Here is a 912,220-nt window from a genome sequence, read left to right as displayed (position 1 = left end):
GCACAGCAGGACGGGCACGTGCGGGTCGATGTCCAGGGCCGTCTGGATCTCCGCCGGGTCGTACCGGTCGGCGTCGTCGAAGCAGTTCACCGCGACGACGAACGGCGTCCCCTTCCGCTCGAAGTAGTCGATCGAGGCGAAGCTCGCCATCAGCCGCCGCGTGTCGGCGAGCACGACCGCGCCGAGCGCGCCCCGCGACAGCTCGTTCCACATGAACCAGAACCGCTCCTGGCCCGGCGTCCCGAACAGGTAGATCGCGACGCCGTCGCGCAGCGTGATGCGGCCGAAGTCCATCGCCACCGTCGTGGTGGTCTTGGCGGCGACGCCGTCGAGGTCGTCGACGCCGACGCCCGCGTCGGTCAGCGCCGCCTCGGTGCGCAGCGGCCGGATCTCGCTGACCGCGCCCACCAGCGTCGTCTTCCCGACGCCGAACCCGCCGGCGACGAGGATCTTCAGCGCCACGCGCGGGCCGTCCTCCCGGTCGTCGGCGGGCTCGGCGGCGGCGGGGGGCGGTGAATCAGAGTGCACGGAGTTCATCGAGCACCATCCTGAGCAGGTTCTGGTCGGTGTGCGGGGGGACCGCCGCCGGCTGCCCGGTCGGCGAGGACGGCGTGGACCACCGCTGGACGTCCACGAGGCCCGAGTCGATCAGGTCGCCGGCCAGCACCCGGATCACGCCGAGCGGCAGGCTCAGGTCCGAGGCGAGGTCGGCGAGGGCGTGCGGGCGGCGGCACAGCGCCAGCAGCCGGCGCTGCTGGCGCGACAGCCGGCCCGGATCGGCCGGCCGCCGCCCGGTCGCGACGAGGATCGCCACGATGTCGAGCGGCTCGCCGGTCGGCCGGGTCCGGCCGCGCGTCACCGCGTAGGGGCGGACGATGGGCCCGGCGGCGGCGTCGAGCCACCGCTCCCGGCCCCATTCCCGCCCGGGACCCCGGGGAGCTCCGGGCACGTCGCTGGGGTCCATGGCGGGTCACCTGGGTCCGGGGCCGGCGGCGCCCTGCCTGAGTCCGGTGGACAGCTGCCGCCCGACGCGCTTGACCAGCATCGTCATCTCGTAGGCGACGAGGCCCGCGTTCGCGCCGACCTCACTGAGCAGCGCCAGGCAGCTGTTGGTCCCGGCGGGCACCACGAAGAACAGGCCCTGGTCCATCTCGATGAGCGTCTGCCGGATCTCGCCGGACTCCAGCTGCGGCTTCGCGCCGATCGCGAGGCTGTGGAACCCGGCGGCGAGCGCCGCGAGGTACTCGCCGTCCTCGCGGCCGACGCCGCGCGACTTGCCCATCACCAGCCCGTCCCGCGACAGCACCACGACCTTGCGGATCTGCGGAACCCGGTCGACGAGGTCGTCGAGGAGGAAGTTGAGCTCGGCGGCGACTCCCTGCTGGGTCATGATCTTCCCTCCATGCCGTCGGCCGGTCCTTCGTCCTCGTCCCTGCCCCGCAGCCAGCCGGCCTGCAGGGAGGCGAACAGGTCCCGCGACGCCTCCGCCGAGCGCTCCTCCCAGGCCGCGATCGCGTCCTCGGGCGGCACGGCGGGCGGCTCGTCGAAGCCGTCCTGGTCGCGCAGCTGCGGCGCCAGGTTGCCGCCCCGCACGCGGCGCGGCAGCGGAGCGCGCCCGCCGCCCGCCCGCACTTCTCCGAACGACTGCGTCTCCCCGGACGACGGCGCCTCCCCGAACGACTGGGTCTCCCCGAACGACGCGGGGGCCTCGTAGCGGCCGGCGCCGGCGTAGGGGTCGTGGCCGTAGGCGGGGACGCGCGGGCCCGCGGCCTGGAACGGGCGCGTCGCATCGAACGCGGGCGGCGGCCCGGGCCGCGCCCCGTACGACGGTGGGGTGCCGTACGACGTCGGGGTCTCGGTTCCGTCGTAGGCGTTGAACCCCACCGTCGCGCCGGACTCCGGCCCGCCCTCCAGGGACGCCGGGGTATCGGGCGCCGTGCTCTCGTAGCCCGGCGCGGGGTCGTAGGCCGGCGCCTCGTAAGCGGGCGCCTCCTCGTAGGTGGGCGCCGGGTCGTAGACGGGCGTCGGGTCGAACTGCGGCGCCGTGTCACGGGAGGACGGCGCGTCCTGGACGGGCGGCGCGTCGTACACCGGCGCGTTCAGCATCGCCGTGGACGACGACGAGGGCGGCGGCGTGGGCCACTGCCGCGTCGACCCGTTCAGCGGCGCGTGCCCGTTGCGCCCGGCGCCCCCGGCGACCGGGACGTCGCCGTCGGACGCGGCGGCCCCCTCCTCGTCCTCCGGCTGGTCGACGTCCACGATCAGCTCGCGCGGGATCAGCACGACCGCGCTGACGCCCCCGTACAGCGACGGCTGGAGCGCGACCCTGATGCCGTGCCGTCCGGCGAGCCGGGCGACGACGAACAGCCCGAGCCGGTCGGTGACGGCCAGGTCGAACTCCGGCGGCCGCGACAGCCGCAGGTTCAGCGCGTCCAGTTCGGACTGGTCGAGGCCGATGCCGCGGTCGATGACGTCGACGGCGAACCCGTTGGCGCCCATCTCGCCGCGCACCAGCACCTCGGTCGGCGCCGGCGAGAACACGGTGGCGTTCTCGATCAGCTCGGCGAGCAGGTGGATGATGTCGGCGACGGCCTCGCCGATCAGCGCGGCCCGCCCGGTCACGACCACGACCTCGACCCGGGTGTAGTCCTCGACCTCGGCGACGGCGGCGCGGAGCACGTCCTCGACGTGCACCGGCCGGCTCCAGCCCCGGCCCGGGGACGTCCCGGACAGGATGACCAGGCCCTCGGCGTGCCGGCGCATGCGGGTGGTGAGGTGGTCGAGCCGGAACAGGTCCTCCAGGGCCTTCGGGTCGGACGCGCCGCGCTCCATCTCGTCCAGCATCCGGAGCTGGCGGTGCAGCAGCGACTGGCTGCGCCAGGCGACGTTGAGGAACACGCGGCTGATGCCCTGCCGCAGGTACGACTCGCGGACGGCGGTGTCGATCGCGGTGTGCTGCACCTTCGTGAACGCGTCGCCGACCCGCGCGACCTCCTTGGTCTTGCCGATGACGAGCGGCGGCGCCTCGGCGTCCACGTCGACCTCCTCGCCGCGCCGGAGCCGGGCGACGACGCCGGGCAGCCGGTCCTCGGCGAGGTCCAGCGCGGCGCGCTGCAGCCCGCGCAGCTCGCGGGACAGGCTGCGGGCCGCCAGCAGCGACAGCACGATCGAGGCGATGACCGCGAGCAGCCCGAACCCGCCGGCCAGGACGAGCCGCATGACGATCCGCTCGCCGATCGGCTTGGCCAGCTCGTTCAGCGCGAGGCTCGCCTGCTGGACGCGCTGGCCCCACGCCTGCGACAGCAGCTGGGTGGTGGCCTGCCAGTCGGCCGCCTCGGGCGGCAGCCGGTCGCCGCGCGCGTCCACGATCGCGGCCTCGGCGGCCCGGTACCGCTGGAACTGCTCGGACGCGGCGAGCGCGCTCAGCGGCCCGCGGATCTGCTCGTTGAGGTCGGCGAGGCCGGCCTCGAACTCGCGCCGGCCCTCCGCCGCCCACTGGACGAACGCGGTGTGCTCGGCCGCGGTGAGCCGGCCGTTGCGCGCCATCGCGGCGGTGACGAGCGAGTCCTGGCGCAGCATGTAGGCGCGGGCGTTGCCGATGCCGATCAGCGCGCGGCCCTGGGTGAGGATCGCGACGTCGTTGACCGTCACCAGGCCGTCGAAGACCTTGATGACCTGGTCGAGCATCGTGCTGTAGGAGTTGATGACGTCGAGCGGCGCGGCCTTGCCGGAGTCGACCTTGTCGCGCAGCCGCGGCAGCGTGTCCAGCGCCTTGATCGCCTCGGCGAGGCGCTTCTTCGTCTCGGGCCGCGCCGCGTCCTGCGCGTCGGCCGACAGCGCCGTCCCGCGGAAGGACTTCTCGACCGCGCCGACCCGGGCGCGCTGCGCGCCGAGCTTCTGCCTGGCCCCGGCGTCGCGGGACACGAGCGCGACGACGCTGAGGGAGCGTTCCGCCTGGAGCTGGTTCACCAGCACGAGGCCGGGCATGCCCATCTTCTCGTACGTCGTCGAGAAGTCGTACTTGTCGAAGGCGTCGCCGAGCGTGATGTTCGCGGCGAACGCCCACAGGGTGATGAGCGACACCAGCGGCACCAGCAGCAGCGCCGTGATCCGCAGGCGGATCGGACGCCGGCGCCGGGGCCGGCCGCCGGGGACGTCGTCGCGGGGTGTCTTCGAGGCCATCTGATCACAACCTCATGCCGGGGACGGGCCGGGTGCGCCGGCCCGTGTCGTGGGGGATGCGGGGACGGAGAGCAGGGTCGTCGTGCTCGCGTCGGTGCGGGGTCGGGTCCTGCGGGGTCGGGTCCTGCGGGGTCAGGTCCTCGCTTCGGGGCGTACCTCGTCCATGGCCGCGCGGGCGACCAGCCCGCGCAGCCGGCCGGAGATCATGGCGACGGCCTCCGCGTGGCCGCGCGCCGCCTGCTCCCGGGACGTGTACTGCCCGATGTCGGCGTGCATCGCGTGGTCGGACACGAGCGTCTGCCACAGCAGCGGCCGGCCGTTGGCGGCGATGCCGAGGTCGACCACGGTGAACCAGGTCGAGACGACCACGACGGCGGCGCCGACGCGGATGACGTCCTGCGCGAGCAGGCGCCCCCGCACGTCCAGCAGCAGCCGCTGGGCCTCCTCTGCGGTGGCCGGGCTCCCGTCCGACCGGTGGTAGCGCGGGGGACGGCGGTCAGCGGGCGCGTATTCGGGCATGGCACTTCCATTCGCCGAACCGGGGGTCTGCGAAAGGAGTGCTCAGTGCCCGGGGTACTCGTCCCGCGGCCAGGCGCGCACTTCGCACCACACCGACTTCCCGGCCGTGGTGTGCTCGGTGCCGTGCCGGTCGGCCATGACCGCGACGAGGAACCAGCCCCGTCCCGTCTCCTCCATGAGGTCGACCTGCCGCGGCCGGGGGACGCCGCCGCCCTGGTCGTGCACCTCGACGCGGAGCCGGGTGCCGGCGCGCAGCAGCCGCAGCCGCAGCGCGGAACCCGTCGCGTGCCGGACGGCGTTGGTGACCAGCTCGGAGACCAGGACCTCGGCGTCGTCGCGGATGTGCGCGATGCCGGACGCGGCCGTGACGGACCGGCTGAACCGCCGCGCCCGCGGCACGGACTCCCGCTCGGCGGGCAGCCTCAGCTCGCCCAGCAGCAGCGGGGGCGGTTCGTCGATCGTGGGCAGGCCGTGCGGCGGGGTCGCCGTGGCCGTGCCGGTGGCGAGTGCGTCGCCGGGAAGAGCGGTGTTGGGGAGTGGGCTGCTAGGGAGTTCGATGGTGTGGTGTTCGCCCGACATGGTGAACGCCTCCTTGACTAAGGCGTGTCGCCCGGGTCCAGCCCGGCCGGGGTGCGGGGCTGGTGAGGGCGTGAGGGGTCGGCGCCGGCGGCGCCGTGTTCGAGGAGGCCGTCATGACGGCTCGCCCTCCTCGGCCTGGGTGCCCACCCGGGTGCGCAGCAGCCGGGCGGTACTGGTGAACCACTCGTAGTTCTCCTGCTCGAAGCGGCGGCCCCGCAGGCAGGTGAGGTACGGACCGAGCGGCGACCCGGTGCGCAGGAACGCCTCCTCGTCCATGTCGCCGCGCAGGTGCTTGAGGGTGCGCTCGAAGACCTCGACCTTGGCGGCGGCCGCGACCGCCCTGTCCTCGAGCTGCGCGATGACGGACGCGGCGGAGATGTGGTCCACGGCCTGGACCATCACGAGCAGGTTCTCGCGGATGATCCCGGGTTTCGCGGGGGTCTCGGCGAACCGCTCGAGCTCGCCGACGCCGGCCTGCGTGACCGTGTACACCCGCTTGTTGGGACGGTCGTGCTGGATGATCTGCCGTCCGCGGATCAGGCCCTCCGTCTCCAACCTCGACAGCTCCGAGTAGAGCTGCTGCGGTACGGCATGCCAGAAGTTGGAGACCGACAAATCGAAGATCTTGGCCAGCTGGTAGCCGCTGTACTCGCCATCGAGCAGCGCCGCCAGCACCGCGTGACGTAGCGCCATCGGCCTTCTCTCCCCGCCTTGACTCAGGGTTGCGACCGACGTTATCAGACAAAGACATGATTAGTCATGCTTTTGACTAGGATTGGTTGCGGAGAATTTCTGGATCTTCGGAATTGCAGGTCATGAGGGTCATGACGGTCGTGCGGGCGGCGGTCATGCGGGTGCCCGCCGGAGTTCGGCGACGCCCGGTTCGAGGTCGTCCGCGAGTGCGGTGATCTCCCCGGCGAGGAACGCGTCGCGGGTCAGCCGGCGCTGCATCTTGCCGCTCGTCGTGCGGCGCACGGTGCCGCGCGCGGCGAGCACGACGCTCACCGCGGGCAGCTCGAAAGCCCGTGCCACACGGGCCTTGAGGAGCGACGCCAGCTCGTCCAGGGGCGTGCCCGCGGCCGCCCGCGTGCTGATCTCCTGGACGAGGACGACGTGCTCCCTGCCGGCGTCCAGCCCGCCGCCGGGGCCGCTGTCCGACCCCTCGGCGAGGGTGCCGTCGAGCGCGCCGTCGAGCGCGAACGCGGCGCCGACCAATGCGGCCGGATGGGCCGCCCGCGCCGCCTCCTCGATGTCGTGGGCATGGATATTGCGGCCGTTGACGATGATCAGGTCCTTGATCCTTCCGGTGACGAACAGTTCGCCGCCGAACCGGAATCCGAGATCACCGGTACGCAGATAGGGACCGTTCCCGGAGATCGTTTCCGCCTGGAAAGTCGCGGCGCTCTCCTCCGCGCCGCCCCAGTAGCCGCGCGCGACGCTGCCGCCCCGCACCCAGATCTCGCCGACGCGCCCGTCCGGGCGCTCGGCGCGGGTGTCGGGGTCGACGATCCGCACGTCCAGCGTGACGGGGCGGCCGCTGCTCACCAGCCGCCGGGCGGGCCCCGGCCCGGTGCGGGGGACGGCCTCGTCCTTGGTGAGGGCGTCGGCGTCGAAGTCGCGGATCACCGGGCCCACGCCGATCGGCGCGCCGGTGACGAGCAGCGTCGTCTCCGCCATCCCGTAGCAGGGCATCCACATCTCGGGCCGGAACCCGACCGGGCCGAACCGCTCGGTGAGGGCCTCCAGGGTGGCCGCCCGCACCGGCTCGGCGCCGTTCTTCACCACCGTCAGCGACGACAGGTCCAGCCCGTCCAGCTGCCGGTCGGTGACGCGGCGCAGGGCCAGCTCGTACCCGAAGTTGGGCGCCACGGTGATCGTCCCCCGGTACCGGGTGATCAGCTCCAGCCACAGCACCGGGCGCTTGATGAACGTGATCGGCGAGGTGAACACGTACCGGCAGGCGAGGTAGAGCGGCTGGAGGAACTGACCGACCAGCCCCATGTCGTGGTAGTGCGGCACCCACCCGACGCCGATCGTGTCGGGCGAGCCCTCGATCCGGCGCTTGATCTCCTCGCCGTTGCACAGCAGGTTGCCGTGGCTGACCATCACCCCCTTCGGGTCGCTGGTCGAGCCGGACGTGTACTGCAGGAACGCGAGGGTGTCGGGGCCGAACTCCGGCGGCGACCAGTCGCCCGGATCGACGTCCTTGCCCGCCTGGGTGTCGAGGCAGTGCAGGCGGCTGCGCAGGCCGGCCGCCCGCAGCCACGCGTCGAGCGTGCCCCGGTGGGCGGTGTCGGTGAGGATCAGCGCGATGTCGGCGTCCTCGATGATGCGGCGCGTGCGCCCGAACCGTCCCGCGTCCAGGTCGGGCAGCGGCGCCGGGACGGCGATGACGCGCGCGTACAGGCAGCCCAGGAATGCCGAGATGAACTCAAGGCCCTCCGGATACAGCAGCAGGACGGCCCTGTCGCGTAACCCTCGCGCCTCCAGGCGGCGGGCCAGCGCGCGCGCCTTGCGGTCCAGCTCGGCGAACCCGAGCACGCTCTCTTTATAGGTGCGTCCTGCCCCGGGGGGTACGGGGGGTCGCCCCCCGGAAGAAGGCGCCTCGCTGATGAAGGTGAACGAGCGGTCGTCACCGTGGGTCCGGATGTTGTCCCGGACCAGCGACACGAAGTCGGTGTACACGGCCGATCACTCGTCCTCGGCGAGAGAGAGCAGGGAGAACCAGCGCCGTTCGTCGAAGCCGCGGAACATCGCGTCCTCCAGCGACGGCAGGAACTCCTCCGACAGGACGGCGTCGGGCTGCGCGCGCTGCAACAGCCGCTGCAGGCACAGGACGAGCCACTGGCCGTCGGCGAACGCCCCGCCGAACGCGTGCCTGTTGTGCAGCCACGTCAGCATGCAGGAGGCCATCGCGTGCAGCTCGCAGTACCGCTTGGCGCGGGCGAGCGCGGCGACCGAGGAGATGTCGCCCTCGCTCGCGCGGATGCCCTCGTCCACCTTGGCGCGCAGCCCGCCGATGCTGGAGGTGAGGTCCTTCAGCTCCGCCGCGACGCCGGGCGCCGCGTGCGCGTTCGCCGCCGCCAGGACCTCCTCGGCGAGCTGCTCGAACCGCTGCCCGACCTCGTCGCGCCCCTCGTTGGTGAGCTGGAGCAGCCGCCCGTCCGGCTCCCAGGCGGGCGGGGTGCGCGTCCAGCAGAACAGGTCGGCGAGCAGCTCGTCCTCGCGGCCCGTCTCCTCCGGCGGCTCGATCAGGTACGGGAGCTGCGCGGCGACGTTCGCGAGGTTCACGTGCGTGGTCCCCTCGAAGATGCTCGCGATCGCGTGGTCGCGCTGGAGCTTCTGGAACACCCCGTGCGCGACGCCCTCGCGCAGGTAGCCGCGCGCGGCGAGGACGGTGCCGATGCTAGCCACGACCTCCTCCCCCACCACGGGGACGAAGTACTTCACGATCGACGACCACAGGCTCAGCCGCCCCGGCGCCACCGTCAGGCAGCGCGCCACCGGGATCGCGACGCACTCGGCGATCAGCAGGTCCAGATGGGCCTTCAGCAGATGGTCCCGGATGACGGGGATCTTGTAGATGTCCGAGCCGTAGAGGGTGCGCTGCCGGGCGTACTCCATGCCGATCCGCACGACCGCGTCCATCGTGCCGACCGACAGCGCCGCGATCGCCGTCCGGGTGATCTGCAGCGTCTTCAACGTCTGGACGAGCCCGGACCCGCGCCGCCCGATCACCCGGTCGGCCGGGACCCGCGCCCCGGAGAACGCGACGCCGGACAGGTCGTGGCCGCGCAGCCCGACCGTCCGGACGGGCGGCAGCGTCGACCACACGGCCGGGTCCAGCTCCCGCTTGTCGACCAGGATGAGGGAGAAGTCGCGCGGCCCGGTCCTGGCGTAGGTCGTCACGAACCGGCCGCGGGTCGCGTTGCCGACCGGCCACTTCACGCCCGTCAGCACCAGCTCGTCGCCCTGGATCTCGGCCTCCGACTCCGACGCCATCACATCGCTGCCGTGGTCGGCCTCCGAGACGCCGAAGCAGGCCAGGTCGCCGCGCAGCACCCCGTCCGCGACCGCCTTGCGCTGCCAGGAGCTGCCCCACAGCCAGACGGGGTTCACCGCGAGCAGCCCCGACCCGTACATCACCGCCATCGTGACGCTGCGGCGGGAGATGCCGCGGGTCACGAAGAACAGCTCCTCCAGGGTCGACAGCCGCCCGCCGAGCGGGGCCGGCACCAGGTACGCCGGGAAGCCCCAGGCCCGGACGGCGTCCACCGCGCCCGGCGGCAGCTCGTCGCGCTCCTCGGCCTCCACGATCGCCTTGTAGGAGAACGGGCCGGCCTCGTCGTCCATCGGATCGCCGAGGTAGCCGTCGAGGTCGGCGGCGATGCCGTGCGCCGGGGCCAGCCCGGCGGGCGCCGGACCCGGGGGCGCGGGGCTCCCGGACGCCCGCCGCGCGGGGGCGGGGTCCGCGAGCGCCGGAACCGCGAGTGCGGGGCTCACGGGGTGTGCGGGGACCTTACTGTCCATCGTTCCTTCCACTCCCTTTGATCCTCGGTCGGCTCCCAGCGGCCGTGCCGTCCGGCCGCGCCGTCGGCCGCGCCCGCTGAGCGGCGCGCCCTAGGGCGCCGTGCCGTGCGTGTCCCCCGAGCCGTGCGCGCCGCCCACCCCTGCGGCGTTCGCCGCGGCTCCCCCCGCGGCCTCCTCCATCCGCTTCCCCACCACCCGGGCGAGCGTCATCGCCGCGGGCAGCGGGCGCACCATGACCGTCAGGCCGGTGACGAGACCGGTGTCGCCGAACCTGAGCCAGTCGAGCCCCTGCACCTGCTTGCCCAGCACCCGGGCGTCGAAGATCAGCGCCTGCGCGGGCGGACCGGGCCCGTCCGGGACGCGGCTGACCAGGTCGTCGAGGTAGCGGAAGTCCTCGAAGACCTCGAACAGCACCGCGATCAGCGCGCTGACGGTGGCGCGGCCCAGATAGGGCTTCACCATCACCGGGCTGCGGAACTCGATGCCCGGGTCCAGGGCGCGGGTGACGGCGGCGAGGTCCTTGGCCTCCACCGCCGTTCGGAACGTTCCGGCAGCCGTCATCCGAACTGCTCCCTTCGCTCGCCGTGCCGTCTCAGGCCGGCGTCGTGTCGGTCCGGCGTCGTGTCGGTCCGGCGTCGTGTCGGTCCGGCGTCGTGTCGGTCCGGCGTCGTGTGTCGGTCCGGCGTCGTTTCAGTTGGGCGCGGCGACGGCGTGCGCGAGGTCGTGCGCCCAGGCCCGGTAGCCGGCGGGCGACGGGTGGAAGCCGTCGGAGGCGAACAGCCCGCGGTCGCGCGCCATCGCCTCGTCCATGGGAGCGTGGACCGCCCCGCCCGCCCGGGCCGCCTCCCGCATGATCCGGTCCATGGTCCGCGCGCGGGCGCCGAGCACGTACCGCAGCGGCTGCGGGATCGCGGGGAACCGGTGCACCGGCGGCATGCCCGCCACCAGCACGGTCGCGCCCGCGTACCGGCCGCGCAGGACGCCGACCAGTTCGCTGACGTCGGCCGCCCAGCGGCGCAGCGGCCGCCGCCGGATCAGGTCGTTGATCCCCACGGTGACGACGACGAGATCCGCCGCGCACCCGCCGGCCGTGCCCTTCGGCGTGCCATTGACCGTCCGGTCGGCGGTCCGGCCGGCGGCGCCGTTGAGCGCGCCGGCGGCCGCCGGGACGAGCCCGCTGGTGATCCGCCGGGCGGTGGCGCCGTTCTCACCGGTGACCGACCACGCGACGCTGCGCCGCAGCCGCTCGCGCAGCGCCTCGGCCAGGTAGCCCGGCAGCGCCTCGGTGTGCCGGGACGCGCCGACGCCGACCGCGGTGGACTCCCCGATCACGACCACGCGGAACGCGGGCCGTCCCGCGCCGGGGTTCGCGCCCTGCACGAAACCGTGCTCGTCCCCGCCGGCGGGGTCGAGCCGCGGTGTCCTGCGCACCGTCCGCCACGCCTGGAAGGCCAGCACGGGAGCCAGCGGAATCAGCATCATCGACTGGGGGACGCGCGCGAGCGCGAATGGTCTGTTCATCTGTTTCCCACACTGCTGGAATCGGCCCCCGAGGCTCAGCTCACCCGCTCACCGAGCAGGTCTCCGGCTAGCTGTGCGATCACCTCCGCCACATAGGCGTGCCCGTCCGGATTAAGGTGGATTCCGTCGGGACTCCACATCGCGCGGTCAGCGACTTTCGCCACCGTCTCCTGATCGGGGAACGCCATTCCGTGGTCCCGCGAGACACGGTCGAGCTCGGCGTTGAAGTCGTGAATGCGCTGGACGGTGCGTTTCTTGCGGAACTGCGAGATCGGGGACAGGTCGAGCAGCGGGGGCCGCGGCACCGGGATCGCCAGCGCCACCGCGCCGCGCCCGCGCGCCCAGCCGAACAGCTCGTCCAGCCGCCGCGCCGCGGCCGGCCGCTCGAAGCCGCGCAGCGCGTCGTTCATGCCGCAGCCGAGCACCACCAGGTCCGGCCGCAGGTGCCGGACGGCCGGCAACTGGTCGCGGACCACGTCCTCGACCGTCGCCCCCGGGTCGGAGGTGTTCAGCATCAGCTCCCGGGGGACGCCCAGGTGAGCGGCCAGTCGCCCGGCCCAGCCGAGCCACCCGCCGGCGGGGTCCGGATCGTCCTGGCCCTCGGCCACGCTGTCACCGAGGACGACCAGCGCGGGCCCGTCGTCCGGCCGGCCGGCCAGTACGCCACGCGCCGTCACGCGACGAGTTCGAGCAGGTAGTCGGTGAGGGCGGTCACCGTCTCGCGGCGCCGGGCCTCGGCCACGTCGACCTCGACCTGCAGGTGGTCCTCGATGTCGCTGATGATGCTGATCGCGTAGACCGAGTCCACTCCGTAGCGGGCGAGTTCCACCGCCGGGTCGATGTTTTCCGGGGGCCTGTCGAGGTAGAAGGCGATCCTGTCAAGAAGCCACGATTGCAGCTCGCCGTGGGAAATTGTTTCCGAACTGGTCATCGCACTCCTCCTTATGTCAGAGGATCTCGAATCAATCGCGATAGCTATCGAGTGACGAGCAACACGCAAGATACAACCAAAAGCATGGCGTGTCTCATATCCGTATGTGAACGAACGGACACGACCATGTCTCCGTCGCGTAAATTAAGTCAGCCGCGCGGTAAAAACGGCGCGCGGCTACCGACGGGTAACCCCTGCCGATAAGGGGCCCAGCCGATCATGATCGGAAAACGCTGTCCCCGTCCGTCCCAGCGGTCCGCTTCTCCCCCGCGGGGCGCACCACGGCACGCCACCTGCGCCGTTCCCCAGCGGGCGCGCGGCGGCGGGGCGCCGGCCCGCCCGGCACGTTCCATGAGAATTTCGGACAACCGGCCAGAGGGGCCCTTCGAGGCCGCGCGGCGCCCCCCTTGCCCCGAGGACAGGGTCACCTGACCCGGCCGTGTCAGTCCTCACACCCTCCGGTAAAGAGCCGTGACGGCGCTCACCCGGCCGGTCACCGCCGGATCACCGCCCGGTCACCGTCCGGGCGGGGGCACCGGGCCGGTGAGGCGGGAGGCGACGGGGTTGGGCTCGCGGGCCTCCGCGACCCGGTCCCGGACGGTCTGCGCGTGCCGCGACCGCCAGCGGTGCGTCGCGAGCCGGTGGAAGCGCGCGAGGTGCGCGGCGGCCGGGCGCCGCACGCCGGTCAGCTCGTAGCCGTGGTGGCGCAGCCGGTCGGCGAGGACGTGCTCGACCAGGTCCGCCTCCCAGTCCCCCATCCGGTCGCGCCACGCGCCGACCTGGCGGGTGTTGGGCGCCTCGTGCGTGCGCAGGTGCCACTTGCGCGAGGACGGCACGGTCTGCCGCGCGTGCTGGTACGCCTTCGTCATGGCGGGGTCGTACTCCTCGCCGAGGAACGCGCACAGCCCCCGCAGGGCGTCCTCCGGCTCGGCGACGAGGTCCTCGTAGCGGAACTCGTAGAAGGTGTCCGGACCGAGGCGCTCGCCGAGGCGCCGGCCGGTGTCGACGGCCTCCCGCCAGGTCAGCGCCGCCGCGTACAGGTCGCCCTTGAACCACGGCATCCGCATCAGCGAGCTCACCGCGTCCCGGCCGTCGCGGACGAGGTGGACGAACTGCGCGTCCGGGAACATCCGCTGGAGCATCGGCACCCGCCGGAAGTAGCTCGGACGCTTGTCGCCCCAGCGCGGCTTGCCGTGCTGGCGCGCGTAGGCGCGGAAGACCGCCGCCAGCGCCGATCCGAGCGTCGGCGGCCCGTGCACGATCTCCTCGACGACGGCGGCCGCGTCCAGGTCGAGGACCGTGAACTTGGTGTCGGCGCCGGTGGTGATCCATTCGGCCAGCGCCCGCCGGTTCGCCTCCTGCTCCAGGTCGCCGAAGTCGTGCCGGTTCTCGTAGGCGACGTGCACGAAGCGCGTCTCGGACGGGAACGCGATGGCGGGGTGCGAGTGCAGCATCTGCTGCAGCAGCGTGGTCCCGGATCGCGGGCACCCGAGGACGATGATCGGCCGGCAGGACTCCCTGGTCATGGCGGGCGAACGTACCCGCGGGACCTGAGCCGAAGCTCCAGCGCAGCTCAAGGAAAGCTGAACATCCGCAGGGCCCCGGCGGGCAGGGGCCTGGGGGGGCACGGCCGGCGAGCGGTCGCGGCGCGGCAGGGGGTCGGCAGGGGGTCGGCAGGGGTGAAAAGGGGCACCGCGATACCGCCAGGATCACCGCTTTCCCCGAGAACGGCAAGGCCCGCGCGCCCTATCGGACGATCCGTCGCTTAAAGACTTCCCTCGCGGAGAGAAATAAGCTAAAGTAACTACTGGTGTGCCGGGAAGCCTGGTCGGCGAGACAGGAGATGTCTCCGATCAGGAGGGTGTTCGATGACTCCCCGGCACTTTTTCTATGCCCTGCCGGCCGCCCCGCCGACTGCCCTGCCAGCCGCCCCGCCGGCCGCGCCGGTGCGGCCGCGCCGCGCCCGCCCGCAGCACGTCAGGCCCTACGACCTGAGCCACATCACCTGGGCGCACGCCTTCCCCGATAGCTGAGCACGGCCTTCACCGCGTCCTTGGGCGCGGACTCCGGCGCGGACTTCACCGCGCGGTAAGCGAACCCGTTCGCATTCCCGGGACGCCGTTTCGGCCACCCGGTCGGTCAATGACGTCTCGATGCGGGAGCGTGCATTTCCTTGGGTGAATTCTTCGACGCGGCGCTCGGTTTCCCGACCGCGCTGTTCAGCTTCTCCCTCCTGGTGGTCGCCGGCTACTGGACGCTCGTCCTGCTCGGCGGCCTCGGCGTCGACTTCCTCGGCGCCGGCACCGATGCCGATACGGGGGCCGGTGCCGGCGCCGGGGACGCGGCCGGCGGAGGCGGCGGCTCCGACGGCGGGGACGGGGACGGGCTCGTCGCCGAGCGGCTCGCGATGCTCGGACTCGGCGGCGTCCCGGTCACGGTCGTGCTGTCGCTGCTGATCGCGCTCGCGTGGTTCGTGAGCCTGGCGGCGTCGGCGCTCACCGACGGCCTCCCCCAGCGGGTCCTCGGCATGACCGGAGCGCTGGTGGTGGCCTGGTTCGGGACGCGCCTCGCCGTGCTGCCGCTGCGCCGCGTCTTCCAGCAGCAGGCCGGGGCGTCGCTGCGCGACTTCGTCGGGCTGCCCTGCGTCATCCGCACGGGGCGGGTGGGGCCCGACTTCGGCCAGGCCGAGGTCACCGCGCCGGACGGGTCGTCCGCGATCGTCCAGGTGCGGCGGCCCGCGTACGACATGCCCGTGGCCGGCGCCGCGATCGTGGACGGCGGCGACGACCTCACGGCCGGCAGCACCGCACTGATCTTCGATTTCGACCCGGACGGCCGGTTCTTCTGGGTGATGCCGCACGGCACGGCGTCCGACCTGGCCCACCGCCCGTCCCCCTGACCCCGCGACCTCCTTCCCCCCAGCAGAGAGGGATCCCGTTGGACACGATCACCATCGGAGCCGGTGTGCTCCTCGCACTCGCATTGCTCATCGCCCTCGGCCTCGTGCTGATGGTGACCCGCCTGTTCCGCAAGGTCGACCAGGGCCGCGCGCTGATCATCTCCAAGCTCAAGAGGGTCGACGTCACCTTCACCGGCGCGATCGTCCTGCCCGTCCTGCACCGGGCCGAGCTGATGGACATCTCGGTCAAGACGATCGAGATCGAGCGGACGGGCCGGGAGGGCCTGATCTGCAAGGACAACATCCGCGCCGACATCCGCATCACGTTCTTCGTCCGCGTCAACAAGACCGTCGAGGACGTCATCAGGGTCGCGCAGGCCATCGGGACCGAGCGCGCCAGCAGCCAGGAGACGCTGCAGGAGCTGTTCGCCGCGAAGTTCTCCGAGGCACTGAAGACCGTCGGCAAGCACCTGGACTTCGCCGACCTCTACACCCGCCGCAACGAGTTCCGCGACCACATCATCCAGGTCATCGGCACGGACCTGAACGGCTACAGCCTGGAGGACGCGGCGATCGACTACCTGGAGCAGACGTCGCTGCTGTCGCTCGACAAGTCCAACATCCTGGACGCGCAGGGCATCCGGAAGATCACCGAGCTGACCGCGATCGAGCACGTCCGCACCAACGAGTTCACCCGCAACGAGGAGAAGGAGATCACCCGCCAGAACGTGGAGGCGCGCGAGGCGATCCTGGAGCTGGAGCGCCGCCAGGCCGACGCCGAGCTCCGCCAGGAGCGCGAGATCGAGACCGTCCGGGCCCGCGAGCAGGCGGAGACCGAGCGGGTCAAGGCCGAGGAGCGGCTCCGCGCGCAGACCGCGCACATCCGCACCGACGAGCAGCTCGGCGTCCAGCACGAGAACAAGGAGCGCGAGATCTCCGTCGCGGCCAAGAACAAGGAGCGCGTCCTCGCGATCGAGAGCGAGCGCATCGAGAAGGACCGGCTGCTGGAGGTCATCGGCCGCGAGCGGGAGACGGAGCTGACCCGCATCGCCGCCGACAAGGAGGTCGAGGCCGAGAAGCGGGAGATCGCGAACGTCGTCCGGGAGCGGATCGCGGTCGAGCGGACCGTCGCCGAGCAGGAGGAGGGCATCAAGCGGCTCCGCGCGGTCGAGGAGGCCGAGCGCGCCCGCCAGTCGGTGATCATCCACGCGGAGGCCGAGGCGCAGGAGAACCTCGTCAAGGACATCAAGGCCGCGGAGGCGGCCGAGGCCGCCGCGCAGCACCGCGCCCGTGAGGAGCTGACGATGGCGCAGGCGCGGCAGGAGGCCGCGGAGATGGACGCGCAGGCCAAGATCAGGCTCGCCGAGGGGCTGCGGGCGGAGGCCGCCGCGGCCGGGCTCGCCGAGGTCCAGGTGCGCGAGCGCGACGCCGACGCCATCGAGAAGGTCGGCCGCGCCGAGGCCGCCGCCGCGACGGAGATGGCGGCGGCGGAGGCCGCCCGGATCCGCGAGACGCTGCGCGCCGAGGCCGAGGGCCTCACCGAGAAGGCCGGCGCGATGGCCGCGCTGGACGAGGCGTCCCGCCAGCACGAGGAGTACCGGCTGCGGCTGGAGGCGGAGAAGGACGTCCGGCTCGCCGGGATCGAGGTGCAGCGGCAGGTCGCGGAGGCGCAGGCCACCGTCCTCGCCACCGGGCTGGAGCAGGCCGACATCAACATCGTCGGCGGCGACAGCGTCTTCTTCGACCGGCTCGTCGGGTCGATCGCGCTCGGCAAGAGCGTGGACGGCTTCGTGCAGAACTCCGAGGTGGCGCGGTCCCTCGCCGGACCGTGGCTGGACGGGACGTCGTCGTTCACCGGTGACGTGGCCCGGCTGCTCGGCTCGATCGACACCGGCGGCGTCCGCGACCTGACCCTCTCGGCGCTGCTGCTGCGGCTGATCAAGTCGGGCGGCCCGGAGGCCCCCGGCCTCCAGGACCTGCTGGACACCGCGCGCCGCCTCGGCGTCGCCGACGCGCCGCTGTCGGAATTGTCCGAGATCAATGGAACCGCCGTGGCCGCGAATTGATCCAAGACCTGCGACGGGTCGCCGGCACCGGGGGCCGCCGGGCCGGCGACCCGTCGCAGCCCACCGAACCCCCTCGCGCGCCCGGTGCGCGGGCGAGGCGCCGCCATCACAGCGACACGCAGACGGGAGAGATGGGTGAGCGAGGTCGTCAGGACCGCCGCCGGGGACGCGACGGGGACCGCCGGGGACGCGACGGGGACCGTCCGGGACGCGGCCGGAACCGCTTGGGACGCAGCCGGGACCGCCGGCGCGGGGGTCGAGGCCGCCGGGGCGAGGGTCGAGGCCGCCGGGGCGGGGGTCGAGGCCGCCGGGGCCGAAGCGGGTCGAACGGGGCTGGATCACGGGACGTACGAGGTGCTGCGGGCGCGGCTCGCCGAGCGGGCCGGTGAGCTGGCGCGGCGTGCGGAGGCGCTGAACGCGCGGCGGCTGGAGGTGTTCGGCGGCACGGAGCTGCGGCTGGCCGGCACCGAGCGGATCCGGACCGCGCACAACTGCGTGCCCCGCGACGTGGTGGCGCTCGGCGGGGTGATGCTGTTCGGCTACAACGTCTTCCTCGGGCTGAAGCCGGAGACGACGGTCGACGACGTGTTCTCCCTGCACCGGTTCGCCCGGACGGAGGACGGCATCGCGTTCGTCCCCGCCGGGCCGGAGGCGGTACCGGGCCTGCTGGACGACCCGCGCTTCCTGCGCGACTTCGCCGACATGTACCGGTACTACCGGCAGGCGCGGCTGCTCCAGCTGAGGCTCGTGGACGGGCGGCTCCTCGCCGTCTTCCAGACGGGGCCGCGCCTGTCGGACCTGCGCGTCCTGCGGTGGCGGACCGCACCGGACGGCGGCGTCGCCTACGAGGACAACCAGGGCGAGCGCGACCACGCGTTCCCGCCCGCGCACGACGTCGACTGGGTCGAGACCACCCGGGACGACCACGTCCTCGGGCGGCACCCGCACATCTCGATCGAGGGCGAGGTGTTCGTCGAGACGATCGGCGGCACCCTCACCGTCAAGATCGAGGACAACACCGGCAGCGGCGAGGGGATCTACTCCGAGCCGGTGGACGAGCCGCTCCAGTCGCTCGCGGACGCCGACGTCCTGCACGCGCGGGTCGGCGCGCTGATCCTGCTGCGGATCCGCCCGTACAACGAGCGGGCGTGGCGGCACCTGGTGTTCAACGTCCGCACGAAGGAGGTCACGCGGCTCGACGGGATCGCGCAGGCGTGCCGGCGGCTGCCGGACGACCACGGGATCATCTTCCCCGGCGGCTACTACCTCGACACCGGCACCGCGAAGACGTTCGACACCGACGTGGCCGGGCTGGAGTACGAGCGGGTCATCCGCTCCCCCAACGGGGAGGACGTCCTGTACGTCTTCCACGCGCGGGAGGACGGGCGGTCGCTGCTGCTGCCGTACAACGTGATCCGCAAGCGGGTCGCGACGCCGATCACCTGCCACGGGTACTCGCTGTTCGCGGACGGGACGCTCGTCGTGATGCGGGCGTTCTCCGACGAGCCGTCGCGCGTCCACCCCATGCAGATCTGGGCGACCCCGTACGTCTCGGACGCCTACGCCGCCGCGCAGCCGGTCGGGACCGGGCCGCTGGAGCGGGTCGGCAACGCCGAGCTCGTGCGCGGAATCTCCGAGTGCCTGTCGATCACCCGGATGGTGGACGAGATGTCGCCGTCCGCCCGGGTGTTCGAGGCGCTGATCTCCGCCTGCACGCGCGCCGCCGACCTGTACCACTGGCTCGCCGACGACGATCTGGGCGCGGTGACGGCGCCGCTGGCGGACGTCCGCGCGACCGCCGGCCAGGTGCTGGACGAGTTCGAGAAGGTCCAGGCGCTCACCGACCAGGCCGTTTCCGCTGTTTCCGAAGCGGCGGACGACATCGCCGCGCTGAGCCGCCGAGCCCACGCCGAGCCGCCCTCGACGGCCGACGGCTGGGTGTCGCGACTGGCCTCTTTCCGCCGCGCCCAAGGCCGGCTGGAAACACTCCGCGACCTGCGCTACGTCGACGCGTCCCGGCTGGACGAGCTCTCCGAGACCGTCCAGGCCGAGTTGCGGGAAGCGGGCCGGGGCGCGGTCGAGTTCCTCCAGCGCGAGGACGCCTTCACCGGCTACCACGCCGAGGTCGAGCGCATCACCGAGGCGGCCGGCGCCATCGAGACCGCCGCCGACGCCGCGCCCCTCGCCGACCTCCTCGCCGCGCAGAACGAGGGGCTGGAGGTCGTCACCGAGGTCGTCGGCGACCTCGACATCACCGACGCGACCGCGCGGACCGCGATCCTGGAGCGGGTCGGCGAGGTGCTCGGCGGCCTCAACCGGGCCCGCGCCGTCCTCGACAACCGGCGCCGCGACCTGCTCGGACGCGAGGGGCGCGCCGCGTTCGCCGCCGAACTCGCCCTGCTGGACCAGTCGATCGCCGGCGCCCTCGCGACCGCCGCCACGCCCGAGGACTGCGACGAGCGGCTGGGCCGCCTGCTGCTCCGGCTGGAGACCCTCCAGGCCCGCTTCGCCGAGCTGGACGAGTTCCTCGGCGAGCTGGAGACGAAGCGGACCGAGGTCTACGAGGCGTTCTCGTCCCGCAAGCAGACCCTGCTGGACGAGCGCGCCCGCCGCACCGACCGGCTCACCGAGTCGGCCGACCGGATCCTGGCGGGCGTCCACCGCCGCGCCGCCACCCTCGGTTCGCCGGACGAGGTCAACACCTACTTCGCGACCGACGCGATGGTGGCGCGGCTCCGCTCGATCGCCGACGAGCTGCGCGGCCTGGACGACGGCGTCCGGGCGGAGGAGCTGGAAGGACGCGTCAAGGCGGCCCGGCAGGAGGCGGGCCGCGCGCTGCGCGACCGCCTCGACCTGTACGGGGACGACGGCGGGACGATCCGGCTGGGCCGGCACCGGTTCGCGGTCAACACCCGTCCGATCGAGCTGACCCTCGTCCCGCACCGCGACGCGGTCGCGTTCGCGATCACGGGGACCGACTACCGGGCGCCCGTCCAGGACGAGGGCTTCGCCGCGACCCGTCCCCTGTGGAACCAGACCCTGGTATCGGAAACCCCGGAAACATACCGAGCCGAGTACCTGGCGACATCGATCCTGGCCACCTCACCCCTGGACGACCTCCTGGGGGCGGCCGCCGATGGCCGCCTGCTCGGCCTCGTCCGCGACGTGGCCGCCGACCGCTACGACGAAGGCTACGAGCGGGGCGTCCACGACCACGACGCGGCCCGCATCCTGGACGCGCTGCTGCGGCTGCGCGCCGACGCGGGCCTGCTCCGCTACCCGGGCCCTGCCCGAGCCACCGCGCAACTCTTCTGGACGCACGGCCCGGACGAGACCGAACGCGCCATGTGGACGGCGCGAGCCCGGTCACTGATCCGCGCCCGCCAAGCCTTCGGCCGCACCGACGCGTTGACCGACCTGACCGCCGAACTGACCGCGTCCATCACCGGTTTCGCCCGGCACCATCACCTGCGCCTGCCCGACCCGCTGGCCGCCGAATACCTCATCGAGGAATTGGCCACGGCCCCGGACGGCTTCGTAACGAGCCAGGGCGCCCGCGCCCTCCTGAAGGGATTCACGCAAGCACTGGGCGACACGACACTCGACGACGACTTGCGTGATGTCGGCACGCTCACCGCTCGCCACCAACTGGCCGAAGCGTGGCTGGCCTCCTACCTGGCGACCGGCGATGGCGGCGACGAAGCCGACCTCCCCGAGGCCGTGGCGACGCTCCTGTGCCCGTCCGCCCGCTACGACTCCCCCGCCGCGCTGACGGCCACGATCGAGGACCTCCTAGGCGACCACCCGCGCATCACCGACCGCCGCCTGAACCTGCGCCTGGACGAGACGCTGGCCCGCACTCACCATTTCCGGAACGAGCGCGTCCCCGCCTTCCGCGCCTACCAGAAACAGCGCAACGACCTGATCACCGTTGAGGAGAAGCGCCTAGGTCTGGCCGACTTCAAGCCCCGCACGATGAGCGCGTTCGTCCGAAACCGCCTGGTGGACGAGGTCTACCTGCCGCTCATCGGCGACAACCTGGCCAAGCAGCTCGGCGCCGCCGGCGATGGCAAGCGCACTGACCAGATGGGCCTTCTCCTGCTCATCTCCCCGCCCGGCTACGGCAAAACGACGCTCATGGAATACGTAGCCGACCGCCTCGGCCTGGCACTGGTGCGGGTGGACGGCCCCGCGCTCGGCCACGACGTCACGTCCCTGGACCCGGCCCAGGCGCCTAACGCGACGGCGGCCCGCGAGATCGAGAAGATCAACCTCGCCCTCGACATGGGTAACAACGTCCTGCTCTACGTGGACGACATCCAGCACACATCGCCCGAGTTCCTCCAGAAGTTCATCCCTCTCTGCGATGCCCAACGCCGCATAGAAGGCGCCGCCCGCACCTACGATCTGCGCGGCAAGCGCTTCGCGGTCTGCATGGCCGGCAACCCGTACACCGAATCAGGCCGACGCTTCCGCATCCCCGACATGCTCGCGAACCGCGCCGACGTATGGAACCTGGGCGACGTCCTGTCCGGCAAGGACGATCTGTTCGCCCTGAGCTACATCGAGAACGCACTGACCTCGAACCCTGTCCTGGCCCCGCTAACGACCCGCGACCGCGACGACGTAGAACTGCTGGTGCGCCTCGCCTCAGGCGACCAGACCGTCCGCCCGGACCGCCTGTCGCACCCTTACTCCCAGGCCGAATTGGACGAGATTCTGTCCGTCCTGGAGAAGCTGATACATGTGCAGCAGGTGGTGCTGACGGTCAACCGCGCATACATAGCCTCCGCCGCCCAGGACGACGCGTCCCGCACCGAGCCACCGTTCCGCCTCCAGGGCTCCTACCGAGACATGAACAAACTGGCCGAACGGATCCTCCCGGTGATGAACGCCCGGGAACTGGAAGCGGCATTGGACGACCACTACCGAGCCGAGTCGCAGACACTGACCTCGGACGCCGAAGCCAATCTCCTGAAACTGTCCGAACTCCGAGGCACCCTGGCCGCCGCCGAAGCGGACCGTTGGACAGAGGTCAAGGCGGCCTACCAGCGCTCCCAAACCCTAACGGGCAACACCGAAGACCCGTCCGTAGGCGCCCTACTCCACCTGGCAGACAAACTATCCGCCATAGAAAAGGCCCTTCGCAACGCTTAGCCGCCATCGTTCACCGGATACTCGACCAGCCCACGTTCGACCAGGCCGGCATCCGACCACTGCGGAGTTCAGCCACGGCCTGCATTCGACGAAACCGATGACCAACCAGACCGACGTTCGACCACGGCAGCGATAAACCAGGCCGACGCTCAACCAGGACGATCTTCAACCCGACCGCGCTGCTGGAGGGCTACCGGGCCGGGCCGCGGGCAGCGCCGCCGGGACCGACGAGGAGGCGGGCATCGCGGACGTGGGCCTAGCGATGCCCGCCGGCGGCGCCCGGCCGCGCCGTCCAGGTGCAGGTCCACACAGCTCGGCATACGCCCAACTCGGTGTTCGTCCAGCTCGGAGTTCGACCAGATCAGACACCATGGTCTGATCGTTCTTCGTGGAATTGTGGTGGGGGCGGCGCTGCGTACGGGGCCGCCCCTCCAAAGTCAAGGGCGCCTTCGGCGTCGCTTCGCGATGGGACTCCGTCCCACCCTTGACTCAATGCCACTTAGTTAGTGCTGGTGCGTCGGCTTCTTCACATATCCACAGGGTGGTTTGTGGATTAGTTCATTTTTGGGTTTTCGTGGACGTGGAAGTAGCGGTCGATCTACCGTGCGACGATGGATGAGGCTGCTGCGCGTGGTTCGGGTTCGGCTGGTGTGCTGGTAGATCAGATCGGTATCGGGGTTTTGACGCGCTTGGTGCCGCGTGAGCTGGTGGATGAGGTGATCGCCGCTGCCGGACGCCGGGAAAAGCGGGTGCGGGTGCGGCTGCTGCCTGCGCGTGTCGTGGTCTATTTCGTCATGGCGTTGACGTTGTTCCATGCGGACGCGTATGAGGAAGTGATACGTAAGCTGGTGCAGGGCCTGCGCGGGTTGCGGATCTGGCGGAACGAGTGGGTGGTGCCGTCGTCCGGTGCGTTGACCCAGGCACGTCGGCGGCTTGGGGCCGAGGTGATGCGTGATCTGTTCTTCCGTGTCGCGGTTCCCTGTGCCCGGCGGTCGACCCAGGGCGCGTGGCTGGGGCGGTGGCGGCTGATGGCCCTTGACGGCTTCGACATCGAAGTGCCCGACAGCGCCGCGAACGCCGAACGTTTCGGGTATGCGGGGAAGAAAAAGGACGAGAAAGGCGTGTTCCCCAAAGTGCTGGTGGTCGGGCTGGCCGAATGCGGCACCCACGCCATCGTCGGAGCGGAGTTCGGTGCGCAGCACGATACCGAGATCGCGCTGGCGACCCGGCTGCTGGGCTCGGGGATCGTGGCCGAGGACATGCTGGTCATCGGCGACCGGGGCATGTACAGCAACGAACATCTGCAACGGATCAGAGATGCTGGAGCGGACGCGTTGCTGCGCGCCAAGATCAATGTTCTGCTTCCGGTCATCAAATGGCTCCCCGATGGGTCTTATCTGTCATATTCGGCGAACCGCAGAGCCCGCACCGCCGCGTCCAAACGCTTGGCGGCCGGGACTATGGAACTGACCGAACTTCCCGGCCTGTACGTCCGGGTCGTGGAATATGAAGTGACCAACCGTGGAGAGGATGAACTGTTCACCCTCGTCACCACCATCCTTGACCCCCTGGACGCGCCCGCGACAGAACTCGCCGCCGCTTACCATGAGCGGTGGGAGATCGAAGCGGCCATCGGCGAGATGAAAACGCACCAGAAGGGCGCCGGAGCGTTGTTGCGCTCGAAGTCACCCGAGATGGTCGAGCAGGAACTGTGGGGGATGCTGCTGACATACTACGGCGTCCGGCACCTCATGGCCGAGGCCGCGGATCAAGCGGAATTGGATCCAGACCGGTTGTCGTTCATCCGCTCACTTCGCATCGTCCGCCGGCAGGTAGGAGGCCCGGCGGATTTTTCCCCCACCGCACCTTGAGCGCGCGACCGCCGACACCATCGCCGAGATAGTCGAACGACCGAACCCGCCACGGCGTCTACGAAGCTATCCACGCGTTACCAAACGCCAGCGGTACACGTCCTACCGAGTCAAACGACCCGCAGACAGCTGCACCTATCACACGGAAGAACCCGCCATCAAGATTCTGGGTTCCGCAGCCTAACTAAGTGGCATTGACCCTTGACTTCGGAGCCTCTGCGGCCCCTGAGTGCAGCTTTCGTCGGGCAGGCTCCGCCTGCCCTCTGCCCGACGCGCCGCCCCCACCCCAACCAGAACCACCAACCAGAAACACACAACGACAACACCCGGCAGGACAACGAAATCGAAATGCCCGAAATGGGCCTTTGTGGATAACGGGATACCCGTTGATCAACAAGACTCGAAAAGAATCATGGAAGAATTCCGGCCCGAAAGGATGAAAGGGTGCCCGGCCGGATATCATTGGGGGTATGAGTTCAATCGCGGTCGACCTCGATGAGGCGTCCACCATGGAATTGGTGGACGCGGCATCGGCGATCGCCGCCGAACTCGCCTCCCGTACCGCACCCGACTCGGCGGCGGTGTGCATGGATCTCGTCGAGACCCTCGCCGCCGCCGGTGATCTGCAGGAGGCCGCCCTGGCCGGGTTCATCACGGTGGTGGACGGCGCGCGGGAGGTGCAGCGGTGGGGTTTCCCCTCCACCCGGTCCTGGCTGCGGTCCCGCCTGGGCATGCGCGAAGCCCGCGCCAAAGAACGGTTGACCCTGGCCCGCCAGCGCCACCGCCTGCCGAAGGTGGCCGGGCGGTGGGCTTCTGGTGAGCTGTCGGCCGGGTACGCCGCCACCATCGCCGACGCCACGACCCGGCTCGACGACCACGACTGCGGCCGGGCCGAGACGATCCTGCTGGGCATGGTCGACCAGGGCTTCTCCGCCGGGAAGATCGCCTCGTTCGGTAAGCGGATCCGCGAGGTCATCGCCGAACGCGACGGCACCGAGCAGGCCCCCGAAGAAGTGGCGCGCGGGTATGAGCGGTCATGGATCGACTCGACCCGCTCCCTGGACGGCGGCCGCTACATCAAGGGCTGGCTCAACGCCGAAGACGCCGCGATCTTCGACGGCACCCTCGCGCCCTTGGCCAAACCCGCCGGGACCGACGACCACCGCGACCTGTCGGAGCGGACGGCAGCCGCACTCACCAGCGTGCTGTCGGGCGGGCACAGGGCCACCCGCGTCACCGTGATCTGCGACCTGGACACCCTCACCGGCGGCACCACCCCCGCGAGGCTGACCGACGGTACCGCGATCCCGGCACAGCAGGCCCGACGGATCGCGCTGGCCGCCGGAGTGTCACCGCTGCTGCTCGGTGGCGGGAACACTCCGCTGTATCTGGGGCATCGGGTGCGGTTCGCCACCGGTGCTCAGCGCCGGGTCCTGGAGACCTTGTATCCGACGTGCGCGGTGCTGGGGTGCGAGGTGCCGGGGACGCTGTGCGAGGTCGACCACGTCCACGGCTGGGCCCTCGGCCGCAGCCCCACCGACATCGACCAACTCGCCCTCACCTGCGGCTGGCACAACCGCTACAAACACACCCACCCCGACCGGCTCCACATCACCAAGGCGCCGGACGGCCGCTACACCTACCGCCTCCACCCACCCGGAACCAGAACCCTGCCCCAACCCGGCCGCCCACCACCCTGGCCCCAGGCCGCATGAACCCACACCCACACCCACGCCCATGCCCACGCCCTAGGTCAGACCGGCTGCTCCTTCGGCGCGGGCCTGGCCGGGGGCCGTGGCCCCAACCCGGCCGCCTACCGTGCCGGTCGAGGTCGCGTGGCCGCAGGTCCCGCACTGACACCGACCGCTCCACCCATGCGGGGCCTGACAGCGCCCGCACCACGATCACCCACCACCTCGGCCTCAGACGCCATGACCACATGCCCACAACCCAAGCCCGACCACCCCGCTGGCCACAGGCCCACCGCCATGGACCACCATCCCGGCCGGCTATCCACCCCCAACAAGCCGAACCGCATAACCGCACGCCCCCCCGGCCCGTCCCGGACCGACCCACCAATGAGCCGGAAGCCCTCGACACCGGCTGGCCGCCCGCCCCACTGGCCTCGGGCCTACCGGCGTAGACCACCATCCCGGCGAGTTGGCCGCCCCGCTACGCCGAGCCGCATAACCGCACTCCCCGGTCCGGCCTGGGGGACCAACCAGTGTCAGCGGAGGCCGTCCACCACGGCTGGTCGCCCGCCCCACTGGCCCTGGATCCCCGGGCTGCATGACGCCACCCACGCCCACCCGCAGCCCGTCCCGCCAACACGGGCGGGCAGCGAGCCGCTCTCCCCGGCTCGACCCCAGCCGCCGCCCTGGCCCAGACTGTGTGACCAGCAAGGCCAGGCTGACGAGCACGGGGACGGCCACACTGCACACCGCGATCACCACGAAGACGGCGACCGACACGGCCTGCCCACCAATGCCCAGCGCTCCCCGGACGATGGCGATGCCGACCGCTGCGCATATCATCAGCTTCTTGGGATTGACAGCGGAGAACAGCAGGCAGCGGGAAGCGGCCTTGATCGGAGTGAAGGTGTCGACGGCCTTCATCCACCGCACCCAGCGGCCCGCCTCCACCAACCCAGGCGCAGCCCCTCCCCACCCAGACTGGCCACCTGCTGACGTCCGGTCGTCCCATCAGCATGGGCCGGAGCCGTCCGAGCCTGGGCACCTGCCGATCTGGCGCAAGACCGCCTGATCACACACCCCGTCTGCGCCTCGCAGCCCTCGCCCGCATCGATTTCGTCAGGGAAGGGCATCTGCATGTCCACAAGTACGTCGGGCACGTCGGCCACGGCCATCGCACGCGACAGCCGGCGGCAGCGCGGTTCAGGCGCGGGCGAGAGACCGGGTTGAGGCCTCGAGGATGTCGCCCAGAGCTGCGCGGGCCTGGACGAGGTCGGCTATGCGCGAGTCCATCTCGGCGCACTGGGTTCTGAGGTGGTCGAGAACGCATGCCTGGACCTCGGTGCCGTCGCCGACGAAGCACGGCATGAGCTCACGGATGACCCGTGTGGGGAGCCCGGCGGCGAGCAGGGCGCGGATGCGTATGACCTCAGCCGGGGCTTCGGGACCGTAATGGCGGTGTCCGCCCTGGCTTCGGTGAGAGGTGAGCAGGCCTTGAGCCTCGTAGTAGCGCAGGAGCCGGACGGCCACGCCCGTTTCACGGGACAGCTCTCCGATTTTCATGTGACCCACCCCATAGGCACGCGGCTTGAATCTCACACCGATGTCACATTCTAACGTTGCTCACATGACAACGACTTCGACTGCACCAGCACCCGTCTCGCTCTACGGATTCCTGACCCCCAAGCCTGGGCACGCCGAGCAACTCGGCAAGCTCTTGCTGGACCTCGTCGAGCCCTCCCGGAGGCACACCGGCAGCCTTCAGTACCACCTCCACGAACAGGATGACGGCCGGTTCTTCCTCTACGAGGTCTGGCGTTCACAAGAGGACCTCGATCGGCACAATGCCACCGCGTTGTTGCGCGCCTTCATGGACGAGCTGCCCGAGCATGTGGAAGGCCCACCTGAGGCCTACTTCGGCGCGATGCGGAGTCCCTACCCGGCCAACCCCACATCCGGCTCAACACAGTTCCCGACTGCTTGACCTACCGGCGTCGCCAGATGATGGCCGCGCCGAGGGTCATGAGCGTCGTCCAGGCCGCCCCGGCCCGTACTCGCCACTACGGGGGCCATGACCTACGGAAAGTCCTCCGTCAACGCCGGCCGCCGGGGGCTCAAGCGGCGGCACTGACTGAGTGATGAGGTCGTTCAATCACCAATGGCCGGGCGGCCACGAGTTGTGCCTTGGGCACGGGCGGGTATTTGTTCCGCGCCTGCCTGGCTGGTCCGTCGCAGTACAACCGCCCGCCGCGGATGGTGGACGTCATCCCGCTGCGATGCCGTGCCTTGCGCGTTGCCGTGGATCGCTTGGTTCACTGCGAGATCGCGGCTACGGCATGCGAATTTCCGCGGGGCGGGACCCAGCGGCGGTTGGCCTCGGTGGATGCTTGGGGCGTCGAGTCTTACGACGGTTAAGGATTCGAGGGCGGCCACCGTCGTTCCCAGTCTGGTCTGGGGCGGGGTGACGTCGCTGAACGTGTGGGGCGGCGCTGCGGCCGACTGGCAGATGGGCGGGTTGAACTGCCAGATCGCAGCAGCTCCAGCCACGGCGCCTCGGGCAGCCGCCCCTCGCGCGGCCACAGCAACCGCAGCGGACTGGCGTGTGGAGGCGCGTAAGGCGTCCAGGTGGTCGGTCAATGCGTCTGGGGTGATGCCCGATGAGTTCAGTAGGTCGGGCAAGTCCAGTTCGGCGATCAGCGCGCCTCGACGATGTAGTAGAGCCTGCTGAAGTTGTTGTTCGTTCAGGATGATCGAGTGCACGCGGCGCCTTTGTTCAGGCGTTGGAGTTCGACCAGTTCGACGGCGGTGCGGTGGGCGACAACGACACGATGACCGCGTCGCCGCGTTGTTCCGGGAGACCGCGTCGTCGGGTCGTAGCCGTGGTCGGTCCGTCGGGGTGTGGCCTGGTTGCCGATCGGAAGGCGCGCTGCCTTGTGGACGGTCAGGCTCGGGCGGAGGACAGCCGTCCATGAGCAGGTTCTCCTTGGCGTCATGGTCCGGTGTGAGGTGGCGGCGCAAGCGGGCGCGCATCCGTACGTAGTGTGCTCGCACCTGTTCCGGTGACGGGCCAGCCGTGCTCGGTTCCCTTTGGTCGACGCCCGCATGATCCCCGCGTCGCCCTTGACCTCGATATTGGTTGAGGTTGGAGAGTGGGGTGGATACAGGTCGTAGAGAAGGGGGCTTTCATGCGTGCGATCCAGGTGAAGGAGTTCGGTGGGCCAGAGGTGCTGACTCTCGCGGAGGTGCCTGACCCGGTGCCGGGGGCGGGGCAGGTGGTCGTCGGCATGGCCGTGGCGGACGTCATCTTCCTGGACACCCTGCTCCGCGGAGGCTGGGGGCAGGACTTCTTCCCCCGGACGCTTCCGTACGTGCCCGGCGGCGGTGGAGCGGGCGAGGTGCTGCGGACGGGTGAAGGGGTCGATCCGGCGTGGGTCGGGCGGCGGGTGCTCGTGCGGACCGGGACCGGTTACGCCGAGCAGGTCGTCGCCGAAGAGGGTGAGATCATGCCGATTCCCGGCGGGCTGGCGGCTGGGACGGCGGCGGCGCTCGTCCACGACGGTGTGACGGCGCTCAGCCTGGCGCGGCTGGGTGTGCCGGCGAAGGGGGAATGGGTGCTGGTGTCGGCGGCGGCCGGTGGAGCCGGGTCGCTGCTGGTGCAGCTCGCCGTCGACGCGGGGGCGCGGGTGGTGGCGGCCGCGTCGAGCGAGGCCAAGTTGGAGCTCGCGCGGGAGCTCGGGGCGGAGGTCGTCGTCGACTACACGCGGGCGGAGTGGGTCGAGCGCGTGCGCGAAGCGACCGGGGGCGGGGTCGCGCTCGGCTACGACGGGGCGGGCGGGCCGCTGGGCTTGGCCGCCTTCGATGCCGTGGCCGATGGCGGGCGGTTCGTCACGTACGGCAGCGGTGAGGGTTTCGCCGACCCGGACAAGGACGTGGCCCAGCGGCGTGGGGTGCGGGTGCTGGCTCCGCACATGGACGGTCCGCCGGACGAGGCGACCGTGCGTGAATTGCTGGCCAGCGTGCTTGAGCTGGCCGAGGAGGGGCGGCTCAAGCCGGTCGTGCGGGCCACCTATCCGCTGGATCGCGCCGCGGACGCGCACCGCGCGCTGGCCGAGCGCGCAACGGTCGGCAAGTCGCTGCTGGTCGTGAACGCCGAGCAGGCCCGCTGAGCGGCGCGCCTACTCCAAGGGCGGCTGGGCGTCTCCTGTTCGGCCCTCGCTGGCCTTCTGCGCTCAGCCGCCTTCAGGCGGGACGGCCGGGATCGCAACCTTCCGCGCGACGTCCTGACCATCTGTGGGTGGTGTGATGGCGCGTGAGCGGCCGCTGGTCGTACACCTGTCGACGCTGGCACCCGAGTTGGCCACCATTCCCGGCGGCGCCCATCGCGGGCGGACGGGCGCGCCCGGCGCTGCCTGCCGCTGCCTGCCGCTGCCTGCCGCTGCCTGCTGCTGATGGCCAACCTGCTGGGGCGCGTGGTCAGGTCGCCGAGGCCATTCCAGGTGATCTGGTCGGATCCGGGTGGACGACTTCCTGATGGTCCGGGGCCGTGACGAACGCGCCGGGGCGTGGTTCACGGCGGTAGAGGCGCTCATCGAGGCGTGGTGGCAGCCGGGCGAGTTCGTCCTGCGACGGGGTGATCCGCTGGCGCATCGGACGACCTGGCGCGGCGGGAAGGCGAGATGAGCGGCATCGACGAAGTGCTGACCCGGATGCGGGCCGACTGCGACTTCTAGCTCGCCGACCGCGAGGCTCCGGTGGAGGCACCGGTGGAGGCACCGGTCGGCTACGACCCTCTCGGACCCGCGAGCGCGCGGCGCCGGCGCGGCCGGACGGCGAGGAGTCATAGGCCATCGTCGCCAAGCGGAGCCAGGGGACGCGGGGGCGCGTCAATCCGGCGATGCCAGCGGCGCTCATCGCCGTGCGTTCGCCGACGCGCCAGCCGCCCCCTGGACGCGCCGCCGCCGCTGCCTCCTCCCCCCCAACCGCCTCCCCGCCCCCACCGATCACGATGCGGCCGGACGGCCCATGGAGGCGATCCAGTGGCGGCGATGAACCCCGCTCCGCGCGCCCGTTCGACATCGCGGTCGTCGGGATGGGGATCACGGGCGTGCACCATCTGACCCGGGAGGCCGAGGCGGTCGTCGCGGGTCTTCGTGGTCGACTCGACGCCGGGCGTCACGGAGTATCTCGGCATGCTGTGCCCCCGCGTCACCAGCCTGCTCTCGGTGTGCGAGCAGGGACACGACCGGCTGACGACCTACCGGCTGATGCCGGCGGCGGCCGCTGCAGGGCGACGTGGCGTGCGTGATCCGGCAGCGGACCGGCCCGGCGTACCAGGCGGGCGGCGCACGGCGGAGCACTTCGCTGGGCTGCGGGACTGCCTGCTGGAGTGCTACCCGCCGGAGTACGCCGTCTTCTCCGTGTTCTCGCGGACGCATCCCGCACTCCGGTCGATGGTGCGCAGGCAGCGCCTGGACAAGTTGACGGAGGACGCCGAGTCGGGGACGCCGTTCATCCCGTCCGGCGGCGTTCCGTCGGGGATGGCGGGCGTGGCCGGTCGGGTTCGGGACCCCGCCGGCAGGCGCCGATGTCCAGCTGAGTGACGAAGGACGCGCCGCCCATCCGTGCGGACGGGTGCGTTTGCGGGGCTCATTCGCTATAAATGTAGCGATACATGTGTAGCGAATGGAGAGTGTCATGTACGACGTCATCGTTGTCGGGGCCGGGCCTACCGGGCTGATGACCGCCTGCGAGCTCGCTCTGGCCGGCGTGTCCTGCGTGATCGTGGAGAAGCGCGGCGGCGAGTCCAACGTCACCCGGGCCTTCGGCCTGCACGCTCGCGCGCTGGAGCTGCTCGACGCCCGCGGGATGGGCGACGAGCTGGTGGCTCTTGGCAACCCGCTCAGGACCGTGTACCCCGCCTACGCCTCGCGGGTGGACTTCGGGCGGCTCGACACGCGGTATCCGATGCTGCTGATCGTGCCCCAGAACGGCACCGAGAAGGTCCTGCGGCGGCGCGCCGACGAGTTGGGTGTGGAGGTCCGCCGCGGTGCGGAGGTCACCGGCCTGGCTCAGGACGCTGAGTCCGTTCGGCTGACGCTCGAAGACGGGAGCGTGCTGCGTGCCCGGTACGTCGTCGGCGCGGACGGCGCTCACAGCACCGTCCGCGAGCTGGCGGGCGTGGGGTTCGCCGGCGCGGCCTACAGCCTGCCCATGCTGCTGGCCGACGTCCGCATCCCCGGCTCCGAGCCGCCGCCGATCACGCAGGTCGGTCCCCAGGGCGTGGTGGTGACGCTCCCGTTCGGGGACGGCTGGTACCGGGTCGGCGCGTGGCTGCGCGAAGATCGGGAGGACGCGGATTTCGACCGGATCCGTACGGCGTTCCGGCACATCGCCGGCAGCGACTACGGCATGAGCGAGCCGCGCTGGTTCTCGCGTTTCGCCGCCGAGCGCAGGCAGGCCCGCGATTATCGGGCGGGGCGCGTCTTCCTGGCCGGGGACGCGGCGCACGTGAACTCGCCGATCGGCGGGCAGGGCATGAACACCGGCATCCAGGACGCCGTCAACCTGGGCTGGAAGCTCGCCGCCGACGTGCAGGGCTGGGCGCCGCCGGGGCTGCTCGGCACCTATCACGCGGAGCGGCATCCCGTCGGCTCCGCCGTCCTCGCCATGACCGACCACCTCACCGGGCTCGTGCTGAGCGGGTCGCGGGTGCGGCTGGCGGCCAACCGGCGGGTCATGGCGGCCCTGCTGCACACCGGCGCGGGTCGGCGCCGCATCCTCGGCAGGCTGTCGGGGCTGGAGTTCGCCTATCGGCCCGGCGCCCACCCGCTGGCCGGGCGCCGCGCCCCCGACCGCCGGACGGACGTGGGACGCCTGTACGAGGTACTGCGCGCGGGGCGGTTCGTCCTGCTGTCGGACGAGCCCGTCCCCGTCCACTGGCGGGACCGTGTGCGGCAGGCCAGGCCGGAGGACGCGACCGGGCCGGCGGCGACGCTGGTCCGCCCGGACGGCTACGTGGCCTGGGCCGGTGAGCGCGCCGGCATCGGGGCGGCTCTGGTGGAATGGTGCGGTCCGGCCGACCGCACCGATCTGGAGGGGCACCGTGCCACCGCCTAACCCGCAGCGACGCGCCCTGCTGGCGGACGCGGCCATCGCCGTGCTGGCCGAGCAGGGGTCGCGCGGGCTCACCCACCGGGCCGTCGACGCCGGCGCCGGCGTCCCGGCCGGGACCGCCTCGCGCTACTTCCGCACGCGGGACGCGCTCCTCGACGGGGTCATCGAGCGGATCACCGGCCGGCTCGGGGAGCGGGTGGCCGCCCATACCGTCCGGTCGATCTCGCCCGCGGATCTGGAGGAGGCGCTGGTCGCGGTGCTGACCATGATGCTGACCGAGGGGGGCCACGACCCGCTGGCCCTGTTCGAGCTGCATCTGGAGAGCACCCGCAATCCGGGGCTGCGGCGGATGCTGACGGACGCTCTGCACAGCCGCGCCGATCTGATCGTCCGCCAGTGCCATGCCGCCGGGATGGAGGTCAGCCCGGACGACGCCATGCTCCTGGAGATGAGCGTTCTGGGCATTCTGTTCACCGCGCTGACCACCGGCGTCCCGGAGTCGCCGGGCGAGCCGATCCGCACCGCCGTGCGGGCTCTGCTGGCCCGTTACGGAAGTCCGGCGGCCGGCTAGACCTGCCGCAGAGGAAAGGCGCGCCCGGCCATTCGGGCGCGCCTTTCACTAGAGGCGGGGGCGGGATTCGAACCCGCATCACCAGGCTTATGAGACCTGCATGCTCCCGTTGCACTACCCCGCACCGGCCTTTCGATGGTAAAAGACCGGTGCGGGGTTTCGCCAATTGTTTTTCGGCGCGGGACGGGTCAGGTGGTGGCGCGGGTCAGGTGGTGGCGTGGACTCGGGCGTCGGCCTCGACGGCCTCGCGCAGGTGCTGCTCGGCGTCCGCGCTGAGCGAGGTCTGCAGGATCTCGCCGCCGTACTGGGCGACCTGCGGGATGACCTTGTCCGGCGTCACCTTGGTGACCAGGAGGAACAGCGCGGCGCCGCCGGGCTGGAGCTTCGCGCCGAGTTCGCGCATGAACGAGTCGTCGACGCCGACGTCGGACGCCGCGCCGCCCGCGGCACCGGCGGCCGCGCCGACGGCCGCGCCGATCAGCGGGGCGAAGAACAGCATGCCGAGCAGGCCGCCCCAGACGGTGCCCCAGGCGGCGCCCCGGCCGGTGGTGTTGTGGATCTGGTGGAGCTTGATCTTGCCGTCGAGGCGCTTCTCGACGACGGCGGCGTCGGCGAGCGCGATCACGTTCTGCCGCTGCATGTCGATGAGCCGGTCGCGGACCTCGGTGGCACGGTCGAGGTCCGGGTAAGCGATGGCGATGAGATCGCTCATTGAACTGTTCCCCCCAAGGATCTGTGACGCCTGAGCGTTACGGGACGATGCCCACCCCAATGCCCGGCAATGCGGCGGTAGTAGAAAGATGCCCGTTTCCTGTGCTGCCCTTGACCGTCCCGCGCGTCACCGCCACAGGCGGATGCGCAGGCCCCCGCCGAAGTCGCCGATGTCGGTGACGACGGCGCGCCAGCCGTCCGGATCGGCGAGGTAGGGGCCGCCGATCCCCCCGCCGAATACGGCGAGTCCGTCGTCGTTGACGTACGCCGTGAAATACGTTCCGGCGTTCTCTCCCCGGGCGTCCCAGTGGTGGCCGGGGGTGCGCCATCGCAGGAAATCCCCGTCCTCCGGGCTCTGGTAGGTGTACTCCTCCTTGGCCAGGGCGCGCGCGTTCCTGGTGACGTCGATGGTGTACGGCCGGGGCAGGTCACCGCCGGGGACGGGCGCCGGCGCGGAACCCGCCGCCCGGTTCAGATGCTCCCGGCGGTCCCGCTCCCAGGCGCCGATCTCGTACGGCGTCCGGCCCATGTCGCGGCCGAGGCGCAGTTCGCGCAACGTGCTCACGAGCATGTCGACGGAGTGCCGCCACGGGTCGTCCTCCTCCGGGCGGGCGGTGGCCGACGCGGGGAGGACGCCGGGGCCGCCGATCTCCGTCAGGCGCCTGCGCGCCAGGTGGCGGACGTGGTAGGCCGCGTCCTCGTCGGCCAGGATGCCGAGCAGCGGCTCGATCGCCCGCGGGTCGAGACGGATGCGGGTGAGTGCGCGAGTGCGGGTGTCGGGGTCGTCGAGCGCGGCGAGCAGGTAGTCGGCGACGTCGGCCACACCGAGCCGGGCGAGCGCGTCCGCGGCGGCCTCCAGCCCGCGCCGTCCCGCGTCGATCAGCGGGAAGACCGCCCTGCGGTCCCCGCGCCTGCCCAGCTCCGCCGCCGCGAACAGGGCGTTCTCCGCGCGGGAGGCGCGCAGCAGCCGGACCAGGATCCCGTGCACGCCGGGGTCGTCGACCGCGCCGAGGCCCGCGCGGGCGTCCCGCCGGTGCGCGGCGTCGTCGGCGTCCAGGAACTTCACCAGCGTGCCGATCCCCTTGGCTCCGGAGGCCAGCGCACGGTCCAGCGGCGCCCTCTCGGCGGCGGCCTTGGCCGCGCGTTCGGCGTCGCGCTGCACGGCGCGGACCGCGTCGGGATCGGACGACCGCTCGGCGATCTCGTCCGCGAGCGTCTCGCGCTGCCAGGGGCACGCCACGTCCGGGATGAGGGCGGTGAGGCGCCGCTCCACGTCCGCGGAGCCGAACCGGTACAGGGCCTCGATCTCGCTCTTGTAGCCGAGGTAGTCGCCGTGCGCCCGCAGCGGCGGCGTGTCCGCCAGCCGGGTGAGCAGGACGTCCAGCGTGGACGGGTCGCGGAAGGAGGCGATCGCGCCGAACACCACGCGGTGCGGTACCTCGTCGTAGGGTTCCTTCCCCAGCCTCGCGACCAGCGGGCGGATGGCGGCCGGATCGCCGATCCCCTCCAGCGCCTTCGCCGCGCACTCGCGCAGATGGCGGTCGGCGTCGTTCAGCAGCTCGACCATCAGCGGCACGTGCTCGCTGCGGGCACGCCGCATCAGGACCTGGGTGGTCGGCCAGAACAGGGAGCTGCGGTACCGGCAGCCGCACGCGCGCCGGCCTTCGCCGTGCCAGCGCCGCGAGCTGCGCAGCGCTTCGACGAGGTCCTCGACCGGTGCGCGGTGGCCCTTGCCGTCGAGTCCGGCGACCGCCTCGGCGGCCGCACCGGCGACCGGGCACACGTCCGTCGCCATCGCCTCGACCAGCACCGGAACGGTCTGCGGAGCGGCGATCTCACCGAGCGCCAGAGCGGCCTCGCGGCGGGTCTTCTCGTCCTTGCCCTCGCGGAGGATCTTGACGAGCTTGGGCACGGCGCGGCGGCGCTTCAGCCGCTCGATGTCCGGGGTCCTGAACACTCCGGCCATCATTCAACGGCGGAGCGGTCCCGTCCACCCTCCGGTCAGCAGATGCGCGGGAGCGGGTCGCCGACCAGGACGTCGATGATGCGCGTGCCGCCGAAGGCCGTCTTCAGCAGGACGGTGCCGGGCGGGTCGTCCCGGACGTGGCCGATGACGGCGGCGTCCGCGCCGAGCGGGTGGGCGTGCAGGGAGGCGAGCGCCGCGTCCGCCGCCTCGGGCGCGACCACGACGACGGCCCGGCCCTCGCACGCGACGTACAGCGGGTCGATGCCGAGGAGTTCGCAGGCGCCCCGGACGGCCGGGTGGACGGGGATCGCGTCCTCGTCGACGACCACGGCGAGGCCCGCGTCCGCCGCCAGTTCGTTGAGGACGGTCGCCACGCCGCCGCGCGTCGCGTCCCGCATCCGGCGGACGGTGCCCCGGCAGCGGGCCGCCAGGTCGGCGAGCAGGCAGTTCAGCGGCGCGGTGTCGGAGGCGAGGTCGGCCGCGAGGTCGAGGTCGCCGCGGGCCAACATGATCGTGACGCCGTGCTCGCCGATCGGGCCGGTGACCAGCACGGCGTCGCCGGGCCTGAGCTCGCCCGTGGGCGGGCGGCGGACGACGCCCACCCCGGCGGTGTTGATGTAGCAGCCGTCGGCCTTGCCGCGCTCGACGACCTTGGTGTCGCCCGCGACGATGTCGACGCCCGCGGCGCCGGCGGCGGCGGCCATCGATTCGGTGATGCGGCGCAGCGACGCCACCGGGAAGCCCTCTTCGAGGATGAATCCGGCGGACAGGTGCAGCGGGGTCGCGCCCGACACGGCCAGGTCGTTGACCGTGCCGTTGACGGCGAGGTCGCCGATGTCGCCGCCCGGGAAGAACAGCGGCGACACCACGTAGGAGTCGGTGGTGAAGGCCAGGTCGGCGCCGTTGACGGCGAAGCACGCCGAGTCGTCCAGGCGGTCGAGCAGCGGGTTGCCGAACGCCTCCTTGAACACCGCGTCGACCAGGGTGCGGGTGGCCTTCCCGCCGGACCCGTGCGCGAGCGTGACGGCGTCCTCGCGGAGGCGGGCCCGGCGGCCGCGCGCCCGCGCGATGCGTTCCAGCACCTGCTCTTCGCGGATCGTCATCGGGTGGCCTCCTTGACGCGTTCTCGGGTGAACCGGCCGAAGTTGTAGTAGGCGGCGCAGGCGCCCTCGGACGACACCATGCAGGTGCCGATCGGCGTCTCCGGGGTGCAGGCCGTCCCGAAGACCTTGCACTCCCACGGCTTCAGGACGCCCTTGAGCACCTCGCCGCACTGGCACGCCTTCGGGTCCGCGACCCGTCCGCCCGGGATGTCGAAGACGCGCTCGGCGTCGAACGCGGCGTACTCGTCCCGCAGGCGCAGCGCGGAGTGCGAGATGAACCCGAGGCCGCGCCATTCGAAGTACGGGCGCAGCTCCATCGTGCGGGCGATGGCGTCCAGCGCCCTGGGGTTGCCCTCCCACGGGACGACGCGGCCGTACTGGTTCTCGACCTCGGCGCGGCCCTCCGCGAGCTGGGTCAGCAGCATGCGCACCGACTGCAGCAGGTCGAGCGGTTCGAAACCGGCGACGACCAGCGGCTTGCCGTAGTCGCCGGGGATGAACGCGTAGGGGCGGCAGCCGATGACCGTCGAGACGTGGCCGGGGCCGAGGAAGCCGTCCAGGCGCAGGTCCGGCGAGTCCAGGATCGCCTTGATCGCCGGGAGGATCGTCACGTGGTTGCAGAACACCGAGAAGTTGTCGATCCCGGCCGCCGCCGCGCGCAGCACGGTCATCGCGGTGGACGGCGCGGTCGTCTCGAACCCGATCCCCATGAACACGACACGGCGGGACGGGTTGCGCTCGGCGAGCTTGAGGGCGTCCAGCGGCGAGTACACCATCCGGATGTCGGCGCCCGCGGCCTTCGCGTCGAGGAAGGAGCCGCTCCCGCCGGGCACGCGCATCATGTCGCCGAACGTCGCCAGGATCACGCCGGGCCGGGACGCGATGTGGACGGCGTCGTCCACCCGGCCCATCGGGATCACGCACACCGGGCAGCCCGGCCCGTGGACGAGGGAGACGTTCTCCGGCAGATAGTCCTCGACGCCGTGCTTGTAGATGGTGTGCGTGTGGCCGCCGCACACCTCCATGAACTTGTAGTGCCGGCCGGACGCGCACAGGGAGGCGATCGAGGCGGCGAGCGCCCGCGCCCTCCCCGCGTCCCGGTACTCGTCGACGAAGCGCATCAGCCGATCCCCGATTCCCGCAGCGCGTCGATCTCGTCGTCGTAGGCGTCGCCGAGGTCCTGGAGCAGCTCCAGCGTCGCCCGCGCCTCCGCCTCGTCGATCTTGGACATGGCGAAGCCGACATGGATCAGGACCCAGTCGCCGACGGCGAGCCGCTCCCCGTCCAGCAGGCCGATGTCGACCGCCCGGCGGACGCCGCTGACGTCGACCTCCGCCACCGGCCGGTCCGCCCGGACCGCCACGACCTCACCCGGTATCGCCAGGCACATCAGCCGGCCTCCCCAGCGGTTCCAGACTGTGCCGGCTCAGACTGTGCCGGCTCAGACCGCGCCAGTTCGGACTGCGTCAGCTCCCACAGCGCGTGGTACACGGTCGTCTGCGCCTCCTGGATCCGGTGCACGGACGCCGACGGGATGACGAACAGGTGGTGCAGGCCCGGCGTCTCCGCCATCCGGCCGCCGCCGCAGCCGGCGAGCCCGACCGCCGTCATGCCGCGCCGCGACGCCTCCCGCAGCGCGGCGATGAGGTTGTCGGAGTCGCCGCTCGTGGACAGCGCCACCGCGATGTCGCCCGGCCGCCCGAACGCGGCGAGCTGCCGCGCGAACACCACCTCGAACCCGATGTCGTTGGACAGCGCGGTGATGGCGGCGGTGTCGTTGGTCAGCGCGAGCGCGGGCAGCGGGCGCGCCGTCCCGCCCGGGTTGAGGAACAGCGCGGCGACGTCCTGCGCGTCGGTGGCGCTGCCGCCGTTGCCGAACGCGAACAGCCGGCCGCCCGCGCGGAACGCGCCCGCCATCCGCGCGGCGCAGGCGGCGAGGTCGTCGGCGTACTCGGCGAGGACGGTCTCCCGGAGCCGGACGATCTCGTTCGCCTTGTCGGCCGTCGAGCGCCGGACGTCCTCCAGCAGCGTGTCCAGCCCCGAGCCGCCCGCGTACAGGAACGGGTAGAGCATCTCCGTCACGTCACGACCCCGATCGCCTCCTTGGCGTGGACGAGCACGGTGTCGCCGGCTCCGGCGTCCACCAAAGCCACGCTGATCCGCTCGATTCCTCCGCCGCCGGTGTCGACGTCGGCGAAACCGTCGTCGAGAAGCCGGAGCACGACGGCCGGGCGCGCCTCGTCCGCGCAGGTCGTGCAGTGGCCCTCTCCCGCGCACTCCGTCATGCGGGCATCTCCTCGCCGAGCACGTCCGGCTGCTCCAAGAACACGTGGACCAGCTCCCAGAGCAGGTGATAGGCGGTGACGTGCACTTCCTTGACGACGCGCGGGTCGGTGGACGGGACGGTCACCAGGTGGTCGACGGCTTCGGGAAGCGCCCCGCCGTCGCCGCCCGCGAGCGCGACCGTCAGCATCCCGAGGCCGCGCGCGGCCTCCATGCCGCGCAGGACGCTGCCGCAGCGGCCGTCCGGCGAGATGCCGAACGCGATGTCGCCCGGCCCGCCGAAGCAGCGGACCTGGTGCGCGAAGACGTCGTCGAACCCGGGCCCGGCGCAGATCCCGGTGAGCGTCGCGACGTCGCCGGTGAGCGACAGCGCGGGCAGCGCCCGCTTCCCCACGATCACCGGATGGACGAACTCGACCGCGACGTGCTGGGCGTCGGTCGCGGCGCCGCCGGCGCCGAACGCGAGCAGCCGCCCGCCCCGGTGGAACCGCGCCGCCATCGCGTGGCACGCGGCGGCGATCGGCCCGGCCGCGTCCGCGAGCGCCGCGCCCGGTGCGGCGCGCCGCGCGAAGACCTCCGCCGCCGTCGCGCTCACCGGCCGTCCTCGGGCGGCGGCGGGACGTCGCGGAGGCCGTGCTGGCGCAGCGACATCTCCACGGCGAGGTCCCAGCGCTCCGACAGCTCCGCCGACATCGCGTGCGCGTCGTCGCACAGCGCCGTCGCGATCCGCGCCGTCTCGGCGTCCCCGGCGCGCTCGGCGACCCGGCGCAGCATCTCGGCGGACGCGATCTGCAGGTGCGCGGCGACGTAGGCGTCCCGGATGTGGCGCCCGGCCGGGTCCCGGCGGGTGCGCCCGAGTCCGGCCTCCAGCACGGCCGCGAACAGCTGCCCCGCGTCCCGGACGATGGACGGCGCGGAACCGTGCGCGCGCAGCCGCGCCTCGATCTCCCGCGTGTGCGTCCGCGTCCGCTCGGCGTAGCGGCCGAGGCGCCGGCAGACGTCCGGCTCCTCCGCCACCGTGGTGAGCAGCTCGCTCAGCGTGGCCTCGACATGCTCCTGCAGCGCATGCGCGTCCTTCAGGTAGCCGACGAGCTGCCGGTCGATGGTCGTCGTCATGGCCCGTGTCCGATCCCGTGTCCGATCCCGTGTCAGCGGCGGCGTCACATCGACTCGGCCTTGAGGTACCTGCGGATCGCCGGCGTCTCCCTGACCAGCGCGGCCGCCACGGCGAGCGCGAGCAGCGCGACCGTCACCCGGACCACGCCCGGCCCGATGTGGATTCCCTTCCTCATGCCACAGATCCCCCCTCTGTGCCCGCGTGCGTCGTGTCCGCGTGCGTCGTGTCCGCGTGCGTCTGCAGTTCCTTCACGAGCAGCCCCTCGATCAGCCGGACGGCCTCGCCGACGGCCGCGCGGACCGGCGCGCTGAGCTCCATGTCCCAGGTCGCGTCTGTGGTCTGCGCGGAGGGCTCGCACGCGACCAGCAGGATCCGCGGCGGCACCGGGCCGCTGCCGCGGGCCAGCCGCAGCACCCGCGCCGGGTCGAGCCCGTGCGCGTCGACCGCCGCGCCGCCGAAGTCGTCGGAGCCGGGGTCCGGCTCGATGAGCGAGACGGTGCCGGGCTCCTCGCCGCGGGCCGCCGCGTCGACCAGGACCGCCGTCCGGTAGCCGTCGCCGAGCGCGTACATCAGGTCGATGCCGCGGATGCCGAAGTCGGTGACGGCCACGCCGTCCGGCACCGGTCGCTCCGCCAGCCGCCGGGCGACCTCCACCCCGAACCCGTCGTCGCCGTGGAACACGTTCCCGATCCCGGCGACGAGGACCTTGCGGAACGCCGCGTCCTGCGGCAGCGGCTCCACCTCGTCCAGCCCGACGAAGAACCGGTGGCCGAGCTGGTCGCGGGCGCCGAGGTCCCGGCCGGGGTCGTCGTCGACCGCGACGACCAGGTGCAGGCCGCCCTCCATGTCCTCCTCGACCCGCTCGACGGTGGCGGTGCGGCCGAGCAGCGCCAGGTCGAAGATGTCCGCGCCGCCCCTGGGCCGCAGCCGCACCCGGCTCCCCGCGGTCAGCTCCCGCCCGCCGACGACCGCCCTGCCGTTCACCACACGTCCCTCCGGGGGTCGCGCATGGTGCCGTGCAGGACGAGCAGCTCATCGGACGACAGCGCGCCGCACCGCTCCAGGATCCGCCGCGCCTTCGGGTCGGTCGCCGCCATCTCCCGGCGCTCCTCCTCGCTGAGGCCGAGCACGCTGAGGATGAGGAGCCGGTCGATCTCCGTCCCGTCGAACAGGTCGCCGGGGCTCTCCGGGGCGACCTGCGGCCAGTCGTAGAGGACGATCGGCGCCGCGAGCACCGTGCCGTACCCGCCCGGCTCCCCCGCCAGCACCGGCCACAGCCCCTCGCTCGCGCACCCCGAGACGGCGGCGGCGAGCCGCTCCGGCGGATCGGTGGACGAGGCGAACGCCCCGCCCCCATCCGCGCGCGCCACGACGTGTGCGGAGAGCATCCCGGCCCGGACGGCGTCGCCGTGCTCCCCGGCGTCCCCGCCGTTGACCACCTCGACCCTGACCCGCACGGCGCCGTCCCCCACGGGCACGGCCGAGACGTCGACCCAGCCGGTCACCCGCCCCCACGACCGCGTGAAGCGGGCGCCGCCGCCGATCTCCTCGTCCTCGGCCCCGGGCGGCGCATCGACCGGGATCCGCACCGGCCCGCCGAGCAGCCGCTCCAGCGGGACGCGGCCGCCGGTGATCTCGTGTTCGCGGGCCTCCTGCCAGGTCGTGTACGTCTCGACGCCCCGGCGGAGCTCGTCCACGGGGGCGTCGCCGTCCATGACCTGGCGGTGCACCTCGTGCAGGAAGCGCAGCGTGACCTCGATGCCGGTCGCGTCACCGGGCTCCAGGACGAACTCGGCGCGCACCGTCCAGCGGTCGTCGTTGCGTTCGGCGTAGCGGCGCGGGTAGACGCCGCCGATCGTCCAGCGGCGCTGGTTCTTCAGCGCCGACCGCCGGTACGGCCACAGCAGGTAGCCCTCGTAGAGGACCGTGTCAGCGACCGCCCTCACACGGTCCACTCTTCCTCCCCCTCGCGCGCCGCCTCCGCCTGCCGCAGCAGCTCGTCGACCGTGTCGTCGAACGAGGAGTGCGCGCGGCGCGCCCGGTAGGCGGACAGCCGGCCGAAGCACGCGTCGTCCAGGCGGAGCCAGCGGGCGCCGCCGTAGTAGCGGTCCATCAGGTCCCGCCACGCCTGGACGGGCAGCACGCCCGCCGCCTCGTGGTGCCACGGGATCTGCGCGGTGCGCAGCTTCCCGTCCTCGCCCGGGTAGAACACCGTGCCGTTGAACGTGAGGTCGAGCGGGACGTCGCCGTCGTCGAGCGCGTGCAGGTAGCGGTCCGCCGCGACCTGCATGTCATGCCCGCACGGCAGCGACAGCGTCGCCTCCGTCTCCCCGCGGAACGTCGGCACCGTCGCGCCGACCCGCGCCCACGTCAGCCCGCGCAGCGACCTCTCCCACATGTCCGGCGTGCCGAACACTCCGGTGAGCCGCTCCCGCTCGGCGTCGCCGTACTCCCGCCGCGCCGCCGCGATCGTCACCGTCGTGGTCAGCAGCACGCACTGCACGGGCCCGCCGTCCAGCCGCCGCAACCCGATCCGCAGGTTCAACGTCGGCGTGGCCGCGAACGCCTCCGCCTCGACCCCGAGCAGCTCAAGCCCCAACTCCGGCGCCGAGTTCCCCCCGCTCATGCCGTGCTTTCCCGAGGGGGGACGACCCCCCACACCCCCCGGCTCGCTGCCGCTCATGCCCTGCTTTCCCGAGGGGGGACGACCCCCCACACCCCCCGGCTCGCTCGCGCTCATGCTGGTGACAAATTCGGCATCGAGTCGAGGATCGGCTCGCGGTGGCTCGCGTTGATCCCCGTGGAGCGGCGCTGGGTCGATGTGCCGTCGGGCAGGTGGCCCGGCTGCCTCTCGTAGTTCCCCGTGGCGTTCCCCTCGCGGACGCCTCGCGTGTGCGACGGCGTGTCGGGTTTCACGTCGGGTCTCCCCAACCTGATCATCTGTCCCCCTTCAACTCCTCGAAGAACGTGCGGATGCGGTGCCGGACGGCGTCGCCGCCGGTGAAGCCCGTCCAGTGCGCGCGCAGCAGGGCGGTGAGGCGGAAGCAGTCGTCGACCGGGAGGATCCAGTGCTCGGCGGCGCCCAGCGCGCGGTGGACGACGAGCGCCTCCACGTCCGGGCGCAGGTCCGCCAGGACGGGGTTCGCGCGGGTCAGGCGCTCCCAGCTCGCGGCGTGCACGGGCGCGTGCAGCGCGCCGGCCGGGCTCGGGTAGCGGGCGGTGACCTCGCCCGACGCGGCGGCGGTGAAGAACGCCAGGTCGACCGGGACGCCGAGCGCGGCCCAGAGCGGGCCGTCCAGGTGGAAGCCGGTCAGCCGGCGGCGCTCGTCCGGGACGAGCCGGTAGTGGCGCCCGCCCGCCGCGTGGTCGTCGAACAGCACGGTGCAGGCCCCGCACGCGCACAGCGGGTCGCCCGTCCCCAGGTCGAGCAGGTGCCGGTGGGCGTCCGGCAGCGGCTCGCCGCACAGTTCGCACCGCTCGGCGGCGGGGGCCGCCGGGAGGCGCGGGTCCCGGCGGGCCAGCGCGGCGAGCCGGGGCGTGGACAGGGCGGCCGTCATGCGCGGCTCCGCACCTGGTCGAGGGTGATCAGCACCGGTTCGGGGGCGGGCGCCGCGATGTCGACGCGGTCCAGGTCCGGCGCGGCCGCGCGGACGGCCCGCTCGACCGCGTCCAGCACGGGACGGGGCGGTGCGGCCCGGCCCTCGGCGGCGACCGCGAGCCGCAGCGTGCCGTCCTCGATGCCGCCGAACTCGGCGGACGTGCGGTGCTTCGCGAGGAACGCGTCCAGCGCGCCGAGCGCCCGCCGCACGCGTGCCTCCGCCGTCTCCGGGTGCAGGCCGTGCATGAGCAGGAGGTGGCGGACCAGTTCGTCCTCGGCGAGGGCGCCGGTGTCGCCCGCGAGCCGCATGACCCGGTCGAGCGCCTCCCCGTACAGCTCCACCAGGGCCTGGACGGCGTCCGCCGCGGCCGGGTCGAGCCCTTCCAGCAGCCCCTCCAGGCGCTGGACGTGCTCGCGTACGCGCTCGTCGTCCCAGCTCATCGTTCCTGCGCACCGAACATCGGGGAGTGCCGCTTCTCGATCGTCCGGCCGCCGCCGAGGTACATGTGGACGCCGCACGGCAGGCACGGGTCGAAGCTGCGGACGGTCCGCATGATGTCGATGCCCTTGAAGTCGTCCGGCCCGTTCTCCTCGAAGATCGGCTGGCCCTGCACGGCGTCCTCGTACGGGCCGGGCGTGCCGTAGGAGTCGCGGGGGCTGGCGTTCCACGGCGTCGGCGGGTACGGCTGGTAGTTCGCGATCTTGTGGTCGCGGATGACGAGGTGGTGCGACAGCACGCCGCGCACCGCCTCGTGGAAGCCGACGCCGATCGCCTCGTCCGGCACCTCGAAGTCGGTGAACACCTTCGTGCGGCCCGCGCGGACCTCGTCGAGGGCCTTCTCGGCGAAGTACAGCGCCATCCCGGCCGCGTAGGCGACGAAGTAGGCGCGGGCCCGGTCGCGCTCGATCGTGTTGGCGAACGGCGGCGGCGTCCACTCCAGGTTGACCTCGGGCATGCCCGGCGTCTTCGGCAGGTCGATCTGCACGCTGTGCCCCGTGGACCGGACGTACGGCGTGTCGACCAGCCCGGCCAGCGCGGTCGTCCACAGCCGGGCGAGCGGCCCGCCGCCGGTGTCGAGCGCGAGGTGCTCCTCGGTCACCGGATGCAGCCAGCGCGGGCTCATCACCCAGCTGTACTTGCCGCCGTCCAGGTCGCGCTTCTGCGGGTGCGGAAGCGTCGTCTGGTTCCACGGGTGCCGCTGGTCGATGGGGTTGCCAAGCGGGTCCTGCTTGACGAACGTCTCCTCGTGCGCCCAGTCGTCGTAGTAGGAGCTGCCCAGCAGGATCCGCATGCCGAGGTTGATGTCGACCAGGTCGGTGGTGAGGAGCTGGCCGTCCACCACGATGCCTGGCGTGACGTACGCGGCCCGGCCCCAGTCGGACATGTGCCGGTAGTCGTAGTCGCAGACGTCGGGGTCCTGGAACGCGCTCCAGCAGCCGAGCAGCGTCCGGCGCCGCCCGACCTGGTCGTAGCCGGGCAGCGCGTCGAGGAAGAAGTCGAAGATGTCGTCGTTCATCGCGACGGACCGCTTGATGAAGTCCAGGCAGCGCGTCAGCCGGACGAGGTAGTCGGTGAACACCTGCGGCGTCGCGACCGTCCCCACACCGCCCGGGTACAGGGTGGACGGGTGGACGTGCCGCCCCTCCATCAGGCAGCACATCTCGCGGGTGATCCGGCTGAGTTCGAGGGCCTGCTTGTAGACCGACCCCTCGAACGGGTTGAACGCCGCCATGATGTCGGCGATCGTCTTGAAGCCGTGGACGGAGCCGCGCGGCGCCTCGGTCGTCTTCGCCGTGGCGAGCAGGCCGGGGTTCGTCTCGCCGACCATCCGCTCGCAGAAGTCGACGAACACCAGGTTGTCCTGGAAGAGCGTGTGGTCGAACATGAACTCGGCGGCCTCGCCGAGGTTGATGATGTAGTCGGCGAGCGGCGGGGGTTTGATCCCGTACGCCATGTTCTGGGCGTAGACCGAGCAGGTCGCGTGGTTGTCACCGCAGATGCCGCAGATGCGGCTGGTGATGAAGTGGGCGTCGCGCGGGTCCTTGCCCTTCATGAACACGCTGTAGCCGCGGAAGATGGACGAGGTGCTCCGGCACTCGGCCACCTCCCGGTTCGCGAAGTCGATCTTGGTGTAGATGCCGAGGTTGCCGATGATCCGGGTGATCGGGTCGAACGCGACCTCGACGAGGCCCCCCGGCCCCGGGGACGTCTCGCTCTTCGTGCTGGTGCCCTGCTTCATCGGCGCGGCCTTTCGGTACGGCCCTGCGGTGGTGGCCCCTGTGGTGGTGGCCCCTGTGGTGGTGGCCCTGCGGTGGCGGCTCTGCGTGTGCGGGTCAGGTACGCGGCCAGCGGGGCTGGTAGCCGCTGGTCAGCCTGTCCCGGTTGTGGCGCCATCGCGGTTCCCTGTCGGCGCTCCGGTTGGTGATCGACCGCATCGTCCGGATGAACGGCCCGTAGGTCTTCAGCAACGTCGTGGAGAGGTTGCCGCCGGGCGGCTCGTCCATGAACGGCATGAACTTGTCCGGGAAGCCGGGCATGGTGCAGCCGATGCAGATCCCGCCGACATTGGGGCAGCCGCCGACGCCGTCCATCCAGCCGCGCTTGGTGACGTTGCAGTTCACCACCGGGCCCCAGCACCCGATCTTCACCTGGCACTTCGGCGAGTTGTAGTCGAGCGCGAAGTCGGCCTGCTCGTAGTAGGCGGCGCGGTCGCAGCCCTCGTGGACGGTCTTGCCGAACAGCCACGTCGGGCGGAGCTTGTCGTCCAGCGGGATGACCGGCGCCTGCCCGGCCGCCTGGTGCAGCACCCACAGCAGGGTCTCCATGAAGTTGTCCGGCTGGACGGGGCAGCCGGGCACGTTCACGATCGGCAGGCCGCCGGCGGTGCGGAAGTCCCAGCCGAGGTAGTCGGCGAGGCCCATGCAGCCCGTCGGGTTGCCCGCCATCGCGTGGATGCCGCCGTAGGTCGCGCAGGTGCCGGCCGCGACGACCGCCCACGCCTTCGGCGCCAGCCGGTCGATCCACTCGTTCAGCGTGACGGGCTCGCCGGTCTCCGGGTCGTTGCCCATCGACGTCCAGTAGCCGTCGCCGTTGATGTTCTCGTTCGGGACCGACCCCTCGACGACGAGGATGAACGGGTCCAGCTCGCCGCGCGCGGCCCGCCGGAACGCCTCCAGGAACGCGTCGCCGGTCTCGTAGGCGAGCACCTTGTTGTGCAGGTGCACCTTGGGCAGGCCGGGGATCGCGCCGAGCAGGACGTCCTCGATGCTCGGCAGCGAGGCGGCGGTGACCGAGACCGTGTCCCCGTCGCAGCTCATGCCCTCGGACGTCCACAGGATGTGGATCTCCTCCGTCGGCGGCTGCGCCGTCGGCGGCGCGGGCTGTCCGGGCACGGCGGTGCTCGCCATCACGGCTCCCTTCCCCCGGCAGTGATCATCACCACGACTGCGGCCTGCCCGGCGGGATGGGCCCGAAACACCGCCCGAAGAGCCGTTAAACGGCGGTCCCGAATTCGGTCAACACACCGTTTGACGAGGGAAGATCGGGGGCACCGCAACAGCGCTCCCGCAACGGGATCGGGGGCCCGGACGGAACGGAGGACGCGTGCACGAACTGGCCGTCACGGAGAGCGTTATCGCGGCAATAACCACGCAATTGCCGGATTCGCGGGTGGTGGTGGTCCACCTCGAAATAGGGAGACTTTCCGGAGTCATGCCGGACGCGGTGCGGTTCTGCTTCGCGCTCGCCGGGGAGGGGACCTGCGTGGAGGGCGCCCGGCTCGACATCACCGAGCCGGACGGGGTGGGCGACTGCGCGTCCTGCGGGCTCACCTTCCCGGCGCGCGCGCAGCTCGCCGTGTGCCCCTGCGGCAGTGCCGACGTGACGGTCAGCGGCGGCGCCGACCTGACGATCAAAGCGGTGGAGGTCGCCGACGATGTGTGAGACCTGCGGCTGCGACGCCGATCCCGGGGACGCGCGCCTGACGACCCTCCCACCGCCCGGCCCCGGCCCCGGCCCCGGGCACCGGCATGAGCACGGCCACGAGCAGGCCCATGAGGAGCACGCCCACGAGCACGCGCACGGCCTCGGACGCACCGTCGCCCTCGGCCAGAAGGTGCTGGCCCGCAACGACGACCTGGCCGGGCGGAACCGCGCCTGGCTGGCCGAGCGCGGCATCGCGGCGCTCAACGTGATGAGCTCCCCCGGCTCCGGCAAGACGACGCTGCTGGAGCGGACCGTCGCCGACCTCGGCGCGGACCGTCCGATCTCGGTGATCGAGGGCGACCAGGAGACGCTGCTGGACGCCCGCCGCCTCACCGCCGCCGGGGCGCGGACCGTCCAGGTCAACACCGGCGCCGGCTGCCACCTCGACGCGGCGATGGTCGCGGAGGCGCTGACCGCGCTGGCGCCCCCGGACGGCTCGACGGTCTTCGTCGAGAACGTCGGCAACCTCGTCTGCCCGGCGCTGTTCGACCTCGGCGAGCGGGCCCGCGTGGTGCTGATGTCGGTCACCGAGGGCGCCGACAAGCCGCTGAAGTACCCGCACATGTTCCGCGGCGCGGACGTCCTGCTGCTCAACAAGACCGACCTGCTGCCGTACGTCGACTTCGACGTGGACGCCTGCCGGGAGGCGGCCCGCCGGCTGTGCCCCGGCCTGAGCGTCCTCCCCCTGTCCGCAACAAGCGGCGACGGCCTCGACGCCTGGTACGACTGGCTCGCCGCCCTCTGAGCCGCCGCCCTCTGGCCCCGCCGCCGGCATGCCCGGATCGGCGCTTGACCTGGAGCGCGCTCCAGGTCGTAGCGTGCTGCGCGGTCACCTACGAGGGAGCGCAGATGCAGTACCGCAAGCTCGGCCGTACCGGCGTCGAGGTCAGCACCCAGTGCCTCGGCGCCATGATGTTCGGAGCCGTCGGCAACCCCGACCACGACGAGTCCCAGCGCATCGTCCACCGGGCGCTGGACGCGGGGATCAACTTCATCGACACGGCCGACATGTACTCGGCCGGCGAGAGCGAGGAGATCGTCGGCAAGGCCCTCAAGGGCCGCCGGGACGACGTCGTCCTCGCGACGAAGTTCTTCTTCCCGCTCGGCGACGAGCGCAACGCGCAGGGCGGGTCGCGGCGGTACATCGTCCGCGCCGTGGAGGACAGCCTGCGGCGGCTCGGCACCGACCGCATCGACCTCTACCAGATCCACCGCCGCGACTGGGACACCGATCTGGAGGAGACGCTCGACGCGCTGTCCGACCTCGTCCGGCAGGGCAAGATCCTGTACGCGGGGTCGTCGTCGTTCCCGGCCGACCAGATCGTGGAGGCGCAGTGGGCCGCCGAGCGGCGCGGCGGCGTCCGGTTCGTGTGCGAGCAGCCGCAGTACTCCATCTTCGCCCGGTCGATCGAGCGGGCGATGCTCCCGGCCGCGCAGCGGCACGGGATGGGCGTCATCCCGTGGAGCCCGCTCGGCGGCGGCTGGCTGACCGGCAAGTACCGGCGCGACGTGCAGCCGCCCGCCGGGTCCCGGTTCGCGCCGTCGGACAACCCGGCGTGGCGGGACCGCACCGTGGACGTCGACCCGAGCGCCCCCGCCCGCTACGACGCCGTCGAGCGGCTCACGAAGATCGCCGAGGAGGCCGGGCTGTCGCTCACCCACCTGGCGCTCGCGTTCGTCGGCGAGCACCCGGCCATCACCTCGACGATCATCGGCCCGAAGACGCTGGCGCAGCTGGAGGACCTGCTCGCCGCCGCCGAGCTGCGCCTCGACCCGGCGGTGCTGGACGCGGTCGACGAGGTCGTCCCGCCCGGCACCGACATGGCGGGGATCAACCACCGGGCGGGCGAGCCGGGGCTGCTCGCGCAGCACCGCCGCCGGCCCGCCGCGTCCGCTACTTGATCAGCGGGTCCCGGGGCAGCCCCAGGATGCGCTCGGCGATCTGGTTGCGGGTGATCTCGGACGTGCCGCCCGCGATCGACATGCCCCGGGAGCCGAGCCGCATCAGCCCGGCGAACTGGCCGAGGCCGTCGTTGAACGCGGTGCCGGGGCCGGCGAACGCGGCGAGGAGGTCGGCGGTGGCGTGGCCGTGCTCGGCGAGGACGAGCTTGGTGATGTTGCCCTCGGGGCCCGGCTCGCCGCCGGCGACGGCGCGTTCGGCGGAGCGCAGGTTCAGCCCCCGGAGCGCCTGCTCCTCGGCCAGGTAGGCGCCGACGCGCTCGGCCCCGGCCGGGACGCCCGCGCCGTGCTCGCGGTAGAGCGCGACGACGTCGGGCCCGGCGGGGCCGCCGGCGCCGCCGCCGATGCTGACGCGCTCGTTGCCGAGGGTCGCGCGGGCGACCGTCCAGCCCTGGTTGGGCTGCCCGACGACGTCGGCGTCGGGGACGAACACGTCGGAGAAGAACACCTCGTTGAAGTCGGACCCGCCGGTGATCTGGCGGAGCGGCCGGACCTCCACGCCCGGGTGCTCCATGTCGACGACGACCATCGTCACGCCGGCGTGCTTGGCCGCGTCCGGGTCGGTGCGGACGGTCGCGAAGCCCCAGCGGCAGTGCTGGGCGCCGCTCGTCCAGACCTTCTGGCCGTTGACGATCCAGCCGCCGTCGGTCCTGACGGCGCGGGTCTTCACGGCGGCGGCGTCCGAGCCGGCCTCGGGCTCGCTGAACAGCTGGCACCAGATCTCGTCGCCGGTGAGCGCGGGCCGCACCCAGCGGTCGATCTGGTCCTGGGTGCCGTGCTGGACGAGCGTGAGGATCACCCAGCCGGTGATGCCGAGCTGGACGCGCTTCACCCCGGCCGCGCGGAACTCGTCCTCGATGACGAGCTGCAGCCCGGCGCTCGCCTCGACGCCCCACGGGCGCGGCCAGTGCGGCTGCGCGTAGCCGGTGTCGATGAGCCGCCGCCGCTGCTCGGCGGCGGGCAGCGCGGCGATCTCGCGGGCCAGCTCGCGGATCCGGGGCCGCTCGGCCTCGGCCTCGGGCGGCAGGTCGAGGGTCGCCGCCCGGACGACGCCGGCGTCCCGCAGGCGGGTCACGTCCCGCTCGGCGGAGTGCGGGTCGAACACGGCCTCCAGCGTCGCGGCGCGGCGCATCAGCAGGTGCGCGTCGTGCTCCCAGGTGAAGCCGATGCCGCCGTGCACCTGGATGTTCAGGCCCGTGTTGGAGGTGAACCCGGGGAGCGCGAGCGCCGCGGCGACGGCCGCCGCCAGCTCGAACTGGTCGGCGGGCCCGGACGCGGCCCGCGCGGCGTCCCACACGGCGGCCGTGGCCAGCTCGGCGGCGACGAGCATGTTCGCGCAGTGGTGCTTGACGGCCTGGAACGTCGCGATCGGACGGCCGAACTGCTGCCGCACCTTCGCGTACTCGACGGCGTTCTCCACGCATTCGAGCGCGCCGCCGACCGCCTCGGCGGAGACCAGGGTGCGGGCGATCGCGACGGCCTGGGCGCGGGCGCCGGGCAGGACCTCGGCGGCGGCGCCGTCCAGCCGGACGCGGGCGGAGCGGCGGGACGGGTCGAGGTTCTCCGGGACCTCGACGCTCGCGGCGTCCGCCCGGACGATCACCATGGCGTCGCCCGCCGGGAGGACGAGCAGCTCCGCGAGGCCGCCGCCCAGCACGACGCCCGCGTCACCGGTCGCCGTGCCGTCCGCGAGGGTCAGCGAGCCGCCGGTGCCGAGGGCCGCCGGGGTCGCGCCGGACGCGAGGCCCGGCAGCAGGCGGGCCCGCTGGTCGCCGGTCCCGGCGGCGGCGATCACCGCGGACGCGATCATCGTGGGCAGCATCGGGCCGGGCGCGGCGGCGCGGCCGAGCTCCTCGGCGACCACGACCAGCTCCTGGAGGCCGGCCCCGCCGCCGCCGTGCTCCTCGGGCAGGTGCAGCCCGAGCAGGCCGAGTTCGGCGAACCCCGTCCAGAAGGCGGGGAGCGTCTCCTTCTCGGCGTCCAGCAGCGCGCGGTTCGCGGCCCGCGCCTCGTGGTCGCGCAGGAAAGCGCGCGCCGTCCGTGCCAGCTCGCGGTGCTCCGCGCTGATGGCGATCGCCATGGCCCCTCCAGGCATCGTTGCGTCCGGACACCAGAATGGCATTCGGTTGCCGTCCGGGGCGAGGGGTCGTCCCGATCTCTTGGCCAACGGCCAGGGCGGGCGCCGCTACTGGAGCGCCGCGACGAAGCGCTCCGCCTCCTCGGGGCTCATCCCGGTCTCCGCGCACACCAGCGCGACGGCCGAGGCGTGGTCCCCGCCCGCCTGGAACGCCCGGACCCGCTCCGACAGCGTCCCGCCCGGGTCGGCCACGGGCGCGCGGACCCGCCCGTCCCGGAGCGCCTGGATGAAGTCCTTGGCCGCCTGCGACCCGAGCCCGGTCTCGGCACGGACCATCTTGGCCGCCGGCTTCGCCCGGCCGTCGGCGATCATCGCGCGCGCCATCGCCTGCACCTGCGGCGGCACCTGCCGGGCGAAGACCCGCCCCTTCAGCCAGTCCACGTACTCCTTGGCGTCCTTGAGGCCGAGGCCGGTCGCCTCCCGGACGAGCTTGATGGCGGGAATGTACTTCTCCTCGGCGATGAGCCCGATCACGCGCTCGTACGCCTCGGGGAGCAGGTACTGGGCGGACACCGGATACTTCACCGGGTCTGTCTCCTCTGGCCGGGGGAACGGACGGGACGATTCTCGCCGAACCCGCCCGAGCGCGCATCCTCCGGGCGCGGGCCCATCGCCGGGCGGCGTCCGAGAAGCGCGACGAGCCGGTCGCCGGGGGGCGCGTCGTCCGGCGGCTCCACCGGATCGGCGAACAGCGGGCCGCGCGGCGGCGCGGGCAGCACCAGCGGGCACACCGCCAGCAGGTCGGCCGCCAGCACCGGCGGGATCCGCCGCCCCTCCCCGGTCGCCTGGGCGATGTCCCAGCCGTGGACGGCGACCTCGACCGCCCCGGCGGCGGCCATCAGGTCGCCCTGCAGCCGCCGGTCCCCGACGGTGACCGTGCCGCGGGCGGCGGACGCGCGCAGCACGCGGACGGCCTGCACGCGCAGTTCCGACACCGGATCGTCCGCCCCGGCCGGTTCCGAGCGCCGCTCGACGTGCCCGCCGGCCATGCCCTCGTGCAGCGCGGCCAGGGAGTCGGCCACGTGCAGGAGCAGCATGCCGAGGTCCCAGGACGCGCACGGCGTGCGGCGGGCGAGCATGTGCGGCAAGACCCCTTGGGCGGCCGTCAGCGCGAAGCCGATCGCGCGGTCCAGCAGCCTGCCGCCGTTCGCGTCCACTCGCACACTCGGTCTCCTATCGGGTGACGACCCATGCTCTGTAGACCGGAGCGGCGGCGGAAAATCATCACGGGCGGGCGATCGCGGCGCGGCCGGGTGCGGCCCGTGCGGCGGGCGCGGTCAGTCGTGGGCAGTCGCGGTCAGTCGCGGTCAGTCGTGGTCGGCGCTCGCGCAGGCCGCGTGCATCCTCCGGACCGAGTCGAGCAACTGGTCGCCGAGGTCGCAGAGCGGGCCCTCGTCCGTCCAGGCCAGCGTCATCACCGCGCCCAGCGGCGTGCCGCGCAGCGCCACATGCCGCCGGCGCGGCTCGGTGATGTTCGGCCAGTAGGTGAGCGTGACGGCGCCGAGCGCCTCGCCGAGCGTGATGGCGGCGGACGCGCTGTTGGCGTAGCTGATCCGCGGCCGGACCCCGGCCAGGCCGCAGGCCGTCTGGAAATGGCCGGTGAGCGGCTGGCACTCCGGATAGGACAGGACGAAATGGTCGGTGCCGAGGTCGGACAGCCGGACCTCGGCGCGTCCGGCGAGGGGGTGCGTGTCCGGCAGGCACACGTGCGGTGACTGCGCGGCGATCTCGGCGTGCCGGACGTGCTCCGGCAGCTCCGGGTCCAACTCGGGGAAGTGCCGGAACATCGCGACGTCGATCTCGTTCTTGGCGAGCAGTTCGGTGAGCCGCCGCCCGGACTCGTCCACCAGCAGCGACAGCGCGGCGATCCCGAGGTCCTCCACGCAGCGGACGAAGGCGGTCAGCGCGGGCGCGGGCGCGGCGCCGATCCGGGCGGGCGCCCGGCCGCCCGCGGCGGCCAGGCAGCTGCGGACGTCGCTGAACATGCGGCGCAGGGCGGGCAGCACGGTCTCGGCGTGGCCGAGCACGATGGTGCCGGCCGGGGTGAGGGTGATGCCCGCCTGCCCGCGGTTGACCAGCGGCATTCCGGCGGCGCGTTCCACCCGCTGCAGCGCGCGGCTCAGCGCGCTCTGGCTCATTCCGAGCTCCTCGGCCGCGCGATTGATGCTGCCCGCCTCCGCGACCGTCTGCAGAATGCGTAACTGCTGCAGTTCGATGTCCATCCCGCGGCCCTTTCCCCGCCCTTCTTGCCCTTCTCTCCCGGCTTTTCCCGGCGCTTTCCGGCGCGGCCCGGTCAGAGCAGGGCGCAGGTGTCGACCCGCGCGCGGTGGGCCTCGCGCATCATCCGCGCGAAGACCGGGACGTGCTTCGTCCAGGCGCAGCCCTCCCGGTACACCAGAGTGTGCCGCGAGCCCCAGGGCAGCCCGGCGACCGGCCGGCGGGCGAGGCCGGACGCCGCCGGCCGCCACCCCTGGGTGAGCAGGACGCTGCCGTCGTGCCGCACCACCTCCTCGTGCGGCCCGTGCAGCGGCAGGTGGTGGGCGATCAGCGGCGCGAACCCGAACGGCCGGCACCAGCGGTGCAGGGCGGCGATGCAGCCGTCCGGCCCGGCGATCGCGATCCACCGCTCGTCGCGCAGCTCGGCCATGCCCACGGCGGGACGCCGGGCGAGCGGATGGTCGGCGCGCAGCAGCAGCCGCGGCCGCTCGTCGAGGACGTGCTCGGCGGCGAGCCCGTCCGGCCGCGGGGCCTGCGCGTTCGTGGCCTCGTTCAGCAGCGCGACGTCGATCTCGCCGTGCACCAGCCAGTCGGTCACCACCCGCGCCGAATCGTTGATCAGCACTTCGACGCGGGTGTCGGGGAAGCGCCGGCTCAGCACGGCCAGCAGCAGGTCGGCGACGCAGCTGGACGTCCAGCCGAGCCGGATGACGCCGGTCTGCCGCTCCCGGTGCCGGGCCAGGTCGTCCTGGATGGCGGCGCACTCGTCGAGGATCTCGGCCGCGTGGTGCAGCACGACCCGGCCGAGGGGCGTCGGGCGGACGCCGTCGTGGTGGCGGTCGAAGAGCGCGCCGCCGAACAGGTCCTCCAGGCGCCGCAGCTGCCGGCTGAGCGCGGGCTGCGGCAGCCGCAGCCGCGCCGCGGCCCGGTTGAGGCTGCCGGCGGCGGCGACCGTGCGGAGCGTTCTGAGGTGGTGCAGTTCCAGCTGCATTCCATGCTCCCAAGCGGATCGGGGCGGGGAGCCCGCTTGGCATTCAGCATTGTGACACAGTTCACTCGGCGGTCTGGAGGAGCAGATTCGGCGAATCGGCACCGGGGTCCTGGACCTTTCCGGGGGCGGCCGCGTCCTTGAGCGCCTTGTCCAGCTCGACGGGCGTCGTCTCGGGGTGCCGGGCGAGGTACATCGCCGCGACGCCGGCGGCGTGCGCGGCGGCGAAGGACGTCCCGCCGGCGCGGGTGTAGGCGCGGTCCATCCGCGCACCGGCCGTCACGATGCCCTCCCCCGGCGCGAAGAGGTGGACGCACGAGCCGTGGTCGGCGCCCGCCGTCCGGCGGTCGTCGCGGCCGGTGGCCGACACCGAGATCGCCGTGGTCTGCCGGCCGGGGGTGGCGTCGCAGGCGTCCCCGCCGTCGTTGCCGGCGGCCGCCGTGTACGCGAGCCCGTTCTCCGTCATCTGGTAGAGGGCCAGGTCGATGACGGACTCCGACGGGCCGGAGAAGCCGAGGTTGAGCAGCGCGGGGCGCCGCGCGTGCGCGCTCACCCAGTCGATCGCCGTCATGACCTGCTCGCCCGTCGCGGTGCCGTCGCAGCCGAGCGCGCGCACCGACTCCAGTTGGACGCCCTTGGCGACGCCGACGTACCGGCCGCCGATCGTCGCGGCGACCTGCGTCCCGTGGCCGTTGCAGTCCTGGCCACTGGCGCCCGCCGAGCCGTCCGGGTCGAGCGCGTCGAAGGCGGCGCGGGCCCGGCCGCCGAACTCGCGGTGGCTCGTCCGGATGCCGGTGTCGAGGACGTAGACGCGCACGCCCGCGCCGTCGCCCGGGAAGCGGTAGGTGCGGTCGAGCGGGAGGTCGGGCTGGTCGATGCGGTCCAGGCCCCAGGACGGCGGGTAGTACTGCGTGCCCGCCATGCGGATGCCGGCCGTGCGGATGCCGGCCCGCCGCGCGCCGGCGGCGCGGAACGTCTGGTCGGGGGTGACCGAGGTGACGCGGGTGTCGCCGAAGTAGGCCATGACCTGGTCCATCGTCAGCTCGGCGGAGAACCCCTGGAGGGCCGAGTAGTAGGTGCGGCGCAGCGTCCCGCCGTACGCGCCGACCATGGCCTTCGCGGTCGCCGCCACCTCGGCCGGATCGGCGGGGACGTCGCGGAGCCCGATGATGTAGACCTTGCTCTCCTCCTGCGGGGCGGGGGCGCCCGCCGGGGCGCCGGCGAGCGCGGGCGTGCCGGTGGCCGTGAGCGGGAGGGCGGCCGACGCCGCCAGGAGCACGGCCGTGAGCCAGGGCTTCGTCTTCATGTCCGGTCCTTCGCTTCGGGGTGGGTCGTGGACGGGGTGGGGCCGTGCCGGGCACGACGGCATCGCGTGCCCGGCACGGCGCTCGGAGGGGAGGCGGCTCAGTAGCGGCTGATCACGTTGTTCAGCCAGTACCGCAGCATCTGCGGCGAGGACGGGTCGAAGCCGACGAACCGGCTGCCGTACTCGCTGCCCCGGCGGACGCTCACGAGGGCGGGGATGCCGCGGACGCCGTACTGGCGGACGATGCTCTGGTTCTGGTCGACGTCCACCCGCGCCCAGATCCAGGAGCCGCCGTCCTGGTCGTGGTACTGCTGCAGGTAGGGCTTCTCGACCTGGCACCAGTGGCACCACTCGGCGGTGAAGTCCAGCACCACGGGCTTGGTGTTGGACATCTCCATGACCTGGGCGTAGTTGGCGGACGTGACGTCCACGATGGTCGGGTCGGCGGCCGGGGCGGCCTGCGTCCGGGGCGCCGCCTGCTGCGGGACGGCGGCCGAGGCGGGGGTCGCGGCCGCGGTTCCGGCGACCAGCGCGGCGGCCAGGGACAGGGTCCCGGCCAGGGTGGTGATCGTGCGTTTCACAGTGGATCCTTCCTTCGGTGGGGAGCTTCCGGATGGCTTCGGGTGGGGTCAGCCGCCGTCCACGGCGGACTCGGTGGGCAGCCCTGCGGCGACCCAGTCCTCGATCCCCTCGCGGTACTTGCGCACGTTCGGGTAGCCGAGGCGGACGAGCCGCGCGCCGACCAGCTCGCTGTTGCGGCAGGGGACGTTGGCGCAGTAGACGACGATCGCGGCGGCCTTGTCGGGCAGGACGCGGGGCGCGTGCTCGTCGGTGAATTCGGCGGCCCGGTCGTAGGGGAACCCGGGGATGTTGCGGGCGCCGGGCAGGTGCTCCTTGGCGTAGTAGGCGGCGGGCATCGTGTCGACCACGACGACCGCGCCGGCCTCGATCCCGGCGGCGAGATCGTCACGGGTGATCAGGGGCAGCACGTCAGTGTCCTTTCGGGGTGGCGGCGGGGACGGGGGACGGTCGCCGCGCCGGGTCCCGGACCGGGTGCGTCCGGCGGCGGCCGGCCAGCCGGCCGAGCGCCGCGTGCACCGCGAACGCGACGGTGACCGAGGTGATGGTGGCGATGCCGAGGCCGGCGACCGCGGCGGCGGTGCCCGCGGCCCAGCTGACCAGGGCGCGCGGCATCCAGTCCGCGGGGTCGGGCGGCGCCGCCCCGGCATCGCGGCCGGACCTGAGCGGGGCGCGGCAGGTCCGGACGACGAAGTACTCGGCGATGATGATCCCGGCGACCGGCGGCGCGAGGACGCCGATCGCGGTCAGGAACCCGGTGAACCGGTGCACGATCCCCGCGGCCGACAGCAGCGTCCCGGCGGCGCCGAGCACGACGGTGACCGGGACGCGGCCGACCCGGCGCCCGGTCAGCACGTGGATCGCGTTGACCAGGCCGAGCGACGACGAGTACAGGTTCCAGTCGTTGATCTTCAGGATGGCGGTGGCGAGCACCAGCGTGCCGAGCAGCCCGGACGAGGAGGTCACGATGCCGACCACGTCGTCGGTGCGGGCGGCGTGCGCGAGCAGGACGCCGATCATCCCGATCAGGTACTCGCCGAGCGTCACCGAGAGGAGCGTCTGCTTCACCACGTCGGCGGGCCGCCGGTTGAACCGGGTCATGTCCGGCGTCATGATCGCGCCGAGGATGAACGCGCCGGACACCAGCGTGACGCCCGCGCCGAGCGACAGGTGCGGGCCCGGCGGGGCGGCGGCGACCAGCGCGCCGAGCGAGTGGTCGCGCAGCGCGTCCGCGATCGACACGAGGGCGAGCACCAGGAACGCCGGCACGGCCAGGTAGCCGACCCAGGCCATCGTCTGGAAGCCGTACGTGGTGACCGCGGTGATCGCCGCCCCGCCCAGCACGGCCCACACCCACTCGTGGGACCAGCCGGTCAGGTCGTGCATGCCCTGCGCGAACACCCCGTTCTGGACGCCGAACCAGCCGGCCAGGCTGACCGCGACGAGCATCCCGACCAGCGCCGAGCCGCGCCGCCCGAACCCGGCCCAGCGCGCCAGCACCGACGTGGACAGGCCCTCCCGGACGCCGGCGACGCCGAGCAGGATCGTGAGGGCCTCCAGCATCACCGAGCCGATCGTGATGGCGAGCACGGCGTCCCGGAACGTCATTCCGTAGCCGAGCACGGCACCGACCATGAACTGCTGGAATGAGGAGACCTGGCCGAAGCGCTGCACCGCGACGGAAATCCACGATCTTCTCGCTTCGGCGGGGACGCGGACCAGCGAATAGTCGTCGTGGCCCACTGCCGTTTCCGGCGCATTAGCCGTTTCCATGGCGTCGCCTATCTCGCGGTTCCGAGCGAGCTGAACGGCCGTTCCGCGGCGGGCCGGTCATCGGCCGGGCGGACGATCAGGAAACCCTGCCCGGGGCGCGGCGACCACTCCAGCTCGCGGTTGAAGAACCGTTCAAGGAAACGCACCCGCTGGTGGTAGGCGAACACCGAGTGGGACGCGCCCACGATGTATCCCGAGCCCGCGAACATCGGCAGTTCCGCGAGGAAGTACCGGACGCCCGAACGCAACTGCTCGGGGGTGGCGTCCCCGTCCGGCAGCTTGTGCTCAAGGACCCAGCGGGTCGCCTCCAGGCACGCCTCCCGGAACTCCGCGCTGTCCTCGAAGAGCCCTGCGGCCTGGTCGAACAGCTCCTGGTACCGGGCGTTGGCGTTCAGCCGGACCATGCTCAGCACCCGGTCCGCGGCATCCGGCACGCCGGCCGACGACAGCGCCGTCCGGATCTTGTTGTGCGTGTACTTGGACTGCCGGTGCGCCTTCTGCCGGGCCCTTCCGGCCGGGTAGCCGAGCGCCTCGAACGTGTAGGCGGTGATCTCGTCCGGCACGAAGAAATGGAAACCGGCGAAAGCGGTGGCCGCCCAGCGCGCCAGGCTCGCCAGCCGCGCGGTGCTGAAGTAGCTGTTGAACGGGCTGACCCCGATGCAGACATGCTCCGGCCGGCGCAGCGCCCGCGCGCATTCGGCGGACAGCGGTTCCGTCTCGTACATCGTCCCGTCACTCCTTCGACTCCGATAATTCGGTTCGATCGGAAGTGTGCGGGGCAGGCCGCGGCGCCGCTAATGCCAGCGGGTTATGCCGCAGGCGCATAACCCCAGGAGAACGCCAATTCGCACCTTAGTCTGATCTTCTCGCCGACAGAAGGGGAACATCGTGGAGAACGGCGTCTGGAATCTGATCGTCCTCGGCTCGGGACCGGCCGGCCTGACCGCCGCCGTGTACGCGGCCCGCGCGCGGTTGCGCCCGCTGGTGATCGAGGGCGTGCAGGCCGGCGGCGCGCTGATGACGACGACCGACGTGGAGAACTTCCCCGGCTTCCCGGACGGCGTCCAGGGCCCGGAGCTGATGGAGGGGATGCGCAAGCAGGCCGAGCGGTTCGGCGCGGCCGTCGTCACCGGCGACGCCGTGCGCGTCGACCTCGCGGGCGACGTCAAGCGGGTGTGGACGGCCGACGGCGAGCACCGGGCCCGCGCGGTGATCCTCGCGACCGGGTCGGCGTGGCGGCCGCTCGGCGTCCCCGGCGAGCGCGAACTGCTCGGCCAGGGCGTCTCGTCGTGCGCGACGTGCGACGGGTTCTTCTTCCAGGGCCGGGACATCGCGGTCGTCGGCGGCGGCGACTCCGCCATGGAGGAGGCGACGTTCCTCACCCGGTACGCCGCGTCCGTCACGATCGTGCACCGGCGCGCCACGTTCCGCGCCAGCAAGATCATGGCCGATCGGGCGCTGACCGATCCGAAGATCGACGTCCGGTGGAACACCGTGGTCACCGCCGTGCACGGCACCGACGCCGTCACCGGGCTGTCCGTCCGCGACACCGGCACGGGCCGGACCGGGCGCCTCGACGTCTCGGGGCTGTTCGTCGCGATCGGCCACGACCCGCGCAGCGCCCTGTTCGCCGGCCAGGTCGACCTGGACGAGCACGGCCACGTCGTCACCGAGGCGCCGAGCAGCCGCACGAACCTGCCGGGCGTGTTCGCCTGCGGCGACCTGGTCGACCCCAACTACCGGCAGGCCGTCACCGCCGCCGGCACGGGGTGCGCCGCCGCCCTCGACGCCGAGCGTCACCTAGCGCAAGGCCATGCCATCATGGCGTGATGCCCCGGTCCCCCAACCCCGCCGCCGCATGGGACGAAGAGATCCTGCCCCCCGCCGACTGGGGACAGCCCCGCACGTCCAGCCTCGGCGGAGCGCTGTGGCTGTTCGGCGCCGCGGCCGTCGTGCTGGTCGCCGGGCGCCGCTGGGTGGCGCCCGGCGTCTCCGCCCCCGCCCTGGACGCCTGGTCGACGATCTTCGTCGCGGTGTGCGTGCAGGCCCTGCCGTTCCTGGTGTTCGGCGTGGCGCTGTCCGCCGCGATCACCGCGTTCGTCCCGGCGGCGTTCTGGACCCGCGTGCTGCCTCGCCGCCCCGGCTCGGCCGTCCCCGTCGCGGGCGCGCTCGGCGCCGTGCTGCCGGGCTGCGAGTGCGCGTCCGTGCCGGTCGCGAGCGGGCTGATGGCGCGCGGCGTGGCGCCCGCCGCCGCGCTGACATTCCTGCTCGCCGCGCCCGCCGTGAACCCGGTCGTGCTGGTGGCGACGCTGGTCGCGTTCCCCGGGCAGCCGGAGATGGCGGCGGCGCGGTTCGGGGCGTCGCTGCTCACCGCCGTCGTCGCGGGCTGGGCGTGGCTGCTGTTCGGGAAGGGCGAGTGGCTGCGCGTCCCGCGCCGCCGCCCCGCCGAGGGCGCCGCCCGCTGGACGGCGTTCCGGGAGGCGATGACCCACGACATCATGCACGCGGGCGGCTTCCTCGTCGTCGGCGCGCTGGCCGCCGCGACGATCAACGTGCTGATCCCGCCGGAGTGGGTGACGGGCGTCGGCGGGGTCCCGCTGGCGTCGATCCTGGTGCTGGCCTTCCTGGCGGTGCTCATGTCGATCTGCTCGGAGGCGGACGCGTTCGTCGCCGCGAGCCTGACCGGCTTCTCCCCGACCGCCAAGCTCGTCTTCCTCGTCGTCGGCCCGATGGTCGACCTCAAGCTCATCGCGCTGCAGACCGGCTTCTTCGGACGCTCGTTCGCGATCCGGTTCGTCCCGCTGACCTTCGTCCTCGCCGTCGTCTGCGGCACCGCCGCCGGAGGGATCCTGCTGTGAACCGGCACGCGCAGTCGCTGCTGCTGATCACGCTCGGCCTCGCCGCCGCCTGGATCACGCTGCCGACCGGCGAGTACCTGAACTATGTGCGGCCCGGCTTCCGGATCCCGCTGCTCACCGCCGCCGCGGTGCTGATCGCGCTCGGCGTCGCGGGCCTCGTCCGCCGGCCGGCGCCCGCCGAGCACGAAGACCCCGCCGAGCACGGGCACGACCACCACGGGCACGACGACCACGGGCACGACGAGCACGGGCACGACCACTCGCGCGGGCCGCGGGTCGCGTGGCTGCTCGGGCTGCCCGTGCTGGTCATCGCCGTGATCGCGCCGCCCGCGCTCGGGTCGTACATGGCCTCGCGCGGCACCGGCCGGGCGCCCGCGCCCCCGGCGGACTCGCGGCAGTACGGCGAGATCGCCGTGTCCGTGGCGCCGGCGCAGATGTCGATCGGCGAGTACATCGGGCGGGCGTTCCAGGCGCAGCGCGGCAACCCGAAGGCCCTGGAGGGCGTCCGGGTGCGGCTGACGGGGTTCGTCACCCCGCGCCGCGAGGGCGGCTGGTACCTCACCCGGATGAAGATCGCGTGCTGCGCGGGCGACGCCGTCGCGTTCCGCGTCATCGTGCACGGCGTGCCGCAGCCGCCCGCCGACCGGTGGGTGCAGGTCACCGGCACCTGGCGCCGCCCGCCGGCGGGCACCCCGCCGACGGACGAGCAGGCGATGGACGCGACGCGGGCCGTCCCGATCCAGCGGCCCGAGCAGCCCTACGACTGAGCCGGCACGGCCGGTCAGGCGGTCGCCTCCACCTCGTCCCGCGTGAGGACGGGGTCGGGCGCGGCCGGTGCCGTGGAGGCGACCGGAGCGGAGGCGCCGCCCGCGACGCGGGCCTCGGCCTCGCGGTACTCCCGGATCGGGCCTGTGGCGTCGTGCAGGCCGTTGAGGACGAGCCACAGCGTCGCTCTGCGCGCGCGCAGCGCGACGGGGTTCGGCGGCTGGTAGAGGCAGAGCTTCTGTGCCCATCTGGGGAGCATGTCGCGGGCGGCCCAGTCCATGAACGGGCTGCCGGGCTCCCACGGCTTGGCCTTGCTGTCGCGGAGGTTCGGGCCGGTCCCGAACGCCTTGATCGGGGTGACGGCCAGGCGCGGCAGGTAGGACTCCAGGCACTCGGCGACCTCGGCCTTGGTGGCGGGCAGGTCCGTCCCGCCGAGGGCCTCGCCGACGCGGACGAACTCGCCGTAGTAGCGGTCCAGGGCGGGGCCGCGCAGGGGGCGCCGGTGGTAGCGCTCGTGCGCGGTCGCGAGCCCCCACACGACGGTGGCGTAGTTCCAGCGCAGCCACTCGGGGTCGTCGGCGTCGTAGGGCAGGCCGTCCGGGCGGGTGCCCTTCACGGTGTGGTGCATGGCGCGGACGGTGCGGGCGAGGCGCTCGGCCGTCGCGGTGGAGCCGTAGGCGGTCCCGATGAAGAACGACAGGGAGTGGCCGAGCCGGACGGCGGCGCCCTCCGGGTCGATGTTGCCGGTCGGGACGCCGCCGGCGCGCTCGGGGATGCGGGAGTGGTCGTAGGCCATCCAGCTGATGCTCGGGTCGAGGCCCTCGATGTAGGCGGCGCCGACCAGGCCGAGGATCAGCGTGGGCAGGTGCGAGTGCACGTACCAGACCGCGCTGCCGGGCCCGAACCAGCCGGGGTCGCCGTCGGGGCCGGCGAAGTCCAGGCCCTTGAAGAACCTGGAGCGGATGTCGGCGTCGAAGGCCTGCTCGAAGCGCGTCGCGACGATGTTGCCCTTGCCGGGGCTCGTGGTGGCCGCCATCTGGACTCCCAATTCTGGCTACAGCTGTGGCCAGAGTAAGTGTTTGGGTACGCCCGTGTCCAGACTCCGGGTGCCCGGCGCGGGCCGGGGGTATCGTCGGGGCATGGCGAACGCGCGCACGGCCACGTCCACCCGGTGGGCCGGCGTGCCCGCGAGCCGGCGGCGGGACGAGCGGCGCGACATGCTGGTCAGGGCCGCGTACCGGCTGTTCGGCGAGGAGGGCGAGGCGTCGCTCACGGTGCGCGCCGTGTGCCGCGAAGCCGAACTGCACACCCGGTACTTCTACGAGAACTTCCCCGACACCGACGAGCTGCTGGCTGCCGTCTACGACCGGGAGGCGGCGGCGCTCGGCGAGGCGCTGGCGGCCGCGCTCGACGAGGCCGGCCCGAGCCCGGACGCCCGGACGCGCGCCGGCATCCGCAGCGTGCTCCGCTTCATCAGCGACGACCCGCGCCGGGGCCGCGTGCTGTTCGCCGAGGCGCGCGGCAACGAGGTGCTGGCCGAGCGGCGCCGCGCCGCCCAGACCGCCCTGCTGGACGGCGTCCTCGCGATGAGCAACATCGAGAACCCGCGGCTCCCGGTCGTCGTCGCCGCGACCATGTTCACCGGCGCGATGACCGAGCTGGCCCAGCGGTGGGCGGACGGCCGGCTCGGCGACGACCTCGACGCGGTCGTCGACAGCGCCGTGGAGCTCTCCCTCGCGCTCCACGGCACCGCCGCGGTCAGGTGATCAGCTCCAGGGCGCGGTCGAGGGAGACGACGTCGGCGTACTTGGCCTGGAGGTCGAGCAGGTTGGCGGCGTGCAGGCGCGGGTCGCGGTCGCCGCACGCCTCGTCCACCACGAGCGGCCGGAACCCGTGCTGCAGCGCGTCCGTGGCCGTGGCCCGGATGCAGCCGCTCGTGGAGAGCCCGCAGATGACCAGGGTGTCGATGCCGGACGAGGTCAGCGTCGCCGCCAGCGACGTCCCGTGGAACGCGCTCGCGTACTGCTTGGTGACGACGGTCTCCCCGGGCCGGGGGGCGACCCCCTCGGCAAAGTCGCCGAGGGGGCTCCCCTCCTCGAACACCCGCAGCGCGGGCACCTTGCGGCGGAACAGGCCGCCGTCCGCGCCGCCCGGCTGGTAGCTCACCCGGGTGAACAGCACCGGGACGCCGGCGCCGCGCGCCGCGCCGATCAGCGTGACCGCCGCGGCGAGGGCGTCCTCGACGGGGGCGCGCAGCGGCGACCCGTCCTCCAGGTAGGCGCGGGCGAAGTCGACCACCAGTACCGCCGGGGCGTCCCCGCAGCCGAGGCTCTCGCCGAAGCCGGACGACCGGTAGTCGGCCATCAGCTCGTCCGACCCGGTCATCGGCGCAGCGCCGCCGCGGAGCGGACGTCGACCGGCGGGCGCGGCGCGGGCAGCCCGGTCTCCTCCTCGCAGCGGGCGAGGATCTCCGCCAGCGGCGGGCCCATGTCGAACACGGGGATCTCCGTCCGGTCGGCGGCCATCTCCGCGCGCAGCACCTCGGTGGCCTCCGCGTCGAGGACGCCGTCACCGGTGCAGACGACGCCGTACCCGTCGCGGGCGCCCTCGGCGGTCACGAGGCCGCGCAGCACCTCCGTCGCGACCAGCTCGGCGGGACGGGCGAGCGGGTCGCCCCATCCGCCGCCGCCCCACGTCACGAAGTGCAGTACGTCGCCCGGCGCCACCGGCACGTCGTGGACCTTGCTGGGCAGCACCTCGCGCGTGCCGTCCGCCCGGTCGATCCACTTGCGGCCCCGCTCCCCCGGACGGCCGCCGTTCACGCCCCACGGGTAGGTGAGCCAGCGGTCGTCGTGGATCGCGATCGTGCCGGGCTCCTCGAAGTGGTAGGCGACGTCGACGCCGTTGCCGCCCCGGTGCAGGCCGGCGCCGCCGGAGTCGGCGATCGTCTCCCAGCGCTCGATCCGCAGCGGGTAGTACGACTCCAGGTACTCGCAGGGGATGTTGACGAACGACGGCCACAGCGAGTGCCCGTCGGGGCCGTCCCCGACCGGGCGCCCCGGCACGCCGCCGAACCCGATCGAGTACAGCTGGAACCACTCGCCCTCGCGCGGCCCGGACGTGTAGTGCCCCGAGTACATGAAGTGCGGCGAGGAGGAGAACCCGGCCGCGTTCAGGATCTCCGGGTTCGTCTGCCCGAGCAGCCCGCCGAACAGGTCGAACACGCGGCCGATGCCGTGGTTGCGGGCGTTCAGCGCGGCCGGGTGGCGCGGCTTCCAGAACGAGTCCTCGGGGATCGTCACGTCGATCAGCGGGTAGAAGCCGTCGTTCCACAGGATCTGCGGGTCGGCCACCGTGATCACGTAGATGCCGAAGAACATCCGGACGAGGTTCTCGTTGATGAAGTAGTTGATCGGCCCCACCGCCTGCGGCGCGGCGTGGCTGAAGTCGAGGTGGATCTTCTCGCCGGTGCGGGTGAGCGAGATCTTCAGCTCGTAGGGGCCGTAGCCGCAGCCGTCGTCGCAGATGTAGTCGGCGAACTCCAGCGTCTGCCCGTCCTCGAAGAGGGTCGCGAGCAGCACCTTCATCGCCTGGTAGTTGCGGTCGAGCAGGGCGTCCAGCGCGGACAGGTAGGTCTCGACGCCGAACCGGTCGCACAGCTCGGTGACCCGCCGCGCCGCCGTCGTGCAGGCCGCGACGAGGCCGTTCAGGTCGGCGCGGTTCCAGTCGGGCATCCGCACCTGGTTGAGGATGATGCGCAGCGCCGCCTCGTTCAGCTCACCGCCCTCGTACAGCTTGAACGGCGGGACGACCACGCCCTCCTCGTAGATGGTGCGGGCGTCGGCGGGCATCGAGGACGGCGTCTTGCCGCCCACGTCCGACATGTGGCCGAACATCGACGACCACCCGACGAGCCGGCCGCCGTGGTAGATCGGCACGACCAGCAGCCAGTCGTTGGCGTGGCTGATCGCGGCGCCGCACGCGTACGGATCGGACGTCATGAGGATGTCGCCCTCGCCGATCGTCCCGTCGAAGTTCTCCAGGAAGTCGGGCACCGACAGCCCGAACTGGCCGACGACCATCTTCCCGGACGGGTCCGCGATCAGCGGGAACTCGTCGTGCTGCTCGCGGATCCCCGGGGACAGCGCGGTGCGGAACAGCACCTCGTCCATCTCGTGCCGCGCGTTGCGCAGCGCGTTCTCGATGATGTCCAGGGTCACCGGGTCGACCTCCACCCGGCCGACCGGCTCGGTGGTGGTCTGCAGGATCTCGGCCATCAGCCCTCCTCAGTGGGACGGATCAGCAGGCTGCCGCTCGGGTGCACGGTCGCGGCGTGCCCGGACAGGACGAGGGTGGTGGAGTCCATCTCGACCACGACGGCCGGACCGGCCACGACGTCCCCGGCGCGGAGCTTGGAACGGTCGAAGATGCGGGCGGGCACGGACGCGCCGTCCATCCACACCTCGGTCTCGCGGACCAGTGCCGCGGACGGGTCGCCGTCCCCCTCCGGGAGGGTGCGCCAGGCGACCTCGGGGCGCGGGCCGCTCACGGTGACCCGCAGGTTGATCACTTCGCGCTCGTTGTCGAGCAGGAACGAGAACAGCCGCTTGTGCTCGGCGTCGAACGCGGCGCCCAGCTCGGCGAGCAGGTCGCCGTCCACGGTCGCCCGGCCGACCTCGACGGGGATCTCGAAGCCCTGCCCGTGGTAGCGCAGGTCGAACTGGTACGTCGCGGTCTGGCTGCCGCGCGGGACGCCCTCGGCCTCCAGCCGCCCGGCGGCGGCGTCGGCCAGCTCGGCGAGCGCGGCGCGCAGCTCGGTGTCGTCGAGGGTGGAGAAGCGGCGCACCATCGTGCGGGCGCTCTCGTCGCGGGCGCAGGTCGTCGCGTCCCCGTAGGCGCACAGCACGCCCGGCGACGGCGGCACGATCACCGGCCAGGAGCCGGTCAGCCGGCCGAGCGCGTTGGCGTGCAGCGGACCCGCGCCGCCGAACGACATCAGCGCGAACTCGCGCGGGTCGAAACCCTGCTGGACGCTGATCAGCCGCAGCGCGCCCAGCATGTTCTCGTTGACGATGTCGATGATCCCCGCCGCGGCGGCCTCGACGCTCGGCAGGCCCATCGCCTCGGCGACGGTGCCGACCGCCTTGCGGGCGGCCTCGACGTCCAGCGAGATCTCCCCGCCCGCGAGCTCCGTCGGCAGGTAGCCGAGGACCACGTTCGCGTCGGTGACCGTCGGGTCGGTGCCGCCGGTGCCGTAGGCGGCGGGGCCGGGGTCGGCGCCCGCCGACTGCGGGCCGACCCGCAGCGCCTTCGTCAGCTCGGGGACGTGCGCGATCGAGCCGCCGCCCGCGCCGACCGTGCGGACGTCCACGCTGGTCGCCCGGACGGTCAGGTCGCCGACGCTCGTCTCCCGGCCGATCCGGGGACGGCCGCCGAGCACCAGCGCGACGTCCGTGGACGTCCCGCCCATGTCGAAGGTGAGGAAGTCGGGGAACCCGGCCTGCTCGGCGAACCACACCGCGCCGGTCACCCCGCCCGCCGGGCCGGACAGCAGCAGCGACACCGGGTCCTCGGCCGCCTTGTCGGCCCGCGTGAGGCCGCCGTCGCTGCGCAGCACCGCGAGCGGCGCCGCGATCCCGCTGCCGGTCAGCGACCGGTCGAGGTTGCCGACGTACCGGGCGACCTCCGGCTGCACGTAGCTGTTCGCCACGGTCGTGACGGTCCGCTCGTACTCCCGCATCTCCGGCAGGACGTGGCTGGACAGCGACACCGGCACGCCCGGCAGCTCCTCGGCCGCCAGCTCCGCGACCCGCCGCTCGTGCGCGTCGTCGGCGTACGAGTTGATGAGCGAGACGGTCAGCGCCTCGATCCCGGCCCCGGCCAGCCGGCGCAGCGCCGCGCGGGCCCGGTCCTCGTCCAGCGGGGTGACGACCTCCCCGTCCGCCGTGATCCGGCCGGGGATCTCCACGGTGTGCTCCAGCCGGGCCAGCGGCTCCGGCTTCGGCCAGATGATCCAGCCGGCCAGCCCGCCCGGCACGAACGATCGGCCGATCTGCAGCACCTGCCGGAACCCCTCGGTCGTGACGAGCCCGACCCGCGCTCCCCTGCCCTGGAGGATCGCGTTGGTCGCGACCGTGGTGCCGTGCAGCACGTGCGCGACCTCGGCCGGTTCGATCCCCGCGTCCCGGCACACCTTGCGGATGCCGTTGAGGACGCCCTCGGACTGGTCAGCCGGAGTGGACGCCGTCTTGGCGCGGTGGCTGACGCCGGTCTCCTCGTCCACCAGCAGCACGTCGGTGAACGTGCCTCCTACATCGACGCCTAGGCGATAACCCATGTCGGTCTCCCGATGCCGTACCTGCTCTAGATGGCTCCGCGCTCGGCCAGCGCGGCGATCTCTTCTTCTCCGAGGTCCAGGAGGCCGCCGTACACCTCCCTGTTGTGCTCACCGAGCGCCGGACCGGCGTGCCGCACCGATCCCGGCGTCTCGCTGAGCTTGGGGAATGCGTTGTGCATCGGGAGCTCCCCGAAGTCGGGGTGGACGAGCCGCACGATGGCCTCGCGGGCCGCGAAGTGCGGGTCGTCGAACATGTCCTTGGCGGTGTAGATGCGCCCGGCGGGGACGCCGCCCTCGTGGAGCGTCTCCAGCAGGGCCTCGGTGCCGAGCGTCGCCGACCAGGCGGAGATCAGCTCGTCCAGCTCGGCCATGTTGCGGCCCCGGTCGGCGTGCCCGGCGAAGCGCGGGTCCTCGGCCAGCTCGGGGCGGCCCATGGTCTTCGCGAGGCGTCCGAACACGGTGTCCTGGTTGGCGGCGATCAGGATCATCTCGCCGGACGCGGTCGGGTAGACGTTGCTGGGCGACACGTTCGGCAGCACCGAGCCGGTGCGCTCGCGCTGGTAGCCCGCCACGGCCCACTCGGGCAGCAGCGACTCCATCATCGCCAGCACCGCCTCGTAGATCGCCGAGTCGACGATCTGGCCCCGGCCGGTGTTGCTCCGGTGGTGGACGGCGACGAGCGCGCCGATCGTGGCGAACACGGCGGCGAGGGAGTCGCCGAGCGAGATGCCCGCGCGGGACGGCGGGTTCTCCGCGTCGCCCGTCACGTACCGGATGCCGCCCATCGCCTCGCCGATCGACCCGTATCCGGCGCGCGGCGCGTAGGGACCGCTCTGCCCGAAACCGGACACGCGGACGAGGATCAGCCCCGGGTTCGCCTCGCGGAGCGAGTCGAAGTCCAGGCCCCAGCGCTCCAGCGTGCCGGGGCGGAAGTTCTCCACGACGATGTCCGCCTGCCCGATGATCCGCCGCGCCAGGTCCTGGCCCTCGGCGGTGCGCAGGTTGCACGTCACCGACTTCTTGTTGCGCGCGACCACCGGCCACCACAGGGACTTGCCGTGCGGCTTCTCCCGTCCCCACTGGCGCATCGGGTCGCCCGCGCCCGGCGACTCCAGCTTGATCACCTCGGCGCCGAAGTCGCCGAGCAGCTGGCCGCAGAAGGGGCCGGCGAGCAACTGCCCCATCTCCACCACGCGCAGGTCGGCGAGCGGTCCCCGGGCGTCCTGAGCGGCGCCGTCGTGCGTTGACATCTAGCGGATCCTCGTTTCGGTGTCGTCGTGGGAGGGGTCGGGGGCGCGGAGGAGCACGGCCTTGGCCGCGAGCACGTGGGCCCGCATCACCGACTCGGCCCAGGTGCCGTCGCCCGCCCGCAGCGCGGCGGCCAGCTCCCGGTGGTGCGCGGAGCTGCGGGCCAGGTCGTCCGGCGAGTACCGGTGGAACGTGCGCATCACCAGCGGGAGCTGGACGACGGCGTTGAGCATCGACACCAGCCGAGCACTCGCCGCCGCCGCGCGGACGATGCCGTGGAACTCGGCGTTCAGCTCCGCGACGCGGTCGAGGTCCTGGCCGTCGCCGGGGCCCGCCGCCCGCTCCATGAGGCCGCACAGCTCGTCCATGCGGTCCACGTCCTTCGGCTCGATGCGCGTGGCGGCCCGCCGCGCGGCGGCGCCCTCCAGCAGCATCCGCAGGTCGTAGATCTCCTCCAGGTCCTCCGGCGTCCAGTCGGGGACGCGGGCGCCGCGGTGCGGCAGCACCTCGACCAGCCCCTCGACCTCCAGCCGGCGCAGCGCCTCCCGGACCGGCGTCCGGCTGGAGCCGGTCTGCTCGGCCAGCTCGGCCTCGCCGAGCCGTGCCCCGGGCGGGTGGACGCCGTCCAGGATGTCGGCGCGCAGCCGTGTGTACACACGGTCCACGGCACGGACCATCCGAACCTCCTCAGCGGTCGATTGCATGCAAGATAAGCATTTCGGTCGCTTGACACAAGGGTTCTACCTGGCCGATTCTCGGCATGTCGACAGATTGCATACAAGGGAAGGGCCCATGGCGGACGTCGAAGTCATCGAGGTGGGGCCCAGGGACGGCCTGCAGAACGAGGCCGCGATCCTGCCCACCGCCGACAAGGTGCGGCTCATCGAGCGGAGCGTCGCCGCCGGGCTGCGGCGGATCGAGGCGGTCAGCTTCGTCAATCCCAAGCGCGTCCCGCAGATGGCCGACGCGGAGGCCGTGATGGAGCGCGTCCCCCGGGCGGACGGGGTGCGCTACGCGGGCCTCGTCCTGAACCCGCGCGGCCTCGACCGGGCGCTGGCCGCCGGCGTGGACGAGGTCAACGTGGTGGTCGTGGCGACCGACGAGTTCAGCCGCCGCAACCAGGGCTGCTCGGTCGAGGAGGGGCTGGCCAACTGGGCGCGGATCGCCGCCGACGCGCGGGCCGCCGGGCTGTTCCGCAGCGTCACGATCGCGGCGTCCTTCGGCTGCCCGTTCGAGGGCGAGGTGCCGGCCGAGCACGTCCTCGACCTGGTGCGGCGGATCGCCGAGAGCGAGCCCGACGAGATCGCGCTGGCCGACACGATCGGCGTCGGCGTCCCGACGCAGGTGCGGGCGCTGCTGACCGGCGCCGCCGAGATCGCGCCCGGTGTGCCGCTGCGCTGCCACTTCCACAACACGCGCAACACCGGCTACGCGAACGCGCTGACCGCGCTCGACCACGGGGTGAGCGCGCTGGACGCGAGCACCGGCGGGTTCGGCGGCTGCCCGTTCGCGCCCGCCGCGACCGGCAACATCGCGACCGAGGACCTGGTCTACGCGCTGGACCGGATGGGCGTCCGGACCGGCGTCCAGGCGGCCCCGGTGACGGAGACGGCGGCCTGGCTGAGCGAGCGGCTGGACAGCCCCGTGCAGGCGCTGCTCGGCCGCGCCGGGCCCTTCCCCGCCGGGTCCTTCCCCGCCTCCTGACCGCCGCGGCGGCCGGTCACCACTCGGGGCGCGTGCCGTCCCGCTGCAGGAACTCCAGCCGGTTGCCCAGGTTGTCGAAGGCGTAGAAACGGCGGTGGCCTGGGAAGTCGTCATCCCAGGCCACCTCGGTGCCGTGCTCCGCCAGCCGTTCGGCGAGGGCGTCCAGGTCGCCGACGCGGATGCCGGGATGCGCCTTGCGGGCCGGGCGGAAGTCCTGTTCGACGCCGAGATGGATCTCCAGCGCGTCCGCGCGCACCCAGAGCCCGCCCCGCGCGGCCAGCACCGGCGGCTTCACGATCTCCTTCATGCCGAGGGCGTCCACGTAGAACGCGCGGCAGGCGTCCTCGCTGCCGGGCGGGATCGCGATCTGCACGTGGTGCAGCCCGAAGGTGAACGGCGACGCGTGGTCCGGTCCATAGCCCTGCGCTGAGATCTCCGTCATGATCACATCATCGCGCGGGTGAAGTAGACCCTGATGACGGTTCTGCCGGGTTCTGTCCGGATGCGGACGAAATCGGCGAGCTTATGGACGAGCAGCAGCCCCCGTCCGCCGATCGAGTCGGGCGGCACGGGCCGCTTGCCCGCCAGCGGGTCGGCGATGTAGCCCGCGTCGCTCACCTCGATGACGAGGTGGGTGGCGTCGTGCCAGATCCACAGCACGCCGGTGCCGCCGCCGTGCTCCACGGAGTTGGCGGTCAGCTCGCTGGCGACGAGCTCGGCGTCCTGGACCCGGTCCTCGTCGAGCCCGGCCTCGGCCGCGGCCTCGACGACCAGCGCCCGCGCCGCCTTCAGCGCGGCGGCGTCGAAGGGCAGCCGCCGCGGGCGCGCGGCCCGCTCGGCGGCGGGCGGCGCCCCCGTGTCCGGCGGATCGCCGACGCGCTCCCCGCTGCCGGTCATGGCGTCCTCCGACCGCACTCGTTGCCCCAGGGCAATCGTCCATGGTCCCTTCGCGAGCGAACGGCGAGGCCCGCCCAACGGGGGTCTTCCCTGATCACCGGCACGTTAGACGGGACCTTTCAGGTTCGGCATGCCCGGGGGGCGGGGAGGTCGCCAAGCGCGGGAACGCCGGGGGTTCTACCTTTACCGCATTCTTCGCACACTGGGAGGAAACCCATCGAGTGCCAGGGCCCCCGGGCCTCCCGACCAGCGTGAGGAACGCGTTCCCGTGGATTCCACCGCACCCGTGACCGGCGACGCCGGCATGCCCGCAGGCGGCACAGGCGCGCCCGACCGCACCCTCCGGCTCGGCGGCCGCCCGCTGCCCGTCGCCGGACCCGCCCGCATGTACGTCTGCGGCATCACCCCATACGACGCGACCCACCTCGGCCACGCCCGCACCTTCGTCTGGGCCGACATCGCCGCCCGCGTCCTGCGGCACGCCGGCGGCACCGTGCGCGTCTGCCGCAACGTCACCGACGTCGACGACGTGCTCGACCGGGCCGCGCACCGCGCCGGCAGCCCCTACGACAGCTTCGCCGCCGTCCAGCAGTACTACTTCGAACGCGACCTCGACGTGCTCGGCGTCCACGCCGTCGACCACCAGCCGCGCGCCCACAACCACGTCCGGGAGGTCATCGCGCTCGCGCGGGGACTCCTCACGTCCGGCCACGCCTACCTGCGGGACGGCGCGGTGCGCTTCCGCGGCGCCGACATCCCCGGACGGGTCGGGCTCGGCGGCGAGGAGGCCCGCGCGCTGATGGCCGAGTACGGCGACGAACCCGGCGACCCCGGCAAGGAGCACCCGTTCGACGTCGCCGTCTGGCGGCCGTCGCGCGCGGGCGAGCCCGCCTGGCCCAGCCCGTGGGGCCCCGGCCGCCCCGGCTGGCACGCCGAGTGCGCCGCGATGGCCATGACCGTCTTCGGCCCGGCCGTCGACCTGCACGCCGGCGGCGCCGACCTGTGCTTCCCCCACCACGCCTACGAGGCCGCCATGGCCGAGGCGCTCACCGGCGTGCGGCCCTTCTCCCGCGCCTGGCTGCACGTGGGCGTGGTCCGCCGGGACGGCGAGAAGATGGCCAAGTCCACCGGGAACCTGGTGCTGGTGTCCGAGCTCGTCCCGGACCACCCGGCCGTCGCCGTCCGGCTCATGCTCATCAGCACGCCGTGGCGGGACGCCTGGGACTACACCCCGGAGGCCCTCGACGAGGCCGCGGCCGTCCTGGACCGGCTCCACACCGCCGCCGGGCGGCGCCCCTCGTCCGCCACCGCCGAGGAGGCCGTCACGCAGGCGCTGCTGGACGACCTGGACGTCCCCACCGCGCTGGCCATCGCCGAACAGGACGGCGCCGGCTCCGCGCGGCTCGCCCTGCACCTGCTGGCGCTCTCCTGAGGGCTCGCCAGGCCCTGATCGCCTCGCTAGGCCCGGATCACGCGGACGCCGGCCTCGGTGAAGGCCGCGACCTCCGCGTCCGGCACCGTCTTGTCGGTGACCAGGACGTCGATGTCGCCGACGGCGCAGATCCGGGCGAACGCCCGGTGCCCGACCTTGGAGCCGTCCGCCACCACGACGACCTGCTCGGCGCGCTCGGCCATCAGCCGGTTCACGTCGGCCTCGCCCTCGTTGTGGCAGGTCGCGCCGTGCCGGGCGTCCACCCCGTTCACCCCGATGATCGCCACGTCCAGCGTCACCTGGTCGAAGAGCCCGGTGGCCAGCGGCCCGGTCAGCTCGTAGGACTGCGGGCGCGGCACCCCGCCGGTCAGCACGATCTTCACATGCGGCCGGACGGCCAGCTCGTTGCCGATGTTCAGCGCGTTCGTCACGATCGTCAGCGCCGGCGTCGCCCCCTCGGCGTGCAGGTCGGCGCGGGTGGCCAGGACCCGGGCGACCTCCGAGGTCGTCGTCCCGCCGTTCAGCCCGATGATCGACCCGGGCACGGCCAGCTCGGCGGTCGCCGCCGCGATCCGCTGCTTCTCCGACGCGTGCCGCGCCGCCTTGTAGCGCAGCGGCAGGTCGTAGCTGACGCTCTGCGCCACGGCGCCGCCGCGGGTGCGGGTCAGCATCTGCTGCTGCGCGAGCTGGTCGAAGTCGCGGCGGATCGTCGCGGCCGACACCCCCATCCGCCGGGCCGCCTCCTCGACCGTCAGCCGGCCCGCGTCGGCGAGCAGTTCGAGCAGCGCGTTCCAGCGCTCGTGCCGGGTCACACCGGCCCCCCTTCCGGCGGGCGCGTCCGGGGCGAAGGTCATCCGAGGATTCTAGCCCTGCACTCCCCTGGTCTTACCTGCTCGTTGCGGCGATGGAACAATCAGCAACGATCAGAGGCGCGCAGCGAAGGAGTCCCATGTCGAAGCCGGCCCCCGGGCTGACCCTGGCCAACGCCCGCATCGTCATGCCGGACGGCGTCCGGCACGGGGACCTGCACATCGCCGACGGCAGGATCGCCACCGCGGGCGCGGGCGAGAAGATCGACCTTGCCGGGCGCCACGTCGTCCCCGGCTTCGTGGACATGCACGTCCACGGCGGCGCGGGCGTGTCCTACCAGCGCCCCGACGACGCCCAGCGCGCCGTGTCCTTCCACCTCGCGCACGGCACCACGACCACGATGGCGAGCCTGGTCACGGGCGACGCCCGCGAGCTCGCCGACGCCGTCGCGAGCCTCGCCGACCTCGCCGCGGACGGCCTGATCGCCGGGATCCACCTGGAGGGCCCCTACCTGTCCCACGACCGCTGCGGCGCCCACGACCCGGCGCTGCTGCGCGACCCCGACCCCGCCGAGTTCCAGCGGCTCGCCCGGCTCGGCCGCGGCCACCTGCGCATGATCACCATCGCGCCGGAGCTGCCGGGCGGGCTCGACCTCGTCCGGGACGCCGTCGCCGCCGGCGCCATCGCCGCCGTCGGCCACACCGACGCCGACGGCGCCACCGTCCGCGCCGCGTTCGACGCCGGCGCCCGCGTCGCCACGCACCTGTTCAACGCCATGCGGCCGCTGCACCACCGCGAGGGCGGGCCGATCGCCGCCGCGCTGAACGATCCCCGGGTCACCGTCGAGCTGATCAACGACGGCGTCCACGTGGAGCCCGCCGTGGCCCGGCTGGCGTTCGCCGCCACCCCCCGCGTCGCGCTGATCACCGACGCCATGGCCGCCACCGGGATGGGCGACGGCGCCTACCGCCTCGGCGTCATGGACGTCGAGGTCCGCGACGGCCGCGCCGTCCTCGCCGGCGGGACGTCCATCGCCGGCAGCACGATCACGATGGCGGACGCGTTCCATCTCGCCGTCACCAGCCTCGGCCTGCCGATCGAGGACGCCTCCCGCGCCGCGTCCCTCGTCCCCGCCCGCGCACTCGGCCTCGACGACCGCACCGGCTCCCTCGAACCCGGCAAGGACGCCGACCTGATCGTCCTGGACGACGACCTCCGGATCGACTGGGTCATGAAGCAGGGGCGCCGAGTGTGAAGAACGTCCCGGGTGCCCGAATTCTCGGCGAGAATTGATGGCGTCCAGACGTCCGACAAGGGAATCATGGAACCGTGGAACGTCTACGGGGATGGCCGGTCACGTTGACCGAGGGTCCCGTCGGGCTGCGCCCCCTGCGGCACCGCGACGCCGCCGCCTGGCGTGAACTGCGCGTCCGCAACGCCGACTGGCTCCGCCCCTGGGAGCCCACCAACCCCGAGACGCCGCTGTTCCGCAGCGGCCTTGGGCCCTACGTCAGCATGGTGCACACCATGCGCCGCGAGGCCCGCCAGGGCCTCGCCCTGCCCTGGGTCGTCACCCACGACGACGATTTCGCCGGCCAGCTCACCATCGGCGCGATCGTCTGGGGGTCGGCCCGCTCCGCGCAGATCGGCTACTGGGTCGACAAGCGAGTGGCCGGACGCGGCGTCATTCCCACCGCCGTCGCCCTCGCCGTCGACCACTGTTTCTTCACCGTCGGCCTGCACCGCCTCGAAGCGAATATCCGCCCGGAGAACACCGCCAGCCGCCGCGTCGTCGAAAAGCTCGGATTCCGCGAAGAGGGAATTCGGCGCCGCCACCTTCACATCGACGGCGCCTGGCGCGACCACATCTGCTACGCCCTCACCGTCGAGGACGTCCCCGGCGGCCTGCGCGCCCGCTGGCTCGCCGACCGCAAACAGGCATTTCCCCGCGGCGGCTGAGCCGCCCGTGACTTTCCACCGTAAGAATCCTGCGAACGAGAAGGCCGGGCAAACGGAGAGTAACGGCGAGATCGATCTCGCGACACACCGCCCCTTATGCTCGTCAACCTCTGACAGGCCCTCGTACCGTGCGGGGCGTGACCCTGCTCCCATTGCACGTTCGCGCGCCGAAAGTCGGCCCGCCTACTGAGCGTGCCCTGGGGCGGTGGGGCCGGTGAGCAGCACCGTTCTGTACCTCGCCATCGTCGCCGTCTGGGCGGTCGTCCTCGTGCCCATGTGGCTGCGCCGCGACACCGAGGCGACCGGGATCTCCCGCCTGCTCCACAAGCGCGACGAAGCGGCCGAGGAGCCCGCGGAGGACACCGCGGCCCCCGAACCCCGCCGCCGCGTGTCCCGCGCCACCGTCATCGCCCGGCGCCGCCGCCGCACCACGGGCCTCGCCGCCCTCCTCGTCACCGCCGCCGCGGTCGTCGCCTCCGGCGTCGCCCCCTGGTGGGTCACCCTGCCCCCGGCCGCCCTCCTGACCGGCCACCTGGCCCTGCTCCGCGTGGCCGTCGGCATGGACGCCGCCCGCCACCTCGCCGCCGCCGAGGCCGCCGCCGCCCGCGCCGCCGCGGCCCGCGTCCGCGAGGCCCGCCGCGCCGCCGAAGAGGCCGAACCCGCCGAAGTCATCGAACTCCTCACCCCCGACGAGGTCTTCGACCAGTACGCCGACGACCGCCGAGCCGTCGGCGAGTAACCGATGCGCGAGCACCCCCCGATGTTTGCTAACCTTACGGAGTCGTTGGGGCTGTAGCGCAGTCCGGTAGCGCACCTCGTTCGCATCGAGGGGGTCAGGGGTTCAAATCCCCTCAGCTCCACCAACGAACCGCAGGTCAAGGGCCTGATCGGAGCAGGCTCCGGTCAGGCTCTTCTCGTTTTCAGGCGTCGCGTGAGTGCAGTAGGAGGCCGCCGGCCAGGAGCGTCGCGGTGGTCCAGGCGGCGGTCACGCCGAGGCCGGCCCAGGGGCCGATGGGCAGGCTCCTGAGATCGGTTGTGGCCTGGATGGCGAGGCCGGAGCTCATCGGTGCGATCTTCTGCAGCAGGCGCTGCCAGCTCGGGTCGCCGATCGTCTGGGAGAGGATCGGGACGATGTAGAGCAGGCCGAGGACGACGCCGATGCCGGTGGCGGAGTCGCGCACCGCGGTGGCGACGCCGAGGCTGAGAAGGCCGATCAGGATCAGGTAGAGGACGGTCCCGCAGACCGCGCGCAGGGTCGGGCCGTTGGACAGGGACAGGGCCCGGTCGCCGACGTCGGGCAGGATGAGCCGGGCGGCGAGCACCGCTCCGAGGACGGCGGTGGTTCCGCCGGCGGCCACGGCGCCGGTGAGAGCGACGGCCTTGGCCGCCAGGACTGTCAGCCGCCTGGGCACCGCCGTCAGGGTCGTGCGGATCATGCCCGAGCCGTACTCTCCGGTCGTGATCAGCACCGCCAGGATGGCGATCGGCGCCTGGCCGAGGTAGGCGCCTACGAGGGTCAGCCTGGTCGTGTCACCGCCGCAGCCGTTGGCCGTGCAGTTCACCATCGAGGTCGCGCCTGCGCTCAGGGCCACCGTCGTCGCGACGGTGGCGAGCAGCAGCCACAGCGGGCCGGCGACGGTTCGCATCTTCGTCCATTCCGCGTGCAGCGCGAGTTTCATGCGTCCCTCCTGCTGAGCAGGACGGCCGCCGCGAAAAGGCTCACGATCGCGTACGCGGCGAGGACGGCGAATCCGGCCCACGGCGCTAGCGGGTAATAGCCGTTGTACGGTGTGTAGTGGCTTGCTACTTGGTCATACTCCACGAGCGTCTGCTGGACGGCGAAGGCCGCTCCCGGTGTCACCCGGGTCAGCCATTCCGCCGCGCTCGCCGGCATGAACGGAATGGCGCTCAAGATGTAGGGCAGCACGATGGCCAGGACGACGGTGGTGACAGCGGCGGCGCTGTGCCGGAAGATGGCGCCGGCCGAGAGGGCCAGGACCGAGGCGGTCGCGAGCAGCGCCGCGGTTCCGAATGCCACTCGCAGTTCTGTCGAGAACGGCACCGGGAAGATGTAGACGCCGTTGTCCTGGGCGAGCCGTTCACCGAGCGGAGTCGCGATGACCGTCCCCAGCAGCCCGGCGACGAAGGTGACGGCCCACAACACGATCGCCTTGGCCGCCAGCACCCGGCTCCGCCCCGGGCTCGCGGCCAGGGTGAGGCGGATCATCTCGCTCCGGTATTCCGTGGTGATGAACAGCGCCCCCACGACGATCACCGCGATGAGCGCGGCGAACGTGCCGGTGAGGATGTCCCGGAGGGTGCCGCCGGTCGGCAGGGTCTCGCGGGTGGCGGGGGCTATGTCGCCGGCACCGGTCACCGTGAGCCGGCCGTCGGATCCCGTGACCGAACCGGACGTGTCCTCCGGATAGCCGGCGAAACTGGGGGATTCGGGGCCCACCTGGTCGCCGGTCCATCTTGCATGGACCCAGCCTCCCCGGAGACGAGGGGCGTCGAAGACGGCGGTCGACACGCTGCCGGCCGTGCCCATGCCGTCCAGGGCGGGTGGAGACGCTACGAACAGCCCGACTTGCGCAGTTGGTCCGAGTCCGCTTAGTTGTACGGTCCCCACCTTGGTCCAGTGCGCGCCGTCGGTGGAGGCGTAGCCGGTGATCGTGTCGCCCGAGCGGTCCAGCCGCAGTCGGCGAGGGGACTCGGCGGAGACAGGGCCGGGCAGGCCGGGCCTGTCGTTGACGTAGGCGTCCTGCATTCGCACGCCGTGGCCGCCGGTGACCATGATCGCCGCATAGGACGATCCCTGGTGAATGCCCTGCTTGACGATGAGGCCGGCCTTCGCCCACGGCACGGTACCGGGCCGCAGATTCCCCGGCCCCTCGGGAATGCCGCTCTTGAGCGAGGAGACCGAGACGGTGATGCTGCCGTTTCCGGAAAGCGGCTGGTGCACGAAGTAGAAACTGTCGGAGACCGGTTTACCGCCCGGTCCGGTCGGAACGGGCGGCGCACCCTTCTGATCGCTGCTCATTCCGGTGAGCACGGCGAACAGCAGCAACAGCAAGGTGGCGGCCACCATGCCGATCAGCCAGGCGCGGACGGTCCGGAATTTGGTCCATTCCGCGTGGAGCACCTGGACGAAACCGTCCCGGTCGGTGCGTTGGCCATGTCGATGAGACGTCACGGCAGGAGTCACCGTGTCACCTCCGTGGACGTGGCACGGAATTCGACGGCCTCGCGAGTGAGGTCCAGGTAGACGTCCTCAAGGGTGGCGCGGTGTGCCGATATCTCGGAGAACGGCACCGCGCCCTCGTTGAGCAGTGCGGCGACCCGGTCCGCGGGCAACCCCGAAACGGTGATGGTGTCGCGGCCGGCCGCGCCGGTCGCGCCGGCATGCGCGAGCACCCTCATCGCGTGCGTCCCGGCCGTGGTCCGCACGGTCACCCGGTTCCCGGAGGCGGCGGCGATCAGGTCGGCCACGCCCGCGTCGGCGATGGCCTTCCCGCGTCCGACCACGACGAGATGATCGGCCGTGTCCTGCACCTCGCTCATGAGGTGGCTGGAGACCAGCACGGCGCGGCCCTGGGCGGCCAGGGACCGCAGGAGGCCGCGCATCCAGACGATGCCGTCGGGGTCCATGCCGTTGAACGGCTCGTCGAGCATGATGACCGGCGGGTCGCCCAGCAGGGCCGCGGCGATCCCGAGCCGCTGCCGCATGCCGAGCGAGTAGCCTCCGGCCTTGCGCCGGGCGGCGGAGGCCAGGCCGACCTGCTCGATCACCTGCATCACCCGCCGCGCGTCCAGGCCCTGCGAGTGCGCCAGCCACAGCAGGTGGTCGCGTCCGCTGCGGCCGGTGTGCAGCGCCGAGGCGTCCAGCAGCGAACCGACATGATTCAGCGGACACCGGAGACTGCGGTATGGCTTCCCGCCGATGAGCGCAGTGCCCTCATCGACCGAATCCAGGCCGAGGATCACTCGCATCGTGGTGGACTTCCCGGCACCGTTCGGCCCGATCAGTCCGGTCACCACACCCGGGCGGACGGTGAAGGACATGCCGTCGAGAGCGAGCGCCGAACCATACCTCTTACGCAGTCCGGCGACGACGATCCCCGGGGCGCTCATCGTGGCGCGCTTGCGGTTCGCAGTGCGATCATGCCGACGGTTGTACGCGGCACCTGGTTCCAGCCCGGTCGCAGCGGCCGCGACCGGGCTGAGACCGGGGATCTGGCATCGTCAGGGCATGGCCCTTCGACCCGGCAGCCGCCCAGCGGGCACGACGACCGGCGGTGCGCGGCGGTGAGGATCCTCGTCGTCGAGGACTTCGAGGTCCTCGCCCGCTCCCTCGGGACGGGGCTGCGTCACGAGGGCATGGCCGTCGACGTCGTCCTCGACGGAACCGCCGCTCTCGACCGCCTGGCCGTCACCCGCTACGACGTGGTGATCCTCGACCGGGACCTGCCGGGCGTCCACGGAGACGAGGTCTGCCGGCGCCTCGCCCACGGCCGCTGCGAGACCCGGGTCCTGATGCTCACCGCCTCCGGCACGGTCGAGGACCGCGTCGACGGGCTCAGCCTCGGCGCCGACGACTACCTGCCCAAACCCTTCGCGTTCGCCGAACTGGTCGCCCGCGTCCGTGCGCTGGCGCGCCGCGCCACCCCGCCGCTCCCGCCCACTCTGGAAAGCGGGGACATCACTCTCGATCCGGCCCGCCGCACCGCGTTCCGGGCAGGCCGGCGCCTGCAATTGAGCCCGAAGGAATTCGCCCTGCTCGAATGCCTGCTCGCCGCGCCCGGCCTGGTCATCTCCGCTGAGGAACTGCTCGAACGCGTCTGGGACGAAGCGGCCGACCCCTTCAGCAGCGCCGTCAAGCACACCATGCACCGGTTGCGGACGAAGCTCGGCGAACCGCCCGTGATCGAGACCGTCCGCGAGGGCGGCTACCGCATCGGACCGCCATGACCGTCCGGCAGATCGCCAGAAGCTCCCTGCGGACACGGCTCGCGCTCGCCTACGCAGCCGGCGTCTACGCCGCCGGTGGCTTCGTCCTCGTCCTGGTGCTCGTCCCGCTCGTCAGCGTCGATGCGGCCACACCTAGGGGACGCCCCTCATCGGGCGTGACCACCGGAGCAGGGCGCGGGATCAGCCTGGCCCAGCTCCTCACCGGCTCCGCCATCGCCTTGATCATTCTGGTTCCCGTCGCCCTGGCTCTCGGCTGGTTCGTCGCCGGCCGGTTCCTGCGCCCGCTGCGCACCATCACCGCCACCGCCAGGATCATCTCCGCCGGCGACCTCCACCGGCGTCTCGACCTCGGCGACCCCACGGACGAGCTGACCGAACTGGGCCACACCCTCGACGACCTGTTCGCTCGCCTCCAGGCCTCCTTCGACGCCCAACGCCACTTCCTCGCCAACGCCTCCCACGAACTGCGCACCCCGCTGGCCGGCCAGCGCACCCTCCTCGAAGTCGCCCTCGCCAACCCCGATACCGACACCGACACCCTGCGCTCGGCCTGCCGGGAGGCCCTCGCCCTCGGCGAACACCAGGAGCGGCTCGTCCAAGCACTGCTCGCCCTGGCCACCAGCGAGCGCGGCGTCGCCCGCTCGGTAGGTGTCAAGTCAAACGGGACAGGGGCCAGTGATCGTTAGGCGGCCTGTTTCTCCTGGTCAGAGCTGCTCGGGTCGGTGGGGTCTTCGTCGGGTCGGTTGATCTGCGCGACTGTGGGGATCTTGGGCAGCGTGGGCGGCTGGGTGAACCGTCGCGGGTTGGCCGCGCGGAACGCTGCGATCGTGGCGGCTCGGTTGTGCTGGATCGCCTGTGCGGTGCCGATATGCATGGTGAACGGCGTGTGGAGCCCGATCCCGGCGTGGTAATGCCGGTGATTGTAGTAGTCGAAGAAATGGTGGCAGAACGTCTCGGCCTCGTCGAGCGAGGTGAACCTGGCAGGGAACACCGGGCAGTACTTCAAGGTTTTGAACTGCGCCTCGCTGTAGGGGTTGTCGTTGCTCACCTTCGGGCGGGAGTGGGACTTGATGATGTCCAGGTCTGCCAGTAGTGCCGTCACCGGCTTGGAGGTCATCGAGGTCCCGTTGTCGGAATGGATGGTGCCGGGCACGATCCCGCCGTTGGCGGCGAACGAGTTCTGCATGAACTGCTCGGCCAGCTCACCTGACTCGCGCAGGTGGATCTCCCAGTGCACGACGTAGCGGGAGAAGATGTCGAGCATCACATACAGGTCATAGAACTGGCGTGGCCCCGGACCTGGCAGTTTCGTGATATCCCAACTCCATATCTGGTTGGGGGCGTGCGCGGCCAGATACGGTTTGGTGCGCGCCTGGTGCCGGGCGTGGGCGCGCCGCTCCCGGACCTGGTCACGCCTGCGTAGTTCCCGGTACATCGTCGACACCGACGCCAGGTACACCCCCTCGTCCAGCAGCGCAGCCCACACCTGTCGGGGTGCCTTGTCGGCGAACCGGTCGCTGTTGAGCATCTCGACCAGTTCGGCCCGTTCGCTCTCGCTCAGCGCGTTCGGCGGCGCCGGCCGCTCCGCCGGCTCACTGTTTCCCGGCGCCGGGTTCCGCCGTCGGTAGAAACTGCTGCGCGGCACACCCGACAATGCGCACGCGAAGCGAATCGGCAGATGCTCGACCAGCAGGGAAAGGGTTTCGTGGCGGCAGCGGGTCACGAATTCTCGGTGTCCGCGCTCTCGGACATTGTTTCCAAGAGCGCGATACCTTTTCCCATGATGTCCAGGGCGGCCTCGGTCTGCTTGAGTTTTCTGGCCATGGCGGCGTTCTGCCGCTCCAGCCGCGCCTTCTCCTTGCGCAACTGCTCCAACTCGGCCTGCTCCGGCGTCTTCTCCTTCTTGGCGGCCGGGCGGCTCGTTCCCGCAGCGGTCAGTTCACCGGCGTCGCGCTGCCGGCGCCACAGTTGAACGCTGGACTCATAAAGTCCCTCACGGCGCAGCAGTGCGCCCTTGTCGCCATGCTCGGCCGCGTCGTACTCCTCGACCATCCGCAACTTGTAGGCGGCACTGAAGGTCCGCCGCTTGGGCCGGCCGGTCCGCGGCCCGTCACCGGAAGGAAGATCGTGGCTGGTCATCGTCACTCTGCTCAGTACCCGTTCTCGCCCTGTCTACATCAGCTAGGGAACTTCATCCCCTCGTGTCCCATCTGAGCCTGACACAGAGGGGCTGGGATCGCCTCGACCTTGCCGACGTCGTCAAAGGAGCCCTCGCCCGCCGCCGCGACCAGGCGGTGGAGCAAGGCATCAACATCGCCGAGCACCTGACGCCCGCGGTGACGGCCGGGGACCCGAAATTGCTCGAAAGCCTCGTCACCAACCTCATCGACAACGCCATCCGCTACAACCACGCCGGCGGCCACGTAGAGGTCACAACACGGACCTCCGGCACGCAGGCGGTCCTCAGAGTCACCAATAGCGGACCGGTCGTCCCCGGCGACCAGATCCCGCGCCTCTTTCACCCCTTCCAGAGGCTGGCACCTGATCGTCACGGACGCCGCGACAGCTACGGTCTCGGCCTCGCCATCGTGAATGCCGTCGTCCGAGCCCACCACGCCACTCTCACTGCCAACGCCCGCGCCGAGGGCGGCCTGGACATCGACATATGGTTCGGCTCCCAAAGCGCCTGAGGCATCCAGCGCAGTGCGTCTCGGGCGCCTCCTTCAGGACGGGCGGACCTCGGTGTCCCTAGCCGTGGGCATTCCTCAGCGTGCTCGGGATGAGCTTCAGCGCGCCGTGGGAGACACTGACGCACAGCGCCGTGGGGACGAGTACTGTGAGCGCCCCGATCAGGCTCGCCAGCAAAGAGTGCGCAATGCCCACACCGGTGACCATGGCGGCAAGAAACACATAGACCATGGCCAGGGCTCCGGCAACTGCGGTGGCGACGAGCCACTTGGTGAGCAGACGTCCCCTCTTCGCGGCCACCTCGCCGATGACGCCGGCCGGCAAGAACAGCAGTGGCAGCAAGACGACGCCAACCACACCGGCAAGGAGCACCAGGAAAGGCCCGGCCAATGGACCGCCAATGTCCGCATCAGCGACGACTGCGCACACGAGCAGACCGGCGTAGATGACGGTGCTCTGGACGACGAACGCCAAGCAGGCGACTATCGCACCAACCAGATGCTGGCCAGCCTTCACGAACATGCTGCTCCCCCGCGGTCACGCCCCGGTCGGCAGCACAGCGAAGTCACCGGCCGAAAACGTCCAGATTGTGACCATATCGGACGGTCGCCGTGGTACGTGGCGGCGACCGCTGGGCGTGCCGACTACAGCAGCGCTGAACACACACGGTCACGCAGGCCAGGGGCCATGTGCCACCACGTCGCCACCAAGCCCGACCGACGCTCGCTGAGGCGCGCGCGTGGACAGATCCGGACGACAGCGAACCCCGCGCCAGCGGCTGAGCGCCCACGGGTCGGCCCCCACCGTCCCACACCGCCGTCCGCTGACCCCATGGATCCGAGCCTTCAAGGTAGCCGCACTTCAGGGCAAAGACCCAAAGGCTCAGAACTCGAACATGCACGGAAGGGCACGCATAATGCGGGTACGCCTCGGTCGCGCGGGCGTTCACCGGACGAGTGTTAAGCGCGAAGAAATGTCAGTGGTGGGGTAGAGGCCGACCCGGGAGAAGGCTGGGTCGGCCTCTGGTTTTGGGGTTAGGCGACGGCGGTGGCTTCTAGTTCGACCATTAGGGGCGGGAGTGCCAGGCGGGTTACGCCCAGCATTGTGGTGGTCGGGGCTACTCCGGCGGTGGCGAGGCGGGAGGCCAGGACGGCGTAGTGCTGGAAGAGGCGGTCGACGTCGGTGGTGTAGACGTTGAGCCGGACGAGGTTCTCCAGGGTCATGCCGGCCTCGTCCAGGACGGTCTCCAGGTTGTCGAGGCTCAGGGTCAGCTGTGCTTTCATGTCGTCGGGGTGCTGGGGCTTGCCGTCGGCGTCCATCGCGGTCTGGCCGGAGATGTAGAGGGTGCGGGTCTCACCGGAGACGGTCTCGCCCTGGTTGTAGCCCATCTCGACCGACCATGCCCAAGGGTTGACCGGCGTTCGCTCTATGGTCACTGCGGCTCCGTTCGTTGGGAGTACGTTCGTCGGCTCCAGTGGCCGATGTGGTGAGAGCCTGCCAACCAATCACGACATCCTGTGTCATGTATTCGCTAGGGTTTTCGTGTGCGTGCCGACCGGTTGGTCTCGCTGGTGCTGCTGCTGCGCCGGCGCGGCCGGTTGTCCGCGGCCACGCTGGCTCGCGAGCTGGAGGTGTCCACGCGGACCGTCCTGCGGGATATCGAGGCGCTGTCGGCGGCCGGGGTTCCCGTGTACGCCGAGCGCGGGCGGCATGGCGGTTTTGAGCTGCTGCCCGGTTTCCAGACGGAGCTCACCGGGCTGAACCACGATGAGGCGCTGGCGCTGCTGATCGCCGGGTCGCGGCGGGGGGCGCAGGCGTTCGGGCTGGGGTCGGCGCTGGCGTCGGCCATGCTCAAGGTGGTCGACGCGCTTCCTGAAGGCCATCGGGACGTTGCGGCGGGGGCGGCCCAGCGGTTGCTCATCGATCCGGAGATCGACCTTCTGTCGCGGCGGCAGGACGCCGAGGAGGTGCCCGAAGCCGTCGTGGCTCAGGTTCGGCGTGCGGTGTTCGCCGGGCACAAGTTGCGCATCCGCTATGAGGCCAAGGGCGGGGCGCCGCAGTGGCGGACGGTTGATCCGGTCGGTCTGGTGACCGTTCGGGATCTGGGGTACCTGCTGGCGAGGAAGGCGGGCGAGGACCGCACCTACCGGCTGTCGCGGATCCTGGCCGCCGAGGAACTCGACGAACCCGCCCAGCGGCCGGAAGAGGTCGATCTGGACCAGGTCTGGCAGGAGCGCAGCACGCGGTTCCGGACCGGGGGCGACCAGGTCGCCGTGCTGGTTCGGGTGCACCCGGCGCGGCGGGACGAGCTGGTCGGCACCGCGCTGGCCGTCCTCGCCGAAGAAGCCGAGCCCGATGGGTGGGTGCGGCTGGAGGTGACCTTTCAAGACCAGAGGCACGCCGTGTGGGCGTTGTGGCAGCTCGCTAGTAGTGCGGAGGCCCTGGGGCCTGAGTGGTTGCGCACTTCGCTGCGTGATCGGGCTGCCGCTATCGCCGCTTGCTATGGCGGCGCGCCTTAGAGGTCGTGTGCAGGTTCAGGTCAGGCGGTTTACGGCCTGCGGCCACGGGGTCGGGTCTGAGGCGTCCTCGCTCATCATGATCTCCTCCTCGTACCAGCCGGTTCCCGAGAGCCAGGCGTGGAGCCAGGCGGCGAGGCTTTCGGCGTCCTCGTACCAGGCGATGCTCCAGTCCTCCTCGACGGCGTTGGGTTCGTAGAGGAGGACGGGACCTCGGGGGTCGGTGCAATCGACCGCCGCGTACATTCCGCAGCCCCAGTCGAGGACGGGAACGACGCCGGACGGCCATTGCCCGGGGACGTATTCGGCCTGGTACGACCCCACGACGGTGCGGCCTTCGCCGATCAGGGGCAGGAGTTGGTAGTCGGGGCCGAAACCGCCGTTGCCGACCTCCTGGTAGAGGCGGGCGAGGAGGGGCGGCAGCGGGAATCCCAGGGCCGTTTCCGCTTCTCGCACCTGGTCGGGGGTGGCACGGGTCAGGTCGGCCGATGACTCCTGGGCCACTCGTTCGGCGACCAGCCTCAGCAACTCGTCGTGTCCCGTCACCCGACTCATGATGGCGATCGCGTCTGACATCGGGGACTGGACGGCTCCGCGAGGTGAGCGCTGTGGCTCAGATCACTTGAGAAAGGTGACAGTACGTTGTCGTGGACGGTTGGGAGCGTTGGCCGCGTGACGATCACAGATGAGGACTGCCTCAACGAGACCCTGGCGTTCAACGAGCAGTTCGAGGCCGCCGCCCGGAGGCGGCCGGCTCGCGGGAAGGCGCCGAGCGCGGACATGCTGGCACTGCTGCGGCGCAATCGGCTCGGCGGCGACACGCCACCGGTGAGGCTGCCCCACGGGCGGGACCGGCTTGTCCACGGGGTGAAGGTACGGGTCTTCACACCGGAGCGGATCGACGGCGTGTACCTGCACATCCACGGCGGCGGCTGGGCATTCGGTTCGGCGGACGGGCAGGACGAGCGGCTCTGGCGGCTCGCGCGGCAGACGCGGCTCGCCGTGGTGAGCGTCGACTACCGCCTCGCGCCCGAGCATCCGTTCCCCGCCGGGGCGGCTACGAGATGTTCACGCCGGGGATGGGAAGCGAGCAGCGCCGCGACCCGGGCGTGTCGCCCCTGTTCGCGGACCTGGCCGGGATGCCGTCCGCCCGGATCGTCGGCGGCACCGAGGACCCGCTGCTCGACGACTCGCTGTTCCTCGCCGCACGGTGGCGGGCCGCGGGGGCGCCCGTGCGGCTGGGGGTCGTCGCCGGGGCGATGCACGGCTTCACTCTCTTCCCGCTGACGATCACCGAGCGGGAGCAGCGGCGCGAACGCAAGTTCCTGGCCTCGGCGCCATGAAACGCGCTGCCCGGCTGTACGCCCTGGTGGACGAGTTGCGCGCGGCGGCGCCACGGCCGGTGGCGGTCGCGGTCCTCGCCGCGCGGTTCGAGGTCGGTGCGCGCACGGTGCAACGGGACCTGCAGACGCTGATGGAGGCGGGTGTCCCGGTGCGCGGTGGAGGAGGCCGTCGCCGGCGGCATGGTGGTGCGGTTGTCCTACTGCGACGCGGCGGGGCGCCGGAGTGACCGGGTCGTGGAACCGGCCGGGTTGCTGACCGCTTCCGGCCGCTGGTATCTGATCGCCTGGTGCCGCACGCGCCGGGCCGGACGGGGCCTCCGGCTTGACCGGATCGCGGCGGCGGCTCCGACCGGTGAGCGCGTCCAGGCGCGTGACCTGGCCGAACTCCTTCTCGGCTCGGCCGCCGAGCGCGCCGTCCCACCGGCCGCGCTCGTCCCGCTGGCCCGGCCGTGAACGGCGCCGGAGGCGGTCAGGTGATGAGGGGTGCGGTCACCGGTGTCGGTGAAGTCCCAGTCGGTGGTCAGCGTCAGGGGCGGGGGTGGTCGCCGCCCTTCAGCTGGTCGAGCGCGTGCGGGAGGACGCGGGCCAGCACGGCCATGCCGTCGCGGACGCCGCCGGTGGAGCCGGGGAGGTTGACGATGAGGGTGCGGCCCGCGACGCCGGCCAGGCCGCGGGAGAGGATCGCCGCGGGCACCTTCTCGCGGCCCTCCAGGCGGATCGCCTCCGCGATGCCCGGGATCTCCCATTCGAGGACCTGGCGGGTCATCTCCGGGGTCTGGTCGGTCGGGGTGAGGCCCGTCCCGCCGGACGTGACGACGGCGTCGTAGCCGTCCGCGACCGCGTCGCGCAGCACCTCGGCGACCGGCGGGCCGTCCGGGATCACCACCGGGCCGTCCACCTGGCAGCCGAGGTCCTCCAGCAGCTCGACCAGGACCGGCCCCGACCTGTCGGCGTAGACGCCCGCGGCGGCGCGGTTGGAGACCGTGACCGCCATCGCCCTGATCACCGGCGCATCCCCGGTCACCGGCGCCACACGCCCTTCTTGCCGCCGGTCTTCTCCTCGACGCGGACGTCGGTGATGACGGCGGCGGGGTCGACCGCCTTCACCATGTCGATCAGGGCGAGCGCCGCGACGCTGACAGAGGTCAGCGCCTCCATCTCCACGCCGGTGCGGTCGGCGGTACGGGTGACCGCCTCGATCGCGACGCCGTCGTCCGTGATCTCCAGGTCGACGGTGACGCCGTGCAGCGCGATGGGGTGGCACAGGGGGACGAGGTCGGGAACACGCTTGGCCCCCATGATCCCGGCGATGCGTGCCACGGAGATGGCGTCGCCCTTGGGGATGTCACCGGCGCGCAGAAGGGCGACGCAGTCCGGCGATAGGCGGACGAAGCCCGTCGCCGTCGCCGTCCTGGCGGAGACGTCCTTGGCCGACACGTCGACCATGCGGGCCGCGCCGGTGTCGTCCAGGTGGGTGAACTCTGTCACGAGGGCAACCTCAGAACGTTGACGGTGGAACCGGCCTGCACGGCCTCGGTGTCTTCCGGGATCTCGATCAGCGCGTTCGCCGAGGAGAGGGACGCCAGCTGGTGTGATCCCTGGACCTCGGCGGGTGCCACGCTGTAGGAGCCGCGGTCGAACGACAGCTTCCCGCGCAGGTAGTGGCGCAGGCCGGCGGGTGACGTAACGTCCTCGGCCAAGACGGCGCTCACGGTCGGCAACGGTTCCGGCGCGAGCCCCTGCATGGCGAGCAGCGCGGGACGGACGAAGACCTGGAACGAGACGTACGCGCTTACGGGGTTCCCAGGGAGCGTGAACACGGGCGTGCCTTCAAGGAGGCCGAACCCTTGCGGCTTGCCCGGACGCATACGCACCTTGTGGAAACCCACCGTGCCGGTCAGCGCTTCCTTGACGACGTCCCTCGTGCCCATGGAAACGCCGCCGGTGGTGATGATGGCATCGGCTCGGACGAGCTGGTCGTGGAGCATTTCCAGGACGTTGCCCGGCTCGTCCTCCACCGTGGCGTGGCGGTAACCCACTCCCCCGGCCTCGACCACGGCGGCGATCAGCATGAAGCTGTTCGACTCCCAGATCTGGCCCGGGGCCAGGGTGGCGCCCGGCTCGCGCAGTTCATCGCCTGTGGAGACCACCACGACGCGTGGTTTCGGACGCACCGTCACCCTGGGCCGTCCCACAGCCGCGACCATGCCGAGCTGGGGCGCGGTCAGCCGCGTGCCGACGGGCGCGACGACCTCCCCGGCGCGGACGTCCTCGCCCGCGCGCCTGATGTAGTTGCCCGGCGGGGCCGCGCGGAAGACCTGGACGTTGGCGTTCCCGCCGTCCGTCCACTCGACCGGGATGACCGCGTCGGCGCCGGCGGGCAGCGGCGCGCCCGTCATGATCCGCGCGGTCAGGCCGGGCCGGATCGCGGACACGCCGGAGTCGCCCGCCACGATGTCGCCGACGACGGGCAGCGCCACCGGGGATCCGTCGGCGGCCGCCGCGATGTCGGCCGCGACGACGGCGTAGCCGTCCATCGCCGAGTTGTCGAAGGGCGGCAGCGGCACCGGCGCGGACACGGGCTCCGCGAGCACCGTGCCCTGCGCCTCCAGCAGCGCCAGGTCCAGCGGCGGCAGCGTCTTCACGCTGCCGAGGATCTCCTGCAGATGCTCATCGACCGTTCTCATGACCACGCCCTCCAGTCTGGCGGGTCGTCACGCGTCCCCGGAGCCGCCCACGCCGCCCGCGGCGTCCTGGGACTGGACGAACTCGCGCAGCCACGGGATGAACTCGGGCGCCAGGTCGGGACGTTCCGCGGCGAACTGGACGACCGTCCGCAGGTACTCCAGCTTGTTGCCGGTGTCGTAGCGGCGCCCCCGGAACTTGACGCCGTAGACGCCGCCGCCCTGGCCGGCGGGCGTGTCGGCGAGGGTGCGCAGGGCGTCGGTCAGCTGGATCTCGCCGCCGCGCCCGGGCGGGGTCTTCTCCAGCACGTCGAACACCGCGGGGTCGCAGACGTAGCGGCCGATGATGATCCAGTTGCTCGGCGCCTCCTCGGCGGCGGGCTTCTCGACGAGGTCGGAGATCCGGACGACGTCGTCCTCGTCCGTCGCCTCGATGGCCGCGCACCCGTAGGCGGAGACCTGGTCGGGCTCCACCTCCATCAGCGCGATGACGCTCCCGCCGTACTGGTCGCGCACCTCGATCATGCGGCGCAGCAGCTTGTCGCGGGCGTCGATCATGTCGTCGCCGAGCAGCACCGCGAACGGCTCGCGGCCGACGTGCTGGCGGGCGCAGTGCACGGCGTGCCCGAGGCCGCGCGGCTCGCCCTGCCGGACGTAGTGCATGATCGCGAGGTCGCTGGACTCGCGCACCGCCTCCAGCCGCCCGTCGTCGCCCTTCGCGCGCAGCGCCTCCTCGAGCTCGTAGGCTCGGTCGAAGTGGTCCTCGATGGACCGCTTGCTGCGCCCGGTGATCATCAGCACGTCGCTGAGGCCGGCGTCGACCGCCTCCTCGACGACGTACTGGATCGCCGGTTTGTCGACGATGGGCAGCATTTCCTTGGGAGTCGCCTTGGTGGCGGGCAAGAATCGGGTACCGAGGCCGGCCGCCGGGACGACCGCCTTGAGTACAGGTGCAATGTCGGCCATGTACCGACCCTAGCCATCCGTGAGGACGACAGCGTGCAGGACATCGTTTCGAAGACCGATCTCCGGACGGAATTGCTGGCCCGGCGTGCGGCGATGCGACCGGAGGAGCGCTCCGCGGCCGCGCGGCCGATCCGCGACGCGCTGCTGTCGGTCCCCGAGGTGGAGATGGCGGGGACCATCGCGGCGTACGCGTCCATCGGCGACGAACCCGACACGCGCAGCCTGCTGTTCGCGCTGTGGAAACGCGGCACGTACGTGCTGCTCCCGATCCTGCTGCCGGACGGCGATCTCGACTGGGCGTCCTATGAGGGGCCCGACTCGCTGGTGCCGGGGGCGCGCGGGTGCCTGGAGCCGTCCGAGCCGCCGCGCGGGCCTGGCGCCATCGCCGGCGCGGACGTCGTCCTGACCCCGGCGGTCGCCGTCGACCGGACCGGGGTGCGCCTCGGCCGCGGCGGCGGCTCCTACGACCGGGCGCTCGCGCGTGTCGGCCCGGCGATCCTGACGGTGGCGCTGCTGTACGACGGCGAACTGGTGGACGCGCTGCCGGCCGAGCCGCACGACCAGCGCGTCCGGGCCGTCGCCACGCCGTCGGGCGGGCTCGTCCGGCTGGACTGACCCCGCACCGACGGGGGCAGGACGTCCGGAGCGGGAGCGCCCAGAGCGAGGTCGCGACGTCCAGGAGCGGGAACCTCCGGGAGCGCGAACCTCCGGGAGCGCGAACCTCCGGGAGCGCGAACCTCCGGGAGCGCGACCGAAGGGGGGACGTCCGGGGCGGGGGCCCGGGGCGGGACGTGCGAAACATCGCGTTCAGGGTAAAACCGCAGGCCATACAGCGATTGCCGCCGTTTCCGACATGCCGATGCTCAACAGGAAATGCGCGATCGACCGTTGAATCTGTAGGATTGCTAAACGTTCAACTTTGACGACCCCGAAGGGCGGGATGTGCATCTCGACATCTGGCTACTCCTCGGGGCCGCGCTCGTACTCTGCGCCATCATCGCGGTCAGGCTGTCCCACAAGGCGGGACTCCCGACCCTGCTGGCGTACATGGCCCTCGGCCTCTTCATCGGCGAGTCCGGTCCCCTCCACATCCACTTCGACGACGCCGAACTCGCCGAGACGCTCGGGCTCGCCGCCCTGGTCCTGATCCTCGCGGAAGGCGGCATCACCACCGACTGGCGGCGCATGCGGCCGTCGGTGCCCGCCGCGGTCAGCGTGTCCATCATCGGCACCCTGATCAGCATCGGCATCGTGGCGGCCGCCGCCATCTGGCTCATCGGCATGGACTGGCGCCCGGCGTTCCTGCTCGGCGCCGTGCTCGCGCCGACCGACGCCGCGGCCGTGTTCTCCGTGCTGCGCCGATTGCCCCTGCCCTCCCGGCTGATGGGCCTGCTGGAGGGCGAGTCCGGCTTCAACGACGCCCCCGTCGTCATCATCGTGGTCACGCTGAGCGCCCACAGCGCCGCCCCCAACCTGGCCGAACTGCTCGGCGTGATGGTCTACGAACTGGTCGCGGGCGCCGTCATCGGCATCGCCATCGGCTGGCTCGGCGCGCAGGGGCTGCGCCGCATCGCGCTGCCCGCGTCCGGCCTCTACCCCATCGCGGTGCTGTCGCTGGCCGTCGGCTCCTACGGCATGGCGTCGCTGCTGCACGCGAGCGGGTTCCTCGCCGTCTACGTGAGCGCGGTGGTGCTCGGGAACTCCCGGCTCCCGCACCGTCCCGCCACCCGAGGCTTCGCGGAGGGCGTCGGATGGCTCGCCCAGATCGGGCTGTTCGTGATGCTCGGGCTGCTGGCCGACCCCGGCGACCTCCCCGGCCAGATCGTGCCCGCGCTGATCGTCGGGTTCGTGCTGCTGCTGGTCGCCCGTCCGGTATCGGTCGTGCTGTCCACGATCGGGTTCAAGCTGACCTGGGGCGAGAAGGTCTTCACCTCCTGGGCCGGGCTGCGCGGCGCCGTGCCGATCGTCCTCGCGACCATCCCGATGGTCGCCGACATCCCGAACGCCGATCGACTGTTCGCGATCGTCTTCAACATCGTCGTCCTGTTCACCCTGCTCCAGGGGCCGACGCTGCCGCTCGTCGCGCGCTGGTGCCGGCTGTCCAGCGACGAGCAGACCCGCGAACTGGACGTGGAGGCGGCGCCGCTGGAGGAACTGCACGCCGACCTGCTGGAGGTCCGGATCCCGGCCGACTCGATGCTGAGCGGCGTGGAGATCTTCGAGCTGCGGCTGCCGCCGGGCGCGTCCGTCACCCTCATCGTGCGTGAAGGGTCGAGCTTCGTCCCCGAACCCACCACGCCCTTGCAGTCCGGTGACACGCTCCTGGTCGTGACCACCGACTCCGTGCGCGAGACGGCGGAGCGGCGGCTGCGCGCGGTCAGCCGCAAGGGCAAGCTGGCGGGCTGGTTCGGCGAGACCGGCACCTGACCGGCCGGCCCGTGCACGGGCCGCGGCCGTCTTGGGACGAACCCGCAGGTCTGGGGGACGAGGCGCCGGGGGACGGTTTTGTGACCCGGCCGGGAACAGGCCGGGGGCGAATCCTGTTCCACGCATGGGTACCATTAGCAGTCGTTCAGAGTGAGTGCCAGTCCGGACTCCGCCGGGCTGAGTCAGCTAGGAGGAACCGTGCCGACGTATCAGTACGTTTGCACCGAGTGCGGCGAGCCGCTGGAGGTCGTGCAGAAGTTCAGCGACAACGCGCTGACCGAATGCCCGGCGTGCAGCGGCAAGCTCCGCAAGGTCTTCTCCGCGGCGGGGATCATCTTCAAGGGGTCGGGCTTCTACCGCACCGACAGCCGCGGCTCCGGCAAGTCGTCCTCGACCGCGGGCTCGTCGTCGGGCGCCTCGTCCAACGGCTCGTCGGGCGGTTCGTCCAACGGCTCTTCGGGCGACTCCGGTTCGGCGGGCTCGGCGGGGTCGTCCTCGTCGTCCTCCGGCTCGTCGTCGTCCGGCGGCGACTCCTCGTCGTCCAGCAAGTCCTCGTCGTCCGAAAAGGTCGCCTGACCTCCTAGGACCCCTTCACGTCCGACCCGGCGGAACCCCTGCGGATCCGCCGGGCCGTCGGCGTTCCCGGGCGCCGGCTACATCTCAAGACGTAGCCGGCGCCCTTTTCATGCCCCAGGTGGGGTAGCCGGGTTCCCTTCTCGCGCCGGACGCGCACGGCATCCCCGCTCGCGACGATTGAGAGTGGGGAACGGCCCGCTTCGGCGCTCCGGCGCCGCCTGGCCTGCTCGGCCCGCTCGGCCCGATCCGCGTTCCGTTCCCGCCGCACCATCCTCGGGGATTTCGAGATATTACTTGACATCTCTCGGGGAGCGAGAGACTCTGAGTCAATGCGACATATCTCGTCTTTCACGGCCCTCAGGAGAGGAACATGAGCGCACCGAGCCCGGCTCCCCCCAGACCCCCGTCCCACCGACTGGCCGGACTGATCGCCGGACGGCGTACCAAATGGGCCGTGCTGGCCCTGTGGATCGTCCTGCTGATGGCCCTCGGCCCGCTCGCCGGCAAGCTCGGCGACGTCGAGGAGAACGACGCGGCCGCCTGGCTGCCCGCCGGCGCCGAGTCGACGCAGGTCGTCGAACTGGAGGAGCAGTTCCGCAAGGACGAGACGATGCCCGCCGTCATCGTCTACGAGCGGTCCGGCGGGATCACCGCGGCGGACCGCGCCAAGGCCGCCGCGGACGTGAGCGCGCTGCAGAAGCTCCCCGGCGCCCAGAAGGTGGCGGGGCCGTTCCCGTCCAAGGACGGCAAGGCCCTGCAGACGCTGGTGCCCCTCACGGACGTCGACATCACCGCCGCCGTCGACGACGCGCGCGACATCGCCAAGCGCGGGCCTCCCGGGCTGACCGCCCACGTCACCGGGCCCGCCGGCAGCGGCGCCGACATGTTCAAGGTCTTCAACAGCCTCGACGGCTTCCTGCTCATGGCAGCGGGCCTGGTCGTCATCGTCCTGCTGCTGTTCATCTACCGCAGCCCTCTGCTGTGGATCGTCCCGGTACTCAGCGCCGTCTTCGCCCTGGGGCTCGCCCAGTCGTCGGTGTACCTGCTCGCCAAGTACGGCGACCTCACCGTCAACGGGCAGAGCGCGGGCATCCTGACGGTGCTCGTCTTCGGTGTCGCGACCGACTACGCCCTGCTGCTCGTGGCCCGCTACCGGGAAGAGCTACACCGCCATGAGGACCGGCACGAGGCCATGGCCTACGCGCTGCACCGTGCGGCGCCCGCCATCATCGCCTCCGCCGCCACCGTCGCGGTCGGCCTGCTGTGCCTTCTGCTCGCCGACATGAACTCCACCGCCGGCATGGGCCCCGTCGCCGCCGCCGGCGTGCTCACCGCCCTGGCGGCCATGACCACGCTGCTGCCCGCCCTCCTGGTCATCTTCGGCCGGTGGCTGTTCTGGCCGCTCGTGCCCCGGTACGACGCCAAGTACCTCAAGCCGGAGGCGTACGAGGCAGAGCACAACGTGTGGAGCCGTATAGCGGCCTTCGTCGGCAGGCGCCCGCGCGCGCTCTGGGCCGCCACCATGCTCGGCCTGATCGTCCTCACGCTGGGACTTGGCTCGCTCAAGGCGGACGGCCTGACCGACGCCGGCCAATTCACCGGAACCCCCGACTCCGTGAAGGGCTCGAAGGTCGTCGCCCAGCACTTCCCGGCGGGATCGGGCTCCCCCGCCGTCGTCATCGGCCGGGCGTCGGCGTCCGGCCAGCTGGCCCAGACCCTGCGCGGGACGTCCGGCATCGCCGAGGTCTCCTCGCCGGCGACCGTGAACGGCCTGGTCAAGTACGAGGCGGTGCTGAAGGACCCGGCCGACAGCCAGGCCGCGAGGGCGACCATCGACCGGCTGCGCACCGCCGTGCACGGCGTCCCGTCCGCGGACGCGAAGGTCGGCGGCACGACCGCGACGTCGCTCGACATCAAGCGTGCCTCCACCCGCGACAACAAGGTGATCATCCCGATCGTGCTGGCCGTGGTGTTCCTGATCCTCATCGCGCTGCTGCGCGCGGTCGTCGCGCCGCTGCTGATGATCGGCACCGTCGTGCTGTCGTTCCTGGCCTCGCTCGGCGCCTGCGCGCTGATCTTCGAGCACGGCTTCGGCTTCGAGGGCGCCGACGCCGGGTTCCCGCTGCTGGCGTTCATCTTCCTGGTCGCGCTGGGGGTCGACTACAACATCTTCCTGATGCACCGGGTGCGGGAGGAGTCGCAGACCCTCGGCACGCGCCGTGGCATCCAGCGCGGCCTCACCGTCACCGGCGGCGTGATCACCTCGGCCGGGCTGGTGCTGGCGGCCACGTTCGCGGCCATGGTCACGCTGCCGCTGGTCAGCATGGTGGAGATGGGCTTCGTGGTCGCGTTCGGCGTGCTGCTCGACACGCTCATCGTCCGGTCCCTGCTGCTCCCGGCCCTGGCGCACGACATCGGCCGCCGGATCTGGACGCCGGGACGGCTCGCCCGCGAGGAGCCGGCCGCCGAGCCCAAGGTCCTGGACCCGGTCGGCTGACGGTCCCCGGGGGAGAGGGCGCGCGTGCCCTCTCCCCCGGTTATCCACAATCGGCGGACGACCTGCCGCGCCCGGTGGCCGGGTGGCTAGTGTCGGCGCCATGTCCACTTCCGGTTCCCAGCCCACCGCCGAGATCGGGGTCATCGGCGGCTCGGGCTTCTACTCGTTCCTCGACGACATCGAAGAGGTGCGGGTCGACACCCCCTACGGCCCGCCGAGCGACCCCATCGCGGTCGGCGAGCTGGGCGGCCGCCGCGTCGCCTTCGTCCCCCGGCACGGCCGCGACCACCGGTTCCCGCCGCACCGGATCCCCTACCAGGCCAACCTGTGGGCGCTGCGCTCCCTCGGCGTGCGGCAGGTCCTCGCGCCCTGCGCGGTCGGGTCCCTCACGCCGCGGTACGGGCCCGGCACGCTCGCCGTCCCCGACCAGCTCGCCGACCGGACGTCCGGGCGCGAGCAGACCTACTACGACGCCGGCGGCGCGATCCACGTGTCGTTCTCCGACCCGTACTGCCCCACCGGCCGCCGCACCGCCCTCGAATCGGCCCGCGCCACCGGCTGGGAGCCGGTCGACCGCGGCACGCTCGTCGTCATCGAGGGGCCCCGGTTCTCCACCCGCGCCGAGTCCCAGTGGTTCGCCGCCCAGGGCTGGACGCTCATCGGGATGACCGGCCACCCGGAGGCCGTCCTCGCCCGCGAGCTGGCGCTCTGCTACACCTCCCTCTGCCTCGTGACCGACCTCGACGCCGGCATCGAGGAAGGCGAGGGCGTCACCATGCAGGAGGTGCTCCGCGTCTTCGGCCAGAACATCGACCGCCTGCGCACCCTCGTCGCCGACGCGGTCAAGGCGCTGCCCGCCGAACGCACCTGCCCGTGCCCCGGCGTCCTGGACGGCATGGAGCTCCCCCTGGACCTCCCATGAGGCATGCCCGCCTGCGGCGGCCGCTGGCGGCGCTGTTCGCCGCGGCCGCCGCGGGCCTCGCCCTCCTCGCGCTGCGGCCCGGGCCTCCCCCGTCCGTCCGCGTCCTCGCCGCCGCCCGCGACCTCCCCGCGGGCACGACCCTGACCGCCTCCGACGTCCGCCCCGTCGCCCTCCCGCCGTCCGCCGTCCCGTCCGGCGCCCTCCGCACGGCCGCCACCGGCCGCACTCTCGCCGGCCCCATGCGCCAAGGCGAACCGTTAACGGACGCCCGTGTCCTGGGCGACGCCCTCCTCCACGGCTACGGCCCAGGCACGGTGGCGGCCCCGGTCCGCATAACCGACCCCGACGCCGTCCGCCTCCTCCACCCCGGTGACCACATAGACGTCCTCACCCACCCGCCCCCTGAGTCCCCCACCCCCGCCGAGCAACCACCGGACGCCCGATGGAGCACGGCCAAGACCGTGGTCTCGGACGTCCCGGTAATCACAGCCCCACCACCAACCGAAACTGCCGAAGGAGCACTGGTCGTCCTAGCAACCAGCAGACCCCAAGCCCTAGCACTGGCGACCGCAGGCCCTTACCTCTCCCTGACCATCACCAGTCCCTAACCCCCACAAGCAACGTTCCACCACGCGCGACCATATCCAGAACGCCACCAACAGCCCGACCACCGAGCAACCGACAGATCCCAAGTGGTGCTGGGTGGGTTCGCCGCGAGGGGCGGGGCGGGCGTTACCTGAGGTCAACTTGGCTAAGCGGGGAGTGTTCAATACCATCCGTAGCCGTTCCAGCGCCCTTGATGTGCTTTGGGCGTTCCCCGCTACCCCCAGGAGTCCTCATGAGCGGATTCAAGAAGTTCCTCTTCCGCGGCAACCTGGTCGACCTCGCGGTCGCCTTCGTCGTCGGCGCGGCGTTCGCGGGCCTCGTGAAGGACTTCGCGAACTCGTTCATCACCCCGCTGATCGCCCTCATCGGCGGGAAGCCCGACTACACCCGGCTGGCCGTCACCATCGACGGCACGACGTTCCCCTACGGGGTCTTCGTCACCTCGGCGATCGCGTTCGCCATCACCGCGGCGATCGTCTACTTCCTGGTCGTCCTGCCGACGACGAAGCTGATCGAGCGGATGGACCGCGGCAAGGAGGCCACCGAGCGCGAGTGCCCGCAGTGCCTCAGCGAGATCCCGATGAAGGCCAGCCGGTGCCGCTACTGCACCTCGGAGATCGTTCCCGCCACCGAAGTCCCCTACTAGGCCCCCCGTCCCGCCTCCTGGTGAGGAGCCCCGGCAGAGGGGGCTCCGCGCCTGGAGGCGGGGCCGGTCACTCGTTCTCGGTTCCGAACTCCCAGTGCCAGGGCTCGAACGGGTTGCTGTAGGCCCATGCCGGGTGGATCCAGCCGTACCTTCCGGCGTGGGACTCCATCCAGTTGAACTGGAGGGAGCCCGAGTTCTGGATGCCGCCGCACAGGTCGAGGGCCTGGCCCTTGCCGTGGTTGCTCGTGCCGGGGACGGCGGCGAAGCCGGGCCGGCGGGCGTAGACGGAGTGCTGCTCGGCCAGGCTCCGGTACGCGTCCGTCACGCACATGTCGCGGCCGAAGCGACGCTTGTACGCGGTGTTGAGTTTGTAGAAGGAGAGGGCCGCGTCGGCACGCAGCTTGTGGTCGCCCTTCTGCGGCAGCGCGCACAGGTACTTCGCCGGGATCAGGCCGTTCGGGAACTTCTTCGCGTCCGCGGCGAGGGTCTTGTCGCAGCCGAGCTCCAGCCGCTTCTGCCGGCTGACCGCGAGCTTGTCGAGCATGTCGTTGAGCTGCTTCGTCAGCTGCGCCGACTTGCTCTTCAGCCCGTCCACCTCCTGCTGGAGGCGGGTCTGCTCGACCGCGTTGCGCGACTGCAGGTCCTGCGCGGTGGAGGCGAGCTGCCGGCGCCGCTTCTGCAGGTCGTCGGCACGGTCCACGAGCGCCTGCTGCGACCGGGCGAGCAGCGTCACGTCCGCCGTCGAGCGCAGCGCCTGGCCCGGGTCGCCGCCGCCGAAGATCGACATGGACCCGGCCGCGCCGCTCTGCTGGTAGGACGTGTTCGCCAGCCGGGCCAGCGGCTCCCGGATCCGGTTCAGGTCGGCCTCGGCCACGGCGAGGTCCTTCAGCGTGCCGCGCAGCTTCACCTGCGAGGCGGCGAGGTCCTTCTGCCGGCCCTTCATCTGATCGGTGGCCTTCTCCAGCTCGTCGCGGGCCTTCGACGCCTCGCGCCGCAGCGACTCCAGCGAGTCGGCCCGGCCCGCGGCGGCGGCGCCGTGCGGTGACAGCACCGCCATCACCAGGAAGACCGCGGTCAGCGCCGCCGACCGGGTGTACGGCACGGTGGTTTTCCTCCAGATGCCCAGTTGCGGAACAGCGGCAGAACGCTACTACAGGTTCTACGATGACCTGTGCGTAACCGGTTCAGCGGTCACCGTAACCGTGGCGCTCGCACCACCGGCGCATCCACCAGACATCGTCCCAGCCCGCCGGGCACGGCCGCCGCACCCGCCTCGTCGGGGACGGCGACGGCGCCGGAGCCGCGGTCCTCCGCGGCTTCGTCACCGGCGCGGGCGCCCGTTTCGGCACCTTGGTCGCGATCTGCGGCTCCGACTCGGGCGGCACGTACTCGCCGTACGTCGGCTCGGTCTCCGGCGTGGCCGGCGCCGTGTTCCGCGCCGGCGTCCCCGCCGTCTCGGGCCGCTCCCGGACGGGCTCGTCCCGCATCCCGACCGCGATCACGGACGCCACGAGCACGGGCACCAGGAACGCGCCGGCGATCACCGCGATCTGTCTGCTCCGCGACGCACCGCGCTCTTCCACCTCGTCCTCGGCGCCCTTGAGCTTCGGCTGACCGCGATGCCGTCCCGTCACGGCACCGAAGCGTACCGACCGGGGCCAAGCCCGGCCTAGAGTCTCGGGCCACCCATAAGAAGAAGCGTTCACCGGGCCCTTTCCCCTACCCTGTACGTGCCGTCCGCTACGCTCTAGCGCGAGCGACGACATGCCTCCGTAGCTCAGGGGATAGAGCACCGCTCTCCTAAAGCGGGTGTCGCAGGTTCGAATCCTGCCGGGGGCGCCATCGTCCCTTCGGAGCAAGGCCCTGACCAGCGCGAACGTCGGGGGCTGCCTGTCGTGTGTGGTGTGCCCGATCCTGTGCGGCCGTTCGCGGCTCGTCGGTCCCAATGCGGTCCCAGGGGGTCCGTTAGTTGACTTACGGGCCTCTGCCGGGCCGGGCTGCGGATTTCTCGCCGTTGAGCGCATCGGAGTACGCCGCTCGGCTCTCGCCTCCCTCTTCGGGTGGAAACAGCGCGGCCTCACACCGCTCCTGGCGTGGGGCCCTTCGCTCGCAGCCGCTGCACCGGCGTCCCCTATGCGGCACGCGTCGCCATCCGAATCGGCCGTGGCGCCGACTACGCTCGCGCCCCGGTCCCAGGCCGCTGCCCACTCGTGGTTCCACCTCGCACCTGGGCGTCAGGCCGACGATCCATCGTCCTCTGAGCAGACCGATGAGCGACTTGAGGAACACCCCCCTGCCGGAGCCGGACGGCCCGAGGAGCGGTGCTGCATGGTCGCTGTGGCTTCGGCTCGGGCATCCCCGGTGTGGACGGGGGGCCGGCTTTCATCGCGGGCAGGTGAGGTCGCGCGTGGGGAGGGTGCCGGTTCGCGGGTAGGTGTTGACGGCGCGGTCCGCGCACGGGACGGCCGTGAGACCGTCCAGGCCGCGTCCAAAGACGCCGTGCGAGCGGATGTCCGCCCGGATTGGACAGCAGGATGCCGCGCCGGTGCGCGCCGTCCTTGGCCGGGATCCGGGAGACCGCCAGCCTGATGGACGCGCCGTCCGGCTTCGCGTAGTCGAGTGGGACGCTCACCTGCGCGCAGTGCGCGCCCGCCTCGACCAGGTCGGTGGCGTCCTCCGGACACGCCCCCACGAGAGCCGCTGGCCCAGATATCGCGACATGTCGGACGGCTGGTCGCGGTGTCCTGGTGCCGGGGCAGCGGTAGCGGTCCCGGCCGGGCCCGCGATCCCGGCGCCCGCGATCCGCGTCGCCGCGACCACGGCGGTGCCCATCGCGATGCCGATGCGAGGAATGATCACGCTTCGGAGTACATCGTCCCCGGCACGGGGAATCACTGCGGCCGCCCCCCCATTCGCCAGGTGGGGGCAGCCCCAGGTCGATGCCTTCCGCAGCGCGCCGACGGCCGCCTTCGGATCCGGTTGCGGCCGGGTCAGACCCAGTCCGCTTGGGCGGCTAGGGCGGTGCGGTAGAAGGCGCCCATTCCGAATTGGTCCGGAGCGGCGATGTCGGCGGCCCTGTGGGCGGGTGTGGTCGCCTGGGGCTCGTCCATCAGCTGGGACAGTGCGCCGTCCGCAGGTGGGGTGCGCGCGAACAGTTCCAGTGCTGCCGCGTTCTCGGCGGACGGAGAGTCCGGCACTTCGATCACCACGCCGGCGTCCTCTGTCAGCATGTCGGCGGTTGGAGGCAGTGCCTCGCGGCCGTCCTCTGTGAGATTCGTCCCCAGCAGGACGGTGCCGCCGACCACCACGATCCTCATGGCGGGCCCCTCCTTTCTCGGTCTTGCCGGGTACGACCAGGCGGCCCGTGAGGCTGTGACAGTTCGGCCGGGATCGACGCGGGGGCGGGGGCACTGGTCGATGCCCGGGGTCCCGGGGGTGAGTGCCCTAGGGGGTCACGGATGCGAATCGGGCACGGGCCCGGGGAACCTGTCTTCATGCGCAGATATCCGGTCGTAAATCACGCACCGTTCGGGGCAGAGGAGAAGGAAGCTCGCTGCATGGCCGACCTGGACTATGGGTGGCGTCTCCGCGAGGTCATGGCGGAGCGCGGCATGTTCTCCACGACGGAACTGCGCCCGCTGCTGGCCGCTCGCGGCGTCGAGCTGTCGGCGAGCCAGGTGTACCGGCTCGTGGTCGACAAGCCGGAGCGGCTGAACCTCCGCACGCTGATGGCGCTGCTGGACATCCTCGACTGCACGATGGACGACCTGATCAAGCCGCCCTCCGCACGGACCGCGCGCCGTCCGGTGGAGTGACGCGGAGTACCGCCCCCCGCCGAGGCGGGAGTCCCGTGGCCCCGTGGAGATGGCCCGGGTCTCCCCAGGGAGACTGCCCAGGCTCTCCCTGATGCGACCGCACCGCGTGTCCGCACACAGTTGTTATGTCGGCGAACGGTGTCCACCGGCATGCTGAACGGAGGGGTCATGGCGGTCCAGCAGGTGATTCGGAGGCGGAACGGCGGTCTGGGGCGCGTTCCCGTCTCGCCGTCCGGAACGATCGGTGATCTCCCCGTCCGCGGCCGCGGCGCCGAGCTGGGACTGCTGCGCGACCGGCTCGCCGCGCTGGCCGGCGGGGAGGGCGGGGCGGTGCTGGTCGAGGGTCCGCCGGGCTCGGGGCGGACGCGGCTGCTCGCGGAGGTCCGGACGCGCGCCCTCGCGGCCGGCCTGTCCTGCCGGCACGGCGCCGGCGCGTTCAGCGGACTGCCCGTCCCCCTCGGACCGCTGCTCGAAGCACTGTGCACAGGGCCGGCGCCGCTGATCAGTGCCACGGCCCCGCAGGCCGCCGACCCGGCCGAGCTGCGCTCGTGGACGTTGCGGGAGGTGCGGAGCGGGCTGGCGCGAAGCGCGGCGCGGCAGCCGCTGGTGATCTGCCTCGACGACGTGCAGTGGTGCGATCCGGCGACGCAGGAGGCGCTGGCGATGCTCATGGACGGCCTGGCGGACGCCCCGATCCTGTGGGTCGCGGCCGTGGGCCCGGCACCAGTGGACGCCTCAGGAGCGCTGGACCTGATCCGGGAGAGCGCCGGGCATCGGATCGTCCTCGGTTCCCTGCCCGACCGCGCCGTCATCGCGCTGGCGGCCGATGTGCTCGGTGCCGAGCCCGGTGAGGCCGTGATGCGAGCCGTGCGGAGTGCGCAGGGCACGCCGCGGCTGGTCGTCGAGCTGCTCCGCGGCCTGCGGGAGGAGGGGCTCGTCACGGTCAGGGACGGGATCGCCTCAGCGGACGGTGCGACGATCCCGCGCCGGGTCCACGCCATGGTGCGGGGGCGGCTCGACCAACTGCCGCCGGACGCGCGGGAGGGCCTGCGGGTCGCGTCGGTGCTCGACCGGCCCTTCACGACCGGGGAACTGGGCGACCTCATCGGGGTTCCGGCGGACGAGGCGGCGGAGCTGGCGGACGAGGCCGTCCGCGCCGGTTTCCTCCGTCTGACGGGGACTGTGCTGGGTTTCCGCCACGACCTGGTGCGGCAGGCGGTCTCCGAGACGCTCTCCGCTGCGCTGCGCCGCTACCTGCGGCGCGAGGCGGTCGACGTCCGCCTGGCTCGGGGCGGCACTGCGGTGGACGTCGCCGCCGCGCTCGCGGAGGCCGCGGCACCGGGCGACCGCCGGGCCGTCGCCCTGCTGCGCGAGGCCGCCGCGGACCTGGCCGCTTCCGCGCCCTCGCGGGCGGCGGCGCTGAGCCGCAGGGCGCTGGAGCTGGCGGAGCCGATCGGCCCGGACACCGCCGAGATCGTCCGTGAGACGGTGGAACTGCTCGGCGCGGACGGCCGGTATACCGAGGCCCGCGCACTGGCCGATACCGCGCTCGACGGCTGCCTCGCCCCGGAGGCCGAGGCGCGGCTGCGGTTGGCGGTGGCGCTGCTGGTGAGCCCTTCCTCGTCCGCCGAGGCGGTCCGCCAGTGCCGGATCGGGCTCTCGCTGCCGGAGCTGCCGGAGGCGCTGCGCGCCCGGCTGTCGGCCGCCGAGGCGCTCTATCTCTCCCAGTCGGGTGACCTCAGGCCGACCGGCACGACCGACGCGACCGGCGTTGACGAGGCTCTGGCGGCGGACGCCTGGGACGCGTTGTCCCGGCTGGAGCCGCGTCTCGCCCTCGATCTCCAGGACCGGGCCTCCGCCGCCGGCTCGAACACGCCGGCACCGCAGTGGACGCCCGAGGTCTGCGGGCGGGCGTTCGCTCTCACCGCGTCCGGGCAGACGGGTGCGGCGCTGCGGGAGGCCGATGCGGGCGTCCGCGCGGCCCGGCGGACCGGGCGCGCGGCCGCGGCGGTCCTGTGGTCGATGAGCCGCGCGCGGATCCTGTTCGACGCGGGCCGGCTCGGCGACGCGCGCACCGAGGCCGGCGCCGCCCTGGCGGCGGCGGACGGCCCGGTCGCGGGCGACTTCGCCGACACCGCGGCCCGGTACGCGCTCGGCCGCGCGTCCGTGACGCTCGGGGACCGGGAGGGCGTCCGCCGCTGCGCCGCCGACGGCGCGCGGATGATGGACGCCGAGGCGCCCGCGGTGCGGCGCACCGGCGCCTGGCTGGCCGCGCTGGCGGCGGACGCCCTGGGCGACACCGCCCGCGTCGCCGAGCTGCTCGAACCCGCCTGGGGCGGCGCGGACGCGCCGCACCGGTCGCCCGGCGCCCCGCCCGACCCCGCCGACCTCGTCGTGCTCGCGCGCCTCGCGCTGGGCGCCGGCCGGCCGGGCCTCGCGGCCGCCGCCGCCGAGCGCGCCGCCGACCTCGATCCCGCGTTCCCGCTGCTGTGCGGCGTCGCGGCCCAGGCGCGCGGCCTCGTGGACGACGATCCCGACCTGCTGCTGCACGCGGTCAAGCTGTTCGAGGACGCCGAGCGCCCGCTGGTGCGCGCCTCGGCGGCCGAGGACGCGGGCCGCGTCCTCGGCGCGGCCGGCGACCCCGCCGCACGGGACCTCCTGAACACCGCGCTCGACCTGTACGAGGAGTCGGGCGCCGCGCGTGACGCCGCCCGCGTCCGGCGGCGGCTGCGCCAACTCGGCGTGCGCCGGGCACCCCGGACCCGGGACGGCGCGAGGGACGGGCAGTGGGGGCTGACGGCGGCGGAGGTCACCGTGGCCCGGCTCGTCGCGCAGGGCGCCACGAACCGGCAGGTGGCCGAGCAGCTGTTCCTGTCGCGCCACACGGTCAACACCCACCTGCGGAACGTCTACACCAAGTGGGGCATCAACTCCCGGGTCGACCTGGCCCGCCTCGTCCTGGCCCGCGAGGCCGCGTAGCCGCGTAGCCGCGTAGCCCGGCGTCCTGCCCGCGCCACCCTTCCCCCTGCCGCGCTTAACGGTTGATGCGCGTTTCGGGTGGCGTTGCGCGTTTTTCGGCATATTGCATTGGATAATGAGATGTTGCATTAGATGACAGCCCGGTCGTCCTGGCGCCGCCGGTGCTGCGCGGCACGGAAGACAGGGTTGGATGCCCGAAGAGTCGGATTCTGCAGCTGGTCGGTCCGCGTTCGGGACGGGACGGCCGCCGTCGCTGGTGGGCAGGGCCGCGGAGCGCGGGGCGCTCGGCCGGCTGCTCGCGGACGTCCGCGGCGGCGGGAGCCCGGTGCTGGTGCTGCGCGGCGCGGCCGGAGTCGGCAAGTCCGCGCTGCTGGACCACCTCGCCGCCGAAGCCACGGAGTCCACCGAATCCGCGGAGTCCGCTGAGCCAGCGGGATGCCGGGTCGCGGCCGCCGCCGGGGTCAGGACGGAGATGGAGCTGCCCTTCGCGGCCGTCCACCAGCTGTGCGTGCCGATGCTGGACCTGCTCGACGGCCTGCCCGGCCCGCAGCAGGACGCGCTCGGCACGGCGTTCGGGATGCGCGCCGGTCCGGTCCCCGACCTCCCCCTGCTCGGCGCCGCCGTGCTCGGTCTGCTGGCCCGCGCCGCCGAGCAGCGCCCGCTCGTGTGCCTGGTCGACGACGCCCAGTGGCTCGACCCCGCCTCGGCGCGGCTGCTCGCCGAGGCCGCCGACGGCCTCGCGGTGGCGGGCGCGGCCCTCGTCTTCGCCGTCCGGGAGCCCGCCGGGACGGACGTCCTCCCAGGTCTGCCCGTACTGGAGGTCGGCGGCCTGCCGGACGCCGACGCGCGCACGCTCGTCGGACGGGCGGTCCCGGGGCCGCTGGACGAGCAGGTGCGCGACCGGATCCTGGCCGAGGCGCGCGGCAACCCGCGCGCGCTGCTGGAACTCCCCCGCGCCGTGTCCGCGGGCGGGTTCCCGACGGCGGCCACCGGGGCGGCGGCGCCGGACCGGCTCCGCCGAAGGCTCGGCGACCTGCCGCCCGGCGCCCGGACCGTGCTGCTGCTGGCCGCCGCCGAACCCGTCGGAGACCCGGATCTGCTGCGGCGCGCCGCCGCGCTGCTCGGCGCCGGCGCGGCGGCGGTCGAGGCGGCCGGCGGGCTGGTCGAGGTCGGCGGGCCGGTGCGCTTCCGGGACCCGTTCGACCGTTCCGCGGTGTACGACGCGGCCGGGCCGCCGGAGCGCCGGCGGGCCCACCGGGCGCTGGCGGAGGTGACCGCCGACGCCGACCTCGACCGGCGCGCCTGGCATCGCGCGCACGGCGCCGCCCACCCCGACGAGGGCATCGCCGCCGACCTCGAACGCTCCGCCGGGCGCGCCCGGGAACGCGGCGGCCTGGCCGCCGCCGCGGCCTTCCTGGAGCGGGCGGCCGCGCTCACCCCCGAGGCCGGGCGGCAGGCCGAACGCGTCCTCGCCGCCGCCGAGACCGCGCATCTCGCCGGGGCGCTCGCGTCCGCGCGGGCGCTGCTGGCGGTCGGGACCGGGCTGCTCGACACGTTCCAGCAGGCCCGCGCGGACGTCCTGCGGGGCCGGCTCGCGTTCGCCGAGAACCGGGGCGGCGACGCCCCGTCGTTGCTCGTGCGGGCCGCCGAGCGACTCGAACCGTTCGACGCCGGGCTGGCCCGCGCGGCCTACCTGGACGCGGTGTTCGCCGGGATGTTCGCCGGCCGGCTGGCCCGGCCCGGCGGCGGCATGGCGGACATGGCCCGCGCCGCCGGGGCGGCGCCGCGCCCGCCGCACCCCCCGCGCGCGTCCGACCTGCTGCTGGACGGGTTCGCGGTGCTGGGCAAGGAGGGGACCGCGGCGGCGGTGCCGGTGCTCCGGCAGGCCGTGGCCGCGTTCGGCGACGGCATGCCCGCCGACGAGGAGCTGCGCTGGATGTGGCCGGCCTGCGTCGCCGCCTGGCATGTCTGGGACGACGGCCGCCTGGTCGAGCTGTCCGGCCGGTTCCTGGAGCTGGCGCGCGGCGCCGGTGCACTCGGCGAGCTGCCGCTCGCCCTCACCATGCGCGCCCAGGTGCTGCTGCTCACCGGCGACTTGGCCGCCGCCGAGGCCCTGACCGGCGAGGTGCCGGGCGCCATGGCGGCGGCGGGCGGACGGCTCGCGCCGTACGCGGCGCTGGCCCTCGCCGCCTTACGCGGCCGCGAGGCCGAGACGTCCGCGCTGGCCGAGGCCGCCGCCGCGGAGGCGGCCGAGCGCGGGGAGGGCCTCGGGGTCGCCGCCGCGGAACTGGCGGCGGCGGTGCTCGGCAACGGCCTCGGCCGCTACGGCGACGCGCTGGCGGCCGCCGAGCGGGCCGCCGGCCACGAGCGGGACCCGGGCGTCGGCAACTGGGCGGCGGTCGAACTCGTCGAGGCGGCCGCGCGCACCGGCGGCGGCGAGGCGGCGGCCGGGGCGCTGCGCCGCGTCACCGAGACCGCCGCGGCCGGGGGCACCGACTGGGCGCTCGGGGTCGCGGCCCGGTCGCGGGCGCTGCTGGCGGACGACGCGGACGCCGAGCCCCTGCACCGGGAGTCGATCGACCGCCTCGGCCGGACCCGCGTCCGCTCCGATCTCGCCCGCGCCCACCTGCTCTACGGTGAGCGCCTCCGCCGCGAGCGCCGCCGCGCCGAGGCCCGCGAGCACCTGCGCACCGCCCTCGACCTGTTCACCGAGATCGGCATGGCGGCCTTCGCCCGCCGGGCCGCGCGCGAACTGCGGGCCACCGGGGAGACCGCCCGGGAGCGGACCGCCGGGGCCGCGGCGGCGCTCACCCCACGGGAGGCGGAGATCGCCGCGCTGGCCCGCGCCGGGCTGACGAACAAGGAGATCGGCACCCGGCTGTACGTCAGCCCGCGCACCGTCGAGCACCACCTGCGCCAGGTCTTCACGAAGCTCGGCATCACCTCCCGCCACCAGCTCGAAGACCACTTCTGATCCCCCGTGCCGGTGCCCGGCACTCCCGGGGTCCCTGGGGCCTCCCTAGTGCCCCGGCCAGGTATGTCCCTGATGCGACCGCGACCCGTACCCGGCGAGAGTGTGGGGTACCGGCGGCGATCGTCCGCCACCGGGCCGGACGGAGGAGGCGGGGGGCATGGCGGTCGAGGAGATGGCGCGAGGAGCACGCGGGGACGTGCTCCCGCTGCGGGGCCGCGACGCCGAGATCGCCGAGCTGACCGGGTGGCTGGCGCGGCTGCGCGTCGGGCAGGGCGGCGTCCTGCTCGTCGAGGCGGCCCCGGGGGCCGGCAAGAGCCGCCTCGTGCGGGAGGCGCGGGCCATCGCGGAGAACCTCCCGGTCCGGGTCCTCGCCGGGGCGGGCGAGCGCGAGGAGCGCGGCGTTCCGTTCGGGGCGCTGCTGCGGGCGCTGCCCTCGGACGGCCCCGCCGTCGGCGCCGACGTGTTCCGGACGCTCTCCGAGTCCGCCGAGCAGCGGTTCTGGCTGTTCCGGGCGCTGCGTGACCAGTTGGAGCAGATGGCGCGAGAGCGGCCTCTGCTCGTCGTCGTCGACGACCTCCAGTGGTGCGACGCCGGAACGCTGCTGGCGCTGCGCACGCTGCCGGCGCGGCTGTCCGCGCACCCGGTCCGCTGGCTGGTCACCGTCCGCACCGGGTCGCCGGGCACCGACGTGCGGGCCACCGTCGCCCGGCTCGCCGACCTCGGCGCCCGCACGATGCGCCTCGGCCCGCTGCCGGCGGACGCCGCCGCCCGGCTCGCCGGCGACCTGCTCGGCGCGGAGCCCGGCGCGGACGTCCTCGCCCTGGTCCGGCGGGCCGAGGGGCGGCCGCTGCTGGTCACCGAGATCGTCCGCGGGCTCAGCGGCGAGGGCGCGGTCGCCCGGACCGGCGGGACGGCGCACCTGGCCGGACGCCACTCGCCGGTCCACTCCTACGGTTCCGCGCGGCGCCTGCTCGGGCACCTGTCGCCGGCCGCCCGCGAGGTGCTCCGGCTCGCGTCGGTGCTCGGCCGCGACCTGGACGCCGGCCGGCTCGCCGCACTCGGCGGGTACGGCGTCGCCGAGGTCGTCGCGGCGCTCCAGGAGGCCGTCGACGCCGACCTCGTCCGCTCCAGCGACCCCCTCGGCTTCCGGCACGACCTCGTCCGCGAGGCCATCCGTGGAACGGTCCCCGCCGCGCGGCGGCGGGAGCTGCGCAGGCGGGCCGCCGACCTGAGCCTGGCGCGGGGAGCGCCCATCGGCCAGGTCGCCCTGGCCATGGCCGAGACCGCCGAGCCCGGTGACGCCGACACCGCCGCGCTGCTGCGCAGGGCGCTGGACGAGCTGGCGGAGGCCGCGCCGGACGCCGCCGCGCCGATCGCCCGGCAGGCCGTCGCGCTCGCGCCCGCCGGCTCACCGGAACGGGCCGCCGCCGTCGCGGAGGCCGTCCCCCTGCTCGCCCGCGTCGGCCGGGGCGGCGAGGGCCGCAGGCTCGCCGACTCGGTCCTGGACGGTCCGCTGCCCGCGGCCGTCGAAGGCCGGATCCGGCTGGACGCGGGCCTGTCGGCGCTGCAGGGTTCGTTCGCCGAGGCACTGCGGTTCAGCGGGCCGGGTGCCCGCCTCGACGGGCTGCCGGACGGCATGCGCGCCCAACTGATGGCCGTGCAGTGCGCTTCCACCCTCCTGACCGGCGACATCGCCGCCGCCGACCAGCTGCTCGCACCCGCCACCGAGGCCGCCGCGCGAGCCGGGGACGGCGCCGCCCTGGCGCTGCTCCACACCACCGACTCCGTCGCACGGGCCCGCCGGCTGGACTTCGCCGCGGCCGAGCGCCTCGCCGCCGCGGCCGTCGCCGCCGCGCCGGACCCGGCCGCGGTCTTCGGGCCGGCCGTCTGGCGGGCGTCGCTGCACGGCATGACCGGCCGCGTGGAGGAGGGGCTGCGCGAGGCGGCGGACGGCACCGCCGCGGCGCGCCGCCCCGGCCGCGCCCAGGGCCTGCCCCTGTGGCTGGCCACGCACGCCCGTCTGCTGCTGGCGGCGGGCCTGCTGGCCGAGGCGCGGGCCGAGGCCGAGGCCGCGCTCGCGCTGGCCGAGGAGTCCGGCGCGGGCGAGGCCATCTGCTTCGACGCGCTGTGCGTGGTCGGACGAGTCGCGGCGCTGACCGGCGAGTCCGCCGCCGCGAAACCCAGCGCCGCGAGTCCCGGCGACGCCGCGTTCGCGTCCTCGCACCCGTCCGCCCGCGCGGGGCGGATGCTCGGCGCGGGCGAGGCCGACGGGCTGCGCCGGCCGGGCGCCTGGCCGGCGGACGACCCCCGCTTCGTGCGGATGGCGCTGAGCGCCGGCCGGTCCGGCCACGCCGCGGCCGTGGTCGCCGAGGCGGAGCGCCGGGCAGCGCTGAACCCCGGCGTCCCGTTCTTCGCGGCGGTCGCCGCGCACGCGCGCGGGCTGCTGGACGACGATGCCGCCCCGCTGCGGCGGGCCATCGGGATCCTGCGCGGATGCCCCTACCCGCTGGCGCTCGCCTCCGCCCTGGAGGACGCCGGGCGGCTGCTCCTGGACGCCGACCGCGACGCGGCCGTCGCGCACCTCACCGAGGCCGAGGACGGCTACGCCCGGACGGGCGCCGCGAGCGAGGCGGCGCGGATCCGCCGCAGGCTGGGCGCCGCCGGGCAGCGGCAGCGGCGGCGCCCGAAGCCCCGCCGGGAGGCGCGGGGCTGGCACGCGCTGACCCCGGCCGAGCGGCGGGTCACCGCGCTCGTCGCCGAGGGCGCGACCAACCGCGAGGCCGCCGCGCGGCTCTTCCTTTCCCCGGCCACGGTCGGCACGCACGTCATGCACGTCTTCCAAAAGCTCGGAGTGAATTCGCGCGTGCAGCTCGCGCGCCTTTACCTGGAGCACGAAGAGACCGCCGGCTGACCCGTCGGCGGGCGAAGTCGGAACCGTTCCGAGCGGACGGTTCCGACCTTTCGGCATACCCGTTATAACTTCCGCGAGCATCCGTTCACATAACGCAAGTTCCGCTCTCTCTACTCACCATTCTTCGATCTCATGCGTTCATGTCATGCCACGTCATGGCCGCCAGGAGAAGGTAAGGAAGGTAAGCCTGGTTCGTCCGGCGAAGCCTGGCCCTGGGAGGATGGAATGGCACACGACCACCGCAACGAAGGCCGCCCGGCGACCGGTACCGCATTCAGCACCGGAACCATTGTTCCGAAGGCACCGGCAAGCACGCATTACGCCAGACAAGACCGGCCGGGCTCCCTTGAAGAGGCCGCCGCCACGTTCACCGAGATACGCCCGCGGCTCTTCGGCATCGCCTACCGGATGCTGCTCAGCAAGGCGGAGGCCGAGGATGTCGTCCAGGACGCCTGGCTGCGCTGGCAGCACGCCGACCACGCGGCCATCGCCAACCCGGCGGCGTTCCTGACCCTGATCACCACGCGGCTGGCCCTCAACGCGCTGAAGTCCGCCCGGGTCCGCCGCGAGACCTACGTCGGGTCCTGGACGCCCGAGCCCGTCGACCCCGGCTCCGATCCGGCCGCCGGGGCCGAGCGGGAGGAGGCGCTCGGCCGCGCGCTGCTCCTGCTGCTCGAACGGCTGACGCCGGCCCAGCGCGCCGCCTACGTCCTGCGGGTGGCCTTCCTCTACCCCTACGAGCAGATCGCCGAGATCATCCAGCTCAGCCCGGCCAACGTCCGGCAGCTGGTGAGCCGCGCCCGCAAGCACTTGAGCACCGGGCGGTGCGAGCCCACCGACACCGGCGAGCACCGGCGCCTCCTGGTGACCTTCCTCGCCGCCCAGGACGGGGACATCGCGGCCCTGGAGGCGCACTTCGCCGAGGACGTCGTCAGCTCCGCCACCGGCGGGACGGCGCGGCTGCCGCGGATCGGCGTCAACCGCTGGCGCGGCCCCGCCCGGCGCACGCTCCGCTCCGGCGCCGTCCGCCCCGGCCAGCACCGCAGGCCCCACCCCGCGCCCGCGTGACCGGCGCTCCAGCCGAATCCCGCCCCGCCCTCGAAAACGATGCACGTCGCGCACCGGAGCCGCTGGTCCCATGGTCACGAAGACGACGCCGACCCCCGCCGCGCGCGGACTCACCTCCGCCGAAGCCGCCGCACGGCTGCGCGCGGACGGCCCGAACGCCCTCCCGCAGGAGCGGCCGCCCTCCCCGCTGATCTCGCTGGCCAGGCAGCTGGTGCACTTCTTCGCGCTGCTGCTGTGGGCGGCGGCGCTGCTCGCCTACGCGGGCGGCATGCCGCAGCTCGCGGTGGCGATCGCCGTCGTGGTCGTGCTCAACGGGGTCTTCGCGTTCGCCCAGGAGTACCGCGCCGAACGGGCCGGGCGGCGGCTGCGGGAGCTGCTGCCGACGCGGGCGGCCGTCCGCCGGGACGGCCGCCGCGTGCTGGTCGACACCACCGCCCTCGTGGCCGGGGACGTCGTCCTGCTGCGGGCCGGCGACCGGATCTCCGCCGACGCCGACCTGCTGGAAGCGCATTCCCTGGCGGTGGACGAGTCGACGCTCACCGGCGAGAGCGTCCCGGTGCGGCCCGAGGCGGGCGCCCGCGTGCACGCGGGCACGTTCGTGACCGAGGGCGAGGCGGAGGCGGCGGTCGTCGCGACCGGGGCGCGGACCCGGCTGGCGGGCATCGCCGCGCTGACCCGCACCGCCCGGCGGCGCCCGAGCCCGCTGTCCGTGGAGCTGCACCGGGTGGTCCGGACCATCGCGTTCGTCGCGGTCGCCGTCGGCGCGGCGTTCTTCGGCGCCACCGTCCTGCTGGGTCCGACACCCAGCGAAGGGTTCCTGCTTGCGGTGGGTGTCACCGTCGCGCTGGTGCCGGAGGGCCTGCTGCCGACCGTCACGCTGTCCCTGGCCCGCGCTGCGCAGCGGATGGCCGGACGCAAGGCGCTCGTGCGGCGGCTGGAGGCGGTGGAGACCCTCGGCTCCACGACGTTCATCTGCACCGACAAGACCGGCACGCTGACGCGCAACGAGATGACGGCCGTCCGGGTGTGGACGCCGTCCGGGACAGTGCGGATCGAGGGCGCCGGCTACTCCCCCGAAGGCCGGCTCCTCGGCGGACCCGCCGCGGTGGACGCCGTCCGGGCGCTCGCCGTCAGCGCCTACCGCTGCTCCACCGGGCGGACGCGGCGCCAGGACGGCCGCTGGCGGGCGGTCGGCGACCCGATGGAGGCGGCCCTGCACGCGCTCGCGCTGCGCGCCGGGGCCGACCTGCCCGATGAGCCCGAGCTGCGCCGGTACCCGTTCGACGCGCGGCGGCGGCGCGCGTCCACGCTCACCGCGAGCGGGCTGCACCTGAAGGGCGCCCCGGACTCGGTGCTGCCGCGCTGCGCGCCCGTGCCCGGCGCCGAGGACGCGCTCGCCGCGATGACCGCGCGGGGCCTGCGCGTCCTCGCCGTCGCCGTGCGCCGGCCGCCGGATCTGCCGGACGACCTGCCCGCGGGCCTGCCCACCGACCCCGACCGGGCCGAGCGGGAGCTGACGCTGCTGGGCCTGGTCGGCCTGGAGGACCCGCCTCGCGACGACGTCGCCGGGGCCATCGCGTCCTGCCGCCGGGCCGGGATCCGGCTCGCCATGATCACCGGTGACCATCCGGCGACGGCCCGCGCGATCGCGGCCGCCGTCGGGCTGGCCGGGCCGGACGCCCCGGTGGTGACCGGCGCCGGCCTCCCCCGCGACGAGGCCGGACTCGGCCGGCTGCTGGACCGCGACGGCGTGGTCGTCGCGCGGGTCACCCCCGAGGACAAGCTGCGGATCGCCAAGGCACTGCAGGCGCGCGGGCACGTGGTGGCGATGACCGGCGACGGCGTCAACGACGGCCCGGCGCTGCGGCAGGCCGACATCGGCGTGGCGATGGGCGCGTCCGGCACCGACGTCGCCCGCGAGGCCGCCGACCTCGTCCTGCTGGACGACCACTTCGCCACGATCGTCGCGGCGGTGGAGCTGGGCCGCGCGACCTACGCCAACATCCGCCGGTTCCTGACCTACCACCTCACCGACAACGTCGCCGAGCTGGTGCCGTTCGTGCTGTGGGCGGCCACCGGCGGGGCGCTGCCGCCGGCGCTCGGCGTCCTGCAGATCCTGGCCCTGGACATCGGCACCGACATCCTGCCCGCGCTCGCGCTCGGCGCCGAGCCCGCCGGGCACCGCACGATGGACGGCCGCGCCCGCACCGGGCGGCTGATCGACCGCCGGCTGCTCGGCCGGGTCTTCGGCGTCCTCGGTCCCGCCGAGGCCGCCGTGACCATGGCCGCGTTCGCCGCCGTCCTCGCCGCCGGCGGCTGGAGCTGGGGCGAGACGCCCTCCGACGGCCTGCTGTCCACCGCGTCCGGGACCGCGTTCGCCACGGTCATGCTCGGCCAGATGGCCGCCGCGTTAGCGTGCCGCAGCGAGTCGCGGTGGGCGGGCCGGCTCCGCTGGACCGGCAACCCGCTGCTGCTCGGGGCGGTCGCCGCCGACGCGGTGCTGATGGCCGTGTTCCTCGGGATCCCGCCGGTGGCGGACCTGCTCGGCGGCGGCCCGCCGTCCGCGCTCGGCTGGCTGATCGCCCTCACCGCCGTTCCCGCCGTGCTGCTGGCCGACGCCGCCGCCAAGGCCGCCCGGCACCGCGGCACCCGGCCGCCGGACCCGGCGGGCCCTCCGAACCCGCCGGACCCGCCGGACGCCGACGCCGTGCGCTCACCCGGATGACCAGTTGGAACCGCGGCGCTCCGCCGCAGCTGAGGAGGTACTCATGAGTGCGAAACCCGCCCGCCGGAAGCTGGGGCTGTGGATGGCCACGGCGCTGGTGGTGGGCAACATGATCGGGTCGGGCGTGTTCCTGCTGCCCAGCTCGCTGGCCGAGTACGGGCCGATCAGCCTGATCGCGTGGGGGTTCACGGCGGCGGGGGCGATCCTGCTGGCGCTGGTGTTCGCCCGCCTGTCCCGGGCCTACCCGAGGACGGGCGGCCCCTACGCCTACGCGCGGCGCGCGTTCGGCGACTTCGTCGGGTTCCAGACGGCCTGGGGCTACTGGATCGCGGTGTGGGCGGGCAACGCGGCGATCGCGGTCGCGTTCGTCGGCTACCTGGCGCACTTCTGGCCGTCGCTGGGCGAGGACAAGGTGCTGGCCGCGGCGGTCGGGGTCGCGACGATCTGGCTGCTGACGGCGGTCAACGCCTACGGCGTGCGGGAGGGCGGCGCCATCCAGGTGCTCACCACCGTCATCAAGCTGGTGCCGCTGCTGATGATCGCGGTCGGCGGGCTGTTCTTCGTCGAGTCCGGCAACTTCGGGGAGTTCAACGCCAGCGGCGACAGCGCGTTCGGCGCGGTCTCCGCCGCCGCCGCGCTCACCCTGTGGTCGTTCATCGGGCTGGAGTCGGCCACGGTCCCGGCCGAGGACGTCGACGAGCCGGAGAAGAACATCCCCCGCGCCACCGTCGCCGGGACCGCCGTGACCGCGCTGATCTACATCCTCGGGACCGTCGCCGTCCTCGGGCTGGTCCCGGCCGCCGCGCTGGCGACCTCGACCGCGCCGTTCGCCGACGCCGCCGACGCCGCGTTCGGCGGCTGGGCCGCCGATCTGGTCGCGGCGGGCGCGGCGATCAGCGCGTTCGGCGCCCTCAACGGCTGGATCCTGCTGCAGGGCCAGATCCCGTTCGCCGCCGCCCGCGACGGCCTGTTCCCGCGCGTGTTCGCCCGCACCGGACGCGGCGGCACGCCCGTCATCGGGCTGGTCATCTCCAGCGTCCTGGTGACCGGGCTGATGCTCATGAACTACAACGCCGGCCTTGTCGACCAGTTCACCTTCATCATCCTGCTGGCCACCCTCACCACCGTCATCCCCTACGCCTACGCCTCGCTGGCCGAGCTGGTGCTGCTGGCCACCGACCGCGTCGCGTTCTCCGGCCGGCGCCTGGCCCGCGACGCCGTCATCGCCCTGCTGGCCTTCGGCTACACCGTCTGGGCCATCGCCGGCGCCGGCTACGAGGTCGTCTACAAGGGCACGCTGCTCATCTTCGCCGGCATGCCGATCTACGCCTGGCTGAAGTACCGCGAGCACCGCGTCCAGGAGGAAGAGGCCGAGGCCGAGATCGAGGTCGCGGTGGAGGAGGCCGAGGAGTACGGCCCGCCGCCCGCCGAGCCCGGCCCCTCCGGGAAGCCCGGCCCGTCCGAACCGCCCGTGCACGCCGCCTGAAGGGACCGATACCCGTGTTCACCGTCTCCTCCGAGGTCGGCCGGCTGCGGCAGGTGCTGCTGCACCGCCCCGACCTGGAACTGCTCCGCCTCACCCCGGCCAACAAGGACGACCTGCTCTTCGACGAGGTGCTCTGGGCCAAGCGCGCCCGCCAGGAGCACGACGTCTTCGCCGACACGCTCCGCGAGCGCGGCGTCCAGGTCCACTACCTCGCCGACCTGCTCGCCGAGACCCTCAAGATCGACCAGGCCCGCGGCCACGTCCTCGACCACACCGTGTCCGAGGCGGCGCTGGGCGCCACGCTCGCCGGACCGGTGCGCGCCGTGCTGGAGGACATGGACCCCGAGACCCTCACCCGCCACCTCATCGGCGGGCTCACCAAGGGCGAGCTGGACCTGGCCGCCCACAGCCTGCTGCTGGCCTCCCTGGACGACGGCGACTTCGTCCTGCCGCCGCTGCCCAACCACCTGTTCACCCGCGACCCGTCCGCCTGGATCCACGGCGGCGTGACGCTGCACCCGATGGCCAAGCCCGCCCGGCGCCGCGAGACCGTCCACCTGAACGCCGTCTACCGGTACCACCCGATGTTCACCGGCGCCGACATGCCGGTCTGGTACCCGGGCACCGACTTCGGCCTGCCGTCCGTGGAGGGCGGCGACATCCACGTCCTCGGCGAGGGCGTCGTGCTGATCGGAATGAGCGAGCGGACGACGCCGCAGGCCATCGAGCTGCTCGCGCAGCGGCTGTTCACCGCCGGGGCCGCCCGCCTGGTCATCGCCGCGCAGCTGCCCAAGCAGCGCGCGTACATGCACCTGGACACCGTCATGACGATGGTCGACCGGGACGCCTTCACCGTCTACCCGGAACTGCCGGTGCTGCGGTCCTACCGCCTCACACCCGGTACCGGCGGCACGGTCACCGTGGGCGAGAACGACGGGCTGTTCCCGGCGATCGCCCGCGCCCTCGGCCTGCCCGGCGTCCGCGTCCTGTCCGCCGAGCAGGACGTGCGGGCCGCCGAGCGCGAGCAGTGGGACGACGGCGACAACGTGCTCGCCCTCGAACCGGGGGTCGTCGTCGCCTACGAGCGCAACGTCACCACCAACACGATGCTCCGCCGCAACGGCATCGAGGTCATCACCATCCCCGGCGGCGAACTCGGCCGCGGGCGCGGCGGGCCCCGCTGCATGAGCTGCCCCCTCCAACGCGACGCGGCGGCGCCGGCCGGCGCGACGGCGCCGGCTGGCGAGGCCGCTCCGGCCGGCGCGACGACTTCCGAAAGCGAAACGACTCCCGAGAACGAGGTGGCACCGTGAAAGACCTGCTCCGCATCGCCGACCTGGGCAGCGACGACCTGACCCTGCTGCTGCGGCTGTCGGCCGACTTCCACCGGGTGCCCGACTCCGCGCACGACCTGCTCGCCCACCAGATCGTGCCGATGTACTTCGCCAAGCCGTCCACCCGGACCCGGCTGTCGACCGCCGCCGCGGTGACCCGGCTCGGCGGGACGCCCATCGCCGTCGGCCCAGACGAGCTGCAGCTGCGCCGCGGCGAGACCATCGGCGACACCGCGCGGGTGATGGGCGCCTACTCCGCCGCGATCGTGATCCGCACCTACGCCGACGCCGACGTCGCCGACCTCGCCGCGGCGGCGCCCGTCCCGGTCGTCAACGCGCTGACCGACGGCCACCACCCGCTGCAGGCCGTCGCCGACCTGCTGACCGTCCAGCAGCACTTCGGGCGCCTGCGCGGCCGGCGTGTCGCCTACTTCGGGGACGGCGGGAACGTCGCCCGCAGCCTGATGGAGGCGGCGGCCCTCGCGGGGATGGACGTCGCCATCGCGACCCCGCCCGGCTACGCGCCGCCCGAAGAGGCCGTCGCGTTCGCCACCGAACAGGGGCGGCGGCGCGGCGGCGCCGTCCTGGTGACCGATGACCCGGACGAGGCCGTCAAGGACGCGAGCGTCCTGTACACCGACGTCTGGCTGTCCATGGGCGACGCCGAGGACGAGCGCGCGAACCGCGCCGCGGCGCTCGCGCCCTACCGGGTCGACGAGCGGCTGATGGCGCAGGCCCGCGACGACGCCGTCTTCATGCACTGCCTGCCCGCCCACCGCGGCCAGGAGGTCAGCGCCGGCGTGATCGACGGCGCGCGCTCGCTGGTCTTCCAGCAGGCCGCCAACCGGCTGCCCGCCGCGCAGGCCGTGCTGTTCGCGCTGCTCACCGAGCGCCTGGACGGACGGCCGTGAGGATCGTCGCCGCCCTCGGCGGCAACGCGCTGCTGCGCCGGGGCGAGCCGCTGGACGCCGCCGTGCAGGTCGCGCACGTGCGCGAGGCCGTCGGCGGGCTGGCCGCGCTCGCGAACGGCAACGAGCTGATCATCACGCACGGCAACGGACCGCAGGTCGGGCTGCTGGCCGTGGAGAGCGCCGCCGACCCGGCGCTCGCCGCGCCCTACCCGCTCGACGTGCTCGGCGCCGAGACGCAGGGCATGATCGGCTACTGGCTGGTCCGCGAGCTGCGCCGCGCCCTGCCCGGCCGGGAGATCGCCGCGCTGCTCACCGAGACCGAGGTCGACCCCGGGGACCCCGCGTTCGGCGACCCGGCGAAGTTCGTCGGCCGCACCTACGGTACGGCGGAGGCCAAGCGGCTGCGCGCCGAGCACGGCTGGACGATGCGCCGGGACGGCGACGCCTGGCGCCGGGTCGTCCCGTCCCCCGAGCCGCGCGCCATCGTCGAGCTGCCGACGATCGCGCGGCTCACCGACGAGGGGTGCCTGGTCGTCGCCGTCGGCGGGGGCGGTGTCCCCACCGGCGGCGACCACGACGGCATCGAGGCAGTGGTCGACAAGGACCTCGCGGCGGCGCTGCTCGCGACGCGGCTCAAGGCCGACGTGCTGCTGCTGCTCACCGACGTCCCCGCGATCGAGCGCGGCCACGGCACGGCGCGGGCCCGGCCCGTCCGCCACATCACCCCCGCGCTGCTGCGGCGGCTGCGGCTGCCGGCGGGGTCCATGGGGCCCAAGGCGGAGGCGGCGTGCCGCTTCGCCGAGCACCGCCGCGGCGCCGTCGCCGTGGTCGGCGCGCTGAACGACGCGCCCGCGCTCCTGTCGGGGGCCGCGGGGACCCGAATCGAGGACGATGGAGGAGAACAGTATGAATGACCAGGTCGATGTGGTGGTGGTCGGGCTCGGGCCGGGCGGCGAGTACGCCGCGGGCGCCCTCGCCGAGGCCGGGCTGGACGTGGTCGGGATCGAGGCGGGGCTCGTCGGCGGCGAGTGCCCGTACTGGGGCTGCGTCCCCAGCAAGATGATGGTCCGCGCCGGGAACGTGCTCGCCGAGGCGGGGCTCGTGCCCGTCCTGGCGGGCGAGGGCAAGGCGGTCCCCGACTGGAGCCGGGTCGCCGCGCGCGTCCGGTCCGAGGCCACCGACGGCTGGAACGACGAGGCGGCCGCCGACCGCCTGACGGCCAAGGGGGTGCGGCTGGTCCGGGAGCGGGGGCGGCTCGCGGGGCCGCGCCGGGTCACCGCCGGCGACCGCACGTTCGAGGCCCGGCGCGGGGTGCTCCTGGCGACCGGCTCGCAGCCGCGCATCCCGCCCATTCCGGGCCTGGAGGGGACGCCGTACTGGACGAACCGGGAGGCCATCGAGGCCGCGGAGATGCCGGCGTCCATGCTCGTGCTCGGCGGCGGCGCGATCGGCGTCGAACTCGCGCAGGTCTACGCCCGGTTCGGCTGCGCGGTCACCGTCCTGGAGGGCGGCGAGCGGCTGCTCGCCCGCGAGGAGCCCGAGGCCGGCGACCTGGCCGCGCGGGCGCTGCGGGCCGACGGCGTCACCGTCCGCACCCGCGCCCGGGCCGTCGACTTCGAGCATGACGGGACGATGTTCGAGGCCCTGCTCGAAGGCGGCCTGGAGCCGGTCCGCGCGGAGCGCCTCCTGGTCGCGACCGGGCGCGGCACCGACCTGGCCGCGCTGGACGTCGGCACCGTCGGCCTCGACCCCGCCGCCCGCGCGGTGCCCACCGACGGGCAGATGCGGGCGGGCGACGGGCTGTGGGCGGTCGGCGACATCACCGGCCGGGGCGCGTTCACGCACATCTCGATGTACCAGGCGCAGATTGCCGTCCGCGACATCCTGCGCCGCCCCGGCCGCGACGCCGACTACCGGGCGCTGCCCCGCGTCACCTTCACCGACCCGGAGATCGCGGCGGTCGGGATCACCGAGCGGCAGGCGCGCGACCGGGGCATGCGGGTGCGCACCGGCCTCGCGCCGGTCCCGGAGTCCACCCGCGGCCGCATCCACGGCCCCGGCAACGAGGGGTTCATCAAGCTCGTCGAGGACGCCGACCGCGGCGTGCTGGTCGGCGCGACCTCGGCCGGGCCGACCGGCGGCGAGGTGCTGTACGGCCTGAACGTCGCCGTCCACACCGAGACACCGACCGATGTCCTCAAAAACATGATCTACACGTATCCGACCTTCCACCGCGCCGTGGAGGCGGCTCTGCACGCCCTTCACTGACACCGCCGAAAACCCGGCCCCGCCATGAAGAAATCTTGGCGTTTCCGCATGGGAGCGTCACAGGGACAACCGATATCCGGTCATTAATTATGGCGTCTGAACGGGCCCACACACCGAACAGGAGAAGACCATGACCAATTCTCCCGGCCAACCGGCCGGACACTTCGGGAAGAGACCCGCCGCGGCGGTCCTCGTCCTCGCGGTCGCCCTCGTCCTGACGAGCATCGTCCAGACGCAGAGCGCGTTCTCGCAGGAACGGCGCCATCGGACGCCGAAGCCCACCGTCGTGCTCGTGCACGGGGCCTGGGCCGACGCGTCGAGCTGGAACAAGGTCGTCACCAGGCTCCAGCACGACGGATATCCCGTCGTGGCGGTCGCCAATCCGCTGCGGTCGCTATCCGGCGACGCCGCGTTCGTGCGGACCTTCCTGGAATCCCAGAAGGGGCCCGTCGTCCTCGTCGGCCATTCCTACGGCGGCGCCGTGATCACCAATGCCGCCACCGGGAACGCGAATGTCAAGGCGCTCGTCTACGTGAACGCCTTCGCGCCGGACGAGGGCGAGTCCGCCACCGCGCTCGCGGGTCCGGATTCCGCGCTCTCGGTGGACCCGACGACCGTTTTCGACTTCGTTCCCGGCACCCTTCCGCCCACCCCGGCGACCGACCTCTACCTCAAGCGGTCGACCGTCTTCGCCTCGTTCGCGACCGGGCTGGACGCGCGGGACAAGGCGCTCATCACGGCCACCCAGCGGCCGGCGACGGTCGGCGCGCTCAACGAGCCGTCCGGGCCCCCGGCCTGGCGGAGCATCCACGCCTGGTACCTGATCGGGAAGAACGACAAGATCATCCCGGTCGGCGTCGAGCGGGCCATGGCGGAGCGGGCCGGCGCCACGACCGCCGAGTACGACGCCGGGCACCTCGGCCTGATGACCGACTCTCGGACCGTCACCCGGTTCATCGAGCGGGCCGCGAGGTCGAGCGTCCGCTAGCGATCTGCCGCACACCGGCGGATCCGGGCCCACAGGGACCGGATCCGCCCGGTCGCGTCTCAGGGCTCAGCCCGGTGACCCGCCGTCGAGGGCCTGGCGGAGCTGATGGCGGGAGGTGATGTCGAGCTTGGTGAAGACCTTGCCCAGGTGGTACTCGATGGTGCGGGGGCTGAGGAACAGCTGAGCCGCGATCTCCGGGTTCGACAGGCCCTCCCTCGCCAGCTGCGCGATCTGCGCCTCCTGCGGAGTGAGCTGGTCGGGCGTGCCGGCGGTGCGTCCGCGCACCGCCGCGGACGACGAGGCATCGCCCGCGTCCCGACCGCAGATCCCCCAGCAACTCGTCGAGCGCCGCGCGCTCGCGCTCCCGGTTCAGCAGCCCCGGCCCCGCCTCGAATCGAGTCCCCATGCCCGTCTCCGCCACATATTCAGCGGGGCCCACCGGCACGGCATCCCCGGTTGTCGACAGCCCCCGCAGCTTAGAAGACCAACCGGTTCGTTGGTCTCTATTCCACCGAACATAACTTCATGTGACAGGCGTGCATCTCTGTGTACATGCACGTCGTGGCGAGGGTAGCGGGGACGGGCCCCGGCTGGACGACGCGTAAAGCACTGAATTCCCGGCCGGTGCGAACGGTGCCGGGATTCGGCAATGGAATTGTCGTGTGAATGGCCGTTGCCGGGTACGGCGCGCCGGCCCGCCTCGCCGCTCCCCGCCGCGCGTCTCAGGAGGAGTCGCGGACGATCAGCTGCGTGGGCAGCACCACCGGCTCGGCCCGCCCCTCGCCACCGCCGAGCAGCATCCCGACGGCGGCCCGCGCCACCTCGGCGACCGGCTGGCGGACGGTGGTCAGCGGCGGATCGGTGTAGCGGGCGGCGTCGATGTCGTCGAAGCCGACGACGGCGACGTCGTCCGGGACGCGGCGGCCCGCCTTGCGCAGCGCGTGCAGGGCACCGGTCGCCATCAGGTCGTTCGCGGCGAACACCGCGTCGAGGCCGGGGTCGTCCTCCAGGAGCTGGGCCATGGCCGCCGCCCCCGACTCGCGGGTGAAGTCGCCCAGGGCGGCCAGGGACCTGCGGTCGGTGCCGGAGAGGATCTCGCGGTAGCCGGCCAGCCGGTCCAGCCCGGCGGACATGTCGGGCGGGCCGGTGATCGCGGCGATGCGCCGCCGCCCCCGGGCCAGGAGGTGCTCCACGGCGGCGCGCGCGCCGCCGACGTTGTCGGCGTCGCAGTACGGCGGCCTGGCCGTGGACACGGGGCGCCCGTGCGACACGACGGGCACGCCCGTCCGCAGGAGGGCCGCCGGCAGCGGGTCGGCGCCGTGCTGGGAGAGCAGGATGACGCCGTCCACATGCCGTCCCGCGACGTACCGCTCCACCCTCGCCTGGCCCGCCGGAGTGGACGGCATCATGAGCACGACCTGCTTGTCGGCGGCCTCCAGCTCCTGGCTCACGGCGCGGACCACCGACAGGAAGAACGGGTCGTCGGAGAACACCCGCGCGGGCGGCTCGGAGACGACCAGCCCGATCGACCCGGTGCGCTGGGTCACCAGGCTGCGGGCGGCCGAGTTCGGGATGTAGCCGAGCTCCTCGACGGCGCGCAGGACGGCCGCGCGTATCCGCGGGTTCACCGTGGCGGAGCCGTTGACCACGCGCGACACCGTGGCCCGCGAGACCCCGGCCCTGGCCGCCACGGCCTCCAGCGTGGGACGTTTCATCGGATACCAACAGCGTGGAAACCCCGTCCTTCAGGGCGGGGAGGAAACGCGGAACGACGCGGCTCTTTGGCCTCCTGGTTTTGTCGGTCCGGATTTTGTCGGTGGTGGTCGGTAGGTTGCAGAGCGTGTCCAGGTTCCGGCTGTGTCCGACCCCTGCCCAGGAGGCGGGGCTGCTGGAGCATTGCGCGCATGCCCGGTTCGTGTGGAATCTGGCGGTTGAGCAGCACGCGTGGTGGACGCCGCGGCGCGGGCCCGCTCCGGGGTATGCCGTCCAGGCCCGCCAACTCACGGAGGCGCGGGCTGGGTTCGGGTGGCTGGCGGCGGGGTCGCAGACGGTGCAGCAGCAGGCCCTGCGTGATTTCGCGCAGGCGATGGCGAACTTCTTCACCGGTACGCATCGGCGTCCTACTTGGCGCAAGGCCGGGGTGCACGAGGGGTTCCGGGTCGTCGGGGCGCGGGGCCGGGCGTGGGATGTGCGGCGGTTGTCGCGTCGCACGGGTGAGGTGCGGGTGCCGAAGGTGGGGTGGGTGCGGTTCCGCTGGTCCCGACCCGTCCCGCCGGACGCCAGGTCGTTCCGGGTGACCCGTGACCGCGCCGGCCGCTGGCATGTCGCGTTCGCGCACGTGCCCGCCCCGGTTCCCGCGCCCGGCAACGGTGAGGCGGTCGGCGTGGACCGGGGCGTGGCCGTCAGCGCCGCACTGTCCACGGGTGAAATGCGCACCGTGCCGGGCCTGACGCCGGGTGAGGCCGAACGGTTGAAACGGTTGCTGCGCCGCCTGGCCCGCGCCCGCCCGGGGTCGAACCGGCGTGCCCGCCTCAAGGCCGCCGTCGCCCGGCTCAAGGCGCGCCAGACCGACCGCCGCAAGGACTGGGTGGAGAAGACCAGCACGGATCTGGCGCACCGGTTCGATGTCATCGCCGTCGAGGACTTGAACGTGCGGGGTATGACCCGGTCCGCCAGGGGCACCGTCGACGCCCCCGGCACGGGTGTCCGGCAGAAGGCCGGGCTGAACCGGGGCATCCTGGCCGCCGGGTGGGGCCGGCTCGTGGTCCGGCTGGAGGACAAGGCGCCGGGGCGGGTCGTCAAGGTCGATCCGGCGTACACGTCGCAGACCTGTCATGCGTGCGGGCACCGCGCCCGGGACAACCGCGAGAGCCAAGCGGTGTTCCGATGCGTCGCCTGCGGGCATCAGGCCAACGCCGACGTCAACGCCGCCCGCAACATTCGAGACACCGCCTGCAACATCCGAGACACCGCCGTGGGACGCACGGTGGCCGCGCGGGGAGGCTGGGCATTGGTCCGGCCGGTGAACCGCGAACCTCAACCCACTCTCCTCTCCATATAGGGGACGGTTGGAATCCCCCGCCTTCAGGCGGAGGAGGACGTCAAGCCCGCCTCTCCCTATCAGGGAACGACCTTACGTCGCGCGGGAACGGCCGCATGCCCGCGCCTTCGCGAGAGAGCGATTTCTTGAAGAGTCTAGAAGTGAGCCGACAAACACAAGTCGCCTGTTCAAAGACCTAAATGCCAGCTGGACGCCGTGAGAGAGCGCTCTCTGAACCTCTTGACGGAGGGTCTCGTGCGGGTGACATTGAGCGCACCAGAGGCAGGCACCCCGCGCTTGCTCCCACCCCTCTCTGGAGGTCCCCGCCATGTCCCCACCGAGACGTCCCCGGTCCTGGCGCCGGCCCCTGCTCGCCGTGCTCGCCGCCGCGCTCCCGGCGGCGGTCGCCCTCACCGTGACGCCGCCGACGGCCGGCGCTTCCGTCCCGCCGCCCCCGTCCGGCTGGAGCCTGGTCTGGAGCGACGACTTCGACGGCGCCGCCGGAGCGCGTCCGTCGGCGGCCGACTGGATCATCGACACCGGCCACGGCTATCCCGGCGGCCCGGGCAACTGGGGCACCGGCGAGATCCAGAACTACACCGCCGATCCCGACAACGTCAGCCTGGACGGCGGCGGCAACCTGCGGATCACCCCGGTCAAGACCGCTTCGGGCGAGTGGACGTCGGCCCGCATCGAGACCCGGCGCACCGACTTCAAGCCCGCCGACGGACGCGTGCTGCGCATCGAGGGACGTATCCAGATGCCCAACGTGACCGGCGCCCAGGCGCTCGGCTACTGGCCCGCGTTCTGGGCCCTCGGCTCCCCGTACCGGGGCAACTACCAGAACTGGCCGTCGATCGGCGAGTTCGACATCATGGAGAACGTCAACGGGATCAACTCCGTCTGGGGCGTCCTGCACTGCGGGACGAATCCGGGCGGCCCCTGCAACGAGACCAACGGGATCGGCGCGAACCGCGCCTGCCCGGGGACGTCCTGCCAGGCGGGAATGCACACCTACCGCTTCGAGTGGGACCGCAGCGTCAGCCCCAACCAGCTGCGCTGGTACGTGGACGGCCAGCAGTTCCACAGCGTCGGCCAGAACCAGCTGGACGCGGGCACGTGGGCGAACATGACCGGCCACGGCGGCTACTTCCTGCTGCTGAACGTCGCCATGGGCGGCGGTTTCCCCAACGGCGTCGCCGGACGGGGCACGCCCACCGCGGACACCGTCTCGGGGCGGCCCATGGTCGTCGACTACGTCGCGGTCTGGCAGAGCGGCGGCTCGACCACCCCGCCGCCGACGGGTGACACGGTCGACGCCCGCTCGACCATCCAGGCGGAGAGCAGCGACGCGCAGTCGGGCACGCAGGTGGAGGCCACGACCGACACCGGTGGCGGCCAGGACGTCGGCTACATCGGCAACGGCGACTGGCTGCGCTTCGATGACGTCGCCTTCGGCGGCACTCCGGCGACGCAGTTCAAGGCCAGGGTCGCCTCGGGCGCGCCGGCCGGGGTGAGCGGCCTGGTTCAGGTGCGGCTGGACAGCCCGACCGGCCCGGTGATCGGCGACTTCGCGCTCGCGAACACCGGCGGCTGGCAGAGCTGGCGGACGGTCCCCGCCAACATCGCCGCGACGACCGGCACCCACACCGTCTACGTCACGTTCAGCAGCGGCCAGCCGGCCGACTTCGTCAACCTCAACTGGTTCACCTTCGCGAGCTGACCTGCCGCGCCGCCCGGCCGCGCGAGTTCTTACGGACCGCGAACGCCTGTCCGAACGCGGGGCGGGCGGCGGCCGGGCGGCCTTACAGTCCCAGGTAAGTGATCTTGAGGGGCGCGCCGAGCGGGCGGCGCCCCCGCACGTGCCGGGGACCGCGCGGGACCGCCGGCTTGGGGGGACGCGTGGAGCCGGTGATCCGGGTTCGGAATCTGCGGGTGGGCGGCCGGGAGCGGGCCGCCGGAGTGTCGTTCGACGTGGCGGCAGGAGAGGTCCGCGCCCTGCTCGGCCGGTCCGGGTCGGGCAAGACGGCCGTCCTGGAGGCGGTGGCGGGGCTGCGGCGCCCCGTGGCCGGGTCGGTGCGGGTGAAGGGCGCCGACCCGTACGGCGGCCGGGACGGGCTGCGCCTGGGCGCCGTCTGGCGGGAGGGCGGCGACCACGCGGGCTTCACGGTCGAGGAGATCGCCGAGTCCTTCCGCCGCTGGACGCTCGACCCGCTGACGACGGCGGACGCGCTGGAGCTGACCGGTCTCGGCGACCTGGCGGCGGTGCGCTTCGAACGGCTGACCGCCGGGCAGCGGCGCCTGCTGGATCTGGCACTGGCCCTGCTGAACCGCTCCGACGTCCTTTTCCTGGACGATCCCCTGGCCGGTCTCGGCAGCGGCACGGTCGAGCGGATATGGGCGGTGCTGCGCGATCTGGCGGCCTCGGGCGCGGCGATCCTGCTTTCCACGCGCTCGCTCGCCGAGGCGTCCCACGCCGACCGGACCAGCACCATTGACGAAGGCCGGGCGGCCCCGTCCGCCGTACCTCCGCATTCACGGGCCGCGTGAATACCGCCTTTTCGTTAGGGTGGTGCGTCCCGAAAAAAGGAGATGGTCGGCATGGCCGAGAGTCCGCCCCCGCAGATCGATTCGACGGTGCCGCACTCGGCCCGGGTGTGGAACTACTTCCTGGGCGGCAAGGACAACTATCCCGTCGACCGCGAAATGGGCGACGAGTACCAGCGGCTGTTCCCCGAGATCATCGACATCGCCCGGACCGACCGGGCGTTCCTCGGCCGCGCGGTCCGCCATCTGGCCGGCGAGGCCGGGGTGCGGCAGTTCCTCGACATCGGCACCGGCCTGCCGACCATGGACAACACGCACGAGGTCGCCCAGCGGGCGGTGCCCGCGTCGCGGATCGTGTACGTCGACAACGACCCGCTGGTGCTGGCGCACGCGCAGGCGCTGCTGACCAGCAGCGCGGAGGGCGCGTGCGACTACATCCACGCCGACCTGCGCGACCCCGAGGCGATCCTCGCGGCCGCCGCCGGGACGCTCGACCTCGACCGGCCGGTCGCGGTCATGCTGCTGGGGATCCTGCACTTCCTCCCCGACTTCGACGAGGCGCGCGGGATCGTGGCGCGGCTGCTGGACGCCGTCCCGCCGGGCAGCCACCTGGCGCTCACCCACGCCACGTTCGACCTGGGCGACCAGTCCGCGGCCGAGGCGAACGCCGACGCCCAGGACGCCTGGAACGAGCGCGCCACCGAGACCCTGACACCCCGGACGCGGGACCAGGTCCTCCGGTTCTTCGACGGGCTCGACCTGCTGGAACCCGGCCTGGTGTCGATGTCGCGGTGGCGTCCGGAGGCCCAGCCGTGGGGCGAGCCCGCCGAGGTGTCCGGCTTCTGCGGCGTCGGGCGCAAGCCCTAGGCGGCCCATTCGCGCCGGTCCGAGTTTTCATGCGGCGGGGCGCGTTCAGCCTGGTGAGAGCGGCCCGCCATGAAAGGCGGCGCCGGACGTTGACGAATCGAAGCGCTTCGATCAGCCTCCTGGACACCGGGACACCAAGGAGGCGCCATGCCCGCACGAAGATCGTCAACTGCCGCCGCCGCGGCGGCGTCGGCCGCGCTCGCGCTGGTCGCCGCCCTGGTCTCGGTGATCGCGGCCGTCGCTCCCCGCCCCGCCGCGGCGGCCGAGACCTACACCTGGCGGAACGTGCGGATCGACGGCGGCGGGTTCGTGCCCGGCATCGTCTTCAGCCGCAAGGAGAAGAACCTCGTCTACGCCCGCACCGACATCGGCGGCGCCTACCGGTGGGACCAGGCGAACGGGCGGTGGATCCCGCTGCTCGACTGGGCCGGCTGGGACGAGTGGGGCTACAACGGCGTGATCAGCCTTGCCGCCGACCCCGTGGACGCCGACCGCGTGTACGCGGCGGTCGGGATGTACACCAACGACTGGGATCCCAACAACGGCGCCGTGCTCCGCTCGGCCGACCGGGGCCGGACGTGGGACGTCGCGGAACTGCCGTTCAAACTGGGCGGCAACATGCCGGGGCGGGGCATGGGCGAACGGCTCGCCGTCGACCCCAATGACAACCGGGTGCTTTATCTGGGAACGCCGGAAGGCCACGGTCTCTGGCGCAGCACCGACAGGGGTGCGACCTGGGCGAAGGTGAACGGCTTCACCAATCCCGGCGACTATTCCGACGATCCGAGCGACACGACCGGTTACGGCAGTCACCGGCCCGGCGTCGTCTGGGTGACGTTCGACGAGAGCACGGGAACGTCCGGCACTCCCACCAGGACGATTTACGCGGGCGTCGCCGACAAGGAGAACACCGTCTACCGAAGTACGGACGCGGGCGCGACATGGGAGCGCCTACCGGGCCAGCCCACCGGATACATCGCGCACAAGGGCGTCCTGGACGCGTCCAATCACGTGCTTTACATCGCCACAAGCGACACGGCCGGTCCTTACAGCGGCGCGAAGGGCGATGTGTGGAAGTTCGACACGCAGTCGGGCGCGTGGACGCAGATCAGCCCTGTGCCGTCCAGCAGTTCCGACGACTATTTCGGCTACAGCGGCCTCACCGTCGACCGGCAGCACCCGGGGACGCTGATGGTGGCCACGCAGGTGTCCTGGTGGCCCGACATGATCATGTGGCGGAGCACCGACGGCGGCGCGACCTGGACGCGCATCTGGGACTGGACGAGCTACCCGAACCGCAACTTCCGCTACACCCAGGACGTCTCCTCGGTGCCCTGGCTGACGTTCGGGACGAACCCGGCGCCGCCCGAGGTCACCCCGAAGCTCGGCTGGATGAACGAGTCGGTGGAGATCGACCCGTTCGACTCCGACCGCCTGATGTACGGGACGGGCGCCACGATCTACGGCACCGGGAACCTCACTCGGTGGGACGCCGGCGGCAAGATCACGATCAAGCCGATGGTGAAGGGGCTGGAGGAGACCGCCGTCCTCGACCTGGTCAGCCCGCCGTCGGGCGCGCCGCTGGTCAGCGGGCTCGGCGACATCGGCGGGTTCCGGCACACCGATCTGGGCGCGGTGCCGTCGTCGATGTTCACCCAGCCCGTCTTCACCAGCACGACCAGCCTCGACTACGCCGAGGGCAACCCGAGCGTCATGGTGCGGGCGGGGAACTTCACCGACTCCGACCGCCCCGGTGACAGCCATGTCGCGTTCTCGACCGACGGCGGGGCCGACTGGTTCCAGGGCACCGAGCCGGGCGGCGTCAACAGCGGCGGCACGGTCGCGGCGGCGGCCGACGGCGGCCGGTTCGTGTGGGCGCCGGGCGACGCCGGGCAGCAGGTCGTGTACTCGGTCGGGTTCGGCACCTCCTGGAGCGCGTCGTCCGGCGTCCCGGCCAACGCGATCGTCGAGTCCGATCGGGTGAACGCGAGCAAGTTCTACGCGTTCTCCGGAGGACGGTTCTACGTCAGCACGAACGGCGGTCAGTCGTTCGCGGTGACGGCCGCCTCTGGGCTGCCGTCCAGCGGCGTCCACTTCAAGGCGCTGCCAGGCAAGGAGGGCGACATCTGGCTCGCCGGCGACACCGGGCTGTTCCACTCGACCGACTCCGGTGCGAGCTTCACCAAGGCCGGAAGCATCTCCAAGGCCGTGAACGTCGGGTTCGGCAAGGCCGCCCCAGGCGCGGACTACGCCGCGCTTTATCTGGTCGGGACGGTCAACGGCGTCACGGGCCTGTTCCGGTCGAACGACGCGGGCGGCACCTGGACGCGCATCAACGACGACCAGCACCAGTACGGCAACGCGGGCGAGGCCCTCACCGGTGACCCGCGCGTCTACGGCCGCGTGTACCTGGGCACGAACGGGCGCGGCATCATCTACGGCGACACGTCCGACACCACGCCGTCGAGCCCGCCGGTGACCAGCGACCCGCCGACCACCGACCCGCCCACCACGGACCCGCCGTCCGGCAGCGGCTGCACGGCCACCTACAAGACGACCAGCTCGTGGGGAGGCGGCTTCCAAGGCGAGGTCACCGTCAAGAACACCGGAACGGCCGCGACCAAGGCGTGGAAGGTGTCCTGGACGTTCGGCGGCGGCCAGTCGGTGTCCCAGTTCTGGGGCGCCAAGGTGACGCAGGCAGGTGCGTCGGTCACAGCGGCGAACGAGTCCTGGAACGGCTCGCTCGCGCCCGGGGCCGGTACGACGTTCGGGTTCATCGGCACCGGTTCGCCCGAGTCCGTCACTCCCGCCTGCAGCGGCGAGTGACATACGGGGGGCGGGACGGCCAGACGCGCTCCCGTCCCGCCCCCACCCGGGCCTACAGCGGACGCGGTCGGCCGCAGCGCCGCCGATGGCCTCTCAGCCTTCGCCCACGAGGGCCGCCTCGGCGGCCGGGGCGGCGGGCAGCCCGGGGAACGGGACGCCGAGCAGGCGCAGCAGCGGCGCGGCCTTGACCGCCGTCTCGGCGAACTCGTCGGCCGGGTCCGACAGCGCGGTGACGGCGCCGCCGATGCCGAACTCGACGCGTCCCGGCGTGGCGACGGCGGTGCGGATCACGATGCTGAAGTCGGCCGCCCCCGACAGCGAGAAGTAGCCGAGCGCGCCGGAGTACACGCCGCGCGGCCCCTCCTCCAGCCGGTCGATGATCCGCATGGTGCGGATCTTCGGCGCGCCCGTCATCGAGCCGCCGGGGAACGCCGCCCGCACGCACCGCACCGCCGACACGTCCGGGCGCAGCCGGGCCCGGACGGTGCTGACCAGCTGGTGGACGGTCGTGTAGCTCTCCACGGCGAACACCGGGTCGGCGGTGACCGACCCGGTCTCGGCGACTCCCCCGAGGTCGTGCCGGACGAGATCGACGATCATCAGGTTCTCCGCGCGGTCCTTCGCGCTCGCCGCGAGCTCGGCGCGCAGCCGCCGGTCCTCGGCCGGGTCGGGCGAGCGCGGCCGGGTGCCCTTGATCGGCTTGGACTCGGCCGCGCCGTCCGCCGAGACGCGCAGGAAGCGTTCGGGCGAGGCGCTGAGCACCGCCAGGTCGCCGAACCGCAGCAGCGCGCCGAACGGCACGGGATCGCTGCGCCGGAGGCGGCGGTAGAGGTCCCACGGGTCCGCGCGGACGGCGGCGGTGAGCATGTTGGTCAGGCAGACCTCGTAGGTCTCCCCGGCGATGATCTCCCGCCGGCATTCCGCGATCTTGCCGAGGTAGCGCGGGCGGTCGTGCCGCAGCACGATCGCGGACGGCGCCGCGACCGGGCCCGGCTCCTCCGGCGGGGCGAGGGCCGCCAGGCGGGGCTCCATGGCGTCCAGCCAGGCCCGCGCCTCGCGCTCATCTCCGGCCGGGCAGAGCGCCAGCAGGTGGACGGCGCCCTCCGCGTGGTCGAACGCCACGGCCCGGTCGGCGAAGACCATGGCGGCGTCGGGGTGCGGCGAGCGGTGCGCCCGCGCGCCGCCGGTCTCGGCCTTGAGCTCGTAGCCGAGGTAGCCCACCCAGCCGAGCGCGAACCCGAACGGCAGGTCCGGGACGTCGGCCGCGTGGGCGCGCAGGTCGGCGTCGAGCCAGTCGAAGAAGGACGCTCGCTGGACCCGTTCCCGCCCGCCCGCCGACTCGACCGTGAGGTCTCCGGTCTCCACGTCGAACGCGGCGAACCGGGCCAGCGGGCCGGAGGCGTCGCCCATGAACGAGAACCGTCCGCCGTGCTCGCCGGTGCGGCTGCTGTCCAGCCAGAACGCCCGGTCGGACGAGGCGAACAGCGCGCCGAACACGTCCTCGGCCACCGCCGGAGTGCCCAGCCGCCGCGCGATGACCCGGAAGGGCGCGGGCGGCGCCTCCACGGCAGCGGCCCGGCCCCGCACGGGCTTCACACCGACCCTCCCCGCTTGCGCCAGGAAGTTCGCGATGATGCGCCGCCCATGCTCCGTGCACACCGATTCCGGGTGGAACTGGACGCCCCAGATCGGCCGCCGGGTGTGCCGCACGGCCATCAGGACCCCGTCGGACGTCCAGGCGATCGGCTCCAGCACGGGCGGCAGGTCGTCCGCGACCAGCGAGTGGTACCGCACCGCCGTGAAGGGCGACGGCACGCCCCGGAACAGGGCGTCGCCGGTGTGCTCGACCGGCGAGGTCAGCCCGTGCCGGACCTCCGGGGCGGGCCGGACGCGCCCGCCGAAGTGGTGGCAGATCCCCTGGTGCCCGAGGCAGACGCCGAGGAGCGGGATCCGGGCGTGCTCGATCACGTCCGCGCAGATCCCGAAGTCGCCCGGCCGGTCCGGCGAGCCGGGGCCGGGCGAGATGACCACGGTGTCGAACGGGTCGAGCAGGTCCGCGCGCCAGGCCGCCTCGTCGTTGCGCAGCACGACGGGCTCGGCCCCCGCCTCGGCCACGTACTGGACGAGGTTGCCGGTGAACGAGTCGTAGTTGTCGATGATCAGGGTCCGCACCGACCGCGCCGCCTCCGCATTGATGTCCGGCCTGACCCGGTTACGCCGAAAACGGTACTCGACGCGCCCCGGACGTCCCCGCCCGAGGCCGCGCGTACGGAACGCGTGAAGGATGGCCGCATCCGCGTATGGATCGCGTCAAGAAGGGACGGATCTGGAGAAGCCCGGCGTTTCCTTCCACGTGACGCCACCAAGGGTGGGTGGTCTTCGACCTGGAAGGATAGGGGCATGGCCAGGGGGCAGCTCCGCGTCTACCTGGGGGCCGCCCCCGGCGTGGGGAAGACGTACGCGATGCTGGCGGAGGCGCGGCGGCGCCTCGACCGCGGCACCGACGTGGTCGTCGGCTACGTCGAGACGCACGACCGTCCGCGCACCGAGGCGCTGCTGGACGGCCTGGAGATCGTCCCGCGCCGGACGGTGATCTACCGGGGTGCCGCGTTCGCCGAGCTGGACGCCGCCGCGGTGATCGAACGCGCACCGGCGGTCGTGCTGGTCGACGAGCTGGCGCACACGAACCCGCCCGGCGCCGGGCACGCCAAGCGCTGGGAGGACGTCGAGCAGATCAGGGACGCGGGGATCGACGTCATCTCCACCGTGAACATCCAGCATCTGGAGTCGGTCAACGACGTCGTCGAGCAGATCACCGGGGTGGTGCAGCGGGAGACCGTCCCGGACGAGGTGGTCCGCCGCGCCGACCAGGTGGAGCTGGTCGACATGGCGCCGGAGGCGCTGCGGCGGCGGATGGCGCACGGCAACGTGTACCGGCCGGAGAAGGTGGACGCGGCCCTCTCGAACTACTTCCGGGTCGGCAACCTGACGGCGCTGCGGGAACTGGCGCTGCTGTGGCTGGCCGGCAAGGTGGACGACCAGCTCGACCGGTACCGCGCCGACCACGGCATCGGCGGGACGTGGGAGGCGCGCGAGCGGATCGTGGTCGCGCTGACCGGCGGCCCGGAGGGCGACGCGCTGCTGCGCCGCGCCACCCGCATCGCCGCCCGGTCCAAGGGCGCGGACCTGCTCGCCGTGCACGTCGCGCGCGGCGACGGCCTCGCCGGTGCGCGGCCTGGCGACCTGGCGCGCCAGCGGCAGGCCGTGGAGGGGCTCGGCGGCACCTACCACCAGGTGGTGGGCGACGACGTGCCGGGCGCGCTGCTGGACTTCGCGCGCGGCGCGAACGCGACGCAGCTGGTCCTGGGCGTGTCGCGGCGCGGGCGGTTCGCGCAGCTGCTGCGGCCGGGGGTCGGGGTGACGACGACGGCCCGGTCCGGCTCGATCGACGTGCACATGGTCACGCACGACCAGGCGCGGCGCGGCGTCGCCCGCCGGGGCCGCGCGGAGGGACTGCCTCTCAGCCGCCGCCTCGGCGGGTTCCTGCTGGCCCTCGCCGGGCTGCCGCTGCTGACGTTCGGGCTGCTGGCGGCCCGCCCGGCGATCTCGCTGCCGTCCGACATCCTGTTCTTCCTGGCGGCGGTGGTCGCGATCGCGCTGGTCGGCGGGATGCGGGCGGCGCTGTTCACGGCCGTCGCCGGGTTCCTGCTGCTCAACTGGTACTTCACCCCGCCCATCCACCGCTTCACCGTCGCCGCGGAGGAGAACCTGCTGGCGCTGGCGGTGTTCGTGCTGGTCGGGGTCGGGGTGAGCGTCGTCGTGGACCGCGCCGCGCGGCGCTCCCGGGAGGCCGCGCGGCTGGGCGCGGAGGCGGAGGTCCTGTCGACGCTGGCGGGGGACGTCCTGCGCGGCGAACACGCCCTGGACGCGGTCCTCGGCCGCCTCCGCGAGACGTTCGGCCTGACCTCGGTCACACTGCTGGAGCGCCCGTCCGGGGACGAGGGCTGGCGGATCGTCGCGACCGTCGGGGGCCGCCCCTGCGGGACGCCGGGCGACGGCGACGCCGAGATCCCGGTGGGGAACGATCTGACCCTCGCGATCCGGGGCCGTCCGATGCCCGCCGGGGACCGCCGCGTCCTGGAGGCGTTCGCGGTGCAGGCGGCGGGGGCGCTGCGGCAGCAGCGGCTGCGGGCCGAGGCGGAGAAGGCCCGCCCGCTGGAGGCCGCCGACAAGATGCGGACCGCGCTGCTCAACGCCGTCAGCCACGACCTGCGCACCCCCCTGGCCTCGGCGAAGGCCGCGGTCGACAGCCTCAGCACCACCTCGATCGCCTGGACGCAGGAGGAACGCGCCGAACTCCTCGACACCGCCCAGCTCTCCCTGGAGCGGCTGGACCGGCTCGTCGCGAACCTGCTCGACATGAGCCGCCTCCAAGCAGGCGTGCTCGGCATCGCCGCCCGCCCCCTGGCCCTGGACGAGATCGTGCCGCGCGCCCTCGACGACCTCGGCGGCGGCGACGTCACGGTCACGCTCGCCCCCGACCTCCCCGAGGTGTCGGCCGACCCGGCGCTGCTCGAACGCGTACTCGTCAACCTCATCGCCAACGCGCTGCGGCACAGCCCGCCCGGCGCGCCCGTCCTCATCACCGCCGGCGCCATCCTGGACCGCGTCGAACTGCGCATCGCCGACCGCGGCCCCGGCATTCCAGAGGGCGAACGGGAGCGGGCGTTCCTGCCGTTCCAGCGGCTCGGCGACCGCGACAACCACACCGGCGTGGGGCTCGGGCTCGCGCTGGCGCGCGGGCTCACCGAGGCGATGGGCGGCGAACTGATCCCCGAGGACACCCCGGGCGGCGGCCTCACGATGATCGTGTCGCTGCCCGCGCACCAGAAGGAGACCGCATGACGCGCGTGCTCGTCGTCGACGACGAACCCCAGCTCCTGCGGGCGCTGCGGATCAACCTGCGCGCCCGCGACTACGAGGTGGACGTCGCCGCCGACGGCACCACCGCGCTGCGCCGCGCCGGCTCCTGGCATCCCGACCTGGTCGTCCTCGACCTGGGGCTGCCCGACCTGGAGGGCATCGAGGTGATCCACGGGCTGCGCGGCTGGACCGAGGTCCCGATCATCGTCCTGTCGGGCCGGGCGGGCAGCCGCGACAAGGTCGAGGCACTGGAGGCCGGCGCCGACGACTACGTCACCAAGCCGTTCGACATCGAAGAACTGGTGGCCCGGATCCGCGCCGTGTCCCGCCGGATCCCGTCCGCGGAGGCGGTCGCCGAGGTCCAGGTCGGCGAGCACACGATCGACCTGGCCGCGAAGACGGTGTCGAACGGCGTGCACCTGACGCCCACCGAATGGCGGCTGCTGGACGTCCTGCTCCGCAACCCGGGCAAGCTCGTCGCCCAGCAACAACTCCTCACCACAGTCTGGGGCCCGACCTACAAGAGCGAGACGCACTACCTACGCCAGTACATGGCCCAACTACGCCGCAAACTGGAAACCGACCCGGCCCACCCCCGCCACCTCCTGACAGAACCAGGAATGGGCTACCGCTACCAGCCCTAACACGCAGGCCGCCGTCGGCCCCGCGACCTCCAGCACCAGGAGCGCCGCAGACCTCAGGTCGCCGCCGAAGTCGGGTCAGTGACCTTGTGTGCGGAGCCGGTGAAGAAGAACCCGCCATTCCTCCCTGGTGAGCTCCAAGGTCGGTCCGTTGCCGTGAAGCTTGGTGTCACGGACGCCAACGCTCCCATCGAACGCCCGGCCCACTTCGACGCAGTGGCCGTTGGGTTCGCTGTAGCGCGACTTACGCCAGTCGTGGAACTGCTTGCTCATGTTCCTGATCCTGTCTGGTCGGTGAGCCGGTTGGCCACCCCCGCGAGGAAGTCGATGCTGTCCCGGGTGGACAGGGCGGCCCTCCGGAGGCGGTCATAAATTCCGGTGTACCGCGCCACCTCTCCGTGCCGCGTAAGGACGAGGTCAGTGGTGACGGTATCTACGATCGCGATGGGCTGGTCGCCCGGTTCGGCGAACGTGTAGAGGTAGAACGACGACTTGGGGAGGAAGCCGCCAGGGATGCGGGCGTCGTGCATTAGCACGCGAACCGTGATCCGTTCTGCCTCCGAGACCGTTTGGACCATGTGCCGGAGCTGAGCGGCCATCACCTCGGCTGGTACCGCCAGCCGGCGAATCACCGACTCGTCCAGGATGGTCTCGTAGCTGGGTCCGCCCGCCCTGAGTAACTCATGCTGGCGCTGTTCACGCGCTTCGGTCATCCGGCCTGGTTCGTAGTCGAGCGTCTCCTGACTCTCGTCGAGGTTGACGAGGGCATCGATGAACGGACGGCACTGCAGAGCACCTGGCATGGCCGTCTGGTCGTAGGTGCGGACGGTGGCGGCGTTGTACTCCAGGTCCGCCGCGATCTTTTGGCGAGGGCCCATCGTCGCGCCGTAGCGGTCCCACCAGCCCTTCTGCGCGGCCTCGCGGGCGAGCCGGCAGATTCGGTCGTACTGGCTCCCGGTGATCCCAAGGGCGTCGAGGATGTCCATGATCTCTGTCAGGTCCGGCCGCCGCTGGGCGTTCTCCAGCCGGGAGATCTTCGCGCGGTTGTAGAACATGAGGCCGGCGAGACCATCGGCGGTGAGGCCACGGCTCTCGCGTAGTTTGCGGATCTCGTCCGCCAGTTGACGGCGGCGGACGTAGGGGCTCGGCATGGCCGTCCTCCCGAAATCGCGTCGGACACGATCCGTGCCGATCACCGATTCGGCACGGACGATCAGTGCCGAGTAATCGTACGGTCACCCACAGACAAAGACCTGTTCCGCACGTCGAAAACGAGCGCGGTCGCCGCTATCAGCACGCACGATTTCCGCACGTGCAACATTCACGCATCCGATTTGCCCCGGAAAACCCAATTCACAAAGCCCTCATGCCTCGATGTATCGGACATGCGAACGCACGGCCCGGCCGAGGCCCCAATCTCGAGCTTCCTCGTCCAGCGGCGCTTAACGCTGCTCGGCCGGCTCGTTCTGACGTGCCGCGAGCCACTGCCTGGTGTAGGCCGTCGCCTCATCGATGAACTGCTCCAGCCCCACCCGATCGAAGCCTGCCTCACCGACGAGGTACAGCAGGACGAAGACCTCGGCGTACAGGACGGCCCGCACTTCATCCGGCCCGCTGTCTTCGAGCGGCGGCGCACCGACGACACGGCGGATCATGTCCTCGGCCACGAGTGCGTTGATCAGCCCCGCTTCCTCTTCGGCCCTGATCCGCACGTCCGCCACGAGCCTGACGATCTCGCCCACCGTGTACGTCGGCGAGAACCTCCGCCGCACCGCCACACAGAACGCCCCGTAGAGCAGCGACATGTACCCGGCCGCCGTCTCGTCGTCCACCCGGATCTTCTCTTCCAGGGGCACCCACGCCTCCGGCCCTTCCAGCAGAAAGGACCGCAACGCCAGGATGTTCTCCTCGCGAATCTGAACGGCCGAGTAATCCATTACCCGAGCAGCTCGTCCGCGAGCGATCGAGCATGGTTCAAGAATGCGTCAAGTTCGGTCGAGGTGAACCGCTCCTCACCTACCAAAGCTGCGAGAAGGACGGTCTGATGGCCGAACCTCGTGTCTGGATCGGCGTCGACCATGGCACCTTTACCGAGCAAGTCGAGTATCATGCTCTCCGCGATCTGCGGCTTGATCAGCCTAGAGGATTCGTCGTCCGTTTCGCGCACCTGGGCAACGAAGTCAATCACCTCGGAATCGTCGGCGACTTTGCCATCTTTGACGAAGCGCCGCTCCGCCGCCTCGATGAAAGCGGCGGCGACCAATGCCGTGTAGTACACGTTGGCTTCATTGGAATCGAGCCGCTCCATCAATCTAAGGTGCTCCTCGCGGTTTCCCGCCAGTTGGGCGCGAAGCACCGCTACTTGCTCATCAGTTATCGGCACGTTCTCTCCTTCTTGCTCGTCGGGCAAGATTGACGATGGAGCGGACGACCTCGGTGACGACGATTGCCGCACCGACAGCGCCGACCACCGCATCGCCCGTCTTCGCACTCTGGTCGGACGGACTCATCCGATCACTGTCGGGACGTGCACCGCTTAGCTGACCCGTTGGTTGCACGCGCTCCAGGTTCTTCTGAGCTGTTTCGGAGTATGTGCTTGTCGCATCCTTGGCGTTATCTGCGTTATTGAGGAACCGGCGGAGGCTTTCGCGGCCGCGGGATGGATTATCGGGATCACTCTCCCGGTAATCACGGGAAGCGGGGTCGTCGTCGGGGTCGCGGAGTTCGCCGCGTCCGGCTTCGCCGCCTTGGGCTCCTGCGGGGTCGAGGTCTTCGCGGGTCGGGAGTTCTGCTGGTTCTGTTGTCTCGGGTTCGTTTCGTGCCAGTTCGGTGCCGGGTTGGCTGGTTTGTTCTCGTCCGTATCGGGGCTCGACGTGTACTTGGCCGCTGCTGTCGGTGTACACGTCGGAAAGAATCGGATTGGGGCCAGCCTCCGGGTTGTCCTCATTGGTCTCGTTCGGGTTCTGCTCGGCGCCGTCGTCTTCGGCTTTCTTACCACGGTCGCCGTCGTCTTCGGCCTGAGATTCTTGCGGCCCGTGATTCTCGGCGGTCTCGCCGGACGGGGAGGGCGGGTTGTCGGTGGTCTGCCGGCCGCCTGTTTCGCCATTCGGGGCCTCGCGGTCACCGGAAGGCTCTTGGGGCTCGGTGCCTTGCTCGGCGGGCTGCTCTTGGCGACGGTCGGCTGGGGACTCGCCGCCGGTTTCGGTGGACTGACCGGCCTCCATGCCGGGCCGCGCCCCATCCTGCCCGGCCTCCGCCTGCTCTTCGGCGGGAAGCGGGCGTTCCGAGTCTTGGCCTTGGCCGGTGGGCCGTTCGGCGACGGAACCGTCGTGCTGTCGAGGGACAGGCTGCTCGCTGCCTGCCTCCGCTGCTTCGGGTGGAGCTGCTGGGCCGTCATCGGTGTCCTCGTCCGCCGGTGACGGTGTCGGTTCGGGGGCTTCCGTCGGGACGGCATCGCGTTGCCTAGGTTCTGTGGTGCCGGGTGCGGTGTCCGTCTCGGCCTCTTGGGGACCGTTGTCCTGCTCGCCGGTGCCGTCGGTGCCCTGCGGTGTTCGGCTGTCGGCGGGTGGGGCGGCGCCCTGCCGTGGGAGCGGCTGCTGTTCCTGGTCTTGCGGACGTGGGGTCTCGGGCGTGCGGTTGCCGGTCTGCTCCCCGGAGGGCTCGGGCGCGGGGCTCGCGGCCTGTGTGTCTTGGGGCTTGTTCTGTTGCTGGTCTTGGCGGGTGCGGGCACGGCTTTCCAGGCGGGACATCTGGCCGGGCGAACCGGGATTGTCGGCCGGCAGGGTGTACTGCTGTGCGGGTGGCGCGGGCTTGTCGGCGGGCTCGGTGCGGGCGTCGGTCTCCCGTTCGGTGACCGGGGGCTGGGCACGCTCGCGGCTACCGGGAGTTGATCCGCCGGCCTGGGCGCCGCCGGTGTCGCGTGCGCGCGGTTGCTCGGTGGGTGGGCTGCTCTGGCCGGTCTCTGGTCTGCCTTGGGATCCCGTGCTCTCGGTTCCGCCGCCGGCCTTAGTGTCCGTGGTTTGGGCGGCGCCGGTGTCCTGGGCCTTGTTCTGCTCTTGGTCTTGGCGCGTGCGGGCGCGGCTTTCCAGACGGGACTGCTGGCCGGGTGATCCGGGGTTGTCGGGCGGTGGAGTGTAAGGGCGGTCCCCGGACGTCGGCCTGTCCGTGGTCTCGGTGCGGGTGCCGGTCCCGCCGGTGTCCTCCACGCCCACGCTGGCAGGCCCTTTCCACGAGGGGGCGCGAACCGGTCCGTGGCGACGGCTCGCGGGTCATGTCCCGTGACGCGCGGGGCCGACGTCCTGGGCGCAACCGGACCCTATGTAACCGTGCGCGTGCGGACTTTGCACGTACGGAAATCGGACGTGCTGGTGTCGTGCCTGCGTTCGGCTTTCCGTACATGAGGCGGGACCCGCGATTCGTCCCCGAGGGGTGCGTGTTCTGGGAGGGGTGTTGAGTCTGACGGGCGGCAATCAAGTGATGCGTCGCCCCACCCCTGACACAGCCCATCCCCGGCTCTGGACCGGGGATGGGCTGCCGACGCCAGGCCTAGCGGGCGGGGTACGCGTGGTCTAGGGCGAGGTTGAGCTTCAACACGTTCACGGTCGGTTCGCCCATGAAGCCGAGGGCGCGGCCGTTCGTGTTCTGCTGGACGAGCCGCTCGACCTGCGCGGCCGGGATGCCGCGCGCCTCGGCGACCCGCTTGAGTTGGAGGTCGGCGTAGGCCGGGGAGATGTGCGGGTCCAGGCCGCTGCCGCTCGCGGTGACGGCGTCCGGCGGGACGGCTGGGTCGGCCGGAGCGTTGCCCCTGATGGGGACGATCAGGCCCTTTGCGTAGTCCTCACCGAAGCGGGCCAGTTCGACGCGCACGCCCTTGTAGGACGCGACGAAAGGCGCCTTCACCGTGCCCTGCTCCTCGTTCACGCTGACGACGCGGGTCGGGTGCGGGACGGCCCCGTCCGTAGTGCGGTGGCCGAAGACGGCCAGTACCGCGCCGACGCCGCCGGGCGTGCAGAACGGGCGCGCCCCGCTCACCCCGTTGAACTCGCCGACTGCCTTGCTGCGCTCGCACACCTGGGTGAGGAGGCTCTGGGCGGCGTTCTCGTCCTCCTTGCCGGCGGCGACCAGCGCCTGGTCGGGCAGGGTGTCGACGACGTCCTCCGGGCCTAGGTTGCTCGCCCCCGAAGCCGTCGGGTCGTAGTCCCCGGCCGACGGACGGCTCTGGAAGTACTGCCGCAGCGGCTCGCCGTCCTTGCCGGTGAAGGACTGGCCGATCAGCGCGCTGCCGGCCGTCCGGCCGTCCGCCGAGACGAGGGAGCCGTCGGCGCGGTCGTTCAGGCCGGGGAGCCGTCCGGCCGCGTAGACCGCGAGGGGATAGGCGGCGCCGAGCAGGACGGTCAGCGCGAGCAGTGCCCGCACCGCCGCCAGATGCACCCGGAACCAGGCAGGAAACCGCATGTCACGACACCCCCGGAAGGAACTGGACGAACAGGTCGATGATCTTGATGCTGAGGAACGGGGCGACCAGGCCGCCGAGTCCGTAGACGCGCAGGTTGCGCGAGAGGAGCCTGGCCGCGCCGCCGGGACGGTAGGACACGCCGCGCAGGGCGAGCGGGATCAGCGCGACGATGATCAGTGCGTTGAACACGACCGCGGAGAGGATCGCCGACTCCGGGCTGTGCAGCCGCATGATGTTCAGCGCGTCCAGCCCGGGATACAGGCCCGCGAACAGCGCCGGGATGATCGCGAAGTACTTGGCGATGTCGTTGGCGATCGAGAACGTGGTCAGCGCGCCCCGCGTGATGAGCAGCTGCTTGCCGATCTCCACGATCTCGATCAGCTTGGTCGGGTCGGAGTCGAGGTCGACCATGTTGCCCGCCTCCTTGGCGGCGGACGTGCCGGTGTTCATCGCCACCCCGACGTCGGCCTGCGCGAGGGCGGGCGCGTCGTTGGTGCCGTCCCCGGTCATCGCGACGAGCCGGCCGCCGGCCTGCTCCCGCTTGATCAGCGCGAGCTTGTCCTCGGGGCGGGCCTCGGCAAGGAAGTCGTCCACGCCGGCCTCGTCGGCGATGGCCCGGGCGGTCAGCGGGTTGTCGCCGGTGATCATCACGGTGCGGATGCCCATCCGGCGCATCTCGTCGAACCGCTCGCGCATGCCCTCCTTCACGACGTCCTTCAGGTGGACGACGCCGAGGACGCGGGCCGCGCCGGCCGCGGCCTCGCCGACGACCAGCGGGGTGCCGCCGGACGCGGAGATGCCGTCCACGATCGAGGCCAGGTCGGACGGGACGGTCCCGCCGTTCTCGCGGACCCACTCGGCCACGGCTCCGGCTGCGCCCTTGCGCAGGTGCCGCTCCGGGACGCCGTCGAGGTCGACGCCGCTCATCCGGGTCTGCGCGCTGAACGGCACCCAGGTGGCGTGGGTCAGTTCGCCGGGCGTGCGCTCGCGCAGGCCGTAGCGCTCCTTGGCGAACACGACGACCGAGCGTCCCTCGGGCGTCTCGTCGGCCAGGCTGGACAGCTGGGCGGCGTCGGCCAGCGCGTCCTCGGCCACCCCGGCGACGGGGACGAAGGCCGCCGCCTGCCGGTTGCCGAGCGTGATCGTGCCGGTCTTGTCGAGCAGCAGCGTGCCGACGTCACCGGCGGCCTCGACCGCGCGGCCGCTCATCGCGAGGACGTTGCGCTGGACGAGCCGGTCCATGCCGGCGATGCCGATCGCCGACAGCAGCGCCCCGATCGTCGTCGGGATCAGGCAGACCAGCAGCGACACCAGCACGATGCCGGTCACGCCGTGCCCGCCGAGGGCGGGGCTGTCGGGGACGCCCGGGTTGACGTCCTTGGCGTAGATCGCCATCGGCTGGAGCGTCGCGACCGCAAGCAGGAACACGATGGTCAGCGCGGCGAGCAGGATGTTGAGCGCGATCTCGTTGGGCGTCTTCTGCCGGCTCGCGCCCTCCACCAGGGCGATCATCCGGTCCACGAACGACCGGCCGGGCTCCTGGGTGATCTCGACGACGATCCGGTCCGACAGCACCCGCGTCCCGCCGGTCACCGCGGAGCGGTCGCCGCCGGACTCGCGGATCACCGGCGCGGACTCGCCGGTGATGGCCGACTCGTCCACGCTCGCGATGCCCTCGACGACGTCGCCGTCCCCGGGGATGATCTCCCCGGCCTCGACGACGACCCGGTCGCCGCGGCGCAGTTCGGGCGCCGGGACATGCTCCTCGGACGTGCCGGTGAGGCGGCGCGCGACGACGTCGGTCTTGGCCTTGCGCAGCGAGTCGGCCTGGGCCTTGCCGCGGCCCTCCGCCACCGCCTCCGCCAGGTTCGCGAAGAGGACGGTCAGCCAGAGCCAGGCGACGATCAGCCAGCCGAACACGCTCGGGTCGAGGACGGCGAGGACGGTCGTCCACACCGCGCCCACCTCGACGATGAACATGACCGGGTTGCGCCACAGTGTGCGCGGGTCGAGCTTGCGGAACGCGTCCGGCAGCGACCTGGCCAGCTGCGCGGGGTCGAGCAGGCCGCGGGGCCTCCGCTCGGCGGGCCGCGGGGGCGCGGGTTCGATCGTCTGCGTCGTCATGAGCGGATCCCTTCGGCGAGCGGGCCGAGCGCGAGCGCGGGGAGGAAGGTCAGCGCGACCAGGACGACGGTGACGCCGACGACCATCCCGACGAACTGCGGGCGGTGGGTCGGCAGCGTCCCGGCCGACGCGGGGACGGCGCCCTGCCGCGCCAGCGACCCGGCCAGCGCGAGGACGAACACGATCGGCAGGAACCGGCCGAACGCCATGCACAGGCCGAGGGCGGTGTCGTAGAAGACGGTGTTCACGGTCAGCCCGGCGAACGCGGACCCGTTGTTGTTGGACGCCGACGTGAACGCGTACAGCACCTCGCTGAAGCCGTGCGGGCCGCCGTTGAGCATGCCGGCGCGCCCGTCCGGGGTCGCGATGGCGACCGCCGTCCCGGCCAGGACGAGGGCGGGCGTCGTCAGGAAGTACAGCGCGGCGAAGGTGATCTCGCGGCGGCCGATCTTCTTGCCGAGGTACTCGGGGGTGCGGCCGACCATGAGCCCGGCGACGAACACGGTGATGACGGCGAGGATCAGCATCCCGTACAGGCCGGAGCCGACGCCGCCGGGCGCGACCTCGCCCAGCATCATGTTGAGCATCGTCATCATGCCGCCGAGGCTCGTGTACGAGTCGTGGAAGGAGTCGACGGCGCCGGTCGAGGTCAGCGTGGTCGCGCCGGCGAACGTCGCCGAGTTCGCGACGCCGAACCGGGTCTCCACGCCTTCCATCGCCGCCCCGGCGGCGGTCGGCACGGTGCCGTGGTGCGCGAGTTGGAACGCGTTGACGAGCGAGACGCTGATGAGCGCGATCGTGCCCATAACGGCGAGGATCGCGTAGCCCTGCCGGTTCTGCCCGACGAGGCGGCCGAACGTCCGGCAGAGCGCGATCGGGATCAGCAGGATGAGGAAGATCTCCAGCCAGTTCGTCCAGGCCGCCGCGTTCTCGAACGGGTGCGCGGAGTTGGCGTTGTAGAAGCCGCCGCCGTTGGTGCCGAGGAGCTTGATGACCTCCTGGCTCGCGACCGGTCCGCCCGGGATGTGCTGCGTCGCCCCGGTGAGCGTCTCGGCGGTGTGGCCGCCGCTGAAGTTCTGCACCAGCCCGCCCGCGATCAGGAGCACCGCGCCGGCGAAGGCGATGGGCAGCAGGACGCGCAGGCAGGTGCGGGTCAGGTCGACCCAGAAGTTGCCGAGCCGGTCGGTCTTCTTCCGCGCGAACCCGCGGATCAGCGCGACCGCGACGGACATCCCGACGGCGGCGGACACGAAGTTCTGCACCGCGAGGCCCGCCATCTGCACCAGGTGGCCCATCGTCGCCTCACCGGAGTACGACTGCCAGTTGGTGTTGGTGACGAAGCTGACCGCGGTGTTCCACGCCTGGTCCGGCTTGACCGGCCCGAACCCGAGGCTGAGCAGCAGGTGGTTCTGCAAACGCTGCAACCCGTACAGGAAGAGGATTCCCGCCACGGAGAAGGCGAGCACGCTGCGGGCGTAGGCGCCCCAGGTCTGCTCGGCGTCCGGGTCGGCGCCCACGAGCCGGTAGGCGGCCCGCTCGGCCCTGCCGTGCTCCGGACGGCTGTAAACGCGGTACATGTAGTCGCCGAGCGGCCGGTAGACCACGGCCAGGGCGATGACCAGGGACCCGATGAAAAGGATCCCCGCGAGGGTCGTGTCCATTCAGAATCGCTCCGGGAAAAGCAGCGCCGCGACCAGGAAAAGGATCAGTGCCGCCGCGAGCCCGAGCCCGATGGCGTTCTCCGCGGTCACAGCTTCTCCACGCCCTTCACCAGCAGGCCGAGCAGGGCGAACACCGCCACTGTCAGCAGCACGAAGACCACGTCTTGCACGATCTGTGCCCCCATCGAATTCCCGGCGCGCGTTTCGGCCGGACGAATCCGACCATAGGGACGAATTGCCACCGGGCCGCCGTTCGCTACGCGATATTGACACCGCCGCGGCCGATCCTGACGCCGCCCTGACGACCCGCTGACGCCCCCGCCCGGCGGTGCGGGTTCAGGACCAGGTGAGGCGGTCGGCCAGGAGGGCCTGCTGGGCCGGGTTGGCGGTGAGCGCGAGGGCGCGGCGGTCGGCCGTGTGGGCGTCGCGGTACCGGCCGAGGTCGCGCAGGAGTTCGGCGCGGGTCGCGTGGTACAGGTGGTGGCCGTCCAGCGCCTTGGCGAGCGGGTCCAGCTCGGCAAGGGCGGCCTCGGGGCCCTGGACGTAGCGCAGCGCGATGGCGCGGTGGAGCCGGACGACCGGGGACCGCGTCATGCCCAGCAGCATGTCGTACAGCACCAGGATCTGCGTCCAGTCGGTGTCGTCCCAGGTGGGGGCCTCCGCATGGCACGCGACGATCGCCGCCTGCACCTGGTACGGGCCTGGCCGGCGCATCGCGGCGGCCCGCTCGATCAGCCGGATCCCCTCCTTGACCGCCTCGCGGTCCCATGCCGTCCGGTCCTGGTCGCGCAGCAGGACGAGGTGCCCGGCGGCGTCGAAGCGGGCGGGCGTGCGGGCCTGGTGCAGCCTGATCAGGGCGAGCAGGCCGAGCACCTCCGGCCGGCGCGGCATCAGCCAGGCGAGGCTCTCGGCGAGCCACTGCGCGTCGTCGGCCAGGTCGCGGGCGTGCGGACGGTCGCCGCCGCTCGTCAGGTACCCCTCGTTGAACAGCAGGTACACGACGGCGAGGACCTGGGCGAGGCGCTCGTCCAGCTCGCCGTCCGGCGGGATCCGGTACGGGATGCGCGCGTCGGTGATCTTGCGCTTGGCGCGGGTGATGCGCTGCGCGACCGTCGTCTCCGGGACGAGGAACGCGGCGGCGATCTGCCCGGTCGTCAGCCCGCACACCGTGCGCAGGGTGAGCGCGACCTGCGCGGGCACCGGCAGCGCGGGGTGGCAGCAGGTGAAGACCAGCTTGAGCCGGTCGTCGGGCTCGCCGGGCACCGGCCACTGGAGCAGGGCGAGCTTCTCCCGGTAGGTGGCCTGGCGGCGCAGCAGGTCGATGCCGCGGCGGCGGGCCGTGGTGAGCAGCCAGGCGTCCGGGTGCTCGGGGATGCCCTCGGCGGGCCAGCGCTTCAGCGCGGTCTCCAGGGCGTCCTGCATGACGTCCTCGGCGGCGGAGAAGTCGCCGAGGGTCCGGATGAGGGACGCCGTGAGCCGGCCCGCGTGCTCGCGCAGCACGCGGGTCAGCTCGGCGTTCACCCTCTCGGTCACGCGGCGCCCGTCACGTGAGCGGGCGAACCTCGACGATGGGGCACGCGGGCCACGAGCGGGCGATGGCCAGGGCCTCGTCCAGGTCGCCGACCTCCACCTCGGCGTAGCCGCTGACGACCTCCTTGCCCTCGACGAACGGGCCGTCGGTGAGCATCGGCTCGGGGCCGTCCAGGCGCAGGGTGGTGGCGGTGTGCGCGGGCTGGAGGTGCCCGTGGTGGGTGATCTGCGCGGCGTGCCGCGCGAACCACTGGGCGACCTGCTCGTAGGACGCCTGGCGCTCGTCGTCGCTCATGGCGGCGAGCTCCTTGGCGAACTCCTCGGTCTCGACGAACATCAGCACGTACTTCATCGGTCTTCCTCCTCAGCTCGCGGGCAGCGGCGCGTACAGGTCGATGCCGTTGCCGTCCGGGTCGAGGACGGTCGCGTAGCGCATGCCCCAGAACGCGTCCCACGGCTCCTTGGCTCCGGTGTACCCCGCTTCGGTCAGCTCGGTGTACTTGGCGTCGACGTCCGCCGGGGACCCGGCCTGGAAGGCGAGGAAGTTGCGCGGGCTTCCGGACGGCTTCGTCCACCCGTCGACGGTCGGCCCGCGGAAGTCCTCGGCGTCGAGCATCAGGTGCAGCCCGCCGGGCAGGTCGCAGCCCGCGTGGCCGGGGTAGGCGGCGTCGGTCTTGAACTCGACGCCGAGCCGCCGGTAGAAGGCGATGGCGGCGTCCATGTCGGACACCACGATGTCGATCGTGTTCATCGTCAGGTCCATGACACGCTCCTTCGGGACGCCCCGGACCCGGGGCGGTCGGTGTTGTCGTCACCCCCTAGACGATCGGCGGACGCCCCGATCAGACACCCCCCGCGAAAATCATGGTTTCCGCGGGCATGCCGTGCCGCAAGGCAGAATTCGGATGTGGCCACTAAATGCCCGTGCGGCTCCGGCGCCCGGTACCGGGACTGCTGCGGCCGGTTGCACCGGGGTGAGGGATCGGCGGAGACCGCCGGGGAGCTGATGCGGTCGCGGTTCAGCGCGTTCGCCGTCGAGGACGAGGCGTACCTGCTGCGGACGTGGCATCCGGCGACCCGCCCGGAGCGGATCGGCTTCGACGGCGGCACCCGCTGGACGCGGCTCGACATCGTCCGGGAGGAGGACGGCGGCCCGGCGGACGCCAAGGGCGTCGTCGAGTTCCGCGCCCACTACCTGGCGGACGGGCGGCCCGGCGAGATGCACGAGGTCAGCCGGTTCGTCCGCCGGGACGGCGGGTGGGTCTACGTCCGCGGCAAGATCATCGAACCGGGCGGCTAGGCCCGGTTCCACTCCGGGACGGTGCCGGGGTCGTGCCGGCAGAAGTCGGGGGCGCCTTCGAGGGCCTTCTCCTCGCCGCCCGGCGTGTACGTCACGATGAGGCGCAGCGGCCGCCACGTCGTGTTGTACGTGGAGTGCCAGACGCCCTTCGGGATGTGGACGGCGTCGCCCTCGCCGATCGGGAAGGGCTCGCCGTCGTCCACCATCTGCGTCGCCTCGCCGGAGATCACGTAGATGACCTCCTCGGCACCGGGGTGGTTGTGCCGCGCGTGGCCCTTGCCCGGGTTGACGATCACCTCGCCCAGCGTGCTGCTCGCGCCCTCGACGCTCGACGGGGTGACGAACCACTTGATGGAACCCCAGTCGAACGACATCGTCGCCACGTCATCGGGACCGACTCGCATTCACAGCTCCAGGTTCTTGAAGGCGGCGACCTGCTCGGTGATGGCCCGCTCGGTCGGCAGGCGTTCGACGGAGGACGCGCCGAAGAAGCCGACGACCCCCTCCGTGTGCGACAGGACGTAGGAGGCGTCCTCGGGTTCGGCGATCGGGCCGCCGTGGCAGAGGACGACGATGTCGGGGCGGACGGCGAACGCGGCGTCCCGCATGGCCTGCACCCGCTCGACCGCCTCGTCCAGCGTCAGCGCGGTGCCCGCGCCGATGCTGCCCTTGGTGGTGAGCCCGACGTGCGGGACGAGGACGTCCGCGCCGGCCTCCGCCATGGCGCGCGCCTGGTCCTCGTCGAAGACGTACGGGGCGGTGACCAGGCCGCGCTCGTGCGCGAGCCGCACCATCTCGACCTCCAGGGCGTACCCCATGCCGGTCTCTTCGAGGTTCTGCCGGAACACGCCGTCGTAGAGGCCGACCGTGGGGAAGTTCTGGACGCCGGCGAACCCCATCGCCTTCAGCTGGTCGAGGAAGACGGGCATGACCCGGAAGGGGTCGGTGCCGCACACCCCGGCCAGGACGGGGGTGCTCTTCACGACCGGCAGCACCTCCGACGCCATCTCCACGACGATCTGGTTGGCGTCCCCGTAGGGCAGCAGCCCGGCCAGCGAGCCGCGCCCGGCCATCCGGTACCGGCCGGAGTTGTAGATGATGATCAGGTCGACGCCGCCGGCCTCCGCGCACTTGGCGGACAGCCCGGTGCCCGCCCCGGCGCCGATGATCGGCTTGCCCTCGGCGGTGGCGTTGCGCAGCCGGAACAGGACCGTGTCGCGGTTCACCGCGCCCCCTCGGTGATCAGCCGGTGCAGCCGGTCGGCCATCGCGCGGCCGAACGCCGGGTCGTTGATGTTCATGTCGAGCCTTTCCGTCTCCACGGCGCCCTCCATGGCCGCGAAGCACGCCTCGTCCGCCTCCGGGTCGTGGAAGGGCATCCCCGGCGCGTCCAGCGCCGACACGCCCCGGAGGGGCAGGAAGAGCACGGCCGGGCCGGTGGCCGCGGCGAGCTTGCCCGCGACCCGCCGCCCGAGTTCGGCCATCTCGTCCCGCGTCGTCCGCATCAGCGTCACGGTCGGGTTGTGGACGTAGAGGTTGCGGCCCTCGAAGCGCTCCGGGACCGTCGCGAGCGGCCCGAAGTTGACCATGTCGAGCGCGCCCGGCGCCACGACCTGCGGGACGCCCGCCCGGCCCGCCGCCGTGAGCCGCTCGGGACCGGCCGACAGGACGCCGCCGACCAGGTCGTCCGCGAGTTCGGTCGTCGTGAGGTCCAGGACGCCGGCCAGGAGCCCGCTCTCGGCGAGCCCTTCGAGGGCCTGCCCGCCGGCGCCGGTCGCGTGGAAGACGAGCACCTCGTAGCCCAGCTCGTCCAGCCGCTCCCGCGCCGCCTCGACGGCCGGCGTGGTGACCCCGAACATGGACGCCCCGACCAGCGGCCGGTCGTCCATGACCGGGGCGGGCGCCGCGTACGCCTTCGCCATCCCGGCCGCCGCTGCCGCTGCGTTCCCGAGGACGAGCCGCGACACCCGGTTCACGCCCGCGATGTCGACGACGCTGTACATCATCGCCACGTCCTTGGCCCCGACGTAGGGCGCGACGTCCCCGGCCGCCATCGTGGACACGATCAGCTTGGGCACGCCGATGGGCAGGTCGCGGACGGCCCTCGCGGCGATCGACGACCCGCCGCTTCCGCCCACGGCGAGCACGGCGTCGACCCGCTCCAGCCCGGCGAGGACGGCCGCCGCGCCCTCCCCCATCGCGGTGACGGCGGCTCCGCGGTCCCCGGCGTCGCGCAGCGCCTGGAGGGACGCGCCCCCGGCCTCCGCGACCTCCTCGGCGGGGACGTCGGCCTCCGTCTGCGGCGGCCCGACCCCCGCGTCCACGAGGACCACGTCGCAGTCCAGCCGGCGCAGCCGCTCGCGCAGCCACGCGTACTCGTCCCCCTTGGTGTCGAGCGTTCCCACCAGAACCACGGTCGCCATGAACGATCACTTCCCACCCGGTCGTCCCCCCAACCGGCGCAACGTCCGGGCAACGGATCAGCTGCGATCATTTCGCCAGGAACGCCTACAAAACGATCATCTACGTCGTAAGCCGGAGCAACCGTGACCAGACCCGCATATCTCCGCATCGCCGATGACCTGCGCCAGCAGATCGTCGACGGCCGCCTGGTCCCGGGCGACCGGGTCCCCTCCCGGTACAAGCTCGCGGGCGAGCACGGCGTCTCCGACCGGGTGGCCGTGGAGGCCGTCCGGCTGCTGGTGTCCGAGGGGTACGTGGTGTCGCGGTCGGGAAGCGGCACGTACGTGCGGCGGCGCCCGCAGGTGCGGCGCCTCACGAGCAGCTGGTACCGCGCCAACGGCGGCCGGGCGGGCTCCCCGTTCCGCGCGGACATGGAGGCGCAGGGCCACGCGGGAACGTGGCTGTCGGTCTCGGAGACGGACAAGGCGTCGCCGGACGTGGCCGAACGCCTCCGCATCCCCGTGGGAGAGCCGGTGATGGTGACGCGCTACACCTTCTTCGCCGGCGCCCAGCCCGTCATGCTGTCCACGTCCTGGGAGCCGCTCGACCTGACGTGGGGCACACCGGTGATGATGCCGGAGGAGGGTCCGCAGGCCGGGGCGGGGGTGGTCGCGCGGATGCGGGCCATCGGGCGGGACGTGGCGCAGGCCACCGAGGTCGTCACGGCGCGGACCGTCCTCACGGGCGAGGCCGAGCGGCTCCGCGCGCCGATGGGGTCCATCGTGATGGTGATCCGGCGCACCTACACCGGCGACCGGCCCGTCGAAACGGCCGACATCGTCGTCCCCGCCGACCGCTACGAACTCTCGTACACCGTGCCCGTGGAGTGACCCCCGCGCGGGTTCAGCCGGCCGGGACGGACGCCTCGGTGATCACGCCGTCCTCCAGGTTCAGGACGCGGTCGGCCTCGGAGAGCAGGCCCTGGTCGTGCGTGGCCACCAGGACGGTGACGCCCTCGCTGGCCACGACCGCGCGCAGCAGCGGCATGATCGCGGCGGCCGTCTCGGAGTCGAGCTGGCCGGTCGGCTCGTCGGCCAGCAGCAGCCGCGGCCGGTTGGCGAGGGCCCGCGCGATCGCGACGCGCTGCCGCTGCCCGCCGGACAGCTCGTAGGGGCGCTGGGCGGCATGGTCCCCGAGCCCGACCAGGGCGAGCAGGACGCGGACGCGCTCGTCGCGCTCCTTCGGGTCCGTCTTGACGAGCCGCAGCGGCACCTCGACGTTCTCGGCGGCCGACAGCACCGGGATCAGCCCGTGCGACTGGAAGACGTAGCCGATGTGGTCTCGGCGCAGGGCCAGCAGGTCGTTCTCGGGGAGGGCGCCGACGTCGCGGCCGTCGACGCGGACGGTGCCGCCGTCCGGGGTGTCGAGGCCGCCGATCAGGTTGAGCAGCGTCGTCTTGCCGGAGCCGGACCGGCCCTTGATCGCGACGAGCTGCCCCGCGTCGACGCTGAACGACGCGCCGCGCAGCGCCGGGACCTCGATCTTGCCGGTCCGGTATACGCGGGTCAGGTCCTCGACGGCCACCATCGCGTCACTCATGCGGTTCCTCCCGGTCCGGCCAGACGCCGACGTGGTCGCTTTCCAGCGCGAGGCGGACGCGGTCGCGCAGGTCGAGGGCCTCGGTGAACGCGGCGGGCAGCTGGACGCGCCCGGCGCGGTCGAGCAGGGCGTACTCCTCGGCGGTGCCGCCGCCGCGGCGGACCTCGACGCTGGTGCGGCCGTCGCGGATCCCGATCGTCCGGTCGACGCGCTCGGACACCTGCGCGTCGTGGGTGACGACGACGGTGGTGGTGCCGAGCTCCTCGTTGACGCGGCGCAGCGCGGCGAACACCCCGGCGGCGGTGGCGGTGTCGAGCTCGCCGGTGGGCTCGTCGGCGAGCACGACCTTGGGCTCGTTGGCGACCGCGACGGCGATCGCGATGCGCTGCTGCTGGCCGCCCGACAGCTCGGCGGGCCGCCGGTTCGCGCAGTCGCCGACGTCCAGCATGCCGAGCAGCTCGGCGGCGCGGGTGGCGCGCTCGCGCCGGGACCGCCCGGCGAACCGCATCGGCAGCTCGACGTTCTGCACGGCGGTCAGGTACGGCAGGAGGTTGCGGGACGTCTGCTGCCAGATGAACCCGACCTGCTCGCGACGGAACCGGAGCCGCTCCTTGGACGCCATGGTGAGCAGGTCGGACCCGGCGACGCGGGCGACGCCCGCCGTCGGCACGTCCAGCCCCGACAGGATGTTCAGCAGCGTCGACTTCCCGGAGCCGGACGCGCCGACGATGGCGACCAGCTCGCCGGGGTCCACCAGCAGGTCGAGGCCCTGCAGCGCGACGACCTCGACGCCGTCCGTCTTGTAGATGCGGACCAGGTTGTCGCAGACGATGTGGGCGCCCTCGCCGTAGACGGGCCCGCGTTCGGCTGCGCGTCGTTCCAGTTCCGCGAGGTCGGGTGCGTCGGTCATCAGTCCCCCGTTCTCAGGGCGGTGCCGGGGCGGGTGTCGAAGAGCCGGTCGACGGCGACGGCCGCGGCGGCGGCGAGCAGCAGCGCGCCGGCCAGGCCGAGCAGCGCGGCCAGGCCGGGCGTGTGGGCGGTGACGGCGAACCCGCCGGTGTAGGGGCGCAGGTCGACGACCGGCCCGGTGATCTCGGGCAGCAGCAGGCCGAGCACCCAGCCGGCGCCGACCGCGCAGACCAGCACGGGCGCGATCTCGACGAGCGCGAGGCCGCGGCTCTGCCGCCGGCTGAGGCCGACGGCGCGCAGGTGGGCGACGGTGCGGCCGCGGGCCCGCGCGCCGACGACCAGGACGAGCAGCACCGCGAGCAGGCCGTAGGCGCCGCCGATCAGCGCTCCGTCGCGGAACGTCTCGTGGACGACCGTCACCAGGGGCGCCTCGGTCATGGCCTTCTGGACGTCCCGGCGCAGCCGCACGTCCCGGCCGGGGGCGGCGGCGCGCAGGGCCTTGGCGTCCACGTCGCCGGTGACGAACACCTGGGACGGGAAGCCCGTCTCGCCGGCGACCAGCTTGTACGGGACGACGGCGAACGCGGTGCCGCGCCCCTGCCCCGGGAAGTACTCGATCTGCCCGGCGGGCTTGACGTTGACCGGGGTCATCCCCGGACGCCCCAGCGTCACCGGGCCGCTCCCGAGGCTGCGGGCGGCGAGCGGCGACAGGTACACGCCCGTGCCGGACGGCAGGCCCGGCACGCCGGGCGCGAGCTCGCGGTAGGCGTCGAGGTCCACGCCGACCACCGTCATCGGCGCCGGGTCGGTGCCGCCGGACACGCCGGTGATGATCCGGGCCGGGACCGCGCCGGTCACGCCGGGCAGGTCGCGGATGCGGGCCAGCGCCGCGTCGTCCACCGGCCCGGCCTCGATGCGCGCGTCGCCGCCGGTGTCCGACCAGGACGCGCGGACCTGGCCGTCCCGCAGGGCGGTGTCGACGGTGGCGGTGAAGCCGGCGACGGTCGCGGCCAGCAGCAGGACGGCGAGCGGCAGCGCCCCCACGAGGCTCTGCCGGGACGCGCGGGCCACGCCGAGGAACGCGACGGCGCCGCTGCGCCGCCGCAGGAACGGCCCGGCGGCGCGCAGCAGGTACGGGTAGCCGCGCAGGACGAGCACGCCGAGCGCCGCGCCGAGCAGCACGGGGACGGCGGCGACGAGCGGGTCGGTCCCGGCGGACGCGCCGCGCTCGCGCAGCAGCACCACGCCGATCACGGCGAGCACGACCAGCAGCACGTCCAGGACGAGCCGCCGCGCGGACGGCCGGACGGACACGAGGTCGTCGCGGCGGTCGGTGACCGAGGTGAGGCCGCCGCCGCGCTCCCGCCACACCGCGGCGGCGGACAGCAGCAGCGCGGCGAGCACCACCGCGCCGGTCGCGTAGCCGGACACGGGCTGCGGCGGGCCGGCGTCCAGCAGCCGCCCGGCGAGGTAGCCGAGCAGGGCGGCGGGAACGACGGCGAGCGCGGTGAGCCCGAGGGCGGGGCCGGCGAGCTGGCGCAGCGACGCGCCGCGCGCCCGCATGGTGCCGAGCACCGGCCGGAGCCGCTCGCCGAGCAGCCCGGCGGCGAGCAGCAGCACCCCGGCGGCGACGGCGGCGAGCCCGCCGAACGCGAGGCCGAGCACGGACCGGGCGGTGTGCAGGCGCCCGGCGAACTCGCCCAGCCGGTCGTCCAGCACGGTGACGACGTCGCAGGAGAAGAACCCGGCGCGGCCCCGGACGGCGGACCGGAGCGCGTCGAGGTCGGCGGCCAGGGCGGCGGCGTCGTCCGCGGCGACCGCGCCGGGCCGGATCGGGAAGCGCCAGCTGAAGGTGAACTGCGTGCCGCCCCCGCGCGCGAGCCGCGAGTACCCGCCGGCGTCCATCAGGGCGGTTCCCGCGTCGGCCTGGCTCCCGTCGCCGCCGAGGCTCTCCTTGACCGGGTGGAGCATGCGGGCGCGGCTCGACCAGAACGGGTCGGCGGCGTCCACCGGTTCGTACAGGCCCGCGATGCGGGCCGTGACGCCGCGCAGGACCATCCGGTCGCCGACCTTGTACCCGAGCCGGTCGGCGAACTCCTTGGCGACCATGACCCGGATGTCGCCGGAGGTCTCGGTCGCCGGGTTGACCGCCCTCGTGCCCGCGACGACGCGGAGGCGGTTCATCGCACCGAGGTCCCAGCCCAGGTAGAGCAGGCGGGGCGCGTCGAACGTCCCCTCGACGGCCATCCGCTCGGCGGTGGCCGACGCCTCGGGCTCGCCCGCGACCGCGCGCAGCGACGCCGGCAGCATCTGCTGCCAGGTGAGGCTGTTGGCCTCCAGCGCCGCCCGGCTCGGCACGGCCGCCCACGCCTCGTTCCCCCGCGCCTTGCCCTCGACCCGGATGTCGGCGTCGGCGCCGGCGGCGGCTTGCGCGGCGCGGTCGTACCCGGCGGCGGTGCGGGCCGGGACGGCGACCGCGAGCAGCGCCGACAGCAGCGACAGCACGGCCAGCGCGGCGAGCGGCGCCCACTGCGCCCGCGCCAGCCGCAGGGCGGTGCCCCTCATCGGTCCTCCCCCACGCGCAGGCCGGCGCCGAGATCGCGGCGGCGCAGCATCCGGATCACCGGTGGCAGCACGAGGCCGAGCACCGCCGCGACCCCGGCGAGCATGGCCAGCAGCACCGGCCACTGGACGACGAGCTCGGCGGGCGGGTACGGCTCGGCGGCCTGCACGCTGAGCACGATGTGCGGGACGACGAGCCGGGCCACCACGAGGCCGAGCACCGTCCCGCCGAGCAGGCCGAGCGCGACGAGGTACGCCTGTTCGATGGCGAGCATCCCGGCGACCTGCCGGGGCGGGACGCCGAGGGCGCGCAGCACCGCGAACTCGCGGGTCCGCTCGCCCGCGGTCACCGCGGCGTTCACCGCGAACGCGATGACCGCGAAGGCCAGCGACGCGCCGAAGCCGAGCACGAGCGCCCCCTGCAGGGCCGCGCCGAGCGGGGCGTCCCGGAGTTCGGCGCGCACCTTGACGCGGTCGCCGGCCACCTCGCCCCAGGTCGGATGCTCGCCGAGCGCCGCCGCGGCCTTGGCGGTGCGCCCGCCGCGCACCGCCGCCCACCATTCGCCGGGCTCGATGTTCCCGCTGATGAAGCCGCCCGCGGCGAGCCGGCTCTGGGTGAGCGTCGGCAGGTCCACCAGGACGCCGGGCTCGCCGGCCGGCACGGTCGGCAGCGCCGGGGCGACGCCCGTGACCTTGACCGGCTGGTCGCCGTCGACGGTGCTGACGGTGATGGTGCCGCCGACGCCGACCTTGGCCCGCGCGGCCGCCTCCTCGGTGACGACGCCCGGCACGGCCGGCAGCAGGTCGGCGTTCTGCGGGTCGTGGTCCGGCGGCGAGGGGGTGCCGAGCACCCCGTGGACCGCCATGCCCGTCTCCGAGCCGAGGAAGTCGTCCGCGTCCTCGCGGAAGAGCGGCGACATGGGGATCATGAGGTCCACCAGGGCGCCGCGCGCGTCGACGGCGTGCGGCTGGAGCGGGTCGACCAGGTTGGGCTGCTCGGCGAACACGTCCCAGCGGCCTCCGGCGGGCACCGCGGCCTTGCCGGTCCCCTCGCCGCGCACGTCCAGCAACTGGAGGTCGAGCACGCCGGTGAGGGCGTTGTCGTCGTAGACGAAGTGGACGCCCCGGACCGACAGGGGGTAGGACAGCTCGCCGTCCGGGCCGGCCAGCTCGGCCGCGTCCAGGGCGAGGGTGTGCACCTCGCCGTCCGCGTCGAAGGCGGGCAGGTCGAACCGGCGGGCGAGCCCGGCCCCGTCCATGACGGTCACCGCGATCTTGTGGTCCGGGCCGGGCGGCGGCACGTAGCCCTCGGGCATCGCGGGCACCGGCCCGGCGTGCCGGAGCCGCACGTCGAACAGCAGCCGCTTCGGCCGGCCGGGGACGGTCAGCGCGGGCGCGGGCGGCCTGGCCTTCGCCAGCTCGTCCAGGCGCAGGTCGTCGCGCAGGCCGGGCTGGACGCGCAGCAGCGGGGCGAGCGCCTTCGCGTCGGCGCCGAGCAGGGTCGCCGCGTCGTTGCCGAGGTCGACGTCGGTGCGCAGCACGGGCACCGTCCCGGTGACGCCGGGCAGCGCCGCGAACCGGCCGCCCTGGCCGAGCACCGCCGGGCCGCCGGCCTGGGTCGCGCGGGCGAGCCGCAGGTCGGCGCCGCTCTGGAAGTCGGCCTGGTCGGTCTGCGACGCGCGCCAGGTCGCCATCGTCGTCACCGACAGCACCCCGACGGCCATCGCCATCACCAGCAGCAGGACCGGACCGGCGTAGCGGAGCTGGCGGCGCCCGACCTGCCGGGTGCCGAGGACGGGGACCAGCCCGCGCGCCCGGGTCGCGGCGCGTTCGGCGACGCGGGACGTCACGGGCACGACGCGCAGCAGCAGCACCCCGCCGGCGAGCAGCGCCAGCGCGGGGCCGGACACGATGAAGGGGTCGATGCCGGACGTGCCGTCCCCGGTGCCGCCCGCGCCGTCCGCCCCGTACCGGGTGAGCTGCCAGATCGCGAGGCCGGCGACGAGCAGCAGCGCGAGGTCGACGCCGGAGCCGCGCAGGCCGCCGCGTCCCTGCCGGCCGATCCCGGCCTGCGCCTCGACGAACGTGCGGTTGGCGCCGCGCAGCGTCGGGATCGTCAGCGCGACCGCGCAGGCCAGCGCCGTCAGCACCGACACGGCCCACAGCGGCGCGAGCGGTCCGGCGTCCAGCCGCAGCCCCGCGGAGCGCACCGCCGGGGCGTGCCCGGCGAGCCGCAGCAGCGGACCGGCGAGCAGCGGGCCGAGCACGGCGCCGGGCAGGACGATCAGCAGCCCCTCGGCGAGGCCGAGCCGCGCAAGCTGCCGCATGCCCATGCCGCGGGTGCGCAGCAGCGCGACCTCGCCGCGCCGGTGGTCGGCGAGCAGCCGGGCGACCAGCAGCCACGCGCACCCGGCCAGCAGCACCAGCTGGATCACCGGGATCAGCATCGTGGACCGTGCCACCAGCACGGCGCCGTGCAGCTGGGAGGTCAGCTCGGGGAGCTTGGTGACGACGGTGAACTGCTCGCCCCCGCCGGCGTCGCGGAAGGTGTCGGCGGCGTGCGTCACCCGGTCGCCGAGCGGGCCGAGGTCGCCGGCGCCGACGCCGCGCAGGTCGGGCATGACGGTGAAGCGGGCGTCGGCCCCGGTGCCGGTGAAGCGCTCCGCGAACACCTCGGGCGGCACGACGAACGGCCCGTAGGTCGTGTAGTCGAGGCGTTCGGCGCCGGTCGTGACGAGCCGGTCGCCCTGCCAGAAGTAGTGCTGCGGGTCGGGGACGTCGAACAGCCCGACCACCCGGACCTTCACGACCGACTTCTTGTCGACGCGGCCGTGCAGGGTGAGGACGTCGTTCACGCGGGCGCCCATGGCGCGGGCGGCGGCGCCGGACAGCACCGCCTCGACCTCTCCGGACGCGGCGGCGGGCCACCGGCCCTCGGTGAGCCGCGCGTGCTTCTCGATGCCGGTGTAGGTCCCGAACGCGGTCAGCTCGGGGTGCTTGCTCTTCTCCTGCCCGGGCAGCGTGTAGGAGTCACTGCGCACGCTCATCGAGACGGTGAGCGGCACGTCCCGGTAGATCTGCTTGAGCCCTCGGGAGACCTCGTCCTGCACCTTGGGGAGGCCGTTCGCGGGTACGTGCGTGCCGAGCGTCGTCCCCACCGTGGCGAAGGTCGCGTCGGCCAGCGTGCTCCGCAGCCCCTCGCGGGTCACCGACCCGGTGTAGCCGACCAGTGCCGCGAGCACGGTCGTGGCGAACAGCGCCGTCGCGCACGCGGCCAGTACCAGCATGCGATCGCCGGCCATCCGCCTGAGTACCAGCCCCCGTCGCCCCACAGCCGCTCATGATCAATTGTCAGTGGCGCGGACCACAAGGGGCCGCAACCTATCCGTGACTTTCCGCAATGCTCTTGCAATATACGACAAATCACCCAGCGTTCCGCCAGGTGAGACGGCGTAAGGATCCGGTAAACCGCATGGCGCGGCGGCGGTGCGGTGCGGGAGAAGAGCAGGCGAGGGCAGCGCGGCACCGGTCGAATCCCAGGAGGACGAGCATGCGCAAGATCATCAATTCGACGTACGTGTCACTCGACGGCGTCATCGAGAAGCCGCAGAAATGGACGGCGGCCTACTTCCAGGACGAGGCCGCCGCCTACGCGCGGGAGCTGCTGTTCTCGTGCGGCGCCCTGCTCATGGGGCGCCGGACGTTCGACGGCTTCTCCCAGGCGTGGCCCGCGATGCGGGAGGCGGCCGGCGACTTCGGCGTCCGGATGAACACCCTCCCCCACTACGTCGTGTCCGACTCGCTGCGGAAGCCGGGCTGGGGCGACACGACGGCGATCCCCCGCGCGGCGGCGGTCGCCGAGATCACCGGGCTCAAGGAGCGCGGCGGCCAGGACATCCTCCAGTACGGGTTCGGCCCGGTGACGCGGACGCTCATCGAGCACGGCCTGCTGGACGAGCTGCGCCTGTGGGTCCACCCCGTCTTCGTCGGCTCCGCCGCCCCGGAGAACCTGATCGCCCGCTCCGGCTTCTCGGCCGCGTTCGAGCCGGCCGGCGTCACGACGTTCAAGACCGGCGTCGTCATCGCGACCTACGTACCGGCCAGGGAGTAGCGGTGGAGTCATGATCAGCGGGCGCGGGACGGGCCACAAGGCCGCGTGACGACTCCTTGACCTTTCCCGGACCTCCCCGAAATACGGACAAATCGCAAATCGGCCCGGCTGAAAGCCGCTGCGGCCCGGCCGGGATCAGGGGGCGAGAATGGTGCGGAGGATCTGCGGAGTGCGGGACGGCGGTTCGGCCTGGACGCCGATCCGGTCCAGGACGTCGCGGTAGCGGGCGATGTCGGCGGCGCGGTCGGGGTACAGGGCGCCGGTGAGCTGCTCCAGGTAGACGACGTCGGGCAGTTCGGGCTCGGCGAAGCGCAGCAGCGTCACCGGGCCGCTCTCGGCCGCGTGGCCGCCCGTGGTGAACGGCAGCACCTGCACGGTGACGTTCGGCCGCGCCGCCATCTCGATCAGGTGCTCGATCTGCGCGCGCATGGTCCGGGGGCCGCCGACGACGCGGCGCAGCACCGCCTCGTCCAGGACGGCCCACAGCTTCAGCGGGTCGGGGCGCTCGAACACGCGGCGGCGCGCCATGCGCAGCTCGACCCGGCGCTCGATCTCGTCCTTGGACGCGTCCGGGTGGCGGGCGGACAGGAGGGCGCGGGCGTAGCCGGGGGTCTGCAGCAGCTCCGGGACGTCCTGGACCTCGTACACGCGGGCGATCAGGGCGCCCTGCTCCAGCCCGAGGTAGGGCTCGTACCAGCCGGGCACCACGTCGCCGTACGCGTGCCACCAGCCGGGGGTGCCGGCGTGCCCGGCCAGCTCCAGCAGCGTGTCGCGGACGCCGGGGTCGGTCACGCCGTAGAGGGTCAGCAGGTCGGCGATGTCGCGCTCCTTGAAGCCGACGCGGCCGAGCTCCATCCGGCTGATCTTGGAGTGCGAGCCGCGGATCTCGTACCCGGCGGCCTCGGTGGAGATCCCGGCCGCCTCGCGGAAGCGGCGCAGCTGCGCGCCGACCACCATGCGCAGCACGGTCGGCCCGGCGGCCCGCAGGTCCGGCGCGGTGCGCGGGTCCGGCACGGTGCGCGGGGCGGGCGCGGTGCGCGGGGCGGGCGCGGTGCGGGACGGCTCGTCCGAGCGGGGGCGGGCGGTCATGATCTCTTCACGCCCACGGCGCAGTACTCGTCCACCTCGTCCGGCTCGCCGAACGGGCCGGGCTCGGCGCGCCACCGCGACACCGGCACGACCCCCGGCTCCAGGATCTCCACGTCCGCGAAGAAGCCGGCGATCAGCTCGGGGGTGCGCAGGTGGTAGGGGGCGTCGCTGGCCTGGTTCCACATCTCGATGGCGCTGCGGAACGCCTCGCCGGTGATGACGTCCGTGCCGTCGGCGATCACCAGGTGGCTGCCGGCCGGCAGCGCTCCCATGAGCTGCCGCACGACCGCGCGCGCCTCGTCGTAGTCGGCGACGTGCCCGAGGATGTTCAGCAGCATCAGCCCGACGGGCCGGCCGAGGTCGAGGGTGCGGCCGGCCTCGGCGAGGATGCGGGCCGGGTCGCGCAGGTCGGCGTCGACGTAGCTGGTGGCACCCTCCGGCCTGCTGGTCAGCAGCGCGCGGGCGTGCGAGAGGACGAGCGGGTCGCTGTCGACGTAGACGATGCGGGACTCGGGCGCGACGCGCTGCGCGACCTCGTGGGTGTTGTCGACGGTGGGCAGGCCGGTGCCGATGTCGAGGAACTGCCGGATGCCGACGGTGCCCGCCAGGTACCGGACGGCGCGGGAGAGGAAGGCCCGCGAGTGCCGGGCGATGTCCACGATCTGCGGGTAGGCGGCGACGAACTGGTCGCCGGCGGCCCGGTCGACGGGGTAGTTGTCCTTGCCGCCCAGCCAGTAGTTCCAGATGCGCGCGGACTGCGGCACCGTGTCGTCGATGTCGGGTTCCGGTCGCGGACCGGTACCCGGTGCCGAATCTCCCACGGAACTCCTCCTCGACGGGAAAGAAAACTACCTACGGAGAGAAGTTACTCGACGGCGGACCGCTTGCCCACCTGTCCCGAGCCGCCCGTTTTGTCGTGATCTGCGGGAATATCAGGCGCCCTGGCCGGCCCTTCGGCGGGCTGACCTGGCACGATCCATGCTCCGAAGAAAATCCGAGAAAACTTGGGCCGGGATGTCGATCCGCCCTCCCCTTCTTCGACGCGCCAGTGAAGGCTGGGGATGACCCCGGGCACCGACGGCAGGAGGCAGCCATGCGATTCATGATGATGACCACCGACACCGGCCCCGACACCGCTCCCCCGGACGAGCGGATGCAGCAGGAGATGGGCGAGTTCATCGCGGAGATGGCCAAGTCGGGCGTGCTGCTCGCGACCGGCGGCCTGGAGCCGGACGGCACGCGCATCAGCTCGGTCGACGGCAAGATCACCGTCACCGACGGCCCGTTCGCCGAGTCGAAGGAGGGCGTCGTCGGCTTCGCGCTGATCGAGGTCCGCACCCGCGAGGAGGCGATCGAGCTGTCCAAGCGGTTCTACGGGATCGTCGGCGGCGGCGAGGGCGTCATCAAGCAGGTGTTCGGCCCGGACGACCCCTACCCCGGGCAGTGACCGCGCGCTGAGCTTGCGCGGCGGCCGGTGCGAATGCTCTCATCGGCGGCGTGACGGCTTCGACAGAGCCCGGTGGGGACGCGCCCGGCGTGCGGGCGAGCGTCGACGCGGTGTGGCGGCTGGAGTCCGGCCGCATCATCGGCGGCCTCGCCCGGATGGTGCACGACATCGGGCTCGCCGAGGAACTCGCGCAGGACGCGCTGGTCGCCGCGCTCGAGCAGTGGCCGGAGTCAGGCGTCCCGGACAACCCGGGCGCCTGGCTCATGGCCGTCGGCAAGCGCCGCGCCATCGACCGCATCCGCCGGCAGCAGCGCTTCGCGCACAAGCTGGCGGAGATGGGCCGCGACCTGGAGAGCCAGGCGCCGCCGGAGCTCGACGTCCCGGACGAGGGGCGCATCGAGGACGACGTCCTGCGGCTGATCTTCACGGCCTGCCATCCCGTGCTGTCGATGCAGGCGCGGGTGGCGCTGACGCTGCGGATGCTCGGCGGCCTCACCACCGACGAGATCGCGCACGCGTTCCTGGTCTCCGAGGCGACCGTGGCGCAGCGGATCGTCCGGGCCAAGCGCACCCTGGCGGACGCCGGCGTGCCGTTCGAGGTCCCGCAGGGGGACGACCGCGCGGCGCGGCTGTCGTCCGTCCTGGAGGTCGTCTACCTCATCTTCAACGAGGGCTACGCGGCCTCGGCGGGCGACGCCTGGGTGCGGACGGACCTGTGCCAGGAGGCGCTGCGCCTCGGCCGCATCCTCGCCGAACTCGCACCGGGCGAACCCGAGGTGCACGGGCTCGCCGCCCTGATGGAGATACAAGCGTCCCGGACACGCGCGCGCACCGGGCCGTCCGGCGAACCCATCCCGCTCTTAGAGCAGGACCGCGGCCGCTGGGACCGGCTCCTCATCCACCGGGGGTTCGCCTCCCTGCTCCGCGCCAAGGCCATCGGGGAGCCGCCCGGCCCGTACGTCCTGCAGGCGGCCATCGCCGCCACCCACGCGCAGGCCCTCACCGCCGACGAGACCGACTGGACGCAGATCGCGTCCCTCTACGAGATCCTCGCGAACCTCGCCCCGTCACCCGTCGTGGAGCTGAACCGGGCGGTCGCGGTCGGCCGCGCGCACGGCCCGGAGGCGGGCCTCGAAATCGCCGACGCGCTGCTGGACGAGCCGTCACTGCGCGGCTACCACCTGCTGCCGAGCGTCCGCGGCGACCTCCTCGAACGCCTCGGCCGCCGGGCGGAGGCCCGGGAGCAGTTCGAGCGCGCGGCGGAGCTGACCCGCAACGCGCCGGAGCGCGCGGTGCTCCTCGACCGGGCCGCCGCGCTCGGCGGCCCGGCGCCCGACACGCGGTGACGGCGCGCTCCCGACCACCCCACCCCCGGTCATGCGCCAAACTGGAATTGACTGCTGGACTCGGGGAGGAAGATCGGTGATCGCTCAATCGGACGTCCGGACGGCGGCACGGCGCATCGCGGGCCGCGTCCGCCGCACGCCGCTGATCGAGGTCGACCCGGTCCCGCTCGCGCCCGCCGGCCGGATGTGGCTGAAGCTCGAACTCGCCCAGCACACCGGGTCGTTCAAGGCGCGCGGCGCGTTCAACCACGTCCTGGCCGCGCGCGACGAGGGGCGGCTTCCCGGCGCCGGCATCGTCGCGGCCTCCGGCGGCAACGCCGGCCTCGCGTTCGCGTACGCGGCGGCGGAGACCGGCGTGCCCGCCGAGGTGTTCGTCCCGGAGACGGCGCCCGCGGTGAAGGTCGCGCGGCTGCGCGCCCTCGGCGCCGCGGTCGTCCAGGTCGGCACGCGGTACGCCGAGGCGCAGGACGCCGCCCTCAAGCGCGCCGCCGACACCGGGGCGCTGTTCTGCCACGCCTACGACCTGCCGGAGGTGTGCGCCGGCCAGGGCACCCTCGGCCTGGAGATCCTGGAGCAGACCGGCGGCGAGGTCGACACCGTCCTGCTCGCGGTCGGCGGCGGCGGCCTGATGGCCGGTGTCGCCACGGCCCTCGAAGGACGGGCCCGGGTCGTCGGGGTGGAGCCGGAGACGATCCCGACGCTCGAACGCGCCCTGCTCGCCGGGAGCCCGGTCGACGTGCCGGTGTCCGGGGTCGCGGCCGACTCGCTCGGCGCCACCCGCCTCGGCGACATCGCGTTCGCGGTCGCGTCCCGCACCGGGGTGCGGCCTCTGCTCGTCTCCGACGAGGCGATCGTCGAGGCCCGCCGGTTCGTGTGGGACGAGTACCGCCTGGTCGTGGAGCACGGCACCGCCGCCGCGGTCGCCGCCCTGCGCGCCGGCGCCTACCGGCCGTCCCCGGACGAGCGGGTGCTGGTCGTCCTGTGCGGCGCCAACACCGACCCGTCCGACCTGGCCTGACGCCCCGGCACCGCTACGGAGCGGCGAGGTGGGCCGACAGCGCGCGTGCCTCGCGGACGACGTTGGACGTCCCCTTGCGGGCGGCGAGCTGCTCGACCTGCGGGACGGGGCCGCGTGCGCCGGACCAGCGCGCGGTCTTCAGGCCGAGGGCGATCAGGCGGTCGAGGGAGTTCACCGGCCGCTCGCCCGGCCCGGGGCACAGGACGGGCAGGGCCGCGGCGATCGCCGTCCAGACCTCGGCGTGGGCGCCCGCGTCCGCCGCGCGGTCGAGCGCCTCGGTGATCCGCGCCGGGCGGATCTCGCCGGCGCGGACGAGCCCGCCGATGTGCCGGCCGAGAGCGGCGGCGGGCAGGTCGCCCCGGGCGGCCATGGTGAGCAGCGCGTCACCGGCGGCCTCGCTGCGCCGTTCCGCCAGGTGGCGGGCCAGGTGGTGGGCGATCGCCTCGGCGAAGGGACCGTTCCCCGCGGTGAGTCCGGTGAGCTCGCCGATCGGCACCCCGGAGCCGAACCGGCCGCCGGGAAGGTGCGGGAGGACGTGCGCGGCGACGACCTCGGGATGGGAGGGCAGCAGCCGCGTCCAGTCGTGCCGGTAGAAGCCGTGCCGCGCGCCGGGGTACATGGGCGGGGCCGTGAACACCGCGTCGACCAGCGGCAGGCCCGTCGGCGGGGCGTCGATCACGGGCTGCGCCCGGCCCTTCACCAGTGGGCCCATCGACACCTCGGGGACGGGCAGCCCGCCCTCGGCCAGCCAGTGCGCGACAGTGCGCCCGGCGGGCGTGCCCAGCGCGGACGCGCGCCGGACGGCGCGCGGGGTGATCTCGCGCGGCAGCCGCAGCAGGGCCTGCTGGAGGTCGGCGGGCCCCGGTTCGACGCCCGCGGCCCGCAGGATCTTCAGCCGGTCGACGAGCGCGCCCGGGTCGATGTGGCCGGTCGGCTCGGTGGGGGTGGCGAGCAGCAGCGGCGGCGGTGTCCCGTCCTCGATGGCCGCGGCGATCTCCGCGCACCGCGACAGCAGGATGATGTGCGGTGAGGCCCCGCCTTCGAGCGCGGGCAGCCGGTGGCGCCAGTCGGCGGGCACCGGATCGGAACCGGTCAGGAGGCGGGCGGCCGCGTCGAGCCACTGGCTCGGCCAGGTCCAGTACCGCTCGTCCGGTCCCGGGTACGGGTGCGGCCGCGGACCGTCCGCGAGCGCGGCGCGCAGGCGGCCGGCGTCCCCCCGGGCGAGCCGGACGAACGCCGCCAGGACCGGTTCGATGATCGGCCATTGGAGGTGGTGGCCGGCGAGCGCCGCCACCAGTTCCGCCGGGCGGGTGATCGGTCCCGGGAGCAGGGGAGGCGGGTCCGGCGGCGGGGGCGCGACGAGGGCGGGCGGCGGGCCGTCGTCCGGTCCGGGGTCGGCGACGGTGCCGCCCAAGCGTGCGGCGGCCTTCGCGCCGAGGTCCGGTGGCAGCAGCGGGACGGCGCCGGCGAGCACGGCCGTGTCCGTGCCCTCGGGGAGCTTGAGCGCGATCCCGACCGCGCGCTCCTGGACGGCGGCCGACTCGTGCCCGAACGCCCGGGCGAGGGCGGCGGCGCAGTCGCCGGCGAGTTCGGGCCTGTCCCTGAGGGTCGCGCGCAGCCACGTCAGCCCCGTGTTCACGAGCCCCGACTCCGCGCGGAAGAGCACCCCGTCCAGCGCCTCCGCCACGTGCCGGGACGGCAGTTCGGGGGGCTCCATCAGCAGGCCGAGCGCGAGGTCGGCGACGGTGCCCGGCGCGACCGGCAGCAGCCGGACGTAGTCGCGGGCGCGGTCGAGGATCTCGCGTTCCCGCGCGGCCGGGTCGGCGGGCATGAGCAGGCTGTGCAGGCGCACGAAGAAGCGCAGGTCGAGGACCGTCCCGCCGCGCAGGAACCGGCGGACGCAGCCGTCCAGCAGCATCCGGCGGTCGACCGCGCCCCGCTCGGCGAGCGTCGCCAGCGTCCGCGGCCAGGACGAGTTGTCGCGCAGTTGCCGGCCGACGCCGGCGGCCTCGAAGACGCGCGGCAGCAGGAACGGCAGCAGCGGGTCATGCGCGCGGGGCGGCGCGGACGACACCCAGCCGACGACGAGCGGATCGTGCTCGGGCGGTTCGATGCCCGTCTCGGTCAGCAGCGTCAGGACGAGGTCGAGCCCAATGTACCGGGGGCCGCGCAGCCGGATCGTGAGCCGGCGCGCGAGGTCGGCGAGCCAGGTGTCGTCGCGGTCGGCCCACAACTCCATCAGCAGGTCGGTGTCGTGGTGGCCGCCCGACCAGCGGGAGTTGAACTCGCGGCGGGTGAGCCAGGCCGCGACGGCGGAGGCGCCGCCCAGCACGGCGGCGCCCGCCGCGCGGAAGGAGGGCGCGAAGTCGTCGATGTCCTCCCAGGGTTCGCGCCGGGCGCGGACGGCCTTGACGTGCCCCGGCAGCGCCCTGGCGACCGCGCGCCGCCCGGCATCGTCCAGGTCGCGTGCGGCGGCGGCGACCGCGTCGGGGTTCCGATCGTCGATGAGGGCCGCGATCTTCATCCAGGCGGGGTCGTCCATGTCGGTCGCGCTCGGCATGCCCGGAAAGCTAGACGCTCCCACCGACATTCGGCGCCGGGGGGTCAGCGCGCGGTTCGGGCGAACTGGAGCGGCAGCAGGCGGAGGGGGGCGCCGGGGGTGGCCGTCGCCGTCGCGGGGCGGGTGCCGCAGAGGGCCTCCACGACGTGCGCGGCGAGCGCGTTGTCGATCGGGTGCGGGACGGGCGCGCCGTTGGCGTCGAGCTGCTGGTACTTCATCAGGTTGAAGGCGACCGACACCTGGCGCGCGCCGCCGGCGGACGACAGCGCCTGCGTGCCGGCCCCGAAGACGGCGCCGTCATGGCCCCAGAACGTCCCGCACGGCAGGTCGAGCGCGTAGATGCCGAGGCCGTAGTCCATCAGGACGTTGCCTTCGGCGTCCTGGACCGGGACGGTGCGCTTCATCTGCGCCAGCGCGTCCTTGCCGATGATGCGGCCGGTGAGGAGCTCGCGGTAGAAGCGGTTGAGGTCGTCCATGGTGGAGACCAGTGCGCCCGCCGTCCATGCCCAGCTCATGTTGTAGACGCTGTAGTCGCGCGGCGGTTTCACATGCTGGTACAGCGACTCGTACATACGCGGGTGGGGCTCGGCGATCCAGGGCGAGGACGGGAAGTAGGTGTCCTTGAGCCCGGCCTTCTCGATGACGTTGCGGGTGATGTACTTCTCCGCCTTGGTGCCCGTCACCTGCTCCAGGAGCCTTCCGGCGATGATGTAGTTGGTGTTGGAGTACGACCAGCGCTCCCCCGGCATCCCGGTGCGCGGCGCCTGCACGCCCCACGCGATGAGCTGCTCGGGCGGAACGTTCCGGAAGCGGTACTCGTCGAGGCTCTTCGGCGACAGCTCCGTCCACGACGGGAACGCCGTGCCGACGTAGTCGCCGATCCCGCTCGTGTGGTTCAGCAGCATGCGGACCGTGACCTGGTCGCCGAGCCGCCCCGGGAGCAGGCCCGGCAGGTAGTGCCCGACCGGCACGTCCAGGCCGATGCGCCCCTTCTCGGTCTCCTTGAGGACGGCGGCGGCGACGAACGACTTGGTGATGCTGCCGACCCGCTGCCGCATGCCGGGCTCGACCGGGCGGCGCGTGCGCACGTCGGCGACGCCGGACGCGCCGTCCCACACGGTGCGGCCGTCGCGGGCCTGGGAGAACAGCCCGTACATGCCCGCGTCGCGGGTGGCGTCCAGGGTGGCGCGCAGCTTCGCGTCGTCGAACGCCACGGTCGGCGGCCGGAGCGTCGTGGCGGCGGCCGGCGGGGTGCCCGGCGCGGCGGCCCGCGCCGGGGCCGGGACCACCATCAGCGCCAGTGCCGCGGCCGCAGCCGCGGCCCGCCCGAACCGCCTCGCCATCATCCCCAACTCTCCACGCACCGCAGGACGTCCAGAGGAAAGTGTCCTCGGCGATCAGCCGCCCTGTCATCCCAATACGTGAGAATTCGACGGCCCGGTTCACCGCGTGAACCGGGCCGCACTCAGGAGTTCACCTCAGCCGAGCAGGTCGGCGAGCGTCTCCCGGCGGGACGGGTGGCGCAGCTTGTGCATGCCCTTGGACTCGATCTGCCGGATGCGCTCGCGCGTCACCCCGTAGACCTTGCCGACCTCCTCCAGGGTCTTCGGCTCGCCGCCGGACAGCCCGAAGCGCATCGAGATGACGCCGGCCTCGCGCTCGGTGAGCGTCTCCAGCACCGCGTCCAGCCGCCCGCGCAGCATGGAGGACGCGACGACGTCGGCGGGGTCGCCGCCGTCGGGGTCCTCGATGACGTCGCCGAGCTCGCCGTCGCCGTCCTCGCCGAGCGGGGTGTGCAGCGACAGCGGCTCGCGGGCCTGCCGCCGCAGCCACTCCACCTTCTCGGGGGTGATGTCCAGCTCGACGGCCAGCTCCTGCGAGTTGGGCTCGCGGCCGAGGTCCTGCATCATCCGCCGCCGGACGCGCGTCATCCGGTTGAGGACCTCGACGACGTGCACGGGGATGCGGATGGTGCGGCTCTGGTCGGCCAGCGCGCGGCTGATCGCCTGCTTGATCCACCAGACGGCATAGGTGGAGAACTTCAGGCCGCGGCGGTACTCGAACTTCTCCACCGCGCGGATCAGCCCGAGGTTGCCCTCCTGGACGAGGTCGTTCAGCGGGAGGCCGTGGCCCATGTAGCGCTTGGCGAGCGACACGACGAGGCGGAGGTTCGCCTCGACCATGTGCTCCTTGGCGCGGCGCCCGTCGACGGCGATCCACTCCAGGTCCTCCTTGTCCTGGAGGGGGAGGTCGTCGCCGAGGGTTTCGAGACGTTCGCGGGCGAACAGGCCGGCCTCGATGCGCTTGGCCAGGTCGACCTCCTGCTCGGCGGTGAGCAGCGGGGTGCGCCCGATGCGGGACAGGTAGTCCTTCATCGGGTCGACGAGGTTCACGGTCGCGCGGGGGGACGCGCTCGGCGCGTGGCTGGCGTTCAGGGCGGTGTCCTTTGCTCGTCCGGCCGGGAGGGAACGGGTCACCCGATCTCGGTACCCGTCTGCCTTGCGACATAAACTTAGGACGAACCTAGAGATGTGTCAATGACAAACTTAGGTTGGTATGCGATGCTGTCCGCATGGGACTGCGGGAGATGAAGAAGCAGCAGACGAGGCAGAACATCTCGCACCAGGCGACGCGCCTCTTCCTGCGGCACGGCTTCGACCGGGTGACGATCGCCGACGTCGCGGCGGCGGCGCAGGTCGCGAAGATGACCGTCACCAACTACTTCCCGCGCAAGGAGGACCTCGCACTCGACCTGCACGAGGAGTTCACCGGCCTGCTCGCCCGCACGGTCGCCGCCCGCGCCCCCGGCGAGTCCGCGCTGGCCGCGCTGCGCCGCGCGTTCCTCGCGGCGGCCGACCGGCACGATCCGGTCATCGGCTTCTCCGGCCCGGACTTCGCCCGCATGATCGTCGAGAGCCCCGCGCTGGTCGCCCGCCTCCGCGAGTTCCACGAGGAGCGCGAGGACGCCCTCGCCGCCGCCCTCGCCGAGCAGACCGGCGCCGCCCCGGACGACCCCCTGCCCCGGCTGGTCGCCGCGCAGCTCGGCGCCGTCCACCGCTTCCTCTTCCAGGAGACCCTGCGCCGCACCCTCACCGGCGAGACCAACGACGAGATAGCCGCCGCCCTCACCAAGACGGCCCGCACCGCCTTCGACCTACTGTCCCCGTCCCTCAACGACTACGCGCGGCGCTAAAGCGCAGCGGGGTCTCGCGGCGCACCGCCTGGACGCCGCAAGACCCCGCCGGGTATCGGGTTAAGCCTCCTGGATGACCAGGAGGAGGTCGCCCGCCTGAACCGGGGTTGCCTCGGGGACGGCCAGACGGGTCACGGTGCCCGCCACAGGCGCGGTGATGGCGGCCTCCATCTTCATCGCCTCGATCGTGGCGACCACGTCGCCGGCGGCGACCGTGTCGCCCTTGGCGGCGCGGAGGGTCACCGAGCCGTCGAAGGGCGCGGCGACGTGGCCGGGTTCGGACGGGTCGGCGCGCTCGACCGGCGGCGCGTCCGAGACGACGGACTTGTCGCGGACCGACAGCGTGCGGAGCTGCCCGTTCACCGTGCAGATGACCTGCCGGACGCCCGCCTCGTCGACGTCGCCGACCGCCTCCAGCCCGGCGAGCACGCGGACGCCGGGTTCGAGGTCGAACGCGACCTCGTGCCCGGTGCGCAGGCCGTAGAGGAACGGGCCGGTGGGCAGGACGGAAAGGTCGCCGTAAGCGGCGCGTGCCTCGCGGTAGTCCTTCGCCGGGCCGGGGAAGAGGAGCCGGTCGAGGGTGTCGCGGACCTCTGGCCCGGCCAGGGCCTTCTCTTCTGCGCCGTCCAGTTCGGCCCTGGGCGGCGTGTATTGGCGTCCGGCAAGGGCCTTGGTGCGGAAGGGCTCGGGCCAGCCGCCCGGTGGGTCGCCCAGCTCGCCGTTGAGGAACCCGATGACGCTGTCGGGGATGTCGTAGCGCTCCGGGTTCGCGGCGAAGTCGTCGGGGTCGGCGCCTGCGGCGACGAGGTGCAGGGCCAGGTCGCCGACGACCTTGCTGGACGGGGTGACCTTCACCAGCCGCCCGAGGATGGCGTCCGCCGCCGCGTACAGCCGCTCGATCTCCTCGAAGCGGTCGCCGAGGCCGAGCGCGACCGCCTGCTGCCGCAGGTTGGACAGCTGCCCGCCCGGGATCTCGTGCCGGTAGACGCGTCCGGTCGGCGACGGCAGCCCCATCTCGAACGGCGCGTACAGCTTGCGGACGGCCTCCCAGTACGGCTCCATGACGGTCAGCGCGTCCAGGTCGAGGCCGGTCGCGTGGTCGGTGAAGTCGGTCGCGGCCACGATCGCCTGGAGGGGCGGCTGGCTGGTGGTGCCCGAAAGCGGTGCGGCGGCGCCGTCGACGGCGTCGACACCGGCTTCGATGGCGGCGATGTAGGTGCCGATCTGCCCGCCGGCCGTGTCGTGGGTGTGGAGGTGGACGGGCAGGTCGAACCGCTCGCGCAGCGCCTTGACGAGGGTGCGCGCGGCGGGTGCGCGGAGCAGGCCGGCCATGTCCTTGATGCACAGGATGTGGACGCCCGCCTCCACCAGCTGCTCCGCGAGCCGCAGGTAGTAGTCGAGCGTGTAGAGGTTCTCGCCTGGGGACGAGAGGTCGCCCGTGTAGCAGAGGGTGCCTTCGACCAGGGCGTGGGTCTGGAGGGCCGCGTCGATGGCCGGACGCATGGCCTCGATGTCGTTCAGGGCGTCGAACACACGGAAGATGTCGACGCCCGTACTGGCCGCCTCCTTCACGAAGGCGCGCGCCACGGAGTCGGGGTACGGGGTGTAGCCGACGGTGTTGCGGCCCCGCAGAAGCATCTGGATGCACAGGTTCGGGGCGGCCTCACGGATCGCGGCCAGCCTGTCCCAAGGCGATTCGCCGAGGAAGCGGAGCGCGACGTCGTACGTCGCCCCGCCCCATGCCTCGACGGAGAGGAGCTCAGGGGTCATGCGCGCCAGGTAAGGCGCGGCGGTGAGCAGGTCGTAGGTCCGTACTCGCGTCGCAAGGAGCGACTGGTGCGCGTCCCGGAACGTGGTGTCGGTGACGGCCAGGGCGCTCTGGTTGCGGAGCTGCTCGGCGAACGCGCGCGCGCCGAGGGCGAGGAGGCGGTCCCTCGACCCTTCGGGGAAGGGCGCGTCCATGTTGAGCGGCGGCAACTTCGTCGACGGGTCCAGGTCGGTCGGCGCGTCGCCGTGGGGCTTGTTGACGGTGACGTCCGCCAGGTACCGGACGAGCCGCGTCGCGCGGTCGCCGCTGGACCGGGCCGTCAGAAGGTCGGGGTGGTCGGCGATGTAGGACGTGGTGACGCCGCCCGCGCGGAAGTCGGGCTCGTCCAGCAGCGCCTGGAGGAACGGGATGTTGGACGCGACGCCGCGGATGCGGAACTCGGCGACGGCCCGGCGCGCGCGCCGCACCGCCTCCTCGAACGTCCGGCCCCGGCAGGTCAGCTTCACCAGCAGCGAGTCGAAGTGCGGGGAGATGATCGCGCCGCCGTAGGCGGTGCCGGTGTCGAGCCGCACCCCGGCGCCGCCCGGCGAGCGGTAGGCCGAGATCTTCCCGGTGTCGGGGCGGAAGCCGTTCGCGGGGTCCTCGGTGGTGATGCGGCACTGCACGGCGAAGCCGCTGACGGTCACGCCGTCCTGCGCGATGCCGAGGTCGGCGAGCGTCTCGCCGCCCGCGATGCGCAGCTGGCTCTGCACCAGGTCGACGCCGGTGACCTCCTCGGTCACGGTGTGCTCCACCTGGATGCGCGGGTTCATCTCGATGAACACGTGCTCGCCGCGGTCGTTGACGAGGAACTCGACGGTGCCCGCGTTCTCGTAGCCGATCTCGCGGGCGAACTTCACCGCGTCCTCGCAGAGGCGCTGCGCCGCGACGGGGTCGAGCCGGGGCGCGGGGGCGATCTCCACGACCTTCTGGTGGCGGCGCTGCACGGAGCAGTCGCGCTCGCGCAGGTGGACGATGTGGCCCTCGCCGTCCGCGAGGATCTGCACCTCGATGTGGCGCGGCCGGTCCACGGCCTGCTCCAGGAAGACGGTCGGGTCGCCGAACGCGCTCTCCGCCTCGCGGCGCGCGGTGTCGACGGCGGCCTCCAGCTCGTCGCGGTGGTCGACGCGGCGGAGCCCGCGCCCGCCGCCGCCCGCCGCGGCCTTGACGAACAGCGGGAAGCCGACCTCGTCGGCGGCCGCGAGCTCCTCGCCGGGCGCGGGGGTCGCCGAGCGCAGCACGGGCAGGCCGGCCCGGCGCGCCGCCGCGACCGCCTCGATCTTGTTGCCGGCCAGGCTGAGCACGCGGGACGGCGGGCCGACGAACTTGATCCCGTTGCGCTCGCACGCCTCGGCCAGCTCGGGGCTCTCGGACAGGAACCCGTAGCCCGGGTAGACGGCGTCGGCGCCCACCCGCAGGGCGGTCTCCACGATGCCGTCCACGTCGAGGTAGGCGCGGACGGGGTGGCCGTGCTCGCCGATCTCGTAGGCCTCGTCCGCCTTCTGCCGGTGCAGGGACAGCCGGTCCTCGTGCGCGTAGACGGCGACGCTGGCGATGCCGAGTTCGTAGGCCGCGCGGAAGGCGCGCACGGCGATCTCGCCCCGGTTGGCGACGAGCAGCTTTCTGATCAACGTATCTCTCCCCGGAGAAGGCATGGGCGCGTCGGATACCTACCCAGTTGAGCGGTCCGGCGAGCCTCGCACAGCGGCCCGGACGCGTGAACAAAGTGACAGATGACGCTTTGCGGGAAAAACGCGCAATTGTTCTCATGGTGGCGGGTTCCGCTTCCGGCCGCACTGGGTCCGGCCCCCGCAAACCCCCGGATCGCTAGGCTTTCGCCCTGTTTCGTGGACTGCGGGGAGGAGCAGCGGTGCGGCTGCCGGAACACTTGGAACTGCTCGTCGCGGACGAGCCCGTCCTCGACCTGTACGCGTCCCGTCCGTGGCGCGTCCCGGACGGGTTCTTCGACGAGGTCCGGGGCCGGGTGGACGCGCTCGCCGAGGACCCGCGCTGCGCCGGGTTCACCGTGGACGAGCACGGGCTGATGGACGCCCCCGCACCGCTGATCGTCGCCGAGATGATGGCCATGCTCGGCTTCCTGCCCGGCGGCGCGGCCGTCCTGTCCGGTTCTAGCGCGAAGCTGTACTACGAGGTCTTCGGCTCCTACATGCGCGAGCCGCTGGACCCGGGCGAGGACGACGTCGACTGGAGCGCCGGTGCGGGCGCCTTCCGGCCCTTCGACTGGCTGGAGGAGACCGGCGACCAGGAACTCGCCCTCACCCTGGCGCGCGAGGCGGCGGACGTGTTCAAGGGCCTGAAGCCGTTCGAGCGGCGGCGACGCGCCCTGCTCCGGCTGTTCGACGACCCGCCGCCCGGGAACTGGCTGGCGCTGCCCTTGGAGAAGCGGCGCGACGCGTGGGCCGCGCAGGCCGACGATGATGTCCTCGCCGTACTGCCCGAACTGGCCGGCCCCATCGGTTATCTGGAATGGGTGTGCTCAGGGCTGCTGCCCGTCCACGAGCACCTGCGCGAGGTAGCCCCGCACGGCGAGACCGCCGACGGGCTGCTCGTCCACTTGCTCCTCCAGGCGGGGCTCAAGCAGGTCCCGGCCGAACTGTCGGTCGTCCTCACCGAAGACAGGTACGGCGAACTGCTCGGACAATTCGAGGACGCCCGCAGCTCCTCCTTCGATCCCGACGAGTGGTGCTCGGACGAATGGGCGTGGCTCGGCCGCGCCCTCGGCGCCGGCGCCGCCGACGCCTGCCGGGGCTGGCTCGACATGGCGGCGCGCTTCACCGGCTGCGTCCAGGGCCTGCCCGGCCCGGCGCGCTCGCCCGACCCCGTGTGGCTCCCCGTCGGCGGGTTCCAGGACGACGTGCGCCGCCTGTTCACCCCGCGCCGCCGCGTCGCCAACCCGCTCGCCGCGAGCCTCGGCAAGGCCCCGGCGCGGCGGAGCGGCGGCGGCCCCGCCGAGATCGGGACGGACCTGATCGGGCAGCCGGACGTCGTCGCGGCGCTGGCGGACATCGCGGCGGGCGACGGCCCGGTCCGGCTGATGCTCGTCGGCCCGGACGGCACCGGCAAGCGGGACGCCGCCCAGGAGGTCGCCGAGCTCGTCCAGCGGCACGGCATCATGGAGCCGCCGCTGTGGCTGGCCGGCGACTTCTTCGCCGCCAAGGAGGTCTCCGCCGCGACCAGCCAGCTCTACGCCGAGGCCCGCGACTGCGCCGGCGTGCGGCTGATGGTCATCGACGGCCTGGACGACATGTCCCACGACACGCAGAGCGGCGAGGCCATCGTCGAGCAGCTGCACCGCACCCTGGACGCACATGACGACCTGCACGTCGTCGTCATGTGCGAGCCGGGAGGCGACGAACGGATCCGCGAGGTCAACCCTGCGCTGGCGCTGCGGTTCCAGATCGTCCCCACGCATCCGTTCAGCGCCGAGGGTCACGCGGAGCTGTTCAACCGTGCGATCCAGCAGCGCGGGGCGCGCGCGCACAAGCGCGCCCTGACCGCCGCCGGTGAGCTGCTCGTCCGCACGCCGCCCGTGCGGAACCTGCGCAACGCCCGCCTGGCCCAGCACCTCGCCGACACCGTCGTCGAGGCCGCCCGCGCACGGACGGAACCCGGTGCGGAGATCGTGGTGACGCACGCCGACGTGCCCCCCTCGTTCGACACCACCGGCGACGACCCGATGGCCGAACTCGCCGCCCTCACCGGGCTCGGCACCGTCAAGCAGGAGATCGAGCTGCTCGTCGCCGCCGCGAAGGCCGCGAGGATGCGCCGCGACGCGGGGCTGCCCGTCCCCGCGCCGCCCGCCCGGCACATGGTGTTCACCGGCAGCCCCGGCACCGGCAAGACCGTCGTCGCGCGGCTGCTCGCCCGCGTCCTGAAGGACCTCGGGGTCCTGTCGTCCGGGCACCTGGTCGAGACGTCCCGCGCCGGGCTCGTCGGCCGCTACGTCGGCGAGACCGCCGGGAAGACCCGCGCCGTCGTGCAGCGCGCCGTCGGCGGCGTCCTGTTCATCGACGAGGCGTACGCGCTGGCGCCGACGGGCTCGGAGGACGACTACGGGCCCGAGGCCGTCGCCGAGCTGCTGAAGGGCATGGAGGACCATCGGGACGACCTCGTCGTCATCGTCGCGGGGTACGAGCGCGAGATGCAGCGGTTCGTCGCGTCCGACCCGGGCCTGGCCTCCCGGTTCCCGGGCACCGTCCGGTTCCCCGACTTCAGCGACGCCGAGCTGATGGAGATCTTCACCGGGCAGGCCGCGGCCGCCGGGCTCGCGGTGTCGGACGGCGCGCGCGGCAAGGTCGCCGGCCTGCTGCGGCGCGCCCCGCGCGGCCGGGCCTTCGGCAACGCGCGCGTCATGCGCAACCTGTGCGAGCGCGCCACCGCGCTGCAGGCGCGCCGCGTCACCGCGCTGGACGCGCCCACCGCCGCCGACCTCGCCGACCTCCGCGCCGACGACATCCCGGACGGCCTCGGCGGCGCCACGCGGGTGCCGCCGGCCACCGACCCGCTCGCCGAGCTGGACGCCCTCATCGGGCTCGCGTCCGTCAAGGAGGAGGTGCGCCGGCTCGCCGCCGAGGCCCGCGCGGCCGACCTGCGGCGCGCCGCCGGGCAGCCGGTCGGCGCCCCGGCCCGGCACATGGTGTTCACCGGCAACCCCGGCACCGCCAAGACGACCGTGGCGCGGCTCGTCGCGTCCGTCTACGCGCAGCTGGGGCTGCTGTCGTCCGGGCACTTGGTCGAGGTGACGCGCGCCGACCTCGCCGGCGCCTACGTCGGCCAGACCGCGCCGCGCGTGCGGGCCGCCGTCGAGCAGGCCCTCGGCGGCATCCTGTTCATCGACGAGGCGTACGCCCTGGCCGGCGACGAGTACGGGCGGGAGGCCGTCGCGACCCTCGTCCAGCTGATGGAGGAGTACCGCGGCGACCTGGTGGTCATCGCGGCGGGCTACGAGCGCGAGATGGACGCCTTCCTGGACGCCAACTCCGGGCTGCGGTCCCGCTTCCCCAGGCGGCTGGCCTTCCCCGACTACTCCGACGGCGAGCTGGTCGCGATCTTCGAGCACCTCGCGGCGCGGGACGGGCTCCGGCCGGCGCCGGACGTCCCCGGCCGGCTCCGCGAGATCCTGCGGGACGTCCCGCGCGGCCCGTCGTTCGGCAACGGCCGCCTCATGCGCAACCTGCTGGACGACGCCCTGGCCGTGCAGGCCGGGCGGCTCACCGCGGCCTCCGGCCCGGAGGACCTGGCCGCGCTGGAGGCCGCCGACCTGCGGCCGCACGGGCCGGGCTCGTCCGGACCGTCCGAGAGCCCCGGCCTCTACCTGTAGCGCCGGTCGCCCGGAGCGCCGCTAATGCGCGCGGTGGGCCTGCCATAGGCGCAGGCCCACCAGCGCGACGGCCACCACGCCGCCGGCCAGGAAGCCCCCGATGAAGGTGGAGCGCGAGTCGTCCAGCGCGAAGACGATCCAGGCCGTGCACACGGCGGCGATGAGGGCGATGTAGCCGGCGAGGAAGAGATAGAAGCGCCTGCTCCAGTAGGTCGCCTGGGCCGGGGCCTCCGGCGGCAGGTCGAGCTCGCCCTCCAGGCCGAGCATGACCGCCTTGGGGCGCTTGAAGTACTCGAAGTGGAACCACGACCCGCACGGCTCCCAGCCGTCCGGCGCGAGGCGCTCGGCGACGGCGGCGCGGTTGCGGGGCAGCGCGGTCTCGCGGCGGTACTCCCAGCGCAGCGGGTGGTCGCCGGTGCGGCGGCTCACGAAGCGGCCGACGGAGTCGACGCGCTCGACCTCCCAGCCCTCGTCGCCGTAGCGGTTGAGCACCTCGCGCTCGTGGAACGCGTCGGCCCGCCACGTCCACGTCTCGGCCGAGGCCGGCGGGGCGGCGGCGCCGGCGGGGGCGCTGCCGGGCTCGCCCGCTCCCGCGAGCTGCGCGGCGAACTCGTCCGGCGTACCGAACTCCTGCTCCGGGTCGGTGCCGGACTCGGCCGCGAAGGCGGCCAGGTCGGCCACGGTCCGGGTGATCTCCTTCTCGGGGAGGCCGCGGCCGCGCAGGCGCCGCGTCAGTTCGTCGAAGTAGGGGTTGGTCATCGGTCCGCTCCCTGGGTGAGCATCTTCCGCACTGATTCGTCGAAGGCGAGCCACAGGCCGCTCTGCTCGGTGAGCGTCGCGCCGCCCGCGGCGGTGAGGCGGTAGTAGCGGCGGCCGGGGCCGCGGTCGGCGGCGCGGAACTCCGAGGAGACCAGCCCCGCCTCCTCCAGCCGGTTGAGGACGGGGTACAGCGTGCCGCCCTTGATCTGCCCCAGCCCGGCGTCGGCGAGGGTCTTGGCGATCTCGTACCCGTAGCTCTCGCCGCGGGTCAGCCCGGCGAGGACCAGCAGGTCGAGGACGCCCTTGAGCCAGCTGGCCCGGCGGTCGACGGCCATGTCCGACGGCACCTCCTCTTGGGTTTGCGCAACGATCTATACGGTAGGGCAACCTAGTTAGGAATACAACCTAGGTAGCGAGCCCAGTCTGTGGCACGGCGGGGCGGCCGGAACCGGACGCGCATAAACGGAACGATCACTCGGAATAGCCGGAAGGATCTTGCGGTTGCAACTACCGTGCGAACACCGGCGAACCGGGTAGCACCCATGTCCACGACCCATGGAGGTGAACCGTGCCCAGCAGCATCCCCCGCACCCGTTCCACCAACGGACGCAAACACGTGAAGACGACGTCGCTGCGCGCCCTCGCGGTGGCGGCCCAGCTGGAACGCAACCACGCCCTGGAGGGACCACCGGGCAAAGTGGACGGCCGGGAGGAGTCCCGCCCCGAGCGGCAGACTCCCGACCCGGCCTGACCTCCGCCCCCCGCACCCTCCGGCAGCTGGTCCGGTCCGGCCCGACCTGGTCTTGGTCGAGCATGTGACGCCGAACCCCCGTGCATCGCGCACGGGGGTTTCGTCGTCTCGCGGTCAGGGCCGGTCGGGGTGCATGTTGTACAGCGCCTGGACGGCGGCGCGCGCGCGTTCCGCCCCTACGCCGTCGACCATCGCGGCGAGGTGCTCCGCACCGAGGACGGCCAGAAGCGCATGCGCGGTGGCCTCCGCGTCCGTTTCACCCAGCTGGTCGAGAAGGATCGTCAGGTGCCGGTGCCAGAACCCGTAGGCGCCGATGCGGTAGCGCGCTCCCGGCGCGGCGGTCTCCGACATCCGCAGCAGGGAGAGGTGGTCCAGCGCGTAGTCGAGGTAGGCGTCGGCGAAGGCGTGCAGGCGGTCGGACGGCGGGACGGCCGCGTCCCCGGCGCCCGGGCCCAGCGGGGCCGGGCCGGAAAGGATCGCATCCTGCAGATCGCGCTCGCGCTGGTTCAGGAGGGCCGCCGCCAGGCCCGCCTTGTCGCCGAAGCGGCGGAAGAGCGTCCCCTTGCCGACGCCCGCCGCGGCGGCGACGGCGTCCATCGAGACCGACTCGACCCCCTGCCCGGCGAAGAGCCCGGCCGCCGCGTCCAGCACCTTCACGCGGTTGCGGGCGGCGTCGGCGCGCTCCTTGGGCGGCGGCGTCCGCATCAGTTCGAGGTCGACGCGCCGACCGCTCGCGGGTCCCCGGTCCATCGGCGCCTCCTCGTCGAAATCAACCGGACTATAGTCCTATTTGCGTCGACGAGCGCGCGGAGCGCCTACCATCGTGTGCCCAATAGTCTTGCCGCACGGTCTTGCGGACGAGCCGGAAGCGACGGGGAGCGAGTGGTGTGACGGACAGGACGATGCCGGACGCCCTTCCATTGAGGTCGGGCGACCCCACTGAGCTGGGCGGATACGAGATCCTCGGCCGCCTCGGCGAGGGCGGCCAGGGCGCGGTCTTCCTCGGTCGGCGGGTCGGCGCGACGGGACCGGTCCAGCCCGCCGACCACGTCGCGATCAAGCTGCTGCACGGCGGCCTCGCCGGCGACGAGTCGGCCCGCGCGCGCTTCGTCCGCGAGCTGGAGGTCGCCAAGCGCGTGGCGCGGTTCTGCACCGCGCAGGTGCTCGACGCGGACGTCGCGGGCGACCAGCCCTACATCGTCAGCGAGTACGTGCCGGGCCTGTCGCTGCACCATGTCGTGCGGTCGGAGGGCCCGCGCACGGGCGGCGCGCTGGAGCGCCTCGCCATCAGCACCCTGACCGCGCTCACCGCGATCCACCAGGCCGGCATCGTCCACCGCGACTTCAAGCCGCACAACGTCATGCTCGGCCCGGACGGCCCCCGCGTCATCGACTTCGGCGTGGCGCGCGCGCTGGGCGCGGCAGGCGAGACCCAGAACGTCGGCACGCCCGCCTACATGTCGCCCGAGCACTTCACGGGCGGCGAGGTCGGCCCCGCGTCCGACATGTTCGCGTGGGGCACGACGATGGGGTTCGCCTTCACCGGGCGTCCCGCGTTCGGGAACGACGAGATGGCCTCGGTCATGCACCGGATCCTGACCGGCGAGCCCGACCTCGGCGACCTGCCGGAACCGATGCGCGGACTCGTCCTGGCGTGCCTGGCCAAGGACCCGGCGCAGCGCCCGACCGCGCGCCAGGCGCAGGAGCGGCTGGTCGGCGCCGCCAGCGGGACGTTCGCGGCCGAACCGCCCGTCCCGCCGCCGCCCGCCTTCCCCGGTCTGCCCGCCGACGCGGCGGCCGAGCCCGGTGCGGGGGCGCCGCGGAGCTCGACGGACCCGCACGGCTCCCCGTCGGCGATGGCGGGCGCCCTGCTGCCCCCCGACCACGTCACGGACCCGTCCGCCCCCCGGAACAGGACGGCCCCGCAACCGCCGCCCTACGAGGAGCTGAACCCGCCGCCGGCCATGCCGGGCCAGGTGCACGGCGCACCACCGCCCGTCCCTCCCGTCCCGCCCGGCGCGCCGCACGGTCCGCACGGTCAGCACGGGCCTGAGGGCAGGAAGCGCGGACGCCTCATCGTGCCCATCGCGGCCGCGGCGGCGGTGGCCGTCGTCCTGGCGGGCGGTGCCGCCTGGGCCGCGACGAGGGGCGGCGACGACAAGGGCAGAGACCGGCAGACCGTCGCCTCCGACGAGAACCAGGCCGGACAGCAAGGCGGCGGGGCCACCGGCAGTGCGGGCAACGCCGCGCAGAACCCGTCCAAGCAGAAGTCCGGGCAGCCGCAGAGCAAGAAGAGCGGGAACCCCGCGTCCCCTGGCCCGTCCAAGAAGCCGGGGGCACCGCAGCAGCCGGGCCAGCCCGCGCCCACACCGGGCACCGGTGGCGGTGGCGGAGACGATGGCGGCGGAACCCCCGCCCGGGAGCCCGCCAACAAGTACACACCGCAGCAGGCGTGCAACAGCGGCGGCCACGGGAGCGGCTACTACGTGCAGCGGTCGCTGAGCGTCTCCGGTGGCAGGGCCTACCTGCTCTACAACAGCTCGGGCTACAACTGCGCGGTCACCATCAAGACGGTGAACGTCGGCAAGAAGTCGCCCGTGTCGGTGTGGATCCAGAAGAAGGGCGGCAGCTCGATCGCCGACAGCGGGTCGTTCGCCTGGTACGCGGGGCCGGTGTACGTGAAGGCGCCCGGGGTCTGCGTCAGGTTCGGCGGCAACGGCCGCAGCGCCCCCTACGGCAACTGCGGCTGAGCGAAAGGAAAAGGCCACCCTCGCGCCGGGGTGGCCTGTGTGCGATCTGGTGCCCGTCCGTACCGCGGCCGGGTCGACGTTCGGTGTTCCGGAGCCGACCCGCCGCCGTTCGGGCGTGCCCGTTCGTTGTGAGAGCCGTCAGTTACGGGAGGCGATGAGATGGTCGAAGTCGCCGTCCTTGGCTCCAAGGATCAGCGCCTCTATCTCCGGGCGGGTGTAAATCAAGGCGGGTCCGTCGGGATGACGGGAGTTGCGCATCGCCACCTGCCCGCCGGGCAGCTCGGCGATTTCCACACAGTTCCCCTGGGAGTTGCTTCGCGAGGACTTCAGCCACCGTGCTCCGAGGAGTTCGGCGGCCGGCATCCCGTTGTCGTAATCGGTCTGGAGCATCATGTCTCTCTGAGAAGATCACCGAGAAGCTCGACGGTGCGCTCCGGGGTCGCACTGTCGACGCACAGGCGTTCCATCGCCTGCAGATAGGTGTCGACGTCGTCGCGCTTGTCCAGGTACATCGCGCCGGTGAGGTTCTCGACGTAAACCACGTCCGGCAGGTCCTGCTCGGGAAAGCGCAGGATGGTGAAGGCCCCGCCCTCGGCCGCGTGGCCGCCGAACCTGAACGGCATGATCTGGATGGTGACGTTGGGCAGCTTCGACATCTCGATGAGGTGCTCGAACTGGCCCCGCATCACCTCCGGACCGCCGATGGGACGGCGCAGCGCGCCCTCGTCCACCACGGCCCACAGGCGCGGCGCGTCCGGGCCCGTGAGGCGTTCCTGACGTTGCAGGCGCAGTTCCACGCGCTGGTCGATCTCGTGTTCGGCGGCTCCGGCGTTGCCTAGGCGGATCACCGCACGCGCATACCCCTCCGACTGCAGCAGTCCCGGGACGAACTGCAGTTCATATGTGCGGATCAACGCCGCCGACTCCTCCAGGCCCACATAGGTCTGGAACCAGCCGGGCAGCACGTCGTTGTACCGGTGCCACCAACCGGGGGTGTTGGCCTCCCGCGCCAGTTGCAGCAGCGCCTCGCGCTCGGTCTTGTCGCTGACGCCGTACAACGTGAGCAGGTCGTCCACGTCACGTTCTTTGAAGCTGACCCGGCCGAGCTCGAGACGGCTGATCTTCGACTCCGACGCACGGATGACGTAGCCGGCGTCCTGACGGGTCACGCCCTTCTGCTCGCGCAGACGGCGCAGTTGCGACCCGAGCAGGATCCGACGGACCGTCGACCCGCTTCCCGGCGTCTCTGGAGTCACGCCCAACCTCCCGGCTATTCGGCGGACAGCGAACCTAGTGTGCCACTGGCCTGAGTGTCCTGCGGTTACCTCCGTTCACCCGCATGCGATCCGCGTCGCCCCACACCCACACAACCCGGATGCACGTGCATTGGGCCTTGCATTCGCACGCTACGATGCGCAGGATAACGCACGAGACTTCCGAGCCACGGCTGCACAACGAGATCACTCTGCGGGGTCCGGTGGAATGACGTCACGCCACGCGCACGACGACACGCGGTGGGAGCTCGGCCCCGTCGCGGGGCCGAGCGAGCCACGCGACCACGCTGGGCTGTCGACGCCCGTCCCCGAGTCGGTGAACCTGCCGCCGCGGCTCGACACGGCCGTCACGGCGCTGACCGAAATGCGGGGCTCCGCGGTGTCGTTCACCGTGCAGCCCGATCCGGAATCGGTCACCGAGGCCCGGCACTTCGCCGTCTCCCGCCTCGCCGAATGGGACCTCCTGGAACTCGCCGACGACGTCGGCCTCGTCGTCTCCGAACTCGTCACGAACGCGCTGCGGCACAGCGGAGGGGTGAACTCCAGCGGGCGGCCGGGCGTCGACGTGCACCGCGAGGGCGTGTACGGCGACCCGGCCGACCCGCTGGGCTCCGCACCGGCGGCGATAAGGCTGCGCCTGGGGCACGAGGCGCCCTGGCTGCTCTGCGCCATCATGGACGCCAGCCGCTCCGCGCCGCGCCGCAGGGAGCCCGACTACATCGCCGAGACGGGACGCGGCCTGCACCTCGTCGAGTCGTTCAGCGTCCGATGGGGGTGGCGGGGGCTCGACCACGGCAAGGTGGTGTGGGCACTGTTCCGTTCCCCGTGACGCAGGGCGTAACGGGGCGCGACGGGGGTAACTATCCATTTCCCCCGCGGGCACCTGGCACAGGGCCCGACGAGCCATGCGGATGAAAGGAGCACCTGTGGACTTCGCCGTCGAGCACCGCGTCGAGAAGGGCCTCACGGTCGTCAAGATCAGCGGTGAGATCGACGTCTTCACCAGCCCCCGGCTGCGCGAGGCACTGCTCGGCATCATCGACAACGGCGGCACCCAGCTCGTCATCGACCTCGGCGAGGTGACGTTCCTCGACTCCACCGGCCTCGGCGTGCTGGTCGGCATCTACCACCGGCTCCGCGCGCGCGACGGCTCGATGTCCTTCATGGGTGTCAACGACCGGGTGCGCCGGGTCTTCCACGTCACCCAGCTCACCAAGATCTTCGTCCTGCACCGCTCCCTGGAGGACGCGATAGCGGCCCACGAGGCCGCCACCTCCTGACCCGCCGCTCCCCACAGAGTCCCCGCCCTCCCGCCTCCCCGCCCTCCCGCCTCTTCGCCCTCCCGCCCGGAACGAACCCCCGCTTCCGCTCCCATTCGTCCGCTCTTGTCCGGCTTTGTTGACCTGGTTATCCACAGGTCGACGCGAACGCGACCGTGGCCGGACGCACCCGGTACGGTGAGACCGAGATCAAGCCCGCCGCCCGGGCACGTCCCGCCGACGCGCGCGGTGCTGTCCGCCAGCCGACCCATCGAACGGACGGGAGCGCTCCGTGGCAGAACAGCCGCTGCATGAGCACACGCTCGGCAATGGCCTGCGCGTGGTGGTCTGCGAAGACCACGTCATACCACTGGCCGCCGTGAACATCTGGTACGGGGTGGGCTCACGGCACGAGCGGTCCGGCCGGACCGGCCTCGCCCACCTCTTCGAGCACCTGATGTTCCAGGGCTCCGCGAACGTCGCCGAAGGCGAGCACGCCGCGCTGCTGGAGAGCGCCGGCGCCGCGTTCAACGCCAGCACGTCGTTCGAGCGCACGAACTACTACGAGACGGTGCCGGTCAGCCACCTGGAGCTCGCGCTCTGGCTGGAGGCCGACCGGATGGGCACGCTGCCCGCCGCGCTCACCCAGGCCAACCTCGACAACCAGCGCGACGTCGTGAAGAACGAGCGCCGCCAGCGCTACGACAACCAGCCCTACGGGACGGCCTTCGAGCGGCTGTGCGCGCTGACGTTCCCCGGCGGCCACCCGTACGCGCACACGCCGATCGGCTCGATGGACGACCTCGACGCCACCACCCTCGACGACTGCGCCGACTTCTTCGCCACCTGGTACGCGCCCGGCAACGCCGTCCTGTCCGTCGTCGGCGACGTCGACCCGGCCGCGACCATCGCGGCGGTCGAGCGCTACTTCGGCGGCCTCCCGGCCGGCCCGGCCAAGCCCGCCGCCCGCCCCGGCGAGCTCGGCCCGCTGGCCGGCGTCCGCGAGGAGACCCTCACCGAGGACGTCCCCTCCCCCGCCTACTTCGCGATGTTCACGCTGCCGACCGACGGCGGTGACGACGTCGAGGCCGCCGAGCTGGCCGTGGAGATCCTCGGCGGCGGCTCCGGCTCCCGGCTCTACGACCGGATGGTCCGCCGCGACCAGATCGCCACCGAGGTCTGGGCCGGGGTGACCCGGCTGGCCTCCGGCCCCTCGCTGGCGATCGTCGACGCCATCGGGCCGGAACCGGACAAGATCGCCGCCGTGCTGGACGAGGAGCTCGAGCGCTTCGCCGCGCACGGCCCGGACGCCGACGAGACCGCCCGCGCCACCGCGCAGGCCGAACGCGGCTTCCTGGAGCAGACCGAGACCGTGACCGGCCTGGCCAACGCGCTGTCGCAGAACGCCACCCAGTTCGGCGACCCGGCCCGGGTCTTCACCGCCCCCGGCCGCGCCGCCGCGGTCACCGGCGACGCGATCAAGGAGATGGCGGGCCGCTGGCTGGCCCCCGGCGCCCGCACCGCCCTGACCTACGGAGGCACCTCGTGAGCAGCGGCCTGGCACTGCAGCCCCGTCCCGTCCCCGGCCCGGCCCCGGCCTGGGTGTTCCCGTCCGGCGTCGAGGGCCGCGTCCCGGCCGGCCCCGCGACGCTCCGCTGCGACCTGCCCGGCCGCCGGCTCGCCGCGGTCCGGCTCGTCCTGCACGCGGGCGCGGGCCGCGAGCCCGCCGGCCTGGACGGCGTGGCGACCCTCGCCGCGCACGCCCTGATGGAGGGCACCGAGCCCGGCGGCGGCACCGCGCTGACCGCCGCGTTCGAGCGGCTCGGCGCCAGCTTCTACGCGACCGCCGACCTCACCGCGCTGCGCATCGCGCTGGACGTCCCGACCTCCCGCCTCGGCGCCGCCCTCGACCTGTTCTCCGGCGTCGTGCGGCGCCCCGCGCTCGACGACGCCGACGTGCGCCGGCTCGTCCGCGAGCGCCTGGAGGAGATCGCCCAGGAGGACGCCGACCCCGGCTCGCGCGCCATGCGCGAACTGCGCGCGGTGATGTTCCCGGCCGAGGCCCGCGCGTCCCGTCCGACGGGCGGCGACCGCACCTCGGTCGGCGCGCTGCAGGGCTCCGACATCCGCGCCTTCTACGGCTCCATCGTCCCCGCCGAGGCCACCGCCGTCGTCGCGGGCGACCTCTCCGGGACCGGCGCCGACGCGTCCCTCACCGCCGCCCTGGAGTCCTGGGCGGCCACCGGCGAGCCGCTGCCCACCGCCGACCGCGTCCTGCCCGACTCGGCGGCGCGCATCGTCGTCGTCGACCGCCCCGGCTCCGTCCAGACCTACCTCAGCTTCGGGCACGGCGTCCCCGACCGCTCGCACCACGACTGGCCGTCCCTGACGGTCGCGGCCCACGTCCTCGGCGGCGGCCTCACGTCCCGTCTGAACGCGGTGCTGCGCGAGGAGAAGGGCTACACCTACGGCATGCGCGCGGGCCTGCTGCGCATGCGGCACTGCGGCCTGTTCATCGCGCAGGGCTCCGTCCACACCGAGGTCACCGCCGACGCCGTCGGCGACGCCCTGACCGAACTGCGCAGCATCGTCACCCGGGGCATCGACGCGGAGGAGCACGGCCTCTCCGTCCGCGCCCTGGCCGACCGCGCGCCCGCCGAGTACGAGACGGCCCGCGCGGTCGCCGCCGAACTCGCCGACGCGTCCGCGAACGGCCTCGGCACCGGCTACCCGAGCGCCTACCTGGCCGCCGTCCGCGCCTCCACCCCCGACGGAGTGGCCCGCGCCTACCGCAAGCACGTCGACCCCGAGGCCCTCACCGTCATCGCCGTCGGCGACGCCTCCAAGATCCGCGAACCTTTGGAGCAACTCGGCTACGCCCCGGTCACCGTCACCACCAAGGAGAACTGACTCCACCCGCCGGGAAGCCCAGCACCCGCCCCCGCCTCCAGCGAGCGGCGTCCCGCCGGGCATCCCGCAACGCCCCGCAGGCCACCCTGGAAGGGTGTCTCCGGCCCCCGGCCGGAGACACCTCAACGGCTCCACCGCACAACCGACACCGAACGACACCTTCACCTCAGCGCGGGCCCACTCACCATGCCCACTCACCGCCGACCGCGAACCAGGCTCGAACGCCGACCTCGAAACCCGGCATCGGACGCCGGCCCCGAACACCGGCCCCGAACGCCGGACTCGGACGCCAGCCCAGGACGCCGGCCCCGGACGCCAGCCCCGAACACCGGACTCGGACACCGGCCCCGAACACCGGCCCCGAATGCCGGCCCCGAATGCCGGCCTCGAAACCCGGACTCGGATGTCGCCGGAGCCTCAGGGCCGACGGCGGGAGGGGCTGCGCGTTAGGGGCGGAGAGAAATAGTGTCGGGCTTCCGCTTCGGGGGTGAACCGATGGCATGGTGAAGTAGGTCTAACTTGCGTGGCCCGGGGCGGGCGCGGTGGGCTGGGGCGGGGAGAGCGTCCTCGCGAACTGGAGAAGGGAACGGCCGGTGTCCTACGGGCAGATGGCGGGTGGCGGGCCGTCCGTCGACACGATCCTCGCGGAGCCGAACTGCAAGCCGGGCGGGGTCGTGGCGGGCAAGGTCCACCTGCGCGGCGGGCCCGGGCCCGTGGAGATCCGGCACGTGACGCTCGCGCTCATGCCGCGCATGCAGAACGGCTACGGCGGCGAGACCGCGGGCCCCGAGGTGTACCGGGGCGCGCTCACCCGCCGCTTCCGGCTGGACCCGGCGCAGCAGCGCGACCTCGCGTTCTCCATCCCGCTGCCGTACGAACTGCCGTTCACGACCGTCCTCGGGCACGAGCTGCCCGGCTTCACGATCGGCATGTGCACCGAGGTCGACGCCGTCGGGCAGCCCGACCCGGGCGACATCGACCCGATCTCGGTGGAGCCGCTGGAGTCCCAGCAGTGGGTGCTCGCCTCGATCGCGCGGCTCGGCTTCCAGATCACCAACGTGACGTTCGAGTCGTCGAAGCTGCGCGGCGTCGCCCAGCAGCTGCCGTTCCACCAGGAGATCCACCTCAACCCGCCGACCGCGTACCAGGGGCGGGTCGACAAGGTCGGGCTGAGCTTCGTCGCCAGCCCGCGCAGCATGGCCTTCGTCCTGCGCGCGGAAGACCGTGACGCTCCACAAGACGAGTCGTTCGGCGTGTTCCAGGTCGCGCACGCCGAAGCCGCCGAGACCGACTGGAACGCCAAGATCGGCGAATGGCTGGAGGCCGCCGCCGCACTGCCGCGCTCGTCCGGCCCCGGCGGGGGAAGCGACGGCCGGGCGCCGCTGCCCCCGCCCGGCGGCGCGCCCTTCCCGCCACCGCCCCCAGGTGAGGCCCCGTCTTACGGGCAGGCCGGCAACGCACAGTTCCCGCCCCCGGCACCCGCCCCCGGCGAGGCACCGGCCGCCTACTCTCCCGACCCCGGCTACCCGGGCGGTCCGAGCCCCGCGTACCCACCCCCGGGCGCCCCCGCGCACGCAGCGCACTCCCCCATGCCCCCCGGCCCCGGAGCACCGCCTCCCCCCGGCCACCTGCCCTACGGCCAGCCCCCGCCACCCGGCGGAGCACCCGCGCCAATGGCGCCGCCGCCCGGTCCGTTGGAACACGGCCACACGCCACCTCCGCTTCCCGGTCAGATGGGGCACGGCCACACCCCACCGCCGGCACCCGGCGGAGCACCTGGGCCGATGGCGCCGCCGCCCGGCCCGATGGGGCACGGCCACACCACTCCCCCTCCCGGGGCATTCGCCGGGCCGGCGTCCGCTCCCCACGGAACCGTGCCGCCGCCCGCGCCGCCGGGGCCCGGCGGCATGCCCGGCCACCCCGCTCCGCCGCACGGCGCCCCGCCGCCCCCGGCGCCCGGCGGTCCGTATCCACCGGCGCCGGGCCACGCGGGCCCGCCGCCCGCCTACCCGCCCGCGGCGCACGGCCACCCCGCGCCGCCGCCGGCCCACGTCCACCACGGCTACCACGGGCATCGCGGCCACCACGGCATCGCCGCGGCGGGCCTCGTCGGCGGTGCCGCAGCGGCCGGTGTCGCGGGAGGCATGGCCTTCGGCGCCATGGGCGACGTCGCCGGGCAGGCCGCGAACGTGGCGGGCTACGTCGCGGGCGCCCCGGTGGACGCCTTCGGCAACGCCGTCGCCGGATACGCCGGGAACGTCGCCGGCGGCATGATCGCGGACGCCGCCGGCGGCGTCGCCGGGGACATCGCGGGCGATGTGGCCGGCGAGATCGCGGGCGGTGCCGCCGAGATCCTCGGCGGCCTGCTCGGCGGCCTCTTCGGCTGACCGCCCGCACCGAAAATCACGGGACCTTTCGGACGAGATACGCCGCCATCTCGTCCAATCCGGCCACGGATGGTTATCGTCGAAGGCGCAGCCGCTTCCCGAGGAGTCACATGACCACCGTGATCCTGGTCCTGCTCTGCCTTGCGATCGCCGGACGCGAGCTCTACCTGGCGTCCGACAAACGGCTCCCCCGCGCCCAGGCGGAACTTGGCCGGCTGCGCAGGCAGCTCGACGACCTCGCCAGAGACCACGAGGCCCTCAAGACGGTGGTGGACGAGGCGACGGAGCCGGCGGGCATCCCCATCCCGCCGCCGGAGCCGCCCACCGAGATCCTCGAACGGCTCGACTCCGCCGTCGGGCGGGTGGAGCGGCTGGAGAAGCAGTTCGGCGACATCTCCGGGGACCTGGCCGGCGCCGACCTCGACCGCGACGCCCAGCGCGCCCTGGCCCGCTCCCTCGACGCCGTGGAGCAGGACGTCCTCGAACTGCACCGCGAGATGCTCGACCGGCTGGACCGCGAGGAGGGCGTCGTCACCGGCGTCCTGCTCAGCGAGGAGGGCGAGAACGAGACGCTGCTCGCCGAGGCGTACGAGAAGTGCGCCGCCGAGTGCGGGCTGCGCGTCCGCATCCGCGACCAGCGCTCCGCGCAGGCGACCGGCACCTACTGGGGCACGGTCTACCACATGTCGGGCAGGCGCCCCGATGTCCTCGCCGAGGACCTGTTCTCCTACGTCCGCGCCCTCTACGACCCGCGGGACGAGTCCGCCGTCAACGCGCTGCTCACCGAACTGGCGTCGCTGCGCGGCGGCGGCATCGCGCAGTTCGGCCCGTTCGTCGCGGTGGGCACGCCGAGCGCGCTCCTGTGCGGCGTGCTCCCGGACGACGAGAGCACGCCGCCGACCGAACCGTGGCAGCTCGTCGACCGCATCCGCGAACTGCCCGCCGACCGGCAGCGCGACCTGTCCTGGCTGCGCCCCGACGAGTGATCACGGGCGGACGAACAGGGCCGCGCCCTCCTCGTCCACCCCGAACGCCAGCAGGCAGCGCGGCACCCGCGCCGCGTCGATCCGCAGGCAGAGTCCGAGCCGCAGGTCCGGGTCGACGACCACGACCTGCCGCAGCGCCCGCAGCGCCCGCCGCACCCGCACCCGCGTCTCCGGACGCCCCGGCTCGTGCAGCGTCCCGGTGACGACCCGGTCCGCGTACCGCCACAGCGCCGCCGAGTCGAGCACCCGCACGCCCGCCTCGGTGAGCTTCGCGACGACCACGACCCCGCCGTCGTCGTCCTCCGCCCCCGGCGGCACCGGCAACGCGCCCTCACCCGACAGATCCCGCGGCGCCCTCGGCCCGCCCACCGCGCGGTGGTAGCGCAGCGGGTCCAGCGTGTCGATGACGAGGGCACCCGCGTAGGGCCTGGACGCGCGCGGCGGCGCGGCCCGCCCCGGCATGGGCGACCGCACCGGACGCCTGCCCTGATGCGCGCTGAGGTCGAACACCATTCCGGCGTCGTCCAGCCAGGCGGGCACCCCGAGGCTCGCCGCCGCCGTCCGGTCGAGCGCGCCGACCGCCATATCGCTCCGTCGCGACAGCGCCGAGGCGATCCCGAGCCCCGGGAACGCGCTCTCCAGCACCGCCAGCATCGCCCGCCACGTCGTACCGCCGACGAACTCGCCCACGAACGCGTCCGCCACGTCCCCGCGCCGCCCGGGCTCGGCCACGTCCCCCTGCCGCGGCGCCGGCACGCGCACCGCCGGCGGCTCCGCCGACAGTCCCTTCACCGGCAGGAACGGCTCGTCCTGCCCCGGCCCCGGCCTGGTCTCCCGCTCCGACTCACCGCCGCCCTGCGAGGAGCCGAACGCCTCCGGCGGCTCCTCCCCAGCACCGGCCGCCCCTTCCGACTCGCCTGGACGACCACCGGCCTCGTAAGGCGTCCACGAGGCCCCGCCCTCCCCCGACTCACCCGAAGGCACCGAACCATGCGGAGCCCACATCGGCGTCAACGGTTCCTCGCCTGCCCCGCCACCGGACCCGTAAGGCGTCCAAACCTCCGACGATCGGCTCGGGGACTCACTCGATGACCGCCCACCTTCACGGGAGTCCGCCTCTGCGGTCCCCGGCGGCCCGGCGGGCGCATCGTGCGGCGTCCAAGCTTGTGAAGCCCCGGACGCCCCCTCACCCGCTGAACCCTCCACGCCGGGTGCGGAACCCTGCTCAGCCGACGCCGCACCACCGCCCGGCTCCTGCGAGGACCGCGACGCCCTCGCCTGCCCGGCGCTCTGATCGTGCGGCGCCCAACCCTGAGAGGACACGGGCAACGACGGACTCGACGGTTCGCCCGTGGGAGTCGCCGGGGAGGCCACAGCATCCCGCTCGGTCGATTGCCCACTCGAAGCCTCCGGGTACCACGACGCCGACTCACTCCCCGACGGCGCCGTACCAGGCGAGCGTCCGCCTGTGGGAGGCAGAGCACCTTGTTCAGGAGACGGCGCCTCATTGGAGCCCTGCGAGTACCCAGTCGACGGCCCAGCTCCCGGACCGCCCGGCGTCCAGCCCTGAGCGGACTCAGGCGACGGCGGGCCCGGCTGATCGTCAGCAGGGGGCGCCGCAGCGTCCCGCTCCGTTCGTCGGGCGCCCGGCTGCTGTGAGGACGAGGACGGGCCGCCTAGCGGGCGCTCGCCCTCTGAAGGCGCAGCGCTCCGCTCGGAAGACGGCGCCGCGCCGGGTTGGTGCGGGTACCCAGTCGACGGCCCAGCGCCCGGACCGCCCGGCGTCCAGCCCTGAGCAGACGCGGGCGACGGCGGGCCCGGCTGATCGTCAGCAGGGGGCGCCGCAGCGTCCCGCTCCGTTCGTCGGGCGCCTGGCTGCTGCGAGCTGCCTAGCGGGCGCTCACCCTCTGAAGGTGCGGCGGTCTGCTCGGGGGGCGGTGCCGCGCCGGGTTGGTGCGGGTAGCCGGTCGGTGGGCCGGCGCTTGGGGCTTGTGGGGTCCAGCCCTGGGAGGACGTAGGTGAGGACGGGCCCGGGTGCTCGCCTCGGTCTTGCGGGTACCACGATGACGGGTCGGCCGGCGATGGTGCGGGGCCCTGTTCGGGGGGCGGTGCTGTGGTGGATTCCTGCGGGTACCACGGCGATGGTCCTGCGGTCGGATCTTGCGGGGTCCACGCGGGGGGTGGCTGTTCGCCTGGGGTGTCTCGGCCGGGCTGCTCCTGGGGGTACCACGAGGACGGTGGCGCCGGTGGTGGGGCGCCTGGGGTCCATGGTGGCGGTGGTGGGGCGGCGGGGTCGGGCGGGGTGGGATGGGGGACCCAGTCGGACGTGCGCTTGCCTGCGACGTGGACGTCTCCGGGGTGGGGCGGCTGGACGGGGTCCCCGGGAGGGTCCTCTGGTTCGGGGCTGGGGCGGTCACGCGGGCCGAATCTCACGGTGTCGATCCTGCGCTCCTATCAAGATCATCGGCAAGGTCGGCCGCCGAAGAGGGCGGTGCAGACGGGGGCGAGGGTGTCGGGGACGCCGGCGGTGAGGACCGGGCCCGGGGCCAGCCGGAGGTGGACGGGCACCTCGCGGCTCGTCGGGTCGCGGGCGCCCTGGGCGGCGGCGATGTCCTGGAGGCCGACCGGGACGGTCTCGGGGATGTCGACGGTGAGGGCGCCGGAGGGCAGTTCGGCGAGCCACAGGTCGAGGACGCGGTGGGCGAGGCCGTTGAGGACGCGGCCCCAGGGTTCGAGGAGGTCGGGCGGGACGTCCTCGGTCTGCAGTTCGGGGAGGCCGAAGCGGGCGAGGCCCTTGGTGGTGACGAAGAGGCCGTCCGGGCCGGCGGTGTGCGGGAGGAGCATCCAGTCGGTGAGCCGGACGGTGCCGTCCGGGCCGGGCAGGGAGCGCTGGAGGTGGTCGGGCGTCAGGACCTGCGGGGTGAAGACGTCGACCACCGGCGCGCCGGCGATGGCGCCCAGCGCGCCGGCGACGGTGCGGGACGCCCATTCGTGCGCGGGCGGGCGGCCCGGGCGGTAGGCGGCGCGGACGGCGATGAGGTGGGCGGCGGACGTGATCGCCTCCAGGTCGGGGGCGGCGGCGCCGTAGGCGGCGAGCAGGTCGCGGGGCAGCGGCGGGAAGTCGGGCGCGGGGCGCTGGTCGAGGGTCAGCATGGGGCTGCCGAGCATGCCGAGGACGAGGTCGCGCAGCGGCGCCGCGGTGTGCCGGGCGATGTGGTCGCGGGCGAGGGCCGCGGGGTCGGCGAGCGGTTCGGCGAGCGCCACGGCGTAGTTTCCATAGAGGGTCTCCGGCACGGGCAGCGTCAGATGTTCACCCAAACTCGTCCCCCGGGGGTAGTCGGCACCCCTCGATCAGATCCGATGGGGACGGCGGAGCGAATCTGGCGACAACGGAACATTTACCTCACATCAGCGCGGCAGCCGCTGCTCGAACCACACGATCTTGCCCGTGGCGGTGCGGTGGGTGCCCCAGCGGGCGGCGAAGTGGCCGACGAGCTGGAGGCCGCGGCCCGACTCGTCGGTGGCCTCGGCGTGCCGCTGGTGCGGCAGGTCGTGGCCGTCGTCGTGGACCTCGCAGAGCAGCGTCCGGCCCTTGGTCAGCCGGACGCCGAGGGACCCTGCGCCGTGCACGAGCGCGTTGGTGACGAGCTCGCTGACGAGCAGCTGCGCGGTGTCGGTGAGGGCGTGCAGGTCCCAGCCGGCGAGCCGGGCGGCGACCTGCGCTCGGATCCACGGAACGCTGTTCGGCTCGGGTTCGAGCTCCCAGGAGACGGCCTCGTCCTTGGGGATGCCGTCGCAGCCGACCGCGACGATCGCGATGTCGTCGGCGGGAGTGTGCGCGGCGAGCGCGGCGAGCACGTCGTCGCAGGCGCCGTCGAGGTCGGCGGACGCCCCGGCGAGCAGCGCGCGCAGCTGCTCCAGGCCCTCCTCGATGTCGCGGTCGCGGCGTTCGAGGAGGCCGTCGGTGCACAGGACGAGCTGGGAGCCGTCCTCGACCTCGACCTCCATCGTCTGGAACGGCTCGCCGCCCACACCGATGGGCACGCCGGGCGGGACGGCCAGCACGCGGCTCTCGCCGGCGGCCGAGACGAGCACCGGCGGGACGTGCCCCGCGTTGGCGAAGGTGCAGCGCCGCTCCACCGGGTCGTACACCGCGTACAGGCAGGTGGCGAGGTAGTCCTCGCCGAGCCGGCGGGCGAGGCCGTCGAGCTGGCGCAGCACCCGGTCGGGGCGCATGTCCTCGGCGGCGAGGGTGCGCACGGCGGTGCGCATCTGCCCCATGATCGCGGCCGAGGTGAGGCCGTGCCCCATCACGTCCCCGACGACGAGGCCGAGCCGGCAGCCGGGCAGCGGGATCGCGTCGAACCAGTCGCCGCCGACCTGCGCGGCCTGCTCGGCCGGACGGTACCGGTACCGGACGCGGGCCCCGGCGACATCGGGCGGGTCGTCCGGGAGCATGCTGCGCTGCAGCTTCTCGGCGACCTGGACCTCGCGCCGGTACAGCCGCCCGTTGTCGATGCACAGCGCGGCGCGGCGGGCGAGCTCGTCGACCATGGCGAGTTCGAGCTCGCCGAACCCGGGCCGGTCGAGCTTGCGGAGCAGCTTGAACGTGCCGAGGACGCGGCCGCGCGCGATGAGCGGGACGACGAGCATCGCGCGCCCGGCGAACAGGCCGCGCAGCTCCGGGTTGCCGAACGCGATGGCGAGCTTGGCGGCCTGCCCGGGGCCGACGCGCCGGATGTGCACGGGGCGCCCGGTCCGCATGGCCTGGACGAACGGCGTGCCGGAGGGCAGGAACAGCGGCTCCCCCTCGCGGACGGCCTCGTCCCACCGCCCGTGGTCGTCGTTGTGGGCGACGGCGACGCGGCGCATCGGGGTGGTCTCGTCGACGATGGCGGCGGGCGGGGCGGAGTCGGCGACGACGCGTTCGAGGAGTTCGACGGCGGCGAAGTCGGCGAGCCGCGGGACGAGGACCTCGGCGAGCGTCCGGGCGGCCTGCAGGTGGTCGAGGGAGCTGCCGATCTGCTCGCCGGCCTCGCCGAGGTAGGCGAGCGGCTCCCAGGCGGCGGGGGCGCCGGCCCCGGCGGGCCGCCGCCGGCGGGCCGGGGCGGGCCGCGGCGCCGGGACGGCCGGCGGCCCCTCGGCGTGCGGGACGACCGGCAGCCGCACCGTCAGCCCGAGCGAGACGGCCGGGCAGCCGAGCCCGATCACCCGCGAGGCGATCTTCTCGGCGGCGGCCGGGTCGAGCGCGGGCAGCAGTTCGGCGAGCCGCCCGGCGAACGGGCCGGCGACGGCGTCGCCGGCGTCCCCGGACGGGGTGGTGAGGGCGGGCTCGACGCGCAGCAGCCGGGCGGCCGGGCGGCGGACCGGGACCGGGCCGTCCGGCGGGGAGAGCAGCAGGTCGCCGACGGTGATGCTGATCCCGTCGCGGCGGAGCCGGCGCAGGTCGGCGGCCAGCGCCAGCACGCTGACGCCGCGTTCGCCGGGCGCCCGGTCGATCGGGTAGACCCACCACGCGACCTCGGCCGGTTCGCCGGTGTCGACCCGCGGCAGGGTGCAGGAGCCGCACCAGACGTGCCCGAAGGTCTCCGGTTCGAAGGCGCCGCGGTGCTCGGGCGGCAGCCGCAGCAGCGCCGCGGGCGCCCGGCCCAGAGCGCGCGGCGGCCCGACCCCGAACAGTTCGGCGGCAGTGTCGTCCCAGTGGCTGATGTGGCCGTGCTCGTTGAGCGTGATGGCGGCCATCTTCGCCACTCCCAGCAGGTCGGCGATGACCATGCTGTCCCCCTTCCGGGCGCAGGACGCCCGAAGTCCCCCGGCAACGCCTGGTAAAGGGGACGTTACCTGCTGTAAATGAGGCGCGCTGGAACTCCGCCGAAATGCTTCGGATGAGCCCTCGGCCGCTTGTCGGCGGGCCCGAATTGCGGGGCGGACGGTGCCGGGGCCCTCACGGGAACGGCGAGCACAAAGGGGCGCGTCCGCCAAGCCGTCCGCGCGGACCGGAGGTGGCCAGAACGACAGAATGCGCCACCCAGGGTAATTCGGTGGCCGAATGCGGGCTTAGGCAACTATTGCCCCATTGACACCCTTTGCCCCCCGGCAGACGATCGCGCAACCCCCGTTGTGATCCCTGCCAGGAGGCGCAATGCCGCGCACATTGTTCCGGCATCGAAGATTCACGCCCATCGCCGCCACCGCCGCGCTCCTGATCGGAGCGCTCGTCGCGGCGCCCGCGAACGCGGCGCCGAAGCCGGCCGCGTCCGGCCCCGCCGTGGGCGTCTACACCGCCGAGCTGACCCCCGACCAGGTGAAGGTCCTGAACGGCTCCGCCCTCGACCGGGAGGACGTCGGCTTCTCCAAGAGCGCGCAGAAGGACCGCGTGCACGTCGAGGTCGTCATGAGCGGCACCCAGGCCGCCGCGCTCAACGCGCGTGGCCTCGGCCTCACCTCGAAGGGCGCCCGCCCGCGCGCGAAGGCCGCCGCCCGGAACGTCTTCCGCCCCTACAGCGGGCCCGGCAACATCCGCGAGGAACTGCTCAAGGTCGCGACCGACCATCCGTCCATCGCGAAGGCCGTGGACATCGGCACGTCCGTCAAGGGACAGCCGATCACCGCCGTGCGGGTCGCCGGCAAGATGCGGCGCGGGCACCGCAAGCGGCCCGTCGTCGTGTACCAGGCTGCCCAGCACGCCCGCGAGTGGATCACCCCGGAGATGGTCCGCCGGCTGCTGCACCACTACGTCGACGGGTACGGGACGGACGCCGCGCTCACCAAGGTCATCGACACGACGGAGCTGTGGTTCATCCCCGTCGTCAACGTCGACGGCTACGACCTGACGTTCCAGGACGGCTTCCGGCTGTGGCGCAAGAACGTCCGCGACAATAACGGCGACGGCCAGATCACCGGCGCGGACGGCATCGACCTGAACCGGAACTTCCCCTACAAGTGGGGCTACGACAACGAGGGTTCCTCCGACCTGCCGTCCAGCCAGACCTACCGCGGCAAGTCGCCGGCGTCCGAACCCGAGACGCGGGCGCAGCTGAACCTCTACGAGCGCGTCCGCCCGACGTACCTGATCAACTACCACTCGGCGGCGCAGCTGCTGCTGCACGGCGTCGGCTGGCAGGCCCTCACCCGCAGCCCGGACGACGCGATCCACGACGCGCTGCTCGGCGACATCGACCACCCCGCCGTCCCCGGCTACACGCCCGAGCTGGGCGCGCAGCTCTACACGACCAACGGCGACACCGACGGCCAGGTCGACAACGAGTACGGCACCCTCTCGATCACCCCCGAGATGGCGACCTGCACGACGGCCGCCAGCGAGGACCCGGACGACGCCTGGGAGCCCGGCGACTGCGGCAGCGACTTCGAGTTCCCGGACGACGAGGCGCTGATCCAGCGCGAGTTCCAGAAGAACCTGCCGTTCGCGCTGTCGATCGGCGAGTCCGCGCACACGCCGGACGAGCCGGTGTCGTCCGTGGGACGCACCGCGCCCGACTTCGAGACCGACGCGTTCGGCACGTCCTACGGGACGTCGCAGGAGGTCGCGTCCGTGATCCGCAGGTCGCTGCGGAACAAGGAGCTGCGCTACCGCGTCAACGGCGGCCGGGTGCACCGCGGGCACGTGCGCGAGTGGCGCGGCGGCGAGCGGTTCGGCCGCGACAACAAGGTCTACTACGCCGAGTACCGCGGCGAGATCAGGCGGCAGCGGCCCGGCGACAGGGTCGAGGTGTGGTTCACCGGCAGGAAGGGCCACAAGCAGGTGGAGAGCAAGCACTTCACCTACACCGTGCGCGACCAGCACAGAGCTGACGTCCTGATCGTCGCGGACGAGGACTACAGCGGGATCAACCCGACCTACCCCGCCAAGGCACCCAGGTACACGGGCCAGTACGCCGACCTCGTCAAGGCGGCGGGCCACCGGCCGCTCATCTGGGACATCGACAAGGACGGCGTCCCGCACGACCTCGGCGTCCTGAAGCACTTCAAGGCCGTCGTCTGGTACCTCGGCGACAACCGCCTCACCCAGGACCCGGCCGACGACCCGGTGAAGACCTACATCGGCGACGCCCCCGACTCGCAGGTGGCCGACCGCGAGAAGGACCTCGTCCTCTCCGTCCGCTCCTACCTGAACGAGGGCGGCAAGCTGCTCCACACCGGCGAGACGACCGGCTACTACGGCCCCGTCAGCCGGCTGAACGGGGGCGGCATCTACTACGGCCTCAAGGGCCACCCTGAGAAGCCGTGCGTGGTCACCGGCAACTTCCGCGACGACTGCGAACTGCTGTCGGACGACTTCCTCCAGTACTACATGGGGGCCTACGACAGGCAGCCCGTGGGCGCGCCCACGGGCTTCATAGGAGCAGGGGCTCCATTCGATGGGGTCACGTCCAAGCTCACCGGCACCGCGACCAACCCGGTGAACGAGGCGGGCGGGTTCCAGGTCACCTCTACCGTCCTGCCCAAGGCCGACTTCCCGCAGTTCACCAGCTGGAAGGCCGGCGACTACACCGGGGCCGCCGCGCCCAGCGAGCCCGTCGAGGGCCAGTGGTACGTCGCGGGCCCGCACCAGGACGGCGCCTACCGCCGCCTGACCCGCACGGTCGACCTCACGTCGATCACCGCGGCCCAGGCCCCGACCCTCCAGGCCCAGCTCTCCTACGGCACCGAGACGGGCTTCGACAACATCATCGTCGAGGCGCACACCACCGGAGCCGAGGACTGGACCACGCTGCCCGACAAGAACGGCCGGACGAGCACCACCGTCCCGGAGCAGTGTGAACAGGGCTACTACCTGGACATGCACCCGTTCCTCAACCACTACCTCACCGGCGGCAACCCCTGCGGCAGCACCGGCACGTCCGGTCAATGGAACGCCTTCACCGGCAACTCCAACGGCTGGGTCCCGGCCGCGTTCGACCTGTCCGCCTACGCGGGCAAGAAGGTCGAAGTGTCCATCTCCTACGTGAGCGACCCCGCCACCGGCGGAACCGGACTGTTCATCGACGACACCCGGCTGACCACGTCCGGCGGCCAACTCGACGCCGAGGGCTTCGAGACCGGCCTCGGCCCGTGGACGATCCAGGGCGCCCCCGCCGGCAGCCCCGGCAACGGCGCCGAGTACGTCCGCACGCAGGCCCTGATCGACTCCGTCTCCGCGGTGGCGACCCGGGACACCGTCCTGCTCGGCTTCGGCGTGGAGCAGTCCCCCGACGCCCGGACCCTGATCAGGAAGGCCCTCGACCACCTGCTCGACTGACCGCGAACGCCCACCAGCGCGGCCCTCGTCCTGGACGCCCGGCGCTCCAGGCGGGGGCCGCCCCCCGCTTCACCTCGTCCTCACGGCCCCGTCCTCGCGACGCCGGGGAATAGTCCGGCGTTGGCGGGCCTTATAGCAAGGGTTCACAGCGGGTTTGCCGACACGCCATGCGGATGTGATGAGCGACACCCGAGCCGAGGCAACCTTTTGGACCCTTCCACGCGTCTTACCTAGCAGGAAGACCACCGGCGGGTGGTCAAGCGCCTGATCGAGCACCGCCCGCGACGTCCCGGACCACCGGGGTCGCCCTGGCACCGCCGACCCGCGCAGAAACCCTCGGCCCGGCCTCCGCCCGGGACCGGGGACCTTCTCCGAACCCGCCGGGAACGGTGGCACGTACCACTCAACGGGGGGCGGCATCATCCGCCCGGTCCGCGCGTGCCCCCGACCACGCGCCATGCAACCGGCCCCTTTCACCGGGCCCTACCACGGGGAGCGACGATGACCGCTGTCACCACGCCTGTCCGCGACAACGGCCGCGACGCCAGCCGCACGATCCGCACGAGCGGCACGATGAGCATCAAGGGCAACACGAGCATCAAGGGCAACACCGGCATCAAGAGCACCGCGAGCACGACGAGCACCGACCGTGCGAAGAGGAGCACCACGACCATCGAGAGCACCCAGCGCTACGAGCGGGACGTCCTCCCGCTGGCCGACCCGCTCTACGCCAGCGCCGTCCGGATGACCCGCAACTCCGCCGACGCCGAGGACCTCGTCCAGGAGACCCTCGCCAAGGCCTACGTGAACTTCCACCAGTTCCAGGAGGGCACGAACCTCAAGGCCTGGCTGCACCGGATCCTCACCAACAACTTCATCAACACCTACCGCAAGAAGCAGCGCGAGCCCCAGCGCGCCGGCTCCGAGGAGCTGGAGGAGTGGCAGCTCGCGCAGACCGAGGCGCACGCCGCCGGCTTCCGGTCCGCCGAGTCCGAGGCCCTCGACCGCATCCCCGACTCGCAGGTCATCGACGCGCTGCGCGCCCTCCCGAAGGACTTCCGCGACGCCGTCTACCTCGCCGACGTCGAGGGTTACGCCTACAAGGAGATCGCCGAGATGATGGGCACCCCCATCGGCACGGTGATGTCCCGCCTGCACCGCGGCCGCAAGCAGCTCCGCGAGTCCCTCGCCGACCACCGCCGCGCCGCCCACATCCTCGCTGCGTGATATTTGTTCCGCCCTCGGCGGTCGGGCCTTGGCGGCCCTTCCTTCAACGGGCAGAACGCGATCGCCGGCATCGCTTCGGCTCGCCTTGCGGCTCGCTTCGCGATCAGGTTTCTCGCTTCGCTTGAAACCTGGCTTCGCACGCGATCGCAATTGAGGGTCGTCGCGGGCTGAGATTACGGACGTGTGCCTTTTTGTCCGTGAGTGGTCCGGCCGGTGGCCGGTGATCAAAACTTGACATCGCGTTCGCGATGATCGAAAAGCGTGGTCCCGCAGCTGCCCCGTGGCTGCGGGATCACTTGTTTTCCGTACAGAATGTCATTGCTTCGCTACTCTGAGTTTTCGAGTCCCCTCGACTACTCGGAGTCTTTCGTGTCGAACCTCCTTACCGGGGTCATCGCGGGTGCGGTGATCGCCCTTCTGCCCGCCGTCCCGTCGGGGTCGTCGGTGCGGCTCACACTCACCCATCCCGGGCGCGACACGTCCGGGACGCGGACCGTGACGTTGCGGTGCGATCCGCCTGGAGGCGGGCATCCCGCAGCGGCGCGGGCGTGCGCCGAGCTGGCGGCGTCCGGCGGGAAGTTCGAGCATCCGCCGGACGGGCGGATGTGCACCGCCGTCCACGCGCCGGTCATCGCGCAGGCGGACGGGCGGTGGGACGGAAAGCCGGTGCGATTCCGCGCCGAGTACGGCAACGACTGCGCCATGCAGGCGCGGACCGGTACCGTTTTCGCCTTCTGACCACGGGAAACGGGATGAAGCGTTGGCCGATCCCGGAACTGTCCGAATAGGCGCGCCGCCCCTGGGTAAGGCGCGCACACGGGCCACGCGAGCCGCCGGCGATTCGGGAGGATGTGCGCGCGATGCCACCAAGGGTCAGCGACGTGATGACAGAGGCCCCACTGTCATTGCCGCTGGACGCGACGCTGTACGAGGCGGCCCGTGTGATGCGGGACCAGGGGATCGGCGATGTGCTCGTCACCTATGCCGGGCGCTTGTGCGGGGTGGTGACCGACCGCGACATCGTGGTCCGCGCGGTGGCGGAGAGCCGTGACACGTCACTGACGCCCCTCGGCGACGTGTGCACGGCGGAGCTGACCACCGTCCGTCCCGACGACGACACCGGGACCGTGGCGCGGCTGATGTGCGAGCAGGCCGTGCGGAGGCTCCCCGTGGTGGACGCCGAGCAGCGCCCGGTGGGCATCGTGTCCATCGGCGACCTCGCGATGGCGAACGGGGACGCGGGGCCGCTCGGGGAGATCAGCAAGGCGCCGCCCAACAACTAGGCCCCCCAGGAACGGCAAGCCATGAACCATGAGGGCCGCCGGGGGCGCGGGCATGCCCCGCAGCCGCCCGGCCAGGATAATCTCGGAGGGGTGACGGCCACCGAAACGGTCCTGACGGACCAGCTCGCGCTCGAGATCGCCCGGCTGGGCATGGTCGGGGAGTCCTCCGACGTCGGAACCCTGCACCGGGTGACCGAGCTGGCCGCGCGCGCCGTGCCGGGCTGCGCCGGAGCGGCGAGCGTGCGGTGGGCGCTGCCCGCGGCGGCCGGCGGGGCGACCGCGTGGCCCGCGGCCGACGGCCCCGCCGCGGACGCGGAGATCGCCGTGGACGCCCGCGCGCCGGAGGAGGCGCGGCCGGAGCCGCTCGCGGCCGCCGCGAGCCATCCCGATCTCGCCGAGGTGACCGACCGGCAGCTGTCCCGCGGGCACGGGCCGGTCTTCGACGTGGTGCGCGGGCGCCGGGTGCTCACCTCCGACGACATCCTCGCCGAGACCCGCTGGCCCGAGTCGATGTCGGACATGCTGCGCCGCGGGGTGCGCTGCTTCAGCACGACCCCGCACCTGAACCCGCCCGTGCTGGTCACGCTGACGCTGTACGGGGTGCTGCCGAAGGCGCTCGGCCACGGCCGGCACGCGCTCGCGGCGCTGCTGCTCGCGCAGGGCACCGCCGCCGTGTCCAACAGCCAGCAGTACGACGACGTGCACCGGACCGCCGTCCAGCTGCAGCAGGCGGTGGAGGCACGCGCGGTCGTCGACCAGGCGAAGGGCATTCTGATGCACGCGCTGGGCTGCGACGCCGACGAGGCGTTCGCCGAGATGCGCCGCATCTCGCAGACGCGTCATGTGAAGCTGACCGCGCTCGCACAGCGTATCGTCGGTCATCAGGGCCTTCCTTAGGCCGTGCTTACAGACGCATGCGGGTGAGGCGAATAGGCTGCTCGAAGCGGTTCCGCGGATCGTGGCCGGTCCGGACGGGAACCGAGCTGGTTCCGCCGTGTGACGCGGATGAGAGGGAGACCAGATGCACGATCAGCCCGACCAGCTCGAACCCGAGTCCCTGACGCGGGAGATCTCGGATCTCGAGGGGCGCATCGGCGAGCTGCGCCAGGCCGCCGGCGTCCCGGAGCCCGACCTGCGCGCCACGCTGGACGCGGCACTGGTCGAGCTGGAGCTGGCGCTGACCGTGCTGCGCACGATGGGCGGCGAGCAGGCCGGCGAGCAGGGCGGGACGGCCGCGGCGGAGAACGAGCGCCGGGTGCTGCGCACCGTGTTCCAGGACGCCCCCGTCCCGCTGTTCCTGCTGGACCGGACGACCAGCGTCCGCCGCGTCAACCGGCAGGCGGCGATGCTGCTCGGCACGTCGTCGGGGTACGTGTCGGGCAAGCAGTTCACGGCGTTCTGCGACATGGCGACGCGGGCGGCGGTGCGCTCGCAGCTGGCCGCCGTGGTCCGGACGGGGCGGCGCCGCCGCGCCAACGTCCGCTTCCTCGGCCGGGACCGCCCGGTCGACGCCGTGGTGACGCTGGCCCGGGTGTGGATCCGCGGCGAACCCGACCCGATGGTCGTGGTGGCGGCCGGGCCGACCACCACGCCCGCCGATGACGACGAGCCGCGCAGGCAGCAGGCGCGGGGCCGGGCGCGGACGTCGCAGCACGCGCCGGCCGACGACGAGGCCGTGGCGACGATCGTCCACCGGATGGACGTCCTCGCCACCGCGAGCGAGCTGCTGCTGGACGAGCCGGTCTTCAACGAGACGGTGGCGGTGCGGCGCTGCGCCCGGCTGCTGGCCGCGGAGCTGGCCGACTGGGCGTTCATCGACCTGACCGGCTCGGGCGGCGGCCCGGGCGGCGCGCCGCAGGGCGGCATCCACGCGGCGGGCGCGAAGCCGGAGCTGCGCCGCCAGGTGGTGATGGGCCCGGAGGACGAGCACTCCGTCGAGGCCGCGCGGATGCTGGAGGAGGTCGAGCCCGGCCAGGGCACCCTCTCGCACACCGTGTTCGTCACCCGGCAGAGCGCGCTGCGCCCGCACCTGGAGAACCTCGACGTGCTCGGCGTCTGCCCGGACGGCCAGCCCGTCTGCGGCAAGATCGGCGCGACGTCGGTGCTGAGCGTGCCGATCGAGGACGGCGACCGCGCCATCGGCACGATCACGCTGGCGGCGAGCGGCGAGTACGGGCCGTTCGACCTGATGGACCTCGGGGTCGTGCAGCGGCTCGGCCGGTACCTGGCGCTGGTGATCCGGGCGGCGCGGCTGTACCGGCGGCGCGCCGAGGTCGCCGACACGCTCCAGGCGGGGCTGCTGCCGAAGACGCTGCCGGCCATCCCGGGCGTGCGGGTGGCCGCCAAGTACCTGACGTCCACGCACGGCTCGGACGTGGGCGGCGACTTCTACGACGTGTTCCGCACCGAGAACGGCTGGGGGCTCGTCCTCGGCGACGTGTGCGGCAAGGGCGAGGACGCGGCGGCGGTGACGGCGACGGCGCGGCACTGCGTGCGGCTCGCGTCGCGGTGGAAGTCCTCCCCGGGGGACGTCCTCGGCATCGTGAACGAGGCGCTGCTGGAGGAGGACCGGTTCGTCACGGCGGTGATGGCGGGGCTGACACTGGAGACCGAGCGGGTCGTCGTCTCGCTGGGCACCGCCGGGCATCCGCCGGCGATCGTGGTGCGCGCCGACGGGGTGATCAGGTCGGCGTCGCGGGGCGGCGTCCCGCTCGGCCTGTTCGAGGACTTCGAGGCCGGGCTGGACACCATCGACCTCACGGTCGGCGACACGCTGATCCTGCATTCCGACGGGGTGCTGGAGGCGTGCGACATGACGCGGCAGGAGTTCGGCCAGGAGCGGCTGCTGGAGGCGCTCGCCGGGCATGCCGGCGACACGCCGGAGGGCATGCTCTCCGGGGTGGAGCGGGCGCTGCTCGACTTCTGCGACGGCGACCTGCGCGACGACGTGTCGATGCTCGCGCTGCGGGTGGAGCCGCCCACGCTGAACTAGCCCCTATGGGCAAGATGTCGGGATGATGGTCGTTTAGCCGGGTAGATCAGGAACATGACCGTCGATCCCGCCGACAAACCCCGCAACGAGACCGAGCACGAGCGGCTGGACCGGCAGCTGATGGAGCTGCTCCAGGGCTTCCGGGTCGCGACGACCGGGGTGCAGGTGCTGTTCGCGTTCCTGCTGACCGTCCCGTTCTCCGCCGGTTTCGACAAGGTGGACGGCGCCGGGACGACGCTGTTCTACATCGCGCTGTTCGGCGCGGCGTTCGCGTCGATCTGCTTCATCGCGCCCGCGTTCCAGCACCGCATCCTGTTCCAGCTCGGGCAGAAGGACCTGCTGATCAAGCGGGCCAACCAGTACGGCATCGCGGGCGCGTTCGCGCTGGCGATCTCGATCACGTCGGCGACCATGCTGATCGTCGAGTCGCTGTCGGAGCGGACGGTCCCGGTCGTCCTCACGGCCGTGGGGATCCTGGCGCTGAGCGGCTGGGTGTGGTTCGTCCAGCCGTATCTGACCCGGATGAAGGCGAACGCCCGCGCGGACGGCGAACCGTGACCGCGCGGGCGCTCTCCGGCGATCAGTAGGCGCGGCCGAAGATGACGCGCTTGCCGTAGGCGGACGGGCGGCCGCACTTGACGCAGGTGCCGGTCTCCTCGGGCGCGTCCGCCGGGATGACCCGCGGGGTCGCGGCGGTGTCGGCCTTGATCGCGTCCTCGCACTCGGTCTCGCCGCAGTGGAAGGCGCGGGCCCAGCCGGTGGCGACCTGCGCGGCGAACGCGTCCCAGCCGTCCACGACGGCGGTGTTGCCGTCGCGGAACTTCTCGGCCCTGGCCAGCAGGAACGCCTGGAAGTCGGCGAGCATCCCGGGCAGCACCTCGGGCACCTTGGCGAGCGGGATCTGCTCCTTGCCCTGCCCCTCGACGGTCGGCAGCCGCCGGGCGACGGTCGCGACGCCGTTCTCGATGTCGCGCATGCCGAGCTCGATGCGGACCGGGACGCCGCGCATCTCCCATTCGTTGAACTTGAAGCCGGGCGACAGCTGCGGGCGGTTGTCGTCGACGTGCACGCGGATGCCCATCGACTTGATCGCGGCGCCGAGCTTGCGGGCCTCGGCGGCGGCCTGCTCGCCCTGCTCCTTGCGCCCGATCGGGACGATCACGACCTGGTAGGGCGCGAGCCGCGGCGGCAGCACGAGGCCCTTGTCGTCCCCGTGCGTCATGATCACGCCGCCGATCATGCGGGTGCTCATCCCCCAGGACGTGGTGTGGGCGTGGGTGAGCTTGCCCGCCTCGTCCTGGTACTGGATCTCGAACGCCTTGGCGAAGTTGGTGCCGAGGTAGTGCGACGTGCCGGCCTGCAGGGCCCGGCCGTCCCGCATCATGCCCTCGATCGTGTAGGTGCGGACGGCGCCGGCGAACCGCTCGCCGGGCGTCTTCTCCCCCGGCACGACCGGCATCGCGGCGAGGTCGCGGGCGACGGCGGCGTAGGCGTCCAGCGCCCACATCGTCTCGCGCATCGCGTCGTCCTCGTCGATGTGCGCGGTGTGGCCCTCCTGCCAGAGGAACTCGGTCGTGCGCAGGAACATCCGGGGCCGCATCTCCCACCGGACGACGTTCGCCCACTGGTTCAGCAGCAGCGGAAGGTCGCGGTGGGAGTCGATCCACTTGGCCATGTACTCGCCGATGACGGTCTCGGACGTGGGCCGCACGACGAGCGGCTCCTCCAGGTCCTTGCCGCCGGCGTGGGTGACGACCGCGAGCTCCGGCGAGAAGCCCTCGACGTGCTCGGCCTCGCGCTTGAGGTAGGACTCCGGGATGAACATCGGGAAGCAGGCGTTGTCGTGGCCCGCGTCCTTGATGCGCCGGTCCAGGTCGGCCTGGAGCAGCTCCCACATCCGGAAACCGTACGGTCGGATGACCATCGTGCCGCGCACCGGGCCGCGGTCGACGAGCTGGGCCTGCACGACCACCTCGTTGTACCAGGCGGAGAAATCCTCGCTCTGCGGCGTCACACCTTCTCGACTCACGGCAAACAAGGGTACTGACCATCGGCATCGGTCCGGGCACCTTCGCTACCCTCGCGGGATGCGCTGGTCCCAGATGTTCGCGCCCACGCTCCGCGAGGACCCGGCGGAGGCGGACGCGGCGAGCCACCGGCTGCTGCTGCGCGCCGGGTTCGTCCGGCAGCTCACGGCCGGGCACTACTCGCTGCTGCCGCTGGCCGTCCGCGTCCGCTCGAAGATCATCGCCATCGTCCGGGAGGAGATGGACGCGATCGGCGCGCAGGAGATGCTGCTGCCGGCGCTGCACCCGGCCGAGCCGTGGCGCAGGTCGGGCCGCTGGGAGCTGATGGGGCAGGAGATGTTCCGGCTCCGCGACCGGCGCGGCGCCGACCACGCCCTCGGCATGACGCACGAGGAGATCTTCGCGACGGTCGCGCGGGAGCTCAGCTCCTACCGGCAGCTGCCGCAGCAGTGGTACCAGTTCCAGACGAAGTTCCGCGACGAGCCGCGCCCCAAGGGCGGCCTCATGCGGACCCGCGAGTTCACCATGAAGGACGCCTACAGCTTCGACGCCGACCGCGCCGGGCTCGACGCGTCGTTCGACGCCTACCAGGGCGCCTACACGCGGATCTTCGCCCGGCTGGGGGTGCCGGCGCTGGCGTGCGAGGCGTCCAGCGGCACCATGGGCGGCTCCGGCTCGACCGAGTTCATGTGCCCGTCCGACGCCGGCGAGGACCTCGTCGCCCACTGCCCGTCCTGCGGGTACGCGGCGAACGTCGAGCGGGCGGCGTCGGCGCTGCCGGCCGCGTCCGACGGGCCGGGCCTGCCCGCGCCGGAGCGGTTCGACACGCCCGGCGTCCGCACCATCGAGGATCTGCTCGCCTACGACGCGCCGGGCGACCGCCAGATCAAGACGCTCGTGTACGTCCTGGACGGCACGCTCACGCTCGTCCTGCTGCGCGGCGACCACCCGCTGAACGAGCAGAAGCTCGTGGACGCGACCGGCGCGGCGGAGATCCGCGCCGCCGAGCCGCAGGAGATCCAGGACGCGCTCGGCGCGCTGCCGGGCAGCCTCGGCGCGGTCGGCGCCGCCCTCCCGGTGATCGCGGACGAGGCGCTGCGCGGCCGCCGCGCCATGTTCACCGGCGCCAACACCGACGACGTCCACCTGCGCGGCGTGGACGTCGGCCGCGACATCGAGGTCGGCGCCTGGGCCGACCTGCGCGAGGTCGCGGCCGGGGAGCCCTGCGTGCGCTGCGGGACGCCGCTGGAGATCGTCCGCGCCATCGAGGTCGGGCACATCTTCAAGCTCGGCGACCGCTACTCCCGCGCGCTCGGCGTCGAGGTCCTGGACCCGGACGGCCGGCGCGTCCCGGTGATCATGGGCAGCTACGGGATCGGCGTGGAGCGGGCGATGGCCGCGATCGTCGAGACGCACCACGACGAGCGGGGCATCGTGTGGCCCGTCTCCGTGGCGCCGTTCCAGGTGGTGGTCGTCCCGGCCCAGTCCGACGACCCGGGCGTGTCGGCGGCGGCCGAGGAGATCTACGCCGCGTTCCAGGCCGCAGGCGTCGAGGTCGTGATCGACGACCGTCCCGAACGGGCGGGCGTGAAGTTCCGCGACGCCGAGCTGACCGGCATCCCGTTCCGCGTCACGATCGGCCGCCGCGGCCTGGCCGAGGGCATCGCCGAGGTGAACGTCCGCGCCACCGGCGAGATGTCCAAGATCGCCTTGGACGCGGTGGCCGCCCACGTCGAATCACTGCTGGCGAAGCCGGCCTGAAGCGTCACAGCAGCGTGCCGCCCAGCTCCCCCGTCTTGACCACCACCAGGACGGCCAGCAGGACGAACACGGCCGCGGCGGCACCCGCCTGGACGAGCAGCCGCCGCTCTCTCGGCGCGTAGGCGAAGGCGACCGCGACGGCGCCGCCCGCCAGAAGGCCGCCCAGGTGCCCCTGCCAGGAGGCGATCCCGGCCGAGACGACCAGCCAGATCACGGCGAACACGACGAGCCGGTTCGCCTCGTCCATGCGGTGCCCGAGCCGGCGCATGAAGACCCAGTAGGCCGCGGTCAGCCCGAACACCGCGCCGGACGCGCCGACCGCGTTCATACCGGGGTCGATCAGGTAGCCGAGCACCGACCCGCCCAGCGCGGCCAGCAGGTACAGGGCGAGGAACCGCCCGCGGCCGAGCATCTCCTCGGTCGGCCGGCCGAGCCGCCACAGCCACCACATGTTGAACACGATGTGGAGGATCCCGAACCCGCCCTCCGTCGGCGGCAGGTGCACGAACGCCGAGGTGATCAGCCGGTACCACTCGCCGTAGGCCACGCCCACGGACTCGAACCCGGCGTAGGACGTCCCGTCGGCCACGAAGAGGTCGCCGTCCGGCCCGACGAGCCCGATGCCCAGCGAACCGAGCTTGTCGACGAGGTCGGGCTTGGCCAGCTCACCCAGATAGACCAGCACGTTCACGGCGATCAGCACGTACGTCACCCACGGCGTGACCGAGACCGTGCCGCCGAACACCGTGCGGCTCCGCCGGACGGTCTTGTTGCCGTCCCGCACGCAGTCGACGCACTGCTGCCCCACCGCGGCCGTGCGCATGCAGTCCGGGCAGATGTAGCGGTCGCACCTCGAACAGCGGACATACGTCTCGCGCTTGGGGTGCCGGTAGCACGCCGGGGCCTCTTGTGTCGCCGTCATCATCCAACCTCTCCGAGAGCCGGAGATCATAGCCGCAACCACCGACACGCCCCGGCGAAAACCGTTTGACGGCCCGCCCGTCGCCTCCGGAGACTCGACGGGTCATCGAGGGGGAGACCGTGGGACACGTCGAAGTCGGCCATATCAGCCATGTGCTGCCGGACGGCCGCGCACTCCTGGACGACGTGTCCTTCCGCGTCGGCGAAGGCGTCACGGCGGCCCTCGTCGGCCCGAACGGCGCCGGCAAGACCACCCTCCTGCGGCTGATCGCCGGCGACCTCGTCCCCCAGTCCGGGACGGTCGGGCACAGCGGCGGCATCGGCGTGATGCGCCAGTTCATCGGCAGCATGCGGGACGACTCCTCGGTGCACGACCTGCTCCTGTCCCTGGCACCGCCCCGCGTCCGCTCGGCCGCCGAAGCCGTCGAGACGGCCGAACTCGCGATGATGGAGCGCGACGACGAACCGACCCAGCTCCGCTACGCCACGGCCCTCGCGGGCTGGGGCGACGCGGGCGGCTACGAGATCGAGGTGCTCTGGGACGCCTGCTGCGTGGCGGCGCTGGGCGTCCCCTACGACGGCTGCCGCTGGCGCGAAGTGCGCACCCTCTCAGGCGGCGAGCAGAAACGCCTGGCCCTGGAAGCCCTCCTACGCGGCCCCGACGAGGTCCTGCTCCTGGACGAGCCGGACAACTATCTCGACGTCCCAGGCAAGCGCTGGCTGGAAGAAAGGCTGCGCGAGACGTCCAAGACCGTCCTCCTCGTCTCCCACGACCGCGAACTCCTCGACCGCTCCGCCGACCGGATCGTCACCGTCGAAGCGGCCCGCGTCTGGATCCACGGCGGCCGCTTCGCCACCTACGCCGCCGCCCGCCGCGACCGCAACGAGCGCCTGGAGGAACTGCGCCGCCGCTGGGACGAGGAGCACGCCAAGCTCAAGGAACTCGTCAACACCCTGCGCACCAAGGCGACCGTCAACGACGGCTTCGCCTCCCGCTACCGCGCGGCGCAGACCCGCCTGCGCAAGTTCGAGGAGGCGGGCCCGCCCGAGATCCCGCCCCGCGACCAGAACCTCAAGATGCGCCTGCGCGGCGGCCGCACCGGCAAGCGCTCGGTGATCTGCGAGAACCTCGAACTGACCGGCCTGATGAAGCCCTTCGACACCGAGATCTGGTACGGCGAGCGCGTGGCGGTCCTGGGCTCCAACGGCTCGGGCAAGTCCCACTTCCTCCGCCTCCTCACGGCCATCGCCGAAGCACTCCCCCGCGGCGCGACTCCGGTGGAGCCCGTCGCCCACACCGGCGTGGCCCGCCTGGGCGCCCGCGTCGTCCCCGGCCTGTTCGCACAGACCCACGCCCGTCCCGACCTGGCCGGACGCACCCCGTGCGAGATCGTCATGACCGAGCACGCCCGCCTCCGCAACGACGCCATGAGCGCCCTGGCCCGCTACGAGCTGAGCATCTGCGCCGAGCAGCCCTTCGAGACCCTCTCCGGCGGCCAGCAGGCCCGCCTGCAGATCCTCCTCCTGGAACTGGGCGGCGCCACCCTGCTCCTCCTGGACGAGCCCACCGACAACCTCGACCTGGCCAGCGCCGAAGCCCTCCAGGAGGGCCTGGAGTCCTACGAGGGCACGGTCATCTCCGTGACCCACGACCGCTGGTTCGCCCAAGCCTTCGACCGCCACCTCATCTTCGGCGCCGACGGCACCGTCTACGAGTCCCCCGACCCCGTCTGGGACGAAACCCGCGTAACCCGCCCCCGCTGACCCCAAAGGCGCGCGGCACCGGGCCGCGCGCCTTGTCATGAGATCAGGTCGTCCGTGGTCACGGGGTCGCTCCTTCGAGGGTGGGAGTCTGGTCAGGCTCGGTGGTGGGGCGGGCGGGTTTGAGGACGAGGGCGATGAGGCCGCCGGCGACGGTGACCGCCGCGGCCGTCCAGCCGGCGGCGTGCAGGCCGTCCAGGAGGTCGGCCGAGCTCGTGGTGATCGCGACGATCACCGCCAGGCCCATCGCGCCGCCGACCTCCTTGACGGTGCTGGCCAGCCCGGACGCGACTCCCTGCTCCTCGGGTGCGACGCCGGCTCCGGCGGAGGCGAACAGGGTGACGGTTGCGGGCCGGCCCCTCGGCGAAGCCGCGGTAGATCAGCGTCAGCGTCGCCGGGGTCGGCAGTGCCCCCGCCGACGCCCTGCACCGCGCGGGCGGCGACCAGCGTCCCGGAGCCGGACGCGAGGCCGCCCACCAGCGAGGCGACCGCGTACAGCGCGAGGCCCGTCATGAACATGCGGCGTGGCCCGAGCCGGTCCACGGCCCGCCCGCCGAACAGCAGCAGCCCGCCGAGGCCGACCGCGTAGGCGCTGACCACCCACTGCACGGACTGCGGGCTGAAGTCCAGCGCCTCCCCGATGTCGGGGAGCGCCACGTAAACGATGTTGTAGTCGAGGGCCACGATGAGCTGCGTCAATGCCGGCAGCCCGAGCCGCAGCCCGTCCCGTGCCAGTAAGCGTGCCAGTAAGCGTGCCAGTAAGCGTGCCACGAGCTTCCCATATGCCGTTGCATTACTACACGCCCACGATCCCGGGGCCGTCTACCAGGACGAGATCCGCGACCTCGTCTCCTCACTCGGGCTCGGCCGCTGACGGGCGCTCGCGATCTGATCGCGGTGTCCCGCGCCGAGAGCACCGATGAGTTTTCCGGGCGGCGGGAGTCGGCATCACCGGTGAAGTCCATGCCGGACGACTCTGGGAGGGCAGCATGACCGGTGTTCGGGTTCTCGTCGGGACGCGCAAGGGCGCGTTCATCCTCACGGCGGACGGCGCGCGCAAGGACTGGGCGGTCAGCGGGCCGCACTTCGGCGGGTGGGAGATCTACCACGTGGCGGGGTCGCCCGCCGATCCGGCGCGGCTGTACGCGTCGCAGTCCACGGGCTGGTTCGGGCAGATGATCCAGCGGTCGGACGACGGCGGCGCGTCCTGGCGGCCGATGGGGAACGAGTTCGCCTACGACGGCGTGCCCGGCACGCACCAGTGGTACGACGGGACGCCCAAGCCGTGGGAGTTCAAACGGGTGTGGCATCTGGAGGCGTCGCCCAGCGATCCCGACACCGTGCACGCCGGGGTCGAGGACGCCGCGCTGTTCCGCACGGTCGACGGCGGCGCGTCCTGGCAGGAGCTGCCGGGGCTGCGCGAGCACGGGTCGGGGCCGTCCTGGCAGCCGGGCGCGGGCGGGATGTGCCTGCACACCATCGTGCGGGACCCCGCGGACGCGGCCCGGATGTACGCGGCGATCTCGGCGGCGGGCGTGTTCCGGACGGACGACGCCGGCAAGACGTGGCGGGCGGTCAACCGCGGGCTGCGGTCGGAGGGCATCCCCGACCCGGACGCCGAGGTCGGCCACTGCGTGCACCGCATCGCGCTGCACCCGTCGCGGCCCGAGGTGCTGTTCATGCAGAAGCACTGGGACGTCATGCGCAGCGACGACGCGGGCGAGACGTGGCACGAGATCAGCGGCGACCTGCCGAGCGACTTCGGCTTCCCGATCGCGGTGCACGCCCACGAACCGGACACGGTGTACGTCGTCCCGATCAAGAGCGACTCCGAGCACTACCCGCCGGAGGGGCGGCTGCGCGTGTACCGCAGCCGCGCCGGCGGGAACGAGTGGGAGCCGCTGACCGAGGGCCTGCCGCAGCAGCACTGCTACGTCAACGTGCTGCGGGACGCGATGGCCGTCGACTCGCTCGACTCGTGCGGCGTCTACTTCGGCACGACGGGCGGGCAGGTGTACGCGTCCGCCGACGCCGGGGACACCTGGGCGCCGATCGTCCGCGACCTGCCGGCGGTGCTGTCGGTGGAAGTCCAGACGCTGCCATGATCCGCGTCGTGCTGCCCGCGCACCTGCGCGTCCTGGCGCAGGTGGAGGGCGAGGTGGCGGTGGACGTGCCCGAACCCGTCACGCTGTGGTCGGTGCTGGACGCCCTGGAGGCGCGGTACCCGGTGCTGCGCGGCACGATCCGGGACCGCTCCACCGGCCGCCGCCGCGCGTTCGTCCGCTTCTACGCCTGCGAGGAGGACCTCTCCCACGACCCGCCGGAGACCGTCCTGCCCGCGCGTGTCGCGGCAGGGGCCGAGCCGTTCCTGGTCGTCGGCGCCATGGCCGGCGGGTGAGGGGCCGGGGGTCGGCGGGTGCGGGGCCAGGGGCGGCAGGCCGCCCCTGCCCCCGGTACCGGCTCGGTCAGCAGTGCCGGACCTTGCCCTTCACGATCTTGACGTAGGCGCCCGAGACGTAGTCCTTGGGGCTGCTGTAGCCCATGCGGTACCAGACGCGGGTGTGGCGGACCTTCTGCCCGCGCGTCCAGCACTTGACGAAGAACCGCTGGCCGGGCTTCAGCCAGCCGACCCGCTTCGAGTGCGTGGTCGGCCTCGACCGGATCGCGAGCTTGTGGCGGCTGGTCACCTTCCCCGTCGCGTACTGGTACGCGGCGGCCGCCGGCGTGCTCGCCCCCTCGGCGGCCGGCGGGGCCGACGCCTGCGCGGCGGGCGCGTCGGCGAGGCCGGCGGCGACGCTGCCCGCGAGCAGCAGGGTTGCGAAACTATGGCGTAGTTTCACGAACTCTCCCTTTCAAGAGTGTGTTGACAGGCATGGCAGTCCTGCCCGTCTGTAACTGAAAACTAACCCTAAGTAACGACAGTGGGCGGCTATGTTCACTTCATCCACCGATGGGAATCCGCCGACGAGAATCCGCCGATAGTCCCGGTTGAGCTGGGACGGGAGCCCTGTCCGGGTTCGGGGTCCTGCGGATAAGGTGCCCGGGTGCGGGTGGTCGTGACGGGTGCTGCGGGGTTCATCGGGAGCCATGTCGTCGACGCGTGCTCGGGGGCCGGGCACGAGGTGCTCGCCGTCGACGCGCCCGCGCGGTCGCCGGCCCCGGAGTCCGCGCGGCGGACGTGGGCGGAGATCGCGGCGCGGCCCGGCGTCGTCACCGCCGAGGTCGATCTCGCGGTGGACGAACTGGACGCCGTCGCCAGGGCGGACGTCGTCCTGCATCTGGCGGGACGGCCCGGCGTACGGGATTCGTGGGGGCCGGGGAAGGCCGTCGCCGAGCGGGACAACGTGACGGCGACGCGGCGGCTGCTCGCGGCGTGCACGGCGGCGGGGCGCAGGCCGAAGGTGGTCATCGCGTCGAGTTCGTCGGTGTACGGGTCGGCGGGGCGGCGGCCGAACCGGGAGGACGACCGGCTCCGGCCGGAGAGCCCCTACGCGGTCAGCAAGGTCGAGGTGGAGCGGCTCGCGGGCCTCGCGGCGGACGCCGGGCTCCGCGTCGTCGTGCTCAGGTACTTCTCGGTGTACGGGCCCCGGCAGCGCCCCGACATGGCCTTCCACCGGTTCGTGGAGGCGGCGCTGGACGGGCGTCCGCTGCCGGTGTTCGGGGACGGACGCAGGTCGCGCAGCTTCACCCATGTGCGGGACGTGGTGGCGGCGACGCTCGCGGCGGCGGCCGAGGAGCTGCCGTCCGGCATCGCCGTCAACGTCGGCCATCCCGAGCATGTGGCCGTGCGGGACGCGATCGCGCTGCTCGTCGACGCCCTGGGCGTCCGGGCGGAGATCCAGCGGGAGACGCCCGTGGCCGGTGACGCCCACCGGACGTGGGCCGACACCGCCCGCGCCCGGGAGCTGCTCGGCTGGGAGCCCGCGATCGGTCTCCGGGAGGGGCTCGACGACCAGATCGCCTGGCACCGGGCGCTGGCGGAGGTGCGCGTCGGATGAGGCACAGAGCGGCCTATGTCGCGTTCGACCGGTTCCCGTCCAGCAAGGGGTCGGCGGTGCACATCGCGCAGATGGCCGACGAACTGTTCGACCGGTACGGCGGCGGGCTCCTCGGCGTGATCGGCGGCGGTGACCTGCCCCGCTACCAGCGGGAGGGGACGCGGGAGATCGCGCGGTTCGACGCGCGGATCCCGAACCTGATCGACCGGGCCGAGGCGTTCTCCGGCTGGGTCGCCGACCATCTGGCACCGCACTGGGAGACGCTTGAGGTCTGCCATGTGCGCGACCCCTGGAGCGCGCTGCCGGCGGTCGCGGACGGCCGCCGCCACAAGGTCGTCTACGAGGTCAACGGCCTGCCGTCCATCGAGATGGGCCACACGTGGCCGTGGGCGGCGCCCAGCACGCTCGGCAAGATCCGCGAGCTGGAGCGGTTCTGCCTGGAGCGCAGCGACGCGGTCGTGGTGCCGTCGCGGGTGATCGGCGACGCCGTCCGGGAGCGGGGCGTTCCAGAGCACAAGGTGCATCTCGTACCGAACGGCGCGGACGTGCCCGGTGCAACCGAACGGCCCGCCGATGCGCCTGAGCGTTATGTCATCTATGTCGGCGCGATGCAGCCGTGGCAGGGGCTGGACGTGCTGATGCGCGTCTTCGCCCGGCTCGCCGACCTCGACGGGCTGCGGCTGGTGGTCTGCGCGTCCGTCCCGGAGCGGCGGGCGAAGCCGGTGCGGCGGCTGGCCGAGCGGCTCGGCGTCGCCGACCGGATCGACTGGCGGTTCACGCTGCCGCACCACGAGGTCGCCGCCTGGCTGGCGCACGCCGAGGCGTCGGTGGCGCCGCTGACCGGCTGCGCCCGCAACCTCGACCAGGGCTGCGCGCCGCTGAAGGTCATCGAGTCGATGGCGGCGGGCGTCCCGGTCGTCGCGTCGGACCTGCCGGCGGTCCGCGAGCTGATGGCGGACGGGGAGCACGGGCGGCTCGTCCCGGCCGACCGTCCCGCCGAGCTGGCGCGGGCGATCCGCGTCCTGCTGGAGTACCCGCACGAGGCGGCCGCGATGGGGCGGCGGGGTCGCGAGCACATCGAGGAGGGCCTGACCTGGGCGCGGTCCCGCGCCCGGCTGGCCGAGGTCTACCGCACGCTAGACCGATAGGTGGTCCGACATGTTCTGGCGTAAGCAGAAGGCCGCCATCGAGCGGTTCCATCCGCTGCACAAGGCGCTCACCCTGGAGAAGGGGTTCTCCGTCTCGCTGCGGCGCGACGACTGGGAGCCGGTGATCCAGAGCCTCGCGGGGCACCACACTGTGGTGAAACGGCGCAAATGGCAGCTGTCCGGGCGGGTTCCGGCCGTCCTCGTCCCGCTGCTGCGGGTGCTGGCGGCCGACATGCCACCGGACGGGGTGCTGTCGGTCGCGGCGGATCTGCGCGGTTCGAACGTCCCCGAGAAGTGCGGCCCGCAGCACGACGTGCCCGTCCAGCGGCCGGTCATCTCGATGAAGCAGTGGTACGCGATCGACCCGTGGCTGCGGATGCGGGCGGAACTGCGCGACGGCAGCGTCCTGGAACTCGTCATCACCGACCGGGTCCGCTACCGGCGGCGCAAGAAGCGCAACCCGCGCGGCAAGGTCAAGATCAAGACCAAGACGAAGACCACGCAGCTCGTGCGGGTCACCCGGCGGCTGGCCAAGGACGCGGTGGTCCGGCAGCCCTCGTCACCGCCGCCGCGCTGGCTCAAGGTGCAGGTCAAGCCGGGCAAGCGCATGGTGGTCCGGGTGGACGGGAAGCTGCGCGGCGTGCAGGAGGGCAAGGCCATGCTCGACCGCATCCTGGACGTGTCGACGGAGCCGTTCCGGTGGACCCCGCCCGGCACGGCCAAGAGGAGGGCCAAGTGACCCGCTGCACCGTGACCACCGGTTTCTTCGTCCTCGGACGCTGCGGCCAGGCGGCCGCGGGGTCCTGCCCGCACTGCGCGCGGCCCGTCTGCGCGGCGCACGCGGCACCGGGCGGGGCGTGCCCCGAGTGCGCGGCCGCGCGCGGGTACCGCACGCAGGACCCGCACGACCCGACGTGGGTGGGCAACCGCCGCCGCGACTACTACCAGCGCAGCTCGCGGACCTACCAGGACACGTACTGGTACTCCTCGTTCGACGAGTACGACCGGGGCGCGTTCAACCCGGGCGACGACTACTCCTACGGCGGCGACTGGGGTCCGGACGACGACACCGGCTTCGTGGACAGCTGATGCACCGCGTCCTGTGGCTCACCGAGCACTACCCGCCGAGCCAGGGCGGCATGGCGCAGTCGTGCGACCGGATCGTGCGCGGCCTGCGCGGCGCCGGAGTCGAGGTGGACGTCGCGCACCTGACGCGGCGCGCCCGGCCGTGGGGCGTGAAGCGGGAGCACGGCGGGCGGCTGCTGACGGCCCCGCTCGGCGACGACTCCGAGCACGCGCTGCGCCGGCTGTGGACGACGATCACCGCCGAGGGCCTCACCGGCTACGGCCACGTGGTGGCGTTCGGCGGCGTGTACGCGATGCTCGCCGCGCCCGTCCTGTCCTCGCTGCTGGACGCCCCGCTGGTCACGCTGCTGCGCGGCAACGACATCGACGTGGGCGTGTTCTCGATGCGGCGGCGCGGCGTGCTGGCGGACGCGCTGCGCGCCTCGTCCCGGGTCTGTGTCGTGGCCCGGTCGCACGCGCCGCTGGTGGCGGCCCTCGCCCCGGACGCTCCCGTCGAGTTCGTCGCGAACGGCGTCGACACGGCGCAGTGGCGGATCCTGCCGTCCGAGCGGGCCGAGGGCCTCGCCTGGCGGGACGCGAACGTCGAGCCGGGCCGCCGGACGATCGGCCTCATCGGGCAGCTCAAGGTCAAGAAGGGCGTCGGGTTCCTGCTGGACGCGCTGGCCGCGTCGGGGCACGCCGGCGCGTTCCACCTGGTGCTCGTCGGCGAGGTCGAGGAGTCGGTGCGGGAGTGGCTCGCCGGGCACGACGTCCCGCACTCGTTCCTGCCGTTCATGGAGCGCTACGACCTGCCGGCCGTCTACGCGGGCTGCGACCTCGTCGCGCTCCCCTCGTTCTACGACGGGATGCCGAACGTGGCGCTGGAGGCGGCGGCGCTCGGCGTGCCGCTGCTCGCCTCGGACGGCGGCGGCCTCGCCGACCTCGTGGACGACGAGATCGGGTTCACCTTCCCCGCCGGGGACGCGCACGCCTGCCGGGCGGCCGTCGACCGGGCCGCGCGGGCGGGCGCCGACCAGTTGGCGAAGCTCGGCGCGGCGGGCGCGGAGCGGATCCGCCGCGACTTCACCCCGGCCGCCGAGACCGCCGGGTACCTGGCCGTCCTCGACGCGGCCCGGTGATCGTCTGCTACGCGGCCGGGGACGGGCTCGGCCATCTGACGCGGCTCCGAGCGGCGCTGCACACCCTGCGCATGGACGGCCCGGTGACGGTGGTGACCGGGTCCCGGTTCGGCGGCGACGCGCGCGTCACGGGCGGCTGGCGGGTCGTGGAGAGCGCGGCAGGGCTCGCACCGGACGAGGTAGTCGTGGACGCGTTCCCCGCAGGGCTGAAGGGCGAACTGTCCCGCTTCCCGTCCGGGACGAGGGTCACGCACCTGGCCCGGCTGCTGCGCTGGGACGCGTACCGTCCGCTGCTGCCCGCCGACCCGCCGCGTTTCGACCGCACGTTCGTGCTGGAGCCGCTGGCCCCCGCGCACGACGCCTATCTGCGCGAGGTATCGGACGAGGTTTCCCCGCTGGTCCTCACCGATCCGCCATCGGAACCGGTCGATGTGGACGGCTGGCTCATCGTCCACAGTGGGCCCGCCCCAGAGACCCTTGAACTCGTCGCCTATGCGCGGGACATGGCGTCCGCCGAAGGAGCCCGCCCGCCGATGACGCTGGTGTCGCCCCAGCGGCCGCACGGTCTGCCCCCAGGCATCGCCTACCTGGACATATATCCCGCCTACGCGCCAGGCCCGAACGTCGAACGCATCATCACCGCGGCCGGGTTCAACGCCGTCCGCCAGTACGCGCCCTGGCGCGAACGGCACCGGATCCTGCCGTTCCCACGCAGCCTGGACGACCAGTACGCACGCGCCGCACGCGCCCGACGGGAGACTTCTACTCGGGGAGCGTGATGTCGAACTCCACCTCGACGTCGTCGGCGAGCCGCAGCGCGCCGAAGAACGCCGAGTACGGCTTGATGCCCCAGCGGCTCTGCGTGACCGTGGCGGAACCCCGCACCCGGCCGCCCTCCAGGGAGGCGGCGACCCGCACCGGCTTCGTCCGGCCCATGATCGTCAGATCGCCCTCGACGGCGTCCTCCCCGACCGCCGTCGAGACGAACGTGATCTTCGGGTACCGCCCGCTGTCGAGGACCTCGCGCAGGTTCCTGCGGATGTCGGTACGGTCCTTGTCGGCCAGCGGCAGCGCGCCCCCGGTGCCGTCGACGACCTCCAGCCCGTCCACCTCGACGGTCACCTCGACCGACGACGCGGACAGCGGCTCCCCGGCCCGCACCGCCGCCGACCACCGGGCGGCCGCGATCGTCAGATCGTGCCCCGCCCGCCGGCCCAGCCCGCTGCGGCCCGTGCGGAGCAGCAGCCGCCCGTCGCCGGGTCCCAGCTCGAAGTCTCCCTGCATGCTCACCACCCTGCCATGCGCCGTCTCAGCGCTCTCACCGGCACTTCACCTTCGGCTGCGGCCGGTACTCGGTGTGGAACCTCTCCCGGCGCACCTTGCGTCCCTCGGCGTACAGCGTCCGCCACACGTCGATCTTGAAGCCCTTCCGGCCCGTCATGGGCACGCACTTGCGGCCGTGCCCCACGCCCGTCCCGTACGGGGTGAACGCGTACCGCTCGGACGTCTTCGACCGCACCTCGTACTTGCGTTCGCCCCACAGGTTCACCGTCAGCGACGACCCCGTGTAGGCCACCTGTATCCGCACAGGACGGCCGGTGTCGTTCTTCCAGGTGAAGTCGAGCTGGGGGTAGGAGACCGCTGCCTCCCGCCCTTCCGGGTACTCCGGCATCCACATGGTGTGCGCGCGCGACTTGCGAATGTCCAGGCCCGCCCTGAACACGGCGTTGAAAAGCGTCGTGGACACCTGGCAGATGCCGCCGCCCACATCGTTCACCAGCCGCGGCCCGACAATGGCGGGCGCGGGCACGTAACCGCGGCTCTTCGTACGCGGCCCTACAGCGCCGTTGAAGGAGAACGTCCCGCCGGGCTCGACGATGTGCCCGTCCAGGATCTGCGACGCCAGCTCAATGTTCCGGACGCGCGGCTCCCCCGGCGTGAACCGGGTCGTGTAGGTGCTCATCAGCCGCTCAGCCGGGTCGCGCGGCGCCGCGCCCGGCCGCTTCGGGCCCGGACGCCCAGGTGCGGCCAGCGTCGCCGCCGTGCCCTTCTGGCGCGGGACCTCCAGGTAGGCGCCGAGCAGGAGGCCGGTCGTCGCCAGTGCCCCCGCCACGATCGGCCACCACTGCCGGACGCACTGCCGCAGCTGCCGCTGGCGCCCCTGACGTCGCAGGTACCGGTCCCGCCGGGTCCGTCCCACGGCTCACACCCCCCGATGATCCCCTAGCGGGATCCTGCACCGGACCCTGCCGCCGCCGTACGGGCGACCCCCACGCCTTTACCCGATCAAGACCGGCACACGGCCAACACGGGGACGCGCCTTGACGCGCCGCCCGTCCAGGGGACCGGGGACGGCTATCCGGGCGCCGCCGCGGGTGCCGTGGGGCAGAACACCGCGAGCGCGCCCGCGTGCTTGCCGAACCGGACCGCCGCCGGCAGCGACGAGACCTCGCCGTCGCGCGCGAGCCGCAGCCCGCCGTCCGGGGAGACGACCTCCAGGCCGCTCGTCCGCCACTCCCGGTACCCGGGCATGACGTGCAGGGGCCCGGCCAGCACCGCCGCGACCGCGCGGACCCGCGGCACCCGCCGCCCGGTGACGATCATCCGGACGTCGAGCAGGCCGTCGTCCAGCCGCCCGCGCCAGGTCGGGGCCGCGCCGCGCGAGCCGAACACGCAGTTGCCGGCGAAGGCCAGCCACACCCGCAGCCGGCGTCCGTCCACCAGCAGTTCGACGGGCTCGGAGTGCCGCAGCGTGCGGACGGCCGCGATCGCGAGCGCCGGCCACTTGCCGATCCGCCGCTCCAGCCGCTCGCGCCGGTCGACCAGCTCGGTGTAGGCGCCGAAGCTCGCGGTGTTGAGGAACAGCCGCTCCTCGTCCCGGCCCGCGCCGCCCGCCGGGGCGGCGTACGCCACGTCCACCCGGCCGAGCCGCCCGTCCCGGTACGCGCCGATCGCCTCCGCCGCCGACTCGACGCCGAGCGCGCGGGCGAAGTGGTCGAACGTCCCGCCCGGCACGACGAGCAGCGGCACGCCGTGCTTCAGCGCGGCCCCCGCCGCCGCGTTCACGGTGCCGTCGCCGCCGACGACGCCGAGCACGTCGGCCCGCTCGGCCGCCTCGCCGAACGCCTTGTCGATGTCGGCGTCCGGGTCCAGCTGGACGATCTCCGCCGCCGGAAGTTCGTGCCGGAGCAGCCCCAGCGTCGCCTCGGGGCGTCCCGGCAGGGAGATCCCGGCCGCCTCGCCGCCGGCGCCGGGCCCGGCGCCGGTGTTGGCGACCACGACGAGCCCGCGCCCGTCCGCCGCCACCTTCGCCGGCTCCGCCGCCGGCGCCACCCCGGCCACCGGGGGCCGGGCGGGCCACACCAGGCGGGTCCCCGCCCCCGCCAGCGCGCCGATCCCGACACCGGCCAGGACGTCCCCCGGATAGTGCGCGCCGGTATAGACGCGGGAGAACGCCACCGCGGCGGCCGTCGCGGCGACCGGCACCGCCAGCCGGCGCGGCGCCTCCAGGGCGACACCCGTCGCGAACGCGGCGGCGGACGCCGAATGGCCGGACGGGAACGCGTGCGAGGTCGGCAGCTTCCAGCGGATCCGGATCGGCGGCACCAGGTCGACGACGGGCCGCTTGCGGCGGAACGCCTGCTTGCCCAGGATGTTCACGGCCGGGCTCGCCACCGCGATCGCGATCGCGCCGCGCAGCGCCGCGCGCCGCAGCCGGGGCCGCCCCGTGAGCCCCATCACCCCGGCCGTGGTGAACCAGAGCACACCGTGGTCGGCGAACCGCGACAGCCGCGGCAGGACGTACTCCAGCCCGCGCAGCCGCGCCGCCGCCACCCGGTCGAACGCCCACCGGTCGGCGCGGCCGAGCCGGCGCAGCAGGACGGATCGGGGGGAAGGGGCATGAGCGGGCTCATGACGACGCCGAATGGCGGACCGTGATGGCACGACAATGCTCCGTGAGTGGTTGACCCGCATCTCGGGGGTATCCCCAGGGACGCCGACATGATTCCGTAAAGATCTCAAATCGGGGGTCACATGCGGGCGAACGTCACTCTGGACTCACCGACTGCAATAGGCTTCGCGACATGAGTCACCCGGAACGGCTCTCATCCCCGGGTGGCGAGTCGGTCGGAACGATCGCGGAGCCTCATCACGTGAACGGGTCCCTGGCCGACTACGCCGCACGATACGGGCTGAGGCAGAGCGCTGCGCGCCCCCCGCTGCGCAAGTACATCCAGGATGTGTGGGCTCGGCGCCATTTCATCTGGGCGTTCGCGTCGGCCAAGAACATCTCGATGTACTCCGACTCGCGGCTCGGCCAGGTGTGGCAGCTGCTGACACCGCTCCTCAACGCGGCGGTGTACTACCTGATCTTCGGGCTGCTGCTCAGCACCAGCCGCGGCGTGCCCGACTTCATCCCGTTCCTGGTGACCGGTGTCTTCCTGTTCGGGTTCACGCAGCGCTCCGTCACGTCCGGGGCGAAGTCCGTCGGCGACAACCTCTCGCTGATCCGGGCGCTGCACTTCCCCCGCGCCACGCTGCCGCTGGCGATCGCGGTCGTCGAGCTCCAGCAGCTCCTGCTCTCGCTCATCGTGCTCTTCGCGATCATCTTCGCGTTCGGCGAGCCGCTCAGCTTCAACATGGCGCTGTTCATCCCCGTGGTGGCGCTGCAGCTCATGTTCAACGTCGGCATCAGCATGGTGATGGCGCGGCTGGGCGCGTTCAACCGCGACATCACCCAGCTCCTGCCGTTCGTCATGCGGACCTGGCTCTACATGTCCGGCGTCATCTTCAGCCTCCCGTCGCTGATGAAGCCCGGCTCCAAGCTCGCCGAGTACCCCGTCCTCGCGGAGATCCTCAAGGCCAACCCGGCGTACGTGTTCGTCGAGCTGAGCCGCCACGTGCTGCTCGGCGAGTACCGCGACCACGTCAAGAACGACCTCCACATGCAGGAGACGGGACAGCTGTGGTTGTACGCCGTCATCTGGGCAGTGGTGATGCTGGTCGGCGGATTCACGTTCTTCCACCGCGCTGAGGAGCGATACGGCCGTGGCTGACACGAAGGTGCGCATGAACCCGACCGGAAACCAGGTCGCGATCGACCCGTCGCGGGAGCCGATCGTCGTCGTCGACGATCTGCACATCGTCTACCGCGTGTACGGCGCGGGCGGGAAGGGCAACGCCGCGTCGGCGTTCTCCCGCGTCCTGCGCCGGCAGAAGCGTCCCTCGATGACCGAGGTCCACGCGATCAAGGGCCTGTCGTTCGTGGCCTACCGCGGCGAGGCCGTCGGGATCATCGGCACCAACGGCTCCGGCAAGTCGACGCTGCTGAAGGCCATCGCCGGGCTGCTGCCCCCGCACCGCGGCGGCGTCTACACCGACGGCCAGCCGTCCCTGCTCGGCGTGAACGCCGCCCTGATGAAGGACCTCACCGGCGAGCGCAACATCGTGCTCGGCTGCCTCGCGATGGGCATGTCCCCGACCGAGGCCAGGGCCCGCTACAAGGACATCGTCGAGTTCGCCGGGCTCAAGGAGGGGTTCATCCAGTACCCGATGCGGACGTACTCGTCCGGTATGGGGGCCCGGCTCCGGTTCGCGATCGCGGCGGCCAAGACCCACGACGTGCTGCTGATCGACGAGGCCCTCGCCACCGGCGACGCCAAGTTCCGGACGAAGAGCAAGCGCCGCATCGACGAGCTGCGCAAGGAGGCCGGCGCGGTCTTCCTCGTCGCGCACCAGCTCGACACGGTCAAGGACATGTGCGACCGGGTCATCTGGATCGACGAGGGCCGCATGCACATGGACGGCGAGCCCGAAGAGGTCATCGCCGCCTACGTCGAGGCCACCGGCAAGTAACGCGGGCGCACGCCCGGGGCCGCCGTGGCCGGTGGGGCCACCGTGACGTGGAGTTACCGGATCGTCTCTGGATGAAGTCCCCTCGCCGATCTACCGTCGAGGGGAGACCTCCAGCGGCGAGGGAGACTCCCCATGGCCGAACGGTTCGACACCCCCGGGATCAGCGGACGCGGGATCAGCAGACGCGGCTTCCTGTCCTCCACGGCGCTCGCTGCGGGCGCCTACGGCGCGCTGGCGGGATGCGCCAGCGAGTCGTCCGGCCCGCAGGCGAAGAACACCGGGAACGCCCCGAAGGAGGTGTTCACCGCCCCCGCCAAGAAGCTGAGCGGCTCCCTCAGCATCCTGATGTGGAGCCACTTCGTGCCCCGGCACGACAAATGGTTCGACGCGTTCGTCTCCGACTGGGGCGAGAAGGTCGGGGTGGACGTCCGGGTCGACCACATCAACACCGTGGACGTCCCGCGCCGGGCCGCCTCCGAGATCCAGGCGGGGCGCGGCCACGACCTCATCCAGCACATCGCGCCGTTCTCGCAGTACGAGCCGTCCGTCCTCGACATGACCGACGTCGTGCAGGAGGCGACGCGACGCTGGGGGCAGCAGCTGGAGCTGTGCCGCAAGTCGAGCTTCAACCCCAACACCAAGAAGTTCTACGCCTACTGCCCCGGCTGGTCGCCCGACCCCGGCGACTACCGCAAGTCGATGTGGCAGAAGGCCGGCATGCCGAACGGCCCGTCCAGCTGGGACGACCTGCTGCGCGGCGCCGCCGAGATCAAGAAGCAGACCGGGGTGCCGTGCGGCATCGGGCTGTCCCCGGAGACCGACTCGAACATGGCGGCGCGGGCGCTGCTGTGGTCGTACGGCGGCTCCGTCCAGGACCAGAACGAGCGGGTCGTGCTGAACTCGGACGCGACGGTCGCGGCCGTGGAGTACATGGCGCGGCTGTTCAAGGAGGCCGAGACCAGCGAGGTCTTCTCGTGGACGCCGGCGTCCAACAACCAGGCGCTCATCGCCGGCAAGTCGTCCTACATCGTGAACTCCATCTCCGCCTGGCGCACCGCGATGGGGACGAACCGCACGATCGGCGACGACATCTTCTTCGTGCCCGCCCTGCGCGGCCCGAAGGCGGCGATGGCGGCGCAGCACGTGATCCAGCAGTGGATCGTGCCGAAGTACGCGGGCAACGCGGACGCGGCGAAGGAGTTCCTGCTGCACTACACGGCGAACTTCCCGTCGGTGTCGTACTACTCGGAGCTGTACGACCTGCCGGGCTGGCCGTCGATCGTCCCGCAGCTGAACGGCTGGCTCGACGACGACCCGTGGGGCGCCAAGCCGGCGAACAAGCTGAGCCTGCTGAAGACGGCGACGTCGTGGAGCGCGAACATCGGCTACCCGGGGCCGTCCAACCCGGCGATCGGCGAGATCTTCAACACCAACGTGCTGCCGACGATGTTCGGCCGCGCCGCCCGCGGCCAGACGTCCCCGCGCCAGGCCGTCGCGGAGGCCGAGCAACGCGTCAACGCCATCTTCCAGAACTGGCGCGGCCGCGGCCTCGTGGGCGGCTGAGCCGTGCGGACGCGAGCGCCCGCTCGCCGCCGAGCGGAGGCGAGGCAATGAACACGGTCGAGGTCAAGGGGCTGGTGAAGACCTTCGATGGGCACGTGCGGGCCCGGCGGGGGCGGGCGGAGCATGTGCGGGCGCTGGACGGGGTCGATCTCGCGGCGGAGCCCGGCGAGTACCTGGTGCTGCTGGGGCCGTCCGGCTGCGGGAAGACGACGCTGCTGCGCACCATCGCGGGCCTGGAACAGCCCACGGAAGGCGAAGTGCTGATCGGCGGGAACGTCGTGAACGGGCTTCCGCCCAGGGTCCGGCAGATCGCGATGGTGTTCCAGTCGTATGCGCTGTATCCGCACAAGACGGTGCGGGACAACATCGTCTTTCCGCTGCGCGCTGAGGGCATGCCCAAGGAGGAGCGCGAGAAGAAGGCCCAGTGGGCGGCGGGCCTGCTGGAGATCGAGCCGCTGCTACGGCGCAAGCCGCGCCAACTGTCGGGCGGTGAGCGGCAGCGGGTGGCGCTGGCGCGCGCGCTCGTCCGCGACCCGGCGGTCTTCCTGCTGGACGAGCCGCTCTCCAACCTCGACGCGAAGATGCGCGCGACGGCGCGGGACGAGCTGAAGCGCTTCCAGCAGCGCGTCGGCACCACCACCATCTACGTCACCCATGACCAGGCGGAGGCGATGGGCCTGGGCGACCGCATCGCGGTGCTGGAGCACGGCCGCGTCCGGCAGGTCGGGACGCCGCAGGAGGTGTACGACGACCCGTCCGACACGTTCGTGGCGACGTTCATCGGGTCGCCGCCAATGAACCTAGTCGAGCGCGACGACGTGCTGGTGGGGTTCCGTCCCGAGCATCTGCTGCCCGCCGAGAACGTCGTGTCGCCGGAGCGGGTGGCGATGCCGCTCCAGGTGGAGCGGATGGAGTACCTGTCCGGCGACCGGCACGTGTACGGGACGGTCACGGGCATCGGCGCGGAGACCCGCGTGATCGCCCGGCTCCCCGCGACCGTGGGGACACCGCTGGAGGCCGGGGAGACCCGCGAGTTCGCGGTGCCGGTGGATCGGCTCCGGTTCTTCGACGCCGCGTCGGGCGCCCGGCGGGCCGCCGTCCCGCTCGGGGACGCGCGGTGACGCGGGCGGAGGCGGCCCCGGCCGCCGAGGCCGGGGCCCCACGGGCGAAGGCCGGCCTCGCCGACCGGGAGGGCTTCCTCGCCTGGGTGATGCTGCTGCCCTCGGTCGTCTACATCGCCGCGCTGGTCGGCGTCCCGTTCCTGCTGGCGATCGCGTTCGCGTTCTCGGACGTGACGACCGGCGACCCGTCGTTCGACCTCGTCGGGTTCCGCAACTTCGACGCGGTCTTCGCGGACGGCGTGTTCTGGCGGGCGCTGCGCAACACGCTGGTGTTCACGCTGGTGAGCATGGCGCTGATCGTCCTGTTCGGGAAGATCCTCGCGAACATCCTGGTGGCCGACTTCCGCGGCAAGTGGGTCGTGCGGTTCCTGGTGCTGCTGCCGTGGACGACGCCGGTCGCGCTGTCGACGATCTCGTGGCTGTGGTTCCTCGACTCGATCTACTCCCCGGTCGACTGGGTGCTCCGCCATCTGGGGCTGATCGACGCGAACATCGTGTGGCTCGGGCGGCCGGGCACGGCGATGGCGTCGGTGATCGCGGTGCAGACGTGGCGGCTGACCCCGCTGGCCGCCGTGATCGTGATGGCCGGGCTGGTGGCCATCCCGCGCGACATCGACGAGGCCGCGCGGATCGACGGCGCCGGGTTCTGGCGGCGGATGTTCGAGGTGACGATCCCGCTGACGCTCCCGGTGATCGCGGTCGCGGGCCTGTTCGGCGCGATCATGACGTTCACCGACATGACCGTCCCGTACGTGCTGACCCGGGGCGGCCCGACGCACTCGACGGACGTCCTGGCCTCCTGGGCGTACTTCCGCGGCATCGAGGGCGGCGACGTCGGCCAGGGGGCGGCGATCGCGCTGTTCCTGTTCCCCCTCCTCCTCGCCGGGGCGGTCGCCATCCTCCGCGCGGTCCGCCGGTTGGAGGCCCAATGAGCACGGACGTGGCGGCGCTGCGGCGCAAGTACGCGCGGCGGCATGCGGCGGCGCGGTGCGGGGTGTACGGGGCGGCGGTGCTGGCGGCGCTGGTGTGCGCGCTGCCGTTCCTGTGGAGCGTGATCAGCGCGTTCAAGCAGAACCAGGACCTCTACAACCCGGAGAGCAACCCGTTCTTCTTCAACAAGCCGGCGACGCCCGACCATGTGACGTTCCTGTTCGCCGACACGCCGTTCCTGACGTTCGTGGTGAACACGCTGATCGTGGGCGCGGCGGTGGTGGCGGTCACGCTGGTGCTGGCGCTGCCGGCGGCGTACTCGCTGGCGCGGCTGGACCGGCCTTGGGGCACGCCGATGGGCATCGCGATCTTCATGGTGTACCTGGTGCCGCCGTCGCTGCTGTTCCTGTCGCTGACCCGGGTCGTGGTGGCGCTGCACCTGGAGGACACGCTCTGGTCGATGATCGTGGTGTATCCGACGATCACGGTCCCGGTGTCGGTGTGGCTGCTGATCGGGTTCCTCAAGGCCGTGCCGAAGGACGTCGAGGAGCAGGCCATGGTGGACGGCCACAGCCGTCTCGGCGCGTTCCTGCGGGTCGTCCTGCCGCTGGTGTTCCCGGGGATCGTCGCGGTGGTCGTGTTCAGCTTCACGCTCACCTCCAGCGAGTTCGTGTACGCGCTGGCGTTCGTGTCGGCGAGCCCGGAGATGGTGGTCAGCACCGGCGTGCCGACCCAGCTGGTGCGGGGGGACGTGTTCTTCTGGCAGTCGCTGCAGGCGTCCACGGTGATCACGGCGGTGCCGATCGCGTTCCTGTTCAACCTGTTCCTGGACCGTTTCGTCACCGGGTTCACGATGGGCGCGGTCAAGACATGACGCCCACTGATAGAGATGGAGGGACACGCAGATCCTGATGTAGGAGGTCGCCATGGCCAAGCCGCCGCTTCCGCACGAGCACCTGCCCGAGGTCCCGTCCTTCACCGTCGAGAGCGACGACGTCGCCGAGGGCGAGCGGCTCGCGGACGCGCACGTCTTCGACGACTGGGGGTTCAGCGGCGGCAACAAGTCCCCGCACCTGCGCTGGTCGGGGTTCCCGGCGGAGACGAAGAGCTTCGCGGTGACCTGCTACGACCCGGACGCGCCGACCGGCAGCGGCTTCTGGCACTGGAGCCTGTTCGACATCCCGGCCGACGTGACCGAACTGCCGACGGGCGCGGGCACCGCGGACGCCGAGATCGGTGTGCAGGCCCGCAGCGACTTCGGCACGAAGGCGTACGGCGGCGCCGCGCCGCCGCCAGGCGGCCCGCACCGCTACGTGTTCACCGTGCACGCGCTGGACGTGGAGTCGCTGGGCCTGGACTCCGACGCCTCCCCCGCCGTCGTCGGGTTCAACATCACCGCGCACACGCTGGCCCGCGCCGCGATCGTCCCCGTCTACGAGTCCTGACGCCCTTTCGGGGAGGCCGCCCCGGCCGGGGCGGCCTCAGCCGGCGCCCACCAGGACGTCCCCGACGGCCGTGCGCCGGTAGAGGACGGACCGGCCGCTCCGCTCCCGCGTGACCAGCCCTGACTCGCGCAGCACCGCGAGGTGGCCGCCGATCCCGCCGAGGCTCATCCGAAGCCGGGCGCTGAGCCAGGTCGTCGTGGCGGGCTCGGCGAGCAGGCGCAGCAGCTCGGCGCGGGTGCGGCCGACGAGCCGGTCGAGGGCGTCCTCGCCGTGCGGCGTCCGGCTCTCCCAGAGGGCGGCCACTCCCCGCGCCCGGTACATCAGCGTGTACGGCCAGTCCTGTTCGAGGGCGATGCCCAGCTCGGAGAAGACCACGGGCACGAGGGTCAGCCCGGCACCGCCCAGTCGGTAGGTGAAGTCGCCCTTGATGTCCGCCTCGATGACGCCGTCCCGCCAGCGCACCTGGCGGGACAGGCCGTCCAGCGCCGCCGCCCAGCCGTAGGCGGCGAGCCGCCCGGCGCGGTGGACGATGTCGCGTTCCAGGATCGAGCGCAGCACCGCCCAGTCCGGCTCCAGCAGGGCGTGCCACGCGGTCTCCATGCCGGCGGCGAGCCGCTCGACCATGTCGGGCGCGTCCAGGATGTCCCGGGTCGCGGCGTCCGGCTCCGGCAGCCCCGCCAGGTTGCGGGCGATCTCCCGCCGCGCCTGGTCGAGCGGCGTCGCCCGGACGGTCGCCAGCTGCTCGGCGACGGTGAGGTTGGGCCGGGCGGGCGGCGGGACGATGAAGTCCGCCATGTACCCGTGCCGGCGCCGCAGGAAGGCCAGCGCCCGGACGGCGGGGTCGCCGGCGATCTCCCGGTAGGCGGGCCGCGCCCGCTCCACCCACGGACCGAGCGGCCCGACGGGCCTGCGGTCGGCGACCAGGCCGAGCGCGGCGTACACCTCGATCAGGGGCGCGATCCCGAAGCGGCTGGCCGCGAGATCCCCCGGTCCCACCTCGATGCGGTACATGTTTCGCTCCTCCCCGAAACATTGTCCCGGAGCGGGACCGGTTCCGCACAGTCGCCGTATGACCGCCATCCCTTCCACCGCCGCCGCGCGGTACCGCGACGTCTTCGGCGTCGCCGAGTTCCGGACGCTGTTCTCCCTGCAGACGCTGCAGGTGGGCGGGGACTCCGTCCGGACGATCGCACTGTCCGTGCAGACCTACGCGCTGACGGGGTCGCCCGTCGCCGCGGCGCTCGTGTTCGCCGCCGGAATGCTGCCGTACGTGATCGGCGGCGCGCTGCTGCTGTCGCTCGCCGACCGGCTCCCGGCCAGGCGGCTGCTGGCCGGCTACCACGTGCTGCGTTTCGCCGTCACCGCGCTCCTCGCGCTGGGGATCCTGCCGCTGCCGGCGGTCCTGGCGCTGCTGGTCGCGGTGGGGCTGTTCGCGCCGGTGGGCGGCGCCGCCGTGCAGGCCCGGCTGCCCGCCCTGCTGCCCGGGGACGGCTACGTGCTGGGCCGGTCGCTGTTCACGATGACCAGCGCGGGCGCGCAGATCGCCGGGCAGGCGGCGGGCGGGCTGCTGCTGGCGGCGATCTCCCCGGCCGGGGCGCTGTGGCTGGCGGCGGCCGGCGCGGCGCTGGCCGCGCTGCTCGCCCACACCCGGCTGCCGGACGTCCCGCCGACGGCGCGGTCGTCGTCGTCCGGCCTGGCGGGCGAGACCTGGCGGACGAACCGGCTGCTGCTGGGCCGCCGCCCCACGCGCGGGCTGCTGCTCGCCGGGTGGCTGCCGATCTCCCTCTCGGTCGGCTCGGAGGGCGTCGCGGTGCCCTACGCGGCCGGTTCGGGGCGCCCGGACGCGGCGGGGCTGCTGCTCTCCGCCGCGGCGGTGGGCATGTTCGCGGGCAACTTCGTGGTGGGCCGCTGGATGCCGGCGGCGACACGCGAGCGCCTCACGCTCCCGCTGGCGATGCTGACGGGCGCGCCGCTCCTGCTGTTCGCGTTCGAACCGGGCCTGCCTGCGGCGTGCGCGCTGATGGCGGCCGGGACGTTCGGGCTGGGCTACGAGCTGACCGTCCAGCAGCGCCTCGTGGACGCGGTGCCCGAGGAGATCCGCGGTCAGGCGCTGGGGCTGTCCGGCAGCGGGCTGATGACGGGCCAGGCCGCCGGGATCGGCGCGGCGGGCGCGCTCGGCGAGTTCCTGGCGCCCGGCCATGTCATGGCGCTGTGCGGCGCCGCCACCCTCGCCGCCTGCCTCTGCCTGGCCCGTTCACTGCGCTGACCTCGTGCTGAGCCCCGGGACTACGAGGGGGCCGGGGGCGGCCACGTACTCAGTCCGGCCGTGGCCGTCCCCGGCTTTTGCGCGGTGCCTACTTCTCCCAGGGGAAGCGGTCGGCGAAGGCGGGCTTCAGATCGTCCAGCCAGACCGCCTCAGGGTCGTACTTGGCGAAGAAGGGCTTGCCCACCAGTTCGGAGTCGCGGCACTGGATGAAGTGCAGCGCGAACACCTTCTCGCCGTTCAGGTCGAGGACGCCGTCCACGCAGACCTTGCCCGGCGTCGCGGACATGGACGGGCCCCGGACGGTCCGAGCGAGGCCGGAGACGTTCTTGTAGGCGTCCCGGAAGATGTCGTAGGCGCGGGTGAGCGGGACGGCGAAGTAGTCCTGCGGTCCCGTGTCGCGCTCGACGAACATGTAGTACGGGATCAGACCCATGCGGGTCTGCGTTCGCCACATGCCCTCCCAGGTCTTGGCGTCGTCGTTGATCGTCCTGATCAGCGGGGCCTGGGTGCGGATGACCGCGCCGGTGTCCCGGATCCGGCGGCAGGCCTCGGCGACCATGAGGGGCTCGAGCTCGCGCGGGTGCGTGAAGTGCGCCATGAACGCCAGGTTCTTGCCCGACTCCACGACCTGCTCGAACAGCCGGAGCATGTCGTCGGCGTCCGGGTCGGTGACGAACTTCTGCGGCCAGTAGGCCAGCGACTTGGTGCCGATCCGGATGGACTCCAGCTGCTCCAGGTCGAGCAGCGGCTCGACGTAGCGGCGCAGCACCGGCTCGCCCATGATCATGGCGTCGCCGCCGGTGAACAGGACGCTGGTCACCTCGGGGTGGGCGATCAGGTACTCGCGCAGCGCGGTGGGCTCGTCGCCGGCCATCTTCAGGTCGGCCTCGCCGACGAACTGGGCCCAGCGGAAGCAGTACGTGCAGTACGCGTGGCAGGTCTGCCCCTGCTTGGGGAAGTACAGCACGGTCTCGTCGTACTTGTGCTGCATCCCGGGGATCTTGCCGTCGCCGAAGCTCGGGATGTTGAGCTCCATCTGGCCGGCCGGGTGCGGGTTCAGCCGCATCCTGACCCGGTGGGCGGCGGCCTCGACCTCGGCCTTGGGTGCCTCGCGGCGCAGCAGGTCCGACAGGTGGGCGACGTCCTCGGCGGGGAGCATGTCCGGGCGCGGGAAGACGAGCCGGTACATCGGGTCGTCGGGCGCGGCCGTCCAGTCGATCAGCTCCTCGATGACGTAGGCGTTGGTCCGGAAGGGCAGGACCGTCGCCACCGCCCTGGTCGCGAGCTGCTCGTCGGGCGACAGCCCGGCGCGAGCAGTGAGTTCGTCCAGGTGCTTCGCCGTGAAGGCGCGGAACTTGCGACCGGTGGATCGCACCGCGGGAGCCGCGTCGTTCACCAGTGTCACGTGTTGGTACTCCTTGCTGTCAGCGGGGTGGCGCGCCCCGGGCGCGTCCTCACGATGTGTGATCAGGAGTGCGCGGGACACCCCCATTGAACCCTTTGATACGGGTTCATGCCGAATTGATACCCCCTACCGGGCCGGGACAAAGGCTGGTCAAGGACGATCCAGACGAATCGCCTCGACATCATCTGTGACATACCGTCCCGAGTACAACGACTACGGCACGTCAACTTCTCCGTCATCCGGCGGTAACTCCTTCGTCGCCTGGCGGTGAGTTTCGCCACAGCCGCCGCCGCGACCGCCGCCGCGACCGCCGCCGCACCGGCACTACCAGCGGATACGCCGCAACAGGCGCCCCGGTCCCCGCAAGCCGCGATCTTGGGAAATACTGGGCGGGGCGGGCAGGACCGAAGCGGCGGGACCGGGGCGTGCGGCAGGGCACGCACGCGGTCACGCGGCGTGAGGGGGGCCGGTGGACGCTGTCGAACGGGACGGGCCGGGCGTCGTCCCGCTGCGGCTGGTCGTCCTCGCGACGATCGCCGGGATCACCTACTCGACCTTCGTGCTGGAGAACCTCCTCAGCCCCAAGCTCGACTTCTTCAACGGCTACGTCAGCGAGCTGTCGGCCGCCGACCAGCCGTTCCACCTCGTCTACAGCGCGGGCGACCTCATCACCGGAGTGCTGTCGATCATGGTGGCGGCCGGCACGCTGCGCAGGCTCACCCGCAGGCCCCTCGCCACCGCGGGCTGGGCGTTCCTCGGGCTGTTCGGCGTCTGCGCGATCGGCGACGCGTCCTTCCCGCTGGACTGCGCGCCCAGCCTGGAGACCTGGTGCGCGCTGCGGGAGCGCTCCGAGCACGTGTCGTTCTCCCACGAGTTCCACTCGGTGACCAGCAGCGCCGTGATCGTCTGCGGGGTCGCCGCGCTGCTGCTGCTCTCGCTCGCCGCCCGCCGCTACGGCTGGTGGCCGGCGCTCGCCCGCTGGGGCTGGCTGCTCGCGCTCGCCGAGTCGGTGTCGGCGCTCGGCACGCTCGTCGCGATGTACCTGGGGCAGTGGCTCGGGGTCGTCCAGCGCGTTCAGATCAGCATCCTCGTCCTCGGCCTGCTGGTCATCGCCTGGGCGCTGTACGCCGACCGGCGGGAGGCGGCGCGCGCCGCGCGGGACGACACCGCCGCCGTGACGGAGGGGGCCCGGCTGTGAGTCGACTCGTGAACGTCGGGCGCGAGCAGGTCCATGTGGTCGAGTCCGGCCCGCCGGGCGGGCCGCCGCTGCTGCTGACGTCCGGGCTGGGCGGCGCGTGGTTCGACTGGACGCCCAGCGTCGAGCAGCTGCGGGCCGGGTACCGGGTGACGGTGTTCGACCGCCCCGGCCTCGGGCTCAGCCCGGCCGCGGTCGCGCCGCCGTCGCTGCGCCGCGACACCGCGATCCTGGAGGCGCTGGCGGAACGGGCGGGCGCGCCGGTGACCGTCCTCGCGCACTCGATGGCCGCGTTCCCCGCCGAGGCCCTGGCCCGGCTGCGGCCCCGGCTCGTCCGGGGGCTGGTGCTGCTCGACCCCAGCTTCGAGCACGACCCGCGCGTACGCGTCCGGACGGCCGCCGCGCTGACCCCGCTGGCCACGGCGACCGGCACGGTCCTCGGCGCGACCCGCGTGGCGAAGGTCGCCGGGCCGCTCGGGCGGCGGCTGGTCCTCAAGCACACCAGCCGCCGGGACGAGGCCGTCCCGCGCCGCGTCGTCCGGTCGGCGTACGGGCGCGGAACGGTGATCGGCACGGTGATCGCGGAGGAGCTGGCCTACCGCGAGATGGCCGCCGACCTGGCCCGGCTGCGGGAGCGGCGCCCGTTCCCGCCCGTCCCACTCGTCGTGGTGACCGCGCTCGGCGACGTCCACGACCCGGACCGCAGGCGCGACTGGGCCGACGGCCACGAGCGGCTCGCCCGGATGAGCCCGCACGGCAGCCGGATCGAGCTGCCCGACGCCCTGCACATGGTCCCGCTCGACCGTCCCGACGTGGTCGCCGACGCGGTCGCCCGCGCCGGCCGGGTCAGGGAGTCCGCATGAGAAGGGGGCCGGTCCTCGTCCTGGCGGTCCTGCTCGCCCTGACCATGTCGGGCTGCAAGGTGATGCAGCGCATCTCGGAGGGCGCGTACCGCAACGCGGTCTCCGACGGGGTCGTGGACGAGCTCGAGGTCCGCGGCATCGCGCTGCGGGAGCGCCCCGCCTGCGAGTCGCCGGTGCCCGCCACCGGTTCCGTGGTGCGGGTGGCCTGCACGGCCCGCACCACGGCCGGGGAACCGGTCACCGTTGAAGGGGTCGCCTACAACGCCGACACCGACCGTCCGCGCGAGAGCTACGTGGTCACGGTCGGCGGGCGCGAGGTGCTGCGCAAGCACTGCCTCGGCCTCGGCTGCGAGCACCCGAACACCTGACCCCGGACGGCAACGAATCCACCTGCGGACCTCAAAAACCCACCACTCGACGCATACAAGCCCGTACTGTCGGTGACTTAGCCGTTGTGAAGATAAGTCGCAAGAAGGCCCTGATCCTGGGGTCCGCCGCGCTCATCGTGCTCGCCCTCGCCGGCGGGGTCTCGTACCTGGCGCTGTCCGGCGGCAAGGAGCTGAAGTACAAGACGCAGGCCGCGCTGCGCAGCGCGCTGCCGGTCACCGCCGCCGCCGAGCTGCACCAGCGGGGCGTGACGCTCGCCGCGCCGCTCAAGTGCGCCGACCTGCCCGGCTGGACGAAGGAGCGGCTGCGCGTCTCGTGCACCGGCACCACGTCCGACAGCAAGCGCGTCGAGGTCCTCGGCAGCGGCGAGAAGCAGACCGCCAAGACCTACTACACGATCCTCGTGGGCGGCCGCCCGGTCGTGGAGAACGCGACCTGCCTGGGCGCCGACTGCCACAGCCAGGAGGCCGGCGGCCGCGGCTGACGCCCGGAAGGTGATGATCGCCACTCCGGCCGGGCGCTGCCAAGGCAGGTGAAGGAACGCCATACGATGCGATGAGCTGCGTTGTTGCGGCACACCGCTTTTTCCTTCCATCTCCCTGGAGCGGCCATGACCGGCACTGGCGAGCCGTCGCGTGCCGGGGCGCCGCGCCGCGTGCCGCCGCCTCCGCTGCCGGTCGCGGTCGACACGATGGGCGGCGACCACGCCCCCGGGGAGATCATCGCCGGCGCGGTGGACGCCGTCCGCGAGCACGGCGTCCGGCTCGTGCTGGTCGGGCAGGCCCCGCGGATCCGCCGGGAGCTCGACCGGTACGGCTATATCGGCAAGATCCCGATCGTGCACGCCGACGAGGCGCTCGACATGGGCGAGGGCGCGCTCGCGAGCTGGCGCAAGCCCCGCTCGTCCATCGCGATCGCCTGCCACCTGATCAAGCAGGGCCGGGCGTCGGCCCTGGTCTCGGCGGGCAGCACCGCCGGGGTGGTGGCGACGTCGCGGCTGCGGCTGAAGGGCCAGCAGGGCGTGCTGCGCCCGGCCATCGCGGTGACGCTGCCGACCCGCCCGCGCCCGACGATCCTGCTGGACGCGGGCGCCACCGCCGACGTCAAGGCGGAGACGCTCGTCCAGTTCGCCGCCCTCGGCACCGCCTACGCGCAGATCCTGCTCGGCCCCGACCGTCCGACCGTGGGGCTGCTCAACATCGGCGCCGAGGCGGGCAAGGGCAACAAGCTCGCCAAGCGGGCCCACGAGCTGCTCGCGGGCGGCAGCCACGGCATCGAGTTCGCCGGCAACGTGGAGGGCCACGACCTGCTCGCCGGGCGGGTCGACGTCATCGTCACCGACGGGTTCACCGGCAACATCGCGCTCAAGACGATGGAGGGGACGATCGGCGCCGCGTTCAGCGAGATCCGCGACGCGATGACCGCCACCCCGGCGGCGCGGATGGGCGCGCTGCTCCAGCGGCGCCGCCTCCAGGACCTCCGCGACCGGCTCGACCCCGACACCTACGGCGGCGGCGTCCTGCTCGGCCTGAACGGCACCGTCGTGATCGCGCACGGCGCCTCCCGCGCCCGCGCGATCACCTCGGCGTGCGAACTGGCGCACCGCCTCGCCGCCGGGCGGATCGTCGAGCGGATCCGCGAGCAGGTCGCCGCGACCCGCACCTCCCGGTTCGGCCGCTGGACGCACGGCGAGCGCGACGGCGACAGACCGCCGGACAAACCCCCGGAGCAGCCCGTCGAGGGCCCGCCGCCGCCCCGGCAGCCGGTCAGCGGGCCCGCGGGCGACACCGTCCCCGACCGCACCGACCCGCAGTAGCGGGAAAACCGGGTCCGGCCGGCGGCCCCTCGCCGATAACCTTGGGACATGCCCGATCCGCAACTCGTACTCGCCGCTCGGGTCCAGGCCGCGCTGAGCGCCGCCTTCGGACCGTCATACGCGGACGCCGACCCGGTCATCCGGCCGTCGCAGTTCGCCGACCTTCAGGCCAACGTGGCACTGCCGCTGGCCAAGAAGCTGGGCCGCAAGCCGCGAGACGTGGCCGACGAGATCGTCAAGAACCTCGACACCGCCGACGTCGTGGCGAACGTCGAGGTCAGCGGGCCGGGCTTCATCAACCTGACGCTCAGCGACGGCTGGATCGCCGCCCAGGCGCAGCACGCCCTGGAGGACGCGCGGCTCGGCGTCCCCGCGGTCGAGCGGCCGCAGAAGACCGTCGTCGAGTACTCCTCGCCGAACGTGGCGAAGGAGATGCACGTCGGCCACCTGCGGACCACGATCGTCGGCGACGCCATCGCCCGGATCCTGGCGTTCCTCGGCCACGACGTCGTCCGGGACAACCACGTCGGCGACTGGGGCACCCCGTTCGGCATGCTGATCGAGCACCTGCTCGACCTCGGCGAGGACGCCGCCGCGCGGGACGACTCGTCCGTCAGCGACCTGACCGCGTTCTACCAGGCCGCGCGGGAGAAGTTCGACGGCGACGAGGAGTTCGCCGACCGGTCCCGGCGGCGGGTCGTCGCCCTCCAGGCCGGCGACGCCGAGACCCTGCGGCTGTGGAACGTCCTCGTGGACGTGTCCAAGCGGTACTTCAACGCCGTCTACGGGCGGCTCGGCGTCACCCTCACCGACGACGACATCAAGGGCGAGAGCTTCTACAACGACCTGCTGGCCCCGACCGTCCGGGAACTGGAGGACAAGGGCATCGCGGTGATCAGCGACGGGGCGCTGTGCGCGTTCCCGCCCGGCTTCACCGGCCGCGAGGGCGAGCCGCTGCCCGTGATCATCCGCAAGAGCGACGGCGGCTACAACTACTCCAGCACCGACCTCGCCACCATCCGGTACCGGGTCGACACCGAGCACGTCGACCGGATGATCTACGTCGTGGGCGCGCCGCAGTCCCTGCACTTCCAGATGGTCTTCGCCGTCGCCCGGATGGCGGGCTGGCTGAGCGACGAGGTCCAGGCCGACCACGCGCAGATCGGCAACGTCCTCGGCACCGACGGCAAGATCCTCCGCACCAGGGCCGGCGGCACCGTCAAACTAGCCGAACTCCTCGACGAGGCCGTAGAACGCGCCGGCGCCGCGTTCGACGAGGTACAGCACGACGACTCGTTCGACGACGAGACCCGCGCGGCCATCGTGCAGGCGGTCGGCATCGGCGCGGTGAAGTACGCCGACCTGTCGGTGGCGCGCGACAGCGAGTACGTCTTCGACTTCGACCGGATGATCTCGTTCCACGGCAAGACGGGCCCGTACCTGCAGTACGCGGCGGCCCGGATCCGGTCGATCTTCCGCAAGGGCGGCGTCACCGTCGAGGACGCGACCGGCCCGATCACGCTCGGCCACCCCGCCGAGCGGTCCCTCGCCCTCGAACTGCTCGGCTTCGGCGCCGTCCTGAAGCAGGCCGGCGACACCGCCGAGCCGCACCGGCTGGCGTCCTACGTCTACGCGGTCGCCGACGCCTACACGACCTTCCACGAGAACTGCCCGGTCCTGAAGGCCCCGGACGAGGCGACAAAGGAGTCCCGCCTGGCCCTGTGCGCAGCAACACTGCGCACCCTGGAAACAGGCCTACACCTCCTAGGCGTCCCAACCCCAGAACGCATGTAAGAAACCCCAACCACCGCCTCACGGGTCGGGCGGCCGGAGGGCGCCCTAGCGCCCGCAGGTCGCCCGACCCGCCGGTCGGCGGGCTGTTTCACGAGACGCGCCAGCGGATCGGGAAACGGCCCGCCGACCGGGCGGGGGTTCCAGGGGGTCGCCCCCCTGGGCCAACACAGCACGGGTCGGGCGGCCGGAGGGCGCCCTAGCGCCCGCAGGCCGCACGACCCGCCGAGCCGGGCGACCGCAGCGACACGACGACAACCCGCACGGTCACAACACACCAGAACCGTGGCGTGAGGATCGACCGGCTCGCGACGGGGGTTCCAGGGGGTCGCCCCCCTGGGCCAACACAGCACGGGTCGGACGGCCGGAGGGCGCCCTAGCGCCCGGAGGCCGTCCGGCCCGCCGGGCGGGAGGCTGTTTCACCGAGACGCGCCAGCGGATCGGGGAAACGGCCTCCCGCCCGTGGCGGGGGTTCCAGGGGGTCGCCCCCCTGGGTAGACACAGACACCCCCCGTTCTTCGGCTACCTTCTCCCGCACTGCCGGGACGACCTCCAGGGCGAAGACCGGGAGGTCTGCCGGGTCGCCGGCGTACAGGAATGTGTCGACGCCGTGGCCGATGGCGAGTTCGGTGAGTTCGTAGACCCACTGGCGGGGTGGGCCGTGCAGGAAGCCGTGGGAGTCGCGTCCGTCCAGGGTGCCTTCGAGGATGTAGACGCGGCGGATGGCGGCCGGGTCGCGGCCGGACTGGGTGGCGGCGTCGTCGAGGCGGCGGCGGCCGTCGGCGAGGCGTTTGGGCGGGACGCGGGACGACGGTGCGATCCAGCCGTCGGCGATCCGGCCGGCGAGGTCGATGCCGCGCGGGCCGGTGACGCCGAGCCAGACGCCGATCTGCCGCTGCGGGGCCGGGCCGGCGTCCGCGGCGGCGAACCGGTAGTGGTCGCCGTCGAAGCGGAGTCCGGCCTGGTCGCTCCAGTGCAGCCGGATGAGCCGCACGGCCTCTTCCAGGGCGCGGAGCGCCGCCGCGCCGCCGGGCCGGGTGCCGCCGTAGGCCTCGATGCCGGCCGGGTCGGCGCCGGCGCCGAGGCCGAGTTCGACGCGGCCGCCGCTGAGCAGGTCCATCGTCGCGATGGCCTTGGCGAGCGCGGCGGGCGGGCGCAGCGGCAGGCACGCCACCGCGGGCAGTGCCCGGATCCGGGACGTGCCGGCCAGCACGGCCGCCAGCAGCGTGAGCGCGTCGGCGGTGCCGCGCCGGTGCGGCAGGTCGCGGACGCCGAGCAGGTCGAGGCCGTAGCGGTCGGCGTCCTGCGCGGTGCGCAGCAGCGGGGCGGCGGCGGCCGGGTCGAGGCAGGCGCCGAACCGCAGCCGCCGGCGCGGCGGGTGCGGCGGCGTCACTGCAGGTAGCCCTCAACCTCGTCCGGCGGCCGGACGCCGGCGGCGTCCGGGTCCTGACCGGCCTCCAACCGGGCCCTGCGGCGGCGCAGCAGGTCCCAGCACTGGTCGAGGGCCACCTCCAGCTGTTCCAGCCGCCGGTGCTCCTCCTCGCGCCCCAACTCGTCGCGCTGGTAGCGCTCGCGGAGCCGCTGCTCCTCGCCGACGAACTCGTCGATGCGCGCGAGGATGTCCTTCTCGTTCATCGGCTCTCAGCGCTCGCGGCCGGCGTTGGTGAGCCCGCTGAGGAACCCGCCCTCGCTCCGCGTCGAGTGCTGGAACGGGCCGGTCTTCGGCTCGACCATCGAGGACGCGGGCCGCGCGGCCGCGGCGGTGGTCCCCGCCGCCTCCATCGCGCGGCGGGCGGGCGTCTTGCGGGCCGTGGTGGACCGCGTGGACGACCCCGACCTGGACCCCGACTTGGTGCTGGCGGTGGTCCTGGACGAGGTCGTCTTGCGGGCCGCGGAGGTCCGCGACTTGGGCGCGGACGCCTTCTTGGCGGTGCTCGACGGCTTCGACTTCGCCGTGCTCGACCGCGACGTGCCGGACTTCGACGTGCTCGTCCGGGCCGAGGTCGTCGGCCGCGACCGGCTGGACGCCGCCGAGGTCGTCTTGCGGGACGAGCCCGACTTGGACGTGCTCGCCTTCGCCTTGGACGTCCCCGACTTCGCCGTGCCCGACTTCGAGGTGCTCGCCTTGGACGAGCTCTTGCTCGCCGGCGTGCTCTTCTTCGCCGTGCTCGACTTGGCGGTGGTGGTGATGACCTTCGCCGCCGCGTCCATCGCCTTCGCGGCGTCGGACATCGCCTTGGTCGCGCTGGTCATCGCCTTGGTCATCGCCGTCATGGCCTTGGCCGACGAGGACGCCTTGGTCGCCACGGACTTCATCTGCGTCGCGGCGGTCTTGGCCTGGCTCGCGGCCTTGGTCACGCGGGTCGCGGCGGCCGACGACGTCCGGCTGGACGACGTCGACTTCTTCGCCGTGCTGCTCTTGGTCCCCGTCGACCTGGTCGTGGTCGACCGGGACGACGAGCTCGCCGCCGACGTCCGCTTGGCCGCCGGCTTCTTGGCGGTGGTGGACTTGCCTGATGTGCTCTTCGCGCGACCGGCCGTCCCTCGGCTCGCGGTCGTGCGCGATGCGGTTTTGGTTGCCACTGATCTCCCCCCCGAAATGATCAGTTACGGGGAGATCTATTCCACACTTTGTGACCCTCTACACGCGAAGCGTCATATCGAATTAGACGCCCACCGGGTGCCAGACGGTCTTCGTCTCCAGAAAAGCCGTCATACGGGCGGTTCCCGGCTCCTCGGTCCAGTCGGTCTCCGCAGGGCGCAGCACGCGTTTCAGGTTCTCGGCGGCCTTCTCCTCCAGGCCGGCGACCTGGTCGTCCGGGACGCCGGCGAGGTCGATGGCGTTGACGTCCATGTGGGTCGCCAGCCAGGGCGCGATCTCCGCGCGGCGGCCGGTGAGGACGTTGACGACGCCGCCCGGCAGGTCGGACGTCGCCAGTACCTCGGCGAGGGTGATGGACGGCAGCGGCGCGGGCTCGGAGGCGACCACCACGGCGGTGTTGCCGGACACGATCGCGGGCGCCACCACCGACACCAGCCCGAGCAGCGGCGAGTCGGGCGCGACGACGGCGACGACGCCCGTCGGCTCGGGCGTGGAGAAGTTGAAGAACGGCCCGGACACCGGGTTGGCGGCACCGGCGACGGCGCTCAGCTTGTCGGCCCAGCCCGCGTACCAGACCCACCGGTCGACGGCGGCGTCCGCCTCGGCGCCCGCGGCGCTCTTGGAGGCGCCGGCCTGGCGCAGCTCGTCCACGAACTGGTCGCGGCGGCCCTCCAGCATCTCGGCGACCCGGTACAGGATCTGGCCGCGGTTGTAGGCGGTGCGCCCGGACCAGCCGGGGAACGCCTTGCGCGCGGCGACGACCGCGTCCCGGGCGTCCTTGCGGGACGCCTGCGAGGCGTTGGCGACGAAACGGCCCTTGGCGTCGGTGACCACGTACGACCTGCCGGACTCCGATCGGGGGAACGCGCCGCCGATGAACAGCTTGTAGGTCTTGCGGACGGCGAGACGGTCAGGCATTGAGGTAGGCCTCCAGTCCGTGGCGTCCGCCCTCGCGGCCGAACCCCGATTCCTTGTAGCCGCCGAACGGGGAGGCCGGGTCGAACTTGTTGAACGTGTTGGCCCACACGACCCCGGCGCGCAGCCGCTGCGCCGTCCAGAGGATCTGGGAGCCCTTCTCGGTCCAGATGCCGGCCGACAGCCCGTAGGGGCTGTTGTTGGCCTTGGTGACGGCCTCGTCCGGGGTGCGGAACGTCAGCACCGACAGCACCGGCCCGAAGATCTCCTCACGCGCGATCCGGTGCGACTGCGCGACGCCCGTGAAGATCGTCGGCGCGAACCAGAACCCCTGGGACGGCAGCTCGCACGGCGGCGACCACCGCTCGGCGCCCTCGCTCTCCCCCGCCTCCGACAGCTCCTTGATCTTCGCGAGCTGCGCGGCCGAGTTGATCGCGCCGACGTCGGTGTTCTTGTCGAGCGGGTCGCCGACGCGCAGCGTCGCCATCCGCACCTTCAGCCGCTCCAGCACCTCGTCGGCGACCGACTCCTGGACGAGCAGCCGCGACCCGGCGCAGCACACGTGGCCCTGGTTGAAGAAGATCCCGTTGACGATGCCCTCGACGGCCTGGTCTAGCGCCGCGTCCGCGTAGACGATGTTGGCGGCCTTGCCGCCGAGCTCCAGGGTGAGCTTCTTGCCGGTCCCCGCCAGGGAGCGGGCGATCCGCCGTCCCACCTCGGTGGACCCGGTGAAGGCGACCTTGTCGACGCCCTCGTGCTCCACCAGCGCGCGGCCCGTCTCCCCGGCGCCGGTGACGATGTTGACGACGCCCGGCGGCAGTTCGGCCTGCCGGCAGATGTCGGCGAACAGCAGCGCGGTCAGCGGCGTCGTCTCGGCGGGCTTGAGCACCACCGTGTTGCCGCAGGCCAGCGCGGGCGCGATCTTCCAGGCCAGCATCAGCAGCGGGAAGTTCCACGGGATCACCTGCCCCGCGACGCCCACCGGCTTCGGGTCGGGCCCGAACCCGGCGTAGGGGAGCTTGTCGGCCCATCCCGCGTAGTAGAAGAACCAGGCCGCGACCAGCGGCACGTCCACGTCCCGGGACTCGCGGATCGGCTTGCCGTTGTCGATCGACTCCAGCACCGCCAGTTCCCGCGACCGCTCCTGGACGATCCGGGCGATCCGGTACAGGTACTTGGCGCGCTCCCGGCCGGGCATCGGGCCCCACACCTTGTCGAAGGCCGTGCGCGCGGCCTTCACGGCGCGGTCGACGTCGCCCTCGTCGGCGCAGGCGATGTCGGCCAGGACGCTCTCGTCCGCCGGGTTGACCGACTTGAACGGCTCGCCGTGCCCGTCGGTGAACTCGCCGCCGATGAACAGCCCGTAGGAGGCGCGGATGTCGACGACCGCCCGCGACTCGGGCGCCGGCGCGTACTCGAAGACCATGGTCAGTCCAGGGTGAAGTAGTCGGGACCGGAATACACGCCGGTGGCCAGCTTGCGGCGCTGCATGAGCAGGTCGTTCAGCACGCTGGACGCGCCGAGCCGGAACCACTCGGGGGTCAGCCAGTCCGGGCCGGCGGTCTCGTTCACCAGCACCAGGTACTTGATCGCGTCCTTGGTGGTCTTGATGCCGCCGGCCGGCTTGACGCCGACCTGCCGCCCGGTGGCCGCGCGGTAGTCGCGGACGGCCTCCAGCATCACCAGCGTGACCGGCAGCGTCGCCGCCGGCGCCACCTTGCCCGTGGACGTCTTGATGAAGTCGGCCCCGGCCCGCATCGCGAGCCACGACGCCCGCCGCACGTTGTCGTAGGTCGCCAGCTCGCCCGTCTCCAGGATCACCTTCAGGTGAGCGTCCCCGCAGGCCTCCTTGACCGCGGTGATCTCGTCGAACACCTTGGCGTAGTCGCCGGCCAGGAACGCGCCGCGGTCGATCACCATGTCGATCTCCGCCGCGCCCGCCGCGACGGCGGCCCGCGTGTCGGCGAGCTTGGCCTCCAGCGGCGCCCGGCCCGCCGGGAACGCCGTCGCCACGCTCGCGACGCCGATGCCCGTCCCCGCCAGGGCCCGGACGGCGGTGTCCACCATGTCCGGGTAGACGCAGACCGCCGCGACCGTCGGCACCGACGCGTCCGCCGGGTCCGGGTGGGCGGCCTTGGCGCACAGCGCCCGCACCTTCCCTGGCGTGTCCGCGCCTTCCAGCGTGGTCAGGTCCACCATCGAGATCGCCAGGTCGATCGCCTCGGCCTTCGCGGTCGTCTTGATCGACCTGGTGGCCAGCCGCGCGGCCCGCTCCTCGGCGCCCACCCGGTCCACGCCCGGCAGGCCGTGCAGGAAGGCGCGCAGCTCGGCGGCGCCGTTGAGAGTCTCCGTTGACACTCCCACAGCATCGCCGAACTACGTCCCCGGCACAAAACAGACACCTAACGAAGCGATGTCGCCGTCCACCCCTCGGGGCCGGAACCGAGCAACTCGACCGTCTCGGCGGCGCGCCACGCGTCCCCCACCAGGTACACCGACCCGACCCCTCACGCGTCCCACCAGGGACGACGGAGGTGGACGATGGGGTTCGGGTTCCGTGTGGGCGTGCCGGGGATGAGCGTACGCGTGTCGAGCCGGGGCGTACGGACGTCCGTCGGACCGCGCGTGGCACGCGTCCATGTAGGCGGCGGACGCAGGACGACCGTCTCCAGCGGCATGGGGCCGTTCTTCGCTTCGACTTCGGTGGGCGGGTCCCGGCGTCGTTCCACCGCGAAGCGCCCGGCGCGTCCCCGCACCGTCGGCCCGGCCCCTGCCCAGCTCGAACGAGCCCGCCGCCAAGCCGAACGCGCCGAGCAGGACGCGCAGCGGGACGCGGCGATCGCGCACCTGGAGGAACTGCGGCGCCAGACGACCGGCGTCCACCTCCAGACGTTCCCGCAGGCGCGACCACCGTTCGTGCCGCCCCCGCCGCAGTTGGCACTCCCCTGGGCCCTGGCGGAGGCACAGGCGTTCCACCTCGCGGGCATCGGCCGCTTCGCCCGCGCGGACCGCGCCGCGGCCCGTCATGCCGCCGAGCAGGACGCGCCCGCCTACCTGGCCGCCGAGCAGGCCCGCCTCAACGACGTCTACCGGCAGCTGCACGCAGCCGCCGACGAGTGGTGGCGGGCCCTGAACGACAACGACGAGGACACCGTCTGCGAAGCGGTCAACACCGCGTTCTCCGACAACCCGGCCGCCGGCAGCGCGGTCGGTCTCGACGGGACGGTCCTGTCGATCGTGATCCGCCAGCCCGACTTGGACGCGCTCCCGACCCAGGCCCCGGGCCTGACCTCCGCCGGCCGTCCGACGTTGAAGGCGATGACGAAGCGCGACCGGTTGCTGTGGTGGCTCACGTCCATGGGCTCCAACATCGTCGCCGCTCTCAACGAGGCGTTCGCGACCGCGCCCGGCATCATGGCGATCGACCTCGCCGTCCTGACCCGCATGCCCGACACGCAGCGCCTCGGCATCGTCGCCTACGGCCGCTGGACGCGCCAGGCCGTGGCCTCCGTCCCATGGCGCCGCGCGGAAGACGCGCTGCGCTTCCTGGACATCGCCGAGGACGTCGACTGCTCAGTGCGCACGACCGCGTCCGGCAACCTCTCCACCTCCGTCAAGCCCCTCGACACCGCCAAGATCCCCGGCCTGGAGGCCCTCCTCGCCCAGATCGAGGACGTCCCCAAAGCACCGCCAGAACCCGCCGCACTCGGAGGCGGGCTTCGAGGACCTCGGGTGCATTGTGTCCAGAAGCCGGGGTGCTGATGGCGCCGACCACGTATCGTTGCCGAGCGTTACAGGTCAATCACGGGGGGCGCTATGGCTGCGGCCACACCGGGTACGTACACTCAAAGGCGACAGGCAGTTGACCAATTGGAAGAAGCATCCCAAAAAGGAAGGCGAGGATGCGCTGCGGCAGATCGCAGCTATGGACTGGCGCGTGGAGGATCCGCCTAGGTACTACACCGTCAAGTGTCCGTGTGGTCTGCACCAGCGCCAGGTACACCTCACCCCATCGAACCCGAACTACTTCAGACAAGCAGTGAGCTGGTGCCAGAGGGTCTGCTCACCGGCGAACCCCGAGGAGGAGGAAGGACCATGAGCAAATCTGAACGGTCCCAGCTTTGCCTTGAGTTCCAACTGCTCCTGGCACCGGGGACCACGATTGAAGACGTCCACGCCCACGGCCGGCGGGTGATGGAGGAGCTTCTTCGGCTTGAGGACTGCAACAGCGACTTCACCGACTCAGCCGTCAGCACCAACGCCGAGACGAGCACCATCACCATCGAACTGCTGGTCCTCAACACGGCGGACCCCACCGCCGCTCTGCAACGCGCTCTGGACCTCATACGCACAGCCGCGCATGCTGCCGGCGGCGCTACCCCGGACTGGCCGACCGTGAGCGAAATGCCGGTCCAGGTCCAGTTCGCGAAGGCCCAAGAGCTCGCCTCGGCCTAAGAGGTCGTAACAGAATCAGCGGACGAGGCGTCGCCAGCAGATGATGGCTGCGGCGAGGGTCATGAAGGCTTCGTGGATGTCGTCGCGGATCTCCCAGCGGATGCGCAAGCGGCGGAACCAGTGCAGCAGGCCGATGGTGCGCTCGACCACGTAGCGGTGGACGCCCAGCCCGGACCCGTGCGGGGCGCCGCGGCGGGCGATGACCGGCTTGATGCCCTTGGCCCATACCAGGCGCCGGTACTTGTCGTGGTCGTAGCCGCGGTCGGCCAGCAGCCGCCCGGGTCTTCTCCGAGGCCGGCCGACCCGGCCCCGAACGGGCGGCACCGCCTCCAGCAATGGCATCAACTGGGTGACGTCGTTGCGGTTCCCGCCGGTCAACGACAAGGCGAGCGGGATGCCGTGGCCGTCGGTCAGCACGTGGTGCTTGGAGCCCGGCCGGCCGCGGTCGACCGGGCTCGGCCCGGTTTTGGGCCGCCCTTCAAAGCCCGGACATGGGAGCTGTCGATCACCGCCCTGGACCAGTCCAACTGCCCGGCGGCGTGCAGCTCCTCCAGCAGCAGGCGGTGCAGACGCTCCCACACCCCAGCCCGATGCCACTCGGCCAGCCGCCGCCAGCACGTCATCCCCGACCCGAACCCCACCTGGGGCAGGAACTCCCACCGGATCCCGGTGTGCAGCACGAACAAGATCCCGCACAACACCTTGCGGTCGTCCAGCCGCTTACGCCCGGCGTGGCGCTTGCGACGCTCCACCTTCGGCAGCAGCGGCTCGACCCGCTCCCACAGGCTGTCGGGCACCATCCATGGGGGTTGCTCGCCCTTACGCACCGGCCCACACCACACCCGACCGTCACCACATGTCGCGCTACATGCACATTTTGTTATGACCTCTAATACCCCGGCCTGAATCTGCCGAAAGATCAGCGCGACGCCTCGGCCTCGGTCGTGGACGATGTCGAGTCTTTCGCCGCCTAGGTCAGGTCTTATCCGGACACCAGCGCGCCTGCCAGGGGGGCGAGGGCATTGCCTCCAACCGCCGCCCGCCTAGCAGACATCGCCGAGCCGGCGCCTTCCCGGTCGGGCGTCAGCGGGGGGAGAGTCTGAGGGTGGTGTCCCTGGGGCCGGGGCGGGTCATCGGCTCGGCGTGGGGGGTGCTGCCGTACTTGGCCATGTAGGCGGCGTCGACCTGCTCGTTGACGGCCGGGTCGGTCTCGTCGGCGAACGTCACGTCCACGGTCATGCCGTCGGCCTGGATCCGGCCACGGTGGGTGCTCTCGGCGGTCCGGTACCAGTGGCCGCCGGGGCCGTTGACCGAGCGCACGTACATCTCCTCGCCGCTGCGGACGATCCAGATCGTGGTCGGGCTCCGTAGCGTGCCGTCGCTCTCCTCCGGCGCGATCTGGATCTCGTCGGCGCCGCCGAGGCGGGTCAGGTCGTCACTGCTCCAAGTGGACATGCCGGGGTCATGCCCGGCGAGCCGTTCGATGCGGCCCGTATTGCGCGAATTTGGCGATGTTCTGAGGGTCTTCGTCCCGTCGCGTTGACATCGGGAAGGTCTGCACCTCTAAAGTACTAGCATCCTAGTGAAATGGAGGTGGCGGTGATCGAGTTCCATCTGGACTCCGGGTCGGGGGTGTCGCCCTACATGCAGCTCGTCCGGCAGGTGCGGCACGCGCTGCGGCTCGATCTGCTGCGGGTCGGCGACCAGCTGCCCACGGTCAAGGACGTGGTGGCGCAGCTGGCGATCAACCCGAACACCGTGCTCAAGGCCTACCGGGAGCTGGAGCACGAGGGGCTCGTCGCGCCGCGTCCCGGGGTCGGGACGTTCGTGACGCGGTCGCTGGCCGGCGAGTCGCTCGCCGCGCACGGGCCGCTGCGCAAGGACCTGGAGCGCTGGCTCGCCAAGGCGCGGCTGGCCGGGCTGGACGACGAGAGCATCGAGGCGCTGTTCACGACCACATTTCGGTCCGCCAGTCAGGAGGACATAGCGTGACCGCCGTTCTGGAGGCCCGGGGGCTCGGCAAGAGGTACGGGCAGCGGTGGGCGCTGTCCGACTGCACGCTGGACATTCCGGCCGGGCGGGTCGTCGGGCTCGTCGGCCCGAACGGGGCGGGGAAGTCCACGCTGCTGAACCTGGCCGTCGGCCAGATGCAGCCGACGGCCGGGAGCATCACCGTGCTCGGCGGCCGTCCTGCGGAGAGCCCGGCACAGCTGGCCAGGGTCGGGTACGTCGCGCAGGACACGCCGACGTACGCCGGACTCAGCGTCAGAGACCACCTGACGCTCGGCGCCCGGCTCAACCCGCGGTGGGACGACGCCCTCGCGCGCGAGCGGATCGAGCGGCTCGGGCTCGACCTCGGGCGCAAGGCCGGGAAGCTGTCCGGCGGGCAGCGCGCCCAGCTGGCGCTGACGCTGGGCATCGCCAAGCGGCCCGAGCTGCTGATCCTGGACGAGCCCGTCGCGGCGCTCGACCCGCTGGCCCGGCGCGAGTTCCTCCAGGGGCTGATGGAGGCCGTCGCCGAGCAGTCGCTCAGCGTCGTCCTGTCGTCCCACCTGGTGTCGGACCTGGAGCGGACGTGCGACTACCTGGTCGTGCTCGTGGAGTCGCACGTCCGGGTCGCCGGTGACGTCGACGACCTGCTCGCGACCCATCACCGGCTGACCGGGCCGCGCAAGGAGACCCTTCCGGCGGACCAGCACGTGGTGTCCGAGAGCCACACCGACCGGCAGAGCACGTTCGTCGTCCGGACGGACGGCCCGATCCACGACCCGGCCTGGACGGTCGGGCGGCTCGGTCTTGAGGACCTCGTCCTCGCCTACATGGCCAAGGCCCCGATCCGTCCCGCACTGGAGGCGATCCGATGATCTGGCTGACGTTCCGGCAGTTCCGGGTCCAGGCCGCGGTGGTGTTCGGCGCGCTCGCCGTCCTCGGCGTGGCCCTCGCCGTCAGCGGACCCGGCCTGGCCGACACCTACGGCAAAGGGCTCGCGTCGTGCGGCTCGGAGGAGGCCTGCACCCACTTCGCCAAGCGGTTCTTCACCGACCACCAGGTGGAGTACGGCGCCATGATCGCGATCGTGACGGTCCTGCCCGCCCTCATCGGGATCTTCTGGGGCGCGCCGCTCATCGCCCGCGAGCTGGAGAGCGGCACGCACCGGCTCGTGTGGAACCAGAGCATCTCGCGGAGCCGTTGGCTGGCCGTCAAGCTCGGCCTCGTCGGGCTGGCCGCGATGGCCGCCTCCGGGCTCGCCGTCCGCGCGGTCGACTGGTGGGCGGTCCCCCTGGACCAGGCCGTGACCGACAGCTTCCCGCGGATCGCGCCGCTCGCGTTCGGCGCGCACGGCATCGTCCCGATCGGGTACGCGGCCTTCGCCTTCGCGCTCGGCGTGACGGCGGGCGTGCTCACCCGGCGCACCCGGGCGCGAGGCCGCCCTGCCCGGCGCCCTGATCACGGGAGCGTGCGCCCCGCCGGGACCGGACCTGGCGCCCGCCCGTGGGGCGGGCGACCCGGCGCCCCCCGACGGGCCCTCCGAGGAGTGCTTCGACGCGATCGCGAAGCTCGGCTACAAGCAGCAGGTGGTCTATCAGCCCGCCGACCGCTTCTGGCCGCTGCAGTGGGCCGAGACGGGGCTGTTCGCCGTCCTCACCCTGGGGCTCTGCGGCGTCTGCTTCCACTGGACGCGCCGCCGCCTCTCCTAAGAGCCACTGCCGGAGAGGGTCAGCGTGCGCTGGATCCGCTCGGCGGCCGCGCGCATGCGGTGCGCGGACCGCTCGATGCGCGACAGCTTCGCCGGCCGGCAGGAGATCGCGAGGGCGCCGGTCACCGCGCCCGTCGCGTCCGTCACCGGGACGGCCGCGCAGCCGGTGCCGAGCGCGTACTCCTCGCGGTCGAACAGCAGGCCGCTCGGTGTGCTGAGAGAGCGCACCAGCCGGGCCGGCTCGGTGATCGTGTGCGGGGTCAGGTCGACGAGGGGGTGCCGGGACAGGTAGTCGCGGCGGCGCTCGTCGTCGAGCTGGCTCAGCACGCACTTGCCGATCGCGGTCGCGTGCGCGGCGTCCTCGAACCCGATCGACAGGTCGACGCGGGGCGCGCGGGGGCCGTCGGCGATGTCGATGAGGCGGATCTCGTCGTCCACCTGCATGCCGAAGTAGGCGGCGGCGCCCAGCTCGTCGCGCAGCGCGGCGAGGGCGGGCCGGAGCCGGGCGAGCAGCTGCTGCGCCCGGCTCTGCCCGTGCAGGGTCTCGACGCGCTCGCCGAGCACCCAGACGCCGCCGGGCAGCCGGGTCGCGTAGCCCTCGTGGGCGAGGGTGCGCAGCAGGTGGTAGGTGGTGGCGAGCGGGAGCCGGGCCTCCCGGGCGAGCTGCTTGGCGGGCGCCCCGCCGGGGTGCGCCGCCACCGCCTCCATGAGGTGGAGGGCGCGCTGGACCGAGGCGATGAGCGTGGGTTTGCGTGACTCGCCCATGACGCGCGGTGCACCCCTCTGGTCCGATCTGGTCGAGCCTTCGGCGCCGGTGCGTCCATTGGATCACCTCCCGGCGACGGACGCCCGGGTGTTTCCCGATCCGGTCACGGGAAATGCGGTCACCATGAGTCAGCAGACGCATACGCATGTCGACGAGCGGACGGCCCGGAAGGTCGCCGAAGAGGCGCGGGAGACCGAATGGCGGCTGCCGAGCTTCGGCAAGCAGCTGTTCCTCGGCGATTTCCGGCTGGACCTGATCCACCCGCATCCGCGTCCGGATGCCGAGCAGCGGCGCAAGGGCGAGGCCTTCCTCGCCCGGCTCACCGAGTTCTGCGCCACCCGGGTCGACTCGGCGCTGATCGAGCGGGAGGCGCGCATCCCCGACGACGTGATCGCCGGCCTGCGCGACCTCGGCGCGCTCGGCATGAAGGTCCCGGAGAAGTACGGCGGGCTCGGGCTCAGCCAGTACCACTACGGCCGCGCGCTGATGGTCGTCGGATCGGTGTGCGGGGCGCTCGGCGCGCTGCTGTCGGCGCACCAGTCCATCGGCGTCCCGCAGCCGGTCAAGATGTTCGGCACCCGGGAGCAGAAGGAGGAGTGGCTGCCGCGCTGCGCCCGGCAGATCAGCGCGTTCCTGCTGACCGAGCCCGACGTCGGCTCGGACCCGGCCCGGCTGCGCGCCACCGCCGTCCCGGACGGCGACGACTACGTCCTCAACGGCGTCAAGCTGTGGACGACCAACGGCGTCGTCGCCGACCTCGTCGTGGTGATGGCGCGCGTCCCGAAATCGGCCGGGCACCGCGGCGGCATCTCCGCGTTCATCGTGGACATGGGCACGCCCGGCATCACGGTCGAGAACCGCAACGCGTTCATGGGGCTGCGCGGCATCGAGAACGGCGTGACGCGGTTCCACGACGTCCGCGTCCCGAAGGCGAACCTGATCGGCGCGGAGGGCGCCGGGCTGAAGATCGCGCTGACCACGCTGAACACCGGGCGGCTGTCGCTGCCCGCGATGTGCGCGGCGAGCGGCAAGTGGGCCGCCCGGATCGCCCGCGAGTGGTCGCGGGAGCGGGTGCAGTGGGGCCGGCCGGTCGGCGAGCACGAGGCCGTGTCCCGCAAGATCGCGTTCATCGCGGCGACCGCGTACGCGATGGAGGCGATGCACGACCTGTCCAGCCAGCTCGCCGACGACGAGCGGAACGACATCCGGATCGAGGCGGCGCTGGCGAAGCTGTGGTCGTCGGAGATGGCGTGCCGCGCCGCGGACGAGCTGATGCAGCTGCGCGGCGGGCGCGGCTACGAGACCGCCGCGTCGCTCGCGGCGCGCGGCGAGCGCGGCGTGCCGGTGGAGCAGGTGGTGCGCGACCTGCGCATCAACCGGATCTTCGAGGGCTCCACCGAGATCATGCACCTGCTGATCGCCCGCGAGGCGGTGGACGCGCACCTGTCGGCGGCCGGCGACGTCATCGACCCCGACGTCTCCACCGCGCGCAGGGCGCGGGCCGCGGCGAGGGCCGGCGGGTTCTACGCGCGCTGGCTGCCGACCCTCGTCACCGGCGCCGGGCAGCGGCCGAACTCCTACGCCGAGTTCGGGGTGCTCGCGCGGCACCTGCGGTTCGTGGAGCGGGCGTCCCGCAAGCTGGCCCGGTCGGTCTTCTACGCGGCCGGACGCTGGCAGGGCGGCCTGGAGCGCAAGCAGGGGTTCCTCGGCCGGATGGTCGACATCGGCGCCGAGCTGTTCGCGATGAGCGCGGTGTGCGTCCGCGCCCACGCCGACGCGTCCGGCCGGGGCGGCCTCTCGGACGGGGCACCCGGCAAGTCGGCGCTGCTGCTCGCCGACGCGTTCTGCAAGCAGGCGCGGGTCCGCGTGGAGGAGCTGTTCGACGGGCTGTGGCGCAACACCGACGCGATGGACGCGAAGCTGGCGCGGGCCGTCCTCGACGGCGACTTCGCCTGGATCGAGGAGGGCGTCCTCGACCCGTCGATCCCGGGCCCGTGGATCGCGCCGTCCGAGCCGGGGCCGAGCGGAACGGAGTCCGTGCACCGGACGATCGGCTGATCCGGCACCGCTGCGACCGGGCGACACGCCGTCCGGGCGCCCGCCAGGGCGGTCACTGACGGACGCCCGGCGTGCACGCATGGGTAGACTGTCCCGACCTTCGCGCCAGAGATCGGCCGGCCCCGAGCGGGCCGGGACACGGATCCGGCGAACGAGAAGCCGAACGCCAACGCACCCAGCGAGCGGGAAGTATGCAGTCACCTGGTCAGAAGAAGTCCATCGCCGGCAGCCTCCTCGGCCTGCTCGGCAGCGGCCCGAAGAAGGGCGGCCCGGCCGCCGGGCCCGCGCCGCACGTGAACGCCGACGGGGACGTCGTCCAGCCCGCCGCCGGGGAGGGCGCGCTGGAGAACCACCTCGGCGGGGACGAGGCCCGCAACTACCGCAAGTACGAGTACGAGACCGTCGCCCCGCACGTGGGCCGGTCGATGCTGGAGGTCGGCTCCGGCCTCGGGCACTTCTCCGAGCAGTTCGCGGGGCGGCTCGACTACCTCGTCGTCAGCGACAACGACCCGTACTGCGTCGGCGAGCTGCGCAAGCGCCACGACGGCAACGACGACGTCGAGGTCATCGACCTGGCCCTGCCGGCCGACATCACGATCCGGCGGAAGGTCGACACGGTCGTGATGATGAACGTGCTGGAGCACATCAAGGACGACGTGCAGGCGCTCCGCGACCTCGCCGCCGTCACCGAGCCCGGCGGCCGCATCGTCATCTGGGTGCCCGGCTACATGCAGCTCTACGGCGACTTCGACCGCAAGGTCGGGCACGTCACCCGGTACACGCCGCAGACGCTGGAGGCGTCCGTCCGGGAGGCGGGGCTCGTCCCCGAGGTGCTCAAGCCGATCAACTTCCTCGGCGGCATCGCCTGGTGGTTCGCGGTGCGCCGCGGCGGCGCCGGCTACCCCGACCCGCGGCTCGTCAAGATCTACGACCGGACGGTCGTGCCGACGACCCGCACCATCGAGCGCTTCGTCCGCCCGCCGTTCGGGCAGACGGTGTTCTGCGTCGCGCGCGTCCCGCGCTGACCGCGCGGTACACCTGCTGGAAGGCGATGGTGCCGGGTCACGGAACGCGGCTCGGCACCGTCGCTTTTTTCTGTCGCCCCGAACGGTATGTCTCGCGCGCCGTCGGGGCCCCCGGACCACGACACTGGGCAGTGGCCGGACGGGTCACGGGCCGTCTCTCCGGACGGCGAAGCACCGCCTGCTTCCGCGGGCCGTGCCCCGGCCGGCCGGCCACGATGTTCCCGTGTGGTCCGACGGTTCGGGGCGGGGGATCCGGGAGGGGAGGTCCCCCGCCGCCGAATCACGGGGCTCGGCGCGTCAGGGTCGGCGCGTCAGGCGCGGGCCTTCGGGGCGGCGAACAGCCGCAGCCTGTGCGCGGTGGCCGCGGCCTCGCCGCGGCTCGCCACCTCCAGCTTGCCGAGGATGTTCGACACGTGGACGCTCGCCGTCTTCGCCGAGATGAACAGCGCCTCGGCGATGTCGCGGTTGCTGCGGCCCTCCGCCACCAGGCGCAGCACCTCGAACTCGCGGGGCGTCAGCCCGAGCGGCGCGGACGCGTCGCCGCGGCGCGGCGACCGCACCCGGCGCAGCATGTCGGCGATGTCGGCGGCGAGCAGCGGCGCCCGCAGCTCCTCGGCGAGGTCGCCGGCGGTGCGCAGCGCGTCCGAGGCGGCGTCGTGGTCGCCGCCCGCGAGCAGCGCCTCCGCCGACCGGAGCAGTGAGCGGGCACGGGCGTAGGGGTTGCCGAGCGTCTCCCACGTGGCGGCGGCCTCCGCCCAGGCGGCCTGGTCGAGGACGCCGCGAGCGCGGGCCAGCTCGGCGGCGAACGTGAGGCAGTGCGCGTGCTGCAGCGGCCCGCTCGACGTCAGCCCGGCGGCCCGCTCCTCGATCCGGGCCAGCTCGCCCGCCGCGGCGTCGCCCAGCTGCGCGCAGGCCGCGGCGCCCGCGAGGAGCACCGGCCACGCGTAGCGCGCGTCGTCCGGCATGCCCGCCTGCTCGACGACGGGCCGGACCGCCTCCAGCGCGGCGGCGGGGCGCCCCTCGGCCAGCGCGATGTTCGCCTCCAGCCACAGCGTGCTGAAGTAGTCCTGCGTCTTCAGCCACTCCGACTTCAGCTTCTTGATGTCGCGGGACGTGGCGAGCCGCTCCCGCGCGGTCGGGAGGTCGCCGCGCGCGAGCGCCACCCAGCCGGTCAGGACGAGCAGCGACGTCCGGGTGGTGATGGCCGGGTCCTGCGCGAGGGCGCGGTTCATCTCGGCCATGGCCTCGTCCCACCGGCCGAGCGAGACCAGCGGCTCGGCCTGGTTGATGCACAGGAACGTGCCCTGGGTGCGGGCCACCCCGTACTCGCGGGCCAGCTCCTTGCCGTGCGCCGCGACCGAGGCGGCCTCGGCGTGCCGGCCGGCGCCCTCCAGGAAATGCGACTTGATCACGTAGTAGCGCAGCAGCACCTGGTGGTTCTTGGCACGCTCCACGGTCGCCTCGATCTCGGCGAGGTCGGCGTCGTTCTCGTAGTCGGTGTCGGCGCAGTACCGCGTGATGAGCGCCTCCGCCTCGGCGAGCGGGTCGCCGAGCCGGCGCGCGACCGCCAGCGACTCCTCCGCCGCGTCGCGCGCCGCGCCGATCTCGGTGGTGACGCGCACGTAGTTGCCGAGCATGGACAGCGCCCGCGCGCGCAGCACGGTCGGCGGCTCGGCGGGCAGCGCCTTGACGGCGGCGCGCAGGTCCTCGACGAAGCCGGGGCGCGCCATCTGGTACCGCATCCTGGCGCGCAGCACCAGCAGCATCGCCCAGCACTCGGTGTCGCGCTCGCCGTCGGCGGCCTCGATCTCCTTGAGCGCGGCGGTGACGAGCTTGATGCCGCGGTCGTACTCGCCGGCGAGGTCGGCGGCGGTCGCGGCGTCCATCAGCACCTTGACGAAGCCGGCGTCGATGCGTTCAGGGGCGTCGGGGACGAGGTCCCACAGCTTGAGGACGCGTTCGAGCATCGCCAGGCACTCGGCGTGGGCGAGCGCCTTGCGCGCCTCACCAGCGGCGCGCCAGGCCGCGACCAGCGCCCACGTGCTGTCGTGGGCCTGCTTCCAGTGGTAGCTCAGCTCGACCCACAGCCGCCCGGCGGAGACCAGCGACGGGTTCTCCTCCAGGGTCTCGGCGTAGCGCTTGTGGAGGCGCGTGTGCTCGCCCGGCAGCAGGTCGTCGTGGATGGCCTCGCGGATCAGCGCGTGCCGGAACGCGTACCCGTCGCCGTCCACGACCAGGACGTTGGCGGCGACGGCGGGCCGCAGCACGCGGGTCAGCGCGGCGTCGCCGAGCCCCGTCACGGCGGCGAGCAGCGCGTGCTCGATGCGGGTGCTGCTGCCGCTGGCGTCGCGCAGGACGTCCTGCGTCTCGTCGGGCAGCCGCTGCACGCCGGCGAGCAGCAGGTCGCGCAGCGACTCGGGCAGCTCGCACGCCAGCCCGCCGTCGTCGTCGAGCAGCGCCTCGATGAACAGCGGGTTGCCCTCGCTGCGCGCCTCGATCCGCTCGACGAGGCCGGGCGGGGGGTGCTTGCCGAGCAGCTGGGCGACGAGCGCGGACACATCGGCGCGGGTCAGCTTGCCGAGGTCGGTGCGGCGCACCCGCTCCAGCCGCTCCAGCCCGGCGAGCAGCTGCCGCAGCGGATGGGTGCGGTGCAGCTCGTCCGTCCGATAGGTCAGGACGACCAGCACCGGCCCCCGGCCGAGGTTGCGCACGAGGAAGGCCAGCAGGTCGCGGGTGGAGCGGTCGGCCCAGTGGGCGTCCTCGATGACGAGCACGACCGGGCCGCGCTCGGCGAGCCGCTCCAGCAGCGACAGCACGACCTCGAACAGCCGGGCGCGCTCCTCCCCGGACGCGGCGTCGGACTCCGGCTCGCCGAACTCCGGCAGCAGCCGGGCGAGGCTCCCGGTGTCGCCGCGCGGGACGAGCGCCGCGACGCCGTCGATGCCGATCTCCCGGACGAGGCCGCGCAGCACGGTGGTGAACGGCGCGAACGGCAGGCCGTCGGAGCCGAGCTCCAGGCAGCCGCCGACGAGGACGTTCGCCTCCCCCTCGACGGACCGGGCGAACTCCCTGATCAGGCGTGTCTTGCCGAGTCCGGCGTCACCGCCGACGAGGACGGCCCCGGGCGCGGCGGCGAGGGCGTCCCGCAGCTGGGCCAGCTCCGCCGCCCGGCCGACCAGAGCGGGACTCATCGCACGCGCGTTCACGCACCCAGCATGCCAAACGGCTCGGACAATCCCACCCGAATTTCATTCCGTGAGACGCCAGCCCTGGCCTCGGTGCTCGTCCGGCCCGGGCACGGCCCCGCCCTTCAGCGGCGGGTGGACGGCGGTCCGGACGGGCCCCTCGTCCTGCACCTTCCGGTGCGCGAAGTGGTCGAGCGCGAGCATCTCGGCGTGCGAGAGAAGGGGCGCGACGGGGGCGCCGGCCCCGGTCAGCCGCTCGACGGCCTCGGCCTGTGTGAGCTTCGCCACGGCCGCGGTCACCGCCCCGTCCAGCTCGGCGATGCGCCCCAGCCGCTCGGCGAACGGGACGCCGGCGTGCGCTTCGATGCCGAGCGCGCGGCAGGTCGCGGCCCACAGCCGCTCCTCCGACACCACCCCGAGCGTGATCTTGCGGCCGTCCTTCGTCGGGTAGACGCCGTAGCCGGGGACGGGCCCGGCGCCCGAGCTGCGCGTCGCCGCCGGGACGGTGCCGGTCCAGTGCGCGAGGACGTCCGCCATGCCGAGGTCGACGCGGTCGCCGACTCCGGTGGCGCGGGCCCTGAGCACGGCCGCGGTGATCGCGAACGCGGCCATCGTGGCGGCGGCCATGTCCGCGAGCGGGAGGTCGTCGGCCTCCGGGGAGACGGCGTCGGGGGGCAGCGCGGCGGCGTAGGCCCGGTAGTTGATGTCGTGGCCCGGAACGTCGCGCAGCGGCCCGTCCGCCCCGTATCCGGAGATCGAGCAGTAGACGAGCCGCGGGTTGAGCGCGCGGAGCGCCTCGTGGCCGGCGCCCAGCCGGTCGGCCACGCCGGGCCGGAAGCCCTCGACGAAGACCTCGGCGTCGGCCGCGAGCCGCCGCAGCTCCGCGAGGCCGTCCGCCGACTTCAGGTCGAGGACCATGCTGCGCTTGTGCCGGTTGAGGACGTCGAAGTGGTCGCCGAACATCCGCATCGGCTCCCCGCCCGGCGGCTCCACCTTGATCACGTCGGCGCCGAGCTGGGCCAGCAGCAGCGTGGCGTACGGGCCGGGCCGCCACATCGTCAGATCGAGGACGCGCAATCCGTCCAGCGGCGCCATGGCGCTCCTCTCGCGCGGGGATCGTCGCGCTCACCGTGCCGGGTGCCACCACCTGTCGTCAAGCGAGCGCTTGGTCGTTGTTGACGCGGAGTCCAATCGGGGTAAGGCTGGCCGGGAGGTGGTCACCGATGCGGTTCTCACTCTTCTATGAGCACCAGTTGCCGCGGCCCTGGAGCAACGGGCAGGAGCAGAAGCTCTACCAGGACGCGCTCGACCAGGTGGAGATCGCCGACCGGGTCGGATTCGACTACATCTGGGAGGTCGAGCACCACTTCCTGGAGGAGTACTCACATTCGTCCGCACCCGAGGTGTTCCTGGCCGCCGCGTCGCAGCGGACGAAGCGGATCCGGCTCGGGCACGGGATCGTCCAGCTGCCGCCCGCCGTGAACCATCCGGCGCGGATCGCCGAGCGCGTCGCGACGCTCGACCTCGTCTCCAACGGCCGGGTCGACTTCGGGACCGGCGAGTCCAGTTCGAGCGCCGAACTCGGCGGCTTCGGGGTGCGGCGCACCGAGAAGCGCGCCCAGTGGCAGGACGCCATCGACGCCATCACCCGGATGTTCGTCGAGGAGCCCTTCGCGGGCTGGTCGTCCGACCACATCCGGATGCCGCCGCGCAACGTACTGCCGAAACCGGTACAGAAGCCGCACCCGCCGCTGTGGGTGGCGTGCTCGCGCCGGGAGACGATCGAGTTCGCGGCCCGCAACGGCATCGGCGCCCTGTCGTTCTCCTTCGTAGAGCCCGAGGACGCCGGCAAGTGGGTGGACGAGTACTACCGCCTCATCGCCTCCGAGGAGTGCGTCCCGGCGGGCTTCGCGGTGAACCCGAACGTGACCGTCGTCCTGCCGATGATGCTGCACGAGGACGAGGCCACCGCGATCGACCGCGGCATCGACGGCGCGCACTTCTTCGCGTTCGCCCTCGCGCACTACTACGGCCCCACGCCGCACGACCCGGGCCGGACGAACGTCTGGGAGGAGTTCCAGGCCCACCGCGACGCCCGCGGCTTCTCCCGCGAGCAGGTCATGGCGAACGCCGAGACCCTCAACGTCAACATCGGCTCGCTGCGCGGCGCCGTCGGCACGCCCGCGCAGGTCATCGACCTGATCCGGCGGTACGAGTCGGCGGGCGTCGACCAGATCGCGTTCGTCCTGCAGTCGGGGCCGAACGAGCACGAGCACATCTGCGAGTCGCTCGAACTGTTCGGGACGGCCGTCCTGCCGCACTTCACCGAGGGCCGCGAGGAGCGCGAGGCCGCCAAGGCCGAGCGCCTCGCCCCCGCCATCGAGGCCGCCCTCGCCCGCCGCGCCCCGGCCCGGACGGCACCGGCCGGCTACCGCATCGACGAGGACGCCGAGGTCGCCCGCGCTGACCGCTCCCGCCATCCGCTGCGCGGGGACATCCGCGCCGCGAGCCGCCGCCGGTTCCGGCAGGGCTTCTACCGGCTCGTCCACGGCCGGACCGACGAGCAGATCGAGCGCCGCTTCGGTCCGAGCGGGCAGCGCCTGTTCTTCGCGGGCATGGCACGCGCCTACGACCCGTCGGCGTCCGGCGGCTTCACGGGCGAACTGGAGTTTCGCCTGACCCGCACCACGTGGACGCTCGTGCTCGGCAAGTCCAGAGCCCGCGCCCACCCCGGCCCGGCCGACGACCCGGCCCTCACCCTCACGGTGAAGACGGCGGACTTCCTGCGCATCATCGCCGGCGACGCCAACCCGGCGACGCTCCTCATGGAAGGCCGCCTGGAGTTGCGCGGCGACTACGACCTGGCGCCCCGCCTCAGCGAGATGTTCGGCGGCCCGTCCCCGTACTGACCCCCGTGGCGGCTTGGTGGTGGCCGTAGTCCCCCGATGACCACGGCCACCGCATAGTCAGACGTCCACACCCCCCGCAAGAGTTCGCAATCCGCCGAAAAACCTCGATCACCATCTCCCGTGATGCTTTACCGTCACGGGGTGTTCTCCCTCCAGGAACCCCCGCTTTTCGCACGCCTGAAGAAGGCCCGCAGCGTTCTCGTCGCGGGCGCGGGCGGCGGCTTCGACGTCTACGCAGGTCTCCCCCTGGCCCTCGCCCTCATGGAGGACGGGAAGGACGTCCATCTGGCGAACCTGTCGTTCAGCGCGCTGTACGGCCTGCCGTCCGAGACCTGGCTGGAGGCGGACGTCGCCGCCGTGACCCCAGCGACCCCCAGCCGCGACGACTACTTCCCCGAGGGCGCACTCGCACGCTGGCTCGACCTCCACGGCCTCCCGTCCACCGTCTACGCGTTCCCGAAGGTCGGCGTCCAGCCGCTCCGCGCGGCGTACCGGTACCTGGTCGACCACCTCGGCCTGGACGCGATCGTCCTCGTGGACGGCGGCACGGACATCTTCATGCGCGGCGACGAGGCCGGCCTGGGCACCCCAGAGGAGGACATGGCGAGCCTCGCCGCCGTGCACGGCCTAGACGTCCCCGAGAAGATCGTCGTCTCCCTGGGCTTCGGCGTGGACGCCTACCACGGCGTGAACCACACCGACGTCCTGGAGAACCTGGCCGCCCTGACCGCGGACGGCTCCTACCTGGGCGCCCTGTCCATCCCCCGCGACAGCCGCGAGGCGGCGCTCTACCTGGACGCGGTCGAGTACGCGCGGGCGGCGACGCCCGCGCGCCCGAGCATCGTGAACGGCTCGATCGCCGCCGCCGTCCAGGGCCGGTTCGGCGACGTCCACTCCACCGACCGGACGCGCGGCAGCGAACTGTTCATCAATCCGCTGATGGCGATGTACTTCGCCGTCGACCTGGACGGACTGGCCCGCCGCTCCCTCTACCTCGACCGCCTTGAGGACACCCGGCTCATGCGCCAGATCAGCTCGGTCGTCGAGACTTTCCGGTACGAGATCCGTCCTCGTCCGCCCCGCCAGTACCCGCACTGATGGACGGACGTCCGGCGATGACATCGCTCAGCCAGTCGCCGAGCCGCTGCACGGGCCGCCGGTAGCGGCGTTCGCGCACCTGCGCCCGCCGCTCCTTACGCGACCCCGGCCGGTACCTCCGGCGCGCCCACGGCGAATCCGGCCGGGCCAGCCGGACGGCCCCGACCAGCCCGACGACGCCGACGAACACGCCGATGAGGCCCGTCCAGACCTTGCCCTTGAGCAGCGCGACCACGGCCACGCACAGGTCGAGCACGATGACGGCGACGATCACCCATATCCCGTCCCCCGCCACGTCGCTCACGCCCAAGGGCTTCAGGCCGAGCAGCAGGAGGCCGCACAGCGCGATCGTGATGAACACGACCTCGACCGATAGGCGGCCCTGCTCGCTCCAGTAGACGTCCTCCAGGTGCAGGACGAGCGCGAACTCGTCCAGGACCAGCGCCGTCCCGACCCCGAACACGGAGGCGGCGGCCACCGCGAGCCCGGACGAGTCGTCCTGGACGACGAGCCCGCTCACCCCGCCCACGCACATGAACACCAGGCCGAACACCACATGGTGGATGTGCTGACCGCCCGGCGTGACGTTGCCGGGCCACCACCGCACCTGCCGCCGGATCATCCGCACGCTGAAGCGGATGAACAGGAATCCGGCGATGAACGCCAGCAGGAAGCAGAACAGCCGGAGCCGCCCCGTGTCCGCGATCTCCCGCGTGAACCAGTCCCCCACACCGCCCCTCTTCCCCGGCCCGGGCGAAGCTCACTTTCACACGGGCTAGCGGAACTGGGTTTTCAGCCGCGCCCACACGGTCTTCCCCTCGAACTCCGCCCGGACCCCGTGCTCCTCGGAGAGGTATTCGACAATGCCCAAGCCCCAGCCGCCGGGGTCGGGAGCATCGTCGGGCACGGGCGTTTCCGGCATCGAGAGGTCGGGCGCCGCCCCCTTCGGATGGACCGGCGAGGTGTCCCAGACCTCCACCCGAAGGCCGTCCTCGGCCAGCGCCAGCCGCAACGACACGGGCCGGTGGCGCGTGGCGCGCACGGCGTTGGTGAGCAGCTCAGAAGCCACCAGGACGGCGTTCTGCACGGTCTCCTCCGCCACTCCCCACTGGAGCGCCTGCGACTCGACGATCAGCCGCCCCTCCTGGACGACCTCGGGCTCCGCCAGAAACCCCCGCCGCATCACCCAAGGCCCGACCGCCGTCCTTTCCACTCGAACCAAACAGTCCGTTTTGTCGAACTCACCCCTCCGCAGATCCCGCCCGAAGATCATTTCTCCCACCACTCCCATCGCTCGCCGTGTGCAATTCGCTACACATCGTGGGAGCTTTCAGTTATGGTCGGAAGTGGGACGAGCTTTACCCAACTCGATACTTCCCGGGGGTAACTCATGGTGAATCGGAAGCGACTCGACCCGACCGAGTCGACGGCCGCACTTTTCGGGGCAAAGCTCCGCAAGCTTCGGGACAAAGCCGGACTTTCCCAAGCCCAGCTCGCGGAGGCGGTCGGCTACTCCCACGACACGATCTCGAAGGTCGAGACCGCCGCCCAGGCCCCGTCCCCGCAGCTCGCCGAACTCCTCGACACCCACTTCGGCACCGACGAGCAGTTCCAGGAGCTCCAGCCCCTCGCCGTCAAGGAGGGCATCCCAACCTTCTTCCGCCCCTACGCCGACCTGGAGAGCACCGCCAACGCAGTCCGCGTCTACGAGCCGGTAGTCATCACGGGACTCCTTCAAACCGAGGAGTACGCACGGGCGGTGCTCAGCCCAGGTCAGCACGCAAATGCCATCGATCCGGCGGTCGCCGCGCGAATGAACCGCCAAGAGATACTGCGTCGAGAACGACCGCCGTGGGTGGTCATCATCATGCTGGAAACGGTAGTCCGGAAGATCGTGGGAGACAGGGAGACCACCAGAGCGCAGCTCGCTCAGGTTCTGGAACTCTCCAAGGAACCCAACATCAACGTCCTGGTCGTGCCAGGCGACGCTCAGGTCTTTCCCGCAGCGGGGTTCACGCTGTTCAGCCTGGAGGACGAGCCGGAAATCGCCTTTGTGGAAGGCGCAGGCGGCACAGGTCGGGTGATCGAACTAAGCTCTCATGTCAAGGAGCTCCGGCGATTGTGGGACTTGATCAGCAACTCGGCACTGACCGACGTGGCCTCGGAAGCTCTGATCCGAGAGGTGATGGAGGGCTTGTGAAAGACGTCAAGCGCGTCACATGGCGCAAGAGCAGCTACAGCAGCCAGGAAGGCGGCACCTGCGTCGAACTCGCCAACCTCGACACGACCACGGGCGTTCGGGACAGCACCGACCCGGACGGGCCCGTCCTCCACTTTGGACGGGACGCCGTGACCGGGCTGCTCAACCGCATCAAGTCCGGCGAACTCGACCGCTAGCCGCCCCCTGCAAGCAAGGCCCCCTCTCCGGAGGGGGCTTTTCCACTTTTTCGGCCACTCAGTGACACAGCGAACCCTCGCCATCCGTCCCCCGAAGGCACAGCATCTAGGTGCGGACCAGCCTCACCACTACCGGAGGACGACCTATGAAGAACGGAGCACGCACCACCTGGCGCAAGAGCAGCTACAGCACCCAAGAGGGCGGTCAGTGCGTCGAGACGGCGGATCTGGAAGCCACTCTCGGCATCCGCGACAGCACCGACCCGGACGGGCCCGTCCTCCACTTCGGACGGGACGCCGTGACCGAACTCCTCAACCGCATCAAGACCGGCGAACTCGACCGCTAAGAGCGAGGACCGAGCGCACCCCGGACACATGGGGCGGCGCGTCCGGGCTGGGAGGCCAGATGCGAGGGCCGATCTGCCCGCCCGCTCAACTCGTCCGTGGTCAGGCGGGGGTGGTCGGCCAGGCCAGGGAGCGGCCGGGCGTGTAGGCGGCTTCCGCGTCGAGGACCCCGCCGAGTTCGGCGAGGTGGTCCAGGGTGCGGACGGGCAGTTGGCTCTCGCTCATCCGGGCGCGTAGGAGGGCGAGGACCCGGTCGTAGCCCGGAATGGCCCGCCGCCCGGTGTTGAGGGAGTACCACCATTGGCCGTTCAGGTACTTCGCGAAGTCGGCGGCGAGCCGGTCGTCGTCGTCCAGCCCGGTGATGCGGGCGACGTCGGCGCGCAGCCCGAGCGTCCCGAGGACGTGGTCCAGGCCCTGGGTCGCGGTCATCGACGGGTAGCGGCGCCCCGAGGCCGGTACGGACGCGAACCCGAGGGGCGCGCCGAGGACGGGTGAGACCCAGGTGCGGGCGCCGGCGACGTAGCCGACCGCCGTGATGGGCTCGTTCAGGGCCGCCATCCGGACACCGGGGATCCGGGCGAGCCTGTAGTCGCCCTGCCTGATCCCTTCACTGTCGTTCAGGACGCGGAGTTGGTCGGGGTCGACCATGCAGACACGCGCCTCCAGCGTCGTGCCACGGCAGTACTCGGTGTGCAGGAGCAGTTCGCCGTAGAGATACCCCTGGCCGTGGATTCCGCAGCCCGCCACATCGGCGTCCGCGAGCGTGGCGCGAAGGACCGGGACGCACAGATCGACGCCGTTCGGCGAGCGGTATCCGTAATTGTCATGCTTGATGCGCAGGGTAGCGGGGTTCCGGTTCGCGCCGTAGGCGAGCACCGCCACGCGTTCTTCCAGGCGGGGAAGCCCGCGCGCCGTCAGGAGCGCGTCCAGCTCCGTGTCATGTCCGGGAACCGAGAACGTGGCGCCGCCCTCATGGCCCAACGGATGGACCCGGTCGTTCAGCAGGACGTAGTCGTGGTCGGGACAATCGCCGGGATAGAGGTCGGGGTATGTCCTGGCGGGTTTCCAGTGGCCGACCTCGCCGGGAATCGCGTCCAGTCCAATGGGGCCGGCCATCTCTCTCCTCGCGTTCGCGGGCGTTCACATCTCCTCATCGGCGGCGGCCCTGTGGAGCTCGCGGCCGCCGCCGGTCGCCGGCCGCCAATGCCACTCGACGCGGTACCGGGCCTCGGCGGGAAGCCAGCGGCCCTTGTCCGGAACGATCCGCCAGTGGGCGACGGTACCTCCGCTCACCAGGATCGGGCCGTTCTCCCGGTCGGTCTTCTTCTCCGTCCTCCGCCCGGTCTGCACGAACCCGGTGATGTCGTCGGCCGGGTGCCGCTCGGGCAGCAGGAGGACGAAGACGAGCGCCAGGGTCGGACGGTCGATGTGGGTCTCGAAGTTCTCCAGAGGCACCCGGTCGTAGGCCCCCGTGAAGGTCACCTCGTTGATGACGCGCACCACGGCGTCCATCGCGAGCCCGCGCAGGTCGACGCCCATCGCGCAGTTGACCGGCATGTGCTGCGACTCGATCGGGCCGAACTCGTGCCCGGCGCCGGGATGGGAGACGCACCGCGCCTCCAGCGTGCCGCTCGTCCCGTAGAAGGAGACGAGCCCGTTGCCCTTCTCGGCGTTCCGGCGCACGAGATAGGTGTCGGTGAGAACCGTCACCCCCGGCTCGCCGGGCGACCGGCGCAGGTCGAGGACCTTGACGACCTCGTCGACGCTGAAGGACGCGTCCTCCCGGAAACGTCCGAACTCCGTCGCCTCGCCCCCATGCGGAACCCGGTTGCCGCGCCAGTGCCAGCTCCGCTGGATGACGGCGCCGGAAACCGTGGCGACAGCCCCGATCATTCCCACGATGAGTTCGGTCTCCATGGGATCTACCGCCTCCCACTCGTCCCCGCCCCACGGGCCGGGCGGCCCGGACCGGCGCGACGAAGCGCCCGGACGAGTACACCCCGCGCGCACGCCAGTCATGTAGGTACAACTGCACAGTGGACCGCCAGTAAGCGAACCCTGACCTCCGGGCGACGAAGCGACCGTCCACACACTGAGGACACCGGCGTACGGCTCGCGGGCGCTGGACCGTTAAGCGGCTCCCCCTCCGGAGAGGGCTTTACCGCTTTTTCGGCCGCTCAGCAGCACAGCGAACCCTCGCCATCCGTCCCCTGAAACCACAACATACAAGTGCGGACCAACCTCGCACTGCCGGAGGACCCATGAAGGACAGCCCACACCCCACCTGGCGCAAAAGCAGCTACACCAGCCAGGAGGGCGGCACCTGCGTCGAACTCGCCAGCCTCAACACGACCACGGACATCCGCGACAGCACCGACCCCGACGGGCCCGTCCTCCACCTCGGACGGGACGCCATGACCGAACTCCTCAACCGCATCAAGACCGGCGAACTCGACCGCTAGTGCTCTGACCGGGAACGTTTGCCGGGGCGGTAGCTTCGCCTCGTTAGTCTGCACAGCGTGATCAACTCATACGCGAGCTCCGACGATGCCGCAGTCGCGATAGCCGGGGCGCGGGCCGGCAGGGGACGTGGTCCGCGACATGTACGGCCAGCGGCTCGACCGCATTGACAAGGGTGCCGGGGACTTTGCCACCGCCGCCGATGTGGAGGCCGAATAGGCGATCCTCGGCGTCATCCGCGCCGCGCGGCCCGATGACGCGGTGTTCGGCGAGGAAGGCGGACAGCAGGGCGCCGCCGACGCTGTGCGCCAGTGGCTGGCGGATCCCCTGTGCGGCACGCTGAACTACGCCGTCGGCAACATGCTGGTGGCCATCAACGTGGCATGACAAGGCCGGCGACGCACCGCTGACGCCCACGCCCGCCACCCGTCTGATGGACGTCAACCTGGATCCGCCATTCCCAAGCGCGCCGGGAATCCGGGCCGTGGATCTGCTGGCCCACCCGAAATTCATCGAATGTTTCCGGCCGCGCGTCGTATCCACGACGCTGGCGCTGGCCTGGGTGGCCGCCGGCAAGCGCGCCGCGTATGTCACCGATGGCGGCGACCTCCCCAGGAGCGTGCATTTCGCAGCCGGCATCGGGCGCCGAGGCCGCTGCGCCGGTTGCGGCGCGGTTCCTCAAGGCCACCGGGTGCGGAGCCGAGGGCAGGCCGCCATCCTCGCAGCCGAGGTGCTCACCGTGCCTGTTGAGCCCTTGAGGTCGACCAGGCCGTCCAGCCCCGGCTGAGGACATACGCGGCCAGCAGCATGAGCGTGACCACTCCGTCGGCGATCAGCACCGCGTCGGCGCCGTCGGTCCCGCTGCCGAAGGACAGGGCGGCCAGTGTCAGGCCGAGCTTGTTGAGGATGGCCAGCTCCCAGATCCCCGCGTAGAGCCGGGGCCGGTAGCCCAGCAGCAGGAACACGCCCGCGAAGACACCGAAGCCGAGCATGCGCCAGGTCTCGACCATGCGTGTGGCCGGTCCGGCGTCCGCGACGTCGCCCACTGCGCCGGCCACCGCGGCGACGGCGCCGGCAGCGGCGAGGACGAGCAGGGCCCGTGCGACGCGGTCACGGATCCGCGCGGAGCCGGTGCCGGTCTTGAGGTGACTGGAGTGGGCAGGAGCGGGCATCGTCGACATCTCTCTCCCTAACGGCGTTAGGACGCTAACCTAACACCGTTAGGGCATCCTGGAAAGGCGGGACGGATGGCTTCCCACGTACTGAGCCGGCTCACCCCCCGAGCCCGGGAGATCGTGCAGACCGCGCGGCAGCTCCTCGAGCAGGAGGGCCCCGATGCGCTGTCGATGCGTCGCCTCGCCGCCCAACTCGGGATCCGCGCCTCCTCCATCTACGAGCACCTGCGCGACAAGCAGGCACTGGAGGCGGCGCTGATCTCGGTCGGCTTCGAGGAGCAGGCCGAACTGTTCGCGCAGGCCGTCCAGCGTTCCGACGATCCGATCGCCGCCCTCACCGTCGCATACCGCGACTTCGCGCGCCGCCAGCCGAACCTCTACCGGCTGATGGCCGAGCGGCCTCTGCGCCGCGACCTGCTCACCCCCGGCGTCGAGGAGGCGGCCGCCATGCCGCTCCTCGACGCCACCGGCGGTGACCACGAACGCGCACGGGCCACCTGGGCCTTCGCGCACGGCATGGTCATCCTCGAACTCAATCAACGCTTCCCACCTGACGCCGATCTCGACACCACCTGGCGCAAGGGCATCGACGCGTTCCATGGCACGAGCCGCTAGTACGGTGCCCACGAACGTTCGCCGGTGCGATCACGCTGCCCCGGGTGCGCGGGCGGCGCCAGCGTCGTTGTCGTTCGCTGCGGATGCGGGCGCGTTCGCGGCGTTGGGCGGCCAGGACGTCGGAATGGCGGGCGTCGACGTTGCGCCACCGCAGGTAAGCGTGCAGTCCGCGGGCGCCCATGTGCGGATCGCAGGGATCTTGTTCGCCGACAGGTTGCCCATGATCCAGGCCCCCTCTCCGGAGGGGGCTTTTCCGCTTTTTCGGCCGCTCCCTGCCACAGCAAACCTCGCCATCCGTCCCCCGGAGGCACAACATCGAAGTGCGGGCCGATCTCATCACTGTCGGAGGACCCATGAAGCACGGGCCATACCCCAGCTGGCGCAAGAGCAGCTACAGCGGCGGTGACACTGGCCAATGCGTCGAACTCGCCAACCTTGGCACCACTCTGGGCGTCCGGGACAGTACCGACCCCGATGGGCCCGTCCTCCGGTTCGGGCGAAACGCTGTGAGGCGGCTGGTCCTGTCCATCAAGAGCGGCGGTTTCTCTCACCCGGTGCAGGACGAGGAGTGACGCGTTCGTTCATCGCGGGCGGGACCGGGATTCGCGGGGGTCGCCGTGCTCCACGGTGCGCGGACGCGGACGGACCAAGACAGTTCGCCTGCCGCCCGCACGGACTCGGCCGGCGCACCGGTCGACAGCCGGACGGTCATGACGACGGCGTCGCGCGGGTTGCCCTCGTCCGGAGGCAACCAAACGCCGCAAAGACGCGTTGACCGATCATGGATGGGACGCTGGCATGGCCGTTGGTGGTCTTGCTGATCGTGGTGTTCATGGTCGAACGGCTCTGGCGGTGGGCGCGCGGTGTGCACAAGTCCGACAGGTCGGCATCGGCGGCCGGCCTCGAAGAGCTGACGGCCATGTTCTACGGCTCGAAACGCCTGGAGCAGGAGCAACGCGAGATCGACTACATGCTCCGCGACGACGAGTACGACGGCGCGCCACCCACGAATTCCGTCGACCTCGATGCCGGAGTTGCCCGAATTCACCGACAGCACAGAACAGAATGACCCATCCGCGAGCGGGTGCGTCATCGCGGGCGGCAAGGCCTGCCGATCCCTCGGCATCAACTCTCCACCCCTGGACGATCTTGGCTACGGGGCGGCAGACCGGTTCTGATCGTCCTGGAAGTGAGCCGGTTCTCCTGCGATAACACTGCGTGTGAACGGCGCACGTTCGCTGAGCAGGTTCCGGTGGTGACGAGGCGGCACGGCCCGTCGGTCGGCCAGGTCCGCGCCACCTCTTGATCACGACGTGCTGCTACGCGGGCGTTCGTGGACGAGTGTCGGAGGGCGGGTCTGACACGTCGCATGTGTCAGACGAAGGAGAAGTGCGCGGCGGCTTCGGCGGGCGTGGTCGCTTGGCGACGTCCGGGGACATCGTGGACGCTGGTCGCGCCCTCGGAGCGGAGCTGGTCGGCACCCGCGTCCCGGCTCATGATGGCGGCGTAGGCACGGATGTCCGCGGCGGCGAGGTCCGTGCGGCCTCGCTCAGTGTACTGCTGGAGAAGGTCGGTGACGTCCGGGTCGAATCGCAGCATGGTCACCGGGGCGTTGAAACGCCTGGCGATGGCGATGAGTCGTGCACGTGCCTGCGGCGTGACGTTCGTCGACTCGGCGACTGCGCTGCGCCCGGCGGCGAGCCTGGCGACGATCCTGCGGTCGCGTTCCTCGAAGATCCGTGCTTCCGCCTCGTCGGATTTCGCCTGTGCGGGTGAGGTGCTGAGAAGCTCCGCGCGGATCTCGTCGCTGGACACCACGGCTTGCGCGTCGATCTGCCGGTGCGCGATCAGCGCCCGAACGAAGCTGGTCTTGCCCGAGGCCGGTGGACCGACGAGGACGACGAGTCCGGTCGGCACCCAGATGCGGCAGCGGCCCGCCATGATCGTTGGCCATGGCGGGCGGGCGACGGGCGGGTGAGCACCAAGCGGCGGTGCCGACTCAGGGGGCGGTGTGCTCAATGGCGTTCGTTCCCGGTGCCGGAGGGGGACGGTTCGTTGGGGGTTCGGGGAGCCAGTCGCGGGTCGGGTCGTATTCCAGCCATCGGCTCCGTCCGGCTTCCGCGGCGCAGGCGGCGGTGAGGCCGTCCAAGCCCGGGTGGCCGTTGCCGGTGCGCCACAGCAGCGACCAGGCGTACAGCAGCGTCGGGTCGACCAGCGGGACGGACGCCAGCCCGGGGATCTCCGGCAGGGGCACGTCGGCGGGCAGCAGCGAGAAGCGTCGCGGGTCGGCGGCGACTTCGGTGAGGAAGTGGACGGGGCCCAGGTTGATGCTCGCGGCCCTGTCCTGGATGTCGAACCGGTCGGCGAACTGGTGGAGGAAGTCGAGCCGGTCCAGCGCGCCGGGCGCCCACAGCACGCTGCCGCACAGCTGGTCCGGTCGCAGCGCCGGTTCGGCGGCGAGCGGGTGGCCGGTGCTCAGTACGGCGTCCACCGGTTCGAGGCGGACGAGGCGGTGCGCCAGCCCGGCGTGCAGCGGAGGGTGGACGCGGCCGAAGGCGGCGTCGATGTCGCCGTGCAGCAGGGCCGCCGCCACCGACGGCAGATCACGGCCGTGGCCCAACTCCAGGTTCCCGGCCGGCCCGGCGACCTGGGCCAGCGTCCGCATCGGCGCGTAGAGGTGGCCCCAGACGTCGACGCGCAGCGGACGGTCCGTCCCGATGGCAGCGGCGACGGCGGCATCCGCGGCGGCGAGGGTCTGCCGGGCCGGCCGGAGGAACCGCCGTCCGGCCTCGGTGAGGAGCATCCCGTTGCCGCCGCGCTGGAACAGCCGCGTCCCGAGCAGCGATTCCAGCCGCGCGATCCGTTTGGACAGTGCCTGCTGGGAGATGGCGAGCGTCCCGGCGGCCCGTCCGAAGTGCAGTTCCTCGGCGGCGCGGACGAAGGCACGTACCTGCGCCAGGTCGAGGTCCATGGCCCTCACCATAGGTGACAACCGAAAGTTGTCGGATACTTCCGGCCGTTGTTGGATCACGGGGCGGCCGCGGGGGTTGCATTCGCGGCATGCGAAGACTGATTCCGACGGGGGACGCGGCGCGGCCGGTCGCCTTCGCCGAGGCTCCCCAGCCCGTCCCGGAGCCCGGTGAGGCACTGGTCAGGGTCGAGGCGTTCGCGCCGAACCGGGGCGAGACGTTCCTCCTGGAGAACCCGCGGGCGGGGCTGCTGCCCGGCAAGGACATCGCGGGGCTCGTCGTGCAGGCCGCGGCCGACGGCTCGGGCCCCCGCGCGGGCGCCCGCGTGGTCGGGCATCCGGGGCAGGGCGGCTGGGCCGAGTACGCCGCCGTTCCCACGCACTCGCTCGCGGTGCTGCCGGACGGCGTCGACGGCGTCCGGGCGGCCGCCCTGCCGCTGGCCGGGATCACCGCCCTGCGGCTGCTGCGCACGGCCGGTTCCCTGGCGGGACGGCGGGTGCTGCTGACCGGTGCCTCGGGCGGGGTCGGCCACTACGTCGCGGAACTGGCCGTCGGAGCGGGAGCCGAACTGACCGCGGTGACGGCCACGCCGGTGCGCGGCGAGCGGCTCGCGGAGATGGGCGCGCTGGTGGTGCACGCCGTCGCGGCGGCCCGGGGGCCGTTCGACGTCGTCCTGGAGTCGACGGGCGGCCCGGCACTGCCGGCCGCCCTGTCCAAGGTGCGTCCGGGCGGGCTGCTCGTCTGGTTCGGGCAGGCGAGCCACACCCCGGCGACCCTCGACTTCTTCGATCTCCTGAACGGACCCGAGCGGGTCGCCATCCAGCACTTCCACTACGCCGGCGCACCCTACGGCTGCGACCTCGCGGCCCTGGTGCGCCTGGTGGAACAGGACCGGCTGCACCCGGAGATCGGCCGGACCGCCGACTGGACCGAGACCGCCGCCACCCTGGTCGACCTCCGCGAGCGCCGGATACGCGGCAAGGCCGCCCTGCTGACCGAAGGAGCGATGTGAGCGTCACCGAGTTCGCCGCCGCGCAGTGGACGCGCGCCACCGGCGCGGGCGTCGACCCCCACGAGTACCGTCGCGTCACCGATGGCCTCGCCTCCGTCGCCGACTGGGGCCCGGCCTTCACGCGCACCGGGCACGCCCACCTCCAGCGCGCGGAGGAAGCGGACTCGCCCGTCTCCGCGGGCGAGCACCTGCTGATGGCGGCCCGGTGGTTCCACCTGGCCACCCTGGCGCCGTACCCGGAGGCCGCCCGTGCCGCCGCCGCCGCGGACCGTGCCCTGAGCAGGGCGATCACGCTGCTGGAGCCCAGCGGCCGACGGGTGGGCGGCGAGGAATTCACCGGCTGGCTGCGCGGCCCCGCCGACGCGCCCGCCACCGTGGTCGTCGTCCCCGGCCTGGACTCGGCCAAGGAAGAGTTCCTCGACCTGACGGCCGCGCTGCTGGCCAGAGGACTGGCGGTGTTCGCGATGGACGGCCCCGGGCAGGGCGCACTCGCGGCCACGACGCCCCTCAGACCGGACTACGAGCAGGTCGTCGGCCGGGTCATCGACGCCCTCGGCGTCGCCCGCGTCGGGCTCGTCGGCCTCAGCCTGGGCGGCTACTTCGCCGCGCGCACGGCGGCGCTGGAACCGCGCGTGGCGGCGGTCGCCACCGTCAGCGGCCCCTTCCGCCTCGACTGGGACGAACTGCCGCCACCGGTGAGGGACATCATGGCCGGACGCACCGGCGGCCCCGGCGCGGCCAGCGAGTTCGCCCGCCAGGTGGACCTGACAGACCTCGCACCCCGCGTCACCGCCCCGCTGCTCGTCGTGGACGGGGAACAGGACGTCATCCCCGGCGTGACGAACGGGGAGCCGCTGGCCCGTCTCGCGCCGCACGGCACCTACCTGTCCGTCCCGCACGGCGACCACCTGCTCGGCAACGCACGGCCCGACTGGCTGCCCCACCTTGGCGACCACATCGCCCACGCCCTGATCGGAGTACCCGAATGAACCGCTTCACCAGGAAGACCATCCGGGACGGGACGTTCTGGGTGGATCACGCCGGGCAGTTCTGGGCGGGCGGCCTCCCGTCGCACGGTGTCGCTGTCACAGGCGGCCGCCACTTCCATGCCTAGCCGCCGGGCCCAGACCGCCAGGTGCAGCCCTCTGCTCAGCCCGATCACACCGATGCGCATGCGTGCGTCCCAGGCGGGTTAGGCGATGACCGCGAGCAGGGCCGTGATGGACGCGGTGAGGTCGGCGTCGCCGGACGCCGTCGAGCGCTCGCGGGCCTGATCCACGGTGATGCCCCTGGTCGCCAGCCGCCAGAAGGCGTCCTGGTCCATGGAGACGTGTGCGGACGGCTCGCCGTGGGGCTCGGCCATCCGCCATCGCCCGTCCTGCCGAGCCACGGTCCACCGGCCACCCGCCGGGCCGAGCACTTCCAAGTGGGCCGTGCTGCCTTCGGGACGGTCGTGCATGCGCAGGGCATGCGGCAGGCCCCGCGCGAAGAGGTCGAGCACTGGGGCCATGAGATCGGGTTCCAGGGCGCCCGGTGCGGAGACCGCGTCGCGCACCTGCTGCTGGTGGACCCAGAACTCGGTGTATTCGCGGCCGATGTCCAGCCAGGCCGGGCTGTCTACGTCGTCGGCGGCCCAGGAGACGTTCAGGTCGGCGGCGGCATGGAGGTCTCGGGACGCCCACATGGCGTCCAGTCGCGGCCCCAGATCGTCCAGCAGCTCGATCATCAGCTGCGGGCTCAGCTGCCGGGACGCCCGGACGAACTCGTCGTTGGTGCGCGCCAGGTAGCCGGGAAGCGTCTCGTCATCGGCGAACACCGCGCCGCCGTACCCGTCGCGGCTGCCGGACAGGCGCCGCATGTAGTCGTTGAGGACGTGACTGACGACGTCGTGGACGTCCCAGCCGGGGCACACCGTCGGCGTGGCCCACTCGGCGGGTGTCAGGGCCCGGAGCAGGTCGAGCATGGCCTGCCGCTCGCGCGGGAACAGGGGACGGACGTCGACGGCCGGTCCGAAGATCATGCCGCGACCCTACCGACGCCGGTCCCGTTCTTCCTGCGGTTTTTCGGGCGACCGGGGCCGGGCCTTCCGCCGTCAGTCGCGTTTGAGGACGCCGGTCAGACCGGCGACCACGGCGGTGCCCAGGATCCAGCCGGCCGCCGTGAAGGCCCACGACCAGTACTGGGCCGCGCCGCCGGGCTGCCATGCCTTCTGCTGGCCGAGGTCTCCGATGGGCAGCAGCACGTCGAGGGTGTATCCGAGGGCGCTGAAGGACGGAGCGGTCGTCGCGGCCTTCGTCATCTGATCGGGGTCGAAGACCTGGGTGCCGAGCACGAGGAGGGCGGCCAGCCAGAGGGCGGCCAGCCAGGTGCGGTAGCCGTAGCCGACGGTCAGGTACAGCAGCCAGTTCGCCAGCTTGCCGGGCGCCCTCAGCACCGTGCGGCGGCGCCACTGCTTGGCGATGGCGACCTGCCGGGCGGTCCTCTCGTGGCCGGTGCGCCGGTAGGCGGCGGCGAGCTGGTCGTAGATCTGCGGGGTGTAGCCGCCACGATGGCGGGACGCCCAGCGCAGCCGCGACCGGACGTCCGCCTCACCGGTCAGCGTGTCGTAAGTGAAGCCTTGCAGCAGGAGCGTGGCGGGCCATGTCCGGTGGTCGTCCTCGTAGATTCCGACCTGCGTACCGGTGAGGTTGATGAGCCCTTCGGGGGCTTGCCGGGGCCGGAGGATGAGCGCCTGCGCCGTCGCGTAGCCCAGGTCGAGCGCCTGGCGGCGGGGCCTGGTGAGGACGGCGTCGGCCAGTTCGATGTGGCCGCCCACGCGGGCGCCGGAGAGCTGGAGCCCGCCTTCGGCGGTGAACCCTCGGCGGCACATCAGGTCGCCGTCGACGCTGAGCCGCACCGCGTACAGCGCGCGGCGTCCGGGGTTGGCGAGCCGCGCCCCGCTGAAGTCGGCCACTCCGCCGATCCTGGCCCCGACGAGGCGGACCTCCCCCTCGGCCGACAGGCGGCGGCCGTACACGGACTGCTCGACGGTGAGCGCGTCAGCGGTCAGCGCCTGGCCGTCGGGGTCGGCGAGCACGGCGTCGTCCAGGTTCAGCGCGCCGCCGATCCGGGCGCGGACGAGCTGGACCTCGCCCTCGGCACGGAAGCCGCCGGTCGCGTGCACGTCCTGGTCGACGACGAGCCCTTCGCCGCTCAGCGCCCGCGCGCCGGGGTTGGTCAGGCGGGCGCCCGCCAGGACCAGCGTCCCGTCGATGCGGGCGCCGGTGAGCCGGATCTCCCCGTCGGCCGTCAGGCCCTCGGCCAGCACACCGTCGTCCACGGCCAGGCGGTCGGCGGTGAGCGCGTCGGCGCCAGGGTTGGCCAGGTGCGCGCGGGTCAGATCGAGCCTGCCGCCGATGCGCGTACCCGGGAGCCGCACTTCCCCGTTGGCGGACAGGTCGCGGCAGAAGGCGTCGTGCCCGACCGTGAGTCGGGCGGCGGCCAGCGCGGCGGCTCCGGGTGCGTCCAGGTGGGCGCCGTCCAACGCCAAGGTGCCGTTGATGGCAGCCCCGCGCAGATGCACCTCGCCGTGGACGGTGAGGTTCCGGCAGAGCATGTCTCGCGCGACCGTAAGCCCATCGGCGACCAGGGAAGGGGTGCCTGGGGCGCGCAAGACGGCATCGCTCAGATCGACCGTCCCGCCGATGTCGGCTCCCGCGAGGCGGATTCGCTCGGTCGTAAAGCCCCGGTTCAGCTCCAGGTTGCCGGTCGTCCGCAGCTGGTCGGCGATGAGCGCCGGAACGCGACAGCCGGGCAGGCGCACGGACGGCGCGGTCGCCTCGCTGAGGACGAGCGGCTCGTCGAAGTGGCAGTCGGCCAGCAGCAGCGGGCACGCCAGCTCGGCCGCCTCCAGGTCGAGCGCGCCCGCGATGCGCGCCCCGCGCAGCTTCAGCGCCCTCGGCCGCCCACCCTCCGGTGCCCGCTCGCCCGTCAGCAGCTCGGCCAGCAGGGCGGCGCGCACCTGGCGGTCGGCGTCCGTCCCGGCGGCCCGGACGTCGGCCCGGGCGCCGGTGGCGGCGGCTTCGATGAGCCCGCGTTCGGCCGCGCTCAGCTCCCCGAACCGCGGGTCGGGGTCAGGATCGGTCATCGCGGCGGCGTTCTCAGGTGCAGCCCTCGAACTGGGGGACGGTGATGGCGATGTTCAACCCGGACGTGGCGAACCACTGGTCGAGGAGCGTCTCGGCGGCGCCGTTCTGGTACATGCCGGTCAGGATGCGGTTGACCTCGCGGCAGCCGCTCACGTCGCCCTTGCGCAGGCCGATGCCGTAGCGCTCGTCGGAGAACGGCGCGTTCACCACGGTGACGCCGGAGCGGGGAAGCGCCGCGTACCCGGCGAGGATCAGGTCGTCGGTGGAGACGGCGTCCAGCCGTCCGGCGGTCAGGGACTTCACGCACTCGGCGTAGGAGCCCGCCGAGACGAGCTCGGCGAGGACCCTGCGCTCCTCGGTCACCCGCCGCCAGGAGTTCGACCCGGAGACCTGGCAGAGCTTCTTGCCGCGCAGGTCGCGCACGCCCTTGATGGTGCGGTCGCCCTGCCGGACGAGGATGTCCTGGTGCGCGACGTAGTACGGCCCGGCGAAGGTGACCTTGTCCTTGCGTTCGGGCGTGATCGAGTAGGTCGCGATCACCATGTCGACCGTGCCCCGGCGCAGGGCGCTCTCGCGCTCGTTCGAGGCCAGCGGCTTGAACGTCAGGTCCTTCGGCGCGACGTCGAGCTGTCCGGCGACGTAGGTCGCGACGTCGATGTCGAAGCCCTTCAGCGAGCCGTCCGGGGCTTTCAGGGCGAGGCCCGGACGGTCGTCGTTGACCCCGATGACCAGGGTGTCCCGGTCGGTGATGGACGGCGGCTCGTCGGCGCCGTCCACCAGCGGCGCCGCCACCACGGTCGCCGCCAGGATCAGCGCGGACAGCCCGGCGAGGGCGGCCGTCGCGGCGAAGGTGAGCGTGCTGCGGGCGGCATGCACGGAGGGCTCCCGTCTTTCGGTGTCAGCGGTATTCCGACAGGCGCGGCCAGACGCCGGCCACGATGAGCGCGGCGAGGGCCAGCGCCGCGGCGACCGGCAGCCAGTCCCACGGCTCCAGGGCCTTGTCGCCGTCGGCCACGCCGCGCGTGCGGAGGAAGTCGTGGTGGCTGATCCGGGCGTCCAGCTCCTGGTCGTGCGCCCGGAACACGGGGTGGGGCAGGGGCGCCCAGCGCGGGTCCAGATGGACGCGGACGGCGGCGGCGCGCTGGCCTGCCTCGGCGAGGATGCGGACGGCGCGGTCGTGGTCCTGGTACTTGCGGTAGCTGTCCAGGAGCGCGCGGGTGTCGGCGGTGCTGCGGGCGCGGGTGCCGTAGAACCCGCCGAAGTCGACGGTCCGCTTGCTTCCGGCCAGCAGGTCGTCGAGTTCGCGGTAGTAGGCGGCGAGGCTCGTCGCGCCGCTGATGTAGAGGATCGTCTGGGACTTCTCCAGATACATCTGGTCGTAGCGGTCGGCCTGGCCGGGGTCGAGGAGCTGGCGGGCCCGGTCGGTGTCGAGGCCCTTGCCGATCGCGCGGGCGCGCGTGAGGGTCAGGACGGGGTCGAAGCCCGACGCCTTCGCCGCCCGCAGGTGGTCGGCCTCGGTGGCCAGCAGCGACGCGCCCGCGACCGTCAGCACCAGCGCCCCGGCGAGCGCGGCGGCGAGCGGCAGGCTGAGCAGCCGCCGGAACCGCCGCGCCAGGTACACCTGGAGGGCGCCCAGCGCGGCGAGGAGCGCGATCCCGGCGCCGAGGACCAGGTACCGGCCCGCGCTGACGGCGGCGTGCTCGTCCCGGTAGGCGGTGTCGACGTCCGCCGCGCCGTCCAGCGTGAGGTTGTAGGCCTTCGGCAGCAGGTCCCGCGTCATCAGCTCGGTCGCGGCCCGGTACTGCCGGACGCCCTCCGGCGGCAGCGCGGCGGTCGGGGCCGCGCGCCGCCGCCCGGCCTCCATCGCCGCCTGGACGTGCTGGTCGTAGGTGTGCAGGCCGTCCAGCACCGACTGGACGGTCTGCTGCCGCTTGTCCTCGCCCCCCGCGAGCAGGGCCGCCTGCAGCGCGGCCGACTGGGCGTCCTCGCGCCGGATGTCGTAGGCCTGCCGCTCGCCGCTGCGCTCGCAGGCGCTGGCCGCGTCTTCGGGGTCGCAGAGCCAGCCGTCCTCGCCGCCGGTCAGCAGCACGTTGGTGACCTGCGCGTCCATGTCGCTGAGCGCGAGGTACATGTCGCTGGTGGCGACGACCATCGGGCCTTCCCGGTGCCCGAGCGCCTGGAGCCCGTCGCGGGCGTGCCCGGCTCCGGTGGTCAGCGCGGCGACCAGGACGCCGAGCGCCACCAGCGCCAGGGCGGACAGGGCCAGGACGCGGCCCGCGACGGTGCGGAGGCCGGGAAGCTTGGGACGCACGCTCGGTAGCTCTCCTTCGGGGGGCGGCCTCCCAGTGTCGGGGAACGATCATGAGCACGGCAAGGGTGCTGCCACACCCGGACAGTCACCGGCGCCTTACGGCACGCCGGTGATACCGCCGTCCACGCGCAGGTCGATGCCGTTGATGTAGCCGGCCAGCGGGCTGGCGAGAAAGGCGACGGCGGCGGCGATGTCGTCCTCGGTGCCGAGCCGCCCGCTGGGGTTGGCCGCGTAGTCGGCGAGGATCTCCGGTTCCAGCTCGTCCCACGTGGCGGGACGGCCCTGCGCCGCCGCCCGGTCCTCGAACAGCTTCCGCATGCCGGCGGTGACGACCACTCCGGGGCTGACGGTGTTCGCCGTGACGCCGGACCCGGCGAGGTGCCGGGCGAGGCTGGTGGTCATGTTGACCACGGCGGCCTTCGCGGCGGAGTAGTCGACGAGGTTCGGCTGGGGCGTGGTCGCGCCGCGGCTCCCGACGTTGACGATGCGCCCCCAGCCGCGCTCGCGCATCGGCGGTGCGAGGACGCGGATCAGCCGCACCGCCGAGACGACGTTGCCGTTGACGGTGTCGAGCCAGATCGAGGGGTCGGCGGTGTCCCAGTCGTGCTCGGCGACCGGACCGGCGTTGTTGACCAGGACGTCCACGCCCCACTGCCGGGCCTGCTCGGCCACCTCGGCGGCGGCCGCGTCGTCGGTGAGGTCGCCCAGCACCACCCCGGCCTCCCCGCCGGTGGCGCGCACGGCGTCGGCGACCTCCGTCGCGCGGCCCTCGTCCCGGCCGTGGACCAGCACCGCGCAGCCCTCGGCGGCCAGCCGCGCGGCCACCGCCGCCCCGATGCCGCCGCTGCTCGCCGTGACCAGTGCCCGCCGTCCCGAAAGTCGAAGGTCCATGGGAGGCGACCCTAGGCACCGCCTCCGACAGTCGGCGGTCTCGCGCGCTCCGGGGGTCAGCGGCCCCGGAAGTCCGGGGAGCGGTTCTCCAGGAAGGCCGTGATGCCCTCCTTGGCGTCCTCCGTGGCGGCCAGCTCGACCAGTTCGCCCAGCAGGTGGGCCACCTGGTCCTCCAGCGGGCGGCCCTCGATCGCGAAGAAGGCGTCGCGGCCCCGGCGCAGGCCGAGGGGGCTCTTGGACGCGATGGTGCGGGCCAGCTCGTCCACCCGGGCGTCCAGCTCGGCGCGCGGGACGACCTCGGTGACCAGCCCGATGTCGCGGCCCTCGGCGGCGGTGACGCGGGCGCCGGTGTAGTAGAGCTTGAACGCGTGCTTGGGCGCGACGTTCCGGTTGATGATCGCCATGATCATCATGGGCCAGAGCCCGACGTTGACCTCGGGGGTGGCGAGTTTGACGTCATCGGCGGCGATCACCAGGTCGCAGGCGGCGGCCAGGCCGAGCCCGCCCGCGACGGCGTGCCCGGCGAGCCGCGCGATGATCGGCTTGCCGAGCTTGGGGAACGCCGTGAACAGGCGGAACGGCGCGCTCTCGCGGACGGCGGAGGCGTCGGCGACCGAGCGGCCGTCCGCCTGGGCCCGGCCGAGGCCGCCGAGGTCGGCGCCCGCGCAGAAGGCCCGGTCGCCGGCGCCGGTCAGGACGATCACCCGGACGCCGGAATCCGCCTTCGCCCGGTCGAACGCGTCGAGCAGCTCGTCGATCATCTGATCGCTGAGCGAGTTGCGCGCCTCCGGCCGGTTCAGCGTGATCCGCGCGATCCGCTCGTCCGCCGTGTAGATGATCGTCTCGTACATGCCCCTCATCCCGGTCGGGAACGGCGTCTGCCCCCGGAGCGGGGCTCCAGGGGCAGACTACGCGGCGAGATCGTCAGAGACGCTCGATGATGGTGGCGTTGGCCTGGCCGCCGCCCTCGCACATGGTCTGCAGGCCGTAGCGGCCGCCGGTGCGCTCCAGCTCGTGCAGGAGCTTGGTCATCAGCACGCCGCCGGTGGCGCCGAGCGGGTGGCCGAGCGCGATGGCGCCGCCGTTGGGGTTGGTCTTGTCCAGCGAGGCGCCGGTGTCGGCCGCCCACGCCATCGGGACCGGGGCGAACGCCTCGTTGACCTCGAAGACGTCGATGTCGTCGATCTTCAGGCCGGACTTGGCGAGGGCCTTCTCGGTCGCCGGGATCGGGCCGGTCAGCATGTAGACCGGGTCCGAGCCGCACACCGCGAGGGTGTGGATGCGGGCGCGCGGGGTCAGGTTGTGCCGCTTGACGGCCTCCTCGGAGGCGATGAGCAGCGCGGACGCGCCGATGGAGATCTGCGAGGCGACGGCCGCGGTGATCACGCCGCCCTCGCGCAGGACGTTCAGCCCCGCCATCTTCTCCAGCGTGGTGTCGGGGCGGGCGCCCTCGTCCTTGGAAAGACCGGCGAGCGGCGCGATCTCCCGGTCGAAGTAGCCGGCCTCGATGGCCTTGGCGGCGCGCTGGTGGCTCTCCAGCGCGAACTTCTCCAGGTCCTCGCGGGTGAGGCCCCACTTCTCGGCCATCAGCTCGGCGCCGCGGAACTGGGAGATCTCCTGCATGCCGTAGCGCTCGGCCCAGCCCTCGCCGTACGGGAAGTCCATCCCCTGGACGATGCTGGAGCCCATCGGCACCTTGGCCATCTGCTCGACGCCGGAGGCGACGACCAGGTCCTGGGTGCCGGACAGGACGCCCTGCGCGGCGAAGTGGATCGCCTGCTGGGACGACCCGCACTGGCGGTCGATGGTCACGCCGGGCACGGTGTCCGGCAGCCCGGCCGACAGCCACGCGGTGCGCGCGACGTCCAGGGCCTGCGGGCCGACCTGCATGACGCAGCCCATGATGTTGTCCTCGACCGCGGAAGGGTCGACGCCGGTGCGGTTCACGAGCTCCTTGAGCACGTGGGCCCCGAGGTCGGCGGGGTGGACGTCCTTCAGTGCGCCCTTCTTGGTACCGACGGGGGTACGGACCGCGCCGACGATGTACGCCTCGGCCACTGCGCCTCCAAGTTGTGGGGTTCCGTCCCGAAACCGAGTGAGATTCGGTTAGTCAGTATGAGATTACATCCATCATGGCGCAACGCCATGTGAGCTGAGTCTCCGGTCCCGCGCCGCCGCCCGTGGCTAGGCCTCGCGGACGGCGGCGGCCGGCGGGCGGCGCAAAATCTCGCCGTCCTCGTCGTCGCCGACGGACGCGTGCGCCAGCCGCGTCAGCAGGTCGGCCAGCTCCGGGTGCTCCTCGGGCGCCCAGCCGTCCACGTGCCGGGCGAGGCCCGCGCGGCGGGCGGCGAAGAGGCGCTCGGCGACGGCCTGGCCGGATGTGGTGATGGCGAGGGTCGTGTCGCTCCGCTCGACGTACCCGGCGGCGACCAGCCGGTCGACGTACGGGCGGCCGTGCTCCATCGTGACCCCAGCCCGGTCGGCGAGTTCCTGCCGTCCGACTGTGCCGTCCTTGGCGATGCGGCACAGCGCCCATACGCTGCCCGCCGGCAGGTCCACCCCGCACAGCAGGGCCAGCCGGTCGTAGAGTTCGGCCGCCTTCGGGTCCTTGCGCATGAGTTCGCTCAAGGCGCGCTCTATCTCGTGCCTGGACGAACGGACGGTCGGCGCCGCACCGAACCCCTCGCCGTAGTCGTGCGTCTGCGACGTCGCCCGCAACGGGACCTCGCGCAAGAACCACGTCAGCACGAACGCGGCAGCCGCCACTGGCACGGCCCACAGGAACACCGAGTCGATCGACTGCGCATAGGCGTGCAGAACGGCCTGCTTGACCTCGCCTGGGAACCGGTCGAGCAGCTGGGGATTCCCCTGGACGGCCGCAGGGTCGAACCCCGGCGGCAGGACCCGCGCCAGATCGCCGACGTGCGTGGCGAGCTGGTTGCTGAAGATGGACCCGAACACCGCGACGCCGAACGACCCGCCGATCTGCCGGAAGAACGTGACCCCGGACGTGGCCGACCCCAGGTCCTGGTACGACACCGCGTTCTGGACGGCGATGACGAGCACCTGCAGCACCAGCCCCAGCCCGAAGCCGAGCAGCGCGAACCGCAGGCTCATCGACAGCGTGGACGAGTTCTCGCTCAGCCCCGAGCACAGCCACAGCGCCAGTGCGATGAGCGGCGTGCCGACCACCGGATAGATCTTGTAGCGGCCGAAGTGGGTGATCAGCTGCCCGGAGCCGATCGAGCTGACCAGCATGCCGAGCATCATCGGCAGCAGGTAGACGCCCGACAGCGTCGGCGACACCCCGTGCACCACCTGGAGGAAGATCGGCAGGAACGTCAGCGCGCCGAACATCGCGAAGCCGACCGCGAAGCTGATCGCCGCGCCCAGCGCGAACACCGGGTTCGCCAGCAGCGCCGGCGGCATGATCGGCTCGGCCGCGCGCCGCTCCACCAGCAGCCACACGACGATCAGCGCCACCGACCCCACGGCGAGCCCGATGATCGGCGCGGACGACCAGGCGTACTGCGTCCCGCCCCAGGTCGTCATCAGCACCAGCCCGACCGCCCAGCCGACGATCAGCAGCGTCCCGAGGTAGTCGATGCGGTGCCGCTCCCGCTCCCCCGAGGCGTGCAGGACGGCGGCGATCACGATCAGCGCGACGATGCCGATGGGGATGTTGATGTAGAACACCCAGCGCCACGACAGGTTGTCGACGAACCAGCCGCCGAGCAGCGGCCCGCACACGCTGGACACGCCGAAGACCGCGCCGAACAGCCCCTGGTACCGGCCGCGCTCGCGGGGCGGCACCACGTCCCCGACGATCGCGACGACGAGCACCATCAGCCCGCCGCCGCCGAGCCCCTGAATGGCGCGGAACACGATCAGCTCGAACATGTCCTGGGACAGGCCGCACAGCGCCGACCCGATCAGGAAGATGACGATGGACGTCTGGAACAGCCGCTTGCGCCCGTACTGGTCGCCGAGCTTGCCCCACAGCGGCGTCGAGGCCGTCGAGGCGAGCAGGTACGCCGTCACGACCCACGACAGGTGGTTCAGCCCGCCGAGGTCGCTGACGATCGTCGGCAGCGCCGTGGACACGATCGTCTGGTCGAGCGCCGCCAGCAGCATGGCGAGCATGAGGGCGCCGAGGATCACATAGAGGTCGCGGCCCTTCGGCATGGCCCGCTCGTCCCGCGCCTCGTCCTTCGCCGTCGTCATGCCCCGCCCCCCGCCGAGATCCGCGTGCGGGGGACATCTACCCAGGGGCCGGACAGGATCACCCGGCCCCTGCGGGAACGTCAGCGCACGAGGTCGCCGCCGGCCTTCGCCGCGCCGATCCCGGCGGCGGCGCCGGCGACGCCCACGGCCCCGGCGGTGACCCACAGCGGCAGCGCCCCGCGCGTCTTCAGCCCGTTGACGAGATCGAGCGAGTCGACGGCGAGCCCGAGCCGTCCCCACAGCTTGCGCCCGGAGTCGCCGCTGAGCAGGTAGCCGGCGCCGAGGGCGAGCTCCCTGGCGGCGAACATCCGCACCATGTAGTCGCGGCCCGGGTCGGCGCCGCCGCCCATGCCCATCAGCTTCACGGTCAGCTTCGGCGCGGCGAACGCCGCGAGCCCGAGGGCGACCCGCCCGCGCGCCAGGTTGGTCGCCATGGCGTCGAGCTTGTCCCGGCCGTCTACTTCCTTCACATCTGCCACAAAGGCGAGATTAGCGGTAGCGGCACACGGGCCGAACCGGCGGGTAACTGAAGCCTTACACGTCTATCGTGCTTGGGAGGCGGCACTCCCCCCGGCACTCGGAAGGTGACCCATGGAAGGCATCATCGCCCTCGTCGTCGTGTCGCTGCTCGCCGCGTTCTGCGTGCGCTGGGCCGCGGTGCGGATGCGCGTGCCCATGCCCACCCGCGTCTCCGTGATCATCGTGTTCGTGCTGGTCGTGCTCGCGCTGTACGGGCAGCACCTGCGCGGATGAGCCGCGGCGCGGAAATCTGCGGCGGCCGTGCGAACTTCCGCCCCCGGCGGTGAGTCATATCTGACGAAACCCGGCTTCACGCCCCGCCCGGCGACGCCCGACCAGGGGAGCCGGCCCGAGCCGAGGGAGTGCACCAGTGCCGCAACCGGCGCCCGCCGTCCAGCGCAGCGGCGGCACGATCGCCCCGCATCTGAGGCGCCTGCTGGAGTTCGTCGAACCCGGCCGCGACGACGTCTGCCTGGACGTCGCGCGGGGCCGCGGCCCGATGCCCGCGGCGCTCGCACCCCGGGTGGCGCACGTCACCGCCGTGGACGCGATGCCCGAACCGCCCGCGCGCCCCGGCGGCGGGTCCGGGCGGATGTCCACGGTCGAGTTCGGCACCGGCCCGGTCCGCATCACCGGCGACGGCGGCCCGGACGGCGACCCGCTCCCGGCCGCCGCGACCCGCGAGGACCACCGGCCCCACCCGACCGGCCCCGACCGTCCGACGATCAAGGCGGACGCCACCGCGCTGCCCTACCGCGACAACGCGTTCTCGCTCGTCACCGCCCGGTTCTCGCTCTACACCGTCGGCGATGCCGACGGCGTGCTGCGCGAGCTGCTGCGGGTCTGCAGCCCGGACGGGCGGGTGGTCGTCGCCGACCTCGTGCGCGGCAACCTCGCCGGCCCCGAGCGCGACCGGATCGAGCGGCTCCGCGACCCCGACCACCCCGGCACCCCGTCCATCGCCCGGCTCACCGAGATGATCACCTCGGCGGGCGGCAGCATCCGCCGGCTGGACGTGTTCACCGTGGAGCGCCCCATCGAGCCGTGGCTCGCCGGCGCCCGCGACGAGGCGGCGGCCGACCGCATCCGCGAGGCCCTGCTGGACGAGGTCGACGGCGGCCCCAAGACCGGCGCGAAGCCGCGCGTCATCGGCGGCGAACTGTGGTTCACCCAAACCTGGGCCCACGTCGCCGCCGAACCCATCCGCTGACCCTCACGGGACGAGGACGGCCGCCCCGGTGAACCGGTCGGCGGCGAGGTCGGCCAGGGCGTGGTCGGCCTCGTCCAGCCCGTAGGTGTGCGTGGTGACGGCGACGTCCAGTCGCGCGGCCAGCGTCAGGAACTCCTCGCCGTCCGCGCGCGTGTTCGCCGTCACCGACCGAACCTGGCGCTCCTGGAACAGGTGGCGCCGGTAGTCCAGCACCGGGACGTCGCTGAGGTGGATGCCGGCGACCGCGCACGTCCCGCCCCGGTCGAGGCGCTCCAGCGCGGCGGGCACCAGCTCCCCCGCCGGCGCGAAGACGATCGCCGCGTCGAGCGGGGCGGGCGCCGCGTCGAAGGAGTCGCCCGCCCAGGACGCCCCGAGGTCGCGGGCCAGCTCCCGCGCGGCCGGGCTGCGGGTGAACACGTGCACGTCGGCGCCCTCGGCGAGCGCGATCTGCGCGGCCAGGTGCGCGGAGCCGCCGAACCCCCAGATGCCGAGCCGCCCGCCCGGCGGCAGGTCGGCGCGGCGCAGCGCCCGGTAGCCGATGATGCCCGCGCACAGCAGCGGCGCGGCGCGGACGTCGTCCAGCTCGGGCGGCAGCGCGTAGGTGTAGGCGTCGGCGGCCGTCGCGTACTCGGCGTAGCCGCCGTGCGCGTCCCAGCCCGTGTAGACCGACGCCGGGCACAGGTTCTCGGCGCCGCGGCGGCAGAACCGGCAGGCGCCGCACGTCCCGCGCAGCCACGCCACCCCGACCCGGTCGCCGGGACGGCGCAGGCAGCCGGGCCCCGCCTCGGCGACCTCGCCGACGATCTCGTGGCCGGGCGTCACCCCCGGCAGGTGGACGGGCAGGTCGCCCTCGGCGACGTGCAGGTCCGTCCGGCAGACGCCGCAGGCCAGCACTCGGACCAGCAGCTCGCCGGGGCCGGGCGAGGGCACCTCGCGGTCGGCGCGGCGCAGCGGCCCCGACGCGATCGGGGACGGCTCCTCCACCACCCAGGCGCGCATCGCTACGGGGTCAGCGGCAACTCGAACCAGACGGCCTTGCCGTCCGCCGTGGGCCGGGCGCCCCACCGGGTGGCGAGCTGGTCGACCAGGTAGAGACCGCGGCCGCCCTCGTCGGTCTCGCCGGCGCTGCGGATGCGCGGCAGCCGCATGTCGGAGTCGAACACCTCGACCCACACCATGTCGTGGCCGCGCCGCAGCCGCAGGCGGAACTCCTTGGTCGGCGGCTCGCGGCGGCCGAGGTCGGCGCCGAGGTTCCAGTCGTCCTCGTCGAAGGCGCCGCCCTCGAACGGGTCGCCCTCCAGGCCGGTGCCGAACTCGGTGTTGAACTGGACGGGCGGCGGCGCGCCGAGCGGCTCGCCGCCGCGGCCGGGCGGCCCGGCCGCGACCGGGACGACCATCTCGCGGCGCGGCGTCGGCGTGGTCGTGGCGTGCAGGACGACGTTCGTGACGACCTCGGAGACCAGCAGGCACGCGAGCTCGGCCTGCTCGTCGAGCATGCCCCAGTCGGCGAAGGTGTCGGCGGCCATCCGGCGGGCCTCCGACACCATGATCGGCTCGGCGGTGAAGGTGCGCTCCGCCACGCCCAGCTCGTCGCCCGCGGTGCGGATGACCACGATCGCGACGTCGTCGTCGATGTCGCCGGGCACCGCGTCGTAGGCGGCGTTGGCGACCGCCTCGACGCCGCCGCCCGCGGCCTTCGCGACGGCGGCGCGGACCATCTCCCGCGACTCCTCGCGGGTGTAGTAGTCGCCGTCGTCCTTGGGCCGCCGGTCGATGAGGCCGTCGGTGTACAGGACGAGCGTCGAGCCCGGCTTCAGCTCGGTGGTCTCCTCGTTGAAGAGGATCTCACCGCCCATGCCGGGGGCGCGCAGGCCGAGCATGCCGCCCTCGCTCTCGAACTCCAGCTCCTGGACCTCGCCGTCCACGACGAGGAGGGGCGGGTCGTGCCCGGCGTTGGCGAACTCCAGGACCCGCGACCAGGCGTCGTACACGAAGTAGGTGCACGACACCAGCGGCGGCCGGACGAGGTCGTCGCTGTTCCATCCCGAGCGCATCCGCTCGGGGCGCGTCATCGTGCGGACCCATTCGTCCAGCTTGCGCAGTATGTCGGCGGGCGGCTTGTCGTCCTGCGCGAAGGCGCGCAGCGCCGCCCGCAGTTGGCCCATGACGGCGGCGGCGCGGGCCCCGCGCCCCTCGACGTCGCCGATGACGAGGCCGACGCGCCCCGCCGACAGCGGGATCACGTCGTACCAGTCGCCGCCGACCTGGGTCTGGATGCCGTGCCCGTGCGACTCCAGCGGCCGGGCCGGCTCGTACCGCCAGGCGATCTGCAGGCCGTCCAGCGGGGGCGGCCGGTCGCCGGGCAGCAGGTGCTTCTGGAAGGCGAGCGCGGTGTCGCGCTCCTCCTCGAACAGCAGCGCGTTGTCGACGGCGAGCGCGACCCGGCTGGCGATCGCGCCGAGCAGGTCGCGGTCGAAGCCGTCGTAGTGCGGGTCGGGCCGCTTGGACAGGTTCGACAGCGCGAGGCTCATCACGCCGAGCAGTTCGCCGCGCACCAGCAGCGGCGCGGAGATCACCGAGGTGATGCCCATCTCGACGCCGAGCCGCCGGGACGACTCGGTCGGCGCCGCGAACCGGTGCTGGATCATGTCCTCGACGAGGACGGCGTCGCGCCGGTCCATCGCCTTGGCGCTGAAGTGGCCGGGCGGGTAGGAGACGGGCTCGCCGACCTCCGCCCACGTGCCGGGCGGCGGCTCCCAGTCGGCGGCGTGCCGCGACACCCGCCGGTACAGCCGGTCGCCGCTGTAGAGGTCGATGAAGCAGTGGTCGGCGAACTGCGGGACGAGCGTGTCGGCGACGCGGCGCAGCGTGCTCTCCAGCTCCAGCGACCCGGCGAGCCGCTCGCCGATCCGCTCCATCAGCCCGTAGCGCTCCTGCTCGCGCTGGTTGGAGCGCAGCGCCTCGCGCGCGAAGATGACCACGCCGTCGACCGCGCCGGACGGGTGCCGCAGCGGCACCGCGTGCGCGCGCGTGTAAACGGTGGTGCCGTCGGCGCGCAGGTTGCAGAACGTGCCCTCCCACACGCCGCCCTTGAGGACGTGCTTGGCGAGCTCGGTCGCCTGCTCGTGGTCCTCCTCGGCGATGCCCAGGGACAGGATGGAGTGCCCGATGATCTCGTCGCCGCCGAAGCCGAACAGCTGCCGCGCGAACGCGTTGCCGTAGATGACGTTGCTGAAGCGGTCGCAGACGATGACCGCCATCTCCATCTGACTGAGGACGGTCTCGGGTGGCAGACGCGCCTCGTCAGGCGCTTCCCCCCAGTGGTTCATCTCCCCATCCCGATCCTGCCGGCGGCCGCCGTCCCCGGCCTGCTGTTCACCGGGCGTGGCGGTACGGCCGGCGCATGAGTTCGTCTCGTCGTATTGAACGACGAACCCGGCGCCGGGATACGCCCGAAAGGCGCGATGGTATGGAGATCTTCGGTATAGACCGTCGGAACCGGTGCTCGCACGCCGATCGTGTCAGCGCCTGCTGACGAAGACGTGTTCGGCGATGTCGCGCGGCAGCTCTGTCGCGGGCCCCTCGTCCTCGTCGTCACTGATCACCCGTACCCCGTCATCGGTCGCCCGGAGAATCACCTCTCGTCCCGGTTGTATCCCTATCTGCTTGAGTCTAAGCATCAGGTCGCTGTCGCTCTGCACCTGCTCGCTGATCCGCCGGATCACCGCGCCGGACCCGGCGGGGCTCGCGACGGCGGTCATCACCGACAGCGGCGCGGGGTCGCCGTCCTCGCCGTGCCCGCCGAGCTCGTCCAGCCCGGGGATCGGGTTGCCGTGCGGGCAGGTGGTCGGGTTGTCCAGCAGCGCGACCAGGCGGCGCTCGACGTCCTCCGACATCACGTGCTCCCAGCGGCACGCCTCGATGTGGACGTCCTCCCAGGGCAGGCCGATCACGTTGACCAGCAGGCACTCGGCCAGCCGGTGCTTGCGCATGACGCGCGTGGCGAGACCGCGACCGCTTTCGGTCAGTGCGAGATGCCGATCGCCCTCGACCCTGAGCAGGCCGTCGCGCTCCATGCGCGCGACCGTCTGGCTCACCGTCGGGCCGCTCTGGGAGAGCCGCTCCGCGATGCGCGCGCGGAGGGGAATGATCCCCTCCTCTTCGAGCTCGAAAACCGTCCGGAGGTACATCTCCGTGGTATCGATAAGGCCGTGTGAGGTCACAGCTCCCTCCAGTCTTATGAGCAGGAGTCTACTTGCTCGGGCACGGCCCCGCCGGGCCCCGCGAATATCCCCCTGAAGCCGGGTAAGGGGAACGCAAGATGAACGCGAAACCTTCCCATGACGCGGAACCGTTCCTGCCCCGGACGCCCGGGGAGCGCGCCGATCTCGGCGCCCTGCGCCGCGCGGCCGCGGACTGCCGGGGCTGCGACCTCTACGCCGACGCCACCCAGACGGTCTTCGGGGAGGGCTCGCCGGGCGGCCGGATCGTGCTCGTCGGCGAGCAGCCCGGCGACCAGGAGGACCGCAAGGGCCACCCGTTCGTCGGCCCCGCCGGACGCGTCCTCGACCGGGCCCTGGAGGAGGCCGGGATCGAGCGCGGCGACGTCTACGTCACCAACGCCGTGAAGCACTTCAAGTTCAAGCGGCAGGCGGCCGGCAAGCGGCGCATCCACGAGACGCCGAACGCCGGGGAGATGCGCGCGTGCCGCCCCTGGCTGCTCGCAGAGCTGCGGGTCCTGGAGCCGGACGTCGTCGTCGTGCTCGGCGCCACCGCCGGCAAGGCGCTGCTCGGCTCGTCGTTCCGGGTGACGAAGCAGCGCGGGCGCCTGATGGCGCTGCCCGACCTGGAGACGATCGGTACCCCGGCTGCGGGGCGCGAACTCGGCGAGGCGCCGCCGGAGCGGGCCGACACGCGGCTGCTGGCGACGATCCACCCGTCCGCCGTGCTGCGCGCCGAGGACCGCGACGCCGTCTACGCGGGCCTCCTGGACGACCTGAGGATCGTCGCCTCCGCCCTCGCGTGAGCCGCGGGGTCAGGGCTCGGCGACCGTGACCGCCTCGGCCGTGCGGGTGTCGTAGCGGACGAGCGCCGGGACGGCGAACGCGGCGACGACCACCAGCGCCGCGCAGGCCAGGCCGCCGCCCACCCAGGACGCGGTGGCGCCGGCGACGCTCGCGGTCGCGCCCGCCCGCACGTCCCCGAGCCGGGGGCCGCCCGCGACGACCACGGTGAACACGCCCTGGAGCCGGCCGCGCAGCTTGTCCGGCGCGTACGTCTGGAGCATCGACTGGCGGAAGACCGCCGACACCAGGTCGGCCGCGCCGCCCACGGCGAGCAGCACCACCGCGAGCCACAGCGAGCCGGCGAGCCCGGCCGCCGCCACGGCCAGCCCCCACACCACGATCGAGGCCACGAGCGCCAGCCCCTGCCGGTGCACCCGCCCGATCCAGCCGGACGACAGCCCGCCGAGGAACGCGCCGATCGCGATGGCGGCGAACAGCCAGCCGACCGCGCCCTCCCCGCCGAACTGCGTCTCGGCCACCTCGGGGAACAGGGCGCGCGGCATCGCGATCGCCATCGCGATGATGTCCACGACGAACGACATCAGCAGCACCGGCTGCGTGGCCAGGTAGCTCAGCCCGTCGATCACCGACCGCAGGCCCGGCGCGCCGGTGACGTCGCCGAGCGGCGGGATCGCCGGCAGCCGCAGCGCCGCGTAGAGGACGACGGTGAACAGCACGGCGTCGAGCGCGTAGGCCGCCGCGTAGTGCCAGTGCGCCAGCAGCACGCCGGCGAACAGCGGCCCGGCCAGCATCCCGAACTGGCTGGCGGTGAAGTTGAGGGTGTTGGCCGCCGGGACGAGCTCCCGGTCCACCAGCCGGGGGATGATCGCGCTGCGGGTCGGCGAGGCCACCGCGAACCCGACCGCCTGGACCGCCACCACCGCCATGATCAGGGTGAGGCTCTCGATCCCGAGCAGGGCCTGGACGAGCAGCAGCAGCGTCGCCGCCCACATCACGCAGGACGAGGCGAACAGCAGCCGCCGCCGGTCCATGTGGTCGGCGATCGCGCCGCCCCACAGCCCGAACACGATCAGCGGGACGAGGTTGACGAAGCCGAGCACGCCGACCCACAGCGACGACCGCGTCATGTCGTACACCTGGACGGGCACGGCGACGGCGGTGACCTGGAAACCGACGAACGACACGCCCTGCCCGAGCCACAGCCGCCGGTACTCCGGCTTCCGCAGCGGCCGGACGTCGATCGCCAGCCGCCGCAGCCTGCCGCGGGCGCCCGGCGGCCTCCCGGCGGCCTCCTCCGGCCCCGCCCGCTCCCCGGGTTTCGCGGGTTCCTCGGGCTCAGCCGGCTCCTCGCCGGACGCCGCGCCCGCGCCGGCGCGCCCGGCGGTGTCAGGAGTGTCGGTGGGGGATGGCTGCTGTTCCGATGTCACGGAGACAGTCTCTCCGCCGTCCACTCCCCCGGCTCCTCCGCACCCCCCGGAGATACTTCGCGGCGGTAACGAATCCGGTCGTGCAGCCGGTCGCGGCGGCCCTGCCAGAACTCGATCGACGCGGGAACCAGGCGGTAGCCGCCCCAGAAGTCCGGCAGCGGGACGACGTCGGAGCCGTCCCCGTCCGGTGCCCCCGGCGGCTGCCCGGCGGCCGGATCCGGCCAGCGCGCGGCCGCCTCGGCGTAGCCGCGCTCCAGCACGTCCCGGCCGGGGATGACGCCCGACTGGTGCTCGCTCGCCCACGCGCCGAGCCGCGACCCGTACGGGCGCGTCCGGAAGTAGGCGGCCGACTCGTCCCGCGACAGTTCGGTCACCGGACCCGAGACCCGCACCTGCCGGTACAGCGGATGCCAGGGGAACACCAGGGCCGCGCGCGGGTTCGCGGCGAGGTCGCGGGCCTTGTCGGACAGCAGGTTCGTGAAGAACCGGAACCCCTGCGGCCCGTACCCCTTGAGCAGCACGAGCCGGGCGCTCGGGACGCCGTCGCCGGACGCGGTCGCGAGCACCATCGCGTTCGGCTCGGCGAGCCCGGCGGCGTGCACGTCGGCGAACCACGCGGCGAACAGCGGGAGCGGATCGGCGGGGAGCGCCGACTCGGACAATTCGCCCGCCTCGTAGGATCTGCGGAGCCGTGCGGGGTCGGGCGTTGCGGAATCCACAGCGTCAGAGCCTCTCACCTGGGGCTTGTGCAACTCGCATGGCCCCTGGGTACTGGTCAGTAAGGCGGACAGGGTTCAATGGCACGGCACCGCCTTATCACTCTTGGGGACGAAAGGCAGGACGACATGTCCGACTTCAAACCTGGTCTCGAGGGGGTCGTGGCCTTCGAGACCGAGATCGCCGAACCGGACAAGGAGGGCGGCGCCCTCCGCTACCGGGGCGTCGACATCGAGGAACTCGTCGGCCGCGTCTCCTTCGGCGACGCCTGGGGCCTACTGGTGGACGACAGCTTCACCCCCGGGCTCGCCCCCGCCGACCCCCACCTGCTCCCGGTCACCTCCGGCGACGTGCGGGTGGACGTGCAGAGCGCCCTCCCCACCCTCGCCACCGCGTACGGCATGCGGCCGCTGCTCGACATCTCCGACGAGGAGGCCCGCGCCGACCTCGCCCGCGTGTCGGTGACGGCGCTGTCGTTCGTCGCGCAGTCCGCGCGCGGCGTCGGCCTGCCGATGGTGCCGCAGCGGCGGATCGACGAGTCCGCGACCATCACCGAGCGCTTCATGGTCCGCTGGCGCGGTGAGCCCGACCCGCAGCACGTCCGGGCCATCGACGCCTACTGGGTCTCCGCCGCCGAGCACGGCATGAACGCCTCCACCTTCACCGCGCGGGTGATCGCCTCCACCGGGGCGGACGTGGCGGCCAGCATGTCCGGCGCGATCGGCGCCATGTCGGGCCCGCTGCACGGCGGCGCCCCGGCCCGGGTGCTCCCGATGATCGAGAAGGTCGAGCAGCTCGGCGACGCCCGCAAGGTCGTCACCGACATCCTCGACGGCGGCGAGCGGCTGATGGGCTTCGGCCACCGCGTCTACCGCGCCGAGGACCCGCGCGCCCGCGTGCTCCGCCGCACCGCCAAGGAGCTGGGCGCGCCCCGCTTCGAGGCCGCCAAGGCCCTGGAGGACGCCGCCCTCGCCGAGCTGCGCGAGCGCCGTCCGGACCGCCCGATCGAGACCAACGTCGAGTTCTGGGCCGCGGTCATCCTGGACTTCGCCGAGGTCCCGACCGCGATGATGCCCGCCATGTTCACCTGCGGCCGCACCGCCGGCTGGGCGGCGCACATCCTGGAGCAGAAGCGCACCGGGCGCCTCGTCCGGCCGAGCGCCAAGTACACCGGCCCGGGCACCCGCGCGATCAGCGAGGTCACGGGAGCGGCCGAGGTCCTCAAGGGCTGAGTCCGCCCGCATGACCTGAGACACCTTCCCCCCATCCCCTCGCGAATCGACGCCGCCGAGGCCCCCGGACGATCCCGGGGGTCTTCGGCTTTTCCGGACGCCGCTACTGGGCCGTCGCCCGCGTCGCGGCGTCGCCGGGCGGGCAGGACGCCCGGCCCTGCTCGCCCGCGATCAGGCGGCCGCAGATCTGCTTGACCTCAGTAGTGCCGTCGGGATTGATCGTCGCGAGCAGGACCGGTTTGTCAACCACCTGGTGGCCGGTCGCCCGGGAACCGAACCGGATGACGCCGCTCGCCCCGTTGCGCAGCACGTCGTGGTCGGGGTCGTTCAGCGCCGCGAACACCGACCCGGCGGACGGCTGCGCCTTCTCCTGCCAGTACACCCGGCTCGCCACGGTCGCGATGAGGGTGGCGGCGTCGTAGCTCACCGCGGCGCGGGTGATGGACGGCCGCCGCCCGGACGCGTCGTCCTTCGAGGTCATCTCCCGGACGGCCGGGTCGTAGTCGGAGTAGAAGGTCTGCGGCGCCTGGTCGCCGATCCAGCGCCACGTCCACGCCTCCCGCGCGGCGAGCGGGGTGAAGTACAGGTCGAAGGTGTTCTTGCGGCCGAGTTCGTCGGCGTTGTCGCTGACGTACTTGGCGATCTCGTCGTCCGCCATCACCAGCGGCCGCTTGGGGCACGACAGCTCCAGGACGTTGACGAACGAGCGGAACTCGTCGGAACGTCCGGCGTAGTAGAACATGTCCGGCTGGTTCTGGCACGCCTCCCGGACGGACTTGTTCAGCTCGCCCGGGTTCCGGTACGGGCGCATCAGCGCCTTCCCGGGGCGGAACGCCTTCTCGAAGTCGGTGGCCAGGTTCCGGCTGTAGAGGTCGTCGGGCTCGCCGTCGTAGATGACGACGGCGTCGTCCACCTTCCGGCCGCCGACGTCGCCGTGCCGCGCCCAGTACGCGGCGTGCTCGGCGGTGCGCGCGTTCGGCGACGCGAGCCGGAAGTAGTAGGGCGAGTAGCCGGCGTCGTCGTCCAGCATCGCCGTCTTGTCGTAGCTGTTGGCGGTGCCGACCAGCGGCAGCGCCGACTTGGCCAGCAGCCTGATCGCCTCCTGCGTCTGCTGGCGGCTCTGCTCGAAGCCGACCACCGCGACGATGGAGCGGTCCTCCAGGGCGCGCTTGCGGATCTGCTCCGCGACGTGCACGGCGTAGCGGAACTTGGCGCCCGCGTTGGCGATCAGCACCCGCAGCCGCAGGTCCTTGCCCTCGGCCGCGTCGTTGAACCGCTTCTGCGCGATCGCCAGCCCGATCAGCTCGCCCTGCACCCCGGCGAGCAGGTCGATCCGCCGGTTCTTGATCGACGGGTCGGCGGTGACCGGGCCGAGGTAGACGACCGTCGCGTACGGCTTGCCGGACGCCTTGACGTGGTCGTTCAGCGCCTCGATCCGGTCCAGCACCTTGTTCAGCCGGTTGTCGTTGTTCCGGCCGCCGGACTCCTCGCCGAACCGGTACGAGCCGTCGGTGATGCCGACGCACTCGCCGTTCGGCATCCGCCTGATCCCGAACGGCGAGCAGTACTTCACCACCTGTACCGAGATGACCGTGATGGACGCCGCGGCGACCGCGACCATCGCGATCCACGGCAGCGCCGGGTGCGCGAGCCGCGGGCGGCGCCGCACCGGCCGGACGGGCGGCAGGTCGCCGCCCGGGTCGCGGGTGACGTCGACGCGCAGTTCGCGGCGCGAGCCGAGGGCGCCGACGCGGCGCTGCTCGCGGGTGTAGCGGTCCCACAGGCCGCGCGCGGCAATGACGCTCTGCGGCTCGCCGGACGACAGGTCCACCCGGACGGCCTGCGCGAGCCGGTCGAGGAGCCGCGGACCGGACGGCACGTTCGGGTCGTCGTCGGCGGGCGCGTTCGGGTCGACGCCGGCGATGACGACGAGCGGGTCGAAGCCGCTCAGCCGGTCGGCGGCCTGGACGTCGGCGCGGACCCGCTCGGCCAGCTCCACGAACGCCGTGCCGGGATGCCGCGCGGACAGGTGCTCGAAGATCAGCACCGGGTACCGGACGCGCGCCCACGCGGCCCGGCGGTAGTCGCGCCGGTAGTTGCGGCGCAGGTCCTCCAGGAACGCGGCGACGAGCAGCAGGTCGAGCTGCTCGCCGTGGTCGTCGGGCTCGACCGGGCGCGGATCGAACACGCCGAGCGCGAAGCCGAGGAACCCGGTGGAGTCGCGGTCGACGTAGGGCTGGCGCAGGAACCAGCCGAACCTTCGCACCCCGTACCAGCCGCGCGTCCGGGCGACGATCTGCACGGTGACGAACGCGAGCCCGATCACGGCGGCGAGCACGGCGGAGGCGAGGTCGAGCGCCGCCGCCGTCCCGGCGCTGATCAGCGCCACGACCGCGATGCCGATCGGGGCGATCTGCTCCAGGAACGACAGGAACGTGGCGGGGCGGCTGCGCACCTCCTCCAGGTCGCGCAGGACGTCCCGGCCGCGGCGGCGGATCACCCGGTTCAGCTCGCGGCGCCGCGCGTTCTCGTTGTCGCCGGCCGGCGGATGCGTGAGCCGCCGGATCAGCTGGTGGTTCTCCCGCTCGGCGGCCGAGGCGCCGCGCGGCGGCGGGCGGTCCCCGGCGAGCCGGATCTCCCGCAGGTCGCGCAGCCACAGCGCCATCTCCAGCAGCGGGAACCGCAGGCCCGGCTCGCCGCGGGCGCGGCTGCTCGGCTGCGACAGCTCCCGCTTGGCCTCCCGCAGCACGCCCGCGACGTCGGTGGCGGGCGTGTCGGCCGCGATGTGCGACACGGGGGCGCGCTCGTCCTCGCAGCGGGTCTTGAGGATCTCGGCGGCGTGCGAGGTGGCCCGGCCGGGGCCGAGCAGCAGGAGCAGCGGCCGGAGCCGCTCCCGCCACCGCCACGGCGGCCGCTCCCGCAGCCGTTCGAACAGGTCGAGCACTCCGCGCAGCCGATCCTCGCTCAGGATCCGGTCGCCGTCGCCCGCCATCTCAACGCCCCGCTTCCCTGGTCGCCTCTCCTCGCCCGCTCCCCTGGCCGCCGCGCGGCCGCCCTCTGTGTTTCGACGCCGCGGATCTTGATTTGGATCGAAACTTTTTCCGATCCCCGCGACCCCGCAGGTAAGCGGGTGACTTTGCCATCATGGGACGCATGAGCCAAGACCCCGACGAGCCGCTCGACGGCGACATCGGCCCCGCGTCCGTGCCCGCGGAGGCCGGCGCCGGGGCGGTGAAGGCCGACACAGCCGAGGAGCTGCGGCGGTACGAGGCCGAGCGGGAGGAGCGCCGCCGGCACACCAACGCCGTGTCCGGGCGGATCGCCGTGGCGCTCGCCGCGCTGTTCCTCGGCTTCCTGACCTACGACTCCGTCCGCACGGCGGTCGAGGCGCGCTCGCGGGGCGACGACTGGATCTACCCGCCGGCCGTGATCGCCGCCGTCTGCGCGCTCGCCCTGGGGGTCCTGCTGACCTGGGCGTGGCGGCGCCGGCGTCTCGGCATGTGAACCCGAGCCGCGATCTTCACCGCAGGTCAGATAGCCTGCTGCGAGTGACCGACAGCGCGAATCCAACCATTGACATCCCCGCCGATCTCAAGCCGGCCGACGGCCGTTTCGGATGCGGTCCGTCCAAGGTCCGCCCCGAGCAGCTGGCCGCCCTCGCCGAGTCCGGTTCGACCTACCTGGGCACCTCGCACCGCCAGAAGCCGGTGAAGTCCCTCGTCGGACGTGTCCGGGAGGGCCTGTCCCAGCTGTTCTCCCTGCCCGAGGGCTACGAGGTCCTGCTCAGCAACGGCGGCACCACCGCGTTCTGGGACGCGGCCGCGTTCGGGCTCGTCCGGCAGCGCTCGCAGCACCTGACGTTCGGTGAGTTCTCCAGCAAGTTCGCCAAGGTCACCACGGGCGCGCCGTGGCTGGGGAACCCGACCGTCATCTCCGGCCCGCCCGGAACCCACCCGGAGGCGTCCGCCGAGGAGGACGTCGACGTCTACGCGCTCACCCACAACGAGACCTCGACCGGCGTCGCCATGCCGATCAAGCGCCCGGCGGGCACGACCGCGCGCGAGGGCCTCGTCCTGGTGGACGCCACGTCCGGCGCGGGCGGCCTGCCCGTGGACGTGGCCGAGACCGACGTCTACTACTTCGCGCCCCAGAAGTGCTTCGCCGCCGACGGCGGCCTCTGGGTCGCGCTCGCGTCCCCGGCCGCGCTGGAGCGCATCGACGAGATCGCCATGTCCGACCGGTACGTCCCGGAGTTCTTCAACCTGAAGACGGTCGTGGACAACTCCGCCAAGGACCAGACCTACAACACCCCGGCCGTCGCCACGCTCATCCTGCTCGCCGAGCAGATCGAGTGGATGAACGCCCAGGGCGGACTGGCCTGGACCACGTCCCGGACGGCCGACTCGTCCCAGCGGCTCTACACCTGGGCTGAGAAGACGTCCTACACGACGCCGTTCGTGGTCGACCCGGCGCAGCGCTCCCAGGTCGTCGGCACGATCGATTTCAACGACGACGTGGACGCGTCCGCCGTCGCCAAGACGCTGCGCGCCAACGGCATCGTCGACACCGAGCCGTACCGCAAGCTGGGCCGCAACCAACTGCGCATCGGCATGTTCCCGGCAATCGACCCCGACGACGTCGAAGCCCTGACCGCCTGCGTCGACTACGTCGTAGAGAGGTTGTAATTGGGGGGCGACCCCCCAAACCCCCCGTCACGAGCCGGTCGATCCTCACGCCACGGTTCCGGTGTGCTGTGACCGTGCGGGTTCTCGTCGTGTCGCTGCGGTCGCCCGGCTCGGCGGGTCGGGCGACCTCCGGGCGCTGGGCGCCCTCCGGCCGCCCGACCTGTGACCGGTGGCTGAGGTCACCTCGGGGGCGGTCAGCTGACGGAGAGCAGGCCGGCGGTGCCGCCTGCGCGGGCGATAATCCGGTGGCTTAGGCCTGCGTGGTCGGTTTCCTTGTCGGCTTGGGTGAAGCCGCGCCAGACTCGGGGGTCCATGTCGGAGTCGCGGGCCGTGGGCAGGAAGTGCGCCGTGGCCAGTACCTCGGGGAGGTCGCGGCGGCCGGGGCGGCGTTCCATGCCGATCTTCACGTAGGTGCCCTCGCGCACCATGACGACGGACGCGAATTGGACCCGCGTGTGCCGTTCGGCGTCCCGGAACCAGCGCGGGTTGGACGCCCAGTAGATGTTCTGCTCGGTGTCGACGGCGATGGTCAGCGGGCTGAGCGCGCCCCGGGCCAGGTGGACCTCGGTCGGGCGGTCGCGGTGCACCCAGGCCAGCGCGACCCGCCCGACCACCGCTTCGAGGACGGCGGTGACCTCGGCCGGGCCCCGGCAGCCGGCGAGCAGCTGGAAGAGCGGCTCGCTGTCGGTCGTGCCGGACGCGGGCGGGAGCGCGAACCGGGCCCGCAGGTCGGCGGTGTCGATGTCCCCGTTGTGCGTGGCGACGAGGTCCCGGACGGCCATCGGGCTGGCGTTGCGCGGCTCCAGCGGCGACCCCTGCGTCGCCCAGCGGGTGTGCCCGAGCGCGACGGGCGAGCGGTCCAGCTCGGGGACGTAGGCGGGCCGCCAGACCTCGGCGAACCGTCCGCGGCCCTTGACCACGCGGCAGCCGCCGGCGGGCCCGCCGAGGCTGGGCCAGCCGCCGAGTCCCGGCCAGGCGCCGAGCAGCGCGAGGCCCGCCGAGTCCGTGCCGCGCTCCTCCGCGAGCATGCCCAGCGTGACGAACACGTCGGAGGCCCGCCCCGGGTCCTCGTCGAACGGCGACCGCACCATCCCGAACAATCCGCACATGTCAGATGAGATGCAGATCATGGGCGGACGGTTCGAGTCGTGCACCGGGCCGAATAAGCTCAGACGCGTGAACCGCGCGCCCCGCTGGCTGCTTCCCACCGTGCTGACCGCGCTCGTGCTCGCCGTGGTCGTCGGTGCGCTGCTGAGCTGACCGGCGCGGGTCATATGATCGACGGGGCGCGGAACGGGGATGATCAGGCCATGTCAGCAAGCCGCGCCGTCGCCGCGCTCGCCCTGGCCGGCGCGTCCGCGGCCGTGTTCGCCCCCGCCGCGCACGCCGCTCCCGCCGCTCCCGCCGCGAAGAAGGACGAGCGCGTCGCGTTCACCATCAAGGACCCGCGGATCACCGAGTCCAGCGGGCTCGCGGCGAGCGCCCGGCATCCGGGCGTCGTGTACACCCACAACGACTCCGGCGGCGTCCCGAAGATCTACGCGCTCGGCAAGGACGGGCGGGTGCGGGCCGTGCTCACGCTGGGCGGCGCGAACGCCCGCGACTGGGAGGGCATCGCGCTCGGCAAGGACGGCCGCGGCCGTCCGGCAATCTTCGTGGCGGACATCGGCGACAACCTCGGCGGTGCCTGGCCGTACGTGACCGTATACCGGATCCCGGAGCCGTCCCGGCTGGTCAGCCAGACGCTGCGGGCCACCGCGTTCAAGATCAAGTACGCGGACGGGCCGCGCAACGCCGAGACGGTCATGATCAACCCGCGCACCAACCGGCTCTACATCGCGAGCAAGCTGTTCGGCGGCAAGATCTACGAGGGCCCGGCGAAGCTGCGGACGCGCGGGTTCAACGTCATGCGCAAGGTCGGCGACGCCCCGGCCATCGCGACCGACGGCGCGTTCGCACCCGACGGCCGCACCTGCGTCATCCGGACGTACTTCGGCGCCCGGCTCTACACGGTCGGGGCCGACGGCAGGCCCGACAAGCAGCTGAAGTCGATCAACCTGCCCATGCAGGCGCAGGGCGAGTCGGTGACCTACACGGCCGACGGCAGGTCGCTGCTGGTGGGGTCGGAGGGCAAGAACCAGCCGGTCCACCAGGTGCCGCTGCCGGAGGAGGCGCTGCCGTCGCCGTCGCCCGCGGCGAAGAACGCGGGGGCGGCCGGCTCCCCCGAGAACGGCACCAAGGACGCCACCGGCACCCGGGTCGGCCTGTTCCTCGCGCTCGCGATCGCGGGCGCGGTCGGTTTCGGCCTGATGCGGCGACGGCGGTGACGGGTGGGGCGCGGGTTGCGGCGGGCGGCCGTCCGACCTGACCGGCACGATGGAAAAGGCTTTCGGAGGACGACCGGATCCCGGAAGGGGGCGACGGTCCCGCGGGGACCCGTGTGAGGATGCGGACTGTGGAGCATGAGCTGGTGGGCCTCGCGGGGTCCGGTGGCCGGTGGCGCCCCGTCGCCGCCGGCCCGTTCACCGTCCTCGCGGTGGCGCTGGCGCTGCTGCCGATCCGCCCGGTGTGGCTGTGGGCCGCGCTGATCGGCGCCGTCGCCGCGGTCCCGTGGCTGCTCGGCGCCGTCCCCGACGCGCGCCGGCGGCGGCCCCGCCCGTACTGGCGGCTGTCGGCGGGCGGCCTGGAGCGGATCGGCCGGGGCGGGCTGGTCATGGTGTCCTACGAGCGGTCCCGGATCGACGGCCTGGCCATCACCACCGGCGACGGCGTGCTGACCGTCTTCCACCGCTTCGGGCGGACGGCCGTGGGCGGCATGACGGCGATGGGCCTGGAGCCGCTGGCGGTGTTCGTGACGGCCCGCCGCCTCGGCATCCCCATGTACGTCCTGGACGGCGAGGCCACCGATCTCCTCGATCCGGCGCTCGACGAGGCGCTGCGCGCGTCCGGTCTGGAGGACGACATCCCGGGCAGCGGCCCGCTGCCGCGCGACCACGCGGCCGAGAAGCGCCTGCTCGACCAGGAGGCCGCGCTGCTGGCGGCGGCCTACGAGCCGCCCGCCGAGCCGACCACCGAGCCGACTACCGAGACGCCCACCGCGGGCCGGGCGGGCCGCGGCCGGGGCAGGCGCGCCGGAGAGCAGCGGCTGGCCACGCCCGAGCCACTGCCGAGCCGCCGCCGGATCATGGCGCTCGGCGCGCTGACCGCGCTGCTCGGCGCCGTGATGATCGTCCGGATCGCGCTGGACGGGACGAGCGAGTTCGGCGCCCGGCTCGCCGCGGGCTGCTGGGCGCTCGCCGCGATCGCCGGCGTCCTCGCCGCCCGGCGCCGGCTGCTGCGCGCCGCGCAGATCCGCTGGACGATCACCGCAGAGCGGCTCCTGGTGCGGGCCCGCCCGGGCCGCCGCCGCGAAGCCCAGGACCTGCGCGCCGGCGACGTCGCCGCCGTAGTGGTCGGCCCCGGCCTGCGGCTCGACCCGGTCAGCGGGGAGCCGCGCCGCGCCGACCTCGCCGCGCTCGCGTTCGGGCACCGGCTGGAGCTCGTCGCCCGGCTGCCCGCGCACGGCCTGGACGGGTTCCAGCTCGCGCACGCCCTCGACGACCACGGCTACCGGGTGATCACGCCGGGGGCGCGGGCGCCGCGCCGCCCCGACTACGGCCTGGAAGGGCTGCCGGAGATCTTCGCGCAGGTGCCCGGCGGGCGGCTCGTCGTCGCCGACGGCGGGCTCGGCTGGGCGGACGCCGCCGGCGACGTCGTGCTGAAGATGCCCGAGGACCGCATCGGCGGCATCGAGCTGCTGACCATCGGCGGGCACGCCTGGGTCCGGCTGTACGACTCCGACGGCGACGAGTTCTTCGCCGCGCCGCTGTCGGCGCTGCGGATCTCCCGTACCGACCTGCGCGACTCGGCCCGCCGCGCGGGCCTGCCGGTCAACGACGCCGAGTACGACGCCTACATGAGCGCCGCGTTCCATTCGGCCGTGTCCACGCTCGCCGCGCCCGAGCCCGACCGGGCGGCGGCCGCGCTCCCCGCGCCCGCCGCGGGCCCGGACGGCGGCGTCCAGGACGTCCCCGCGGCGCCCCCGCCGGGCGGCCCCGGCGAGCAGGACGTCATGTTCGCCGTCTCCGCGCCGCTCGGCCCGGTCACGGCCCCGGGAACGGTCCTGGACGCGACCCGCCGCTCCCGCGTCGGGACGTACGCGATGAGCGTGCTGCTGTGCGAGGCGGTGGCGCTGCTGGGCGCGGTCTGGCTCGGCCCCGACCTCGGCGGCTTCAACGCGACGGCGAGCTGGTCGATGCCGGCCGGGCTGGTGATCGGCCTCCTCGGCTACTGGCTCTACGACCGGAACCGCTCGCAGCTCCGCGTGTCGTCGGCCGGGCTCGCGGTCGTCACCCGGCGCGGCAAGGTCGAATGGGACCTGACCCGCGACCGCGTCGGCGGCGTCGGCATCGACGAGTCGACCGACCGGATGCCGCGGCTGGTGGTGTGGGCGCCGTCCGGGCGGGTGCTGCGGCAGATCACCTTCCCGCCGGACCTGGACGAGCTGCGCCGCGCCTGCGAGCGCTACGGCGTCCCGTGGGGGCCGCCGGACGCCGACCGTCCCGCGCCGCCGCCGCCGGAGCTGTGACCTGACCGCAGCGACCACGTCTTCAGCGGCTCGTAGGTGACCTGGTCGTCGTCCTTGCCGGGCAGGTGGCTGCGCACGAGCTGGACGGACTCGGCCGTCCACGGGGTGCCGGCGAACGCCGACAGCTCCTCGATCAGCGACCGGACGTCCACCGGCCGCCGCGACCGCGCCAGCGTCAGATGGGGGCGGAACCCGCGGTGCTTGTCCGGCAGCGTCCCGACGCGCCGCCCGGCCGCCGTGGTGGACACGGCGAGCCGCGCGAGCCGGCGGCGGTCGCCGTACAGGCCCGTCCACAGGACGCGGGCGTGCGCGCCGCTGCCGGGGAAGGCGCCCGCGCCCGCGAGCGACAGGTCCATCCGCTCATGCCGCCCGACGGCGCGCTCCAGCCGGGGCAGCAGCCGGTCGAGGGTGCGGTCGTCGACCTCGCCGAGGAACGTCAGCGTGACGTGCAGCAGATCGCGCCGGGCCCAGCGCAGCTCCGGCACCGCCTCCAGATGCGGGCGGACGGCCTCTTCGAGCTCGTCCAGGACGTCCGGTGGCGGCACGAGCGCCACGAAAAGCCTCATGGGAGCGTCCGAACGGCCACCCGGCCAGCCTCGCAGCCGACGGCACCGTTGTCACGCGGATGGGCCCGTCATCCTTCCGCAGGACGGGCCCTGCGCAGCGCGGGCCGGGCCGCCGACCCCCGCGCGGCGACCGCCCCCACCACGACCGCGGCCAGCGCGGAGACGACCCCGCCGAGCACGAGGCTCGTCCGGGCGCCGAAGTGCTCGGCCAGCCAGCCGATCGCGGGCGCGCCCAGCGGGTTCGTGCCGAGGAACACCAGCATGTAGAGCGCCATCACCCGGCCGCGCATCTCCGGCGCGACGCCGAGCTGCATCGTCGCGTTCGCCGCCGTCGTGATCGTCATCATCGCGATGCCGGTCGGGACGAGCAGCGCCAGGAACAGCCAGTACGTCGGCATCAGCCCGGTGACGGCCTCCAGCGTCCCGAACACCAGGCCCATCCCGACGAGCATCCGCAGCCGCGGCTTGGCGACCCGCCGCGCGGCCAGCAGCGCGCCGCTGAGCGCCCCGAGGGCCAGCATGCTGGACGCGAGCCCGAACGCGGACGCGTCGGTGTGGAAGACCTCCTTGGCGACCAGCGCGACCGTCGTGTTGAAGTTCATGCCGAACATCGCGAGGAACCCGATGAGGATCAGCACGAGCATGAGGTCGCGGCGCCCGCGCACGTACCGGAGCCCCTCGCGGAGCTGCCCCTTCGCCCGCTTGACCGCCGGCGCGTCGTGCAGCTCGTCCGCCCGCATCGCCGACAGGCTGAACAGCACCGCGCCGAACGACGCCGCGTTCACCAGGAACACCGGCCCGGTGCCGATCAGCGCGATGAGCACCCCGGCGACCGCCGGGCCGAGCAGCCGCGCGCCGTTGAACGTGGCGCTGTTCAGCGCGATCGCGTTCGGCAGGTCGCGCCGGCCGACCATCTCGACCACGAACGACTGGCGGGTCGGGTTGTCGACGACCGTCGCCACACCGAGCCCGAACGCCAGCACGTACACGTGCCAGACCTGCGCGTTCCCCGACACGGTGAGCAGGCCCAGGATGAGCGCGAGCACGCCCATCGAGATCTGCGTGAGCACGAGGACGCGCCGCTTCGGGTACCGGTCGGCGATGACGCCGCCCCACAGCCCGAACAGCAGCATCGGCAGGAACTGCAGCCCGGTGGTGATGCCGAGCGCGGTCCCGCTCCCGTGCGCGAGTTCGAGGACGAGCCAGTCCTGCGCGACGCGCTGCATCCACGTCCCGGTGTTGGAGACGACCTGCCCGGCCGCGTAGAGCCGGTAGTTCCGGACCCGCAGCGACCGGAACATCCCGCCGCTGCGCGCCTCCTCTTCGGCCGCCTCCGCGCCGGGAACCCCGGAACCGTCCTCCTGGAACGTTCCGTCCTCCTCCGAAGCACGCGCACCGTCCGCGAGCCGCGCAACCTCCCCAGCCCGCACGGACCCATCGGCCCGCACGAACTCGCCAACCTGCGCCCTCTCGCCGACCCGGCCGCTCTCCCCTACCCGCGCGGACACACCGGCCCCCACCACGTCACCGCCCCGCGCCGGGGGCTGGGCGGGGCGGGTGGGGTGGCGGCGCCGGGGGCGGGCCGGCGCCGCGGTCTTGGGGGGTGCGGAGGTCACCGGGCGGGCGGGGTGTGCGCGGCGGCGGCCGTGCGGGCCGCGCGTCGCGGTCCCCTCCGGTTCATCAGAGGTTTCGTTAGCAGAAGTCATTACCAAAGCTAACGTTAATCCCAGCGATGTTATTCCGGCAAGGGCGGGCGCGGGCGCGGTCTAGGAGCGGCTGAGGCGGTCGATGATCGGGGCGGCGCGGCGGAGGGTCTCGCGCTCCTCGTCGGTCAGCTCCTCGAGGCGGCGGGCGAGCCAGGCCTCCTTGCGGCGGCGCTCGTCGGCGAGGAGCGAGGCGCCCGCCTCGGTGGCGTTCAGCACGACCTGGCGGCCGTCGGTCGGGTGCGGGCGGCGCGCGACGAGCCCGCGCTCCTCCAGGTGGGCGATCACGCGGGTCATCGAGGGCGGCTGGACCTTCTCGTGGTCGGCCAGCTCGCGCGGCGTCATCGACCCGTGCCGCTCGATGGCGGCGAGCGCGGCGAACTGCGTGAGCGACAGCGGACGGCCGCCGTCGCCCGCCGCGGGCGGCCGCAGCGTGCGCAGGCGGCGGGTCAGCCGCGCGATCGAGATGCGCAGTTCCTCGGCCAGCCCCGGCGCGGACGCCGTGCGGCCCCGGATCGGTGGGGTTGTCATCGTTTTCGCTCTCCCGGGTCTGCCGCCCATGCTGCCACGCCGCAGGTCGGCGTACATCACCGTGGTCGGCGGAGGGCGCGCGGCGGCCGGCGGAGGACGGCGTAGGACGGCGGGGCCGGGGCCGCGTAGCCTGAACCCATGAGCCGCACCCGCCTCCCGGATCCCCCGCCGATGCAGACCAACGACGTCCGGATCGCGGCGGCGGGCACCGGCGCCTGGGCGGTCGCGCTCGTGGTGCTGCTCATCGTCGGGCTGCCGTCCGACGACCGGTGGTGGCTGTGGGTGTGCTGCACCGGCATCGGGATCGGCCTGTTCGCCATGTGGTACACGCCCCGGCTCCAGGCGGGGCGCGCCCGGCAGGAGGCCGAGCGCGCCGAGCGGCGGGCCGCGGCGGCGGACGAGGAGCGGGAGAGCGCCGGCTAGGGCTCCAGGTCGGCCTCGGCCAGGAGGGTGGGGACGGCCGCGGGGTCGCGCAGGACGGCCTCGATCAGCAGCCGGTCGGCCCAGTTGCCGGTGGACCAGGCGAGCGCGCGCGCCAGGCCGTGCACGTCGTGCGCATGGATCTCGCCGTCTCGCGTCCACCAGGGGACGTCCTGGCCGTCCACGGTGAGGCGTTCGTGTGCGAGGTAACTGGCCGGGGCATCCGGTAGGACGGCTCCGACGGCGGTCGGGACGGGGCGTTTCTCGCCGTGCGAGTCGACCTCGCCCGGGATCTCGTCGCCCGCCAAGGGGAGGTCCAGGAGTTCGGATAGCCGGGCGTCGCGTCCCTGGGCGGCGATGATGAGCGGCTGCCCTTGCAGGAGGGGCAGGAGGTCGGGGCTGTCCAGGATGAGGGCGTCGCCCGCGTCCACGACCTCGGTCTCGCCGTCCACGATGGCGCGCAGGTGGTCGGGTGGCTCGATGTCCACTTCGGGGGTGTCCGCGAGGGCTGTCCAGAGGACGGCCAGACGAGCGCGGGTCACGGACCGGGCGGGGTCACCGAGCCGGTTGAGCAGCTCTTGGGCGCCGCCAGGCTCCTCAAGGAGCTCTTCCAGGGACGTGCGGACGCCCAGGGCGAGCAGCAGCCGCTCGTCCAGGCCGTCTGGTGCGACGTCGTAGAGCCCTGTCAGCGAGTCGTCGCCGCGTAGGCGGAACTCGCCGGGTCTGCGGCCGTCCAACACCGGATGCCGCCCCAGCCACCACGCCGTGTACGACGGGACGGCCACGCGCCTGCCGTTGTGCAAGGTGACATGGGCGGGGTCGACGATCGCGGCCCGCCACGGAGGCCCGGCAAGGACCGTGAGTGCCGCCGCCCAGTCGTCGACGAGTTCCAGGTCGCGGACGGCCGTGAACTCCGGCACGAGCGGCGGGAGGTCTTGCGGGCCGATGCGGCGCAGGGCGTCATCCGCCCACAGGTCCTCGTCGTCCAGGTGGAGGGTCTCGGCCTCGTCGGCGAGGCCCATGAGGTTCACGTCCTCGCTCTTGGCGAGCGCGAACCCGTCCAAGACGCCGACGGCGGCGAGGGTCTCGGCGCCCCACTTGCCCAGGAGTTCGCCGTCCACGACGCCGAACGGCGCGTCGCCGGCCATGAGGCTGCGCAGCGGGCTCTCCGGCAGGAGGAGCTCACCGGCCGGGTAGAGGTCGCCGTCGTCGCCGGGGAGGGCCAGTTCGGCCAGCCAGGGCTCGTCGCCGGGGTCGATGTGGGCGGGCCCCACCAGCCCCAGCACGGCCTCGGCGACCGCGTCCGGGTCGTCGGCCTCGAACGACTCCTCGACGGCCGCCCGGACGGCCGGGTCGCCCAGCACCGCGCGCGGGCCCGCCTCCACCGCCCCGAGCCGGGCCAGCAGCGGATGCACGGCCTCCGGATGGACGAACCGCAGCCCGAGCGCGTCCAGGCCCGCCGGGTCGACGCCGTCCGCGATCAGCAGCCCGCGCGGCCCGCGCACCAGCCGGGGCTCCGCACCCGCCAGCGGCACCGGCAAGGCGCCCAGCGCGTCCCTGGCGGCCCCGCCGAGCGCCTCGTACACCCGGTGCCACCACGCCGGTTCCCGGTCCACAGCGGCCAGCTCATCGATCACGTCGGCCAACTCGACGCGGCGGACCCCGAGCGCCGCCAGCGCCGGGCTCCGCGCCGGCCACTCCGCCGGCAGCAGCCCGCCGACCACGGCGTCCGCTTCGAGCAGCCCGACGAACGGCGCGGGCGCGTCGATCGCGATGGCGTCGCGGCCGCGCGTCCCGTGCGGCAGCACGGGCGCCTCGGGCAGCCGCTCGCGGATCCCGCGCCGGATCCGCGCGTCGAGTTCCCCGGCGCCCACCGGCCCCGGCACGAGGTCGAGCACGCCCGGCGACACCGGCAGCCCGGCCAGGAGCCGCACGTACGTCTCGGCGGCCCGCTCCGCGAGGTACTCGGTCAGCGGCCCTGGGGCGACGTGGCGACGGTCAGGGGCGAGCGGGAACGACGCGATGAGCAGAGCGGGGAGATCCAGCCTCTCGTCGCTGGGCGTGGGGGCGTGCACCACCGGCGGCATGCCCTCGGGCAGACCGTCCTCTGGCAGAGCCCACCGAACCTGCCAGAACGGACGCGCCCGTTCCTCCACGGGACGGTCCGTTAGAAGCTCGCCTGGGATCTCCCCGTGCGCTTCGGCCGTCCGCCACACGCCACCGTTGATGACGACCTCGCCGCCCGGACGCCGCTCGGCGACCAGTTCGCGCGCATCGCCGTCAACGTCGATCTCGACGCGCGCCAGCGCCGGCAAGGCCAGCATCAGCGCCGCCCCCACCTGCCCCAGCTGGCGCCGGACGGACTCGACCGCGTCCTCCAGCAGCGGCAGCCGCACCAGGGTGTCGAACCCGTCCGGGACGTCCGGCGTCTCGTCCAGCGCGAAAGGCAACCGCAGGAGCGGCACATGCCCGCCCCGCCGCGCGGCCTCCTCCGCGAGCGCGGGCACCGCCTCCACCTGGGCACGAGCCCGCTCCCGCGACCATTCGACCCCCGACGGGACGGGAAGCGCCGAAGCGATGGACGGCGCGTCCGACACGGCGACCACGGCGGCGAACCCCACGCCGAAGCGGCCCGTCGCGGACGTCTCGTCCCGCTTGGACGAGGCGCGCAGCGTGGACAGCGCCTCGACGCCCTCCGCGTCCAGCGGCGCCCCGGTGTTCGCGGCGGTCAGCACACTGCCGGACGGCGATGACCGCAAGGCCAGCCGCAGACGGCCGGGTACTCCGGCGCGCAGCGCGGCGTCGGCGGCGTTCTGGGCGAGCTCGATGACCGCGCGGTCGCGGTAGCCGCCCAGGGCGTAGTCCTCTTCGGCGTTGGCGTCCTCGCGGAAGCGCGCCGGGGACTCCGCCCAGGCCCTCAGCACGCGTTCGCGAAGAGCCCGGGTCTGGAAATCGTCCGGAGTGTCCGGCATGGTCAGCTGTGGCCGAGGGCCTCGTCGTCCAGGGACGCGGTGTCCTCGTCACCGGCGGGGATGACCTCGTACCCGAGCTCGTCGATCACCGGCGGGTTGTGCTCGGACGCCGCCGGGATGGAGACCGCCTCGGAGTGCGCGCCGCAGCCGTGGTCGGCGGAGACCACGCGGCCGTCGTCGGGCGCGTACTCGTTCGCGCAGACCCCGAACACCTGCCGCAGCTCGCCCGCCAGCCCGACGAAGAACCCGCAGGTGGAGCACTGCGCGGGCGCGGACGCGGCGATGGGCGCGCGGGGCCCGGCGACGCCCTCGTACCAGCGGGTCGCGGCCTCGTCGCGGCCCTCCCGGGACAGCACCCGGACGCGGCCGAGGCCGAGTTCCCACTGGGCCTCGCGGTCGGTGGAGTCGTCGACCTGGGTGAACCCGGGCGCGAGCCGGACGTCGTCGGGCGCCGTCGGCAGCAGGTCGCCGGGGCCGAGGTCGCCGGGGCGCAGCCGCTCCAGCCACGGCACCCACGGCGGCGCCAGCAGCGCGTCGTCGCCGGGCAGCAGCACGCACTCGCTGACCGTGACGTTCTTCGCGCGGGACGCGCGGGCCACGGTGACCGCCCAGCGCCAGCCCCGGTAGGCGGGGTCGAGGCACGTGAAGTAGTGCGTGACCACCCGGTCGGCTTCGGCGCGCAGGCCGAGGTGCTCGCCGACCCGCGGCGCGCCGGCGGTGTCCTCGGCGGCCTCGCGGGCGAGGTCGACGGCCTCGGCGCAGGCGGTGTCGACGGCGGGTGTGCGGGTCCGGCGGGCGGCCCCGGACGTGGTGCGCGCGGCGGCGGGACGCGCGGGGCTGGACTGACGCTGTGGGCTCACCCCTCAATTCTCGCCCATGGGAGGACGTGGCCGGGCCCCCGCGGAGGTGCGGCGGCCCCGAACCTCCCGAACCGGTGGGGTGAGCCCGCATTCCAGCGGGGAACGTACCCTCAATCGAACGACTCCGATGGCCGTCCCCGGTACCGAGCCGGCGCGGCCGCTGGGAGAGATCAGGGCGCATGGCGGACGGGACGAGGGCCGGACGGACCCTGCGCGCCGTCACCGGGGGTGCGGCGCGCGCCGGCCGCGGCATGCGCTCGGCCGTCCTCGGCACGGGCCGGCTCACCCGCCGCGTCACCCACGCGCAGGGCGCCGGGCGCAGCGGCCTCGGCAGCCTGATCGAGGCGTCCGCGATCAACTCCGCGGGCGACGCCATGGTCACGGTCGCGCTGGCGGGGACGCTGTTCTTCGGCCTGGACGTCAACCAGGCGCGCGGCCAGATCGCCCTCTACCTCGTCGTCACGATGGCGCCGTTCGCGCTCGTCGCCCCGCTGATCGGCCCGGTGCTGGACCGGGCCCGGCACGTCCGCCGGTACGCGATCTCGAGCACGTTCGTGATGCGGGCGCTGCTGTGCTGGGCGATGGCGAGCGCGCTCCCGCACGGCGACCAGGTCACCTTCCTGCCCGCCGCGTTCGGCGTGCTGGTGCTGTCGAAGGCGTTCGGGGTGCTGCGCGCGTCGGTCACCCCGCGCGTCCTGCCGGACGAGATCACGCTGGTGACGGCGAACGCGCGCGCCTCGTTCGCCGGGCTGATCGCGGCGTCGGTCACCGCGCCGGCCGCGGCGGGCCTCGCCCTGCTCATCGGGCCGGCCTGGGTGCTGCGCATCGGCACGGCCGTGTTCCTGCTCGGCGTGCTGTTCACCATGCGGCTGCCGGGGCACGTGGACGTCCCCGAAGAGGCCGCGCGGCCGGAACCGGCCGAGAAGGGGGCGCGGCGCTGGCGGGCGCTGCCCCGCGTCGGTCCCCTCGTCGTGGAGGCCATGGAGGCGAACGCGGTGCTGCGCGCGTTCTCCGGCTTCCTGATCATCTACCTGGCGTTCCTGCTGCGGCAGGAGCGGTTCGACCCGGTGTCCCACCATGTCGCCCTCGGCCTGCTGGCCGCGTGCGCGGGCGCCGGCGGGCTGCTCGGCACCGCGCTCGGCGCCTGGATGAAGGCGCGGGCGCCCCGGTTCATCGTGTCGGCGACGCTCGCCGCCGTCACCGGCGTCACCGCGGCGGGCGCCGCGTTCTTCGGGCTGTGGGCGGCCCTCGCCGTCGCGACCGCGGCCGGTCTCGGCCAGGTCCTCGGCAAGCTGTCGATGGACGCGGTCGTGCAGCGCGAGATCGGCGAGGAGCTGCGCTCGTCCACGTTCGCGGTGTCGGAGACGCTGCACCAGCTCAGCTGGGTGCTGGGCGGGCTGCTCGGCCTCGGCATGTCGATCGTCGCGGACGGCCGGGTCGCGCTCGCGACCGTCGCGGCGGCGCTCGCGCTGGCCTTCGCCCTGCTGCTGACCCGGCAGACCGGGACGCACCGCCGCCGCCGCTCGGACGCGGCCCCGCCCACCACGACGATCAAGGACGCGCATCCGGAGATGCGCGCCTGACCGCCTACCGTTCCGGCGGCCTCAGAGGGCCTTGGGGCCCTCAGGCGGCCTCAGGGGGACGACAGGTCGTCGGCGACCGCCCGCAGCACGGTGGCGATCTTCTTCGCCTCCGCCGGGGACGGGTGCTTGCCGCGCCGGTAGGTGTTGGAGATCCCGTCCAGCAGCTTGATCAGGTCCTCGGTGATCACGACCATCTCGTCCGGCTTCTTGCGCCGCTGCTTGGCGATGGTCTTCTCCACCGACGGCAGCGACTCCAGCACCCGCACCTGGAGGGCCTGCTGGCCGCGCCGCCCCTCGACCACGCCGAACTCGATGCGCTGCCCCGGCCGGAGCGTCGTGACACCGCCCGGCAGCGCCGAGGAGTGCACGAAGACCTCCCCGCCGTCGTCGCGGGTGAGGAAGCCGAACCCCTTGTCGGAGTCGTACCACTTGACCTTGCCAGTCGGCACCGGAGACCTCGTTCGGTAATCGTCCTGAATCGCCCCCAAGATTAGTGCCTCCCCGCGGGCCGGTGAACACGCCGGGTACCCCCGGAGAGGCCTACGGGGCAGTGCCTCCGACGCTATCCCGGTGCCCCGCGGACGGCACCCGAATATCGGGCCGCGCGCAGCCGCCGGTCAGGACGGGTCAGGGCCGTGTCAGGGGCAGGATCTGTCAGGCCGTGCGGAACCCGCCGACCGTCCGGAACCCGCCGAGCCACTCCGGGAACGCCAGCAGGTCCGGCAGGACGACGTCGGCGCCGTACGCGGTGAGGGCCGCCGAGTCGAACGCGCCGGTCGCGACGGCCACCGCCACCGCCGACGCCGCCCGCGCCGCGTCCACGTCGCCCGTGTGGTCCCCGATGTAGGCGTCGGCGCCGTGCGCGCGCAGCGCGGCGCCCTTGTCGGCGCCGAACAGGCCGCCGACCACGGCGTCCGCCCGCAGCCCGAGGAACCGGACGGTGCGCTCGGTGTCGGCCTGGTTCTTGCCCGACACCACGACCACCTGGCCGCCGCGGGCGCGCACGGCGTCCAGCGCGGCGACGGCGCCCGGCATGAGGCCGGTCGCCGGGATCGCGACATCGGGGTAGATCGCCCGGTACCGGGCCGCCATCACGGGCACCTCGTCCGCGGGGAACCAGTAGGCCAGCTCCTCCTCCAGCGGCGGCCCGATCCGCCCCACCACCTGGTCGGTGTCGATGGGGACGCCCGTCTCCGCGGCGAGGGCGGCGTACACGGCGCCGATGGCGGCCCGCGTGTCGGCCAGGGTCAGATCGAGGTCGAAACCGACGGTGAAGGACGCGCCGGACGAAGCGGGAGGTTCGAGATCGAGCACGCCCACAGGGTAAGGGGCTGGACACAGGAGAGGACCCGCGCTCTCCTGGTAGTGGCGATGCGACGGGATCCGAGTAGGAGAGCGCGGGACCGTGTTGGCGATATACCCGACCCCCCGGCCACAAACCAGCTGACCAGGGAAAACGCAGCACCCGAACACGCCACCCCGGCGCCAAGGACGATCACGCCGCCGTCCGCCCCCGGCACAGCCCCCGGTGAAGGAGGCCGCAGATGGCAGACGACCCCACCACCCGCACCGAGCCGGGCGGCGAGCACCGCGCGGCGCCGCGGCGGCGCCCGTTCACGGCTCGCGCCGCCGGGGCCAGGCGCCGCGCCGTCGGCGCGCTCGCCACCGCGGTCTCCGTCGTGACCACGGTCGTCGTGCTGGTCCTGGCCGTGCACATCGTGTTCGTCGCGTTCGAGGCGAACACGGCGAACGACATCGTCCGCTGGTTCGGCGACCGGGCCACCGACCTGTGCTGGCAGTTCAAGGACGTCTTCCAGCCCGCGAACCACAAGGCGGAGGTGGCGGTCAACTACGGCCTCGCGGCCCTGGTGTACCTGGTGATCGGCCGGCTCCTGACCGGCCTCGTCCGCCGCCTGGCCTGACCGGCCCGCCTGACCGGCCCGCCTGACCGGCCCGCCGCTCCGGTCAGTCCCGGCCGGGGAAGCGGACCTCGTCGAAGGGCCAGGCCGTCGTCGCCCAGCGGCGGACGAACGTCTCCAGCTCCTTCTCCAGGACGGAGTTCTCCTCGTCCGCGCGGACCCAGAACACCACGACGGCGTCCGCCGCGGGGTCGTCGGACGGCGCGACGTGGATGCGGCCGAGCTGCCGCTCCCCGTCCGGCGTGATCACCACGTAGCTGAACGAGCGCCGCAGCTGCCCCTCCTTCTGCAGCCAGGCGACGTCGATCAGGGCCTGCTCGAAGGTGAACTCGTGGTCGGGCCACCCCCATTCGGGGCCGAACCGGCCGGCCAGCCGGTCGAGGCTGCCGATCACGGCGCCGTAGTCCTTCACCACGTCGTGCACGGTGATCGGACGGATCTGGAAGTCGGGCCCCGCCACCAGCGTGGGCACCACGAAGTCCTCGGGCAGGAAGGCCCCGCCCACCGCCTTCCGCGGAGACTTGAACATCGTCGACCTTTCCTGGGCGACGCCCCTTCCGGCGACGGGGCGTGCGCCAACGAACTCTAGTCCCCCCGGCCCCCGAAGGCGGCGCATCGCGGATTCGGGCGTGCCGCACGACCAGTTCGGGCGCGCCGCGCGGACACATCCGGCATGCCGTGCGAGCAGTTCGGGCGTGCCGTGCGAGGAGGCGGCGGCCCGCGGGGCGAACATGCCTTAGTGTTCTTGCGGAGGAATTCATCACCATGACGCCATCCACGCGCGACCGCATCGTGTCCGAGTCGCTCCGGTTGTTCGCCGACCGGGGCTACACGGCGACGTCGGTCGCGGAGATCGAGGCCGCGGCGGGCCTGTCCCCGGGCGCCGGCGGGCTCTACCGCCACTTCCGGTCCAAGGAGGAGGTGCTCGCCTCCGCCATCCGCGAGCACATCGAGCGGACCCACCGCCAGATCAGCGACGTCCTCGTCCAGGCGGCCGCCTACGAGGAGCGCCCGCTGGAGGTGCGGCTGCGGATGACGTGCCAGGCCGGCCTCGCGAAGATGCGCGAGGAGCAGGACCTCATCCGGGTGCTGTTCCGCGACCTCGACCAGTTCCCGAACCTGGTCGCGGAGATGCGCGAGGGCATCGTCAACCCGCTCTACGACGGGATCGCGACGTGGCTGGCCGCGCAGCCGGAGTTCGAGGGCGCGGGCGAGGACTGGCCCGCGATCGCCTCCATCCTCGGCGGCGCCGTGGTGAACTACTGGCTGGCGAACGAGTCGATGTACGAGCCGCCGACCCGCATCGACGAGAAGCGGTTCGTGGAGAGCTGGGCGCGGCTCGGTCTCGGGCTGGTGCACCTGGAGCGCACACCCGCCACCTGACCTGCGGCATCCTGGTTCCTCGCCGGCTTCGGGCACGTCCCGCGGGCTCCTACCCTGTGGACCCGCGTACCAGCGGCGTGCACGCGACATAAGGTTGGGGAACGGCATGGAAACGTATGCGGACTGGCTGCGCGCGCGAGGCGATGACGAGCTTCGTGCGCTGCTGTCCGCGCGTCCGGAACTGCTCGCCCCCGTCCCCGCCGACCTGACCGCGCTCGCCGCCCGCGCCGCGACGCCCGCCGCGGTCACCCGCGCCCTCGACCGGCTCGACCGGTTCACCCTCGCCGTCCTCGAAGCCCTCCTCGTCCTGCCCGAGCCGGGCGCGGACACGCTCGCGGCGGCCCTCGACGCGACACCCGCACAGGTCGAGCACGCCCTCGCCACGCTGCGCCGCTACGGGCTGGTCTGGGGCGCGCAGGCACCGGCGACGGCGCCCGGCGTCCGGCAGGGCCTGCCGCACCCGGCGGGGCTCGGCCCGCCCGTCCAGGAGGTCTTCGCGGGCTACCCGGCCGAGCGGCTCACCGACCTGATCACCGACCTGGAGGGCGAGGCGCCGCGCGGCTTCCCCGACTCGTCGCGGCTCCTGCGCCGGCTCGCCGAGCTGCTCGCCGATCCCGCCGCGCTGATCGAGGACGCCGGGCCGGACGCGCGGGCCGCCCTCGACCAGCTCACCTGGGGGCCGCCGTTCGGGCGGGTCGCCGACGCGCGCCGCCCGCTCCGCACCGCCACCGCGACGACGCCGATCGAGCGGCTCCTCGCCCGCGGCCTGCTCGCCGCCGAGGACGACCGCACCGTCACGCTCCCCCGCGAGGTCGCGCTGTACCTGCGCGGCGGCCGGCTGTTCCGGGACGTCCCCGCCGAGCCGCCGCCGCTCCCCGCCGCGACGCGCGAGCCGCGCGGCGAGGAGGTCGTGGTCCGCGCCGCCGCGGGCGAGGCGGCCGGCGCCGTCCGGCTCATCGAGGAACTGCTGGAGCGCTGGGGCCTGGAGCCGCCGCCGGTGCTGCGCAGCGGCGGCCTCGCCGTCCGCGACCTGCGCGCCGCCGCCGCGCTGCTGGACGTCCCCGAGTGGAAGGCGGCGCTGCTCGTCGAGATCGCCTACGCCGCCGGGCTGCTCACCCGCAGCGGCGACCTCGACGGCGAGTGGCTGCCCACCCCCGCCTACGACCTGTGGCTGATGCGCGACACCGCCGGCCGCTGGACGGAGCTGGCCCGCGGCTGGCTGAAGTCCGACCGCGTCGCCGGGCTCGCCGGGGCGCGCGACGACCGGGACCGGCTGATCAACGCGCTCAGCGAGGCGATGGTGCGCAGCAGCGCCCCCGCCACCCGCCGGGAGATCCTGGAGGTCCTCGCCGGCGCCGGGCGCGGCGCCGCCGTCGACGAGGACGCGCTGCGCACCCGGCTCGGCTGGCTGCGGCCCCGCCGCGGCGGCCCGACCCGCGAGCGGCTCCTCGGCTGGACGCTGCGCGAGGCCGCCGCGCTCGGCCTCACCGGGTTCGGGGAGCTGGTCGCGTTCGCCCGCGACCTCCTCGCCGGCGACGACCCCGAGCCCGCCCTGGAGAAGTACCTTCCCGACCCCGTCGACGAGATCCTCATCCAGGCCGACCTGACCGCGATCGCGCCGGGCCCGCTCGTCACCGACCTCGCCCGCGAGCTCGCGCTCGCCGCCGACGTCGAGTCCACCGGCGGCGCCACCGTCTACCGGTTCACGCCCGAGTCGGTCCGCCGCGCCCTGGACGCCGGCCGGACCGCCGCCGACATCACCGACCTGCTGACCCGGCACTCGGCGACGCCGCTGCCGCAGCCGCTGGCCTACCTCATCGACGACGTCGCGCGGCGGCACGGGCACCTGCGCGTCGGCGCGCTGTCCTCCTACGTCCGCACCGACTCCGCCGCCACCCTCGACGAGATCCTCGCCGACCGGCGCGCCGAGCCGCTGCGGCTGCACCGGCTCGCGCCGACCGTCCTCGCGTCCGGGCTGCAGCGCGCCGACCTGCTCGACGGCCTGCGCGCGATGGGCCTCGCCCCGGTCGCCGAGGCGCCCGGCGGCGGCGTGATCGTGACCCGGCCGGACGCGCAGCGCGCCGACCCGCCGCCGACCGCCGAGATCGTCCGGCTGCGCCCGGACGACCGCACCGACGCCTCGATGATCGCCGCCGCGGTGCGCGCGGTGCGCGCGGGCGACGAGGCGTCCCGGCACGGCGCCGAGCAGGCCGCCCGGCAGGCCGCGGCCCCGGGCGGGGAGCCGCCCCGGTCCCCCGCGATGGCCACCATCGAACGGCTGCGCGCCGCCGTCGAGCGCGGCGGCCGCGTCTGGATCGGCTACCTCGACCAGCAGGGCCAGGCGTCCAGCCGCATCGTGGCGCCGGTCCGGGTCGAGGGCGGCTTCCTCACCGGCTACGACGCGACCCGCGCCGCCGTGCACCGCTTCGCGCTCCACCGCATCACCGGCGTCTCGGAACTGGACGACGAGACCGGCACATAGCACCCTTTCCCTGACGGGACGGATGGACCGGGTCTTACGGCCGCGAAAAGGAACCCGCGCCGGTGTCCGGACGTCCTAGTCTGGAGCCCCATCGGCGAGTTGAGGAGGCCGCCTGTGAGCGGATACGGCGGCAACCCGCCCGGCTGGCAGGACCCCTACGGGTCCGGGTCCCAGGGCTGGGGCGGTTCACCGTATCCCGGCGCGCAGCCGCCGCCCGGCTACGCCTACGGCCCGCCCGGCGTGCCCGTCCAGCGGCAGAGCAACGCCAACACGACCGCCTGCCTCGTCTGCAACATCGTCAGCGTCGTCCTGTGCTGCGGCCTGCTGGCCATCCCCGGCGCGATCGTCGCCGCGATCGCGATGGGCCGCGTCCACAGCGACCCCGAGTCGGCCCGCAAGCTGACGATCGCGGGCTGGGTCCTGTTCGCCCTGTCCATCGTCTGCGGGATCGTCCTCGGCATCCTCTACATCATCCTGATCGTCAACGGCGACTCCACCTACAGCGACGGCGGCGGCATCTAGCCGGGGGCACCGGCCGGGGGCGTTACAGCACGTCAGACGGCACCCGCTCAGCAGGCGCACGCCCCCGCTCGGCTTCACCCGCCGCCCGGCGCAGCGCCGCCGCGACGACGATTCCCGCGACCATGCCCGCCGCGGCCAGCAGCACCGCGAGCCGGCCGCCGTCGGCGATCGCGGCGCGCAGCACGTCGCCCGTCCGCCCGGCGGTCCCGGCGTTCGCGACGGCCGCCAGGGCGGCGAGCCCGATGGCGTTGCCGAGGTTCAGCGCGGTGGAGGCCATCCCGTTGGCGACCCCCTGCCGCTCGGACGCGACGCCGGTGGACGCGGCGATCCACATCGCCGTCCACACCACGCCCTGCGCGACGCCCGACACGACCAGCCCGGGGACGGTGGTGAGGAACGCGGCTCCGAGGGCGAACCCGGGCGCCAGCAGCACCGTGCCGGCCGCGCCCGCCGCGAACCCGGCCACGAGCGTCCGCCGCGTCCCGAGCCGCCCGGCCATCCGCCCGCCGAACTGGGTGCCGGCAGCGATCGCCGCGGACGGGACCAGGAACGCCAGCCCCGTCTCCAGCGCCGAGAACCGGTGCACGTCCTGGAACAGGGTGGTCAGGAAGTACGGCAGCGCCCCGAACGTCCCCATGTAGACGAACGTGACCGCGACGCCGACCACGAGGCTGCGGTTGCGCAGCAGGCCGGGCGGCAGCAGCGGGTCCGCGCCGTGCGCCTCGACGGCGGCGAACGCGGCCAGCAGCACGGCGGCGAGGACGAACGACCCGATGATGAGCGGGCTCGTCCAGCCGGTCTCCGGCCCCTGGACCAGCCCGAACACCAGCAGGGTCGCGCCGCCGGTCACGGCCAGGGCGCCGGGCAGGTCGAAGGAGCGCCGCACGCGCGGCGCCCCGCGCCGGTCGTCCGGGATCACCAGCAGCGCCGCGACCGCGACGAACCCGGCCAGGGGGACGTTCACGAAGAACACGGCGGGCCACCCGAACGCCTGCGTCAGCACGCCGCCGAGCAGGGCGCCCACGGTCAGCCCGCTCGCCCCCGCGCCGCCCCACACCGCCAGCGCCCGGTTGCGCCGCGGCCCCTCCTCGAACAGCGTGCCGATCAGCGACAGCGTGGCCGGGAGCAGCAGCGCGCCGCCGATCCCCTGCACGGCCCGCGCCGCGACGATCAGGCCGGGCGTGCCGGCCAGCCCGCCGGCCAGCGAGGACAGCGCGTACACGGTGAGGGCGGTCACGAACATCCGGCGGCGGCCGAGCAGGTCGGCGGCGCGCCCGCCGAGCAGCAGGAACCCGCCGGCCAGCACCACGTAGGCGCTCACCACCCACTGCCGCGTCTGCTCGGAGAAGCCCAGGTCGGCGCCGATGTCGGGGAGCGCCACGTAAACGATGTTGAGGTCGAGGGAGAAGATCAGCTGGGCCAGCGCGAGAAGCGCCAGGCTCCAGCCGAGCCTGCGTCGGTCGGGAGCGGCCATGCGGGCGGTCCTGCCTTTCGGGAAGATCAGTACGACTGTTCGGATATTGTCGTACAGTCCGACTGTTCGTCAATATACGTACAGTCGGGTAGGGTGGCGGGCATGATCGCCCAGCACCCGGACCGGGACCAGATCCTGCTGGAGAACGTCCTCGCGGCCCTCGGCAACCCGCTGCGGCTGCGCATCGTCGGCGTCCTCGCCGACGGCGGCGAGCACACGTGCGGCAGCATCCTCGACGGCGTCTCGAAGTCGACGCTGACGCACCACTGGCGCGTCCTGCGCGACAGCGGCGTCATCTGGCAGCGCCCGTCCGGCCGCGAGAACCTCCTCTCCCTGCGCCGCGACGACCTGGAGGCGCGGTTCCCCGGCCTGCTGCCCGCCCTCCTGACGGCGGTGGCGCCCGACTAGGCCGGGCGCGCATTGGGCGTCCGGGCCGGCCCGGACGCGCGCACCGGGCCGCGAGGCAATAAACGCGGCGGCCGGGGTTGTTAGAGTCTGCGGTCCGGTTCGGAACGCGCCACGCTGGGGCGCGGCTCGGGTAGCGTGCGGCTGCGGCGCCCGGCGGTCGAACGCGGAGCTCCGATCATCGAACCCCTGACGAAGGGCTGCTGCTTTGACCGACGGTCCGCTCATCGTCCAGTCCGACAAGACGCTGCTGCTGGAGGTCGACCACGAGCTGGCCGGCGCCTGCCGCAAGGAGATCGCCCCGTTCGCCGAGCTGGAACGGGCGCCCGAGCACGTCCACACCTACCGGGTGACACCGCTCGCACTGTGGAACGCCCGCGCCGCCGGGCACGACGCCGAGCAGGTCGTCGACACGCTGCTGCGCTTCTCCCGCTACCCCGTCCCGCACGCCCTCCTGGTGGACGTCGCCGACACGATGGCGCGGTACGGGCGGCTCCGGCTGGAGAAGGACCCCGTGCACGGGCTCGTCCTGTCGTCCTCCGACCGGTCGGTGCTGGAGGAGGTCCTGCGGGCCAAGAAGATCAAGGGGATGATCGGCGACCGGGTCGGGGACGACGCCGTCGCCGTCCACCCGAGCGAGCGCGGCGCCCTCAAGCAGGCCCTGCTCAAGCTCGGCTGGCCCGCCGAGGACCGCGCCGGCTACGTGGACGGCGAGGCCCACGCGATCTCCCTCGCCGAGGACGGCTGGCAGCTGCGCTCCTACCAGGAGGAGGCCGCGTCGGCGTTCTGGGACGGCGGTTCCGGCGTCGTCGTCCTGCCCTGCGGCGCCGGCAAGACCATCGTCGGCGCGGCGGCCATGGCGCGCGCGCAGGCCACCACTCTGATCCTCGTCACCAACACCGTGTCGGCGCACCAGTGGAAGCAGGAGCTGCTGCGGCGCACGTCCCTCACCGAGGACGAGATCGGCGAGTACACCGGCACGAAGAAGGAGATCCGGCCGGTCACCATCGCCACCTACCAGATCATGACGACGCGCCGGAAGGGCGTCTACACGCATCTGGAGCTCTTCGACGCCCGCGACTGGGGACTGGTCGTCTACGACGAGGTGCACCTGCTGCCCGCGCCGATCTTCCGCATGACCGCCGACCTGCAGGCCCGGCGCCGGCTCGGCCTCACCGCCACCCTCGTCCGCGAGGACGGCCGCGAGGGGGACGTGTTCTCCCTCATCGGGCCGAAGCGCTACGACGCGCCGTGGAAGGACATGGAGTCGCAGGGGTGGATCGCGCCCGCCGACTGCGTCGAGGTCCGCGTCACCCTGACCGACTCCGAGCGCCTCGCCTACGCGACCGCCGAGCCCGAGGAGCGGTACCGCTTCTGCGCCACGACGGACACCAAGACCAAGCTCATCCAGGCCCTCGTCGACCGGCACCGCGGCGAGCAGACGCTCGTCATCGGCCAGTACATCGACCAGCTGGACGAACTCGGCGCGCTGCTGGACGCCCCCGTCATCAAGGGCGAGACCAGGGTGCGCGAGCGGGAGCGGCTCTTCGACGCGTTCCGCTCGGGCGAGATCGACGTCCTGGTCGTGTCGAAGGTGGCGAACTTCTCGATCGACCTGCCGGAGGCGTCCGTCGCCGTCCAGGTGTCGGGAGCCTACGGGTCCCGCCAGGAGGAGGCGCAGCGGCTGGGACGGCTGCTGCGTCCCAAGGCGTCCGGAGCGGGGGCCCGGTTCTACGCCGTCGTCGCCCGCGACACCCTCGACCAGGACTACGCCGCCCACCGGCAGCGCTTCCTGGCCGAGCAGGGCTACGCGTACCGCATCGTCGACGCCGACACCGTCCTGGCGGGGGACGACTTCTAGGACGCTGAGGGAGTCCGGGGCGCGGTGGACGTCGTGGACGTCGTGGACGCTGTGGGCCAGTTGCGGAGGGCGCTGTCGAGGGCGTCCAAGGTGGCGGCCCAGGAGGCTTCCACGTCGCGCGGGGTGTGCTGGAAGGCGCCGGACGTCTCCAGGCTGACGTAGCCGTGGAACACGGCGCCCAGCATCCGCACGGCGTCCGTCTGGTCGGGCTCCGGTAGCGCGTAGGCCCGCAGGATCGCCCGCGTCATCTCCGAGTGCCGTACGGCCGCGCTTTTGCGGGCCGTTTCGGGGTCGAGTTCCATCCGCGCCGCCGTGTACCTGCCCGGGTGCCGCTTGGCGTAGCTCCGGTAGGCGCTCGCGAAGGCCACCAGGGCGTCCTTGCCGGCGCGCCCGGCCACCGCGGCCGCGACGTCGTCGGCGAGCTCGGCGAGGGCGAGCAGCGCCACCCGGGTCTTCAGGTCATGGGCGTTCTTGATGTGTGAGTACAGGCTGGCCTCCCGGACGCCGAACCGGCGCGCGACCGCGGCGACGGTCACCTTGTCGAAGCCGACCTCGTCGGCCAGCTCCGCCGCCGCCAGCGTCACCCGCTCGACGGTCACTCCCGCGCGAACCATGGGGCCCTCCTTCTGCTCGTCCGCGTCAGCCTACCCCATAAAGGCATTTGCCTAATGCCCTTAGGAAGGCTACTCTCGCCGCCCATGAGACCTCTGACCGAACACGACATCCGCCGGTCCTTCGTCAACGCCTCCAAGGGCGAGGCGAAGCGCCTCGACCTGCCCAAGGACTTCGCCGACCAGCCGTGGGACGACCTGGACTTCCTCGGCTGGCAGGACCCCGGCGCGCCAGGACGCGCCTACCTCATCGTCGAGCGCGGCGACCGTCCGGTCGGCGTCTCGTTCCGGGTGGCGTCCGGCGCGGCCCGCGGCTTCACCGCGCGCAGCATGTGCTCGCTGTGCCTGACGACGCGCACCGGCGGCGGGGTCGCCCTGATGACCGCGCGCCGGAGCGGCGAGGCCGGCCGCCAGGGCAACTCGGTCGGGCAGTACATGTGCGTCGACCTCGACTGCTCGCTGTACGTCCGGGGCAAGAAGCAGTCCGTGGCGGGCAGCGGGCTGGAAGAGTCGCTCACTCTGGACGAGAAGATCGCCCGGGTCCTCACCAACCTGGACAAGTTCCTGGAGAAGGTGACCCGATGAGCGTCCTCGCAAATGAGAAAGGCCCCGCCGGTGACGGCGGGGCCTTCCTGCAATATGTGTCCGGCGGCGTCCTACTCTCCCACACAGTCTCCCATGCAGTACCATCGGCGCTGAAGGGCTTAACTTCCGGGTTCGGGATGGGACCGGGTGTTTCCCCTTCGCCAAAACCACCGAACGTCTCAACGCACCACCCGCACACGGATGGGCAAATCAACGTCCAAGCCGGCAGGCTCGGAATACTTCAATTATGTGCTGCGGTTCCAGGTTGTTTCCTGAGAACCACACAGGGACGCGAACAAACTCGTAGCAGCGACTCGCTTTGAACGTTCAGTGTGTTCAAGCCACTCGGCCTATTAGTACCGGTCGACTCCACACGTTACCGCGCTTCCATCTCCGGCCTATCAACCCGGTCGTCTACCGGGGGCCTTACACCCACAAAAGGGTGGGAGAACTCATCTCGAGGAAGGCTTCCCGCTTAGATGCTTTCAGCGGTTATCCCGACCGAACGTAGCCAACCAGCCGTGCCCCTGGCGGGACAACTGGCACACCAGAGGTCCGTCCGTCCCGGTCCTCTCGTACTAGGGACAGACCCTCACAATTCTCCTACGCGCGCAGCGGATAGGGACCGAACTGTCTCGCGACGTTCTAAACCCAGCTCGCGTGCCGCTTTAATGGGCGAACAGCCCAACCCTTGGGACCTACTCCAGCCCCAGGATGCGACGAGCCGACATCGAGGTGCCAAACCATCCCGTCGATATGGACTCTTGGGGAAGATCAGCCTGTTATCCCCGGGGTACCTTTTAGCCGTTGAGCGACACCACTTCCACACGTAGGTGCCGGATCACTAGGCCCTGCTTTCGCACCTGCTCGACACGTCCGTCTCACAGTCAAGCTCCCTTGTGCCCTTACACTCGCCACCTGATTGCCAACCAGGCTGAGGGAACCTTTGGGCGCCTCCGTTACACTTTAGGAGGCAACCGCCCCAGTTAAACTACCCACCAGGCACTGTCCCCCACCCGGATACACGGGTGCGGGTTAGACGCTCAAAACGACCAGAGTGGTATTTCACCAACGACTCCACCGACACTGGCGTGCCGGCTTCACAGTCTCCCACCTATCCTACACAAGACGCTCCAAGCGCCAATGCCAAGCTATAGTGAAGGTCCCGGGGTCTTTCCGTCCTGCTGCGCGAAACGAGCATCTTTACTCGTACTGCAATTTCGCCGGGCCTGTGGTTGAGACAGCGGGGAAGTCGTTACGCCATTCGTGCAGGTCGGAACTTACCCGACAAGGAATTTCGCTACCTTAGGATGGTTATAGTTACCACCGCCGTTTACCGGCGCTTAGATTCTCAGCTTCGACCCCCGAAGAGATCTAACCGGTCCTCTTAACGTTCCGGCACCGGGCAGGCGTCAGTCCGTATACAGCGTCTTACGACTTCGCACGGACCTGTGTTTTTAGTAAACAGTCGCTTCCCCCTGGCCTCTGCGACCCCACCCAGCTCCGGAAGCACGTTCCTTCACCGGACGAGGCCCCCCTTCTCCCAAAGTTACGGGGGCAATTTGCCGAGTTCCTTAACCACAGTTCACCCGATCGCCTTGGTATTCTCTACCTGACCACCTGAGTCGGTTTAGGGTACGGGCCGCCAGTACACTCGCTAGAGGCTTTTCTCGACAGCATGGGATCACTCACTTCACCTAAAACGGCTCGGCATCAGCTCTCAGGATTCACGAGAGACGGATTTACCTGTCTCTCTCCCTACAGCCTTACCCCGGGACAACCATCGCCCGGGCTGAGCTACCCTCCTGCGTCACCCCATCACTCACCTACTACCCCCTCGGGTCCCACGCTCCCCGCGAAACAGGCCCGAAGGCCCGAACCACGGTTCGGGTGGTTAGCATCAGAGGGTTCAGCGTTGGCGCATACCAGCGGGTACGGGAATATCAACCCGTTGTCCATCGACTACGCCTGTCGGCCTCGCCTTAGGTCCCGACTTACCCTGGGCGGATTAGCCTGCCCCAGGAACCCTTGGTCATCCGGCGCACACGTTTCTCACGTGTGACTCGCTACTCATGCCTGCATTCTCACTCCCGCAGCCTCCACCACTCGATCACTCGGCGGCTTCACCGGCTACAGGACGCTCCCCTACCCATCAACACAAACGTGTCAATGCCACGGCTTCGGCGGTGTGCTTGAGCCCCGCTACATTGTCGGCGCGGAATCACTTGACCAGTGAGCTATTACGCACTCTTTCAAGGATGGCTGCTTCTAAGCCAACCTCCTGGTTGTCACAGCAACTCCACATCCTTTCCCACTTAGCACACGCTTAGGGGCCTTAGCCGATGATCTGGGCTGTTTCCCTCTCGACTACGAAGCTTATCCCCCGCAGTCTCACTGCCACGCTCTCACTTACCGGCATTCGGAGTTTGGCTGACGTCAGTAACCTTGTAGGGCCCATCAGCCATCCAGTAGCTCTACCTCCGGCAAGAAACACGCGACGCTGCACCTAAATGCATTTCGGGGAGAACCAGCTATCACGGAGTTTGATTGGCCTTTCACCCCTAACCACAGGTCATCCCCCAGGTTTTCAACCCTGGTGGGTTCGGGCCTCCACACCGTCTTACCGGCGCTTCACCCTGCCCATGGCTAGATCACCCCGCTTCGGGTCTACAGCATGCGACTCAAACGCCCTATTCAGACTCGCTTTCGCTACGGCTACCCGCCACCGGTTAACCTCGCCACACACCATAACTCGCAGGCTCATTCTTCAAAAGGCACGCCATCACGAACACAAGCCCGAAAGCCTGTGAGGACGCTCTGACGGCTTGTAGGCACACGGTTTCAGGTACTATTTCACGACCCCTCACCGGGGCACTTTTCACCTTTCCCTCACGGTACTGGTCCGCTATCGGTCACCAGGAAGTATTCAGCCTTACCACGTGGTCGTGGCAGATTCACACGGGATTTCACGGGCCCCGTGCTACTCGGGAACACACCCAAGAGACACCGCAGTTTCGTCTACCGGACTCTCACCGTCTACGGTCGGCCTTCCCATGCCGTTCGACTACCACGATATTTTGTAACTCTTCGACCCAGCGGCAGCTAGATCAGGATGGTCCCACAACCCCGCACACGCAACACCTGCCGACTATCACACGCGCACGGTTTAGGCTAATCCGCTTTCGCTCACCACTACTCACGGAATCACTATTGTTTTCTCTTCCTGCGGGTACTGAGATGTTTCACTTCCCCGCGTTCCCACCAACCTGCCTATACATTCAGCAGGCGGCGACACCCCATGACGGGTGCCAGGTTTCCCCATTCGGAAATCCCCGGATCAAAGTCTGGTTGCCGACTCCCCGAGGCATATCGCAGGCTCCCACGTCCTTCATCGGCTCCTGATGCCAAGGCATCCACCGTATGCCCTTAAAAACTTGAACACACAAAACGATCAAAACAAATCGCAGACAAGAACACGATCCAAAGACCGCATTCTCGCCAGAGATGCTCGCGTCCACTGTGCAGTTCTCAAAAAACAACCGGGCCCACCAGCGCCACACCACCCATTGCAGGTGATGCGGCGTCTGGTCCCGCAGTCCGAGGTCACCGGGCAAAGCCCGTTTCCTCAGGACCCAACAGCGTGTCCAACCCCCCACCCACCCGAAACCGTCGTTCCCACTCCCCCCAGGTCGAAGCCAGAGAGGCGGTACTTGCCGGCTCACGCGGGCGGTGAGCTGAGTAGCCAGTGCTCCACATCTATGAGCAGCCACCTGACAGACACTCGCTGTCAACAGCGGCCACCGACTCAGACACCCCGAAGGGTCGGTCCGAGCCAGCTGTGTGCTCCTTAGAAAGGAGGTGATCCAGCCGCACCTTCCGGTACGGCTACCTTGTTACGACTTCGTCCCAATCGCCGGCCCCACCTTCGACCGCTCCCCCCATTGCTGGTTGGGCCACGGGCTTCGGGTGTTGCCGACTTTCGTGACGTGACGGGCGGTGTGTACAAGGCCCGGGAACGTATTCACCGCAGCGTTGCTGATCTGCGATTACTAGCGACTCCGACTTCACGAAGTCGAGTTGCAGACTTCGATCCGAACTGAGACCGGCTTTAAGGGATTCGCTCCACCTCACGGTATCGCAGCCCTCTGTACCGGCCATTGTAGCATGTTTGCAGCCCAAGACATAAGGGGCATGATGACTTGACGTCATCCCCACCTTCCTCCGAGTTGACCCCGGCGGTCTCCCATGAGTCCCCACCACTACGTGCTGGCAACATGGAACGAGGGTTGCGCTCGTTGCGGGACTTAACCCAACATCTCACGACACGAGCTGACGACAGCCATGCACCACCTGTCACCGGCCCAAAAAGGACCCCGCATCTCTGCGGGATTTCCGGCGATGTCAAGCCTTGGTAAGGTTCTTCGCGTTGCGTCGAATTAAGCAACATGCTCCGCCGCTTGTGCGGGCCCCCGTCAATTCCTTTGAGTTTTAGCCTTGCGGCCGTACTCCCCAGGCGGGGCGCTTAATGCGTTAGCTACGGCGCGGAATCCGTGGAAGAACCCCACACCTAGCGCCCAACGTTTACGGCGTGGACTACCAGGGTATCTAATCCTGTTCGCTCCCCACGCTTTCGCTCCTCAGCGTCAGTACAGGCCCAGAGAACCGCCTTCGCCACCGGTGTTCCTCCCGATATCTGCGCATTTCACCGCTACACCGGGAATTCCATTCTCCCCTACCTGCCTCTAGTCTGCCCGTATCCACCGCAGACCCACGGTTAAGCCGTGGGCTTTCACGACAGACGCGACAAACCGCCTACGAGCTCTTTACGCCCAATAATTCCGGACAACGCTTGCGCCCTACGTATTACCGCGGCTGCTGGCACGTAGTTAGCCGGCGCTTCTTCTGCAGGTACCGTCACGTTAGCTTCGTCCCTGCTGAAAGAGGTTTACAACCCGAAGGCCGTCATCCCCCACGCGGCGTCGCTGCGTCAGGCTTCCGCCCATTGCGCAATATTCCCCACTGCTGCCTCCCGTAGGAGTCTGGGCCGTGTCTCAGTCCCAGTGTGACCGGTCGCCCTCTCAGGCCGGTTACCCGTCGTCGCCTTGGTAGGCCATCACCCCACCAACAAGCTGATAGGCCGCGAGCCCATCCCCAACCGAAAAACTTTCCACCGGCACTCCATGCGAAGGCCGGTCATATCCGGTATTAGACCCAGTTTCCCGGGCTTATCCCAGAGTCAGGGGCAGGTTGCTCACGTGTTACTCACCCGTTCGCCGCTCGAGTACCCCCGAAGGGGCCTTTCCGCTCGACTTGCATGTGTTAAGCACGCCGCCAGCGTTCGTCCTGAGCCAGGATCAAACTCTCCATTAAGGTCCAAACGACCAACCAGGGGGCGAACCCCAGCCGGCCAAACCTCGAAGAAAATCCCAGCAAAAGCACAACTCCGAAGAGTCGCGCATTGCCTCAAAGAAATCCCCACCATCAACCCGGAAGGGCTGACGGCCACGGGGCGACCCGGACTCCCCGAAGAGAGCACCGAGCCGATAAAGGCACTGGCTTTTAACACGCTGTTGAGTTCTCAAGAAACGGACACCCACCGTGCTGGTCCCGCTTTCGCGTTTCCCGCCCCGGGGCGACTCGTCTTACTTTATCAGTTCCGGCCGGTCTGTCAATTTCGGCCTTCTCTGATAACGCCCTTCCGATTCCGCTTCCGCGGCGCCTTCCGGGCGGTGGAGCTATTTCATCAGATCCGGCCCGTTTGTCAAAATCGAGCCTTTTCCGACGCCACCACGGCACGGCGGACACAGCACAGCCGTGTCGACCGATTCGTTGGTGGTTTCCCCTTGGGCCGGCCGCCGGCAGGCGTCCCGCACCCCGTGGGGCGAAGTGAACAGTATGCCCAGGAGGCAGGGACGTCAAACTGGCTCGCGCGGACGGATCGCTTCCGCGTCGACCTGCCGGTCCGCCGGCCCCCGGCACAACCCGCCCAGATCACCCGTTCTACCTTGCACTTCGACCGGATTCGCCCCATCTTGCATGGCTCGCCCGCACATTCCGAGCAGCCAATGTTTCTTTTCGGCAACGGCGGAGGAACGGAGCGGAACTTACGGCTTGGCCAGGTAGCCGCCGATGAAGAGCACCGCCTCGGCGAGCACCCAGACGAGGGCCGCGGCGGTCAGGAACGCGTCCAGCCGGTCGGGTCGGCGCCGGACACTACGGACGGCCCACGCCGTGACGCCGATGGCCGCGGCCAGGAGGGCGACGGGGGACGACAGCCTCACCGCGTCGTCGAAGCCGGCACCGCATCCCGGGTCGTATCCGTCGTCCTCACCGCAGAACGCGGCGTCTCCCCAGCCGCCGAACGCGGAGAAGAACCAGAGGACGGCCAGCACGCAGTTCGCGATCGTCGGGATCGCCGGCGAGATGCGCCAGCTGTTCGACCGGTCCGGCATGGCCTGCACGACCGGACGGTACCCCGCCCCGCGGACGCCGTGAAGGCCCAGCCGCGGGGCGACGTCCAGGTCAGGTGATCTCCTTGGCCTCGTGGAGGTTCATGTCCATCACGATCGCGGTCATGACGGCCATGGTCCGCAGCGGTTCCCGGACGGGGTCGGAGATCTCGACGTGGTACTTGTCCGCGGTCGTCAGCAGATGCGTGGCGAGCCCGGCCCACTTCTTGCGCACGTGCGCGACGGCGCCGCCGTCGGCGTCCTTCACGTGGAAGTTGTTGCGCGGCACGTCGACGTCCACCGCGCCGATGAGCGTGCCGTCGTCGTGATAGATGACGTAGCGGCGGCCGACCCGCTCGGTGACGAACGACCCGACCCGCTCCCCGTCCGGCCGGAGGATCTCGGTGTACTCGCGTCCGGTCTGCTTGTCCACGACCAGCAGTGGCTCGCCGTCCGGCGTGGTCAGCGTCACGGCCCGGGCGTCGAGGTTCGACTTGCCCGGGAGCAGGCCCCGCATCTCCGAACGGCCTTCGTCACTCGTCTGCCCCGCGATGGCGAGGACGGTCCCCTCACCGTCCATCACCTTGTACCGCGACTTCGCGAACGGGCCCCGGCGAGGCTGTTCGATCCTGAGCACCGGGGAGCTGAACACTTCGCTCACGCGTTCTCCTGCCTCATCAGCCGCATGTGCGCGGACTGCGTCACTTACCCGACCTCCGCGCCCTCGTCATGCGACGGCGTCCAACCGGCGATCCTGCCAATGCCGGACGCGCAGGGGAAGCACTTTCCCGGTCCAGCACCGCCCGGCGGCCGCGTCGAGACCCGGCCGGCACGTCGCTGACCTGCGCGAGCACGAGTCAAGGCATCCATCGAGAAATACTTCTCTTCCGGTCAAGCCCGCTCCGAACAGGCCCTGTGGACACCCTCACCGGAGGCCCGCGTGGTCATCTCTCTCCTGACTCGCGCCTTCGTCGGCAGCGGCGGTGGCCACGGCGATCCGGCGCACGTCGCGCGCGACGACGATGTCCCGACCACACCGGAACGGCTGCGCATCGTGTTGGCACGAGTTCGTGGCGCCTGACGGGCGGTCGCTCCGCATATACACGGCCGCAGGCTGGAGCGCGGGCTCGCGGACCATCCCCTGCTCGGCACGGCGGCAGTCCTGCGCAGGGCCGGCCGCCCGGCCGTCCGCTCGCCGGCGGTGACGCTCCGGCTGGCGGCGGCCGCCGCCAACGCCTCATCGCCGAGGCCGAGACCGAGGCCCTCAAAGCTCGCTCGGCCGACTGCGCGGGGACGGCCGGCCAGCCCGGTCGACCTGTGGCTGGAGGACGATGGGACCGAATGGCTGCAGCCACCGCCCGCACGGGAGGCACCAGCGGCCCGAGTTGAGGTGCTCCCGCAGGAATCGGCGGACGTGGTCGGCGGACGTGGTCGCCGGGCTGGAGCCGCGAGCCCGTGATGTGCGGGTCCGGGATTATTGAGCCCGTCCAGGTCTGGGCGTGGATCGGCGAGGCCGCCTGTCTCGTCCGAGCCCGGCACTACGCTCGGAGCCAGGGCAAGCGAGCGGACGAGGCATGCGAGGCATGCGGCTCAGCGTCGGTGCTGCCAGCGGTCCGGGCTGGGACGTCCCCCGACGATCGTGCACAGCCGCGGATCGATCATTCAGATGCGTTTGCGCGGCGACGGCCTCGTCAGCACTCGGGCGGCACCGACCGGCTGGCCCGCACCCGCGTCTCCCGTCGGCGGGCGGGCTACTCGATCGGCCAGTCCTTGGGCTCGTGCAGCAGCAGGTCGATCGCGAGCGGGGCGGCAACCGCCAGGAAGATCTCCAGCGAGTACCGGTCGGCGGTCATCAGCGCCTCCGTCGCGGTGCCCTTCCATTCTTCTCAAGCTGCGCCACCTGGTCCCCGCGGCCGTCCAGCACCTCGGATTGCGGCCGAAGCGGCCGCGAGCCAGATGGCCGCGAGGACGTTCCGCCACGTCCAGCAACACTTAGCTGTACCGCTCGCGATTCTGCGCCGACCCGATGTGGACGCCCTCGCAGGTGTTCACTCGGGTCCGCCTCTTGCTCTCCTGGTCCACGATCAGCAGCCGGGCGCCGCGTGTCCTCGACATGGACGATCCAGCGGCCGTCGCTGCCGCCGAGGGTCGTCCCGACCGCCTGCCGAAGCAGCGATACGTACCGATCCGCCGCCACCGCGAGCAGCTTGCCGTGGGCGTCGGACAGCTTGGTACCGGGAGCGGGCCGCCGGCGCGCCGAACCGTCTCCGCGCACACAAAAGGGGCGGCCCGCGGGGCCGCCCCTCTCATGCGCGTCGGTTACGCGTCGCCGATCAGAAGTCCATGCCGCCGGCGTCGGGCATGCCGCCCGCCGGGGCCGGGTTCTTCTCGGGCTTCTCGGCGATGACGGCCTCGGTGGTCAGGAACAGCGCGGCGATCGACGAGGCGTTCTGCAGCGCGGACCGGGTCACCTTGGCCGGGTCGAGGATGCCCGACTCGAACATGTTGACGTACTCGCCGGTGGCGGCGTTCAGGCCCTCACCCGGGGTGAGGTTGCGGACCCGCTCCACCACGACGCCGCCCTCGAGGCCGGCGTTCACGGCGATCTGCTTCAGCGGCTCCTCCAGAGCGCGCTTGACGATGTTGGCACCGGTGGCCTCGTCGCCCGCGAGCTCCAGCTTGTCGAACGCCTTGGTGCCGGCCTGCAGCAGCGCGACGCCACCGCCGGGGACGATGCCCTCCTCGACCGCGGCCTTGGCGTTGCGGACGGCGTCCTCGATGCGGTGCTTGCGCTCCTTGAGCTCGACCTCCGTCGCGGCGCCGGCCTTGATGACCGCCACACCGCCCGCGAGCTTGGCCAGGCGCTCCTGGAGCTTCTCGCGGTCGTAGTCGGAGTCGGTGTTGTCGATCTCGGTGCGGATCTGGTTGACCCGGCCCGCGATCTCGTTGGCGTCACCGGCGCCGTCCACGATGGTGGTCTCGTCCTTGGTGATGACGACCTTGCGGGCGCGGCCCAGCATGTCGGTCGTGGTGTTCTCGAGCTTGAGACCCACGTCCTCGCTGATGACCTGGCCGCCGGTCAGCGTGGCGATGTCGCCCAGCATGGCCTTGCGGCGGTCGCCGAAGCCCGGGGCCTTCACGGCCACGGACTTGAAGATCCCGCGGATCTTGTTGACGACCAGGGTGGCCAGGGCCTCGCCCTCGACGTCCTCCGCGATGATCAGCAGCGGCTTGCCGGACTGCATGACGCCCTCGAGGACGGGCAGCAGGTCCTTGTTGGCCGACGCCTTGCCCTGAACGATCAGGATGTACGGGTCCTCGAGGACCGCCTCCATCCGCTCGGGGTCGGTCACGAAGTAGTGCGAGATGTAGCCCTTGTCGAAGCGCATCCCCTCGGTGAGCTCGAGCTCCAGACCGAAGGTCTGGCTCTCCTCGACCGTGATGACGCCTTCCTTGCCGACCTTGTCCATCGCCTCGGCGATCATCTCGCCGATCTGCGGGTCGCCCGCGGAGATGGACGCCGTGGAGGCGATCTGCTCCTTGGTCTCCACGTCCTTGGCCAGCTTGGACAGCTCCTCGCTGACCCGCTCGACCGCGGCCTCGATGCCCCGCTTCAGCGACATCGGGTTCGCGCCCGCCGCCACGTTCCGCAGACCCTCGCGCACCAGCGCCTGGGCCAGCACGGTCGCGGTGGTGGTGCCGTCACCCGCGACGTCGTCGGTCTTCTTGGCGACCTCCTTGACGAGCTCCGCGCCGATCTTCTCCCACGCGTCCTCGAGCTCGATCTCCTTGGCGATCGACACACCGTCGTTGGTGATCGTGGGGGCGCCCCACTTCTTCTCCAGCACGACGTTGCGACCCTTCGGACCAAGGGTCACCTTTACGGCATCGGCCAGCTGGTTCATGCCGCGCTCGAGACCGCGGCGGGCCTCCTCGTCGAACGCGATCATCTTTGCAGCCATAGGCTCCAGTCCTCCCGGAACAAGGTGGCTTAGACGGATCGAGCCGACGCCCGCGACGGACGGCCCCCGCCGACGACTTCCATTCCGCCGCCGGACTGAGGCCTCATCGCCCCGACCCAGACTGTGAAGCTGTCACTCTCCACAGTAGAGTGCCAACCGTTTTTTTAGCACTCTACCCTGCCGAGTGCAAGCGCCACACATCCTCGCCGGGGGAAGGTTCACCTACCTGCCCAGACCCGTTCTCACCTGCGACGGAACCCCGTCTGGGAACCTCACGGGTGTGTCGCCGTGACTCACTGTGCGTGGTCGTACGCCGGTATTCGCGGAGCACGCGCACCGGGACGGGGCAGAGGAACGACGGTCTGTTCCGCGCGTTCCGCGCCGGAAGTAGGAGGAGCCCCAGCGCTGCATCAATGCGCCGGTTCATGATCTCCTCGTCGTCGATGCAGTGAGCATATGTGCTCTGGAGCATGGCCACCGAGTGCCCGGCACGAGCCGCCACGTTGGCCGCCGGCACCCCACCGTTCAGCCAGAGCGACAGGCACGCACGGCACAGGTCGTACGGCCGTTGAGCGAGCGGGCAGCGGTCAGGACGTGCTTGCCATCGTCCAGGTAACGGCACCCCTCGGCCGCCCTTCGGCGCCCTGGTCAGCCGCCGCTGCCGGGGTAGTAGTCCTCTTTAGGCATGATGCGGCCACCGGTGCTGGGCCAGTGGTCATTGCCAGCCGTCACACGGCCGCCGGTGCCGGGCCAGTTATCGTCTTTGGCCGTAGTCATGGTCGTGGGGCCAGCGGCCAGCAGGACGCCGGCGGCCAAGGCCACTGCCAGTAGGCCCCGCACGCTCCAGGTAGTCCGGGTGGTCAAGCGCATCGACTACTCCCATTGTGAGGACAATGCGGGGTGTCGTCGTGACTCCGGACATGCTAAGCGATGGCGTCGCTCGCAGGGTTCCCGGCGGTTACCGCATCTGGGGCACAAAGGGACGCAAGTGGGGGAAACCGCTACGAACTGTAGCCCGACGATCTCTTGGCCGAGCTGAACGGAAACCGATAACTGGCCACGCGGAACCATTGCGGAACGGGCGGCCCTGCGGGGCGGTTTCGGACGGCCGGGACGGGGCGGTTAGGAGCGGCGTCGTGAGGAGTTCGAGCCGCGCTTGTTGCGGGTGGCCCGCCGCTCGGACAGGTGGCGGAGGAGTAGTCGGAGCACCAACAGCGCCGCCTCGCGACGCTCGGGCGTCCTCGACCACACCGCCGGGACGATGACGACGGCGATGAGAGTGAAGAGGATCAGCGCGACAAGGGACGCCCCGAGCCCGGGGAGAATCGCGAAGTTTCCGAAATTGCTCTGGGCCTCGCCCATGCAGGACCTCCGGGCAGCAGAAAGCAGCTCCGAAGGTCTCTCCCGCCGTGCGAAAGCCACGACCGACGGCCCGGACCGCATCATGCGGACGTGATGACGAGCTCGCCGCTTTGGGGATACTCCCCTTCCAGGGGGTAAGCGTAGCCCGTCGCCTCTGGCCGTGGCTCGGGTCACACGGAACACTTACGGAACGGACAGCCCCCGCATCAGCCGACGACGATCTCGAAGGGGCGTCCGGTGGGCTGGTCCTGTAGGGCGTGACGCTTCCCGTGCACATAGGAGACGAGGTCGCGGACCTGCTCCGCAGGACGGAGGTGACGCCTCATCGAACCGAGCGGCACGCCGGTCGATGGCGGCGTCGGGCGGATCAGAGGGCGATGGGGCGGTGGGCGAGGATTTCGTCGGCGATCTGGTCGGGGTCGTCGAGGGCCGGTGTGTGGAAGATCAGGGCGGCCCAGTCGGGGCTGGAGACGCTGGCGTCCAGGACGCGTGAGTAGTAGTCGGTCTCCGGGTCGGCGGCCTGGATCCTGCGGACGATCTCGGCGAGTTCGGCGCGGGTGATGTCGGCGACGCGCGGATGCGCCGGGCGGGCTGCTTCCAGGGCGAACTCGTCGAGAGTGCGCCGGTCGAGGTGGTCCGTGAAGTCGTGCGTGGTGTAGGCGTGCCCGGTGGCCTGGTTGAACTCGTCGATCGCCGCCGCGGCGGGTTCGCCGCGGGCGAGCAGGTCGGCGATGCGTTCGATCTCACTGGCCAGTTCCGCCAGCCGTTCGGGGGCGGCGGTGGGGGGCAGCAGTTCGGGACGCAGGTCCATGCGCGCATCCTGGCACACCGTCCGCCGGCTGTCTCAGCGCCCTTGGAAGGCGTTGCGGGTCTGGTCGGCCAAGTCGTCTACTACCTGCGCCACTGCTTCGACCAGGGCCTTGCCCGTCGGCTCGCCGGTCACCGTCCAGACTTCGCGGTCTTCCTCCTCGACGGATGTCACGCCGGTGACGGCGCTCAGCGCGTCGTCGATGCGGTGGCGCAATTCGAGTTCGAGAGGGCCGGTGCGGACGAATTCCATGACCCAGACGCTGACGTGCCACCACGGGCCCTCGCGGAGCTTGGAGGCGGATACGGCACGCAGGTTCGGCTCGTTGGTCTTGCGCAGCCACTCCTCGGCTATCGAAGAGTCGAGTGGCTGAATCTGCTGGATCTCATCAGTCACGTGGTGGAGGCTATCGCGCGTGCGCGGAGGTACGACCTCAGGATGATGTGCGGTGGGCGGGGCCGGAGAATCATGGCGGCATGACGCAACGGAAAGCCGACCCTTTATGGGCAGTCGCCCGGTGGCCGTTCGGTGTCGGCGTGGTTTGCCTGGTCGGGGGCGTTCTCGTCCTTCAACTGGACGAGGAGACTCCGTACAACTGCGACTTCAGCTGCGCCATGTCGAGCATCGGATGGCAGGACCTGCTGGCGCTCTTGCTGTTCATCCTCGGGATCATGGCGTTCTTGATGTTCGCCATGGTCTGCGTGTTGTTCGGGGTGCTGTCGGTCGTCGATTCCGTTCGTGACCGGTGGCGGTAGCCGCTATTCGGGGAGTAGCGCGCGGACGGCCGTCAGGCGTTCGCGGTGCTCTTCCAGCCAGTCGGCGGCGACTTCGATCGTGAGTTCCACCGTCACCAGGAAAGAGTGCGAGTCGACTACGGCCACGTGGACGCGGTCGTGGTCGTCGATTTCCAAGTGGATCTCGGTCGCGCGCTGACCTTCGCGCCATGCGGCGTCCGTTCCCTGGGAGAGGGAGTCGAGGGCCTTCTCCCAGGCGGTGAGGTCTTCGGCGTCCAGCCAGGTCTTGATGCCGCCGCTGACGAAATAGCTGCCGACCTCTATCTCACCGGTGAGGCCGCCGCTCTCCTGGCCGGTCACCCGAAGCGTGACGCTGTTCCCGAGGTCGTCGGCGAGGTTGATCAGTTCCGCTGGCACCGCGCCATCGTAGACCCGCGCCCGGCCCCGTGCGGACGGGACCGGGCTGCGGGCTGGGCGTCAGCCGCCGGCGACGGCGGGGATGATCGAGATCTGCGCGCCGTCGGGGGTGGCGGTGTCGAGGCCGTCGGCGAAGCGGACGTCCTCGTCGCCGACGTAGACGTTGACGAAGCGGCGGATCTTGCCGGCGTCGTCCAGGATGCGGGCGGAGATGCCGGCGTAGCTCGCCTCAAGGTCGGCGACGACGGCGCGCAGGGACGCGCCCTCCGCCTTCACCTCGGACTCGCCGCCGGTGTAGGTCCGCAGGATCGTCGGGATGCGCACGGAAACGCTCATGGTGCTCCTTTTCTCAGGCGAGGCCGGCGGCGCGGAACGCCTCCAGGGACGGGGCGATGTTCGCGGACGGTGCGACGACCGGGGCGACGGCGTCCAGGGTCTTCAGGCCGTCCCCGGAGTTGATGATCACGGTCTCGGCGGCGGGGTCGAGGGTGCCCGCGTCGATCAGCTTGCGGAGGGTGGCGACGGTGACGCCGCCGGCGGTCTCGCCGAAGATCCCCTCGGTGCGGGCGAGGAGGCGGATGCCCTCGACGACCTCGGCGTCGGTGACGTCCTCGACGGCGCCGCCCGTGCGGCGGGCGACGTCGAGGACGTAGGGGCCGTCGGCGGGGTTGCCGATGGCGAGGGACTTGGCGATCGTGTCCGGCTTCACCGGGCGGACGACGTCGTGCCCGGCCTTGAACGCGGCGGCGACCGGGTCGCAGCCGGCGGCCTGGGCGCCGAACACGCGGTACGGGCGGTCCTCGACCAGGCCGAGCTTGATCAGCTCCTGGAACGCCTTGTCGATCTTGGTGAGCTGGGAGCCGGACGCGACCGGGACGACGATCTGGTCCGGGAGCCGCCAGCCGAGCTGCTCGGCGATCTCGTAGCCGAGCGTCTTGGAGCCCTCGGCGTAGTAGGGCCGGACGTTGACGTTGACGAACGCCCAGTCGTCCTGCTCGCCGGCGATCTCCGAGGCGAGCCGGTTGACGTCGTCGTAGTTGCCGTCGACCGTCACGAACGTCCCGCCGTACACGGCCGTCGTGATGATCTTCTGGGCTTCGAGGTCGGACGGCACGAACACCGCGCTGCGGATCCCGGCGCGGGCCGCGGCGGCGGCGACCGCGTTGGCGAGGTTGCCGGTGGACGGGCAGGCCAGCACCTTGAAGCCGAGTTCGCGGGCGGCGGCGAGCGCCACGGCGACGACGCGGTCCTTGAAGGAGTGGGTCGGGTTGCCGCTGTCGTCCTTCACCCAGAGGCTCTGCAGGCCGAGGCTCTCCGCGAGGTTGTCGGCGCGGACGAGGCGGGTCAGGCCGGGCTCGGTGTTGGGGGTGTCGGCGACGTTGGCCGGGACGGGCAGCAGCCCGCGGTACCGCCAGATGTTGCGGGGCCCGGACGCGATGGACTCCCGGGTGACGCCCTGGAAGTCGTAGGCGATCTCCAGGGGGCCGAAACACTCTTCACAGGCGTAGAAGGGGCCGAGATCGCGGGTCGTGCCGCATTCGCGGCAGACGAGCGCGGTAGCGGGTCCGAGGTCTGTGGCAGGCGTGAGTGCCATGAGGGCGAGGCCTTTCTCCCCATCTTCCCTGCGCCACCTTGGTCGCAGGCCGGAGTTGGCACCATCTCCCGGCCGGCCTCGCAGGATCGCGAGCGCGCCACAGCCGGGTGGTTGCCGGGGCTTCGCAGGGCCGGTCCCTCCACCCCTCTGGATGAGCGGTATTCAGTTGTCGTCACGAGCGCTTTGAACTCGTATGCGTGACTTTACATGATCTGACCGGATGCCAGACAGCCGGGTCCGCTGGTTGAGACGGTACCCGGGTGAGGTCTTGATCACGCGGCCGACCCCTCGCGCGCGGAGCGCTGGGTGGGGTCGAGGAACACGTGCCGGATGATCGGGACCCGCTCGCGGAGCCGCCGGTCGATCTCGCCGGCGACGTCCTCGGCCTGGTCGGCGCTGATCGCGTCGGAGAAGTTGACCTTGGCGGCGACGAGCAGCTGCTCCGGGCCGAAGTGCATGGTGAGCAGCTCGTCCACGCCGGTCACGCCGGGCGCGCGGAGGATCTCCGCGCGGATCACGCGCTGGTCGGCGGGATCGGCGGCCCGCCCGATGAGCAGCACCGAGCTCTCCCGGCCGATCAGCAGCGCGAGCCCGGCGAGCAGCACGCCGATGAGGACGGACGCGAGCCCGTCCCAGAAGTCCGACCCGGTCAGCTGCCGCAGCACCAGCCCGCCGGCGGCGAGGGCGAGGCCGATCATCGCGGCGCTGTCCTCGAACAGCGCGGTCTTGAACGTCAGGTCGGGCGACCGGCGGACGTGCTCGACGATGTCCCGGCCGTTCTCGCGGGTCTCCTTGCGGGCCTGGTAGAAGGCGCGTATCCAGGACGTGCCCTCCAGCACGGCGGCGAGGGCGAGGACGGCGTAGGCGAGCCAGACCGCGGTGCCGGTGCCGCCGTGACCGGTCATGGTCAGGATGCCCTCGAAGATCGAGAACCCGGCCCCGGCGATGAAGATGCCGAACGCGGCGAGCAGCGACCAGACGTACCGCTCGTTGCCGTAGCCGAAGGGGTGCCGCCGGTCGGGGGGACGCTCGCTGCGCCGCAGCGAGGCGAGGAGGAAGGACTGGTTGAGGGTGTCCGCCACGGAGTGGGCGCTCTCGGCGAGCATCGCGCTGGATCCGGCCAGCAGGCCGGCGATCAGCTTGACGATCGCGAGGACGAGGTTGGCCGCTCCGGCGACGAGCACGGTCTTCGTCGTCTCGGACCTGCTCATCCGGATCGGTTACCCCGCGCGCTCCCCGCTAATCGCGCCGGATCCGGCCGCGGCGGCGGCTTGCGGCGCCCGTGGCGCACACCACGCGGGTCACTGTGGAGCGCCTGGGTAACAACTGAGACCCTGCCGGTATGAGCCAAGTGCTGGTGGCGTCCAACCGAGGCCCTGTGTCGTTCTCGCTGTCGGAGGACGGGGAGCTGGCCATGCGGCGCGGTGGGGGCGGGCTGGTGTCGGGCTTGGCGGCCGTCACGGGCGCCCCGCGCGACCCTGGGCCGCCGCGTCTCGCGCAGCAGTCGGAGGCGTCTTCTTCAGCGGCGGACGTGCTCTGGGTGTGCGCGAGCCTCGGTGAGGGCGATCGGACGGCTGCTCGCCGTTCACCGGACGGCCGCATAGACCTGGCGGGTTACGACACCGGTGGCGCGGCCGTGCGGATGCTCGACATCCCGGCGGCGACGTTCGACCGTGCGTACAACGGCGTGGCCAACTCGACGCTGTGGTTCGTCCACCATCTGCTGTACGACACCCCGCGCAGCCCGCATTTCGACGCTCGCGCACGGCGTGACTGGCAGTCCTATGAGGCGTACAACGCGGCCTTCGCGGACGCCCTGGCGCGGGACGCCGCCCAGGGCGCGAAGGCCGCGATCCAGGACTACCACCTGTCGCTCGCTCCGCGGATGCTGCGTGACCGGCGGCCCGACCTGAGGATCGTCCACTTCTCCCATACGCCTTGGGCGCCGCCGGAGTACTTCAGGCTGCTGCCGGACGACATCGGGACGCAGGTCCTGCTGGGCATACTCGGCGCAGACCACGCCGGGTTCCTCACTGAGCGGTGGGCCTCGGCGTTCCTTGACTGCTGCGAACTGCTTCCGGGTGCGCGCGTCGACCGGTCGGCCCGGACCGTCACCTGCTCGGGGCACACCACGCACGTCGGCGTCCATGGCCTCGGGGTGGACGAGGCGGCGCTGCGCAAGCGCGCGGCCCAGCAGGACGTAGTGGAACGGGCGCGCGCGCTGAAGGAGCAAGTGGGCGACCGCCAGCTCATCGTGCGGATCGACCGGACCGAACTGTCGAAGAACATCGTGCGGGGTCTCGCCGCCTACCGCGAGATGCTCGTCAACCATCCCGAGTGGCGCGGGCGCGTGGTGCATCTGGCGTTCGCCTATCCGTCCCGCTACGACCTGCCCGAGTACCGCGAGTACACCGCGGCCGTCCAGCGGATGGCGGCGCAGATCACCGAGGAGTTCGGCACGGCCGACTGGGATCCGCTGATCCTTCAGGTGAACGACGACTATCCGCGGTCGCTCGCCGCCTACGGCCTGGCCGATGTCCTGCTGGTCAACCCCATCCGGGACGGCATGAACCTGGTGGCGAAGGAAGGGCCCGTCCTGTCGAAGCAGGGCTGCGCGCTCGTGCTGTCACGAGAGGCGGGGGCGGCGTCCGAGTTGTCGGAGGATGCCCTGACGGTCAACCCCTACGACGTGTCGCAGACAGCGGAGACCCTGCACCAGGCGCTGCTGATGCCGCGCGGGTTGCGGGCCGAGCGCTGCGCCCGCCTGGCCGCCGCCGCGGCGGCGCTCCCGCCGCAGCGCTGGTTCGCCGACCAGCTCGCCGCCCTGGACTGACCGGCGGCGCGCTGCCGGCGCTTCAGGTGGCGCTGGTGGACGTCTCGGCCGGCAGCCTGCACTCGACCGGGTTCGGCTCGTGGCGCTGCTTCCAGCGCTCGCGCAGCGCGTCCTTGCTCTGCGCCATCCGGCGGTGGGCGCTGACCCGGGTGAAGTGGGCGAGCTGGGACGCGGGCGGCTTCGGCAGGCCGCTCGGCTCGTACCCGTACTCGGCGAGTCGCTCCCCGAACGCGGCCTCCGCCAGGCTGATCTCCCAGGGGTCGAGCCGCTCCGCCCACGACCCGATGCGGCCCGTGTTGACGGCGTCGTGCGTCCGGCCGTGCCACCGCTTGCGGGACGGGACGGTCCGCCGCGCGAGCCCCTCCGGATGCGTCATCACCGGGTCGAACTCCTCGCCGAGGAACCCGCAGAGCCGGCCCAGCTCGTCGGCGGGGTCGGCGACGAGCCGCTCGTACTGCAGCTCGTAGTAGGTGTCGGGGCCGAGGCGGTGCGCGAGCCGGCGGCCCTGGTCGACCGTCTCCCGCCAGAGCGAGATGGCGTGGTGGACGTCGCCGTCGTACCAGGGCATCTCCAGCAGCGAGGCGACGCAGTCCCGGCCGTCCCGGACGAGGTGGACGAACTGCGCGTCCGGGAACATTCGCAGCAGCGTGCCCGCGTACCGGGCGTAGCTCGGCCGCTTGTCGCCCCAGCGCGGCTTGCCGTGCAGCCGCGCGTAGGCGCGGAAGACGGTGCCGAGCGCGGAGCCGAGCGTGGGCGGGCCGGCGACGATCTCCTCGATGACCGCGTCGGCGTCCAGTCCGAGGGCGTGCACCTTGGTCGACCGGTCGCCCGTGATCCACTCCGCGAGGGCGCGCCTGTTCCTGCTCTCCGCGAGGTCACCGAAGTCGCACCGTCCCGTATAGGCGGGGAGGACGAACTTCGTCTCCCCCGGGATCGCGATGCGCGGATGCGAGTGGAGCATCAGCCGCAGCAGCGTCGTCCCCGAGCGGGCGCAGCCGAGGACGAAGATCGGGCGGTCGTTGCGGGAGGCCGGTCCTGATGGCATGCACCGCATGCTGGTGGACGCGCGCATGCCGCGGCCTGCGTTCTTGACGCACCGTGACCGCCCGATGACCGACCTTTGACGGCCGCCCGGCACGCGGCCGGGCCCGACCGCCGATCGTCAGGTGTAGGACTCGCCCAGCGTCTGCCTGACCTGCTTGCGCGCCTCGTGGATGCGGGACTTGACCGTGCCGAGCGGCAGCTTGAGCTGCTCGGCGATCTCCGCGTACTCCAGCTGGGACACGTCCCGCAGGACGAGGGCCTGGATGAGGTCGGGCTTGCGGGCCTCCAGGTCCTCCATGGCGTCGAGGATGTCGACCCGGGACCCGGCGATGACGCTGGTGCGGCGCGGGTCGGGGCGCTGCTGGGGCAGCTCGCCCGCCTGCTCGACCGAGCGCCGCTTCAGCGACCGGTAGGTGGAGCGGGCGGAGTTGGCGACGACCACGTGCAGCCAGGTGCTGAACCGCGACCGGCCCTCGAACCGGTGGATGTTGCGCGCGACCTGGAGCAGCGCGTCCTGGCAGGCCTCTTCGGCGTCCTGCCGGCACGGCAGGAACCGCGAACTGTGCCGCAGCACGTCCGGCTCGATCTTGCGGAGGAGCTCGTTGAGCGCGCCCTGGTCGCCCTGGGCGGCCCTCACCGCCAGCTCCTCGGTCCTCTCGTCGAATGCCATGCCGCCTCATTGCTCGTTCGCGGGGTCACCCCGTTTGCTGGGATGATACGGGAGTGTCTTTCCCACCAGCTGTAGGCCGTTACCGAATCGATCGCGTCCTGGGTTCGGGGGCGTTCGCCTCGGTGTGGCTGGGGCACGACGACGCCCTGGAGTCACAGGTCGCCATCAAGGTCCTGAACAGCAATCTGATCGACGATCTGGACGTGCGCAACCGGTTCCTGGAGGAGGCCCGGATTTTGCGCCGCGCCGATTCGGAGCGGCTCGTGCGCGTCCACGACATCGGGGAGCTGCCGGACGGGCGCCCCTACTTCGTCATGTCGTACGCCGACCGGGGGACGCTCGGCGACCGGATGCGCGAGCGGCCACTTCCGGTCAGCGAGGTGGTCGCGCTGGCCGAGCAGATCGCCTACGGCGTCGAGGTGATCAACACGCTCGGGGTGATCCACCGGGACCTCAAGCCGTCCAACGTGCTGTTCCAGTCGACGCCGGACGGCGGCGAGAAGCTGCTCATCGCCGACCTCGGCCTGGCCAAGGCCCTCGCGCACGCGTCCGGGGCGTTCACGCTGCCGGTCGGCACCCCCGGCTACATGTCGCCGGAGCAGGCGCGGTTCGGCGGCGGGCTGGACGTCCGCGCCGACGTGTACGGGCTCGGCGCGCTGACCTATCACATGATCACCGGACGGGCCCCAGGCCCGGCTCCCGTCAAGTCGCCGCCGAGCGAGTTGCGCGAGGGGCTGCCCCCGGCGTTCGACCAGGTCGTCATGCGGGCGCTGGAGGTGGAGCGGGAGAAGCGGTGGCCGACCGCGGAGGCGTTCGCGGAGGCGCTGTCCACACTGCGTCCGACGACGGCGCCGGCACCGCCCGCGCAACCGGCGCAGCCCGCGCAACCGGCACCGCCCGCGCAACCGGCGCAGCCCGCGCAACCGGCGCAGCCCGCGCAACTGGCACCGCCCGCGCAACCGGCGCAGCCCGCGCAACCGGCGCCCGTGCCTGCGTCTGCACCTGCGCCGCCACAAAACCCGCGGATCGACGCGGACGCGACCGTCCAGGACTTCTACCAGGACGGTTCCCAGGCGCGTCCGCCCGCACCCGTCCCCGGCCCGGGTCCGGGCGCGGGGCCACCGGGCTCGGCCGACATGCAGACCCGGTTCGACCAGCCCATGCAGGACGACGTCCGCACGTCCGAGATGCGCCTCCCGCCGCGCCCTCCGGCCGGCGCTGAGGCGACGATCGTGGACGAACCGGGCGGACGCGCCGTCCCGTTCGGGCAGCCCGAGGGGCCCACCGCCCCGGACAACGACAATGACCGCACGGTCGCCTACCAGCAGCCGCCGCAGGGGCCGCAAGCGCCGGGCGGAGACAACAAGACGGCGGTCTTCCCGACGCAGCCGCCTCCGCAAGGCGGCGGTGCCCCCGGTCAGCCGATGGGCGCGCCCGCGCCCGGCCCCTACGGCGGCCCGCCGCCGCCCACGGGCTTCCAGGCGCCTCCGGTCCAGGGCCAGGGGCCCGGCGGAAAGCAGGGCGGCGGCCTGATGGGCCGGCTCGGGGGCGGCGGCGCCGGCGGGCCCGGCGGCGCCCCCAAGAAGTTCGTCACGCCGCTGATCATCACCGTGGTCGTGCTGGCGGTGGCGCTCATCGGCGGCCTGACGCTCGGCATGCTGTTCTCCGGCGGGGACGGCAAGGACGACGACAAGGAGAAGGCGCCGGCCGTCCCGAAGGACTTCGTCGCCGTCTCCGACACCGCGGGCAAGATCAAGACCGCGGTGCCGAAGGCGTGGCCGAAGGGCCAGGAGCAGACGTGGTCGCCGTCCACCGTCCGGCTGAACGACCCGCAGGCCCGGCCGGTGCTGCGCGCGACTCCGGACAAGGCCGCCTTCCTCGGCAACGGCAAGGGCCCCGGTGTCTTCATCGGCGTCACCACGGACCTGCGTCCCGGCCAGTTGCCGCCGCCGAGCGCGGCCGCCCATCCGCAGTGCACGAAGGCCGCGCCGGAGAACTACACGACGCCGGACGGCGCGCTCAGCGGGACGATCACCCGCTTCACCGCCTGCAAGGTCGGCACGCCGTCGGTCACGGAGATCGGCCTCAAGGACAAGGCCGGCAAGTTCGGCCTGTGGATCAGGGTCAAGGAGACCGACGACCGCCAGGCCACCAAGGACATCCTGGACCACCTGAAGGTCACCGGCCCCTGACCCGGACGCGCTCCTGAGCGCCCACCTGCCGAAACGCGCCCCGCGAGAACCACCTCGCGGGGCGCGTTTCGCATGCGCCTCCTCTCTCGGACTTGCATGCGACATGTTTCCGATATATCGTTAATGCATCGCAACCGATCACTAGCAAAGGAGACTGCGATGCACGAGCACAAGATGCGAAGGCGCGACGGCTTCTGGGGGCCCCAGGAGCGCGGCCGCCGCGGCGGCGGGCCCTTCGGCCCGTGGGGCGGCCCGGGCTTCGGGCCCGGCGGACCCGGATTCGGCCCCGGCGGCCCCGGGCCCGGTCACCACGGACGCGGCGGGCGCGGCCGGCGCACCCGGCGCGGCAACGTCCGGGCGGCACTGCTCGCCCTGCTCGCCGAGCGCCCCATGCACGGCTACGAGATGATCCAGGAACTGGACGGCCGCACCGGCGGCGTCTGGCGGCCGAGCCCCGGCTCGGTCTACCCGACCCTCCAGATGCTGGAGGACGAGGGCCTGGTCAGCAGCGAGGAGCAGGGCGGCAAGCGGCTGTTCTCCCTCACCGACAGCGGCCGCGAGGAGGCGTCGGCGCAGACCACCGCCCCCTGGGACGAGGTCACCGAGGCCGCCGGCGAGAACGTCCTGCGCGGGCGCGAGGCCGTCGGCCAGCTGATGGGAGCCCTCCACCAGGTGATGGCGGTCGGCAGTGAGGCGCAGAAGGCGCGCGCGCTGGACGTCGTCAACGACGCCCGCCGCCGCCTCTACGGGATCCTCGCCGACGACCCCGAAGCCGAGTGAACCCGGCGGCGGGTCACCCCGCACCACAGGAACCGCCGCGGCCCGCACCGGGCCGCGGCGGTTCCGTGTTCACTCTCCGCGCGGGAAGGGCGCCTGCTTGGCGAGCTGGTCGGCCATGTAGAGCTGCTTCCACACGTACAGGCCCATGTCCGAGCGCTTGATGCCGCGGTCGACGGGAACGTCCACCGTGGCGCGCACCAGGAACGCCGAGCCCGGCGGCATGTACTTGTCGCCGCCGTCCCCCGAGACCAGCGCGGCGCCCGCGAGATGCCGGACGACCTGGCTCTTGGTCGGCGGCGTGCACATGTCCTCGGGGACGCCCGCCTGCGGCATGCACCGGCCGCGCGCGTCCGCCGTGACGAGGTTCCGCCTGACGAACACGTCGCCGGGGAAGTCGAGCAGGATGCGCTTCTGCGTCGGGTTGCTGAGGATGTACTCGATGTAGGCGAACGACGTCCCCGACGGCGGTGAGGACTGCGACGCCGTCTCCACGCCGCCGCTGACCCCGTCCGTCACGGCCGCGATCTTGTACTGGGACCCGTCGGCGGTGCCGACCGTGATCGCCTTCCCGGCGTCGGGCAGCTCGCCGGTGCCGGCCGGGCGCTGCTCCCCGCCGGCCGGGGCCGTGCCCGTCCCGCCGTCGTCCCCCGAGCCGGGGGTCAGCACGAGACCCGCCGTGACCAGCCCGGCGAGCACGAGCACGCCCGCCGCGACGAGCCCGCTGCGGCGCCCCGCACGGCGGCGCGCCCGCCGGGCGCGCTCCCGCTCCCGCGACCCGAGCCGGACCTGCACCCCGCTCGTCTCGCGCACCCCCATCGGCCCGGTCGTGGACGACCGTTTCTCACGCCGCGAGTAGGCCTCCTGCGCCTCGGGCACCCCGGCCCACTCCGCGTCCCCGGTCCCCCGCACACCGCCCCCGGCCTGCGCGGGTCCAGCAGACTGCCCGGCGGAACCAAGCTCCGCAGCACCACCGACCTGCCCACTACCACCAGGCCGCGCAACAACACCGGGCTGCGCAGACGTGCCGAGCTCCGCAGAACGACCGGGCTGCGCGGGGCCACCGGGCTGGACAACACCGCCGGGCTGCACGGCGCTATCGGGCTGCGCAGCAACGCCGGGCCGAGCGGACGTGCCGAGCTGCGCGGACGACGTGCCGAGGTCCGCAGAACGACCGGGCTGCGCGGGGCCGCTGGGCTGCGCAACGCCGCTGCGCTGCGCGACACCACCGGGCTGCGCAACGCCACCAGGCTGCGCAACACCACCAGGCTGCGCAACACCACCAGGCTGCGCAACACCACCGGGCTGGGCGACGCCACCAAGGTGGGTGGGGCCTGTGGGTTGTGCTGGGGTGGTGGGGTAGGCGGGTGGGGTGGGCATGTTGAGGGTTTGCGGGAGGCCGCCCGGTTGAGGGAGGGCGGGCTCCGGCGGTGCGGCGGGCGGGGGCGGTGTGCCCCACACGCGTGGCGGTGCCTCGGCGGCGGGTGGTGTCTGGACGATGGGGCGGTTCGGCGCGCCCGGTGGGATCGGGGCGCCCGGCGGCTGCACCGGCGTGCCCTCCCGTGGCGTGGCCCTGGGGAGGCCGTGGGCGGGCGTGTGCCCGGTGCCGTCCGGACCGCGCGGGACTCCCGGTTCCGTGTCCACCGTCAAGCCTCCCGTGTACTCGCGCGGTCCCCCGTGAACCACGCTTACCGCAGTTCACCATATTTTGGCCTAATTGGACTTGCGGTCCACGGGCGGCCCCGGAGTCGCGCGAGATGCGACAAAGCCGGTCAGCGCACTTGTCACCTCTCCGACAAGCGAGCGGCCGGGGAAGGGGTCAGGACAGGCCGTCCACCAGGTCGTCGAGGAGGCCGACCACGCCGGCGGGGCCGTCGACCACCACGTCCGCCCGCTCGGCCAGCGCCGTGACCTCGGCGGATCCGCTGCACACCAGCACGCCGGGCACCCCCTCGCCGCGCAGCGCGTCGACGGCGTCGAACGCGGCCAGGTCGCCGAGGTCGTCGCCGGCGAACAGCACCGCGGACGGGCGGGCGCCGAGGCCCTCGACGAACGAGCGGAGCGCCTTGCCCTTGTCCATGCCGGGCGGGCGCAGTTCGAGGACGAGCCGCCCGGGCTCCACGGCGAGCCCGGTCCGCTCGGCGAGCGCGGCGAGGATGCTCCGGAGCCGTTCGAGCGCGACCTCCGGCTCGGCGCAGCGCCGCGTGTGCACGGCGAGGGCCTGCCCCTTGTCCTCGACGAAGGTCTCGGGCGGCGCGCCCGCCGCCGCGAGGACGCCGGGCAGCTTCGCGCGCGCCTCGGCGACGCCCGGCGGCGGCTCCGGCTCGGTCAGCGTGCCGGACTCCCAGCGTTCGAGCCCGTACTGGCCGAGGACGACGAGCCCGTCGACGCCCGCGAGGCCGCCGTACTCGACGGCCACCGCCGCGGGCCGGCCGGTGACGATCACCAGGGCGCCGACCAGCGGGGCCAGCCGGGCGAGCGCGGGGGCGGCGCCGGGATGGGCCCGGGCCGCGGCCGGGTCGGCCACGATCGGCGCCAGCGTGCCGTCGAAGTCGAAGCCGAGCACGGCCCCGGCCGGGTTCGCGCGGATCGCGTCGAGGCCGGCGGCGCCGGCGCCGGTCACGGAGCGGGGAGGTGAGTTCACGCCACCCAGTGTGGTCGGCTCAGGGCCGGATGCCGAGTCGGCGCGCGGCGCGGCTGCGCTGCCGCTGCGACCGCATCCGGCGCAGGCGCTTGACGAGCATGGGGTCGCACTCGAGCGCCTCGGGCCGGTCGATCAGGATGTTCAGGAGCTGGTAGTACCGCGTCGCCGACATGTCGAACAGCTCGCGGATGGCCTGCTCCTTGGCGCCGGCGTACTTCCACCACTGCCGTTCGAAGGCGAGGATCCGCCGTTCGCGGTCGGAGAGGCGGTCGGTGGGGAAGGCGGCGGCGTCCGGCCCGCCCTCCTCGTCGTCGGCGACGCCGTCGAGGGCGGCGTCGTCGGTCAGTGGTCGCGGGGGCCGGCCATCGTCCATGCTTCCGTCCTGTGGGGGGACGTCACCGCGGGGGTCACCGGGGGCGTTCGCCGCTCGCATCAGGTCCCCTCTGTGGTTACTGATCCCGGGTCGTCCGGGTTCGGGCGGGTGCCATGCTACGCGTCCGAGCCGACAAGTTCCGGTGGTTCAGCGCGAACGGGGCCGGTGGTTCAGTGCATCACATCCCGCCTCACCTGCGGCTCTCTCGTACCGTGTGTCTCATGGGGAACACCGGTCGCACGGATCCCAATCATATGCAGACTACATACGTTAGAGTGGGGAGTTCCGCAACGTCCGGCGTCCGAACTCGCGAACGGAGACCTGCATGGCGACGGAGACCCCCGCCACGGGACGGCCCGCCGAGCCGGACGCGCTGGTGCCGCCCGAGTCGCCGGACGCATCGCTCAACGGGGCACCGGACGAGCGGCCCGCGGACCCCGTGCTCGCCGACGTCGCGATGGCGCTGTTCCATCTGCGCCGCGTGTGGGCCAAACCCGACCTCATGCGGCGGATCCGCGCCCAGACGTCCGCCTGCGCGGACGGACGGCCGCTGCAGTTGTCCAACCTCATGGTGGTGAACGCCGTCGCCGCCCTCACCGCCGCCGCGCAACCGGAGTGCACCGGGGGCCGGCCCGGCGAGGTGACGGTCGGCGCCGTCGCGGAACGGCTGGAGATCGACCCGTCCACCGCGAGCCGGCTGGTCGGGCACGCCATCGACGCCGGACTGGTGTCGCGGCGCCCGTCCCCCGTCGACGCGCGCCGCGCCAACCTCGGGCTGACCGAGGCCGGGCTGCGCGTCAAGCGGGTCGCCGACCGGTCCCGCCGCGCCTACCTGGACGCCCTGATGACGGGCTGGACGGCGGGCGAGCGGGCCGAGTTCGCCCGGCTGCTCACCCGCTTCGCCGACGCCGCCGGCCGGGCGCCGGAGTACTCCGACGGCATCGGCCGGATCTTCGAGGAGGCCGCCGCCGACTGAGCCGCGGTCCCCGCCGCGGCCAGCCGGCGGCGCCGCCCCCGCCGGGCGGTGGTCAGTCGGAGTTGAGCGCGGACGTGCGGCGGAGGTACTCGTCCTCGTCGATCTCGCCGCGGGCGAACCGCTCGGCGAGGACCGAGCGCGCCTTGGCGAGCGGGTCGGGCGCCGCGGCCGCCGCGCCCCCGCCCCCGCCGCCGGTGCGGCGGCGGATCAGGTAGAACACGGTCCCCAGCACGGCCAGCCAGAACAGCCCGAACGTGATCGGGAAGACCGGCCAGAAGGCGGGCGCGTCCCCGTCCTGCCAGCCGCCCGGGTGCATCGCCGCGACCTGCGCCGCCTGCGCCGCCAGTGTCGTCATCATGGTTCATCGACCCTTCCTGTGTGCGGATACGTCGATGCTCGGCGAGAGGTTCGGGGTGCCGCATCGGCCGGCCGGAGACACCCGCGCTACGCCCGCCGGAGTACCGCGATCACCACCAGGGGGGCCGGTAGTCCTCGTCCTCGGCGGGACGGGCGTGCCGGGAGCGCCGTCCGTGCGGGAGGTCGTCCTCGGGGGCCGCCGGCGGGCCGAACGCGCCGCCGTCCGCCGGTTCCTCGTCCAGGGGGTGTACGGGCGGCGGGAGGACGTCGCCGGGCGGCTCCGGAGATACCGCGGCGGGCGGAGCGGGCGCCTCCGGCTCGTGCGCCGCCAGCGGGCCGAGGGCGCCGCGCCGGAACTCCTCCCAGTCGGCGTCGTCGAGGGTCTGGTCGTCCAGACCCGCACCGTCCAGGCCCGCGCCGTTCAGGTCGGCGCCGTTCAGGTCGGCGCCGTTCAGGTCGGCGCCGTTCAGGTCGGCGCCGTTCAGATCTGTTCGGTTCGCATCGGTGCCGTCCCGATCGGCGACGTGGCGGCCTTCGGCATGCCGCCCGTTGCCCGAGCCGTTCCCGTTCAGCAGGTCGTGCCCGTTGACGCCGTTGGACGTGAACTCGCCGGGCACGAACGGGCGCATCTCGTGCCGCATGATCGGCGGCTGCTTCGGTTCGATGGGCGGCGGAAGCGGCACCCCGCCAAGGCCAGGCCCGGGAACGGTGCCGGGGCCGGGGCCGGGGCCGGGCGGCACGTCCCCGTCCCGGTGATCGTCCTCGGGCTCGTCCCAGGACATGCCGAGCCGCGGCGGGATCTCCGGCGCCAGCGGCGGCCCCTGGTACGCCTCCGTGTTCTGCCAGAGCGGCACGTTGACCGGCGCGAACGCGGGGTCGGCGGCGGCCGGTCCGGCGGAGACCGGCGCGGCGGCCGGGACGGGGGCGGGTTCGCGCTGCGCGGCGGGCGCGGACGGCAGGCCGTAGTCGGGGACGGCGTCGGTCTCCTCGGCGTCCTCCTCCGGGCGGCGCCGCTGCCGCCAGCCGAGCACGAGCCCGACGGCGACGAGCAGCCCGCCGCCGCCGAGCACGAGCGGCAGCAGGACGCCGGCGTCCCGCGCCGGGGACTCCGCGACCGGGGCCGGGGCGGGCGCGGCGGGCGGCGGCGTCTCCACCGGCCCGCTGGAGGTCTTGTTGATCTTGTGCGCGGCGACCAGCGCACGGACCGCGTCGACCGTCCCGCGGCAGGTCGGCGAGCCGGTCGGGTGGCCGGCGCGGGCCGGGGAGCCCTGGATGAGCGCCCGCCTCACCTCGGCCGGGGACAGCTTCGGGTAGCGGGACCGGATGAGCGCGGCGATCCCGGCGACCATCGCCGACGACGCGCTCGTGCCCGTCCCGACGACGTAGCCGTTGCTGGCGTCGGCGCTGACGATGTCGACGCCCGGCGCGCACACGGCGGCGTGGGAGCGGCGGTTGCTGTCCTTCCACAGGCGCAGCCGCCGGTCGAGCGCGCCGACGGCGATCACGCCCGGGTAGGCGGCGGGGAAGTTCTTGCGGTTGGCGCCGGACCCGTCGTTGCCGGCGGAGGCGATCAGCACGACGCCCTTGGAGAGCGCGTACTTGATCGCGTTCTCCTGGGACTTGGTGCCGTTGTAGAACTGGCGCCCGCCGCCGAGCGACATGTTGATGATGCCGGCGCCGTGGTCGACGGCGTAGCGGATGCCCTGGGCGACGGCGTCGTGCTCGCCGGTGCCGGACTGCGACCCGTTGTCGCGCCGCAGCGGGTCGTCGTTCTCCAGCGTGACGCGCACGGACAGGATCTGGCTGAGCGGCGCGACGCCCATCATGCCCTGGTCCAGCCCGGGGCCGTGCCCGTGGCCGGCGATGATGCTGGCCATCGACGTCCCGTGCAGGCCCCAGTAGCGGCTGCCGGGGTTGCGGACGCCGCCGGTGAGGTCGGGGCCGCTGATGACGCGGCCGCTGAGGTCGGGGTGACCGCCGTCGACGCCGGTGTCGAGGACGGCGACGGTGACGCCGCGTCCCTTGGAGTACTTCCACGCCTTCTGGGTGCGCAGGGTCTTCAGGTGCCACTCGCGGGAGCGGATCGTGTCGGTCGGCGCGCCGACGAGCGACCCGGCGGCGGCTCCCGCGGCCGCGCCGCGGACGGCGCGCTGCCCGGCCCGCCGCTCGTCGCCGGAGACCATCGCCACCGGCACGGCCACGGCCGCGCCGAGGGTGAGGACGGTGAGGGCCGCGGTCGCCCGGGCGCCGAGCCGGTGCGGGGACAGGGCCGGTCGGATCAACCCCGGACGGCGTCGACCGGTTTCGGACACGCCGCCGCACCTCCCTCCGGCCCACCGCCGCGCTCCACGGCGCTGACATTCTGCCACGCGAACCGGCCCCCGCCCGGGCACTCGGCACATTGAACCCCTGGCCCGGACGGTGCGGCCGCGACGCCGCCGCCCCGTCCCGCCAGGCGTCTCATACTGATCGGTAACAGTAGGGCGGAACGGAATGTTAACCCGCCCACACCCTCGGGCGGCAGTGCCCGCGCCGGTACGGGCGCGTCGCCGGTGACCCGCCGGTCACCGGCGCGCGGCCGCCGTCAGTGCGCGCCCGCTCCCGTGAGCGCCCGGACCGTCAGGTCGTCGTAGCGTTCGGCGTCGGCCTCGTCCCGCCCGAGCAGGGTCCCGGCGACCGCGCACGCGAACCCGATCGGGATCGAGACCAGGCCGGGGTTCTCCAGCGGGAACAGATGGAAGTCGATGCCCGCCGGGAGCAGCGACAGGCTCTCCCCCGTCGCCGGGTCGGTCTTCCCGGACACGACCGGCGACAGGACGACCAGCACCAGCGAGGCGGTCAGGCCGCCGTAGATGCCCGCGACGACCCCGGCCGCGTTGAACCGCCGCCAGAACAGCGACAGGACGATCACCGGGACGTTCGCCGCCGCCGCGATCGCGAACGCCAGCGCGACGAGGAACGCCACGTTCAGGTTCCGGGCCGCCACCGCGAGGACGATCGCCAGCGCGCCGACCAGCAGCGCCGCGAACCGCGCGACCGCGACCTCCTGCGACTCGCGCGGCCGGCCGAGCATCAGCACCTGGCCGAAGTAGTCGTGCGCGAGCGACGTCGACGACGCCAGCACCAGCCCCGACACGACCGCGAGGATCGTCGCGAACGCGACCGCGCCGATGAACGCCAGCAGCACCTCGCCGCCGGCCCGCCCGCCGACGTGCTCCCCCACGGCCTGCGCGAGCTGCGGCGCGGCGGTGTTGCCGGACGGGTCCTGCGCGACGATCGCCTCCCGTCCGACGAGGGCCGCCGCGCCGAAGCCGAGCGCCGGCGTCATCAGGTGGAAGGCGCCGACGAGGCCGATCGCCCAGGTCACCGACCGCCGGGCCGCGCGGCCGTCCGGGACGGTGAAGAACCGGCCGAGGATGTGCGGCAGGCCGGCGGTGCCGAGCACCAGCGCCAGCGCGAGGCTGATGAAGTCCAGCTTGTTGATGATCGTCTGGTACGCGTCGCCGGGGACCTCCCGCCCGAACCGGAGCCCCGGCCGCAGGAACTCCGCACCGCGCCCGCTGGCGTCGGCGGCCGACCCGAGCAGCGCGCCGGGGTCGAACCCGAACCTGCCGAGCACGAGCACGGTCAGCACGACCGCCCCGGCCAGCAGCAGCGCGGACTTGATGATCTGCACCCAGGTGGTCGCCTTCATCCCGCCGCACGCCACATAGAAGATCATCAGTGCCCCGACCGCGACGATCGTGACGGTCTTCGCCGTCCCGGCGTCCATGCCGAGGAACCGCTCGCCCCGGTGGATGCCGAGCAGCAGCGACACCAGCGCCCCCGCGCCGACCATCTGCGCGAGCAGGTAGAACACCGACACGGTCACGGTCGACACGGCCGCGGCCCGGCGCACCGGCGCCTGCCGCCGCACCCGCCGCGCCAGGACGTCCCCCATCGTGAACCGGCCCGCGTTGCGCAGCATCTCGGCCAGCAGCAGCGCGAGCAGCCACGCCACCATGAACCCGACGGAGAACAGGAAGCCGTCGTAGCCGTTCAGCGCGATGATCCCGGCGACGCCGAGGAAGGACGCCGCCGACATGTAGTCGCCGGCGAGCGCGATCCCGTTCTGCGCGCTCGAGAACGTCCGGCCGCCCGCGTAGAAGTCGTCGGCGCCCCGGGTCCGCGCCCGCGCCCACAGCGTGATGCCGAGGGTGATCAGGACGAACGTGACGAACAGCCCGAACGTCAGCGCCCGTCCGGTCACCGCAGCTCACCGGCCAGCGGGTCCAGCCGGCGCCGCGCGTAGGCGGCGTACCCGAAGGCGAGCGCGAACGTCGAGGCGAACTGCAGCAGGCCGAGCAGCAGCGCGACGTTGACGTGCCCGGCGACCGGCCGCGCCATGAAGTCCCGGGCGAACGCGGACAACCCGACAAAGACGAAGTACCACCCGAGGAACGCGGCGGCCACCACCGCCGCCGCCCGCCGGAACCGCCTCCTGAGCAGCTGGAACCGTTCGTACTCCGCCACGGGCGCGAGTCCACCCACCATTTGGTCCCCCTGACCGAACATGACTCTTCGCAGTGCTTCGAGTGCACTATGAGAGCGAAGATTCATGTCCGGCGACTCACGTTTGGCGAGCCTTTGGCGAGACCCTTGCCCGCGCGCGCCCCCTCCCGCGGCCCTACTCCGCCTCGATTCTCACGACGCTGAGCACCTCGCTGTGGAACCGGTCCACGGCGGCGTCGACGCTCCGCACGAAGCCCGTCTCGTCCGTCCCCCGCCTGGTGCCCATGCCGGTCGGCAGGGTCAGCCGGAACGCGGTCAGATCACCCGAGCCGGGCACGAGCAGGCCGGGTTCGCTCCGCAGGTTCTTGAGCAGGTCGCACGGCCCCTCGCCGCGCCCGTCCGGCAGCGCCTCCACCCGCAGCTCCGGCGGCGCGTCCGACAGCTGCCGCAGCAGCCACTGCACGCGGGTGAGCGCGCGCGCCCGGACGGCCGCCGGGATCTCCATGCTCGTCTCGATCCGCCCGGTCCGCAGGTCGGCCTCGACGCGGACCGGCCCGCCCGCGTCCGGGATCCGCAGCTCGGCGTCCATCCGGCCGGACTCGACCAGGGACGCCGCGATCGCCGCCCGCCGGGTGGCCGCGCCGGACCGCCTGCGGCGCGCCACCGGCGCCACGTTCAGCCCGGTCTCCCCGCCGAGCCGCAGGCACAGCTGCCGGACGAGCCGCTCCCAGCTCTCGGCCACCCGCTCCGCGTGCCGGTCGCCGGGCCGCAGCGTGCCCGCCGCGATCGCGTCGCGCAGCGGCACCCACGACGGCCCCATGTCCCGGAAGCCCTGGCATCCCGCGCCGTCATGGCGCAGGTAGTGCAGCAGCTCGCCGAGCATCCACGCGTGGACGGAGCCGGCGACCCCGTGGTGGTGGCAGAGCATGTGCGCCTCGTGCGCGACCTCGGCCCAGGACAGGTGCCGCAGCGCGGTCTTGCGCAGCCGCCGCTTGTCGACCGTGAGGGGATGCTCGTCGTCGAGCGCCAGGTCGTTCGACAGCGTGATGACCGCCTCGTAGCCGTTGCGCGCCGCGACCTCCAGGTAGGCCTCGACCTGCTCGGCCTTGAGCGGGCTGCCGCCGGTCTTCGTCTCGATCAGGGCCGTCCAGATGCGGCCCGCCCGCGCCACCCGGACCACCCCGTCCGGACGGACCTTGGTGTCACCGTGCTTGAACGGCGTCTCGACGAACGTCTGCAGGGTGCCCGCGGGGGCGCCGAACCGGGCGGTGAGCCGCCGCCCGAACTCCGGCACCTCCGTCATCACCGCCAGCAGCGTCGAGGTGGCCCGGACCTCGCGCTCGTGCTCGCTGCGCAGGCCCGCGACCGAGAACAGGCGTGCCCGCTGCCAGGACGGATGGTCGGCGAGGTCCACCTTGGCCGCCTTCGGCAGCGTGCTGCGCTTCTTCGCCGTCCGGACGCGCCGCCGCGGGGCGCTCCGGGCGTCCGGCACGCGCTCGGGCACCGGCGCCGCGGCCTCCGGCTCGGCGGTCGGCGCCTCCTCGCGGCTCTCGGCGGCGGGCGCCTCCTCCGCGCGCTCGGCGGGCTGCACGGGACGCTCCTCGTCCTCGCGGTCGTCCACGGCGATGCCGAAGTCGCCGGCGAGACCCGCGAGACCGGTCGCGTAGCCCTGGCCGACCGCCCGGAACTTCCAGCCGCCGCCCCGCCGGTACAGCTCGCCGAAGACGAAGGCGGTCTCCTCGGCGGCGTCGGTGATGTCGAATCCGAGCAGCGCGGCGCCGGAGCTGTCGTAGAGCGTGAGGCCGAGGTCGTCCAGGTCGCCGAACGTGGCCCCGGCATACCGGCTCGCCGTCACGGCGACGCGCTCCACGTCCGCCGGAAGGGACGCGAGGTCGAGCATGATGCGGTCCTCGCTGCCGCCGCCGGTGGGCGTCTTGCCCAGCAGCTGGACCGAGCCGTCCGGGGTGGCCGGCTGGTTGTAGAAGACGAAGTCGGCGTCGTCGCGGACCTTGCCGGACGCGCCGAGCAGCAGCGCGGCCACGTCGGCCTCCCCGCCGCCCGCCGCCGTGCCGCCGGCCGGGTCGGACCACCGCAACGCCACGGTGACCGGGCCCGCCGCCTCGGTCAGGCTCGCCAGCTCGGCATTGGCTCCCTTGCGCATCTGCTGCACCGCGCCACTCCCCGCATCGACCGGATGTGCGTCATCGGCCACCGCGGACGACGCCGCGGCCGGGAGCGGGCCGTTTCGAGGATCGCACCGGTGCGGTGGCCGGGGCGCGGGGTCGGGTGGATGTGGCGGACTCCGGCCACGGAAAGTAAAGCCGCTGACACGGGGTGCCAGCCGGTGTTAGCCGGGGTGCGGGGCGGTGTTGCCCGGGGCGGGTCAGCGGGGGACGCGGCGGTGGTTGCGGCGGGCTCGGAGGGCGGCGACCGCGGCGACGCCGAGCACGGCGAGGCCGACCTGGAAGGCGAGTTCGATCCAGTCGATGCCGGACGTCGTGGACACGCCGACCTTCTGCGCGATCGCGGTGCCGATGATCGCGGCGACGATGCCGACGAGCACCGTCAGGATGACCCCGATGGGCTGGCGGCCGGGGAGCAGCAGCCGGCCCAGCGCGCCGATGATCGCCCCGATGATGATCGCGCTGATGATGCCTGTGATGTTCATGCCGTCCCTGTGCCCATTGCGGACGGGCTCTCACCTGGGCCGATCGTCGCCCATGGAGCCCAGGTCGGCGAAGGTCAGGGCCGGGCCGGCGAGGCCGGACGGGTGGCCGGGCGCGGCGCGCAGGCCGTCGATGATCACGTCGAGGTGGCGGTGCGCGAGCTCGCCGGCGACGTTGCCGGGCAGCGGCCCGGGCAGCGGGCGGGACAGCCGGACGAGCAGCATCCCGACGTCGCCGTGGGTGACGTCCGGGCGCAGGTCGCCGTCGCGCTGCGCGGCGGCGACGAGGTCCTGCATGACGGCGACGCCGTCGGCGCGGACGGCGTCGATGTCCTCGTCGTCGAACGGGATCTCCTCCAGCAGGACGGGGAAGACCGCGCCGATGCCGATGTCCAGGACGCGGTGCATGTAGCGGACGAGGGCGGCGAAGGCGGTCGGCTCCTCGTCCCGCGCGCGCTTGGCCTCGTCGGTGGTGCGCTCTAGGGCGTCCAGTGCGACGGCCCTGGTCAGGGCCTGCCGGTCGGGGAAGCGGCGGTAGAGCGTCGCGATGCCGGTGCCGGCGCGCTTCGAGATCTCCTCCAGCGGGGCTCCCGGCCCCTGCTCGACGAAGACCTCGGCGGCCGCGGCGAGGATCCGCCTGCGGTTGTCGCGCGCGTCGGCCCGCAGCGGGCGGTCCTTCTGCTTCTGGCCCATGGCTCCGAGCCTAGCAAGCATCCGGAGGGACTTCCTCCGATTCCCAAGTAGTCACGAATCTTGACTATCAAAAGCCGTGACTATAGCGTCGAGGACGTCGGGCACCGGAAAGGTCCGGAGATAAGTGGAGACAAATCCTCCGGTCGGTGTTACGGTGCGAATAAGTGGAGAAGAAACCTCCGGAAGGATCGAGATCATGAACACCACCGCCCTCCCCCGCCGGACCGGCCCGCTGACCGTCGACGCCACCGGGCCCGCGGACGTGCGCGCCGCCGTCCTCGCGTCCCGCGAGCGGGGCCTGCCGCTGACCGTCCAGGCCACCGGGCACGGCACGCTCGTCCCGACGGACGAGGGGATGCTGCTGAGGACGTCCCGCATGTCCGGCGTGCTCGTCGACCCCGCCCGCCGCGTCGCCCGCGCCGGGGCCGGCGCCCGCTGGAGCGACGTCATCGCCGCCGCCGCGCCGCTCGGGCTCGCCCCGCTGTCCGGCTCGCACGCGTCCGTCGGCATCACCGGCTACACGCTCGGCGGCGGCGTCGGCCCGCTGTCCCGCCGGTACGGGTTCGCCGCCGACCACCTGCTGCGCGCCCGGATCGTCACCGCCGACGGCCGGTACCTGACCGCCGACGCCGACCGCCACCCGGAGCTGTTCTGGGCGCTGCGGGGCGGCGGCGGCAACTTCGGTGTGGTGACGTCGCTGGAGTTCCGCCTCCACCCGGTCTCGACGGTGTTCGCCGGTACCGCGCTGTTCCCGGCCGAGCGCGCCACCGACCTTCTCACCCGGTTCCGGGACGAGGCGGACACTCGCCCCGACGAGCTGACGGTGTCGGTCGCCCTGGCCGACCACAACGTGCACGGACGGGTGGTCGTGCTGCGCGGCGCCTACGCCGGTTCCGCCGAGGACGGCGCGCGCGCGTTGCGCTCACTGCGCGAGGCAGGCGGCCCGGCCCTGCACGACGACTTCCGCACGATGCCCTACGCCGAGACCGAGACGCTCGGCGGCACCGCGCCCCACCACTTCCACCTGCACGCCGACCTCCCGGACACCCTGATCGCCGCGATCGCCGCCTCCAGCGCCGCCGGTATCGAGGTGCGGCACTGGGGCGGCGCGATGGCCCGTCCGGCGCCGGACGCGGGCCCGGTCGGGCACCGGGACGTCCCCTTCTCGCTGACCGTCGACGGCACCGCCGACGACGACGCGGCGCTCGCGCCGTTCGCGACCGGCGGCTCGTTCCTGAACTTCCTGCACGACACGTCCCGGACGGCGACCGCCTACACGCCCGGCGACCTGCGGCGGCTGCGCGAGGTCAAGCGCGCCTACGACCCGCAGAACGTGTTCCACCGCAACCACAACATCCGGCCCGCCTGACCGCCGGCCCGCCTGGAATGCGAGGAAACCGCCATGACCACGACGCTCACGGCCTCCGCCCCCGACTCGGCGCAGAAGCTCGACCGCGGCCTCGTCGCGCTCGGCATCGCGGTGGTGCTCGGCGCCATCATGTCGATCATCGACGCGACCGCCGTCAACGTCGCCACCCGGACGCTCGCCGCGGACTTCGGGGCGCCGCTCACGTCCGTCCAGTGGGTGCTGACCGGCTACATGCTCGGCCTCGCCGCCGTCATCCCGGCCACCGGCTGGGCCACCGAGCGGTTCGGGGCCCGCCGGGTCTGGATCGCCGCACTGCTGCTGTTCCTCGGCGGCTCCGCGCTGTCCGGCCTCGCCTGGTCGCTGCCCGCGCTGATCGGCTTCCGGATCGTGCAGGGCGTCGGCGGCGGCATGATCATCCCGGTCGCGCAGACCGTCCTCGCGCAGGCCGCGGGCCCGGCCCGGATGGGACGCGTGATGGGCTTCATCGGCCTGCCGATGCTGCTCGGCTCCGTCGCCGGCCCGATCGTCGGCGGGCTGATCCTCTCGTCCGCCGGCTGGCGCTGGATCTTCCTCGCCAACCTGCCGCTCGGCGCGGTCGCGGTCGTCGCCGCGCTGCGCCTGCTGCCCCGCTCGGCCCCGCGCCCGGCCTCACTGGACGTGCGCGGGCTGCTCCTGCTGTGCGGCGGCGTGGCCCTGTTCACCTACGGCACCACCGAGGCCGGACGCCCCGGCGGGCTCGGCGACCCGCGCACCTGGGCGATCGCCGGCACCGCCGCCGCGATGATCGCCCTGTACGTCCGGCACGCGCGCCGCCGCCCCGCGCTGATCGACATCGCGCTGTTCCGGCACCGCGGCTTCACCGCCGCCGCGGTGACCAACGTCGTCGTCGCCGTCGCGCTGTTCGGCGTCCTCGTGCTGCTGCCGCTGTACTGGCAGGTCGTGCGCGGCCACGGCCCGCTCGCCACCGGCCTGCTGCTGGCACCGCAGGCGCTCGGCGCCGCCGTCGCCATGCCCCTCGCCGGACGGATCACCGACCGGCTCGGCGCGGGCATCGTCGTCCCCGCCGGCATCGTCCTCGGCCTGATCGGCACCGCCGCCTACACCCGACTCGGCGCCGACACACCGGTGACCGTCCTCGCCGCCGCCCTGTTCGTGCTCGGCCTCGGCCTGGGCGCGACGATCATGCCGTCGATGGCGGCGGCCTACCAGTCCCTGCCGCCGCACCTCATCCCGCGCGCGACCAGCGCCATCAACACCCTGCAGCGGATGGGCGCGTCCGTCGGGACGACGGCGCTCGCCGTGGTCCTGCAACGCGAGATCAGCGCCCGGACGCCGGGGCTCGCCGCCCTCGGCCCGCTGCCCGACGCGACCCGCGAGGCCGTGGCGCCCGAGCTGGCGGCAGCCTTCGGGCACGCCTTCTGGATCGCGCTGGGCATCGCCGTCCTGGCCCTGGTGCCGGCGCTGCTGCTGCCCCGCACGAAGTCGTGACCGGCCGGGCCCCGTGCTCCGGAGCTGGGGATCACCTGCGCGAGACCCGCATGGGGACCACCCCGGCCGGACGGTACGTGATCTCCGCGCGCGCCCGGACGTTCACCCCCGGCACCAGGTCCAGCCGGTGGGTGCGGCTGATGGCGGCCAGCACCAGCGTCGCCTCCAGCATCGCGAACCCGGCCCCGACGCAGATGCGCCTGCCGCCGCCGAACGGCAGGTACGCGTACCGGGGACGCTGCTGCTCCCCCATGAACCGCTCCGGCTGGAAGCCCTCCGGATTCGGCCAGACCTCCACGTTCCGGTGCACGAGATAGGGCGGGACGGCGATGGTCGCCCCGGCGGGGATCCGCACCCCGGCGACCTCGTCGTCCTCGACCGCGTCGCGCTCGATCGTCCAGGCGGGCGGGTAGAGGCGCATCGCCTCGGAGATGACGGCCTTCGTCCACGGCAGCTGATCGGCGTCCTCGGCCTTCGGCTCCCTGCCGCCGAGGACGTCGTCGACCTCCGCCTCCAGCCGGTCCCTGGCGGCCGGGTAGCGCGACAGCAGCATCAGCGTCCACGCCAGCGCGGCCGCGGTGGTCTCGTGCCCGGCCAGCAGAAGCGTCAGGACCTCGTCGCGGAGCTCCTCGGCGTTCAGTTCGCCGCGCTCCTTGAGCAGGACCAGCATCTCGCCGCCGTCCGGGCCCTCCACGACCCGCTGCACCATGCCGTCCAGGTAGTCGAGCGCGCCGCCGAGCCCCGGCACGCGCCGGTAGAACTCCCGCTTGGCCAACGCGCCCGGCAGGAACGTCCCGGCGACGGCGCCCCGCTGCAGCGCCTCCAGCGCCCGCCCGACGCGCGGCGCCTCACCGGCGAGCGCGCTGCCGAAGAGGGCCCGCCCCACGATGTCCAGCGTGAGTTTCCGCAGCTCGCCCGCCGCGTCGAGCGTCACCCCGTCCGGCCACCGCTCGACGCCCTCGACGGCCGTCTCCACCATCTGCGACCCGAACCCGACGACGTGCCGCTGCGAGAACACCGGCTGCATCAGCCGCCGGTGCCGCCGCCAGATGTCGCCCTCGCTGGTCAGCAGCCCGTCACCGAGGACGGCACGCAGCGGCCGGTACGTGAACGCCTTCACATAGTTGTCCTGGTTGGCCACCAGCACCCGTTCGGCGTGCTCGGGCCGCGACAGCAGGTAGAACGCCCGCCGCGCCCCGAACGGCACGCGCACCGCGTCCCCGTACCGCCGGGCGAGCCCCCGGTAGGTCTCCAGCGGATCCCGGGCCATCCGCCCCCACCAGCGCGCCGCCTCCAGGTTCCCCGGCCCCATGACGTCCATACCTCCACCGTAAAACCGGCGCCCGCCTCCGGCCACCCCACCCGATCTAGGGGCGCAGACGGTAGCCGGTGCCGCGCACCGTCTCGAACCGGTCGGCGCCCAGCTTGCGGCGCAGGTAGCGGACGTAGACGTCCACGACGTTGGAGCCGGGATCGAAGTCGAAGCCCCACACGTGCGCGAGCAGCTGCTCCCGCGTCAGCACCTGGTCGGGGTTGCGGCAGAACATCTCGGCGAGCGCGAACTCGCGGGAGGTCAGCTCGGCCGTCCGTCCGGGCACGTGGGCGCGCCGGGTCCGCAGGTCGAGGGCGAGGTCGCCGACCCGCAGCAGCGTCGGCTCGGGGATCCGGTCGCCGCGCAGCCGCAGCCGCACCCGGGCGAGCAGTTCCTCGAACGCGAACGGCTTGGCGATGTAGTCGTCCGCGCCGCCCTCCAGGCCCGCGACGGTGTCGGCCACGCCGTCGCGGGCGGTCAGGATGATGACGGGCAGCGCCACGCGCTCCTCGCGGAGCCGGCGCAGCACGGTGAAGCCGTCCCGCAGCGGCAGCCCGATGTCGAGGATCATCAGGTCGAACGCGCCGCCCCGCGCCTGCTCGTAGGCGGCGACGCCGTCGGCGGCCACGGCGGTGCCGAAGCCCGCGGCGCCCAGGCCCTTCTCCAGGAACGAGGTGATGCGCGGTTCGTCCTCGGCGATCAGGATCCGGCTCATGCGTCCTCCCTCTCGTGCCTGTCTCCCGCGAGAACCTCCACAGCACCCTCCTGAACCGGACGCAACGGCAGCTCCAGGACGAAGCAGGCACCCCCGCCGACCGGATGCTCGACCCGGGCCCGCCCGCCGTGCGCCCGCGCGATCGACGCCACGATCGCCAGGCCGAGCCCGGCCCCGTCCGTCGGCCGCGGCCCCTCCCCGGCCCGGACGAACCGGTCGAAGATCCGGGCGGCGTCCGCCTCGTCCACCCCGGGCCCGGTGTCGCGCACCCACAGCACGGCCACGGCCCCGCGCACCGTCGAACCGATCTCGATGACGTCGTCCTCTCCGGTGTGCCGGACGGCGTTCGCCGCCAGCTGCATGAGCGCCTGCGTGAGCCGCTGCCGGTCGGCGACCGTCCGCACCTCCGCCACACCGCCCACCCGCCACCGGCGCGGCGCCATCCCGCGCGCCTTGGCGACCGTCTCGACCGTGAGGTCGGCGAGGTCCGTCGCGTCCGGCGCCAGGAAGTCGGGACGCTCCGCCTTCGCCAGCACCAGCAGGTCGTCCACGATGCGGCCCATCCGGTCGAGCTCGTCGAGCAGCAGCGCCCGCGTCTCCGCGCGCTCGGCCGGGTCGTCGTCCATCAGCTCCAGATGCCCGCGGATCACCGTGAGCGGCGTCCGCAGCTCGTGCCCCGCGTCGTCGACGAACCGGCGCTGCGTCGCGAACGCCGCCTCCAGCCGGTCGAGCATCACGTTGAACGTGGCGGCCAGCGCGGCGACGTCGTCGTTGCCGCGCACCTCCAGCCGCCGCGTCAGGTCCGACCCGCTGATCCGCTCCGCCGCCTGCCGCACCAGCCGGACCGGCGCCAGCACCCGCCCCGCGACCAGCCACCCCGCCGCCCCGGCGACCGCGAGCGCGCCGAACGCGGTGATCCCGAGCACCCGGGTCGCCTCGACCACCTCGTCCCGCTGCCGGTCGCGGAACTCGACCACGACCAGCGCACCGCCGACCGGATCACCCGCCACCCGCACCGGCAGGACCGCGTACCGGACGCGCCCCGCGGAACTGTCGGCCCACCCGTGAGCAGGCCGGTCGGCCCGCGCGACCCGCGCGACGAACGCCGCGTCACGATCCAGCCGCGCGGGCGGCGGATACGGGCTGCGCCGGTCGGCGCGGCCGTCCACGACCGTGAAGAACGTCTCCTCCTCGTCCGGGAGGTTCTGGGCGAGGTAGGCGGTCAGCAGAGTCCGGACGTCCCGCGCCTCGACGCCGCCCTGGGCGTACTCACGCAGCTTGGCGGCCTCATGCCCCAGCTCCTCGTTGATCCGCTCGTCCAGCCGCTCCGACTGCACCGACCACGTAACGAACACCGAACCGCCCAGCGCCAGCGCGACCAACAGCAGCATCCACCCAACGATGCGGGCGCGCGCGCTGACGCCATGGGTCTCAGTCGTCGTCGGCATCGTCGTCATCGTCGTCGCTGTCCGGCGGACGCGGCGGCGCGACGGGCCGCACCGTCCGCTCCGTTCGCTCCGGCGACGGCCGCGCCGTCTTGGACACCGTCGCCGTGGGGCCGCTGGACGTGGGCGACACCCGCACGGTGTCGCCGAGCCGTGGCGGTGCACTCGTCTGCGCATGGGCGAACGCGGCGGCGAGCCCCAGCGTCACGAGGGCCGCCGCGCCCGCACCGGCGATCGCCGCTCGGGTGGCCATCCGCCCACTATCCCCCCGAGCCCGCGCCCCCGCGACGCGTCACGGATGAGAACCCTCTAATGAGAGCCCCCTAACGGTGGCCTCACCGCGCCCTAATCCCCCCGGGCAAACCTGTACTCATGCAAGACGACATCATCTACGGCCTCACCGCGGACCTGCTGGCGATCGGAGTACTGGCGCACCTGATCTACTTCAGGCGCCACCGCCGGCGCGACCTGCAACTCGCCTACATCGCCGTCAACATCGGCGTCTTCACGGTCGTATCCCTGCTCCTCGTCCAGCGAGCGGACCTGGCCATCGGCTTCGGCCTGTTCGGGGTGCTGTCGATCATCCGCCTGCGCTCAAGCGCCCTCACCCAGGAAGAGGTCGGCTACTACTTCATCGCCCTGGCCCTCGGCCTGGTCAACGGCCTGGCAGCCCAATCCCCATGGCTGGCGCTGACCCTCGACACCGTCCTCCTAGCGGTCATGTACGCCGCCGACCACCCCCGCCTGGCGCCCCGCACCGAACACCGCCTCATCACCCTTGACGTCGTGCACTACGACGACACCGCACTACGAGCCGACCTAGAGAGCCGCCTGGGCGGCACCATCCTGCGACAGTCGGTAACAGAGGTCGACTACGTCCGCGACGTGATGGTGGTGGACGTCCGCTTCCGCCGCACAGCCCACCGCGCCCTCACCCGGAGCCTCACATGAACCTGACGGCCTTCCCCGCAGTCGGCCTGCCCGAGGTACTGGCCCGCTCCGCACTGCAACTCCGCCTAGACCGCAAGTACATCGTCCCCACGAACCTCATCCCCGCCCTGCTCACCCAACTGACACCCACCCACGCCGCCCTGGAGATCGACGGCCTCCGCACCTTCCGCTACACCTCGACCTACTTCGACACCCCCGACCTGCTCACCTACCGCCACCACCTGCAGGACAGACGCCGCCGCTACAAAATCCGCACCCGCACCTACCTCGACACCAGCGAGTGCATGTTCGAAGTCAAGATGAGCGGCACCCGCGAAGCCACCGACAAGCGCCGCCTACCCCACGACGCCACCCACCGCGACGAACTCACCCCGTCCGCTCAAGACTTCCTCTGGGAGACGCTCCTCTCCGCCTACCGCACGAACCCACCGTCCCCGCTACTCCCCACAGCAACGACGACCTACAACCGAACCACCCTCGTCCAACGCCACGGCACAGGCCGCGTCACCCTGGACACCAACCTCATCTGCACCCACCACAACAACCACCAAGCCGCCCGCGACGACTGGGCCCTGGTCGAATGCAAGTCGTCCACCCCGGACACCCCAGTGGACCGCCTCCTACGCCGCATGCGCCTGCGCCCAGTGAGACTCAGCAAGTACTGCCTGGCAGTAGCCGTCCTCTACCCAGGCACCACCGCCAACCCCTGGCACCGCCCCCTACGCCGCTGCTTCCCCCACGATGAGCACGACTCCCACCAAGTCGACTACGATGCGGGACGAGCCCGCCGGCGTAGCTCAATTGGCAGAGCATCTGTCTTGTAAACAGAAGGTTAGGGGTTCAAGTCCCCTCGCCGGCTCCCAGCTCAAAGCCCCCTTGCGATCACCACAAGGGGGCTTCTTGCTGACAGCAGCGTCTACGCCGCACCAACGCTCCGGTCCACAAAGATCGTGGCCGCTTCGGTGAGCTCCTCGCTGACGACGTGTGCGTAGGCGCGCAGTGTGATCGCCGGGTCAGTGTGCCGGGCTGGGCGGCGATGACAATGGCAGGCGTGGCCATGGCGCGAAGGTCATTCGGTCCACTCGCCTGAGGTCGCCCATCGCTGGACGCGCCTCACATAACGAAGAGCGCGCCTGAGGGCGGGTGTACCGATCACCACGGCCAGGGTCCCGAACGCGAGCATGTACGGCGCTCGATCCTGTCCGGCGCGTCTTTCCCTCATGAGATCGCTGTAGTCACGGGGACCGTAACCGCTGAAGCACGTGTACGGGCCGTCCGGGTTCATCACCTCGCCGCCGCACTTGATCGGCCGGTCGGCCACATAAAGGTCGTGAGTACCGATGAACACCATCATCGCCCCGCACCCGATCAGCGGGAAGAAGAACGCGGACAGCAGCAATGCCGCGATCGCCCGCGGGAGGTGCAGGCGGACGAGACATGACCACGATCCCTGGCCGCCAAGGTCGATCATCAGGATGTTACTCGGCAGGGATCAGCACCGCCGGGGTCTCGCGCCCCCAACCCAGGGAGCTGGTGAGCGGTGGGCGGTGCGGACGCCCGCTTCGGCGACCTCGTCCATGGAGACGGCCCTCGGCGCCGTGGGTGGCGATCAGTTCGGCGGCGGCGCGCAGTGTGGGGGTGCCGGCAGCCTTACGGAGTTGTATCCGGAGGATCCTCCGGTTAGCCTCCATAAACGGAGACTTTTCCTGTTAGCGCCTTGGAGGATGGGATGGCTACTGCTCTGGAGGGCCGGACGGCCCTGGTCACGGGCGGCGGACGCGGTATCGGAGCAGCGATCGCGCTGCGCCTCGCGCGGGACGGCGCGGACGTTGCCGTGACCTACGTGCGGGACGGCGAGCGGGCTGCCGAGGTCGTCCGCGAGATCCAGGCAGCGGGGCGGCGCGGACTGGCGATCGCGGCGGACGCGGTCGATCCGGCCGCAGCGGTGGGCGCCGTGGATCGGGTCGCGGCCGAGTTCGGACGCCTCGACATCCTGGTCAACAACGCCGGCATCGCGCCGTACGGGCCCTTGGAGGACGTCTCGGCCGAGGAACTCAACCAGACGATCGACCTGCACGTCCGGGCCGCGTTCGTGACGGCGCAGGCGGCGGTCCGCCATCTCGGTCCGGGTGGACGGATCATCAACATCGGCAGCAGCATGGCCGAACGCGTCCCCTACCCGGGGTGGACGCTGTACGCGATGTCCAAGTCCGCGCTCACCGGCCTCACCCGGGGCCTCGCGCGCGATCTCGGACCGCGCGGGATCACCGCGAACGTGGTCCAGCCCGGCTCGACCGACACCGAGATGAATCCGGCCGACTCTCCGGACGCGGAGTTCGAGCGCGGCTTCACGGCACTCGGCCGGTACGGGCGCGCCGAGGAGATCGCCGCGATGGTCGCGCACCTGGCCGGCCCGGGCGGCGACTACGTGACCGGCGCGTCGATCGCGGTGGACGGCGGGTACGCGGCCTGAATGGAGTGCTGCTGCTCGTCGCCTCGCTGACGCATTTCGGTGAGGGAAGCCGTAGGCGCGCGGGCCGGGATACCTTGGGCAGAATCCGGCTCGCGCCCAGGTCCTTCAATACAAGGGCCCTAGGGCCCCGAGATTTCGTCGTCGCATTGAGGCCCCTTAGCTCTGCCCGGCCGTGATTCGTCTTGAGTAACTTTCGGCAAGCTACCGAAAGGAGAAGGATCGTGGCGATCAACGTCCGAAGAAAGGCCGCCTTCGCGGGTGCCGGGATTGCGATGGCAACCGGCCTGGGACTGGTGGCATACGATGCGGCGCCCGCTCGGGAGACCACATTGAGCTCCGGGGGCACCGAAACAGCCCAGGCCGCCGGAAGCCTGAGCAGCGCGCAGATCGCGGCCGGAGCCACCCGTGTCGTCGGGGACTCGGCGAACACGCCCGTCTACCTCATCAAGGGGTACCGGCAGAAGGTCACCGACACCGGATGCGCGAGCAAGTGGAGCGGCGCGGTGAAGGCGATGCGCGGCTGGGGCTGGACGGGTAAGTTCCACCGGGTCGGCTACTATTCGACCGACAATCCGAAGAACTGCGTGCGGATTGCCAAGGGGTCGAATGACACCTCCATCAAGGATCTCGGCAGGAAACTGGCCCAGAACATCTACAAGAACTACTCGTCCAAGGGCCAGACCGTCGACATCGTCGCGCACTCCATGGGCGGTCTGGTCGCCCGTGCCGCCATCGCCGGCTACGCGCGCCACGAGCCGGGCTGGCCGCCCAGGCTGCTGATCCAGGACGTGGTCACGCTCGGCACGCCGCACCAGGGGGCCCTGTACCCCATGGCCTGTGCAGTCAACAAGCAGTGCCGGGAGATGAGCGGGACGAACTCGTTCCTGAACTGGCTCGGCACAACGCTGCCCCAAGCCGATGGCGGTACGGACTGGACGCTGATCGCCACGGATCGGGACGAGGCGGTCAACTCCTCCAGCGCCGCGGCCGGGCACGTAGGAGCCCAGCACCGGGTGCGCTACGCCGGGGCCGCCAACCTCCGGCACAGCGACCTGCGCACAAGGGTCTCCGGCCACTACCGGCTGAACTACAGCCTCAACGACGCCAACTGGAAGCACATCCGGAACGGTGCACCACCCATCCGCGTGGCCATGGACGCCATCTACTGGTCCAGCAAGTGGTGATCTGAGAGGCGGCGGGCCCGGGGTCAGTGGAGAGCCGGAACCTGACTCCGGGCCGGTCCGCCGCTGTTCTCCGGGCCTCAGGCCAGTGGGCCCAGCCTTGCCCATGCGTGCGTCCGCAGGGACCCCACGGGCGACGTACCGCCGCCTAGCCGCGTGCCTCCCGACCGGCCGTCTCTCGTCGCCGGGCCACGAACGCGTGGATCGCGAAGATCGTGGCGAAACCCAGCGACAGCACCGGGACCACCAATCCATCGATCATCGGGCGTCGTGCGTCGACCGCGGTGAATTCCGGACGGGACGGCGAATACCGTATCCGGGCCCGTGTCCCCACCTTCGGCATCTCCGCCCAGTCGTCCTGGTTGATGGAGGCTCGCACCCGCCGTCCCGTGGAGGTCGTGAAGACCACATCCGCGTAGTCCGTCGACTTGTGCCCGGACCATCTCTTGACGACGACACCGGACGTCTCCACCCCGTCACGCGCCCGCAGGGCCTCTTTGACGATGAAGACCGAGGCGATGAGGGTGAATATCACGGCGCCCACTACGGAGATCGTCGCCGCAGGAAGTCGTATCGGCCGCCGAGGCGTCGGCTCGATCGTCCGAAACCGCTTCTGATGCCGCCGTTCGAGAGCCGCCGTCCATGGTCGCCGGCTCATCGTGCCTCCCCGTTTCTGCTGTGACGTCCGCGGCCGGCCAGCCGTTTCCCGCGTCAGCGGTCATGTCCGTCTCCGGCCAGGGCGGCACCTTGGACGCCTATCAGCGGCCCTTGGGATGACGTTCGGATAGGCGGCGGCTGAGGCCAGACCGCATGCGTGGTGATGCGCCGGGTAGCGCTGCCAGGCGCTGCACCTCCTGCGGTTCGAGTTCGTGGCGAGCGGCGAGTGCGAGTGCGGCCGCGTACGGTCTGCTCGTGGAAGCCAGCAGTCTGGTCTCCAGTTCGGCCAGCACCTTGAGCAGCACCGTTCGGTCGGAGTTCGGGTGCTCGGCGAGGAGCCTCAGGAGTCGTCCGTCGTTCCAAGCGCTGTCGCCCTTCGAGCACAGCTTTCCCAGGACGCACGCGGGTGTGCGTGGATTGGAAGCCAGCGCCTGCCAGACGAACGGATATGGAGACTCTGCGAGAAGGCAGAACGTCTGCGGGTCGGTGTTCGGGTCGAGCGCTGCATCGCGGTAGTCCGCCGGTGTGCGGAAGCGCAGGGAGGGTCGGTCGTCTTCGCTCTGGCCCACCTTGGACAATCTACGCCCGCACACCCCTCAGGCCGCCGACCGCGTCTTCCGCGAAAAGGCTGCTCACCTGGGTGTCGATCTCAGCGACAGGGAGCGGAGGTTCCCACTACCCCGCCTTCTCCCGGGGCGAAGACGTCCTTGAGGTGTTCCTTCAGATCCACGCAACTGGTCGCGCCGGACGAGGGTGCCGCCGGGACGATACCGACAATGGCAGCCAGCAGTAACACGAGCAGTGACGCGCGTCGGGGCAGGGGCACGGGGGATCTTAGACCTCTCTGCGGTTCGGGCGGGCGTTGCTCTCGGGCCGGTCGAGGGCCGGGAAGGCTCAGTACCCTCTGGCTATGCGGATTGTGGCGGTTGCCGATACGCACACCTTTCATCGGGAGCTTGTCGTCCCTGATGGGGATGTCTTCGTGCATGCGGGGGATCTGTGTCGGCGCGGCAAGGACCTCGGCGAGCTTGAGGACGCCGCCGACTGGATGTACGGCCTTCCACATCGGACGAAGGTTGTGGTCGCGGGTAATCACGACTGGATGTTCACGGACGCGCCTGAGCGTGCTCGTGCCGTCTTGGCCGAACGTGGCATCTGCTACCTGGAGGACAACGGGACGGAGATCGACGGCGTCACGTTCTGGGGCAGCCCGTGGCAGCCGGAGTTCAACGAGTGGGCGTTCAATCTGCCTCGGGGACGTGCCCTTGCGGAGAAATGGGCCTTGATTCCGGACGGCGTCGACGTTTTGGTCACGCATGGGCCGCCGCTGGGGATCGGTGACGCCAACGCCTACCCCGGGCGGCACGGTTGTGAGGATCTGCTGGCTCGGGTGCGGGAGGTGCGTCCCAAGCTCCACCTGTTCGGTCACATCCACCAGGACGGAGGGCTCTGGCGCCATGAGGAGACGACCTTCGCCAACGTCACCACATGGGAGTGCGAGCGCGGCCCCACCGTTGTCCGGCTGGAGCCATCGGGTGCCGTGGGCGAGGTCGTGCCGCCGGCGCGGAGCCCGAGCTGAGCTTGTCGCGGGAGGGGATGTCAGACGTCTACTTCCGAGAAGCGGATGGCGACCTTCTTGCTGCCGATCGACTTGATGGTGATGTTCAGGTTGGCCTCTTGGGCCTCGTGATCGTCCAGCGCGACGGTGATCTCGGTGGCGGCGACGGTGAGGGTCACTCGGTCGCGCTCGGTGGTGGTGAGTTCGACGTCGCGGCCCAGGACGGTGGCGGCGGACGGGCCTTCGCGGTCGAAGGTCACCGTGCAGGGGCTCTTGGCGCGGCCGGTGATGGTGTGCGCGCACTCGACCTTGGCGTTCTCGGTGCCGGCGCCGCAGGCGGTGGCGCCGAGGGCCAGCAGGGCCAGTGGGAGGGCGGTCAGCGGCTTCAGCCGGAGGGCGATCACTCGCCGAACCTTAGCGGGGGTATGTGGAGATTTTTTCGGGGTCGGGTGTCGATTTCGGGGCGCGGCGTTCGTGTAGGGGGTGGGAGCGTCCGAGGGGCCTGGGCGTGGTGCGCGGGCCCTGCCGGGGAACGACGAGGTCACCGGGGTAGGGGACGCAATGAGGAGGAACCATGAAGCTCTACGCGCTCAACATGATCCAGCCGGTGGGCGACCCGCCGCCGCCGGAGGTGCTGGACAAGGTCATGGCGGACATCGCGGAGATCCGGCGGGACCTGGAGCTGGAGGAGTCGTGGGTGTTCGGACGGGGCTTCCACGGTCCCGAGGCGAGCACCATGGTGCGGCCGCGCGGGGATGACTGCGTCGCGACGGACGGGCCCTGGACGGAGGGCAAGGAGCACATCGGCGGCATCACGATCATCCAGGTCGAGGATCTGGACGCGGCGCTGCGGGTGGCGGCCAGGTTCGTCAAGGTGACGGGGCTGCCGATGGAGGTGCGGCCGTTCCAGGGCGAGGTGTGATCGAGCGGGTCTTCCGGGAGGAGCACGGCCGGGCGGTGGCCGTCCTGGTCCGGGTCTTCGGCGATGTCGACGTCGCCGAGGACGCGGTCCAGGACGCGTTCGCGGAGGCGGTCCGGAGGTGGCCGTCGGACGGGACGCCGCCGAGCCCGGCCGGGTGGATCATCACGACGGCGCGGAACAAGGCCATCGACCGGCTGCGCCGGGAGGCGCTGCGGGCCGGCAAGCACGCGGAGGCGGTGACGGTGCGGGAGCCGGTCGAGTCGGGCGCCGTGCCGGACGACCGGCTCCGGCTGATCTTCACGTGCTGCCATCCGGCGCTGGGGCGGGAGGCGCGGGTGGCGCTGACGCTGCAGCTGCTCGGGGGCCTGACGACGGCGGAGATCGCGCGCGCCTTCCTGGTGCCGGAGAAGACGATGGCGCAGCGGCTGGTCAGGGCGAAGGCGAAGATACGCGATGCCCGGATCCCCTATCGGGTGCCGGAGGAGCGCGAGCTGCCCGGCCGGCTGTCCGGTGTGCTGGCCGTCCTCTACCTCGTGTTCAACCAGGGGTACGCGGGGCGGGACGAGCTGGGCGCCGAGGCGATCCGGCTGGGTCGGGTGCTCAGGGAGTTGATGCCGGACGAGCCCGAGGTGCTGGGTCTGCTGGCGTTGATGCTCCTGGTCGAGTCGCGCAAGGCGGCCCGGATGGAGGGGGGCGAGCTCGTCCTGCTGAACGACCAGGACCGGGGGTTGTGGGATCGCGGGCTCATCGAGGAGGGGCAGGCGCTCGTCCGGCGCTGCCTGGAGATCGACCGGCCGGGGCCGTACCAGATCCAGGCGGCCATCAACGCGGTGCACAGCGACGCGGCGGCTGAAGCCACGCGGTGGACGCAGATCGTGCGGTTGTACGACCAGCTGATGGCCGTGGCGCCGAGCCCCGTGGTGGCGTTGAACCGGGCCGTGGCGGTGGCCGAGGTCGAGGGTCCGGAGGCCGGTCTGGCGCTGGTGGACGGGCTCGACCTCGGCCGGTACTACCTGTTCCATGCGGTCCGCGCGGATCTGCTGCGGCGGCTCGGAAGGGGCGCGGAGGCCGCGGCGGCGTACGGCGCGGCCATCGAACGGGCGGAGAATCCGGTGGAGATCGCGTTCCTGGAGAAGCGGCGGTGAAGGTCAGGCTCGTCCCGCCGGCTGCGCGACGGGCGGGGACGCGGCAGGCGGGGACGCGGCTGGCGGGGACGCTGCTGACCCGTCCGCGACGGGCGCGTCCGGGACGGGCGGTGCGGGCCTGCGGTTGAGGGACTGGCCGGCGAGCAGCGCGCCGAGCGCGATGGTGAACCCGACGACCTGCCAGAACGTGAGCGTCTGCCCGAGGATCAGCAGGCCCGCGAGGGTCGCGACCATCGGGTTGGTCAGGCCGAGCAGGGAGACCGAGGTCGGGGGCAGCCGGTCGATGCCGCGGAACCACAGCGCGTACGCGATCGCGGTGCCGACGATGCCGAGGTAGGCGAAGCCCAGCACGTTCTCGCCCGTGATGGACGCGGGCACGCCCTCGGTGAGGAGCGTGAGCGGCAGCAGGGCCAGGCCGCCGACCGTGAGCTGCCAGCCCGTCATGATCAGCGGCGATTCGGGGCGTCCCCACTTCTTGGCGAGGACGATCGCGACGGCCATCAGGGACGTCGCGGTGAGCATGGCGGCGATGCCGAGCGGGTCGAGGCGGGCGTCGGCGGTCAGGGTCAGCAGCGCGACGCCGCCGGTGCCGGCGAGCGCCGAGTACAGCACGGCGCGGGCCGGGGCGACGCGCAGGATGCCGAGCGACAGCAGCGCCACGACCAGCGGCTGGACGGATCCGATGGTCGCGGCCACCCCGCCGGGCAGCCGGTAGGCGGCGAAGAAGATCAGCGGGAAGAAGGCGCCGAAGTTCAGCATGCCGAGGACGATCGACTTCCACCACCAGTCGCCGCGCGGGAGGCGGCGGCCGGCGGCGAGCAGGACCAGCCCGGCGGGGAGGGCGCGCAGGGTGGCGGCGAGCAGCGGGCGGTCGGCGGGCAGCAGCGTGGTGGTGACGACGTAGGTGGTGCCCCAGCTCGCGGGCGCGAGGGCGGCCAGGGCCAGGTCGGACGCGTAGCGGCTGTGCCGCGTCCCGGATGCCGCGGTGGCGGTCACGGACGATCACCTCGAACCGGACGATCCCAACAGGTACATGAACGTCAATTATCTGAACGTTGAGATTATTCCTGTTGAGAGAAACCGGTTCCCCGGGTGCGCGGGAGATCAGGCGTGCGGGAGATCAGGCGTGCGGGAGATCAGGCGCGGCGGAGACCAGGGGCGGCGGAGATCAGGCGCGCAGGCGGCTGACCTCGTACAAGGCGATGCCGGCGGCGACGCCCGCGTTCAAGGACTCGGCCTTGCCCGGCATCGGGATCGTCACCAGCATGTCGCACGTCTCGGCGACCAGGCGGCTGAGGCCCTTGCCCTCCGAGCCCACGACCAGGACGAACGGCCCGGACGCGATCTCCAGTTCGCCGACGGTCACGCCGCCGGCGGCGTCCAGCCCGGCGACGAAGCAGCCCGCCTTCTGGTACGCCTTGAGCTGCCGGGTCAGGTTCGTGGCCTGCGCGACCGGGCAGGTCGCGAGCGTGCCGGCGGACGACTTCCATGCCCCGGCGGTGACCCCGGCGGCGCGCCGCTCCGGCACGACGACGCCGTTCGCGCCGAACGCGGCCGCGGACCGGACGATCGCGCCGAGGTTGCGCGGGTCGGTGATGCCGTCGACGGCGACGACCAGCGGCGACGACCCGGTGAGCAGGTCATCGGGGTGCGCGTACCGGTACGGCTTGACCTGCAGCGCGATGCCCTGGTGGACGGCGCCGTCGGTCAGCCGGTCGAGCTCGTTCTTGCCGGTCTCCAGCAGCGGGACGCGCCGGTCGGCGGCCAGTTGGATCGACTCACGGACCCGCTCGTCGGTACTGGACATCACGTACAGCGCCGTGCCGGGGACGCCCGCGCGCAGCGCCTCGACCACCGGGTTGCGTCCGGTGACCAGCTCGGGGACCTCGCCGTTCGCGCGGCGCGCACCGGCGGGGCGGCCCCCGGTGGCCGGCGCGGCGGCGCCCTTCGCGCGGGCGCCCGGGCCCACCGTCGGCGTGCCGGTGCGCTTGGCGCTCTTCACGGCGCGGGCCTTCTGGCGCTTGGCGTGCCAGTGCCGGTCCTCGGCCTTGGGGGTGGGTCCCTTGCCCTTGCGCTTGGCCATTGTCGGTCATGCCCCTCGCGACGATTGCGTGCTCGCCCTCGCGGCTGCCGGGCGGCTCAAGATCTCAGCGCGACGGGGACGGCACACTGCGGCGCACTGGCGAACCCCCCGCGAACATCCGATTTTATCCGGTGCGCGGCGTCCTTCAGTCCCCGTCGCGAACCCCGCCGACGGCTCGGCTCAGTCCCGCTTCAGCTCCCAGCGCGGGCCCTGCGGGGTGTCCTCGACGAGGACCCCGGCCTCCGCCAGGCCGTCGCGGATGGCGTCGGCGGACGCGTAGTCCTTGCGCGCGCGCGCCGCCTGCCGCTGCTCCAGCGCGACGGCGACGAGCGCGTCCACGACGGGACGCAGGTCGGCCTCGCCGGCGCGGTTCCACTGCGGCGACAGCGGGTCGATGCCGAGGACGTCCGCCATCGCGCGCACGGAGCCGAGGGCCTCGCGCGCCGCATCCTGGTCACCGGACGCCAGGGCGCTGTTGCCGTCCCGGACGGTCTCGTGCAGCACGGCCAGCGCCTGCGGGACGCCCAGATCGTCGTCCAGCGCAGCCTTGAACGCGGGCGGCGCAGAGGACGCCGACACATCGCCCACCACTTCCATGGCGCGCGTCACGAAGCCCTCTATCCGCTGGTAGGCGGAGACTGCCTCGGCCAAGGCGGCGTCGGTGTAGTCCATGAGGGAGCGGTAGTGCGCCGACAGCAGGTAGTAGCGCACCTCCACCGGACGGGCCTTGCCCAGCAGGTCGGGCAGCAGGACCACGTTGCCGACCGACTTGCTCATCTTCTCGCCGTCGACGGTGAGGAGCCCGTTGTGCAGCCAGTAGCGGGCGAAGCCGTCACCGGCGGCGCGCGACTGGGCGATCTCGTTCTCGTGGTGCGGGAAGATCAGGTCGACGCCGCCGCCGTGGATGTCGAACGACGGACCGAGGTACTTCGTCGCCATCGCGGAGCATTCGAGGTGCCAGCCGGGGCGGCCGTCGCCCCAGGGCGTCTCCCAGGACGGCTCGCCCGGTTTGGCGCCCTTCCACAGCGCGAAGTCGCGCGGGTCGCGCTTGCAGTCCTCGTTGGGGGTGTCGCCCGCCGACCGCATGTTGTCGAGCCGCTGGTTGGACAGCGAGCCGTACTCGTCCGCCCACGACTTGACGTCGAAGTACACGTCGCCGCCCGCGGCGTAGGCGTGCCCCTTCTCGATCAGCCGGCGGATCAGCACGATCATCTCCGGGACGTGCCCGGTGGCGCGCGGCTCGATGGTCGGCGGCAGGCAGCCGAGCAGGTCGTAGCCCTGGTTGAAGACGCGCTGGTTGCCCTCGGCGACCGCGAACCACGGCACGCCCCGCTCCGCCGCCACCGCGATGATCTTGTCGTCGACGTCGGTGACGTTGCGCGCGAACGTCACCTCGTAGCCGGACGCGCGCAGCCAGCGCAGCAGCACGTCGTAGATGACCCCCGAGCGGAGGTGGCCGATGTGGGGTGACGCCTGCGGGGTCGCACCGCACACGTACATCCCCACGCGGCCCTCTTCCAGGGGCTCGAACGTGCGGACGGTACGGGTGCCGGTGTCGTAGAAGCGCAGGCTCACAGGTTCAGGTTATTGGATCAGGCAGGCCGCGCGCCGTCCATCACGCGACGCGCGCCATGCCATCGGCCTATGCCATCGGCGCCATACCCAAGCCGTTCGCCCACGGCGTTCGCGTATGCCGTTCGCGCATGCCGGCGGGTCACGCCTTGGCGAACACGGCGTCCAGCCTCGCCGCGAACGCCTCCGCCTCGGCGCCGAAGCCGCCGTGGTCGCCCGGGTAGACCTCGGCGGACGTGCCGAGGCGGTCCGCCAGCGCGAGGGCGGCCCGGTGCGGCGGCTCGCCGGCGGACCGCTCCCCCGCCGCCACCACGATCCGGACGGACGACCCGCGCAGCGCCTCGACATCGGGCACCTGCCGTCCGAACCCCGGCACCTCGTAGCCGATGAAGAATCCGGTGTTCTTCTCGAAGCGCGCGAACATCTCCAGCATCTCCGGATCCGGCTCGCCCTGCGGTTCCCCCTGCGGTTCCCCCTGCGGTTCCCCCTGCGCCTCCGCGCCGGAACCGTCGTCCGAGTCGCCGCCCATGCCCATCGCGGCGCCGAAGACCCCCATGGCCGGGCCGACGCCGCCGTCCCGGTAGGCGCGCTCCACGTCCGCGATGACCGTCTCCCAGTGCGCCGCGTCCGGCAGGAGGCCGAGCAGCGGCGGCTCGTGGGCGACGAGCGCGCGCACCTGCTCGGGGTGCCGAGCGGCCAGTTCCAGCGCGATCTGCGCCCCGGAACTGTTGCCGAACACGAACGCGGGCCCGGCCGCCACCTCGGCGAGCAGCCGGGACGCGTCGTCGGCGTGCACCTCGGCGCGCTGCGGCTCCGGCGGTCCGGACAGCGGGCTGCGCGAGTTGCCGCGCCGGTCGTACGTCACGACCGTGTACCGGTCGGCGAGCAGCCCGGCGAGTCCGGCGTAGCCCGCGGCGTCGTAGATCCCGCCGCAGATCAGCAGCAGGACGGGCCCCGACCCGCGCACCTCGTAGTGCAGGGTGGCGCCGGGAACGTCAAGCGTCGTCATCGTCTTCTCCATCGGATCCGTTGAGTCGTGCGGCGCGGGAGTCGAGGTAGCGGCGCTCGGGCAGGCTCGTCGTGCGCCGCGCCGCCTCCCGGTACGCCTCCCGCGCCGCGTCCGGGTCGCCGGTCATCTCCAGCAGGTGGGCCCGGACGGCGGCGAGCCGGTGGTGGCCCGCCATCCGGGCGTCGCCGTCCAGGGCGCGCAGCAGCTCCAGCCCGGCGGACGGGCCGTCCACCATGGCGAGCGCCACCGCCTCGTTCAAGGTGACCATGGGGTTCGGGGACAGGTGCGACAGCAGCCGGTACAGCCCGAGGATCTGCCGCCAGTCGGTGTCCTCGGCGCGCGGCGCCTCCGCGTGCACGGCGGCGATCGCGGCCTGCAGCTGGTAGGGGCCGGGCGGCGACCAGGTGAGGGCCTCGGTGATCAGTGCCGTGCCCTCCTCGATCGCGTCCCGCCGCCACAGCGTCCGGTCCTGGTCGGTGAGCGGGATCAGCAGCCCGCCGCGCCCGGTCCGGGCCGGGCGCCTGGCGTCGGTGAGCAGCATCAGCGCGAGCAGGCCCGCGACCTCGCCGTCCCCCGGCAGCAGCGCGCGCACCCCCCGCGCCAGCCGGATCGCCTCCGCCGTCAGGTCGGTGCGCTGCAGGTCCGGCCCGCTGGACGCCGTGTAGCCCTCGTTGAACACGAGGTACAGCACGTGCAGGACGGCCCGCAGCCGCGCGTCGCGCTCCCCGGCCGGCGGCATCGCGAACCGCGCCCCGGCGGCCTTGATCTTCTGCTTGGCGCGGCTGACCCGCTGCGCCATCGTCGCCTCCGGGACGAGGAACGCGCGCGCGATCTGCGCCGTCGTCAGGCCGCCGACCGCGCGCAGCGTCAGCGCGACCTGCGACGGCGGCGACAGCGCCGGGTGACAGCACAGGAACAGCAGTGTCAGCGTGTCGTCCCGGTCGGCCGCGCGGCCCTCGCCCGGGCCCGGCGCGGCCCCCTCGCCCGCCAGCGCGGTCTCCTCCGCGAAGACGGCCGCCTCGCGGTCGCGCCGGGCCCGCTCGCTGCGCCACTGGTCGGTGAGCCGCCGCGTCGCCACGGTCAGCAGCCAGCCGCGCGGGTTCTCCGGGACGCCCTCCCCCGGCCACTGCACGGCGGCGGCGAGCAGCGCCTCCTGCACGGCGTCCTCGCAGGCGTCGAAGGCACCGTGCCGCCGCACGAGCGTGCCGAGCACCTGCGGCGCGAGCGCGCGCAGCAGGTCCTCGACGGCCGGGGGCGTCCTCACATCTCCGTCCCGGCCTCGGTCATGACCGCCCGGACCTCCATGTACCCGCCGTACCGGACGTCGGGCCAGCGCGAGGCGATCTCCACGGCCCGCTCCTGCGACTCGCAGTCGACCACGATGTAGCCGGCGAAGTGCTCCTTGGCCTCAAGGAACGGCCCGTCGGTCACGGCCGGCTGCCCGTCCTTCGCCCGGACGGTCTTCGCCGTGGTCGCGTCGGCGAGGGCGTTGCCCTGCACCATCTCCCCCGACTCGGTGAGCTCGGCCATGATCGCGTCGACCTCGCCGAACAGCGCCTCGCGCTCGGCCTCCGTCAGCTCCTCCACGAAGCCGGGGCGGTTGTAGATCAGCAGCATGTACTTCACGGGTGCTCCTCTTCTTCCCTCGCGGTTCCGGGCGGCCGCGGGGGCCGCTCGTCACAGAACGATCGGAGCCGCGGACGCGTTCTCGACATCCCCCGCCGCGGTCCGCGAAAAATTCTTCAGGAAGATCAGGTCTCGTCGACGAGCCGGTAGCACAGGGCCGCGAACGCCGCCGCGTCCGGCACCTGGGAGGCGACCGCCATCAGGTCCGTCCGGCCGGAGTGCGACCGGACGGCCACCATCCCGTTCTCGATCACCACGTCCTGGACGTCCTTCCAGGGCAGCCGCTCGCCGTCCTTCTCGACCCCGTCGAGGTCCACGGTGAACGGCCCCAGCCGCACCGGCTCCCGGGCCCGGACCGCCGCCAGGCAGCGCGGGACGAGCCGGGCCGTCACCTCCTCCGCGACGGCGACGCCGAGCGTCCGGACGTCCGGGATGTCGTCTTCGAGGCGCAGCACGCGGCCGTCGTCCGCCACGATCGTGAAGCGCCACCGGACGCGCGGGCCGCCGCGTCGGCCGGAGACCGTCACCGACGCCAGCTCGTCCCACGCGTAGGCGGCCTCGCCGTCCGGCCCGGTGACCGTGAGGCCCCCCGCGTAGAGGCGCGCGACGCGGTGGCGGAGGCGCGGGCGGTCGCGGCCCGCGATCCAGCCGGCGGCGGCCGCGCAGCCCATCGCCAGCAGCAGCGCGGGAATCCCCACCCACCAGACGCGGTCGTGCAGGTAGGCGACGGCGCCCGGGATCAGCGCCACCGACGCCAGGCTCAGCAGGCCCAGCCACAGCCACGTGCGGCGGGCCGCGGCCCGGCCGTCGAACGTCCGGATCGGCTCGCCCAGCCGATCATGAGGCGACGCCACGCGACGCTACCGGGCCCGCCCGGCGCGCGTTCCGTCCACGAACCGGCCGTACGGCATCGCAGCCTCCCCTCGGGGTGTCGTCGTCCATACCGTACGTCTCCCCACTTATGGTGCACAGCGACAAAGTGATCACCAAGAAGTTGCGGTTCGGCGCGGTCCGGGCTGGTTAATCTCGGCTCAGGACCTCAGGCGCCCTCTCCCCCGGAACGAGACTCGATGCCAACTGATCGGACCCGGCCCGCCTACAGCCGCGGGCAGCGGCGGCTGCTGACCGCCCTCGCCGGCCTCGTCGTCGCCGCGCTCGCGGCCGGCGCGTACGTGCTCACCTACGCCGTGCTCCGCGAACTGGCGCTCGCGGGCGGGGTGGGCCGGCGGTGGGCGCCGCTGTACCCGGTGATGGCCGACACGCTCGTCGCGATGACGATCCTGTCGCTGGTCGTCACCCGGGGCGCCCGCTGGTGGACGCGGCTGCTGCGCTGGGCGCTGCTGCTCGCCCTCGTCGCCGGGGGCGCCGCGCTGCACGTCCAGCACTCGGTGTGGGGCTACGCGTCCCTGCCGGACGACGCGGTGAAGGCCGGGGTCGCGGTGGCGCCGCACGTCATGCTGGTGATCGCGGTCTGGCTGTGGCTGACGATGTTCAAGCAGATCCGGGTGGCCCGGCCCACCGCCGAGGACGCGGGCGCGCCCGCGGAGACGCAGCAGCGCGGCCACGTGAAGGTGCTGGAGCCGGCCGCGCCCCCGCTCGCCCTGGAGGCCCCCGCCGAGACCGCGCCGGAGCCGCACGCCCCCTTCGCCGACGAACCGGACGAACTCATCCCCTTCCCCCCGGAAACGTCCGCCCCCGAGCCCACCACCGCCCCCGCCCCAGAGGTCCGAAGGCCGGAGTTCCACGAGCCTGAAGCCCGCGAGCCTGAGGCCCTTGAGCCGGGGGCACACGAGCCGGAGGCACACGAGGCGCACGAGCACGAAGCGGACACGGACGAGCCCGCCAGCCAAGAGCCCGTCCAGGAGCCCGCCCAGGAGTTCGGCGGGTTCGAGGACGGCCCGTACGGCGGGGGCCTGTCGTCGGAGCCGGCGCCGCCGCTGGACGCGCTGCCCGAGCCCCGGCCGCCGCTCGACCCCGTCCCCGCGCTGCTGCCGACGGACGTCGAACTGGTCCGCAGCCGTGATCACGAGGAGGCGCCCCGCCGGCCGGTGGCGGCGACGACCCGCCCCGACATCGTGGTGCCCGGCCCGGCCGCACCGGCCGACCCGCCCGGCGCGGACGAGGACCTCCACGACCCGCCGCCCGCCGACCGCGCCGAGGACCCCGACGCCGGCGACAGTCCGGCCAAGGACTGGAACCCGCCGCCGTCCGGCAACTTCCGCAGCGGCCCGACCCCGCCCGCCGACTAGCGGGACGGGTCCGGGGTAGGGGCCCGGCATGAGCGCCCTCCTCGCTCGGCTCCTCGACGACGCCGCGCTCTTCCCGCCGGACCCCGCCCCGCCGGCCGGGGCCCTGCCCGCCTACCGGGCCGCCGCCCGCGCGCCGGTCACCGGGCGGCTGCGCTGCCCCGCGTCCCGGTTCGCCGAGCTGCGGGCCCATCTCGTCCCGGAGGACCTCCTCGACCTCGTCCTCGTCGCGGACACCGGCCTTGAGGAGCTGCCGGAGGCGCTGGACGCGGTCCGGGACGAGCCGCGGGTCCGGCTCCCGGCCGTGGAGATCACCATCCCGGAGGACGCCGACCAGGCGCGGTCCGTCGCCGTGGCGGTGGCGCGGCTGCCCGCCGGGGTCCCCGCACGAGTCCAGGTGCGCCCCTCGACCGGCTGGCGGGACGCGCTGGACCGCATCGCCGCCGCCCGCGACCACGGCATCCCCCTCGGCGCCGCGACCCGGACGGCGCCGGCGGCGTTCATCGCGGCCTGCGCCGAGCGCGACCTCGATTTCACCTGCACGGCCGGGACGGGCAGAGAGGCCGTAACCCTCCTGCTGGGCGCGGCGCGCGCCGCCGATGCCGCCGGTGAACGCGACATCGCGCGAATCCTCGACCGCACCGACGCCGCGGACCTGGCAGCAGAGGCCCGAAAGCTCCCGGACGAGGCCGCGCAGGCCGCCCGCCGGCTGCTGGCCGCGGTCGGCGTCCGGCACCTCGGAACGGCACTCGCGGAACTGCACCGGCTGGGCCTGATCGAATCGCCGGACACGGGGGAAGATATGTCTCCATGACGACCGAGTCGTGGGTTGAGGTGGACGAGGACGCCGGGTTCGGCATCGGGAACCTGCCGTACGGGGTGTTCGCGCGGCCCGGGGAGCTGCCGCGCGTCGGTGTCGCCATCGGCGACCGCGTCCTCGACCTGGCCGCGATGTCCGCGGCCGGGCTGGTGGAGGACCGCCGCTACTTCGCCTCGGGTTCGCTGAACGCGTTCATGGTCGCGGGGCGCCGCGCCTGGCAGGCGAACCGGGAGCGGGTGACGGAGCTGCTCACCGACGCGTCGTACCGGGACCGGGTCGAGCCGCACCTGCTCCCGGTCGCGGACGTGGAGCTGCTGCGGCCCTTCGAGGTCGCCGACTACGTCGACTTCTATTCGAACGAGCACCACGCGGTGAACGCGGGGCGGATGATGCGCCCGTCCGGCGACCCGCTGCCGCCGAACTGGAAGCGGCTGCCGGTCGGCTACCACGGCCGCGCGGGCACCGTGTATCCGTCGGGGACGCCGATCATCCGGCCGTGCGGGCAGCGCCGCGCGCCCGGCGACGACGAGCCGTCCTACGGCCCGTCGCTACGGCTGGACTTCGAGGCGGAGGTCGGGTTCGTCGCGGGCGTCCCGTCCTCGGCCGGCCGCGGCGTGGCCGCGGCCGCGTTCCGCGACCACGTGTTCGGGTACGTACTGGTGAACGACTGGAGCGCGCGCGACCTTCAGGTTTGGGAGTCGCAGCCGCTCGGCCCCTTCCTCGGCAAGTCGTTCGCCACGTCGGTCTCCTCCTGGGTGGTGCCGGTCGCGGCGCTGGAGGCCGCGCGCACCGACCCGCCCGCCCAGGACCCGGCGCCGCTGGACTACCTGCGCTGCGACGAGCCGTGGGGCCTGGACCTGCGCCTGGAGGTGCTGATCAACGGGCAGGTGGCGGCGCGCCCGCGCTTCGCCTCGATGTACTGGACGTCCCCGCAGCAGCTGGCGCACGCCACGGTGAACGGCGCGCCGCTGCGCACCGGCGACCTTTTCGCGTCCGGGACGGTCTCGGGCCCGGAGCGCGACCAGCGCGGCTGCATGCTCGAACTCAGCTGGAACGGCCAGGAGCCCCTCGAACTGCCCGACGGCACCAAGCGCACGTTCCTGGAGGACGGCGACACGGTCACGATCCGCGCCCAGGCACCGGGCGCGTCCGGCTCGCGCATCACCTTGGGCGAGGTGACCGGCACCGTCCACCCCGCCCAGGGCTAGGGGCCGGGCGGGAGGACCAGGGCGGTCGCCAGGGCGGCGAGGCCTTCGCCTCGGCCGGTGAGGCCGAGGCCGTCGGTGGTGGTGGCGGAGATCGTCACCGGGGCGCCGCCGAGGGCCTCGGTGAGGGTCTTCTCGGCCTCCGCGCGGCGCTTGCCGATCTTCGGGCGGTTGCCGATGATCTGGACGGCCACGTTGCCGATGGTGAAGCCCGCCTCGGTGACGCGGCGGGCGACCTCCCCGAGGAGGTCGGTGCCGGACGCGCCGGACCAGCGGGGGTCGGACGTGCCGAAGACGGCGCCGAGGTCACCGAGGCCGCAGGCCGACAGGAGCGCGTCGCAGGCGGCGTGCGCGGCGACGTCGCCGTCGGAGTGGCCGGCGAGGCCGTGGCCCTCACCCGGCCATTCGAGGCCCGCGACCTTGAGGGGGCGCGGGGTGGACGAGAACGGGTGGACGTCGGTACCTACGCCCACCCGTGGCAGCCTCATGCTCAATTCGGTCGACCGTTCAGCTGGCCAGGACCTCGTCCAGCAGGGCCTCCGCCTTGTCCTCGTTGGTCTTCTCGGCGAGCGCGAGCTCGCTGACCAGGATCTGGCGCGCCTTGGCGAGCATCCGCTTCTCACCCGCGGACAGGCCGCGCTCCTTGTCGCGCCGCCAGAGGTCGCGAACGACCTCGGCGACCTTGTTGACGTCGCCGGAGGCGAGCTTCTCAAGGTTCGCCTTGTACCGGCGCGACCAGTTGGTGGGCTCTTCGGTGTAGGGTGCGCGAAGCACCTCGAACACCTTCTCAAGTCCTTCTTGGCCGACGACGTCCCGGACGCCCACGTCCTCGACGTTCTCAACCGGGACCCGCACTGTCAGGTCACCCTTGTCAACCTTCAGGACCAGATAGGTCCTGTCCTCACCCTTGATGGTGCGAGTCTCGATGGCCTCGATCCGAGCAGCCCCATGGTGGGGGTAGACGACGGTGTCGCCGACCTGGAAAGTCATGTGACAAGTACCCCTTCCGCTAGAACCAGGGTAGCACGGAAACGAGCATGGCTGAACCGGCCTTCCAGGCATATGCGCAGGTCAAACCGCATATTGGGGTATTGACAAAGCCCTTTAATGGTGCATCGGCGTCCAGTTCCCCGTACTCAGTGTAGCCGGGAGATCACCGGGATCCGACCGAAACGCCATTACCGGTAAGGGGACGCCGTTACAAGCGTCCGTCCCGCCGGGCCCGCGCACGCGTTCCATACTGGGAGGTGAGCCTTCCGCACGGCGCGGGTACGAAGCGCCCGGAAGGGTTCGAACTGGACGGCGGCCCGGGTGACGCGACCCGTTGAGGGAGGTGCGGCGTGAGGCCGGACGGCGGCGACCCGGAGCCCGACGACTACGGGCTCCCCCGCGTGGACGTCGTCGTGCCCGATGACGCCCGCGAGCTCGAGCGCGACATGGCCGCCTACCACCGCGAGGAGCGGCGGCGGCGGCGCCGCGCCCGGGTCCGGCGGCTCGCCCGGCCGGTCACCCGGTTCGGCGTCGCGATCCCGATCATCGCGGGCGCGCTGCTGGTCGCGCTGCTCAGCGGGGTGCTCATGACGGCGTTCGGCCCGCGCCCGGTGCCGCGGCCGACCGGCGCGCAGCTCGCGCCCCGCCCGTCCGCGAGCCCCGGCGAGATCGGCGGGCTGCTGCCGGACCGGGAGGTCGGCACCGGCGCGGACGGCGACGTCCCCACCTCGCTGCGCGACCTGCGCCCCGGCGTGATCGGCATCGTCCCGCCCGCGTACGAGTGCGAGAGCGTGGTGGCCGACCTCGCGGCCAGGACCTGGCAGTACAAGCTCAACTTCTGGCTCGTCGCCGACCCGCGCCCCGCGCCCGGGAAGAAGGCGACGCCGCTGAAGGACCTGAAGGCCTGCGCGGGCACCGCCCACGGCGGGACGCCGCTGATCCTGGAGGACCGGGCGGGCGTCCTCGCCGCGGCCTACGCCCCCGCGCCCGGCACGCCCGGCCCCACCGGCACCGGCCTCACCGCCGTGTTCGTCCAGCCGGACGGCGTCGTCACCGAGATCGTCCGCGGCCCCAGGTCGGGCGCCGAGCTCAACGGCCGGGTCGAGTCGCTCGGCACCGGCTACTGAGCCGCCGGCCGCCCGGACCGGCCGCCCGGAAGGATCTTTCGTGCGCGCGTGCGCATGTTCCGCGCGTGCGCGAGCATGATCCGGACGTGCGCGGGCGTGTCGGCGACCCCGGGGAGGGGTTCCCGCCAGGGTCTCGCTACGCTTCCCCTGGCGTATCTCACGCCGCCATCACCATGACACTTCGCGAGGAGACCGACGCCGTGATCCGAAACAGCCGTCGAGTGGTCGTGCTCGCCGTGGCGGGCGCCGTCGCGATCGCGCCGGTGATCTCCGGTTGCGGCGCCGGCACGTCGCCCCAGTCCGCCGCGCCGACGCGGCTGACCGAGGGCGTCAACGTGGCGATCCCGATGGACAAGAAGGCCCCGACCCAGATCGACCTGCGCAACATGTTCCTGCTGGGCGCGCAGGACGGGCAGCCGCTCAAGGCGGGCGCGGACGTCCCGCTCTACGGCGTGCTGATCAACCAGGTCAAGGGCCGCCCGGACCGGCTGGTCGCGGTCAGCTCGCCCGCCTTCGGCCAGGCGAAGATCGCGGGCGGCGCCGTCGCGCTGCCGGCCGCCTCGGTGGACGGCATGGGCGGCATGGTCCAGCTGCTCGGCAAGCCGCAGCCGAAGGCGAGCGCCTCCGCCACGCCGTCCGGCACGCAGACCGGGACGCCGTCCGGCACCGCGAGCCCGCGGACCACCGCCGGCACCGGTGCCACGCCGAACACCAGCAGCACCCCGACGTCGGAGAACACCACCAGCCCGCAGGAGAGCGGCCTCCCGGTGACGCCCGGCACGGGCGAGCAGCCGCTCGTGGTGCTGACCGGGCTCACCAAGGACCTCATCGCGGGGACGATCGTCCCGGTGCGGATGCAGTTCGAGCACGCCGGCGCCATCGAGTTCAAGGTGCCCGTGGTCCCGCACCAGCAGGACTTCGCCACCTTCCCGTTCGCCACGCCCACGACGCAGCCGTCCGGCACGCCCGGGGCGACCGGCGGCCCGTCCGGCAGCCCCTCGCCCGGCGCGTCCGGCGAGCCGAGCCCCGGCACGTCCGAGACGCCCGGCACGTCCGAGACGCCGTCGCCCGGCACGTCCGAGACGCCGGGTGCCTCCGGGGGCCACTGACCCCCTCCCGCACACGCGAGAACGGCCCGCCCCCAACCGGGAGCGGGCCGTTCCTCATGTCCGTCAGGGCTCGAACTTGTAGCCCAGGCCGCGCACGGTCACGATGTACCGCGGCGTGGACGGCGCCGCCTCGATCTTGGCGCGGAGACGCTTGATGTGGACGTCCAGCGTCTTGGTGTCGCCCACGTAGTCGGCGCCCCACACGCGGTCGATCAGCTGCATCCGGGTGAGGACGCGGCCGGCGTTGCGGAGCAGCACCTCCAGCAGCTCGAACTCCTTCAGCGGTAGCTGGACGGGCTCGCCGCCGACGCTGACCACATGGCGTTCGACGTCCATCCGGACCGGGCCGGCCTCCAGCGTCGCGGGCGCCGGCTCGTCCACCTCGCCCTGGCGGCGCAGCACGGCCCGCATCCGGGCGATCAGCTCCCGGGTGGAGAACGGCTTGGTGACGTAGTCGTCGGCGCCGAGCTCCAGCCCGACGACCTTGTCGACCTCGCTGTCCTTGGCGGTCAGCATGATCACCGGGACGCTGGACTTGGCGCGCAGCTCCCGGCAGACCTCGGTGCCCGGCAGGCCGGGCAGCATCAGGTCGAGCAGCACGAGGTCGGCACCGTTGCGCTCGAAGATGTCCAGCGCGTCGGGGCCGGTGGCGGCGACGGCCACCTCGAAGCCCTCCTTGCGCAGGTTGTACGACAGTGCGTCGCTGAACGACTCCTCGTCTTCCACGACGAGCACGCGGGTCACGGTGATGCCTCCCGGGCGGTGTTCTCTGGGGCTTGCGTTGCGGTCCCTGAGGCGGGACGAAGGGGGGCGTCGAGCAGCGGGAGCCGGATCGTGAACGTCGACCCGTGGCCCTCCTTGCTCCACACCGTCACGTCGCCGCCGTGCTTGCCGGTGACGTGCTTGACGATGGCGAGGCCGAGCCCGGTGCCGCCGGTGCGCCGCGAGCGGGCCGGGTCGACCCGGTAGAACCGCTCGAAGATCCGGCCGATCTCGGCGTCCGGGATGCCGATGCCCTGGTCGGTCACGTTGATCTCGACCTGGCGGTCGTCGAACCGCCGGGCCGACACCACGACCCGGGTGTGCTCGGGGCTGTAGGCGACGGCGTTGTCGACGAGGTTGCGCAGCGCGGTGGCGAGCAGCTCCTGGTCGGCGCGGACCCGCAGGTCGGCCTCGCCGCCGGAGGCCAGCTCGATGTCCTTCTCACCCGCCCGGAACTGGCAGCGCTCCAGCGCCTCCGCGACGACCTCGTCCAGGTCGACGGGCCTGAGGTCGGGGAGCGGCTCGTCGCCCTGGACCCGCGACAGCGTCATCAGGTCCTGGACGAGGTTGGTCAGCCGCACCGACTCGTACTGCATCCGCCCGGCGAACCGGCGGACGGCCTCGGGGTCGTCGGCGGCGTTCTCGACGGTCTCGGCGAGCAGCGACAGGGCGCCGACCGGGGTCTTCAGCTCGTGGCTGACGTTCGCCACGAAGTCGCGCCGGATCGCCTCGGTGCGGTGCATGTCGGTGAGGTCCTCGGCGAGGACGAGGACGAGCCCGTGCGAGCCGAGCGGCGCCACCCGCACCGCGAACCAGCGGCCGTCCGCCCGGATCCGCGCGCTCGTCGGCCCGACCTGGATCTCGGTCTCCCGGATCTCCCCGTCCCGGCGGACGAGCCGGGCCATGGCGAGGACCTCGTCCACCACCAGCCGGTCGCCGCTGACGAGGCCGTAGGCGCGCGCGGCGGAGCTGGCGCGCAGCACCCGGTCCTCCCCGTCCACGACCACGGCCGACGAACGCAGGACGCTCAGCACCGACGCCACGCCCGGGGGCAGTGTTCCCACCGGGGCGGTCTGGGACACCGTCCGCTGGGCTCGCTCGCTCACGCGTACCGCCAATCCAGTCGTCAGCCCGATGGCGAGCCCGGCGAGCCCCGCGAGGCTCGCGACAATCTCGACCTCCACACCACGGATCGTAAGCGGCGAAACGAGCTACCCTTCCCCGCGGTGCAGGTCAGGTACGTCTCGTTCCCTTAAAGTTCACCTTCCCCTCCGGACTCGTTCACGACGGCGGGGCAGGCTGTTGCGTGGGCGAGTCCGCCCTCCCCCGGTTCCCAGCGAAGGACTTCAATTGCGCGACGCCTACCACGAGGAACTCGACTCCCTCACCGACAGCCTGGTGGAGATGACCCGCCTCGTCCGGTCCGCGATGGCCCGTGCGGTGACCGCCCTGCTGGACGCCGATCTGCGGCTCTCGGAGGAGGTCATCAGCGGTGACGAGCACGTCAACAAGATCGACGCCGACATCGAGGCGACCGTCTTCGACCTGATGGCGCGCCAGCAGCCGGTCGCCGGCGACCTGCGCACGCTGATCACGGCGCTGCGGATGAGCGGCGACCTGGAGCGCATGGGCGACCTCGCCGTGCACATCGCCAAGACCGCCCGCCGCCGGCACCCCGAGACGGCCGTCCCGCCGGAGCTGCAGGCGACCGTCCTGGAGATGGGGCAGATCGCCGAGCGCATGATCGCCAAGACGGGCAGCGTCATCGCGTCCCAGGACGTGGAGATGGGCCTCGAACTCGACGCCGACGACGACCAGATGGACCGCCTCCACCGGCGGCTGTTCGACATCCTGCTGTCCCCCAAGTGGAAGCACGGCGTCGAGCCGGCCGTCGACATCACCCTCGCCGGGCGCTACTTCGAGCGCTTCGCCGACCACGCCGTCCATGTGGCGGAGAACGTCGTCTACCTGGTGACCGGGCAGCGGCCGGAGGAGATCACCGACCTGTCCTGAGCCCGGACGTCGGTGCCGGGAGACCACTGGCGGGGCCGGTGCCGCGCTCGCGTGGAGCGGCGGCACCGGCCCCGCCGTGCCCGAATCGGGACGGGACGGTCAGGAGGCCAGGGCGGCACCGTCCTTGGCGGTGGGGCGGTCGTCGTCCTCGGACAGGCCGCCCTCGGCGGGACGGCGGCCGTGACGCATGACGAGGGCCACCACTAGGCCGACAGCGCCGACGACGGCCGCGTACATGTAGCCGTTAGTGAAGGCGTCCGGTTGGTAGAGCACCGCGTGGGTGACCGGGTGGGTGGCCCGGACGTGGTCCGCCATGACGATGCCGGTGATGGTGCTGCCCACAGACGCAGCCAGCAGCGAGTTCATGGCGCCGATCGTGTTCCCGACGCCGCTGTGCGACGACGGCAGCGCGTCCTGGACGAGGTTGGCGTTGGACGAGTGCAGGAACCCGACCGCCATGCCGGCGATGACGCTCATCGCCGCGACCTGCCAGAAGACGTGCGGCAACTGCGCGCCGACGAGCAGGGTCAGCAGGAACAGGCAGGCCGCGCCGAGCAGGACCCACCGGGGGCCGAACCGCTTGGCGAGGTAGCCGCCGAGCGGTCCCATGACCATCGCCATCACGCCGAGCGGCCACGTCCACATCGCGTACCCGGTCGCGGACAGGCCCGCGCCGTAATCGGTGCCGCCCGCGCCCTCCGGCGTCCGGAGCATGGTGGGCACGATCAGGGCGTGGGCGTTCATCATGTAGGAGACGCATCCGACGGCGAGCAGGGTGGGCGCGAACCGGGGGCCGAACAGGATCCGCGGCGCGATCAGCGGGTGCCGCGCCGTCCGCTGCCGCACCAGGAAGCCCGCCAGCAGGACGACGCCGGCGGCCAGGAAGCCGAGCGCGCCGGGGGTCGTCCAGCCGTGGTCGGAGCCGCGGGACAGGCCGTACAGCAGCGCGCCGGCGGCCGGGCCGAGCAGCGCCGAGCCGAGGTAGTCGATCGGCTGGCCCACCCGGGTCGCGCTCTCGGGGATCAGCAGCGCGTACAGCGGGAGCAGGAGCGCCACGTACGCCGCCATGAACCAGTAGACGCCGCGGAAGCCGAAGGCGTCGATGAGCGCCCCGGCGGCGAACGGGCCGACGACGGCCGACATGCCGACACCCGTGACCACCATGCCGAGGGCGACCGGGACGAAGTCCCGCGGCATGATGTCGCGGACCAGGCTGTAGGACAGGCCCACGATCCCGACCATCGAGCCCTGCATGGCCCGGCCGGCCAGCAGCAGCGGGAACGACTCCGCCGTCGCGCACAGCACGCTGCCCGCGAGGAACACGCAGCCGAGCAGGACGATGACGCGCTTCTTGCCCCACCGGTCGGCGGCGCGGCCGACCAGCGGCATGATCGTCGCGCCGGCGAGGGTGAGGATCGAGACGACCCAGGCGACGGCGGTGGTCTGGAAGTGGGCGGCCATGTCCGGCAGCGCCGGCATGACCATGAGGACTTCGAAGGTCGCGGTCTCGGAGAACAGGATGATGACGGCGAGGGCGAGCAGGAGCCGGTACCTCGGCGCCGCACCATGGGCAGGGGTGAGATCGAGTGCCATGGGATCCTTCGATCGTTTCGGATACGACGGCCGTCGGCCATTCGGCGTCGATTTGTAAAAGCCGAAACTCGATGAGTGATCCGGGCCACGCAAGGACGATCCCACTCAGTGGGACTTAGGTCGGGAAATGCCGTCGGCGAAGTTAAGCCCGGTGATTTAACGACACGGGCGGCGCGGGCGGGCGGGGGCGCGGGTCAGGGCGCCGGGTGCGGGGCCTGCATCAGCGCCAGCAGCATCCGGGTCAGGTCGGCGACGACCTGGCCGGCGGGCGGCGCCGCGGCGGGGGCGGCCGAGCGCTGCCGCTCGTAGTCGGCCAGCAGCCGGAACGCGGCGATCATCGTCCAGCGCGTCCGGCGCTCGAACTCGGCGTCCGGCAGGTCCGGCAGCAGCCGCCGCCACTCCACGCGCAGGTGACGCATCGCCGGCGGGTCGGGCCGCGCGGGGGCGCCGGGCGGGCGGGACGCGTCCGGCCGCCACGGCGCCTCGAACATCGGGTGGTCCATGACGTTGGCGAGAAACCGCAGGTACCAGGTGCGTTCGCCGGTCGCGCCGATCGTCTCCACGAGCGGCTGGAGGAGCAGGCCGATCAGCTCGGCCGGGTCGGGCGGCCCGCCGCCGGCGCGCAGCGCCGCCGCCAGCTCGGCGCGGCGCGCGTCCACCGGCGCGGACCGGACGTCGATGATCGCGGCGATCAGGCCGTCCTTGGAGCCGAAGTGGTACAGCACGGCGGAGTTGTTGCGCTGGCCCGCCTCGGTGCCGACCATGCGCAGCGACACCGCCTCGATGCCGTACTCGGCGAAGAGCCGCTCGGCGACGTCGATGAGCCGGGCGCGGGTGTCGCGCACCCCGGCCGCCCCCTTTACCGCGCTCACGGCGACCACCCTACAAGAACCCGCGGCACCGTAGCCCTTGACCAGTTAAGCGAGCTGCTTTAACGTGCCTAAGCCACGTGACTTAAACCTGCTGGAGGCTCGCGATGCCGAACGCTCCCACGTTTCCCGACAACCAGCGGCGGACCGCCGAATCGGCGTTCGGGCTTTTCAGTCCGGACCAGGCCCGGCACATCTTCTCCCGCGCGCACGGCTCCGGCCGCGAGCCGCTGGTCGTGGAGGCGGCGCCGCGCACCCACTACATCCAGCCCGGCATGGTCAACGTCGCCCTGTTCGAGACGGACGAGGGCCTGCTGCTGGTCGACTGCGGCTGCGCCGGAGACGGCCCGGCGCTGCTGGCGGCCGTCCGCGCGATCAGCGCGCGGCCGCTGCACACCGTCGTCTACACGCACGGCCACAGCGACCACGCGTTCGGCCTCTGGGCGTTCCTGGAGGCGGGCGAGCGGCCGCGGGTGATCGCGCACGAGAACGTCCCCGCCCACTTCCGCCGCTACATGAAGACGTCCGGGCTCAACGCCCGCGTCAACGGGCAGCTCCCCGGGCCGGACGGCGGGCCCGCCTGGGCCTCGAAGGAGTCCGACTTCGTCTGGCCGGACGAGACGTACCGCGACGCCCTCACCCTCACCATCGGCGGCGAGCGGTTCGAGCTGTTCCACGCCAAGGGCGAGACCGACGACGCGACCTGGGTCTGGGCGCCCGAGCGCGGCGTCATCGCCGCTGGCGACCTGGTCACCGGCTACCTGCCCAACGCGGGCAACCCGAAGAAGGTGCAGCGCTACGCCGAGGAGTGGGCGGACGCCGCCGACGCCATGGCCGCGCTGCGCCCCGAAGTGATCATCCCGGGGCACGGCGACCTCGTCCGGGGCGCCGCGGGGATCCAGGACGAGCTGGGCGCCATGGCCCGCTACCTGCGGCACATCGTCGACCACGCGCTGGACGGCCTGAACGCCGGGACACCGCCCGAGGAGATCGTCGAGTCCCTGCGCGTCCCCGCCGAGCTGGCCGCGCACCCCCGGCTCGTGGCGATCTACGACAAGCCCGAGTTCATCTGCCGCAACGTCATCCGCCGCTACGGCGGCTGGTGGAACGGCCACCCCGCCGACCTGCTGCCCGCGCCGAAGGCGGCGCAGGCCGCCGAGATCGCCCGGCTCGCGGGCGGCACGGCCGTCCTCGCCGCCCGCGCCCGCGAACTCCAGGACACCGACCCGCGCATGGCGAGCCACCTCGCCGAATGGGCGTTCCTCGCGGACCGCTCCGATCCCGGCGCGCAGGACTGCTACGCCGAGGTCCTGGAGCACCGGGCGTCCGCCGAGCCCTCCCTGATGGCCCAGGTGAACCTGCGCGTGAGCCGCCAGTGGGTCGAGCGGGCCCGCAAGGAGGCGGCGCGATGACCCGCCGCCCGAACGTCGTCCTCGTGCTGCTCGACGACGTCGGCTACGGCGCCGCCGCCACGTTCGGCGGCTCCATCGCCACCCCCACGCTGGACGCGATGCGCGCCGAGGGCCTCGCCTACAACCGGTTCCACACGACGGCGATCTGCTCCCCGACTCGGGCGTCCCTGCTGACCGGACGCGACGCGCACGCGGCCGGTGTCGGGACCGTCCTCAACAGCGCCAACGCCCACCCCGGATACGAGGGCGTGCTGCGGCCGGAGAGCGCCACCATCGCGACGGTCCTGCGGCAGAGCGGCTACTCCACCGCGTGCGTCGGCAAGTGGCACCTGGCGCCGCCGTGGGAGTCGTCGCAGGCGGGGCCGTTCGACCGCTGGCCCACCGGGCAGGGCTTCGACCGCTTCTACGGGTTCCTCGGCGGCGAGACCCACCAGTACCAGCCGACCCTCTACGAGGGGACGGCCCCGGTCGAACCGCCGTCCGACCCCGGCTACCACCTCACCGAGGACCTGGTGGACCAGTCGATCCGCTGGATCCGGATGCAGCAGTCGATGACCCCCGACCGGCCGTTCTTCCTCTACCTCGCACCGGGCGCCACGCACGCGCCGCTGCACGTCCCGCCGGAGTGGAGCGCCCGCTACCGGGGCCGGTTCGCGCACGGCTGGGACGCCGAGCGCGAGCGGATCCTGGAGCGGCAGATCGAGCGCGGCGTCGTCCCGCCGGGCACCCGGACGACCCCGCGCCCGGAGGAGATCCCGAGCTGGGACAGCCTCTCCGACGACGAGCGCGCGATGGCCGAACGCCTCATGGAGGTGTACGCGGGCTTCCTGGAGCACACGGACGTCCAGATCGGCCGGCTCGTCCAGGAGCTCAAGCACAGCGGCATCTTCGACGACACCATGTTCGTCTACATCGTCGGCGACAACGGCAGCAGCGCCGAGGGCGGGCTGCCCGGCAGCGTCAACTACATGGGGGCGCTCCAGGGCATCACCGAGTCGCCGGCCGACGCCCTCGCCAAGCTCGACGTGATCGGCACCGCCGAGTCCTACCCGCAGTACCCCGCCGGGTGGGCGTGGGCGATGACCTCCCCGTTCCAGTGGGTCAAGCAGATCGCCTCGCACCTCGGCGGCACCCGCAACCCGATGGCGCTGACCTGGCCGAACGGCATCGCCGCCGGCGGGCTGCGCAGCCAGTTCTCGCATGTCAACGACGTCGCGCCGACGATCCTGGAGGCGGCCGGGCTGACGATGCCGGACACGGTGAACGGCGTCCCGCAGGAGCCGATGCACGGGACGAGCCTGTGCTACAGCTTCGACGACCCGTCCGCGCCGGAACGGCACACCACCCAGTACTTCGAGGTCTACGGGCACCGGTCGGTCTACCACGAGGGCTGGATGGCGTCCGCACACCACGGCGGCGTCCCGTGGGGCGTCGCCCTGCCGGGCAAGGGCCGCCCGTTCGAGGACGACGTCTGGGAGCTCTACAACCTGGAGGAGGACTTCAGCCAGGCGAACGACCTCGCCGCGACCGAGCCCGAGCGCCTCGCCGAACTCCGGGCGGTGTTCGAGCGGGAGGCGGGACGCGTCGGCATCCTCCCGCTGCGCGACGCCCGCGTCTCCCGCACCCGCATGCCCAACCTCGCCGCCGGGCGCAAGAAGTTCACCTACCACCCCGGCGCCGTCGGCATCCCGGAGAGCAACGCGCCCCGCATGATCGGCCGGTCCTGGACGCTGGAGGCGGCGCTGGACGTCACCGGCCGGCCGCGCGGCGTCATCGCCACGATGGGCGGCCGGGCCGCGGGCTGGTCGCTGTTCGTCGGCGACACGGGCCGTCCCGTGTTCGTCTACCGCACGTTCGAGATCGCGGTGGCCGAACTCGTCCCCGACGTCGTCCTGGCGCCGGGCCGCCACACCCTGCGGGTCGACTTCACCGCCGACAGCGACGGCCTCGGACGCGGCGGCACGCTCGTGCTCACCGTCGACGGGGCGGAGGCCGCCGGCGGCCGGATCGCCGCGACCCCGCCCGCCGTGTTCTCCATCGACGAGACCTTCGACATCGGCCTCACCACCGGCTCCCCGGTCGGCGACCACCCGCCCGCCTACCCCTTCACGGGCGGCGAGATCGACCGCGTCGACATCACCCTCGACTGACGGGCCCCGGCGGCGGTGGCGACCGGCGAATGGGTCTGGACGGCTTGATCAACTTTCGTTAGCTTGCGCGGCATGACTCCGATGCGCGCGGTGATCCGGAAGCCGGCCGTGGCCGGGATGTGCGGGGCGGTCCTCGCGGCGGTGCTCGCCGCCGCGCTCCCGGCACCGGCGCGGGCCGAGGCGGGCGGGCCCGGCTGGCGGCTCACCCCGACCGGCTCGGACGCGCGGTTGCGCGGGCTGGCCGCGGTCGGGCGCGACGTCGCCTGGCTGGCGGGCAGCGGCGGCACCGTGCTGCGGACGACCGACGGCGGCCGCAGCTGGCGGGACGTCGCGCCCGCCGGAGCCGCCGGGCTGGAGTTCCGCGACGTCGAGGCGTTCGACGCGCGGCGGGCCGTCGTGCTGGCCATCGGCGAGGGCGACGCGTCCCGCGTCTACCGGACGTCCGATGGCGGCCGCACCTGGACGCTCGGTTTCCAGAACGACGACCCGAAGGCGTTCTACGACTGCGTCACGTTCTTCGACGCGCGGCACGGGCTGGCCGTGAGCGACCCGGTGGACGGCCGGTTCCGGATCATCTCCACCCGCGACGGCGGCCGGAGCTGGCGGGTGCTGCCGTCCGAGGGGATGCCCCCGGCACTGGAGGGCGAGGCCGGGTTCGCCGCCAGCGGGCAGTGCCTGGTGAGCCATGGCGGGCGGGACGTGTGGCTCGCCACGGGCGGCGCGTCCCGTTCGCGCGTGTTCCACTCCCGGGACCGCGGCCTGACCTGGACCGTCACCGACACGCCGCTGCCCGCCGGACCGGCGGCCGGGGTGTTCGCGGTCGCGTTCCGCGACTCGCGGCACGGCATCGCGGTCGGCGGCGACTACCGTCCCGGCGAACCGTCCCCGAAGGCCGCGGCGACGACCTCCGACGGCGGCCGGACGTGGCGGGTCGCGGCCCGTCCCCCGGCCGAGTACCGGTCGGGGGTGGCGTGGCCGGTGTACGCGGGCCCGGCCGCGCTGGCCGTGGGCCCGACCGGCAGCGACGGCACCCTGACCGGCGGCCGCACCTGGACCCGGTTCGACACCGGCTCCTTCGACACCGTCGACTGCGCGCCGGACGGCGGCTGCTGGGCCGCCGGCGAGCAGGGCCGCGCGGCCCGGCTCGCCTTCACCCGCACCGGCCGGCCGTAGCCACGGCCGACCGGGGAGCGGTCACTTCTCGCGTGCCGCCACTTCTCGCGTGCCGTCACTTCTTGCGGGCGGTCACTTCCTGCGGCCGCGCCGGGGCTTGTCCTTCTTCGCGTCCTTGGCGTCCTTGGCGTCCTTCGCGGGCGGCGTCGGCGGCTTCGGGCCGTCCGACTTCGCGGCGCCCTGGTTCTTGACGGCCTCGATCGCGGCCTTCGCGGCGGACGGGTCGAGGTACTCGCCGCCGCGCTTGAGCGGGGCGAAGTCGTCGTCCAGCTCGTAGACGAGCGGGATGCCGGTCGGGATGTTCAGGCCGACGATCTGCTCGTCGGAGATGTCGTCCAGGTGCTTGACCATGGCGCGCAGCGAGTTGCCGTGCGCCGCGACCATCACGGTCTTGCCGGCGGCCAGGTCGGGGACGATCGAGTCGTACCAGTAGGGCAGCAGCCGGTCGACGACGTCGGCGAGGCACTCCGAGCGCGGGATCAGCTCGGACGGCAGCTCGGCGTAGCGCAGGTCGTTGACCTGGGACAGCGGGTCGTCGTCCTTGATGGGCGGCGGCGGGGTGTCGTAGGAGCGGCGCCAGGTCATGAACTGCTCTTCGCCGAACTCCTCGCGCGTCTGCGCCTTGTTCTTGCCCTGGAGGGCGCCGTAGTGGCGCTCGTTCAGCCGCCAGGAGCGCTTCACCGGGATCCAGAGGAGGTCCGCGACGTCCAGGGCGATGTTGGCGGTGCGGATGGCCCGCTTCAGCAGGGAGGTGTGCAGCACGTCGGGGGTGATGTCGGCGTCGAGCAGCAGGTCGCCGCCGCGGGTCGCCTCGCTCTCGCCCTTCGCGGACAGGTCGACGTCCACCCAGCCGGTGAACAGCCCCTCCGCGTTCCAAACGCTTTCGCCATGCCGGAGCAATACCAGGGTCGCCATGCAGCAGAGCCTATCGGCCCGCCGGAGGTCACTCGCGGTTGGCCGGGTCCGCGAAGGAGGCGAACGCCCGCAGGTTGGCGAGGCTCTCGCCGCGCTTCACCCGCCAGTCCCATTCGCGCTGGATGGACGACTTGAACCCGTGCTCCAGGGCCTTGTCGAAGTTCTCGTCGGAGTAGGTGAGGACGCAGCCGAGCACGCGGTCGATCTCGTCCGCGGAGATCGAGTCGAGGGGCAGCTTCCCGACGAGGTGCACGTCGCCGACGTCGTCCAGGGCGAACGCGACCCCGTACATGCCGCCGTTCTTCTCCAGCAGGAACCGGTAGAACTCGGCGTGGTTCTCGTCCGGGCGGCGGCAGAAGAACGCCTCGACGTGCAGGGAGTGGTCGCCGACGAGCAGCCAGGTCATGGTGGCGAGCTTGTGCTGCCCGGGGAGCTTGACGAAGAACGCGTTCTCGCGCGGCTCGTCGAACTCCAGCTCGGCCGCCTCAAGCGTCTCTCTGATGGTCTCGACGTGGCTCATGCGGTGACCTCTGCGGGGACGACACTGACGGCGGGGATCGACATGGCACCGGTATACACGTCGAGGAGGCGGTCGACGGTGGCGTCCCAGCCGAAGCCGTCCGCATGTCGGACGGCGCCGCGGGCGAGGCGCGCGTGCAGGCCGGGTTCGGCGTGCAGCCGGCGCAGGACGGCGGCGTAGTCGGCGGGGTCGTGCCCGGAGATCAGCACGCCGGACTCCCCGTCCGCGACGGCCGTGCAGAGGCCGCCGACGCGGGACGCGACGACGGGCGTCCCGCACGCCTGCGACTCGACGGCGACGAGCCCGAACGACTCGCTGTGGGACGGGACGACGGTGACGTCCGCGGCCCGGTACCAGTCGGCCAGCTCGTGCTGCGGGGACGGCGGCTCGAAGCGCATGACGTCGGTGATGCCCAGCTGGGCGGCGAGCGACTGGAGCCCCTCGGGGCGGCAGCGGCCGGAACCGGACGGGCCGCCGACGACGGCGACGACGAGCTTGGCGCGCAGCGCCGGGTCGTCGGCGAGCATGCGGGCGACGGCGCGCAGCAGGACGTCCGGCGCCTTGAGCGGCTGGATCCGGCCGACGAACAGCAGCACGTACGCGTCGCGCGGCAGTCCGAGCCGGCGGCGGGCCGGGCCGGTGCGGTGCGGGAGGAGGCCGGTGCTGCGGGCGAGGATCGGCGACTCGGGGCGGAACATCGACAGGTCGACGCCGGGGCTGACGGTCGCGACCCGCGAGGGGTCGGCGCCGTAGAGGTCCACGAGTTCGCGGGCCTCCTTGCCGGTGTTGGCGACGAGCTGGTCGGAGGACGCCGCGACCTGCTCCTCACCGAGCACGCGCTCGGCGGGCTCGGGCTTGTCGTCGTCGGCGAGGGCGGCGTTCTTGACCTTCGCCATCGTGTGCATGGAGTGGACGAGCGGGACGCCCCACCGCTGCTTGACCGCCCACCCGGCCTGCCCGGACAGCCAGTAGTGCGTGTGCAGGAGGTCGTAGTAGCCGGGGTCGTGGGCCGCCTCGACGCGCAGCACCCCGGACGTGAACCCGCACAGGTGCCGGGGAAGCTCGGTCTTGTCCAGCTCCTCGAACGGCCCGGCGACGACGTTGCGGACGAGCACGCCCGGCGCGAGCTCGACCACCGGGGGCAGGGCCCGCGACGTCGCGCGGGTGAAGATGTCGACTTCCACGCCCCTCGCGGCCAGCCTCTTGGCCACCTCGACGATGTAGACGTTCATGCCGCCCGCGTCGCCGGTACCAGGTTGGTCAAGGGGGGAAGTATGAACACTGACCGTCGCAACCCGGTTGACACGACGCGACACTGAACATCACCTCCGGTAGTGCAACCTATCGACCCGGTTTGGTGTTCCCACGAGAAGGGGGACATTCGTGACTTCTCGCCACAGTGACCGGTCTCACCGGCACCCGGTCCACCGGTGGTGCCGCGCACCGCTTCTGGGACCCTGGTCGCATGCGTAAGACCGCGATAGTGACCGGAGCAAGCAGCGGGATCGGGGCCGCCACGGCGCGGCGCCTGGCGGCGGAGGGGTTCAACGTGGTGCTCGCGGCGCGGCGCCGCGACCGCCTCGACGCCCTCGCCAAGGAGATCGCCGAGACCGTGCCGGGCGCCGCGAAGATCGTCCCGCTCACCCTGGACGTCACGTCGCAGGAGTCGGTGGACGCGCTCGCGGCGGCGGTCGACACCTGCCACGTGCTGGTCAACAACGCGGGCGGCGCCGTCGGCCTGGAGAGCGTCGCGGCCGCCGACCTCGCCGACTGGCAGACGATGTACGACACCAACGTGCTGGGCCTGGTCCGGGTGACCAAGGCGGTCCTGCCGAAGCTGGTCGAGAGCGGCGCCGGGCACGTGGTGAACATCACCTCGCTCGCCGCGCACGTCCCGTACGAGGGCGGCGGCGGGTACAACGCGGCCAAGCACGCCGCCTACGCGGTCAACGACGTGCTGCGGCTGGAGCTGGTCGCCGAGCCGGTGCGCATCACCGAGATCGCGCCGGGGCTGGTGAAGACGGAGGAGTTCTCCCTGGTCCGGTTCCGCGGGGACGCCGAGCGGGCCGCCAAGCCGTACGAGGGCGTCCCGGAGCCGCTCGTCGCCGAGGACGTCGCCGACTGCGTGGCCTGGGCCGTCACCCGCCCGGCGCACGTCAACATCGACCGCATCGACGTGCAGCCCCGCGTGCAGGCCGCCCCCTACAAGCTGCACCGCGAGTAGCGGGCTCAGCGTCAGCGGGCTCAGCGTCGGCGGGCTCAGCCTCGCGGGGCGACCGCCGTCCAGGGGAGGGTGACCTCGCCGAGGCGCCACCGGTGCCGTCCGCCGTACGGCAGATGCGTGAAGACGGGGTGGGTCCGCGCCAGGAGCGACACCGCCTCGACCCAGCGCGCGCGGGGGCCGAACGCCGAGTGCGGCGCGGCCGTCGCCCAGCAGCGGTCGAAGTCCGCCAGCAGCGCGTGGACGGGCTCGCCCGGCACGTTCCGGTGGATCAGCGTCTTCGGCAGCCGCTCGGCCAGCACGGACGGACGTTCCAGCGAGCCCAGATGCGCGGCGAACGTGATGGTCTGGGGCCCGTCCGCGGTGAGGGTGACCCAGACCGCGCGGCGCCCGATCTCGTCGCACGTCCCCTCCACGAGGACGCCCGAGGGCGCCAGGCGCGCGCGCAGATCGTCCCATGCGCGCCACGCGGCCGTCTCGTCGTACTGCCGCAGCACGTTGAACGCTCTGACCAGCGCAGGCGGCCGCGGCACCGGCAACTCGAACCCCCCGCGCCGAAACGACAGCCCGTCGAACGCCGCCCCGGCACGGTTCACCCCCGCCCCTCCTTTGAAGGCACCGGCCCCTTTGAGGGCACCGGCCCCTTTGAGGGCACCGGCCCCTTTGAGGGCACCGGCCCCTTTGAGGGCAACGGCCCCTTTGAGGGCAACGGCTCCTTTGGGGGCTTCGGCTCCTTTGCCGCTGCCGGAGGGCTGCGGCGGGGGCGGGTCCGGGGGTTCGGGGGGTTCGCGGAGGGCGGCGAGGAGGGTGCGGCCGGCGGCGACGCGGTCCGGCTCTATCTCGATGCCGACGACCTCCAGGCGCGGTGCGACGGCGCGCAGCCGGGCGTAGATCTCGAACGTGGTGACCGGCGAGGCGCCGTAGCCGAGATCGACGGCCAGCGGGCGCGGGTCGGCGTGGAGGGGGCCGGTCTGGGTGGCGGCGATCCAGCGGTCGACGCGGCGGAGCCGGTTGGGGGCGGTGGTGCCGCGAGTCACCTCTCCTCGCGGCCGGCGGGCTGGGGGCACTTGGCAATTGTTCCTTCTCGCGGCCTATGCCCTGTACGCCGAAGACGCCGCGAACCGCCCGCAACGTCCACCGAATGAGGTTCGGTAAGTTATCGGTTACGGTGCTGCCGACGCCGTCCCCCCCGAGGAGTGCCGATGCTCGACCTGGCGACACTGCACGAGGCCATCGCCGCCGCGATCCCCGACCGCGAGTGCCTGGTGTGGCGCGACCGCCGGACGACCTGGCGCGAGACGGCCGACCGCACCCGGCGGCTGGCGAACGTCCTGCACGGGCACGGCCTCGGCCTGCGCGGCACGGCGGCCGAGCCGTGGGAGTCGCCGCACGACCATCTCGCGCTCTACCTGCACAACGGCCCCGAGTACCTGGAGGGCCTGGTCGGCGCGCACAAGGCCCGGGTCGCCCCGTTCAACGTCAACTACCGGTACGTGGACGACGAGCTGGCGCACCTGTTCGGCGACGCCCGCCCGGCCGCCGTGCTCTTCCACGCGCGGTTCGCGGACGCCATCGGCCGGGTCGTCGAGCGGCTGGCCGAGCGCCCGCTGCTCCTCCAGGTCGCGGACGAGTCCGGCGCCCCGCTGCTGCCCGGCGCGCTCGACTACGAGGACGCCCTCGCCAAGGCGTCGACCGACCCGCTGCCGGTGCGCCCCGAGGCCGGTGACCTGCACATCCTCTACACCGGCGGGACGACCGGCATGCCGAAGGGCGTGCTGTGGCGGATCGGCGACCTGATGATCGGCCCGCTCGGCCTGCGGCGCCGCGACGGCGTCCCCGTCACCGATCTGGAGGACGCCGTCGCGCGGGCCGTCCGCAGCGACGTGCGGGTGCTGGTCGGCCCGCCGCTGATGCACGGGGCCGGCACGTGGTCGGCGCTCGGCGCCTGGTGCGGCGGCGGGTGCGTGGTGTTCCCCGACCGGGTGGACGGCCTGGACGCGGCCGACCTGATGGCCACCGCCGAGCGCGAGCGCGTCACCCGGATGCCGCTGGTCGGGGACGCGTTCGCCCGTCCGATCACGGCGGCGCTGGAGGCGCGCCCGCACGACCTGGGCGCGCTCCGCACGTTCGTGAACTCGGCCGCCGCGATCAGTCCCGGCGTGAAGGCCCGGATGCTGGAGCTCCTCCCCCGGACCCGGATCGTGGACGTCCTCGGCTCGTCGGAGTCGGGGTTCCAGGTCACCCGGAACGGCTCGGCGGCGCGGACGTTCGCGGCGGCGCCCGGGACGGCGGTGCTGTCCGCCGACCGGTCCCGGCGGCTCGCCCCCGGCGAGGACGAGCTGGGCTGGCTGGCCAAGGGCGGCGACGCGATCCCGCTCGGCTACCTGGGCGACCCGGCGAAGACCGCGGGCACCTTCCTGGCGCTGGACGGCGAGCGCCTCGTCGTGGCGGGCGACCGGGCGCGGCTGCTCGCGGACGGCACCGTCGAGGTCCACGGCCGCGAGGCCACCACGATCAACACCGGCGGGGAGAAGGTGTTCGCGGAGGAGGTCGAGTCTGTGCTGCGCGGGCTGCCGGGCGTCGCGGACGCGCTGGTCGTCGGCCGGCCGAGCGAGCACTGGGGCACCGAGATCGTCGCGGTGGTCAGCCCCGCCGGGGGCCCGTCCGACGCGGAGCTGCGCGCGGGCTGCGCCGCCCACCTGGCCCGCTACAAGATCCCGAAGGCGTTCGTCCGGACGGACGCGGGCCTGCGCCTGCCGAACGGCAAGGCCGACTACGCCGCCGCCCGCGCCCTCCTCGACTGACTGCCCGGCTAAAGAACCACGTTCGGTTTTGTAGGGCCCGATCTGTACCGGGGCGGCGCGACCGACGATCCTGGCGGAATGCCAGATCTGCACTCTCTGCTCGCCGACCTCGCCGCCGAGGGCGACTCCGTCGACGCCCTCGTCGCGCCGCTGCCCGCCGCCCGCTGGGCGGACCCGACCCCCGCCGAGGGCTGGACGATCGCGCACCAGATCGCCCATCTCGCCTGGACCGACGACCAGGCCGTGGTCGCGGCCACCGACGCCGGCGCGTTCGCCGAGCTCGTCGAGGCGGCCCTCGCCGACCCCGAAGGCTATGTCGAGACGGGCGCGCGGGAGGGCGCGAAGGAGGACCCGGCGGCGCTCCTCGCGCGCTGGCGCGACGGGCGCCGCGGCATGGTGGCCGCCCTCGCCGCCGTCCCGCCCGGTACGCGGCTGCCCTGGTTCGGCCCGCCGATGGGCGCCGCGACGCTGGCGACCGCGCGGCTGATGGAGACGTGGGCGCACGGCGAGGACGTCGCCGACGCGCTCGGGGTCCGACGCGAGCCGACGCACCGGCTCCGGCACGTCGCGCACATCGGCGTCCGGACCCGCGACTTCGCGTACCGCAACCGCGGGCTGGAGCCGCCGGCCGAGGAGTTCCGCGTCGTCCTGGCGGGCCCCGGCGGCGAGGAGTGGACGTGGGGGCCGGCGGACGCGCGCCAGTCCGTCACCGGCCCCGCGCTCGACTTCTGCCACGCCGTCGCGCAGCGCCGGCACCGCGCCGATCTCGCCCTCACCGCCACCGGGCCGGACGCCGACCGCTGGCTGGACATCGCCCAGGCGTTCGCCGGGCCGCCCGGCACCGGCCGCGCGCCGCAGGCCGGCTGAGAGATCGGCCACTGTGCGAGCCGTTCGGGTTCCACCGGGTCTGATCTTGGAAATGTCCTCCTCATGACAGTTCTCATTGCATTCGACGGTTCTGACGACTCGCGTACCGCCATCGAGTTCGCCGCACGCCATCTGAAGGGCGAGCCGACCGTGATCATGACGGTGTGGGAGCCGCTGCTGACCCAGATCACCTGGGCGCCGATCGCCGCCGTGGCACCGATCCCCGCCGGGCCGCAGGACGGCGACACCTGGGAGGAGGAGAAGCAGGCCGAGCAGCTCGCGCGGGCGGGCGCCGACCTCGCCCTCGCCGCCGGGCTGACCGAGGTGACGACGCGTGCGGAGCGCGGCGGCGGACCCGTGTGGGCCGCCATCGTGGACGTCGCGGACGAACTGGACGCGTCGTTGATCGTCACGGGTTCGCGCGGCCTGGCGGGCGCCCGTTCCGTCATCTTGGGCAGCGTGTCGACCCGCGTGCTGCATCACGCGCACCGGCCCGTCCTCGTGGTGCCGCCCCGCAAGAAGGAGGACTGAACCCGGGTTAGGACGATTCCAGAGCGTGCTCGAAGGCGGCGTAGACGTCCGCGCTGAAGAGGACGAACCGGACGTCGGCGACCTGAGTGGGAGTGGAGCGGACGGTGCCGACCGCGATCCGGGCGGCATCGTCCAGCGGCCAGCCGAAGATGCCCGCCGACACGGCCGGGAAGGCGACCGAGGCGGCGCCCAGCTCGTCGGCGACGCGGAGGGACTCGCGGTAGCAGGAGGCCAGCAGGCCGGAGCGGTCGTCGGACGCGGAGTACACCGGCCCGACCGTGTGGATCACCCAGCGGGCGGGCAGCCGCCCGGCCGTGGTCGCGACCGCCCGACCGGTCGGCAGCCCGCCGCCGTAATGCGAGGCGCGCAGGTCACGGCACGCGTCGAGGATCTCCCGCCCACCCCGGCGGTGGATCGCGCCGTCCACGCCGCCGCCTCCGAGCAGCGACGAGTTGGCCGCGTTCACGACCGCGTCGACGTCCTGCTCGGTGATGTCGCCCCGCACGAGAGTGATCTCCATGTGCGCCCTCCTCCGCCGCCGGTTCCGTCCTCGAAGACGGGAATTCTCGTCCGCGCCGGATGCGAAACGCGTTCGGGCGGTTCCCGGCGGTACGCTCATTGGCGGACGGGACCCCGGGGGCGGTGCGGCTCGTCCGACGTCGTCCGACCGGACGCAGGGGGGCTACCATGCCGAACGCCGGGCGAGTGCACTGGACGATCCTACAAAAGACGATCTCACAAAGGCGTGACAGTCGCGGAGGTACCCCCTTGAAGATTCTCCTCGCCGGAGCGACCGGAGTCGTCGGTCGCCGGCTGATCCCGCTGCTCGTCCAGGCGGGCCACGAGGTCGCAGGGACGACGCGCCGGTCCGACCGCGCCGCGCTGCTGCGCGATCTCGGCGCCGCGCCCGTCGTCGTGGACGTGCTCGACGGCCCGGCGGTCCGCGACGCCGTCGCGGCCGAGCGCCCGGACGCCGTGATCCACCAGCTCACCGACCTCAGCGAGGAGGACTTCGGCGCCAACTCGCGGCTGCGCATCGCCGGCACCCGCAACCTGGTGGACGCGGCGAAGGCCGCGGGCGTCGAGACGATGGTCGCGCAGAGCATCGCCTGGCTGTACGTCCCGGGCGGCGCGGCGGCCGCCGAGAGCGACCCGCTCGACTCGACGCTGCCCCCGTACGAGGGCGTCGCGGCGCTGGAGGACGCGGTCGGCGAGATGCCGCGCGGCGTCGTGCTGCGGTACGGCGCGCTCTACGGCCCCGGCACCTGGTACGCCCCCGACGGCGCGATCGCCGAGCGGGCCCGCGCGGGCACGCTGCGGCTGGCGCCCTCGTGGACGTCCTTCGTGCACGCCGACGACGCGGCCTCGGCGGCGCTCGCCGCGCTCGACTGGCCGGCCGGCGCCGTCAACATCGTGGACGACGAGCCCGCCACCACGGCCGACTGGCTGCCCGTCTACAGCGCGGCGATCGGCGCTCCCCACCCGGGCAGCGCCGGCAAGCACGCCGCGACGACCGGCCGCCCGGTGTCCAACGCCAAGGCGCTGGGCCTCGGCTGGAAGCCGCAGGTGACCTCGTGGCGCACCGGTTTCACCCAGATGGAGACCGCGACCGACGGACCGACCGGCTAATCGGGCGGAACGTGACAATTCACCCGAACTGGAACGAGCGCTTCGCCAGCCCGAGCCAGTAGCCGTCGATCACGGACCGGCGCCTCGACGCCTGGTCCGCGTCCGCTCCCAGCGCCATGAACAGCGGCGCGAAATGCTCGGTCCGGGGGTGGGCGATGCGCGCCGCGGGCGCCTTCGCGCGGAAGTCGAGCAGGGCGTCGACGTCGCCGCCCCGCACCGCGCGGTCCGTCCACTCGTCGAACTCCGCCGACCAGGCGGGCGGCGGGGCGTCCGGGTCCGGGCGCAGCTCCCGCAGGTTGTGCGTGGTGAACCCGCTCCCGACGATCAGCACGCCCCGCTCGCGCAGCGGCGCGAGGCTCCGCCCCACCTCGAAGAGCCGCTCCGGCTCCAGCGTCGGCATCGACATCTGCAGCACGGGGACGTCGGCGTCCGGGTACATCTCCACGAGCGGGACGTAGGCGCCGTGGTCCAGGCCCCGCTCCTCGTCCTGCCGGACGCCGGGGATCAGCTTGCGCACCTCGGCGGCCAGTTCGGGAGCGCCGGGCGCGTCGTAGCGGACGCGGTAGTAGCGCTCGGGGAACCCCCAGAAGTCGTACACCAGCGGCACCTGCCGCGTGGCGCCGATGCTGAGCGGCGCGGCCTCCCAGTGCGCCGACACCATGAGGATCGCCGCGGGCTTCGGCAGGTCCGCCGACCAGCGGGCGAGCTGGCCGGTCCACCGGGCGTCGTCCGCCAGCGGCGGCGCGCCATGGCTCAGGTAGAGCACCGGCATCCGGGTCATGTCGTCCCCCTTTTACTTGAGACTTCAACCATATCCGGGAGATGCTTGAACTTTCAAGCCTTGAGGGTTCAACTGTTGGGTAGACTGTCCGCATGACCGAGGCGCAGTGGCTGGACGACGAGGAGCAGGAGACCTGGCGGGCCTTCCTGTGGACGTCGCGGCTGCTCAACTCCGCCCTCGACCGGCAGCTCCAGCGCGACTCCGGGATGCCGCACGCCTACTACATGATCCTGGCGATGCTGTCGGAGGCCCCCGGCCGCGCGCTGACGATGACCGCGCTCGCCGAGCTCGTCCACTCGTCCCCGAGCCGCCTCTCGCACGCCGTGAACCGGCTGGAGGAGGCCGGCTGGGTGAGCCGCTGCAAGCACGACGGCGACCGCCGCACCACGATCGCGCGGCTGACCGACGAGGGGTACGCGGTGCTGGCCAAGGCGGCGCCCGGCCATGTCGCCGAGGTCAGGCGCCACCTGTTCGACCCGCTGGACCGCGAGCAGATGCTCGCCTTCCGCGAGACCCTGCACGCGCTCCTGTCGTCCCTCGACCCCGACCACGAGGCCCCCTGCGCCCGCGGCGAAGGCTGACTGACCGGCAAGCGCTAGAGGAACTCGACCGCGTGCGACTTCACGCCGGGATGTGCGGCGGCCAGCAGTCGCAGGCCCTCCTCCTCCAGCGCGGCGCACTCCCGCTTCGGGACAGGCGCGAACGGGTCGACGCGCAGCACCGCCTCCCCGCGCTTCTTCTCGATCTTCCACATGCCGTGGACGAAGCCGTCCACGAGGAACGTCGCGCGGATGATGCCGTTGACGGTGAAGACGCGCTTGCGGTGCTCCTCGCTGATGATCCGGGCGCGGTCGGCGTGCGAGAGCAGCAGGTTGTCGAAGTCCGGGACGAACCGGACCGGCGCGGGCGCGTCGCCGCCGGGGCGCGGCGCGTCCGGCACGTCGTAGAGCGCGCGGCCGTCCTCGTCCCGGAACTCCAGCAGCCGGGGCCGCAGCCGCTCGACGACCTCGCCGAGCCGCGTCAGGCCGGACCACTGCTGGACGTCCTGCGCGCTCGCCGGCCCGAACGCGGCCAGATAGCGCAGCACGACCTCGTCCAGCGTCGTCTCGGCGGTCGGACGCCCGTCCAGCCAGGTGTCGAGCGTCGTGTGCCGGGCGATTCCGGAGGCGCCCCAGATGCCGCGCGGCGGGACCTGCACCAGCGGCAGCCGGAGCCGGACCGCCCAGCCGAGCAGCGCGGGGTCCTCGCCCGGCCAACGCTCGGCCAGCAGCTCGCGCAGCTCCTTGTCGGTGCGCGGTTCGTCCTCCAGCAGTGCGCGGGCGTGCGCGGTGACCGCGTCGAGGTCGATGCCGGCGAGGTCGGCGGCCCGGGTCCGCAGGTAGTTGTCCAGGAGCGGCTGGGTGAGCGGCCGGAGCGCGCGGGCGTCGCGGGCGCTGACCAGGTGGAGCGTTCCGCGCATCAGGACCATCCTGAGCACTCGCCGCTCGGTCATCAGCGGGCCGACCGCGTCGAACGCGAAGCCGTCGAGCCGGCTCCACAGCCCGATGTGCGGCGGGCTCGGCGCCTGCGCCTGCATGCCGACGAGATGCTCGATCGCGTCCAGGACGGGCATGTCGCGCCGCTCCAGCAGCATCTGCCGCGCGAGCAGCGCCCGGTTCAGGTCTCGCCTGTCAGCCTTCATGGCGACCTCGCAGCTCCGTGAGGTGCGGAACCTCCAGGGCCGGGACGGGACGGCGGTGCCGGAACCGGTTCATCCGCTCATCGTCTCGGATGGGTCCGACATCCGGGTAATCATTGCGCACCGAACTGCCGCACCCCCCACTCGCTCGGCCCGGCGGGTACGGCCTTCAGCGCGGCCTTGACGGCGAAGACGATATGAACGTAAGTTCATGAACGGTTGTTCATAACCTGAGGAGGGGACATGGCGGAGATCGTCAACACGCATCAAGCGGAGGCGTGGAACGGGTACGAGGGCGCGCACTGGGCCGAGCATCCCGACCGGTACGACGCGGTCAACGGCGGGTTCAACGACGCCCTGCTGGACGCGGCCGCCATCGGGCCGCACGACCGCGTCCTCGACATCGGCTGTGGGAACGGGCAGACCACCCGGCTCGCGGCCCGGCGGGCCCGGCTCGGCGGGGCGACGGGCGTGGACCTGTCCGGGCCCATGCTCGGAACCGCCCGCGAGCGCGCCGCGGCGGAGGGCGTCGGGAACGTGGAGTTCGTCCAGGGCGACGCCCAGGTCCACCCCTTCCAGGACGGCGCCTTCGACGTGGCGATCAGCCGGGTCGGCGTCATGTTCTTCGCCGATCCCGTCGCCGCGTTCGGGAACGTCCGGCGGGCGCTGCGGGACGGCGGGCGGCTGGCGTTCCTGGCGATGGCACCCCTCGGCGACACCGACCTCCAGTCCGTCTTCGCCGCGCTGCCGCCGCGCGAGGAGGCCCCGATCGGGCACGACGGGCCCCTGTCGCTGTCGGATCCCGGGCGCGTCCAGGAGGTGCTCGGCGCGGCCGGGTTCGGCGCCGTGAACTGCCGCCGGGTCGAGGCCGAGCAGATCTGGGGGCGGGACGCGCGGGACGCGGCGGAGTTCTTCGCCGCATGGGGCCCGATCCGCTACAACTACGGCGCGGGAGACGACCTGGTCGCCACGCTCGCGGACGCGATGCGGCGCTTCGAACGCGACGGCGCCGTCCGCCTGCGGAGCACGTCCTGGCTGGTGACGGCACGCCGGTGACCGGGGGCCTCGCCGGCCCGGCCCTCCCGCCCGGGCTCGCCGCGCGGGGGTTCGCGCTCGGCACATACGATGCGCGGTGATGTCACCTCGAAAAGCGGCCGCGCTGCGCGCCGGCGACCGGACCCTGCGCGAGCACCTGATCGCGACGGCGGAGCGGATGATGGCCGAGGGCGCGACGGCCGGGCTGACCGTCCGGGCGATCGCGCGCGAGGCCGGCGTCGCCGACGGCGTCCTCTACAACCACTTCGCCGACAAGGAGGAGCTGCTCGCGCACGCGCTGCGGGCGCGGGCGGAGTCGGTGGGCAGGGCGCTCGACCCGCTGCCCGAGCCCGGCACCGCGACCGTCGAGGAGAACCTGCGCGCATACGTCGCGCACGGGATGGCCGCCCACGGCGCCCTCGTGCCCGCGCTGGCCGGCCTCGTCGCGCAGCCCGAGGTGCTCGCCCGGTTCTCGGCGCTGAGCGGCGGCGAGGAGGACTGGCGGTCCCGGCTCGCCGGCTACCTGCGGGCCGAGCGCGACCTCGGCCGCCTCGCCGCCGACGCACCGGTGGACGCCGCCACGTCCATGATCGTCGGTGCCTGCCACGAACCGGTGCTGTCGGCGCTCTTCCAGGGCGAGGACATCGCGCACCGCGTCCCGCGGGCCGGCGCCGGCGACCTGGTCGCCGTCGTGCTGCGCGGCATCGCCCCGCACTAGGACTCCATCGCCGCCCTCACCTCCGCCAGCGTGCGGCCGGCGACGGCGTTGGCGCGCTCGTTGCCCGCGTCGAGGACGCCGCGCAGGTACGTCCGGTCCGCGAGCAGCTCGGCGCGGCGGGCGCGGATCGGCCGGAGGAACTCGTTGACCGAGTCCGTGACGACCTTCTTGAGCGCGGCGCCGCCGCCGTCCCCGATCTCGGCGGCGACGGCGTGCGGGTCGCGGCCCTGGCAGAGCGCGGCGAGCAGCACCAGGTTCGACACCTGCGGACGGGTCTCGGGGGCGTAGGCGATGTGCCGGTCGGCGTCGGTCACCGCCCGCCTGATCAGTTTCGCCGTCTCGTCCGGCCCGGCGGACAGCGCGATGGCGTTGCCGCGGCTCTTGCTCATCTTCTGGCCGTCCATGCCGAGCAGGCCCGGGGCGGCGGACAGCAGCGCGTCCGGCACGGGGAAGACCGGCGCGTAGCGCTCGTTGAAGCGGCGGGCGATCGTCCGGGTGATCTCCTGGTGCGGGAGCTGGTCCTTGCCGACCGGGACGAGGTTGGCCTTGCAGAACAGGATGTCGGCGGCCTGGTGGACGGGATAGGTGAACATCAGCCCGCTGACCGACGCCTGCCGGGACGAGGCGATCTCGTCCTTCACGGTCGGGTTGCGGCTCAGCTCCGGCACCGACACCAGCGACAGGAACGGCAGCATGAGCTGGTTCAGGGCCGGGACGGCGCTGTGCCGGAATACGGTCGCGGCGGACGGGTCGATCCCGGCGGCCAGGTAGTCGGCGACCAGGCCCTCGACGTACTCCGACAGGCGGTCGGCGACGTCCCGGTCGGTGAGCACCTGGTAGTCGGCGACGAGCACGAACAGCTCGACGCCGGCCCGCTGCAGGCGCACGCGGTTGGCGAGGGTGCCGAAGTAGTGGCCGAGATGCAGCGGCCCGGTGGGGCGGTCGCCGGTCAGGATGCGGAACGCGCCGGGGTCGGCGGCGATCTGCTGCTCCAGCTCGCGACCGCGCGCTTCAGCGGTGGTGACGGTGGTGGCGGCGGTGGTCTCCATGGTCTCTCCTCGGTGGGGCTGGGCGGGCGGCCGTCCCGCCGGACCGGCCCCGGTCACCGAGAAGCAGAAGGGCCGTCCAGCGGACGGCCCTGTGGCATGCGTGAGCGTCGGCCGTCCTAGGACGGCCACCAGCCCAGACATACGCGGTTCATGCCTCCAGCATAGACGACGGCATGCGGCCTCTAGCAGATAATCCGCAACAGAACAAGTTGGGTAGGCTGGAGGCATGACTTCGATGGCCCCCAGCCGGACGACGACGGACCTGTCGTTCCTGCTCGACCGCACCGGCCACGTGCTGCGCACCCGGATGACGGCGGCGCTCGCCGAGATCGGGCTGACGCCGCGCATGCACTGCGTCCTCGTCCACGCGCTGGAGGAGGAGCGCACCCAGATCCAGCTCGCCGAGATCGGCGACATGGACAAGACGACCATGGTCGTGACCGTGGACGCCCTGGAGAAGGCGGGCCTCGCCGAGCGCCGGCCGTCGTCCACCGACCGCCGCGCGCGGATCATCGCGGTGACCGAGGAGGGCGCGCGGGTCGCGGCGGAGAGCCAGCGGATCGTGGACGGCGTGCACGCGGCCGCCCTCGGGTCGCTGCCGGACGGCGAGCGGGAGGTGCTCGTCCGCGCCCTGAACACCCTGGTCACCGGGCATCTGTCGACCCCCGTCGAGACCGGCCGGCCGGCCCGGCGCGTCCGACAGGGCCAAAAATAGATCCACGAAGGATCGTCTATAACAAAACCATCTGCTACGGTCGCTCCATGGACAAGGAGACGACCCCTTCCACCCTGCCGCGGTCCCGCTGGGCCGCGCTCGGCGTGCTGTCGGCGACCATGCTGATGGCGATCCTCGACGGCAGCATCGTCACCGTCGCCGCCCCCGCCATCCAGGCCGACCTCGGCTTCTCCCCCGCCGGGCTCAGCTGGATCATGAACGCCTACCTGATCCCGCTCGGCGGCCTGCTGCTCCTCGCCGGCCGGCTCGGCGACCTCGTCGGCCGCAAGACGCTGTTCCTCGCCGGGAACGCGGTGTTCACGGCGGCCTCCGCGCTCGCCGGGGCGGCCACCACGTCCGGCGTGCTGATCGCCGCCCGCCTCCTGCAGGGCGTCGGCGGAGCGCTCGCCACGGCCGTCGTCCTCGGCATCCTCGTGACGCTGTTCACCGACCCGCGCGAGCGGGCGACGGCGATCGGCATCTTCAGCTTCACCGGCGCGGCGGGCGCGTCCATCGGGCAGGTCCTCGGCGGCGTGCTCACCGACGCGCTGAGCTGGCACTGGATCTTCCTGATCAACCTGCCGATCGGCCTCGCCACGATCCTGCTGGCGCTCCCCGCCCTGCCCCGCGACCGCGGGCTCGGCCTGTCCGCCGGCGCCGACATCGCCGGGGCCCTGCTGGTCACCTCCGGGCTGATGCTCGGCATCTACACGGTCGTGAAGGTCGAGGGCCACGGCTGGATCTCGCCCCACACGCTGGGCCTCGGCGCGGTGGCGCTGCTGCTGCTCGCCGGGTTCGCCGTCCGGCAGGCGCGGGCGGCGACCCCGCTGATGCCGCTGCGGATCCTGCGCTCGCGGAACGTGGCCGGCGCGTACGCCGTCCAGCTGCTCACCCTGTCGGCGATGTTCTCGTTCCAGGTGGTCGTCGCCCTCTACATGCAGCAGGTGCTCGGCTACAGCGCGCTGGACACGGGCCTGGCGATGCTCCCGGCCGCCGTCGCGATCGGCGCGGTGTCGCTGCTGGTGTCGGCGCGGCTGTCGAACCGGCTCGGTGAGCGGTTCGTGCTGATGGCGGGCCTGGTGCTGCTGGTCGGCGCGATGGCGTGGCTGACGACCGTCCCGGTGGACGCTGACTACGCCACCGACCTGCTCCCGGTGTTCGTGCTGGTCGCGGGCGCCGGGCTCGTCCTGCCGTCTCTGACCGGGCTCGGCATGTCGAGCGCCCGCCCGCAGGACGCGGGCCTCGCGTCGGGGGTGTTCAACACCGTCCAGCAGGTGGGGATGGCGCTGGGCGTCGCGGTCCTGACGACGCTCGCCGCGTCCCGCACCGAGACCCTCCGCGCGGACGGGCAGGACGCCGCCCACGCCCTCACCGGCGGCTACCACCTGGCGTTCGGCGTCTCCGCCGGGCTCCTGGTGGCCGCGCTGGCGGTGTCCCTTCTCGTCCTGCACCGCCCGAAGCCCCAGGCCACCGCTCCGGCGGGGCCCGGGCCGGCTAGTGGGGCAGGACGAGAAGCAGCAGCGGAAGGCCGGCGATGACCGGGACGGCGACCGACGCGGCGAGGCGCATGCGGCGCGACACCGGCTCCGGCTCCAGCAGGCGGTTCACCCGCGCCATCACCGGGATGTCGCCGTGCGCGACGCCGAGCGTCCCGGACGGGGCGGCGGCCGGGCGGGCGGCGGCGAACCGCAGCAGCGCCGTCGCCAGCTCGCGCGCCGGGTGGTGGTGCCGGGCCCGGTCGTCGGCGGCCATCTCGATCAGCAGCTCCACCGCGTCCAGGCACCGCCCGACCAGGTGGAACTGCGGGAACACCTGGCGCAGCGACGTGAAGGGCAGCAGCACCAGGTCGTGGCGCTCGCGCGCGTGCGCGCGCTCGTGCGCGAGGACCGCGGCCAGCTCGCCGCGGTCGAGCAGCTCCAGCGTCCCGGCGCTGACGACGACCTTGTGCGAGCGGACGCCCGGCACGCAGTACGCGGCGGCGCCCGGATGATCGAGGACGAGCGTGCCGGGCACGGACGAGTCGCGGCGCGACACCAGCGCGAGCAGCGCCCGGTGCCGCCGCCGGGCCCGGAACACCCGGACCACCGCGAACATCAGCATGACCAGCAGCACGCCCGCCAGGCTGATCGCGCCGAGCAGCGCCGCGACCTGCACGGCGCCGAGCCGCGCCGCCTGGTCGTCGTAGAGGCCGGGCAGCCCGCCGAGGACGCCCTTGCGGTACGGGAGGAGGGCGAGGCCGAGCAGCGCTCCGATGGTGGCGACGCCCCAGCACAGCCCCAGGGCCTGCCAGAGCGCGATACCGATGCGCGGCGCTCGCCACGTCCACCGAGCGCGGGACAGGAAGTGCGCCCCGCCGACGGTCCCGAGAGAGATCAAGGCGAGCAGGGCGGCGCCGGTCATGCCGGTGGTTCCTTACTCGTGAGGCCCGCGAGGGTCTCCCGGATCACGTCGATCTCGTCCCGGGACACGGACCGGACGAAGTGCGCGAGCGCCGCGTCCCGGTCGCCGGTCTCGTTCAGCGCGCCCAGCATGAGCTCGGTCACGTACATCTCCCGGCTCGCGACCGGGTGGTAGCGCCAGGCGCGGCCGTCGCGCTCGCGCTCCAGGAAGTCCTTCTTGGCGAGCCTGTCCAGCACGGTCATGACCGTGGTGTGGGCGAGGTCCCGGTCGCCGGCGAGCGCACGGCTCACGTCACGGGCGGTCGCCGCCTCGTGGCCGGCGTCCTCCCGCGCCCACAGGACCTCCATGACCGTGCGTTCAAGCTCTCCCAGACCCTTCACGGCTTCAAGGTTATCCGACCGATACCGAGGTCACCACGTCAGGTAGTACTACCGCTGGTAGGGGGCCCGGCGAGGCCCAGCTCGTAGGCGATGATGACCAGCTGGACCCGGTCGCGGGCGGCCAGCTTCGCCAGCAGCCGCGCGACGTGCGCCTTCGCCGTGGCGACGCTGATGTAGAGCTCGTCGGCGATCTCCTGGTTGGACAGGCCGCGCCCGACCAGGGCCAGCACCTCGCGCTCGCGGTCGGTGATCCCGGCGACCTGCCGCGGCTCGGCCCGCTCCGGCGCCGCGGCGGGTTCGGGACGGGCGGCGAACTCCTCGATCAGCCGCTTGGTGACGCCGGGCGCGATCAGCCCGTCCCCGCCCGCGACGACGCGGATCGCCGCGAGGATCTCCTCCAGCGCCATGTCCTTGACCAGGAAGCCGCTCGCACCCGCCTTCAGCGAGCCGTACACGTACTCGTCGTCGTCGAACGTGGTCAGCATGATGACGTGCGCCCCGGTGATGCGGCGGGTGGCCTCGATGCCGTCCATGTCGGGCATGCGGATGTCCATGACGACGACGTCGGGCCGGAGGTCCTCGACCAGGTCGACCGCCTCGCGGCCGGTTCCGGCCTCGCCGACGATCTCCAGGTCCGGGGTGTCGGCGATCAGCACGCGCAGCCCGGCGCGGATGAGCGGCTGGTCGTCGGCCAGCACGACGCGGATCGTCATGCCGCCGCCGGCGCCGGGATGCGGGCCGCCACCCGGAACCCGCCCGCGGGGCACGGCCCGGCGGCGAACTCGCCGCGCAGCAGCGCGACCCGCTCCCGCATCCCGACGAGGCCGTACCCGGCGCCGACCACGCCGCCGCGCCCCTCGTCCGCCACCTCGATCGCGAGCTCACCCTCGCGGTAGTCGATCGTCACCCGGCACTGGTCCGTGCCCGCGTGCCGGACGACGTTCGTGACCGCCTCCTGGACGATCCGGTAGGCCGAGAGGTCGACGTCCGGCGGGAGCGCCCGCGGCTCCCCCGTCCGGCGGATGTCGACCTCGACCCCGGCGTCCGCGGTCGCCGCCGCCAGCCCGTCGAGGTCGGCCAGGCCCGGGGCGGGGCCGAGCGGCGCGGGATCGTCGGCGCGGAGCGCGGTCAGCATCCGCCGCAGCCCCGACAGGGTGTCGCGGCTGGTGGCCTCGATCGCGCCCAGCGCGTTGCGGGCCTCCGCCGGCTGCGTCTCGATCACCCGTCCGCCCACGCCCGCCTGGATCGCGATGATCCCGATGCTGTGCGCGACCATGTCGTGCAGCTCGCGGGCGATCCGGAGCCGCTCGGCGGCGACGGCCTGCGCGGTCTCCCGCTCGCGCATCTCCTCGGCGTGCGCGCGCCGCACCCGGATGGAGTTCCCCGTCATCCACACGACGACCATCGCCAGGACGATGGTGAGCAGGAGCACCTCGTCCGGCATCAGGAACGCCGTGACGGACAGGAGCTGCAGGACGCCGGTGACGACCGCCACGGAACCCGAGACCCGGCGCCGACGCGTCGCGGCGATGTAGCAGACCGCGAGGTCGGTGAGCAGGATCTCCCCGCCCGCGACGGCGCCGTTCTCCGTCTCCGCCAGGGCCAGGATCCAGGCGAAGAGCAGGATCGCGTGGGCCGGGAGGGGATGCCGCCGCAGCAGCACCGCGACGAGCACAGTGCTGGCGGCGCAGAGCAGGATGTCCACTTCCGGCGAGACGAGCCACCCGCTGGAGAGGACGAGGAACAGGACGCCGGGATAGAGAGCGGCTCCCGACCAGAGGAGAACCGCCCCGCTGAGGCGGCGCACTCGGGCTGACATGCGCCGATCGTAACCGCCGGCCGTTCCCCCACACATTGGCCCGCAGGCGTAATCCCGTGGGCTAACGGGCGTTCCGCGAATGTGTGCGACGGCCCGATGCGCGAAAACCGGGCCCACCGACACCGTTATCCGCATGAAACGCTGGGTGCCACTGCTCTTGGCCATCGAAGTCGCGGCAATAGCAATTTTCTCTCTCGCCTACGACTCACTGGATTTCCGCATCTACTGGCTGGGCGGGGACGCCATAGCAGACGGCACCCGCCTCTACACGGAACAACTGGCCGACCACTGGTTCACCAACACCCCGTTCTTCGCCGCTCTCTTCACTCCCCTCTCCCTGCTACCCCTGACCGTGGCCCGCGTGATCTGGCAATTCGCCGCGCTGGCCGCCTTCATCTGGGCCTGCCGGGCGGCTCTGAGACTGACCGGCCGGCGGGCTCCTCTCATCGCGGTCGTAGCGGCCGGCCTCCTATTGGAACCGGTCTACCACTCGTTCTTCCTGGGCCAGGTCAACCTCTTCCTGCTGGCCCTGGTCCTGGCCGACATGCACCGCGCCGCCCAGGGCCGCCCCGCCGGAATCGCCATCGGCATCGCGACCGCGATCAAACTGACCCCGGCCGTCTTCGTCGTCCTGCTCCTGCTGACAAGGCGCACGAGAGACGCCGTGACCGCGACGGCGACCTTCGCCGCCTGCACCCTGCTCGCCTACGCCATCGCCCCGGAAGCGTCCCGCGTCTATTGGCTGGACACTTTCTACGACACGTCCCGCGTGGGCGTCCCGTACATCAGCAATCAATCCCCTTACGGCACGCTGACCCGCATATTGCGCGGGACGGCCGAAGTAGGCGACTGGTACACCGCCATCCCCCTGACGATCGGCGCGATCGGCCTGGCGATCGCCGTCCTATGGGCCAGGCGGGGCGACTGGCTGGCCGCAACGGCGGTAACAGGGGCCACCGGCCTACTGGTCTCCCCCATCTCCTGGGCGCACCACTGGGTATGGATCGTCCCGGCCCTGGCGGTACTCCTCAGAAACGGCAACCGCAAAACCGCCCTGGCCGCCTACGTCCTCTTCGCGCTCTCACCCCTCTGGTGGACGCCCCACAACGGCCACCCGCTCCAATACGGCTTCCACATCTTCCTGACCCCGATCGCCAACTGCTACCTGCTGGCCGGCATGGCCTTCCTGGCCCACATGGCGATCCGCCTCAAGACCGCCCCGCCCACCGGTCAAGGTGAACAGCGGCGTCCAGTGCCCGCCGCTGCCGCCACCCGTGCCGTTCGAGATCCGGAGCGGGTTGCAGACGGCTGACCGGCCCAAGACACAGCCAGGCGACCGGACGAACGTCCACCGGAATGCCGAGCAACTCACGCAGATAGGCCTCCCGGTAGAACGACACCCACCCCACGCCGAGGCCCTCCGCCGTAGCGGCCAGCCACAGGTTCTGAATGGCCAGGCAGACCGAGTACAGCCCCGCGTCCGCGATCGCGTGCCGTCCCAGAACCGCAGGCCCGCCCCGAGCGGCGTCGTAAGTGACCACAACGGAAAGGGAAGACTCCAGAACCCCATCAATCTTGATCTTCGCGAACCGCTCAGCGGCGTCCCCACGCAGACCGCGAGCGAATACGGCCCGCTCCCCCTCGACATGCTCATGAAAGGCACGCCGAAGCCGGGCATCCCTCACCAGAATGAAATCCCAGGGCTGCGACAGCCCCACGCTCGGCGCGGCATGCGCCGCCGCGAGCACCCGGTCGAGAACGTCCCGGGCAATGGGCGCACCGGTGAACTCGGCACGCACATCGCGGCGGCGGTGGATGACGTCGTAAAGCTCCATGGCAGGCTCCCGCTGCGTCGGGCCGCCACAGGGCGGCCGCGTGGAGCGGGGCCGGTCTTCGGACTCCCGGATCGACGCCGGCCGCCCGCCTTCCCAGCCTTCCGGCCAGTGGCCGCGCAAACGCGCGTGGACGGCAGCTCCCCGGTCACCGCGGCGGGCCCGTGCCGGATTCACACCGGCTTCCCGATTCTCCCCACGAAGGGGCACCCCGCATCAGTTCATGCCACCGGCGACCCTACCGCCGTCAACGCTCACGACCGAAGGCCGGGTCGATGAGCCCCAGCCAAGCCCCCTGGTCGTCCGCGAGCGGCCGCACCAACGGCAACGCCACGAACCGGCACGCAAACCTCAACCCCGCATCGCCGCCATCACCGTCCACCACGTGCTCCCACGCATCCGCCACGGACGCCCCCGCGACAAGATGAAAAAACGACGTCTTGCGAGGCTCGCCAGTGCAAGGATGCGGCTTCTCCTCAACAGCAACACGCCGAACAACCGAGACATCGCCAAGCCCCGTCTCCTCAAAAACCTCCCGCAGAACGGCACGCACCAGATCTTCGCCGCCCCTCACACCACCCGCAGGCACCTGAGTCCCCGCGTCCGGCATGCCGACGTGGTCGAAGACGAGCAGCTCAGGACCGGAGCCGTACCTGACCACATAAGCGGCGACACGAATCCTGGGCGGACTCAAACGCCGGGACCAAGCGACAGCCGCCCCGGCGGCGGGTAGGGCAGGTCCGGCCGCGAGCCGGCGGAAAGCCCGTCGAGGGCCAGTTCGAGATAACGCCGCCAGGCCTGCGGCTCATGGTCCAGCAGCGGCGCCGCCGTGTGCTGGATGCCGGTCAGCAGCAGGACCACATCGGTGCCGGTGACGTCCGGCCGCACGGCCCCCTGCCGCCGGGCACGGTCGGTGATCTCCTCCGCGACGTCGCGCAGCCGCTGGATCGCCTCCCGCACCTGCTCGCTCTGCAGCGACGGACGGCCGACGACCTCGCAGAACGCCCGGTCCCTGACGAAGATCTCCACCCCGGCGGCCATGAACTCCCGCAGCGCCCGCCCGGCATCGTCGTCCTCCAGCAGCGCGGTCCCGGTGCTCTCCAGCTCGTCCAGCATGCCGAGCATGATCGCCGCGAGCAGATCGGCCTTGGAGGAGAAGTGCCGGAAGACCGTGCCCTTGCCCACCCCGGCGCACTCCGCGATCTCCCCGATGGACACCTCGACCCCGCGCTCGGCGAACGTCCGGGCCGCGGCGTCCAGCAGCAGCCGCCGATTGCGCACCGCGTCACTGCGCGACGGGACGGTTCTGGCCATGTGCCGCTCCTTCCTCCAGCGCCCACTCTATCTAAGGTGACCAATCGGTCCGCTTATGAGCTAGGCTAAGGTGACCACCCGGTCCGCTTAGGTGGGCCACGAAAGGACACGACATGAACGACACGCTCGCCGGAAAGGTCATCCTGGTCACCGGAGCGTCCTCGGGCATTGGCGAGGCGACCGCACTGGCCCTGTCCACCGCCGGCGCGAGCCTGGCCGCCGGCGCCCGCCGAGCCGACCGCCTGACGGCCCTGGCGGACAAGGCACCGGGCGAGGTGCTCCCCCTCGACCTGGACGTGACGGACCAACGGTCAGTGCAGGCCGCGGTCGCCGCGACCGTCGAACACTTCGGCGGCCTGGACGTCCTGGTGAACAACGCCGGGGTGATGCTCAGCGGCCCGATCGCGGGCGCCGACACCACCGAATGGACCCGCATGGTCGAAACGAACCTGCTCGGCTCGATGTACGCGGTCCACGCGGCCCTGCCGCACCTCCTGGAGAGCAAGGGCACCGTCCTCCAGGTCTCCTCGACGTCAGGACGGATCGCATCAGCGGGCGGCGGCGTCTACGCCGCGACGAAGTTCGGCGTCAACGCCTTCTCCGAGGCACTCCGGCAGGAAGTCACCACCCAGGGCGTGCGCGTGGTCCTGGTGGAACCGGGCTTCGTCTCCACCGAACTGGCCGACCACATCTCCGACCCGGCAAGCCGAGCAACCGCCCAGCAGATGGCCTCGGCCATGCGCACACTCCAACCCGAAGACATAGCCAACGCCGTCGTGTACGCACTCACGCAGCCTGAACACGTCGCGGTCAACGAGATCCTCATCCGCCCAACCGACCAGACCCAATAACAGCCCACCCCACCACCCCGCCGACCGCATGAACGGCCTCCGACCAAGGCAGCAGGAACCAAACTGGTGGGACGGACCCTGTCGGCGGGGCAACCGGCGCCGCGCGTCCCTACGGGAGCCCCGCGATGCCCCAGCACGGCGGACACCCAGGCAACTGATCGTGTCCATCAAAGACAGAAACGCAATACACGGGCTCCAGCAACCACCGGCCGCCTCGCTCCGCAAACGTCGCCGACATTCAGCAACGGCGGCGGACAACCGGGGTGGGTCTTCAGGGCCGTGCCGGCAGGACGCCGGCGCAGGCCTGGCCGATCACGTGCCTTCTAGGACGAGCGCGGTGGGCGGCCAGGGCGGGCGCGTCTCCGGGCTTGTGGTGGGGCGTCCGCGTGTGGGGGTGTGGACGCGGGCCTGGCGCGTGGCCTCCCCCAGTACAGCGGGTGATTAGAGTGCCGCTGTGGCGAGCAGACGCAGGGTCCGCCGCTCGGTGGTGGGCAGAGCGGTCTACGGCTGGTGTTTCGCGCATCGGCACGACCGGGCGCGAGGCTACCCCGGGTGCAGCAGCACGGTGACGCTGTGGCGCCGAGGAGAGTCGGGCCGTCTACGTCTGGTGTTCAGGCCGCAACACGACCGGGTCATCGCTGATGGTCACTTCGATGAGGGCGCGGCGATGCGCCTACCGGACCGGGCGTATCTGAACCTCCACAAGCCCAGCACCGTTCGTGCACTGATGGAGGAGGCCATAGCCAGTGGGCTGTGGCCCACTGTCGGAACAGTCGAAGTGGACGGTTGGGCCCTGTTCGACGCCGTGACGCCAGACGCTGAACACCGCTAACTCCCCCGGACGAGCCCTAACTGGATGGACGGTCGCACGCCCGTGCCGTTGGGACGACGACGACCGAGCGTCGGCCTGCTGATCTTGTGACCCGGGAGCGCCGTGGGCGGTCGGGGTGAGCGTCTCCTGACCCGTGGTGGTGGTTGGAGGGGCCGCGTCCGAGAGCCTGGGGTTCTGGGCTTGCGGTGCGGTCACACCGCCTTCGGCCAGCATGGTCCTCGGCCAGTCTGAGTGGATAGGGCCCGGCCAGTCTGAGTGACCGGGCCTCGAGCCGTGCGGGCGGGGTGATAGGTGGGCGGGTGCTCGCGCCTGTGAACCCGTGGCGGCCCTGTTCGAGCGTGGTGGGTGACTAGCCGGGGGCGGCTGCAGAGCCGTGCGGGGGGGTTGCGTCCACGGAGGTGGTGTATGAGTTTGACCTGGTCAGAGGGCGTGGCGTCGTGACGTGAGACGGCCATCGCGTGATCCTTCGAATCGACCAAGATCAGAAGGAGAGGAACGCGATGGCCGTGGACAACAGTGTGGACCCTGCGGGGTGGCTGGCCGAGCAGATCGGGGTGTGTGAGCCCGATGTGTTGCGGTCGATGGTCAAGACGATGGCCGAGGCCCTCATGTCGGCGGAGGCGGACGCGGTCTGCGGCGCCGACTACGGGACCCGCTCAGAGGACCGGGTGAACCGCCGCAACGGCTACCGGGTCCGGGACTGGGACACCCGCGCCGGCACCGTGGAGTTGGCGATCCCGAAGCTGCGGTCGGGGTCCTACTTCCCCGAGTGGCTGCTGGAGCGGCGTCGCCGGGCCGAGCAGGCCCTGGTCTCGGTGGTGGCCACCTCCTATCTCCTGGGGGTGTCGACGCGCAGGGTGGACAAGCTGGTGGAGCAAATGGGCATCAAGGGCATCTCCAAAAGCCAGGTGTCGGAGATGTCCAAGGTGCTGGACGCGCAGGTGGCGGCGTTCCGGAACCGGCCGTTGGAGAGCGGCCCGTATGCGTTCGTGTGGGTGGACGCCCTGACTCAGAAGGTCCGTGAGGGCGGCCGGATCGTGAACGTGCATGTGCTGGTGGCCACCGGGGTCAACGCCGACGGGCACCGCGAGATCCTCGGGGTCGAGGTCACTTCGGCCGAGGACGGAGCCGGCTGGCTCGCCTTCCTGCGCGGGCTCGTCGCGCGCGGCCTGTCGGGCGTCCAGATGGTGATCTCCGATGCGCATCGGGGCCTGGTCGAGGCGATCGGGTCGACGCTGCCGGGCGCGGGCTGGCAGCGGTGCCGGACGCATTACCTGCGCAACCTGCTGACCAGGGTGCCCAAGTCGGCGCAGCCGTGGGTGGCGACGCTGGTGCGGACCATCTTCGACCAGCCCGCCGCCGAGGAGGTCCATGCCCAGCACGCACGGGTCGTCGCCTCGCTGGAGGCCAAGCACCCCGACGCGGCCGAGCACCTGGACCAGGCCAGACCCGATCTGCTGGCCTTCACCGGCTTCCCGCGCCAGCTCTGGCGGCAGATCTGGTCCAACAACCCGCAGGAGCGCCTGAACAAGGAGATCCGCAGGCGCACCGACGTGGTCGGGATCTTCCCCGACCGGGCCGCGATCGTCCGCCTGGTCGGCGCGGTGCTGATGGAGCAGACCGACGAATGGACCGAGGCCCGCCGCTACATGGGCCCGGAATGCCTCGCCAAAGCCCGGCTGCGCGTCATCGACGGCACCACACCCGACCCCGCTACCGAGCAGCAGGAACTCACCGCTTAACCTGCAGAAACAGGATCACGCGAAGATCAACTCTTACACCACTCCAGTGGACGTCACCTGCGGGTGGGGCGCGGTGGTCGCGGGCGTGGGTCTGCCACTCCTGTGACCTGGGCCGGGCGTGGTCGGGTAGCGGGGCCGAGGGGTGTCTCCGGGATCATGGTGGCGGCGCGACCGGGCGTGGGGCTGTGAATTTGCGACCAAACCATGTCCGATTTGGCCAACGCGGCCTTCGACGAGTCTGAGGCGAGGGCCTGGCCGGTGCTGGCGAGGCACCCTGGCGCAGGGGCACATACCTGCGATCCATGCCGGCTTTGGTCTGCATGGCAGGTGGTCAGCTTGGGCGGGAGGCTGCGGCTGGGCTCGTGGATGCGGGCCGCTGGGTGCGGTGGTTGAAGGCCGACGACACCTTCACTCCGGTCAAGGCGGCTCCCCGCTGCCTGCTGTTCTCCGCTGTCAATCCCGAGAACCTGATGATGTGCGCGGCGGTCGGCATCGCCATCGCCCGGGGAGTGCTGAGTGCCGGTGGGCGGGCCGTGTCGGTCGCCGTCTTCGTGGTGATCGCGGCGCGCAGTGTGGCCGTCCCCGTGCTCGCGGGCCTGGCCTTGCTGGTCGCGCGGTTTGAGCCAGGGCGGCGGCTGGGGTCGAGTTGGGGAGAGCGGCTCGCTGCCCGCCCGTGTTGGCGGGACGAGCTGCGGGTGGGCGTGGGTGTGGCGTCATGCAGCCGGTAGGCCCGGGACCAGTGGGGCGGGCGGCCAGCCGGTGTCGAGGGGCCTCCGGCTCACTGGTAGGTCGGTCCGGAGCGGGCCGGGGGCGTGCGGTTATGCGATTCGGCTTATCGGGGGTGTGGAAAGTCAGCCGGGATGGTGGTCCAAGGCAGTGGGCCTGTGGCTAGCGGGGCAGGCGGCATCCGTGGCAGGCGGTACCGGTGGCGGGCGCCGAGGTGGACCACCGGCCGGTGTGGAGGGCCTTCGCCTTACTGATTGGCCGGCCCAGGGCCGCAGACGTGCGGCATGCGGCTCGGCTTATCGGAGGCGGGTAGCTGGACTGGGTGGTGGTCCGCGATGGTGGGCGTGGGGCCAGTGGGGTGGGCGGCCAGCCGGGTGGACGGAAAGCCGGGGTGGACGGAAAGCCGGGGGTGGACGGAAAGCCGGGGGTGGACGGTCTCCGCCCACATTGGTTGGCCTCCGGGCCGGGCTGGGGGGTGCGGTTATGCGGTTCGGCTTGTCGGGGGTGGATAGCCGGCCGGGGAGGGTGGTCCATGGCGGTGGGCCTGTGGCCAGCTGGGTGGTCGGGTCTGGGCTGTGGGCATGTGGTCATGGCGTCTGAGGCCGGGGTGGTGGGTGATCGTGGTGCGGGCGCTGTCAGGCCCCGCATGGGTGGAGCGGTCGGTGTCAGTGCGGGACCTGCGGCCACGCGACCTCGACCGGCACGGTAGGCGGCCGGGTTGGGGCCACGGCCCCCGGCCGGGCCCGCGCCGAAGGAGCAGCCGGGTCTGACCTAGGGCGTGGGCATGGGCGTGGGTGTGGGTGTGGGTGTGGGTTCATGCGGCCTGGGGCCAGGGTGGTGGGCGGCCGGGTTGGGGCAGGGTTCTGGTTCCGGGTGGGTGGAGGCGGTAGGTGTAGCGGCCGTCGAGTGCTTTGGTGATGTGGAGCCGGTGGGGGTGGGTGTGTTTGTAGCGGTTGTGCCAGCCGCAGGTGAGGGTGAGTTGGTCGATGTCGGTGGGGCTGTGGCCGAGGGCCCAGCCGTGGACGTGGTCGACCTCGCACAGCGTCCCGGGCACCTCGCATCCCGCGACGGCGCAGGTGGCGTACAGGGTTTCCAGGACCTGGCGTTGGGGAGCGGTGGCGAACCGGACCTTGTGGCCGAGGTAGAGGGGCAGGTTTCCGCGTCCCAGGAGGAGGGGTGAGACTCCGGCGTTGAGCGCGATGCGGCGGGCTTGGGCGGCGGGGATCGGGGTGCCGTCGGTGAGACGGGCGGGGGTGGTGGCGCCGGTGAGGGTGTCCAGGTCGCAGATGACGGTGACGCGGGTGGCCCTGTGCCCGCCCGACAGGACTGTGGTGAGTGCGGCGGCGGTGCGTTCGGACAGGTCGCGGTGGTCGTCGGTTCCGGCGGGTTTGGCCAAGGGCGCGAGGGTGCCGTCGAAGATCGCGGCGTCTTCGGCGTTGAGCCAGCCCTTGATGTAGCGGCCGCCGTCCAGGGAGCGGGTCGAGTCGATCCACGACCGCTCATACCCCCGCGCCACGTCTTCGGGGGCCTGCTCGGTGCCGTCGCGTTCGGCGATGACGTCGCCGATCCGCTTGCCGAAGCCGGCGATCTTCCCGGCGGAGAAGCGCTGGTCGACCATGCCCAGCAGGATCGTCTCGGCCTTGCCGCAGTCGTGGTCGTCGAGGCGGGTGACTGCGTCGGCGATGGTGGCGGCGTACCCGGCCGACAGTTCGCCGGTGGCCCACCGCTCGGTCATCTCCGGCAGACGGTGGGCCTGGCGGGCCAGCGTGAGGCGCTCCTTGGCGCGGGCTTCGCGCATACCGAGGCGGGACCGCAGCCAGGACCGGGTGGAGGGGAAACCCCACCGCTGCACTTCGCGAGTCCGGTCGACGGTGCCGATCAATCGCGACAGGGCGGCTTCATGCAGATCGGTGGCGGCGGCGAGGGTCTCGGTGAGGTCCATGCACACCGCCGCCGAGTCGGGTGCGGCACGGGAGGCGAGTTCGGCGGCGATCGCCGATGCCGCGTCCACCAATTCCATGGTGGACGCGGTATCGAGGTCGACCGCGATTGAACTCATACCCCAATGATATCCGGCCGCCCCTCACTTCACCCTTTCGGACCGGAATTCTTCCATGATTCTTTTCGGGTCTTGTCGATCAATGAGTGCCCATTATTCACAAAGGCTCATTTCGGGCATTTTGATTTCGTTGCCCTGCCGGGTGTTGTCGTTGTGTGTTTCTGGTTGGTGGTTCTGGTTGGGGTGGGGGCGGCGCGTCGGGCAGGGGGCAGGCGGAGCCTGCCCTCTGCCCGACGAAAGCTGCGCTCAGGGGCCGCAGAGGCTCCGAAGTCAAGGGTCAATGCCACTTAGTTAGTGCTGGTGCGTCGGCTTCTTCACATATCCACAGGGTGGTTTGTGGATTAGTTCATTTTTGGGTTTTCGTGGACGTGGAAGTAGCGGTCGATCTACCGTGCGACGATGGATGAGGCTGCTGCGCGTGGTTCGGGTTCGGCTGGTGTGCTGGTAGATCAGATCGGTATCGGGGTTTTGACGCGCTTGGTGCCGCGTGAGCTGGTGGATGAGGTGATCGCCGCTGCCGGACGCCGGGAAAAGCGGGTGCGGCTGCTGCCTGCGCGTGTCGTGGTCTATTTCGTCATGGCGATGACGTTGTTCCATGCGGACGCGTATGAGGAAGTGATACGTAAGCTGGTGCAGGGCCTGCGCGGGTTGCGGATCTGGCGGAACGAGTGGGTGGTGCCGTCGTCCGGTGCGTTGACCCAGGCACGTCGGCGGCTTGGGGCCGAGGTGATGCGTGATCTGTTCTTCCGTGTCGCGGTTCCCTGTGCCCGGCGGTCGACCCAGGGCGCGTGGCTGGGGCGGTGGCGGCTGATGGCCCTTGACGGCTTCGACATCGAAGTGCCCGACAGCGCCGCGAACGCCGAACGTTTCGGGTATGCGGGGAAGAAAAAGGACGAGAAAGGCGTGTTCCCCAAAGTGCTGGTGGTCGGGCTGGCCGAATGCGGCACCCACGCCATCGTCGGAGCTGAGTTCGGTGCGCAGCACGATACCGAGATCGCGCTGGCGACCCGGCTGCTGGGCTCGGGGATCGTGGCCGAGGACATGCTGGTCATCGGCGACCGGGGCATGTACAGCAACGAACATCTGCAACGGATCAGAGATGCTGGAGCGGACGCGTTGCTGCGCGCCAAGATCAATGTTCTGCTTCCGGTCATCAAATGGCTCCCCGATGGGTCTTATCTGTCATATTCGGCGAACCGCAGAGCCCGCACCGCCGCGTCCAAACGCTTGGCGGCCGGGACTATGGAACTGACCGAACTTCCCGGCCTGTACGTCCGGGTCGTGGAATATGAAGTGACCAACCGTGGATAGGATGAACTGTTCACCCTCGTCACCACCATCCTTGACCCCCTGGACGCGCCCGCGACAGAACTCGCCGCCGCTTACCATGAGCGGTGGGAGATCGAAGCGGCCATCGGCGAGATGAAAACGCACCAGAAGGGCGCCGGAGCGTTGTTGCGCTCGAAGTCACCCGAGATGGTCGAGCAGGAACTGTGGGGGATGCTGCTGACATACTACGGCGTCCGGCACCTCATGGCCGAGGCCGCGGATCAAGCGGAATTGGATCCAGACCGGTTGTCGTCCATCCGCTCACTTCGCATCGTCCGCCGGCAGGTAGGAGGCCCGGCGGATTTTTCCCCCACCGCACCTTGAGCGCGCGACCGCCGACACCATCGCCGAGATAGTCGAACGACCGAACCCGCCACGGCGTCTACGAAGCTATCCACGCGTTACCAAACGCCAGCGGTACACGTCCTACCGAGTCAAACGACCCGCAGACAGCTGCACCTATCACACGGAAGAACCCGCCATCAAGATTCTGGGTTCCGCAGCCTAACTAAGTGGCATTGAGTCAAGGGTGGGACGGAGTCCCATCGCGAAGCGACGCCGAAGGCGCCCTTGACTTTGGAGGGGCGGCCCCGTACGCAGCGCCGCCCCCACCACAATTCCACGAACATCTCTCGCACGAACCTCCTCCAGCGACCACACCGCACCTTCTCAACTGTTGACCTATCTCACCTGCACGGCACGTCACGCTTTAACCATGACGTCTCAAAATTCGATGCTGTCGCCAGGCGACCTCCCTTCCCACTAGAGGGAATGAAAGGGCAACAAACACCAGCCACCGGTGCCCGTGAAGCGAACCGCTGGGGACACCGGGTTGCACTGGGGCGGAAGGTCGACTCCAGGGCGCCCCCATCGCAGTCCACCTAGATACGGTGGCGTATCCAGATACGGTCATGTATCCTGTGAGCCATGGCAGGACGAGAGACGCGGGCCGAGCGGCAGCAGCGCACGCGTGCTGAGCTTGTGGTGTCGGCAGCGCAGCTGTTCGCGGAGCGCGGGGTGGCCGCCACCTCCGTCGAGGCGATCGCGGAGGAGGCCGGGTACAGCCGTGGCGCGTACCACAGCAATTTCGAGACGAGGGAAGAGATCCTCAACGCCGTGGTCGACCGCGTGGTCGGGAAACTGGGGCCGGAGCTTGCGGCAACGCTGCGCAGCGAAGGTGATGTCCTAGGCCGCCTCGCGTCGTACATCTGTACTTTTCTTACGTACTGCGCGCAGCGACCAGTGGAGACGCGGGCCTTGATAGCAGTCGTCGCGCACAGGGCGGCAACGGCGGCGGAATCCTACGACGATCTCGTGGCGGCGTCCCTTTCCGACCTGGTGGCGCTGTTCGAGGAAGGCCAGCGCAGTGGCGAACTGCGCCGATTCGACCCCGTCATGATGGCCTCGATGCTTCGCCGCGCTCTCGATAGTGAAGGGCTGCGAGTGGCACTCGGGGCTCCAGTGGACCACGTCATCAGCGAACTGACCGCGACATTCAGCCAAGCGACACGTTCCAACGAGAAAGCTTGAATCCATGCCCGTCAAGACCTTCCGCCAGATGGTGCTTCGCGAACGTCCGAGCGCGGGCATCACCGCCGACACGTTCGCTGAGCAGACCATGCCAGTGCCTTCGCTGCAAGACGGTGAAGCGTTGGTAGAGGTCGTTTGGCTCGGCATCGACGCCACACAGCGGACGTGGCTCAACCCCGACGCCACCTACACCGCACCCGTAGGAATCGGCGATGTGATGCGCGGTAGCGGCGTCGGCCGCGTGGTCGCCTCCCGGAATGCAGCGCTGCCGGAAGGGCAGTGGGTTTATGGCGACCTAGGCTGGCGGGAGTATGTCGTGGCCCGCGACGGCGGACTGTTCGGCGTCAATCCCGTCCCGGACGGTATCGATCCGCGCCACATGCTCACCGTGTTCGGCGTGAGCGGGCTGACGGCATTCTTCGGTATGTCACGCGTCCTGAACATCGCGGACGGAGACACCGTGCTGGTCACCGGCGCGGCCGGGAGCGTGGGCTCGCTCGCCGGGCAGATCGCGCGACTCCTCGGCGCTCGGGTCATCGGCACCGCCGGCTCGCCCGAAAAGGTCGCCTGGGTGAAGGACGTCGCCGGGTTCGACGCGTGCGTCGATTACCGCGCCGACGACGTCCCGGCCGCTTTGCAGGCCTTCGCGCCCGACGGGCTCACCGCCGTCTTCGACAACGTGGGCGGTGTTCTCCTGGAGAACGCGCTCGACCGGCTGGCCATCCATGCGCGCATCGCACTCTGCGGGTCGATCTCGTCCGGCTACACGGCCACCGGCTATGGGACGGGGCCGTCCAACTACATGCAACTGGCTTTCCGGCGGGCTCGCATGGAGGGCTTCATCTTCTTCGATTACCTCTCCGAATTTCCCGAAGCGCTGTCTCGTCTCGCGGGGTGGCTGGCCGCGGGGGAACTGCATTGGGCCGAAGACGTCATCGACGGGCTGCACAACGCTCCTACCGCGCTGCAACGGCTTTTCGACGGTGCCAATCTCGGAAAGCAGCTCGTTCGGGTGAGTTAGGTGAGGTGAGCCCGGCGGCGGACGGCGGACGCCGGACGGACGGGCAACTATTAGCCGTCGCCGGGAGCTGCTGTGAGGGCGGCGGCGTCGAGCTGGTTCAGGTAGTCGTTGAGCTGAGCGGACGCCTTGAGCATTGCAAGTCCCCGCGCTGTCAGCTTCTCTTGCCAGTCGTCAAGGGAACGGGACAGCGCATCGGTGCCGCCCGCGGTTCGGATTTGCTGGACCACGGCGGCAATGTGGTCCAGCAGGTATCCCCCGCGCCGAAGGAGATGGGCCAGTTCGGCATCGCGGACGTCGGTCGTGCGGAAGACGCGGTACCCGGTGGCCGGGTCGCGTTCGGGGACGATGATCCCGGCGTCCTCCCAGTTGCGCAGGGTCGCGGTGGTGACGCCTAGCCGGTGGGCGAGATCCCCGATGGTCCCGATGGCCCCGATGGTCCCGATGGCGCTGATGGCGGCGGCGTCCGGACGAACAGAATCGGCGACATCCGGGGATACAGGGCCTGCGGCGTCCGGGTGGGCTGGGGTGGTGTTCGCCTCGGCCGTCAGGTGTTCCACCGCCTGCCGCACCGAGCTGAGGGTGTCCCGGTCGCGGAGGAGTTGGTGATGGCCACGGTCGATGACGGTCAGGGCGTCGTCCAGCCGGTCGTCGTGGAGCGCGTTCATGACCTGGCCCGCCGCCGCGTAACCGAGCGCCTGGACGAGGGAGAGGTAGGCGCGGAGAGCGGCGGCGTGCGCCTCGGTGTAGATGCGGTAGCCGCTGGCGGAACGCCGCGCCGCCGGGATGAACCCGTCCCGCTCGTAGTTGCGGACGGCCTGTGCCGAGATGCCATGCTCCCGCGCGAGATCGAACGGACGCAATCAGATCACCTGTTTGAGGCTTTGCGGCACGGGTCTTCGTCCATCACCCTGAAAGTATCAACTGAACTCCAGCGATGCAGTTCAGTTCTCTCGACTCGCCCGGGCTCCCCGCCACACCGGCGAGACCATCTCGTCCGGCTGACGGGGAGCCGCTGCAACCAGGCGAGCCCGCCTCTGGCTAGCTCGCCAGGATCCGTCTGAAGGGCAGCGCGAGAAGCAGGGCCGCCGCGACGAGGACGCCGCTCGTCCAGACCGGGCCGAGGTCGGCGAGACTGGTGTCGAGCGTTGCGGCGGCGGCGAGCGGTCCCGCGACGGCACCGACGTTGAGCGCCGCCGTCGCATATGAACCACCCATGGTCGGGGCCCCGGACGCCTCGTAGAGGACGCGCGCGATCAGTGTGCTCCCGAGAGCGAACGAGAGCGTCCCCTGGACGAACACAAGGCCGAGCAACGCGACCGGGCTGGCGGCGAAGGCGCCCAGGGCCAGCCACCCCAGCAGCAGAAGGGGCCCGCCGACCGCGATGACGAGGCCGGGGCGCTTGTCCGACAGACGTCCGGCGGTGGTGACGCCGGCGAAGGAGCCGAGCCCGAACAGCACCAGCACGGCGGACACCCAGATCGGCGCCAGCCCGGCGGTGCCGGTGACGATGGGCGCGAGGAAGGTGAAGGTCCCGAAGGTCGCGGCGTTCACCAGCGCGCCGAGCAGCATCACGAGGACCAGCCGCGGCCTCCGCAGCTGCGCGAGTTCGACCTGCAGCGCCGGGCCGTCCGCCTCGTCCGGCCGTCCGGTACGCGGGGGAAGGCCGCGCAGGACGCCGATGGCGGCGGGCAGGCACAGAACGGCGACCGCCCAGAAGGTGGCCCGCCAGCCGAGCAGGGTGCCGAGGACCGCACCACCGGGGACCCCGGCGATGGTGGCGGCCGTCGTGCCGGACAGCAGGACGGCCAGCGCGCGCCCCTTCCGGTCGCCCGGCACGAGCGCGGCCGCCGTCGCCAGCGCGACCGCGAGGAACCCGGCGTTCGCGAGTGCGGCGACGATCCGGGTCACGACCAGCACCGGGAAGCTCCCGGTGACGGCACCGACGGCGTGCGCCACGAGGAACACGCAGATGAAGCCGAAAAGGCTGGTCCGCCGCGGCCAGGTGCGCGCGACCGCCGCCACCAGCGGCGCACCCGCGACCATGCCGAGCGCGAACGCGGAGGTCAGCAGACCGGCGGTCCCGACGGGGACGCCGAGGTCGGCGGCGATGTCCGGCAGCAGGCCGGCGAGCATGAATTCCGAGGTTCCCATGGCGAAGACCGCCACGGCGAGCAGGTAGAGCGGAAGAGGCACCGCATGGCTCCGAGGTGAGGCGAGATCGGACGAGTCGTCTCGTCACCGCGCTCAGCCCGAGAACGGCCCCGGCCGCTCGCAGCGGCCGGCCGGGCCGGATGGCTTCAGTGGTTCAGGGGGCTGACGGGTGACCGAAAGCCCCCGTCTCGCTCGCCTCGGGACTCACCATGCCCCCGACGATAGCCACCCGAACCCGGCCAACGCACACCGTTTTCCCGCGGCCCGTCCGCCATTTTGCCTGGCTGCCCACCTGCCTGGAGGCCGACCGCGACCGACCGTTTCCCATCGCGGACGTCCCAGCGCCGGGCCCGGTAACCGTTATGCGCCGCAGCGGTCGATCTACCCGCCACACCGCCGCCCGCCCACCCCCCAGCCGTCGCACCGCCCAACCGCCACCCGCCGCACCACCGCCCGCCATAGCGCTGCCCGCCATAGCGCTGCCCGCCATAGCGCTGCCCGCCATAGCGCTGCCCGCCATAGCGCTGCCCGTCATAGCGCTGCCCGCCGCACCGCCGGCCACCGAACCGCCGACCGTCGCACCGCTGCACGTCCCAGCGCCGCACGTCCAACCGCCGCACGTCCAACCGCCGCGCGCCGAACCACCGGCCGCCGAGCCACTGCCCGTCGCAGCACTGCCCGTCGCAGCACTGCCCGTCGAACCGCTGGCCAGCGGACCGCTGCCCGTCGGGCCGCTGGTCGTGGTTGGGGGCGCAGGGTCGGGTTACGCGCCCGGCGGTCGGGGCGAAGTACGATGATCATGAAATGCGCGATATGTCTGACACCTTTCGCATCGGGGGCGCCGTCGAGGTGGGGCGGCTCGGGTTCGGGGCCATGCAGTTGCCGACTGGTCCCGGGCAGGCGCGGGAGAACTCGGTCGCGGTGGCGCGGCGGGCCGTCGAGCTCGGCGTCACGTTGATCGATACCGCCTACCTGTACGGCTGGGGCGCCAACGAGGAGCTGCTCGTCGAGGCCCTCCACCCCTTCCCGGACGACGTGCTCGTCACGACGAAAGTGGGCGTCATCCCGCCGGAGCCGCCGCGCGAAGCGGCGCTGTGCGGGCGGCCCGAGGTCCTGCGCGACCAGGTCGAGCGGGCCCTGCGCCGCCTGCGCACCGAGCGGCTGGAACTGCTCCAACTGCACCGCGTCGACCCGGAGGTCCCGCTCGCCGACCAGGTGGGGACGCTCCGCGATCTCCGGGACGAGGGCAAGATCGGCCACATCGGGCTGTCCGAGGTGACCGTCGCCGAACTCGACGAGGCGCGGCGGATCGTCGACATCGCGAGCGTGCAGAACCGCTACAACCTGCTCGACCGCGAGCACGACGCGGTGCTCGACGCCTGCACGGCGGCGGGGATCGCCTTCCTGCCGTGGCGGCCCGTCCTGCCCGCGACCACGGCCGGCGAGGTCGCCGCCGTGGCCGCCGAACTCGATGCCACGCCGGCCCAGGTCGCCCTCGCGTGGCTGCTCGGCCGTTCGCCGGTCGTCCTGCCCATCCCGGGGACGGCGTCGATCGGGCACCTGGAGGAGAACGTCGCCGCGGCCGGGTTGAGGCTCACCGACCGGCAGCAGGCCCGGCTCGACGCCCTCTCGCTCGACACAGCCGGCGCGTAGAAACAGAACTCAGAACTCAGACCTGCTCGCCGTTGACCACGACGGACACGTCCATGTTGGCGCGCGTGGCCGACGAATAAGGGCATGCCCGCTGGGCGGCCCGAGTCAGGCGGTCGGCCTCGTCGACAGCGAGCGACGGCGAGCGACGGCGAGCGACGGCGAGCGACGGCAGTGAGATCCGCATTTCGGTGCTCAGCGTGAATCCGCCGGAGCCGTTCGGGATCAAGGACACCGCCGCCGCGTCGCCCGGCGCGCTGCCCGAGCCGTCGGACGTTCTGGCGCGGCCGTTCCTGCCTCCTTAGATGTGCGCCTCCGCCGTGTATGCCGCCCTCGTCATCCAAACCCCTCGCAGCGACGGCGGCCGGCGACGCGGCGGTGCTGCGCAGCGCGGGCCGGGGCTGTTCCCGCTGCCGCCGGCCAGCTCGCGCACGCCGATCTAACCCGGCCAGTACACACTGGAAGGCATCCGAGTGTGTATTGTGTGCGCCATGGCGAGACTCAACATCACGCTCCCGGACGAGCTTGCCGCCACGCTCCAGGGCCTCGCCGAGGACAAGAAGATCGCCTCGGTGTCCGGCTTCCTCGCGGACGGGGCGCGCCTCAAGCTGGCCTACCTGCGGGACTCCTCGACCATCGACGATCTGTTCGGCCCGCCGAGCCCCGACGAGCAGGCGATGGTCGACCGCCTCGTCGAACGCGGCACGCCGGACCGCAGGGACGTCGCGTGATCACCGGTCACGTCTTCGACGCGACCGCACTCCTGGACCTCGCCACCGGCAAGACGATCTACGTCCGCGCCCGGCTCCGCGCGTCCATCGCCCAGCACGCCACCATCGTGATCCCCGCGACCGCGCTCGCCCGCGCGTGGCAGATCGTCCCCGACCACGGCCGCACCGTCCTGGAGCGGCTCCCCGGCATGCAGGTCGTCCACGTGGACGACCTCGACGACGTGATCGCGCAGCAGACCGGTCTGCTCGTCACCACGATCCCCAACCTCGGCATGGACGCCGCCCAGGCCGCCTGGTCCGCGCGCTGGCGCCGGTGGCCGCTGGTCACCGCCGACCCCGACGTCTACGAGGCCGTCCCCGGCGTCCGCGTCGAGCAGATCCCCTGACCCGACGCCGCCGCCGACCGTGCCGTTTACGCGGCCAGGCCGGGGTACGGGGGCCGCATGGGGACACGTGGCAGCCGGGGATTGCTGCACATCTATCTGACCGACCATCTGGCCGCGGCAGCGGGCGGCGTGGCACTGGCCCGCCGCGTCGCACGCTCGCACCGTGACACCGGCGACGCCGAGCTCTTGCGGAGGCTCTCGGACGACATCGCCGCCGACCGCGGGGCGCTGCAGTCGATCCTGCGTTCGCTCGGGATGCCGCCCCGCCGGTTCAAGAGCATGGCGGTGTGGGCGGCGGAGAAGGGTGGCCGGCTGAAGCTCAACGGCCGGGTCGCGACCCGCTCCCCGCTCAGCGATCTCGTGGAGATCGAGGCGCTCCGGCTGGCCGTCGAGGGCAAGGCGGCCGGGTGGCGCACCCTGCTCGCCATCGCCGACCGGGAACCGGGGCTGGACGTCGAGCAGCTCCGCACCCTGCTCGACCGCGCGATCGCCCAGATCGCCCTCCTGGAGGGACTCCACAGGCAGGCCGCCGGCACGGCGTTCCGCGAGCAGGCCTCGAAGCGGACAGGCCGGACGCACACCACCGTCTCACCATGACCGACCGAACCGTCTCACCATGACCGAGCGGCCGCCGCCGTTCCTCGTCCGACTCCCCCAGAGCCGCACATGGGCGGGGCAGTCGTGGCTGTACTCGACGTTCCAGCGTGACCGAGCGCCTCGTTCTCGACCCTGATGCGCGTCCGGAGCAGGCACAGGTTGGTCGCCGTGAACAGCAGCGCAGTACGCCACCCGGTGTGGACGAGCGGCAAGGCGGCGCCCTCTGCGACGACCGCCACGTAGTTGGGATGCCGCAAGCGCCGGTAAGGGCCGCGCTCCACGAGCGGCATGCCGGGCACCACGATGACCCGGGTGTTCCACCGCTTCCCCAGGCTGGTGATGCACCACCAGCGCAGCGCCTGGGACGAGAGCGCCACCGCCAGCATCGGCCAGCCGAGTGCTGGGATGAACGGGCTCCGCCCACGCCGGGCCTCCAGCAGCGCCCCGCCCAGCAGACCGGCATGGGCGGCGGCGATCAGCGGATAGTGCCGCCGGCCGTGCTCGACCCCGCCGTTCCGCAGCGCCCAGGCGCGGTTCCGGCGCGCCACGGCCAGCTCCGCCAGCCGCTCGGCGGCGACGAGCCCGATCAGCACGCCGTACCGGTTCACCGACCGCCCGGCAGACCTCCCGCGCCGCCGCCCCCGCCCGCGCCGCAGCCCGCGCCGCAGCCCCCGCCTCACCATCGCAGCAGGACGAGTTCGGCGGAGAACCCCGGCCCGAGCGCCATCAGCAGGCCGGGCGTCCCGTCGGGCGGGCGGCGCCGCGCGATCGTCTCCTCCAGCACGTTCAGCACCGACACCGACGAGAGGTTGCCGAGCGTCCGCAGCGACTCCCAGGTGATGTCGAGCGCGCCCGGCTCCAGCGCCAGCTCCCGCTCGATGGCCTCGATCACCTTCGGGCCGCCGGGGTGGCAGACCCACGACGGGACCCGGCCCGGGGCGAGCCCGTGATCGTCCAGAAAGGACGTCACGTCGCCCGCCAGGGTGGCCTCGACATGGGCGACGAGGTCGGCGGCCAGGACGACGCGCAGGCCGTGGTCGCCGACGTCCCAGCCCATGAGGCGCTCGGTGCCGGGGTAGAGCCTGCTGCGGCTCGCGACCACCCGCGGCCCCCGGTGCCCGGCGGTGTCGCGGTGGTCGCCGAGCGCGACCACGGCGGCGGCGCCGTCGCCGAACAGGCCGCTGGCCACCAGGTTCGCCATCGAGCTGTCGTCGCGCTGCACGGTCAGGGAGCACAGCTCGACGCACACCAGCACCGCCACCCGCTCGGGGCGGCCGCGCAGGTAGTCGGCCACCCGGGACAGCCCGGCGGCGCCCGCCGCGCAGCCGAGGCCGAACATCGGCACGCGGGTGATGTCCTCGCGCAGCCCGACGCGCTGCGCCACGCGGGCGTCCAGCGAGGGCGTCGCCACCCCGGTCGAGGAGCAGAAGACGAGGTGGTCGACGTCCTGCGGGGAGATCCCGGCCCGGTCGAGGACGTCACCGACCGCCCGCGCCGCCAGCTCGACGGCCGTCTCGATGTAGACGCCGTTGGCCTCGGTGAAGCCGTCGAGCTTGACGTACTCGTCGATGGGCAGCGCCAGGCGGCGGCCGGTGACCTGGGTGGCGGCATGCAGGCGCCGGACGATCTGCTCCTTCGCGGCGGCGCGCTCCACGACGGCCCGGGTGATCTGGTCCTGGTCGTAGTGATGCTCCGGCACGACCGTCCGTACTGCAGCGACGCGCATGAGGCCCCCCGATGTCCGCCACGGCACGTACCCGGCGCTTCGGAGAACACTCGCCGTCAGGTCGTCAACTCAAGTTCCAGCTGCTCGGCGACCGGTTCCGGAGGCGGCTGCGGCGTCGGCGGCACGGCCGGACGGCCGCGTCCCGGCCACCACCAGTTCGCGTGCCCGAGCAGGCTCATCAGCGCCGGGACGAGGACGAGCCGGACGATCGTCGCGTCCATCGCCACCGCGACCGCGAGGCCGAGCGCCATCATCTTCACCATCGGGTCCGGCTGCGGGACGAAGCTCGCGAACACGAAGATCATGATGAGCGCGGCCGAGGTGATGAGCCGGGCCGTCGCCCCGATCCCGACCACCACCGACTCGTGCGGGTCGCCCGTCCGGTCGTACTCCTCCTTGATCCGCGACAGCAGGAAGACCTCGTAGTCCATGGACAGCCCGAAGATCAGCGCGAACATGAACAGCGGGATGAACGACATGATCGGGATGGCCTGGTCGACGCCGAGCAGCTCGACGCCCCAGCCCCACTGGAACACGGCGGTGACGACGCCGAACGACGCCCCGATCGACAGCAGGTTCATCAGCGCCGCCTTCACCGGCACGATGATCGAGCGGAACGCGATGACGAGCAGCAGCAGCGCGACGCCGACGACCGCCACGACGACGGTGAGCATGCGGTCCCCGACCGTGGCGGCCAGGTCGATGATCGCCGGGTTCTCGCCGCCCAGGTAGATCTCGGTGCCCGGATGGGCGTCCCGCACGGCGGCGATCTCCACGTCCCGCAGGTGCCGGACGAGCTCCGTGGTCGACTCGGCGTGCGGCGCGTCACGCGGGATGACCTGCACGATCGCCGTCTTCCCCGTCACCACCGGCGCGGCGGCGAAGACGACGCCGGACGCCTCCGACAGCCGCCGCTGCAGCTCCTGGCCGATCAGCACCGCGTCCTTGTCGGGCTTCTTCGTCTGGTCCGGCGCGCCCTTCGGGAGGGCGGGCGAGGGAGACGGGCTCGGTCTCGCCCCGGACGGGCCCGTCAGGCCGGACAGGCCCGCCCGCCCGTCCACCGTGGGCACGACCCGCTTCGGCTTGGCGCGCTTCTCCTCCCCCGGCACCTTCGCGACGACGACGAACGGGCTGTAGTGGCCGGCGCCGAACTCGCGGGCGACGATGTCGTAGGCCTGCCGCGCCTCCATCTTCGGCGACGACATGCTGTCGGCCATCACGCCGAACCGCAGGCTGAGCGTCGGGATCGACAGCGCCAGCAGGACGAGCGTCGCGACGATCGCGTACGGCCACGCGTGCCGGTCGACGTGCCGTCCCCAGGCCGTCCAGCGGCGCGAACTGCGGTCGGGCCGGACGCGCGGCAGCCGGTACCGGTCGATGCGCGTGCCGAGCGCGCCGAGCACGGCGGGCAGCAGCGTCAGCGCGGCCACGACCATGACGGCGACGGCGAGCGCGGTGGCGATGCCGATACGTCCGATGAACTCGATCCCGGACAGGAACAGCCCGCAGATCGCGAACACGACGGTGCCGCCCGCGAACACCACGGCGTGCCCGGAGTGCGCCATGGCCCGGCCGACCGCGGTCTCGACGTCGTCGCCCTCGGCGAGCTGCTGCCGGTACCGGGTGACGATGAACAGCGCGTAGTCGATCCCGGCGCCGATGCCGAGCATCGCGGCGACCATCGGCGCGGTCGGCGCGATCTGGAACAGCGACGCGGAGAAGTGGATCAGCGAGTAGGCGACGGCCATCCCGCACAGCGACACCAGGATCGGGATGCCCGCCGCGAGGTAGGACCCGAACGCCAGCAGCAGCACGACCAGCGCGAGGACGATCCCGACGCCCTCCTGCGGCCCGCCCTTCGGCTGGTTGAGGATCATCGCGGTGATGCCGCCGGACTTCACCTCCAGGCCCGCCATCCGCGCGGGCTCGACGGCGCGGTTCAGCGCGTCGAGGTCGGCGTGGGAGACGTCGCTCATCGTGCCGGTGAAGTTCAGCCGGACGACGACCGCGTTGTCGTCCTTCAGCCCGCCCATGCCCTGCGCGTAGGGGTTCTCGACGAACGCGACCCGCTTCAGCTTGCCGATGTTCTCGATCGACCGGCCGATGGTGAGCGCGACCCGCCAGTCCGCCGGGCTCGCGGCGCGGGTCTCGTGGAACACGACGGTCGCGGTCGGCCCGGTCATCGCCGGGAAGTCCTGGCGGAGGGTGTCGATGGCGCGCTGCGTCTCGGTGCCGGCGAGGGTGCTCTGCTGGACGAACATGCCGCCGTGCGTCAGGCCGAGGACGCCCGCGCCGAGCATGACGGCGACCCACAGCTCGAACACGGTGCGCCGCCGCCGCACGCAGAGACGCCCCAGTGCGTCCAGGAATCGCGCCATGTCCGCAGAGAACACCCATCGGTGCAGATTTGCAATACGTGCAACTTTGCATTCGTGGTAATGTGCGTCACATGAGCGCGGGCCAAGCCGGTGAGGGGCAGGGGATCGGCGCGGGGACGGAGCGGACGGAGCGGCCGAGTCTGCGCGAGCGCAAGAAGCTGCGCACCCGGCAGGCCATCGCGACCGCCGCGCTGCGCCTTTTCGCCGAGCGGGGCTACGAGGAGACGACGATCGCCGACATCGCCGCCGCCGCCGACGTCGCCCCCCGCACGTTCTTCAGCTACTTCCCGTCCAAGGAGGACGTGGTCTTCGCCGAGATCGACGACCGGCTGGCCGAGGTCTCCGAACGGCTGCGCCGCACCCCGGGCGAGACCCCGATGGAGACGATCCGGCGCAGCATCGTGGACGTCCTCAACGCGGTCGTGGCGGAGCACCGCGACTACGGGCCCGTGCAAATCGCCCTCGTCTTGGAGCGTCCCGCGCTGCGGGCCCGCGCGCTGCAGCGGATGACCGACGCCCAGGAGGCGATCGAGGCGCTGCTGCGCGAGCTGTGCCCCGGCATCTCCGAGATCGACGCGGTCGCCGCGTCCGGCATCGCGATCGGCGGCATGCAGGCGGTCGTCGCGCACTGCCGCCGCGAGGGCTACGACCCCCTGTCGATGCGGACGGCGCTCGACCGCGCCGTCGACATCGTGGAGCACGGCCTGGTCTCGGTCGACGCGCTGTCGCGGCCGTCCCCCTAGAGCAGCCCTGCCCCCTGAATCGTCGGGCACCGGCGGCGGAGGCGCCCGCCGCCGGTGCCCGGCCCGGCCCTTCGCCGCTAGTCGCTGATCTTGATGCGGAGGCGGCGGAAGCCGCGGCCCTTGTTCTCGACCTTGGCGACCGTGATCCGGCCGATCTGCTTGGTGGAGCCGACATGGGTGCCGCCGTCGGCCTGCGTGTCGAGCCCGACGATGTCGACGATCCGGACGTCCGACACCTCCGGCGGCACCAGGTTCGTCGCGGTGCGGATGATGTCGGGGATCTCGAACGCCTCGGCGCGCGGCAGCGTCCTGGTGTCGATGCGGCGGTCGGCCTCGACCTCGGCGTTGCAGGCGTCCTCGACGGCCTGCTTGAAGCCGGGCGGGACCTCGCGGAGGTCGAAGTCCATCCGGGCGGTCAGCGGCTCCATGTTGCCGCCGGTGACCAGGCACCCGTAGTCGCGGAACACCACCCCGCACAGCAGGTGCAGGCCCGAGTGGGTGCGCATGAGCGCGGTGCGGCGATCGTCCTCGACGGCGGCCTGGACGACGGTGCCGGCCGGCGGGAGCGGATCGTCCTCCACCGGGATGAGGACCAGGTCGTCGCCCTTGCGGACGCCCGCGATCCGGGTCTGGACGCCCTGCCAGAGCAGGACGCCGTGGTCCGGCGGCTGCCCGCCGCCGCCGGGGTAGAAGGCCGAGCGGTCGAGGACGATGCCGTCCGGGCCCGCGTCGAGGACGACGGCCTCCCAGTCGCGCAGCGCCTGATCGTCCAGTTCCAGCCGGGTGGTGCGTCCGAGGGTCTCGCTCATGACCTCACGGTAGAGGTCACCAGGGTCCGTACGGGCCTGATCGGGAACCGCCGCGGCCGCCGTTCTTCTTCTTGTACGGGGCGACGGCGGGCCGGACGTCCGCCAGGTAGACGGCGGCGGCGATGAACGCGGCGACCGGCAGGATGCCGATCAGCAGCGCGATGGGGCTGGCCCCGAGCGCCGCCGGCGCGACCGCGTACGCGGCGCCGACGACCGTCGCGACGATCAGCACGATCATCCAGAGCCGCTTGCGCCACTTGCCCGCCGCGGCGTAGGCGCCCTCCGGCACGGTCAGCGAGTCGACCAGCGCCCAGGCCTCCATCACGAAGGCGATGATCAGCAGCAGCCAGAAGAAGTAGTCCAGCACATTGAAGCCCTCCACGGCTATCAGCGCTCCTGCTCGTCTCGGACGGCGACTCCTCGTCGCTCACACGGCTTGTGGCTCACACGGCTCGTCGCTCACACGGCGTCTAACTACCCCAACCCTATGCGCCCTGTCCAGCGGGGCGGCCCGCCGCGCGGCCCGCCCGCCGGAACAGACCCGCCCGCCGGAACGGACCGGCCTGCTGAAACAGACGAAGGAGCCCGGCCGGATGTTCCCGGCCGGGCCCTCACGGCGGCGCCGTTACTTCTTCGCGGTGGTGCGGGACTGCCGGGCGGTCCCGTTGGCGCGGCGCTGCGGCGCGGTGCGGGTCCGGGTGACCGGCTTCGGCTCGGGCTCGGTGGCCTCGGCGACCTGGACGGCCTCGCGGTTCACGACCTTGCGGCCCCGCTCGCTGAGCTCGTCGATGAACTCGACGGCGCGGGTGCCGAAGTGCGTGGCGTACGCGACCGCCGCGCCCGGCAGGTCCTTGGCCTCGACGCGCTGCTGGTAGCGGGAGACCTCGCCGCGGTAGCGGTCCACGGTCTCGCGGACCTGCTCGCGGTAGCGGTCCACCTGCCCGGGGACCTCGCGCAGCTTCTCCACCGCGAAGTCGCCGGCGCCGGCCACGGTGTAGACGGCCTTGTTCTCTCGGAGGTTGCTGGCCAGCGTCATCCGACCTCTTCCTTTCCATGGGATTCGTGCGGCTCTGGTGGTGCCGGCGCGGGCCGGTCGTCCGGGGCCGCCGCGTCGGCGAACCCGGTGCCGGTCGCTCCGGTGGCCTCGTTCTCCTTGAGGAACGACGCGTAGATGTCGAGCAGGACCTGCTTCTGCCGCTCGGTGAGCAGGAGGTCGGCCCGCACGGCCGCCATCACGTCGGTGTCGGCCTCGCGGTCCTCAAGGATGCCGGCCTGCACGTACAGCGCCTCGGCGGAGATCCGCAGCCCCTTGGCGATCTGCTGCAGGATCTCGGCGCTCGGCTTGCGCAGGCCGCGCTCGATCTGGCTCAGGTACGGGTTGGAGATGCCCGAGACGTCGGCGAGCTGGCGCAGCGAGATCTTCGCGCGCGTCCGCTGCTCCCGGATGTACTCCCCGATGGAGCCGACCTTCGAAGTGGCCATGCCTCCACCATGCGTCACGGTGCTTGCAATTGCAAGCGCCCTTGCTAGCACTTCGTGGTGAATCGCCTCACATGCCGGAAAGGTCGGAAAAACGAGGTCACCGGCAGGGAGTGGCGGTCAACGGCAGGGTTCAGCTGACCTTGGAGCCGGGGGCGATCCAGGTGTTGCAGACGGTCAGGTCGCGGCCGTTGAAGCCGGTCATCACCCAGCCCGCGTAGTGGCGGCCGGAGCCGTGGTCGCGCTCGGCCACCGGCTTGCGGTCCTCGCCGCGGCCCCGCACGTCCATGATCATCGCGACGTACTGCTCGCGGGTCATCGGCAGCGTGGAGCGCTCCGAGCCGAGGAACGCGCCGGCGAAGCACTGCGCCTGCAGCTCGATGCGGCGGCTCGCCTCGTTTCCGGTCGCGGTGTCGCCCGTCTCGATCTGGCGGTCGCCGTAGAGCAGGATCCCCGCGCGGTCCTGGACGTGGTGCCCGTACTCGTGCGCGATCACCCGCGCGTACACGGCGTAGTGGGACAGGGGCTCGCCGCCCGACGTCTCCACCACGTGCTCCAGGCCGACGTACATCGTGTTGTTCGCCGGGCAGTAGAAAGCGGACGCGCCCGGCGCCGGGTAGGTGCCGCATGGGCTGCGCCCAGGGTTCACCCAGAACACGCGGTTGGGCTTGTTGAACGAGATCCCGGCCTTCTGGAACTGCTTGGCCCACGCGGTGTCGAGGCAGTCGCTGAGGGTGTCCATGAACTGGCGCATCGAGTCGGCGGACGGCAGGATGCGCGGCAGCCGGCAGCTCACCGACGTCAGCGCCCCGCTCTTGTACAGCTTGCTGTCGGTGGCCTTCTCCTTGGGAGACATCGACTCGGTGCCGCGTCCGGACGAGGTGGTCGTTCCCGTACCGCCCGCGCCCTGGATCCCGCCGAGCGCGGAGAGCCCCACGATCGCCAGGACGACCAGGGCCGTCAGCCCGCCGAAGATGCCCGCGATCGTCCCGCCCGCGCTGCGGCGCGGCGGCGGGCGCATCGGGACGTACCGGTACTGCGGTTGCCCGTAGGCAGGCTGCCCGTACCCTGGCCCGTAACCCGGCCCGCCCGGCGGCTGCGCACCGTAGGGCGGCACGCCTTGCGGGGGCCCGCCATAGGGGGGACGGCCGTACGGCGGGGCCGGTGGCCGCGACGATGGTGGCGGCGGGGGGTATTGACCTGCCATAGCGCAGAATCATCGCACGCGTTGCCGATACTATTTGCGGCCATGTCTGCTCTTGCGGCCTTGTTCCGGTTCCGGCCAGTCGTCCTGACGGTGTCAGCCGCGGTGTCCGCCGCGGCGCTGATCCCCGTGATGACCTCCCCCGCCGCGGCGGCGGGACCGGCCGGCGGGACGGCCGCCCCGGCGGAGCGGGTGCTCAAGGACGATGTCGTCCTCACCGCCGGCAAGGGTGGGACCGTCAAGGTGAAGGAGACGGTCGTCTACCGGTTCGCCGGGCAGAAGGGCTTCCAGCGGGCGTTCCAGACGCGCGTCCACGAGAGCCTCAGCGAGGACCGCGTCTACAAGCTGGACAACCTGCGGGCGAGCAGCCCCGACGGCGGGCCGACGCGGGTCAGCACGTCCGAAGGCGAGACGCGGACGACCGTCAAGGTGAGCGGCACCGGCGCCCTGAACGGCACCCGCACCGTGGTGCTGGAGTACGACCTGCGCGGCGCGATCACCCCGATGGGCGGCGCGGAGGAGCTGCGCTGGCCGGTGATCGGCGGCTGGAAGGTCCCGGTGGACGAGGCCAAGGCCGTCGTGGACGCCGGCGCGATGATCCGCAGCGTCAACTGCTTCACCGGGCCGATCGGCAGCACGATCGGCTGCACGCAGTACTACACGAACCACACGCACACGCAGGGCGTCTACGCCCAGCAGGGCATGCTGCCCGGCGAGTACCTGACGGTCGTCGCGGGCCTGCCCGCCGGCACGACCGGCGGCAAGGCGATCTTCGAGCGGCGGCACACCCTCGCGACCGCGTTCTCCGTCAACGCGGTGACCGGCTCCGTGCTCGCCGGCCTGCTGGTCCTGCTGGTCGGCGGCGTCGCCGCCCTCTACCTGCTGCGCGGCCGGGACGCCAGGGTGGTGGGCAAGAAGGCCGCCGAGGGCGACCAGGCACCGGTCGCCGGAACCGAGTTCGAGCCGCCGCACGGGGTGCGGCCCGGCCAGATCGGCACGCTGATCGACGAGCAGGCCGACGTGATCGACGTGACCGCGACGATCGTCGACCTCGCCGTCCGCGGCTACCTGCTGATCGAGGAGGAGGACCGGGCCCGTACCGGCCGCCTCGACTGGACGCTGCGCCGCCTCGACCGCCCCCAGGTCGACCTCCTCCCCTACGAGCGGATCCTGCTGGACGCCCTGCTCACCGCCCCCGACGGGACGGGCCGTGACGCGGTGAAGCTGTCGGATCTCGGCGGGACGTTCGCGACGAAGCTGGCGCAGGTCAGGTCCGCGATGTACGACGACGTCGTGAAGCAGGGCTGGTTCGCGCGCCGCCCGGACACCGTCCGCTCCCGCTGGACGGTCGCCGGCATCCTCGTGACGCTGCTCGGCATCGGCGCGACGGTCGCACTGGCGATCACCACCGAGTGGGCCCTGGCCGGCCTCGCACTGATCATCGCGGGCGCGGCGCTGGCCTATGGCGGCCAGTACATGCCGGCCAAGACCGCGCGCGGCGCGACGGTGCTCGCGCACACGATCGGTTTCCGGGCGTTCCTGGAGCGCGGCGCCGTCCCGGACGGCGACGCCGTCGCGTCCCGGCAGCGGATCGCGCTGTTCTCCCGCTTCCTGCCGTACGCGGTCGTGTTCGGCACCGTCCCCAAGTGGGCCGAGACGGTCAAGGACGCGGGCGAGCGGGGCGCCGACAACCTGTACTGGTACGAGGGCCCGGCCGAGTGGGACCTGTCGAAGTTCGCCGAGTCGATGCGCACGTTCACGCTGGCCACCTCCGGCTCCATCTCGCAGTCGCGCGGGATGTGACGGCGGTTAACCGCCTGACGCGGGGTAGGTGCCGGGGCGAGGAGGTATCGCCTCATGTTCCTGGCCGACCAACTCCCCCCGCCCGGCGGTAGCGACCTCGGGACCTCCTGGTTCTTCTACATCGGGCCGGCCGTCATCTTCCTCGCGGTCATCTTCTGGGTGGCCGTCACCCTGACCGCGTCCCGCGTGCCGCCCCGCAACCGGACGCCGATGGGCGGTATGCCGAACCGGGGGCCCGTCCAGGGCGGGATCATCCAGGGCAGCCCGTCCCAGCGCACGCGCCGCGACCCGGCCCCATCGGTAACGCACCGCGAGATCATGGCCCACATCGAACAGGCCCGAGCCGAGGAGCGAGCCCGCGCCGAGGAGGCCGCCCGCCCACCCGAACCACGCCGAAAAGGCCACAGACGCCGGAAACGACGCCGCCTGTTCGGCCCCCGCAGATCCCGCTGACAGCCCCCACAGCAGAAGCGGCACCCCGTTCAGCACCCATAAAAGCCACTGACCACACCCGCTCAGCCCTCTCCCATGATCACTCCACGTAAGATGTCTGACGTCTTACTTGGGAGGGTTCGTGGGTTTGAGTCCCGTTTCCAGTGGTTCGACGGTGGACGCCGTGCTGGAGCAGCTTCAGGCGCAGGTCAGTGCCGGTTCCTGGGCGGTCGGCGAGCGGATTCCGGCGGAGACCGACCTCGCCGCGCGGCTCGGTGTGAGCCGTCCGGCCGTCCGGGAGGCGATCCGGGCGCTGTCGCACGTCGGGGTGCTGGAGGTGCGGCGCGGCGACGGGACGTACGTGCGCAGCAGCGCCGACCCGCGCCCGCTCCTGCGCCGGGTCTCGCGGGCGTCGGCGCGGGACGTGTTCGAGGTGCAGCTCGCCTACGACGTCCAGGCGGCCCGGCTCGCGGCCCGCAGGCGCACCGCCGCCGATCTGGAGCGGCTGGAGCTGCTGCTGCGCGCCCGCGACGAGGCCACCGAGCCGGACGCGTTCGGCGCCGCCGACGCGCGGTTCCACCTCGGGGTCGCGGAGGCGTCCCGGAACCCGGTCCTCATCGAGGCGATGCGGTACTTCATCGACCGGCTGCACGAGTCGATGCGCGCGATCCGGCTCGACCACGACGTCCCCGAGGCGGGCCCGGCCCGGCACCGCGCCGTGCTGGACGCGATCGCGGCGGGCGACCCGGAGGCGGCGGCGTCGGCCGCGGCGGCGGTCGTCGAGCCGACCCTCACCGTCCTGGAGTCCCTGCTCGGCGAGGGCGGGGAGGCCCCGTGACGGCGCGGCGCGCCGGGCTGGCCGGCGCCCTGCTCATGATCGTCCTCGTGGCGGTCAACCTGCGGCCCGCGATCGCCGCGGTCGGCCCGGTGCTGACCGAGATCAGCGACGAGTTCGGGCTGTCCGGGACGGCGGCGGGCGCGCTCACCACCCTCCCGCTGGTCTTCTTCGGCTCCTACGGGCTGGTCGCGGCGTTCCTGCCGCGGGCGCCGCGCGGCGAGACGCTGCTGGTCAGCGCGATGGCGCTGCTGGTCGGCGGGCTGGTGCTGCGGCTGCTGGACGGCCCCGCCGCGCTGTTCGCCGGGTCGCTGGTCGCCGGGATCGCGATCAGCATCGGCAACATCGCGATGCCGGGCATCATCAAGCGCGACCATCCCACCCGGATCACCACGGTGACGGCGGTCTACACGGTCGCGGTGACGGTCGGGGCGTCGCTGTCGTCGGGGGTCGTGGTGCCCGTCGAGCACGCCTTCGACTCGAGCTGGCGGCTGCCGCTCGGCCTGCTCGCGGTGCCGGCCGCGCTGGCCGGGCTGCTGTGGGTGCCCCGGGCGCGGCGCGCGGCGCACGCGGCCCGGTCGGCACCGCCCGCGGCGCACCGGCGCGGCGTCACGGCGCTGGTGTGGCGGTCGGGCCTCGCCTGGAACGTCACGGTGTTCATGGGCCTGCAGTCGCTGCTCGCCTACGTGGTGCTCGGCTGGCTGCCGACGATCTGCCAGGACCGCGGGATGGACGAGGCCGCCGCCGGGTACGTGCTGGCCCTGACGTCGGGGGTCCAGGCGATCGGGTCGCTGGCCGTCCCGGTGCTGGCGCGCCGGACCCGCGACCAGCGCCCGCTGGTGGTCGCCACGGCGGTGCTGGCCCTGGTGGGCTTCGCCGGGACGACCTGGGCGCCGATCGGGTCGGTGTGGGGCTGGGCGGTGGTCCTCGGCTTCGGCCAGGGCCTCGGGTTCGCCACCGCGCTGTCGTTCATCGGGCTCCGCGCCCACGACGCGCAGGTCGCGGCGCAGCTGTCCGGGATGGCGCAGGGCGTCGGCTACGTCATCGCGGCGCTCGGCCCGCTGGCGCTCGGTGCGCTGCACGACGCCACCGGCGGCTGGAGCGTTCCGATGGCGGGCGTGCTCGCGGTCTGCGTCGCCATGGCGGTGCCCGGGGCGGCGGCGGGCCGCCTCCGGACGGTCGGCGCCCCTTCCGAGGCCCCGGAGGGGGTTAACTCGGAAATCAGCGGACACATCCCTAATTGACCCCTGTAGGGGCCGATACGCCATCGGGAGGTGGACGACGATGCGCGCCACGATCCTGGCCGACCCAACCCAGCTCGTGGCACTCAAGTGGGCGTGGATCATCATTGTGGTGGCCGTGGTCGGGCTGATCGCCTGGCTCTCGCTGACCATCGAGGCCTCGTCCAGGAGAGTGCACCCACGCCGCCGGAACGACCAGATGAACCACCGCGGCATGGAGCAGGGCGGCATGTACACCTACCGCCCGGGGATGTTCTCCCACAGCTACCCGCCGTCGCGGGACGGCCAGTGGGCGGAGTTCCGCAGGGACAACCCCCAGCCGGGCCGCGAGCCGAGAAAGGCCTGGCCGGACGGCATCCTCTACGAGCAGACGGTCTTCAAGGAAGAGATCGAAGAGCTCAAACGCACCCCGCAGCGCCGCTAGAACACGTTGGGCGCGGGGCGGATGCCGCCTACGCGGGTCTCTCCGCCTCGTACCTCTACGACCGCGAGTTCCTCCAGGCCGGGGGTGTCGAGGCCCAGGGCTCGCAGGAGGGCCACGGTGACGGGGGTTCGCGCGCGCATGGCGCCGTCGTCGATCTTCACGGCGCCCGCGCGGCCGTCGGTGTAGGCGAACGCGTCGACGCCTTCGGCGCCGCACTTGACGAGCAGGCCGGGGACGGCGTCCATCAGCTGCCGCTCCTCGCGCCGGGTGCCGGACGTCCACTGCGGGTGGGTGCGCATCGCGTCGGCGACGCGCCGCTCGGGGGTGCCCGGCGCGGCGAGCACCAGCGCCCGGAACGCCCGCGCGACCCCGGTCGTGGACACCGCGAACAGCGGCGCCCCGCACCCGTCCACCCCGACGGCCGCGACCGGCTCGCCCGCCAGCTCCTCGACGACCTCCCGCACCGCCTCCTGCAACGGGTGCGCCGGGTCCAGGTAGGTCTCGGTCGGCCAGCCCGCCGCGACGCACGTCGCCAGCATCGCGGCGTGCTTGCCGGAGCAGTTCATCCGCATCCGGGACGGGCCACCGCCCTGCCGCGCGACCGCCTGCTGCGCCTCGGGGTCGATCGGCCAGCTCCGCGGGCACCGCAGGTCGTCCGCGACCAGCCCGGCGCCGGCGAGGATCTTCTCGGCGCCCTCGACGTGGAAGTCCTCCCCGGAGTGGCTGCCGGCCGCCAGCGCGAGCAGCTCGTCGTCCAGGTCGAGCCCGCGGCGCAGCATCGCGACGGCCTGCATCGGCTTGTTGGCCGACCGCGGGAAGATCGCCGCCTCGGGCTCCCCCGCGTGCACCGCGACCGCTCCGTCCGCCGCGAGCCCGACCGCGGCCCCCCGGTGCCGCGACTCCACGAACCCGGACCGCTCCACCTCGACCAGCACTGGATTGACGTCCACCGCACCCTCCCCTAACCGTCCGCTCGCACCGGTGTCGGCACGGACCACCTGATCAGCCCTCGGAAGGCCCCGACGTGGCCGCACCGCCCCGGTGAAAAGCAGGCCCGCCCGGTGGCGGGCCGCTCAACTCCATGGTCAAGTACCCGTCCGGCCCCATGGAACCGGAATCAGATCCTGTGGATAACCCCAAGATCAGCGGGGTTTGGTGTGCAGCAGGGCGCGAGCGTCCGCGGCGGGCATCGGCGGGCGCTGGGCCAGGTGGGCGGCTTGGGCGGCGCGTTCCACCAATTGGACGTTCGCCGTCACCGGCTGCCCCTTCGCCAGGGTGACGGTGTCCTCCATGCCGACGCGCAGGTGCCCGCCGGCCGAGAGCGCGGCGAAGAGGACGGGCAGGGACGTCCTGCCGATGCCGGTGGCCGACCACGTCGCGCCGGGCGGTAGGGCTTCCACGGCGGCGACCAGGGTGCGGGCGTCGCCGGGCATTCCGCCGGGCACGCCCATCACCAGGTCGCAGTGGACGTGGCCGCCGTAGGGAAGGCCGTGCTTGTCCAGGAGCCTGTGCAGCGCCGCTATGTGTCCGAGGTCGAACAGCTCGAACTCCGGCACGACCTCGCGTTCCTGGGTGCGCTGGTACAGCTCCACCATGAACGGCCAGGGGTTCATGAAGACGTCGTCGCCGAAGTTGACCGTCCCGCAGGTGAGCGAGCACATGTCGGGTTCGGCGTCCAGGACGCGGATGCGGTCCTCGTAAGGGTCGGTGACCGCGCCGCCCGTGGACAGCTGCACGATCAGTCCCGTGCTCTCCCGCAGCGCCGACACCGTGTCCCGCAACCGGGACGGGTCGAGCGTGGGCCGCGCGTCGTCGTCGCGGATGTGCACGTGGATCACGGCCGCGCCGGCCGCCTCGCACTCCTTGGCCGTCTGGACCAGTTCATCCAGGGTGACGGGCAGGGCCGGAACGTCCGCCTTGGCGGACTCCGCGCCCGTGGGCGCCACCGTGATGAGCGTCGTTGCTCCCATAGGCGGCAGAATGCATGGTCATGCGTGCGGTAGTCCAGAGGGTGAGCCAGGCCAGCGTGTCCGTGGAGGGGCGCGTCGTCGGCGCGATCGAGGGGCCGGGGCTGCTCGTGCTCGTCGGCGTGACGCACGACGACGGCCCGGAACAGGCCCGCAAGCTGGCCTCGAAGCTGTGGGGCCTGCGGATCCTGCAGGACGAGAAGTCGTGCTCGGACGTGAACGCGCCCCTACTGGTGGTGAGCCAATTCACCCTGTACGGGGATGCGCGGAAGGGCCGCCGCCCGTCGTGGACGGCCGCCGCGCCCGGGAACGTCGCCGAGCCCCTGGTGGACGCCGTCGTCCATGAGCTGCGGGGGCTGGGGGCCAAGGTCGAGACGGGCGAGTTCGGCGCCGACATGAAGGTCGCGCTGGTCAACGACGGCCCGATCACGCTCGTCCTGGACGTCTAGCCGACCCCGCACACGCCAGGCCGACCCGGCACACGCCTAGCGGAATCCGCACACGCCTAGCGGAATCCGTAGACCATGCCGACCAGGACGACGACCGTTCCGGCGGCCGCGAGGAGGATCAGGAAGCGGTCGGGCGGGGTGAGCCGTCCGCGGACGTCCGAGGACACGACGACGACGCCCGGCCCGGCCTCGTCCTGGTGCGGCCCCTTCTGGAACGGGTTGCGCAGGCCCGCGAGCCGCCACAGCGCGTCGTTGCGGATCCGCTGGTGGTCGGGCCCGCAGGCGAACAGCCGCCCCCGGGTGCGTTCGGTGCAGGCCGCGCCCTGCCGGCTCAGGACCCGGCACATGGTGGGGACGAGCATGAACTGGTACAGGCACCAGCCCAAAAGCGCGAGCAGCGCGACCCGCCAGGAGTGCAGCCACCACGCGGCACCGGCGGCCGCCGCGAACAGGGCCCACCACAGCAGCGCGGACTCGCGGCGGGGCCGCCGCCGGGTCCCCCGCCTGGCCGCCTGAGGCTCTCGCTTCCCAGGGTTCGCGACCATCGGTAGGAATCCACCTTCCCCGGACGGCGGCCGGTGAGAAATCGTCTATGTCCGACGATATTCGCCCGGGGGGCGCGCTGCTACCCGTGTTTCGCTGGGCGGCGGCGCAGCGCGATCTGCGCGTTCGCGCCGGTGTCCGGCGACACGATGACCTCCTGCGCGGCCGCGACTCCGCCGGCCAGCAGCTCGGCGTCCACCGGGACGTTCCGCTTCACCGTCGCCAGCGCGACCGGGCCCAGCTCGTGGTGCCGGGCGGCCGACCCGACGAACCCGATCGCCCGCCCGCCCGGGATCTCCACCGGGTCGCCGTGCGCGGGCAGCCGGTCGACGCTGCCGTCCAGGTGCAGGAACACCAGGCGGCGCGGCGGCCGGCCGAGGTTGTGGACGCGCGCCACCGTCTCCTGCCCCCGGTAGCAGCCCTTGCTCAGATGGACGGCCGTCTCGACGTAGCCGGCCTCGTGCGGGATCGTCCGCTCGTCGGTGTCGAGCCCGAACCGCGGCCGGTGCTCGGCGATGCGCAGCGCCTCGTACGCCCACAGGCCGGCCGGTTCGAGCCCCTCCGGGAACTCGCCGCGCGGGACGATCCGCGTCTCCGTTCCCGCGACGTCCGGCCAGGACAGGCCACCGTCCCGCGGCGGGCCGGTGACGACCATGTACTCGCCGGTCACGTCCGCGACCTCGACGCGGAGCATGAAGCGCATCCGGTCGAGGAACTCCGCGAGGGGCGCGGCGGCGCCGGGCTCGACGTGCGCCCAGGTCGCCTCGCCGTCGTCGACGACGAACAGGTGGTGCTCGATGTGGCCCTTGGGGTCGAGCAGCAGCGCCTCGGTCGGCGCGAACGGCGCCAGCCCGTCGAGGTGCTGGCTGAGGAGGCTGTGCAGCCAGCTCAGCCGGTCCGGGCCGGTGACCTTCAGGACGCCCCGGTTGCTCCGGTCGACGAACGCGGCCCCGCGTTCCAGCGCGCGCTGCTCCTTCGACGGGTCGCCGTAGTGCGCGGCGATCTCCTGGTCGGGCGCGTCGGCGGCGACGGCTCCGGGCGTCTTCAGCAGCGGGCTCTCCATGCGTCCAGACTATGTGGCGCGGCACTCCTTGCACCGCCCGTAGACGGTGAGGTGGTGCACGTCGGTCTCGAACCCGAAGTCGCGCCGCAGGACGTCCGCCAGCCCGGCGGCGGCGCGCGGGTCGACGTCCTCCACCGTGTGGCAGCCCCGGCACACCAGGTGGATGTGCTCGGCCTCGGCGGCGAGGTGGTAGTTCGGCGGCCCGTGCCCGAGATGGGCGTGCTTGACGAGCCCGAGCTCCTCCAGGAGTTCGAGCGTCCGGTACACGGTGGAGATGTTCACGCCGCGCGCGGTGCGCTGCACCTCGGTGCAGATCTCCTCGGGGGTCCCGTGCTCCAGGTTGGTGACCGCTTCGAGGACCAGCTGGCGCTGAGGGGTGACCCGGTACCCCTTGGCCCGCAGCTCCTCTTGCCACGACTCGACCATGCACCGAGTCTAGAACCCGCCCGGCGGGCCCGCCCCCGGGCCGGATTCAGCCCTCGGAAAACTTGTTTGCCTCACCGTGCGCCCTCACATAACGTGCGGGGTACGCGCGAAAGGAGGTGGTCCAAGCAATGGTTGATTGTAGGACTCGCGAGGTGGCTGTCCGCTAGTCGCCGTTCCGCCTCGGACCGCCGCCCCCTGGGCGGCGGAGCCGGTCGCGACGGTGACCGGCGAATACCAGGCAGTTACCCGGTCCCCGGACCGATGGACCCGTCCTGTCCATCGCCCCGCCACCCGGCGGGAAGGTCCGGGGATCGTTCATTTTCCGGGCCTGCCGGCCCTCAGGACACCTTCTTGAGCTGCGCCGACAGGTGCGACTGGAGCTGCTGCCCCATGGCCGCCATGTCGTACGCCCAGCCGAGGTCCTCCCCGATCAGCCCGTACAGCCGGTGCCCGCCGGTGACCTCCTTGGCCGACTCCGTGCGCGCCACGACGTCGGTGTGCAGCTCCACCCGGTTGAACGCCACGTCGCCGACGTAGATCTCGACGATCCCGGTCGGATGGGCCAGCGTGACCTCGACCTGGTGGTCCGGGCGCGGCCGCCAGTACCCCGTCTCCACCGCCAGCGGACGCCCGAGCGTGCCGTCCGCCTCGATCATCCAGGTGCGGCTCGCGTAGACCAGAAAAGGCTTCCCGATGTGGGTGAAGGACAGCTCCTGGCCGAAGTTGAACGACTCGATCGTCGGATAGCCGCCGACGCCGGCGCCCTCCCAGGTGCCGAGAAGGAACTTCAGGGGCTCAAGGTCCGGGTGCAGCTCAGGAACGTCCATGGACACCGAGCGTAGCGGCGCGCGCCGCCCTCCGCGTCCCGCTCCGGAGGGGACCGGCGTCCCTGGGCGCGCCCGCGTCCCGCTCCCATCATGTGAGCGTGTCGAACATCACCGGTGCGCTGCTCGTCCCGCTGCTCATCGCCGCCGCCCTGCTGGCCGCCGGCTGGGTCTGGCGGATCCGCTACCGCAACCTCCGGCGGGCCGCGGTGGCGAGCTGCGCGGAGGCCGCCGCACTGCCGGCCGGCGTCCCGTGCCAGGTCAGCGGGACGGCCGTCGCCGTCCAGGCCGCGCCCTTCTCCGGCCGGCCGTGCGCCTGGTACATGGCCAAGGCGACCGCCAAGACCGGGACGGGCAAGACGGTCTTCATCGACAAGAAGTCCGAGACGCCCTTCCACCTGGAGGACAAGACGGGCCGCCTCGCCATCGACCCCGCGACCGCCGCCGTCGACGGGGCCGTCCGGTCGATGGACGAGCGCCGCCCCGACAGCGGGCAGCTCCCCGGCCTGGACGGGGAGGTCGCCGAGTACCACTACGAGGAGTGGATCCTGCCCGCGCACCAGCCCCTCTACGTCCTCGGCACGTCGACCGGCACCGGGACGATCGGCAAGGACAAGGAGACCGGCCAGTACGCCGTCAGCACCCGGACCCGCGAGGAGTACCGGCGCCGCGCCGTGCTGTTCATGGGCATCGGCTACGGGGGCGGTGCGGCGATCTTCGCCGCCTGCGCCGCCGTCGTCGGCGTCTTCCACGTCATGGACTGACCGGCCCGCACTCGACCGGCCGGCGCCGCCCCTCCTACTTCAGCCGGCCGAGCCGGATCACGAGGAGGACGGCGGCGACCGCCATGAGACCGAGGGCGAGGACGAGGATCCCCGCGTTCACCATGCCACCCACACCGCCCGATGCTACGGGCACCGTCCGGAACTAGAGTGCCGATATGGCGAGACCACTCGTGATCAAAGTGACGGCGGGCGCGGACGCCCCCGAGCGCTGCAACCAGGCGTTCACGGTGGCGGCGGCCGCCGCGGCGAGCGGGGTCCCGGTCTCGCTGTGGCTCACCGGGGAGTCGGCGTGGTTCGCGCTGCCGGGGCGGGCCGCCGAGTTCTCACTGCCGCACGCCACCGGCCTGGACGACCTGCTCACCGTCGTCCTCACCACCGGGCGCGTCACCCTGTGCACCCAGTGCGCGGCCCGCCGCGACATCGGCCCGGACGACGTCCTGCCCGGCATCCGCATCGCGGGCGCCCCCACGTTCGTCGAGGAGATCACCCTCGACGACGTGCAGGCCCTCGTCTACTGATCCGCCCGCACGGGCGCGCAGGGCGAGCGCGAGGCCCGCGAGGGTGGCGCCGGTGAGGCCGAGCATGAGGTCGCCGATCGTGTCGCGGTAGATCGTGACGGTCTCGGGCGTGTCGAGGATGAAGACGCCGTACTCGAAGAACTCCCAGAGGATCGCGGCGATGGCGCCGGCCCCCGAGCAGGTCAGCGCCATCGCCCACGGCTGGAGGCCGCCCCAGCGGCGCAGCGCGACGCCCGCCGCGGCGCTCAGCAGCGCCCAGTTCCCGAAGTGGCAGGCGTCGTCGAACCAGCCGACGGTGTCGTAGAGGTCGGCGGCGTTCCCGGCGACGTCCACGAGGAACGGGAGCGTCACGAGCAGGTCGAGGTCCCACGGGAAGCGCCCGCCCCGGCCGCGCAGCGCCCAGACGAGGGTGACGAGCATGACGGCGGCGGGGTAGGCGGCCACGCGCACGCCCATCGCCTTGTCCGCGAACCGGTCCCATTCGGGGAAGGCGACGGCGAGCGCGAGCAGGGCGGCCAGGGCCGCCTTGGCGGCGAGGGCGGGCGGGCGCCAGCGGGAGGTGTCCATGCCGGCAAGCTTCGCTTCGGGCCGCGTCCGGCCGCATCGGCGCAACTACTCAGACGCGCCTGAGTCGTTCGTCGGCCGGGGACGCCGCTCCGGGCACGGCGGACGCGCGGTAGAAGCGGCGCAGAACGGATATAGGTCACCGGACACCCGTTCAGGAGGAGCCGGCCGGATGCTCGACGTACCGCTATGGGCCTGGGGCGCGACGATCGGACTGATCGCCGCGCTGTTCGTCCTCGACTTCTTCGTCGCCGTCCGGCGGCCGCACGCGGTGCACATCAAGGAGGCCACGTTCTGGTCGGTGTTCTACATCGGCGTCGCGATCCTGTTCGGCCTCGCCGTGTGGGCGCTCGGCGGGTCGACCGGCGGCACCGAGTACTTCTCCGGGTGGCTGGTCGAGAAGAGCCTGTCGGTCGACAACCTCTTCGTCTTCGTGATCATCATGGGCCGATTCGCGGTGCCGCCCGAGTACCAGCAGAAGACGCTGCTGTTCGGGATCGGCGCCGCGCTGCTGCTGCGGGCCGTGCTGATCGCGATCGGCGCCGCCGCGATCAGCCTGTTCTCCTTCACCTTCCTGATCTTCGGGCTGATCCTGATCTGGACGGCGGTGCAGCTCGTCCGGCACCGCGACGAGGAGCCGGACGTGGAGGACACCTTCCTCGTCCGCCGCGCCCGCAAGATCCTGCCGGTGAGCGAGAGCTTCCACGGCGGGCGGATGCTCGCCCACGAGGACGGACAGCGCGTGATGACGCCGCTGCTGATCGTCTTCGTCGCGATCGGCAGCACCGACGTCCTGTTCGCGCTGGACTCCATCCCCGCGGTGTTCGGCGTCACCAAGGACCCGTTCCTCGTCTTCTCCGCCAACGCGTTCGCGCTGCTCGGCCTGCGCGCCCTCTACTTCCTCATCGAGGGCCTGCTGGAACGGCTGGTGTACCTGTCGATCGGCCTGTCGGTGATCCTGGCGTTCATCGGCGCGAAGCTGATCCTGCAGTTCCTGCACGAGGACGTCAGCGAGTCCATCCCCAAGGTGCCGACCACGCTGTCGCTGGGCGTGATCCTGGCGATCCTGCTCTTCACGACGGCCGCCAGCCTCGTCCGCGTCCACGCCCACCCGGAGGAGAAGGCCAAGGCGGGCTCCCTGCGCAAGCGCCGCGACAAGGAGCCGCGCGACGAGGAGCCCGCCCACCGCTGACCGCCCCCGCCGGGCGGGTGGGCTCAGCCCATGCTCTTCGCGCCGTCGAGGGACTCGCGGATGATGTCGGCGTGCCCGGCGTGCTGGGCCGTCTCGACCGCGATGTGCGTGAGGACGCGGCGGGCCGACCAATGCGTCTCGGTGTTCCACGGGGCCTTCGGGAGCGGCTGGAGGGCGTCCAGGTCGGGCAGGCTCACCACGAGCTCGTCCGTGCGGCGGGCCGCCTCCTCGTAGGCGTCGAGGACGCCCTGCAGCGTGTCGCCGGGCAGCATCTTGAACTCGTCCGCCCGCTGCTGGAAGTCCTCCTCGGTCATCTCGGTGAAGTCGCCCATGGCGGACGGGCCTTCCACGATGAAGGACGCCCAGTTCCGCTCGACCGAGGTGACGTGCTTGATGAGGCCGCCGAGGCACAGCTCGCTCTTGGTCGTCCGCAGGCCCGCCTGCTCGTCGGTGAGGCCGCGGACGGTGAAGCGCAGGAAGTGGCGGGCGCCGGCCAGCGTCGCCAGCAGGTCGGCGCGCTCGCCGGTGGCCGTGGTCGGGGTCTGCTCGCTCATGCTCATGCCTCCGCCTTCAGTTCGTTCGTTCCGGTGAGTACCACGCTAGATGGCATTGCGGCCACTTCCTGACCGCAATTGCGGGAGACTGGAGAACATGGCGAACACGAGCTCCCGGACCCTTCGGTTGCTGTCCCTGCTCCAGACCCACCGGCACTGGCCGGGCGGGGAACTCGCCGAACGCCTCGGCGTCTCCGTCCGGACCCTGCGCCGGGACGTCGACCGGCTGCGCGAGCTGGGCTACCCCGTCGAGGCGTCGCGCGGCGTCGACGGCGGCTACCAGCTGGCCGCCGGGGCGGCGCTGCCGCCGCTGGTGATCGACGACGAGGAGGCCGTCGCGCTGGCCGTGGGCCTGCAGGCGGCGACGCGGGTGGAGGGCATCGCCGAGGCGTCGGTGCGGGTCCTGGCGAAGGTGGCGCAGGTGATGCCGGCCCGGCTGCGCCGCCAGGTGGACGCGCTGCGCGCGGTGACCGTCCCCGCCACCTGGGACGGCTCCGCCGAGGAGGGCATCGACCCGGGCGTCCTCACGGTGATCGCGCTCGCCTGCCGGGACTGCGAGCGCCTCCGCTTCTCCTACACCGCCGCCGACGGGACCGGGACCGGCCGGGAGGCCGAGCCGCACCGCCTCGTCCGCCTGGGCCGCCGCTGGTACCTGGTCGCCTACGACCTGGGCCGGCACGACTGGCGCAACTTCCGGCTGGACCGGCTGAGCGCCCCCGAGCCGACCGGCGCCCGGTTCCGTCCCCGCGAGCTGCCCGCCGCGGACGCCGCCGAGTTCGTCCGCAGCGGCCTGCAGGAGATGCCGCGCCCCTACCGGATCGAGGTCCTGGTGGACGCCCCGGCCGCGGCCGTCCGGAAGCTGATCGGCCGCTGGTGCACGGTCGAGGAGGTGGACGGGGAGCGGTGCCGCGTCCGGATGACCGGCGACTCCCTGGAATGGCCCATCATGGCGCTGGGCTCGGTCGAGGCCGACATCCACGTCGTGGAGCCGCCCGAGCTGCGCACCCGGCTGCACGCCTGGGGCGCCCGCTTCTCCCGCGCCTGACGGCGGCCCGGCCCCCGGGAGGAATCTCCCTCAAATGTGCCGCGACGAGACGTGCGCGCGGTTGTCCGCCCAGGTCGGGCGCAGGAGATTGGGAGGGATCGCACCGGGCTCCAGTGAGCGCGGACCAGGGGCCGGGCCGGCCCGGGCGCGAGGAGGGAGCGGGGCGATGCGCGTCATGCTGCGAGCGGTGATGGACACCGAGCGCTCGAACGAGGCGATCAGCAGCGGCAGGATGCCGGAGATCGTCCAGTCGCTGTTCGACAGGCTCGACCCGGAGGCCGCGTACTTCTGCGCCAGCCAGGGCTCGCGGTCCTGCACGGTCGTCTTCGACATGCGGGACAGTTCGACGCTGCCGACCGTCGTCGAGCCGCTGTTCCAGGAGCTCGGCGCCAAGGTCGAGATCCAGCCGGCGATGAACAGGGAGGATCTGCAGAAGGGGCTGGCCTCCATCCAGTAATCCGCGGCCGGACAATTCGCCGGGCGCCTTTCGGCATGACCACCGGGATGGCAGGCTCACAGGCATGCGAGTCGTCATCGTGGGTGCCGGAATCGGCGGGCTTGTCACTGCATTAAGGCTCCACCATAAAGGGATCGACTGCGTCGTCCACGAGCAGAGCGAGCGGATCCGCGAGCTGGGCGTCGGCGTCAACATGCTGCCGAACGCGGTGAAGCAGCTGGCCGAACTGGGGCTTCTGGAGCGGCTGGAGGCCGTGGGCAGCGCTCCCGACGAGCTGGTCTACACCCACCGGCTGGGCCAGGAGATCATGCGCCGGAGCTGCGGGCGCGCGGCCGGGTTCGCCTACCCGCAGATCAGCCTGCACCGCGGGCACCTCCAGGGCGAGCTGTACCGGGCGGTGTGCGAGCGGCTCGGCGGCGACGCGGTCCGGACGGGGCACCGGCTGGTCGATGTCGAGCAGGACGAGAACGGCGTCACCGCCCATTTCACGACCCCTGCCGGTGAAACGACGGCCCACGGCGATGTGCTGGTGGCCGCGGACGGAATCCATTCGACCGTCCGGGCGATCCTCTTCCCCGACGAGGGCCCGCCGCTCTGGAATGGCGTGATGATGTGGCGCGGGGCCGCCGAATGGCCGGAATTCGGCGGCGGACGCCGCATGGTCATCGCGGGCGGCACCGAGGCCAAACTGGTCGTCTATCCCATCGCGCCGGGCCGCCGTCCGGGCACGAAGCTCACCAACTGGGCGATCTGCGAGCGCACCGGCCGCCCCGGCGACCCGGCGCCGCAGCGCCAGGACTGGTCCCGCCGCGCCGCCACCGCGTCCCTCGGCGCGCTCGCCGCCCGCTTCCGCGCCCCGCTCCTCGACCACACCGCCCTGGTCAAGGCGGCCCCGGAGTGCTTCGAGTTCCCCATGTGCGACCGCGACCCGCTCCCCCACTGGACGCGCGGGCGCGTGACGCTGCTCGGCGACGCCGCCCACCCGATGTACCCGATGGGCTCCAACGGCGCCGGCCAGGCGATCATGGACGCGACCAGCCTCAGCGGCCACCTGGCCGGCCGTCCCGGCGACCCCGCCGCGGCGCTGCGCGCCTACCAGGACGAGCGCCTGCCCGTCACCCGCGAGGTCGTCCTCCGCAACCGCGAGGGCGGCCCGGAGAACGTGATCGACGAGGTCGAACGCCGCGCCCCCGACGGCTTCACCCGCCTCGCGGACGTCATCGACCCGGCGGAACTGGAGGCCGTCGTCACCGGCTACGCCCGACTCTCCGGCGCCACCAGAGACCAGGTGAACCGGCCACCCGGCGGGAGACCTTGATCGGCGAAAACCTGGGAGCGCTACGGATTCGGCATGTTCGCCGGTGCTTTGACCTGGGGTGATTGACGACTCCAGCCTGCCGCGGCCGGATAGTCGGGCAACTGGATGCCGTTGGCCGCTTCCCGGATCGGCTTCATGATGGCCTCCATCATCCGCGCCTTGCCCGGCATGTGCGGCGCCATCCGCATCATGAGGCCCTGCAAGCGCGCGCGGCTACGGGACGCGGGCACCATGCCCTTGGCTGCGGTGCGGCCCAGCCGCTGGTTCAGCTCCACGAACTCTCGCATCTCCTGCTCGTACCGCGCGAAGGCGACCCGGTGGTCGCCCTGGGCGGCGGCCAGCTCTCCGGCGAGAACGTACGCCCCGACGAGGGCCATGCCGGTGCCCTGTCCGGACGCGGGCGAAGGGCAGTACGCGGCGTCGCCCAGCAGCACCGCGCGCCCGCGTGACCAGGAGTCCATGCGTACCTGCGCCAGGGTGTCGTAGTAGAAGTCGCTCGCCGCCGGCATCGCGGCCAGCAACCGCGGCACCTCCCACCCGTGCCCGGCGAACGCCTCCGCGACGACCCGCTGCTGCGCCGCCACGTCATGCCGGTCGACGGGCCGGCTCGGCGCGGGGAAGAAGAACTGAGCCTTGGCCTCGGCAGCCGCCCCCACGCTGTAGACGTTCACCACGTGCCCGGCGGCCGACAGGACCATCTCCCAGCGGTCGAGATCCAGGTTGCCCGGGACGCCGAAGACCGCCACGCCCAGGCCGAGGCTGTGGGTGAACTGCGACTCGGGGCCGAAGGCCAGCGCGCGGATGCCGGAGTGCAGGCCGTCGGCTCCCACCACCAGGTCGAACGTACGCGGCGCCGCGTTCTGGAACGTCACGCGCGTCCCGCCGTCCGCGTCGGTGAGGGAGGTGATCGCGTCGCCGAAGACGTACTCGGCCTCGTCGCGGGTGAGGTCATGAAGGATCTCCGCCAGGTCCCCGCGCATGATCTCCAGGTCTCCGGGATCGCGGAATCCGATCATGTCCGGTCCGAGGGTCGCGATGGTCTTGCCCGCGCCGTTCAGCCACGTCCCGCCCCGGATGTCGGTCGACCGGCGCCGCACTTCGTCGAGGACCCCCATACGCCGCGCCACCTCCACCGCCACCCCGCGCAAGTCCACCTTGTAACCGCCGGGACGCGGCCCGGCGGCCCGCTCCACCACGGTCACCGCGAAGCCGTGGCGGCGCAGCCAGTACGCCAGGGCGGGACCGGCGACGCTCGCGCCGGAGATGAGCACCTTCATGAAGCCTCCTCTGTGTATGAGATACACGCTACTGCGTATGACGTATACCTAGATGCGTATGCTATACACAGATCCACGGAGGTGGTCAACATCGAGGAACCGGAGATCCCCGTCGGCATCGCGTTGGCCTGGGGGCTGCGGGATCGTCCCGGCAAGGGGCCCAGACCGGGGCTGAGCCTGCCGCAGATCGTCCAGGCGGCCCTGGACGTCGCCCGCGCCGACGGGCTGGCAGCGGTGTCCATGGCACGTGTGGCCAAGGAGGTCGGCGTGTCGACCATGGCTCTCTACCGCTATGTCGCGGCCAAGGACGACCTGCTGGACCTCATGCAGGACGCCGCCTACGCGCACCCGCCCGAGGCGCCTGCGGACAAGGACTGGCGCGCTGGGCTGACCGAATGGGCCTGGGCCATCCTGCACGCACTCAGAAGGCACCCGTGGGTCCTGCAGATGCCCGTCAGCGGGCCTCCGCTCATGCCGAACCAGATCGCCTGGCTGGAACGCGGCCTCACCTGCCTCGACGGTACGGGCCTGGCCGAGTCCGAGAAGCTGTCGGTCGTCATGCTGCTGTCCGGGTACGTCCGGCAATGGGCGGGCCTGTCGATCGCCGTCGGCGCCGCCGGGCCCGACCAGGCCGCGCGTTACGCCACGACGCTCGCCCGCGTGATCGACCCGGTCCGTTTCCCCGCCGTCTCCGCCGCCATGGCCGCCGGAGCCGTGAACGACGAATGGGACGACGGCGACGCCGAGTTCGTCTTCGGCCTCGACCGCGTCCTGGACGGCATAGCCGCCCTCACCCAAGGAGCGGCAGAGGCTTAGCCACGCGATCTCGTAGAGATGGGCAGTGGAGCTTCCAACCGGTCTCCGGGTGAGTCCGTGACCGCCGGGACGTCCTCGCGCGGGTGGTCGAAACTCGGCTCGGCGGCGCAGAAAGTTTCGGAGCGGACGACTTGCCGCCGATCATGATTCCGTCCCACCTGTCCAGGAATTTGGACTGTGGTCGGCGAGGCGTTCGCCGACCAGGCGAAAGGTGAGGTGAACGCGAGCGGGGGCTTCGAAAGGTTTCCGAAACTGTTGACATGCCGCCGGGGGCGGACGAACACTGGCGCCATCGACGGGCCTCGACCACCCCGCGCGGCACCGCCGACCCGGGCCACCCCGTCCGGCGCACGTCCTCGGGCCGTCCCCTCGCGGGACGGCCCCGACTCCCGCTCCCGCCGATCGATCCCCCCGCCCCCCGGCGACCGACCGGGTCGTCCAGCGCTGGCCCGGCCGCCCCGCCCGCGTCACGAGTAAGGACCCACCCCCATGAAGAGCGCGCCCATCAGCAGCACCCCGCAGGGCCGCGGACGCCGCCCCGCGACGCTCATCCGCACCAAGCCCGTCATCGGCGCCTGCGCCGTGGCGCTGGCGACGGCCACGGCGCTCCTGCCCGGCACCGCCAGCGCCGACACGACCATCACCACGAACCAGACCGGCACGAACAACGGCTACTACTACTCCTTCTGGACGGACGGCGGCGGGTCGACCTCGATGACCCTCGGCTCCGGCGGCAACTACCGCATGAACTGGAGCAACGTCGGCAACTTCGTCGCCGGCAAGGGGTGGAGCAACGGCGGCCGCAGGAGCGTTGCCTACTCGGGCAGCTTCAACCCGTCCGGCAACGCCTACCTGGCCCTCTACGGCTGGACGTCCAACCCGCTCGTCGAGTACTACATCGTCGACAACTGGGGCACCTACCGGCCCACCGGAACCTACAAGGGCACCGTCACCAGCGACGGCGGCACCTACGACATCTACCAGACGACGCGGTACAACGCGCCGTCCGTCGAGGGCACCAAGACCTTCCAGCAGTACTGGAGCGTCCGGCAGTCGAAGCGGACGGGCGGGACCATCACGACCGGCAACCACTTCGACGCCTGGGCGAGCAAGGGCATGAACCTGGGCAGCTTCAACTACTACATGATCCTCGCGACCGAGGGTTACCAGAGCAGCGGCAGCTCCAACATCACGGTCGGCGGCTCCGGCGGAGGCGGGGGCGGGGGCGGAGGCGGAGGCGGTGGGGGCGGCGGCACCGGCGGCTGCACCGCGACGCTGTCGGCCGGGCAGAAGTGGAGCGACCGGTACAACCTCAACGTCTCGGTGTCCGGCTCCAGCAACTGGACCGTGACGATGAACGTCCCGTCCCCAGAGAAGATCATCGCTACCTGGAACACCGCGGCGAGCTGGGACTCCAGCGGCCAGGTCATGACGGCGCGGCCGAACGGCAACGGCGACGACTTCGGCGTGACCCTTCAGACCAACGGCACGTGGACGTGGCCGACGGTCTCCTGCAGCGCCTGACCGGCACACCGCTCTTGTGGCGCGGCGACCCGGCCTCCGGTCGCCGCGCCGCACCGTCCCCTACTGGAAGGCCGCGACGTTGGCGCGGGCCCACTCCTCGAAGGAGCGGGGCGCCCGGCCGAGGACCCGCTCGACATCGGGGCTGAGCCGCAACTCGGCGGGCTTCGGCTCGCCGAGGATCCGCAGCAAGGTGTCGACGACCGGCGCCGGCACGAACGCCGGCATCCGCGCGAGCGCCTGCGCCCGGGTCAGCTCGACGAACCGCACCGGCTCGCCGAGGGCCGCGCCGATCGCCGCGGCCTGCTGCCGGGGCGTGACGGCGGCCGGCCCGTTCAGCTCGTAGACCCGGCCCACGTGCTCGTCCCGGCGCAGGGCGGCGGCCGCGACCGCCGCGATGTCCACCGGGTCGATCACCGGGATGCCGACGTCGCCGAACGGCGCGGCGACGGTCCGCTCGGCGCGCACCTGCTCCGCCCAGCTGTAGGCGTTGGACGCGAAGACGCCGGGGCGCAGGATCGTCCAGGCGAGGCCCGACTCGCGGACCACCTCCTCGCGCGCCGCCATGATGCCCCCGTGCGAGGGCGACTCCGGCCGGGTTGCCACGCCCTGCGACGAGAGCAGGACGACGCGCCGCACGCCGGCATCGCGGGCCGCCTCCAGGATGGCCCACGAGCCGAGCCGCTGGCCGCCGGCGCCGCCGTCGTGCAGGAACAGCGTCTCGGCGCCGTCGAACGCGGGCCGCAGGGTCTCCGGTTCGGACAGGTCGGCCCGGACGTGCACGGCTCCGTCCGGCAGGTCGACCGGTGTGCCCCGCGACACCGCCGTCACCCGCTCCCCCGTCTCCGCCAGGGCGCGCACCAGCGGCCGTCCGACGTTCCCGGTCGCACCCGTTACCACGATCATGATCGGTTCCCGCTCCTCACTGCCGTCTCTTGCGACGACGGCGACGCCAACTGCACCGGGATAGTAGGTACCTGGGAGATTCGGCCGTCCAGAAGAGGGCCGGATCGCCGGGCCGGGACCGGTCGCTCAAGGCCACCGTTACGGCGGGCCGGAAAGCGGCCCGCTCGACCGATTCGAAAGGCCGACCGCGTCAATTACCGGCCCGCGCGGAATTGGTTGACGATTCAATATGGCACCGGTCACAGCGCCGTTTCGCGCGGAGTCAGGTTCATCGCGATGTCGTCGGCCGCCCACAGCACGAAGCGCTCGATGGGAGTGATCGTCTGCCCCGGCGCGAGCTCGAACCGGAACCGCTTCAGCAGGACGGCCAGGACGAGTTCGGCCTCCACCATCGCCAGCGTCGCGCCCTCGCAGCTGCGCGGGCCGAGCCCGAACGGGATGTAGGCGAGCCGCGGACGGCCGGCGGACGCCTCCGGGGTGAACCGCTCCGGGTCGTAGACCTGCGGGTCGGGCCAGTACTCGGGGTTCATGTGGACGGCCCAGAACGGGTAGAAGATCGTCGTCCCGGCGGGCACGGTGTACTCGCCGAGGACGACGTCCTCGGTGGCCTCACGCGCTCCGTAGGGCCCCGGCGGGTAGAGGCGCATCGCCTCCTTGAGGGCCATGTCCAGCTCGGTGAGCGCCTTCAGGTCGGCGTAGCCGGGCGCGGCCCGGTCGCCGAGGACGCCGTCCACCTCGTCCGCGACGCGCTTGGCCACGTCGGGGTGCCGGGCCAGCAGGTACAGCGTCCAGGAGATCGCGACGCCGGTGGTGTGGTGGGCGGCGAGCATCGTCATCAGCACCGTGTCGCGGATCCGCGCCGGCGACTCGCCGGACGCCGCCAGCGCCGCGATCATGTCGCTGCGCTCGGCCTCGCCGGTGCCGCGGTCGCGGTGGGCGGCGAGGACGTCGTCGACGGTCCCGCGCAGGTAGGCCAGGGCCTCCTCGGCCTGCGCGCTCGCCGGGCCCGGCGAGCCCATGTACTCGGTGAGGACGGTCTCGAACGCCTCCACCACGCGGCCCGCGGACTCCTCGTCCTCCAGGCCGCTGCCGAGCGCGTAGCGGCAGATCATGCGCAGCGACAGCGCGCTCAGGTCCCGCTGCAGGACGACCGGCCCCGCGGCGGCCGCCCAGCGGTCGGCCATCTCGGTCGCCAGCGCGGTGAACTGCGCGAAGTGCGCCTCGTGCGACGGCCGCCCGGCCAGCACCGACAGCATCGTCCGCCGCCACGGGCCGTGCTCGTCGGCGGGGATCGTCTGCAGGTTGCCCGCCTCCTGCAGCGGCGCGAGGAACTCGAACAGCTTCTCCGGCCGCTTGTCGATCTTCGCGGTGGCCTCCAGCAGGACGGGGTCGGCGACCGACACCGCCACGTCCGCGCCGGGCAGCGGGAACCGCACCACCGGCCCGTACTCCGCGTGCAGTTCCAACTGGTAGTTGTGCAGCCCGCCGGCCGCCGCGATGGCCGCGGCGCCGTCATTTTCCGCGGCCGGTCCGGGGATCTGCGAGGGGGTGGCTCCGTCGCGTCGCATTTGCGCTCTCCCGCCGTCAGGATGGTCGTTTCGGTTGTTACGGAGTTGATCACAATGCTTACATGTTCGTGCATAGTTCGCGATATGCCGGGCAGAAAATCGTCCGGCCCCGGCAGGACGGGGGAGAAGACACTGGACATCGTTGATCCGACGACGCCGAACGTCCCGCGGATGTACGACTACCTGCTCGGCGGCAAGGACAACTACGCCGCCGACCGGGAGGCCGTGGAGGAGGTCGTCCGGCACGCGCCGGACACCCCGTTCCTCGCGCGGGAGAACCGCGCCTTCCTGCGCCGCGCGGTGCGCCTGCTGGCCGAGTCCGGGATCCGGCAGTTCATCGACATCGGCTCCGGGCTGCCCACGCAGGGCAACGTCCACGAGATCGCGCACCAGGTCGCCCCGGACGCCCGCGTCGTGTACGTCGACATCGAGCCGGTCGTCCTCGCGCACGGCCGCGCGCTGCTTGCCGGGACGCCGGAGGTGACCGTCATCCAGGGCGACGCCCGGCGGCCGGACGACATCCTGGCCGACCGCGAGCTGAACGACCTCATCGACTTCGACCGGCCGGTCGCGGTGCTGATGCTGGCGGTGCTGCACTTCATCGACGACGAGGCCGACCCGCCCGGCATCGTGGCGCGGCTCCGCTCCGTCATGGCCCCCGGCAGCTACCTGGCGGTGTCGCACGTGACCGCCGACTTCGACGCCGACAGCCGGGTCCGGGAGGCGGGCGCGGTGTACGAGAAGGCCACCTACCAGATCACCCTGCGCAGCCGCGACCACGTGATGCGGCTGTTCGACGGGTTCGATCTCGTGGAACCGGGCCTCACCACGCTGTCGCTGTGGCGCCCCGATCCCCGCACGACCATCCCGCCCGGCGCCGAGCGCCAGTGGTGCTACGCCGGCGTCGCCCGCAAGACCGACTAGCCGAGGCCCGAAAGGTCCCGGGTGACGACGGTGTTGCGGTCGGCCGGACGGTTCCCCAGGGAGAGCTGTGGCCACTGGCCCGACAGCTCCTGGCGGCTGCGCTCGCTCCAGGCCCGCGCCTCGTCGCCGCGCGTCTTGTAGAAGTTGAGCGCGTAGCCGCCGGTGTGGACCCGCAGGAGCGTGAAACCGCCCGGGTACTCCTTCACCGCTCCCACCTCCTGCTGGACGACGCGGGGCGCCAGAGGGAACGTCGAGCGCTGGTTGCGGTGCGTGTGCCCGGCATGGTGCAGGAACACGCCGGGCGTGCGGTTGTAGGCCGCGAGGATGCGCAGGGACTGGCCCGCGTCCAGCGAATGGGCGCCGGTGATGGCGAGCGGGTCGTTCTCGGTGAAGAGCGGATGGTGGCCGAAGACGAGGGTCGGCCGGTCCGGCTCCTTCGCCAGTTCCGCCTCGAACCAGGCCCGCTGGCCGGCGGAGAGCCCGCCGGAGTCGCCGCCGTCGCCCGGCTTGTCGTAGGTGTCGAGGCCGATGACGCGCAGCCCGCGCAGGTCGCGTGAGAAGTACGTCCGGCCGGACGGGAAGAAGGCGTCCTTGAAGCAGTCGTTCCCCTGCCAGGAACCGGGCGTGCAGCCGCCGTAGGGCGTCCCCGCATGGGCGCGGTCGTGGTTGCCTCGCGCCACCAGGTAGTCGCCGCCGAGGGTGCCGAACGTGTCGAGGATGCTCTTGGCGCTCTGGAGGTCGGCGGGGGCCGCCTCGCTGGAGACGTCCCCGGCCGCCAGGAGGTAGGACGCGCCCCGGCTCCGGGCGTCCGCGATCAGGGCCTTCGCCATCACCTCGGGATAGGGCGGATGGCCCGGCACCTGCTCGATGCCCTTGATCCACGGGAGCTGTCCGACGAGGCCAGCGACCGTCTCGCCCAGGTGGAGGTCGTTGCAGAGGGCGATGGAGAACAGGTGGCGGCCGGGCGGCGGCTGCGGGGTCGTGAACGCGAACACCTCGCCTTGCGGGCTGCCCGCCGCCGTCCCGAACGCCAGCCAGGTCGGCGCCGCGTCCTGCCCGGCCGAGCGCGCCTTGTAGTAGTACGTGCGTCCCGGTTCGAGACCGGTCAGTTCGACGTAGTGGTACGGCGTGCCGGACGGGCCGTGGGCGACGGACGTCAGGCGGGACGGGTGCGTCCCGTAGAGCACCTCCGCGTCGGACGGCGCGGGCCTCATGCGCCCCAGGCCGTCGTCCGTTCCGGGGGCGCCGGTGTACCAGGTGAGGACGGCCGTCGTCTCGGTGACGGTGACCAGTTCGAGGTTCACCGGCCGGACGGCGCCGCCGTCCGCCCACGCGGTGCCGGGCAGCAGCGACGCGCCCGCGGCGATGGCGCTCCAGCGGAGCAGGGCCCGGCGGCTCGGACGGCAGCAGATCATGATCGCTACGGTGGCACCGGCGCCACCGTCCGACCAGACCCAAAACCGCCCGGAACCGGCCGATCCGGTCGGCGGGTCAGCCGGCGACGGCGCGCAGGCGCTCCTCGCGCAGGCGGCCCGCCCAGGAGTCGTCCAGCGGCTGCAGCTCGCGGCCGACCGCCCAGCGCAGCAGCAGGTCGGCGAGGCCGGGGTTGCGGACGAGCGCCGGCCCGTGCATGTACGTGCCGAGGACGCGCCCGCTGTAGGCGCCCTCGAAGCCGTCGCCGCCGCCGTTGCCCACACCGTGCAGCACCTTCGCGAACGGCCGCGCGTTCGGGCCGAGCTGCGTGACGCCCTGGTGGTTCTCGAAGCCGGTGATGCGGGGGACGTTCAGCTCGGCCGCCACGTCCCCGACGATCTCGCCGACGGCGCGCTGCTCGCCGCGCCCGGAGCGGATGTCGAGCAGGCCGAGGCCGGGCACGGGCTGCCCCTCCTCGCCGCCGAACTCGTGGCCGAGCAGCTGGTAGCCGGCGCAGACGGCGAAGACCACCGCGCCGGACTGGACGGCGCGCGCGAGGCCGCCGTCGCCGCGCAGCCGGTGCGCCGCGAGGATCTGCGGGCGGTCCTCGCCGCCGCCGAGCAGGTAGATGTCGCCGTCGGCGGGGACGGGCTCGTCCGAGCGCAGGCTCACGGTCTCGGTCGGGATGCCGCGCAGCGCCGCACGCCGCTCCAGGACGATCGTGTTGCCCTGGTCGCCGTAGGTGCTGAGCAGGTCCGGGTAGATCCAGACGATTTTGATGCGGTCAGACGACACGGCCGTACCTCGTTCGGATGTTCTGGAAGGCGGTGTAGTTGGCGATCACGTCGAGGTGCCCCGGCGGGACGGCCATGACCGCCTGGTCGATGTCGTCCACGACGGTGAACGATACGTCGGCGGCCTCCAGCCGGGCGGCGAGGTCGATGCGGCGCTCGCCGGTGACCCAGACCGGGCGGCCGCGCAGGATGCGGTAGTCGACGTCCCACAGCCAGGACGTGTCGCGGCCGTCCGGCCCCTGCGCGTTGATCGACAGCGCGACCGGGCCGGGCGCGGGCTGCAGCACGTCGAACGCCTCCAGCCAGCCCGCCGGGTTCTTCGACAGCAGCAGCCGGATCGACCGGCCCTGGTGCTCGACCGTCGTGTACCGGCCGGCGACCGAGGTGACCTGCGACAGCAGCGGGAGGGCCTGCTCGGGCGGGACGCCGAACTGGGCGACGACCGCGAGCGCGACCAGCGCGTTCGAGCGGTTCGCGCGGCCCGGCAGCGACAGGCCGGCGAGCGAGAACGCCCGGCCGTCGGGCCCGGTGACGGTGTCGCCGCGCAGCGCCCAGTCGGGGCGGGGGCGGCGGAAGTGGCACTGGCGGCAGGCCCAGTCGCTGTCCTCGTCGGTGTCCTGCCGGTCGAGGGGACCGCCGCACTCGGGGCAGCACCAGGAGTCCTCGCGCCAGTGCTGACCGACGGCGACCCAAGTGACGCTCTTGGCGGTGGCCGCGCCCCAGGTGACGAGCGGGTCGTCGCAGTTGGCGATGACATGGCTGGTCGGGGACGCCTCCAGGGCGCGGCGCCACTTGCCCGCCAGCAGCCAGATCTCGGCGGCCCGGTCCATCTGGTCGCGGCTCAGGTTCATCAGCGCGACGAGGTTCGCCCCGGTCTCCCGCAGGACCATCGGGACGTACTTCTCGTCGCATTCCAGCACGCCGTAGCGGGCGGACGGCGCGGACGCGAGCGCGGACACGTGGCCCGTCGGCATGTTCGCGCCGAACGCGTTCGTGGCGACCTCCCCGAGCGGCGTCATCGCCGAGGTGATCAGCCGGGTCGTCGTCGTCTTGCCGTTGGTGGCGCTGACGAGGACGAGCTTGCGGTCCTTCGCGAGCCTGGTCAGCAGCTCGGGGTCGAGGCGGAGGCCGACCCGTCCGCCGATCACCGAGCCGTCCCCGCGGCCCGCCATTCGGGACATCTTGGCGGCCGTACGACCGAGCGCGACGGCCAGCTGCGAACGCAGCGGAAGATCGCTCATGGACTCCGTCTTCTCTGGATGCGCCGGAAAACCGCTCCGAGCCTAGCCGCTGGACGCACCGGTCCGGGCGCGTTGGGGGCGTACCGGCGGGTTCGCGGGCATCCCGCGGCGGGACCGTGCACAATGTGAGCATCATCACACGCGACGGTGTAAACCAATCGGGGCATTGTTGACCAGACCTGACATGTCGTGATTCGGTGCGACCTCCGACTGCGGTGTGCCAGATTTCCGTCCACGCATCCGAGAACGGCGGCACCCACTACTTTTGTCGGGAGCCCTGCTGGTTTCGCGGGGAAGCGGTGCCCGTCCCGGCCGGCGGGCCAGGACCGCAAGCGTGGCAAAGCGGCGATAATGCGAGGTCTGAGCGATGCAGTGTCCGACGTGCGGTAATGACACGCCCGGGACGCTCGGCAAGTGTTCGCACTGCGCGGCGCCGATCGACGTGTACTCGGTCGGGCCCGCGGTACCGCTCGCGGCGCCCGTCGCGGACCCGGCCCCGGGCGCCGGCGCCGCCGACGGGCTCGGCGACCGGACGATGATGGTGCCGCCGCCCACGCCGTCCTGGGCGCCGGAGCCGCAGCCGCCCGCCCTGCCGGACTTCGCGGCGCCGCCGGGCGCGATGCCGCCGGGCGGGCTGCCGGCTTCCCCCATGTCGGCGTCTCCGACGCCGCAGGCCGGCTCGCCGTACGCGGCGTCGCCTCCGGCCGGGTCACCGCAGGCGACGGCCCCCGAGCCGCCGGCGGCCGCGGCCCCGCCCGCCGCCGACCCCGAGGACACCGCGGCCTGGACGTTCAACCCTGACGAGGACGACTCGGGCTCTTACGGCACCGTCCCGCCGCCCGCCTGGGGCGCCGGGGGCGCCGGGGGCGCCGGGGCGCAGTCCGCACAGCCCGCGCTGCCCGCCAGCGAGAAGCCGGCGCTGCCCGCGGCAGGGGGCGGCGCGAACCCGTTCGGCCTCGCCGACGCGACCGGCCCGACCGAGTCGATCGTCCCGGAGTCGTGGTTCGCGCAGCCGCGCAGGCCGCAGGAGCCGGACGCGGACGCCACGCAGGTATGGGGCGGCCAGGCCGGCGCCGCGCAGCCGCCCGCCCTGCCGGACCCCGAGGCCACGCAGCTCGCCCCGGGCCCGATGCAGCCCGCACCCATGAACCCGGGCTTCCAGGGCGGGTTCGGAGGCGGGGACTTCGACCAGACCCGGATGGACCCCGGCGCCCCCATGGGCGCCCCGCCGATGGGCCAGATGGGCGCCATGGGCGGCCAGATGGGCCAGCCCGGCCTGGGCATGGGCCAACCCGGCATGGGGCAGCCCGGCATGGGGCAGCCCGGCATGGGGCAGCAGCCTGGCATGGGGCCCATGGGCGGGATGGGGCCCGGCGGTCCCGAGTACGGCGGCTACCCGCCCCAGCAGCAGCAGCCGCACGGCTCGAAGGGCGGCAGCGGGACGAGCAGGCCGCTCATCGCCGCCGTCGCCGCGCTCGTCACGGTCGCGGCCGGGGCCGTGGTGTTCGTCGTGTGGCCGTCCGGTGACGACTCGTCCGCCAGCACGTCGCCGACCGCGACGCCGTCCAGCCAGCAGGTCGCGCAGAAGAACACGATCCCGCCCGAGACGAAGCAGCAGGCCGCGGAGCTGAACGGGGTCCTGAACGACAGCGTCGCCACCCGCCGCGTCCTCGCCGGGGCGCTCGGCCGGGCCGGCAAGTGCAAGACGCTGCCGCAGGCGATCCAGGGGTTCCAGAAGGTCGCGCAGCGCCGCCAGAACCAGCTGGGCCGCACCAAGAGCCTCAAGGTCGACAAGCTGGCGAACGGGGAGCGGCTGCGCGGCTCGCTGTCCGAGGCGCTGGACGCGTCCCTCCAGGTCGACCTGGTCCTGCTGAGGTGGGCGCAGGCGAACCAGCGCAAGTGCCACGGCAAGCCGAAGCCGAGCGCGGCGCACGTGCCCGGCCGGGCGGCGCAGGAGCGGCGCGCGACCTCGGCGAAGAAGAAGTTCGTCGTCCTGTGGAACCCGGTGGCGAAGCAGACGGGCCAGCCGCAGCGCAGCTGGAAGCGCGTGTAACGATCGGTGACGGCCGGTTACGGCCGGGTCTCGAACGGGGACGAACCGCCGCGACCCGGTGCTCGCGCGTTATCTTGTGACCGATCGTTTTCACGGGGGCAGGGAGCCGTCATGCGGTGTCCGAACTGCGGGACCGACACCACGTCGTCCTCTCCGGCGTGCATGCGCTGCAACGCCCCCCTGCCGCCCGACGACGACGCGACGGCCCGCGACACGACATCCCGCGACGCCACGGCCCGCGACCCGTTCGCGAAGCCGCCCGGCGCGTTCGGCGCGACACCCGGCGCCGGCCCGTTCGGCGAGGTGCCCGTCCCCCGCGACCCGCTGCCGCCGCCGTGGGCCGGGCAGAGCCCCACCCCCTGGGAGCCCGCGGGCGACTTCACGTCCCCGATGCCGCCGTCGGACGAGCGGTCGACCCAGCTGTCCCCCGAGCCGTGGGCCGAGCCGCCCGAGCCGTGGGCGGAGCCGCCGATCTGGCAGCCGCCCCCGCCGCCGGGCAGGAGCAGGCTGCCGTACCTGCTGGGCGCGGCCGGAGCCGTCGTCCTGCTCGGCGTGGCGCTCGCGATCGTGTTCTGGCCGAGCGGGTCGGGCGATCCGGAGGCTCCGCCGGCCGCGGTGCAGGAGTCCGCGCCGCAGGAGTCGTCACCGCCGACGCAGGGCGTGGTGTCCGAGACCGGCGACACCGGCGACCTCGACGCGCAGGCCGGCGCCGTGAACGAGCTGCTGGAGGCGATGGGCGCGACCCGCTCCTCGCTCGGCACGGTCGTCGAGGAGGGCTGCACGACGAGCGGCCTGCAGCGCATCCTCGACGAGCGGCGCGGCCAGCTGGAGAAGGCGCGCGAGCTGGAGGTCGGCGCGATGCAGAACGGCACCCGGATGAGGGACGCGCTGATCCGCGCGCTGGAGGCGTCGACCGAGTCGAACCAGCGCTACCTCGACGTCGCGCCCGGCTGCCCGTCCGAGGGCGAGGTCTCGGACGTCAACGAGCGGGCGAGCAGCGCCAAGAGCGAGTTCATCGGCTACTGGACGCCGATCGCCGAGCAGGCCGGCCTCCCCGCCCGCACCGAGAGCGACATCTAAGCCCGCCCGGGGCATCGGCCGCCCGCGAGCGGGCCGCATCGACCGCCGGCGGGCCGGGGGTGTCAGCCGCCCGCGCCGAGGGCGGCGCCGAGCGCGCCGGCGGCCTCCGCCAGCACCGCCACCCCCGCAACGCGGCGGCTGAGCCGGGCGAGCGCGCCCTCCATCCGCTCGACGTCGGGGTCGCCGGAACCGGCCTCCTCGCGGACGTCGGCGAGGTCGCGGCGGGCCCGTCCCGGCTCGGCGAGTTCGCCCTCGTGCGCCGCCAGCAGCCGTTCGAGGCGGTCGAGCGCGGCCGCGACGTCCGCCGCCTGCCCGGCGCCGCCGGCCTGCTGGTACTGCGTGACGTTGTCGCCCGACGCGACCTGCCCGGACACGTTGGCGTTGCCGCCGATCCTGATGCCCCGCTCACCGCGCTCGCTCATGCCGCCTCCACTGGAAGGTCAGGGGTTGCCGCGGCGGGCGCCGCCGCCCTGCCGCTGGTCGACGCGGCCGCCAGCGGCGACCTGCCCGTTGACGGTGCCGCCCGTCATGATGACGCCCTCGTTCATGATGACGCCGGCCTGCGCCCGGTAGGCCGACACGTCGAGGCCGCACTCGTCGCCCAGGTAGTCCAGCAGCGCCTCGTTGACACGCCACTCGATCAGCCGGGTGTACTTGTCGGCGTCCATCTCCTGGACGTAGGTGTCGAACTCGTCGGCGGCGCACAGCTCCCGGACGCTCACCCGCGCGCCGTAGTCGTGCACCAGCCGCTGCGCCGACGCCTGCGCGACCGTCGCCGCGACCAGGCTGCGCACCACGGCCCAGCAGGTCGCGGCCGTCCGGACGCCGGGCATCACCATCGCGCGCAGCAGGCCGCGCCGCCCGCGGGCGAAGGCGCGCAGCACCTGCCCCCCGGTGCCCCAGGCGGGCAGCAGGTCCACGACGCGGAACTCGCGCCGGACGGGCGGCAGGACGGTCGCCGCGAAGTGCCCGTACAGCATCCGGCCCTCGACCGCCAGGTACACGAAAGCCGTGAGGGAGATGTCCTGCTCCTCGGCGGGCGCGACGATCCGCCCGTCCCGGCCGAGCACCGCCTGCCCGTGGGCGCCGACGGTGACGCGCTGGAAGCAGCGGATGTGCGACTGCGGATGCCGGATGAGCGCCTCGGCGGCCTCCGGCGTCGCCATCGAGAACGGGCAGCCGTTCGCCGGGTCGATCAGCGGGTGCGGCGGCAGCGTGATCGCGTTCGCCGGGTCGGCCGGACGGGTCCGCCGCACGCTCTCCCCGCGTCCGGCGATGTGCATGCCGGTGAGCAGCGCGGTGATCCGCTCGTTCGGCGGCAGCGGCTCGGCGCCGTCCGCCCGGCCGGGCGGCCGCTCGTCCCGCATGGCGTGCAGCCGCTCCCGGACCCGCAGGTGCATGGTCATCGGATCGACGCGCGGCGGCGCGCCGTCGTCGTCGCCGCCCTTGGCGCCCTTGGTGAGGTCGACGGGGCCGGCCGCGGGCCGGTCCAGTTCGAGGACGATCGACCAGGCCCGCGCCCACGGCGAGGTGAGGTCGCCCGCGCCGATGAACGGGTTCGTCCCCGAGTGCAGCGTCACGTTGCCGCGCTGCGCGGACCGGACGCGGGCGAGCACCCGGGTCACCCGGTCGCTGAACGTGCGCGGCGGCGCGGCGGCGGAGCCGGGCGCGAGGTCGCGCGCCAGCACCCCGTAGACGGCCGCGAGATGCCCGATGATCGTCAGGGCCAGCGCGAGGGTGAGGATGATCAGGCTGGGGACGGCCAGGTCCGTCTGGAGAACCTCAAGGGGCCCCTCCGCCCGCTCCTGCTCGTAGGAGCTGAACCCGGAGTCCTCGGCCCACTGCTCGCCCGCGAGGACGAACAGGACGCCGAACACCGCCCACGTCACCACCCCGAACCCGACCCAGGCCCCGACCAGCCGCCACCCCCAGGCGAGCCGCCGCCACGGGACCGCCGCCAGGCCGGCCAGCACCAGCAGGACGAAGAAGTACCCGACGGCGAGGAACTGCAGGAAGACCAGCGCGCCCAGCCAGATCCCGCAGAGGACCAGGTCGCGGACGAGCCGGTAGCGGCGCGCCCGCAGCGCGTGCAGCACCACCGGCTCGACGTCGAACCCGTAGGACGGGACGACGGCGCGGTTCTCGTCGTCCAGGAACTCGGCGATGACGCGGTCGCCGATCCGCCGGTCCAGGTAGGCGGCGGCGCACAGGTAGCGGGTGGTGTTCTGCATCGGCTGCCGCGACGTCTCCGCGCCGGGCTGCGCGTGGTAGAAGGGCGGCGCGGCGCCGGGGGTCGCCTGCTCCACGGTCATGCGGACGAAATTATCCAGACCACGCCGCCGCCACGTGAGAAAGCACCCACTCGTGGCCGACTGGCCGCACATGGTCACGACTCGGCGGACTCCCGCGCGTCGCGGGACGGGCTGAGGAAGGACAGCCCGGCGGACGGGTCCTCGAAGGGATGCACGAAGCGTTCGAACCAGCTCAGCACGGGTTCGAGCCACTCGGTGACGCCCATCGTCCCGGCGACGTGGTCGATCTGCTCGTCCTCGTCGAAGCCGATCGCGACGACGGACAGGTCCTGGTAGAAGCCCGCCTGGTCGTCGTCGCCGTACAGGGCCGTGAGCGCGATCGGGCGGTTGCGGGCCAGCTCCATCGACAGCGGGTGGCGGCGCAGGGCGCGCAGCCGGTGGCCGAGCCGGGCGTCCGGCGGCTGCTTCAGCCCGGCGAGCGGGTAGTCGAGCGGCGGCGCGAGCGCGTGCTTGTCGGGGGCTCCCTCGCCGTAGGGGAACAGGCGGTCGAGTTCGTGCAGCCACTTGACCTGCGGGATCATCCACTGCGGCCCCGGCGCGGCGCCGGGTGCGGCACCGCCGAGGAGCTGCCCGGCGACGTCCGCGGCGGCGGCGGTGAGATCCGCCGGCGGGTAGGCGGCCCGCAGCGACCGCGACCGCCGCGTCACCGCCCGTTCGAGGACGGTCGCCAGCGCGCACTCCCGGAGCCGGGGCGCCAGCCGCGACCACGACCGCCCCAATTCCGCCGGCACGGCGGGCAGCGGCCGGTTCACCACATGCGCCAGCACCAGCGTGTCGGCCCACAGCCGCAGCCACGCCCAGCCGTCCCCGCCGGCGAGGATGTCGGCCTCGCGCAACTCGAACAGCGTGCACGCGCGCCCGGACCGGCATTCGCAGCCGCAGGCCGCGGAGCGCCGTCCGTCCACGGGCGGCGGCGGGCCGGGCAGCTCCGCCTCGCGCCCCTCGCCCAGCGGCACCCGGACCCGCAGCGGACGGTCCATGCCGTCCGCGAACACCGCCGCGACACCCGGCCGCAGCGACACCACTTCACGCGACTGGTCGCCGTCCAGGTTCATCGCCGCACCGACCTGATGCCGGTCGTCGAACGCGGGCAGCCGATGGACGACCTTCAGCGCGGTGTTCTTGATGACGTCCGGAACCAGCTTCGTCGGAATCTGCTCGGCGACGATGATGCCCTCGCCATAAGCCCGGATCTCGGCGAGCATCCCGGCGAACAACTCGACGGCATGCGAGCTGCCGCGCTCGGGGCCGCGATTGCGCAGCAGCCGATGCGCCTCCTCGATGACGATGACGTGCCGCAGCACCGACCCCGTCGCCTTGTCGCGCTTGCGCTCCCGCATCCGCAGATGCTCGACGATGCGGATGATGAGCGTCCCCATGAGGAACGCCTTGTCCTCGTCGTTCGCGACGTCCTCAATGGCGAGCACGATGTTGTCGCGAAGCATCCCGCCGATATCGGCAGGGTGCCCGCCCTCAAAGAACCGTCCCGCCGACCCGATGCGCAGCGACCGCAGCCGAACGTCAACGAACCCCTGCACGTCGGCCATCAACTCGCGCCCGTAACCAACATCTTGGATGACCTGGAGCGCAGCATTCTGCAACTGCTCCAACGTGGGAACGGCAGGCTCGATCAGCGACCCGGGCACACCCGCACCCGTCACCACGTCCCACCCGTTGTTCTCGTACACCCGCTGGAGCGCCTGCGCCATGATCTGCGGGAACGGCTCTTCCGCGTCGAACGCGGCCTGGAACAGCGCCCGCACCATGTCGATATGCGCCTGCACCGGGTATCCCGGCTCCGGCGCAAGCGGATTCACCGACAACGGCACCGAGTCGGGATCGGACGGATTCACCACCGTCACCGGCCCGCCCAGATCCTGAATGCGCCCCGCCATCGCCGCGTACTCCGACTTCGCCGGCTCGATGGCCAGCCAAGGGATACCCGCCCGCGTGAGTTGCTCCAGCAGATGCCGAACGGTCTGCGACTTCCCAGCCCCTGTAGCACCCGTCACGAAAACATGCCGGTTAATGGTCGACCGGGGCACGGCGAACCGTCCAACCTCCCGATCCTGCCCGTCCAGGATGGCGCCCAGCTCGATCTGCGGCTCCCCGCCCTGCGGCTCGGTCTCCGACGTCACGTCGAAATAGCCGGCCTCCAGCACCCGCAGCCCGGGGACCTCCCGGCGCGGCAACCCGGCCAGGGCCGCCAGCGCCCCCGCCGTGGCGACGAACGGGAACCGCTGCTCCGCCTCCGCCATCGGCCGCACCGGCACGGGCGGCATCCCTGGGCTGAGCATCTCGGCGAACGACCCGCTCCCCTGCCCCGACCTGAGCCGGTAGGGATGGTGTCCAAGCTCCATAGACCCGACCAACACGGGCGCGATCTGCCCGAGTTCGTCCTGCGATGCCGCCCCCGCCACCACCCGGACCTGCCACAGCCCGGCCTCGCGGAACGCGTCCAGCTCGGCGAGCCGCTGATCGGCCCTCGCCACCGCCAGCCGCGCGTGCTCGTCCTCACCCCTCCGAAGCATGCGCAGCTCGTGGTGCAGCTCCCGCATCTCCTCGTCGATCATTCGCTCATCACAGGGATCGGCGACGACGAACCACCCGAACGGACGCTCCATCAACGTCACGAGCGTCGCCTCGAACAACCCGGGCCCGCCCTCGGCCCCCTGCGGCGCGAGCCGCCCCGGACACCGCGTCCACGCCATCCGCTCCGCCTGCCGCAGCCACCCGTCCCCGATCGGCACACCCCGCGCCCCGCTGGGAAACAGCAGCCCGTGCGTCTCCACCCCGGGCACGGGCGTCCCGATCGGCCCGGCATTGGTGATCAGCTCCAGCGGCGCACCCGCCCCCGCCGACAACCACCCCACCACGAACGGCCTGCCCCGCCGCGCCGCCGACAGCGCCGCGGGCAGCACGCTCACGAAGTCCCACTCCGCCGACCCGTCCCGCTGCGGCGCCGGAATCGCCTGGATCCGGTACCAGGGCCCAGGCAGCACGAACGGCTCAGCCTCCGGCGGCCCGGCCCGCATCCCCGGCGGCGGCCCACCCGGCGGCACACCGGTCCCCCCTCGATAGGGCGGCAACGGCGGCATCCCAGGCGGCAAAGTCACCCCAGCATCCTGACGCCCCCCACCTCCCCACGCCAACGCCCCATCAAAAGCGCCATGCGCCCTCCACGCCGGAACCAGTTGCGAGTATCGGTCACCTCGGAACTCCGCCGGTCGTCAGAGAGGCAACCCAGCACTGAAGATCCATGGAGGATCCGCGATGCGAGCACGAATGAGCAACCCCGCCTACCTGGTTCCGCCCGCAGGCGAGGCGATCGGCGCCCTCATGCAGGCGCTGCAGCACGACATGGAGCAGGGCATCGTCCCCGCCTCCACGCTCATGCTGGCCGGCATGCGCGGCAGCCAGATCAACGGCGGCAGCGCCTGCCTGTACGCCGACGCGGCCGAAGCCCGGAAGGCCGGAGTCACCGAAGACCAGATGACCTCCGTCGCCGCCTGGCGCCAGTCGCCGTTCTTCACCGACGCCGAACGCGCCGCCCTGGCCCTGGCCGAGGCCGCCACCCGCATGAACGACCGCTCCGGCGACGCCATCCCCGACACGGTCTGGGACGACCTCGTCAAACACTACGACGAGCGCCAGCGCGCGACCCTGACCCTATGGATGGCCACCAGCAACCTGTTCAACACCATCAACAACATCATCAACGACCCCGCCGGCACCACCTGGGACTGACCACCCCCGCCTGTGCGGCGGCCCCCGGGCAACCGCACAGGCTGCCGCTGGTGGCGATCGGGCGATATTCTCCCTGACGATCCTCCATCCAGTCAGGTCATTCCGATGAACCCAGATGGGTAAGGATCTCGGAACGCCTGTCCTGGCTAACTGCCGACTCGAGTACGGCGGTGATTGCACGAACACCGCCGTCACGCACTATTACCAGGTCAGGACAGCGAAAAAAGGTGCCGCTTCGCCCCTCCCCACTGGAGCGCCAACGGTCCATAATGCGTTCTATCTCGCCAACCGTAATGAAGGTTGCCCCCCACCGCGTCCCGTCCGAAAACGTGACCTCTACGTCAACGTTCTCCACCGAGTCGGGTTCGTCGTCTTTTCCTAGCATGAACAGTGCCCTGAAGTCGCTCGTCACGACCTCATGGAGTGGACTACCCACGATATATCTCCACCATCCCTATTCAGTATCTTCACTCTCTGCCATGCCACCGAATACGTGCCTTAACCGGCAGATGAAAGGGATGCGCGGAACTGCAAGCGGATCCCCGCATCCAAATACCCCTGGTCGGCAAGCGCGATCACACCCCTCGGCCGCACGGGCGCACCCATTCTTCAACAAACCCTCGATGGTGAGAATTTCGATACCGAGCAGTTGCTCGTCAGCGGAGAACTCGAAGAGTCGGTGCGGAACGAGTCATTTACGCTGAGGACGTTCAAAGGCGCGAGCGGCGCCCGAGGGCGCAGGCCCAGCGGCGGATGAGCGCCACTCCAGCCGTTAGACCATTTCGACACAGCAAGGACGACTCTACGTGGCCAGGAATTTGCCCATGTGCACGTTGCGTTCCATTCCGGGAACTCTCGACATCATCTCACCAAGGGCCAAATCGAGGAAATTTTCCATCACATGGACGAGCTCATCGACCGCCACCGACGCAGCCTTTTGCTGATTGAGCACTTCAAGACGACAAAGGTTGCCGCGCATCTCGAAAGAGATTCGCTTGGATGTCTCAGTAAAATCAATAACCCTCTTCCCTCGCACCAGCATCCCGCTCAGCACAGACAACACCGAGCTCATAATATCAAATATTGGAATGTAGTGCTTTGGGCCGATGAAGTCGACACCGTCAACCTGCAGAGAAACTTGTACGGCGAAAGGCTTACAGTAAAGATCCACGAGTTCGGTGATGCGGGTGCCGTCGATAAACCAGCGCAGGACCAGCACCGCTCGGGCGAAGCAGCCCAGTGTCCGCAGGCCCCCGCGGGTACCGCGCCCGCATCGTTTGGCGTGCAGCAGGCCGGACAGGAACAGCACCGCCTCTCGCCACATGTCGAGCGTGACGGAGTATGTGGCACTTGAGGACACGCAAGGCCCCCGCTAAATGAAGTTGATCTCCAGGCAAGACCACTTCTAGCAGGGGCTTTGCGGCGCTCGGGGCCCTTCGAGTGGTTCGGCGGGCCGGGCGGCGCGGGCGGGGCGGGGACGAATACTTGCGCTTGTGTGTCCTCGCCGGCCCCAGGTGGACTCGCGGAACTGCCGCACCTCGGCCGCGCTCGTCACCCACTCGGAGATGCGATTCCCATCCTCGTCGACTTCACGGTGAGGCTCTACGTACCGCCACGGCTCTTGCGGGTCGAACGGTTCATTGAGCTCACCCAGGATGATGAGCGAATTCTGGACGTAAATTGCATCCCCGTCTCGATACATTGGCCAGCAAGAGATGAAATTGCTGACCGCCGGGTCGGTCATCGAAGCAATGAGACAGGAGATCGCGTTCTCGGAGCATTCGATCTCCCGTAGGGCACTCTCCCTCTACCCTTCCGGAAGATCGCGGGTTCTATTGTGAACGAGTACCGGCGTGGCGGCACCCGCCACCACATAGTACGTGTGGAGGTTGGCGACGGTGAGGTCGTGGACGCGTTGGTGATGGGTGGTCTTGTGTTCGGTGGCGGTGATCTGAACGTAGGTGCCGGCGCTGGTGCGGAGCCACATGCCGGGCTTGAGGTCGACGGCCTCGACCCAGGCGTTGATGTCGCCACCAACCCAGAAGGGGTGGGTGTCAGTGGCGATGAGCACGCCGCTCTTCGACTTCTCGAGAGAGGTGTTGCGGTCGCAGGCCCGGGCGTGTCAGCCTCCGTCCAGCCGAGAGCCGGAGCGCCCGCGTTGATGGTGATCTGGACGAGGTTCTTGTCGCCCTTGCTGGTGATGGTGTCAAGAACGGGTTCCGCCGTGGCCTCCCCGGTCTCGGGGTCGGTGGCCAGGACCTCGTCTCCGACGTGCAGGTCTTCGATGGCCTTGCTGGTTCCGTCAGCCAAGAGGACCGGCGTCCCAGGGACGAAGCTGCTCACGCACCCCGTGGGGACCTTGGGAGCCAGCCGTGCTCCGGCGGCGGCCTGGCCTACCACGGGGAGCAGGGCCACCGTGGAGATGCCCGCATTCTTCCAGTCGCCCTTCACGGCGTAGGCGATGGCGTTGATGATGTCGGAGGCGTCCCCACGGCTGGAACCATGCCGATGATGTCCAGGAAGTCGGGCAGGCCGGGCGTTGCGGAACTGCAGATCGGGTCGTTGCTGTAGTCCGAGCAGTACGCCAGTTTCCCTTGCAGTCGCGGGGCGAACCTCTCTAGATCTTTCCGGAGGTTGGGCGGCGATCTCGCCGGACGGGGTGTAGGTGTAGGCGGTGGCGTCGAAGTCCCCAGTCGAAGTGGACGCCTTGTGCTGACGGCGTTCGATCACCTGGCCGCGCGCGTTGTTGATCTCCGTGGTCGGGGTGCCGCCGGCGGGTGGGATGATCGAGACACGGTTGGCGCCGCCGTAGGAGTAGGTGGTGCGCCACAACTCCTGTTCGGGCTGCGATCCGTTTCCCTTGGTGAGCTTCTCGACGGTCTTGCGCCCCAGCCCGTCGTACTCGGTACGGGTCTGGGTCTCGACGTTGCCGGGGGCGCCGACCCCGAACAGGGCAGTCTCTGGATCACCGGCCGCGGAGTAAGGAGCGTAGGACTTGACGACCTGGCCGCGCTCGTCATAGAAGGTATCGCCCATCAGGCGGCCGCCTGGACCGGGCGCCTGGGTCTGCCGAGGCCGCAGCCAGCCGTCCAGCAGTTCTATCTTGGCGACCCGCTGCCCGCCACCGCTGGTGAGGGTCTCGGTGGTGACGGCGGTGATCTGCCCCTCGGCCACCCGGTACGTGAACTCGTAGTTCGGCCTCTGGCCGTTTTCCTTGGTCAGCCCGTCATCGTCGTCGAAATGCCAGGCCGCACCGCCCAGGTACTCGTACCTGGTGGCCATGTCCGGAGCAACCCCCCGGACCCAGATCACACCACAAACCAGCAAACCAGCAAACCGGACAGAACGCGCAACGCGTCATGTCCTAATTGCTACCGCTCCATGGGTAACGCTGCGCTACTCGGCGGCCGCACAACGGCGATCTTCACCACCCAGAAAACATCCGACTGGACCAGCCGATCCGGAGAATCAAAGGATTCGGGTGTCCAGAAGTGCCCAGTCCATCAGGGCAGCTAATTGCACCTCGACACAACCCATCAACCCGCTATATCGGCCCGCGATGTGCTTGCCGAAGATCAGGCGGACGACGGCGGATCGGCCTTGTGCCTGCCGTTGGGGCGCAGCGGCGGGACGATCCGCACCGGTCGTGACGCGCCCCGGGGCAGCGCGTGCCGGGCGGTGCGACGGGGCTCGGGAGCCTCCGGCGGGTCGGCGGGGGCGGCGCGCGGCTCCTCCAGTGCGTCGTCCTCGACCTCGGCGAGCGGCTCCCGCTGCTGCTCGCGGACGTACTCCTCGAACTCCATCGAATGCGCGGTCGGCAGCGTGATGATGCCCGGGTTGGCGTCCACCAGCAGCGTGCGGCGGCCGCTGGCGCCGGAGTGCGTGAACACCATCGCGGTCGGCGGCAGCTCCTGCAGCTGCGGCGGCTCGACGAGCAGCTCGCGGAAGCGCTGCCTGTCCGTCCGGCGGTCGGCGACCGTCCGGCCCCAGGCCGTCGCCGAGCTGATGCCCTCCACCAGGACGGAGTCGTCGGCGGCCGGTGCCGGCAGCGGCGACCAGACGGGGTCGGTGAGGCCGTCGCCGCGCGGGCGCGCGAACGCGACCGTGCTGGCGTAGGTCTCCCCCGCGACGTCGAACAGCGTCTCCCCGGCCGCGTCGGTGATCTCCGCGACAAGGAGCGGTTGCCCGGCGCCGATGTGCTCGGCGGCGACCCGCGCGTCCTCGGGGTTGCCGAGCCGCATGAAGCCGACGGCGGCGTGGCCCCGCCGGCCGAGCCGCTCGCGCACGTGCCCGGGGATCGACCGGTACATCAGCACGAGGCCGGTTCCGGTCGCCTCGCACGCGTCGATGAGGCGGTCGAGGACGTCCCCGCGCAGCTTCTCCGCCCCGCACAGGAAGAGGGTGTGGTCCCATCGTCCGCCGGGCGGGGACTCCCGGATCCGGTGGGTGAGCGCGGTCGTCACGTACGTCCCGAGGATCCGGTTGGTGAGGACGCCCGCGCGCCGGTCCATCGACACCACGTGCAGTCTGGACGGCGGCAGCCGCACGGGCTCGGTCGCGAGCTTCTCCAGCTTCCGGAGCTGCGCCTCCAGCGCCCAGGCCCGCCGGACGACGATCCGGTCCGTCGCGTCGCGCCCGAAGAGGGTGGCGATGCGCTCCAGCTGCTCGTCGCTCAGCAGCCCCTTCCGGAGGTCCTCGCGCGGGTCGCCGACCTGGGCGAGGACGCGCAGCGCCGCCGTGATCCGCGGGATCGTCGCGTCCGGCCCGAGGACCTCGATGAGCCGCTCCAGGATGGAGTTGTCGAACGACAGGTCCCGGGTGCCGCCCTCCTCCTCGCCCGCGCTGACGACCAGCGACAGGACGTCCGCCAGCGCCTCGCGGTTCAGGCCCCGGGTCACATCCAGCCGGGGCAGGTCGGCGGGCAGCACCCACACCAGGGGATCGTCGCCGCGGTCCGCCGCGAGCCGCAGCAGGTCGTGCGCGACCGCGCCCTCCGACAGGTCGATGACGGTGAGCCGCGCGCCCACCGCGAGCCGGGCCGCGCCCATGGTGGTGACGGCCGCGGACCATCCGGCGAGCGTCCCGCCGACCACGTCCAGCCGGTCGACTCCGGGCGGGACGGCGACCGGGTACCACTCGCGCTGGCCCTCGTACGCGGCCTGCCTGCGCTCCCATTCGGCCCGAGCCTTCGCGTACGCCTTCTCCGCGGCCTCGCGCTCGCGCGCCTGCGCGGCCCGCTGCCGCTCGTCCTCGGAGCGCTCCTGCGCGAGCCGTTCGCGGACGCCCCGCTCGTCCCGCCACAGCCCGCCGCCCGTGATGCCGAGAACGACCAGGCACGCGAGCAGCGCCACCCCGGCGAACGCCCACGGGATCACGCCGAGCAGCCCGCATACCAGGAACAGCACGATGAACACGACGGTCCCGCCGACCGCGATCCGCAGCGGACGGCCGGCCATGTGCTCGCCGGGCCGCCGGGTCGGCGGCGGCAGCGGTGCCCCTCCGGGCCGCTCGGGCGCCTCCGGAGGCGGCCCCGGATCGGGGTGAACCTGTGCATAGCGCCAGCCCACGTGGACGCGGTCGGCCTGTGTCAGCCGCGCCATCGCGGACCCGCTCGCCATGTCCGTCACGTCGAGAGACCCCTGGGAGTCGCGGGAGTGGGGGGAACGCCTCGGGGTTGCCGGGTTCGGTTTCCTGCGGTCGGTTACCTGCACCACCCAGGGTAAAGACCTTCCCGCCTCACTGCCTCTCGTTCAAGGGAACAGCTCCCTAGATGCACCCCTATCCCCGACATTCCGGTCACAACGCCCACCTGCGTCAAAGATCAGACAACCCTCTCCCCGCCCTGGCCACACCCGGCCAATCCATCGCCCAGTCCCTTGCGGCGAGCCCTCGTCACCGGCGCCAAGAGTCGCCCGGCAGGTGCGACCGTCGCCGTTCCGGACTCCGCTTCAAAGCTCGGTCGGGGCGCACCCCGGCGGGCGGGTGATCAACCGGGTCGGCGGGGCGGGGTAGGGTCCGATGGCGTCGCCGTTGCCGAGCCGACGTGAGGAGCCCGCGTGTCGCTGACCGGCCGGCCGCTCGCGTGCCTGCTGATCGTGGCCGTCGTCGCCGTGGTGGCGGCGACCGTCTGGCAATGGGGGCGCCTCGCGGGCCCCGGAGTTCGGTCGCTGGCCGCCCGGGTCTGCGCGCTCGTCCTCTGCCAGGCACTGGTGACGATGTCCGTGCTGTTCTTCGTCAACCGGCACTTCGGCTTCTATGGGACGTGGGGCGAGCTCACCGGCGCGGCGGGCATCGGGAGCGGGCGCCTCGTCGAGAACCAGCAGCGCGGCGGCGACGGCGCCGCGGCGGCCCTGATCCGCCGCAAGCCCGAGGTGTCCATCGGCGGCAGCCAGGAGCGCGACGGCAGGGTCGACACCGTCGACATCCGGGGTCTCCGGTCCGGGCTCCACGCGCGCGCCTACGTCTACCTCCCACCGCAGTACTTCCAGCGCGGCCAGGAGCAGCGGCGTTTCCCGGTTTCGCTCGTGTTCAGCGGTTACCCCGGGGCGCAGCGCAACCTCATCACCCAGGTCCGGGTCCCGCAGACGGCACGCGACGAACTGAAGGCCGGCCGGATCCAACCGATGGTGTACGTCATGCTGCGACCGGCCATGGTGAAGGGCCGCGACACCGAGTGCCTGGACGTGCCCGGCGGCCCGCAGACCGCGACGTTCTTCGCGCAGGACGTTCCGGAGGCCGTCCGTGGCGCCTACCGCGTCGCCGGCGGCCGCGACGGATGGGGCGCGTTCGGGCTGTCGACCGGCGGCTACTGCTCGCTCAAGCTCGCGATGCGGCACTCCGATGTGCTCTCCAAGGCCGCGGCCCTGTCCGGCTACTACGGCGCCATCAAGGACATCACCACCGGTGATCTGTACGGGGGCAGCCAGGCCGTCCGCAACGAGAACGACCTGTTCTGGAGGTTGCGGCACCGGCCGCCGCCTCCCATCTCGGTGCTCGTCACCACGAGCCGGGTCGGAGAGAAGAACAGGGACGAGACGCAGCGGTTCCTCTCCCTGGTCAGGCCGCCGATGCGGGCGTCGTCGCTCGTCCTGGACAGCGGCGGGCACAACTTCCAGACCTGGAAGCGCGTCCTGCCGCAGGTGCTGCGCTGGATGAGCCGTGGCCTCACCGCCTGACGCGGCGCTGCGCGCCGCCGCCCTCGCGGTGGCCGCCGTTCTCACGGTGACCGGCTGCTCGGCCACCGAGGCGAAGACGGGCCCGGGCCGGGGCGGCCCCTCGCGCGGCGGAGTGTCCGCCGCGCCCTTCGCCCCGTTCGCCGAACGGCTGGTCGATCAGCGCCTGGCGATGTATCCCCGGCTCGTCCGGCTGCGGGACGGCCGGATCGTCCTCTCCATCGCGACGGGCTCCGGCTCTGGTGTCACCGACATGGCCCGGTTCTACGAGAGCACCGACGGTGGCCGCACGTTCCGGATGCTCTCGGAGATCCTCGACCCGGCCGCCGAGCGCGGCCGGGGCGCCTGCTGCGGAAGCCTGCTCGAACTCCCCCACCGGATCGGCGCGCAGCCCGCCGGGACGCTGCTGTGGGCGGGCACGGTGGGTATGAAGAACCATGCGCCGGGGCGCCGGCCGGAACTGCGGGTGTGGCGGAGCACGGACGGCGGCCGGCACTGGGCGTACCTGTCGAGCTGCGCCATCGCCCCGGAAGGGACTCCGTGGGACGAGGGTCTCTGGGAACCCGAACTGGCCATCGACGGGCGGGGCCGCGTGGTCTGCTACTACTCCGACGAGACGCGCGGCCCTGCCCAGGTCATCGTGGAGGCGGCGTCGCCCGACGGCGGCACTACCTGGGGGCCCGGCACGGTGATCGTCGCGCCGGGACGCGACGACCGCCCGGGCATGCCCGTGGTGCGGCGGCTGCAGGACGGTTCCTACTTCATGACGTACGAGGTGTGCGGGCCGACCGCGGCCTGCAAGGTGCACTACCGCCGGTCGTCCGATGGCTGGACGTGGGGTTCGCCGACCGCGCTCGGCACCGCCGCGCGCAGCACCGGCGGCCGATACCTGTACCACGCTCCCACGGTCACCTGGCTTCCCGGCGGCGGGCCGCGAGGGACGATCCTGCTGGTCGGCGGCGTCGTCCGCGACGCCAGGGGGGTTCTCATGCGCCCGGCGAGCGGTGCGACGCTCTTCGCCAACACGGCGGACGGATCCGGAGACTGGCGGGAGATCCCGGCTCCCGTCCGCGTCCCCTTCCCCGCCTATCCGGAGCACTCCGACATCGTCTGCGGCAACTACAGCTCATCGCTGCTCCCGGTGGACGACGGCAAGGGACTGCTGGAGGCGGCGACCAAGCGCGGCAAGGACGGCACGTGTCAGGTCTACGTCGCCGCCTCCGCGTGGGCCCCGCCGCCCGCGGAGCTGAAGACCGCGTGACCTGCGCTCACAGGTCGCGGCAGCCGGCTCCGGAACAGCCCCGGTAGGACGCCACGAGCGACTGCAGTTCGGCCTTGCGCGCCTCGGGCGCCTGCGTCCAGATGTTCCCCAGTTCCCAGGGATCCCGGGCGAGGTCGTAGTACTCGCGGTCGCCGTTCTCGTACTCGACGTACAGTTCGTTCGCCGTGCGGACCGCGTTGTACGTCGGCGGGTTGCCGCCGTACTTCTGCGGCAGGTCCGGGTCGTCGCGGCGGTAGTTGGGGCCGAGGTGCTCGATGAACGCGGTCGTCCGCCAGGACGGCACCGGCCGCCCGTGCAGCAGCGGCGCCAGGGAGCGCCCGTCCGCCGAGTCGGCCGGCTTGAGCCCGGCGAGCTCCTCGAACGTCGGACAGATATCGGTGTTCTGCGCGAACCGGGCCTCGGTCTTCCCCGCCGCGACGCCGGGGCCCGCCACGACCAGCGGGACGCGGATGTCGGTGTCGTAGGCGGTCAGCTTGCCCTCGACGAGCCGGTGCTGCCCGAGGTGGTAGCCGTTGTCGGAGTTGAAGACGAAGTAGGTGTCGGCGCCGAGCCCTTTGGCCTGCACCGCGGTCTGCAGCGCGCCGATCATCCGGTCGATCGACTGGACGGCCCGGACCCGCTCGCGGAACGCGGCGTCGACCGCGCGGACCTGCCGCGGCCGCAGCCGCGGGTACTTGCGCAGCCAGCCGGGCTTGTCGCCTATGTCGGGCTCGTTGAACCCGGGCGTGCGCGGCGCCTTCACGTGGGGGAACTTGCCCGCGTCCTCGGGTGCCGGCGTCGCCGGGGCGTGCGGCGAGAACGTCGACATCTGCAGCATGAACGGCTGCTTCGCGTCGGCGGACCGGTTGACGAAGTCGACGCCCTTCCCGGTGAGCACCGTGTTGAGGTAGTCCTTCGGCGCGCGCCCGTGGTGGGTGAGGGTGCCGTTGCCGTTCAGGTTGTAGTTGTAGTTCGCGTACCCGAGCCCGGTGACCTGCCACTCCGTCCAACCGGGCGGCACGTAGACGCGGGACGAGCCCTGCTTCTTGGTGGCCTCGTAGCCGTTGAGGTACTTGCCCATCAGCGCCGTGCGGTAGCCGGCCTTCTGCAGCGCGACGGCGAACGTGTCCTTCTCGTTGCCCCGCGCGTTGAAGATGTCGAACCCGCCCGTCGGCGGGTCATTGCTGCGGACCCCGGTGTTGTGCGGGTACTTGCCGGTCAGGATCGTCGCGCGGGACGGGCAGCAGAGCGTGTCCGCGACGAAGTAGTTCGAGAACGTCATACCGCGCTTCTGCAGCGCCTTGACGTGCGGCATGTAGTCGACTAGGTCCCACGACAGGTCGTCGGTCAGGACGTAGACGATGTTGGGCTTCTTCGCCTTCGCCTGCGCGGACGCCGACACCTTGGCGTCCTTGCCGTTCTTGCCGTCGTCCGACGCCGCCTGCGCGCATCCGGCCAGCACCAGCGCGCACGCCAGCAGGACCGCGGGGAGCGGCGCGGTCGGCCGTCGTCGTCGCGGCTTGGCGCCGAACATCACACACCTTTCAGCAGGTCGATGGGGTACCGACCGGTGAACATGATCAGAGTTGGCCACAGGCTAAGGCACGGTCGCGGGAGGAGAGTCCTGGGCGGGACGCCGCACGTCCACGTCGTCCTGCGCCGGAGGAGCCGGTGGCGGCTCCTCGGTGGGAGGTGCTCCGCCGCGCCGGATCTGCGCCATCGCCGACGCGAGGCGGGGGCGCATGAGGGCCTGCAGCGGACGCTCCACGAACAGGTGGACCAGGATCCCCGCCACGACAACGGAAGCGGTGATGACCGGAAGAATGGTCAGTCTGTCGATGATCGGATGCGGGAAGAAGACTTTGACGATCGTCCGCGCCACCGTCTCGTGCATTAGGTAGAGCGGGTAGGCCACGGCGCCGAGGAAGGTGAAGCCCCGCCAGCTCAGCCAGGTCAGCTTCCGCAGTGCGACCAGCGCCATGAGCGCGAACAGCACGGACAGCACGACCGGGATCACGATCTCGTGGACGCCCTCCCATGCGTTCAGCGGGCTGATGTCGTTCACGAGGTAGTGCACCGACAGCGCCCACGAGGCGGCGATGATCAGCCAGAGCGCGATGTTGCTCCCGAACCTGTAGATCAGGAAGAACGCCATCCCCGCGATGAAGTAGGGCGCCGTGTCGGGGAAGAAGAGGGTGTGCAACAGGCTGCTGCCCGACTCCTTGGCATAGGCGCCCACGAGGAGCCAGGAGACCATGAAGGTGACGCAGCGACCGTAAGTGATGCCAACGCGGGCGAGAAGCGCGATGAGCACATAGAAGTGGAGCTCGACCCACAGAACCCAGTAGACGACCTCCAGCGGCGCCACGTGCATCCCGTCCTGGAGCATCGTGAGATTCGGCAGGACCCGCTGCAGGGGCCCGTCGCCGTCCTTGTAGGGCACCGCGGACCCGCTGGCCAGGAAGAGCCCGAAACTGAGCAGAACGCTGAACCAGTACGCAGGGTAGATCCGCACGAATCTCGCCACGGCGAAGTCCCCGGCGTTCCGGTCCCACGCGGCCATCAGGATGACGAAGCCGCTGATCATGAAGGCCAGCTGGACGCCGAGGTAGCCGAAGTGGGCCACCGGCGCCAGCTCCGGGAAGACCTTTTGGGCATCGCGTCCGGACCAGACCGTGCTCCGCACTCCCGCGAAATGGTGCAGGACGATCGCCGCGACGGCGATGAAGCGCAGCAGGTCGAGCTCGCGAAGCCGCGGTGCGCGCGAGGCGTCCGCGAGAGCGGGGGGACGGGTCATCGGGCGGCCTCCACGGTGGTGCGAGGCGTGGTCTGGTTCCGGACGGGCGGGAGGTTCTCCCGGCGGAGCCGGGTGAGCCCCGCTTTGAGCTTCGGCTTCGCCCACCGCTGCAGCGGTTCCTCGACGAAGCGCTGCACCAGGTAGGCGGTGGCGAGAGCAACGGTGCAAGAGACGAGGAGGAGCGTCCAGCGGCCGAGGTGGGAGCGGAGCAGTTCGTACAGTCCGCGCCCGATGCTCTCATGGACGAGGTAGAGCGGATAGGTGAGGGCGCCGAGCACGGTGAAGCCCCGCCAGCGCACCATCTCGAACTGGCGGGTGGCCACCATGGCCATGAGCAGGAAGCAGAACGTGACGCCGCCGGCGATGGCGGCGTCCCAAACCTGTGGCCAGGCCAGCAGGTCGTTCACGCTGGCCTGCCGGTAGTCGACGGCGAGCGCCCAGCAACCGGAGGTGATCAGCCACAGCAGGAGGTTCGGGCCGAACCGGTGGATGAGGTAGAACGCCATCCCGGCGACGAAGTACGGCGCCCAGTCCGGCATCAGCACCGTGAACAGCGCCGGTACGGCCGACTCTTGCGCGAACACGGCGAGCAGCACCCAGCCGACCATGAAGGCCACGCAGCGCTCGTAGGTGATGCCGCGCCAGACGAGAAAGGCGATGATCGCGTAGAAGTGCAGCTCGATCCACAGCGTCCAGTAGACGACGTCCAGGTTCGAGACGTGGAGACCGGTCTGGAGCATCGTCATGTTCGGCAGGTACGCGACGAGCGGGCTGTGCGACGGGATGGGCGTCTGCCCGATGGCGAAGAAGACCAGCAGCGAGAGTGAAACGCCGAACCAGTAGGCCGGGAAGATGCGGACGGTGCGGGAGACCGCGAAGTCGCCGACGCCGCGCCCCCACGCGCTCATCAGGATCACGAACCCGCTGATCAGGAAGAACAGGTCGACGCCCAGGTTGCCGAAATGCGCGAACTGCGCGAGCACCGGCATGTTGTGGTGGTTCTCCACACCCCATCCGCCGATGCGGCCCACGTAGTGGTGCAGCACCACGAGGACGGCCGCGACGAAGCGCAGCAGGTCCAGTTCCCGCAGCCGCGGCGGCGGCGCGGGACCCCGTGCCGTGCTCATCGGCCCGCCTCGGCGGGCGGCCTGCCGGTGGGCTCACCGGGTCCGGTGGGTCCACCTTCGCCCGTCCCGGCGGGGCTCGTGAGGTTCCGGCGGCGCTCCTGGCGCTTCTTCAGCAGCAGGTCGGCTGCGGTGTCGATGTCGCCGTCCCACAGGACGCGGCCGTCCTCCAGGAAGACGCCACGGGTGCAGAGCTGCCGCAGCAGCGCGGCGTCGTGCGCGACGATCACCATCGTGCGGCCGCTCGCGCGGTACTCCTGGAGGCGTTCGATGCACTTGCGGCGGAACAGCGGGTCCCCGACGGCGAGGACCTCGTCGATGAGGAACACGTCGGGTTCGGTGTGCACGGCGATGGAGAACGCCAGTCGCATGAACATGCCGGAGGAGTAGAACCGGACGGGCTGATCGAGGAACCGCCCGATGTCGGCGAACTCCACGATCGCGTCGAACTTGCGGAGTGTCTCGGCGCGGTCCATGCCGAGGATGGCGCCGTTCAGGAAGACGTTCTCGCGGCCGGTGAGGTCGGGGTGGAGTCCCGCGCCGACCTCGATCAGCCCGGCCACGCGCCCGCGCACCCGCACCGTGCCCTCGTCCGGCGGCAGCACCCCGGAGATGATCTTCAGGAGGGTGCTCTTGCCGGACCCGTTCACCCCGACCAGGGCGACGGCCTCACCCACGTCGATGGCGACGGATACGCCGTCCAGCGCGGTGAACCGGTCGCGGAGCCGCTCGCGGCGCAGCGCCCGCACGGTCATGTTCTTGATCGACCGGGCGTGCCGCAGCGTGAAGCGCTTGGTCACCCCGTCGACGATGAGCGCGCGCCGCGCCGCCTCCATCAGAGCTCCTCGGCGAACCGGCGCTGGAGCCGGGAGAAGACGAGCTGCCCGAGCCCGAGCAGCAGGACGGCCGCGGCCAGCAGGACGACGCCGTCGCGGGTGAGGTCCGCCGGGAAAGCGAACGTGCCGTCGGTGGTCGGCCACCAGAACGCCCGCTCGAACAGCATGACGCCGACCGCCATGGGATTGGCGAGGTAGAGGTCCAGCCCCCAGGCCGGCGCGGTGTCCCGCACCAGCGTCCACGGGTAGATCATCGGCACCGACCAGGTGACGAACAGCGTTGCGATGTCCACGACCTTGTCGGTGTCCCGGTAGAAGACGTGCAGCGCCGAGCAGATCAGCCCGAGCCCCATGCCGAGGACCGCGACGAGCGCGAAGCCGAGCACCGCCGAGCCGATGGCGGCGGCCGACGGCGTCCAGCCCCAGATGACCGCGACGGTCAGCACGATCGCCAGGCCCGGCAGCAGGTGCACGCACGAAACCAGCAGCGACGCCACCGGGAACAGCTCGCGCGGCAGGTAGACCTTCCGGACGAGCGGCGCGTTCCCCAGCACCGAGTGCGTGGTGTTGATCAGCGTCTCGTTGAAGAACGACACCAGCACCAGCGCGGAGAACATGAAGATGGGGAAGTGCTCCAGGTGCTCGCTCATCCCCATGAAGATCCCGGCGACGAAGAAGAACACCGAGAAGTGCGCGGCGGGACGCACGTAGGACCAGCCGAGGCCGAGCAGCGACCCCTGGTACCGCGCGCGCAGCTCCCGGCGCACGATCAGCTTCAGCAGGTAGCGGCGCCGGAACACCTCGCCGAGCCCGCCGCCGCGGCCCGGTTCGACGAGGCCCTGATCGCTGAGATCCCGCGGCGCCGCGGCCGCCGGCGCACCCGAGGAGGTGCTCACCGCAGCCGCCGCGCCCTGTCGAACGTGTCCCGCCACTCGTCCTGCGAGGTGAGCTCCGGGAGCGCGTCCCGGTACCGTCCGCTCAAGACCGCCCAGTCCCTGCCGAGCCGGGCGTGCAGCGCGGACGCCCGGCGGATCAGCGACCAGAACCGCTGCGGGTCGCGCTGGTACCAGGACACCTTCGTGCCGTCGGCGGACGAGACGAGCGCGCTGTTGAACTTCGTCAGCAGCCACCACGTCTGGTCGACGTGCGGGACGAGAGCCTCCGGATGCGTCTTCGGGTACGGGCCGACGGGCTTGACCTGGCGGGCCGCGCCCAGCAGCGCCGTCTGGAACATCGCCCGCCGGTTCTTCGGCGGCACGACGTCGCGGCCCTTGCGCGGCGGCTTCCGGCGGCGGACGGCGGGGAACTCGTCGAGGTCCGCCTTGGCCTGCGCGTCCACGAAACCGGCGCGCAGTTCCCGGAGCTCGCCCATCTTCGTGACGATCGACGCGTGCAGATCGCCGGGCCCCTTGAGCGCGTCCTCGATCGCCAGCAGCATCAGTTCGGCCGTGGAGTACTGCATGGCGAGCGCGTGCTTGATGGTGATGAACAGGCTCTCCTTGAGCATGTTCCCGCCGCGCTCGTACGGCGAGTACAGCAGCGCGGTGATGATGCGGTTCCGCTCGGTGAAGTACGCCTGCCAGTCGGTCATGACGTCCTTGGAGTGCCACGGCACATGCCACACCGCGGCGCCCGGGAGCGAGACCGTCGGGAACCCCGCGGCCTTGGCGCGGAGCCCGTACTCGATGTCGTCCCACTTGATGAAGAACGGCAGCGACAGCCCGACCTTCTTGATGACCTCGACGGGGATGAGGCACATCCACCAGGCGTTGTACTCGACGTCGGCGCGGCGGTGCAGCCACGGCGTGTGGCGGAGCGGGTGCGCGGCCAGGTCGTGCGACAGCTCGGTATGCGGCGCCGGGACCATCCACCAGCGGTAGCGGGCGACGGTCTCACCGAACACGTGCAGCACCGACCGGTTGTACAGGTCGAGCATGTGGCCGCCGACGAGCATCGGCCCGCGCGCGAGGTCGGCGAACGTCACCGTGCGCAGGATGCCCTCCGTCTCCAGGATGACGTCGTCGTCCAGGAGGAGCGCGTAGGTGCTGCGGCCCGAGTCGACGGTCTCGTGCATGACGCGGGAGAACCCGCCGGACCCGCCGAGGTTGGCCTGGTCGATGACGCGCAGCCGGTCGCCGAGCGCCTCCTTCGCCGCCGCGAAGTCGGGATGGTCCTCGACCCGGTCGGTGCCCTGGTCGACGACGAGGATCTCGTCGACGACGTCCAGCACGTCGCCCGCGGCGGCGAGCGCGGTCAGCTGCTCGACGCAGAACTTCGGCCGGTTGAAGGTGGTGATTCCGATGGTCGCGGTGCCCGGCCGGGTCCGTTCGGTGACCGCGCACCAGTCCGCGCTGTCGAGGACGGCGGTGCGGCCGTCGGCGACGATGTCGAACCAGTACCAGCCGCCGTCGATGAACGGGGCGAGCGGCAGGTCGACGCTCTCCTCGACCGGCGAGTCGGAGTCGATGTGCAGCGACTTGATGCGTTCGAGATGGCCCTTGCCGGTGGACCGGTAGATGAGGATCGTCGCCTCACCGCGCACCCGCAGGCGCAGCCGGACGTCCGCGACCGTGCTCCACCTGCGCCAGTAGCCCGCGGGGAAGGCGTTGAAGTAGCTGCAGAACGACACCCGTGTCCCGGACGGGACGACGATGCTGCGGCGCCCGATGATCTCCGCGCTGTCGTCCTGGGAGGAGGGCCGGTAGGCGGTGGCGCGGGTCGCCCCGCCGTCCTGCTCCGCCCGCACCCGCTCGGCGGCGGTCTCCAGGTCGGCGGTGCGGCGGCCGAACACCGCGTTGCCGTCGACGTACAGCTTCAGCACGTCGAAGTCGCGCTCGCCGGGCATCACGATCCGGTGCAGGACCCGCAGCCCCTCGCCCGCCGGAGCGGGCTCCCCGGGGAGCTCGGGCTGGACGGCCTGCTCGGTCATCGGTCATCTCCTCCGCTCGTCAGCCGCTCGCCCCGCGCGAAGTGGGGCCGCAGCCGGTTGTCGACCATGCCCAGGGCGCTGGCGATCGCCATGTGCATGTCGAGGTACTGGTAGGTGCCGAGCCGCCCGCCGAACAGGACGCCGTCCTCGCGCCGGGCCATCTCCCGGTAGCGCAGCAGGCGCGCCCGGTCCGCGGCGGTGTTGATCGGGTAGTACGGTTCGTCGCCCCGCTCGGCGAACCGCGAGAACTCCCGCATGATGACCGTCCGGTCGTCCGGATAGTCCCGCTCGGGATGGAAGTGCCGGAACTCGTGGATCCGGGTGTAGGGGACGTCCTCGTCGGCGTAGTTCATCACCGGCGTCCCCTGGAAGTCGCCGGTCGGCTTGACCTCCGTCTCGAAGTCCAGCGTCCGCCACCCCAACTCGCCCTCGGAACGGCCGAAATAGTGGTCGAGTGGGCCGGTGTAGACGACGGGGACGCGGCCGGCGATGTCGTCGCGCACATCGAAGAAGTCGGTGTTCAGGCGGACCTCGATGTTCGGGTGGTCGGCCATCCGCTCCAACCACGCGGTGTAGCCGTCGACCGGCAGGCCCTCGTAGGTGTCGCTGAAGTACCGGTTGTCGAAGGTGTACCGGACCGGGAGCCGGGTGATGATCTCTGCGGGCAGGTCGCGGGGGTCGGTCTGCCACTGCTTGGCGGTGTAGCCGCGGATGAACGCCTCGTACAGCGGCCGCCCGATCAGCGACACCGCCTTCTCCTCCAGGTCGCGCGGCTCCCGCCCGGCGGGGATCTCCGCGGCCTGCTCGGCGATGAGCGCGCGCGCCTCGTCCGGCGTGAACACGCGGCCGAAGTACTCGGAGATCGTGCCGAGGTTGATGGGGAGCGGGTAGACGCGGCCCTTGAAGGTGGAGTAGACGCGGTGCTGGTAGCCGGTGAACGACGTGAACCGGTTCGCGTACTCCCATACGCGCTCGTTCGACGTGTGGAAGAGGTGCGCGCCGTACCGGTGGATCTCGATGCCGGTCTCGGGTTCGTCCTCGCTGTAGGCGTTGCCGCCGATGTGGTCGCGCCGGTCGAGGACCGCCACCCGCAGCCCCAGGTCCCGTGCGCAGCGCTCGGCGACGGTGAGTCCGAAGAAGCCGGAGCCCACCACCACAAGGTCAATGTCCACGGTCCATCTTCCTGCGACGTCCCCCGCCGCGTCGTGAGAGCGATCCGTCCCCGCATCCGGGCACGAGGCTCACGGGAACTGGGAGACGATGGTGCTGCGCGGGCCAAGATACCGGGCGCGGTCATCCCAGTTGTGAGGAATCGCCCCGGTTGGCCGGTTGTACCCTTCGGATGACCCGGATCGGCGTCGCGCGGCGCCCGCACCCGAACACGCAGAGGAGTCAACTGGTGGCAGCGGTCTCCCCCGGCCCACCGACCGTGTACCTCCACATCGGCGCCCCCAAGAGCGGGACGACGTTCCTGCAGGGGCTGCTGTGGAGCAATGCCGAGGCCCTGTCGGAGGCGGGCGTCCTCCTCCCCGGCGGCTCTTTCGCCGGACAGGTCCAGGCCACCCGCGACCTGCGCGGCGTGGTGCCGGAGGACGACGAGCCCGGCCCCGGCTGGGACGGCGCCTGGAACCGGCTGGCCGCAGAGGTCAAGGAGTCCGGGCATCGCACCGCCGTGCTCTCCCACGAGGTGCTCTGCGCGGTGGACGCCGCCGGTGCCGAGCGTGCCGTGCGGTCCCTCGCGCCCTGCGACGTCCACATCGTCTACACCGCTCGCGACCTCGCCGGCCTCCTGCCCTCGGAGTGGCAGGAGTACGTCAAGCACCGCTTCCACTTCGACTTCGGGCACTGGCTGCGCGAGGTGGTCGACGGCCCGCGCGGGAGCGGCGCCGCGCACTGGTTCTGGCGGGTGCACGACGTCCCGGAGGTGCTCGGACGATGGGCGCCCCACGTCCCGCCGGAGCGCGTGCACGTGATCCCTCTGCCCGGCCCCGGCGCGCCTCGCGGCCTGCTCTGGGAGCGCTTCGCCGGGCTCCTCGGTGTCGATCCCGCCGTGGCAGAGCCCGCCGAGGCGCGGACGAACACCTCGCTGAGCTGGACGGAGACCGAGCTGCTGCGCAGGGTCAACGGCGCAGTCGACGAAGAAGCCCCGATGTGGCTCTACCACCGGCTGGTCACCGACGTCCTCGCACTCAAGGTGCTCCCCGGTCGCGGCGAGCCGGGGCGCGTGCCGCTGCCACCGGAACGCCGTGCGTGGGCGCAGAAGAAGGCGCACGAGCTGGTCGAGGGGATCCGCTCCGCGGGGTACGACGTGGTGGGCGACCTGCACGAACTGCTTCCTGGCGAAACGGCGCCCGCGGAGGCCGCGGGCGCCCCGCCAGGGGACGCGGAGCTGCTGGACGCGGCCACGCACACCGTGCTCGGGCTCCTCGACCGGATCGGGATGCTCCGCGAGGAGATCGGCACACTGCGCCAAGAGCGCCAGGAGCAGCATGAGACAGCGCTGCCAAAGCTGATGGCTCGCCATCTCAGCGAGCGCAGCAAGGCCGTCTGGAGACTGCGGGTCGGGTACTGGCATCTCGTCGAGCGGCTCAAGGGCATCGAACCGCCGCCCGAACCGGAGGGCGGGGACGAGGCCGGCGCCGCCGACGAGGCCGGCGTCGTCCTGTCCCACCGGACCGCGCCGCGATGAGCGCGGACGGGCGGGTCGTCGCCGTCGTCGTCACCTACAACCGGCGGGAGCTGCTCGCCGAGGCGCTGGCGGCGATCGCCGGCCAGATCCGGCCGCCGGACACGGTGATCGTCGTGGACAACGCCTCTACCGACGGCACCCCCGCCCTCGTTCGCGAGCGGTTCCCGAACGCCGACCTCCTCGCGCTCGGCACCAACACCGGCGGCGCCGGCGGCTTCGCCGCCGGAATCGCCCGCGCGCTGGACGATCCGCACACCGGGCTGATCTGGCTGATGGACGACGACACCGTGCCCGAGCCGGGGGCGCTCGCCGCCCTACTGGACGCGCGGCACCGGGCGTCCGGGGAGCCCGCGCTCGTCGCCGGGCGGGTCGTGTGGACCGACGGCCGCGACCACCCGATGAACACACCGCGCGTCAGGCCGGGCGCGTCCCGGGCTGAACTGGCCGCCGCCCGGGAGATCGGCTGCACGCCCATCCGGTCCGCGTCGTTCGTGTCAGTGCTGGTCGACGCGGCGGCGGTGCGGGAGTGCGGGCTTCCGATCGCGGACTACTTCCTGTGGAACGACGACTTCGAGTTCACCACCCGGCTGCTGCGCGGCCGGACCGGGCTCTACTGCCCCGCGAGCGTCGCCGTCCACAAGACCAGGACGTTCGGGGGCGCCGACGCCGACCCCGGCGACCGCTTCTACTACGAGGTGCGGAACAAGCTCTGGCTGTTCACCCGGAGCCGCGGCCTGGCGCCGTCCGAACGCCTGCTGTACGCCGGCTCGTCCGCTCGGCGGTGGGCGCGCACCTATCTCCGCTCGCACGACCGGGCCACCTTGCGCGCGGGGCTGCGCACGGGTGTCCGCGACGGCCTGCTGCGGCGTCCCCGCCCGACCGAGGACGTCATTTCGGCTGCGATGCGTCGATATGATCCCTGACGACGCGGACCGGCACGGCCGACGCGCGCGACAGGCCGACACGTGGTACCAGGGGGAGGGCGGGTGTGACTCCGAAGGGGACGCCGGACGACGAGCCTAGGGACGACCTGCCCGAGGAGGAGTCGGCAGACCGGACGCAGGTCTTCTCCCGCGACACGGAACGGCCGGCGCCACCGCCCGCCGGCATCGCGGACCTGACGATGTCCGACTTCTCCCGGTCGGCGATGACCGGTGAGACCGCCGGCTCCGCTGAAGACGAACCGGAACACGCCCCCGGGAACGCGGGCGGCGAGGACGAGGACGCCGACCGAACCCGCGTCCAGCCCGTTCCGGCCCCCACCCCGTCCCCCGAACATGACGCGCCGCTCCCGCCGCTTCCACCGCCGCCATGGGCGCAGCAGACACCCGAGGAGCCGCAGGCGGCCCCGGCGCCGGAAGCTCCGGCACCCCCTGCCCCTTCTCCGCAGCCCCCGGTGCCCCAGTTCCCCGCTCCACAGCCTCCAGCGCCGCAGCCACCCGCTCCACAACCTCCCGCTCCACAGCTCCCCGCACCGCGGCCGCCCGCGCCCGAACCCTTCCCCTGGGCGCAGGAGATCCCCGAGGCCCCGAGGCCGCCGACGCCCGCGCCGTTCCCCTATGCGCAGGAGATACCGGACGCCCCGAAGCCGCCGGCGCCCGCGCCGGAGCCGTTCCCCTGGGCGCAGGAGATCCCCGGCCAGGCCCCGCCCCCGCCGCAGGCGTCCGCTCCCCCGCCGTTCCCGTGGGCGCAGGAGGTTCCCGGCGCCGCCGCGGGCGGCCCACCGCCGGCGGGCGCCCTGGCAGCCGGGCCGCCGCCCGTCGCGCCGCCGCCCGCGGTCGAGGAGCCGTGGCGCAACGCGCCCGCGCCCAAGCGCAAGCGCGTCAACAAGAAGATCCTCTTCGGCGGCATCGGCGGCATCGCCGCCGCCGCGCTCATCGCGGCCGGCGGCGTCGTCCTGCTCGGCCGCGGCGACGACTCCGGCGGCGGCAGCAGCAGCGCCCGCCTCGCCGGCGGGCTGTTCCCGATGGACCCGGCCGCCCGGTCCGACGGCCGCGACCAGGAGCTCACCGGTGTCGCCGTGGCGGGCTCCACCGTGGTCGCGGTGGGCGGCGAGGCCGATCCCGGCCACTACCGGGGCGTGTTCCTGGTGTCCGCCGACGGCGGCCGCACGTTCGCGACCGCCGAGGTCAAGGGCATCAACGGCGGTGAGCCCGGCCCCACGGAGGTGCCGCGAGCGGTCGCCGGCGGGCCCGGCGGCTGGGTCGCGATCGGCAGCCGCCCGGCCGGCGGCGTCGTCTGGACCAGCCAGGACGGCCGGACGTGGCAGCGGCAGCCCGACGAGGCCGGCGACGTCTTCGGCCCCGGCAACCGCGTGACCCGCGTCATCCGCACCGACAAGGGCTTCCTCGCCATCGGCGAGCACTCCCGCAAACGCGACTTCACCGACTCGGTGCCCGCCACCTGGCTGTCGGCCGACGGTGTCCGCTGGGACGCGCTGACCGGCGAGCAGGTCGGCATCCAGATCCGCGGCAAGGTCGTGCTGGAGGAGGTCGCCTCGAGCGGCAGCGTGATCCTCTTGGAGAGCGCGCACACGCCCAAGCCGGGCAAGCCGTCGTTCCGCCGCGCCTGGCGGTCCACCGACGGCGGCCGCACCTGGTCGCCCGCGAAGATCCCGGCGCCCAAGGGCACCTACGGGATGATGGTCGGCGGCGGGCCGGCGGGGCTGGTGGCCGTCCGCGAGGTCAAGTCCGGCAAGTCCACCTACGGCCAGATCTACACCTCGAAGGACGCCGCCGGCTGGCAGACCGGGGGGCGGCTCAAGCCGTCCGGATACCAGCGCGTGCAGCAGCTGCTCGGCACTGACAGCGGCTACGCCGGCATCGTCCAGCGGGGCCGTGATCTGCTGATCTCCCGTTCGGCGGACGGCAAGTCGTGGCGGGACGCGGGCTCGCTGCCCACCGCCTCCGGACGCGCCCTGCTCGGCGCGGCGGCCGGCGGCGGCCACACCGTCCTGGTCGGCCGGGATCCGGGCAACGGCGACCTCAACGCGCTGCTGGCGGTGCGGGACCAGCGCGGCACCGAGGTCCCGGTCGATCCGTTCAAGATCCCCGGCGCTTTCCGCAAGGACCAGGCGGTCGCCGGCGTCGCCGTGAACCCGAACGGCACCCAGGCCGTCGCGGTCGGCAGCACCGGCGGCGACGCCGCGATCTGGACCTCGCCGGACGGCTCGGCCTGGAACCGCGCGCGCTTCTCCGGCGGGCTCTCCCGCCCGGCGCTTCAGCGGCTGACCTCGGTGGCGGCCGGCGGCGCCGGCTGGCTCGCGGTCGGCGACAGCGGCGGTGCCCCGCGCGGCCCGCTGGTGCTGACGTCCGCGGACGGCAACGTTTGGAAGCCCGCCGACATCGACCCGGTGTTCGAGCGCAAGGGCTCCCAGGCCCTGTCCACCTACGGCGCTGCGGCGGGGCCGCCCGGATACGTCGTCGTCGGCGACGACGGCCCGTCCGGCGCGATCTGGTTCTCGCCCGACCTGCGCACGTGGCAGCGGGGCGGCGGCGTGGGGCGCAACGACCTCACCGCCGAGGCGAACGGCAACCGCTGGGTCCGCGCGGCGGCGGGCGGGTCGTTCGGCTTCGTCGCGGTCGGCGGCATGCTCGACCCGAAGGCGGCCGGTGCCCGCCGGCCGGCGGTCTGGACGTCGGCCGACGGCAAGAAGTGGCGGCTGCAGCAACTGCAGCTGCCCGCCGGGCTGTCGCAGGGATCCCTCACCTATGTCGCGGCCAAGGGCAACGTCCTCGTCGCGGTGGGCGACGCCGTAGGGACGTCCGGTCCCATCGTGCTCGGCTTCGTCTCGAACGACGGCGGCAGAACGTGGCGCGAGACGAAGCTGCCGCCGCCCGGCTCGGGCCCTCTCGCCCGGGCCACGGCCGTGATGGCGGGGTCCGGCGGCTTCGTGGTGGCCGGAACCTCCGGGTCCGACGTCGTCGCGTGGACGTCCCCCGACGGAACGTCCTGGGAGGCCGAAACGCCGGGCGGGGACGCCCTGTCCGGGCCCGGGGAGCAGGAGATCACCGGCCTGGCTAGCTTCAAGGACGGCGTTCTCGGCGTCGGGCGCAGCGTCACCGGGGGCGGCGAGCAGCCCGTCCTGTGGCGTCGGGATTGACGCCGTCGCCGCTGTTCGCGCGGCGGGCGTGGCGGGGGATGTAGGAGAGGGCGCCGGCCGGGGTGGTGCCCGTGCCGGCGCGGTCGCGGGTGCGGTTGCGGCGGGCGCCGTAGGGGGCGACGACCGCGCGGTAGAACGGCTTGCGGATCATGGTGGGGACGAGGCGGTAGCCGCCGCGCACGACGACGTTGCGCCAGTACTGCGGCTGGGAGATGAAGCCCTCGCGGAGCATCTCGCGCTGCAGCCGCAGTTCGGAGCGCAGCAGCTCGGTGCCGCCGCGGCGCTTGTAGGCGCCCTCGCCGACCCGGTAGTAGACGAGCGGCTCGGCGACGTTCACCATCCGCGCCCCGTTCGCGATCATGCGGACGAACAGCCAGTAGTCCTCCATCAGCGGCAGGTCGCCGTAGCCGCCGGCGGCGACGACGGCGCTGCGCCGGTAGACGACCGTGGGGTGGTTGAACGGGTCGTGGAGGCGGGAGTAGCGGGCGATGTCGGCGGGGTCGCTCGGCGGGATGCGGCGGCCGACGACGTCGGTGATGTCGGTGCCGAACTCCAGCAGGCCCGCGCCGACGAGGTCGGCTCCGGCGCGCACCAGCGGCACCTGGGTCTGGAAGCGGTGCGGCATGGCGACGTCGTCGGCGTCCATGCGGGCGACGATGTCGTGCCAGGCGGCGTGCAGGCCGGCGTCCAGGGCGGGCCCGAGGCCGCGGTTGTGCTCCAGCGGGACGAACAGCACCTTGACGGGGCTGCCGGCCATGAGCTCGCGCAGGCAGGCCGACAGCGGGGGCGGGACGGGGCCGTCCTGGACGAGCACGACCTGGTCGGGCCGCAGGGTCTGCAGGTGCACGGCGCTCCGGAACGCGTCCCGGACATGCTCCGCCTGGTCGCCGCCGTAGACGGTCATCAACAGGGAGAAGGGTTCGGGCTGCATGCGTCCGTTCCGGGGGAGCTCGGGCGGCCGGTGGAGCCCAGGTCGGGGAGGCGGCTCGTCGGGCCAGGGTCGGAGGGAGTCAACTAGGCCGTCCTACTAGGGACGCTTTAAGGCGGTTGATGGTTTGCGCGGGCCAAGATACCGCTGATGCGGTCCCGCATCAGGTGTGGGCGCAGATGTCCCGGTCCGCACGGATCTCCCCGGCCACCTTGGGCACGGCCGGCGCGAGCCCGCGCAGCCGGGCGCCGTCGTCGCCGATGAGGAGGTACACGTAGCCGGGCTTGGCCGACCGCCAGGGGCGCGGCGGGTGCCCGGGGACCGCGATCGCCAGCCGCGCGGCCTGCCGTTCGGCGCCCGCGCCGTAGAGGATCCGGGTGCGGGCGTACTTCTTCTTGCTGGTGCCGACCTTGACGACCTGGTAGCCGCGGTCACCGAGCTGCTCGGCGGTGCGCTGGGCGATCCCCGCGGTGGCGGACGCGTTGTAGACGCCGACCTTCACCTGCGCAGGCGGGACGGGCTGCACCGTGTTCTGCGCGGCCACCGGGGCGGGCGGCGGGGTCGGCTCCGGCTCGGGGAGCTTGTTGTCCTCCCGGACGGCCTGGAACAGCGGCTCCGCCAGCGCCTGGTCGAACTGCACGCGGTTCTTGTCCTGCGGGTACGCCTGCACCGGCACGGTGACGAACCGGACCTTCCCGGCGCTCATGCCGCGCAGGCTCCCGGCGAGCTTCTGCATCACCGAGAGCGTGAGCCGGTCGTCGGCCTTGATGGACTTGGTGGCGGCGGAGAGGAAGGCGTAGGTCCGCCCGGGATCGGTGAGCATGCCCTTGTCGGTCGCCTTCTTGACGACGGAGGCCATGAACGCCTGCTGCCGCTTGATCCGGTCGAGGTCGGAGCCGTCGCCGAGGACGTAGCGGGTGCGGACGTAGCCGAGCGCCTGGTCGCCGTGGACGACCTGCTTGCCCGCCTTGAGGTGCAGTTCGGCCTTCGGGTCGTCGATGCGCTTCGGCACGCAGATCTCGACGCCGCCGAGCGCGTCCACGACCCGCTTGAACCCGGCGAAGTCGACCTCGACGTAGTGATCGATGTGGATCTTGGTGAGCGACTCGATCGTCCGCCAGGTGCAGGCGGGGCCGCCGTTGGAGAACGCCGCGTTGATCATGCCGAACTGGGCCGGGACGACGGTGCCGTTCTTCTTCTTGCACGGCGGCATCCGCACCATCGAGTCGCGCGGGAAGCTGATCCCGATGGCGCTCTCCCCGCCGGGCGAGATGTGCAGCAGGATCGTGGTGTCGGAGCGCTGCCCGGCCTCCTCGCCGTAGCGGGCGTTCTCCCCGGCGCGGCTGTCGGACCCCATCATCAGGATGTTCAGCGAGCCGTTCAGCTTGGGCGGGCGGTTCGCGCCGAGCCGGTCGTCGACGTGCTCGCGGTCGATCTGGCCGTCCAGCCGCCGCCAGAAGCCGTACGCGGTGAGGCTGCCGGCCACCAGCACGACCGACAGCACGATCGACAGGCCGCCGAGCACGCGCCACAGGCGCCCCCGCACCGGCGGCTCCGGTGGCGTCGGGGCGCTGTCCGCGTAGTAGACGCCGGAGGGCGCGGCGGCTCGCTGCATCCGTAACATTTCAGCACAGATTGGACATCAGTCACCGGCGTCACGGGAATCCGCGGGCCCCCGGCCCGCCCGGGGTCCGGCGGGCGCCCGGCCGGAGGGTGCTCCCGGTGGCTAGACTCCCGGACGAGATGAGCACCGTAGACGCGCTGACCGACCAAGCGATGGTCGTCCTCCAGGACCGGCCGGTCGTGCCGCTGAGCGCATGGCTGAACAAGGCCCTCGCCGAGTGCGCCGAGACCGGCCGCACGCTGCAGCTCGTCACGCCGCTGGAATCCCGGCTGACGCTGCCGCTGCGCACCGCCGCGTCCGGCGACGGCGCCCAGTGGATCGTGCGCAACGGCGACGGCTACTACGAGGGCCTGACCGGACGGCCGATGAAATGGGGCGGGCGGACGTTCGTGCCCGTCCCCGAGGCCCGCGACTACGCGCCCGGGTTCACCACCCGCCCCACCGCGCCGATCGGCGCGCAGCTCACCCTCGTCTACCGGATCCGGCACGCCGCCGAGGGCGACCTCGCCGGGACGATCGAGCGCCTCCTGCAGCTGGTCACCGGCAAGTACCCGGCCGGGCTCGGGCCCGCCGAGCCGCTGGAGCACCCGTGGCGGCGCGACCGGCTCACCGAGTACGTGCGCGGGCGCTCCAGCGTGCGGCTCGTCGTCGGCGGCGACGGCCCCCGCCCCGCCCAGGCGATCTGCGACTACAGCGCCGGCGAGGGCGGCGCCGTGGCCGAGACCAGCACCGTCACGGTCGGCTACGCCCCGCAAGACCCGCCGCCCCTCCAGCACCTCCCGACGCTCGTCGGCGCGCTCGCCGCCGACCAGCCGATCGCGTCGCTGTTCGTCCAGCTCACCCCCGGCCGCGCCGACCTCACCACCGAGCCGCGCTGGACGGGCGCGCCCGCCCCGGTCGCGCTCGCCGTCGCGGGCACCGTGGCCGGCCCGAACGGGATCCCCGGCCAGCAGGTCGGGCCGCCGCGCGCCCCGCTGACGTTCTTCCCGCTCGGCGACGGCCGCTCCCCGGACGGCTGGCAGCGGCACAGCGCGCTCATGCAGCACCTCCAGTCGTCCTGACCCGGGCTCGTCCTGATCCAGGCTCGTCCTGATCCGGCCCGATCCGGCCTGATCCGGTCACCGGAGAGCATCCCGCCCAGGCCGTCCTTCGGCCGGATGATCTACCCGGAAGGGATGATGTACGGTCCTTGACCATGGTGATGGACGGCCGGCTCGACGCGCTTGAGCGGGTCGTCGAGGGGACGCTCGCCGAGGGGTCGTTCGAGTACGACGGCGACGAGGCGGTGCTCCGCATCGAGGGCTCCCCCGTCCGCACCGCGGGCTGGGGCGTCGGTTTCGGCGCGGCCGGCGTGGCACTGCTGCTCGCCGGGGCCGTGCTGTCCCTCGCCGGGCTCCCGGACGAGGCGCGGTGGGCGCTCGCGCCCGGCGCGGCGCTGCTCGGCGCCGTGGCCTGCTTCCTGCTGCTGTGGCGGTTCAGCCCGCTGTCGCGGCTCTGGACGGACCTGGAGCTGCGGTTCGGCGAGCGCGCCATCGTCCACCGGCGGACCCGGCTGCCGTTCGGCGACCTGCGCCCCGAGCACCTGGTGTGGAAGAACGGGCCGTTCTTCCGGCGGCTGTACGTCCGGCACCCGTCGCTGCGCAAGCAGCTCGCCGGGTTCTTCGGCAGCGAGGAGCGGCAGGCCGAGGAGTTCCGGCGGCGGCTGTGGGAGCTGATCTCCGTGCCCGACCTGCCCGGCGCCCCGCTCCGCGGCGGCGACCTCACCCCGGTGCAGCGCTGGATCGTCGGCGCGGGCGCACCCTACGGCGCGATCAACGGGTTCCGGGTGGACCGCCTCGGCACCGGCCCCGGCGCCGCCGCGGCCGCCGACCGGCGCGCCGCCCAGGAGCTGCTGCAGGACCCGTGGGGCGCCTACGACCTGGAGCAGCTGCTCGCCACCGTCAACTGGCTCGTCCAGGACGGGCACCGCGCCGACTTCACCCAGGACGCCGACCTCGCCGCCCGCCCCCAGGACGCGCAGGCGGAGTACGCGGCGCTGCTGCGGGAGGTCGACGCGCTCATCACGGCCGACCGGCTCGAACCGCCGTTCGTCGAGCGGCTGATCGAGCTGGTCCGGGTCCGGTACGGGAACGAGGGCGGCGCGTACGCGCGGCTCGTCCCGCCGCTGCTGCGCGACGAGCCCGGCGCGGACGCCAGCGAGGAGGGCGCCGAGCTGGCGCAGTTCCTCCACCAGCTGTTCAACGACCGCAACCACGCCGTGGAGGAGCTGCACCGGCTGAAGGTCCTCGCCGACCCGGCGCTGCGGGCCAACGTGGGGCGGTTCCTCATCTGGGACTACGGGCGCGCCCTGATGCTCTACCGCTGGGGCCACATGGTCGGCTGGCTGACCGAGGAGTACTGCTGGGAGCGCATGCTCCCGCTGGCCCTCGACATCCAGCGGCGGTACTCGTCCTGGCGGGACATGGCGACCTGCTACCTGCAAGGGCGGCTGCTCTGGTCGGGCGGCGGCGGGAAGGCGCAGGACGAGTACGAGCGGCTCGTCGACGACCTCGCCACCGAGCCGCGCAGCCCCTGGAACCTCGTCCCGTGGGACCTGGACCTGACCCGCGACTGGACGTAGCGGCGCGGCGCGGCGGGGTCAGCCGATCACGCCGCCCTGGTAGGCGTCCCCAGGCAGGCCGCCCGGCTGCGCGACGTCGCCGGCGGGGTCGTCGCCGTGCTCGGCCGCCTTCCAGCTGAGGGCGGGCGGGTCGGTCGCGCCGTCGGGGTAGACGGTGCCGCCGAGCCAGCGGACGAGGGAGTCGGCGAACGCGCGGGCGACGCGCATCGCGTCCGGGACGTCGGCGACGGCGCGGACGTCCACCCACCACACCGGCACGCCGACGCGGTCGGCGAACTCGGGGCCGAGCAGCCGCCGGATCTCGCTCTGCGCCGAGACCCGCACCGCGTCCTCGACCGAGACGAGCAGCCGGCCCTCGGCGTCGTACAGCAGGGTCGGCTCGGGCTCGCCGCCGCGCAGCTCCAGCCGCTCGCCCATGGCGATCATGCCGTCGGCCACGGCGTGCACGTCCGGATCGCGGCGCACCAGCGCCACCAGGTCAGTGCTCATCGGTCACCTCGGCTCATCGGTCACCTCGGCGTCGGGCGGGACGGAGCGGACCGCCGCCGCGCCGGACGGCCGGTCGCCGGCTTGAGTCGGACACGTGCCTCCCCTCTCCCCCGCAACTTTATGAGAGATCCGGACGCACTGCCCACGGGACGACCCTGCCTCCGCCGACATAACTACCATCTGCCCTGATATCGGAACGTTCCGCCCGCTACTCTGGTCCGACCTTTCGCCACCCCCGCATGAGCATCGGCACGGAGCCAGCATGTACCCCCCTCAGCAGCCGGGCCCGCCGCCCGGAGGCCCCGGCCACCCGCCGTACGGCGGCCCGGGGTTCCCGCCGCCGCCGGGCCCGCCCGGCCCCTACGGCGCCCCCGGTTTCCCGCCGCCGCCGAGGAGCGGCGGCGGCGCGCTCGTCCCGCTGCTGATCATCGGTGTGGTGCTGGTCCTCGCGCTGGTCGGGGTGGGTGCGTTCCTCATCCTGGGCGGGGACGACGACAACGAGCGCTCGATCGCGATCCCCTCGTCCACGCCCTACTCGCCCCGCTACAGCTCGTCGCCCGAGCCGACGTCCAGCCCGACGCGCGAGGCACCGTCGGGCGACCTGTCCGAGGTGCTGTCGACGACGATCCGGACGGCGAAGGGCAACACCTTCACCCGGGCCGGCACCCGCACCCAGTCGTGCACCACGCGGGCCAACGACCGGCTCCGCACCGCGCTGCGGGCGAACCCGTGCACCGGGCCGATGTACTCGGGGGTGTACGCCGACCCGGCCAAGAAGATCATCACCTCGGTGTCGATCATGACGCTGTCCAGCCCGTCCGCGGCGAGCAGCGTCAGCCGGGCCACCACCGACAAGGGCTGGCCGCTGCTGCTCACCCCGTCCAACTCCAGCGGGCTGCCGCAGCCGCAGCCGGACCCCGCCTACTGGACGCGGTCCTGGACGCAGGGCTCGCGCGTGATCTACGCCCAGTCCTACTGGACCACCGGCGCCGCGACCGGCGGCCGCGAGGGCCGCGTCTTCGCCACCGCCGGCGAACTCGGCGTCGAGGTCACCAACACCCTCGTCTGGACGGACTGACCCGGCAGGGCGCCTCGTTCAGCGGGACGGTGCCGTGACGAGCGCGCGCGCGAACACCTCGTGCACCACCCTGGTCACCGCGGTCCGCGCGGCGCCGGAGACCTTGGACATGTCGACCGAGCTGCCCGTCGCCAGATGGCGGTCGTACGGCACGAACACCACGGGCAGGCCCCAGGCGCTGAGCATCTGGTGCGCGCGGTGCAGGTCGGCGCCCACCTGCGGCGCGTGCGACACCATCGCGATGACCGTCCGGCGCAGCATGTCCTGGAGGTCGTTGGCCGCGTACCATTCGAGCGCCCCGCGCGCGCTGAGCGCGCCGTCCACGGTGCCGGGCGTCACCAGGACGAGCCCGTGCGAGTTGGCGACGACGCCCCGGTTCAGCTCGGTGAGGATCCCGGCGCCGCAGTCGATGACGGTGGTGCCCACGTAGCGGCCCACCACGGCGAGGGCGCTCTGGAACGTCTCCAGCGTGAACTCGCCGGCGATGCGCCCGCCCCGCGTCGACGACAGCACGAACAGGCCCTCGGGGGTGCGCGACAGGTAGCGCGCCGCCTCCTCGAACGTGCGCGGGTTCTGCCCCGCGAGGTCGAACAGCGACAGCTCGGTGCGGATGCCGAGGCGCAGCGGCAGCGAGCCCAGCTCGGCGTCGGCGTCGGCGGCGAGCACCCGGTCCTGCCGGTAGCGGGCCAGCTCGGTCGCGACCAGCGCCGCCATCGTCGTCTTGCCCGCCCCGCCGCGCACGCTGGCGACCGCGATCTGCCGGGTGCCCGGCACCGGCTGCTGCATCAACTCCAGGAACGCGCCCGTCTCCCGGGCCTCCCGGGACCCGCCGCCGACCGCCTTGCGGACGTTGCGTCCCATGCGGCGCGCCAGCGGGTCGCCGTGCTGGTTCTTGCGGACGAGCTCCTCCGCGGGCACCGGCCCGGCCGCGCCGGCGGGGCCGGGCATCTGGGGCTGCGGCGCGTTCGGCTGCTGGTACGCCTCGGCGGGCGCCGGCGCGGCCGGACCCGCCCCCGGGTGGCCCGCACCGGTCTGCCCGGGCGCCGGCTGCTCCGGGACGTCCGTGGTGTCCACTCCGACGAGCGGGTTGACCGCCGCGGCCCAGTCGAAGTCCATGTACGTCGGCTGCGCCACCGGCGGCTCGGCCGGCTGCTCGGGCTCCGGTTCGGACGGCGCGTCCATCGGCTGCTGCGGCCCCGACTCGTGCACCGCCATGGGTGGAGGCGGAGGAGGAGGAGGGGGCGGCGGCGCGGCGTCCTCGTGCCCCGGCGGCGGGAAGGGCGGCTGCGGGGGCGGAGGCGGCGCTTCGCCCTCCTGCCCCGGTGGCGTGAACGGCGGCTGCGGCGGAGGCGGCGGTGGGGCGTCCTCCTGCACCGGCGGCGGGAAAGGCGGCTGCGGGGGCGGAGGCGGAACCTCGGCGCTCTCCTGGACGGGCGCGGCCTGCGGAGGCGGGGGCAGCGGCGGGGGCGGCGGCTCGGCGGACGGCTGGACCGGCCCCTGCGGCGGCTGAGGAGGCTCCTGGACCGGCTCCGGCATCACCACGGGGGCCACGGCGGGCTGCGGCTCGGGCGCTGGCCGAGGGGGCGCCTCAGCCCCCCACACGGGCGGCGTCGCCATGGCCGCGCCCGCGTCGAGGACCTGCAGCCCCCGCTGGGAGGCCCCGAGATCGCGCAATACCGCCTGCTGCCAACTCGAGTCCGGCACCCGGCCTCCTTTCGTCTCCCGACAGCCTATGAGGTGCGGGGCTCGCCGTGACCCGCCGCGTTCAGCGAACCCGCATCACCCTCCGGCCGGGAACGACGGCCGCGTCGCCGCCAGGCACTCCCCCGCGTCCTTGTTGACCTGCTCGTCGCTCTTGCCGTTCTTGTCGGTGGGGACCAGGACGGGGTTGTTCCCGTCCACCTCGGGCATGCCGTAGCCCTTCTTGACCATGCAGTCGCGGATCTTCGTCTGCAACTCCCGCTGGGCCGGGGTGAGCTTCCCGCCGCCGTTCGAGGTCTTCGCGGGGGCCGGGGTCTGCCCGGTGGTGGCGCCCCCGCTCGGCTGCTGGGCCGCCGGCGCGCTCGCGCTCGGCGGGGCCGCCGAGCCGGCGTCGTCCTCGGAGTCGCCGCACGCGCTGACGCTCAGCACCAGCGCGACCGCGGTGACCGGAATGAACAGGAGTTTCTTCATGACCACTCTTCCTTCGTGTCGTTCTCACACCCTGTGGGACGACCGTCCGCGCCCCCCGCCTCCGCGGCTCACCGGGAAACTCACCGGGAAGGTCATCGGCCATTAAGTGGGCGCCTCGGCGGCCGATCAACGAGCGCACCATGATGCCACGGACGACCGGCCCTCCGAACCAATTCACACCAATTCTGTCGAGCCGCCGTTTAATCGTCCGCATTCGGCCATCCGGAAACACGAGAACGGGCTCCGCAGTTCGGCGAACACCGAATGCGAAGCCCGTCCGCGCCGACCGCGCCTACCGAGGCGGCCCCGCGGGCGGCGCACCGCCCGGCGGCCGCTGCCCTGGCATGGGCGGCTGCCCCGGCATGGGCGGCTGCGGCTGGTACTGCGGCGGATACTGCCCGCCTTGCTGCGGCGGATAGGGGCCGCCCGGCGGCGGGCCGGGCGGCTGCTGCTGCCCGAACCCGGGAGGCGCCCCATAGCCGGCACCCGGCCCGGCCGGCGGCGGCCCGCCCCGCTTGCGCCGGGCGAAGAAGAACACGAAGACGCACATCACCGCGACTCCGATGAAGATCGCGACGTAGACGAGGATCAGAGTCGAGGAATCGTCCTCCTGCGCCGCCGCCGACGGCGCCGCCGACTTGGCGCCCTCGGGATGGTGGGTCTTCATCCACTGGTCGAACTGCTCGAACACCGGGTTCGCCGTACCCTTCGGCGCCTTCCCCGCGAGCGGACGGTAGGGCCGGATCATCCCGTATCCGGTCCGGTCGTCCTTCCCCTTCTCGTAGATGTCCGCCGCCGACGCGATCAACTGCCGGACGACCTCCCGGTTCTTCATATCCGGATGCTTGGCCCGAATGATCGCCACGGCCCCGGAAACGAGCGCGGTGGCATCACTCGTGCCACTCCCCGGATAGAGCTTGCCGTCCTTGAGAACGGTGACGGTGTGCACACCCGGACTCGCCACGGTCACGTATGACTGGCGCTGGGTCTTCTCCCAGGGGCGCCCCTTGCCGTCGGCGGCTCCCACTACCAGGACACCCTTGCAGTTGGCTGGAGAGTTGCTGGCGTTCCCGCCGTTTCCGTCATTGCCCGCCCCTGCGATGACGACGGCGTCCTTGCCCAGAGCGTAGGCGACCGACTCCTGCAACTCCTCCGAGCAGCGACTGGGAACGGCCTGCGAAAGGTTGATCACCTTCGCTCCGCGATCCACTGCGAAGCGGATCCCCTTCGCATAAGCGGGAGAACTCTGGGCCACGACTGGGAGGATCTTGGCTCCCGGAGCGACTCCGACCATCCCCGTACCGCGTCCCTGCGCGGCGATGAGCGCCGCCATCCCGGTGCCGTGGCCCGGCGGATCGTCGACGCTGTCGAGATCCTCCCGGCCATCGCCGCCGCCCCCCTCGGCGTTCATGCCCGGCAGTACCACGCCCTGCAACTCCGGCAGATCGGCCTGGACTCCCGTGTCGATCACCGCCACGGTGACGCCCTTCCCCGTGGACAGCGGCCAGAGATAGTTCTGTACCCCCCAGCTCTTGAACCACCACTCCTGCGGTAGTGGGCTGGGTGCCGCCGCAGCCGAGCCGGGCCAGGCGACCGCGCCGAAGATGAGCATGGCCATAGTCGAACAGGCCACTCTCCGAGCCCGCTGCAGCATCTGCACTCCTCGCCTACGGATACCGGTTCACAGAAGTATCGGCAGACCAGGCGGCGCCTGGTCTGCCGATTCCATCATCTTCGCCACGCGGCGTCTTCGCGTCAGCCGATAACCGGCGGTGCGGTGTCGTCGTTGCCGCCCCAGACGTCCTCGTCCTCGGTCAGCCACGTGCTGCGCTCGTGCTCGTTGCCGTCGCCGCCGCCACCGCGGGCGCCCGCGCCCATGGGCATGCCCATGCCGGTCATGCCGCCCTTGCCCAGGGCGTTCTTGCCGAACGCTCCCGGACCGCCGAAGGCGCCCGGACCAGCGCCGAACGCTCCCGGACCAGCGCCGGGGCCGCTGCCGAGGCCGCCACCGCCGAGGCCGGGGCCGCCGCCCGGAACCCCGCCACCGCCGAGCCCGGGACCTGCGCCGAGGCCGGGGCCGCCGCCGGGGGGAAGACTGGCCAGATCCGTGCCGGGGCCTCCGCTGCCGGGGCCGCCGGGCAGATCGGGTCCGCCGGGCCCACCCGGGAGGTCGCCGGGCCCGCCCGGGCCACCGGGAAGGTCGCTGCCCGGGCCGCCGGGCCCGTTCGGACCACCCGGAAGATCACCGGGGCCGCCCGGGCCACCGGGGAGGTCGCCAGGCCCGCCCGGAATGTCACCGGGCCCGCCGCCCGGCGGCTTGCCGCCACCGGGCATCTTCGGCTGGCCCGGAGGCTTTCCGGTGTTGGTGGGGGGCTCGGGGAAGTCCGTGTCTCGGATGTTGGTGGTGGCCAGGTCCTGGCGGATGGACGGCGGGAAGTTGTTGTTGGACTGCTCCGTGCCGTCGTTGATGTTGTTCATCACCGAGCCGGCACCGGCGTTGTTTCCGATCAGGCCGCCGATGGCGGTCGGGGCGGTCGCGGGATTGATCGCGAGAATGCGGTTGCCCCAGTTGACGACGTCCTTGACCCAGCTGTCCATCTGGCTGCCGCTGCCGTACGCGTTCTTCCACTGGTGCTGCGCCTTGGCGTGGGTCGCCATCGCCTTACCGGTCTGGTCGGAGATCCGCTCGATCTCCTGCACCTGGCGGTAGGTCTTGTTCATGGCCTCCATGGCCTTGTGGGCGTCGTCACCGCCCCACGCCTCGGCCATGCGCGTCGCCTGCTTATACAGCAGGTTCGCAGAACTGTTCATCCGCTTCGAGAGGCCTTCGTAAGCACGTCCACCGGTCTCCACCTGGCCGGGATTCATGCTGTCGACGATCTCGCGAACCTTGTCGAAATTGTCGTGCCAGACCTCGAGCGCGTTGTACCAATGGCCGACGCCCTCGGCATCCTTCGTGAACTGCTTCGACCGGATGTCTCTTTCTTGACCCACTGCTGCTCACCCCTGTCCGCTCGTGCGTCAATCAGATGTAGGAGTTCGGGGAACCGGCGGCCTCCACACCCCGCTTGGAGGCGTCATCGGCCTTGCGGTGGGTCTTGTCCGAGTTCCGAATGGCTTCGATCACTTGTTTGTACGACGCGATGAACTGGTCGTAGGTGTCACCGATGGAGTCGCGGGCCGCCCGGAAGGTGCCGTGCAGGCTCTGGCCGGCCTTGTAATTGCCCAGCGCTCCCTCGGGCGGGGTGCCGTCCTGGATCTGCTCGCTGTAACGCTGCTTCTCCAGGTCGTGCAGGTCTTTTTCAAGCTTCTTCACGATGTCGTCGAGGGTATCGTGGTCGATCTTAATCTCTTTGCCACCGGCGGTGGGCATGGGCGGGTGGTGCCCCATGTGCGTTTACCTCCTGTCAGTCTGGTCGTCTTCGACTGGCCGGGAGACAGAAACGGCATCCGCCCGCTCGTCGGCCCCCGGTGCGGCGAAGCAGGCCCTGGCCGCGTCGCACGGCCAGGGCCATCTCACCCCGAAGAACTGGCGGGGTGATTCATCGTCGGCCGTCCGATCAGCCCCAGATGCCGGAGTTGCTGCGCTCGGCCTGCTGGTAGTTGTCGTGGGCGTCGCGGATGGCGAGCCCCAGCTGCGCGACGACGTTCTGCATGTCCTTGGCGGCGCCGTCCCACTGCTTCTGAAAGACCCAGTAGGCCTCCTGCGCGGAGCCCTCCCACTGGTTGAGCTTCGTCCGGAGCTTGCCCTCCAGGTCGTTCAGCTCGTCCATCAGGGCCCGCGCGGCCTGGCTGAACTGCGCCTCACCCTCGGTGAGTCCGCCGAAATTGGCTCTCGTGTAGCTCATCGTTCCCCTTCTCCTCCAGCCGTTGTCACCTCATGCGAATTACGGTCAGGTCGAGCCGTTCAGCAGGGCCTGAACCTTGTTCACGGCCTGCTCCGACATCTCTTCCTTCGACTCGTAGGTGATCTTGGTCTGGACGAGGCTCTGGTGCATGCCCTCGAGCGCCCGCAGGACCTTGCCGAAGTCCTCGTTGAACCGGGTGAACACCGACTCGAAGGCCATGGAGGCGTTGCCCTCCCAGGCCGAGCGGACCTGCTGCTTGTGCCCCTCGAGCTGCGTCTGCAGCCCCTTGATGATGTTGGCGGATGCGTCGATGTCGTCCGCGGCCTGCTTCATTGCCGCTCTGTCGACGGCAGACTGCTGCCCCATCAGTCACCTCCAGTGACTCGTATCGTCGTGACCCGCGAGGTGGTCCGGAACAGAGGCGCCGGGCCGACACCAACTGCCCCCGTCGTTTCGGCAGCGCTGAGAACCCTGTGGCCGTTGAAGGCGGGGGGTCGCACCGCAGAGTGCCTCTACCATAGGATCATCCCCGGCAGGTGTCCATCTGTTCATCCGTTGACTTAGACGCAATAAGATCCAACGCGGTTCGGTTGAATCTGAAATCAACGGCTGATCAGTTGCCTGCCTGCGTATTCGCGGTCCGAGTGGCCGATACGGCGGCCGGATCCAGTACCGGGCCCTGCTCGATCAGGTCGAGAACGCCCGCCGGGACCTTGGACGCGTCGCCCGGCAGCGAGTAGCCGAGCTTCTCCGCGGTCTCCTTGTCCTTGATGGGGAACCGCTTGCCCTCGGCGACCAGGTAGTAGGTGTTGACCTGGTCCGCCTGGCCGGGGCTCGGCACCCGGCCGGCCAGCGCCGCGCTGCCGGGCGGGAAGACGAGCTGGTCGGCCCCGTTCGGCCGCACCGTCTCCGACGCGGCGGGCAGCGAGCCGTTCAGGGTCAGGGTGGCGTCCTCGTTGCCGCTCGGGTCGCTGTAGAGGGCGCACAGCGGGCTCGTCCCCGTGAAGGGCACGATCTCGGGCGCCTTGCCCTCCAGCTTCTGGTCCCGGAGCTGCTGCGCGGACCGGCCGACGGTGTTGACCTGGCCCGCGTTGATGTCGATCGCCCGGGCCCCGCCCCCGCCGTAGGCCTTGCGGATCTCCGGGTCGGCGATCAGCAGGTCCCGCTGGATCGGGGAGATCGGCGCGAGCCCGTCCGCGAGCAGCACGAACGAGGACGAGGCGCCGGACGCGGTGCTCAGGTTGAACACCTGCCCGACCCTCGCCCGCCCGGCCGGGCCGTTCGCGGCCTGCCCGATGCCGGGGATCCGCGGGGCGGCGAAGTCCGGCCCCTGCGTGACCGAATTCAGCCACTTTCCAGCGATCTGGACGGGAGTCGCGCCGAGCGTGGCCAGCGCGTACTGCGGCATCCGCATCCGGGTGTTGCGCCACAGCAGCCAGTTCTGGCCGTCCGCCTGCACGACCAGCGCCTGGCCGTTGCCCAGCGGGGTGCCGCCGACCTTGCGCCCGGCGGTGAGCGTGACGAGCGACCGGCGGCCGAGCGAGGTGCCCTCGACGGTGCGCACGCACACCGCCCACGGGGCCTGCGTCAGGTCGTCCGGCTTCGGCAGGGTGTTCGGGGCGCCCGGGATGCCGATCGACGGGCCGCGCTCGAAGTCCTTGAGCGAGGAGCCCGAGACCGTCCGGCGGCTCTTGTCGTCGGCGCCGGCGACCAGCCGCGCCGAGACGTAGTTGGCGACCGGGCAGAGCTTGCCGTTCTCGCACCACACGTAGCGGGCGCCGGTCTCCTTCTCGACGATGAGCATCCCGGCCTTCTCCAGGCCCGTGGCGCCGCCCGGCCGGATGATGCCGTAGATGCCGAACGCCGCCATGCACAGGATGCCGATCATGATGCCGCTGAACGCGGCGATGTTCATCCGCCGCATCGGCAGTTCGGGGTGGTCCGGCTCACCGGAGATGAGCGCCAGCGACGCGCGCTGGTTCATCAGCCGGTGGGCCTGCAGCAGGTCCTTGCGAGTCTGCACGGGGCGCTCCTAACCGGCGAGCCCGCGCATGTACGCGAACAGTCCGCATTCTCCGAGGGCCAGGGGGATGAGCGCGATCAGCAGGAACATCTCCAGGATGTCCCCGGCGCGGCCCCAGAACGGCGACGGCCGGTGGCCGGGCAGCCAGAGCCCGACGCCGACCACGGTGCACGTCACGGCGACGAGCGGGAGGACGGCCCCCGTGATCAGCCCCACCGCGGAGGCGTCCCAGGCCTGCGCGACCACCACCGCGCCGACGCCGAGCATCCCGGGGACCAGCAGGTTCAGCCGCTGCGCCCGGCTGCGGAACAGCCGCGACCGCAGCAGCACCAGCGCCGAGATGACGGAGGCGGTGGTCGGGCCGAGCCAGCCGTCGTCGAACGCGGACGGGACGAGCCCGATGAACGCGATGACGCCGAGCCCGGCGGTGAACCCGGTGATGAACCGGTTGGCGCGGCCGGTGCGGGTCAGCACCTGCTGCCCGTCCACCATGATCGTGTCGCGCCGCAGGTCCTCCGCGCTCTGCGGCACCGGTGGCAGCGTCACCTTGGAGAAGCGGAAGGCCAGCGTCGGGGTGAGGGGGGTGAGCATCATCGCGACGACCACCGTGACCGCGGCGATGCCCGCCGCGGACAGGTCCTCGAACGCCAGCGCGACGCCGGAGCCGAGGGCGCCGAGCAGCCCGCCGACGACCATCCCCCAGAAGACGGACGCGCCGCCGGTGACGCCGACGACCGCGACGACCGCGGCCAGCACCAGGGTGCCGAAACCGGCCAGCACGTTCAGGGCGTCCAGCCCGGAGAACGCGGTGTCGCGGGCCGGGGCGAGCAGCCCGGCGAGGAACGCGTGCGGCAGCGCGGCGAAGCCGAGCACGGTGCCCGCCCGCTCGTCGCCCGCCGCGCGCGACACCGAGACCGCCGCGGCGAGGTACAGCAGGCAGAGGACGCCGGACGCGACGGCCGGGACGATCCAGGACGGCCCGGCCAGCAGCACCACGATCGCGGCGACCACCGAGGCGCCGCCGCCGACCGACAGCGAGAACTGCCGCGTCCACTCCGGCCGCCAGCGGTCGCGCCGGTCGTTGACCGCCGTCGCCACCACGTCCGCCACGTCGTCGAACGCCAGCTCGGGCAGCTGCGACATGCCAGGGCGCAGGTAGAGGACCTCACCGTCGCGCAGGCCGGCCTGCGACGGGGTCATCCCGCCGTCGAACGGCGCCTCGTCCAGCCGCTGGAGCACCCATCCGCCGTGCGCGAGACCGGCATCGGCCATCTGCGCGCCGGAGTAGTGCAGGATCGCCGGGAAGAACTGGGCGAACGGTACGTGCGCGGGGAGCGAGATATCGATGCGGCGCTTCGGGGCCACGACCGTGACCCTGCACAGCTCCGCCCCGGTGACTGAAGCCACTGTTCTTCCTCACCTGTAAGCATGGCTCCTGGGGAGCGTCCGGACACCGGCGAAACCATAACCGCGATATTGGGGACATCGCGCGCCTACGGGGTCGTTCCACCGTCGAAGGACGGTACCAGGGGCGGCTCTCGCCGAGGAGAGGACGGTACCCGGCCGGTTACGGTCCGGCAGAACGGCTGGTTACGGCCCTGCGGGCATGGCCGGTCGCGGCCCGGCGCGCATGGCCGGTTGCGGCCTGGCGGGTGCAGCCGGTTGCGGCCTGGCGGGTGCAGCCGGTCGCGGCCTGGCGGGTGCGGCCGGTTGCGGCCTGGCGGGTGCGGCCGCTCACGGTCCGGCGGGTGCGCGGTCCCGGGCGGCTCTCCGCTGCCGGTACCCGACGTAGGCGAACAGCACGGCCAGGAACAGGACGATGACGGGGCCGTAGACCAGCCGCAGGTTGAGGATCGCTGCGTGCGAAGCGGACGCGCGGACCTCCACGGCCTTCCCCACGTCGCCCTTGCCCGCGCCCGCGATCCTGCCTTGGCCGCCGGCACCGTCCGGAAGCGTCCATTTCCCCGAGCAGATGGTATTCCGCCCTCCCCCGCTGGGGTAACCGCAGTGCTCCACTGTCGCCGTCGTCGACGTGCCCGTGGCGTACCACCACAACGGGTGCACCAAGTAGAGGAAGGCCCCCGGAAGGGCAACGCTTAGGAAACCGACTAGGAGCCTCCGCCCCAGAGCGCTCTTTCCCCAGTTCGATTTCCACCCAGAGAGGATCTTGTCCAGGGCCGGCTGGGCGCGGGCCGCTTCGCCTAGTGGATCTTCCTCCATTGCGCGGATCCATTTCGGCAGCATCCGTCGCGGCGGATGGACGGCGTAGACGGTGCCGGTGACGACGCCGGCCAGCACGAGGACCAGCCCCGGCGCCATCACCCAGAGCGGTGCGTGGTCGAGCAGGGCGTCCAGCCCCAGCAGCGCCGCGACCAGCAGGACGGCGCCCGCGAACCACGGCGCCGCGAGCGGCCGGTGGTTCTGCTGCCAGCCGCCGGAGTACCAGGAGCGCCAGCGTCCCGTGAAGGCCAGGACGCCCGCGGCGAAGATTCCGGCCACGACCACCAGCCCGGCGGCGAGCAGCGCGGCGCGGCCGCCGGTCACCTCTAATTGATCTTGCGCGGTCGCGCCGGCCGCGCCGGCCCGCATGATCATGGTCATCGGATCGCTCATCGGCATCGTCCGCCTCACCCTTTACCGCGCCGCCGTCCGGTCCCCGCGACGATCATCATCGGAGCCAGTGAAGATAGACCTTTCCGACAGTTCGCGGCATCGTTAGGATCGTCCGATTCTCCGGGGTGTGCCGTCCCGACGGCCGGGGGGAACGCGATATCCGTATGATGTCGGGCTGCGACGACCGACGGCCAGAGGGGAGCCCAGTCCAGTGAGCACGGTACTGGTGCGGCGCAAGGAACGCCGGAAGCCGCCGGAGATGCCGCGGGGCGAGGTCCTGCTGGAGTCGCCGCCCGAGCTGCCCGAGATCACCAACGACGGGTTCCGCAGCGTGCTCACGTACCTGCCGATGGCGGCGGGCTCGGGCGCGATGGCGTTCATGTTCCTGAACCCCAACTCCAACCCGCTGCAGATGGTCGCGGGCGGGATGATGGGCCTGTCGATGTTCGGCATGATGTTCAGCCAGGTCGGCCAGAAGTCTGGTGAGCGCAAGACCAAGCTGAACGCCGAGCGGCGCGACTACCTGCGCTACCTCGGGCAGGTCCGGTCGAAGGTGCGCAAGGCCGCCTCCCAGCAGCGCGAGGCGCTGGAGTGGTACAACCCCGACCCGGCGCGGCTGTGGTCGATCGTGATGAGCACCCGGCTATGGGAGCGCCGCCCCGAGGACGGCGACTTCGGGCAGGTGCGGGTCGGCTCCGGGCCGCAGCGGCTCGCCGTCCAGCTGATCGCGCCGGAGACCAAGCCCGTCGAGGACCTGGAGCCGATGAGCGCGGGTGCCCTGCGGCGTTTCATGCGGACGCACTCGACCGTCCCCGCGCTGCCCGTCGCGATCAACCTCCGGTCGTTCTCGCGGATCTTCCTGTCCGGTGACGTCGAGGCGAGCCGGGCCATGGTCCGCGCCATGCTCATGCAGATGGCGGCGTTCCACTCGCCCGACGACCTCCAGGTCAGCATCTGCACGTCCCAGGAGCACCTGCCCCACTGGGACTGGACGAAGTGGCTGCCGCACGCGCTGCACCCCACCGAGCAGGACGCCGCCGGGCAGGTCCGCCGGATCGCGCCGACGATGTCCGAGCTGGAGGTGCTGCTCGGCCAGGAGGTCAAGGACCGCTCCCGGTTCGTCGCGGGCCGCCCGTCCAGCGAACTGCCGCTGCACGTCGTCGTGGTGGACGGCGGCATGGCATCCTACGACTCGCAGCTCGCCGCCGACGGCATCGAGGGCGTCTGCGTCATCGACCTCGGCCAGACCGTCGGCCACACCACCGAGGGCGGGACGCTGCGGCTGAACGTCGCGCCCGGCCGCGTCCACATGCTGAAGAAGGACCGGACCGGCAAGGACGTCCCGTCCTCCATCGGCGGCCCGGACAAGGTGAGCATCCCGCAGGCCGAGAGCCTCGCCCGGCAGCTGTCGCCGTTCCGCAGCAGCGCCGGCGACACCACCGAGGAAGAGGACGTCCTCTCGGGCAACATGACGCTGACGTCCCTCCTCGGCGTCGAGAACCCCTACGCGGTCGACCCCGCGCGGGTGTGGCGCCCGCGCGCCCAGCGCAACCGGTTCCGGGTGCCGATCGGGCTGGACGCCGACGGGCGCCCCATCGAGCTCGACATCAAGGAGTCGGCGCAGGGCGGCATGGGTCCGCACGGCCTGTGCATCGGCGCGACCGGTTCCGGCAAGTCGGAGCTGCTGCGCACGCTGGTGCTGGGCCTCGCCATGACGCACGCGCCCGACATCCTCAACTTCGTCCTCGTCGACTTCAAGGGCGGCGCGACGTTCCTCGGGATGGACGGCCTGGAGCACGTCTCCGCCATCATCACCAACCTGGAGGACGAGCTCCCGCTGGTCGACCGCATGTACGACGCGCTGCACGGCGAGATGGTGCGGCGCCAGGAATACCTGCGGGCGATGGGCAACTACGCCTCGCTGCGCGACTACGAGAAGGCCCGGCTGGACGGCGCCGACCTGCCGCCGATGCCGACGCTGTTCCTCGTCCTGGACGAGTTCTCCGAACTGCTGTCGGCCAAGCCCGACTTCGCGGAGCTGTTCGTCATGATCGGACGCCTCGGCCGGTCGCTCGGCGTCCACCTGCTCCTGGCGTCGCAGCGCCTGGAGGAGGGCAAGCTGCGCGGCCTGGACACGCACCTGTCCTACCGGATCGGCCTGCGGACGTTCTCCGCGATGGAGTCCCGCGTCGTCCTCGGCGTCCCCGACGCCTACGAGCTGCCGCCCGCGCCCGGCAACGGCTACCTGAAGTTCGCGACCGAGCCGATGGTGCGGTTCAAGGCCGCGTACGTGTCGGGCCCGGTGGACGAGCAGGCCGGCAAGCAGGACAGCGGCCGGCAGACCGGCCAGGTCGCCGCGCGGATCGTCCCGTACCTGGCGGGCTACATGCGGCCGCAGGTCATCGAGGAGCCCGACCGGCCCGAGCCGCAGCCCGAGGAGAACAAGAACAAGGACGCGCTGTTCGACGTGGTGGTCCGCCAGCTGGCCGGGCACGGCGCGAAGGCGCACCAGATCTGGCTGCCGCCGCTGGACGAGCCGCCCGCGCTCAACGCGATGCTCCCGCCGCTGCAGGTGACCCAGGAGCACGGGCTCACGACCGCCGGCTGGGAGGGCCGCGGCAAGCTGTACGCCATGGCCGGCATCGTGGACAAGCCGTTCCACCAGCGCCGCGACCCGTACTGGCTGGAGCTGGCCGGCGCCGCCGGGCACGTCGGCATCGCGGGCGGCCCGCAGAGCGGGAAGTCCACCACGCTGCGGACGCTGATCGCGTCCCTCGCCCTCACCCACACCCCCGCCGAGGTGCAGTTCTACTGCCTGGACTTCGGCGGCGGCTCGCTCGCCGCGCTGGCCGACCTGCCGCACGTCGGCGGCATCGCGACCCGCCTCGACGCCGACCGGGTCCGCCGGACGGTCGCCGAGGTCAGCGGGCTGCTGGAGCAGCGCGAGCGGGAGTTCGCCGAGCGCGGCATCGACGGCATCGCCACCTACCGGCGGATGCGCGCCTCGGGCGAGCACCCCGGGGACGGCTACGGCGACGTGTTCCTCGTCGTCGACAACTGGCTGACGCTCCGCCAGGACTACGAGGCCATGCAGGACACCATCACCCAGCTCGCCGCCCGCGGCCTCGGGTACGGGATCCACGTCATCGCCTCGTCCAACAAGTGGACCGAGTTCCGCAGCAACGTCCGCGACCTGTTCGGCACGAAGCTGGAGCTGCGGCTCGGCGACCCGTACGAGTCGGAGATCGACCGAAAGCTCGCCGACAACGTCCCGGAGGGGCGCCCCGGCCGCGGCCTGTCCCGCGACGGGTTCCACTTCCTCACCGCCGTCCCGCGGATCGACGGCGGCGGCGCCGACGAGTCGCTGAACGACGGCGTGCTGAAGATGGTGCAGGCGGTCGACGAGTCGTGGCACGGCCAGCGCGCCCCGCAGGTCCGGATGCTGCCGGACGTCCTGCCCGTCTCGCAGCTGCCGTCGCCGGCCGAGACGGGGATGCGCATCCCGATCGGCATCGACGAGGACTCCCTCACCCCCGTCTACCTCGACTTCACCCAGGACCCGCACTTCCTGGTGCTCGGCGACGCCGAGTGCGGCAAGTCGAACCTGCTGCGGCACATCACGACCGGCATCACCAGCCGCTACACCACCGACCAGGCCCGCATCATCTTCATCGACTACGGCCGCTCGCTGCTGGACGTCGCCAACACCGAGCACCAGATCGGCTTCGGCGCGTCCGCGCCCGCGGCGACCTCGCTCGTCAACGACATCCGCGGCGCGATGATGCAGCGGCTCCCACCGGCCGACCTGACCCCCGACCAGCTGCGCTCGCGCTCCTGGTGGACGGGCGCCGACCTGTTCCTCATCATCGACGACTACGAGATGGTCGCCACGTCCGACAACCCGCTGCGCCCCCTCGTCGAACTGCTCCCGCAGGCCCGCGACATCGGCCTGCACATCATCCTCGCCCGCGCGATGGGCGGCGCCGGACGCGGCATGTTCGACCCGGCCATCACCCGTATCAAGGAGATGGCGTCACCTGGCCTGCTGATGTCCGGTAACAAGGACGAGGGCATCCTGCTCGGCAACATCAAGCCGCACAAGCTCCCGCCCGGCCGCGGCTACCACATCGACCGCCGCACCGGCACCCGCCTCATCCAGACCGCCCACCGCGACGACCCCGTCCAGTGACGACGCCCCTGACGGGCGGCGAGGACGGCGAGAAGGGACCTCCTACGTGGGGCACGACTTCCAGCACCGGACGGACACGATCCGCGCTCTCGCCGACAAGCACGAGGCGAAGTGCGGTGACCTGCTCAAGGACGCCCGCTACGCCCTCAACGGCGCTCCGCGCGCCGTCAGCACGACCGCCTTCACGATGTACGGCTTCGAGTTGGCGACGGCGCACGCCGTCGCCACCGAATGGGCGGACCAGGACCTGAAGACCAAGGCGGAGGAGCTCAGCGAGTTCCGCCAGAAGCTGCACGTCGTCGCCCAGTGCCGGGACGGCGCCGAAGCGGCGAGCACCCTGAAGGCCTGACCGTGGCAGGGTTAGCCGCCCTCGCCGCGGTGGCCGCCGCCGTCGCCGTGGTCCTGGCGGCCCGGCTGTGGTGGCGCGCCCGCTGGGCCGGGCAGGCGGGCGTCCCCCGGCGGGCGCCCGGTGCGAAGGGCGCTCCGGAACTCCAGGTCACCCTGGGGCCGCGGGCCTACCGGTGGCCGTTCGCGCTCGCGGTGGCCGGCCCCGCGGTGGGCCTGCTCATCTGCGCCACGACCCTGCCCAACGGCGACGCGTGGGAGTCCGGTGCCGTCACCGGGCCGCTCGTCTTCTACGGCGGCGGCGGGCTGCTGGTCGGCCTGGCCGGCGCCGTCTGGGCGCTCACCGTGCACCGGACCCGCCTCATCGTCACCATCAGCGGGGACGGCATCGCGCTGCGGCGCCGCGACGGCGAGGCGACGATCCCGTCGGCCGCGGTGCGCGCGGTCGGGCTCACCTGGCCGATCAGCGACCCGGTCTGGACGACCTGGTACGACCCGGCGGCGGCGCCCGGCGTCGACGCCGTGACGGCGGTCGGGCGGCGCGGCGCGCAGGAGGCGGCCGCCACCCTGCTGCGGGACCGCTCACTGCCCGCCGGCTGGGTCGAGGCGGTGCACGCCGCGACGTTCGAGATCCTGGGCGGTGGCTGGCGGGTGCTGGACGACCGCGACCGGGAGGTGCCTGCGCCGCCGCCGCGCGCCCTGTTCGAGGCCGACCGCGTCCTGGTGGACGGCGAGGGCCGCTACCGCAACGAGCGCGGCGGCGCTCTCCTGGCCCAGGCATGCGGCCCCCTCGCGAAGAGGTCGACCGGCGGGGCGAGCTTCTGGGGCGCCAACCCCAACAAGAAGCGCCGGAGCATCACCCTCCGCGACCCCCACGCGCGCACTCTGCTGCTCGTCAACCGGTCGTCCCGGACGCTCGGCAAGGAGCGCGTGACCGTCCTCGACGCCGGCGGGAACCGGCTCGGGGAGCTCAGCGGGCGCGGGGAGATGTCCCTGCGCTCGGCCGGCGGCGCGCCGCTCGGCACCGTCCGCCGGGACGGCGGGCGCCATGTCGTCCTCGACACCGCGGGCCGCGAGGCCGCGTCCCTGCGCACGAAGAGCAAGGCCGACAACAGCCGCATGTGGCTGGAGTTCGCCCCGGACTGCCCGGAGCCGCTCCGCCCGCTCGTGCTCGCCCTTCCCATCGCCGTGCGCCTGACCCGCCAAGTCTGACCCGTCCGACGTCTGAACAGTCCGACCACCACCGGGAGGACCGCCATGTGCGGATTGCTGTACTTCAAGACCGCGGCCCAGATCGCCTACTTCACCTCGTCCGCGTCCGCCCTGCTGATCCCGAACGCGTGGCCCGCGGTCTCGGTGATCTATGAGGGGCAGGGGGACCCGGACCAGGTCTTCCACTCCGCGATGGAGTGGTGGAAGGTCAACGAGAAGCTCGGCGAGGCGGGCGACACCAGCCAGCAGCTGCGCAGCGAGCCCACGCCCGAGGACTGGACGGGCGAGGACCGCGAGGCCTACAACGACAAGCTCGACTCCTACGAGCGGCGCTGCATGTACTCGAGCATGCACGCCGCGGCGATCAGCATGTCGATGTACGGGGTCATGGCGATGCTGATGATCTTCATTACGCTGATGTGCATCGTCGCCGCCATCCTGCTCGCGCTGGCCATCTACCTGATCTACGTGGCCGCGAGCACCATGGGCGCCGGTTTCGCCGCGGCGCAGGCGCAGGCCAACATCCACGCGGGGCGGTGCTACCAGGTGCTGAAGAACGTCAGCGCCGTCTACGAGAAGATCATGAAGGTCGCGGCCGCGGTGCTCGGCGGCTTCACCGGGCTCGCCGGCGTCGGCAACGTGGCGGACGGCGGCGGATGGCGGGCACTCGGCGACATGGGCGAGGGGCTGTTCCACTCCGTGGACGACATCGTCGCCGGCGCCCTGGGCAAGCTCGACCAGTCCATCTCCGCGGGACTGATGAAGGGCCGGATGGGCGGTCAGAACCTCTTCGGCTGGACGGTGCCGACCCGGTCGCTGCCCCGCGACATCCGCCCGTACATCGCGCCGCTCGTCGGCATCAAGGGCATCCCCGAGGTCGGCTTCACCAGCCCGTGGAAGCCGGACGACCAGCAGAACTGGGGCTACGGCGCCCCGATCGGGGCCGGCAGCATGTACCCGCAGCGCCAGTACGGCGACGAGTACGTCGACAAGACCCACCCCGACACGAACTGACCCGGCCGGAACGGCGGGGGCCGGGCCGGCCCGGGCCCCGCCCGTTCCGGTGTCAGCGCCGCCGGTCGTCGGGCGGGCCGCCGGCCATGCCCTGCATCGCGCGCCGGACCTGGTCGAGCATGCCCTCCACCTCCTTGGTGGCGCCCTCGAAGACCTTCCCCATGTCGCCCAGCGTCTGGGTGATGCCCTGCGGGTCCTCGACGAGGTCCTTCAGGTCGGCGGGGGTGAAGTCCTGCTGCGCGAACGACTCCTCGGTGACCTCTTTGACCTGCCGTTCGAGGTCGCGTTTGGCCTCGTGGGAGACCGTCAGGATGACCTCCCGCAGCTCCGCGGCGCCCGACCGCAGCGCGCGGGGGTCGAGCTCGAGATCGGCCAGCCCGCGCTCCTGGTCGTAGGTCGCCTTCACCCGGCCGTCGGGGGACTCGGCGCGGCCCTTCAGCTCGGCGAGCCTGCGCTGCAGTTCGGCGACCTGCTCGAACTGCGCCCGCGCGTCGCGGAACATCAGCTCGGGGTCGAGGGCGTCATCGGGTCCTAACTCGGGCATCGACACTCTCCGTTCGTCTCCTGTCGAGGCCGACGGGGCCGCCGCGGCCGGTCGCGGATGAGTACAGCACCTTATCTCGCTGATCAACGACGCGGCCGCGGACGGCGGCTCAGCGGGTCTTCCGCCAGCGCAGCCAGGAGCGGACCAGTGCGAAGGCGGAGACGGGCAGCATGACCAGCGCCACCATCGCCTCCATGAGCTGGACGAGCACCAGGTAGTCCGCGAACGCGTCGGAGGCCGCGATCACGATTCCGAGGGCGAGGCTGACGGCGGCGATCACGACGAAGAAGATCGAGTCCCGCCGCAGATCGCGCCGTGCCGTCTCCGCGTTGAGCGGACGGGGGTTGGAGCGCACCACCACGCCACCTATCCCTTGGGGAGTTCGCTCGGCTCGTCCCAGGTGATCTGCTTGGTGTCGATGAACTCGCCGCCCTGCGGGTTGACGTGCAGGTTGGCCCAGTCGTAGCTGCCCTGGATGGCCACCGCGGAACCGCCGGCCATGACGGCGCCCGCGACGGTGACCGTCTGCACCACCAGGCTCGCCGTGCCGGCGCCGAGGAGCAGGCCCTGGATCTGCGTGAGCACCTTGAAGGCCGGGCCGACGACGGGCAGGAACGACGCGACGTAGAAGGCGATGATCACCGCGAGCGACGCGATGGCGAAGCCGAAGGCGATGAGCTGCATGGTCAGGATCGACTGGGTGACCGTCTCCAGCGTCTCCTGGTTCTTCGCGGCGCCCTGCTGGAGCTTCTTGGCGGCGGTCTCGAACTTGGCGACCCACGCGTCGTAGGCGTCCTTGGACGTGCCGCTCCAGCTCTTCTCGTCCTTGAAGGTGTCCTTGGTGTCGGAGTCGATGCTCACCTTCTCCAGGTGGCCGGCGGCGGCGGCCCACGCGTTGACGGCCTTTGTGAGCGCCTCGTCGTCCGGCTTCGTCAGCAGCCAGATCGCGGTGGCGATGATGGCCGTGGGCGCCATCGCCCGCGCCGAGGTCAGGGCGGTCAGCGTCGCGTAGTGCCGCGGGTTCAGCGCCGGGAGCATGGGGAGGCGCTGCAGCGTGACGGCCAGCCCGCCGAGGCCGCCGAGGCCCATGGCGCCCGTCTGGAAGCCGGAGAGGCTCGACAGGGAACCGGACGGGGTCTGGTAGGAGTTCGCCGAGCTGGGGAACTTCTGGACGGAGCTCTTCTCGTCCGCGCCGGCGAAGTTCCTGGCGACCGCGAGCAGGCCGTCGGCGGCCTTCTGCGTGATCTCCGCCGCCTGCTTGGTGTTGCTGGACACCGAGTCCCGCGAGGTCTCGTAGGTGCCCGAGATGATGGCCCCGAAGATGATCCCGAAGGCGTGGAAGGGCAGCGGGCAGTCCTGGTCGATGTACTTCAGCGCCGTGTCCGCGTTGGGCTTCGATCCGGCGAGGATCTTTCCACCCCCCTCAAGGATCTTGTCCTTGTCGCCCTCGAACTGCCCATCACCCATGCCGTGCTCACTCTCCTTGCGGTTGAGGTCAGAAGTCGGCGCTCAGAAACGGTAGTTGGACTTCAGGTGCTTCAGAGCGTCCTGGAGCGGGTCCCCGGACTTGCTGAGGTCGGGGATGCCGGCCTGCAGGTCGGACGAGACGCCCGGCAGGTTGCCCGTCATCATCTGGGCGAGGTTCTCCCCCGCCAGCAGCGGCTCGGTGAGCTCGGCCACCTTCTCCACGGCGTTCTGCGTCGCCACCCGCACGGCCTCCAGGACCGCTTCGGCGAGGGCCTCCGAGCCCAGCCGCATGGCCTTCGGCTCGATCGTCAGGGCCATGAGGTTCCCGCTCGGCCCCACGGTCGCCCGGACCTGCTCGTCGGCCGACGCGCCCTCGCCGCTCAACTCCGCGAGCTGGGACTGGATGTTCGTCGCCTGCTCCAACTGGTCCTGGATGACCTTCATGTAGCGGTCGATTTCGGGGTTGCCCGTAGGGTCCATCAGAACGCTCCGTAATCGAAGATCTTCGGGGAGTGATTCGGCGGCGGTCCCGACCCGGACGGCGCGCCGGCCGGGAGCCGTGCATCGACCCTGCCGGTCGGGTCGCCAGACGCTCGTCCATCTGATCGGAACGGCCGTCCACGATCGAGGAATTAGCTGAAAGCGGACAGGTGAGCCGCAGCCTAGCATCAGGCCGGAGGGCGGCTGAACCTCACATGACGACCCCCCGCGCCCCCCTTGCCGATCATGGGCTACCGACTGTACAGGGGAGTCGGCGTCCACTAGCGCGCCGGCCTGAGACGGGCCAGCGCCTTCCGCGTCTCCGGCGCTTCCGCCGCGGGTCCGGCGGCGACGGCATCGGCCAGGGCTTCCAACTGGTCGTAAGGGAGGGACCGTTTTTCGGACGTCAGCATGCGAGCTTGCAGGAGTTCCCCTCCACCGCCGCGGACGATGAGAAAGGGCACGCCCCGGGCGTTCTCCTGCACCTCGACGGTGGCCGCCTGCGCCAGATCAGAACGGCGCACCCTGAAAGGGGCCTGAATGCACAGCGTCGTCCCTTCGAGCCAGACCCGGTAGCGGAACATGCCGATGGCCACTACCAGGCTCAACGAAAGGCTTACGAGGCCCAGAATGGACACAATCGCCATGCAGACCGCTAAGAACATCCCGCCCGCGCCCTGCGGCCAGACCACGGCCACGAGGAAGACCTCGACGACGACAAGGATCGCGGTCAATACGGCGGCCGTGTATTTCGAACTCGGCGGCATCCCTACGTCTAATTCCACCGGAGCGTGCATGGGATTGCTCCTGGGTCAGGGGCGGCGGCGGGCGGCGGGGATCACCAGGGCCGCGACGCCTACGGCGGCGGCTATGGCGAGGGCCGCGCCGGCTATGGCGAGGGCCATGTTGCGGCCGAAGGCGTCCTCGGGGGGCGGCTGGTCGATGGACACGCGCTGGACGCCGGCGACCGGGGTCGTGGGGGTGGTGCCGCCGCCCGTGCCGACGGTGGTGACGGCGCGGAGGGGGTTCACCACGCCGGAGCCGGTGCCCTGGGCCTGGGCGCCGTCCGCGGTGTTCTCGATGCGGTGCTTGACCTGCTTGTAGTTCAGCTTCGGGTTGAACGCGCGGATCAGCGCGGCGGTGCCGGCGACGTAGGGGGCCGCGAGGCTGGTGCCGTCGTCGAGTTTGTAGGAGCCGCGCGGCCAGGTGCTGATGACCGATTGGCCGGGTGCGGTCACGGTGACGGGGGTCACCGTGTTGGAGAAGTTCGCGAGCGTGCCGTCCTTGCCGAGGGCGCCGACGGAGATCACGCCGGGGTAGCTGGCCGGGTAGGCCTTCTGCGGGGTCTGCTTGGTGCGGTCGGTGAGGTTGCCGGCCACCGAGACGATCACGACGTCGCGCTTCTGCGCGTAGTGCACGGCCGCCCGCAGGTCGGGCAGGTCGGGCGACTGGGACGAGATGTTGATGACCTTGGCGCCGAGGTCGACCGCCTTCTTGATCGCCTGCGCGGCCCAGCCGGACTGGTTGCCGGTGGCCTTCACCGCCATCTTCACCGAGATGATCTCGGCCTCGGGGGCGACGCCGACGAACGGGATGCCCTTGTCGCGCAGGTCGGCGGCGCCGATGATGCCGGCGACGGCGGTGCCGTGGCCGACGCAGTCGCGCAGGCCGCTCTTCGTCACGTCGTACGCCTTGACGTGCCCTCTGAGCTGCGGGTGGCTGGTGTCGACGCCGCTGTCGACGACGGCCACCTTCACGCCCCGGCCGCGGGTGTGCTCCCAGACGTCGGTGAAGTTCAGCCGCTCCTGCGGCCAGAGCTGCTTCGGCAGTTCCCTGGCGGGGCTGCCGTACACGAGTTCCTCGGAGCAGCCGGGCGCCGCCGAAGCCGGGGTACCCGCCAGCGGAGGGGTGAGCAGGGCGCCCAGCGCGATGGCGGATGCGAGAGCGAGTGTCGACGTACGCCGCAGCACCGTTCCTCCAGAGCCCGAATCGCGGCATGAGCAACATGCACCCTACCGGGATGAGCCGGGACGGACATGTCGGCGTATTACCATCTGGCGGATGCAGCCGACGGCACCGGTCCCCCCAGCGCCCCCGCAGCGCGCGAAGGCGCGGCGGTGGGTCGTGTCCTTGGCCGTGCTGGGCGTGGTCGCCGTCCTGAGCGCGGGGGTGGGGGCCGCGGGCGGGTTCAAGGAGAAGCCCAAGCAGCCGGTCAAGAAGGCGGGAGAGCGGCTCGACCTCGGCTTGTTCGAGGTGACCGTCCGCGATGTGCGGACCGGGGTGGCGGACGAGACGTTCGGGAGCGGCGAGAAGCGCTTCCTCATCATGCGGATGCGGGTGCTCAACAAGGGCAAGGAGACCGAGTCGCTCGGCACCGGCGGCCTGACGGACGGCGTCGTCGCGCTGACCAAGGCCGGCAAGTGGGTCAAGCCCGAGCGGATCGAGGGGGTCGCGGGCGGCGCCTCCACGGGCACGGCCCAGCCGGGCTTGCCCGTGGAGGCGTCCGCCATGTGGGAGATGGGCCCGGCCGACTCGCCGAAGAAGCTGACCGTGGGCCTGCGCGAGTGGAAGTACGAGCACGGCTTCACCGACACCAGCTTCAACTGGATCGTGGATCAGAAGAGCGACGAGTTCGCCGGCCGCCTCACGCTCGCGGTGGGCGCCTCGTGACCGCGCGGCGGGTGCTGCTGCGGGGCGGCGCCGGGCTCGGCGGGACGGTCCTGCTCGCGGGCGCGATGTGGCTGCACTCCGTCCGGCCGGAGGTCCGGGCGACGGAACTCGACCCGATCCGGACCGGGGGGACGGTCGGCGAGAAGGTCGAGACCCGCGACTTCACCGTGCGGGTCGACGGCGTGGACGCGGCGCGGTCGCTGGAGCCGGACCTCGCGCTGAGCGGCAGGCCCCCGGTCGGGACGGACGGCGTCTACCTGGTCGTCAGGCTCAGCGCGATGGCGGCGCGCGAGCCGCTGCAGCTCAGGACGGCGGAGCTGGAGACGCCGGGCGGCTACACGTTCCGGGTGGATCCGCGCCCGTCGGACGCCTCGGTCAAGCAGCCGATGTACCAGCCGATGATCTGGGCGTCCACCAAGTTCGTGTTCGAGCTGCCGAAGGAGCGGGTGGAGGGCGCGCATCTGGTGGTCGGCACCGGCGGGCTGCTGCCGCAGCTGTCGTCGGCCGCCGACATCGACCTCGGGCTCGACGAGGAGAAGGCGGCCCGGCTCGTCGGCGGGGCGGCCGAACGGTACAAGGTGCGGGACCCGTGACGGCCTCCGATACCCGGCCGGACGGGATCCCGCTGCCCGACCTGTCCGAGCGGCGGATGCGGCCGCGCGACCGGCGCGTCGTGCAGGCCATCGCGCTCGTGTGCGCGATGGCGGCGATGCTCGTCATCCCCTGGGCGGACGAGACGGACCTGATGCGCGACTCGCTGAAGCCGCCGGAGAAGGTGACGGCGCTCCCCGAGGGCCGGATCGGCGAGCTGGTCGGCGCGAAATGGAAGGTCCTCGACCGGCGGACGGCCGCGCCGCTCGGCGACCGGCAGAGCGGCGGCGACGTGGTGGAACTGCGGCTGAAACTGGCCGTCCGGCCCTCGGACGCCGCCAGCGCCAAGGCGGTCGGCTCCTACGGCCTGCGGTACCGCTTCCACGACGGCGACGGCCGCGTGTGGTTCGCGGTCGGGCTGCGGACGGCCGAGCCGAAGGCGGGCGTCGCGATGGGCATCACCGTCAAGGCGACGGTGCCCCGTGCCAAGGCGGACGAACTGGAGCTGCATATCCAGGCACCGAAGGAGACGCGGAAACCGGGGGGCCCACTGGCTTCGCTGCGTTTCTCGCGCTGACCCGCGCCATCACCAGGTTGAACGCCGCCGCCAGCAGGCACACGCGCAGCACCTCGAAGACGAGCGCGGTCCCGTAGCCGATGGCGGGCAGCCACTGCATCCACCAGGCGACCTCGTGCGGGCCGATCAGTTCGTACACGAGCCGCCGGGACGCGTCCTCCCCCGCGTAGAGCCCGGCGAACAGCAGGCAGAACGTGGCGAACGGCATCATCCCGGACCGGCGGACGAGCCGCAGCCCGTACCAGGCGGGCAGCCACATCTCCCGCAGCCCGCGGGTGAGCAGCTCCCGGGGGCTGTTGACACGGTCGATCGCGCCCGCCCGCGCCAGCCGCCGTCCCGCCCGGCCGCCGCCGAGCACGACCCGCTCGTCCCCCGCGTCCAGACCGAGGATCACCCCGGCGATGACCAGCCAGATCAGGGCGCCGAGCACGGCGTCCTTGAACGGCGGCCACAGGTCGAACGCGGGGCCGGCGACGCCGGTCACCCAGCCCCACACCTCCCGCCCGGTGAGCCAGTCGGTGCCGAGGCCGCGCAGGTGGTCGATGGTGAAGATCCCGAACAGCGCGAAGTTGATCTCCAGGAACGCGACGAGCGCGCCGATGGCGCGGGGCAGCCGCTCCTCCAGCCGCCACTCCGCCAGCACCTTCAGCACGAACAGGCCCGCGGTGAGGCCGATCGCGAGGCCGATGTGCTTCTCCAGCGACAGCAGCATCCCGGCGCCCTCGATCTGCCCTTCGAGGCCGCCCTCGGCGAACCCGCGGCTCGCCGCCGCGGACGCGAACTCGCGGGCGTCCTCGCTCTGCAGCCCCCACGCCAGGTAGAAGATGACGAACGGGAGCGCGGCGCGGCCGATCGCGCCGATCACCGGCTCCTCGTTGCCGACCGCCCACGGCGTCAGGTCGCCGTCCGCCTCGCGGGCGTGCACCACGTCCAGGCCCTGGCGGACGCTGTGCACCATCAGCACCGTGACCGTCAGCGTGATCACCACGAGCAGGCCGATGGTGACGATCGGTGCGACGGACGCGGCCGTGCCCTTCATCGCGCCGAGCCGGTAGCCGCCGTACATCGCGCCGTAGCGCAGCAGCTCGCCCACGGTGAACCACAGGGCGAGCGGCAGGGCGAACCGCCCCGCGAGCTTCAGCGCGGCCCACGGGAGGACTAGCGGCGAACGGGCGGACGGCCAGGCCATGGCGCCCGATCGTAGAGGATCCGGCCGAACGTCGTGGTGGGCGTACGAGCGGGTCCGTCCCGGCCGGTCGATCGTCCAGGTGAGACGCGACGGACCCCGCCGTCCCAGGTGGGGTGGGACGGCGGGGTCCGAAGGATCCGTGCGCGGTCGGGCGACCGGGTCAGATGGCGACCTCGAGGCCGGCGACCTCGCCGGTCTTCGCGGTGACGGTGCTGTCGATGCTCACGCCGCCGGCCGCGAGGACGCGGACGGTCCAGTCGCCGTCGGCGGCGAAGAACCGGAACACGCCCTCGTCGCCCGTGACCACCTCGGCGGTGAACTCGCCGGACGCGTCGAGCAGGCGGGCGTAGGCGCTGGACACCGGGACGCCGCCGCGGGTGACGGTGCCCTGGATGACGGCCTCGTTGGTCAGGTCGACGGTCGCAGGCAGGTGCGCCGTCTGCTCGGGCGCTGCGCAGCCCTGGGTCATTGCTCCTCCAGTACTCGGAAGGTCAGCGGACTTACTTGCCGGCGCCGAGCTCGATCGGCACGCCGATCAGCGAGCCGTACTCGGTCCAGGAACCGTCGTAGTTCTTCACGTTCTCGATGCCGAGCAGCTCGCGCAGCGCGAACCAGGTGTGCGAGGAGCGCTCGCCGATCCGGCAGTAGGCGATGGTGTCCTTGTTCAGGTCGACGCCGGCCGCCGTGTACAGCTCGCGGAGCTCCTCGTCCGAGCGGAACGTGCCGTCGTCGTTGGCCGCCTTCGACCACGGGATGTTGGCCGCGGTCGGGATGTGGCCGGCCCGCTGCGACTGCTCCTGCGGCAGGTGCGCCGGGGCGAGCAGCTTGCCGCTGAACTCGTCGGGGGACCGGACGTCCACCAGGTTCTGCTTGCCGATGGCCTCCACGACCTCGTCGCGGAACGCGCGGATGGTCAGGTCCTGGTCCTTGGCCTTGTAGTCGGTGGCCGGACGGGTCGGGACGTCGGTGACCAGCTCGCGGGAGTCGAGCTCCCACTTCTTGCGGCCGCCGTCGAGCAGCTTCACCTTGGTGTGGCCGTACAGCTTGAAGTACCAGTACGCGTAGGCCGCGAACCAGTTGTTGTTGCCGCCGTACAGGATCACCAGGTCGTCGTTGGCGATGCCCTTGGCGGACAGCAGCTGCTCGAACCCGGTCTTGTCCACGAAGTCGCGGCGGACCGGGTCCTGCAGCTCGGTCTTCCAGTCGATCTTCACGGCGCCACGGATGTGGCCCTTGTCGTAGGCGGACACGTCCTCGTCGACCTCGACGAGGACCAGGCCGGGGTCGTCCAGGTGGGACTCAACCCAGTCGGTGTCCACCAGGACGTCTGAGCGGCTCATGCGGGAACCTTCCTCTCGGAGCGGAGTTTCGCGGTGACACGTCGGAAGAGCAGGTACATCTCGCAGCCGAGGCAGAACCCGAACACCGCGTTCAGGAACGCCGCCGCCAGCGCGAGGGCGGTGGCACCGATGCCGAGCCAGGTGGTCCCCGTCGCGTATCCGGCCGTTCCGGCCAGGGCGAACGCCAGCCCGACACCCTGCGCGAAGCGGGGCGCGGCGGCGTCCTCCAGTTCCCTGGGCGGCGCGAGCCGGGGACGGATGAGCACTCTGAACAGCAGCCCGTACGGGGCGTACCGCAGGCCGAGGAAGGTCGCGAGAGCGAACACGGCGGCCTGGGCGGCGAGCAGGGCCCAACTTCCGGTGACCAGGACCGCGATGAGGACGACGGTCGTGACCGCCGCGCCGAAGCGCGGCCCACGCGGATCAACCTGCATCGGGGACTCCTGGCGGAGCGGAAGCGTGCGTACGAGCTGGAAGTAGGAAGAAGTGCTCGGGGGCGGACGGGCTCGATGCCTCAGGCCGGGCGACAGAGCGAGGCGGCCACGCGGCAGAAGTCGACCGCGCGGCGCTTCGTGAGCATCTGCTCTGTCCAGTAACGCACGGACTCGATGTTAAGCGGCAATCCACGCGCTGTCACATCTGTCTCGCCTTCCGAGACGGTGACAGTCGTCCTGACGCAGGTCGCAGGGCTGCCGATCAAGCGATCACCTCGCCCAGGGCCGCGATGACGTCGGGCTTGCGGGGCGCTCCGGTGGCGCGCCGGACGACCCGTCCGGCGTCGTCCAGGACGAGGACGGTCGGGGTCCGGACGATGTTCAGCCGGCGGACGAGATCGAGGTGCGCCTCGGCGTCCAGCTCGACGTGGGCGACGCCGTCCACCATCCCGGTGACCTCGCCGAGGACGCGGCGGGTGGCGCGGCACGGCGCGCAGAAGGCGCTGGAGAACTGCAGCAGCGTGGCCTTCGCGCCGAGTTCGGCGCCCAGGTCCTCCGGCCGGATGGTCTCCGCCACCTCGTCCTCCCCTCTACGCGCGCCCAGCACGTCCCGGCGCGCGCGCAGCACGCCGTCACGGCGCCGCCGGACGAGGCCGAACGCCGTGGCCGCGATGAGGACCGCCGCGGCGATCAATGCTCCGGTCATCGACATGCACAACCTCGCGGGGACGCGTGTTTCTTCCCCGGACCCGGCCCGTCCGGGGAGGCGCTCAGGTGGGGATGGTGAGGATCGGCCGCCCGTCCAGCCCGACGACCTCGAACGAGAACAGCTGGCCGCGCGGGAACATCGTCGACCCGCGGTACTCACCGTAGCCCTCGTCGTACGGCACGTACCAGCTGCCGAGCGCGTCGCGGCGGCCGTCCCGCGCGATCACCTGCAACCGGCAGTGCGACCCCTTCGGCACCCCGGCGAGATGGAGCTCGACCTCGGTCCCCCACGCCTTCCTGCGGAGCACCACATAGCCCTTGATGTCGCCCTGCGGGTTCGTGGCGCTGATCCGTTCGGCGGTCGCCGCCGGGGAGGCCGTCGCGGACGGCGACGCCTGCGCCGCCGCGCCGCCGCCGTCCCGCCCGAGCGGCAGGACGAAGCCGCCGAACAGGCCCCCGACGACCAGCAGCAGGCACGCGGCGGCGGCGAGCGGGGCCCACCCCGCGGGGCCGCGCCCGCCGGCCGGGCGCCCCAGCGGTCCGAGCCGTCCCCTCCTCCGCTCGGCCGCCCTGGCAAGCAGCCCGTCCAGCAACTCAGGCGGCGGCCCGGCCAACTGTTCGAGCTGCTCCCGCTCGACCCGCCCGAGCAGTGCGGGCAGGCCGGCCAGCCCGGCGAGCTCGTCCCGGCAGGCGGGGCAGCGCTCCAGGTGGCCCTCCACCTGGCTCCGCTCGCCGGGGTCGAGCGCGCCGAGCACGTACACCCCGAGTGAGGTGCGCACGTCCGTGCAGTCGTTCATGGCGCCAACCCCCGCTCCTCCAATGCGAGCTTGAGCGCCCGCAGTGCGTAGAAGGTGCGGGACTTCACCGTGCCGGGCGGTATGCCGAGCGTCTTGGACGCCTCGGCCACCGACCGGCCCTTGTAGTAGGTCTCTACCAGGACGGCCCGGTGCGACGGGCTCAGCCCGGCCAGGGCCTCCGCCACCGTCCAGGACTCCAGCGCCCGGTCGATGTCGTCGGAACCGTCCGGGGTCATCATGACGTGCTCGTCGATCCCGGTCTCCGGCGGCCGCGCGCGCTTGGCGCGGTGCGCGTCCACGACCAGGTTCCGCGCCACCGTGAACAGCCACGGCCGCACGGGACGCCCCGCCAGCGCCTCCGGATGCCGCCACGCGCGCAGCAGCGTCTCCTGCACCACGTCCTCGGCCTGCGTCCGGTCCCCTCCCGTCAGCCGCAGGACGTATCCGAGGAGGGGACCCCCGTGCTCGCTGTACAGAGCGCGAAGCAAACCCTCATCGGCGGTCGGACCCACACCACTGTCACGTACGCCCCGGCCGGGCGGTTCACCTCCGGCGCGGACTATCTGCGCCCCTGCTGGAGATCGTTCAGGTGGACGTTCTCGGCCGTCGCGGCGACCCGCAGCCCGTCGGGCGTGGGCTGGATCTGGCTGATCCGCGACCCGACCGGCAGGTCGGCGACCGGCACGACCCAGGTCAGCGACCGCTTCACCAGCGCCAGCGGGATCTGCGCGGCGCCGTCCGAGCCCACCGAGACGGGCGTGATCGCGATGCCCTTCGCGGTCGGCTTGACCTCGACGACCGCGGTCCCGGAGACGGGGAAGCCGAGGATGTTGCCGGTGAGGTCGACCGAGAGGTCGTCGCCCTTGGGCCGGATCGCCTTGACCTCCTTCGGCGCCTCCTTGCGGATCACGTCGTAGGGGATGACCGCGGACGCGGTTGCCGTCTTCGCGGTGACGTTCGCGGAGCTGCCCTTGCTGACCTCCGACAGCGGCGCGTTCACGCCCCGCATGTCGACGGTGACCCCGGAGACGGTGACGCCCTGCTCCGTCCAGTTCCCGATCTCGACCTCGATGTGCTTGTACTCGCCGCCGATCGCCTGCGTCAGGAACGGGATGCCGTGGATGGTGACGTCCGGCTGCTGGGTCAGGTTGTACTGCGCCGCCACCTGCTCGCCGATCTTGTCCTGCGCGACGCGCACGCCGAGGCGGTCCGCGGCGACCAGCACGACGGCCACGAAGATCAGCAGGACCAGCAGTACCTTCCGCATGTCTCTCCTCTGACGACGGCATGCGATCGCCACACCTTAATGCGGGTTCGCACCAAACCGGGTCACACCGGAGAATGACCTTGCGTCACCCGCCCGCGAACGGCGGCAGCACCTCCACGACCCCGCCCTCGGGCAGGACGACCGACGCGTGCGGCCGGCTTCCGACCGGGTCCCCGTCGATCAGGAACGAGCTCCGCCGGACGACCCGGGCGAACTCCTCGTCCCGCGCCGCCGACGCCGCCGCCAGCGCCTCCGCCAGCGTCCCCGCCTCGTACGGCTCCTCCGGCGTGCCCGCGGCGGCCTTCGCCGCCGCCCAGTACCGCATCGTCCCCTTGGCCATGGGACCAGTATTCAACGTCCTGCCTCGGAGCCGCCGGTGACCGGTCCGTTATGCTCTGGGGGAGGGATCCGGGCGACGAGGCCATGGAGTTCATCCGAAAGGCCCTTCATGGTCGCCTCGTCGTAGAGTCGCCGACCCTGGGCGGGGCTGGGGAGATGAGCCGTCCGGGTCCGACGTCTTTGGACGGGAGGCGGCATTTGAGCAGCCTGCTCTTGCTGACCAACGCGTTGGAGCCCTCCGACGAGGTCCTGCCCGCGCTCGGACTTCTGCTGCACTCGGTGCGCGTCGCCCCCGCGGAGGCGTCCGCGCTGATCGACACGGACCCGGCCGACGTCGTGCTGGTCGACGCCCGCCGCGACCTCGTCCAGGCCAAGAGCCTGTGCCGGCTGCTGCGCACCACCGGGCTGGACTGCCCGCTGCTCGCCATCGTCACCGAGGGCGGGCTCGCCGCCCTCAGCCCCGAGTGGGGCTTGGACGACGTGCTGCTGCAGACCGCGGGCCCCGCCGAGGTCGAGGCCCGGCTGCGGCTCGCCGTGGGCCGCGCCGCCGCGGGCGCCGACGCCGACGAGGTCCCGGGCGAGATCCGCAGCGGCGACCTCACGATCGACGAGGCCACCTACACCGCCCGCCTGCGCGGCCGCGTCCTCGACCTGACCTTCAAGGAGTTCGAGCTGCTGAAGTACCTCGCCCAGCACCCGGGCCGGGTCTTCACCCGCGCGCAGCTCCTCCAGGAGGTCTGGGGCTACGACTACTTCGGCGGCACCCGCACGGTCGACGTCCACGTCCGGCGCCTGCGCGCCAAGCTGGGCGCCGAGTACGAGTCGCTGATCGGCACCGTCCGCAACGTCGGGTACCGCTTCGTCCCCGACCACCGGCCCGGCGACGCCGAAGAGAAGACCCCGGCCCGCGCGTAGGGCCGCTAGGGGACGACGGACCTGCGCGTGAGGTGGTTCAGTCCCAGCGGGTGGAGCGCTGGCGTTTGACGGCGGAGCGGCGCTTCTTGTTCTCCAGGCGGCGCTCGTTGATGCCGCGCGGGATCTTCTTCGGGATGCGCTTCTTCGGCGGCGGCGCCGTCGCCTCGGCCAGCAGGGTCGCCAGCCGGGTGCGGGCGGCGTCGCGGTTGCGCTGCTGGGAGCGGTACTCCTCGGCGCGGATCGTGAGGACGCCGCGGACGAGCCGTCCGGCCAGGCGGTCGAGCGCGCGGGCGCGCAGGTGCTCGGGGAGGGACGGGGAGTTCGCGACGTCGAAGGAGAGCTCGGCGGCGGTGGCACTGGTGTTGACGTGCTGCCCGCCCGGCCCCGACGAGCGGGAGAAGCGCCAGCTGAGCTCGGTCTCCGGGATGGCGACCGAGCCGCGGACGTGGATCTGGGCGGACATGCCCCCATTGTCGCAGGGGTGATGCGGCCCTGTCGTCCGGTTAAACCCCGCCTGGCACCAACTGCAAGCACTTACTTACAATGCTCGCCATGACTGCTGCGGGAATCTTCCAGGACGGCGACCTCATCCGCGTCATCTCGCGGGAGGGCGCGCTCATCGCGGCGGGCGGGGCCGCGTCGCTGCTGCAGACGGCACATCCCAAGGTCGCGCAGGGCGTGTACGACCACAGCTACACCGCCGACGACCCCGCGCGGCGGCTGCGCAACACCATGGGCTGGCTCTACGTCGTGCAGTTCGGGACGCGGGAGGAGGCCGAGACCCTCAGCGCGCTCGTCACCAAGGGGCACGAGTCCATCACCGGCCCCGGCTACGAGGCCAACGACCCAGAACTTCAGGTGTGGGTCGCGTCCACCCTGTTCGCCGTGGCGACGCAGTTCTACCAGGCGCTCTTCCGCCGGACGTTCACCGAGGCCGAGCTTGAGGAGTTCTACGGGCAGACCAAGGTCTACGCCACGATCCTGGGCTGCCCCGAGGGGCGGATGCCGGAGACCTACCGCGACTTCCGCGCCTACTACGCCGACATGCTCCACACCTTGGAGATCAGCGACGCGTCGCGGGCGGTCGCGGAGCAGGTGCTGCACCCGAAGCTGCCGGGCGGGCCGCTGAACGCGCCCGGCCTGATGATGATCCGGCTGCTCACCGCCGGGCTGATGCCGGCGCCGATCCGCGAGCAGTACGGGTGGACGTGGTCCCGGGCGCGGCAGGCGCGGTTCCGGCTCCTGCTGGCGGTGCTGTCGGCGGTGTACCCGCGGCTGCCGCAGCGGATCCGGACGCTGCCGCGCGAGTACTACCTGCACTCGACGCGCAGGATGCTGGCCAAGGTGAAGCGGAGGCCCGCGATCAGCGTGCGCGGCTGAACGGCCGCGCGATCCCACAGGCGGATCGCGCGGCCGTTCTCCCTTGCCAGGCCCTCCCGAACCCGGCCCGGCCGGGAGGACCCTCTGACCGGTCCGCCGCCCGTCCGCCCGCTCCCCCCAGAGCCTGGCCGGACGGCGGCCGGATCAGACCGAGGCGCCGGCGATGATCTCGTCGGCGGTCTTCTTGGCGGAGTCGATCGGGATGGCGAAGCCGACCCCGATGTTCCCGTCGCTGCTCCCGGACGTGGCGATGGCGGTGTTGACGCCGATCACCTGGCCCGAGGAGTTCACCAGGGCGCCGCCGGAGTTGCCGGGGTTGATCGCGGCGTCCGTCTGGATCGCGTTCTTGATGACGGTCTGCTCCTGCTGGGACAGCTGCCCGCGCAGTCCCGGCGGGAGCTGCTGGTCGGAGTCGCCCTCCTGCACCTCGCGGCCCAGCGCGCTGACGATGCCGGACGTCACCGAGCCCTCCAGGCCGAGCGGGCTGCCCACGGCGAGGACCTGGTCGCCGACGGCGAGCCGGTCGCTGTCGCCGAGCGTCGCCGGCTTCAGGCCGGACACCCCCTGCGCCTTGATCACGGCGATGTCGGCGCCGGAGTCGGCCCCGACGACCTGCGCCGTCGCGGTCCGGCCGTCGCTGAACTTCACCGCGACCTGCCGGGCGCCCGACACGACGTGCGCGTTGGTGAGGATCACCCCGTCCGAGCGCAGGATCACGCCGGACCCGCCGGAGACGCCGGACGCGGTCTGCGCCTGGATCGACACCACGCTCGGCTGGACGGCGGCCGCCACCTGCGCGGTCGTGCTGGTGGACGAGGCCCCCGAGACCGCCGTCGGGCTCGCGTAGACGGTGTTCTCGTGCGTCAGCGCCAGCGTCACCGCCGCGCCTCCAGCGCCCGCCCCGAGCGCCAGCGCCGCGGCGGCCCCCACCGCCGCGAGCTTGCGCCGGGCCGTGCCGAGCATCCCCGGAGCCGCCGGCCCGGCCGCCTCCTGAGCGCCCGTGCCGGGCGGCGGGACGTCCTGCCAGGACCACTGCCCCTGCGCGGCGACGTCCGGTCGCCCCGGTTCCCATGGTGGCGGCTGCGGCCGTCCGGTGTCGGTGTTCATGCGGATCCCCCTGTCGTTCGCTCACCATCGAGAGTGCGCGCCGGGGCTGCAGGCCGCCTGGATTGAACCTGAAAGTGTGCTGAAAGCCGACATGACATGAAAAAACCGCGACCGCGGGCGGTGAAACCCACGGTCGCGGTGCCCCCAGCGGGCGACCCGGGGGGTGAGGTTGGCCAGGGCGCGGACTCCCGTTCCCCGTCGAGACCGGGGCGCGCCCTGTACGACCACCTAAGCGCACTTACCTGAACATTGCCTGAATGTGACCCAGGTCTCCGCCCAACGGCCCGTCGTCCGGCCGCGCGGGCTAGTCGTCGGCCAGCGGGAGGACGACGCGGAACGTGGCGCCGCCGCCCGGCGTGGAGTCGGCCTCCACGACGCCCGCGTGCGCGGCCACGAGCGCGGCGACGATGGCGAGGCCGAGACCGGCGCCGCCGTAGTCGCGCGAGCGGGCCTCGTCCGCCCGGTAGAACCGCTCGAAGACCCGTTCCGCCTGCTCGGCGGACAGGCCGGGGCCCCGGTCGGCGACGGCGATGACCGCGGCGGGCCCGTCGCGCAGCGTGCCGGGCAGCAGCCGGACGTCGACCGGCGTCCCCTCCGGGGTGTGCGCGATCGCGTTGGCCAGCAGGTTGCCGAGCACCTGGCGCAGCCGCGGCTCGTCCCCCCGCACCTGGTACGCCAGCCCTCCCTCGACCGACAGGTCTATCTTGCGCTCGGGCGCGAGAACTCTCGCCTCCTGGACGGAGTCGGCCGCGACCGCGAGCAGGTCCACCGGACGCCGCTCGATCGGGCGCTGCCGGTCCAGCCGGGCGAGCAGCAGCAGGTCCTCCACCAGCAGCCCCATCCGGGACGCGGTCTCCTCGATCCGGCCGATCAGCCGGCCCAGCTCGGCGGGGCTGCGGGCCGCGCCCTGCCGGTAGAACTCGGCGAAGCCGCGGATCGCGGTCAGCGGGGTGCGCAGCTCGTGGCTGGCGTCCGCGACGAACCGCCGCATCCGCTCCTCCGAGCGCAGCGCCATCTCCTCCGAGCGCCGCGCCGCCGCCTCCGACTCGGCGCGCGCGCCGAACGCCGCCTCGATCTGCCCCAGCATCGTGTTCAGCGACCGGCCGAGCCGCCCCATCTCGGTGCGCGGGTCGGCCTGCGGGACGCGGCGCGACAGGTCGCCGGCCGCGATCGCGCCCGCCGTCTCCTCGACCGCCGCGAGCGGGCGCAGGCTGGCCCGCACGACCCACACGCCGAGCGCGACCAGCACGCCGAGCACCAGCAGCCCCACGATCGCGTCGATCACCACGAGCCGCTGCACGGTGCGGTCCACCTCGTCCATGCTGAACGCGAGGACGATGATGCCGCCCGGGATCGGCTCGGCCAGGATCCGCCACTGCGAGCCGCCGGTGCCGCGCACCGTGAACGGGCGGTCGATGTGCTCGCGCAGGTCCGCCGGCAGCTTCGGGTGGCCGGTCTCGCTCCACGCCGGGTTCTGCCCCACGGCGTGGCCGTCGTCGGTGCGGACCTGCCCGTACATCTCGCTCGGAATGCGGACGTCGATGTTGACCTCGCCGCGCCGCAGCTGCGGGATGACCTGCTCGATCGCCCGCCCCACCGAGCTGCGCAGCTGGTCGTCGGCCCGGCCCACCAGGTACTGGCGCAGCACCGACGCGCCCGCCGCGCTCATCACCGTCATCCCGAACGTGACGAGCACGAGCATCCCGGCGATCAGCTTGACGCGCAGCGACGTCCGCCCCCACAGCCGCTCCAGGGCGCGGCGCGGCGACCGGGGCATCAGCCCGATCTCGACGGCTCGCGCAGGACGTAGCCCACACCGCGCAGCGTGTGGATGAGGCGCGGTTCGGCATTGTCCACCTTGCGGCGCAGCGCGGACACGTACGACTCCACGATCCCCGCGTCGCCGCGGAAGTCGTAGTTCCACACGTGGTCGAGGATCTGCGCCTTCGACACGACGCGGCCCGCGTTGGCCATGAAGTAGCGCAGCAGCTTGAACTCGGTCGGGGACAGCTGGATGGGCCGGCCGCGGCGCCACACCTCGTGGCTGTCCTCGTCCAGCTCCACGTCCGCGAACACCAGCCGGGGCGGCGGCTCGGCGGCGCCGCCGCGGAACCGGCGCAGCACCGCCCGGATGCGGGCGATGACCTCCTCCAGGCTGAACGGCTTGGTGACGTAGTCGTCGCCGCCGATCGTCAGCCCCTTGATGCGGTCCTGCACGGCGTCGCGCGCCGTCAGGAACAGCACCGGGGTGTGGTCGCCGCCGGACCGCAGCCGCCGCGCGACGTCGAACCCGTCGATGTCGGGCAGCATCACGTCCAGCACGATCAGGTCGGGGCGGTGCCGCCGCGCCGACTGCACCGCGTCCGCCCCGTTCGTGGCCGTGACCACGTCGAACCCGGTGAAGCGCAGGCTGCCGGCGAGCAACTCCAGGATGTTGGGCTCGTCCTCGACGACGAGCAGGGTCGCCTCCGAGGTCGCCGCCTTGCCGCCGTTCGCCGTCCGTTCAGACAATTGCCCAGTCCCCCTCCACATCATCGCCGAGGATTCCAGCCGAACCTGAACGTCCCCTGAATGGTGGCAGAGGATACGTTGAGCGCCGCCCCGGTTCCGACTGGAAGCGCGACTGGCCAGGTTAGGCGAGGCAGGGCGGTGTGGGAGGGGCGGGGCGCGGGTCAGTGCTGGAGGGCGCGGATGGCCCGCATCGCCTCGCGCCGGGCGTCGCCGGACAGGACGTCGATGTAGACGCGGCCGTCCAGGTGCCCGCACTCGTGCTGGAGGCAGCGCGCGAAGTAGCCGGTGCCCTCCACGCGGACGGGCCTGCCCTTCACGTCGACGCCCTCGACGACGGCGTGCGCGTACCGCGACGTCTCGAACCGCAGGCCGGGGACGGACAGGCAGCCCTCCGACTCGACGAGCTGCTCGCCGTCGGCGGCGACCAGCACCGGGTTGGCGACGTGGCCGACGTGGCGGCGGCCCTTGTCGTCCTCGCAGTCGTACACGAACAGGCGCAGGCCGACGCCGATCTGGTTCGCGGCCAGCCCGGCGCCGTCCTCCTCGTACATGGTGACGAACATGTCGTCGACGAGGCGCTCCAGGGAGGCGTCGAACGTCCGGACCGGGTCGCATTCGGTGCGCAGGACAGGGTCGCCGAGAAGCCTGACCGGGCGGGCGGTCCCGCCTCGCGGATGGGTCCTTTTCCTCACGCCCGAGATCCTACAAAGCGTGCGGCGGCGCGCCCGTCCCCTCGTGAGAGGGGACGGGCGCACCGCCGGGCGGACGGGCGCGTGCTGCGGCCCGGCTCCGCTACAGCTCGATCGGGCCGCGGGGCTGCTGCGGCGGGACCGGCGGGTGCACCGGGGCGGCGTCCTCGACCGGGCGCGGGGCGGGCTTGGCCTGCGGCGGCGCGGACGAGGCGGACGGCGCGGGCGGAGCGGGCGGAGCGGACGGCGCGGGCGGCGCGGACGGCCCCGCGGGCTCGGCCGACGTCGGCTCGGGCTTCCTGACCGACGGCGCGGCGGGCGGCGCGGCGGCCGACGCCGGCTTGGGCGCCGGGCCCTGGGCCGGGGCGGGGGCCGACGCGGGCTTCGGCGTCGCGGGCGCCGGGGCGGTGGCCGGCTTGGCCGTCGCGGCGGGCGCCGGCTTGGCGGCGGGCGCCGGCTGCGCGGGCGGGGCCTGCTTGCGCGGGCCGCTCTGCCGGACGGCGTCCTCGACCATCTTCTCCAGCGGCCCGGCCTCGTTCTCGGCGGTGAGCAGCCGGTGCAGGGTGTCGCTGATCTCGGTGAGCCGCTGCAGCGCCTGGGTGTGGTTCTTGGTCAGCGCGGTGAGCCGCTGGGTGGCGCCCTCGTTGATCACGCTGGCGCGGCGCTCGGACGCGGTGAGGGTGCGCTCGGCCTCCAGCCGCGCGCTCGTCACCGTCTGCTCGGCCTCCTGCTTCGCCGACGACAGGACGCTGTCCGACTCCTTCTTGGCGGAGGCGAGGACGCGGTCGGCCTTCTCCTGCGCCTGCGCGAGGTTCTTGTCGGCGTGCGAGCGCGCCTCGTCGATGATGCGCTTGGACTCGTGCTCGGCGTCCTCGCGGATCTCGGCGCCCTTGGCCTCGGCCTGGGCGACCTTGTCCTGGGCCTCGTCCTCGGCCAGGTTGATGATCTGGCGGAGGCGGTCGCTCAGGTCGTCGCCGGTGGGCTTGCGCGCCTCCCTGAGCTCGGCCATCTCGCGGCGGAGGCGCTCGCCGTCGTCCTGGGCGCGGGCGAGGCGCGCCTCCAGTTCGCGGTGCTTCTGCTGGGCGCGGGCGATGTAGTCGTCGACCTGGCGGCGGTTGTAGCCGCGCATGACGATCTCGAAGGACTCGTCTTGGAGGAGGTTGGGCAGGATCTCGGCTTCGTTGCTCATGGTGCCTTGGGGGGTCGTTGGCGGGGGTCATCACCCCGTCAGGGTCGGACGCGATAACAAGCCTCACCCGCCTGAGCGGGCCCACAGGATGCGGACGTACCACAGGGACGCACGGATACGTCAGGACGACTCTTGTCCGGTCCACCCCTTTCGCGCAACCGGAACACGCTTCTTGCTGCCGTTTCTTCTTGCCGGTGGGCTCGACAAACTATCCAATCCGGTCAAATCCGATGCCCCCCGGTCCGCGGGCGGGACGGGCCGCGTCCTAGCATCGGCGGCATGAGCTACCTGGGAGCGTTGGGCGCGGACCGGCCGCAGATCGACCCGTCGGCATGGGTCGCGCCCGGCGCGGTCGTCGTCGGGCGGGTGACCCTGGGCCGCGCGTCCAGCGTCTGGTACGGCTCGGTGCTGCGCGCCGAGGACGAGGAGATCGTCGTCGGCGCCGAGTGCAACATCCAGGACCTCAGCTGCCTGCACTGCGACCCGGGGATGCCCGCCGTCCTGGAGGACCGGGTCAGCCTCGGCCACAAGGCGATGGTGCACGGCGCCCACGTCGAGACCGGCGCGCTCATCGGGATCGGCGCGATCGTGCTGAACGGCGCCCGCATCGGCGCCGGCACGCTGATCGCGGCCGGCGCGCTGGTGCCGCCCGGCAAGAAGATCCCGTCCGGGGTGCTGGTCGCCGGGACGCCGGGCAAGATCGTCCGGGAGCTGACCGACGACGACCGGCTCGTCCTGGACTACACGCCCACGGTCTACATGGAGAAGGCCGAGCGGCACCGCGCCGCCGAGTGGCGGTGACGTCAAGCCCCGCTTGATCTCGCGCTGACCTGCGAGGACACCGCTTCCGCGCCGGTCAGGGGCCCGCCGGGCGGGTTCTGCTGACTACGATGACCATCGTGGTGTGGGGACCGGGCTATGGCAGCGCTCCGCCGCCCAGCCCGCAGCGGGGGCAGGATCCGTTCACGGAGGCGGAGCGCGACACGCGGGCGATGGTGGCCGCCGCGTGGTGGCCGTCGGCGCCTCCGCAGCAGCGGCACCACGCCATCGGCGGCCGCATGCTCGTGCTCCCCGACGGGACGTGGTGGCTGTTCGGCGCGTGGGCCCGCTGGTACCGGCTGCACCCGTCCGACGGCCAGTGGTACCTGTGCCCGCCGCCCCGCACGCCCGCCGTCCGGATGGCGGCCAGGCCCGCGCAGCAGGGCGCCGGGCAGGTGCCGAACCTGCCGCCGCACGTCGTCCCGGCCGGGCCCGACTTCGGCTACGACCCCCCGAAGGGGCTGCCGTTCGTCGGGCACGGGTTCGCGACCGACCTGACCTCGCGCGTCCGGTCGACCGTCGAGTCCGCCGCGACGCTCGGCGCCCCCGACTACCCGCACTGGTGGCCGGACTTCACCGCCGAGACGCCGTCGACCGTCGCTGCCGCGTGGGGCGTGATGCTGTGGTGCTCGGCCGCCCCCGCGTTCGACGCGCGCCTCGACGCGCAGATGCTCGACCTCTGGAAGCCCTACCGGGCCCGCCCCCTGCCCGACGTGGACGGCCCGCGCTGGCTCACCCCGCCCACCCTGGAGAGCCTCGTCGCGCTGTACGCGGAGCGGCTCCGGGCCAGCCGGGTGGACGCGGCGGTCGTCGTCCTGCGGACGATGTGGGCCGTCGCCAGCGCGCTCCGCGAGGACGTCCGGTTCCAGATGCGGGCGGACGCCCTGCTCGCCATCCTCAGCACCACGCTCGCCAACCCGACCGTCGACTACGGCGCGCTGCCGTACGGCGACCAGGCGATCGTCCAGCAGTGGCTCACCCGGTGCCCGCCGCACCTCGTCCCGTCGCTGCGGAACGAGAGCTCGCCCGGGGACAACTTCCGGCACGCGTTCTACACGCTCAGCGACCAGATCGCCGAGCTGTCCGGCGACCCGGCCGACCCGGCCTACCTGGAGCCCCGGCTGGTGGCCGCGGCGCTGCTCGCGGCCGACCTGAACGTCGTCCGCAAGGACATGGTCGGCACGATCGTCCCGTGGCTCGACCCGGAGATCCGGTACACGGTGCAGGCGGTGGCGGAGCAGAAGGGGCACCCGCTGCGCCGGCTCTGGCCCTCCGACATGCGCCTGCCCGAGCCGCTGCGCTCGGCGGCCGGGTCCGGGCAGGGCGCCGAGTCGCTGCTGGCCGCGATGTACGAGGCCGACCTGGCGTGGTGCCGGCTCGGCGGGATGCCCGCCCGGCCGCGCGGCTTCCCCGTCCCGACCGCGATCATCGCCGGGATCATCGGGCGCAACCGGGCCCGCGCCACGGCCGCGTCCACGATGGCCACGCCGCAGCCGAACCCCGCGCCCGCGCAGCCGTCGCCGCTCGCCATGCAGAGCCAGCCCGGCATCGCGCCCGGCACGCCGCCGCAGCCGCAGGGCGCGCCGTCCGAGCCCGACCGGCCATTCGTGCAGCCGCCCGCGCAGCCGCGCATGGAGGACGCGCCCGGCCCCGCCGCCGCCCCGGCCGCGCACCAGCAACCCGGGCCCGGCCAGCAGGCCGCGTTCGCACCCCCTGACCCGCTGCTCGGCACGCCCTCCGGTGAGGAGGAGGCGAGCGTCGCCCCGCCGTACACCGAACTCGGTTTCCAGCGCCCCGGCCCCGCCGCGCAGCCGCCCGCGCCCTCGCAGCCGCCCGCGCCCGCGCAGCCACCGGCTCCCGCGCCTGCGCAGCCGCCCGCGCCCATGCAGAGCCCGGCGCCGCCCCCGCCGGTCCAGAACCCGGCACCGATGCAGGCCGCGGCTCCGCAGCCGGAACCGCAGCTCGGCGGCTTCTCCCCGCAGGAGGAGCCGCAGGACGAGGACTTCGTCCCCCCTTACACGCAGCTGGGCTACCAGCCGGCGGGTGCGGCCCCGGCCCCCGCACCGGTTCAGGCGCAGCCTCCGCCGCCGCCCGTCCGGCAACCGGAACCGCCCGCGCCCGTGGGCCCGCCTGAACCGCAGCCGACCACGTTCGACGCGTACTCGACCCGCGTCGAGGGCCCGGGTTCGCCGCAGCCCGGCCCGGCCGCGCAGTCCCCGACGCCTCCCCCGCCGGCGAACCAGCCGCCCGGGACGCGCGTCCTCGGGCCCGGCGACATCGAGGACTCCCCGCCCGTGCCGCCGCAGCCCGTCCCCGCGGGCGGCGGCTCCGTGGCGCCCCCTCCGGGGACGAAGATCATGTCCAAGACGATGGTGGGCGACTTCGACTTCCTGGACGACACGCCGTCCCCGGAACGTCCCGTCGACGAGATCCCGCCGCCGAGCGACCGCAGCACCCGCCGCGTCCTGGAGCGGTTCGGGTTCGGGTTCCTCTACGGGGAGCACGACGCGTCCATCCTGCTCGGCGACGTCCGGACGCAGGCCGAGGAGTGGACCAAGCCGACCGGCGACCAGGCCGAGGCGACCCGGGTGGACGGCGCGCCGAGCGCGATCAAGTCGGGCGTCCCGGCCGTGCTGCTGGTCGGCGACCCCCACTCGGGGCAGCGCCGGCTGTCCCGGATGATCGCGCTGACGCTGGCGAACGCGGGCCTCGGCGACGGGTCGATCCGCGCGCACGACGCCGAGGACGTCCGCAACGCGCCGCCGGAGCGGATCGGGCAACTGCTCGCCCGCCCGGGCCCGGTGGTCCTGTTCGAGCGGCTGGACGTCGCGATCGCCGACGCCGCCGACCCGGCCGCCGTCGTCGGGGCGGTGCGCCGCGCCCGCCGCGACCCGGTGAACACGACCCCGGTGATCGCGACGTGCGAGCCGCACGCGTACCGGCGGCTCCTCCAGGAGCACCCGAAGCTCGTGCAGGCGTTCCGCGTCCACCGGCTGCCCGACTTCGGCGACCTCGACAACCGGATGACGCTGCTGCACCTGCTCGCCGACGAGCGGCGGGTGACGATCGGCGCGGCCGCGCTGGAGACCGTCCGGGCCGACCTGGAGCGGCTCCGCGGCCCGGGCGACCTGGTCAACGCCCGCCTCGTCGAGGCCTACCTGGACCAGGCGGCGCAGCGCAACATGGAACGCGCCGGGGCGTCCCACGACCGGCTCGTGCTCACCCCGGACGACCTCTCCGGCGTCGCGGAGGGCATCGAGCCGGCGCTGCGGCCGCCCGGCGACATCGGCGGCTACCTGCGGCAGCTCGACCAGCTCACCGGGCTGGAGGACGTCAAGGCGGCGGTGCGGGAGCTGGCCGACGAGGCCGCGCTCGCCGCCGACCGCGCGCGGTACGGCGTGTCCGGCGACGCCCCCCGCCACCTGGTGTTCACCGGCCCGCCCGGCACCGGGAAGACGACCGTTGCGGGGCTGGTCGGCGGCGTCTACGCGGCGCTGGGGCTGCTCCAGTCCGGGCACGTGGTGGCGTGCCGTCCCGTCCACCTGGCCGGGCGCGACCAGGTCGACACCCGCAACCGCGTCGCGGCCATGGTCGACCAGGCGCTCGGCGGGGTGCTGCTCATCCAGGAGGCGTACCGGCTCGACCGGGCGCCCGCCGTCGTGGACGAGCTGCTCCGCCGGATGCACCAGTCCGGCACCCGGTTCATCGTGGTCTGCTCCAGCCCGGCGGCGGAGATGGAGGGCTTCCTCGCGGGCAACCCGGCGTTCCGCGCGGAGTTCGGCCGGATCATGGAGTTCACCGGGATGGGCGACCGCGACATGGTGCGGCTGTTCCAGAGCTACGCCGAGCGCGACCTCTACATGCTGGACGAGGAGCTGCGCGTCGAGCTGCTGTCGCGATTCGCGGCGATGCGCGAGGACCCCCGGTTCGCCTACGCGCGGACCGTCCGCGCCCTGTTCGAGCAGACGGTGGCCCGGCAGGCCGCCCGCCTCGCCGGCGCCGACGTCAACGCCGCGACCGTCGCCCGCCTCACCGCCCGCGACCTCCCGGAAACTCCGTTGGAGCAGCTCCTGGGCGATTTCCGCGCGGGCACCTGAGCGCAGCGAAGGGGCCCGCGCGGAAGCCCTTGCCGGGGGGCGTGGGGGGTCGCCCCCCACCATGAAACGCGCCGGTACCTGAGCGTCGTGCGTCCCTGTTGGCGGGGCGGGGCATCAGATGGGCATCACCCGGGAAGACCAGTCGGCAAGGTGGCCCGCGAATGGCCCTCTTGGGTCATGTGCCCGTCGGGGCCGTGAGCGTAGCCTCGACTTGGGTGTGGGGAACGAACGGGAGGTGGACGCGGTGCGCCAGAACCTTGATCTGCGCGTCCACGACCGTGTTGCGCTGGACGAGATCGAACTCTATGCCGAGATGCTCAGTGCGGTGGCGGCGGCGGAGCGGCCGCTGACCATCGCGGAAATCGACATGGTGCTCGGAGTACGGTCCGACGAAGCCGGTCGTCGCGAGCTGACACCGCAGGACTAGAAGCAGGTCCCGGGCTCGCTGGGTTCCGGGGACGCCGAGATTCGGGGCGTCCCCGGTTCGTCATTTCCGGCCCCGGCGCCGTCGGCCCGCCGCAGGTCACGGGCGGGTGATGTAATGAATCTCACTTCCGGTCACCTCCGCGCGGCTCCCGCCGCCGCCGGAAGCCCCGCAAACGGCGGGCGTTCCTCCAGATAGGGCCCGGCGCCAAGGGTATGTACCTGCCGATCTAGGGCAATCTTGTAGGTGAGAGGATGGGTGACACCAGCCGAAGCTGGGGCAAAGGTTCTTTTTACGGCGGGTAGCGCCTACGATCCTCTGCGGACTGTTCCAGCACATCAGGAGAACGACGTGCGCTTGCGTCTCACGCCGCGTGAGGACAGCTTCTACGACATGTTCACCGACTCGGCGAACAACCTGGTCACCGGCGCCAGGCTCCTCGTGGAACTCATCAGCGACGGCGCCGACCGGGCGGCCATCGCGGAGAAGATGCGCGCCTGCGAGCACGCGGGTGACGAATGCACCCACGCGATCATGCGCCGCCTGAACGAAACGTTCATCACGCCGTTCGACCGCGAGGACATCTACCAGCTCGCCTCGTCCATAGACGACGTCATGGACGAGATGGAGGAGGCCGCCGACCTCGTCGTCCTCTACAAGATCGACGAGTTCCCCAAAGGCATCGTCAACATGGTGGAGGTCCTGGAGCGCGCCGCCGAGCTCACCGCCGAGGCCATGCCGCGGCTGCGCTCGATGAAGGAGCTCAACGAGTACTGGATCGAGATCAACCGGCTCGAGAACCAGGGCGACCAGGTGTACCGCAAGCTGCTCGCACAGCTGTTCAGCGGCGAGTACGACACGCTGACGGTGCTGAAGCTGAAGCAGGTCATCGACCGGCTGGAGGACGCCGCCGACGCGTTCGAGCACGTCGCCAACACGGTCGAGACCATCGCGGTCAAGGAATCATGAGCGCAGCCAAGGATCCCGGCGTGACCGTCACCCGGGACCCGTCCGCGGAGGACGATCCCGCCTCCCTTGGCGAGCAGGCCACGCGCCGGGTCACCGGCCGGGCCTGGCTGCTGCTGCTGGCCGGCATCCTGCTGGTCATGATCGGCGGCGCGCTCGGGCTCCGGTCCGACGCGCAGATGGCCGTCCTCGTCCTCGTCATCGTCGTGGCGCTGGTCTTCGACTACACCAACGGCTTCCACGACGCCGCCAACGCGATCGCCACCGCCGTCTCGACCCGCGCGCTGACACCGCGCGTCGCACTCGGCATGGCCGCCGCCATGAACATGATCGGCGCGCTGCTCGGGGTCGGCGTCGCCAAGACCGTCAGCGAGGTCATCACACCCCCGTCCGGGCTGCACGGCCTCACCGTCGTCGCCGCCGGCGTGCTCGGCGCCATCACCTGGAACCTCATCACCTGGTACTTCGGGCTGCCGTCGTCGTCCTCGCACGCCCTCATCGGCGGAGTCGTCGGCGCCGGCCTGGCGTCGGTGTCGGCGGTGAACTGGCACACCGTCGTCGAGAAGGTCGCCGTCCCGATGGTGCTGTCACCGGTCGTCGGGTTCTGCCTCGCCTACCTCGCGATGGTGGCCATCCTGTGGATCTTCCGGCGGGCCAACCCCAGCCGGATAGGCCGCCGGTTCCGCATCGCGCAGACCATGTCCGCCTCGTCCCTCGCCCTCGGCCACGGCCTGCAGGACGCGCAGAAGACCATGGGCATCATCGTCCTCGCGCTCGTCACCACCGGGCACGCGGACGGCAGCACCGTCCCCTGGTGGGTGGTCATCGTCTGCGCGGGCGCCCTGTCCGCCGGCACGTACGCGGGCGGCTGGCGCATCATGCGGACGCTCGGCCGCAAGGTCATCGAGGTCGACCCGCCGAAGGGCTTCGCCGCCGAAGCGACGGCCTCCGTCGTCCTCTACACCACCGCTTTCATCTGGCACGCTCCAATCTCCACCACCCACACGATCACCTCAGCGATCATGGGAGCGGGCGCCACCAAGCGCCTGTCCGCCGTCCGCTGGGGCGTCGCCGGCAACATCCTCGTCGCCTGGGTCCTCACCATGCCGGCGGCCGCCCTGGTCGCCGCCGTCGTCTACTACGCGGTCCACTTCTTCGGGGCTTGATTTTATTGGGGGGGGCGACCCCCCAATCCCCCCGTCACGAGCCGGTCGATCCTCACGCCACGGTTCCGGTGTGCTGTGACCGTGCGGGTTCTCGTCGTGTCGCTGCGGTCGCCCGGCTCGGGGGGTCGGGCGACCTCCGGGCGCTAGGGCGCCCTCCGGCCGCCCGACCCGTGGCCGGTGGCTGAGCTTCAAACCCTGAGGCGAAAGCCCTCTGGATTTGGTGGGGTGTGGCCCGGGGCCACGGTGGCTGTTCGTGGTTCTTATTGGGTGGTGATGCGGGTTAGGGGTGGGGGTGTGATGGTGCCTTGGGTGTTGAAGTACGTGACGAAGGTGTCCAGGTCTATGGCGCCTAGGACTTGGTCTTGGCCCTCTGTGAAGACTGTGAAGCCGTCGCCGCCGCCCAAGAGGAAGTTGTTCGCGGCGACCTTGTAGGTGGTGGTCGGGGCTATCGGGGTGCCGTCGATGGTGATGGCGGAGACTCGGTCGCCTACGGGGTTGGTGCGGTTGATGGTGAAGTGCAGGTTCGCGGAGGGCTGGAGGATCTTCTCGCCGGCGGACGTCCACTGCTGTTCCAGGAGGGCGTCGAGTTGGGCGCCGGTCAGGGACGTCACGCCCATGACGTTGCTGAAGGGCTGGACGGCGAAGGCCTCGCCGTAGGTGACGACGCCGTCGCCCTCGGAGCCGCTGGCGGCGTAGGTGAGGTCGGTGCGGACGCCGCCGGGGTTCATGAGGGCGACCTGGGCGCCCAGGTCCTTGGTGCCTGCTAGCTGGGCGTCGGCGATGACGTCGCCCAGTGCGGTCTCGCCTGCGGGGGACGGGGTGCGGGTCAGGTCCGCGGTGATCTTGCCGATGGGCTTGTCGGCGATGACGGAGACGCGGTCCTTCCAGGTCTGGACGAACTTCTCCGTCGCCGGGTCCGGGGCGATGTCGCGGGTGACGACGTGGTTGTCCGCCTTCACGGAGGAGCGGACGATGTCGCCGGTGCGCCGGTTCACCTTGAGGTTCACCTCGGTGATCACGCGGCCGAAGGAGGAGCCTGAGGAGAACAGGCGCGGGCGGCCGTTCGGGTCCTTGACCGAGCAGACGTACTGCTGGTGGGTGTGGCCCGAAAGGACCATGTCGATCTCGGGGTCGGCCTGCTGCGCGATGCGCGAGCCGGCGCCGGGGACGATGCCGCACTCGTCGGGGCGGGTGCCGGCCTTCACCTGGTCGCCCTCGTGGACGAGCAGCACCATCGCGCGGACGTGGCGGCGCTTCAGCTCGCGGGCGGCGCGGTTCGCTGCGGCGACCTCGTCGTCGAACGTCAGGCCCTTGATGCCCTCGGCGGTGACGATGCTCGGGGTGGTCTTGGTGACGACGCCGATGAAGCCGACCCGGACGCCGTTGATGCGGCGGATCGTCCAGGGTTTCATGGCGGGCCGCTCGTGGTGGCCCTGCTTCTTCAGCACGTTCGCGGCGAGGTAGTCGAACTTCGCGCCGTGCCAGGCGCCTTCGGGCGAGCAGCCGTCGACGGGGTGGCAGCCGCCGTTCTGGATGCGCAGCAGCTCCTGGTAGCCCTCGTCGAACTCGTGGTTCCCGACCGCGGAGGCCGTGACGCCGACGTCGCCGAGGAACTGCACCGACGGTTCGTCGTGGTAGGCGGCGGAGATCAGCGGTGAGGCGCCGATCAGGTCGCCCTGGGCGACGGTGAGGGTGTCGCGGTTCCGCAGTTGCTTGAGGTGGGCCGCGATGTAGGCGGCCCCGCCCGCGAGGACGGTGTTGCCGTCCTCGTCGACGGCCCTGCCCGAGCTCCCCGAGGGCGGCTCCAGGTTGCCGTGGAAGTCGTTGAGCGCGAGGAGCCGCACGGACGCGGTCGGCGCGGGGCGCGCGGCGGCGGGTTGCGCGGCCGGGCCCATGACCGTCAGCCCCGCCGCGGCGCAGGCCAGGATGGTGCGTCGTCGAGTCATTCTGTGGACGGTAGGTTCGCCCGGCATACGGATTTCGGCGGTGCGGTGACGTTTCTGTGACAAATCGATCAGGGCCCCCGGACGATCTTCGCGGTGGTCGCGGCGCATAGGGTGGCGGCGTGGGTGAGCTGCGGGCGCGCGGAACGCTTGGTGAGGCCGAGGTCGCGGAGGCGCTGGCGCTGGTCGAGGCGGCGGCGCGGGTCGACGGGGTCGGGCCGTTGTCCGAGCATGCCTTGCTCGCGTTGCGTGGTGGGCGGTCGGGGCCGGCGGTTGTCGAGGGTGGGGTCGTTGTCGCTTACGCGCATTTCGACCCGGCTGTGGAGGATGAGCCGGCGGCGGGTGAGCTGGTCGTTCATCCGGAGCATCGGCGGCGGGGGCACGGGCGTCTGCTGTTGCGGGCGCTGCGGGAGGAGGCCGGCGTGCGGGTCTGGGCGCATGGCGATCTTCCGGCCGCGGCGGCGCTGGCGGAGTCGGAGGGGATGGCTCGGGTCCGTGCCCTGTTCCAGTTGCGGCGTCCGGCGTCTGAGCCTCTGCCGGAGGCGCGCGTTGCCGATGGGGTGCGCATCCGCGCCTTCGAGCCCGGGCGGGACGAGTCGGCCTGGCTCGCGGTGAACGCGCGGGCCTTCGCCGATCATCCTGAGCAGGGTGCCTGGACCATGGAGGACGTCCAGGCGCGTGAGGCCGAGGAGTGGTTCGATCCGGCCGGGTTCTTCCTCGCCGAGCGGGAGGGGCGGCTCGCCGGGTTCCACTGGACGAAGGTGCATCCCGGCAAGATCGGTGAGGTCTATGTCGTGGGCGTCGACCCCGACGCGCAGGGCCTCGGGCTCGGGCGCACGCTGACCCTGGTGGGGCTGCATCATCTGCGTTCCACAGGAATGGACCAGATCATGCTGTACGTGGACGAGTCGAACGTCGCGGCCGTCCGCCTGTACGAGTCGCTGGGCTTCGCCCGGTACGCCGTCGACGTCATGTACGCCTGACCCTCGGGCGCTAAACCCGGTTGAGCGAGCCTCGACCGGGTTTTTGACTGTCTGAGCTGCGCCGTTAACCCGGCGTCCATCGCAAATCGGGGCATTCTTCGCGATCGTGCTCGGCCGCGTTCATCTGCCGTTCACCTGGATCGGGGCGGCTGGTCACCTCGCCTGCTTAGCGTCGCATTCGACGGCGAACCCACCGTCCGACCCCGCCCGACGACGGTGCGCAAGGACGGCGCGGGCAGACCCGGCCGACGAAATCTAAGAGGAGACCCTCCGGTGAAGAACGGTTCCCGACTCGCCGCCCTGGGCGGTGTGGTCGTCGCGGGCGCGCTGGCCCTGTCCGCCTGCGGGAGCGACAACAACACGACGGCGAGCTCGAGCAGCGCGCCGGCCGGCGACATCGACTGCGCCAAGGCCAGCGTCAACGCGGCCGGGTCGAGCGCGCAGAAGAACGCGATCGAGGAGTGGACGAAGCTCTACTCCAGCAAGTGCGCGGGCGCCAACCTGAACTACAACCCGAGCGGCTCGGGCGCCGGCATCCAGGCGTTCACCAGCGGGCAGGTGTCGTTCGCCGGCTCCGACTCGGCGCTCAAGCCCGAGGAGGCCGCGGCCGCGCAGAAGCGCTGCGAGGGCGGCGCCGCGCTGAACCTGCCGATGGTCGTCGGGCCGGTCGCGGTCGTCTACAACGTGCAGGGCGTGGACGGGCTGAAGCTGTCGCCCGAGAACATCGCCAAGATCTTCTCCGGCAAGATCAAGAAGTGGAACGATCCGGCGATCGCCGGGGAGAACGCGGGCGCCAAGCTGCCCGACTCCGACATCAAGCCGATCTACCGCTCGGACGAGTCCGGCACGACGGACAACTTCACCAACTACCTCCACACGGTCGTCCCGAAGGTCTGGACGTGGGAGAAGGCCAAGAAGTGGCCGAACTCCACCGGCCAGGGCGCGGCCAAGTCCGACGGCGTCACCAGCCAGGTGAAGAGCACCCAGGGCGCCATCTCCTACGTGGAGATGTCGTACGCGGAGAACAACAAGCTGCAGACCGCCCACGTGAAGAACGGCGCCGGCGAGTACACCGAGCTGTCGCCGGAGAGCGCGTCCAAGGCCGTCGCCGGGGCGAAGATCACCGGCACCGGCAACGACGTCGCGCTGGAGATCGACTACGCGACCAAGGAGCCGGGCGCCTACCCGATCGTCCTGGTCACCTACGAGATCGCGTGTGAGAAGGGGCTGCCCGCCGAGCAGGCCGGGTTCGTCAAGTCCTTCCTCACCTACACCTCCAGCGCGGACGGTCAGAAGATCCTCACCGACCTCGGGTACGCCCCGCTGCCGCAGAGCGTGCTCACCAAGGTCCAGGCGTCCGTGAAGGCCCTGTCCTGACCAAGAGCGACGGCACCCGCAGCCCCGCCGCCGACGACCTCGGCGGCGGGGCCGACGTGGGTTCCGACGTCATCGAAGGAGGTTCCCCCATGACCACCGAGACCGGCGTCGAGGCGCACGCCGGCACCCGGGACCGCGCCGCCGCGTCGATGGGCACCGGACGGGCCGGAGACAAGATCTTCGCCGGCGCCGCCCGCGGCTCCGGCATCGCCGTGCTGGCGATCGTCGCCGCGATCGCGGCGTTCCTCGTCTGGAAGGCCATCCCCGCCCTGCGGGACAACGAGGCGAACTTCCTCACCACCGAGGAGTGGAACCCGAACGCGACGCCGCCGGAGTTCGGCATCGCGCAACTGGCGTTCGGCACGGTGATCTCGTCGCTGCTCGCGATGCTCATGGCGACGCCGGTGGCGATCGGGATCGCGCTGTTCATCTCGTTCTACTCGCCGCGCCGGCTGGCGTCCGGGCTCGGCTACGTCGTCGACCTGCTCGCCGCCGTGCCCAGCATCGTGTACGGCCTGTGGGGCCTGGCGTTCCTGTCCCAGCACATGGAGGGGATCAGCAAGGCGCTCAACGCCGGCCTCGGCTGGATCCCGCTGTTCGGCGGCGACAGCCCCGGCAAGAACTCGATCTTCACCGCCTCGGTGGTGCTGGCGATCATGATCCTGCCGATCATCTCGTCCATCTCCCGGGAGGTGTTCCTCCAGGTCCCGCGGGCCAACGTGGAGGCGGCGCTGGCGATCGGCGCGACCCGCTGGGAGATGATCCGGCTGGCGGTGCTGCCGTACGGGCGGTCCGGCATGATCGGCGCCTCGATGCTCGGCCTCGGCCGCGCGATGGGCGAGACGATCGCCGTCGCGATGGTGCTGACGTTCGTGCCCGGGATCAACTGGCACCTGCTGGAGAACGGCGGCGCGACGTTCGCCGCGAACATCGCCAACAGCTTCGCCGAGGCGTCCGTCACCGGGCGCGGCGCGCTGATCGCCTCCGGGCTGGTGCTGTTCGTGATCACCCTGGTCGTCAACATGGCCGCCCGCGCGGTCGTCGCGCGGCGGAAGGAGTTCGCGTGACCACCGTCTCCACCCGCAAGGGCGGCAGCCTCACCTCGGTGTCGGCGGGACGCAAGATCAAGGACCGGCTCGTCCAGGGGCTGGTCTATCTGGCGTTCGCGCTCGCCGTCGTCCCGCTGGTCTCGGTGCTGTGGACGGTCGTCGTCAACGGCGCCAAGCGGCTCGACCTGACGTTCTTCCAGTTCTCGATGAACGCGGTCAGCGGCAGCGACCCCGGCGGCGGCGCCTACCACGCCATCATCGGCACCCTGGAGCAGGTCGCGATCACCACCGTGATCGCCGTGCCGCTCGCCCTGCTCACCGCGATCTACCTGGTCGAGTACGCCGGCAACGGGCGGCTCGGCAAGCTGATCAGCTTCACCGTGGACGTGATGACGGGCATCCCGTCGATCGTCGCGGGCCTGTTCGTGCTGGCGCTGTGGCTGCTGACGATGGGGTTCGGCTTCTCCGGCTTCGCCGGGGCGCTGTCGCTGACGATCCTGATGATCCCGACCGTGGTGCGCGCCGCGGAGGAGATGCTGAAGCTCGTCCCGAACGACCTGCGCGAGGCGTCCTACGCGCTCGGCGTGCCGCGCTGGCGGACGGTCTGCTTCGTCGTCCTGCCGACGGCGATGACGGGGATCGTCACCGGCGTGATGCTGGCCGTCGCCCGCGTGATGGGCGAGACGGCGCCGCTGCTGCTCACGATCTTCTTCACCAAGGCGATCAACAACGACCCGTTCACGGGCCCGCAGGCGTCCCTGCCCACCTTCATCTGGGAGCAGGCCGCCGACCCCAGCCAGCACTCGATCGACCGGGCCTGGACGGGCGCGCTCGTGCTGATCGGGATCATCATGCTGCTCAACCTGGTCGCCCGCCTCGTCGCCCGGCGCACCGCGCCCACGAGCCGCTGACCCTCAGAAAGGACAACCCATGGCCAAGCGGATCGACGTCTCCGGGCTCCACGCCTACTACGGCGGCGTCCACGCCATCGAGGACATCTCGATGACGATCGAGCCCCGCTCGGTGACCGCGTTCATCGGGCCGTCGGGCTGCGGCAAGTCCACCTTCCTGCGCACGCTGAACCGGATGCACGAGGTCATCCCGGGCGCGCGCGTCGAGGGCAAGGTCATGCTGGACGACGAGGACCTGTACGACTCCTCGGTCGACCCCGTCGCGGTGCGCCGCGTCGTCGGCATGGTGTTCCAGCGGCCCAACCCGTTCCCCACCATGTCGATCTACGACAACGTCGCCGCCGGGCTGAAGCTGAACGGCGTGCGGCGCAAGTCCCGGCTGGACGAGATCGTCGAGGAGTCGCTGCGCGGCGCCAACCTGTGGAACGAGGTCAAGGACCGGCTCGCCAAGCCCGGTGCGGGGCTGTCCGGCGGGCAGCAGCAGCGCCTCTGCATCGCCCGCGCGATCGCCGTCCAGCCGCAGGTGCTGCTGATGGACGAGCCGTGCTCCGCGCTCGACCCGATCTCCACGCTCGCGATCGAGGACCTGATCGACAAGCTGAAGACCCAGTACACGATCGTGATCGTCACGCACAACATGCAGCAGGCGGCCCGGGTCAGCGACCGCACGGCGTTCTTCAACATCGCCGGCACCGGCAAGCCGGGCAAGCTCATCGAGATCGACGACACCAGCAAGATCTTCGCGAACCCGGAGCAGAAGGCCACCGAGGACTACATCACCGGCCGCTTCGGCTGACCCCTCGCGGCCACGGCGCCCCCGGGGAGGGGACGCCGTGGCTTGCAGCGAGCGGTCAGACCTGTTCCCAGAGGGCGGGGACGTTCGGCGGGGTCCAGCCGGGCAGGGCGGTGTGCGCCTGGAGGCACCGGTAGGACGCGCCGTCGTAGGTGACGACGTCGCCGACGTTGTAGGCGGTGCCGACCGCCCATGTGCCGCTCGGGTCGCCGGGGTCGCCGGGGCCGGGGTCGCCCGGGTCGTCCACGCGGCCGCCGACGTTCACGCCGGCCCACGCGTTGGCGGTCGCGGCGTACTCGGCGCTCGTCGCCCCGTACAGGCCGGACGCGGCGGCGAGGGTGGCGCGGCGCGCGTCGGCGTAGTTCGTGGTCGGCCGCATCTCCTCGGTGAGCGCCTTGTACCAGATCGCGGCGGCCTTCTCCCGGCCGATGCCGGTGACGGGCTGCCCGTCGGCGGTCGGCGAGTTGTACTGCACGCCGTTGATCACCTTCGAGCCGCTGCCCTCGGACAGCAGGTAGAAGAAGTGGTTCGCGATGCCCGAGGAGTAGTGGACGTCGACGTTCCCGGCGTTCGGCGACCAGTTGTCGAGCGAGCTGCCGTCCTTGCTGGGACGGTCCATGTACCGCAGCGGGGCGCCGTCGCCGCGGATGTTCAGCTTCTCGCCGATGAGGTAGTCGCCCACGTCGCTGGCGTTGTTCGACCAGAACTCCATGGCGGTGGCCATGATGTCGGACGTCGCCTCGTTCAGCCCGCCGGACTCGCCCTGGTAGATCAGGCCCGCCGTGTTGGACGTGACGCCGTGCGTCATCTCGTGCCCGGCCACGTCGAGTTCGGTCAGCGGCCTGCTGTTGCCCTGGCCGTCCCCGTACGTCATGCAGAAGCACGAGTCGTCCCAGAAGGCGTTGACGTAGCCGCTGCTGTAGTGGACGCGCGAGTACGCGCCCACGCCGTCGCCGCGGATGCCGGACCGTCCGAAGACGTTCTTGTAGAAGTCCCAGGTCTCGCCGGCGCCGTAGGCGGCGTCGACGGCCGCGGTCTGGGGGCTGCTCGGCGAGCCGGTGCCCCAGACGTCGTCGCTGTCGGTGAACAGGGTGCCCCGGCCGGACGTGGCGCCGTTGAGGTTGGTGGTGTCGTGGTTGCCGCGACCGGTGTCGCGCAGGACGTAGGAGCCGCCGGAGCTGGTGGTGCCGAGCTGGACCGTGCCGGAGTACTGGCTGTTGCCGGTACCGGTCTGCACGCCCTGCCACTCGACGATCTTCTTGCCGGTGAGGGCGTCGGTGATGACGTGCAGCCGGTTGGGGGTGCCGTCCCGCTGCGTGCCGCCGACGACGGTCTCCCAGGCGAGGACGGGCTCGCCGTCCGCCATCCAGACGACCTTGCGCGGGGCGACGCTGCCCTTCGCCTTCGGCGTCGCCGGACGCGTGGACACCAGCGTGTTCGGCGCCGTGTCGACCTTCAGCGGGCGGGTCGCGTCCTGGGTGACGCGCGCGATCGAGCCGGACGGGGCCCGGTGGACGATGAGGTCGCCGCCGAGGACGGGCAGCCCGTCGTAGGTGCGCGTGTAGTGGGTGTGGGTGGTGCCGTCCCTGTCCTTGACGACGGTCTTCGCCTTCAGCTCGACCTTGGCGCCGAGCTTCAGCTGCGACGCGGTCTCGTCCTGCTGCGCCCTGGCCCGGCCGACGAGCGCCTTGTACTCCTTGGCGCTCACCTTGGCGGGCAGCTGGCCGGGGTCGGCGGGGCGGGGGGCCTGCGCCGGGACGGCCTGGGCGGGGGCGGCGGTGGCCGTCCCCGCCTGGAGGCCGAGCGCGGCGGTCGCCGCGGCGGTGACGAGCGCGCTGCTCAGGGCGGCGCGGCGCAGGGCGGTGCGCCGGTGGGCGCGTGCGGGGGTCGTGGATCTCACGCGGTGACTCCTTCGGGGGCTCGCCCCGGCGCGCGCGGTGGCGCCCGCCGGGGCTCCGGAGTGATGGGCGGGTTCGCCTCGGGAACGTTCGCATGCATTTCCGGGCAAGTCACCGCATAGTTCGCCGCGCTAGGGATGCCGTAGGGACGCCGCCCGCAACGCAAGGGGAATCCCTACGGCCGCGGGGGTGGACTACCGGGTGAGGGTGGCCTCCGGCCCGTCCAGCCCGTCGAGCCCGTCGAGCCCGGCGACCAGCGCGCCGAGTTGCGCGCGCGAGCGGATGCCGAGCTTGCGGTAGACGCGGGTGAGCGACGCCTCGACGGTCTTCACGCTGAGGAACAGCCGGTTCGCGACCTGCTGGTTGGTGGCGCCCTGCCCGACGAGCACCGCGATCCGCCGCTCGCCGTCGCTGAGCGCCGCGTGGCCGGGCGGCGGCGCGGGCCCGTCCCGCAGCCCGGTGTCGTCGAGCCGCGCGAGCCGGTGCCGGGCGTGCTCCACCCAGGGCCGTGCCTCGCACCGGACGAACGTCTCCAGCGCCGCCGAGACGGCCTCCCGGGCGCTGCTCGCGCGCCGCCGGCGGCGTTCGACGCGGGCCAGTTCGAGGAGGCAGTGCCCGGCCTCCAGGGGCTGGCCCAGCCGCTCGAACAGCGCCGCCGTGCGGCGCAGCAGCCTGACGGCCGCGTCCGGTTCGCCGCGTGCGGCGAGCAGGCACGCCTCGGCGCGGTCCAGGCGTCCTATGACGCCGATGCCGCGCGGCCGGTCGCCGACCGCGAGCCGGGTCGCGCGGATCACCTCCGCCGCCCGCTCGGTGTCGCCTAGGGCAACGAGCCCCTGCGCCAGGTCGCCGTGCCTGCGCAGGACGAGCGGGGACAGCAGCCCGCGCCCGTCGCCGAGCGCGTCGATGCGCTCCAGGGTCTCGACGCCTTCGCGCATCTCCCCCAGCCGCATCCGTGCCACGCCGAGCACGTGCAGGAGGCGGCTCTGGAAGATGACGTCGTCCTCTTGCTCGGACGCCCGCAGCCCTCGTTCGGCGAGCGCCACCGCGCGCCGGACGCTGCCGCCTGCCAGTTCCGCCAGCGCGCCGTGGTACCAGGCCGGGCCAGGGCTGAGCGCGGCGTCCTCGGTGATGCGCATGGCCCGGTCGGCGAAGTCGAGCGCCTCCCTGCACCGGCCTGTGAGGACGGCGACTTCCGACAGGTTCCGCAGGACGTGCACGACCTCTTCCCCGGAGCCGCGTTCGACGAGCGCGAGCATCCGCAGCAGGTCTTCCCTGGCCTCGGCCAGCCTGTCCTCGAACACGGCGCAGTACGCGGCCAGGTAGCGCGGGGTCATGTGCAGTTGGCCGTCCAGGGGCGGCTCTGGAAGGTGCCGGGCGCGGCGCAGGTCGGTGGTGTAGTCGTCCCGTCCCTCGATAAGCGCGATGTTGGCTCGGACGGCGAGCGCCTTGGCTTCGAGGGCCGTGTCGCCGGTCGCGCGTGCGTGGGCCAGTGTGCCGTTGGCCTCATGCTCAGCGCGCGCGGGGGCACCGTTCACCAGTGCGCCGAGCGCCATGCGCAGCCGCAGCGGCCCGAGCAGCGCGGGGTCGCCGTCTGCGTCCACTAAGGCGGCGGCGAAGACTTCCCCCATCTCGGCCAGCCCCTGCCCGGACAGGTCCAGCAGCGCGAGCCTGACCCGCACCCGCTGCGCGCGGGACGCGTCGGCGGCGAGCACCGCCTCGGCGGCCCGGTGCACCAGGTCGGGCAGGCCGCCGTTGGCGCCCGTCTCGGCCGCCGCGACCAGCCATTCCAGCCGCTCGGCGGCGGGCTCGGCCGGGGACCGGTCGGCGGCCAGCCGGTACAGTTCGGCGGCCATCCGGTGCGAGCCCTGCCGGACGGCCCGCTCGGCGGCGGTGACCAGCGAATGGGCCGGCTCCGCGTCCGGGCCGGGGGCGGCGAGGGCGCGGTGCCGGGTCCGGCCCGCCGCGTCCGGCACGGCGGCGGCCAGCGCCCGGTGCACCCGCGCGAGGTGCGGCGCGCCGGCGGACTCGGCGAGGACGGTTCCGACGGCGGGCGGCGTGAAGCGGATGCCGCCGCCCTCGGTGATGAGCAGCCCGAGCCCGGCCGCGAGCCGGACGTCGCGCACCGCCCCGGCACGGCCGGCCCGGCACAGCAGGTCGGTCGTCGGCCGGATCGCGAGCGCCGCCGTCAGCAATGTCTCACGGGCCTCGGCGGGCAGCCGCGCCAGCCGCTCCTCGATCACCGACCGGACCCGCTGCGGCAGCGGCGCGGGCCGCCAGTGCCGCGGGATGCGGTCGGTGAACGCGCCGCCGAGCGCGAGCGCGAGGTAGGGGTTGCCGCCGGAGTCGGAGTGCAGCGTGTTCACCACCCGCACCGGGAGGCCGTAGCTGTCGAACATCTCGGCCAGCTCGTCCGGGCCGAGCGGCGGGACGGGCAGGTGGAGGGCGCCCGGAGCCGGGGCCCAGGGCGCGCCGCTCCCGTCGCCGGCGGCGAACCCGTCCGGCCAGCGCCCGGCGGCGACGGCGCGCACGCCCCGCGCCGCGAGCCGTCCCACCGCGTAGCGGACGGCGTCGGCCGACTCGGCGTCCAGCCACTGCGCGTCGTCCACGAGCAGGAGGACGGGGCGCTCGTCGGCGCACCGGGCGAGCAGCCCGCGAAACGACAGCCGGCACGCGACATGGCCGGTACCGGCGTTCGTGTCCGGGTCCGGATGCTCGGCGGGCTCGGGCAGGCCGGTCAGCCGCTCGCGGGGCAGCGGGTCGGTGAGCGGTGCGGGCAGCTGGTCGAGCAGTTCCGCGAGCCCCGAGCAGGGCACCCACCGCTCGGTCTCGGTCCCGGCGGTCCGCAGCACCAGCTCGCCGCGCGCGGCCGCCGCGGCCCCGGCGGCCTCCAGCAGCGCCGTCTTGCCGATGCCGCTGGGGCCGGTCAGCACGACGCTGCCGTTCGCCGCGAGGCGGGACTCCAGGGCCGTGAGCAGTGCGGACCGCCCGGCCGGCGCGGACGGCATCCCCGTGCGGACCACCGGCGGCGCGGCGCGGACGTCCATTGATCGCTCCCTTCAGGAGAAATCGGACGCCGCTCCGACGATAACCAGCGCGGGGCCCCGTCACAACGCCGCCGTTCCGCCCAGTGGCCCGTCCCGCTCGTCCCGCCCGGGGCGAGCGGGACGGGCGGCGGGACGGGCGGCGGGGGCCGGCTCAGCCGAACTGCTCGATGAACGGCGCCTTCTTGGTGGGCTCGGTGGCGGTGCCGGTGCTCACGACGGCGGACGTGCCGGGGCGGGCGTCGGCGTCGGACGCCTGGACGGTGCCGGTGCGCGCCGGGCCCTCCAGCGTCGTCCAGGACGAGCCGTCGTAGTGCAGGTACCGGGTCTTGGCGCCGGTCGTGACGGGCAGCACGACCACGCCGCCCCGCCCGTCGGACGACATCCCGAGGCCGGTCGCGTTCAGCGGGATGTCGACGGTCGTCCAGGACGTGCCGTCGTAGTGCTGGATCGCGTTGGTGATCTGGGCGTTCTGCCGGACGCGCAGCACGTAGACGTTCGTTGGCGAGTGGGCGACGATGCGGTACAGGGTGCCCTGGAAGCCGAGGGCGCCGAGCGAGCCGGGGACGTCGATCCGCTCCCAGGACGTCCCGTCGAAGTGCACGACGAGCCCGGTCGCGGACGTCCCGGACTCCGCGGTCGTCCCGGCGAGCCACACGTCGTCGGCGGCGCGGACGTCCACGGCCGTGATGGACGAGGACGGCGGCAGCGGGACCTGCGGGTCGACCCACGCGCTGCCCGTCCAGCGCAGGATCGCGCTCGGGCCGCCGTTGAACTGGTTGAGCCCGGCGATGGAGTAGGCGGCGCCGTCGGGCGCGGCGGACACGGCGTTCGGGAAGCCCACCAGCGGATAGGAGACCTGGCTCCACGCGGTGCCGTTCCAGTAGAGGCCGACCGTACCGCCCAGGTTGTACCCGATGACCCACGCCTTGGACGGCCCGGACACGGCCACGTCGACCGGCGTGAAGCCGACCGGGCTCGGCTGGGCCGCCCAGCCGGAGCCCGTCCACCGGACGATCTTGGCCTCGGGCCCGAAGAGGTTGCCGGCGGCGCCGACGGCCCAGCCGGCGCCCCCGGCGCCGAAGTCGACCCGGTCGAGGGAGCCGTTGTAGGCGACCGCTCCGGTGGGCACGTCCGTCCAGCCGGCGGCGTGCGCGGGGGCGGCCGTCGCGACCGTCCCGGCGGCGCAGGCCAGGGCGGTGGCGACCGCCAGTGCCGCGTTGCGTCTCATGGGCGTCCTTTCAAGATCACAGCAAGCCCGGCCAGCGTACGCGACCACTTACTCGACGCCGAGACAAACCCCGGCGGCCGTCCGGAACAGGCCGTCCCCGGACGGCGAAGCGCCCGGACGGCGAAGCGCCCGGAACCGCGGTGGGTTCCGGGCGCTCGGCGCGGGAGGGGCGGTTACTCGCCCTTCCAGTTCGGCTTGCGCTTCTCGGCGAACGCCGCCGGGCCCTCCTGGGCGTCCTTGGAGGTGAAGACCGGCAGGGTGATCTCCTGCTGCTTCTTCCACGCCTCCTCGGTCGTCCAGTCGGCGGACTCGACGATGACCTTCTTGGTCGCCGCGAGCGCCAGCGGCGCGTTCTCGGCGACCTTGAGGGCCAGCTCCTTGGCCGCGGCGAGCGCGCCGCCGGACTCGGCGAGCCGGTTGACGAACCCGAGCTCGGCCATCCGCTCCGCCGGGTACTTGTCGCCGGTGAGGGCGATCTCCATGGCGATGTGGTACGGGATGCGCTGCGGCAGCCGCAGCAGCCCGCCGCCGGCCGCGACCAGGCCGCGCTTCGGCTCGGGCAGCCCGAACTGGGCGTCCCGCGCCGCGACGATCATGTCGCAGGACAGCGCGACCTCGCAGCCGCCGGCCAGGGCGTAGCCCTCGATCGCGGCGATCATCGGCTTGGCCGGCGGGCGCTCGGTGAGGCCCGCGAACCCGCGTCCCTCGACGACGGGGTTGTCGCCGGTCAGGAAGCCCTTCAGGTCCATCCCGGCGCAGAACGTCCCGCCCGCGCCGGTGAGGATGCCGATGGACAGGTCCTTGCGGGACTCCAGCTCCTCGACGGCCGCCGCGATGCCCCGCGCCACCTCGCCGTTGACCGCGTTGCGGGCCTCCGGGCGGTTGATGGTGATGACGAGGACGGCGCCGTCTTCCTCTGTCAGAACAGCGTCGGTCATTCAGTGCCTCACTTGGGCTGGAAGCGGATGCCGCCGTCGAAGCGGATCGTCTCGCCGTTCATGTAGTCGTTCTCGATCAGGGACTTGACGAGGTGCGCGAACTCCGACGCCTTGCCCATCCGCTTCGGGAACGGGACGGGCGCGGCGAGCTTGGCCTTGAACGCCTCCGCCTGCTCGCCCGAGCCGTAGATCGGGGTGTCGATGATGCCCGGGCAGATGGTGTTGACCCGGACGCCGATCGCGGCGAGGTCGCGGGCCGCCGGCAGCGTCATGCCGATGATGCCGCCCTTGGACGCGGAGTAGGCGATCTGCCCGGTCTGGCCCTCCAGGCCGGCGATGGACGCGGTGTTGATCACCACGCCGCGCAGGCCGTCGGCGTCGGCCGGCTCGGTCTTGGAGATGGCGGCGGCGCCGATCCGCATCAGGTTGAAGGTGCCGATCAGGTTGACCCGGATGACGGTCTCGTAGGAGGCCAGGTCGTGCGGGGAGCCGTCGCGGTTCACGGTCCGCGACGCCCAGCCGATCCCGGCGCTGTTGACGATGACGCGCAGCGGGGCGCCGGTGTCGACGGCGGCCTGGACGGCGGCCTGCACCTGCTCCTCGCTGGAGACGTCGGTCTTGACGAAGACGCCGCCGACCTCGTCGGCGAGAGCCTTGCCCCTGTCCTCGTTCAGGTCGGCGACGACCACCTTGGCGCCTTCGGCGGCCAGCGCGCGGACGGTGGCCTCACCGAGGCCGCTCGCGCCACCGGATACGACGGCGGAAACTCCGTTCAGGTCCATAAGCGACACCTTACGTGAGGGACCGAATGTGGTTCGGGGTGATGCTATCCAGACGTCGGCGCGCGCTCCGCTCACACCCCGGCGGATCGCCGAGCGCGTTATTACTCACGGGTTACAATAGGGCCCGCGTTTGCTCCGCGCAGCTCCGGGCACCCGCGTCATGTGGACGGCGGGGTCGAGCCCGGGAGGAGCCGAGCATGAGCGAACGTCCGGCACAGAGCCAGTCCTACCCCGGCCGGACCGGGGAGATGGCACCCGAACCGCGTGATGAGATGCGCGACTACCTCGGCAGCGATCTGCTGCACGGGCGTCGCGCGCTGATCACCGGCGGCGACTCGGGGATCGGGCGCGCCACCGCGATCGCGTTCGCCAAGGAGGGCGCCGACGTCGCGATCACCTACCTGGAGGAGGACGACGACGCCCGGCACACCGCGAGCCTGGTCGAGGACGCCGGGCAGCGCTGCGTCATGCTCGGCGGCGACATGGCGGAGGAGCGGCACTGCCGCGAGGTCGTCGAGCACACCGTCCGGCAGCTCGGCGGGCTGGACGTGCTCGTCCTGCACCACGGCACGCAGACGCCGGTGAAGGACGTCCGGGAGATCGACGGCGAGCAGCTCCGCCGCACGTTCGAGGTGAACGTCTTCGCGGTGTTCTGGACGATCCAGGAGGCTCTCGACCATATGGGGCCGGGCTCGTCCATCATCATCACCGGCTCCATCAACGGGCTGCGCGGCAACAAGACGCTCATCGACTACTCCGCCAGCAAGGGCGCGGTCATGTCGCTCACCGCGAGCCTCGCCCAGAACCTGATGGACCGCGAGATCCGCGTGAACTGCGTCGCGCCGGGCCCGGTGTGGACGCCGCTGATCCCGGCCACGTTCGACGCCGAGCGCGTGGAGTCCTTCGGCAAGAACGCGCCGATGGGGCGGGCCGCCGATCCCGATGAGATAGCGCCGTCCTACGTGTTCTTCGCCGCCAACCGCCAGTCGTCCTATTACACGGGGCAGACGCTCGTACCGGCCGGTGGGGAGATTCACCCGGGCTGATGGAGCTGCAACGTAGCGACACTGGAGAACCCGGCTACGGACGGCGAAGAGCCGGCAAGGGCTTCGTGTACCTGGGGCCGGACGGACGCCCCCTACAAGACTCCACGGAGAAGGCACGCATCAGGTCACTCGTCATACCGCCCGCCTGGAAGGACGTCTGGATCTGCCCAGACCCGGACGGCCACATCCAGGCGATGGGCACCGACGCGGCCGGACGGCGCCAGTACCTCTACCACGAGGCATGGCGGGAGCAGCGCGACCAGGAGAAGCACGAGCACGTCCTAGAGCTGGCCGAGCGGCTGCCCAAGGTGCGGCACACGCTCGACGAGCACCTGTCCGGGCGCGGCTACTCCCGCGAGCGGGTGCTCGCCGCCGCCGTCCGGCTCATCGACCTCGGCTTCTTCCGCATCGGCGGGGAGTCGTACGCGGCGGAGAACGGCACGTTCGGCCTCGCGACCGTTCTGCGCGAGCACGTCACCTGCCGCCGCGACGAGGTGACGTTCGAGTATCCGGCCAAGGACTCGAAGGACCTCTACCGCGCGGTCGCCGAGGAGAACGTGTGCAAGGTCGTCAGCGGCCTCAAGCGGCGCCCCGACGACGCCCCCGAGCTGCTCGCCTACCGGACGCGGGACGGCTGGCACGACGTCACCACGTCCGACATCAATGACTTCGTCCGGGAAGTGACCGGCGGCGACTTCACCGCCAAGGACTTCCGCACCTGGCACGCCACCGTCCTCGCCGCGGTCGGGCTCGCGGTGTCGGTCCGCGCGGGCGGCAGCGGCACCGCCCGCAGGCGCGCCATCGTCCGGGTCGTGAAGGAGGTCGCCGCCTACCTCGGCAACACCCCCGCCGTCGCGCGGGCCTCCTACATCGACCCGCGCATCATCGAGCGCTACGAGGCCGGCGAGACGGTCGCGCCCGTGCTCGGCCGGCTGGGCGTCGAGGCGTCGGAAGGCGAACTGGCGACGCAGGGCCCGGTCGAGCAGGCCGTCCTCGACCTGCTGCGCTCGGCCGCCTGAGCGGCTGCCTGAGCGACCGCCTGAGCGGGCACCGGGCGGTGGGGCGGCCGGGAGAGCACTCCCCTCCACGCGATCTCGCGGCCGTCCCACCGGCCCGTCTTGTAGAGGCGAACGTCACCAGGCCGACACCCGTTCCCGGTCGCGATGGGGATCCGCCGGTTCCGGCGCCTCCAGGCAGTACACGGCATAGGCGTGCTGCAGCACCGGCAGCGCCACGTTCCGCACCCGCATCCCGCCGGATGTGAGGCCCTTCTCCGTCCCCTTGTGCGCGTGGCCGTGCACGGCGAGCTCGACGCCCGCCGCGTCGATCGCCTCCCCCAGCAGGTAGCTGCCGAGGAACGGGTAGATCTCCAGCGGCTCCCCTTCGAGGGTGTCCGCGGACGGCGAGTAGTGCGTGAGGGCGACCGTGACGTCGGCGTCCAGCTCCGTGAGCGACAGGTGCAGCCGGTCGGCGAAGTCCTTGGTGTGCCGGATGAACGCCTTCATCTCCGGCTCGCCGAAGTCGCTGGCGCAGCGGCCCTCGAACCCGCCGCCGAACCCCTTGCCGCCCGCGATGCCGAGGGTCGTCCCGTCGCAGTCCAGGACGGTGGCGTCGCCTTCGAGGACGGTCACGCCGGCGTCCCGCAGCACGCCGGTGATCTCGTCCTCGGCGTCGGAGTGGTAGTCGTGGTTGCCGAGCACGGCGACCACCGGGAGCCCGAGGTCGCGCAGCACGCCGGCGGCGATCCCGCCCTCCTCGGCCGTGCCGTGCCGGGTCAGGTCGCCGGCGACCAGGAACACGTCCGCCTGGTCGGCGAGCGCGGCCAGGTGCGCCCGGTACTCCCCGGCCATCTCCGGCCCGACGTGCAGGTCCCCCGCGGCGGCGACACGGATCATGAGATCTGCTCCTCTCCCTCGGGCTCGGGCACCGCGACGACGTGCAGCTCGTTGCAGATCTCGCGGCCCTCGGCGGCCTCCCGCGCGGCCTCCTCGACGGCCCGGCGCCGCTCCTCGCTCACCACCTCGCCGCGCAGGTGCACGACGCCGCCGCGGACGTCCACCCGGATGCCGAGCTCGTACGCCTCCGCGGCGAGCCGCTCCTGGATGTGCGCGGCCAGGTATCCCGACATGTCGGTCATGGCCTGCCCCCTTCCGGTCACAGCACGTCCTTCACAGCACGTCCTTCTCGATCACGTCCAGCCGGGCCAGCAGCGTCAGGAACGCGTACGCGTAGGGGGACTCGGCGGTCTCCGCCGCGACCCGCCGCCAGTCCACCTGCTCCCGCAGCGCCCGGCCCACGTGCAGGAACCCGCTGAAGTCGCAGGCGGTCTCGGTGAACGCCAGCAGCCGCATGACCATCAGGTCGGTGGCCGGCAGGACCGGCATGAACACCGCGCCGACCGTCATCTCCTCGGCCCGGCCCAGCAGCCCGCCGTCCACCGGACGGCCGGACGGCGTGTGGATCAGGTCGATGACGTGCTCGCCGTCGTAGGCCTTCTCCAGCCAGTTCTCCGGGCTCTCCAGATGGGTCATGCCCGCGGCGCCGAGCGCGTCCAGCGCCGCCTGGACGTCCCGCTCACGCAGCACGAAGTCGACGTCGTGCTGCGACACGGCCGCGCCGTGCGCGTACGCCGCGAAGCCGCCCGCGAGCGCGTAGCCGATGCCGGCGTCGCGGAGTGCGGCCGCCGCGCGCTTCAGGGCGGTCAGCAGATCGTCCGCCACGCCGCCCGAGCCGGGCCCCGGTCCCGCGGTGCCGGATCCGCGCGTCGCGGCCTTCGGCTGCGTCTGCACGTCCCCCACGCGCTCCCCTGGTCGATTGCGCTCGCGGTGGCGGTACCCGGGGAGGCGCCGGTCATGCCTCCGCCGTCACCCGGCCGGGCGGTACCCGGCGGGCGGGGTGGGGGTCGTGCCCAGGCAGGTCGCGACGGGGTCCTCGATCGAGCACCAGCCGGGCGTGCGCACCGGCACGTACCCGGCGGGGACGCCCCGGTTCGCGATGATCGAGCGGTAGGTGGGAACGGCATCGGTCGGACGGCGCGCCAGGGTGGGGTCGGTCAGCGCGTCGACCGTGTAGAGGCCGAACCGTGGCCGGTAACTGCCCCACTCGTAGTTGTCGGTGAGGCTCCAGTAGTTGTAGCCCATCATCTTCACGCCGTCGGCCATCGCGCGCTGGATCCAGTAGATGTGGTCGCGGAGATGGTCCGTGCGCGTGTAGCCGTCCTGGCGCGGCTTGCCGTCGTCGGTCGGCATGCCGTTCTCGACGACGTAGACCGGTAGGTGCGGTAGCCGGCGCTGGTAGTTCTTCAGGACGTAGTACAGCCCCTCCGGTTCTGGGTCGATCTTCCAGAACTCGCCGGTGAGCGAGTACACCGCGGTGAAGTTCTGCAGGTTCGCGCCGTAGTAGTAGTCAATGCCGATGAAGTCGAGCTTGTCGGTGACGTCGTTGAACATGGCCGCGTCGAAGATGCCGTTGAGGGCCGTCCCGTAGGCGACGTTGCTCGACACCAGGGCGCCCGGGTCGACCTTGTGGATCATGTCGTACGCGGCCCGGTGCGTCTTGATGAGGGCGTCGCGCATCTTCAGCATCTGCCCGAGGTCCATCGGACGGGTGGTCAGCTCCTTGTAGATGTAGGCGCTGGCCTCGTTGAAGGTGATCCAGATGACGCCCTGGCCCTTGTAGCGCTCGACGACGTAGCGGGCGTTGCGGAGCCAGTCGTCCCGCGTGCGCGGGTTGTCCCAGGCTCCCTGGTCGGCGACCCAGCCGGGATACACCCAGTGGTCGAGGGTGAGCATGGGCCGCATCCCGTTCGCCTTGATGCGGCGGACGAGGTCGTCGTAGTAGGCGAGCGCCTTCGGGTCACGGTGGCCACGGCGCGGTTCTACGCGGGCCCACTCGATGGACGTCCGGAAGACGTTCACGCCGAGCTCCTTGGCGAGTTTCAGGTCGGACGGGTAGCGGTGCAGGAAGTCGACGGAGTCACCGTAGGGGTCGGTGACGCCCGGCGCCTTGCGGTCGGCGTAGCGCGTCCAGTTGCTGTCGGGGAAGTGGCCCTCACCCTGGAAGCCGGACGTGGACACGCCCCAGAGGAAGCCGGGCGGGAACTTCGCGGTCGGGGGGCCGCCGTCGGCGAGGGCCGGCGGCGCCACCACGAGCCCGACGACCAGGACGAGACCTGACACCACACGGCCGAACACAGGACTCCCTCCGAAGGCGGAACCCGCTTCTCCTTCGGACTACAGGCGGCCGGATCCGGTCCGTCAACCCCTCGGCCGGGCCGGATCCGGTGCTCGCGTCCGTCCGCAACCGGCCCGCCCTGCCCCGGCGCCCATGCGGACAAAAGGAGACATGAACCACATTTACCGATACGTGATACATGCCACAGACCATTACGGAGCGTCAGCGGGTTTTCCACAGAACGACATTCCACTTACCGGCCGGGACGAAGTGGGTCACCATGAAATGGATCTTCTTTCCAGGAAAGGTGACCTAGTTCACACTTACCCCATGGTGCCCGGAATCGGCGCAGGCCACGACAGGGGCGGCCACCCCCTTCCGGGCGCCTGCCCGCATCGGAAAGACCGGAGTGATTTGCCATGCCGACCCGAGTCTGCGTACGTTCCTGCCCGGTTCATGCGGCACTGCAGCCGCCGGATAACAGAACACGCACCCGACGCGCGGCCTGGGCCTGCACAGGCCCCCTCCACAGGCCGGGCACGGCCCTCCAGGCCGTCCGCCCGCGAGCGCCCCGCTCGAAAGCCGCCGTCGACAGCCGAATCCGTGCAGCCAAGAGGCACGGAACCGGAAGCGGCCACCGTTTCCCCGCGTCCAGTCGAATGACGCGGCGGAATGGCCGCGGTATCCCGACCCGCCAGGAAAACCCCTGCGGTGACGGCTGCCCGGTAGGCATCACCCGCGAGATCTGGAGTCATTCTGCATACCCCCCGAAACCCCCTGAAGACCGGAATCACCACCGGCGGGCTCGTGCTCACCGCGACCGCGGCGCTCGGCGCGTCCGTCCTCACGGCCGGCCCCGCCGAGGCGGCGGCACCGCCGCAGCAGGCCGTGTTCGTGACCTCGGCCGCGAAGGTCTCCGCCAAGCAGGCCCGCGCCGCCAAGCAGAAGAAGCGCGCGGCCTACGCCGTGAAGTACGCGGCGAAGCAGATCGGCGACCCCTACCGCTACGGCGCCACGGGTCCCGGCTCCTGGGACTGCTCCGGCCTCGCCGGCGGCGCCTGGCGCAAGGCGGGCGTGAAACTGCCCCGCACCACCCAGCAGATCTACCGCGCCGTCAAGAAGAAGGTCTCCTGGAAGGGCGCGGTGAAGGGCGACCTGCTGTTCTTCTACGGCGGCCGCACCCACATGGGCGTCTACGCGGGCCACGGCTACATGATCCACGCGCCCAGCTCCGGCAAGCGCGTCAAGAAGATCAAGCTGACCAAGTACTACAAGCGCCACTTCTCCGGCGCCGTCCGGCCGGGCCTCTAGCCCCGGCCGGCCGCCGGCACCGCCAGGCCCCGCACGAGTCGCAACGTCCCCTGCGCGCCCCGTGCGGGGCCTCCGGCCCCCCGTGCGGGGCCGCCCCCGGCACGCCGTGCGGGGCCTTCGGTGGCACACTCCGCCACCCTGGCTCAGGGGAGGGCGGGGTAGTCGGTATAGCCGCGGCGGTCGCCGCCGTAGAAGGTCGCGCGGTCGGCCTTGTTGTAGGGGCCGCCGGCCTCGATGCGGGCGGGCAGGTCAGGGTTGGCGAGCCACAGCTCGCCGAGCGCGATCGCGTCCGCCACTCCCTCCCGCAGCGCCTCGGCGCCCTCCTCCGGCGTCGCGGGGAACGACTCCGGTGTCGGGTGCGGGTTCAGGATCAGCGTCCCCGGCCACTCGGCCCTGATCCGGCGGGTCATGTCGCGGTTCAGCTCCTCCATGACGTGCAGGTACGCGAGGCCCAGCGGGGCGAGCCCGGCGACGAGCGCGGAGTACAGCTCCGGCGTGTCGCTCTCGCTGACGCCGCTGGACGTGCCCCCCGGCGACACCCGGAGCCCGACGCGCTCCGGCCCGATCGCGTCCGCGGCCGCCCGCACGGCCTCGACCGCGAACCGGACGCGGTTCTCGACCGTCCCGCCGTAGGCGTCGGTCCGGGCGTTGCTCCCGTCGGCGAGGAACTGCTGGATCAGGTAGCCGTTCGCGCCGTGCAGTTCCACCCCGTCGAACCCGGCCGCGACCGCGTTGCGCGCGGCGCCGGCGAACTCCTCGACGGCCCGCGCGATGTCGTCCAGGGTCATCTCCTGCGGGACGGGGTGATCGAGCATCCCGTCCGGCGTGTAGAGGCGGTCGCCGCTCGCGAGCGGCGACGGGCCCAACGGCAGCCCGCCGTCCGGGTACAGGACGGGGTGCCCGACACGCCCGGCGTGCATCAGCTGGGCGAAGATCGTCCCGCCCTCCTCGTGCACGGCGGCGGTCACCGCCCGCCACGCCGCCACCTGCTCGTCCGAGTGCAGGCCCGGCGTCAGGATGTACCCCTGGCCCCGGACGCTCGGCTGCGTCCCCTCGGTGATGATCAGCCCGGCGCCGGCGCGCTGCCGGTAGTACTCGGCGGTCAGCTCGGTGACGGTGCCGTCCGCGCCCGCGCGGCTGCGGGTCATCGGCGCCATCACGAGGCGGTTGCGCAGCTCCAGCTTCCCGGCCGACAGCGGCTCGAACAGTTCCCGCACGATGTCCTCCTCGGTTGTTATCGCTGGTCACGAACGTACGAACCGCCGGATACGGGGTGCATCCGTAGGCTTTCGGTATTCGGGCCCGTAGTTTGGACGCGTGCTCTACGGGCGGAACGACGAACAGGCGCGGCTCTCCTCGCTCCTCGACGAGGCGCGCGACCACCGGCGCAGCGCCGCGCTCGTCCTGCGCGGCGAGGCGGGCATCGGCAAGTCGGCGCTGCTCGCCGAGGCCGCCGCCCGGGTCCCGCGGGTGCTGCGGGCGACCGGGGTCGAGGCGGAGTCCGGCATCGCGTTCGCCGGCCTGAACCAGCTGCTGTGGCCCGTCCGCGACCGGCTGGACGGCCTCCCGGCGGCCCCGGCCGCCGCGCTGCGGTCCGCGCTCGGCGCGGCGCCCGCCGAACCGAGCCGCTTCGCCACCGGTCTCGCCGTGCTCACCCTCCTCGCCGACCTCGCCGAGGACGGCCCCGTCCTGTGCGTCGCCGACGACGCGCACTGGCTCGACACCGCCACGGTCGAGGCGCTGCTGTTCGCGGCACGGCGGCTCGCGGCCGAGGGCGTCGTCATGCTGTTCGCCGCGCGCGACGACGCCTTCACCGGCACCGGCCTGCCCGAGCTGCGGCTCGGCCGGCTCGAACGCGACGACGCCGAGCGGCTGATCGCGGCGCGCGGCCTGGCCCCGGTCGTCCGCGAAAGGGTGCTGCGGGAGGCCGCCGGCAACCCGCTCGCGCTGCACGAGTTCGCCGCCGCCGACGAGCGTCCCCCCGAGACCACGCCGCTGCGGGTCGCCGACCGCGTCCTCGTCTCCTTCCAGGAGCAGATCGCCCGGCTGCCCGAGAACGCCCGGATGATGCTGCTGATCGCGGCGGCGGAGGGCCGCGGCCACATGCCGAGCCTGCTCGCGGCGGCGGCCACGTTCGGGACCGGCCTCGCCGACCTGGAGGCGGCCGAGCGCGCCCGGCTGGTCGCGGTCACCGGGCGCAGCATCGTGTTCCGGCACCCGCTGATCCGGGCGGCCGCGTACCAGGGCGCGACGGCGGCGCGGCGCGTCGCCGCGCACCGGGCGCTCGCCGAGTCCGCCACCGACCTCGACTGCCGGGCGCGGCACCGCGCGTCCGCCGCCCTGGCCCCGGACGAGGACGTCGCCGCCGACCTCCAGGAGGCCGCCGAGCGCGCCCGCGTCCGCGCCGGGCACGCGACGGCGGCGGCGCTCTACCGGCAGGCCGCCGACCTCACCCCCGGCCGGGAGGCCCGCGCGGCGCGGTTCGGCGCCGCCGCCGCGCTCACCCTCCAGGCGGGCCGCCTCGACGAGGCCGGCGACCTCGCCGTCCACGCCGAGAAGCTCGGCGCGGCCGACCTGGCCGCGCTCGCCCGCGTGCACGCCGCCGTCGAGTACGAGCGCGGCGACCCGCGCGCCGCCGCCCGCATGATGGTCGACCGCGCCGCCGGCGACGAGCGCGCGGAGATGCTGCGCACCGGCGCCGTGTACGGGTGGACGTCCGGTGAGCCGCACGCCGTCCGCCGCGCGTCCGAGCTGCTGCCCGGCGACCGGATGCTGCGCGGCCTCGCCTCGCTCGCGGACGGCGACTACGCGGGCGGCCTGCCGCTGCTCACCGAGGAGGTCACCGCGATACGCGACGGCGCCGGCGACCGGCTGCGCGGCGCCCAGCTCGCACTCATCGCCGGCGCCGACGAGTCGGCGCTGGAACTGGCCGCCGCCGAAGCCGCGCACTGCCGCCGGCACGGCCTGGTCGGCGAACTGCCGGGCGTCCTGCAGATCCGCGCGCAGACCCAGATCGCGGCCGGCCGGCACGCGGACGCGGAGGCCACCGTCGCCGAGGCGGTCGCGCTGGCCCGCGACACCGGCCGCCCGCACCGCGAGGGCCGCCTCGGCGCCGTCCTCGCCCGGATCGCGGCGATCGAGGGCGACGAGGCCCGCCTCCACGAGCTGACCGCGGCCGCCCCGCCGGGCCTGGCCGACGCCGCGCTCGCCCTCCTCGACCTCGGCCTGGGCCGCTACGACGACGCGCTGCGGCGCCTCGACGAGATCGCGAACGGCCCGCACCGCCACGCCGACGTCCTGTCCGCCGCCGACCAGGTGGAGGCCGCCGTACGCGCGGGCGAGACCGCCGTCGCACGCACGGCCCTCACCCGCTTCCGCACATGGGCAGAGGCGGGCAAGCAGCCATGGGCCCTCGCCGTGGCTTTGCACTGCGAGGCCCTGGTGACCGACAGCGAGGAACCCTACGTGGAGGCGATCCGCCTACACGAGCAGTCGTCGCGGCTGTTCGAGCGTGCCCGCACAGAACTCCTCTACGGCGAGCACCTGCGCCGCGCCCGCCGCCGCTCCGACGCACGCGTCCCGCTCCGCTCGGCGGCGTCCATCTTCGAACGCCTACACGCCACCCCCTGGCTGGACCGCGCGCGCGCCGAACTACGTGCCACCGGCGAATCCGGCACTGCCACACCCACCGCCCCGGACCTCCTCGACCGCCTCACCCCCCAGGAGCTCCAAGTCGTCCGCCTGGCGGCCGCAGGCACCAGCAGCCGGGAGATAGCCACCCAGCTCTTCCTGAGCCCGCGCACGGTCGAGTACCACCTCTACAAGGCGTATCCGAAGCTCGGCATCTCGTCCCGCAAGGAACTCTCCCACCTGACCCTGGAGCCCGCCTGAACCCCACCGCCTCCCTGCAGAGCCTCCAAGCCCTCGCCCTAGGCGATGCTTTGGGCTCCCAGTTCTTCGTCCCCGCGAACCGACCGGCCTTCGAGACGCAGACACCTCCACCTGCCCCCTGGCAATGGACGGACGACACCGAGATGGCCGCGTCCATCTACCTCGTCCTCACCCGCCATGGGTCCATCGACCAGGACGCTCTAGCGCAAAGCTTCGCCGAACACCACGACTTCGACCGCGGCTATGGCCCGTCCACAGGGCGCCTACTGCGGCTCGTCCGGGAGGGCGGCGACTGGCGCACCCTCGCAAGAGAACCGTTCGGCGGCACGGGCTCATGGGGAAACGGCGCCGCCATGCGCGTCGCGCCCCTGGGCGCCTGGTTCGCCGGCGACCCCGCTGAGGCGGCCCGCCAAGCCGTGCTCTCGGCCGAGGTCACGCACCCGCACCCCGAGGCAGTGGCGGGCGCCATCGCCGTGGCCGTCGCCGCATCGATCGCGCCGTCCGACCCACCACCGGGCAGGTTCATCGACGAGATCCTCCTGCACGTCCCGTCCGGAACCGTACGCAAGGGCATCGAAGAGGCCCGCCGCCTACTGACCATCAGCGACCCATCCACCGTGGCCGCCGTCCTTGGCAACGGCCGGCAGGTCGCCGCACACGACACGGTGCCGTTCACCCTCTGGGCCGCCGCGAAGCACCTGGGCGACTTCAAGGGCGCGTTCTGGACGACGGCCGCCGCCGGTGGGGACATCGACACGACCTGCGCGATCGTCGGCGGCATCCTCGGCAAAGCACCCGCCGACTGGCTCACCCACTGCGAGCCACTACCGCCGTGGGCGCTATGACAACAGGGTCCGCTTGAGGAAGGCTTCCGTAAGCCGCCACGCCCGTTCCGCAGGCTCCGGCTGGTAGAACATCGGCGCCTTGCGGTTGTGGAACGCGTGCCCGCCGTCCTCCTGGACGTGGATCTCGACGTTCTCCCGTCCCTCCGCGGCCCGCTCCACCTTCGCGACGTCCTCCCTGGGGATGTAGGCGTCGTCCCCACCGAAGTGGAACTGCACAGGGGCCCGTATGGCGTCGAGCTGGTCCAGAGCCCCGGGCACACCCGACCCGTAGAACGACACCAGGGAATCGACTTCCGCCTGGGCACCCAGCAGATAGGCGAGCGTCCCACCGAAGCAGAACCCCAACACGCCGACCTTGCCGACACCCGGCAGCCCCTTGAGAACGTCCAGGGCGGCCTTAGCGTCCCCTACGCCCTTCTCCCAGTCGAACTGGGAGACCATCGACATCCCCTTGGGGAGGGCCTCCTCGTTGTGGGCGGTCGTCCAGTTCGGCTCGATGCGCCAGAACATGTCGGGCGCCGCCACCACGAACCCGAGCGCGACCAGGTCCTCGGCGACGGCCTCCATGTACTCGCCCACACCGAAGATCTCTTGGATGAGCAGGATCCCCGGACCGCGCTCTCCCCACACCCGCAGGTCGAACTCACCGTCCGCAACAACGACCTTCTCCGTCATGTCACCCGATGATGGCGTAAACCGCGCTCGCATGGGCGACGGTCACCGAATCGACCGCCATGTCGATCTCCGCGAACGCCATCGTCCGCCCGAGCTTCGACAGCTCCGCCCGCACCAGCACGTCCTTCCCCTTCACGGCCCGCTGGAAGGTCGTGCTGAGCTGCACGGTCGTCATCGGCACGAACCCGCCCTTGGCGCCCGAGACCGCCAGCACCACCGCCGTGTCGGCCGCCGCCATCAGCGCCTGCCCGGACAGCGCGCCGCCCTCCCGCGCCAGCCGCTCCGACCACGGCAGCCGCAGCACCGCCGTCCCGTCCCCCACCTCCTCCGGAACGAGGCCGAGGTCCAGCACCCACGGCGCGAAATTGTCACGCAGGATCTCTTCGGGCTTCACCGTCATCCCGACATGATGCACGCTGAGGACATGCACGAGGAGATCTTCCTGCCCGCCACGTACGCCGCCGGGGTCCCCTACGCCGCCTTCGCGCGGCTGCGCGCCGAATCGCCGGTCGTCCGGATCCCCGAACCCGCCGTCGGCCCCTGGCCCGCCGGCCCCGGCTACTGGGCGGTGTTCCGGCACGCCGACGTCAAGCACGTCCTGCGCTCCCCGGACCTCTTCTCGTCCAACCTCGGCGCCACCCAGATCCGCGACCCCGACACGCCCGAGGACCTCGCGTTCGTCCGCGCGATGATGCTCAACCAGGACCCGCCCGACCACTCCCGCCTGCGCCGCATCGTCGCCGCCGCCTTCACCCCCCGCGCCGTCCGCGCCCTGGAGGAGACGATCGAGGCCCGCGCCCGCGCCCTCGTCGCCTCCGCCCTCGGCGAGGACACCGACTTCGTCGAACTCGCCGCCGACCTCCCCGTCTGGACGCTCGCCCACATCATGGGCGTCCCCGACGCCGACCGCCGCCTCCTCTACGACTGGGCGTCCCGCGTCATCGGCTACCAGGACGACGAGTACGCCGGCCTCTCCACCGCCGACGCGGCCACCATGACGCCCATGGCCCACAAGGCCATGCACTACCGCCCGACCACCACCACCCACCCGGACGGCCGTCCCATCAACCCGCGCTCCTACACGGCCCTCGCGGACATGTTCGCCTACGCCCACGCCCTCGCCGCCGAGAAGCGCTCCCACCCGTCCGGCGACATCATGTCCCGCATGCTGGAGGGCGGCCTCACCACCCACGAGTTCGAGAACATGTTCTTCCTCTTCGCCGTCGCCGGTAACGAGACCCTCCGCAACGGCATCCCCGGCGGCCTCCTCACCCTCCTGGAGCACCCCGCCGAACTGGCCCGCCTCCGCGCCGACCCCGCCCTCCTCCCGTCCGCCGTCGAGGAGATGCTCCGCTACTGGCCCCCGGTGATGGACTTCCGCCGCACCGCCACGACGTCCCTCACCCTCTCCGGCCAGAAGATCGACGCGGGCGACAAGGTCGTCGTCTACCACGCCTCCGCCAACCGCGACGAGACCGTCTTCCCGTCCCCCGACCGCTTCGACATCACCCGCACCCCCAACGACCACGTCAGCTTCGGCTTCGGCCCCCACTTCTGCCTGGGCGCCCACCTGGCCCGCACCCAGCTGCGCGCCCTCTTCCGCGAACTCCTCCCCCACGGCATCACCCTCACCGGCGCCCCCGTCCGCCTGGCCTCCAACTTCCAGAACGGCCTGAAGCACCTCCCCGTCCACCTGTCCCCCACCCCCTAACCCCGTCGCAAACCCCCCGCCGATCTCGGTACGCTTGCGGGACGGGTCGCTAGCTCAATTGGCAGAGCTCCGGACTTTTAATCCGTAGGTTGTGGGTTCGAGTCCCACGCGACCCACCACCCCTGACCAGGGCAAACGCAAGATCGTCCCGGTTTGCCCGCCGCCCGATTCGCCTCGTTCCGTCCCTCTGTCTGCTCGATGTTGGCTCGCGGGCACGGATCGGGCCTGGTCACCCTCGTTTTCCAGCGATGTTCCCGGCACACGCCCGTCACCGTGTACGGGGTCGGCTGAGCATCAGCCGCGAATGCAACGGAGTTGCCTCGGACCTGGGCTGACGCCGATTAGGTGCCGCACTTGAGCGCAACAGGGCAGATCTTGGAGGCCGTCGTGCAGGCCGCCGACGGAGCACTCGCAGCAACCGGACAGGCTGGACTCACGGACACCTACGCGGTCTTCGACCAGATCGCGCCCGAACCGGACCACCGGCGCGGGCTCGGCAGGGCGGTGATGTCAACGCTGCCGGTTGCGGCCGCCGCCCGAGGCGCCGACCCCCGGGGGTTGATCGGCCATCGCCCAGCCGACCACCATCTTCGAATGACAGTCGATGACGGTGGCCAGGTGGGGATGTAGGTGGGTCGGCACCACGTGGATCCGGCGGCATCCGCAGGTTTCGTGGTCGGCGTCGAATACCGCCTGGATCATCGCCCTCAGGCGCTGTCGTCGTTCCGCGGTCGCCGACATCGGCCGGCTGCGCCGGTCGTAGTACCCCGACCGCGACACCGCGGCGGGGCTTGACAGGTGAGCCACCACAACGCGGGACGGCCAATGCCAGTTGATAGTTAGACTACGGACCGGTACTCAGTTAGGCTACCTAGCATGCCACGGAACATTCCGCAGCAGTGGCTCCACGGATTTCTGGACGTGTGCCTGCTGTGCCTGCTCGCTGATCGTCGGGACTACGGGAGGGGACTGGTGGAGCGGCTCGCCGAAGTGGGCTTCGACGAGGTTCCCGGAGGGACTCTGTATCCGGCTCTCCTGCGGCTGGAAAAGCAGGGGCTCGTGCGGACGGAGAAGGAGTTCTCGCCAGCCGGCCCTCCGCGGAAGTACTACGAACTCACCGACCTCGGCCGGGCCGCCATGCAGGAGCGGCGCAGTGCCTGGATGCAGTTCCGCGCTGCGATGAGCGCCGTAGTCGAAACCCCGACCGGGACGCACGCGCCGTCAGGGAGCATGTGATGAACGACGCCTGGGGGACGCTGCTTTACCGGCATCTGAAAGACGCCGGGATCGAGGAAACCGAGGCCGGCGATCTGACCAACGACGCACTCGCCGAGGCGGCGGCCGCTGGGGTCGAGCCCGGTTCGATGTACGGGCCGGCAGTGTCCTATGCGGGCGCTCTCGCCCGGACCGTGCGGCAGGCCGCAAGGCACGCGGCACCACCGCCACGCAGGCGGGGCGCGGTCGTTCTCCGTCTGCGGAACGTGACCAAGCGCTATCGACGCCGCCAGGTCCTGCGCGGGGTGAATCTGGATCTGCACGCGGGAGAGGTCGCCGCGGTCGTCGGAGCCAACGGCTCGGGGAAATCAACGCTGCTCAACATATGCGCGGGGCTGACTCGCGCCTCGTCCGGGATGGTGCAGCGCACTGAGCGGATCGGGTACGCACCCCAGCACGACGGGGTCGCCCCCTTGCTGACCCCGTCGGAGCACTTCAGGCTCTTCGGTGCCGCCTACCGGATGAACCCCAGGGAGGCCGTCTCCGTCGGTTCGCATCTGGCCGCCCAGCTCGGATGGTCTCCTCGGAAGAACGTGATCGCCTCCCATCTCTCCGGTGGGACGCAGCAGAAACTCAACGTGGTTCTCAGCGAGTTGACCCGTCCTGAACTCATCCTGCTCGACGAGCCCTATCAGGGCTTCGACCAGGACTCCTACGTCGATTTCTGGGATCAGGTCTTCCGGTGGCGCGACGGAGGCGCCGGCGTGCTGGTCGTCACGCACATGCTCCACGACCTCGACCGTGTCGACCATGTTCTGGAACTGCAGCCGATAGGCGAGAACTGATGCTCCTGACCGTTGCCTCCATCAGCCTGCAAGAGATGATCCGCCGCCGCGTGGCCCTGCTGTTCGTCTTCGTGCTGCCGTTGGTGTTCTACTTGGCGCGCATCGACGTGCACTGGCAAGCGATCCGCTTCCTGTCCATCGGTGTGAGCTGGGCGGTCGCGACGCTGGCCCTGTTCAGCCATGTGGGAGCCCGCCGCCTCGACCAGCGCCTCAGCGTGATCGGAGCATCGCCGACCGCCTTGTTCTTCGGCAGGCAGCTGGCGCTCGGGGCCGTCGGCGTCCTCGTCGCCGGGGTCTACTTCGGGCTGGTCGCCGTGACCCAGGACGATCTGCCGCGGCTCGCCGGAGTGGCCCTGCTGCTGGTGACGACCGTGCTGATCGGCGCGCCGCTGGGCGCCCTCGTCGGCCTCGCCATCTCCCGGGAACTCGAAGGCGCCCTCGCGCTGCTCTCCATCATGGCCGTGCAGCTTCTGGTCGACCCCGCAGGGGCGGCGGCCAAGCTCCTGCCGCTGTGGTCGACCCGAGAGCTGACGGCGTACGCGATCGAGGAGCACGGGTCCGGCAGCCTGAGCAGCGGCACGAGCCATTTCGCCCTGACGATGGCGGTGTGCGTGCTCATCGCGTGGGGCGCCAGCGTCCTCCGGCTCAGGGCCGTCCGCGTCAGCCCGGTACGCGTGCAGGAATCGCCCCACGCCGCCTCCCGGGCATTCGAATCTCCAGGGAGATAGTCTCAGTCGAGAATTTCTCGCGCAGTGCCTATGGGCGGCCTGCAGTGCACGATCACCGATCGCTGCAGTGGAGGAGACATGCCCGCCCACGGCTCCGCGCGCGCCGATGCGGACCAGGCCGCTCCAGTGCCCGCGACCGTCAACTGGGCGCCGGCCTGCATCGGGGTACTGCTCGTCGGGCATGTGTTCGCCTTGCCGTACCCGCCGCAGGACCTGACGGACGTCTTCCATCTTGTATGGGGCGTTGCGTACGCCTGGCTGGCGCTGCTCCTGCGGCGGCCGCGCCGCTGGGCCAGGGCCTGGCTGACGGGCCTGCCGGCGGTCCAGTTCACCGGCAGCAGGCCCGTCGGCGACGGGGTTCTGCTCCGCACGCTCGTCGTCATCGGCCAGCTGGTGACGCTGGCGGTCTTCATCCTGCTGTGGTCGCCCTCCGCCAACCGGCACTTCGCGTCCCCTCGCGACTGATCCGGCGGGACGATCACCGGGCATTACCAGGGCCGCCCCCCTTGCACGTCCGCAGGGACCCGCAGATAACGGGCTCCCGCCCGCACCTTCCTCACCCGCCTGAACCGTCCGCGTTGGGAGCGTTGGGAGCGTTGGGAGCGGGCAGAGCTCCCAGAGCATCTGAGATCCGCCAACGTGCACTGATGATTGGCCTGGTCAGGTGGCGTTTGTCCGCAGACCTCAAGGTGGCGTTGGCCGTATCCGGCCACGACACGCCGAAGCGGGCACGCTTGGCGATGGGCGCCTCACGGTTCCTGCTGTCCCGCCCGATGACGTGCTCGAACACCGTACGCGGGCGGCGTGCGTCTCCCGGACCGCCTAGTGCCAGTGCTGCACTTGCGCGTCCAAGGGGTGGGCCAGCGCAACATCGCCCGGCTCGTCGTCACCAGGGGCAAGAAGAAGGGCCGGCTTCGCTCACCCCGCCACCGTGATGCGCATGCTGCGCGATCACGACACCAGTACTGCCGCAACGACCGCTTGATCGCCGGATACCGCAACCCCGCGATACGCCCGCCGATCCGCTACTGGTGGTTCTGCGCTTCCTCGCGAGCCGGCCCGGTGAAGCGGGCGCGGCGGTGGGCCGCGACGCGTTCGCGGGTGGCGCATCGTCGGGAGCAGTAGCGGCGTTCAGGTCCGCTGCCTTGGCTGATGAACACGTTCTGGCAGCTGGGCGATGAGCAGATCCGGCCGGGTGGCCGTTGCCGGTCCCAGACCAGGACGGTCAGGGCCATGCAGGACGAGGCGAGGAGCCACTGGCCCCAGGGAGCGTTGTCGTCGTGATCGAGGTGCGGATGCCAGGGCGTGCCGGCGTTGTGCGAGGTCAGGCGAAGCGGCCCGGTGTGTTCCCGCAGGAGGCGGTTGAGGGCGGCGGCGGCGGCGTCGACGTGCTCGGCGGCGAAGACGTCGCGCAGCAGGATGGCGGCCGCGCGCATCTCGGTGACATCGGCGGCGGTGAGCCCGCCCTGCACGGATTCGCCGTAGGTGGCGAGTACGTCGGCGACGGCCGCCGGGTCAGGGCGGTCACCGGTCAGGACGTTGATCAGGGCGGCGGCCCGCCGGGCCATGGTCAGCACGGAATGGCGGGTGGACCAGTCGCCGGTATCGGGTTCCACGACCCCAATGTAACGCATATTGATGTTTTTTGAGTTACATCCGTATCGTTGCGCCGGTGAAGCGGCGCTACTCGTTGTACTCGTACCTCGCCGGAGCGTTGGGCGCCCGTCTCGGGGACGACATGTCCGGGCCGGCGCTGATGCTGGCGGGATTCGCCTTGACCGGGTCGACCACGGCCGCGTCGTCGCTCCTCGCGGGCATCACGGTCTCCGCCGCGGTCGGGGGGCCGGTACTCGGAGCACTTCTGGACCGAGCGGGACGGCCGGGCCGCATGCTGGCCGGAGCGATCGCGCTGTACGCGGCGGGCCTGGTCCTGATCCTGCTGGGGCTCGGTCATGCCCCGTTCACGGTCATCATCGTGATCGCCGTGGTGACCGGGCTGCTGGGACCGACCCTGTCGGGTGGGTGGACCGCCCAGCTTCCCCGAGTGGTGACCGGCGACCGCCTGCCCCGGGCGAACGCGCTCGATGCCATGACCTTCAGCGCGGCAAGCCTGGTCGGCCCGGCTCTCACCGGCGTGGCCGCGGAAGCGCTGGGAGCGCCGACGGCCGTAGTGGTCTCCGCCGTGCTCATCGCTTTGGCCCTGCCCGCCGCGTGGAGAGTCCCCGCCCACCCCGCTCGGGCGCCGGACGCCCGGCCGGCCCCACTGATCAGCGACCTTGCTGCCGGAATGCGAGTCATCGCCGAGAAGCGCCTTCTGGCGCGAGCGACCCTCGTCTCGGTGGTGTGCTGCACCGCGCAGGGCATGCTGACCGCCTGCCTCCCTTTGCTCGGTGAGCGTGTCCTGGGCGGAGCGAGCCAGGGAGTGATGCTCCTGTCCTGCTCGGCGATCTCCGCCCTGGCGGCCAACGCCCTGCTGGCGCGGTTTCCGCACGCCATCGCCCCCGACACGATCCTCTGGGTCAGCGCGCTGGTCCAGGCTGCCGCGTTGGCCTTGGCCGCCGTGGGGGGACCAGCCGCGCTGATCGTGGCCCTCGTCGTCGCCGGGATCGGCCAGGGCCCCCAGTTGGTCGCCTTGTTCGCGGTCCGTCACCGGGAGGCCCCGGAGCACCTGCGCGGCCAGATCTTCACCACCGGCGCCAGCTTGAAGATCACCGGATTCGCTGTGGGAGCCGCGATCGCCGGACCGGTCGCGACCTGGTCCCTCCCCGGCGCCCTGACACTCGCAGCAGTCCTTGCGGTCGCGGCAGTCCTGGCAGCTCTCGCCATTCCCCTCGGGGACGTCGATGCCTGGAGCGAGAGGCCGGCGGACGTGTTCGACGCTGAGGACGATCTCGCCCGGTGAGGTATCCGCCCCACGGTCATATTGGAGCCCCACACGTTCGGCGCGGCCGGGCCGTCCATCGTGCGCTCGTGGATGAGGTATGCGACCTGTCGGAGCTGGTTGATCAAGGACGGTGGAAGGTGACCTCGGGAAGCGCGGGTGTCCGCTGGTCGAGCGGTGTCTGGGACTCGTGCTTGAGGTGCTGGTCGAAGAAGGCGGCGATCACGATCCGGGTGATCTGTTGCGCGCGTTGCGCGCGCAGGGCGTTGCCGGGCCTGCGCAGCAACTGTTCCAGCACCGGGAGATCGGTGAAGGTGTTGTGGTCGGCGCCGGTCACCGTCAGCCAGCGTTTCCAACCGTGCAGCCGTGCCCAGTCACGGTCCCAGGTGTGGTCCTTGCCCGGGGCGTGGTCGGACTGGGAGCCGAGCAGGAGAAAGGGCCGGTCCAAGCCGCTGGTGGGGAGCGGGGCGCGGAAGGTGCCGTCCATGTTCGCGCCGGCGCGGATCCGGTCGTCCGCGGTCATCGCCGCTGCGGCCGCGGCTCCGCCGAGGGAGTGTCCGGCCATACCGATCCGGGCTGGGTCGATCATGCGGGCATGGCGCCAGGCCGGGCGGGGGCCGGTGAGCCGGTCGAGGACGAACCTCACGTCGGTGACCCGGTTGCGGATCACGGTGGCCAGCCCGCCGCTGGGCGGTCGGTCGCAGATGGCGGCGCAGCCGAGGGTGCGGCCATCGGGGAAGGCGGTGCCTGCGGATTCATAGGTGTGATCCATCAGCGCGACGACGTATCCGCGACTGGCCAGGTCTTCGCTGAGGCCGGTCAGGGTGGTGCGCGGGAGTGTGAATCCAGGCGATAGCAGCACCATCGGGTACCGGCCGGACACCGGCTCGGCGTCAGATCGTGCGTGGATGCCCAGGCGGGCGATGGTGCCCGCTGCGCCGACGGCTTGGGGAGCCTTGCGCTGCAGGAGCAGCCGGGCTTCCCGGACGGTCATGTACGAGGCCGCCGAGCCGCCGGTTCCGGGTTTGGCGGGGTAGTACATCGTCACCATCAGCTCTCGTGCCCCAGCCGTCGGTGTCCAAGGGTCCCGGCGCGCCTTGTCGACAAGGTGCAGGGTGGTGCGTCCGACCGCGGAGCTTCCGGTCGGGCGGGGCAGCGTCGCCGTGGCTCCCGCGGCGGTGGCTGAGGGGGAGCCGGGTTCCGATCTCGACGTGGGCGGGTTCGTGCATGCTCCGGCCGTCGATGCCAGGCACGCGGTCAGGACCATGACGATCAGTCGTCGCGGAGTCCCGGTGTTCCGTCGGTTCATGGGATGCCTTCTGAAGGTTCGGGCAGTTCACAGGTCGCGTCGCTGGACGGCGAGCACGGCGAGGACGGCCGTGGCCAGCGGCCAGAGGGCGAACACCGTCCACGCGGCGGCCGTCGTGGGCAGCCCGGGAAGGTCTCGCGGGTCGCGCATGGCCAGGCAGGTCCGCCAGACGTAGTTGGGGAACATCGCGTACAGGTCGTTGACCCACTGGTGGACGGTCGGCTTGAAGAACGTCGGCACGACGACCAAGACCGCGCTGCAGGTGACAACACTGGCGGCGGTGTGCCGCAGCAACGCCCCCAGGCCCAGGCCTGCCAGCGCCGAGATCGGCGCCAGCAGCGCGTTGGCGACCAGGACGTGTGCCCCACCGGGGTCGCCGAGGGTGAGGCCGATGCCGCGGCCGGACAGGATCGCCTGGCTTACGGCGAAGGTGGCAAGCGACACGACCGCCCCGACTCCGAGCATCACGACCGCCAGGACGGTCACCTTGGCGGTCATCACCAGATGCCGGGCCGGGACGGCCGTGAAGGTGGTGCGGACGGAGCCGGTGGCGTACTCGCCGACGATGGCCAGCGCGCCCACGCAGCCCGCGCCGATCATCAGCAGGGCCGCGGTGACGCCGCTGAACGCCTCGGTCATCGGGTCGAAGTGCGCCTTCTCCGCCGGCCGGAAGCTCGGCCAGTCCTGGTAGGTGCCCAGGCTCTTCTGCACGGCGATCCCGACGAACAGCAGCGTTCCGAGTCCCAGCACGTAGCGGGTCGAACGCAGCGTCCACAGCTTGATCCACTCCGCGGCGAACAGGTCGCGGAACCGGACCCCGGGGTCGGCCGCCGAGTTACGTAGGACGCGCGCGGCCCGCACGGCGTCCGGGGTCTGCGAGGTCCGGGCGGTCATCGGTGGTCTCCTGCCAGGTAGTCGGCGCGGTCGGCGGTGAGCTGTATGAACGCCTCTTCCAGGGACGCGGTGCGCGAGACGAGTTCGTGCAGCACGATCCCGTTCTGGAACGCCAGGTCACCGATCCGGGCGGCGGGCAGGCCGGTCACCGTCAGCGTCTGGTCGCCGCCGGGCTGCGCGCCCGCGCCGGCGGCGGTCAGCACGGCCGCCAGCCGCGAGATGTCGGGGGTGCGCACGGTGACGTGGGCGGCGGTGCCCCGCGCGGCGAAGTCCGCGACCGTCTCCTCGGCGATCAACTCCCCTTGGCCGACGACGACCAGCCGGTCGGCGGTGTTCTGCATCTCGCTCATCAGGTGGCTGGAGACCAGCACCGTGCGGCCCTCGGCGGCCAGGGAGCGGAACAGGCCGCGCACCCACCGCACGCCCTCGGGGTCCAGCCCGTTGACCGGCTCGTCGAACATCAGCACCGGCGGGTCCCCGAGCAGGGCGGCGGCGATCCCGAGCCGTTGCCGCATGCCGAGGGAGAACCCGCCGACGCGGCGGCGGGCCGCCTGAGCCAGCCCCACCTCCTCGAGCACTTGACGTACTCGGCGGGCGGGCAGGCCGTTGCCGCGTGCCAGCGCCGACAGGTGCGCGGCGGCGCTGCGGCCGGGATGGACGTCACCCGCGTCCAGCAGCGCACCGACGTGGTGCAGCCCGGCGCGGCGCTGCCCGAACGGGCGCCCCTGGACGGTGGCGGTTCCGGCCGTGGGCCGGTTCAGGCCCAAGATCATGCGCATCGTGGTGCTCTTGCCCGCCCCGTTGGGGCCCAGGAATCCGGTGACCTGACCGGGCGGCACCGTGAAGGACAGGTCGTTGACCGCCAGGACGTCCCCGTAGCGTTTGGTCAATCCGTTGACTTCGATCACCCGGCCCACGCTGCCCGAGCACCGGAGTGCGCCACATCGGCCTGGTGGCGGGAATCGCCGGCGCCGGAATCTGCCTGGGGGAATACGCCTGCGGGCATAGGCCTCAAGGCTGACGCGCGGTGCCCGCTCCGGCTTCTACGATCACGCTTGTGGATCAGACTGCGCCCACTGTCTTCCCCCCGCTTCCGAAACGCCTGCCCCGCCTCGCCCGGGCAGCCCTGGCCGGGTGCGGCGTGGCCACTCTGGCACTGGCGCTGTGCGCCACGCTCACCAGCGGTAACGGGCATGGCACTACTGGGGAGCGATGGGGCGGGCTCGTGGTTCCGATGGCCGTGGCCATGGCATCGCCTGTCGCGTGGGCGCGCCACCGGCCGTGGCCGGTCTTGGCGGTGCTGCTGGCCGAGATGACCATCGCCGCAGCGGCGCTGAGGTCGGGGCTGGAACAGCTCTGGCCGCTCCTGCTGGTGGCGAGCCTGCTGGTCGCGCTCATAGCCGCCACCCGCGCACCCCGGGCGGGAGTCGCCGCGGCGGCCCTCACCCTCACCGTCCAGCAGATCACCTGGCAGGCGAGCCTGTTCGCCGAGAGCGGCTGGAGGCGCGTGCTGGCCCCGGGGTTCCTCGGGCTGACGGTGCTGCTGGCGTTGAGCGTCCTGGCGGCCTGGCTGGCCGGGACGCTGATCCGCCAGCGCCGCGAGTACGAGCAGGCCCTGCACGGGCACGCCACCGCCGAGGCGGTGAGCGCCGAACGCCTGCGCATCGCCCGCGACCTGCACGACATGATCGCCCACAGCATCGGCGTGATCGCGATCCAGGCCGGCGCGGGCAGCCGGGTCATCGACACCGCGCCCGAGCAGACCCGGGACGCGCTGGGCGCCATCGAGGACACCAGCCGCCGGACACTGTCGGAACTGCGGCGCATGCTCGGCATCCTCCGCCAGGCCGAACCGGACCCGGCAACACCCTCGGACACAGAACCGCTCGCCGGACTGGCCGCCCTTGATCGGCTGGTCGCGTCCACGGCCGACGCCGGTGTCCAGATGCAGGTGCGCAGGCGCGGAACCCCGGCCCCGCTGCCACCGACCATCGACCACGCCGCGTTCCGGATCGTCCAGGAATCGGTGACCAACGTGGTCCGCCACGTCGGCACCCCACGCTGCCAGGTGACGATCGAGCACCGGCCCGGCGAACTACTCGTCCAGATCACCGACGACGGCCCGGGCGGCGCGTCCGCCACCGGACCCGGTTACGGCATCTCCGGCATGCGTGAACGCGTCGCGCTGCTGAACGGGCACCTCACCGCCGGCCCCCGCCCCGACGGCGGCTTCGCCGTCAGCGCGCGGATCCCGATCCCCGCCACCGCCCCTGGCCCATCCCACCCGCCCCAGTCGATCAGGGCGCGATGACGATCCGCGTCGTCCTCGCCGACGACCAGGAACTCATCCGCGCCGGGCTGCGCATGGTCATCGACGCGGCCCCGGACCTCCACGTCGCCGGCGAGGCCGAAACCGGGACCCAGGCGGTCCGGCAGGTCCGCCGCCTGCGTCCCGAGGTGGTCGTCATGGACATCCGGATGCCCGGCATGGACGGCATCGAGGCCACCCAGATGATCGCCGCCGAGGCGACGGCCCGCGTCGTCATGCTCACCACCTACGACGACGACGCCAACGTCTACGCCTCGCTCCGCGCCGGAGCCAGCGGCTTCCTGGTCAAGGACATGGCCCTGGACGACATGATCAGCGCCATTCGGGTCGTCGCCGCCGGGGACGCGCTGATCGCCCCCGGCGTCACGCGCCGGCTCATCGCCGAGTTCGCCCGCCGCCCCGAGCCCGCTCCGGCACCCGCGAGCCTTCCGGGCGTCACCGATCGCGAACGCCAGGTCCTCACCCTGGTCGGACGCGGCCTGTCCAACGCCGAACTGGCCGCCGAACTCCACATCAGCCCGGGCACCGCCAAAACCCACGTCGCCAACCTGCTCACCAAGCTCGGCGCCCGTGACCGCGTCCAACTCGTCATCCTCGCCTACGAACACCGACTCATCACACCGTCCCACTGACCGACATCCCGACCATCACAATCCCAGTTCAGCCAGCCCCGGCCCCGGACCCCGGACCCCGAGCAGGAAATCCTGGGCGTGCCGGCTGTCGAGATCGAGCCGACCGCCCGGCCGTACTCGGCGAACGCCTGCCCCAGCGGCGCCGGATGGCCGTTCTGCCTAGGATTGCCCGGCATGGACAAGATCATTGACTTCGGTCTGTTCGCTGAGCGGCTGGCCGGGGCGGCGGATCGGGGACGCTGGGTCCTGCTCCGCGAGGTTCAGCGCGAGCTGGGGTACGAGGAACCCGGCGGGGAGCCCCTGATCACCAGGCAGGGCGAGGCTCCCGGCTTCGAGCCGGGAGACGATGTGCCGGCCGCGCTGGTCGAGTGGTGGGATTGGCACGGCAACTCCTTCGCCTACCGGCCGCGGCTCTACTGGACGCATCCGCACTGGCCGCCCTCGGCCCCGGAGGCGTTCGAGCAGCCGTCCGATGACGAGATCCGCGTGATCATGTCCGAGTACCAGTACGTCCACCAGTGGGGCTACTTCGTCTCCGAGGCGGAGCAATGGCCCGACCCGCCGGTGTGGGTCAACACCTCCGACGGCTGGGTCGTGCAGAGCGATTCGATCTCGGAGTTCTTCCTTCAGCTCGCGGCGGAGCGGCTTCCGGCGCACTTCTGGTGGACCATGCGCGTCGAACGCGAACACGTCGATGACGCCATGGTCGACAGGCTCCGCGCCAACTACCGGGAGATGGGGCTGCCTCCCTGGCAGGAGATGGCCACCGACGCCCTCTCCTACGGCGGCCCTGACGTCATCATCCGCCACGGGAGAGGACCCGGGGCGGACTACGCGCTCGTGGTGCACGCACGGACCCGCGACGGCCTCCTCCAGGCGCTCGGCACCCTGGGCGTGGAGTGGACCGACAAGGACATCCAGTCTCCGGGGGAGACACCCACCCCGGTCGAGGACCTGCCTGCGTTCGTCCCCGCCGCCGATCCCCGCTGGGAGGTCGGATCGACCTCGGCCGCTCTCGCGATTCCCACCATCCCGCAGGTCAGCGGCCCGGAGGCGCTGGCGAACCACACCGCGTCGGCCGCCGACCGCGACGCGACGGTCGTGGTGGCCGGAGACGCCGGCGGTGACGTGCACTTCTGGACGGTCGACGGTTCCCGCTCCGGCTCCCGGCACCTGCACCACGCCCCGGTCACCGCCGTCACCGCCCACCGGTCCGGCACCGGCGTGCTCCTGTGGAGTGGAGACGCCGACGGCGTGCTCCGGTACTGGACCGGAAGCGACGTCGTGGCGCGCGTCCCCTTCGCGCGCCGCCGTACCCCGGTCACCGCGCTCGCTTCGGCCGTGTTGGAGACCGGCCCGGCCGTCGCCGCGGCCTGGCGCGAGGGGCTCGTCACGATCTGGGACGTGCACACCGAAGCTCGCGCCGACCTGCGCCTGGGAACCGGCATCGAATCGCTCGCCCTGCGCGCCGACGCAGCCCTCCACGTCACCACCGAACACGGCACCACCGAGCTTCGCCTCGATGTGAACGCCCTGTGGCCCGACCGGGACTTCTTCCGGCGCGTGCACGAGGTCGAGTGGGACGGCCTCCGGACCAACCACGGTCCGGGATACGAGGTCCCCGACCTCCTCACCACCTTGACGACCGGCGATGAGGAGGCTGCGCAGAAGGCCGTCAAACGCCTCTACGAACTGCTGGTGTCAAAGCACGCCGAGAACACCGCGGCCGCCGCCGCGGTGCCCTTCCTGGCGGAACGCATGCTGGTGCCGACCAACCGGGCCCACAACACGCTGCTCCTGCTCATCGCCGACATCGCCAACGGCCCCGGGGCCGAGCGGGACGCGGTGATCGCCGCCCTGCCCTCGCTGCGGCACTTCACCGACGAGGAACATCCTGGCAACATCCGCTGGGCCGCCAACGAGCTCGTCACGATCTGCGGTTCCTGAGCGGGCAGCCCGCGCCCCATCGCCGAGGCTCTGATGTACCGCCGGCGCTTCAATCCCGGACGCAGCCGCCATCCGGGCGCCGCAAACGCTGTGGCCGCTGATCTGCTCCCTCCAAGAGGCGCCGCGGCGCTGGGCGCCGGCCGGTACCGGTGGCTCGTCACGATCGCGGGCCGCGTGGCGTGGACGCCTGCGCCCCCGGCCGACCGGGAAGTCAGCGACGGTGGCGTCGTTGATAGGAAAGGGTGACCGCGGCCAGAAGCGGAGCCCATGCGACCAGCGGCAGGTACAGGAAGCCCACCAGGGTGTGCCCGAGGCCGGTCATATCGTCGTGAGGCATCGCCCACCAGAACAGGAAAGGCGTCCACAGCACGGTCAGGATCCCGACCCCCAGCCAGGCGGGCATGATCACCGCACGCGGTGGAATGGTTTTGCCGCCAATGAACGGAAGCCGGCGCGGCACCACTTCTCCCCAGCTTTGCACCAGGCCGAGAGTGAGCATGGCGGCAGCCTCGGCCAGCACACTGAGGCCGATCAGGTATATCGGTCCCCACATCGTGGGGCCGACCAGGTCGCGAAGGCCCTGGTCGGTGTAGCCCAGCGGGAATCCCAGCGCCAGACCAGTCCGCCACAGTCCCGACGGCAACGCGACCAAGGCGGCTATGTGCGCTGCTCGGCGCGCCCAGCGAGGCGCCGGGGCGACCCCGGAGGCAGAGAGACCAGGTCTGACGTTGGCGGGCCCAGTGGAGATCATGCTGGTCATCCTGTTCTACATGCGGGACCGCCACCTCCCGCCACAGGGGTGTCGGTCTCCCCCACACGGGGGAGGTGGCGACCGTGCCTTCTGGACGGCGGGACCGATCCGTCAGGCATCCACCGGGGAAAGGCTGAGTAGCTGCTCACGCAACAGACGGCTCGTCCACCACCAACTCTTGTTGCGACGCACGGCCTGATGGCGCGACCTCGCACCACCGCAATGAAGTTCATGCCGGTGTGGGGCCGGGGGATCGGCGGGCCGTTCCAAGGGATGTCCCCCGCCAGGATGGTCCAGCGCCGCGAGGGAGGTCCGAGGGGACGACTCGGCGGCCCGACGGCCGCCAGACGGATCGATGGGGCCGTTGACCGGAAACGAGAACGCGTTACAGTTTCTGTCATGACCGCAGTCACTTGGGACGCGCCCGACAGTGACCACCCTGCGCGCCGGGCGGTACGCGCGGCGATGGCCGCGGCCGCCGGCGGGCGCAAGCAGGAGTGGCTCGCGCTGTTCGGCCCGGACGCCGTCATCGAGGACCCCGTCGGCCCCTCGATGCTCGATCCCGAAGGCAAGGGGCACCGGGGGCCGGACGGGATCGAGCGGTTCTGGGACGAGAACATCGCCCGGGTGCGCAAGTTCCGCTTCCAGGTGAGCGACTCGTTCGCCAACGGACTCGCCTGCGCCAACGTCGTCACCATCACCGCGACGCTGGACGGCGGGACCACCATGACGATCGACTGCCTGACCGTCTACACGGTCGATGACGACGGCCTGATCACTTCGTTCCGCGCCCACTGGGAACCGGATCGAGTGATGGCCACTTTGACCTCGCCATAGGGCTCGGGGAAATCGGCATCGGGCCGTGCGCGCGGTCGTGCTCACCGCGATCTTCGCCCCACGCCCCGCAGGGGACAAGTGCCCTACAGCCCGACGTCCCGCAGCCGGGGTCGCTTGATCGGGTGCGCGCACCAGCCTCGGCACTGGACGGCCGCCTGGTCCAGTAGGGGCCCGGACGGTCCGTCCGGGCCCTTGTCTCACGGCGGCCGAGACGCTAGTCGTCCAGGCGCCGACAGTCGTTGCCCAACACGTCGACGGATCCCGGGTTGCCGGTCCGGCTCTCCGCGGTTCGACAGGTCCAGGCCGCGACTGCGAGCGGGCGGCGCGGGGCTGGCGGGTGACGGAGCCCGCGACGTGCTCGGCGGCGCCGCACTCCAGCATTCCTTAACGTTGAAATGTTTGACGTAGAGGTATAGCGCGGCTAGCATCTTCAGCGTTAAAAACTTTAACACTGAAAGGTTTGTCCGTGCGACGTCAGATCATGTCCGCCGTGCTCGTGTTCGGGCTGGCCGCCGCCGTGAGCGCGCCGGCCCAGGCGGCCGTGGGCCAGCACGCCGTCCACCATCGTGATCCGGCGGTGTACCCGACCACGATCCGGCTGCCGAACGGGTTTCAGCCCGAGGGCATCACGACCGGACCCGGCCCCTTCGCCTACGTCGGTTCCATGGCCGACGGCTCCGTCTACCGCGCCGACCTTCGCACCGGACGCGGCGCGATCCTCAGCCGAGGACCGGGCACGCCGGCCCTCGGACTCAAGACCGACCGGCGGGGACGGCTGTTCGTGGCCGGCGGCACCGGCGGCGACGCCCGCGTCATCGACGTCCGTTCCGGGCGCGTGCTGGCCTCCTACCGGCTGGCCACCGGCCCGGCGTTCATCAACGACGTCATCCTCACGCAAGGCGCCGCATGGTTCACCGACTCCACCAATCCGGTGCTCTACAAGCTGCCACTGCGCGGCGGTCGGTTGCCCTCCGCCGCGATCCGCATACCGCTCACCGGCGACCTCGTATACCAGGGCGATCCTGGTAGCCCCGACAGTTCCGGCTTCAACGCCAACGGCATCACGCCGACACCGGACGGCCGTGGTCTGATCGTCGTGCAGTCGAACACCGGCACGCTGTTCCGCGTCGACCCGGCGACCGGTGAGACCCACCGGGTGAACCTGCACGGCGAGTCGCTCCCGGAAGGCGACGGCCTGCTGCTGCGCGGCCGGACGTTGTACGCGGTACAGAACCGGCTGAACACCGTGGCCGTCCTGCGGCTGAACACGGCGGGAACCGACGGCCGCGTCGTACGACGGGTGAAGGACCCTCGGTTCGACCTACCAACGACCGTGGCCGCATTCGGCTCCCGGCTGTACCTCTCCAACATCCAGTTCTTCGCCACGGGGCCGACTCCTGGCATCTCCTACAACGCCGTCGCCATCCCCCGCCCCTAGCTGTCGGTCGTGCCTCCGGAGGGATTTCGCACTCTGGAGGCTGCGGCCGCCTCGAATCTGGATAGTTCCGGCCCGTGCATGCACGATGCGTGCACGGGTCCGCCGACCGGGGGCCTCTGCTGCGCACGGAGTGATCACCGTCCACTGCCTCCGCGCCCGGGGCCGGTCGGGTCCGGCAGGGCGGCGACACCCCGGCGGCCGTTCGGCACCCACCGAGTGCAACGCTGTAGGAGCACCTGGCCTAGCTCATTGGCGCGGACGCCTGAACAGCCTTCGCCGAGCCCTCAGTTGCAGAGGTGCCTCGAACCCGGTCACGGTGCCTCGAAACTGGTCACGGCCAGCGCCTTGTCCAGCCGAGCGGCGGCCACGTCGTCATGGCGGATCACAAAACTCGTGCAGTAGACCTCGTACTCCGGGAGTTCCCTGGCGAGCGATATCCATTCGCTCGTCAGCCGGTGCTTTTCCTCCTCCAGGTGAGAACTCCATTTCGCGATCGGGATGGCGGGGATCTCGCCTGCCTTCTCACGCCCCGCGAGGGTCTGCTCCGCGATGCTGTTGATCACCTCGTCATCGGCATACCCGCCGATGACGATGCCGGCGCCGGACGGCCAGAGGTCATAGGCCAGAGCCCGAAGTTCGTCCAGGTGGGGCAGGTCACGCTCCATGTACCGGAACAACCGCTGCTGGAAGGGCGACATGTCCTCCCAATCGAGATCCTCCCAGTACTCGTGCCACTCCTCGTCCTCGTCGCCCTCCTGGAGCCAAAGGGGCAGTTCGGCGATGAGGCTGGAACTGACGTCGAGCTGCTCGCGGACACACACGGAACCAGGGGCTTCCGCGACCGCGGTTTCAGTGCCGTCCGGTACATACACGACTCGCGCGTACCTCCCGGAAGCGTCGCCGTGGTCCATCTCCTGGTTCACGAAGAAGAGCATCGTCCCGTCGGCCGGCAGGTCGCAGCCGTCGACTCTCGGCAGCGCCCCACAATCGACAGAAAAGAGCAACGGCAACGAACTGTCCCCGGCGGATGGCCACTTCATGCCCACCGGCAAGTGGGGCAACCCACCGAATTGCCCGACCGGAGAACCATCGCCACCCGCGTACAATCCGATCGACAGACGGAGGTGCTGGCTGAATCTGCTGATCTCGTCGTCCGGGATGCCCAACTCAAGCGCTGCCCGACGAAACTCCCCCCGGTGATCCATGCCCAAGAAGATAAACCCTTTCCAATCCGGCTGCACCATCGGGGTGTTGGTGGGCATCGCCTATATAGGGTGGACTGCAACTGTCAAGCATGTGCTGGGGCGGAAGTGACAACCACCGGGGCACGACACAAGAGGGCAGCCCCGTGTCTAGCCTGGGAGGTGGCCGAACGCTCAGCGGACGGGTCGGTTGAGGCCCGGCCATTTCAGGCTCGCGTGACCCGGCGATCAGGTCGAGGTGCTCGGAATGGGTGAGGACGAGTGCGGCGCGGGTGATGTCGCCGGTTTGCTGGGGCTTGCGGTCGCCGATGCTGAGATTCTGGCCGCCGGTGGGATTCTTGCCTTCCTAGCCGCCGTCCGCCAGGGCGGGAAGTCCCTGAGCCGCTGCGGCGTGACCCCGGTCGGGGTGCTACTCTGGTGCTTGTTGGTGTTCGATCGACGTGAGAGGGAGGTGAGGTTTGATGACCGCGGTGAAGACCGTTGCCATGCGCAACGCCCGGACCAACCTCACGTCCCGGGCCCCGGTCTGACCCACTTCTTCCCCCAGCCCTGAGCCGCTCGGCTCGCCGGGCGGGGTGATTCCGCGTCTCGTCGGGGTCCCTTCACCGCAAGGGTCTCACGTTGCCACATCCGTTCACCGATCCATCCGGCCTGTCCAGGTACGGGTGGACCGGGGCTCTCGACCAAGCCTTCATCGAACATTACGAAGCGGGCCTCGTACCGGCTCGCATCTCCCGCGTCGACCGCGGCAGGTGCACGGCGATCACCGCGTCGGGCCCGGTGCGGGCCACGTTCACCGCGCCGCACCCGCCCGACCCGCTGCTGACGCCCTGCACCGGTGACTGGGCCGCGCTGCGTCCTGGCGCCGAGCCGCACCTGGCGGCGCTACTGCCGCGGCACAGCACGATCGTGCGCTCGTCGGCGTCCAAGTCGTCCCATGGGCAGGTGCTCGCCGCCAACGTCGACACGGTCGTCATCGCGCTGTCCCTGGCCGTGCCTCTGGACGCGGCCAAACTGGAGCGGCTGCTCGCCCTGGCCTGGGAGAGCGGGGCGCAACCGGTGATCGTCTTGACCAAGGCGGACCTGGCCGCCGACCCCGAGGCCGTCCACACCGAGGCCGCCGCGCTGGCACCCGGCGTGGACATCCTGGTCACCAGCGTCGCCACAGGTCACAACATCGACGTGCTGGCCGCGCTGCTGAGCGGCACCACCGTGCTGCTCGGCCCTTCGGGTGCGGGCAAGTCCACCATCGCCAACGCACTGCTCGGCGAGGAGCTGCTGTCCACCGGCGCGGTACGCGCGCAGGACGGCAAGGGCCGCCACACCACCGTCCGCCGCGAGTTGGTCCCGCTGCCCGGCGGCGGGGTCCTCATCGACACGCCCGGCCTGCGCGGGATCAGCCTGCACTACGCCGCCGACGGCCTGGAGCAGGTCTTCGCCGAGATCGAGGACCTCGCCGCGGAATGCCGCTTCGGCGATTGCGCCCACGACACCGAGCCGGGATGTGCGGTCCAGGCCGCCATCGAGGCGGGTGAACTGCCCGAACGTCGCCTGCACAGCTATCAGAAGCTGCAACGGGAGAACGCCTGGGCGGCCTCACGTACCGATGCCCGGCTGCGTAACGAGCGCGCCAACCAGAAGAAGGCCATCACCAGCCACCTGCGCACCACCTACCGGTTCCGGGACCAGCAGTCGTGACCGGCAGCGTCCCACCGGCCTCGTCGGCCGCTCGTCCTCCATCAGGAGCCCGCACCACCATGTCCGAAATACCGCACGACCCCATCAGCGACCCAACAGTGGCGGCGTTGTTCGCCCTGCACGACGGCCTGACACGCCAAGGCCCCGGCTCCGACGCGACCACCCGTCACCTGCTGTCCCTGGCCGGGCAACTGCCGCCCCACCCGCGTGTGCTCGACATCGGCTGCGGGCCGGGTCGCTCCTCGCTGGTGCTGGCCCAGGCCGGCGCCGAGGTCACGGCGGTCGACCTGCATCAGCCGTACCTCGACGAACTGGCACGGACCGCCACCGACCGCGGCCTCGTCGTCCACACCGTACGGGCGACGATGGCGGACCTGCCGTTCCCGGACGGAAGCTTCGACCTGATCTGGGCCGAAGGTTCCGCGTACTTCATCGGCTTCGACACCGCGCTGCGCTCCTGGCGGCGGCTGCTCGCCCCGGGCGGCCGGCTGGTCGTCACCGAATGCGAATGGAGTACCGACTCGCCAGCACCCGAAGCCCGCGCGTTCTGGGACCAGGCTTATCCGCTGCGCACGCGAGAGCGCAACATCGCCGCGGCGCGCGCCGCGGGGTACGCCGTCACCGCGCAACACCCGCTCCCCGACCGCGACTGGTTCGAGGAGTACTACACGCCGCTGTCAGAGCGCGCCCGAGCGGCCGACCTGGCCGTCCCCGGGATGCGCGAGGCGGTCGCGGCCACCCTGCAAGAAATCACCCTGCGCCGCGAGCACGGCGCGGACTACCGGTACACCGGCTACGTCCTGTACCCGCACAATGACAAGGAAACTAACCCGGCCATGAGCACTTCCTGGACCACCCGTCCCGAGCGTTCGGACGACGTCGCCGCCATCCGCGCCATCAACCTGGCCGCCTTCCCCAACCCGCACGAGGCCGACCTCATCGAGGCGCTGCGGGACGACCCGCAGGCGTGGCTGCCCGGCCTGTCCTGGCTGGCCGAGGCGCCGGACGGCGAACTCACCGGGTACTCGCTGCTCACCCGCTGCCACGTCGGCGACTCGCCCGCGCTCGCCTTGGGCCCGTGCGCGGTCAAGCCCGAAAGCCAGCGGGGCGGCGCGGGTTCCGCCGCCATCCGCGCCGGCCTGCGTGCCGCCCGCGAGCAGGGCGAGAACCTGGTGGTCGTGCTCGGCCACGCCGAGTACTACCCGCGCTTCGGCTTCACCCCGGCCTCCGGATTCGGCATCCGTCCGCCCTTCGAGGTCGAGGACAAGTACATGATGGCGCTCGCCCTCGACCCCGATCGACCGGTCCCGAGCGGCATCATCCGCTATGCGGCGGCGTTCGGCGTCTGATCTTCCGCAGGTGAACGTGGCGAGCGGCCCTTAGCGCGCTTGGGCCGCCGCCGCGTTGCCGATCGACCCGTCAGGGGCGTCGCCGAAACCATCGGTGACGCCCCTGCACGGCAGCCCGTTCAGGTATCCGCGTGAAGCGGGCTAGTACCGCTGCGCGTACCGGGTGGGTTGCTCGCCGAAAATGCCCTTGAAGTCGCGGATGAGGTGGCCTTGGTCGACATAGCCGAGGTCTGCCGCCAGCGCGGCCCAGTCGATCGCCCCGCCGGCGGCCATGCGTGCGGTCACCTCGTGCAGGCGGTAGCGGCGGATCACCCACTTGGGCACGATGCCGACGTACTCCGCGAACAGCCGTTGCAGCCCTCGCACGCTCAGCCCCAGCTCACCGGCGAGGCGTTCGACCCTGGTCACGGCCTTGTCCTTGGCGATCAGCTCGACGGCGGCCGCCGCCTGGCGCGCCCGGGGGTCGTCGTCCGGCACGTGCTTCAGCAGGAACGCCTCCACGGTCGGCACGTCGAGCGCCCCGGGCAGGTCTGGGCCGAACACCTCGGCGGCCGGGACGACGCGGTCGGTGATCGTCGAGACGGCGGCACCGAGGAACGGGCGGAAGCAGCCCGGCCGGAACGCGACGCCGAAGACATGATCGCGGCCCTTGAGGACCTTCGTCTGGTAGCCGCTGCACACGCCGTTGACGTCCGCGCGGCCGCCGCCGAACGACAGGTGCACGTTCGGGTACGGCACGATCTTCTGCCGGTAGGGCTCGGCGTAGTCCCAGCGAGCCTCCCAGTACCGCTCCACCCATGGCGCGAGCGCCGGCGACGGGCTGTGGAACGTGTGGCGCTGGTAGCGGACCCACGCACCCCGCAGCTCACGAACGTCCCGTTCCACACGGCAAGTGTATGTCGCCTTTGTCCAATACCCCGCTGGCCTGGGCCGCTTAGCCTCGCTGCCATGTCACATCTGTCCAACGCCGCCGAGGCCATGGCGGCGATCGCCCGCACCATCACCGACGACCAACTCGCCAACAAGACTCCGTGCACGGAGTACGACGTGCGGGCACTGCTCAACCACCTCCTGTTCTGGGGCCCGTCGCTCGCCGGCGGCGGCCGCAAGGAGTCCGTACCGCAGCCGGCGGCCGCCGAGTCCGAGGTGGACCTGGCGGCCGGCGACTGGCGCGCCGGCCTGCTCGCCCTGCTGGACGACATCACGTCGTCGTGGGCGCCGCCGAGCGCCTGGGAGGGCGAGACGACCATGGGCACGCCGCACCCGCTGCCCGCGCCCGTCCTGGGCGACATGATCGTCGGCGAGTTGGCCCTGCACGCCTGGGACCTGGCGGTCGCGACCGGACAGCGGCTGGAACTGCCCGCCGACCTGCTGACGCATCTGCACAGCACGGTGCTCACCGGCGTGGAGCAGGGACGGGAGATGGGCATGTACGGACCGGAAGTCGCAGTGCCGGCCGACGCACCCGCCTTGGACCGCATCCTCGGCCTGACCGGCCGCGATCCCGCCTGGGCGTAGTCACCGACCGGTGATGCCGGCACATCCGGCACGGCTGCAATCCTGAACCCGCGAAAGCACATCGTCCCTCGGCAGGCTGGTCGGACAAAGGCGTCGCCGTCCGGGACGATGAACTACGGCCGCCCGCGATGGACGACAAGAATTCGGCCGGCAGCGGTTAAGGCCACCGTCGGCCGGGCCTCCAGCCTCACGCTGGAGGCCCGGCCGGTCGAGTCTCGTCTGTTCTCACTGCTGCTCGTCCCGCCGTGGGCGGGTGTGTGGGACAGACACCGGCCGGTGCATCGCCCTGCGAGCAGGCCGGTTCTGGAGCGCGGCTCGATCGCGCTCAGGCGAACATCTCGCCGAGCGACTCGGGGTCGAGGGGGATGGCCGCGGGACGGTGGGCGGTCGGCTGCACGCCCATCAGCTCGCGCACCAGGAAATCCCAGTCGCGGACGCGGGTCACCGGCGGGGTGTCGACGGTGGAGGCGGAGTCGATGAAGTACTCCTTGTTCTCCGACACCGTGACGACGTGGTCCAGGTCGTCGTCGGTGAGCTTGGCGAACCCCGGAGCCGTCCAGGCCGACCCGGCACACCGTGCACCGGTACGGGTCCTCGTCGACCAGCCCGGAGGGGGAGGCCAGCCGGTGGAGGGTGAGGGTGCGCCGGTCGCGGGGCCGGCCGAGGTAGTACAGCGCCGCGCCGTCCGGGGCCCACCACGCCCACTGGGGGTGTGCGGCACCGGCGCGCCGCCGTCGGACGGCCGGGCCTCCAGCAGGTGGGTCTGCCGGACGCCGCGTTCATCGGTCCGGTGTGCCAGCACCTTCGTCGAGTCGGGCGACCATGCCACCGCGGGTGGCAGGTGGGGCAGGCCGATCTTGTGCAGGAGGGTGGCGTTGCTCGTGCAGCCCGGGCCGGTGCCGTACCGGTGGTCGGGCTGGCCGTCGGTGGTCAGCGCCCACTCGCGGCCGTCGGACGACGAGTGCGCCCACAGGTCGTGACCCCGCTGGGACACCGCGAGCTTCCCGTCGGGTGACGGCACCGCCAGCGGGTTCGCCGGCGGTGTGCGATGGCAGGGAACGGCAACGCCTCGGCGTCGCCCTGCCGCCCAGGGGCCGCGGCCAGCGCGGCGGCGAGCCGGACGTGGTCGAATGCGGGCTCGCGGGCGCCCGCCGCCGGGTCGACCAGGACGAACCGCTTGCCGGCTCCGGTGTTCACGCCTTACCAGAAGCGGGCTCCGCCGTCGATCCATCGCGGCCGGTCATGGCGCCGTCTCGGCAGGCTGGGCGGAAATAACAGTTACAGCGAGGCTTCGCGCTCTACTTCACCCTGGACGGCCCCGACGGCCCCGACCGCGCCGACCGCCGCGAACAGTGCAGGATGATCCGCCGCTACATCGCCGGGTGCAACCACCACACCAGCGACCCCGGCCTACGCCGTGTCATCAACCAGGCGAGCGTTGCCTGATGCGGCACTGGGCGGAGACCGGGGTTCAGCCTGGAGGGCGGGCCGTCGGTGCAGGCCTGTTCGCGCGGCCGGGGCGTCCCGTGAGTCAGGCCTTGGCGCGCTGCTGCTTGAGGCGGAGTTCCTCCTTGCGGACTTCGGCTTGGACGGCCTGCTCGCGTTCCAGCCAGTCGGGCCTTTCGGCCTTCAGGTTCTCGATCTCGGCCGTGGTGAGGGGGCCCGTGATGCCGGCGCGGGCCAGACCCGAGTTGGAGACGCGGAGCTTGGCGGCGACGACCTGGCGGGGGTGGGGGCCCTCACGGCGCAGGTCCGCCAGCCACGACGGCGGGTCGGCTTGGAGCGCGTTCAATTCGTCCCGGGAGACAGGCCCTTCCTGGAAGTCGGCGGGTGCTGCCGACAGCAGGATCCCCAGCTTCTTGGCCGCGGTCGCGGGCTTCATGGTCTGCGGGGTCTTTGCTTTGGACGTGCCCATGACATCAGGGTAGCCAGCGGGAGGGAACTGTCCGGACGTGACTAGGGTGGCGGAGTGACCGATGGTGAATTCCGGCTGGCCTACGTGCCGGGCGTGACGCCCGGGAAGTGGGCCGGGGTGTGGGCCGAGCGGGTCCGGGAGGTGCCGCTTCGCCTGCTGCAGATGCCGGCGGCCGAGGTCGTCCCCCTGCTGCGGGACGGTGGCGTGGAGGCGGCGTTCGTACGCCTGCCCGTCGACCGCGACGGCCTCCATGTGATCCCGCTGTACCTGGAGACGACCGTGGTCGTGGTGCCGAAGGATCACGAGGTGGCCGCAGCGGAGGAGGTGGAGCTCGCCGATCTCGCCGACGAGGACGTGTTCGAGCCGCTCGACGAGGTCTTGACCTGGGACGACCGTCCCGGGCAACCGGGCTTCACCCGCCCTGAGAGCACCGCCCGCGCGGTCGAGTTGGTGGCGTCGGGAACCGGCGTCCTGCTCGTCCCGCAGTCTCTGGCCCGCCTCCACCACCGCAAGGACCTCACCTACCGGACCGTGACCGACGCTCCTCAGTCCCAGATCGGCCTGGCCTGGCTCGATGCCGAGACGACCGACCTGATGGAGGAACTGATCGGCATCGTCCGCGGCCGCACCCCCAACAGCTCCCGTGGCCGCAATCCCCGGCAGCAACAACCCACCCGCAAAAAGCCGCCGCAACAGCGCCCCGCCCCAAAGCAGCGCCGCCAGAAGCGCCGCCGGAGGTAACGGGGGTCGCGCTCACCGACAACGCCCCGCCATCCTCTTCGATTGCCAAGGCGAGCACGTCATTTGCTCGGCTGGGGGACCTTGCAGTTGGCGGTGGGGTTGAGACCGATGTAGTTGAGCGGACCGGAGGCCAAGGTGATTCCGATCGTGGCGATTTTGGCGCAGCTGCCGTCGAATTGGGCGTAGTAGTTGCGCTGTCCCGCGGCGAGCGCTCCTATGATCAGCCAGGCGACGAGCATCCACCGTCCGGACCTCATCGCTACCTCCGGTGACCGCTTCGCCGACCCTGGGGCACGACAGTAACGACAAGATCGTCCATAGTTAAGCAAGTCGGGCCGGGCGTGTCATGTCGCCAATGTCTCGCGCGGGCCGCCGACGGCGCTCGGAACCCGCGCGGCCGGCTACCCGGTTCCATCTGCACGACGGCTCCATCGACGCGATCGACTCCTGCGACCCCGGCGAACCGCTACGTCCGAACCGGCGCTCCCCGCGGCAACGCCGTCCAGCGCCCAGCCCTTCCGCTTGCGTACTGCCGTTTGAAGGCGTTCGTGCTCGACGCCACCGGTAGCGACGGCCGCCCTGCCCGCGGCATCGTCCACGGCCCCGACACCTACGGCACGACCGCGGTGGTCGCAGTCGAAAGCGCCCGCCGTCTCATCGCCGACCGCGCCAAGCCGGGAGTGCTCGCGCCCGTCCAGGCCGCCTACCACCCGACCGCCTTCCTCGACTCTCTCGTCCCATGGGATTTGGTGGGTCATCGACGCGGCGCGGCAGTTGTAGCGTGCTCGCCATGTGGCCGGAACATCTCATGGTCGGGGCCGTCCGCTTCGCACGGCCCACGGCGCATTACGACGCGATTATCGCCTTCTACCGGGACTGGCTGGGGCTGCCGGTCCTGGCGCAGTGGCGAGACCACGCCGGATACGACGGCGTGGTCTTCGGCTTGCCGGGAAGTCCTGTGCAGATGGAGATCACCCAGCACGGGACACCGCCGGTCGCACCCGCACCGCATCCGGAGAACCAGCTGGTCCTGTATCTACGCGGGCCTGAAGCCCTGGCGGCTGCCCTCGCCCGTCTGGACGACGGCGGCCACCGTCCCGTGACAGCCGCCAATCCGTACTGGAATGAGCGCGGCGCCGTCCTGTTCGAGGATCCCGACGGTTGGCTTGTGGTGCTGGCCCCGTGGGTGTTCGGCGAGCCCGCGGAGACCAAAGACTGATGTGACGTTGCGACGTTGCGCTTGCCGAAAACTATTTGGCTGTAGGTCTTGAGGCGTTCGGGACCAGCGGCTTGGCGCGTGCCGCGGCGACCGCTTCCCGGCGAGCCCGAGCGCAGCGCCGGTTTGGCTCGGACGTCGTACTCGATGCGGTCCATCGGGTCGGCCCCGGAGGGCTGATACGTGCGGATGTGCGGATCACCGCGAAGGACGGCGACGCGCAGCCGGCGGGCGCGAATCTGAGGGCGCCGACGGCCGGGCCTTGAGGCGCCGCATCCCCGGGCGTCCAGGCGGAGCGTGCGGCTTCGGTGGTGCTGTGAGGTGGGGCCGTCTTGACACCCGCTCTCCTGACTGCACTGTCTCTGCTGGCACCGGGACACGCGTTGTGCTCAGGAGTCAGAGACACCAGGTCCGCTCGACATCCAAGGGGCACCAGCTTGCCATCGGAAGAATCCCGCATGATCCCGTCGGCGGTCATGGGGAGGCGGTCCGCGGTCCTCGTGATCGCCGGTAGCACGGCTCTTCTCTCGGTCGCCGCGGCCCTGGCATGGCGGCTGTCTCCGGAGGAAGGGCCCGGCCGCCTCCATGACCTACCGGTCCCGGTGGAGAGCTCCGGCTTCCACCTGCTCCTCGCGATCGGCGTCGTGCTCGGCGCGGCCCGGCTCGGTGGGCTGATCGCCCAGCGGTTCCGGCTGCCCGCGGTGCTGGGCGAGATCACTGTCTGCGTGCTCCTCGGTCCCTCCCTCTTCGGGGCGCTGTCCCCGGACGGCATGGGGTGGCTGTTCCCGGACGAGATCGTCTCGGCCGTCCACGGCCCGGCGCAGCTCGGCCTGGTGATGTTCATGGTGGCCGCCGGAGCCGAACTCGACCTGGACGTGCTGCGTACGGGACGCCGGTCGCTGCTCACCGTCGTGTACGCCGGACTGGCGGTCCCGGTGGCGGCCGGGCTGGCGCTGGCCGTGCCGACGGCGGCCCACTACGCCGGGCCGGTGAGTTTTCCCGTTTACGCGGTGTTCCTGGGGCTCGTCCTGGGCGTCACCGCGCTACCGGTTCTGGCCCGTGTTCTCGGTGACCTCGGATTGACCGGAACCCCGATCGCCTCGTTCGCGCTGGGCGCCGCCGCCGGGACCGACCTGGCGGTGTGGTCGCTGGCGGCGATCTGCCTGGGCATGGCCGGAACAGGGGCGGCCTCGGGCACCACGGTGATCCTGCTGACGGTCCTGTTCGTGGCCGTGATGGTGGCGATACGCCCGGCGATGGGTCGCATCGCCGCCGCGATGGAGTCACCGGGGTCCCGCGGCTCACGCGTCGGCGGGCAGGACGCGGCGTTGCCGCTCGTCATGGTGGGCGGCTTACTGGCGGCGACGGCCACCGACGCCATCGGCGTGCACGCGGCGTTCGGCGCGTTCGCCTTCGGCGTCGTGCTTCCCCGCCATTCCCTCGCCTGCATGGGGGCCGCCGACCGGCTCGGGCGCTTCGCCGCGGCGGTGCTGCTGCCGCTGTTCTTCCTTGAGGTCGGCCTCCGCACCGATCTGGCGGACGCGCTGGGCGACAGCGGCGATCGCTGGTGGTGTCTGGCGTTCATCGTCACCGCGGTGGCCGCGAAACTGGGTGGTGTGACCGTCGCCGTCCGGGCGGGACGCTGGCCCTGGGTTCCCTCGCTGACGCTGGGCCGGCTGCTCAACTGCCGCGGCGTCACCGAGTTGATCCTGCTGCGGATCGGCGTGGACACCGGGATCCTTTCGGCCGACCTGTTCGCCATCCTGGTGGTCATGACTCTGGTGACCACGGTGATCACCGCCCCGCGCGCCGGAGTGACGGCCGGGCCCGGCGACCTTCCCGCGGCGGAAAGAGTGGCGATGCCGCAGTGACCGCGGTGTCCCCCTGGCTCGGACGGTTGACACTGCCTGGAGCGTGCGGACGGTGAAGATCGCCGAAGACGACTTCGGTTCGCTGGGCCGGCGAGGGGTGCCATGACCTACTTGTCCCATATCTCGATCAACCCGCTGCGGGCGGAGAGCCGCGATCTCCTGGGCTGCCCGCGCGCCATGCGCGGTGCGGTCCTCGGTGGAATCTCCGATCCGTCCCAGATGAAGCGGGTCCTGTGGCGCCTGGACGCCGACGATCCCCAGCGGCCCCGGCTGTTCGTGCTCAGCCCGTCCCGTCCCGACTGGACCCGCCTGGTCGAGGCCGCCGGCTGGCCGGGCGCGGCCGGAGGCCAGGCGGCGACCCGTGAATACCGGCCGTTGCTCACCCAACTGGCCATCAGCAGGGAGTTCGCGTTCCGGGTCACCGCGAACCCGGTGCGCGACGACCCGGGCGAGAGTCAGGCGCCCGACGACGACCGTGCTCACCGGACCCCCGCCCAGCAACTCGGGTGGTTCCTCGAACACGCTCCCACATGGGGCTTCACCATTCCCCGTACCCGCACCGGCTCCGCGACCTCCGGTCTGGACGGCCGCTCCCCACGCTCCGCGCCGGACGTTCGGATCACCGCGCGGAGCCGGCACTCCTTCACCGAGGGCGGAGGCGGCGTCCCGGTCACGCTCCACACCGCGACTTTCGAGGGCAGGCTGCTCGTCACGGACGTGGTTCTGCTCACTCAGGCCATTCTGAAGGGCGTCGGTCCCAGCAAGGCTTACGGCTGCGGACTGCTCACCCTCACTCCCCCGAATTCTGAAGATTCTTATAGCGGTGGTGCCCTCAATTAGGCGGGCCATCCCGCCGGACGACAATGTTCGGTCGCTCATTTCCGAGTCCGTACGGCTGCTTATCTCGCAAATGTGGAACCGGGCGCCCCTCTCGGGCGGTCCCGGGTCTGGCCGTCCTGCTGCGACCGTCCAGGGCCCGGCGGGGTCGGCAACCGCCCAGGTACGCGGATCGAGCGAACGGCGGCGCCGCGACCTGGGCGGCATCGGCTCCGGGTTCGTCCCGCGACGGCGCGGAGGGCAAAAAATGACTGCCCGGTCGCTTGCGGTCGGCCCGGTCGGCTGAACCGTAGTAGACAGACACGACATCCGCCCCGGGAGAACTGGCCACACCATGTCGCAGGTAAAGAGATGAATTCCTTCGCTTCAAGCGAAGATCCACGTCATTTGGCAAGGCAACTTCAGCAGCGCAGCAAGCAATGGATCTGCTGGTACGGGAACCGGACCGGCCACTACTGGGCGGTGACCCGCCACGGCCGAGCAGTCCTGGTCGAGGGAAGAACTCCGAAGGAATTGCTCAGCGAAATAATCCGCCTCGAGACCTCCGGCGAGCTGGGCATCCCCTATTACGGTGCTTGACCCGTCCGAAGACGTCCTCGGCCGGGCAACGCCGTTGCCCGCGGAGAGCGGAGCGGGCCGCGCAGGCGGGTGTCGGCGGGGCGGCGCCGGCGCGGTCGGCGGGAGGGTGCGCGGCTTCGCCGCGTTGGGCGGCGACATGGAATCGACGGCGGAGCGGCTGATTCATGACCGGCTGCTCCAGAGCAGGGGGTAGATGTGACCGTGACGGTGCGAACCCGAGAGGAATCGGTGAGCGAGCTTGATCGGGCGCTGGGGGCGCTGCGGGAGCGGGTGGAAGCGGTGTCCTCGGCGGTGAGTGACGACACGGACGAGTTGACGCTGGCCGGAGCCGGTCAGGCGGTGGAGATGGTCACGGATGTACTGGATCTGGTCTGGAACATCGTCGGCACGGTAATGGAGCGGACCGAGCAGATCCGGGAACTCGAAGTGACCGGGCAGCCGCCGGGTTCGGGTGTGGAGCTGGTGGAAACGGCCCTGGTCCACTTGGACTACGGGCACAAGGGGCTGGAGGTGGCCCGCCACCTGCTCGGGACCGCCAGGGAAGACCTGCTTCGCGCTGAACGGGGATGAGGCGCCCCATTCCGCGCCCACCTGCTTATCACCACCGTTAGCCGGAAGCCGAATCGGCATGCCCTGGAAAGGGTTTGCGCGTCACCTCCTGGTGACCAGGACCGTCCATCGTTCTGTATCGTGAGTGGCTTTACTGTCCGGGGGGATGGGGAGCGTGCCGGCTGAGTCAGCCATCACGCGCGGCGGTTAAGGCAGCCTCGCAAGGGTTGCCCTGACGGGGGAACGAGCGAGGATGCCAGGAGCGCAGAACCGGTTGTGCACAGCGATCATCACGGTCGGCGACGCCGAGGCGGGTCTGATCCATCGCAGCGTGCTGGATCGGGTGGCCGAGATTGCCGGCAGGCTCGGCTGCCGCAGCGCCGCCTCGGTCGACAACCTGCCCGCCTCGTTCACCGGTGCCGTCCTCGTCCGGATGCGCCGCGACCTGGACGAGGTCATGGCGTTCGCGGAGGCGGCCCGGCGCACCGGCTGGGTCCTCGGCGACCTGGCCGCCGCCCCGGGGGACGAGCCCGTCCCCGTTCTGGACACACCGGACGGCAGGGTGTGGGCGAGTTCCGCTCGCGGATTCGAACTGCACGGCCCGGACGGGGTGCGGCACGTCACCGAGTTGGCCGGGCTACCCGGGACCGCGCGGCGCACCGCGCTGCTGTTTCTGATCACGCCGCTGGCCGAGGCTGCGAGACAGGCGCAGCTCCTCCAGATTCACGAGTTCATGGGTTGAGCCACTCACCGTCACGGCCGGCTCAGATGCCGACGCCCAGTTCGATCTCCACAGGCGGAGCGACCCGGCGGGGACGGGCCCGCACGGGCTCGAAACGATCGGCGATCGTCGGCTCCGGCACCTCGGCGACGGGCTGGGAGGGGACGAGGAGGCTGCTGCCCGGCAGCACGAGCTCCATCGCCTCGGCGTGGTCGTGCCCGGCCCTGCGTTCGCACGCGTAGGCGAAGGCGTCGCCCGTCGCCGCATGCGCCTCCAGCACCTCCTGGTGTGAGGACTGCCGCCTGGCCGTGACGTAGTCCCGCAGCCAGATCCCGCGGCGGACGGCGGTGACGATGTCGTCGTCCCGGAGGCCCATCGCGTGCGCGTCCGCGTATCCGGCGGCACGTTCGCCCCAGAACAGCAGCCAGGCGATACGGCGCGTCCCGGCACCTGCCTTCCCTGCGGCCACCAGCTCGTCCAGCACGGCCATCCATCCCTCCCGGCGATCCGAAGCCCGCGGCGTTGAGAGCTTCCGCCGGGTACCGTCCGGCGACGCGCCGAACCCGCAAGGTCGCAATGCACGCGACGACCGCGGGTGCCAGGAAACGCCGGAAAGACCTTGCACATCCGGGTGGCGACCGCACTGTCTTATCCAGCGTGGCAGGAGGTGAACCATGCCCGGACAGTCGCCGGCACATCCCGCCCGGGGGCTCGCACGGCATCCGGGCTACTCGGCGTCCCGACCGCACGGTCCCCGGTCCACCGGCGGACGCGGCGGTCGGCTCAGGCTCGACGGCACCTCGACACCGCAGAGAGGGCTGGCGTGCGCAAAAACCGCATGATCTGGTTGATCATTTTTCTTCCGGGCGGCAGCATAAGCCTTCTTCTCGTCATGGCACTACTCGCGGCGGTCATCTTCATGATGATGACTCCCAGCGTTTCGAACGTCCTGCAGGCGTGTGCTCCCAACACCGGCAACGGGGGTTCGGGCGTGGTACAGGCGAACGCCTCGCGCGATTCCATTCCCCAGAACTACCTCGCGCTATACCAGAAAACGGGCCGGGAGCAGAACATCCCGTGGAACGTCCTCGCCGGCATTGGCAAGATCGAGTCTGACCATGGCAGGTCCACCCTGCCCGGCGTCCACAGCAGCGAGAACTACGCGGGCGCGGGCGGCCCCATGCAGTTCCTCCAGTCATCGTGGCTGGTGGACGGAGCCGATGGAGACGGGGACGGGGTGGAGGACCGTTACAATCCCGCGGACGCCATCCTCGGTGCGAGCAATCACCTCAGGCGCACCGTCGGCAAGAAGAGTCCGTCCATACCACTCAGCTCGAACGACATCACAAGAGCCGTCCATCTCTACAACCCCGGCAACTACACCCCGGCGACCAACCCATATGTGAAATCCGTGATGGCGGCGGCGAACCGCTACGCCAAGGAGTACCACGTGGCGCCGGTCAACCTTGCGCAGCAGATCTCCTGTTCGGGTGGCGCATTCCTCGGATCCGGGTCCTTCGGCCAACTCACCGCCAACGCCGCCGCCTATTGGGCCAGAAAAGACCCGGGCACACCGCAGCCGCCCAGCCAGAATTCGGTGGCGACCCCGTACTCGTGGGGAGGCGGGACCATCAAGGGGCCGAGCCGCGGCACGGCTCAGGGAGCGAACACCGTGGGATTCGACTGCTCGTCCCTGGCACAGTTCGCCGTCTACAAGGCGTCCAAGGGAAGGATCACGATCCCCCGGACGACGTACGCCATATGGGCGAGCAAATTGGGCACCAAGGTCTCCCGCGCTCAATTGGCTCCTGGAGACCTGGTCTTCTTCAACAACCAGCAGCATATGGGAATCTACTATGGCGAAGTAAACGGCGTGCGCTGGATGGTCCACGCCCCGCGCACCGGCGACTACGTCAAGTTCAGCAAGTTCGACGGCAGGTCGGACTATGACGGTGCCGTCCGGATCACCGCGCCGGGCCCGCCGAAGGTGATCCGCGCCATGGCTCCGACCGGGGTCCGTTCCGCCGCAGGTGCGATGTGACCGGCGGACTGGCGACCGGGCTCCGTTCCGCCTGTTGGGTCGTCTGCATCACCGTCCTTGCGGTCGGCTGCAGCGGCGCCGGCGAACGGAGTGGGTCCGACGCGCCGCCGAGCACTCCGGGTGCGGCGAGAAGCATTCCGGTGACCGGTGCGGAGTCAGTGCCGCCGACCAGCAGTCCGCCCGGCGATCTCCCGACTCCCGACCGGGCCGACGGACGGAACGCGACCGCATTGGCGAAGGCGGCCCTCACCGTGATGTACAGGGTCGACAGCACCTCCGACACGGGGCTGCGAGACGCCAAACTCCGTGCGGCGCGCTATCTCACCGCCGACTACAAGGCGGAGGTGGCGACGGAACCCGTGCAGTACATCCCCGAGGAATGGCGCCGGCACCGGGCCTATATCGCGGTACATCTCAAACCGATCCAGCCGGAAGAGGGCGCCCCGTCCGATGGGGCGACCACCGCTTATCGGCAGTGGCAGTTGCGCACGACTCCCACGGGCCGGGACGGCTGGCGGGGCGACCCCCACAATTTTGTTGTCTACATGGAGCTCACCAGGTCGTCCCGGCACGCTCCCTGGCGGGTCTCCAATGTTTCCGCGGTCAACGACAACTGAATCGCGAATATGAGGGACCGCGTACGGGTTGGTAATGACATGAGGAGCCTTCGTGAGCAGTAACGATGACGATGAAGTTTACGGCTGCTTGATCGGTCTCGGATTCGCGGCCTTTCTGATGGGCGGCGCGACCTGCTTCCTGATCTGGCTCGCGGGCCAACTGTCCGGCCTTCTCACCGGGCACGGCTGGCCTGACTCGAGTCCCAGTGACGCCCTGCAGATCGCCTACAACTTCGTGCGAAGTCCCGGCGATCCGCAGAGTGCGTGGCCGCCCGCGGCGGCCGCCGCGATCGGGTCCTCCGTGATGTTCTTCTTCCTGCTCATCGTGCTGCTCGCCCTGGCAACGGTGTTCGTCGTCTTCGCGGTACGGGTCCTGCTGAACGTGCGGCGCCACCGCCCCGTCCGACGGATGCGCCTGGGGTACGCGTCCGGCTGGGAGGTGCGGAAGCTCCTGAGTGCCCAGACCGCCCTGCGCAAGGCGCCCCAGGTCCGGCCGTCCACCGCGGCCATGTCCCCGCGCGACGTGAAGCCCGAGGACGTGGGCTTCTACCTCGGACGCGACGTCAGGTCCCGGCGGAAGCTGTACGCGTCGATCGAGGACACCGCGGTCATCGTCTCGGCACCGAGGCAGGGAAAGGACGTACATTTCGTCACGCCCTTCACCATCGACGCGCCCGGCCCCTGCATCGTCACCTCCACCCGGCGCGAGACGTTCATCAACACCGTGATGGCCCGTGCGCAGGTCGGTGAGGTGTACGTGTTCGACCCGTACAACTGGACCGGATGGCCGAACCGGATGCGCTGGTCACCGTTGCAGGGATGCGAGGACCCGAACGTGTGCGCGGTCCGGTCGGCGACGCTCGTCCAGTCCAGCCAGTTCAGCATCTCCGAGGAGGGGACCCACCTGACGGGGGTGCTGACCATCATCCGCTGCCTGCTGCACGCCGGCGCGATCGGCAAGGTCAACTTCCGCCGGGTGATGGACTGGGTCCACGACGCCGATCCCGACGAGGCCATCGAGATCCTGCGCACCAGTGAGAAGGCCGCTCCGGGGTACGCGGCGCAGTTGGAGTTCCAGCGGAGTTCCCACCGGTCCTGGTCCACCGTCATCCAGGTCATGCACTGCTTCTCACACCCGAACGTGCTGGAGGACTGCTCGCCGCCCCCCGGTGAGGAGTTCGACTTCATCAAGTTCCTGAAGGGGCGCAACACCCTGTACTTCGTCGGGAAGCAGCAGCCCGACTGGGGCGGCATCGCGCCGGTCGTCACCACGATCATCGAGCAGTACTTCCGGAGCGCCCGCGGTACGGCCATGAAGAACCCGACCGGACGCCTCGACCCGCCGCTGACCTTCGAGCTGAACCAGGCCACCGACATCTGCCCGCTGGGCGGTCTCCCCATGTACATGGGCGAGTCGGGTGGTTACTCCATCGCCGTCCACGTCTACCTGACCTCACTGGCGGACGCGCGCGCCCGATGGGGCGGGGACGGTGCCGCCCGCCTGTGGGAGAACTCGTCGATCAAGATCGTCTCGGGCGGCGCCGGAAGCACCAAGGACCTCGACGAGCTCTCCGGTCTCGTGGGCAAGGACCACGGCCAGCAGGTGCTGCGTCCCGAGGAGCTCAGGACCATGCCCTTCGGCCGCGCGGTGGTCGTCGCGGGCACGGCCCGTCCCGTGGAGATGTGGCTCACCCCGTGGTGGAAGCGCAAGGACGGGGACGTCATCGCCCAGGGCAAGAAGGCCGCTGAACAGATGATCGAGCGGAGCGTCGCGCAGCAGGCGGCCGGGGCGGGCCCCGCCCCGGACCCGATCACCGCGGAAGAGCGGGACTCCCGGCCGCGGAGCTGAGATGTCCCCGGTCTTCCCGCAAGGACGAGGCCGCCTTGCGGGAAGACCGGGTCGGCCGGCCCGACCGGTCAGACGGCGTGTGCGCCGGGCATAGTGGTCGAGTTGGTCCAGCGCTTGTTGGTGTCGTTGACCTCCATTTCGACGGAGGTGAGCTCCACCTTGAACGGGATGCCGGGGCGGCCGCCGACCTTGACGAGGAACCTGCCCCGTCCTGGGGGCTCGCTGTCCCGGTTCATGTCGGGGTTCCAGGAGGGCGGCGTCGACCAGTCGACGATCATGCGTTCCTCGACGGACGACATCCGGACCACCTCGTTCACCATGGGCATCTCCGCCTGCGGCAACCCGCCGCAGATCACCATGCCGGCACGTTCGGCGAAGCCCCTGGCCTTCATCCGGTCGGCCTGATCGGCCAGTGACAGCAGGTCGGCCATGGTGTGCGTGATCATCACCTGGCCCGCGCCGCGCTGCCGGTTGAGGCGGGTGAGGGCGTCGACCCGGTCCACCAGGCCGCGTCCGGACCGCAGGACCCGCCACAACTCGTCCAGGACGACGAAGAAGTGCCGCCGCGGCGCCAGCCCCTCGTCGGCCAGCGCGTGCGCGGCCTCCACCGCGCCGAACCCGTCCGACCAGCAGGCCAGCAGGACGGCCGCCTGGAGTTCGGCGTCGGCGTCGTCGATCCCGCTGATGTCGATGCAGACGCCGCCCGGATTGTTCAGGTCGATCGCGGTGGTGGTGTGCCGCGAGAACGCCTCCCCCATCGGGCCGTCCAGCACTCCGAGCAGCGAGGCGTGCAGCGGGTCGACGGCCGCGCGGTACCGCGCGTCGTCCCCGCGGGCGAGGGTCACGGAGCGCAGCCGCTCCGGTCCCTCGTCGATCACCCTGATGAGGTCCGGCAGGACGGGCACGCCGGGGTGACGCTCGTCCAGCACTCGCAGGGCAGCGTTGAGGACGGTGCGCTCGGTGTCGGCGATCGGGCCGCCGCGCAGGACCGTCAGCAGCGCGGCGACCATGTTCAGCCGCCGGCCGTGCGCGTCCGCGACCAGTTTGACCCGCGCCTGCTCCGGAAGCATGGCCGCGGCGGCGGCCGTCGCTCCGGGATCGAGCACGTTCAACGCCCCGAGGCCGCGGCCGAGCTTGATGATCTGCCCGCCCATCGCCCGGATCAGGTCGACGTAGTCGGGCTTGAGGTCGCCGAGGACCATGGGGAACACGCCCTGCCCGACGAGTCCCAGCAGCATCCGGCGAATCATGGTCGACTTGCCCAGCCCTGGCTTGCCGAGCACAAGTGCCGACGGGTTGTGGATGAGGTTGGCGCGCTGGAACCACGAGATCGGATCGCAGCACAGGGCCGCCCCCGTGGTCAGCTCCCGGCCGAGCGGCACACCGATCATCGGCGTTCCCGACCCGGCCCCGAACGGCCACATCCCGCACACCTGGACGGTGGTCCCGCGCCACTCCGAAGGCATCTCCACGTAGGAGGCGCGCCCTCCGCCGCGGCGGCTGAAGCCCCTGAAACCGGGTTTCGGCTCGGCCTTGCCGGACTTCTTCGTGTCCTTGCCGGGCTTCTCCGCGTCCTTGCCCGGCTTCGTCTTGCCCCTGCTCACATGGACTCCCTCACCAGCGCGGGGACCTGAAGGTGATCGGGCAGGACGACGCCCAGCGGGAGAGCCGCCGCGAACGCCGACGACTGCGCCCCGTACATCCGCCGCAACCGCAGGCGCGCCGGGGCCGAGAGCGTGTCGACGGCCGCCGCGGCGACCGACAGTTCCTCGGCCGAACGGACGGTGGCGGTGACGAGGACGGTGAACCGGGTCACCCCCGCGCCCCGGGCCTCCTCAATGGCCGACTGATCGCTCTTCATGACGTCGATCTCGTTCCGCGCCGCGCTGGTGTTTCCGTCGAGACGGAAGCGCGTGTCCTTGCGGTCCCGTTCCACGATCCGGGCCGCGGAGGCCGGATCGTGCGGCCGGTAGAGAAAGGTGACGCGCTTGCGCGCGATGTCATGGTGCGGGGCCACCAGACCGGTCATCACGTTGGACAGCACCTCGCCGCGCGGCGCCTCCGTCATGCCCCAGGTGATGGAATGGCCGCTGTCGTGGACGTAGTGGTCCCACGCTTCCTGCGCCGCGGCCGGTCCTGCGTCCTCCCAGGGCGCTTCCGCATTCTCGGCGGCGTCCAGGTTCGACTGCGCGCCGGGGTCGTAGGCGAGCCGCACGGCGCGGGCGAGCTGGGCGGCGGTCATCGGGCGAGCGGCCCCGGCGCCGGTCATCTCCAACCCCGAGATCAGCCCGGGGATGCGCATCCCGATCTCCCGCACCATGGCGTCCTGGTCGCGGCGCTTGCCTCCGGCATGCGGTAGGGCCCCATAGGTGACGGCGATGCGGGTGGAGACCCGTGCGCTGCCCACGGGGTAGTTCCAGACGATCTCTTCCAGGGCCGCCCGGGCCAGCGCCGGAGCGTTCGGATCGGTGTGGGAGTGGATCTCTTCCCGGAGGCGATGGCCGAGGTCGGGGGCGGTCTCGATAGTGACGCTCGCGCCGACCAGACCCGGTTCGTAGCCCAGCGAGGCCAGCCAGTGTCCCCAGTGGGAGACCCACGCGTCGACCTGCCTCTGATCGACCAGCGCCGCCCCGTCGGCGTTGCACTCGAACACAACGGTGTAGTGCCGGGTGGACGGGATCACGACCAGGGCGAACGGCCGCCCGTAGGAGTCACGGCCTTCCACCAGCCGGGACGCGGCGAGCAGCCCCGGCAGCCGGCACGACCCGAACGGGATGACGCTCAGCGGCCCCGAACGGTAGAGATGCCAGCCCTGCGAACGACCCCACCACCAGTTCAACCGGGCCGTGGCCGACTGGAGCGCGGTCCGCCCGTGCTGGTCCTGGATGACCAGCGGAAGCATGGCCAGCCCCAGCAGCACCGCACTGATCAGGGCGGCCAGCGTCGACACCATGGCCATCATGGTGACGACGATGAGCCCCACCATGAGGATCAGGGTGCCGGCCAGGCCCAGCCGCCCGATTCCCGGGGAGACCGGTTTACGCCAGTTTCCGTACGTGGGCTCGTGATACTCGGATGCCATTTCCGCTCACCTCATTCCTTTGACCTAGCTAGCGCCGCTCGGGCCTCTCACCTGGTTGAGGGCGCTGCGCAGCGATGGGACTTCCTGCTTGTACTGGTCACCCCCGCTGGCGATGGCCCCACCGCTCGGGTGTTTGTATTCATTGATGGCAGCCGCAAGGCTTGGACGCTGGAAATCGGAGTCGAACTTGGGAGTCGACTCATATGAGTCGCGCTCGTACGGAGGAACGGACTGTGGAAGCGAAAGTCCGGAGGTGCCGCCAGAGGCGGGCTCCGCGCCCGAGGGGCCGCCGACCTGCGGGCCGCCCACGCCCGCGCCTCCCCGCTGACCATTCGCGCCACCGTTGAGACCTCCGGGAGGAGTGCTCCCCGGAACGTGGCCAGTGCCTCCGCCCAGGACGGCACCCGAAGAAGGAGCAGGGCTCGAAGTAGCACCGGAAGCAGCGACCCCGGGCGAAGCCCGCCTGCCCGTTCCCGGGGTGCCTCCACCCGGGGTGCCTCCACCCGGGGTGCCTCCACCCGTGGCGCCTCCACCCGAGGTACCTCCACCCGAGGTACCTCCAACCGTGGTACCTCCACCCGAGGTACCTCCAACCGGGCCGCGGCCACCCGAGGTACCTCCACCCGGGGTGCCTCCACCCGAGGTACCTCCAACCGTGGCGCCTCCACCCGGGGCACCGCCACGCGTGGCACCGACACCAGCGAGACGGCCGCCTGGGGCGGTAGCCGCCCCGCCAGGATTCGCTCTACGATTGTTGATGTAGTCCGTCATGCCAGACCAGATGCCGTTCCGCTTGCCGGCGTTCACAGCGGTGCCCCCGAACATGAAGTGACCGACCTGACGCGGGCTGAAGAAATTGTTGTCGTCCCTGACCGCGGGCATGATGGCAGAGAAGACCGCCGGTAGCGCGAACACCATTCCAACGATAAAAGCCATGCCGGCGTATTGATCTGCCTTATAATCGGACTGCATTAGTTGCTGGCCCGCAGCCGCGCCTGTCGCAGCGACTGGACCGTATGCCCACCACGAGACCAGCCACCCCAGAGCCCTTTTATAGGCGTATTCTCCGTATGAGGTGAACCGCGACGCGGCAAGTACGGGCAGCAGCCCTACCAACACCACCATCGCAGCGGACCGAAAGAGCATCAGCCCCCACTGGATGATCGATGAGATCAGCACGAAGAACCCGAAGATACCGAAGAGCAGCATACTGCCGGTCGCCTGAAAGGCATTCATTTCACTGACCCACTGGTTGGCCCAGTTCGAATCCTTCGGCGCCGATTGCGTCAGGATCCAAGTGGAATATTTATCGCCCGCAATAGATGCCAGTTGCACCACCGTGGCAAGCATAAGGACAATTATGGCCAACTCGAAGAAATTCGAGAACGCCGCACGAAAAGGCTCGCCTTTGCGCTGTATGGCAGCACGGAGGGCAGCCATGATGAACCCGGCGAACGCCATGAGCGTGGCCAGCCAGTTAGTGTGCGTTCGCAGAAAATAGAGAACACCCCCGGCCCCTTTTTCGTCGGCAAAATTCTGATTGTAGGAGCCTCCGATCCACCAGCTCATCAGCATCTGGAAGGCTTCCATCGCTCCACGCATGATGAGCATGAGCGCGGAGAGAAGAAGATCACCAGGACCGTACATACCGCCCATTAGACCTCCGCATGTTGCGAAAATAGCATCACGAGTACGCTCGACCCGGGGGAGGCATGCTTCCGCTTCAGAGTGGATCGAACAGGAGAGAGACGAGCCCCATCACCAATCCGGAGCCGACTACCAGGCACGCGAGCATCACCCAGCCCAGACCGGCGGCATGGGCGCCGACCTCGCCCCTCTTATGCTTGAGTGCCATGTTGCCGCCGACCAGCATGAGTCCGATCATGCACGCACCCAGAGCGAACCAGACCAACCAGCCATTCAATACCCTGAGCGGATCGGCTACTTCTGAGGCCTTATCCGCGTGGCCGCGCAGTTTGAGCGTCTCCTCGGGCCTGTCACTGATGGATTTTTCAGGACCCCCTTTAGGAGGCGGGAGCACGTCCGGCTTTTCGGTGGAGAGAAAATTTTGGCACGGATCCAGCCCAGCGATGGTGTCCGTTATGTTTTCGCAAAGCTCTTTCGTGCTGCTCTCGCCCGTACCAGCTTCGCAGTACTTTTTCGCTTGACCCTTGATCAGGTCACAAGGACTGTCTCCGCCCTGGCATTTGACGAGTTCCTCGCCCTCGAAATTGTCTCCGCAGTAACCTTCATTTCGGTCCGCCTTGGGCCACTTGGCGGTGTTGCTGGTGTTGCAGTAGCCCATCCCCTTACTCGAACCCAAGCAGATCTTGAATTTATATTGGACATTATCGAGCAGCTTGTATCCGTTGTCGGGCTCGTCACATGCGCCGTCCTTACCCGCGCGCATGGTGGCCACCTGTTTTTCGCCTATGTAAACGTAGCCGCGCACGTAATGGCTATCCGGCTCGATATCGCACGTTCTCACCCGACCGGTTCCGGGGTGTATTTGCAGCCTGCCGCCGGGGTCGGGGTCCACGGTCTTGATGTAATCCGTCTTTTCCCAGTCCACGTCCAGCGGCACCGCAAGGCCGACGGCTGCCACCCGCTGCGTCTGTCCCGCCGGGGCCGGCCCGCCAGGGACCGGCCCACCCATCTCCGGAACGGGACCACGAGGAAGGGCGATCGCGCACAGGATGATGCCCAGCCCGAGGATCACAGCGGGCAGCCCGAATACGCCTCGAAGCACCGGGCTCCGAGAGCGGGCCACACGCGCGAAACCAGAGGACCTCGTCATCAGACCGCAGCGAACTTCTCGACGATGAGGACTGCAGAACCGATGATGGCGCAGGCGAATGACACGATGGCCAGACTCGCTATGTGCCCGCCTCCCTCACCCCTCTTGTGCTGGATTCCCATTCTGGCGCCGACGAGCATGAACCCCGCCACGCAACAGAAAAAGGCACCCCACTTGGCCCAGCCGAGGAGTATCTGAAACTTGTCGGCTCCCGGCGGGGCCGTGCTTTCGTCGGGCTTGGGAACAGGAGCCAGAGCGACCACATGGTGCGCCAGATCGGCCGTCCACGAGATCATCGCGTCAAGCATGTGCGTCCTCCGAGATGATGCGATTGAGGTCTTGGGCCAGCCGCGCGTATGCGGACGGCAGTCTGACCTGCTCCGGGGGGTCGCCGAGGCGCAGGGCCTCGACCCAGGGAAGCTCCCAGACCTGCGGTACGCCTCCGGAAATGAGGCGCAGCAGGTCCTTCAGGGGCTTCGGCAGTTTTCCGGGGGCATCGGCGATGGCCACCAGCCCCAGCAGTCGCACGTTCGGCAGTACACCCGCGGCCCACTGCCCGGCGGCGGCCTGGGCCGCGCGGAGGCCGGCGGCGTGGGTGCGCGCCACAAGGATCACCGGGGCCTGCCCGGGCGGGTCGGGAGCCGGCCAGTACCGTCCGGTGCTCCTGCCGAAGGGGATGAGCGCGGCCAGCGTGGAGGCGCCGGCTCCCCCGTGGCATGAGGAGATCCAGAGGGCGGGGCCGGGGCCGCTGTACCCGGCGAGACCCAGCGAACTCGTCGGCGGCGGCGCCAGCCGGGCGGGTGTGACCGCCCGCGCGTGGAACCGGCCGCCGCGGACGTCACCCGGCCGGGGAGCGCCGGCGACCGCGTTCGGCGGGCCCTCGGGAGCGGCCGTCCACTGCGCCGCGTCCGTCACTTGCATGATTGTTGAGCCCCCTCTCCGAATGGGTCGCTCGCCGGTCGATACCGAGCCGACGAGGCGAGCACCTTTCCGAGCACACCTCTGCCATGCGGTGAACCGTCCGCGCATCCAGATGATCGTCAACCGCGGCGGGCAAGAAATTCCGCGCGGTCGTGGGACGGCCCGCTCAACTGCCGCTTTCCGCGCCGGCGGCTGGCGGCGAGCGTGTTCGTCCGCACAGTCGGAGGTGGAGGGCGTCGCGTTTCGAGAGGTCGCGGATCCGGCGTGAAGCTCCTCAGGGGAGGGAAATCGGTATGGCAGCGGACGACACTTCCGTCAAGGGAACGGACTTCTGGGCGACGCTCGGCACTGAACCGGAGACCGGCGAGGCGCCGACCCTGCCGGACAGTCGGGACAAGCTCGTCGCCGGGCGCCCCCGCAAGCGTTCCCCGCGACCGGCCGAGCGGCCCGGACCTCCTGCGGAGGAGGCGGGCGACCGGCCCTCGGAGGAGGACCCTTCCCGTCCTTCGCCGCAGGTCACCCGGCATGCCACGGTGCAGTTTCCGGCGCCGGGACCGGAGGAGCGCGAGGAGTCGGCGGCGCCGGTGGAGCAGGAGGAGTCAGTGAAGCCAGTGGAGCAGGAGGAGCGGGTGGAGCAGGACGAGCGGGAGGCGCCGCAGCCGATCCGGCCGGTCGCCGCGCGGGCGGCCGAGGCGGTGGCGGAGCCGGAGGGCCCGCAGGCGCCCCCGGACTGGGTCGCCGCCGAGGAGATCGCCCGTTCGCTCGAGCCGCGGCTCTTCGAGATCTGGACAGAGGCCCTCACCCGGCACACCGGCGGGGACGAGGCCATGGCGGGCCGCGTCTACGACGTGCTCAGCGGCTGCCACCTGCTCGGCGAGCTGTGGCGGGACGAGAGCGTCGACGAGGTGCACGTCCACGGCACCGAGGTGACCGTCTGCGGCCGGAACGGCATGCACCGGGTCGCCGGATTTCCCGACCTCGGCACGGCTCAGCGTGCCGTGGAGGCCTTCCGGGCGAAACAGGGCGCCCAGGGCGCCGTCGTGTCACGGGTCGGCGAGGCCGTGGTCGTGAGCCGCACCCCGCCGCCGGGCCCCACCGCGGACTGGCTCCTCGCCGGCGGCGTCCTCACCGAGGACCAGCTCTCGCAGGTCGCGATGGCGCTGCGGCACATGCGCACGGTGACCGTGACCGGCCCCGCCGCGCGGATCGTGGTGCGTGCGCTCGCCTCCCTGATACCGGCGGGCAGCCGGGTCTTCCTCGGCTCGTACGTGACACTGCCCGCCGGCTGCGTCACCGCGGCGTCCCCGATGGAGGCCGACTACGTGGTCGGTGTCCGGCCGGGCGCGCTGGCCGAGGACATGGCGACCGAGGGCCAGGTGGGCGCGCTGATCGCCAATCCCGCGACGCGCGTCCGGGCGGCGATCAGGCTCGCGGTCTCCGGGCCGTCCGCGAACCCGGGCGAGGTCAGCCAGATACCGTGAGCGCGCGCCGGCTCACTTCCCCCGGCCCGTCCGCGCCCGCCGTGTCAGGCGGGACGGCCGGGCCGACCAGAGCGGTGCGCGCGGGTCCGACCACCATGCCAGGCGGCGAAGCGGTGAGCTGGAGCGTCGCAGGCCCGCGGCCAGGGCGCGGACCTGCGCGGAGGCGAACGCGGCGTCCTGCCGGGTGACCGGGCCGCCGAAGCCCGCCGCGTCCACCTGCGCGGCCAGCCGCCGCAGCGGTCCGGGCGCGGTGCCCGGCAGCCGCGCCGCGAGGAGCGCCGACACGTCGGCCGTGGTGGCGGACGCGGGCAGGGTGAGGCCCGCGAGCCGCATCGCCACCAGCAGCTCCGTCCAGGCGGACAGGATCCGCTCGCGCGCCGCGCCCTGCAGCGACCTGCGCTGAGCCCGCAGCCGCAGCAGCGGCACCATCGTCAGGAAGAGCAGGAGCAGGACCAGCGGCGGGACGGCCAGGACGGCGTACCCTCCGCCGTCTCCCGGCGGCGCCTCGCCGCCGCGCGCGCCGGTGCCCGCCTGGTCGCCGGCGCCGTCGTCGCGGTAGGTGCCGTCGTCCGTCGTCCGGTCTCCCGGCCGCGGTGTCGGGGCCGCGGCCGAGCGCTTGCGCGGGTTGGGGTCGTAGGAGACCCAGCCCACGCCCTCGTAGTAGATCTCGCCCCAGGCCACCGCGTCGCCGCTGCGGACCGTCGTGCCGTCGTGGGCAGGTCCGAACCCGACCACCACCCGGCTCGGCAGCCCGGCGGCCCGGGCGAGGACCGCGAACGCGCTGGCAAATTGCTCGGAGGTGGCGCCGCCGCCCCGGCGGCCCGGCGGGACCAGCAGCTTGCCGAGCCTGGCGTAGCCGTGCCCGCCCGGGACGCCCGGCCGGAAGGTGTAGGAGTCGCGCAGGTACTCGGCGATCCGCGACGCCCGCTGGTGCGGGCCGCCGTCGCCGGCCGCCTTCCGCGCGATCTCGTCCAGGCGGGCCGGGGCACCGGGCGGGAGGCGCAGGTAGCGCTCGAAACCGGTTCCGGAGGCGGCCATGGCGTCGGTGCCCCGCCATCCGGTCCAGTCGGGGACGGTCCCGCTCGCCGTGTACGAGTGCCCCGCCACCGGGCCGTTCAGGGACAGCAGCGTGCCGGAGCCCGCGTCGTGGCCGACCGCCATCCCGTCCACCCGGGTGGGGATGCCGGGGACCGGCAGCCAGTCGCCGGGCAGGTTCTGGACCTTCACCTGAACCGTGCTCCGGGTCGTCCGCGGCGGGACGGTCTCGGCGGGCGGCAGGGTCGGACCCGCCGGGGTGTAGGTGGCGTCGGGAATCCACATCGTTCCGGTGAACTCCGCGAGCGCGACCCAGCGCAGCGGCGTCCGCCCGCCCGACACCGTCATCAGCGGCAGATCGGGCGCGGCCGACCATTCCGACAGGTAGGCCATCGGGTTGCGGACCTCGCGCGGCTTGTCGGGGAGCTCGCCCTGCCTGCGCGGATCGGACGCCCGTACCGGCCAGGACTCCAGCATGCCGGGCGCGGCGACCGCCGCGCCGATCCCTGGAAGGGCCACGGCGCAGGCCACCGCCGTCCCCGCCGCGGCGACGCGCGGAAGGGGCCGCCGCCGCGCGCGCGCCGCCTCCGGGGCCCGTACCTGGACGGTGAAGCCCGCAGCTGCGGAGTCGGGGGCGTCGGGCGGGGCAGAGGCCAGCACCAGCGCGGCGGCCCCGGCCAGCAGTGCCGCCGACCAGTACCCGGCCCCGGCCGTCTCCGGGTTGAGCGCGGCGGCCCCGGCCAGGAGCACCGCACCGGGCAGCAGCGCGGGCAGGACGCGGCCGTCGCGGCGCAGCACGGTCGCGATCGCTCCGGCGAGCCAGACCGCCAGCAGGGGGAACGCCAGCAGGTCCACGGTCGCCGGGGGGTGCGGCGCCGTGGTCAGGATGCGGGCCCCCGAGTGCAGCAGGGCGTCCACCGCCCCGGGCACCGGCTCCCGCACCGGCCCGGGAGCCCGGGCGGCCACCACGACGAGCCCGATGGCGGCCACGGGGAGCCCGGCGAGCACCGCGATGGGCCCGAGGCCGCGCAGCAGCCGGTGCGCCGCCGACGTGACGGCCACCGCCGCGATCGCGGTGCAGGCCAGCACGGCCGCCACCGGTGCCGGCCGCTCGTACCCGGCGGCGAGGAGCGGCGACGACGCCGCCGCGGCCAGGGTCACCGCGGCGGCGGCGAGCAGGGCCCGTCCCCGGTTCACCGCGTCCACCAGCGGCTCCGGTTCCAGCCGGCGGCGAAGGCCTCCGCCGTGTCCGCCTGCAGCAGCCGCACGCCGGGAGGCGCGGCGGGCGGCTGCGCGCCGGACGCGGGGCCCACCAGCGCGACCAGCGACAGGACGCGCCTCGTGGCGAGGGCGTCCATCGCGGCGGCGATGTCCGCTGGGGTCGCCCGGGCGGACAGCAGGACGACCGCGCGGCCGCTGCCCGCGCGCAGCCGCGCGCAGGCGGCGGTGAAGTCGGCGTCGGGGCGGGACGTCGCCTCGGCGAGCAGGTCCAGGTGCGCGGTGACGCCGGCGGACGGGGGCGAGTACCCGCCGCCCGCCAGCCGCAGCTCGACCGGGAGGTCCGGGCCGGACACCACGATCGAGGCCGCCGCCTCGGCGAGGGCGTCCAGCTCCGCCCGGCCGTGGCGGTCGTCGACGAGCACGGTGACGCCGGGCCGGGCCGAGTCGGCGTTCTCGCGCACCATCAGGCGCCCGCGGCGGGCCGAGGTGCGCCAGTGGATCCGGCGGACGTCGTCGCCCGGCGCGAGTTCGCGCAGCCCCGCGAAGGAGCCCTCGGTCGCCCGGGTCGCCGCCGAGGAGGTGTCCCGCCCGCCGCCGCCGGCCGCGGGCAGGACGGTGAGCTCGTGGTGGCGGGGATGCACGAGGAGCCGCACGGTCTCGTCGCCGGCCGTCCGGGCGGCCCGTGCGAGGCCCAGCGGGTCGGTGCGGACGAGGTCGAGCGGGCCGACGTCGAGGAAGCCCCGCCGCTGCGCGGACAGCTCGTAGCGGATCCGGGCGCGGGCCGGGCCGAGCGGGAGGACGAGCGTCCCGGCCGGCCCGGTGACGCGTTCGGCGGCGGTCACGCGTCCCTCGCCGGGGCCGTCCGATTCGACGATGACGGTGACGGACTCGCCGGCGCGCACCCGCGTGGCCGTGACACGGCGGCGCACCCGCGCCGGGCGGGGCGGCCTGGCCAGCGCCATGGCGAGGCCGACGGTGGGGAACACGAGCGCACCCAGCGCGCCCGGCGCCAGGTAGCCCAGGCCGAGACCGCCGCCCGCGAGGACGGCCCCGGAGGCGACCAGCCCCCAGCCGCGGCGGGTGAGCCGAGTCGTGCCGCCTGCCATCGGTCTAGCGCCGGTTCTCGTGCGGCCCCGGTACCGGTACCTCGGCCAGGACCTCGTCCAGCAGCACGGCGCTCTCCTCCGCGGTGGCGATGCCCGCCAGAGGTACCAGCCGGTGCCCCCACACGGGCCCGACCAGGGCCCTGACGTCGTCGGGGGTGACGTACACGCGGCCGTCGGCCAGCGCGTACATGCGCGCCGCCCGGCACAGAGCGATGGACGCGCGCATCGACACCCCGGCCCGCAGCCGCGTGTGCCGGCGGGTCCGCTGGGCCAGCCGCAACACGTAGTCGTACACCGGGTCGGCGAAGATGACCTGTTCGGCGACGGCGTTCAGGCGCGCCACCTCCGTGCCGTCCAGCACCGGCTCCAGGGTCTCCGGATCGGCCGGGGCCGCGTTGCGCATCAGCGACAGCTCCGCCTCCTCCCCCGGGTACCCCAGCGACAGCCGCATCAGGAACCGGTCGAGCTGGGCCTCCGGGAGCGGGAACGTGCCCTCCAGGTCGACGGGGTTCTGCGTGGCGACCACCAGGAACGGCCGGGGCACCGGGTGCGCGGTCCCGTCCACGGTCACCTGCCGCTCCTGCATGACCTCCAGCAGGGCCGACTGCGTCTTGGGCGAGGTCCGGTTGATCTCGTCCACGATGAGGACGTTGGCGAAGACGGGGCCGGAGTGGAACTCGAACTCCCGGGTCCGCTCGTTGAAGATCGTCACACCGGTGATGTCGGACGGCAGCAGGTCGGGAGTGCACTGCACGCGGCGGACCGACCCGCCGGTCACCGCCGCCAGCGCGCGGGCCAGCGTGGTCTTGCCCATGCCGGGCAGGTCCTCCAGCAGGACGTGCCCGCCCGTGGCGAACGCGGTGAGGATCAGCCGCACCGTCGCGGGGGCGCTGTGCGCGACCCTGCCGACGCCCGCCGCCATCCGCGCGAAGGCGTCGGCGGCCAGCATCGCGTCCTCGCCGTTGATCGCGCCGGCCTCGGCCACAGTGGTGCTCACGTTCGGTCCTTCCTCATGTCAGCCGCAGTTGCCCCAGCCGCTGGAGGCGCTGGCGCCGGACGCGCCACCGGAGACGCGGACGCAGACGCCTGACGCCGACACGTACACCGGGCCGGCGTAGTACTTGAACGTGCCGGAGTCGCTACCGACCTCGCCGCCCTTCTGCTCCACCAGCCGGACGAAGACGCTCGTGCCCTTGCCGACGTTCGCGGTCTTCATCGTGACCGCGCAGTTCTTCTTGGTGCTGGAGCTGTAGAGCTGGTAGACCCGCCCGCCGGTGAACGAGATCGACCGCTGCACGACGTAGTTGCCGCCCGAACCGGAGTTGCAGACCTGCTGCGGCGTGTACGGGTTGCGGGTGGCGGTCGGCTTCGGCGTGGGCTTGGGCTTCGGCTTGGAGGTGGTCGGCCGGGGCGTGGGCTTCCTGGTCGGGGTCGTCGGCGTGGAGGGCCTGGTCGTGGTGGGTCTGGTGGAGGGCCTCGTGGTGGACGGCCTCGTGGACGGCCGGGTGGACGGCCGCGTGGTCGACGGCCCCGGCGCCGGTGCGGTCGACGGAGAGCGCGTGGCGGGCGTCTCCGGTTCCCGGCTCTGCGGCGGGACGGGCGGCCTGGGCGCGGACGGGGCGGTCGTCCGGGGCGAGCGCGGTGCCGGCGGCGTCACCGGGTCCGGCCCGGTGGGCGGCTCGACGGGCGCCTGGGTCGGGTTCGGGAAGATCGGGTCGATGGTCGGCGCCGGAATCAGCGGCGGGCTGTCCTCGCCGCCGCCCGGCGCGACCGGGCGGTCGCCGCCCTTGCCCGGCCCGGTCGGGTACTTGCCGACCGGGCGGGCCCGGCCGTCGGGCCCGACGACCTGCGCGTCCGGGCTTCCCGGCGCGTTGACGAACAGGTTGTTCTCGCGGACCTGCAGCTCCAGGTCGCCGCGTCCGGACGGCATGTTCAGCACGCCGGTCTGGCGGCCGGCCTGGTCGAACACCTGGACCTGGCCGGTCTCCCGGACGGGCACGTAGACCTTGCCGGCGAACGGCACGGCGGGTTCCTGGACGGGGGCGCGCAGCGGGAAGGCCCCGACCTCGCCGGCCTCGCCCACGTCGTCCAGCGTGACGACCTTGCCGGCATTGGGAACGGTGATCGCGGCCAGGGCGCCGTGGGTGCGCTCGGGCACCATCGCGCCCGCGAGCGGGACCGGCGCCGTGAGCCGCCGGACGTCGTCGCCGGTCGCGACCACGAGGTCGTCGCCGCTGCGGTCGATCACCAGCGCGCCCTGGTCGAGCACGGTCACCGCGAGGTCGTGCCCGGGCTCGGCGGCCTCCTTGGTCACGGCGACCTCGGCGCCCTTGGCGGAGACCTTCAGCGCGACGACGGTCCCCTGCGCGGGCACCGCCGCCCACAGCCGTCCGGCGGCGTCGAACTCGCCGCCGACCAGCGGCCCCGGCAGTCGCAGGACGGGGCCCACGGGGCGCAGCGTGGCGGGGTCCAGCGCCCGCACCGCGCCGGTGGTGCGCTCGATCAGGGCGGCGGCGGTGGCGCTCACCACCAGGTGGGGGTCGCCGCGGGTGCCGACGTCCAGCCGACCCGACAGCCCGAGGCCGCTCAGGTCGAGCGAGGACACGCGCCCGGTCTCCAGATCGTGGATGAGCAGGTGCTGGTCGTCCTGGGTGACCTTGACCCGGTGGCCGCGGGCGCCGGGCACCTCGCGGCGCCCCTGCACCTGGCCGTTGCCGGGGTCGACCAGCGCCGCCTCGCCCGTCATCCGGCTCCACAGCCAGGCGCTGCCGTCGGAGGCCTCGAGGGCGTAACCGATGCGGCCGCTGCCGAGCAGCGTCGCCGCCAGCGCCACGGTGACCAGGACGGCCGCGCCCCAGCCACCGACGCGCACCCGGGCCTTCAGCCCGGTCGCCTTCCGCTCTTCAGGAGGCGCCTCTTCAGTTCCCACCCGCGATTCACCCCGCGTCGTCACATCGCACCAGAGGTTCCACGACTGACTGTCCGGAGGAACGGGCGATGCGCACGACCGAATCTTGTGACGGTCGGGTGAACCGCCGATCCGGTATGGCCATATCGTCACTTGCCCGCACTGTCTCTACTACCCGCACTGTCCCTACTAGCGAGAGGCACGGGCCGAGGCCGGTCCGGCCGATCACCAGAGCGCCGAGGACAACGTGATGACTACCGCGCCGAACCTTGTCGTGACGGGCGACGCCGGCCTGTCGCAGAAGCTGCGCGAGACGGGGCGATTCCCGGCCGTGTTCGACGTCGCCTCCGCGACCGAGCTGCGGGAGCTCTCCAAGAGCGGCAGGGTGCGGCCACCGGCCGCGTTCCTGTTCACGCCGGGCTTCGACGAGGACATCCCCGAGACCCGGGTCCCCGACCTGGCCAACGGGCTGGCGGCCGGCGGGTTCACCGTGCTCGTCCACGGTTTCTTCAGCGAACGCGGCGACCGGTTCGTCGAGGACGTGGTCACGAGCGCGCGGCCGATGAGCCTGTCGGACCTGCTGGCGGCCCTCGGCGTCGCCCGTCCGGCGAGCCCCGCGCCACCCGGCCTGGAGTCCGCGCCCGACCTGCATCCCGAGCCTCCTCCGGAACCTTGGGAGTCCCAGGAGGTCGAGCAGGTCCAGGAGGTCGGGCAGGTCCAGGAGGTCGGGCAGGTCCAGGAGGTCGGGCAGGTCCAGGAGGTCGGGCAGGTCCAGGAGGTCGGGGAGGTCCGGGTCCAGGACTTCCACGTCCAGGAGTTCCCGGTCGTCCGGGACGTTCGGGACCCCCAGGAGACGCCGCCCGGGGACGGCGCGCCGGAGTTCATCGATGCGCTTGAGGAGAGCGCGCCCCCGGCCCCCGCGCCGCCCACCGTGGTGGAACAGCCGCTGGAGCCCGCATGGGAGAAGGCATCACCAGAGCCGGAATCCGAGACCTGGGCTCAGCCGGCATCCGAACCCGAACCCGGATCCGCGACCTGGACACAACCCGCGCCGGAACCGGACCAGGCCGTCTGGCCCCCGCAGGCGGCGCCCGAGCCCGAGACCTGGACTCGACCTCCGGCGGAGCCCGACCAGGCCGGCTGGCCCCAGACCGCCCCGGCGCCCGAGCCCGACCCGATGGCCTGGACCCAGCCCCCGCCGGAGCCCGACCACGCCGGCTGGCCCCAGACCACGCCGGCACCTCCGGCTCCGCATCCCCGCGATCGCGGCCGAAGCGGCCGGAGGGGCGTGCTGATGGCCCTGGTGGTGGTCGTGGTCATCGCGGTCGGAATCGGCGCGGCCGGCCTGATAGGCGGGGACTGGTCGGACGAAGGGCGCACCCAGGCGGGCTCCTCGCCGGAGCCCTCACCGACGAAGGCCGCGCCGCCGCCGGAGTCGGCGAAGCCGCAGTCCTCGCAAGCCGCTCCGCCTCCCGCGCCCAAGTCCCCCAAGGCCCCCTCGTCCACCCCGACGGCGGTGCGCCCGGTCAAGCAGTACACGCCCGGCGCGCTGCGGATCGTGGACGGCCGGATCTCGATCCAGGTCACCTGGCAGGACCGCAGCGGGGGCCGGGCCTCGCACTACGTGGTCGGCGGGCCGACGGGACGTCCGCCCACGACGCTGGCCAGCACACCGCCGGGGACCACGAAGGTCGAGGTCACCGCGCTGAACCCGGGCGTGGACTACTGCCTGACCGTCGTCGCCGTCGTGGACGTCGACCGGGTCGCCCAGGCCAAGCCGGTCTGCACCCACCGCGTCAAGCGGAGCGGCTGAACCGCCCGGCCCCGGTGGCCCGGCGGGCGCGGCGGGCGGGGTCCTCGCCGCGATCAGTGCTCGGTGAGCGCGGAGATGACCTGCTTCAGCTCGCTGAGCTCGAAGGGCTTGCCGAGTACGCGCGTCCGGACGCCGTCGTCAAGGTCGCCGGACGCCTGCGCGGCCGCCGTCAGCACCAGCACCGGCACCTGCGCGGTGCGGGAGTCGAGGCGCATGCGGGCCAGCAGATCGGCGCCGTCCATGTCGGGGAGCATGCGGTCCAGGATGAGCAGCTCGGGGCGGCGGGGGTCGTTGAGCTCCGTCCAGCCGTCCTCGCCGCATTCGGTGACGACCGGGTCGTGGCCCTCGCGTTCCAGGATCACGCGGAGCAGCTCACCGACCCTGGAGTCCTCGACGATCAGCACCCGCACCTGCTGCTCCACCGCCCGGCACCGTCCGACTCGTACGGCCGGAGAGCCTACCAGCATCCGCGCACGGGCCTCCGGCCGTGTCCGCCCACGGTCGGCCATAGCGCAAGCGGGACGGCTCCACCACTCACTTGACGATGAATTGATCTTGGAGTCTTCGTCGGATATACCATTGACACGTGGCACGAGTACTCGTCGTCGACGACGATCCGCGGCTGGTCAAGGTCGTCGCCAGCCTGCTGCGCAGGCACGGCCACCAGGTGGAGTCGGTGCCCAACGGCGAACTGGCCCGCCAGGTGCTGCGCCGCGGCGACGTCGACATCATCCTGCTGGACGTCAACCTTCCCGACATCAACGGCATGTCGCTGATCCTCCAGTTGCGCGAGGAGGACGACACCACCCCGGTCATCCTGCTGACCGTCCGCTCGGAGGCGCAGGACCAGGCGCTCGGGCTGCAACTCGGCGGGGACGACTACGTCCCGAAGCCGTTCAACCCCGAGGTGCTGCTCGCCCGCATCGAGGCCGTGCTGCGGCGCAGCGCGGCGGGCGCTTCGCCGGGGGCCGAGGAGGCGCACGGCGACACGATGAAGATCGATTCCGTGCTCATCGACTTCGCCCGGCGGCAGGTGACCAGGGACGGGGCCGCGGTGCGGCTGGCGCCGCTGGAGTACGCCCTGCTGGAGTTCCTGGCGATCAACCGTGGCCGGGCGGTGTCGAAGGAGGAGCTCATGCTGCGCGTGTGGGGCACCAGCCGCGGCGTGTCCCGGACGCTCGCCGAGCACATCTCCCGGCTGCGCCGCAAGCTCGGCGACGACCTGATCGTCACCCGCAGCGGCTACGGGTACCTCATCCCGGCGCCTCGGCGGGATCGCGCAGCCACAACTCCGTGACGAGGGCGTCCCGCTCCTCCAGCCGGGACCACACCTGGTGGCCGTGCGCCTGCATGGTCGACCGCCAGCGCGCCAGCCCGAGGTCCTCGCCGATCCCGCCGCCGACCCGGGTCGGCCACGGCAGCCCGACCTGCGCCCGCGCCCCGTCCAGGTCGCAGCGCTCGGGGCGCCGGGGCACCGAGCGCACGGTGTGCACCGCGAACGCCCCGTGCCGCCGTACCGACACCTCCTGGGAGCCCAGCCCGCCGAGCAGCACGTCATGGGTGCGCATCGTGTCGGCCACGATCATGCTCTTGCACTCCTCGGGCCGGCGCACGCCGCCGATGTCCTTGAGGAGCTGGCCGAGGCCCGTGATCGCCGAGCCGAGCATCCGCACGTCCTCGCCCGGCTGCGCTTCGGCCGGCTGCGCCTCGGCCGTCTCGCCGACCAGCTCCGCCGTCACCGAGGCGATGGTGAGCTCGATCGCCATCCGGTGGGCGAACCCCCGGAGGAACCGGTCGTGCCACCGGTCCACCCCCGCCAGCTCGGGATGGTCGAACGTCACGGCGGACGCCCGCGTCAGCGGCACCGCCAGGACCGATCCAAGCGTGAACGGGGACTGCCACGTCAGCGCCTGGCCCGCCGCGACGAGCGCGTCCCGGTCCGGGGGCGACCCGTCGCCGCACTCCAGGTCCTCGACCCCGGTCGGCGGGGAGCCCGTACGCGCGTGCACGAGGACCGGAAGCGCCGGCCCCGCGTACCTCAACACGTGCGACCGGACGGCGACTCGGGGGCGGCGGGGCGGAGCTCCGCCCGCCCGCCGGATGCGGCGTTCGGGGTCACCGTCGCGCTGACGAGCCGAGGCTCCAGACCGAGATACCTCGGAATCGTTGACACCGTCTTGTTCCTCTCATCCGCAACCTGCGCGTCCCAGCGTCGCTGATCCACCCCACTCCGATGGCGCGAGCCCTCTCCCTCTAACGTCCGTGCGCGCGCGGATCGGCAAGCCCGCAACCGGACTTCGTCCCTCGAAGTTCGCCCTGCACGCGCACGGTGTTCACAACGAGCGGACACGGATCGTACAACGATGCCTCCGCGACCTTGCCAACCGACGTCGATCCCCGGATCTTCCCGAGCCGCGCCCCCGCGCCGAAGACCTCGCCGACGCCCTTCACCGCCGGCGGCACGCTCACACCGTGCCCGCGACGGGCCCCTTGAGCTTGGCCAACGCCTTCTGCTGGATCTGCCGGACGCCCTCACGGGACAACCCGAGTTGCTCACCGAGGATGCGGAGCGACTGCTCCCGGCCGCCGTCCAAGCCGAACCGCCGCGTCAGCACGTACCGCTCACGGGCGTCGAGGCGCGGCAGCCCCTCGGTGAGGAGGGCGCGCAGGTGGAAGCGGACCAGCACCTCCTCCTCCAGGTTCAGGGACGGGTCGGTCAGCCGGTCCTCCCAGGCGACGACGTCCTCGTCCTGCCCCCGGTGCGGCGACTGCAGGCTCTCCAGCCGGGCCGGGGCCAGGACCCGGCGGACCTGCGCCTCGGTCACCCCGGCCCGCCCGGCGATGTCGGCGTAGTCCACCGGGGTGTCGGCGCCGTGCTCCTCGATGAACCCGCGCTCCGCCGCGAGGATGGCCGGACGCTTCTCGAAGTCGCCGAGGGTGAGGTTGGCGTGGTCGGCGTCCCGGACCGCCCGCAGCACCTCCCGCTGGATCGGCTTGAACGCCCAGCTGGAGAACGACCCGCGCGCCGGATCGTAGGAGGAGATGGCCCAGAGCAACCCCACCTTGCCGGCGCTCTCGAAGTCCTCGCTGTGCTCGACGGACCTGGTGGTGAACATGGCGACGTACTGGCGGACGAGCCCGTAGTTGGCGGTCAGGATCTCGTAGGTGAGGTCGTCGAAGTCGCGCTCGGCCTTGCGCAACGCGACCTCCGCCGACGTGTCGCCGGAACCCGCGTCGATCCGTGCCCGCAACTCCGTGATCTGGCCGTGGAGCTCCTTGCGGCGCGCGAAGAGAGCGTCGTTGCGGGCGCGGAACTCGTCCGCGGCGGCACGCTTCTCATCGGCCGGCTGCGCGTTGTCCATCAAACTCTCCAGCTCGTGGCACAGAAGATCTCCGACGCGACCATGACCGAAACAAGGCCTGTCAGGAGACCATCGTTGACTTGTTTCCGCGGTTTCCGCACCCCGCGGGACGGCCCGCCACCCGGGCGGTGCCCGGCACCGCGCCGGCGGCCCGGCGAACCCGCAGGTCAGCGACTCACGCCGCGGACGCCCGCGGCGGCCGGCCCGCCGCGCACTCGTTGGCAAGAAGTTGATCTCGCGGGGATCGCTCGTTGGATCGTTGGTGCTCGCGCATTGCCGTTCCGGTGCGCACCCCCGTCCGGTCGCTCACCGGTCGGTGGTCGCGGACTCTCCGGGAGCCGGGATGAGGTACCCGTAGCCGCTCTGGGTGGAGATCAGTCCATCACCGAGTTTGCGGCGCAGCCGGGAGACGTGCTCGGTGAGGGTGCGGGAGGCACCCCGGCCGGTGCCCCACACGCTCTGCATGAGCTCCTCCTTGGACACCGCTCTCCCGCGGTTGGTCGCGAGGACCTCCAGGACGGCGTACTCCAGCGGGGTCAGGCGCACGGGGACCCCGTCCCGGAGCACCTGCCGGGCGGTGAGGTCGATGACGACCGGCGGGATCTCCAGCTGCTCGCTCTGCCGGCGCGCGGGGCGCCCGGCGGCGCCCCGCGCGCTGCGCCGCAGCACGGCCTGGATCCGGGCGAGCAGCAACTCGGGATTGAAGGGCTTCACGATGTAGTCGTCACCGCCGAGCCGCAGCCCGAGCGCCTGGTCCTGCACCTCGGTGCGGACCGTCAGCAGGATGACCGGAGTGGTGTCGCCCTCCTCGCGGAGCTGGTGCAGCAGGGAGATGCCGTTGACGTCGGGCAGGTTCACGTCCAGCAGGACGATGTCGATGTCGCCCCCGCGCAGGACCTGGCGGGCCAGCTTCCCGTTGGGCACGGACTCGACCTGGTGGTTCCGCTTCCACAACAGGCTCGCGACCACCTTCACCAGTCGCGGGTCGTCATCTACCACGAGCACCCGTGCCACGAGATCATCCTATAGGCGCCGAAATCAGGCACCGACCCCGGCACCGGGCCCGGACCCGCGATCGGCCGGCCCGACCAGGTCCTACGGGGAACCGGGCGGCGGGCCCTCGGCGCGGTCGGGGCCTTCGGCGAGTCTGCGGCGGCGGAACTCGCGCGGCATCTCGCCGTAGCGGCTCTTGAAGGCCGAGGAGAACCAGGCGGGCGTGAGGCCGACGCGGGCGGCGATCTCGCCGATGCCCAGCTCGGCCGAGGCCGGGTCCTGGAGGAGGTCCCGGGCGGCGCGCAGCGTCTCCTCATGGCGCAGGTCGCGATAGGTGGTGCCGACCTGGTTGAGGGCGTTGCGCAGCTGGCGCGGCGACCAGCCGAGCTCGCGCGCCACGCTGTCGAGCGGCAGTTTGCCGGAGCCGATCCGCTGCCGCACGTGCTGCCGGACGACCTGGGCGACCTCGGCGAGGTGGCCTTCCGACGGTTTCATGTCCTTGAGCACGACCATGCAGAACAGCTCGGTGATCCGATTGCACACCGCGTGGAATTCCAGGTCGGACAGGTTGCCCTGTTCGGCGTGGGTGCTCGCGACCAGCGCCCTGATGATCCGGCCCAGACCGTTGTTCAGATCGAGGACGAGGCACAGCGGGGCGGACGACTTCACGTGGTTGTCGATCTCCGGGCGCGGCACCTGGAACGCGTACGCCTTGGACTGCGGGACGGAGAGCACGCAGGACTCGTCCAGGCCCATCACGGAGGCCTGCCCCGGCACGGTCCGTGTCTCGCCCTGGCCGCGACTGACGGTGTAGACGCCGTGCTCCGGCCCCACGATCCAGTAGATCTCGTCGGCCGGGAACCTCCGGACGTGCGAAGGCGTGCGCGCGGCGAGCCGGTCGCCGACCTGGTCCCAGTGCAGCAGCCGGTAGCCGCCGCTTTCCTGGACGGTGAGGTCGGCGTGCCAGTCCCCGGGCCGGAAACGGTGGTCCATCGGCAGCATGCTGTCGGAGAGATCGCGGTAGGTCTCGGTGCTGTCGGTGGTCCAGGAGTGATACCTCATGGGCCTCCCTTCACTGTCGCCCCGCTCGTCGCCATTGACTGAGCTCCCCCGCGGCCGGTCCCGGCTGGCATGCCGGCCCGGCCGGACTTCGGTTTTCGTGACGCCTGTCTTTCGGTTCGGGGCAGGATCCCCGAGCAGCCCTGTCCCGGATGAACCGCGACCGACGATACTCGGTGATCGATGGCCGAGGCCGAGTCCGGCCGGTCCGCTCACCCCGCGCGCGGGCCGCCGGTCTCGGCTTCGGCCACGGTCCCCGCACCGTCGGCCCGCCGTCGCTCCCCTCGGCTTGATGCCCGCACCCGACGACGTCTGGCATCGACCCAGAAACGAACCCCGCTATGACTTCAGTGACAGCGACCGTCCTCCTTCACCCTGACAGTCCCGTGGCCCGAGCCCTGCCCGTGCCGTCACCATGCTGATCGATATCATCACGTGCCGGTCGGAGCGGACCGCACCTGCCATGGTCTCGCTGGCGTGGGCGGTGACCGCCGGCGCGTCCGCGATGCTGGTGCTGAAGGCGATGGGCTCGGAACAGGCGCTCTGGGGGTTGCTCGTCCTGGCTTCGGTCGGTGCCGTCCTGCTGTGCGCCGGCGTCCTGGCCGCCCGGTCGAAGGCGCTGCGCATCGCGGAGCGACTGCTCGAACTGCCGCACCTGGGAGCGGCGCACCGGGTGACCGGCGAGGATCTGGTGCCGCTCACCGGCGACCTGCGGCGGATCCTCGGTGCCGACGGGCTGTGGCTGTACATCACGCTGCCCGGCGGAGAGGTGTGGACCGAAGCGTCCGCCGACGTCGACGCCCTCCGCACCGGAACGCCCTGTGCCCATGAGTCCTTCAAGCGCCTCTCCCACCGGACGGCCGGGTGCATCCCGCGGGGCGTGCTCCCGAACGGCTGGCGGGCCGGGGTGCACATCCCGATTCGCACCCCTGACGGGCTCGACGCCGGCTACCTGCTGCTCGGCTGGACCCGGCTGGGCGGCCGCTACCTGGCCGCCTGGACGAGCACCGGAGTACTGGGCCGCGCGGTGAACAGGGCGGCGCGCGCGCTGGGCACGCTCCGGGACGAGGCGTATGCCGCTCACCGCGCCGAGGCCGAGCGTTCCAGGCTCAGCGCGGTCGTCGACCATACGGACGTCGCCGTCCTCGCCCTGGACGGGGAAGGCTCGATCGTCGTCTGGAATGTCGCGATGGCCCAGATGGTGGGCGTGACCGCGAACGTCGCCCTCGGCCGGCGCCCCGAGGACCTGTTCACCCTGACCGGCGAGGAGGGCGCCGTGGGTCTGGCCCCCGGGCTCCGCGAAAGCGTCCGGCTGACCACACGCGGGGGGCGTTCGTCGTGGATCGGGGTGTCGTGCTCGGCTCCGCCGGAGACCGCGGCCCCCGGCCTGCTGACCGCGGTGTTCGTGGACGAGTCGGCGCAGCGGCAGGTGGAGTACACGCGGCACCTGCTGATGACGTCGGCGCACCATGAGCTGCACGGCCCGCTGACCGCGATCCGCGGGCACGGCCAGTTGCTCGAGGAGGTCCTTCCCGACGACGAGATGGTGGCGGCCTCACTCGGGGCGATCCTGGACTCCGAGGAGATGATGCACCGCGTCATCGCCGACCTCGTGCACGTCGTCGGACCGGACCCGACCGCGCCGCCCGCGACGACCGTGCGCCCCGTCGAACTGGAGCCGCTGCTGCGCCGGACCCTGCGCAGCATCCCGTCGGTGGCGAAGCGCGCGGCGGTCACGGCGCCGTGCGGACTGACCGTGCAGGGCGACCCGTTGCGGCTGCGGCAGTGCCTTCTTCTCGTGCTCGGCAACGCCCAGAAGTACGCGCCCGACGGGAAGATCGACATCACGATGAGCCGGCAGGGCTCGTACGGTGTGATCAGCATCGCGGACGAGGGCCCGGGCCTCGCGCCCGGGGAGCACGAACTGGCCCGCGAGCCGTACTACCGGTCGAGCACGATGCGGGACCGGCCCGGGAGCGGGATGGGGCTGTACATCGCCGACACGGTGATGACCGCCATGAAGGGCCGGGTCGAGATCACCGCCGCGCCGTCGGGCGGTCTCGACGTCCGGTTCCTGCTGCCCCTCACTCCCGACCCCGGACGGGACGGGGCGAACTAGCGCCCCCCTGACGTCACGAGCCGGACGCCGAGACCGTGTGGCTGGAGTAGGCGAGGACGTCCGCGGGGCCGCTGGGCGGGACGTGGGTGGCGAACGCCCACAGGCGCGTACCCGTGAAGCGCTTGTAGTAGCGCTTGGGGCCCAGCCCGTAGTAGGACTTGTCGGGCTGGTACCAGACGTTCTCGCGTATCGCCGTGTAGATCAGCTTCTGCTCGGAGGCGGCCACGACCAGTGCTCCGCCGTCGGCCGTCTTGAGCGCGTAGACCGGCTCGGGCCGGGCCTTCCAGGTCGTGCCCCCCGCCCAGCGCAACCCGTCGTTGATCTCCCGCACCGACTTGTCCCAGTTCTTGCCGAGCTTGGAGGTCAGCGGGCCCGGGGCGACCTCGCCGGCGGGCGGCCGCTTGCCGCGCGCCGCGACGGTCAGGTACTCGGAGACCTTGGCTCCGACTCCCAGCGCCGGCCCGCTCGTCACGGCCGTCGCCGAGCCGTCGGCGTTGCGGGCGATCGCCGGGAACTTCTGGCCGTCCTCCAGCCACGTCCCGAACGTCGCCTTGTAGGACCCGCCTCCGGTGTCCACGAACACCAGCAACTCGGTGTTGCTCTCTTCGGTCTCCTTCGCCGTGACGACGAACCAGGCGGGGCCCGTCGTCCGCGGGATGTAGAACTGGGCGTCCCGGTAGTAGAACGCGTCGATCTTCTTGTCGTGCTTGCCGCGGATGCGCTTGTTGCCCGCCAGGTCGGCCTCGAGCAGGGGGCCGGTCTCGTTGGAGCGCAGCAGCTCGTCGGACACCTGCGCGTTCGCCTTGTTGTTGACCTTCTGGTAGCGGTCGAAGATCGCCTTCGCCTGCGCCTGGGTCACCGAGGCGACCGTGGCCGGCTTGCTCGGCGAGGCCGGAGCCTTCCCCTCGTCCCCGCCGGCGTCACTGGTACCGCACCCCGCGACGAGCGTGCCGAGCACGGCGACCCCCGTCACGATCCGCAGTCGAACTCTCGGCGGCCGTCCCGCGTCTAGCACCTTCTTACTCCCGTCTTAGCCGGCCGCACATTGATCGACGACCTTCGGAGGTAACAGTACGTGCGCCCGGACTAGCCGCAACCACGAAGTTGATCACCCTGCGTCCGTTCCTCTACAGTCTGGCGGGGTCGCCGCCTTCCGAAAGCGCGGCGTCTTGGTGCGATAGACGATCCCGATGCGCCACGAGGCAGCAGGGAAGCGATCGGTGAAATTTCGTCACGGAGGGGCCGACATGCGACGCGACCTGCTCCCAGTCGCCGTGGTGGCCGGAGCCCTGCTCGCCCTCACCGGCTGCGGGTCTTCCGCCGACTCCGGAGCCGCGGACGCGTCTTCGGCGGCGCCCGCGACGGCAACGGCAACGGCAACGGCAACGGCGACGAGCGCGACGCCGCAGATCACGTTCAGCATGGCGACGGCCTGCGGGGCGGTGGACGGTGTCTACACCACCCTGAGCTCGAGCAGCCAAGCCGTGATCGCGAAGGGCGTCCGGGCCGAGGCCACCGGGGACACCGCCACGGTGCGGGCGGCCCTGGCGGAGCTGAACCCGCTCTTCGTGAGCACCGGCAACACCTTCACGGACACGGCCTCGAAGGTGGCGGACCCGGACATGAAGGCCGCGCTGGAGCAGCTCGCGGAGTCGGCCCGGAAGCAGGCCGCCTTCACCTCCTTCGCCCAGTTCCGGACGTTGGAGGCGATGACCGCCGGACCCGAGAGCGTGCTCAAGCAGAAGTGCGCGCAAGCAGGCCACCCGCTCGAGAACATGGAGTGAGCACGGGCTCCAGCCGCTCGTCCCCGGCCGATCGCCGGCCCTAGAACTGCCAGGCGTCGGCTCCGAAGGTGCCTTTGATCTCTGAGGCGATGGTCGTGGGGTCGACGGTCGCCTGGAGGGCGTAGACGGTGGTCTTGCGCGGACCGCGGACGCTGAGATGGACGGGATGGTCGCCCGGGTGGGCGGCGAGGATGTGCTTGAGCTCCTTGACGGTCTGCTCGGTGACGCGGTGGAAGGGGAGCATGAGCTCCACCGGGGGCAGGCCGCCGTTCGCGGCCGAGGAGATGTCGAGGACGGAGAGTTCGCGGCCGAAGAGGCTCATCGTCCCGTCCCGGTCTTCGACCTTGCCTCTGACGGAGACCGCGTTGTCCTCGGCCAGCGCGTGCTGGACGAGCAGGTAGGCGGCGGGGAAGAAGAGGACCTCGATGGCGGCGTCGCGGTCCGCGAGGTTCGCGATCGCCCAGTGCTTCCCCTGCTTGGTCATCTTGTGCTGGACACCGGTGATCAGCCCGGAGAGCTGGACGTCGCCGGTGGTGCGGCCGGAGGCGAGCAGTTCGGCGATGGAGCAGTCCCGGGCTCGGGAGAGGATGTGCTCGGCACCGTCCAGCGGGTGCGCCGAGACGTAGAGGCCGAGCATCTCGCGCTCGGTGGCGAGGAGCCGCCGGCGCGGCCACTCCTCCTCGTCGACGGGGAAGTCGAGGCCGACGGCCGCCTCGTCGCCCGCCGTGCCGGCGAGACCCGCGAAGAGGTCGTCCTGCCCGAAGCTCGCCGCCTTCTTCACGGGGACGGCCGCGTCGATGGCGTCCTCGTGGACGGCGGACAGGCCCTTGCGCGAATGGCGCAGGGAGTCGAAGGCGCCGGCCTTGATCAGTGAGTCCACGGCCCGCTTGTTCAGGCCGGGCAGGGCGACCTTGCCGAGGAAGTCGGAGAAGGAGGTGAACTTCCCCTTCCGGCGGCGTGCGTCCACGACCGCCTCGATGACGTTGTCGCCGACGTTGCGGACGGACCGCAGCCCGAACCTGACGTCGTCGCCGACGGCGGTGAACTCGGCGACGGACTCGTTCACGTCGGGCTGGAGGACGCGGACGCCGTTCTTGCGCGCGTCGGCGAGGTAGACCGCGGCCTTGTCCTTGTCGTCGCCGACGGACGTGAGCAGGGCGGCCATGTACTCGGCGGGGTAGTTCGCCTTGAGGTAGGCGGTCCAGTACGAGACCAGGCCGTAGCCGGCGGTGTGGGACTTGTTGAACGCGTACCCGGAGAAGGGCAGCATCACGTCCCACAGGGCCTTGACGGCTTCCTCGCTGTAGCCGTTGCCGCGCATACCGTCGTGGAACTTCTCCCACTCCGCCGCCAGGACGTCCGGCTTCTTCTTCCCCATCGCGCGGCGCAGCAGGTCCGCGCCGCCGAGGGTGTATCCGGCGAGTTCCCGCGCGATGGCCATGATCTGCTCCTGGTAGACGAGCAGGTGGAAGGTGTTGCCGAGGATCGGTTCCAGCGCGTCCCGCAGTTCGGGGTGGATCGGGGTGATCTCCTGGCGGCCGGTCTTGCGGAACGCGTAGTTGGTGTGGGCGTTCGCCGCCATGGGTCCGGGCCGGTAGAGGGCGTTGACCGCGGCGATGTCCTCGAAGCGGGTCGGTTCCATCTGCCTGAGCAGCACCCGCATGCCGCCGCCGTCGAGCTGGAAGACGCCGAAGGTGTTGCCGTCGGCCAGCAGCCGGTAGGTCTTCGGATCGTCCAGCGGGATGACCTGGACGGACGCGTCGCCGTCCAGCGGATCCACCGTCGCCAGGGCGACGCCCCGGTTCTGGCGGATGTTCTCGATCGCCTGGTCGATCACGCCGAGGTTGCGCAGCCCGAGGAAGTCCATCTTGATCAGGCCCATGGCCTCGCAGGACGGATAGTCGAAGCCGGTGATCTTCACACCGTCCGCGGCCCGCATGTGCAGCGGGATCCGGTCGGTGAGCTCGGTCTTGGAGAGGATCACGGCCGCCGCGTGCACCCCGGTGCCCCGGGTGAGCCCCTCGACCCCGCGGGCGGTGTCGATGACCCGCTTCACGTCCGGGTCGCTCTCGTACAGCCGCCGGATCTCGCCGGCCTCGCCGTACCGCTCGTGGGACGGGTCGAAGAGCGCGGCCAGCGGCGCGGACTTGCCGTTCTGGTCCGGCGGGAGCGCCTTGGTGATCCGCTCCCCGTGGCTGTAGGGGTAGCCGAGGATGCGCGACGAGTCCTTGATCGCGTTCTTGGCCTTGATCGTGCCGAACGTGTTCACCATGGCGGTGTACTCGCCGCCGTACTTCTCGGTGACGTACTGGACCATCCGGTCGCGCTGCCGGTCGTCGAAGTCGAGGTCGACGTCCGGCGGGTTGATGCGCTCGGGGTTCAGGAACCGCTCGAACAGCAGGCCGTGCTCCAGGGGGCACAGCTCGGTGATGCGGGTGGCGTAGGCGACGATCGAGCCGGTGCACGAGCCGCGGCCGGGGCCGAGCGGGATCCCGCTGGTGCGGGCGTGGCGGCAGATGTCGGCGACGACGAGGAAGTACGAGCTGAACCCCATGGGACCGATGACCGACATCTCGGTCTCGAAGCGTTCCAGGACGTGCCGGGGCACCGGGTCCCCGTAGCGCATCGCCAGGCCTTCGAGCGCCTCCTTGCGCAGCCACGACTCCTGGCTCTCGCCTTCGGGCACGTCGGGGAACCGCGGCATCTCGTCGACGTAATCGAAGACCTCGTCGTAGGGCTCGACGCGCTCGGCGATCAGCAGGGTGTTGTCGCAGGCCTCCGGGAGCTCCGCGAACAGCGCGCGCATCCGGGCGGCGCTCTTGAGGTAGTAGCCGGAGCCGTTGAAGCGGAAGCGGCCCGGATCGTCCTTGTTCTTGCCGACGCCGATGCAGAGCAGGCTGTCGTGGGCGTCGGCCTGGTCCTCGGTGACGTAGTGGGCGTCGTTGGTGGCCAGGAGCGGGATGCGCAGGTCGCGGGCGAGCCGCAGCAGGCCGTCGCGGACGCCGCGTTCGATCTCCAGGCCGTGGTCCATCAGTTCGAGGAAGTAGTTCTCGCGGCCGAAGATCTCCTGGTAAGCGGCGGCGGCCCGCCTGGCCTCCTCGTACTGGTCGAGGCGCAGCCGGGTCTGGATCTCGCCGGAGGGGCAGCCGGTGGTGGCGATGACGCCGCCGGGCCGCTCGGCGATCAGCTCGCGGTCCATCCGGGGCTTGCCGGCCGGGAACTGGCCCTCGTAACTGGCCCGCGTGCTCAGCCAGAAGAGGTTGCGCAGGCCTCCGGCGTCCCGCGCCCACATCGTCATATGCGTGAAGCGTCCGCCGCCCGAGACGTCCTTGGACCCCTCCCCGTCCTCGCTCGTCGCGCGGCGCCCGCCCGGCCCCCAGAACTCCTGCCTGCGCGAGAACCGCGACGAGGGCGCCACGTAGGCCTCGATGCCGATGATCGGGGCGATGCCGTCGTATCCCTTCGCGACCTGCGCGAACTCGTGCGCCCCGAACATGTTGCCGTGGTCGGTCATGGCGATGGCGGGCATCTCCTGCCGGGCGACCTCGGCGAACATGGGCTTCAGCTTCTGGGCGCCGTCCAGCATCGAGTACTCGGTGTGGTTGTGCAGATGGACGAAGGATTCCGGCATGGCGCCATGAAAGCCAGGTCGGACGGGACGGATCAAACAACCGGCACGCCGCTGGAACAACGGATGGTTGTACGCCTACGCTGGTGGTCGTGGATCTCAACGCCGTGGCCACCTTCGTCGCCGTCGCCGACGCGGGGCAGTTCCAGGAGGCGGCGGCCGACCTCTCGGTCACGCAGCAGGCCGTGTCCAAACGTGTCGCCGTCCTCGAGAACTCACTGGGCGTGAAGCTCTTCGTGCGCTCCCCCAGCGGGGCGCGCCTCACCATCGACGGGCAGGCGTTCCTGCCGCACGCTCGGGCACTGCTGGACGCGGCGGAGCGCGCGGCGGCCTCCGTGCGCCCCGGCAGTCGGGCGCTGCGGGTGGACGTCGTGCACCGGCAGGTCGCCACGGCCGGGCTGCTGCGCGCCTTCCACCGGGCGCACCCCGGCACCGCGCTCGACGTCGTCACGCTGCACGGCGGCGCCGAGGCGGTCGAGGCGGTGCGCTCCGGCGCCATCGACGCGACGGTCCGCGCGGTCGCCCTCCTCGACCGGCCGCTCCCCGAGGGCGTCGAGTCCACCCCCGTGCTGGACGAGCCCCTGCACCTGTTCACCGGACCCGGCCACCCGTTCGCCGAGGCCCGCTCGGTCACCCCCGCGCGGCTCGCCGGCCACCGCATCTGGATGCCGGGCAACGCGCCCGGCACCGAGTGGACGGCCTACTACGACCGGCTCGCCGCCGAGTTCGGGTTCACCATGGACACGATCGGCCCCGACTTCGGCATCGAGGCGCTCTTCGACACCATCGCGGGGTCCTCGACGGTGGCCACCTTCATCGGCGAGGAGACGCCACTGGTGTGGCCCGCCGGGCACGCCCTGCGCCGCATCCCGCTGGTGGATCCGACCCCCGTCTACCCCGGCGAGCTGGTGTGGCGCACCGACAACGCCCACCCCGCCCTGACCGCGCTCCGCGGCCATCTCACCGCCCGGTACCCCGGACGTCCCGGCAGCGGCATCTGGATCCCGAAACGGGCGCATCCGGCCCACAGGTGATGTTGCGAGACTGTCAACGCACGGGTTTTCCCATGCACGGCTCCAGCTGACCGAAAAGCGTTTCCGGACCGGTCAGATCTGCTTCCGATTGGCGCGGTAATACCGTGTGCTAGACCACCGTCTCACCAGCTATGACGACGACCAGGCCGAATGCGCGATCGCCATATGAGGCGACTTTTCCGAAACCGCCGATCTGCACCCTCGTCCTCGGCGATGTCCTGCCCGGTGGCCACGGGAGCGACAGTTGCCGTTCGCTCAACACACCGATGCCAGACGAAGCGGACCGCACCGAATCCGAAAGGCGCTTTCCCAACGTTCCCGCTCCCTTCTCGCCGGGTGACGCCTCTCACAGAGTGACGCCCGCCTCCGTCCGGCTGTCCCGGTCGGAGGCGGGCGGAGGCGGGCGGAGGCGGGCTGAGGCGGACGGCTCCGGAGGGCGTCCGAGCCGGGGCTCAGGGGGCGGCGTGGTTCCGCGGGCGGGACGCCAGATGCTCGCCGACCCGTCCGACCAGCAGGGTCATCTCGTAGCTGATCTGCGCCGGGTCGGCGCTGGTGTCGGACAGCACGGTCAGCGAGGCGCCCTCGCCGGCCGCGGTGACGAACAGGAACGCGTTGTGCATCTCGATGATCGTCTGATGCACCTCGCCCGCGCCGAACTGGGTGCGCGCGCCCTGGGCGAGGCTCTGCACGCCGGCGGCCAGGGCGGACAGGTACTCCGCGTCCTCCCGGCTCAGGCCGGCGGACGCCCCCATGAGGAGCCCGTCCGCCGACTGCACCACCGCCTTGGTCACCTGGGGCACGCGTTCGACGAGCCCGTCGATGAGCCAATCCAGCCGGTTGGTCGAATCGCCTCGCAGCGGCGTCACGTGGCTTCTCCTCTTCCGAGACATAGGCGGGGGTTCGGGGGACCACCGAACGCCGCCACATGATTGCATCGGCGGGCCGCCAAGATACAGGGAATTCCAGACAAATGATCAGACATGTGGCACGGTATAGCCCGAGTTCGGCCGTCCGGTGCCCCCGCCAAGCCTGAGAGAGACACCATGAACGACCACGTCAGTCTTATCCGCGTCGACCTCGGCCGTTTCGCCCGGTGAGGAGCCCACGCCGCCGGCGTTCGATCCGGTTCTCCCTTGTCGGCCTGATCATCGTTCCGATGGTCTCCCTGGTCACGCTGTGGGCCTTCGCGGCGCAGAGCACCGCGTCCAAGGCCATCAACCAGCGCGACCTGGACACCACCAACGAGATCTACGGCGCCGCCGCGCAGCCGATGCTGGTCACCCTGGCCCAGGAGCGGCAGGAGTCGGTGACCTGGCTGAGCCGCAACCACCGGCTGCCGCGCACGCCCTTGGACGCCGTCCGCGCGAAGATGGACGGCACGATCGTCCAGATGAACAAGGCCGTCGACTCCGGCGAGTTCCAGGCCACGCTGACCGACACGATGAAGCAGCGGCTCTCGGTGCTGATGGACAGGCTCAACGGCATCGGCGCCCTGCGCAGCCAGGTCGACTCCCGCGCCCTGTCGAGGCTGGAGGCGTTCAACGCCTACAACGACGTCCTCGAAGCCCACTTCCAGTACGTCAACGTGCTGGTGGCGGGCGACGGCCTCCAGCAGTCCGCCCACACCGCCGCCATGTCGCGCGGCATCGAGCTGCGCGGACGTGAGATCGCGCTGGTGGGCGGCGTGCTCGCCGACGGGCGCCGGATGACCTCCGCGGAGTACGCGGCCGTCAGCAGGCTGGTGTACGAGCGGCGGTTCCTGGAGAGCTCGAACCTCGCCGAACTCCACCCGGCCATCGCCGCTCCCTTCAAGCAGGCGCTGGCGTCCCCCGCCGAGAAGACCTTCACCGCGGTCGAGGACAGCATCCTGGCGACCCGCCCCGGCGTGCGGCTGCGGCTCTCCGCGACCGAGTGGAAGAACGTCGCGGGCGCCTCCATCGGGCAGATCGACGGCGCGCTCGGCAAGTCCCGGGCGCAGAACGCCGCCGAGGCCAAGGAGGCCTCCGACGACACCCTGCTGCGTCTCGTCCTCATCGGCGTCATCGGCCTGATCGCGATCACCCTGACCGCGCTCCTGATGTTCCGCTTCAGCCGCCGCATCAGCCGCGACCTGCTCGGCCTCCAGGACGCCGCGCGCACCATGGCCGAGGAGCGGCTGCCCGACGTGGTGCGCCGGCTGAGCCGCGGCGCCGAGGTCGACGTCGCGGCGGAGGCCCCGCCGCTGGAGGTCGGCCGGACGGCCGAGGTGTTCAACGTCTCGGCGGCGTTCTCCTCCGTGCAGCGCACCGCCGTCGAGGCCGCCGTCCGCCAGGCCGAGCTGCGCACGGCGGTCAACCAGGTGTTCCAGAACCTCGCCCGGCGCAACCAGTCGCTGCTGCACCGGCAGCTGGCGATGCTGGACACGCTGGAGCGCAAGGCGTCCGACCCGGACGCCCTCGCCGACCTGTTCGCCATCGACCACCTCACCACCCGCATGCGGCGGCACGCCGAAGGCCTGATCATCCTGTCCGGCGCCGCGCCCGGCCGCGGCTGGCGGAACCCGGTCGGCATCCTGGACGTGCTGCGCGGCGCCATCGGCGAGATCGAGGACTACGCCCGCGTCGAGGTGGTCAGCACAGCGGAGGAGGGCATCGTCGGCGGCGCCGTCGCCGACGTGATCCACCTGCTGGCCGAGCTGATCGAGAACGCGACCGTCCTGTCGCCGCCGAACACGCCGGTCGAGGTCGACGCCGGGCTGGTGGGCAAGGGCTTCGTGGTCGAGATCCAGGACCGCGGCCTCGGGATGAACCCGGAGAAGCTGGCGGCCATCAACGAGCAGCTCCGCCGCGAGCCGGAGTTCGACCTGACCCACGGCGACCAGCTCGGGCTCTTCGTCGTCGGGACGCTCGCGCACCGGCGCGGGATCAAGGTGGCGCTGGAGCCGAACGCCTACGGCGGCCTGAAGACCGTCGTGCTGCTGCCGCACTCGCTCGTCGTCCCGGCCGACCGGGTCGGCCGCGCGGACAGCGGCGGCGGCGCCGAGCAGGCGGAGGCCCCCGCGAACGTCCCGGACCTGCCCGCCTCGGGCGGGCCCGTCCCCCCGGCGGCCACCGGGCCCCTGAACATCATCGGCCACGACACGCAGGAGAACGCGATGGACTCCGTCGGACGGCACCGCGCCGGCGGCACCGAGCCGGACGACGAGCACGACCCCCTCGGCATGCCGCCGCCCGCCCCGGCGGCCGTGCCGAGCCCGCCGAGCGTTCCGGGCGTTCCGGCCGAGCCGCAGCCGGCGCGGGCGGCGTCCACCGCCGAGGGCACCCACGCGGGGATGCCGCGCCGCGTGCGCCGCGCGAACCTGGCGCCGCAGCTGCGCGACACCGCACCGTCCGTCCAGGAGGAGAAGCGACCGGCCGGGCGCGGCGCGCGCTCGCCGGAGCGCGCCAGCTCGGTCATGGCCTCCATGCAGAGCGGGTGGCGGCGCGGGCGCAGCGAACCGCCGCCGGCCCCGCCCGCCGGACACGACGAGGAGGGCGAACGTTGACGGAACCATCGACCACGGCCGATGAGGTGCGCCGGCGCCTGGACGGCCTCGGCGGCCGGGCGGAACTGGTACGCGGCGCGGTGATGCTGTCCAGCGACGGGCTGGTGGTGGCCTGCTCCTCCGGCATCGGCCGGGAGAACTCCGAGCATCTGGCCGCGCTGGTGGCGGGCGTGCAGGGGCTCGCCCGCGGCGCGTGCCGCCGGTTCGGCGGCGGCGAGCTGCTGCAGAGCGTCATCGAGATGGACACGATGCTGGTGTTCATGGTGCCGGCGGGCGAGCACGCGTGCCTCGCCCTGCTGGCCGGCGCCGACGCGGACGCGGGGGCGGTCGTGCTGCGGATGGTCCAGCTCGCCGAGGAGCTGGCCGAGCGGCCGCCGTTCATTCCCCGGCTGTCGGGAACGGGCGCCAGGTGAGGCCGGGATGACCGATGAGCGATGACCAGTGGCTCGACGGCGACGCGGGCCCCGTCGTCCGCCCCTACACGGTCACGCGGGGCCGGACGCGGCTCCGCGATGACGGCCTCGACCTGATCTCCGTGCTGGAGGCGACCGGCGTGCCGGTCCCCCGGCGGGTGCGGCTCGACCCCGAGCACCGCAGGCTGCTGGCGATCTGCCGGCGGCCGATCACCTTCGCGGACCTGGCGTCCGAGATCGACCTGCCCGTCGGCGTCGTGCGGGTGCTGGTCGACGATCTGCGCGACGAGAACGCGCTCAGGGTGCTGAAACCGACTCCCACCGGCGACGTCCCGGACGAGCTCGTACTAAGGAAACTGCTGAATGGACTACGCGCACTCTGACACCGCCGTCCGGCACCCGCGAGGCGGCGGTCAGCTGACCGCCGCGAAGATCCTCATCGCGGGCGGGTTCGGGGTCGGCAAGACGACCATGGTGGGCTCGATCAGCGAGATCCGCCCGCTGCGCACCGAGGAGATCCTCACCGACCGCAGCGTCGGCGTCGACGACACCACGGGCGTGGACGGCAAGACCAGCACCACCGTGGCCATGGACTTCGGCCGGATCACCCTCCCGGACGACCTGGTGCTGTACCTGTTCGGGACGCCGGGCCAGCAGCGGTTCTGGTTCATGTGGGACGAGCTGGCGCTCGGCGCCGTCGGCGCGGTGGTGCTCGCCGACGTGCGCCGCCTCGCCGACTGCTTCGGGACCGTCGACTACTTCGAGGACCGCCGCACCCCGTTCATGGTCGCCGTGAACTGCTTCGACGGCGCCGAGCGCAAGAACCCCGAGGACGTGCGGATCGCCCTGGACCTGGACGACGACGTCCCGCTGATGCTGTGCGACGTGCGCAGCCGGGCCTCGGCGAAGCAGGTGCTGATCACCATGGTCGAGCACGTCCTCACCAAGACGACGTCCAGGCGCTGAACGCATCCGCTCCCGCGCCGCGGGCGACGTCCCCGTTGTTCCATCCCCCGCATCCAGCAAGGATCACATGTCAATGACCCTGCCCGCCTTCCCCGCCGCGGACGAGAAGCCGCTCGACACCTGCGTCCGGCTGCGCGACATCGCGCCCGTGGTCGAAGTGGAGTTCCCGGGAGGCGTCGCCGCCTACCTGGCGCTGACCCACGAGGCCGTGAAGGAGATCCTCTCCGGAGACAACAAGACCTTCCTGCGCGAGCCCGAGAACTGGCCCGCCCTGTACGACGGGACGATCCCCGAGGACTGGCCGCTGCGCGCCGTCGTCCAGGGAGGCCACCTGTCCACCAAGGACGGCGCCGACCACCGGCGGCTGCGCGGCCTGATCGGGAAGGCCTTCACCCCCGCGCGGGTCCAGGCGATGGAGCCGCGCGTCCAGCAGATCGTGGACGACCTGCTCGACGACGTGATCGCCGCCGGCGACGGCGTCGACCTGGTCCCGGCCTTCACCGAGGCGCTGCCGATGGGGGTCATCTGCGAGCTGTTCGGCGTGCCCGCCGCGGACCGGACCCAGATGCGCGACTGGACGGCCGCCCTGCTGGCGCACACGACGCCGCCGGAGGAGGCCTTCGCGACCCAGAAGGCCCTGCAGGCTTACCTGCACGCCATGGTGGACCGCAAGCGGGAGAACCCCGGCGACGACCTCACGTCCGGCCTGGTGCAGGCGCACGACGAGGAGGACCGGCTCACCACCGAGGAACTGGTCGGCGTGCTGTGGCTGATGCTCGTCGCCGGCCACGAGACGACCGTCCACATGCTCGGCCACGCCATCCTGGCGCTGGCCCAGCACCCCGACCAGCTGGCACTGGCCAAGGCCGAGGACCGGTGGGACGACGTGGTCGAGGAGACCCTGCGCTACCGCCACTCGGTGATGATGACCAGCTGGCGCTTCACCGCGCAGGACGTGACCGTCGCCGGCGTCGACATCCCCAAGGGCCAGGCGGTCGGCGTCGTCTACCAGGTGACGGGCATCGACCCGGCCGAGCACGGCGAGACCGCGGACCAGTTCGACATCACCCGTGAGCAGAACACGCGCCTCAGCTTCGGCCACGGCCCCCGCTACTGCATCGGCGCGTCGCTGGCCCGCCTGGAGGGACGCCTGGCGCTCGCCACGCTGTACCGGCGGCTGCCCGACCTCGCGCTCGCCATCGACCCGGACGACGTCCCCTACTCCCCCTCCTTCTTCACGATCGGCCCGCTCTCCATCCCGGCCACCCTCGGCCTCTGACACCGACGGACGCCCGGTTCGGCGGCCCAGGCCGCCGAACCGGGCGTTCGCCTTTTCCCCTGGCGGCGGGCGCGCCGACCGCTTCCTGCTCGTTCCCGCGCTCCTTCAGCCGTTGACGGGGTACCGGCTGGATATCGCCACGCGGTTGAAGGCGTTCATCACCGTTGTCAGCCAGATGACCGCCGAGACCTGCTCCGGGGAGAGGACGGCCGCGGCGGCGCCGTACTCCTCGTCGCTGACGTGCCCGTCCGAGACGCGGGTGACCGCTTCGGCCAGGCGCAGGGCGGCGCGGTCCGTGTGGGAGAAGTAGCCGGTCTCCTCCCAGCCGGGCAGCACGGCGATCCTGTCGGGGTTCTCGCCGTTCTTCAGAGCGTCTCGGGTGTGCATGCGCAGGCAGAACGCGCAGCCGTTGATCTGGGATGTGCGGATCTTCACCAGTTCGATCAGAAGCGGGTCGAGGCCCGCCTCGGCAGCCGCCTCCTGCACCTCGCTCGACAGGGCGATGAGGGCCTTGTACGCGCTCGGGTGCTGCTTGTCGATGTAGACACGGCGGGTGTTGGTCACGGTTCCTCCGGCGCTGTTCCGTTCGGCTTGTCAGAAGGAAGACGACGCAGCCCCGCTGGCTGTGACAGCTCAGAGGCCCGGTCAGGCCGCGGCGGATCAGCTGCTGACGCTGCTCGGGAGCGGAGTCATGGGGCGGCCTGGACGAGGCCCGTCCGGTAGGCGATGACGACGAGTTGCGCCCGGTCGCGGGCCTCCAGCTTCGTCATGGCGCGCTGCACGTGGGCGCGGACGGTGAACGGGCTGAGGAACATCCGCTCGGCGATCTCCTGGTTGGACAGGCCGGTCGCGACCAGGGCCACCATCTCGCGTTCGCGCGGGGTGAGGACGGCGAGCTGTTCGGGGTGGTGCGACGGGGCGTCGTCCGGGGTGGCCAGGAAGCGGGCCACCAGGGAGCGGGTCGCGGCGGGCGACAGGAGGGTGTCGCCGTCGGCGATCGTGCGTACGGCGTCCAGCAGGTCCTCGGCGCCGATGCCCTTGCCGATGAAGCCGCTGGCTCCCGCGCGCAGCGCCTGGGCGACGTACTCGTCCGTCTCGTACGTGGTGAGGATCAGGATGCGGCTGGAGCGCAGTTCCGGGTCGGCGCAGATCTGCGATGTGGCGGTGAGGCCGTCCACCTCGGGCATGCGGATGTCCATGACGACCACGTCCGGGCGCAGCTCGCGGGTGAGCCGCACCGCCTCCCTGCCGTCGGCGGCCTCGCCGACCACGGTGATGTCGTCGGCGCTGTCGAGGAGCAGCCGGAAGGCGCCGCGCAGCAGTGCCTGATCGTCGGCGAGGAGCACCTTGAGCGTCACGGCGCGTCCCCCATCTTTTCGTCGCCCGGCTCTTCGCTGGACGTCGTTTCGCCGGACGTCGCTTCGCCGGACGTCCTCCGCGTCGTGTCCCTGGCGGGCGGGAGGGGCAGCTCGGTGGAGACGAGGAAGCCGCCCTCCGGACGCCTGCCCGCGGAGAGGTGCCCTCCGACCGCGGTGGCACGCTCGCGCATCCCGATCAGGCCGTACCCGGGCCCTGCGGACGCGGCCGGCGCCGTCCGGGTGCCTCCCCCGTCGTCGGCGACGGTGATGGTCACGCGATCGCGGTTCCAGGCGAGGCGCACCCGGGCGGAGCCGGTACCGGCGTGCTTGGTCACGTTGGTCAGGGCCTCCTGGATGATGCGGAACGCGGTGAGGTCCACCCCCGGCGGGAGCGGCCGGGACGCGCCCTCCTGCTCCACCGACACCTCCAGACCCGCGCGGCGGAAGGACTCCAAAAGCGTGGGCAGCCGGGACAGCCCCGGCGCCGGTTCCGCGGGCGCGGCCGCGTCCCCGGACTGGCGCAGCAGGCCGACCGTGGCCCGCAGATCGTCCAGCGCGTCGCCGGTGGTCTCGACGAGTTCCCGCAGGCTCTTGCGGGTCTGCTCGGGCCGCGAGTCGAAGAGGTGGGCGGCCACCGTGGCCTGCGCGTTGGCCAGGGTGATCTGGTGGGCGACGAGGTCGTGCAGCTCCCGGGCGATGCGCACCCGCTCCTCGGCCACCCTGCGGCGCGCCTCGCTCTCGCGGCTCTTCTCGGCCCGCCGGGCCCGCTCCTCCACGGCCGCCAGGTAGGCGCGCCGGTTCTGCGTCGAGTGGCCGAGGATGCCCGCCACCAGCGGGAACGCCGCCACCGCCCCGATCCTGCTCGCGTCCTGCCAGGAGAGGTTCCCGAACTCGAACACGACATTGGACGCGACCAGCAGCGTCGCGGAGGCGAGCAGCACCGCGCTCGCCGCGCGCCCCGCGGTGCGCACGGCGAGCGAGTAGGCGCTGATCACGGCGGGCGCCACGATGAGCGGGGTCAGCAGCAGGCCCAGCGGCGGCACGAGCACCCCGCCCACGGTCGTGGCCGCCACGGCGGCCACGGGCGAGCGGTGCCGCACCGGCAGCACGGCGCAGGTCGCCGCGGCGAGGAGGTAGGCGTTGACGGGCGGCCACGACAGGGACCTGTCGTCGACCGACAGCGCGCCGCCCAGCAGGCAGAGCGCGAACGCCGTCGCCATGATCGCCGCCTCCGGCCACCAGGTGCCGCGCGGTCGCGGACGACCGCCGCCCGTGTCCGTCATGGCGGGGTCAGCGCCGTCCGGCGGGACGGGCTGGGACCGCCGCGTCCGGCCGGGTCGCGGGAGCCGGGACATGCCTGCTCAGCGCCTCGCCCTCGATGTCCACGTTCGGCAGCACGCGGTCCAGCGTACGCGGCAGCCACCACGCCCGGCGGCCGAGCAGCGCCAGGACCGCGGGCGCGATCGCCATCCTGACCACGAAGGCGTCGAAGGCGACCGCCGAGGCCAGGCCGACGCCCATCGTCTGGATGGTCGGGCTGCTCATCCCGATGAACCCGCTGAACACGCTGACCATGATGATCGCCGCCGCGGCCACCACGCGTCCGCTGTGCCGGAAGCCGTGGACGATCGCCTCGCCGGGGGACGCGCCGTGGACGTACGCCTCCCGCATCCGGGTGAGGAGGAAGACCTCGTAGTCCATGGCGAGCCCGAACACGATGCCGATGATGAGGATCGGCATCAGCGACATGACCGGCCCCGTCTGCTCGATGCCGATCAGGTCGGCCGCCCAGCCCCACTGGAAGACGGCGACGAGGACACCGAAGGCGGCGCCCACCGACAGCAGGAAGCCGAGGGCCGCCTTGACCGGGACCAGGAGCGAGCGGAAGACCACCGTCAGCAGGAGCACCGCCAGGCCGATGACGACCGTCAGATACGGCAGGAGGGCGTCGGACATGGCTTCGGAGATGTCGATGTTCAGCGCGGTGGTGCCGGTCACCAGGACGACGGCGCCCGTGTCGGCCTCGACACCGGAGGCCGCGTCCCGGATCGCGTGCACCAGGTCCTTGGTCTCGGCGCTGCTCGGCGCGGTCCGCGGGACGGCGGTGAGGACGGCCGTGTCCTTGGCCTGGCTGAGCACCGGATCACCGACCGACGCGACCCCGTCCAGCCCCCGCACGGCCTGGACGACCCGGTCCGTGGCGGCCCGGGTGTCCGCGGCGTCCGACATGTCCACGACCACGGTCAACGGACCGTTGAGGCCGGGGCCGAAGCCCTCCGACAGCAGGTCGTAGGCACGGCGCTGGGTGGTCTCCACCGACTTGGACTCGTCTCCGGGCAGCCCGAGTTCGAGGCCCAGCGCCGGCAGTGCGACGGCGCCGAGACCCAGTCCGGCGGCCAGCAGCACGGTCAGGGGCCGGCGCAGGACGAACCGCGCCCAGCGGGTGCCGAGCCCCGGCCGACCGCCGACGTGCGGGTTCCCGCCTCCCGACCGGGCGGCCTTGCGGACGGACCGGGACAGAATCCTGCGGCCGAAGAACCCGAACAGCGCCGGGACCAGGGTCAGCGCGACGAGCACGGCGAGAGCCACGGCGCCCGCGCCGCCCAGCCCCATCTTGGTGAGCTCGGGGATCCCGACGACCCCCAGCCCGACCAGGGCGATGAAGACGGTCGCACCGGCGAACACGACGGCGGACCCGGCCGTGCCCACCGCCCGGCCGGCGGCCTCCTCCGGCTCCAGGCCCCGGGCGCGCTCGTCGCGGAAGCGGGAGGTGATGAAGAGCGCGTAGTCGATGCCGACCGCCAGCCCCAGCATCAGCGTCAGGATCGCGACGGTGGACGTCAGGCCCAGCGGCTCGGCCAGCGCGGAGACCAGGCCGAAGGCGATGGCCACGCCCCAGAACGCCGTCAGCAGCGAGAGCCCGGCCGCGACCAGCGAGCCGAGGGCGAGGATCAGCACCACCGCGGCCACCGCCACGCCGATGATCTCCGTCGTACCGCCGGGCGCCTCGTCAACGTCCAGGGCGGAGCCGCCGATCTCCACGGTCAGCCCCGCGTCCCTGGCCTGGCCCGCGGCGTCCTCAAGCGCGCTCTTCGCGGACGCGGTCAGGTCGACGGCGTCCGCCCGGTAACTGATCGTGGAGTAGGCGATGGTGCCGTCCTCGCTGACCGCGCCGGTCGTGAAGGGGTCGGTCGTCGACGCGACCTGATCGCCCCCGCTCAGCGAGTTGATCGCGCCTTCGACGGCCGCCTTGTTCTCACTGGCCGTCACGCGCTGCCCGTCCGGGGCCTGGAACACCAGGCGCGCCTCGGCGCCCTGGGAATTGCTCTGGGGGAAGCGCTCGTCCAGCAGGTCGAACGCCTTCTGCGACTCGGTGCCGGGCATGGACAGGCCCTCGTCCTGCGCCGCCGGCGCCACCGCGGCGGCGACCCCGGCCAGCACCAGGACGCCCAGCCACAGAAAACTCACGAGCCGGCGCCGGCGGAAGGCCCACCGTCCGACCCGGTAGAGAAACGTCGCCACTTGTTGATCACTCCAGACACCGCTGGGAAGGGGAAAAGCGCGGATCTCGCGCGCCTCCAACACTCCCCGCCGGCGCCCGGCCGGACATCGTCTCCCGCCACCGTCTTCCCCTGATGCATCCGGACCGCCCGCTCCCGCGATCTAGTGCCCACGCACTAGACGGGGACCGCTCCCCAGGGGAGATGCCCCCGTGCGCGTGGTGAGGCGTCGTCTGATTCCTGAGTAGAGTCGCTGAAGCCGGGGAATCGCGACATCCAGCCCTGAGGCTGACTCGCACCACCGGCTTCACCCCCCGAGAGGGGACATCTTGTCGGTCTTGAATGAACGTCAGCGTTCTGGCGCCATCGCGGCGCAGCCGAACCCCGAGCCCGGCCTGACCCTCGGCGTCCTCGCGCGCACGGCCAAGGAGAACGAGCACCGGCAGCCGATCCACCCGATGCACCTCCAGCGCATCGACCCCGGCCTGCGCTCGCGCATCTACCTCGAGCGCGGCTACGGCGAGAGCTTCGGCATCCCGGACGAGGAACTCGCCCCCCAGGTCGCCGGCCTGCTCCCCCGCGACCGGCTCATCGCCCACTGCGACATCGTCCTGCTGCTCAAACCGCTGCCCCACGACCTGAAGGAACTGCGCCCCGGCCAGATCCTGTGGGGCTGGCCCCACTGCGTCCAGGACCGGGAACTCACCCAGGCCGCCATCGACGGGCGGCTCACACTGATCGCGTTCGAGGCGATGAACCACTGGACGGCGGCCGGCGGGTTCAACCTGCACGTCTTCCACAAGAACAACGAACTCGCCGGCTACTGCTCCGTGCTGCACGCTCTCGCCCTCACCGGATCCACCGGTGCCTACGGCCGGCGGCGCCGCGCCGCCGTCATCAGCTTCGGGGCGACCGCGCGGGGCGCGGTCACGGCCCTCAACGCCCACGGGATCCACGACGTCCACGTGCTGACCCACCGGGGCGTCAGCGCCGTCGGCTCACCCATCCACTCGGCCCAGATCGTCCATTTCGAACGCGACCCCGAGGCCCCCGCCCGCACCCGCGTCCTCACCGATGACGGCCCGGTCGCGACGGCCGCCTTCCTCGCCCGGCACGACATCGTGGTCAACTGCGTCTTGCAGGACACCGGCGCCCCGCTGATGTTCGCCACGAACGACGACCTGCCGCTCTTCTCCACCGGCACCCTCATCGTCGACGTCTCCTGCGACGCCGGAATGGGCTTCGAATGGGCCCGTCCGACCACCTTCACCGAACCCATGTACACCGTCGGCCGCAACATCCGCCACTACGGTGTCGACCACAGCCCCTCCTACCTGTGGGACTCCGCGACCTGGGAGATCAGCCAGGCCTTGATCCCGCACCTGTCGACGGTCCTGAAGGGCCCGGCCGCGTGGGACGCCGACAAGACCGTCCGCCGGGCCGTCGAGATCCGCGACGGCGTCGTCCAGAACCCCGCCGTGCTCGCTTTCCAGGGCCGCTCCCCCGACTATCCGCACGCGCCGGGGAGCGTCGGACCCGAACGCTATGGTGCGTCTCATGAACACACACTCCGGTCCTGACGAGATGATCCGGGCGTGAGCCGCTACCGGGGGCCCGCCACGCTGATCGGCAGCGGCGGAGCCGAGGTCGAGGTCTACGTCGATCTGCGCTCCAAGCAGCGGGAGTGGTCCGGGACCGCGACCATCGGCGACGCCGGCGCCGCCGACGACGACTCCCTCGACCGGACGCTGAGACTTCCGGACGGCCGCGAGGCACAGGTCACGCTCGGCGGATCGGCGGTCTGGTCCGACGTCACCCCACTGGTCGGAAGCGGTCCACCCCCCTTCGGCTGACCAGCCGGGCGTCGCGCCGGCGCGACCGTCAGCCGGGGACGCGGAGGGCGAGGAGCGCCACGTCGTCCTCGCCGCTGGGCTCGATGCGCTCCAGAATCTCGTCGCACAACTCGGGCAGCGGGAGCCGGGCCAGATGGGCGCTGTGGCGGCGGAGGCTCGTGAGCCGGTCGGTCAGATCGGCGTCGCGGGTCTCGATGAGGCCGTCGGTGTAGAGCAGGAGGGTGGACTGGGGCGGGAGGGCGCGGATCCCGTCGGGACGGGTCCCGGTGAGCTCGGGGTCCCCGAGCAGGACACCGTGCTCGTCCAGGAAGTGCGTGCCGCCGTCACAGGTGATCAGCAGCGGCGGGGGGTGCCCGGCGTTGCACCAGCGCAGACTCCAGGGGCCGCCCGGACTCCCCTCGACGCGCCCGAACACGGCGGTGGCCAGGTCGGCGTCGCTGACGGCGGCCATGACGCCGTCCAGCCGCGCCAGCACGGAGCTGGGCGGCTCGGCCATGTCCCAGGCCAGGGCGCGGAGCATGTTGCGGACCTGCGCCATGCGGGCCGCCGCGGGCAGATCGTGGCCGACGATGTCTCCGATGACCAGCCCGGTGGCACCGTCGGGCAGCGCGAAGGCGTCGTACCAGTCACCGCCGACCCAGCTGACCCGGGCCGCGGGCACGTACCGGGCCTCCAGCCGCAGCTCGCCCGGCTGCGGCAAGGCGGTGAGCAGGTTGCGCTGCATCGCCTCGGACGTGTTGCGCTGCTCGGCGTACAGGCGGGCGTTGGCCAGCACCAGGCCGGTGCGGCGCGCGACGTCCTCGACGACGAGCCTGTCGCCCGGCCCGTAGAGGTGCCCGGGACGCGAGTAGCCCAGCGTGAGCGCTCCGTAGGTCTCTCCCCGCGCCGCCAGCGGGGTGATGATCGCGCTGTGGGCGTCCATGACCTGGAAGAGTTCGTACTGGGCGGCGTCCAGGGGCTCGTCAGGGCGTATGCCGCCGTCCCCGGTGACGGTGACCGTGGTGCCGCCGCGGAGCACCTGGGCGAGCGGTCCCCGCGGTGCTCGCGGGACGGGCGGGAGCGGCCCCTCCAGGTCGGCGATGTCGGCGGCGGAGAGGTCGCGGTGCGTCGCCGCGACCCGTTCGACGCGGCCGTCGGGGACCAGCAGGTCGACCTCGGCCCAGTCGCCGAGCGCGGGCACCACGAGCCGGACCAGCCGCCGCAGCAGTTCCGCCTCGTTCAGCGTGGACGACAGCACGGTCGTGATCTCGGCCACCAGCGCCAGCCGGGAGTTGGCCCGCTCCGCCTGCGCCATCCGGTCGCGCCGCTCGCGCTCGACCGCGACCCGGTCGGCGGCGTCCTGGAAGACGATGACCAGTCCGGCGACCGGCCCCGTCCCGGGCACGGCCCCGGCCCGGTCGCCGGCGTAGATCGGTGCGGCCGACCAGGAGCACGTCACCGGCCGCCCGTCGCGGTGGACGAATCTCTCAGCGTTCCCGTGGTCGGGGGCGCCGGTGCGCAGCGCGCGCGTGAGGCGGCAGTCGCCATCGGGCGGGGCGCCGTCCTCGGCGTCCCGGTGGAGGAGCCCGTGCAGCCGCTTCCCCAACGCCTCGTCGCGCGTGTAGCCGAGAAGCTGCTGTGCCCGCGGGTTCCAGGCCGTGATCCGGCCGGACTCGTCGGTGGCGAGAACGCCGGAGTTCATCGCCTCCACCAAACGATCTTGAATCGCGTCCGGCCGATCGCTCACCTGCCCGGTCATCTCACCCCCCCGCGGCGGATCGGATACCCATGCCCCTTCCCCGGGTTCCTCTCCGAACACCCGGGGAAGGGTCGCGCGGGCCCCGTGCCGGTGCGGGTGCCTGCCGAGCGTGGGTCAGGCGCGGACGGTGGAGATGTCGCAGGAGGCCAGGATCTCCTGCGGCATCACGTCGCCGGCCTCGACGACGGATCGGGCCAGGGCGGCCTTCGCGGCGGACGGCCTCGTCCCGGGCGGGACGACGAGAAGCAGGAGCGGGTCCGCCCGGCCGCAGGTGATCGCGACCATGTGGTCGAGGTGGGCCAGCCAGTGGACCCTCACCTCGCGGCCCAGAACGGAGATGCGCAGCGGGGAGTCGTCCCAGTCGTCGAAGTCGATGGCCACGCGGGTGACGCGGTCCGGGAGCCGGTCCGCGCGGGCCAGCGCGGTCAGCAGTCCGGTGAGCTCGGCGTCGGCGTCGCGGGATCGGGGCCACCAGCCGCCGTCCATGATCCCGCGGCCCGTTCCGCCCGGGACCAGGCGGAGCCGCGGAGCGGGTGGTGCCGGCAGTTCGAGCGGGGTGGCTGCGGGGAACGGGAAGGCGCGTTGCGTGGCGACGCGGGCCATTGAGGGGCCCCATTCTCGGTCTGCACAGACCGGTTCATGTATCACCGAGGACGGCGCCGGTAAGACGGCCTGCGCTCGAAATGCCCACGGTGTCCCCGAGTCTACGGCACCGGGACGCGCACGCCTGGGGGCGACGGAGTGCGGCTGGAGTCCGTCGGGCGCCGCGATTCCGGCCGTGAGGGCGTAGGGTCGTGGTGACGAGGGTCTTCGACGCGGGCGGCCAAGCCCGCGTCCCCTGGTTTCTGGATGCTCGGTCCTTTCGGGGCCAGACAGGTCCGGCGCCATGACGCCGCAACACCAGCCCGTCCACACGTCCGAGGCCGGGCTCACCCGCGAACTGCTCGGCGACCGCACCGTCATCGCCGTCAACGGTGAACTCGACCTCGCAGCGGCCTGAGCGCGCAAGGGGATGAAGCCATGACCGGCCACGATCTACCCGTGAGCGCCTGGGGGCCTGCGGACGACGCACGGGGCCCGGAGGACGGCCGGCGCCTCGCCGCGTCGTTCGACCTGATGACGGCGGTCCTGCACGGAGCCTCCCTCCCCCGGCTGCTGATCCTCGTGGCCGAACGCGCCCGCGCGATGGCGGGCGTCCCGCTGGCGTTCATCGCCCTCCCCTCCGAAGCCGCCCACACGCTGCGGATCGACATCGCGGTCGGCGCGGGCAGCGACCGGATACGCGGACTGACGGTGCGGCGCGGCAAGTCGATGCTCGGCCGGGCCTTCGGCTCCCGCCGGGCCCTGTCCGCGCGGATCGTCGCCGACCAGACGCTCAGCACCCTGCCGGCCGGCCCGATCCTCATCCTGCCGCTGGACACCGGCGAGGCGGCGCGCGGAGTGCTCGCCGTCCTCGGGCAGCCGGGCGCGCAGCCGTTCAGCCCGGCCGCCGCGCGCCAGTTGCTGCTGTTCGCCGACACCTCCGCGCGCCTGGTCCAGCTCGCCGAAGACCAGCGCGCGACGACCCCGCCGGACGACCACGCGACCGCGCCGATGCTCGCTCTCCGCCCACCCGACACGACCTAGCAGAGATCACGCCGTGTGAACTCCGGAGGTGGGCCGCCGACGCGCCCGGCCCCCTGTCGCGGGTTCGGGCTGGGCCCTTGTCATTTCGCGGGCCGGGCGGGGGGTTCGGGGGTCAGCCGCGCAGGGCGGCGACGGCCTTCTCGATGCGCCGGCGACGCGTCTCGGGCTTCTTCGCGCTCTCGATGGCGCGGACGTGCTCGCGCTTGCGGCTGTCGGTGAGCGTGTCGTAGGCGGCGCGGGCGGCGGGGTCGTCGTCCAGAGCGCGGGCGAAGTCCGGCGGCTCGACGACGTCGCGCGGTTCGGTGTCGAGCTCCAGGTCGACCTCGACCTCCTCGCCGATCGCGACGTCCGCGGCCTGCCGGTTGGCGTTGCTGAGGCCGAGCAGGTGGCGGCCGCGCATGATGGCGACCCTGCTGCGCCACGAGTGCCCGTTGACGGTGATCTTCACTCTCGGCCGCGCGCCGCCGCCGAGTTCCTCGACGATCCCGGCGGGGACCTTCAGGCCCCGCATGGGCTCCGGAGGCTCTACCACGGTGCGGAACTTCACGATCTCGCCTTTCTGCGGATGCGCGGCCCCGGCCGTGCCGGCCGGGGCCCGCGCGCTGTTGGTGCGGTCACGAGACGCTGTGACCTTCTACAAGTACCCGTCGGGGGCTATTCGGCGTAGGGCTGGTCCTTGCCGTTGTCGCTGTGGGCGAGGCTCCAGATGTAGCCCTCGGGGTCGGCGAAGGTGCCGCCGTAGCCGCCCCAGGGCAGGGCGCCGGCGGGCTTGAGGATCGTGGCGCCGGCCTTCTCGGCCTCCGCCATGACCGCGTCCACCCGCTCCTGGCTGCGGACGACGTAGGTGAGGACGAGGCCGCTGAAGCCGCTGCCGTCCGGGCTCGTGCCGACCTGCTCGGCCAGCCCGTCGCGGCCGTAGAAGCCGACGGGCGAGGCGCCGTCGGACTCGAAGAACACCGAGATGCCCCAGTCGTTCTTGATCGTCCAGCCGAGTCCTTCGGTGTAGAACCGCTTGGTCCGGTCCATGTCCCGGACGCCGAGGAGGATGGAGCTGACATGGGCCTTCATACTTGTCTCCTTGCTGGTGAGCGGCCCGCCGGATGCGGCGGGGCGGACGGCCGGGTTTCCGGCTGTCACATCGGCGCGATCGCGCCTGTCACTTTCAATGACAGGAAATCTGGCGGGAGTGTGACGGATGGCTGAGCAGGACTGGCTGAGCGCGCGGTTCGCCGAGCACCAGCGGCATCTGCAGGCGGTGGCGTACCGCATGCTGGGCTCGCGGAGCGAGGCCGAGGACGCGGTGCAGGAGGCGTGGGCCCGGGTCAGCCGCGCCGACACCGGCCAGGTGGAGAACCCCGGGGGGTGGCTGACGACCGTCGTCGCACGGGTGTGCCTGAACATGATGGAGGCGCGCCGCAGCAGGCCGGAGGAGGCCGCGGGGGCGCTGCCGCCCGAGCCCGCGACGCCTCAGGCGGGCGTCCACCCGGTGGGCCGGGCGGATCCGGAGGACGAGGCGCTGCTGGCCGACTCGGTCGGCGTCGCGCTCATGGTGGTGCTGGACACCCTCGCGCCCGCCGAGCGGCTCGCGTTCGTCCTGCACGACATCTTCGCGGTGTCGTTCGGGGAGATCGGCCGCATCCTCGACCGGTCGCCGGCGGCGGCCCGGCAGCTCGCCAGCCGGGCGCGGCGCCGCGTGCAGGGCGCCGCCGAGGCGTCGGACGCGGCGCGGTCGGCGAAACGGGAGATCGTCGCGGCGTTCCTCGCGGCGGCGCGCGGCGGCGACTTCCAGGCCCTGCTCGACCTCCTCGACCCCGACGCGGTGGCCGTCGGCGAACTCCACGGCGCCGAGGCCGTGGCGTCCTTCTTCGCCGGACGGGCCCGGGCCGCCCACCTCGCCCTCGTCGACGGCGAGCCGGCGGCGGTCTGGTTCCACCACGGCGTGCCCAAGGCCGTCATCGCCTTCACCGTCGAGAATGACCGGATCACCCACATCGGCACGGAAACCGACGCCGACCGGCTCCACGCCCTCGACATCATCGTCCTCCGGGCCGCCCAGAGCGCGAGTTGAGGGCGTCGGCGGCGCGGGTGAGCACCTTGGCCGCGGCGACGGGCATGACGTGCGGGAAGGTGTCCTGCTCCGGCGGGCGGGCCGGAGCAGGACGGACGGCGGGGGCGGGGTCTTCCCGTCACCCCGGGATGCTCACGCGGTGGGCAGGATGTCCAGTCGCCGCAGCAGTTCGCGGGCGAGCGCGGCGCGCTTGGGGGCGTCGCTCTCCTCGGTGATGTCGATGTTCAGGGCGAAGGCGTGCACGCGTCCGCCGCGCTCGACCCAGCCGGTCCACCAGCCGGTGCCGGGGTCGGGGGCGTTCTGCCAGCCGGACTTGGCGAACAGCGCGTACCCGTCCGTCTCCTCCTGCTTGATCAGTTCGCGGACGGTGCGCTGGTGCTCGCGCGAGGCGGGCAGGCGCCCGGCCGCCAGCCGCGCCATGAACCGGGTCTGCTCGACCGCCGAGATCTCCAGCGGGCCGTCCAGCCAGAACCGGTCCACGACCGTCCCGATCTGGCGGTTGCCATAGCCGAGCCGGTGCAGCCACTGCCGTTCGCGCTTCAGGCCGATGCGGCGGGCGATGACTTGGAACGCCGCCGCGTTCGACACGCGGACGGCCTCCCGCATCGTCATGTCCTGCTCCCATTCGGGGAACGGCTGCGGCGTCCCGTCCCAGGGGATCACCTCGTCGGGGCTCTCGACGGCCCCGGTCTCCAGGGCGACGAGCGCGTGCGGGACCTTGAAGCTGGAGGCGGGCACCAGCGGGGTCTGGGCGCGCCGCCGGTCCACCACGGTCGTGTGCCGGGTCGCGACGTCCAGCAGCGCGAACGAGCCATGCACGCCCGCCGCGTCGAAGACGGCCCGCAGGTCGCCGCGCTCGGTGACGCCGGGCCGGATCTGATCGGCCGCCGCGACGACGGCGGCGCCGCGCGGCACGGAGTCATGGGCGCCCGCACCGCACGCGGCGGTACCGAGGAGGGTGAGCGCGGTCAGCGCGGTGGCGCCCAGCCGGACGCGCAGATTTTGGGAAGAAAGCTTGATCATGCGGTTACTTGACCACTGCCCACTGCTTTCTGTCCAATATTGATATCAATTACCCAATAATATTAGAAACGGTATCTTTGCAGTTCATAGCTCGATGAAGGGCTAAGTCCGGCCGGGCATCGGCACGGCCGGACCGCTCATCTACGGACGCGCCTTCGTCTCATTCGCGGGCTCCGATGGCGTCGGCAGGCGGGCGGCGCAAGGCCAGGCGGGCCGGGAGGGTGGTGGCCAGGACGGCCAGGGCCCCCATGGCGCCGATGATGGCGACGAGCCCGACGACCGGGATGTGCGGATCGCCGGACCCGACCATCCCGGTGCTGAAGGCGGTCAGCGTCGCGTAGGCGATCACGGTGCCGAGGACGGCCGCGACCAGGACGGCGGTCAGGGTCTCCCAGCGGAGCATCCGCAGCACCTGCCGGCGGGTGCCGCCGGCGAGCCGGAACATGGCCAGTTCGCGAACGCGGCCGGCGGTCGCCATGGCCAGCGCGTTGGCGGCGGAGATGGCGGCGAAGGCGACGATCATGCCGAGGGACAGGTAGTTGACCGCGCTGCCGCTCGGCCTGGCGGGAACGTCCGTCCGGGCGTGCAGGGTGAGGCCGGGGTAGGCCGCCACGGCGCTCTTCAGGGCGTCGCCGCTCACGCCGGGGGCGGCGACGAGCGCGGTTCCCATCGGGACGTCGACGTGGGCTGCCACCAGGGAGTGCGGCAGGGTGAGGTCGCCGAAGCCCAATCCGCGGTGGTAGACGGCCACGACGCGGAGCGTCACCAGGGTTCCGTCGGCCATGGCGAAGGTCACCTTGTCGCCGACCTCCTTGCCGAGGCCCTGGCGGACGGCCATGGTGCCGTCGCCGAAGTCGTCCAGGGAGCCGGAGCGCACGTCGAGGTCCATGGTGTTCGCGAGGCCGCCGGGGGTGACGCCCTGGGCGCTGTAGGGGGTGCTGGCGGCGCGGACGCGGGTGTGCAGGACCTCGGTGACCGTCCGGACGCCGGGCACCTCGCGCAGCGCGTCGGCGGCCGGGCCGGGCACCGCGGGGCCGGCGGCGTAGTCGGCGACGTTGCCCGCGCCGGCCTGGGACGCGGCGGCCTCGTCGATGGTCGTCTCGGCGAACAGCAGCGTCGAGCCGAGCGCGACCATCAGGGTGAGCGGGGCGATGACGGCGGCGAGGCGGCGCGCGCCGGCGCGGAGGTTGGCGGCCGCCAACCCGGCGACCGCGCCGGAGAACCGCAGCGGCAGCGTGACCGGCGGGATCGTCAGCCGGGTCAGGACGGGCCCGAGCAGGCCGACGGCGGTCGCGAACGCCAGCGCGGTCAGGGGCGTGATGGGGCCCGAGCCGCGCTCGGAGTGGACGGACGACAGCACGACGGCGAGCACGACGGCGCCGGCCAGGACGACCAGCCCGGCGACGAGCCGGAACCACGGGGTGCGGGGCGGTTCCAGCGCGGCCTCGCCGAGGGCCTCGACCGGGCGGAGCCGGGTGATGCGGCGGGCCGCGATCCGGGCGGCCAGCCAGGCGGCCGGGACGGTGACGGCGACGCCGACGATCGGCGGGATCGGCCCGGTGACCAGCGGCAGGTTGTCGGGGATGGCGTCCAGGTCGGCGAAGGCGGCGTGCAGCCGGGAGCCCAGGAACAGGCCGGCGGCGGCGCCCGGGACCGTCGCGCCGAGGCCGAGCAGGACGGCCTCCCGGCCGATCATCCGGCGCAGCTGCCGGGGCGTCGCGGCGATGGCGCGCAGCAGGGCGAGTTCCCGCTCGCGCTGCTGCAGCATGAGCCCGAAGGTGCCGACGACGGCCAGCAGCGCCACGACCAGGGACGTGCCGCCGAGCGCGGCGCCCATGCTGACGAGCTTGACGCGGGAGCTGCCGCTGTCGGGGAACTCCGCGCGTCCGCGGTCGGTGCCGGTGTGGACGGTGGCGCCGGTTCCGCGCACGGCCGCGCGCACCGCCTCGGCGGTGTCGGAGACGGACGCGCCGGGCGCGAGCCGGACGCCGATCGCGGTGAGGCCGGGCCGCGCGGCGGTCAGGCGGCGGGCCTCCTCGGTGCTGAAGAAGACGGACGGGTTCCCCGGCGCCTGCCCGGTGATCCCGACGACGCGGTACGTGCCCGTTCCGAGCGGGTTCAGGACGGTCACGTCCGTCCCGACGGCCTGGCGCGCGGAGGAGTCCACGACGATCTCGCCCGCTGCGGCGGGAGCCCGGCCCTCCTTGAGGACGGACGGGGCCAGCCCGGCCGACTCCCAGCCGTGCCCGTCGACGGCGCGCCCGCCGATGACGGCGGGGACGGTGACCTCGGGCACCGCCGAGCTGACGCCCGGCACCGCCCGCACCCGTCCGGTGAGCGACGCGTCGATCCGGGCCCGCGCGGTGTTGGGCTTGTTCTTGTGGTCGCCGTCGTCCTGGACGAGGTGCGCGTCAGGATCGCCGGCCACGATGATCGGGGCGGCGGCGTAGCGCTCGGGGGCGACGTGGCTGCGCAGGCCGGTGTCCATCAGCATGCCGCAGGCGGTGATCAGCGCGGCGGCGAAGAACAGCGCGATGAAACCGCCGGCGAACGCGGCACGACGGTGCCGCAGAGTGCTCAAGGAGAGAGAGAACATCAGACGTACGCCCCCAGCCGCGTCATCCGCTTGGCGATGTCGGCCGCCGTGGGCGCGGTGACCGAGTCGACGATCTGCCCGTCCGCCAGGAACAGGACGCTGTCGGCGTAGGACGCGGCCACCGGGTCGTGGGTGACCATCACGACCGTCTGCCCGAGGTCGTCCACGATCTCCCGGAACGCGACCAGCACCTCCTTGGCGGTCATGGTGTCCAGCGCGCCGGTCGGCTCGTCGCCGAACACGACGTCCGGCCGCGCGACCAGCGCCCGGGCGATCGCGACGCGCTGCTGCTGGCCGCCCGACAGCTCGGCGGGCCGGTGCCCGGCCCGGTCCGCCAGCCCGACCCGCTCCAGGATCTCCGCCAACCGGGCGCGGTCGGCGCGGCGCCCGGCCAGCCGCAGCGGCAGCGTCACGTTCTGCTCCACCGTCAGGGACGGGAGCAGGTTGAACGCCTGGAAGACGAACCCGACCCGCTCGCGCCGCAGGACGGTCAGCTCGGTCTCGTTCATGCCGGTCAGCTCCGTACCGCCCAGCCGCACCGATCCGGCCGTGGGCCGGTCGAGCCCGGCCGCGCACTGCAGGAAGGTGCTCTTGCCCGACCCCGACGGGCCCATCACGGCGGTGAAGCCGCCCTTCGGAAGCGAAACCGAGACCTTCCGGAGCGCCGCGACCGCGCCCGCCCCCTTGCCGTAGACCCTGCTCACCGTGTCCATCACCACTGCTTCATCCATGGACACCACTCTGCTGACCTGCGGTTCCGCCCGACAGAGCGTCCGTCATCGATCACCCATGAGATCGTCACGGGTAGGCTCGACGGCGTGATCAAGGTGCTCATCGCCGAGGATCAGCACGTGATCCGGACCGCGCTGGCGACGCTGCTCGGCCTGGAACCCGACCTGGAGGTGGTCGCCGACGTCGGCGACGGCGACGGCGTCGTCCCGGCGGCGCTGGTGCACCTGCCCGACGTGGCCGTCCTCGACATCGACATGCCCGGCACGGACGGGCTGACCGCCGCGGGCCTGCTGCGCGCCAAGCTCCCGGCGTGCCGCACCCTCATGCTCACCGGCCACGGCAAGCCGGGGCTGCTGCGCCGCGCGCTGCGCGAGAAGGTGGACGGCTTCATCCTGAAGTCCGCGCCGCCGGACCAGGTGATCGACGCGATCCGCAAGGTCCACGCGGGCGAGCGGGTGCTGGACGCGAACCTCGCGGTGACCGCGTGGGACCTGGCCGACGACCCGCTCACGCCGCGCGAGAAGGACGTGCTGCGGCTGCTGTCGGGCGGCGCCGAGGTCCCCGAGATCGCGGGCCGGCTACACCTGTCGGCCGGGACCGTCCGCAACCATCTCACCGCGGTCGTCGCCAAGCTCGACGCCCGGGGCCGCACCGACGCCGTCCGCATCGCCCGCGAGGCCGGCTGGATCTAGGTAGGCCGCGAGCCGGAACCGGCCGCCGTCGGCCGGGCGGGCCTCCAGCCGGCCGCCCGCCTCGGCGAGCCGCGTGGCGAGGTTGCCGATCCCGGCGCCCGGCGGGGTGACCTCGTCCGGGCGGCCGTCGTTCACCACCACCAGCCGCTCCGCCCCGACGGTGATCTCGCAGTGGCGGGCGGCGGTGTGCCGGAGGATGTTGGTGACGGCCTCCCGCAGCACGGTGCTCAGCACCCCTTCGGCATCACCCGGCGGGGTGCCCTCGCGGACGACCCGCACCTCGATGCCCGCCGCGCCGAGCACCGATCGCGCCGACTCCAGCTCCGGTTCGAGCTCCAGCCGCCCGGCCGCGCCGGTCACCACCCCCATGTCCCGGCGGGCGTGCCCGGCGATGCGGACCAGGTCGTCGAACTCCGCCCGCGCCCGGTCCGGGTCCGACGCCAGCAGCCGGCGCGCGATCTCGGCCTTCAGCTGGACGGCCGCGAGGCTGTGCCCGAGCAGGTCGTGCAGGTCGCGGGCGGCGCGCAGCCGCTCCTGGACGACCGCCGCCCGCGCGAGCCCGGCCGCCGCCTCCCGCAGCTCGTCCGCCAGCTGGGCGAGCCGGACCAGCCCCCACACCACCAGGCCGGTCACCAGCACGCTGATCACCGAGTTGACCACCACGTCGGCGGGCTCGCCGAGCCGCCACGCGACGATCCCCATGAAGGCCATGACCGCGCCGGTCAGCGGCCAGGCCGCGGTGGCGGGCAGCGCGAGCAGCAGCGTCCCGATCAGGAAGCCGGGCACGCCGCCCCACGCCCCGCCCAGCCACAGCAGCGGCACGAAGCTCAGCACCGCCTGCGCCGCCAGCGCCCACCACGACCCCTCGGGCCGGCGCGCCCACCCGATCTGCAGGACGGACACGGCCGCCAGGCACGGCACCGCGATCAGCAGCTCCATCGGCGACGCCAGCAGCAGCAGTCCTTTGACGCAGAAACCCGCGATGACCGCCGCCAGCAGCACCACCGACAACCGGTGCTCGGCGCTGGAGACCTCGGCCGGCGGCTCCGGCGCCGCCCGCACCGCGGCCTCGACGACGCAGCGGCCGTCCGGCTCCAGCGTCGTGCGCAGGTGCCCGCCGACCCGCTCGACCTGCGCGGCCAGCGGCGCCAGCGCCTCCGCCGCCCACCCGGCCGCGGCGGCCCCGTCGTCGGTGACCCGCAGCACGAGCAGCCCGCCCCGCTCGCCGGTCTCGATGGCGCAGTGCCGCGCCCGGCGGCGCCGCACCACGTCGGTGACCGCCTCCCGCAGCACGGTCGCCAGCAGCGCCCCGGCCTGGCCGAGCGGCTCCCGGTGCCCCACCCGCACCGTCACCTCGACGTCGGCCGCCGCGAGCATCCCGCGCGCCGCGGCGATCTCCGGGGTCAGCGAGAGGCTGCGCAGGTCCACGGCGGCCGTCCGGGCGGCGGTCAGCGACCGGCGCGCCACCTGCGACACCCGGTCGAGGTCGGCGACGCCCCGCGCGGCGGCGATCTCGTCCAGCCCGCGGCCGACCCCCGCGTTCAGCTCGGCGGCGACCCGCAGCCGCTCCTCCTCGACGGCCGCCACCGCCAGCGACAGCCGGGCCGCGAACACCTCCTCGATCCGGCCGACCAGCCGCGACAGCCCGAACACGACCGTCGTCATCAGCCCCGCCGTGATCGCGGCGTCGACCGCATCACCGGTCCCGCGGACCGCCGCCAGCACGAGCACCGCGCCCGCCGCGACGGCGGCCGCCACCCGGTGGCGGGCGAGCAGGAGCCCGGCCACCCACACGCCCAGCACCGCGACGGAGAATCCGAGGCCCAGCACCGCGACGAAGCTCAGGACTCCCTGCGCCACCGTCCAGGCACGGGTCTGGAGACGGCGCAGGGACGCCAGCACGAACCGCAACTGCAGCAGCAGGACGGCGCCGGCCACGGGAACGGCGGCGACCGCGTCGGCCGGCCGGTCGATCGCGCCCACCGTGTAGACGCCGACCAGCGCGACCAGGACCGCGACCGCCACCGCCCGCGCCGTGCGCGGCGGCACGTCGACCGCCTGCCTTCGTTCCACCCCGACCCTCGATCAGCCACCCGAAACCGGTCAGATGGTATCCGCCGCGCCTCCCTCGGCCCGCCCTCCGCCCGTCGCGGCGCCGGGCCAGTAGTGCGCGTCCGAGAGCGGACGGGCACCGAAGATCGCCTGGCCGACGCGGACGACGGTCGCGCCCTCCTCGACGGCGGTCTCGTAGTCGCCGGACATCCCCATCGACAGCTCTCCCGGGCCGGCGAGCCCGAGGTCGCGTGCCTGGTCGCGGAGGCCGCGCAGCAGGCGGAAGCACTCGCGGACCCGCTCGGTGTCCCGGGTGAAGACGGCCAGGGTCATCAGGCCCTGGACGCGCAGCGCCCCGTAGTCGGGCAGCCGCTTGAGGAAGCCGATCAGCTCGTCCGGCGGCAGGCCGTACTTGGACTCCTCGGCGGAGGTGTTGACCTGCACGAAGACGTCCAGGCCCCGGCCGGCGGCCTGGAGCCGGCGGTCCAGGGCCTCGGCGGCGCGCAGGTTGTCGAGGGCCTGGAACTCGGCGGCGAAGGCGGCGACGTCCTTGGCCTTGTTGGTCTGCAGGTGGCCGATCACCGACCAGGCCACGTCCAGGTCGGCGAGGTTGCGCCACTTGCGCTTGGCCTCCTGGACCTTGTTCTCGCCCAGGACGCGGCAGCCCGCCTCGACGGCCAGGCGGATCCGCTCCTCGGGGACGGTCTTGCTGACCGGCAGCAGCCGCACCTCCGCGCCGGTGCGTCCGGCGCGCTCCGCCGCCGCGTCGATGCGCGCGCGGACCTCGGCGACGTTGCGGGCGAAGTCCGCGACGCTCTCCGCCTGCGGGTACTGGGATGGACTGCTCATCAGGCCTTCCTCTGCTCGATCTCCGCCGGCGCGCCCGCGTGGGCCGCGCCGGCCTCCTGCTCATGGTCCACGACGACCGGAACGCGCTCGGAACGCCCCACCCCCGCGTCCGCTGAACGGCGCGGGGAACCACCAGTTGGCGCGTCCGGCCAGGCGCATGAAGGCCGGGACCACGACGACGCGGATGAGCGTGGCGTCCACGGCGACCGCGACGGCCAGGGCGAAGCCCATCTGCTTGACCTCGACCACATCGGTGATCATGAACGCGGCGAAGACGATGATCATGATCGCGGCGGCGGCGGTGATGACGCCGGCGGTGTGCACGAGGCCGGCGGTCACCGCGGCCCGGTTGTCGCGGGTGCGGGCCCACTCCTCCTTCATCCGGGAGATGAGGAAGACCTCGTAGTCCATGGACAGGCCGAACAGCACGACGAAGGTGAGCAGCGGCAGCCCGGCCGCCACCAGTGAGCCGAACGCGATGATCAGCACCAGCAGCGCGATCGGCAGCCCGATCGACTCGGCGCGGGCCAGGTCCCGGTCCTCCTGCTCGACGACCGCGGCGTTCAGCGGGCTGGAGCCGGTCACGTAGACGGCGACCGCGCCGGTGGCGGCGGCGTCCAGCGCCTCCTGGAGCGCGGGGGCGGTCTTCTGCCGCTCGCGCTCGTCGCCCGTCAGCCCGGCGACGCCCAGCGCGGTGCGTCCGTCGGCGCCCCGGAGCGCCCCGCCGCCGAGCGCCTCGAAGACCTGGCGCGGGGGTTCGCGCGCGGCCTCGCCGGCGACGCCGACCGGGCCCTGCTGACCTTGGAGCTGCTCACGCTCGCGCAGCGCGTCCCGCAGATCAAGGTGTGCTTCACCGAGCACCACGCGCGCTTCGCCGAGCAGTTGCGCGTCCTGCTCCTGGAGATCGCCGGGGACGGCGCGGACGCCGAGCGCCGGGCCGGCTCCGCCGCCGCCGGCCTGGCCGCCCTCGTCGACGGCCTCGTCCTGCACTGGACGCTCTCCGACACGGGCTTCGACCTGGAGGCCCGCCTCCTGGACGCGGTCTCCGCCCTGGTCCGCGGCCTCCGCTAAGAACCCACGCCCTCCACCGCAGCGCGCATCACGTGGCCTGCCCTCGCCGGAGGCGGTTCAGTTCGGTGGTCGTGCTCTCGCGGGCCTTGGCGATGAAGCGCCGCACCACGGCGAGCTCGTCCTCGGTGAACTCGGCGAGGTCGTCGAGGGTGCAGGCGGCCAGCCCGGCCCAGTAGGAGCGGATGCGGTCGAGCCCCTCGGCGGTGGGTTCGATCAGGACCCGGCGCCGGTCGGCGGAGTCGCGGACGCGCTCGACGCAGCCGGCCGCGTCGAGCCGGTCGATCATGCGCGACACCGACCCCGAGGTCAGGTCGACGTGCCGCGCCAGTCCGGCCGCCGTCAGGGGGCCGTGCTTGGCGAGCGCGTCCAGGCCGTCCAGGTCGCTGACCGTGACCCCCATCCGGTCGGCGATCAGGGCGTTGAGCTGGGAGATGGCGTGCCCCCAGTCCGGCATGGCCGCGAGGACCCGCTCGGCGGTCGACGCGCCGTGTTCACCGGCCATGGGTGCGGCCCGTCCCTTCGTCCGACTTGTTCCGCCCCACTGTACGTGGTTATGCTGCGCCGCACAATTACTGCGTGACACAGTTATTGTGTCGCGCAGACACTACGGCGAGGGGGGCGGAACGATGTCCGACAGATCCGGTGCGGGGGCGGCGATCGCGGGGCGGATGCGCACTGCGGCGCTGCTGGCGATCCTGCTGGCGACGTTCATGGACCTCATGGACGTCACGATCCTCTACCTCGTCCTGCCGTCCATCGCGACCGATCTGGGCGCCGGCCCGGCCGCCGTGGAGTGGATGTCGGTCGGCTACACGCTGGCGCTGGCCCTCGGGCTGATCACCGGGGCGCGGGCGGGCGACCGCCTCGGGTACAAGCGCGTGTTCCTGGGCGGGATGGTCGGGTTCGTCGCCGCGTCGGCGCTGTGCGGGGCGGCGGTCACGCCGGGCATGCTGGTGGCCGCGCGGGTGCTGCAGGGCCTGTTCGCCGCTGCGATGGTCCCGCAGGTGCTCTCCCAGATCCAGGTGATGTACGCGCCGGCGGAGCGCGGCCCGGCGATGGCCGCCTACTCCGCGCTGACGCCGCTGGCCGCCGCGGTGGGGACGGTCCTCGGCCCGGTGCTGCTGGTCTGGGACCTGGCCGGTGCCGGGTGGCGGCTGGTGTTCTTCGTCAACGTCGCCGTCGGGCTCGTCACCCTGCCGATCGCCTGGCGACTGCTGCCGGAGGCGCGCGCGGCCCGCGCCGCCCGCTTCGACCTGGCCGGAGTGGGCATCTGCACCGCCGGGCTGGTGCTGCTGCTCTATCCGCTGATCACCGCCGCCGACCGGCCGCACTGGCCCGCATGGGCGACGGCGTCGATGGCCGCCGGTCTCGCCGTGCTGGCCGGGTTCGCCGTCCACCAGCGGCGCCTCGCCGCGCGCGGCGGCGACCCGCTCCTGCGCGTCGGGCTGCTCCGGATCCGGTCGCTGTCGGGGGGCCTGCTGGTGCAGGCGCTCTTCCTCACCCCGATCATCGGGTTCTTCCTCGTGTTCCTGCAGTTCCTGCAGTTCGGGCTCGGCCACGGCGCCCTGCGCGCGGGGTTGACGCTGCTGCCCTGGTCGATCGTCGTGGCGGTCTTCGCCGGCGTCTCCGCCGCCGTGCTGCTCCCGAGGATCGGCCGGGCGGCCGTCCAGATCGGGCTCGTCGTCAACGCCATCGGCCTCGCCCTGCTGGCGCTCGCCGCCGCCGACGCGGCACCGGGCACCGGATGGGCGGAGCTGCTGCCCGGCATCCTCGTCGGCGCCGCCGGCATGGGGCTGGTGGTGTCGCCCGTCGCGGCACTGACCTTCGCCGATCTGCCGCCCGCCGAGGCCGGCAGCGGCTCGGGGCTGTTCGGCACCACGAGCCAGCTCGGCGCGTCGGCCGGAGTCGCCCTGATGGGCACCGTGTTCTTCGCACGCGTCCGCGAGCACGGCGGCGCCGGCCGGGTCGCGTTCGGGGACGCGCTGGCCGTCTCCCTCTGGGTCGGGATCGGCCTCCTCGGCCTCGCCCTGGCGGCCAGCTTCCTGCTGCCGCGCCACTCCCCCGAACACCAGGCGCGGGCCCGCGGCCGGAGTGGCGACGAGCCCGCGACATCGGATGGGAACTTGCTCTGACCTGGCGTCCGGTAGGACACCGTCCGGAACCGGCGGGTCAGTGGGCGGACGCGGCGCCCTGGAGCCGGGGTGCGGCGGGGGCCGGGGCGGGCCGGTCCGCCGGGCGGACGATCGCCAGGAGCGCGACCGCGACGACCGCCTGGATGCCGGTGATCATGGCCAGGGTGACCGGCTCCCGGACGTCGAGCAGGACCATGGTGGCGTTGGTGGCGAAGTGCACGGCGATCGAGGCGAGGACGCCGGCGCGCTCGTAGGCGTAGCAGCACAGCATGGCCATCGGGACGGCGCTGACGGTGAACAGGACGCCGCTGGGGCAGGCCAGGCCGAGGTCGTTCTGCACGGTGCCGTCGATGAAGAACAGCGGCAGGTGCCACACCGCCCAGATGGCGCCGAGGACCAGGGACACCTGGAAGCGGCCGAGGGTGGCGCGCATCCGGGGGTACGCGGTGCCGCGCCAGCCGGGCTCTTCCGTGAGCGGCCCGCCGATGAGCAGGCCGACCAGGAACGCCGCGGGGCCGCCGTAGTCCTTCATGACGTCCATCGCGCCGTCCAGGCTGGGCGCGGGGCCGCCGGCCGCATGGGCGATGAAGGCCGCGGCCAGGACGAGGCCGGACGCCCCCGCGAGCAGCGACGGCGTCCAGGCCAGGCTCGCGCGACGGAAGCGGACCGCCCGCTCGGGGACGGGCCGGCCGCGACGTCCGCGGCGGACGCGGATCACCAGGGCCCCGAGCAGCGGCCCGAAGGCGCCGAGCATGTGGAAGGCGCCCGTCAACGGGCTCGACGAGGCGCTCAGCCCGATCGCCGCGGCCCAGGCGGCCCAGCTGGCGGTGAAGGCGATGGCCATGAACAGCGCCACGTCGCCGCGGTGGGCGTCGTGGCGGGGGGACGCGTCGGTCATGCGGGTTTCCCTCGGTCGGTGAACGGCCACGCCCCGTCCGGCAGACGGAGACATGATCTTGCGAACGACCGAAAACATACACTGTTGGAGAGAATCCAACAACGTTGGAGAACAAGTACAGTGCCGGGTATGGCCGATTCACGTCCCGACCAGCACGGCGACAGCGTCTTCACCCGTCCGGCGCGCGGCCGCCGCGCCCAGCCCGCGCTCAGCCGCGACCGCATCGTCGCCGCCACGATCGCGCTGCTGGACCGGGAGGGCGCCGCCGCGCTGACGATGCGCAAGCTCGCCGCCGAGCTGGGCGTCCACGCCACGAGCCTCTACTGGTACGTCCAGCGCCGCGAAGACCTGGTCGACCTGGCCGTGGACGAGATCCTGGCCGAGGCGGCCGCGGTGCTGCCCGGTCCCGAGGTGCCCTGGCGCACGGCCGTCAAGGAGACCGCCGGCCGCTTCTACGCGGCGCTGACCGCGCACGCCTGGGCGGCGGAGTTCGCCGGCACCCGCCCGCTGATCGGCCCGAACGCGGTCGCCCTGGCCCGGCGGATCATCACCGCGCTGCACGACTGCGGCGGAAGCGAGGAGACGCAGGCCGTCGCGATCCGGGCGTTCTCCAACCAGATCCTGGGCGCGGCCGCCACCGCCGTCGCGATGCGCCAGATGCGCCGCGACGAGACGGACCGCCATGAGGAGGCCCTCGCCGCGGCGGTGTCGGACGCGGACGCCCTCGCCACCGCGAACGAGTACTTCGACCAGGTGCTCGACCTGCTGATCGCGGGCATCGACGCGCAGCCGCGGAACTGACCGCCGTCCTCGCCCCGACGCCTGACCGCGCGCCGGCCAGGGCCTGGTACGGGAGCGGTCAGGCGTGGTCGCCGCCCGTTTCCTGGATCGCCGTCCGGCGAGGGCACCGACGGGCCGGGCCCGGTCGACCATGTGATGGTGTCGGCCGACGGCAACTACTACGCGCGCCTGGCGGCGCGCGGAACTGCGCGCCACCCTGCCGATCGGGCGCGTCGTCCGGCCGGACGACGTCGCGGCGCCGGCGGTGCACCTGGTGGCCGCCACCGCGGTGACCGGAGCGACCTACGACATCGACGGCGGCCAGCAGTTCGCGCACGCCCCCTGACCACACGAGCACGGGGGCGGTGGGGGGTCAGGGGGCGAAGGCGCGGAGGGTGACGTCGACGAGGGCGTCGGCGTAGTCGGGGGTGAGCGGGCCGGAGCGGTGGAGCCAGCGCTGGAAGAGCGGGGCGTACAGCACTTCGAGGACCAGGTCGAGGTCGGCGTCCGGGCTGAGCTGGCCCGCCCGCTGGCCGCTGCGCAGGCGTTCCTTCTTGGCCTCGTCGATGGGGCCGGCGAGCTTCTCGCGGTACAGGGCGGCGAGGGCGGGGTCGTCGGCGATCTGCGAGTTGAGGGCGCGGAGCGGCGCCTCGAACGCCGGGTCGGCGAACTCGGCGGCGGTCGCCCGCATGACGGTCTTGAGGTCGGCCTCGAGGTCGCCGGTGTCGGGCAGCCGGACGCCGTCCGCGCCGGCGCTGAGCGCGAGGAACGCGTCGAAGATCACCGCGCCCTTGGACGGCCACCAGCGGTAGATGGTCTGCTTGCCGACTCCGGCGCGCGCGGCGATGGCCTCGATCGACGTCCTGGCGTAGCCGAGCTCGGTGACCAGCTCGCGCGCGGCGGTGAGGACGGCCTGGCGAGAGCGCTCGCTGCGCCGGGCGGGGTTGGGCTTTCCGGTGGTGGGCACGGCCCGGAGCCTAGCATCTAACGAGACGAGACGGTCCGTCTTGACAAGAGGGCGTTCCGCCCGCATGCTGGAGGCACAACGAGACGGACCGTCTCGTCTTAACGAAACGGGAGGTGGGGCCCTCTGCGCACCCAACAGGCCCAACTGACCCTCGACCAGGTCACCAAGCGCTACGGCACGCGCGTCGTCCTCGACCGGGTGTCGCTCAGCGTCAAGCCCGGCGAGCGGCTGGGCGTGATCGGCGACAACGGGTCGGGCAAGTCGACGCTGCTCAAGCTGATGGCGGGCGCCGAGCGTCCGGACAACGGCGAGCTCGTGGTCGCCGCGCCCGGCGGCACCGGGTACCTGCCGCAGTCGCTCGCGCTGCCGTCCCACGCGACGGTCGCCGACGCCATCGACCTCGCGCTGGCCGACCTGCGCGAACTGGAGGCGCGGATGCGGGCGGCCGAGCGCGGTCTCGGCGGGGACGGCGCAGGGCTCGACGCCTACGCGCAGGTGGTCGCGGAGTTCGAGGCGCGGGGCGGCTACGAGGCCGACACGCGCGTGGAGGTCGCGCTGCACGGGCTCGGCCTGCCGGGGCTCGACCGGGGCCGCAGGCTGGGCACGCTCTCGGGCGGCGAGCGGTCCAGGCTCGCCCTGGCCGGTGCGCTGGCGTCCTCCCCTGAGTTGCTGCTCCTCGACGAGCCGACCAACGACCTCGACGACCGGGCCACGGCCTGGCTGGAGCAGCGGCTGCGCACCCACCGGGGCACGGTCGTGGTGATCACGCACGACCGGATGTTCCTGGACCGGGTGACCACCGCCATCGTCGAGGTGGCCGACGGGCAGGTGCGCCGCTACGGCGACGGGTACACCGGCTACCTCGCCGCCAAGGCCGCCGAACGGGCCGCGCAGGCACGGGCCCACGAGGAGTGGAGGACGGAACTGGACCGGCACGCCACGCTGGTCACGGCCAACGCCGGCCGGCTGGCCGCGATCCCCCGCAAGGTGGCGAAGGCGGGCATGGGCACAGGGGCTTGGCGCGCGCGCTCACGCACGCATGGGGCCACCGGTCGCATCCGGCAGTCGCAGCAGCGGCTGCGCTGGCTCAACGACCACCCGGCGCCGCCGCCTCCCGAGCCGCTGCGCTTCACCGGCGTCCCCGCCACGGCGGGCGTCGCCGCAGGTGACGAGGTGGCGGCGCTCGACGGCGTGGTGGTGGCGGGGCGGCTCCGCATGGAGTCCTTGACCGTCCGCGCGGGTGAGCGGCTGCTCGTCACCGGTCCCAACGGGGCGGGCAAGACGACGCTGATGAGGGTGCTCGCCGGGGAGCTGGTGCCGGACGAAGGCGAGGTGCGGCGGACCGGCCGGGTCGGGTTCTTCCGCCAGGACACGCCTGACATCGACCCGCGATCGGCCGATCTGACCGTCCTGCGCGCCTATGCTCTGGGACGTCCGGGAAGCCTGGACGACCACGCGGACGCGCTGCTCGCCCTCGGCCTGTTCCAGCCGTCCGACCTGGGGCTGCGCCTGCGCGAGCTGTCCTACGGCCAGCGGCGCCGGATCGAGCTGGCACGGCTGGTGAGCGAGCCCGTCGACCTGCTCCTGCTCGACGAGCCGACCAACCATCTGTCCCCGGTGCTGGCCGAGCAGTTGGAGGAGGCGCTGGCCTTCTACGAGGGGGCGCTGGTGGTGGTCACGCACGACCGGCGGCTGCGGGCGTCGTTCACCGGGTCCCGTCTCGAACTGCCCGAAGGCGCGGCCCGGTAGCGGTCGCGTCCAGGAGTCGCCGGGTCTCGGGGTGGCGGGCGGCGTCGAGGCCGTCCGCCGGGAGGTCCTCGACGATCCGGCCGTCGCCGAGGACGACGACCCGGTCGGCGACGCGGCGGGCGACGCGCAGGTCATGGGTGACCAGGACGATCGTCAGCCCGTGGTCGCGGCGCAGGCCGTCCAGCAGGCGCAGGACGCGCTCCTGGGTGAGGACGTCCAGGCCGCTGGTGGGCTCGTCGGCGAGCAGGACGCGCGGCTCCTGCGCGAGCGCTCGGGCGATGCCCACCCGCTGGCGTTCGCCGCCCGACAGCGTCGCGGGGCGGCGCGCGGCCACGACGGGGGCGAGGCCGACGCGGCGGAGCAGTTCGTCGCGGTAGGGGCCCGCTTCGGCGATGACCTGGCGGACGGTGTGCCGGGGGTCGAAGGAGGCGAGCGGGTCCTGGAAGATCAGCCCGGTGCGGTGCCTGACGGCTCGCCGGTCGCGGGCGCGCATGGCCCAGGCGTCCCGTCCGTCGCGCAGGACGGTGCCTGCGGCGGGACGGTCGAGGGCGGCAAGGGCTCCGATGAGGGTGGATTTGCCCGATCCGCTCCGGCCGACGACCGCGACCGCCTCGCCCGGCCGTACGTCCAGGTCGATGGCGTCCAAGGCGAGGGTCGTGCGGCGCCGGGAACGCAGCACCCGCCGCACTCCCTGAGCGGTGAGGCCCTCGCCGCTGCGGGACGCGGGCTCCACCCTCACCAGCGAAACCGGTGGTTCCTCCATGGCCGCCACCAGGTCACGGGCAAGGTCGCTGGACGGGTCGGTCAGGATCTGCCGGGCGGGGCCGTGCTCGACGATGCGGCCGTCCCGCATGACGGCGATGTCGTCGGCCCAGCGGGCGGCGGCGGCGAGGTCGTGGGTGATCAGCAGGACGGCGCGACCGGCGGCCTCGGCGCGGACCAGGTCGAGCACCGTCGCCTGCGTGACGGGGTCGAGGGCGGTGGTGACCTCGTCGGCGATGAGGACGGGCGGCTCGTGCACGGTCGCCAGCGCGAGCGCCACGCGCTGCGCCTGCCCGCCGGACAGCTCGAAGGGGTGGGCGGCGGCCAGTGCCGGGTCGAGGCCGAAGCGGGACAGGGCGGCGGCCGGGTCTCCCGTGCGGTGCGTCCTGATGGTCTCGGCGAGGTGCCGCCCGACGGTGACGGTCGGGTTCAGCGAGGCCAGGGCGTCCTGGAACGCGTAGCCGACGTCCCGGCCACGCACCGGGGGCCGGCCGCCGACCAGGACGGTACCGCCGTGCGGTTGCAGACCGGCGACGGCGCGGGCGGTGAGGGTCTTACCGCTGCCGCTGGGGCCGACCAGCGCGAGGACACGTCCGGCAGGAACGGCCAGGTCGATGCCGTGCACGACCCGGCGTCCGGGGACGTCCACGGTCAGGCCGGTGACGGTGAGGCCGGGTGCTCCGCTCACCACGTTCTCCCTTCGGACGGGCCGGAGATCGCGCCCGCGACGACGTTGACCGCGATGATCGTGGCGACCACGGCGGCGGCGGGGATCGCGACCGTGTACCACTCGCCGGTGAGCAGGTGGGATTGTGCCTCGGTGAGCAGGTTGCCCCAGCTCGGCCGGTTGGGCGGGACGCCGAGGCCGAGGAAGCTGAGCGTGGACTCGGTCAGGATCGCGTGCCCGACCTCGAACGCGGCGATGGACGCGACCGGCGGCAGCGCGCCCGGCAGCAGGTGCCGCCGCATGACCTGCCAGCGCGACAGCCCGAGCGCGTAGGCGGCGCGGATGTAGAGGCGCTCGCGGCGGCTGCGCAGCTCGGCGCGGACGATCAGGGCCACCGGCATCCAGCTCGTCACCGCGATCGCCGCGATGACCAGCCCGAGGGACGGCCCGGCGACGGCGGCGAGCGCGAGCACGACGACCAGCAGCGGCAGCGCCAGCAGGATGTCGGCGGTGCGGGCGATCAGGCCGTCCAGCCAGCGCGGCGCGACGGCGGCCAGCCCGCCGACCAGCATCCCGAACCCGACCGTGATCGCGGCGGCGCTCAGCCCGACCAGCAGCGACGTGCGGGCGCCGTAGAGCATGCGCGTCCACAGGTCGCGGCCGAGCAGGTCGGTGCCGAGCGGGTGGCCGGACGAGCCGGGCGGCAGCGAGGTCGCCGAGGTGTCGGTGGCGACCGGGTCGAGGGAGGTGAACAGCGGCGCGAAGACGGCGAGGAGCCCGAAGACCGCGAGCACGGCGGCGGCCGCCGCCAGCGCCGGGCGGCGGGGCCGCGTCCGGACGGCCATCAGCCCCCGGACGCGGCCGGACGCGGGGCGCTTGAGCGCGGGCTGCTCGATGGAGTCAGACGGCATCGGTCAGCCCCGTCCGGACGCGCGGGTCGAGCGCCGCGACGATCAGTTCGGCGACGAGGTTGGCCGCGATCACGATCAGCCCGGTGACCAGGACGATGGCGATGAGCAGCGGGTAGTCCTGGGCGCGGGCGGCACTGATGGCCTCGCGTCCCATCCCGGGCCAGGAGAAGATGACCTCGGTGGCGTAGACGCCGGCGATCAGCGTCCCGACGCCGACGCCGAGCCGGGCGGTGAACGGCACCAGGCCGGGCCGCATCAGGTGCCGCGCGACCACGGTGCGGCGGGGCAGGCCCCGGACGCGCGCGTTCTCCACGTGCGGCGCGTCCTTCAGCCGCCCGACGCCGCTCTCCACCAGCCGCACGTAGATGCCGAAGTGATGGCCGAACGCCAGCGCGCACGCGGGCAGCACGAGATGGGCGAGCAGCCCGTACGCGGTGACGTCCTCGCCGGGGCGGCTCACTCCCCCGGACGGCATCAGATGGGTCGCCGCCGCGAACACGTACAGCAGCAGGAGCGCGATGACGAACCCGGGCATCCCACCCATGACGAACAAGACCAGGTCGATGCCCCGACGCAGCCATGCCCGCCGTGTGAGCGCCGCGACGAGCCCGACGACGAGCGCGGCGGTGAAGCTCAGCAGGACGGACGCGGCCGTGAGCAGCAGCGTCCACGGGACCGTGTCGCCCAGCGTCTCGGTGACCGGCTGTCCCGACATGTAGGACGTGCCGAGGTCACCGCGCAGGGCGTCCGACGCCCAGCGCCAGTACCGGACGGGCGGCGGGTCGTCCAGCCCCATCTCGGCGCGCAGTTCGGCGACCGCGGCGGGGGCCGGGGGACGTCCGCCCGAGCGCGCCTCCAGTACCGAGGCGGCCGGGTCGCCGGGCGCGGCGGCCAGCAGCCCGAAGCACACCATCGACAGGGCGACGACGACCAGCGCCGCCGTCGCCGCCCGTCCGATCAGACGAAGCGCCATCTAGTTGTAGCGCCAGGTCTCGGCGTTCCAGAAGAAGCCGTATCCGTGGTGGCCGAGCGTGCGCTGGGCGGGTCCGGTCAGGTTCTTCGGGACGGCGTTGATGGTCTTGAGGTAGGAGATCCAGACGAACGGAGGGTCTTCCTGGAGCGCCTTCTGGAACGCGGTGTAGGCGGCCTTGCGCTTCGCCGGGTCGAGTGTGGAGCGGCCCTCCTCAAGGGCCTTGTCCACGGCGGGGTTGCTGTAGGTGCCGTAGTTGGAGCCACCCTTGGCCAGTGCCTGGGAGGAGGCGAACACCCCGTACACCGAGGAGTCCGGGTCGTAGGGCGTGCCCCAGCCGACCACCATGCCCTGGAGGTCGCCCCAGTGCTTGCGCACCCAGTCGCGCGGGCGCGGGCGCGGGTCGACGTCGAAGCCCTGCTTCCTGAGCTGGGTGGCGGACACGTTCAGGATGGCCACGCGCAGCGAGTCCTCGGCGAAGGTGGTCAGCTCGAAGTCGACCGTCTTGCCGTCTTTGGCCCACATGCCCTGGCCGTTCTTGGCGTAGCCGGCCTCCCCCATCAGGGAGGAGACCTTGGCGGGGTCGAAGGTGAACCCGGGCGCGGCGGCGTACGGGCCGGCGTCGAGCGGGCCCTTGGCCGGCGTCCCGTACCCGAGGACGACGCTCTTGGTGATGGCCTCGCGGTCGACGGCGTAGTTCATCGCCGTGCGGACGCGGCGGTCGGCGAACACCGGGTCCTTCATGTTGAACATCAGCGCCCGGTAGTCGGCGGTCGGGTACACCTCCAGCCGGTGCCCGCCGGCCTTGCCCGCCTGCTGCGGCGCGAGGTTGGCGGCGTCCACCTCGCCGTTCTTCAGCTGGATCAGCCGGGCGGAGTCGTCCGGGACGTACTTGATGACGATCTTCTTGAGCCGCGGCTCGCCCTCGTAGTACCCGTCGAACGCGGTCAGCTCGGCGTACTGGCCCGGCTTGTAGGTCTTGAGGGTGAACGGGCCGGTGCCCACCGGCCGCCGTCCGAAATCGGGGTCGGTGAGCTTCTTGCCCTGGAGCAGGTGCTTGGGCAGCATCCCCATCGCCAGGGCGTCCAGCATCGGCGCGAACGGCTCGTCCAGCTTCAGCCGGACGGTGGCCGGGTCCGGGGTCTCGACCGCCGTGACCATGGAGAAGTTCCGCGACAGGGGCGAGTCGGCGCCCGCGTCCTTGATCGCCTCGACGGTGAACTTGACGTCGTCGGACGTGAACGGCCTGCCGTCCTGCCAGGTGGTACCCGGACGCAGCGCGAAGGTGTAGGTCCTGCCGTCCGGCGCCACCTCCCACGACTTCGCGAGCCCCGGCACGACCTTGTTGTCCTTGTCGTGCCGGGTGAGGCCACGGAACACCAGCTCGGTCACCGGGTCGGTGTGCTCGTCCTGCAGTCCGGGGTTGAACGTCTCGGGCTCGTCGCCGACCGCGTACGTCAGCGCCCCGTCCGCGCCGGCGGCGGGCTCACCGCCCTGACCGCACGCCGACAGGGCCGCTGCCGCCACCACCAGACTCATCAGGGCAAGAACCGGACGTTTCACCATGATCCGCATTATTGCAAACCATGTGCAGGAGCGACCTCACCGCATCTGGGTGAGCAAGATCACCCGCCGCCCCGCCTCACCCGCTTCTCGGCTACCGCTGGTCGCGGCCGGCGCGCCACTGGTCCACCAGGGCGGGCAGCTCGCGGAACATGAAGCCGTAGAAGTCGCGCATCTCCGCCAGCCGGCGGGCGGCGGGACTGTCGTCCCCGGCGGCGGCGATGCCCTGGTCGGCGGCCTCGAACATCGCCTGCACCATGGCGTTCTGCGCCGACATCAGCGTGGCCCAGGCGCCGTCCCGCAGCCGGTAGTGCTCGCGGCGGCTGCCCGGCGCCGGGACCCGTTCGATCAGCCCGACGGTGGACAGCATCTTGACCGCGCCCGACACCGACCCGGAGCTGATGCCGAGCTGCTCGGCCAGCTCCGGCGCGGTGACGCTGTCGGCGTCGGCGAACAGCAGCGCCGCCAGCACCCGCGCGGTCGCCTTCTGCAGGCCCCCCTGGGCCAGGACCAGCGCCATCCGCTCGGCGGCTTCGGTGGTATCTGCCAAGGTCATCCCCCTCGTCCACGTCCTCCGAGAAAGTTTAACAGCTCAGAGCTTTCAAAAATCTCTGAAGATTCAGTATGGTGTCAGGCATGAACACGGCGATCGAGCTGACCGAGCTCACCAAGACCTACGGGTCCCGGCGGGGGCTGAGCGGGCTGTCCCTGCGCGTCGACCCCGGCGAGGTCTTCGGCTACCTGGGCCCCAACGGCGCCGGGAAGTCCACCACGATCAGGCTGCTGCTCGACCTGATCAGGCCCACGTCGGGAACCATCCGCGTCCTCGGGCTGGACCCGCGCGCCGACGCGGTCGAACTGCACCGCCGAATCGGCTACCTCGCCGGGGACTTCGTCGTGGACGGACGGCAGCGCGCCGGCGAGTGCCTGGCCTTCCTGGCCGCCCTGCGCGGCGGCGTCCCCGCGACGCGCATCACCGGCCTCGCCGAACGCCTGGAGCTGGACCTGTCCGCCCGGATCAAGAGCCTCTCCAAGGGGAACCGGCAGAAGGTCGGCCTGGTGCAGGCGTTCATGCACCACCCCGAACTGCTGATCCTGGACGAGCCGACGTCCGGCCTCGACCCGCTCGTCCAGCAGACGTTCCTGGAGATGGTCGCCGAGGCCAAGGCCGCCGGGCAGACGGTGTTCATGTCCAGCCACATCATGAGCGAGGTCGAGGCGATCGCCGACCGCGTCGCCATCATCCGCGAGGGCCGCCTGGTCGCCACCGACACCGTCGCCGCGCTGCGCGCCCGCTCGTTCCTGCAGGTCCGGATCGACTTCGCCGCACCGGTCGCCGCCGACGACTTCCAGACGCTGCCCGGCGTCACCGACCTGAAGGTGGACGGCCGCACGCTCACCTGCGCCGTCGACGGCACCCCCGACGCCCTGGTGAAGGCCGCCGCCCGGCACACCGTGACCGGCCTGCACGCCGACACCCAGGACCTCGAAGAACTGTTCCGCGCCTACTACACCGGGAACTGACCATGACCACCGTCCGGCACACCGCCGACTCCCGCACCGTGCTCCCCGGCACCTCCGGCCTCGCCCGCGCGTCCGGCCGCAGCATGTTCACCAAGACGCTGTTCGACAACCGGCGCATCTTCGCCGTCTGGGCGGTCGCGACCGGCCTGCTGGCGATGATGTACGCGAGCTTCTACCCGCAGATCAGCGCCGACACCGCCGCGAACGTGCCCGAGGCGATGAGCGGCTTCGGCTTCGACGACATGGCCTCGGCGGCCGGCTACCTCCAGGGCGCGGTGTTCGGCCTGCTCGTCCCGCTGCTGGCCACCTTCTACGGCGCCGCCACCGGGGCCCGCATGGTCTCCGCCGACGAGGAGTCCGGCTACCTGGACCTGCTGCTCGCCCACCCCATCGGCCGCACCCGGCTGCTGCTGCACCGCTTCGCCGCCCTCGCCGCCGGCGCGCTGCTGATCGCCGCCGTGGTGCTGGTCGCGGTGCTGGCCGTCCGCTCCAGCGCCGAACTGGACACGATCTCCGTCGCGGGCTTCGCCGCCCAGGCCGTCAACCTGGCGCTGCTGTCCCTGCTGTTCGGGGCACTGGCCACCGGCATCGGCGCGGCCACCGGCAAGAGCCGCGCCACGGTGTTCGGCATCGCCGCCGGGACGGGCGTCCTCGCCTACGCGCTCAACGGCTTCGCCCCGCAGATCGGGGCGGACTGGCTCCGCCACCTCACGCCGTTCCACTACTACATCGGCGGCGAGCCGCTGAAGAACGGCTTCCAGTACGCCGACGCGGGTGTCCTGGCCGCCGCGACGGCCGTCCTGCTCGGCCTGGGAACCTGGCGCTTCGCCCGTCGCGACCTCGGCCGCTGAACGTCCCCGGGCCGCCGCTACGTCCGCGCGGCGGCGGCCCGGCGCGAGCGGGCCACCCCGACCCCGCCGAGGCAGGCGGCGACCGCGCCCACGATCAGGGCCACATAGCCGCCGCCCAGCCCGTTGCCGGTGCCGAGCCCGCCGTCGGCCGTGGCCACGACCACCCCGCCGAGGGCGATCCCGACCAGCCCCGCGGCGAGGGCCGCACCGGCGCCGCGCCGCATGCGCGGCCGGACCAGCGCCAGCCCGCCGACGACCGCACCGGCCAACCCCAGCAGGGCCGCCACCATGGCCCCGACACGTCCGGCGCTCAACTCGTAAGCGTCGGCGGCGACCGGCTGCACCTCGCCGGCCGCCGCGGGCGCGGCGAGCACGACCATCCCCACCAGGACGCTGCCGGACACCGCGAGCGAACGCCGGGCGGCCGTCGGAGTTCCTGAAGTGCGCATGTCGGTCTCCTCTTTCGTGCCGATTCGTGCGACGGTTCGAATACTCCGATCATGTCGCCGGGCCAGGCCCCCGATCGTCCGCCGAAAGCAGGCATTCAGCGCTGCCACCAATGCCGCACCGGCCTGCTGCGAACGTGGCAGAAGCGCTGGAAGTACCACGTCCGCAGCAGCCGGCCGGCCTGGCTCACTGCACCGGCTGTCCGTCGAGCACGTGGGCGGCGAAGGCGTCGACGCCGTTGATGACGGCGTTGAAGCGCATCGAGTCGAAGAGGTCGAAGGCGTGCTGCCCGCCGGGCAGTTCGGCATAGAAGACCGGCTCGCCGGAAACGGCGCGCAGCCGTTCGGCGAAGTGCCGGGCGTCCTCGACCGAGGCGACGGTGTCGTGGTCGCCGTGGACGATGAAGAACGGCGGCGCGTCCGGCCGGACGCGGTCGATCGGCGAAGCCTGCGGGTCCGTGTAGTAGGCCCCGTAGTACCCGCCGAACCCGATGACCGCCGCCACGGAGGTATCGGCCTCCTCAAAACCAGGCTGGAAAGCAGCCTCCCCGGCAGTGAACGCGGCCATGGCGGACAGATGAGCACCGGCCGAACTGCCGGCGAGAAAAATCCGGTCGGGATCGGCGCCATAGGAGTGCCCGTGCTCACGAACCCAGGCGATCAGCCTCTTGGCGTCCACCAGGTGGTCACCGAACTCCGCCGCCTCGGGAAGGAGCCGGTAGTTGGCGCTGATGCACACCCATCCCCGCTCGGCCAGGTGGCGCAGCAGCGGCAGCGCCTGGCTGTTCTTGTGCCCGCTCTTGTAGCCGCCCCCGTGCAGGTGAATCAGGACGGGCGCCCCGGTGGGCCGTGAACGGTGGCGGTAAAGGTCGAGCAGGTTGCGCTTCCCGGCCGGGCCGTACGAGAGGTTGCGAATCCGTTCCACAGCACGGTGACGGCGGAGGAAGGGGCTGAACAGGATGCGTCCGTACGACGGAAGACGGTCCGCGACAGGCAGCGGCCTCATTGCTTCCTGGACGGCCGCCATAGCCCGGCGCCCGCGCCACGCCACCACCCCCAGACCCGTCACGGTCACGACCACCGCGCCCACGACAACAGGCGAGGTCAGGTCACCTTGGACGAAGCAAAGAACGGTGGCGGCCAGCATCCAGGCCAACCAGGCGAACGGCAGCTCATTGACGACCACCCCGAGAAAGAAGGCGACCATGGCCACCGGCTGGGGCCGGCGCGGTGCGGCCAGCGCGAACCATGTGGGGACGGCCGCAACGGCCAGCGTGGTCAGGAATCCGTAAGGCATGCCGATAAGCCTGGCTTTACCCAGCAGACCCCCACATCCGGCGCGCGGCCGGACTCACCCCTCCGCCCGTCGAGACCGCCCCCGACTTTGGTAGGGGCGGCGAGGGAATGTCACATCCCAGGCGGCCACGTCGTCGAAGGGGAGAAAGCACACGCCAGAGAGGACGAGCAGCGATGCCCACGACGCAGGCCGAACTCGAACAGCACATCAACAAGATCATCGAGGGCCTCCGGGCCAAGGATCTCGGCGCCCTGGAGAAGCTCTACGCCCCCGACGTCGTCTCCTTCGACATCGAACCGCCGCTGCAACACGTGGGCGTGAGCGCGAAGCTGAAGAACTGGTCGAACGCGTTCACCTTCTTCCAGGACCTCGACTACGAGGTGCGCGAACTGACCTTCACCGTCGGCGACACCGTCGCCTTCGGCCACGGCTTCGGCCGCCTCAGCGGCACCCTGCGAGACGGCACGGCCACACGCGGAATGTGGGTACGCGTCACGTACTGCTTCGAACAGATCGACGGCACCTGGCTCATCACCCACGACCAGGTCTCCGTCCCCTTCGACATGTCCACCGGCAAGGGCCTGACCGACCTCACCCCCTGACGCCCGCCAAGGCGCACAAGGCCCCACCCGAGACGTCGAAGGAGACGGCGCCGGCCAGACCGCCGTGCGAGGCGGATCCTTCCTGAGCGATCTTGACAACCTCATACCTCTATGTTTCCTTAGAGTCTCTCAAACTTCTAGAGACTCTAAGGAGATGGCCGTGAAGTGGCTGCTGCTCATCGCCGTCCTGGTCGTGCTGACGGCCGCGGTGTGGTGGGGCCTGTCCCGCCGCGCCCACACGCGCGACGCCGGGAAGGCCTGAGATGCCGACGCCCCCGCGCGGAGCGCTCATCATCGGTGGCGGGATCGGCGGCCTCGCCGCCGCGCTCGCCCTGCACCGGTCCGGCTGGCGGGTCCAGGTGCTGGAGCAGGCGGCCGAGTTCACCGAGGTCGGCGCCGGCCTGTCGATCCAGCCCAACGCGCTGCGCGCGCTGGACGCGCTGGCTCTGGGCGACCAGGTCCGCGCCCGGGCCGTGACCGACGCCCCGGTCGGCACCCGCCGCGCCGATGGCGCCTGGCTGATCCGCAACGACGTCGACCGGCTCACCCGCCGCTACGGCCCGTGGGCGACGCTGCACCGCGCCGACCTGCTCGACCTGCTGCGCCGGGCGCTGCCGTCCGAGGTGCTGCGGCCCGGCATCGAGGTCCACCGGGTGCACCCGGACGGCACCGTCGAGCACACCGGCGGAACCAGCACCGCCGATGTGGTGGTCGGCGCCGACGGCCTGCACAGCGCCACCCGGCGATCGCTGTGGCCGGACGCGCCCGCACCCCGCTACGCCGGCTACACCACCTTCCGGATGATCACCCCGGCCCGTCCCGTGGAAGGCAGCGTGGAGAGCTGGGGGCAGGGCGACCGGTTCGGCTACGCTCCGCTCGCCGACGGACGGGTCTACTGCTACGCCATGGTCACCGCCGCTCAGGACGGCACCGGCGGCCTCGCCGACCTGCGCCGCCGGCTCGCCGGCTGGCACAACCCCATTCCCGCCCTGCTGGACTCGGTGGAGCCCGACGCGGTACTCCGGCACGACACCTACGAGCTGCCCGATCTGAACACCTATGTGGCCGACCGGGTCGCGCTGCTGGGCGACGCCGCGCACGCCATGACGCCCAACCTCGGCCAGGGCGCGGGCCAGGCCCTGGAAGACGCCGTGGTGCTCGCCCGCTCCCTGGAGGCGGCCCGCACCGGCGATTCCACGATCGTCCAGGCCCTGCGCTCCTACGACCGCGCCCGCCGGCCCCGCACCCAGATGATCGCCCGCCGCTCCCGCCAACTCGGCGCGATGGCCGGCCAGACCCGCCCACCGGTGGCCGCCGCCCGCGACGCGGCCCTGCGGATGGCGCCCGCCTCGGTCTTCGTCCGCTCCATGCACCCGGTCGTGGGCTGGACCGGATGACCCCCGCCGACCTCCACCGCACCCCCACATATCTCTTGGAGACACCATGACGATCCTGGTCACCGGCGCGACCGGCAAGGTCGGCCGCAACGTGGTCACCGGACTGCTGGCCGCGGGACGCACCGTACGCGCGATCTCCCGCTCCCCCCAGCGAGCCGGGCTGCCCGAGGACGTCGAGGTCCTGCGCGCCGACCTCGCCGACCCCGCGACACTGCGGGCCGCGCTGGACGGCGTGGAGAAGGTGTTCGTGTTCCCCACCGCACCGGACGGCACGCGCGCCCTCACCGCCGCCGCCGCGCAGGCCGGCGTGCGCCACCTGGTCCTGCTGTCGTCCACCGTGCCGGGCTACCCCAAGCCCAACCCGATCAGCGACGCCCACCTGGCACACGAGCGCATCGTTCAGGACGCGGACCTGCCGTGGACCTTCGTGCGGCCGGGCGGCTTCATGTCCAACGACCTGGCCTGGGCGCACTCGATCAGGTCAGCCGGTGTGGTCCGCGACCCGTGCCCCGGCTCCGCCGTCGCCCTGATCGACGAACGCGACATCGCCGCCGTCGCCGTCGCCGCGCTGCTCGACGACACCCATGTCGGCCAGGCCCACGAGATCACCGGGCCGCGGTCGCTCACCCCCGTCCAGCGCACCCGCATCCTCGCCCGCGCCATCGAGCGCCCGCTGCGCTTCGAGACCCTGCCCGCCGCCGAGTTCACCGAGGTCGTCACCAGCCAGGGGTACCCGCCCGAATACGCCACCGCCATGCTCGACTTCGGCGAGCACTTCGCCACCACCCCCGGCCCCGTCCACCCCACGGTCGAACGCATCACCGGACGCCCCCCGTACACCTACGCCGACTGGGCCGCCCACCACACCACCCACTTCCGCTGACCCCCGCCCCGCACCGGAAGGCGAGAACGACGCTGCCCCACCTGAGGCCCTGAAACAACCGTCACCCCCCTGACGCCGCCCAAGACACATAAGACGTGCCATCGGATGAGAGCTTCGGAGCTCAGCGTCTCGTCACCGACACCCGGGGCCATAGTGACTACTGGGCGTCCGACCCCGTCAACGGACCAACGCTCAGCCTGCTGAACCAAGCCAAGGTGGTGGCGGGGACTCCACTCGACCAGGAACCTGGCAATGATCCTCAGATTCGTTTCTGACGGGAGCCTGGTGAGAAAGGAGAAAGTGGCGTGCGGCGCTGCGCTGTAGTCGTGGTAGTGCTCTTGGCCGGGGTTTCTGTCAGCTGCGGCGTCGGGAGAGGAGGGCATGGCGTGGACGAGGTGCCGGGTAATAATGAATTGCCGGTCGCGCATCCGCGGGTGGTCGCGGGCAAGGTCGATGGGATGGCCGACCAGATCAAGGAGGGGCTCGGTCTTGGCGATCCGGTTGAGAGCAAGACGGGCGGAGTCAATCCCTTGCCTTGCGGAAAAGAGGCGGATCGCAGGGCGGTCCGGAGGACGAATCCCCCGGACACCAATCCCTACTTGGAGCCTTGGTTCGTGGACTACAGCCCGTACACGATGACGGTGAACACGTGGGTGAGCGTGCGCAGCAAGGCTGAGGCGACGGCGGCCTTGACCCGGCTCAGTGAGCGCCTTTCGAGCACCGGCTGGCGGATAACGGCGTTCAGCCGACCTGCGGATGGGACGTGGCAACTAAGGGTCACGGCGCCCGAGAAGGGCTACGGGGCCGTACTCGAAGCGCCCATCGCCGGTGCGGGAACTGAGCAGCGCATTGGGTTGGACGTCTCGTCGCCGTGTTTCCGGCATCCCGAAGAGGAGCGGTCATAGCCGTTGCCGGGTCAGGTGGCCTTGACAAAGGCCTCGCGGTAGATCTTGTGGCCATGGGCGGCAGGCGTCCGGTGGGAACGTCGGCCAAGGGCTCACCCATCGTCCAGTTCGCGGTGGGACGCACTGAGGTAGCCGGCCGTGATGAGCTGGCAGACGTGCCTCCCGCGCATCACGGACGTGCGAGAGGTAGAAGGCCCGGAGGGCCAGTGGGACGGCCACCAGAGTCGCCGCCGCCACGGCGACAACTGCCCTGCCCCACCTGCGGCGAGGGGCGGGGGTTCAGGTGCCCGGCGATATTCCTCGTCCAGAATCTGGTGGGAGGCCGCCGCCGCGATGACGTCCGGGTCGGTGATGCGGCGCGTACGGCAGAGCGTCCAGTCGGGCTCGTATTGGACCTCGTAGAGGAAGCGGCCTCCGATGACCACACGGGTGTGGCGATAGCGTGCGCCCGGGCGTTCGGGTCCATAAAGGGCAAATTATGGGCACATTGACGGAATCCGGGGTCGTGCTTCAGCCATCCCGTCTTTCTCTGGCGTCCGCCGGCAGTGACCGTCGCTGGTAGGGCCGCAAATGACGAACAGGCTGGTTCGTACCGGGTGCTCTGAGCCTCGGTTCGGACATCGTCCGGAGACGAACGGCGTGGCCCGGCGCGGCGTTGGCCGGGTTCGGAGGCGGTGCCGTCGCTACGATCGGGGACGGTCTTCGGCGTCCAGATGTGGACCGGTTCCATGACTCGCTTCCTCACAGCGCCCGGTCACGGCTTCCAGGAGTTCCCATGGCGTCACAGCAGTTCGAGCCTCCGTCCGGCACACGCGACTTCCTCACGGATGTTCTGCGTGCCCGCGAGCGCGTGTTCGCGCAGATCCGCGAGGTGTTCGAGCGGTACGGGTTCGAGCCGTTGCAGACGCCGGCGTTCGAGCGGCTGGAGACGCTGACCGGCAAGTACGGCGATGAGGGCGACAAGCTCATCTTCAAGATCTTGCGGCGCGGGGAGCACGAGGCCACCGGAGAGGCGGATCTGGCGCTCCGGTACGACATGACCGTTCCGCTGGCCCGGGTCGTCGCCGGTTACGGGTCACGGCTGCCGACCCCGTACAAGCGGTACGCGATGGGGCCGGTGTGGCGGGCCGACCGTCCGGGCAGGGGACGGTTCCGGGAGTTCGCGCAGTGCGATGTGGACGTGGTCGGGTCCGCGTCGCCGCTCGCCGACGCCGAGGTGGTCTGTGCGCTGACTGACGCGTTGGACGCCGTCGGCGTGCCCGGCTACCGGGTCCTGGTGAATTCGCGCCGGGCGCTGTCGGGCCTGCTCGAGGTCTACGGCGTTCCGGCGGAACTCGGTGGCGGTGTGCTGATCACCCTGGACAAGCTCGACAAGCTGCCGCCCGAGAAGGTGGCGGCCGAGCTGGTGGACGCGCGGTTCCTGGCACCGGACATCGCCGAGGCGCTGGTGACCGATCTGACCGCGCCGGACGCCGTGGAGCGGATGCGGACGGTCCTGAAGGACAGCGAGGCCGGGCGGGCCGGCCTGGAGGAGATCGGCCGGCTGCTGGATCTGGCCGCGCCGAAGGTGGGCCGGGACCGGATCGCGTTCACGCCGAGCCTGGTCCGAGGCCTGGACTACTACACCGGCGTGATCTTCGAGGTGGTCGCCGAGGGCATGCCGGGCTCGATTGCCAGCGGCGGACGCTACGACGGGCTGATCTCCGCGCTCGGCGGGCCGGACGTGCCGGCCTGCGGCGGTTCCCTCGGTGTCGAGCGGATCACCGGGCTGCTCGGCGACGATGCGGGTGATGTGCACAGGATCGACGTCGCCGTCACCGTGATCGCCGAGGACACCGCGTCCGACGTCATGGGCTACGCGGCGCGGCTGCGGGATGCGGGTCTGCGGACCGAGGTGTATCTGGCCGCCAGTCGCAAACTGGCCAAGCAGCTGAAGTGGGCCGCCGACCGCAAGGCCCGCTACGCGCTGATCTATGGGGCGTCCGACAAGGAGGCCGGGGTGGTCACGGTCCGGGACATGGACACGGGGGAGCAGGCCCAGGTCCCGACCGCCGAGCTTGCCGCGCACCTCACCGGGAGGTGCGCGCCGTCGAGGTAACTCCATGATGGGAGCCGCGGATGGGTGTGCAAGGCGATCGCATCTTCGCCACGATCGAGCAGAGAGGATTCCCCGACCCGTGGTCGACATTCGAGGAGTGCCTGTCGTGGGAATCGGCCTACGCGGTCCAGCTCAAGCAGGCTGGTCGAGCACCCCTTCCCCATCGCCCTACTGTCGCTCCAGTTCAACTGGCGCTACATGCTTTACCTGGGCGAGTAGCCAGCCGAACGGCCCTTCGCCTTCGCGGGCGGAGGGACCCGCTGTCGGACGGATGGAGGCGGAGTGCCGCGCCCGACGGACATGAGCCGGTCCCGGCGTCCGACAAGAAGACCCAGGACCGAAAGTGCGGCCGGACGGGACGGTCAGCGGGCCGGGTGCTGCTTGACCTGCTCGATCAGAGCGGCGAACTGCGCAACGGACAAGGCGAGGTGGCCCGCCTCCGGGTCCTTGCTGTCACGCACCCCGATCCCGGCCCCTGGCGAAAGACGTCCCAGTTCAACGCAGTCTTCGTCATTGACCCCGCTGCTATGGGTGCTCTTCCGCCATTGGACGTTCATGTGTATTGCTCCAAGTACTGCTCGACGAGGGCGAGCGAGGCATCGTCTGGGAGGGCCTTCGCGCCGATCCGGTCAAATCTAGCCCAAAGATCCCTCACCTCGCCGGGAGCTTCGATCAGCCGCCCGCCGTACTGCGCGCCCGCGTACGCGATGTCCCGACGTTCCAAGCTGATGATCTGGAAGGGGCCGTCGAAACCTTCATGGGCACCTGCCGAAGCCTGAATGAAACGGATGATGACATGGGGGAGATCCATCATCGCCCGGAGGTGTGCAAGCTGGCCCTTCATGACCTTCGGACCGCCGACACAGGAGCGGAGCACTTCCTCCTCCAAGATGACGCAGAAGAACGGCGGCTTGTCTCGATCAAGTAGGACCTGCTGCCGAGCCAGACGCCTGGCCACGGTGTCATCGTCTGGCCTTCCAGCCATAGCGAGGGCACGCATGTACTCCTCGGTCTGGAACGGCCTGGGGATCGTCTTACCGTGGTAGGCCCTGAATGCCACTCCTCGCTCCTCATAAGGGACTAGTTGACGCCCCCAGTCCGGATCATGCGTGTTTCGGGCATACCAGAGCAAAAACTGCAAAAGCCCGCCTGTGCCGTATTTCTCATCCAGCTTCACAAGCTGGTCTTCCTGCGGATGCTGCCTGACTGCCTCGATGTTCGAAACAGTCGAGCGAGTAACACCGATGATCTTTCCGCACTGCGTCAGCGAGAGCCCCTCCTTCTCGCGAAGAAACCGCAGGTAGAAGGCCAGAAGGTGCCACAAGGAGATCTTGGGTTCGATGGGGTCGCGAACGATCGGCATCAGCTCTCCTGTTTGGTCTTGTTTATAAGCACAAGAAAACCGTAGGACTCCAGAGTGATCCTTGTCACAGGAAATCGGAAACTCGGGCAAGGACGGGACGATGGCGATGACGGCGACCGCAGAGCCGATCATGCCCCTTATGGGCACACCTTCCGCAGTGGGGCAAGCACGTACATTCGCGGACACACAAATCCGCAAATGGAACTACCCGCACATTCTCGACAGCGCGCTTCTCATCGTCTCGGAACTCGTCACCAACGCGGCCCGCCAGACGCCGGACGAGGAGATCCGGCTCCAGCTCAGCCGGGACGACTACGGGATCATCATCGCCGTCTGGGACGCCGACCACGCGCTGCCCACGGCCAAGCCGATGAAGGAGCTCACCCTCGACGACCTCGACCTGTCCGAGGAGGCGTTCGACGACAACGGCGGCTGGGGGCTGCACATCGTCCAGGCCATGTCCGCCCAGTGCGGCGTCACCGCCGACCCCGCAGGAGGCAAATGGGTCTGGTCGCGCATGCACCCGTAGCCGACACGATCGCTCACGCGGTGGGGCGCACGCCCGAGTCCGTCCGTGATGGGGAGCGAGTTCGCCCAGCCCCTTCGGGGGGCGGACGGCGTCGCGGCGGATCGACTCCACCGGGACGCCCGGCAGCTCCCGGCGCCGGCCGTCCTGGATGGCGTCGGCGGTGTCCCGCCGCGGCTCAGCGGCCGCGTTCGGCCCCGCCGTTCACCTGGACGATCTGCGCGGTGACGTGCCCGCCCCGCCCGGACGGCGTTGGGCGCCTCTCAGCTCGTGGTGTGCGCCGCGTCCTGGACGATCTGCTGGATGACGGTGACGGCGCGGGCCAGGTGCGGTTCTGTGCGGTCGGTGCGGTGCGCGATCGCGAGTTCGACGTCCACGGCGGGACGCACCAGCGGGCGGAAGGTGACGCCGTCCAAAGCGAGGACGGTCACCGGCTCCGGGACGACGGCCGCGCCAAGACCGCCCGCGACGAGCGTGACCAGAGTGGACGTCTCGCCGACCTCGTGGCGGATCCGGGGCTCCACGCCCGCGTCGCGCAGGAGGCCGAGCACCACGTCGTACATCACCGAGCGGCGGTCGGCGGAGTGCACGATGAGGTCGGCATCCGCCAGGTCGGCCACCGCGACCCGGCGCAGCGCGGCCAGCGGATGGTCGTCGGGAAGGGCGACGACGAGCCGGTCCCGGCGCAGCGGCAGGACGGTGAGCGACAGGTCCGCGATCGGGGGGCGCAGCAGCGCCACGTCGATCTCGCCGGCCCGCAGCGCGGCGGCCTGGTCGGGGACGAGCATCTCGCCGCGGAAGGAGAAGTCGACGCCGGGCAGTTCCCGGCGGAGGCCGCGCGACAGCGCGGGCAGCAGGCTGTAGGTCGCCGAGCCCACGCAGCCGAGCGCCAGGTGCCCGACCGCGCCCGCCGCGACCCGGCGGGCCTCGTGCGCGGCCTCGTCCACCTCGCCGAGGATCCGCCGCGCCCGCGCGAGGTAGCCGCGGCCCGCGTCGGTGAGGTCGACCTTGCGCGTCGTCCGGTGGAGCAGGTCGACGCCGAGTTCGCTCTCCAGCCTGCGGATCGCCTGCGACAGCGGCGGCTGGGCCATGTTGAGCCGCTCGGCGGCGCGCCCGAAGTGGAGTTCCTCGGCGACGGCGACGAAGTACCGCAGGTGACGAAGATCCATATGATGCGCGTCTCAATCGAAGCGAATATTGATACTTCACTGTATCAAGTGAGGTCATTAGCCTCGATGGCATGAGCTCCTATCTCTACTCGGCCGTCCGGACGCCGTTCGGCCGGTTCAACGGCGCGCTCGCGGGCGAGCGCCCGGACGATCTCGCGGCCGGCGTGCTCACCGCGCTGCTGGACCGGGCGCCCCGGCTGGACCCGGCCGCGGTCGGCGAGGTCGTCTGGGGCAACGCGAACGGCGCGGGCGAGGAGAACCGCAACGTCGGCCGGATGGCCGCGCTGCTGGCCGGGCTGCCGACCAGCGTGCCCGGCACGACCGTCAACCGGCTGTGCGGCTCCAGCCTCGACGCCGCGATGATCGCGTCCCGGACGATCGAGACGGGCGACGCGGACGTGGTCGTCGCGGGCGGCGTCGAGTCGATGACCCGGGCGCCGTGGGTGCTGCCGAAGCCCGCGAAGGGCTTCCCGCCCGGCGACCTCGCCGCGGTCTCGACCACGCTCGGCTGGCGACTGGTGAACCCGCGCATGCCCAAGGAGTGGACGGTCTCGCTCGGCGAGGCCAACGAGGGGCTCCGCGAACGGTACGGCATCGGCCGGGAGCGGCAGGACGCGTTCGCGCTGCGCTCGCACCGGCTCGCGGCGGCGGCCTGGGACGACGGCTTCTACGACGACCTGGTCGTCCCCGCCGGGGACCTGAAGCGGGACGAGGGCATCCGCGCCGACTCCACCCCGGAGAAGCTCGCCAAGCTCAAGCCGAGCTTCCGCGCCGACGGCACCATCACCGCGGGCAACGCCTCGCCGCTGAGCGACGGCGCCGCCGCCCTCCTGCTCGGCTCCGCCGGCGCCGCCGACCGGATCGGCCTCGACCCGCTCGCGCGCGTCGCCGGGCGCGGCGCGTTCGCGCTCGACCCGCAGGACTTCGGCTACGCCCCGGTCGAGGCGGCCGACCGCGCGCTCGCACGCGCCGGGATCGGCTGGGACCAGGTCGGCGCGGTCGAACTCAACGAGGCGTTCGCCGTCCAGTCGCTGATCTGCGTGGACGCCTGGGGCGTCGACCCGGAGATCGTCAACACCCGGGGCGGGGCCATCGCGCTCGGCCACCCGCTGGGCGCCAGCGGCGCCCGCGTCCTCGGCACGCTCGCGAAGGTGCTGCGGGAGCGCCGCGAGCGCTGGGGCGTCGCGGCCATCTGCATCGGCGTCGGGCAGGGGCTCGCCGTCGTCCTGGAGAACACGGACACAGCGAACACGGAGGTGGCGGCGTGAGCCGGGCGGAGATCCTGGAGAGCGTCGACGAGGCCGTGCGCGGCATCGCGGACGGCAGCACCGTGCTCGTCGGCGGCTTCGGCTTCGCGGGCATGCCGTTCGACCTCATCGACGGGCTGATCCGGCAGGGCGCGACGGACCTCACCATCGTGTCCAACAACGCCGGGAACGGGGACGTCGGGCTCGCCGCGCTGCTCAAGGCCGGCCGCGTCCGCAAGGTGATCTGCTCGTTCCCCCGGCAGAGCGACTCCTACGTCTTCGACGAGTTGTACCGGGCCGGACGGATCGACCTGGAGATCGTGCCGCAGGGCAACCTCGCCGAGCGGATGCGCGCGGCCGGCGCGGGCATCGGCGCCTTCTACTGCCCGACCGGCGTCGGCACCCCGCTCGCCGAGGGCAGGGAGACCCGGACGATCGACGGGCGCGAGTACGTCCTGGAGTACCCGATCAAGGGCGACGTCGCGCTGATCAGCGCGCACCGCGCCGACGGGATGGGCAACCTCGTCTACCGCAAGACCGCCCGCAACTTCGGCCCCGTCATGGCGACGGCCGCGACCACCACGATCGTGCAGGTCGGCGGCGTCGTCGCCACGGGCGAACTCGACCCGGAGGCGGTCGTCACGCCCGGCATCCACGTCGACCGCGTCGTGCGGGTCGAGGACCGGCACTACACCGTCCAGGGAGCGCGCTGACATGTCTTCCACCACGGGGGCCCTGTCCCCCGACGAGATGGCCGCGATCGTCGCCCGCGACATCCCGGCCGGCTCCTACGTCAACCTCGGCATCGGCCGCCCCACCAAGGTCGCCGACCACCTGCCCGCCGGCTCCGGCATCGTGCTGCACACCGAGAACGGCATGCTCAACATGGGCCCCGCCGCGACCGGCGAGCAGATCGACCCCGACCTCACCAACGCCGGGAAGGTCCCGGTGACCGAGCTGCCCGGGGCGTCCTACTTCCACCACGCCGACTCGTTCGCCATGATGCGCGGCGGCCATCTCGACGTGTGCGTGCTCGGCGCGTTCCAGGTGTCGGCGACCGGCGACCTCGCCAACTGGCACACCGGCGCCCCGGACGCCATCCCGGCGGTCGGCGGAGCGATGGACCTCGCCATCGGCGCCAAGCAGGTGTTCGTGATGATGACGCTCTTCGACAAGCAGGGCCGCTCGAAGCTCGTGCCCGAGTGCACCTACCCGCTGACGGGCGTCGGCTGCGTCAGCCGGATCTACACCGACGTCGCCGTCATCGACGTGGGCCCGGACGGGGCGGCGGTCCGCGAGACCTTCGGCATCACGCTCGACGAGCTGCGCGACCGCCTCCCCGTCCCGGTCAAGGACGCCGGCCCGTCGCGGCCGTGAGCGCGTCCGCCGAGGACAGCGGGATCGTCGTGAACATCGGCGGCTCGTCGGACGGGTCGAGGGCGGTCGGGCCGTAGAGCCAGTCCACGAACGCGTAGTCGCGGGTGCCGCGGTCGCGCAGCAGCACGTTGCGCTGCCGCCGCGGCGTCCCGTCGAGGTGCCACAGCTCGCCCCAGGCGCGGGACGTGGTCAGGACGCGGCGGCAGTGCTCGGGCCGGACGGCCTGGTAGGCGGCGAGGACGGCGGGCCAGTCCACCGACCCGTCCGCTTCGAGGTGCCGGGCGACGTGCTCGCCGAGCACCCAGCCGTCCTCGATCGCCATGATGGCGCCCTGGGCGATGTACTGGAGCGGCGGGTGGGCGGCGTCGCCGAGCAGCGCGATGCTGCCGTCCACCCAGGTCATGATGGGGTCGCGGTCGTACATCCGCCACCACTTGTCGCGCCACATGTGGGGCAGGCCCTCGCGGACGAAGCCGCACGTCCGCGCGAAGGCCGCGTCCAGCTCGTCGGGGGTGCCCCAGTCCTCCTCGCCGGCGCGGGCCTTGGGCGACTCGAAGACGGCGACCTGGTTGAGCAGCTCGCCGCCGCGCAGCCCGTAGTGGACGAAGTGGCAGCCCGGCCCGACGTAGACGACGACCTCGCTGAGGTCCACGTCCGCCGCCCGGCCGTGCGAGGTCGGCACGGTGCCGCGATACGCGACGTAGGCCGAGGAGACGGGCTCGTCGTCGGAGAGCAGCCTGCGCGCCACCGAGTGCAGGCCGTCCGCCGCGATGACGACCCGCGCCTCCTCGACACGGCCGCCGGCCAAGGTCACGCGGGCGCCGCCGTCGGTGTTGGCGTAGCCGACGGCCTGCTGCGACGTGCGCAGGTCGACGCCGGCGCGCTCGCAGGCGCGCAGCAGCATGGCGTGCAGGTCGCTGCGGTGGATGACCAGGTAGGGGAAGCCGTAGCGGCGTTCCAGGTCGCGCAGGTCGAGGCGGGTCAGCTCCGCGCCGTCGACCGCGTCCCGCATGATCATCGCGTCCGGGACGACGCCGAGGTCCGTCGCCTCGTCCAGCAGGCCGTAGTCGTCGAGGATGCGGGTGCAGTTGGGGGCGAGCTGGATGCCGGCGCCGACCTCGCCGAAGTCGGCGGCCCGCTCCAGCAGCCGGACCGCGAGGCCCCGGCGGGCCAGCGCGTACGCGGCGCCCAGCCCGCCGATCCCGCCGCCGACGACGAGCACATCAGGGTTGGTCATGATCTCTTCCTTCTCGGGCGCGTCCCAGCCGTTCGGCGCGTCACAGCCAGGGGCCGAGCGGCGGGGCTCCGGTGAGGGCGTGCGGCCGTCCGGCCAGCCAGGCGGCCACCTCGGACGGCGGCCCGGCCGGCAGCGCGGCGGCGTCCAGCCCCCGCTTGGCGGTGATGTCGGTGATGAGGGCCTGCACGAAGTCGTCCGGCAGGTCGGCGAAGGAGACGCCGCGGTCCAGGTCGACGGCGTGGACGAGCACCTCCCGGGACCGCATCCACGGCACCTCGGTCGCGGGCACGGTACGGCCCTGCGCCGTGACGACCTCGGACTGCCACTGGCCTTCGGTCAGCTCGTCCATCGACGCCTGCAGCGTCGCGGCGGACCGGGCCAGCCAGTCGCCCAGCTCCGCGCCGCCCATCCGCCCGCCGCGCTCGATCCCGGCCGCCCGCTCCTCCGGCGAGGCGTACATGGGCGTCTCCTCGCCCGTGGCCGCCCAGCGCACCAGGTTGCCGAGCGCCTCGGCGTTCGCGGCGACGTGCGCGACCAGATGCCTGCGCGTCCAGCCGGGCAGCGGGCTCGCCGCGTCGTAGTCCGCCTCGGTCAGTCCGGCGGCGGCGCCGAGGAACAGCGCCGTGCCCTCCCGCGTCCAGCGGCGGGCGTCGGTGAACGAGCGCGCCATCAGGCGTCCTTGACGACGCGGTTGGTGCAGGCCCCGAGGCCGTCGATCTCGGTCACGACGGTCTCGCCGCCGGTCAGGTAGACCTTCGGGTCGCGGGCGTGCCCGACCCCGGCCGGGGTGCCGGTGGCGATCAGGTCGCCGGGACGCAGCCGGACGATCGTCGAGACGTACTTGACCAGGAAGACCGGGTCGAACAGCAGCGTGCCCGTGTCGTCGGACTGCATCTCCCGGCCGTCCACCAGGGTCCTGACCCGCAGCGCCGGGCGGACGCCGCCGACCTCGTCGGGCGTGACCAGGTAGGGGCCGACCGGGGTGGAGGAGTCCCAGATCTTGCCCTGCGTCCACTCGATGGTGCGGAACTGCCAGTCGCGCACGGAGATGTCGTTCATGACGGTGAACCCGGCGATCGCCGCCTCCGCCTGGGCGTCGTCGGCGCGGCGGACCTCCTGCCCGATGACGACGGCGAGCTCCACCTCCCAGTCGAGCGCATCGGTCTCGCCCGGCTTCACGATGTCGTCGCCGGCGCCGATCAGGCTGTCGGCGAACTTCGGGAACAGCGTCGGGTACGCGGGCAGCTCCCGCCCCATCTCCTTGATGTGGTTGGAGTAGTTGTGGCCGACGCAGATCACCTTGGACGGGCTGGGCACGACCGGCGCGAAGTCGGCGCCCTCGGCGTCGTAGGCGGTGCCGGACGCGGCGGCGGCCTTCGCCCGCCAGTCCGGCTCGGCCAGGAGCGCGCCGAGGTCGGGGTGTCCGAGGTCGACGAGCGCGCCGCCGTCGAGGCGGACGGCGCGGGTGCCGCCGGCAGTGCGGATCGTGGAGAGCTTCATCTGATGTCCTTGGCGGTTCGGTCGAGCTTGAGCGCCTCGAAGACGGGCGCGTCGGAGAAGCGGAACAGGTCGAGGGCGCCGGAGTTGGAGTCGGACGCGCCGGCCTCGGACGTCACCGAGAACGGCTCCCACGACGGGACGACGAACAGGTCCCCGCGCGTCACCGCCCAGGTCCGGTCGCCGACCGTGACCGTGCCGGAGCCGTCGAAGACCTGGTAGACGCTGGAGCCGGTCTCGCGCACCGGGGCCGTCTCCGCGCCCCGCGCCACCCGGTGGAACTCGGCGCGCAGAGTGGGCAGGACGTCGGTGCCGTCGACGGGATTGCTGAAGCGCACGGCGGCATGGCCGGGCTCCACCGTCCCGGCGTGCCCCTCCTTCTCCAGCGCGAGCTGGTCGGCGAGCGCGCGGTCGGTGTACTCCCACTTGTAGGAGAGCAGCGGCGAGCCGGGCGTGCTGTGGGCGACGCCGACGGGCCGCAGCCCGGGGTGGCCCCAGAGCCGTTCGGCGCGGGAGCGGTCGGGCGTGGTGCGCTCCGCGTCGGAGATCTCGTCCCGGCCGAACTCGAAGAACTGCGCGTCGGCGGCGTACTGGAACGGGATGTCGAGCCCGTCGATCCAGGCCATCGGACGGTCGGTCGCGTTGTGGTGGGCGTGCCAGTTCCAGCCGGCCTGCGGGAGGAAGTCGCCGCGGTTCATCGGCACCGGGTCGCCGTCGACGACCGTCCACACGCCGGAGCCCTCGACGACGAAGCGGAACGCGTGCTGGGTGTGCCGGTGCTCGGGCGCGTCCTCGCCCGGCATGAGGTACTGGATCGCCGCCCAGAGGGTCGGCGCGGCGAACGGGCGGCCGCCGAGCCCCGGGTTGGCGAGCGCGATCGCGCGGCGCTCCCCGCCCCGCCCCACCGGGACGATCCGGCCGGCCCGCTCGGCGAGCCGGACCAGCCGCTCCCACTGCCACACGTGCGGGACGGCCCGGGAGCGCGGACGCGCCGGCATCAGGTCGCCGATCTCGGTCCACAGCGGCACGAGCAGTTCGGCCTCGAAGCCGCGGTAGAGGTCGTCGAGCTCCGGGGTGGCGTCCGGCTGGCCGGGCGCGTCCACCGCCCGCAGCCGGACGGGCGATTCCGCCGGAGGAGCCGCGACGGTTTCGGCAGGAGTGCTGGTCATACCGGCAATCGTGCGGCCCGCCCGCTGTAAGGAAAAGGAAATTCTGGCTTACAGAACCCTGGACGGGCGAGATCGTCCGTGACCCGTCAGGGCGCCGGCCCGCGTGTCAGATCCGCGTACGCGCTGTACGGATGTGTCCGGCGAACAACCTGACAACAACGATCTTCTTGAGAACGCGCCGGGCGAAGCGTGACGTTGGTTCCGCTCCCAGCGTCCGCATCCAGGAGACCAGATGAAGTTGTCTTCGTACACCGCCGCCTTCCTGTCGGCCGCGATGCTCACCTCCATGACCGTGTCGGAGACGTCGGCGGCGGAGCCGGCCGGGACCGCCGCCGCGTTGCCGAGCGTGAACATGGAGGCCACGGTCAAGGCGGCGCAGATCGATCCGCGGCGGGCCGACGACACGCTGACGCCGGGCGCCAAGGCGAGCGTCCTCCTCGTCGAGCGGGCCCTGCGGGACCGGAACCTGCTCGACGAGCAGTGGGTGGACGGCTACTTCGGCACGACGACCATCGCCGCCTACTCCAAGTACCAGAAGTCGCTCGGCTACACCGGCCTGGACGCCAACGGCCTGCCCGGCAAGACGTCCCTCACCAAGCTCGGCACCGGCCGCTTCACGGTCACCCGGACCCTCGCGCCGGGCGCCCGGGTGTCCTTCGGCGGCGCCGTCGTCAACACCCGGACGCGGGACATGCTGGTCGAGGCGGAGCGGCTGCTCGGCCGCAAGCTCGCCCTGGACCAGGGCTCCTACAACCCCGGCGGTGACCCCACCTCGGCCGGCACCCACGACGGCGGGGGCGTCGTGGACGTCTCGGTGCAGGGGATGAGCGCCGCCACCCGCACCTCGGTGGCCCGCGCGCTGCGCCGCGTCGGGTTCGCGGCCTGGGTGCGCAGCCCGCAGCAGGGCGACTGGCCGTGGCACATCCACGCCGCCGCGATCAGCGACACCGACCTGTCCACCCAGGCCCAGCACCAGACCGGCGACTACTACCTCGGCCTCAACGGGCTCGCCGACCACGGTCCGGACGACGGACCGAAGGTGACCATCCGTACCTGGGAGGAGTACCGGCGCAGCTGACCTTCGGCAATCCCGGCAACGCGAACAGCAGGCGAAAGGAAAGGGAACGGTTATGAGCACGCTGAACAAGGTCCTCACACTGGCCACCGCCGCGGTGGCGGTCGGCGGCACGGCGGCCGCGCTCGCGGCGCCCGCCTCGGCCGCGGCGCGCAACGGCGTCTGCGAGAGCGGCGAGTTCTGCTACTACTACAACAGCAACAACGCGGGGTCCGTCTCGGACTTCACTGGGTCGCTCGCCGACTACGGCACCACCCAGCCGTCCTGCTACGACTTCAAGGGACCGGGCAACGGCAAGGGGCTCTGCATCAAGAACGAGGCCGCCTCGGTCTGGAACCGCAGCAGCAAGACCGTCCGCGTCTACTACAACAGCAACTACGGCGGCACCTACCAGGACTTCAAGGCCGGCGCCAAGGGCAACCTCAACTCCAGCCTGAAGAACCAGAACGCCTCGCACCAGTTCTCGCCGTCGTCGCGCACGAACATGTCGTACGCGCTCTACAAGGCCAGCGGCGGCCGCATCACCTGCGGCTTCGACGGCTACACCAGCACGCCCGGACGGCACGAGGGCATCGACATCGCGCGCAGCGTCGGCTCGGACGTCCGCGCGCTGACCGCCGGCAAGATCATCTACATCGCGCGCGGCTCCACCGGCAGCGGCGGGCTCTCCACGATCTCCGTCTACAACTCCTCGCTGAACAAGACGGTGATCTACCTGCACTCCGCGCCGCGCTCCTCGCTGTCCGTGGGCCAGTCGATCAGCCGGGGCCAGGTCATCGCGGACGAGTCGTGGCGCGGCGTGTCGTCCAGCTCGGCCGCCCACACCCACGTCGAGATGCGGCCCGGCCGCCAGACGCACGCCGCCAAGAGCGTCAACGACTCCCACCTCGACAACCCGAACCCGACCTCCTTCTGGCAGTCGCAGGGCTACAACGTCCGCTAGCCGGACCGCGGCCCGCACGGGCCGCACCTCTCACCAGCACCTTCACCAGAAGGGGAAGCGAACGTGTTAAGACGAACGGCGCGGCTGATCCCGCGCGCCGTCGCGGCGGTCGCCGCGATGGCGATCGGCGGGGCGGTGCTGCTCCCGGCATCGCCCGCCTCGGCCGCGGCACGCAACGGCGTGTGCGAGAGCGGCGAGTTCTGCTACTACTTCAACAGCAACAACGCCGGCTCGGTCTCGGACTTCACCGGATCGGTCGCCGACTACGGCACCACCCAGCCGTCCTGCTACGACTTCAAAGGGCCGGGCAACGGCAAGGGCCAGTGCATCAAGAACGAGGCCGCCTCGGTCTGGAACCGCAGCAGCAAGACCGTCCGCGTCTACTACAACAGCAACTACGGCGGCACCTACCAGGACTTCAAGGCCGGCGCCAAGGGCAACCTCAACAGCAGCCTGAAGAACCAGAACGCGTCGCACAAGTTCCTGAGCTCCACACCGCCGACCGGCTGCAAGACCGACGGCACGGACAGCAAGCTGCCCACGACGATCCTGGTGTACCGGGTCTCGCTCAACCGGGTGGACCGGGTCTCGTTCAAGACCTACGTCAAGAACGTCCTGCCCAACGAGTGGGTGCCGAGCTGGCCGAAGGAGTCCCTGAAGGCGGGGGCGATGGCCGTCAAGAGCTACGGCTGGTACTGGGCGCTGCACTCGACGCGCAAGACGTCGGACGGCCGGTGCTTCGACGTCTACGACACCACGTCGAGCCAGGTCTACAAGCCCGGATCCGCGACGGCCGCGACGAGCTCCGCCGTGGACGCGATGTGGGGCACCCGGATGACCCGTAGCGGGAAGATCCTTCAGGCCCACTACTGCTCCACGACGACGGCGTGCGGCGGCTGGGTCACCGGCGACTGGATGTCGCAGTACGGCTCGCGCGACAAGGCCAACGCCGGCTGGGGCTACGCCCGGATCCTGAAGGCCTACTACAGCGGGATCGTCCTCTCCTGAAGTCCGTGAACGCTCCCGATACGGTTCCCCGCCGCGCCCGCCGCGGCGGGGAACTACCGTGCCTCGACGATGATCTGGAAGTTGACCGGCCGGCTCCCGGGGAAGGCGACCTTCCCCGCGGCGTCCACCATCTTGAACCGCACGTAGCACAGGCCCGGCTTGCGCGGCGTGGTGATGTCGGCGCGGATGTCGACCATCGCGCCGGGCCGGGTGTCCTTGATCGGCACGTCGGAGATGGTCTGGCACTGGTCGGCCTGCTGCGGGAGGTCGAGGCGCCGCAGCGAGTACCCCTCCCACGGCACCTTCCCGGCGTTCTTGAGCCGCCACACCTTCGCGACGGTCTTCCCGGTGCCGACGCGCGTGCAGTCGGGCAGCGTGATGTCCGCGATGAACACGGCCAGGTCGCCCTTGTGGACGGGCGGGGCCGCCGGCGGGTTGGTGGGGTGCACCGGGCAGTCGGCCGGGGACAGCGCGGCCTTCGACGCGCCGACGGCGGGCTTCAACCCGTCACCGCCCGGCTTGGAGCCACCGCCGCCCCGGTTGACGGCGACCACGACGACGATCACGGCCCCCAGGCCGACGACCGCCGTCGCCAGCGTGATCGCGACCGGGCGGGTCAGCCGGAACCGGCCCCGGTGCGCGGGGGCGGCCGGCGGGGCGCCGTCCGCGACCTCGCCGGACGGCGGCCCGCCCACCGGGATCGTGTCCTCGCCGAGCGACGGCGGGTCGACGGCGATGTGCACGGCATGCCGTTCCGGGCCGCTCGCGGTGGCCGCGGCTCCCCCGGACGGACGTGTCGCGGACGTCCCCGCGACGGCCTCGGGCCGCCCGGCCCGCGCCGAGCCGACGACCCGGTTCGCGCGCTCCCAGCGTTCGCGGTACCCGGCGGGGTCCGCGCCGCACGCCTTGACGAACTCGACGGTGGTCCCCCAGCTGGGGAGCCTGTTGCCCTTCGCGGCCTCGTACAGCGTGGTGTGCGAGATGGCCCCGGACCGGCCTGACATTTCGCGGAACGGCGGATTACCGACTGATTTCCGCAGTTCTCGCAGGGCCGCCGCAAATTCCTCGACCGCCGCCGCCTGTGCACGCATGTCGTCCACGCGGTGAAGCTAACAGCGTCGGCCGGTCGGCTCAACGTTCCGGCGCGCGACCTCGGGTCACGCCTCCGCGTCGAGGCCGGCGGCCGCCGCGAACGCCTCCAGCTGCTCCAGGTAGTGGCCGAGGGACTCGTGCCGGACCGTCAGGTTGAGGTGGGTCGCGCCCGCCTGCTCCGCCGTCGCGATGATCTCGGCGACCCGGCCCGGCTCGTTGACCGGGTCGAGGCGCTCGCCGGGGGTGAGCAGGACGTCGAAGCCGTCCGGCAGGTCGTGCCGGCCGAGCATCTCGCGCATCAGCTCCGGGGTGGGCCCGCGGAACGACTGCGGCGCCGGCGCCCAGCCGTCCCCGAGCGTGACCGCGCGGCGCAGGGCGCGCTCGCTGTGCCCGCCGATCCACATCGGCACCCGCTCCTGGACGGCGTGCGGGTCGACCACCATGTCCTGGAACGCGTAGTACGGCCCCTCGTACGACACCCGCCGGCCGGACAGCGCGGCGCGCAGCGCGCGGAGGGCGTCGTCGGCGCGCGGCCCCCGGTCCTCGAAGGGGACGCCGAGCAGGTCGAACTCCTCCTTCAGGTTCCCGACCCCGAACCCGAGGACCAGCCGCCCGTCGCTCAGGTGGTCGAGCGTCCCGTACCGCTTGGCGATCTCCAGCGGGTGGTAGAAGGGCAGCACCAGCACGTACGGCAGGAAGCGGAGCCGGCGCGTCCGGCCCGCCAGGAACGCGAACGTCGCCAGCGGGTCGTAGAACCGCTCCCCGCGATGCAGGCCGGGCGGCACGGCCACGTGGTCGCCGCAGGTCATGAACGCGTAGCCGAGCCGGTCGGCGGTCTCCGCCACCCGGACGAGCTCGGCGGTGCCGGCCTCGGCCTCCCACGCCGGGCGGTTGCCCGCCAGCGCCACGATCGGCGAGCTGATCCCTACCTTCACGCGCCTGACTCCCTTCCGCGCAGCCTCCGCTGCAACCGGATCAACGGGTCGTCCCCGTCCCTGCTGCCGGACGGCCCCTCGCCCTCCTTGGGCATCAGCCGGCCGGCGTCCGACCTGGTCCACTCCCGGACGGCCCACCGCTCGGCGATCGCCCACCGGCCGTCCCGCCACGCCATGTGGTCGACGAACCGGACACCGCTGGTGAAGTTGGCCCGCGGGTCGTCGGCGGGCTCGCCCCAGTGGACGGACGTCCCGTACGTCTCGCTGACGGCGGTGTCGCCGAGCAGCTCGACGAGGTGGTTGGCGACGATGTGCATCGTGCCGCCGCGCCGGGCGCGCAGCTTGGGCTCGACCCAGGCGAGGTACTCCTCCAGGGTCCCGTCGAAACCGGTGTGGTGGTCGACGGCGTCCGGGTGGTACGCCGACCGGACGAGCCCGAAGTCCAGCCGGTCGATGCCGCGGCAGTACCGCAGGACGACGTCGTGGATCTCCTGGCGGTCGGACCATTCGCTGCGCTGGGCGTCCATATCCCGCGAGTGTGCGGCACCCGGGCGGGGACGCTCCGGCCGCGTCCCGCTGGGCAGGACCCCGGAGCCCCGGCCCGGACGTCAGAGCAGGCCGCGCCGGGCGGCGTGCACCCCCGCCTGGAACCTGGTGCGGGCGTTGAGGGTGCGCATCAGGCGGGCGACGTGGCGGCTGACCGTCCGCGTGCCCATCCCGGTGTGGCGGGCGACCGCCTCGTCCTTGAGGCCGGCGGCGAGCAGGGTCAGCAGGTGCCGGTCGGCCTCCGACAGCCGGGGCCAGACCCCGGGCCGGGCCGCCTCGTCCTCGTCCTCGTCGAAACGCAGCGGGGCCGCCTGCTCCCAGCATGCATTGAACACGCCGACGAGAATGTCCAGGAGGGTGGACGGGCGAATCAGCGCGGTGATGCCGGGTTCGCCGTCCCGCAGCGGCATAAGCGCCATTTCGTCGTCCACGATGACGAGTTTCGCCGGCGGATTATCGAGCAGCCGGGCGCGCTCCCCGAGAACGGGGTCCTGCCGGGCAAGTTCCAGCCGCTCGGGAATCGCGAGGGCATCCGGAGTGTAAATGGCACGGTATTCCACGCCGTCAAACGGTCGGCCATCCGGCCCCGCACGTACTACAACCTGCGGCGGCGACGCCTACTACTTGACGTCCTCCTCCGTTTGAAGGCGGAGGATTCCGACCCGTCCCCTATACGGAGAGGAGAGTGGGTTGAGGTTCGCGGTTCACCGGCCGGGCCAATGCCCTGCCTCCCCGCGCGGCCACCGTGCGTCCCACGGCGGTGTCTTTGATGTTGCGTGCGGCGTTGATGTCGGCGTTGGCCCGGTGTCCGCAGGCGACGCATCGGAACACCGCTTGGCTCTCGCGGTTGTCCCGGGCGCGGTGCCCGCACGCGTTGCAGGTCTGCGACGTGTACGCCGGGTCGACCCGGACCAGGCGCCCGGGTGCCTTGTGCTCCAGGCGGGTCACCAGCCGCCCCCGCCCGGCGGCCAGGATGCCCCGGTTGAGCCCGGCCTTCTGCCGGACGTTGACGCCGGGGGCATCCAGGGCGCCCTTGGCGGACCGGGTCATCCCGGCGATGTTCAGGTCCTCGACCGCGATGACGTCGAACCGGCGCGCCAGATCCGTCGAGGTCTTCTCCACCCAGTCCTTACGGCGGTCGGTCTCACGCGTCTTGAGCCGGGCGATGGCGGCCTTGACCCGGGCACGCCGGTTCGACCCCCGCTTCGCGCGGGCCAGGCGCCGCAGCAGTCGTTTCAGGCGCTCGGCCTCCCCCGGTGTCAGGCCCGGGACGGTGCTGGTCTCGCCCGTGGACAGCGCCGCCGACACCGCCACGCCCCGGTCCACTCCGACCGCCGCACCGTTGCCGGGCGCGGGGATGGGGTCGGGGACGGCGGCGAACGCGACATGCCAGCGCCCGGCGCGGTCGCGGGTCACCCGGAACGACTTCACCCCCGGCGGGACGGGCCGGGACCAGCGGAACCGCACCCACCCCGCCTTGGGGATCCGCACCTCACCGGTACGGCGGGACAACCGCCGCACATCCCAGGCCCGGCCGCGGGCACCGACGATCCGGAACCCCTCATGCACCCCCGCCTTACGCCACGTAGGACGCCGGTGCGTGCCACCGAAGAAGTTCCCCATGGCCTGCGCGAAGTCCTTCAGTGCCTGCTGCTGCACCGTCTGCGACCCCGCCGCCAACCACTCGAACGCAGCCCGCGCCTCGGTCAACTGCCGGGCCTGCACGGAATACTCCGGCGCCGGACCCCGCCACGGCGTCCACCACGCGTGCTGCTCCACAGCCAAGTTCCACACAAACCGGGCGTGCGAGCAATGCTCCAACAGCCCCGCCTCCTGGCGAGGGGTCGGACACAGCCGGTACCGGGACACGCCCGCAACGTACCGACCGCCACCGACAAAATTCGAAGAGTCACCACGCCCCGCCATTCCGCGTTCTTTCCCGCCCCAAAGGACGGGCTCTCCACGCCGCAGGCATCCGATGAACGGCTCGGGACGCTGCTCGATCGGCTTCTCGGTCACTCGCGGCGGCCAGCCCGGCTTCATCACCGCGGGCCACTGCGGCCAGCCGGGCACGACCACGAGCGGCTACAACCAGGTCCAGCAGGGCAGCTTCCAGGGCTCCTCGTTCCCCGGCAACGACTACGCCTGGGTGGCCGCGAACAGCAACTGGACCCCGACCGCCAAGGTGAACGGCTACGGGACCGTCCAGGACCGCGACGTGACCGGCTCGACCGTCGCGCAGGCGGGTTCGCCGGTCTGCCGCTCCGGTTCCACGACCGGCTGGCACTGCGGCACCGTCCAGGTGCTCAACACCAGCGTCACCTACCAGGAGGGCACCGTCTACGAGGTGACCCAGACGAACGTGTGCGCCGAGCCGGGCGACTCGGGCGGCTCGTTCATCGCCGGCACGCAGGCGCAGGGCACGACGTCCGGCGGCTCCGGCAACTGCTCCAGCGGCGGCACGACGTTCTTCCAGCCCGTGAACGAGGGCCTCTCGGTGTACGGCCTGACCCTGTACACCGGCGGCTCCAACCCGCCCGACGACCCGCCGGACGACCCGCCGAGCGGCACCTGGGCCGTCGGCACCGTCTACCAGGCCGGGGACGTCGTCACCTACAACGGCGCCAGCTACCGCTGCATCCAGGCCCACCAGGCCCAGCCCGGCTGGACCCCGCCGAACGTGCCGGCTCTGTGGCAGGCCGTCTGACCGTCAGCGCCACCCGGCACCCGTGATGGGCGGGCGCTCGTCCCCCCTGCCGACCGGCAGGGGGGACGAGTGGCTTTCGGTCATGATGCGCGGGGTGCGCCGCCCGCGAGGGTGGGGCCATGCGATCACGTCCGCGCCTCCGCGCGCTCACCGCGGCGGCGGTCCTGCCGCTCGCCCTGCCGCTCGCCGCCTGCGGCGCGTCCGCCGCCACCGTCCGCACCGCCGGGGCCACCGCGCCGGCGACGTTCACCCTGCCGCGCCCGACCGGCCCGCACCAGGCCATCGGCACCACGGAACTGCACCTGGTGGACGAGGGCCGGGCCGACCCCTGGGTCCCCGGCCGGACCCGCGAGCTGATGGTCAGCGTCTGGTACCCGGCCGCGAAGCCGTCCGGGCGGACCGCGCCGTACCTGCGCCCGGGAGTCGCCGCGACGCTGGCCAAGGTCGACGCGCTGCGCGTGTTCAAGGCGGGGACCGTCGACTGGGCGGGCGCCCGCACGCACGCCGCCGAGTCCGCCCCGGCCGACGCGCGGCGCGGCGCGCGGCCCGTCGTCCTCTACTCCCCCGGCTTCGGCGTGCCGCGCGCGCTCGGCACGGGCGTGGCGGAGGAGCTGGTCAGCCGCGGCTACGTGGTCGTCACCATGGACCACACCTACGAGACGGCCCCGGTCGAGTTCCCCGGCGGGCGCGTGGAGAGCCAGCGCCTCCCCGAGGAGCCGGACGGCGTGCTCCAGACCGCGCTCGCCACCCGGGTGCAGGACACCCGGTTCGTCCTCGACCGGCTCGCCGACCTGCGGCGCGGCCGCAACCCGGACGCCGAGGGACGGCGCCTCCCGCGCGGCCTCGGCCGGACGCTCGACCTGTCCAAGGTGGGCATGTTCGGGCATTCCGCCGGAGGCATCCAGGCCGCCGAGGCGATGCGCACCGACCGGCGCCTGGACGCGGGCATCAACATGGACGGCACCATGCAGTACGGCAAGGACGACCTGGTCGAGGTCGCCCGCACCGGCCTGGACCGTCCGTTCATGCTGATGGGCGCGGCGACCGGCGGGGACCCGCAGACGCACCGGACCACCCCGTCCTGGGGCGCGTTCTGGAAGAACTCCACCGGCTGGAAGCGCGACCTCAACGTGCCCACCGCGAGCCACTACTCCTACACCGACGTCCAGTCCTTCATGCCCGTCCTGGACGAGAAGCTCGACTTCTCCGAGGAGGACCGCGCCGCCGCCATCGGGACCGTCGACCCGGCGCGCATGACCGCGGCGAAGCGGGCCTACATCACGGCGTTCTTCGACCGGGCGCTGTCGGGCCGGCACCGCCCGATCCTCGACCGCCCGTCCCCCCGCCACCCCGACGTCCGGTTCATCGACTGAGCCCGTCCGAAGAACCCGGAAAAAACTTTGGGGCGTGTGTTGATCCGCGCTGTCTCCACTCGACCTAGGAGTGAAAGGGTCCCCCGAAGGGGCCTGGACCAGCCAGAGAGAGGCAGAACGATGAAGTACATGCTGATCATGCGCGCCACCGACGAGGGCTTCGCGCAGATGGGCGACATCGACTTCACGGAGATGATCGCGACCGTCGGCCGCTACAACCAGGAGCTGATCGAGGCCGGGGTGCTCGTCGCGGCCGAGGGGCTCGACGACGCCGCCGAGGGCGTCGTGGTCGACTACTCGGCCGAGCCGCCGGTCGTCACCGACGGCCCGTACGGCGAGACCAAGGAGCTGTTCGGCGGCTTCTACATCCTCAACGTCGCCTCCAAGGAGGAGGCCGTCGAGTGGGCGAAGCGCTCCCCGCTGGGCGGCCCCGGGTTCAAGACCGAGATCCGCCGGGTCACCACGATCGACGAGTTCCCGCAGGACAACGAGTGGATCAAGAAGGAGCGGGCCTGGCGCGAGTCCACCGGCCAGCTCTGACCGGGGACGACGGATCATGACCGAGCCGACCGGCCGGGAGGCCGTCGCCGCCGTGTGGCGGACCGAGTCCGCGCGGATCGTCGGCGCGCTGGCCCGCTACACCGGCGACTTCGCCCTCGCCGAGGACCTCGCCCAGGAGGCCCTCGCCGAGGCGCTCGTGACCTGGCCCCGCGACGGCGTGCCCCGGCAGCCGGCGGGCTGGCTGCTCACCGTGGCCAGGCGCCGCGCGATCGACGCCTTCCGCCGGCGGTCCGCCCTCGACGAGCGGTACGCCGCCCTCGCCCGCGACCTGGGCGAGGGCGGGGCCGCCGCCGGGGGCGCGCCCGCCGACCCGGACGCCGGGGACGTCCTGTGGGACCCGGACCGGATCGACGACGACGTCCTCGCGCTGATGTTCGTCTCCTGCCACCCGGTGCTGTCCCGGGAGGCGCGGGTGGCGCTCACGCTGCGCGTCATCGGCGGTCTGACCAGCGACGAGATCGCCACGGCGTTCCTCGTCCCGACCGCGACCGTGCAGGCCAGGATCACCCGGGCGAAGAAGACGCTCGGGGCGGCCCGGGTGCCGTTCGAGGTGCCGCCGGCCCGGCAGCGCCGGGAGCGGCTCGGCTCGGTGCTGAACGTCGTCTACCTGATCTTCACCGAGGGGTCCACGGCCAGCTCCGGCGGCGCCGTGGTCCGCACGGACCTCGCGGGCGAGGCGCGCCGCCTCGCCCGCGTGCTGGGCCGGCTGATGCCGGACGAGCCGGAGGTCCACGGGCTGCTGGCGCTGCTGGAGCTGACGGCGGCGCGCTTCCCGGCCCGCACCGGCCCGGACGGCGAGGCCGTCCTGCTCGAAGACCAGGACCGCACGCTCTGGGACCGGGGCGCGATCGCCCGGGGGCGGTCCGCCCTGGCCCGCGCCGGGCGGATCGGCCGCGGCCTCGGCGCCTACGGCCTCCAGGCCGGGATCGCCGAATGCCACGCCGCGGCCCCGTCGGTCGCGGCGACGGACTGGGAGCGGATCGTCCTGCTGTACGAGGCGCTCGGGCGGCTCGCCCCGTCCCCGGTGGTCGAGCTGAACCGGGCGGTGGCGGTGTCCATGGCCCAGGGGCCGGGGGCCGCGCTGCCGATCGTGGACGGCCTGGCGGCCGCCGGGAAGCTCGCCGACTCGCACCTGCTGCCGACCGTCCGCGGCGAACTGCTCGTCCGGCTGGGCCGGACGGGCGAGGCCCGCACCGAACTGGAGCGGGCGATCGGGTTGTGCGCCAGCGAACGGCAGCGGGCCCACCTGGAGCGCAAGCTCACCAGCCTCGGCTGACCGCCGCGCCGCGGCACCAGTGGCCGGTGGGCGGGACGGCGGCCATGAGCGCGGCGCCGGCGCCCGCGACGGTCAGCAGCGGAGCCGCGCCGAACATCATCAGGACGATGGAGGGAGAGACGTCCGACGGGTCGCCGCCCGTCAGGAAGAACTGCGCGACGGCGGCCAGGCCGTGCAGGGACACCGCGCCGCCGGTCGCCGCGATCATCCACCGCCCGGCCGCCCTGCCCTGGGCCAGCAGCAGCGCGCCCCACACGAGCAGCCCGCCCTCGGCCACGGCGATCAGCAGGTTGCCGATGATCATCATCTCGAACCAGTCGAAGTGGTGGGAGTGCGCGAGCATGACGACGGCCTGGTAGATCATGAGCAGGATCGGCGGCAGGCAGAGCATGGCCAGCGCCGTCGCGGCGTTCGCCGTGCCGGCGTGGGGGCGCGCGGCCGGGACGGGCGGGCTCGCGGTGATCACCGGCGGCGGAGCGGTCGGCGGCGGGGAAACCGGCGGAGCGGCGGCCGGCGGCGGAGCGGTCGGGGACGCGGTGGCCGGAGGCGGGGTGGCCGGAGGCGGGGTACTCGGAGGCGGGGTGCTCGGCGGCGAGAGGCGTTCGGTGACCATCGTCTCGACCGGTTCGGGCAGCCAGCGGGACGTGGTCTGCGCGGTGTCGGCGAGTTCTTCGAGGATGTCGTCCAGGCCGGGCCGGGCGTCGGGATCCTTGGCCAGGCAGCGGCCCACCAGGTCGGCGAGGCCGGCGGGCAGGCCGGTCAGGTCGGGCTCGTCGTGCACGATGCGGTAGATGATCGCCTCGGCGGGGCCGGTGCCGAACGGGCCGCGGCCGGTGGCGGCGTACGCCAGCACGCAGGCGAACGAGAACACGTCGCTCGGCGGGCCGATCGCGTGGCCGCGCGCCTGCTCGGGCGACATGAAGCCGGGGGTGCCGACGACCGCCAGGGTGTGGGACGTGGCGTCCAGCGCGCGGCTGATGCCGAAGTCGATGACGCGCGGCCCGTCCTGCGCGAGGATCACGTTGGACGGCTTCAGATCGCGGTGCACCAGTTCGCACGCGTGGATCGCGGACAGCCCCTCGGCGAGGCCCGCGCCCATGACGGCGACCGTCTCCGCGGGCAGCGGGCCGTGCGCCTCGACGGCCTGGTGCAGGGACGGCCCCGGAATGTAGGCGGTGACGAGCCAGGGCGGGTCGTCGTCCGGGGCGGCGTCGACGACCTGTGCGGCGTAGAACCCGCCGACCCGGCGGACGGCCTCGACCTCCCGCGCGAACCGTCCCCGGAACCCGGCGTCGTCGGCGAGTTCGGGCCGCACCAGCTTCACCGCGACCGGGCGGCCGCCCCGCGAGCGCCCCAGGTAGACGCGGCCCATGCCGCCGCCCCCCAGCCGCCGCTCGATCCGGTAGGGTCCGGCCCGGCGCGGGTCGTCCGGCCGCAGAGGCTCCATCCAGCGGGCTCCTTGTCAGAAGAACGTTGCTGTCTGTTCGACTGACTCCGATACTTCCAGAACGGGCCCGCTTCGGCCATGCGCCCCGCGACCGCCGGACGGCAGGGCGTGACCGGTCAGAGGTCGTCGAAGCTGGTCTCTCGCATCGTCCCGTCCGGGCCCAGCGTGAAGATCCTGGGTTCCCCCATGTTCGCGATCGCCTCGGCGTAGGCGGCCTCCCGCTCGGCCTGCTCGCGGCCGGTCGGGTCGGTCACCCGGAACCCGTGCATGTGGACGTCCCCCGGCTCCACGTCGCCGGGCTCCGGACGGCCCTCGACGATGAAGCCGAACAGGGCGCGCAGGGCGTCCTCGCCCATCTCCAGGGGGTGGAACGGCAGCGGGTACGGCTCGTCGTCCGACATGACCGGATCGGGGTCGACGGGATGCTCGCCCGCCCAGTAGGGCCGTTCGAAGTCGAGCGGTTCGCCGATGTTCTCCAGGATCCCGCTGTCCGGGGAGAGGCTGAGCGAGCGCACCAGCTTCCCGTCCTCCCAGATGGCGAACGCCAGCCAGTCGACGACCGAGTGCATCGCGTGCATGACGATCCTGCGCCCCGCGCCGAGCTTGAGCAGGTGCTCGGGCAGCGCCGACGGGTAGTCGCCGCCGATCCTGTGGTCGATGACCACGTCGGCTCCGGGGAGCGCGGCGGCGTAGGTCACGTCGTCGGGCGGGTAGGTGTCGTCGAGCGTGCCGTCCTCGTAGGCCTCGACCGCGTACCCGGGGTGGACGCGCCGGACCAGTTCCTCGGCGGCGGCCCGGTCCGAGTGCCGCGCCCGCGCGAGCAGCGGCCGTATGTCGCCGTCCGCGAACCCCAGCAGCGACGTCTTCGCTCCCATGCCACTCCTCACCCGCCTGCGGAGCGGAGGCGCCCGCCCCCGCGTGTGCTGGGGACTCTAGAAGAGGCCGCCGACAGTTCCGCGCCGACAGTTCCGCGCCGACAGTTCGCCGCCACGGCATCTCCACACGATCGGCACAGGACCGCCGCCACCGGAGCGGCCCGGCGGCGTCCAATGAAGCATGCGCGTCAAGATGATCCTGCCCGCCCTGACCGAGGCGACCTCGCCGTTCTTCCGCCCGATCAAGTACTCGCTGTTCCCGCCGCTCGGCCTGGCCACGCTCGCCGGCTACCTCGGCCCGGACGACGAGGTGACGGTGACCGACGAGCACGTGCAGAAGGTCGACCTCTCGGACGAGCCCGAGCTCGTGGTGATCCAGGTCTACATCACCTCGGCGCGCCGCGCCTACGAGCTGGCCGACCACTACCGCGCGCGGGGCGCGCACGTCTGCCTCGGCGGGCTGCACGTCACCTCGCTGCCGGACGAGGCCGCCCGGCACGCGGACACGATCTTCCTCGGCCCCGGCGAGGACACCTGGCCGCGGTTCCTCGCCGACTTGCGCGCCGGGCGCCCGGCGCCCCGGTACGCCTCGTCCGAGCGGACGCTCGCGGGGCTGCCGCCGGTCCGCCGCGACCTGATCGCCCGCGAGCGGTACCTGGTGCCGAACTCGATCGTGGTGTCGCGCGGCTGCCCGCACGTGTGCGACTTCTGCTACAAGGAGGCGTTCTTCGAGGGCGGCAAGTCGTTCTACACGCAGACCGTGGACGCGGCGCTCGCGGAGATCGACCGGCTGCCGGGCCGGCACCTGTACTTCCTGGACGACCACCTGTTCGGCAACGCCCGGTTCGCGACCGCGCTGTTCGACGGGATGCGCGGGATGGGGCGGCTCTGGCAGGCGGCCGGGACGGTGCAGGCGGTGCTGCGCCCGGGGCTGCTGGAGAAGGCGGCCGAGTCGGGGCTGCGCAGCCTGTTCGTCGGCTTCGAGACCGTCAACGCCGGGAACCTGACCGAGCAGCGCAAATGGCAGAACATCGACCGCGACTACGGCGCGGTCGTCCGCCGGCTGCACGACAGCGGCGTGATGGTGAACGGCAGTTTCGTGTTCGGGATGGACGAGGACGATCCCGCCGTCTTCGACCGCACGGTGGAATGGGCGGTCGGGCAGGGAATCGAGACGGCGACCTTCCACATTCTGACCCCTTATCCGGGGACGCGCCTTTACGACCGCATGGCGGCCGCCGGCCGGCTCCTCCATTCCGACTGGGACCGGTACGACACCCGGACGGTCGTCTTCGAACCCGCGAAGATGACCGCGCGGCAGCTTGAGGACGGCTACTGGCGCGCCTACCGCGACTTCTACCGCTGGGGCTCGATCATGCGCGGCGCCGCGACGAAGCCGACGCTGCGCGGCAAGGCCCGGCACGCCGCCTACGCGGCCGGGTGGAAGAAGTTCGAGCCCGTCTGGGACCTGGTCATCCGGGCGAAGCGGGCGGGCCGCGCGCTGCCGCTGCTGGAGGCGACGCTGTCGGGCTTCGGGACGCGCCCGTCCCGCCGGACGGCGGCCTAGGGGTCGTCGAGCCGCCGCGGCGGCGGGTCGAGCATCGGGACGAGGAACCGCCGGGCCAGCGCGGCGAGCTGCTCGTCGTCGTCGAGGTCGATGAGGCGGCTCGGGATGGCCAGGAAGGACGCGGAGATCCGGACCATCATCTCGGCGACGTGGTCGATGTCCAGGCCGTCGGCCACGGTGCCGGCGCGCTGCTCGCGGCGGAGCTGGCCCGCGACGAACTCCCGCACGGTGGCGACCGTCCGCCCGCCGTCGCTGATCATGGACGGGACGACGAGGTCCGGCTCGCTGGCCATCAGCCCGCCGATCAGCGGGTTGCGGCGGATGGCGCGCAGCGAGCTGACGAACCCGAGCACGACCCGGTCGGCCGCGGTCTCGGCCTGCTGGATGTCGACCAGGAACTGGTCGAAGTAGCGGCGGTACTCCCGCCGCACCACATGCTCGACGAGCGCGTCCTTCGTCACGAACCGCCGGTAGACGGTGATGCGGGAAACGCCGGCCCGCCGGGCCACGTCCTCCATCGTGGAGCGCTGGATGCCCATTCGGGAGAACTGCTCGTAGGCCGCGTCGAGGACCCGGGCGCGGGTCGCGTCCCTCTCGTCGACCTGTTCGACGGCGTCGGTGTAGGCGCGTTCGATCAGCGATTCATGTTCGCCCGAGGACGTCATGAGAGAGGACAACTCAGAATCCACGATCTCCTCCAGAGACGATCCGATTCTGCCGCAATCCCCGCCTTCCGTCACGGAGGGTCTTGTGGCGACCGACACACGTGTGTTCTCATTGGCGCTGTCGCGATGATACACGGAGACGGGCCATGTTTCAGCGTATCCTCGCGGCGCTCTCACCCCGAGGAGGAGCGAAGGCATGGAGACTCCCACCAGACGCCATGTGTTGATGGCGGGCGGGACGCTGGGCGCGCTCGGCGCGCTGAGCGTGGCGTCCCCCGCGCAGGCGGCGCCACTGTGGACGTGGTCGCCGAAGGGATCGGTCGCGGGCGCCGGCAAGGGCGCCGACCCGCGGTGGGTATGGGACCCCGAGAGCGATGAGCTGGTCGCCTCCCTGCAGGAGGCGGGCGCGGTTCCCGAGGTCAACAAGCTGCTGAAGACCTGGACGAAGAACGGCCAGACGCTGCCGAAGGGCCTGCCCGCCGACCTGAAGGACTTCATCGAGCGCGCCCGGCGGCTCCCGTCCTGGACGGACCGGGGCAAGCTGGCGAAGGCGTTCGAGTTCAACGAGAAGCGCGGGCTGTACCTCGGCGTCACCTACGGCTTCGCCAGCGGGATGATGAGCACGGCGATCCCGAGGGAGGCGCGCGCGGTCTACTACTCCAAGGGCGGCGCGGACATGCGCGACCGCATCACCAAGACCGCCAAGCTCGGCTACGACGTCGGCACCGAGAAGGCCTTCGAGCCCGACGGCGAGATGATCGTGACCTGCGTGAAGACCCGGCTGGCCCACTCGGGCGTCCGGTACCTGCTGCCGAAGTCGGCGTACTGGAACAAGGTCGCCGACGAGGAGATCCCGATCAGCCAGGCGGACATGATGGTCACCTGGCACAGCCTGCCCACCACGGTCATGAAGCAGCTGACCAAATGGAAGGTGCCGATCCCGGCCGACGAGTCCGCGGCCTTCCTGCACTCCTGGCAGCTCACCGCGCACATGCTCGGCATCATGGACGAGTACATCCCCTCGTCGTGGGACGAGGCGAACTCCCAGGCCGCGCAGGTGCTCGACCCGATCCTCGCGCCCACGCCGGAGGGCATCAAGCTCGCCGACATGCTGCTCAACCTGGCGTCCTTCATCGACCTCGGCATCCTGTCGAAGCCGATCCTCGGCGCGCTGACCCGCTACGTGCTCGGCGACGAGATCGCCGGCTGGCTGAAGATCCCGCGGGAACCGCTGTGGGACCCGATCTTCGAGAACCTCTGGCCGGCGTTCGTGTCCGTCCGCGAGGGCATCCTCGACATCACGGACGCGCCCAAGGAACTGCGCACGGTCTACTGGGCCTTCGACGAGATCATCCGCCAGACCGTGCTGTTCGTGCTGTCCGGGGCCAACTACCCGATCAGCATCCAGATCCCCACGACCAACAACCCGAACTACTGACCGGCCCGGCCACCGACCGGCCCGACCCGGCCGACGACCGCACCGGACGCCCGGGGCCCGGAATCCGCCGATTCCGGGCCCCGGGCGTGTCCGCTTTCAGGAAATCTTCAGGAATGTGTGACACTGACCCCGGTCGCGCGCTTCCTGATCATGGCCCGACCCCCAGCAGCCCTGGCTCGGCCGTGAACGGAGAAGCATGCTCAAGCGGACGATCATCGGTGCGTCGGCGGCCGCCGTGGCGGTGGCCGGCACGGTGACCTGGACGGTCACCGCGAACTCGACCCCCGAGCCGACCGCCGCGACGGCGGCCGCGGCCAAGGGGCCGGGCGCCGGACGCGTCCACACGCGCGGCCTCCGGGAACTGGCCGGCGCCGCCACCGCCCGCAGCGGGAAGACCGCCGGGCTGCCCGCCGCGACGACGGAGCCGTTCAGCCTCGTCGGCGTCACCTGGGACCGGCCGCGCGAGGAGCTGCGCGGGACGGTCCGGGTCCGCACGCGGGACGCCGCCACCGGCACGTGGTCGGGCTGGCACGTCCTGGAGCCGGAGCTCGCCGACGCCCCCGACCGCGGGCAGGACGGGCGCGGCGGCACGAACGGGCTGTGGGTCGGGCCGTCCAACGGCGTCGAGGTGCGCGTGGCCGGGCAGGGCCGCACGCTCCCCGAGGGCCTGCGCGTCGACCTCATCGACCCGGGCGCCCGGACGGCGCAGTCCCCGGGCGCGCCCACGCCCCGCGCCGCCGGACCGGACGCGGGCACCGGCATGAAGCTGGTCGCGGCCACCACGCCCCTCAACGCGCCCGCCGCCGCGCCCGTCACGGCGCCGAAGCCGGCGATCGTGGCGCGCGCCGGGTGGGGCGCGGACGAGTCCATCGTCCGGAACCCGCCGACCTACGACACGTCGGTCAAGGCGGTGTTCGTCCACCACACCGACACGGGCAACGACTACACCTGCGCCGAGTCGGCCTCGGTGATCCGGTCGGTGTTCCTGTACCACGTGAAGAGCCAGGGCTGGGACGACATCGGCTACAACTTCCTGGTCGACAAGTGCGGCACGGTGTACGAGGGGCGGGCCGGCGGCGTCGAGCGTCCCGTTCACGGCGCCCACACCTACGGGTTCAACACCGACACCACCGGGATCGCCGTCCTCGGCACCCACACCGCCGCCGCCGACCCGACCACCCCCGGCGCGGCACCGACCAAGGCCACCCTCGACGGCGTCGCCAAGACCGCCGCGTGGAAGCTGGGGCTGACGGGTGTCGACCCCACCGCGAAGACGGTCCTGACCTCGGCCGCCCCGGACGGCTCGGGCGGCAAGTACCCGTTCGGGCAGAAGGTCGAGTTCAACACGATCTCCGGCCATCGCGACGGGTTCGCGACCGCGTGCCCCGGCGAGCAGCTCTACGCCAAGCTCCCCGCGATCCGGACGGCCGCGAAGCAGGCCACGGTCCCGGCCCTGACCGCCACCGTGTCCGGTGCCAAGGCCGCCGGGGGCCGCTACTACACCAAGAGCACGGCCACCCTGAACTGGACGCCGGCTGAAGGCGCCACCTACACCGTCAGCGTGGACGGCGCGACGGTCGCCAAGCCCGCCGCCGGAGCGTCGTCTGCGACGGTCACACTCAAGCCGGGTTCGCACAGCGTGCAATTGCACGCCGCCTTCGCCGACGGCACCGCCTCTGCCTCGCCCGTCTTCACAGTCGTCGCCGACACGACCCGGCCGGTCGTGTCGTCCATGGCGCTGGCGCTGCGCAAGTCGACGGTCAACGGCAGCGCGGTCCCCGTCACGCTGTCTTGGAAGGCCACTGACAACGCGCTGCTCAGCTCGTTGAAGGCCACGTCGCCGTCCGCGAAGACGTTCCCCACGACCGCGACGAGCTGGGCCGCGACCTCGAAGGCGGCGGCGACGCAGTCGTGGTCGCTGACCGCCGGGGACGCCGCGGGCAACACCGGCACCGCCGCCCTCAGCCGCTACACGGGCTACTACAACGAGGGCGCCGCGCGCCGCACCGGCACCTGGAAGACCACGACCACCACGTCCTACCTGGGCGGTCGCGGCCTCTACAGCAGTTCCAAGGGCGCCAGCGCGAGCTGGACGTTCACCGGCCGCGCCGCGGGCCTGATCTTCAAGCGGGCGTCCAACCTCGGCGCGGTGTACGTCTACGTGGACGGCGCCAAGGTCGCCACGGTGGACACCCGCTCGTCGTCCACCCTCTACCGGCAGATCACGTGGACGCGCACGTGGAGCGCCAGCGGCAAGCACACCGTCAAGATCGTCGTCGCGGGCACGTCCGGGCGGCCGACGGTCGGGATCGACGGCATGGTCTACCTCCGCTGAGCGAGGCCGTTGCCGATGATCCAGCCCATGCCGAAGGCGGACAGCAGCCCGTTGCCGGAGAGGTAGCCGTCGGAGTGCGGCCCGGCCAGTCCGCAGGCGGTGCCGCCGCCCGCGTACAGGCCGGGGATCGGCGCGCCGGCGCCGTCCAGGACGCGGCCGGACGGGTCGATCACGAGCCCGCCCTGGGTGGCGAGCAGCCCGTGGGTGACCCAGGCGAGGTGGTAGGGCGCGGTGAGGCGGCGGCGTCCCGGCAGCGGGGCCAGGGCGCGCTCGGTCTCCGCGACCGTCCGGCCGAGCGAGGCGGCCAGGTCCTCGATCGCGGGACGGTCATGGACGGCCCCTGCGGCGAGGCATTCGCGCATCATCTCCGACTCGCGGGTGGCCGCCATCGCGGTCGCGTCCCAGACCATCGCGGCGCGCTCGCCCGGCTGGCCCTGCAGGATCCCGGCCATGGACGAGTAGCCCTTGGACTCCTCGTCCACGAAACGCTCGCCGTCGAGGTTGACCAGCACCGCGCCGTTGAACGGCAGCGCCGGGGACACCCGCGTGCCGTGGTCCACGACGACGAGCCCGGAGCGCAGTCCGGCGCCCATGTTCCGCACCTGCGCGCCGAGCCGCCGCGCCCAGCCCAGCGCGTCGCCGGTCGAGGTGGAGACGCCGCCGTAGAACGGCGTCCCCAGATGGGGCATGTGCTCCTTGACCAGAGCCTGGCCGCCCGCGAACCCGTCGGCGGCCAGGACGACGGTTCCGGCCCGGACGCGTTGCAGTGACCCGTTCTGCGAGACGACGACGCCGGTGACCTCGCCGCCGTCCGACACGAGGTCGACGACCGGGGCCTCGTCCACGAAGGCGACGTTGTCGTGCTCTTCGAGGAGGCCGCGCAGGTGCCGCATGAGCCGCCCGCCGCCCAGCCGCCCGGTGTCGGTGTGCAGTCGCCGGGCCGTCATCCCGGCGCGCGGCATGTCGAGGCCGAGTTCGACGGGGTAGCCGGTCTCCGCGATCCACTCCACGAACTCCGGCGCCGCCGCGCACAGCGCCTCCACGACCGGGCGCCATTCCTCGTCGCCGCTCGCGCGCAGGATGTCGTCGGCGTGCCGCTCCGGCGAGTCGTCCACTCCGGCGGCGGCCTGCCAGCGGGTGCCGCCCGCCGCGAGGGAGCCCGACGAGATCGCGGCGTTGCACCCCTCGCGGGCCGACTTCTCGAACACGGCGACGACCAGGCCGGGATCGCACGCCGCGCGGAGGGCGGTCATCACGCCGCAGGCGCCGCCGCCCGCGATCGCGACGTCGACCTCGGCGTCCCAGCCGGTCACGCCAGGGTCCCGTTCACGCCGTAGAAGTCGCGCGCGGCGTCGACCAGCGGGCGGGGCGGCCGGGCCCCGTAGAAGCCGGTGCGCGCGGGGGCGAGCCCGGTCGCGCGGAACTGCGCGGCGCGCAGCTCCGCGACCCGCACGCACGTGCCGAGCGAGTCGAGCACCGGCACGTCGTCCACGCGTGACAGGCCCTGGTCGGCGAGGAACACGTTGAGCGGCCCCTCGCCGGGGACGATGACGTTCGCGCCGTCCGCGATCGCCGTGCGGGCGGCCCGGGTGAACGCGTCCAGCAGCGGCTCCGGGTCGGCGTACGCGGCCATCACGTCGGTGAACTCCGCCTCGACCTGCACGATCGGGCCGACGAGCTGATCCAGCCGGTAGTTGCGCATGTTGCGGCGCAGCTGCGGTTCGAGGGCGCCGATGAAGTTGACGATCCCGACGCGGTCGCCGAGCGCGCCCGCCATCAGCACCGACGTCTGGCCGAACGCGACGACGGGGATGTCGACCAGCGTCCGGACCTCCTCGTACGCGGTGTCGGGGATCGTCGCGATGAGGAACGCGTCGTAGCCCTCGTCCTGCGCGCGGAGCGCCGCGTGCGCGAACTGCTCGCGGTGCAGCCCGGCGAGGTAGGCGTAGCCGATGTGCGTCCCCGGATAGTCGGACGGGTAGGTGCCCGGCTTCATCCCGTGGAAGTCGATCTCGGTGCCGGGCGCCGCCTGCGACCGCAGGTGGCGGGCCAGCGCGTCCCGGTAGTGCGGGACGTCGTCCAGGACCGTGAACGACTGGTGCCAGATCCGCGTCACCGTGCCCCCGCCCTGCGGGCCGCCGCGTTGGCACCCGCGATCCGGCCGAACGTCGCGCCGCGCAGCACGGACGTGGAGCCGGTGTAGTTGGAGTAGTACAGCCCGGTCAGCTCCCCCGCCGCGTACAGGCCGGGCATGGGACGTCCGTCGCGGTCGACGACCTCGGCGGCGGAGGTGGTCTTGAGCCCGCCGAAGCTGAACACGTTCGCCGCCATGATCGGGTAGGCGGCGAACGGCCCGTCCGCGATGGGCCGCGCCCAGTTCGACTTGGGCGGGACGAGCCCGCCGGTCGCGAGGCCGTCCGGCCGTGTGTGGTCGAAGGCGGGCGTGTGGTCGACCCCGTCTGAGGGCGGGCAGGCCGCGTTGTAGGCGGCGATCGTCGCCTCCAGCTCCGCGACCGGCAGCTCCAACCGCCGCGCCAGCTCCCCGATCGTGTCGGCGCTGACGGGCGGGATGTCGGTGCGGACCCCCGCCATCAGGTTCGGGACGGCCAGCCCGCGCTGGTCGAGGATCACCCAGGCGATCCCCTCGGTCTGGCCCTGGATGGCGCGGGTCGTCCGCTCGTACCAGGCGTCGACGGTGCCGCGCGCCTCGTCGGCGAACCGCCGCCCCTCCCGGTTGACCAGCACGCCGTAGGGGAAGCAGAAGACCGCCGCCTCCGGCTCGCCGCTGCGCGGGTCGACGGGCTCGGCGTGGAACAGCGCGAAGTTCCCGGCGGTGGCGGCGCCGAGCGCCAGCGCCATCTCCAGCCCCTCGCCCTTGTTGTAGTTGCCGCCCTTGGCGACCGGGCGGCAGGTCAGCGCCCGCTCGCCGTGGTAGCGGGCCATCAGCTCGAAGTTGCCCTGGTAGCCGCCACTGGCGAGGACGACCGCGCCCGCGAACACGGCCGGACCGGACGGGGTGTGCGCGAACACGCCGTCGATGCCGTCCCCGGAGAAGGTGAGGCGGCGGGCCGTGGTCTCGAAGTGGAACTCCACGCCGAGGTCGCGCGCGGCCTTGCCCATCGTCTCGACGATGGCGAGCCCGCCGCCGACCGGCGCCATCCGGGTGGTCGACTGCGTGAGGAACGGCGTCGGCATGAAGTCGAACCGGACGCCGTGCCCGGACATCCAGCGCAGCGTTGGCGGCGCCTGCTCCGCGAGCGTCGCGACGTAGTCGGGGTCGACGGTGTGGGTGGCGCGGTAGAGGGGGCTCTGCCGCCGCGCCGGGAGGGCCGCGTCGTTGACGATGGACGGGTCCGGGTGGCCCATGAAGTCGTCCACGAGGGCGTCCTCGAAGCCGTCGGCGACCTCGTCCAGCGACTTCATCCGCAGGAACGCCTCGGTGTGGCGGGTGTTGCCGCCGGTCTCGGCCTCCGTGGAACGTTCGAGGACCGCGACGCGGGCGCCGCCCTCGGCCGCCGCGACGGCGGCCGACAGCCCGGCGACGCCGCCGCCGACCACGACGACGTCGTACCGGTGGGTTGGTTCGGTCATGCCGCGCCCCTTCAGAACCGCAGGTCGGCGGAGGTGGTCACCGTGCCGAACAGCGGCAGCATGTTCGCCACGGAGAACTCGTGGAAGTCGGGGCGGAACGAGGCGCACATGTCCTCGACGACGGTCACCTGGAGGCCGGAGTCGGAAGCGTGCCGCGCCGCCGACTCCACGACCAGGTTCGTCGCGACACCGCCGAGGACGACCTCCGTCACCCCTTCGGCGGCGAGGACGTCGCGCAGGGCCGTCCCGACGAACGGGTCCACGCAGCCCTTGTCGACCACGGGCTCCCCGGCGACCGGCGCGAGCGCCTTGACGATCTGTGCCTCCGGCGAGTCGGCGAGCATCGCGCGCTGCTCCTCGTAGGGGTCGAAGCGCGGGAGCCGGTTGGTGCGCAGCTTGTAGGACGGGTCGAACGCCAGCCGCACGTGGACGACGAGCGTCCCGGCGGCGCGGGCGGCGGCCAGCACGCGCTCGGCGGTCGCGAGCACACCGCGCTCGGCGATCTGCGCGGCGAGCGGCGGCATCCGCAGGTGCGGCCCTTCCTCGCAGAGCGCGACCTGGTAGTCGAGCATGAGCAGGGCCTTCTTGGCGGCGGTCATCGAAGAGTCTCCTTAGAGGGTGTGTCGGGCTACCAGGCGGACCAGCCGCCGTCGACGTACACGACCTGGCCGGTCATGTACGCGGCGGCGGGGCTCGCGAGCAGGAGCAGGGGGCCGGCGAAGTCGGTGGCGGGGTCGCCGAGGCGGCCGAGCATCGTGCGCTCGCCGAACCAGCGGAGCCGGTCGGGGTCGTCGCCGAGCGGGGCCGTCATCTGGGTGGGGTAGAAGACGCCGGGGGCGAGGCAGTTGACGTTGACGCCGTGCGGGCCGAGTTCGGCGGCCAGCGCCCGGGTCACGTTCACGACGCCCGCCTTGGACGAGTAGTACGCCGACTCCGGGACGGGCCCGACGCGCTCGGCGTAGACGGTCGTGAGGTTGACGATGCGGCCGCCGCGCCCCTGGCGGGTGAGGGCCTTGCCGGCCTCGCGTCCGACCAGCCAGGTCCCGGTGAGGTTGACCCGGACGACCCGCTCGAACTCCTCGACCGACGTCTCGTCGTAGGGCTTGCGCAGCATGACACCGGCGGCGTTCACCACGACGTCCAGCCCGCCATGCCCGGTGGTGACGGCCTCGATCAGGGCGGCGACGGACGCCTCGTCGGTGACGTCCACCTCGTGCGTGCTCGCGGCGCCGCAGGCCCGCGCCGTCTCGGCGAGGTCATCGGCCCGCGACGCGAGGTCGGCGACGGCGACCGTCGCGCCCGCGTCCGCCAGCGCCCGCGCCGCGCGCTCTCCGAGGCCGCCCGCGGCGGCACCGACCACCACGGCGACCTGCCCGGTCAGGTCGAAGGACGGCGTCACCACTCGATCTCACTCTCCTCGCTCGCGGCGCCCCGCCCGGCGATCCGGCCGAACACGCCCGCCTTGCCGATGGAGGTGCCGGTCATGTAGCCCGCACCGTGGAAGCCGCCGGTGATCTCGCCCGCCGCGTACAGCCGCCCGATCGGCTCGCCCCACCAGTCGAGGACCCGCATCCGGGTGTCGACGGTCAGCCCGCAGTACGTCGCGAGGACGACCGTCCCGGACGGGTGCGCGTAGAACGGCGGCCGGTCGAGCGGCGTCGGCGCGCCGACCCCGCCCGACATGTGGGCCCGGCCGAACGGGTCGGGGCCGCCGGACGCGATGGCGGCGTTGTACTCGGCGACGGTCCGCCGCAGCGAGCCCTCGGGGAGGCCGATCTCGGCCTCCAGCCCGGCGATCGTGCCGGCCTTGAGCAGCATCCCGGCGCGCTCACGGCCCGCGAACTCGTAGATCGGCACCTCGTCGTTGGCGAGCGCCATCGTCCGGGCGTCGAACACCTGCCAGGTCGTCACGCCGGGCTGGGCGAGCGCGGCGTCGCCGATCTCCTTGTAGTTGCGCGACTCGTCCACGAACCGGCGGCCCTCGCGGTTGACGGCGATGGCGCCCTTGTAGACGGCGAGGATGCCGGTGCCGTCCTCGTCCGGATGCTCGACGTGGAAATGCCCGTAGGTGCCCTTGATGTACGGGGTGTCGCGCACTCCGGCGCCGAGCGCCATCGCCATCTTCAGGCCGTCGCCCTGGTTCCCCTCGCCGCCCTGCCGCAGCGCGTGCTCCATCTGCGGCGCGAACGTGGCGAGCAGGTCCGGGTTCATCGAGAAGCCGCCCGTGGCGAGGACGACCGCGTCCGCCAGGATCTCCCGGCCGCCGGCGAGCCGGACGCCGGTCACCCGGGAGCCGTCGTGCAGCAGCCGGTCGGCCGGGGCGTCCAGCATGATCCGCGCGCCCAGCTCACCGGCCGCCTTGAGCAGCCGCTCCAGCATCCGGGTGGTGTCGGACGGGTGGCTGCGCGGCACCGACTGCCCCGACGCGGCATGGATCTCGCCGTACCGGACGCCGTGCTCCTTCAGCCAGCGGTACGTCTCCAGCTGGTGCTCGCAGTACAGGTCGACCAGCGCCGGGTCGTTGCGGTGCCTGCCGACGTCGAGGAGGTCGTTGCGGAGCAGGTCGACGGAGTCGGCGATGCCCTGCTCGGCCTGCTCGTCCGTCCCGGCGAAGGCGGACAGGCCCGCGGACTTCACGGTGGAGCCGCCGATCTCGCCGGTCTTCTCCAGCAGCAGCGCGTACTGCCCGGCCTCGGCGGCGGCCAGCAGCGCCGCGCACCCGGCGAGGCCCGCGCCGAGGACGAGAACACCGACCCGCTCGGGCGGCTCACCGGTCTCAACGGGCAGACCCGGGAGGACGCTCACTCGAAACTCCCGTACTCCCGGTCGAGCGCGCTCTCGGCGGCGCTGAACGCCGGCAGGTTGAACAGCTCCTGGCGCTGCGACCAGGTGGCCATCCGGCCGGCCCGGGACGCGGTCTCGCCGTGCTCCCGCAGGTGCGCGAGCGCCTCCCGGCCCGCGAGGTGCATCGAGCGCATCAGGTAGTTGGCGAACAGCACGATGCCGAAGCCCAGGCGGGCGTACTCCGCCACGTCCAGCTGCGGGGTCTTGCCGCCCTCGACGACGTTGACGAGCAGCGGGACCCCGGCCAGTTCGCGGCCGACCAGCTCCAGCTCCTCGACCGTCCGGGGCGCCTCGATGAACAGCGCGTCGGCGCCCGCCTCGGCGTAGGCGCGGCCCCGCTCGATCGCCTCGTCGATGCCGTACGCGGAGCGGGCGTCCGTCCGGGCGATGATGACGAGCCCATCGTCCTCCCGCGCCTCGCACGCCGCCGCGATCTTGGTCTGCATGTGCCCGGACGGGATCAGCGTGTGCGCGTCGAAATGCCCGCACCGCTTGGGCATCTCCTGGTCCTCCAGTTGGAGGCCCGCGACCCCGACGCGCTCCAGCAGCCGGACGGTCCGCATCGCCGACAGCGGCCCGCCGTAGCCGGTGTCGGCGTCGCAGATCAGCGGGATGCGGGTGGCCTCCGCGAGCCGTCCGGCGTGGTCGGCGACCTCGGCCTGCGACACCAGCCCGATGTCGGGGAGCCCGTACCCGGCGTTGGCGAGCCCGGCGCCGGTCGCGTAGACGGCGGCGAAGCCGGCCTCCTCGACGAGCCGGGCGCCGAGCGCGTCGGTCGCGCCCGGCAGCACCAGCGGCTCGATCACCGCACCCGCCGCAGCGGGCATGGCCGCACCCGGCGCGGCGGGCGTGGCGGCGGCCAGTGCGGCGCGCAGCGCGGCCCGCTTGCCGCGCGCGGTCGGGCCGGGCCCGACACCGGTCAGCGACGACAGCAGGCCCGGCTCCCAGGGCGGCGTATGCGGCACGAAAACTCCTCCATGTAGTGATTACTACAGAGCTTAACCGTGACACCAGTCACCCACGGAACGCAACCCGCACTTGGAGCAGGAGATCTACGCCGGGGCACTTGCCTTCCCCGGAGTAAGCGTTCTACGGTTCCATGTAGTGAGTGTTACAGAGATGCGGGTCACGCCCCCCGCGCTCTCCCCTATCGAAGGAACTGACGCCGATGACCGTCCTGGACGAGGTCCGCCGGCTGGAGCCGGAGTTTCGCGCCGAGGAGGACCTGTCGGCCGCGCAGCGTTCGCTGACCGGCCGCGCCTTCACGCACATGCAGGAGACCGGCCTCATGCGCGGCCTCCAGCCCAAGCGCTGGGGCGGCGCCGAACTGTCCCTCCGCGAGCACCTGACGAGCGTCTACGAGCTCGGCCGGATCGCGCCCTCGGCGGGCTGGGTCGCCGGCGTGATGGGCTCGCACCCGTGGCAGATCGCCCTCTTCCCCGAGGAGACGCAGGCCGAGGTCTGGGAGTCCGACCCCGACTGGAACGCCTCCTCGTCCTACGCCCCGACCGGCAAGATCGAGCCGGTGGACGGCGGCTACCGCGTCTCCGGCCGCTGGTCGTTCTCCTCCGGCTGCGACCACGCGCAGGGCGTCATCCTCGGCGGCTTCGCCGGGAAGGTCGAGGTCGCGCCGGGCGTCGAGGTGCCGAACTACGGGTCCGCGCTGCTGCACCGCGACCAGTACGCCATCGAGGACACCTGGCACGTCGGCGGCTCGCGCGGCACCGGCAGCAAGGACATCGTCGTCGCGGACGCGTTCATCCCCGCGCGGCGCTTCCTGTCCAGCCCGCTCTACGAGTACAACCCCGACCGTCCCGCGCCCGGCATGGAGGCCAACCCCTCCACGCTCTACAAGGTGCCGTGGGCGGTCATGTTCAACCTCGTCCTCGTCGCGCCGATGCTCGGCCTCGCCCGCCGCGTCCTGGACGACTGGACGTCCGACACCGCCGTCCGCAAGGCGAACTGGGGCGGCACCTACGCCGACGACCCGCTGATGCAGATGCACCTGGCCGAGGCCGAGTGGGTGCACGACGCGGCCGTCATGAAGATGTACGACGCGATCGACACGATCACCGAGGCCGCCGAGGCCGGCGTGTTCCTGGACAAGCGGCAGCGGGCCCGGCTGCGCTGGAACATCACCAAGGGCTGCCAGGAGACCGGCTTCGCGATCAACAAGCTGATGCGCGTCGCCTCCGGCCGCACCGTCTTCGTCGACCACCCGCTGCACCGCCTCTACCAGGACGTCATCGCCGAACTCGGCCACGCGTTCCTCGTCTCCGACGGCGTCGGCCAGTACTACGGCGCCGCCCTCCTCGACTCGTCCGCACCGGAGGTCATGCTGTGATTTCGCAACTCGCCTACCTGGGGATCGCGTCGCCGAAGGCGGCGGAGTGGCGGGACTACGCCACCCGGCTCCTCGGCGCGGTCGTCGCCGAGGACGGCCCGGACGGCGCCGTCCGCGTCAAGGTCGACGACAAGGGGTACCGCATCGCCGTCCATCCGGCCGAGCGGGACGAGCTGCGCTACGCCGGCTGGGACTGCGGCAACGAGACCGACCTGCGCGCGTACGTCGCCGAGCTGCGCGGCAAGGGCGTCGAGGTGCACGACGGCGGCGCCGACGAGGTCGAGGAGCGCCAGGTCGCCGAGCTGTACTGGTTCGCCGACCCGTTCGGCAACCGGCACGAGCTGGTGTGGGGCCAGTACTCCCAGCCGAACTCGTTCTTCCCCGGACGTCCCATGCGCGGCCGGTTCGTCACCGGCGACCTCGGGCTCGGGCACATCGTGCTGATCGTCCCCGACCTGGCGAAGGCCGACGCGTTCTACGCCGACACGCTCGGCTTCCGGCTGTCGGACCGGGTGAAGAGCGACATCTTCAACCTGCGCTTCTACCACTGCAACGGCCGCCACCACTCCCTCGCGGTCGCCGAGATCCCCGGCATGACCGGCATCAACCACCTGATGCTGGAGGTCGAGTCGTTCGACGACCTCGGCACGGCGATCGACCTGTTCACCGCCGACCCGGAGCGGGAGATCCTGCTGTCGCTCGGGCGGCACACCAACGACCTGATGACGTCCATCTACGTGCAGACGCCGTCCTCGATGCAGATCGAGTACGGGCACGGCGGCATCACCGTGGACGACCTCACGTGGGTCGCGGGCAACCACGACCTGCCGTCCATCTGGGGCCACCACCGCTCCCAGGCGTACCTGGACGGCCCGCCCGGGATCTTCCGCACGGTCGGCGAGGGGGCGGACGAATGAGCGCCACGATCCGCGTCGAGGACGTCGCGATCGGCGGCGGCCGGCACCTGCGCGTCAACCAGACCGGCACGCCGGGCGCGCCCGCGCTGCTGTTCCTGCACGGCTCCGGGCCCGGCGTGACCGCCGCGTCCAACTGGCGGGAGGTCATCGAGGGGCTCGGCGACACCTACCACTGCGTCGCGCCCGACATCCTCGGCTTCGGCGACTCCAGCCACCCGGACCCGCAGCCGCAGGGCTTCACGGCGCAGGCCGAGGTCCGCATCGACGCGCTGTTCGAGCTGGTGGACGCGCTCGGCCTGGAGAAGGTCGTGCTCGTCGGCAACTCGATGGGCGGCATGTACTCGCTGCGCATCGCCCAGCTCCGGCCCGACCTCGTCGCCGGGATCGTGCTGATGGGCTCCGGCGGCATGCCGGGCCTGGAGCCGACCCCCGAGCTGATCAAGCTGATCACCTACTTCGACGACCCGACCGTCGAGGCGATGGCGGACCTGCTGATCCAGTTCGTCCACGACAAGAGCGCGTTCGGCGACACGGTCGAGAAGGTCGCGGCCGAGCGGATGCCGATGGTGCAACGGCCCTCGATCGAGGCGGGGCACCGGGCCATGTTCGGCCCCGAGATGCTCGCCTTCACGCCCGAGGACCTCGCGAAGATCGACAAGCCGGCCCTGGTCGTGCACGGCCGCCAGGACGTCATCGTGCCGATCGAATGCAGCTACTACCTGGCCGACCACCTGCCGCAGGCCGACCTCTACGTCATCGACAAGTGCGGCCACTGGACCCAGATCGAGCAGGCCGCCCGCTTCCAGGCGATCGTGCGGACCTTCGTCGGCAGCGGTCTCTGACATGACATCCCAGGACGGAACCACCACCATGAGCATGATCGAGAAGGCGCGGGCCGCCGCGGACGCCCTCGCCGCCGCGGACGCGCCGAGCGCCGAGCAGGGGCGCCTCACCCCCGAGGCGGTCGCGGCGCTCGACGGGATCGGGGTGCTGCGCGCGCTCCAGCCCGCCCGCTGGGGCGGCGGCGAGGCCCACCTCGCCGAGTACGCCGAGACGGTGATCGAGATCGGCCGGGCGTCGGCGTCCGCCGGCTGGGTCGCCTCCGTCGTCGGCGTCCACCCGTGGCAGATCGCCCTGTTCCCCGAGGAGACGCAGGAGGAGATCTGGGGCGCCGACCCGGCGCGCAAGATCGCCTCGTCCTACACCCCGACGGGCAAGATCGAGAAGGTGCCGGGCGGGTACCGGGTGTCGGGCCGCTGGTCGTTTTCGTCCGGCAGCGGCATCTGCTCCGGCGTCATCCTCGGCGGCATCGCCGGAACCCGCGAGGTCAACGGCACGGAGTACCCCGACTTCACCTCCGTCATCCTGGATGCCGCCGACTACCGCATCGAGGAGACCTGGAACGTCGCGGGCCTGCGCGGGACCGGCTCCGACGACATCGTGGTGGACGGCGTCTTCGTCCCCGAGCACCGCGGCCAGTCGCACGTCTACTACACGCACGGCCTCGGCATCCCGCTGCCCGGCCAGGAGCGCAACGACGCCGCGCTGTACCGGACGCCGTGGGCGGTGACCTTCAACCTGATCATCGCGGCGGGGGCGCTCGGCGCCTGCCTCGGCTTCTACGACCAGTGGGTCACCGAGACGCGGGGCCGCCGCACCAACTACGGCCAGCTGCTCCGCGAGGAGCCCGTCGTCCAGAACCATCTCGCCGAGGCCGCCTGGCAGCTCGACGCCGCCGTCCTCAAGGTGAAGCGGACCGCGACGGAGCTGATGGAGGCCGCCGAGCGCGCCGAGATCCCGTCGCTGGAGCAGCGCGCGTTCTGGCGGTGGGACGTCGCCCGGTCGGCGAACGCGGCGCTCGACACCGTCCAGGCGCTGATGCGGGTCTCCTCGGGCCGCTCCGCGTTCCTCGACCACCCGCTGCAGAAGAAGTTCCAGGACGCGGTCGCGGCCGGCAGCCACGCGTTCCTGTTCGACGACCCGCTCGCCAAGGCGTGGGGCGGCCGCCACCTCGGCGCCGAGAAGCTCGCGGCGGTGCATCTGTGATCACCTCTTCTGACGTCGCCGTCGAGGTGCGGGGCGGGGAGCTGACCTTCCGGCTGCACGAGACCGGCGAGCGCGGACCCGAGGCCCTGCTGTTCCTGCACGGCTCCGGGCCCGGCGCGACCGGGCTGTCCAACTGGGAGCGGATCATCGCCGACCTCGGCGACCGGTTCTGGTGCCTCGCCCCCGACCAGATCGGCTTCGGCGACTCCTCGCACCCGCTCGACGCGCCGCGCGGCATGGGCCCGTTCAACGACCTGCGCGCCGAGGCGCTGCTGGCCCTGGTGGACGAGCTCGGCCTGGAGAAGGTCCACCTGGTCGGCAACTCGATGGGCGGGCAGCTCGCCCTCCTGATGACGCTGGCCCGTCCTGCCCTCGTCGGCAAGATCCTCCTGATGGGCAGCGGCGGCGCGCCGAACATGCCGGTCAGCCCCGGCCTGAAGCACCTCCGCGAGTTTTACGCGAGCCCGAGCGCCGAGTCCCTCAAGGGGCTGCTGACCGAGTTCGTGTACGACCTCGAACCCATGCGCGGCACCATCGACCGCGTCGTGGCCGAGCGGATGGCGTACGTGAACCGCGAGGACGTCCGCCGCTCCCACGAGGCATCGTTCGACCCGAACGGGACGCGCCGCTTCTTCACACCCGAAGACCTCGCGCCCATCACCCACGACGTGCTGTGCGTCCATGGCCGCGACGACCGGATCATCCCGGTGGACGCGAGCAAGTACTTCGCCGACAAGCTCCCGAACGCCGACCTCTACGTCATCGGCCGGTGCGGCCACTGGACCCAGATCGAGCACCCCGAGACCTTCGAGAAGCTCCTCCTGGGCCTGATCGGCGGAGAGATCTGATGCGCCTCGCCAACCACGCGGGCCGGGCCGTGCTCGTCGTCTCCGACGGCAAGACCGCGGACATCGAGACGGCGTCCGCCGGACGCTTCGGCCCGGACCCGCAGAGCCTCTACGACCGGTGGGACGAGTTCACGGCCTGGGCGGCAACCGCCACCCCGGCACCGGACGTCGAGATCGACCGCCTCCACCTCGGCTCCCCCGCCCCCACCCCATCGCAGGTGGTCGCGATCGGGCTGAACTACGCCGACCACGCCGCGGAGACCGGCTTCGAGCCGCCGACGGACCTGCCGCCGGTCTTCACGAAGTTCGCGTCGTCCATCACCGGCCCCTACGGCGAGATCGGCCTGCCGGACGGCGGCCACACCGACTGGGAGGTCGAGGTCGTCGCGGTCATCGGCCGCCCGGCGCACCGGGTCTCCGCCGACCGGGCCTGGGACCACGTCGCCGGCCTCACGGTCGGCCAGGACCTCTCCGAGCGGATCCTCCAGTTCACCGGCGAGGCCCCGCAGTTCGGGTTCGCCAAGTCGTACCCGGGCTTCGCGCCGATCGGCCCCTGGCTCGTCACCCTCGACGAGATCCCCGACCGCGACGACCTCGCGCTCGGCTGCTCGATCGACGGCGAGACGGTGCAGGACGGCCGCACGTCCAAGCTGATCTTCTCGATCCCGCGCACGATCGCGAAGCTGTCGGAGGTCCTCACCCTGCACCCCGGCGACGTCATCTTCACCGGCACCCCGGACGGCGTCGGCCTCGGCCGCACCCCCCAGCGCTTCCTGCGCTCCGGGGAGACGTTGCGCACCTGGGTGGAGGGCATCGGCGAGATGGAGCACACCTTCCGCTAACTCTCAGAGCCCCTGCCGAAGAGCGGCTCTTGGCCGTCCCTCCACTCTCTCCGCGACCTGGGCGATGAGGGCATCCGTGGTGGCGGCTTCCAGCAGGCGGCCCACCGGCGGGGTCGGCACGTAGGCCCACCACCGGCGTGTGTGGAGACCCCACCAGCAGTGGACGCCGGGGAAGTGCTCCTCGATGTTCGCGATGGTGGACGGCCGCACGGTGTCGGCCGACTGGTGGGGCGAGCGGTGGAGCGGCGCGGCCGGTGCGCCCGGGGGGACGCTCACAGGACGCGCCGCTCTCACCTCCCCCCACGGGACCGCGCCGGGGGTCGCGGTCCCCTCCGGTGGCCGGCCCGCGTCGTGGTGCGGCCGTTCCATCACCGGAGTCCCTTGCGCGCGGCGGCCCGCTCGGCCTCAACGCGCAGTGCCTTGCGAAGCGCAGCGGCGTCCGAGCAGATCACCGTCGGGTCGATCCCGGCGGACGGGTCGTGCAGGCTGGCCACCCAGTCGCCCAGCCGCCCGTCCCAGCGCACCGCCCGCCAGATCCGGTGACCCGTGAATTCGTTGCGAAGACGATCAAGGTGTTGATCCTCAAGATCGTGTCGCCCATTCATGATCGCCTCCGCTTCGTTGTGTTTTCCCAGGACAAGAATGAACAAGGCGAGTTATCTTCGCTACGTTCGTCCAGGAAAAACAACAACGGGGAGTTGGCGGTGAGTGCCCGAGACTCGCTCGATCCAGCTGGTTCGCTATGGGACCTCATAGCGGTTCAGCTGCGGAGACACCGCGAAGAGCGCAAAATGTCCGGATCAAAGTTGGGGCAACTTCTCGATCTTGATAGGTCGAGTGTTTCGCGCCTTGAATCCGGCGGGATGAAGCTCCAGCTCAAGCACGCGAAGATCCTCGACCGGGAGTGGGACACGGGCGGTTTGTTCACCTTTCTGGTGGGATTCGCCATCGCCGGCCACAACACCGAGTGGTTCAAGGCCCACGCCGAGATGGAGTTGCGCGCCGGGGAATTGCGGATCTGGGAACTCTCCTGCATCCCAGGCCTGTTCCAAACAGAGGACTACGCCCGAGCACTGTTCGAGTCAGGCAATTCGCCGGACATCGAGACCGGTATCGCAAATCGGATGAAACGTCAGGAGGTACTGAACCGCAAGCCCGGCCCGATCACGCGCGTCTTCCTCGACCAGGGCGTACTTGACCAGCCGGTCGGCGGCCGCGACGTCATGCGCGCCCAGCTTGCCGTGCTCTTGGAGTGGACCAGGCACCCGAACATCACCATTCGGGTCGTGCCAAGAAGCGTAGGCGCACACATGGGGCGAGATGGCTCATTCAAGATCATGACGGTCGGAAACGCCGATATCGCCTATACCGAAGCCTGCGGCGGTGGGAGACTGGTCATGGACGCGGACGAGGTACGGTCCTTCCGCCTGCGATTCGACCGCATCAGCGACCGGGCGTTGCCGGTCGACGCCTCGATCGACCTGATCAAGCGAGTGATGGAGGAGTTCAGTTGACTCCCGTTTGGCGCAAGTCCAGCCGGAGCGGCACGTCCACCCATAGCGACTGCGTGGAGGTCGCACACCTCTGGTGTAAGTCCAGCCACAGCGGAAGCGACCCCGCTAAGCAGGACTGTGTGGAGGTCGCGCAGCTCTGGCGTAAGGCCAGCCACAGTGGAAGTTCGTCCGGTCATAGTGACTGTGTGGAGGTCGCGCAGCTCACTGCCAAGGTCGGTGTGCGTGATTCCAAGGCTCCCGAGGCTCCCCATCTGGTGTTCGACGTCGCCGACTGGCGCAGGTTCGCCGACCGGGTGAAGCGCGGGGAGCACGACCTGGCCTGACCTTCCCCCAGTGTTATGCGCGAGCACTCGTCCCAAAGCGGGCGAGTGCTCATCTGCTGGAGCATGCCCGTGGCCTGCTGATCGATCCGGGGCAGGTGCCAATCCCCTGAAAGTGTGGAGACTGGTTATTCTCCGTACACCAGCACGTACGTGACCCCCGCAAGGCTGGCAGCGAGGCGGCTGGCTCTGCACGCGCCGCATCCGGCCCGCTTGCCCGGCCAAGCGGGCCGGGCAAGCGGGCCGAGCAACAGGTGCCGGGTCCTCATGCGGTGGCGAGTAGTTCGGTCTCCGCCGCGCCGGCGTCGCCTTCCCCGACGATGACCCGGAATCGCAAGCCGAGGGCGTGTCCGAGCCGGTTGAGAACGGCCAGGGTCGGAACGCCTCCACCGCCGGATTCGATGCGGGATACGGCGGGCTGACGCATCCCGGCGCGGCGGGCCAGTTCGGTTTGGGACATGCCCAGCTCGGTGCGCCGGGCATAGATGGCGCGGCCGAGGGCGAGCGCCAGGTGCGCCTCCTCGTGGGCGAGCCGGTACTCGTCGGTGTCTCGCTTGGCGGCCAGGCCAGGATGATCCGCGAGAAGAACGTGCGGGCTGGTCCGCTGGCTGCTCATGGCCCCTCCGGAGTCTCGATGATGCTGATGATCTGGTCGGTGTCGTGTTCGGCTTCGCAGATCTTCTGCGCTTGTTTGGCCCGTCTCACCTGAGCGTGCTCGGCGTCGCGGGTCTTGCGGAACACCGTCAACAGCACGATCCGAGGCCGGTGCCTTCCATCGCGAGCAAGCCGCACAGTGTGGTCTGCGGTCTCTTCCGGGGTGATCTGGCCGGGTCGTCGGCTTCGCCCGGCGGGTCGTACCTCCGGGGGAGGGGATCGGCCCGTGAGGGGGATCTCGGCGGGCGGTGCCCGATCGGAGCATGGGAGTCGGTCGTGCCGCTCGGGCCCGTCCGCCGACTGAACGGAGTCTCCCCATGCCCATGCCCAGGATGCTCAAGATCGCCGCCGTGATCGGGGCCGCCGCCCTCGTCACGGCCGCACCGGTCGCGGCGGAGGCGACCTCCCCGGCGGCGCCGGCGGCCGAGGCGGCGCGCGTGTCCGGCGCCGCGCAGGTCCGCCTCACGTACTGGCCCGATCAGGACATCCGGTCCTTCACCTTCGACGCCCGCGCCGTCCCCTACTCGGTGCCCAAGCCCGGCGCCCCCGGCGGGCTGCCCACCGACGCCCGCGGGACCGTGAAGATCTCCCACCACTCCCCGACCGAGGGCTGGACCGTACGGTCGGAGGCCAGGGTCGACTGCCTGCTGACCAGCCCCGGCAACGCCACCCTCACCGCGGTCGTCACGAAGGCCGACGAGCCGATCAAGGACCAGATCGGCAAGCGGCTCGGCTTCAGCGTCCACGACGGCGGCCCCGGCGGCAGGCATGACCGCATGGGGTTCTCCTGGTCGGTGGTCAACGGCGTCGAGAACGACGAGGGCACCTGGGAGGAGGGCAAGGTCGGCACCTGCATGGGCCCCGCGGCCTTCGCGCCCGTCACCAAGGGCAACTACAACGTCAGGCACGCCGACCTCCTGCCGGCTCCTACGGGCTGACCACCCGCCGGGCCGCCGGGCACGGCGTTAGAAGAGGTCCCAGAAATCGGTGCGTTGGCGCATCTGGTCTGCGGTCTCCTCCAGGATGATCTGGCCGGAGCGCATGACGTAGGTGCGGTCGGCGATCTGGAGGGCCTGCTTGACGTTCTGCTCCAGCAGCAGGATGCCCAGGCCCTCGTCGTCGGCCAGGGCGCGCAGCCGTCCGAAGATGGTCTCCACGACGGACGGGGCCAGGCCCAGGGACGGCTCGTCCAGCAGGAGCAGCTTGGGGCGGGCCATGAGCGCCATGCCGAGGCTGACCATGCGCTGCTGTCCGCCCGACATCGAGCCCGCCAGCTGCTTCGCGCGCTCGTCCAGGATCGGAAAGAGGTCCTTGACGGTCGCGAGGCGCTCGGCGGTGTCGGTCCCGGACGGGGCGTTGGCGGCGCCCAGCAGCAGGTTGTCGTGCACGGACAGGTCGGGGAAGACGAACCGCTCCGAAGGGATCATCGCCGCGCCCGCCGCCACGGCCGCACGGACCGGGCGGCGGGCGGTGTCGCGGCCCGCGATCTGGATCGTTCCGGCGCGCGGGCGGACGGCGCCGAGCACGGACCTGATCGTGGTCGTCTTCCCCGCGCCGTTGTGGCCCATGAGGGTCACGATCTCGCCCGGTTCGACCCGGAGGGCGACGCCGTGGAGCACCTCCTTGCGGCCGTAGCCCGCCACCAGGCCGCTCACATCGAGCAGAGTCATGCGTCCTCCCTTACTGGGCGCCGAAGTACGCCTCGGCGAGGCGGGCCGAGCCGGTCAGCTCGTCGAGCGTGCCCGACGCGGTGATCTCGCCGAGTTCCATGAAGTAGGTGTGGTCGGAGAGTTCGCGCACCACGTCGAGGTTGTGCTCGACCAGGCAGACGGTGCGGCCCTCGTCGCGGACGGCGGCGACCATCGTGAGCATGGTGTCCACCCAGGTCGCGTCCACGCCGGACGCCGGTTCGTCCAGGAGCAGGACGTCGGCCTTGGTGGCCAGGGCTCGGGCCAGCGACACCAGCTTCGACTGGCCGTAGGACAGGGCGTCGGCCGGTGTGGCGGCCTGGTCGGCCATGCCTACGAAGTCGAGCCACTGCATCGCCTGCGCGGCGACCTCGCGGTCTGCGCGGGAGATGCCGCGGCCGGGGACGAAGAGGCGGGCCGGGTGCTCCCCTGGCTGACCGGGCACGGCCAGCATGACGTTCTCCAGGCAGGTGAGGCGGCCGAGCAGCCGGACGTCCTGGAAGGTGCGCACCAGCCCGGCACGGACGACCAGGTCCGGGCGCATGCCGACCAGCTCCGCGCCGTTCAGCGTCACCGACCCGGTGTCCGGGACGACGGTGCCGGTGAGCAGGTTGAACGCGGTCGTCTTGCCGGCACCGTTCGGGCCGACGAGCGCCGTGATCGTGCCGCGCCGCAGTTCCAGGCCGATGTCCTTGGCGGCGGTGATGCCGCCGAAGCACTTGGACAGGCCCTCCGCACGCAGCACCACCTCGGCGTCGGCGTAGGAAGTGCGGGCGGTCGATCGTTCGGGACGCGGGGAGACCTCCGTGCGGGAAGCGGCCGGGGGCACGGCGGCGTGCCGGGAGCGTTCGGGGAACAGCCCCTGCGGCCGGACGATCATCACGAGCACCAGCAGCACCCCGTACAGCACCACCTGGAGCAGCGCCGCCTGCGTGCTCTCCACCCCGAGGACCTCGCGCAGCACCGGCTCGATCATCGTGAGCGCGACGCCCGCCACGACCGAGCCGACCAGGTTGGCGTTGCCGCCGACGATCACCATCGCGAACACCGCCATGGCGAGCGGGAAGCCGAACGCCGACGGGGTCGCCTGGCCGAGCCAGCCGGAGTAGAAGCCGCCGATCAGCCCGGTCAGCCCGCTGGTGACGGCGAAGATGCCGATCTTGTAGCCGAAGGTGTTCTTGCCGAGCGCCCGGGTCGCCACCGCGTCCTCCCGGATGCCCTTGAGCACCCGGCCGTACGGCGACTCGCCGAGGCGGCGGCAGACGGCGAAGACCAGGACCAGGACCACCGCCGACGGGACCAGCCAGTCGGACGGCCCGTCCAGCTCCAGGCCGAACAGGCGCAGCCCGTCCACGCCGGTGATGCCCATGGCGCCGCCGAGCGAGTCGAAGGTGGCGAAGACGCCGATGATGCCGAGCGAGAACGCCAGCGTCATCAGGATGAGGAACTCCTCGGCGAGGCCGAGCGCGATCAGCCCGATCAGCACGCCGAACGCGGTCGCGACCAGGACGGCGACGGCGAGCGAGGCGAGGTAGGGCCAGCCGTGCTCGCCCGCGAGGAAGCAGACGGTGTAGCCGCCGACGCCCGCGAACGCGGCGTGCGCGACCGACACCTGCCCGGCGTAGCCGACGAGCAGGTTGACGCTGACGGCGAGGGCCGCGAGCAGCAGCGCCTGGTCCAGATAGTTGATCCACATGGCGTCAGGCCTTCCGCAGCGACACGAGGGGGAGGCGGCTCCTCCCGGCGAGGAACGCGAGGTAGCCGGTGAGGACGATGAACACGGCGGTCTGCGTCCACTGGAGCGACAGCCAGTTCGACGCCCACTGTTCGAGGAGCCCGAGCCCGATGCCGATCGGCAGCGCCCGCAGCGGGGAGGAGCGGGTGCCCGCGAGGAAGGCCACCACGAATCCGTAGATGACCGTCGTGTCGCCCATGGTCGGCTGGACGGTGTAGAGCAGCCCGTACCAGAGCGCGCAGGCACCCGAGATGAGGCCCGCGACGGCGAAGCAGACGAGGTTGACCCGGCGGACGCCGATGCCGAGCACGGCGGCGAGGCCGGGGTTGCTGCGCACCGCCTTGATCGAGCGGCCGAGCGGCGTGAACGCCAGGAACGCGGCGAGCGCGGCGACGAGGATGAGGCAGGTGGCCACCTGTCCGAGGTCGAAGGTGGAGATCTGCGCCCGCCCGAGTTCGTACCGCTCCGCCTCGGGCCCGTAGAACGGCAGGCTGCTCGTCCCGAACTTGAGCTGGAGCAGCGCGATGCCCGCCGTGCTGACGCCGATCGACGTGACGAGGACGGCGAGCATGGCGCGGTCGGCGGCGCGGCGCGCGACGGGCTCGTACACGCCGAGTTCGAGCAGCACGCTGACGGCGACCGCCGCTGCGAGGCCGATGAGCGCGGACGGCCAGAACGGCACGCCGAGCCCGTCCATGGCCCAGAAGGCGGCGTAGGGCGCGACCGTGTAGGTGAGCGCGTAGGCGAAGTGGAAGCGGGTCGTGACCCCGATGACCAGGGCGAGTCCGGCGCCGAGCGCGGCGTAGAAGGCGCCGCGGACGAGCCCGTTGACGGTCAGCTGCCAGAGTTCGCTGTCCAGCAGGTCGTGCATGGAGCCTCCGGAGGCGAGGAGGAGGGGCGGCCCGCGGCGGGGCCGCCCCCGGAGGAAGCCGTCAGCGGGCGAGGCGGAAGTCCCCGCCGCCCACGTTGTAGGTGGCGATCGGCGCGACCTCGCCGTCCTTGTACTCGTAGACGCCCATCGGCCGCTTGGCGACGCCGTGCGTCTTCGGGTCGATCTCCAGCGTGCCGACGGTCGTGGCGTCGCCGCCGTAGACGGAGGCGAACTTCGGGTCCTTCTCCAGCGCGGCCTTGAGCGCGGCGCTGTCGTCCGGCTTCCCGCCCTCGGCGATGACGCGGCGGATGAGGTCCCAGACCATCAGGGTCTCCTCGTAGGCGTTGGCCGCGTAGAAGTCGGCGGGCTCGCCGTACGCCTTCTCGTACGCCTCGGCGAACAGCTTGGCCAGCGGGTTCGACGGCTTGGACGCGTCGAAGTAGTCCATCGCGAATTTGAAGCCCTCGCGGTCGAGGACGCCCTTGGACGCCTTGACCGCCTCCTGCGTGAACTCGATGCCGAGCAGCTCGCTCTTCACGCCGGCGCTCTTGGCCTGGGCGGCGAACGCGCCGGGCGCCGCGCCGCCGAAGGCGACCCAGAGCAGGTCGGGCTCGTTCTTCTTCACCTTCGCGATCATGCTGGCGTAGTCCTGGGAGCTGGGCGAGAGCGTCTCCCAGAGGCCGTTGTAGGTGAGGCCCGCGGCCTCGATCTTGGCCTTCATGTCGGCCTGGATGGCCGCGTTCAGCGGGCCGAGGTCGACGCCGACCAGGCCGACCGTCCGTCCCTTCGGGTGGGCCTGCTTGAACCACTGCAGGGCGCCGGGCGCGGCGTCGGACGGCGCGACCTCGCGCGTCCCGTAGAAGTACTGCGTGCCCTTGGTGAAGACCTGGGCGCCGCCGACGCCGTCCAGGCTGAGGATCTTGCTCTTGTCGGTGTCGGCGAGCATCGCGCCGAGGCCGTCCCCCATCGAGGTGATCTTGGCCGGGACGCCCTCGGCCGCCAGCTCCGACGCGGCCTGCTTGGCGGCGACGGGGTCGGGGCCCTTGATGTCCTTGACGCTCAGCTCGATCGTCGGCCCGCCGGCCGCCTTGATCTGCTCGACCGCCAGCTCCATGGCGTTGCGCATCGACTCGCCGTTGCTCGCGGACGGCCCGGACAGGGTGAGCGCGGCGCCGAGCTTGAAGGTGACCTTGCCGCCGAGGTCGGTGCCGTCCTTGACGCCGAGCAGCTTCACGAGGTCGGCCGCCTGGGTCTTGGCGTCGGCGGCGCTGACGCCGGTGTCGCCGGAGCCGCAGGCGGTGAGGGACGCGGCCGCGGTCAGCGCGGCCAGGACGGGGGCGAGCAGCCGCCGGCGGCGGGCTCTGCGTGAGGTGGGCATTGGCTACTCCAGATCACCATCTGCGCCCGTATCGATCACTACACTGATTGGAGCGATCACTACAGGGACGTGCGGTGACCGTACCCGTGATGTGATGGTCGACACAACCCCCCATCGCGGTCGGGTTTCCGATGATCAGAGGGGAGATGATTGCCGGATGCGGAAAACGGCGCGCCGCCACCAGCAGGGCGAGGAGTCCCGGGTGCGGATCCTGGAGGCCACCCTCGCCATCGCCGCCGAGCGCGGCTACGACGGCACCTCGATCGCCCTGGTCACCGAGGCCACCGGGCTGCCGGCCAGCTCGGTCTACTGGCACTTCCGCAACAAGGACGAACTGCTCGCCGAGACCCTGGAGTTCAGCTACCGGCGCTGGCGCGGCACCGCACCGACCTGGCAGGAGCGCGTCGCGGTCTCCGACCCGGCCGAGGAGATCCGCGACCGGCTGCACCGGGCGTCGCGGGCGATCACCGACCGCCCGGAGTTCTGGCGGCTCGGCCTGATGCTCGGCCTCGCGAACCGTCCGAAGGAGCCGTCCGCGCGGCGCCGCTACATCGAGGTGCGCGGCGAGACCCGCACCGCCATCCGGGACTGGTGGGAGCAGGTGCTCCCGGCCGGCGACCCGGACCGGGCGCGCGAGGTCGCCGAGCGGATGGCCCGCTTCCACCTCGCCGTGATGGACGGCCTGTACGTCGGCGTCCACGCGGGCCGCGGCTGGAACCTGGAGCGGCTGGTGGACCTGATCGCCGACGGCGTGCACGCGCAGGCCCTCGCCTGGCTCGGCGAGGCGGCGTGACCGCGATGCCGAAGCCCCGCTCCGCCGACGACCGGGAGCTGTCCCGGGTCCGCATCCTCAAGGCCGCCGCCGAGATCGCCTCCGAGTGCGGCTACGAGGGCACCACGATCTCGCGGGTCACCAAGCGCTCCGGCCTGCCGGCCAGCTCGGTGTACTGGTTCTACCGCGACAAGGACCACCTCATGGCCGAGGTGATCCGGCACAGCTTCGAGCAGTGGATCGCCGCCCAGCCGCGCTGGGAGCGCGACCCCCGCGACGAGCGCCCGCTGGCCGAAAGCCTGCGCGCGATCCTGTCCCGCTCGGTGCGCTCGCTGCGCGACGCGCCCGACTTCCTGCGCATCGGGCACATGCTGCTGCTGGAGTCCCGCGAGGTCGAGGCGGAGGCCCGCCGGTACTTCCTCGCCACCCGCGACTCGGTCGCCAGCAGCATCGCGGCCTGGTTCACCTCCTACTTCGACCCCGAACTGCAGGCCCGCCGCCCCGAGCTGGCGATGGACCTCGCCCGCGTCGTGATGGCCGCCACCGACGGCCTCTTCCTCGCCCACCAGATCCACGACGACTGGGACCCCGACGACTTCGTCGCGATCACCGTCGCCGTGGTCGAGCAGGCCGTCGCCGGCTGAGCCCGCCGGGACCCCGCGCTTGTCAGGCCGGGGTCTCGGATGGCATTCTCTGTAGCGATCGCTACAGGGAGGAGTTCCGTCATGCGCCTGACGACCAACGAGGCCATCGACCCCGCCCGCTTCCGGCAGGTGCTGGGCCACTACCCGACCGGCGTCGTCGTGGTCACCGCGCTGGACGCGGCCGGCACCGCCATCGGCATGACGGTCGGCTCGTTCACCTCGGTCTCGCTCGACCCGCCGCTGGTCGCCTTCCTGCCCGACAAGGGCTCCAGCTCCTGGCGCGCGCTGCGCGAGTCGGGCGAGCGGTTCTGCGTGAACGTCCTGTCGGCCGCGCAGGAGGACGTGTGCCGCGCCGTCGCGGTGCGCAAGACCGACAAGTTCCACGACATCGGCTGGCGTCCGTCCCCCGGCGGCAACCCCGTCATCAACGGCGCGGTCGCCTGGATCGACTGCGTCACCGAGCAGCTCCACGACGCCGGCGACCACCAGATCGTCATCGGCCGCGTCGAGCACCTGCAGCTGGGCGACGGCGAGGCGCCCCTGCTGTTCCACCAGGGCGCCTACGGCAGCTTCGCCCCGCACGGCCCGGCCGCCTAGCCGGGCGCACCCGGGCTAGGCGATCCAGCCCTCGTCGCGCGCCTGCTCAAGGACCTGCTCGGCCGCCCGCGTGTCGAGCATCTCCAGCCCGCGCGCGGCCCAGAACCGCAGCGACTCGTCCGGGCTCTCCAGCTGGTCGCGGAACACCTCCAGCGCCTTCCCGGACCGCGCCTCGGCCACGAGCTCCAGCAGCCAGCACCGCAGCCCCGGATCGTCCTCGGCCGCGAACTCGGCGATCAGCTCATCGACGTACGCGTCCGCGTGCTCGCGAAGGAAGTCGAACGCTCCTTCCCGCACCCGCGGATCCCCGTCCCGCATACGCCCCATGGCCTGATCGAACCGCCGCCGCGACATGCCCCGACCCTACGACCCCCCACCGACAGGGCGGGATCAGGAGCACCACTCGCGGTCGGCGGTACGCCGGATCACTTCGACCGACTCCGCGGGCGTGAGGCTGCGCCGCGTGAGCCAGTCGAAGACGCGGTGGTGCTCGTGCGTGACGGTCTCGTCCTGGACGAGGCTCATCGGATGGCTCTCGCTGTGCACGACGGCGGGAAAGGTGACCTCGAAGGACGGCGCGAACTCCAGCAGGGTGAACGCGTGCAGGGCGGCGCTGTGATCGGCGTCCAGCGGCAGTATCCGCAATTCCATATTCGGCAGGCCCGCCAGTTCGACCAGCCGTTCCAGTTGCCGCCGCATGACCGCGGCGTCACCGACACGGTGCAGCAGCACGGCCTCGTCCAGGACCACTGACAACCGCACGGAACGCGGCGCCCGGAGCAGTTCCTGGCGTTTCATGCGTACCTGGAGATCGCGTTCGACGACCGTCGGCGGCACGGGCACGATCTCCGCCCAGCCGAGAATCAGGCTGCGCGCGTAGTCCTCCGTTTGCAGCAGCCCCGGCACGACCTGCGCCTCGTAGGCGAGCGCGACGTCCGCCTCGTCCTCCAGCGCGCAGTAGGCGGCCTGGTCGGGCGGCAGGCCCGGGTAGCGGGTCCACCAGCCGGGGGCGGCGGCCTCGCGCGCCAGGGCGAGCAGCTCGGTCAGCGCGTGGTCTTCGGCCCGGTACAGCTTGAGCATGCGTCTGACATCGGCCTCCCGCACCCCGATGCGGGCCGTCTCGATGCGGGACACCTTGGACGCCGACCAGCGCAGCCGCCGGCCGACCGTCTCGGTGCTGAGGCCGCTGCCCTCGCGCATGCGGCGCAGGGCGACGCCGAGGCGACGCCGGCGCACGGACGGAGCTTGAGATGTCGGCACTGCCACTCTTCCCAAGGGCGGCCAGGAATGGCGGCGGCCACCTGGCGACAGAGATCTCGATGTACAGGGCAACTGGCCAACGGTCCGTTGCGAAACCAACGGTGCATGTTGCACCGCATATATTACCTCAAAAGTCGGCCCGTTCCGCGTGAGAATTCCAGAACGGCGTATCACCGCAAGGATAGACTTCCATGAACGGCCCTGTGCAGCACGCCGTGCATGCTGCACGCCCACGGCGGGTCGGGCATATTGGGAGCAAGGGGAGTAAGTCGCCGCGCGGGTTCGCCCGCTCGCGGCGGAGCATTGCGTCAGTGCCCGTGATCGCGATGGCGCGCTACCGGGACATGCCACCTCGGGGACATGCCGCCTCGGCGGTGGCGGCCTCTGCGTCGTGGACGACATGTCCGCCGGACGGGGATGGGAGGACACCAACCTTGCCCCTCTGCGGCCCCCTTCACCGGAGCATCCTGGCACTCGACCTGGAGAGCTCGTCGACCCGCACCGACCTCGTGAAGGTCGAACTGCGGAACCAGCTCTACCTGCTGCTGCACCGCGCGATGCGGGCGGCGGGGATCGACGAGCGGTTATGCGAGCCCATCGAGGACCGCGGCGACGGCGTCCTCGTGCTCGTCCAGCCGACGGACGAGGTGCCGAGGTCCCGCCTGCTGGACCCGCTCATCCCGGTGCTGGCGCACCTGCTGTGCGGCTACAACGCCGCACTGCGGCCCGCCGACCGTCCCGAGCACCGGCTGCGCATGCGGGCGGTCGTCCACGCCGGCGACCTGCTGCGCGATGACCACGGGCCCTTCGGCGCGGAGATCGACGCGGCCATCCGGCTCCTCGACGCGGACGCGGTCCGCGCGGCGCTCCGCAACACCAGCGCGCCGCTCGTCCTGGTCGTTTCGCAGCAGATCTACGAAGCCACCATCGTCCACGGGTACTCCGGCCTGTGCCCGCAGTCGTACCACCGCGCGGTCGAGATCAACGTCTGCGGCTTGACCCGCTATGGCTGGATTCACATACCCGATGCCGCCGAATCGGGCAGGCACGCCCACGTCCAAGTGGTGCCGGAGCCGACATCACGATCCAACGAAGTCCGCGCAACGATCTGACACTATTCGTGTAACGAATTCCTATGGAAGAGATTCAAGGAGCGCGTGCGGGGTAGTAACATACGCCATTGTTGTGTCTTACCTGCGCCTGCACCCTCGCCCCATTACCGGGAGCGGGGGTTTGCGCACTTCAGCCTAGGTAAGGGACACGGACATGATAACGGACGCCGAAGGATCGACGGCACGCACCCGCCCAGCAGGGGCGGCGGGCCCGAAACGCGGCAGCTGGCGCAAGAGCCGGCTCTGCGGGGCGAACACCGGGTGCCTTGAGGTGCGTTCCCTCGGAGCGGGATCGACCGGCGTCCGCGACAGCGTCCTCGACGAGTCGAGCCCTGTCATCGTGCTCGACCGCGCCGCTCTGGCCGGTTTCCTCGGCCACATCAAAGCGGGCCGGCTCGACCTGAAATAGCAACCAGACAAACCACCCCCCTTTTGAGAATTGCAGAGGCCCGGAAGCAGGCATTGCGCCGCTTCCGGGCCTCCGTGCGGGAGCAGACGCCGATTCAGCGGAAGTTGACGTCGCTGCAGATGTAGTAGGACTGGTCCATGTGGGACGCCTGCCAGATCGTGTAGACCACGTGGCGGCCTGAGCGGCCCGGGGCGGAGACGTTGTCGATCACGTAGTTGTTGGCGGGGCCGTAGCGGCCGGTCTGGCGGACGAGTTCCAGGTCGCTCCAGCGCAGCGGCTGAGTGAGGGCGTCATAGCCCTGGCGGGTGACGTAGACGAGGAAGTAGTCGGCGCCGTGGCTCGCCTGGTCGTACAGGTTGATGGAGAAGGTGCTGCCGATGTCGGTGGTCTTCCATGGGCCGACGGCGTCCATGGAGCGGTAGCGGCCGCCTTCGGTCTGCCCGCCGCTGCACAGCTGGCCGTCGGGGATGGCCGCCTGGTGGTTACCACCGACGTTGTTGCGGTAGAGGCCGTTCCAGTTCCACATGGCGTTGGGGTTGTCCTGCCATGCCTGCCAGCACATCGGATCTTCCTGCTGCATGGCGGGGTTCTGGAAGTCGTCGCCCCAGCGGTCCCAGCAGCCGTAGTTGCGGGAGGCGGGGTCGATCACCGAACCGTGGGCGGACGCCGTGTCGACCCACAGGATCGGCAGGAGCACCACTCCGAGCAGGAGGGTGAGGGCACGGCGGGTGAGGGCACGGCGGGTGAGGGCACGGCGGGTGGGGGCACGGCGTATCCGGTCGCGTCGCATCGCGCGTTCTCCGTTCCGGTGGCGGGGGTGGCCGGACTGGAAGCGCTTCCGGTGGGCAGGCTAACCCGCGGTGCGGCGGCGCGTCATGCGCGGTGTGAAAGCTTTCACGGGGCCGGGCGGCGGCGGTCCGTCCAGAGGTCGGTGAGCAGGGCGGAGAGGGTCTGGACGGTCTGCGCGTCGGTCAGGGAGCGTTCGTGGGCCTCGGCGAGGGCCTCCAGGCGGGCCAGCTTGGCGCGGCCCAGGTCGGAGACGTGGACGGAGACGCGCCGGCGGTCGCGGGCGGAGTGGGAGCGGTAGAGGTAGGCCGAGTCGACCAGGGAGTCGACGAGGCGGGTCAGGGTCGGGTGCGGGATCTCGACGACGGCCGCGAGTTCGCCCATGGCGATGTCGTCGGCGCCGGCGAGGGCGCGCAGGACCCGGTACTGCTCGACGGTCGTGCCCTCCTCGTCGAGGACGGCGCCGAGGTCGCGGGTGAGGGCGCGCTGGGCCCGGGTGAGGAGGTCGACGAGGCCGGTGCGCGTGTCCCGCCGTTCGACCGTGTCCCGCCGCTCGACCACGTCCGCGTCTCCCCTGTTCTCCGTCGTCCGTCCACAGAGCATACTTGCCAGGTCATGACCGATTCGGTGCTGCGGGACGCCACGGAGCTGCTGGTCACCGGCCCCGACGCCGGGGTGCTGCGGCTCGGGCTGCTGCTGCCGCTGTCCGGGCCGCTCGGGCTGACCGGGCCGTCGGGGCTGAGCGCGGCTCGGCTGGCCGCGATCGAGGTCAACGCGGCGGGGCGGGGCGTCGAGCTGGTGCCGGTGGACGCCGGGCGCCGGCCGGAGGCGGTGGCGGCCGAGGCGCGGTTCCTCGCCGGGGCGGGGCTCGTCCAGGCGTTCGTGGGGTTCCATACGAGCGACGTGCACCGGGCGCTGGAGGCGGCGCTCACCGGGGTGGCGCCGTACATCTTCACGCCGCCGCACGAGGGCGGGCCGCGGCGGGCGGGCGTGGTGCTGCTCGGCGACTCGCCGGAGCGGCAGCTCGGGCCCGCGGTGCGGCGGTTGAGCGAGCGGCGGGGCCTGCGGCGGTGGGCGCTGGTCGGCAACGACTACATCTGGCCGCGGTCGGTGCACCGGGTGGCGGCGCGGCTGGTGCGGTCGCTCGGCGCCGAGGTCGTGCTGGACCGGCTCGTCCCGTTCCCGCTGGCGTCCGGTGACGATCCGGAGGCCGGGTTCGAGGAGCTGGTGGACGCCCTGGAGCGGGCGGGCGCCCAGGCGATCCTGCTCAGCCTGGTCGGCCGGGACCTCGCGGTGTTCAACCGGGTGTTCGCGGCGGCGCGGCCCGCGTCCGGGGTGGTGCGGCTGTCCGGGGCGCTGGAGGAGAACGTGCTGCTCGCGGCGGGCGGCGACGACACCGGGGAGCTGTACTCGGCGATGCGCTCGTTCGCCGGGCAGGGCGACGACCGGCGGATCGCGCTGGCCGAGCGGTACCGGGCGGCGTTCGGGGCGGCGGCGCCCGTCCTCGACACCTACGCGGAGGGCTGCTACGACGGCGTGCACCTGGCGGCGGCGCTCGCGGCGGCGGGGCTGCTGACCGCGCGGGACGGGCGGTCCGGCGCGGCCCGGCTGCTCGGCGGGACCGACCGGGCGGCCCGGCTGGCGTGGGCGGCGGCGCCGCTCGGGCCGCCGCCCGCGGCGACCTACCTGGCCAGGGCGGACGGCCTGGACCTCGCCGTGATCGCCCGGTTGTGAAGTCTTTTCGTTTGAAATCTTTTCATCTGAAAGGAAAAGCTCTAGGGTCGCTCACGGCGCGGGGCGGGTCCCCGACGCGAAGGAGGGGCCATGAGCACCGAGCAAGCGAACACGGGGCCGGCGAGCACCGAGCAGGCGAAGCTCGAACAGTACGGCTACACGCAGGAGCTGAAGCGCTCGCTCGGCTTCCGCGACCTGGTGGTCTACGGGCTGATCTTCATGGTGCCGATCGCGCCGTTCGGCATCTTCGGCAGCGTCTTCGAGGGCGCGGGCGGCATGGTCGCGCTCGCGTACGCGGTCGGCATGCTGGCCATGCTGTTCACCGCCGCGTCGTACGCGCAGATGTCGCGGGCCTTCCCGATGGCCGGGTCCGTCTACACCTACGCCGGACGCGGGATCGCGGCGCCCGTCGGGTTCCTGGCCGGCTGGATGATCCTGCTCGACTACGTGCTGGTGCCGGGCCTGCTGTACCTGATCGCCAGCGTGGCGATGAACTCGCTGGTGCCCGGCGTGCCGGTGTGGCTGTGGCTGGCCGCGTTCGTCGTGCTCAACACGGTCGTCAACTTCTTCGGCATCGAGATGACCGCGCGGATCAACCGCGTCATGCTGCTCGCCGAGCTGGTCATCCTGCTGATCTTCCTGGGCGTGGGCGTGGTGGCGCTCGCGCAGGGCAAGGGGCACGGCGGCGGCAGCCTCACGCCGATCTACAACGGCGACACGTTCTCGTGGGGGCTGGTGTTCGGCGCGGTGTCCATCGCCGTGCTGAGCTTCCTCGGCTTCGACGGCATCTCGACGCTGGCGGAGGAGAACCGCGAGTCCGCCCGCGCCATCGGACGGTCGATGGTCGCCGCGCTGGTGCTGGTCGGCCTGCTGTTCATCGTCCAGACGTGGGTGGCGTCGCTGCTCGTCCCCGACCCGGACGCGCTGGTCAAGGACGGCGACCCCGACGGCACCGCGTTCTACGACGCCGCACGGGTCGCGGGCGGGGCCTGGCTGGCCAAGCTCACGGCGCTGGCCACCGCGATCGCGTGGGGGTTCGCGAACTCGCTGGTCGCGCAGGCGGCGACGTCCCGGCTGCTGTACGCGATGGCGCGGGACCGCCAGCTGCCCCGGTTCCTCGCCAAGGTGCACCCGACACGGCGCGTCCCGGTCAACGCGACGCTGCTGGTCGCGGCGGTCTCGCTGGTGCTCGGCCTCTACATGGCGGAGCGGGACGACGGCATCACGCTGCTCAGCTCTCTTGTGAACTTCGGTGCGATGACGGCGTTCCTGACGCTGCACGTGTCGGTCGTCGTCCACTACGTCGTCCGCTCGGGCAGCCGCGACTGGTGGCGGCACCTGGTCGCGCCCGCGATCGGCTTCCTGATCCTGGGCTATGTGGTGATCAACGCGAAGGTCGCGGCCCAGAAGCTGGCGTTCCTGTGGCTGGCGGTCGGGGCGGCCGTGCTGGTCGCGCTGCTCGTCATGCACCGGCGCCCGGCGCTGGCCGGCATCGAAGAGGAGGAGGACGGCAAGTGACGCTCAACGTGGTCGCGCTGGACGGCGCGGAGCCCGCCTACGCGTTCGGCGGACGGGAGGCGGCCCTCACCGTCGCGCCCGGCACCGTGGTCGAACTGACCACCGAGGACTGCTTCGGCGGCGCGGTGAAGGGGGTGGACGACCTGCCGAGCCAGGTGTGCACGTTCCCGTACCTGAACCCGGTGACCGGCCCGATCGCCGTCGAGGGCGCCGAGCCCGGCGACGCGGTGGCGGTGCACTTCATCGACATCCGGCCCGCAAGGGACTGGGCGGTCTCCACCACGTTCCCGCACTTCGGGGCGCTGACGACGACGCACGCGACGGCGATGCTGCACCCGGCCCTGGAGGAGCGGGTCTGGGTCTACGAGGTGGACGCCGCCCGCGGCGTCTGCCGCTTCCGCGCCCGGCGGAGCGACTTCGAGGTGGAGCTGCCCCTCGACCCCATGCACGGCACCGTGGGCGTCGCGCCCGCCGCCAACGAAGTGATCATGAGCATCACGCCGGGCGCGCACGGCGGCAACATGGACACCCCGGAGATGCGGGCGGGCACGACGGCCTACTTCCCCGTCAACGTGCCGGGCGCGCTCCTCTCCCTCGGCGACGGCCACTGCCGGCAGGGCGAGGGCGAGGTGTGCGGGACGGCCGTGGAGGCGGCGATGAACACTGTCGTGGCCGTCGACCTCATCAAGGGCGCCGCTCCGGCGTGGCCCCGGCTGGAGGACGACCTCCACCTGATGTCGACCGGTTCGGCGCGCCCGCTGGAGGACGCCTTCCGGATCAGCCAGCACGACCTGGTCACCTGGACGTCCTCCCTCGCCGGCCTGGAGGAGCTGGACGCCTACCAGCTCGTCAGCCAGGCGGGCCTGGCCCCGGCGGGCAACGTCGTCGACACGAACTACACGATGCTCGCCAAGCTCCCCAAGTCGGTCCTGCCGGGGGTGTCGGCCTACGACGGCGTCCACACCCGGCTACGCGAGACCGCGGAGCGTTACCTCTCCGAGCGCTGACCGCTGGGTCAGGCGGCCATCGGTCATCTCGTAGACGCGGTCGACGGCGGCCAGCTGCGCCCGGTCGTGGGTGACCATGACGGTCGCCACGCGGGCGTCGCGGGTGAGGTCGGCCAGGAGCTTCACGATCTGCTCGCCCCGGTGGTGGTCCAGGGCGCTCGTGGGCTCGTCCACCAGGAGGATCCTCGGGTCGTTCATGAGGGCGCGGGCGATGTTCACGCGCTGGCGTTCGCCGCCGGAGAGCTGGTGCGGGCGCTTGTGCTCCATGCCCGCCAGGCCGACGGCGTCGAGCAGCTCGCGGGCGCGGCCGGCGGCGTTGCGGCGGCCGGCCCGGCCGCCCGCCATGTGCGCCATGACCGTGAGCTGGTCGGCGGCGGTGAGGGACGGCAGCAGGTTCGGCTGCTGGAACACGATGCCGATGCGGTCGCGGCGCAGCCGGGTGCGCTCGGCCGGGCCGAGGCCGGTCACGTCGCGGCCCGCGATCTCGACGGTGCCGGCGGCGGGCGGGATCAGCGTCGCCGCGACGGCCAGCAGGCTCGACTTCCCGGAGCCGGACGGCCCGGCGACGGCGGCGAACTCGCCCGGCCCGACGGCCAGGCTCACGTGGTCGAGGGCGGTCAGCGTGCGGTCCCCGTCGGGGTAGGTGAGGACGACGTCGGTCAGGTTCAGGCTCATCGTGCCGCTCCCAGCGCAGTCAGGGGGTCGACAGAAGTGATCTTGCGGATGGCGAGCGCGGCTCCGGCGGCGCCGAGCGCGATCATGGCGGCGACGGGGAAGGCCGTGGTCCCCGCCGACACGACGAACGGCACCGCGCCGCCGAGCGCCAGCCCGGCCGCCGCGCCGATCGCGCCGCCGAGGCCCGCCCCGGCGAGCAGCACGAGGACGGCCTGGGCGAGCGCGTCGCGCAGCAGGTAGCCGGTGCTCGCGCCGAGCGCCTTGAGGACGGCGACGTCCCCGCGGCGCTGGATCGTCCAGACGGTGAAGAACGCCCCGATGACCAGCGCCGAGATCGCGAACAGGAAGCCGCGCATGAGCTGCAGCGACCCGTTCTCGGCGGAGTACGACGGGATCTTGGAGACGGCGTCGCCCGGCGTCAGCGCGGTGGTGCCGAGCCGCCGGTCGGCGGCGCCGAGGTCCGGGTCGCCGGTGACGTGCAGCAGCAGGACGGACGAGCCCTGCGGGTCGGCGGCCTTCCAGTCGTCCATCCGCAGCCAGGCGACCGGGCTGTGGCTGTAGGACGCGGCGCCGCCGACGCCCGCGACGGTGAAGGAGCGTCCGGCGATCTCCGCCGTGGCGCCCGGCTTGAGCCCGGTCTCCTCGGCGAGGTCTCGGGAGAGGGTGACCTGGCCCGGCGGCGGCGCGTCCTTGCCCGCGTCGACGCCGAAGAGGGCGACCGGAGTGCCCTCCCCCAGCCGGTTCATACCGATGCCGAGCGGTTCGGCCTTCACACCCGGGACGTCCTGCCACCCTTGCAGCGTCCGCTGGTCGATGCGGCTCGTCGTGAACGAGTCGCCGTGCAGTACGACCCGGTCGGCGGGCAGGTTCGCGATGGCCGATCCGCTGTCGCGGGCCAATCCCTCGGTGAGCCCGGACAGCATCGTCACGAGCAGCGTGATGAGCAGCACGACCGCGCCCATCAGCGCGAACCGCCCCTTGGCGAAGCGCAGGTCCCGTAGCGCTACGAACACCGTGAATCCCCCTCCCACATCGGTTCCAGTGCCTCCAGCCTCGCCGCGCGGGACACGCCCGCACATCGTGCGGCGGCACCGCAGGGCCGCCTTCTTCCGGACGGCTGAAATCAACCTTTCGATCGATGTGACCTGGGAGTTCCTCGCTTACGCTGGGTGAGAAATGAGGAACGATCCGTTCTCCCCGGCGATGCGCCTGCTCGCCTGGGCCATGCACGGCACCTTCTTGGTCCTGCTCGCGATCGCGCTGGCGCGCAGCCTGCGGGACGGCCCGGTCCTCGCGGGCGGGCTCCTGCTGGGCGCCCTGTACGCGGGCGGGATCGTCCAGGGCACGCGGCACCGCCCCCGGCTCGGGCCGGCGAGGGTGTGGCTCGCGCTGCTCACCGCCGGGTGGGCGGCGCTGGCGCTCGCGTCCCCCGCCTTCGTGTGGCTGGCCTTCCCGCTGTTCTTCCTGTACGTCCACCTGCTGCGGCTCGTCTGGGCGGTGCCCGGCGTGGTGCTACTGACGGCCGCCGCGATCGGCGCGGTCGCCTGGCACGGCGGCGGGATCACGCTCGCGGAGGTCGTCGGGCCGAGCGTCGGCGCGGCCGTCGCGACCCTGATGGCGCTCGCCTACCAGGCGCTCTACCGGGAGAGCGAGGAGCGCCGCCTGCTGATCGGCGACCTGGTCCGCACCAGGGAGCGGCTCGTCCGGGCGGAGTCGGACGCGGCGCGGCTCACCGAGCGGGAGCGGCTGGCGCGGGAGATCCACGACACGCTCGCGCAGGGCATGTCGAGCATCATCCTGCTGCTGCGCGCCGCGCAGCGCGACCTGGACTCCGACCGCGACACCGCCCGCGGCCGGCTGGCGGAGGCCGAGGAGGCGGCGGCGGAGAACCTCGCCGAGGCCCGCAACTTCGTGCGGGAGCTGGCGCCGCCCGTGCTGGAGCGGTCGTCGCTCACCGACGCGCTCCGCCGGATCACCGAGTCGGCGGCGGCGCGGTCGGCGTCCAGGATGCGGTTCGAGACGTCGGGCGAGCCGCTGGAGCTGCCCACCGAGTACGAGGTGGCGCTGGTCCGCATCGCGCAGGGCGCGCTCGGCAACGCCGCGCAGCACTCCGGCGCCGAGAACGTCGGCGTCACGCTGACCTACCTCGACGACATGGTCGTCCTGGACGTCTACGACGACGGGCACGGCTTCGACCCGGCGGCGCCGGGCGACGGCTACGGCCTGCGGGCCATGCGGGAGCGGGCCCGCGCGCTCGGCGGCACGCTGGAGGTCGAGTCCGCGAAGGACGAGGGCACCGCCGTCGTGGCGACCCTCCCGGTCCCGGCCGGGGACGGCGACGGGGGCGGCGCATGAGCCCGATCCGGATCCTGCTCGTGGACGACCATCCGGTGGTGCGCTCCGGCATCCGCGCGATGCTCGCCGACCAGCCCGACTTCGAGCTGGTCGGCGAGGCCGCGACGGGCGAGGAGGGCGTCGCGGAGGCGCGCCGGCTGAAGCCCTCGGTCGTCCTGATGGACCTGCGGCTCGGCGCGGGCATCCACGGCGGCGAGGCCACCCGCCGCATCACCGCCGGGCCGGACGCGCCGCGCGTCCTGGTGCTGACCACGTTCGACACCGACTCCGACATCCTCGCCGCGATCGAGGCGGGCGCCACCGGCTACCTGCTCAAGGACGCCCCGCCCGACCGGCTGTTCGCCGCGATCCGGTCGGCCGCCGCCGGGGACAGCGCGCTCGCGCCGAGCGTCGCGTCCCGGCTGCTCGGCCGCATGCGCACCCCGGCGGCCACCCTCACCGCGCGGGAGCTGGACGTCCTCGGCCTGGTCGCCGAGGGGCTGTCGAACCGGCAGATCAGCAAGCGGCTGTTCCTCAGCGAGACGACGATCAAGACGCATCTGGTGCACATCTACGCCAAGCTCGGCGTCGACTCCCGCACCGCGGCGGTCGCCGCCGCGACCCGCCGCGGGCTGATCCGCCCCTCCTGATCAGCCCGCCTGATCAGCGGCTCCTGATCACTCCCGGAGGGCGGGGCGGCGCGGCCAGAGCGCCCGGTCGCCGAGCAGCCGCACGATCGCCGGGACCAGCAGCGGCCGGACGACGAACGTGTCCAGCAGGATGCCGATCGCCATCGCCATGCCGAACTGGTACAGCTCGCGGATCGGCTGCGTCATCAGCACCGCGAACGTCCCGGCGAGGATCAGCCCGGCCGAGGAGACCACGCCGCCCGTCCGGGTGATCGCCGCGCGCAGCGCCTCCACCGGCGGCTTGTGCGCGGCCTCCTGCCGGTACCGGCTCATGATGAAGATGTTGTAGTCGACGCCCAGCGACACCAGGAAGATGAACACGTAGGCGGTGACCCGGTTGCCGATGCCGAGGTCCCCGCCGAGCCAGACGGTGATCGCGACGGTCAGCCCGAGCGTGGCCAGGAACGACAGGACGAGCGTGGCGAGCAGGTACAGCGGCGCCAGCACCGACCGCAGCAGCCCGGCCAGCACCACCCCGACGATCAGCAGCACCAGCGGGACAAGGACGAGCATGTCCCGGTCGAGCGCCGACTTGATGTCGGCGGTCTCGGCGGTGGGCCCGGCGACGAGCACCCGGGCCTGCGCGATCCCGGCGTCCCGCGCGGCCGTGGCGGCGGCGTCCCGGAGCGGGTCGACGGCGTCCATCGCGGCGGGCGAGTAGGGGTTGTCCTTCAGGACGACCGTGATCCGCGCGGCCCCGCCGCCGGGCGCGATGTCGCGGGACGGGTCGAAGGCCGTCCGCGCCGCCTCCGGGGCGATCTTCGCCCGGACGGCCTCCGCCTGACCCGGGGTGATGCCCTGGCCGCGCACGAGCAGGGTGGACGGCGCGATCTCCCCCGGGCCGAGGTCGCGGTCGATGATGCGCTGCCCGGCGGCCGAGTCGGTGCCGACCCGGAACCCGCTGACGAAGTCGAAGCTCTCCTTGTACCCGGTCATGCCGAGGCAGAGCACGGCCAGCAGGACGAGGGCGCCCGCGAGGACGCGGCGCGGCGCGACGACGACCAGGTCGGCGGCGCGCCGCCAGATGCCGCCGCCGGCCGCGCGCCGGGCCATCGCCGCCTCGGAGAACGGCCAGAACACCGCGCGTCCGAGCAGCAGGACGGCCGCCGGGATGAAGGTGAAGGCGACGACCGCCATCACCGCGACGCCGAGCGCCAGGTAGGGCCCGAACCCGCGCAGCGCCGGGGACACCAGGGCCAGCAGCGCGAACATGGCGAGCACGATGGTGGACGCGCTGGCCAGCACCGACTCCGCCGTCCCGCGCAGCGCCGCCCGCATGGCGGCGAACCGGTCGGGGGCCTCGGCGAGCGCCTCCCGGTACCGGCTGGTGATGATCAGCGCGTAGTCGGTGCCGACCCCGAACAGCAGCACGGTCATGATCGACGCGGTCTGCGAGCTGACGGTGATGGCGCCCGCGTCGGCGAGCAGCGCGCCGAGCGTCTCGGTGACGCGCATGGCCACGCCCACCGCGAGCAGCGGCACGAGGGCCAGCAGCGGCGACCGGTAGACCGCCAGCAGGATCACCAGGACGAGCAGGACGGTGCCGAGCAGCAGCACCTTGTCCCCGCTGGAGAACACCTTCACGGTGTCGACGATGATCCCGGCGGGGCCGGTGACCGCGACCGTGGCGGCGGGGGCGGCGTCCTTGACGGCCGTCCGCAGGTCGGCGACGGCGTCCTCGAACGCGTCACTGGTCGGGTCGCCGGTGACGGGGACGACCACGACGCGCGTCTTGCCGTCCGCCGAGGTCAGGCCGTCGCCGCCGGGGACGCAGTCGGTGCCGGGCTTCGTCCCGTCCTGGCCGCACACCGGGGACACCGGCATGCCGAACCCCTGCCCCGCCGCACCGGCCGCGCGGGTCACGGCGGCGGTGGCGGCCGGGCCGTCCCCGGCCTTCACGACCACGACCGCCGGGAGGGCGTCGCTGCCGGGGAAGGCCCGTTCCAGCTCCCGCTGCGCCACCGACGAGTCGCTGGCGGCTGGGGCGCTGTTCGCCGACGAGTTGTCCTGCACCGATTTCAGGTCGGGGGCGAGCCCGGCCAGGGCACCGGTCAGGACGATCCAGAGCACGGCCGTGAGGGCCGCCGAGCGTTTGGAGGCGAGCATCGCTCGCAGCAGAGCCGACATGGGCACCTTCGTGGGGACGGGGAGTTCTGGGAACAGAGAGTTTTAGAAACAGGGTGTCGCTATAACTCCGGATACCATATCCGGGCCCGGTCGATGCGCCGTCCGGGGGTCGCGACAACGGAGGGAACGGCGTGCCGAAGATCAACGCGCCGACCGTCCGGGAGCACCGCAGCCGGATGGAGGCGGCGCTGGTCGACGCGGCGGAGGAGATCCTGCGCGAGGGCGCCGGGCTCACCGTGGGCGCGGTGGCGCGCCGGGTCGGCATCGCCCGCTCCAGCGTCTACAAGTACGTCGACACGGTGGACGAGCTGATCGAGGCCGTCGTCGCCCGCGACTTCCCGCGCTGGACCGAGGCCGTCCGGCGGGCGGTCGACGCGGCGCCCACCCCGGCCGAGCGGGTCCTCGCCTACGCCCGCGCGAACATCGTCGAAGGCTCCGGCGGCGACCACAAGTGGCGCGTCGGCCTGGCCCGCGCGTCGCTGTCCCCCGAGGGCACGGCCCGCATCATGGCGCTGCACCGCGACCTGGAGGCCCTGCTCAGCGGGTCCGTCGAGGAGCTAGACGTCCGGCATCCCGACCTGCTGAAGTCCACGGTCCAGTCCCTGGTCGACACCGCCGTCCGCGCCATCGACGCGGGCAAGGACCCCGCCGCCGTCACCGACTTCACCACCACGGCGATCAAAGCCATCATCGACGGCCCGCCTGGGGAGCGCGGCTAGAGCAGCCCGGCTAGGGCAGCAGGTGCCGCTCGTAGGCGGTGGCCACGGCCGCCGCCCGGTCGTTGACGTCCAGCTTCGCGTAGATGTGGGTGAGGTGGGTCTTGACCGTGGCCTCGCTGATGAACAGCTCGGCGGCGATCTCCCGGTTGCCGGTGCCGCGCGCCACCAGCCGCAGCACCTCCAGCTCGCGGGCGCTCAGCGAGCCGCCGCCGCGCGGGTCGCGCACCCGCGAGACCAGGCGGGCCGCGATGGCCGGGGACAGCACGGTCCGGCCCTCGGCGGCGGCGCGGACGGCGTCGAACAGCTCGTCGCGCGGCGCGTCCTTCAGCAGGTAGCCGGTCGCGCCCGCCTCGATCGCCGGGATCGTGTCGGTGTCGGTGTCGTAGGTGGTGAGGACGAGCACCTTGCAGGGCAGCCCGCGCCGGGCCAGCTCCGAGATGGCCTCCACGCCGCCTCCGCCGGGCATCCGCAGGTCCATCAGGACCACGTCGGGCCGCAGCCGCGCGGCGAGCGCCACGGCCTCGCGGCCGTCGGCGGCCTCGGCCAGCACCTCGAACCCGGGCGCGGCGGCGAACATGCCGCGCAGGCCGTCCCGCACGACCGGGTGGTCGTCGACGATCAGCACAGTGATCTCAGCGGTGTCGTCAGCGGTGTCGTCAGGCATGGCGGATCAACGGTACGCGGGCGGACACGGCCGTGCCACGACCCGGCTCGGACTCGACCTCCAGGGTGCCGGCGACGCGCTCGGCCCGCTCGCGCATGGCGGTCAGCCCGAAGCCGCCGGACGGACGGGCGGCGAGGGCGAAGCCGCGCCCGTCGTCGCGGACGTCCAGGGTCACCTCGTCGTCCATGTAGGAGAGGGTCACGCCGACGCGCTCGGCGTGCGCGTGGCGGGCGGCGTTGGCGAGGGCCTCCTGGGCGATGCGCAGCAGCGCGGCCTCCAGCTCGTCGTGCAGCGGCTCCACCGTCCCGGTGACGGTGAACCGGGCCCTGCCCTCGGTGGCCTTCTTCAGCGCCTCGGGGAGCGTGCCGTGCTCCAGGTCGGCGGGCGCGAGGTCCTGCACGGAGCGGCGGGCCTCGCGCAGGCTCGCGCGGGCGAGGCCGGTGGCGCGGCGGACGTGCTCGCTGTCGTCGGCGGCCTGGAGCTGGGTGATGATGCCCGCGAGGCCCTGCGCGATGGTGTCGTGGATCTCGGCGGCCAGCCGGCGCCGCTCGTCGCTGACGCCGGCCTCGCGGGCCTGGACGAGGAGCTGGGCCTGGAGGCCGGCGTTCTCGGCGAGGGCCTGCTCCAGCCGGGCGTTGGTCCGTTCGAGTTCGGCGATCGTCTCGTCCTGGACGCGGGTGCGCTCGGCCTCCCGGTCGGCGAGCGCGCCGAAGATGACGATCAGCCCGCTGTTCAGGACGAGGAGCCCGGCGAATCCGCCCGCCTGGGCGGGGCTCTGCGGCGGCAGCCCGCCCGACTGCGCGCCCGCCATGGTGAGCGCCGTGACGAACGCCCCGGTCATGGCCCAGCGCCGGGTCAGGTAGTGCTGGGCGTCGAAGTACCCGAGCACGGCGTAGACGCAGAAGAACGGGTTCAGCCACGACATGGCGAAGGCGAGGACGGTCCGCGTCCAGAAGTAGACGGCGCCCGGGATCTTCCGTCCGGCGTGCAGGATCTGGAGGGCCAGCGCGGTGACCAGGAGGGCGGCGGCCGCCCGCTCCTCCGCCACCGACATGAGCTCCCGGATGAGCAGCGCCAGGAAGGTCGCGAGCGGCAGCAGGGCGAACGGCCCCCACCGGTAGAACCTTTCCCATTGCTCCTGGATTGTCGCCACTGCCCCAGTTTCTCCTATTCCCAGCGGAACCAGCGCACGGCGGCGGCGATCAGGACGGCGGCCCACCCGGCGGTGACGCCCAGGTGCGCCCAGTCGGGCCAGCCGCCCTCGGCGGCCTGGTTGAGGGCCTGGGACGCGGCCCCGAAGGGAAAGTACTCCACGACGTCCCGCAGCAGGTCGGGCATGGCCTGGACCGGCACCCACACCCCCGCGAGGAACATCGCCGGGAAGAACACGACCGAGCCGACCACGGTGGTGGCCTTGGTGGTCGGCGTGACCGCCGTGACCGCCGCGCCCAGCGCGAGCGCGCTGAGCGCGCCGAGCAGCAGCGCCAGCAGGTAGCCGGGCAGCTGAGCGGGCAGCGCCACGTCGAAGACGACCCGGCCGACGGCGACGACCAGCAGCGCCGACCCCAGCGCGGCGGCGAAGTGCAGGACGATCTGCGCGGCCAGCAGCGAGCCGGGCCGCACCGGCGTGGTCGACATGCGGCGCAGGATGCCGCGCTCGCGGTAGCCGGACAGGACGGGCGGCAGCGCCTGGATCCCCGCCATGATCAGCGCGAGCAGCACGTTGACCGGGACGTACAGGTCGATGACCCGGCTGCCGCCGAGGGAGGGGTCCGGCTCCCGGAACGAGGGGATCAGCCCGAGGATCGTCAGCAGCACGGTCGGGAAGGCGACGATCCAGAACAGGCTGAACGGCTCGCGGGAGAAGAGCCGGGCTTCGGCCTTGAGGACGGCGGTGGACGCGGACACGTCAGTTCTCCTGCTCTGCGGTGAGTTCGAGGAAGGCGTCGTCCAGCGTGGAATCGGTGATCCGCAGCTGGTGGGCGGTGATCTGGCGGCGGGCGAGCAGCGAGACGACCGCGTTGACGGTCGCGTCGGTGCCGTGCACGGTGACCCGGCCGTCCCGCAGCTCGAAGGTCGTGGCCTCGGGCAGCCCGGTCAGCTCGCCGTCGTCCAGGGGCCGGGACGGGGTGAACGAGAGCACGGTGCCGCCGGCGCTGCGCCGGATCAGCCCGGCGGGGGTGTCGAGCGCGGCGATCCGGCCCTGCTTGAACACCGCGATCCGGTCGCAGAGGCGCTGGGCCTCCTCCATGAAGTGGGTGACGAGCAGGACGGTGACGCCGGAGCCGCGGACGTCCTCGATCAGCTGCCAGGTGTCGCGGCGGGCGCGCGGGTCGAGGCCGGTGGTCAGCTCGTCCAGGACGACGATCCGGGGGCGGCCGATGAGGGCGAGGGCGATGAACAGGCGCTGCTTCTGCCCGCCGGACAGCTTGCCGAACCGCGTCCCGAGCTTCCCGGTGATCCCGAGCCGCTCGGCGAGCTCCCGCCAGTCGGCGGGCTCCGGATAGAAGGCGCTGTAGAGCTCCAGCGCCTCCCGCACGGTCAGCTTCTCCTGGAGTTCGCTCTCCTGGAGCTGGACGCCGAGGATCCGGGTCAGCTCCCCGCGCGCCGTGCGCGGGTCGAGCCCCGCGACGCGGACGGCCCCCGCGTCGGGCTCGCGCAGCCCCTCCAGGCACTCGACGGTCGTCGTCTTCCCGGCACCGTTGGGGCCGAGGATCCCGAAGATCTCCCCCTCCTCGACGGCGAACGTGACGCCGTCCACCACGGGACGGCCGCCGTAGACCTTGCGCAGGCCGCTGACTTCGATGATCGGCATGCTTCGAGCATCCCGGCGGGCGGCCCCCGCGCACATCGCCCAGCCCGCTCGACCGGCCATCAGCCGATCGGATGATGCCGGGCTACGACTCTTCCGGGGCTACGACTCTTCCGGGGCTACGACTCTTCCGCGCGCTACGACCCGGCGGCCACCGGCCGGGGCCAGACCAGCGTCCGGGCCAGGTGGACGATCATCGCGGCGAACGCGAGCGCCCAAGCCGCCAGCGCCACCCACATCTCGTGACGCCCGATCCATTCGACGGCCGGAAGATGGTCGGCGACGCCGAGGTACTGCCCCGCGACCCCGTACATGCCGAGCGGGAACACGATGCTCCACACCGTCGCCTCGTACCGCAGCGGGACGCGGTGGACGGCGTGGCGCCACACCCCGGCCGCGACCAGCGGGACGATCAGCCAGCTGCCGAACGCCCAGAAGACGACGCAGGTCCCGGCGATCAGCCCGCGCGTGGCGTTCACCATCGGCGCGTCGGCCATCTCCACGATCCGGGCACCGGCCACGACGGTGATCGCGGTGGCGCCCATGGCGACCCAGTAGGGCGGGGTCAGGTCCTTCGGGCGCAGCGGGTACATCAGCATCCGCGCGGCGACGAACACCCCGGCGGCGGCGTACAGGATCGCGCCGACCGACCAGCAGCAGACGGCGACGAGCGCGAGTTCGGAGCGCACCGAGCTCACGGGCTCCAGCGCCGCCGCGAGCACCGCGACGGACTGGCTGGCGACCACCCAGATGAACCAGGTGCCGTTGGCCCCGGCGATGACGGGCCGGTCCTCGCGGCCGAGCACCGCCGTCCACGGCACGACGTAGCCGAGGAGGATCCAGCCGATGCCGCCGACGGCCAGCAGCGCGAACGCGATGCCGTGCTCGCCCGTCGCGGCGATGCGGGTGCCGAGCACGTCGGTGCCCGCCACGAAGGTGAAGAACCCGAAGCCGCGGGCCGGGTCGGTGAAGTCGGCGCGCAGCTCGGCCCGGAACGCGACGGCCCGCCACGCGGTCGCCGCGACGAGCACGGCGTAGCAGCCGATCGCCAGCCACATCAGGACCTCGGAGAGCGTCTCCAACCCGTTCGTATGGACGCCGATCGAGACGATCCCGGTCCCCATCACCAGCGCGAAGTACCCCGGATTGAGGCTCGCCACCGCCTGTCTCAACGCCGCCCGGCGCATGCCTCCCACATCAGTACGGTACGCCGATCTTGCGCCACTTCCGGCCGCCGGTGCCCGGTTCGGGGGGTGGCGCGGCGCGGCGGTCGCGGTAGACGACGTAGGGCCGCCACAGGTACCACAGCGGGACGCTCCACGCGTGGACGAGCCGGCTGAACGGCCACACCGCGAAGATCATCCAGGCGGCGGTGGCGTGCACCTGGTACATGATCGGCGCGGCTCCGATCGCGCGGTAGTCCGGGGAGCCGGCGAACAGGCTGCGGAACCACGGGGACACCGTGTTGCGGTAGTCGTAGCCGCCGCCGAACTGCTGCACGCCGAGCGTCAGGTAGATGCCGAGCACGCTGATGATGCCGAGCAGGATCAGCGCCAGGTAGTCGACCGCGCTGGTCGTCGCGCGGACGCGCGGTACCCCCATCCGGCGGAAGATCAGGATGCCGGCGCCGATCAGCACGCCGATCGCCGCGACCGACCCGGCGATGCCGGAGAACAGCGTGTAGGCGCGCTCGGGGATGCCGAGCCACTCGGTGAACGCCTTCGGGATGAGGATGCCGATGACGTGCCCCGCGATGGCGGCGAACGTGGAGTAGTGGAACAGCGGCGCGCCCCATTTGAGGAGGCGGCGCTCCTGGAGCTGGGTGGAGCGGCTCGTCCAGCCGAACTGGTCGTAGCGCCACCGCCAGATGTGCCCCACCACGAAGACGATCATCGACGCGTAGGGCAGGATCACCCACCACCACAGGTCGCCGCTGGTCATCGAGTCGGTCATCGCCGAGCCCCCGCTCCGGTTCCGTCCAGGTACTCCGGCGGGGCGAACGGCGCGAGCCCCACCTCCTCCTCGGGGGGTCCCTGCTCCCGCGCCCGCCGGACGAGCGCGAGGTCGCGGCGGCCGGGGCGCGGCAGCCGCGCGCACACCGCCTCGACGAGGTCGGCGTAGGGGGTACCCGCGTCGTGCAGGGCGGTGCGCAGCAGTTCCAGGTCGGCGCGGTGCCGGCGGAGCAGCCGCCCGCCGTCGGGGGCGAGCGCCGCGAAGTCCAGCACGAGCGGCAGGTAGTCGGGCAGCTCGTCGTCGGACGGCGCGAACCCCGCGACCCGGTAGGCGGTCTTGATCGCCAGCAGCGCCATCCCGCGCTTGCGGGTGTCGCCGTGCCGGGCGTAGGTGAGGTAGAGCGCGCAGCGGCGCCGCAGGTCGAACGTCTCGACGTAGTGCTGCGCGACCTCGGTCTGCGGGGTGGCGCGCAGCCAGCCGAGGAACCGCTCGAACGCCTCGCGGGACGCCTTCGGCCGGGTCTCGGACGCGGCGGCGTCGAGCCGGTCGAGCCCCTCGAACAGCGCCATCGTCGGGTACTGGAGCAGGACTGAGGCGAGCTTGTACGTCTGGCCCGCCCTGTCGCTCACTGGGCGTCGCCTTCCGGGAAGAGGTGGGGGGCGTCGCCGCGCCCGTCCCAGCCGAGCAGGTTGAAGTGCGTCCTGCCGTCGCCGGCCCGGAACGTGCTCGCGCCGCCGCGCACCTCGCCCGGATGGAAGCTCTCCACGTCGGACTGCGGCCCGTGCCCACCCGGCCCGTGCCCGCCCATGCCGGGGCCGCCGTCGCCGTCGAGGCTGCAGAACAGCTGCTCGTGCTGGGCCATGAGCCGTCCGGCGTCCTCGGCGTGCGCCTTCGGGATGACGTAGCGGTCCTCGTACTTGGCGATGGCGAGGAGGCGGTACAGGTCGTCCAGGTCGTCCGCGCTGGACCCGACGGACGCGGGCAGGTCCTCGGCGAGGTCGAGCCCGAGCTGCGCGGCGCGCTGCACGGCGCGGACGGCGGCGAGCTTGCGCAGCACGTTGCGGACGGTCCCCGTCTCCCCCGCCGTGAACAGGTTGGCGAGGTACTCGATGGGGATGCGCAGCTCGTCGATGGTCGCGAACACCCGGTCGGGGTCGGCGTCGTCGTACCCGGCGGAGTGGGCGACGTCGGCGACCGGGGACAGCGGCGGGATGTACCAGACCATCGGCAGGGTCCGGTACTCCGGATGCAGCGGCAGCGCCACCCGGTGCCGGACGGCCAGCGAGTAGACCGGGGAGCGCCGCGCGGCGTCGATCCAGTCGGCGGGGATGCCCGCGTCGGCCGCCGCCCGCCGCACCTCCGGGTCGGACGGGTCGAGGAACACCGACAGCTGCGCCTCGTACAGGTCCTGCTCGTCCGGCGTCGCCGCCGCCTCGGTGACCTTGTCGGCGTCGTACAGGAACAGCCCGAGGTAGCGGAGCCGTCCGACGCAGGTCTCGGAGCAGATGGTGGGCTGCCCGCCCTCGATGCGCGGGAAGCACAGCGTGCACTTCTCCGCCTTGCCGGTGCGGTGGTTGAAATAGACCTTCTTGTACGGGCAGCCGGACACGCAGAACCGCCAGCCCCGGCACCGGTCCTGGTCGACGAGGACGATGCCGTCCTCCGCCCGCTTGTACATCGCGCCGGACGGGCAGGAGGCCACGCACGACGGGTTCAGGCAGTGCTCGCAGATGCGCGGCAGGTAGAACATGAAGACCTGCTCGAACTCCATCCTGACCCGGTCCTCGATGCCGGCGAGGTCGGGGTCGGCGTGCGCGTGCTCGGGGGCGCCGGCGAGGTCGTCGTCCCAGTTGCTGCCCCAGCGCGGCGACATGTCGCGCCCGGTGAGCGCGGAGATGGAGTGGGCGCTCGGGTTCTGCGTGCCGAGCGGGGCGTCGATCACCGTCTGGTAGTCGTAGGTCCACGGGTCGCCGTAGTCGTCGATCGTCGGCAGGTCGGGGTTGTAGAAGATGGACAGCAGCCTGCGCAGCCGCCCGCCCGCCTTGAGCTGGAGCCGCCCTTTGCCGTCGAGCGTCCAGCCGCCCTTCCACTGCCGCTGGTCCTCGTAGCGGCGCGGGTAGCCGAGGCCCGGTTTGGTCTCGACGTTGTTGAAGTACACGTACTCGGTGCCGGGGCGGTTGGTCCAGGTCTGCTTGCAGGTGACCGAGCAGGTGTGGCAGCCGATGCACTTGTCGAGGTTCATCACCATCGCGACCTGCGCCATGGGACGCATCAGAACCGCACCTCCTGGGACCGCCTGCGGATCACGGCGACCTCGTCGCGCTGGCTGCCGGTCGGGCCGTAGTAGTTGAACCCGTAGCTGAACTGGCCGTAGCCGCCGATCAGGTGCGTCGGCTTCACCACCAGCCGGGTGAGGGAGTTGTCGGAGCCGCCGTGCCAGCCGGAGATCTCCGATTTCGGGGTCATCAGGTGCCGGTCCATCGCGTGGTACATGAAGACGGTGCCGCGCGGCATCCGGTGGGTGACGACGGCCCGGCAGGCGACCACGCCGTTGCGGTTGTACGCCTCGATCCAGTCGTTGTCGCGCACGTCGATCTTCGCGGCGTCCACGGGGCTCATCCAGATGACCGGCCCGCCCCGGAACAGCCGCAGCATGTGTAGGTTGTCCTGGTACTCGGAGTGGATCGACCATTTGGAGTGCGGCGTGAGGTACCGGACGGTGATCTCGGGCCGCCCCTCCTCCCGCAGCCCCAGCTCCTCGGCGTAGTGGCGGGCGAGGGTCAGCGGCGGCCGGTACGTCGGGAGCGCCTCGCCGTACTCGTGGATCCAGTCGTGGTCGAGGAAGAAGTGCATCCGCCCGGTCAGCGTGTGCCAGGGCTTCTTGCGCTCGACGTTGACGGTGAACGGCGAGTAGCGGCGTCCGCCCGACTCGATGCCGGACCATTCGGGGCTGGCGAAGACCGGGCGCGGCTGCACGACCGTGTCGCTGAACGAGATGCGTTCCCCGGCACGCTCCTCGCCGAGGTCGGCGAGGGCGACGCCCGTCCGTTTCTCCAGGTCGCGCCAGCCCTTCATGGCGACGCGCCCGTTCGTGGTGCCCGACAGCGCGAGGATCGCCTCGGCCATGTGCAGGTCCAGCGCCAGGGAGGGGCGCCCGTCGGCCGCACCGCCGCGCACGACGCCGTTGGTCTGGCGCAGGTAGTCGACCGCCTCCGACGGCACCAGCGAGACGCCCTTGGTGGACGTGCCGAGCGTCTCGACCAGCGGGCCGAGCGCGGCCATCTTCTCGGCCACGGCCGTGTAGTCGCGCTCGATCGTCACCAGGCGCGGCATGCTCACGCCTGGGACGGGCTCGCATTCACCCGCCTTCCAGTCCAGGACGCGGCCGCCCGGCTGCGCGGTCTCGTCCGCGCTGTCGTGCATCAGCGGGACCGGGATCACGTCGGTGCGGGTGCCGAGGTGCTCGGCGGCGAGCCGGGAGAACTCCTCGGCGATGAGCCGGAACGCGTCGAAGTCGGTGCGCGACTCCCACGGCGGCGCGATCGCCGGGTTGAACGAGTGCACGAACGGGTGCATGTCGGTGCTCGACAGGTCGTGCTTCTCGTACCAGGTCGCCGCCGGGAGCACGACGTCCGCGTAGGTGCACGAACTCGTCATGCGGAAGTCGATGGTGGTGAGCAGGTCGAGCTTGCCGCGCGGCGCCTCGTCCCGCCAGGCCACCTCGGCGGGACGCAGGTCGGGCGGCGATTCCTCGGCCCGGACGGCGTCGTCCGTACCGAGCAGGTGCCGCATGAAGTACTCCATGCCCTTGCCCGACGAGCCGAGGACGTTCGCCCGCCAGATCGTCATCACGCGCGGCCAGTTCCGCGGCGCGTCGGGGTCCTCGCAGGCGAACTTCAGCCGGCCCGCCTTCAGCTCGTCGACCACGTGCTCGGCGACGGGACGTCCCGCCGCCGCGGCCTCGTCGGCGAGGTCGAGCGGGTTGCGGTCGAACCCCGGATGCGACGGCGTCCAGCCGAGCCGGGACGCCTGCGCGACGCAGTCGGCGAACGTCCGGCCCCGGAACAGGCCCCGGCTCAACGGACCGGACATCTCGCCCGGCCCGAATGTCTCGTACCGCCACTGGTCGGTGTGCAGGTAGAAGAACGACGTGCCGGTCATGTGCCGGGTCGGGCGCTGCCAGTCCAGCGCGAACGCCGCCTGCTGCCAGCCGGTCAGCGGCCGCACCTTCTCCTGCCCGACGTAGTGCGCCCAGCCGCCGCCGTTCACGCCCTGGCAGCCGCACAGCATCGTCAGCGTGAAGAACGCCCGGTAGATCTGGTCGGAGTGGTACCAGTGGTTCGTCCCGCCGCCCATGCAGATCATCGACCGGCCCCGCGACAGCTCGGCGTTGCGCGCGAACTCCCGCGCCACCCGCACGGCCGCCGCCGCCGGGACGGACGTGACCTCCTCCTGCCACGCGGGCGTGTACGGGTGCGCGGCGTCGCCGTAGCCGTCCGGCCATTCGCCGGGGAGCCCGTCGCGCGGCACCGCGTACTGCGCCATCAGCAGGTCGAACACCGTCGTCACCAGCCGGCCGCCGACCCGCGCCACCGGCACGCCGCGCCGCACGACCGCCCCGCCCTCGGTCTCGCCGGTGTCGAAGCGCGGCAGGTCGACCGGCCGCGCGTCCTCGTGGCGTCCGTACAGGGTCAGCACCGGATCGACGTCGCCCAACTCCAGGTTCCAGCGGCCCTGCCCGGAGTCGGTGTACCGGAAGCCGAGCGTCCCGTTCGGCGCCACCGGCTCCCCGGTGCGCGCGTCGAGCAGCACGGGCTTGTGCGCGGCGCCCTCACCGCCGTCCCCCAGCTCGCCGGCGGTGAGGAACTTGCCCGGACGGACGGCGTCCCCGTGCTCCTCCAGCGTCACCAGGAACGGCAGGTCGGTGTAGGTCTTCACGTACTCGGTGAAGTACGGAACCTGCCGGTCGCGGAAGAACTCGCTGAGCACCACGTGGCCCATCGCCATCGCCAGCGCGCCGTCCGTGCCGGGCGCCGCCGCGAGCCAGTCGTCGGCGAACTTGGTGTGGTCGGAGAAGTCCGGGGAGACGACCACGACCTTCTGCCCCCGGTAGCGGGCCTCGGTCATGAAGTGCGCGTCCGGCGTCCGGGTGATCGGCAGGTTCGTCCCCCAGATGACCAGGTAGGACGCGTTCCACCAGTCGCCGGACTCGGGGACGTCGGTCTGGTCCCCGTACACCTGCGGCGACGCGATCGGCAGGTCGGCGTACCAGTCGTAGAACGACAGCACCGTCCCGCCGATCATGGACAGGAACCGGGTGCCGGCCGCGTACGACACCATCGACATCGCCGGGATCGGCGAGAACCCCACGACCCGGTCCGGCCCGTACTCCTTGACCGTGTGGACGTGCGCGGCGGCGATCAGCTCGGTGACCTCCGGCCACGACGACCGCACGAACCCGCCCTTGCCCCGCGCCCCCTTGTAGGCCGACGTCCGGTCCGGGTCGCCGGTGATCTCCGCCCAGGCGGCGACGGGGTCGCCCGTCCGCCGCCGCGCCTCCCGCCACAGCGCGAGCAGCGGGCCGCGCACGTACGGGTACCGCACCCGCGACGGCGAGTAGGTGTACCAGGAGAACGACGCCCCGCGCGGGCAGCCGCGCGGCTCGTACTCCGGCGAGTCGGGCCCCACCGACGGGTAGTCGGTCTCCTGGGTCTCCCACGTGATGATGCCGTCCTTGACGTACACCTTCCACGAGCAGGACCCCGTGCAGTTCACGCCGTGCGTGGACCGCACCTCCTTGTCGTGCCGCCACCGCTCCCGGTAGAACTCCTCGGCACCGCGCCCGCCCTCCCGGTGCACCTCCCGGTAGTCCCCGGACGGCTTGCCCGGCACGAAGAACTGCGCGCCCCGCAGCAGCCCCTCGACCGGTTCCCCCTTGGGCAGCAAGGGCGCGAGCAACCTGCGGTCCGATGACATGCCGACCACCTTCGCGTCGCGGCCCCTGGAGTGCGTGCGCGATCACGCCTACCCCCGCCCGCGCCGTCCCCAACCGCCGAGCCGTCCCCTATACCGAACCTCGACGCAAACATGCCCCGTGGGGTACTCCGCGGCCGCCTCGCCCGTCAGGGCTCGCCCGTCAGGGGCGCCAGCGGTAGAGGGCGCCCGGCCACCACGCGTACCGGCCCGCGTCGCGGACGAGCGCGGGGACCAGCAGGGAGCGTACGAGGAGCGTGTCCATCAGGACGCCGAACGCGACGATGAACGCGATCTGGACGAGGAACGCCAGCGGGATCACGACGAGCGCGGCGAACGTCGCGGCGAGGACCACGCCCGCCGAGGTGATGACGCCGCCGGTCACGGTGAGGCCGCGCAGGACGCCGTCGCGCGGCCCGTGCTTCAGCGACTCCTCGCGCGCGCGGGTCATCAGGAAGATGTTGTAGTCGACGCCGAGCGCGACGAGGAACACGAACCCGTAGAGCGGCACCGACGGGTCGGTGGCGGTGAAGCCGAGCAGGTGCTGGAAGACCAGCGCGGCGATGCCGAGGGTCGCCAGGTAGTTGAGCGCGACGGTCGCGACCAGCAGCAGCGGCATCGCGAGGGAGCGCAGCAGCAGCACCAGGATCACCACGATGATGGCGAGGACGACCGGCAGGATGACGGTGCGGTCGCGTTCGGCGGCGGCGAGGGTGTCGGCCTGCTGGGCGGTGTAGCCGCCGACGAGGGCGTCCGCGCCGGGGACCGCGTGCAGGCCGTCCCGGAGGCGTTCGACGGTGGCGCGGGCGGCGGCGGTGTCGGAGGCGGACGTGAGCGTGACGTCCACGAGGGCGCGGCCGTCCACGACGAGCGGTGCCCCGCCCCGGGTGCGCGGCATGACGTTCGAGACGCCCTCGGTCCGGTCCGCCGTGCGGACGACCTGCGGCAGCGCCCCCGCGTTGGTGAGGACGACCGCCGGGTTCCCGGAGCCGCCCGGGTAGTGCGCGTTGAGGACGTCCTGCGCCGTCACCGACGACGCCTCGCCGACGAACGTCTCGCTCAGCGGCACCCCTTCGGTGCGCAGCGTCGGCATGAACGCGGCGAACGCGATCAGCACGAGCAGGGAGGCGGCCCACACGCGGCGCGGGTGGCGGGCCAGCAGCCGCGCGATCCGCTCCCACACCGGGTGCCCCGTCGCGCCGGCCCGGGCGGGGCGCGGCCGGGCGGGCCAGTAGGCCGACCGTCCCAGCAGGGCCAGGACGGCGGGCAGGAAGGTGAGCGCGCTGAGCAGCGCGCAGGCGATGCCGATGGCGCCGACCGGTCCCAGCGCCCGGTTGTTCGACAGGTCGCTGAGCAGCAGGGCGATGAGCCCGAGGGCCACGGTGCAGGCGCTGGCGGCGATGGCCCCGGCGGAGCGGCGCCACGCGGCCAGCATCGCGTCGATCCGGTCGTGCCCCTGGGCGAGTTCCTCGCGGAACCGGGCCGACAGCAGCAGCGCGTAGTCGGTGCAGGCGCCGATGACGAGGATCGACAGGATGCCCTGCACCTGGCCGTCCACCTTCACCGTGCCCTGTTTCGCCAGGTAGTAGACGATCCCGCAGGCCAGCCCGAGGGCGAACACCGAACCGAAGATGATCAGAAAGGGCAGCAGGACGCTGCGGTAGACCAGCAGCAGGATCAGCAGGACGACGATGACGGCCACGCCGATGAGCAGGGTGTCGATGCCGGAGAACGCGTCCACGAGGTCGGCCTGGGTGGCGGCGGGCCCGGCGACGTAGGCGCGGGTGCCCGGGACCTCGGCGGCGGTGCGGCGGATGCGGTCGACGATGTCGGCGCTGTGCTCGTCGACGTCCGACCTGACCTGGACGACACCGGTCAGCGCCGCCCCGTCCTCCGACGGCACCACCGGCGACGGCGTGCCGGTGACGAACGGGATGCCGCGCAGCGAGCCGAGCGCCCGCTGCGCCGCCGCGCGCTGCTCGGGCGAGATCCCGCCGTCACCGGTCGTCCACACGACGATGGCGGGGATGGTCCGGTCGTTCTCGAACGCGGCCTCCTCGTCGAGCACCCGCGTCGCCTCGGCGCTGCGCGGCAGGAACGACGACTGCTCGTTGGTGGCGACCTCGCCGAGCTTGCCCGCGTACGGGCCGAGCGTCCCGCCGATCACCAGCCAGACCAGCAGCAGCACCACCGGCAGGGCCCGGCGGGCGGCACGCGATGCGGACATGATCGCGTCCTTCCCCGGAGCGCACCGCGAAACATGGCCCCGGCGGGGCCCGGCCGGGGACCCCGGTCAGGCGCCGCCGGCCGGGGCGGGCAGGGTCGGCCACACGAAGGCGTGCGTGTACCAGGCGGCCGAGCCGCCGTGGCCGAGCCGCCTGCCGTAGGTGATCGCGATCGCGGCGAGATGCGACCCGGGCCCGTCGCGCCCGGACCGGTCGGCGGCGGCCGGGTCGTGGATCTCGCCCAGCAGCAGCCGGGCGGGCTGGTGCAGCTCCAGCCGCAGCACGAGCGGGCCGCGGCAGCGGGTCGCCGCCCGCGCGACGAGGTCCTGGACGAGCGGCGCCACCCGGTCGCTGAGGCTCCCCGCGGCCGGGCCGAGCCCCCACGACTGCAGCGCGCCCCGGACGATGCCGCGGACGTTGCCCGCCGCGATCCGCCCGCCGGGGAGCTGCCAGCGGCCGATGTGCAGCGGCGGCTCCGGAGTGGTGGGCGCGGGAACGGTGCTCATGTGCCTCTCCGATCATGAACCTGCTCCAGACCGGCGACCCTCCCGGCCGACGGCCCGGACCGGAACACGGGTCGTTGCGTCATGTGCCCGGTCTACCGGCCCTCATGCGCCACAGTACGGCGTTCCCACGGCCAGGGCCGGTCAGGGCCGATTCAGGGGCGGTTTCGGAGGCGGTTCAGAGGCGATCAGGCGCGGGCGGGCGCCGACCAGAGCCCGGCCGGGCGCGGTCAGGGGCGCGGAGCGGGCTTGTCGCGGAGCCGCTGGACGGGGTGCGGGCCCTCGGTCTCCAGCCGGTACTCGTCGCCGAACTTGTCGCGGTGCTCGTCGATGACGCGCTCCTGCGCGCCCCGCTCGGCGTTGATCTTGTCCTGGTAGGCCTCGAACCGCTGGTGCGCCTCCTGGACGAAGCCGGTGCCGAGCGTCGTCCAGTCGATCTGGGTGGCGAGCAGCTCGCGGATCAGCTGCTTGTTCGGCTCGAACGTGACCGGCTCGGGCAGCGACGGCGCCAGCACCGACTCGGGGTCGCGGCCGTCGTGGCGGCGCATCAGGTCGCACGCGATCCGCAGGTGCTCCAGCTCCATGTTCAGGTGGAGCTCCCAGATGTTCTTGATCCGCGGGTCCGTCTCGGTCTGCATGAAGGAGTAGTACAGGTAGCACTCGTTGTACTCGTGGTTGACGAGCCGCTCCCACCACGTCTCGCCCGGGTCGACGAGCGACTCGTAGTGCGTGACGTGCTCCTCCTCCACCAGGCCGATCTCCTGGTAGAGCTGCCGGGCGATCGGCTCCATGTAGAGCGGGCCCATGTTCATCGTCCACCCAACCGGCCATCTTCACAAACTGATGCAGTAATGTGTGATCGGTGAAGGCCGTCCATGTGAAGCGGGCGTTCAAGTACCGCTTCTACCCGACCGATGCGCAGGCGGCCGAGTTGTCGCGCACGTTCGGCTGTGTGCGGAAGGTCTACAACCTCGCCCTTGCCGCGCGCACGCAAGCCTGGGCCCAGCAGGAACGGGTGAACTACAACCAGACCTCGGCGATGCTGACAGCCTGGAAGAAGACCGAGGAACTGGCCTACCTCAACGAGGTGTCCTGCGTCCCGCTCCAGCAGGCCCTGCGACACCTGCAGGTCGCGTTCACCCATTTCTTCGCCAAGCGGGCCGGGTACCCGCGTTTCAAGTCCCGTAAGAAGTCGCGCAAGTCGGCCGAGTACACCACCAGCGCGTTCCGGTTCCGCGACGGCGGGCTGACCCTGGCGAAGATGGCCGAGCCGCTGGCCATCGTGTGGTCCCGGCCACTGCCCGAGGGCGCCTCGCCGTCCACGGTGACGGTGTCCCAGGACGCGGCCGGACGCTGGTTCGTGTCGCTGCTCTGCGAGGATCCGTCGGTCGGGCCGCTCCCGGCCGCGGGCGCGGCCGTCGGTGTAGATGCCGGACTCGACCACCTGGTGACCCTGTCGACCGGGGAGAAGGTCGCCAACCCCCGGCATGAGCGTCGCGACCGGGAACGCCTGGCCAAAGCGCAGCGGGACCTGGCCCGCAAGGCCGAGGGCGATGGCGCCAACCGGCGCAAGGCCCGGCGGAGGGTCGCCGCAGTCCATGCCCGGATCGCCGATCGGCGGCGTGACCACCTGCACAAGCTCACCACTCGGCTCGTTCGTGAGAACCAAACGATCGTGATCGAGGACTTGGCCGTTCGGAATATGGTGAAGAACCACGGCCTGGCCAGAGCCATCAGCGATGCGGCCTGGTGGGAGTTGCGGAACATGCTGGAGTACAAGGCCCGGTGGTACGGCCGCGAAGTGATCGCGATCGACCGCTGGTTCCCCTCGTCCAAGATGTGCTCGGCCTGCGGCACCTTGCGGGACAAGATGCCGCTGAACGTCCGTACCTGGACGTGCGACTGCGGGACGACCCATGACCGGGACGTCAACGCGGCGAAGAACATTCTGGCCGTCGGGCTGACGGCGTCTGTCTGTGGAGCTGGTGTAAGACCTCAACGGAGAACTCCGGGCGGGCAGCCGGCGACGAAGCAGAAACCCCTACAGCGCGAGCCGTAGGAATCCCCTCTCGCTTCAGGAGGGGGAGATAGTCAAGAAGTCGCTCGACAAGCAGCAGCAGCAGTTGCAACTGCGCATGGACGTGCTGCCCCACGCCCGCGCCGACGCATCCGCATCCGGGCACCGAGTCGGCGGCCAAGAACATGCTCGTCGGCCCGATGGCCGCCGTGGTGGACCGCGTCCGCGACATGATCCGCGACGCCCGCAAGGGCTGACGCGCGGCGCTCAGCAGCTTCCGGCCCACGAGCATTCGAGCCGCTGGCCCGTGCCGGAGCCCCGCCGTGCGGGCGCGGTGGTACCGCCGGCGAGGCGGACGGCGATCCGGTCCTCGACGTCCTTGGGCGCGCCGCCCCGGTAGCCGTTGAGGATCACCGAGAAGACCAGCGGGCGCCCGGCGGAGCCGGTCACGTAGCCCGACAGCGCCGTGGCGCCGGTCAGGGTGCCGGTCTTGGCGTGCACGTTCCCGGCGGCGGGCGTGCCGCGCATGCGCGAGGTGAGGGTGCCGCCCTCCATCCGGTCGGGGTCGCCGGCGACGGGCAGCGCCCGGTACCAGGACGCGAACCAGGGCGCCGTCCGCACCCGTTCGAGCAGGGTGCTCACGTCCCCGGCGGTGGTGCGGTCGCGCCGGGACAGCCCCGACCCGTCGGCCATCTCCAGCCGGTCGGACGGCACGCCGAGCGAGCGCGCGTACCGCTCGATCACCGGCAGCCCGGCGTCCCAGCCGCCCTTGCCCGCCGCCTTCCGCCCGATCGCCTTGACCAGGATCTCGGCGATCGGATTGTTGCTGAGCTTGAGGAACGGGACCATGAGCCGCGACAGCGGCATGGAGTCGCGGGACGCGAGCACGGCGGCGCGCGCGGGCGTCCGGCCGCGCGCGACCTTGCCCTTCACCTGGACGCCGTGGGCCCGCAGCGCCCGCCGGAAGACGTCCGCCGCGTACAGGGTGGGCTTCCTGACCGTCCGCAGCTCGGTGAGGGTAGCGGCCCCCGCCGGATACGAGCCGCTCACCACGATGGTGTCGCTGCCGCCGGCCCGGTTGATCTTCAGCGTGGACGGCGAGCCGGCCCGTTCCGTCACGGCCCTGTTGGCGATCTTGACGGCGCCGGTGGCGGGGCTGAGCCCGACCCGGACGGGCTTGCCCACCGCGCCGGGCCGCACCGTCACGTTGACCGACCCGGCGTCGAAGTCGTCGTTCGGCGAGACCGTCAGCGCGGAGATCGGCGCGGCGTAGTAGTACTGCAGGTCGGCCGGGTCCCAGTGGGACGGCGTCCGGACGGCGTCGAACCAGGTGTCGTCGGCGACCAGATCGCCCTCCACCCGCCGGACGCCCTTCGCGGCGACCTGGCGGGCCAGCCGGTCGTAGTCGGCGGCCCGCGTCGTCGGGTCACCGGTCCCCTTGAGGTACAGGTCGCCCTTGACGGACGAACCGGACACGGCGGTGGCGTGCACGCTCGTCCGGAACCGGTACCCGGTGCCGAGCACCGACAGCGCCGCGCTGGAGGTGTAGAGCTTCAGGTTCGAGGCGGGCATCACGGGCTTCCCGGCGCCGCGCGCGTACCGCACCGCGCCGCTGCGGGCGTCGCGTACCACCACGCCCACGTCGGCGCCGTCGAGCCGGGGGTCGGCGAGGATGGCGTCGAGGTCGGTGCGCAGATCGCCGGGGGCCGCCGCCCGCGCGGGGACGGCGGGCACGGTGAGCGCCACGACTCCGGCGAGCACGACGGACGAGACCCGCACAAGGTGACCGAGCATGAGCCGAGCGTAAGGCCCTAGCGGTCACGGTCAAGCGTCTTCGCACAACACGACGTAATCGTGTGCTCCAGCACGTACGCGGTAACCGGCCAGCCGGTGTGCCCGGGTGGACGATCGGGCGGACCACGCTGGACGACGGTTCAGGCGGTGGGCTCGGCCAGGCGGCGGAGCAGTGAGACGAGCTGGTCGCGCTCGTCCGGCCGGAGGCGGCCGAAGATGCGCTCGCCCACATCGGCGCCGGCGCGGCGGGCGCTCGCCAGGGCGCGCCGGCCGGCGCCGGTCAGCGTGATCGAGTACGCCCGGCGGTCCTGCGGGGCCCGCTCGCGCCGGACGAGCCCGCCGGCCTCCAGCTCGTCGACGGCGCGCACCATCGTGGACTTGTCGATCCCGGTGAGGTCGATGAGGCGCCGCTGGCTGGACGGCCCGTACATGTCGAGGGCGAGCAGCATCGCCAGCCCGCGCACGTCGATGCCGAGCGGGCGCAGCTCGCCGTTCATCTCGTGGCGGCTCCGGTTGTGCGCGGCGGCCAGCAGCATGCCGAGCCCCACGTGCGGCGCGGCGGGGTCGTCGTCCGCGGCCAGGATCCGTTCGAGCAGGTCGTCGAGCATGGACCCATGATAGGGCGGTCTGATATCGTCTCAGCTGAGACTTTCTCATTCGAGAATGTGGTGGGCGGCGCATGACCGAGGGAGACGCGCATGCCCGAGATGACCCGCCGCCGCGCCCTGCAGGCGTCCGGCCTGGCCGCCGCGGCGGCCGCACTGCCCGCCCGCGGGGCCGCCGCAGCCGCGCCCCGCCCGGCGCGCGGCAGGATCGACACCCACCACCACGCCGTCCCACCGAAGATGCGGGAGTGGGCGGTCGAGCAGGGCATCATCCCTGCGGAGGGCGGCCCCGCCTGGGCCCAGTGGACGCTGGAGAGCACGCTGCGGACCATGAACGCCAACGGCATCGCCGCCGGCGTCGCGTCCGCACCCGTCCCGGCCGAGATCTTCCAGGACCGCGCGACCGCCGTCGCGGGCGTCCGGGTGTGCAACGAGTCGCTGGCCGGACTGGTGCACGACAACCCCACGCGCTTCGGCTTCTTCGCCAACGTCGCGATGCTCCACCCGGACCTCGCCGTCCGGCAGGCCGCCCACGCGCTGGACGACCTCGGCGCGGACGGGGTCCTGCTCAACACCTCCGCCGACGGCCACTACCTCGGCGACCCGATGTTCGAGCCGCTGTTCGCCGAACTCGACCGCCGCCGCGCGGTCGTGTTCACCCACCCGGTCGCGCCCAAGGGCATCGTCGAGGTGCCGCTGGTCGGCGACTGGCTCGGCGACTTCCTGCTCGACACGACCCGCACCGCGCTCAGCCTCATCGCCGCCGGGACCCTCGACCGCCACCCCGACATCTCGATCATCCTGTCCCACGGCGGCGGCTTCCTGCCCTACATGGCGGGCCGCGCCGAACGCTGGGGCCGCGAGGACAATGGGCCGGACCCGGCGAAGATCCGTCCCGCGCTCCGCCGCTTCCACTACGACACCGCGCTGCCGACGTCCCCGTACGCCAGCCCGACCCTGCTCAACGCGGCGGGCGCCGACCGCGTCCTGTTCGGCACCGACTGGCCCGCCAACTCCGCCCACGAGGTCACCCTCAACACCAGGGACTTCGACCGCGACCCGGCCCTGAGCCGCCGCGCCCACCAGGCCATCACGCGGGGCAACGCCCTCCGCCTCCTACCGAACCTGGCCTCCCGGCTCAGGTGACCAACCGGTCGATCTCCTTGAGGACGAACTCCGCGTGCGGACGCACCCGTCCTCGCAGCGCCTCGGTCCAGGTCTCATCGGCGTAGTGGCTGCCGAGATACAGCTGCCGTGCGTGCGCGAGGACGGGACGGTGTTCGGGCGGGAGCCGGTCGAGGGCCCAGTCGGCGGCGGCGTCCTTCGGCTTGATCTCGCCGGTGGCGAGCGTCGCCCAGATGCGCGCCAGGGTCAGCAGGACGTTGCGGGTGTCGTCGTCCAGCTCGTCGAGCAGGTCGGGGATGCCCGCGACGCTCGCCCGGACCAGGTCGGCGTGCGGGACGGGCGCAAGTACCCGGCCCGGCCGGGGACCGGTCAGTGGACGATCCCCGGCCAGCACCATCGTGATCAGCAGGGCCAGATCAGGCATCGGCTCCGGCTGGGGAACCTTCCCCGCCAAGTACTCATCTCGCAGCCACTCGCCGTACAGGAAGTCGCAAACAGGCGGGTAGCGCCAAGGCCGCACCTCGGCCTGGACGACCACGACCAGCTCGACGGGCCGGACGCCGTCCCCGATGCCGGAGACGCGGAGCAGACCGTCCAGCAGCGCCCGCCGCTCCCGCCCGTCCATCGACCGCCGCGAGACGACCAGCACGTCCACATCACTGGCCGGCTTGAGCCCGCCGAGCACCGAGGAACCGTGAAGGTATGCACCGACGACGTCCCCGCCCAGCACGCGTCCAGCCAGTTCCACGACATCCCGAAGCTGACTCACGCGCGCCCCCTCTCAACGACTTCTAATGCCGGACGCGAACGACGAGCTTGCCTGTGGCGCGGTTGTGCTCCATATCGTCGTGGGCCTGCCTCACTTGCTCCAGGCCGTCGTAGACGCGATCGACGGGGAAGCTCAACCGCCCCTCCGCCACCGCGTCGAGGATCTCCTGGAAGACCTCGCGGGGCAGGTCCCCGACATCGCCGAAGTAGCCCGCCAGGCGCACGCCGCGCGGCAGGTACTCGTTCGGGGAGAAGTCCCGGACCGTCCACTGGTTGGAGAGGCTGCCACCGAAGCAGGCCGTGCCGTGCACGCGCACCGCGCGCAGGGTGTCGGGCAGGGTCGGCGTCCCGACGAGATCGAGCGCGGCGTCCACACCGTCCGGAAAGAGTTCGCGAACGGCCGCCGCGACCTCACCGGTGTCAAGCAGAGGATGCTCGACACCGCGCTCTGCCAGAAAGGCAAGGCGGTCAGGCCGCCGGGTGGTGGACAGAACCGTGGCACCACGCCAGCCTGCAAGCGCGGCAGCGGCCAAGCCCACGGACGACGTGCCCCCACGGACCAGCACGGTCTGCCCCGGCTGCAGGTCCAGGCCCGTGGTGAGCGAGCCGTAAGCGGTCTGCACCATCTCCGGAAGGGCGCCCAGCACGTCCCAGGGCAAGTCAGTGTCCACAGGGATGACCTGGGCCAGCGGCACGGACGTGTACTCGGCATAACCGCCGTCGTAGGTGCGCCCCATGTCGCCCATCATCGCGACGACCTTCTGCCCGACGCTCAGCCCACTCCCGTCCGGCGCCGCATCAACCGTCCCGGCGGCCTCTATGCCCGGCACACGAGGAAAGGTGACACCCTCGCTCAGCCCAAGCCGAAGCTTCAGTTCCGAGCGGTTGAGCCCGAACGCCTCGACCCGCACACGCACCCACCCGTCCCGCAGAGGCGGCAGTGGCACCGTGACCACCCGCAGGTTGTCCACAGGCCCGGGCGCAGAAAGACGAACGGCACGCATACTCGTCGGCGACGACGTCATCGAATCACCTTCCCTCCGCGCCAAACCAACCGAACCCACCGCCGCCCCATTCCATGATCCGGCTATCTGTCTCCGTGCGGGACCTGCGGGGTGAGGATCACCAGGGGCAGTTCGCGTGCTGATACCTCCTGGTACTTGGCGTACTGGGGGAACAGTTCGGCCATGATCTGCCACAGCCGGGGCTTCTCCGCTGCGGTGGCGGTGCGGGCGGTGGCGGTGAAGTGGTCCGGTCCGACCTGCAGCGACACCGCCGGGGTGTCGGTGAGGTTGAGATACCAGGCCGGGTGGCGGTCGGCGCCGCCGTTCGAGGCGACCAGCAGGTAGCGGTCCTGGTCCCGGCCGTAGATGAGGGCGGTGCGGCGCAGCCTGCCGGACCTGCGGCCTCGCGTGGTGAGCAGCAGCGTCGGCCAGCCCCCGAAAAGGTGGCCTTCGACGCCGTCGGTCTCCAGGTAGGCGCGGATGTGGTCGGCGACCCAGGGGGTGGGGCTGTCGAGGATCTCGTCCTCGGGCGCTGTCACTGCCCGCTCCTCGCGCCAGCGCGGCGGGCCGTGGCCGTCCGGTGGAAGACGGGGATCAGCACGGCTCCGACGGCCACATGGCTGAGAGCCAGCACGGCCTTGCTGCCACCGGAGGCCTGGACGCCGATGACGGGCAGGAACGACACCGCGAGCAGAGCCAGCGCGGCGGCCGTCCAGATACGGGCCGCCAGCGGCGTCACCCGCTCCAGCGCGGCCAGCAGCGCCCAGCCGAGCAGCGAGGGGACCAGGGCGAAGACGCCGATGGCGGCCACCCCCAGGTCCCGCGGCTCTTGTCCCTTCTGCTCGACGACCAGGTCCTGGCCCAGCAGCGGTTCCCCGACCGCCCAGACCGCCAGCGCGGCCACGACCGCACCCGCCACGGCGAGTGCCCGTGCACGTCGCGTGCTCCGGAGGCCGGCGCGCCCGCGCGCGCTCACTTGCGCCATCACGACATCTCCTTCAGCTGCTACATAGTTCAGTTCATGAAGCTTTGGCCCGGGAGCGTAGCATTTACTTCAGAAGCTGAACAGTTGAGCGGCTTAATCAGTGGCTATGCTGGCCGCATGAGCTCCGATGCCGACGCCGCCACCGAAACCGGTACCGGTGGCGATGCGGATGCGGTCGTGGCCGAGCTGAGCGGCCTGGTCTTCGAGGTCACCGGGCGGCTGCGCGCGCAGTTCAACGCCGCCGCGGCGCAGCTCGACCTTCCCCCGGCCCAGGCGCTCGTCCTGACCAACCTGTCCGGCCCCGCCCCAATGCGCCGACTGGCCGACTGGCTGTCATGCGAGCCGTCGAACGTCACGGGCATCGTCGACGGCCTGGAACGCCGCGGCCTGGTGACCCGCCGACCCGCACCGGACGACCGCCGCGTCAAACACGTGGTGCTCACCGAAGCCGGCGAGCACAAACGCCGGCAGTTGCGCTCCAGTACCCACTCGCTGGCCCGAACCTTCTTCGAACTCCCCGGCTCCGACCAGCAGCACCTCCGCGACCTGCTGACACGCCTCCTGGCCGGCCCACACACCGAATCCAGCTGAGACGCCGAAGCGCCTGGCGCGGGGGCGCGCGGATCAGAGGGTGGTGGCGGTTCGGATCAGGGTGGCCAGCGGCTGGGAGCGGCTATGGGGCGGCCAGGCGATCACCGTCGTCACCCTTGGGGCGTCCAGGACGGGGACGGTGGCCAGGTCGTCCCGCAGGTGGCTTCGGCATGTCTCCGGCAGGATCGCGGCGGTGCGGCCGAGGGCGATCAGTTGAAGGAGCTGCACCTGGTCGTGCACCTCGGGTCCGGGGCCGGCCGGGTACGCGCCGTCGGAGTGAGGCCAGCGCGGGAGGGGCAGGTCGGGCAGGTCGGTGACGTCGGCCACGTGCAGGTGGGTCCGGGTGCTGAGGGGGTGCCCCGCCGGAAGGACGGCGACCTGGCCTTCCGTCCGCAGCTCCTCGGTGTCGAACCCGGCCGTCGAGTCGAACGGCAGGTGCAGCAGCGCCACGTCGGCCCGCCCGTCGCGCAGCAGCCGCTCCTGCTCGCCGGGCGCGCACAGCTGGACGTCGACGGCGACCGCGCCGGGCTCAGCGGCGTACGCGTCGAGCAGCTTCGCCAGCAGTTCGCTGGTCGCCCCGGCCTTCGTGACCAGGACCAGGCTGGGCTCGGTGTGCGCGGCGCGGCGGGTGCGGCGGTCGGCGGCGGCGACCGCGTCGAGGGCCGCGCGTCCCTCCTGCAGGAGGACGCGGCCGGGATCGGTCAGCGCGATGGTGCGGTTGGTGCGGTCGAGCAGCGTCACGCCGAGCCGGCGTTCGAGCTGCTGGATGGCCCGGGAGAGAGGCGGCTGCGCGATGCCGAGGCGCTCCGCGGCCCGGCCGAAGTGCAGTTCCTCGGCGACGGCGACGAAATAGCGTAGCTCTCGCGTCTCCACGCCTTCCACGATACCCGCCGGGTATCGCAGCCCACCCAAACGGTGTTGGAAGGACGGCCTGGAGCGCGTCCAGCATGGGGCTATGAGCGAACAGACGATCGCGCTGGTCACCGGCGCGAACAAGGGAATCGGGTACGAGATCGCGGCCGGGCTCGGCGCCCTCGGCTGGAGCGTCGGCGTCGGCGCCCGCGACGAGGCGCGCCGCGAGGCCGCCGTCGAGAAGCTGCGGGCGGAGGGCGTTGACGCCTTCGGCGTGCCGCTCGACGTGACCGACGACGCGAGCGTGCGGGCCGCCGCCGCGCTGATCGAGAAGCGGGCCGGACGGCTGGACGTCCTCGTCAACAACGCGGGCGTGACGGGCGGCGGCCCCCAGGAGCCCACAAAAGTAACCCCTGAGACCATGCGGACGGCCGTGGAGACCAACGTGATCGGCGTCATCCGCGTCACGAACACGATGCTGCCGCTGCTGCGCCGGTCGTCGTCCCCCCGCATCGTGAACATGTCGAGCACGGTCGGCTCCCTGACGCGGCAGAGCATGCCCGACGGGGAGACGGGCCCGATCTCCGCCGCCTACGCGCCGTCGAAGACGTTCCTCAACGCGGTCACCGTCCAGTACGCCAAGGAGCTGCGCGGCACGGGCATCTTGATCAACGCCGCCTGCCCCGGCTTCTGCGCGACCGACCTCAACGGCTTCCGCGGCGTCCGCACCCCCGAGCAGGGCGCGGCGACGGCGATCCGCCTCGCCCAACTCCCCGACGACGGCCCGACCGGCGCCTTCTACGACGACAACGGCGAGATCCCCTGGTAACCGACCTCTTGGGAGATCATGCCGCCGACGAGGTGTCGTCGTTACTGCGCGACGTGTCGGGAGCGGGGCCACGGTGGGGGGCGAAGGCGAAGTTGGAGTCGCCATCGTCCAGCCGGATGGTCAGCGAGGCCTCCAGCGCGATGGCGAGCCGAGTGAGGAGCGGCAGGGTGGGGACCGAGTCACCACCTTCGATGTTGGAGACCTGGGGCTGGGTCATGCCGGCGCGGCGAGCGAGCTCGGCCTGCGAAATGCCCAACGCAACGCGACGATCATGGACGGCTTGGCCAAGCGCCAGAGCGTGTCCGGCCTCGATGTAGGAGGGGGTCTCCTTGACCTCCTCACCCGAGAGCTTCTTGGTCCGGCGGGTCTTCCACTGGGAGTGGTTCACCTCGTGTCCTCCTTACCCCGGTCGTAGCCGTGCTCGGCGGGACCATGATCGGCTTCGCAGACCTTCTGCGCCTGCCGGGCCCGATCGATCTCCGCCTCCTCGCGTTGCCGGGTCTTCCGGAAAACCGTGAGGAGCACGATCCTCCGCTGCGGGGCGAGCCAGTAGGTGATCCGGACTGAACTCCCGTCCAAGACGAAGCGCAACTCGCGGACCTTGCCGCCAAGGTGTCGCAGGTCAGACGCGGAAGGTGCGCATTTGGAGGGCGAGGGTGGCATAGTAGCCGACGAGGGTGGTCAGTTCGAAGACCGTCTCACGGTCTAGGGGTGGGACGCAGGCTGACCAGGTCTCGTCGTCCACGTCGCCGGTCGTGAGGGCTCGGGTTAGGCGGAGGACGGCGGCTTCGTGCGGGTCGGTAAGGGCTAGTGGGGCGCGGGCGGCGATGGCGGCCATCTCGTCCTCCGTGAGGCCGGCGGCGCGGCCTACGGCCTCGTGGGCGGTGCGTTCGAACTCGCTGTTCCAGGCGGCGGCCACGACCAGGATCGCCATCTCGCGGGACCGTCCGCTGAGCGCCCCCTCGTAGCGGATGGCCGCGCCGAGGCGTTGCAGGGCGTCGCCGAGTGCGGGGCGCAGCAGGAACTCGTTGAAGGGGCCTGCCAGGACGCCCGAGTCAGAGACCAGGTCGAACAGGCGAGGGCCCTTGGCGCGCGGGCCCTCCGTGATCGAGCGGTAGACGGCCAGGCGGTCGCCGTCCAGTTCGTCCGGTGTGAAGGGATGCTGCCGCGCGGCGGCGTCGGTGTCCTTCATCGGATACCTGCCAGCGTGGAGACCCATCCTTCGGGGTGGGGAGGGGACGCGGAATACCGGGACATGGCGACTCTCCGGGTTTTGTCGGTGGCGGTCGGTATGTTGCGGGCGCGTCCCGGTACCGGTTGTGCCCGACCCCCGCTCAGGAGGCGGGGCTGCTGGAGCATTGCTCGCATGCCCGCTTTGTGTGGAACCTGGCTGTGGAGCAGCAGGCGTGGTGGACGCCGCGTCGGGGTCCCGCTCCGGGGTATTCCGTCCAGGCCCGCCAGTTGACCGAGGCGCGGGCTGCGTTCGGGTGGCTGGCGGCGGGGTCGCAGACGGTGCAGCAGCAGGCACTGAAGGACTTCGCGCAGGCCATGGCGAACTTCTTCGGTGGGACGCACCGGCGCCCCACCTGGCGTAAGGCCGGGGTGCATGAGGGGTTCCGGATCGTCGGCGCTCGCGGGCGTGCCTGGGATGTGCGGCGGTTGTCCCGCCGCACCGGTGAGGTGCGGGTGCCGAAGGTGGGATGGGTGCGGTTCCGCTGGTCCCGGCCAGTCCCACCGGGGGTGAAGTCGTTCCGGGTGACGCGGGACCGCGCCGGGCGCTGGCATGTCGCGTTCGCCGCGACCCCGGCTCCGGTACCCGCGCCCGGCAGTGGTGCGGCGGTCGGCATCGACCGGGGCGTGGCCATCAGTGCCGCGCTGTCCACCGGCGAAACCTCCACCGTGCCGGGCCTGACGGCTGGTGAGGCCGAGCGGTTGAAGCGGTTGCTGCGGCGTTTGGCGCGCGCGGAGGCGGGATCGAATCGGCGTGCCCGGGTCAAGGCCGCCATCGCCCGGCTGAAAGCGCGCCAGGCCGACCGCCGCAAGGACTGGGTGGAGAAGACCTCGACGGATCTGGCGCGCCGCTTCGACGTGATCGCCGTCGAGGACCTGAACATCGCCGGGATGACCCGGTCGGCGCGCGGCACCATCGAGGCACCCGGCACGGATGTGCGCGCCAAAGCCGGGCTCAACCGGGGCATCCTGGCCAACGGCTGGGGACAGTTGGTCACCCGGCTGGAGCACAAGGCACCGAGGCGCCTGGTCCGGGTCGACCCGGCGTACACGTCGCAGACCTGCAACGCGTGCGGGCACCGCGCCCGGGACAACCGCGAGAGCCAAGCGGTGTTCCGATGCGTCGCCTGCGGGCACCGGGCCAACGCCGACGTCAACGCCGACGTCAACGCCGGAGGACGTCAATGGGTCCTCAGTCTGGTGCTTATGTCGTCGGCGGTCTCGCGCAGGCGGGTGAGGATCTCGCCGTGCAGGTCGGCGTTGGTGCGGCGCATCGCGGAGACGGCGACGTTCACGGCCGCCGCCGGGGCGTCGTCCGCCCCGAACACCGGGACCGAGACCGAGCGGAGGCCCTGCGCCAGTTCCTCGTCCTGCACCGCGTAGCCGTCGCGGCGGATCTGTTCTAGCTGGGCGCGCAGTGCGGACATGTTGGTGACCGCGTTGGGGCCCGCGCCCGATGGTAGGGACGCGTCGGTGACGCGCCGGTCAAGGTCGTCCTGCGGGAGGTAGGCGAGTAGCACCTTGCCCATGGACGTGTAGGGCGCGGGCAGCGTCGAACCCACGTGCACGTTGGCGGTGACCAGGTCGGCGTTGCGCAGCCGTGCGAGGTACAGAACGCGGTCCTCGATCAGGATGCCCAGGTTGACCGTCTCGCCGGTCGCCTCCGCCAGCAGCCGCAGGGGGCGGTCGCTGAGCTGCACCAGGCTCGACCCGCGCATGGCCGCCGAGCCGAGCGTCAGCACCTTCACTCCGGGCTGGACGGACCCGTCGTGCCGCCGCTCCAGGTAGCCGAGGTCCTCCAGCGTGGAGACGATCCGGAACGCCGTGGGCATCGGGATGCCGGTCATGGCGGCGATGTCGCTCGTGCGCAGGGAGAGCGTCGGCCCGTCGAACAGGCTCAGCACCTGCAGGCCCTTGGCCAGGGCCGCGATGTGGTACCGCGACCGGTCGCTTGACGTCATGACCGGTCCCGCCGATACTCTTGGATCGTGAAATTAACTTTCACACAATGAAAGTACCGGAGAGAGGCGAGGGACCGCAAGTGGACGATTGGCTGGGCCTGCGCGGCGCCCGCGTGCTCGTGCTCGGCGCGGGCGGGATCGGCGCGGAGTGCGTCCGGGGCTATCTCGGCGCGGGCGCCGACGTCACCGCCGTCGACCGCGACCCCGCGCGGCTCGACGCCCTGCCCTCGGGCCCGGCGAAGCCGCACACGCTCGCCGCCGACCTGACCGAGCCGGGCGCGGGGGCCGCCGCCGTCCGGCACGCGGTGGAGGTGATGGGCGGCCTGGACGTCCTGCTGCACTGCGTCGGCGTCAACGACCGCCGACCGATCCTGGAGTTCACCGAGGACGAGTGGGACGGGATGCTCCGCACCAACCTGTCCACCGCGTTCGGCGCGGCGCAGGCGGCCGGCCGGCACATGGTCGAGGCCGGTGGCGGACGGCTGGTCTTCCTGTCGTCGGTGTCGGGGCATCTGGCGCACAAGAAGCACGGGCCCTACGCCGCGTCCAAGGGCGGCATGAACCAGATGATGCGGGTGATGGCGGCCGAGTGGGCGTCCAGCGGGGTCACGGTGAACGCGGTCGCGCCCGGTTACGTCGAGACGCCGCTCACCGCCGAGTACCTCGCGCGCCCCGGCGTCCGCGATGATCTGGTGCGCCTGGTCCCCGCCGGGCGGCTGGGCACGGCGGCCGAGGTCGTCGGCCCGATCCTGTTCCTTTCCTCGCCGCACGCGTCGTTCATGACCGGGCACGTCATGTACGTCGACGGTGGCCGCACGCTGGTCTAGGAGAACTCATGAGCACGGAGCAGAAGATCTTTCCGCGGTTCGCCGGGAAGACGGTGCTGGTCACGGGGGCCGGCACCGGGTTCGGCGCCGAGATCGCCGTACGCGCGGCGCAGGAGGGCGCGCGGGTCGGCGTCCACTACAACAGCTCCAAGCAGGGCGCCGAGCGGACGGCCGAGCGCGTCCGGGAGGCGGGCGGCGAGGCGTTCGTCGTGCAGGCCGACATCTCGTCGTGGGACGCGATCCGCGGCCTCGCCGACGAGGCGTTCGCGCAGGCGGGCACGCTCGACGTGCTGGTCAACAACGTCGGGGACGTGGCGACCGAGCAGATGTCGTGGCGGGAGCTGACGCAGGAGTCCCTCGACCGCGTCATCGACGTGGACGTCAAGGGCACGCTGCTGATGACGCACGAGTTCGGCTCCCGGATGCTGGAGCAGGGCCACGGCTGCATCGTGAACATCGGCTCGACGGTGGTCGTGCGGGGCAGCGCGCGGGCCCCGCAGTACGCCGCCGCCAAGTACGGGCTGCTCGGCATCACGAAGTCCTACGCGGCGGCGTTCGCGCCGTCGGTCCGCGTGAACACGTTCGCGCCGGGGTTCATGGAGACCGGCGCCACGCTGGAGCGCGAGGACTGGAAGTCGGGGCGCCGCGAGAAGCTCATCGCGCAGACGCCGATGGGCACGATCCCGCCGCCCGAGGTGGTCGCGGGCACGGCCCTGTTCCTGGCCACCGAGGACGCGTCCCACATCACCGGCGCCTACATGCTCGCCGACGGCGGCTTCAACATGGTGGGCGCCTGATGAAGCTGATCACCTTCGACGAGGGACGGGTCGGCCGGCTGGACGGCGACGACGTCATCGAGCTGGACGTGCCGTCCACGCGGGCGTTCTTCGAGCGCGGCGGGACGGCCGCCGAGACCGGCGAACGGCTCAAGCTGGCGGACGTGCGGCTCCGCGCGCCCATCCGGCCGAAGAAGTTCTTCCACACGGCCGGCAACTTCGCCGACCACCACGAGGAGCTGCAGGCGGTCAACTGGTCGCACCCGGTGCACAAGGGCATCGTGTTCTTCCAGAACGTGGACGCGATCATCGGCCCCGACGACCCGATCGTCTACCCCGAGCACCTCACCCGGGAGCTGGACTACGAGCTGGAGCTGGCCGTCATCATCGGCAAGCCCGGCAAGTTCTTCGGCCCGGACGAGGCCCTGGAGCACATCGCGGGGTTCACCGTGTTCAACGACATCACGGCCCGCGACATCCAGCGCCGCGAGATGGAGTCGGGCGTCTTCTCCTTCAGCAAGGCGATCGACACGTTCTGCCCGATCGGTCCGTGGATCGTCACCGCCGACGAGATCGACGACATGCAGGACCTGGCGATGCGGCTGCGGGTGAACGGCGAGACCCGGCAGACCGGGCACACCAAGCAGATGCGCGTGTCGATCCCGCACCTGGTGGCGTACCACTCGCCGCAGACCTACAGCGCGGGCGACATCGTCACCACCGGCACGGTCTCGGGCGTCGCCGCCGTCCAGCCGGACCCGTTCGACTTCTACCTGCGTCCGGGGGACGTCGTGGAGGCCGAGATCGAGGGCGTCGGGACGCTGCGCAACCCGGTGGTCTCCTGGCAGGACTCCTACGGCGAGCCCGCGCCGGAGAGGGTCGGCTGGTGAGGCTGGCGAACCTGGCCGGGCGCGCCGCGGTCGTCGTCGGCGACGTCGCGATCGACGTCGCCGGCGCCGCGGACGGCCGGTTCTCCGCCGACCCGCAGGAGGCGTTCGCCGACTGGGACGCCTTCCGCTCCTGGGCGGCGTCGCTCGACCCGGCGCTGGGCGAGCCGTTCGACCGGGCGGACCTCGGCCCGCCGGTGCCCCGCCCGCGCCAGGTCTTCGCGATCGGCGTCAACTACGCGGCGCACGCGAGCGAGGCCGGGTACCCGCCCGACACCGCGCCCGTGACGTTCACGAAGTTCCCGAGCTGCCTCGCCGGGCCGGTCTGCGAGGTCGCGCTGCCGTCCGACACGGTGGACTGGGAGGTCGAGATGGTGCTGGCGGTCTCCCGGGAGGCCGCCGCCGTCCGCCGCGAGGACGCCTGGGACCACGTCGCCGGGATCATGCTCGGCCAGGACCTGTCCGAGCGGACGTCGCAGCTCGCCGGGGCGAAGCCGCAGTTCAGCCTGGCCAAGTCGTACCCGAACTTCGGCCCGACCGGCCCGTGGCTCGTCACCCCGGACGAGTTCGCCGACCCGTCCGACCTGGCGATCTCGTGCAGCCTGTCCGGGGAGACGGTGCAGGAGGCGCGCACGTCCTCGATGATCTACGACGTGCCGGAGCTGCTCGTCCGGCTGTCGCGGGTCTGCCGGCTGTTCCCCGGCGACCTGGTCTTCACCGGGACGCCCGCCGGGGTCGGCAACGCCCGCTCGCCGAAACGCTTCATCCGTCCGGGCGAGGTGCTGGTGAGCGAGCTGGAGGGCGTGGGCGCCCTCACCCAGCGGTTCGTCGCGGGCGGGACGTGATGGAGGTCCGCGCGGGCATCGAGTACGCCGACCGGGTGGGCTACCGGCCGCTGCTGCTGGACCTGTACCTCCCGGCGGCGGGCCCGGCCCCGGTGATCCTGTTCCTGCACGGCGGCGGCTGGCGGCGCGGGTCCCGCCGCGACTTCGGGCACGCGTTCGCCGGCTGGCGGCCGTCCCCGTTCGAGCGCCTCGCCCGCGCCGGGTTCGCGGTGGCGGCCGCGGACTACCGGCTGTCGGGCGAGGCGCGCCACCCCGCGCAACTGGAGGACGTCCGCTCCGCCGTCGGCTGGCTGCGCTGCAACGGCGGCGAGTACGGCTTCGACGGCTCGACGGTCGTGGCGTGGGGCGAGTCGGCGGGCGCGCATCTCGCGGCGCTCGCCGCGCTCACCGGCCCCGGCATCGCCGCCGTGGTGGGCTGGTCCGGGGTGTACGACCTGGCCGCGATGCCGGACGGCGGCGCCCCCGGCTCGCGCGAGTCGCTGCTGCTCGGCGCCCCGGTGCGGGACGCGCCGTCGCTCGCGGCGGAGGCCAGCCCGCTCGCGCACGTCCACGGCGGCGCCCCGCCGTTCCAGCTCTGGCACGGCACCGCCGACCGGACGGTGCCGTGCGCGCAGAGCGAGCGGATGGCCGAATCCCTCCGCGCGGCGGGCGCGCGGGCCGAGTACCGGCCGGTGGACGGCGCCGACCACGTCTGGAGGAACGTCCGGGACGTGACGGCGGTCTTCGAGGAGTCCCTCGACTTCGCCCGCCGCGCCCGGCGGGTCAGTGCGCCCCGAGCTGGCGTGACGGCGACTCCGGCTCCCTGTCCCGGTGGACGGTGAAGAAGCCGATGAGCGCGGCGAGCGCCGCGACCAGTTCACCGGCCAGGCTGATCGTCTTGTCGGAGTACCACTGCGGGTCGTACATCCGCGGGATCGGCCCGAGCTGCCCGAAGTCGACGAAGTAGTACAGCAGGACGGCGCCGGCGGCGCTCGCGGCGACGAGGAACGCGATCGCGTACGTCCATCGCCGCGCCCACACCAGCACCAGGACGGCGGCGACGGCCGCCGCGATCGCCTGCGCGCGGAAGAGGTCGTCCCCGGGGATCACGTCGTCCGGGGTGTTCGGCCCGGGGGCCATGTCGGGCGCGAAGCGCCAGTGCACGACTGCGTCGGCCGCGAGTCCGGCGGCGACGAGGAGACGGAGAACAATGCCCATAACCATTGCACGGTGATACCCCGCCGCCGGATCAACGGGACCGCGCCTTTTCTCCCAGGGATCTTCCGGGTTCTCCCAGCTCCGGTAACGGACGGGTGGCAATACCGCTAACGGACATGGCCCCGCCGGTGAACTGTGCGAGGCAAGGTCCCGCCGCGCCGTCCGGGAGATCACGGCGGCGGGGTCAGCGCCATAGAGTTGCCTGGTAACCGCGTTCCGAAGGCGTCCGACGGTAGAGGGGCCATGAGGCAACCCCTGGTCAGTGTGATCGTGCCGGTGTTCGACTGCCGGGACACGGTGGGCCGGGCGCTGGAGTCGGTCTTCGCGCAGTCCCTCCCCGCCGAGCGCATCGAGATCATCGCGGTGGACGACGGCTCCACCGACGGCGGCGCCGCACTGCTGGACGGCCTGGCCCGCGACCGCGAGCAGCTGACGGTCGTCCACCAGCCGAACTCGGGCGGTCCGGGCGCGCCGCGCAACCGGGGGCTGGAGCGGGCGTCCGGCGAGTACGTGTTCTTCCTGGACGCCGACGACCGGCTGGGCCCGGAGGCGCTGGAGCGGATGGCGGCGATGGCCGACCGCAACGGCACCGACATCGTGCTCGGCCGGCAGGTCGGGACGGGCGGCCGCAAGGTGCCGAGGGTGTTCGGCCGGACGATCGAGCGCACGCACGTCCTCGATCCCGGCTGCGACCTGTTCCCGCGCATGTCGATGGCCGCGCTCCAGCTGTTCCGCCGGTCGCTGGTCGAGCGGGCGGGGCTGCGGTTCACCGAGGGCCTGCTGTCGCACGAGGACCAGCTGTTCACCACCGGCGCCTACCTGCACGCGAGCGGGGTGTCCGTCCTCGCCGACTACGACTGCTACTACTGGGCCGCCCGGGAGGACGGCACCAGCAGCACCCAGGTCGGCGGCGCGCCCACCGCCGCCGTCCACGAGATCGCCGGACGGGCGATGGCGCTCGTCGCCGCGCACACCGAGCCCGGCGAGACGCGCGAGCGGCTGCACTACCGCTTCCTGCAACTGGAGGTGTTCGGGCGGCTGGAACGCGGCTACCTCGGCGCGCCCGCCGAAGAGCGCGAGACCGCGCTGACCGGGGCGCGCGAGCTGCTCGACACCTGGCTCACGCCGGGGCTGGCTGCCCGCTACGAACCGCACCGCCGGGTGCTCGCGCACTGCGTCCGGCGCGGCCTCGTCGAGGAAATGGAAGAGGTCCTGCGGTTCCATCGGAGCGGGGAGCGGCCCAGTGTCCTGCTGGAGGCCGGGCGGGCGTTCGCCCGCTACCCCTTCTTCCGGGACGCCGTACTGGACGTCCCCGACGCCTGCTACGAGACCGTCCCGGTGCTGAAGTCCGCGCTGGACTCCGTCTCCTGGGAGGGCCCCCACCTGACGGTCACCGGGACGGTCGTGATCCGCGACGCCGACCAGGGGCCGCCGGACGTCCACCTGGTCGTGGAGAACGGCGACGGCGTCCGCCACCGCATCCCGTGCACGACCCGGCCGGGCGAGCCGACCGGCGGCGGCAGGGCCACCGCGTTCACGGCCGCGTTCCGTCCCGCGCCCGCCTCCTGGCCGGACGGCCGGTGGACGCTCGGCGTCGAGGCGGCCATCGAAGGCCATGTGCTGACCGCCGCGCTGACCAAGCCGAGCGGCATGGCGGTGCCGCGCGCCGGGCTCGTCGAGGCGGCGGGCCGGTGGCGGGTGGTCCGGCCGTCGCCCGGCGGCGGGCGCGGCCCGCTCGCGCTGGACGTCGGCGGCGGCCTCACCATCGCCGACCTGGGCGCGGTCGAGCTGGTCCAGCGGTCGGGGCGGCGGCTGCGGGTGCTGTGCGAGCCGCCGCCGGTGCTGGCGTCCGTCCCGCCGCCCGGCATGAGCGTGCTGCTCCGCCGGGCCGGTGACGGCGGCGTGCTCCGCACCCCGCTGGTGACCGACCCCGGCCGGCCGGACCGCCGGTTCGCCGACCTGCCGCTCACCGGCGTGCGGCCCGGACGCTGGCGCGCGTCCATCGAGATCGACGGTGTCGGCGGGCCCGTGAAGGTCCGCGTCCCGGACGGCGGCGGCCTGCTCGGGCCGATGACCGCGTCCCTGCTCCCGCCGCGCCGCGCCCACGTCCGGCTCGACCTGGACCCGGTGACCGTGCACGTCACGGCGCCGCTCGCGGCCCGCCTGCGGCGGCTGCGGCGCAGGCCGGCGGTGCCCGGCATCGATCAGAACGTCAAGGAAGGCAGCGCATGACACCCCGCATCACGCCGAGCGCCCAGGTCGATCCGAGCGCGAAGCTCGGCGACGGCACCACCGTGTGGGACCTCGCCCAGATCCGCGAGAACGCCCGGCTGGGCTCGGGCTGCATCGTGTCGCGCGGCGCCTACGTCGGCGCGGGCGTCCAGATCGGCGACAACGTGAAGCTGCAGAACCACGCGCTCGTCTACGAGCCCGCCGTGTTGGAGGACGGCGTGTTCGTCGGCCCTGCCGTCGTCCTCACCAACGACCGCGAGCCCCGCTCGGTGGACCCGGACGGCACGCTGAAGCGCGGCGGCGACTGGGAGGCGGTCGGCGTGCACGTCGCCGAGGGCGCCTCGCTCGGCGCCCGGAGCGTGTGCGTCGCGCCGGTCCGGATCGGCCGCTGGGCGATGGTCGCCGCGGGCGCGGTCGTCACCCGGGACGTCCCCGACTTCGGCCTGGTGGTGGGCGTGCCCGCGCGCCGCGTCGGCTGGGTCGGCCGCGCCGGAGCGCGCCTGACCGAGGGCCCGGACGGGACGTGGGAGTGCCCGCGCACCGGCGAGCGCTACGTCGAGAAGCCCGCCGAGGACGGCACGCCCGTCCTCACCGAGGCACCTGAGGCGTCCTGAGCCCTCAGGGCTTGGCGTCCAGGGTCCGGTCCTGGCGGGTCGTGACGACGATGTCCGGGTGCAGGCGGGCCAGCCGGCGGCCGAGCGGCACCGACGTCCGGTCCATCACGACGACGCGGGTGAGCCGGGCGGGGTCGAGGCCGCGCAGCACCCGCCGCCGCGCGATGCGGGCCAGCAGCATCGGCCGGACGTGCCGGTAGAACGGCACGAACAGCCGCCGGTGGACGCCCACGGACAGCCTGGTCCGGGCCGTGTTCAGCCGGGCGCCGGGACGGCCGAGCCCCGCCACCGGCCGGACGATGACGCGCGGCATCCGCGTGACGATCGTGTGCTCCAGCCAGGGCAGCGGATGCCGGGCCTCCGCCCGGTCGATCCGGTGCAGCCGCACCCGCCCGTCCAGCTCGTCCCAGCCGTCCGGTTCCGCCGTCACAAGGTCGACCTGGGCGCCCTCCTCGTCCACGAAGTGGCCGGCCAGGCCGATGATGCGCTTGTACTGGCGCTGGGCGGGGACGGTCGGCTTCGGATCCATGGCGAGCCGGGGGTCCAGGGCCAGGACAAGCACTCGCGGAGCCCGCACTTCGCCGTTCACTGAGAACCACCCCGTCCCGCCACGCCGCGCCTGCGCACGGCAAGTTCGGTGAGCCGCGCGATGAGCGGCTCCAAGGTCACGTTCCGGGAGAAGCGGCCCGCGTACTCGCGGGCCTCGGCGACCTGCCGCCCGTCCAGCCCGGCCGCGGCCTTCGCCGCCGCCGCCATCGACACGGCGATGTCCGCCGGGTCGAGCCCGCCCGGGTTGAACCACAGCGGGTAGCCGCGCAGCAGCTCCTCCGCCGCCGACCCCGGGGTGTGGACGGACACGATCGGCCGCCCCGCCGCCATGTACTCGAAGATCTTCCCGGAGGTGACGTAGCGGCCGCCGCCGTTGAGGAACACCAGGACGTCGGAGTCCCGGTAGACGCCGGCGAGTTCGGTCTTGGACACCGGCCCCCGGTAGCGCACGCCCGGCGCGAGCACCCCGTCGTCCTCGGCCCCCTCGCCGCCCCCCTCGCCGGGTTCCGCGCCGGCTCGGCCGGCGACGGCCGCGGCGGCGGCGAAGCGGTTGCGGAGCACCTTGACGGAGGCCTTGAAGAAGCCGAAGTACCCGTAGAAGTCGAGGGACGCGTCCGCCATGTCGGGATGCTCCCGGGCCCGGGAGAACCCCTCGACCAGCGGCTCGATGGGCTGCTGGTCGGTGACGGTGCCGACGTAGGTGAACCGGGGCGCGTGCCCCTCCGCCGCCGCCCCCGCCGCCTCGCGGGCCGCCGGGGGCGGCTCGGCGATGCTCGGGAGCGTGTCGGCGTCCCACCCGTTCAGGACGGTCATCATCCGGTCAGCCGCGTGCGGGTGCCGGTCCGCGTGCCAGGCGCGCTGCGCGTCGTTGACGTACAGCGAGTTCGCCGCCGCCCCCAGCACCCGGCCCTCCCACCGCCAGGCGGGATGCCCGTCCTCGAACCTCGGCTCCTCGGAGAACTGGTCGAGGGTCCAGGAGTCGCGGTAGTCGATGATGTAGGGCGTGCGGGTCAGCTTGTGGAACAGCCAGGCCGCGCCGAACGAGGCGAACGGGTTGCCGGTCGCGAGCACCACGTCGAACCTGCGCCGCGCGTGCATCCGCAGCGCCTTCCGGACACTGGCCCGCGCCCACGACGCGTAGTGCTCGGGGAAGACGTGCTCCTGCCCCCACGTATAGAGCGACTGCGCCAGGAACGGGAACCTTGCCCGGAACCCGCTGTACTCCCGCAGATCGGTCTCCCACACGAACCGGTTCAGGCTCGGCCGGACGAGCGTGATCCGCGGGTCGACGGTGTCCATGAGCTTGTCGTCGACCGAGCCGATCGTGTCGTAGAGGAACGGCAGCGGCGCCGCGAACACCGTGACGTCCCAGCCCAGCTCGACGAGCCGGTTCGCGGTCGCACGCGGCCGGTACACGCCGCTCGCGCGGGACGGCGGGAAGTAGAAGGCCAGGTACAGCAGGCGCGGGCGGCGCCTGCCCCTGGGTTCGGCCGGGCGTTCAGTCATGGGATCGTCCTCCGGCGATGGTGTAGGCGGGCCGCGCTCCCGCGCCCGCGATCACGTCGGCCAGCTCGGACACGGCCACCAGCGACTGCGGGTCGCCGATGACGACGAGGTCGACGGACCGGCCGCGCAGCAGCTCCCGGTCGACGATCCGGCGGCGGATCGCGGCCGGGTCCCGCCGGTGGCGGCGGGCCAGCCGCCGGTCGACGGGACGGGCCACCCGGTCGCGGAACCCGGCGTTGAGCCGGTCGCCCACCCCGCGCAGCGGGCCGGGAAAGCATACGCGCAGCACCAGTCGCGGCAACCTGAACAGCAGGAACTGCTCCAGCGCCGGACGGTGGCGGCGTTCGAGCGCGGGCAGGTCGACGGTCTCCACGCCGTCCGGGAGCGGCTCGCCGGCCCACGCGGACGCCCTCCCGACGACCACGGTCGCGGTGCCGCCGTCCGCGCGGACCCGCGCGCACTCCCGGACGACCGCAGGCCGCCGGGTGCCCCCAAGGGCCACGAACACGACGTTCACCGTCCCCCTCCCCCGTCGGGGTCCTCCCCGAACCAGTGCCGGTGGTGCGCCCCGGCCACCGCGCCGTACCCGAAGCGCTCGTCCAGGACGGCGCGGGCCTTCGGCAGGTCGAGGCCGTCCGGGAAGCGATCGCGCAGGCGGCGGTAGCCGGCGGCGATCGAGCCGGGGTCGTCCTCGACGTCGATCATTTCCCCGGCGGCGTCCTCTATGCCGGCGAGCGTGCGCTCGGGGCCGCCGCAGCGCGTGACGAGCACCGGAGTCCCCGCCGCGACCGCCTCGATGACCGTCACGCCGAACGTCTCCCAGCGGGCCGGGTGGACGAGCAGGTCGTGATCCCGCATCAGCCGCGCGGCCTCGTCCGGAGCGACGGCTCCCGGGAACGACACGGCGTCCGCGACGCCGAGTTCGGCGGCCCGCGCCGCGAGCCGGGCGCCGAGCACCCCCGCGCCCGCCATGGTGAGCGTCAGCGCGGGGTCCTCGGCGCGGCACGCGGCGAAAGCCTCCAGCAGCAGCTCGACGCCCTTCCGCTCGACCAGGGCGCCCACATACAGCCAGCGGCGCAGCTCCGCGACCGGACGAGCCCGGGGCGCTTCGAACGACACCGGGTTCGGGATCGTCTCGATCTTGCCGGCGGCGTCCGGGAAGGCGGCGGCGAGCTTGTCGCGCAGCACGTCCGTCACCGCGAAGAAGCCGGTGCACCGGTCGAGCACCTGCGCGTACAACGCCCGCGAGTCCGGCTGGTCGAGCACCTTGTCGATGAAGGACGCGTGCTCGGTGACGAACACCCGCGCGTCCGGCCGGGCGTTCTCCAGGGCCGTCCACCCGCCGCGCAGCCCCACGTGCGCATGCACGACCGGCGCCGGGACCGGTTCCCCGCGCAGCGCCTCACGCAGCCAGCGCGCGTGTTCGCGGGCGAGGTCGGCGAAGGTGTACTCCGGGACCGTCGGCACCGGGACGCGCAGCAGCCGGGCGCCCGCGACCGCCGGCTGCGGGCGCAGCGCGACGGGCAGGAGCCGCCGGTGCGCCGCCCGCGCCGCCTCCACCTGAGCCGCCGGCTCCCGCATCAGCCACGCCTCGGTGTGGTAGACGGTGACGTCGCCGCAGCCCGGCGCCGTCGCCTCCACCATCGTCTGGACGAACGCCCCGGCCCACTCCTGCAGCGGGTTCGGATACCAGGGCGTGACGACGGCGACGTCCCTGTCGCCTGCTCGCTGCGCCATCAGTCCTGGCTGGCCACGAGGCGTTCGGCGGGCATGCCGGCAGCCGACCGGCCGAGCCGGGCCGAGGACGGCAGCAGCCCGGTGTAGACGGCGTCCAAGACCTCGGCCTGCGCCTCCCACGTCCAGTCGCGGAGCAGGTCGGACCGCTCGTCGTACACGTCGCGGTACCGCTGCGGGTCGGCGAGCACCGCCTCGACCGCGCGCACGTAGTCGTCCAGGTCCTGGGCGCGGAAGACCTCGCCCTGCCCGGTCTCCCTGACCATCCCGCCCATCGCCCGGACGTCGCTGACGACGATCGGCAGCCGCGCGTGCGAGTACTCGAAGAACTTCGTGATCAGCGCGATCTCGTGGTTCGGCCAGTGGTGGATCGGGATGACGCCGAGGTCGGCCGCCGACAGGAACTCCACGACCTGGTCGAACGGCACGTACGGCAGGACGTGCAGCCGGTCGGCGACGCCCAGCTCGGTGGCACGGGCGAGCAGCCCCCGCATGTACTCCGACCGCCCCGTGGCGACGACCAGCGCGACGTGGAGCCGCGGCAGCCGCGGCAGCGCCTCGATCATGATGTCCAGGCCGCGCTGCACGGACGCGCTGCCGCTGTAGACGGCGATCGGCACGTCCGGCCCGACGCCGCACAGCTCCCGCATGTCGGGCACCGGGTCGGCGCTCGTGGGCTCGCCTCCGGTGATCGGGGCGTTGAGCACCACGGTCGGCTCGTCCCGCAGCCCGTGCCGCTCGACGAGCAGTTCGCCGAGCGCCGCCGAGACGGTCACCACCGCGTCCGCGTCCCCCGCGTACTCGCGCTCGTGCGCGCAGACCGCGGGGTGCCAGCGCGGCCCGGCGCCCCATGGCCGAATGCCGGGCAGGAACTCGTGCGCGTCCCACACCAGCTTCGTGTTCCGCCCCTTCGCCCGCGCCCGCCGCACGGCCCGCGCGCCGACCCCGAGCATCCGGAAGTCGTTCGCGTGCACGATGTCGGGTTCGAGCGCGTCGATGATCTTCCCGTACGCGCTGTCCCAGTCCCACAGGTTGCGGTCGAGGACGCGCCAGGCCCGGTCGCCGAGGACCGCCTGCCAGAACCTGATCGGGAGCCGCTCCAGCGGCGCGCGCGGGTTCTCGCGCGCCGCGCTCAGCGCGCCGGTCTGCCGCACCCGCAGCGCGACCCACCGCGACTGCGTCTTCGCCGTGACGCGCCGCGCCATCAGCCACGCCTTGCGCACCGGGCCGCGGCCGCCAGGGGCCAGCCTGGACGCGGCGAGGTCGGCGCGCCGCGACTGGACGAGCCGGCGCCGGTAGTCCGCCACGCTCGGGTGCCCGTACGCGAGCGGGCGGCGGAGCGTGGCGCGCAGGACGCCGTGCCGGTCGCGCAGGAGCGTGTGCTGCAGCGGGACGAGCCGGACGTGCGCGCCGCCCAGCGTCCAGGAGCGCCGCCGCCTGCTCGGCGCGGCGCAGCCGAGGAGGTGCACCTCCCAGCCGGCCCCGGCGGCCGACGCTGCCGCCTTCTGCACCCGCGAGTCCCGTTGGACGTCGTTGTCGACGAGCATGACGATGCGGCCGCGCGACTCCTCGGCCGCCGTGTCGTCTTCGTTCTGCATGCGATGCTCCAGTCGGTGGTCAGCGGGACGGGCCGCCGATGACGACGCGTTCCACGCCGTGCCAGCGCGCCGGGTCGGTGACGCGGCGCCCGTCCACGAGGGCCTTGACGCCCGGCAGGTCGTCGGCGCCCAGGTCCCGGTAGGCGGCGTGGTCGGCCTGCACGATCGCGGCGGTGACCGCCTCCCCCCGGTGCGGAGGGAGCCCCAGATCCGCCAGTTCCTCGGCCGTGTACATCGGGTCGGACACGTACGGGACGGCGCCGCGCGCCCGCAGCGCCTCGACCGTCGGGAAGACGCCGGAGAACGCCGTCTCCTTCACGCCGCCCCGGTAGGCGGCGCCGAGCACGAGCACTTCGGCGCCGGCCAGGTCGCCGTAGGCGTCCGCGAGGAGTCCGACGGCGTAGCCGGGCATGTCCGCGTTGGCGTCGCGGGCGGCGCGCACGACCGTCGCGGACGGGTCGTTCCACAGGTACATCCGCGGATAGACGGGGATGCAGTGGCCGCCGACCGCGATGCCCGGCCGGTGGATGTGGCTGTACGGCTGGGTGTTGCAGGCGTCGATGACCTTCATGACGTCCACCCCGGCCGCGTCGGCGTAGCGGGCGAACTGGTTCGCCAGGCCGATGTTGACGTCCCGGTAGGTCGTCTCGGCGAGCTTGGCGAGTTCGGCGGCCTCCGCCGACCCGAGGTCCCAGACGCCGTTCGGCCGGTCCAGGTCGGGCCGCTCGTCGAAGTCGAGGACCCGCTCGTAGAACTCGGCGCCGCGCCGGGCGGACGCCTCGTCGATGCCGCCGACCAGCTTCGGGTAGCGGCGCAGGTCGGCGAAGACCCGCCCGGTCAGCACCCGCTCGGGGCTGAACACCAGATGGAAGCCGTCGCCGGGGGCGAGGCCCGAGCCGTCCGCCAGCATCGGCGCCCAGCGGCCCCGGGTGGTGCCGACCGGCAGCGTCGTCTCGTAGCTGACGAGCGTGCCGGGGCGCAGGCCCTCGGCGACCGACCGGGTCGCCGCGTCCATCCAGCCGAAGTCGGGCGTGCCGTGCTCGTCCACGAAAAGCGGGACGACCACCACGACCGCCTCCGACTCGGCGACCGCCGCCGCCGTGTCGGTCGTCGCGATCAGCCGCCCGTCCCGGACCGCCGCGCCCAGGTGGACGTCCAGGTCCGCCTCGCCGGGGAACGGCTCGCGGCCGGCGTTCACGTCCGCGACGACCCGCTCGTTCACGTCCGCGCCGATCACCCGGTGCCCCTTGCGGGCGAACTGCACCGCGAGCGGAAGACCGATCTTGCCCAGCGCGACCACGCAGATCCGCATCAGCCACCTACCTCCCCCGAAAAGACCCCACGCGCGTGAAACAGATCAGACGGCACCCAGTACCTCCGCCGGGCCGAGGTTCACCGTCGTGCCGAGCCGCGCCGACTCCAGCACGGCCACCGACACCTCGACCGTCCGCAGGCCCTGCCGCAGCGTGACGATCCCCGGCGCGTCGCCGCCGGCCGCGCCCGCGCGGACCGCGTCGCGGAACCGCTCGTGCTCGACCAGCAGCGGCTCCCGCTTCGGGATCGCGTACCGGACCATGTCGCCCTCGGACACGCCGCGGAACGTCCGCAGCGCCTCCCACTCGGTGCTCGTCTCGCCGTTGGCGTAGAACGTCAGGTCAGCGGTCAGCGTGTCGGCGACGAAGCAGCCGCGCTCCCCGGTGACGGCGGTGGTCCGCTCCTTGAGCGGGCTCAGCCAGTTCACGAGGTGGTTGACCATCGCGCCGTCGGCGAGGCGGCCGACTGCGGCGACCATGTCCTCGTGGGGACGGCCGGTGCGCGCCACCGTGTGCGCGCAGATCGACACGTAGTCCTGGCCGGTCACCCAGGCGGCGAGGTCGATGTCGTGGGTGGCGAGGTCCTTGACGACCCCGACGTCGGCGATCCGGTTGGGGAACGGGCCCTGCCGCCGCGTGACGACCTGGAACACCTCGCCCAGCTCGCCCGCCTCCAGCCGGGCCCGCAGGCTCTGCAGCGCCGGGTTGTAGCGCTCGATGTGCCCGACGCCGGCGACCAGGCCGCGCGGCTCGAACGCCTTCACCAGCCGCTCGGCGGCCTCCACCGACGCGGCGAGCGGCTTCTCGATCAGCGCCCCGGCCCCGGCGTCGGCGAGCGCCAGGCCGACCTCCTCGTGCAGCGCCGTCGGGCAGGCGACCACCGCGTAGTCGACGCCGAGGTCCAGCAGGTCCTGCACCGAGTCCAGCAGCGGCACGCCCGGCGGGACGCCCACGGGGCGGTCCGCCGGGTCGACGACCCCGACGAGGTCGACGCCGTCCAGTTCGTTCAGGACCCGCGCGTGGTTGCGTCCCATCACGCCGAGCCCGACCAGCCCGGCCCGCAGCGGCACGCTCATGACGCACCCCTCCCCCCGGTAGTTGCGTACTCCCCCGCCACCTCGTTGACGGCGTCGGCGACCCGCGCGAGCTCGTCTTCGCCCACCCCCGGATGCACCGGCAGCGACAGCACCTCGGCCGCGGCCCGTTCCGTCTCCGGCAGGTCCCAGCGCGGGTCGGGGCGGCCGTCCAGCAGGAACGGCCGCAGCCGGTGGACGGGCGTCGGGTAGTAGACGGCGCTGCCGATCCCGCGCTCGTCCAGCCCCCGCTGGACGGCGTCGCGCTCCGCGACCCGGACGGTGTACTGGTGGTAGACGTGCCGCGCGCTGTCCGCGACCGGCGGGACGGCGGCGGCGGTGATCTTCGCGTCCAGGAACCGGGCGTTGGCGATGCGGCGCTCGGTCCACTCGGGCAGCCGCTTCAGCTGCTCGCGCCCGATCGCCGCCGCGACGTCCGTGAGCCGCATGTTGGCGCCGACGATCTCGTTGGCGTAGCGCTGCTCCATGCCCTGGTTGCGCAGCAGCCGCAGCGTCCGCGCGGTCTCCGCGTCGGCCGTGGTGACCATGCCGCCTTCGAGGGCGTGCATGTTCTTGGTCGGGTAGAAGCTGAAGCAGCCGACCGTCCCGAGCGCGCCCGCCGGGGTCCCGCCGAGCGCGGCGCCGTGGGCCTGGCAGGCGTCCTCGACGACGGCGAGGCCGTGCCGCTCGGCGAGCGGGCCGATGCGGTCCAGCGCGGCCGGGTGCCCGTACAGGTGCACCGGCATGATCGCGGCGGTGCGGGGGCCGATGGCGGCGGCGACGGCGTCCGGATCGACGCAGAACGTGGCGGGGTCGATGTCGGCGAAGACCGGCTCGGCGCCGGCCAGCCGGACGACGTTGGCGGTCGCCGCGAACGTGAACGACGGGACGACGACCTCGTCCCCGGGGCCGATGCCGAGTGCGATCAGGCTCAGTTGCAGCGCGGACGTCCCCGAGTTCACCGCGACGCAGTGGCGGCCCCCGGCGAGCGCGGAGAACTCGTCCTCGAACGCGGCGACCTCGGGCCCCTGCACGACCCGCCCGCTGCGCAGCACGCGCACGGCCGCCGCGATCTCCGCCTCCCCGATCACCGGACTCGCCGCGGGAACGGCCTTCTCCGTTTCCACGGGCATGCTCGGACTCCTCAGGCGAATGGTGGGATCGACGCACGATGATGCGTGCTCAGCAAGATCCCCCCACCGGAGGGACGGACGCCCACCGTCCGCGGGCCATCAGCGGAAGCCTGGCTTAACGGAAAGTGTCCACACCCCCGCATGGCCGACTCATTGCGCTTTTCCGGCTTTCACCCGCCGATAGCTCCAGTAGAGCAATCCGTAAAGGATGAACCCGGACAGGATCAGGCCCGACCCGGCGCTCCACCCCGAGAAGGGCAGTTCGTCCACGAGCCCCCAGACGATCCCCGCGCCGATCAGAGCCAGCCCCGTCAGGATCGACCCGGTCAGCCGCCACCAGGAGGTCACGCTCTCCTCCGCCGCCTGGATCGCCCGCTCCCGGACCGGCTCGACGTAGCGGTCCACGGCCGGGAACTCCCGCGCGAGGATGAGCAGCCCGGCCAGCACGAGCAGCAGCCCCGGCCCCGGCAGCACCAGCAGCGCGACACCGGCGAGCAGCACCAGCCCCCCGCCGACCAGCACCACGCCGCGCTTGGCCGACCTTCCGTACCCCATCGCCCCTCCCGCCCGGACGGGGCCCGGACCGTTCCCCCGCCAAGTCGCCGTGTCGTCCCACGGTAGATCTTGCACACGGCGCCCTCGCCAAACCCCGTCCCACCCCGCCGAAAAGACTTGGCCGCCGAAAAGACTGGGCCGCCGAAAAGACCAGGCCGCTGAAAAGACCAGGCCGCTGAAAAGACCGGGCCGCTGAACGCACTCGCCCGCCGAGAAGACTCGGCGGGCATGGAGCGGCCCCGTCCCAAGGGGGCGTGGGGCGGGACGGGGCCGCGAGCCGCGCGGGACCGGGCGACGGTCGCCCGCGCGGCGGGCAGGGCGGGGGGCGGCGGGGGCGCCCCCCGCGGATCTAGTGCTCGGTCGCCTGCTCGGCGCCGGCTCCGGTCAGCGAGCGGACCTCGATCTCGGCGTACTTCTGCGCGTTGAACTCCTTGCTGAGGACGGTCCCGAGGAACCCGCACAGGAAGCCGACCGGGATCGACACGATGCCCGGGTTGCTGAGCGGGAACCAGCTCCAGTCGTGGTCGGTGAACAGCGCCTTGTCCGAGCCGGACACGACCGGGGAGAACGCCACGAGGAAGATCGCCGAGCCGAGGCCGCCGTAGATGGCGGAGACGGCGCCGGAGGTGTTGAACCGCTTCCAGAACAGGCTGTAGAGGATCGCGGGCAGGTTCCCGGACGCGGCGACCGCGAACGCGAGCGCGACGAGGAAGGCGACGTTCAGCCGCTGCGCGTAGATGCCCAGCACGATCGACACGGCGCCGATCACGAAGGCGGCGATGCGCGCGACGCGGACCTCGTCCCGCTCGCTGGCCTTGCCCTTGCGGAACACGTGCGCGTACAGGTCGTGCGAGAACGACGAGGACGAGGCCAGGGTGAGGCCGGAGACGACCGCGAGGATCGTCGCGAACGCCACCGCCGCGATCACCGCGAGCAGGATCGTGCCGCCCGCGTCACCGAAGATGATCTCGCCGATGCGTTCGGCGAGCTGCGGTGCCGCGGTGTTGCCCGCCGCGTTGACCGCGGAGATCTCCTTGGAGCCGACGAGCGCGGCGGCACCGAAGCCGAGCACCAGGGTGAACAGGTAGAACACCCCGATGAGGCCGATGCCCCACATGACGGACTTGCGGGCATCGCGGGAGGTCGGCACGGTGTAGAACCGGATCAGGATGTGCGGCAGCCCGGCGGTGCCGAGGACGAGCGCGAGGCCGAGGCTGATCAGGTCGAGCTTGCCGGTCAGGCCGGAGTCCTCGGTGGCGTAGCGCAGGCCGGGCTCCAGGAACGCGCCGCCCTTGCCGCTCTCGTCGGCGGCGTCCTTCAGCAGCGACGACAGGTTGAAGCCGAACTCGCCCAGCACCAGCAGCGTGATCAGCGCCGCGCCGGTCATCAGCAGGACGGCCTTCACGATCTGCACCCAGGTGGTGCCCTTCATCCCGCCGAACACCACGTAGATGATCATCAGCACGCCGACCATCGCGATCGTGGCGCCCTTGGCGAACTCGCTGGTGAAGCCGAACAGCAGCGCCACCAGCGCGCCCGCGCCGACCATCTGCGCCAGCAGGTAGAAGATCGACACGACGATGGTGGAGACGCCGGCGGCGGTGCGCACCGGGCGCGGGCTCATCCGGAACGCCAGCACGTCCGCCATCGTGAAGCGGCCGGAGTTGCGCAGCAGCTCGGCGACCAGCAGCAGCGCCACGAGCCAGGCGACCAGGAAGCCGATCGAGTAGAGGAAGCCGTCGTAGCCGTACAGCGCGATGAGCCCGGCGATGCCGAGGAACGACGCGGCGGACATGTAGTCGCCGCCGATCGCGAGGCCGTTCTGCGCGCCGGAGAACGACCGTCCGCCGGCGTAGAAGTCGGTCGCGCTCTTGGTGTTGCGGCTCGCCCACACGGTGATCCCGAGGGTGGCGGCCACGAACACCAGGAACAGGATGATCGACAGGGTCTCGTTGCTCATCGGGCGTCCTCCGCGGTCTCGGCGGCCCCGGTGGTCTTGGTGGTGTCGACGGTGTTCGCGGCGCCGCCGGCCTGCGCCGCCTCGACGTCGCCGCGCACCTTGTCGGCGAGCGGGTCGAGGCGCCGCTCGGCGTGCCGCGAGTACATGTACGCGATGCCGAACGTGGACACGAACTGCAGCAGCCCGAAGACCAGCGCGACGTTGATGGAGCCGACCAGCTCGTGCCCCATGAAGCCGCGCGCCCACCCGGACAGCACGACGTAGAGCAGGTACCAGCTGAGGAACGCGGCGGTCATGGGGAATGCGAATCGGCGGAACCTGCGGCGGAGTTCCTGGAACTCCTCGGTGCCCTGGAACCGTTCATAGACGGTACCGGGGGCGCTCTTATCGACGGACACGACCGCCCTCCTCTGTTGTGACGCCAATCACGCGCCACGGTAAAGATCCAGCTCGGAGGGGACGAGGGGGCGGCGCCGGGGCTGCGGCAAGGTGCCGGTCATCGTCGCCGGAATGTCACCCCTGTCGATGAACGGTCGCTTTGGCGCGACGAACGGTCACCCGCGACGGGGCCTCCGAGCGCACGGTCACACTCTGCGGGGCCGCCAGGTACCGCGATCGACGTTGAGCGACTCTGGAGTGTGCAGCCGCACCATCATGCGGGCGACGCCCGGCGGCACCCGGCGCTGGGTGCACAGCGACACCAGGATCATGACGGTGAAGGCGATCGGCACCGTCCAGGCGGCGGGCTGGGCGAGCAGCGCCCCGGCGAGCCCGGACGGCGGCCCGGCCGCGATCGTCACGATCACGGCGGTACCGGCGAGCACGCCGCCCGTCACGAGCCCGGCGAGCGCGCCGGGCACGGTGAGCCGCCGCCACCACACCCCGAGGACGAGCAGCGGGCAGAACGTGGACGCGGCGACGGCGAACGCGAGCCCCACCACGTCCGCGACCGCGAGGGACCGGGCCGCGATCGCCAGCGCCAGCGGCACCGTGAGCGCGAGCAGCGTCCCCACCCGGAACGACCGGACGCCGCCGCGCAGGATGTCCTGCGCGAGCACCCCGGCCACCGACACGGTGATGCCGGACGACGTCGACAGGAACGCCGCGACCGCGCCGCCGGTCACCAGCGCGCCGAGGAGGTCGCCGCCGACCCCGCCGATCAGCCGTCCGGGCAGGGTCAGGACGACGGCGTCGGCCCGTCCCGTCATCAGCAGCTCGGGGGTGTAGAGGCGGCCGAGCACCCCGTACAGGGCGGGCAGCAGGTAGAACGCGCCGAGCAGCGACAGCACCATCACGGTCGTGCGGCGCGCGGCCCGCCCGTCCGGGTTGGTGTAGAAGCGGACGAGGACGTGCGGGAGCCCCATCGTCCCGAGGAACGTGGCGAGGATCAGCGAGTACGTGGCGTACAGCGAGTGCTCGCGCCCGTCGAGCGGCATCGCCCATTCCCGGTCGGTGGTGACGGGACGCCCGCTGACGTGCGGGACGTCGGCGCCGGCCGGAAAGGTGACGGACGTGTCCTGGTCGATGTGGTGCCGCCCGGGGTGCAGGGTCAGCGGCGCGTTCGCGTAGTGCCGCCCGTCGACGTCCCCGTCCGCAACGACCTGGACGGGCGCGGTCACGTTGACCGTGACGGCGACGCCGACCGCGACGGTCGTCCGGTCGGCGAAGCGCGGCGGGACGTCCGACGACAGGCCGGGCGCGCCGTCGCCCCGCCACGCCAGCAGCAGGAACACCAGCGGCACGGCCAGCGCGGTCAGCTTCATCCAGTACTGGAACGCCTGGACGAGCGTGACGCTGCGCATGCCGCCGCCCAGCACGTTCACCGCGACGACGACCGCGACGAGGACACCGCCCGTCCACACCGGGGCGCCCGTCACCGTCCGCAGCACGAGCCCGGCGCTCTGGAACTGCGGCAGCAGGTACAGCCAGCTGATCAGCACCACCAGGACGCTCGCGACGCGGCGCACGGCCATCGACTCCAGCCGCGCCTCGGCGAAGTCGGGCAGCGTGTAGGCGCCGGACCGGCGCAGCGGCGCCGACACCAGCACGAGCAGGACGAGGTACCCGCCCGTCCAGCCGACCGGGAGCCACAGCATGTCGGCGCCGTAGGCGAGGATCAGCCCGGCGATGCCGAGGAAGGACGCCGCCGACAGGTACTCGCCGCCGATCGCGGACGCGTTCCGCAGCGGCGTCACCGTCCGCGACGCCACGTAGAAGTCGGACGTCGTCCGCGAGATGCGCACGCCGAGCACGCCGATCAGCACCGTGGCGACCACCACGAGCAGCACCCCGGCGAGCCCGTAGGCGGCGCTCACTAGGGATCCTCGGATGGGCGGTCGGCGCGGTCGACGAGGTCGGCGAAGTCGTCCTCGTTGCGCTCGGCGAGCCGGACGTACCACCAGCCGCACGCCACGAACCACGGGTAGATCAGCCCGCCGAGCACCACCCACGGCAGCGGCAGCCCGAACAGCTCCCGCTCGCGCACCTCGGGGACGAGCGCGAACAGCAGCGGCAGCCCGAGCACCACGGCCGCGAGCACCAGGCACAGCCGGGCGGCGAGCCGCAGCTGGGTGCGCAACAGCGAGCGCATGTACGCCTCGCCGAGCCCGGTCTGCTCGTCGATCTCCCGGGTCACCGGGTAGCGCGGGCGCCGGACGGTGCGGGCCCGGGGCCCGGTCACCAGCGTCCGCCCCGGCGCGATCTCGCGCCGCTCCCCCGGGCTCAGCGGGCCCTCCTCGCCCGCCGCACGAGCAGGTCGCGCAGCTCCCGGACATGCCGCCGGGCCACCGGCAGCTCGGTGCCGCCGACCAGGATCGTGCAGCGTCCCGAGTCCAGGCGCAGCTCCTCGATCGCCGACAGCGCGACCAGGTGGCTGCGGTGCACCCGGACGAACCCGGCGCCGCTCCACCGCTCGACCAGCGCGTTCAGCGGGATGCGCACCAGATGGCTGCCGCCGGACGTGTGCAGCCGCGCGTAGTCGCCCTGCGCCTCCACGTACAGCACCTCGGCCGGCGTGACGAACCGGGTCACCCCGCCCAGCTCGACGGGCATCGGCTCCGGCTCCGCCGGCGCGGGGTCGGCGGCGGCGTCCGTCCAGCCGGCCTCCTCGGCGGCCTCCGTCACCCGCGTGATCGCCAGCCCGAGCCGCTCCGGCCGCACCGGCTTGAGGATGTAGTCGGTCGCCTTGATCTCGAAGGCGTCCACCGCGTGCCCCTCGTAGGCGGTGACGAACACGATCTGCGGGGCGCGGGCGAACTGGGCGAGGACGCGGCCGAGCACGGTGCCGTCCAGGCCGGGCATCCGGATGTCGAGGAAGACGGCGGCGACGGGGCGCCCGTCGGCGAGGGCCCGGTCGAGCTTGCGCAGCGCGGCGGCGCCGTCCCGGGCGGTGTGGATCTCCCCGATCCGCGGGTCGGCGCGCAGCAGATGGACGAGATCGTCCAGCGCGGGAGGCTCGTCGTCCACCGCAAGGACACGCAGGCCCACCGCATCGCCCCTTCACTCCGCCGTGCGCCACATTCCAGTCAACCCCGCCGGGACAGTCAAGAGGCGGTGACGCCCGGACGGTACTTCGGCACTCGCACGATGGCCTCCCGTCAAGAGGCGGTGACGCCCGGACGATACTTCGGCACCCGCACGATGGCCTCCCGTCAAGAGGCGGTGACGCCCGGACGATACTTCGGCACTCGCACGATGACCTTCGTCCCGGCGCCGGGGCCCGTCTCGACCGCGAGCCCGTACTCGTCCCCGTACACCTGGCGGAGCCGGTCGTCCACGTTGGCCAGCCCGATCCCGGACTCGTCCGCGCCCGGCAGGCGGCGCTCGCCGGCGAGCAGCCGCCGCACCTCCTCGGGGTCCATGCCGATGCCGTCGTCCTCCACGCTGATCTCGCAGTCGGACCCGGCGTCCTCCGCCACGATCGTGATGACCCCCGGCTCGGACCTGTCCTGGAGCCCGTGCCGGACGGCGTTCTCCACGAGCGGCTGCAGGCACAGGAAGGGCACGGCCACCGGCAGCACCTCGGGCGCGATCCGCAGCGTCACCCGCAGCTCCTCCCCGAACCGGGCCCGCTGGAGCAGCAGGTACCGGTCGATCGAGCGCAGCTCCTCCGCCAGCGTCGTGAAGTCGCCGTGCCGCCGGAACGAGTACCGGGTGAAGCCCGCGAACTCCAGCAGCAGCTCCCGCGCCCGCTCCGGGTCGGACCGGACGAACGACGCGATCGTGGTCAGCGAGTTGTAGATGAAGTGCGGCGAGATCTGCGCCCGCAGCGCCCGCATCTCCGCCTCCATCAGCAGCGCCCGCGAGTGGTCCAGCTCCGCGAGCTCCAGCTGGGCGTCGACCCACTGCGCGACCTCCTCGGCCGCCCGGATCAGCCCGGCCGGGACGTCCTCCCCGTAGGCCGCCAGCGTCCCGACCACCCGGTCGTCGGTGGCGAGCGGGACGACCACGACCCGCCGGATGGGGCAGTCGATCCGGTCGCAGGTCACGTCGTGCACCTGGGTGCGCCCGTTGCCCAGCGTGACCCCGGCGTGCGAGAGCCCCTCGTCCGCGTGGTGCCCGTGCTCCCCGTCCCAGGCCAGCAGCCGCTCCCCGTCGGTGATCGCGAGCGCCCGGCAGTCGAGCAGCGCCCGCAGGTGCCGCGCGGCCTTCTGCGCGCCCTGCTCCGTCAGCCCGGCCCGGAACGCGGGCGCCGCGCGGGACGCGGTGTGCAGCATCTCGAACGTCGCCCGCCGCGCGGGCCCGCCCAGATCACCGCCGCGCCCCTGCCGCCGCCACCACAGCAGCACGGGAACCCACGTCACCACCAGCGTCGCGGCGACGGCTACGGCAACGTCCATCCCGCAAACTTATGCCGCGTCCGCCCCGGAAAGTGAACCTGATCACTTTTCCCGCTAGTACAAACCAGACATTCGTGACATGTTGATCAAGCCGACAACCGATCTTGGCCGGAGCCCGCCCCTCCCCCCAGAATCACGGCCGGGCCCGGCCGTGAGGAGTGCGCATGCGCCGAAGTCTGGCCGCCCTTGCCGCCCTGGCCCTGTCCGTCCCCCTGCTCACCGCGTTACAGGCCCCCGCCCACGCGGACGAGCTCTCCCTCTCCAACTTCCAGCTCCGCCCGAACTCCTACGGCACCGACCTGCAGACCCGCGCCGACAACCTGCCCCTGGTCAAGGCGACCGTCACCAACATCATGAACGACCTGAACCGGCAGGACGACGACAATCCCGCCGAACAAGGCGGGGCGTGCGAGCCCAACGCCGTCCAGGACACCGACGGCAACGGGGACCCCGTCCCCCGCCCCACGTTCAACCGGAGCATCTGCTTCAACGACGGCGACAACGCCACCGCCCAGTGGTACCCGCAGGGCGTCACGACCGTCGCCGACATGCAGGCCGACCAGGAGTGGGGCGACGGCTACCAGCCCGTCCTGGTCAGCTGGTACGACCACGACGACAACGCCGACGGCATGGTCAAGGGCGTCCGCATCAGCTTCATGAACCCCGGCACGGGGGCCTACCGGCATGTCCTGCTGGTGTACCCGCGGGCCAACGGCGACTACGACACCGTCCGGGTGTCCGAGGACCCCGCCAGCGGCGACTACAACAAGGCGCTGCACGCCGGCGGCATCCTCTGGTACGGCAACTACCTGTTCGTCGCGGACACCGCGCGCGGCTTCCGCATGTTCGACATGCGCCGCATCTACGACCTCGGCGCGTCCCCGAACGGAACCACGAGCGGCGCCGACATGGTCGGCCTCCACGGCGACACCTACTACGGCTACGGCTACCGCTACGTCATGCCGCAGATCGGCTCCTGGACGCGGACGGCCCCGACCGGCACCACGTGCACCTTCTCCGACCAGTCCCCGCAGTTCTCCTACGTCTCCCTCGACCGCAGCGGCACCGACCACCTCATCGCGGGCGAGTACTGCGCTGGGGACCGGGAGGCCAACGGACGCGTCGCCGCCTGGCCGATCTCGGGCGCGTTCGACGCGAACAACAACCTGATCATGGACACGGCCTACCGGTGGAACGCCGACGTGGCGCACAAGCTGCCGGACAGCAACGTCCAGGGCGCGACCCGCTTCAACGGACGCTGGTACCTGAGCCGCAGCCACGGCGAGAACGCGGCCGGAGACCTCATCACCACCGAGCCGGCGAACTCCTCCACCGTCAACCTGGTGATCGACCGTAAACAGCCGCTGAGCATCGGTCCCGAGGACCTCTCGCACTGGCAGAGCGGCACCGACCCCGCCAACCCGCTGCTCGGCACCTTCTGGACCGTGGGCGAGCACCCCGGCAAGCGCATGGTCTACTCCGTCTACCCGACCTGACCCGCCCCGTGCCCGGCCGGCGCCACCCCCGGCCGGGCACGGCGCCCTCGGGCGCAGGTACCTAAGGGCGGAAAGTACCTAAGCACGTCAGATTCCCCGCTTCTCCGGCCTCCCTAGCGTGGTGATCACAAGCAAGGGCACGCACCAAGGAGAAGCACATGAGCGACGTCACCGAGCTGGTCCAGCGCTACCTCGCCGCGTGGAACGAGACCGACGCCGGCGCGCGGCGGGCCGTCCTGGCGGACGTCTTCGCCGACGACGCCGTCTACACCGACCCGCTGGCGTCCGTCCAGGGCAGGGACGGGCTGGACGCCACGATCGCGGCGGTCCAGGCGCAGTTCGGCGGGCTGGTCTTCAGCCTCGGCGGCGCGGTGGACGCCCACCACGACATCGCGCGGTTCACCTGGCACCTGGGCCCGGAGGGCGGCGAGCCCGTCGTCATCGGCTTCGACGTCGCGGTGATCGGCGAGGACGGGCGGATCCGCCAGGTGCTCGGCTTCCTCGACCGGGTGCCGGCCGGAGCCTGACCGCACCGAGGGGCGGGCCGCGACGGCCCGCCCCCCCGTCCACGCACCCCGAGGAGGAACCGTGACCGCCTACGTCATCGCCCACTTGCAGGACGCCCCTCCGCACCCGGAGATCGCGGACTACATCGAGCGCCTGCCCGGCACCTTCGCGCCGTACGGCGGCCGCTACCTCGTGCACCTCACCGCGCACGAGGTGCTGGAGGGCGGCTGGCCCGGAGCCGTCGTGATGATCGGCTTCCCCGGAATCGCCGAGGCGCGGGCCTGGTGGGACTCGCCCGCCTACCGGGAGATCGCGCCGCTGCGCTCGCGGCACATCGAGGGCGACATCATCATGGTCGGGGGCGTTCCCGACGGCTACGACCCGGCGCCCGCCGCGAAGGCCATGCGGGACGCGCTCGCCGCCGGTCAGGCCGGGACGTCGTAGTTGAACCCGAAGGCGCGCACACCGGTCTCCGTGCGGGGCCGGTGGCTCGTCCCCGGACCGAACGCCACATACGTGCCGGGCCCGTGCACGTGGTCCCCCTCGATGAGCTCCCCGCGGACGACGAAGTACGCCTCGCCGTAGCTCTCGTGCACGTCCAGCCCCGGCCATTCGGCGCCCGGGTCCAGGTCGATCACCCACGTCCGGATGCCCGGCATGCCCGGAAGCATCCGGACGTGGACGCCGGGACCGAGCTCGACCGCCGGGACCCCATCGACGTCCACGGGCAGGACTTGCCCGGAAAGTACCTGTTCAGGAGCCGTCACGGTGGGCAGCCTCTCACAGCCCGAGCAGGTCGGCGACGTCCTTCAGCTCGCCCCGCGACGCGACGCCGAGCTTGGGATACGCCTTGTAGAGGTGGTAGCCGACCGTCCGGTGGCTGAGGAAGAGCTGCGCCGCGATGTCGCGGTTGGACAGGCCACGCGCCGCGAGCCGGACGATCTGGAGTTCCTGCGGGGTGAGCACAGCGGCCGCGCCGCCGCCCCGGGCACCCCGGTCCTGGACACCGGTGGCGGTCAGCTCACCGCGGGCACGCTCGGCCCACGGGCGCATGCCGAGCCGGTCGAAGACGTCCAGCGCGTCCTCCAGCCGCCCCCGTGCCTCCGCCTTGCGCCGGGCGCGGCGCAGCCACTCGCCGTAGAGCAGCGCGGTTCGGGCGTACTCCACCGCACGGTCGTCCCGGTCGTGCAGGCTCAGGGCCTCGGTGTAGAAGACCTCGGCCCGCTCGTCGGCGGCCAGCAGCCCGCGGCAGCGCAGCACGAGCGCGTCCGCCCACGGCTGCCGGACGGACTCCGCCCACCGCTCGAACCGCTCCAGCGGCTCCACGGCCCGCTCCGGCGCCCCGACCCGAACGGCCGACTCCACGAGGTCGGGGGTGGCACGGGTGGCGCAGATGTGATGGCGCATCGGCTCGCGGGTCAGCCGCTCGAAGCGGGCGAGCGCGGCCTCGGCGCGCCCGAGCCCGAGGTCGAGCAGCCCGAGCGACCAGTGCGCCCACGGCGCGCCGGGCGAGACACCGCCGACGGCGGCCCCGGCGAGGCCCTCCTCGGCGTTGCGGCGGCAGTCGTCCTCCAGCCCCCGCGCCGCGTCGAGGTAGGCGAGCACGCTGCTGAACTGGCCGACCCACTGCCGTTGCCCGGTGTCACCCGCAAGCTCCAGGGCCTCGGACGCCGTGGCGAGCGCGTCCAGATGGCGTCCGGTGAAGACCTCGCCCTCCGCCACGAAGAACAGCACGGTCGGCAGCCGTCCGGCACCACCCCGGTCACGCTGCTCGGCGGCCAACTCGGTCGCCATCGCGTGCGCTTCAGCGTCCTGCCCCAGCGCGAGCGCAGCACCGCAAAGGATCATCAACACCTGATCGGGAACCCGCCGCCGCACCACCTCTAGCGTGTCCCCCAGAGACGGCGGCCGCCCGGCATGCCCCCGATCAAGATGAGCCAGAAAGAGACCGATCGGCGCGAACGGACTCGTCCCGTCCAATGCCAGCGCGGTCAACCGCTCCAGCGTCCCCGCGAGCACCCCCTCACCCAGATACCAGGACGGATGCACGGCCTGGACGAGCAACGCGGCAGCCCGATCCGGATCCACATCCCCAACAACCGCAGCACCATCAACGAGCGCCCGGTGCGCGGCGGCATAAGACCCTTGCCAGAAGTCCACGTGCGCCCGCACCGCCGCAATCCGTGCATTCCCAACCGGATCCTGCTCCAGCCTCCGGGACGCGCTCGTCCCCAACACACTGGCCCGTTCCAGATCCCCCGCCTCCAGGGCCGCCTCCGCCGCCAGGACCTCCCGGCGCGCCCGAGCCTCCGCCCCAACACTCAACCGAGCGGCCTGCTCATACGCGGCCGCAGCAGCCTTATGACCACTGCGCTCCCGAGCACGAACGGCCGCACGCTCCAGCACCACGGCGACCTTTTCATCAGGACCGGTGGCGGCGGCCGCCAAATGCCAGGCCCGCCGATCACTCTGCTCGGGCGCGTCAAGCACCTCGGCGAGCGCACGGTGAACAGCGAGCCGCTGCCCAAGCAGCGCCCGCTGGTAGACCGCAGCCCGGACCAGCGGATGGCGAAACCGGATCGTGCCCTCAACATCCCCCCGCAGCACCAGGCCGGCCTCCTCAGCCGGGGCCAGAGCCTCGACGGTCGCCCCCAGCGCCGCAGCGGCGCGAAGGATCACGGCCACCTCCCCGGACTCCTCGGCCGCCGCCGTCAGCAACACGCTCTGGCACGCCTCCGGCATCCGGCTGACCTGCCCGTGGAAGGCCAGCCGCAGGCGGTCGGTCAACGGCAGAGCACCCGGCGCGAACGCCGCATCACCTTCAGCGGCCAGCGCGACTGGCAACTCCAGCAGCGCCAACGGGTTCCCACCCGCCTCAGACAGCAAGCGGTAACGCACGACGGGAGCAAGCGGAGACCGGTCGAGCAACGCGGCGGCCGCCTCCGGAGACAGCCCACCCAGCCGCAACTCCGGAAGGCCCGCCGCAGGAAAGGCACCCTCCCCGTCCCGGACGGCGAAGATCATGACCACACCCTCTGCCCGCAGGCGCCGGGCGGCGAACAACAGCGCGTCCCGCGAGGCCCGATCGAGCCACTGCGCGTCATCGACCAGGCAGAGCACCCCGTCCGCACCCGCGAAGTCGGTGAGCAGGGACAACACGGCGAGCCCCACCAGCATCGGATCAGCCCCACCCCCCGCCCTGAGCCCGCACGCCACCTCCAGTGCCTCACGCTGCGGAGCCGGCAGCGCAGAAAGACCACCCACAGCCGGCCGCAACAGCAACTGGAGCCCCGAGTAAGGCAACTCCGCCTCGAACTCGACCCCCGTTCCGCGAACGACGCGCATGCCCCCGGCCGTCACAGCAGCGTGGTCAAGAAGCGCCGTCTTACCAATCCCCGGCTCTCCCCGCACCACCAGCACCGCACTCTCCCCACCCCGCGCCCCGGCGAGCATCCCCGCAACCGCCGCAACCTCCGCCTCTCTCCCACAAAGCTCAACCACCTCACCCACGACGCACCCCGCCCCCTTTATCCCCTTCGTCCACCTCTACAGATACAGGCTCCACCACCTCTCGCCCCCCACCCACACCTCACGCCACCGATGGGCAGGCTCGACCTCGACCAGCCTCCGCCACACCACCTCCAGGCCGCGGCCTCCCACTCGCCCACGTGGCCGTCACGACACGCGCACCCCCTCCAACACACAGGTGATCACCCAATCCGACCGAACTCGGACCAGCGCAAACACCGTGGTCACCCAGTGACGGCGACCGACCGCAGGGCTGGGCGGCGAACGCGGGGTGCAGAAGCGGATCCGCGACAGGACGCGGCCGCCAGCGCCGACGCTCACGCCGAACGCGGGGCATGGAACGACCTAGGCCATCGCTCCAACACGCTCCACGCGACCACCCCACAACATGGCCGAGCTGCCAGAGGCGACGGGCACAACAGCCCAGCCCAAACATGTCGCCCAACCGACACAACCAGAACAGTACGGCTCGTCCGAAGGGCAGGCGGGCATAGCCGTAACGGTCCAAAGAGGAGGCGGAGCAGGGCGAACGCAGGGCAGAAGCGGCTCCACGACGAGACACAGGCACCACCGCCGGCCTTCGCACCGGGGTGGGCATGGAACGACCTAGGACGTGTCTCGAAGTCGGCCTTGAGGCCGCCGGTCACGGGAAGGGGATGGACGATGCACTGGCACGCCTTCCTCACCGCCGCCGCCGTCATGGCGATCACGCCGGGCGCCAACCAGCTCTTGTCGCTGCGCAATGCGGCGCAGCAGGGAGCCCGCGACGCCGTTGCGGGCCTGGCCGGACGCCTCACCGCGTTCTTCACCCTGGTGTTGGCGACCGCGGCCGGCCTGAGCGCCCTGCTGCTGGCGTCCGAGCCCGCGTTCGCGGCCGTCAAGTGGTGCGGCGTCGCCTATCTGCTCTACCTGGGCGCTCGGATGCTGATCAAGCACCGACCCGCCGAGACCGAACCGGGACGGCGGGGCCGCTGGGAGCTGATCCGTCAGGAGTTCTGAGTGGCCCTGACCAACCCCAAGGCCCTGCTCCTGTTCGCCGCCTTCCTGCCCCAGTTCACAGAGCCCGAGACGGGCGCCGTGTGGCTCCAGTTGCTCGCCCTGGGGACCTCTTACATCGCTGTCGAGTTCGTAGCCGCGCTGGCGTACGCGGGAATCGGCGCCACCCTCTCCGGCCTTACCGCGCGCACCCGCAGCCTCCTCGACCGTACGACCGGCGCCGCGATGATCAGCCTCGCCGGCGGACTAGCCCTCCGTCGGCCTTGATCCGGCTAGGCCATCGCTGCCACACGCTCCACGCGATCACCCGTGACATTGCCGAGCCGACGGAGACGGCGGTGCGGCAAATCGGCCAGGGCATCTCGCTCAGCGGGCCGGACCAGGGCGGTACGACTCGTCCGAAGGGCTGGCCCCGTGTGGTCGTCACGGTGCGGAGAGGGACGAGGTGCGGCGCATCGGGCTGGCATATCGCTGTGCCCGGGCGGGCCGGGGCGGTACGGGTCGTCCGATGGGTTGGCTCTGTGGTGGCGGTGGTTACAGCCGGTCTGGGCGGACGATGTGCCAGTTGCCGGACGGGGTTGTCCACAGCATGAGCCCTGGCCAGATCTGGTGGAGCGTCCAGCCGGGGGTTTGTTTGAGGCGGTGGTGGCGTCTGCAGAGCGGGGCGAGGTTGCAGCGGCAGGTGGTTCCGGGGCGCCACGGGATGGTGTGGTCGAGGTCGCAGCGGTGCGCGTCCCGGTTGCAGCTGGGATACACGCAGATGGTGTGGCGGGCCAGCACTTCGCGGCGCATCGCGGCCGACGGACGGTAGCCGGGGCGGCCGTGGACCTCGTCTCCTGCCTGGCAGACCGCATCCCGCGCGTCGGCGAGCTGGTCGTGGATGCGCTGCACGGCGGCCGCGATCGCGGCGGGGAGTGCACGCCGAGGGACCCGAGCGCGGACGTGGGCGAGTCTCTGCTCGACCATGGCTGCGAGGTCGCGAACAACCGGGTGCTCGGCCGGTTCGGCGACGATCGCCGTTGGTTTCGGGTCAGCGGCCGCGGGCGATGGGTGGACGCCGGGCTGGGTGAACAGCGTCCGGATGGCGGTGGGGAGTTCGGTGCCGGAGAGGAGGAGTGTGGCCAGGTCGGCACGGAGCTGAGGGAGAGGGCGGGTGTCGCCGTCCTGCTTCATGCCGTGGGCGGCGGCGGTGATCTTGTTGTAGATGGCGTGGGCGTCCTCAGGGGCGAGGTCGCACAGGGCCAGATCCGTCGTTCCGGACGGGGTGTTCCACAGTTCGAGCCGCCGGTTGCGGACGGCTTCTCGCTTGCGTTCCTCTGCGGCGGCCGGGGCCAGCCGGTTGGCGATCCGCTTGAGTCGGCGGCGGAGCTGGCCGGTGGTCTGGTCGGACGCCTTCTCCAGCGCGGCGGCTTCGAGGTGTTCGGCGACCTCGTCCGGCATGTTGTCGGCGGCGTCGCAGATGACACGGGCTTTTGCCAGATCGATCCGACCGGTCTCCAGGGCGCTGCCCGTCGCCGCCAGGGGGCCTGCGAGGCGCCCGGCCAGGTGGACCAAGGTGGCTGCGGTATTGCCCGTGACTGTCAGCGCGGCGGCGACCTCTTCGGTGACCGACTCGTGCGCGGACAGGATGCGGTAGTCGGGGTCGCCGTCGTCTTCGGCGTCGGTGCGGCGCCGCGACAATTCGGCGAGGGCGGCCAACTCCCGGGCCTGCGCCCAGGAGGTCTGGCGGCGCGCGGCGGCGGCCACCTGGAGCAGTTCGTCATCGGTCAGATCCGCCAGGCGCTCTTTTCCGCCGGACAGGCAGACCGCGAGCTGCGGGCCGGGAGGGAACCACTCTCGATCTTCCCATTCGCGTTTCGATTCCGGTTTCCGTTCCCGCTGGTCGCTGTCGCTCATGATTTCGACCATCTCTACAACCGCCGGCATCGTGATTCACCTCCCTTCAACTCCTCGACTCAATTATATGACACCTCTCCAGTTACATTGCAGGCATTTTGGACATGACGCAAAATGCCATCAAGATTCTTTTCCGGCATCCGGCATCCGGCTGTCGAAAGGACGCTCCTGCCGCTTTGTGATCATCCAACGGTCGGCTGTGGCTGAGCACGGCTTTATCGGGTGAGTGTGGTTGCTGCAGGTGGACAGTTGCGGTGGCCCCTGCGGGCACGTGCACACACCTCCGCCCGCCACCGGCTGAGGTCACGTTGGTTGCGGTAGTGGGGTTGGGGAGTGTCGTTATCGAAAGGGCTGCGCGTGGTTCGGCCCAGCCGCGCGCGCTTCGCGCGCGGTCCCCGACCACGATCGGCCCCGCCGCCACCGTCCGCGCGAAGCGCGGGCAGAGCGCACCGCGCACCAACCTGACACGTAAAAGACATTCCCCAGCCCACTACAGCAACCAACGTGACAGCAACCGGCGGAAACAGAAACGGGCGTGGCCGCCTTCGGAAGGTCACCTCAGCCGTCCACCACCCGAGCCGCACTAATATCGGTAGAAAAAAGACCTCAGCCATGCGCACACCCTGAGCGATTTCACCAGAGCGCAACCGGCCGAGCAGAAACGTCGAACGAATCGATCAGCCATCCACTGTCGCCAACCAGCGATACAGCACGCACAGAAAGCCCGGCCGGGGGGCAGGTCCGGCCGGGCTTTCCGTCTGCCCTCAGTCGAGGTGGAGGTCTGCGGCCAGGTTCTCGTAGTGCAGGTCGGCGTCACCGAACGAAAGGGACGCCGTCATCGCGTGCTCGGAGAACAAGTGCAGGTCATGTTCCTGGGTGAAGCCGATGGCCCCGTGCACCTGATGACCCAGCGCGCACACCCGCTCGTACGCCTCGCTCACCCACGCCTTCGCCATCGCCACTTCCTGCCCGGCGTCCCAGTTCGCCGACAGCCGCCAGATGGCTTCGTACGCGATGAACCTCGACCCCAGCACATCGATCGCCATGTTCGCGCAATGGTGCTGGACGGCCTGGAAAGACCCGATGGCCTGTCCGAACTGCTCGCGCTCTGTCGCGTACTGCACCGTCATGTCCAGGACGTGTTGCGCCGCGCCCACCATTTCCGCGCATGTCGCCGCCGCCCCGAACAGCGAAACGGCCTTCGCCGCATCGGGCCCGAGAACGTCCAAAGCCCGGACGCCGTCCAGTTCCACATGACACGGACGGTCGGCGCCGATCGTCTCCACCGGGTGCAGCGCGACGTCCGAGGCGTCCACCCAGAAGGCATGCGGTTCATCGTCGAGCCGCGCCACCACCAGGATGTTCTCAGCGGACGCCGCGTACGGCACGAACGTGGCCGTCCCGCTGACCACGAAGGCGTCGCCATCCCGCACCGCAACGGGCCCCTCCCCCGGACGGTCCCAAGGCAAGGGCGCGGCAGTGACGACCTGACCGTCCGCAATGACGCGCAGCCAGCGCTCCTTCTGTTCCGGTGTCCCGAAACGCGCAACCGGCAGCCCGCAGCAAGCGACCGACACCAGCAACGGACTCGGAACCTGCGCGTAGCCCAGTTGCTCGAACAGCAGGCACACGTCCAGGAAGTCGCCGCCCACGCCGCCGTGCTCCTCGGGGAAGGCGAGGCCCGTCCAGCCGAGCTCCACCATCTCCTTCCACAGCGCGGCCGAGTAGCCGGCCGGGTCGCCGTCCATCGCCCGCGCTCCGGCGGTCTCGGCGCGGGACGCCAGGACCTCGCGGGCGGTGGAGGCGATCAGCTCCTGGTCCTCGGTCAGGCTCAGGTCCATCGCGGCGGCACCTTGTCCGAGCGCACCCACACCCCGGGCCGCTCCTCCCAGAACAGCTGGACGAGGACGCCGCCGGTGTGCTTCGGGTGGATGAACGTGTGCTTCCAGGCCGCGCCGTCGGTGACGCCGTCCTCGTCGTCGAAGGTGGGCGTGCCGTGGTGCTCGCAGGCGGCCATCGCCTTGTCCCAGTCGTCCACCTCGAAGGTGACATGGTGGGCGCCGGGGCCGCCCTTCGCGAGGAACCGCTCGATGAACGAGTCCTCGCCGCGCGGCATGATCACCTCCCAGCAGATGGCCGAGCCGGGGATGTTCAGGACGAGGTCGGCCATGTCGGGGTGCTCGTCGTCCGGCGTCCGCCACACCTGCACGAACCCGGCCAGCTCGCGGTACCAGCCGGCCAGCACGTCGCGGTCGTGGAACGCCTGGCAGATGTGGTCGAGCGCCACGACGCCGAGCGACGGCCCTTCCGAGGCCCCCGACTCCGAGGCCCCCGGCCCACCGAGCACGGCGGCGTCGGACGAGTCGCCGCACATGTCGAGGCTGCCCGGCCCGCGGAGCCGCCACAGCACCCCCGGCCCGTGCTCGGGCGGGCTCAGCGACGCCTCCAGCCACCGCCCGCGCGCCCCGTCCGTCGGTTTGATGCCGCGCACCTCGAAGTCCGCCTGGACGGCTTCGAGGTCGGGAACCTCGGCGCCGACATGGTGCAGCCCGGGACGCCCGCCGTGCTCGTCCAGCCACGTCTGCAAGGACGAACCGTCACCGGACGGCGCGACGACCTCCCATGCCTGCCCCCGGCTCCCCGGGATCTCCAGCCGCGTGCCGCGCACGCCCTCGCCCGGGTTGTCCCAGCTCCGGACGCGCCGGAACCCGAACAACCCCTCCAGCAGCGCCACCTGCGCGTCGAGGTCGGGCGTCACCTGCGCGACGTGATCGATGCGATAGATCTGCACTGGCCCTCCTAGCCCTACGACCGAAAGTCCTGCCCCAGCCCGGCCCAGCCGGCCTAGCTCGGGTGCGGCTCGATCCAGTCGTAGCCGTACGTGACGAGTTCCTTGACGAGACGCAGGTTGTAGCGGTTCATCGCGGCGATGCGCTCGGCCAGCTCGCCGATCCGCTTGTCGAACTCGTCCGCCGGGTACACGTCGTTGACGAGGCCCAGCTGGAGCGCGCGGTCGGCGTCGATGCGGGCGCCGGTGAACAGCAGTTCCTTGGCGCGGGCCTTGCCGATCCGGTCCGGCAGCCGCTTCACCCCGCCCCACCCGGGCGCGGATCCGCCGAACTCGGGCTGGTCGGGGTCGCCGTCCTCGGTCATCTTCGGCCGGAACGGCGGGCGCGCCGACAGCGTGATCTCGACGAGCCCCATCTTCGCGTCGCTGGAGGCGATGATGAAGTCGGCCGCGAGCGCCAGCTCCAGGCCGCCGCCGACCGCGTACCCGTGCACGGCCGCGATCACCGGCACCGACAGCCGCTCCATCATCGCGAACGTCTTCTCGCCGAGCCGCCCCTGCTCGATCCGCTCGCGCGGGGTCAGCTTCTCCGACCAGGCCAGGTCCATCCCGGCGCAGAACGCGCGCTCGCCGGCGCCGCGCAGCACGACCACGCAGACGTCCTCGTCGTCGTCGATGCTCCGGAAGATGTCGCGCAGCTCCGTCATGGTGGTGGGCGTCAGCGCGTTGAGCTTCTCCGGCCGGTTCAGCGTCAGCCAGGCGACGCGTTCCTCGATCCGCAGGTCGACGGTCTCATAGGCGTTCTCGCCGGACACAGCGTTTTCGCCGGACAGGGCGTTCTCCTCGGACAGACCGTTCTCGTCGGGCATATCGGTGGATCTCCTCCCGGTGGGGTGGATACATGGGTGGACGTCAGCTGCGGGGCAGGTTCAGGCCCCGGGTCGCGATGACGTTGCGCTGGATCTCGGTGGTGCCGCCGAGGAAGGTGGACGCCACCGAGTCGCGGCACATGTGCGTGAAGACGGCGTCCAGTGGGGCGCCCTCACGGCCCCACAGCGCGGCTGAACGTCCGAACGCGCGCGCGCCGGTGCGGGCTAGGCGCTGGTGAAGCTCGGCACCGAAGAGCTGGTTGATGGACGCTTCGAAGTCGGGTTCATCGCCCGCCGCCTGCCGCGAGACGGTGTAGCGGGCCAGGTTGTACAGGACGCGGATCTCCGTCCGCCGCCGCGCGATCTCCTGCCGCAGCGTCGGCGTGGTGCGGGCGAACCGCTGCCCGTCCGGCGACCGCAGGTAGGTGACCAGATCCTCCAGGGCCTGCTCGTACTTGATCGTGGCGCCGATCCCGGCGCGCTCGAAGCCGAGCGCGCTCATCGCCACGTACCAGCCGCGGTTCTCCTCGCCGACCCGGTTCGCCACCGGCACCCGGACGCCCTCGAAGAAGATCTCGCAGAACGGCGCCGCGCCACGGATGTCGGTGATGGGACGGACGGTGACACCCGGCGCGTCCGCCTCGATGAGCAGGAACGTGATGCCCCGGTGTGGTTTCTCCGCATCCGGGTCGGTTCGGACGAGCACGAACAGCCAGTCGGCGTACTGGCCGAGGGACGTCCACACCTTCTGGCCGTCCACGACGTAGACGTCCCCGTCCCGGACGGCGCGCGTCCGCAGCGAGGCCAGGTCGGAGCCCGATCCCGGTTCGGAGAACCCCTGCGCCCATGTCGCCTCACCCGAGGCGATCGCGGGCAGGTGCCGCGCCTTCTGCTCCTCCGTGCCGTGCACCAGCAGCGTCGGCCCGAGGAGGAACGCGCCGATGCCGTTCACCGTCGGCACCCGCGCCCGCATCATCTCCTCGTGCAGGACGAACTCCTCCAGCGGCGACAGCCCCGCACCGCCGTACTCGGCCGGCCAGTGCGGCGCGATCCAGCCGCGCTCGGCCAGCGCCGCCGCCCACGCCCGCGCGCCCTCGCGCCGCCCCGGATCGTCCGAGACCCGGTCGACCGGCCAGTTGTAGCCCGCGACGTCCTCGGGTTCGAGGCTCTGCTCCTCGTCCCCGGCCGGACGGTACGACGCGGGGAACCGCTCCTCGACGAACGCCCGCACCTCCGCGCGGAAGGCGGCCTGCTCCGGCGTGTCCTCCCAGTTCACCGGCCGCCCGCCTCCCCGGCTCCAGGACCGTCCGCCACCCGCCCGGCGGCCTCGCGACCGTCCGCCGCCCGGCCGCCCGCCGCCGCCTCGCGGTCCCAGGTCGTCTCGGTGATGCCGGACTCGCCCTGCGCGCGCAGCTTGTACTTGGCGACCTTGTCGGTGGGAGTGCGCGGCAGGGCGTCCACGAACTCGACGTACCGGGGCACCATCGAGCGCGGCAGCCGCTCCTCGCAGTAGGCGACCAGCTCGTGCGGGTCGAGCCCGGTATCGGGTTGCACCACGATCGACACCTTGATGTCCTCGTCCTCCAGTTCCGAGGGCACGCCGATCGCGGCGCACTCCAGGACGGCCGGGTGCTGGTTGATCTCCGTCTCCAGGTCGAAGGCCGAGATGTTCTCCCCGCGCCGGCGGATCGCGTCCTTCATCCGGTCGAGGAAGTAGAAGTACCCGTCCTCATCGCGCCATACCCGGTCCCCGGTGTGGAACCACATGTTCCTGAAGCAATGGGTGGTCGCCTCCCAGTTGCCGTAGTAGCCGGTCGTCAGGACGAACGGCTGCCGCGGCCGCAGCACCAGCTCGCCGGGCTCCCCCGGCCCGAGCTCGCGGTCCTGCTCGTCCACCACGGCGACGTGGAACCGCTCGTCGTGCGCCTGCCCGCACGAGCCGACCCGCCACTCCCCGTACGGGCTGCCGGTCGCGATGCCCGCCTCGGTGCTGGTGTAGGTCTCCACCGACCGGACGCCGAACCGCTCCCGCATCGGCTCGTCGAGGTTCGACTTGCCCATGTAGAACGTCTCCAGCCGGTGGTCGCGGTCGCGCGACGTCGGCGGCCGGTTCAGCAGGATCGGGATCATCGAGAACACGCTCATGCAGACCTGCGCGTCGAAGCGGCGCACGTCGTCCCAGAACCGGGACGCGCTGAACCGCTCGACGATCGCGATGGACCCGCCGCCGAGCAGGGCCGACAGCATGCCGTCCCACAGCGCCGCCGCGTGGAACAGCGGCAGCGGGCAGTAGACCGTCTTGCCCCACCGGTCGAGGAAGTCGAGCGAGTCGTACGCGCAGGTCAGCGCCAGCGCGTGCGGGACCATCGCGCCCTTGGACGGCCCCGTGGTCCCGGACGTGTACATGATCGCCTGCAGGTCGCCGAAGCCGACCTTCACGTCCACGGTGCCGCCCTCGTCGCGCAGGGAGCCCAGGTCGCGGGCGGGCTTGCCGAGCCGGTCGAGCAGCACCCCGGCCGCGGCGGCGTCGCGGACGAGGACGCCGCCGAGCTTCGGCAGCCGCTCGGCGATGTCCGTGACGCGCTCGGCGTACGGGCCGTCGATGATGAGCCAGCCGGAGTCGGAGCTGTCCAGGACGTGCCGGAGCAGCTCGTGCTTGTAGGCGATGTTGATCGGCACGGCGACGGCGCCCAGCCGTGCCAGTGCGAACACGATGTGGACGAAGTCGGCGCAGTTGGGCAGCATCACGCCCACGTGGTCGCCGCGCCGGATCCCGGCGCCCGACAGGGACCGGGCGAGCCGGTCGGCGGCGGCGTCGACCTCGCCGTAGGTGACCTCCCCGTCCCGGAACTTCAGGAACGGCCGTCTTCGATGTACCTGCGCCTGTGACCGGAGTACGTCCCCGAGGACGAAGCTCTCCAGCGTCTCCTTGCGCATCCGGACCCTCCGCTGTCGCTGCGTGCGTGCGTCGTCGGTGGCTGGGCGGCTGAATGTCGGCTGGTGGCGGCTAGTGGCGGGCGGTTGGACGGCGGCGGACGGGCGGCGGCCGTGGAATCGGCCGGCGACATCACGCAACCGGACAACGTCCTAAATAGAGGAACACGAAACCTCATACCCGGCAACAGTGGCGGAACAGCAAGAAACTGGTTTTAGAGTGATCTACTGGGACATTGGACGCCTTCTGTGATCCAGACCACACCGGCGCGCCCCTCCCCTCCATCCCCCTTCGGACGCGCCCGCGTTTGGCGGAGAGTGCCAACGAATGTCCCCCAGGATCGGAAGATCTCACCGACTGCCGATCCGAGCGACGGGCCTATCGTTCTGCCGTCCCCCTGCGGAAGGAACGGGTGCGCCATGGAGAATCCACAGCCGCGCTGGTGCTCATGCCGGGTACCGGACGACGCGGGCGACGATCCCGGCCGCACCCCGAGCGGCGGCGGGATCAGCCGCAGGCAGGTCCTCGGCGGGCTGACCGCCGCGAGCGCCCTCACCCTCGCGGGCTGGCCCGGCACCGCCGCCGCGGAGACCACCGCGCAGGCCGCCGCGCAGGCCGCAACGCCCGCCCGCCACGGCAAGTCGGTCACGATCACCGTGATGGGCACGTCCGACATCCACAGCCACGCGGTCAACTGGGACTACTACAAGGACGCCGAGTACGCCGACCGCGACGGCAACGTGGTCGGCCTGGCGCGCGTCTCCAGCCTGGTCAACGAGATCCGCGCCGCGCGGGGACGCGACCGCACCCTCCTCTTCGACGCGGGCGACACCATCCAGGGCACTCCGCTCGGCTTCTACTACGCCACCGTCGAGCCGATCACCGAGACCGGCGAGACGCACCCGATCGCCGGCCAGATGAACGCCATCGGCTACGACGCCGTGGCCCTCGGCAACCACGAGTTCAACTACGGCATCCCGTTCCTGGACGCCTGGATCCGCCAGCTGGACGCCCCGGTGCTCGCCGCCAACGCCGTCCGGGCGGGCACCCGCCGCCCCGCCTACCGCCCGTACATGATCAAGCGGATGCACGTCCGGGGGTACCCGCCGATCCGCGTCGGCCTGCTCGGCCTGACGAACCCGGGCATCGCGATCTGGGACAAGGCGAACGTCTCCGGCAGGCTCGACTTCCTCGACCTGGTCGAGACGGCCCGGCGCTGGGTGCCGGTCATCCGCGCGCAGGGCGCCGACGTCGTGATCGTCAGCGCCCACTCGGGCGACAGCGGCACCTCGTCCTACGGCGACGCGCTGCCCGTCGAGAACGCGTCCGCCCTGGTGGCCGAGCAGGTGCCCGGCATCGACGCGATCCTGTTCGGGCACGCGCACCTGGAGATCCCCGAGCGCTTCGTCACGAACAAGGCCACCGGCCGGACCGTCGTGATGAGCGAGCCGAAATGCTGGGGCGAGCGCCTGTCGGTCTTCGACCTGACCCTGCGCCACGAGCGCGGCCGGTGGAAGGTCACCGGCAAGTCGGCGACGGCGGTGAACACGAACACCGTCCAGGAGGACCCGGCGCTCGTCACCCTCGTCAAGAAGCAGCACGACGCGGTCGTCGCGTACGTGAACAAGGAGGTGGCGACCTCCACCGAGGAGATGTCGGCGGCGGAGTCCTGCTGGAAGGACACCGCGATCCTCGACTACGTCCATCTCGTCCAGACCGCGAAAGTGAGGGACGCCCTCGCCGGCTCGGAGCACGCGTCGCTTCCCGTGGTGTCGATCGCGGCCCCCTTCAGCCGCGCCGCCACGTTCCCCGCCGGGAAGGTCACCATCCGGGACATCGCGGGCCTGTACATCTACGACAACACCCTGATGGCGAGCGTCCTCACCGGCGCCCAGATCAAGGACTACCTGGAGTACTCCGCCCAGTACTTCAAGCAGGTCGCGGCGGACGCCCCCGTCGCCCCGGCCTCATGGACGAACGCCGACAGCCGCCCCGACTACAACTACGACCAGTTCTCCGGCGTCACCTACGACGTCGACATCGCCAAGCCGGAGGGCTCCCGCATCACCGGCCTGTCCTACGACGGCACGGCCGTCACACCCGACCAGCGGTTCGTGGTGGCGGTGAACAACTACCGCCAATCGGGCGGCGGCGGCTTCCCGCACATCACCACCGCCGAGGTCGTCTACAACGCCCAGGTGGCGATCCGCGAGGCGATCGTCGAGTACGCCTCCGCCGCCGGAACCATCGACCCGGCGGCGTTCCACACCGAGAACTGGCGCCTGACCAGGGACGGCACACCCGTCTTCTAGCCCAGATCCGCAGGCCCCAGGGCCCGAGGCGCTGCGCCGCCGCAGCAGCGCGGCGGCGCATACACCCCCTCAACCCTGCGCACTCCGAGATCAGGTGCACTCCGAGATCAGGTGTGCGCGGGCAGCGGCTCAACGCCCTCGGCGCCGTCCGCCGGGGCGGCGGTGGCGGTGGCGGTGGCGGCCGGGGCCTTCCCTCCCGGACGCGGGGTGTTCATCAGCAGCGCGACGATCAGCGCGCCGCAGAGGAGGATGCCCGCCGCCCAGATGCCGGCCGCCCCGAAGCCCTCCACCAGCGCCAGCTTGGCGATGGCGGGGTTCGGGCCGTGCTCGGCCAGGTAGTCGGCGGTCGTGCTGGTGGCGATGGTGTTGAGCAGCGCGATGCCGATCGAGCTGCCGACCTGCTGCGAGGTGTTCACGCTCGCGGAGGCCACGCCCGCGTCGCGCGGGTCCACGCCGTGCGTGGCGTAGTTCATGGCCACCGGCATGATCATCCCGGCGCCGAGGCCGAACACGAGCTGGCAGACGAGCACACCGGACGCGTAGGACGTCCCGGGGTCCAGCCGCAGCATCCACAGCATGCCGGCGGCGCCGAGGAGCATCCCGGGGACGATCAGCAGCCGCGGCGCGACCTTGGGCAGCAGCCGCGAGGCGAGCCCGCCCGCCGACACCAGGACCGCCCCCGTCATCGGGAGGAAGGCCACGCCCGTCCTGATCGGCGAGTACCCCTTGACGACCTGCAGGTAGTAGGTCATGAACAGGAACGCGGCGAACATGCCCGCGCCGACGACGGCCACGGCCAGGTAGGCCGAGCCCCGGGTGCGGTCGGCGACCACGCGCAGCGGCAGCAGCGGCTGCGCCACCCGGGTCTCGACGACCGCGAACGCGGCGAGCAGCACGGCGCCACCGGCCAGCAGGCCGATGATCGTCGCCGAGCCCCAGCCGTCCGACTCGGCGCGGCCCGTGCCGTACACGATCGCGACCAGGCCGCCGGTGACCAGCAGCACGCCGGGGATGTCGAACCGCGCCCCGCCCTCGCGCCGCGCCCCGGGCAGCATCAGGTACCCGCCGATGGCCGCGGCCAGGGCGATCGGGATGTTGATGTACAGGCACCAGCGCCAGTCCAGGTAGTCGGTCAGCGCCCCGCCGGCCAGCAGCCCGAACGCGCCGCCCGCGCCGGCGATCCCGCCCCAGATGCCGAACGCCTTGGCGCGCTCCTTCGGCTCGGTGAACATCACCGTCAACAGCGACAGCGCGGTCGGACCGAGCAGCGCGCCGAACGCGCCCTGCGCGGCACGGGCGATCAGCAGCATCTCGAAGTTGCCCGCCGCGCCGCCCAGCGCGGACGCGGCCGTGAACCCGACCAGGGCGATCAGGAACGCCCGCTTGCGTCCGGTGTAGTCCGCGATCCGCCCGCCGAGCAGCAGCAGCCCGCCGAACGCCAGCGTGTAGGCGGTGATGATCCACTGCCGGTCGCCGTCGGAGATCGCCAGATCTCCCTGCATGGAGGGCAGCGCGATGTTCACCACGGTGGCGTCCAGCATGAGCATGAGCTGGGCCAGCCCGATGAAGACCAGCGCCCCCCAGCGGCGCGGGAAGGCCGCCGGGGGCGGCGCCTTCGTGTTCGACATGGTTTCGTCCTCACTCGTCTGCGTCGCGCGCCGCGCGGATCGTCGCGCGGCGTCCTGACGACCACGAGATGCCGGGAGGACGGCCCGCTGTGACAGCCCGGCGGTGTGACGTGTCCCACTGGACGCCGATGTCACAAAACGGCGGGAACGGGCGTCTCGTGCGTGTAGCTCTGTTGGAGACAGGCAGGTGGGAGCCAGAGATGAGCGAGCGGATCGACCCGGCCACGGAGGCGTTCGTCGCCCACCGGAACCTGCTGTTCACCGTCGCCTACGAGATGCTCGGCTCGGCCGTCGACGCCGAGGACGTCCTCCAGGAGACCTGGATGCGCTGGGTGAACGTCGACCTCGGCACCATCCGCGACCACCGCGCCTACCTGGTGCGGATCACCACCCGCCAGGCGCTGTCCCGGCTGCGCGTGCTCGGCCGCCGCAAGGAGAACTATGTCGGCTCGTGGCTGCCCGAGCCGCTGCTGACCACACCCGACGTCGCCGACGACGTCGAGCTCGCCGACAACGTCTCGATGGCGATGCTGCTGGTCCTGGAGACGCTGACGCCGACCGAGCGCGCGGTGTTCGTCCTGCGCGAGGTGTTCGACCTGCCCTACGGCGAGATCGCCGAAGCCGTCGGGAAGAACTCGGCCGCCGTCCGGCAGATCGCCCACCGGGCCCGCTCGCACGTCGCGGAGCGCCGGCCGCGCGACGCCGTGTCGGTGGCCGAGACGCAGGCGGCGCTCGCCGCCTTCCAGCGGGCGGTCGAGACCGGCGACCTGCAGCACCTGTTCGACATCCTCGCCCCGGACGTCGTCCTCCTGAGCGACGGCGGCGGCATCCGCCGGACCGTGCCGCGGCCCATCGTGGGATCCGACAAGGTCAGCCGCCTGGTCGAGCGCGGCCTCAGGGGGCTCCACGCCGAGGTGTCGCTCGTGCCCGTCCAGGTCAACGGCATGCCGGGGCTCGTCATCCGGCTGGACGGCGAAACCGACACCGTCATGACCGTCCGCGTCGAGAACGGCCTCATCACCGGGTTCTACCTCGTCCGCAACCCCGAGAAGCTGTCCCGCCTGGAGCAGGCGACCACGCTGAGCCGCTGAACGCTCCTGCTGAGCCGCTGAACAGGGCCGGGGCCCGCCGGGTCAGGACGAGAAGGCGCGGCGGTAGGCGGTCGGGGGGACGCCCACGACGCGGGTGAAGTGGTGGCGGAGGTTGGCGGGGCCGCCCAGGCCGGAGCGTTCGGCGATCTGGTCGACGGGCAGCGCCGTGGTCTCCAGCAGCTCGCGGGCGTGGTCGATGCGGATGCCGCGCAGCCAGGCCATGGGCGTCGTCCCGGTGGCGGCGTGGAAGCGGCGGATCAGCGTCCGGGACGTGACGTTGGCGCGGCGGGCCAGCGCGGCGACGGTCAGCGGCTCGTCCAGATGGCGGCGGGCCCAGTCGAGGAGCGGCCCCAGGTCGCCGGCGTCGTGGACGGCCCGCGCGTCGATGTACTGCGCCTGGCCGCCGGGCCGGTGCGCGGGCATGACGAGGCGCTTGGCGAGCGCGCCGGCGACGGCGGCGCCGTGGTCGTTGCGGACGACGTGCAGGCACAGGTCGAGCCCGGCGGCGGTGCCCGCGCTGGTCAGGATGTCGCCGTCGTCGATGTAGAGGACGGACGCGTCCACCCTGACCTCCGGGTGGCGGGCGGCGAGCTGCTCGGCGTGCATCCAGTGGGTCGTCGCGGGGCGTCCGTCCAGCAGTCCGGCGGCGGCGAGGACGAACGCTCCGGTGCACAGCGAGACGATGCGGGCGCCGCCCGCGTGTGCCGCGCGGACGGCCTCGACCAGGTCGGGCGGCTGCTCGTCGACGACGCTCGCGCAGGCCGGGATCACGACGGTGTCGGCCGAGGCCAGCGCGTCGAGGCCGTAGCGGGTGCCCGGGGCGAACCCGGCAGCGGTGCGGGTGCCGGGCGCGGCGCAGAGCCGGAAGTCGTACCACGCGTCGGCGAGGCCCGGCCGTTCGTAGCCGAACACCTCGCACGGGATGGCCAGTTCGAAGATCGGCACCCCGTCGGTGACGGCGACCGCGAGCGTGTGCATGCCGCCACTCTAGCCGTCACGATGTCACTTATTTTGCGCTAATGGTCATTGCTGCCACTTGGCCCGGTCGCCGCCCGGGCGCGAAGGTCGGGTCATGCATGGATTCCCCATCGGACGCGCCTCCCTCGCCCCTTCCCGAGCGGCCGCCGAGGCGATGTGGCGGCATGTCGTGGACCTCCTGGAAGACGAGCGCGAGCGGCTCCCCGAGCGGGCGGTGAGCGAGCCGGTCGGCGCCCGGGACCTGAAGGCGCTCAGGGACGCGATCAGGGCGTACGACTTCGACCGTCCGGCAGCCGCCGAGGGCGTGGTCGACGACGTGGCCCGGATGCTGCGGGCGACCACCGTCCACACGACCCACCCGCGCTACTTCGGCCTGTTCAACCCGACGCCGGCGCCGATGGGCGTCGTCGGGGAGACGCTCGCCGCCGCGTTCAACCCGCAGCTCGCCGCCTGGTCGCACGCGCCCGCGGCCGTCGAGATCGAGGCGCATCTGCTGCGCTTCCTGGGCGGACGGCTCGGCTACCCGCCCGCGGCGGTCGCCGGGTCGTTCACCAGCGGCGGCGCCGAGGCGAACATGACCGCCGTGCTGCTGGCGCTCACGCGGACCTGGCCGCGGTACGGCGAGGAGGGGCTGCGGGCGCTGCCGGGCCGTCCGGTGATGTACGCGTCGGCGGAGAGCCATCTCGCCTGGCTCAAGATCGCGCACGCCGCGGGCCTCGGGCGGGACGCCGTCCGGCTCGTCCCGGTCGGGCCGGACCTGCGGATGGACACCGGAGCCCTCGCCGAACGGGTGGCCGCCGACCGGGCGGACGGCGACCTGCCGTTCCTCGTCGTCGCGACCGCCGGGACCACGGCCGCCGGGGTCGTCGACCCGCTGCACGGCCTCGCCGACCTGTGCCGCGACCTGGGGCTGCGGCTCCACGCCGACGCCGCCTACGGCGGCGCGGCGGCGCTGTCGGACCGGCTGCGGCCCGCCCTGGCGGGCATCGAGCGCGCCGACTCGATCACGGTGGACGCGCACAAGTGGCTGAGCGTCCCGATGGGCGCCGGGGCCTTCCTGTGCACGGACGCGGAGGGCCTCGCGGAGACGTTCCGGGTCACCGCGTCCTACATGCCGGCCGAGATCCCCGGCACCGCCGACCCGTACACGTCCAGCCAGCAGTGGTCGCGCCGGTTCATGGGTCTCAAGCTGTTCCTGGGCCTCGCCGTCGCGGGCCGCGCCGGGTACGCCGAGCAGCTCGAACGCGACGCCGCCCTCGCGGACGCGCTCCGCGGCTCGCTCGCGGCGGCCGGCTGGGACATCGTCAACGACACCCCGCTGCCCGTCGTCTGCTTCGCCGACCCCGGCACCGGGGCGTGGGAGCACCACGAGGCGCTCGCCCGCCGGGTCGTCGAGGGCGGCCGCGCGTGGATCAGCCCCGTGCGGCTGGACGGGCGCGCCGCGCTCCGCGCCTGCGTCATCAGCCACCGCACCGCGCCCGCCGACCTCGACGAGCTCGTCCGGGCCGTCGGCGAGGCGCGCGAGGCGTCCTGACACGGGCATCGCGCACCGCCGGTCAGGTGCGGCGGCGGCCACGGACGAAGTAGTCGACGACCAGGGCGATGGCCCCCAGGCCGGTGACGGCGTTGACGGTGATCGACAGCCAGGTGTCGGCGAACGCGACGCTCACCACCACGTTGATCGCGAGGAGGACGGCGACGATGGTCCAGCGCAGGCTGTTGCCCATGGGAGTGCCCTGCTTTCTTGTCTCGGGTCCGAACGGGTCTTCTCGGTGGGACGCGTCTTCTCGGTGGGACGGGTCTTCTCCGTGGAACGGAGGTTCTGGTCGGGTCTTCAGTGGACGGACGGGGAGGTGCGGCGGCGCAGCATCGCCCGTGCCGGGAGGAGGATCGCGGCGGTGCCGGAGCCGGCGACCCCGAGGAGGACGGCCGCGCACGCGGCCGGTGAGACGGCGGGCAGCGGGACGCCGGTGACCGCCATGGCGAAGGCCATGAGCGTCACGGTCGCGATGGTGATGCCGATCGCGGTGCCGGTGCCGAGGATGATGGCGGCCTCCAGGCGCAGCATCCGCAGCACCTGCCCCCGGGTCGTGCCGACCAGCCGCAGCAGCCCGAACTCGCGGCGGCGCGCGGCGGTGGCGAGGGCCAGCGTGGTGATGAGCCCGATCGCGATGAACCCGCCGATGGCGGCGACGACGACCAGGTTGAAGAAGCCCTGGAGCCGGATCTCCTCCGACAGGGCCTCGTCATGGGCGTCGCGGTCGATCGCCTGGACTCCGGCGTAGGCGGACGTGGCGGCGCTCAGGTCGGCCTTGCCGCGCACGAGGACGTGGTCGTCCAGCCCGGTGGCCGTGTGGGCGGCGACCAGGTCGCGGGGCAGCAGGACGTCGCCGAAGCCGAGGTCGCGGTCGTAGACGGCGACGATACGGGCGTCGATCCGGGTGCCGTCGCCGAGCCACAGCGGCGCGGTGTCGCCGACGTGCCGGCCGCCGACCGCGTTGCGGCTGAGCGCGACGGTGTTGCCGCGCAGGTCGCGGAGACGGCCGGAGGTGACCTTCGGGTCAATGGTGGCCTCGGCGTCCGCGCCGAGGCCGCGCGCGGGCAGCGAGGTCAGCTCCTCGTCGCCCATCTCCTTGATCTTCATGACCACGGTGGTGCGGTTGACGGGCGTCGCGGCGGTGACGCCGGGGACGCGGCGGACGGCCTCGGCGGTGTCCGGCGGGAGGCCCGGCCCCGCCGACACGACGACCTGGTCGGCCCGGCTCCCGGCCGCCGCCTGCCCGGTCGTCGCGTGGACGACGGTCGTCTGCGCGAACAGCTGGGTGCCGGCGAACGCGACGGCCAGCGCGACCGGTGTGATGATGGACCCGGCGCGCAGCGCGGCGGCGGCGCTGCCGTGCCGGGCGAGACGCCCGGTGACGGGCGCGATCGCCTGGGCGGCGCCGCCGAGGAGGCGGGCGCCGTGCCGCGCCAGCAGCGGCCCGAGGAACGCGGTCGCGACGATCAGCGACATCACCAGCCCCCCGACCGCGGCGACCGCGGCCGGCCCGGAGGTGGAGCCGGAGAAGCCGAGCGCGCCCAGCCCGATGATCAGGAAGACGACGCCGGTGCCGACCCGCCATCCGGGCAGGTCGGCGGGCTCGACGGCCGCCTCGCCCAGCGCCTCGACGGGCCGGATCCGGGTGACCCGCAGGGAGGCGAGGAGCGATGTCACCACGGCCGCGAGCAGCGTGATCGCGACCGCTGCGAGAGCGGGCAGCGGGCTGAGCGCCGGGCCGAACCCGTCCGGCAGGACGTCCTTGCGCCCCATCGCGGTGAGCATCGCGGCGCCGAGCCCGAGCGACAGTGCGCCGCCGATCAGCGCGGCCGGGATCCCGACGCGCAGCGTCTCCCGGACGAGCCGCCCCTGCACCTGCCACGGGGTCGCGCCGATCGCGCGGAGCATCGCGAACTCGCGCGCCCGCTCCCGCACCGACAGGACGATCAGCCCGCCCACGACGACCAGCGCGGTCATCACGGCGACCCCGGCGAACGAGGCGCCCATCTCCAGGATGTCGGGACGCGCGGCGGCCACGGCCGGGGACTCGACGTCGCCGCGCGCCTTCCCAGTGGAGACGGTGAGGCCGGGTGCGGCCTTCCGGAGGTCGCCGGTGTCGGGGTCTCCGATGACGGCGAGGGCGTCGGCGCGTCCGGGGTGGCCGTAGAGCGCCGCCGCCGTGGCCGGGGCGAAGAACGCGGCGGCCGGGCCGTCGCCCACGACGCCGGAGACCCGGTAGGGGCGCGGCTTGCCGTTGGTCTGCACCTTGACGGTCGTGCCGGGCGCGACTCCGGCGGAGCGGCTCAGCACGACCTCGTCGGCGGCCTGCGGGGCGCGTCCGGTGCTCAGCTCGTAGGGGCGGAGGGCCGCGGAGTCCCAGCCGTGGCCGGTCAGCGTCCGGCCCGAGGGCAGCAGGACGGGGAACGACACGTCCGCGACGACGGCCCGCACACCCGGAACGGCCCGCAGCCGCTCCGCCGCGCCGGCCGGGACCCGGGACGGCTCGGTCACCGGCCGGCTCGCCTCCGCCGGCGGGTCGCCGAGCTTCTTCACCGTGGTGGACACGCTGCGCGGCCCGGTGACGACGGCCGCGGCGGCCTCGTACCGCTCCACCGGGCCGTGCGCCCGCCACGCCGACTCGATCAGCACCCCGCACGCGCCGATCAGCGCGGCGGCGAACAGCAGCGCCGCGAAGATCCCGGTGAACGCGCCCCGGCTCCTCACAGCGACTCCCAGCGGCTCATGATCGCGGCGGCGGACGGGTCGGCGACCTCGTCGACGATCCGGCCGCGGTCGAGGAACAGCACCGAGTCGGCCCACGCGGCCGCCATCGGGTCGTGCGTCACCAGCACGAGCGTCTGGCCGGTCTGGTCGACGGCCTCGCGCAGCAGCCGCATCACCTCGCGGGCGGTGCGCGGGTCGAGCGCGCCGGTCGGCTCGTCGGCGAACACGACCTCCGGGCGGGTGATCAGCGCGCGGGCGATGGCGGCGCGCTGCTGCTGCCCGCCGGACAGCTCCGACGGCCGGTGCGCCAGCCGGTCGGCGAGCCCGACCCGCCCGACCACCTCGCGCAGCCAGGCCGGGTCGGCGGCGGCCCCGGCGAGCCGGAGCGGCAGCGTGACGTTCTGCTCGACGTCCATGGACGGGATCAGGTTGAACGCCTGGAACACGAACCCGATCCGCTCCCGGCGCAGCCGCGTCCGCTTGGTCTCGCCGAGCCGGCCGATGTCCGCGCCGCCGATCCGGACGGTGCCCTCGCTCGGGCGGTCGAGCCCGGACGCGCAGTGCAGGAACGTGCTCTTGCCCGAGCCGGACGGCCCCATCACCGCGGTGAACCCGCCGCGCGGGAACGTCCACGTGACGCCGTCCAGCGCCCGGACGGAGCCGTAGGTCTTGGTGACCGCCTCCAGCCCCACGGCCTGCGCGGTCGCCTCGACCGTCATCGTCGTCATGATCCCCTCCGGGTGAAATCCCCCTCTGACCTTGACGAATCTAGGTTCGGGAGGGCACCCGGCACATGGGCCCGCTCTCCCGAATCGATGGTGTAGCGGGCTACACCATCGATTCGGCGACACTGAGGCACTCGACGGCGACGCCGATGTCACATGGGGGTGCCCCGCCCGGCTCCGGGGCGGGCCGTCCAGACCTGTGTCATCAGGACCGCGCCGGCGCCGAACAGCGCCACACCGAGGGGGACGTGGACGGCGAGATCACCCCTGCCGCCGACCACGAACTGGACGGCGGTGAACACCAGCAGCAGCCCGGTGACCGCCAGGTAACGCCCTGATCCGCGACCGACCCGCCACACCAGGGCCGCGGCGATGGTCTGGAGGATCAGCGCGGCCGTGACGGCGGGGCCCGTGCTGTCGTGCAACTGGCTGCCACCGTCCTCGTCGGCCAGGATCTGCCCGGCGGTGATGCCCTGGACCAGCAGGGCGGTGGCCAGGAAAGCCGTGGTGGCCTTCATCAGTCCGAAGAACCGGGGAAGCGACTCCCGCTCCGCGTGCGCCGGGGAGAGCGGCTTGGCCGGTGATGACATGGGGTTGCTCCTCGTGGTCGTCGTGTCGTCGCGCGACGTCCTGACGAACACGAGATGCCTGCGGACCGTCCCCCTGTGACATCCGGCGCGTGTGACCTGGGCCACTCGCGCGCCGCACCACGCCTTCGCCCGCCGAAGGCACTGCGCGTGAACGAATTACTCTCCCCTGTCACTGAGAAGTGAATATCCGGGCAAGAGTCCAGATCATGAAGCGCAAGCGCGAGCCCGGGGCCGAGTTCCCCGGCACGGAACCGGCGGGCCTCGCCCAGCATGGCCGCGCGCACACCGACTGGATCGTCTACGGCGTCACCGCCGTGCTGTCCGTGGCGTTCGTGGTCTGGGGCGGGGCGTCCACCGGCACCCTCAGCTCCGCCGCGCAGAGCACGCTGGACTGGCTGATCGGCAACGTCGGCTGGCTGTTCGTCCTCGCCTCCACCGGGTTCGTGGTCTTCTCGCTGTGGCTGGCGGTCAGCCGGTACGGGCGCATCCCGCTCGGCCAGGAGGGCGACGAGCCCGAGTTCCGCACCGTCTCGTGGATCGCGATGATGTTCAGCGCCGGCATGGGCATCGGGCTGATGTTCTTCGGCGCCGCCGAGCCGCTCACCCACTACGTGATGCCGCCGCCCGACACCGACGCGCCGCAGAGCGAGGCGGCGATCGAGACGGCCATGGCCACCACGATGTTCCACTGGACGCTGCACCCGTGGTCGATCTACGCCGTGCTGGGCCTCGCGATCGGGTACGGGCACTACCGGCGGGGCCGCAGCCAGCTGATCAGCTCGGCGTTCGCGCCGCTGCTCGGCCACCGGCGCACCCAGGGCCCGCTGAGCAAGCTGATCGACATCCTCGCGCTGTTCGCGACGCTGTTCGGGTCGGCGGCCTCGCTCGGCATCGGCGCCCTCCAGATCCAGACGGGCATGCGGGAGGCGGGCTGGATCGAGAGCCTCGGCACGTCCGTCCTGGTGCTGACGATCGTGGTGCTGACGATCTGCTTCATCCTGTCGGCCGTGTCCGGCATCGCGCGCGGCATCCAGTGGCTGTCGAACATCAACATGGTGCTCGCGGGCGTCCTCGCGCTGTTCGTGTTCGTGGTGGGGCCGACGGTCTTCATCCTGGAGCTGCTGCCCACCTCGATCGGCGTCTACATCCAGGACTTCGGCGAGATGGCGTCCCGCTCGGGCGCCACCGGCGGCGCGGAGATGAAGAAGTTCCTCGCCAACTGGACGATCTTCTACTGGGCGTGGTGGATCTCCTGGGCCCCGTTCGTCGGGATGTTCCTGGCCCGGATCAGCCGCGGCCGCACCATCCGCCAGTTCGTCGCCGGCGTGATCATCGTGCCGAGCACGGTCAGCCTGGTCTGGTTCGCGATCTTCGGCGGGGCGGCGATCGATCAGCAGCACCACGGCCTGAACCCGTACGGGAACGGCTCGGAGGAGCAGATCACCTTCAACGTGCTGCGCGACCTGCCGTGGGAGTCCATCACCGGCGTCATCGTGATGCTGCTGGTCGCGATCTTCTTCGTGTCCGGCGCGGACGCCGCGTCGATCGTGATGGGCACGCTGTCGCAGCGCGGCTCGACCCGGCCGGCCCGCTGGATCGTCATCTTCTGGGGCGCGCTGACCGGCGGCGTCGCCGCGATCATGCTGGTGATCGGCGGTGACGAGGCCCTCAACGGCATCCAGAACATCACGTTCATCGGCGCGCTGCCGTTCACGATCGTGCTGATCCTGCTGTGCTTCTCGCTCTGGAAGGACGTCCGCGACGACCCGATGATGCGCCGCCAGAACAAGGGCGCCGAGGTCCTGGAGGACGCCGTCGTCGCCGGCGTCCGCCGCCACAAGGGCGACTTCGAACTCCAGATCCGCCCCTCCGCTCCCACCTCGGACGACGCGCCCGGCCGGCCGCCCGGCCAGTGACCGGCAGGTCAGACGACGGGGCGGCCGCTGCGGACGCGGCGGCGGAAGTCGTAGAGGTAGGCGTTGAAGGGGAACTCGCGGGCCGGGCGGGGCAGGGCGCGGTTGGCGGTGCGCATGACGCGCAGGAGGCGGTCGAAGCGGCGCTGGTCGCGGGGCGTCCAGGGGTAGCCGAGCTCGTCGCGGAAGGGCTGCGGGAGGAAGCCGAGGGTGAGGAAGGTGTGGGAGCGGCCGAGCGCGAGGCGCACCGGGGCGTGCAGGAAGCGCAGTTCGGTCAGGTCGCGCAGGTAGCGGCGGGTGACGTCGTCCATCTGGATCTTGCTCATGCCGTCCTCCCAGTACTCCTGGAAGGCGGCGCGGTCGGCGGGCCACAGTTCGGGCTTCACCTGCAGCGTCGTGCCGAACCGGGCACCGTGGCGGTACAGTTCCTCGGCCTCGGCGGGGGACGGCTTCCCGTAGAGGATCTCGTAGATCATTTCGAGGCCGAAGTAGAGGCAGGCGGCGACCCACAGCTGGAGTTCGGGGTCGAACGCGTTGTAGGCGACGGGCTCCTTGGCGCGGACCTGCCGGTGCGCCCGGTTGACCTCCAGGCGCATCGCCTTGCGCTCGTCCTCGGTGCCGAGCATGGCGACGGCGATGTACGTGAGGGTGGTGCGGCCGCGCTTGACCGGGTGCTTGTCGACGCGTCCGCTCTCGACGGTGCTCTCGGCCACGCCGTGGCCGATGGGGAGGCGGGCGAGCTGCATGACGACGTTCGCCGCGGCCCCCGCGAGCGCCAGGCCGCTGATGGAGTCGAGGACGACCTTCGGGGTCCCGGTCTCCGCCGCGATCGCTGTCATACCGGCCTCACTTCCTGAGACATAGAGGCGAATTTCGTCTCACTGTGCCAGTGTAAGTGACCGCTTGCAAGGGCGCCCGGGGGTGGGCGCCCTCACACACGTCAGCCGTGCGGGTCCTCCTTCGCCTGGACGCGGGTCGCGAACTCCTTCACGGCGTCGAGCGCGCGCAGGTACGGCATGGGGCCGTAGGACACCCGGGCCACCCCGGCCGCGGCCAGGCCGGCGAGGGACGAGCCGGGCATGTTGTTCGCGTTGACCGGCCCCGGCAGCCCCTTGACCAGGGCGGGCACGGCGTCCATCGGCGCGGTGATCGGGTAGACGCAGTCGGCCCCCGCCTCCAGGTACAGCCGGCCCCGCTCGATCGCGGCGTCCACCGGATCGGGCGCCCCGCCGATGAACGTGTCGACCCGCGCGTTGATCACCAGCGCGTCGCCCGCGGCGTCCCGGACGGCGGCGAGGTACTCGGCCTGCTTCGCCGGGTCGGCCAGCTCGCCGCCGTAGGTGTCCTCCAGGTTGCAGCCGGCGGCGCCGATGGCGAGCAGCCGCGCCACGATCTCCGCGGGCGGGAGCCCGTACCCGGCCTCGGCGTCCACGGTCACGGGGACGGTCGCGGCCCGGATCACCCGCCCGGCCGCGGCGAGCATCTCCTCCACGGGCGCGCCCTCGTGGTCGGGGTAGCCGAGCATGGCGGACACCGCGGCGCTGGCGGTGGCGAGCGCCGGGAAACCCGCCTCCTGGACGATCTGGGCGCTGCCGGCGTCCCACACGTTCGGCAGCAGCAGCGGATCGCCGGGCCGGTGCAGCTCGCGCAGCCGTGCGGCGTTGTCGGACATTCTGTCTCCCTTCCCTTTCCCACGTGGACGGAACGGCTCGCCGCATTGTGACATCGGCGTCCGACGGGCGCGCCGCGCCCTGGGTTAGCGTCGGGGTGATCACCACCCGCGATGAGGGAGTGCCCATGCTGCCCTGGTCCGCCGAGTTCGCCGGACGCCTGGAAGAGCACGTCGTCAGCAGCGAGCTGCTGCGCGGCAACCCGCTGAAGGACCCGCACGAGCGGCCCGTGCTCGTCTACCTCCCGCCCGGCTACGACGACGAGCCGGAGCGCCGCTACCCCAGCGTCTACGTGATCACCGGGTTCACCGGGCACGTCGGGATCTGGCGCAACCGGATGCCCTACCGGCAGCCGTTCCCCGAGACGGCGGACGCGGTGTTCGCCTCCGGCGAGGCCCCGCCCGCGATCGTCGTGTTCGTGGACGCCTGGACCGCGCACGGCGGCAGCCAGTTCGTCGACTCGCCCGGCACCGGCCGCTACCACTCCTACATGTGCGACGAGATCGTCCCGTGGGTCGACGCGCGCTACCGGACGCTCGACGCCCCCGAGCACCGGGCGATCAGCGGCAAGTCCAGCGGCGGCTACGGCGCGATGATCACGCCGATGCTGCGGCCCGACCTGTTCGGCGCGCTCGCGACGCACGCCGGCGACGCGCTGTTCGAGTACTGCTACCTGCCCGAGTTCCCGAAATGCGTCCGGCACCTGCGCAAGTACGACGGCGACATCTGGCGCTGGTGGCACGACTTCACCTCGCGCACGTCCTTCACCAAGCCCGAGGACATGGAACTGCTCAACATCCTCGGCATGGCGCTGTGCTATTCGGCCCGCGAGGACGGCACGCCCGACCTGCCGTTCGACCCGGTCACCGGCGTGATCCGGCAGGACGTGTGGGACCGCTGGCTCACCTTCGACCCTGTCCGCATGGTGCCGGGGCACGCCGCGGCGATGCGGTCGCAGCGGGCGATCTGGATCGACGGCGGGACGCGCGACGAGTGGTTCCTCGACGTCGGCGCGCAGGCCTTCCACCAGGCGCTTCTCGACGCGGGCGTCAAGGAGGACGTGATCCGGTTCGAGCTGTTCGACGCGGGCCACGGCGGCATCGACTACCGCTACCCGCTGGCGCTCGCCTGGCTCTGCCGGCGCATCGCCCCCTGAGCCGAAGCGGCTCCGCGCCGCGGCGCCGATTCAACGCTCACTTCTCGACAAAGGTTCCCAGGCGAACGGGCCGGGCCGGTCATGCCGGCCCGGCCCGTTCGCGCTGCAAGGAACGTTGCATTCAGCCCTTCCATTAACTTCGCCCCCGAACTTGAAAATCCAGTAACAAATGGATTCATTGACACTTTTCACAATTCGGGGTGCACTTCGGGGCAGCTCATCCGGATGAGTCCCCCATCCCCACCCCCCGCCGGGCGGGCGGCGATCCCACGGAGCGCTCCCACAAGGACCTCCAGGTGTCCTCCCGCGCCGTCCGGCATGTGGAAGGAGCACCCCCGTGAGACACCAGACCGCGATCGGGGCGACGGTGCTGTCCGTCGGCCTCGCCGTGGCGATGTCCTCCCCCGCCACAGGTGCGACCACCCGCACCGCCCCCGCGGCCCCGGCCAAGCCGGACCCCCGCACCGTCGCCGCCGCCTCGGCCGACCGCCTGGTCGCGGCGAAGCCCGCCGAGTTCAAGAAGGCCCCGCAGGACAGGATCGTCCGGCGCGGCGTCGTCTCGGGCCTGCGCGGTCTCCAGCACGTCCAGTACGAGCGCACCTACGACGGCCTGCCCGTCTACGGCGGCGACTTCGTCGTCACCACGAACGCGAGCGGCGGCGTCCTCAGCACGTCCGTCGACCAGACGAAGAAGCTCGACGTGTCGACCAAGGCGACGGTCAGCGCGGCCCAGGCCGCCAAGACCTCCCGCGCCAAAGTCGCCAAGGTCGAGAGCGCGACCACGCCGCGCCTGATGGTGCTCGCCGAAGGGTCGGGACGGCTCGTCTACGAGACCGTCGTCAGCGGCACCCAGAAGAAGGCCCCGACGAAGCTGCACGTGCTCGTCGACGCCAAGACCGGCAAGGTCGCCAAGACCTGGGACGAGGTCCGCGACGCGGCCGACGACCAGAGCTACTACCACGGCACCGTCGACCTCAGCACCGCCGCGACGTCCATGACGGACCCGCAGCGGTCCGGCATCCGGTGCGGCGGCCAGAACGGCGCCACCTACACCGGCAGTGACAGCGCCTGGGGCAACGGCGGCGGCACCAACCTGGAGACCGCCTGCGTCGACGCCCTCTACGCCGTCCAGAAGGAATGGGACATGCTGAGCCAGTGGCTCGGCCGCAACGGCATCAACGGCAACGGCGGCGGGTTCCCGCTCCGGGTCGGCCTGAACCAGGCCAACGCCTACTGGAACGGCAGCTACACCAACTTCGGCCACAACCAGGCCGGCACCAAGCAGGCGACGTCCGTGGACGTCGTCGGGCACGAGAACGGCCACGCCATCTTCACCACCACGCCCGGCGGTGACAGCGGCGGCAACGGCAACGAGAAGGGCGGCATGAACGAGTCGGCCGGCGACATCTTCGGCGCGCTGACCGAGCACTACATGAACGAGCCGTCCAACCTCGACCCGCCGGACTACCTGGTCGGCGAGGAGGTCGACCTGGTCGGCTCCGGCCCGATCCGCAACATGTACAACCCGCAGGCGCTCGGCGACCCCAACTGCTACTCGTCGCAGATCCCGCGCACCGAGGTGCACGCGGCGGCCGGCCCGCAGAACCACTGGTTCTACCTCCTGGCCGAGGGCTCGAACCCGACCAACGGCAACCCGGCCAGCCCGACCTGCAACGGCTCGACCGTCACCGGCATCGGCGTCAAGAAGGCCGGGCAGATCTTCATGGGCGGGCTGAACCGCAAGGTCACCAGCTGGAGCCACGCCCGCGCCCGCGTCGAGACCGTCAACGCGGCGCTGGAGCTGTTCCCCGGCTCGCCGGCCGAGTGCAACGCGGTCAAGGCGGCGTGGAGCGCGATCGACGTTCCCGCGCAGAGCGGCGAGGCGTCCTGCGGCACCCAGCAGAACGACTTCTCGCTGACGCTGAACCCCGGCTCCGGCAGCGCCGAGGCCGGCGGCTCCGCCACCGTGACCGTGGGCACCGCCGTCACCGGCGGCAGCGCCCAGCAGGTGGCGCTGTCGGCGACGAGCAGCCCGTCCGGCCCGACGGCGTCGTTCTCGCCGGGCACCGTCACCGCCGGCCAGTCGGCCACGATGACCGTCAGCGTCCCGGCCGGCACCGCCGACGGGACGTACCGGATCACGGTGCTCGGTGACGGCGCGTCCGTCGACCGCACCGCGACCTACACGCTCACGGTCGGCAACGGCTCGCCCGGCGGGACCGTCTTCGCCGACGACTTCGAGAGCAGCCAGGGCTGGACGACCGACCCGAACGGCACCGACTCCGCCACCGCGGGCGCCTGGGAGCGCGGCGCACCGCAGCCGACGAGCTGGTCCGGCACCAGCCTGCAGCTCGCGGCGGCCGGCGGCGGCGCCGACCTCGTCACCGGCGCGGGCGCCGGGACGGACGCGGGCACCTATGACGTCGACGGCGGCGTCACCACCGCCCAGTCCCCGGCGATCAGCCTGCCCAGCGGGACGCTCTCGCTGAGCTTCAGCTGGTACCTCGCCCACCTCAACAACAGCTCGACGGACGACTACCTGCGCGTCCGCGTCGTCGGCTCGTCCGGCACCAGCACGGTGCTGAACCAGAGCGGCGCGATGGCCAACAAGGCCGGGACGTGGCAGACGGCGACGTACGACCTGTCCGCCTACGCCGGCCAGTCCGTCCGCATCGTGGTCGAGGCGGCCGACAACGGCACCGGCAGCCTCGTCGAGGCCGGCCTCGACAACATCACGATCACCCAGTCCTGACCGCCCCCCCGCACGCGGCCCGTGATGGGGCCCGCTCCCCCGTCACGGGCCGTTCCATCCCTCCTGGAGGACCCATGAGATCCCGCACCCTGGCGGTGCTCGGGGCGGCGGCCCTGACCGCGTCCGCCCTCCTGCCCGGCGCCGCGGCGTCGGCCGCCCCCGCCGCACCGGCGGCCCTGGCCGCCCCCGACATCCCGCTCACCAACGTCAAGGCGCACCTGTCGCAGCTGCAGAGCATCGCGAGCGCCAACGGCGGCAACCGCGCCCACGGCCGTCCCGGGTACCGCGCCTCGCTCGACTACGTGAAGGGCAAGCTGGACGCCGCCGGCTTCCAGACCAGCATCCAGTCGTTCTCGCGCAGCGGCGCGACCGGCTACAACCTGATCGCCGACTGGCCCGGCGGCGACACCAACGACATCCTGATGACGGGCGCGCACCTCGACAGCGTCACCGCCGGGCCCGGCATCAACGACAACGGCTCCGGCACCGCCGCGATCCTGGAGACCGCGCTCGCCGTCGCCCGCGCGAACCACCAGCCCACCCGGCACCTGCGGTTCGCCTGGTGGGGCGCGGAGGAGCTCGGGCTCGTCGGGTCGACGTACTACGTCAACAACCTGCCCGCGAGCGAGCGGTCGAAGATCACCGGCTATCTCAACTTCGACATGGTCGGCTCCCCGAACCCCGGCTACTTCGCCTACGACGGGGACGGCTCGTCCGGCAGCGGCGGCCCGGCCGGGTCCGCCGAGATCGAGCAGGTGCTGCGCGGCTACTTCGCGACGATCAACGTGCCCGTCCAGGACACGGCGTTCGACGGGCGGTCCGACTACGGGCCGTTCATCCGCGTCGGCATCCCCGCCGGCGGGCTGTTCACCGGCGCCGAGGGACGCAAGACGTCCCAGCAGGCGCAGCTGTGGGGCGGCCAGGCGGGCGTCGCGTTCGACCGCTGCTACCACTCGTCGTGCGACACCACGTCCAACATCAACGACACCGCGCTGGACCGGAACTCCGACGCCATCGCGCACGCCGTCTGGACGCTCGGCGGCGACGGCGGGTCGCAGGAACCGCCCGGCGACACCGTCTACAGCGACGACCTGGAGACCGACACCGGCTGGACGGTGAACCCCGACGGCGCCGACACCGCCACCGCCGGCGCCTGGGAGCGCGGCACCCCGCAGCCGACGAGCTGGTCCGGCACCGGCCTGCAACTCGGCGCCGCAGGCGGCAGCGGCGCGCTCGTGACGGGCGCGGCGGCCGGGACCGACGCCGGGACGTACGACCTCGACGGCGGGACGAGCACCGCCCAGTCCGCGCCGATCGCGCTCCCGGCCGGGGCGAGGACCCTGTCGTTCTCCTGGTTCTTCGCCCACCTCAACAACAGCTCGGCCGACGACCGGTACCGGGTGCGGGTCGTGGGGCCGAACGGGTCCACGACGGTGCTGGACCAGTCGGGCGCGGCGGTGAACCGCGCCGGGGCCTGGCAGACGCAGACGGCCGACGTCTCGGGCTATGCCGGGCAGACCGTCCGCATCCTGGTGGAGGCCGCCGACGCGGGCTCCGGCAGCCTCGTCGAGGCCGGGCTCGACAACCTCAAGATCACCGAGTAAGCGCAGGCAGGCGGCCGGTTTCAGTGTTTTCCACGATGCCGTTCACACGATTGAAAATCCAGTGCCGGATGGATCCGTTGACACCCCACCGGCCGCCGCGATGCACTGCTGGACAGCCCGTCCCCCACCCCCAGGGCTGACAGTCGGCGGACCGCACGGGACGAATCTCGGCCCGGACCGTGCCCTCCGCCACCGGGGTCCCCGCCCCCCGCCCGGCCCCCGGGCGGCCCTGCTTCAGTTCCCAGGCAGGACCGCCCGGGGGCCCTTTGGCGTCCAGAGGGCGTTGATGCTCCGAGGACGTGTTTGCTTGGGTCGGGGTCGAGGTCGGGGTCGTTGTCGGGGGTGGCGAGTAAGAATGGGGGCATGTGCCGCAGCATCAAGACGCTCCGCCCGCCGTACGCCGAGGACGTCACCGACGAGGACGTCCGCGCGGCGGCGCTCCAGTACGTCCGCAAGATCTCCGGGTTCCGCGCGCCCGCGTCCCACAACGCCGAGGCGTTCGAGCGGGCCGTCGCGGAGATCGCCCAGAGCACCGCCGCCCTCCTCGAAACCCTGGAGGTCCGGGGAGGGCGGGCGCGCTGAGGCCGGGCCGGGGCTACTCGGCGGCGACGAGCTCGGCGATCTGGACGGTGTTCAGGGCGGCCCCCTTGCGGAGGTTGTCGCCGGAGCAGAACAGGGCGAGGCCGTTGTCCACGGTCTCGTCGCGGCGGATGCGGCCCACGTAGGTGGGGTCCTGGCCGGCCGCCTGCAGCGGGGTCGGGACGTCCGCGAGGACGACGCCGGGCGCGCCGGCGAGCAGCTCGCTCGCGCGCTCCGGGCTGATCGGCCGCTCGAAGCGGGCGTTGACCTGCAGCGAGTGCCCGGTGAACACCGGGACGCGGACGCAGGTGCCGGACACCTTCAGGTCCGGGATCTCCAGGATCTTGCGGCTCTCGTTGCGGAGCTTCTGCTCCTCGTCGGTCTCGGCGAGGCCGTCGTCGACGATCGAGCCCGCCATCGGCAGCACGTTGAACGCGATCGGCCGGACGTAGACCGACGGCTCCGGGAAGTCGGCGGCGGAACCGGAGTGGGTGAGCGCGTCCGCGCCCTGCACGACCTTGGTCGCCTGGTCGTGCAGCTCGGCGACGCCCGCGAGGCCGCTGCCGGACACGGCCTGGTAGGTGGACACGACGAGCGCGGCCAGCCCCGCCTCCGCGTGCAGCGGCCGCAGCACCGGCATCGCCGCCATCGTGGTGCAGTTCGGGTTCGCGATGATGCCCTTCGGGCGGTTCAGGGCGGCGTGCGGGTTGACCTCGGCGACGACGAGCGGGACGTCCGGGTCCATCCGCCAGCCGGAGGAGTTGTCGATCACGACGGCGCCGGCGGCGGCGACCTTCGGCGCGAGTGCCTTGGAGGTGGTCTTCCCCGCGGAGAACAGCACGATGTCGAGGCCGGTGTAGTCGGCGGCGGCCGCGTCCTCGATCGTGATCTCGGTGCCGTCCCACGGGAGCTTGCGCCCCGCGGACCGCGCCGAGGCGAACAGCCGCAGCTCGTCCACCGGGAATCCGCGTTCGGCCAGGATTTCGAGCATCTTGGCCCCGACCTGTCCGGTGGCCCCGACGATGCCGACTCTCATGCCGCTCCCTCTGGTAGATCGCTTGACCTGGGCGAGTCTGCCCAGGTCGATGGCAGAACGTCCAGGCAATAACCCTACGTGGAAGGGTCAACCCCTTCTTAACGGTGCCCCTGGGTTCCCCTGGATGCTCCGGGGTGCTCCCTACCCCCCAGGGGCGGCCCCTGACCGGGCATGGGGACTCTCAGGGGTGAATCAGGGCGAATCCGGATGTCGTACCGGCGGCCGGGTGGGCATGATTTCAGGCATGGACATGGAGAAGAACACCACGACCAAGAAGCTCCAGCGGACCCACGACGGCCGGATGGTCGCCGGCGTCTGCTCCGGCGCCGCCGAGTACCTCGGCGTCGACGCCAACATCCTGCGGATCGCCCTCGCCGTCTTCACGGTGTTCGGCGGCGCGGGCCTCGCCCTCTACATCATCGGGTGGGTGCTGATCCCCGAGGAGGGCGCGCCCACGTCGATCGCCGAGGACCTGTTCAAGAAGGCCGGCGACTCCCCGAAGGTCCAGGACGCCGTCCAGAAGACCAAGGACGCCGTCAACAAGAACCGCACCACCGTCTGAGGCGGCCGGGGGCACGGGCCCTACGGCGCCGGGGCGGAGCGCCGCGCCCCGGCGGCCAGCTCATCGCCGCCCGCGTCCGCCGGCGGGGCGACGGCGACGGGGTTGCCGCGCGTCCCGGCGATCACGCCGCCGCGGACCTGGTTCCAGCCGAGCGTCAGCATCGCCGCGGCGGACAGGCCGAGCAGGCCCGCGAGCGCGACCACCGTCTCCGGCCCGAGGACCTGCGCGGCGGCGCCGCCGGCGAGGATCCCGAGGCCCTGGCCCGCGAGGATGCCGGACTGCGCGAGCCCGAACGCCTGCCCCCGCCCGGACGCCGGCACCGCCGCCACGAACGCGGTGTTCGCCACCAGCTGGTAGGCGCTGCCGACGCCCGACAGCGCCCACAGGCCGACCACCCACCACAGCGGCGGATGGACGCCCGCGCCGACCAGCGGCAGGCAGGCCAGCATCGACATCCACCCCATGGCGTGCAGCCGGTTCGCCGGACGGACGAACCGGCTGAACAGCACCGAGCCGACCACCATCCCGGTCGGCATCGCCGCCAGCAGCAGCCCGGCGGTGACCGCGCCGCCGCCGAACGTCGCCGCGTACGGGACGGCCAGCCCCTCGGGGATCACGTAGAACGCGCACAGCCACGCGAACAGCACCAGCGACCGCAGCACCGGGTCGCCGAACACGAGCCGCGCGCCGTCCCGCGTGCCGCGCAGCAGGCCCAGCGCCTGGCGCTCCCGGCGGCGCGGCGCCTCCCGCCGCCGGAGCCCGCCGATCAGGATCACGGCGGACGCGCCGAACGTCAGCGCGTCCAGCGCGAGGGTCTCGTACGTGCCGACGACGGCGACGATCGCGCCGCCCGCCAGGAATCCGACGACCTGCGTGACCTGGTGGGTGACGTTCGCGATCGCGGAGCCCGCCACATATTTGTCACCCTCCAGGACGTCCGGCATGACGGCGGCGCGGGCGGCGGAGAACGGCGTGCCCAGGAGCACGATCAGGAACACCAGGCCCGACAGCGCCCCGACGGGCATCGCCACCAGCGCCATCACCGCGACCAGCCCGGCCCGCAGCACGTCGCAGACGACCATGACGGTGCGGCGCGGGAACAGGTCGGCCAGCCCGGACAGCACCGGGCCGCCCAGGATCGGCGGCAGGTAGGTCAGCGCGTACACCAGCGCCGTGAGCAGCGTCGACTTCGTGTGGTCGTACACGAGGACGGCCAGCGCGACCTGTGCCAGCTGGTCACCGATGTACGACAGCGCCTGCGCCAGCCAGAGGGCACGGAACTCCTTCACCGCGAACACCTCGCGGTAGGTCGCCTGCTCCTCGGGCGGCCGACGATGCCGGCCCGTCTGCCTTCCCGCCACGCACGCTCCAGTTCAGTCCGCCCAGTGCCGGGCGCCCTCCCCTATTAACTCACGCTGCGTGGCAGTCGCGTGACCTACAGTGCGCAATTCCTTGCGTCAGTATCCGAGTTCGTGCAACTTCCCGTCATCGATGCCGAAGTGGTGGGCGATCTCGTGCACGACCGTTATCCGGACTTCTTCCACCACGTCCTCCGAGGTGTCGCAAATCCGGAGGATCTCCCTGCGGTAGATCGAAATGTGATCGGGCAGGACGCCTGCGTACCAGTCCCCCCGTTCCGTGAGGGGTACGCCTTGGTACAGGCCGAGCAGGCCGCGCTCGGGCGCGTCGTCCTCCACGACGATGACGACATTGCGCATGTGGGCGGTGAGCTCGGGTGGGATGGTGTCGAGGGCCTCGCCCACGAGGTCCTCGAACTCATCGCGCGACAACTCCATCACACCGTCGATTCTGCTCGATAGAAGGGAAACCCGTGCCCGAGGTCCGGTCGACCAAGGCCCTGGCGACACTCCGCGCCTTCGCCTCCGCCACCGCCCACCGCGCCCGCAGACTCGGCTCCCGCACCGCCCCGTTCCTCACCAACCGGTGGACGCGCCTCGTCCTCGTCGCCGTCATCGGCCTCGCCGCCGGCTACCTCGGCCTCATCTACGGCGGCCGCTACGTCACCCCGGTCGGCCCCACCGACGTCCAGCTCACCCTCCAGCCCTCCCTGCACGGCGGGACGACCCTGAAGCTCCCGCCCCTCGGCTCGCTCCGGCTCGACACCCACGAGGGCCCCGTCACCCTGGAGGCCCGCCTCACCGACCTGCGCCCCGACCAGGCCAAGAAGCTGATCGAGGACGACACCGAGATCGACCGCCTCACCGACCGGATCGCCGACCAGATCCGGCACGGCGTCATCGAACTGCTCGTCCGGGCCGTCCTGATCGCCCTCGCCGCGAGCTTCCTGGCGTCCCTCGCCCTCTTCCGCTCCTGGCGCCGCGCCCTGCTCGGCCTGTCCTCCGCCGCCGCCGGCCTCGCCGCCCTCACCCTCCTCACCTGGACGACCTTCAACCCGCAGTCGATCGCCGAGCCCCGCTACACCGGCCTCCTCGCCAACGCCCCGCAGATCGTCGGCGACGCCCGCAGCATCGTCGAGCGCTTCTCCGCCTACCGCGCCCAGCTCGCCCGCCTCGTCGGCAACGTCTCCGAGCTGTACACCACCACCTCGACCCTCCCGACCTACGAGCCGGACCCGTCCACCATCCGCGTCCTGGACGTCTCCGACATCCACCTCAACCCCGCCGCGTGGAACGTCATCAAATCCGTCTCCACCCAGTTCAAGGTCGACCTCATCATCGACAGCGGCGACCTCATGGACCACGGCAGCAAGGCCGAGGACAAGTTCGCCGACAGCATCTCCGACCTGAAGGTCCCCTACGTCTACGTCCGCGGCAACCACGACTCCAAGGACACCCAGCGCGCCGTCGCCCGCCAGAAGAACGCCATCGTCCTCGACGGCGCCACCCGCGAGGTGAAGGGCCTGCGCATCTACGGCGTCGGCGACCCCCGCTTCACCCCCGACAAGAGCACCCGCGACGACTTCGTCGGCGCCGACCAGCTGCGCGCCGAGGGCCTGCGCTACGCCAACGAGCTCCGCGCCTCCGGCACCACCCCCGACCTCGTCGTCACCCACGACCCCAGCGAGGGCGAGGCGTTCTCCGGCGTGACGCCCCTCGTCCTCGCCGGCCACACCCACACCCGCTCCACCAAGATCCTCCCCACCGGCACCCGCCTCTTCGTCCAGGGCTCCACCGGCGGCGCCGGCCTGCGCGGCCTCGAACACGAGCAGCCCACCCCGATCGAGCTGTCCGTCCTCTACTTCAGCCGCGCCACCCACCGCCTCCAGGGCTGGGACGACCTCCGACTCGGCGGCCTCGGCCTCACCTCCGCCCAGATCGAACGCCACCTCGAGCCCGACCCCGACCGCACCATCAACCCCCAGCCCCCGGCCTCCTCACCGCCCCCCTCCCCGACCTCGCCGTTCCCGTCCGAGTTCCCCTCGGACTGGCCGTCCCGCAGCCCGTCCCCGACCGAGAGCGCCCCGGGCGGCCGCCTCCCGTCCCCCACCCGCCCCAGCACCCCCGGGTAACCGTTTGCGCGCCGCCCCGCCACGTCCTCTACACTTGACGAGTCGAGTGGCGACCATCACCGCCACCCCGGGCCCCCTTCGTCTAGCGGCCTAGGACGCCGCCCTTTCAAGGCGGTAGCGCCGGTTCGAATCCGGTAGGGGGTACACAACGCATGGTGCGGATGCGCCGTCATCCGCCCCGAAGCCCGTCGGCACGATTACTCCGTTCGCCGCCCGCTACTGGGCTTCGATCGTCGCGGATATCGGGGTGATCTACGTCGGCGTCGACTTCATCCAGCCGTCGCCGAACGGGTCCGACTCACCCCGCAAGCCTCACGGCGCGACCAAATTCTCGTCACCGAACCGCGATCAGGCGTCAAGCGGTAGCTGATCGGAGTCTGTCGGGCGCCGTCCGCGAGGTAGCACCATCACCAAGATCACCGAAGCCGTCCAGAAGGATCGGCCGCGACCCCTACCGTGTCATCCCACTCCTCAAGCTCACATAGCGCCACGGCGACCCGTCACCCGACGACTTAGAAGTCGCCCTGGCCCCGTACGGAGGCGGTCCGACGTTGAAGCTTTGCTCGGTGTGGGCTTCGAACCCCGCCCCAGGCCTTCTCCAGCATCTCCATGACGTACCACTCGGCCGCACCCCTGCTTGGCGCGCCGGGTCAGCACGTGGGACGAGCGCTTGCCGCTGAGGCTGATCGGCCCATCGGCCGCCCACAACGGGATACCGACCTGCTCATGGGCCGACCTGCACGACCTCGCCCTCGGCCAGGTCATCGGCTAGGTCAACAGCGCCACCCAACGACCGCTTTCGGACACCCCGGACCACGCACTTCAACTACTCGATCTCGCCATCTGAGAACTCATTCACGCCGCACCCTTCCCTCCTTCATGTGCAACTTGCCGCTGGCGGGCCGGAGTTCCCAGAGTTCGACACCTCCGAATTAGGGCGGCCGTAACAGTTGATTGAAACCGACCAGAAGTAAACTCCGGCAGTTGCGGCGTCACTCTCGACCTCACCAGGCTCCTCCGCTGCAGACCCGACCTTGTTCAGGCGACGCCTACCTGGCGCGGCGACCATATACATTGAGGGAGGTGTCGACGCATCGCAGACCGTAGAACGTCTCGGTAACTGGGCTGCCTCGATCAGTGCCACCTCACCGTCCGCTCTGAAACGGAGGCGTCATCCCGGGACCTCGCCCTCTCGGGTATATCCAACAAGGAATCGGACACATCAGTCGAATAGAGAGTGCTCGGAGAGACATATGTTTTTACTGGTACAGTTGAGAACAAGTCAGGCAGATGCCGGCGAGGCAGAACTTCGTTCATTCCACCAGTGGTTGAATGGAGACCCTGACATTCGGCGCCAAGCCAGTGTTTCCTTGGAGCCCGCCGCGCCGGTCAAAGGCGAGATGGGCACCGCATTTGAGGTGATCAAGCTAGTGCTGGAGTCTGGGTTCCAGGTCGCAACCTTCGCGCTCTCCTACGTGACCTGGCGCGGAACGCGCAGGACGCGGCCGGCGATTACCATTGAGCGGGGCGATGTCTCCGTGAGCATTGATAGCGATGATCCGGAGATCATAGCCCAGGCGCTCCGGGAACTCGGCCTGTGACCCGAGCCGCTGATCCGCGAACTTCACGAGCGGTGCTCATCGGAACAAGCAATTATCCCGGTGGTGCACTGCAGAGCATCCCCCAGGTCAAGGAGAATCTATACGCATTGAAGGAGGCTCTTTGCTCAGCCGAAATCTGGGGGCTTCCTCGCGAGAACTGTACGGTGGTATTGGATCCAAAGGACATCACAGAGATGATGGATCCGATCGCGGAGGCCGCCACCACCCGGGACACGCTACTCATATACTTCAGCGGCCACGGCCTCCCCGCTCATCATGACGGAGAACTGCTCCTCTCGCTGACCACGACACGACCGGGTCGTGATTACAGTTCCGTGGCTTACGGGTTGATTAGGAACGAAGTTGTTCACTCGCATGCTTCGCGGATCATCGTCATCCTCGATTGTTGCTACAGCGGCCGAGCGCTCGGAAGGATGGGAAACCCCGATCCCGCACCAACACTGGCCAATGACGCCGAGATAGAGGGTACATACCTCATAGCCGCCGCGGCCGAGAGCCAGCGTGCACTGGCCGAACCGGAGGAAACCTTCACGGCCTTCACCGCAGAACTGTTGACAGTGCTCAAGAAGGGCATCCCCGGTGGAGGCCCCCACCTTGACATCGAAAGCATATTCGGTCAGTTGTACACGAACCTCAGGGCCAAAGGCAGGCCGCTGCCCCAGCGCCGCATCCGCAATCACGTGGGCAAACTGGCGATCGTTCGCAACCGTGCGTTCAATGCCGACAACACCCAGGAAGAAGGACATCCAGGCGCGGACGACAATACATCCGACCGGAAATGGGCGGAACACGATCGTCTACCGTCCGCCGGCTCCAGCCGCACCGGAGCCGGCCGCGCCGAGGCCGGGCAGATCTCTCGCCGGCCCCGTATCGAAGCCGGAGTTGGCCTCACCCGTATCGACGCAGTGATGCCGGTACCGGACGGCACCGACGCCCCACGGGAATACTGGCTGTTCTCTGGTGAACGCTACCTACGGGTGGACGTCTCCTCCCTGGATGCCCGACTGCGAGGGCGTATGACCGGCCATTCACCCCTCGACGATTGGGCCGGAACATTCAAGAAGCTTCCAGAGTTTCAAACCAAGATTGATATGATCCTTGGCGTTCCAGACAACCACAACGAGTATTGGGTTTTCTCTGGTGGGCGGTATGTCCGCATAAGCGTCGCCGCCACCAAGAACGGGGTCGACGACAAACTCCAGGACGGACCAAAGCCCCTTAGTGATTGGGTCAGGACTTTCGGGGAGTTTTCAGACCTCGACCATATTGATACCCTGATGCCAGTACCGGAGACCGGCGGGAGAAACCAATACTGGGTGTTCGCGGGCACCAGGTACCTCCGGACCTGGGTGAATCATGGACTCGACGGTCAGATCGAGATTCATCCGACAGGATTCGATGGATGGTCTAGCGGCAGAGAATACTCTTTCCTCAAAGGATGGCCTGGCACCTTCAACAGGGTCAGCCCCTTCAACAATGGAATCGACGCGGTGATCCCCTTGCCTGCCGTCAAAAATGGAGAAGAAGAGCACAGAGACTACTGGGTGTTCTCCGAGAACCAATATATGAAGATCCGAGTAATAGCCGACCTGTACAGTGACATGATCATTCAGTTTCCAGCGACCCTCGGTGGCTGATGATATTCATCTTCCCTTTACGCGAGTTTAACGTCCAGGGAAACCCGAGACGACTCCCGGCACCCCCCGATCACCATCCACAGGTGCCTTGCCCTCGACCGATTCGCACTTCTGATTCCGATCAGCATGGCTTGATATTGCGCGTTCGGACGAGCCGGTCCGGCGACCTACCGCGCCGGAGTCGAGTCGGAGGCCGCCACGACGGTCACTGCCGGCTAATGGGAGAAACCGGGATTCCCGTCCGCCGTCGCCTGATGCTCTCCGCTGGACGACCGCGGACGGGAACACCGGTGCCCACCTGTCCAAGGCCGGGCCGGTCACAGCCGATCAGCCGCAGTGCGACCATCCTGAGACCCACTGGGTGGAGCCGTACTTGCCGCCCCAGGCGATGCAGGTTCCCGCGGCGCTGAGCTTCACCGGGCCGGCGTAGGTCGAGTAGTTGCCCTCGTCGAAGGCGACCTTTCCGTCGCTTCGCCGCGTCAGCCAAGCGTGGACGTAGGTGCTGTTCTGGCTGTCCTTCCAGGTCACCACGCAGTTGGTGGAGCCGTTGTACAGCAGATAGATCTTGGCCGGCCCCAGGTCGTGGGTGTCGATCACGTGGTAGGAACCACCACCGCACGCCGCGATCGGCGATGCCGCCGCCGTCGCGGGCGTGCTGACGGCCACGGCCCCCGCGACGGCAGCCGCACCGGCGAGGGCCAGCGTGGTTCCCCTGTTGAGCTTCCGCAAAAGAATCTCCTCATTGATCGAGAGAGGGGTGAGCCCTCCTACTCTCGACACGTCCGAGCAGTCGCTCGACGCGCAACTCCGGTCAACGAGAGGCCGGCCCGTTGGCGGCGGATCGGCCGACATCGTCTGTGACAAACAGATGCCGTCGCGGCGTCTGTAGGGGCGGAACCGACGGACAACGCTGGGAAGGCCCGATGGCCCAAGATCCGCAGGGATTTCATGAATTCGCCGTCGCGCGCGGCGCCTCGTTATTCCGCACCGCCTGCCTGCTCTGCGGGGACCGGCACCTTGCCGAGGACCTGGTGCAGACGACGTTGGGGAAGCTGTACACGTCGTGGCGGCGCGTCCAGCGCGCCGACAATCCCGCCGCCTACGCGCGGACCGTGCTGATGCGCACCTACATGTCGCACATGCGCAAACACAGCAACCAGGAGAAGCCGTCGCGGCGACTGCCCGAGGCGGCCGCCGCCGACGGCGACCAGGCGCTGCGGGTGACGCTGCTCAACGGCCTCGCGAAGCTTCCCCCGCAGGACCGCGCCGTGCTCGTGCTGCGCTACTGGGAGGACATGAGCGTGGAGGACGTGGCGTCCGCGCTGCGGCTAAGCGGCGGGGCGGTGCGCAACCGCAGCATGCGGGCGCTGGGCAGGCTCCGCGAGGCGCTGGGCGAGGGGTTCGAGGAGCTGATCCGATGACGCGGGAAAGGGACGCCGAGATGCATGGGGACGCGGGAATGAACGCGGTGGAGGACCGGCTGGCCGAGGCGATGCGCGTCACCGCCGAAGGATTGGAGCCGCCGCTGGACGGGCTTGTCAGCGAGGGCGTCGCGCGGGGACGCCGGCGACGGCTCCGCAACCGTGCGAGCATCGCCGCCTCGGCGGCCGCGGCGGCGGCCGTCGCCGCGGGCGCGCTGGTCGTGGTCGGCGTCGACGGGAGCGGAACCGTCCCGCCGCGGCAGCCCGCCGTCCAGCTGGTGAGCGCGGCACAGGTCCTGGGCAAGGCCGCGCAGACGGCCGAGGCGCGCCCGGCCGTCACGCCGCGCCCCGGCCAGTGGTGGTACACGAAGGTCGTCGAGGCGGGTCCCACGGCGGAGCACGGCCCCAAGCCGCATTACTCGGAGAACTGGATCAAGCTCGACGGCTCGAAGGACGCGAGCCTGCTGAACGGCAAGCTCGTGATCTACCACCACCGGGGTGCGGGGGCCGAGAACTTCAAGGCCGAGACCGACCGTCTGATGTCACTGCCCAGCGACCCCGCGAAGCTGCGCGCCCTGCTCTACGAGAAGGTGGACGCCGCATCCGCCGGGGACCGGATGTCCAAGGACCGGGACGGCCAGGCCTTCCGCGACGCCGCCCAGATGCTGTGGGACGCGCCGGTCGCCATGCCGCCCGCGACGCAGGCCGCCCTCTACCGGGTGCTGGCCGCGATCCCCGGCGTCCAGGTCCAGCGGAACGTCAAGGACGGCGCCGGGCGGCCCGCCATCGCGCTGTCCCGCGGGTTCGGCGAGCAGTTCCTGCTGGACCCGGTCACCTACCAGATGGTGGCGCAGCGGACGGTCAACACCGGCCACAACGCCCCGATCTCCCGCACCAAGGGCAAGGACCCCCGCTACAACGTCCCGCTGGGGACGGTCATGTACTCCCTCACCCGCGTGGTCACCAAACTCGTCGACAAGGCCGGCCAGAGGTAGGAGCCGAAGGTTTACGGGGTGGTGTTGGTGTGGGCTAGGGGGGTTCCGGTGTTGGAGCCGCAGCAGTACTTGCAGTCGCTTGGTCGGGCCGGGCAGAGTGCGGCCAGGGCGCGGATGCGGGCGTTCTCGTGGGCGGTGCGCCAGAGCAGGCCGAGTCTGAGTGGCGGCAGGTCGTCGATCGGGACCAGGGCGAGGTCGGTGCGGGCCATCGTCCGCGTCACCAGGGTGACGGTCACATGGACGCTCTTGTGGCGCGCCACGCTGCTCTGGGCCTCGTTCCAGGTGCTGACCGGGTGCAGGCGCAGGCGGCGGCCCGAGCGGGTGCGGTCGGGGAAGAACGGTCTGTTCCCGCCGTCGTTGCGCGGCATGTCGTTGACCTCGTAGTCGGCGACCTCCTCGAAGGAGATGCGCGACCGGTCGGCCAGCGGGTGGTCGGCGGCCACCAGCAGCACCCTGCTGTACTCGGCCAGCGCCGGGCCCAGCGTGATGTCGGGCGCGTCGAACGTCAGCCAGTCGACCAGGACGTCCACCCGGTCGTGGCGCAGGGCGTCCAGCGGCGCGGGGACGGCGATCTCCCGCAGGCTCGCCTCGATACCGGGATGGCTTCGCTCGAGGTCGCGGACGAGGCGGTCGAGGTCCTGGCCGCCGGTGGTCTCGGTGAAGCCGATGCGCAGCAGCCCGGCGGCCGCGCGCGCCGACGCGCGGGCGGCGGTGATGCCGGCGATGAACTGGCCGTGGGCCGGGAGCAGGGCGTCGCGCAGTTGGCGGCCGAGCGGCGTGAGCACGACCCGGCGGCTGGTCCGCTCGAAGAGCGCGCCCCCGACCTCGCGTTCCACCGCCTGGATGCGCTGGCTGACGCGTGCCGGTGAGATCAGCAGCCGGGCGGCGGTACGCCGGAAGTGGAGTTCCTCGGCGAGCGCGAGAAACACCTCGACATCGGCGAGCTCCAGATTCACAGATTGATCCTCCTCCCTTTCCGGTGATGGTTCAACCCTGCTTAACGGTGGCTTAGAAGTTCGCCGTTGATCGCCACTCGCGCTGGTCACATCATTTTGTCATCGGGGTGCCGGCATCGAGTTGATCAGGGGGACGCCATGAAGCCCCATGCCGTACAGCGCATTGTGGCCGACCGAATCAAAGATCGGCGTCCCGGCGCGGCCGAAGGGGATTCCGCCGGCGGGGCCCGGCGGCGCGGCCTGGTGGCGGTCCCGATACTGAGCACCGCGTTCGGTTATATCGGCGGCAACGTCATCGACCAGCGGATCGGCATGGCCGCTTTCGGACTGGTGTGGGGGATCGGTCCTCGGCCACCTCGCCGGCCCCAGCTCGGCCGGCTCGGACGTGACCCCGAAAGGCGTTGGAATTGACCGAGTACGCACTCGCATTGGAATCCGTGACGAAGGTTTACGGTTCGGGCCGTAATGCGGTAACGGCCCTGGACGATGTGTCGCTGGGCGTGGAGCGCGGGAAATTCATCGCGGTCATGGGCCCGTCCGGTTCGGGCAAGAGCACGTTCCTGCATTGCTCGGCCGGCCTCGACAGGCCCACGAAGGGACGGGTGGTGCTCGGCGGTACGCCCCTGACCGGCCTGACCGAGGAGCAGGTCACCGAGATCCGCCGTGCACGGGTGGGTTTCGTCTTCCAGGCGTACAACCTGCTCGATTCGCTCACCGTCGCCGACAACGTGGGCCTGCCGTTCCGGCTGGCCGGCGTCCCCGTCCCCGCCGAACGGGTGCGCGCCGAGTTGGCGGGCGTCGGCCTCGAAGGCGTGGGCGACCGCTACCCCGGGCAGCTCTCGGGCGGGCAGCGCCAGCGCGTGGCCATCGCCCGCGCTCTCACCGGCGGGCCGGACGTGGTCTTCGCGGACGAGCCGACGGGCGCGCTCGACACGCGTACCGGCAGGCAGATCCTGCGACTGCTGCGGGACGTCGTCGACCGGACGGGCCAGACCGTGGTGATGGTGACCCACGACCCGGTCGCCGCGTCGCACGCGGACACGGTGACGTTCCTGGCCGACGGCCGGCCGGTCGGCGAGCTGGACGAGCCGACACCGGAGCGGGTGGCCGACCGGATGACCAGGCTGGGCGAGTGGTGAGCCGCCGGAGGAAGGCCGAGGAGGCGGGCCCGCCGAGGGCCGCGAAAAAGGTCCGCACGCTCTCGCGGCAGAACCTCTCGCTGGCCTGGAGCACGGTTCGCGGCCGCAAGGGCGGCTTCGCGGCGGCGCTGATCGCCGTCGCGGTCGGCTCCGCGGTGATCACCGCCTGCGGCGTGCTGCTGGAGACCGGCGCCCGCTCGGGGGTCGCGGCCGAGCGGTACCGGGGCGCGGCCGTGGTCGTCGGCGCCCGCCAGGCCATGCCCGTCGCGGGCGACGCGGACCCGCGGCTGCCCGAGCGGGCGCGACTGCCCGCCGGCACGGTCGCGAAGGTCGCCGCGGTCGAGGGCGTGCAGTCCGCGGTCGGGGACGTCAGCGTTCGCATGGCCGTCCTCAAGGGAGGTTCCGTTCTCGACGGGCCGTCCGTGTACGGGCATGGCTGGTCCGCGTCGGTGCTCGCGCCGTTCTCTCTGCGGTCGGGCACCGGGCCGCGGTCGGACGGCGACGTCGTCCTCGACACCGACCTTGCCGAGCGCGCCGGTGTCGGCGCGGGAGGGACGGTCACGCTGGTGACCGGGTCGGTCCCGCGGTCGTACCGGGTCAGCGGTGTCGCCGAGCCCGCCGCCCCGCTCGACCGGCAGTCGGCGGTCTTCTTCACCGACGGGCAGGCGGCTCGGCTGTACGGCTCGTCCGGCCAGATCGACGCCGTCGGGGTGCTGGCCGCGAAGGGCGTCGGCGCGGGCGAGCTCGCCACGCGGATCGGCAAGGCCGTGCCGGGCGTGGTCACCGCCACCGGCGACGACCGCGGGGACGTCGAGACGCCCGACGTCGGCCGGATGCGGTCGTTCGTCATCGAGGTGGCCAGTGCGTTCGGCGCCACCATGGTCCTGCTGGTGGTCATCGTGGTCGCCGGGACGCTGGCGCTGTCGGTGGAGCAGCGCCGCCGCGAGCTGGCCCTGCTGCGGGCCGTCGGCGCGACGCCGCGGCAGGTGCTGCGCATGATCGGTGGCGAGGCGGTGCTCGTCGGCGGGATCGGCGCGCTGCTCGGCGCCGTGCCCGGCGTCCTGCTGGCCGTGCTGCTGCACACCGCGTTCACGGCGGCCGGTGCGCTGCCGTCCGGATTCTCGCTGGTGGTCACCCCGCTGCCGGTGCTGGCCGCGCTGCTGATCTGCGTCACGGCCGCGCGGATCGGCGGCCGGCTCGCGGCCCGGCGCGCCGCGAAGGTCAGTGCCGTCGAGGCGCTCGGCGACACGGCGGTGGAGCCGAAGAGGCTCGGCCGGGTCCGGCTGGCTCTCGGCCTGGCGCTCGTGCCCGCGGGCCTGGCCGCGGCGGTCGTGCTGCCCGTCGTGCTGCCCGGCGAGTCGGCCATCGACGGCGCCGCCAGCTCCGCCCTGGTCCTGGTGATCGCCGTCGCGCTGCTCGGGCCGCGGCTGTTCGGCGGCATCGCGGCGCTGCTCGGCCGCCGGCCGGGCGGCGTCACCCGGTTCCTCGCCCTCGCCGGGGCCGGTGCCCGGGCCCGCCGGCTCAGCGCCGCCACGACCCCGCTGATCATGGGCGTGACCATGGCGTCCGCGCAGCTGTTCAGCGCCGCGACGCTGGCCGCGACCGCGCACGACCAGGCCACCGGGGGCGTGCTCGCCGACCGCGTGGTGACGTCCGAGGGCCCGGGGATCTCGCCCGATCTGGCCGGGACGCTCCGCGCCGTCCCGGGCGTCCGAGCGGTCGGCCCGGTCGCCCGGACCTCGGTGATCCTCGTCTGGCCCGACGGCGACGGCGTCCAGTACCGGGTCTCGACGGCGCAGGGCGTCGACCCCGCGGCCGTGCCGGACACCATGGACCTGGACGTCCTGCGCGGCGATCTCGGCGGTCTCACCGGGTCGGCGGTCGCGCTCAGCCGCCTGGCCGCCGGCACGGTCGGCGCCGACGTGGGCGGCACCGTCGACGTGCGGCTCGGCGATGGCGCCGTGGAGAAGGCCGAGGTGGTCGCGGTCTACGAGAACGGGCTCGGCTTCGGCGACGTCACGCTGCCCCACAATGTGGTCCTCGCGCACACCACCGACCATCTCGACGAATGGCTGCTGGTGCGCTCCGACCGGGGCACGGATCTCAGCGCGGCGCTCAAGGCGTACCCGACGCTGCGCGTGAGCGACGCCGCTGCGGTCACCGCCGCACCGACCGACGGCGGCGGCGGCGCGATCAGCCTCGTGCTCAACGCCGTGCTCCTCGGCTATCTCGCGATCGCCGTCGTCAACACGCTGGTCATGGCGACGATCTCACGGGTGCGCGAGTTCGCCCTGCTGCGCCTCGTCGGCCTCCGCACCGGCCAGGTCCGGTCGATGATGCGCCATGAGGCGGCCCTCATCGTGTCCTGCGCCGTCGTGGTCGGCACGGTCGCCGCGCTGCCGTCGCTGATCGGGATGAGCTACGCGATACGCCACTCGGTGATCCCCACCGTCCCGCCCCTGGTCTACCTCGGCATCGTGCTCGCCGCCGCGGCGATCGCCTGGCCCGCCGTGATGCTGCCGACCCGGCTCGCCCTGCGACCACCGCCCGCGGAGGCGATGGCCAGCCCCGAGTAGGCCGGGTGTCTCACGGGGCCTGGACGTCCTCGATGTCCAGGGTCGTCACCGTGTTCGGGGGGTGGGTCATGGTCAGGAGGCCGCCTTGCAGGTGGGTGTCGGGGGTGCGCGTGTAGTGCTGGGCGGACGATGTGTCGGTCGTCCATACGCGGACGGGGTTTGCGTCCTCGGTCAGGGCTCTCAGGTCGTAGGTGACGTTGCGGGGCTTGTCGTCGTTGGCGGTGACCAGGGCCAGTCGGCGGGTGGCGGGGGCGTGCGCCGCGACCGTGTGCGGGTGGCCGGAGTCGAGGATGCGCGCGTTCGGCCTGATGTGCCGGGTGTAGTGGGCGAGGACGTAGTACTTGGTGTTGACGCCGCCGACCCGCCCCTTGAGGGTGCCGTTCGCGCCGCCGTCCGGGTTCGGGGTGGTGTCGTCGTACTCGCCGTCCAGCAGGCCCCAGTCGAGGGCTTCGACCGGCTGCCAGCAGGACCATGCGCGGATTCGCAGGTGGCGGACGTCGCGGCCGATGCTCAGGGCCATCGTGAGGCCGTCGGGTTCGCCTTCTGAATACTCCGTCTGCCATACGGGCGTGTCCGCGCCGACGGCTTCGCGGAGGGCGGTGCGGCTGCGGCCGGCGTCGTCGCGCTCGTAGCCGTGCACGTTGACGCGGCCGACGAGGCGCCTGGTTTCCTCGGTGAAGTTCTTCCAGGTGCCCGTGGCCTCGGCGTAGCGGCATTCGTCGGACGCGGCGATCAGCACGTCCGGCAGGTCGTGGGCGTCCAAGGCGCGGCGCAGGTAGGAGAGGACGGCCTCCTGCGCGCCCAGGGTGAAATGGCAGCCCTCTTGGTTCTGCTCGGCATGCCAGGACGCGAGCGACGGCTCGTTGAACGCCTCCACCGAGCCGAACCGGATGCCCCATTCGTCGCGGGCGCGCCGGGCGACCGTGGCGATGTAGTCCGCGAAGGCCTCCTGGTAGGCGAACGCGAGGTTGTCGACGTCGCCGCGCTCGGCGCCGGAGGGGTTTCCGGTCACCGTCATCCACCAGGGCGGGGAGACGGAGAACATCTCGAAGGCGTCGGCGCCGTGGTCGCGGGCCTTCGCGAGCATGCTCCGCTGGTTCGGGTCCGCGTCCCCGTTCCACGCGTCGCCGTCGCTGAACGTCTCGATCTGCTTGCGCCGGACGATGGCGGGCGACTCGACCATCCCGGCGCCCGTCCAGGTGCAAGCGCCGAGGTTGTAGCGGACGATGTTCAGGCCCAGCCCGGGTAGTTCGACCTCGCCGGCGGTGGTGGCGACGTTCACCCGGTCCAGGCTGAACAGGACGGCGGCCAGGTCGTCGCGCCTGCCCAGGTCGGTGTTGGCCCACCAGGACAGGCAGGTCCCCCAGCCGTCCCAGGTGTAGCCCTCTTGCGATTCGATGACCCGCGTCTCGTCCCCAGGCATGTGCACGTCCCCCTCGTCCGTCCACCTGGGGTGTGTTCGGACGAACCGCGCCCATCCGCCGGTTTTCGAGGACTTTGCCGCCCGTTGCCGACCTTGGGGCGATCAGCAGTCGAGTGTCGCGGCGAGCCGGTGGAGGAGGGTCGCGAGCTGCTCCCGTTCCGGCTCGGTGAGCCCGGCGAGCAGGCGGCGCTGGTTGTCCAGGTGGGCGGCGATCAGCTCGTCGGTGAGGGCGATGCCTTCGGCGGTGAGGGTGACGAGGCGTCCGCGCGAGTCGTTCTCGGCGACGGTTCTGCTCACCAGGCCGCGGGTCTCCAGCCGGTCGACCCGCTTGGTGATGGCGCCGGTCGTGACCAGGACGGTGCGGCTGAGCTCGCCCGCCGACAGGGCGTGGGGCGGGCCGGAGCGGCGCAGCGCCGCGAGGACGTCGAAGTCGCCGTTGCCGAGGTCGGCGGCGGCGAAGAGCGGGCGGAGCCGCTGGTCGGCCTCGTCGGTGAGCCGGAAGAGGCGGCCGACGACCAGCATCGGGGTCGCGTCGAGATCCGGGCGTTCGCGGTTCCACTGGTCGACCATGGCGGCGGTGGCGTCGGGCTGCATGGCGTTGATTGTATCTTCCACGGAAGTTATATTAGCTTCCATGGAAGGTAATCTCGTCTCGCCGGCGTCCGCGCAGGTCGTCTGCTACTTCGACGCCGCCTGCCCGTTCGCCTGGCTCACCTCCCGGTGGCTGCTCGACGTCGAGCGGCTGGAGCCGATCGACCTGAGCTTCCGGATCATGAGCCTGTCGGTGCTGAACGAGCACCGCGACATCGAGCCCTGGTACCGCGAGTTCAACGACCGCGCCTGGGGGCCCGCCCGGGTCTGCACGGCCGCCGAACTCCAGCACGGCACCGGCATCCTGCGGGAGCTGTACACGGCGCTCGGCAACCGCATCCATGTGCAGCGCAACAAGGACTACAGCGCGGTCATCGCCGAAGCGTTGGACGAGTTGGGCCTGCCCGCGTCCCTGGCCGAAGCCGCCTCTACTGACAAATTCGACGAGCCTCTACGGGCCAGGCACCAGGCCGCGCAGGACGCCTTGGGCGAGGAGGGCGGCACGCCCCTCGTCACCCTGAACGGCGCGACCTTCTTCGGGCCCGTCCTGAGCGCCACCCCGAAGGGCGAGGAGGCCGTGCGGCTGTTCCGGTCCCTGAAGACGTTGGCCGAGATGGACGCGTTCGCCGAGTTGAAGCGGGCCCGCGGTGCACTCGACTTCAGCTGAATCCGGAGCGTCCACGCGCCGCCGCCTCTACGCCGCCGCCCTCGTCGGGTCGGTCGGCGACGGCATCTACGTCCCGCTGACGATGCTGTTCGTCCACGCGCTGACGGGGTTGTCGCTGACGGCAATCGGCGCCGGCCTGAGCCTCGCCGGGCTGTGCGCGCTGGCGTTCATGCCGGTCGCGGGCGCTCTCATCGACCGGCTCGGCGCCAAACGCGTGGTCATGATCGCGCTGGTGCTGCGCGCGCTGGGCTTCGCCGCCTACCCGTTCGCCGACACCTACCTCTCCTTCCTCGGGGTCGCGGTGGTGGTCGCGGTGGGGATGTGGACGTCCACACCGAGCCAGCACGCGTTCATCGGCGAGATCGCTCAGGGCGCGGAGCGCGACCGGCTGCTGGCCTGGGACCGCAGCCTGCGCAACGGCGGGATGGGCGTGGGCAGCCTGGCGGCGGCCGGCCTGCTGGCGTTCAACGGCAACGGCGGGTTCCTCACCGCCGCGATGGTCCTGGCCTCGCTGTTCCTCCTCGCCGCCGTGCTCGTGGCCCGGATCCCGGCCGTCCGCGGAGGTGGCGGACGGCGGCGGGAGGAACGCCAGGGGTACCGGCAGGTGCTCGCCGACCGGCCCTACCTGCTCATCGCCGCCGCCAACTTCCTGATCGCCTTCGGCTACACGACCCAGGCGATGGCGCTGCCGGTCTTCCTGACGCGCGACGTCGGCCTGCCCGACGCCATGGCGGGCGGCGTGTTCGCGCTGAACACCGTCCTGGTGGCCGCGCTCGGCGTGCCGATCGCGCGGCTGACGATGCGGGGCAGGCGCACGCGCACCGCGGCGCTCGGCGCTGCCGTGTTCGGGCTGTCCTTCGCCGCCTTCGCGCTCGTCCCGCAGCTGGTCGGCGGCGCGTACGCCATCGCCGCCGTCCTCGCGATCGCGGTGCTCTACACGGCCGGCGAACTCATCCACTCCGTGCCCGCGCAGGGCCTGTCCGTCCAGGCCGCCCCCGACCATCTGCGCGGACGGTACCTGTCGGTCTACCAGTCGTCGTGGTCGCTCTGCCGGACGGTCGCGCCCCTGCTTCTGGGGTTCCTGCTGGAGGCGGGGCCGTGGCAGCTGTGGACCGTCCTGGCGCTGATGGTCCCGGCTGGCGCGGTCATCCTTCTCTGCGCCGAGCGCGCTCTACCGCCGCACGCCGTGGGGACGCGCGCCGCGTCCGGCACTCGGGTCGGCCGGGCGCCCGGGGAGCGGGTCGCCGCGCGGACGTGACGTCGGGCTCATCCGTGCCCGACACCTTGCATGGGACACAGCGTCTCAGTAAATTCCGGGGCAGAGCCGGGCCCGCGGCACCGGCCGTGCCGCGGGCGAGACGGGATCCGCCACGACGAGGAGGTCTCGATGACGCTGCCCACCCACACCGGGCCCAAGACCACCGGAGCCGACACGTTCGACCAGGAGTACCTCGACCTGCTGCGGACGCTCTCCGAAGGGTCGGTGCACCGGCGCTTCGACCCCTTCCTCGACATCGACTGGGACGCCCCCGAGTTCGCCCTCGACCCGGACGACCCCCGCTGGGTGCTGTCACCGGAGATCGACCCGCTGGGCGCGACGCGCTGGTACCAGGAGCTGCCGCTGGAGCGCCAGATCGAGATCGGGAAGTGGCGGATGGCCAACTCGATCAAGGTCGGAGCGGCGTTCGAGAGCATCCTGATCCGCGGAATGATGCAGTACATCATGAAGCTGCCCAACGGGTCGGCCGAGTTCCGCTACTGCCTCCACGAGATGACCGAGGAGTGCAACCACATCCAGATGTTCCAGGAGCTCGTCAACCGGATCGGCGTGGACGTGCCCGGGATGCGGCCGTGGTTCCGGCGGCTGTCGCCGCTGATCGGCGTGGCGGGCGGCTACCGGCACGTGGTCCTGTTCATCGGGATCCTCGGGGGCGAGGAGCCCATCGACCACTACCAGAAGGCGCTCATCCGGTCGGGCGAGAGCATCCCGCCCGCGATGCTGCGCACGATGGAGATCCACATCGCCGAGGAGGCGCGGCACATCTCGTTCGCCGGCGAATTCCTCCGGGTGCACGTCCCGCGGATGAACCCGGTGAACCGGGCGCTGTGCGCGCTGGTGTTCCCCCTCGCGATGCGCTGGCTGGCCGGGGAGATCATGACGCCGCCGCGCTCGTTCGCCAAGCAGTTCGGCATCCCGCGCGAGGTGTACCGGGAGGCGTTCTGGCGCGGCCCGCACTCGCGCGCGATCCTTTCCGGGTACTTCGGCGACATGCGCAAGCTCGCCGCCGACCTCGGGCTGATGACGCCGGCCGCCAAGCGGCTGTGGAAGGCGCTGCACATCGACGGGAAGCCGTCGCGGTACCGGGGCGAGCCGCACCGCGAAGCGCGCGGGCTCGCCTGATGCCGCACGTCGTCACGCAGTCGTGCTGCGGCGACGCGTCCTGCGTCTACACCTGCCCGGTCAACTGCATCCACCCGACACCGGACGAACCGGACTTCGCGACCGCGGAGATGCTCTACATCGACCCGGCCGCCTGCGTCGACTGCGGCGCGTGCGTGTCGGCGTGCCCGGTGGACGCGATCAAGCCGCACACGAAGCTCACCGAGGACGAGCAGGACTTCCTCTCGGTCAACTCCGCGTTCTACGACGCCCCGCGGTCCCGGCCGCTGCTCGCCCCGGTGGTGCCGCCGCTGCGGGTCCGGGGCCGGCCCGCGCCCCTGCGGGTCGCCGTCGTCGGCTCCGGACCGGCCGCGATGTACGCGGCCGACGAGGTGCTGACCGTCCCCGGCGCGCGGGTCTCGATGTTCGAGCGGCTCCCGATGCCCTACGGCCTGGCGCGGACGGGCGTCGCGCCCGACCACCGCCGCACCCGCAAGGTGGCCGGTCAGTTCGACGCCATCCGCGCGCAGGACGGCCTCGACCTGCACCTCGGCGTCGAGGTCGGCAAGGACGTGACGCACGGCGACCTCCTCGCCCACCACCACGCGGTCGTCTACGCGGTCGGCGCCTCGACGGACCGGCGGCTCGACGTCCCCGGGGCCGGGCTGCCCGGCACGGCGTCCGCCACCGAGTTCGTCGCCTGGTACAACGGCCACCCTGACTTCGCCGACCGGACGTTCGACCTGTCGCACCCCCGCGCCGTGGTGATCGGCAACGGCAACGTCGCGCTGGACGTCGCCCGGATCCTCACCGTCGACCCGGCGTCCCTCGCCGGCACCGACATCTCCCCCGCCGCGCTGGACGCCCTGCGCCGCAGCGCCGTCGAGGAGGTCGTGGTCGTCGGCAGGCGCGGACCCGCGCAGTCGGCGTTCACCCTGCCCGAGCTGATCGGCCTCCGCTCGACGCCCGGCGTCGGCCTCACCGTCCCGCCGGACGACCTCGGCCCCGAGAGCGCCGCCGGCCCCAAGCTCGACGTGCTGCGCGGCCTCGCCCCGGACCCGTCCGCGCCGCGCCGGATCGAGCTGCGCTACCTGCTCTCCCCGCTCCGGATCCTCGGCGACGACCGTGCCGAGGGCGTCGAGTTCGGACGCAACGCGCTCACCGAGAACGGCGTCGAGCCGACCGGCCGGACGGAGACCGTGGACGCCGGGCTGGTGCTGACCGCGATCGGCTACCGGGGCCTGCCCGTCCCGGACCTGCCGTTCGACGACGCGACCGGCACCGTGCCGAACGAGCACGGCCGCGTCCTCGACCCGGCGACCGGCCGGGCCGTGCCGGGCACGTTCGTCGCGGGCTGGATCAAGCGCGGCCCGACCGGTTTCATCGGCACGAACAAGTCGTGCGCGCAGGAGACCGTGCGGGCGCTGGTGGACGACTTCAACGCGGGCGTCCTCGCCGATCCGGAGGCGCGCCGGGACCGGCGCCCCGCGCTCACGCCGTGACGCCGCTGACCGCCCCCGCGCCGCTCGCCGCTCCCGCGCCGCCGCCCGGTCCCGTGCCGGTCATCCGCTCGACGACCGTCCGGAGTTCCGCCGCGGGGTCGATGACGAGGCCCAGCGACCGGGCGGCACCGTCCAGCATGAACCACGCGTAGGTGGCGAGTTCGGCCACGATCTCCGCGCGCGGCCTGCGCGGGGCCGGTTCGCGCACCCACTGCGTCAGCATGCCCTCGACCATCGTCACGATGGCCAGCGGGAGCGACTCCAGGCCGCCGTCGTCCAGGTCGAACGACGCCAGGAACGCGGCGATGACCTCGTGCGCCCGGACCGCGATCCGGCCCCGGAGGCTGCTGACCGCGTCGCCGCCCGCGTCGTCGTCGTGCGTCGGCCCCTGCCGCATGAAGTCGTGCAGGCGGGGATGCTCCGACATCCAGCCCGCGACCGTGTCGACGGACCTGCGGAGGATCTCCTCGACCGAGCCGTGCGAGACGTCGAGCTCGGCCGCCATCGCGCTCGCGAAGTCGTCCACCAGGTAGGACCTGATCCGGCGGTCGAGGTCGTCGCGGTCGGCGAACCGCCGGTACACGACCGACTTCGCGAGCCCGGCCCGCTTCGCGATCTTCTGTACCGGGATGTGCGTGCCGGGCGGGGACTCCTCCAGGAGGTCGACGGCGGCGCGCAGGATCATCAGCTGGCGCGCGGAGTTGTGCTCCTCCCAGCGCGCCTGATACCCGCTCTCCGAACCCGCCATCAGCTCCCTTTCGCACCGGTCGATCGACCTACCGACTCTACCGACCCCGCCGCCGCGCGGCCCCGCCCCCCGGCGTCAGGGGCCACTGTGGACGAGGGGCGCCCAGAGGGCGGGGTCGCTATGGTGACGGGCGCGCATTCCGAGGGTGACCTCGCGGAGGGCGGACGCGGCGGCGTCGGCGGACGGCACCTCCGGCAGCGCCGCGTAGAAGGCGGTGGCGGCTTCGGCGGCGGCAGCGTCGTCGACGGGCCAGAGGCTGGCCACGACATGCCGGAACCCGGCGAGCTGGAAGGCCGACGCCAAGTGCAGCACCTCGTCGGCGTAGCGGACGCCGTGGTCGGCGGTCGAGCAGGCCGACAGGTACGCCAGCTCCGCCTCCGCCGGCCGTAGGCCGCCGATCTCGGGGAGCGTCAGCGTCCGGTCGTGCAGGAGCAGGCCGCCGACCGCCGGTGAGACGGGGTTCGCGACCGCGTGGCAGGCGAAGTGCGCCCACGTGGCGCTGTCGAGGGCCGTGAGGACGTTCGCGGCGGTGGCGCCCGGACCCGTCAGCATCGCCCCGCCGAGGAGGGACGCCTCCGCCGCCGCTCCGGGCAGGTCGGCATGGCCGGGGGTCTGCTCCAGCACGACCGTCAGCGGTTCCCGGCGGGTGGCGGGCGGGCGGTTGCGGGCGTCCCTCAGTGCCCGCAGCGATGGGACGAAGGACGAGACCATGACGTCGAGCGCGCCGGCCTCCCCCGGCACCTCGGCGGCGTGCAGCGGCAGCAGCCCCAGCGCGCCGGTCGGCAGCCACCAGACGCGGTGCGGTCCCGGCCGGGGCGGGCCGAGGGCGTCCGCGACGGGGCCGACGGCCGTCCGCCACAGCCAGGCCAGGACGCCGCGGACGGTCCGCCGCCGCACCATCATCCGGCTCAGCGACCCTCCGCCGGACAGCGCCGCGAGCAGCACGGTGACCTGCTCGGCCACGGCGGCGTCCCGGAGTTCCGGCAGCGGGACGCGGACGGACGGACGGTCGGCCGTGACGAGGACGGCGTCACCACCCTCCGGGCCCGCGTTGACCAGGACGACGGTGCCTCCGGCTGCGGCGGCGCGCAGGTCGTCCAGGCGCGGCGCCGCCTGGAAGCGCTCCAGCCCGGGCAGGGCGCGGATCCGGCCCAGCAGCGTGTCGTGGTCGTGCCACCAGCGGCGGCGCTCGTCCACGCCGAAACCGGGGGTGGCGAGCCGCTCGCACACCCACTGGAACCGGTCGGCGAGCCGAGCGTCGCGGTCGTGGAGGTCGGCCGCCCCCGCCCGGGTGCCCGCCTGCGCGGCCAGCAGCACGCCCCGGCCCAGCTCGGCGAACTCGACGGCGCCCGCCGGGTCGCCGCGGCCGCAGTGCGCGGCGACGCCCGCGGCGACCAGGCCCGCGTGGGCGCCGATCCGGTGCTGCTGGTCGGCCCATCCGGCCTCGCGCGGCGCGACGGACGGCAGCAGCGCGGCGGCGGCGTCCAGCAACTCCACCGCTTGGCGGCCGGCCCCGGAAGCCTGGGCGAGCAGGCCCGCCGCATGCCGGGCCGCGACCCGGTCGGCCGGGGACGCGGTCGGCTGCTCGTCGTCCAGCCCGGCGAGGTCGTGGATCCGCTCCACGGGCGGAGCGTCGCCGCCGCGCTCCACCCTGGCCTGGTACGCGCGGCACAGCCCGGCCGCCGCCTGTGGCCGGTCGGGGTGGCCTGGCGGCAGGCCGTTCCAGGCGCGTTCGGCGAGGTCGACGGCGGCGGCGAGGTCGCCGGGGGAGCCGCCGGCGCGGTACCGGGCCAGGCGAGCCGCCGCCAGATCGGCCCACCGGCGCGGGAGTTCGGCGTCGTCGGCGGGCGTCCGGGCGACGGCCCGGCCGCCGAGGATGATCGCCCGGTCGAGGGCCCTGGTGTCTCCACTGCCCTGGTACCGGGTCCAGTACGCGGCGGCGAGCCGGGCGAGCCGGCCGGCCAGCGCGAAGTCGTCGGCGGCCGTGGCGCCGACCGCCCGCTGGCCGAGGTCGATCGCGCGCTGGAGGTCGTCGTCCGAGGCGATGGTGCCGGAGCGGAGCCGGTAGGCCTCGCCGAGCATCGACCACCGTGCCGGAAGGCTTCCGGGCGAGGCCAGGCTCTCCTCTCCGGCTTCGACCGCCCGTGCGATGTCGGTGAGCACGCCGGTCCGCGTGTACCGGGTCAGGTGGACGGCGGCGACGTGCGCGGCGGCCGGGCCGCGCGCCGGATGCCCGGCCGGGACGGCGGCCAGTGCCCAGCCCGCGACCGTGGCGGCGCGGTTCAGGTCGTCGAGTGAGCCGGTCGCGATCGAGCGGCGGTGCAGCGCGTCGGCGAGGCTCCGCAGGACGATCGGGCGGCGCCGGTCGTCCTCGGGGAGCGTTTCGAGGGCGTCCCCGGCGAGGACGACCGCACGGTCGAGTTCGTCCGGGTCGCCGGTGCGGCGCTGCCTGCGCAGCACGGCGGTGGCGGCGTCCGCCAGGTAGACGCCCCGGTCGGGGTCGTCTTCGGGCGCGGACGCGGCGACCTGTTCGGCCAGGTCGGCGGCCCGGTCCAGGTCGGCGCGCGACCCGGTCCGCTCGTGCCTGCGCAGCAGCACCGCGCTCAGCTCGGAACGCCATGCCGGACGGGCGGCGTCCTCCCCGGCTGCGGTGAGGGCGCTCTCGCAGAGGCGCACGGCGGTGTTGAGATGCCCGGAGTCGTCGCTGTGCTCGAACAGGAGCCGGTGGGCGGTACCGAGATCGGCGAGGACGTGCGGCCCGCCGTCGTCCTGCGCGACGCGTTCGAGCAGGCGGATGCTCCGCCGGAGGTCTTCGGGGTCTCCGCGCAGCCTGTACCGGCATCGGTAGGCGGCTGCGAGGGCCTCCCATGCCACCGCTGTTTCGGGGTGGCCTGCCACGGCCTTTTCCCCGGCGGTGACGGCCTTGTCCAGATCGTCCGGTGAGCCGTCCCGCTCATGGCGGAGGCGGAGCGCCGTGCAGAGCGCCACCTGCCGCGAGACGTCAGCGGGCCTGCGCGCCGCCGCGGGGGTCATGAGGGCGATCGCGGCATCGATCAGCACCGGATCCCCCGAGGGGGAGCGCAGCATGGCATGCGCCGCAGCAGCCTGGACTTCGTCGTCGGACGCCCGGCCGAGCAGCGGACGCATCGGCGGCGGGACCCGGCGGCGGTCGGCGGCGACGGGCGCGAGCGCGACCACGGCCCGCGCGAGATCGACGTCCCCCGGCGCTCCCCCGCGAAGGCGGTGCCGCTCGTAGTGCAGCCGCGCCAGCAGGACGCTCGCCTGCGCGTACGCGTCGATGAGCACCGGCGACGCCGTCGCCGTGTCGACGGCGCGGACGTTCTGCCACAGCCCCTCGGCGTACTCGGCGGCCTCCGCGCCGAGCGGCAACGCCCGGTCCCCGGTCGCCTCGTACTCCGCCAGGAGGTCTGCGAGCTTGGCGGACAGATCGTCCAGCGGCATCGTGGAAGCCCGCCCGCTACCAGTGCAGGTTCAGCAGCAGGGCGCGTGCCGGATGGTCGTTCTGGCGAGCCGCCGCCAGCACCAGCCCGTCGCCGGGACGCGCCACCAACTCGACCGGCTGGTACAGGCCGCTCGCGCCGTGGTCGAGCCGCACCAGTTCCGTGCCCGACTCGACCTCCCACGCCAGCGTCAGCGGCCCGCTCGTCGCTGCGGCCACGACCCGCAGGTCCGGCAGGACGCCGAGGGCGACGTCGGCGGAGCCGGCCGGGTCGACGGGGAAGGTGCGCAGGAGTTCGCCGGTGAGGCCGTCCCAGACGTGCACCGCCGATCCGGAGGCGGCCGCGACCCGGAAGGAGCCGTCCTCCAGCGTGGCGAGCGCCACCTTCGGCGTGGCCGACATCGCCCGCGACTCCAGCGGGAACTCGTGCGTCTTCGCGCCCGTGTCGGCGTCCCACACGTGGACGGCCGGGCGCACCGGGCCGTCCGACGCGGCGGCGACGCGGGTGTGCCCGTCCGCCAGCACCGCCGCCGCGACCGACCAGACGATCTCGACGCCGGGCGGCCCGACCGTGAAGCAGGCCCGCTCGCGGGCGTACTCCGCCGACCACACCCGGACCGTCCCGTCGTCGCTCCCGGAGACCAGCGAGGGGACCTGGCCCGGCGGGCACGCCCACGCCACCGCGTTGACCGCGCCCCGGTGGTCGCCGATCTCCTGGAGGGCGGCGCCGTCCTGCGCCGACCAGACCCGGACGAGGCGGTCCTTTCCGGCGGTCGCCAGGACGGCGGTGCCGTCACCGGTCACGGCCAGCGCGACGTCCAGCACCCACTCGGTGTGGCCGGAGAACGTGCGCGCCGCCGCGCCGTCGCGGAGGTTCCACAGGCGGGCCGCGTCGTCGTGCGCGGACGCGAGCACGGTCCGGCCGTCGGGCAGGACGGCGAGGGCCAGCGCGTTCGGGCCCGGCCCGCCGGCGGCGTCCGGCCAGGCGGGCGGCGTGACGTCGCGGACGTCCACCCGCGCGGGCGCCCAGTCCCGCGCCTTCCCCGTGGCGGCGCGGACCGGGCCGGACGGTGCCGGCCCGTCCGGCGTCGGCGCCCACTCGGACCGGGGCCGGCCGTAGACGTAACGCCACTCGTCGGCGTCGGCACTGGCGATGACCGACCCGTCCGGAAGGGCGCTGAGGCCCGCGGGCATCTCGGGACGGCCCTCGATCGGCGCCTCGAAGTCGACGCCGTCGAGATCGGTGTCGCGGTACGGGAGTTCCGGGTCCTCGTTCGCCCGGACGATGTCCACGTACCGCCGCACGGCGGTGTTCTCGTCCGGATAGTCGACGACCCGGTAGTCACCGCCCGGATCCATGTTCTCGATGACGGCGAACCGCCGCACGCCGTCCTTGGGATCGTCGTACCGCGCGACCTCGATCGAGCCTCCGAGAAGCGCGTGCGTCTCCGTCTGCCGCAGCGTCGTCCCGGCATTGATCGCGGAGTGGAGTTCGTCCCAGAGGGCGTCCTTCAGTTCGCCCCAGCATTCGTACAGGCAGGAGCCGCCGGTGTCATAAATGACCCGGGAGCCGTCGTCCCCGCACACCCGGCGGAACGGCTCGGCGTCGACCGCCGTCTCCTCCCACCGCCCCTTGTGGCGCCGCATTTGCGCCTGGACCGCCCGCCACGCCTCCCCCTTGCCGGGAAACGCGCGAACGCCGAAGCCCTGGTGGCGCACATACCAACCACCGGAGCCGAGTTCACCGACCTGGATATGGACAGGCCCCTCAATCGGATTGTGGTCGCGCAGAACCCACTGCATCACCGGAGAATGACCATCGTCCAATGCGAAGTTCCAGAACCCGTCGCCGGCCACGCCCGCGATCCTAACCACGCACACCTTCCCTGTACGCGACGCCGGGAAAGATACCGGGAAACGGCCACCGGCCGACCGGGCGCGGATAGCGTTCTCGCCCGTGGACGAACAGAACGACCAGAACGACGAATTCGCCGAACGCCGAGCGCTCGGCGCGCTCTGCGACGACCTCCCGGCGCTGCGGGAGCAGTGCGCCGACGACCCCGACCGGCTGCTGCTGTCCCGCATCGAGGCCGCGGCCCGCGCCCGCCGCCCCGTCCGCGCGCTGCTCGCCGACCTCGTCGGCGGCGACCCGGGCGGCGCGGCGCGCGGGCCCGCCACCGGCCTCCCCGGCGCCGGGCCCGGACGGGCCGACGAGGAGATCTTCGGCTGCCCGGACGGGGCCTGCGACCGGATCGCCGACGGCGTGCCCGCCGGCCCGTTCCCGCGCTGCCGCGTCACCGGCCTCCCGATGGCCCCGCGGTGACGGCGTGAACGCCTTCTTCACCGAGCTGGCCAAGAAGCTCGCCGAACGCTGGGTGGGGCTGCTCGCCGTGCCCGGCCTGCTGTTCGTCGGCGTCGCCTGGGCCGGGGCCCGGCTCGGCTGGGCGCACGCGCTCGACCTCGCCATGCTCCGCGCCCAGGTCACCGCCCTAGGGACGGAGCAGGGCAAGCTCACCGTTTCAGCGCAGATCCTCACGGCCGTCTGGCTGCTGCTTGCCTCATGCGGGATCGGCCTCGTCGTCCAGGCGCTCACCGCACCCGTCCGCGCCCTATGGCTGGGCCAGTGGCCGCGCGGGCTGCACGGCCTGCGCGACCGGCTCACCCGAGCACGGACGAACCGCTGGAACGCGCACGTCGAAACGCGCCGCGCCCTGCAACGCGCGCACCCCGCCGCCGAGCGGACGCCCGCGCAGCAGGCCGCCATCGACACCGCCGCCGACCGCGCCAACCGGGTCGCCCTCGCCCCGCCGGCACGTCCCACCTGGATGGGCGACCGCGTCGCGGCCGTCGAGCAGGTCGCGCAGAACCGCTACTCCCTCGATCTGGCGTTCGCCTGGCCCCGCCTGTGGCTCGTCCTGCCCGACGCCGTCCGCGCCGACATCTCCGCCGCGCACGGCCAGTTCGCCGCGACCGTCGTCACGTTCGCCTGGGCGATCCCGTACGCGGTGCTGACGGTGTGGTGGTGGCCGGCCGCGGTCGTCGCGCTCACCGTCGCCCTCACCGGCTGGACGCGCGCACGCTCAGCGCTGGCCGAGCTCACCGACCTCACCGAAGCGGCGCTCGACCTGCACGGACGCACCCTCGCCACGTCCCTCGGGACGTCGCCGCCCGAGAGCACGGGCCCCCTCTCCCAGGACGAGGGCCGGGCCGTCACCCGCCAGACCCGCAAGGGACGCTGACCCGCTCACTCCGACCAGATGCGATAACAGCTGATCTGTTAACACCTTGTTCGCGTCTAGCACTGCGATGTTCACAAAACAAGACGTTATATTTTCCCGCGCGCCGACCTATGATCAGCACCGGTCAGCCAGCGGCGCCCGCCCGCCCCCGTGGCGGAGGGGCCGCCCCGCTCTGCCCCCGAGCACAGGAGGTCCGCATGTCTCCGCACGTCACCAACCAGTTCTCGCGGCGAAAGTTCCTCGGCTGGAGCGGGGCCGGCGCCGCCACCGTGCTGCTCGGCACCGGCGCGCTCGGCGCGTCCGCCGCACACGCCTACACGTTGCGCAAGTCTGGTCTCTTCACATTGGGCATCGCATCGGGCGACCCGTCCCCGGACGGCTTCGTGCTCTGGACCCGGCTGGCCCCCGACCCGTTCGCCGCCGACGGCAAGGCCGGGATGCCCGACCGCCGCATCAAGGTGGAGTACGAGGTCGCGCACGACGCGGGGTTCCGGCGGATCGTCCGGCGCGGCGAGGCCGTGGCCGCGCCCGAACTCGGCCACTCGGTGCACCCGGAGATCTCCGGCCTCGCCCCCGGCCGCGAGTACTTCTACCGCTTCCGCGCCGCCGGGGAGATCTCACCGGTCGGCCGCACCCGCACCATGCCCGCCGCCAGGTCGCTCCCGCGCGAGCTCTCGTTCGGCGTCGCGTCCTGCCAGGCCTGGCAGGACGGGTACTTCACGGCCTTCGACCACATGGCCGACGAGGACTTCGACCTGATCGTCCACCTCGGCGACTACATCTACGAGTACGAGCTCACGAACAACAACCGGCGCGGGGTGACCGTCCCGCCGCAGTTCGGCACGGAGACCTTCGACCTCGCCCGGTACCGCCTCCAGTACTCGCTCTACAAGGCCGAGCAGCCGCTGCAGCGGGCGCACGCGCAGTGCCCCTGGATCCACACCCTCGACGACCACGAGGTGGTGAACGACTGGGCCGACGACACCGTCCTCATGGGCCGCGACCCGAACCCGGACCCGGCCGAGTTCGCCGCCCGCAAGGCCGCCGCCTTCCAGGCGTTCTACGAGAACCTGCCGCTGCGCCGCGCCCAGATGCCGGCGGGCCCGGACATCAGGCTGCACCGCCGCGTCTCCTACGGCCGGCTCGCCGACTTCACGATGATCGACACGCGCGGCCACCGCGACATCCAGGCCTGCTCGTACGGCAACGGGACGGGCCGCACCTCCTCCTGCGACGAGCGCTTCGACGCCGCCCGCACCATCCTCGGCGACGAGCAGCGCCGCTGGCTGCTGGACGGCTTCGCCCGGTCGCGGGCCCGCTGGCAGATCCTCGGCAACCAGGTCCCGATGGGGGAGACCGACTGGGACGCGGGCCCCGGCAAGGACGTGTGGGTCGACCCGTGGGACGGCTACGTCGCCGACCGCGACAAGGTGCTCGCCGCCGCGCACGAGCACGGCGTCCGGAACCTGGTGGTGCTCAGCGGCGACCGGCACCAGAACTACGCGGTCGACCTCAAGCGCGACTACGACGAGCCCGGTTCGCCGACGGTCGCGACCGAGTTCGTCACGACGTCCGTCACCTCCGGTGGCGACGGCGCCGACATGGACGACCTCGGCCGCAGGTTCCTGGCCGCCAACCCGCACATGCGGTTCTTCAACGCCCAGCGCGGCTACATCAGGGTGAACGTCGACCGCGACGCCTGGCGCAGCGACTTCCGCGTCCTGCCCTACGTCACGCGACCGGGCGCCCCGGTCTCCACCCGAGCGTCCTTCGTCATCGAAGACCGGAAGCCCGGAGTCCAGCCGGCCTGACACCGCGGGAACGCCCCGTTTCGGATGGCCTCGTCGTGATACCGCGGATAAAATCCGGCGGCACGAGCGCTTTACGCGCCCGAACGGCGATCACTGAACCGGGGTGTTGCGCGGTGGGCCGCTGGGATGCCGTTATCGATGTCTCGAACGTGTGCTGGTCGGCGCACCTGCCGCCACTCGGGCGGCGCGCCCCGCGCTGGCACCGGCTGGAACTGGTCATGGCCGCGTGGCGCGAGCGGCACGGGGACGGCGTGCGCTTCGACCTCGTCGCGGACGACTCCCTGGTGCGCTCCCTCGACGACGTCCGGGAGTTCCGGCGGCTGACAGGGTCCGGGGCGCTGGTGACCCGGCCGGTGGCCGACTCCCTGATCCTGGAGCGGGCGCGGGACCGCGGCCTGCACGTCATCACCCGCGACCACTACGTCGACCACCGGACCGAGCACCCTTGGATCGAGCGGACCCCCTCCCGGTTCCACTGCTGGAGCACCGAGGAGGGGGCCGTCCGGTTCGCGCCGCTCGGCATCAGGCCGTGCAGCCGGCAGACGGTCTCGGCGGCGCGGGAGGGCAAGGACCTCAAGCAGGCCCGCCTGGATCTCAGGAACCCGCGGCACCGCCGGATCCTGGAGACCCGGTGGAGGTGCGCCGACGAGGAGTGCGTGCAGGCGGCGCACTGGCAGGACCAGCTGCTCGTCTGGCCGTCCCTGAACCGGGCCGGGGACGCCATGTGCCCCTCCTGCCGGAGCCCGCTGGTCGGCCTCGGGCCGCGCGATCCGCTGTTCGAGGTCGTGGTGGAGGAGCGCACGTCCGGCGCCGAGATCACGCGGTTCCCGCTGGAGGCCGGCCAGCCCGTGGTCGTCGGGCGCGGCGCCGCGCTCAAGGGCGTCGACCTCGCGCTGGACGGGGCCGCCCACCGCGACGCGCTGAAGAAGGTCAGCCGGCGGCATCTGCTGTTGCATATGGGCGCCGACCGGCGTCTTTCCGCCACCGATCTCGGGGCCACGAACGGCACGGATGTGGAGTACCGGACGGAATCGGGTTTCCAGGCACCGAAGGCGGTCCGGCCGGGGAAGGACGTCTTCCTGGGTTACAAGGACCGTCTCGTGCTCGGCGGCGCCGTGACCCTCCGCCTCTCCGGCCGGCGTTTCAGCACAATGGCCGAATCAGCCCATCCGTCCCGCCCGGAAATAGACGGATCCGAAACCCTCATCGGCTGACTTCCGGGTTTTTCGGAAGTAGTAGCTTTAATGCACTTAGCGTCGTTACGCTTTCCCGGTGTTGATGAGCCTGACCCGAGTGGGGGCCGCACGGCAGGCTGTGAGCAGGGGTCTCGTGGTGGCGGGGGCGGATCCGGAACGGATCGGACGCGCCCTGGCCGCCGTCCCCCTGCCGCGCCTCGGCGGGATCCCGCTGACCGTGGCCCCCCAGGAGCGGACCGCCGGCCTGCTGCTGCTCAGCGGCCCCCTCACCTGGATGGGCGGCCCGGACGCCCGGGACGAGGCGTTCGCCGCGCTCGGCCGGGCCACGGCCCAGCTCGCCGGGGCGGCCCGGTCGGCGGGCGGGCGGCTGCTCCCGACGGCGGTGACGCTGGGGGACGCCCCGCCGGTGCTGGGCGGCGACCTGCACGAGCTGGAGGTCCTCGACGCCTCCGAGCAGGAGGTCCTGTGCAACGTCCTGCGCCGGTACGTGCCCGTGCTCGTCGCGCTGTCCGGGCGCGGCGTGGTCGGTACCGGCGTGCCGGTCGACCGGGTGGGATCGCGTCGGCTCATCGAGTCCACCGAGCACCTGGCGACCCGCTACCTGGCATCGACGTCGCCCCGGCACCTGGAGCACGTCCGGGCCGAACTGCGGCGGGGCGGCCTGGCGCGGCTGGAGCAGATGGACGTCGCGCCCGTCGTGCATCCGGACGGCACGCGCACCGTCCTGGTCCGGTGCCTGGACGCGCAGGCGTCGCTGGCGGCGACGCGGGCCCACGCGGTCCTGCTGTGCGCGCTCGCGCTGCACGCGCGGCGGCTCGTCCGGGACGGGCGCCGCGAAGGGCACGTCTCGCAGCGGCTGCTGGAGGAGAACCGGGCCCGCGCGATCGCGGACGGCATGCGCGCCTCGCTCGGCGTCGACAACGCCAGACCGGGCAAGCAGGCCGGGGGACGTGACGGGGGCCCGCCGGCGGAGCGGCCGCGCCGCCGGGCGCTGCTCGCGGCGCGCGACCTGCTGACCGAGCGGCGCGCCGAGATCGGCAACATCGACGCCACCGCGGCCGAGCTGGCCCCGCTGCTCATGATGATCGACCTGCCCGGGCTGGGGGTGCCGTTCCGGCGCGCGGACGACGTGCTGCGCCGGTGGGCGTGCGGCGGGCCCGCCGCACTGGAGGCGAAGCTGCTGGAGAGCCTGTGCGACGGCGGCGACGGGGAGTCCGGCGGCTCGGTCGTCGGCGAGCTGCGCGCGTCGCACCCGGGCAAGATCGGCCTGATCCTGGAGTCGTGGCGCACCGCGCTCAGCGCCCCGCCGACGCCGGCGCGGGGCGGGCGCAAGCCGCCTTCCGGCCGCGGCAAAGGCGGCAGCCCAGGGCGAGGCAAGGGCGGCGCCGGACGCGGCAGCGGCAGCGGGCGGGGCGGCGCCGGTCGTGCCGGCGACGGCGGGCGGGGCGGCGCCGGGCGCGGCAGGGGCGTCTCCGGGCAGGACAGAGGCGAGGGCGGGAGATGACCGAGAACCTCACCGGCGACATCGACATCGTGCTGGACCTCCGCGGCTACCGGCCTACCGTGACCGAGGCGAAGGACTTCGGCGCACTCTGGGACCAGCTCGAACCCGCCCTCGTGGGCAGGGACCTGAGCGCGAGCCCCGTCTTCTACCTGGACACCCCGTCGGACGGGTCCGTGGGCATCCAGATCGCGCGGCTGCGGCCGGGCGGCGCGGGCGCGGTGCGGCCGGAGACCCGGTTCAACGTCGTGGCGGTGCGGGAGCGCCCCCGGCTGCGGTACCGCTGCCGTGTGTGCGCGGGCCAGGGCACCGGCACCTACGGGCCGTTCGTGTGCCCGGAATGCCGGCAGGGCGGGGCGGACGACCGGATCTGCGACGAGCACGTCGTGGTGCTCGCCGGGGCGCTGACGTCCACCTGCCCCGAGCACCGGCCCGGCTGCGCCCACGGGGGCTGTCCGGCACCGGCCACGTTCCGCTGCGCCGGGGACCGCTGCCGCAGGCGGACGGCGTGGTGCGACGCGCACCGGCGCGGCCATCCCAGCGACCCCGACATCGACTACTGCCGCGCCTGCTACGACGTCCACTTCCCCGTCTGCGAGGAGCCGTCCTGCCGGGGCGTCGGGACGGTCGCCTGCGAGTTCGTACTGGAGACGGCGACGGGCCGCCAGTGCGGCCGCCGCTCGTGCACCCGCCACGCGCACCGCTGGCAGGTGTACGGCGGCGAGCGCGTCGGGCTCGGGCTGTGCCGGCAGCACCGGGGGCGGCACGGGATGACGGCGGACGACGTGCTCGCCCAGATCGTGGTGGCCTCGGCCGTCCGCCGCCCGGCCATGCGCCCGCCGTCCCTCGCGGGCTTCGCACACAACCTCCGCAACGCCGACCACCGCCGGCTCGCCGTGGACTACCCGGCCATCAACGCGCGCCTGGCCGGGCTCTACACGGAGCTGAAGCGCACCAAGGTGCGGGTGAGGGACGCCGACCGCCACCTCGCGGCCTGGAACCGGCAGGTCGCGGCGGAGAACTCCGCGTCAGCCGAGGGCGAGCGCATCCTGGAGCGGCTGCGGGCGCTCGTCCGCCAGTACGACCGGCGGTACGGGGAGCCGATCGCGGCAAGCCTGCGGCTCGTCCAGTACAAGGCCGCGACCGCGCAGCGGCCCGGGCTGCTCTTCGTGGACGTGGCCGAGGAACTGCGCGGCCTATTCGCCGGGAAGGGGCGGCGGCACCTCATCGCCTACAGCGACCAGCTGGGGCTCCAGGTCAGGCTCGAAGGGGGAGGCGGACGCCGATGAGCCGCGCGTTGCTGGACTCCGGGTCGGGACGGCTCGTCCTCGTGCCCGATGGCGGCCCGATCGGCTTGGACATGGTCGGCGTCCCCATGTCGCTCGGCGCCGGCCACGCCCTGCTCACGGTCGAGAACGAGACGACGGGCCGGGCCGCGGTCCGGCTGTCGCCGCTGCCGCAGGTGCCGGACGGGGCCCTCGCCGTGGGCCGCGGCCTCGCCGCGAACCTCGGCGTCGACGCGGGCGAGAAGCGCTGGCGGCTGGACGCCGCCGAGCCCGTCGACGCCGCCCGCCTCCGCGTCGAGCTGCTCACCGAGGACTCCATCGACGCGGTGGTGTCCGGCCTCGCCGCCGCCGGGCTGCCCGGCCGGGTGCTGTGGCACGGCACCGGGGACGAGACCTACCTGTGGGTGGACGACGTCCCGTACCGGGTGCGGGCGATCGACACCGGCGGCCGCACCGACGTGGTCGCGCGCATCACCGAGCGCACCGAGCTGGAGCTGTTCGCGGCGGGCGTCCGCAGCGGCGTGGACATCGTCATCCTCGCCGACTGCAGCGGCTCGATGGGCGTGGACGACATCGAGCGGTACGGCGAGGGCGCGGCGCCCGCCGGAAGCTTCGGCGGACGGCTCCCGGGGCGGCCCGCCGCGCACGGCGGCCGGATCAGCCGCACCCAGGCGCTCCGCCAGGCCCTGTACGACCTGCTGGAGGTCCGGCTGAAGGTGAACGGGCGCGTCTCCCAGGTCGCGCTCGTCGACTTCACCGAGCGGACCGCCGCCCGGTTCCCCCGCGACGGCGGCATGGTCGAGCTGGACGGCTCGTCCCCGCCGGAGCTGATCAACGAGTTCCGGGCGGCGATCGCCGTCCTCGCGGCCCAGGACGGGCGCGGCACCGACATCGGCAACGCGCTGCACGAGGCCGCCAACCTGCTGTACTACAGCGGCCGCCCCGACAACGAGAAGCTCATCGTGCTCGTCAGCGACGGCGCCCACTGGACACCGCGCGGCGACCAGGGCACGGGCGAGGTCGTCCGGGCGTCCGAGGAGCCGGTCAGCCTGATGGCGCACCTGCACGCCAACACCGGGATCAGGCTGCACGCGATCGGGATCAGCACGCCGGAGCTGTACCGGCGGTGGGCGGCGGCGAACGGCTACGCGCTCAACCCGGTGCTGAACCCGAACCACGACCTGCTGGAGCAGCTCGTCGCCGTCGGCGGCGGCGACCCCACGGCGATCGGCGGCCTGGACGTCCTCGCGGCGTACTTCTCCGGGCTCGGCGCGGGCATCACGCGGACCGTCCGGCTCGACCGCGCGCCCGCGCGCCGGTCCGGCGGGCCCCTGCCCGCCGAGGCCGCCGCCGTCCTCGCCAAGCTCGGGCGGGGCGCGGCGGACGGCGCCACCGCCACCCGGGGCCGGCTGGCCTCCGAGCTCGGCGAGCTGGTGGGGCGGTGCAACACCGAGGCGGCCCGGATCTACGGCAGGCCGCTGTTCGACTCGGCCAAGGCCAAGAAGACCACCCAGCGCGCCATCGAGAGCGGCGGCTCCGAGGAGCGCGACCTCGTCTACCTCAGCCGCGACGTGGACGCGTTCAAGCCGGCGTCGCCGCCGCCGGGGACCCGGGCGTCCCTGCTCGACCGGCACGACGACCTCGTCCGCTACCTCGACGGACTCCGCGCGGTGGGCGCCGGCGGGACCGCCGACTACGCGGCGCTGAACCGGCTGGTCGGCGCGGCCGTGCACGATCCCGGGAACGCGATCGAGATGGCCTCGGAGCGCCTGCTCGGGCTGCTGCGCGGCTGGTACGAGGCCGCCGCCGCCCACGAGCCCGTCCGGCAGGCCGTGCCGGGCGCCGCCGGCACGGGCCCGACCGGGACGGGCGGGGTGCTCGCACCGTCGGGGCCGGGCGGCGCGGCGGCCCCGGGCGGCGACCTCGACGGCACGACGTCCCCCGGAGGCGGCTCGGCCGCGGCCGGGGGCTCGGCCGCGTCCGGCGGCTTCCGGTTCCGGGACTGACATGTCCGAGTGGTTCTCCGGCCCCCGGCCGGGCTGGCGCGTCGGCCCGGACCACAGCCCGGACGAGTACACGCTGGTCGAAGCCGTCACCCGGGGCGGGGAGGGCGATGTGTGGCTCGCCCGCCGCATCCAGCCGGACGGCCGGCAGCGCGGCGGCGACTGGGCCGTCAAGATGCTGCTGACCGGGCACCCGGCCGTCACCCGGCACGGCGACGATCCCGAGACGCTGCTGCGCACGTGGAACGACCGCTGGTACAAGAGCCACCTGGACAGCAGCGACCTGCACGCCGTCCCCGGCGTCGTCGTCCCGGCGCAGATCTTCGGCGGCCCGGCGCCGCACCCGCCCGGCGAGGCGCCCCTCGACCCGGCCGGCGCGGCCCCCGGCGGAGAGCGCGGCCTCTACATGGCCACCCGCTGGGTAGAGGGCACCGACCTGCGCAGGTGGCGGGAGGCCGCCGCGCCCCGGGACCTGCCGAACGTCGTCACCGAGGTGTGCCGGATCGTGGACGCCCTCCACGACCTCGGCCGCGTCCACGGGGACATCTCGCCCGGCAACATCATGGTCGGGCCGGACGGCCGGGTCTCGCTCATCGACTTCACGTTCATGCGGTTCACCGAGCTGTCCCGGACCACGGCCGCGATCACCCGCGGGTTCGGCGCGCCGGAGGCGGCCGAGGAGTCCACCGAGCGCACCGACGCGTACTCGGTCGGCGCGGTCGTCTACCACCTGCTGACCGGGCAGCAGGTCCCGACGGCGGCGTCCGGGCTGCCGGCGCGCGACGCGGCGCGGGTGGCCGAGCGGGTGCTGGACCGCCACGGCTGGTCGCGCGAGGTCGCGGACCTGGTCACGGCGGCGCTGTCGCCGGATCCGGCCCGGCGGCCGGTGCCGCTGCGCCCCTGGGGGCATCGCCTCGGCGCGCTGCTCGCCGCCGAGGCGAGCCAGGTGACCTGCGTGGACGTGGTGAGCGACGTCCGGGACGGGCGGATCACGGTGACGGGGTCGCTGCTCGGCCTGGCCGCGTCGGGCCCGTGGCGTCCCCCGCCGGACGGCCCGCGCGCCGTCGCGCGCACGGCGGCCGTGCTCGACGGGACGGGACGGCTGGTCGTGCTCGCCCTCGACCCGCAGGACGGCCTGTGGGCGGCCTTCGACGGCCGCTGGCAGCGGGTCACGGAGCGTCCTGTGCACGGGCGGCCGGCGGTGGCGCGGGCCTGCGACGGCGGCGTGGTCTGCGTCGCGCTCGGCCCCGAGCAGGTCCTGGCCTTCGACCTCTCGCCCGGTGAGACCGGCTTCCGCGAGCGGGTCCTGAAGGAGGGCCTCCGGACGGACAGCGCTGTGGGGCCCGCCATCACCCGGCCGGACGGACCCCTCGTCGTCCTCTACCGGGAGGGGCCGGAGCTGTTCGCCATCACCGACGGGCTCGTCGAACCCGTCCTCGCCGAGCTGCGGCCGAAGGCGGCGGCGCTCGGCATCAGCCAGTGGGGGGACGTGGAGGTGCTGGCGGTGGACGGCACCACCGGCACCCTCGTGGCCGTCGAGCAGCTCTCTGGCGGATGGGCGCCGCCCATGACGGTGCCCTGCCCGGTGCCCATCGACGACCTCGCCGTCCTCGACCACCGGGAGGGCCGCACCATCGCCGTCGCGGGCCCCCAGGGCGTGTGGGTGATGACCACCGGCGGGCCGTGGGAGCCGCTGGACGCCCGTCCCGCCGAACGCGTCGTGCTCCGGCCGACGCGGAGCTGGCAGATGCAGCTCGCCGCCCTCGCCGGCGGCCAGGCGACGTGCTGGGCCGAGGACCACACGAAACGGTGGGTCCCGCAGGACTGACGCGGCCCGGTCAGGTGGCGGCGGTGCGGGTGCGGCGGCGGGCACGGGTTGCCAGTCGCTGAGGGGCCGTCAGGTGGCCGCCGCGCGGGTGCGGCGGCGGGCGCCGATGAGGCGCTGGAGGGCGATGAAGCCGAACAGCAGGACGCCGATGGCGATGCGCGTCCACCAGGAGCTGAGGGTGCCCTCGAAGCTGAGGATGGTCTTGATGACGCCGAGGACGAGGACGCCGAGGACGCTGCCGACGAGGTAGCCCGAGCCGCCGGTGAGGACGGTCCCGCCGATGACGACGGCGGCGATCGCGTCGAGTTCCATGCCGATCGCGTGGGTCGGGTCGCCGGACAGGGTGTAGAGCGCGAACAGCACGCCGCCGAGCGCGGAGCAGAAGCCGCTGATCGCGTACACCTGGATCTTCGTGCGGCCGACGGGCAGGCCCATCAGCATCGCCGACTGCTCGTTGCCGCCGACGGCGTAGACGTTGCGGCCGGTGCGCGTCCACTGCAGGACGACGGCGCCGACGGCGAACACCACCAGAGCAGTGACGGCGCCGTAGGAGAGGTGGTCGCCGCCGGGGAAGTGCAGGGAGTTGAGTGCGAGGGTGTCGAAGAACGAGTCGTCGATGGAGATCTGGTTCTCGCTGAGCGTCAGGCACAGGCCGCGCGCGAGGAACATTCCGGCGAGCGTCGCGATGAACGGCTGCACCTGGAACACATGGATCATGTAGCCCATGGCGGCGCCGAACAGCGTCCCGAAGGCGAGCACCAGCGGGATGACGGCCGGCGCGGGCAGGTGCAGCTTCATCGTGCCGATCGCGCACAGCATCCCCGACAGCGCCACCACCGACCCCACGGACAGGTCGATGCCGCCGGTCAGGATCACGAACGTCATGCCGACCGCGACGACGATGAGGAACCCGTTGTCGATGAACAGGTCGAGGAAGACCTGGGTGGTGCCGAAGTTCGGGTAGCGGATCGCCCCCGCCGCGAACGCGGCCACGAACAGCCCGAGCGTCACCAGGACGGGCACGTGCCTGCGGCGCGGCACGAGCACCCTTCCGCGAAGAGCCGCACCGGCGAGAACGGCACTCATGCTGTGACCTCCTGCTTGGACGTGACGGGCTCAGGACGCGCGGGCCTTCGGCGGCGGGCGAACTTGGCGCGGAAGGCGGGCGACTGGAGGAGGCACACGATCGTGACGACGACCGCCTCGAAGACGAGCGTCGTGCGCGGCGGGATGCCCGCGGTGTAGATCGTGGTGTCGAGGGTCTGGATGATGAGCGCGCCCACGACCGTCCCGGCGAGGGAGAACCGGCCGCCGGTGAGCGCGGTGCCGCCGAGGACGACGGCGAGGATCGCGTCCAGCTCGATCCACAGCCCGGCGTGGTTGCCGTCCGCCGACAGCGTGTTGGAGCTGATCATCAGCCCGGCGATCCCGGCGCACAGCCCGCAGAACGCGTACGCCAGCACGATCAGCCCGGCCGCGCGGATGCCGACCAGGCGGGACGCCTCGGCGTTGCCGCCGACCGACTCCAGCAGCATGCCGAGCGCGGTGCGCCGGGTCAGCAGGACGGTCGCGGCCAGCGCGATCGCCACCAGGATGATCGCGAACGGCAGGCCGAGCCAGTAGCCGCCGCCGATCATCTTGTAGTCCTGGTCGTTGATCGTGATGATCTGGCCGCCGGTGATGAGCTGGGCGACGCCGCGTCCCGCCACCATCAAAATGAGCGTCGCGATGATGGGCTGGATGCCGAGGCGCGTGACCAGCAGCCCGTTCCACATCCCCAGCAGCAGCGACGCGATGACGGCGGCGGCGATCGAGACGACGAGGCCCTGCCCCCTGCTGATCAGGTAGCAGGCCAGCGCGCCGGAGATGGCGACGGTCGCCCCGACCGACAGGTCGACGCCGCCCGTCGCGATGACGACCGTCATACCGAGCGAGACGAGGACCAGCGGGGCGCCGAACAGCAGGATGTCGATGAGGCTCCCGTACAGGTGGCCCTGCCGGACGTGGATCGCCAGGAAGCCGTGCGTGAAGACGACGTTCCCGAGCAGCAGGACGACCAGCACGGTCACCGGCCAGAACAGCGTGCTCCGGGTGAGGGCGGCGAGTCGGGAGAGGGATTGCGCCCGGTTCATTCCTCCGCGTCTCCGTTCGCGATGGTCTGCAGGATGCGTTCGGGGGTCAGCGACCCGTCGTTGCGGAGTTCGGCGACGAGCCTGCGGTCGCGCAGCACCTCGACCTTGTGCGAGATGCGCAGCACCTCCTCCAGCTCGGCGGAGATGAACACGACGCCCATGCCGTCGCGGGCCAGCGACACCACGAGCCGCTGGATCTCGATCTTGGCGCCGATGTCGATGCCGCGCGTCGGCTCGTCCAGGATGAGCAGCTTCGGCCGGGTGATGAGCCAGCGGGCGAGCAGCACCTTCTGCTGGTTGCCGCCGGACAGGTTCCGCACCGGGACGTCCGGGTCGGGCGGGTGGATGCGCAGCGCCTTGACGTACTCCTCCACCAGCTCGTCGCGGCGGCGCCGGCCCAGCGGGCGGAGCCAGCCGCGCGCGGCCTGCAGCGCGAGGACGATGTTCTCCGCGACGGTCAGGTCCATGACCAGGCCGTCGCCCTTGCGGTCCTCGGGGCAGTAGGCGACGCCCCGGTCGATCGCGGCGCGCGGCGTCCGGATCGAGACGGGGCCGTCGGCCGTCCGGATCCGGCCGCTGTCGGCGTGGTCCGCGCCGAAGATCAGCCGGGCCAGCTCGGAGCGGCCGGAGCCGAGCAGGCCCGCGAACCCGACGACCTCGCCCGCGCGCAGGTCGAGGTCGGCCGGGGCGATCGCGCCGCTCCGGCCGACCCCTTCGAGCGCGAGCAGCCGCTCCCCCTCGGGGGCGTCGAGCGAGGTCTCGTCGAGTTCCTCCAGGGACGCCAGCTCCTGCCCGGTCATCTTCGCGACGAGGTCGAACCGGCTCAGCTCACCGATCGGGTACTCGCCGACGAGGCGGCCGTTGCGCAGCACCGTCACCCGGTCGCAGACCTCGTAGATCTGCTCCAGGAAGTGCGAGACGAACAGGATCGCGACGCCGTCGTCCTTCAGCCGGCGCATGACGTCGAACAGCCGCCCGACCTCGCCGCGGTCGAGGCTGGACGTCGGCTCGTCCAGGACCAGCACCTTCGCCTGGAGGTCCACCGCCCGGACGATCGCGACGAGCTGCTGCACCGCGAGCGAGTACGAGCCGAGCTGCGCGGTGACGTCCAGGTCGAGGTCGAGCCTGGCCAGCAGTTCGGCGGCGCGGCGGTTGATCGCGCCCCAGTCGATGCGGCCGGACCGGCGGCGCGGCTGGCGGCCGATGAAGACGTTCTCCGCGACCGACAGGTTCGGGCAGAGGTTGACCTCCTGGTAGACGGTGCTGATGCCGAGCCGCTGGGCGTGCAGCGGCCCCTGGACGAGGGTGCCGCGCCCGTCGATCGCGACGGTCCCGGCATCGGCCCCGTAGACGCCGGTCAGCACCTTGATGAGGGTGGACTTGCCGGCGCCGTTCTCCCCCATCAGCGCGTGCACCTCGCCGGGGAACAGCCGGAACGCCACGTCGTCGAGGGCCTGGACGCCGGGGAACCCCTTGGAGATGCCGTCCATCTCCAGGACGGGAACGGTCATGGCCGCCTCCTCCTAGCCGGAAGGTCAGTACTTGCGGGTGGGCAGCGCCTCCTTGGCCTTGGCCTGGTCGAAGACCGTCTCGACGGTGACGATGCGCTTCTCGACCTTCTCGCCGGCCTTGACCTTCTTCGCCGTGTCCATCAGCTGGCCGCCGAGCAGCGGGTTGCACTCGACGATGAAGTTGAACTTGCCGTCGGCGAGCGCCTGCATCCCGTCCTTGACCGCGTCGACCGTGACGATCTTGATGTCCTTGCCGGGGGTGAGGCCGGCCTCCTGGATCGCCTGCATCGCGCCGAGGCCCATGTCGTCGTTGTGGGCGAACAGCACGTCGATGTCCTTGTGCGCCTTGAGCAGGGCCTGCATGACCTCCTTGCCCTTGGCGCGGGTGAAGTCGCCGGACTGCGAGGCGATCACCTTGAGGTTCGGGTTGGCCGCGATGGCCTGCTCGAAGCCCTTCTTGCGGTCGATCGCGGGCGCGGCGCCGACGGTGCCCTCCAGCTGGACGATGTTGACGGGCTCCTTGGCGTCCTTGTACTCGGTCACCAGCCAGTCGCCGGCCTTCTTGCCCTCGGCGACGAAGTCCGAGCCGAGGAAGGTGACGTAGAGGGAGGCGTCGGAGTCGACGGCCCGGTCGGTGAGGACGACCGGGATGTCGGCCGCCTTGGCCTCCTTGAGGACGGCGTCCCAGCCGGTGACGACCACCGGGGAGAAGGCGATGACGTCCACCTTCTGCTTGATGAAGGACCGGATCGCGGCGATCTGGTTCTCCTGCTTCTGCTGGGCGTCGGAGAACTTCAGGTCGACGCCGGCGGCCTTCGCGGCCTCCTGGATCGACTTGGTGTTGGCCGTCCGCCAGCCGGATTCCGCGCCGACCTGCGAGAAGCCGAGGACGAGCTTGCCGGAGCCGGAACCGGAGCCGTCGCCGCCGGAGCCGCAGGCGCTGAGGGCCGTCAGCGCGAGCGAGGCGCCCGCGACGGCGACGATGAGCCGCTTGAGCATGGGGTTCTTCCTTCTTCCTCGGGGGGTCGGCGAAGGGCGTCTGGAGGGCGTCGTCCTCGGGCCGCCAGTGTTAGCGTTAACATTCCGAGTCCGGACGGGACCCCGCCGGGGGCGGGGCTCAGTGTGGCGCGTGTCACGAATGTTTGCGCTAACTCCCCACGGTGTCAATCCCCCGGGCCATTGCCGGGCGTCGCCGCGACCCTTGACGGCGGCGGCTGATACCGCTAACAGTTGCCCTTCCATCACCGGGTGGCCCGCCGGCCGCGGAGTTACCGTGGGGATACGACGTGACAAACCGGCCACCGCGGGCATCGGCCACCAGCGACGCCCGCGCGCGACCGGCGGCACCCGATCCGGCACCGGCTCGGCCCGGCTCGGACCCCGCTCCGGCACCGGCCGCAAAACTTGATCTTGAATACGTGTGATCGTTTTGACCCGCATAAGCGTCTCCAGAACGGGGAGGGGAATTGGTCGGGGGGAACGGGAGACAAGTTGGTGACATCTATGCCTGAGCCACGCGTCGGTGTGGTAGTGCCCATATACAACGTGGAGCCGTATCTGGAGGAATGCCTGACCTCCATCGCACGGCAGTCGCTCCGCGAATTGGACGTCGTCCTGGTCGATGACGGATCGACCGACACCAGCGCGAAGATCGCCCAGAACTTCGTGAACGACGACCCGCGTTTCCGCCTGATCCGGCAGGCCAACGGCGGGCTCGGCAATGCGCGCAATGTCGGGGCGGCGAACGTGCGCGGCCGTTTCCTGGCGTTCGTCGACAGCGACGACGTCCTGCCCGGCTACGCGCTCGAACTGCTGGTGGGCACCCTGGAGCGCACCGGGTCGGACATCGCCTCGGGCAACGTCCAACTCCTGACGGAGGAGGGGCTGCGGCAGTCGCCGATGCACCGCCGCCCGATGGCGTCGACGCGGCTGCGCACCCACGTCACCCGCGACCACCTGCTGATGTACGACCGGCTGGTGCCCAACAAGGTCTTCCGCCGCGCGTTCTGGGACGAGCACGACCTGCGCTTTCCCGAGGGCGTCCTGTACGAGGACATCCCGGTGACGCTGCCGGCGCACTTCCTCGCCTCGTCCGTGGACGTGCTCAGCGAGACCGTCTACTACTGGCGGCAGCGCGCGGGCGGCGACCTGTCGATCACCCAGCGGCGCACGGAGATCGGCGCGGTCACCGACCGGTTCGCGGCGGTGGAGACCGTCAGCCGGTTCCTCGGCGCCCGGACGGAGCCGGAGGTGCGCGCCTGCAAGCGCGAGTACGACGAGGTGGCGCTGCGCAGCGACCTGCGCATCTTCCTGAACGTGCTGGCCGAGGCGGACGAGGAGTTCCGCGCCCGGTTCGTGGAACTGGCCCACGGTTTCCTCGAACAGGCCGACCGCACCGCGCTGAACGACCTCCCCGCGATGATGCGGTTGAAGTGGCATCTCGTCGGCCGCGGATTAGTGCCGGAGCTGCTCCAGGTGCTGGAGTACGAGCGCCGGAAACTGCGGATTCCGGTGACGCGGAGGTTGTGGCGCCATTACGCGCGGTACCCGTACTGGGGCGACCGGCGGCTGAAAATCCCGCGCCGGGTGTTCCGGCTCGGCGAGGAACTCGCCGCCCGCACGCGATTGCACGAAGTGACCTGGCGGGACGGAAAGCTGCACATCACCGGGCACGCTTTCATCGCCAATGTCGGGACGCGTTTCCCCTGGTCGTCCCTCAAGGTCATCGGTCTCCGGGAGCCGGAGAGCGGCACCACCCGGGTGGTCCCGGCGTGGACGCGGCGCTGCCGCGACGCCGACGAGAGCGCGCGCGATCCGGAGCGCAGCCACGCCTGGTCCGGGTTCTCCGCCACCATCGACCCGAAGCGGCTGCGCCGGGACGGCCGGTACGTCGACGGGACCTGGCTGATCGCGGCCGGCGTCTACGACCGCGGGGTGCTGCGGCGCGGCGCGCTGGCGGCGGCGTCCTCGGGCAGCGCCGCGCACCCCGACTGGCACTACGTCGCGCCTGACGTGCGCGTCGTCCCCGTGTTCACGCGCGGCGGCACGCTGCGGCTCCGGGTGGAGACCGTGCGGGCGCGCCTCACCGGCCACCGGGTGAGCGGCGACGCCCTGGAGGTCACGGGAACGGTCCTCGGCGGCGTGCCCGACGGCGCCGCGCTCGCCGTGCAGCGCAACGCCGGGACGCTGCTGGACCGCTACCCGGTGGAACCGGACGCCGACGGCGCCGGCGGCTTCCGGGCACGGATCCCGCTCAGCGCACTCATCGACGACATGCCCGCCCAGGACGAGGGGCCGGACGTTCCGGGCACCCCGCCGGGCACCGCGGCCGACACCGGGGTCCAGTGGCGGCTCGAACTGAGCCTGCCGAACGACACCGCGGCCAACCCCTCAGACGGCCCGGACGCCGCCGCGCCGACCCCTGAGGACGAGACGGCGGCCGGAGCCGCCACCGTGGCCAGCGACCCCGCGCTGCCGGCCGACCGCCCGGCGGCGGGCGCCCCCGAGACGTCCGACACCCCCGGCGCGCCGGACGACTTCGCCTCCGATGACGACGCGGCGGGCGACGACGACGCCGCGCCCGAGGACGTCCCCGCGTCCGCCTCCGACGACGCCTCCGCGGCGCCGGACGAGATGATCCGGATCGTCCTCGACACCGACATCGACGAGGGCCTCTACACCTACGCCGACACGGAGTTCGCGGTCCTGCGCTCCCGGCACGGCTACGCCGGGCTGGAGGCCCGCATCCCCCGCCCGGTCCTCACCGGCGCGTCCTGGGAGCAGGACGGGACGCTGGTCCTCACCGGCGACTGCCCGCCCGCCACCCCCGACCCGGCGGAGCTGGTGCTGCGCAGCCGCGACCGCAACGAGGAGCGCGCGTTCCCGCTGACCCGGGCGGACGGCCGGTTCCGCGCCGAGCTGCCGGTGAGCCGGCTCGTCTCGCTCGGCGGCGTCCTGCCGCTCGCGTCGGGCCGGTGGGACCTGCGCGTCCGCCGCCCGGCGACCGCGTCGTCCCCGGCCGGGCGGAACCTCGCCGTGCCGCTGGCCCACGCGGCGCTGGACCGGATGCCGGTCGAGAGGACGATCGACGGCCGCCGCTACGTCCTGCGGGAGCAGGGCTACGACGTGCCCGTCCTGGAGGTCCACTCCGACCTGCGGCCCGGCGAGCGCGGCGCGTACCGGCAGGCCCGCACCCGCGCCCGGCACTACCGCGCGCCGCGCCGCCTGCGGCCGCTGCGCCCGGCGGTGCTGTACGACAGCTACTCCGGCAAGCAGTACTCCGACAGTCCCCGCGCGATCCACGAGGAGCTCGTGCGGCGCGGCGCCGACGTCGAGCACCTGTGGGTGGTGCGCGACGCGCAGGTGGAGCTGCCCGAGACGGCGCGGCCCGTGCGGCTGTGGGGCGCGGAGTGGTACGAGGCCATGGCCCGGAGCCGCTACGTCATCTCCAACGCGCACCTGCCCGAGTGGTTCGTCCGCCGGCCCGGCCAGGTCGTCGTCCAGACCTGGCACGGCACGCCGCTGAAGCGCATCGGGTTCGACATCGAGGACGTCCACTTCGCCAACGCCCGCTACCTGGAGAAGGTGGCCAAGGAGGCGCCGAACTGGAGCTACCTCGTCTCCCCCAACGCGTTCAGCACGCCGATCCTGCGCCGCGCGTTCCGCTACGAGGGCGAGCTCATCGAGACCGGGTACCCGCGCAACGACATCCTCGCCTCGCCCGACCGCAGCCTCCTCGCGGAGCGGGTGCGCGAGCGGCTCGGCCTGCCCGCGGACAAGCGCGCCGTCCTGTACGCGCCGACCTGGCGGGACGACAGCTACTACGGCCCCGGCAAGTACCGGCTCGACATGCGGCTCGACCTGGAGCGCGCGGCGGCCGAACTCGGCGACGACCACGTGCTGCTGGTCCGGCGGCACCCGAACGTGGTCGACACCGTCCCGGAGGTGGGGGACGGCTTCGTCCGCGACGTGTCCGCCTACCCCGACATCGCGGAGCTGTTCCTGGCCGCCGACGTCCTCATGACCGACTACTCGTCGCTGATGTTCGACTACGCGAACACGGGCAGGCCCATCCTGTTCTTCACCTACGACCTGGAGCACTACCGGGACGAGCTGCGCGGCTTCTACTTCGACTTCGAGGACGAGGCGCCCGGCCCGCTGCTCGGCTCGTCCGACGAGGTGATCGAGGCGCTGCGCTCGCTCGACCAGGTCGAACGCGACTACGCCGAACCCTACGACCGGTTCGTCCGGCGCTTCTGCGAGCTGGACGACGGCAAGGCCGCCAGCCGCGTCGCCGACCGCATCCTCGAGACCGGTTGACGAGCGGTCCCGAATGACAGGATCCGACGCACGAGTGACCGACCAGCAGAAACCGGACGAGCCGACCGGCGAACGACCGACCGGCGAACAGGCGACCGGCGAACAGGCGACCGGCGAGCGTGCGCCCCGTGCGCGCGCCGCCGGGGCGGCGGCGATGCGGGGGGCCACCGTCCCGGCGCTGCTGACCTGGCTGGTGATGACGCCGGTGGCGATGCTGCTGCCGAGCCTCGTCGACCAGGACCCCTTCACCCCGCGCGGCGCGGTGCTGCCCGTCGCCGCCGGCGGCGTGCTGCTGGCCGCCGCGCTGGCGGTCGCGGCGGCGCGGCCCCGCCGGTGGCGCGTCCCGCTCCGCACCGAACCGCTGACCGGGGTGGCGGCGGGGCTGCTGGCCGCGTGGGTGGTGCTCGCGCTGCGCAGCACACTGCACGGCACCCCGTTCGGGTTCGCCGGGCTCCTCGGGGACGAGGGCCGGATGAGCGCGATGGTCACCCGCTACAGCGCCACCGCCGTCCCCACGGACGGCATCGTCGCCGGGGTGCCGTCCGAGTACCCGCCGCTGTTCCCGTGGGTGGTCGGCAGGGCGTCCGCGCTGCTGGACCTGCACGCCTGGCAGGTGCTCGGCGACGCGCAGACCCTCACGGTCTCCGGCGCGGTGCTGCTGGCGTTCCTGCTGTGGACGCGGCTGGTGCCCGCGCCCGCCGCGCTCGCCATCGCGGCCGCCTCGCTGGTCGCGTTCGGCGATCCGCGCAAGGCGCACGAGGTCGTCGCGCTGGCCGTGTTCACCCCGTGGGTGCCGGCGACGTTCGGCCGCCCGCCGCGCGGCCGGCTGCACTGGCTGCCCGCCGGGATCCTCGGCGGCCTGGTCGTGGCCACCTACCTGGGGTTCATGCTGTGGGGCGCGGCGGGCATCCTCGTCCTGGCGTGGCTGGCCTGGCGGGCGGCCGACGACCGCCGCCGGTACCTGGCGTACCTGGCGAAGGTGGTCGTGGTGGCCGCCGTGACGGCGAGCTGGTACCTGGTGCCCTACGGCTGGACGCTGCTGAGCGAGGGCGGGCAGATGGTCTCCGACCAGTTCCCCGCGCCCGCCATCACGAGCAACCCGTTCCCGTTCCTGGCCGCGACGCCGCTGGGGCTCCTGCAGCTGACCGGCCTGGCCGGCGCCATCTGGTACCGCCGCACGACCTGGTGGGCCACTCCGCTGCTGTGCCTGATCGGCGGCGCCTACCTGTACCGCGCGGTCGCCGCCGCCCGCTACGTCTTCACCGACCACACCGGGCTCTTCTACCACACCGCGCGGATGATCACGGTGCTGCTCGCCATCGCCGGGGTGCTCACGATCGTGCACGCGGGGCCCGGCCTGGTCCGGCGGTTCGCCACCCGGGACACCGTCCCGCACGGCATCACCGCCGCCGCCCTGGCCGCGCTGGTGGGCTGGTCGGCGTTCAGCTACTGGCGCGAGTGGACGCCACCGCCGCCCGGTACCGACATAGCGGAGGTCACCGACACCCACCGGTACGCCGTGCTGGCCCACGCCGAGCCGCGTCCCAACGGGAAGCGCACCCGGTTCGCGCCCGCCGAGCCCAGGATCCGGTGGTTCCCGGTGAACCGCGTCGAGGACGCGGTCACGGACGCCCTCGGCCGCGACGCCGCGCCGCGCACCCTCTCCTACGACGAACGCCTGTTCGCGTACCTGCCGTGGCCCGGCTACATCGCCGTCGACCGCACTGCGGCGGCCAGCACCAGCCATTGGGACGACCGGCACGACGCCTTGGCGGCACTGGCCAAGATCCAGGACCCGGACGCGTTCGCCAAGGCGTCCGCCAACACGCGCTTCGGCGGCATCGACGTGTTCGTCCTGCACACGAACCCGCCCGCGTGGACGTGGGGCGATCTGCGCTTCAGCCCGTCCCAGTTCAGCCCGAGCCACTTCACAGTGCGCTCACTGCCCAAGAACACGGTGGTCGCCATACGCAATCGACCGTGACGGTTCGGGTCAGGACTGGGGGCGAGTGACGCGCAGCTTGGACTGGCCGTGCGGGAGCTCCTCCCAGTCGTCCATGAAGCGGGCGGCGAAGCCGTGGCGTTCGGCGAGCGCCGTCAGCGTCTCGGTGCGGTAGTAGAAGTCCTCGCGAAGGACGTGGTGCTCGGTCCCCTCCGTCCGGTCGAAGGTGAAGTCGAAGAAGCCGCCGGGCGCGAGGACGCGGCCGACGTGGGCCAGGCACTCGTCGATCACCTCGATCGGCGAGTGGCTGAACACGCTGTGCGCGTGCACGACCGTGAAGTGCGCGTCCGGCAGGAACCGCAGCTTCAGGTCGTCGACGAGGGTCAGATGCGGCATCTTGTCCTGCAGTTCCTGCTGGACGAGGGTGTGCTGCGCCGCGAGCAGGATGTCGGGTGAGATGTCGATGCCGTAGTAGTTGCCGCCGTCCAGGTAGTCGATGAACCGCCAGCCGGCGCGGAGGTTGCCGCAGCCGATCTCCAGGAGCCGGTCGTCCGGCTTCAGCCCGTGCTTGCGCAGGTAGTCGAACTGCATCTGGCCGAGTTGCAGCCAGCGCTCCCGCGTGGGGCTGCCGACGGCGGCCTCCGGGCTCCGGGCCGCGTCCGACCTCATCACGGCCCGGTAGTACGCGACGTGGCCCCGGTTGGCGGCGCGGAGCTTCACGTCCCGCGCCAGCCGCGACAGGTAGGCCCGCACCTTGTCCGGGTTCTGGGCCGCGTAGCGCAGCCGGTACGCCAGGCTGGCGCGGTTCCGCTTCAGGTTGTGCTTCAGGTTCGTCTTCCCGCGTGGCGGCGATTTCGTCATTGGGCCTTCTGTTCCTTGACTGATTGGCTGTTGCGGAAGATGTCAAGGGGGTCCCAGCGGCGCTTCACCTCTTGGAGCCTGGTGTAGCCGTCCTTGTAGTAGAGGGTCGATGCCGGCTGGCCGGACCTGTTCCAGGTCGTCGTGTCGTTCAGGTCGACGTCGGGGTAGTTGATGTAGCAGCCGTCGGTCGCCAGGTCGTCCTGCTTGGTACCCACCTTGGGGACGCCGCCGCTGTCGGCGAAGGTCGCCTGGTAGGTCTTGCGGATCCAGTCCAGGTACTTGGGCTCGTGCTGGTCGGTCGCCGTCCAGTAGACCTGGTACTGCATCTTCATGATGGAGTCGCGCTGGCGTGCGGCCGTGTCCCGAGGTGGTGCGTTGACGGCGCCTCCGTAGGAGTCGATCTGGATGAGGGACTGCGGGTTGTTGTAGTCGCGATAAGGGCCGTCTTTGCTGAGATGGGCCCACATCGCGTCGATCTGCTTGGTGCTGAACGGCTTGCGCATGTAGGCGGACTTGTACTTGCCGCACTGGTCCTCGCCGCTGCTGTCCAGGACCTGCGTGGCCGTCAGCCAGGGCATGTCCCGCGGGATCTTCAGGGTCCCGAGGGACGGCCGCTCACCCATGAAGGTGCGCATCTCCGTCGCTTCCGCGCTCATCCCATGGTTCATCTTCGCGATGAAGTCGTCCATGGCCGCGATGCCGCCCGGGTCGTCGATGTCCACCTGCGCGGTGAGCCCGATCTGGCCGTTGCTGTGGTGGTTGAGCGCGAGGATCCCGAACAGCTTGCCGCTCGCCGTGTTCTTGTCCTGGTTGTCGCGGAAGTAGGCCCCGAACGAGTTGAGCAGGGCGGTGAAGTCGTTCTTGGTGAGGTCCTTCCAGTTCCAGGCGATGCCCGCCAGCCGGACCCTGCTGGGCGGTGTCGGAGGGTCCTTGAACCAGAACTTGGTGATGAGGCCGAAGTTCCCACCGCCGCCACCGGTGTGCGCCCACCACAGTTTCTGCAGATCGGGGTTTTCCCTGTCGTCGCGCCGCGCGACGACGAGCTCGACGGTCTTGTCCTTCTTCACCACCGCCACTTCGACCGCGTAGAGGTAGTCGACGGTGAGCCCGAACTGACGCGAGAGAAGACCGTACCCGCCGCCCGTGATGTGCCCGCCCAGGCCCACGGAATAGCAGGAACCTCCCGGCAGGGCCCGCCCGCTCACGGGGAAGAGATGGCTGTAGGTGTGCCAATTGCTGGCACCGGCCTCCACGCAATAGGCGTCCATTTTCGGGTCGTACTCGATATTGCACATCTGGGAGACGTCGAGGATCACCCGCACGTCGTCACCGCAGACGAAGTTCTCGTAGCAGTGCCCGCCGGAGCGGACCGTGATGCGCGTGCGCTTGGGGTTCTTCGGCTCCTCGCGTACCGCCTTCTGCAGCGCCTCCTTGGCCTCCGTGGACGACCGCACCACCACGACGTACTCGGGCTCGCCGATCCACCGCTGGTTGAAGCCGCGGCTGAGGGAGGGGTACCGCACGTCGCCCGGCTGCACGACCATCGACGGCTGAGGGGTCTTGCCGGTCATCGAAGCCACCACCTTCTGGGGAGATTGAACGTCCGCCGAACGCGCCGCCCGGGTCACCCTGGGCACACGTCCGACTACTCTCAGCTTCCCGATGCTCACTCTCCGAAAACACGGAGTAAGGCGTCTGTGGCGGCGGACTGATCGCCGACATGCCCCGCCGGACAGCCGCCATGGGCGCGCCGCGGGGGGATGCCAAAAAATGGATCTTCGATAATCTGGCCGGAATTTGCCATCGGCACGCCACGACGGCGGAGGCTCGATTGATCACCACCGGCGGCGTGTGGACGGCGGCCAATGTCATCGGCCATTTCGCCGGCGGCGGCGGGAGACCGGAACAAGCACGATGAGCGCTTGTTCAAATCCTCTCGCGCCTGGTGATGACGGTCGGCCGTGCGCGGGCCGGGGTGGTCAGGCGCGGAGACCGGCGGCGTAGTCGGCGAAACGCTCGTCGACCTCTTCCGCGGTGAGGCCGAAGTCTTCGAGCGAGTACCGGTGGGACGGTTTCGCGGCGCCGCTGGAGCTCTCGCCGTGCAGCCGCGTCATCGCCGTCCGGGCCTCCTCGGTGAACGGCAGCCCGAAACGCGCGTAGACGCCCTCCACGGTGCCGATCGGGTCGCGGACGAAGTCGTCGTAGTGGACGTCCGCGAACTGGTCGGGATTGTGCCGTGCCCGCTCGGCGCGGAACTGGTCGAGCCCGCGGCTCCACAGGTCCAGCTGGTCGCGTCCGAGCGTGGCGCCCGTGAACGTCTCCGACCATCCGGCGGTCGCGTGGGCGGCGAGGCTGCACATGGACGCCATCGCGGTGCGCGGTGTCCGGTGCGTCTGGATGATGAGTGCGTCGGGATAGACGTCGAGGAGCGCGTCCAGCGCGAAGAGGTGGCTCGGGTTCTTCAGCACCCATCGGCGCCCGGCGTCGTTCAGCCCGATGAGCTGGAGGTTGCGACGATGGCGGCGGTAGGCGGGCGTCCAGTCCTGCCCGGCGAGCCAGGACGAGTAGCCCGGCACGTGCGCCAGGGATTCGAACGAGATCGACAGCATGCTCTGCCGCAGCAGCTGCCAGCATTCCTCGACCGAGTCGGCCGAGATGTAGTGGACGCCCATGAACTCGGGGTTCTCGACATGGTGCCGCCGATATCCGGCGTCGATCGCCTGGAAGACCGGGTCGTCCGCCCACGTCTCACGTGGCGGGCGCGGCTGCGGCACTTCGGCGAGCCACAGGTCGAGCCCCTGATGGGCGGGGTCGGCGGTGAGCAGCCGGTGCAGGGCGGTCGTCCCCGTCCGCGGCAGGCCGGTGACGAAGATCGGCCGCTCGATCGGCACCTCCGCGTGCTCGGGATGCCGTTTCCAGGCCGCCTCGGAGAACTGCCGCGCGGCCAGCGCGCCCCGCAGCATGGCACGCTGCGCCTTGTTCCCGTGCGGAGTGAGGCCGGCCTCCTTCGCCAGCGACTCCAGCAGGACCTTCAGCCCGTCGAGGTAGTCGTCGTCACCGAAGTCGTCCATGCCGGTGACCTTGCCGGCGGAGGCGTGGAGATCCTCGACCGTGCCAACGCTGTCGCGACCCGCGCTCATCGGTCCGCCCTCTCCTAGTGGTGCCACTCGCCGGAATTGACGTCCAGGCATTGCCCGGTGACCGCCCGCGCCAGCGGCGACAGCATGAACACCACGGCGTCGGCGACCTCGTCGGGCTCGGGCAGTTTCCGGAGGTCGGTCGTCGCGGCGTTCTCGTCGTAGACCTCCTGCGCGGTGATACCGCGCTTCTTGGCGAGGTGGTTGAAATACCACTGGAGGTTGTCGGCCCAGATGTATCCGGGGGCGATCGTGTTGACCCGGACGCCGCGCGGCCCGAGTTCGGTCGAGAGGTTCTGCGCCATCGCGAGAAGGGCGGCCTTGGCCATCTTGTAGGCGCCGAACGTCCGCCGCGAATGCCGCAGCACCGCCGAGTTCACCATGACCACGGACCCGCCGTGCTCTTCGAGCGCGGGAACGAACAACCGGGTCAGGTGCAGCGCCGCGAGCACATTGGTCTCGAACCCGGCCCGCACCGCATCGAGGTCGACCTTCGTGAGGTCGGTCAGCGGCGGCGTGGCGAAGGCGTTGTTGACCAGCCCGTCGACCCGTCCGAACGCTTCCCGGGCCGTCTCCGCGAGCCGCTCGCAGGCCGCCGCGTCATTGATGTCGGTCGGAACCGTGACGGCCCGGCGCCCGATCTCCTCGACCTCCTTGGCGACCTCGGCGAGCCGTTCCTCGTTGCGCGCCGCGAGCACCACGTCCGCACCGGCCTTGGCGCACTGCACCGCCAGCCCGCGCCCCAGCCCGGGCCCGACACCCGAGATGACGACGACCTTGTCCTCCAGCAGTCCCGCCATCAGCCGAGCATCCTCTTCGCGACGGCGACCTGACGGGCCGCGATCTTCTCCGACCATTCCTGCGGGGTGACCCGCTGCTTCTCGTAGAACGGCAGGACGCGCGGAAGGTCGTCGAACTTCACCACCTCCACTGTCGGGCCGTCCTCGGGCGTGAGGTCCCGTGCAAGCCGCTGCCAGCGGAATTGCAGATATCCCCGGCGATGCCCGGTCCGCTCGATCCAGTTGGCGAGCCCCGGATCGCGCTCGCTCACGATGTACCGGATCTTGCCGTCCTCGTCGATCCTGGCCTGGTCGGCGGTGAGGCTCGTCTGATGGTTGATGTAGTCGAGCGAGATGTACCACATGCTGCCGAGCTGGAAGCCCTGATAGGGCGCCACGTCCCGCTCCGCGGCCGGCGCGGTGATGACGATGACCTCGTCGTCATCGAGGTCGTAGTGCCCCACCGACGAGAACTGCGTGGCCAGCCCGCCGGGCGTCGGCCGCGGCTCGGTCAGCGTATTGACCGGCAGCTGCAGGTAGTGCCATTCAGGGAAGGCCAGGAACGTGCGAATCCTGGACACCAGCATCTTCCCGGCGATCTGATACCGCCGTGCCATCCGCTCGGCCGGAACGGCCAGCGGCGAGGTCCCGATCGTGTCGGCGCGATGGATGCGGATCTCGCCCGGCCGCTCGTTCTCCCAATCGCTGAACACTTCCCGGACGATCAGCATCGCCGCGCCCGAAGGCAGCGTGACGTAACCGGGCCCGGGATCGTCCTTGGGCGGCCCAAACCGCAACTGGAACGAACCGTCCGCGGCGATATCGAGTTCCCGGTCGTCGAACGCGGTCAGGCTGTCCGGCGACTGCGTGGGCGAGTAGTCGCCGTTCATGACCTGGAAGCTCAGATCGGAGGTCGTCCCCCGCCGTCCGATGACCACGTACTCTGCGTCGTCCCGGATATAGGCGTGGAAGTACAAGGTGTCGGGGTTATCGAGCCCCAGCTTGGTGTACGGCCCGGTGGACGACGCGAAGAACGGATAGTCCTGCTGGTAGGCACCGACCATGTGCAGCGAGGCTTTAATGCTGCCGGCGAGGTAGTCGAGCCCCTCAGCCAAGTCCTGGTCGGTCTTGACGTGCGGCGCAGCGCGGATGATGCGCTCCGCCTCCACGACCGCGTCGGCGAACGCGCGCGTCGCGGCTTCGAACGAATCGGTCTTGCCTTCGGTGGCCACCGGGCACTCCTAACGGACGCGGGGCGCGAGCGCCGTTGAGT

The 912,220-nt window shown here is 72.2% G+C and carries 836 protein-coding genes, 6 tRNA genes, 3 rRNA genes, 8 pseudogenes and 2 riboswitches (1 of these 855 cut by a window edge); of the genes and pseudogenes, 378 read left to right on the top strand and 475 right to left on the bottom strand.

What is annotated here, in order from left to right:
- From HUT06_RS08250 to HUT06_RS08185, 14 genes are all read right to left on the bottom strand, one after another.
- Positions 1-537: the 5' portion of an ATP/GTP-binding protein gene (locus HUT06_RS08250; protein ID WP_176195168.1), read on the bottom strand. 99 nt of this gene lie to the left of the window's left edge; 537 of the gene's 636 nt are visible here — the first part of the coding sequence; it begins with the start codon at positions 535-537; the stop codon falls past the left edge of the window.
- The gene (locus tag HUT06_RS08245; RefSeq protein ID WP_176195167.1) at positions 518-964 is read right to left on the bottom strand and encodes a DUF742 domain-containing protein; all 447 of its coding nucleotides are present in this window, start codon (positions 962-964) and stop codon (positions 518-520) included. Before HUT06_RS08245 ends, HUT06_RS08250 begins: the two co-directional genes overlap by 20 nt.
- Positions 965-970: 6 nt before the next feature.
- The gene (locus HUT06_RS08240) at positions 971-1,390 is read right to left on the bottom strand and encodes a roadblock/LC7 domain-containing protein (protein WP_176195166.1); all 420 of its coding nucleotides are present in this window, start codon (positions 1,388-1,390) and stop codon (positions 971-973) included.
- Entirely contained in the window at positions 1,387-4,182 is a 2,796-nt protein-coding gene (locus HUT06_RS08235; protein ID WP_176195165.1) for a sensor histidine kinase, read from the bottom strand. Before HUT06_RS08235 ends, HUT06_RS08240 begins: the two co-directional genes overlap by 4 nt.
- A gap of 132 nt (positions 4,183-4,314) precedes the next feature.
- On the bottom strand, positions 4,315-4,701 hold the full coding sequence (locus tag HUT06_RS08230; RefSeq protein WP_176195164.1) for a hypothetical protein: 387 nt from the start codon (positions 4,699-4,701) through the stop codon (positions 4,315-4,317).
- Positions 4,702-4,743: 42 nt separating this feature from the next.
- Positions 4,744-5,280 carry an ATP-binding protein gene (locus HUT06_RS08225; RefSeq protein WP_176195163.1) on the bottom strand — a complete coding sequence of 179 codons (537 nt, stop codon included), beginning with the start codon at positions 5,278-5,280 and terminating at the stop codon, positions 4,744-4,746.
- Between the two features lie 111 nt (positions 5,281-5,391).
- Entirely contained in the window at positions 5,392-5,973 is a 582-nt protein-coding gene (locus HUT06_RS08220; protein WP_176195162.1) for a PadR family transcriptional regulator, read from the bottom strand.
- 153 nt (positions 5,974-6,126) lie between these two features.
- A complete protein-coding gene (locus tag HUT06_RS08215) occupies positions 6,127-7,821 on the bottom strand; it encodes a fatty acyl-AMP ligase (protein ID WP_217711253.1) in 1,695 nt (564 codons plus the stop codon).
- Positions 7,822-7,971: 150 nt separating this feature from the next.
- Complete coding sequence (locus tag HUT06_RS08210; protein WP_176195160.1) at positions 7,972-9,810, bottom strand: acyl-CoA dehydrogenase family protein; 1,839 nt, start codon at positions 9,808-9,810, stop codon at positions 7,972-7,974.
- A gap of 90 nt (positions 9,811-9,900) precedes the next feature.
- Positions 9,901-10,371: a nuclear transport factor 2 family protein gene (locus HUT06_RS08205; RefSeq protein ID WP_176195159.1), complete on the bottom strand. Its 471-nt coding sequence runs from the start codon at positions 10,369-10,371 to the stop codon at positions 9,901-9,903.
- Positions 10,372-10,500: 129 nt separating this feature from the next.
- Positions 10,501-11,331, bottom strand: a complete 831-nt coding sequence (locus HUT06_RS08200) for an SGNH/GDSL hydrolase family protein (protein ID WP_176195158.1) — start codon at positions 11,329-11,331, stop codon at positions 10,501-10,503.
- Positions 11,332-11,366: 35 nt separating this feature from the next.
- On the bottom strand, positions 11,367-12,008 hold the full coding sequence (locus HUT06_RS08195; protein ID WP_176195157.1) for an SGNH/GDSL hydrolase family protein: 642 nt from the start codon (positions 12,006-12,008) through the stop codon (positions 11,367-11,369).
- A complete protein-coding gene (locus HUT06_RS08190; RefSeq protein ID WP_089326922.1) occupies positions 12,005-12,262 on the bottom strand; it encodes an acyl carrier protein in 258 nt (85 codons plus the stop codon). Before HUT06_RS08190 ends, HUT06_RS08195 begins: the two co-directional genes overlap by 4 nt.
- A 515-nt stretch (positions 12,263-12,777) precedes the next feature.
- Positions 12,778-13,788 (bottom strand): sulfotransferase, encoded by a 1,011-nt coding sequence (locus HUT06_RS08185; RefSeq protein WP_176195156.1) that lies wholly within the window; start codon positions 13,786-13,788, stop codon positions 12,778-12,780.
- Between the two features lie 647 nt (positions 13,789-14,435).
- On the opposite strand from HUT06_RS08185, the gene HUT06_RS08180 reads away from it, so the two are divergent.
- From HUT06_RS08180 to HUT06_RS45160, 5 genes are all read left to right on the top strand, one after another.
- The gene (locus HUT06_RS08180) at positions 14,436-15,161 is read left to right on the top strand and encodes a hypothetical protein (protein WP_176195155.1); all 726 of its coding nucleotides are present in this window, start codon (positions 14,436-14,438) and stop codon (positions 15,159-15,161) included.
- A 38-nt stretch (positions 15,162-15,199) separates the two neighbouring features.
- The gene (locus HUT06_RS08175) at positions 15,200-17,227 is read left to right on the top strand and encodes a flotillin family protein (protein ID WP_176195154.1); all 2,028 of its coding nucleotides are present in this window, start codon (positions 15,200-15,202) and stop codon (positions 17,225-17,227) included.
- A 333-nt stretch (positions 17,228-17,560) separates the two neighbouring features.
- Positions 17,561-22,384: a DNA repair ATPase gene (locus tag HUT06_RS08170; RefSeq protein ID WP_176201223.1), complete on the top strand. Its 4,824-nt coding sequence runs from the start codon at positions 17,561-17,563 to the stop codon at positions 22,382-22,384.
- 611 nt (positions 22,385-22,995) lie between these two features.
- A complete protein-coding gene (locus HUT06_RS08165; protein WP_176195153.1) occupies positions 22,996-24,255 on the top strand; it encodes an IS4 family transposase in 1,260 nt (419 codons plus the stop codon).
- A 470-nt stretch (positions 24,256-24,725) separates the two neighbouring features.
- Positions 24,726-25,970, top strand: a complete 1,245-nt coding sequence (locus HUT06_RS45160) for an HNH endonuclease signature motif containing protein (protein ID WP_176195152.1) — start codon at positions 24,726-24,728, stop codon at positions 25,968-25,970.
- A gap of 294 nt (positions 25,971-26,264) precedes the next feature.
- Here HUT06_RS45160 and HUT06_RS45565 read toward each other — a convergent pair whose 3' ends face one another.
- Both HUT06_RS45565 and HUT06_RS08150 read right to left on the bottom strand, forming a co-directional pair.
- Entirely contained in the window at positions 26,265-26,879 is a 615-nt protein-coding gene (locus HUT06_RS45565; protein ID WP_368407025.1) for a GAP family protein, read from the bottom strand.
- Positions 26,880-27,149: 270 nt separating this feature from the next.
- Positions 27,150-27,509, bottom strand: coding sequence for a MerR family transcriptional regulator (locus tag HUT06_RS08150; RefSeq protein WP_176195150.1), 360 nt, complete (start codon positions 27,507-27,509; stop codon positions 27,150-27,152).
- Positions 27,510-27,573: 64 nt separating this feature from the next.
- On the opposite strand from HUT06_RS08150, the gene HUT06_RS08145 reads away from it, so the two are divergent.
- The 5 genes from HUT06_RS08145 (at position 27,574) to HUT06_RS08125 (ending at position 33,630) form a co-directional block, all read left to right on the top strand.
- The gene (locus tag HUT06_RS08145; RefSeq protein WP_176195149.1) at positions 27,574-27,930 is read left to right on the top strand and encodes a putative quinol monooxygenase; all 357 of its coding nucleotides are present in this window, start codon (positions 27,574-27,576) and stop codon (positions 27,928-27,930) included.
- Positions 27,931-29,131: 1,201 nt separating this feature from the next.
- Entirely contained in the window at positions 29,132-30,112 is a 981-nt protein-coding gene (locus tag HUT06_RS08140; protein WP_176195148.1) for a zinc-binding dehydrogenase, read from the top strand.
- Between the two features lie 984 nt (positions 30,113-31,096).
- Positions 31,097-31,546 carry a hypothetical protein gene (locus HUT06_RS08135; protein WP_176195147.1) on the top strand — a complete coding sequence of 150 codons (450 nt, stop codon included), beginning with the start codon at positions 31,097-31,099 and terminating at the stop codon, positions 31,544-31,546.
- A gap of 94 nt (positions 31,547-31,640) precedes the next feature.
- A complete protein-coding gene (locus HUT06_RS08130; protein WP_217711252.1) occupies positions 31,641-33,062 on the top strand; it encodes an FAD-dependent oxidoreductase in 1,422 nt (473 codons plus the stop codon).
- On the top strand, positions 33,049-33,630 hold the full coding sequence (locus HUT06_RS08125; protein WP_176195145.1) for a TetR/AcrR family transcriptional regulator: 582 nt from the start codon (positions 33,049-33,051) through the stop codon (positions 33,628-33,630). The genes HUT06_RS08130 and HUT06_RS08125 overlap by 14 nt, the downstream gene beginning before the upstream one ends.
- 52 nt (positions 33,631-33,682) lie before the next feature.
- On the opposite strand, the gene HUT06_RS08120 is transcribed toward HUT06_RS08125, so the two are convergent.
- From HUT06_RS08120 to HUT06_RS08040, 18 genes are all read right to left on the bottom strand, one after another.
- A tRNA-Met gene (locus HUT06_RS08120) sits at positions 33,683-33,754 on the bottom strand.
- 81 nt (positions 33,755-33,835) lie between these two features.
- Complete coding sequence (locus HUT06_RS08115; RefSeq protein WP_176195144.1) at positions 33,836-34,342, bottom strand: DUF1269 domain-containing protein; 507 nt, start codon at positions 34,340-34,342, stop codon at positions 33,836-33,838.
- Positions 34,343-34,468: 126 nt separating this feature from the next.
- A complete protein-coding gene (locus HUT06_RS08110) occupies positions 34,469-36,298 on the bottom strand; it encodes a HEAT repeat domain-containing protein (protein ID WP_176195143.1) in 1,830 nt (609 codons plus the stop codon).
- A 44-nt stretch (positions 36,299-36,342) separates the two neighbouring features.
- Positions 36,343-37,410, bottom strand: a complete 1,068-nt coding sequence (gene hypE / locus HUT06_RS08105) for a hydrogenase expression/formation protein HypE (RefSeq protein WP_176195142.1) — start codon at positions 37,408-37,410, stop codon at positions 36,343-36,345.
- On the bottom strand, positions 37,407-38,531 hold the full coding sequence (hypD, locus tag HUT06_RS08100) for a hydrogenase formation protein HypD (protein ID WP_176195141.1): 1,125 nt from the start codon (positions 38,529-38,531) through the stop codon (positions 37,407-37,409). The genes hypE and hypD overlap by 4 nt, the downstream gene beginning before the upstream one ends.
- On the bottom strand, positions 38,531-38,800 hold the full coding sequence (locus HUT06_RS08095) for a HypC/HybG/HupF family hydrogenase formation chaperone (protein WP_176195140.1): 270 nt from the start codon (positions 38,798-38,800) through the stop codon (positions 38,531-38,533). The genes hypD and HUT06_RS08095 overlap by 1 nt, the downstream gene beginning before the upstream one ends.
- Positions 38,800-39,483: an SIS domain-containing protein gene (locus tag HUT06_RS08090; RefSeq protein WP_176201222.1), complete on the bottom strand. Its 684-nt coding sequence runs from the start codon at positions 39,481-39,483 to the stop codon at positions 38,800-38,802. The genes HUT06_RS08095 and HUT06_RS08090 overlap by 1 nt, the downstream gene beginning before the upstream one ends.
- Positions 39,484-39,488: 5 nt before the next feature.
- Positions 39,489-39,695, bottom strand: a complete 207-nt coding sequence (locus HUT06_RS08085) for a HypC/HybG/HupF family hydrogenase formation chaperone (RefSeq protein WP_176195139.1) — start codon at positions 39,693-39,695, stop codon at positions 39,489-39,491.
- Positions 39,692-40,288 carry an SIS domain-containing protein gene (locus tag HUT06_RS08080; RefSeq protein ID WP_254715043.1) on the bottom strand — a complete coding sequence of 199 codons (597 nt, stop codon included), beginning with the start codon at positions 40,286-40,288 and terminating at the stop codon, positions 39,692-39,694. Before HUT06_RS08080 ends, HUT06_RS08085 begins: the two co-directional genes overlap by 4 nt.
- Positions 40,285-40,809 (bottom strand): DUF892 family protein, encoded by a 525-nt coding sequence (locus tag HUT06_RS08075; RefSeq protein ID WP_176195138.1) that lies wholly within the window; start codon positions 40,807-40,809, stop codon positions 40,285-40,287. The genes HUT06_RS08080 and HUT06_RS08075 overlap by 4 nt, the downstream gene beginning before the upstream one ends.
- A gap of 44 nt (positions 40,810-40,853) precedes the next feature.
- On the bottom strand, positions 40,854-40,985 hold the full coding sequence (locus tag HUT06_RS45155; RefSeq protein ID WP_302931791.1) for a hypothetical protein: 132 nt from the start codon (positions 40,983-40,985) through the stop codon (positions 40,854-40,856).
- Positions 40,982-41,794, bottom strand: a complete 813-nt coding sequence (locus HUT06_RS08070; RefSeq protein ID WP_254715042.1) for a hydrogenase maturation protease — start codon at positions 41,792-41,794, stop codon at positions 40,982-40,984. The genes HUT06_RS45155 and HUT06_RS08070 overlap by 4 nt, the downstream gene beginning before the upstream one ends.
- Positions 41,791-42,765 carry a hypothetical protein gene (locus HUT06_RS08065; RefSeq protein WP_217711251.1) on the bottom strand — a complete coding sequence of 325 codons (975 nt, stop codon included), beginning with the start codon at positions 42,763-42,765 and terminating at the stop codon, positions 41,791-41,793. Before HUT06_RS08065 ends, HUT06_RS08070 begins: the two co-directional genes overlap by 4 nt.
- On the bottom strand, positions 42,753-43,436 hold the full coding sequence (locus HUT06_RS08060; RefSeq protein WP_176195136.1) for a DUF6084 family protein: 684 nt from the start codon (positions 43,434-43,436) through the stop codon (positions 42,753-42,755). The genes HUT06_RS08065 and HUT06_RS08060 overlap by 13 nt, the downstream gene beginning before the upstream one ends.
- 310 nt (positions 43,437-43,746) lie before the next feature.
- Positions 43,747-44,367: a DUF5947 family protein gene (locus HUT06_RS08055; RefSeq protein WP_176195135.1), complete on the bottom strand. Its 621-nt coding sequence runs from the start codon at positions 44,365-44,367 to the stop codon at positions 43,747-43,749.
- The gene (locus HUT06_RS08050; protein ID WP_176195134.1) at positions 44,364-44,849 is read right to left on the bottom strand and encodes a hypothetical protein; all 486 of its coding nucleotides are present in this window, start codon (positions 44,847-44,849) and stop codon (positions 44,364-44,366) included. Before HUT06_RS08050 ends, HUT06_RS08055 begins: the two co-directional genes overlap by 4 nt.
- Positions 44,846-46,648: a nickel-dependent hydrogenase large subunit gene (locus HUT06_RS08045; RefSeq protein ID WP_176195133.1), complete on the bottom strand. Its 1,803-nt coding sequence runs from the start codon at positions 46,646-46,648 to the stop codon at positions 44,846-44,848. The genes HUT06_RS08050 and HUT06_RS08045 overlap by 4 nt, the downstream gene beginning before the upstream one ends.
- Positions 46,649-46,742: 94 nt before the next feature.
- Positions 46,743-47,816 carry a hydrogenase expression protein HypE gene (locus tag HUT06_RS08040; RefSeq protein ID WP_176195132.1) on the bottom strand — a complete coding sequence of 358 codons (1,074 nt, stop codon included), beginning with the start codon at positions 47,814-47,816 and terminating at the stop codon, positions 46,743-46,745.
- A gap of 196 nt (positions 47,817-48,012) precedes the next feature.
- On the opposite strand from HUT06_RS08040, the gene HUT06_RS08035 reads away from it, so the two are divergent.
- Genes HUT06_RS08035 through HUT06_RS08025 form a run of 3 tightly spaced genes read left to right on the top strand, consistent with a single transcriptional unit; the run spans position 48,013 to position 50,295 of the window.
- Positions 48,013-48,351 (top strand): hydrogenase maturation nickel metallochaperone HypA, encoded by a 339-nt coding sequence (locus HUT06_RS08035; protein WP_176195131.1) that lies wholly within the window; start codon positions 48,013-48,015, stop codon positions 48,349-48,351.
- Positions 48,344-49,138 (top strand): hydrogenase nickel incorporation protein HypB, encoded by a 795-nt coding sequence (gene hypB, locus HUT06_RS08030; protein WP_176195130.1) that lies wholly within the window; start codon positions 48,344-48,346, stop codon positions 49,136-49,138. Before HUT06_RS08035 ends, hypB begins: the two co-directional genes overlap by 8 nt.
- Positions 49,139-49,182: 44 nt before the next feature.
- The gene (locus tag HUT06_RS08025) at positions 49,183-50,295 is read left to right on the top strand and encodes an aldo/keto reductase (protein WP_368406958.1); all 1,113 of its coding nucleotides are present in this window, start codon (positions 49,183-49,185) and stop codon (positions 50,293-50,295) included.
- Here HUT06_RS08025 and HUT06_RS08020 read toward each other — a convergent pair.
- The 10 genes and pseudogenes from HUT06_RS08020 to HUT06_RS07975 form a co-directional block, all read right to left on the bottom strand.
- Entirely contained in the window at positions 50,288-52,432 is a 2,145-nt protein-coding gene (locus tag HUT06_RS08020; protein WP_176195129.1) for an acyl-CoA dehydrogenase, read from the bottom strand. The two genes, HUT06_RS08025 and HUT06_RS08020, sit on opposite strands and share 8 nt — an antisense overlap.
- A 432-nt stretch (positions 52,433-52,864) precedes the next feature.
- Positions 52,865-52,963: pseudogene (locus tag HUT06_RS45560) on the bottom strand (ribosomal protein L7/L12); the annotation flags it as partial.
- A 47-nt stretch (positions 52,964-53,010) separates the two neighbouring features.
- Positions 53,011-53,652 carry a TIGR03086 family metal-binding protein gene (locus HUT06_RS08010; RefSeq protein WP_176195127.1) on the bottom strand — a complete coding sequence of 214 codons (642 nt, stop codon included), beginning with the start codon at positions 53,650-53,652 and terminating at the stop codon, positions 53,011-53,013.
- Positions 53,653-53,796: 144 nt separating this feature from the next.
- Positions 53,797-54,711 (bottom strand): LysR family transcriptional regulator, encoded by a 915-nt coding sequence (locus HUT06_RS08005; RefSeq protein WP_176195126.1) that lies wholly within the window; start codon positions 54,709-54,711, stop codon positions 53,797-53,799.
- Positions 54,712-54,782: 71 nt separating this feature from the next.
- Positions 54,783-55,697, bottom strand: coding sequence for a LysR family transcriptional regulator (locus HUT06_RS08000; protein WP_176195125.1), 915 nt, complete (start codon positions 55,695-55,697; stop codon positions 54,783-54,785).
- Positions 55,698-55,758: 61 nt separating this feature from the next.
- Positions 55,759-57,000, bottom strand: coding sequence for a S8 family peptidase (locus HUT06_RS07995; protein ID WP_176195124.1), 1,242 nt, complete (start codon positions 56,998-57,000; stop codon positions 55,759-55,761).
- Between the two features lie 98 nt (positions 57,001-57,098).
- Entirely contained in the window at positions 57,099-57,581 is a 483-nt protein-coding gene (locus HUT06_RS07990) for a co-chaperone YbbN (RefSeq protein ID WP_176195123.1), read from the bottom strand.
- Positions 57,582-57,629: 48 nt separating this feature from the next.
- Entirely contained in the window at positions 57,630-57,989 is a 360-nt protein-coding gene (locus HUT06_RS07985) for a rhodanese-like domain-containing protein (RefSeq protein WP_176195122.1), read from the bottom strand.
- A gap of 1 nt (position 57,990) precedes the next feature.
- Positions 57,991-59,322: a cytosine permease gene (locus HUT06_RS07980; protein ID WP_217711250.1), complete on the bottom strand. Its 1,332-nt coding sequence runs from the start codon at positions 59,320-59,322 to the stop codon at positions 57,991-57,993.
- 38 nt (positions 59,323-59,360) lie between these two features.
- Complete coding sequence (locus HUT06_RS07975; protein WP_176195120.1) at positions 59,361-60,077, bottom strand: tRNA-dependent cyclodipeptide synthase; 717 nt, start codon at positions 60,075-60,077, stop codon at positions 59,361-59,363.
- A 163-nt stretch (positions 60,078-60,240) separates the two neighbouring features.
- Between HUT06_RS07975 and trxB the strand changes: the two genes are divergently transcribed.
- Genes trxB through HUT06_RS07960 form a run of 3 tightly spaced genes read left to right on the top strand, consistent with a single transcriptional unit; the run spans position 60,241 to position 62,977 of the window.
- Positions 60,241-61,182, top strand: a complete 942-nt coding sequence (gene trxB / locus HUT06_RS07970) for a thioredoxin-disulfide reductase (protein WP_176195119.1) — start codon at positions 60,241-60,243, stop codon at positions 61,180-61,182.
- Positions 61,182-62,210 carry a permease gene (locus HUT06_RS07965; protein ID WP_176195118.1) on the top strand — a complete coding sequence of 343 codons (1,029 nt, stop codon included), beginning with the start codon at positions 61,182-61,184 and terminating at the stop codon, positions 62,208-62,210. Before trxB ends, HUT06_RS07965 begins: the two co-directional genes overlap by 1 nt.
- Positions 62,207-62,977, top strand: a complete 771-nt coding sequence (locus HUT06_RS07960) for a TIGR03943 family protein (protein WP_176195117.1) — start codon at positions 62,207-62,209, stop codon at positions 62,975-62,977. The genes HUT06_RS07965 and HUT06_RS07960 overlap by 4 nt, the downstream gene beginning before the upstream one ends.
- 14 nt (positions 62,978-62,991) lie before the next feature.
- Here the strand turns inward: HUT06_RS07960 and HUT06_RS07955 are convergent, their stop codons facing one another.
- A complete protein-coding gene (locus tag HUT06_RS07955; RefSeq protein ID WP_176195116.1) occupies positions 62,992-64,011 on the bottom strand; it encodes an oxygenase MpaB family protein in 1,020 nt (339 codons plus the stop codon).
- 103 nt (positions 64,012-64,114) lie between these two features.
- On the opposite strand from HUT06_RS07955, the gene HUT06_RS07950 reads away from it, so the two are divergent.
- Positions 64,115-64,741 (top strand): TetR/AcrR family transcriptional regulator, encoded by a 627-nt coding sequence (locus tag HUT06_RS07950; RefSeq protein ID WP_176195115.1) that lies wholly within the window; start codon positions 64,115-64,117, stop codon positions 64,739-64,741.
- Here HUT06_RS07950 and HUT06_RS07945 read toward each other — a convergent pair.
- The 5 genes from HUT06_RS07945 to HUT06_RS07925 are packed head-to-tail and all read right to left on the bottom strand — an operon-like array spanning position 64,734 to position 71,225.
- Positions 64,734-65,360: an isochorismatase family protein gene (locus tag HUT06_RS07945; protein ID WP_176195114.1), complete on the bottom strand. Its 627-nt coding sequence runs from the start codon at positions 65,358-65,360 to the stop codon at positions 64,734-64,736. The genes HUT06_RS07950 and HUT06_RS07945 overlap by 8 nt on opposite strands.
- The gene (locus HUT06_RS07940) at positions 65,357-67,252 is read right to left on the bottom strand and encodes a hydantoinase B/oxoprolinase family protein (RefSeq protein ID WP_176195113.1); all 1,896 of its coding nucleotides are present in this window, start codon (positions 67,250-67,252) and stop codon (positions 65,357-65,359) included. Before HUT06_RS07940 ends, HUT06_RS07945 begins: the two co-directional genes overlap by 4 nt.
- Positions 67,252-69,312, bottom strand: coding sequence for a hydantoinase/oxoprolinase family protein (locus tag HUT06_RS07935; RefSeq protein ID WP_176195112.1), 2,061 nt, complete (start codon positions 69,310-69,312; stop codon positions 67,252-67,254). Before HUT06_RS07935 ends, HUT06_RS07940 begins: the two co-directional genes overlap by 1 nt.
- A gap of 26 nt (positions 69,313-69,338) precedes the next feature.
- On the bottom strand, positions 69,339-70,562 hold the full coding sequence (locus tag HUT06_RS07930) for a CaiB/BaiF CoA-transferase family protein (RefSeq protein WP_176195111.1): 1,224 nt from the start codon (positions 70,560-70,562) through the stop codon (positions 69,339-69,341).
- On the bottom strand, positions 70,563-71,225 hold the full coding sequence (locus HUT06_RS07925; protein ID WP_217711249.1) for a GntR family transcriptional regulator: 663 nt from the start codon (positions 71,223-71,225) through the stop codon (positions 70,563-70,565).
- A gap of 127 nt (positions 71,226-71,352) precedes the next feature.
- Between HUT06_RS07925 and HUT06_RS07920 the strand changes: the two genes are divergently transcribed.
- Positions 71,353-72,264 (top strand): hydroxymethylglutaryl-CoA lyase, encoded by a 912-nt coding sequence (locus HUT06_RS07920; RefSeq protein WP_176195109.1) that lies wholly within the window; start codon positions 71,353-71,355, stop codon positions 72,262-72,264.
- 16 nt (positions 72,265-72,280) lie between these two features.
- On the opposite strand, the gene HUT06_RS07915 is transcribed toward HUT06_RS07920, so the two are convergent.
- Together HUT06_RS07915 and HUT06_RS07910 are read right to left on the bottom strand one after the other, a co-directional pair.
- Positions 72,281-72,706 (bottom strand): VOC family protein, encoded by a 426-nt coding sequence (locus HUT06_RS07915; protein WP_176195108.1) that lies wholly within the window; start codon positions 72,704-72,706, stop codon positions 72,281-72,283.
- A gap of 2 nt (positions 72,707-72,708) precedes the next feature.
- The gene (locus HUT06_RS07910; protein ID WP_176195107.1) at positions 72,709-73,161 is read right to left on the bottom strand and encodes an ATP-binding protein; all 453 of its coding nucleotides are present in this window, start codon (positions 73,159-73,161) and stop codon (positions 72,709-72,711) included.
- A 268-nt stretch (positions 73,162-73,429) separates the two neighbouring features.
- Between HUT06_RS07910 and HUT06_RS07905 the strand changes: the two genes are divergently transcribed.
- A complete protein-coding gene (locus HUT06_RS07905) occupies positions 73,430-74,593 on the top strand; it encodes a class I tRNA ligase family protein (RefSeq protein WP_254715041.1) in 1,164 nt (387 codons plus the stop codon).
- 26 nt (positions 74,594-74,619) lie between these two features.
- On the opposite strand, the gene HUT06_RS07900 is transcribed toward HUT06_RS07905, so the two are convergent.
- Positions 74,620-75,447, bottom strand: a complete 828-nt coding sequence (locus tag HUT06_RS07900) for a DeoR/GlpR family DNA-binding transcription regulator (RefSeq protein WP_368406957.1) — start codon at positions 75,445-75,447, stop codon at positions 74,620-74,622.
- Between the two features lie 95 nt (positions 75,448-75,542).
- Here HUT06_RS07900 and nagA point away from each other — a divergent pair, with 95 nt between their 5' ends.
- The 4 genes from nagA (at position 75,543) to HUT06_RS07880 (ending at position 78,225) form a co-directional block, all read left to right on the top strand.
- The gene (gene nagA, locus HUT06_RS07895) at positions 75,543-76,658 is read left to right on the top strand and encodes an N-acetylglucosamine-6-phosphate deacetylase (protein WP_176195106.1); all 1,116 of its coding nucleotides are present in this window, start codon (positions 75,543-75,545) and stop codon (positions 76,656-76,658) included.
- Between the two features lie 74 nt (positions 76,659-76,732).
- The gene (locus HUT06_RS07890) at positions 76,733-77,362 is read left to right on the top strand and encodes a GNAT family N-acetyltransferase (RefSeq protein WP_176195105.1); all 630 of its coding nucleotides are present in this window, start codon (positions 76,733-76,735) and stop codon (positions 77,360-77,362) included.
- A gap of 214 nt (positions 77,363-77,576) precedes the next feature.
- Positions 77,577-78,101, top strand: a complete 525-nt coding sequence (locus HUT06_RS07885; RefSeq protein WP_176195104.1) for a hypothetical protein — start codon at positions 77,577-77,579, stop codon at positions 78,099-78,101.
- Positions 78,102-78,148: 47 nt separating this feature from the next.
- A tRNA-Ala gene (locus HUT06_RS07880) sits at positions 78,149-78,225 on the top strand.
- A gap of 57 nt (positions 78,226-78,282) precedes the next feature.
- Here HUT06_RS07880 and HUT06_RS07875 read toward each other — a convergent pair.
- From HUT06_RS07875 to HUT06_RS07865, 3 genes are read right to left on the bottom strand one after another with little or no spacing between them, the layout of a single operon-like run.
- Positions 78,283-79,041, bottom strand: a complete 759-nt coding sequence (locus HUT06_RS07875) for an ABC transporter permease (RefSeq protein ID WP_176195103.1) — start codon at positions 79,039-79,041, stop codon at positions 78,283-78,285.
- Entirely contained in the window at positions 79,038-80,567 is a 1,530-nt protein-coding gene (locus HUT06_RS07870; RefSeq protein ID WP_254715040.1) for an ABC transporter permease subunit, read from the bottom strand. The genes HUT06_RS07875 and HUT06_RS07870 overlap by 4 nt, the downstream gene beginning before the upstream one ends.
- The gene (locus HUT06_RS07865) at positions 80,564-81,493 is read right to left on the bottom strand and encodes an ATP-binding cassette domain-containing protein (RefSeq protein ID WP_176195102.1); all 930 of its coding nucleotides are present in this window, start codon (positions 81,491-81,493) and stop codon (positions 80,564-80,566) included. Before HUT06_RS07865 ends, HUT06_RS07870 begins: the two co-directional genes overlap by 4 nt.
- A 174-nt stretch (positions 81,494-81,667) precedes the next feature.
- On the opposite strand from HUT06_RS07865, the gene HUT06_RS07860 reads away from it, so the two are divergent.
- Entirely contained in the window at positions 81,668-82,330 is a 663-nt protein-coding gene (locus tag HUT06_RS07860; protein WP_176195101.1) for a response regulator transcription factor, read from the top strand.
- Positions 82,327-83,016, top strand: a complete 690-nt coding sequence (locus HUT06_RS07855) for a HAMP domain-containing protein (protein ID WP_217711248.1) — start codon at positions 82,327-82,329, stop codon at positions 83,014-83,016. The genes HUT06_RS07860 and HUT06_RS07855 overlap by 4 nt, the downstream gene beginning before the upstream one ends.
- On the opposite strand, the gene HUT06_RS07850 is transcribed toward HUT06_RS07855, so the two are convergent.
- Together HUT06_RS07850 and HUT06_RS43765 are read right to left on the bottom strand one after the other, a co-directional pair.
- Positions 83,013-84,053 (bottom strand): IS3 family transposase, encoded by a 1,041-nt coding sequence (locus HUT06_RS07850; RefSeq protein WP_176195100.1) that lies wholly within the window; start codon positions 84,051-84,053, stop codon positions 83,013-83,015. The two genes, HUT06_RS07855 and HUT06_RS07850, sit on opposite strands and share 4 nt — an antisense overlap.
- On the bottom strand, positions 84,050-84,469 hold the full coding sequence (locus tag HUT06_RS43765) for a transposase (RefSeq protein ID WP_217711149.1): 420 nt from the start codon (positions 84,467-84,469) through the stop codon (positions 84,050-84,052). Before HUT06_RS43765 ends, HUT06_RS07850 begins: the two co-directional genes overlap by 4 nt.
- 62 nt (positions 84,470-84,531) lie before the next feature.
- Between HUT06_RS43765 and HUT06_RS07840 the strand changes: the two genes are divergently transcribed.
- Entirely contained in the window at positions 84,532-85,020 is a 489-nt protein-coding gene (locus HUT06_RS07840) for a HAMP domain-containing sensor histidine kinase (protein WP_254715039.1), read from the top strand.
- Positions 85,021-85,078: 58 nt separating this feature from the next.
- Here the strand turns inward: HUT06_RS07840 and HUT06_RS07835 are convergent, their stop codons facing one another.
- Positions 85,079-85,540, bottom strand: a complete 462-nt coding sequence (locus tag HUT06_RS07835) for a hypothetical protein (protein WP_176195099.1) — start codon at positions 85,538-85,540, stop codon at positions 85,079-85,081.
- Positions 85,541-86,052: 512 nt separating this feature from the next.
- Positions 86,053-86,448, bottom strand: coding sequence for a RidA family protein (locus tag HUT06_RS07830; RefSeq protein ID WP_176201214.1), 396 nt, complete (start codon positions 86,446-86,448; stop codon positions 86,053-86,055).
- A 114-nt stretch (positions 86,449-86,562) separates the two neighbouring features.
- Between HUT06_RS07830 and HUT06_RS07825 the strand changes: the two genes are divergently transcribed.
- On the top strand, positions 86,563-87,537 hold the full coding sequence (locus HUT06_RS07825; protein ID WP_176195098.1) for a YafY family protein: 975 nt from the start codon (positions 86,563-86,565) through the stop codon (positions 87,535-87,537).
- 15 nt (positions 87,538-87,552) lie between these two features.
- On the opposite strand, the gene HUT06_RS07820 is transcribed toward HUT06_RS07825, so the two are convergent.
- Positions 87,553-88,080, bottom strand: coding sequence for an SMI1/KNR4 family protein (locus HUT06_RS07820; protein WP_217711247.1), 528 nt, complete (start codon positions 88,078-88,080; stop codon positions 87,553-87,555).
- A gap of 234 nt (positions 88,081-88,314) precedes the next feature.
- On the opposite strand from HUT06_RS07820, the pseudogene HUT06_RS45555 reads away from it, so the two are divergent.
- The 4 genes and pseudogenes from HUT06_RS45555 to HUT06_RS43755 all read left to right on the top strand — a co-directional run.
- Positions 88,315-88,578, top strand: a pseudogene (locus HUT06_RS45555) (alpha/beta hydrolase); the annotation flags it as partial.
- A 35-nt stretch (positions 88,579-88,613) separates the two neighbouring features.
- A complete protein-coding gene (locus HUT06_RS44405; protein WP_254715038.1) occupies positions 88,614-88,877 on the top strand; it encodes an alpha/beta hydrolase fold domain-containing protein in 264 nt (87 codons plus the stop codon).
- Positions 88,874-89,104 (top strand): HTH domain-containing protein, encoded by a 231-nt coding sequence (locus HUT06_RS45150; protein WP_217711245.1) that lies wholly within the window; start codon positions 88,874-88,876, stop codon positions 89,102-89,104. The genes HUT06_RS44405 and HUT06_RS45150 overlap by 4 nt, the downstream gene beginning before the upstream one ends.
- Entirely contained in the window at positions 89,019-89,330 is a 312-nt protein-coding gene (locus HUT06_RS43755; RefSeq protein ID WP_254715037.1) for a YafY family protein, read from the top strand. Before HUT06_RS45150 ends, HUT06_RS43755 begins: the two co-directional genes overlap by 86 nt.
- Before the next feature lie 73 nt (positions 89,331-89,403).
- Here HUT06_RS43755 and HUT06_RS07805 read toward each other — a convergent pair whose 3' ends face one another.
- Genes HUT06_RS07805 through galU form a run of 4 tightly spaced genes read right to left on the bottom strand, consistent with a single transcriptional unit; the run spans position 89,404 to position 92,527 of the window.
- Positions 89,404-89,871 (bottom strand): molybdenum cofactor biosynthesis protein B, encoded by a 468-nt coding sequence (locus HUT06_RS07805; RefSeq protein WP_176201213.1) that lies wholly within the window; start codon positions 89,869-89,871, stop codon positions 89,404-89,406.
- A gap of 26 nt (positions 89,872-89,897) precedes the next feature.
- On the bottom strand, positions 89,898-90,365 hold the full coding sequence (gene moaC / locus HUT06_RS07800; protein WP_217711243.1) for a cyclic pyranopterin monophosphate synthase MoaC: 468 nt from the start codon (positions 90,363-90,365) through the stop codon (positions 89,898-89,900).
- Entirely contained in the window at positions 90,362-91,564 is a 1,203-nt protein-coding gene (gene glp / locus HUT06_RS07795; protein WP_176195096.1) for a gephyrin-like molybdotransferase Glp, read from the bottom strand. Before glp ends, moaC begins: the two co-directional genes overlap by 4 nt.
- 27 nt (positions 91,565-91,591) lie before the next feature.
- The gene (galU, locus tag HUT06_RS07790; protein ID WP_176195095.1) at positions 91,592-92,527 is read right to left on the bottom strand and encodes a UTP--glucose-1-phosphate uridylyltransferase GalU; all 936 of its coding nucleotides are present in this window, start codon (positions 92,525-92,527) and stop codon (positions 91,592-91,594) included.
- 33 nt (positions 92,528-92,560) lie between these two features.
- Between galU and HUT06_RS07785 the strand changes: the two genes are divergently transcribed.
- The 7 genes from HUT06_RS07785 (at position 92,561) to HUT06_RS07755 (ending at position 100,201) form a co-directional block, all read left to right on the top strand.
- Positions 92,561-93,142, top strand: coding sequence for a 5-formyltetrahydrofolate cyclo-ligase (locus HUT06_RS07785; RefSeq protein ID WP_176195094.1), 582 nt, complete (start codon positions 92,561-92,563; stop codon positions 93,140-93,142).
- A gap of 327 nt (positions 93,143-93,469) precedes the next feature.
- A complete protein-coding gene (locus HUT06_RS07780) occupies positions 93,470-94,954 on the top strand; it encodes a potassium/proton antiporter (protein WP_176195093.1) in 1,485 nt (494 codons plus the stop codon).
- A 198-nt stretch (positions 94,955-95,152) separates the two neighbouring features.
- Positions 95,153-95,530, top strand: a complete 378-nt coding sequence (locus HUT06_RS07775) for an FmdB family zinc ribbon protein (protein ID WP_176195092.1) — start codon at positions 95,153-95,155, stop codon at positions 95,528-95,530.
- 370 nt (positions 95,531-95,900) lie between these two features.
- Positions 95,901-98,027, top strand: coding sequence for an MMPL family transporter (locus tag HUT06_RS07770; RefSeq protein ID WP_176195091.1), 2,127 nt, complete (start codon positions 95,901-95,903; stop codon positions 98,025-98,027).
- A 100-nt stretch (positions 98,028-98,127) separates the two neighbouring features.
- Positions 98,128-98,949, top strand: a complete 822-nt coding sequence (locus tag HUT06_RS07765) for an S-methyl-5'-thioadenosine phosphorylase (RefSeq protein WP_176195090.1) — start codon at positions 98,128-98,130, stop codon at positions 98,947-98,949.
- Entirely contained in the window at positions 98,946-99,557 is a 612-nt protein-coding gene (locus HUT06_RS07760) for an SAF domain-containing protein (RefSeq protein WP_176195089.1), read from the top strand. The genes HUT06_RS07765 and HUT06_RS07760 overlap by 4 nt, the downstream gene beginning before the upstream one ends.
- 230 nt (positions 99,558-99,787) lie before the next feature.
- Positions 99,788-100,201: an MscL family protein gene (locus HUT06_RS07755; protein ID WP_176195088.1), complete on the top strand. Its 414-nt coding sequence runs from the start codon at positions 99,788-99,790 to the stop codon at positions 100,199-100,201.
- 67 nt (positions 100,202-100,268) lie between these two features.
- On the opposite strand, the gene HUT06_RS07750 is transcribed toward HUT06_RS07755, so the two are convergent.
- Entirely contained in the window at positions 100,269-101,303 is a 1,035-nt protein-coding gene (locus tag HUT06_RS07750) for a D-alanyl-D-alanine carboxypeptidase family protein (protein ID WP_176195087.1), read from the bottom strand.
- A gap of 82 nt (positions 101,304-101,385) precedes the next feature.
- Positions 101,386-101,835 (bottom strand): hypothetical protein, encoded by a 450-nt coding sequence (locus HUT06_RS07745; protein ID WP_176195086.1) that lies wholly within the window; start codon positions 101,833-101,835, stop codon positions 101,386-101,388.
- A gap of 132 nt (positions 101,836-101,967) precedes the next feature.
- Between HUT06_RS07745 and HUT06_RS07740 the strand changes: the two genes are divergently transcribed.
- Positions 101,968-102,043 (top strand) — tRNA-Arg (locus HUT06_RS07740).
- 1,148 nt (positions 102,044-103,191) lie between these two features.
- Here the strand turns inward: HUT06_RS07740 and HUT06_RS07735 are convergent.
- Complete coding sequence (locus HUT06_RS07735) at positions 103,192-103,518, bottom strand: hypothetical protein (RefSeq protein WP_176195085.1); 327 nt, start codon at positions 103,516-103,518, stop codon at positions 103,192-103,194.
- A 240-nt stretch (positions 103,519-103,758) separates the two neighbouring features.
- On the opposite strand from HUT06_RS07735, the gene HUT06_RS07730 reads away from it, so the two are divergent.
- From HUT06_RS07730 to HUT06_RS07675, 12 genes are all read left to right on the top strand, one after another.
- Positions 103,759-104,016 (top strand): helix-turn-helix transcriptional regulator, encoded by a 258-nt coding sequence (locus HUT06_RS07730; protein WP_176195084.1) that lies wholly within the window; start codon positions 103,759-103,761, stop codon positions 104,014-104,016.
- 168 nt (positions 104,017-104,184) lie between these two features.
- Positions 104,185-106,995 carry an AAA family ATPase gene (locus HUT06_RS07725; RefSeq protein ID WP_176195083.1) on the top strand — a complete coding sequence of 937 codons (2,811 nt, stop codon included), beginning with the start codon at positions 104,185-104,187 and terminating at the stop codon, positions 106,993-106,995.
- Between the two features lie 256 nt (positions 106,996-107,251).
- Positions 107,252-109,969: a LuxR family transcriptional regulator gene (locus HUT06_RS07720; protein ID WP_217711242.1), complete on the top strand. Its 2,718-nt coding sequence runs from the start codon at positions 107,252-107,254 to the stop codon at positions 109,967-109,969.
- Between the two features lie 157 nt (positions 109,970-110,126).
- Positions 110,127-112,880, top strand: coding sequence for an AAA family ATPase (locus HUT06_RS07715; RefSeq protein ID WP_176195081.1), 2,754 nt, complete (start codon positions 110,127-110,129; stop codon positions 112,878-112,880).
- Between the two features lie 225 nt (positions 112,881-113,105).
- Positions 113,106-113,948 (top strand): sigma-70 family RNA polymerase sigma factor, encoded by an 843-nt coding sequence (locus HUT06_RS07710; protein ID WP_176195080.1) that lies wholly within the window; start codon positions 113,106-113,108, stop codon positions 113,946-113,948.
- Between the two features lie 70 nt (positions 113,949-114,018).
- Positions 114,019-116,673 (top strand): cation-transporting P-type ATPase, encoded by a 2,655-nt coding sequence (locus HUT06_RS07705; RefSeq protein WP_176195079.1) that lies wholly within the window; start codon positions 114,019-114,021, stop codon positions 116,671-116,673.
- A gap of 43 nt (positions 116,674-116,716) precedes the next feature.
- Positions 116,717-118,159, top strand: coding sequence for an amino acid permease (locus tag HUT06_RS07700; protein ID WP_176195078.1), 1,443 nt, complete (start codon positions 116,717-116,719; stop codon positions 118,157-118,159).
- An 8-nt stretch (positions 118,160-118,167) separates the two neighbouring features.
- Positions 118,168-119,472 (top strand): arginine deiminase, encoded by a 1,305-nt coding sequence (locus tag HUT06_RS07695; RefSeq protein ID WP_176201211.1) that lies wholly within the window; start codon positions 118,168-118,170, stop codon positions 119,470-119,472.
- Entirely contained in the window at positions 119,469-120,404 is a 936-nt protein-coding gene (argF, locus tag HUT06_RS07690; RefSeq protein WP_176195077.1) for an ornithine carbamoyltransferase, read from the top strand. Before HUT06_RS07695 ends, argF begins: the two co-directional genes overlap by 4 nt.
- Positions 120,401-121,318 carry a carbamate kinase gene (locus tag HUT06_RS07685; RefSeq protein ID WP_176195076.1) on the top strand — a complete coding sequence of 306 codons (918 nt, stop codon included), beginning with the start codon at positions 120,401-120,403 and terminating at the stop codon, positions 121,316-121,318. Before argF ends, HUT06_RS07685 begins: the two co-directional genes overlap by 4 nt.
- Complete coding sequence (locus HUT06_RS07680; RefSeq protein ID WP_176195075.1) at positions 121,311-122,672, top strand: NAD(P)/FAD-dependent oxidoreductase; 1,362 nt, start codon at positions 121,311-121,313, stop codon at positions 122,670-122,672. Before HUT06_RS07685 ends, HUT06_RS07680 begins: the two co-directional genes overlap by 8 nt.
- Before the next feature lie 130 nt (positions 122,673-122,802).
- Positions 122,803-123,660, top strand: coding sequence for an alpha/beta fold hydrolase (locus HUT06_RS07675; RefSeq protein ID WP_176195074.1), 858 nt, complete (start codon positions 122,803-122,805; stop codon positions 123,658-123,660).
- A 66-nt stretch (positions 123,661-123,726) separates the two neighbouring features.
- On the opposite strand, the gene HUT06_RS07670 is transcribed toward HUT06_RS07675, so the two are convergent.
- The gene (locus HUT06_RS07670; protein ID WP_217711241.1) at positions 123,727-123,945 is read right to left on the bottom strand and encodes a helix-turn-helix transcriptional regulator; all 219 of its coding nucleotides are present in this window, start codon (positions 123,943-123,945) and stop codon (positions 123,727-123,729) included.
- A 437-nt stretch (positions 123,946-124,382) separates the two neighbouring features.
- The gene (locus tag HUT06_RS07665) at positions 124,383-125,375 is read right to left on the bottom strand and encodes a LacI family DNA-binding transcriptional regulator (protein ID WP_176195073.1); all 993 of its coding nucleotides are present in this window, start codon (positions 125,373-125,375) and stop codon (positions 124,383-124,385) included.
- A 14-nt stretch (positions 125,376-125,389) separates the two neighbouring features.
- On the opposite strand from HUT06_RS07665, the gene HUT06_RS07660 reads away from it, so the two are divergent.
- The 5 genes from HUT06_RS07660 to HUT06_RS07640 all read left to right on the top strand — a co-directional run bounded on the left by HUT06_RS07660 (position 125,390) and on the right by HUT06_RS07640 (position 132,940).
- Positions 125,390-126,721, top strand: a complete 1,332-nt coding sequence (locus HUT06_RS07660; protein ID WP_217711240.1) for an RNA-guided endonuclease TnpB family protein — start codon at positions 125,390-125,392, stop codon at positions 126,719-126,721.
- A 307-nt stretch (positions 126,722-127,028) separates the two neighbouring features.
- Complete coding sequence (locus HUT06_RS07655; RefSeq protein ID WP_176195072.1) at positions 127,029-128,423, top strand: glycoside hydrolase family 16 protein; 1,395 nt, start codon at positions 127,029-127,031, stop codon at positions 128,421-128,423.
- A gap of 188 nt (positions 128,424-128,611) precedes the next feature.
- Positions 128,612-129,250 carry an ATP-binding cassette domain-containing protein gene (locus tag HUT06_RS07650; RefSeq protein ID WP_176195071.1) on the top strand — a complete coding sequence of 213 codons (639 nt, stop codon included), beginning with the start codon at positions 128,612-128,614 and terminating at the stop codon, positions 129,248-129,250.
- A 42-nt stretch (positions 129,251-129,292) separates the two neighbouring features.
- Positions 129,293-130,114 (top strand): SAM-dependent methyltransferase, encoded by an 822-nt coding sequence (locus tag HUT06_RS07645; RefSeq protein WP_217711239.1) that lies wholly within the window; start codon positions 129,293-129,295, stop codon positions 130,112-130,114.
- Positions 130,115-130,261: 147 nt separating this feature from the next.
- Positions 130,262-132,940 (top strand): cellulose binding domain-containing protein, encoded by a 2,679-nt coding sequence (locus tag HUT06_RS07640; RefSeq protein ID WP_176195069.1) that lies wholly within the window; start codon positions 130,262-130,264, stop codon positions 132,938-132,940.
- A 93-nt stretch (positions 132,941-133,033) separates the two neighbouring features.
- Here the strand turns inward: HUT06_RS07640 and pabB are convergent, their stop codons facing one another.
- Positions 133,034-135,112, bottom strand: a complete 2,079-nt coding sequence (pabB, locus tag HUT06_RS07635) for an aminodeoxychorismate synthase component I (RefSeq protein WP_176195068.1) — start codon at positions 135,110-135,112, stop codon at positions 133,034-133,036.
- A 228-nt stretch (positions 135,113-135,340) separates the two neighbouring features.
- Here pabB and HUT06_RS07630 point away from each other — a divergent pair, with 228 nt between their 5' ends.
- The gene (locus HUT06_RS07630) at positions 135,341-137,845 is read left to right on the top strand and encodes a DUF4118 domain-containing protein (RefSeq protein WP_176195067.1); all 2,505 of its coding nucleotides are present in this window, start codon (positions 135,341-135,343) and stop codon (positions 137,843-137,845) included.
- Positions 137,842-138,507: a response regulator gene (locus tag HUT06_RS07625; RefSeq protein ID WP_176195066.1), complete on the top strand. Its 666-nt coding sequence runs from the start codon at positions 137,842-137,844 to the stop codon at positions 138,505-138,507. Before HUT06_RS07630 ends, HUT06_RS07625 begins: the two co-directional genes overlap by 4 nt.
- 75 nt (positions 138,508-138,582) lie before the next feature.
- Here the strand turns inward: HUT06_RS07625 and HUT06_RS07620 are convergent, their stop codons facing one another.
- The 12 genes from HUT06_RS07620 to HUT06_RS07560 form a co-directional block, all read right to left on the bottom strand.
- On the bottom strand, positions 138,583-138,777 hold the full coding sequence (locus HUT06_RS07620; RefSeq protein ID WP_176195065.1) for a DUF397 domain-containing protein: 195 nt from the start codon (positions 138,775-138,777) through the stop codon (positions 138,583-138,585).
- The gene (locus HUT06_RS07615) at positions 138,774-139,655 is read right to left on the bottom strand and encodes a helix-turn-helix transcriptional regulator (RefSeq protein WP_176195064.1); all 882 of its coding nucleotides are present in this window, start codon (positions 139,653-139,655) and stop codon (positions 138,774-138,776) included. Before HUT06_RS07615 ends, HUT06_RS07620 begins: the two co-directional genes overlap by 4 nt.
- A gap of 291 nt (positions 139,656-139,946) precedes the next feature.
- Positions 139,947-140,441 (bottom strand): hypothetical protein, encoded by a 495-nt coding sequence (locus HUT06_RS07610; RefSeq protein ID WP_176195063.1) that lies wholly within the window; start codon positions 140,439-140,441, stop codon positions 139,947-139,949.
- Positions 140,441-140,887 carry a hypothetical protein gene (locus tag HUT06_RS07605; RefSeq protein ID WP_176195062.1) on the bottom strand — a complete coding sequence of 149 codons (447 nt, stop codon included), beginning with the start codon at positions 140,885-140,887 and terminating at the stop codon, positions 140,441-140,443. Before HUT06_RS07605 ends, HUT06_RS07610 begins: the two co-directional genes overlap by 1 nt.
- Complete coding sequence (locus HUT06_RS07600) at positions 140,874-142,715, bottom strand: hypothetical protein (protein WP_176195061.1); 1,842 nt, start codon at positions 142,713-142,715, stop codon at positions 140,874-140,876. Before HUT06_RS07600 ends, HUT06_RS07605 begins: the two co-directional genes overlap by 14 nt.
- Positions 142,716-143,049: 334 nt before the next feature.
- Positions 143,050-143,958: a potassium-transporting ATPase subunit C gene (locus HUT06_RS07595; RefSeq protein WP_176195060.1), complete on the bottom strand. Its 909-nt coding sequence runs from the start codon at positions 143,956-143,958 to the stop codon at positions 143,050-143,052.
- A gap of 1 nt (position 143,959) precedes the next feature.
- Entirely contained in the window at positions 143,960-146,083 is a 2,124-nt protein-coding gene (kdpB, locus tag HUT06_RS07590; protein ID WP_176195059.1) for a potassium-transporting ATPase subunit KdpB, read from the bottom strand.
- Positions 146,080-147,744, bottom strand: a complete 1,665-nt coding sequence (gene kdpA / locus HUT06_RS07585) for a potassium-transporting ATPase subunit KdpA (protein ID WP_176195058.1) — start codon at positions 147,742-147,744, stop codon at positions 146,080-146,082. Before kdpA ends, kdpB begins: the two co-directional genes overlap by 4 nt.
- Positions 147,745-147,834, bottom strand: a complete 90-nt coding sequence (locus HUT06_RS07580; protein ID WP_176195057.1) for a potassium-transporting ATPase subunit F — start codon at positions 147,832-147,834, stop codon at positions 147,745-147,747.
- A gap of 246 nt (positions 147,835-148,080) precedes the next feature.
- The gene (locus tag HUT06_RS07570) at positions 148,081-149,277 is read right to left on the bottom strand and encodes an RNA polymerase sigma factor (protein ID WP_176195055.1); all 1,197 of its coding nucleotides are present in this window, start codon (positions 149,275-149,277) and stop codon (positions 148,081-148,083) included.
- A gap of 10 nt (positions 149,278-149,287) precedes the next feature.
- Positions 149,288-149,626 carry a YciI family protein gene (locus HUT06_RS07565; protein ID WP_176195054.1) on the bottom strand — a complete coding sequence of 113 codons (339 nt, stop codon included), beginning with the start codon at positions 149,624-149,626 and terminating at the stop codon, positions 149,288-149,290.
- Positions 149,627-149,638: 12 nt separating this feature from the next.
- Positions 149,639-150,037, bottom strand: coding sequence for a VOC family protein (locus HUT06_RS07560; RefSeq protein ID WP_176195053.1), 399 nt, complete (start codon positions 150,035-150,037; stop codon positions 149,639-149,641).
- A 144-nt stretch (positions 150,038-150,181) separates the two neighbouring features.
- On the opposite strand from HUT06_RS07560, the gene HUT06_RS07555 reads away from it, so the two are divergent.
- A complete protein-coding gene (locus tag HUT06_RS07555; RefSeq protein ID WP_254715036.1) occupies positions 150,182-150,574 on the top strand; it encodes a YchJ family protein in 393 nt (130 codons plus the stop codon).
- Here HUT06_RS07555 and HUT06_RS07550 read toward each other — a convergent pair.
- Genes HUT06_RS07550 through HUT06_RS07540 form a run of 3 tightly spaced genes read right to left on the bottom strand, consistent with a single transcriptional unit; the run spans position 150,571 to position 152,996 of the window.
- On the bottom strand, positions 150,571-150,978 hold the full coding sequence (locus tag HUT06_RS07550) for a cupin domain-containing protein (RefSeq protein WP_176195052.1): 408 nt from the start codon (positions 150,976-150,978) through the stop codon (positions 150,571-150,573). The genes HUT06_RS07555 and HUT06_RS07550 overlap by 4 nt on opposite strands.
- Positions 150,979-151,800, bottom strand: coding sequence for a phosphoenolpyruvate hydrolase family protein (locus HUT06_RS07545; RefSeq protein WP_176195051.1), 822 nt, complete (start codon positions 151,798-151,800; stop codon positions 150,979-150,981). It abuts the gene before it with no gap.
- Complete coding sequence (locus HUT06_RS07540; protein WP_176195050.1) at positions 151,797-152,996, bottom strand: Tm-1-like ATP-binding domain-containing protein; 1,200 nt, start codon at positions 152,994-152,996, stop codon at positions 151,797-151,799. The genes HUT06_RS07545 and HUT06_RS07540 overlap by 4 nt, the downstream gene beginning before the upstream one ends.
- A gap of 123 nt (positions 152,997-153,119) precedes the next feature.
- Between HUT06_RS07540 and HUT06_RS07535 the strand changes: the two genes are divergently transcribed.
- Positions 153,120-153,866 carry a GntR family transcriptional regulator gene (locus tag HUT06_RS07535; RefSeq protein ID WP_176195049.1) on the top strand — a complete coding sequence of 249 codons (747 nt, stop codon included), beginning with the start codon at positions 153,120-153,122 and terminating at the stop codon, positions 153,864-153,866.
- Positions 153,867-153,879: 13 nt separating this feature from the next.
- On the opposite strand, the gene HUT06_RS07530 is transcribed toward HUT06_RS07535, so the two are convergent.
- The 4 genes from HUT06_RS07530 to HUT06_RS07515 are packed head-to-tail and all read right to left on the bottom strand — an operon-like array spanning position 153,880 to position 161,348.
- Positions 153,880-154,575, bottom strand: a complete 696-nt coding sequence (locus HUT06_RS07530) for an ABC transporter ATP-binding protein (RefSeq protein ID WP_176195048.1) — start codon at positions 154,573-154,575, stop codon at positions 153,880-153,882.
- Positions 154,568-155,485 (bottom strand): ABC transporter ATP-binding protein, encoded by a 918-nt coding sequence (locus tag HUT06_RS07525; RefSeq protein ID WP_176195047.1) that lies wholly within the window; start codon positions 155,483-155,485, stop codon positions 154,568-154,570. The genes HUT06_RS07530 and HUT06_RS07525 overlap by 8 nt, the downstream gene beginning before the upstream one ends.
- Positions 155,485-158,049 (bottom strand): FtsX-like permease family protein, encoded by a 2,565-nt coding sequence (locus tag HUT06_RS07520; RefSeq protein ID WP_176195046.1) that lies wholly within the window; start codon positions 158,047-158,049, stop codon positions 155,485-155,487. The genes HUT06_RS07525 and HUT06_RS07520 overlap by 1 nt, the downstream gene beginning before the upstream one ends.
- Complete coding sequence (locus HUT06_RS07515) at positions 158,046-161,348, bottom strand: FtsX-like permease family protein (RefSeq protein ID WP_176195045.1); 3,303 nt, start codon at positions 161,346-161,348, stop codon at positions 158,046-158,048. Before HUT06_RS07515 ends, HUT06_RS07520 begins: the two co-directional genes overlap by 4 nt.
- 248 nt (positions 161,349-161,596) lie before the next feature.
- Between HUT06_RS07515 and HUT06_RS07510 the strand changes: the two genes are divergently transcribed.
- Positions 161,597-162,157, top strand: coding sequence for a dihydrofolate reductase family protein (locus tag HUT06_RS07510; protein ID WP_176195044.1), 561 nt, complete (start codon positions 161,597-161,599; stop codon positions 162,155-162,157).
- 135 nt (positions 162,158-162,292) lie between these two features.
- On the opposite strand, the gene HUT06_RS07505 is transcribed toward HUT06_RS07510, so the two are convergent.
- Entirely contained in the window at positions 162,293-163,114 is an 822-nt protein-coding gene (locus tag HUT06_RS07505; RefSeq protein ID WP_254715733.1) for a helix-turn-helix transcriptional regulator, read from the bottom strand.
- A gap of 128 nt (positions 163,115-163,242) precedes the next feature.
- Complete coding sequence (locus HUT06_RS07500) at positions 163,243-164,067, bottom strand: SAM-dependent methyltransferase (RefSeq protein ID WP_176195042.1); 825 nt, start codon at positions 164,065-164,067, stop codon at positions 163,243-163,245.
- Between the two features lie 272 nt (positions 164,068-164,339).
- On the opposite strand from HUT06_RS07500, the gene HUT06_RS07495 reads away from it, so the two are divergent.
- The 3 genes from HUT06_RS07495 to HUT06_RS07485 all read left to right on the top strand — a co-directional run bounded on the left by HUT06_RS07495 (position 164,340) and on the right by HUT06_RS07485 (position 167,057).
- Positions 164,340-164,693 carry a YciI family protein gene (locus HUT06_RS07495; protein ID WP_176195041.1) on the top strand — a complete coding sequence of 118 codons (354 nt, stop codon included), beginning with the start codon at positions 164,340-164,342 and terminating at the stop codon, positions 164,691-164,693.
- A gap of 50 nt (positions 164,694-164,743) precedes the next feature.
- Positions 164,744-166,039: an RNA polymerase sigma factor gene (locus tag HUT06_RS07490; protein WP_368406956.1), complete on the top strand. Its 1,296-nt coding sequence runs from the start codon at positions 164,744-164,746 to the stop codon at positions 166,037-166,039.
- Positions 166,040-166,115: 76 nt separating this feature from the next.
- Entirely contained in the window at positions 166,116-167,057 is a 942-nt protein-coding gene (locus tag HUT06_RS07485) for a threonine/serine dehydratase (protein ID WP_176195040.1), read from the top strand.
- Positions 167,058-167,070: 13 nt separating this feature from the next.
- Here HUT06_RS07485 and HUT06_RS07480 read toward each other — a convergent pair whose 3' ends face one another.
- From HUT06_RS07480 to HUT06_RS07470, 3 genes and pseudogenes are all read right to left on the bottom strand, one after another.
- Positions 167,071-169,617: a DUF6493 family protein gene (locus tag HUT06_RS07480; protein WP_176195039.1), complete on the bottom strand. Its 2,547-nt coding sequence runs from the start codon at positions 169,615-169,617 to the stop codon at positions 167,071-167,073.
- A 44-nt stretch (positions 169,618-169,661) separates the two neighbouring features.
- Complete coding sequence (locus HUT06_RS07475) at positions 169,662-170,963, bottom strand: serine hydrolase (RefSeq protein ID WP_217711237.1); 1,302 nt, start codon at positions 170,961-170,963, stop codon at positions 169,662-169,664.
- Positions 170,964-171,095: 132 nt separating this feature from the next.
- Positions 171,096-171,998: pseudogene (locus tag HUT06_RS07470) on the bottom strand (RNA polymerase sigma factor); the annotation flags it as partial.
- Between the two features lie 191 nt (positions 171,999-172,189).
- Between HUT06_RS07470 and HUT06_RS07465 the strand changes: the two are divergent.
- Entirely contained in the window at positions 172,190-172,810 is a 621-nt protein-coding gene (locus tag HUT06_RS07465) for a TetR/AcrR family transcriptional regulator (protein WP_176195038.1), read from the top strand.
- Positions 172,811-172,870: 60 nt separating this feature from the next.
- Here HUT06_RS07465 and HUT06_RS07460 read toward each other — a convergent pair whose 3' ends face one another.
- Positions 172,871-176,248: a pyruvate carboxylase gene (locus tag HUT06_RS07460; RefSeq protein ID WP_176195037.1), complete on the bottom strand. Its 3,378-nt coding sequence runs from the start codon at positions 176,246-176,248 to the stop codon at positions 172,871-172,873.
- A gap of 239 nt (positions 176,249-176,487) precedes the next feature.
- Here HUT06_RS07460 and HUT06_RS07455 point away from each other — a divergent pair, with 239 nt between their 5' ends.
- Entirely contained in the window at positions 176,488-179,958 is a 3,471-nt protein-coding gene (locus HUT06_RS07455) for an AAA family ATPase (protein ID WP_176195036.1), read from the top strand.
- A gap of 21 nt (positions 179,959-179,979) precedes the next feature.
- Here HUT06_RS07455 and HUT06_RS07450 read toward each other — a convergent pair whose 3' ends face one another.
- Together HUT06_RS07450 and HUT06_RS07445 are read right to left on the bottom strand one after the other, a co-directional pair.
- Positions 179,980-180,717 (bottom strand): hypothetical protein, encoded by a 738-nt coding sequence (locus tag HUT06_RS07450; RefSeq protein ID WP_176195035.1) that lies wholly within the window; start codon positions 180,715-180,717, stop codon positions 179,980-179,982.
- On the bottom strand, positions 180,714-181,052 hold the full coding sequence (locus tag HUT06_RS07445) for a PadR family transcriptional regulator (protein ID WP_176195034.1): 339 nt from the start codon (positions 181,050-181,052) through the stop codon (positions 180,714-180,716). Before HUT06_RS07445 ends, HUT06_RS07450 begins: the two co-directional genes overlap by 4 nt.
- 233 nt (positions 181,053-181,285) lie before the next feature.
- Between HUT06_RS07445 and HUT06_RS07440 the strand changes: the two genes are divergently transcribed.
- Entirely contained in the window at positions 181,286-181,468 is a 183-nt protein-coding gene (locus HUT06_RS07440) for a hypothetical protein (protein ID WP_176195033.1), read from the top strand.
- Between the two features lie 114 nt (positions 181,469-181,582).
- On the opposite strand, the gene HUT06_RS07435 is transcribed toward HUT06_RS07440, so the two are convergent.
- Complete coding sequence (locus HUT06_RS07435) at positions 181,583-182,218, bottom strand: TetR/AcrR family transcriptional regulator (protein ID WP_176195032.1); 636 nt, start codon at positions 182,216-182,218, stop codon at positions 181,583-181,585.
- Positions 182,219-182,355: 137 nt separating this feature from the next.
- Between HUT06_RS07435 and HUT06_RS43750 the strand changes: the two genes are divergently transcribed.
- Positions 182,356-184,218 (top strand): serine/threonine-protein kinase, encoded by a 1,863-nt coding sequence (locus tag HUT06_RS43750; RefSeq protein WP_254715035.1) that lies wholly within the window; start codon positions 182,356-182,358, stop codon positions 184,216-184,218.
- Between the two features lie 138 nt (positions 184,219-184,356).
- Here the strand turns inward: HUT06_RS43750 and HUT06_RS07425 are convergent, their stop codons facing one another.
- Both HUT06_RS07425 and HUT06_RS07420 read right to left on the bottom strand, forming a co-directional pair.
- Complete coding sequence (locus HUT06_RS07425) at positions 184,357-184,608, bottom strand: DUF397 domain-containing protein (RefSeq protein ID WP_176201204.1); 252 nt, start codon at positions 184,606-184,608, stop codon at positions 184,357-184,359.
- Positions 184,608-185,474, bottom strand: a complete 867-nt coding sequence (locus HUT06_RS07420) for a helix-turn-helix transcriptional regulator (RefSeq protein WP_171069264.1) — start codon at positions 185,472-185,474, stop codon at positions 184,608-184,610. Before HUT06_RS07420 ends, HUT06_RS07425 begins: the two co-directional genes overlap by 1 nt.
- A 226-nt stretch (positions 185,475-185,700) precedes the next feature.
- Between HUT06_RS07420 and HUT06_RS07415 the strand changes: the two genes are divergently transcribed.
- From HUT06_RS07415 to HUT06_RS07390, 6 genes are all read left to right on the top strand, one after another.
- The gene (locus HUT06_RS07415) at positions 185,701-186,321 is read left to right on the top strand and encodes an ATP-binding protein (RefSeq protein WP_254715034.1); all 621 of its coding nucleotides are present in this window, start codon (positions 185,701-185,703) and stop codon (positions 186,319-186,321) included.
- 97 nt (positions 186,322-186,418) lie between these two features.
- Complete coding sequence (locus HUT06_RS07410; RefSeq protein WP_176195031.1) at positions 186,419-186,772, top strand: STAS domain-containing protein; 354 nt, start codon at positions 186,419-186,421, stop codon at positions 186,770-186,772.
- A 271-nt stretch (positions 186,773-187,043) separates the two neighbouring features.
- Positions 187,044-188,300, top strand: coding sequence for a pitrilysin family protein (locus HUT06_RS07405; protein WP_176195030.1), 1,257 nt, complete (start codon positions 187,044-187,046; stop codon positions 188,298-188,300).
- On the top strand, positions 188,297-189,661 hold the full coding sequence (locus HUT06_RS07400; RefSeq protein ID WP_176195029.1) for a pitrilysin family protein: 1,365 nt from the start codon (positions 188,297-188,299) through the stop codon (positions 189,659-189,661). The genes HUT06_RS07405 and HUT06_RS07400 overlap by 4 nt, the downstream gene beginning before the upstream one ends.
- Positions 189,662-190,254: 593 nt before the next feature.
- Complete coding sequence (locus HUT06_RS45145) at positions 190,255-192,048, top strand: sporulation protein (protein WP_176195028.1); 1,794 nt, start codon at positions 190,255-190,257, stop codon at positions 192,046-192,048.
- Between the two features lie 110 nt (positions 192,049-192,158).
- Positions 192,159-193,034, top strand: a complete 876-nt coding sequence (locus tag HUT06_RS07390) for a hypothetical protein (protein WP_176195027.1) — start codon at positions 192,159-192,161, stop codon at positions 193,032-193,034.
- Here HUT06_RS07390 and HUT06_RS07385 read toward each other — a convergent pair whose 3' ends face one another.
- From HUT06_RS07385 to HUT06_RS07375, 3 genes are all read right to left on the bottom strand, one after another.
- Positions 193,035-194,018, bottom strand: coding sequence for a hypothetical protein (locus tag HUT06_RS07385; protein WP_176195026.1), 984 nt, complete (start codon positions 194,016-194,018; stop codon positions 193,035-193,037).
- Between the two features lie 1,476 nt (positions 194,019-195,494).
- Positions 195,495-196,352 carry a hypothetical protein gene (locus HUT06_RS07380; RefSeq protein ID WP_176195025.1) on the bottom strand — a complete coding sequence of 286 codons (858 nt, stop codon included), beginning with the start codon at positions 196,350-196,352 and terminating at the stop codon, positions 195,495-195,497.
- A 90-nt stretch (positions 196,353-196,442) separates the two neighbouring features.
- Positions 196,443-198,809: a SpoIIE family protein phosphatase gene (locus HUT06_RS07375; RefSeq protein ID WP_176195024.1), complete on the bottom strand. Its 2,367-nt coding sequence runs from the start codon at positions 198,807-198,809 to the stop codon at positions 196,443-196,445.
- A 367-nt stretch (positions 198,810-199,176) separates the two neighbouring features.
- Here HUT06_RS07375 and HUT06_RS07370 point away from each other — a divergent pair, with 367 nt between their 5' ends.
- The 7 genes from HUT06_RS07370 (at position 199,177) to HUT06_RS07340 (ending at position 208,353) form a co-directional block, all read left to right on the top strand.
- Entirely contained in the window at positions 199,177-202,293 is a 3,117-nt protein-coding gene (locus tag HUT06_RS07370) for a M14 family metallopeptidase (RefSeq protein WP_176195023.1), read from the top strand.
- A gap of 672 nt (positions 202,294-202,965) precedes the next feature.
- Positions 202,966-203,520, top strand: coding sequence for a sigma-70 family RNA polymerase sigma factor (locus tag HUT06_RS07365; protein ID WP_368407024.1), 555 nt, complete (start codon positions 202,966-202,968; stop codon positions 203,518-203,520).
- Positions 203,521-203,889: 369 nt separating this feature from the next.
- A complete protein-coding gene (locus tag HUT06_RS07360) occupies positions 203,890-204,258 on the top strand; it encodes an SSI family serine proteinase inhibitor (protein ID WP_176195022.1) in 369 nt (122 codons plus the stop codon).
- Between the two features lie 146 nt (positions 204,259-204,404).
- Positions 204,405-204,803 (top strand): CBS domain-containing protein, encoded by a 399-nt coding sequence (locus HUT06_RS07355; protein ID WP_254715033.1) that lies wholly within the window; start codon positions 204,405-204,407, stop codon positions 204,801-204,803.
- A 90-nt stretch (positions 204,804-204,893) separates the two neighbouring features.
- The gene (locus HUT06_RS07350) at positions 204,894-205,700 is read left to right on the top strand and encodes an ANTAR domain-containing response regulator (protein WP_254715032.1); all 807 of its coding nucleotides are present in this window, start codon (positions 204,894-204,896) and stop codon (positions 205,698-205,700) included.
- Between the two features lie 124 nt (positions 205,701-205,824).
- Entirely contained in the window at positions 205,825-207,795 is a 1,971-nt protein-coding gene (locus HUT06_RS07345) for a SpoIIE family protein phosphatase (protein ID WP_176195019.1), read from the top strand.
- A 54-nt stretch (positions 207,796-207,849) separates the two neighbouring features.
- Entirely contained in the window at positions 207,850-208,353 is a 504-nt protein-coding gene (locus HUT06_RS07340) for a DUF6328 family protein (protein WP_176195018.1), read from the top strand.
- Between the two features lie 22 nt (positions 208,354-208,375).
- Here HUT06_RS07340 and proS read toward each other — a convergent pair whose 3' ends face one another.
- Entirely contained in the window at positions 208,376-209,824 is a 1,449-nt protein-coding gene (gene proS, locus HUT06_RS07335) for a proline--tRNA ligase (RefSeq protein WP_254715031.1), read from the bottom strand.
- 58 nt (positions 209,825-209,882) lie between these two features.
- Here proS and HUT06_RS07330 point away from each other — a divergent pair, with 58 nt between their 5' ends.
- Positions 209,883-211,583: a proline--tRNA ligase gene (locus tag HUT06_RS07330; RefSeq protein ID WP_176195017.1), complete on the top strand. Its 1,701-nt coding sequence runs from the start codon at positions 209,883-209,885 to the stop codon at positions 211,581-211,583.
- 4 nt (positions 211,584-211,587) lie between these two features.
- On the opposite strand, the gene HUT06_RS07325 is transcribed toward HUT06_RS07330, so the two are convergent.
- A complete protein-coding gene (locus HUT06_RS07325; RefSeq protein WP_217711235.1) occupies positions 211,588-212,508 on the bottom strand; it encodes a rhomboid family intramembrane serine protease in 921 nt (306 codons plus the stop codon).
- A gap of 116 nt (positions 212,509-212,624) precedes the next feature.
- On the opposite strand from HUT06_RS07325, the gene HUT06_RS07320 reads away from it, so the two are divergent.
- On the top strand, positions 212,625-214,268 hold the full coding sequence (locus tag HUT06_RS07320) for an ABC-F family ATP-binding cassette domain-containing protein (RefSeq protein WP_176195015.1): 1,644 nt from the start codon (positions 212,625-212,627) through the stop codon (positions 214,266-214,268).
- 58 nt (positions 214,269-214,326) lie between these two features.
- Here HUT06_RS07320 and HUT06_RS44395 read toward each other — a convergent pair whose 3' ends face one another.
- Together HUT06_RS44395 and HUT06_RS07315 are read right to left on the bottom strand one after the other, a co-directional pair.
- Positions 214,327-214,512 (bottom strand): hypothetical protein, encoded by a 186-nt coding sequence (locus HUT06_RS44395; RefSeq protein ID WP_254715030.1) that lies wholly within the window; start codon positions 214,510-214,512, stop codon positions 214,327-214,329.
- Positions 214,497-215,036: an MFS transporter gene (locus HUT06_RS07315; RefSeq protein WP_254715029.1), complete on the bottom strand. Its 540-nt coding sequence runs from the start codon at positions 215,034-215,036 to the stop codon at positions 214,497-214,499. The genes HUT06_RS44395 and HUT06_RS07315 overlap by 16 nt, the downstream gene beginning before the upstream one ends.
- A 218-nt stretch (positions 215,037-215,254) precedes the next feature.
- On the opposite strand from HUT06_RS07315, the gene HUT06_RS07310 reads away from it, so the two are divergent.
- Both HUT06_RS07310 and HUT06_RS07305 read left to right on the top strand, forming a co-directional pair.
- The gene (locus HUT06_RS07310) at positions 215,255-216,370 is read left to right on the top strand and encodes an exo-alpha-sialidase (RefSeq protein WP_176195014.1); all 1,116 of its coding nucleotides are present in this window, start codon (positions 215,255-215,257) and stop codon (positions 216,368-216,370) included.
- Positions 216,367-216,663: a MoaD/ThiS family protein gene (locus HUT06_RS07305; RefSeq protein ID WP_176195013.1), complete on the top strand. Its 297-nt coding sequence runs from the start codon at positions 216,367-216,369 to the stop codon at positions 216,661-216,663. Before HUT06_RS07310 ends, HUT06_RS07305 begins: the two co-directional genes overlap by 4 nt.
- Before the next feature lie 67 nt (positions 216,664-216,730).
- On the opposite strand, the gene HUT06_RS07300 is transcribed toward HUT06_RS07305, so the two are convergent.
- Positions 216,731-217,105, bottom strand: coding sequence for a hypothetical protein (locus HUT06_RS07300; RefSeq protein WP_176195012.1), 375 nt, complete (start codon positions 217,103-217,105; stop codon positions 216,731-216,733).
- 204 nt (positions 217,106-217,309) lie between these two features.
- Here HUT06_RS07300 and HUT06_RS07295 point away from each other — a divergent pair, with 204 nt between their 5' ends.
- From HUT06_RS07295 to HUT06_RS07270, 6 genes are read left to right on the top strand one after another with little or no spacing between them, the layout of a single operon-like run.
- Complete coding sequence (locus HUT06_RS07295; protein ID WP_254715028.1) at positions 217,310-218,263, top strand: NAD(P)-dependent oxidoreductase; 954 nt, start codon at positions 217,310-217,312, stop codon at positions 218,261-218,263.
- The gene (locus HUT06_RS07290; protein ID WP_176195011.1) at positions 218,260-219,411 is read left to right on the top strand and encodes a glycosyltransferase family 4 protein; all 1,152 of its coding nucleotides are present in this window, start codon (positions 218,260-218,262) and stop codon (positions 219,409-219,411) included. The genes HUT06_RS07295 and HUT06_RS07290 overlap by 4 nt, the downstream gene beginning before the upstream one ends.
- Before the next feature lie 10 nt (positions 219,412-219,421).
- Entirely contained in the window at positions 219,422-220,150 is a 729-nt protein-coding gene (locus HUT06_RS07285) for a hypothetical protein (protein WP_176195010.1), read from the top strand.
- Complete coding sequence (locus tag HUT06_RS07280; RefSeq protein ID WP_176195009.1) at positions 220,147-220,500, top strand: hypothetical protein; 354 nt, start codon at positions 220,147-220,149, stop codon at positions 220,498-220,500. Before HUT06_RS07285 ends, HUT06_RS07280 begins: the two co-directional genes overlap by 4 nt.
- Positions 220,500-221,615 carry a glycosyltransferase family 4 protein gene (locus HUT06_RS07275; RefSeq protein ID WP_176195008.1) on the top strand — a complete coding sequence of 372 codons (1,116 nt, stop codon included), beginning with the start codon at positions 220,500-220,502 and terminating at the stop codon, positions 221,613-221,615. The genes HUT06_RS07280 and HUT06_RS07275 overlap by 1 nt, the downstream gene beginning before the upstream one ends.
- Positions 221,612-222,394 carry a hypothetical protein gene (locus HUT06_RS07270; RefSeq protein ID WP_176195007.1) on the top strand — a complete coding sequence of 261 codons (783 nt, stop codon included), beginning with the start codon at positions 221,612-221,614 and terminating at the stop codon, positions 222,392-222,394. Before HUT06_RS07275 ends, HUT06_RS07270 begins: the two co-directional genes overlap by 4 nt.
- Here the strand turns inward: HUT06_RS07270 and HUT06_RS07265 are convergent.
- From HUT06_RS07265 to HUT06_RS07255, 3 genes are all read right to left on the bottom strand, one after another.
- A complete protein-coding gene (locus HUT06_RS07265) occupies positions 222,378-222,899 on the bottom strand; it encodes a YceI family protein (RefSeq protein ID WP_176195006.1) in 522 nt (173 codons plus the stop codon). The genes HUT06_RS07270 and HUT06_RS07265 overlap by 17 nt on opposite strands.
- Positions 222,900-222,933: 34 nt before the next feature.
- Positions 222,934-223,815 (bottom strand): VanW family protein, encoded by an 882-nt coding sequence (locus tag HUT06_RS07260; protein ID WP_176195005.1) that lies wholly within the window; start codon positions 223,813-223,815, stop codon positions 222,934-222,936.
- Positions 223,816-223,970: 155 nt separating this feature from the next.
- Complete coding sequence (locus HUT06_RS07255; RefSeq protein ID WP_254715027.1) at positions 223,971-225,560, bottom strand: bifunctional phosphatase PAP2/diacylglycerol kinase family protein; 1,590 nt, start codon at positions 225,558-225,560, stop codon at positions 223,971-223,973.
- 209 nt (positions 225,561-225,769) lie between these two features.
- On the opposite strand from HUT06_RS07255, the gene HUT06_RS07250 reads away from it, so the two are divergent.
- From HUT06_RS07250 to HUT06_RS07220, 7 genes are all read left to right on the top strand, one after another.
- Positions 225,770-226,672, top strand: coding sequence for an ABC transporter permease (locus HUT06_RS07250; RefSeq protein ID WP_254715026.1), 903 nt, complete (start codon positions 225,770-225,772; stop codon positions 226,670-226,672).
- A 13-nt stretch (positions 226,673-226,685) separates the two neighbouring features.
- Positions 226,686-227,471 carry an ABC transporter ATP-binding protein gene (locus HUT06_RS07245; protein WP_176201199.1) on the top strand — a complete coding sequence of 262 codons (786 nt, stop codon included), beginning with the start codon at positions 226,686-226,688 and terminating at the stop codon, positions 227,469-227,471.
- Positions 227,472-227,603: 132 nt separating this feature from the next.
- On the top strand, positions 227,604-229,034 hold the full coding sequence (locus tag HUT06_RS07240; protein ID WP_176195002.1) for an ABC transporter substrate-binding protein: 1,431 nt from the start codon (positions 227,604-227,606) through the stop codon (positions 229,032-229,034).
- 47 nt (positions 229,035-229,081) lie between these two features.
- Complete coding sequence (locus tag HUT06_RS07235) at positions 229,082-230,155, top strand: ABC transporter ATP-binding protein (RefSeq protein ID WP_176195001.1); 1,074 nt, start codon at positions 229,082-229,084, stop codon at positions 230,153-230,155.
- Positions 230,152-231,087 (top strand): carbohydrate ABC transporter permease, encoded by a 936-nt coding sequence (locus tag HUT06_RS07230; RefSeq protein ID WP_217711234.1) that lies wholly within the window; start codon positions 230,152-230,154, stop codon positions 231,085-231,087. The genes HUT06_RS07235 and HUT06_RS07230 overlap by 4 nt, the downstream gene beginning before the upstream one ends.
- Positions 231,084-231,959 (top strand): carbohydrate ABC transporter permease, encoded by an 876-nt coding sequence (locus HUT06_RS07225; RefSeq protein WP_176195000.1) that lies wholly within the window; start codon positions 231,084-231,086, stop codon positions 231,957-231,959. The genes HUT06_RS07230 and HUT06_RS07225 overlap by 4 nt, the downstream gene beginning before the upstream one ends.
- 52 nt (positions 231,960-232,011) lie before the next feature.
- Positions 232,012-232,530 (top strand): YbhB/YbcL family Raf kinase inhibitor-like protein, encoded by a 519-nt coding sequence (locus tag HUT06_RS07220; RefSeq protein WP_176194999.1) that lies wholly within the window; start codon positions 232,012-232,014, stop codon positions 232,528-232,530.
- 36 nt (positions 232,531-232,566) lie between these two features.
- Here HUT06_RS07220 and HUT06_RS07215 read toward each other — a convergent pair whose 3' ends face one another.
- Positions 232,567-233,541, bottom strand: coding sequence for a helix-turn-helix transcriptional regulator (locus HUT06_RS07215; RefSeq protein WP_176194998.1), 975 nt, complete (start codon positions 233,539-233,541; stop codon positions 232,567-232,569).
- Between the two features lie 58 nt (positions 233,542-233,599).
- On the opposite strand from HUT06_RS07215, the gene HUT06_RS07210 reads away from it, so the two are divergent.
- Entirely contained in the window at positions 233,600-234,796 is a 1,197-nt protein-coding gene (locus HUT06_RS07210; RefSeq protein ID WP_176194997.1) for an MFS transporter, read from the top strand.
- Positions 234,797-234,884: 88 nt separating this feature from the next.
- Here HUT06_RS07210 and HUT06_RS07205 read toward each other — a convergent pair whose 3' ends face one another.
- Positions 234,885-236,201 (bottom strand): KamA family radical SAM protein, encoded by a 1,317-nt coding sequence (locus HUT06_RS07205; RefSeq protein WP_176194996.1) that lies wholly within the window; start codon positions 236,199-236,201, stop codon positions 234,885-234,887.
- A 469-nt stretch (positions 236,202-236,670) separates the two neighbouring features.
- On the opposite strand from HUT06_RS07205, the gene HUT06_RS07200 reads away from it, so the two are divergent.
- The 6 genes from HUT06_RS07200 (at position 236,671) to argS (ending at position 242,256) form a co-directional block, all read left to right on the top strand.
- Entirely contained in the window at positions 236,671-237,399 is a 729-nt protein-coding gene (locus HUT06_RS07200) for a DUF998 domain-containing protein (protein ID WP_176194995.1), read from the top strand.
- Positions 237,396-238,259: an alpha/beta fold hydrolase gene (locus HUT06_RS07195; RefSeq protein WP_254715025.1), complete on the top strand. Its 864-nt coding sequence runs from the start codon at positions 237,396-237,398 to the stop codon at positions 238,257-238,259. Before HUT06_RS07200 ends, HUT06_RS07195 begins: the two co-directional genes overlap by 4 nt.
- Positions 238,256-238,627 (top strand): hypothetical protein, encoded by a 372-nt coding sequence (locus HUT06_RS07190; RefSeq protein WP_176194994.1) that lies wholly within the window; start codon positions 238,256-238,258, stop codon positions 238,625-238,627. The genes HUT06_RS07195 and HUT06_RS07190 overlap by 4 nt, the downstream gene beginning before the upstream one ends.
- 86 nt (positions 238,628-238,713) lie before the next feature.
- On the top strand, positions 238,714-239,130 hold the full coding sequence (locus tag HUT06_RS07185) for a hypothetical protein (protein WP_176194993.1): 417 nt from the start codon (positions 238,714-238,716) through the stop codon (positions 239,128-239,130).
- 126 nt (positions 239,131-239,256) lie between these two features.
- Positions 239,257-240,462 carry a phosphate acyltransferase PlsX gene (gene plsX, locus HUT06_RS07180; protein WP_176194992.1) on the top strand — a complete coding sequence of 402 codons (1,206 nt, stop codon included), beginning with the start codon at positions 239,257-239,259 and terminating at the stop codon, positions 240,460-240,462.
- A 48-nt stretch (positions 240,463-240,510) separates the two neighbouring features.
- Positions 240,511-242,256, top strand: a complete 1,746-nt coding sequence (gene argS / locus HUT06_RS07175) for an arginine--tRNA ligase (RefSeq protein WP_176194991.1) — start codon at positions 240,511-240,513, stop codon at positions 242,254-242,256.
- Between the two features lie 373 nt (positions 242,257-242,629).
- On the opposite strand, the gene HUT06_RS07170 is transcribed toward argS, so the two are convergent.
- The 6 genes from HUT06_RS07170 to deoC all read right to left on the bottom strand — a co-directional run bounded on the left by HUT06_RS07170 (position 242,630) and on the right by deoC (position 248,128).
- Complete coding sequence (locus HUT06_RS07170) at positions 242,630-243,646, bottom strand: LLM class flavin-dependent oxidoreductase (RefSeq protein WP_217711233.1); 1,017 nt, start codon at positions 243,644-243,646, stop codon at positions 242,630-242,632.
- Positions 243,643-243,888 (bottom strand): DUF2630 family protein, encoded by a 246-nt coding sequence (locus HUT06_RS07165; protein ID WP_176194990.1) that lies wholly within the window; start codon positions 243,886-243,888, stop codon positions 243,643-243,645. Before HUT06_RS07165 ends, HUT06_RS07170 begins: the two co-directional genes overlap by 4 nt.
- A gap of 6 nt (positions 243,889-243,894) precedes the next feature.
- Positions 243,895-244,836, bottom strand: coding sequence for a hypothetical protein (locus HUT06_RS07160; RefSeq protein WP_176194989.1), 942 nt, complete (start codon positions 244,834-244,836; stop codon positions 243,895-243,897).
- Between the two features lie 82 nt (positions 244,837-244,918).
- Entirely contained in the window at positions 244,919-245,773 is an 855-nt protein-coding gene (locus tag HUT06_RS07155) for an aldehyde dehydrogenase family protein (RefSeq protein ID WP_176194988.1), read from the bottom strand.
- Positions 245,766-247,196 (bottom strand): aldehyde dehydrogenase family protein, encoded by a 1,431-nt coding sequence (locus tag HUT06_RS07150; RefSeq protein WP_176194987.1) that lies wholly within the window; start codon positions 247,194-247,196, stop codon positions 245,766-245,768. Before HUT06_RS07150 ends, HUT06_RS07155 begins: the two co-directional genes overlap by 8 nt.
- Positions 247,197-247,198: 2 nt before the next feature.
- Complete coding sequence (deoC, locus tag HUT06_RS07145; RefSeq protein ID WP_176194986.1) at positions 247,199-248,128, bottom strand: deoxyribose-phosphate aldolase; 930 nt, start codon at positions 248,126-248,128, stop codon at positions 247,199-247,201.
- Positions 248,129-248,395: 267 nt separating this feature from the next.
- Between deoC and HUT06_RS07140 the strand changes: the two genes are divergently transcribed.
- Both HUT06_RS07140 and HUT06_RS07135 read left to right on the top strand, forming a co-directional pair.
- On the top strand, positions 248,396-249,532 hold the full coding sequence (locus HUT06_RS07140; protein ID WP_176194985.1) for a hypothetical protein: 1,137 nt from the start codon (positions 248,396-248,398) through the stop codon (positions 249,530-249,532).
- Positions 249,533-249,865: 333 nt separating this feature from the next.
- The gene (locus HUT06_RS07135) at positions 249,866-250,225 is read left to right on the top strand and encodes a hypothetical protein (RefSeq protein ID WP_176194984.1); all 360 of its coding nucleotides are present in this window, start codon (positions 249,866-249,868) and stop codon (positions 250,223-250,225) included.
- Positions 250,226-250,240: 15 nt separating this feature from the next.
- Here HUT06_RS07135 and HUT06_RS07130 read toward each other — a convergent pair.
- Together HUT06_RS07130 and HUT06_RS07125 are read right to left on the bottom strand one after the other, a co-directional pair.
- Positions 250,241-251,025 (bottom strand): IS5 family transposase gene (locus HUT06_RS07130; protein WP_176194983.1). Its coding sequence is split into 2 segments (ribosomal slippage): positions 250,241-250,695 and positions 250,695-251,025, totalling 786 coding nucleotides; the frame shifts between segments, so codons are not numbered across the junction.
- Between the two features lie 283 nt (positions 251,026-251,308).
- Complete coding sequence (locus HUT06_RS07125; RefSeq protein ID WP_176194982.1) at positions 251,309-251,680, bottom strand: DUF2255 family protein; 372 nt, start codon at positions 251,678-251,680, stop codon at positions 251,309-251,311.
- A gap of 132 nt (positions 251,681-251,812) precedes the next feature.
- On the opposite strand from HUT06_RS07125, the gene HUT06_RS07120 reads away from it, so the two are divergent.
- Both HUT06_RS07120 and HUT06_RS07115 read left to right on the top strand, forming a co-directional pair.
- Positions 251,813-252,217 (top strand): GntR family transcriptional regulator, encoded by a 405-nt coding sequence (locus tag HUT06_RS07120; RefSeq protein WP_176194981.1) that lies wholly within the window; start codon positions 251,813-251,815, stop codon positions 252,215-252,217.
- Entirely contained in the window at positions 252,214-253,089 is an 876-nt protein-coding gene (locus tag HUT06_RS07115) for an ABC transporter ATP-binding protein (RefSeq protein WP_176194980.1), read from the top strand. The genes HUT06_RS07120 and HUT06_RS07115 overlap by 4 nt, the downstream gene beginning before the upstream one ends.
- A gap of 106 nt (positions 253,090-253,195) precedes the next feature.
- On the opposite strand, the gene HUT06_RS44390 is transcribed toward HUT06_RS07115, so the two are convergent.
- On the bottom strand, positions 253,196-253,630 hold the full coding sequence (locus HUT06_RS44390) for a hypothetical protein (RefSeq protein WP_254715024.1): 435 nt from the start codon (positions 253,628-253,630) through the stop codon (positions 253,196-253,198).
- A gap of 170 nt (positions 253,631-253,800) precedes the next feature.
- Between HUT06_RS44390 and HUT06_RS45140 the strand changes: the two genes are divergently transcribed.
- Positions 253,801-253,923 carry a hypothetical protein gene (locus HUT06_RS45140; RefSeq protein ID WP_302931786.1) on the top strand — a complete coding sequence of 41 codons (123 nt, stop codon included), beginning with the start codon at positions 253,801-253,803 and terminating at the stop codon, positions 253,921-253,923.
- Here the strand turns inward: HUT06_RS45140 and HUT06_RS07105 are convergent.
- The gene (locus tag HUT06_RS07105; RefSeq protein WP_176194979.1) at positions 253,920-254,687 is read right to left on the bottom strand and encodes an IclR family transcriptional regulator; all 768 of its coding nucleotides are present in this window, start codon (positions 254,685-254,687) and stop codon (positions 253,920-253,922) included. The two genes, HUT06_RS45140 and HUT06_RS07105, sit on opposite strands and share 4 nt — an antisense overlap.
- 124 nt (positions 254,688-254,811) lie before the next feature.
- Between HUT06_RS07105 and HUT06_RS07100 the strand changes: the two genes are divergently transcribed.
- On the top strand, positions 254,812-256,746 hold the full coding sequence (locus HUT06_RS07100) for an acyl-CoA dehydrogenase family protein (RefSeq protein WP_176194978.1): 1,935 nt from the start codon (positions 254,812-254,814) through the stop codon (positions 256,744-256,746).
- A gap of 191 nt (positions 256,747-256,937) precedes the next feature.
- Positions 256,938-257,771: a bifunctional 2-polyprenyl-6-hydroxyphenol methylase/3-demethylubiquinol 3-O-methyltransferase UbiG gene (locus HUT06_RS07095; protein WP_176194977.1), complete on the top strand. Its 834-nt coding sequence runs from the start codon at positions 256,938-256,940 to the stop codon at positions 257,769-257,771.
- A 311-nt stretch (positions 257,772-258,082) separates the two neighbouring features.
- Here the strand turns inward: HUT06_RS07095 and HUT06_RS45135 are convergent, their stop codons facing one another.
- Entirely contained in the window at positions 258,083-260,977 is a 2,895-nt protein-coding gene (locus HUT06_RS45135; protein ID WP_302931785.1) for an AAA family ATPase, read from the bottom strand.
- A gap of 42 nt (positions 260,978-261,019) precedes the next feature.
- Positions 261,020-262,051, bottom strand: coding sequence for a CaiB/BaiF CoA-transferase family protein (locus HUT06_RS07085; protein ID WP_176194976.1), 1,032 nt, complete (start codon positions 262,049-262,051; stop codon positions 261,020-261,022).
- Between the two features lie 128 nt (positions 262,052-262,179).
- Between HUT06_RS07085 and HUT06_RS07080 the strand changes: the two genes are divergently transcribed.
- Both HUT06_RS07080 and HUT06_RS07075 read left to right on the top strand, forming a co-directional pair.
- Positions 262,180-263,865: an LLM class flavin-dependent oxidoreductase gene (locus HUT06_RS07080; RefSeq protein WP_176194975.1), complete on the top strand. Its 1,686-nt coding sequence runs from the start codon at positions 262,180-262,182 to the stop codon at positions 263,863-263,865.
- A 123-nt stretch (positions 263,866-263,988) separates the two neighbouring features.
- Positions 263,989-264,963, top strand: a complete 975-nt coding sequence (locus tag HUT06_RS07075; RefSeq protein WP_217711232.1) for a DUF1152 domain-containing protein — start codon at positions 263,989-263,991, stop codon at positions 264,961-264,963.
- On the opposite strand, the gene HUT06_RS07070 is transcribed toward HUT06_RS07075, so the two are convergent.
- Positions 264,896-265,693, bottom strand: coding sequence for a hypothetical protein (locus HUT06_RS07070; protein ID WP_254715023.1), 798 nt, complete (start codon positions 265,691-265,693; stop codon positions 264,896-264,898). The two genes, HUT06_RS07075 and HUT06_RS07070, sit on opposite strands and share 68 nt — an antisense overlap.
- Before the next feature lie 45 nt (positions 265,694-265,738).
- Complete coding sequence (locus HUT06_RS07065; protein ID WP_176194974.1) at positions 265,739-266,146, bottom strand: ATP-binding protein; 408 nt, start codon at positions 266,144-266,146, stop codon at positions 265,739-265,741.
- 207 nt (positions 266,147-266,353) lie between these two features.
- Here HUT06_RS07065 and HUT06_RS07060 point away from each other — a divergent pair, with 207 nt between their 5' ends.
- The 3 genes from HUT06_RS07060 (at position 266,354) to HUT06_RS07050 (ending at position 267,707) form a co-directional block, all read left to right on the top strand.
- Entirely contained in the window at positions 266,354-267,163 is an 810-nt protein-coding gene (locus tag HUT06_RS07060) for a helix-turn-helix transcriptional regulator (protein WP_176194973.1), read from the top strand.
- Complete coding sequence (locus HUT06_RS07055) at positions 267,160-267,360, top strand: DUF397 domain-containing protein (RefSeq protein WP_176194972.1); 201 nt, start codon at positions 267,160-267,162, stop codon at positions 267,358-267,360. Before HUT06_RS07060 ends, HUT06_RS07055 begins: the two co-directional genes overlap by 4 nt.
- 146 nt (positions 267,361-267,506) lie before the next feature.
- Positions 267,507-267,707 carry a DUF397 domain-containing protein gene (locus tag HUT06_RS07050; RefSeq protein ID WP_176194971.1) on the top strand — a complete coding sequence of 67 codons (201 nt, stop codon included), beginning with the start codon at positions 267,507-267,509 and terminating at the stop codon, positions 267,705-267,707.
- A gap of 100 nt (positions 267,708-267,807) precedes the next feature.
- Here the strand turns inward: HUT06_RS07050 and HUT06_RS07045 are convergent, their stop codons facing one another.
- Both HUT06_RS07045 and HUT06_RS07040 read right to left on the bottom strand, forming a co-directional pair.
- The gene (locus tag HUT06_RS07045; RefSeq protein WP_176194970.1) at positions 267,808-268,821 is read right to left on the bottom strand and encodes a hypothetical protein; all 1,014 of its coding nucleotides are present in this window, start codon (positions 268,819-268,821) and stop codon (positions 267,808-267,810) included.
- A 24-nt stretch (positions 268,822-268,845) separates the two neighbouring features.
- Positions 268,846-269,622 (bottom strand): hypothetical protein, encoded by a 777-nt coding sequence (locus HUT06_RS07040; protein ID WP_176194969.1) that lies wholly within the window; start codon positions 269,620-269,622, stop codon positions 268,846-268,848.
- Between the two features lie 344 nt (positions 269,623-269,966).
- Here HUT06_RS07040 and HUT06_RS07035 point away from each other — a divergent pair, with 344 nt between their 5' ends.
- Together HUT06_RS07035 and HUT06_RS43745 are read left to right on the top strand one after the other, a co-directional pair.
- Positions 269,967-270,167, top strand: a complete 201-nt coding sequence (locus HUT06_RS07035; RefSeq protein WP_176194968.1) for a DUF397 domain-containing protein — start codon at positions 269,967-269,969, stop codon at positions 270,165-270,167.
- A gap of 259 nt (positions 270,168-270,426) precedes the next feature.
- Positions 270,427-270,552: an inositol monophosphatase family protein gene (locus tag HUT06_RS43745; protein ID WP_217711231.1), complete on the top strand. Its 126-nt coding sequence runs from the start codon at positions 270,427-270,429 to the stop codon at positions 270,550-270,552.
- Positions 270,553-270,899: 347 nt separating this feature from the next.
- Here HUT06_RS43745 and HUT06_RS07025 read toward each other — a convergent pair whose 3' ends face one another.
- Positions 270,900-271,337, bottom strand: coding sequence for a hypothetical protein (locus HUT06_RS07025; protein WP_176194967.1), 438 nt, complete (start codon positions 271,335-271,337; stop codon positions 270,900-270,902).
- A 75-nt stretch (positions 271,338-271,412) separates the two neighbouring features.
- Here HUT06_RS07025 and HUT06_RS07020 point away from each other — a divergent pair, with 75 nt between their 5' ends.
- Entirely contained in the window at positions 271,413-271,955 is a 543-nt protein-coding gene (locus tag HUT06_RS07020; protein ID WP_176194966.1) for a TetR/AcrR family transcriptional regulator, read from the top strand.
- Between the two features lie 58 nt (positions 271,956-272,013).
- On the opposite strand, the pseudogene HUT06_RS45550 reads toward HUT06_RS07020, so the two are convergent.
- Positions 272,014-272,127 (bottom strand): annotated as a pseudogene (locus HUT06_RS45550) (IS630 family transposase); the annotation flags it as partial.
- 181 nt (positions 272,128-272,308) lie between these two features.
- On the opposite strand from HUT06_RS45550, the gene HUT06_RS07015 reads away from it, so the two are divergent.
- On the top strand, positions 272,309-272,527 hold the full coding sequence (locus HUT06_RS07015; RefSeq protein WP_176194965.1) for a DUF397 domain-containing protein: 219 nt from the start codon (positions 272,309-272,311) through the stop codon (positions 272,525-272,527).
- A 209-nt stretch (positions 272,528-272,736) separates the two neighbouring features.
- Positions 272,737-273,024, top strand: coding sequence for a DUF6191 domain-containing protein (locus HUT06_RS07010; protein WP_176194964.1), 288 nt, complete (start codon positions 272,737-272,739; stop codon positions 273,022-273,024).
- Positions 273,025-273,329: 305 nt separating this feature from the next.
- Here HUT06_RS07010 and HUT06_RS07005 read toward each other — a convergent pair whose 3' ends face one another.
- Together HUT06_RS07005 and HUT06_RS07000 are read right to left on the bottom strand one after the other, a co-directional pair.
- Positions 273,330-273,896, bottom strand: coding sequence for an ATP-binding protein (locus tag HUT06_RS07005; protein ID WP_176194963.1), 567 nt, complete (start codon positions 273,894-273,896; stop codon positions 273,330-273,332).
- 58 nt (positions 273,897-273,954) lie between these two features.
- Positions 273,955-274,926, bottom strand: coding sequence for a LysR family transcriptional regulator (locus tag HUT06_RS07000; protein ID WP_176194962.1), 972 nt, complete (start codon positions 274,924-274,926; stop codon positions 273,955-273,957).
- A gap of 89 nt (positions 274,927-275,015) precedes the next feature.
- On the opposite strand from HUT06_RS07000, the gene HUT06_RS06995 reads away from it, so the two are divergent.
- On the top strand, positions 275,016-275,936 hold the full coding sequence (locus HUT06_RS06995) for a zinc-binding dehydrogenase (RefSeq protein WP_176194961.1): 921 nt from the start codon (positions 275,016-275,018) through the stop codon (positions 275,934-275,936).
- A complete protein-coding gene (locus tag HUT06_RS06990) occupies positions 275,933-276,925 on the top strand; it encodes a S9 family peptidase (protein WP_176194960.1) in 993 nt (330 codons plus the stop codon). Before HUT06_RS06995 ends, HUT06_RS06990 begins: the two co-directional genes overlap by 4 nt.
- Before the next feature lie 203 nt (positions 276,926-277,128).
- On the opposite strand, the gene HUT06_RS06985 is transcribed toward HUT06_RS06990, so the two are convergent.
- From HUT06_RS06985 to HUT06_RS06945, 9 genes are all read right to left on the bottom strand, one after another.
- Complete coding sequence (locus tag HUT06_RS06985; protein WP_176194959.1) at positions 277,129-277,956, bottom strand: maleylpyruvate isomerase family mycothiol-dependent enzyme; 828 nt, start codon at positions 277,954-277,956, stop codon at positions 277,129-277,131.
- A gap of 72 nt (positions 277,957-278,028) precedes the next feature.
- Positions 278,029-280,062, bottom strand: coding sequence for a hypothetical protein (locus HUT06_RS06980; protein WP_176194958.1), 2,034 nt, complete (start codon positions 280,060-280,062; stop codon positions 278,029-278,031).
- Positions 280,063-280,075: 13 nt separating this feature from the next.
- Entirely contained in the window at positions 280,076-280,939 is an 864-nt protein-coding gene (locus HUT06_RS06975; protein ID WP_176194957.1) for a glutamate ABC transporter substrate-binding protein, read from the bottom strand.
- A gap of 22 nt (positions 280,940-280,961) precedes the next feature.
- Complete coding sequence (locus HUT06_RS06970; RefSeq protein ID WP_176194956.1) at positions 280,962-282,374, bottom strand: hypothetical protein; 1,413 nt, start codon at positions 282,372-282,374, stop codon at positions 280,962-280,964.
- Between the two features lie 96 nt (positions 282,375-282,470).
- The gene (locus tag HUT06_RS06965; RefSeq protein ID WP_176194955.1) at positions 282,471-283,265 is read right to left on the bottom strand and encodes an SDR family NAD(P)-dependent oxidoreductase; all 795 of its coding nucleotides are present in this window, start codon (positions 283,263-283,265) and stop codon (positions 282,471-282,473) included.
- Positions 283,266-283,321: 56 nt separating this feature from the next.
- Complete coding sequence (locus HUT06_RS06960; protein WP_176194954.1) at positions 283,322-284,116, bottom strand: enoyl-CoA hydratase/isomerase family protein; 795 nt, start codon at positions 284,114-284,116, stop codon at positions 283,322-283,324.
- A gap of 73 nt (positions 284,117-284,189) precedes the next feature.
- Positions 284,190-285,323 carry an acetyl-CoA C-acetyltransferase gene (locus HUT06_RS06955; protein ID WP_176194953.1) on the bottom strand — a complete coding sequence of 378 codons (1,134 nt, stop codon included), beginning with the start codon at positions 285,321-285,323 and terminating at the stop codon, positions 284,190-284,192.
- A gap of 126 nt (positions 285,324-285,449) precedes the next feature.
- Entirely contained in the window at positions 285,450-287,489 is a 2,040-nt protein-coding gene (locus HUT06_RS06950; RefSeq protein WP_176194952.1) for a DHA2 family efflux MFS transporter permease subunit, read from the bottom strand.
- A gap of 80 nt (positions 287,490-287,569) precedes the next feature.
- Positions 287,570-287,968, bottom strand: a complete 399-nt coding sequence (locus tag HUT06_RS06945) for a hypothetical protein (protein WP_254715022.1) — start codon at positions 287,966-287,968, stop codon at positions 287,570-287,572.
- A gap of 112 nt (positions 287,969-288,080) precedes the next feature.
- Here HUT06_RS06945 and HUT06_RS06940 point away from each other — a divergent pair, with 112 nt between their 5' ends.
- Together HUT06_RS06940 and HUT06_RS06935 are read left to right on the top strand one after the other, a co-directional pair.
- Positions 288,081-288,242, top strand: coding sequence for a hypothetical protein (locus HUT06_RS06940; RefSeq protein WP_176194951.1), 162 nt, complete (start codon positions 288,081-288,083; stop codon positions 288,240-288,242).
- Between the two features lie 136 nt (positions 288,243-288,378).
- Positions 288,379-289,218, top strand: coding sequence for a methyltransferase domain-containing protein (locus tag HUT06_RS06935; protein ID WP_176194950.1), 840 nt, complete (start codon positions 288,379-288,381; stop codon positions 289,216-289,218).
- A gap of 3 nt (positions 289,219-289,221) precedes the next feature.
- Here HUT06_RS06935 and HUT06_RS06930 read toward each other — a convergent pair whose 3' ends face one another.
- The 3 genes from HUT06_RS06930 to HUT06_RS06920 all read right to left on the bottom strand — a co-directional run bounded on the left by HUT06_RS06930 (position 289,222) and on the right by HUT06_RS06920 (position 293,441).
- Positions 289,222-290,217, bottom strand: a complete 996-nt coding sequence (locus HUT06_RS06930; protein WP_176194949.1) for a zinc-dependent alcohol dehydrogenase family protein — start codon at positions 290,215-290,217, stop codon at positions 289,222-289,224.
- A gap of 2 nt (positions 290,218-290,219) precedes the next feature.
- On the bottom strand, positions 290,220-292,547 hold the full coding sequence (locus HUT06_RS06925; RefSeq protein ID WP_176194948.1) for a SpoIIE family protein phosphatase: 2,328 nt from the start codon (positions 292,545-292,547) through the stop codon (positions 290,220-290,222).
- A 192-nt stretch (positions 292,548-292,739) separates the two neighbouring features.
- Positions 292,740-293,441 carry a metal-dependent transcriptional regulator gene (locus HUT06_RS06920; protein WP_176194947.1) on the bottom strand — a complete coding sequence of 234 codons (702 nt, stop codon included), beginning with the start codon at positions 293,439-293,441 and terminating at the stop codon, positions 292,740-292,742.
- Between the two features lie 98 nt (positions 293,442-293,539).
- On the opposite strand from HUT06_RS06920, the gene HUT06_RS06915 reads away from it, so the two are divergent.
- A complete protein-coding gene (locus tag HUT06_RS06915; RefSeq protein WP_176194946.1) occupies positions 293,540-294,244 on the top strand; it encodes a UdgX family uracil-DNA binding protein in 705 nt (234 codons plus the stop codon).
- 9 nt (positions 294,245-294,253) lie between these two features.
- Here the strand turns inward: HUT06_RS06915 and HUT06_RS06910 are convergent, their stop codons facing one another.
- Together HUT06_RS06910 and pdxH are read right to left on the bottom strand one after the other, a co-directional pair.
- Positions 294,254-295,672, bottom strand: a complete 1,419-nt coding sequence (locus tag HUT06_RS06910; protein ID WP_176194945.1) for an MFS transporter — start codon at positions 295,670-295,672, stop codon at positions 294,254-294,256.
- Complete coding sequence (gene pdxH, locus HUT06_RS06905) at positions 295,669-296,391, bottom strand: pyridoxamine 5'-phosphate oxidase (protein WP_176194944.1); 723 nt, start codon at positions 296,389-296,391, stop codon at positions 295,669-295,671. The genes HUT06_RS06910 and pdxH overlap by 4 nt, the downstream gene beginning before the upstream one ends.
- A gap of 126 nt (positions 296,392-296,517) precedes the next feature.
- Between pdxH and HUT06_RS06900 the strand changes: the two genes are divergently transcribed.
- Positions 296,518-297,621: a citrate synthase 2 gene (locus HUT06_RS06900; protein WP_176194943.1), complete on the top strand. Its 1,104-nt coding sequence runs from the start codon at positions 296,518-296,520 to the stop codon at positions 297,619-297,621.
- A 103-nt stretch (positions 297,622-297,724) separates the two neighbouring features.
- Here HUT06_RS06900 and HUT06_RS06895 read toward each other — a convergent pair whose 3' ends face one another.
- Positions 297,725-300,613 (bottom strand): ABC transporter substrate-binding protein, encoded by a 2,889-nt coding sequence (locus tag HUT06_RS06895; protein ID WP_176194942.1) that lies wholly within the window; start codon positions 300,611-300,613, stop codon positions 297,725-297,727.
- A gap of 161 nt (positions 300,614-300,774) precedes the next feature.
- On the opposite strand from HUT06_RS06895, the gene HUT06_RS06890 reads away from it, so the two are divergent.
- On the top strand, positions 300,775-301,125 hold the full coding sequence (locus HUT06_RS06890; protein WP_176194941.1) for a hypothetical protein: 351 nt from the start codon (positions 300,775-300,777) through the stop codon (positions 301,123-301,125).
- 44 nt (positions 301,126-301,169) lie between these two features.
- Positions 301,170-302,306, top strand: a complete 1,137-nt coding sequence (gene serC / locus HUT06_RS06885) for a phosphoserine transaminase (protein WP_176194940.1) — start codon at positions 301,170-301,172, stop codon at positions 302,304-302,306.
- Positions 302,307-302,500: 194 nt separating this feature from the next.
- Here serC and HUT06_RS06880 read toward each other — a convergent pair whose 3' ends face one another.
- Positions 302,501-303,415 (bottom strand): hypothetical protein, encoded by a 915-nt coding sequence (locus tag HUT06_RS06880; protein WP_176194939.1) that lies wholly within the window; start codon positions 303,413-303,415, stop codon positions 302,501-302,503.
- Between HUT06_RS06880 and HUT06_RS06875 the strand changes: the two genes are divergently transcribed.
- The 3 genes from HUT06_RS06875 to HUT06_RS06865 all read left to right on the top strand — a co-directional run bounded on the left by HUT06_RS06875 (position 303,414) and on the right by HUT06_RS06865 (position 306,933).
- On the top strand, positions 303,414-303,566 hold the full coding sequence (locus tag HUT06_RS06875) for a hypothetical protein (protein WP_176193778.1): 153 nt from the start codon (positions 303,414-303,416) through the stop codon (positions 303,564-303,566). The genes HUT06_RS06880 and HUT06_RS06875 overlap by 2 nt on opposite strands.
- Positions 303,567-303,616: 50 nt before the next feature.
- Complete coding sequence (locus tag HUT06_RS06870; protein ID WP_176194938.1) at positions 303,617-304,633, top strand: hypothetical protein; 1,017 nt, start codon at positions 303,617-303,619, stop codon at positions 304,631-304,633.
- 128 nt (positions 304,634-304,761) lie between these two features.
- On the top strand, positions 304,762-306,933 hold the full coding sequence (locus tag HUT06_RS06865; protein WP_176194937.1) for a hypothetical protein: 2,172 nt from the start codon (positions 304,762-304,764) through the stop codon (positions 306,931-306,933).
- Here the strand turns inward: HUT06_RS06865 and thpR are convergent.
- The 3 genes from thpR to HUT06_RS06850 form a co-directional block, all read right to left on the bottom strand.
- The gene (gene thpR / locus HUT06_RS06860) at positions 306,870-307,499 is read right to left on the bottom strand and encodes an RNA 2',3'-cyclic phosphodiesterase (RefSeq protein ID WP_176194936.1); all 630 of its coding nucleotides are present in this window, start codon (positions 307,497-307,499) and stop codon (positions 306,870-306,872) included. The genes HUT06_RS06865 and thpR overlap by 64 nt on opposite strands.
- 68 nt (positions 307,500-307,567) lie before the next feature.
- A complete protein-coding gene (locus HUT06_RS06855) occupies positions 307,568-308,800 on the bottom strand; it encodes an MFS transporter (protein ID WP_176201192.1) in 1,233 nt (410 codons plus the stop codon).
- 465 nt (positions 308,801-309,265) lie between these two features.
- Positions 309,266-309,733, bottom strand: a complete 468-nt coding sequence (locus HUT06_RS06850) for a MarR family transcriptional regulator (RefSeq protein WP_176194935.1) — start codon at positions 309,731-309,733, stop codon at positions 309,266-309,268.
- Between the two features lie 138 nt (positions 309,734-309,871).
- Here HUT06_RS06850 and HUT06_RS06845 point away from each other — a divergent pair, with 138 nt between their 5' ends.
- Entirely contained in the window at positions 309,872-310,156 is a 285-nt protein-coding gene (locus tag HUT06_RS06845) for a DUF2530 domain-containing protein (protein WP_176194934.1), read from the top strand.
- Here the strand turns inward: HUT06_RS06845 and HUT06_RS06840 are convergent.
- A complete protein-coding gene (locus tag HUT06_RS06840; RefSeq protein WP_368406954.1) occupies positions 310,153-313,077 on the bottom strand; it encodes a hypothetical protein in 2,925 nt (974 codons plus the stop codon). The genes HUT06_RS06845 and HUT06_RS06840 overlap by 4 nt on opposite strands.
- A gap of 50 nt (positions 313,078-313,127) precedes the next feature.
- Complete coding sequence (locus tag HUT06_RS06835) at positions 313,128-313,985, bottom strand: DUF3027 domain-containing protein (protein ID WP_176194932.1); 858 nt, start codon at positions 313,983-313,985, stop codon at positions 313,128-313,130.
- Positions 313,986-314,164: 179 nt separating this feature from the next.
- Here HUT06_RS06835 and HUT06_RS06830 point away from each other — a divergent pair, with 179 nt between their 5' ends.
- Entirely contained in the window at positions 314,165-315,568 is a 1,404-nt protein-coding gene (locus HUT06_RS06830; RefSeq protein WP_254715020.1) for an MFS transporter, read from the top strand.
- Between the two features lie 50 nt (positions 315,569-315,618).
- On the opposite strand, the gene HUT06_RS45130 is transcribed toward HUT06_RS06830, so the two are convergent.
- Positions 315,619-316,017 carry a cold-shock protein gene (locus HUT06_RS45130; RefSeq protein ID WP_176194931.1) on the bottom strand — a complete coding sequence of 133 codons (399 nt, stop codon included), beginning with the start codon at positions 316,015-316,017 and terminating at the stop codon, positions 315,619-315,621.
- A gap of 205 nt (positions 316,018-316,222) precedes the next feature.
- Positions 316,223-316,882 (bottom strand): HAD family hydrolase, encoded by a 660-nt coding sequence (locus HUT06_RS06820; RefSeq protein ID WP_176194930.1) that lies wholly within the window; start codon positions 316,880-316,882, stop codon positions 316,223-316,225.
- A 230-nt stretch (positions 316,883-317,112) separates the two neighbouring features.
- Here HUT06_RS06820 and HUT06_RS06815 point away from each other — a divergent pair, with 230 nt between their 5' ends.
- Entirely contained in the window at positions 317,113-317,490 is a 378-nt protein-coding gene (locus tag HUT06_RS06815; protein ID WP_176194929.1) for a hypothetical protein, read from the top strand.
- Positions 317,491-317,533: 43 nt separating this feature from the next.
- Here the strand turns inward: HUT06_RS06815 and HUT06_RS06810 are convergent, their stop codons facing one another.
- On the bottom strand, positions 317,534-318,016 hold the full coding sequence (locus tag HUT06_RS06810) for a GNAT family N-acetyltransferase (RefSeq protein WP_254715019.1): 483 nt from the start codon (positions 318,014-318,016) through the stop codon (positions 317,534-317,536).
- 236 nt (positions 318,017-318,252) lie between these two features.
- On the opposite strand from HUT06_RS06810, the gene HUT06_RS06805 reads away from it, so the two are divergent.
- The 3 genes from HUT06_RS06805 (at position 318,253) to HUT06_RS06795 (ending at position 321,874) form a co-directional block, all read left to right on the top strand.
- Positions 318,253-318,870 (top strand): TetR/AcrR family transcriptional regulator, encoded by a 618-nt coding sequence (locus HUT06_RS06805; protein WP_176194928.1) that lies wholly within the window; start codon positions 318,253-318,255, stop codon positions 318,868-318,870.
- Positions 318,871-318,976: 106 nt separating this feature from the next.
- Complete coding sequence (locus HUT06_RS06800; protein WP_176194927.1) at positions 318,977-321,352, top strand: helicase-associated domain-containing protein; 2,376 nt, start codon at positions 318,977-318,979, stop codon at positions 321,350-321,352.
- A 114-nt stretch (positions 321,353-321,466) separates the two neighbouring features.
- Complete coding sequence (locus HUT06_RS06795; protein ID WP_176194926.1) at positions 321,467-321,874, top strand: hypothetical protein; 408 nt, start codon at positions 321,467-321,469, stop codon at positions 321,872-321,874.
- A 22-nt stretch (positions 321,875-321,896) separates the two neighbouring features.
- Here HUT06_RS06795 and HUT06_RS06790 read toward each other — a convergent pair whose 3' ends face one another.
- A complete protein-coding gene (locus HUT06_RS06790) occupies positions 321,897-323,348 on the bottom strand; it encodes an MFS transporter (RefSeq protein WP_176194925.1) in 1,452 nt (483 codons plus the stop codon).
- A 102-nt stretch (positions 323,349-323,450) separates the two neighbouring features.
- Here HUT06_RS06790 and HUT06_RS06785 point away from each other — a divergent pair, with 102 nt between their 5' ends.
- Positions 323,451-323,756, top strand: coding sequence for a helix-turn-helix transcriptional regulator (locus HUT06_RS06785; RefSeq protein WP_176194924.1), 306 nt, complete (start codon positions 323,451-323,453; stop codon positions 323,754-323,756).
- Between the two features lie 205 nt (positions 323,757-323,961).
- Positions 323,962-325,614, top strand: coding sequence for a DNA repair helicase XPB (locus HUT06_RS06780; protein WP_176194923.1), 1,653 nt, complete (start codon positions 323,962-323,964; stop codon positions 325,612-325,614).
- On the opposite strand, the gene HUT06_RS06775 is transcribed toward HUT06_RS06780, so the two are convergent.
- The gene (locus HUT06_RS06775) at positions 325,611-326,228 is read right to left on the bottom strand and encodes a TetR/AcrR family transcriptional regulator (RefSeq protein ID WP_176194922.1); all 618 of its coding nucleotides are present in this window, start codon (positions 326,226-326,228) and stop codon (positions 325,611-325,613) included. The two genes, HUT06_RS06780 and HUT06_RS06775, sit on opposite strands and share 4 nt — an antisense overlap.
- Before the next feature lie 84 nt (positions 326,229-326,312).
- Here HUT06_RS06775 and HUT06_RS06770 point away from each other — a divergent pair, with 84 nt between their 5' ends.
- Positions 326,313-326,810 carry an FBP domain-containing protein gene (locus HUT06_RS06770; protein ID WP_176194921.1) on the top strand — a complete coding sequence of 166 codons (498 nt, stop codon included), beginning with the start codon at positions 326,313-326,315 and terminating at the stop codon, positions 326,808-326,810.
- A gap of 58 nt (positions 326,811-326,868) precedes the next feature.
- Here the strand turns inward: HUT06_RS06770 and rrf are convergent.
- From rrf to HUT06_RS06745, 5 genes are all read right to left on the bottom strand, one after another.
- A 5S ribosomal RNA gene (gene rrf, locus HUT06_RS06765) occupies positions 326,869-326,985 on the bottom strand.
- Positions 326,986-327,142: 157 nt separating this feature from the next.
- Positions 327,143-330,250, bottom strand: a 23S ribosomal RNA gene (locus HUT06_RS06760).
- Positions 330,251-330,661: 411 nt separating this feature from the next.
- Positions 330,662-332,180 (bottom strand): 16S ribosomal RNA (locus HUT06_RS06755).
- The 16S, 23S and 5S rRNA genes sit together here, the layout of an rRNA operon.
- Positions 332,181-332,914: 734 nt before the next feature.
- Positions 332,915-333,271: a hypothetical protein gene (locus HUT06_RS06750; protein ID WP_176194920.1), complete on the bottom strand. Its 357-nt coding sequence runs from the start codon at positions 333,269-333,271 to the stop codon at positions 332,915-332,917.
- Positions 333,272-333,332: 61 nt separating this feature from the next.
- Positions 333,333-333,920 (bottom strand): phospholipid scramblase-related protein, encoded by a 588-nt coding sequence (locus tag HUT06_RS06745; protein WP_176194919.1) that lies wholly within the window; start codon positions 333,918-333,920, stop codon positions 333,333-333,335.
- Between the two features lie 279 nt (positions 333,921-334,199).
- On the opposite strand from HUT06_RS06745, the gene HUT06_RS06740 reads away from it, so the two are divergent.
- The gene (locus HUT06_RS06740) at positions 334,200-334,340 is read left to right on the top strand and encodes a hypothetical protein (protein ID WP_176194918.1); all 141 of its coding nucleotides are present in this window, start codon (positions 334,200-334,202) and stop codon (positions 334,338-334,340) included.
- A gap of 911 nt (positions 334,341-335,251) precedes the next feature.
- Here the strand turns inward: HUT06_RS06740 and HUT06_RS45125 are convergent.
- The 5 genes from HUT06_RS45125 to HUT06_RS06720 form a co-directional block, all read right to left on the bottom strand.
- Entirely contained in the window at positions 335,252-335,374 is a 123-nt protein-coding gene (locus tag HUT06_RS45125) for a hypothetical protein (RefSeq protein ID WP_302931784.1), read from the bottom strand.
- Positions 335,375-335,592: 218 nt separating this feature from the next.
- Positions 335,593-337,221, bottom strand: coding sequence for a chaperonin GroEL (groL, locus tag HUT06_RS06735; protein ID WP_089330919.1), 1,629 nt, complete (start codon positions 337,219-337,221; stop codon positions 335,593-335,595).
- Positions 337,222-338,343: 1,122 nt separating this feature from the next.
- The gene (locus HUT06_RS06730) at positions 338,344-338,583 is read right to left on the bottom strand and encodes a hypothetical protein (RefSeq protein WP_176194917.1); all 240 of its coding nucleotides are present in this window, start codon (positions 338,581-338,583) and stop codon (positions 338,344-338,346) included.
- Positions 338,584-338,950: 367 nt separating this feature from the next.
- Positions 338,951-339,394, bottom strand: coding sequence for a hypothetical protein (locus tag HUT06_RS06725; protein ID WP_176194916.1), 444 nt, complete (start codon positions 339,392-339,394; stop codon positions 338,951-338,953).
- Between the two features lie 33 nt (positions 339,395-339,427).
- Positions 339,428-339,787: a hypothetical protein gene (locus HUT06_RS06720; protein WP_176194915.1), complete on the bottom strand. Its 360-nt coding sequence runs from the start codon at positions 339,785-339,787 to the stop codon at positions 339,428-339,430.
- An 80-nt stretch (positions 339,788-339,867) separates the two neighbouring features.
- Between HUT06_RS06720 and HUT06_RS06715 the strand changes: the two genes are divergently transcribed.
- On the top strand, positions 339,868-340,146 hold the full coding sequence (locus HUT06_RS06715; protein ID WP_176194914.1) for a hypothetical protein: 279 nt from the start codon (positions 339,868-339,870) through the stop codon (positions 340,144-340,146).
- A 3-nt stretch (positions 340,147-340,149) separates the two neighbouring features.
- Here HUT06_RS06715 and HUT06_RS06710 read toward each other — a convergent pair whose 3' ends face one another.
- The 4 genes from HUT06_RS06710 to HUT06_RS06695 form a co-directional block, all read right to left on the bottom strand.
- Positions 340,150-340,542, bottom strand: coding sequence for a DUF5959 family protein (locus tag HUT06_RS06710; RefSeq protein WP_176194913.1), 393 nt, complete (start codon positions 340,540-340,542; stop codon positions 340,150-340,152).
- Positions 340,543-340,602: 60 nt separating this feature from the next.
- A complete protein-coding gene (locus tag HUT06_RS06705; protein WP_176194912.1) occupies positions 340,603-340,878 on the bottom strand; it encodes a MoaD/ThiS family protein in 276 nt (91 codons plus the stop codon).
- Between the two features lie 13 nt (positions 340,879-340,891).
- Positions 340,892-342,136, bottom strand: a complete 1,245-nt coding sequence (gene thrC, locus HUT06_RS06700) for a threonine synthase (protein ID WP_176194911.1) — start codon at positions 342,134-342,136, stop codon at positions 340,892-340,894.
- Between the two features lie 16 nt (positions 342,137-342,152).
- Positions 342,153-342,294: riboswitch (SAM riboswitch) on the bottom strand.
- Between the two features lie 114 nt (positions 342,295-342,408).
- Positions 342,409-343,347, bottom strand: a complete 939-nt coding sequence (locus HUT06_RS06695) for a cation diffusion facilitator family transporter (protein WP_176194910.1) — start codon at positions 343,345-343,347, stop codon at positions 342,409-342,411.
- A gap of 131 nt (positions 343,348-343,478) precedes the next feature.
- Between HUT06_RS06695 and HUT06_RS06690 the strand changes: the two genes are divergently transcribed.
- The gene (locus tag HUT06_RS06690; RefSeq protein ID WP_176194909.1) at positions 343,479-344,969 is read left to right on the top strand and encodes a trehalose-6-phosphate synthase; all 1,491 of its coding nucleotides are present in this window, start codon (positions 343,479-343,481) and stop codon (positions 344,967-344,969) included.
- A 22-nt stretch (positions 344,970-344,991) separates the two neighbouring features.
- Here the strand turns inward: HUT06_RS06690 and HUT06_RS06685 are convergent, their stop codons facing one another.
- A complete protein-coding gene (locus tag HUT06_RS06685) occupies positions 344,992-346,014 on the bottom strand; it encodes a sulfotransferase (RefSeq protein WP_254715018.1) in 1,023 nt (340 codons plus the stop codon).
- 117 nt (positions 346,015-346,131) lie between these two features.
- Positions 346,132-346,683 (bottom strand): RNA polymerase sigma factor, encoded by a 552-nt coding sequence (locus HUT06_RS06680; RefSeq protein WP_089330928.1) that lies wholly within the window; start codon positions 346,681-346,683, stop codon positions 346,132-346,134.
- Here HUT06_RS06680 and HUT06_RS06675 point away from each other — a divergent pair.
- Positions 346,677-348,875 carry a serine/threonine-protein kinase gene (locus HUT06_RS06675; RefSeq protein WP_302931783.1) on the top strand — a complete coding sequence of 733 codons (2,199 nt, stop codon included), beginning with the start codon at positions 346,677-346,679 and terminating at the stop codon, positions 348,873-348,875. The genes HUT06_RS06680 and HUT06_RS06675 overlap by 7 nt on opposite strands.
- A gap of 159 nt (positions 348,876-349,034) precedes the next feature.
- Entirely contained in the window at positions 349,035-349,655 is a 621-nt protein-coding gene (locus HUT06_RS06670; protein ID WP_176194907.1) for a PadR family transcriptional regulator, read from the top strand.
- A gap of 69 nt (positions 349,656-349,724) precedes the next feature.
- Here the strand turns inward: HUT06_RS06670 and HUT06_RS06665 are convergent, their stop codons facing one another.
- The 3 genes from HUT06_RS06665 to HUT06_RS06655 form a co-directional block, all read right to left on the bottom strand.
- The gene (locus HUT06_RS06665; RefSeq protein ID WP_176194906.1) at positions 349,725-350,531 is read right to left on the bottom strand and encodes a hypothetical protein; all 807 of its coding nucleotides are present in this window, start codon (positions 350,529-350,531) and stop codon (positions 349,725-349,727) included.
- Positions 350,532-351,471: 940 nt separating this feature from the next.
- A complete protein-coding gene (gene otsB, locus HUT06_RS06660; protein ID WP_254715016.1) occupies positions 351,472-352,296 on the bottom strand; it encodes a trehalose-phosphatase in 825 nt (274 codons plus the stop codon).
- Between the two features lie 19 nt (positions 352,297-352,315).
- Positions 352,316-352,669 (bottom strand): DUF3263 domain-containing protein, encoded by a 354-nt coding sequence (locus tag HUT06_RS06655; protein WP_217711230.1) that lies wholly within the window; start codon positions 352,667-352,669, stop codon positions 352,316-352,318.
- Positions 352,670-352,994: 325 nt separating this feature from the next.
- Here HUT06_RS06655 and HUT06_RS06650 point away from each other — a divergent pair, with 325 nt between their 5' ends.
- Positions 352,995-353,645 (top strand): MarR family winged helix-turn-helix transcriptional regulator, encoded by a 651-nt coding sequence (locus HUT06_RS06650; protein WP_176194904.1) that lies wholly within the window; start codon positions 352,995-352,997, stop codon positions 353,643-353,645.
- 52 nt (positions 353,646-353,697) lie between these two features.
- Here HUT06_RS06650 and HUT06_RS06645 read toward each other — a convergent pair whose 3' ends face one another.
- From HUT06_RS06645 to HUT06_RS06615, 7 genes are all read right to left on the bottom strand, one after another.
- Positions 353,698-354,003, bottom strand: a complete 306-nt coding sequence (locus tag HUT06_RS06645; RefSeq protein ID WP_217711229.1) for an SHOCT domain-containing protein — start codon at positions 354,001-354,003, stop codon at positions 353,698-353,700.
- A gap of 109 nt (positions 354,004-354,112) precedes the next feature.
- On the bottom strand, positions 354,113-356,284 hold the full coding sequence (locus HUT06_RS06640) for a S8 family serine peptidase (RefSeq protein WP_176194903.1): 2,172 nt from the start codon (positions 356,282-356,284) through the stop codon (positions 354,113-354,115).
- A 302-nt stretch (positions 356,285-356,586) separates the two neighbouring features.
- Positions 356,587-358,251, bottom strand: coding sequence for a cation acetate symporter (locus HUT06_RS06635; RefSeq protein ID WP_176194902.1), 1,665 nt, complete (start codon positions 358,249-358,251; stop codon positions 356,587-356,589).
- Positions 358,248-358,514 (bottom strand): DUF485 domain-containing protein, encoded by a 267-nt coding sequence (locus HUT06_RS06630; protein ID WP_254715015.1) that lies wholly within the window; start codon positions 358,512-358,514, stop codon positions 358,248-358,250. The genes HUT06_RS06635 and HUT06_RS06630 overlap by 4 nt, the downstream gene beginning before the upstream one ends.
- A gap of 154 nt (positions 358,515-358,668) precedes the next feature.
- Positions 358,669-360,654 carry a TerD family protein gene (locus HUT06_RS06625; protein WP_254715014.1) on the bottom strand — a complete coding sequence of 662 codons (1,986 nt, stop codon included), beginning with the start codon at positions 360,652-360,654 and terminating at the stop codon, positions 358,669-358,671.
- Between the two features lie 222 nt (positions 360,655-360,876).
- Entirely contained in the window at positions 360,877-361,161 is a 285-nt protein-coding gene (locus HUT06_RS06620; RefSeq protein WP_176194899.1) for a GlsB/YeaQ/YmgE family stress response membrane protein, read from the bottom strand.
- 30 nt (positions 361,162-361,191) lie between these two features.
- Positions 361,192-361,851: a TetR/AcrR family transcriptional regulator gene (locus tag HUT06_RS06615; protein ID WP_176194898.1), complete on the bottom strand. Its 660-nt coding sequence runs from the start codon at positions 361,849-361,851 to the stop codon at positions 361,192-361,194.
- Positions 361,852-362,047: 196 nt separating this feature from the next.
- Between HUT06_RS06615 and HUT06_RS06610 the strand changes: the two genes are divergently transcribed.
- A complete protein-coding gene (locus HUT06_RS06610; protein WP_176194897.1) occupies positions 362,048-363,220 on the top strand; it encodes an FAD-binding oxidoreductase in 1,173 nt (390 codons plus the stop codon).
- A gap of 33 nt (positions 363,221-363,253) precedes the next feature.
- Positions 363,254-364,708: a DHA2 family efflux MFS transporter permease subunit gene (locus HUT06_RS06605; RefSeq protein ID WP_176194896.1), complete on the top strand. Its 1,455-nt coding sequence runs from the start codon at positions 363,254-363,256 to the stop codon at positions 364,706-364,708.
- 31 nt (positions 364,709-364,739) lie between these two features.
- Here the strand turns inward: HUT06_RS06605 and HUT06_RS06600 are convergent, their stop codons facing one another.
- From HUT06_RS06600 to HUT06_RS06585, 4 genes are read right to left on the bottom strand one after another with little or no spacing between them, the layout of a single operon-like run.
- On the bottom strand, positions 364,740-366,029 hold the full coding sequence (locus tag HUT06_RS06600; protein WP_176194895.1) for a cytochrome P450: 1,290 nt from the start codon (positions 366,027-366,029) through the stop codon (positions 364,740-364,742).
- Positions 366,030-366,075: 46 nt separating this feature from the next.
- Positions 366,076-366,735: a response regulator transcription factor gene (locus HUT06_RS06595; protein ID WP_176194894.1), complete on the bottom strand. Its 660-nt coding sequence runs from the start codon at positions 366,733-366,735 to the stop codon at positions 366,076-366,078.
- Positions 366,732-368,126: a cell wall metabolism sensor histidine kinase WalK gene (locus HUT06_RS06590; protein WP_176194893.1), complete on the bottom strand. Its 1,395-nt coding sequence runs from the start codon at positions 368,124-368,126 to the stop codon at positions 366,732-366,734. The genes HUT06_RS06595 and HUT06_RS06590 overlap by 4 nt, the downstream gene beginning before the upstream one ends.
- 40 nt (positions 368,127-368,166) lie before the next feature.
- Complete coding sequence (locus tag HUT06_RS06585) at positions 368,167-368,433, bottom strand: hypothetical protein (protein WP_176194892.1); 267 nt, start codon at positions 368,431-368,433, stop codon at positions 368,167-368,169.
- A 119-nt stretch (positions 368,434-368,552) separates the two neighbouring features.
- On the opposite strand from HUT06_RS06585, the gene HUT06_RS06580 reads away from it, so the two are divergent.
- The 3 genes from HUT06_RS06580 to HUT06_RS06570 all read left to right on the top strand — a co-directional run bounded on the left by HUT06_RS06580 (position 368,553) and on the right by HUT06_RS06570 (position 369,990).
- The gene (locus HUT06_RS06580; RefSeq protein WP_176194891.1) at positions 368,553-369,131 is read left to right on the top strand and encodes a DUF4956 domain-containing protein; all 579 of its coding nucleotides are present in this window, start codon (positions 368,553-368,555) and stop codon (positions 369,129-369,131) included.
- Complete coding sequence (locus HUT06_RS45545; RefSeq protein ID WP_176201186.1) at positions 369,128-369,955, top strand: VTC domain-containing protein; 828 nt, start codon at positions 369,128-369,130, stop codon at positions 369,953-369,955. Before HUT06_RS06580 ends, HUT06_RS45545 begins: the two co-directional genes overlap by 4 nt.
- Positions 369,918-369,990: transfer RNA gene (locus tag HUT06_RS06570), tRNA-Thr, on the top strand. The genes HUT06_RS45545 and HUT06_RS06570 overlap by 38 nt, the downstream gene beginning before the upstream one ends.
- Before the next feature lie 210 nt (positions 369,991-370,200).
- Here HUT06_RS06570 and HUT06_RS06565 read toward each other — a convergent pair.
- On the bottom strand, positions 370,201-370,602 hold the full coding sequence (locus tag HUT06_RS06565) for a hypothetical protein (protein ID WP_176194890.1): 402 nt from the start codon (positions 370,600-370,602) through the stop codon (positions 370,201-370,203).
- A 258-nt stretch (positions 370,603-370,860) separates the two neighbouring features.
- Between HUT06_RS06565 and HUT06_RS06560 the strand changes: the two genes are divergently transcribed.
- Positions 370,861-371,604, top strand: a complete 744-nt coding sequence (locus HUT06_RS06560) for an SDR family NAD(P)-dependent oxidoreductase (protein ID WP_176194889.1) — start codon at positions 370,861-370,863, stop codon at positions 371,602-371,604.
- A gap of 221 nt (positions 371,605-371,825) precedes the next feature.
- A complete protein-coding gene (locus HUT06_RS06555; protein WP_217711228.1) occupies positions 371,826-372,788 on the top strand; it encodes a GPI inositol-deacylase in 963 nt (320 codons plus the stop codon).
- A gap of 145 nt (positions 372,789-372,933) precedes the next feature.
- Here the strand turns inward: HUT06_RS06555 and HUT06_RS06550 are convergent, their stop codons facing one another.
- Entirely contained in the window at positions 372,934-373,443 is a 510-nt protein-coding gene (locus tag HUT06_RS06550; RefSeq protein WP_368406953.1) for a DUF3592 domain-containing protein, read from the bottom strand.
- A 100-nt stretch (positions 373,444-373,543) separates the two neighbouring features.
- Positions 373,544-374,011: a hypothetical protein gene (locus tag HUT06_RS43740; RefSeq protein ID WP_217711227.1), complete on the bottom strand. Its 468-nt coding sequence runs from the start codon at positions 374,009-374,011 to the stop codon at positions 373,544-373,546.
- Between the two features lie 341 nt (positions 374,012-374,352).
- Here HUT06_RS43740 and HUT06_RS06540 point away from each other — a divergent pair, with 341 nt between their 5' ends.
- Positions 374,353-375,021: a metallophosphatase domain-containing protein gene (locus HUT06_RS06540; RefSeq protein ID WP_176194887.1), complete on the top strand. Its 669-nt coding sequence runs from the start codon at positions 374,353-374,355 to the stop codon at positions 375,019-375,021.
- Positions 375,022-375,041: 20 nt separating this feature from the next.
- On the opposite strand, the gene HUT06_RS06535 is transcribed toward HUT06_RS06540, so the two are convergent.
- On the bottom strand, positions 375,042-375,404 hold the full coding sequence (locus tag HUT06_RS06535; RefSeq protein WP_176194886.1) for a hypothetical protein: 363 nt from the start codon (positions 375,402-375,404) through the stop codon (positions 375,042-375,044).
- Between the two features lie 170 nt (positions 375,405-375,574).
- On the opposite strand from HUT06_RS06535, the gene HUT06_RS06530 reads away from it, so the two are divergent.
- The gene (locus tag HUT06_RS06530; RefSeq protein ID WP_176194885.1) at positions 375,575-375,922 is read left to right on the top strand and encodes a YciI family protein; all 348 of its coding nucleotides are present in this window, start codon (positions 375,575-375,577) and stop codon (positions 375,920-375,922) included.
- The gene (locus tag HUT06_RS06525; RefSeq protein ID WP_176194884.1) at positions 375,919-377,067 is read left to right on the top strand and encodes an RNA polymerase sigma factor; all 1,149 of its coding nucleotides are present in this window, start codon (positions 375,919-375,921) and stop codon (positions 377,065-377,067) included. Before HUT06_RS06530 ends, HUT06_RS06525 begins: the two co-directional genes overlap by 4 nt.
- Before the next feature lie 3 nt (positions 377,068-377,070).
- Here HUT06_RS06525 and HUT06_RS06520 read toward each other — a convergent pair whose 3' ends face one another.
- The 7 genes from HUT06_RS06520 to HUT06_RS06490 form a co-directional block, all read right to left on the bottom strand.
- A complete protein-coding gene (locus HUT06_RS06520; RefSeq protein ID WP_254715013.1) occupies positions 377,071-378,063 on the bottom strand; it encodes an EamA family transporter in 993 nt (330 codons plus the stop codon).
- A 172-nt stretch (positions 378,064-378,235) separates the two neighbouring features.
- Positions 378,236-379,150 (bottom strand): 23S rRNA (guanosine(2251)-2'-O)-methyltransferase RlmB, encoded by a 915-nt coding sequence (gene rlmB / locus HUT06_RS06515; RefSeq protein WP_176194883.1) that lies wholly within the window; start codon positions 379,148-379,150, stop codon positions 378,236-378,238.
- Positions 379,151-379,330: 180 nt separating this feature from the next.
- Positions 379,331-380,725 carry a cysteine--tRNA ligase gene (gene cysS / locus HUT06_RS06510; RefSeq protein WP_176194882.1) on the bottom strand — a complete coding sequence of 465 codons (1,395 nt, stop codon included), beginning with the start codon at positions 380,723-380,725 and terminating at the stop codon, positions 379,331-379,333.
- A 139-nt stretch (positions 380,726-380,864) separates the two neighbouring features.
- Positions 380,865-381,731 carry an alpha/beta fold hydrolase gene (locus HUT06_RS06505; RefSeq protein WP_254715012.1) on the bottom strand — a complete coding sequence of 289 codons (867 nt, stop codon included), beginning with the start codon at positions 381,729-381,731 and terminating at the stop codon, positions 380,865-380,867.
- Positions 381,718-382,995 (bottom strand): RNA polymerase sigma factor, encoded by a 1,278-nt coding sequence (locus HUT06_RS06500; protein WP_176194880.1) that lies wholly within the window; start codon positions 382,993-382,995, stop codon positions 381,718-381,720. Before HUT06_RS06500 ends, HUT06_RS06505 begins: the two co-directional genes overlap by 14 nt.
- On the bottom strand, positions 382,992-383,348 hold the full coding sequence (locus HUT06_RS06495; protein ID WP_217711709.1) for a YciI family protein: 357 nt from the start codon (positions 383,346-383,348) through the stop codon (positions 382,992-382,994). The genes HUT06_RS06500 and HUT06_RS06495 overlap by 4 nt, the downstream gene beginning before the upstream one ends.
- Positions 383,349-383,482: 134 nt before the next feature.
- Positions 383,483-384,211: a DUF6585 family protein gene (locus HUT06_RS06490; protein WP_176194878.1), complete on the bottom strand. Its 729-nt coding sequence runs from the start codon at positions 384,209-384,211 to the stop codon at positions 383,483-383,485.
- Positions 384,212-384,427: 216 nt separating this feature from the next.
- On the opposite strand from HUT06_RS06490, the gene HUT06_RS06485 reads away from it, so the two are divergent.
- Genes HUT06_RS06485 through fahA form a run of 3 tightly spaced genes read left to right on the top strand, consistent with a single transcriptional unit; the run spans position 384,428 to position 387,631 of the window.
- Positions 384,428-385,606, top strand: coding sequence for a DUF2637 domain-containing protein (locus tag HUT06_RS06485; protein WP_176194877.1), 1,179 nt, complete (start codon positions 384,428-384,430; stop codon positions 385,604-385,606).
- Positions 385,607-385,634: 28 nt separating this feature from the next.
- Positions 385,635-386,417, top strand: coding sequence for a hypothetical protein (locus HUT06_RS06480; protein WP_176194876.1), 783 nt, complete (start codon positions 385,635-385,637; stop codon positions 386,415-386,417).
- Positions 386,414-387,631 (top strand): fumarylacetoacetase, encoded by a 1,218-nt coding sequence (fahA, locus tag HUT06_RS06475; protein ID WP_176194875.1) that lies wholly within the window; start codon positions 386,414-386,416, stop codon positions 387,629-387,631. Before HUT06_RS06480 ends, fahA begins: the two co-directional genes overlap by 4 nt.
- Here fahA and ispF read toward each other — a convergent pair.
- Positions 387,628-388,101: a 2-C-methyl-D-erythritol 2,4-cyclodiphosphate synthase gene (gene ispF / locus HUT06_RS06470; protein ID WP_217711226.1), complete on the bottom strand. Its 474-nt coding sequence runs from the start codon at positions 388,099-388,101 to the stop codon at positions 387,628-387,630. The genes fahA and ispF overlap by 4 nt on opposite strands.
- A gap of 34 nt (positions 388,102-388,135) precedes the next feature.
- Positions 388,136-388,618 carry a CarD family transcriptional regulator gene (locus HUT06_RS06465; RefSeq protein ID WP_089328581.1) on the bottom strand — a complete coding sequence of 161 codons (483 nt, stop codon included), beginning with the start codon at positions 388,616-388,618 and terminating at the stop codon, positions 388,136-388,138.
- 350 nt (positions 388,619-388,968) lie between these two features.
- Here HUT06_RS06465 and HUT06_RS06460 point away from each other — a divergent pair, with 350 nt between their 5' ends.
- Positions 388,969-389,745, top strand: coding sequence for a hypothetical protein (locus HUT06_RS06460; RefSeq protein ID WP_176194873.1), 777 nt, complete (start codon positions 388,969-388,971; stop codon positions 389,743-389,745).
- Positions 389,746-389,945: 200 nt separating this feature from the next.
- On the top strand, positions 389,946-390,854 hold the full coding sequence (locus tag HUT06_RS06455; RefSeq protein ID WP_176194872.1) for a hypothetical protein: 909 nt from the start codon (positions 389,946-389,948) through the stop codon (positions 390,852-390,854).
- Positions 390,855-390,917: 63 nt separating this feature from the next.
- Here HUT06_RS06455 and HUT06_RS06450 read toward each other — a convergent pair whose 3' ends face one another.
- On the bottom strand, positions 390,918-391,598 hold the full coding sequence (locus HUT06_RS06450; RefSeq protein ID WP_176194871.1) for a response regulator transcription factor: 681 nt from the start codon (positions 391,596-391,598) through the stop codon (positions 390,918-390,920).
- Positions 391,595-392,800 (bottom strand): cell wall metabolism sensor histidine kinase WalK, encoded by a 1,206-nt coding sequence (locus HUT06_RS06445; RefSeq protein ID WP_176194870.1) that lies wholly within the window; start codon positions 392,798-392,800, stop codon positions 391,595-391,597. The genes HUT06_RS06450 and HUT06_RS06445 overlap by 4 nt, the downstream gene beginning before the upstream one ends.
- Positions 392,801-392,966: 166 nt before the next feature.
- On the opposite strand from HUT06_RS06445, the gene phoU reads away from it, so the two are divergent.
- Positions 392,967-393,629 (top strand): phosphate signaling complex protein PhoU, encoded by a 663-nt coding sequence (phoU, locus tag HUT06_RS06440; protein ID WP_176194869.1) that lies wholly within the window; start codon positions 392,967-392,969, stop codon positions 393,627-393,629.
- 99 nt (positions 393,630-393,728) lie between these two features.
- Here the strand turns inward: phoU and HUT06_RS06435 are convergent, their stop codons facing one another.
- Together HUT06_RS06435 and HUT06_RS06430 are read right to left on the bottom strand one after the other, a co-directional pair.
- On the bottom strand, positions 393,729-395,222 hold the full coding sequence (locus HUT06_RS06435; protein WP_176194868.1) for an MFS transporter: 1,494 nt from the start codon (positions 395,220-395,222) through the stop codon (positions 393,729-393,731).
- A gap of 194 nt (positions 395,223-395,416) precedes the next feature.
- Positions 395,417-396,094 (bottom strand): TetR/AcrR family transcriptional regulator, encoded by a 678-nt coding sequence (locus HUT06_RS06430; RefSeq protein WP_176194867.1) that lies wholly within the window; start codon positions 396,092-396,094, stop codon positions 395,417-395,419.
- A gap of 104 nt (positions 396,095-396,198) precedes the next feature.
- Between HUT06_RS06430 and HUT06_RS06425 the strand changes: the two genes are divergently transcribed.
- The 3 genes from HUT06_RS06425 (at position 396,199) to HUT06_RS06415 (ending at position 400,826) form a co-directional block, all read left to right on the top strand.
- Positions 396,199-397,503 (top strand): MBL fold metallo-hydrolase, encoded by a 1,305-nt coding sequence (locus HUT06_RS06425; RefSeq protein WP_176194866.1) that lies wholly within the window; start codon positions 396,199-396,201, stop codon positions 397,501-397,503.
- Positions 397,500-399,653, top strand: a complete 2,154-nt coding sequence (locus HUT06_RS06420; protein ID WP_176194865.1) for an arylsulfatase — start codon at positions 397,500-397,502, stop codon at positions 399,651-399,653. Before HUT06_RS06425 ends, HUT06_RS06420 begins: the two co-directional genes overlap by 4 nt.
- Positions 399,654-399,725: 72 nt before the next feature.
- Entirely contained in the window at positions 399,726-400,826 is a 1,101-nt protein-coding gene (locus HUT06_RS06415) for an oxidoreductase (RefSeq protein ID WP_254715011.1), read from the top strand.
- A gap of 72 nt (positions 400,827-400,898) precedes the next feature.
- On the opposite strand, the gene HUT06_RS06410 is transcribed toward HUT06_RS06415, so the two are convergent.
- The 3 genes from HUT06_RS06410 to mshA are packed head-to-tail and all read right to left on the bottom strand — an operon-like array spanning position 400,899 to position 403,577.
- Positions 400,899-401,741: a phosphoglyceromutase gene (locus HUT06_RS06410; RefSeq protein WP_176194864.1), complete on the bottom strand. Its 843-nt coding sequence runs from the start codon at positions 401,739-401,741 to the stop codon at positions 400,899-400,901.
- Positions 401,742-401,769: 28 nt separating this feature from the next.
- Positions 401,770-402,261 carry a YbjN domain-containing protein gene (locus HUT06_RS06405; RefSeq protein ID WP_176194863.1) on the bottom strand — a complete coding sequence of 164 codons (492 nt, stop codon included), beginning with the start codon at positions 402,259-402,261 and terminating at the stop codon, positions 401,770-401,772.
- On the bottom strand, positions 402,258-403,577 hold the full coding sequence (gene mshA / locus HUT06_RS06400; RefSeq protein ID WP_176194862.1) for a D-inositol-3-phosphate glycosyltransferase: 1,320 nt from the start codon (positions 403,575-403,577) through the stop codon (positions 402,258-402,260). Before mshA ends, HUT06_RS06405 begins: the two co-directional genes overlap by 4 nt.
- Before the next feature lie 149 nt (positions 403,578-403,726).
- Between mshA and HUT06_RS06395 the strand changes: the two genes are divergently transcribed.
- A complete protein-coding gene (locus HUT06_RS06395) occupies positions 403,727-404,485 on the top strand; it encodes an SDR family NAD(P)-dependent oxidoreductase (RefSeq protein ID WP_176194861.1) in 759 nt (252 codons plus the stop codon).
- Between the two features lie 35 nt (positions 404,486-404,520).
- Here the strand turns inward: HUT06_RS06395 and HUT06_RS44370 are convergent, their stop codons facing one another.
- Positions 404,521-405,519, bottom strand: coding sequence for a class I SAM-dependent methyltransferase (locus HUT06_RS44370; RefSeq protein WP_254715010.1), 999 nt, complete (start codon positions 405,517-405,519; stop codon positions 404,521-404,523).
- 165 nt (positions 405,520-405,684) lie between these two features.
- Here HUT06_RS44370 and HUT06_RS06380 point away from each other — a divergent pair, with 165 nt between their 5' ends.
- The 3 genes from HUT06_RS06380 to HUT06_RS06370 all read left to right on the top strand — a co-directional run bounded on the left by HUT06_RS06380 (position 405,685) and on the right by HUT06_RS06370 (position 408,684).
- Entirely contained in the window at positions 405,685-407,286 is a 1,602-nt protein-coding gene (locus HUT06_RS06380) for an AMP-binding protein (RefSeq protein ID WP_176194860.1), read from the top strand.
- Positions 407,287-407,364: 78 nt separating this feature from the next.
- The gene (locus tag HUT06_RS06375) at positions 407,365-408,153 is read left to right on the top strand and encodes a TIGR03084 family metal-binding protein (RefSeq protein WP_176194859.1); all 789 of its coding nucleotides are present in this window, start codon (positions 407,365-407,367) and stop codon (positions 408,151-408,153) included.
- 63 nt (positions 408,154-408,216) lie between these two features.
- Entirely contained in the window at positions 408,217-408,684 is a 468-nt protein-coding gene (locus HUT06_RS06370; protein ID WP_176194858.1) for a universal stress protein, read from the top strand.
- Between the two features lie 7 nt (positions 408,685-408,691).
- Here the strand turns inward: HUT06_RS06370 and HUT06_RS06365 are convergent, their stop codons facing one another.
- On the bottom strand, positions 408,692-409,204 hold the full coding sequence (locus tag HUT06_RS06365) for an O-acetyl-ADP-ribose deacetylase (protein WP_176194857.1): 513 nt from the start codon (positions 409,202-409,204) through the stop codon (positions 408,692-408,694).
- A gap of 248 nt (positions 409,205-409,452) precedes the next feature.
- Here HUT06_RS06365 and HUT06_RS06360 point away from each other — a divergent pair, with 248 nt between their 5' ends.
- Positions 409,453-410,313, top strand: coding sequence for an NAD(P)-dependent oxidoreductase (locus HUT06_RS06360; protein WP_176194856.1), 861 nt, complete (start codon positions 409,453-409,455; stop codon positions 410,311-410,313).
- A gap of 19 nt (positions 410,314-410,332) precedes the next feature.
- On the opposite strand, the gene HUT06_RS06355 is transcribed toward HUT06_RS06360, so the two are convergent.
- Positions 410,333-411,094, bottom strand: coding sequence for a dioxygenase (locus tag HUT06_RS06355; RefSeq protein ID WP_176194855.1), 762 nt, complete (start codon positions 411,092-411,094; stop codon positions 410,333-410,335).
- Positions 411,095-411,186: 92 nt separating this feature from the next.
- Between HUT06_RS06355 and HUT06_RS06350 the strand changes: the two genes are divergently transcribed.
- Positions 411,187-411,675 (top strand): MarR family winged helix-turn-helix transcriptional regulator, encoded by a 489-nt coding sequence (locus HUT06_RS06350; RefSeq protein WP_176194854.1) that lies wholly within the window; start codon positions 411,187-411,189, stop codon positions 411,673-411,675.
- A 14-nt stretch (positions 411,676-411,689) separates the two neighbouring features.
- Here HUT06_RS06350 and HUT06_RS06345 read toward each other — a convergent pair whose 3' ends face one another.
- Positions 411,690-412,775, bottom strand: a complete 1,086-nt coding sequence (locus tag HUT06_RS06345) for a winged helix DNA-binding domain-containing protein (protein WP_176194853.1) — start codon at positions 412,773-412,775, stop codon at positions 411,690-411,692.
- Positions 412,776-413,015: 240 nt separating this feature from the next.
- Here HUT06_RS06345 and HUT06_RS06340 point away from each other — a divergent pair, with 240 nt between their 5' ends.
- Both HUT06_RS06340 and HUT06_RS06335 read left to right on the top strand, forming a co-directional pair.
- Complete coding sequence (locus HUT06_RS06340) at positions 413,016-413,828, top strand: class I SAM-dependent methyltransferase (RefSeq protein WP_176194852.1); 813 nt, start codon at positions 413,016-413,018, stop codon at positions 413,826-413,828.
- A gap of 79 nt (positions 413,829-413,907) precedes the next feature.
- Positions 413,908-414,525: a TetR/AcrR family transcriptional regulator gene (locus tag HUT06_RS06335; protein ID WP_176194851.1), complete on the top strand. Its 618-nt coding sequence runs from the start codon at positions 413,908-413,910 to the stop codon at positions 414,523-414,525.
- Here HUT06_RS06335 and trpS read toward each other — a convergent pair.
- Positions 414,522-415,574 carry a tryptophan--tRNA ligase gene (gene trpS / locus HUT06_RS06330; protein WP_176194850.1) on the bottom strand — a complete coding sequence of 351 codons (1,053 nt, stop codon included), beginning with the start codon at positions 415,572-415,574 and terminating at the stop codon, positions 414,522-414,524. The two genes, HUT06_RS06335 and trpS, sit on opposite strands and share 4 nt — an antisense overlap.
- A gap of 226 nt (positions 415,575-415,800) precedes the next feature.
- Between trpS and HUT06_RS06325 the strand changes: the two genes are divergently transcribed.
- On the top strand, positions 415,801-416,289 hold the full coding sequence (locus HUT06_RS06325; RefSeq protein ID WP_176194849.1) for a MarR family winged helix-turn-helix transcriptional regulator: 489 nt from the start codon (positions 415,801-415,803) through the stop codon (positions 416,287-416,289).
- A gap of 47 nt (positions 416,290-416,336) precedes the next feature.
- Complete coding sequence (locus tag HUT06_RS06320) at positions 416,337-417,827, top strand: MFS transporter (protein WP_217711225.1); 1,491 nt, start codon at positions 416,337-416,339, stop codon at positions 417,825-417,827.
- Here the strand turns inward: HUT06_RS06320 and HUT06_RS06315 are convergent.
- From HUT06_RS06315 to HUT06_RS06300, 4 genes are read right to left on the bottom strand one after another with little or no spacing between them, the layout of a single operon-like run.
- Positions 417,784-418,689, bottom strand: coding sequence for a M56 family metallopeptidase (locus HUT06_RS06315; RefSeq protein WP_176194848.1), 906 nt, complete (start codon positions 418,687-418,689; stop codon positions 417,784-417,786). The two genes, HUT06_RS06320 and HUT06_RS06315, sit on opposite strands and share 44 nt — an antisense overlap.
- Positions 418,686-419,069, bottom strand: a complete 384-nt coding sequence (locus HUT06_RS06310) for a BlaI/MecI/CopY family transcriptional regulator (RefSeq protein ID WP_176194847.1) — start codon at positions 419,067-419,069, stop codon at positions 418,686-418,688. The genes HUT06_RS06315 and HUT06_RS06310 overlap by 4 nt, the downstream gene beginning before the upstream one ends.
- A gap of 38 nt (positions 419,070-419,107) precedes the next feature.
- Positions 419,108-419,782 (bottom strand): response regulator transcription factor, encoded by a 675-nt coding sequence (locus tag HUT06_RS06305; protein ID WP_176194846.1) that lies wholly within the window; start codon positions 419,780-419,782, stop codon positions 419,108-419,110.
- Positions 419,779-420,888 carry a sensor histidine kinase gene (locus tag HUT06_RS06300; protein ID WP_176194845.1) on the bottom strand — a complete coding sequence of 370 codons (1,110 nt, stop codon included), beginning with the start codon at positions 420,886-420,888 and terminating at the stop codon, positions 419,779-419,781. Before HUT06_RS06300 ends, HUT06_RS06305 begins: the two co-directional genes overlap by 4 nt.
- A 133-nt stretch (positions 420,889-421,021) precedes the next feature.
- On the opposite strand from HUT06_RS06300, the gene HUT06_RS06295 reads away from it, so the two are divergent.
- On the top strand, positions 421,022-422,200 hold the full coding sequence (locus tag HUT06_RS06295) for a glycosyltransferase 87 family protein (protein WP_176194844.1): 1,179 nt from the start codon (positions 421,022-421,024) through the stop codon (positions 422,198-422,200).
- On the opposite strand, the gene bluB is transcribed toward HUT06_RS06295, so the two are convergent.
- From bluB to HUT06_RS06280, 3 genes are all read right to left on the bottom strand, one after another.
- Positions 422,097-422,723, bottom strand: coding sequence for a 5,6-dimethylbenzimidazole synthase (bluB, locus tag HUT06_RS06290; RefSeq protein ID WP_176194843.1), 627 nt, complete (start codon positions 422,721-422,723; stop codon positions 422,097-422,099). The two genes, HUT06_RS06295 and bluB, sit on opposite strands and share 104 nt — an antisense overlap.
- A 31-nt stretch (positions 422,724-422,754) precedes the next feature.
- A riboswitch (cobalamin riboswitch) is annotated at positions 422,755-422,949 on the bottom strand.
- A gap of 18 nt (positions 422,950-422,967) precedes the next feature.
- Entirely contained in the window at positions 422,968-423,414 is a 447-nt protein-coding gene (locus HUT06_RS06285; protein ID WP_176194842.1) for an NUDIX domain-containing protein, read from the bottom strand.
- Positions 423,411-424,034 carry a TetR/AcrR family transcriptional regulator gene (locus tag HUT06_RS06280; RefSeq protein WP_176194841.1) on the bottom strand — a complete coding sequence of 208 codons (624 nt, stop codon included), beginning with the start codon at positions 424,032-424,034 and terminating at the stop codon, positions 423,411-423,413. The genes HUT06_RS06285 and HUT06_RS06280 overlap by 4 nt, the downstream gene beginning before the upstream one ends.
- Before the next feature lie 113 nt (positions 424,035-424,147).
- Here HUT06_RS06280 and HUT06_RS06275 point away from each other — a divergent pair, with 113 nt between their 5' ends.
- The 3 genes from HUT06_RS06275 (at position 424,148) to HUT06_RS06265 (ending at position 428,187) form a co-directional block, all read left to right on the top strand.
- On the top strand, positions 424,148-424,885 hold the full coding sequence (locus HUT06_RS06275) for an SDR family NAD(P)-dependent oxidoreductase (RefSeq protein ID WP_176194840.1): 738 nt from the start codon (positions 424,148-424,150) through the stop codon (positions 424,883-424,885).
- Between the two features lie 1,332 nt (positions 424,886-426,217).
- On the top strand, positions 426,218-427,459 hold the full coding sequence (locus HUT06_RS06270; protein WP_176194839.1) for an IS256 family transposase: 1,242 nt from the start codon (positions 426,218-426,220) through the stop codon (positions 427,457-427,459).
- A gap of 389 nt (positions 427,460-427,848) precedes the next feature.
- Positions 427,849-428,187, top strand: coding sequence for a hypothetical protein (locus HUT06_RS06265; protein WP_176194838.1), 339 nt, complete (start codon positions 427,849-427,851; stop codon positions 428,185-428,187).
- Between the two features lie 812 nt (positions 428,188-428,999).
- Here HUT06_RS06265 and HUT06_RS06260 read toward each other — a convergent pair.
- Positions 429,000-430,244 (bottom strand): HNH endonuclease signature motif containing protein, encoded by a 1,245-nt coding sequence (locus tag HUT06_RS06260; protein ID WP_176194837.1) that lies wholly within the window; start codon positions 430,242-430,244, stop codon positions 429,000-429,002.
- Between the two features lie 399 nt (positions 430,245-430,643).
- Between HUT06_RS06260 and HUT06_RS06255 the strand changes: the two are divergent.
- From HUT06_RS06255 to HUT06_RS06245, 3 genes and pseudogenes are all read left to right on the top strand, one after another.
- Positions 430,644-431,897: pseudogene (locus HUT06_RS06255) on the top strand (IS4 family transposase).
- Positions 431,898-432,500: 603 nt separating this feature from the next.
- Positions 432,501-433,103 (top strand): TetR/AcrR family transcriptional regulator, encoded by a 603-nt coding sequence (locus HUT06_RS06250; RefSeq protein ID WP_176194836.1) that lies wholly within the window; start codon positions 432,501-432,503, stop codon positions 433,101-433,103.
- A gap of 4 nt (positions 433,104-433,107) precedes the next feature.
- Positions 433,108-434,124 (top strand): NADP-dependent oxidoreductase, encoded by a 1,017-nt coding sequence (locus HUT06_RS06245; protein ID WP_176194835.1) that lies wholly within the window; start codon positions 433,108-433,110, stop codon positions 434,122-434,124.
- A gap of 50 nt (positions 434,125-434,174) precedes the next feature.
- On the opposite strand, the gene HUT06_RS06240 is transcribed toward HUT06_RS06245, so the two are convergent.
- Both HUT06_RS06240 and HUT06_RS06235 read right to left on the bottom strand, forming a co-directional pair.
- A complete protein-coding gene (locus tag HUT06_RS06240; RefSeq protein ID WP_176194834.1) occupies positions 434,175-434,984 on the bottom strand; it encodes a TioE family transcriptional regulator in 810 nt (269 codons plus the stop codon).
- Between the two features lie 178 nt (positions 434,985-435,162).
- Complete coding sequence (locus HUT06_RS06235) at positions 435,163-436,317, bottom strand: Cmx/CmrA family chloramphenicol efflux MFS transporter (protein WP_176194833.1); 1,155 nt, start codon at positions 436,315-436,317, stop codon at positions 435,163-435,165.
- Positions 436,318-436,444: 127 nt separating this feature from the next.
- On the opposite strand from HUT06_RS06235, the gene HUT06_RS45540 reads away from it, so the two are divergent.
- Entirely contained in the window at positions 436,445-437,233 is a 789-nt protein-coding gene (locus HUT06_RS45540) for a histone H1-like repetitive region-containing protein (protein WP_368406952.1), read from the top strand.
- Positions 437,125-437,928 (top strand): aldo/keto reductase, encoded by an 804-nt coding sequence (locus tag HUT06_RS06230; RefSeq protein ID WP_368407023.1) that lies wholly within the window; start codon positions 437,125-437,127, stop codon positions 437,926-437,928. The genes HUT06_RS45540 and HUT06_RS06230 overlap by 109 nt, the downstream gene beginning before the upstream one ends.
- A gap of 16 nt (positions 437,929-437,944) precedes the next feature.
- Here HUT06_RS06230 and HUT06_RS43735 read toward each other — a convergent pair whose 3' ends face one another.
- Positions 437,945-438,112, bottom strand: coding sequence for a hypothetical protein (locus HUT06_RS43735; protein WP_217711224.1), 168 nt, complete (start codon positions 438,110-438,112; stop codon positions 437,945-437,947).
- A gap of 304 nt (positions 438,113-438,416) precedes the next feature.
- Between HUT06_RS43735 and HUT06_RS06220 the strand changes: the two genes are divergently transcribed.
- From HUT06_RS06220 to HUT06_RS06210, 3 genes are read left to right on the top strand one after another with little or no spacing between them, the layout of a single operon-like run.
- Entirely contained in the window at positions 438,417-438,656 is a 240-nt protein-coding gene (locus HUT06_RS06220) for a hypothetical protein (protein WP_176194831.1), read from the top strand.
- Entirely contained in the window at positions 438,653-439,042 is a 390-nt protein-coding gene (locus HUT06_RS06215; protein ID WP_176194830.1) for a hypothetical protein, read from the top strand. The genes HUT06_RS06220 and HUT06_RS06215 overlap by 4 nt, the downstream gene beginning before the upstream one ends.
- A 57-nt stretch (positions 439,043-439,099) precedes the next feature.
- Complete coding sequence (locus tag HUT06_RS06210; protein WP_176194829.1) at positions 439,100-439,639, top strand: hypothetical protein; 540 nt, start codon at positions 439,100-439,102, stop codon at positions 439,637-439,639.
- Between the two features lie 14 nt (positions 439,640-439,653).
- Here HUT06_RS06210 and HUT06_RS06205 read toward each other — a convergent pair whose 3' ends face one another.
- The 3 genes from HUT06_RS06205 to HUT06_RS06195 are packed head-to-tail and all read right to left on the bottom strand — an operon-like array spanning position 439,654 to position 443,743.
- Complete coding sequence (locus HUT06_RS06205; RefSeq protein WP_217711223.1) at positions 439,654-440,322, bottom strand: isoprenylcysteine carboxyl methyltransferase family protein; 669 nt, start codon at positions 440,320-440,322, stop codon at positions 439,654-439,656.
- The gene (locus HUT06_RS06200; RefSeq protein WP_176194828.1) at positions 440,316-441,365 is read right to left on the bottom strand and encodes a type III polyketide synthase; all 1,050 of its coding nucleotides are present in this window, start codon (positions 441,363-441,365) and stop codon (positions 440,316-440,318) included. Before HUT06_RS06200 ends, HUT06_RS06205 begins: the two co-directional genes overlap by 7 nt.
- Positions 441,366-441,421: 56 nt before the next feature.
- Positions 441,422-443,743 carry an MMPL family transporter gene (locus tag HUT06_RS06195; protein WP_176194827.1) on the bottom strand — a complete coding sequence of 774 codons (2,322 nt, stop codon included), beginning with the start codon at positions 443,741-443,743 and terminating at the stop codon, positions 441,422-441,424.
- A gap of 71 nt (positions 443,744-443,814) precedes the next feature.
- Between HUT06_RS06195 and HUT06_RS06190 the strand changes: the two genes are divergently transcribed.
- Entirely contained in the window at positions 443,815-444,486 is a 672-nt protein-coding gene (locus tag HUT06_RS06190) for a TetR family transcriptional regulator (RefSeq protein ID WP_176194826.1), read from the top strand.
- Positions 444,487-444,563: 77 nt separating this feature from the next.
- Here HUT06_RS06190 and HUT06_RS06185 read toward each other — a convergent pair whose 3' ends face one another.
- From HUT06_RS06185 to HUT06_RS06165, 5 genes are all read right to left on the bottom strand, one after another.
- On the bottom strand, positions 444,564-445,295 hold the full coding sequence (locus HUT06_RS06185) for an alanyl-tRNA editing protein (protein WP_176194825.1): 732 nt from the start codon (positions 445,293-445,295) through the stop codon (positions 444,564-444,566).
- A 16-nt stretch (positions 445,296-445,311) separates the two neighbouring features.
- Complete coding sequence (locus HUT06_RS06180) at positions 445,312-445,677, bottom strand: DUF2516 family protein (protein ID WP_089328633.1); 366 nt, start codon at positions 445,675-445,677, stop codon at positions 445,312-445,314.
- A 243-nt stretch (positions 445,678-445,920) separates the two neighbouring features.
- The gene (locus HUT06_RS06175; RefSeq protein ID WP_176194824.1) at positions 445,921-446,331 is read right to left on the bottom strand and encodes a hypothetical protein; all 411 of its coding nucleotides are present in this window, start codon (positions 446,329-446,331) and stop codon (positions 445,921-445,923) included.
- Positions 446,328-446,777 carry a helix-turn-helix domain-containing protein gene (locus HUT06_RS06170; protein ID WP_254715008.1) on the bottom strand — a complete coding sequence of 150 codons (450 nt, stop codon included), beginning with the start codon at positions 446,775-446,777 and terminating at the stop codon, positions 446,328-446,330. Before HUT06_RS06170 ends, HUT06_RS06175 begins: the two co-directional genes overlap by 4 nt.
- A gap of 130 nt (positions 446,778-446,907) precedes the next feature.
- Positions 446,908-447,891, bottom strand: a complete 984-nt coding sequence (locus HUT06_RS06165; RefSeq protein ID WP_254715007.1) for a neutral zinc metallopeptidase — start codon at positions 447,889-447,891, stop codon at positions 446,908-446,910.
- A 132-nt stretch (positions 447,892-448,023) separates the two neighbouring features.
- On the opposite strand from HUT06_RS06165, the gene HUT06_RS06160 reads away from it, so the two are divergent.
- The 5 genes from HUT06_RS06160 to HUT06_RS06140 all read left to right on the top strand — a co-directional run bounded on the left by HUT06_RS06160 (position 448,024) and on the right by HUT06_RS06140 (position 452,713).
- Entirely contained in the window at positions 448,024-449,781 is a 1,758-nt protein-coding gene (locus HUT06_RS06160) for a DUF2207 domain-containing protein (RefSeq protein ID WP_176194823.1), read from the top strand.
- A gap of 54 nt (positions 449,782-449,835) precedes the next feature.
- Positions 449,836-450,234, top strand: coding sequence for a hypothetical protein (locus tag HUT06_RS06155; RefSeq protein ID WP_176194822.1), 399 nt, complete (start codon positions 449,836-449,838; stop codon positions 450,232-450,234).
- A 154-nt stretch (positions 450,235-450,388) separates the two neighbouring features.
- Positions 450,389-451,051: a FadR/GntR family transcriptional regulator gene (locus tag HUT06_RS06150; RefSeq protein ID WP_176194821.1), complete on the top strand. Its 663-nt coding sequence runs from the start codon at positions 450,389-450,391 to the stop codon at positions 451,049-451,051.
- Positions 451,048-452,292: an MFS transporter gene (locus tag HUT06_RS06145; RefSeq protein ID WP_176194820.1), complete on the top strand. Its 1,245-nt coding sequence runs from the start codon at positions 451,048-451,050 to the stop codon at positions 452,290-452,292. Before HUT06_RS06150 ends, HUT06_RS06145 begins: the two co-directional genes overlap by 4 nt.
- A gap of 40 nt (positions 452,293-452,332) precedes the next feature.
- Positions 452,333-452,713, top strand: coding sequence for a hypothetical protein (locus HUT06_RS06140; protein WP_176194819.1), 381 nt, complete (start codon positions 452,333-452,335; stop codon positions 452,711-452,713).
- Here the strand turns inward: HUT06_RS06140 and HUT06_RS06135 are convergent.
- Together HUT06_RS06135 and HUT06_RS06130 are read right to left on the bottom strand one after the other, a co-directional pair.
- The gene (locus HUT06_RS06135) at positions 452,710-453,663 is read right to left on the bottom strand and encodes an asparaginase (RefSeq protein WP_176194818.1); all 954 of its coding nucleotides are present in this window, start codon (positions 453,661-453,663) and stop codon (positions 452,710-452,712) included. The genes HUT06_RS06140 and HUT06_RS06135 overlap by 4 nt on opposite strands.
- A gap of 192 nt (positions 453,664-453,855) precedes the next feature.
- Positions 453,856-454,683: a 3-keto-5-aminohexanoate cleavage protein gene (locus HUT06_RS06130; RefSeq protein ID WP_176194817.1), complete on the bottom strand. Its 828-nt coding sequence runs from the start codon at positions 454,681-454,683 to the stop codon at positions 453,856-453,858.
- 20 nt (positions 454,684-454,703) lie between these two features.
- Between HUT06_RS06130 and dtd the strand changes: the two genes are divergently transcribed.
- Positions 454,704-455,129, top strand: coding sequence for a D-aminoacyl-tRNA deacylase (dtd, locus tag HUT06_RS06125; RefSeq protein ID WP_176194816.1), 426 nt, complete (start codon positions 454,704-454,706; stop codon positions 455,127-455,129).
- A gap of 56 nt (positions 455,130-455,185) precedes the next feature.
- Here dtd and HUT06_RS06120 read toward each other — a convergent pair whose 3' ends face one another.
- From HUT06_RS06120 to HUT06_RS06105, 4 genes are all read right to left on the bottom strand, one after another.
- Positions 455,186-455,674 (bottom strand): hypothetical protein, encoded by a 489-nt coding sequence (locus tag HUT06_RS06120; protein ID WP_176194815.1) that lies wholly within the window; start codon positions 455,672-455,674, stop codon positions 455,186-455,188.
- Positions 455,675-455,754: 80 nt separating this feature from the next.
- Positions 455,755-456,735 (bottom strand): folate-binding protein YgfZ, encoded by a 981-nt coding sequence (locus HUT06_RS06115; RefSeq protein ID WP_176194814.1) that lies wholly within the window; start codon positions 456,733-456,735, stop codon positions 455,755-455,757.
- A gap of 9 nt (positions 456,736-456,744) precedes the next feature.
- Positions 456,745-457,161: a Fur family transcriptional regulator gene (locus HUT06_RS06110; RefSeq protein WP_138640134.1), complete on the bottom strand. Its 417-nt coding sequence runs from the start codon at positions 457,159-457,161 to the stop codon at positions 456,745-456,747.
- Between the two features lie 338 nt (positions 457,162-457,499).
- Complete coding sequence (locus HUT06_RS06105; protein WP_176194813.1) at positions 457,500-457,988, bottom strand: FABP family protein; 489 nt, start codon at positions 457,986-457,988, stop codon at positions 457,500-457,502.
- A 98-nt stretch (positions 457,989-458,086) separates the two neighbouring features.
- On the opposite strand from HUT06_RS06105, the gene HUT06_RS06100 reads away from it, so the two are divergent.
- The 3 genes from HUT06_RS06100 (at position 458,087) to HUT06_RS06090 (ending at position 461,044) form a co-directional block, all read left to right on the top strand.
- Positions 458,087-458,749, top strand: coding sequence for a GIDE domain-containing protein (locus HUT06_RS06100; RefSeq protein ID WP_176194812.1), 663 nt, complete (start codon positions 458,087-458,089; stop codon positions 458,747-458,749).
- Positions 458,750-458,925: 176 nt separating this feature from the next.
- On the top strand, positions 458,926-459,288 hold the full coding sequence (locus tag HUT06_RS06095) for a DsrE family protein (protein ID WP_176194811.1): 363 nt from the start codon (positions 458,926-458,928) through the stop codon (positions 459,286-459,288).
- A 736-nt stretch (positions 459,289-460,024) separates the two neighbouring features.
- Complete coding sequence (locus tag HUT06_RS06090; protein WP_176194810.1) at positions 460,025-461,044, top strand: TerC family protein; 1,020 nt, start codon at positions 460,025-460,027, stop codon at positions 461,042-461,044.
- A 23-nt stretch (positions 461,045-461,067) separates the two neighbouring features.
- Here HUT06_RS06090 and HUT06_RS06085 read toward each other — a convergent pair whose 3' ends face one another.
- Positions 461,068-461,598 (bottom strand): DinB family protein, encoded by a 531-nt coding sequence (locus tag HUT06_RS06085; RefSeq protein WP_176194809.1) that lies wholly within the window; start codon positions 461,596-461,598, stop codon positions 461,068-461,070.
- Between the two features lie 97 nt (positions 461,599-461,695).
- On the opposite strand from HUT06_RS06085, the gene HUT06_RS06080 reads away from it, so the two are divergent.
- The 3 genes from HUT06_RS06080 to HUT06_RS06070 all read left to right on the top strand — a co-directional run bounded on the left by HUT06_RS06080 (position 461,696) and on the right by HUT06_RS06070 (position 464,418).
- Positions 461,696-462,643 (top strand): YafY family protein, encoded by a 948-nt coding sequence (locus HUT06_RS06080; protein ID WP_176194808.1) that lies wholly within the window; start codon positions 461,696-461,698, stop codon positions 462,641-462,643.
- Positions 462,644-462,809: 166 nt separating this feature from the next.
- Positions 462,810-463,100 carry a hypothetical protein gene (locus HUT06_RS06075; RefSeq protein WP_176194807.1) on the top strand — a complete coding sequence of 97 codons (291 nt, stop codon included), beginning with the start codon at positions 462,810-462,812 and terminating at the stop codon, positions 463,098-463,100.
- Positions 463,101-463,164: 64 nt separating this feature from the next.
- Entirely contained in the window at positions 463,165-464,418 is a 1,254-nt protein-coding gene (locus tag HUT06_RS06070; RefSeq protein ID WP_176194806.1) for a flavin-dependent oxidoreductase, read from the top strand.
- Positions 464,419-464,438: 20 nt separating this feature from the next.
- Here HUT06_RS06070 and HUT06_RS06065 read toward each other — a convergent pair whose 3' ends face one another.
- The gene (locus HUT06_RS06065; RefSeq protein ID WP_176194805.1) at positions 464,439-465,695 is read right to left on the bottom strand and encodes an FAD-dependent monooxygenase; all 1,257 of its coding nucleotides are present in this window, start codon (positions 465,693-465,695) and stop codon (positions 464,439-464,441) included.
- Positions 465,696-465,776: 81 nt separating this feature from the next.
- Between HUT06_RS06065 and HUT06_RS06060 the strand changes: the two genes are divergently transcribed.
- Positions 465,777-466,511, top strand: a complete 735-nt coding sequence (locus HUT06_RS06060; RefSeq protein WP_176194804.1) for a TetR/AcrR family transcriptional regulator — start codon at positions 465,777-465,779, stop codon at positions 466,509-466,511.
- Positions 466,512-467,000: 489 nt separating this feature from the next.
- Positions 467,001-468,035 carry a glycoside hydrolase family 11 protein gene (locus HUT06_RS06055; RefSeq protein ID WP_176194803.1) on the top strand — a complete coding sequence of 345 codons (1,035 nt, stop codon included), beginning with the start codon at positions 467,001-467,003 and terminating at the stop codon, positions 468,033-468,035.
- Between the two features lie 60 nt (positions 468,036-468,095).
- On the opposite strand, the gene HUT06_RS06050 is transcribed toward HUT06_RS06055, so the two are convergent.
- Positions 468,096-468,938, bottom strand: coding sequence for an NAD(P)H-binding protein (locus tag HUT06_RS06050; protein ID WP_176194802.1), 843 nt, complete (start codon positions 468,936-468,938; stop codon positions 468,096-468,098).
- A 239-nt stretch (positions 468,939-469,177) separates the two neighbouring features.
- The gene (locus HUT06_RS06045) at positions 469,178-470,506 is read right to left on the bottom strand and encodes a cytochrome P450 (RefSeq protein ID WP_176194801.1); all 1,329 of its coding nucleotides are present in this window, start codon (positions 470,504-470,506) and stop codon (positions 469,178-469,180) included.
- An 84-nt stretch (positions 470,507-470,590) separates the two neighbouring features.
- Between HUT06_RS06045 and HUT06_RS06040 the strand changes: the two genes are divergently transcribed.
- Positions 470,591-471,430: an SAM-dependent methyltransferase gene (locus tag HUT06_RS06040; protein WP_176194800.1), complete on the top strand. Its 840-nt coding sequence runs from the start codon at positions 470,591-470,593 to the stop codon at positions 471,428-471,430.
- On the opposite strand, the gene HUT06_RS06035 is transcribed toward HUT06_RS06040, so the two are convergent.
- The 3 genes from HUT06_RS06035 to HUT06_RS06025 all read right to left on the bottom strand — a co-directional run bounded on the left by HUT06_RS06035 (position 471,427) and on the right by HUT06_RS06025 (position 474,878).
- Entirely contained in the window at positions 471,427-472,845 is a 1,419-nt protein-coding gene (locus HUT06_RS06035; protein ID WP_176194799.1) for a metallophosphoesterase family protein, read from the bottom strand. The genes HUT06_RS06040 and HUT06_RS06035 overlap by 4 nt on opposite strands.
- Before the next feature lie 76 nt (positions 472,846-472,921).
- Positions 472,922-473,638, bottom strand: a complete 717-nt coding sequence (locus HUT06_RS06030; RefSeq protein WP_176194798.1) for a type 1 glutamine amidotransferase — start codon at positions 473,636-473,638, stop codon at positions 472,922-472,924.
- The gene (locus HUT06_RS06025) at positions 473,628-474,878 is read right to left on the bottom strand and encodes a MurT ligase domain-containing protein (protein WP_176194797.1); all 1,251 of its coding nucleotides are present in this window, start codon (positions 474,876-474,878) and stop codon (positions 473,628-473,630) included. Before HUT06_RS06025 ends, HUT06_RS06030 begins: the two co-directional genes overlap by 11 nt.
- 367 nt (positions 474,879-475,245) lie before the next feature.
- Here HUT06_RS06025 and HUT06_RS06020 point away from each other — a divergent pair, with 367 nt between their 5' ends.
- Entirely contained in the window at positions 475,246-476,931 is a 1,686-nt protein-coding gene (locus tag HUT06_RS06020) for a hypothetical protein (RefSeq protein WP_176194796.1), read from the top strand.
- A gap of 111 nt (positions 476,932-477,042) precedes the next feature.
- Complete coding sequence (locus tag HUT06_RS06015; RefSeq protein ID WP_176194795.1) at positions 477,043-478,011, top strand: hypothetical protein; 969 nt, start codon at positions 477,043-477,045, stop codon at positions 478,009-478,011.
- A gap of 62 nt (positions 478,012-478,073) precedes the next feature.
- On the opposite strand, the gene HUT06_RS06010 is transcribed toward HUT06_RS06015, so the two are convergent.
- The 3 genes from HUT06_RS06010 to HUT06_RS06000 all read right to left on the bottom strand — a co-directional run bounded on the left by HUT06_RS06010 (position 478,074) and on the right by HUT06_RS06000 (position 483,325).
- Positions 478,074-478,433 carry a DUF5955 family protein gene (locus HUT06_RS06010; protein WP_176194794.1) on the bottom strand — a complete coding sequence of 120 codons (360 nt, stop codon included), beginning with the start codon at positions 478,431-478,433 and terminating at the stop codon, positions 478,074-478,076.
- 18 nt (positions 478,434-478,451) lie between these two features.
- A complete protein-coding gene (locus HUT06_RS06005) occupies positions 478,452-480,323 on the bottom strand; it encodes a hypothetical protein (protein ID WP_176194793.1) in 1,872 nt (623 codons plus the stop codon).
- A gap of 74 nt (positions 480,324-480,397) precedes the next feature.
- Positions 480,398-483,325 carry an ATP-binding protein gene (locus HUT06_RS06000; protein ID WP_254715006.1) on the bottom strand — a complete coding sequence of 976 codons (2,928 nt, stop codon included), beginning with the start codon at positions 483,323-483,325 and terminating at the stop codon, positions 480,398-480,400.
- 271 nt (positions 483,326-483,596) lie between these two features.
- Here HUT06_RS06000 and HUT06_RS05995 point away from each other — a divergent pair, with 271 nt between their 5' ends.
- A complete protein-coding gene (locus HUT06_RS05995) occupies positions 483,597-484,070 on the top strand; it encodes a carboxymuconolactone decarboxylase family protein (protein ID WP_176194792.1) in 474 nt (157 codons plus the stop codon).
- A 1,183-nt stretch (positions 484,071-485,253) separates the two neighbouring features.
- Here the strand turns inward: HUT06_RS05995 and HUT06_RS05990 are convergent.
- The 4 genes and pseudogenes from HUT06_RS05990 to HUT06_RS05975 form a co-directional block, all read right to left on the bottom strand.
- Positions 485,254-485,394 (bottom strand): annotated as a pseudogene (locus tag HUT06_RS05990) (IS5/IS1182 family transposase); the annotation flags it as partial.
- 81 nt (positions 485,395-485,475) lie between these two features.
- Positions 485,476-485,814, bottom strand: coding sequence for a hypothetical protein (locus HUT06_RS05985; protein ID WP_254715005.1), 339 nt, complete (start codon positions 485,812-485,814; stop codon positions 485,476-485,478).
- Positions 485,815-485,877: 63 nt separating this feature from the next.
- Complete coding sequence (locus tag HUT06_RS45535) at positions 485,878-486,141, bottom strand: polymorphic toxin-type HINT domain-containing protein (protein WP_217711221.1); 264 nt, start codon at positions 486,139-486,141, stop codon at positions 485,878-485,880.
- A 1,504-nt stretch (positions 486,142-487,645) separates the two neighbouring features.
- On the bottom strand, positions 487,646-489,688 hold the full coding sequence (locus HUT06_RS05975) for a hypothetical protein (protein ID WP_176194791.1): 2,043 nt from the start codon (positions 489,686-489,688) through the stop codon (positions 487,646-487,648).
- Positions 489,689-490,126: 438 nt separating this feature from the next.
- Here HUT06_RS05975 and HUT06_RS05970 point away from each other — a divergent pair, with 438 nt between their 5' ends.
- A complete protein-coding gene (locus HUT06_RS05970; RefSeq protein ID WP_176194790.1) occupies positions 490,127-491,245 on the top strand; it encodes an esterase family protein in 1,119 nt (372 codons plus the stop codon).
- Positions 491,229-492,503 (top strand): sialidase family protein, encoded by a 1,275-nt coding sequence (locus HUT06_RS05965; RefSeq protein WP_176194789.1) that lies wholly within the window; start codon positions 491,229-491,231, stop codon positions 492,501-492,503. Before HUT06_RS05970 ends, HUT06_RS05965 begins: the two co-directional genes overlap by 17 nt.
- Before the next feature lie 7 nt (positions 492,504-492,510).
- Here the strand turns inward: HUT06_RS05965 and HUT06_RS05960 are convergent, their stop codons facing one another.
- The 7 genes from HUT06_RS05960 to glf all read right to left on the bottom strand — a co-directional run bounded on the left by HUT06_RS05960 (position 492,511) and on the right by glf (position 501,361).
- The gene (locus tag HUT06_RS05960; protein ID WP_176194788.1) at positions 492,511-494,037 is read right to left on the bottom strand and encodes a sulfatase; all 1,527 of its coding nucleotides are present in this window, start codon (positions 494,035-494,037) and stop codon (positions 492,511-492,513) included.
- 63 nt (positions 494,038-494,100) lie between these two features.
- Positions 494,101-495,300, bottom strand: coding sequence for an acyltransferase (locus HUT06_RS05955; RefSeq protein WP_176194787.1), 1,200 nt, complete (start codon positions 495,298-495,300; stop codon positions 494,101-494,103).
- Complete coding sequence (locus HUT06_RS05950; RefSeq protein ID WP_176194786.1) at positions 495,297-496,427, bottom strand: acyltransferase; 1,131 nt, start codon at positions 496,425-496,427, stop codon at positions 495,297-495,299. The genes HUT06_RS05955 and HUT06_RS05950 overlap by 4 nt, the downstream gene beginning before the upstream one ends.
- Positions 496,424-497,260, bottom strand: a complete 837-nt coding sequence (locus HUT06_RS05945) for an ABC transporter ATP-binding protein (RefSeq protein ID WP_176194785.1) — start codon at positions 497,258-497,260, stop codon at positions 496,424-496,426. Before HUT06_RS05945 ends, HUT06_RS05950 begins: the two co-directional genes overlap by 4 nt.
- Complete coding sequence (locus HUT06_RS05940) at positions 497,260-498,156, bottom strand: ABC transporter permease (protein ID WP_176194784.1); 897 nt, start codon at positions 498,154-498,156, stop codon at positions 497,260-497,262. Before HUT06_RS05940 ends, HUT06_RS05945 begins: the two co-directional genes overlap by 1 nt.
- Complete coding sequence (locus tag HUT06_RS05935; protein WP_176194783.1) at positions 498,153-500,189, bottom strand: glycosyltransferase; 2,037 nt, start codon at positions 500,187-500,189, stop codon at positions 498,153-498,155. The genes HUT06_RS05940 and HUT06_RS05935 overlap by 4 nt, the downstream gene beginning before the upstream one ends.
- On the bottom strand, positions 500,186-501,361 hold the full coding sequence (gene glf / locus HUT06_RS05930; protein WP_176194782.1) for a UDP-galactopyranose mutase: 1,176 nt from the start codon (positions 501,359-501,361) through the stop codon (positions 500,186-500,188). Before glf ends, HUT06_RS05935 begins: the two co-directional genes overlap by 4 nt.
- A gap of 227 nt (positions 501,362-501,588) precedes the next feature.
- On the opposite strand from glf, the gene HUT06_RS05925 reads away from it, so the two are divergent.
- The 3 genes from HUT06_RS05925 (at position 501,589) to HUT06_RS05915 (ending at position 506,980) form a co-directional block, all read left to right on the top strand.
- Positions 501,589-502,878 carry a hypothetical protein gene (locus HUT06_RS05925; protein ID WP_176194781.1) on the top strand — a complete coding sequence of 430 codons (1,290 nt, stop codon included), beginning with the start codon at positions 501,589-501,591 and terminating at the stop codon, positions 502,876-502,878.
- On the top strand, positions 502,875-503,801 hold the full coding sequence (locus HUT06_RS05920; protein WP_176194780.1) for a glycosyltransferase: 927 nt from the start codon (positions 502,875-502,877) through the stop codon (positions 503,799-503,801). The genes HUT06_RS05925 and HUT06_RS05920 overlap by 4 nt, the downstream gene beginning before the upstream one ends.
- Before the next feature lie 65 nt (positions 503,802-503,866).
- Positions 503,867-506,980 (top strand): hypothetical protein, encoded by a 3,114-nt coding sequence (locus tag HUT06_RS05915; RefSeq protein WP_176194779.1) that lies wholly within the window; start codon positions 503,867-503,869, stop codon positions 506,978-506,980.
- On the opposite strand, the gene HUT06_RS05910 is transcribed toward HUT06_RS05915, so the two are convergent.
- A complete protein-coding gene (locus HUT06_RS05910) occupies positions 506,937-507,911 on the bottom strand; it encodes a glycosyltransferase (RefSeq protein ID WP_176194778.1) in 975 nt (324 codons plus the stop codon). The two genes, HUT06_RS05915 and HUT06_RS05910, sit on opposite strands and share 44 nt — an antisense overlap.
- 160 nt (positions 507,912-508,071) lie before the next feature.
- Positions 508,072-509,523, bottom strand: a complete 1,452-nt coding sequence (locus tag HUT06_RS05905) for an LCP family protein (protein ID WP_176194777.1) — start codon at positions 509,521-509,523, stop codon at positions 508,072-508,074.
- Between the two features lie 128 nt (positions 509,524-509,651).
- Here HUT06_RS05905 and HUT06_RS05900 point away from each other — a divergent pair, with 128 nt between their 5' ends.
- Both HUT06_RS05900 and HUT06_RS05895 read left to right on the top strand, forming a co-directional pair.
- Positions 509,652-510,593 carry a DUF6177 family protein gene (locus tag HUT06_RS05900; RefSeq protein ID WP_254715003.1) on the top strand — a complete coding sequence of 314 codons (942 nt, stop codon included), beginning with the start codon at positions 509,652-509,654 and terminating at the stop codon, positions 510,591-510,593.
- A 134-nt stretch (positions 510,594-510,727) separates the two neighbouring features.
- Positions 510,728-512,152 (top strand): DUF1266 domain-containing protein, encoded by a 1,425-nt coding sequence (locus HUT06_RS05895; RefSeq protein WP_176194776.1) that lies wholly within the window; start codon positions 510,728-510,730, stop codon positions 512,150-512,152.
- 18 nt (positions 512,153-512,170) lie between these two features.
- On the opposite strand, the gene HUT06_RS05890 is transcribed toward HUT06_RS05895, so the two are convergent.
- The gene (locus HUT06_RS05890) at positions 512,171-512,641 is read right to left on the bottom strand and encodes a hypothetical protein (protein ID WP_176194775.1); all 471 of its coding nucleotides are present in this window, start codon (positions 512,639-512,641) and stop codon (positions 512,171-512,173) included.
- Positions 512,642-512,903: 262 nt separating this feature from the next.
- Here HUT06_RS05890 and HUT06_RS05885 point away from each other — a divergent pair, with 262 nt between their 5' ends.
- Complete coding sequence (locus HUT06_RS05885) at positions 512,904-513,719, top strand: hypothetical protein (RefSeq protein ID WP_176194774.1); 816 nt, start codon at positions 512,904-512,906, stop codon at positions 513,717-513,719.
- A gap of 18 nt (positions 513,720-513,737) precedes the next feature.
- Here the strand turns inward: HUT06_RS05885 and HUT06_RS45120 are convergent, their stop codons facing one another.
- The 10 genes from HUT06_RS45120 to HUT06_RS05835 all read right to left on the bottom strand — a co-directional run bounded on the left by HUT06_RS45120 (position 513,738) and on the right by HUT06_RS05835 (position 524,375).
- Complete coding sequence (locus HUT06_RS45120; RefSeq protein ID WP_176194773.1) at positions 513,738-515,423, bottom strand: MinD/ParA family protein; 1,686 nt, start codon at positions 515,421-515,423, stop codon at positions 513,738-513,740.
- Between the two features lie 75 nt (positions 515,424-515,498).
- Entirely contained in the window at positions 515,499-515,891 is a 393-nt protein-coding gene (locus HUT06_RS05875; protein ID WP_176194772.1) for a hypothetical protein, read from the bottom strand.
- Between the two features lie 292 nt (positions 515,892-516,183).
- Positions 516,184-517,509, bottom strand: coding sequence for a S8 family serine peptidase (locus HUT06_RS05870; RefSeq protein ID WP_176194771.1), 1,326 nt, complete (start codon positions 517,507-517,509; stop codon positions 516,184-516,186).
- 137 nt (positions 517,510-517,646) lie between these two features.
- On the bottom strand, positions 517,647-518,885 hold the full coding sequence (locus HUT06_RS05865) for a WXG100 family type VII secretion target (RefSeq protein WP_176194770.1): 1,239 nt from the start codon (positions 518,883-518,885) through the stop codon (positions 517,647-517,649).
- A gap of 31 nt (positions 518,886-518,916) precedes the next feature.
- Positions 518,917-519,264, bottom strand: coding sequence for a hypothetical protein (locus HUT06_RS05860; RefSeq protein WP_176194769.1), 348 nt, complete (start codon positions 519,262-519,264; stop codon positions 518,917-518,919).
- A gap of 187 nt (positions 519,265-519,451) precedes the next feature.
- Positions 519,452-519,739: a WXG100 family type VII secretion target gene (locus HUT06_RS05855; protein ID WP_156214012.1), complete on the bottom strand. Its 288-nt coding sequence runs from the start codon at positions 519,737-519,739 to the stop codon at positions 519,452-519,454.
- Positions 519,740-519,784: 45 nt separating this feature from the next.
- Complete coding sequence (locus HUT06_RS05850; protein ID WP_302931782.1) at positions 519,785-520,105, bottom strand: WXG100 family type VII secretion target; 321 nt, start codon at positions 520,103-520,105, stop codon at positions 519,785-519,787.
- Between the two features lie 247 nt (positions 520,106-520,352).
- A complete protein-coding gene (gene eccB / locus HUT06_RS05845) occupies positions 520,353-521,762 on the bottom strand; it encodes a type VII secretion protein EccB (protein ID WP_176194767.1) in 1,410 nt (469 codons plus the stop codon).
- Positions 521,763-521,771: 9 nt separating this feature from the next.
- Positions 521,772-523,169, bottom strand: coding sequence for a type VII secretion integral membrane protein EccD (gene eccD, locus HUT06_RS05840; protein ID WP_176194766.1), 1,398 nt, complete (start codon positions 523,167-523,169; stop codon positions 521,772-521,774).
- A 327-nt stretch (positions 523,170-523,496) separates the two neighbouring features.
- Entirely contained in the window at positions 523,497-524,375 is an 879-nt protein-coding gene (locus tag HUT06_RS05835) for a hypothetical protein (protein WP_176194765.1), read from the bottom strand.
- Positions 524,376-524,586: 211 nt separating this feature from the next.
- Between HUT06_RS05835 and eccCa the strand changes: the two genes are divergently transcribed.
- Genes eccCa through HUT06_RS05815 form a run of 4 tightly spaced genes read left to right on the top strand, consistent with a single transcriptional unit; the run spans position 524,587 to position 531,135 of the window.
- Positions 524,587-528,564 carry a type VII secretion protein EccCa gene (gene eccCa, locus HUT06_RS05830; RefSeq protein WP_176194764.1) on the top strand — a complete coding sequence of 1,326 codons (3,978 nt, stop codon included), beginning with the start codon at positions 524,587-524,589 and terminating at the stop codon, positions 528,562-528,564.
- 46 nt (positions 528,565-528,610) lie between these two features.
- On the top strand, positions 528,611-528,913 hold the full coding sequence (locus HUT06_RS05825) for a hypothetical protein (protein ID WP_176194763.1): 303 nt from the start codon (positions 528,611-528,613) through the stop codon (positions 528,911-528,913).
- A 2-nt stretch (positions 528,914-528,915) separates the two neighbouring features.
- Positions 528,916-530,121: a hypothetical protein gene (locus HUT06_RS05820; RefSeq protein WP_176194762.1), complete on the top strand. Its 1,206-nt coding sequence runs from the start codon at positions 528,916-528,918 to the stop codon at positions 530,119-530,121.
- A gap of 45 nt (positions 530,122-530,166) precedes the next feature.
- Positions 530,167-531,135 carry a hypothetical protein gene (locus tag HUT06_RS05815; protein ID WP_176194761.1) on the top strand — a complete coding sequence of 323 codons (969 nt, stop codon included), beginning with the start codon at positions 530,167-530,169 and terminating at the stop codon, positions 531,133-531,135.
- Between the two features lie 52 nt (positions 531,136-531,187).
- Here HUT06_RS05815 and HUT06_RS05810 read toward each other — a convergent pair whose 3' ends face one another.
- From HUT06_RS05810 to HUT06_RS05785, 6 genes are all read right to left on the bottom strand, one after another.
- The gene (locus HUT06_RS05810) at positions 531,188-531,679 is read right to left on the bottom strand and encodes a YbaB/EbfC family nucleoid-associated protein (RefSeq protein WP_176194760.1); all 492 of its coding nucleotides are present in this window, start codon (positions 531,677-531,679) and stop codon (positions 531,188-531,190) included.
- Positions 531,680-531,788: 109 nt separating this feature from the next.
- Positions 531,789-532,040, bottom strand: coding sequence for a hypothetical protein (locus tag HUT06_RS05805; RefSeq protein WP_176194759.1), 252 nt, complete (start codon positions 532,038-532,040; stop codon positions 531,789-531,791).
- Positions 532,041-532,045: 5 nt separating this feature from the next.
- The gene (locus tag HUT06_RS05800; RefSeq protein WP_176194758.1) at positions 532,046-533,146 is read right to left on the bottom strand and encodes a hypothetical protein; all 1,101 of its coding nucleotides are present in this window, start codon (positions 533,144-533,146) and stop codon (positions 532,046-532,048) included.
- Between the two features lie 42 nt (positions 533,147-533,188).
- A complete protein-coding gene (locus HUT06_RS05795) occupies positions 533,189-533,626 on the bottom strand; it encodes a YbaB/EbfC family nucleoid-associated protein (protein ID WP_176194757.1) in 438 nt (145 codons plus the stop codon).
- Between the two features lie 281 nt (positions 533,627-533,907).
- Complete coding sequence (locus HUT06_RS05790; RefSeq protein WP_176194756.1) at positions 533,908-534,423, bottom strand: hypothetical protein; 516 nt, start codon at positions 534,421-534,423, stop codon at positions 533,908-533,910.
- Between the two features lie 15 nt (positions 534,424-534,438).
- Complete coding sequence (locus HUT06_RS05785) at positions 534,439-535,596, bottom strand: S8 family serine peptidase (RefSeq protein ID WP_176194755.1); 1,158 nt, start codon at positions 535,594-535,596, stop codon at positions 534,439-534,441.
- A gap of 91 nt (positions 535,597-535,687) precedes the next feature.
- Between HUT06_RS05785 and HUT06_RS05780 the strand changes: the two genes are divergently transcribed.
- From HUT06_RS05780 to HUT06_RS05770, 3 genes are read left to right on the top strand one after another with little or no spacing between them, the layout of a single operon-like run.
- Positions 535,688-536,296, top strand: a complete 609-nt coding sequence (locus HUT06_RS05780) for a hypothetical protein (protein WP_176194754.1) — start codon at positions 535,688-535,690, stop codon at positions 536,294-536,296.
- A complete protein-coding gene (locus HUT06_RS05775; protein ID WP_176194753.1) occupies positions 536,293-536,889 on the top strand; it encodes a hypothetical protein in 597 nt (198 codons plus the stop codon). The genes HUT06_RS05780 and HUT06_RS05775 overlap by 4 nt, the downstream gene beginning before the upstream one ends.
- Entirely contained in the window at positions 536,886-537,464 is a 579-nt protein-coding gene (locus HUT06_RS05770) for a hypothetical protein (protein ID WP_176194752.1), read from the top strand. Before HUT06_RS05775 ends, HUT06_RS05770 begins: the two co-directional genes overlap by 4 nt.
- Here HUT06_RS05770 and HUT06_RS05765 read toward each other — a convergent pair.
- From HUT06_RS05765 to HUT06_RS05725, 10 genes are all read right to left on the bottom strand, one after another.
- Positions 537,352-538,653: a hypothetical protein gene (locus HUT06_RS05765; RefSeq protein ID WP_176194751.1), complete on the bottom strand. Its 1,302-nt coding sequence runs from the start codon at positions 538,651-538,653 to the stop codon at positions 537,352-537,354. The two genes, HUT06_RS05770 and HUT06_RS05765, sit on opposite strands and share 113 nt — an antisense overlap.
- A 160-nt stretch (positions 538,654-538,813) precedes the next feature.
- Positions 538,814-539,122, bottom strand: coding sequence for a DUF1416 domain-containing protein (locus tag HUT06_RS05760; RefSeq protein WP_176194750.1), 309 nt, complete (start codon positions 539,120-539,122; stop codon positions 538,814-538,816).
- Between the two features lie 31 nt (positions 539,123-539,153).
- Positions 539,154-539,993 (bottom strand): sulfurtransferase, encoded by an 840-nt coding sequence (locus tag HUT06_RS05755; protein WP_176194749.1) that lies wholly within the window; start codon positions 539,991-539,993, stop codon positions 539,154-539,156.
- Positions 539,990-540,427 (bottom strand): DUF4395 domain-containing protein, encoded by a 438-nt coding sequence (locus HUT06_RS05750; protein ID WP_176194748.1) that lies wholly within the window; start codon positions 540,425-540,427, stop codon positions 539,990-539,992. The genes HUT06_RS05755 and HUT06_RS05750 overlap by 4 nt, the downstream gene beginning before the upstream one ends.
- Positions 540,428-540,507: 80 nt before the next feature.
- The gene (locus HUT06_RS45530) at positions 540,508-540,573 is read right to left on the bottom strand and encodes an Ms5788A family Cys-rich leader peptide (protein WP_353070578.1); all 66 of its coding nucleotides are present in this window, start codon (positions 540,571-540,573) and stop codon (positions 540,508-540,510) included.
- Positions 540,574-540,689: 116 nt separating this feature from the next.
- Positions 540,690-541,031, bottom strand: a complete 342-nt coding sequence (locus HUT06_RS05745) for a thioredoxin family protein (protein WP_254715729.1) — start codon at positions 541,029-541,031, stop codon at positions 540,690-540,692.
- Between the two features lie 166 nt (positions 541,032-541,197).
- Positions 541,198-541,932, bottom strand: coding sequence for an anti-sigma factor (locus HUT06_RS05740; RefSeq protein ID WP_176194746.1), 735 nt, complete (start codon positions 541,930-541,932; stop codon positions 541,198-541,200).
- On the bottom strand, positions 541,929-542,444 hold the full coding sequence (locus HUT06_RS05735) for a sigma-70 family RNA polymerase sigma factor (protein WP_176194745.1): 516 nt from the start codon (positions 542,442-542,444) through the stop codon (positions 541,929-541,931). Before HUT06_RS05735 ends, HUT06_RS05740 begins: the two co-directional genes overlap by 4 nt.
- A 47-nt stretch (positions 542,445-542,491) precedes the next feature.
- Entirely contained in the window at positions 542,492-543,199 is a 708-nt protein-coding gene (locus tag HUT06_RS05730) for a DUF2993 domain-containing protein (protein ID WP_176194744.1), read from the bottom strand.
- 85 nt (positions 543,200-543,284) lie between these two features.
- Positions 543,285-543,539: a MoaD/ThiS family protein gene (locus tag HUT06_RS05725; protein ID WP_176194743.1), complete on the bottom strand. Its 255-nt coding sequence runs from the start codon at positions 543,537-543,539 to the stop codon at positions 543,285-543,287.
- Between the two features lie 197 nt (positions 543,540-543,736).
- On the opposite strand from HUT06_RS05725, the gene HUT06_RS05720 reads away from it, so the two are divergent.
- Positions 543,737-544,453, top strand: coding sequence for a response regulator transcription factor (locus HUT06_RS05720; protein WP_176194742.1), 717 nt, complete (start codon positions 543,737-543,739; stop codon positions 544,451-544,453).
- Positions 544,454-544,490: 37 nt separating this feature from the next.
- Here the strand turns inward: HUT06_RS05720 and arfB are convergent, their stop codons facing one another.
- Positions 544,491-544,916, bottom strand: coding sequence for an alternative ribosome rescue aminoacyl-tRNA hydrolase ArfB (gene arfB / locus HUT06_RS05715; protein ID WP_176194741.1), 426 nt, complete (start codon positions 544,914-544,916; stop codon positions 544,491-544,493).
- Positions 544,917-545,005: 89 nt separating this feature from the next.
- Here arfB and HUT06_RS05710 point away from each other — a divergent pair, with 89 nt between their 5' ends.
- A complete protein-coding gene (locus tag HUT06_RS05710) occupies positions 545,006-545,833 on the top strand; it encodes an oxygenase MpaB family protein (RefSeq protein WP_176194740.1) in 828 nt (275 codons plus the stop codon).
- A 144-nt stretch (positions 545,834-545,977) separates the two neighbouring features.
- Here the strand turns inward: HUT06_RS05710 and HUT06_RS05705 are convergent, their stop codons facing one another.
- The 5 genes from HUT06_RS05705 to HUT06_RS05685 form a co-directional block, all read right to left on the bottom strand.
- Complete coding sequence (locus tag HUT06_RS05705) at positions 545,978-546,940, bottom strand: S1C family serine protease (RefSeq protein WP_176194739.1); 963 nt, start codon at positions 546,938-546,940, stop codon at positions 545,978-545,980.
- A 304-nt stretch (positions 546,941-547,244) separates the two neighbouring features.
- The gene (locus tag HUT06_RS05700; protein WP_176194738.1) at positions 547,245-548,717 is read right to left on the bottom strand and encodes a HAMP domain-containing sensor histidine kinase; all 1,473 of its coding nucleotides are present in this window, start codon (positions 548,715-548,717) and stop codon (positions 547,245-547,247) included.
- Complete coding sequence (locus HUT06_RS05695) at positions 548,717-549,451, bottom strand: response regulator transcription factor (RefSeq protein WP_302931781.1); 735 nt, start codon at positions 549,449-549,451, stop codon at positions 548,717-548,719. Before HUT06_RS05695 ends, HUT06_RS05700 begins: the two co-directional genes overlap by 1 nt.
- 161 nt (positions 549,452-549,612) lie before the next feature.
- Positions 549,613-550,143 carry a peptide deformylase gene (gene def, locus HUT06_RS05690; RefSeq protein ID WP_176194736.1) on the bottom strand — a complete coding sequence of 177 codons (531 nt, stop codon included), beginning with the start codon at positions 550,141-550,143 and terminating at the stop codon, positions 549,613-549,615.
- A gap of 100 nt (positions 550,144-550,243) precedes the next feature.
- On the bottom strand, positions 550,244-551,329 hold the full coding sequence (locus HUT06_RS05685; RefSeq protein WP_176194735.1) for a DivIVA domain-containing protein: 1,086 nt from the start codon (positions 551,327-551,329) through the stop codon (positions 550,244-550,246).
- Between the two features lie 279 nt (positions 551,330-551,608).
- On the opposite strand from HUT06_RS05685, the gene HUT06_RS05680 reads away from it, so the two are divergent.
- The 5 genes from HUT06_RS05680 (at position 551,609) to HUT06_RS05660 (ending at position 558,801) form a co-directional block, all read left to right on the top strand.
- Positions 551,609-552,130 (top strand): gamma carbonic anhydrase family protein, encoded by a 522-nt coding sequence (locus tag HUT06_RS05680; RefSeq protein WP_176194734.1) that lies wholly within the window; start codon positions 551,609-551,611, stop codon positions 552,128-552,130.
- Positions 552,131-552,219: 89 nt separating this feature from the next.
- Positions 552,220-556,245 (top strand): AAA family ATPase, encoded by a 4,026-nt coding sequence (locus HUT06_RS05675; RefSeq protein ID WP_176194733.1) that lies wholly within the window; start codon positions 552,220-552,222, stop codon positions 556,243-556,245.
- Positions 556,246-556,462: 217 nt separating this feature from the next.
- Positions 556,463-556,672, top strand: coding sequence for a hypothetical protein (locus HUT06_RS05670; RefSeq protein ID WP_254715002.1), 210 nt, complete (start codon positions 556,463-556,465; stop codon positions 556,670-556,672).
- Positions 556,673-557,020: 348 nt separating this feature from the next.
- A complete protein-coding gene (locus tag HUT06_RS05665) occupies positions 557,021-557,638 on the top strand; it encodes a DUF47 domain-containing protein (protein ID WP_176194732.1) in 618 nt (205 codons plus the stop codon).
- Complete coding sequence (locus HUT06_RS05660; RefSeq protein WP_302931780.1) at positions 557,635-558,801, top strand: inorganic phosphate transporter; 1,167 nt, start codon at positions 557,635-557,637, stop codon at positions 558,799-558,801. The genes HUT06_RS05665 and HUT06_RS05660 overlap by 4 nt, the downstream gene beginning before the upstream one ends.
- Positions 558,802-559,061: 260 nt before the next feature.
- Here the strand turns inward: HUT06_RS05660 and HUT06_RS05655 are convergent, their stop codons facing one another.
- Positions 559,062-560,747, bottom strand: coding sequence for a bifunctional UDP-sugar hydrolase/5'-nucleotidase (locus HUT06_RS05655; RefSeq protein ID WP_176194731.1), 1,686 nt, complete (start codon positions 560,745-560,747; stop codon positions 559,062-559,064).
- Between the two features lie 119 nt (positions 560,748-560,866).
- Here HUT06_RS05655 and mshD point away from each other — a divergent pair, with 119 nt between their 5' ends.
- The 5 genes from mshD to pstB all read left to right on the top strand — a co-directional run bounded on the left by mshD (position 560,867) and on the right by pstB (position 565,860).
- Positions 560,867-561,727, top strand: a complete 861-nt coding sequence (mshD, locus tag HUT06_RS05650; RefSeq protein ID WP_254715001.1) for a mycothiol synthase — start codon at positions 560,867-560,869, stop codon at positions 561,725-561,727.
- A 273-nt stretch (positions 561,728-562,000) separates the two neighbouring features.
- The gene (gene pstS, locus HUT06_RS05645) at positions 562,001-563,104 is read left to right on the top strand and encodes a phosphate ABC transporter substrate-binding protein PstS (protein WP_176194730.1); all 1,104 of its coding nucleotides are present in this window, start codon (positions 562,001-562,003) and stop codon (positions 563,102-563,104) included.
- Positions 563,105-563,193: 89 nt separating this feature from the next.
- On the top strand, positions 563,194-564,171 hold the full coding sequence (gene pstC, locus HUT06_RS05640) for a phosphate ABC transporter permease subunit PstC (RefSeq protein WP_176194729.1): 978 nt from the start codon (positions 563,194-563,196) through the stop codon (positions 564,169-564,171).
- Positions 564,168-565,064 (top strand): phosphate ABC transporter permease PstA, encoded by an 897-nt coding sequence (gene pstA, locus HUT06_RS05635; RefSeq protein WP_176194728.1) that lies wholly within the window; start codon positions 564,168-564,170, stop codon positions 565,062-565,064. Before pstC ends, pstA begins: the two co-directional genes overlap by 4 nt.
- Positions 565,065-565,083: 19 nt before the next feature.
- A complete protein-coding gene (gene pstB, locus HUT06_RS05630; protein WP_176194727.1) occupies positions 565,084-565,860 on the top strand; it encodes a phosphate ABC transporter ATP-binding protein PstB in 777 nt (258 codons plus the stop codon).
- A gap of 55 nt (positions 565,861-565,915) precedes the next feature.
- On the opposite strand, the gene HUT06_RS05625 is transcribed toward pstB, so the two are convergent.
- The 5 genes from HUT06_RS05625 to HUT06_RS05605 form a co-directional block, all read right to left on the bottom strand.
- Complete coding sequence (locus HUT06_RS05625) at positions 565,916-567,757, bottom strand: M4 family metallopeptidase (protein WP_176194726.1); 1,842 nt, start codon at positions 567,755-567,757, stop codon at positions 565,916-565,918.
- Positions 567,758-567,949: 192 nt separating this feature from the next.
- Complete coding sequence (locus HUT06_RS05620) at positions 567,950-570,799, bottom strand: LuxR family transcriptional regulator (protein ID WP_217711220.1); 2,850 nt, start codon at positions 570,797-570,799, stop codon at positions 567,950-567,952.
- A gap of 151 nt (positions 570,800-570,950) precedes the next feature.
- Positions 570,951-572,027 carry a hypothetical protein gene (locus tag HUT06_RS05615; protein WP_176194725.1) on the bottom strand — a complete coding sequence of 359 codons (1,077 nt, stop codon included), beginning with the start codon at positions 572,025-572,027 and terminating at the stop codon, positions 570,951-570,953.
- 173 nt (positions 572,028-572,200) lie between these two features.
- Positions 572,201-572,965: a crotonase/enoyl-CoA hydratase family protein gene (locus HUT06_RS05610; protein WP_138641444.1), complete on the bottom strand. Its 765-nt coding sequence runs from the start codon at positions 572,963-572,965 to the stop codon at positions 572,201-572,203.
- Positions 572,966-572,973: 8 nt separating this feature from the next.
- On the bottom strand, positions 572,974-573,747 hold the full coding sequence (locus tag HUT06_RS05605; RefSeq protein ID WP_176194724.1) for an SDR family NAD(P)-dependent oxidoreductase: 774 nt from the start codon (positions 573,745-573,747) through the stop codon (positions 572,974-572,976).
- Positions 573,748-573,944: 197 nt separating this feature from the next.
- Here HUT06_RS05605 and HUT06_RS05600 point away from each other — a divergent pair, with 197 nt between their 5' ends.
- Both HUT06_RS05600 and HUT06_RS05595 read left to right on the top strand, forming a co-directional pair.
- Positions 573,945-574,793 carry an SDR family oxidoreductase gene (locus HUT06_RS05600; protein WP_176194723.1) on the top strand — a complete coding sequence of 283 codons (849 nt, stop codon included), beginning with the start codon at positions 573,945-573,947 and terminating at the stop codon, positions 574,791-574,793.
- On the top strand, positions 574,793-575,812 hold the full coding sequence (locus HUT06_RS05595; RefSeq protein ID WP_176194722.1) for a DNA topoisomerase IB: 1,020 nt from the start codon (positions 574,793-574,795) through the stop codon (positions 575,810-575,812). Before HUT06_RS05600 ends, HUT06_RS05595 begins: the two co-directional genes overlap by 1 nt.
- A 114-nt stretch (positions 575,813-575,926) precedes the next feature.
- Here HUT06_RS05595 and HUT06_RS05590 read toward each other — a convergent pair whose 3' ends face one another.
- The 4 genes from HUT06_RS05590 to HUT06_RS05575 all read right to left on the bottom strand — a co-directional run bounded on the left by HUT06_RS05590 (position 575,927) and on the right by HUT06_RS05575 (position 578,986).
- Entirely contained in the window at positions 575,927-576,688 is a 762-nt protein-coding gene (locus HUT06_RS05590; protein WP_176194721.1) for a metallophosphoesterase, read from the bottom strand.
- Positions 576,685-576,930, bottom strand: a complete 246-nt coding sequence (locus HUT06_RS05585) for a BON domain-containing protein (protein WP_176194720.1) — start codon at positions 576,928-576,930, stop codon at positions 576,685-576,687. Before HUT06_RS05585 ends, HUT06_RS05590 begins: the two co-directional genes overlap by 4 nt.
- 31 nt (positions 576,931-576,961) lie before the next feature.
- Entirely contained in the window at positions 576,962-577,591 is a 630-nt protein-coding gene (locus tag HUT06_RS05580; RefSeq protein ID WP_176194719.1) for a nucleotidyltransferase, read from the bottom strand.
- 66 nt (positions 577,592-577,657) lie between these two features.
- Positions 577,658-578,986 (bottom strand): glycoside hydrolase family 1 protein, encoded by a 1,329-nt coding sequence (locus HUT06_RS05575; protein WP_217711219.1) that lies wholly within the window; start codon positions 578,984-578,986, stop codon positions 577,658-577,660.
- 787 nt (positions 578,987-579,773) lie between these two features.
- Here HUT06_RS05575 and HUT06_RS05570 point away from each other — a divergent pair.
- Entirely contained in the window at positions 579,774-580,277 is a 504-nt protein-coding gene (locus HUT06_RS05570) for a C40 family peptidase (RefSeq protein ID WP_176194718.1), read from the top strand.
- Between the two features lie 143 nt (positions 580,278-580,420).
- Here HUT06_RS05570 and HUT06_RS05565 read toward each other — a convergent pair whose 3' ends face one another.
- A complete protein-coding gene (locus HUT06_RS05565; RefSeq protein WP_176194717.1) occupies positions 580,421-581,494 on the bottom strand; it encodes an alkene reductase in 1,074 nt (357 codons plus the stop codon).
- 100 nt (positions 581,495-581,594) lie between these two features.
- Here HUT06_RS05565 and HUT06_RS05560 point away from each other — a divergent pair, with 100 nt between their 5' ends.
- Together HUT06_RS05560 and HUT06_RS05555 are read left to right on the top strand one after the other, a co-directional pair.
- Positions 581,595-584,168, top strand: coding sequence for a LuxR family transcriptional regulator (locus HUT06_RS05560; RefSeq protein WP_176194716.1), 2,574 nt, complete (start codon positions 581,595-581,597; stop codon positions 584,166-584,168).
- A complete protein-coding gene (locus tag HUT06_RS05555) occupies positions 584,165-585,013 on the top strand; it encodes an ADP-ribosylglycohydrolase family protein (RefSeq protein WP_176201170.1) in 849 nt (282 codons plus the stop codon). Before HUT06_RS05560 ends, HUT06_RS05555 begins: the two co-directional genes overlap by 4 nt.
- Here the strand turns inward: HUT06_RS05555 and HUT06_RS05550 are convergent.
- Both HUT06_RS05550 and HUT06_RS05545 read right to left on the bottom strand, forming a co-directional pair.
- Positions 585,008-585,688 carry a dienelactone hydrolase family protein gene (locus HUT06_RS05550; protein WP_176194715.1) on the bottom strand — a complete coding sequence of 227 codons (681 nt, stop codon included), beginning with the start codon at positions 585,686-585,688 and terminating at the stop codon, positions 585,008-585,010. The two genes, HUT06_RS05555 and HUT06_RS05550, sit on opposite strands and share 6 nt — an antisense overlap.
- A gap of 1 nt (position 585,689) precedes the next feature.
- On the bottom strand, positions 585,690-586,088 hold the full coding sequence (locus tag HUT06_RS05545) for a PaaI family thioesterase (RefSeq protein ID WP_176194714.1): 399 nt from the start codon (positions 586,086-586,088) through the stop codon (positions 585,690-585,692).
- Positions 586,089-586,094: 6 nt separating this feature from the next.
- Here HUT06_RS05545 and HUT06_RS05540 point away from each other — a divergent pair, with 6 nt between their 5' ends.
- Entirely contained in the window at positions 586,095-587,399 is a 1,305-nt protein-coding gene (locus HUT06_RS05540; RefSeq protein ID WP_254714999.1) for a cytochrome P450, read from the top strand.
- 43 nt (positions 587,400-587,442) lie between these two features.
- A tRNA-Lys gene (locus HUT06_RS05535) sits at positions 587,443-587,518 on the top strand.
- A 391-nt stretch (positions 587,519-587,909) separates the two neighbouring features.
- Here HUT06_RS05535 and HUT06_RS05530 read toward each other — a convergent pair.
- On the bottom strand, positions 587,910-588,101 hold the full coding sequence (locus HUT06_RS05530; protein ID WP_217711218.1) for a hypothetical protein: 192 nt from the start codon (positions 588,099-588,101) through the stop codon (positions 587,910-587,912).
- Between the two features lie 174 nt (positions 588,102-588,275).
- Here HUT06_RS05530 and HUT06_RS05525 point away from each other — a divergent pair, with 174 nt between their 5' ends.
- From HUT06_RS05525 to HUT06_RS05510, 4 genes are all read left to right on the top strand, one after another.
- Positions 588,276-588,635, top strand: a complete 360-nt coding sequence (locus HUT06_RS05525) for a PadR family transcriptional regulator (protein ID WP_176194712.1) — start codon at positions 588,276-588,278, stop codon at positions 588,633-588,635.
- Positions 588,635-589,459 carry an ATP-binding cassette domain-containing protein gene (locus HUT06_RS05520; RefSeq protein ID WP_176194711.1) on the top strand — a complete coding sequence of 275 codons (825 nt, stop codon included), beginning with the start codon at positions 588,635-588,637 and terminating at the stop codon, positions 589,457-589,459. The genes HUT06_RS05525 and HUT06_RS05520 overlap by 1 nt, the downstream gene beginning before the upstream one ends.
- On the top strand, positions 589,459-590,187 hold the full coding sequence (locus tag HUT06_RS05515; RefSeq protein ID WP_176194710.1) for an ABC transporter permease: 729 nt from the start codon (positions 589,459-589,461) through the stop codon (positions 590,185-590,187). Before HUT06_RS05520 ends, HUT06_RS05515 begins: the two co-directional genes overlap by 1 nt.
- Positions 590,188-590,265: 78 nt before the next feature.
- Positions 590,266-590,652, top strand: a complete 387-nt coding sequence (locus HUT06_RS05510; RefSeq protein WP_176194709.1) for a hypothetical protein — start codon at positions 590,266-590,268, stop codon at positions 590,650-590,652.
- Between the two features lie 560 nt (positions 590,653-591,212).
- Here HUT06_RS05510 and HUT06_RS05505 read toward each other — a convergent pair.
- A complete protein-coding gene (locus HUT06_RS05505; RefSeq protein WP_254714998.1) occupies positions 591,213-591,803 on the bottom strand; it encodes a CGNR zinc finger domain-containing protein in 591 nt (196 codons plus the stop codon).
- Between the two features lie 56 nt (positions 591,804-591,859).
- On the opposite strand from HUT06_RS05505, the gene HUT06_RS05500 reads away from it, so the two are divergent.
- Positions 591,860-593,089, top strand: a complete 1,230-nt coding sequence (locus HUT06_RS05500) for an MFS transporter (RefSeq protein ID WP_176194707.1) — start codon at positions 591,860-591,862, stop codon at positions 593,087-593,089.
- Positions 593,090-593,192: 103 nt separating this feature from the next.
- On the opposite strand, the gene HUT06_RS05495 is transcribed toward HUT06_RS05500, so the two are convergent.
- The 3 genes from HUT06_RS05495 to HUT06_RS05485 all read right to left on the bottom strand — a co-directional run bounded on the left by HUT06_RS05495 (position 593,193) and on the right by HUT06_RS05485 (position 596,179).
- A complete protein-coding gene (locus HUT06_RS05495; protein ID WP_254714997.1) occupies positions 593,193-594,119 on the bottom strand; it encodes an alpha/beta hydrolase in 927 nt (308 codons plus the stop codon).
- A gap of 285 nt (positions 594,120-594,404) precedes the next feature.
- On the bottom strand, positions 594,405-595,271 hold the full coding sequence (locus tag HUT06_RS05490; protein ID WP_176194706.1) for an ABC transporter permease subunit: 867 nt from the start codon (positions 595,269-595,271) through the stop codon (positions 594,405-594,407).
- Positions 595,268-596,179: an ATP-binding cassette domain-containing protein gene (locus tag HUT06_RS05485; protein ID WP_176194705.1), complete on the bottom strand. Its 912-nt coding sequence runs from the start codon at positions 596,177-596,179 to the stop codon at positions 595,268-595,270. Before HUT06_RS05485 ends, HUT06_RS05490 begins: the two co-directional genes overlap by 4 nt.
- Positions 596,180-596,517: 338 nt before the next feature.
- On the opposite strand from HUT06_RS05485, the gene HUT06_RS05480 reads away from it, so the two are divergent.
- The 3 genes from HUT06_RS05480 to HUT06_RS05470 all read left to right on the top strand — a co-directional run bounded on the left by HUT06_RS05480 (position 596,518) and on the right by HUT06_RS05470 (position 600,179).
- Positions 596,518-597,582 (top strand): sensor histidine kinase, encoded by a 1,065-nt coding sequence (locus tag HUT06_RS05480; RefSeq protein ID WP_176194704.1) that lies wholly within the window; start codon positions 596,518-596,520, stop codon positions 597,580-597,582.
- Entirely contained in the window at positions 597,579-598,232 is a 654-nt protein-coding gene (locus HUT06_RS05475) for a response regulator transcription factor (protein ID WP_176194703.1), read from the top strand. The genes HUT06_RS05480 and HUT06_RS05475 overlap by 4 nt, the downstream gene beginning before the upstream one ends.
- Positions 598,233-598,406: 174 nt before the next feature.
- Positions 598,407-600,179 (top strand): hypothetical protein, encoded by a 1,773-nt coding sequence (locus HUT06_RS05470; RefSeq protein WP_176194702.1) that lies wholly within the window; start codon positions 598,407-598,409, stop codon positions 600,177-600,179.
- Positions 600,180-600,390: 211 nt separating this feature from the next.
- On the opposite strand, the gene HUT06_RS05465 is transcribed toward HUT06_RS05470, so the two are convergent.
- Positions 600,391-600,831 (bottom strand): hypothetical protein, encoded by a 441-nt coding sequence (locus HUT06_RS05465; protein WP_254714996.1) that lies wholly within the window; start codon positions 600,829-600,831, stop codon positions 600,391-600,393.
- 498 nt (positions 600,832-601,329) lie between these two features.
- Between HUT06_RS05465 and HUT06_RS05460 the strand changes: the two genes are divergently transcribed.
- The gene (locus tag HUT06_RS05460; RefSeq protein ID WP_176194701.1) at positions 601,330-601,767 is read left to right on the top strand and encodes a nuclear transport factor 2 family protein; all 438 of its coding nucleotides are present in this window, start codon (positions 601,330-601,332) and stop codon (positions 601,765-601,767) included.
- Between the two features lie 466 nt (positions 601,768-602,233).
- Entirely contained in the window at positions 602,234-603,205 is a 972-nt protein-coding gene (locus HUT06_RS05455; protein WP_217711217.1) for a superoxide dismutase, read from the top strand.
- Between the two features lie 311 nt (positions 603,206-603,516).
- On the opposite strand, the gene HUT06_RS05450 is transcribed toward HUT06_RS05455, so the two are convergent.
- A complete protein-coding gene (locus tag HUT06_RS05450) occupies positions 603,517-604,467 on the bottom strand; it encodes a DUF1963 domain-containing protein (protein ID WP_254714995.1) in 951 nt (316 codons plus the stop codon).
- 187 nt (positions 604,468-604,654) lie between these two features.
- Here HUT06_RS05450 and HUT06_RS05445 point away from each other — a divergent pair, with 187 nt between their 5' ends.
- The 4 genes and pseudogenes from HUT06_RS05445 to HUT06_RS44345 all read left to right on the top strand — a co-directional run bounded on the left by HUT06_RS05445 (position 604,655) and on the right by HUT06_RS44345 (position 607,454).
- A complete protein-coding gene (locus HUT06_RS05445; protein ID WP_176194700.1) occupies positions 604,655-604,960 on the top strand; it encodes a hypothetical protein in 306 nt (101 codons plus the stop codon).
- Positions 604,961-605,187: 227 nt separating this feature from the next.
- Positions 605,188-606,105 carry a ribosome small subunit-dependent GTPase A gene (gene rsgA / locus HUT06_RS05440; RefSeq protein WP_254714994.1) on the top strand — a complete coding sequence of 306 codons (918 nt, stop codon included), beginning with the start codon at positions 605,188-605,190 and terminating at the stop codon, positions 606,103-606,105.
- Between the two features lie 59 nt (positions 606,106-606,164).
- A pseudogene (locus HUT06_RS44350) lies at positions 606,165-606,632 on the top strand (class I SAM-dependent methyltransferase); the annotation flags it as partial.
- Positions 606,633-606,941: 309 nt separating this feature from the next.
- On the top strand, positions 606,942-607,454 hold the full coding sequence (locus HUT06_RS44345) for a GNAT family N-acetyltransferase (protein WP_254715728.1): 513 nt from the start codon (positions 606,942-606,944) through the stop codon (positions 607,452-607,454).
- A gap of 141 nt (positions 607,455-607,595) precedes the next feature.
- Here HUT06_RS44345 and HUT06_RS05430 read toward each other — a convergent pair whose 3' ends face one another.
- Positions 607,596-608,339: a helix-turn-helix domain-containing protein gene (locus HUT06_RS05430; RefSeq protein WP_217711216.1), complete on the bottom strand. Its 744-nt coding sequence runs from the start codon at positions 608,337-608,339 to the stop codon at positions 607,596-607,598.
- Between the two features lie 63 nt (positions 608,340-608,402).
- Here HUT06_RS05430 and HUT06_RS05425 point away from each other — a divergent pair, with 63 nt between their 5' ends.
- A complete protein-coding gene (locus tag HUT06_RS05425; RefSeq protein ID WP_176194697.1) occupies positions 608,403-608,972 on the top strand; it encodes a TIGR03086 family metal-binding protein in 570 nt (189 codons plus the stop codon).
- A 325-nt stretch (positions 608,973-609,297) separates the two neighbouring features.
- On the opposite strand, the gene HUT06_RS05420 is transcribed toward HUT06_RS05425, so the two are convergent.
- Both HUT06_RS05420 and HUT06_RS05415 read right to left on the bottom strand, forming a co-directional pair.
- Positions 609,298-610,203 (bottom strand): DPP IV N-terminal domain-containing protein, encoded by a 906-nt coding sequence (locus HUT06_RS05420; RefSeq protein ID WP_302931779.1) that lies wholly within the window; start codon positions 610,201-610,203, stop codon positions 609,298-609,300.
- A gap of 300 nt (positions 610,204-610,503) precedes the next feature.
- Entirely contained in the window at positions 610,504-610,887 is a 384-nt protein-coding gene (locus HUT06_RS05415) for a DUF5997 family protein (RefSeq protein ID WP_176194696.1), read from the bottom strand.
- A 54-nt stretch (positions 610,888-610,941) separates the two neighbouring features.
- Between HUT06_RS05415 and HUT06_RS05410 the strand changes: the two genes are divergently transcribed.
- Positions 610,942-611,628: a LysR family substrate-binding domain-containing protein gene (locus HUT06_RS05410; protein ID WP_254714993.1), complete on the top strand. Its 687-nt coding sequence runs from the start codon at positions 610,942-610,944 to the stop codon at positions 611,626-611,628.
- A 59-nt stretch (positions 611,629-611,687) separates the two neighbouring features.
- On the opposite strand, the gene HUT06_RS05405 is transcribed toward HUT06_RS05410, so the two are convergent.
- A complete protein-coding gene (locus HUT06_RS05405; protein WP_229816654.1) occupies positions 611,688-611,867 on the bottom strand; it encodes a hypothetical protein in 180 nt (59 codons plus the stop codon).
- Positions 611,868-612,418: 551 nt separating this feature from the next.
- Between HUT06_RS05405 and HUT06_RS05400 the strand changes: the two genes are divergently transcribed.
- The 6 genes from HUT06_RS05400 (at position 612,419) to HUT06_RS05375 (ending at position 617,422) form a co-directional block, all read left to right on the top strand.
- Positions 612,419-612,847, top strand: coding sequence for a VOC family protein (locus HUT06_RS05400; protein WP_217711214.1), 429 nt, complete (start codon positions 612,419-612,421; stop codon positions 612,845-612,847).
- A gap of 599 nt (positions 612,848-613,446) precedes the next feature.
- Positions 613,447-614,715: a cation:proton antiporter gene (locus tag HUT06_RS05395; RefSeq protein ID WP_176194693.1), complete on the top strand. Its 1,269-nt coding sequence runs from the start codon at positions 613,447-613,449 to the stop codon at positions 614,713-614,715.
- Between the two features lie 102 nt (positions 614,716-614,817).
- Entirely contained in the window at positions 614,818-615,555 is a 738-nt protein-coding gene (cas6e, locus tag HUT06_RS05390) for a type I-E CRISPR-associated protein Cas6/Cse3/CasE (protein ID WP_176194692.1), read from the top strand.
- Positions 615,556-615,903: 348 nt separating this feature from the next.
- Positions 615,904-616,131 (top strand): hypothetical protein, encoded by a 228-nt coding sequence (locus HUT06_RS05385; protein ID WP_176194691.1) that lies wholly within the window; start codon positions 615,904-615,906, stop codon positions 616,129-616,131.
- 228 nt (positions 616,132-616,359) lie between these two features.
- Positions 616,360-616,701, top strand: a complete 342-nt coding sequence (locus HUT06_RS05380) for a hypothetical protein (protein WP_176194690.1) — start codon at positions 616,360-616,362, stop codon at positions 616,699-616,701.
- 232 nt (positions 616,702-616,933) lie between these two features.
- Entirely contained in the window at positions 616,934-617,422 is a 489-nt protein-coding gene (locus tag HUT06_RS05375; RefSeq protein WP_176194689.1) for a hypothetical protein, read from the top strand.
- Between the two features lie 22 nt (positions 617,423-617,444).
- On the opposite strand, the gene HUT06_RS05370 is transcribed toward HUT06_RS05375, so the two are convergent.
- On the bottom strand, positions 617,445-617,891 hold the full coding sequence (locus tag HUT06_RS05370) for a hypothetical protein (RefSeq protein ID WP_176194688.1): 447 nt from the start codon (positions 617,889-617,891) through the stop codon (positions 617,445-617,447).
- 333 nt (positions 617,892-618,224) lie between these two features.
- Here HUT06_RS05370 and HUT06_RS05365 point away from each other — a divergent pair, with 333 nt between their 5' ends.
- The 3 genes from HUT06_RS05365 to HUT06_RS05355 all read left to right on the top strand — a co-directional run bounded on the left by HUT06_RS05365 (position 618,225) and on the right by HUT06_RS05355 (position 621,908).
- On the top strand, positions 618,225-619,442 hold the full coding sequence (locus HUT06_RS05365; protein ID WP_176194687.1) for a lytic transglycosylase domain-containing protein: 1,218 nt from the start codon (positions 618,225-618,227) through the stop codon (positions 619,440-619,442).
- A gap of 140 nt (positions 619,443-619,582) precedes the next feature.
- Positions 619,583-620,059, top strand: coding sequence for a hypothetical protein (locus HUT06_RS05360; RefSeq protein ID WP_176194686.1), 477 nt, complete (start codon positions 619,583-619,585; stop codon positions 620,057-620,059).
- 88 nt (positions 620,060-620,147) lie between these two features.
- Entirely contained in the window at positions 620,148-621,908 is a 1,761-nt protein-coding gene (locus HUT06_RS05355; protein ID WP_176194685.1) for a type IV secretory system conjugative DNA transfer family protein, read from the top strand.
- Positions 621,909-621,976: 68 nt separating this feature from the next.
- Here the strand turns inward: HUT06_RS05355 and HUT06_RS05350 are convergent, their stop codons facing one another.
- The 6 genes from HUT06_RS05350 to HUT06_RS05325 all read right to left on the bottom strand — a co-directional run bounded on the left by HUT06_RS05350 (position 621,977) and on the right by HUT06_RS05325 (position 628,702).
- Positions 621,977-623,512, bottom strand: a complete 1,536-nt coding sequence (locus HUT06_RS05350) for an ATP/GTP-binding protein (RefSeq protein ID WP_176194684.1) — start codon at positions 623,510-623,512, stop codon at positions 621,977-621,979.
- Entirely contained in the window at positions 623,509-624,990 is a 1,482-nt protein-coding gene (locus HUT06_RS05345; protein ID WP_176194683.1) for an SCO6880 family protein, read from the bottom strand. Before HUT06_RS05345 ends, HUT06_RS05350 begins: the two co-directional genes overlap by 4 nt.
- Positions 624,991-625,014: 24 nt before the next feature.
- Positions 625,015-626,646 carry a hypothetical protein gene (locus HUT06_RS05340; RefSeq protein WP_176194682.1) on the bottom strand — a complete coding sequence of 544 codons (1,632 nt, stop codon included), beginning with the start codon at positions 626,644-626,646 and terminating at the stop codon, positions 625,015-625,017.
- 67 nt (positions 626,647-626,713) lie between these two features.
- A complete protein-coding gene (locus tag HUT06_RS05335) occupies positions 626,714-627,709 on the bottom strand; it encodes a hypothetical protein (protein ID WP_176194681.1) in 996 nt (331 codons plus the stop codon).
- Positions 627,710-627,786: 77 nt separating this feature from the next.
- Positions 627,787-628,095 carry a hypothetical protein gene (locus HUT06_RS05330; protein ID WP_176194680.1) on the bottom strand — a complete coding sequence of 103 codons (309 nt, stop codon included), beginning with the start codon at positions 628,093-628,095 and terminating at the stop codon, positions 627,787-627,789.
- Positions 628,088-628,702: a DUF6668 family protein gene (locus HUT06_RS05325; RefSeq protein WP_176194679.1), complete on the bottom strand. Its 615-nt coding sequence runs from the start codon at positions 628,700-628,702 to the stop codon at positions 628,088-628,090. Before HUT06_RS05325 ends, HUT06_RS05330 begins: the two co-directional genes overlap by 8 nt.
- A gap of 299 nt (positions 628,703-629,001) precedes the next feature.
- On the opposite strand from HUT06_RS05325, the gene HUT06_RS05320 reads away from it, so the two are divergent.
- Positions 629,002-630,189, top strand: coding sequence for a hypothetical protein (locus HUT06_RS05320; protein ID WP_176194678.1), 1,188 nt, complete (start codon positions 629,002-629,004; stop codon positions 630,187-630,189).
- A gap of 12 nt (positions 630,190-630,201) precedes the next feature.
- Here HUT06_RS05320 and HUT06_RS05315 read toward each other — a convergent pair whose 3' ends face one another.
- Genes HUT06_RS05315 through HUT06_RS05300 form a run of 4 tightly spaced genes read right to left on the bottom strand, consistent with a single transcriptional unit; the run spans position 630,202 to position 636,480 of the window.
- On the bottom strand, positions 630,202-632,430 hold the full coding sequence (locus HUT06_RS05315) for a transglutaminase-like domain-containing protein (RefSeq protein ID WP_176194677.1): 2,229 nt from the start codon (positions 632,428-632,430) through the stop codon (positions 630,202-630,204).
- Positions 632,418-633,551 (bottom strand): DUF58 domain-containing protein, encoded by a 1,134-nt coding sequence (locus HUT06_RS05310; RefSeq protein ID WP_176194676.1) that lies wholly within the window; start codon positions 633,549-633,551, stop codon positions 632,418-632,420. The genes HUT06_RS05315 and HUT06_RS05310 overlap by 13 nt, the downstream gene beginning before the upstream one ends.
- Positions 633,552-633,555: 4 nt before the next feature.
- Positions 633,556-634,548 carry a MoxR family ATPase gene (locus tag HUT06_RS05305; RefSeq protein ID WP_254714991.1) on the bottom strand — a complete coding sequence of 331 codons (993 nt, stop codon included), beginning with the start codon at positions 634,546-634,548 and terminating at the stop codon, positions 633,556-633,558.
- An 18-nt stretch (positions 634,549-634,566) separates the two neighbouring features.
- The gene (locus tag HUT06_RS05300) at positions 634,567-636,480 is read right to left on the bottom strand and encodes a hypothetical protein (protein WP_176194675.1); all 1,914 of its coding nucleotides are present in this window, start codon (positions 636,478-636,480) and stop codon (positions 634,567-634,569) included.
- Between the two features lie 229 nt (positions 636,481-636,709).
- Here HUT06_RS05300 and HUT06_RS05295 point away from each other — a divergent pair, with 229 nt between their 5' ends.
- Complete coding sequence (locus HUT06_RS05295) at positions 636,710-638,272, top strand: hypothetical protein (protein ID WP_176194674.1); 1,563 nt, start codon at positions 636,710-636,712, stop codon at positions 638,270-638,272.
- 53 nt (positions 638,273-638,325) lie between these two features.
- Here HUT06_RS05295 and HUT06_RS05290 read toward each other — a convergent pair whose 3' ends face one another.
- Positions 638,326-638,694 (bottom strand): response regulator transcription factor, encoded by a 369-nt coding sequence (locus tag HUT06_RS05290; RefSeq protein WP_176194673.1) that lies wholly within the window; start codon positions 638,692-638,694, stop codon positions 638,326-638,328.
- Between the two features lie 164 nt (positions 638,695-638,858).
- Between HUT06_RS05290 and HUT06_RS05285 the strand changes: the two genes are divergently transcribed.
- A complete protein-coding gene (locus tag HUT06_RS05285) occupies positions 638,859-639,569 on the top strand; it encodes a response regulator transcription factor (RefSeq protein ID WP_176194672.1) in 711 nt (236 codons plus the stop codon).
- On the opposite strand, the gene HUT06_RS05280 is transcribed toward HUT06_RS05285, so the two are convergent.
- The 5 genes from HUT06_RS05280 to HUT06_RS05260 all read right to left on the bottom strand — a co-directional run bounded on the left by HUT06_RS05280 (position 639,526) and on the right by HUT06_RS05260 (position 643,689).
- A complete protein-coding gene (locus HUT06_RS05280) occupies positions 639,526-640,281 on the bottom strand; it encodes a hypothetical protein (RefSeq protein WP_176194671.1) in 756 nt (251 codons plus the stop codon). The genes HUT06_RS05285 and HUT06_RS05280 overlap by 44 nt on opposite strands.
- A gap of 244 nt (positions 640,282-640,525) precedes the next feature.
- Positions 640,526-640,735, bottom strand: a complete 210-nt coding sequence (locus HUT06_RS05275) for a hypothetical protein (RefSeq protein WP_176194670.1) — start codon at positions 640,733-640,735, stop codon at positions 640,526-640,528.
- 2 nt (positions 640,736-640,737) lie between these two features.
- Positions 640,738-641,634 (bottom strand): sigma-70 family RNA polymerase sigma factor, encoded by an 897-nt coding sequence (locus HUT06_RS05270; RefSeq protein ID WP_176194669.1) that lies wholly within the window; start codon positions 641,632-641,634, stop codon positions 640,738-640,740.
- A 306-nt stretch (positions 641,635-641,940) separates the two neighbouring features.
- Positions 641,941-642,648: a response regulator transcription factor gene (locus tag HUT06_RS05265; protein WP_176194668.1), complete on the bottom strand. Its 708-nt coding sequence runs from the start codon at positions 642,646-642,648 to the stop codon at positions 641,941-641,943.
- Between the two features lie 81 nt (positions 642,649-642,729).
- Complete coding sequence (locus HUT06_RS05260; RefSeq protein WP_176194667.1) at positions 642,730-643,689, bottom strand: AraC family transcriptional regulator; 960 nt, start codon at positions 643,687-643,689, stop codon at positions 642,730-642,732.
- A gap of 412 nt (positions 643,690-644,101) precedes the next feature.
- Here HUT06_RS05260 and HUT06_RS05255 point away from each other — a divergent pair, with 412 nt between their 5' ends.
- Entirely contained in the window at positions 644,102-645,805 is a 1,704-nt protein-coding gene (locus HUT06_RS05255; RefSeq protein WP_176194666.1) for a PAS domain-containing sensor histidine kinase, read from the top strand.
- A gap of 13 nt (positions 645,806-645,818) precedes the next feature.
- Here the strand turns inward: HUT06_RS05255 and HUT06_RS05250 are convergent, their stop codons facing one another.
- Complete coding sequence (locus HUT06_RS05250; protein ID WP_176194665.1) at positions 645,819-646,778, bottom strand: hypothetical protein; 960 nt, start codon at positions 646,776-646,778, stop codon at positions 645,819-645,821.
- 217 nt (positions 646,779-646,995) lie between these two features.
- Here HUT06_RS05250 and HUT06_RS05245 point away from each other — a divergent pair, with 217 nt between their 5' ends.
- Positions 646,996-647,589, top strand: coding sequence for a hypothetical protein (locus tag HUT06_RS05245; protein WP_217711213.1), 594 nt, complete (start codon positions 646,996-646,998; stop codon positions 647,587-647,589).
- Between the two features lie 40 nt (positions 647,590-647,629).
- Here HUT06_RS05245 and dnaE read toward each other — a convergent pair whose 3' ends face one another.
- Entirely contained in the window at positions 647,630-651,220 is a 3,591-nt protein-coding gene (dnaE, locus tag HUT06_RS05240) for a DNA polymerase III subunit alpha (protein ID WP_176194663.1), read from the bottom strand.
- Between the two features lie 89 nt (positions 651,221-651,309).
- Between dnaE and HUT06_RS05235 the strand changes: the two genes are divergently transcribed.
- Positions 651,310-652,251: a LysR family transcriptional regulator gene (locus HUT06_RS05235; RefSeq protein WP_176194662.1), complete on the top strand. Its 942-nt coding sequence runs from the start codon at positions 651,310-651,312 to the stop codon at positions 652,249-652,251.
- Between the two features lie 452 nt (positions 652,252-652,703).
- Here the strand turns inward: HUT06_RS05235 and HUT06_RS05230 are convergent, their stop codons facing one another.
- Positions 652,704-653,141, bottom strand: a complete 438-nt coding sequence (locus HUT06_RS05230; RefSeq protein ID WP_176194661.1) for a roadblock/LC7 domain-containing protein — start codon at positions 653,139-653,141, stop codon at positions 652,704-652,706.
- A gap of 266 nt (positions 653,142-653,407) precedes the next feature.
- Here HUT06_RS05230 and HUT06_RS05225 point away from each other — a divergent pair, with 266 nt between their 5' ends.
- From HUT06_RS05225 to HUT06_RS05205, 5 genes are all read left to right on the top strand, one after another.
- Positions 653,408-655,774 carry an ATP-binding protein gene (locus HUT06_RS05225; protein WP_176194660.1) on the top strand — a complete coding sequence of 789 codons (2,367 nt, stop codon included), beginning with the start codon at positions 653,408-653,410 and terminating at the stop codon, positions 655,772-655,774.
- Positions 655,771-656,187 (top strand): roadblock/LC7 domain-containing protein, encoded by a 417-nt coding sequence (locus HUT06_RS05220; RefSeq protein WP_176194659.1) that lies wholly within the window; start codon positions 655,771-655,773, stop codon positions 656,185-656,187. The genes HUT06_RS05225 and HUT06_RS05220 overlap by 4 nt, the downstream gene beginning before the upstream one ends.
- A 14-nt stretch (positions 656,188-656,201) precedes the next feature.
- Positions 656,202-656,570 carry a DUF742 domain-containing protein gene (locus HUT06_RS05215; protein WP_176194658.1) on the top strand — a complete coding sequence of 123 codons (369 nt, stop codon included), beginning with the start codon at positions 656,202-656,204 and terminating at the stop codon, positions 656,568-656,570.
- Positions 656,551-657,153, top strand: coding sequence for an ATP/GTP-binding protein (locus HUT06_RS05210; protein ID WP_176194657.1), 603 nt, complete (start codon positions 656,551-656,553; stop codon positions 657,151-657,153). Before HUT06_RS05215 ends, HUT06_RS05210 begins: the two co-directional genes overlap by 20 nt.
- 73 nt (positions 657,154-657,226) lie before the next feature.
- Positions 657,227-658,432, top strand: a complete 1,206-nt coding sequence (locus tag HUT06_RS05205) for a cytochrome P450 (protein WP_176194656.1) — start codon at positions 657,227-657,229, stop codon at positions 658,430-658,432.
- Between the two features lie 105 nt (positions 658,433-658,537).
- Here the strand turns inward: HUT06_RS05205 and HUT06_RS05200 are convergent, their stop codons facing one another.
- The 4 genes from HUT06_RS05200 to HUT06_RS05185 all read right to left on the bottom strand — a co-directional run bounded on the left by HUT06_RS05200 (position 658,538) and on the right by HUT06_RS05185 (position 663,312).
- Positions 658,538-658,996 carry a carboxymuconolactone decarboxylase family protein gene (locus HUT06_RS05200; protein WP_176194655.1) on the bottom strand — a complete coding sequence of 153 codons (459 nt, stop codon included), beginning with the start codon at positions 658,994-658,996 and terminating at the stop codon, positions 658,538-658,540.
- A 125-nt stretch (positions 658,997-659,121) separates the two neighbouring features.
- Positions 659,122-659,790, bottom strand: coding sequence for a response regulator transcription factor (locus HUT06_RS05195; RefSeq protein ID WP_176194654.1), 669 nt, complete (start codon positions 659,788-659,790; stop codon positions 659,122-659,124).
- The gene (locus tag HUT06_RS05190) at positions 659,787-661,073 is read right to left on the bottom strand and encodes a sensor histidine kinase (RefSeq protein ID WP_176194653.1); all 1,287 of its coding nucleotides are present in this window, start codon (positions 661,071-661,073) and stop codon (positions 659,787-659,789) included. The genes HUT06_RS05195 and HUT06_RS05190 overlap by 4 nt, the downstream gene beginning before the upstream one ends.
- A 7-nt stretch (positions 661,074-661,080) precedes the next feature.
- Positions 661,081-663,312 carry an MMPL family transporter gene (locus HUT06_RS05185; RefSeq protein WP_176194652.1) on the bottom strand — a complete coding sequence of 744 codons (2,232 nt, stop codon included), beginning with the start codon at positions 663,310-663,312 and terminating at the stop codon, positions 661,081-661,083.
- 316 nt (positions 663,313-663,628) lie between these two features.
- Here HUT06_RS05185 and HUT06_RS05180 point away from each other — a divergent pair, with 316 nt between their 5' ends.
- Both HUT06_RS05180 and HUT06_RS05175 read left to right on the top strand, forming a co-directional pair.
- Positions 663,629-664,870 carry a N(5)-(carboxyethyl)ornithine synthase gene (locus tag HUT06_RS05180; RefSeq protein ID WP_217711212.1) on the top strand — a complete coding sequence of 414 codons (1,242 nt, stop codon included), beginning with the start codon at positions 663,629-663,631 and terminating at the stop codon, positions 664,868-664,870.
- Between the two features lie 15 nt (positions 664,871-664,885).
- Complete coding sequence (locus HUT06_RS05175) at positions 664,886-665,143, top strand: DUF4873 domain-containing protein (RefSeq protein ID WP_176194651.1); 258 nt, start codon at positions 664,886-664,888, stop codon at positions 665,141-665,143.
- A 28-nt stretch (positions 665,144-665,171) separates the two neighbouring features.
- On the opposite strand, the gene HUT06_RS05170 is transcribed toward HUT06_RS05175, so the two are convergent.
- Both HUT06_RS05170 and HUT06_RS05165 read right to left on the bottom strand, forming a co-directional pair.
- Positions 665,172-666,881 (bottom strand): SpoIIE family protein phosphatase, encoded by a 1,710-nt coding sequence (locus tag HUT06_RS05170; protein WP_302931778.1) that lies wholly within the window; start codon positions 666,879-666,881, stop codon positions 665,172-665,174.
- Between the two features lie 114 nt (positions 666,882-666,995).
- On the bottom strand, positions 666,996-667,484 hold the full coding sequence (locus HUT06_RS05165; protein ID WP_176194649.1) for a DUF5994 family protein: 489 nt from the start codon (positions 667,482-667,484) through the stop codon (positions 666,996-666,998).
- 438 nt (positions 667,485-667,922) lie between these two features.
- Here HUT06_RS05165 and HUT06_RS05160 point away from each other — a divergent pair, with 438 nt between their 5' ends.
- A complete protein-coding gene (locus HUT06_RS05160) occupies positions 667,923-668,507 on the top strand; it encodes a GAF domain-containing protein (protein WP_176194648.1) in 585 nt (194 codons plus the stop codon).
- Positions 668,508-668,619: 112 nt separating this feature from the next.
- Here HUT06_RS05160 and HUT06_RS05155 read toward each other — a convergent pair whose 3' ends face one another.
- Positions 668,620-669,054 carry a YdeI/OmpD-associated family protein gene (locus HUT06_RS05155; RefSeq protein WP_217711211.1) on the bottom strand — a complete coding sequence of 145 codons (435 nt, stop codon included), beginning with the start codon at positions 669,052-669,054 and terminating at the stop codon, positions 668,620-668,622.
- A 107-nt stretch (positions 669,055-669,161) separates the two neighbouring features.
- Positions 669,162-669,575: a VOC family protein gene (locus tag HUT06_RS05150; RefSeq protein WP_176194647.1), complete on the bottom strand. Its 414-nt coding sequence runs from the start codon at positions 669,573-669,575 to the stop codon at positions 669,162-669,164.
- A 127-nt stretch (positions 669,576-669,702) separates the two neighbouring features.
- Here HUT06_RS05150 and HUT06_RS05145 point away from each other — a divergent pair, with 127 nt between their 5' ends.
- Positions 669,703-670,575: a sigma-70 family RNA polymerase sigma factor gene (locus HUT06_RS05145; RefSeq protein ID WP_176194646.1), complete on the top strand. Its 873-nt coding sequence runs from the start codon at positions 669,703-669,705 to the stop codon at positions 670,573-670,575.
- Positions 670,576-670,707: 132 nt separating this feature from the next.
- Here HUT06_RS05145 and blaOXA read toward each other — a convergent pair whose 3' ends face one another.
- From blaOXA to HUT06_RS05130, 3 genes are all read right to left on the bottom strand, one after another.
- The gene (gene blaOXA / locus HUT06_RS05140; protein ID WP_176194645.1) at positions 670,708-671,598 is read right to left on the bottom strand and encodes a class D beta-lactamase; all 891 of its coding nucleotides are present in this window, start codon (positions 671,596-671,598) and stop codon (positions 670,708-670,710) included.
- A 160-nt stretch (positions 671,599-671,758) separates the two neighbouring features.
- On the bottom strand, positions 671,759-674,179 hold the full coding sequence (locus HUT06_RS05135; protein ID WP_254714990.1) for an FtsX-like permease family protein: 2,421 nt from the start codon (positions 674,177-674,179) through the stop codon (positions 671,759-671,761).
- 14 nt (positions 674,180-674,193) lie between these two features.
- Positions 674,194-674,925, bottom strand: a complete 732-nt coding sequence (locus tag HUT06_RS05130; protein ID WP_217711210.1) for an ABC transporter ATP-binding protein — start codon at positions 674,923-674,925, stop codon at positions 674,194-674,196.
- Positions 674,926-675,012: 87 nt separating this feature from the next.
- Between HUT06_RS05130 and HUT06_RS05125 the strand changes: the two genes are divergently transcribed.
- Positions 675,013-675,618, top strand: a complete 606-nt coding sequence (locus HUT06_RS05125; RefSeq protein ID WP_176194643.1) for a DNA-binding response regulator — start codon at positions 675,013-675,015, stop codon at positions 675,616-675,618.
- Here HUT06_RS05125 and HUT06_RS05120 read toward each other — a convergent pair.
- Genes HUT06_RS05120 through HUT06_RS44340 form a run of 3 tightly spaced genes read right to left on the bottom strand, consistent with a single transcriptional unit; the run spans position 675,505 to position 679,380 of the window.
- Complete coding sequence (locus HUT06_RS05120; RefSeq protein ID WP_176194642.1) at positions 675,505-677,691, bottom strand: histidine kinase; 2,187 nt, start codon at positions 677,689-677,691, stop codon at positions 675,505-675,507. The genes HUT06_RS05125 and HUT06_RS05120 overlap by 114 nt on opposite strands.
- A gap of 30 nt (positions 677,692-677,721) precedes the next feature.
- A complete protein-coding gene (locus HUT06_RS05115; protein ID WP_176194641.1) occupies positions 677,722-678,519 on the bottom strand; it encodes a YggS family pyridoxal phosphate-dependent enzyme in 798 nt (265 codons plus the stop codon).
- Between the two features lie 60 nt (positions 678,520-678,579).
- Positions 678,580-679,380 (bottom strand): MMPL family transporter, encoded by an 801-nt coding sequence (locus HUT06_RS44340; RefSeq protein ID WP_254714989.1) that lies wholly within the window; start codon positions 679,378-679,380, stop codon positions 678,580-678,582.
- On the opposite strand from HUT06_RS44340, the gene HUT06_RS44335 reads away from it, so the two are divergent.
- The gene (locus HUT06_RS44335; protein ID WP_254715727.1) at positions 679,264-679,590 is read left to right on the top strand and encodes a TetR family transcriptional regulator C-terminal domain-containing protein; all 327 of its coding nucleotides are present in this window, start codon (positions 679,264-679,266) and stop codon (positions 679,588-679,590) included. The two genes, HUT06_RS44340 and HUT06_RS44335, sit on opposite strands and share 117 nt — an antisense overlap.
- Positions 679,591-679,618: 28 nt before the next feature.
- Here HUT06_RS44335 and HUT06_RS05105 read toward each other — a convergent pair whose 3' ends face one another.
- Positions 679,619-680,092 (bottom strand): MarR family winged helix-turn-helix transcriptional regulator, encoded by a 474-nt coding sequence (locus HUT06_RS05105; RefSeq protein ID WP_176194639.1) that lies wholly within the window; start codon positions 680,090-680,092, stop codon positions 679,619-679,621.
- Positions 680,093-680,216: 124 nt separating this feature from the next.
- On the opposite strand from HUT06_RS05105, the gene HUT06_RS05100 reads away from it, so the two are divergent.
- Positions 680,217-681,722, top strand: coding sequence for an MFS transporter (locus tag HUT06_RS05100; protein ID WP_176194638.1), 1,506 nt, complete (start codon positions 680,217-680,219; stop codon positions 681,720-681,722).
- A gap of 37 nt (positions 681,723-681,759) precedes the next feature.
- On the opposite strand, the gene HUT06_RS05095 is transcribed toward HUT06_RS05100, so the two are convergent.
- Entirely contained in the window at positions 681,760-682,620 is an 861-nt protein-coding gene (locus HUT06_RS05095; RefSeq protein ID WP_217711209.1) for a CPBP family intramembrane glutamic endopeptidase, read from the bottom strand.
- Positions 682,621-682,749: 129 nt separating this feature from the next.
- On the opposite strand from HUT06_RS05095, the gene HUT06_RS05090 reads away from it, so the two are divergent.
- Positions 682,750-683,421, top strand: coding sequence for a TetR/AcrR family transcriptional regulator C-terminal domain-containing protein (locus HUT06_RS05090; protein WP_176194637.1), 672 nt, complete (start codon positions 682,750-682,752; stop codon positions 683,419-683,421).
- 352 nt (positions 683,422-683,773) lie between these two features.
- Here the strand turns inward: HUT06_RS05090 and HUT06_RS05085 are convergent, their stop codons facing one another.
- Positions 683,774-684,367 (bottom strand): TetR/AcrR family transcriptional regulator, encoded by a 594-nt coding sequence (locus tag HUT06_RS05085; RefSeq protein ID WP_254714988.1) that lies wholly within the window; start codon positions 684,365-684,367, stop codon positions 683,774-683,776.
- A 123-nt stretch (positions 684,368-684,490) separates the two neighbouring features.
- Here HUT06_RS05085 and HUT06_RS05080 point away from each other — a divergent pair, with 123 nt between their 5' ends.
- Positions 684,491-686,116 (top strand): TlrC/CarA/OleB/SrmB family ABC-F type ribosomal protection protein, encoded by a 1,626-nt coding sequence (locus HUT06_RS05080; protein ID WP_176201157.1) that lies wholly within the window; start codon positions 684,491-684,493, stop codon positions 686,114-686,116.
- Here the strand turns inward: HUT06_RS05080 and HUT06_RS05075 are convergent.
- From HUT06_RS05075 to HUT06_RS05055, 5 genes are all read right to left on the bottom strand, one after another.
- Positions 686,073-687,566, bottom strand: a complete 1,494-nt coding sequence (locus tag HUT06_RS05075; protein ID WP_176194635.1) for an ABC transporter ATP-binding protein — start codon at positions 687,564-687,566, stop codon at positions 686,073-686,075. The two genes, HUT06_RS05080 and HUT06_RS05075, sit on opposite strands and share 44 nt — an antisense overlap.
- Entirely contained in the window at positions 687,563-688,456 is an 894-nt protein-coding gene (locus tag HUT06_RS05070; RefSeq protein ID WP_254714987.1) for an ABC transporter permease, read from the bottom strand. Before HUT06_RS05070 ends, HUT06_RS05075 begins: the two co-directional genes overlap by 4 nt.
- Positions 688,446-689,429, bottom strand: coding sequence for an ABC transporter permease (locus tag HUT06_RS05065; RefSeq protein ID WP_176194634.1), 984 nt, complete (start codon positions 689,427-689,429; stop codon positions 688,446-688,448). Before HUT06_RS05065 ends, HUT06_RS05070 begins: the two co-directional genes overlap by 11 nt.
- On the bottom strand, positions 689,430-690,992 hold the full coding sequence (locus HUT06_RS05060; RefSeq protein ID WP_254714986.1) for an ABC transporter substrate-binding protein: 1,563 nt from the start codon (positions 690,990-690,992) through the stop codon (positions 689,430-689,432). It lies immediately after the preceding gene.
- 91 nt (positions 690,993-691,083) lie between these two features.
- On the bottom strand, positions 691,084-691,545 hold the full coding sequence (locus HUT06_RS05055) for a GbsR/MarR family transcriptional regulator (RefSeq protein WP_176194633.1): 462 nt from the start codon (positions 691,543-691,545) through the stop codon (positions 691,084-691,086).
- An 80-nt stretch (positions 691,546-691,625) separates the two neighbouring features.
- Here HUT06_RS05055 and HUT06_RS05050 point away from each other — a divergent pair, with 80 nt between their 5' ends.
- Together HUT06_RS05050 and HUT06_RS05045 are read left to right on the top strand one after the other, a co-directional pair.
- Positions 691,626-692,513 carry an ABC transporter ATP-binding protein gene (locus tag HUT06_RS05050; RefSeq protein WP_176194632.1) on the top strand — a complete coding sequence of 296 codons (888 nt, stop codon included), beginning with the start codon at positions 691,626-691,628 and terminating at the stop codon, positions 692,511-692,513.
- Between the two features lie 2 nt (positions 692,514-692,515).
- The gene (locus HUT06_RS05045; protein WP_176194631.1) at positions 692,516-693,364 is read left to right on the top strand and encodes an ABC transporter permease subunit; all 849 of its coding nucleotides are present in this window, start codon (positions 692,516-692,518) and stop codon (positions 693,362-693,364) included.
- A 17-nt stretch (positions 693,365-693,381) separates the two neighbouring features.
- Here the strand turns inward: HUT06_RS05045 and HUT06_RS05040 are convergent, their stop codons facing one another.
- Together HUT06_RS05040 and HUT06_RS05035 are read right to left on the bottom strand one after the other, a co-directional pair.
- Positions 693,382-693,813 carry a DUF6223 family protein gene (locus HUT06_RS05040; RefSeq protein WP_176194630.1) on the bottom strand — a complete coding sequence of 144 codons (432 nt, stop codon included), beginning with the start codon at positions 693,811-693,813 and terminating at the stop codon, positions 693,382-693,384.
- A 184-nt stretch (positions 693,814-693,997) separates the two neighbouring features.
- A complete protein-coding gene (locus HUT06_RS05035; RefSeq protein WP_176194629.1) occupies positions 693,998-695,107 on the bottom strand; it encodes an alpha/beta hydrolase in 1,110 nt (369 codons plus the stop codon).
- A 173-nt stretch (positions 695,108-695,280) separates the two neighbouring features.
- Here HUT06_RS05035 and HUT06_RS05030 point away from each other — a divergent pair, with 173 nt between their 5' ends.
- The 5 genes from HUT06_RS05030 (at position 695,281) to hisS (ending at position 700,992) form a co-directional block, all read left to right on the top strand.
- Positions 695,281-695,709, top strand: a complete 429-nt coding sequence (locus HUT06_RS05030; RefSeq protein ID WP_176194628.1) for a nuclear transport factor 2 family protein — start codon at positions 695,281-695,283, stop codon at positions 695,707-695,709.
- Between the two features lie 263 nt (positions 695,710-695,972).
- Positions 695,973-697,106, top strand: coding sequence for an FAD-dependent monooxygenase (locus tag HUT06_RS05025; RefSeq protein ID WP_176194627.1), 1,134 nt, complete (start codon positions 695,973-695,975; stop codon positions 697,104-697,106).
- A 46-nt stretch (positions 697,107-697,152) separates the two neighbouring features.
- Positions 697,153-697,989 carry an SDR family oxidoreductase gene (locus HUT06_RS05020; protein ID WP_176194626.1) on the top strand — a complete coding sequence of 279 codons (837 nt, stop codon included), beginning with the start codon at positions 697,153-697,155 and terminating at the stop codon, positions 697,987-697,989.
- A gap of 386 nt (positions 697,990-698,375) precedes the next feature.
- On the top strand, positions 698,376-698,894 hold the full coding sequence (locus tag HUT06_RS05015) for a hypothetical protein (protein ID WP_176194625.1): 519 nt from the start codon (positions 698,376-698,378) through the stop codon (positions 698,892-698,894).
- Between the two features lie 775 nt (positions 698,895-699,669).
- Positions 699,670-700,992, top strand: a complete 1,323-nt coding sequence (gene hisS, locus HUT06_RS05010) for a histidine--tRNA ligase (RefSeq protein ID WP_176194624.1) — start codon at positions 699,670-699,672, stop codon at positions 700,990-700,992.
- A 362-nt stretch (positions 700,993-701,354) separates the two neighbouring features.
- Here hisS and HUT06_RS05005 read toward each other — a convergent pair whose 3' ends face one another.
- A complete protein-coding gene (locus HUT06_RS05005; protein WP_176194623.1) occupies positions 701,355-701,549 on the bottom strand; it encodes a DUF397 domain-containing protein in 195 nt (64 codons plus the stop codon).
- Positions 701,546-702,355 carry a helix-turn-helix transcriptional regulator gene (locus HUT06_RS05000; RefSeq protein WP_176194622.1) on the bottom strand — a complete coding sequence of 270 codons (810 nt, stop codon included), beginning with the start codon at positions 702,353-702,355 and terminating at the stop codon, positions 701,546-701,548. Before HUT06_RS05000 ends, HUT06_RS05005 begins: the two co-directional genes overlap by 4 nt.
- A 157-nt stretch (positions 702,356-702,512) precedes the next feature.
- On the opposite strand from HUT06_RS05000, the gene HUT06_RS04995 reads away from it, so the two are divergent.
- A complete protein-coding gene (locus tag HUT06_RS04995) occupies positions 702,513-702,884 on the top strand; it encodes an ATP-binding protein (RefSeq protein WP_176194621.1) in 372 nt (123 codons plus the stop codon).
- Positions 702,885-703,144: 260 nt separating this feature from the next.
- Here the strand turns inward: HUT06_RS04995 and HUT06_RS04990 are convergent, their stop codons facing one another.
- Positions 703,145-704,050, bottom strand: coding sequence for a LysR substrate-binding domain-containing protein (locus HUT06_RS04990; protein WP_176194620.1), 906 nt, complete (start codon positions 704,048-704,050; stop codon positions 703,145-703,147).
- A gap of 71 nt (positions 704,051-704,121) precedes the next feature.
- Here HUT06_RS04990 and HUT06_RS04985 point away from each other — a divergent pair, with 71 nt between their 5' ends.
- Genes HUT06_RS04985 through HUT06_RS04975 form a run of 3 tightly spaced genes read left to right on the top strand, consistent with a single transcriptional unit; the run spans position 704,122 to position 706,674 of the window.
- Complete coding sequence (locus HUT06_RS04985) at positions 704,122-705,318, top strand: thiolase family protein (protein ID WP_176194619.1); 1,197 nt, start codon at positions 704,122-704,124, stop codon at positions 705,316-705,318.
- Positions 705,315-706,010 (top strand): 3-oxoacid CoA-transferase subunit A, encoded by a 696-nt coding sequence (locus tag HUT06_RS04980; protein WP_176194618.1) that lies wholly within the window; start codon positions 705,315-705,317, stop codon positions 706,008-706,010. The genes HUT06_RS04985 and HUT06_RS04980 overlap by 4 nt, the downstream gene beginning before the upstream one ends.
- 1 nt (position 706,011) lies before the next feature.
- Positions 706,012-706,674, top strand: coding sequence for a 3-oxoacid CoA-transferase subunit B (locus HUT06_RS04975; RefSeq protein WP_176194617.1), 663 nt, complete (start codon positions 706,012-706,014; stop codon positions 706,672-706,674).
- On the opposite strand, the gene HUT06_RS04970 is transcribed toward HUT06_RS04975, so the two are convergent.
- The 4 genes from HUT06_RS04970 to HUT06_RS04955 are packed head-to-tail and all read right to left on the bottom strand — an operon-like array spanning position 706,646 to position 710,577.
- Positions 706,646-707,911: an FAD-dependent oxidoreductase gene (locus HUT06_RS04970; RefSeq protein WP_176194616.1), complete on the bottom strand. Its 1,266-nt coding sequence runs from the start codon at positions 707,909-707,911 to the stop codon at positions 706,646-706,648. The genes HUT06_RS04975 and HUT06_RS04970 overlap by 29 nt on opposite strands.
- Positions 707,912-707,951: 40 nt before the next feature.
- The gene (locus HUT06_RS04965; protein WP_176194615.1) at positions 707,952-708,581 is read right to left on the bottom strand and encodes a maleylpyruvate isomerase family mycothiol-dependent enzyme; all 630 of its coding nucleotides are present in this window, start codon (positions 708,579-708,581) and stop codon (positions 707,952-707,954) included.
- Positions 708,581-709,411, bottom strand: a complete 831-nt coding sequence (locus HUT06_RS04960) for a fumarylacetoacetate hydrolase family protein (RefSeq protein WP_176194614.1) — start codon at positions 709,409-709,411, stop codon at positions 708,581-708,583. Before HUT06_RS04960 ends, HUT06_RS04965 begins: the two co-directional genes overlap by 1 nt.
- On the bottom strand, positions 709,408-710,577 hold the full coding sequence (locus HUT06_RS04955; protein ID WP_176194613.1) for a cupin domain-containing protein: 1,170 nt from the start codon (positions 710,575-710,577) through the stop codon (positions 709,408-709,410). Before HUT06_RS04955 ends, HUT06_RS04960 begins: the two co-directional genes overlap by 4 nt.
- Positions 710,578-710,809: 232 nt before the next feature.
- On the opposite strand from HUT06_RS04955, the gene HUT06_RS04950 reads away from it, so the two are divergent.
- The 3 genes from HUT06_RS04950 to HUT06_RS04940 all read left to right on the top strand — a co-directional run bounded on the left by HUT06_RS04950 (position 710,810) and on the right by HUT06_RS04940 (position 713,603).
- Positions 710,810-711,655, top strand: coding sequence for a peptidoglycan-binding protein (locus tag HUT06_RS04950; RefSeq protein ID WP_217711208.1), 846 nt, complete (start codon positions 710,810-710,812; stop codon positions 711,653-711,655).
- Between the two features lie 52 nt (positions 711,656-711,707).
- A complete protein-coding gene (locus HUT06_RS04945) occupies positions 711,708-712,595 on the top strand; it encodes a peptidase inhibitor family I36 protein (RefSeq protein WP_176194612.1) in 888 nt (295 codons plus the stop codon).
- Between the two features lie 63 nt (positions 712,596-712,658).
- Entirely contained in the window at positions 712,659-713,603 is a 945-nt protein-coding gene (locus HUT06_RS04940; protein WP_176194611.1) for a SpoIID/LytB domain-containing protein, read from the top strand.
- Between the two features lie 53 nt (positions 713,604-713,656).
- On the opposite strand, the gene HUT06_RS04935 is transcribed toward HUT06_RS04940, so the two are convergent.
- From HUT06_RS04935 to HUT06_RS04915, 5 genes are all read right to left on the bottom strand, one after another.
- On the bottom strand, positions 713,657-714,694 hold the full coding sequence (locus HUT06_RS04935; protein ID WP_254715726.1) for an NBR1-Ig-like domain-containing protein: 1,038 nt from the start codon (positions 714,692-714,694) through the stop codon (positions 713,657-713,659).
- Between the two features lie 66 nt (positions 714,695-714,760).
- Positions 714,761-715,630, bottom strand: coding sequence for an LLM class F420-dependent oxidoreductase (locus HUT06_RS04930; protein ID WP_176194609.1), 870 nt, complete (start codon positions 715,628-715,630; stop codon positions 714,761-714,763).
- Complete coding sequence (locus HUT06_RS04925) at positions 715,627-716,157, bottom strand: nuclear transport factor 2 family protein (RefSeq protein WP_176194608.1); 531 nt, start codon at positions 716,155-716,157, stop codon at positions 715,627-715,629. The genes HUT06_RS04930 and HUT06_RS04925 overlap by 4 nt, the downstream gene beginning before the upstream one ends.
- Positions 716,158-716,238: 81 nt before the next feature.
- Entirely contained in the window at positions 716,239-716,607 is a 369-nt protein-coding gene (locus HUT06_RS04920; RefSeq protein WP_176194607.1) for a helix-turn-helix transcriptional regulator, read from the bottom strand.
- 238 nt (positions 716,608-716,845) lie between these two features.
- The gene (locus HUT06_RS04915; RefSeq protein WP_254714985.1) at positions 716,846-718,102 is read right to left on the bottom strand and encodes a transposase; all 1,257 of its coding nucleotides are present in this window, start codon (positions 718,100-718,102) and stop codon (positions 716,846-716,848) included.
- 52 nt (positions 718,103-718,154) lie between these two features.
- Here HUT06_RS04915 and HUT06_RS04910 point away from each other — a divergent pair, with 52 nt between their 5' ends.
- From HUT06_RS04910 to HUT06_RS04895, 4 genes are all read left to right on the top strand, one after another.
- Entirely contained in the window at positions 718,155-718,883 is a 729-nt protein-coding gene (locus HUT06_RS04910; protein ID WP_217711207.1) for a carbohydrate-binding protein, read from the top strand.
- Between the two features lie 119 nt (positions 718,884-719,002).
- Positions 719,003-720,256, top strand: a complete 1,254-nt coding sequence (locus tag HUT06_RS04905) for a lipase (RefSeq protein WP_217711206.1) — start codon at positions 719,003-719,005, stop codon at positions 720,254-720,256.
- A 120-nt stretch (positions 720,257-720,376) separates the two neighbouring features.
- Entirely contained in the window at positions 720,377-720,796 is a 420-nt protein-coding gene (locus tag HUT06_RS04900) for a YciI family protein (RefSeq protein WP_176194605.1), read from the top strand.
- Between the two features lie 16 nt (positions 720,797-720,812).
- The gene (locus HUT06_RS04895; protein ID WP_176194604.1) at positions 720,813-722,093 is read left to right on the top strand and encodes an RNA polymerase sigma factor; all 1,281 of its coding nucleotides are present in this window, start codon (positions 720,813-720,815) and stop codon (positions 722,091-722,093) included.
- Here HUT06_RS04895 and HUT06_RS04890 read toward each other — a convergent pair.
- Together HUT06_RS04890 and HUT06_RS04885 are read right to left on the bottom strand one after the other, a co-directional pair.
- Positions 722,077-723,540 carry a serine/threonine-protein kinase gene (locus HUT06_RS04890; RefSeq protein WP_176194603.1) on the bottom strand — a complete coding sequence of 488 codons (1,464 nt, stop codon included), beginning with the start codon at positions 723,538-723,540 and terminating at the stop codon, positions 722,077-722,079. The two genes, HUT06_RS04895 and HUT06_RS04890, sit on opposite strands and share 17 nt — an antisense overlap.
- 116 nt (positions 723,541-723,656) lie before the next feature.
- Positions 723,657-724,415 (bottom strand): hypothetical protein, encoded by a 759-nt coding sequence (locus HUT06_RS04885; protein WP_176194602.1) that lies wholly within the window; start codon positions 724,413-724,415, stop codon positions 723,657-723,659.
- A gap of 181 nt (positions 724,416-724,596) precedes the next feature.
- Between HUT06_RS04885 and HUT06_RS04880 the strand changes: the two genes are divergently transcribed.
- Complete coding sequence (locus HUT06_RS04880) at positions 724,597-725,982, top strand: radical SAM protein (RefSeq protein ID WP_176194601.1); 1,386 nt, start codon at positions 724,597-724,599, stop codon at positions 725,980-725,982.
- Here HUT06_RS04880 and HUT06_RS04875 read toward each other — a convergent pair.
- Positions 725,979-726,671 (bottom strand): TetR/AcrR family transcriptional regulator, encoded by a 693-nt coding sequence (locus HUT06_RS04875; protein ID WP_254714984.1) that lies wholly within the window; start codon positions 726,669-726,671, stop codon positions 725,979-725,981. The two genes, HUT06_RS04880 and HUT06_RS04875, sit on opposite strands and share 4 nt — an antisense overlap.
- Positions 726,672-726,843: 172 nt before the next feature.
- Here HUT06_RS04875 and HUT06_RS04870 point away from each other — a divergent pair, with 172 nt between their 5' ends.
- Positions 726,844-728,085: an oxygenase MpaB family protein gene (locus tag HUT06_RS04870; protein ID WP_176194600.1), complete on the top strand. Its 1,242-nt coding sequence runs from the start codon at positions 726,844-726,846 to the stop codon at positions 728,083-728,085.
- A gap of 196 nt (positions 728,086-728,281) precedes the next feature.
- Entirely contained in the window at positions 728,282-730,420 is a 2,139-nt protein-coding gene (locus HUT06_RS04865; RefSeq protein ID WP_176194599.1) for an N-acetylmuramoyl-L-alanine amidase, read from the top strand.
- Here the strand turns inward: HUT06_RS04865 and HUT06_RS04860 are convergent.
- The 7 genes from HUT06_RS04860 to HUT06_RS04830 are packed head-to-tail and all read right to left on the bottom strand — an operon-like array spanning position 730,408 to position 737,820.
- Positions 730,408-731,733 carry an FAD-binding protein gene (locus HUT06_RS04860; RefSeq protein ID WP_217711205.1) on the bottom strand — a complete coding sequence of 442 codons (1,326 nt, stop codon included), beginning with the start codon at positions 731,731-731,733 and terminating at the stop codon, positions 730,408-730,410. The genes HUT06_RS04865 and HUT06_RS04860 overlap by 13 nt on opposite strands.
- A complete protein-coding gene (locus tag HUT06_RS04855; protein WP_176194598.1) occupies positions 731,730-732,536 on the bottom strand; it encodes an aspartate/glutamate racemase family protein in 807 nt (268 codons plus the stop codon). The genes HUT06_RS04860 and HUT06_RS04855 overlap by 4 nt, the downstream gene beginning before the upstream one ends.
- On the bottom strand, positions 732,533-734,011 hold the full coding sequence (locus HUT06_RS04850; RefSeq protein ID WP_176194597.1) for an FAD-dependent oxidoreductase: 1,479 nt from the start codon (positions 734,009-734,011) through the stop codon (positions 732,533-732,535). Before HUT06_RS04850 ends, HUT06_RS04855 begins: the two co-directional genes overlap by 4 nt.
- A gap of 11 nt (positions 734,012-734,022) precedes the next feature.
- Positions 734,023-734,610 (bottom strand): cysteine hydrolase family protein, encoded by a 588-nt coding sequence (locus HUT06_RS04845; protein WP_176194596.1) that lies wholly within the window; start codon positions 734,608-734,610, stop codon positions 734,023-734,025.
- Between the two features lie 29 nt (positions 734,611-734,639).
- Positions 734,640-735,413: an SDR family NAD(P)-dependent oxidoreductase gene (locus HUT06_RS04840; RefSeq protein ID WP_176194595.1), complete on the bottom strand. Its 774-nt coding sequence runs from the start codon at positions 735,411-735,413 to the stop codon at positions 734,640-734,642.
- Entirely contained in the window at positions 735,407-736,816 is a 1,410-nt protein-coding gene (locus HUT06_RS04835; protein ID WP_176194594.1) for an FAD-dependent oxidoreductase, read from the bottom strand. The genes HUT06_RS04840 and HUT06_RS04835 overlap by 7 nt, the downstream gene beginning before the upstream one ends.
- The gene (locus tag HUT06_RS04830) at positions 736,813-737,820 is read right to left on the bottom strand and encodes an oxaloacetate decarboxylase (protein ID WP_176194593.1); all 1,008 of its coding nucleotides are present in this window, start codon (positions 737,818-737,820) and stop codon (positions 736,813-736,815) included. Before HUT06_RS04830 ends, HUT06_RS04835 begins: the two co-directional genes overlap by 4 nt.
- Positions 737,821-738,023: 203 nt before the next feature.
- On the opposite strand from HUT06_RS04830, the gene HUT06_RS04825 reads away from it, so the two are divergent.
- From HUT06_RS04825 to HUT06_RS04800, 6 genes are read left to right on the top strand one after another with little or no spacing between them, the layout of a single operon-like run.
- Positions 738,024-739,199 (top strand): acyl-CoA dehydrogenase, encoded by a 1,176-nt coding sequence (locus tag HUT06_RS04825; RefSeq protein WP_176194592.1) that lies wholly within the window; start codon positions 738,024-738,026, stop codon positions 739,197-739,199.
- Entirely contained in the window at positions 739,196-740,116 is a 921-nt protein-coding gene (locus tag HUT06_RS04820) for a VOC family protein (protein WP_176194591.1), read from the top strand. The genes HUT06_RS04825 and HUT06_RS04820 overlap by 4 nt, the downstream gene beginning before the upstream one ends.
- Positions 740,113-740,958 carry an alpha/beta fold hydrolase gene (locus tag HUT06_RS04815; protein ID WP_176194590.1) on the top strand — a complete coding sequence of 282 codons (846 nt, stop codon included), beginning with the start codon at positions 740,113-740,115 and terminating at the stop codon, positions 740,956-740,958. Before HUT06_RS04820 ends, HUT06_RS04815 begins: the two co-directional genes overlap by 4 nt.
- Positions 740,959-740,986: 28 nt before the next feature.
- Entirely contained in the window at positions 740,987-742,162 is a 1,176-nt protein-coding gene (locus HUT06_RS04810) for an acyl-CoA dehydrogenase family protein (RefSeq protein ID WP_176194589.1), read from the top strand.
- Complete coding sequence (locus HUT06_RS04805) at positions 742,159-743,010, top strand: alpha/beta fold hydrolase (RefSeq protein WP_217711204.1); 852 nt, start codon at positions 742,159-742,161, stop codon at positions 743,008-743,010. Before HUT06_RS04810 ends, HUT06_RS04805 begins: the two co-directional genes overlap by 4 nt.
- A complete protein-coding gene (locus HUT06_RS04800; RefSeq protein WP_176194587.1) occupies positions 743,010-743,852 on the top strand; it encodes a fumarylacetoacetate hydrolase family protein in 843 nt (280 codons plus the stop codon). The genes HUT06_RS04805 and HUT06_RS04800 overlap by 1 nt, the downstream gene beginning before the upstream one ends.
- Before the next feature lie 3 nt (positions 743,853-743,855).
- On the opposite strand, the gene HUT06_RS04795 is transcribed toward HUT06_RS04800, so the two are convergent.
- Together HUT06_RS04795 and HUT06_RS04790 are read right to left on the bottom strand one after the other, a co-directional pair.
- Positions 743,856-744,128 (bottom strand): hypothetical protein, encoded by a 273-nt coding sequence (locus tag HUT06_RS04795; protein WP_176194586.1) that lies wholly within the window; start codon positions 744,126-744,128, stop codon positions 743,856-743,858.
- A 92-nt stretch (positions 744,129-744,220) separates the two neighbouring features.
- Positions 744,221-744,502, bottom strand: a complete 282-nt coding sequence (locus HUT06_RS04790; RefSeq protein WP_176194585.1) for a hypothetical protein — start codon at positions 744,500-744,502, stop codon at positions 744,221-744,223.
- Positions 744,503-744,715: 213 nt separating this feature from the next.
- Here HUT06_RS04790 and HUT06_RS04785 point away from each other — a divergent pair, with 213 nt between their 5' ends.
- Together HUT06_RS04785 and HUT06_RS04780 are read left to right on the top strand one after the other, a co-directional pair.
- Positions 744,716-745,366 (top strand): DUF5753 domain-containing protein, encoded by a 651-nt coding sequence (locus HUT06_RS04785; RefSeq protein ID WP_176194584.1) that lies wholly within the window; start codon positions 744,716-744,718, stop codon positions 745,364-745,366.
- Entirely contained in the window at positions 745,363-745,689 is a 327-nt protein-coding gene (locus HUT06_RS04780) for a DUF397 domain-containing protein (protein WP_176194583.1), read from the top strand. The genes HUT06_RS04785 and HUT06_RS04780 overlap by 4 nt, the downstream gene beginning before the upstream one ends.
- A gap of 262 nt (positions 745,690-745,951) precedes the next feature.
- Here the strand turns inward: HUT06_RS04780 and HUT06_RS04775 are convergent, their stop codons facing one another.
- Together HUT06_RS04775 and HUT06_RS04770 are read right to left on the bottom strand one after the other, a co-directional pair.
- The gene (locus HUT06_RS04775) at positions 745,952-746,302 is read right to left on the bottom strand and encodes a helix-turn-helix domain-containing protein (RefSeq protein WP_138642108.1); all 351 of its coding nucleotides are present in this window, start codon (positions 746,300-746,302) and stop codon (positions 745,952-745,954) included.
- Positions 746,299-746,439 (bottom strand): hypothetical protein, encoded by a 141-nt coding sequence (locus HUT06_RS04770; protein WP_217711203.1) that lies wholly within the window; start codon positions 746,437-746,439, stop codon positions 746,299-746,301. Before HUT06_RS04770 ends, HUT06_RS04775 begins: the two co-directional genes overlap by 4 nt.
- Before the next feature lie 218 nt (positions 746,440-746,657).
- On the opposite strand from HUT06_RS04770, the gene HUT06_RS04765 reads away from it, so the two are divergent.
- Positions 746,658-747,278, top strand: coding sequence for a hypothetical protein (locus HUT06_RS04765; RefSeq protein WP_217711202.1), 621 nt, complete (start codon positions 746,658-746,660; stop codon positions 747,276-747,278).
- Positions 747,279-747,305: 27 nt separating this feature from the next.
- Here the strand turns inward: HUT06_RS04765 and HUT06_RS04760 are convergent, their stop codons facing one another.
- The 4 genes from HUT06_RS04760 to HUT06_RS04745 all read right to left on the bottom strand — a co-directional run bounded on the left by HUT06_RS04760 (position 747,306) and on the right by HUT06_RS04745 (position 752,012).
- Positions 747,306-748,010, bottom strand: coding sequence for an ABC transporter ATP-binding protein (locus HUT06_RS04760; RefSeq protein ID WP_176194581.1), 705 nt, complete (start codon positions 748,008-748,010; stop codon positions 747,306-747,308).
- Between the two features lie 10 nt (positions 748,011-748,020).
- Positions 748,021-749,724: an ATP-binding cassette domain-containing protein gene (locus HUT06_RS04755; protein WP_176194580.1), complete on the bottom strand. Its 1,704-nt coding sequence runs from the start codon at positions 749,722-749,724 to the stop codon at positions 748,021-748,023.
- 4 nt (positions 749,725-749,728) lie between these two features.
- Positions 749,729-750,634, bottom strand: a complete 906-nt coding sequence (locus tag HUT06_RS04750; RefSeq protein ID WP_176194579.1) for a branched-chain amino acid ABC transporter permease — start codon at positions 750,632-750,634, stop codon at positions 749,729-749,731.
- Positions 750,635-750,695: 61 nt separating this feature from the next.
- Positions 750,696-752,012 carry an ABC transporter substrate-binding protein gene (locus tag HUT06_RS04745; protein ID WP_176194578.1) on the bottom strand — a complete coding sequence of 439 codons (1,317 nt, stop codon included), beginning with the start codon at positions 752,010-752,012 and terminating at the stop codon, positions 750,696-750,698.
- 157 nt (positions 752,013-752,169) lie between these two features.
- Between HUT06_RS04745 and HUT06_RS04740 the strand changes: the two genes are divergently transcribed.
- The 3 genes from HUT06_RS04740 to HUT06_RS04730 all read left to right on the top strand — a co-directional run bounded on the left by HUT06_RS04740 (position 752,170) and on the right by HUT06_RS04730 (position 754,025).
- Positions 752,170-752,805, top strand: coding sequence for a TetR/AcrR family transcriptional regulator (locus HUT06_RS04740; protein WP_176194577.1), 636 nt, complete (start codon positions 752,170-752,172; stop codon positions 752,803-752,805).
- A 5-nt stretch (positions 752,806-752,810) separates the two neighbouring features.
- Positions 752,811-753,428 (top strand): TetR/AcrR family transcriptional regulator, encoded by a 618-nt coding sequence (locus tag HUT06_RS04735; protein WP_176201149.1) that lies wholly within the window; start codon positions 752,811-752,813, stop codon positions 753,426-753,428.
- A gap of 81 nt (positions 753,429-753,509) precedes the next feature.
- Entirely contained in the window at positions 753,510-754,025 is a 516-nt protein-coding gene (locus tag HUT06_RS04730) for a flavin reductase family protein (RefSeq protein WP_176194576.1), read from the top strand.
- 15 nt (positions 754,026-754,040) lie between these two features.
- Here HUT06_RS04730 and HUT06_RS04725 read toward each other — a convergent pair whose 3' ends face one another.
- Together HUT06_RS04725 and HUT06_RS04720 are read right to left on the bottom strand one after the other, a co-directional pair.
- Positions 754,041-754,322 (bottom strand): HEAT repeat domain-containing protein, encoded by a 282-nt coding sequence (locus tag HUT06_RS04725; RefSeq protein ID WP_217711200.1) that lies wholly within the window; start codon positions 754,320-754,322, stop codon positions 754,041-754,043.
- A gap of 93 nt (positions 754,323-754,415) precedes the next feature.
- A complete protein-coding gene (locus HUT06_RS04720) occupies positions 754,416-755,261 on the bottom strand; it encodes a helix-turn-helix transcriptional regulator (protein ID WP_254714983.1) in 846 nt (281 codons plus the stop codon).
- Positions 755,262-755,719: 458 nt separating this feature from the next.
- On the opposite strand from HUT06_RS04720, the gene HUT06_RS04715 reads away from it, so the two are divergent.
- Both HUT06_RS04715 and HUT06_RS45115 read left to right on the top strand, forming a co-directional pair.
- Complete coding sequence (locus HUT06_RS04715) at positions 755,720-756,397, top strand: hypothetical protein (RefSeq protein ID WP_176194574.1); 678 nt, start codon at positions 755,720-755,722, stop codon at positions 756,395-756,397.
- Between the two features lie 154 nt (positions 756,398-756,551).
- On the top strand, positions 756,552-756,806 hold the full coding sequence (locus HUT06_RS45115) for a DUF397 domain-containing protein (RefSeq protein WP_176194573.1): 255 nt from the start codon (positions 756,552-756,554) through the stop codon (positions 756,804-756,806).
- Between the two features lie 94 nt (positions 756,807-756,900).
- On the opposite strand, the gene HUT06_RS04705 is transcribed toward HUT06_RS45115, so the two are convergent.
- Together HUT06_RS04705 and HUT06_RS04700 are read right to left on the bottom strand one after the other, a co-directional pair.
- Positions 756,901-757,596: a lytic polysaccharide monooxygenase gene (locus HUT06_RS04705; protein WP_176194572.1), complete on the bottom strand. Its 696-nt coding sequence runs from the start codon at positions 757,594-757,596 to the stop codon at positions 756,901-756,903.
- 104 nt (positions 757,597-757,700) lie between these two features.
- Positions 757,701-758,153 carry a MarR family winged helix-turn-helix transcriptional regulator gene (locus HUT06_RS04700; protein WP_217711199.1) on the bottom strand — a complete coding sequence of 151 codons (453 nt, stop codon included), beginning with the start codon at positions 758,151-758,153 and terminating at the stop codon, positions 757,701-757,703.
- 54 nt (positions 758,154-758,207) lie between these two features.
- Between HUT06_RS04700 and HUT06_RS04695 the strand changes: the two genes are divergently transcribed.
- The 3 genes from HUT06_RS04695 (at position 758,208) to HUT06_RS04685 (ending at position 761,851) form a co-directional block, all read left to right on the top strand.
- The gene (locus HUT06_RS04695) at positions 758,208-759,326 is read left to right on the top strand and encodes an ABC transporter substrate-binding protein (protein WP_176194570.1); all 1,119 of its coding nucleotides are present in this window, start codon (positions 758,208-758,210) and stop codon (positions 759,324-759,326) included.
- A 90-nt stretch (positions 759,327-759,416) separates the two neighbouring features.
- Entirely contained in the window at positions 759,417-760,844 is a 1,428-nt protein-coding gene (locus HUT06_RS04690) for an APC family permease (protein WP_176194569.1), read from the top strand.
- Positions 760,841-761,851, top strand: coding sequence for an acetamidase/formamidase family protein (locus tag HUT06_RS04685; protein WP_176194568.1), 1,011 nt, complete (start codon positions 760,841-760,843; stop codon positions 761,849-761,851). Before HUT06_RS04690 ends, HUT06_RS04685 begins: the two co-directional genes overlap by 4 nt.
- On the opposite strand, the gene HUT06_RS04680 is transcribed toward HUT06_RS04685, so the two are convergent.
- The gene (locus tag HUT06_RS04680; protein WP_176194567.1) at positions 761,813-762,526 is read right to left on the bottom strand and encodes an ABC transporter ATP-binding protein; all 714 of its coding nucleotides are present in this window, start codon (positions 762,524-762,526) and stop codon (positions 761,813-761,815) included. The two genes, HUT06_RS04685 and HUT06_RS04680, sit on opposite strands and share 39 nt — an antisense overlap.
- Positions 762,523-763,539 carry an FtsX-like permease family protein gene (locus HUT06_RS04675; protein WP_176194566.1) on the bottom strand — a complete coding sequence of 339 codons (1,017 nt, stop codon included), beginning with the start codon at positions 763,537-763,539 and terminating at the stop codon, positions 762,523-762,525. The genes HUT06_RS04680 and HUT06_RS04675 overlap by 4 nt, the downstream gene beginning before the upstream one ends.
- A gap of 163 nt (positions 763,540-763,702) precedes the next feature.
- On the opposite strand from HUT06_RS04675, the gene HUT06_RS04670 reads away from it, so the two are divergent.
- The gene (locus HUT06_RS04670) at positions 763,703-764,881 is read left to right on the top strand and encodes a sensor histidine kinase (RefSeq protein WP_176194565.1); all 1,179 of its coding nucleotides are present in this window, start codon (positions 763,703-763,705) and stop codon (positions 764,879-764,881) included.
- Positions 764,878-765,510, top strand: coding sequence for a response regulator transcription factor (locus tag HUT06_RS04665; protein WP_138637242.1), 633 nt, complete (start codon positions 764,878-764,880; stop codon positions 765,508-765,510). The genes HUT06_RS04670 and HUT06_RS04665 overlap by 4 nt, the downstream gene beginning before the upstream one ends.
- A 27-nt stretch (positions 765,511-765,537) precedes the next feature.
- Here HUT06_RS04665 and HUT06_RS04660 read toward each other — a convergent pair whose 3' ends face one another.
- Positions 765,538-767,676, bottom strand: a complete 2,139-nt coding sequence (locus HUT06_RS04660) for an MMPL family transporter (protein WP_176194564.1) — start codon at positions 767,674-767,676, stop codon at positions 765,538-765,540.
- 131 nt (positions 767,677-767,807) lie between these two features.
- On the opposite strand from HUT06_RS04660, the gene HUT06_RS04655 reads away from it, so the two are divergent.
- Positions 767,808-768,395, top strand: a complete 588-nt coding sequence (locus HUT06_RS04655; protein WP_176194563.1) for a TetR/AcrR family transcriptional regulator — start codon at positions 767,808-767,810, stop codon at positions 768,393-768,395.
- Between the two features lie 10 nt (positions 768,396-768,405).
- Here HUT06_RS04655 and HUT06_RS04650 read toward each other — a convergent pair whose 3' ends face one another.
- The 12 genes from HUT06_RS04650 to HUT06_RS04595 form a co-directional block, all read right to left on the bottom strand.
- Positions 768,406-769,059, bottom strand: coding sequence for a response regulator transcription factor (locus HUT06_RS04650; RefSeq protein WP_176194562.1), 654 nt, complete (start codon positions 769,057-769,059; stop codon positions 768,406-768,408).
- Positions 769,052-770,212 (bottom strand): sensor histidine kinase, encoded by a 1,161-nt coding sequence (locus tag HUT06_RS04645; RefSeq protein WP_254714981.1) that lies wholly within the window; start codon positions 770,210-770,212, stop codon positions 769,052-769,054. The genes HUT06_RS04650 and HUT06_RS04645 overlap by 8 nt, the downstream gene beginning before the upstream one ends.
- 14 nt (positions 770,213-770,226) lie before the next feature.
- Entirely contained in the window at positions 770,227-770,967 is a 741-nt protein-coding gene (locus tag HUT06_RS04640) for an ABC transporter permease (RefSeq protein ID WP_176194561.1), read from the bottom strand.
- Position 770,968: 1 nt separating this feature from the next.
- On the bottom strand, positions 770,969-771,874 hold the full coding sequence (locus tag HUT06_RS04635) for an ABC transporter ATP-binding protein (protein WP_176194560.1): 906 nt from the start codon (positions 771,872-771,874) through the stop codon (positions 770,969-770,971).
- Positions 771,875-772,008: 134 nt separating this feature from the next.
- Positions 772,009-773,058 (bottom strand): tellurite resistance/C4-dicarboxylate transporter family protein, encoded by a 1,050-nt coding sequence (locus HUT06_RS04630; RefSeq protein WP_176201146.1) that lies wholly within the window; start codon positions 773,056-773,058, stop codon positions 772,009-772,011.
- 10 nt (positions 773,059-773,068) lie between these two features.
- Positions 773,069-773,824, bottom strand: coding sequence for a respiratory nitrate reductase subunit gamma (gene narI / locus HUT06_RS04625; protein WP_254714980.1), 756 nt, complete (start codon positions 773,822-773,824; stop codon positions 773,069-773,071).
- A complete protein-coding gene (narJ, locus tag HUT06_RS04620) occupies positions 773,821-774,453 on the bottom strand; it encodes a nitrate reductase molybdenum cofactor assembly chaperone (RefSeq protein WP_254714979.1) in 633 nt (210 codons plus the stop codon). Before narJ ends, narI begins: the two co-directional genes overlap by 4 nt.
- The gene (narH, locus tag HUT06_RS04615; protein ID WP_176194559.1) at positions 774,450-776,096 is read right to left on the bottom strand and encodes a nitrate reductase subunit beta; all 1,647 of its coding nucleotides are present in this window, start codon (positions 776,094-776,096) and stop codon (positions 774,450-774,452) included. The genes narJ and narH overlap by 4 nt, the downstream gene beginning before the upstream one ends.
- On the bottom strand, positions 776,096-779,800 hold the full coding sequence (locus tag HUT06_RS04610) for a nitrate reductase subunit alpha (RefSeq protein WP_176194558.1): 3,705 nt from the start codon (positions 779,798-779,800) through the stop codon (positions 776,096-776,098). Before HUT06_RS04610 ends, narH begins: the two co-directional genes overlap by 1 nt.
- A 160-nt stretch (positions 779,801-779,960) precedes the next feature.
- Positions 779,961-782,024: an MMPL family transporter gene (locus tag HUT06_RS04605; RefSeq protein WP_217711197.1), complete on the bottom strand. Its 2,064-nt coding sequence runs from the start codon at positions 782,022-782,024 to the stop codon at positions 779,961-779,963.
- 66 nt (positions 782,025-782,090) lie between these two features.
- Complete coding sequence (locus HUT06_RS04600) at positions 782,091-782,528, bottom strand: hypothetical protein (RefSeq protein ID WP_176194557.1); 438 nt, start codon at positions 782,526-782,528, stop codon at positions 782,091-782,093.
- A gap of 227 nt (positions 782,529-782,755) precedes the next feature.
- Complete coding sequence (locus HUT06_RS04595) at positions 782,756-783,331, bottom strand: hypothetical protein (RefSeq protein WP_254714978.1); 576 nt, start codon at positions 783,329-783,331, stop codon at positions 782,756-782,758.
- A 71-nt stretch (positions 783,332-783,402) separates the two neighbouring features.
- Here HUT06_RS04595 and HUT06_RS04590 point away from each other — a divergent pair, with 71 nt between their 5' ends.
- Complete coding sequence (locus tag HUT06_RS04590; protein WP_217711694.1) at positions 783,403-784,584, top strand: RNA-guided endonuclease TnpB family protein; 1,182 nt, start codon at positions 783,403-783,405, stop codon at positions 784,582-784,584.
- A gap of 225 nt (positions 784,585-784,809) precedes the next feature.
- Here HUT06_RS04590 and dacB read toward each other — a convergent pair whose 3' ends face one another.
- Together dacB and HUT06_RS04580 are read right to left on the bottom strand one after the other, a co-directional pair.
- Positions 784,810-786,336 (bottom strand): D-alanyl-D-alanine carboxypeptidase/D-alanyl-D-alanine-endopeptidase, encoded by a 1,527-nt coding sequence (gene dacB / locus HUT06_RS04585; protein WP_176194555.1) that lies wholly within the window; start codon positions 786,334-786,336, stop codon positions 784,810-784,812.
- A gap of 140 nt (positions 786,337-786,476) precedes the next feature.
- Positions 786,477-786,944 carry a MarR family winged helix-turn-helix transcriptional regulator gene (locus HUT06_RS04580; protein WP_176194554.1) on the bottom strand — a complete coding sequence of 156 codons (468 nt, stop codon included), beginning with the start codon at positions 786,942-786,944 and terminating at the stop codon, positions 786,477-786,479.
- A 90-nt stretch (positions 786,945-787,034) separates the two neighbouring features.
- On the opposite strand from HUT06_RS04580, the gene HUT06_RS04575 reads away from it, so the two are divergent.
- Positions 787,035-788,087, top strand: coding sequence for an amidohydrolase family protein (locus HUT06_RS04575; protein ID WP_176194553.1), 1,053 nt, complete (start codon positions 787,035-787,037; stop codon positions 788,085-788,087).
- Here HUT06_RS04575 and HUT06_RS04570 read toward each other — a convergent pair.
- The 4 genes from HUT06_RS04570 to HUT06_RS04555 form a co-directional block, all read right to left on the bottom strand.
- On the bottom strand, positions 788,080-788,835 hold the full coding sequence (locus tag HUT06_RS04570; protein WP_176194552.1) for an aminoglycoside adenylyltransferase family protein: 756 nt from the start codon (positions 788,833-788,835) through the stop codon (positions 788,080-788,082). The two genes, HUT06_RS04575 and HUT06_RS04570, sit on opposite strands and share 8 nt — an antisense overlap.
- A gap of 22 nt (positions 788,836-788,857) precedes the next feature.
- A complete protein-coding gene (locus HUT06_RS04565) occupies positions 788,858-789,859 on the bottom strand; it encodes a zinc-binding dehydrogenase (protein ID WP_176194551.1) in 1,002 nt (333 codons plus the stop codon).
- 62 nt (positions 789,860-789,921) lie between these two features.
- Positions 789,922-790,377 (bottom strand): nitroreductase family deazaflavin-dependent oxidoreductase, encoded by a 456-nt coding sequence (locus tag HUT06_RS04560; RefSeq protein WP_176194550.1) that lies wholly within the window; start codon positions 790,375-790,377, stop codon positions 789,922-789,924.
- Positions 790,374-790,823, bottom strand: coding sequence for a DUF6069 family protein (locus HUT06_RS04555; protein ID WP_176194549.1), 450 nt, complete (start codon positions 790,821-790,823; stop codon positions 790,374-790,376). The genes HUT06_RS04560 and HUT06_RS04555 overlap by 4 nt, the downstream gene beginning before the upstream one ends.
- Before the next feature lie 117 nt (positions 790,824-790,940).
- Between HUT06_RS04555 and HUT06_RS04550 the strand changes: the two genes are divergently transcribed.
- Positions 790,941-791,414 carry a MarR family winged helix-turn-helix transcriptional regulator gene (locus tag HUT06_RS04550; protein WP_176194548.1) on the top strand — a complete coding sequence of 158 codons (474 nt, stop codon included), beginning with the start codon at positions 790,941-790,943 and terminating at the stop codon, positions 791,412-791,414.
- Between the two features lie 33 nt (positions 791,415-791,447).
- On the opposite strand, the gene HUT06_RS04545 is transcribed toward HUT06_RS04550, so the two are convergent.
- The gene (locus HUT06_RS04545; protein WP_176194547.1) at positions 791,448-792,287 is read right to left on the bottom strand and encodes a LysR family transcriptional regulator; all 840 of its coding nucleotides are present in this window, start codon (positions 792,285-792,287) and stop codon (positions 791,448-791,450) included.
- Positions 792,288-792,369: 82 nt separating this feature from the next.
- Here HUT06_RS04545 and HUT06_RS04540 point away from each other — a divergent pair, with 82 nt between their 5' ends.
- Positions 792,370-793,095 carry an SDR family oxidoreductase gene (locus tag HUT06_RS04540; RefSeq protein WP_176194546.1) on the top strand — a complete coding sequence of 242 codons (726 nt, stop codon included), beginning with the start codon at positions 792,370-792,372 and terminating at the stop codon, positions 793,093-793,095.
- Positions 793,096-793,111: 16 nt separating this feature from the next.
- Here HUT06_RS04540 and HUT06_RS04535 read toward each other — a convergent pair whose 3' ends face one another.
- Genes HUT06_RS04535 through HUT06_RS04525 form a run of 3 tightly spaced genes read right to left on the bottom strand, consistent with a single transcriptional unit; the run spans position 793,112 to position 794,287 of the window.
- The gene (locus HUT06_RS04535) at positions 793,112-793,483 is read right to left on the bottom strand and encodes a helix-turn-helix domain-containing protein (RefSeq protein WP_176194545.1); all 372 of its coding nucleotides are present in this window, start codon (positions 793,481-793,483) and stop codon (positions 793,112-793,114) included.
- On the bottom strand, positions 793,480-793,758 hold the full coding sequence (locus HUT06_RS04530; protein ID WP_176194544.1) for a type II toxin-antitoxin system RelE/ParE family toxin: 279 nt from the start codon (positions 793,756-793,758) through the stop codon (positions 793,480-793,482). Before HUT06_RS04530 ends, HUT06_RS04535 begins: the two co-directional genes overlap by 4 nt.
- Positions 793,718-794,287: a carboxymuconolactone decarboxylase family protein gene (locus tag HUT06_RS04525; RefSeq protein WP_176194543.1), complete on the bottom strand. Its 570-nt coding sequence runs from the start codon at positions 794,285-794,287 to the stop codon at positions 793,718-793,720. Before HUT06_RS04525 ends, HUT06_RS04530 begins: the two co-directional genes overlap by 41 nt.
- A 35-nt stretch (positions 794,288-794,322) precedes the next feature.
- Between HUT06_RS04525 and HUT06_RS44325 the strand changes: the two are divergent.
- Positions 794,323-795,483 (top strand): annotated as a pseudogene (locus HUT06_RS44325) (RNA-guided endonuclease InsQ/TnpB family protein); the annotation flags it as partial.
- A 23-nt stretch (positions 795,484-795,506) separates the two neighbouring features.
- Here HUT06_RS44325 and HUT06_RS04515 read toward each other — a convergent pair.
- The gene (locus tag HUT06_RS04515) at positions 795,507-796,286 is read right to left on the bottom strand and encodes an IclR family transcriptional regulator (RefSeq protein ID WP_176194542.1); all 780 of its coding nucleotides are present in this window, start codon (positions 796,284-796,286) and stop codon (positions 795,507-795,509) included.
- A gap of 80 nt (positions 796,287-796,366) precedes the next feature.
- Here HUT06_RS04515 and HUT06_RS04510 point away from each other — a divergent pair, with 80 nt between their 5' ends.
- From HUT06_RS04510 to HUT06_RS04490, 5 genes are read left to right on the top strand one after another with little or no spacing between them, the layout of a single operon-like run.
- Positions 796,367-797,113 carry an SDR family NAD(P)-dependent oxidoreductase gene (locus HUT06_RS04510; RefSeq protein WP_217711195.1) on the top strand — a complete coding sequence of 249 codons (747 nt, stop codon included), beginning with the start codon at positions 796,367-796,369 and terminating at the stop codon, positions 797,111-797,113.
- A gap of 8 nt (positions 797,114-797,121) precedes the next feature.
- Entirely contained in the window at positions 797,122-797,910 is a 789-nt protein-coding gene (locus HUT06_RS04505) for an SDR family NAD(P)-dependent oxidoreductase (protein WP_176194540.1), read from the top strand.
- Positions 797,910-798,779, top strand: a complete 870-nt coding sequence (locus tag HUT06_RS04500) for a fumarylacetoacetate hydrolase family protein (protein WP_176194539.1) — start codon at positions 797,910-797,912, stop codon at positions 798,777-798,779. The genes HUT06_RS04505 and HUT06_RS04500 overlap by 1 nt, the downstream gene beginning before the upstream one ends.
- Positions 798,776-799,621 (top strand): fumarylacetoacetate hydrolase family protein, encoded by an 846-nt coding sequence (locus HUT06_RS04495; RefSeq protein ID WP_176194538.1) that lies wholly within the window; start codon positions 798,776-798,778, stop codon positions 799,619-799,621. The genes HUT06_RS04500 and HUT06_RS04495 overlap by 4 nt, the downstream gene beginning before the upstream one ends.
- Positions 799,621-800,442, top strand: coding sequence for an alpha/beta hydrolase (locus HUT06_RS04490; protein ID WP_176194537.1), 822 nt, complete (start codon positions 799,621-799,623; stop codon positions 800,440-800,442). The genes HUT06_RS04495 and HUT06_RS04490 overlap by 1 nt, the downstream gene beginning before the upstream one ends.
- Here HUT06_RS04490 and HUT06_RS04485 read toward each other — a convergent pair.
- Positions 800,384-800,818 (bottom strand): hypothetical protein, encoded by a 435-nt coding sequence (locus HUT06_RS04485; protein WP_176194536.1) that lies wholly within the window; start codon positions 800,816-800,818, stop codon positions 800,384-800,386. The genes HUT06_RS04490 and HUT06_RS04485 overlap by 59 nt on opposite strands.
- Before the next feature lie 243 nt (positions 800,819-801,061).
- Between HUT06_RS04485 and HUT06_RS04480 the strand changes: the two genes are divergently transcribed.
- Entirely contained in the window at positions 801,062-803,050 is a 1,989-nt protein-coding gene (locus HUT06_RS04480; RefSeq protein ID WP_176194535.1) for a glycosyltransferase family 2 protein, read from the top strand.
- Entirely contained in the window at positions 803,047-803,664 is a 618-nt protein-coding gene (locus HUT06_RS04475) for an acyltransferase (protein ID WP_176194534.1), read from the top strand. The genes HUT06_RS04480 and HUT06_RS04475 overlap by 4 nt, the downstream gene beginning before the upstream one ends.
- Before the next feature lie 4 nt (positions 803,665-803,668).
- Here HUT06_RS04475 and HUT06_RS04470 read toward each other — a convergent pair whose 3' ends face one another.
- From HUT06_RS04470 to HUT06_RS04400, 15 genes are all read right to left on the bottom strand, one after another.
- Positions 803,669-804,226, bottom strand: coding sequence for a hypothetical protein (locus HUT06_RS04470; protein ID WP_176194533.1), 558 nt, complete (start codon positions 804,224-804,226; stop codon positions 803,669-803,671).
- Between the two features lie 23 nt (positions 804,227-804,249).
- Complete coding sequence (locus HUT06_RS04465; RefSeq protein WP_217711194.1) at positions 804,250-805,719, bottom strand: glycosyltransferase; 1,470 nt, start codon at positions 805,717-805,719, stop codon at positions 804,250-804,252.
- Positions 805,712-806,236, bottom strand: a complete 525-nt coding sequence (locus HUT06_RS04460) for a hypothetical protein (RefSeq protein WP_176194532.1) — start codon at positions 806,234-806,236, stop codon at positions 805,712-805,714. The genes HUT06_RS04465 and HUT06_RS04460 overlap by 8 nt, the downstream gene beginning before the upstream one ends.
- Positions 806,233-807,456, bottom strand: coding sequence for a glycosyltransferase (locus HUT06_RS04455; RefSeq protein ID WP_217711193.1), 1,224 nt, complete (start codon positions 807,454-807,456; stop codon positions 806,233-806,235). The genes HUT06_RS04460 and HUT06_RS04455 overlap by 4 nt, the downstream gene beginning before the upstream one ends.
- Positions 807,456-809,051: a glycosyltransferase family 4 protein gene (locus HUT06_RS04450; protein WP_217711192.1), complete on the bottom strand. Its 1,596-nt coding sequence runs from the start codon at positions 809,049-809,051 to the stop codon at positions 807,456-807,458. The genes HUT06_RS04455 and HUT06_RS04450 overlap by 1 nt, the downstream gene beginning before the upstream one ends.
- A gap of 19 nt (positions 809,052-809,070) precedes the next feature.
- Positions 809,071-810,363, bottom strand: a complete 1,293-nt coding sequence (locus HUT06_RS04445; protein ID WP_176194531.1) for a nucleotide sugar dehydrogenase — start codon at positions 810,361-810,363, stop codon at positions 809,071-809,073.
- A gap of 45 nt (positions 810,364-810,408) precedes the next feature.
- Positions 810,409-811,440 (bottom strand): Gfo/Idh/MocA family protein, encoded by a 1,032-nt coding sequence (locus HUT06_RS04440; RefSeq protein WP_176194530.1) that lies wholly within the window; start codon positions 811,438-811,440, stop codon positions 810,409-810,411.
- On the bottom strand, positions 811,437-812,570 hold the full coding sequence (locus tag HUT06_RS04435; protein ID WP_176194529.1) for a DegT/DnrJ/EryC1/StrS aminotransferase family protein: 1,134 nt from the start codon (positions 812,568-812,570) through the stop codon (positions 811,437-811,439). Before HUT06_RS04435 ends, HUT06_RS04440 begins: the two co-directional genes overlap by 4 nt.
- 150 nt (positions 812,571-812,720) lie before the next feature.
- Positions 812,721-813,125 (bottom strand): PGPGW domain-containing protein, encoded by a 405-nt coding sequence (locus HUT06_RS04430; RefSeq protein WP_176194528.1) that lies wholly within the window; start codon positions 813,123-813,125, stop codon positions 812,721-812,723.
- A 349-nt stretch (positions 813,126-813,474) separates the two neighbouring features.
- Complete coding sequence (locus HUT06_RS04425; RefSeq protein WP_176194527.1) at positions 813,475-815,085, bottom strand: cation acetate symporter; 1,611 nt, start codon at positions 815,083-815,085, stop codon at positions 813,475-813,477.
- On the bottom strand, positions 815,082-815,483 hold the full coding sequence (locus HUT06_RS04420) for a DUF485 domain-containing protein (RefSeq protein WP_176194526.1): 402 nt from the start codon (positions 815,481-815,483) through the stop codon (positions 815,082-815,084). The genes HUT06_RS04425 and HUT06_RS04420 overlap by 4 nt, the downstream gene beginning before the upstream one ends.
- A 186-nt stretch (positions 815,484-815,669) precedes the next feature.
- A complete protein-coding gene (locus tag HUT06_RS04415; protein WP_176194525.1) occupies positions 815,670-817,400 on the bottom strand; it encodes a cation acetate symporter in 1,731 nt (576 codons plus the stop codon).
- Positions 817,400-817,765 (bottom strand): hypothetical protein, encoded by a 366-nt coding sequence (locus tag HUT06_RS04410; RefSeq protein ID WP_254714976.1) that lies wholly within the window; start codon positions 817,763-817,765, stop codon positions 817,400-817,402. Before HUT06_RS04410 ends, HUT06_RS04415 begins: the two co-directional genes overlap by 1 nt.
- A 41-nt stretch (positions 817,766-817,806) precedes the next feature.
- The gene (locus tag HUT06_RS04405) at positions 817,807-818,571 is read right to left on the bottom strand and encodes a LytTR family DNA-binding domain-containing protein (protein WP_176194524.1); all 765 of its coding nucleotides are present in this window, start codon (positions 818,569-818,571) and stop codon (positions 817,807-817,809) included.
- 164 nt (positions 818,572-818,735) lie between these two features.
- Positions 818,736-819,923: a sensor histidine kinase gene (locus HUT06_RS04400; RefSeq protein ID WP_176194523.1), complete on the bottom strand. Its 1,188-nt coding sequence runs from the start codon at positions 819,921-819,923 to the stop codon at positions 818,736-818,738.
- A 164-nt stretch (positions 819,924-820,087) separates the two neighbouring features.
- Between HUT06_RS04400 and HUT06_RS04395 the strand changes: the two genes are divergently transcribed.
- From HUT06_RS04395 to HUT06_RS04385, 3 genes are all read left to right on the top strand, one after another.
- Positions 820,088-821,419: a hypothetical protein gene (locus tag HUT06_RS04395; protein ID WP_176194522.1), complete on the top strand. Its 1,332-nt coding sequence runs from the start codon at positions 820,088-820,090 to the stop codon at positions 821,417-821,419.
- 158 nt (positions 821,420-821,577) lie between these two features.
- Positions 821,578-821,946 (top strand): nuclear transport factor 2 family protein, encoded by a 369-nt coding sequence (locus tag HUT06_RS04390; protein ID WP_176194521.1) that lies wholly within the window; start codon positions 821,578-821,580, stop codon positions 821,944-821,946.
- Positions 821,947-822,007: 61 nt separating this feature from the next.
- Complete coding sequence (locus tag HUT06_RS04385) at positions 822,008-822,370, top strand: DUF1330 domain-containing protein (RefSeq protein WP_176194520.1); 363 nt, start codon at positions 822,008-822,010, stop codon at positions 822,368-822,370.
- Here the strand turns inward: HUT06_RS04385 and HUT06_RS04380 are convergent.
- Positions 822,352-822,651: a cupin domain-containing protein gene (locus tag HUT06_RS04380; protein WP_254714975.1), complete on the bottom strand. Its 300-nt coding sequence runs from the start codon at positions 822,649-822,651 to the stop codon at positions 822,352-822,354. The two genes, HUT06_RS04385 and HUT06_RS04380, sit on opposite strands and share 19 nt — an antisense overlap.
- A gap of 55 nt (positions 822,652-822,706) precedes the next feature.
- Positions 822,707-825,427 carry an AAA family ATPase gene (locus HUT06_RS04375; RefSeq protein ID WP_176201137.1) on the bottom strand — a complete coding sequence of 907 codons (2,721 nt, stop codon included), beginning with the start codon at positions 825,425-825,427 and terminating at the stop codon, positions 822,707-822,709.
- Between the two features lie 690 nt (positions 825,428-826,117).
- On the opposite strand from HUT06_RS04375, the gene HUT06_RS43700 reads away from it, so the two are divergent.
- Positions 826,118-826,453: a LysE family translocator gene (locus tag HUT06_RS43700; protein WP_217711190.1), complete on the top strand. Its 336-nt coding sequence runs from the start codon at positions 826,118-826,120 to the stop codon at positions 826,451-826,453.
- On the top strand, positions 826,454-826,717 hold the full coding sequence (locus HUT06_RS43695; RefSeq protein WP_217711189.1) for a hypothetical protein: 264 nt from the start codon (positions 826,454-826,456) through the stop codon (positions 826,715-826,717). It begins immediately after the preceding gene.
- A 267-nt stretch (positions 826,718-826,984) separates the two neighbouring features.
- On the opposite strand, the gene HUT06_RS04365 is transcribed toward HUT06_RS43695, so the two are convergent.
- The 6 genes from HUT06_RS04365 to HUT06_RS04340 form a co-directional block, all read right to left on the bottom strand.
- Complete coding sequence (locus HUT06_RS04365) at positions 826,985-828,346, bottom strand: HNH endonuclease signature motif containing protein (RefSeq protein ID WP_176194519.1); 1,362 nt, start codon at positions 828,344-828,346, stop codon at positions 826,985-826,987.
- Positions 828,347-829,110: 764 nt separating this feature from the next.
- Positions 829,111-830,187 carry an acyl-CoA dehydrogenase family protein gene (locus HUT06_RS04360; protein ID WP_176194518.1) on the bottom strand — a complete coding sequence of 359 codons (1,077 nt, stop codon included), beginning with the start codon at positions 830,185-830,187 and terminating at the stop codon, positions 829,111-829,113.
- Positions 830,178-831,137 (bottom strand): VOC family protein, encoded by a 960-nt coding sequence (locus HUT06_RS04355; RefSeq protein WP_176194517.1) that lies wholly within the window; start codon positions 831,135-831,137, stop codon positions 830,178-830,180. The genes HUT06_RS04360 and HUT06_RS04355 overlap by 10 nt, the downstream gene beginning before the upstream one ends.
- Positions 831,138-831,190: 53 nt before the next feature.
- Positions 831,191-832,003 carry an enoyl-CoA hydratase/isomerase family protein gene (locus HUT06_RS04350; protein WP_176194516.1) on the bottom strand — a complete coding sequence of 271 codons (813 nt, stop codon included), beginning with the start codon at positions 832,001-832,003 and terminating at the stop codon, positions 831,191-831,193.
- A gap of 43 nt (positions 832,004-832,046) precedes the next feature.
- The gene (locus tag HUT06_RS04345) at positions 832,047-833,279 is read right to left on the bottom strand and encodes an acyl-CoA dehydrogenase family protein (RefSeq protein WP_176194515.1); all 1,233 of its coding nucleotides are present in this window, start codon (positions 833,277-833,279) and stop codon (positions 832,047-832,049) included.
- Positions 833,276-834,940: an AMP-binding protein gene (locus HUT06_RS04340; RefSeq protein WP_176194514.1), complete on the bottom strand. Its 1,665-nt coding sequence runs from the start codon at positions 834,938-834,940 to the stop codon at positions 833,276-833,278. Before HUT06_RS04340 ends, HUT06_RS04345 begins: the two co-directional genes overlap by 4 nt.
- Before the next feature lie 417 nt (positions 834,941-835,357).
- Here HUT06_RS04340 and HUT06_RS04335 point away from each other — a divergent pair, with 417 nt between their 5' ends.
- The gene (locus tag HUT06_RS04335; RefSeq protein ID WP_176194513.1) at positions 835,358-837,250 is read left to right on the top strand and encodes a bifunctional UDP-sugar hydrolase/5'-nucleotidase; all 1,893 of its coding nucleotides are present in this window, start codon (positions 835,358-835,360) and stop codon (positions 837,248-837,250) included.
- A 107-nt stretch (positions 837,251-837,357) separates the two neighbouring features.
- Here the strand turns inward: HUT06_RS04335 and HUT06_RS04330 are convergent, their stop codons facing one another.
- Positions 837,358-838,878: an MFS transporter gene (locus tag HUT06_RS04330; protein ID WP_176194512.1), complete on the bottom strand. Its 1,521-nt coding sequence runs from the start codon at positions 838,876-838,878 to the stop codon at positions 837,358-837,360.
- Between the two features lie 200 nt (positions 838,879-839,078).
- Between HUT06_RS04330 and HUT06_RS04325 the strand changes: the two genes are divergently transcribed.
- On the top strand, positions 839,079-839,969 hold the full coding sequence (locus HUT06_RS04325) for an RNA polymerase sigma-70 factor (RefSeq protein WP_176194511.1): 891 nt from the start codon (positions 839,079-839,081) through the stop codon (positions 839,967-839,969).
- A gap of 42 nt (positions 839,970-840,011) precedes the next feature.
- Here the strand turns inward: HUT06_RS04325 and HUT06_RS04320 are convergent, their stop codons facing one another.
- Positions 840,012-840,947, bottom strand: a complete 936-nt coding sequence (locus HUT06_RS04320; protein ID WP_176194510.1) for a helix-turn-helix domain-containing protein — start codon at positions 840,945-840,947, stop codon at positions 840,012-840,014.
- A 94-nt stretch (positions 840,948-841,041) separates the two neighbouring features.
- On the opposite strand from HUT06_RS04320, the gene HUT06_RS04315 reads away from it, so the two are divergent.
- Complete coding sequence (locus HUT06_RS04315; RefSeq protein WP_176194509.1) at positions 841,042-842,481, top strand: pyridoxal-dependent decarboxylase; 1,440 nt, start codon at positions 841,042-841,044, stop codon at positions 842,479-842,481.
- A gap of 22 nt (positions 842,482-842,503) precedes the next feature.
- Here the strand turns inward: HUT06_RS04315 and HUT06_RS04310 are convergent, their stop codons facing one another.
- The 4 genes from HUT06_RS04310 to HUT06_RS04295 form a co-directional block, all read right to left on the bottom strand.
- Entirely contained in the window at positions 842,504-842,674 is a 171-nt protein-coding gene (locus HUT06_RS04310; protein ID WP_176194508.1) for a hypothetical protein, read from the bottom strand.
- 107 nt (positions 842,675-842,781) lie between these two features.
- Positions 842,782-845,208, bottom strand: a complete 2,427-nt coding sequence (locus tag HUT06_RS04305) for an ABC transporter permease (RefSeq protein ID WP_176194507.1) — start codon at positions 845,206-845,208, stop codon at positions 842,782-842,784.
- Positions 845,205-845,927 carry an ABC transporter ATP-binding protein gene (locus tag HUT06_RS04300; protein WP_254715725.1) on the bottom strand — a complete coding sequence of 241 codons (723 nt, stop codon included), beginning with the start codon at positions 845,925-845,927 and terminating at the stop codon, positions 845,205-845,207. Before HUT06_RS04300 ends, HUT06_RS04305 begins: the two co-directional genes overlap by 4 nt.
- 158 nt (positions 845,928-846,085) lie before the next feature.
- Positions 846,086-846,523 (bottom strand): hypothetical protein, encoded by a 438-nt coding sequence (locus HUT06_RS04295; protein ID WP_176194505.1) that lies wholly within the window; start codon positions 846,521-846,523, stop codon positions 846,086-846,088.
- Positions 846,524-846,729: 206 nt separating this feature from the next.
- On the opposite strand from HUT06_RS04295, the gene HUT06_RS04290 reads away from it, so the two are divergent.
- Complete coding sequence (locus HUT06_RS04290; RefSeq protein WP_176194504.1) at positions 846,730-848,439, top strand: BCCT family transporter; 1,710 nt, start codon at positions 846,730-846,732, stop codon at positions 848,437-848,439.
- 8 nt (positions 848,440-848,447) lie between these two features.
- Here the strand turns inward: HUT06_RS04290 and HUT06_RS04285 are convergent, their stop codons facing one another.
- Complete coding sequence (locus HUT06_RS04285) at positions 848,448-849,275, bottom strand: oxygenase MpaB family protein (protein ID WP_176194503.1); 828 nt, start codon at positions 849,273-849,275, stop codon at positions 848,448-848,450.
- A gap of 101 nt (positions 849,276-849,376) precedes the next feature.
- Complete coding sequence (locus tag HUT06_RS04280) at positions 849,377-850,108, bottom strand: isocitrate lyase/phosphoenolpyruvate mutase family protein (protein ID WP_176194502.1); 732 nt, start codon at positions 850,106-850,108, stop codon at positions 849,377-849,379.
- Positions 850,109-850,233: 125 nt separating this feature from the next.
- Here HUT06_RS04280 and HUT06_RS04275 point away from each other — a divergent pair, with 125 nt between their 5' ends.
- The 4 genes from HUT06_RS04275 (at position 850,234) to HUT06_RS04260 (ending at position 856,200) form a co-directional block, all read left to right on the top strand.
- Entirely contained in the window at positions 850,234-851,262 is a 1,029-nt protein-coding gene (locus tag HUT06_RS04275; RefSeq protein ID WP_176194501.1) for an esterase family protein, read from the top strand.
- Positions 851,263-851,599: 337 nt separating this feature from the next.
- Positions 851,600-854,014, top strand: coding sequence for a M4 family metallopeptidase (locus HUT06_RS04270; RefSeq protein ID WP_254714974.1), 2,415 nt, complete (start codon positions 851,600-851,602; stop codon positions 854,012-854,014).
- 74 nt (positions 854,015-854,088) lie between these two features.
- A complete protein-coding gene (locus HUT06_RS04265) occupies positions 854,089-855,618 on the top strand; it encodes a M28 family peptidase (protein WP_176194500.1) in 1,530 nt (509 codons plus the stop codon).
- A gap of 363 nt (positions 855,619-855,981) precedes the next feature.
- A complete protein-coding gene (locus HUT06_RS04260) occupies positions 855,982-856,200 on the top strand; it encodes a DUF2277 domain-containing protein (RefSeq protein WP_067633910.1) in 219 nt (72 codons plus the stop codon).
- Positions 856,201-856,213: 13 nt separating this feature from the next.
- Here the strand turns inward: HUT06_RS04260 and HUT06_RS04255 are convergent, their stop codons facing one another.
- Positions 856,214-857,233 carry an aspartate-semialdehyde dehydrogenase gene (locus HUT06_RS04255; RefSeq protein WP_176194499.1) on the bottom strand — a complete coding sequence of 340 codons (1,020 nt, stop codon included), beginning with the start codon at positions 857,231-857,233 and terminating at the stop codon, positions 856,214-856,216.
- A gap of 244 nt (positions 857,234-857,477) precedes the next feature.
- On the opposite strand from HUT06_RS04255, the gene HUT06_RS04250 reads away from it, so the two are divergent.
- Positions 857,478-857,795: a PspC domain-containing protein gene (locus HUT06_RS04250; protein WP_176194498.1), complete on the top strand. Its 318-nt coding sequence runs from the start codon at positions 857,478-857,480 to the stop codon at positions 857,793-857,795.
- Between the two features lie 20 nt (positions 857,796-857,815).
- Here HUT06_RS04250 and HUT06_RS04245 read toward each other — a convergent pair whose 3' ends face one another.
- On the bottom strand, positions 857,816-859,156 hold the full coding sequence (locus tag HUT06_RS04245; RefSeq protein WP_176194497.1) for an MFS transporter: 1,341 nt from the start codon (positions 859,154-859,156) through the stop codon (positions 857,816-857,818).
- 96 nt (positions 859,157-859,252) lie between these two features.
- Positions 859,253-859,594 (bottom strand): metallopeptidase family protein, encoded by a 342-nt coding sequence (locus tag HUT06_RS04240; RefSeq protein WP_176194496.1) that lies wholly within the window; start codon positions 859,592-859,594, stop codon positions 859,253-859,255.
- A gap of 32 nt (positions 859,595-859,626) precedes the next feature.
- Between HUT06_RS04240 and HUT06_RS04235 the strand changes: the two genes are divergently transcribed.
- From HUT06_RS04235 to HUT06_RS04220, 4 genes are all read left to right on the top strand, one after another.
- On the top strand, positions 859,627-861,285 hold the full coding sequence (locus HUT06_RS04235) for a metallophosphoesterase (protein WP_254714973.1): 1,659 nt from the start codon (positions 859,627-859,629) through the stop codon (positions 861,283-861,285).
- 71 nt (positions 861,286-861,356) lie between these two features.
- Positions 861,357-861,429: transfer RNA gene (locus HUT06_RS04230), tRNA-Glu, on the top strand.
- 1,109 nt (positions 861,430-862,538) lie between these two features.
- Positions 862,539-862,886 (top strand): hypothetical protein, encoded by a 348-nt coding sequence (locus HUT06_RS04225; protein WP_254714972.1) that lies wholly within the window; start codon positions 862,539-862,541, stop codon positions 862,884-862,886.
- Between the two features lie 32 nt (positions 862,887-862,918).
- The gene (locus HUT06_RS04220) at positions 862,919-864,544 is read left to right on the top strand and encodes a caspase family protein (RefSeq protein WP_176194494.1); all 1,626 of its coding nucleotides are present in this window, start codon (positions 862,919-862,921) and stop codon (positions 864,542-864,544) included.
- 327 nt (positions 864,545-864,871) lie between these two features.
- On the opposite strand, the gene HUT06_RS04215 is transcribed toward HUT06_RS04220, so the two are convergent.
- Positions 864,872-865,273, bottom strand: coding sequence for an acetyltransferase (locus tag HUT06_RS04215; protein ID WP_176194493.1), 402 nt, complete (start codon positions 865,271-865,273; stop codon positions 864,872-864,874).
- Positions 865,274-865,467: 194 nt separating this feature from the next.
- Between HUT06_RS04215 and HUT06_RS04210 the strand changes: the two genes are divergently transcribed.
- Positions 865,468-865,965, top strand: coding sequence for a SigE family RNA polymerase sigma factor (locus tag HUT06_RS04210; RefSeq protein ID WP_176194492.1), 498 nt, complete (start codon positions 865,468-865,470; stop codon positions 865,963-865,965).
- Positions 865,962-866,960: a CU044_5270 family protein gene (locus HUT06_RS04205; protein ID WP_176194491.1), complete on the top strand. Its 999-nt coding sequence runs from the start codon at positions 865,962-865,964 to the stop codon at positions 866,958-866,960. The genes HUT06_RS04210 and HUT06_RS04205 overlap by 4 nt, the downstream gene beginning before the upstream one ends.
- A gap of 11 nt (positions 866,961-866,971) precedes the next feature.
- Here HUT06_RS04205 and HUT06_RS04200 read toward each other — a convergent pair whose 3' ends face one another.
- The gene (locus tag HUT06_RS04200; RefSeq protein ID WP_176194490.1) at positions 866,972-867,916 is read right to left on the bottom strand and encodes a LysR family transcriptional regulator; all 945 of its coding nucleotides are present in this window, start codon (positions 867,914-867,916) and stop codon (positions 866,972-866,974) included.
- Positions 867,917-868,054: 138 nt separating this feature from the next.
- On the opposite strand from HUT06_RS04200, the gene HUT06_RS04195 reads away from it, so the two are divergent.
- From HUT06_RS04195 to HUT06_RS04185, 3 genes are read left to right on the top strand one after another with little or no spacing between them, the layout of a single operon-like run.
- Entirely contained in the window at positions 868,055-868,327 is a 273-nt protein-coding gene (locus tag HUT06_RS04195; RefSeq protein ID WP_176194489.1) for a hypothetical protein, read from the top strand.
- Between the two features lie 26 nt (positions 868,328-868,353).
- Complete coding sequence (locus HUT06_RS04190) at positions 868,354-869,055, top strand: ABC transporter ATP-binding protein (RefSeq protein WP_368406949.1); 702 nt, start codon at positions 868,354-868,356, stop codon at positions 869,053-869,055.
- Complete coding sequence (locus HUT06_RS04185; protein WP_176194488.1) at positions 869,052-871,631, top strand: FtsX-like permease family protein; 2,580 nt, start codon at positions 869,052-869,054, stop codon at positions 871,629-871,631. Before HUT06_RS04190 ends, HUT06_RS04185 begins: the two co-directional genes overlap by 4 nt.
- A 10-nt stretch (positions 871,632-871,641) precedes the next feature.
- On the opposite strand, the gene HUT06_RS04180 is transcribed toward HUT06_RS04185, so the two are convergent.
- Positions 871,642-873,054 (bottom strand): glycoside hydrolase, encoded by a 1,413-nt coding sequence (locus HUT06_RS04180; protein WP_176194487.1) that lies wholly within the window; start codon positions 873,052-873,054, stop codon positions 871,642-871,644.
- Positions 873,055-873,156: 102 nt separating this feature from the next.
- The gene (locus HUT06_RS04175; protein WP_254714971.1) at positions 873,157-873,669 is read right to left on the bottom strand and encodes a MarR family winged helix-turn-helix transcriptional regulator; all 513 of its coding nucleotides are present in this window, start codon (positions 873,667-873,669) and stop codon (positions 873,157-873,159) included.
- Positions 873,670-873,688: 19 nt separating this feature from the next.
- Between HUT06_RS04175 and HUT06_RS04170 the strand changes: the two genes are divergently transcribed.
- From HUT06_RS04170 to HUT06_RS04155, 4 genes are all read left to right on the top strand, one after another.
- Entirely contained in the window at positions 873,689-874,312 is a 624-nt protein-coding gene (locus HUT06_RS04170) for a DsbA family protein (RefSeq protein ID WP_176194486.1), read from the top strand.
- Positions 874,293-875,570 carry an MFS transporter gene (locus tag HUT06_RS04165; RefSeq protein ID WP_176194485.1) on the top strand — a complete coding sequence of 426 codons (1,278 nt, stop codon included), beginning with the start codon at positions 874,293-874,295 and terminating at the stop codon, positions 875,568-875,570. The genes HUT06_RS04170 and HUT06_RS04165 overlap by 20 nt, the downstream gene beginning before the upstream one ends.
- A 129-nt stretch (positions 875,571-875,699) precedes the next feature.
- Positions 875,700-876,713: a diiron oxygenase gene (locus HUT06_RS04160; RefSeq protein WP_217711187.1), complete on the top strand. Its 1,014-nt coding sequence runs from the start codon at positions 875,700-875,702 to the stop codon at positions 876,711-876,713.
- Complete coding sequence (locus HUT06_RS04155) at positions 876,713-878,194, top strand: FAD-dependent oxidoreductase (protein WP_176194484.1); 1,482 nt, start codon at positions 876,713-876,715, stop codon at positions 878,192-878,194. Before HUT06_RS04160 ends, HUT06_RS04155 begins: the two co-directional genes overlap by 1 nt.
- Here HUT06_RS04155 and HUT06_RS04150 read toward each other — a convergent pair.
- From HUT06_RS04150 to HUT06_RS04140, 3 genes are all read right to left on the bottom strand, one after another.
- The gene (locus tag HUT06_RS04150; RefSeq protein WP_176194483.1) at positions 878,184-878,942 is read right to left on the bottom strand and encodes a TetR family transcriptional regulator; all 759 of its coding nucleotides are present in this window, start codon (positions 878,940-878,942) and stop codon (positions 878,184-878,186) included. The genes HUT06_RS04155 and HUT06_RS04150 overlap by 11 nt on opposite strands.
- A 75-nt stretch (positions 878,943-879,017) precedes the next feature.
- Entirely contained in the window at positions 879,018-882,404 is a 3,387-nt protein-coding gene (locus tag HUT06_RS04145) for a CHAT domain-containing protein (protein ID WP_176194482.1), read from the bottom strand.
- 16 nt (positions 882,405-882,420) lie between these two features.
- On the bottom strand, positions 882,421-884,049 hold the full coding sequence (locus HUT06_RS04140; RefSeq protein WP_217711186.1) for a WD40 repeat domain-containing protein: 1,629 nt from the start codon (positions 884,047-884,049) through the stop codon (positions 882,421-882,423).
- Positions 884,050-884,359: 310 nt separating this feature from the next.
- Between HUT06_RS04140 and HUT06_RS04135 the strand changes: the two genes are divergently transcribed.
- The 8 genes from HUT06_RS04135 (at position 884,360) to HUT06_RS04100 (ending at position 895,266) form a co-directional block, all read left to right on the top strand.
- Complete coding sequence (locus HUT06_RS04135; protein ID WP_176194480.1) at positions 884,360-884,725, top strand: hypothetical protein; 366 nt, start codon at positions 884,360-884,362, stop codon at positions 884,723-884,725.
- Between the two features lie 4 nt (positions 884,726-884,729).
- Positions 884,730-885,641, top strand: a complete 912-nt coding sequence (locus HUT06_RS04130) for a hypothetical protein (protein WP_176194479.1) — start codon at positions 884,730-884,732, stop codon at positions 885,639-885,641.
- A 197-nt stretch (positions 885,642-885,838) separates the two neighbouring features.
- A complete protein-coding gene (locus HUT06_RS04125) occupies positions 885,839-887,452 on the top strand; it encodes an alkaline phosphatase (protein WP_176194478.1) in 1,614 nt (537 codons plus the stop codon).
- A 113-nt stretch (positions 887,453-887,565) separates the two neighbouring features.
- Positions 887,566-888,666: an FHA domain-containing protein gene (locus tag HUT06_RS04120; RefSeq protein WP_176194477.1), complete on the top strand. Its 1,101-nt coding sequence runs from the start codon at positions 887,566-887,568 to the stop codon at positions 888,664-888,666.
- Between the two features lie 118 nt (positions 888,667-888,784).
- Positions 888,785-890,152 (top strand): hypothetical protein, encoded by a 1,368-nt coding sequence (locus tag HUT06_RS04115; protein ID WP_176193777.1) that lies wholly within the window; start codon positions 888,785-888,787, stop codon positions 890,150-890,152.
- Positions 890,149-891,438, top strand: coding sequence for a hypothetical protein (locus HUT06_RS04110; RefSeq protein WP_176194476.1), 1,290 nt, complete (start codon positions 890,149-890,151; stop codon positions 891,436-891,438). Before HUT06_RS04115 ends, HUT06_RS04110 begins: the two co-directional genes overlap by 4 nt.
- Positions 891,435-893,441 carry a vWA domain-containing protein gene (locus tag HUT06_RS04105; protein WP_176194475.1) on the top strand — a complete coding sequence of 669 codons (2,007 nt, stop codon included), beginning with the start codon at positions 891,435-891,437 and terminating at the stop codon, positions 893,439-893,441. Before HUT06_RS04110 ends, HUT06_RS04105 begins: the two co-directional genes overlap by 4 nt.
- A gap of 1 nt (position 893,442) precedes the next feature.
- Positions 893,443-895,266 (top strand): protein kinase, encoded by a 1,824-nt coding sequence (locus HUT06_RS04100; protein ID WP_176194474.1) that lies wholly within the window; start codon positions 893,443-893,445, stop codon positions 895,264-895,266.
- Positions 895,267-895,335: 69 nt separating this feature from the next.
- On the opposite strand, the gene yjfF is transcribed toward HUT06_RS04100, so the two are convergent.
- From yjfF to HUT06_RS04080, 4 genes are read right to left on the bottom strand one after another with little or no spacing between them, the layout of a single operon-like run.
- On the bottom strand, positions 895,336-896,352 hold the full coding sequence (gene yjfF / locus HUT06_RS04095; protein WP_176194473.1) for a galactofuranose ABC transporter, permease protein YjfF: 1,017 nt from the start codon (positions 896,350-896,352) through the stop codon (positions 895,336-895,338).
- Positions 896,349-897,398, bottom strand: a complete 1,050-nt coding sequence (locus HUT06_RS04090; protein ID WP_176194472.1) for an ABC transporter permease — start codon at positions 897,396-897,398, stop codon at positions 896,349-896,351. Before HUT06_RS04090 ends, yjfF begins: the two co-directional genes overlap by 4 nt.
- Positions 897,395-898,909 (bottom strand): sugar ABC transporter ATP-binding protein, encoded by a 1,515-nt coding sequence (locus HUT06_RS04085; protein ID WP_254714970.1) that lies wholly within the window; start codon positions 898,907-898,909, stop codon positions 897,395-897,397. Before HUT06_RS04085 ends, HUT06_RS04090 begins: the two co-directional genes overlap by 4 nt.
- Before the next feature lie 24 nt (positions 898,910-898,933).
- Positions 898,934-899,908: an ABC transporter substrate-binding protein gene (locus HUT06_RS04080; RefSeq protein WP_176194471.1), complete on the bottom strand. Its 975-nt coding sequence runs from the start codon at positions 899,906-899,908 to the stop codon at positions 898,934-898,936.
- Between the two features lie 504 nt (positions 899,909-900,412).
- Here HUT06_RS04080 and HUT06_RS04075 point away from each other — a divergent pair.
- Positions 900,413-904,228, top strand: a complete 3,816-nt coding sequence (locus HUT06_RS04075; protein WP_302931777.1) for a CDP-glycerol glycerophosphotransferase family protein — start codon at positions 900,413-900,415, stop codon at positions 904,226-904,228.
- A gap of 34 nt (positions 904,229-904,262) precedes the next feature.
- A complete protein-coding gene (locus HUT06_RS04070) occupies positions 904,263-906,212 on the top strand; it encodes an arabinofuranosyltransferase (RefSeq protein WP_176194469.1) in 1,950 nt (649 codons plus the stop codon).
- Between the two features lie 9 nt (positions 906,213-906,221).
- On the opposite strand, the gene HUT06_RS04065 is transcribed toward HUT06_RS04070, so the two are convergent.
- Both HUT06_RS04065 and HUT06_RS04060 read right to left on the bottom strand, forming a co-directional pair.
- Positions 906,222-907,031, bottom strand: coding sequence for a class I SAM-dependent methyltransferase (locus tag HUT06_RS04065; protein ID WP_176194468.1), 810 nt, complete (start codon positions 907,029-907,031; stop codon positions 906,222-906,224).
- On the bottom strand, positions 907,028-908,602 hold the full coding sequence (locus HUT06_RS04060; protein WP_176194467.1) for an FAD-dependent oxidoreductase: 1,575 nt from the start codon (positions 908,600-908,602) through the stop codon (positions 907,028-907,030). The genes HUT06_RS04065 and HUT06_RS04060 overlap by 4 nt, the downstream gene beginning before the upstream one ends.
- Before the next feature lie 170 nt (positions 908,603-908,772).
- On the opposite strand from HUT06_RS04060, the gene HUT06_RS04055 reads away from it, so the two are divergent.
- Positions 908,773-908,949: a hypothetical protein gene (locus tag HUT06_RS04055; protein ID WP_176194466.1), complete on the top strand. Its 177-nt coding sequence runs from the start codon at positions 908,773-908,775 to the stop codon at positions 908,947-908,949.
- 61 nt (positions 908,950-909,010) lie between these two features.
- On the opposite strand, the gene HUT06_RS04050 is transcribed toward HUT06_RS04055, so the two are convergent.
- From HUT06_RS04050 to HUT06_RS04040, 3 genes are read right to left on the bottom strand one after another with little or no spacing between them, the layout of a single operon-like run.
- Positions 909,011-910,171 carry a sulfotransferase gene (locus tag HUT06_RS04050; protein ID WP_176194465.1) on the bottom strand — a complete coding sequence of 387 codons (1,161 nt, stop codon included), beginning with the start codon at positions 910,169-910,171 and terminating at the stop codon, positions 909,011-909,013.
- 14 nt (positions 910,172-910,185) lie between these two features.
- Complete coding sequence (locus tag HUT06_RS04045; RefSeq protein WP_138639386.1) at positions 910,186-910,968, bottom strand: SDR family oxidoreductase; 783 nt, start codon at positions 910,966-910,968, stop codon at positions 910,186-910,188.
- Complete coding sequence (locus HUT06_RS04040) at positions 910,968-912,179, bottom strand: hypothetical protein (protein ID WP_176194464.1); 1,212 nt, start codon at positions 912,177-912,179, stop codon at positions 910,968-910,970. Before HUT06_RS04040 ends, HUT06_RS04045 begins: the two co-directional genes overlap by 1 nt.
- Between the last annotated feature and the right edge of the window lie 41 nt (positions 912,180-912,220).

The sequence above is a fragment of the Actinomadura sp. NAK00032 genome, from assembly GCF_013364275.1.
GTDB lineage: Bacteria > Actinomycetota > Actinomycetes > Streptosporangiales > Streptosporangiaceae > Spirillospora.
The sequence above is the reverse complement of the archived record's forward strand: the minus strand, read 5'-3'. Positions and strand labels throughout refer to the sequence as shown.

Coding starts and splice junctions, on each gene's coding strand:
- HUT06_RS04180 (WP_176194487.1), bottom strand. CDS start 873,054: ATGCCTGGGGACGAGACGCGGGTCATCGAATCGCAAGAGGGCTACACC.
- HUT06_RS04765 (WP_217711202.1), top strand. CDS start 746,658: ATGCCCATGCCCAGGATGCTCAAGATCGCCGCCGTGATCGGGGCCGCC.
- HUT06_RS05415 (WP_176194696.1), bottom strand. CDS start 610,887: ATGGGCACGTCCAAAGCAAAGACCCCGCAGACCATGAAGCCCGCGACC.
- HUT06_RS05165 (WP_176194649.1), bottom strand. CDS start 667,484: ATGGCCCGCGTCGCCACGCAACGCGCCTTCCCGTTCCCCGCAGCCACC.
- HUT06_RS04280 (WP_176194502.1), bottom strand. CDS start 850,108: ATGTCCGACAACGCCGCACGGCTGCGCGAGCTGCACCGGCCCGGCGAT.
- HUT06_RS05050 (WP_176194632.1), top strand. CDS start 691,626: ATGAACACGGCGATCGAGCTGACCGAGCTCACCAAGACCTACGGGTCC.
- HUT06_RS07125 (WP_176194982.1), bottom strand. CDS start 251,680: ATGTCCACTTGGAGCAGTGACGACCTGACCCGCCTCGGCGGCGCCGAC.
- HUT06_RS08075 (WP_176195138.1), bottom strand. CDS start 40,809: ATGACGACGACCATCGACCGGCAGCTCGTCGGCTACCTGAAGGACGCG.
- dnaE (WP_176194663.1), bottom strand. CDS start 651,220: ATGCCGGAATCCTTCGTCCATCTGCACAACCACACCGAGTACTCGATG.
- HUT06_RS05905 (WP_176194777.1), bottom strand. CDS start 509,523: ATGCAGCGAGCCGCCGCGCCCTCCGGCGTCTACTACGCGGACAGCGCC.
- HUT06_RS04145 (WP_176194482.1), bottom strand. CDS start 882,404: ATGCCGCTGGACGATCTGTCCGCCAAGCTCGCAGACCTCCTGGCGGAG.
- HUT06_RS05750 (WP_176194748.1), bottom strand. CDS start 540,427: ATGCAGGTTGATCCGCGTGGGCCGCGCTTCGGCGCGGCGGTCACGACC.
- HUT06_RS04900 (WP_176194605.1), top strand. CDS start 720,377: ATGAAGTACATGCTGATCATGCGCGCCACCGACGAGGGCTTCGCGCAG.
- HUT06_RS06190 (WP_176194826.1), top strand. CDS start 443,815: ATGAGCGCGGGCCAAGCCGGTGAGGGGCAGGGGATCGGCGCGGGGACG.
- HUT06_RS06695 (WP_176194910.1), bottom strand. CDS start 343,347: ATGAGCAGGTCCGAGACGACGAAGACCGTGCTCGTCGCCGGAGCGGCC.
- HUT06_RS06595 (WP_176194894.1), bottom strand. CDS start 366,735: ATGAGCCGGATCCTGATCGCCGAGGACGAACCGCGCATCACCTCGTTC.
- HUT06_RS05590 (WP_176194721.1), bottom strand. CDS start 576,688: ATGATCCGTGTCGCCGCCGCGGGGGACCTGCACGTCGGGCCGGAGATG.
- HUT06_RS07945 (WP_176195114.1), bottom strand. CDS start 65,360: ATGACCGGGTCGGACGAGCTGATGGCCGACTACCGGTCGTCCGGCTTC.
- HUT06_RS05975 (WP_176194791.1), bottom strand. CDS start 489,688: ATGGCGAGCGGGTCCGCGATGGCGCGGCTGACACAGGCCGACCGCGTC.
- HUT06_RS06160 (WP_176194823.1), top strand. CDS start 448,024: ATGTCTGCTCTTGCGGCCTTGTTCCGGTTCCGGCCAGTCGTCCTGACG.
- HUT06_RS07345 (WP_176195019.1), top strand. CDS start 205,825: ATGCACGATCAGCCCGACCAGCTCGAACCCGAGTCCCTGACGCGGGAG.
- HUT06_RS06675 (WP_302931783.1), top strand. CDS start 346,677: ATGCCATGCCGCCTCATTGCTCGTTCGCGGGGTCACCCCGTTTGCTGG.
- HUT06_RS04680 (WP_176194567.1), bottom strand. CDS start 762,526: ATGAGCCTGAACCTGACCGACGTCGTCCTCACCTACCCCGACGGGGAC.
- HUT06_RS05810 (WP_176194760.1), bottom strand. CDS start 531,679: ATGCCCGAGTTAGGACCCGATGACGCCCTCGACCCCGAGCTGATGTTC.
- HUT06_RS06900 (WP_176194943.1), top strand. CDS start 296,518: ATGTCCGACTTCAAACCTGGTCTCGAGGGGGTCGTGGCCTTCGAGACC.
- HUT06_RS45115 (WP_176194573.1), top strand. CDS start 756,552: ATGATAACGGACGCCGAAGGATCGACGGCACGCACCCGCCCAGCAGGG.
- pstC (WP_176194729.1), top strand. CDS start 563,194: ATGACCACCGAGACCGGCGTCGAGGCGCACGCCGGCACCCGGGACCGC.
- HUT06_RS04290 (WP_176194504.1), top strand. CDS start 846,730: ATGAAGCGCAAGCGCGAGCCCGGGGCCGAGTTCCCCGGCACGGAACCG.
- narI (WP_254714980.1), bottom strand. CDS start 773,824: ATGACCGACTCGATGACCAGCGGCGACCTGTGGTGGTGGGTGATCCTG.
- HUT06_RS04295 (WP_176194505.1), bottom strand. CDS start 846,523: ATGTCATCACCGGCCAAGCCGCTCTCCCCGGCGCACGCGGAGCGGGAG.
- HUT06_RS04565 (WP_176194551.1), bottom strand. CDS start 789,859: ATGACGTCGTCGCCGACGAGTATGCGTGCCGTTCGTCTTTCTGCGCCC.
- yjfF (WP_176194473.1), bottom strand. CDS start 896,352: ATGAGTGCCGTTCTCGCCGGTGCGGCTCTTCGCGGAAGGGTGCTCGTG.
- HUT06_RS07390 (WP_176195027.1), top strand. CDS start 192,159: ATGACCACCGTGATCCTGGTCCTGCTCTGCCTTGCGATCGCCGGACGC.
- HUT06_RS04480 (WP_176194535.1), top strand. CDS start 801,062: ATGAGGCAACCCCTGGTCAGTGTGATCGTGCCGGTGTTCGACTGCCGG.
- HUT06_RS04160 (WP_217711187.1), top strand. CDS start 875,700: ATGACGCTGCCCACCCACACCGGGCCCAAGACCACCGGAGCCGACACG.
- HUT06_RS07930 (WP_176195111.1), bottom strand. CDS start 70,562: ATGTCAACGCACGACGGCGCCGCTCAGGACGCCCGGGGACCGCTCGCC.
- HUT06_RS06605 (WP_176194896.1), top strand. CDS start 363,254: ATGACCACGACGCTCACGGCCTCCGCCCCCGACTCGGCGCAGAAGCTC.
- HUT06_RS07620 (WP_176195065.1), bottom strand. CDS start 138,777: ATGAGCAAGCAGTTCCACGACTGGCGTAAGTCGCGCTACAGCGAACCC.
- HUT06_RS07165 (WP_176194990.1), bottom strand. CDS start 243,888: ATGAACGAGAAGGACATCCTCGCGCGCATCGACGAGTTCGTCGGCGAG.
- HUT06_RS08045 (WP_176195133.1), bottom strand. CDS start 46,648: ATGAAGCAGGGCACCAGCACGAAGAGCGAGACGTCCCCGGGGCCGGGG.
- HUT06_RS08115 (WP_176195144.1), bottom strand. CDS start 34,342: ATGAGCGATCTCATCGCCATCGCTTACCCGGACCTCGACCGTGCCACC.
- HUT06_RS05150 (WP_176194647.1), bottom strand. CDS start 669,575: ATGAAGGCCCATGTCAGCTCCATCCTCCTCGGCGTCCGGGACATGGAC.
- rlmB (WP_176194883.1), bottom strand. CDS start 379,150: ATGGCCAAGCGCAAGGGCAAGGGACCCACCCCCAAGGCCGAGGACCGG.
- HUT06_RS06260 (WP_176194837.1), bottom strand. CDS start 430,244: ATGAGTTCAATCGCGGTCGACCTCGATACCGCGTCCACCATGGAATTG.
- HUT06_RS06850 (WP_176194935.1), bottom strand. CDS start 309,733: ATGACAACCCCACCGATCCGGGGCCGCACGGCGTCCGCGCCGGGGCTG.
- HUT06_RS06965 (WP_176194955.1), bottom strand. CDS start 283,265: ATGGACCTTCGACTTTCGGGACGGCGGGCACTGGTCACGGCGAGCAGC.
- HUT06_RS06380 (WP_176194860.1), top strand. CDS start 405,685: ATGCTCGACCTGGCGACACTGCACGAGGCCATCGCCGCCGCGATCCCC.
- HUT06_RS04195 (WP_176194489.1), top strand. CDS start 868,055: ATGAAGCCCCATGCCGTACAGCGCATTGTGGCCGACCGAATCAAAGAT.
- HUT06_RS05345 (WP_176194683.1), bottom strand. CDS start 624,990: ATGGCATCCGAGTATCACGAGCCCACGTACGGAAACTGGCGTAAACCG.
- HUT06_RS05205 (WP_176194656.1), top strand. CDS start 657,227: ATGACCCTGCCCGCCTTCCCCGCCGCGGACGAGAAGCCGCTCGACACC.
- pstB (WP_176194727.1), top strand. CDS start 565,084: ATGGCCAAGCGGATCGACGTCTCCGGGCTCCACGCCTACTACGGCGGC.
- HUT06_RS08220 (WP_176195162.1), bottom strand. CDS start 5,973: ATGGCGCTACGTCACGCGGTGCTGGCGGCGCTGCTCGATGGCGAGTAC.
- HUT06_RS07710 (WP_176195080.1), top strand. CDS start 113,106: ATGGCACACGACCACCGCAACGAAGGCCGCCCGGCGACCGGTACCGCA.
- HUT06_RS04435 (WP_176194529.1), bottom strand. CDS start 812,570: ATGCCCGTGGAAACGGAGAAGGCCGTTCCCGCGGCGAGTCCGGTGATC.
- HUT06_RS05740 (WP_176194746.1), bottom strand. CDS start 541,932: ATGAACGACTGCACGGACGTGCGCACCTCACTCGGGGTGTACGTGCTC.
- HUT06_RS06925 (WP_176194948.1), bottom strand. CDS start 292,547: ATGAACCACTGGGGGGAAGCGCCTGACGAGGCGCGTCTGCCACCCGAG.
- HUT06_RS04665 (WP_138637242.1), top strand. CDS start 764,878: ATGAGCCCGATCCGGATCCTGCTCGTGGACGACCATCCGGTGGTGCGC.
- HUT06_RS05170 (WP_302931778.1), bottom strand. CDS start 666,881: ATGACCGGGCAGGTGAGCGATCGGCCGGACGCGATTCAAGATCGTTTG.
- HUT06_RS07705 (WP_176195079.1), top strand. CDS start 114,019: ATGGTCACGAAGACGACGCCGACCCCCGCCGCGCGCGGACTCACCTCC.
- HUT06_RS04695 (WP_176194570.1), top strand. CDS start 758,208: ATGACCGATTCGGTGCTGCGGGACGCCACGGAGCTGCTGGTCACCGGC.
- HUT06_RS07375 (WP_176195024.1), bottom strand. CDS start 198,809: ATGGTCATCGCCGACCTGCTGGGAGTGGCGAAGATGGCCGCCATCACG.
- HUT06_RS06050 (WP_176194802.1), bottom strand. CDS start 468,938: ATGATCGTGGTAACGGGTGCGACCGGGAACGTCGGACGGCCGCTGGTG.
- HUT06_RS05860 (WP_176194769.1), bottom strand. CDS start 519,264: ATGCCCACCGCCGGTGGCAAAGAGATTAAGATCGACCACGATACCCTC.
- HUT06_RS07015 (WP_176194965.1), top strand. CDS start 272,309: ATGAAGCACGGGCCATACCCCAGCTGGCGCAAGAGCAGCTACAGCGGC.
- HUT06_RS45150 (WP_217711245.1), top strand. CDS start 88,874: ATGAAACGCGCTGCCCGGCTGTACGCCCTGGTGGACGAGTTGCGCGCG.
- hypD (WP_176195141.1), bottom strand. CDS start 38,531: ATGCGCTTCGTCGACGAGTACCGGGACGCGGGGAGGGCGCGGGCGCTC.
- HUT06_RS04815 (WP_176194590.1), top strand. CDS start 740,113: ATGAGCGCCACGATCCGCGTCGAGGACGTCGCGATCGGCGGCGGCCGG.
- HUT06_RS44395 (WP_254715030.1), bottom strand. CDS start 214,512: ATGGGCCTGGCGGTGATCGTCGCGATCACCACGAGCTCGGCCGACCTC.
- HUT06_RS06465 (WP_089328581.1), bottom strand. CDS start 388,618: ATGACTTTCCAGGTCGGCGACACCGTCGTCTACCCCCACCATGGGGCT.
- HUT06_RS07735 (WP_176195085.1), bottom strand. CDS start 103,518: ATGAGGATCGTGGTGGTCGGCGGCACCGTCCTGCTGGGGACGAATCTC.
- nagA (WP_176195106.1), top strand. CDS start 75,543: ATGTCGAAGCCGGCCCCCGGGCTGACCCTGGCCAACGCCCGCATCGTC.
- plsX (WP_176194992.1), top strand. CDS start 239,257: ATGACCGGCACTGGCGAGCCGTCGCGTGCCGGGGCGCCGCGCCGCGTG.
- HUT06_RS05370 (WP_176194688.1), bottom strand. CDS start 617,891: ATGGCCGTGCTGGACGAGCTGGTGGCCGCAGGGAAGGCAGGTGCCGGG.
- HUT06_RS06085 (WP_176194809.1), bottom strand. CDS start 461,598: ATGAGCGAGCAGACCCCGACCACGGCCACCGGCGAGCGCGCCGACCTG.
- HUT06_RS07235 (WP_176195001.1), top strand. CDS start 229,082: ATGAACACGGTCGAGGTCAAGGGGCTGGTGAAGACCTTCGATGGGCAC.
- HUT06_RS04500 (WP_176194539.1), top strand. CDS start 797,910: ATGAAGCTGATCACCTTCGACGAGGGACGGGTCGGCCGGCTGGACGGC.
- HUT06_RS04455 (WP_217711193.1), bottom strand. CDS start 807,456: ATGGCGCAGCGAGCAGGCGACAGGGACGTCGCCGTCGTCACGCCCTGG.
- HUT06_RS08130 (WP_217711252.1), top strand. CDS start 31,641: ATGTACGACGTCATCGTTGTCGGGGCCGGGCCTACCGGGCTGATGACC.
- HUT06_RS05045 (WP_176194631.1), top strand. CDS start 692,516: ATGACCACCGTCCGGCACACCGCCGACTCCCGCACCGTGCTCCCCGGC.
- HUT06_RS06395 (WP_176194861.1), top strand. CDS start 403,727: ATGCGTAAGACCGCGATAGTGACCGGAGCAAGCAGCGGGATCGGGGCC.
- HUT06_RS05005 (WP_176194623.1), bottom strand. CDS start 701,549: ATGAACGTCCAATGGCGGAAGAGCACCCATAGCAGCGGGGTCAATGAC.
- hisS (WP_176194624.1), top strand. CDS start 699,670: ATGGCGTCACAGCAGTTCGAGCCTCCGTCCGGCACACGCGACTTCCTC.
- HUT06_RS07215 (WP_176194998.1), bottom strand. CDS start 233,541: ATGTACCGCATCGAGGTGGGACCGGGGGATCTCGCGGCCAGCCGCTTC.
- HUT06_RS08000 (WP_176195125.1), bottom strand. CDS start 55,697: ATGCAGCTGGAACTGCACCACCTCAGAACGCTCCGCACGGTCGCCGCC.
- HUT06_RS07290 (WP_176195011.1), top strand. CDS start 218,260: ATGAGGCACAGAGCGGCCTATGTCGCGTTCGACCGGTTCCCGTCCAGC.
- HUT06_RS08060 (WP_176195136.1), bottom strand. CDS start 43,436: ATGAGCGGGGGGAACTCGGCGCCGGAGTTGGGGCTTGAGCTGCTCGGG.
- HUT06_RS06070 (WP_176194806.1), top strand. CDS start 463,165: ATGCGAGTCGTCATCGTGGGTGCCGGAATCGGCGGGCTTGTCACTGCA.
- HUT06_RS06480 (WP_176194876.1), top strand. CDS start 385,635: ATGAGCGCCCTCCTCGCTCGGCTCCTCGACGACGCCGCGCTCTTCCCG.
- HUT06_RS04055 (WP_176194466.1), top strand. CDS start 908,773: ATGGGCGCGCCGCGGGGGGATGCCAAAAAATGGATCTTCGATAATCTG.
- HUT06_RS04310 (WP_176194508.1), bottom strand. CDS start 842,674: ATGGGCAACAGCCTGCGCTGGACCATCGTCGCCGTCCTCCTCGCGATC.
- HUT06_RS05675 (WP_176194733.1), top strand. CDS start 552,220: ATGACCATCGTGGTGTGGGGACCGGGCTATGGCAGCGCTCCGCCGCCC.
- HUT06_RS04265 (WP_176194500.1), top strand. CDS start 854,089: ATGAGATCCCGCACCCTGGCGGTGCTCGGGGCGGCGGCCCTGACCGCG.
- HUT06_RS06055 (WP_176194803.1), top strand. CDS start 467,001: ATGAAGAGCGCGCCCATCAGCAGCACCCCGCAGGGCCGCGGACGCCGC.
- HUT06_RS06550 (WP_368406953.1), bottom strand. CDS start 373,443: ATGAGCCGGCGACCATGGACGGCGGCTCTCGAACGGCGGCATCAGAAG.
- HUT06_RS04660 (WP_176194564.1), bottom strand. CDS start 767,676: ATGTCGGCTCTGCTGCGAGCGATGCTCGCCTCCAAACGCTCGGCGGCC.
- HUT06_RS05655 (WP_176194731.1), bottom strand. CDS start 560,747: ATGACTCGACGACGCACCATCCTGGCCTGCGCCGCGGCGGGGCTGACG.
- HUT06_RS07835 (WP_176195099.1), bottom strand. CDS start 85,540: ATGTTCGTGAAGGCTGGCCAGCATCTGGTTGGTGCGATAGTCGCCTGC.
- HUT06_RS05405 (WP_229816654.1), bottom strand. CDS start 611,867: ATGCTCGTCGCCTGGCTGATCATAGGAGCGCTCGCCGCGGGACAGCGC.
- HUT06_RS04080 (WP_176194471.1), bottom strand. CDS start 899,908: ATGCTCAAGCGGCTCATCGTCGCCGTCGCGGGCGCCTCGCTCGCGCTG.
- HUT06_RS05615 (WP_176194725.1), bottom strand. CDS start 572,027: ATGAGACGCAACGCGGCACTGGCGGTCGCCACCGCCCTGGCCTGCGCC.
- HUT06_RS05330 (WP_176194680.1), bottom strand. CDS start 628,095: ATGCTTGACGCGATGATCTCGTGGACGGCCGATCTGGCGCACCATGTG.
- HUT06_RS05425 (WP_176194697.1), top strand. CDS start 608,403: ATGTCACATCTGTCCAACGCCGCCGAGGCCATGGCGGCGATCGCCCGC.
- HUT06_RS06940 (WP_176194951.1), top strand. CDS start 288,081: ATGGAAGGCATCATCGCCCTCGTCGTCGTGTCGCTGCTCGCCGCGTTC.
- HUT06_RS07010 (WP_176194964.1), top strand. CDS start 272,737: ATGGATGGGACGCTGGCATGGCCGTTGGTGGTCTTGCTGATCGTGGTG.
- HUT06_RS07275 (WP_176195008.1), top strand. CDS start 220,500: ATGCACCGCGTCCTGTGGCTCACCGAGCACTACCCGCCGAGCCAGGGC.
- HUT06_RS07595 (WP_176195060.1), bottom strand. CDS start 143,958: ATGCGGTTTCCTGCCTGGTTCCGGGTGCATCTGGCGGCGGTGCGGGCA.
- HUT06_RS05270 (WP_176194669.1), bottom strand. CDS start 641,634: ATGGACAACGCGCAGCCGGCCGATGAGAAGCGTGCCGCCGCGGACGAG.
- HUT06_RS06280 (WP_176194841.1), bottom strand. CDS start 424,034: ATGGCCAGAACCGTCCCGTCGCGCAGTGACGCGGTGCGCAATCGGCGG.
- HUT06_RS04140 (WP_217711186.1), bottom strand. CDS start 884,049: ATGCGGCGCCACAAGGGGCGGTGGGAGGAGACGGCGGTCGACGCCGAG.
- HUT06_RS06600 (WP_176194895.1), bottom strand. CDS start 366,029: ATGGACGTCATGGGGCCGGGGAACCTGGAGGCGGCGCGCTGGTGGGGG.
- HUT06_RS04350 (WP_176194516.1), bottom strand. CDS start 832,003: ATGCCCGACGAGAACGGTCTGTCCGAGGAGAACGCCCTGTCCGGCGAA.
- bluB (WP_176194843.1), bottom strand. CDS start 422,723: ATGGAGCTTTACGACGTCATCCACCGCCGCCGCGATGTGCGTGCCGAG.
- HUT06_RS04205 (WP_176194491.1), top strand. CDS start 865,962: ATGACGCGGGAAAGGGACGCCGAGATGCATGGGGACGCGGGAATGAAC.
- HUT06_RS06655 (WP_217711230.1), bottom strand. CDS start 352,669: ATGGACGATGGCCGGCCCCCGCGACCACTGACCGACGACGCCGCCCTC.
- HUT06_RS05725 (WP_176194743.1), bottom strand. CDS start 543,539: ATGGCCAAGGGGACGATGCGGTACTGGGCGGCGGCGAAGGCCGCCGCG.
- HUT06_RS07450 (WP_176195035.1), bottom strand. CDS start 180,717: ATGACCAACCCCTACTTCGACGAACTGACGCGGCGCCTGCGCGGCCGC.
- blaOXA (WP_176194645.1), bottom strand. CDS start 671,598: ATGATCAAGCTTTCTTCCCAAAATCTGCGCGTCCGGCTGGGCGCCACC.
- HUT06_RS06080 (WP_176194808.1), top strand. CDS start 461,696: ATGGCGAACACGAGCTCCCGGACCCTTCGGTTGCTGTCCCTGCTCCAG.
- HUT06_RS07630 (WP_176195067.1), top strand. CDS start 135,341: ATGGCCAGGGGGCAGCTCCGCGTCTACCTGGGGGCCGCCCCCGGCGTG.
- HUT06_RS05105 (WP_176194639.1), bottom strand. CDS start 680,092: ATGGCCGGTGAACACGGCGCGTCGACCGCCGAGCGGGTCCTCGCGGCC.
- HUT06_RS06580 (WP_176194891.1), top strand. CDS start 368,553: ATGCAAGACGACATCATCTACGGCCTCACCGCGGACCTGCTGGCGATC.
- HUT06_RS07000 (WP_176194962.1), bottom strand. CDS start 274,926: ATGGACCTCGACCTGGCGCAGGTACGTGCCTTCGTCCGCGCCGCCGAG.
- HUT06_RS06775 (WP_176194922.1), bottom strand. CDS start 326,228: ATGGTTCGCGCGGGAGTGACCGTCGAGCGGGTGACGCTGGCGGCGGCG.
- HUT06_RS06610 (WP_176194897.1), top strand. CDS start 362,048: ATGAACACCACCGCCCTCCCCCGCCGGACCGGCCCGCTGACCGTCGAC.
- HUT06_RS05510 (WP_176194709.1), top strand. CDS start 590,266: ATGCCCGCCCACGGCTCCGCGCGCGCCGATGCGGACCAGGCCGCTCCA.
- HUT06_RS07105 (WP_176194979.1), bottom strand. CDS start 254,687: ATGGGCGAGTCACGCAAACCCACGCTCATCGCCTCGGTCCAGCGCGCC.
- HUT06_RS04150 (WP_176194483.1), bottom strand. CDS start 878,942: ATGGCGGGTTCGGAGAGCGGGTATCAGGCGCGCTGGGAGGAGCACAAC.
- HUT06_RS05870 (WP_176194771.1), bottom strand. CDS start 517,509: ATGGCCATGCTCATCTTCGGCGCGGTCGCCTGGCCCGGCTCGGCTGCG.
- HUT06_RS04540 (WP_176194546.1), top strand. CDS start 792,370: ATGAGCGAACAGACGATCGCGCTGGTCACCGGCGCGAACAAGGGAATC.
- HUT06_RS07525 (WP_176195047.1), bottom strand. CDS start 155,485: ATGACCGACGCACCCGACCTCGCGGAACTGGAACGACGCGCAGCCGAA.
- HUT06_RS04125 (WP_176194478.1), top strand. CDS start 885,839: ATGTCTCCGCACGTCACCAACCAGTTCTCGCGGCGAAAGTTCCTCGGC.
- HUT06_RS06770 (WP_176194921.1), top strand. CDS start 326,313: ATGAGACCTCTGACCGAACACGACATCCGCCGGTCCTTCGTCAACGCC.
- HUT06_RS04430 (WP_176194528.1), bottom strand. CDS start 813,125: ATGGGGTACGGAAGGTCGGCCAAGCGCGGCGTGGTGCTGGTCGGCGGG.
- HUT06_RS04300 (WP_254715725.1), bottom strand. CDS start 845,927: ATGACGGTCGAGGCGACCGCGCAGGCCGTGGGGCTGGAGGCGGTCACC.
- HUT06_RS04785 (WP_176194584.1), top strand. CDS start 744,716: ATGAAGCTCCAGCTCAAGCACGCGAAGATCCTCGACCGGGAGTGGGAC.
- HUT06_RS05245 (WP_217711213.1), top strand. CDS start 646,996: ATGCGCCACGAGGCAGCAGGGAAGCGATCGGTGAAATTTCGTCACGGA.
- cas6e (WP_176194692.1), top strand. CDS start 614,818: ATGACCTACTTGTCCCATATCTCGATCAACCCGCTGCGGGCGGAGAGC.
- HUT06_RS05595 (WP_176194722.1), top strand. CDS start 574,793: ATGGAGCTGCAACGTAGCGACACTGGAGAACCCGGCTACGGACGGCGA.
- HUT06_RS05515 (WP_176194710.1), top strand. CDS start 589,459: ATGCTCCTGACCGTTGCCTCCATCAGCCTGCAAGAGATGATCCGCCGC.
- HUT06_RS06025 (WP_176194797.1), bottom strand. CDS start 474,878: ATGAGCGATCTTCCGCTGCGTTCGCAGCTGGCCGTCGCGCTCGGTCGT.
- HUT06_RS05710 (WP_176194740.1), top strand. CDS start 545,006: ATGACTGCTGCGGGAATCTTCCAGGACGGCGACCTCATCCGCGTCATC.
- HUT06_RS44345 (WP_254715728.1), top strand. CDS start 606,942: ATGAGCACTTCCTGGACCACCCGTCCCGAGCGTTCGGACGACGTCGCC.
- HUT06_RS06315 (WP_176194848.1), bottom strand. CDS start 418,689: ATGACCGGCGCCGCCCTGCTCGCCTTGATCTCTCTCGGGACCGTCGGC.
- HUT06_RS06875 (WP_176193778.1), top strand. CDS start 303,414: ATGTCAGATGAGATGCAGATCATGGGCGGACGGTTCGAGTCGTGCACC.
- HUT06_RS06650 (WP_176194904.1), top strand. CDS start 352,995: ATGGCGACGGAGACCCCCGCCACGGGACGGCCCGCCGAGCCGGACGCG.
- HUT06_RS06040 (WP_176194800.1), top strand. CDS start 470,591: ATGCCGGGCAGAAAATCGTCCGGCCCCGGCAGGACGGGGGAGAAGACA.
- HUT06_RS06185 (WP_176194825.1), bottom strand. CDS start 445,295: ATGAGCGAGACCCTCGGACGCACCACCCGGCTGGAACTGGACGATCAG.
- HUT06_RS04745 (WP_176194578.1), bottom strand. CDS start 752,012: ATGCCCACCTCACGCAGAGCCCGCCGCCGGCGGCTGCTCGCCCCCGTC.
- HUT06_RS05815 (WP_176194761.1), top strand. CDS start 530,167: ATGTGCGGATTGCTGTACTTCAAGACCGCGGCCCAGATCGCCTACTTC.
- HUT06_RS04440 (WP_176194530.1), bottom strand. CDS start 811,440: ATGAGCGTGCCGCTGCGGGCCGGGCTGGTCGGGCTCGGCGTGATGGGA.
- HUT06_RS04110 (WP_176194476.1), top strand. CDS start 890,149: ATGACCGAGAACCTCACCGGCGACATCGACATCGTGCTGGACCTCCGC.
- HUT06_RS07025 (WP_176194967.1), bottom strand. CDS start 271,337: ATGCCCGCTCCTGCCCACTCCAGTCACCTCAAGACCGGCACCGGCTCC.
- HUT06_RS07955 (WP_176195116.1), bottom strand. CDS start 64,011: ATGGCGGCCACCACGAGCCCCGGCAAGGGCAACATCGTCGCGACGCGC.
- HUT06_RS05895 (WP_176194776.1), top strand. CDS start 510,728: ATGGTGATGGACGGCCGGCTCGACGCGCTTGAGCGGGTCGTCGAGGGG.
- HUT06_RS06210 (WP_176194829.1), top strand. CDS start 439,100: ATGGGGACACGTGGCAGCCGGGGATTGCTGCACATCTATCTGACCGAC.
- HUT06_RS05445 (WP_176194700.1), top strand. CDS start 604,655: ATGGGTGAGGACGAGTGCGGCGCGGGTGATGTCGCCGGTTTGCTGGGG.
- HUT06_RS43765 (WP_217711149.1), bottom strand. CDS start 84,469: ATGACCAGCCACGATCTTCCTTCCGGTGACGGGCCGCGGACCGGCCGG.
- HUT06_RS07940 (WP_176195113.1), bottom strand. CDS start 67,252: ATGGCCGAGATCCTGCAGACCACCACCGAGCCGGTCGGCCGGGTGGAG.
- HUT06_RS04845 (WP_176194596.1), bottom strand. CDS start 734,610: ATGACCGCCGCCAAGAAGGCCCTGCTCATGCTCGACTACCAGGTCGCG.
- HUT06_RS08245 (WP_176195167.1), bottom strand. CDS start 964: ATGGACCCCAGCGACGTGCCCGGAGCTCCCCGGGGTCCCGGGCGGGAA.
- HUT06_RS06625 (WP_254715014.1), bottom strand. CDS start 360,654: ATGCGCAAGGGAGCCAATGCCGAGCTGGCGAGCCTGACCGAGGCGGCG.
- HUT06_RS07480 (WP_176195039.1), bottom strand. CDS start 169,617: ATGCCGAGCGCGACCGACATGGACGACCCCGCCTGGATGAAGATCGCG.
- HUT06_RS07995 (WP_176195124.1), bottom strand. CDS start 57,000: ATGAAGACGAAGCCCTGGCTCACGGCCGTGCTCCTGGCGGCGTCGGCC.
- HUT06_RS07645 (WP_217711239.1), top strand. CDS start 129,293: ATGGTCGGCATGGCCGAGAGTCCGCCCCCGCAGATCGATTCGACGGTG.
- HUT06_RS05375 (WP_176194689.1), top strand. CDS start 616,934: ATGCCAGGAGCGCAGAACCGGTTGTGCACAGCGATCATCACGGTCGGC.
- HUT06_RS07755 (WP_176195088.1), top strand. CDS start 99,788: ATGAGCGGATTCAAGAAGTTCCTCTTCCGCGGCAACCTGGTCGACCTC.
- HUT06_RS07900 (WP_368406957.1), bottom strand. CDS start 75,447: ATGACCTTCGCCCCGGACGCGCCCGCCGGAAGGGGGGCCGGTGTGACC.
- HUT06_RS08200 (WP_176195158.1), bottom strand. CDS start 11,331: ATGAACAGACCATTCGCGCTCGCGCGCGTCCCCCAGTCGATGATGCTG.
- HUT06_RS05605 (WP_176194724.1), bottom strand. CDS start 573,747: ATGGACCTGAACGGAGTTTCCGCCGTCGTATCCGGTGGCGCGAGCGGC.
- kdpA (WP_176195058.1), bottom strand. CDS start 147,744: ATGGACACGACCCTCGCGGGGATCCTTTTCATCGGGTCCCTGGTCATC.
- groL (WP_089330919.1), bottom strand. CDS start 337,221: ATGGCTGCAAAGATGATCGCGTTCGACGAGGAGGCCCGCCGCGGTCTC.
- HUT06_RS06680 (WP_089330928.1), bottom strand. CDS start 346,683: ATGGCATTCGACGAGAGGACCGAGGAGCTGGCGGTGAGGGCCGCCCAG.
- HUT06_RS07100 (WP_176194978.1), top strand. CDS start 254,812: ATGAGTCAGCAGACGCATACGCATGTCGACGAGCGGACGGCCCGGAAG.
- HUT06_RS04890 (WP_176194603.1), bottom strand. CDS start 723,540: ATGGAGCCTCTGCGGCCGGACGACCCGCGCCGGGCCGGACCCTACCGG.
- HUT06_RS04315 (WP_176194509.1), top strand. CDS start 841,042: ATGCATGGATTCCCCATCGGACGCGCCTCCCTCGCCCCTTCCCGAGCG.
- HUT06_RS04065 (WP_176194468.1), bottom strand. CDS start 907,031: ATGACGAAATCGCCGCCACGCGGGAAGACGAACCTGAAGCACAACCTG.
- HUT06_RS04635 (WP_176194560.1), bottom strand. CDS start 771,874: ATGCCGATCATCGAAGTCAGCGGCCTGCGCAAGGTCTACGGCGGCCGT.
- HUT06_RS07615 (WP_176195064.1), bottom strand. CDS start 139,655: ATGCCGAGCCCCTACGTCCGCCGCCGTCAACTGGCGGACGAGATCCGC.
- kdpB (WP_176195059.1), bottom strand. CDS start 146,083: ATGACGACGCAGACGATCGAACCCGCGCCCCCGCGGCCCGCCGAGCGG.
- HUT06_RS06690 (WP_176194909.1), top strand. CDS start 343,479: ATGAGCCAAGTGCTGGTGGCGTCCAACCGAGGCCCTGTGTCGTTCTCG.
- HUT06_RS08040 (WP_176195132.1), bottom strand. CDS start 47,816: ATGGCGAGCACCGCCGTGCCCGGACAGCCCGCGCCGCCGACGGCGCAG.
- HUT06_RS45160 (WP_176195152.1), top strand. CDS start 24,726: ATGAGTTCAATCGCGGTCGACCTCGATGAGGCGTCCACCATGGAATTG.
- HUT06_RS07770 (WP_176195091.1), top strand. CDS start 95,901: ATGAGCGCACCGAGCCCGGCTCCCCCCAGACCCCCGTCCCACCGACTG.
- HUT06_RS06325 (WP_176194849.1), top strand. CDS start 415,801: ATGACTTCGATGGCCCCCAGCCGGACGACGACGGACCTGTCGTTCCTG.
- HUT06_RS05780 (WP_176194754.1), top strand. CDS start 535,688: ATGCAGCCGACGGCACCGGTCCCCCCAGCGCCCCCGCAGCGCGCGAAG.
- HUT06_RS08095 (WP_176195140.1), bottom strand. CDS start 38,800: ATGTGCCTGGCGATACCGGGTGAGGTCGTGGCGGTCCGGGCGGACCGG.
- HUT06_RS05000 (WP_176194622.1), bottom strand. CDS start 702,355: ATGCCGATCGTTCGCGACCCCATCGAACCCAAGATCTCCTTGTGGCAC.
- HUT06_RS07610 (WP_176195063.1), bottom strand. CDS start 140,441: ATGGATTACTCGGCCGTTCAGATTCGCGAGGAGAACATCCTGGCGTTG.
- HUT06_RS07875 (WP_176195103.1), bottom strand. CDS start 79,041: ATGAAACTCGCGCTGCACGCGGAATGGACGAAGATGCGAACCGTCGCC.
- HUT06_RS05210 (WP_176194657.1), top strand. CDS start 656,551: ATGGACTACGCGCACTCTGACACCGCCGTCCGGCACCCGCGAGGCGGC.
- HUT06_RS04705 (WP_176194572.1), bottom strand. CDS start 757,596: ATGCGACGCGACCGGATACGCCGTGCCCCCACCCGCCGTGCCCTCACC.
- HUT06_RS04600 (WP_176194557.1), bottom strand. CDS start 782,528: ATGAGCACCGTTCCCGCGCCCACCACTCCGGAGCCGCCGCTGCACATC.
- HUT06_RS04550 (WP_176194548.1), top strand. CDS start 790,941: ATGAGCTCCGATGCCGACGCCGCCACCGAAACCGGTACCGGTGGCGAT.
- HUT06_RS06980 (WP_176194958.1), bottom strand. CDS start 280,062: ATGACCGATCCTGACCCCGACCCGCGGTTCGGGGAGCTGAGCGCGGCC.
- HUT06_RS07865 (WP_176195102.1), bottom strand. CDS start 81,493: ATGAGCGCCCCGGGGATCGTCGTCGCCGGACTGCGTAAGAGGTATGGT.
- HUT06_RS06300 (WP_176194845.1), bottom strand. CDS start 420,888: ATGTCAGCCCGAGTGCGCCGCCTCAGCGGGGCGGTTCTCCTCTGGTCG.
- HUT06_RS05875 (WP_176194772.1), bottom strand. CDS start 515,891: ATGAAGAAACTCCTGTTCATTCCGGTCACCGCGGTCGCGCTGGTGCTG.
- HUT06_RS06045 (WP_176194801.1), bottom strand. CDS start 470,506: ATGCGACGCGACGGAGCCACCCCCTCGCAGATCCCCGGACCGGCCGCG.
- HUT06_RS07920 (WP_176195109.1), top strand. CDS start 71,353: ATGGCGGACGTCGAAGTCATCGAGGTGGGGCCCAGGGACGGCCTGCAG.
- HUT06_RS05790 (WP_176194756.1), bottom strand. CDS start 534,423: ATGCACGCTCCGGTGGAATTAGACGTAGGGATGCCGCCGAGTTCGAAA.
- HUT06_RS07495 (WP_176195041.1), top strand. CDS start 164,340: ATGCGATTCATGATGATGACCACCGACACCGGCCCCGACACCGCTCCC.
- HUT06_RS04905 (WP_217711206.1), top strand. CDS start 719,003: ATGCGATCACGTCCGCGCCTCCGCGCGCTCACCGCGGCGGCGGTCCTG.
- HUT06_RS06845 (WP_176194934.1), top strand. CDS start 309,872: ATGAGCCGCACCCGCCTCCCGGATCCCCCGCCGATGCAGACCAACGAC.
- HUT06_RS05910 (WP_176194778.1), bottom strand. CDS start 507,911: ATGCAGCCCGAACCCTTCTCCCTGTTGATGACCGTCTACGGCGGCGAC.
- HUT06_RS04950 (WP_217711208.1), top strand. CDS start 710,810: ATGAAGTTGTCTTCGTACACCGCCGCCTTCCTGTCGGCCGCGATGCTC.
- HUT06_RS07505 (WP_254715733.1), bottom strand. CDS start 163,114: ATGGTGGTCGGCGCGCAGCTGCGCCGCTTCCGCGAGGCGGCCGGGATC.
- HUT06_RS06105 (WP_176194813.1), bottom strand. CDS start 457,988: ATGGACGTTCCTGAGCTGCACCCGGACCTTGAGCCCCTGAAGTTCCTT.
- HUT06_RS05985 (WP_254715005.1), bottom strand. CDS start 485,814: ATGACCGACCCGGCGGTCAGCAATTTCATCTCTTGCTGGCCAATGTAT.
- HUT06_RS04320 (WP_176194510.1), bottom strand. CDS start 840,947: ATGCACACGCTCGCGGTCGCCGTCACCGACGGGGTGCCGATCTTCGAA.
- HUT06_RS05835 (WP_176194765.1), bottom strand. CDS start 524,375: ATGAGCGATCCGATGACCATGATCATGCGGGCCGGCGCGGCCGGCGCG.
- HUT06_RS06715 (WP_176194914.1), top strand. CDS start 339,868: ATGACGCAACGGAAAGCCGACCCTTTATGGGCAGTCGCCCGGTGGCCG.
- HUT06_RS05470 (WP_176194702.1), top strand. CDS start 598,407: ATGGACAAGATCATTGACTTCGGTCTGTTCGCTGAGCGGCTGGCCGGG.
- HUT06_RS07730 (WP_176195084.1), top strand. CDS start 103,759: ATGGCCGACCTGGACTATGGGTGGCGTCTCCGCGAGGTCATGGCGGAG.
- HUT06_RS06560 (WP_176194889.1), top strand. CDS start 370,861: ATGGCTACTGCTCTGGAGGGCCGGACGGCCCTGGTCACGGGCGGCGGA.
- HUT06_RS05450 (WP_254714995.1), bottom strand. CDS start 604,467: ATGCCCACCAACACCCCGATGGTGCAGCCGGATTGGAAAGGGTTTATC.
- HUT06_RS04730 (WP_176194576.1), top strand. CDS start 753,510: ATGCGCCTGACGACCAACGAGGCCATCGACCCCGCCCGCTTCCGGCAG.
- HUT06_RS45545 (WP_176201186.1), top strand. CDS start 369,128: ATGAACCTGACGGCCTTCCCCGCAGTCGGCCTGCCCGAGGTACTGGCC.
- HUT06_RS07120 (WP_176194981.1), top strand. CDS start 251,813: ATGGAGGTGGCGGTGATCGAGTTCCATCTGGACTCCGGGTCGGGGGTG.
- HUT06_RS06830 (WP_254715020.1), top strand. CDS start 314,165: ATGGCGGACGGGACGAGGGCCGGACGGACCCTGCGCGCCGTCACCGGG.
- HUT06_RS05115 (WP_176194641.1), bottom strand. CDS start 678,519: ATGAGCAGTCCATCCCAGTACCCGCAGGCGGAGAGCGTCGCGGACTTC.
- HUT06_RS04210 (WP_176194492.1), top strand. CDS start 865,468: ATGGCCCAAGATCCGCAGGGATTTCATGAATTCGCCGTCGCGCGCGGC.
- HUT06_RS05730 (WP_176194744.1), bottom strand. CDS start 543,199: ATGCGGAAGGTACTGCTGGTCCTGCTGATCTTCGTGGCCGTCGTGCTG.
- HUT06_RS43700 (WP_217711190.1), top strand. CDS start 826,118: ATGCACTGGCACGCCTTCCTCACCGCCGCCGCCGTCATGGCGATCACG.
- HUT06_RS07435 (WP_176195032.1), bottom strand. CDS start 182,218: ATGGACCGGGGACCCGCGAGCGGTCGGCGCGTCGACCTCGAACTGATG.
- HUT06_RS07725 (WP_176195083.1), top strand. CDS start 104,185: ATGGCGGTCCAGCAGGTGATTCGGAGGCGGAACGGCGGTCTGGGGCGC.
- HUT06_RS05680 (WP_176194734.1), top strand. CDS start 551,609: ATGAGCTACCTGGGAGCGTTGGGCGCGGACCGGCCGCAGATCGACCCG.
- HUT06_RS07330 (WP_176195017.1), top strand. CDS start 209,883: ATGCGCTGGTCCCAGATGTTCGCGCCCACGCTCCGCGAGGACCCGGCG.
- HUT06_RS04515 (WP_176194542.1), bottom strand. CDS start 796,286: ATGACGTCAAGCGACCGGTCGCGGTACCACATCGCGGCCCTGGCCAAG.
- HUT06_RS04340 (WP_176194514.1), bottom strand. CDS start 834,940: ATGCGCAAGGAGACGCTGGAGAGCTTCGTCCTCGGGGACGTACTCCGG.
- HUT06_RS06985 (WP_176194959.1), bottom strand. CDS start 277,956: ATGATCTTCGGACCGGCCGTCGACGTCCGTCCCCTGTTCCCGCGCGAG.
- HUT06_RS07040 (WP_176194969.1), bottom strand. CDS start 269,622: ATGGAGACCGAACTCATCGTGGGAATGATCGGGGCTGTCGCCACGGTT.
- HUT06_RS04475 (WP_176194534.1), top strand. CDS start 803,047: ATGACACCCCGCATCACGCCGAGCGCCCAGGTCGATCCGAGCGCGAAG.
- HUT06_RS08165 (WP_176195153.1), top strand. CDS start 22,996: ATGGATGAGGCTGCTGCGCGTGGTTCGGGTTCGGCTGGTGTGCTGGTA.
- HUT06_RS06245 (WP_176194835.1), top strand. CDS start 433,108: ATGCCCGTCAAGACCTTCCGCCAGATGGTGCTTCGCGAACGTCCGAGC.
- HUT06_RS07095 (WP_176194977.1), top strand. CDS start 256,938: ATGCAGTCACCTGGTCAGAAGAAGTCCATCGCCGGCAGCCTCCTCGGC.
- HUT06_RS04690 (WP_176194569.1), top strand. CDS start 759,417: ATGAGCACCGAGCAAGCGAACACGGGGCCGGCGAGCACCGAGCAGGCG.
- HUT06_RS07915 (WP_176195108.1), bottom strand. CDS start 72,706: ATGACGGAGATCTCAGCGCAGGGCTATGGACCGGACCACGCGTCGCCG.
- HUT06_RS04970 (WP_176194616.1), bottom strand. CDS start 707,911: ATGACCAACCCTGATGTGCTCGTCGTCGGCGGCGGGATCGGCGGGCTG.
- HUT06_RS06615 (WP_176194898.1), bottom strand. CDS start 361,851: ATGGGCCAGAAGCAGAAGGACCGCCCGCTGCGGGCCGACGCGCGCGAC.
- HUT06_RS06890 (WP_176194941.1), top strand. CDS start 300,775: ATGAGCCAAGACCCCGACGAGCCGCTCGACGGCGACATCGGCCCCGCG.
- HUT06_RS04395 (WP_176194522.1), top strand. CDS start 820,088: ATGCGCCGAAGTCTGGCCGCCCTTGCCGCCCTGGCCCTGTCCGTCCCC.
- HUT06_RS05420 (WP_302931779.1), bottom strand. CDS start 610,203: ATGGATCGACGGCGGAGCCCGCTTCTGGTAAGGCGTGAACACCGGAGC.
- HUT06_RS04580 (WP_176194554.1), bottom strand. CDS start 786,944: ATGCTCGACGACCTGCTCGAACGGATCCTGGCCGCGGACGACGACCCC.
- HUT06_RS05935 (WP_176194783.1), bottom strand. CDS start 500,189: ATGACCGAGCAGGCCGTCCAGCCCGAGCTCCCCGGGGAGCCCGCTCCG.
- HUT06_RS07060 (WP_176194973.1), top strand. CDS start 266,354: ATGGTGAATCGGAAGCGACTCGACCCGACCGAGTCGACGGCCGCACTT.
- HUT06_RS08235 (WP_176195165.1), bottom strand. CDS start 4,182: ATGGCCTCGAAGACACCCCGCGACGACGTCCCCGGCGGCCGGCCCCGG.
- HUT06_RS04895 (WP_176194604.1), top strand. CDS start 720,813: ATGACCGAGCCGACCGGCCGGGAGGCCGTCGCCGCCGTGTGGCGGACC.
- HUT06_RS07965 (WP_176195118.1), top strand. CDS start 61,182: ATGCCCCGGTCCCCCAACCCCGCCGCCGCATGGGACGAAGAGATCCTG.
- HUT06_RS05850 (WP_302931782.1), bottom strand. CDS start 520,105: ATGGGGCAGCAGTCTGCCGTCGACAGAGCGGCAATGAAGCAGGCCGCG.
- HUT06_RS05755 (WP_176194749.1), bottom strand. CDS start 539,993: ATGAGCCGCTCAGACGTCCTGGTGGACACCGACTGGGTTGAGTCCCAC.
- HUT06_RS06270 (WP_176194839.1), top strand. CDS start 426,218: ATGGCCGTGGACAACAGTGTGGACCCTGCGGGGTGGCTGGCCGAGCAG.
- HUT06_RS04935 (WP_254715726.1), bottom strand. CDS start 714,694: ATGCGTGCACAGGCGGCGGCGGTCGAGGAATTTGCGGCGGCCCTGCGA.
- HUT06_RS05475 (WP_176194703.1), top strand. CDS start 597,579: ATGACGATCCGCGTCGTCCTCGCCGACGACCAGGAACTCATCCGCGCC.
- HUT06_RS06785 (WP_176194924.1), top strand. CDS start 323,451: ATGATCGCCCAGCACCCGGACCGGGACCAGATCCTGCTGGAGAACGTC.
- HUT06_RS05055 (WP_176194633.1), bottom strand. CDS start 691,545: ATGACCTTGGCAGATACCACCGAAGCCGCCGAGCGGATGGCGCTGGTC.
- HUT06_RS04260 (WP_067633910.1), top strand. CDS start 855,982: ATGTGCCGCAGCATCAAGACGCTCCGCCCGCCGTACGCCGAGGACGTC.
- HUT06_RS04050 (WP_176194465.1), bottom strand. CDS start 910,171: ATGAGCGCGGGTCGCGACAGCGTTGGCACGGTCGAGGATCTCCACGCC.
- HUT06_RS08210 (WP_176195160.1), bottom strand. CDS start 9,810: ATGGACAGTAAGGTCCCCGCACACCCCGTGAGCCCCGCACTCGCGGTT.
- HUT06_RS06015 (WP_176194795.1), top strand. CDS start 477,043: ATGCGGTGTCCGAACTGCGGGACCGACACCACGTCGTCCTCTCCGGCG.
- HUT06_RS05525 (WP_176194712.1), top strand. CDS start 588,276: ATGCCACGGAACATTCCGCAGCAGTGGCTCCACGGATTTCTGGACGTG.
- HUT06_RS06110 (WP_138640134.1), bottom strand. CDS start 457,161: ATGGTCGAGTCGTGGCAAGAGGAGCTGCGGGCCAAGGGGTACCGGGTC.
- HUT06_RS04670 (WP_176194565.1), top strand. CDS start 763,703: ATGAGGAACGATCCGTTCTCCCCGGCGATGCGCCTGCTCGCCTGGGCC.
- HUT06_RS05310 (WP_176194676.1), bottom strand. CDS start 633,551: ATGGCAGGCGGCACGACTCGGCTCACCCGCCGCGGCTGGGGGCTGGTC.
- HUT06_RS06365 (WP_176194857.1), bottom strand. CDS start 409,204: ATGGAGATCACTCTCGTGCGGGGCGACATCACCGAGCAGGACGTCGAC.
- HUT06_RS05095 (WP_217711209.1), bottom strand. CDS start 682,620: ATGACCGACGCGTCCCCCCGCCACGACGCCCACCGCGGCGACGTGGCG.
- HUT06_RS08240 (WP_176195166.1), bottom strand. CDS start 1,390: ATGACCCAGCAGGGAGTCGCCGCCGAGCTCAACTTCCTCCTCGACGAC.
- HUT06_RS06815 (WP_176194929.1), top strand. CDS start 317,113: ATGGCAGACGACCCCACCACCCGCACCGAGCCGGGCGGCGAGCACCGC.
- HUT06_RS07155 (WP_176194988.1), bottom strand. CDS start 245,773: ATGCCTGACCGTCTCGCCGTCCGCAAGACCTACAAGCTGTTCATCGGC.
- HUT06_RS04330 (WP_176194512.1), bottom strand. CDS start 838,878: ATGTCGAACACGAAGGCGCCGCCCCCGGCGGCCTTCCCGCGCCGCTGG.
- HUT06_RS04955 (WP_176194613.1), bottom strand. CDS start 710,577: ATGACCAGCACTCCTGCCGAAACCGTCGCGGCTCCTCCGGCGGAATCG.
- HUT06_RS07765 (WP_176195090.1), top strand. CDS start 98,128: ATGTCCACTTCCGGTTCCCAGCCCACCGCCGAGATCGGGGTCATCGGC.
- HUT06_RS04990 (WP_176194620.1), bottom strand. CDS start 704,050: ATGGATCTTCGTCACCTGCGGTACTTCGTCGCCGTCGCCGAGGAACTC.
- HUT06_RS07475 (WP_217711237.1), bottom strand. CDS start 170,963: ATGATGGCGAGGCGGTTCGGGCGGGCCGCGGCTGCGGCCGCGGCACTG.
- HUT06_RS06495 (WP_217711709.1), bottom strand. CDS start 383,348: ATGCTGCTGATCTACAACCGCCCCGGCTTCGTGGAGGAGCTGACGGAG.
- HUT06_RS07355 (WP_254715033.1), top strand. CDS start 204,405: ATGACAGAGGCCCCACTGTCATTGCCGCTGGACGCGACGCTGTACGAG.
- HUT06_RS06895 (WP_176194942.1), bottom strand. CDS start 300,613: ATGGCGGGCGACGGCGACCGGATCCTGAGCGAGGATCGGCTGCGCGGA.
- HUT06_RS06205 (WP_217711223.1), bottom strand. CDS start 440,322: ATGGTGAGGCGGGGGCTGCGGCGCGGGCTGCGGCGCGGGCGGGGGCGG.
- HUT06_RS05920 (WP_176194780.1), top strand. CDS start 502,875: ATGAGCGCGGACGGGCGGGTCGTCGCCGTCGTCGTCACCTACAACCGG.
- HUT06_RS04450 (WP_217711192.1), bottom strand. CDS start 809,051: ATGCAGAACGAAGACGACACGGCGGCCGAGGAGTCGCGCGGCCGCATC.
- dacB (WP_176194555.1), bottom strand. CDS start 786,336: ATGCTCGGTCACCTTGTGCGGGTCTCGTCCGTCGTGCTCGCCGGAGTC.
- HUT06_RS05020 (WP_176194626.1), top strand. CDS start 697,153: ATGACGATCCTGGTCACCGGCGCGACCGGCAAGGTCGGCCGCAACGTG.
- HUT06_RS05480 (WP_176194704.1), top strand. CDS start 596,518: ATGGCATCGCCTGTCGCGTGGGCGCGCCACCGGCCGTGGCCGGTCTTG.
- HUT06_RS05995 (WP_176194792.1), top strand. CDS start 483,597: ATGCGAGCACGAATGAGCAACCCCGCCTACCTGGTTCCGCCCGCAGGC.
- HUT06_RS04060 (WP_176194467.1), bottom strand. CDS start 908,602: ATGACCGGCAAGACCCCTCAGCCGTCGATGGTCGTGCAGCCGGGCGAC.
- HUT06_RS04525 (WP_176194543.1), bottom strand. CDS start 794,287: ATGAAGGACACCGACGCCGCCGCGCGGCAGCATCCCTTCACACCGGAC.
- HUT06_RS06805 (WP_176194928.1), top strand. CDS start 318,253: ATGACGCCATCCACGCGCGACCGCATCGTGTCCGAGTCGCTCCGGTTG.
- HUT06_RS07935 (WP_176195112.1), bottom strand. CDS start 69,312: ATGGGTTATCGCCTAGGCGTCGATGTAGGAGGCACGTTCACCGACGTG.
- HUT06_RS04255 (WP_176194499.1), bottom strand. CDS start 857,233: ATGAGAGTCGGCATCGTCGGGGCCACCGGACAGGTCGGGGCCAAGATG.
- HUT06_RS04505 (WP_176194540.1), top strand. CDS start 797,122: ATGAGCACGGAGCAGAAGATCTTTCCGCGGTTCGCCGGGAAGACGGTG.
- HUT06_RS08055 (WP_176195135.1), bottom strand. CDS start 44,367: ATGACGGCCGCCCTGTCCACGCCCCGGCTCGCCGCGCTGGCCCGCCGG.
- HUT06_RS04085 (WP_254714970.1), bottom strand. CDS start 898,909: ATGACCGTTCCCGTCCTGGAGATGGACGGCATCTCCAAGGGGTTCCCC.
- HUT06_RS05130 (WP_217711210.1), bottom strand. CDS start 674,925: ATGGATGAAGCAGTGGTGATGGACACGGTGAGCAGGGTCTACGGCAAG.
- HUT06_RS07285 (WP_176195010.1), top strand. CDS start 219,422: ATGTTCTGGCGTAAGCAGAAGGCCGCCATCGAGCGGTTCCATCCGCTG.
- HUT06_RS04630 (WP_176201146.1), bottom strand. CDS start 773,058: ATGCGCCGGGCGGCGTTGAGACAGGCGGTGGCGAGCCTCAATCCGGGG.
- HUT06_RS05950 (WP_176194786.1), bottom strand. CDS start 496,427: ATGAGCACGGCACGGGGTCCCGCGCCGCCGCCGCGGCTGCGGGAACTG.
- HUT06_RS06505 (WP_254715012.1), bottom strand. CDS start 381,731: ATGACGACGCTTGACGTTCCCGGCGCCACCCTGCACTACGAGGTGCGC.
- HUT06_RS05340 (WP_176194682.1), bottom strand. CDS start 626,646: ATGGGCGGTATGTACGGTCCTGGTGATCTTCTTCTCTCCGCGCTCATG.
- HUT06_RS07065 (WP_176194974.1), bottom strand. CDS start 266,146: ATGCGGCGGGGGTTTCTGGCGGAGCCCGAGGTCGTCCAGGAGGGGCGG.
- HUT06_RS05700 (WP_176194738.1), bottom strand. CDS start 548,717: ATGCCCCGGTCGCCGCGCCGCGCCCTGGAGCGGCTGTGGGGGCGGACG.
- HUT06_RS07540 (WP_176195050.1), bottom strand. CDS start 152,996: ATGGCGACCGTGGTTCTGGTGGGAACGCTCGACACCAAGGGGGACGAG.
- HUT06_RS06415 (WP_254715011.1), top strand. CDS start 399,726: ATGACTCCGATGCGCGCGGTGATCCGGAAGCCGGCCGTGGCCGGGATG.
- HUT06_RS44405 (WP_254715038.1), top strand. CDS start 88,614: ATGGGAAGCGAGCAGCGCCGCGACCCGGGCGTGTCGCCCCTGTTCGCG.
- HUT06_RS05295 (WP_176194674.1), top strand. CDS start 636,710: ATGACTACCGCGCCGAACCTTGTCGTGACGGGCGACGCCGGCCTGTCG.
- HUT06_RS07005 (WP_176194963.1), bottom strand. CDS start 273,896: ATGGCGGGCCGCTGCCGCATCTGGGTGCCGACCGGACTCGTCGTCCTC.
- HUT06_RS06095 (WP_176194811.1), top strand. CDS start 458,926: ATGGCGAGACCACTCGTGATCAAAGTGACGGCGGGCGCGGACGCCCCC.
- arfB (WP_176194741.1), bottom strand. CDS start 544,916: ATGTCCGCCCAGATCCACGTCCGCGGCTCGGTCGCCATCCCGGAGACC.
- HUT06_RS06870 (WP_176194938.1), top strand. CDS start 303,617: ATGTCAGCAAGCCGCGCCGTCGCCGCGCTCGCCCTGGCCGGCGCGTCC.
- HUT06_RS07325 (WP_217711235.1), bottom strand. CDS start 212,508: ATGATGACGGCGACACAAGAGGCCCCGGCGTGCTACCGGCACCCCAAG.
- HUT06_RS05545 (WP_176194714.1), bottom strand. CDS start 586,088: ATGACGGTGAAGCCCGAAGAGATCCTGCGTGACAATTTCGCGCCGTGG.
- HUT06_RS04400 (WP_176194523.1), bottom strand. CDS start 819,923: ATGGACGTTGCCGTAGCCGTCGCCGCGACGCTGGTGGTGACGTGGGTT.
- HUT06_RS07340 (WP_176195018.1), top strand. CDS start 207,850: ATGACCGTCGATCCCGCCGACAAACCCCGCAACGAGACCGAGCACGAG.
- HUT06_RS04075 (WP_302931777.1), top strand. CDS start 900,413: ATGCCTGAGCCACGCGTCGGTGTGGTAGTGCCCATATACAACGTGGAG.
- HUT06_RS04465 (WP_217711194.1), bottom strand. CDS start 805,719: ATGACTGAACGCCCGGCCGAACCCAGGGGCAGGCGCCGCCCGCGCCTG.
- HUT06_RS04975 (WP_176194617.1), top strand. CDS start 706,012: ATGTCTTCCACCACGGGGGCCCTGTCCCCCGACGAGATGGCCGCGATC.
- HUT06_RS06930 (WP_176194949.1), bottom strand. CDS start 290,217: ATGCGCGCCTGGGTGGTGGAGGAGCCGTCCCCGATCGCGTCGGGGCCG.
- HUT06_RS04170 (WP_176194486.1), top strand. CDS start 873,689: ATGGAAGGTAATCTCGTCTCGCCGGCGTCCGCGCAGGTCGTCTGCTAC.
- HUT06_RS07050 (WP_176194971.1), top strand. CDS start 267,507: ATGAAGAACGGAGCACGCACCACCTGGCGCAAGAGCAGCTACAGCACC.
- HUT06_RS06405 (WP_176194863.1), bottom strand. CDS start 402,261: ATGAGCCACGTCGAGACCATCAGAGAGACGCTTGAGGCGGCCGAGCTG.
- HUT06_RS05070 (WP_254714987.1), bottom strand. CDS start 688,456: ATGCCGTCTGACTCCATCGAGCAGCCCGCGCTCAAGCGCCCCGCGTCC.
- HUT06_RS05025 (WP_176194627.1), top strand. CDS start 695,973: ATGCCGACGCCCCCGCGCGGAGCGCTCATCATCGGTGGCGGGATCGGC.
- HUT06_RS04960 (WP_176194614.1), bottom strand. CDS start 709,411: ATGAAGCTCTCCACGATCCGCACTGCCGGCGGCACCCGCGCCGTCCGC.
- HUT06_RS04650 (WP_176194562.1), bottom strand. CDS start 769,059: ATGCCTGACGACACCGCTGACGACACCGCTGAGATCACTGTGCTGATC.
- HUT06_RS05585 (WP_176194720.1), bottom strand. CDS start 576,930: ATGACCGACATGTCGGGATACCTGGCCGCGCACATCCAGGAGCGGCTC.
- HUT06_RS06340 (WP_176194852.1), top strand. CDS start 413,016: ATGGCGGAGATCGTCAACACGCATCAAGCGGAGGCGTGGAACGGGTAC.
- HUT06_RS06800 (WP_176194927.1), top strand. CDS start 318,977: ATGGAAACGTATGCGGACTGGCTGCGCGCGCGAGGCGATGACGAGCTT.
- HUT06_RS05320 (WP_176194678.1), top strand. CDS start 629,002: ATGGCAGCGGACGACACTTCCGTCAAGGGAACGGACTTCTGGGCGACG.
- HUT06_RS05800 (WP_176194758.1), bottom strand. CDS start 533,146: ATGGGTGATGGGCAGTTCGAGGGCGACAAGGACAAGATCCTTGAGGGG.
- HUT06_RS04100 (WP_176194474.1), top strand. CDS start 893,443: ATGTCCGAGTGGTTCTCCGGCCCCCGGCCGGGCTGGCGCGTCGGCCCG.
- HUT06_RS08205 (WP_176195159.1), bottom strand. CDS start 10,371: ATGACGGCTGCCGGAACGTTCCGAACGGCGGTGGAGGCCAAGGACCTC.
- HUT06_RS04105 (WP_176194475.1), top strand. CDS start 891,435: ATGAGCCGCGCGTTGCTGGACTCCGGGTCGGGACGGCTCGTCCTCGTG.
- HUT06_RS05255 (WP_176194666.1), top strand. CDS start 644,102: ATGCTGATCGATATCATCACGTGCCGGTCGGAGCGGACCGCACCTGCC.
- HUT06_RS06620 (WP_176194899.1), bottom strand. CDS start 361,161: ATGAACATCACAGGCATCATCAGCGCGATCATCATCGGGGCGATCATC.
- HUT06_RS06790 (WP_176194925.1), bottom strand. CDS start 323,348: ATGGCCGCTCCCGACCGACGCAGGCTCGGCTGGAGCCTGGCGCTTCTC.
- HUT06_RS06995 (WP_176194961.1), top strand. CDS start 275,016: ATGCGAAGACTGATTCCGACGGGGGACGCGGCGCGGCCGGTCGCCTTC.
- HUT06_RS05530 (WP_217711218.1), bottom strand. CDS start 588,101: ATGATCCAGGCGGTATTCGACGCCGACCACGAAACCTGCGGATGCCGC.
- HUT06_RS06880 (WP_176194939.1), bottom strand. CDS start 303,415: ATGTGCGGATTGTTCGGGATGGTGCGGTCGCCGTTCGACGAGGACCCG.
- HUT06_RS05145 (WP_176194646.1), top strand. CDS start 669,703: ATGGCTGAGCAGGACTGGCTGAGCGCGCGGTTCGCCGAGCACCAGCGG.
- HUT06_RS05620 (WP_217711220.1), bottom strand. CDS start 570,799: ATGGACGTCCGCGCCGCGCCGCCGGTGGTCCGCACGGGGATGCCGTCC.
- HUT06_RS05610 (WP_138641444.1), bottom strand. CDS start 572,965: ATGACCGACGCTGTTCTGACAGAGGAAGACGGCGCCGTCCTCGTCATC.
- HUT06_RS08090 (WP_176201222.1), bottom strand. CDS start 39,483: ATGCTCTACCCGTTCCTGTACGCGGGCGGCTCGGGGCTGGACACGCTG.
- HUT06_RS05600 (WP_176194723.1), top strand. CDS start 573,945: ATGAGCGAACGTCCGGCACAGAGCCAGTCCTACCCCGGCCGGACCGGG.
- HUT06_RS05215 (WP_176194658.1), top strand. CDS start 656,202: ATGAGCGATGACCAGTGGCTCGACGGCGACGCGGGCCCCGTCGTCCGC.
- HUT06_RS05550 (WP_176194715.1), bottom strand. CDS start 585,688: ATGACGGAGAAGGTCGTTGTTGCGGACGGTGAGTTCGACCTGCGGGTG.
- HUT06_RS05225 (WP_176194660.1), top strand. CDS start 653,408: ATGGTCTCCCTGGTCACGCTGTGGGCCTTCGCGGCGCAGAGCACCGCG.
- HUT06_RS05060 (WP_254714986.1), bottom strand. CDS start 690,992: ATGGTGAAACGTCCGGTTCTTGCCCTGATGAGTCTGGTGGTGGCGGCA.
- HUT06_RS06730 (WP_176194917.1), bottom strand. CDS start 338,583: ATGGGCGAGGCCCAGAGCAATTTCGGAAACTTCGCGATTCTCCCCGGG.
- HUT06_RS05890 (WP_176194775.1), bottom strand. CDS start 512,641: ATGAGCACTGACCTGGTGGCGCTGGTGCGCCGCGATCCGGACGTGCAC.
- HUT06_RS04740 (WP_176194577.1), top strand. CDS start 752,170: ATGCGGAAAACGGCGCGCCGCCACCAGCAGGGCGAGGAGTCCCGGGTG.
- HUT06_RS07225 (WP_176195000.1), top strand. CDS start 231,084: ATGAGCACGGACGTGGCGGCGCTGCGGCGCAAGTACGCGCGGCGGCAT.
- HUT06_RS08020 (WP_176195129.1), bottom strand. CDS start 52,432: ATGGCGATCGCCATCAGCGCGGAGCACCGCGAGCTGGCACGGACGGCG.
- HUT06_RS06420 (WP_176194865.1), top strand. CDS start 397,500: ATGACCCGCCGCCCGAACGTCGTCCTCGTGCTGCTCGACGACGTCGGC.
- HUT06_RS06065 (WP_176194805.1), bottom strand. CDS start 465,695: ATGAAGGTGCTCATCTCCGGCGCGAGCGTCGCCGGTCCCGCCCTGGCG.
- HUT06_RS06335 (WP_176194851.1), top strand. CDS start 413,908: ATGTCACCTCGAAAAGCGGCCGCGCTGCGCGCCGGCGACCGGACCCTG.
- HUT06_RS06435 (WP_176194868.1), bottom strand. CDS start 395,222: ATGGCACTCGATCTCACCCCTGCCCATGGTGCGGCGCCGAGGTACCGG.
- HUT06_RS06950 (WP_176194952.1), bottom strand. CDS start 287,489: ATGACGACGGCGAAGGACGAGGCGCGGGACGAGCGGGCCATGCCGAAG.
- HUT06_RS06355 (WP_176194855.1), bottom strand. CDS start 411,094: ATGACCCGGATGCCGGTGCTCTACCTGAGCCATGGCGCGCCGCCGCTG.
- HUT06_RS04985 (WP_176194619.1), top strand. CDS start 704,122: ATGAGCTCCTATCTCTACTCGGCCGTCCGGACGCCGTTCGGCCGGTTC.
- HUT06_RS06005 (WP_176194793.1), bottom strand. CDS start 480,323: ATGACCGTGGAGCAGGCGACCCCCGGCGCCGCGCCGCCCTTCTACCAC.
- HUT06_RS07240 (WP_176195002.1), top strand. CDS start 227,604: ATGGCCGAACGGTTCGACACCCCCGGGATCAGCGGACGCGGGATCAGC.
- HUT06_RS06115 (WP_176194814.1), bottom strand. CDS start 456,735: ATGGAGAGCCCGCTGCTGAAGACGCCCGGAGCCGTCGCCGCCGACGCG.
- HUT06_RS04775 (WP_138642108.1), bottom strand. CDS start 746,302: ATGAGCAGCCAGCGGACCAGCCCGCACGTTCTTCTCGCGGATCATCCT.
- HUT06_RS04810 (WP_176194589.1), top strand. CDS start 740,987: ATGAGCATGATCGAGAAGGCGCGGGCCGCCGCGGACGCCCTCGCCGCC.
- HUT06_RS05385 (WP_176194691.1), top strand. CDS start 615,904: ATGAATTCCTTCGCTTCAAGCGAAGATCCACGTCATTTGGCAAGGCAA.
- HUT06_RS08085 (WP_176195139.1), bottom strand. CDS start 39,695: ATGACGGAGTGCGCGGGAGAGGGCCACTGCACGACCTGCGCGGACGAG.
- HUT06_RS06010 (WP_176194794.1), bottom strand. CDS start 478,433: ATGAGCGAGCGCGGTGAGCGGGGCATCAGGATCGGCGGCAACGCCAAC.
- HUT06_RS06725 (WP_176194916.1), bottom strand. CDS start 339,394: ATGGACCTGCGTCCCGAACTGCTGCCCCCCACCGCCGCCCCCGAACGG.
- HUT06_RS05685 (WP_176194735.1), bottom strand. CDS start 551,329: ATGAGCAACGAAGCCGAGATCCTGCCCAACCTCCTCCAAGACGAGTCC.
- HUT06_RS05955 (WP_176194787.1), bottom strand. CDS start 495,300: ATGACCCGTCCCCCCGCTCTCGCGGACGCCTCGCGCGCACCGCGGCTT.
- HUT06_RS05795 (WP_176194757.1), bottom strand. CDS start 533,626: ATGGACCCTACGGGCAACCCCGAAATCGACCGCTACATGAAGGTCATC.
- HUT06_RS04335 (WP_176194513.1), top strand. CDS start 835,358: ATGGAGAATCCACAGCCGCGCTGGTGCTCATGCCGGGTACCGGACGAC.
- HUT06_RS07680 (WP_176195075.1), top strand. CDS start 121,311: ATGAATGACCAGGTCGATGTGGTGGTGGTCGGGCTCGGGCCGGGCGGC.
- HUT06_RS04755 (WP_176194580.1), bottom strand. CDS start 749,724: ATGTGGATCAACTATCTGGACCAGGCGCTGCTGCTCGCGGCCCTCGCC.
- HUT06_RS06120 (WP_176194815.1), bottom strand. CDS start 455,674: ATGGTCGCGAACCCTGGGAAGCGAGAGCCTCAGGCGGCCAGGCGGGGG.
- HUT06_RS06530 (WP_176194885.1), top strand. CDS start 375,575: ATGAAGCTCTACGCGCTCAACATGATCCAGCCGGTGGGCGACCCGCCG.
- HUT06_RS04445 (WP_176194531.1), bottom strand. CDS start 810,363: ATGCGGATCTGCGTGGTCGCGCTGGGCAAGATCGGTCTTCCGCTCGCG.
- HUT06_RS06685 (WP_254715018.1), bottom strand. CDS start 346,014: ATGCCATCAGGACCGGCCTCCCGCAACGACCGCCCGATCTTCGTCCTC.
- HUT06_RS07625 (WP_176195066.1), top strand. CDS start 137,842: ATGACGCGCGTGCTCGTCGTCGACGACGAACCCCAGCTCCTGCGGGCG.
- HUT06_RS04365 (WP_176194519.1), bottom strand. CDS start 828,346: ATGAGCGACAGCGACCAGCGGGAACGGAAACCGGAATCGAAACGCGAA.
- HUT06_RS07080 (WP_176194975.1), top strand. CDS start 262,180: ATGCGGTTCTCACTCTTCTATGAGCACCAGTTGCCGCGGCCCTGGAGC.
- HUT06_RS07975 (WP_176195120.1), bottom strand. CDS start 60,077: ATGTACGAGACGGAACCGCTGTCCGCCGAATGCGCGCGGGCGCTGCGC.
- HUT06_RS07445 (WP_176195034.1), bottom strand. CDS start 181,052: ATGGCCGTCGACCGCCGGGCCAGCTGGCTCAAGGGCGTCCTCGACCTG.
- HUT06_RS05190 (WP_176194653.1), bottom strand. CDS start 661,073: ATGACGGACACGGGCGGCGGTCGTCCGCGACCGCGCGGCACCTGGTGG.
- HUT06_RS05040 (WP_176194630.1), bottom strand. CDS start 693,813: ATGCGCACTTCAGGAACTCCGACGGCCGCCCGGCGTTCGCTCGCGGTG.
- HUT06_RS07550 (WP_176195052.1), bottom strand. CDS start 150,978: ATGCGAGTCGGTCCCGATGACGTGGCGACGATGTCGTTCGACTGGGGT.
- HUT06_RS08185 (WP_176195156.1), bottom strand. CDS start 13,788: ATGACCAGGGAGTCCTGCCGGCCGATCATCGTCCTCGGGTGCCCGCGA.
- HUT06_RS07245 (WP_176201199.1), top strand. CDS start 226,686: ATGAACCCGACCGGAAACCAGGTCGCGATCGACCCGTCGCGGGAGCCG.
- HUT06_RS04865 (WP_176194599.1), top strand. CDS start 728,282: ATGCTCAAGCGGACGATCATCGGTGCGTCGGCGGCCGCCGTGGCGGTG.
- HUT06_RS07655 (WP_176195072.1), top strand. CDS start 127,029: ATGTCCCCACCGAGACGTCCCCGGTCCTGGCGCCGGCCCCTGCTCGCC.
- HUT06_RS06425 (WP_176194866.1), top strand. CDS start 396,199: ATGCCGAACGCTCCCACGTTTCCCGACAACCAGCGGCGGACCGCCGAA.
- HUT06_RS06585 (WP_176194892.1), bottom strand. CDS start 368,433: ATGGCCACCCGAGCGGCGATCGCCGGTGCGGGCGCGGCGGCCCTCGTG.
- HUT06_RS08230 (WP_176195164.1), bottom strand. CDS start 4,701: ATGCCCGAATACGCGCCCGCTGACCGCCGTCCCCCGCGCTACCACCGG.
- HUT06_RS07045 (WP_176194970.1), bottom strand. CDS start 268,821: ATGGCCGGCCCCATTGGACTGGACGCGATTCCCGGCGAGGTCGGCCAC.
- HUT06_RS04485 (WP_176194536.1), bottom strand. CDS start 800,818: ATGGGCATTGTTCTCCGTCTCCTCGTCGCCGCCGGACTCGCGGCCGAC.
- HUT06_RS07910 (WP_176195107.1), bottom strand. CDS start 73,161: ATGACCGGCAGCGGGGAGCGCGTCGGCGATCCGCCGGACACGGGGGCG.
- thpR (WP_176194936.1), bottom strand. CDS start 307,499: ATGAGGCTTTTCGTGGCGCTCGTGCCGCCACCGGACGTCCTGGACGAG.
- HUT06_RS08225 (WP_176195163.1), bottom strand. CDS start 5,280: ATGTCGGGCGAACACCACACCATCGAACTCCCTAGCAGCCCACTCCCC.
- HUT06_RS04610 (WP_176194558.1), bottom strand. CDS start 779,800: ATGTCATCGGACCGCAGGTTGCTCGCGCCCTTGCTGCCCAAGGGGGAA.
- hypE (WP_176195142.1), bottom strand. CDS start 37,410: ATGACGATCCGCGAAGAGCAGGTGCTGGAACGCATCGCGCGGGCGCGC.
- HUT06_RS05090 (WP_176194637.1), top strand. CDS start 682,750: ATGGCCGATTCACGTCCCGACCAGCACGGCGACAGCGTCTTCACCCGT.
- HUT06_RS05765 (WP_176194751.1), bottom strand. CDS start 538,653: ATGGCCTGGCCGTCCGCCCGTTCGCCGCTAGTCCTCCCGTGGGCCGCG.
- narH (WP_176194559.1), bottom strand. CDS start 776,096: ATGCGTCCCATGGCGCAGGTCGCGATGGTGATGAACCTCGACAAGTGC.
- HUT06_RS05945 (WP_176194785.1), bottom strand. CDS start 497,260: ATGGAGGCGGCGCGGCGCGCGCTCATCGTCGACGGGGTGACCAAGCGC.
- hypB (WP_176195130.1), top strand. CDS start 48,344: ATGTGTGAGACCTGCGGCTGCGACGCCGATCCCGGGGACGCGCGCCTG.
- HUT06_RS05540 (WP_254714999.1), top strand. CDS start 586,095: ATGATGCACGCTGAGGACATGCACGAGGAGATCTTCCTGCCCGCCACG.
- HUT06_RS06200 (WP_176194828.1), bottom strand. CDS start 441,365: ATGCGCGTCGCTGCAGTACGGACGGTCGTGCCGGAGCATCACTACGAC.
- HUT06_RS04045 (WP_138639386.1), bottom strand. CDS start 910,968: ATGGCGGGACTGCTGGAGGACAAGGTCGTCGTCATCTCGGGTGTCGGG.
- HUT06_RS08050 (WP_176195134.1), bottom strand. CDS start 44,849: ATGAGCTGGGACGACGAGCGCGTACGCGAGCACGTCCAGCGCCTGGAG.
- HUT06_RS07075 (WP_217711232.1), top strand. CDS start 263,989: ATGCTTTACCGTCACGGGGTGTTCTCCCTCCAGGAACCCCCGCTTTTC.
- HUT06_RS07700 (WP_176195078.1), top strand. CDS start 116,717: ATGAGTGCGAAACCCGCCCGCCGGAAGCTGGGGCTGTGGATGGCCACG.
- HUT06_RS07640 (WP_176195069.1), top strand. CDS start 130,262: ATGCCCGCACGAAGATCGTCAACTGCCGCCGCCGCGGCGGCGTCGGCC.
- HUT06_RS04885 (WP_176194602.1), bottom strand. CDS start 724,415: ATGGGAGCGAAGACGTCGCTGCTGGGGTTCGCGGACGGCGACATACGG.
- HUT06_RS07305 (WP_176195013.1), top strand. CDS start 216,367: ATGATCCGCGTCGTGCTGCCCGCGCACCTGCGCGTCCTGGCGCAGGTG.
- HUT06_RS06140 (WP_176194819.1), top strand. CDS start 452,333: ATGCGCGCCACGATCCTGGCCGACCCAACCCAGCTCGTGGCACTCAAG.
- HUT06_RS07510 (WP_176195044.1), top strand. CDS start 161,597: ATGCGCAAGATCATCAATTCGACGTACGTGTCACTCGACGGCGTCATC.
- HUT06_RS06155 (WP_176194822.1), top strand. CDS start 449,836: ATGTTCCTGGCCGACCAACTCCCCCCGCCCGGCGGTAGCGACCTCGGG.
- HUT06_RS05100 (WP_176194638.1), top strand. CDS start 680,217: ATGTCCGACAGATCCGGTGCGGGGGCGGCGATCGCGGGGCGGATGCGC.
- HUT06_RS06305 (WP_176194846.1), bottom strand. CDS start 419,782: ATGACGATCCGCGTCGTGCTGGCCGACGACCAGCCGCTCATCCGCGCC.
- HUT06_RS06345 (WP_176194853.1), bottom strand. CDS start 412,775: ATGAAGGCTGACAGGCGAGACCTGAACCGGGCGCTGCTCGCGCGGCAG.
- dtd (WP_176194816.1), top strand. CDS start 454,704: ATGCGTGCGGTAGTCCAGAGGGTGAGCCAGGCCAGCGTGTCCGTGGAG.
- HUT06_RS04425 (WP_176194527.1), bottom strand. CDS start 815,085: ATGAGCAACGAGACCCTGTCGATCATCCTGTTCCTGGTGTTCGTGGCC.
- galU (WP_176195095.1), bottom strand. CDS start 92,527: ATGGCCGACATTGCACCTGTACTCAAGGCGGTCGTCCCGGCGGCCGGC.
- HUT06_RS06370 (WP_176194858.1), top strand. CDS start 408,217: ATGACAGTTCTCATTGCATTCGACGGTTCTGACGACTCGCGTACCGCC.
- HUT06_RS04250 (WP_176194498.1), top strand. CDS start 857,478: ATGGACATGGAGAAGAACACCACGACCAAGAAGCTCCAGCGGACCCAC.
- HUT06_RS07515 (WP_176195045.1), bottom strand. CDS start 161,348: ATGGCCGGCGATCGCATGCTGGTACTGGCCGCGTGCGCGACGGCGCTG.
- HUT06_RS04605 (WP_217711197.1), bottom strand. CDS start 782,024: ATGTCCGCATCGCGTGCCGCCCGCCGGGCCCTGCCGGTGGTGCTGCTG.
- HUT06_RS07085 (WP_176194976.1), bottom strand. CDS start 262,051: ATGGCGCCGCTGGACGGATTGCGCGTCCTCGATCTGACGATGTGGCGG.
- HUT06_RS04965 (WP_176194615.1), bottom strand. CDS start 708,581: ATGGCGCGCTCGTTCACCGACGCCCGCCGCTGGACGCGGGAGGGCACG.
- HUT06_RS04325 (WP_176194511.1), top strand. CDS start 839,079: ATGAGCGAGCGGATCGACCCGGCCACGGAGGCGTTCGTCGCCCACCGG.
- HUT06_RS06020 (WP_176194796.1), top strand. CDS start 475,246: ATGCAGTGTCCGACGTGCGGTAATGACACGCCCGGGACGCTCGGCAAG.
- HUT06_RS06375 (WP_176194859.1), top strand. CDS start 407,365: ATGCCAGATCTGCACTCTCTGCTCGCCGACCTCGCCGCCGAGGGCGAC.
- HUT06_RS06670 (WP_176194907.1), top strand. CDS start 349,035: ATGCACGAGCACAAGATGCGAAGGCGCGACGGCTTCTGGGGGCCCCAG.
- HUT06_RS04850 (WP_176194597.1), bottom strand. CDS start 734,011: ATGACCGAACCAACCCACCGGTACGACGTCGTCGTGGTCGGCGGCGGC.
- HUT06_RS05660 (WP_302931780.1), top strand. CDS start 557,635: ATGAGCGCAGCCAAGGATCCCGGCGTGACCGTCACCCGGGACCCGTCC.
- fahA (WP_176194875.1), top strand. CDS start 386,414: ATGACGACCGAGTCGTGGGTTGAGGTGGACGAGGACGCCGGGTTCGGC.
- HUT06_RS06855 (WP_176201192.1), bottom strand. CDS start 308,800: ATGTTCCGGTCGCTGCGGGTCCGGAACTACCGGCTCTACGCGGCCGGG.
- HUT06_RS06175 (WP_176194824.1), bottom strand. CDS start 446,331: ATGACGCTGGCCAGCAACCTCCGAGAGAACAAGGCCGTCTACACCGTG.
- HUT06_RS07310 (WP_176195014.1), top strand. CDS start 215,255: ATGACCGGTGTTCGGGTTCTCGTCGGGACGCGCAAGGGCGCGTTCATC.
- HUT06_RS05065 (WP_176194634.1), bottom strand. CDS start 689,429: ATGGCGCTTCGTCTGATCGGACGGGCGGCGACGGCGGCGCTGGTCGTC.
- HUT06_RS04750 (WP_176194579.1), bottom strand. CDS start 750,634: ATGCACGACCTGCTGGACAGCGAACTCTGGCAGCTGACCGTCAACGGG.
- HUT06_RS06485 (WP_176194877.1), top strand. CDS start 384,428: ATGCCAACTGATCGGACCCGGCCCGCCTACAGCCGCGGGCAGCGGCGG.
- HUT06_RS05035 (WP_176194629.1), bottom strand. CDS start 695,107: ATGCCTTACGGATTCCTGACCACGCTGGCCGTTGCGGCCGTCCCCACA.
- HUT06_RS04575 (WP_176194553.1), top strand. CDS start 787,035: ATGCCCGAGATGACCCGCCGCCGCGCCCTGCAGGCGTCCGGCCTGGCC.
- HUT06_RS07020 (WP_176194966.1), top strand. CDS start 271,413: ATGGCTTCCCACGTACTGAGCCGGCTCACCCCCCGAGCCCGGGAGATC.
- HUT06_RS07530 (WP_176195048.1), bottom strand. CDS start 154,575: ATGAGTGACGCGATGGTGGCCGTCGAGGACCTGACCCGCGTATACCGG.
- HUT06_RS04880 (WP_176194601.1), top strand. CDS start 724,597: ATGCGCGTCAAGATGATCCTGCCCGCCCTGACCGAGGCGACCTCGCCG.
- HUT06_RS06590 (WP_176194893.1), bottom strand. CDS start 368,126: ATGCTGCTGTTGGTCGCGCTGGCGCTGGGCGGTTCGGTGTTCGTTACG.
- HUT06_RS06540 (WP_176194887.1), top strand. CDS start 374,353: ATGCGGATTGTGGCGGTTGCCGATACGCACACCTTTCATCGGGAGCTT.
- HUT06_RS07675 (WP_176195074.1), top strand. CDS start 122,803: ATGACCAATTCTCCCGGCCAACCGGCCGGACACTTCGGGAAGAGACCC.
- HUT06_RS07665 (WP_176195073.1), bottom strand. CDS start 125,375: ATGAAACGTCCCACGCTGGAGGCCGTGGCGGCCAGGGCCGGGGTCTCG.
- HUT06_RS06090 (WP_176194810.1), top strand. CDS start 460,025: ATGCTCGACGTACCGCTATGGGCCTGGGGCGCGACGATCGGACTGATC.
- HUT06_RS06195 (WP_176194827.1), bottom strand. CDS start 443,743: ATGGCGCGATTCCTGGACGCACTGGGGCGTCTCTGCGTGCGGCGGCGG.
- HUT06_RS06295 (WP_176194844.1), top strand. CDS start 421,022: ATGAAACGCTGGGTGCCACTGCTCTTGGCCATCGAAGTCGCGGCAATA.
- HUT06_RS07370 (WP_176195023.1), top strand. CDS start 199,177: ATGCCGCGCACATTGTTCCGGCATCGAAGATTCACGCCCATCGCCGCC.
- thrC (WP_176194911.1), bottom strand. CDS start 342,136: ATGGCACTCACGCCTGCCACAGACCTCGGACCCGCTACCGCGCTCGTC.
- HUT06_RS07425 (WP_176201204.1), bottom strand. CDS start 184,608: ATGCTCCAGACCGATTACGACAACGGGATGCCGGCCGCCGAACTCCTC.
- HUT06_RS04945 (WP_176194612.1), top strand. CDS start 711,708: ATGAGCACGCTGAACAAGGTCCTCACACTGGCCACCGCCGCGGTGGCG.
- HUT06_RS07150 (WP_176194987.1), bottom strand. CDS start 247,196: ATGGTCTTCGAGTACGCGCCGGCGCCCGAGTCGCGGGCGGTCGTCGAC.
- HUT06_RS06250 (WP_176194836.1), top strand. CDS start 432,501: ATGGCAGGACGAGAGACGCGGGCCGAGCGGCAGCAGCGCACGCGTGCT.
- HUT06_RS06275 (WP_176194840.1), top strand. CDS start 424,148: ATGAACGACACGCTCGCCGGAAAGGTCATCCTGGTCACCGGAGCGTCC.
- HUT06_RS07265 (WP_176195006.1), bottom strand. CDS start 222,899: ATGCAGGGAGACTTCGAGCTGGGACCCGGCGACGGGCGGCTGCTGCTC.
- HUT06_RS07465 (WP_176195038.1), top strand. CDS start 172,190: ATGGGACTGCGGGAGATGAAGAAGCAGCAGACGAGGCAGAACATCTCG.
- HUT06_RS06705 (WP_176194912.1), bottom strand. CDS start 340,878: ATGAGCGTTTCCGTGCGCATCCCGACGATCCTGCGGACCTACACCGGC.
- trpS (WP_176194850.1), bottom strand. CDS start 415,574: ATGGAGACCACCGCCGCCACCACCGTCACCACCGCTGAAGCGCGCGGT.
- HUT06_RS04800 (WP_176194587.1), top strand. CDS start 743,010: ATGCGCCTCGCCAACCACGCGGGCCGGGCCGTGCTCGTCGTCTCCGAC.
- HUT06_RS07565 (WP_176195054.1), bottom strand. CDS start 149,626: ATGAAGTACGTGCTGATGTTCGTCGAGACCGAGGAGTTCGCCAAGGAG.
- HUT06_RS05855 (WP_156214012.1), bottom strand. CDS start 519,739: ATGAGCTACACGAGAGCCAATTTCGGCGGACTCACCGAGGGTGAGGCG.
- HUT06_RS07760 (WP_176195089.1), top strand. CDS start 98,946: ATGAGGCATGCCCGCCTGCGGCGGCCGCTGGCGGCGCTGTTCGCCGCG.
- argS (WP_176194991.1), top strand. CDS start 240,511: ATGCCCGATCCGCAACTCGTACTCGCCGCTCGGGTCCAGGCCGCGCTG.
- HUT06_RS04595 (WP_254714978.1), bottom strand. CDS start 783,331: ATGGGCCCGCTCTACATGGAGCCGATCGCCCGGCAGCTCTACCAGGAG.
- HUT06_RS07220 (WP_176194999.1), top strand. CDS start 232,012: ATGGCCAAGCCGCCGCTTCCGCACGAGCACCTGCCCGAGGTCCCGTCC.
- HUT06_RS43735 (WP_217711224.1), bottom strand. CDS start 438,112: ATGCGGATCTCACTGCCGTCGCTCGCCGTCGCTCGCCGTCGCTCGCCG.
- HUT06_RS04490 (WP_176194537.1), top strand. CDS start 799,621: ATGGAGGTCCGCGCGGGCATCGAGTACGCCGACCGGGTGGGCTACCGG.
- HUT06_RS05495 (WP_254714997.1), bottom strand. CDS start 594,119: ATGGTGACGATGTACTACCCCGCCAAACCCGGAACCGGCGGCTCGGCG.
- HUT06_RS04155 (WP_176194484.1), top strand. CDS start 876,713: ATGCCGCACGTCGTCACGCAGTCGTGCTGCGGCGACGCGTCCTGCGTC.
- HUT06_RS05885 (WP_176194774.1), top strand. CDS start 512,904: ATGTACCCCCCTCAGCAGCCGGGCCCGCCGCCCGGAGGCCCCGGCCAC.
- HUT06_RS07190 (WP_176194994.1), top strand. CDS start 238,256: ATGAGAAGGGGGCCGGTCCTCGTCCTGGCGGTCCTGCTCGCCCTGACC.
- HUT06_RS04760 (WP_176194581.1), bottom strand. CDS start 748,010: ATGACTCTGCTCGATGTGAGCGGCCTGGTGGCGGGCTACGGCCGCAAG.
- HUT06_RS05900 (WP_254715003.1), top strand. CDS start 509,652: ATGAGCACCGTAGACGCGCTGACCGACCAAGCGATGGTCGTCCTCCAG.
- HUT06_RS06075 (WP_176194807.1), top strand. CDS start 462,810: ATGCGCGTCATGCTGCGAGCGGTGATGGACACCGAGCGCTCGAACGAG.
- HUT06_RS05460 (WP_176194701.1), top strand. CDS start 601,330: ATGACCGCAGTCACTTGGGACGCGCCCGACAGTGACCACCCTGCGCGC.
- HUT06_RS06350 (WP_176194854.1), top strand. CDS start 411,187: ATGACCGAGGCGCAGTGGCTGGACGACGAGGAGCAGGAGACCTGGCGG.
- HUT06_RS06035 (WP_176194799.1), bottom strand. CDS start 472,845: ATGATCTGCTGCCGTCCGAGCCGCCGGGCCCTGCTCCGCTGGAGCGCC.
- HUT06_RS04910 (WP_217711207.1), top strand. CDS start 718,155: ATGAACGGCTCGGGACGCTGCTCGATCGGCTTCTCGGTCACTCGCGGC.
- HUT06_RS05260 (WP_176194667.1), bottom strand. CDS start 643,689: ATGAGGTATCACTCCTGGACCACCGACAGCACCGAGACCTACCGCGAT.
- HUT06_RS07855 (WP_217711248.1), top strand. CDS start 82,327: ATGACCGTCCGGCAGATCGCCAGAAGCTCCCTGCGGACACGGCTCGCG.
- HUT06_RS08190 (WP_089326922.1), bottom strand. CDS start 12,262: ATGACCAGTTCGGAAACAATTTCCCACGGCGAGCTGCAATCGTGGCTT.
- HUT06_RS06220 (WP_176194831.1), top strand. CDS start 438,417: ATGGCGAGACTCAACATCACGCTCCCGGACGAGCTTGCCGCCACGCTC.
- HUT06_RS04530 (WP_176194544.1), bottom strand. CDS start 793,758: ATGCCACCCTCGCCCTCCAAATGCGCACCTTCCGCGTCTGACCTGCGA.
- HUT06_RS06565 (WP_176194890.1), bottom strand. CDS start 370,602: ATGATCGACCTTGGCGGCCAGGGATCGTGGTCATGTCTCGTCCGCCTG.
- HUT06_RS04825 (WP_176194592.1), top strand. CDS start 738,024: ATGACCGTCCTGGACGAGGTCCGCCGGCTGGAGCCGGAGTTTCGCGCC.
- HUT06_RS05520 (WP_176194711.1), top strand. CDS start 588,635: ATGAACGACGCCTGGGGGACGCTGCTTTACCGGCATCTGAAAGACGCC.
- HUT06_RS08150 (WP_176195150.1), bottom strand. CDS start 27,509: ATGAAAATCGGAGAGCTGTCCCGTGAAACGGGCGTGGCCGTCCGGCTC.
- HUT06_RS06320 (WP_217711225.1), top strand. CDS start 416,337: ATGGACAAGGAGACGACCCCTTCCACCCTGCCGCGGTCCCGCTGGGCC.
- HUT06_RS04735 (WP_176201149.1), top strand. CDS start 752,811: ATGCCGAAGCCCCGCTCCGCCGACGACCGGGAGCTGTCCCGGGTCCGC.
- HUT06_RS45155 (WP_302931791.1), bottom strand. CDS start 40,985: ATGAGGAAGGGAATCCACATCGGGCCGGGCGTGGTCCGGGTGACGGTC.
- HUT06_RS04225 (WP_254714972.1), top strand. CDS start 862,539: ATGTTTTTACTGGTACAGTTGAGAACAAGTCAGGCAGATGCCGGCGAG.
- HUT06_RS06645 (WP_217711229.1), bottom strand. CDS start 354,003: ATGATGACGACACTGGCGGCGCAGGCGGCGCAGGTCGCGGCGATGCAC.
- HUT06_RS08140 (WP_176195148.1), top strand. CDS start 29,132: ATGCGTGCGATCCAGGTGAAGGAGTTCGGTGGGCCAGAGGTGCTGACT.
- HUT06_RS06810 (WP_254715019.1), bottom strand. CDS start 318,016: ATGTTCAAGTCTCCGCGGAAGGCGGTGGGCGGGGCCTTCCTGCCCGAG.
- glp (WP_176195096.1), bottom strand. CDS start 91,564: ATGAGAACGGTCGATGAGCATCTGCAGGAGATCCTCGGCAGCGTGAAG.
- HUT06_RS05030 (WP_176194628.1), top strand. CDS start 695,281: ATGCCCACGACGCAGGCCGAACTCGAACAGCACATCAACAAGATCATC.
- HUT06_RS06170 (WP_254715008.1), bottom strand. CDS start 446,777: ATGGCCACTTCGAAGGTCGGCTCCATCGGGGAGTACATCCGGGAGCAG.
- HUT06_RS06130 (WP_176194817.1), bottom strand. CDS start 454,683: ATGGGAGCAACGACGCTCATCACGGTGGCGCCCACGGGCGCGGAGTCC.
- HUT06_RS07950 (WP_176195115.1), top strand. CDS start 64,115: ATGGCGAACGCGCGCACGGCCACGTCCACCCGGTGGGCCGGCGTGCCC.
- HUT06_RS07415 (WP_254715034.1), top strand. CDS start 185,701: ATGACGTCACGCCACGCGCACGACGACACGCGGTGGGAGCTCGGCCCC.
- HUT06_RS07520 (WP_176195046.1), bottom strand. CDS start 158,049: ATGAGGGGCACCGCCCTGCGGCTGGCGCGGGCGCAGTGGGCGCCGCTC.
- HUT06_RS04090 (WP_176194472.1), bottom strand. CDS start 897,398: ATGAACCGGGCGCAATCCCTCTCCCGACTCGCCGCCCTCACCCGGAGC.
- HUT06_RS04285 (WP_176194503.1), bottom strand. CDS start 849,275: ATGACAGCGATCGCGGCGGAGACCGGGACCCCGAAGGTCGTCCTCGAC.
- HUT06_RS07135 (WP_176194984.1), top strand. CDS start 249,866: ATGAGCAAATCTGAACGGTCCCAGCTTTGCCTTGAGTTCCAACTGCTC.
- HUT06_RS45125 (WP_302931784.1), bottom strand. CDS start 335,374: ATGTCGAGGACACGCGGCGCCCGGCTGCTGATCGTGGACCAGGAGAGC.
- HUT06_RS04390 (WP_176194521.1), top strand. CDS start 821,578: ATGAGCGACGTCACCGAGCTGGTCCAGCGCTACCTCGCCGCGTGGAAC.
- HUT06_RS05400 (WP_217711214.1), top strand. CDS start 612,419: ATGTGGCCGGAACATCTCATGGTCGGGGCCGTCCGCTTCGCACGGCCC.
- HUT06_RS04275 (WP_176194501.1), top strand. CDS start 850,234: ATGCTGCCCTGGTCCGCCGAGTTCGCCGGACGCCTGGAAGAGCACGTC.
- HUT06_RS05760 (WP_176194750.1), bottom strand. CDS start 539,122: ATGACCCAGGGCTGCGCAGCGCCCGAGCAGACGGCGCACCTGCCTGCG.
- HUT06_RS04915 (WP_254714985.1), bottom strand. CDS start 718,102: ATGGCGGGGCGTGGTGACTCTTCGAATTTTGTCGGTGGCGGTCGGTAC.
- HUT06_RS07715 (WP_176195081.1), top strand. CDS start 110,127: ATGGCGGTCGAGGAGATGGCGCGAGGAGCACGCGGGGACGTGCTCCCG.
- HUT06_RS07210 (WP_176194997.1), top strand. CDS start 233,600: ATGACCGCCATCCCTTCCACCGCCGCCGCGCGGTACCGCGACGTCTTC.
- HUT06_RS05230 (WP_176194661.1), bottom strand. CDS start 653,141: ATGTCTCGGAAGAGGAGAAGCCACGTGACGCCGCTGCGAGGCGATTCG.
- HUT06_RS05705 (WP_176194739.1), bottom strand. CDS start 546,940: ATGAACACCGACACCGGACGGCCGCAGCCGCCACCATGGGAACCGGGG.
- HUT06_RS04555 (WP_176194549.1), bottom strand. CDS start 790,823: ATGGCGCAAGTGAGCGCGCGCGGGCGCGCCGGCCTCCGGAGCACGCGA.
- HUT06_RS04870 (WP_176194600.1), top strand. CDS start 726,844: ATGGAGACTCCCACCAGACGCCATGTGTTGATGGCGGGCGGGACGCTG.
- HUT06_RS04925 (WP_176194608.1), bottom strand. CDS start 716,157: ATGGACGCCCAGCGCAGCGAATGGTCCGACCGCCAGGAGATCCACGAC.
- HUT06_RS05960 (WP_176194788.1), bottom strand. CDS start 494,037: ATGTTCGGCGCCAAGCCGCGACGACGACGGCCGACCGCGCCGCTCCCC.
- HUT06_RS08145 (WP_176195149.1), top strand. CDS start 27,574: ATGACAACGACTTCGACTGCACCAGCACCCGTCTCGCTCTACGGATTC.
- HUT06_RS07805 (WP_176201213.1), bottom strand. CDS start 89,871: ATGGCGGTCACGGTCTCCAACCGCGCCGCCGCGGGCGTCTACGCCGAC.
- HUT06_RS06410 (WP_176194864.1), bottom strand. CDS start 401,741: ATGGCGACCCTGGTATTGCTCCGGCATGGCGAAAGCGTTTGGAACGCG.
- HUT06_RS07560 (WP_176195053.1), bottom strand. CDS start 150,037: ATGGACCTGACGATGAACACGATCGACATCGTGGTGTCCGACATGGAC.
- HUT06_RS05490 (WP_176194706.1), bottom strand. CDS start 595,271: ATGACCGCCCGGACCTCGCAGACCCCGGACGCCGTGCGGGCCGCGCGC.
- HUT06_RS06960 (WP_176194954.1), bottom strand. CDS start 284,116: ATGTACGAGACGATCATCTACACGGCGGACGAGCGGATCGCGCGGATC.
- HUT06_RS04360 (WP_176194518.1), bottom strand. CDS start 830,187: ATGGACCTGAGCCTGACCGAGGACCAGGAGCTGATCGCCTCCACCGCC.
- HUT06_RS07035 (WP_176194968.1), top strand. CDS start 269,967: ATGAAGGACAGCCCACACCCCACCTGGCGCAAAAGCAGCTACACCAGC.
- HUT06_RS06915 (WP_176194946.1), top strand. CDS start 293,540: ATGAACGCGAAACCTTCCCATGACGCGGAACCGTTCCTGCCCCGGACG.
- HUT06_RS08005 (WP_176195126.1), bottom strand. CDS start 54,711: ATGGACATCGAACTGCAGCAGTTACGCATTCTGCAGACGGTCGCGGAG.